Consider the following 922,746-nt stretch of genomic DNA (forward strand, 5'->3'; position numbering starts at 1 on the left):
CCGAAGTATTGGTACGCAAAGCGGATTTACAAACCTTGCTCTACTCGGTATACGATAGCCGAGCCCCGGAGCTAAGCCCGCGTTTGGCCCAAGGCTGGCGCTATGAGGCGATTGGTAAAGCGCTGCTCGAACAGGCCCGGCAAAAGCTTGAAGAGCTAACCTAAAACACGGCGATACCCACCGCCGGCACAGAGACATTCACCGTGAATAAAATCGTTTGCAACATCATGCAAAGCAGTAAAAAAGCAGGCATGTATTTGTACGTAGAAAAAGCCCAGGGCTTAAAACGCGTGCCGGAAGCCTTATTGGAGCGGTTTGGCAAGCCCAAACCACCCATGACACTGCTACTAACACCGGAGCGAAAGTTGGCCAATGCCGATGTTGATAAGGTTATGGCTGCCATCGAAGAGAAAGGCTTTTACCTGCAGTTGCCCAAAGACGATGACGACTACATGAAAGACATCGCCCTGGCCAATAGCAAACTGAGCGGTGCCTAAGTTGGACGATTCTCGTTGGCAGGAGCTGCGTGCCAGCCAATATTGGCAACACAAGCGGCTTACCCAAATGAGCGACGACGAATGGGAAGCGCTGTGCGACGGTTGCGGTAAATGTTGCCTGCACAAGCTTATTGACGACGAAACCGACGAGCTTTATTACACCGATGTAGCCTGCAAGTTGTTGGATACAACAACCGTGCGTTGCTCAGATTACCCAAATCGTCATCATACCGTGCCCGATTGCCTCGTGTTTAGCGCCGAAAATATCGCCGATTTGTACTGGCTGCCAGCTTCCTGCGCCTACAAAACCCTGTATGATGGGCGCCGATTGGAAAAGTGGCACCCGTTGATTTCTGGCGATAAACAATCTGTGCATCGCTATAAGCGCTCAGTAACAGGGCGTTGCACATCGGAACAAAACGTGCCGATAGACCAGCTTGAAGAACACTTGGTACGATGGGTGTAAAGCCAACCCAAGCTACTGACTAAAGCTACTGACCAACGCTACCGAATAAAGACTATGTTTATAGACGACGCTTACATGAACGCATGGATCATCTACTGGGTAGGTTCAGCGCTGCTCATTTTGGTGGCCTGGCGTATTGCCCGCGGCTGGGTGGCTTGGGTTAAATTTCCGCTACTGCTGATTCTGTGCGCGTTGTTTTTTGTGCCGTTTAATATCCATGCTGATGCTAAAGAGATGGCTCCGGCCTGGCTCATAATGATGTTTGAGGGTGTTTTTGTGCCCAGCATTGGCTTTGGACGAGTAGGGCCAACCTTAGGTATTGCCTCGGCGGCAGCAGTGCTGTTGTTTCCGGTGTTGGCGGGCATTGTTATAGTTGTGAAACGAGCTTTTGGCATTGCGCCAAAACAAGACGATTCCGAGGCTTCTAAAGCACCGGCTACCGAAGCCTAAGCGCCATCGATTCCGGCAGGCTAACGTAGGCGTTACAACTGGCTGCGCTGCCGGCACCTTAAGTCTCTCTTCTAGTCCCCGGGCTCTGAAAGCCCCTGTTCCTAAGCCTGCGTTGTTAAGTCTGCATCCTTAAACACCCAGTGGGGCCCAATACCACCCGTTAAGTTTTCTTATTCCTGCCGATAACAGTTTACAGAAAAGTAAATTTTTAAGTTGCAGCAGAACAGGACTGGTTGTGATTGTGATCAATGCCCTAAGGCCGAGTACTCGAATATTAGCACTTGCTATCTGGCTGGTGTGTTTGCCTTTGGCCGGCCAGAGCTACGCACAGCAGGCGCCGGATGTGCGCTTGGTGGTTGATATCTCTGGCAGTATGAAACGCAATGACCCAGCCAACTTGCGCCAGCCAGCTGTGGAGTTACTGGTGCAACTGTTGCCGGCCGGGGCGGAATCCAGTGTGTGGACCTTTGGCCAATACGCAACCGAACTGGTGCCCCACGGCCCGGTGGATGACAACTGGAAGCAAACCGCAGTTAGCAAATCGGGTGACATCAATTCGGTGGGGCTATTCACCAATATTGGCCTAGCGCTGGAAGAAGCCGGGTTGAGCGATGTCTCCAAGGATGCCACCAACGTCATTATTCTCACCGACGGCATGGTGGATATTGCCAAAGACCCAGGCGTCAACGAAAAAGAGTGGCGCCGTATCGTTGATGAGGTAATTCCCAAGTTGCGCCGAGCCGGAGTGCGGGTGCACACCATTGCGCTGTCTGATAAAGCCGATAGCCAGCTGCTCAATAAATTAGCTTTAGCCACCAATGGCAAAGCCGCCACGGCAAAAACCGCCGATGAATTAATGAAAGCGTTTTTGGCCACCTTCGACCAGGCCGCCCCGGCGGAGCAGGTTCCGTTGGCGGAAGACCGCTTCGCTATTGACTCCAGTGTGGAAGAGTTTACGGCACTGGTATTTCGTAAAGATAAAGTTGTGCCAACCGTTTTGCAGGGCCCGGACGGCAGCCGCTATAGCTTGGTAGAGGCCGACGGTAACCCCGATGTAAGTTGGTTTTCGGGTTTGGATTACGACCTAATAACACTGCAGCAACCATTGGAAGGGGAGTGGCAGGTGCTCACCGGCATCGCTCCCGATAGCCGGGTGACCGTGGTTAGCAACTTGAACTTGGTGGTGAAAACCATGCCCACCAATTTATTCCGCGGGCAACGCTTACCGGTGGATGTTCGTTTACAGGAGGACGGTGAAACCATTACTGCCATGGATTTCTTGCAGTTGGTGGATTTAACCGCAACCACATTTGGTGGTGACGAAGGTCGCCAAATGATGAACATGGCGCAAACCGGAGTGCCCGCCAACGGCATTTTCCGCAGTAGGCTGCCGCACTTTAATCAGCCCGGAGAATACGAGCTGACCATCGCTCTAGATGGCAAAAGTTTCCAGCGCCAAATAAAACACTCGGTAACCGTGCGCGATGCCTTTGCCGTGGAATTTGGCCCAGGCGCCCAGCCAGGTATGCCCCATGAGTTGTCTGTAACGCCGTTTATTCAAACCATTGATTTTGATGAAACCAGTGTCATTGCGTTAATTAAAACCCCCTCCGGTGGCACTTCGATTTTACCGGTGCCGGCAACCCAGGTGGACGATTGGTTACTGAAATACAGCCCAAAAGAAGAGGGCGTTTATACGGTTAACCTAACCATAGACGTGGTTGAAACAAACGGTACTGGCTACGAATATAATCACCCCGAGTTTGAGTTTTCCTATCCCGAGGGCGAGATTATAAACGCGCCGGAGCCTCAGCCGCCGGAGCAAGAAGAGCCCGAGCCTGAACCCGCAGAGGATGAGCCAGAAGAGTCCGAACTTGAACCCGAGGACGACAGTAGCGGCTTGCCGTGGTGGATATACGTTGCGCTGGGTGTGGGTAACCTCCTGATATTTGGCTTAGCATATTTTGCCTACCGCAAATTAATGGGCGGTAAAAAAGACAAGCCTGAAGACCAGGAAGAAAAAGAGCCAGAGCAAAAAGAAGAGCCTAACACGGAGGAGTCAGAGCCCGAGGAAGAGGCCGCCGATGATGCCTTAGCCATGGCGGATATTGACGATGGCGAAGACGTAGCGGAAGAGCCTGAACCCGAGGCGGAGCCAGAACCTGAGCCAGAGCCGGAAATCGCCGAAGAGGCTGAGCCCGATGCCGCGGAAATGGACGACGCCAGCGATTTGGATGAGGCCGTTGACGAAGCTGTGGATGACGCCACCGATGCATCCGAGACCGCCGAAGAAGAAGACGTATTCGACCTTGATCAAGATACTGAGTCTGAGCCGGAGGAAGAACCAGAGGAAGAACCTGAACTGGAAGAGGGAGAAGCCTTCAGCCTCGATCAAGACCCGGAGCCAGAAACGCCACAGGACTTAGATGAAACGGCAGACACCGAAGATGCCGGGGTTGATGAAGCCACAGACTTGGCTGAAGACGAAGAGATAGAGCCCGCGGCGGAAGAAGAAGCAGAGATTCCAGACGCGCCTATGGACGATCTTGAAGCCATGCTGGCCGAAGCCACGGCAGACCTGCCGGATTTGGATGACGAAGACGACGAAGAATTTACCCTGGAGGACTGGGACCCAGATAAGAAGTAACGCTAGTCAATCATCTGCTCTAACATCACCGCTGCATTCAGACCACCGCTGCACTAACAAGCCAGCGGTGGGGCACCTTTTTCGCAAAGCCTTTCAACAATCTTTCAATTAGCGCTCAACCCCCACCAACGACTCCCTGCATAAAAGGTTAGTCTCGATAGCCCTGTCAATGATGTTTCCGGTCATAGTTCTGGCAATTTAATCACCCGTGTCCGTGGCCTAGATTCAACGGATAGAAAAACAACAAAGATACCAACACAGCGGGTTTTGCAATTGATAAAGCCCGATTATGATAGGGAAAACTGAATACATCTGAGTTGGGAGAGCATCAATGAGCTTTACAGGTACTGAAACCTACGTTGCCACAGACGACCTACAATTGGCAGTTAATGCGGCAATAACACTGCAGCGACCTTTGTTGGTAAAAGGAGAGCCCGGCACCGGTAAAACGTTGCTTGCCGAGGAGGTGGCTAAATCGTTGGGCAAGCCATTGATCCAATGGCACATTAAATCCACCACAAAAGCCCAGCAGGGCCTGTACGAATACGATGCCGTATCTCGTTTGCGAGATTCGCAGCTAGGCCGCGACAGCGCTAAAGATATCAGCAACTACATTAAAAAGGGCAAGCTGTGGGAGGCTTTTACCGCCGACGAGCAAGTGGTATTGCTGATTGATGAAATTGACAAAGCCGACATTGAATTCCCCAATGACTTATTAGTAGAGCTGGATAAAATGGAATTCTTTGTCTACGAAACCGGTGCTACCATCAAGGCCATTACTCGGCCCATTGTTATCATCAGTAGTAACAATGAGAAAGAACTACCAGATGCCTTCCTGCGCCGTTGCTTTTTTCACTACATTAATTTCCCTGATCGAGCCACCATGCAAAAAATTGTTGAGGTGCATTACCCCGGTATTAAACAGCAGTTGGTGCAAGACGCTCTCAATATCTTCTTTGATGTACGTAAGGTGCCTGGCTTAAAGAAAAAACCCTCCACCTCTGAGCTGGTGGATTGGTTGAAACTAATTTTGGCTGACGATATACCAGAAGAGGTCCTCACCAGTCGTGATACTACCAAGGCGATACCTCCCTTATACGGCGCCCTATTAAAAAACGAACAGGATGTTCAATTGCTAGAACGCCTAGCGTTCATGCACCGCCGGGAACAAAAATAACGGGAATAGGGTAAAGCTATGCTGGTCAATTTTTTTTACAGCTTGCGCAGCGCAAAGGTTCCTGTTTCGGTGAAAGAATTTCTAATGCTGTTGGAGGCTATGTCGAAAGGGATCGCCTTTGGGAGCATCGATGATTTTTATTTGCTCGCGCGCACCTGCTTAATAAAAGATGAAAAATACTACGACCGTTTTGATCGTGCTTTTGGGGCTTACTTCAATGGCCTAGAAGCGATTGACGATTTTTTAGATGCGCTGATCCCTGATGACTGGATACGGTCTGAATTTACCAAGCACCTAACGGAAGAAGAAAAAGCCAAAATAAAAACACTGGGTGGCTTGGAGGAGCTTATAAAGCAATTTAAAGAGCGCCTGGAAGAGCAAAAAAAACGGCACCAAGGCGGCAGCAAATGGATCGGTACCGGGGGTACCTCGCCCTTTGGCAACAGCGGTTATCACCCAGAAGGCATCAGAGTCGGCGGCGAGAGTAAGAATAAAAGCGCCGTAAAAGTATGGGATAAGCGTGAGTTCAAAAACCTCGACGACGACGTAGAGCTGGGTACTCGCAATATAAAGGTAGCGCTACGTAAACTGCGCAAGTTTGCCCGCACTGGCGCCAACGAGGAACTCGATCTCGACGATACCATCCGCTCCACCGCAAATAATGCCGGCATGTTGGACATTAAAATGGTCCCCGAGCGCCACAATGCGGTAAAAGTATTGCTGTTTTTTGATGTGGGTGGCTCCATGGACCCTTACATTCGTGTGTGTGAAGAAATGTTTTCTGCCTGCAAAACAGAATTCAAACACATGGAGTATTTTTATTTCCATAATTTTATCTACGACCACGTATGGAAGGACAACGCCCGCCGTACCAGTGAAACCACCCCGTTATACGATGTGCTAAATACCTTTAGCCAAGATTACAAAGTGATTTTTGTAGGCGACGCCAGCATGAGTCCCTATGAGATCATGGCCCGCTTTGGCAGTGTGGAATATATGAACGAGGAGCCAGGGGCTACCTGGATGCAAAGGCTCACCGATAGATTTAACAAAGTCATTTGGTTAAATCCAGTCGATCAACGCCACTGGCAGTACACCCAGAGCATCGAAATCGTGCATAAGTTAGTGGATGGCCGTATGTATCCAATGACATTAGAAGGGCTGGACCAAGCAATCGCCGAATTGCAACGCTGACGCGTAACAGATGCTGAGCGCTTGGAAGAGGGTGGCTACTCGGCAGAAGGCTGAGTTATATGAGCACGGTCATTAAAAGGGCAGGTTAAAATAGACTGGCCAAGCGCGGCCTTACAAGTAATGCAACAACGGCACTGCAGAAATAATGATTGGCCATTCTTAAAAAATCATATTAATTACGGAGGCTAATAGTTCACGAGATTTGCTGAAAAATTAGCCCTGTTGGTTGCTGGCTGCTGGCTGAGCGGCATGGGGCACTTAACCACGCTGTATTAGGCCAAACTATTATTTGACGGTGGTAAAAAAACTATGCTAAAAATTAACCTAAGCTAAACGTATGTAAGTTTATGTTAGGAATTGTGTTAAAAAACAAACAGAAACTTAAAGTAATACTTTAAGTTTGCAGCGGGAACTGGAATAATTATCGCCGTTGCTGAACAGTCACGTTTCTTCAAACCCTATGTAACTTTTGCCACACGTCACACCGCCAGCCGGCGCTAATCGACCTTTGAGATACCAATCATTACTTGTATTGGCTTAAAACTGTGACGCATGCCCCGTACTGGGAAGTTATCTCCCCCCTTTGGTTGACCCCCCAACCACTAATATTATAATTTTTACAAAATCATTTGCATTAAGCTTAAATTCATCGAACCGAGCAATATCTACGAATCTATTATGAAGAAACGTCTCCTAGCCGGTAGTAGTTTAATCCTTTCAGCCATCCTTGGTGCGCAAAGCGCTTTCGCAGCACCTGCCTACATGAACGACGCAGAAACTAGAGTTCCTTCGTCCACTGCCAACAAGGCCAATTTAAGCGTGCACAAGTTCCCTCGCACAATTCTATCAGAGACTCAATCTCTGAAGGGTGGGGTAGAGCAATACACTAAGTACGATATCATCTCCACGGGTTCAGAAGTCGCCAAAAAGGTTGCACAGATTCAGGCCGCTAATCCTGATTCTACCTGGTTCAAGGGTTCACAGGTTGCAGAGTATCTAGAGTATATTCACGGCAACAACCACTGTTGGCATGGTAAGGGTATCCCTTTCCAAACCACTGGCGGCAAAACCGAAGGCTGTAGTGTTTACGCTGGCCACTGGCTGTATCAGGCTGGTACCAAAACTAGCCAAGCCATCAACACCGGCACTACTACCGTTAAAGTCGCAGACTCTGCTCGGTTTTCAGTGGGCTCCTACGCCGTAATTTACAACGCACCGGCCGGCGGGTTCGCCAATGCCGAGCACGTTAAGATTATCGGTAAAAATAACAGTACTAAAACCCTGACTATCCAGCGTGGCTTCAAATCTGCTGCTCGTTCCCATTCTTCGGGTAGCATTATTGCTCAGCACGTGGTTGGGCAAGGCGGTAGTACCCTGAACTGGAAGTTCAACGTAAGTACTAAAAGCCCTAAAGACGGCAATGGCAGAACCTATTCCCAAGCGGCGATTCAGTTCTTTAAAAACAACTCCACCAAGGATTATAAAGGCAACAAAACCAGCGTTAAGCTCTCTGGTTTTCTGTTTGATTCCGACTTCCACTACTTGTTCACCAGCAAAAAGGCTGACGCCAACAACGATTTGACCACCGATCATGGTATTGGTGGTGGTGTTAACTGGTGGGGTGCTGGTTTGGATGGCTTCTATAATTCCATGCGTAATGCTTTTCCTACCAAGTACGTGGTTACTGGTCATCAACTGGCTCGTGGCTTCGACTACACCAGTGGTACCCAAATGGAGGGCTGGCCGCAGTCTAATGGCTACCACTCCGTGGTACCGGAATACAATTCCTTAAGTGCCGAGCTGGCTAACTACCGCTACTACGTACATCACATATCCCAAGGGCCTGGTGCTAGCCATGTGCTAACCAAAACGCCTACCAAAATCTACAAAAAAGGTACCGGTGCTAACTCCAACAAACCATTCCGTTTTGCACTGGGTATGGGTTTGCTGAGTGACGGTTACTTCGGCAGTCAAAACTCCACCATACACCCAGACGTGTGGTACGACGAGTTTGCGGTATACACCAATAAGAACTCTAGCAACTACGGTTCCGCTGTGCCTCGTAACTCCACCGATGAATCAGCTATTCGCAATAATACCGGCTGGTTGGGTAACGCATTGGGCCCTTACACCCGGGTTTACAATGAGTCGGCATTCGTAGCCTCCGCATCGCTGATCGGCAATGGTGGTACTTTCGACTCCAACGTGAGCGGGTGGACTGGTACTCGAGTAAATGTTAGCCGTAATACTGGTACCAAAAAGGACGGTGCAGGCTCGTTACAAATTAGCAAGCACACTAGCTTCCAAAGCTCTTTGTCTGGCGCCATGGTTAAAGGCCCTAGTGCAAGCCTGACCAAAAACCAGTGGTACACCCTGGTGTTCACGGCTCGCGCAAACGACCACCGTATTGTTAAAGCGAACGTTGGTGGCCATGGTGAGCGATTCTTGGTAGGTAACACCTGGCGTCGTTATATCATGTCCTTCAAAGCGAAGGCTTCCGGCAGCAACCGTATTTCTTTCAATGTCGGCCAGGATAACATCGCGCTGAACTTAGACACGGTTCACCTGTTTAAAGGCAACGCCAACGTCTTCCGACGTGATTTCCAGAACGGTATTGTTGTAGTAAACGGCTCCGATACTACTGTTAACGTTAACTTGGGCGGTACTTTCCAGAAGATTCTTGGTACCCAAGATCCTTCGTTCAACAACGGTCAGAGCTTAAACACGCTAAGCCTCACTGGTTACGATGCAGCTGTATTGATTCGTCCTAAAGGCTCAAGCGGCGGCTCCACTACACCGACAGACCCAGTAGTGACTGACCCTGTTGTTACAGACCCGGTTACCAAGCCTTCTGACATTGAAATCTGTGGCCGCCCGAACTTCTCCTTCGGTGCTAACAAAGGTGCGTACATTTGGAAGAACTGTACTGATAACAAGTGGTTCATGTACGTTTCTCCAGGTGGCAGCAGTATCGATTATTCAGGTTTGTTATGGTCTGGCAGTGGCTTCAACTCCTTCAACAAGATCAGCTTGGAAAGCCACGATGAATTCAGCAAAACCGCTAAAATGATTAAATTCAGAATGCGTGCCTGGGCAAGTTCAGCAGATGGTTTTGGAGCGGTGGTACCTGCCAATGGCAACACCTGCTTCAAGATCACCAGCCCGTCGAATGCCAAGGTGTACTTAGGACCTAACAAGGTATTGATGTCAGCGCCCTTTAAGCTGAATGATCTGAATACTTGTAGCTAAACCAGCTACCTTGCTAAGCCCCAAAGCCCGCTCTAACACAGCGGGCTTTTTTCTGCCTGATTACTTTGTACTTTGGTAATCTGCTTCCTGCTTCCTGCTTCCTGCTTCCTGCTACCGGCCCCTAGGCTAATTCGTGCTAGTCTTTGCTTATATACAACCTGCCTGCTTTCTATTTCTCCACTTTCTGTTTCCGGCCAGTAGACATTTCGCATTTTCAAGAGCGCATTGCGCGAGCCGAATTACGCATGGCGACCGCCTCGCACTTTGTAACAACTTCAAACCAGATCCTTTTTGCACACTCGATATTTGTGCTTTTGTCCGGCAGATCCGGAAATACCGCCAATTCGTACGCTAACTGGCGCAAATAGGCTGCGTAATGATGATTCATCGCGCTGGTGCGGAAATTGCCCCCTTCAGCTTATTAGCGGTTACTGCCGGGTAAGGAGATCCAGCACCTACAAAAGGCCATGGTGCTAATTTCTGGGGCCTGTTTACCGAGCAACAGACTGCCTTATTAATTAACTATCTAAGCGAGTGATGCCACAAGGCCATGGGAATATGACGGCTACTGAAACAGCGGTACTGGTTAATACGCCTAATGGGCTCTATTGCCCGGATGGCGATTTCTATATCGATCCTTACCGGCCCGTGGGCAACGCAATCATCACCCATGGGCACAGCGATCATGCTCGCCCTGGGATGGGCAGTTATTGGTGTAGTGCGGCGTCAGAACCGTTGTTGCGCCACCGCCTGGGGGCGGACATCCAGCTCACGGCACTGGAGTATGGCCAGCAGGTCGCTTTTAACGGCGTCACCGTTAGCCTACACCCTGCGGGGCATATTCGTGGGTCGGCACAGGTGCGAGTGGCCAACGAGAGCCAGGTATGGGTTGTTTCCGGTGACTATAAGCGTTGCTACGATCCAACCACAGAGCCTTTTGAGGTGATCCCCTGTGATGTGTTTATCACCGAGGCCACCTTCGCCAATCCAATTTACCGCTGGCGGCCGGGCGTGGAAACGGCAGGGGAGATTTACGATTGGTGGATGACCAACCGCGCACAAGGCCTCACATCAATATTATTCTGCTATGCCCTCGGTAAGGTTCAAAGGGTGCTTGCGGAGCTGGTCAACTTCACACAAGAGCCCGTCTATGCCCACGGTGCGGTAATGCCGTTGTACGAGATATACCAGCAGCAGGGTGTGGCAATGCTGCCTGTGCAAAACACCGCGCAGCTAGAGAAATCCCACGATTACACCGGCGGGCTGGTTGTAGCGCCACCCTCGGCCCATCGATCCACCTGGATGAAGCGTTTTAAAAATGTGTCCACCGGGTTTGCGTCGGGCTGGATGCAAGTAAGAGGCGCCAGGCGCCGAAGAGGTTACCACCGGGGTTTTGTAATGTCGGACCACGCCGATTGGCAGGGGCTTATCGATACCGTTCAGCAAACCGGGTGCCGCCAGGTGTATGCCACTCATGGCGACGAAGAGACTCTGACGCGTTACTTGCGCAGTATCGATGTTCAGGCAGACAGCTTGTCATCGTTACCACGGCTTCAGCCTCAAACTACCCTACAGGTATCTCACGAGACGGCAGAGCAATGAAGCGTTTTGTGGAATTGTTTTGGGATATCGACGCCAGCACCTCCACCAACCATAAAGTGGATGCTTTGGCGAGTTATTACAAAAACGCCTCGGCTGCCGACGCAGCATGGACCACAGCGTTTTTAACCGGCAATCGTTTTAAGCGGTTTATCACCTCCAGAGACTTACAGCTGTGGGCGCGCGAACTAAAGCAGATGCCAGAGTGGCTGTTTGCAGAAAGCTATTCCCGAGTAGGGGATACCGCCGAAACCGTAGCACTGCTCGTGGCCGGTGACCAAAATCGGCTGCCCGATACGCCATTGCACGACTTTGTAGAAAACACCGTATTGCCGCTCAGGAGTCACGGCAAGGAGCAACAAGGCGAAGAGATAAAAGCGCTTTGGCAAAAAATGGATACCAAACTGTGCTTTGTATTCAATAAAATACTCACCGGCGCTTTTCGGGTTGGCGTTGCCAAAGCCACAGTATATAAAGCCTTGGCCGCCGTAAGTAGTGTGCCACCAGCGGTGTTAGCCCATCGGTTAACCGGCAAATGGCAACCCAGCGCTGAATTTTTTGCTCAAGTATTAAATCCAGAAGCCAAAGCCTCGGACAGCGCAAAAGCCTATCCATTTTGTTTGGCTTATCCGCTACAGGCGGAATTTCCGGAGGGCTATAAAACCGAGGAGCTGGAGCAATATTTAGAATCTAAATTAGCTACGCCTAAGAATTGGCTTGCAGAATGGAAATGGGACGGCATTCGTGGCCAGTTGCTGAAACATAAAAGCGGCGTGTATTTATGGTCCCGCGGCGAAGACGTTATTTCTGAACAGTTTCCCGAGCTAATCGCCGCCGGCGAAAAGCTGCCTAGCGGCACAGTGCTAGACGGTGAAATACTCTGCTGGCAAGACGGCAAACCAAAATCCTTCGCCAGTTTGCAAAAACGGCTCGGGCGCAAAAAGCCATCCGCCAAAACCGTGGACAAATACCCGGCCGTCTTTATGGCCTACGATTTATTGGAGGCCGACGGCAACGACATTCGCCAGCAACCGCTCTTGTCTCGCCGGGCTCAGTTGCAACAGCTTATAGAGTCTCTTGGCTCGTTGCCGACTTTTTTTATTTCGCCCACCATTAACTTTGACTCCTGGCAGCAGCTAGAGGCCCTTCGCAACAGCGCTCGCAATTTCGGCGTTGAGGGCTTAATGGTTAAGCACAAACAATCGGAATATTTGGTGGGCAGAAAAAAAGGCCAGTGGTGGAAATATAAATTAGACCCCTACACGGTAGACGCCGTGTTGCTGTATGCACAGCCCGGCTCCGGCCGCAGGGCCAACCTGTACACCGATTACACCTTTGCCGTATGGCAGGGCGATGACTTGGTGCCCGTTGCGAAAGCGTATTCTGGCCTAACGGATAGTGAAATTAACAAAGTAGACGCCTGGGTACGCAAAAACACCGTAGAGCGTTTTGGCCCGGTGCGGTCGGTCAAACCAGAGCTGGTATTCGAATTGGCCTTTGAAAACATCGCACCCTCTAGCCGGCACAAATCCAAGTTGGCTCTGCGATTCCCCCGCATAAAACGCTGGCGCCAGGACAAAACCGCCGACCAAGCAGACAACATCACCATGCTGCATCACCTGTTGGACGAGAAAGCCAACAGCCATACCAGCGTATTTAACGATAGCGCTAACGCCGCAATGATTCCCCAAAATACAAACCAGCCTTGTAAATCTAGGGCCTAAAGAATGACGGCCAAACTGAACACCAATCCCATAGCTAAAGGGCAGCTAGGCACACCGTTACAGCGAATAGCGCAATGGTTTAAACGCTACGGTTGGCAACCTTGGCCATACCAGAAAAAAGCTTGGCAAGCCTTTAAAAAAGGCCAAAGTGGTTTAATCCACGTGCCCACCGGTGCCGGCAAAACCTACGCCGCGTTAATGGGGCCGTTGATGCAGCTTATGGCACAAGCACCGAGCAAGCGGCAGCAGGGGCTTAAGGTGCTAGTTATTACGCCGCTGCGGTCACTCAGCCGAGATACCGAAAAAGCCATCCAGCAACCCATCCAAGATATGGCGCTGCCAATCACAGTAGAAACTCGCACCGGGGATACCAAGCAATCCGTACGGCGACGGCAGCGCCTAGCGTTACCGGATATTCTGATCACCACACCGGAATCATTTTCTTTGCTGTTGTCCTACGCAAACGCCCAAGAACTGTTTAGCCAGTTAAATTGCGTAATAGTGGATGAGTGGCACGAGTTGGTAGGCAGTAAGCGAGGCTTGCAATTAGAGTTAAACCTTAGCCGAGTAAAGCAATTTAATGCCGGGTTTCAAATCTGGGGTATGTCCGCCACCCTGGCTGACCCACAAGCCGCGGCGGACGTTATTGTGGGCATCAGCAACAATACAGGCGAGGGCCAACCCCAAGCCACGGTGATTGATGCAAAAATCAAACGGCCCATTAATATCCAAACGCTACTGCCGCCTAACATGGAAACCTTCCCCTGGGCCGGCCACATGGGGTTGCGAATGCTGCCAAGCCTAGTAGCGGCCTTGGAAATTAACCAAAGCACGCTGATCTTTACCAACACGCGGGCTCAGGCAGAGCGCTGGTTCCAGGAGATTTTGGCCGCCAAGCCGGAGTGGGCCGGCTTAATTGCCTTACACCACGGCTCGTTAGATGAAAAAAATCGCCGCTTTGTAGAAGATGCCTTAAAGAGCGGGCTTATCAAGCTAGTGGTTTGCACCTCTTCGTTGGACCTAGGCGTAGACTTTCCCTTAGTGGAGCACGTGGTACAAATAGGTTCCCCCAAAGGCGTAGCCAGGCTTATGCAGCGGGCGGGTAGGGCAAAACACCGAGTAGGTGAAACCTGCAACATTACCTGCGTGCCCACCAACGCATTGCAAATTTTAGAATTTACCGCAGTGCGCCACGCCGTGGAGCACAAAAAAGTAGAAGCAAAACCCAGCTACAACAACGCCTACGATGTACTGGCACAGCACATCGTTACCTGTGCGGCGGGGGGCGGATTTACGGCCAGTGATTTATACACGGCAGTGACCTCAGCCTACAGTTACCAAAGCCTTACCCGCCAGCAATTTGACTGGGTATTAGAGTTGGTTGAACACGGCGGCAGTAATTTAAAGGCCTACCCGGAATACCACAAAATTGAACATAACCAAGGATTTTACACGGTAAAAACACCGCGCCTGGAGCGGTTGCACCGAATGAACATTGGCACCATCAGTTCAGACAGCCAAATGGCGGTTCGCTTTGCCAAGGGCAAAAAACTCGGCTACGTAGAAGAAGGCTTTGTAGCCAAGCTCAAACGCGGCGACCGCTTTGTATTTGCCGGCCGTACGTTGGAGTTGTTTCGGGTAGAAGACGACGCCGCCCTAGTAAAGCTCAGCAAGGCAAAGCCCAATGTGGTGGCAAAATGGAGCGGCAGCAGAATGCCCATCTCAGAATCCCTGGGGGCAGCCATGCGCGAAACCCTAAATTTTGACAGTAAAAACACCCAGGCTAAAGCGGAATTCAAAGCTCTGGCGCCGGTCTTCCATGCGCAAAAGGCGCTGTCTTCCGTGCCCACCAACAATCAATTGCTGGTAGAAACCTGCAAAACCCGGGAAGGCTATCATTGCTTTTTATTTCCGTTCGAGGGGCGCATAGTGCACGAGGGCCTAGCGCCCTTACTGGCATTAAGAATAGCCAAAAACGCGCGCACCAGTTTGTCTTTATCGGTGGATGATTACGGTATAGAGCTGTTATCCAAACACCCATTTGATTTTGAGGTTCAGTTTAGCCAGGAGCTTGCTAGCAAAGCGCTCTTTAGCCAAAACAACCTGCTGCCAGATATTTTAGAAAGCATCAACCTCAGTAACTTGGCCAAGCGGCAGTTCCGCGATATCGCCAGAATCGCCGGTTTAACTCAGCAAAATTTCCCCGGTAAGCGTCACTCGGCGCGGCAACTGCAAACCAGTGCCTCACTGCTGTACGACGTGTTTCAACGCTACGACCCAAACAATTTATTGGTATCCCAGGCACACCAAGAAACGCTAGAGCAGTTCTTTGAGCTGGCGCGATTGGCGCGATGTTTAACACGGTTGGGCAGCCAACAGTTAATTATCAACCACACAGAGCGGCCAACGCCCTTTGCCTTCCCGTTAATAGCAGAGCGGGTAACCAGTACGCTAAGTAATGAAAGCGCGGCAGAAATACTCAAAAAGCTCGCCACCCAATGGGATATTCCGGCCTAATTTATGCCACAGAGAAACGCCAATCATTGCGCATTAACGCAACTAAAAATCAACCAACACAGTTTTTACTTGCTGCCCGAGCGGGCGCTCTATTGGCCAGCACAAAATGCGTTAATCATAGCCGACTTACACCTAGGCAAAGTGCAAACCTTTCAGCTTGCGGGCATAGCCGTGCCGTGCGGGGTGATGGAAGAAGACTTGCAGCGGTTAAGCCGGTTAATAGCCAACTACAACGCACAGCAAGTGATTGTGCTGGGGGACTTTACCCACCACACATCGGGCTTATCGCCCCCCGTGCAAAGCACATTAACCGCATGGCTAGCGCAGCACAAAGAGGTAACCGTGCGCGTAATCTTAGGCAACCACGACCGCCCCAGTATCGCAGCGCTACAACAATTTAATATCGATTTAATTCAGCACTCACTTACCGTAGATCAAATGACCTTGGTGCACGAATTTAACGCTAACGAACAAGTTGTAAATAAAAGTAACTCAAACGAAGAGCAGCACAGTCAATTTAGCCTATGCGGCCATATCCACCCGGTGGTAAGGATCCCAAAAAGCAACCTGGGCAATATTCCGGTGTTTGCAATTTATCAACAGCACGCGGTACTGCCGGCGTTTAGCTTATTCACCGGCGGCCACCGCATTGAGATTAAAAAAACCAAAGCGGTTTACGCAATTGCGGGCCAACATATTGTGAATCTTAAATAGGAGATACCGATGAGCAACAGCTATCAAACTAACACCAAAGTAAAGTGGGAATGGGGCAACGGCAGTGCCACCGGCTATGTGCGTAATATTTATCGAGAAGAAATTACAAAAACTTTAAAAGGCTCAGAGGTCACCCGCAAAGGCAGTAAAAGCGACCCAGCGTACTTAATTGAACAAAGTGACGGAGGCGAAGTGCTAAAGCTGCATTCAGAGCTAGAAAAAGCCTAATTGTGCCGTTAGGGGGCTAGGTTGTTACGCCCCCAGCCAAGCCAATGTGGCCATTACAAGTACGCCTGCCACAACCGTAAGGCCCACAGCCGCAATGGCCAAGCCTGCGTACCCGCTGCGTTTACCCATGGTTGGTGTCCTCAGTCCTCAATACTTAATCCCCAATCGCTCGCACAGCTAAATCCAAGCCCAGCCAGCGCTAACCACACAACCAGTGCGCAGAGCTGCACTTTATGGCCCTCGGCTAACATTGACTAATCGTTAAAAACGGCTAAACATTAAAGCCATCGCTAACCTCAATGGCTTGTAAAAGGATGTACTGCTGCCGTGGCACAAATAATTCCCAATATTAACCAGTGTTTGTCTAAGATGACAAACGGCGAAAAACGCTTCGCCCGCCGGTTAGAATCCCATTTAGAAGACGACTACCTGTGCTGGTACGACATTCCCATCGGCCGTGATCGTCGCTACCCAGACTTTATCGTACTGCACCCCGGCCGTGGCCTGCTGTTCTTAGAGGTTAAAGACTGGAAGCTAGAAACGCTCAAACGGCTATCTAAAACCAGCGTAGACATAATGACGCCAAACGGCCGTGTGACCCAGGCTAACCCGGTGGAGCAGGCGCGGCAGGGGGCATACTCGGCTATGCGACCGCTACAAGCAGACCCGGCGCTGGTACAAGCCAATAGCAAGCATCAGGGCAAGCTATGCTTCCCCTACGGGTATGGCGTGGTGCTAGCCAATATAACCCGGGCGCGGCTTACCAAAGCTTTAAGGGGGGAGGAGGGTGCACACCTGCTGCCCGAGCATTTGGTGATTTGCCAAGATGAAATGACCGAATCCACAGACGTAGAAGCCTTCCAAGAGAAGCTTTGGGGCATGTTTAATTACAGCTTTGGCAAAAAGCTAAGCCTACCGCAAATAGATCGTATTCGGTGGCATCTATTTCCAGAAATTCGTGTGGGCGACGGCCAAGGTGATTTACTCAACCCGGAGGGCAAGCTGTTTGAGGACGACAGCACATTACCAGAAATCATCGATGTAATGGATCTGCACCAAGAGCAGCTGGCGCGCAACCTAGGCCACGGCCACCGCGTTATTCACGGCGTGGCAGGCTCAGGCAAAACCATGATTTTAGGCTTTAAAGCGGTACAAATTGCGGAAAATATCGATAAGCCGATATTGATTTTATGCTTTAACATTTCCCTCGCCGCACGCCTGCGCCATTTTATTGCCGAGCGCAAACTCGCCCACAAAGTGCAGGTATACCACTTCCACGACTGGTGCGGCCTACAACTAAAAGCCTACCACTGCAGCGTGCTGCCCGGCGAAGAACCCTACTGGGAAAGGCAAGTTACCTCGGTAATACACCATGTAAAACACCAACAAATTCCGCGTGCCCAGTATGGTGCCGTATTAATTGATGAAGGCCACGACTTTGAACCAGAATGGCTAACCTTAATTACCCAAATGGTAGACCCAGCCACAGACTCGTTGCTGCTGTTATACGACGACGCTCAATCCATCTACAAAAAGAAATCCGGGCTAAAGTTTTCGCTAAAAAGTGTGGGCATAAAAGCGCAAGGGCGCACCACCATACTTAAGCTCAACTACCGCAACACCAAAGAAATACTGCAATTTGCCTATCGCTTCGCTCAAGAGTTTATCCCCGCCATAGAATCCGACGAAGACAATATTCCACTAATAGCGCCAGAGTCCGCCGGTGCCACCGGGCCAGAGCCCATATTTAAGCAATTTAATCATCCATTAGAAGAACAAAAAGACATCAACGCCTGCATACAAAAATGGTTAGAAAAAGGCGTACCCGCCGGCGACATCGCCATAATTACCCCAACCATAAGTTTTGCCAAAACGCTGTCTACTCAACTGAATAAAGCCGGGGTAAACAATCACTGCCTGTACGATAAAGCCACCAAACTCAATTACCGCCCTAACAAAACCCAAGTTACCGTGCTCACAATCCACAGCAGTAAAGGCCTGGAATTTAACCGGGTAATTCTAGCCGGTATCCACAACCTGCAATTTGTCACCAAAGAGCTACCCGCACAGGTGCGGTTAATGTATGTGGGTATGACCCGTGCAAAATCACATCTACTGGTAACAGCCAGCGAAACCACCGCGTTTACCGAGCGGCTGGTGGAGTTAGTGGCGCCGTAGGCTCTTGCATCACTGGTTTGAATTCCGCGTTCACGAGGCAAGGTTGTTCACTGTTTGTAGTTGTACATTAATAATGAACATATTATTTTTGTGAACAATCTCACCCTGAGGGGGCGGCAAATGACCCAACCAGCGCCAACTATGCTAACTGTAGAACAAAAGATTCTAAGAGCTGCCATTACCGCTCTGGAGTTAGAGACCGGCTTAAAGCTGAAGGCAGTAGATATTGCTAGCCGAGCCGCCAGTAGCGAATTCGACGCACAGGTCGTATTGCCTAACAAAGCTGACAAACTGGCAGTGGAGGTGAAAATTTGGGAGCAAAAGGCAAATCTAGGTGCCTTGGCCGCTAAAATTAAAAGTCTGCCGCAAGAGGGGTTGTTGGTGGCAGACTACGTTAACCCCCTAAAAAAGCACCCGCTACCGGAAGGCTGCCGCTGAGCCGATTTAAGCAGTAAACCTGGTGTCAATTTCCAAATGCTTAGGCATGTATCTATTCTAAAAAATCCTCCCGCTCAACCACAAAATCGTCGCCGGCTTTATTGCCACCAATCAAACTGGTCCAAGGTTTGCGACTAGGCTTTAGCGCTATCGCATTGCCGTCACAGCTAATCTCTACTTCAGTAATGCCTACAAATTCAAACTCTTTGGGTAAGCGTACGGCTTGGGTTCGGCCGTGTTTAAAAAGAGATGCAATTCTCACGGTAAACTTACTCCTAACATAAATTTAGGTTCCATCAATATGAATGCGTTTAGGTGTGTTTTAAGCAAATATCATAGGTTCTCCTGATCTACTCTGTTTAACCGATCTGTGTAAGAGCTTGCGCGCCAAAACCGCTGCCGCATAAGAACACTGTATTCCCATGTGGCGAAAGTAGCTAGGCAGAATGATGAATCTAGCCGAGGTAATTGCGCAGTGTAGATTATCGCGACAATAAAGCTGGAGCCATCTATCAATCTGAAGATAGGGGCGGGGCCAAGCAACTGGATATAGTATTGGGCAATCAATTGGATACAGTGCTAGAAGCGTTCAACGTTGGCCTTTGGCAGCAGGCAAAACCCTAGGCCATGTGTTTACTTGGGTGCGGTATTCAGGCGTCATGGCAAGGTATGCCGCTAAGAGAGGTTGGGCAAAAGGCGGCCAGAATATGTATAAATTCGGCAGCTTTTTAAGCCTATGCCCACGGTTATGTCGATAAAACACAATTTTGTCGACATAAAGGCTTAATGTGTCGATGGCATCGACATACACTGCTGACGTGTCGAAATACTAGAAAAATATAAACAAGGCCTGGACACCATCACAGCCCTACAACGATATTCCACTGCTGCCACCGCCCGTATAAGTGACGGAAAGTGTTGCCTTATTGAAAGTCTGCTTCAGTGCCCGGGCGGCACTGACCGAACTGAAACAGGCCGAACTGAAACAGGCGGGGGAGCTGCTACCCAATCAGGGCTTGCTGATCAATCTGCTGCCCCTGCTGGAAGCCCGCGCCAGTACCGAAATTGAAAACACGTCACCACCACCGACAAACTGTTCCAGTACTCAGAAGAGAGCAGCTGTGCCGACGCAGCCACCAAAGAAGCGTTGCGTCGCGCCCATCACGGGCGCGTGGATTGAAACTATTTAATGTGGTGTCCTCTAAATTGAGAAGATGTCGCGCCAATCACGAGAAGTTCACTGCCGTAGCGGCAGCTAAGAAAATCGGCTGCAGTTTTTGCAGTTTTTGCATTTTTTGCAATAAGTCCGCTACCACACAGTCAGCCCACAAAAAGCACTTTTGAATGTTGTCTAATAACTAGGCCGATTCTATAGTGGCCAACTTGATAAATAGGAGTTTATTGATTTATGGAATATGTTAAGTATCTTGTTCTTGCGATTATACTTTTAGTAGTTGTTTTGTATCTGCGCATCAAAATAAAGAAACAGCGTATACACGCCCGTAAGGTTGAGTGTGCCTCAGCAGTTCCGGACTATTGTCGCACCGGCACTGTTTGCTTATTAAGGGCTGATGGATCGTCTACTTTAAGTCGCAATGGTGTTTCTGTAGACATTGGTCCCGACACTAACAATAAAGCTGATCAATAGCAGCTGTGCCACCGTGGTTAACCCAGGCTAAGGCGGCTGAACTGTTTGGCTCAACACGGGTAGCTATTGCTAACCTCGTGAGTGATATTTTCAAATCCGAGGGGCTGGCGGACTTGGTGGTAGGTTCCATTATGGAACATACCACTATTCACGGCGCGGTCGAGTTCAGAACGAAAGCCGAAAAGTGACGAGTTATAATCTCGACTCTATCAACGCTGACGGCTATCGTGTCATCACAAACCAGGATCCACAGCCCTTAGCTGCGGGGATGACACTTTTAGGAAACCCTTGATAGATGGCTATGCGCTGGCTGAAGTGGATGGCCTGTGTCGATTCTTTTCTCTATCCCATTGGTATTAAATCTTTTTAATGATTTCTCCAGTACGCAGAGAGCTGATAACGTTAAGCCAATCACGTCATGTGGTTGGGGTTGAAGGTAGTATAGGGCGGTTTTTTCGGTGTTTCATCTTATTTGATAATTCCATAACGAAAAGGAGTTCGGAATGCCGCTAGATCCCAAAATCAAAAGAGACGTTTTAGCATCTTTGGAATTGTACGAGGGGCGTAGTACTCATCTGTACCTCGACACATTGGGCAATGTCACCGTGGGTGTAGGGCATTTTGTGGCCAATCGAGGGGCTATAGTATCAGTGCAGTTGTATAAAAAAGATGCACAGGGCAATAATGTTGTAGCGTCTTTGGCTGAGAAGCAAGCCGAGTATGACAATATAGCTCGTCAGAGCTACGGTGTGAGTTTTGCCGCTGGCTATTACAAGCAATTTACTAAATTATTTATGCTAAATATCGACATAGATGCCCAGAGAGAAGCTCATTTAAAAAGCTTTTTTAAAGAGTTGGCCGGCTATTACAATGTGGCTAATGGGTTTAAAAGCGATTTTGAAAACATGCCTTTAGAAGTGCAAAAAGCACTTTTTGATATGGTTTTTAATGTAGGTCTACCTTCTCTAATTTCGGGTTTTCCCCAATTAGACAAGGCGATTAAGACAGAGCAGTGGGACGTGGCCGCTAATCAATGTAGCCGCAAGGGGTTGTCACCAGCACGTAATAGTTATTGTAAAAATCTTTTCAATCTTGCTCACAATTTGTCGGCTACTGTTCCATAGGTTTGTGTAATGGGAATATACAGCATTTTTAAAGTGGGGCCTTGGTTGGCTCTGACCTATTTTTTAAGCGCTTGCTCATCAGTGCGTCAAGGTGAAGGCGATGGCGCGGTTTCTGCGCAGCCGTGGTTTAACCATTCGATATTTGGTCGTGCTCTCACTCCCCAGGTTGATTCTTTAGACACTGTGCAAATAGACGCAAAGTTTTACGGAGCAGAAGAACCAACGCTGGCTTTTAACACTTGCTCGGATTTGGCAAATTACAGTGAAACCGATATTGCCTATGAACAGTATCTATTCTGGACTACAGTTAATATCAATTGTTTGGCTGCGGAGGCCTTTATAGATTCATCTCCTAACTTTGTGAGTTACTGGCCCGAGTCGCTTACTCCAGAGCTTTTGCTCACTTTTCCATCTGTTGCGACGCCAAATATCGGGGGCCAAAGCCTCTCTGTTGCTGGTAAAGACGGCGTTACCCTAGCAGGCGCGCGCGATGGTGTTGAAATTACTGAGGTTGGCGACAATTTCGTATCCGCCACTCAAAAAACGTTAAATACCAAGTACTTATTGGTCGCTAAAGCAGATTTCAACTTCGATGGTATTGAAGACTGGTTTGTTAGGTTAGATTGGAATATTTCCGGGGCGTCTGGTATAGGCACAGACTGGATTGCATTGACAAAGCTAAGTGCAGATGGCCCGCCTATGATTTTATGGCGCGGCTAGTGGGCCTGTAGTTGATGCAGTTGGCTGGGTTTAAGTGAGAATCCGCAACGGGTATATACTATCACTTTTTCATCTTCTTCCAGCCTGTGCTTTAGTGATTTAACAGCGTAAGCTTGGGTATCTTGGTTGGCTATAGCAGCGTAATATGGCTGTAATAAAAAGTGAAACAATTTGAGCGAGGTCAAATAGCGTTTGTGGTGTAAAGGGGCTTGCCCGGCAGATGTTTAAAAATCTACCCACAGCAAGCGTAGGCATTGCTGTAAGGTAGCTAACAATGTTGTGATGCCGACAATGGGTCAGCCATTATTTTAATTGATGTGCATCAAGCGCCGCCGGGGTCGCCGGTGAAATCGACCAGCAAATCCTCATCCGTTACTACAGTTTGGCAAGCTAGGCGATAATGGGGCGGTAAGTCGTGTACATCTTGTGCGTCTTCTTCTCGCTCGGTTATTTTGCCAAACGATTTAAGCACGCTGCGCTCTTTATCGGTGAGTTTCATACCTTTTACACGAAAACCGTCTAAATGCGTCACTTGTATTAAACAAGAGCCGCAGCGGCCGTCTTCACATTGAAACGGTATAGCGATATTGTTTTCTTTTGCCACACCCAGCAGTGTGGTTCGTTTGCCTGCAATAGCCTGCACTTTTACATTGCGCGGCATAATAGGCGATGAAAAATACACGGTAGCCATCTGTTCAACTCCTTAATTAAATTTTACAAAAGGTTTACAGTTAAAGCGGTGAAGCCGGTGCAACTTATGTACCATCCCAATGGTGATAAATAAGATTCAATCGTATTTGAGGGCGGGGTAATCGCTGTGTATCGTTGTGTGGGGAAGGTCAGTGCGCAAACGTTTATAGAAATTAAACGCTGATAAAAATATTACCAGCGGTGCAAAATCCTGTTTCACCTTGGTGTAGGGTGAGTATCACATAGCGGATAGTAATTGAGGTAAAAGGGTAGGCGGTGCTATAACGTTAAAACTCCCAATCTATCCAACCAAAGAAATCGGTTAAATAGTAAATGATTGCGCAAATTACAAGGGTTCCTACGCTAAATGCCAACATGTATGAAAATACTATTTCTAAGGGTTTTGCGTTCGCTCTTACGTCAATATTAGTGGGCATATTGCGGTCGTAGTTTTTCCAAGTTTTTACTGCCGGAGCAGCACAAGCCCACATTAAAAAGGCTGTATTCATTATGCCAAGGTAGTGGTCATCGTCGAACCAGCCGTCCGGATCCGCAGTAGCAGTTTTTTTTATATTTCTAGTAAGTGTAAATCGAAGTACTAAGAAAGATAGAAACATAGTGAAGGTAGCTACTGTAAAGACCATTGCGACGAAAAATGGTATGTTAAAAACTGCTTGCGGCATCGCATATCATTCCGAGAAATCCCTGAGCTATGCGAACTAATGCAACTCCCGCAATTCCACCAACTACTAAAGCAATCAGAATACCTCCAGGTGTAAGCGCTATTACGGCTCCTATGGCAGCGCCTGCTAGAATTCCGGCACCGAATGCCCCAGCTTGAATAAACGCCTCGCGTTTCCATTGTGAGGAATCTCGACTTTGTGTTTGGTGAACTAGTTGAAATATATTCATTGTGTTAATGGCGGCGCGGAGATGCTTTTGAACTATGAGCGCACGCTATAACAACGGTGCTAAAACTCCCACTCAATCCAGCCAAAATAATCCGTTGGGTAATAAATTAGGCAGCACAGCACAAGAGTGTAAACGCTAATGATCAAAATATAAGAGAATAGTACTTCTATCTGTTTGGCGTTTGCGCGTATATCGATATTGGTAGGCATCCGTTGATCATAGTTTTTGAAGCGTTTTATAAAAGGAGCAGCACACGCCAAGGCTAAAAAGGCTGTGTTTACGAAACCAAGGTAATGATCGCTGTCGTACCAAAAGTCAGGGCTCTTAGTAGCTGCCTTCTTTATGTTTCTTGTAAGAGTCAACCGCAATATGAGGTATGACAGTAGCATTAACAAAACAGCCAAGGAAATGACTATTGCAAGAATGTCCGTTATAGTTAACATATCGCTAAAACAGTAGGTCGTGCAAATGGCCTAGACCAGTTTGTGCTATACGATCAATTGTAACGCCAGCGATTCCACCCGCTACTAACGCGATAACAATTCCGACTGGTGTTATACCTATCGTCGCGCCGATAACGACACCAGCAGCAATTCCTGCACCAAAGGCCCCACTTTGAATAAACGCCTCACGTTTCCACTGTGTGTGGTTCTCCTTTCGCATATGGTAAACTTTGTTGGCGCGTAGGTAGCCGTCGAATGCAACCATACCCGGCCCCAGAATACGGCCGGCTTTGGTGAATTTTTCTAGTTTTATCACATCGGCGTTATCGCGAACGGGGATGGATTCCCAAACCTCTTTACCAGTAACAGTTTGGGCTTTGCGCATTTTGAATTCAGAATTATTGAGGTAGGGCAGAGCAGCTCGGTTGAATTGCCGGTTCATATATTCAAAGGCGCGCTCTACCCGTTCTTTGGCGGCTTTTAGAGTGCGAGGGGCTGCTCTGTGGTTGGCCAGATCTTCATAATACTTTAACGCTTCGTCGTATTCGGCAATGGCGCTAAGCACCGGGCTGGACTTGGCTACTGCGGCGCCCATGCCATTACCACCAAACGTGTTTAAATCGCCCACTATGTCCGGTATTTTTGTATCCCATAATAAAGAGGCCAATCCTAGCGTTGCGGTACCGCCGGCGTAGAGGCTTAAGTCTGACAGTACACGCTGCTGCTCAACGGAGCAAGATTGGATGCGGTGCATATTGGTTGCCCGTTGTGGGCCGCCCGCGGTAAGAATTGTGGGCCTGAGTGGCACAACGGTGGAGCCTGCGTTGGCTATTCTTGGGTTGGTGCTAAGTAGCGAGGCTTCATAGTCATCAGGTTTAACACCTGCGGGGCAGGTGGTGTTAGCGATGGCCTTAAGAGAGCAAGGCGCCTTGGAATACAACAGAGCTTGAGACATAGCGAATCCTTTCGTTGTGCGTTATTTGCAAGTAATGGTAATTCAAGAATGCTATCTGTAGCGTGTTAGCTGTCTCATTTTTGGCTGCTTGGACGCTAAATACTGTGCGCTTGTTTTCCTAAATGGTTTGCTCACAACGTAGGAATTAATACTTAACCATTCTTCCGTTGCAGTGATCGCAGGCACGTCAAAGCGCCCCATGCCCCTCCAACAGCTCATAAATCTCTTCTGCCATAACCCGGTAGCCCTCGCTATTAAAATGCACGGAATCGGATTTGTATTTACTTTGCCGAATTAAATCGCCGATTATTTCACCTTCAAACACCAGGCCGTATTCCTCTGCCAGTTCTTTATAGAGTGGGGCGGTTTTGGAAAACAATTTCTTTTCTGGCACGCCTACTAATACCACACTTAGCCGTTGGTTTTGAGCCAGTTCTATCATCTGCGCCAGGTTGCGTTTGGTTTGTGTTAGGTTTTGGTTTCTGAGTATGTCGTTGCCGCCTTCTATTAATATCAGCAGGTCGGCTGCGTTGTCATTTAATACGGTGGATAGGCGGCCTAGACCTTGGCTGGTGGTTTCGCCGGATACACCAGCATTTACCACCCGGCGATTGCTCAATTGCGCTAATACGCTGGGGTAGCTTTTTGCAGGCGCGGTGCCTACGCCTGCGGTTAGGCTATCGCCGAAGGCGATGATGGTGCCGCCATGCGGCACGGGTTCCAGCTTAGGCGTGGGTGTGCAGGCCAATAACAGTAATGTGGCGGCTAGGCTAATTAAACTGAGTAGTTGCTTACCCAGTGGGGCTCTTGGTTGCACGTTGGTTTACCTTACGTTGGGTTCTGTGTTTTTAGGTAAGCATAGCAGGGCAAGGTATAGCTGTTGGTTTGTGAATATTCGTTCATGCCGTTAGGTTTTACATTTGGAGGCGGGGCTGTATATTACGAGGCCAAAATGGCTTGAAAATACGCATCGGAGAGCGTTATGAAAATAATAATCCAAGGGATAGCGGTACTGCTTATATTCATTGCCCAGGCCAGTGTTGGCCAAAGCAGCGATGTAGTGCGGGCAAAGCACATGATCGGCCAGGTGGAGCGTGGTTTGGGCAGTATTAAGCGCAACGACGTAAACACCATTAATGGTTACACCACTAAGCTAAAGCAGGCAAAAGAGATTCTGGAGGCCGAATCCGATAAACAAAACCCGGCCTTTAAAGAGGTGGCGGGGCAGTGGATGGCAGCGCGGGAGCGCTTGTACGCCACGCTGGAAGACTGGAAGCAAAACCCAGCTACGGCGCAAACCACAACTCAGCAGCCGTCATTATCGCCCCGGCCCATGGTTGCGCCCCAGGCCGCAGCTCAACCAGCCACTGGCAATAGTAGCCAGTTGTACAACCAACTGATTACTAAATACCAAAGCCAGAATCGCCCACGTTTGCCGGCGGATGTAGATGCACAAACGGGTAAAACCTGGTTGGCCGCCATGGTAAACCTGTACGACGCTCAATGGCAGCAAGACAACCAGCAAGCCAAGCAGTGGCACGCCAGTGGCAAACTGAACAAAAATGACTACGATCGATTTACTCGGTGGGTAAACGGCACCTGGCACACACAAATCGGCGAGCAAATTAACCAAGCATTTGGTACCTGGGATAACACCCTAAATATGAACGTCGCCGCCGCGCAACAATTGCTTACCATATCCACCGGCGACAAAAACAAAGTCATGAACACCGCCACCGGAGATCACCTCCTAAGAAACCAAGCCATGCTTAAGCAGAGCGAAGATTTGTTGGCACTGGTAAGCGAAGTGGAAACGGTGTTTGGCAAGCAGCAAATAAACCTTCGCAAAAAACAAAAGGTACTGCTCAGCCAAGCCGGCGATCATTTAACAGAGCTGCAACCTTTTGCGGAAGAGTATTTGGCGCAGTGGAAAAAAGCGCCTAAAAAGTCGAATAAAAACCCCAACAGTATGTACCTCTGGTTTAATGGCAGCCGAGTGGCAGAGATCACCCAAAAGCGGGAGATTTGGATTAACAGCAACTTTGCTGGCAGTGTGAGTAAAAGTGGGGAGATTTACCAAAAAGGTAACTACGTGGGTAAGCTGGAGCCCAATGGCGAATTGTGGCTGTCTAAACAGAATCGCTCTGCCAAATTTATGGACAACGGAGAGGTGTGGGTGGGAGGCTCCCATATAGGTACCATCCTCAAGGACGGCAACGTTACTGGCTTCAACACAGCCGCCTCCATCGAAGGCCCAGGTGACTGGCGCCTTGCTGCTGTGGTGTATTTTTTACAGGTTTTCCCGCTTAACTAACCTAACGCTCTGCCAGAAACAGCGCTTTCTGGCGGAGCATTGTTCCCCTCTTTGATTCCGCCTTGTCTGTAGCTGTGAACAAGCCATAGATATCTAGGCCTCCTACCAACTCATTGTTCTGGTTATAAGCGATGTCTCGCCCGTGCACCGATTTGGAAAGGGTGATTTATACGCCAATTGTAAAATGCGGATTGGTTCACATTTCTCGCCGCTCGCTTAGCTATTTTCTTTCTTAGAGTGGCACGCACCCTCTGCTCTTTAGATAAATCACCGATGGCCCATAATCAGTCACTGTATTAGCGCTGCGTTAGCTAACACCTCAAAACGGTGCGTTTACGCAGCTCAAGTAGTTAATATCGTAACAATTAACGCCAATACTGATTTCTGCGCCGCATTTTGACGCAGCAATTTTTATTAGTTAGGGCGGTAAGGGGGCGTAGCACAGATAAAAATATACGTATGTGCACAAAAATGGTATCAGGCTGCACCAAAAGAGCATGCTCTAAATATGCTAAACATAAGTATGTTTGCGCCAGCTTGCTGCAGTACTTGTGGCGGGGTCGATTTTGCATTGCTACTTGGAGTATTGAGCCATGTGGGCCGCTTTAGGAAAATACAAAAGTATTGTTGTTTCTATCGCTTTATTTTTGCTGTTGGATGCGTCTGTTCTAGCCCTTAACTTTTATATCTCGTTTAAAATTGCCGATGACGCCGTGGGTGTTAACTTGGCCGGGCGGCAGCGTATGTTGTCCCAGCGCACGGTAAAATCTCTTTACGAGCTGGATTCCGCCCCGGTAGGTTCTGAGGCCTACCAGCTTGCGCTACAGGAACTCACATTAAGCTACACCTTATTTGATAGAACACTCACCGCCTTTGATAGAGGCGGGCTCACCCGTGGGGCCGATGGCAACGAGGTGCTGTTAAAGCTCGTGGAATCTGCCGACGGCAGGCAAGCCATTACTGATGCCAAGCAGTTATGGGCGCCGTATTCGGCAGCCATTAGGGCGGTAATAAACAGCGCTGATTTGGGCGCAGCGCAGACCAATTTGGCTCAGGCTATAAGTTTGGCCCAGGCCAATAACGTTCCTCTGTTAGGTTTAATGAACCAACTCACGGTGGATTTAGAGCACGTTGCCACCAGTAAGGCCACAACCCTGCGGTATATCCAAACAGCGGGGATCAGCCTGGCCATCATTAATTTTCTGATTATTATCTTCCACTTTTTAAGCGAGCTGCGCCATAACGACAGGCAGTTAGAGGCAGCCCGCCAAGAAACGGAAGAGATATTGGATACGGTAAGTGAAGGCCTGTTTTTAATGGATGATCAGCACAAAATCGCCGGCCAGCACTCCGCTAGTTTGCCGGGGATGTTCGGCAGAGAAAGCCTTTCTGGCACAGTATTTACCGAGCTTATTAAAGATTTGGTAAAACCGAAAGATTTGCAAACGGCGGAGCGTTTTATTGCCTTGTTGTTTCGGCCGGATGTTAAAAGCAACCTAATACAAGATTTAAACCCCTTAAACGAAATAGAGCTGCAGATACCGGATCAAAACGGCGGTCACCGCAGATGTTATTTGAGCTTTGATTTTAAACGGGTGTTGTCGGATAACGAGAAAAACGTGCTGGTAACCGTCAAAGACATCACTCAAAGCATGTTGTTGGCTGCCGAGCTGGAGCAGGAAAAACAACGCAATGAACAGCAAATGGAAATGCTAACGGGCATATTGCACACCAACCCAGAAGACTTGGCTGACTTTATTGCCAAATCCTTCGCCAGCTTTGAACGCATCAATAAAATACTGAAAGATCAATCCAAAACCCTGGGTTCCTTAGGGCGCAAGTTAGAGAAAATATTCGTAGAGGTGCACAGCTTTAAAGGTGATGCTTCAGCCCTAGGGTTAGAGAACTTTGCGGATTACGGCCACCAGTTTGAAAAGCGTATAAAAGAATTGCAAGATATGGATGCTATTTCCGGTAACGACTTTTTAGGCTTGGCGGTGCACCTAGAAGGCCTGATTAAATACACCGAAGATATTAAAGGCATTGCCGATAAATTAGCCCAGTTTGCCGATGTGGCCAGTGCCGGTGGCGATAATAAAGCGCCGCAGCCGGCCAGCTCGGGTAAGTGGCAAAAGCTAAAAGAGTTGGCCGAGTTAGTATCCCAGCGGGAAGACAAACAAGTGCACGTGACGCTTACCGGTTTGAGCGAGCACCCATTTGGGCAGGGCGTTGAAGCTTTGGTGAACGACCTGTGTGTGCAGTTTATTCGCAATGCGGTGGTACACAGTATTGAGGCCAAACCCCAACGTGAAGAGGCCCGCAAGCCAAGCTATGGCCGAATAGACGTGCAGTTGGTGGAGCTGCCCAGCGGGGAGTTAGAACTGAGCGTTACCGACGATGGCCAAGGCATCGATTACGAGAAAATTCGTAAGCGGGCGGTACAAACCCCTGCCTGGAGCCAGGCCGGGGTACAGCAGTGGGATCAAAAACAATTAATGAAGCTGATTTTTGAGCCCGGTTTCTCCACCGCCGATTCTGTAACCACCGATGCCGGCCAAGGCGTAGGCATGAACGTCATTAAACAACGCATTGTGGATGCCGGCGGTAAGCTTAAAATTCACAACCGCACCGGTGCTGGCTGTAAGTTTGTGGTTACCTTGCCAAAGGCAGCAGAAAGTGAATTGGCTGCTTAACCTGGCGATTGTTGCATGCAGCCCGCGTGGTTTATTGGAGTCGAATTAATGCCTTGTGGAATGGACGAAAGCTATGGATAAATTGAGAATGATGGTAGTGGATGATTCCAACATTATCCGCCGTAAAATAGAGCGCAGCCAGCAGGGTGGACTGTTTGATGTTGTTGGCACTGCTGGCTCTGGTGTGGAGGCGCTGGCCTTGTTTGGCCAGGTCGACCCTGATGTGGTTACCATGGATATTACCATGCCGCAAATGGATGGCATCGAGTGTATTACACAACTTAAAGCGCGTAAGCCGGAGGTGAAAATATTGGTGGTGTCGGCGCTGTCTGATAAAGCCACCGGCATCGAGGCCTTAGAATGCGGTGCGCAAGGTTTTTTATGCAAACCGTTTGACGATGTAAAACTCAATGGCGCGTTAAAAGAATTGGTAGGAGATAGCCATGTCTGAGGCAACTTTACAGGTTTTTATTGATGGCGTTATCAACTACTTTCAGCATACCTCAGATAAAGACGTCAAAGTCGGCAGCCCATATTTGGCGGAGAACCATCGCCCGGCGGCGTTTGATTTTACCGGTATAATTGGCGTCTCTGGCCCGTACAAGGGCACGGTGTATTTTACGGCACCTAAGGCTCTATTAACCCATTTGTTGTTGGCCATTGGTGAAAAAGACACCTCAATGGAAAACATATTAGACTTGGTGGGTGAGGTCTCCAACACCATTTCTGGCAATGCGCGCAGCGAGTTTGGCCAGGAATTTATGATCTCTGTGCCAGTGGTGGTAGAGGGGGCACCCAGTGTGATACACCTGCCAAAAGAGTTGAGGTCTTATGTTATACCAGTGTACTGGAAGGCCTACAGCGCAGCCGTGGTAATTTGTTTGGAGCACTGACTGCTTAAACTCGCCGACGATGGCCGGCGAGTATTTGTTGGAGTGCAAGCCTAATGGGTGTTAGTCCATAAACGGGTAGTCGATGTAGCCTTCCGGCCCTTGGCTATAAAAGGTATTTGGGTCGGCCTCGTTAAGCTGTGCGCCTTCGGCGAATCGGCGTGGTAGGTCTGGGTTGGCAATAAACGGTACCCCAAAAGCTACGGCATCTGCGGTGCCCGCTTCGATGGCTTCTTCTGCCTCTTGTTGATCGTAACCCATGTTTAAAATCAACGTGCCGGTAAAGTGTTTACGGGCTGGGGTGATAACATCACCACTTTGCTCGCCTTTAAAGTCGCCGCGCATTAAATGCAGATACGCCAATTGCCGCTGGTTTAGTTGCTCGCTTACGTAAGCCACCAAGGCCTGTGGGTCTTCGTCTTTCATGCCATTGAAGCTATTTAATGGTGACAAGCGCACGCCGATATTACCCGCTCCCCACACAGGGATTACCGCATCTATTATCTCGAGCAGTAATTTGGCTCGGTTTTCCAGTGGGCCGCCGTAGGGGCCCGTGCGTTGATTAGCACTGGTGCGCAAAAACTCGTCCAGTAAATAGCCGTTGGCACCGTGTATTTCAATACCGTCAAAGCCTGCCTCTTTGGCGTTTTCCGCCGCTTTAACAAAGCCGGCAATAATTTCTGGGATTTCGTCGTCTGCCAGCGCCCTGGGTGTGGTGTAGTCTTGCTTGCCTTCTGGAGTGTGAACGTCATCGCCAGTGATGGCAATGGCACTGGGGGCTACGGGCGTTTTGCCGTCGTTAAGTGCTGGGTGGCAAGCGCGCCCACCATGCCACACTTGTAAAAATATTTTGCCGCCTTTTTCGTGTACCGCCTGGGTAACCTTTTGCCAGCCTGCGATTTGCTCCTGGGAGTGAATCCCAGGCTCGCGCCAAAAAGCTGAGCACTCTGGCATGGCCATGGTGGCCTCGGCAATAATTAAACCTGCAGACGCGCGCTGGGCGTAGTATTCCACCATTATATCTGTCGGCACGTGGTCTGCATCGGCTCGGCTGCGCGTGAGTGGTGCCATTAAAATACGGTTTTTTAGCTCATTGGCGCCCAGTTTTAATGGGGATTGTAACTTACTCATGTTGTTTCCTAATTGGTTTTCTGTCTGTTTCTTGTTTGGGAGCAAAAGCCATTCAGCGGCTTTTGCTTAAACGAACTTGATTTTACGCTGATAAAAAACTCTACAGCGATTTTTGGAACGGGCTTTAAAGCCTGCTTTTGCCGCAGCTCTTTTCTTCAATACGCCCAAAACCGAAGTGCAAAACCGATGCCCATTGCGAAGCGCACAAACTGTGCCCTGTGGGGGAGGGAGCGGCTTATTTTGTGTAACATTTACAACGGCTAACACCTATTTGCACAAAGTGGCTGGGCGGTATTGTGCTGCCGGGGAGTTATTACGAGTAGTTTTTTTGGGCTAGTTTTGTGTGATTGGGTTGTTAAAGGTCGCTGCTTGGCGAGGGCACATGCATGAGCCCTCGCTCAAAATTGCTTTGGTGATTATTTACCTGCTTGAATAACTCTCGCTATCTAATTGGTTCAAATAGAGCTTTTCTGGTTCAGCATCGCAAAGCATCAGCGATGCTGATTAATCAAGTGCTAATTAGAAGGGCGCGGGGTACTTTTTCAATACCGTTAGAATAGCGCTCTTGAGGTCGTCACTTAGGGTGATGTCGAAAGCGTTAATATCTTCTTCCAGTTGCGCCATGCTGGTGGCACCAATAATAGTTGAAGTAACGCCATCCACTTGGTCACACCAGGCGATGGCCAGTTGCGATGGCGTAATGCTGTGCTCTTTGGCCAAATCGACATAGGCTTGTACCGCCTCTGCTGCCAAGGGGGTATCACGGAACAGGCCATTGCGTTGGGTCAGCGTCCAGCGGCTGCCCTCTGGCCGCGCGCCGTTCAGGTATTTACCGCTAAGCATGCCCGCCGCCAGGGGTGACCACGGTAAAAAGGCCACCCGCTCCATAGCACAGTGCTCCACTAAATAGGGCCAGTCTTTACTGTGCAGCAGGTTGAACTCATTTTGTATCGATACCATGCGCGGCAGGTTGTGTTGCTCACTCAGTTTTAGGTAGGTAGCAATGCCCCATGGCGTATCGTCCGATAACCCGCAATAGCGTATCTTGCCGGCTTTTACACAAACATTGAGGCCCTCCAGCACGTCTAACATGCCCGCCGTGTGCTCTTCGCTGTTGGCTTTGCTCACCCGATAATGATTGGGAAAATGCTTGCCAAAGTGGGGGCTGGTGCGGTTGGGCCAGTGCAGTTGGTAGAGGTCAATATAATCGGTTTGTAGCCGGCTTAGTGAGGTGTCCACCGCTTCTATAATGGTTTCCTTGCACAAAGGCCTGCCGTCTCGGATGTAGCTCATACCCGGTGCTATCTTGCTTGCCAACACAAACTTGCTGCGCTTGCTGGGGTTACGCGCCAACCAATTGCCAATTATGGTTTCTGTTTTACCATAGGATTCGGCGTTGGGTGGGATGGAGTACATCTCTGCGGTATCGATAAAGTTTATACCGTGTCTCAGCGCGTACTCAATTTGTTCGTCGGCATCTTGCTGGGTATTTTGCGTGCCCCAGGTCATAGTGCCTAGGCAGGCTCTGGAAACCTCAAGGCTACTGGTGCCGAGCTGTGAATAGCGCATAGTTGGTCCTCATTAGTGGATAAAAAACTGTGGAAAGGTGAGTGGGCGCTTAAAACAGTGTCCCCAGTGTGGGCGGGGGCGTATCAGCAAGGTTTCTAGGAAACCTCACTGGTGCAGTTGCAAGCGAGAGCTAGCTAGCTGCCGCGTTAAGGCTGGTGATTTTTTCTATAAACTGGTTAAGCGCTTGTTTACTGTTGGTGTTCACGTTAACGGTGTTGTGGAATCCCACGGTGGCGTCCACCATCTCGTCTTTTATGGTTACTGTGTAACCATCGTGGCTGACCACGCCGGTAAGTTGGCCAAGGGTGTAGGTATCTGCTTCTTGCTTACCGCGGCTCTGAATCTCATTAAACGCTTGTAACAGCTCTTTGGCGGTCAGCTTGTGATCGTCGGAGTTATCCATAATTAAAACCTCTTGTTTGGCTTTAGCGTGTACATTGGGCAGCGCCGGTGTACAGGAGTTCCTGGTTGGGCGCCAGCTATGCTGTTGGTGTTGCAAAACCACTGCCAATTGCCGGATGCACCGCTGGATCTCCCGGCCATATGTTTGTTAATTAAACAGAGTCGGGGAAAGTACGCATGTGCACACACTTCAGACCCGCCGCAGGCCCAATGGGGCTTTAAATACCTGCTGCCGGGTTTATTGGGCCGGGGCCACGGTTGCTAGCTGAGTGAAAAATTCAATGTATTGGTTGTGGCCCTCTGGGAAAATCAGGTTAAGTTGCAAGCTGTCTTCTACATCAGTGATGCCGGCCATTACTTGGTGGTCCACAGCTTCACCTGGGCTTGGCTTTTGGCTGATGCCCGGCCGGTTGAGCTCTCCCTGGCTGCTATCCACGAAAATTGTAGCGTTATCGGTATTGAACGCTGCCCCCAGTTGTTGAATTAAGGTTAAAAAACCACGGTCGCTGCCGCCGCGTTGGTAACCTAGGGAATCTTCCGCTTTGGCTGAGGTAACGGTGTCGCCCACGCCAACAATGCACGGCATTATTGTCGGGTCAAAGTGGGCTTGGGCCAGTGCTAGCATCTCCGCTTGGCTACTTGGCGCGGTGCGCGCGCTGAAGTCTTCACCCAGGGGATAGTCACCTGTTTGTTGAAAGTAGTAACGGTTGAGTAGCACCAGTACGCCGGCTTCTTTAACGGCGCCGCGTAGCATAAATTGGAAATCCGTGGTGCCCATGTCTTCGTTGTGCGCGGGTTTCAGGCGTTCTAGCCCATCCTGCGTACCTAGGTTGGGAGCCAAGTGGGTGAAAAATGAACCCTCTAGGCCTTGCGTCTTCGCCATTTGCATCAGCTCTTGCATCAATTGGTAGGCCAGGTTTTGCAACGATTGATAGAGCCCAGCTTGGTTGCTGAAAGGGTGAAACAGGCTACCAATATTGAGCGAGGGGGAGGCTAGGTTATCGAGAATAATAACGTTAAGTATTTGCTCCAGCTGCGCTGGCTCCAACAGGAAGGGCGGAGCACTTAATGCCGCTTGCAGGCGCCCATGCAGCCACTTAGGCACGGCAGCTAAGAAGTCAATTTCAGTTTGGCTAACGCCGGGGTGTGAGGCTTTGCCAAAGCAATCCTGCCACTGCACGCCGCCGGCGGCTAGGCCCGGTAGATATAATCCTTGATCCTCGGCGCTTTGCGCATCATCGGCCAGGGCGGCGTCTACAATCCGGTTAACCCCGCGTGAGCCGATGTGTTCGCCATTGGTAAGCACGTAAAAGGGCGCTTCCGTTCGCTTTACCGCTGCGATGTACTGGCTGCTCATAGTGCGCGTGAGCGGATCTCTTTTTAGCTCCATGCACACGCCGTCCAAATCTTGAATAATCAATAAAGCAGTTTTTTTCTGTAGCGCGGAGAGAAAGCCTTGGTGGTTGGTAGAGCGAATAAAATCGGAAAGTACGGGGGGCATAGAGTCTGTTTGATTGCGAAATATACGTCGATGCTAGCGCTCTAGCGCACAGTATGCAAACCGCAGGCTGCTAGGGCCTGTTGACACTAATTCGGAGCCTCTGTTGAGTCAGGAAATAGTCCAATCTAGGCGCGAACCGCGAAGTTTGGTGGGCCCAAATAAGCGGTGAGCAACAACGAGTGGGCTATTTCCTGGCTCAACCCGTAGGGCTGGAGCCAGCTTCCCGCTCAACGTTGTTGCCAATCGCTCATGTAGGCCCACTACATTTCACGCTTGGCGCCTAGTTGAACGGGAAGCTGTCCGGGGCGCGTAGCCTCCAGCAGTGGTGCCAAATTAGTGTCAACAGGCCCTAGCCGGCTCTCTTGCAGCGCTCGGAGCAGTATTTGACGTTATCCCAGTCGCGCTGCCATTTTTTCCGCCAACTGAAAGGCCGTTGGCATACGGGGCAGACCTTATGCGGAAGATGTTGCTTCTTGTGATTGCTGCTGCGATGTTGGGGCATGGCTCGGTCGTACTTCCTAATTTGTATAGATAGCTTGGTTGTGAGGCTTGGCTGTAGGGTTTGGTTGTAAAAGAAGCCATCGCGAATTGGGCTAACGCGAGGCTTTGTTTTAGAATTCCTTTATAAGCGCACACCAGAGGCCAGAGTAAAACAATGACTATACGCAGTATCGCCCCAACTCGGTTTATTCCCTTCAGCACCGCCGACATAATTGCCATGTGCCGTAAGGACCATGGCGAACAGTCACCTCCGGTGATTGATGCTACTGACTTTGAGCGCTTTGCCGCTATGGTTGGTCAAGTTTTCCACGCTGAATTTAAACGCGATCAAGACAACCTAAAAAAGACCTACGCCGAAATTGACCCAGATGCTGATACCCGCGAAGTCTTTACAATCGAACAAACCGGCGAAGCTAAATTTATCGATTTATTAAAATCGGTTTTGAATAAAGCCAACTACGAGCCCATCTCCCAGCAAGAGCTGGAACAGGCGATGACGCGTTCCTCGCTGTTTAATTTGAGGTTAAAAGTCGACTTCGATGCGTTCTCCGAGGTGTTGCTGTTTTGCCGTGGCCAATCCGTGCGCCAAGCAACCGTTAAAAGTTGGTTTGGACTACGCAGCAAAGACGTAGAATTTATTAATTATGATCGCGTTGTAGTGTATGTGCGTTATAAATCTGAGACAACAAACGACGAGAAGGCCAGCGCAGACGTGAGGCCTGGTGCCACCTTACTGAAGCTATTTCAAAACGTGCCCCGTGCCGATTTGGAAATGCTATTCCCCAACACGCGGCCGGCAATGCGCATGCAAGATAAACTGCTTATTGGTATTCCTGCGTTGGTTAGTGGCGGCATTGTAGTAACCACCAAAATGGGCGCAACATTATTGCTAATGTCTTCCATGCTGGGGTTTTGGTTTGGTTTGCGGCAGGAGCCGGTGGAGCTTAACGCTGCAAATTTAACGATTTTGTGCGCGGGATTGGGTGCTTTGGGTGCCTACCTTTGGCAGCAGTTTTCCAAGTTCAAAAACCGACAACTATTGTTTTTGCAGCAACTAACGCAAAATTTGTATTTTAAAAATTTGGACAATAACGCCGGTGTGATTTATCGCCTGCTCAATGACGCCGAAGATGAAGAGGTTAAAGAATCGGTGTTGGCGTATTATTTTTTAATCTCCGCCGGCCCAGCGGATAAACAAACATTGGATAACACCATTGAACAATGGTTGGCATCGCAGTGGCAATGCACCATGGATTTCGAAATCGACGACGCATTACATAAATTAACGCGCTTAGGATTAGTAAATCAAAGCGGCTCAACCTACAGCGCATTACCGCTATCAGATGCCATCTTCAAACTCAACGAGGCCTGGAAAAATCAATGGGGTCAGATCGTTTGATTTTCCCCCAAGCGGATTCACAATGGTATCAATGGGGTCAGAGCGGTTGATTTTTTAATTAGCTGGGGCTAATCTGGCCTTACGAACCAAGTAAAGGATTACACAAATGGCTCGCTTACCCCGGCTCACCATGCCTGGCTGCCCCCACCACATTATCCAGCGTGGTAATAATAAACAGCCCTGTTTTTTTCAGCCTTCCGATTACAAAGCCTATCTCAGTTTTCTGCAAGAAGCCTCAGAACAATACGGTGTGTCTATCCATGCCTTTGTCCTGATGACCAATCACGTGCATGTATTGGCTACGCCCTGCGATACCAAAGGTATTAGTGCGATGATGCAAGCCCTAGGTCGCAGGTACGTACAACACATAAACTATGTGTATGAGCGCAGTGGTACCTTGTGGGAGGGGCGTTTTCGATCCACCTTGGTAGATAGTGAGCGGTATTTAATGACGCTCTATCGCTATATTGAACTGAATCCTGTCAGGGCGGGTATGGTGGCGCGCGCCGGTGACTACCCCTGGTCAAGCTTTCAACATAACGCCATAGGTAAGCCGATAAAACTAATTCGGCCACACCCGGTCTATCAACAGTTGGGCGACAGTGCAGAGAAAAGGCGCAGGCTGTATGGCACTTTGTTTAAGGGGCACATTCCTGATCAAGAGATAGCCGCAATTCGGCACGCTACCAACAAATCATGGCCGTTGGGTAGCGATACATTTATCGCTGATTTAGCTGCCAAAACCCAACGGCGGGTGTCACCACTGGGTAGAGGGGGCGATAGAAAATCGGAGAAGTTCCGGGACTCGCAAAATCAACCGCTCTGACCCCATTGATTTAGTAGATGAAAGAGTATGCTAGCAGGTGTTGTGCAAGATTTTTTGATCATTTGGGCGACGATAGACCCAATTGGTACTATGGCATTGTTTGCCGGGTTAACGGCAAAGTTATCCAGTGAACGACGGCGTAAAACTGCTGTAAGAGCTATTTTGTATGCCGGTGCTGTGCTGCTTGGGGCTATTGTTATTGGCCAAATTCTGTTGGGCGCCATGGGCATTAGTTTGGTTTCTTTTCAGCTGGCTGGCGGCATTATCTTATTTCTGTTTGGGCTGCAGATGATTTTTTCGGAAGGCTCAAACGATGAACACGTAGAACCTAAACATGACATGGCTGTTTTTCCATTAGCCATCCCGTCTACGGCTTCGCCAGGGGCGATCTTGGCGGTGATTTTGCTGACAGACAATCATACCCACCCAATTACCGAGCAGGTCGTTACTTCATTGATGATGCTTTTGGTGCTTGCTATAACCTTGGTGTTGTTACTGTTATCGGGTCGTATTTTAAAAGTGATTGGAACTGGTGGTGCCTCTATTTTGGTAAGAATCATGGGCATGATACTGGCCGCGCTTTCTGTGGAGTTTATTATAGAAGCAGTGATGTTAGAAGGGTGGTTGGGCGGTGGTTAATGCTGAAATTATCGCCGCCGTAGAAATCAATCGCTCTGACCCCATTGATTTCTTATGAGGCCCAGTGGTCTTGGATGATTTGTGCGGCGCGGTAGCCAAGAGCCATGGCCGGTGCGTTTGTGTTGCCGGATATATTACCCGGCATGGCGGAGCAATCTGCCACTCGTAAACCGGTTACGCCGCGCACTTTGAGCTCTGGGTCTAATACAGATTGCTCATCGCCTCCCATGCGGCAACTGCCTGTGGCGTGTAGGCCGCAAGTGGCCAAGCGCTTAAATGCCTCTAATATTTCTTCATCCGTTTGCACCAGTGGCCCTGGTACCATTTCGTGATCTATATGTTGGCTAAGCGCCGGTTGTTGAGCCAGTTGGCGCATGTATTTAAGGCTTTGAATGGCGCGTTGCTGATCTTGTGGGTGGCTCAACCAGTTGGGTTCGATTACGGCCGGGATGTTTGGGTCGGGGCTGATGATTTTAATTTCGGATTCACTTTGGAGGTCTAGTAACTGGCCGTAGAGTGAAAGGCCGGGCTGCTTGTCTATTTCAGATAGCGGAACCGGGTGGTTGTCGTCGCTTAGTTTAAAAACGTAGCCCGATAAATACAGCTGTAAATTGGGCCATTGAGCGTCACCAATTTTGGCAAAGCCACCCACCTCAAATGGGCCGAATGATAGGGCTCCGGTACCAAACAATTGTTGTTGCAGAATGTGTTTGGCTAAACCCAGGCCGTAAAAACAATGTTGATTGCCAATGCGATCTTGGTTTAGGCGAAAGGACATGGCAAAAGCCAAATGCTCGCGCATACGGCGGCCCACGTCTGGGCTGTGGGCAACCACGTTTACTCCAGCATATTCCAGTACTCGTTGTGGGCCTATGCCGGATAGTTGCAAAAGGCGTGGCGTTTCCAGCGCGCCGGCCGACAAAATAATTTCTTTGTTGCAGTAGATCGCGTGCGTCTTATCCTCAATGGACACCTCAACGCCAACGGCTTTATTGCCTTCGAACAGTACTTTGCGAACAAAGGTGTGAGTGGCTATGGTGAGGTTCTTACGATGTTTTATAGGATCAATAAACGCTTTGGCTGCACTGACTCGCCGGCCACGTTTGGTGTTGTGGCTGTACAAACCAACCCGTTCTTCGTGGCTATCATTTAAATCGTCCACCAAGTTAAGGCCTTGTTGCTGGGCTGCACTGAGCATGTCGTCCACCAGCGGGTAGCGAAACGGCCCGGGGCTAATGGTTACCTGGCCGCCTGTGCCTCGGTTGGCGGCAGGGCCAAGTTGGTGATCTTCAATGGCTTTTAGTGCGCTGTTAAAGGTTTGCCAATCCCAACCGGTGCAACCTTGTTGCTGCCAGGCGTCGTAATCCGCGGCTTGCCCACGAGACCAAATCATTCCGTTAATGGCCGATGAGCCGCCCAACCCTTTGCCGCGAATCCATACTTCCGGCTGTTCGGTGTCTGCTGTTCGCTTCTGGTCTATTTGATAAACCCAGGTGTAGGCCGGCTTATTAACCAATTTAGCAATGCCTTTGGGCATGGAGACCAGCGCAGACCGATTGTTGCTGCCTGCCTCAATCAGTAAGACGGAGTGTTTGGAATTGGCCGCGAGGGTGCCGGCGAGGGCGCAGCCAGAAGAGCCTGCACCAACGACAATAAAATCATAATGTTGGTTGGCGCACGGGTGAGAGTGAGTAGACATAAGACCTCGGCGGCCGGTAAAGCGGTTCGATGTGAGCCCGCATCGGCCAATGTAATTATTTTTGTTAGCGGTGTTTTTTGGGCAAAACAACTATGGCTGTTTATTTTAAATAATACAACTGTTCTATTACCTGTGGTGTAGTGAAATCTGAGCTATAAACTGACGAATATAATTCGATATAGCGAATTTAATTTTCGTTTAAGGTTTTGTTTATAGCATGTTCGTGGGTTTTAATAGCCAAAATAACACAATTAATCGAAATGCATCTGTTTGTTTAATAGCCTAAAACGGCCAGTATTGCGGGTAAACAGATCTCGTAATTTTGTGCCACAAAAGGGTCAAATTAGTCCAGATGTAAACTGGCTAGGCCAGTTTTTGGCCGTTAAAATGCCCGATGTAGTGATGTTATAAGAGAATCCCCGTATGAATACGTTTACGGTGGGCGTTCGTTTTATGATCGCTATGTAACACCTGTTATAAGTCAGTCGAGTGTTATAGTATGTAGTAAATTGGTCATGGTTGGTGCTGCTGAGAGTTAAATGGCGCCTCATTCATGATTCATAATAATGAATATAAATCAAAATTTCCGACTGGTTATTTGACTAATAATTATAATATCGAGGGATATAGCCATGCTTTCTTTTAGCCGAGAATTGCAGTTCGTCGCGTTTGAAGCTCCATCGTTTAAGCGCAAATCACTCTCCACCGCAGTATCTGCCATCGTAATGAGCGTAGCGGCCACCACTGGCTACGCACAAACCGAAGTGGATGAATCTACACAAGACCAGATTGCCGCCTTAGAGGAAATTGTGGTCACCGGTACGCTTATCCGTGGCGCCGAAGTGGCTGGGTCACAAACCATTGGTATCAGCGCCGACGATATTGTTCTGAGTGGGGCAGCTACCTCCAATGAGCTCTTGGGTTCTTTGCCGCAGGTTTCTAACTTCTTTAACCAGCAACCCGAGCAAGACACTCGTGGCGCAGCCCGTAATACGTTAAACCGTCCTAACCTGCGTAACCTGCCGGGTATTAATGACGCCAGTGGTGCCACCACTTTGGTGTTGGTAGATGGCCACCGTATGGCGCCCATGGGTATTGGGCAATCTTCCTTCGACCCCGATTTTATCCCAGGTATTGCTATTGAGCGGGTAGAGGTGATCACTGATGGCGGTTCCTCATTATACGGGGCTGATGCCGTAGGTGGTGTTATCAACTTTATTACCAAGCGCAGCTTTGATGGTGTGCAGGTTGATTTTGGTTACGACTTTGGCGATGAGTATGGTGCGTGGGACGCGTCAATTCTGGCGGGTACCAGTTGGGAAGACGGTAATGGTTATATTGCTTACTCTAAATCCGAGCGCGATGCCGTACTTAATCGCGATGTCGATTGGGCCAAACGCGGAAATTGGAATGAAGACGGTACTGTATTAACCCCTCAAGGGGTGGAGTGTATTTCTCCGGTGGGCAGCCTAGAGTCTTGGAATTATCTGAATATTCCCGGTGTGTTCTCAGGTTGGACCAATAACCCAGGTGCTGGAGCCGGACAGATCACGGCGTTGGGCGAGCCTTGTGATGCTGATGCGTCAGCGTCGTATATCCCCGAGCAAAATAGGGAGTGGTTATTTGCTTCTGTTACACAAGATTTAAACGAGGGTGTGGCGTTTGATCTAAAAGCCCACTACGGCGAGCGACGCCTTATCTTAAATCAATACCCATTGGGTGACGCTATTACCGGCAGTAATCCCAATGATTTAGGCCTTACGCCTGATACCAATGGAGGCTCCTCTGTTTATCAGCTGCCATCTGTTGGTTTCTCCTACGGTGCCAACCCGGCTTACCGCCATCAGAACAACGAGTTGTTTATCCAGGCTTGGGGCCTTACACCTGAGCTGACTATTGATTTAGAAGGCAGTTGGCAGCTTCGTAATACCATGCACTATGGCCGCTCTAACAACTATTCAGTAACGCCTGAAAGTGATCGAGCATTGGCGCTGGACTATGTTCAAAATGACAGCTTGGACCCGGCCAATATTGCCGGTGCAGACGCCGCTGTTATTAATGATATTCTAGATTTTCAAAGCAACGATCAAACGATTCAAGAAATGTTCTTTGTTCGCATGATCGCCGATGGTGATATTGTTGAAATGCCAGCCGGTATGTTGCGGGCGGCGGTGGGTGTCGAATTTTCACAAGATCGCGCTCGTAAGCGCCAAGGCGATACTGCACGAGGAACCCGCAGCGGTTTGTTATTTAACGAAGACAGCCGTGATGTAAAGTCGGTTTACGCTGAACTGAGCGTTCCGGTATTAGAAAACCTGAATTTGTCGCTGTCTGTACGCAACGACGACTACAGCGATTTTGGCCAAACCACTAATCCCAACATCGGTTTTACCTACGAGCCAGCTGAGTGGATTTCTATTTACGGCCACTGGGGCGAGTCATTTAACGCTCCTACAATTTTAGATCGCTTGGCAGAGGGTAGAGTGGTTGGCTTTTATCCTGGCGCGGCGCCAGGTGTCCCGGATCTCGGCCTGCGCGACCCGAACCGAACGGACGCCATTAATGTAGAAGGTTCAGGGGGGGATTTGAAGCCGCAGACGGCTGAGATATATGCCTTTGGGGTTGAGGTTGAGCCAGTTGAGGGTTTGATGTTTACCGCCAACTACTACGAAATTGATTTTATGGATTTGTTAGGTTCAGTGGACCCTACGTCAGCGGAGGCGGTGCGCTTAAACCCTTCCAATTTTATCTTCAACCCAACCCAAGAACAGTTGGATTTGTTCCTGGCTCAACTGGTAAACGGTGAAGACTACGCAGACATCGACGTAAGTGCCCTAGGGGTGATTGTTGACCGACGTATCTCTAATACCGAAAGTGCCGAGTTAAAAGGTTTGGACTTTGGTGTAAGTTATTATCACAACACCGATGCCGGCACCTTCTCTTATTCACTTTCTGGCAACAAACAATTGGACTTTATTATAACCTCCAATGGTGTTGAGTTGGACCAGTTGGAATACGATGTGGGAGACCTAACCATGGCTGCCTCGCTTGGCTGGGAGCGTAAGAATATGCGTGCTCACTTAAACTTTAGATACAGCGAAGGCTTTAATACCAGTAATGCGGTAAATCAATCCAGTGTTGATGATTACCTGGTAACCGATCTTTTGTTAGGTTATGAGTTCCAGTCCGATGGTGGTTTTACTGACGGACTATCGCTGAATCTGCGGGTATCGAATCTATTCGACGAAGAGCCTCCGATGCACCGTCGCAATCAACAAAACAACTACGCGTTTTGGACGGAAGGCCGGTTGTTTAAGTTGGGTATCAGTAAGTCGTTTAATTAATCTTTATCCAGGGGCGGCAGGGTTGCCGCTTCCTGGGGGTTAAGCGCTGATAGGTTGTTGGCGGGTTGTGTCCAGAGGCTGCGTGATTTTTGTGTGAGCCTCCAAGTAAATGAGTGGTTCGTCGATCTTCGTCTTTAATAAACTGCCGTTGGATTAGCAGCTCGAACCTTAGAGGTGCTTGGGTAAACCTATCGTGTTACTGAGCAAGCCTTTTGAACAAAAGTAATTGTGTTGCTCAAAGTAAATTTGCTGTTGGGTCGGTGCTTAGTTGTACCGGCCTTTTTTTGTTTTTGGACAGGCGTAAATTGTTTTCATTACTTTGAATGTTTGGCGTTGCTCGCGCTTGGTGTTTGTTTTATATTGATCAAAATGTTTTGTGATGTTGGGTTTTAGGGAAAGCTTTTAGAAAGCAATTGCTCTGAAATAGATAACTCCAAAATCCAAGCTACAGATCACCAACACGATAACCAATAAAGAGAAATCAGCGGCGGCCCTTATTGTGGAAAAACAGACCGATAACTTTAATAAATTTCTGTTTGAGAACAGCCCGGGGCTCGATCTTCATATAATTGATCGGCCTGCCAAAAAACAGGATACCAAAGAGATTTTGATCAATGCTGGCGAGCATTTGCTGGGGCAAAAAGGTGTGGCTGGGTTTTCGCTACGTGAGGTGGCCCTGTTTGCTGGTTTAAACAGTAATAATATTGTGCAGTACCACTTCGGTAACAAAAAAGGCCTAATTACCGCCATCTTGAACAATCGAGCAGAACGTATGATGGCGTTTCGCAAACGCCTAGCCGAGGAGATGCTCAGCAGTTCATTAACGGTGAGGGGTGCGCTGTTGCTGCTGTGGTTGCCTAGGATGTCCTTTAAAGACTCGGAGGGTTGCCATCCATTCTGTCGATTTTTGTTGCAATTGTGCGTCCATCCAAACGTCAAAGATTATCCTTTGATGCGTTACTACGATGAGGCTGTCGTTGGGCATCAGTCGAACTTGGAACAAACCGATCAGTATATACTACAAGCCTTGGACTGTTTACGAGCGCACTATAGCCACCTTTCTGAAACCACCTTTGAGCAGCGTTTGGCCGTGTTAAATTTGGCTCATCTTACATCGGTGGTGTCTTCGGATACCGCTCGTAAAATTAAGGCGACGGATATCGAGTATTACGATATGGATTTTATGGTTGATTTTGCCGTAGGCACGTTATCTGGGCTGTAACTTGTTTTACCCAAACCCGCGTCACAAAAAGGCTATTTAAAAATCGCGCTTCAACAAAACGGCTGTGGCTATTCACCCAGCACTGAGTTCATGTAATTTTGCAATTTTTCGGTCTCCTCGCTAGAAAAGTGCAAGCTCAAGCCGTTGCGCCGGGCTAGGATATCCTCAGCGGTTTTTGCCCATTCTTCTGCAATCAAATAATTCACTTCGGCTTGGTACAAGCCATGGCCAAAATCCTGGCCTAGGTGCTTTAACTGCTTGGCATTGCCCAAAATGGAATAGGTCAGCTCACCGTAGGTGCCGGCTAAACGCTGCAGCAGCGGCTGAGGCAGGCCGGCGAAAGATGCGGACAGCTCGGCAACGAGCTGCTTTACGGATTCTATATCGCCGCCCGGCAAGGATTGTTTTGTTGGCTTTTTGTTGCGGCAATGCTTGGGCAGATAGGGGGCCACTAGGCGCAGCACGCGCTTTGCTGTTGTGTAGGAGCCGAGTAGGTCACCACCCAGAAGATTCACCAGCGGTGACTGACCATCCGGGCATTCAAAATCCAGTACTAGATCACTTAAATCGGCTCTGGTGCCGTCATCGCAAACCGCGCGCAACCCCGTTTTGCAGAGTTTTACATCGTTCAAATTAAAGGCGTTATCACTCAGTGTACGTAACTGTGATAACAGATCAGCTTCGTCTTGATTCATCTGTTGTTGGATAAGCGGCCCTTCTTGAGGTGAGATCAACGGGCCAAAATGCAGCCAATCTTGGTTGATGGGGGTGAGGCCAATCCGTTGTTGCGTGTTGGAATGGTAAAACACTGCCGAGCTTAGGTTGATGGTATTGGCAAGTATTAAGTGGCTCAAACGCAATTGTTTGATGCCTGCGCGGGTGTCCCGTTGCAGTTGGGTGCGGATTACCTCTTGCACGTGGCCGCCGGTGGCGTTGATGAGTATTTGCGTATTGATGCGATGCACGCGGCCCTTGGGGTCAGCTATGGCCAGCTGCCAAAGGCCTTGATTTCTGTTGCCTTCGGTGAGCCGGTGCCGGGTGGCAATGGTGGCACCGGCAGCCTTGGCAGCCAGGGCGTTGGCCAGAGTAAAGCGGAAGTCCAACACTTGATACCCGGTATTGGCTTTGGCCGTTAGCTCAGCCGGTTGGCGCCAGCTTGGCTGGGGCACCACTGCTGACGGGTGTTGCCACAGGCCGTGAACCGCATCCAAAAGCGGCCAGCTCCAGTGTTTGGGGTGGTACTCAACGCTATTGATGGGCCTCAATAGGTGCGGTGCCGAGTGCTTAAGCTGGCCGATGGCGCGGTAATGACTGGCAAGCTTGGCCAGCCGCAAGTGGCGCAGATCGTTCAAGCCCGCGGTAACGAAATAGGGATTATTGCTGGAATAGCCCGTGGCCAGATCCTGGGCTTGGCACAGTAATACCGATAATCCCAGGCAGGCTGCCGCTCGGGCAATGGCTGTACCGTTGATTCCGCCGCCAATCACCACCATATCGTAATGCTCGTGTATCACCGCAGGTTCTGGTGGTAAAGGGGTTGCAGTGGGTGATTGGGTCGTTATAGTCACGGCGGCATTCCTTAGTGCGAGGCCGTTTCGCGGGCTAACCGCTGGCCTTTTCAACCAGTATAATCGGCAATTCCCTGCGTATCCTATAAATTTTAAGGCGATTTCTTTGCAAGACGGTATTTTCAACTTCGACCAAACCCTCGGCCACCACAGGCCGCGCTTGGTGCGCTTGGCCAAGGACATCAAACGTCGCCAGAAGGCCAATAAGTCGACGGATAAGTTGGTCGCAAAGCTCGCCCAGCAGGTCCAGGCCTCCCAGGCATTGGTGCAGCAAAAGGCCCAAGCACGGCCGGCTATCACCTACCCAGAGCAGCTGCCAATCAGCGAACGGCGGGAAGACATTGCCAAAGCCATTGCTGAACACCAAGTGGTGGTGCTGGCCGGGGAGACCGGGTCCGGTAAGACCACCCAGCTGCCCAAAATTTGTTTAGAGCTAGGCCGAGGCATAGAAGGGGTTATTGGCCATACCCAACCGCGGCGCTTGGCCGCCAGTACCGTGGCCAGTCGGATTGCAGAAGAGTTGGGTGTTAACCTGGGCGACGAAGTCGGCTACCAAGTTCGCTTCAGCGATCAAAGCACCGAGCAGAGCTACATTAAGCTAATGACCGATGGCATCTTGCTGGCAGAAATCCAGCAAGACCCGATGCTCTATCGGTACGATACATTGATCATTGACGAGGCCCACGAGCGCAGCCTAAATATCGATTTTTTGCTGGGCTATTTAAAAACGTTATTGCCCAAGCGCCCCGACTTAAAGCTCATTATTACCTCTGCGACCATTGATTTAGAGCGCTTTTCAAAGCATTTCAATGATGCCCCTATTATTGAGGTTTCTGGCCGCACCTACCCGGTGGAGGTGCGTTATCAGCCTATGGCAGCCCAGCAGGAGGATACCTACCAAGCCATTCTGGAGGCTATCGAAACCCTGCTGCACGAGGAGCGCAAGAGCGGCACTACCGGGGGTGATTTTTTGGTGTTTTTAAGTGGTGAGCGAGAAATTCGTGAAGCCGCATTACTGTTGCGCAAAGCGCAGTTGCCTCACTTAGATGTGCTGCCGCTGTACGCTCGCCTCAGCTTAAAAGACCAAAGCCGAGTGTTTGCCAACCACAAGGGCCGGCGCATTGTGCTGGCAACCAACGTGGCTGAAACCTCGGTGACCGTGCCCGGCATTCGCTACGTCATCGACCCAGGCTTCGCTCGCATTAGCCGCTACAGCTATCGCACCAAAATTCAGCGCTTACCCATTGAGCCGGTTTCCCAAGCCAGTGCTAACCAGCGCAAGGGGCGGTGTGGCCGAGTGAGCGCCGGTATTTGTGTTCGTTTGTACAGCGAAGAAGATTTTCTCTCGCGGCCGGAATTTACCGACGCCGAAATCCTTAGAACCAATTTAGCCTCCGTTATTTTGCAAATGTTGCAGCTGCGGCTGGGCGATATTCGACGGTTTCCGTTTATCGATGCGCCGGATAACCGGTTGATCAACGACGGCTTTAATTTGTTGCAGCAACTCAAAGCGGTGGATGCCCACGCAAAAATCACCGGAGTGGGTAAGCAACTGGGAACGCTGCCGGTGGACCCACGCATGGGTGCCATTATTTTGGCTGCGGCCGAACATAACTCCTTGCAAGAGGCGTTAGTGATTGTCAGTGCTTTGGCCGTGCAAGACCCACGCGAGCGTCCGGCGGATAAACAACAGGCCTCGGATGAAAAACACCGACGATTTTGGCACGAGCAATCCGATTACCTAGCGTATTTAAGTTTGTGGCAGCACTACGAGCAGCTGCGGCAGGACTTATCTCAAAATCAATTTCGCAAGCAGTGCCAAAAAGAATTTTTATCGTTTTTAAAATTGCGAGAGTGGCGTGATATACACCGCCAGTTAACTCTGGCTTGCCAACATTTAAAACTGAAACTCAATAAAGAAGAGGCCAGTTACGAGGCTATCCATAAACCGTTGTTGGTGGGTTTGTTGGATTATGTTGGCAACAAAACCAGCGATGGCGATTACCTGGGCACACGCAACCGTAAATTTAATATTTTTCCGGGTTCATCGCAGTTCAAAAAACGGCCCCAGTGGTTGGTGGCTTCCGAGCTTTTAGAAACCAGTAAATTGTACGCCCATGGAATCGCTAAAGTAGAGCCCGAATGGATTTTGGCCGCCAGTTTACATCTGGTAAAACGCAGCTATTCCGAGCCCCATTACGATGCCAAACGCGGTCAAGTAATGGCCTACGAGCGTATTACGTTGTTTGGTTTAACGCTGGTGGAAAAACAGCGCGTTAATTATTCACCAATCAACCCACAGGAAAGCCGCACGGTCTTTATACGTCAAGCGCTAGTGGAGGGCGGCTACGCAACGATCAACCGATCGCGTCAACGACGCGGGGCCGGCACCCGTACCGTGGGAGAGTTTTTTCGTAGCAACCAACAATTGGTGCAAGAGGTTTTAGAGCTAGAGGCCAAGTCACGTCGGCGGGATATCTTGGTGGACGATGATGTCTTGTTTGATTTTTACGATCAGCGGGTAGGGGACGAAGTAGCCAGCTTGGCCAGTTTTGAAAAATGGCGAAGTACGGCGGAGCAGGCCGAGCCGAATCTACTGTACATAGACCGCGAGTTACTGATGCGGCACGCGGAATTTGACGCTGGTCAAGCCCAGTTTCCAGACATCGTGTCCTGGGGGGGGATGGAATTTCCCCTCACGTATCATTTTGAGCCGGGCAGTGCCGAAGACGGTGTTAGTGTGCATGTGCCCGTGGGTTTGCTGCATCAGGTGCCCGAGTTTTTACTGCAATGGCTGGTGCCTGGCTTGTTGCGAGAAAAATGTACTGCATTAGTGAAAGGGCTGCCTAAGCGCTGGCGCAAACAGTTTGCTCCTGTACCTATGTACGTGGATAAAGCTCTGGCGGCCATGGCCATTGAGAATAAACCCTTAATTGAGGAGCTCAATCGACAGCTGTACCGCATCAACAACGTGTCAATTCCATCCGAAGCGTGGGATGAAGTTGTGCTTGATGACTATTACAAGATGAACATCAAGGTTGACGATGACCGCGGCAAGCTTATTGAACAAAGCCGAGATTTATCCGAGTTAAAAGCCAAATATCGTGAGAATGTGCAGCAGACATTGCAGGCTGCAGGCCAAAGCCAAGAGGTAAGTGGTATCACTCAATGGGATTTTGGTGCGCTGGCCAAAACTCAGCAGCTCAAACGCAAGGGACTGAGTATCAAAGCGTTCCCTGCGTTGGTTGACGAGGGCGACTCGGTAGCGTTAAAAATGCACGATAACCCACAGGAAGCCGAAGCCCTCAGCCTAAAAGGTCAGGTTCGGCTAGCCATGATCGCCGAGCGGGAAAAAGTTAAATATCTACGCAAAGAACTGCTAAAAGGCAAAGACCTCGGGTTAACCCTCACCAACCTGGGCAAACGCGACGCGGTGGCCGATGACATTATTGCCGCGGCCATTAAACAGGTGGTTTTCGCCGGTGCGGTACTGCGCGAGCAAACGGAATTTCAACAGGCATTGAGCCAGAAAGGGTCGGAAATCGTGCCCAGGGCTAATGCTATTGCTGATATTTTGGCGGGTGTTTTGGCTCATGTGGTGGCCATTAAAAAGGCGATGAAAACCAGTAAAAATGCCTTGGCGATTGCCCGTGCGGCGGAAGACATTGGCCAGCAGCTGGATAACCTGCTGTACCCTGGTTTTCTATTTGATACCGACTTTGAGCAGCTGCAACAATTTCCGCGTTATTTGCAGGCCATTCAGGTGCGGTTGGAGAAGGTTGCCCAAAGCCTACAGCGTGACAAACTGCACATCGCCGAACTGGCAGAGCACTGGCAAAAATTCGTCGATCTTAAAGCGCAAAAAGGTGATATTTGGTGCCAAAATAACGAGCTGCTGCAGCGCTACCGGTGGATGATAGAGGAGTTGCGCGTGTCGCTGTTTGCGCAAACCCTAGGCACGCGCTCCCCGGTTTCATCAAAACGGCTTAGGGCCCTTTGGGATGAACTTTATTCCTCAATGTAACGTAATTGAGTGGTGCCCCGTACTAGGAACGAAGCTCAAGGAGATGCACTGCCAGGCGTATTAGCAATTGTTAAAGTACTCACCGCCAACTTGACGGTTTTTTACCAGCAGCAAGAAACTAACGCCCGCCAGAGTGTGTCTTAACCCTGACTCATAAAGACAGATTTATCATTTATAACATTTACTGTTTTGCTCTATGCAAGGAGACGTACCATGGCTAAATCAAACAACTCACCCCTAGCTGCCGCAGTGGGCGCAGCCGTGTTGGCTTCTGCCGCGTTGTCGCCCCTGGCCAATGCCGCCAACCCATTTGAAGCCAACCAGCTGAACCAAGGCTACAACCTAGCCGCTAACTACGCCATTGGCGATAAAGCCGAGGGTGAAGGTAAGTGTGGTGAAGGCAAGTGCGGTGGCGAAAAAACCGACACCGAAGGCAAGTGCGGTGAAGGCAAATGCGGCGGTGAAAAGACCGAAAGCGAAGGCAAGTGCGGTGAGGGTAAGTGCGGCGGCTAAGCGTTGTACTTTGCACAACAAGCCCGGTTAGCCGGGCTTCGTTGTTTATGCGGTATCGATTGTGTAAACCGTTTACCGTTTCGATGCATCCAAGGTATCAACAAGGCGAGTCAAAATGAAACTGCCCACTCTACCGGCGGGCGCGGGTTTAGGTCTGCGCCGCAGTATGCTGAAGACGTTAGAGGACGTTACTGCTAATGAGATACCGTTCCTCGAGGTTGCACCGGAAAATTGGATAGGGCTGGGCGGCCGCATGGGCAAGCAGTTTCGGCGCTACACCGAGCGGTTCCCCTTTGTTGCCCATGGTTTGTCGTTGTCCATCGGTTCTCCTGCTCCACTGGATCAACAACTGTTAGCGGATATCAAACAGTTTATGGCCGACCACAATATATTAATGTATTCGGAGCATCTCAGTTATTGCAGCGATGAGGCGCACGTCTACGATCTGGTGCCCATTCCGTTTACAGAACAGGCGGTGCATTACACAGCGCAACGTATTAGCCAGGTACAGGATTTTCTTGGCCAGCGCATTGCCATGGAGAATGCCTCTTATTATTGCGCACCCCAGCGAGAAATGTCAGAAATCGACTTTATTAATGCGGTGATTGAAGAGGCCGATTGCGATTTGTTATTGGACGTAAACAACGTTTACGTCAACAGTATCAACCATGGATACGATGCAGAAAGCTTTTTGCGCCAATTGCCCGGTCATCGTACCCGGTATATTCACGTGGCCGGCCACTTTGATGAGGCCGATGACTTAAAAGTAGACACCCATGGTGCGCCGGTGATCGACCCTGTATGGCAGCTGCTGGCCAAGGCCTATGCGCTGTTTGGCTTAAAGCCAACGTTACTGGAGCGTGATTTTAATATTCCACCGCTGCCGGAATTGATGGCGGAATTAGAAACAATCAAAACGATTCAGAACACCGCCCAGGGGCGACAACCCATAGGCTCAAAACATTCAGTGCTGGCGGCGCAATAAATAGGTAGGGTTTAAATGAGTGCCGACATGACATTTCAGCACACCCAGCGCGAGCTGCTCGCTCACCTGCGCAACCCAGAGCAAAACCCTGCGCCCACAGGCCTAGAAGATCGGCGCTTAAAGGTTTATCGGGATTTAATCTACAACAATATTGAAGGTTTTATCCGTGGTGGCTTTCCCATTCTTTTTGGCGTATTAAACAACCATCAGTGGCAGCAATTGGTCCGTGGCTTTATTGATCAGCACGCCAGTAGCAGCCCCTACTTCTTAGACATCAGTAAAGAATTTGTCAGTTATTTGCAACGTCATCATGCAGATTCTAGCCAGTATCCTGGGTTTTTGTTGGAGTTGGCACACTATGAATGGGTAGAGTTGGCGTTGGATGTCAGTGATGAAGAGTGGCCGCAATGCCCGCAGGGCGATTTGTTGGCCGCCCGTCCGTTGGTTAGCCCATTGGTATGGTGTTTATCCTATCAATACCCTGTGCATCACATAGGGCCGGCGTTTCAGCCCGTAGAGCCGCCGGATCAAGCTACCTTTTTGGTGGTGTACCGCAACGCCGAGGATTGCGTAAAATTTATGGAGTCCAATGCAGTAACCCATCGCTTAATACAGCTACTGCAAGACGACTCCATCCGCTGCGGTGAGCAAGTACTACGCCAAATTGCGCAAGAGTTAAGTGCCCCTGATCCACAAACGATCGTAACAATGGGTGCTGAATTACTGAACAAATTGCTTAATTTCGGAATTATCTGTGGCGTAAAGACGTGATTTGACTCGCTAAAAAACAGTTTTGTCCTAGAAACTTAGGAAAAACTTCGACACAATCAGCCCTCGACACTAATATAGACCCACAAAAAATCAGGCCTCCAGGCACATAGGCATTATCGTATAAGCCGAACACGACCTGGGGAGCGATAGCCGCTCCGGCTAAATATTGCACAACACACTTTGGAATCTCGTTAACCATGAAAATCGCAGTCATCGCTGTTTTACTGGTCAGTTTGGCCGCCTGCTCATCAGTGCCAAGCCAGGATGTCAGCGCCTTTGAGGAGCCCAGCGCAGCGGCGCCTGAGGAAAAGAACCGAGACCCCTGGGAAGGCTTCAACCGCTCAATGTACCGCTTCAATGATGCCCTTGATCGGGCTATTTTGAAGCCAGCGGCCAAAGGCTATAAATTTGTAACCCCAGATCCCGTGGAGAAGGGCGTATCCAACGTGTTTTCTAATCTGGGTGAGGTGTCCACCATTCTCAACAGCATGTTGCAGTGGAAGTGGAAATCAGCGGCCCACAGCACCGGGCGATTCGTGGTAAACAGTACCCTGGGGATTGTTGGTATTTTGGATGTGGCTGGTCATGTAGGGCTCGAGAAACGACCCGGTGAAGACTTCGGCCAAACACTGGCAACTTGGGGAGTGGGTAGTGGGCCGTTCTTGGTGCTGCCGTTCTTTGGGCCGTCCACTGTGCGCGATGGTTTTGGCACCGTGGTGGATTGGTACTCAGACCCAGTCACCTACGCTGATCTCCACTCTGACACCCGCTGGGCGATACGTGGCGTGCGCTTAGTTGATCAGCGGGCGCGCCTGCTGGAAGTTGAAGAGCTGATGTCCGGCGACCGCTATTCGTTTATCCGTGACGCCTATTTGCAGAATCGGGATTATCTAATTAAGGATGGCCAGGTTGAAGACGATTTCGGTGGTGAGCAAGAGCAGTTCGATGATATCGACGGGTTCGATGACATCGAGTTCTAAACTATTGACTAAAGCCGTCATTAAGTGACGAATTTTGGGCTTTGCTGCAAGTGTCAGTCCGCCAGGAGCAACACTTAAACCTGGCGTGCACTAAAGTTGGGCGAAATTACATTGCAATAAACTGCAAAAGGGGCCGATTGGCCCCTTTTACGTTACAGAATCTTGTCGATGGCAACGCCAATGCGATGTTTGCCGCCATCAATGGGCTCTGCCTCTCGTATCACTGTGCAGATTGCCTCTAGCGATGGGCTGGCACCGTTTTCGGAATCCACCTGTACCGTCATCTTGGCCCCGGCTGGGTAAAATTGGGGCAATTCCAGCAGCATGCCACTGCCGCTGAGGTTAACTAACACGCCTTTTTCTTGCTTGCCGTCTGCGGTAATTTCAATATTGGCAGGAATATTCATTTGCATGCGTAAAAAGCCGCGCTTTTCGGCATGAGCGTTGCTGGATTCAGACATAGTTTTACCTAACTAATGGATATTATTCCCAACGGGTGAGGGCGCAGCGGTATAACGCGGCTAAACCTGTTGACTCGGCCCGTCGACTAAGTTGTAGTGCTCGGGCTACGTTATTGTCTAAATAACAGTAATATATTTTTGGGTTATTTCCAGTTCGAACGGTGTTTTCGGCTGGTTTTAGCGACAATCTGCCGAAAATAGGCGGAGTTATATATACGTAATGCCTAATGTAATTCACGGCTGATTGAGGGTTAGATGGCCATCGGCAAACGCAAACTGCTACTCATAGACGACGATCGTCTGGTCCGAGAGAGTATCTGTGCCTACCTAGAAGACAGCGGCTTTGAGGTCATTCAATGCGACGAAGGCCCAAAAGGACTGCAATTGTTTCAATCCGAGCAGCCAGACTTGGTGTTGTCTGACCTAAGAATGCCCGGAATGGACGGTCTAAACGTCCTTAAAGAGATCCATAAATTAGATGAAGAAGCCGCGGTAATTGTGATTTCCGGGGCCGGTGTAATGGGCGATGTGGTGGAAGCCTTGCGCCTGGGGGCGAGTGATTTTTTGATAAAACCCGTGGTGGATATGGAAGTGCTGGTGCACTCCATTACCAAAACGCTGGAACGGCAGGATCTGTTACTCGAAAACCGGCGCTACCGAGAAAAACTAGAAATTGCTAACCGAGAGCTGCGCGATAACCTGCGGGTTTTGGAGCGAGACCAACGAGCAGGCCGGTTGGTGCAAGAGAGGCTACTGCCTATTTCGCCCTTCGCCCGGGCGGGTTATACCGCCAGCCACAAAATCATCCCTTCGTTGTATTTGAGCGGCGATTTCATTGACTATGCTTACTTAGGTAACCGTTATCTTGCGTTTTACCTTACCGATGTAGCCGGCCACGGCGCTTCATCCGCATTTGTTACCGTTTGGTTGAAGCATTTGGTTACCCGCATGGTACGGGACAATAATTTCTTTACAGATGCGTCTACATTTAAAGAAGGCACTAACTGGCTGTTAAAAGAAATTAACGGTGGATTGAAAGGCGGGCGGTTTGAAAATCACCTAACCGCTTTTATGGGCGTAATTGATACTGAAACCCACGAAATGCGGTATTCAGTTGCCGGTCATCTTCCGCTTCCGATAATGAAAATTCGTGCGGGAGCACGGTATTTGGACGGCAAGGGTAAACCAGTGGGACTGTTTGATAAGACCGACTGGCCAGTCTACAGTTGTCAGTTCGAGCCCGGTGACAGTTTAATGGTGTTGTCCGACGGCGTGTTTGAGGTAATGGGAGATTTGTCCGTTATCGAGAAAGAGTCAAAAATATTAGAGTTAATTAGCAGTTCCAGTGGTACCTTGGAGAGTTTTATCAATTTATTGGGCGTTCAAGAAGGGCGAGACTTGCCGGATGATATCTCCGTGTTGACCATTACTCGAGGTCAGTAATCATGCAGCCTGGGCATATTTTTGTGGCGCAGCAGCGCGGCATAAACGTGATCAAAATGGTGGGCGATGTTAGGCTCACTCTATGCATATCCTTTGATAGCTTCATTGAACAAATGTTCTCTGACGCCGGTTTCGTGTCCGTTGTTTTCGATTTACGGCAAGCACTAGCACTAGACAGCACCACCTTAGGGTTGATGGCCAAAATAGCCATAACCTGCGAGCGGGACTTTCATTTTGTACCCACGGTGGTCTCACCGGACGAAAGTATTAACCGGGTATTAGAAAGTATGGGCCTAGAGGACATTTTCGAGATCGTCCGTAGCGCCGACACTACCATGGCCAAGCCAGAAGAACTGACCCGAATAGAAACCGAAACCACTCAAGCCAAAGATAAAATCATTGAAGCTCATAAAATATTGATGAGCTTAAACGATGAAAACAAAGCTGAATTTCGGGATTTGGTAGAGTGCCTCGAGCAAGAATAAGCGTGTGTTAAGCTCGGTCCCTTGCCCAGTGCTTGGCGCGAATAAAATCGCTGTGTGACACATACAGCAGCTCGCTTACCCGCCGAATAATATACTCCTCGTATTTATCCAGCTCGCCATCGGCGTAGGCTATCTGCCACATGTTGGCGATTAAATCTTGCTTTTGCTCATCACTGAAACGTTCGTTAATAACCCGGGTATGGTCGTGTAGGGAGCTGGCGTTGGCCTGGGCTTCTTTCGCTTGCGCTTGTAGTAGGGTTACCTCATCGGCGGCCAGGGCAAACCTATCGGTTAAAATTTGCAGCAGCGCTTGGGCTTCGGAGTCTTGGAAATGGTCGTCAATGGCGGCCACCTCAACCAGCATTACAGCGGCGGCCAAGCGAGCTTGTTGCTCTGTGGCGATGGGGGCTTCGGTTTCGGGCTCAAATATCTTTTTTAAAAAATCAATCATAGTGACCTGCTTAACGAGGCTCGCCGTCTCAGCAACGGCGAACCGATATCCAAGCTTATTGGCAGCGTGCGTTTAGCAATTCCTCTAGTTTTACTTGGTCGGCAATAAAGTTTCGTATGCCTTCGGCCAGTTTTTCTGTGGCCATGGCATCTTCATTGAGCATTAAACGGAACTCAGGTTCCCCAAGGCTCAGTTTTGCCACCTCAGATTTGGCAGATTCGGCGTTAAGGACCTGTGGTAATTCGGCTTCGTCGTTGGCCAATTCTTCCAATAATCCTGGGCTAATGGTTAGGCGATCACAGCCGGCCAGGGATTCTATTTCACCCAGGTTACGGAAGCTAGCGCCCATTACAATGGTGTTGTAGCCGTGGGTTTTGTAGTAGTTGTATATCTCGGTAACCGATTGCACACCAGGGTCTGCGAAACCGGTGAAGTCGCCTTCAGGATTTTTTGCTTTGTGCCAATCTAATATGCGGCCCACGAACGGTGAGATCAGGTATACCCCCGCCTCAGCGCAGGCAGCGGCTTGGCAGAAACTGAACAGTAGCGTGAGGTTGCAGTTGATGCCCTCGGATTCCAAAATCTCTGCCGCGCGAATACCTTCCCAGGTGGCGGCAATTTTGATCAATACGCGGTCGCGCTTAATGTCGGCGGCTTCGTACATGGCAATAATTTGGCGGGCTTTAATCAACGTTTTGGCGGTATCGAAAGAGAAGCGGGCATCCACTTCCGTGGAAATTTTACCCGGTACAATTTTTAAGATTTCACAACCGATGGCTACGCCCAATTTGGTTGCCGCCAAATCCACTACCTGGTCATCGCTGCTGGCGTTGTTCTTGGCCCAAACAATCACCTCATCAATCAGACTCTGGTACCGGGGCAATTGCGCCGCTTTTAACAAGAGTGACGGGTTGGTGGTGGCATCCAGCGGGCGATATTTGGCGATGGCTTCAATATCGCCGGTGTCGGCTACCACATCAGTGAAGGATTTCAGTTGGTCAAGTTTGTTACTCATGGTTCGCTCCGCGCTTGGCTATCGTGCCAATTCATGGTTGTAAAGTGAGAGATTGAAATTATTGCCCGTGGGCCTGGCGTGGCGTTGGGCCTTGAACGAACTCCAGAGCCTGCCACAGAACGTCTGTGTCGGCGCCGGGTTTGTGAATATGATCTGATAAATAACGCCGGAATAGGCGCGCCCCCCGTTGGCCGTGAAACAGCCCCAGCAAGTGCTTAGCCACGGTGCCCAGCCGCACGCCCTGGGTCAGTTGTTGTTGGCAATAGTCGACGTACTGCCCGTAAACATTGATCAAATCTGGCTTGGTTTTTTTGCTGTGGTACATCGCCTGGTCAACCCCGGCTAACCACGCCGGGTTATGGTAGGCCTCGCGGCCGACCATAACGCCGTCCACATGGTTCAGCTGATCTGCGCAATCGCTTAGGCCGGTGAGACCGCCGTTGATGATGATTTCTAAGGCGGGTCGATCTTGCTTTAGTTGGTACACCAGGTCGTAGCGCAGGGGCGGAATTTCTCGGTTTTGTTTGGGACTTAAGCCCTGCAACCAAGCCTTGCGTGCGTGCACAATAAACGTGGTGCAGCCGGCGCTGGCTACGGTATCCACAAACGCCAGTAGCCCGGCGTAGTCTTCCATATCGTCCACGCCGATGCGGTGTTTAACCGTCACTGGAATCGACACCGCCGAGCGCATTTGGCTTATGCATTCGGCCACGGTATCGGCATGGCGCATCAGCACCGCGCCGATCATATTGTTTTGCACGCGGTCGCTAGGGCAGCCACAATTGAGGTTCACCTCGTCGTAACCCCACTCCTGGGCCAACTCACTGCACTGGGCTAGGGCCTTTGGGTCGCTACCGCCAAGCTGCAGGGCCACCGGGTGCTCTTGCGGGTTAAATTGCAAAAAGCGTTGGCGGTCGCCGTGTATCACGGCACCAGTGGTGACCATTTCGCTGTAAAGCCAGGCATGACGACTGAGCAATCGCCAGAGATAGCGACAGTGCCGGTCAGAGTATTCCATCATGGGCGCTAAGCAGAATGCTCGGCTGCTGTAGGGCGTTGTTGGTTCCAAGGTGTTGCCTGAATTGCTGCTGGAAGGGCGAGTGCCGACGGCACCCAGCGCCAAAATAGGGCGCTATAGTACACCAAAACAGCCCCGGGCAGCAGGCCAAATTAGGCCCTGGCTGAGCGAAATTCGGCCTCTCCGTTAACATTAGTGATTGCTTGCTGCTGGCTTGCCATCGGCTGATGATGGCTGGCCGAACATGACGTATAACATGGGTAGTAGTACCAGCGTGAGTGCCGTTGAACTGATAATCCCACCAATCACCACTGTAGCCAGTGGCCGCTGCACCTCGGCACCAATCCCGGTGTTTAGGGCCATAGGCACAAAGCCAAGGCTGGCCACCAGTGCGGTCATCAATACCGGCCTGAGTCGGCCCAGGGCAGCCTCCACCACGGCCCCGCGCAGGTCCGCCTGGCGCTGCACATTATGTTTGATAAATTCCACCAGCACCAAGCCGTTTAATACCGCTATACCGCACAGGGCGATAAAACCAACCGCCGCGGATATGGAAAGCGGCATATCTCGCACCGCCAAAGCCACTACGCCACCGGTGAGCGCCATGGGTACACCCACAAAGACCATGGCGGCCTCTCGTACCGCGCCAAGGGCGATGATTAGCGCCGCGAACACCAACAGTAATGTGGCCGGGATGACCAAGCTCAAACGTTTACTGGCCGAAACCAGTTGTTCAAAGCTGCCGCCGTACTCCAGCCAATAGCCCGGCGGCAGGGATACTTGTTTGTTGATTTCGGTCTGGGCTTGCTGCACAAACGTGGCAAGATCCTGGCCGCGGATATTACTGGTGATAACCAGCCGGCGTTTGCCGTTTTCCCGGCTGATTTGCGCCGGGCCGTCGGCCAGGGTCACGGTGGCGATTTCTTCCAAGGGCACAAATTGCGCATTAGGTAAATCGATGGGCACCGGTAGGCTGCCCCAGCTGCGAATATCCTGCCTAAGGTTCTCTGGCAGGCGCACCAGTAATTCAAACCGGCGATCGCCTTGATAAACAACACCGGCGTCGGCTCCCGCCAAAGTACTGGCCAGCCAATGTTGCAGTTGCGCCACTGTTAAGCCGAACCGGCTAAGTGCTTCCCGTTTTGGCGTGATCGATAAGGTCGGCAAACCTGTGGTTTGCTCTAGCCGAGCATCTGCAGCGCCGGGCAGGCTGTTTACCACACCGAGAATTTTTTGGCCGTAGTTTTGTAATGTAGCTAAGTCATCGCCATAGAGTTTAATACCCAAATCTGCACGCACGCCAGAAATAAGCTCGTTAAAGCGCATTTGAATAGGCTGTGTGAACTCGTAATTATTCCCGGGCACTTGGCCCACGGCGGTTTCCATTTGCGCCACCAGGTCGGTTTTGCTCAGGTCAGGATTGGGCCATTGTTGGCGCGGTTTTAAAATAATAAAGTTATCGGCCACATTTGGTGGCATGGGGTCAGTGGCCACTTCGGCGGTGCCAATGCGGGCGAACACCCGCTCCACTTGAGGAAAACCGATGATGATCTGCTCCAAGCTTTTTTGCATGGCCACCGATTGTTCAATACCAGTGCCAGGGCTGCGTAGCGCATGCAGGGCAATATCGCCTTCGTTGAGTTGTGGAATAAATTCACTGCCCAAGGTGGTAGCAAGCCAAGCGCTGAATGCCAACCACAGGGCTGCGCTGGGTAAAATCCAGGCTTTGTAAGCGAGTGCGGTTTCCAACACCGGTAAGTAGACTCGTTTGCAGGCAGCAATAATGCGGCTTTCTTGTTGAGATATCGGGCCGCGCATAAATAAGGCTACGGCGGCGGGTACAAAGGTCATGGTTAACAAGAGCGCACTGAGTAAAGCCATAACCACGGTGGCGGCCATGGGGTGAAACATTTTGCCTTCTACTCCGGTAAGGCTAAAGATCGGCAGATAGACCAAAGTAATAATTAAAACGCCAAATAAGCTGGGTTTTATCACCTCGCCAGTGGCTTTAAATACCGTGGACAAACGGGCGTTAAGCGGCGGGAGCGCTTGCTTATGTTGCGCTTGAGCCAACCGTTTAACGGCGTTATCCACCACAATAACGGCGCCGTCCACAATCAAACCAAAATCCAATGCGCCTAAGCTCATTAAGTTAGCGGATACTCCGGTTTTAACCATGCCGGTAATGGTCATTAACATGGACAACGGAATGATAGCCGCTGTGATAAGCGCCGCACGTAGGTTGCCCAACAGCAGCATTAAAACCGCTACCACCAGCAACGCACCTTCGAGTAAATTTTTACTGACGGTGGCCACTGCTTTTTCTACTAACGTGGTGCGGGTATACACCGGGGTGGCGGTGACCCCTTTGGGCAGGGTGGTATTAATTTGCGCGAGTTTTTCGGTGCTGGCTAAGGCCACGCTGCGGGAGTTATCACCAATCAGCATCATCACCGTTCCCAGAACGGTCTCCTGGCCGTTCTGGGTGGCCGCGCCGGAACGTAGGTTTTTACCAATGGCCACTTCGGCGATGTCTTTTAGTGTAATGTGGGCGCCGTTGGGTGTTTTTATCGAAAGGTGTTCTAGCTGTTCAATGTGATTTATTTGGCCCTCGGATCGCACCAATAATTGCTGGCCGTTGCGTTCAATAAAGCCGGCGCCGATATTTTGGTTGGCTTGCGCTAAGGCCTGGGCAATATCGCCGAGCGAGAGTTGGTACTGCAGCAACAGGGCCGGTTTGGGTAATACGTGAAATTGTTTTTCAAAGCCTCCAATACTATTGACCTCTACCACGCCTTTTACCTGAGCCAATTGCGGTTTAATAATCCAATCTTGAATTTCACGTAACGCTGTTTCATCAAAGGGCTGGCCGTTGTCTTGCCGAGCCTCGGCGTTAGCTTGCACGGTGTACATCAGTACTTCACCTAAACCGGTGGACACCGGCCCCAGTTCTGGCTCTATTCTCCCGGGCAGTTTTTGGCCAATACTGGCTAAACGCTGACTAATTAAGTTGCGGGCAAAATAAAGATCGGTGCCGTCTTCGAATATCACGGTCACTTGGGACAAACCGTAACGCGACAGCGAGCGGGTATAGTCCAAATGTGCCAAGCCGTAGAGGGCAGTTTCAATTGGGTAGGTGATTCGCTGCTCGGTTTCCAGCGGCGTGTAGCCCGGCGCCTGGGTATTAATTTGTACCTGCACGTTGGTGATGTCTGGCACGGCATCAATGGGTAAGCGATTAAAATGCCAGACGCCGATAGCGACAATAAATAAGCACAGTAAAGAAACCACCAAGCGTTGCTGAATAGAAAACTGAATGATCGAATGAATCATGGCCGGCTCCTAGTGCGCGTGCTCGGCCGAGGACTTTTCCACATCGGCTTTTAAGATATAGCTGTTTTCCACCGCATACTGGGTGCCTGCGGTTATACCGTTGGTGACACTGGCAAAGCCGTCATCTTGTAGCCCGAGTGTGACTTCAGTGAAGGTGTAGATAGTCGCTTCGCCTTCTGGCTTGGCGGTAAAAATACCGACTTTGCCGTCTATAGTGTGAAGCGCGCGCTGGTCGATGATTACCTCGGCGGGTTGGCTGTTGGTGCTGATGCGTGCGGTTACCCACAACCCAGCGTATAAGCTGTTGGCCACCCGGCTTAGTGGCACCCGGGCAATTTGGTAGGGTGCGTTCAGTGCCGGCACAATGTGTTCGATAGTGCTGGTTATTTCGGTTGCTGGATTATCCAACCCGTTAATGGTAACCGTTTGGCCGGTTTTGACTTGCCCGGCTTTTCCGCTGAACAACTGCAGTTCTGCCCAGAGGTTATCAAGCTGGGCGATACTGAAGAGAATTTGATCCTGGGTGAATTCCCCCGCGTTGGCGTGGCGTTGAATAATAACCCCATCAATAGGGGCAAGCAGTGGATAATTTTGCAGTGAATCGTTGGATTCAATGTTTGCCAGCAGGTCGCCTTTTTTCACCGTATTACCAACGGTAAGTAACACCGATTTTATGAGTCCGGTAAACCGTGCCCGTACATGGCTGATTTGCTCTGGCCCGGATTGCAGTTGACCGTATAACGTTACCTGCTGGTTGATGCTGCCGCTAGCGGCCTGCGCAAGGGCTATGCCCTGATGTTCGGCAACGGTATTTTTTAATGTGACGGTGGGCTGGTGTTGGTTGTGGTGATCGCTGGCCGGGTGTTTGTCCTCTTCTAAGTGTTTTTCTTCGTGATTTTCGACGTGTTTTTCACCCGCCGGAGCTAGGCAAGCATAGGCGGCTAAAATTGCGCTGATAAAAATAATGTTTGCAGTTTTCATGATTTTTTTAATTCCGGTGCGTATGAGCGGGGCTTGGGCATAGGGCATAGCACTTAAGGCTTAGGACTAAGAGCTTGGCCGGTAAGCTGCTCTAAAATGGATTGGTTGATTAACAGGGCGGCGGCGGTATCAATACGCTGTTGCTTGGCTTGAAGCCATTCGTCTTGCACGGTTAAGCGATCTTGAAATCGCAGCCTGCCGCGTTGATAGTCGTTGATGGCAATATCCAGAGCCTGCTGTAATCGGGGAATAACATCATTTTGTAAGCGTTTTAAGGCGCTAGAAAATTGCTGCCTTTGTTGATGGGCCGTGGTTAATTGCAGGCGCAGTTGTAATCTCTGTTGATCCTGGCTCAACATTAATAGCTCGCGTTGGCCACGGGATTTAGCCGTGGCCAACTGGCCTCTGGGTCGGCTGGCCAATGGCATGGACAGTGCTACAACGGCGGCAGTGGCTTCTTCTCCCTGCAAATGGCGCAGGCCCAGCTGCCAGCTAAGGTCGGCTCGCTCTTGGGTTTTGCTTAATTGCCATTGGGCGGTTTGTATCCGCTCTTGGCTGGCCATTAATTGATTGACAGGCGCTGAGTCCAGCTGCAGCAGCAAAGCATTAATATTCAGCTCATTCGGGGATTGAAATAACTCTCCTAGCAGTTGGCTCACCGCAAATTGCGACTCACCCCAAAATCGACCGAGAGCCTGGGTTTGTTGGTGTAGTTGCGCTTGCCAAGATTGCCGTGCAAGTTGCGCCTGGGCCCGGGCAGCTTCGGCGCGCAATACCTCCAGTGGCGACAGTGCTCCGCGCTGGGCGCGGTTGCGGCTATCGGTCACCAGTGCTTGCATTAAATCTTCTCGTTCTTTGGCTAAGGCCAGGGTCGCTTGGCTCGCCAGTGCGGCAATAAATTCTTGGGTGAGTTGTGCCAGCGTGTCTAGCGTGGCTACTCGTTGCTGCAGTTCGACGGCGGATGTGTTTGCTTGGCTTAAGAGAAGCCGAGCCTGGCGTTTGCCTCCCAATTCCAATACCGAGGACAGGGCAAGTGTTATTTCTGCTTGGTTAATTCCGCTAAAAGCGTTGTCGCCGGCGAGGTTTTCGGCCTCCAGGCTAATTTCATAGGCCGGTTTTAATGCCGCTTGTGCTTGGCTGATCCGCGCCTGTTGCTGCTTCAGTGGAAATGCCATCAGCCCCGGGTTATTGGCCAGGGTTAATTGAATGGCCAGTGACAAACTTAATTGGGTGTCGTTGTTTTTTCGGAGACTGTCTAGATTGCTATGCAAAGTACTCTTTGCAGTTTTGTCAATGTGAGTAACGACGGTAGTGCTTGTGTCGGTATCACTGGCGGTGGTTTGTGCCAGGGTGTGCAGGCTGGCTGTGCTGGTAATGGCGCACAGGGCAGCCCAGCAACAAGCTGAAATGGCTCGTCGCGTGTGTATCGGAGGCATAGTTTTCTCCTAGGCGTTTTGAGGGCCAATAAACCCATGCTCGCGTGTAAACCTGCAGATAATTGTGCACGGGGTTTGGCATCAGTATTGAAAACGGCCATAGCTTGGCTATGGCGTTTTCGGCGCTTAAGGCTGTGCCTGGCAATTAACCTGCAATTGAGTTGAAATCGTCACGATTACCAACCCGCGTCATTGAGTAGAAATAACAATGGCCGGGTGGTTTTTAATATCCGCTAATCGGCGGGATCGCTGTCTAAATTGCTTACCAGGTAGCTTTAAAAAGCGTGTTAAGCGATGGGAGGGCGGTCTTCTGGAGGGAGACGCAATGCAAGGGTATAAAAGTGATAGTCAAATTGGGCGCTTTGCCGCCCAGTGATAAGGCCTTGGTCGGCACAAGGTGCGGGGTAATAATGTATTGAACTTGCACCGTGGCAGCAGTGGTGGCAATCAAAGGTTTTGGCTTCGGATAAATCGTTAAGCGCCACCAATGTATTCAAATCTTGTTGCTTTACAGGTTGACCTTCTACATTCGATTCATCGAGATTTTGCTGGGTTTCCAAATGTTGATGTTTGGCGGTTACGTGCTCGGGCCCGGAGTGACTCGTCTGATGCGTATCGGCAGCCGCCACCAGTGATTGCAACATCAGCGTGATTATTAGCAGCGCAGAAAGTATTTGGCGTGAGTTAAGCATTGGAACGCGTAGGTCTTAGCTGTGATTGGCTATAAGAGTAGCAAATGCGCGGCTGGTTCCCAAGGTTTGTTTACCTTTCGGTGATTGGCGCATTGTTATGGCCAAGGTGTGATTTATGTTCGGCGCTTTTCGATGCAGATGTAGGGGAGGGCCTGGGTGAGGGCTAGGGGGAAGGTTAGGAATAGCAGAGTAAGCAAATGGTTGGCGTTGCTACGGGCGCTAATTGCTTTAAACTCTTTGTCTTCAATTATAAATCCGGTGCCAATGTAAACTGCGCAAATAATTCCCGTAGGAAACCCCTTGGAAGAATATTCAGTCCCGGCACAGCCCTGTAGCGCTGAGCTGGAAATTAAACGCAGCCGTTTTATTGCTTATTTGCAGCCGGCCAGTGACCGTTCTCAAGCACTGGCGGCGTTGCAAACTGTTCGTGAGCAACATCCCCAGGCGCGCCACGTCTGCTGGGCTTATATTGCCGGTAGCCCCACAACCACGGTGCGTTCCATGAGCGACGACGGTGAGCCTTCGGGCACAGCGGGCAGGCCGATGCTAGCGGTGCTGGAACACAGCGGGTTGGGTGAAGTGATTGTGGCGGTGGTGCGTTATTTTGGCGGCATTAAATTAGGAATGGGAGGCTTGCAGCGCGCTTACAGCGATGCGGTGAGCTTGGTTTTAGCCGATTGCACTGTGCAAACTCGCTTGCAATTAGCCGCGGCGGTAATCCGCTGTGGCTTTGCCCACGAGGCGCAAGTCCGCCACTTGGTTGAGCAGCTGGGTGGCGTGGTGGAAGGCGCCCAATACGCTGCGGGAGTAACCTTGCCAGTATTAGTTCCGGCTGCAGAAAAGACTGTATTTACGCGCGACCTTGCCTCCATCAGCTCTGGAGCGGCTATCTGCGACTGGCAGCGCTGAGATTGTAAAAGGGGGCTAATTTATTGGCCCTTCCAATTTTGCATAGCGGCTAAGCGGAAAAAATACCCGCGATAGCTCATCACGATATGGTCTTTGTCGACTTTTTCTAAGTACAGCTCATCGGCGAGTTTTTCTCCGGCTTTTAGCTTGTAATCATTTAAAATTGCAAACCCGGCTTTGTTTTCTCCGGCGTACACGTGGGCAACGTAACGAATGGCGGGGATTTCGCTTTTAACGCTGTCCGGTAATTGATCTATGGACATAAATCCGCCTTCAACCACGCCGCCAGCTTGGCTGTTGCTTGCTTCGCTGGTTGTTTCTTCTTGCACGCTGGGTTGGGTTTGAGCAGGGGCAATGGTGCCTGCGGTCACCACCGGTTCTACTATCGTTCCCGGCTGAGGCTTGGCGGCGGGTTGGGGTTGCGCGGACGGTTGTGCCTGTGCGGCTGATTGTTTCGGTTGCGTAGGCGGCGCTACAGCCTCGGGTTGGCCATCGTCGGTGAGCTGGTATTGATTGTCGTCGGCGTAAACGTACTCCGGCTCTGCCGCCGGCGGATTGCTGTACAGATCGGCGATTTTAGGGTCTAGGGGTTTTGGTTCTGGTTCTTTAAAAGTCGGTTTGTCTTGAAAGGCGGCAGACGTAGGTTGATTCTGCGCTTGTTCGCCGCCAGATTGATTGTTGCCGGGCTGATTGTCGATAGGTTGGTTAAGAGTCGGTGTGGCTTCGGCTTGATTGGCCTGGGCGGCGCTGACCTTGGCGCTGGCCGGCGGTGTATAACCCGCAGACTCAGGTTTTTGTAGCCACTGAAACACCAAATAAGCCACTACCACCGCTATTAAAACCGCTAGCAAACCCACCAGCCACCACATCAATTTTGGCTTTTTAATTGGCGCTAAGGACTGTGCGTCGTATTGGTTGGCTAGCGACGGCGCCTGTTGGTTTTGCCGATCTTGCTCAGATTTTTGCAAGGCATCTAGGATGTAAGACATAGTGACTACTGGCCGCTACTGGTGGACGAGAGTTTGAAATCCACGCCCAGTTTATCGTTCATTTTTAACACGGTATTTAAATCGATAACGCCGTTAGCGGGGATACCGGTGTTGGATTGGAAAAACATAACGCGTCTTTCGAGTGCTTGGTTGTATTCGAATTGTGCCAAGGGCTGGGTTTGTTTATCCATTTTGGCAAAACTGTTGGCCAGCCAGCGCACGAAAGGCGAACGGTCGCCGGGTTTCAGCAGGGGGGCGTAGCTGCTGGGTGGTTGCCACAGCAATTCTGTTTGCCCAGACCAGTATTGGCCCAACTGAAACATCTGCCAAGTGTGTTGGGTGCCATCCGGTGTAACCACCTCCAGTTGGTTGGGGCCTCGGGTGCCGGTCACGGCTAGGTAGCGCTGTTGCTCGTCGATGTCTAAGCGCAAAACGCCGGGCCGGTTGTAGTGGGTAAAATCCTGCCAGCTGCGGAACTCTTCGGTTTGGCAGAGTACGCCAAAGCTTTTTAACTGTCGGCAGGGTTGGTCGAAATTACCCGTGAATACACTTAACGCTTGCTGTAGCGCATTGATGGCGTCTTTCTTTTGGCCAAAACTGGTGCGGTAAATCTCTTCTTCGGTGGTGGCCGGTGCCGCTGGTGGTTCAGCTACTGCGCTGGCCGCTGTATCACCGGCTGAGGTGCTGCCACGCAGAATTTGCCCGGGTTCGGTGAGTGCGATTTCGGCCGATTGTGGGTCGGTGTCGCTACCGCCGATTTGCGTCAGTAATAGCCCGCCAAGCAGCAAGATTAACAACAGTGTTAAGCCTGTGGCGATTTTGATGGGTAACTGGTTATCACCGCTGCCGCTGGGTTGATGGCTGGATTCGGAAATGGCCGCCCTAGCAATTTCTGTATCCACCATGGGGCGGTTGTGGGTATAGGCTCCGAGTAGGGCACGGTCGCAAATCACATTAATTAAACGCGGAATACCATCGCTGGCGCGGTGAATCATTTTAACCGCAGATTGGTTAAACAGGGTTTGGCTGGCTGGCATGCCGGCAACCATTAGCCGGTGGCGTATATAGGCCTGGGCTTCCACCAGGGTGAGTGGCTCAATATGAAAACGAGCGGTGATGCGTTGTGCTAGCTGGCGTAACTCCGGCTTGGCCAGTAGCTCGTTGAGTTCCGGTTGACCAATAAAAACAATCTGCAGCAGTTTCTTTTCATCGGTTTCTAGATTGGTTAGTAAACGGATTTGCTCCATTACTTTGTAATCTAGGTGCTGGGCTTCATCGATAATAAGAACGGTGTTGCGGCCCTGGGCGTGGTTGTCGAGTAAAAATTGATGCAGCCGGTCGGACAGTTCTTTCAGGCTATTGGCGTCCTTTATATCGGTGACTTTTAGCTCGTCGCAGATGGTGGCCAGTAGCTCTATGGAAGACAGCGTTGGGTTGAGTATGTAGGCGAGATCGGTGTTTTGCGGCAGTTGCTTAAGCAACGCTCGGCTCACCGTCGTTTTACCGGTGCCCACTTCACCCGTAAGTAAAACGAAGCCCCCTCCATGGTTGACGCCGTACAATAGATGAGCCAAGGCCTCTTTATGGCGGCGGCTCATAAACAAGTAAACGGGGTTGGGAGCAATCGAAAATGGCGCTTCGTTTAGGCCAAAATACTGATGGTACATATTGTAATGTCTGTCCTCTCCACTGGCGCAATGATTGTACCGATAAGCGCCAGCCGCGTCACACCTTGCAGCGCGGTTTTGCCCATTGTTTTGGGCCTGTTACACTTTTGGCTTGTTTATTCCCATGAGACCCGCCCGTGGCCGACATTCTTCCCTTCAAACGACCCAAACTCTCTGAAAAGCACAAGGGTAAATCCCTGTGCCGTAGTGGTTTTCATAAATGGAAGGTGGTCACCTCGAAACAGTTTGATGTTAAGCAGGGGCGATTGGTCACGGTATCGCGCTGTGAACGCTGTGGTAAGGAGAAGGTGGAGCGGCTTTAGCTTTAAAGACGTTACTTAAGAAGTTACAAATTTTACTACAGCGGGCGGCGTCTAAAAAGCGGCGCTCGTTTTTGTGCAACTCCCAAACGGGCTGCCGCTGATGAGGTTATTGTGGCCAATGGGCTCCCTGGGCGGGTAGGGGTTGGTCATCGAGGTGGGCTGTATCCTCCACCAGCGATAGGCGCCCCTGGGCAAACCATTGCACCACGGTGGGGTAGAGTTGGTGTTCTTGCACGAGCACTCGGCTGGCCAAAGCATCGGCGTCGTCATCGGCCTCAACCGGCACTATGGCCTGGGCAATCACTGGGCCACCATCGAGCTGAGCGGTTACAAAGTGCACGCTCACCCCGTGCTCTTGATCTCCGGCATCCAGGGCGCGCTGGTGAGTGTGTAGGCCAGGGTATTTAGGCAGCAAAGAAGGGTGAATATTTAAGGTGCGGCCCAGGTAATGTTCCGTGAACCCTGACGTTAAAATGCGCATAAAACCAGCCAGCACCAGTAAATCTGGCTGGTAGGCATCGATGCATTGTATCAATGCTTGGTCGTAGCTCTCGCGGTCGGCGAAGTCCCGGTGGCTGAGGATTTGGGTGGCAATGCCAGCGTCGTTGGCACGAGTAAGGCCGAACGCGCTGGCTTTGTTGCTGATAACCGCAGCGATGTCGATATCTAAGCTGCCGTTTTTCTGGCCGTCGATCAAAGCCTGTAAATTACTGCCGCTACCCGAAATTAACACCACCACTTGGCAGGGCTTGGAAGAGCTTTGCGCCATGGTTAGGCTTGCCCACCGATGAATTGCACCGCATCTTCACCTTCAGCTTTGCTAGCGATCTCGCCAATCAGCCAGGCACTTTCGCCATCTTTCTTAAGCAGGGCCAGAGCTTCGTCAACATTGGCGGCCGGCAAAGCGATAACCATACCCACGCCGCAGTTAAAGGTGCGCATCATTTCGGATTCGGCCACGCCACCGTGCTCTTGCAGCCAGTTGAAGATGGCCGGCATCTGCCAGCTACTTTGATCGATAACCGCTTTGCAGTCGTCTGGCAGTACACGGGGAATGTTTTCCGTCAGGCCACCACCGGTGATGTGCGCCAAAGCATGTAGCGGTTGAGCCGCCATTAACTGCAGCAAGGATTTGACGTAAATTCGAGTCGGCTCTAGCAGGTGTGTGGCCAGCGGTTTGCCATCCAGCTCGGCGTTTAAGTCGGCCTTGGCGACGTCAATGATTTTACGAATCAGAGAGTAACCGTTGGAGTGGGGGCCGCTGGAGGCCAGTGCGATTAACGCGTCGCCAGGCTTCACCTGGCTGCCGTCTAGGATTTCTGACTTTTCCACAACGCCGACGCAAAAACCGGCCAGGTCGTAGTCTTCGCCTTCGTACATGCCTGGCATTTCCGCGGTTTCGCCACCCACCAGGGCACAACCGGCCAATTGGCAGCCTGCGCCAATGCCAGAAACCACATCGGCCGCTACGTCTACGTTCAGCTGGCCAGTGGCATAGTAGTCTAGGAAGAACAACGGCTCGGCGCCGGCAACTACCAGGTCGTTGACGCACATGGCAACTAGGTCGATGCCGATGGTTTCGTGTTGCTGTAAATCCATAGCCAGGCGTAATTTGGTGCCTACGCCATCGGTGCCAGAGACCAAAACAGGCTGTTTGTATTTGCTGGGGATTTCACACAGGGCTCCGAATCCGCCCAAGCCGCCAAGCACCTCAGGGCGAGTGGTTCTTTTCGCCACGCTTTTGATGCGATCGACCAGGGCATTACCTGCGTCAATATCGACACCGGCATCTTTGTAACTCAGTGATGGCTTGTGTTCGTCGGTCATGGAGATTGTCTGTTTCCCGTTGCTGTGTGTGGTTCTGACAGGCAGCGTGAGCCGGCGTGTCGGCGCAGCTACCTTGTGGAAGGCGATACCGCCTAAAAAGGCCGGCTAGTCTACCAGCACCGGAGCCGGTTGACACTAGCAAGGCCATAAGGATGGCGTTAAAGCGTGTTCCGAACTGCCAGGCTATGATTAAAATGGCGGCCGAGCGAATAGGCCAACTGGTAAATTAACCGCTGACTGAGATTAGCGCACTTCTCAAAGCCAGGCCGCTGGTGTAGTGTTGCGCCGGAAAAATGGCGCTATATAGAGGGTTTTGGGGCATGGGAAAGATAAAATTTGGGGCTCTAGCAGTGATAGCCTGCTTGAGTGTTTGGTTGGCGGCCAGCCATGCCAGTGCCGAAACCCGGCTCGATCTTTACTCTGCAAAGGTTGAAATCGCAGACCGTACCGCAGCCACGCGTGGTCGAGTACTCAGCCAAGCGCTGGCTCAGGTTCTTGTGAAAGTCACCGGCAGCCGTTTGTATTTAGAAAACCCACTGGTGGTAGAAGCCCTAGAACAAAGCAGCCGCTATTTGCAGGCTTACAGTTACACCACGCTGCCGCCGAATATCACCTACCTACAGGCGCGTTTTGGTCCTTCCACCATCAATAATTTGCTAAGCGAAGCCGACATTCCGGTTTGGCCTGCTAACCGGCCAGAGGTTTTGGTGTGGTTAGTGATGAAAGATTATCAAACCGGCACTGCGCTGATTACTCCCGAAAGCTTCACTGACCCTGAGTCCCCGCTGGCGATGTTGCAGCAGTTGCAGGAGTCAGCTACTGCCGTAGGCCTACCTATTGCGTTGCCCACACGGGAATTTACAGCCTCAGACGATTCCGCTGCTGGCACCGGTGATAACTCGGATATTGTCCGAGATCCCCAGTCCAAAACGGAGATAGGGGCAGACGAACAGAGTGAGGTAGAGTCCTTTGCTACCGGTATTTCGGCGCGAACCCTTTGGGCGTTGGATATGCCAGCCATTGAGCAGGTATCCCAGGGCTACGGTGCCGACAGCATTCTTGTTGGACGGGTGGCTAAAACGTCTTCTGGCAGTTGGCGAATTGGCTGGCGCTACCAGCAAGGCAGTCGTAGTGAGGTGTTTGACAGCAGCGATTTGCAATTTGATGTGGCACTGGCCGACGGCCTGTCGGAAGTGACCCGCTATTTGTCTTCCATCTATTCCGTCTCAGCCAGCCGCGCCGACGGCGAGCCAACGCCGGCCATCATTACCGGCATCGACAGTTTTAAATCCTACGCCAATGCGGTGAATTACCTTGATGGTTTGGCGGCCTTGAGCCATTACGACATTCAAGCGGTGGACGGCGACACTTTGGTATTAACGTTTTACATCAACGGTGACTATCGTAGTCTGACCACGGCCTTGGCCTTGGATCGTCAACTGCAACCCGTAGCCAACGATACCGCCGTCGCCACGGCGCCTGCGGTGCAATTATTGTGGGTGGGTGACTAGTGCAGTTGGTTGTAGCCATGCGGCGGTTTTGGGGGGAGAAAGCGGTTTGACGTCCAACACTCCCGGCCAACAGCTGGCGCTACCGGTTAATCTTGAGGTGGAGCCTAGCTTCGCAAATTATTACCTGCCAGAGGATTCCCCCAATCTGCAAGCTACCCGCTGTTTGTATCAAATGGCCTGCGGCAACGGTGAGGTGGTGGCCTTTATTTGGGGCGGCGCCGGCGTTGGCCTAAGCCATTTGCTGCAGGCCTGCGCCAGCCACGCCAGCGCAACTGGGGTAGCAGCCCACTATGCGAGTTTGGCGGGTGGATTGGCCCCGTCGGAGTTAAACGAACTGAACCCGACGGCTTTACTGTGCATTGATGACGTCGATGTGGTGGCGGGTAAGCCCGAGTGGGAGCGCGCGGTGTTCCACGCATTTAATCGCATTAAGGATCAGGGCGGACGCATCATTTTTGCTAGCCATACCCCGCCCAACACCCTGGCTGTTGGGTTGCCAGATTTGCTCAGCCGCCTGCTGTGGGGGCCGGTTTATCAATTAGTCCCCCTGGACGACGCCGCCAAGGTGCGAGCACTGCAATTGCAGGCCCACAGCTTGGGTATGCAAATTGGCGAGGACGTTGCGCAATACGTGGTTAACCATAGCCCGCGGGGGTTGGCCAGTTTGTTTGCGGTTCTGGCGCGCTTGGATCAAGAAACCTTGGTATCAAAGCGCCGGTTGACCATTCCTTTTATCAAGCAGGTGCTAGAGCTTTAGCGTTAATGGTTGCTTGTATTTCTTATGTGAGGAGTCTGTGTGGGCTTCGTTTATCTGGCGGTAGCCATTGTGGCGGAAGTGATTGCCACGGCAGCACTAAAGGCGTCTGATCAATTCTCCAAGCCGTGGCCCAGCACGTTAGTGGTGGTGGGCTATGGCGTGGCCTTTTATTGCTTATCTCTAACCTTGAAGACCGTACCCATAGGCGTTGCCTACGCGATCTGGTCGGGTATGGGCATTGTGTTAATTGCTGCGGTGGGCTTTTTGGTATTTGGGCAGAAGCCCGATCTGGCGACGTTAATCGGCATGGCGCTGATCATCGCTGGGGTGGTGGTGATGAATGTGTTTTCGAAGTCTTCCGGCCACTGATGCAGTAGCCGAAAAGAGCGTGAGCTAGGGCGTAACACAGGTGGCACACAGGGCGTAAAAGCCGCGTGGGTCGTCCAGTTTGTCCAATGCTAACCAGGGCTCCAGCACGCGCTGCACGTGGGCCATAAAACTTGGTGAGAGGGTACTCTGGGTGGCTAACCCCAAGGCGCTTTTCACGCTGTGGGTGACGGTGGCTTTGTTAATTTCGGCCACCAGCTGTTCCACCGGCGTAAGTGGCTTTTTAATGGCCTCTATGTCGTAGTCATCCAGGCCCGCCATTTCTGCGGCGCGGCCGATAACGTCATCCAGGTTACCCAAATTATCCACCAAGCCCAGCTCCAAGGCTTTGCTGCCACTCCATACGCGCCCCTGGGCAATACGATCCACCGCTTCGGGTGACGTGTCGCGAGCTTGGGAGACGATGTCCAAAAACACCCGATACATGTGATTGATGCTTTGCTGCACCAGAGACTGGGTCATCGGCGATAGCTCGCGATCGATGCGCATGGCGCCGGCCAAGTCCGTGGTGGATAAACCGTCGGTGTGAATGCCGACCTTTTCTAAGCTCTGTTCTACCGTGGGGAAAGCGGCAAACACGCCGATTGAGCCTGTGATGGTGGTGGGGGTGGCCCAGATTTCATCACCGGCGGTGGCCATCCAGTAGCCCCCGGAGGCTGCTACGCTGCCCATGGATATGGCGATGGGTATATCGCGGCTACGGCGCAGCTCCAACAATCCCTGGCGGATGGCTTCACTGGCGTTAACACCGCCGCCGCCACTGTCGATGCGCACTACCAAGGCTTTGACGGCTTTGTCGTCTTGCACTTGTTCCAGCTGTTGTAGAAAGCTTTGATCACCGATTTCGCCATTGGGCCGATCACCCTGAGCAATGGTGCCGCGAGCGGTGATCACCGCAACCTTGGCCTTGGTGCCCGGAATAAATCCGGCCCGGCGAATGGATAGGTAATTGGCGTGATCCACCGCGTATTCTTGGTCTTTGCCCAGCTTGGGCTCAATAAACGCACGCCACTGGGCGCTGGTGGTGAGCTCATCCACGAGGCCCGCGTCCAATGCCAGGCGACCAAAATCACCCTGGTATTCCTGCAGCGACTTATCCATGGTGTTGATAAAATCATTTAGCGCGCCGGCGGGTAGTTGGCGTAATTCTTCAATGCGAGAGGCGTAAACACCCCACAACTCGTTAAGCCAAAGTTGGTTGTTTTCTTTTGCCTCCTGGGACATGTCGTTGCGCATAAAGGGCTCCATGGCGGATTTAAAATCACCGGCGCGGAACACGTGCATATTCACTGATAGCTTATCCAGTGCCTCTTTGAAGTAGTTGCGATAGCTAGCAAAGCCGGTAACCAATACGCTGCCAAGCGGATCCATGCGCACTTCATTCGCGTGAGCAGCGAGGTAGTATTGTTCCTGTGAAAGATTGGTGCCATAGGCGTAGATGGGCTTTTCTGTGGCGCGGAAGCGATCCAGCGCCTGGCCAATCTCCTCCAGTTTACTGATGCCACCTCCGGCCAGTTCATCCAGTTTCAGCACCATGGCGCTGATATTATCGTCCGCCGCCGCCAGATCTATGGCATCCACCAAGTCCGATACTAAGGTCTCGGCGTTTTCGGCTTGCTGGCCGCCGAGCAGCTGGGTCATTGGGTCTATGTAGGTGTATTGGTCCACCAGAAGGCCCGATGGTGCCAACACCAGCAGGCTTTCGTTGCTGATTTGTAGCGGCTTTTTGGGCCAAAGCGCGGTGACAATGATAACCAGCAGCAGTAAAAACAGCAGATTAAAAAAGGCCACGCGCAGCCAGGTTACGGTGCGCCAAATGCCGCCAAAGAAACGGCGAAAGAGTCCGGGGGAGCTTGCGCTCATAGGGTTTTCCTTTTGCTGATCTCAATATTGGGCGGATTGGTGTTTCCCGGCCAAAAGTAATTTGTGCACATGATAGTGCTTCAGTCTGAAATGGTTGGATGCCGATCTTCGCTTAACCGTTTACACCTGGGCCTCACGCAGAGCGACCTGCCAGCGTTGAACGTAGCGGCTGGCCATCATCGCGCTGACAAACATCACTACCGTTAGCGTTACGCCAATGCCGTCGGTCCAATGGCGCAGAGGGGATCCCAGTTCTACCACATAGGCGGTGAAATACGCCAAGAGCACGAAACACAACCAAGAGTAAGTGCGGTAATTGACCTTGGCAATAAGGCCGGGGATGAATATCAACAGGGGAATCAACTGCATTCCCAATTTCGTCAGGGAAAACCCGTGCACAAATTGGCCGAGTATCAACAGGGCTATTAATAGGCCAAAGCTTACCACCGTGATCCTGTAGTGGAGTTCGGCTTTGCTTTGCCATTGTTCAACAGTGTCGGTCATGGTGGATCTTCCTAGGGTTGCGCCGAGAGCTTGAGCGCTAATTGCGCCAAACGTCGGCCTTGGGCGCGGCACAGTTGGCGCTCGTGTTCGGTAAGCTCCTCGGAGCTGTGGGCGTGATGTGAGGCGCCGTAGGGCGTGCCTCCGGATTGCGTGTTGGTCAAGGTCTGTTCGCTAAACGGGATGCCGGCCAGCACCATGCCATGGTGCAGCAAAGGCACCATCATGGTGAGCAGGGTGGACTCCTGGCCGCCGTGGAGGCTGGCCGACGAGGTAAATACGCCGGCCGGCTTGTTGATGAGCGCCCCGCTGAGCCACAAATCGCTGGTGCCATCCCAAAAATATTTCATGGCTGCGGCCATATTGCCAAAGCGAGTGGGGCTGCCCACGGCCAAGCCGGAACACTGGGCCAGGTCTTCGGTGTTGCAATAAACAGCGCCTTGGTCGGGAATGTCCGGCTCGGTGGCTTGGCAGTTGGGTGACACTGCCGGCACGGTACGGACGCGGCTTTCAATGCCATCGATTTCGTCAATACCCTGGGCTATTTCCAGGGCCAGGGCTTGGGTGGCGCCGTTGCGGCTGTAGTACAACACTAAAACATAGGGTAGGGCGGACATGGTTCGGCTCTGGGCTCCTTACAAAAAACGGTTTACGTTCTCGGGCGGGCGCCCCAGTACCGCTTGGTCGCCCTTCACCACGATTGGGCGTTCGATTAATTTGGGGTATTGAGCCATAAAATCGATCAACTGCTGCTCGCTCAGTTCTGGGTTTTTGAGGTTGTTGCCTTTGTAGTCGCTCTCGCCTTTACGCAACAAGTCGCGGGCGAAGATGCCTAACTTGGTTAACAGCGAGCCGATTTCTTCCGCATTGAGCGGGTTTTCAAGATACAGTACCACCTCTGGTGTAATGCCTGCGGCCTCAATCAATTGCAGGGTGTTGCGCGATTTGGAGCAGCGAGGATTGTGGTAAATGGTCAGCATGTGGGTTCCTATGTTGTGCCAGCGATTATAAGCAGTTAGCGTAGCATTGTGAGAAATAACTTTAACGCTATACACTGCACCCACCTGTGCGGCGGGCTTAGGCTGTCGGCTGGTTGGTCATCAATTTTGGGGATACGTTACGGTAAGGGGCGGTATGTTAGCAAACGTTAGTATGGAATCGCTAAGGGCGCGTGGCCGCTATGTATGGCGTCTGGTGATCGAGGTGTATCAACATTTTATGGCGCGGGATTGCCAGCAAAGTGCAGCATCGCTGACCTACGTCTCTTTGTTTGCGCTAGTGCCTATGTTAACCCTGGTGTATTCGCTGGTGTCGATCTTACCGGCCTCCGGTGAGCTGGAGACGATGCTGCAAAAGGTGATTTTCGAAAACTTGGTGCCCACCAGTGGCCAGGCAGTGCAAGAGCATTTAGCCAGCTTTACAGAGCGAGCTCGCAGCTTAACCCTGCCTGGGGTGGCGGTGTTGGTGGTGACCGCCTATTTGATGCTGAAAAATATCGAGAAGACCTTCAATAAAATCTGGGGGGTGGAGCAGGCGCGCAGCGGTCTGTCCAACTTCCTCATCTATCAGGCCGTGCTCACCCTTGGGCCCATTTTGATTGGTGCCGGTTTGGCCATCAGTACCTATTTGTTATCCATCAAGTTGCGCTGGGGTGGGTTGGAGGACTTCGGCCTGGGGCCCGTGTTGCTGGGGTATTTGCCCGGCGTGTTGGCGGCCATCGCATTCACTTTGTTTTTTGCCATGGTGCCCAATTGCAGTGTGCCCATGAAAGAGGCCGCCATAGGTGGCTTGATAACCGCCATTTTGTTTGAAACCGGTAAAAACCTGTTTACGGCGCTGGTGGCCAAAAGCAGCTACGAGCTCATTTACGGTGCCTTTGCCATTGTGCCGTTATTCTTGTTGTGGATTTACGTGCTCTGGTCTCTGATTTTGGGCGGGGCGGTACTGGTGCGGTGTTTGGTGCACCTGCGCATCGAGGCCTCCGCCAAAGGCTATACAGAGCTAATGGCAGCTATGGTGTTCGTTTCTCAGGTGGTGAAAGGAATGCGAGGCGGTTCGGCGGTACGCGCCGCTAATGCCTACCGCTGGGGGGTACATCCTGAGCAGTTTAACCGCATCAAAAACAACCTGTTGAAGGCCCGGATATTAGCCGAAACCAATTCCGGTCGCTTTGTTTTGGGTCGCACGCTGGATTCTATCACCGTGCGTGACATCGAACATTGCGTGGCGCGTTCTGAGTTAGGCCAGGTTAAAACGTTTAGTGGCCATTTGGAGCCCTGGCAGGAAAAGCTCCAGCAGCGCATTGCTGAGTGCCAGGTCCATCAATCCAGTGCGCTTAACATAACGTTGCTGGAGTTGTTCGAGGTGCCGAAAACGCCATCCTAATCGTTCTTTAGCCGCCGTTGGCTACCCGCACAGGGCAGAAATCGGATTAACTTCTATACTGTTGAAAAAACGGAATTAACCGAACACTGTCCATGACCATACCATTACTGATTTGCGACGACTCCAGCATGGCCCGCAAGCAAGTGGCCCGATCCCTGCCGCAGGGCTGGGACGTTGATGTCACTTTCGCGGCGAACGGCATTGAGGGCCTGGCGGCCATTCAGCAGGGGCGAGGTGAAATGGTATTTCTCGATCTAACCATGCCGGAAATGGACGGCTATGAGGTATTGGAAGCCATTCGCAAGGACAACCACAAGTGCATCGTCATTGTGATTTCCGGAGATATTCAGCCGGATGCTCGGGACAGGGTACTGCGCCTCGGGGCTCTGGAGTTCATTCGCAAGCCTATTAATCAGACTTCGTTAACTGAGGTGCTACAACGATTTGGCTTGCTCTAGCTTTGGCTTGCTTTAATCAATAACAATAAGGTACCCAGACAAGGCCACGCCTGTGAAAAACCTGCTAAGCGAAGATGATCAAGATGCCTTAAGAGAAACCTGTAACCTGGCTATGGGGGCCGGTGGCGAAGCGCTGTTCGATTTTACCGGTCAGTTCGTTACATTATCCATTCCTAAAATACAGCAGTTGGGTGGCCAATCCGAGCCACGGGATCTGCTGGCGGAAATGGGATCGGTCAATGCTATCAGCGTGGCCGCACAAGAGTTTAGTCTTGGCCAAGCTTCGGCCAGTGCCCTTTGCGTGGCCTGTAGTGAAAGCCTAGCGGTGTTGGAAAACGCGCCCGGAGTCAGCAGCAGTGCGGTAGGTGCGCGCTTTCACCAGCAGATGAGTCAGGTGTTGATTTGTACGGCATTAAGGCGTTTTGCCGAGGTGCTCGAGCTGGAGCTCGCTTTGGCACCATTGCAGCTGTTGCATCACAACCAGCCTTGGGGCAAGGTCGATCTGCCAAAAATAGCCCTGCTGGGCGATACGCTCAGTGTGGAAATGAACTATCGGCTAGAAAGCCACGTGTATAATGCCAGCTTGGTATTTTGTCTGCCGGAGCCCATGCAAACTTCCGTATTGGCTGCTCTGCATAGGCTGATGGCATAATAAGCCAACGTTAAAGGACGCTGTCCTGACTAGCCACAACTACCAATCGACGCTAGCACGCAAACGCTCCACCCCAGTACGCTCCTACATCTTAAAGCGGCCTCAGATTACCGCTGTAGGCCCCAGCTTTTTTCAGTACAATGCCGGCCCATCAGGTTGCTTTAAGCCTACTCCCACCTTCGTTGGAATCATTGTGTCTGAATCGTTTTTGCAGCAGTTATCTTCCTTTGGTCAGCGCTTTTGCGCCGACAGCGGCACCTTTACTCTTATGGATGACTTGGGTAAGGCGCTGACGGTCAATCCCGATATGCTGTTTTTGGGTGGAGGTAACCCGGCTCGCATTGAGGCAGTAGAGTACGAGATTAAGCTGGCTCTAGAGGCGATCCTTGCCGCCCCCGACGGCATTCAGAAGATGTACGGTAACTATCAGTCACCCCAGGGCGACCCGGAATTCCTGGAGGCCCTGGCCAGTTACTTTCAGCGCCATTGCGGTTGGCCGGTGACCAGTGCCAACATTGCCTTAGCCAACGGCAGCCAAGCGGCGTTTTTTGTGCTGTTTAATATGTTCGCCGGTGATTTCGAGGATGGCAGTCGCAAGCAGGTGCTATTGCCCATGGCGCCGGAATATATCGGCTACAGTAGCTCTGGGCTTTGTGACGAATTCTTTTGTTCGGTGAAACCGCAAATCGAAATATTGCCCGGCAATCAGTTTAAATATCACGTCGATTTCGACCAGCTACCGTTATCCGACCCTGGCGCCAGCCAAGGCATTGGAGCTGTCTGTTTGTCTCGTCCAACTAACCCTACAGGCAATGTAATCAGTGACGACGAGTTGGCGCGCTTGAGTGCCCTGGCCTGCGCGCGGCAAGTGCCGCTGATTATTGATGCCGCCTATGGATTGCCTTTCCCTGGTATTCTCTTTAGTGATGCCGGTGCCCCCTGGGATGACAACACGGTTTATATGCTCAGCTTATCCAAAATTGGCTTGCCGGGTGTGAGAACCGGCATCGTTGTCGCCAATCCAGAGGTGATAGCGGCCTATACCAAAGCCAATACCGCACTGAACTTGGCGTGCTCCAGCGCCGGGCCTGCCTTGGCTAAACATTGGTTGCAAAATGACCACATCAACACCATTAGTCGGCAGATGGTGCAGCCGTACTACGCCCAGGCATCACGTACCGCCATTGAATTAATCACTAACGCTTGCGCTGATCTTCCGGTTAAGATTCACGCTCCGCAGGGGGCTATTTTCCTTTGGCTGTGGTGCCAAGATCTGCCCATTAGCAGCCAGGAATTGTACCAAAGGCTGAAAACCCGGGGTGTTTTGGTGTTGTCTGGTCATCATTTCTTTATCGGATTGGAAGACAGCGGCTGGCCCCATGCCCAACAATGCCTGCGTATTACCTACTGCCAGCCGCGGCCAGTGTTGGAACAAGCCGTAGCGATATTGGCCGACGAACTGACCCAGGTTTATGGGTAGGCTCGCCAATGACTCCCGCGCAGTGATCTGGTATTGAAGCCAGCTTGGGCGCAAATTCAACCGCTGTTTTTTCGATTGCTATGAAACAACCCATTTATCTTGATTACGCTGCCACCACACCGGTAGACCCTCGAGTGGCCGAAGCCATGACGCGGTGCTTAACCATGGATGGCATATTCGCCAACCCAGCCTCGCGCTCTCATCGTTATGGCTGGCAGGCAGAGGAGGCCGTGGAAAACGCACGCCGGCAGGTGGCCGATTTGATTGCCACCGACCCGCGCGCAGTGGTTTGGACCAGCGGCGCCACCGAGGCCAATAACCTTGCCATTAAAGGTGTTGCCCAGGCGCACGGCAAGCCCGGTAGCCATTTCATTACTTCCACAATTGAACACAAAGCGGTGCTGGATTGCTTCGCGGTGCTGGAAGAGCAGGGGTACGCGGTCACCTATCTGCAGCCCAATGAACAGGGCGAAATCGAGCCAGAGCAAGTGGCCAAAGCACTGCGACCTGAGACGGTGCTGGTGTCGCTGATGCTGGTAAACAATGAACTGGGTGTGATCAACGATATTGAAGCTATCAGCCAATTGTGCCGTCAGCAAGATGTGTTGTTGCACGTGGATGCTGCCCAAGGCGCCGGTAAACTGGCCATCGATGCGCAGCAATTGGGGGTGGATTTGATGTCGTTGTCGGCGCACAAGGTGTACGGCCCCAAAGGGGTGGGTGCGCTCTATGTGCGTCGGACTCCGCCGGTGGTGATCAGTGCGCAAATGCACGGCGGTGGCCACGAGCGCGGTATGCGTTCGGGCACTCTGGCTACCCACCAATGCGTTGGTATGGGCGAAGCGTTTGCCATTGCCAAGCTAGAGTTAGAGCAGGATCAACACCATTACCACGCCCTAATGTCTGCTCTGGTGGACGGTGTTTTGGCAGCGGGCGATGTCTCCATTAACGGCGCTGCGTCCAATAAGGTCGCCAATATCGTCAATTTTGCCTTCCATGGCCAGGAAGGGGACCGTTTGATGATGGTTTTAAAAGATTTGGCGGTCAGTTCCGGTTCGGCCTGCACCTCGGCCAGCGTGGAGCCTTCGTATGTGTTGCAGCAGATTGGCGTGGGGCGGGAATTGGCCCACGCTTCATTGCGTTTCAGCGTGGGAAGATTTACGCAAATGGATGATATCGATCGGGCGGTGGCCAGCGTTCAGGACGGCTTGGCTAAACTGAGCCGGTTGTCGTAATCCCTGCGCGCTGGCTGACTTAAGGCGTAGGCAAAATGTCGGAATCGGCGTATAATTCGCGCTCTTTTTTTGGCGCTTTGGCCAAGAAATGGACAGTGCGCGGTGTCGTAACCCGAACCACAGCGCACGCGGGGCTGCTTATTTGCAGCCAATAGCTATACAAATATTCGGCTTGTCGCCCAGGCGGCAGGCCTGCCTAGTGCTCCGCGCAATCGTAAACGCAGGGCAGCCGGCTGAGAATACAGTACTTCAATTATTCAGTCTTACTTATGGAGATCGCAATGGCGGTAGAAAAGACCCTTTCAATTATTAAGCCAGATGCAGTTGCTAAAAATGTCATCGGTGAAATCAACGCTCGCTTCGAAAAAGCTGGCCTAACACTGGTCGCCATGAAAATGGTTCACCTGGACGACGAAAAAGCGGGCGGTTTCTACGCCGAGCACAAAGAGCGTCCTTTCTTTAAAGACTTGGTTGCTTTTATGACTTCCGGCCCTGTTGTTGTTCAGGTTTTGGAAGGTGAAAACGCCATCCTGGCCAACCGTGATTTGATGGGTGCCACCAATCCAAAAGAAGCGGCTGCCGGAACCATCCGCGCTGACTTCGCCAGCTCCATCGATGCCAACGCCGTTCACGGTTCTGACTCTCCTGCGTCTGCCGAGCGTGAAATCGCTTACTTCTTTGGCGCCGACGAGATCCACTCTCGTTAAATAAGCCAACAGCGGACCCTAAGGCACCTTACAAAGTGCCTTAGGTAATGCTTGTAATATATTGTTTCTTGTTGTTTTTTTTAATCTTTCACGCTTTCTGCCTGAGTCCCCCACATGAGTGAGTTTATCGCTACATCCATAGCTGCCGATGCCACCGACATTGCCAAAGTAAATTTACTGGGTTTGTCGCCGGCCAAGCTCGCCGAGTGGTTTGCGTCCATTGGCGAAAAGCCGTTCCGAGCCACACAGATGCTCAAGTGGATTCACCAAGCGGGTGTGACGGATTTCGACCAAATGACCAACATCAGCAAAGATCTGCGCGCTAAGTTGGTGGATTTGGCCTGTATTGAGCCGCCCAAAGTTATGCAGCAATTGGACTCTGCGGATGGCACACGTAAGTTTTTATTCGAAGTCCCCGGTGGCAGTGCCATCGAGACGGTATTTATTCCGGATGGGGAGCGCGGCACGCTGTGCGTTTCCAGCCAGGTCGGCTGCTCGCTGGATTGCAGTTTTTGCGCTACAGGTAAGCAGGGATTTAACCGCGATTTAAGCGTGGCTGAAATCATTGGTCAGGTGTTCATTGCCGCCAAATCCTTTGGCCAGTTGCAGCCCAAGGGGCCGCGTCGGGTCACCAATGTGGTGTTAATGGGCATGGGCGAACCGCTGCTCAATTTCGATAACGTAGTCGACGCCATGGCATTAATGATGGACGATAACTGCTATGGCATTTCAAAGCGTCGGGTGACGCTAAGCACCTCCGGCGTTGTGCCGGCCCTGAATCGGTTGGGGCAGTACACCGATGCTTGTTTGGCCATCTCTCTGCACGCGCCAAACGACGCGTTGCGCGATCAATTAGTACCGATCAACAAAAAATATCCCATTGCGTTGCTGTTGGAAAGCGCTAAGCGCTACATCGAAGGTTTGCCGGATACCCACCGCAAAATGACCATCGAGTACACCTTGATCGACCAGGTTAACGATCGCCCGGAGCACGCTTACGAACTGGCTGAATTGCTGCGTGAGGTGCCCGTAAAAATCAATCTCATTCCTTTCAATCCGTTTAACTTGTCGGACTACAAGCGTTGCAGCAACAACGCCCTGAATCGCTTCAAGCAAATTTTAGTGCAAGCCGGTTACACCACCACGGTACGAACCACCCGTGGTGACGACATAGACGCCGCCTGTGGTCAGCTAGCCGGCAGTGTGAATGACCGCACCCGACGCGCCGAGCGTCACCGCGCACGTGCCGGTCAGGTGTAAGGTTGTAGCCCTGGGGGCGAGGGTTATTCGATTGCGCTAAACTAAGCCAGAACAGATATAAGCGACCAATAGGATTGTTAGCTCAGGATATGAACAACATAATAAATCGCAGCCTGCAGGGGCTGATGGGGTTGGCTGGTGTTTTGGTGCTGGTTGGCTGTGTGACTACCTCCAGCGGGCCGGTTAAAAATATCGATAAAGACAAAGCCCTTGATACCCGGATTCAACTGATACTGAGCTACATTCGCCAAGGTAATCGAGATTTGGCGCGCAGTAGCCTCAGTAAAGCCAAAGCCATCAACGCTGAAGACCCGCGCATCAACAACGCTACGGCATTGCTGTATCAACTGGAAGGCGAGCCGGCTCGGGCCGAGGAAGAATTTAAGAAAGCCCTACGAAAAGACTCGGATTTTGCCGCGGCCTACAATAATTACGGCGTTTTCTTGCTCAGCAAGGAGCGCTATGAAGAGGCTTTAAGCCAGTTCCAAAATGCGGCTGATAACCTCGATTACGACCGGCGCGATATGGCGCTAACTAACCTGGCGTACACCGCCCAGCGATTGGGTATGCAGGACAAAGCCAAGGCCGATTTTGAGCAGGCCATCCGCCTTAACCCTCGATCCTTCAGCGCCTTGGTTGCGCTGGCTGAAATCGAGTTTGAGCAGCGCAACTACGCCAATGCCAAAGCCTATTTGAATCGCGCTGGACGCTTTAACAAACCCACGGCCAAGGCGCTGTGGTTGGGCATTCGCTTAGAGCGAGTGTTTGGTAACCAAGATAAAGAAGCCAGCTTAGCGCTGGCACTGAAGAACCTCTACCCTTATTCCTCTGAGTACTTGGAATACAAACGGCTATTAGATGAGTAATCTACCCACCACCAAACATGGTGACGCGCCCCCGCCAGTAACCGCAACGCCCCGGCCAACGCAAACGCCGGGCGAAATGCTGCAACAAGCCCGCAGTCAGCGCGGAGTGAGCATCGATGAATTGGCCCATGAGGCCAACCTACCTGTATTAAAGTTACAGGCTCTTGAGAGCGACAACTATCAAGAAATGACCGCGCCCACTTTTGTCAAAGGGTATATCCGGTCTTGCTGCCGTCACCTTAATTTGGAGGCAAATCAGGTCATTGCAGCCTATGAGCAGTACGCTAAGCATCTCGTCGATACCGGCGTTACCGAGGAGCCAGCACCGGCACCCAGCCAGCCCCTAGAGAAGCCGATTCCCGAGTGGAGCTGGGCAGTGCTCGTGGGTGCCGTGGCGGTGATTATTATGGCGGTGTTCTTTTTGTGGGGCGGCAGCGATGAAGAAGAAACGCCGCCCATGGCCCAAGCCCCTGCCGCTGAAGTTCCGGCCCAGCCTGAGCCTGAACCAGCCGAGCCCGTTGAGGTAACCGAACCCCCCGCGGCCACTGCAGAGCCCGCCGTTGCCGTGCCCAGCGTAGACAGCGTGCCCCAAGCAAACGCCGAAGAAGAAGCTCAAGCTGCAGCAGAGCAGCGTGCTCAACTGGCGACAGAGCTACAGGCGGCGGTCGAAGAACAGCCCCAAACGGCCGGTACCGATGCGTTTGCAGAGCAGCCTACAGTCCCCGTTTCCGTGCCTTCACCAGTGGTTACCGGTAATCAACCCAAGGACGAATTGGAGTTTTATTTCTCCGGCGACTGCTGGATTGAAATCTACGATGGTTCTGGTCAGCGGCTGCATCAGGGATTAAGTCGGACGGGAGACACATTAACCGTTGTCGGCGACGCGCCTTTCTCTATAATGCTCGGCAACGCCTGGGTGACTACCTTGCAGCACAACGGTGCAACGGTGGCCATAGAGCCTCGCCAGGGTCGAAATACACTGCGGTTAACCGTCGGTGACGAACTCTAACTTTAGCTAGCATCGGATTACTATGCAGTTCCAATCGCCGATTAAACGCCGTCGTTCACGCCAGATTATGGTGGGCAATGTTCCCGTGGGTGGTGATGCGCCCATTTCAGTACAGAGCATGACCAACACCGAAACCACCGATGTTGCGGCAACGGTGGATCAAATACAGCGCATTGTCGCCGCCGGTGCTGATATTGTGCGGGTTTCGGTGCCCAGCATGGACGCAGCAGAAGCCTTTGGCCAGATTCGCAAACAGGTTAGCGTCCCGCTGGTTGCGGACATCCATTTTGATTACCGCATTGCCCTGCGGGTGGCTGAACTGGGCGTCGATTGCCTGCGCATTAACCCAGGTAACATCGGCCGCGAAAAGCGCATCCAAGCGGTGGTTGAAACAGCCAAAGACAAAAATATTCCAATTCGCATCGGCGTTAATGCCGGCTCGCTAGAAAAAGACCTACAAAAGAAATACGGCGAACCCACACCGGAGGCGCTGGTGGAATCCGCAATGCGTAACGTGGAGTTTCTCGACCGCTACGACTTTCAGGATTTTAAGGTTTCTGTTAAAGCCTCAGATGTATTTATGGCAGTGGAAGCCTACCGGCAATTAGCCAAACAAATCGAACAACCCCTGCACTTGGGCATCACCGAAGCCGGCGGCCTGCGCGGCGGCACGGTGAAATCTGCGGTGGGCTTAGGCGCGCTATTGATGGACGGCATCGGTGATACCCTGCGTATTTCATTAGCCGCCGACCCAGTGGAAGAAGTTAAAGTCGGCTGGGACCTGCTCAAGAGTCTGCGCCTGCGTTCCAAAGGTATTAACTTTATCGCCTGCCCGAGCTGCTCACGGCAAAACTTTGATGTCATCAAAACCATGAACGAGCTAGAGTTGCGGCTCGAGGACGTGACCACACCTTTGGATGTGGCCGTTATCGGTTGCGTAGTGAACGGCCCTGGTGAGGCGCGGGAGGCCGATATCGGTTTAGCCGGCGGCCAGCCCAACTCAATCTACGTTGCCGGTAAACCCGACAGCAAACTGGGCAACGAAGACTTGGTCGATAACCTCGAAAAAATGATTCGCCAACGCGCGGCGGCCAAAGCGGCGGAAGAAGAACAACTCATCGCCAAAGGTTAGTGGCCGGTAAACCCTTCAGCTGACAAAGTACACGTAAACAGGACATCCTTTGAGTAAAATTCAATCCATCCGTGGCATGAACGATCTCTTGCCCGGGGACGCTGCGGTATGGCAGTACCTGGAAGGCAAGGTTACCCAATTGTTCGCCAGCTATGGCTATCAGAACATTCGCTTTCCGGTACTGGAGCAAACCGAACTGTTTAAACGCTCCATCGGTGAAGTAACGGACATCGTTGAAAAAGAAATGTACACCTTTGCCGATCGCAATGGCGACAGTTTGACCTTGCGCCCAGAGGGAACGGCAGTATGTGTGCGTGCCTGTGAGCAGCATGGTTTATTGTACAACCAAACCCAAAAACTGTGGTACATGGGCCCCATGTTTCGCCACGAGCGGCCGCAAAAGGGCCGTTTGCGTCAATTTCATCAGTTTGGTGTAGAAGCCTTTGGGTTCGATGGCCCGGACATCGACGCCGAGATTTTGGTGCTGACGGCGCGATTGTGGCAGTCCTTGGGGCTGAGCGATGCTGTTACCCTGGAGCTGAACAGCATTGGCTCCCTGGAATCTCGCGCCAACTACAAGCAGGCCCTGGTGGAACACCTTAGTGGCGTGCAGGATCAGCTTGACGAAGACAGCCAGCGACGCCTAGGTACTAACCCGTTGCGCATTTTGGACAGTAAAAATCGCAACACTCAAGCTCTGTTAAAAGATGCCCCACAGTTGGCTGACTATCTCGACGAAGAAAGTCGCAGCCACTTTGAGGGCTTGTGTGCATTACTTGACGGTATGGGTATTCGCTACACCGTTAACCCACGGCTGGTGCGTGGTTTGGATTACTACAACAAAACCGTTTTTGAATGGGTGACAACGCACCTTGGCGCACAAGGTACCGTGTGTGCCGGTGGCCGTTACGATGGCTTGGTTGCGCAATTGGGTGGGCGTAGTACTTCCGCTGTGGGTTTTGGCATGGGTGTCGAGCGACTTGTGTTGCTGCTTCAGGAACTGGATTTGGTTCCCCGTGGTCTGGATACCTCGGCCGATGTGTATTTGGTAGCTGCCGGTGACGTTCAGCTGCCGGCACTGCAGTTGGCAGAACAGATTCGCAGCCACTATCCGCAACTGCGCCTTATCAGCCACTGTGGTGGTGGTGGCATTAGAAGCCAAATGAAAAAAGCGGATAAAACCGGTGCTCAGTTGGCGTTGATTCTGGGGGAGAACGAAGCCAGCAATCAGCAGGTAACGGTTAAGCCGCTGCGCGGTGGCGCCGAGCAAGAAACCATCGCCCAGTCGGACCTCTTAGAACGCTTGGGTGCATTGCTCAACAAAGAAATTGCTGAATAAAGAATAGGGCACACAGCCAAACTAGCTCTCGAACCTAATCGGGCAAACGAGCTGGGACTACTAACAACCATAAGGAGTGAGCCTGTGAGCGCACATCTAACCGAAGAAGAACAAATTGAAGCGTTTAAGCGGTGGTGGAAAGACAATGGCACCAACACCCTGGCGGTGATTGTTATTGCCATTGCGGGCTATTTTGGCTGGCAGGGCTGGCAGGCTAATAAGCAAGCGCAAAAAGAAGGCGCTTCGGCTATGTATCAACAACTGAGCGATATTGCAGACACTGGCCTTGATTTGTCTGAATCCCAGTTGGTGGAAGTGGCCACTTTGGGTGAGCAAATTAAAGAGCAGTACAAGTCCAGCCAATACGCCATCAATGCTGCCCTAGTTTTGGCCAAATACGCCGTGGCTGACAACAACTTGGACGAAGCCAAAAAACAACTGCAATGGGCGGATCGACACACAGAAGACCCAGCCACTAAAGCGGTCATTAGCCAGCGTATTGCGCGTTTGGCTATTGCCCAGGGGCAATTGGACGAGGCTCTGGACCTCGTCAGCAGCGCTCCCTTGGAGGAATTCACCAGCGCCTTTGCCGAGGTGAAAGGTGATGCACTAGCCGCCAAAGGCGAATCCAGTAAGGCCTACGACGCCTACCAGGAAGCGCTGGCCAGTTTGCCTAGCGAACAGGGCAACCGGCGTCAATTTTTAGAAATGAAGCGCGACCAGTACGCCACAGAACAATCCTTGGTTGAGGCAAAATAAGCATGCGGTTTTTGATAGTCCTAGCAGCCAGCGCGGTGTTGGCCGGCTGCTCCAGCTCCGGTGACCTGAAACCCGAAAAGCTGCTCGATATCGACAACAAAGTCAAATTTGATCAAGTCTGGAGTAAAGACGCCGGCAGTATCGATAACAAGCGTTACAACCTTATTCAACCGGCGTATTCTCGAGGCCGCGTGGTGTTAATGGATGCCCGTGGCTACGTTAGCGCCTACGATTCCGAAACCGGCGACCGGTTATGGCGGGTGCGGTTAAAAGAACCCGTCACCTACGACATAGAGCGCCGTTGGTACCGCCCGGGTACCTGGATGCGCAAAGACGACAAGCCCGTACCAACCTCCGGTGGCGTAGGTATTTTCGACGACGCTGTGGCGGTGGGTAGCTACGAAGGCCAAGTATTTTTACTGGATGCCGAAACCGGCGAGGAGCGCTGGCGCCAGCAGGTATCTTCCGAGGTGCTATCGGCGCCGCAACCTAACGACGACGTCGTGGTGGTGCACACGGTGGACGGTAAAATCCACGGCCTGGATCTGGCTACCGGTGAGAAGCGCTGGCAGTACGATAACCCGCAAGCGGTGTTGTCTCTGCGCGGCTCCGCTTCGCCTTTGGTGACCCCGTCCATGGTAGTAGCCGGTTTCGATAACGGTAAAATCGCCGCCATCAACCCAGACAATGGCGTAGCCATGTGGGATCAGCGTGTGGCGATCCCCAAAGGCCGCACTGAATTTGAGCGCGTGGTGGATGTTGATGGCACGCCTTTGATGGTGGGCGACTTGATTTTTGCGGCCAGCTATCAGGGTAGAATTGTCGCCCTAAGTCGGGCTGCAGGCCGCGGTATATGGGCGCAGGATGTATCCACCCACAGCAATTTGGCCAGTAACGGCTCGGCGGTGTTTGTTACCACCGATGACGATTCCTTGGTGGCGTTTAACATTGCTAATGGTGAAGAAGTTTGGACCAACGATCAAATGTTGCACCGTTCACTCACCGGGCCTGCGTATCTTTCGGGCTTCGTGGTAGTGGCCGATGCTGATGGCCATTTGCATGTGTTAGATGCCAGCACTGGCGAATACCTGGCGCGTAAAAAAATCGACGGCAGCGGCGTGAATTCGCCACTTTCAGTGATGGGTGATAAGCTGCTGGTTTTGGACAACGACGGTCGATTACACGTACTGACCCTGTCTGAAATCACTGAACAAGACGATTAACACTCCCCAGCGGGCCCAGGCTCCTGGGCCCTGCGTACTGCAAACGCACTCATAAGTAGATTTTGGCGTTTATCCGCCACGCTTTTAAAAGGTTTCTCTAAAAATGCTACCGGTCATCGCCCTGGTGGGTCGCCCCAATGTTGGCAAATCCACGTTGTTTAACCAGATTACTCGCAGTCGTGATGCCCTGGTGGCAGACTTTCCAGGCCTGACTCGAGACCGTAAATACGGCGAGGCTAATATGTTTGGCCGCCGGTTTATTGTTGTGGATACCGGTGGTTTGAGCGGCGATGAGCGGGGCATCGATACCGCCATGGCCAGCCAATCCATAGCGGCCATCGATGAAGCCGACCTGGTGCTATTTGTAGTGGACAGCCGCGCAGGCTTAACCAGTGTTGATCAACAAATTGCCGAACACCTGCGTAAAAGTGGCAAAAAAACCTTTATCGTTGCCAATAAGATTGACGGCGTTAACCACGATGTGGCCATGGCGCCTTTCTACGAGTTGGCGTTGGGGGATTTGTACCCAACCACCGCCACACACGGGCGTGGCGTAAAAACACTGATGACCGAGGTCCTCGACAGCCTCCCGGAAGACGAATCTGAACAGGAAGAAGAATCCGATCGTTTGAAAATTGCGGTAGTAGGACGGCCCAATGTGGGCAAGTCGACCTTGGTGAATCGCCTGTTGGGTGAAGACCGGGTTGTGGTCTATGACCATCCAGGCACCACCCGGGACAGTATCTATATCGATTATGAGCGCGACGAAAAGCCCTTTACCTTAATCGATACCGCCGGGGTTCGGCGTCGTAAAAATGTCTCTCTGGTGGTGGAGAAATTCTCCATTGTTAAAACCTTACAAGCCATTGCCGATGCTAACGTGGTGGTATTGCTTATGGATGCCACAGAGGGCATTGTTGACCAGGATCTGCACCTTATGGGGCAGGTTATTGATGCCGGCAGAGGGCTGGTGTTGGCCTTAAATAAATGGGATGGCCTGGAGAGCGAGCATAAATCCTATGTTAAAAATGAGCTGGAGCGTCGTCTGCAGTTTGTTGATTACGCGGATATGCATTTCATCTCGGCTTTGCACGGCACCAACGTGGGCCATTTGTACGAGTCCATTGAGCAGGCTTACGAGTCGGCTAAAGTTAAGTTGTCCACCAATCAGCTCACGCGCATATTGGAAGATGCCGTTTCGGTACATCAGCCACCGCTAATCAATGGCCGTCGAATTAAGTTGCGTTATGCACATACCGGTGGTCACAACCCACCCATTATTGTTATCCATGGCAATCAAACCGAGGCCGTACCAGCGCACTACAAACGTTATTTGGAAAAAACCTTCCGCCGAGTGTTGGATCTGCACGGCACGCCGCTGCGCATCGAATTTAAAACCACGGAAAACCCCTACGCTAATAAAGCTAAGCCCAAGATAAAACCTAATGCCAAATCCCGGGCCAAGGGTAAATCGGAAACCACCAATAAAGCTGCATTGGCCAACAAGAAAATCAACAAGCGCGCCAATAGGCGTAGCAAACAAACTCCACGCCAGGGGCGCTAAGCGCCTCTGTTGTTAGATCCGTTTTCTAAACTTCTCGCTTCTCGCTCCAGTTCTCATTTTGGGTCTCCCTCCAGGGCTTTAAGCTCATAAAAGTTCTATTCAATCGACCGAATAACTCAGATTCCTGGACCGCATAGATTACTCCAAGTCTGTGTGCTAGCTTTATTTGGCCGTTGTGTGGGATTTGTTTGCGCCTGCTGCACGTTAATACAATGGCACTGAATCCTGTTCTCTCTAATAATTGTTCATATGTGAATAATTAACTCATCGTCAGTGTTTTTATTAAATTTATTCGTTAATGTCTAAAAATAAAATCGTGTGCAAAGGCTGTTTTAATTTTTATCTTTGTTAATAAGTTAAAAGTTAGGCGATTTCGTAGTTGAACTCGTGTCATGCATGCAATATTGTTTGGGCAGCGCTAGCCGTCAGGATAATAAGTTATGGATTACTGTCACTCTCTTTTACGTCGAATTCTTCAGCCCATTGGGCTGGTTGTAACGCTCTGCACCTGCCTTATTGCTGGCTGCTCTCAAACCACTCCTGTAGCAAAATCCATGCGTATTTGCGACGACAGCGGTTGTTCCGAGCGCTCCACCCAAGAAACCAACACCGAATACAAGCCCGTTGAAGCCAAAAGCGAAGAAATGATCGCGTTGGAAAAGCTCGCCGCCAAAGAGCCAAAGGCGGCCTACGATCTGGCGTTGCGATTGTTTCGCGGCGACGGTGTCAAGCAGGACAGCTACGAATCGTTGCAGTGGATGCGCAAGGCCGCCGAGCGCGGCAGCCTCGATGCGCAAAAAGCGTTGGGCCGATTATACCTCACCGGTTTAGAAGAGATGGGTTCCGACCCTGCTGAAGCAGAAAAGTGGTTGATGATTGCTGCTGGCCGTGGCGATAAAGAATCCGAAGAGTTATTGGCCGAAGCCAGTGCCGCGAAAAAGAACGAGCAAAACTATTACCAATGGCGCACACGATGGCGCAATGTTTTCTATGGCTACTGGTACCGCGGTTACCGCTATTTGGGGTATTGGCGCAGCGGTTACTGGTATTACTATTAATGCACCTGTTAACGCCAGTATCAGCGCTCTGGTTCTAGTCTAAGAGGTGGTTTGATCACCTTAATAAATTTTCACATAAGTTGAAAATACACAAACACAAACTGCGTATGCTTATCGCATTATCTTATTAAAATCGATACTAAACAGAATAAGTGGAGAGTAGGTTTATGAAAGCGATTTTGAGTCTGTCAGCCAGCGAGGAAAAACCGCTGTTGAAATTACGGCTGTTAAAATTGATAGGTGCCTGTGCTATGGGCGGTATACTCACTGCTTGTGGTGCCGGTGGCGGCTTAATTTCTAAGGGCGACTCAACAACTGCAGTATCGGGTGCAGCTGGCGGTGGTACCAGCGCCGGGGCCGATGAGTCTTTGGAGCGGTGCGAAAAAACCTTGGGCACCATCGCGGTGGATGACGGCCGTAATGCCGATTGGTACGGCCGTTTTGGCAGTACCACTGATGTCACCACTATCGAGCCTTTACTGCGTTTGGCGGTGCAGCAGTCTAATTGTTTTGTCATAACCTCTGTGGGCAGTCAGCAATTAGACGCCCGCATGTCTCGCATCACTGAGCAACAACGAAACTCTGGTGAATATCGCGCCGGCTCTAGCCAACAAAAAGGCCAACGGGTGGCGGCCGATTATTATCTAGAGCCAAAAATTATCATCAACAATGATTCCGTGGGCGGTGTGGGCGCATCCGTGGGTAAGTACCTGCCCGGCATGTTTGGCAAAATAGCCGGTGGTGCAAAGTCCAAGGCCTCTGTCGTTACCTTGTCCCTGTTTGATCTCCGTTCTGCCATACAGCTTTCCGCCGCCGAGGGCAGTGCAACGGCAACCAACTACGGCGCTGCCTTGGGAGCGTTTGGGCGCGGCACGGCAGGAACCCTGAGCGGGTTTTCAAAAACCCCTGAGGGCAAGGCTACAGTGGCCGCGTTTACCGATGCCTGGAATAAAATGGTGGTTTCTTTGAAAAACTACAAAGCGCAGGAAGTTGAAGGTGGCCTGGGCCGCGGCGGTGCTTTGAAAGTGAATTGATGTAATCTGCCAGCGGCGGCTCTTGTTGGCCAGCCGTCGTGAAATCTCAAAAGCCAGTTTATCCGCTTGGGTAAGCTGGCTTTTTTGTAAGTGACAAGAATTTAGGTGGGCCGCGTGCGTTGGTAGCAGTCCAATACTGCCTTGTGGCTCAATTTACCATTTTCTGATCGGGGCAGCTGCGGCACCGCTACCATGGGCCGGGGTACGAAGGCGGGGTCTATATGCTCTCTAAAATAATCCGCCAGGCCTTGCGTGGTGTGACCGGGTTTCAAAATAACCAGAGCCGCCAGTCGCTTTTTGTTCGGTGGTAAAAACGCCACGCCATCTTCCAAGCCTTCATACTGCAGCAGAATACGATTAATTTCGGCCAGCGAGCCCCGCTTGCCGGCAATGTTGACGACATCGTCGGTTCGCCCGGTCAATCGGAAGTGGTGCTCGTCTACCAGCTCTAGAAAGTCGCCAAGCACCACGCTTTGATCAATATGACTTGCCGTGGCTTGGCTGTGCCCGGTTTGCAGCTGGTTTAATGCGAAGGCATCGAACAATCGCCAGGTTTGGCTCTCTGCGGTAAAGCGTACGGCCATTGAGCCCATTTCACTGCAACCATAAACCTCGGCAACCTTGCCCTGCAAGCTGTGTTCAACTTGGCTGGCCAACACTTGAGGCAAGGGCGCAGTGGCGCACAGGATTCGCTCACAGGCCGGTAATGCCAGACCTGCATTTACCAACGCCCGTAGGTGAATCGGTGCCGATACCAGCAATCTTGGCTTTGGCAGCTGGGCGGCTAAGCCGGCGATATCGGAGGGGTAAAAGGGTTTGGCGTCACTCATCACGGTATCGGCCACCAAGGGCATCAGTACCGTGGTTTCTAGCCCCCACATATGTTGGCCGGGCACAGTGGCTATTTGGTAGGTGGTTTGGCTGAGGTCACTGAGCATAAACCGAGCATTGTGGTGGTTTGCCGCCGACAATGTGCCCCAGGTTTTAACGATAGGTTGCGACTGGCCTGTGGAGCCGGAAGTAAAGCAAATGGCGGCAATATGATGATTGGTAACACGGGGCAGGCTGGTTGATGTGAATGGGGCTAAGCCGGGTACCAACTGACTTAAGTCGACTTTGGGGGTGTTGTTCGTCAGCGAATATTCCAGCGAGCCATCGTGGATTACATAGCTTGGATGCTGTTCGGCTAGGCTAAGTAGGGTGTTATTGGCCTTGTTTGGCGGCAGTAGGTTGGTTTGGCTGCGGACCAATACGGCACAGAAAACCACGGTAAATAAATAGCGATTTTCACACAAGTTGATCGCGTAGGGGTGCTCGGGTAAATATTGGGCTAGGCTTTGCACATGCTGGCAAAACTGAGCGCAGGAGACCAGGCCCGGTTGCAGGTCCAGGGCCGCCAGCGGCGTACTTAAGTAGGCAAACGGTGCGCTGGCATCGCGCTCGATGATGGGGCTGGTGCTGGCATTAGGTTGGGCGGCCAATTGGGGAAATCAGCGTAAAACTTAGCGGCGCTGTTCAATAAACGCGCACAGGCTTTGAAGGTTGTAGAAAGCCTCTTTGGTTTGCTCTTCTTCGGCTTTCATTTGAATGCCGTACTTTTGTGAGATTGCCAACGCGATTTCCAGTGCGTCGATGCTATCCAAGCCGAGGCCTTCACCGAATAAGGGTTCGGTTGGATTGATATCTTGTGCGGACTTGTCTTCCAGGTCCAATGCTTCGATTAAAAGAGATGCGATTTCTGTTTCAAACGCAGTCTGACTAGTCACAAGTACAACTCCGGGCGCAGCTTTTTTTTTGAGGGGGCGTAGTTTAAACTACGCCCCCAGTTAAGTCACCCTGCGTAAAACGTAAAAATTGCTTAAACAACAACAGTTTGCGGAGCCAGCGTTAACCAGTACGGATACTTTTAGGCTTTTTATGCGTCAATCTAAGTCGCCCTTATCGGCCTCTTCTGCGGCCAATACTCCACCTAATACTGTCGCTGCGACTAGCTTTCTCAGCGTCAGTCAGTCGAACAGCGCCCGGGCGATGGCAACTGTGGTGTTCGGTATCAATGCATTTGATCAATCAGCTTTAATAGCCGCAGCAGCGCAACAGCAGGCGTTTGGCTGCGAGCTGCCTTTGTTGGCTGGCGATTGCCAAGTAGAAAACTGGCACGTGGGCGATCAGCCAGTGGAGCGCGGCCAAATTGGTGCAGTGCACTGGGCCTGCGGCGGTGGATTTTTGTTTGTTGGGCTAACCCTCGATTGTGGCTCAGCGGACGATATCACAGCACTGGCTAAGTTGGCCTATGAGCAATTGTTGGCGCTGGTGGCAGAGTCGGCGTCGCCGCACTTGCTGCGTTGCTGGAACTATGTGCCCAACATTAATGGCGGAATGGAGAAGGGAAATGCTGACCATGAAGTTTACAAACGATTTTGCACTGGGCGGCTACGGGCATTTGAGCAGGCTGGTTTGCAGTCTGCTGATTTCCCAGCGGCCAGCGCCGTAGGCCATAGCGGAGACAGCCTCACTATCCACTTACTGGCCAGCCAGACTCCGGGGTGTCATTTGGCCAATACCAAGCAGGTGGATGCATTTTCCTATCCGCGACAATACGGTATTTCTAGCCCTTCGTTTGCACGAGCAACTCTATGGCAACAAGGCGACGACACTGTGTTACTGGTTTCTGGTACCGCCAGTATTGTCGGTCACGAGAGCCTGCACATCGGCGATTTGGGCGCTCAAGTGCAAGTAACCTTTGAAAACATCAGCCATTTACTAAACCAGGCTAATAAACGGTGCCAGCAGGTGCGGTTTGTTAGAGTGTACCTTCGCCACGAAGAGCACCTCGCTGAAGCGAAGGCGCTGGTAGAGCGCGAGTATCAGCAGGCTGAGGTTGTCTATTTACTGGCCGACATCTGCCGTTCTGAGCTACTGGTAGAAATAGAGTGCTTTTGCGCTTGAGCCAATACGATGTCGGTTAAGCAGCTGTGGAGAATCGGTGCCGCCGGCTTTAGCTATGGGCTGTTTGCTATTGGAGCAATACTGCCTGCGGCACTGTCACTCATCCTATTTACTGTGCCTTGTTCTCAATATCAACGGCAGACCATAACGCGCGCGTTCATCAGGCTAATGTGCCTAAGTTATGTTCATTTTATGCAATTGGTCTGGCTCTACCGCTATCGCGTGCATCGCCGTAATGTCACTGACATTCGCGGCCACCTTATCATTGCAAACCATCCGATGTTGATTGATGCGCTGTTTGCCATGGCCTACGTGCGCGATGTGTGTTGCATCGTAAAACCCGCGCTGGCCGCAAATCCATTCACTAGGCTGACCATAAAAGCGGCCGGGTTTAAATTGGCCAACGATGACAATCTATTGCAGTCAGCCTGTGAGGCTCTGGCGCGAGGCGAAAATTTATTGATTTTCCCTGAGGGAACCCGCAATGAGTACGATGATCAGCTGGCCTTTAAACGCGGTGCCGCCAATATCGCAGTGATGGCGCAATGCCCGATATTACCGATCGTGTTCTATTGTTCGCCAAGAATGCTGCAAAAGGGCGAAAAGTGGTGGCAATTACCCGAGCAGCCAGCGCAGATTGATATCGTGATTGAGCCCAGTCTTAAGGTGCCTGAATGTGTCGATGCATCGCTACCGCGGACTCGTCAGTACCGATTATTGACCGAGTTTCTGATCGAATATTACCGCTCTAGGCTGGCTGACCCCGTTTGTGAGATCGCTCAGTATCACCGGCCCAAGGCTTAAATCCGGCCACGGCTTGGTGCTACAATGCCCACGGAGTGAGCTCGTCGATTGCCTAGTTGGTTAAACCCAGGTTGTTTGCCCCGGGTTGTTTAAACTAGGTCGTTGGCACAGCGCTGGCTCGGTACACGGAGGTGCCAAAGAATACGATGACGCAATTCAAAGCAATGCCCGAAACAAACAGTGCTTTTGAGTTTTCATCTCGGTACGGCAAGGATCTGGTGCCAGGATTAAAACGAGTTAAAGGAAAGGAACACCCAATATGACACGCCAAGAGCTGCACCAACAATTAGCCTCCACCCTCGAAGAACTGTTCGATACCCCGGCGGCAGAAGTCACCGAAGATGCCAAGCTCTACGAGGATTTGGACATCGACAGCATTGATACTATGGACTTAGTACTGCAGTTAAAGCAGCAAAAAGGCGATAAAATCAGCCCCGAACTGTTTCGTGATGCACGTACGGTAGGGCAGGTGCTGGACATTTTAGAAGGGCTGTAGCTGTGGCGGAGCTGGCCTGGGCAGACGTTGAGATAGACATACCGTTTTACGACGTGGATACCTACCGAGTGGTATGGCATGGCAATTATCCAAAGTACTTTGAAGTTTCCCGTTGTAAGTTGCTGGAACAGCTCGGTATACCCTATTCAACATTGGAAACCCTGGGTTTCTTTTATCCCGTGGTTGCCATGGAAGTAAAGTACCTAAAGCCGTTGCATTTCACCCAACGTATCGTCGTGCGCGCCAGCTTACGAGAATATCGCAATAAGCTCGATATTCGGTACATCATCCGCGACTATCAAAGCCAAGAAGTCATCACCAAAGGCCATACCGACCAAGTAGCTGTGTCACCGGAAGGGGATATTCAGTACGAAGCACCTGAGCAAGTAGTGCAGCTTGTAGAGCAGGCGCTGGCCAGTTTATGAAGCCGACAATACCAGCAGTTACCTGGCTGCTTTTTTGGCTGCTTTTTTGGCTGCTTTTTTGGAGTTGTGGGGTGGGGCAAGCAGTTGTCGCGCAGGCCCAAGCCGACCCCATCGCCGAGCTTGATCAATTGTTGCCAAGCCAGTGTTACCAAATGGGCACTTTTGAACAAGAAAAATCCATACCTGGTTTACCCACGCTGTTGCGATCTTCCGGGCGCTTTCGGTTTGACTGTCAACGCGGTGTGATATGGCTACAGCAAAAGCCCGTGGTGGATGGGTTTTTGTTTGGCCAAGATGATTCCTATTACAGCATTAATGCCGAGGGCGATTTAGCTGCTTTGGAGGCTAGGTATCAAGCCGCCATTGGCCGCATTATGTTGCTGTTGTTCTCCGCCAATCAAAGCGATATTCAGCGTCGATTCGACATTGAGCAAGTCAATGCACAGCCGTTGACCTATGAACTAAAACCCAAGCAGCGCCGATTAAAGCGTGCGGTGCAGTCTATTTTTCTGGTGCAGATGGCTGGCGAAGTGGGCGGCGAAGAGGGCGCCGAAGAAGGCAGCGTTAACACAGTTGAAATGAGCCTAGTCGACACCGCTGGGCAAACCCTGCGAGTGGTGAATCGGGCCGAGTTAATCAGCAAAAACAGCGCTGCTCAGTCGAACCAGTGCGTTGCTTACATGGGTGAATTGGCCGCAACCAGTTGCGCACGTTTGGATGCCGTCGCGCCCTAGGTTCAGTCATGGTTAATCTGAGAAGTATTGCCGCTACACTCTTGCTCGCCGTTATTCTATTTAGCGTTGGTTTTTATTTGGTTCGCGGGGTGTCTGGCCAGCCTTGGCAGATCGATACCGATTTACGCAGCCTAGTACCATCGACGCCCCAGCAGCAGGTGGTTGCCAAGTCTGTTGATTATTTGTTGGCCGACTTGCAGCAAAATATCCTGTTTCTGATTACCTTGCCGGTTGGCCAGGATGCGGAGTCCGCCGGGCTCGCTTTAACTCAGGCTCTGGCCGATATTCCCACCTTAGCTGTTACTAATGAACAACAACTGAAAACGCAATTAACAAACTTAATAACCCGCAATCGGTTTTATTTATTAACGCCCGAGCAGCGGGCGATGCTGGAGCCAGGCAGCTCAGCAAAGGCAATAGCGCAACAGGCGGTACAGGAGCGTTACGCGCTATCGGCTACACCGCAAATAATCCCTTTTGAGATCGATCCATTGGGTTGGTATTCGCAGCAATGGTTTGGATTATTGGCAGGTCTTCAATCCAATCAAGCTCTGCCCGATCACATCTACAGTGTGAGTGCGCAATTAACAACAACCACCTTTGGCATGCAGGGCCAAGCAGAATTGTTACAAAGTATTGAGGCGGCTGAAAAGTCGGTAAAGGCTTTGTATCCGAACAGCAGCATACAACACAGCGGCGTCTTTTTTTATGCCGCCGCCGCGGCTGAAGAATCCAAGCGCGATATTACCCGCATCAGTATTATTTCGGGTGTTACGGTAATTGTGCTGCTGTTTATTGTGTTTCGGGCATTTAGCTCGGTTATATTTCCTCTGCTTAGTATTGCTTTGGGCGTGGCCTTCGCCTTTGCCTGTGTCCACATAGTGTTTGGCGGCGTGCATATTTTAACGGTGGTGTTTGGCGCTAGTCTGATTGGCATTGTCGTGGACTACTCCATTCACAGTTTTTTTCATCTTTCTGGTGGTGGCGAGACCCGCAGTTTGCACCGGGCGTTGCTGTTAAGCTTGGTGACGTCTTTGGTGGGATACGCCGCCTTGGGATTATCGCACTTGCCAGCTCTAAGCCAGGTGGCTGTGTTTTCCTGTGCCGGAATGATCGCCGCTTGGTTATTGGTTGTTGTGCTAGCGCCGGGGTTCGGACGCCAGCTTCAGCTTAATACCGGCGCCCTAGCGCGCTTGCAACAGTGGATCAACAAACCCGTACTTTGGGGTAAACCGGGCTGGCTCAGTGTGGTGGCTGTGGTCTGCGTACTGGCTGGGCTTACGCTTAGCCTATTGCAGCCTAGTAATGCTAGTCCGTTTGGTTTTTTTAAGCCAAACCCTGCGGTGTTGGCCATGGACCAAGCCGTTGCTAAGCAAATTCAAGGGTTTGAGCCGGCAACTTTTGTGGTGATTACCGGCCGTGATGAAAACAGCGTGTATGAACAAAGCCAGCTGTTTTTCGAGCAGGTGGCAAAGAGCGAACAATTAAGCGTCGACGATTTTTTTTCGGTGACGCAATGGAGGCCATCCAGCCGGCAGCAGCGTTCGGATTATCGATCCCAGCAAGCGCTTTATCAGCCCGGTGGCGTGGTAGAACACTATTATCAATTGCTCGGCGTAGGCCCAGGCGTCGCGCTGGCCGAGATGCAAACCGCCTATCGTGAGGCCGATGGCCAGCAAACGGACACAAGCCAATGGCTGAGTTTTTTTGGTACATCAGTCCCAGCGCTTTGGCAAAAGACCGACCAAGGGTTGCTCAATATTATTTTAATAAAGCAGGGTGTTGATCTGTCTGCTCTGCAAGGATTGTTAGCAGGTAGTGGTCGGATTAGTTTATTCCGTTCAATTGAGCAAACCCAGCAAATGCTAACCACTCAAAAAAATAGTGCGTCGTTGATGTTACTACTGGCCTATGGCTGTGTTGGGCTATTCTTACTCGGTTATTTTAGGCGGTTTTCTGCCCTGGCTATAGTTTTAATTCCTATGTGTGGTACCGGGCTAATGGTTGTGGTGTTCAGTTTATTTAGCGTGCCGCTGAATCTGTTTCACACCATGGCGGCCTTTTTAGTGTTGGGTTTGGGCTTAGACTATGGCATTTTTGCTTATCAAATGCGTGGTCATCAGCGAGTTACTGAGCAAGCGGTGATTATTTCTGCGGCCACCAGTTTGTTATCCTTTGGCTTGTTAGCTTTTAGCCAAGTGCCGGTGGTGAACAGTTTCGGTTGGGCGTTATTAATTGCCAATACGATCAATTTACTGGGGGCTATTGTATTAGGTCGGCATTTACCGATGGCAGTCGAGGTACGAGCTGCTCATTAAAAGAAACCTTGGTTGGACTTAAAAATAAAAACGGATACTTTTTCCAGCTCGAGTAGAGTTGGCGTTTAAACAAGAGAATACTATGACTAAAAAGCGAGTATTGGTTACCGGCGCCAGCCGAGGTATTGGGCGCGCGGTTGCAATTCGATTGGCCGAGCAGGGTTTTCACGTGACCGTTCATTATCGTTCCGGTGCGCAGGAGGCCAAACAGGTACTGCAGCACATTACGCAGGCTGGCGGCAGCGGTGATCTATTGCAATTTGATGTCTCCGACCGAGACCACACCAAGCACGTGTTGGAGCAAGCGGTGGAGGCAAACGGCGCTTATTACGGTGTGGTATGCAACGCAGGCATGCACAGTGATAACGCCTTTCCTGCTATGACAGGTGAGCAGTGGGATAGTGTGGTCCACACCAACCTCGATGGGTTTTACAACGTGCTTCATCCTTTGGTTATGCCCATGATACGTCTGCGCCAAGGTGGCAGAATTGTCACTCTGGCCTCGGTTTCTGGTTTGGTGGGAAATCGCGGGCAGGCCAATTATAGCGCCGCGAAGGCCGGCGTCATTGGTGCCAGCAAAGCTCTGGCCACCGAGCTCGCAAAGCGTAAGATCACCGTCAATTGTGTCGCACCAGGCATGATCGAAACCGAAATGACGGATCAGATGGCTGAGTCAGAAATACTCAATGCCATTCCCATGCGCCGTTACGGGCAGGCTGAAGAAGTGGCCGGGTTAATTGATTATTTGATGTCCGAGCAAGCCGGGTATGTGACTCGGCAGGTGATTAGTATTAATGGCGGGTTGTGTTAAAACCATGTTAGGTATAGGCCCCAGTGTTGCCATCGTTGGCGCGGGCCCGGCCGGGGCTACGTTGGCTTGTCTACTGCGGCAACGCGGCCTAGCGGTGTACTTATTTAACGACCCGGTGCGCAGACCTTTGCTGGTGGGCGAGTCGCTGGTGTCCGCAGCCACACCCATTTTACGAAAAATTGGCGTTGAGTCGTCGGTGGCTGCGATATCCCATATTAAATTGGGAGCCGGTTTCCGTCACGCAGACGGTACCCGGGTGGATTTTCGTTTTCCGCATTATAGTGAGCATCGCCCCGGTTACGCCTACAATATCCCGCGGCCGCAATTTGATGACATATTATTGCAGCGCGCACGGGCTTTAGGCGCCCATGTGATACAGCATCGCGCTGGTGTGGGGCGTTCTGCCAGCCATCAGCGAGAGATACAATTAACCGCCGAGTCGCTGCGCCATGCAGGACTAGCCGAACATGAGCACCCGGACTGGTTAATCGATGCCAGCGGTAGGGCAAGGGTGTTTAGCCGATGTTTGCAGTTGCCGGCTGATAAAGGTCTGCGTAACGACGTGGCGCACTTTGCGCACTTTCGGCAGTTTGACAGTGAAAGCGCCTTTGCTGGGCAAGTTTTGCTCACTGCAGCGGAGCATGGTTGGTTCTGGCAAATTCCGCTTCCACAGGGGCTATCTGTGGGCGCGGTTATGAATAAGCAAGCTTGGTCTCGCTACGGCCGAGCGCCCCAGGAGCAACTCGATAATGCTCTTAATGCTCACCCGCTGTTAGCGCGGGCTGGTGCCCAGCGTGAAGCCATCAGCGATGTGGCCAGTTACGCGCGATACCAATTGATTTCCCGACAGGCATTTGGGCGAGGTTGGGTGTTACTGGGTGACGCTTTTGGTTTTGTCGACCCAATGTTATCGCCTGGTGTTTATATGGCGTTGGAATCTGCCAATCAATTGGATAAGGTCGTGTTTTCCAGGCAAACCATTAAACCCCAACAGTTGCAGCGCTACTGCGAAAATTTGCGCCAGTGGCACCGCGCTTGGCAGTCACTCATTGAATATTTTTATAACGGTAAATTACTCACTATGGCTGCGGTTCGGCAAGATATGCTTGCACAGAGCCGCTGGTGGCAACCCGGCCGTTTAATGGAAAGTTTGGTGAGCAGGGCCTTGGCAGGTATGACCACGGGCTATAAAGTCCAATCTAAAACTTGCAATAAGCTGTTTACTTATAGTTGTGACCATATATGTAAAAACCTAACCGAGGTGGCCCACCGACAAATCGCCCGTTTGCCGCGATAAAATAACGCGAGAATAGGGCATCTCTAATAGCCGGCATCCGGTGCTAAGCGACTCGGTTTCGGGTGTAATTGAATGGGGGCGTCGAAGTGCCCGAAGTGGAAAGCTAAGCCAAATTGATCTTTGGCTTCGATGTAATACTCCAAAACGGTGTCTGAGTCGGTTTGGCTGGGAAGCTGAGCCCGATACAGCCCTTTGTCACCAGCTGACATGGTAACGGACTCGTATTTCAAATCCCCAAGAGCTCTAAAATACACCTGCGCCTGCTGGGCGTGATGTATACGAGCTGTGACTTCTACTGCGCCGTCATCCGGCAGGTTCGGAGTGTGTTCTATCACCGGTGTTATATTGGGTTGCACCGCTATGGCAAAGGGTTGATTCCAAGGTTGAACCGAGGGTAGAGACGCGGTGTTCTCACCGTCTGTTGTGGTGATGTAATACTCAACACCGGGCGCTTTGACGGATTCCTTTGGGATATACGCAATAAATTCCGCCACTGACAATTGCTGCATGGCGATGGTTTGGTATGGAGCGCCTAGTGTTCTGTAAACCAAATTGGCGCTACTCACATAGGGGCTTACGTTATCGTTTATATTGACGCTGATGGCAATGTCAAGGTCTTCTGCATGGCTGCTGTGGTGAGCATCGCTGGTTGATCTGCTCAATTGAATGGTGGGTTTCGATTGCGGCGTGTATTTGGCATTTGCCGTAGTAATTTTATTGCCACACTTGACGTTAACCCTAACTTGTCGCTCTTGCTGCAAGCTTTTGCTCTGCTTTGGTAAATATTTTAAGCGATAGGTGTTAGTGGCGTCGCGCAGTAATTGTTGCGTAATTGGTGTGAGCGGATCCAGTAGATTAAGCAATTGCGAAGGTCTTTCTATCAGTGGTTCAAAGTCCGAAAAAAGATCCGCGTAGGTGACGGCAAAAAGCTTACCGTTAATTTCGTCCACCGCCTGCCGCGCAGAACGCGCCGTGGTGTTGCCTTGGCCCGCGAATTCATCGGTGATGACAATAAAAATAGGTTGCGAGCCAATGCGAAATGAAAACGCTTGGGCGGTGGAGGCAATGGCCTCGTAGGTGGGCTCGAAGGAGTTGTTGGATAGGATGTCAGGCAATATCTGATTAACAAAAAAGATACCATCGGTGGTGAGTGCGCCAGTATTTTCAATTCTAATGGAGCTGCCGTTGTCTGGCTCGCCGTAGCGCACTAAACCAAGGGCGAAGTCTAATTCAGTGTTTTTAAGTTCATCGATAAACGCCGCGATATGATGTTCTACTAAAGCTTGCTCCTCACGCATACTGCCGCTGTTATCGTAGACGAAAACGATATCCACCAAGCCAGTTTGCGGCCTGGCCTGGGGTGCCTCTACCGCCGCAACGGTTTGTTTTACACCGTCTTCGGTGACTTCAAAGTTAGCCTCGCGTAACCTCGGTTCACAGCTACCGTAGGCCGGTTCCACGACTATGTCTGCATAGACGTAGGGCAGGTGGCTGCCGTTAACGTTGCGCACGCGAGCGTTGAAATTTTGTTGTGCTTCACGGGTAATGGTTAGGCTATCGATGTACCAGCCAGCGTAATGGTGCTCAGCATCGGTTCTCAGACGGAATCTCAACATCAACGCTTGGCCGGCGAATTCATCCAGCATGAAGCGCGATTCAACCCAACGGTTGAGCGTGGTGCCCGTGCGTGTTGAAATCACTCTATCCCAATGCACGCCGCCGTCCGTACTCAGTTCAACAAAGCCATAATCTTGGTAACTTTCCAGTTGGTAGCTTTCCTGAATGGATAATACCAAGTGCTCACCGGATGTGAGCTCGGGTAAATTGACCAAAGGCGCAGTGAGCTTGTCGTCCGTCCATTGGTGGTATGGCCCACTGAGGTTGGTGGCCGCTACGCGGGTACCCGAATGCGCGGTAGGCTGGTTTGTCACAACATCGCCCACCTGCCATAGGCCGGATTTCTTCCAGTCGGTCAGTGGCTGCTCGAAATCTTCGTGTAGTAAGGTTTCCAGCAGTTGTGTGGCTTTAGGAGGCCGCGGCGAATGCACCGCTGGGCTTACCAATAAATGTCCTTTAATGAAGGTCGATGGGTCGTGGATATCGGAGTCATTATTTGCCGAGGCGGCAGTGCTGAGTAAAAGCAGGAGTAGGCAGCGACATGAATTGCGGGTTTTGTTTATGGTGCTGGTCCTCAGCGTGTTTGGAGTTTCCATTGCAATATTGATCCAGCTAGCAAAACGAGTGTGACGGCTTTGCCCTGAAGAGGTACTGCCTTCGTTGGTGTACCTTATAGTAACCTAGCAACGGCGAAAGAACACGGCGGAATTCGCTAGTTTTTAGTTTGCGACTCCAACTGTTCAGCGCGTGCGCGTTGTTTTAATCCGTAGGCCCTTAAGCTTTTCTAACAGAACTTTACGTAGGCTTATCACTTTGGCAAAAATGACGGCCAAGCCAATTATTCTTTAGTTCTTTAATTAACTGGTTGGTTAAAAAACTGCAAAAGTTGGCAGTGTGGTTTGGCGATAAAAGGCTAGTTAAACTGTCTCGTTAATCAGGTTTGATTAATTATTGATCAATATTTGAAAGATCTTAAGATTAGAAGGGTAAAGCAAAGCTTAGAGTGTTTTTTCATAAAACTTTTTACATTAACTTTCCTTCAAAATCTGTATACTGCAGCACAAAAGTGAAGTTCTCCTTTTTCCGTTGTTTTGGTAATAGATGAGCCTAACTTTCTACCTATTAATGGACTAAAAACGACTGCTTACCTGGTATCGGCTTCGGCTTATAACACCAACGTAGGATCAGTTTGAATTTAAGGGATTTCAAGTAATGAGCACCCACCCCACAGGCGCACGTTGTGCCAAAAAACTACGCAATCACGAAGATACAATTCCAGCGACATTAGCGCTAGAATCGGTGCGCCCTAGTGGCTGCACAATTAAAAAAAATAAAACTTTAAATTGTTCTAAAAAATTAAGAAAAACCAAAGGCCTAGTTGTAAATAAAATTCAGGGCTGGCAAAAGTGTTTTTTTCACAGTCTAGGAAAATTCAATCCATCTTGGGTGGGCCCGAAGGCGCACGCGTGCGCTGGCTATGCGCCTAGCGAATTGAAAATAATAGAGAATTTCAACAACACATCAAACCGTTTTATAAAGGCAAAATATAAATGAAACCGATCAAACAAACCGGTGTTCGGCGATCCTTTATGCGTAAAACTGCTTTGGCAATTGCTTGCGCTGCTCCCGTGGGTGCGGTTAACGCCATTACTTTTGAGCAACAAACAGATACACCGTTTGCGGAAGCTGAAGCTTGGGGTTCTTCTTGGGGGGACATCAATGGTGATGGCTGCCCAGATTTATTCGTTAATCACCATCGTCACGAGGCTGGACTTTACAAAAATAATTGCGACGGGACCTTTAAGGACATATCTGTAAAGGCAGACGTCGACGCTGCTTGGCGTAAAGACAATAAATTCTCGGATCACCACGGCGTTACTTTTTCGGATATCGACAGCGATGGTGACCAGGACATATTTATCACCACAGGTGCACGCTGGGATTCCGCGTTACTCATGAACGAGGATGGGCTGCTACGTGATCGCACCCACGAAAAAGGTGTTGACGAAGATAGAGAAGGCAGAATGCCTACTTGGTTCGATTGGGATAATAATCGCTTACTGGATATGATTCTGCATAGCCGAACCCGTACTTGGACTTGGCAACAAAGTGAGCGGGACAATACTTTTTGGGATAGCAACCAACAGACTGGCTTGAACGAGCATAAAACTACTAACTATGCCCACCTAATCGATCTGGACAACCAGCTGCCCCTGGAGGTCGTTTCGGCTCCTGAGGGACAGTTCCCGGTTTTTGCGCTAGAGACCTCAACGATTCCTTTTTCTAAATTCACCAACAATATTCCTAAAGTCCCCTTAGTGGTTGATTCAACCGTTGGCGACTTCGATGGTGATCTTTTAAACGATGTTGTTTTGATTAAAGGTCGTTTGCGTCGAGTCCAAACTAAACAGTTTGGTAACAAGACGGTAGAAACCTGGTTTACAGCGGCTCCTGGCACCGCCGACAAGACTGTTAAGTTCAAATCGCCTAACGGCAACTTGCGTGTGGATATGTACAGTTTTCACGATTTGCCGCGTTATCATATCGGTGCGGACGGCTACCATCCTGCGGCAAATACCCAGAAAAATTCTACTACCTATCAGTTCAATTTAAATGCTGCTGACTCCATAAACCACGGAATCAAGCCCCATAGCCCTACGGCCGGCTCGGACGCTGGGGTTTATATCGGCTATGATCCCGATGAGGGCATCTGGCAGTTCAGCATGGCCAATGGCGGCCGGTACAGTACTTCCTATTTTGTTGTAAACAGTTCAGAAGCCATCTCGGATTTGACTATTAACGGGGTTGCTGGAACAGACCGACCACAGTCGCCGGTAATGTTGCGTAACACGGGGGCAGGTTTTACCGGTAACAGTAAGCCTTTGGCGGTGAAAAGCGATGTTGGCGATCTTTCCGATGCGGTTAGTTGTAACGGCGTCGCATCGGGGGACTTCGATAATGATATGGACATCGATATCTATGCCGCCTGTTCTGGCGGTGTAGAGAACCTACCGAATGTGCTCTACGAAAATGATGGTACCGGTTCGTTTACAGCTGTTCCACTGGCCGGTGGTGCCGAGGGGCCTGTCGGATCACATGTTACCGATGGCCACAGTATCGCTGATAACGTAACGGTGGCCGACTATGATGGTGACGGCAAGTTGGATTTGTTTGTCACAAACGGCGTACAGCTGTTTCCGGTTCGCTTCGAATCTGAGGATCAGCTCTACAAAAACACCACCGATAATCAAAACAATTGGATCGAATTGGACTTGGTCGGAACATTGTCGAATCGCGATGGTGTTGGCGCTAAGGTATTCGCCACTGCCAATGGTGTATCTCAGCTGCGCGAACAGAACGGCGGCTATCACCGTTGGTCGCAAAATCATCAGAGAATTCACTTTGGCCTTGCCGAAAATACCCAGGTGGATATTCGCGTAGAGTGGCCCAGTGGCGCCGTTGATTATTTTGAAGACGTGAGCGCCGGCAGCTTGTATCAAGTAGAAGAGGCTGGTGAAATTACCGCCATGGAGCAAGGCCCTGTAGCGCCGGATCCAGGTGAGGACACGACTCCACCGGTAGATCCCAATCCGCCGGTGGACCCCAATCCGCCGGTGGACCCCAATCCGCCAGTAGATCCCAATCCGCCGGTAGACCCCAATCCTCCAGTGGATCCTAATCCACCGGTGGAGGAAGATGCCGTAACTATCAGAGATACTATTTATTTCCCGGCGACCAATCGCCTATGGGTGCAAGCTTTCTCTGATTTAGAGCCTTTATCCAGTGCTACATTAACTGCTACAGCGGTTATCAACGGGGTTACTGTTGAGTTAGGCACACTCAATTGGCACGATAGAAACCAGGCTTACCAATTCAGCTTTAGGCCAATCGCCGGCGAGCCCGAGTGTATTACGGTAACCAGCGATAACGGCGGTACAGATTCCGCTACCTTGTCCGGTGAGCCATGCACGGATGATGGTGGTGGCGATAACGGCGGTGGTGGCCCTATCGTTGCTGACCACTTCGCCAACGTAGAGAAAGCTATTTACTTCCTTTCTACTGGTAAGTTGTGGGTGCGAGCAGGTTCTACTGCCCCCGCAGGCACAGACTCCATTGACGTTGTGATGGAAACCAACCAAGTAGAAACATCTCTAGGTAACTTGAATTGGATTGCTGGCAAAGGGTTCTACCAAAAGAACTTCAAAGGTATTAGCCAAGCGCCCGCTACGGTGACCATTACCAATATGAGTGGTGTTCAGGATACCGTTTCGGTAACTGTGCAAAATTAGAGTTTTAATATTGCTTGATCTAACCCTCCCACGGAAACGTGCGGAGGGTTTTTTCATGGATTAACTTTATGGAGCCCCAAGTTAAAGGCTCCGAATGTGAGTTATTAGACTCTAGAAACGACGAACGATCAGCGATGTATTGATGCCGCCAAAAGCGAAATTATTGCTCATGATCGTATCAGTTTCGATGGCTCGGCACTCTCCGGCGATATAGTCTAGGGGGGCGCATGCTGGGTCGAGGTTATCTAGGTTGAGCGTTGGGTTAAACCAGCCTTCGTTCATCATCATAATGGCCGACCAAAGCTCGAAGGATGCACAGCCACCCAAGCTGTGGCCGGTATAGCTTTTCATGGAGCTAATGGGCTTTTTGCCCAGCACATTGTATGTGGCGTGGCTCTCGGCAACATCGCCTCCGGCGGTGGCCGTTGCGTGTGCGGAGACATAGCCAATTTCATCGGCGTCTATGCCTGCATCTTCCAAACTTAACTGCATCACCTTTTCCATGGTGGGCTGTTGAGGCCTAACCAGGTGGACTCCATCAGAGTTGGTCGCGTAGCCGATTACTTCTGCCAAAATGGGCGCGCCACGGGCCTGGGCGTGTTCGAGGGATTCTACAATAAGCGTGGTTGCGCCTTCGCCTAAAGCCAGACCGTCGCGGTCGATGTCAAAAGGTCTTGGGGCTTTATGGGGGGTAGCGTTAAAGTTGCGGGTAGCCGCTAGGATAGTGTCGAACACCGCTGCCTGGGCTGAGCATAATTCCTCGGCGCCGCCGGCAATCATCACATCTTGTTGGCCATGGGCGATGGCTTCATAGGCAAAGCCGATGCCCTGGCTGCCTGCGGTGCAAGCGCTGGTGGTGGTGTAAATTCGACCCTGGGTGCCAAAGGTAACGCCGATGTTGGCCGCTGCGGTGTGGCTCATCATCCGAGTATAGGTAGTGGTATTGATCATCCCCAAGGTGTGTTCTTTTAGCAAGCTGAAAAACTCCAGTGCTGCGGCGGTGCTGCCGGTGGCCGAACCATAGGCAACCCCTGTGCGGCCATTGGTGATGACGGGGTGGTCGGTGAGCCCTGCGTTTGCCAGTGCTTGTTCGGTGGCCACCACAGCCATTTGTGCGACCCGCCCAAGCGCTCGGCGCTCTCGCGCTTTGTAGTGCTTGGGCAGCGTAAAGTCGTCCACCGGTGCTGCCACCCGTGTGACCAAGTCTTGGTATTTATCCCACTCTTCCATATAACGCATGGCACTGGTTTTATTTTGCAGCGCTGTTTTTACCGAAGCCCAGTCGTTGCCAAGTGCAGAAATGGTACTCGCGCCGGTGATTACAACGCGCTTTTTATGATTATGGTGGGGCATCAAGCTTGCTCCGTTAGTGGTTTTTTCATCACCGACAAGGTGCCCTGGCACAGTACCGCCTGGCTGTCCTCATCGGAGATTGTGCAATTAAAATTCGCCAGCTGGTTACCAACCACGGTGCCGGCAACCGCGTGGACTATAAGTTGCTGGCCAGGGCGAAAAAAGTCGACGGTTTGTGTGTAGAGTCTGCTGCCGAGTAAAAAACCGATTTGCGGTTCCTCTTTGCCTTGTTGCAAGGAAAGGCCGGCAATTAACGCGGCGGTTTGCCCCATGTATTCCAAGCCGATGCACGCGGCAACGCCGTGCGGCGCAATAAAAAATGCACAAGTGGGCTCGATAGTGACTCTTGCCTTGGACTCGGAATCGGTCACAGAGATGATGTCGTTAAGCAATAGCATATCGTCTCTGTGTGGCAAAAACTGTTCGGGTAATAGCGGTTGCGACATAATTAGTGGTCACCGGGGGTGTTTGAGTGAGGCGAGTCGGCCCAGTAAGAGTAGAAATTAAACCATTGGTACGGTGCCTCGCGGCAAACCTTTTCTAAGTGGTTAGCATATTGCTGAGCGTAGTCTTGCAGTAATTGCTGCCGCCGCTTAGCCGGAAGCTTGATTTGATCAGCGAAATCCACGACATCAAAATACAATCGGTTATCGTCGCCACAATAGTTACGGTAGGCGAACATTAACTTCACGGGGCACTCTAAGGCCCGGGCCAATAGGTAGGGGCCAATGGGCAAGTGGGCTGTGCGGCCCATAAAAGTAACAGCAACTGTACGAGTGTTGCCCGAGGGTGGTGTGCGGTCGCCGGCAATGAAAACCCATTCACCCGCATCGATTTTATCTTTGAATTGCAATATGGTGGTGATGTCGAACTCATCCACCTGAAAAACATTAACGCGGGATTGTGGGTTCATCGATTGCATCATCGCCACGTAGTTCTGCGCGTGGCGGTCGTGCAGCAAGACGTTAATGGTTTGCGATTTGTAGCGTTGCATAAAGCCGCGGCAGTATTCGATATTACCTAGGTGAGAGCCAATGATTAACTGACCCCGGGTGTCATTTAGCAACCTTCGGTGGGTTTCTTTATCGCGGATGTAAAACAGGTTTGGGTCCAGCTCCAGGTGCCAAGCCATAAGTTTATCGACCACGGTCTCTGCGAACTCGCGGAAGTGTCGTAGGCTGGCACTTAGTCCGGGCTTTTTCTTCCAAAGCTCTGGGTAGCATTGCCAGTGTGTGGTTAAAAATTCCAGCGAGCCACGGCGGGCCTGCGCGCGGAAAAGCACAAAATACCAAACGATGGGGCGCAGCAAAAAAGAAACCGCTGGTCTGCCAAAGTAGCGATGAACCGCCCATAAAAAGCGTAGGCCAGTGAGGGTGCCGGCCTCGCGCATACTAGACCAATGCAAGGCATCTGCGCTTGCTTTATTGTTGGTAACGGTATCGCCATTCATGGTTGCGGGCGCCCGCGTAATTTTTTACTCACTAACCAAGGCAACCGCAATAGCATGCCGGTGACTAGACGAGTGTGTAATTGAATCAACACAAGATTATCGCGCAGATAATGGAAATGTGAGGCGGCCCCGGGTGGGTAGACCACCCGAGTATCGATAAATTGCAGATCGACATCGGACCATACTGCTTTCACCAATACTTCAGTATCGAAATCCATGCGCGGGCCAACGTAATACCGGTCGAAAACGGTGTCTAAAGCGTCCAAAGGGTAGACTCGAAAGCCACACAGGCCGTCTTTGATTTTTAACGACAGGGTTTCCAGTGCAGTCCAAAAGTCGGTGACCTTGCGGCCGTAAACACGGGCTTTAGGAGCGTCGTCGGTGAATGTCGGCTTGCCGCAAATAATCCACTGCGGTTGCTTTTTGCTCGCTTCAATGAACCTACTAACATCCTCTAGGCAGTGCTGGCCGTCGGCATCTATCTGAATGCCGTGGCTAAAGCCTAGGTAGCGGGCGAGGCCGAGCCCGGTACGCACGGCGGCACCTTTGCCTCGGTTGTGGCCGTGTTCGATAAGGTGCAGGTCGTTTTGCTCACTGCACAATTGCTGCACCTGGGACAAATTGTGTGGGTCGCTGCCGTCGTCAATTAATACGATGGGAATATCTAAGCCGCGCAATTTAGGCAGAAAGTTAGCGAGCTCCGCGGCGTGATTGTAGTGGGGTACGATTAAACAATAGCTCACAAAAATTCCCCACTAAAAGTGCCGCTGGAGCACACGTCATCGCCACTGAAGTACTGAAAGTTAACCCGTTGTTTTTCCCGAAGTACAGTAAGGGTTAGGCTTACTTCGGTATTGGGTAAAATAATTTTATTGAACTTCAAACTTTTTACCTGGGTAATACGCTTCAAGTCGGCCAATTGCCGAGCGAAAAACTGCGCCCAATGCAATTGCACAACCCCGGGTAGTACTGGGTTGCCCGGGAAATGGCCGTTAAACCAACGGCAATCATCGGCGACAAATAGCGTTAGTTGCCAAGCGCTGCTCTGCGCGTGGGAGGCGTTTAACGCTTTTAGATGTGGCCATTCGTTGGCCGGCGATGGATAAGTAATGGTGTTTGTCATGTTGATAATTGCTTTAAGCGTTGTGGTCTTTTGGGTCAGGCCAACGGCGTCGGTAAAACTGCCGAAACAGCAACTCAACGGCAAAAAATAGCGCCATAATCAGGTAGGAAATAACGCAATTATAAAGGGCCCATATTTCGGTGCTGGTAAACAGCGCCGTGCACAATGCTGCCAGCCCGTTACCGGTAAGAAAAATGGCCCAGGCTAACGTTAGCTTGCGCATATAGGCACGGGCTTGCGGAGGGTGTGGCGTGTTAGTGCTGAAGCGTGTGGCAAAGTACTCTATTAGCGATTGCTCTTTTGTCAGAGAGAGGGCAAAGCTCGCGGCCACAGAAAAATTCATCACCGCCGGGTAAAATTTTAAATAGATGGCATTGTGAGAAGCGTAGGCAATAACGCACAGCGTAATAACGCCAATTAATATCCAGTATTCCTTAGCGCTGGCTTGGTGCCGGTTCACCAGCAACCGGCCCGTGGCAATAATAATAAGCCCCAGTGCCAACACAGCTATGCCTTGGCTCTGTACGTTGAAATACAGCCATGCCGGGTAGAGCAATGCAAGTAACGTAATCACGGCGGAACACACTTTGGTCCAGGAGGCAGACATGGATACTAGGCCAGTACTTGGTGCCGGTAATCTGCCAAAAGTGCTCGCTCGCCGTCACTAATAGCCTTTGTGGGGTTGCTACTGAGCATATCCGTGAAGTAGGTCATTAACTGCTCCAAACATCTGCGGCTGTTGGGCAGGGCCTGCTCCAGGGGCAGGGATTCGTCGGTTAATTGGCCGATGATTTCGTGCAAAACCGGTAACTCGTACTGATCGATAAACATTCCTTGTGGCGTCAATATTCGGCGCTGTTGGGCTCGCTCTCTAAACAGCGCCTGCATTGTTTGATTGAGACTAATGACGTGCTGTAAATCTGGAATAAATCGCTTAATGGTTTGCACGCTGGTAACGGCATTTTTGTAGTACAACAGCACCAGCACCCCCCAGTAGAAGGCATAGTCCCAGGCCAGTTTAACCGACATCATTTGGCGATCGCCGAAGCCGCCGTATTGTTGCCGGTACACCGAAACGGTATTGTCGAAGAAATTCGTAAAGAAAAACTCCAGCACATTGCAGTCTCGGTTAATCGCCTGGCCGTTGGATTGCTGGCTGATGATATGGCTAATGATGTCGTTGCCTAGGGCGATAAAATCCGCGCCCGGCGAGTAGAAAGGGTCGGCAAAGACGCCGGCCTCGCCAGTGAGGGCCCAGCCGTCGCTGGAAAATAGCTTGTCACAGCCGTAGGAGTAGTCGCGGACATTGACGAAATCCAGCACCTTGGCATCAGACAGCGCAGCGGCTAGGTGAGGTTGATGCTGATCTAGCCAAGCCAGTGCTTCGTTGTAATTGCTGATGGCTGCTTGTTCATAGGCAATGTCGTCCATTACCAAACCGATACTGGTAGCGCCACTGCCTAACGGTATTACCCATGCCCAATAGCCCGGCCCCATTAAATGGTTGGTACTCAACCAACGTTGGCCACAACTTGCAATTTTATCGTGCCAATGAGTTTGGTTGCTCCAATCATCGATTTTGATGGTTTTGTCCACCCGGAACCAAATAGCATTGCCGCGATGGTGACTTGGCTTGTGCAAACCGAGGCTGTTTTTCACCAGCGCTTGGCGCCCGGCAGCGTCGATTAACCAGCGGCTGTGTAAGGTCTGGTGTTGGCCATGTTGGTCTTTAAAACGAGCCTGCTGCGTGCCTTGCCCCAGTTCTACGCTCTCGATGTCGACGCCATCCAAAACAGTAACGCCCTGGGCCAGCAAGCGCTGTTGCAAGTGGTTTTCCACCAAGCCGCGCTCGATCTGAAAAGTTGGTAGGTCAAACCGCCGGCTTACGCCCAGCTCGTCTTGTTGGCTGAAATCCGTTTGTGGTGAGCCAAAAAAACAACGCAGGCCAAACTTTTGAAGATGCTGGCTGGCGAAGTGATCTTTTAAGCCCAAGGTGTGGGAGAGGTAACGTGAGCCAATTTCCACGGTGGATTCACCCACCTTGGCGGTCACATTGTTGACGGGGAACCGGCTGCGCTCCAACAGAGTGATTTTCAGCTCTGGGTTTTGTTCAATAAGCTGGGTAGCCAAACCCAGGCCGGCGATGCCCCCACCAGCAATTATGACGTCTGGATTACCTGCAGCCACGATTTCAATGTCCTTTTAACAACTGATTTATTCTGCCGCCATCCAGGCGGTACAGGGTTTAACGTCGATTTCCAGCGCGCTACCTTGGCTGAGCGGAAGGCTCAGCTTTGAGGCCGGTGCTGCCGTCAGCGCCTTGGCTAAACACAGGGATTTTGCCGCGGGATTGGCAGCGTAGAGGTGCTCTAGCTGTGCTGTGTTCAGTGTAGGCCATTTGGGTTGCGCCAGGGTGACGGTTTTGGCGTCCAATCGAGTGGCAAGGCCGGTATCGTCGCTGGGGCTAATCAGCATGGCGAAGCCAAACGCTTGCTCGTTGGAAAATAAGCGGCTGAGAACCTGGGATGTAGCGGTGTCATAGAACGCCAGCAGCACCGGGCGCTGTTCGGTGATGCACTGCACCATACCCTCGAGCAAAGCGATGGATACCGAATATCCCAGCCCGGCAATGGAGTTGGCCGGTTGTCGGCAGTGGGTGGCGATGGTCCAATATCCGGCCGCAGCGTTGTGAACAGAATTGTGAAATTTGGTGGGTGACAATTGTTTGTCCGGCCCGGCTAGCACCTTGCACATATAATCCGTGAGGTCGGTATCGCCTAGGCCTGAGGCAAACACGCAGGCGGCCTCAGTGGCCGGTATGTCACTCATTGCTATGGCTTGCGAGGCCGTCTCCACGGCAATGCGCACGGCCAAAGGGGCTCTGCGTCGCTCGTTGGCGGGTATTACAGCAGGCTTTGGCGCTTTAAGGGCATCGTCGTTACCACCGTGGCCAGCCAACAGGTTTTGAAGATCCCGCCAATTTTCAAAGCCCGGGCCAAAGGCGCCGAGCCCGTGTACAAAAACTTGCATCTTCACCTCAACTGGCCGTGGCGCTAAAAATTAGGCTGCAATTGTTGCCGCCAAAACCAAAGGAATTGCTCATAACGTGCTGACAGAGCTTGGTTACGTTGTTGCGCGGCAGTGGCAAGGTGAGCCTTGGGTCCTGTTGCTGCAGGTTTAAATTGGCCGGCACGATACCGCTTATTAGTGTATCCACAGCGATTAACGCTTCTGTGATGCCGGCGGCACCTAGGGTATGCCCGGTCCAGCCCTTGGTGGAGGAGCACAAGGTATTTTCGCCAAATAGCACGCTGATGACATCACCTTCGATGGCGTCGTTGGCCTGGCTGGCGGTGCCGTGCAAATTAACGTAATCGATTTGCGCCGGTTGCAGTTTGGCTTGGCTCAATGCCTGCTGCATGGCCAGCCGCGCGCCGGTGCCCTCGGGGTGTGGGTGAGACATGTGGTGGGCATCGGAGCTTTCGCCGTAACCGGAAAGCGTAATCCGGTGGCGGCTTAAGGGAAACTCGGCGCTGAGCTGCTCTGCATTGGCAAGCAGAGCAAAGCCTGCGGCTTCGCCTATATTGATGCCGGTGCGATTTTGGTCGAAGGGTTGGCACGGGGCAGGGGAGACCAGTTGTAATGCGTTAAAGCCGTGTACCACGCTCAAACCCAATGCATCGGTGCCACCCACCACAACGGCGTCAACAACACCTGCTGCTAGCCACCTAGCGGCACTGGCAAATACCTTAGCCGACGATGAGCAGGCCGTGTTGATGGTCATGCTGGGCCCAGTGATCCCCAGCGTGTGTGCGACATACAATCCCAATGCGTGCGGGTTGTGAACCTCAGGTTGTTGAAATTCTGGGGCTAGCTCACCGTCATCGGTTAATTGCTGATAGGCCGTCTCTGTGCGGTCAATGGCCGAGGTGCTGGAGCCCACGATGATGCCAATGCGGGCAGCGTCAAAGTACTGCTTGAGGGTCTCTACCGAGGCTAAAAATTGGCCTTGTCGCAGACAATAGTCTGCCAGTGCATTGTTGCGGCACTGCCACGGGCCGAGGTCTAGGCCATCCACTTGCGCTACGCGCCCAATCCATGTGTCGACGTCTGAGCCGGGCAAATCGTTGCGCCTCAGACCGCTGCTCTGGCTGTCTATGGCCGGTCGCAATGCGTCACGATTTTGCCAGGCGGCGGTGGTGCTTTGGTAATCGAGTAGTCTAATATCCATAATCATCGCGCCGGAAAGCCATTTTCTTCGCCGGCTGCTGCTGCTAAAAATCACGTAATTGTAACAGAGAGAAAATGTTCATCCCAAACACTGTGTTAACTTCGCGCTGTAACAAGTGGTTGTTTACCTTGGCCCTGGTGGGTTGCATTACGCCAAAGATATGGGCACAAGAGACTGCCAAGCCTTTATTTGAAATGGGCATCGGAATAGGAGCAGTGAATCAACCGTTCTACCCCGGCAGTGGCCAGCAGCGCAATATTGTGTTCCCGGCTCCGGTACCCATTTATCGAGGTAAGGTGTTCAAATCCGACAGCCGGGGCATTCGGGCCGAAGTGGTGGATGAGCCCCGTTACCGGCTGGATATCAGTGCCGACATCAATTTTGCCATCAACAGCGACGACATCGATGCTCGGGAGGGGATGGCTGATATCGACACCATGTTGCAAATAGGCCCGTCGTTTCAGATCGATTTGTATGATGGAGCCACTAATCGGATTAAATTGAACCTGCCATTGCGCTTTAACTTGGGCGTTAGCTGGCAGGGTGTATCAGACAACGGCTTTACCTTTGCGCCCAATGTGAGCTTCCACCATGGCTTTCAGTGGCGGGAAACCCCTTGGCTGGCCAGTGTATCTGCGGGGCCGCAATTTGGCAGCCAGCAATTTCACGATGTGTACTACCATGTTGCCGACCGCTATGCCACCGCCGAGCGAGCAGCCTATCGGGCCGACGCTGGCTATTCTGGCAGTAGAATCACGGCATCTATACGATCGCGCACAGACCAGCGCCTCTGGGTGTTGTTTGCCCGCTACGACCATTTAAGCGGGGCCGAGTTTGAGGATTCTCCGTTGGTGGAAACCAATTACGGCTTAAGTGTTGGCTTTATTTACAGCCGATTTGTGTTTCGTTCCAAGACCACTGTCAGCCGGGACGATGAAAAAGTCGTACGTCGATAGCTTGCCAGAGGCCAAAAAAAACCGGCACGCGGCCGGTTTTTTAACTAGAAAAGGGCGTTAGGAGGCCAGCAGACGGTCGTATCTCCGGCTAAGAATGTCGTAGAAGGTTTCCCTTAGACTGTTGATTTCGCCCTTGATCTTGGCAATGTCCTCCACCGAAATGTCGGTGCGGCCCACGTACACTTCCTTGCGGAACATAACGATGCGGGCAGCGTAGATGCGCAGGGTTTTTTCCATGCCTTTTTCACCCAGCATGAGCAGGGTGGCCTGGGCGTCGGCGAGCTTTTTAAATTCGGCTACGAGGTCCTTATTCACCTGGGTCAGTTCAGCCTTGCGGCCTGCGGGCCAGCGCTCACCGTAGCGCATGGACTCCATAATCAGGGCAGAATATTTAGCGAAGGCGTGGCTTACATTACCCACGTCGGAAGAAATCTGCTCTAACAACTGAATGCGGCGATTGCCAGCGGGTTGGTCATCGTTGGTGTTTTGGCGCCGCCAATGTACAAGCCAATACAACATGGCGGCGATAATCGCGCCAAGAGAAACTTTTACGCTGGTGTCAATCAGTTGCCAAATGGTGCCCTGGTCCATAATGTCTGCTCTCACTTATGCCAATAAACCGTCGTAAGCGGTGATCTAGGTGACCTAGTGCAAAGACCGTTCCCAATCTGGCGCTAACCGCCGGCAATTTTTACGCTGTGTCCCAAGACCTCTAGGAGCTGTTTAATCTTGTCTCGGTCGTCGCTCTGAACTTCGACAATACCGTCCTTGACGGCGCCGCCGACCCCAAGTTTCTGTTTTAGGGTTTTGGCGGTATCCTTTAATGACTCTGGCGGTAAGCCTGTTACTAGGCTAACGCCTTTACCTTTGCGACCTTTGGTTTCGCGTTTAATTCGAACCACGCCATCGGTAACGGTGGAGGTGGGGGTGGCGTCTGGTGGTTTGGCTCGGCCGCCATCGGTGGAATAGACCAAGCGGCTATTTTTGTTGGGTTTGCTCATAAATTCGCCTATTACACGGTGTTAGTGATGTGACGGGGCCTTTACCAGCTTTTGGCTCCATAAACCAAACAGCAATAGGGCCAAACCAATGCCGAAAACGTAGAGAGCTGGGATGGGCACCAATTGCCAATAATGGAATAGGGGTGCCAAAATAACAGCTACAAATAGCCCAATGGAGGTGAGTTTTTCTGCGCTCTCTGGTAATTGGATGGCCTTCTGGCAGTGGGGGCAGGGGAATGCTTCACGCTGCAAGAAGGCTTTTAAGAGCCCGTGACGTTTAAGCAAGGCTTTGTCCATGGGCACATTGCAGTAGGGGCAACGGACGATTTTTACCAGGGATAACACAGGGCGGTATTCTCACGAGGGCGGAAAACCGCTAGTTTACCAATCGAGCTAAAATTCTGGCAAATCATGAGTCGGTTGGCTCATCTTAAGTTAAGCTTAAAATCTGATCAGGTAGTAGAAGGTAGGAACAGGTAACGCATGGAGTCTCAAGTGAAGGAAACCACACGGCAATACTTGTTTCGCGTCATATTCGGGACCGACACGCCGGCAGGAAAACGCTTTGATCTGTTTTTGATCTATTCGATTTTTCTGAGCGTCGGTGTGGTGATGTTAGAGTCCATTGAACACATCGCCTCTCGCTTTCCCGCCGCCATGTATGGTCTGGAATGGTTTTTTACCATTTTATTCACTATAGAATACGGCCTTCGAGTCTATTGTGCGCCCAATCGTCTGCGCTATATCACCAGCTTTTACGGCATCATTGACCTGCTGGCGATTTTGCCCAGTTACCTCAGTTTATTTATCGGCAATATCAATTATTTGATCGTTATTCGCTTGCTGCGCGTACTGCGCATCTTTCGCGTGCTCAAGCTGATGCGTTATTTGGAAGAAGCCAATATCCTGATGCGTGCCATAGGCGCCTCACACCGCAAAATACTGGTGTTTTTTGCCACCGTATTGGTGTTAGCGACGGTGTTTGGAGCTTTGATGTTTGTGGTAGAAGGCCCGCAAAACGGCTTTACTAGCATACCCACCAGTATTTATTGGACCATTGTTACCATCACCACGGTGGGCTATGGCGACATCACGCCGCACACCACCCTGGGTAAAATCATCGCATCCTTTGCGATGTTAACGGGTTACTCTATCATCGCTGTACCCACCGGTATTTTAACCGCGGAGCTCAACCAAGAATTAATGCGCGATCGCCGCCAAATTTCCTGCCAGGGTTGCCATGCAGTTGGCCATGAAAGAGACGCTAAGCACTGCAAATTCTGCGGCGAAACCTTGGCCAAGAAGAAGCCTGTAGCCGAAGCATAATACAGCCATCGAACCGCTAACTGCTGGCTACCTGGGGCTCCGGGTTTACGTTGATCGGTGCGATTTCCTCTACCACCAGCTTTGGCTTGATCACCACCGGCTGTTCGTGGTCTTTCCAGTCCATTAGCCGAAACTGGCCGTCGTAGTCTTCAATTAGCGCTGTGCAAGATTCCACCCAATCGCCGGTGTTGTAGTAGGTGACTCCATTGATGGTTTTGATGGCCGGGTGGTGGATATGGCCGCAGATAATACCGTCGTAATTATGTTTGGCGGCGTAGTGTGAGGCCGCATCTTCATAATCGGCGATATAGGTTTGCGCGCGCTTGATGTGATCTTTTAAAAAGCCCGCGAACGACCAGTAACCATAGCCATATTTTGCTCTGGCGCGGTTAAACTGCCGGTTTAAAAACATCAACACATCGTAGCCCCAATCGCCCACCCATTTGAGCAGATTGTGGGCGCGGGTAACGCCGTCGAATTGGTCGCCATGCATCACTATCAACTGTTTTTCGTCGGCGGTCTGGTGCACCATCTTGTTTATCAAGTGAATGTTGTCAAAGCGGTTGTTGGCGAACTTGCGCAGAAATTCGTCGTGGTTGCCGGTAATGTAATAAATGTCTACACCGCGCTTGGAAAGCTTTAATATACGCCGGATGATTCGGTTGTAGCTTTTTTTCCAGTGTACCTTTTTAGCCATGCGCCAGCCGTCAATGAAATCGCCGACAATGTACAGCTTTTCACATTTGTGGGTTTTCAGAAACTCATTGAGTTGGCGCGCTTTACAATCTTTGGTGCCTAAATGTACATCGGAGATGAAAATAGAACGGTTGCGGCTTATGGCAGGGGCGTCGGATACAGTCATCGATTGCGGCCTATCACTGGGTGCATTTTAAGGCGCGATAATGAATTTGGAATGTGACAGTAAAATTAATGATTTTTGACCAGTTAATGAATATCCCCACCTCTAAGCAGCGTGTTAGCCGCAAAAGCCGTAATAATCTGACCATTCTAACCACAGAAGGTGTAAACCATGGGGGCTAGCTCAAGTGACCATGAACAACACATTGCCGACCTACAAGCGCGTGTCAGCTTCCAAGAGGATGCGTTGGCGTCCCTAGATGAAATCGTTGCACGCCAAGACCGAGAGCTACTAATGCTAAAAGCGCAGATGAAAAGCTTGGTGGATAAACTAAAAGACTTGCAATTTGGCATGGAAGCCGGTGGGGGGCACACCGATGAGCGCCCGCCGCATTACTAAAACCTCCGGTTGATGGCAGCTGGTTCACGGATTTTGGTAAAGGCGTCAACCGGGTTAAGGCGGAGCACCGACAGTCGTCGCTATTAACTGTGCTACATGTCCGCGTCTCTGCGCATCTGCTCGATGTCTTTTTTACGTTGATTGATTAACGCGATGGTGTATTCGGACTTCGCCAGTTTGAGGGCATTGTCGAGCTGCACGCGAGCCTTATCGTAGATGCCGTTCAAGATAAAATACTCCGCCCGGGCTTGGTGCAGGCCGAGTATGTTTCCGGATAGACCACGAATTTCTGCCAACATATACCACACGTAATCGTCCTTTGGACGCCTTTGGCTGTGCTGGCTGAGCACCAATTCAGCTTGGGAGTAGCTGCCGGCATCCATAAGTATTTCGGCCAAAGTCGTATTGAGCGGATGGTTCGCAGGCTTTATACGTAGTGCTGCGCGAAGGCGTTTCTGGGCGGCTTTAACATTGCCCTGTTTCGCTTCTAGGCGTGCCTTAGCCATAATAAACAGAGTGTTCTCTGGTTGATATTCCAGCAAAAAGTCTATTTGTTCGGCGGCCTGTTGAAAGCGCCCGGATTCGGTCAGTGCCAGTGCCAAACCATAGCGGCTGGCGTTTTCGGAAGGGGAGTCACCTTCAAGTTCGGTGGTGAAGATTTTTGCCGCTACGTTGGGGTTTTCCGCATGCAGTAGCCTCGCGCGCGCTTGCATATAATAAAACTGATCATCAACTGAATGGTCACCTTTGGGCATGCGCAGTGCACGGTTACGGGCATCGGCAATTCGGCTCTCGGTCACCGGGTGAGTCAGTAAAAACTCCGGTGGACGAGTGGTGTAGCGGGTTTCTCTGAGCATGCGCTCAAAGATTTCTGCACTGGCGTTAGGATCGCGCCCGGCTGACAGCAGGGTCTGCATGCCAATGCGGTCGGCTTCTTGTTCGTTTTGCCGGCTGAAGCGCAGTTTGTTGTCCAAGGCGGCCGCTTGGGTCGCAGTAATGGCCGCCATACCCGCGTCGGCACCGGCGGTGGCAGCCAAAATAAAACCGGCGAGAATCCCGGCCATGGTGGGGATGCTGGCATTCTGCGCTGCCTCGACGCTTCGAGCGTAGTGGCGCTGCGACAAATGCGCCAGCTCATGGGCCAGCACGGAGGCCATTTGGTCTTCGTCGCCGGCGTAGAGAAACAAGCCGGTGTTGACGCCAACCACGCCACCGGGAACGGCAAAGGCGTTGATGGTTGGGTTAGGGATGATAACAAGCTCGAGCTGCTGATTTTTCAGCTCACTGTGGGTAGCTAGGTTGGCCAGCAGATTCTCTACGTATTCGTACAGTACTGGGTCACTTGAGGTTACCACTTGGCTTCTAAATGAACGTAGCCAAGCTTGACCGAGTTTTTGTTCTCGAGCGTGGGAAACAATGCCAGAACTGCTGTCGCCAAGATCCGGTAATTGAATATTGTTGGCAAGGGCGGATGGCGTGGCGGCCATCAATGGCAAGCTGGCCAAAACGATTTGACGGGCTGTAGCACGGGTTCGACTGAGGAGGCCGAATAAGATGGGGCGTGTGTCGGTTCTACTGCGCACGTATTATCTCTGACTTATCGTTTGTTCTTCGAGTGATTGCGATTAGTGTAAGCCTAACTGGGTTGTCTTATAAAGCGCCGTTGGCGTCACTTGGTTAGGCTTTTAGAACCAGTGCAAGGGCGTTTGTTCCATCAACCCGGTGCCGGTTGGGAGTATTCGTTTGGCCTAGTGATCGTAATAAGCCTTTAATTTCGTTAGACTTTTACTTCTGTTTATCGTGCAACCACAGTCTCAGAGAGATGCCTGTTATGCAAGTGTCAAATACTTCGGCCACAATCGACCGCACTTTAGATGTCACCGGTTGTTTGTGCCCGCTGCCCTTGCTCAAGTTAAAGCTAGGCTTAAAAGAAATGCTGCCGGGGCAGGTTATCGAACTGCTAGCATCGGATGCGACCTCCACTCAAGACATTCCGGCCTTTTGCAAACTTTCCGGACACCAATTGGTCGCTACACAACAAGATGGCGATACTTATATTTTTAGGGTTAAAAAAGTCGAGGCCTCGGCTTAGTTCGCCATGTTCAGTTAAAGGAAGACACCATTGTTACGTATTTTAGGTAATTGGGTTCACCGCTACTTCTCCGATGAAGAAGCGGTGCTGTTAGTGCTGTTTTTGATAGTGGCGCTCATCGTCACCTATACCATGGGCACGGTGCTGGCGCCTATGCTGGCTGGTTTGGTCATCGCCTTTTTGCTGCAAGGACTAGTGCTGCGGTTACGGGCGCTGGGGCTGCCACACTGGGCTGCGGTATCCATCACGTTTATCTTTTTGGTGTCTTTTATCGTGGTCAATCTGCTGTGGATATTGCCCGTTATCTGGTACCAAACGCGAGGACTACTGGGCGAAGTCCCCAGGATGATGGTACAGGTGCAAGATTTGTTGTTGTTGTTGCCGGAAAAATACCCAAGCCTAGTTAGCGAGGAGCAGGTACAACAGGTGCTGGAGATGATCCGCCGGGAGATCGGCACCTTTGGCCAGTCTCTGGTGACATTCTCCATCGCCAATTTAACCATGCTGGTCGGTGCCTTGGTTTACTTAGTATTGGTACCTATCCTGGTGTTTTTCTTCCTGAAAGACAGCAGCACTATCCAAAACTGGCTTACGTCTTTTCTGCCCAAACGCCGCCCGGTGATGAATACGATTTGGGCGGAGATGAACCAGCAGATCGCCAACTACGTACGCGGTAAGGCCATCGAGATTCTCATCGTGGGGGTGACTACCTATGTGGTGTTCGCCTTGCTAGGGGTCAATTACGCACTACTATTGGGGGTGATTGTTGGTCTGTCAGTGATTGTTCCCTACATCGGCGCCGCTGTGGTGACCGTACCGGTGGCCTTGATCGGTTATTTTCAATGGGGTTGGTCCAGTGAGTTTTTCTGGTTGATGGCGGCCTACACCATTATTCAGGCGCTGGATGGCAATGTACTGGTACCCCTGTTGTTTTCCGAAGCTGTGAATCTGCACCCCATTGCCATCATCCTGGCGGTGTTGGTGTTTGGTGGCTTATGGGGCTTTTGGGGGGTGTTTTTCGCCATACCCCTGGCGACTTTGTTAAAAGCCATTATCAATGCTTGGCCCACGGCTCAAGAGTTGGCCGAGCAAGAAGAGACGCAACAGGTGGGATTGCTTGAGAACCAAGCAGTAAATGGGGAGTCAGAATAGCGACATCTCAGGTTCATTGAACCTCGCGTGGACAACAAAACGATTAAAAAGTGAGCATATGATTAAATTGGCAAGGCCCATTCTGGTTGGTTGTATTGTAAGTTTATGTTTGATTGCCACCGCGTGGTCCGAGCCGATAATCACCAGCGATGTTGATGATCGTGAGCATCGCTACCTGGAACTCGATAACGGCCTCAAGGTGTTGTTGATACACGATGCCAGCGCCGATAAGGCCGCAGCCGCCTTGGACGTCTACACCGGCAGCGCTGATAACCCCGCAGACCGAGCAGGCCTAGCCCATTTCCTTGAGCATATGCTGTTTTTGGGTACTAAAAAGTACCCCGAGTCCGATGAGTACCAAGCTTTTATCAGTGCCAACGGCGGCGGCCATAACGCCTACACCGCACTGGAACACACCAACTACTTCTTCGACATCCGCGCCGGCGCGCTAGAGCCAGCGCTGGATCGTTTTGCCCAATTTTTCATTGCGCCCTTGTTCACGCCGGAGTACGTCACCCGAGAACGTAATGCCGTTGATTCGGAATACAGCGCTCGCATCAAAGACGACATGCGGCGCAGCTTCGATGCGCTGCGCGAAGTGGTTAATCCCGAGCACCCAGCGGCTCAGTTCTCCGTGGGTAGCAACGAGACTCTAGCCGACCGCGATAGCGATCTGGTGCGGGATGATTTGTTGCAGTTCTACAAGACCCATTATTCCAGTGAGAATATGGCCCTAGTGGTGCTGGGACGTGAATCGTTGGATGACCTGCAAGCCATGGTGGTGCCGCGCTTTAGTCAGGTTCCTCGGTATCGGCTGCAAGCCAAACGCAACGCTGTACCCATGTTTAAACCCGAATCCTTGCCGCAAATGCTGAGTGTAGTACCGGTGAAGGAAACACGCTCATTGGGCCTGCTGTTCCCAGTGCCCTTATTGCAACCGTACTATAGAAAGAAGCCATTGGAGTACATTGCTAATTTGGTCGGCCACGAAGGGCAGGGCAGTATTCTCAATACCTTAAAGCAGCAGGGTTGGGCTGAGTCGCTGTCTGCCGGAAGTGGCCTGGACGATCGTTACAGCAGTAGCATGATGGTCAATATCAGCCTAACCAAGGCGGGCTGGCAACACCGTGAAGAGGTCATTGGATTGTTCTTCGCCGGTATTGACCAAATTAAGCGGCAAGGTTTGAAGCGTTGGCGCTATAAAGAGCAACAGCAGTTGGCCGCCTTGGATTTTCGCTACCAAGAAAAACAAGACCCTCAACGCACGGTGAGTTACCTAGCTTCACAGTTGCAGGAATACCCAGCCCCGGAGGTTTACCAAGCGGGTTACCTGTACGAGAAATTTGATAAGTCACTGATCAAACAGTATCTGGATAAAATTGCGCCGGACAACTTGTTCCTGCTGGTGTTGGCGCCGGAGGTTAAAGCCGACAAGACCAGCCAGTACTACGATACTCCCTACGCGGTGAAATCGTTAAAAGGCCATCAGTGGCCCAGCGATGAAAATCTGGTCGCTCAGTTAACCTTACCGCCGCGCAATGAGTTTATCCCTAAACAATTGGCCTTGCTGGAGGCGCCTAAAAATACCACCGCACCAACCTTGGTGACATCAGAGGAATCCGAGCTGTGGTACCAAACCGACGTCAGTTACGCCGTACCTCGGGGCCTGGTGATGATTCGTACCATGCTGCCGGCCGCGGCTCAGGATGTTCAACATGCGGCCATGCTGGCGGTGTACGAACGCATGGTAGAGGAAAGTCTGAACGCATTTTCCTATCCTGCTACCTTGGCTGGGCTCAACTTTGGGCTGAGTGCGAATACCCGAGGTTTGGATGTCCAGGTCGGCGGTTACACCGATAAGCAAGAGCATCTATTGGAAATAATCTTGTCTCGGTTAACCGACTTTGAAGCCATAGCGCCGCAATTTGAGCGGGTGAAGGCCCAGGTCATCCGGGAGTGGCGCAATGCCAACAAGCGTCCTCCCTACGCCCAATTGTATGCCGATTTGTCGGTGACCATGTTCACACCACAGTGGTCCAGTGATGACAGGCTGGCGGCGCTGTCTGAGGTGACATTGGAAGATATGAAAGCGTTTACCGCTTCACTCTACCAAGACGGCAAAGCCAAGATGCTGGTATACGGCAACTTTGACGCTGAGCAGGCTCAGCGATTTACCGCTATGGTAGACAAAGTACTGACATTACCGAACCGCTGGCAGCTGCCGCCGGCCAAGGTGGTTAAATTGGATACTAGCCCAGAGCGACTCTGGCTGACGGTAGAGCATCCTGACCAAGCGCTTATCGGTTACTTGCAAGGTGCTGGAGATTCTTTAACAGAGCAGGCGCACCAGATGTTGTTACAACAAGTCCTCAGTGCCGACTTTTTCAATGACCTGCGCACCGAGCAACAACTGGGTTATATCGTGTTTGCGTCCAATGTCGATTACAAAAAAGTACCGGGTATCGCATTTGTGGTGCAGTCGCCCAAGGCTTCGGTGGAACAGCTTAGCACCGCGGTGGCCACCTTCCTCGCCGATTACACTATGCCCAGCGACGAACAATTAGAGCAACATAAAGAGGCACTGCTGGTGGAACTGCTGCAAAAGCCTAAAAATTTGCGCGAGCAGGGCGGCCTATACTGGGACAACATCGTACGCGACCAACCCACCTTCGATTTACAAGATAAACTGGCCGAGGCTATTTCTGCCATCAATTTGGCTGACTTTAGCGCTTATTATCAATCCGTTGTGATCCAGAGTCCGCGCTGGCTGTGGTTGGCGGCGGGCGAAGCTGATGAATTGCCAAAGCGGGGCGGCTGGCTACGCGACGGTGAAGAGGTTAAAAAAACCTCCGAAAGTTACGTCTATCCATAAGCCGGAAGTGCTATTCGAAAACACTTTTTTGTAGTTTTGTTACAGAAATGTGCGGTTGTTTCCCCGTTGTTCGTTATTTAGGCATGCTGCATTGCAAAACGCGTATTCACTAGGGGTTTGGTCAAAAGTTGACCAATGCTTCGGGGTTGACTCATTAATTTTTGATATAAGCGGATTCAATATAGGCGCGGCATCTAGTCACACCCGAATGTTTATGTAAAAATACTACAAGATTTTCGAAGGGCCGAAAGTACCGTACCGATATCATCCCTATGGGTGGCCGTTTTCGGTAGTGTTGCTGCAACCCAGGGGCGAAGCCGGCAAGCAATTATATAAGAAGTATTGCTTGTTTGATCACACGGGCTCGTTTCTGGTTTTGCCACACCACAGCAACCTATTCACCACATTACAACACAGCCCTATTTCCTTGGCGCGTGTACTGCAAGTAACCAGTCATCCTTGGCAGCACCGCGTGTTTAATATGAAGCGCTAACAAAAGTTATCTCTCGTCCAGTCGGGCGAGCAAGTACCATCTTGAGGAGACAATTAATGCAAGAGGATATTGATTCTCTGGAAACATCAGAGTGGGTAGATGCGCTGCATTCAGTGATTCGTCACGCAGGCCCCGAGCGCGCGGCACAACTACTGCACGATTTAGCCACCAGAGCATCCGCTGTTGGTGTCAACCTCCCCCCCGCAATAACCACCCCTTACCGCAACACCCTTCCAACCAGTAAAGAAAAGCGCATGCCCGGTGACATGTTCATGGAGCGCCGTATTCGTTCTTTAATTCGCTGGAATGCCATGGCAATGGTGATGCGGGCCAACGACAACGACGAAGGCTTGGGTGGCCACATTGCAACCTTCGCCTCGGCCGCCACTTTGTACGATGTAGGCTTTAACTACTTCTTCCGTGGTAACGAAGGTGACCAGCCCGGCGACTTGATTTATTTCCAAGGTCACGCCTCCCCAGGTATGTACGCTCGCTCTTACCTTGAAGGTCGGTTCGACGAAGAGCAGTTGGATAACTTCCGCCGTGAAGTCGATGGCAAGGGCTTGTCTTCCTACCCACACCCTTGGTTAATGCCTGATTACTGGCAGTTCCCAACCGTTTCCATGGGGCTGGGTCCCATCGGTGCCATCTACCAAGCGCACGTGATGCGCTACATGTCCGCCCGTGATCAAGTAAAACGTGGCGACCGTAAAGTATGGTGTTTCATCGGTGATGGTGAGTGTGATGAGCCAGAAACCCTGGGCGCAATTTCACTGGCTGGCCGTGAAGAACTGGAAAACCTGATCTTTGTTGTGAACTGTAACCTGCAGCGTCTGGATGGCCCAGTGCGCGGTAACGGTAAAATTGTTCAAGAGCTAGAAGGTGTCTTCCGTGGTGCCGGTTGGAACGTCCTCAAAGTACTCTGGGGTCGTCATTGGGATCCTCTGCTGGAAAACGACGAAAAAGGTTTACTGCAAAAACGCATGGACGAAGTCTGTGATGGTGAACTGCAGAACTTTAAAGCCAATGGCGGTGCTTACACCCGCGAGCATTTCTTCGGCAAATACCCAGAGCTGCTGGAAATGGTCAAAGACCTTAGCGACGAGGACATCATGTACCTCAACCGCGGTGGCCATGACCCATTCAAAGTTTACGCAGCCTACGCCGAAGCGGTGGCCCACAAAGGCCAGCCAACCGTAATTTTGGCGCAAACCGTTAAAGGTTACGGCATGGGCGCTTCTGGTGAAGCCGTCAACGAAACCCACTCCGTCAAGAAGCTGGGTAAAGATGACCTGAAACGTTTCCGCGATCGCTTTGGTATTCCGTTAACCGACGAACAATTGGATTCGGTACCTTATTACCGTCCAGCGCCGGACAGCCCAGAAATGGTCTACATGAAAAAGCGTCGTGACGCTCTGAATGGTCCAATTCCATCACGTAACACCAATTACCCATCGTTGCCAGCGCCACCGCTGAACGACTTCAACGCTCAGTTGAAAGGCTCCGGTGATCGTAAGATCTCCTCCACAATGGCCTTCGTTCGCGTGTTGTCGACCCTGGTGAAAGACAAAAAGATCGGCGATCGTATTGTGCCCATCGTGCCAGATGAAGCGCGTACTTTCGGTATGGAAGGTATGTTCCGTCAGCTGGGTATTTACTCGTCTGCGGGCCAGAAGTACACCCCGCACGATGCCGGCCAAATCATGTATTACAAAGAGGACAAGAAGGGTCAGATCCTCGAAGAAGGTATTAACGAATCCGGTGCAATGTCTGCCTGGGTAGCTGCTGGTACTTCCTACACCAACTACAACTACCCACTGATTCCGTTCTACATCTTTTACTCTATGTTCGGTTTCCAACGGGTAGGCGATCTGTGTTGGTTGGCCGGTGATATCCAAGCCAAAGGCTTCTTGATTGGCGCCACCGCAGGCCGCACCACGCTTAACGGTGAAGGTTTGCAACACCAGGACGGCCACAGTTTGATCTTGGCCAGCACTGTACCTAACTGTAAGAGTTATGACCCTTGTTACAGCTTCGAACTGGCCGTGATCATCCAAGACGGTATCAAACGCATGTTTGAAGACCAGGAGAACTGCTACTACTACATCACTGCGATGAATGAAAACTACCAGCACCCAGAAATGCCAAAAGGTGCGGAAGAAGACATCATCAAAGGTATGTATAAACTGAAAGCCGGTAAAAAGAAAACTGGTAAAAAAGTTCAGTTATTGGGCGGCGGTACCATCCTGCGTGAAGTGGAAGCGGCGGCAGAAATTCTGCGCAGCGATTACGACGTAGACGCTGACGTATGGAGCTTGACCAGTGTTAACGAGTTGGCCCGTGAAGGTCAAAGCGTTGAACGTTGGAATATGCTGCACCCAGAGAGCGAGCCTAAGGTGCCGTTTGTTACCAAACAATTGGCAGACTCCAAGGGCCCGATCATTGCCGCTACGGACTACATCAAAACCTATGCTGAGCAAATTCGTCCGTTCATCGATCGCGAATACATTGTGCTGGGCACCGATGGTTTTGGCCGCAGTGACACTCGCAGCAAGTTGCGTGAGCACTTCGAAGTTAACCGTAAGTACATCGTGATTGCTGCACTGAGTGGTTTGGTTAAAGAAGGCAAGCTTAAGCCTGCCGACGTAACCAAGGCCATTAAGGATTTCGGCATCGACCCGGAAAAAATCGATCCAATGGCGCTGTAATAGCAGCGCCCGATTTTAAACCTGGTGAAACAAATTTTCGCGAGCTGTATTTGCACTCGCAATGTTAATTAAGGAGACACAGTGTCCAGTCAAACAATCACTGTTCCGGATATCGGTGGTGCAGAGGGTGTTGAAGTCATTGAAGTCTGCGTTGCCGTAGGTGATGCCGTCGCGCAAGAACAATCCTTGATCGTACTTGAAACAGACAAAGCAACCATGGAAGTGCCTTGCCCAGCTGAGGGCACCGTCGGCTCTATTAAGTTAAGTGTGGGCGATAAAGTCAGTGAAGGCGATGAAATCTGTACTTTGGATGCCGCCGGCGGTGAAGCCGGCACTCCGGTTGCAGAGCCTGAGCCTGCACCCGCTGCTGAGGCTCCTGCTGTGCCAGCGCCGGCTCCAGCCAGCGTGCCGGCGGCCGCCAGCGCCCAGGCCGTGGTGCCTGATGGCGTTGAGGGCGCGGAAGTTATTGAAGTAAATATTAAGCCGGGTGATGAAATCAGCGAAGGCGATCCAGTGGCAGTATTGGAAACCGATAAAGCCACGGTGGATGTACCCGCTTCGGCCTCGGGTAAAGTGGTTTCTGTGGCCATTTCCGTGGGTGATAAGCTGAGTTCTGGTGATTTGGTGGCCGAGCTGGCGGGTGCCAGTGGTGCTGCTCCTGCAGCGCCGGAGCCTGCTGCTGCAACTCCAGCCCCAGCCGCTGAGGCGCCTGCGGCCCCCGCAGCACCTGCGCAAAGCGTTAGTAAAACGGCAACGGTTCCGGATGGCGCCGACGACGTTGAAGTTATTGAGATCTCGGTACAGGTTGGCGATAGCATTGAAGAGGGCGATGCCCTGGCGGTGCTGGAAACCGACAAAGCCACGGTTGATGTACCCGCTAACGCCGCTGGTAAAGTGACCAAAATCTTAATTGAAGTCGGCCAAAAGGTAAGCACCGGTGACCCCGTTGTAGAGCTGGAAGGCACCGCTGATGCACCGGCCCCGGCGCCAGCTGTATCCGCTGCTCCTGCTGCACCGACCGCGCCCGCTGCCGCTAAAGCCGAAAAACCTGCCGACCCAGTGGCCGGAGCACCTGCGGATGCCTTTAACAAGGCCACCGAAGTCTATGCCGGCCCTGCGGTGCGTACCCACGCACGTTTGCTGGGTGTGGACTTGGCTGATGTTAAAGCCTCTGGCCCGCGTGGCAGAATCTTGAAAGAAGACGTGGATAACTACGTTAAGCAGATTGTTGCGCAGAAAGATCGTCATAAGCCATCGGGTACAATGGCCGCAGAAGGCGCGGGTATCCCGCCGATGCCTGCGGTGGATTTCAGCAAGTTTGGTGAAATTGAAACCAAAACCATGAGCAAAATCCAAAAGCTCACGGCCTTCAATATGCACCGTAACTGGCTTCACATCCCGGCGGTTACCCAGTTCGATGATGCTGACATCACCGATTTGGAGGCCTTCCGTAAAAGCTTAAAAGCTGAAGGTGAAAAGCGCGGAATTAAGCTCACGCCGTTACCATTCTTGCTTAAAGCTGCTGCTGCGGCGTTGGCGGCAGAGCCTAAGTTCAACAGTTCGTTAGGTGCCGACGGCGAGTCGGTGGTGTACAAAAAGTACTGTCATATTGGTATTGCTGCGGATACGCCCATTGGCTTGCTCGTGCCTGTCATCAAGGACGTTGATAAAAAAGGTCTTTGGGAATTGGCAGAAGAGGCCAACGCTGTGATCAAGAAAGCGCGTGATGGTAAGTTATCACCCAGTGAAATGCAGGGCGGTTGTTTTACCATTTCCAGCCTTGGTGCCATGGGTGGTAAAGGCTTTACTCCCATTGTCAATGCGCCAGAGGTGGCTATCTTAGGCGTATCCAAAGCAGAGATGAAGCCGGTGTGGAACGGCAAGGACTTTGAGCCGCGCAACATGTTGCCGTTGAGCTTGTCCTACGATCACCGCGTGATCAACGGCGCCGATTGTGGCCGATTCTTCACCTACTTGGTATCGGTACTGTCTGACGTGCGTCGCATGTTGTTGTAATCCTAAGGCTACCACCCAAGCTTCGGCTTGGGTGGTGGCCCAGGTACAACGATTGCGGGAGCAATAAAAAAGGAGCAGCCTTGGTAGGTTGCTCCTTTTTTTATATGTGCGTATCCATCACCGCTTGATATTTAATGGCCTAGTGGTGATGGCCGCCAATACCGTGGGCGTGGCCGTGGGTAATTTCTTCCTGGCTGGCTGCGCGTACGTCGAGGATTTTAACCTCGAATGTCAGGGTTTTGCCGGCAAAGGGGTGATTGGTGTCTAAATCGACGTTCTTTAGACCGACCTTTATAACCACGGCTTCTGTGGCGCCGTGCTCTGTATTGACCTGTACAATTTGCCCAGGGCTGATTTTACCTTTGGTTAATAGGTGCTTTTTAGGCACTCGGCGCGGCTCTTTCTCTACTCGCTCGCCATAGGCCTTCTCTGGTGGCAGGGTCACTACGACGTCATCGCCGGCAGCCTTGCCGACCAGGGCTTCTTCCAGAGCTGGCATAAGGTTATTGTGGCCGTGCAGATACAGCATGGGTTCATCGCTGTAGGTGTCTTCTAGGGTTTGGTCGTTCTCTTTTACGCTGTAGTGAAATTGCACCACGCTGTCTTTATCAATTAGCATCGGTTTGTGGCTCGTATGGCTGTATTGTGAAAGCCGGCGATTATACGAAATTTCCGGTTATTAAAGGAGTTTTGTTACCGCTATCGGCAAGAACTTTAGTGTTGTGGCGGTGGTCTACTAAACTTGCAATACGGCGGCTGTAGGCTGTTGGCCAGCAGTTTTTTTGTAGTCGGTGGTAGTTAAATAGACGGTCGCATTCAGTATTCGGGTGCGGCACATTATGTAAGGAGACAATCTATGGCCCAGGTATCGCAGTGCGTTGATGTAGAAAACATTGCCTTTTTGGAGTTTTCTGGCAGTAAGCCTGAGAAATTGCACGATCTGTTCTTGCAGATGGGTTTTAACTGGCGGGCCAGTGACGATCGAAAACTCTATAACTTGTCAGAGATTGTGTTTATCTCCAATCCCAGCCTGGGCGGCAGTGCCGCTGAGTTCCGTGTCAAACACACCCGGGGAGTCAGTGCCCTAGGCTTTAAAGTGGCGGATTCAGCCCAGGCCTATCAACAAGCCCTAGCTTTGGGGGCTGAGCCTGCGGCGAACCCAGACTGGCCAATCCCCGCCGTACAGGGCGTTGGCGCAGCCCTAATATATCTGGTAGACGATCACCATTTACAGACCTTATTTCAAGCCTTCAACTTTGAGCCTACTCGCCACCAGCACCAAGCCAACTCGATATTGTCCATCGATCATCTTACGCACAATCTGCACATCGGCGGAGTGGCCCGGATGCGCGAGTTTTATCATCGCGTCTTCGGCTTTAGCAGTGTGCGCAGCTTTGATATCAACGGCAAGCAGACCGGGCTGGTCAGTGAGGTGGTCACCAGCCGTAATGGCCGCGTCACCATCCCTTTGAACGAATCAAAAGACGATGTCTCGCAGATCGCCGAGTTCGTGCGTGAATACAATGGCGAAGGCGTTCAACACATTGCGCTGCAGTGTTCAGATATTTGCCACGCCGTGGATTCGCTATCGGCCGCCGGTATTGCTTTCCAAGATACGCCGGACACCTACTATGAATTGGTGGACGAACGCCTGCCTGGCCATGGCAAGGATCTCAGTCAACTGCAGCTGCGGCGCATTTTGCTCGATGGCGGCGAAAAACAAGGCGGCGGTTTATTGATGCAGATCTTCACACAAAACAGCATAGGTCCGATTTTCTTCGAGTACATTCAGCGCGAAGGCAATAAAGGGTTTGGTGAGGGTAATTTCCAAGCACTGTTTGAATCCATCGAGCTAGATCAACAGCGCCGTGGGGTGTTGAGTCGCTAGCCGCGAATCAAGGTTAGGCCGCCCGGGTGTCTCACTAATGAGGATAGAAACGGCTCAGTAGTACAGGCAGGGCTGTTTCCACGCGTAATATGCGTGGCCCAAGTTGAATTTGCTGGCAGCCAGCGGCGGTGAGCTTTTCTACTTCGTAGTCCAAAAAACCACCCTCTGGGCCGATGACCAGCAGCTGCGGGCCGACGCTGGCTCTAGGGCAGGGGGTGCTGTTGCCGGGGTGGGCCACCCAGGCGTTTTTACCTTGGCACAGCGTAGGCAGAATATCTTCGACGAAGGGTTTAAAGCGCTTGTGAAATTCGATACTCGGAAGGACGGTATCGATGCCTTGCTCCAAGCCTAAAATCAACTGCCGATTTATTTCTTCCCCGTTCAGCATCGGGCTGGACCAAAAGCTTTTTTCTACCCGGGCAGAGCCAATTAAATGCACGTCTTTTACGCCCATGGTAGCCAGGGTTTGCAAGCTGCGTTTCAGCATTTGCGGACGGGGTAGGGCAAGCACCAAGGTCAATGGCATTGGCGCAGGGGGCGAGCAGGAGCAGTCAAAATCCAGTGTTACTGCTGAATCAGTGATGCTGGTAATGGTAGCTGTACCCATGCTGCCATTAACCACGCCGACGCGCAGCTGATCACCCACAGAGGACCGGTGAATTTTTCGCAAATGTTCGGCGCGGTAGTCGCAAACCTGTGCGGTTGTGGGTGAGAGTAGGTCGGCAGAAGTCAGAAGCAATAAGTTCACGGTACCACTGACCTCTTCGACAACGGCAAAAGGAATGGCCTCCCCACCAGGACTCGAACCTGGATTTAGGGCTTAGGAGGCCCTCGTTCTATCCGGTTGAACTATGGGGAGATCAGCGCGGCATTATACCGAACGCAGCCAGTGACGCGAGTGCTTATTTGACAGGTGAATAAATGCCGAACAACAAGCACAAAAAAAAGGCCAACAAGTTGGCCTAATGATTCACTTGGAGACGGGTAACTGGTTTGCGTTAAACGTGAACTAGGGTGTGGCTTCCACGGCTAGTTTCGGCTTGCCCGTTGGCAGAATAGGTATCGGTTTGCGGGCGGCCAAAGAGCATTTCAGCTAGCCTGCGGCCACGCATTTTACGAAAGCCGATTAGGCGGCCGTTGATCATATTTAAGCGCTGGCAAATTTGAATGTACTGCTCAACCTTGTTCCACAATTCGAGCAGTTCGTCGTCGCGCTCGATGAGTGAAAGCCAAACTTTTAGAGATTTATCTCCGCTACGGGTGTTGGCATTTTTAAGGCGGGTAAGCATAGGGCGAACCCATTGTTCGCGTTGCTGAGCGTTGCGTTCCAAGGCGTCAACGATGGGTTGCTTGGCTTCTACCACTTCGCTCAACTCTTCGTTGATGGCGGTGGTTGAAGCACGCAGCAGCTGATTTTCCAAATCCAGCAATTTGGCAAGCTTGCCGGCTGCGTCTAAGTCAGACAGTAGGTTTTCTTTTACCAGATCGTGTTCTGGTGCGAGGGATGAATCGGTGTAACTCGTTGCCGCGTGTGTCATTAGAGCATCTCCTTGTTATCCGGCATCAACTGGGGGGCGAGCCCCCGTTTCGCGAAAAACGGTGTGTATTAAGCGAAAAAGTCGTCTTGATCTAGCAATTTACCCGCAATCGCTTCGGCGTCTACTTGGTAGCTGCCGTCGCTGATGGCGCGTTTAATATCTTCTACTCGCTGGCTGTCTACGTCCGGCGCCGCATTGATGTTAGCTTCCAGGCGTGCCAAGCGATTGGCTTCAGGGCTGATAGAAACTCGGCCTTCCTGTGGCTCTGCCAGTTTCGCGTTGCCAGTGGCGCTGCTTTCTTGCTTCTGTGCAGGCGCGCCCTGCGCAATGCCTTTACTGATACCTTTACTAGCAGCTGAGTTGGCGTGTAATTGGTCAATAGCCATGGTGTTTACCTTTACTCTTTGCTTGTGGTGAATGCGGGAGGACCGGCATTCTATCTGTGTTCGTTGGGCTACCTAAGGCAACCGAGTTACGTTTTAAGATGCTCTGTAATGGCTTTCGGCCGCTAATCTCAAAACTTTAACTGTTTTTTTAAAAAATTTGCGTAGTCCCGAGGGTTGTTCTAATACAGTGCTAGTTCTGCTTGTCAAATCTCTGCCACTGCCATTCAACCTGAGAAAACAACCCTTCGCGGCGGCAAATCTACAGAGCGATAGTGATCACTCGGTCGGCACTGACCACACCTTTAACCACTCGGTCACTACGCTCATTGCGAACCCTTATCTGGTCACCGAGACGTCCGTCGCTCAGGGCTGTGCCGGATGCCTCCACGGCAACGGTGGCCGATTTGGCGATGATCGTTACTCTCTGGCCGCGTTTTATCGCTTTCGGCGCAACCAGCCATTGAGCTCGAATCTGGTCGCCTGGGTTGATGGAGCGTTTGGGTTCCATTCCCACAATATCATCGGCGACGGAGTAAAAACCTTGACCCAGACGGGTTACATCGGAAACCACAACAGAGACATCGTCCTGGCTGATTGCCTGGCCGCGCAGCAACGGGACTCTGGCAACCACCACCTGGGCCATCAATTGCACTTGGCTGACGACATACACCGACCATTGCGTGGTGGCAGAGCGGCAAGCCACTTGGCTGGTCACGCGGCCGCCGGCGGAGTTGTGGGGTGGGGTAATGGTCAGCGGTTGGTCGCACTTAACTAATCGCAGACGTGCATCTGGTGTATTGGTTGTGATTTGGACATCAGCGAAACGCTGATCGGCTAGATAGTGGTCCAGTAAACGCTGCTGTACAGCATCGGCCAGCTCAGGCAACGATTGACGCTCGGAATCGACATTGGCCCCGGCAAAACTGGCAGACATTGCCACGACGCACGCTGTTGCGTAGCGGGCCAGCGGAATCAGCTGCTCAGGAATCTTCGCCATTTATAACCTATGCTGTTTTAAAAGAGTTCTGGTTTTCCGGTATCAGTATTTAAGTTTTTCCTGATTGCGCCGAAAACTTGTCAGTAACCGTTAATTCTTTGGTTTTGAGTGGATGTAAGCAAAGCACGTGCCCAGTTTTGCATCATCGTTCAGAATGATAAGACAATACATTTCCTGAGAGGAAACTCATGGCTGGTGTTTTAGACAGCGTTAACCAACGGACGCAATTGGTTGGTCAAAATCGCCTGGAATTGCTGTTGTTTCGCCTAAAAGGCAAGCAAATGTACGGCATCAACGTATTCAAGGTGAAAGAGGTGCTCCAGTGCCCTCCTTTATACGAGATTCCCAACAGAAACCCAGTAGTACGGGGAGTGGCCCATATTCGCGGTGGGACCATCTCGATAATGGACATGAATTTGTCCATAGGCCGATCGCCTTTGGAAAATATTGAAAACTGCTTTGTAATCATTACCGAGTACAACCGATCTACCCAGGGCTTTCTAGTAGGCGCTGTGGAAAAGATCGTTAATATGAATTGGGAGTCTATTCATCCGCCACCAAAGGGCGCTGGCCGAGAGAATTATCTCACCGCTGTCACTGAGATCGAAAACCAATTGGTTGAGATTATTGACGTCGAGAAAATACTGGCCGAGGTGAGCCCGTTGTCTGATGAGATTAGCCAAGGCGTCATAGAGGATGGCATTGGCGAGCGGGTAGTGCAGAAGCACGTATTGATCGTCGACGACTCTGCCATTGCGCGCAAGCAAATTCAGCGTGTGGTTGAGCAGATGGGTATCAAGACCACACTGAAAAAGGACGGCAGGGAGGCGCTAGAGTACCTCGAAAGCATGGTGGCTGAGGGTCAAATCGCAGCCGACGAGCTCATATTAGTGATTTCAGACATCGAGATGCCTGAAATGGACGGCTACACCTTCACCGCTGAGGTGCGGGCGAATCCGGCGCTTAAAGACCTGCACGTTGTCTTACACACCTCGCTCAGTGGTGTGTTCAACGAAGCCATGGTCACTAAGGTAGGGGCCGATGACTTTCTAGCCAAGTTCAACCCAGACGATTTGGCGCGAGTGCTTAATGAGCGTGTCAAATGTATGACGGGTGAGAGCTTGCTGGACGAAGAAGAATGACAGCAGGCCAGAGTGTGAACTAGGTTGCCAGAGCGTATTCATTGAAACCAGATGACCCCAAACTTACCAGTGAGAATGAATTGCTGACCAATATCGATCCGGCTGAGTTTGATCAGTTTCGGAACCTATTGGAAACCGCCAGCGGCATTCATTTACCGACTAGTAAGCAATACCTTGTTGCAACCCGTCTGCGCCGCATAATGCACGACCACAGTTTCGGTACTTTGAGGCAATTAATCGATAACTTGAAGCAATCAGGCCCCACCGGTTTGAAAGCCCAAGTTGTCGAAGCCATGACTACTAACGAAACCTTTTGGTTTCGCGACAGCTATCCGTTTCATTATTTGAGTAACGAGCTATTGCCCCAGTGGTTATCCAAACCCTTGAATCAACGTATTCGAGTTTGGTGCGCGGCTTGCTCCTCGGGGCAGGAACCCTATTCGCTAGCGATGATTGCAGCGGAATATGCCAGGAAGCACTCACTCGCTGCGCCCCCCATTGAGATTATGGCCACCGATATATCCGAGGCCATGTTGACGCGTTGCCGCAGTGGTATCTATGACCACCTAGAACTCACCCGCGGCCTTAGCAACACTCTGTTAACTCGATATTTCGATGACGTTGGCGAGGGTAGTTGGCAGGTTAAGGATGCCTTACGCAAGCAAATCAACTTTCGGCGCCTGAACCTAGTAGAGTCTTTCTCGAGTTTTGGCCGATTCGATATCGTATTTTGCCGCAACGTCCTAATCTATTTTTCTGCCGACCTGAAGACCGACATACTGGCGCGAATACATCAACAGTTACAGCCAGAAGGCGTGCTCTTCTTGGGCGCTTCTGAGGGGCTGGGTAACGCTAGTTCGTTATTTTCCATGGTTCAGTGCAATCCAGGTATTGCCTACAGAAGTGTGCAAAAATAGTGCGGAATAACACTGCTTTTCGCGGTGTTGTAAAAACTGAACTATTGCGGTGCGTTTCTCCTGGGTAAGCTGTTTGTAAAACTTACTAGCCGTGTAATTTAGTTAACGTTTAATTCATTTTTCTCTTCCTACACTTCACATAGATTTTCTCGCCGTTCAGATTCCTGGGCGTTTCATGCGCTTTGTTTTACGTTTTTCTGCACTATCTCGTTTTTTATAAGTTGAGCACAGTTATTGCAGAATCATTCTTATGCCTAGGTAAGCGTTATCAGGGTTGAGGTTTTTAAGTCTGAATTGCCGCTTTCTTGTGCGCCGTTGTTCGCGTACCCACGCAGGTTATAACAGCTACAACGGCACGGTTGAATGTAAAGTGTGATGGCTATCTTATTTAAATCACAGAAGTGTAAAGTTGTGGAATTTTAGAAGGGTAGATTTTGTCGTAGGTTTTGGGACGGCGCGCCTCTCGGTCTTTATCGCCTAACAGCTTACGTACAGTAAGACACATATCAATCGTGGCTTATGGGCTGTAGTTATCGGCGCTAGCTGATTGGCATGGATTAGGTTTGGTCTCGGTTTCATCACCTGCACACATCTCCCACGCGGCAGGCATAGAGACGTAGTTTTGTACCTACCAGTGTTAATTTAACGCTGGTCAGTCGACAAGTTCAGGTAATCAAACGCAGAACTTGCGTAAAGGAATGTGATTGAGTGTTAAGTAGTAAAGGAAGTATAGCCCAATTTTCATTTATGCCACTCCTATGCCAAGGCAGCCTCGTTTTTATACAGCGTGTCAGTTGGCTGGTTTTTGTTTGTACCGTGGCTAATAGTGCGTTTGCTCAGCCGGCCCCCGCTCAAGCCAAAAACGACGATGGCGAAGGCGCTCCAACGTCTGTTGTCAATGGTCAAGAGGCTAACGCCGACGGTTTATTGCGCCTGATTACCGAGCGAGCAAAAAAGTTGGCCGCAAAAGCGTATGCGGAAACTGTGGCAGAAGCTCCTGAAGAGCTAAAAAACATTTCGCAGAGTCAGTATCGCAGTATCCGATTCAACCCCGATGCCGCGCTATGGAAAAACGTTGCGCCCTATGAGCTCCAACTTTTCCACCCGGGTTTTCTCTACTTGCATCCGATCAAATTGAACGTGATTGATCAGTATCAAGTGGTAAATCAAATTGGTTTTGATCGCTCGCAATTTATTTACGAAAAAAACGTTGCCGCGCTGGAAAAGGCGCTGGCTAAGCATACCGATCAACAACTGGGTTTTTCTGGCTTTCGTGTGCATTACCCGATCAATCGAGAAAGCTACAAAGACGAAATGCTGGTGTTCCAGGGGGCTTCCTATTTCAGGCCGGTTGGCCCTAACCAGGTGTACGGATTGTCTGCCCGCGGATTGGCCGTTGACACAGGCGAGCCAGGTGGCGAAGAATTTCCTCGGTTTATAGAGTACTGGGTGATACAGCCAAAATCCGATGACAATCAATTGGTCATTGGCGCTTTACTGGACAGCCCGTCACTGTCCGGTGCCTATGTCTTCTCGGTTGATGTGGGTGTGAATACTAATATAGAGGTTAAAAGCAAAATATTTACCCGAGAGAATGTGAAAAAGTTGGGCGTTGCGCCCTTAACCAGTATGTATTTCTTTGGTGAGAATAGTAATCGCTTCCCCGGTGATTATCGCCCGGAAGTTCACGATTCAGATGGTTTGCAAGTGGAAACCCAGTCAGGTGAGTGGATTTGGCGGCCGCTAAAAAACCCAGCCAATCTCTCAATTACCTCTTCTATGGTGCCGGGGCTGGCTGGTTTTGGTTTAAGCCAGCGTGATCGCGATTTTAACCATTACTTAGATTTGCAGGCACACTATCAGAAACGGCCCAGTTTGTGGGTAGAGCCCACCAACGAGTGGGGTGAAGGCCGTGTGGAGTTGGTCGAAATCCCAACTCCCAACGAGACTAATGACAACATCGTTGCTTATTGGGTAAGTAATAAACCGGTTAAGGCTGGTACTGAACTTACCTACAACTATCGGCTGTCGTCTTTCGATTCTCATACGCCGGGGCAATCCCTAGCGCGTGTCGAGCAGACTCGCAGCGGCCGGGGGCCACATTCGCGATCCAACGACGGCACCCAGCAATTTGTTATCGATTTCGCCGGTGGCGGAATTGGCAAACTGGATGCGAGTGCTCCGGTAACGGCGGATATACAAGTTAATCAAGGCCAGGTTCGCGACGTAAGCGTGGTAAAGGTTGATCAGCAGGATCGTTGGCAGGTGGCATTTAAATTGATGCCACAAGCTAAAGCGGTGGTCGACATGCGGTTGTCGATCAATTTAAAAGGTAAGAGACTTAGTGAGGTATGGAATTATGTTTGGACGTCAGAAGGCATCCAGTAACAGACAATACCTGGATAGCACAGGTAGCGGGCGAGGAGCACCCGGCGGTGCGCACTACCCGCTGAAAAGTCTTCGTTTACCTGTTTTTTTAATCGTCGCGCTGTCGACCACAGTGGCCGGCGGTTGGATGATGCACGATATTCTAAGTGCCAACGGGTTGACCATATTTGAAACCACGTTGTTGGTATTTTTTGTGGCCACCTTCAGCTGGATAAGCGTGGCGTTTTGGAGCGGCTTTTTAGGCTTTGTTCTCCAGCTGTCCAATCGAGACCCACTAACGCTCACAGCACAACACGGTATTGCCAAATCATCTCAGTTGGATGAATTTAGAACAGCCGTGATTATGCCGGTATACAACGAAGATGTTGACCGAGTCATTGCAGGGTTTGAAACCAGCTTCCGATCTATGGTGGCCACCGGCAACATCGACCATTTCGATTTTTATCTGCTCAGTGACAGTCAAAGCGAGGCTATTAAAGCCCAGGAGCTGCGAGCTTGGCGCCATTTGCAGGCACGCCTTGGCCATTTGGCGGATCACATCTACTACCGTAACCGCACCGACAACAAAAACCGAAAGGTCGGTAATATCGAAGAATTTTGTCAACGGTGGGGCTGGCGCTACGAAGCCATGATTGTGCTGGACGCAGACAGCGTTATGACCGGTAGTTGTATGGTGGATTTAGCCTCACGAATGAAAGCCAACCCCAAATTGGGCCTTTTACAAACGGTGCCTATCCCAGTTAGGCAAACCACTACCTTTGGACGCTTCCTACAGTTTGCGGCCAGTTTATGTAGCCCAATGTTAGCTACCGGTTTGGCTTTTTGGCAAACCGACAACGCAAACTATTGGGGGCATAACGCGATTATTCGGGTTCAGGCCTTTGTAACCTCCTGTGGCTTGCCTGTGCTGCCCGGCAAGGCGCCCTTTGGTGGCGAAATTCTAAGCCATGACTTTGTTGAAGCGGCGCTGTTACGCCGCAGTGGTTGGCAGGTTCTGCTGGATGCAAAGCAGGGCGGTAGTTTTGAAGAAGTACCGGGTAATATTCTGGACTACGCCACCCGTGATCGTCGCTGGTTGCAGGGCAACATACAGCACCTTGGCTTGCTCGGCGCAGCCAAGCTAACACTGATGAGCCGTCTGCATATGCTGCTTGGCGCCATGGCCTATCTCACCTCGGTTTTGTGGTTTGTTATGTTGCTGCTGAGCAGCCTAGACGCTGTTTCGCGGGCCGTAGCACCGAAAGAATTTTTTAGTGCGGGTTATCAACTGTTTCCCAGTTGGCCCATTGCCAAAACAGGCGTTATCATTTCCCTGCTTGTGGTAACTGCGTGTTTACTTTTGCTGCCAAAAATGTTTTCGCTCATCTTGGCGTGCAGAGACAATGCAAAAAGCTATGGAGGTGTTGTTCGACTATCGGCCTCCGCAGTATTTGAGTTCTTTTTCGCGGTGATCATTGCGCCCATAATGATGGTGTTCCACACCTGTTTTGTGTTCTCTACACTTTCTGGGGTTAATATCACATGGAATGCTCAGCCAAGAGAGGGTAGAACATTAAGCTGGGGCGAGACCTTCCGCAGAACTTGGTGGGTAAGCTTACTGGCTCTGGCGTGGGCTGGTGTTACAGCATATTACACCACCACGTATTTCTACTGGCTGCTACCGGTGGTTACCGGGCTGATTCTAGCGGCACCTATAATCCGTTGGTCCAGCAGCCCAAGAGTGGGATTATGGCTGCGTAAACATCGATTCTTACTCAGCCCCAGTGAGGCTTGTCACTGCATTGAGTTAGAGGAGTTGGACCACAGCTTAGAGCAGGTTCGCTATGATTTGTCCAAGCCCGCCCTAGACGAATCGATCAACCCAGAGTTACTGCCCGATGTTTACTTAGCAATGCCCAAACAATCGCTGTTTAAATACCAGAAACCAAAGCCGGCCTACAAGCCGACCGGTACTCAGCCAATAGTTCGGTAACAAATCCTCCCCCGCAGCAGGGTCAACCGCTGCGGGGGCAGCAACCCCTTGCTCCTAAAGCTCTATGTCCGCAATTGTTTTCCCATCATTGCCTCGTTCCCGGCGCAAACTCTCGCCGGTAAAGCCTATTCAAAGAATAGCTTCAGTGAATTGTTCATTAGCAGTTACTACGTTAGTTCCCCTGCATTGCTGTTCACTAATTGAGTCCTAATGGTCTATCCGACCTCTCTACACTGCCGATAACTACCTTGCTGACAATTTCTTAGATTTGCGCAGCAGTAGGCCAATGTAAATTCTTCCAAAACAAATGCGTTTTGTACACGCTACATAGCCAAGCCGTAACGCAATAGCCCGAATTTAGCGGGCTGTAGACGGGGTAATTGTTGGCGTGTGAATTGCTCTCTACAAATTTATAAACCAATGTCGAGTACGTTGGTCAGTGGTATAGGTTTGTAGGAGTGCGTATGAAATTTCACAGTTGCATTGACATAGAAGCTTCCGGCTTTGGCCCACGCAGTTACCCCATTGAGGTCGGTGTTTTTCTGGCCAATGGCGAGCGTTACTCGCGGTTGATCAGGCCTATGTGGAACTGGCGCCACTGGGATACACAAGCGGAATCTGTGCATGGCATCACTCGGGATCAGTTAGCCCATTATGGCCTAGACGTAGTTGAAGTGTGTGCCGAACTCAACGATTTGTGCGCAGGCGAAACACTTTATACCGATGCTTGGAGTCACGACAGCCGTTGGTTGACTACGTTATTTCATGCTGGCAGAACTGTCATGAACTTTAAATGTCGTGCAGTTGAAATGGTGTTGGACGAATACGCCACCGAACACTGGACAGAATTAAAACACGAGGCTGCTCGCCAGCTAGGCTTGGCCGAGCACAGAGCGATCAACGATGCTTTTATTGTGCAGCATGCATTGGTTAAAGCTGAGCAGTCGGCAGCGATAGAGCCCACCTTCAATGCTCGTGCTAAACAGTGGCTAAACGAAAGCAGAAAGAAGGTGGCTGGTTGGGTATAAAGCGTTGGGCATTGCGTACCGATGCAGATCCCATAGCACGGCATCACGCCATGTTTGAACTATTAGCCGGCAAGTCTTTTTATGGTGTAAGTCGGCCGCACATACCTTTCACAAGCTCGCTAAAAAGCAAAGGGCGCTTGATCAAGAGCCCCCAGCTTTGTGTACTAGTCCGCTACCGCGGCATTCTAATTTCGGACTCCTAATCGCTAGTCCAAGTAAAGCTTACGTTTGGCAACCAATACGTTTATAGAAGTATTGTCATTTCGATTTTTAGGCCTCTTAAAAACCTGAAATCTAAAGGGCGTTATAAACTCGTCCTTTAACGACGGGCACAAAAAAGCCCGCGGTTGCGGGCTTGTTTAATTTGTCTTTACTCTATTAGAAGCGAAATTCAAGGCCGAGGCTGGCTTGTCTATAATCGGTATCGAAATCCGTGTCATCGACGTCTTCGGCCACGTCGCTGGCATCCAGGTCGGTATCGTATACCACGTATTCAGCATTGATGTAAAAGTTAGGGGTAATACCCAGGGCGACACCTCCGCCGTAAAACAAGCCTTTGTCATCGGTATCACCGCCGAAATTTAATATTTCGTAGTCGGTCTCCCACCAAAGCTGGCCGAGCTTTGCGTAGATTTCAAAATTATCGGTGATGGGAAAGGTGCCTTTTACCGCTAGTGTCATGCCGTCGGTTGAGGCGTTGGCTAAATCACCGCCGTACTCGCCGAAATCGACATAGCTACCCTCAACTGCAACGAATGGCAAAAAACGATAGCCTACCACGCCTTGTAGTATGTCGTTGTCATCATCGAAGTCGTCTTCGCCATCGATTTTCAAATAACCGTAATTACCACCGATGTAGGCACCCGTTGGGTTTTCCATATCCGCGAAGGATTGGTTGACGGCTAGTAAACCAAAAGCTGATAGCGTAGTTGCGGCTAGAAAAGGCTTTAGTTTCATGGGTATTTTCCTCAAAGTAATCGTAATTACCTAGCAGTAGTCAAGAGTCGTGCCAAAAGAGAAGTGTGATTATTCAGTGTAAAAATAGGCCATTACGGAGGGTAATTAAACAAATCGCTGAAAAATGCTCTCTGTATCCGGCTTACAGATGAATATCGATGTAACTATTGCAAAGGGCTTTTGTAGTAATTAGTTTGCGCGCGGCTTCAAAGTTTTCTAAAACACATATCCGTTTAAATAATATTCATCTCGGCGCTTAGCTGTGTTTGAGTAGACGACTAAAGATCCGATCCATATCGTTTACGCTGTTGCAAGTCTCCAGCGTTGAGCAGTAGGGGGCATATTGTTCGATTATTGAATCGCCAGTGTTCCATTGGGCTCTGGGTTCTGGGTTGAGCCACAGGGTACTTAGAGACTTTCGGTAAACTGTCCGCCAAATTTCGGCATTGCTGCTGTCGTAATTATTGCGAGCATCACCCAGTATGATGACATGGGTCCGATGGTCAACCGAGTGACCGGCAATGTCGTTATAGTCGAGTAGGGCCTGACCATAGTCGGTAGAACCATGGGATAACTTGTCCACAGTCATGGCAATGGCCTCGGTACTGTTAGTCGTCGCAAATAGATTAGTGACTTCCGTGGTGTGATTGGTGAATACAAACGACCGCACATTGGGTAGAACGGACTGCAGCGCATGTACAAAGAGTAGAAAAAACTTAGATGTTTTGGCAATTGAGCCGCTAACATCACAGAGCGCGTGTACTTTTGGTTTTTCCTTCTTGGTGGATTTCCAATGGGTCTTGTAGGGTAGTCCACCGTAGGCGATATTCGACGTAATCGTTTTTTTTACGTCCAGTTGGCCTTTGCGATGCATTTTCTTCTTTCGGCTATGCTGGCTGGCCAGTTTTTTAGCAACTTTCAGAATCAACGTGCGCAGTAGTATCTGTTCGTGATCTTCCATGGTGGTGAGCTTTTGTTTTTGTAGCCGGTTGAACTGAAGACTTGATACGCTATTTTTACCAAATAGCTGATACTGTTGGCCCACGAATGCGGTTATCAATTGCAGTAATTGTTGCCGTTTTTCTTCTAGGTGATGTGCAGTGTCACATTCGCTGTTTTCGTTTCTTAGCTGCGCAATTTCTCTTACCAGGGCTCTATCGCCCATGGCGATGAGAATCTGCCGGCTAACACGGTTAATTTGCAAAAATAACGTCATTTCCTGCGTATTTACCTGCTGGGCTGCATTGGCTATGGCTAAGCTTAGGTTTGGGTTAGCGGATGTCAGCAGTTGGCCCAATTCAGATTGGGCAATCGGAACCGGGAAAGCGTTTGATATACTAGTTTGCTGAGTGCGTAGTGTGGGTAAATCAATATTATCTCTGATTGCACCGGTTGTGAAAAACGCTTCAAATAGATCTGCGGTTTGCCGAGCGTGGGTTTCACTTTTGGCCAGGGTAGCGCACAGCGCAGCCTTTATTTGATGGCGATGTTCAAAGCCTATTAGCCCACAGGCTTTAAGTGCGATTATGGTTTCATTGGCAGAAACGGGTATTCCGTGGTGTCTCAGCGACTGTACGAACGACAGAAGTGCTTTATCCACGAATCAGGCTCGTGTCTAAATCGCTTAAAATAGCTTCAATATCCGGTTTAATGAGCTGGATGTCATCCTCAAATTTCAGTAGCACGTTTAACGTTTCTTCAACCCAATGCTTGTCCAGTCGAGCCACATTTAATAAGACCAGGGCGCGCGCCCAATCTATGGATTCGCTTATAGCGGGTAACTTTTTCATCGGCCTTGCTCGCAGTTGCTCGACAAACAGAACCACTTTGTTAAGTAACTCTTCAGATATTTCTGGCAGTTGGGAGGCAATAATACTGGCTTCCTGGTTAGCGGTGGGAAAGGGGATATATAGGTGTAAGCAGCGTCTCTTTAACGCGTCGCTCAGCTCTCGGGTGTTGTTGCTGGTTAAAATCACCACCGGTTCACGGTTGGCTTTTATGGTGCCCAGTTCAGGTATGGTTACTTGGTATTCGCTGAGAAGTTCTAGTAAAAAGGCTTCAAACTCCTGGTCGGCCTTGTCTATTTCATCGATGAGTAGCACCGCAGGGTGATCCATCTGTAAGGCGCTGAGTAATGGCCTCGGCTGCAGGAAGTCTTCAGAATAAAAGACGTCATTGAACGATTGCAACTGGCTGAGCGCCGTCGTTAGGCCCTGGCTGGTGTCTACTATGCCGGCTAGCTGATCTTTTAGAATTTGGGTGTAGAGCAGCTGTTTACCGTATTTCCATTCGTACAGTGCTTTAGATTCGTCTAATCCTTCATAGCATTGTAAGCGTATCAAATCGGTTTTCAGAAGCTGGGCGGTCTTTTTAGCCAGTTCGGTTTTACCCACGCCGGGAGGCCCTTCTACTAATAGTGGCTTGTGCAATTCCATGGCTAAAAACAGGGTTGTGGCGATTGAGCTATCGCTTATATAACCTAGATCTTGTAAGTTGGCCTGTAATTCGGTGGGTGATTGCTGCGGTGTTTTCATAGTCTACTTATTGCTATCTTAGCGGTAGGATCCTAACGACCCAAAGAGAGTGAATACTACCTATTGTATATAAGGAGAGGCAGATGAATCCACTGTCTGAAGAGATGATCGCTTGTCCGTACTGCGGCGAACACATTTCCGTTTTACTGGACAGCTCCGAGGCCTGGCAGGAATATATAGAAGATTGCCAGGTCTGTTGTCGGCCTATCGTATTTCATCTACAGCTTGATGAATCAGGAGAGCCCCTGGTTAATGTGCGCACCGAAGATGATACTTTTTAGATTGATAGGCTTCACCGGTGCATAAGATTCTCTCGCCCATATCTGCACGCGCCTAGCAGCCATTGTGCGCTGCATTCCTTTTGCCTTGCTTGCGTAGCCCTTGCCGCATGCCCCTCGCCACCTGCCCAAGCGCCACTAAATAACCACCGATAAATTTTTGACGCTGGATTCCGCCTTACGATGAATTGCCGTAGGGCGGCAACCGTTATTTGCCGTTAGCCGGTAATCAGCGGCAATGGCTTGCCGTTATAAGTCGGAATAACTCAAAAATTTCCATAAATCGGGCTGAAACCGTGGTTATTTGGCCGTTTTTTGAAGTTGGCATAGCCTTCGCTTAGTGACTAGTAACCATCAAATATTCGACGAGATTTTGTTCGTGGCTATTAATTTTGAAACAGCACTGGGAGTTCACCCAACCGCGCTTAAAGCTCGCACAGAGCGAGCCAGCTTGTTGGCGAATAATTTGGCGAATGCCGAAACTCCTGGATTCAAAGCCCGCGACATGGATTTTCAGCGAGTGTTTGAACAATCACAGTTCGACGGTCCGCAGGGCTTAAACATGAATGTGACATCTCAAAAACACACGCCAGGTGGTGCCGAGGTTGTCGATAATGGCGAGTTGATGTATCGCACGCCCACGCAGCCCTCCATTGATGGCAATACAGTAGAAGAGCATGTGGAGCACGCCCAATATATGGAAAACGCGCTCGCATTTGAGGCCAGCTTTTTGTTTTTGAAAAGTAAGTTCTCCGGGCTTTTATCCGCGATTCGAGGTGAGTAATTATGTCTCTAGCTAAAATATTTGACACCGCCGGTAGCGCCATGAGCGCAAACACCGTGCGCTTAAATACCACCGCCAGTAACCTCGCCAATGCCGAATCCGCGGCATCCAGTATTGATGAAACCTACCGCGCCAGGCACCCGGTATTTTCTGCCATACAACAGCAAGTACAACAGTTGTCCTTCGACACTGTGGGAGACGGAAAAGGTGAGGCGCAGGGCGTTCAGGTGTTGGGTATTGTCGAGTCCGATTCGCCCTTACAAGAGCGCTATGAACCAAATCATCCACTGGCCAACGAAGAAGGCTATGTATTTTATCCCAATGTTAATGCCGTGGAAGAAATGACTAACATGATTTCAGCGTCGAAAGCGTATCAGATGAACGTTGAAGTCATGAACTCCGCTAAATCCATGATGCAGCGCGTGCTGACCTTGGGCCAATAAGCGCCTGACTGTAGCGAGAAGGTTAAATTATGTCCGTTAACAATGTTGATTCAGCACTATCGGCGTACTCAGTACAAAGTCGACAGAAAGAGGCTGACGCCGGTTCCAACAGCGACGAGCTAGGACGTGACGTATTCCTGCAGTTGTTAACAACACAGCTGCAGCACCAAGACCCTTTATCGCCGCAGGAAAATAGTGAGTTTGTGGCCCAGCTGGCGCAGTTTACTCAGGTTGAATCTCTGGATCAGTTGAGCAATTCTTTTGAGGACTTTACCGGTTCATTTTTATCGAACCAGGCATTGCAAGCGTCATCCTTGGTTGGCACCTCTGTGACGGTGCCAACCAACAAGACTTTGCTCGCACCCGAGGGAATTGTCTCCGGCAGTGTGGATGTGCCAGCCAGTACTGGCAACCTTAATATCGATATTTATGACAGCAGTGGTTCGTTGGTAGATACCATTCCTGTTGGAGCACAGCCCGCCGGTGAAATGGTATTTCGTTGGGACGGGGCTTACGCAGAAGTAAACGGTGAGTTAATTGATTGGCAATCCAGCCAAGACAGCATTGAATCGGGTGAATACTCGTTTATTGTTACTGCTGCCTTGGATGGGGAAACCACGCAATTAGACACCGCGCTTAGCGCCAATGTTAACAGTGTTACCGTGGGCAGCGATGGCGAATTAACGTTGAATTTGGCCGGAGTAGGGGCCTTCGATTTCGATGAAGTTATCCAATTCAACTAACGTAATGCTGGAATTATTCACGCCTAGGACAGGTAAGTACGAGGAGCGTTCTCATGCCGTTTAACGTTGCACTCAGTGGCATTCGAGCTGCCGCTATGGATCTCGAAGTAACCGGTAACAACATTTCCAATGCATCCACCATTGGTTTTAAAGAAAGCCGCACGGAATTTGGTGATGTTTACGCCAATTCACTATTTGGCTCTGGCGCCTTCCAGGTAGGTAGTGGTGTACGAGTAACCGACGTCGCCCAGCAGTTTGACCAAGGAAATTTGGCTTACACTGAAAATGAATTGGATTTGGCCATCAGCGGTGAAGGCTTTTTTATCCAAGAAATTGGCGGCGAGCGCAGCTACACGCGGGATGGTACCTTCTCGTTGGATGAAAATGGTTTTGTATTGAGTAACAGTGGTGGCGTGATTCAAGGTTTCGGTGCAGACGAAGATGGCAACATCGTGGGCGTATTGACTGACCTACAAATTTCCACTGAAAATATTGAGCCAATGCAATCCGATACAGTTGACTGGCGTTTGAACTTTGATGCGGAGCAAGAGCCGCCGGTAACCACGGTTTTTGATCCTGCCGATGCAACTTCGTACAACTCCGCTACATCAGTGACAATATACGATTCGCTGGGTGTGAGCCATACTTTAACGCAATACTTTGTGCAAGCGGGTAGTACTGCAGATAGAACCGATTGGCAGGCATACAGCTATATTGACGGTGAAGCGGCTGTTGTCGACGCAGCGGGCGATCCACAATCGAGTTTGATCACTTTTGACTCCACCGGCCAGTTGGTGGCGGTAGATGGTGTTGATGGCAATACCGAAATTATAATACCAGACTGGGCGCCGATTGAGGCGACGGACCCTGAGCGAACCACGCTTACGGTAGATTACATGGGCTCCAGCCAGTACGCATCAGACTTCGGTGTAACCGATGTGACCCAAGACGGATACACCACAGGTCGTATGTCAGGTTTGGAAATTAATGACTCAGGTATTATTTTTGCGCGATTCACCAACGGCCAGGCCCGTGTGATAGGGCAGATTGCTCTGGCGGAATTTACGAACAACAACGGTCTCGAACCTACGGGTACGAACTCTTGGTCTGAGACCTATTCGTCGGGCGAACCTAATATCGGATCGCCCGGCTCGGCGGTGCTGGGTTATATCAACTCCGGCGCCTTGGAAGAATCCAATACCGATTTAACAGAGCAGCTGGTGCAATTAATTATTGCTCAGCGTAATTACCAAGCTAACTCTAAAACCATTGAAACTGCGGATCAAATAACGCAAACCATTATTAATATTTAAGGAATTTTTGCTCCGTAGTAAAAAGAATTGACTGTGCGATTTGGGCGACGAAAGTCGCCTTTTTTTTGCCTGACGTTTGGTGAAAAGTTTAATATTTTCTGCTCGTTAGAATGCTTGGCATTGTTGTTGCTCAATACTGCTTGTGATCGAAAAGTAACAGATTTTTGACGACAGAGTTTTAAAGAGGGCAGGCTATGGATCGCGCAATCTACATCGCAATGACCGGCGCTAAAAATAATATGATGGCGCAAACCGCGCGTGCTAATAACTTAGCCAATGCTAACACCACGGGCTTTAGGGCAGATTTTGAACAAGCTCGCAGCCAAGGTGTTTACTACGGCGATGGTTTACCCACCAGAGCCTATTCGCAAACAGAGCGACCCGCCACCGATTTTGCTCTGGGTAATTTACAGCAGACCGGTCGGCAGTTGGATTTGGCCATCGAAGCCGAAGGTTTCTTTGTTGTACAAGCGCCGGATGGCAGTGAAGCCCTAACCCGTGCGGGTAACTTAAAGATAGATGCCAACGGCGTTTTACACACCGGCAGTGGTTTGCCGCTGATGGGCAACGCAGGTGTCATAACTTTGCCGCCCCTTGAGCAAATCGAAATCGGTAAAGATGGCACAATCTCTGTTCAATTACTGGGGCAGGGCCCCGAAGTAATGGCCAACGTAGATCGCTTGCGCTTGGTTAATCCTGATGCCGCCAATCTTGAAAAAGGACGAGACGGTTTGTTTCGCTTGCGCGAGGGTGGTGAATTTATTGATGACCCCACAGTGACTTTGGCCTCTGGTGTTTTAGAGAGCAGTAACGTCAACGTGATTGATGAATTCACCAATATATTGGCGCTGGCGCGGCAGTACGAAACGCAAATTAAAATGATGTCCACCATCGAGGAAAACGCTGATGCTTCCACTCGGTTGTTACAACTGAGTTAAGGGCGGGGCGGAATCAATTTTCATTGATTTAAATTGTTTGTGACAAACCTTTTGAACACTACGGAACGGCAGGGATGCGGTTTCAGGATGAAAACACATTAGCGGTACCACAGTGAGGTAACACCATGCACTCAGCATTGTATGTTAGTAAAACCGGCCTTAGCGCCCAAGACACTCAGTTAACGACTATTTCGAATAACTTGGCCAATGCCTCTACCGTTGGTTTTAAACGCGACAGCGCCGTATTTGAAGACCTCTTATACCAGATCACTCGCCAACCTGGTGCTCAGTCCACACAAGACACGACATTGCCCAGCGGTTTGCAATTGGGTACCGGTGTGCGGGTGGTCAGTACCCAGAAGCAATTTGAGCAAGGCAGCATACAAGTTACTGATCAGACCTTAGATGTGGCTATTGAAGGCCGCGGGCTTTTTCAAATCACTATGCCAGATGGTGGCACAGCCTATACCCGTAATGGTCAGTTTCATTTGAACTCCGAGGGCACCATTGTGAATGCCAATGGCTTGGTTTTGGAGCCCGCCATCAACGTGCCGGAAAATACCAGCACGCTCACCATCGGCACCGATGGCACGGTATCGGCCAATATTATCGGCCAGAATGCACCGCAACAAATTGGCTCCATTACGCTGATGGACTTTATCAATCCGGCCGGTTTGCAGGCTTTTGGCGGAAACTTGTTTTACGAAACTGCTGCCAGTGGTAATCCCACTCAGGGTACACCAGGCCAAAATGGTTATGGTGAACTTCAGCAGGGCTCACTAGAGAGTTCTAACGTCGATATCGTGGAAGAAATGGTCAATATGATCACTACCCAGCGAGTGTACGAGCTGAACTCTAAGGTTGTGTCCACCGCTGACCAAATGCTGCAGTACATTACGCAGAACCTTTAAGAGTACTTCGCCATGATGGGACGTCAAAGCAAGGCTTTAATATTGTTGTGTGCAGTTGGCTTGTTAGCGGGCTGCGGCGGGCAGCAGATTGCGCCGCAACCTGGAGCCGATCCTCATTATGCGCCTGTGGTTGCTCCGAGCCAGCCTATGCACCCTCCCAGCAACGGTTCTCTTTTTAGCAGCAATTACGCAATGTCTTTATACGGCGATGCCAAAGCAATGCGAGTAGGCGATATCATTACCGTGTTATTGGAAGAAGAGACCACCTCCAGTAAGTCCTCCGGGGTGTCGGTATCGAAAGATAGCGACATCGGTATTAACGAAGGTACCATTTTGGGTACGGGTATTAGCGCCAGTAACCTCAGTTTGCTCACCAATGTGGGTGGCTCCCGGGCATTTAATGGTGGTGCCGATGCCGATCAGAGTAATTTATTGGAAGGCAGTATAACAGTAACCGTGGCCGATATATTAGAAAATGGTAATCTGATTATTCGCGGTGAAAAATGGTTAACGCTGAACCGTGGTGATGAATACATTCGAGTCAGTGGAATAGTCCGCCCACAGGACATTACTACCGATAATACTATCCAATCAACGCGCATTGCCAACGCTCGCATTTCCTACAGTGGTACCGGTGAATTGGCAGACAGCAATCGTATGGGCTGGTTGAGCCGGTTCTTCAACAGTGCACTATGGCCGTTCTAAGATGACTATTTTCAAATACCTAGTTGGCTTCGGTATTCTATTGCTCTCCCTGGCCGCTCAAGCAGAGCGTATAAAAGACATCACCAGTGTGCAGGGCGTGCGCAGCAACCAGCTTATTGGTTACGGCTTAGTGGTGGGTTTGGACGGCACCGGCGACTCCACTAACCAAGCGCCGTTCACCCAGCAGTCGTTCAATTCCATGCTTAAGCAATTCGGAATTTCCGTGCCCGAGGGTGCCCGTATGCAGTTAACCAATGTGGCGGCCGTGGCAGTGCACGCGGAACTGCCGGCGTTTGCTAAACCCGGCCAGCCAATAGACGTCACTGTGTCCTCTATCGGTAATTCGGGGTCGTTGCGCGGCGGCAGCCTGTTGATGACCCCGTTAAAAGGCATCGACGGCAACGTGTATGCCATCGCACAGGGTAACCTAGTGGTGGGTGGATTGGGCGTAGAAGGCGCCGATGGTTCCCAGGTGACTATCAACGTTCCCAGTGTCGGTCGCATACCCGGTGGTGCTATGGTCGAACGGGCGGTGTCGTTGGATTTCGCCGGCGGCAAACCTTTGATTCTAAATTTACACCAATCGGATTTCACCACGGCAATGCGGGTGGCGGATGTGATTAATCAAGCCTTTGGCCCAGAGACCGCCTTGGCCAACGACGCAACGTCCATTGTCGTACAAGCGCCGGTTAACCCATCGCAAAAAGTGAATTTTATCGCCATGGTGGAAAACCTAGAGGTAGACCCTGGAGAGGGCCCAGCCAAGGTTGTTATTAATTCCAGAACCGGAACCATCATTGTGGGTAACCACGTTACAGTTGAACCTGTGGCGATTACGCACGGCAGTTTGACGGTTACCATTCGTGAGAACATTGAAGTCAGTCAACCTAACCCTTTAGCCAACGGCGAAACCGTTGTTACCCCGCAATCGGAAATCATCGTAGAAGAGGGACCTCGGCCAATGTTTAAGTTTTCGCCAGGTAGCACACTGGATGACATCGTTCGTGCGGTAAACGAGGTTGGCGCAGCGCCGGGCGATCTTATGGCCATATTAGAAGGCTTAAAGCAAGCCGGTGCGTTAAGGGCGGAGCTGGTGGTGATCTGATGGACAGTAACTTTATGTCATCACGAGTTAACGACGCGGCCAAGTCTTTTACCGATTTGGCGGCGCTTAACGACGTAAAGAAACTGGGGCGCAACCAAAACCCCGAAGCCATCATGGAAGTGGCTCGTCAATTTGAATCATTTTTTATCACCCAGCTGATGAAAGAAATGCGCGCTGGAGTAGACCTTATCGGTAAGGATAACTTTACCAACAGCAGCGAAATGAAGTTCCATCAGCAGATGTTTGACCAGCAAATCTCCTTGGAGGTAGCCAACAAAGGTGGCTATGGCCTGGCAGAGATCATGGCGCGACAGCTCACAGAGCAATTCGATATTAACTGGGATAGCCTGGAAAACAACACCCCTGATAATAAGACTCTGCTTGCTGAAGTAGATGCAGCTGATAAATCGCTACAACGTCGGTCGACTCCGCCACCGTCAAGTACAATTGAAACGATGGGCGGCGCACAAACCACGGCTACCGCCACCGTCCCTAGCTCTGTTTCTAAAGTCGGCGATAGCGACCAAGCCAAATCAGAAATAGACGCGGGTAGTTTAGGCCAAACCATAGAACAAATTGCGCGCTTCCTGAAGCCACTGACTGGCAAAGCCGCTGATATGGCCAAAGATGTTATCGAATCCGGCGTTGAGTTGGTTGAGCAGCTACAAATCAACAAAGGTAATTTCTTCGCCGAGCTTAAAGACTTCGCCGCCAACGCGGCGGAGAAACTGGGCGTGGATAAAAATGTTTTACTAGCCCAGGCAGCATTAGAAACTGGTTGGGGAGAGTTTATTAGTAAGGGGGATAGCGGCTCTAGTAAGAACTTATTCAATATTAAGAGTAGCTCCCAGTGGACAGGTGATAGCGTTAAGGTAACTACCGTGGAGTACCGTGATGGCGTTGCACAAAAAGAGCAAGCAAATTTTCGCGCCTATTCTTCTTTCGAAGACAGCTTCGACGACTACGCAGATTTTATATTATCCAACCCTAGGTATGAGAAGGCGCTATCCTGTGCCAGCGATAGTGAAGCTTATTTACGAGAGTTACAGCAAGCGGGGTACGCAACGGATCCTAACTACGCGGATAAAATCATGCAGCTGTTGCAACAGCCAGAATTTAAGTAGTACTGGAACTATGATGAAATATGAAATGACCCGGCGGTTAGTTATGAGGGTAATACTATGTCTTTACTGAATATTGCCCTAACTGGCTTAGGCGTAGCGCAAACCTCGCTTACCACCACCAGTAATAACATCACCAATGCCAATACCGAGGGCTACAGCCGGCAGCGCACGGAGCAAGCCACTCGCCCCTCGGAATTTACCGGCGGCGGTTATATTGGTAACGGTGCCTATATTGTCGGTATTGATCGTATTTACAACGATTTTATCAACGAAGAATTGCGTTTGGCCGGGCAAGAGCTAAAAGAAAACGAAGCCTACTTGTCGCAAGCCGAGCAGATGGACAGCCTATTGGCGTCCACCAGCACCAGTTTAACGTCCAGCCTAGAGCGCTTCTTTGGTTCGTTATCTACAGCGGCGGAAGATCCGCAAAGTAACGCCGCCCGGCAACTGGTTTTAAGTGAGGCCAGTAGCGTTGCCAATCGCTATAACGTGCTCTATCAAGAAACCGTGGAACAGAATAGTTACGTTAATGCGCAAATAAAAACGCTGACCGAGGAGATCAACCACCTCGCCATTACCGTTGCCAGTTTGAACGATGCCATCGGTTCCGCTTTCTCCAATGGCCGGCAGCCCAATGAATTATTGGATCAACGTGAGCTGGCCATCCGGGATCTAAGTGAGCTGGTGGGCATCACCACCGCCGAGCAGTCTAACGGCGAAATCAATATTTTTGTGGGTAGTGGGCAAGCCTTGGTGGTTGGCGTAGAAGTTTCGGAAATGTCGGCGCAGGCCTCCTTGGATGCCGGTTTCCAAACCGCTATTTATCAACCGCCCTCGGGCACCGACCTAACCACGGTTATTGGTGGTGGCGAGCTGGGTGGCTTATTGGCCTACCAAAAAGATTTAGTACTACCGGTGCTTAATGAACTTGGTCGTTTGGCTCTGGTAACCGCCCAGTCGATCAACGACTTGCAAGCGCAAGGTTTGGATGCCGAGGGTAACTTTGGCGAAATTGTCTTTGGTGATTTCAATGACGGTTTCAATATGCGTAGCCGATCTACCCCGGATAACGACAACACTGGTAACGCGATCTTTCAGGTGGAAATTACCGATGCCGGTATGTTAACCGGCAGTGATTACACCCTGCGGGTCAACGGCGGCAATTACGAAGTGTTTAGTATTTCGCAAAACCAAGCCGTTGCGAGTGGTACCACGCCCATCGGCGGAACCATATCCTTACCGGATCTCGGCATCGATATCCACGTGGAATCCGGTGCTGTGCAAGATGGCGATGCCTTTTATTTATCGCCTTCACGCCGTGCAGCAGACCAAATTGAAGTGGTTTTAAATGAGCCCGCGCAATTGGCGTTTTCGGCCCCGGTCAGGGCCACTAGCTCGTTAAACAACCGAGGCGATACCAATATCACCCAGCCAACGGTAACTTCCACCATAAATGACAATAACCAGTCGATCATCAGCAGTAGTGGGGGCTTTCCCTTCGATTTAGTGTACGACGAATCCGCCGGCGCATGGCAGGTGACCAATGGCCCCGCCGGTTTCATCATCACGCCTGCCAGTGCTGCGTTTGATTCAGGCATGACCAACAGTCTTTCGTTCACGGTAACGGATGGTAGCGGTAACAGCGTGGATCTAGAGCTGCAAATATCCGGGCGGCCGCAAAACGGTGACAACTTTACTGTAGAATTCAATGAGGATGGCGTGGCAGACAATCGCAACGCTTTGAAAATGATTGAAATTCAAACCGCTGATGTTGTGCGCGGTAGCGCTGGGGTCAACGGTCCTAATCAAAGTTTGTTGGATACCTACGGTCAGATCGTAGAAGAAATAGGCGTAGTAACCGCCACCAAAAAAATCGATACCGAGGCTTACAAGGCTCTATATGACCAAGCTTATAACGCTCGGGAAGAGGTGTCCGGGGTTAGCTTGGATGAAGAGGCCGCGAATTTAATCAAGTTCGAGCAAGCCTACAATGCGGCAACCCAAGTGATTTCGGTTGCTCGTGATCTATTTGATCGTATTTTGCAGATTTAGAGATAACCGCCATGCGCATATCCACCCAGCAAGCCTTTGGTAATAGCCTAAACAGTTTGCAAGACATCTACTCAGATTTACTGCGGACCCAAGAGCAGATCAGTACCGGTAAGCGCGTGATCAATCCCTCCGATGACCCGATCGCGGCCACGCGGATACTGAATTTACAACAGGATAACGCCCTGATCAGCCGTTATCGAGACAACATTACCCTGGCCACCAATAATATCTCCGAACAAGAGTCCTTACTGGATTCCACATTGGTGGCCGTGCAGCGTTTAGAAGAACTGACTATTCAGGCCGGCGACGGCGCTCTTAGCAACCAAGACAGAATCGCCATCGCCCAGGAAACCCAAGAAATCTACGAGCAGTTAATCAGCATTGGTAATAGCCAAAATGCCCGCGGCGAATATCTTTTTGCCGGCAGCCAAGCAGAACAAAAACCCTACGTGGTACAACCGGATGGCACCGTAATTTACCAAGGCGATGAAGCTGAGCGGGAAGTGGAAATCGCCGGTGGCAGTTTTGTTTCCATACGCGATAGCGGCTTCGATATTTTTGAAGATATAGCAAACAAGCATCGCATCACCACGAGCACCAATAGCGCCAATGGTTATCACATTAACAGTGGTGAGCTGGTGGATGAAAACGCCTTTGACGATTTTTACGATAGCTTCGTTGGCGTACCCGTTCCGCAAACAACAACACTAACACTTACCGATAACCGAGATGCCACCAGTGCGGATTTCCCAAATGTCCCCGTGGATTTTAGTGTGAGTTATACCTTACCCGATGGCACTGGCCCAATAACCACCAACAACGTTAATTATATCAACCTGGATACGGCCGCCGACGATCGTTACCTAGAGGTTCAGGTGGATATGACAGCGGAAATGGGGCAGGTATTTAGTTTGTACCTGCCGGTGAATGAGGATGGTATTGTGGCCGGTGCAGGCGATGCCGACGGTACCGGGGGCGGAGACGGTGAGCAAACAGAATTTTATATTGACCGTCAGGAAACCCAAAGTTTAATGGGGATTGCCTATGAACTTACGCAAATACTGCAAGAGCCCGGTGAAGCCAGCGCCAACAACAAAAATCTAAGTAGTCGCTTGGGTGCAGTTTTAGATAATCTCGATAATGCCGGCCGTAATATTGACAGCGTATCGGCAAGCATCGGCGCTAGGCTTAATTTAGTAGATTCCACCGATGCCTTGCACGAGGAGTCAGAAATATTCAATGCTTCCGCGTTGGCTTCTATTGAAGATGTCGATTTTGCAGAAGCACTGAGCAACCTTACCCTGCAAGAAACAATTTTAGAAGCTGCTCAAGCTAGCTTTGTGCGAGTAAGTAATTTAAGTTTGTTTGATCGCTTAGGCTAACCTTGATGGTAAATTTTAGCGCCGAACCGATTTTTGTAACGGGCTTGCCGCGCTCGGGAACCTCAATGGTTGCTGGTTGTTTGCATTTATGTGGCGCGTGGGTAGGGCAAACAGTACCTGGCGGCATGGGTAACGAAAAAGGCTTTTACGAAAATACTGTTATTCGAGAGCAAATGATAAAAAAGCTGCTTTTGCACCTAGGTTGTGATCCTTTAGGTGTAAAGTCATTGCCTCTCTATGAGCGTGTGCCTAATGTATCTGGCCTAGACGAGGCAGTGTTACAGTGTATTCACAAGCAAGGATATTCAGGCGATCATCCTTGGCTGTATAAGGATGCCAAGTTAACCTTGTTATGGCCCATTATCGCGCAAGCTTTTCCTAGAGCACGATGGATAATTGTGCGGCGAGAACCGACTTCTATTATAGCTTCCTGTATGCGCACGCATTTTATGGCGCACCATTCTCAATCGAAAGAGTTCTGGCAAGATTTTGTCCGCCAATATCAGCAACGTTTGCAAGGCCTACAGTCGTCTGCCTGTAAAGTTTTTGAAATCTGCGCCGATAGCTTAATCAGAGGTAATAGTGACGAACTGCTGCTATTGGCAGAGTCTTTGGAGTTGTCGGCAAACGCAAGTGCGGTGAGCCAGTTTATATCACCCGAACTATGGCGCGCTAATACTCCTGCTTAAATTTTCCAGCAAGAGTAGTGTGCTCATGATTCCACTGCTAGTCCCCGATTTGCCCCGCTGTGACGATGTTATTCCTTGGTTAAAGGAAATTGATAATAATCGTTGGTATTCAAACTATGGCCCGTTGTGCGAGCAGTTTGAAAATGCCATTGTCGCTCTATTAAAACAACACAACCCCGGCGCCAGATCCGAATTCACCATGGTGTCCACAAGCTCTGGTACCACAGCACTGGAAGTAGGGCTAGGTGCCTACCGTTTACGCCCGGGCACGCGGGTGGTGTTACCCTCGCTTACTTTTCCTGCAACCGCAACGGCGGTCATTCGCTCGGGTTTAATCCCTGTATTGGCCGACGTTGACCCTGATACCTGGGTACTAACGCCAGAAATTGCCGCCGGGGTTATTGAGCGCTCCGGTGCTAAGGTGGTTATTCCTGTAGCGGCCTACGGTCAGAAGCTGGATGAGCGGGCGTGGTCGGATTTTGCCAGCCACTACGATTGCCAGGTGTTGATCGACTCCGCAGGTGCGTTTCCTGCTCATGTACCCGTGCCGGATGTCAATATTGCCTATAGCTTTCACGCCACCAAGTCTTTGGGAATCGGTGAGGGAGGTGGTTTGCTGTCCACCGACCGGGGTTATCTTCAAACTGCCCGCGAATTGACCAATTTTGGTTTTTCCTCCGGTACGGTCAATACCATTGGAATGAACGCGAAACTCAGCGAGTACCACGCAGCGGTGGGCCTGTGTCAAATCCAACGTTTTGGTGCGATCAAAACTAGACGGCAAACGCTCTACAGGCAACTTCGCCAGGCAATTAATGATAAAACCAGCCGAGTTCAATACCAAAGTCATTCTATTCCGGCATCACCAACCTTATTTGTGGTCGCCGTACCAGGCCATGCGGAATCTATCTGCCGGCAATTAACTGCCGAGGGCATTGGTGTGCGGCAGTGGTACTGCCCACCTTTACACTTGCACCCCGCATTTGATAGCTACATTAGAAATGCCTCACTTAAATTTGGTGAACTCAGTGTGGCCGAACACTTAGCCGATCGGTTAATTGGTTTGCCGTTTCATCCCTCGTTGGACAGAGGCGATGTGGCGAGGATTGCGCAAGCTCTAGAATGCGTACTGCAACAAGAAGAAGTCTGTGGTTCAGACTTTGTTGCAAGCCCGGCGACTGGATTTAAACGACAAATTCAATGACCCACTACATCAACTGTAACAGCAATACCCGCAACAACAATAACTGTAATTAAAATAAAAATACCACATTAAACGCCATTGCACGAATAGCATCTGGCCGTGGCACAATTTCTGCTCGATTAGATCAAACCTTAACTCGCGCCCACTCAAAAAATTAAGTATTTGGCGGAGCTATTTTTCAGCTCAGGGAAGTCCTACCGAATTCGATTGCATAAGCTTTTGAATTTACAAGAAATAAAATAGAACACGGTTTTATTTTCTACGGTACTACGGCTATTGAGCCAAATTAGGATGAAACCCATTAAGTCAAATTAACGTCGCTGAGATCAATCCATGAGCCAAAACCAGGTGCCGAAAGACGATATTAACTTAGAAGATTTTGAGCAAGCTATTTACAGCCGAAATTATGAACGTGCCACGATGCTTCTCATTCAGGCGTTATCGGGGTTTGAGCAGGGTACGTGGGATTTGGTGACAGTGGATCAGCACGGTGTTTCTCGAAATAGAAAATACTCTAGCGCTAAAAAACTGTTAACCCGGCTCTGCAGTGCAGCAACGGCATTTTTGTGCGATCCGAATCTTGTATTAAATCGGCATGGCTTTGAATTATTGCTGTTTTATAAGCGCTATCTAGTAACGGTTTTTGCCGCCACAGATTTTGTCGACATGCGCCATTGCCTGGAGTTTATTGGAGATCGTAAAAATGACGCCAGCGTGTCCTATAAAAGCGATGCAGACTTATATAAGGTAATCGTTGCCAGCAGTGCTACTACCGGTGCGGAATTGATAACAACCTTGCTGCAAGCCTTGCCCACCGACCTGGCATTTTTATTTTGGCTGAGTTTGCTGGATAACGAAATGGTATTGACCATCCAAGCAGATGAAACTCGTAACCAAGTGTTAGAGTATAGTGAGCGCTTCACAAAGGTGGTAGCGTCCGACGCAGCGATACATCGCGTGGTTAATACGTGGATGTTTTGCAGCTATATGAATAACCTAAAAAAACACAAAATTAAAATACCGCTTAACGCTATCGTAAAAAACTACTGTCAGGCCCATGGTGCAAAACAACCATTTATAAGCAATAAGCGGGTTTTAAAACAAAAGCCGACTCTATTGGTGATTTGTGAGCGCTTTACCTCCACACACGCCATGTTTCGCTGTTATGGTCGAGCGATTGAGAGTCTAAAGGCCAGTTATCGCATAGTACTGTTGACTGCCCATAACCGAGCCGACAGTAATAGCGTGGCGCTGTTTGATGATGCCGTTTTATTGCCCCAAGGGCAGGGCATAAAGGCGGTAAAAGCCACCATTGGTAAAATCATCAATATTGCTCCAGATATGATTTATTACCCCAGCTTGGGTATGGACGCGTGGGTAGTTGCTTTGGCGCAGTACCGTTTAGCCCCAATCCAATTGATGACTATGGGTCACCCAGCTACCAGTTATTGCGACAATATCGATTACCTATTTGCCGAAGAAAGTACTTTGGGTGACGCCGGCTGTGTTAACGAAACCTGTTTGCATGTCAAAGATGGCACCTTCGCCATGAGCAAAGGTACTTTAACCTACCAAGCTGAAATTACCATACGGGAAAATCCCGACAGCTTAAAAATCGCCTTGCCTAGTATTGCGTATAAATTAAACCCTTCTGTTTTGAAGGCTTGTCAGGAGATAAAAGCGCGCAGCAAGCGTCCGGTTGAGTTCCACTTTTTTCCTAATATGCGCGGCGTAAATCACCTCGCAATCCACTTTCGTTTGCAGGAAATATTGCCCTGTGTGGTGCACGAAAATCAGCCCTATAGCCAGTATATGTCGGCTTTAAATGAGTGTGATATTGTGCTTAGCCCATTTCCGTTTGGTAATACCAATGGGTTTATTGATAGTGGGCGCCTAGCGCTCCCCGTAGTGTGTTTGGACGGACCAGAAGCGCACAGCCATACCGATGTTGCTCTCAGTGAACGGTTTGGATTGCCAGATTTTTGCCGCACTCAAAATGTAGAGCAATACATTGCTGCAGCAGTGCGTTTAGTGGACGACGATACGCTTAGGGTCTCCGTTAGCCAAGCGTTAAAGAATAAAAATATTGATGGGATTCTCTACGCCCAAACCTCGGCGAATCCCTGCGCGGACATGGAACGCATGTTTAATTGGGTTTATCAATATCACGAGCAAATTAAAGCACAGTCCAAGCATCTATGGACGGTGGCTGATCGATACGAATTTGTGCCGCAAAGCCAGCCGAAAATGACAGCAGCCGGAGCCTGATATGATAGACACCGAAGTCTACGCATTTGGCTATAACGAACACACTCAGGCGTTGATAAAGCACGTAAAAGTGATTGGTATCATTGACGAGTATACCGATAAGGCCGAGATCGATAGCATACCCGTCATTAGCTTGGAACAATTGGCGCCGGGTATAACTATAGTCAATTGCGTTTATAATTCACGGGCTTTTTCTGCCCAGGCGCGATTGGAAACGTTAGGTGGTAAAGTTCTGTTTGTTGGCGATTTTATTCGCGATGATCCCGAGGCCTTTAAGGGTACTATGCTGGCGGAAGCTTTCCTGGCCATGCAAGAGGATTACTCGTTACTCAAGCAATGGCAACATCAGTTTCACGACGAAGCATCCCGTCAGCAATATTTGTCCGTGCTCGATTTTCGAAGAACATTAAATGTCAGACATTTGTCCTGTTTCGAAGTGAAAATTGATGCTCAGTATTTTGAACCATTTGTAGTTAATCGGCCCTATCTGCATTTAATCGATGGTGGCGCCTACGATGGTGCTGACAGCCTTCGCTTCGCTGAGTGTTTTCCGAATTATAAAAGCATCACCATATTGGAGCCATCCACTGCTAATCGAGTTTTGATTGCGGACAAAACCAAAGCGTTAAAGCACAGCACAGTATTGGGCGCATGCTTGGGCGACCGAGAAACAACGGTGCATTTTGAGGGTGAAGGTACTGCAGCAAAAATGGTCAGTAGCGGTGGTGCGGCTACTGCCATGAGAACCATCGATACACTCGTAAAGCAAGAATCTACCCTTGTTAAACTGGATATAGAAGGTGCAGAGATGCAAGCCTTGGTTGGCGCTGCAAAAACTCTGCACCGCGTTGATGCGGGATTTGCTATTTCCGCTTATCACTTACCACACGATTTAATGCATATACTGGATTGGCTAAAAATGTCCGAGGTGAAACGACAATTCTTTTTTCGCCACTATTCCAACGGTATTGCAGAATCAGTGGTGTTTGCCTTATGACTGAGCAATCACAACCCGTAGCAACATCCCATTGCCGTCCCCTGGTGATATACGGTAACGGCGCTATGGCGGCCGTTTATGATTCCTATTTCCGTACTCGGGGGGTGATTGCGTTTACGGTGGAGTCTCGCTTTAAGCATTCAGACACCTTTGCCGATCGGCCGCTCATTGCCTTTGAGCAATTAGCAGAAACCTTTGTCGCCGAAAAAACTGATGTTATTGTGGCAGTGGGCTACAGCGCCATGAACAGCATTCGTGCCCGGATCGCTGACGAAGTGAAAGCCATTGGTTTTCAGCTTGGTAGTTACCTAGCGCCCGGCTTTTCGCTTCATACCGGAAGTAGTGTTGGTGAACACTGTGTGGTTTTAGAGCACTGCTCTATGCATTGCCACACGCGGGTGGGGCGTAACGTGTTTATCTCCAGTGGCGTAAACATTGGCCATCATTGCCAGATAGGTAGCAACGTATGGATAAACGCAGGCGTTGCGCTGGCCGGCGGGGTAACCATCGGCGATAACTGTTTTTTAGGCGTTAACGCCAGTGTCGCTCATGGCGTTACTCTCGCACCCGGCACCTATGTGGGAGCCAATACTCTAGTGTCAAAAAATACTGAAGACAATCAAGTGGTGGTGACGCCGGCAGGTGAGGTTTACGATTTAGACAGCCGCGTGTTTCTTGCCGCATTGGAGGCCGCACATGCTAATTGAAGCGATCACCGAAGCCTACACAGGCAACCAAGATAAAACAGCGCTGATTATCGATGAAAAGCAGTGGAGTTTTGAGGAGTTAATCCGTGGTGTCCGCCAGCAAGCCGATGTTCTTAAACAAAGTGGCGTACGTCAAGGTGACCGCGTAATTTCGCTTTTGCCCAACGGTTGGCATGCAACGGTGATGCTATTAGCTTGCGCGCAAATTGGCTCTACCTATGTGCCCATGCCACTGTCCAGTACCACCTCCGCGCTAGCCACAGCTACGGCTGCAGTCAGCGCGCAGCATATAGTGTTGTGGTACGGTGTCACCGAAACTCACAATGAAATCTTTGCCAACGCGGTGGTTTTTGAAGTCCAGCCTGATGATCCTTTGGCTCGGTTAGTGTCCGTAGGGGCCCAGGTGGCACAGGCGTCAATAGCGCCAAGCAGTATTGACAAGAGTGGCGGTACTTCTCGTCGGAGTAGTACTCCGTTTATTCTAACCATGACATCCGGCTCCACCGGTGCACCTAAGCCCATTATGCTGTCCCAGGCGACTAAGTTGCTACGCGCACGCGCGGCGATTGCGACCTACAACCTAACCCGCACCGATACAACGTTAATTGCCACGCCGCTTTATCACTCGTTAGCGCAGAGGCTATTGTTGGTCAGTTTGTTAAGCGGTGGCAGCGTCGTGATTCTGCCGAAGTTTACGCAAAACCTTTGGCTTGCCAGTATTGCTAGTTATCAAGTTACGTTTACTATCGCCGTTTCTTCGCAATTGGTTCCGTTAATCGATTTACCCGACGCCGAGATCGCTAAGCTAGCCAGCTTAAAAACATTGGTGTCGTCTTCGGCCTTAATGAATCTAAGCGATAAAGAACAATTGCTGCCCCGGTTAGACTGCCACTTTCACGAGTGCTATGGCGCCTCTGAGGTGGCCATTGTTACCGATGTACAGTTTGGTGAAGACTCACCATTGGGAACAGTGGGGCGGCCCTTGCCCGGTGTGAGAATTAAAATTCTAGATAGTGATAATAAACCTTGCGCTACCAACAGTGTCGGTGAAATCTGCGTCCAGTCGCCATACCATTTCAGTGGCTATTATCAATGCGAAGCCGCAACCAAGGCGGCTTTCGACCAAGGTTTTTTTAAGACCGGTGATCTTGGTTATGTGGATTGCAGAGGATATTTGTTTTACGCGGGCCGGAAAAAAGACGTTATTATCAGTGGTGGAATCAATATTTATCCCAACGACGTTGAACAGGCCCTAGAGTCTCTAACCGGCGTTGCTGAAGCTGCGGCTTTCCCTGTTCCTGATGATCAATTAGGCGAGGTTGTTGCAGTTGCTCTAGTGGCGGAGCCTGCCACCATTCTAAATGCACACTACTTGCGGCTAGAAATATTCGACCGTCTTGCCGATTATCAGTTGCCCAGGCATTGGTACTTTGTGGAATCCTTACCTAAAACAGCTTTGGGTAAGTTACAGCGCTTTCGCTTAGCACAATTGCACCAGTGCCGAAAACAACCCAATGAAACAACCTCTGCGGGGTTAAACTCATGAAGTTTCAAACGCTTTCTCCCTTAAAGCTTGGTTTTATCGGTGGCGGTTGTAATTCTGCTGTGGGCTATGCCCATTATTGCGCTGCGCAATTAGACGGTGAGTGGCAACTGGCGGCCGGCAGTTTTAGCCGAGATGAACGAGTTAATGCGATCACCGCACGTCAGTACGGTGTGGCACCAGATAAGGTGTACGCCGATTGGCAAATGCTGTTGGAGCGCGAGGCGAAAGCGCTGGATGCGGTGGTCATACTCACGCCTACACCAGAGCATGAGGCCATGGTGTGCGCGGCCTTGTCCCACGGGTTAGCCGTAATTTGCGAAAAGTCGTTAACGCCTAGCCTTGCAGCGGCCAAGCGAGTGCGGGCGGTATGTGAACGTGAGCAAGGGCGTTTGCTGGTCACTTACAATTACAGTGCTTACCCACAAATACGCGAGCTGCAAGCACGTATCGAAAGTGGTCAGCTGGGCGCTATTCATCATGTGCAAGTAGAAATGCCCCAGGAGGGCTTTGCCAGGTTGCAAGAAGGCGGTAAGCAGCCGTCGCCACAAGCTTGGCGGCTGGAGGACCAAGAGATTCCGACGCTGCATTTGGATTTAACTACCCACCTTCATCACCTGGTGTATTTTCTGACGGGGCAGCGGCCGCTTGAGGTTATGGCGGATCACAACAGCTTCGGTTGGTTTCCCCAAGTAATCGATGATGCCACCGCGGTGGTTAAATACAGCGGCGATATGACGGCTCGCTACTGGGTGAGCAAATCGTCCTTGGGCTATAAAAATGGGCTGCGGATTCATCTCTCCGGTAGCTTGGGTTCCGCTCAGTGGGTGCAATCTCAACCAGAGGAACTCACGCTTAACTACGTTGATGGCCGGCGCGAAATTATTGAACGGGGCAGCCCTTGTTTAGTGGCCAACCAAATTGAATTTAATCGATTCAAAGCTGGCCACCCGGCGGGGTTTATCGAGGCATTTGCCAATCTGTACCGCGAGTTTGCCATGGCAATTAGGCATCCCGACACCAGTAAGGGAAGGGCGGTGTATAAAGATTACGGTTTAACTCCGGCCATTGAGGGGCTGGCGCTAATGCAGGCAATGACGCAATCACACAATAACAGGCAGTGGGAGAATCTCCATGGCAAAAATTCAACAGTTGCAGCCCGCGGGCAACGAAGCGTTAAACGATCCTATCCAGCAGTGGCTACTCGCGGAACTTCGTAAATATGGTGAGCCGTGTTTGCGTGAGGACGGCGATGTGTATTATCGCCAGGATGGCTTGCTGGATTCCATGAGCACCTTAAAATTTATGGTGGCGATACAAAAGCAATATGATATGGTTTTTAGTCCAGAGCAATTTAACAGTCAAGCCACTGCAACACTACGTCAATTGTCTCAGGCCATTGCTGCTGCGTTGGCGACATCAGATTGAATTTGAACCATTTGAGTAGTTAGTAAAAATATTGTAGCGAAAAGTGAGGGCAGTGCTGACGCCCATGTGGCGTTGGCGTATGGGCCGCTTATACAGGGCTTGCGTGTAGAGTTTTTACATGAAGCTTTTGTATGCAGAACCGACAAGACTTTTAAATTCTATTTTTATTTTAAAATTATAAATACAATCTCAGTGAGATTACTCACAGATCCACCTCATAACTGAATTGATAAACCAGTTCACAATGCCTCAATACAGCCGTTAATAATTGCCATAAACCGTGCCGAATCTTCGGCCTCGGCTAGGTTAACCGGTAATGCTCTGTTTAGGGTAACGGTTTTGTACCAGTAGCAGTGTTTTATTTCGGTAAACCAACGCCAATCAGCCACTGTAGGTAAAAGCAAAGTGGCATTCACTCCTAAAGCGGCGGCCAAGTGCAAGGTGGAGTTATCCACACCAATGTAGCCGTCCAATTCGGTCAGGAGCTGCGCGCTGGCCACAAGATCATTTTTCAAATCAAACTCTGGGGTTTCAATCCCCTGTTCTTGAAGCCAGGCGCGCTCCGTCTCGGTTGAATCATATTGCAGGTTAACCCATTGAACCTCCGGTGCCGTTTTTAGTAGAGACCAAACGTCCATATCCAAAGATCGATGGCCGCCGCCCGTGCCGTAGCGGCCGCCACGCCAAGAAAACCCCATTCGCTTGGTGTATTGAGAACCCGGTTCGGCTTGCGGTGCTGCGCCGTCGGTGGCCGGTGGTTGGAGATAACTCGGCACCGGAGAAAAGTCCTCAAAGCTGGTAATGAAATGGCTCGGTAACGAGCCTAGAGAAATTTGGGAGTCAAACTCTGTGTAGTCGCCGTCGTAGCTTTGTGTCAGCACTTGCATGCCGGCGGGTAGCAGCGGGTGCAAGCGTGGGTCCACTTTTACTGTTACTTGGCAATGCAAACGTTGGTAAAGGGAGAGAAACATGATTTGGTCGCCCAGACCCTGATCTGCCCACAGTAATAAATGATGCGTTGGCTCTTGTTCTCTTTGCCACAAAGGAAGGGGGAATTGTTCTCGGTTGCACACCGGGTCACGCCAACGCCACTCGTTCTCCGACCAGCCCAAGGCGAACTCTCCGCTCATTAGACTTAAATGCGCAAGGTTAATGTGGGCAAAGAAGTTATCTGGGGCCAGCTCAAGTGCATGGCTAAATTGCCGTGCTGATTGGGGTAGGTTATTAAGTGACTTTTCAATGACAGCCAAATTGATGTGTGATTGTGGGTTATTGGACGACATTTCCAATCCCAATACTGCGCAGGCCTTGGCATCGTGAAATTTACCCTGGCGGAAATACGCTTCTGCTAAGCGAGCAACGATCTCTGCGTGGGGGAGTGTGGTTAAGGCCTCGCGCAGTATGACTTCTACTTTATCCGATTGGTTACTGGCCAATAACATGTCGGCCAGGGAAACGAGAATGGCGAGATTCTTCGGTTGAGCAATGTGGGCGGAGTGTAAAAAGGCAATGGCCAACTCTGTGTTTTGCTGCATGGCCGGCTCTTGTGCCAAGGCAATGGCCTGCAACGCCACGCTTTCCAGGTTAGCGGCCTTGGCAAAGCAGCGCACGCCCAAATCAAAGAACCCCTGTTTCAAACAGATATTCACCAGAGATATCTGCGCGTGGGGGCTGTCTTGTTGATCGCTAATGGCGCCGATCAGCACCTGCGCCTCTTGATGGTTGCCATTGTCCAGCGCGGCCTGCAGTTGCTCAAGCATAGGATTCGCCTTGGTGTCAAAATGTGGTCGTAATAAAGAAGGATGTTGGTGAGTAGCAATGGCAATGCCAGCTGGGCATTTGCTCTGCTTATCTTGGCATGGCAATACCGCGGCAACATGGGTTGCTAGCGCAGTGCGGATGCCCAGGCGGAGGTTGGTTAGGGCGGCAATATCTTGCCAAACTTCGCACCTATTAGTTATAGGAAGGTGGCTTTATATAACCATTTCATCTTAACGAAAATTAATTTCTGCCGGGCCTGAAATTTAACCGCTGGCTCGAACTTTTTCTCTAAAGGAAAATTTTTTAGAGCCGAATTCCAGGTTGTGAGTAATTTATTACGAGGATCTTATTCCCGTCCGGGGCTAGGAGTAGAGAAATGGCATTAACAGTAAATACAAACGTCGCGTCTTTAAATACGCAAAGAAACTTAAACCACTCATCCGATGACTTAAACGTGTCTTTACAGCGTTTGTCTACCGGGTTCCGAATTAACAGCGCAAAAGACGATGCTGCCGGTTTGCAAATTTCCAACCGTCTTACATCTCAGGTTAACGGCCTAAGTGTAGCAGCGCGTAACGCCAATGATGGTATTTCACTTGCGCAGGTTGCCGAGGGTGCAATGCAACAGTCAACGGATATTTTACAGCGTATCCGAGACCTTGCGCTGCAAGCAGCCAACGGCAGTAACGCCGCTTCAGAGCGCCAAGCCTTGCAAGAAGAGGTTAGCCAACTTAAAGAAGAATTGACTCGTATCGCCGATACCACCACCTTCGGTGGTCGTAAGATTCTCGACGGTACTTTCGGTACTTCTTCTTTCCAAGTGGGAGCGGAGGCCAACCAAACTATTGAGGTTACTCTGACGAACGCTTCGGCGGAGCGTCTGGGTAATTATCGAGTGCAAGCGGAAGGCTCCGTTGCGGGTAACATTTCTGCGGGCATCGGTGCCAGCCAGTTTACTCCGGGCAGTGTGGGCATTCTGGGTGCATTTGGTTCGGCATCTGTGGCTATCGAATCCGGCGATACTGCCAGTGACGTTGCCGATGCGATCAACGCTACTTCAGAATCCACCGGTGTAACAGCCAGTGCGGTAAACGCGGTATCAATCAATGCCACGGATATCGCCATAGGCTTTGATGCTGCCAACGGTGTTGGTGATTCCGTGAGCTTTGCCATTGGCACCAACAACGGTGATGGAAAATCAAATACCACGGACGTTGTATTGACCACCACCGGAGACGGCGCGCAGGATCTAGAAAACCTTCGCGATGCGATTAATGCCGATGCCGGTAAAAATGGTTTGTCAGCGGCGATAGATGAAAACGGGAATCTGCTCATTACCGCCAAAGACGGTGATAATATTGAAGTAAGCAGTTTCGAAGAAATTGATTCTAACGGATCTGCCAACGACTCATCGATTACCTTTAGGCCGGTACTACCCGATGGTAGTTTTTCAGCCAACACGGTTAGTCTCAACGGAGCTGCTGATACCGAGCTGGAAGCGGTAGGTACAATTACCCTGGATAGCTACAAACCGTTTACGTTGCTCGGTAGTACCTTTGACGAGATCAGCGCGGATACCATTGGTGTTTTGCAAACCGTAGAAACCATTGATGTTACCAGTGCCCAGGGCGCACAAAACGCGATTGCCATTGTTGATGGTGCGATATCGTCCATCGATAGCCAGCGCGCGGTGTTAGGTGCGGTACAGAACCGATTCGAAAACACCATTGCTAACCTGCAAAATATTTCGGAAAACGTCACCGCTGCTCGCAGTCGAATTAAAGACACCGATTACGCAGCAGAGTCGGCTCAAATGACGAAGAACCAAATTCTGCAACAAGCCGGTACCTCGGTGCTCGCGCAGGCCAACCAGATTCCGCAGGCGGTATTGAGTCTGCTGGGAGGCTAAATAATATTGCCCGGCGCCTGGTTATTGGGGTGCTGGGGTTTTCTATTCGTGTTGACTGGGTTTTACTATATATAACCGTTGCCTTCTTTAGCGAATATGAATTCAGCGATTGTTGTTAGAACCCAATTCAGGCGAATTTTTTTGCCATTACTACCTCAAGTATTACCGCCTTTTATAGGCGGTTTTTTTAGATTTGATATCGCTAATCCTTTTCGCTAAGGTTTCTTCTTTCTTCTTTCTTCTTTCTTCTTTCTTCTTTCTTCTTTCTTCTTTCTTCTTTCTTCTTTCTTCTTTCTTCTTTCCTTCCTTTTTTTTGGTTGAAGTTCTACAGCGTGCTTAACAAAGATGCTAATTATGGTATTTATTAGCAGTATTCAATAACAAGCCCATTACTTATAGCGTTTTTGTGTGTTTATCGTCTGGCTCATACCGTTAGTGGAGCGTATCGGCTAATGTCGCTTCAATAATGACGCTGGCGAGCTATCTTTAGAGTCGGCATTAGCAAGATGCCAATCCTGTCACAATTCATTCCCCCCCAAAAAATATCGAATTTTTAAAGAATTAATTCCGAGGGTCGATAGCCTTCATGTAGAAATTTATCTCACAGTCAATACTTAGCCCCGCTAGAGGGCACAGGAGTTCGATAATGACCTTAACAGTCAACACTAACGTTGCGTCTCTCAATACGCAGCGCAACTTGAGCAGCTCTTCGGATGCTCTTAATGTGTCCCTCCAGCGCCTGTCGACGGGTTTCCGAATCAACAGTGCAAAAGATGACGCAGCGGGCTTGCAGATCTCTGACCGTTTGACCTCTCAGATCAACGGTTTGGGTGTAGCAACTCGAAACGCCAACGATGGTATTTCACTGGCTCAAGTAGCTGAAGGTGCCATGGAGCAGTCCACCGACATTTTGCAACGTATCCGTGACCTGAGCTTGCAGTCTGCCAACGGTAGTAACTCAGCGACAGAACGCCAGGCCTTGCAGGAAGAGGTGAACCAACTTAAAGAAGAATTGACTCGTATCGCCGATACCACCACCTTTGGTGGTCGTAAGATTCTGGACGGTACCTTTGGTACTTCTTCATTCCAAGTGGGTGCTGAGGCTAACCAAACTATTGAGGTTTCACTCACCAATGCCTCGGCTGATAAACTGGGTAACTACCGTGTGCAAAGCGCCGGTACTGTAGCCGGTAGCGTGTCCAACGCAGCTGGCGCCACGCAATTCACCGATGGTGCAACCGTAACCATTAACGGCGCGTTCGGTACCGGTAGTTTCACAACCTCTAATACAGACACCGCTGGTGAAGTGGCGGAAGCAGTTAATGCGCTGTCTGAAACCACGGGTGTTACCGCCAAGGCGACTACTCAGGTTGCGGTCAATGCTGGCGATTTTAGTCTAGGGTATGACACTGCAAATGGTGTGGGCGACTCTGTGACTTTTAATATCGGCACCAACGATGGAGAAGGTGGCACTAGTAGTTCAAGCACCGCCATCACCTTAACTGCCACCGGTGATGATGCCCAAGACTTACAAAACCTGCGTGATTCCATCAATGCCGACACCGGTACCAACGGTATTTCCGCCTCAATCGATGAAAACGGCAACTTGTTGCTCACCGCCAAAGATGGCGACAACATCGAAATTAACAGCTTCACCGAGGTAGATGGCGACGGAACTGCTAACAGTTCTACACTAACGCTGACTAATGTTGAGGCCGATGGCACTATCGGTACCAGTAACGTTGCGGTCAGTGGTACGGCAAACGCTTTTGAAGCGGTAGGTACTATTACTTTCGACTCAAGTAAGCCAATGACCGTTGGTGGTTCTAACTTCGCTGAGGTTTCTTCTGAAACCATCGGTCTGTTGAGCACGGTAGAGGATTTAGACCTCACCACTGCACAGGGCGCTCAGGATGCCATTGCCGTAGTGGATGGCGCCATCGCCAATATCGACTCCCAGCGAGCGCAGTTAGGTGCGGTGCAAAACCGTTTTGAAAACACCATTGCTAACCTGCAGAACATTTCTGAAAACGTATCTGCAGCCCGTAGCCGTATTCAAGACACCGACTACGCCGCTGAATCTGCAGAACTGACTAAACAACAGATCTTGCAACAAGCCGGTACCTCAGTACTAGCCCAGGCAAATCAGTTGCCTCAATCAGTATTGAGTCTTCTGGGTTAATTGAGTAGGTGAGAATGGGCGCGAGCACTGGGATGTGCAACCCAAGCGCCCATTCGATACCGATTGGAGGGTGAACGATGGAAATAAATAACGCGGTACACATTAGACCTGTGTCTGTCACTGCGAAATCTCCGACTGACATGGACAGTGTCAAAAAAGCCCCTTCGGAAGACGTACCACCACTTGAGAAAAGCAAGGCAGAAGTACAAGACGGTGAACCAGAGGTAGAACCAGAGGCAATGGCCTCGGTGGTAGAGAATCTAAATGGCATGGCTCAGTCCGTGCGTCGTGATCTCTCTTTCAGTCTACAGGATGACACCGGCAAAGTGGTTGTAGAGGTGACAGATTCTTCCACGGGCGAACTGATTCGAAAAATCCCGTCTGAAGAAGCACTGAAGTTGTCCGAACGCATCGCAGATGTACGCAGTTTGATGACCTCAGTAAAAGCTTAGTTCTACGCACGAACAAACCACCGGGGAGAGGATGCCTATTACGATAGGTGTCCTTTTTCCGGTTGGTTTATTTGTGCTTGGCGCTGAATGGAGCTGGCGCAACTAGGCTTTCTGGGGACAGATATTTGAGCCGGCAGATTTTAAACGCAGTAGGCGGTTTGCGACGTTGCTCAGGTATATTTATGCGATTTTACTGATATTAGTGGGCGGCTCAAAACAACGATTTTGAAGTGAATTTGAAGTGGCGTGATGCTTGCTCATATCCTGAATCTTAAAGTTCGTCCTAACAGAAACTGGGGGGTGAGCTAAGCTTAAAAGGAAGCCGGGCATCGTGCATGCCGCGGCTCAAGGTCATCTGCAATAGGCCGCTAACCATTTGAATAGGTATTTCATTTGGATTGCGGCCGTTGCTGTTTGCAGCGCTGGGTTGCCGCCCGGCAATATTGTCCGGCAAGTTGTTGCCGATAGAGGTAGAAAATGTCCATCACGTTTAACGGTATTGGCTCAGGCCTGGATATTGATTCCATTGTTCAAGCCATTGTTGAGGCGGAACGCGCTCCGGCGCAAAACCGGCTGGATCGCTTAGAAACCGATACCACGGAAGAATTATCCGCTGTTGGTCAGCTTAGCTCGGCACTAAGTGATTTTATGACAGTGGTTGAGGATTTAGGTGATGAGGACCTCTACCGTGGCCGCAGCGTTAGTATTGGCGACCGTGAGCTGTTGGACGCCACGGTTGACGAAAGCGCCCAGACGGGTAGCTACCAGCTGCAAATTGAACAGGTAGCTACATCCCATAAAATTGCCACCCAAGCCGTGGCGGCAGGTTCCTCTACCATTGGTACGGGCACTTTAACCCTGCACATGGGTAATTCATCTTTTGATGTAGTAATCGACGAAGAAAACGATACTTTGGCGGGTATTCGTGATGCGATTAATAATGACCCGTCTAATATTGGGGTTCGCGCTTCAATTATTAACGACGACACCGGAGCGCGTTTGGTCATCACCGGCGATGAAACCGGGCTGGAGAACACCGTTGCGATCACGGTTGAGGACGACGACGGCAACTCTCGTGATACTGGCGGGCTATCGGCACTAACCTTCGACCCCAACGACATCAACTCGGTAGGGGATGGCGGCGTCACCCATGACGCCAAAGAACTGGCAACGCCCCAGGATGCGTTGTTGTATATCGATGGCCTAACCGTCACCAGCGCCAGTAATAACGTTGAAAATGTGATAGACGGCGTTAATTTAAATATACTCTCAGCACAATCCGAAGAAGATTACGCCAACGGCAATACCATTAATTTAACCATTACTAATGATCAAGCGGCAATCTCCGATACGGTTAATAATTTTATTGATGTCTACAACTCATTTATGAGTGTTGTCGATCAATTGACCGTGGTGGTAGTTAATGAAGGCTCTACCGGTAATTTAACCGGAGCGCTAACCGGCGACTCCACCGCCAGAAACCTAGTATCCACCATTCGTACCCAGCTAAGCACGGGTGTGGAAGAGAACCCAGATGGCATGCAGTTTTTGGTTAATTTAGGCATCACCACCAACGATGAAGGCCAATTAACCCTAGATAGCGCAAAGCTTGATAAAGCCTTGGCCAACAACTTCGACGACATCGGCGCCCTATTTACCGGCGAAAACGGCTTTGCTAAGCGAATGGAAACGGCGTTGGAGGGTTACACCGGCGCCGGTAATATCCTGGAGCTGCGCCAGGATCGGCTACAAAATACCTTGAACGATGTCGACACCCGCCGTGAAAAACTGGACGAGCGTATCAGCCTGGTAGAAGCCCGTCTGTATTCCCAATACCAAGCAGCAGACTCACTGATTGGTAGTTTAAACAACACCTTAAGTTACCTCACCAGCATCGGCACAATTAACAACGACGACGACTAATTCGCTCCCTCGGGGGCGCTATTGGTTATAGCTCTCTGTGTCAATTTGTGCGCCAACTATAGCTTTTTCGACTCGTTAATTATTTTAAGTTTTCCCACAAACCGCCGTTATATTTAGTATGGGAGAACCCAAACGATGAACGTTTTGATAAAAGAGGGCACTGTATGAACTACAGTCAAGCATTAAATCAATATCAACAGGTTAAAGTACAAACCTCCGTTGAAGATGCCACGCCGCATCGTTTGATTGAGTTACTGCTACAAGGATTTTCCGCTCGTGTGGGTGAGGCAAGAGTGGCCATGGTAAATCAAAAAACCGAAATTAAAGGTGAGAAAATATCCAAAGCCTTGGATATTTTAAGTGGCCTGCGCGGTTCTTTAGATTTTGATACCGGCGAAGAGATTGCAGTTAAACTAGACGATCTCTACGATTATATGGGCCGCCAGTTGGTTTCTGCCAACGTCAATAACGACGTAGAGACTTGTGATGAAGTGATTGAACTAATGGCAGTTATTCAATCTGCTTGGACTGAAATCCGCGAGGCCAGCTAATCATGAACACTGATAACCCTAAACTCGTAGCCAACGCCTGTGATTTAGATACACTAAATTCGCAACTGCAACAACTGATTGAGACGTTGGAGTTATCAGTGCAAACCGATCAGTGGTCTGAGCTGGCGGAACTGGACCAGCAAGTCAATCAGTTAGTTCATTTTTGCGTCGTCCAGGGCAAAATAAAAGAGCCCAGCATTCACCACAAGGTGTTATTTTTAGCACGTTTGTATCGCCGTGTAATAGAGCAGGTTACTGTGCAAAGAGATTCCGTTGCCAAGCAATTACAGCAAGAGAAGCGGCGTCACAAGATGGCCAATTCCTATCAAATAGCCAACAATATTTGTGCATAGCCCCCAGGGCGTGTTCAAAAAAAGCCGCGGCAGTTGACTGTCGCGGCTTTTTTTATGGGTTTTATGTGGCTTTTTTAATTGAAGTGTGGGATGTGGCTTTGCGCTATTTGTTGTAGCGAAAAGCCGCTTGGCCTAGTGTTTGGCCCTTAAATTCCTCATCGCCATGGTAGACCACTTGGATGATGGCGTTGTTTGGTACGCGGTTTATCCACAGGGGTAAATTAACATGCCGGTATTCACGCTCGGTATATACTGCAACATTGTTAAGCTTGCCAATATGCTGGATTTGCCCAGTCTGTGGTGATTTCATATAGGCGTTGATAACCCCAAAACTGCTGGCGTTACCCATACGCTCTACCACAATATCCAAGTTGGGTTTAGATAGCGTGTTGGGTATCAGCTCCACACTTTTAATTTTGGTTTCCATTTCCGCTTCGCCTTTACGAATGATAACTGGAATAGAAAACGACATACGTGGTAATACCTTGGTATGTAAACCCTCTCCAACGCTGTCGCCCGCCGGGACATCCACGGCACCGATGGATTTCATGGCCAAGTGAGCGCGATACTCTCCTTCTAGTACCGACTCTGGCAACCGAGCTCGCAGCTTAATTTTTTGGTATTTACCCGGTTCGATAGTCACAACCCTAGGGCTGAAGCGGATGTAGTCTACCGCCGAATTGCCCGGGTAGGAGGCGGTAGCGCTAATGCTGATGTATTTTCCATTGCTGTCTTGGATTTTGTTTTCCAACTCAATACGGTAGGTTTTGGTCTCTGTTGAATTATTCAGCAGGGTTACTTCGGCGGAGTTTTCTTTGTCCGCGATCATTATCCGAGTCGGGCTGATAATTAAGCTGGCCTGGCTAACCTGGGCCAGGCATAAAAAGATCAGCATCGTAATCGATACTAGGGTTTTACCAAAAGAGGAGGGAGCTATACCAAACATAATCTATCGCCTAAATTACTGCGTTAAAAACTGATATCAATACTGATAATGGAATCGAATACCGCACTCACATAGGGGGTGCCGTTGCCACTGGTGCTTAACGTGGCGCCAACGAAAAGGGTGCCTTCGCCGTTACTGTCTGTGGTCACTTGGTTGTGGGTGATGTTAGAAATTAGTAGGCGTTCGCCGAAGCCGTTAGTGGAAAGATCCTGGCCTGTGACATTAATAATAAGTGGCGTGAACGGTGGCAGATTGGATAAAAAGTATTCCCCAGCTGTACCCGTCTCTAAGGGGTACATTTTATTGGTGGAAGACTGTCTGCGGCCATCGTGCCTAATAGTCAGGGTCGAAACGCTATTGTTATCGCCAATCACAAATCGGCCGAAGCTGAGTGGGACTATTTCTAGTTCATCACTGAAGCTTGTCGGAGCATAAACAGCTAACAGGTAGCAGGCTAAGCCTGCCGCTCGGCGTGCTTTACGCAGACGGCAAAAACAACAGTTTAAAGCCTGTTTAACCATGTTCATTTGTGACATTACTAAGCTTAAAGACACGGATTGATTGCCGCCAAAAATTTGTCGCGTTGAATATTAAAACTGCCTAGATCAGCTTGCTTGCAGGTTATATGCCTAAAACGAATGGTGTGCTAAAGGTAGGAGACGGTAGGGGGAGAGGATACTTTTGCAGGGAAAGCAAACTGCGGGCAAGGTGCCCGCAGTGGGTCGGCGGTTTCGAACCTTAGTAAGAAACGTCGATATTGTAGGTGCCGGTGTAGCTGCCGTCTTCATAGGTGTTAGCAGCGTCGATGGAAGCTTGCAGTACACCACCAACAAGGATGTCGGCATTACCAGAGCCATCCGTGGTAACGTCAAAACCAGTTGCGGCAGCACTGAGCAGTACGGTTTCACTGTTACCGGTAGGGTCATTACCGTCGTAAGCAGTAATAGAAACCCACTCAATGGCTGGCACGTTAGGGCTACCACTGAAGTGTGTTAGATGGTCGTCAGTGTCAACAGTTGCCTCTACGGTAACGTCAGTGAAAGGGGCCGCTCCGGTAATTGTGATAACACCAGCGGTGGCACCACCCAGAGAAACCAAGCTGGACGATGGAGCAGTACCACCACTGGCAGGTGTGGTTGTTACGTCGCCGTTAGAGTTGATGGACATGCTGGCTGGAGTTGCGGCGTTGTCTGTTTCCGCAGTAAGGAACAAGCTACCGATGGAAAAAGGAGTGGTTTCCGTCAGGGTGATTGCGTTATCAACGGTGGCGGTTACGTTAAAAGTATCAGCCTGGGCGCCAAATGCTAAAGCAACTCCGCTGGCCAGACATAATTTTTTCAAAGGTTTGTTCATGATAATAAAGACCTCGTCATTACATTTAGTCCTTGATTGGCATTCTCCGTTACTGGCGGTGTTGCCGACCAAAATTTGCAAGCAGTAAAACTACTGAACTCAAGAGGGTTATCGACGGAATTTTTAAAACCTTTAACATGTTGTTAAAAATCTCAAACTGGCTGGTTTCAGCGGTCTTTGTGTCCCAAATAGTTGGGTAAAAAGAGTCCATTACGTTTTATGCTGTTTTAGCCTGTCGACTAGTGCGTCGCAATTTGGCGTTGCTGTTCACTTTTTGTACCTCTTAGCAGTCGCTTAATTCAACAAACAACGGCTGCTATTGGAGTTAACGGCTGGGCTTTACCAGGCTTGAACAATGTCGCCTTGATTTACTTGGTAGGGCGGAGTGCCGCCGTTAAAGCGGGCGAGAGCACCGTTTGGATAGACTTGGGTAATAACAACTTCTCCGTTTTCTTCGTAACGATAGTGGGGTGTGCCATCAAGAGTGTGGCGTAATTGAATTCGGCGTAGCAGTTTTAATGTGTCACCAGGTAGGATTAAAGCTTCGGTGCCCGTAGCAAAGGTTATTGCAGAGCCGGATACCGAAGTAACACTCGCCTGCATGGGTAGGCAGGTGAGCGTATCTGCTAACCACGACGTTTGGTGATTAAGATAGGTATCCAATAAATTGGCAAAATGGTCGTTTTTGCCCTGGGCCGTCAATACCCGGTTTTTGCCTTTCATAGACCATTGATCTTCCGCCCGGCCTTGATAGTAGCTTTCGTCAATTATAGCGCCTGTGGCACCATCGAATACCGACAGGGTCATTTCTAGCGCTCGGTTTTTCTTGGCCGGCTGGCCAGGAATAATATTTTTCACCTTTTGCATTAGAGAGTGAGGCTCACCGACGTGGGCAGCGTTATTAATGATTCCGGCAATCACAAATTGCGTGTTGTGCTTTTGGGCAATGTGCCGAATATAGGCCGGCACGTCCAACTCGGCATGAGCAACGGCATTGGGCGATTTCTCGCCGGAGGCGTCGATGACGACGAAGCTGTCTCTATCCATACGTTGCCCAAGTATCCGCGGCAGCTCTTGATGAATGGCCCCAAGATCCACGGTTTGATGGGGGTTTTCAATATCAAAGCCCAGGAAGGCAACCTTTTTACGGTAATTAAAGCGCGGGTCCGGAATATTCAGGCACGCACGGCTGAGGTTAGTTAGGCCTGCGCCGGCGGCCGGTGATTCTAAGCCTACTGTGCTAAACCCCGTATCGGCTGCTCCGGTTGCGGATGGCGACTCGTTTTCTCCCAACTCTTTATTGCCTAAAAAATAATCCAAATCTCTAATTTGTTCGATGGTATCACTGATAAATTCGCCGGTGGCGGCGCAGCCTTGCAGTGCAATGCTGATCATGGTAATGCGGGCCAAGTGGCCTAGGCGAGAGGGTTTAATGGCTTTATTTGCAAACATACGTAGAGTCCATTTTTCGTCAGCGATCATTCGGTTTAACCCGGCAGGGTGCAATACCTGTGCCTGAACTTCGACGAAATTGGGTTGGTCAGTCGGCGTTGGACAGTGGCCAGAGTTTTTCCTAAGACCTTAGTATTTAAAGCGTTTTCTGGGCTGATGAACACCAAAAGGTTGGATGGCATTCTAATTGCAAAATCCCATGGGCTATAGGTTATTACGATAAATTTTTGACGCCTTTTATATTTTCTAAATGACCGAGTGTCGTTAATTTATCGCTTAGGGCACAGCAATTAGCAGTGGTTTTTACCCGGCACAATGTTAGGGGAAAGCAGTTTCCGCAATAGGCAATAGCCCTCAGAGAAAAGCGGCAAATAGTTGCCGCCGTATCAAATCAGTCGATCACATTAAAGCAGTTGTGCTGGGGCACAACATTGGGATACCTGTATGAAACTACCATCGTTAATCAACCGCGGGCGAGCTTTAAGCTCCGTTGGCAGAACTCCTAGCGCAAAAAAAACGTGGGCTCTCGTTGTTACTGCGGTGATATCGGGTCAACCCTGGTGTATTCAGCAGGCGGCGGCCCAGGCGGCGGCCCAGGTGTTTAGCGAGGACGATCTGGTTATTTTGGATTTACGCTATCAACGATACCAAGTGGGCCAGGGCCTAGAAGGCTACCGTTATCAAAACAGCGTCTATTTCGCTTTGGTGGATATCATTGGTGTGTTGGAGATGCCCATCGAACTGCAGGCTAATTCGGCTAAAGGTAAACTGAATGACAAAATAAAATTCAGTTTAGACTACGGTGGCGACGGCTGGCAGATTAAAGTGGGAAAAGAAACGCTTGATTTGCCACCAAAAGCCTTGGTTGAACACGATGGGCTTTTATATGCCTCCGAGCAGGCGTTGGAGCAAATGTTTAAACTGGATATTGGTTTAAAGTTGTCTGACTCCTACGCCACCGTGGATAGCGAAGTCTCACTGCCATTTCAGCAGTCCTTGGAGCGCCGCAACCGGGTTTTAACCAGCTTGGACAGCATTGGCGAGTACGAAAACCCCATTCTTGATGTTCCCTATAGCCTAATCGAAATACCTTCTGCGGATTTACGCGTGGCACACACCGTGCGTAAATTGCAAGACCAAGATGAAACCCTGCGGTCAACGTTTTATACATTGGTTAGCAATGGCGACCTGGGCTATATGAACAGTAACGTGTTCGTCAACGGCTCGCGGGAAGACGGCATTAATAACGTTAGCGTACGTTTCGACCGTTACTCTGCCCAGAGAGACCTGTTGGGCCCGTTATCGCTGTCCCAGGTTTCCTTCGGCGATATTGATGCCCCAGGGGCGTTATCCAGCTACGGTCGCGGTGTGTTGGTGTCTAACGAGGCTAAAACTAGCCAGTTTATGCGTGATTTTACCTCTATTGAGGGTAACCATTATCCTGGCTGGGAAGTGGAGCTATTGTTGGATGACAGCGTCATCGACTACCAAGAGATCGGCCAGGACGGCCGCTACCGGTTCGATGACGTAATTCTGACCCAGGGCAACAATAACTACAGCTTGGTATTTTACGGCCCGAACGGTGAACGTGAGGTGGAAAGCCGTAACCTATACGTGGGCGAGGATTCGGAAGACATTCGAAAACTGCGTTACAGTGTTTCCTTTACCCAGCCCAACGTGCGGCTATACAGCGATAACGCCAATAATAACTCCAGTATTTGGCAGGCCAACGTGGTAAGCCGTTTTGCCATGACCAATTGGCTGTCGTTTAATGCCGGTTACAGCTTACGCCATTGGGATGAATTGGACCTTTCCGAAGAACGGTTATTGGCCGATGACCGCGCCGATGAATTTTATAGAGTGGGCGTTGCTGCCAATATTCTAGGCCAGCAATTGTCGGTGCAGGCGGACCGAGTTAATGACAATCCCTTTGACATCACCTACGGTTTGGGCGGTGGTCGCGGTGCCTTTCGTTATCGCTTGTCGTACACACAATTCGGCCAGCAGGAAGAGGGGGAAACCTATTACGATCCGCTCACTGACACCGAGATAGACCGCGGCGAATCCACCCTAGAGGCTGTGATCAAAGCCAAGCTGTTTGGTGTAACGGCGTTGTTTAATGGCTCACAGATCAATTACGAAGATTATTCCCTAAATCGCAGCCGGTTTATCGTCTCCAGCGGTTACAACCGTTTAAATTTCAGCACCGGCTTCGAATACATCGAAAGTTTGATCGACGAGCAGGTGCAAGATCAACTGCTGGGCGACCTCTTTGTCGGTTCAGGCCTAGGCCCATTGACCGCACGCCTGCGCGCCAGTTATCAAATTCAACCCGAGGCCGAACTGGCCAGTATCGGAGTTGCTTCCAGTCTGCGTTTAAGCCGCGATGTTAATGTCAATTTTGACTACGACCATTCACTACTCACCGACACTGATACCTATCGAGTGGGTATGAAATGGACCACACCGTATTTAACCATCACACCATCCGTCGCCTACCACGATACCGGATATGTCTCAGGCAACTTAAACGTGCTAATGCCCATGGGTTCCCGTTCCGGTGCCCTGGGTAACTACTATATGGTCGACCGTCGTTCTATCTCCAATCGCGGTACCGTAAAAGCACGTTTATTTGAAGACGAAAATGGTAATGGCAGCTTTGATTTGGGTGAGCGATTGCTCAGCGGTGGAGTAGTGCATTCACTGCAAACCCGTCAACGGGCGGAATCGGATGACGTGGGTGTCGCCACATTAGACAATGTGCGCACTTGGTTTCCATCGGACATCGTTTACGAAAGCGATACCATCGACGATTACTCCATGCGTTACGGTGGCGACATGTTCGCCGTTGAAGCTCGCCCGGGCAAGGTTATTGAAGTTGACCTGCCGTTTTATCGGGCCGGTGACGTAGACGGGACTGTGTTCCGTTACTTGTCCGATGGCAGCCACCGAGAGGCTCGCGGTGTGCGTATCGAGTTAGTGAAAGCTGGTGGCGAGGTGGTGGCGACAACCGTTACCGCCAGTGATGGCTTCTATAGTTTTGAGCGAGTGTTGCCAGGCCAGTATTTGGTTAGAGTCACCGGTGAAGCCGCCGATGCGCGCAACAATCGCAGCGTTATTATTGATCGCACCGGTAATTTTGTTGGCGGCGTTGATATCTTTTTGGCTCAGACCGGTAGTGCGCGACCGGGCAGTGATCGCGCCAGTGCATTGCCGGTAACGTCTGCTGCAACTCCAGACAGCGCCTCACTGTACCGGGTTCCCACAGCTGCCAATAAACTATCGGTTCCAGCAGGGCTGAGTGATGCCGAAGTGCAAACCTCCTCGGTAAATCCTGGCAGTCATTCGGTAAATACACTCAGTCTTATTTCGGCTCAAAACCGCTAGCCCTGAAAGTCCAACTTGGAGAATCTATCGCAGTGAAATCCATGAAGCATTTGCTCGGCATTGCACCACTTTTATGTTGCTTAAGCGCACTGAGCTATGGTCAGGCGTTGGAGCCCATTGAAGGTATTTTCGATATTGAAAACGCAGTGGCCATGCCACCACCACCGGCCGTTGTCACCGCAACCCCGAACAAGGCCGAGCTAGGCCCTGCGGTGACTAATCAAAACCAGGACACCAACCCGTTACCAATCGCAGTTGCCGCTCCTGTGACGACGGCTGTGCCTGTCTCCCAGTCAACACTGGCGACAACAGGTGAGTTACCGGCACAGCTCGCTGGTAGTATGACTCCGGTGACAGAATTTAACGAGGTGGATTTTTCCCAGGCCGTTGCCACCCAACAGCAAACCACCGAAGCACTCACCGATATCCAAATGAAACAAATGGAAATCCAAGAGCAGCAGCTCAAACGGATTGAACAAGTAGAGCAGGGCTTGAATAAACTGGTGAAGAAGCAGTCCTTCTCGAAATCTATTATGGGAACCATTCTTTCGGCTGCCACCACGGCAGATCCAGTGCTGGCCGCCATAGGCGGGATTGCCGGTTTTTTAATTGGTAAAGCTGAAGACTACAAAGACGCGGAAAAAAAGAACTACGACATCCAACAAGATATCCTGCGCAAGGCGCAGGGATTCTATACCAACGAAGAATTAAAATTAGCCGCTTATGCCAATTTGGATTTAGACCCTAATTTAATTAGCCCAGAGCAAATCAAAATCTATGCAAACTACGTTGTAGAAGCGAAAACACGCATGCGCTCAGGCAGCTGGTTTCCCGGCCAAATGGTGCCCGGCGAGGCGGGTCAACCCGGATTTATGGTGGCCAGTCGCCAGGGGAATATCAGCAATAATTATCTTATGGCCAGCGCCCAGGCGCCAATGCAAGAGCTACCAAACGCCAATTACGCCGATGTTTGTTATGGCCATTTAAACGCCGCACGTACGCGCGGTGGGCAGAATAACGAAGGCATAACCAATGCCGCCTTGGTAGCAGAGGAAGCCGGTGATACTCACTCTCTGGCGATTCAGCAGCGGCGTAACCTGGCGCGTTACTGTTTTTATTCCCTGCGTTAATCGTCTTTCGGGCGCGGCTTCGCGAAAGAGGTGGCGTGCATTACCCACTAATGCCGGTGAGTTCACAAAAGCAATAAAATAACGGCCATTACAAAAGCGGCTATGGCTTTCGTCACTATACTGAAATCTGTGATTGGTAGTGGAGGTTCAAATCGGTCTCGCTGCTTTAAATTAATCAGTCATAAAACAACGAAAAATACGGAATCTTTGCTTTAACTTTGGCGGCTTATGCCGATACCAAGTTAAAGAAATTGAAGGTATGGAGAAGACTGTTATGTCGAGCATCGCAAACTTAAATCGTTATCGCTTACAAAAAGCACGCCGCAGAATGCCGTTGGCTGCGTACCTGCAAGAAGATCAATGTTTGATCGAATTAGATACAGTGATCAACAAATCCCTTAATCTAGTATTGGCAGACCCAAAACTCGACCAGCGAACTAAAGAAATTGAACTGCGGCAAACCCTCAGCGTGTATCGCCACGTCACGGAGCGTTTGGACGACTGCCAACTGCCTTATCCCTTCTAGTAGTCATTAGTTGCCGTTCTAGTCGCCTTCAGAGCGGTACGGTATGGCGGGCACAACAAACAAGAGGCTCATCGATTGATGGGCCTTTTTTGTGGTAGGTGGAAGCCGATGATTACGCCATCCGAAACGATTGGTCCAAGCAAAGAGAGACTGTGTCACGCGTTTAGCCTTTGGCGCCTTAAGCCAAACCGCCCGTCACACTTTGCCTGTTGATTAATTGATCACTCTTGCGCCATAGCGATAGCTTTGCTCTCCAGAACTGTAATTTTTCTACTCACTCACCAAGCTCTGATTCCCCAGTTTATGCAATGGATTTGAAAAAATTGATAAGCATCAAAGGCCTATCGTCCATTTCGTGAAGCTTGCACCTGTGCTGACAAAGCCCCGATTGTGCCCGGGTTTCAGCGGTTAGTGGGCGCTTTGGTAGTGTTGTTTCGCGTCAGCATTCTGTCAGTTTAGACAGTTTTTAACACAGACAATAAATTGACTTTAGCCAATTGCTGGTCTAATTTTTTTACCAGGCAGCCATTAATTTGGCTTAGAATGACGCCCCCCAAGCTCTGTGTACTTCGATGTTTGAAACAACATAACTTGTACTGGTGACGCTGGCGTAAAACTCAGCAGGGAAGGCTTACGCCGCCGAGGTTTGGCTCGGGCCAGAGAAACACACACCGATTTAGGCCAAAGAAGAATGTGGAAGGAACTTAAAGTACTTGTAATCGACGATGACCAACGCAGGCGCCACGACTTGAAAGTGGTGTTGGAATTTATGGGGGAGTCGGCGGTTGTAGCAGGGTCTAATGACTGGGCGGAAGCCGTCGCCTCAGATTCCCACGGCCCGCAAACCTTCGTAACCGCCATGATAGGTAGCGATACCGATGCCTTGGCCGGTGTTATAGAACAAGTAAAGTCCTGGGATACTTCACTGCCATTTGTATTGGTTGGCAATCAATCCCATCTCACTAGTGTGGATTTACAAGACAACCAATTGTTCATCGGTCAAATTGGTATGAATCCATCCTACGCTCACTTGATGGATACCCTGCATCGTGCCCAGCGGTTCCGTGAAGCCCAGGAGCGGGGTAAGCAGCAAACCAATCAGCAACGTCCCATCCATCTGTTCCGCAGCTTGGTTGGCACCAGCCGAAAAATTGCTAGCGTGCGCGAGATGATGGCGCAGGTAGCCGATAAAGAAGTGAGCGTGTTGATTACCGGCGAATCCGGTACCGGTAAGGAAGTGGTTGCCCGGAATTTACATTACAGCTCCCAGCGCCGTAAAGGGCCGTTTGTGCCAGTTAACTGCGGGGCCATTCCAGCTGAGCTGTTAGAGAGTGAATTGTTCGGCCATGAAAAAGGTGCCTTCACCGGCGCTATCAGCTCCCGCGCAGGTCGTTTCGAATTGGCAGAAGGCGGCACCTTGTTCCTGGATGAAATTGGCGATATGCCACTGAATATGCAGGTTAAGTTGCTGCGGGTATTGCAAGAGCGCGTGTTTGAGCGTGTGGGCAGTAATAAGCCGCAAGAGGTCAATGTACGAGTGATTGCTGCAACCCACCGCAACCTGGAAAACATGATTGGTGACGGCTCTTTCCGCGAGGACTTGTACTACCGCTTAAACGTTTTTCCTATTGAGATGCCAAGTCTTAGCCAGCGAGCCGAAGACATTCCCATCCTGATCAATGAATTGGTCTCTCGTTTGGAGGCTGAAAATCGAGGCTCCATTCGATTTAACTCCGCCGCCATTCTGTCTTTGAGCCGCCACCCATGGCCGGGCAACGTGCGTGAGCTGGCCAACCTGGTAGAGCGCATGGCCATCGTTCACCCGTACGGGGTCATTGGTGCCCAGGATTTGCCAGAAAAATACCGCCATGTCGAAATAGAAGAGGATATCCTAATGCCCGAGGCGCCGGCAGCCGGTGTGCCTAACGTGGTCAATATGGGGGATACCGCGCTGTTACCCGATGATGGCATAGATCTCAAAGAGTACCTTACCAACCTGGAGAAAAACCTCATCCAACAAGCGTTAGACGACTGTGGTGGTGTGGTTGCTCGGGCTGCCAATCGGCTTACCATTCGACGCACGACCTTGGTAGAAAAAATGCGAAAATATGGGCTCAATCGAGCAGAGGTGACCAGTTAAACTTCTTCGTCACAACAAAAAACCGCGGCAATCCACCGCGGTTTTTTTTTGCGTTGGTTTTCTGGCATTTTCCATGCGATAGCGGCTCGATGTTGGTAAATAGCTGAATTTATTGCAATAAATTATCTGGCACCGCTATTGCACTCTTCCTAGAGAATTTCAAAACAGGCGTGTTTTTTGACGCTTACAGCAAAGGTAAAAGGCTTTTGTTCGTATGTGTGGCGCGCCGTGTAATGCTAATGCCACAGGAATTTTGTATGAGTTTGTCGTCGCTAGGGACCAAACCAGGCCAGGTTAAGCCAAGAAAACCCAGCCCGCTGTTGGCTGTTGCTAAACAGCGCATGGCCAACCCCTGGGGCGCGGAGTCAAATTCGGCGGGCAATCGACATTTTAGTTTGTTGGAAACCCGAGTCGATGAACTCAGTCAACGACTCACCGACCTGCAATCGGAGCAGGAGACCACGGCGGAACACAATCAGGTATTGCATGGGCGTTTAAGTGCCATTTTGGATTTGGTTCCGGCGGGCATTATTTTGCTCGACAGCCAGGGCAAAATTACCCAGTGCAATCGACTGGCGGAGCAATTACTGGATTGCAGTCTCCCCGAGCAACTGTGGCGTCAAGTCTCTCAGCAATGTTTTAAGCGGCGCATGGACGATGGCCACGAAATTTCCACCACCACCGGTAAGCGTTTGTCGGTGTCCACCCGTGGTGTGGGTGATGGGGCTGGCCAGATCGTGATGTTATCCGATCAAACGGAAACCCGCCGCTTACAAGCCGAGGTCAGTCATCAGCAACGTTTATCCGCTCTGGGGCAAATGGTATCAGCCCTGGCACACCAAATAAGAACGCCGCTGTCTGCGGCCATGCTGTACGCCTCCCACCTATGTGATCAACCCTTGGCCGCAACCCAGCGTGATAGGTTCTCCCATAAATTAAGGTCTCGTTTACTGCACATGGAGCGGCAGGTGCGGGATATGTTGCTGTTTGTGAAAGGCGAGTTACCACTCAACGACCAAGTGGACCGAGCGCACTTTTTGGCAGAGTTAAAAGAGGCGCTGGAGGTGCCGGTGGCAGAATCTGGCGTAAGCGTAGACTGGGAGGTTGGTGATACCGATTTTAACCTACGCTGCAACAGCGATGCCCTGATCAACGCCATTCTAAATTTGGTGAATAACGCCATTCAGGCCTACGACGAAACTGCCAGTACTGAAAAACGCCTGCGCATAGCAATGTCGGTGGAGCAAGATCAACTCCACGTGAGTGTGCGTGACTACGGCCCGGGCATCAGCGATACGCTGTTGGCCAAATTGGCTCAGCCTTTTGTTACCACCAAACCCCAGGGCACCGGGTTGGGTCTGTCCGTGGTGCGAGCGGTGGCGAGTGCGCACGCCGGCCAGCTTCAGCTAGACCAGCAACAGCCGGGGCTGCTGGCCCGTATAGTGTTGCCCTGTCAGGCCAACACTGGCGAATAACTATTTTTGCCTATTATTGGAACAGGTTTGAACATGTTTGAAATTAACGATAATCGTAACGTCAATCTTGTCCTCGTCGAGGACGACCTCAGCCTCCGAGAGGCGATTAAAGACAGCCTAGAGCTGGCTGGGTTTAGCGTACAAACGGCGGCCAATGGTGAGCAAGCATTAGCTTTGATGGCACATCGCAGCGATGTCCATATGTTGGTGTCGGATGTGAATATGCCGGTAATGGATGGTTATCAATTGCTCGGCCACATGCGCAGCGATTACCCACACATTCCGGTTTTACTAATGACTGCCTATGGCACGATTAATCAGTCGGTAAGAGCTATCCAGGACGGGGCGGTGGATTATCTGGTTAAGCCCTTCGAGCCGCAGGTGCTTACCGAGCTGGTGTGCCGATTCACGGCAGGTCGTTGCTCATCTGCGCCCAATGAGCCGGTGGCTGCGGCTCCCTCAAGCCGGGAATTGTTGGCACTGGCCAGGCGTGTCGCGCGCAGCGATTCCACGGCGCTAATCCTAGGCGAGTCCGGAACCGGTAAAGAAGTACTGGCTCGTTTTGTACACGATAACTCCAGCCGGGCTGATAAACCCTTTGTCGCCATTAACTGCGCCGCCATTCCAGAATCGATGTTGGAATCCATTCTGTTTGGCCACGAAAAAGGCGCCTACACCGGCGCTCACAGTGCGGCACCGGGCAAGTTTGAACAGGCCAACGGCGGCACCTTATTGTTGGATGAGATTTCTGAAATGGACATTGGCTTGCAAGCTAAGTTATTGCGGGTGCTGCAAGAAAAAGAAGTAGAGCGTTTAGGTGGCCGTAAAACCATTGCCCTAGATGTACGTGTTATTGCCACCTCAAACCGATCCATGTTGGAAGAGGTGAGGGCAGGCCGATTCCGTGAGGATTTGTACTACCGTCTAAGTGTGTTGCCGCTGCAGTGGCAACCACTGCGCCATCGGCCGGAAGATATTGTGCCGCTAGCGCAACAGCTGCTCACTAAACACGCCCGCAAGCAGCATCGCTCAGGTGTGACTTTAACCGAAAGCGCCCAGGCCGCGCTGGTGCGCCACCCTTGGCCTGGCAACGTGCGTGAATTGGACAACGTTATGCAGCGATCGCTGATTTTGCAGGAAGGCTATACCATTTCTGAGCAAGATCTTGGGCTGGATATTCTGTCCGGCGATACAACTCACGTGTCCGTTGAAAATAGTGCCAATAATTCGTCTTTGGTGCCGCGGCCGGAAACTGAACCGGCAAGTCAAAGCTTGGATACAACCGCTGGTCTGGCTTCGGGATTATTAGGCCAGGATTTAAAACAGCGCGAGTTTGAAGTGATCGTAAGCACTATCCGCCAACAAAAAGGCAGCCGTAAACTGGCGGCAGAAGCCCTGGGTATTAGCCCGCGTACACTGCGTTACAAAATTGCCCGATTCCGCGACGCGGGGTTAATGGTAGAAGATCGTTTATAAACGGTTTTAGTGTCACAATCCTGTCACCTCAAACACGAAAAATACGCTTGACCGCGTTGGTCTTCAACGGTAACTTCGCGAATGTTGACCGTTGGCCAATTCAGTCTTGGTGGGGGGTTGTCTAGTGGTACACCAGCCAAGCTGTAGCCGCGGTGATTCTTGCAAGCGACTTAACAAATAGTTGTAGAGGACGGGATTATGCGTGACCAGCTAACAAATGATGGAATAGACTCCGATGCCGTTTTGTCATCGGGGGTTGGCGACGACGTAGAAGCTTTTGCGGAAAAGAATCAACAGCTTGATGCTCGTAGGCGATTGGAAGATGCCTTGGAAGAGCGCAGATTAAGCAGAGAGATTCAAGAGTTTGAGTTTGATCTAGACGATTTTGAAGACTAACTTCCAATTCGTAATAGCGTTAAATTACGGCTAACCACTGAAACCGGCTGGCAGGCTTGTTTTGCCAGCCCGGCCCCCGGCGTGGCGATTTCGCCTTTACGCGTTCTTTTTTATTATCAAAAATTTTCCCAATACAGTGACTAGTAGTACTTAGAAGTAGTCACTAGTAGTAGTCACTAGAAGTAGTTCTCCGCCCTTACTGAGAAATAACTGCGAACGTTAATGGCTTGGCAAACCGGTCCTCGGCCGGCGGCAAGTTCTCGGCTTGCCACGCGGCAACTTTTAAAGGGCACATTCTTGCCGCTGGCAAACTCTGGCCCATTTTGTGCTCTGTATATAAAAGAGCATAAGCAGTGGCGGTTTTCTGACGTTTTAATGTCTCCAGCATATAAGCGTCAAACAAATCTACCGCACTTTGCTTATAGATCCGCGTACCAATAACGCCAGGGTATCACAGAGGAATTTCCGGTGAACGTCAGTAACCGTCCAGACATTAACCAGCTACTGCTGAACATGCGCGACATCAAGTCCCAGGTACAGGCTCCCAGCCAGTCGCCTGCTGCTTTGGATGTGGCCGATGGGATTAGCCGCCCTGGTTTAAATGTTCAAGATACCACACCGGCGTTTGGCGAATTGTTTAACAAGGCCATAGATAACGTTAATGGCCTCCAGCAAAACGCATCTGCGTTATCGTCGGCCTACGCGCGCGGCGATGAATCGGTAGACATTACTGATGTAATGATCGCTTCTGAAAAATCCAGAGTGGGTTTTCAGGCTACAGTCCAGGTGCGCAATAAGGTGATTGAAGCCTACCAAGACATCATGAATATGCCCATATAACCGGTGGATCGACGTTAGATTATGGCAACAAGTGCGGCATTAGATGAGTCGGCAGCCGCGAGCGATACCAGCGAGCGCAAAACCGGCGGCAACAATTTAATCGACGGATTTAATAATTTAAATCTGATTCGTCAGGCTGGTTTAATGGTGGGCTTGGCCGCCAGTGTCGCCGTGGGATTTGCAGTAGTTTTGTGGACTCAAACCGAGGACTACCGCCCGCTGTACGGAAGTCTTGACCGGCTGGATTCATCCGAAGTTGCGCAGATTCTCGAATACAATGAAATTGAATTTAAAGTAGACCCTTCTACCAGCGCACTGTTGGTCGCTTCTGATCAACTGCACAAAGCGCGGTTAAAGCTGGCGGAAGCCGGCATTCCCGGCGAATCCTCCTCAGGCTTCGAATTACTGGATCAAGAGCAGCCCTTGGGAACCAGCCAATTTATGGAGGGCGCTCGTTACCAACGCAGCCTTGAAGGGGAACTGGCTCGCACCATTACCAGCATTAACAGTGTGCGATCTACCCGCGTGCACTTGGCCATTCCTAAGCAATCTGCGTTTGTACGCAACGCGCGCAAACCTTCGGCATCGGTGTTTTTAGAATTATTTCCTGGTCGTAATTTACAGCCAGAACAAGTTAAGGCCATTGCCAATTTAGTCGCCTCTAGTATCCCAGAATTAATGCTGGAAGATGTCACAGTGGTGGACCAAAAGGGCAACCTGTTGTCCACCGGTGATGAAATGCTGGCCTTGGCCGAAGCTGCCCGGCAACGTGATTTTACCCGCAAAATGGAAAGCGATTTAATTACTCGCATTAACAGTATTTTAAATCCAATCGTGGGCGACGGTAATTATCGCGCAGAAGTCAGCGCCGATGTGGACTTCACAGAAGTAGAACAGGCGGATGAAATCTATAACCCAGATTTGGGCGCTGTACGCAGTGAACAAACCTTAGATGAACAACGTATTGGTTCAGATACCGTAGCGGGCATTCCAGGAGCATTAACCAATCAACCTCCGGGCGCCGCTGCCGCGCCAGAAGAAGCTGCGCCAGAAGGCGAGGGTGGTGCTAACGCGCCGCCATCCAATACTCGTAAACAGGCCACGCGTAATTACGAGCTGGATCGCACGGTGAGTTACACCAAACATCAGATTGGCCGCCTACAGCGGTTGTCGGTGGCCGTGGTGGTGGATGATAAAAAGTCTGTTAACCCAGAAACCGGTGAGATTGTTCGCACGCCCTGGAGCGCGGAAGAGCTGGAACGCATTACCATTTTAGTGCGCGACAGTATCGGTTTTTCCGCGGCTCGGGGGGACAGCGTTAATATTTTAAACAGCGCGTTTACAGGTATCCGTGAAGTAGAGTCCTACGAAATCCCCATTTGGCAACAGCCTTGGTTCCAAAGCATTATTAAACAGTTGGTTGGCTTGTTAATTATCGTTGCCTTGCTGCTAGGCTTGTTGCGGCCGGTTCTAAAAAGCCTTGCCGCGGCTGGCGTGAAAGTGAAACAGGACGAGGAGGCACGTGAGCTGGCCGCATTGGAAGCCTCTGGCTTAGATGGTTTCGACGGCTTGTCCGATGATGCCGTTACCCTCAGCGGCGGCGACGCCCTGGCACTGCCAAGCCCCGAAGAAAGTTATGAACAACAGCTCAATGCCATACGCGGCATGATCGCCGAAGACGCCGGTCGGGTAGCGTTGGTAATCAAAGGTTGGATTAACGAAGATGGCTGACGATAACAACGCCAATGGGCAAGGCGGCCAAGCCGCTTCTACCCGGCCCAAATTGGAACAGGCCGCCATGCTGCTTATGTCCTTGGGGGAGGCCGACGCTGCAGAAATTTTAAAGCACTTGGGGCCGAAAGAGGTTCAGCGCTTAGGTACCGCTATGACCCAATTATCCAACGTACAACAAATGGAAGTTGAGGCGGTGTTGTCGGGCTTTTTAAACGAAGTTAGAACCCTCACCGGTCTGGGTATGGGTTCCGACAATTACATCCGTAATATGTTGGTTACCGCGTTGGGCGAAGACAAAGCCAATGGCCTTATCGACCGAATTCTGCTCGGTGGTAATACCACTGGTTTGGATACTTTAAAGTGGATGGAGGCGCGCAGTGTAGCCGATATTATCCGCAACGAGCACCCTCAAATCCAAGCCATTGTGATCGCATATCTCGACTCTGATCAATCCGCTGAAATTTTATCTTTCTTTCCGGATAAAGTGCGTTTAGAAATTATGATGCGGGTAGCCTCCTTAGATAGTGTGCAGCCAAGCGCCTTGCAGGAACTCAATAACATTCTAGAGAAACAATTCTCCGGCAGTGCTGGCTCGCAAACCAAAACCATGGGCGGTATTAAAGTCGCTGCAGAAATTGTTAACAGTTTGGACAGCAGTATTGCCAGCGACCTGTTGGAGTCCATCACCGACGTAGACGAAGATATGGGTACTCAGATTCAGGATTTGATGTTCGTCTTCGACAACCTGAAAGAAGTGGACGATCGCGGTATCCAGACGCTGTTGCGCGAAGTGTCCTCCGATATTCTCATCATTGCTTTGAAAGGTGCCGACGAAGATCTTCAAGAAAAAATCTTCAAAAACATGTCCAAACGCGCAGCCGAGCTGCTTAAAGACGATCTGGAAACCAAAGGTCCGGTCAAGCTATCCGAAGTGGAAGGCGCGCAGAAAGAAATCCTCGTTATTGCTCGCCGTATGGCCGATGCCGGAGAAATCAATCTCGGCGGCGGTGGCGAACAGATGCTTTAGCGTCTGTTAGTCACCATAGAGTTGATGTAGTTAGTCATCATGGCAGAGCCTACCTCATGGAAACCCTGGAATATTCCGTCGCTGGATGAGACGAACCAAAGCGGTGAGGCCAGAACCACCGCCGAAGGCGTTGAGCTGGATGAACACGAATCCATTGAGACCGTGGAGGACTGGGACGACGGTAGCCAAGCCGAAAGCGTAGAGGATGTGGAGGCCGAGGGTATTCACCTACCCAGCGCCGAAGAGCTGGAGCAGCTGCGTAAGTCGATTGAAGTAGAGGCTTACGCGGAGGGATTTGCCAAAGGTGAAGCCCACGGCCAAGAGAGCGGCCATAACAAAGCCTATCAAGAAACCAAAACCGCCATTGATCAACAAGTGCAATACTTGGCACAGTTGACCGCTGCCCTTACCAATCCCATAGAGGAGCAAGATACCGCTATTGAGCAGATTATTCTCAATAGCGTAGTCACCATCACTAAGGCCGTTATTGGCCAGGAATTGGAATCTCGGCCTGAACAGATATTGACAGTAGTTCAACAGGCCGTGGCGGCCCTTCCCGGGGGCGACAAGACGATCAAAATATTTTTGCACCCAGACGATATTCAGTTTGTAGAGCAGCACAGTGCCGAGCAAGAGCGCTGGCAGCTATGCTCCGATGCACAACTCAGTCGGGGAGGGTGTCGGCTGAAAACCGATGACAGCCAATTGAGCGCCACGGTTGAGGCTAGGATTGAGGCGGCTCTAGAACAATTTCGGGGTAAACAGCTAGCGGGTAGTGCGGAGGCATCACAGTCTTCGGACCAAACTCCGGTACTATTTCCGGAAACCCAATCGGACGATGCTAGCGTCAGCCAAGACGAAACCGCCGCAGCGACAGAAACCCGAGAGATGAAACAACCTGACTCGGCATCATCCCGAGCCGGTGATGCGCAAAGCGACAACTCAAGTGAGAACCCAACAGGGCCGGCCAGTGACTGATTTTATTCGTACTACTCCCTTGCAGCGGATGCAAAAGTACAACCCCACAAGAGCTCCGGTGATTGCGCCGGTGGCCGAAGGGCGCCTCGTGCGGGTGGTGGGCATGACCATCGAAGCCGTGGGTTTGCAGGCGTCGTTGGGCCAGCAGTGCGCCATTGTTTTGGATAACGGCAAGCGCCTGGAGGCGGAAGTGGTTGGCTTCGCTGACCAAAAAGTGTATTTGATGCCAATCCAAAACCTCGATGGCCTGCGGCAAGGCGCCAGGGTTGTACCACTGAATGAACAGATGGGCATGCGTGCCAGTGACGAATTGCTTGGCCGCATTATCAATGGCTTGGGCGAACCCTTGGATGGTCTACCGAAATGGGCCGGGGAAGATCGTGTTCAGTTTACACCGAATTTAATCAACCCCTTGAAACGGCATCCCATAGCCGAGCCGTTGGATGTCGGCGTACGTGCCATTAATGCGCTACTGACCATTGGCCGCGGTCAGCGGGTGGGCTTATTTGCCGGTAGTGGTGTGGGTAAAAGTGTACTGCTGGGTATGATGACACGTTTTACCGAAGCAGAAATCGTGGTGGTTGGTTTAATCGGTGAGCGAGGCCGAGAAGTAAAAGAATTTATAGATCATAACCTAGGGCCCGAGGGATTGGCGCGTTCGGTGGTAGTGGCTTCGCCGGCGGATGACCCACCACTGATGCGGCTGCGCGCTTCGCAATTGGCCACGCGCGTTGCCGAATATTACCGCGATCGTGGTAAGAACGTTCTTTTACTGATGGATTCCTTAACACGCTACGCCCAGGCGCAAAGAGAAATTGGGCTTGCCACCGGTGAGCCTCCCACCACCAAAGGCTATCCTCCCTCGGTGTTTTCCAAAATTCCGCAATTAGTAGAGCGCGCCGGTAATGGCGACAAGGGCGGCGGCTCAATTACCGCCATTTACACGGTTTTAACCGAGGGCGATGACCTTCAGGACCCCATTGCTGATGCCACCCGGGCTATTCTCGATGGCCATATCGTACTGTCGCGCAGGTTGGCAGAGGAGGGACAATACCCAGCGGTAGATATTGAAGCATCCATCAGCCGGGTAATGCCCGCGGTGGTGTCGGCGGAACAACTGCAACAAGCGCAGCGCTTTAAACAGTTATTGGCCAAGTATCGTCAAAGCAAAGATTTGATCAGTATTGGCGCCTATTCCCAAGGCGCGGATCCAGTAACCGATCAAGCCATAGCATTACAGGCGTCAATGAGGGATTTTGTGTGCCAGCCAATGACGCAACCCACCAACTTTACCGAAGCCACGGCGGCATTGGCGGGATTATTCGGCAGTGCCGGCGCCAACACTGCAGGGGCGGCTGCTAGGCCAGGTAAGCCCAGTCCCTTAAAAGCAGGGCGCTAGCAAACCAGACCAGCAAGCAAAAATTCCAGACTCAACTACACTTATTTTGGGGATACTGTGCATAGGTAGTCTGTGTTACGACATTGGCAAATGGGGTTTTAGATAACGTGAAACACGATCGAACGAAGAGTTTGCGTCTGGTATTGAATTTGGCGGAAAAGGCTGAATCCGATGCGGCCACCCAGCTGCAGCAGCAGCGATTACAGTTGCAATCGCAATCGGATCAACTGACACAAATTGCTAATTACAACCAAGAGTATTCCACTCAAATCAACCAATTGGGCTCCATCAACGTTGAGCAAATGATTGGCCAGCGCAACTTTATGTCTCAACTCAGCCAGATGATTCAAACCCAAAGCGAAACAGTGGACATCCTACGGCAACAAACCGAAAGGGCCCAGCAACAGTGGATGGTTCAATATCAGCGCAAGCAGAAGCTCGGCGAACTGATAGAGAAACTCGAGCGTGAAGAGAGCCAGTTAGAGCAGCAGCGCCTACAAAAAGAGCTGGATGAAATTTCGCGAACCATGATTGGGGGCGGCAGCGCGCTGCACTAGTCATTTTCTAATCTATCGTCAGTTAATTGCCGTAAACATCGACGAAACACAAAAAGGAGTGTGTCGTGCGAATCTTTGTTACCGGTGGTACCGGGCTAATCGGCCGTTACTGGATCTCCCAACGGCCCCAGGATCAATTTACTGTTCTCACTCGTCAAGCGGCACCGCATTCCATGCCGCCCAACATCGATTACGTCCACGATTTAAGCCAACTGAAATCCCTCAACGACTACGACTTAGTGCTGAACCTTGCCGGTGAACCCATCGTGGGTAAACGATGGAGCCCTCAACGTAAACAGGCCATTCGGTCTAGCCGCATAGACCTGACACAAAAGCTCGTTCGGCTGATTCAGCAATCCCAGCGAGGCCCGCAGCGCTTAATCAGTGGCTCGGCGGTTGGCATATATGGTGATACCGGCAGCATGGCTGTGAATGAATCTACGGCGATCATCGAGGGTGGCGATGACTTTGCCCAGGCGCTATGCCGAGACTGGGAATCCGAGGCCTTGTCCCTTGCCGATACCAGGACGGTGACGGTGCTGAGAACTGGGGTTGTGCTCAGCCGAGCCGGCGGAGCACTGCCGAAAATGCTGCCGGCGTTTCGCTTCGGCTTGGGCGGTAGGATCGGCCATGGTCAACAGATGATGTCTTGGATCCATATAGCCGATATGGCCGGAATTTTGAACAACATAGTCGACGGTGAGGGCATCAATGGGGTGGTTAATGTTACCGCTCCGAACCCGGTGACCAATGCGCAATTTACTCGCGCTCTGGCCAAGGCGTGTAAACGCCCGGCGATTTTACCGGTACCGCAATGGGTACTCAAATTGGGGTTGGGGCAAGCGAGTCAATTATTGCTAGATAGTCAATACGTCTTGCCCGATCGGTTAGTTGAGCAAGAATTCCAGTTTCAGTATCCGACAATTGAGTCTGCATTTTCAGACTTAATTTGATCGTTCGTCCAACCACTAATATTAGAAATAATTATCTTTATCGCCCCATTTAAAATCTCTAATGGCAATTTGCATGAAAACAAAGGTAGAATCGCGCACTTATTTGATAGCCGGCAATATCGAGCGTAAAGACTCTAACAATAAAATATTGAACCGGTTCCTGAGGGTTTAGGCGTTAACCGTTGGGCAGAAAGCACTGGCAAATACCAATGCACAGCCCAACAATAAAGACAGCAAATAAGTTTTGGATTAGGGGCCCTAAGCGCAAGCCTTAGGTCTCTGCACCAGTTACGGGATATGTAACTGGTCACAGGAGTAGTTATGGCAGTTTCTGCAAAGATAGACGTCCCCGATCAATCGTTGGTTATTAGCATTATCGGTCGTTTTGATTTCAGCTCACACAATGATTTTCGTTCAGCCTATGAGTCGCTAGACCCTTTACCTGGCAATATCAGAATCGATATGAAACAAGCATCGTTTATCGACAGCTCAGCACTTGGCATGCTGCTGATATTACGGGATTTCGCCGGTGGTAACGACGCTAATATCGCCATTACCCATTGTAACGACGAAGTGCGTAGCATTTTGGAAGTGGCCAATTTTGACGATCTATTCACCATCAGCTAATTGCCCATCACAACGGTGGTCTTTTTCACAAGCCCTAGCGCTATTCTAGCGTTGGGGCGTACCAGCAATATAGAGCGCCTCTCGGCGACTTTCCTCAGATTTAAAACCCTGTGTCTGTACCGCGCATTGGCAACTGTCCAATTTGTAGTGCTTATTCGTTATTTCTTATGCGGCGATCCCCGGAAACCGTCCCGGCCGTAGCTTACTTCAGAAGTCCCCGCTCATTGTATTGCGCAGCCACTGCTCTGGCCTCATAAAGCTGCTAAGCTTGGCGCCAATCAAGGTAGAGTGAAATTATGTTAAAAGTACTGATCGCAGACGACAGCGAAACCGATCGTTTCTTGGTGTGTAAACTACTCAAGCATTTGGGCTATGCCTGTGAGTCGGTCAGTAATGGAGCTGAAGTGCTTGAACTGTTTGATAAGTATCGACCGGATATTTTACTGCTAGACGTGCTAATGCCCAAAATGGATGGGCTGAAGCTTGCCGGTGCGGTAAAGAAACTTGCCGGCGAGGATTTTATTCCTATTTTATTCCTCACCGGTTTACATGAAGTCGAGTTTATTGAGCGTTGCCTGGATAGCGGCGGCGACGATTTCATTACCAAGCCGGTTAACCCGCGTATTTTAAAAGCAAAGATGTCTGCCTTTGGTCGCATGCGTACCATGCAAAATAGCTTGTTGCAGCACCGCAACCAGCTCAGAAAGCATCATCAGCAATTACTGGAAGAACAGTCGGTAGCCAAGCACGTATACGATGCCATCACCGGTGGTGGCAGCTTAGATTGCGGTACCATTCGGCATCATATGTCGTCGCTGGCGGTATTTAATGGAGATGTTCTTTTAGCAAGCATCCGGCCAAACGGCAATTTGATGTTGCTATTGGGGGATTTTACCGGCCACGGTTTACCCGCAGCTCTAGGTTCAATGCCGCTGGCGTCATCGTTTTATAATATGGTAGCAACCGGTTTTTCGTTGCCTGATATCCTGCGCGAACTGAACCAAAAGATGTCTAGTCTTTTGCCGCGGGGCTTTTTTTGTTGCGCTATTGTGGCAGAGCTGGATTTTATCCGGTACAAGCTTAGCGTGTGGAATGGTGGCCTGCCTACGGGCTATTTTTTTCAACAAGAGGACGACGATTACATTCCATTACCCTCCACGCATTTACCCTTGGGCGTTGAGACCGGAGAGCGTTTTTCAGATGAGTGCCAGGTTTTGGATTTTAATGAAGAAGATCGCCTCTTGATTTGGACGGACGGTATCTATGATGTTAGAAACAGTAAGGACGAGCGCATAGGCCCAGATGCCATCGATCATATTGTTGCTCAGCATGATGCCAGTAAAATAGACGAGTTATTCGATACTATTTTAATGGCGGTTGAAAATCACATGGGCGGAGACAGCACTACCGACGATCTATCCTTGGTTGAGGTGCTTACCAAAGCCCCGGAGGCCGATGTAGATGCTATTCAGCAGCCAAGTTCTCACAGCGGGCCCCTCGCTTGGCAATTTGAGTTCGAAATTAAACCTCCGACCTTTCACTCATTGGATCCCATTCCCGTACTGATGACATTTCTGTCCCAGGTACCGGGATTGGGAACCAAGGCAACCTCCTTATTTACCGTGCTGTCTGAGCTCTACAATAACGCCCTGGACCACGGACTACTGGGCTTATCATCGTTTGATAAACGCAACAGTGAAGGTTTTAGTAATTATTATCACGAGCGAGAGCGGCGCCTAAAGAACTTAACCGACGGCTACGTACGTTTTACATTGCGTCTCACCACGGGGCAGCACGCCGGGCGACTGGAGGTTAGCGTGGAAGACAGTGGACCAGGGTTCGACTATCAGCTACACAAACAAGGAGTTAATAACCTATTACACGGCCGGGGTATTGATATGGTTAGACAGTTTAGTCAGTCTTTGTCCTACGAAGGGCGAGGTAATATCGCCAAGGCGATTTATGTGTGGTCGCTTAGCGGGTAATTGTTTTTATTTAGAGAAGGGGTGGGGGCCTGCTCTTACTCCAGTGAGAGAGTCGTTTTTGGGTTGCGCTAGTGGCCTGTTGTGCTGCAGTGCACTATTCGATCATCCAATACAAGTAAAATAAGTTTTACGAAAAGCCGGCCTTGGCTACTTGCTGATCTACTATGAATGGTTATTATTTGCCGGCAGATTAATAGCTGTAACCTGGAATAAAACCCCTCAAATTGGCAGCCGACTGGCGGCGCCAGTGATATCGCGGTTCAATTCTCAAGCTCAGCCTAATGTGGTTTGAAGTTAGATTTTTGAACTATCATTATTTTTCGATGCAGCGAACCTGGACGGAGAAAATAATGGCGCTCTATGTCGTAACGCATTAGTCTGTTAAAAACTGGTTTGTAGTTGCGCCTTTTATGGCGTTTATAGCCTTGCAAGTTAGACGGCGTTATTTTTAGAAGGTCGAAAGAACAAGCATGGAAAACAAAAGTTATCAGTATTTTGATGCCACAGTAATGGACACATTGCACATGATTATGGGCAATGAAATGGTAGAGCTTTTCACGGTATACGCCAAAGATTCGAAAATACGGCTTCAGGATTTAGAGTCACTGGTTTACAGCTATGCGCCCGCGCAAGATATTCGTATGGCAGCGCACAGTCTAAAGGGCAGTAGTGCTAATGTGGGCGCCAAACCCATGGCCGAATTATGCTTTCAGCTAGAGACGCTGGCTCAGGAAGAGTCTTTGGACAAGGCATCGGTGTTGCTGACCGATATAAAAAATTTGTACAGCCTAATGCAGGTTGAATTGAACGACATAATCACTCGCCACTAAATCGCTTACCGCCAAATTATTCCCCGCTAGGCGCGGCCGGGCCACTGCGTCCGGCCTTTTCGTTGCCGGGTTTTTACGTCACCCGGTCTTTACTGCGCCCTGACTTTACGTTAGGTCACAAGCGTCTAAAAACCCTCCGTAAATATTGCCTCAAGTGCTTCGCCTCAATGGCACTACCTTTGCAAAACTAAACCTCGAAGCAGTATCGCACTGCGCTAGGTTCGGGGGAGCCCAGGTAACCCCTTACTGTACGTGCGCTTTCATCGCTTGGGTGGCCGGTTGTTGCCACCTTGCAAGCGGCAAACGGCAATGAATTTCCGGTAATGAATATGACCTCTGGAATACCGCTATTGAATCTGTCGTCGACGACGACACTAAGGGGCATGACTGGCCAACAGGGTACGGTCAACTTGTCTCCCGCAACGAAGGTAACTTCGCCGCAAACCAGTAACTCGGTTACTCAGCAAGACTTTGCTAAGTTGATGAGCGGCCAGCAGCAAACGCATTCATCGAGCTCAAACCTAGACAGTGGTAAAGAAAGTCTGATCGGCCTGTCTGCAAGGCAAGAAATATTCGGCGCCAATGTGCACGCCAGTTCGTTCCGTGCCGAGCCAACACTGCACGAGTTAATGAGTGCCCAGGGCACTGCCATCGCAAACGACGGTGCCCAGCGAGGGTGGGCTGTACCCATTCCGCAAGACCCCTTAAGCCAAGGCCTTGCGCAATTGTCCGAAGAGCTTAGCTTGGCACAAACCGCGAATCAGCAGGTGACGAATCAGCAGATAGCTAATCAACAGGTAGTCGGGGAGCAAGAAGACATTGCGCCCCGTATGCTGCCCAGCGATTCACAGCAATTACCAGCCGAGCCCAAGATCATCGATAAATTTCCCTATCAATTGATTACCGGGCAGCCGCTTACTGTGACTGAGCCTGCTCCGTCCGGGGTGGATGAAGTCAGCAACATCGATGGCCCCGTGCTGAGTGAATCTGACTGGGTGAGTGAGGCCTCCGAAGACGGTGGCGAATTGGCCGCATTGGATACTGAGGTTGTGCGGCTGATGACCGCCGCTGAGAGCATTGAAGTAGATACTCTGGATACCAGCAGTCAGCCTTTGATGACAGAAACGCCGGTGCTCGCAGAGCAGCAACCTCCGATGGCGGAGCCCGTAGACATTGCCCCCAGGGCGCTGGCGGACGAAATAGCTGAGGCGTACCGCCCACTGGATGACAGCAGCCAAACCTACAGTTGGGGCATGGACACACTCAATGCTCGCATTGAGTCTACCTCCACTCCCAACACCGTTTCGACTGAGCCCCTTATGGCAGACGATATCGACTTAGAGGATTTGGCTCAGCTACGGTCTGATTCCCTAAAGCAGCCAGTGGCTAATGTTTCGTCAGATACCTCATCCCCAGTGGATATTGAAGCAATTTTAGCGTCAGAATCTGCCGCAGATCTGCAATTGCAAAAGGCTCGAGGTACGCAAAGCGCTGCGGATCAACAAAACCTGTCAGTAACCGCGCTGTCTCAAGCGTTGGAACCCAGCCCTGAGCAGTCGGCGGCGCAATCCACACAACAACCCGTAACCAACGTGATGCCGGCGGCAAGAAACCTGCGCGCTGGTGAGCCAGAAAAAATCACCTCGGCCAATCTCAATAGTACTTGGCAGGTAACCACCAGTGCCGACGAAATAACGGAGCCAGCGCTGGATGACGCTGGTTTGGGCCGGGAAAGCACCGTGTCAAAAGCGGATTCCAATAATGCGGCAAAGGGCTTGGCTGAACTCACCGCCGCCTTGGGTGATCACACTGCCAGCCAGGAAGAAGCCGAGATGTTGGACGACGGCATGGCTAGCTTTGAGGATGCCTTGGAAGGGATACTGTCTAAGAACGCGCTAAAACTGTTGCAGTCTGGCTCTTCGGTAACGTCCATGGCAAACGCCTTGGCCAATCTTGAAAGCAAACTGCCTACTAACCCTTTGGCTCAACTGGCCATTCCTCAATCGGTTAGCTCTGCGTCGTGGGGCAGTGAAGTGACGGATAAAGTTATGTGGATGGCTTCCCAGGGCGTTACCGAAGCTGAAATTCAGTTGGACCCGCCGGAGCTAGGGCCGTTGCAAGCCCGGGTAGTGGTGCAGCAGGATCAGGCGCAAGTGGTGTTTACCAGCCACTCTGCCCAGGTTCGGGAAGCCTTAGACCAACAGGCCACCAGGCTGCGAGAAATGTTTGCCAACGAGGGCTTAGAGCTCACTGACGTAGGCGTATCGGATCAGCAAGCTCAAGACAGCAAAGACAGCCAGCACGGTGGCGAGCGGGGCAGCGCAGCCCAACCAGCGCTTGCTGGTAATACCGAGCCGGGTGCCGTAGCTGAGGCGCAAAACAGTACGCCCGTGGTAATGAGTCAATATCTTGTCGATCAGTACGTGTGAATAAACCCGCAGAATAACCCCCTCTGGCCGCCGCGGCGGCCAATTTTTCCTCCCCACCTCTGCGCTAATGCCGGCTTTTAAACCCATTTGGTTTTTTAGTCGCCAGGTTGCACAAAATTTCCTCCGTAAAAATTCTTTAAACCACGAAAAAAACCTGTGGCATAGCTATTGCTCAATGTGGGTACACGATAAGTTTTGGCTAAAAGCGACGAGTTTTTGACATGGCAGATGAAGAAGAGCAAGAAGAGTCCGGTGGCGGCGGTAAGAAAAAACTGTTGCTGATGATTATTGGCGGCTTGCTGTTGGTGTTAATTTCCATTGGCGGCACGGTAGCGGTGTTGACCTTGTTTAAAGAAGAGCCGGCCGCAGAGGAAGGTGAAGAGGGCGCCGAAGCCGAGGAAGAACCCGCCGAGGAAGTGAAACTACCGGCGTTGTATTTTGCCGTTAAGCCACCGCTTTTGTTGACCTACAACGACCGTGGTCGCCAGCGATATGCACAGGTGGAAATGACACTGATGGCGCGTTCCGAGGCTGTGATCACAGAAGTAGAGCTACACACGTCGCGCATTCGCAATGATTTAATTTTGGCGTTCAGTGCGTTGGAATTTCACGAGGTACAAACCCCAGAGGGTAAAGAGCTGATGCGACAACAAGCACTGCAAACAGTACAGCGCATTCTAACCGAAGAAATGGGTGAACCCGGCGTTGAGCAAGTGTTGTTTACCAATTTAGTCATGCAGTAGGTTGCCGAGGGTAGAGCGGTGCAGGATCTATTATCCCAGGACGAAATTGATGCCCTCCTTCATGGTGTCGACGACGGTGATATTGAAGTTGAGTCGGATGAGGAATCCGGCTCGGCGAAGAATTATGACCTAACCAGTCAGGATCGTATTGTCCGAGGTCGCATGCCGACTTTGGAAATGATCAACGAACGATTCGCCCGTTACACCCGCATTAGTATGTTTAATTTGTTACGCCGCACGGCGGATGTATCCGTAGGCGGGGTGCAAATTCAAAAATTTGGAGAATACGTACACACCCTTTACGTACCCACCAGCTTAAACATGGTTAAGTTCCGGCCTTTGCGCGGCACCTCCTTGGTTATTCTGGATGCTAAGTTGGTGTTTAAACTGGTGGACAATTTTTTTGGCGGCGATGGTCGTCACGCAAAAATTGAAGGTAGGGAATTTACCCCCACCGAATTACGCGTTGTGCAAATGGTGCTAGACCAAGCGTTTATTGACTTAAAAGAAGCTTGGAAAGCGGTATTGCCGTTGGATTTTGAATTTATCAATTCGGAAGTTAACCCCTCCATGGCTAACATTGTTAGCCCCAGTGAAGTGGTGGTGGTGAGCACGTTTCATGTGGAATTGGACGGCGGTGGTGGCGAAATGCACATCACAATTCCGTATTCCACCATCGAACCCATCCGAGAAATGCTCGATGCCGGTTTGCAAAGTGACAGCGACGAAAGCGACGATCGCTGGCCCTCCGCTCTGCGCGAGGACGTGATGGATGCCACCGTCGATTTGGAATGCGAAATTGCCACGGCAGAAATCACCTTGCGGGATTTAATGAAGATGCGTACTGGCGATGTTGTACCCATTGAGATGCCACCATACCACGTAGTTACCGCTAACGATGTGCCCATGTTTCGGTCCATGTTAGGCCAGCATGACGGTAATCTAGCATTGAGAATCTTAGAGTTTATTGAACGGCCAAAACATCAGGAAAAAAACCAGATAATGCAATTGGTCTCAATGAAAAAGAATGCAGAAAAAGCAGACAGTGGTGAAGTAGATGAGTGAAGATGAAATCCCCGGCGAAGGTAGCCAATCCGAAGAAGACGTAGATCAAGGTGCGATGGCCGATGAGTGGGCTGCGGCCATGGCAGAGCAAGAGGACACCGATGGCGCCAGCGAAGCTGAAGACATCAACACCATGGATTTGGACGAATTCAGCCAACCTGCCGTAGCGAATAATACCGGTAACCCGGATATTGACGTCATCCTGGACATCCCGGTCACCATTTCCATGCAAGTGGGCAGTACCGGTATCAGTATTCGTAACCTATTGCAGCTTAATCAAGGGTCTGTCATAGAGCTGGACCGCTTGGCCGGAGAGCCGTTGGATGTTTTGGTTAACGGAACATTGATCGCCCACGGCGAGGTGGTCGTGGTGAATGAAAAGTTCGGTATACGAATGACCGACGTAATCAGCCCAAGCGAACGCATTAAAAAACTAAAGTAAACACAGAATAGTGTTGCCAAACAGTCAATGAAATCGATAACCCGTTATTACACACAGTGGCGCAGGCATGGGCTGGCCGTGATTAGCCGAGCCCTTTTGCTGGTAGCCTGCACGGCGGTGCTACCCAGTGCCTGGGCAGAAACCGACATCAATGATATTTCCAGCAGGCAATATCTGCTGCAGGTTGTGTTGGGGTTAGGTTTTATTGTGCTGCTTATTTTCGTACTTTCCTGGGGCGTGAAATGGGTAAACCGTTTTTCCGGTGGCCCTAATCATCAGCACGTGAAGGTGCTGAGCCAAACCCCCTTAGGCATCAAAGAAAAAATCGTTATCGTCGAGGTCGCCAATAAGAAACTGTTGTTGGGCCTAACGGCCAATAATATTTCGCTTTTGCACAGCTTTGCCGAGGGCGAGTTCGAACAAGCTGAGCAGGTCTCTGCAGAGCAGCAAGTGTTGCAAAAACAAGCGGGTAAACCCTTGGCAGCCCAGAATTTTAGCCAGCTGTTTGAGAAAATCCGCGGTCGACACCATGACTAGATTTCTCACCACGTTTGTCTCCACCATTCTAGGCCCTTTGGTGGCCGTACTTTTGTTGATGACCGCAGTGCCCGTGTTCGCGCAAGAGGACGATCAATCCGAGCCTGGCGCCGTAGCAAAAGCAGAAAATTTCTTAGAGCTGAGTGAAACCGGCGGCCTGTCGGCCCTCAAGGTAACCACCAATCCGGATGGCAGCCAGGAATACACGGTAACCTTACAAGTTTTAGCCATTATGACGGCGCTGACATTCCTGCCAGCCATCGTTATGATGATGACTTCTTTCACGCGCATTATTATTGTATTCGCGATTTTGCGCCAAGCTCTAGGCTTGCAGCAGTCACCCTCCAGCCAAATTCTTATCGGTTTATCGCTGTTTTTAACCTTGTTTATTATGTCGCCGGTGCTGCAGCAAATAAATCAACAAGCCATATCCCCTTATATAGAAGAGCAAATCAACGGCCAGCAGGCGTTGGCGCTTGCCGCCAAACCCATGCATGAATTTATGCTGGGGCAAACCCGTGAATCCGATATTAAACTGTTTATGGACATTGGCAATTATCAGGCGGTTAACGCGCCGGAGGATGTGCCATTTGTGGTTCTAATTCCCGCCTTTGTAACCAGCGAGCTTAAAACGGCATTTCAAATCGGCTTTGTGCTTTTTATTCCGTTCTTGGTGATTGATATTGTTGTGTCCTCGGTATTGATGGCCATGGGTATGATGATGCTATCGCCGCTGATTATTTCCTTGCCTTTCAAAATCATGCTGTTTGTGTTGGTTGATGGTTGGGCGTTGGTTATTGGCAGTTTGGCCGCGAGCTTTAATGTGTAGGAGCTAAGCATGACCCCAGAAGTAGTGATGGATCTGTTTGCCAATGCCTTTTTACTCACCGTGTTAATTGTGTCGGTGATTGTTGGCCCAAGCCTGGTGGTGGGGTTGATTGTCAGTACGTTTCAGGCCGCCACACAAATTAACGAGCAAACCTTAAGCTTTTTACCCCGGCTTATTATCACACTGGCCACCATAATGGTCACCGGCGGTTGGTTAATCACCAAACTTACCGATTTATTCACTCGGTTGATCACCAATATTCCCAATATTATTGGCTAGGCGGCCGCCGTGCTTGAGCTAACAGAGCCACAATTATCGCACATGATGGGCCAGTATCTCTGGCCACTCATTCGTATTGCCGCCTTTATTATGGCGGTGCCTATCTACGGCTCTCAAACTCTGCCTGCGCGCTTTCGCCTAGCCATATCCGCACCCCTAGCGGTGGTTATTCAACCCATGTTGCCGCCGCTACCCGGTATCGAAATGGTGAGTATCGCGGGCTTTATTACCACGATAAAAGAAGTCGTGATCGGCGCAGCCTTGGGTTTTATCTTCCAAATTTTAATGCAGTTGTTTGTGGTTGGTGGGCAAATCATTGCCATGAACATGGGGCTAGGTTTTGCCTCCATGAACGACCCAGCAAACGGGATTGCGGTAACGGTGCTGTCGCAATTCTTCGTCACCATTGCGGTTTTGCTGTTTTTGGCCATGAATGGCCACCTGGTGTTATTGGAATTAATCGCCCGTAGCTTTCAAGTTTGGCCCATTGGGCAAGCGGCTGTGGCGGGCGACTTTTGGCGAGAACTGGCGGGCCTAGGCAGTTGGATGTTTGCCGGAGCCCTGGTGATGGCACTGCCCATTGTTACCGCCATCCTGGTGGTTAATATGGCGTTTGGTGTGATGAGCCGCTCCGCGCCGCAAATGAATATTTTTGCCGTGGGCTTTCCGGTTACCTTGGTCTTCGGCATGTTTATTATTTGGTTTGGTTTAACCAACTTTATGCCGCAGTTCGAATTGCGCAGCAACCAAATCATTCAATTCGTGGAAAACCTGCTGGGGATTTAACGCATGGCAGATGATTCCAACGAAGAGAAAACAGAAGAACCCACGGCCAAACGGCTTGAGAAAGCCCGTGAAGAAGGCCAGGTTCCCAGGTCGAAGGAGCTAACGACAACCGCCGTTCTTTTGGGTGCCACGGTTAGCCTGTATACACTTGGTGGCTCCTTAACCAAGGGCTTTACCGGAATATTTGCCGATAGTTTCACCTTCGATCGGCAAGCAGCCTTTGACCCCAATATCATGATCTCTCGGCTCACCAGCAGTATGTTTGATGGGCTCTGGTTATTAGTCCCGTTCTTTATCGTCTTGCTAATCGTTGCCATTGCCGGTCCTATTGCCCTGGGTGGGTGGCTAATGAGTGCCAAATCCTTGGCGCCTAAAATGGACCGCTTAAACCCATTGTCCGGGTTGAAGCGTATGTTCTCAATGAAATCCTTGGTGGAGTTGGTCAAGGCTATTGCCAAGGTTTCCGTCATTATGCTGGTGGCGGTACTTCTGCTTAAGGTCCAGCAAGGTCATATCGTGCATCTATCAGATTCCAGTACTCGCCAAGCGTTGGTCGATGCCGTAACCATTATTGCCACCGCCGCTATTATATTGTCCGCGGCGACCATAGTAATTGCTCTGGCCGATGTGCCCTTTCAGATTTGGGATACGACGCGGCAGTTAAAGATGTCGCGCCAAGAAATCAAAGATGAAATGAAGGATTCTGAAGGTAAGCCAGAGGTAAAAGGGCGCATACGTCAGCTGCAACGGGAAATGGCAAACAACAGAATGATGGCATCCGTGCCGGAGGCCGATGTTATTATCACCAACCCCACGCATTTTTCGGTGGCGCTAAAATACGACCCCAATACTATGGCCACGCCTCAGGTGCTTGCCAAGGGTATAGATCATGTGGCAATAAAAATTCGTGAAATTGCCAACGCTCACGAGATTGAAATCGTGGAATCCCCGGTATTGGCTCGGGCAATCTATTACACCACTGACGTTGATGGTGAAATTCCATCTGGGCTTTATTTGGCCGTGGCTCAAGTATTGGCTTATATCTTCCAGCTGCGGCAGTACCGTCCCGGTCAAGGGGCTCAGCGCCCAAGGCTGCCTAAGCGCCTTCCTATTCCTGACGATTACGTATTCGATCAATCAGGCAAGTAAGCCAACCCTAACGTTTGTATTGATTTAAAAAACATCGCCCTGTGCGATTTATAATCTGTTTTGCGCTGACCAAAAGTGGGTATGGTATTTGCGATACCCCTTAGTAATAAGCCGAGACCGTCAATACTTTGGACAACCCGGCGAATTCTCCCGAGCGGTTAGAGGATCGTCGTAAGTTCGACAGCCGCCGGTTTACCATCAGGAAGGGTAGAGCGGATTTAATGCAGTTTCCCAGTATCGGCCAGTTTTCCCAGCTTAAAGATCGGTCTTTGGATCGCCAGCAAATAGTCGGCGGCGCAAAAACACTCATCAATGGCAACCTGAGTATTCCCATACTCCTGTTAATGCTGCTTGGTATGATGACGCTGCCATTGCCGGCGTTTCTACTGGACGTGTTCTTTTCTTTTAATATTGCGCTATCCATCGTCGTTTTGTTGGTGGGCATCTACAGCTTAAGGCCGCTGGACTTTGCGGTCTTCCCTACGATTCTGTTGGTTTCTACGCTATTAAGGCTGGCATTAAATGTGGCCTCTACCCGTATCGTTCTGCTGGAAGGCCACGCCGGTGGTGACGCTGCCGGTAAGGTAATTCAGTCATTTGGTGAGGTGGTCATTGGCGGTAACTACGCAGTTGGTTTGGTCGTGTTTATCATCTTAATGATTATCAACTTTGTGGTAGTTACCAAAGGTGCTGGTCGAATTTCTGAGGTTAGTGCTCGCTTTACTTTGGATGCTATGCCCGGTAAGCAGATGGCCATTGATGCAGATTTGAATGCCGGTTTAATTGATCAGGAAGACGCGCGTACTCGCCGGGAAGAAGTTTCCAACGAGGCGGACTTCTATGGTGCCATGGATGGTGCCAGCAAGTTTGTGCGCGGAGATGCCGTTGCTGGCATTCTAATTCTGCTGATAAACGTTATTGGCGGTTTGGCCATAGGTATGGCGCAACACGATTTAGCCTTCTCCGACGCCATCGAGCGTTACATTCTGCTCACTATTGGTGACGGACTGGTTGCTCAAATTCCTTCATTGCTGCTGTCTACGGCGGCCGCCATTATGGTAACCCGAGTTAACAGCTCGGTGGATGTCCGTTCGCAAGTCGTTAATCAAATGTTTGATTCTCCCAAAGCCTTGGGTGTGTCTGCGGGCATTTTATTTTTAATGGGTTCCATTCCGGGAATGCCACACGTCGCCTTTATCGGTTTGGCTATAGTCTGTGGTGGATTGGCTTGGATGATACACCGCAAAAAAAATATGCCCGAAGTAATCTCTGAAAATGACGAGCCCATGGGGCGTATGGGAGGCGGCAGGGCAGTTCCCACTGCACTGCCAGGCTCCGGTGGCGGTGGCGATATTATTGAAGCTAAACCCGAAAATGTTGAGCTGAGTTGGGAAGACGTACAGCCAGTGGACATGATTGGGTTGGAAGTTGGTTATCGTTTAATCCCGCTGGTAAACAAACCTCAAGGCGGCGAGCTACTGGGCAGAATTAAAGGCATTCGCAAAAAGCTGTCCCAGGATAAAGGCTTCCTAATCCCCAGTGTGCATATCAGAGATAACTTAGACCTAGCGCCGGCGGCCTATCGTATTTTACTGATGGGGGTGAGCATTGGCGAAGGTGAGGTTTATCCAGATCGGGATTTGGCCATTAACCCCGGCCAGGTGCTTGGTGATATTGACGGTATTGCCGGGCAAGACCCAGCGTTTGGCTTGCCTGCGGTTTGGATAGAGCACAACCGCAAAGATCAGGCGCAGTCGCTCGGTTATACCGTGGTGGACACTTCCACCGTAGTGGCCACCCACCTTAATCAATTATTGCAAAAACACATCTACGAGTTAATTGGTCACGAAGAAATTCAGAAGCTGTTGGATCAGCTAGCCAAGTCGTCACCGAAATTGGTTTCTGAGTTAGTGCCAGATAAATTATCACTCAATGCAGTGTTAAAAGTTTGTCAGAATTTATTGAAAGAGCAGGTTTCATTACGTGATTTCCGATCGGTATGTGAATCCCTATTAGAGGCCGCTGAAATAACCACGGATACTGAGCAATTAACCGCACAGGCCCGCGTGGCGCTGGCTCGGCAAATTGTCTACACCATCGCTAGGGGGGACGAACCGCTACCGGTATTAACTCTTCAGCCGAACCTGGAACAGTTATTGCTGAAAGCACATCAACAGGCACAAAAATCTGGCGCTGATGAAACCGGGTTTTTAGAGCCGGGTTTAATTGATGTAATGCAAAACTCTATTCGCGAACAAGTACAGCGACAAGAAGTTGCCAATAAGCCTGCCGTGTTACTGGTGTCTGGCAATATTCGTCGCTTAATTGTCAAAATCGTTCGTGCCATGGGATTGGACGCAACTGTATTGGCCTACGCGGAAATCCCTGAAAGTAAATCCATTAACGTGGATGGCGCAATTTCTGGCAGTCGGGCCTAGGGCGAATCAGGAAGATTAAAATTTATTTTTCGGAGCTTAATTTATGCAAGTGAAACGCTATAAAGCCGCAGATATGCGTCGTGCACTGGAACTCGTACGATCCGACCTAGGTGAAGACGCTGTTATATTATCCAGTAATAATGGAAGAAAGGGCGTCGAGATTTTGGCGACAGCGGACGACTGCCAGCAGCTACTTGATAGTGCCAACAGCCCAGAGCCCACTGCCGAAGAAAAAATTAATGTGTTCGCCAAATACGAATCCGCCGCTGAGCAAGAAGGCTTGGCAATGTTGGACGACTTGTCGTCGACGGCCAATCGATCGTCCGTCAGTGATGAGCAGCAACGCGAATTGGTAAAGGCTGCCAGTGCCGATAAGTCTTATTTGGCGGAGCAATTGGAAAAGCTCGCCGCACAGGTCTCTTTTCCCAACAAAACCGGTGGTATTTCACGCAAGCCACACGTGGTTAAGGCTGAGCGTTCACGCAGCTTGTCGCGTAACGGTTTTAACGGCCGTAGCTCCAATAAACTGATGACAGAATCGGCGAAGGCTTCCGCTACCGCTAGTATCGAAGTCGTGGAAGATTCTGATTTTAGTCAGTCCTTCCGAGTGGCAAGCCAGCAAGCCACGCGTTCCTACGGCGAAATGGCCGGTGATGACTATTTTGTGGAAGACGAGTATTCAGCCATCGAATCTCCGGTACGTTCGAAAACTCGAGATCAAATTCGAGCTGAATTGGAAGCCGAGCGGGCCGAGGCCGCACTCGCCAAAGAACAGCGCGCTAAAGCAGAACAAGCTAAAGTTGAACAAGCAAAGGCGGAACACATCAAGGCCCAGCTTGCAGCCGAGAAAGCCTTGGAAGAGCAGATTAGGAAAGATCTGGAGAGGGAAGAGCAGGCGAGGGTAGAACAAGCCAGAGCAGAGCAAGCTCAATTGGAGCAGGCTCGGCTAAACCAGGGTAATCCACCTCACGCTTTAGTTGACGCGCCAAATCAGCCTGTAGCACAACCCGCAGCGGACGAATTAACCTCAGCGGCTCAAGCAGCTATGGCCATAGTTGAGCCCGTCCCTGCAGTTGCAACGGTGAGCCCTGTAAAACAGGACGATCGCTCACAGGCGCAAATCGACATGCTTAAATCAGAATTGAGCGACATGCGCGAGCTGTTGGAGCTGCAACTTACCCAAACTCGCTTCGCTAATCTTAAAGGCATGCAATTAGCTTGTGACCGTAAGTTAGAGCAAATGGGCTTTGGTCTGCATTTTCGATCTGAATTTCACAACCAATGTGATTTAAGCCGAGTTCGCAAGCAGGACAGAGCTTGGAAGAGAACCATGGATTATGTCATCGAACGGGTTAAAACCGTGGGCTGTGATCTGGCCAGTAGCGGCGGGCAGATAGCCTTTGTTGGCCCAACCGGTGCGGGTAAAACCACAACCATCGCCAAGTTGGCGACGCGCTATGTGCTTAACAACGGCCGCGAGTCTATTGCTTTGGTAACCGTGGACAACGAGCGTCTTGGATCCCAGAGCCAATTGAAATCCCTGGCTAAGATACTGCAAATACCTCTGCGTTCTGTAGCCTGTGCGGATGACTTACCTGAAACACTGGCAAGCCTAGATTATTGCCGGCTGGTATTAATTGATACGCCTGGGGTTAGTGCTGCTGGGATCAATAGCGACCCGTTTATTCAGCGTCTATTTGACATGCCACAAGTCACTAAGCTAGCGGTGTTGGCTTGTAACGCCCAGCAACGCTTTCAAAAAAGTCTGTTGGACGCCCTAGCGGGCAAGCACGTTAGAGCCGCGGTGCTCACCAAAATGGATGAAACAGACTGCTTAGCAGAAACCTTGGATGTTGTGCTAACCGCGAAGATGCCGGTGGCCTACACCACCGATGGTCAGCGCATTCCTAACGATATTGACATCGCGGAAGCTCAGCCATTGGTAACCATGGCCGAAGCCATTGTTGCTAAGCCCGAGGTTGAATCCAACGCAAGTTCCGATGCAGGAACACTGCAAAAACAATCGGCGTAAAACATCGCTGTTGATGTCTTGCGCTACACTCAAGCATGGCCGGCAAGGCCCTTGCTTGGGTCTTGGTAAGATGGCGTTTTCGCCATTATTGATGGAGTTTTTATGAGTCTATCCAGACCCGTACAAGTAATTGCTGTAACCGGCGGAAAGGGCGGCGTTGGTAAAACCAATTTGTCGGTCAACGTTAGCATGGCCTTAGCCGAGATGCAGCGCAGAGTGGTGTTGTTAGATGCCGACTTGGGCCTTGCCAACGTGGATGTGTTATTGGGCGTCAAGTCGCCCCATAATTTATCAGACGTGCTTAATGGAGTGTGTGACTTACGCGATGTGCTGATTGATGCGCCTGGTGGCATCAAGGTCGTCCCGGCCTCGTCCGGTGTGCAACATATGACCCAGCTCAACGCGCAGCAACACGCTGCGTTGATTAATGCGTTTAGCGATCTAGACCAGCAGCTCGATGTTTTGGTAATTGATACGGCTGCGGGCATATCCGATACGGTGGTGAGTTTTGTTACCGCCTCCCACGAGGTTGTGGTGGTGGTGTGCGATGAGCCGTCTTCTATTACCGATGCCTACGCCTTAATCAAGCTGGTCAGTACCGAGTATCACCAAACTCGTTTTCGAGTGGTAGCGAATATGACGCGCACACTTAACGAGGGGCAGAACCTGTTCAACAAACTGCAACTAGTTTGCGATCGTTTTCTGGATGTGACTTTGCAGTACATCGGTCATATACCTTTTGACGAAAATGTCCGCAAAGCCGTACAAAAACAAACGCCATTATTAACCTATGCGCCACGTTGTCGTGCATCCCAAGCGATTCGCGGTATTGCCGAGAAAATGATCGACTGGCCTTTGCCAACTGGTCCTCGGGGTCACCTCGAATTCTTTGTAGAACGGCTTTTACATACGGCGCAGATGAGGCTCTGATTATGGCAGTACTCGACGGATTAGCTATGTACGATCAAGCGCAACCAGCCCCCCAAGTAGATATTGAACAATACGCGCCGTTGGTAAAGAGAATTGCACATCATATGATGATGCGGATGCCGGCCAGCGTGCAAGTGGAAGATTTGATCCAGGCGGGCATGATCGGTTTATTGGAAGCCTCTACTAAATACGATGCATCTAAGGGCGCCAGTTTTGAAACCTACGCAGGCATTCGTATTCGCGGTGCCATCGTTGATGAAATGCGCCGTGGCGACTGGGCGCCCCGGTCTGTGCACCGCAATGCACGGCGGGTGCAAGAGGCTATGTCTCAGGTGGAATCTCGCACCGGGCGTGACGCCACCGACCAGGAAGTCGCCGCAGAGCTGGAAGTGTCGTTGGACGAATACCACAGCATTCTGCAAGACAGTTCCGGTACGCGGTTATTCAGTTACGAAGAAGCCGTCGGCGATGACGACAGCCGTGTAGCCCAGGATACCAGTGTGGCGGCTTGCCAAAACCCCCATCAAGGAATTCAGCGCGAAAGTTTAAAGCAATCGCTTGCCCAGGCGATAAAGTCTTTACCAGAGCGTGAACAATTAGTGCTGGCACTGTACTACGACGAAGAACTGAACCTTAAAGAGATCGGCCAAATATTAGGCGTCAGTGAATCTCGAGTGAGCCAAATCCATAGCCAGGCGGCCTTGCGTTTGCGAGGACGGCTACAGGAATGGGCGCCGGAGAACAGTTAACCCGTTATCTACCCGGAAATGGCAGTTGAGCTGTTTTGATGGCACTAACTGCAGGGGTACTAGTTTGGTGTTTGTGGCTAACTTAAAGAAAGGCCCAACCGTAAGATGACCAGTTGGCACTTTGCTCATTATTGCTAATGAATGATAAAAAGCGTTCAAATCATGCCGTTTAAGAGCGGACTCTTACAATTTATCCTAAGTCGTAAAAGTCCTTGTCCTAAAAACTGGATACCGCTCAATCACCTACTAGACTAATAAAATGATCAGTTCCCCTACCAGGGCCTATGGAGGTTACATTGGATAAAAATATGAAAATCCTCATCGTTGATGACTTTTCAACTATGAGGCGGATCATTAAAAACCTGTTGCGCGATCTGGGTTTTACCAATACCCAGGAGGCCGATGATGGACAAACGGCATTGCCCATGCTGAAAAACGGTGACTTCGACTTTTTAGTTACCGATTGGAATATGCCTGGTATGACCGGAATCGAGTTACTGCGACAGGTACGTGCCGACGAAAGGCTAAATGCGTTACCGGTATTGATGGTCACGGCTGAAGCGAAACGCGAACAAATCGTAGAGGCGGCACAGTGTGGCGTTAACGGTTACGTAGTTAAACCTTTCACCGCCCAAGCGCTAAAAGAAAAAATCGAGAAAATCTTTGAGCGTGTGAGCTAAGTTGGAGTAGACACCTACTATGGATTCACATCCTGTTGATCCCGGCACGGACGAGGTTATTGCCGAACTTCGTGCCTGTGCCAGTACCTTGGTTGAAAAACTCAATAACGATGAGTATTTACAAGCCAGCGAAGTTATCTCCAAACTCAACCACTCCCGTGACAACCTAGTTTTTAACAGCGTTGGGCGGTTAACGCGTGCCCTGCACAGCGCGATTGTCAATTTTAATGTAGACGGCCAGTCCGAGGCCAAGGCGCCCAGCGATCGCTCTCAAATGACCGATGCCAGTGACAGGTTGCACTACGTTTTAGAGTTAACACAAACTGCCGCTGATAAAACCATGGATAAAGTTGAGGCGTCGGCGCCGATCGCCGATGCCTTGAGTAGCGAATCTCAGGCCTTGCGCCAGGAGTGGAGCCGGATTAAGCGCCGGGAAATGGACGCTGAAGAATTCAGCGCTTTGTACTATCGCATGGATCAATTTTTGGAAAAAATTGAAGGTGGCGCTGAACAACTGAACAGAAACCTGCAAGAAATTATTCTAGAGCAGGGTTATCAGGACCTAACTGGCCAAGTACTGAAAAAGGTCATTGGTTTGGTTTCGGATGTGGAAACTGAGCTGGTCAATCTGGTTCGAATCGCGGGCCACGTAGAAGATATTGCAGGTTTTGATTCAACCGCCGATATCAATGAGAACAAGAACGAAACATCAGACTCTAGCGGAGAAGGCCCTCAGATACACGCCGACAAACGTGACGATGTCGTTAAAAACCAAGATGAAGTAGACGATCTGCTCTCAAGCTTGGGTTTTTGATGCCGATGTTTAAAGAACTAAACAAACGGTAATAGGTTAGAGGAACATTGAATGTTCGGTGATGACGAAGAGATACTGCAGGACTTCCTAGTCGAGGCAGGCGAAATTCTCGAATTACTTTCCGAGCAGCTGGTGGAGTTGGAGCAGCGTCCTGACGACAAAGATTTGCTGAATGCAATCTTCCGTGGCTTTCACACGGTAAAGGGTGGTGCGGGATTCTTACAGCTTAATGCCATGGTGGACTGCTGCCATGTAACGGAAAACTTGTTCGATATTCTTCGTAACGGCCAGCGCGATGTGACGCCGGAATTAATGGACGTGGTGTTGCAGTCATTGGACACCGTCAACAGTCAATTCCAAGAGATTCAATCCCGCCAGGAGCCAACGCCTGCAGACCCGGCGATTATTAAACTACTCGAGCGTCTAGTTGCCGGTGAAGATATCTCCGCCGATGGTGAGCCTGCTGAAGCGAGCGCGGTAGAGCCTGCAGCTGAAATAGTAGTTACACCTGCTGCTGACACTAGCGATGCCGATTTTGAAAACCTTTTGGACAACATCGAAAGCGAACCTGCGTCTGCAGTAGAGCCGCCAGTAACTCAAAGCGCACCAGGCAGTGCCGGCGGCGACATCAGCGAAGATGAGTTCGAGGATTTACTCGATCAGATACACGGTAAGGGCAAAGGCCCAGGGGCAACCGCGCCTGCTACAAGTGACGAGACCGGTGCGATTCCCGAACCAGAAGCTGCTCCGGCTACTCCGGCGGCCGCTGGCGATGATGTTATTACTGAAGACGAGTTTGAAGCCCTTTTAGATCAGCTGCATGGTGAGGGCCAAGCGCCCGGAGCCGGTGACACGCCCGCGCCCGCAGCCAACGCTGAACCAGCAGCTGCTGCGCCCAGCAGTGATAATATTTCCGACGACGAGTTCGAGGCTCTACTCGATCAATTACACGGTAAAGGTAAGGGGCCGACTGCTGGAGCGCCAGCCGCCAGCACGCCACCTCCCGCTGCGCAGCAAACCTCATCTGTACCGCCGGTGGAGCCAGCTCCTACTACACCAACGCCACCGCCAGCGGCGGTACCGCCGGCCAAACCTGCGGCTAGTTCTTCTCCCGCTGCAAAACCGGCCCCAGGCAAACCCGAATTAAAGGCAGTGTCCGGTGGCGCCAAGCCCGCCGCGCCTGCAGTGAAAGCGCCCACGCCGCCCGGCAAAGACAGCGGCGCAGCCGCGGCCGAAGCGACGGTTCGCGTTGATACTCAACGCCTAGACGACATCATGAATATGGTTGGCGAACTCGTATTGGTTCGCAATCGGTTGGTTCGCCTGGGCGATGAACGCAGTGACGAGACTCTGTCCAAAGCCGTGTCTAACCTGGATGTGGTCACAGCCGATTTACAATCCGCTGTAATGAAAACGCGGATGCAACCGATCAAGAAAGTGTTTGGTCGTTTTCCACGCGTGGTGCGAGATCTGGCGCGTAATCTAAAGAAAGAAATCGCGCTGGAGCTTGTGGGCGAAGAAACCGATTTGGATAAAAACCTAGTGGAAGCACTGGCCGATCCATTGGTTCACTTGGTGCGCAACTCCGTGGACCATGGTATCGAGTTACCGGAAATACGCGAGCAAAACAACAAGCCGCGCATGGGTAAAGTGATCCTCTCTGCGCAGCAAGAGGGCGATCATATTCTGCTATCCATAACGGATGATGGCGGTGGTATGGATGCCAACAAGCTGCGTGGTATCGCGGTGGAAAAAGGCGTTTGCGATGAAGATGCAGCAGCCAGACTATCGGACCAAGAAGCCTTTGCCTTAATTTTTGCGCCGGGCTTCTCAACCAAGAAAGAAATCTCCGACGTCTCTGGCCGAGGCGTGGGTATGGATGTGGTTAAAACCAAAATCACCCAGCTCAATGGCACCATAGAGATCCATTCGCAAATGGGCGAAGGCACTCGCTTCGATATCAAAGTGCCGTTGACGTTGGCCATTATGCCAACGCTGATGATCATGCTGGAAGACCAAACCTTCGCTTTACCGCTGGTCAATGTGGACGAAATTTTCCACATGGATTTGACCAAAACCAACGTGGTAGATGGCCAGGAATGCATTACTATTCGTGAGAAAGCTATCCCAATCTTCCATTTGAAACATTGGTTAGTGCCATCATGCCCTTATAGCGAGCCGAAGGAAGGCCACGTTGTGATTGTATCAGTGGGCACTCAACGCGTCGGCTTTGTGGTGGACCAACTGATTGGCCAAGAAGAGGTGGTGATTAAGCCGCTTGGTAAAATGCTTCATGGAACCCCAGGAATGGCCGGCGCGACCATAACCGGTGACGGCACCATTGCTCTGATTTTGGATGTGCCGTCGATGTTAAAACGTTACGTAGGCAACGCCGCGTAGCTAACGTTATGTCCGTCAGCGAAGAGATACGTTTAGGGTTTTACGTCGATGCCTATTAATGTATTGGTGGTAGATGACAGCAGCTTTTTTCGCCGTCGCTTAGCCGAAATAATTAATGAACATCCCCACCTAAAGGTGTGCGGCGTAGCCACCAATGGCCGTGAGGCCATCGAGTTGGCCGCAGCCAAAAAGCCAGATGTAATCACCATGGATTACGAAATGCCGTTTATGGATGGGTTAACGGCCGTACGTGAGATAATGGCCACCAACCCAAGGCCCATACTCATGCTTTCGTCTTTAACCTACGATGGTGCTCGGGTTACGCTGGATGCACTGGACGTGGGGGCGGTTGATTTTTTGCCCAAAAATTTCGCTGATGTGTCTCGTCAGTCCGCCAGTTTAAAGGCGAAGTTACACGAGAAAATACTGGCGGTTGCTAAACCTGAAAAAACCGTAAAAGCCTCGCTTCCGGTTCAGAAAAATCAAGCTCTTAAAAGCTTCGAAAACACAACAAAAAAGCCATCTGCATCGGTTCAGCCAATAAGACGGGTTGAAACGCTGTTGGGGCGAAAAAAAATTCTGGGTATCGGTGCTTCAACCGGTGGCCCAGTCGCACTGCTGGAGGTGCTACGGCATCTACCAGCAAATTTTCCGGTACCCATATTACTCATACAACATATGCCGGAAAGCTTCACTCGCGCATTTGCCGAGCGATTAGACAGTCAATGCAACATTCGCGTACATCTCGCTGAGGACGGTATGTCTTTAGCGCCTGGTAGCGCATACCTCGCGCCTGGCGGCCAACAAATGTTAGTGGACGCCAAGGATCGATCGAGGCTAAGAATTATGCCAGGGGATGACCGATTAAATTATAAGCCTTCGGTGGATATTACTTTTGCATCCGCGGCAAACAATTACCAATCGGCGTTTTTAGCGATGGTATTGACTGGAATGGGTAGTGATGGCTGTCAAGGTTGTCGCGTCGTTAAAGAGCAGGGCGGTCTGGTATGGTCTCAAGATCAAGACAGCAGTGTGATTTACGGCATGCCCATGGCTGTTGCAAAGGCAAACTTGTCGGATCGAGTCTTGAATCTTAACGATATCTGCAAGACTCTCAAAACTGCGTTTAGTTGTTAAGCGCAGATCCTTCACGTTATATCCCCTCCGAAGTCGTTCTTTCACCCGTTGGTAGGTAAGGATGGATAAGCTCAGTTTTTTGGGTGTGATAATAGGATTTGCAGCGCTGCTGGGGGGTAATTTCCTGGAAGGCGGCAGCTGGCAATCCTTGGTTAATGGACCAGCAGCTTTAGTAGTGGTTGGTGGCACCTTGGGGGCGGCTATTTTACAAACGCCCATGGAAAATCTCCAACGCGCCTGGGATATTCTGCGCTGGGTTATTCACCCCCCAGTCTACCACTATGAGGCGGGCATCAATAAAATTGTTCAGTGGGCCGACGCTGCCCGTCGCGAGGGCTTACTGGGCTTGGAAGATATTGCCGAGCGCGAACCCGACGAATTCTCGCAAAAGGGTTTACTCCTGCTTATCGATGGTGCCGACGCCGAAGACATTCGTCGTGTGATGGAAAACGATGTCATTCAAAAAGAACAGTGGGATCTGCAGGCCGCTCAGTTCTATGAAAGCATGGGTGGCTATGCACCCACCGTGGGCATCATTGGTGCTGTTATGGGGCTAATCCATGTGATGCAAAACTTGGCGGACCCTGCGCAATTGGGCCCGGGCATTGCTATCGCTTTTGTAGCTACCATTTATGGCGTTGCCTTGGCCAATTTATTGTTATTGCCCGTCGCCAATAAGCTTAAAATCTGCGTTGGCCAGGAATCCCGTTTCAAAGAGCTTATTATCGATGGCATCATTGGTATCGCCGAGGGCGAGAACCCCAAGATCATTCAAATAAAGCTCAACGGCTACCTAACGGACTAGGCCATGATTCATTCCAGACGTGCGCCGCAAATTAGCGTTAACCACGAGCGGTGGTTGGTTTCCTACGCTGACTTTATAACCCTGCTGTTTGCCTTTTTCGTGGTGATGTATTCTGTATCCCAAGTCAACGAAGCAAAATTCCGAGTGCTGTCGGATACCTTAGTGGACGTATTTCATGAACCTAAAAAAACGTTGGAGCCCATTCAGGTGGGTGAGCAATCGCTGGCGGTGACTACCACACCCATCGCCGGCCAGGAGATTCAAAGTGAGCAATCTCTGGAGGGAGAGGGCGACGGCAGCGGGGCTTTTAGCCAGGAGTCCGACCTTCCTAGCGCTAACAGCGAAGTGGCCAGCGGTGCCATACCGGATTCTGGCGCCGATGAAAATTTTAACGACATTGAGCAAGCCTTAGAGAATCGGTTTGCCAATTTGTTATCTGAAAAAATAATGACACTGCATGAAACGGAATTTTGGTTGGATATTGACCTCAACGCCAACACGCTATTTGGCCCGGCCAGTGCAGAGCCCAGCTTTGCCGCAGAAACCATTTTCGATCAATTGGCCGCAGTGCTAAAGCCCTATCACAACGCTATAGAAGTCAGTGGTTATACCGATAATATCCCCATTGATACACCGGCTTATCCCAGCAATTGGGAGTTGTCGTCAGCCCGAGCTTCTGTGGTGGTTCAAATTATGGCCCAGGGCGGTGTTGCGCCCAGGAGAATGGCGGCCATCGGTTACGGTGAATTCAAGCCAGTGGCAAATAACACAACCGCGCAAGGACGGGCAAAAAACCGCCGGGTTGTCGTTCGAATTGCCAAAGAGCGTTATCAGCAAATGCTGGAGCAAGATCGTGCCTACCGTTTCTTCCAGCAGCAGAAAACTGAAATTCTTACCAACGATGCTCTCTCTGCTACAGAGAAAAATGCTCAACTGATTGCATTAGGAGCGGCACCGGTTAAGCCCAGTATCCGCCAGGCGTTTTCCGAGGCACAAGCCATTACTAATCCTCAGAAAACTCCTGCTGCGACCAATTCTGGCGAGCCTATTGAGCCTGTGCGATTAAAAGACGGCAATATATTATTTACCAGCGACCCGGACTTAAACAGAATTCGAACACCTGAGTAGATCCGTTGGCCAGGAATTAAAAATTTGCACGGTTTTTGCCTTAGTAACGGCAAGCACGGCGACAGTTTTAAAATTGACGCAGTAATCGATAAAGCCGAGGTCAATATGTTAGTTTGGACGGTAGCGAACCAAAAAGGTGGTGTTGGTAAAACCACCACAGCAGTCAGTCTTTCCGGTCTTGCCGCCGAGAAAGGCAAGCGCGTCCTCATGGTGGATTTGGATCCACACGGCTCGTTAACCAGCTACTTTGGCGAGAACGCAGACACCTGTACAGAGTCCACGTACACCTTATTTGAAAAAAGCAAAATACTCACACCCTCAGCGGTTGGCAATGTTATCCATCGTACGAAATACGAAAACATGGATTTCATTCCCGCGTCCACCGCACTGGCAACACTGGAGCGTCAAGCAATTGGCAAGGATGGTCTGGGATTGGTGGTTGCAAAAACAGCGGAATTAATCAGCGATCGTTACGATCTTATGGTGATCGACAGCCCGCCGCTGTTGGGCGTGTTAATGATCAACGCCTTGGCCGCCTGCGAACAACTTATTATTCCTGTGCAAACTGAGTTTCTTGCCATTAAAGGCTTAGAGCGCATGGTACACACTTTAAATATGTTGGGGCGCTCACGTAAAAAGGCCCTACCTTATTTGATTGTGCCCACCATGTTTGATCGTCGTACCCAGGCTTCCATGGCAAGCCTACGGCAAATTAAAAATGACTTCAGTGAGCACGCCTGGGCTGGGAAAATACCGGTTGATACTCGCTTACGCGACGCCAGTAAAGCGGGAGTGCCACCACATTTGTACGACCCCCAAGGCCGTGCGGTAACGGCCTACCGTTCTCTGTTGAGGCAATTCCAGCTTAATGAAGTATTACCTTCGGATGTCACTTCATCTTTTGGTGCAGTGGCAGGCGCGTAGTGTTACCAAAAGACAGTGTGAAGAGCGACAATTGGCTGCTTTCCTATATGGATGATCTATTGGGAGAGGCAGGCCATGGCAATGAAGAAGAGCTTAGCAACGCCCAAGAAATGCAGGCATCTGACAGTGAAAAGGCTGCGGTAGAAAAACCACAGCAACAGTCTTTTATTGAAAAACACACCGCGCAAGAAACGAGAAGGACCGTGGTGGAGCCTGAGGCTGATGTCGCAGAAAGTGACAAAACCGACAATATCACCAACGACAATATTGCCACCGGGGATATCATTACGGAAAATACTCAAGGTGAAAGCGATGAAAACGATCTTGCCCAGGCTCACAAAGAAACTTTGACTATGGCTTGCCAGGCCAGCTGGCCTGAGACGGTAGCCAGTAGCTCAGCTACTTTTCCCCTGGATGATATTGGTGAGGAAACTGTCCTATCGCCTAATTCCAGTGATCACGACTCTTTTACACCAGAGTTAGAGCCCTCGCCAGAACCAGATCCAGAACCCGTACCAGAACCCGTACCAGAACCCGCACCAACGCCGCCGCCAGTGATGTCCCAGCGAGAGCAGCAAGCTGCTCGCTCGATAACGCCCATGGAGGAGCTAAATGCCGAGTATTTGGAGTTGCTTGCGCGTAAGCAGCGGGTAGAAAAACTGCTGCGTGACTCTACTTTACAGGCTCAGAGTGCACTTACGGTGGCTGTGCCACAACAACCTGATCTGGTTAAAGAGATTATAGCGCCAGCTCCCGCTCCCGCAGTACCATTGGCGCCGCCCAAGGCTGCACCACCCAAGGTGGCGCTGGCGCCCAAAGTCAAAACGGTCACGCCTAAGATAAAAACTGTCGCGCCAGCTAAGCCAGTGGAGCCAGCCCAAACCGTGACCGGGGTGGCCACGCAAACCGCAGCGGCCGATACAACCACAGGGCTTAACAACCAATGGCAAGATGGCCGACCGGTTTGGGCACAAAACCGGTTTGATGTACTGCTGTTTTCGGTTTCCCAGTTAACTCTAGCTGTACCCCTGGTTGCTCTGGGGCAAATTCAAAAAATCAACGATGACCTAACGCCGTTGTTTGGCCAGGCGGATTGGTTTATGGGGGTTATGCCTTCTAAGCTCGGTAAAATACGGTGTGTCGACACCGCGCTTTTCGTGATGCGCGAACGCTACCAGCCAGAGTTTCGTCAAAATTACCGCTTTGTCATTACCATTGATGGCTTCCCCTGGGGCTTGGCGGTAGATGAAGTCAAACAGCCCATCGCTTTGGAGCCGGCGTCAGTAAATTGGCGCGGCGCTCGATCACAACGCCCCTGGCTGGCCGGAACCATTAGAGAACACATGTGCGCGTTGATAGACGTGCCTATGCTGGGTGAAATACTGGCAAAAGAAGATAAAAACTGCCGCTAAATAATCTCGCCTTCTAGCCGAAGACTATTAAAGGGGAGCTGCTAAGCGCTCTCTATTAGTTTGGCATAAATGGTGCTTTTACTGTTCGTGAACTACAGTGAAAGCAGAAGTTTGTTGAGATTTTGACAGTCGATTTCTGTGGGAATAAAAAATGGCCACCAATACCAGTAAAACCAAAGCCAGTGAAGATCCAATATTGCAGTGGGTAACTTTTCATTTGGCGGGGGAAACATACGGCGTAAATGTAATGCAAGTGCAAGAGGTGCTGCGTTACTCAGAGATAGCGCCGGTACCGGGTGCTCCGCCGTATGTGCTTGGCATTATTAACCTGCGCGGTAATGTAGTCACTGTAATCGACACTCGTAATCGCTTCGGCTTAACGCCCGGAGAGATCACGGACAACACGCGAATCGTGATCATTGAGGCAGACCAACACGTCATTGGCATCTTAGTCGATAGTGTGGCCGAGGTGGTGTACCTGCGTCAGTCTGAGGTCGAAACTGCACCTAACGTGGGTAACGAAGAGAGTGCCAAGTTTATTCAGGGCGTGTGTCATAAAAATGACGAATTATTAATTTTAATTGAGCTTAATAAACTGCTTACTGAACGTGAGTGGGCTGAGCTCGAAGACGTTTAACTTTTGGAGGCCGTCGTGGACATTTCTACCTTATCAATCTATCTAGTGGTTATCGCAGTTGTTGCAGCGTTGGCGTTAATTGGTAATGTGGTGTTGTGGCGGCAATTTGTCCTTCTGGAACAAGAGCTAGAGAAGAACGCATCTTCTATCGAGAAAGAAGGGCAAATCACCTACCTCAGCCACATGAGCACGGATAAGAAGCTGCAGATGTTTGAGCAGCGTTTGCGAGCCCTGGCTGAAGACCCAATGCTGGAGGCGCAAAAAGCACCGGCCGCAGCCCCTGTCAGCTTGACTGTACCACCTGCGCCTGTGCAGCCAGAAGTTCAGACGGAACACATTGAATCAGACGAAGTACAAGCTGTTGAGGCGTTACTGGCCGATGCGGTTTCTGCCGCGCGCACCAATGAACCTGCAAGCTCTTTGAGTAATGCATCCAGCTTGTTTGAGCAGGGCGTGGATTCCGAAGAAGTCGCTCGTCGCTGTGGCTTGACCCGCGCTGAGGCAGAGCTAATGGCACTGGTGCAGAACAAAACCAAAATCGCGAGTTAGTTTTTAATTTCAACCAGAGTGTTCGCCGTTGCGAAAGGCGCGATTCAAAGAGTGCAAACACTGTGGCTTAAACACTCGCTGCGATAAACGCAGTATCTAAGGTTGACCTAAAGTACGCACCGCTACTGGCATTTTCGAAACAGCGGGCAAACGAAAAATAGCTAAAAACGGCCGGCGAGAAAAGAATTTAAAGTTTGTTGTTACTATTGAGCTGTGCGAGGAAACTCGCACAGCTTTTTTTTACTTTTGTATTGCCCATTTTTTTACTGGCGCGCGTTGAAATATTCACCAGAAACATTTTCGCTATCGTCGGCCATTAAATACACATACAGTGGCATATGGTCCTCTGGTGCAGGCACACTGGCGGGATTCTCCGCAGGGTAGGCCGCCGCTCGCATACTGGTGCGGGTGCCGCCTGGGTTAATGCTGTTAATGCGAACTGGAATAGTCCCATCCCATTCCGCTGCCAGTATCTCTGTAAGGTTTTGCAAGGCCGATTTCGACACAGCATAGGCTCCCCAAAAGGCGCGCCCTTGCAGTGCAACACTAGAGCTGGTGGTTATCACGCTGCCGTTGCCGGATTTCTCCAACAATGGCGCCAGCGCCTTGAGCATCATAAACGGCGAATTCAAATTGATCTGCATCACTTGCTGCCAGGAATCCACGCTGTAATTGCTGATCGGCGTTTTCGGCCCTAGGATAGCCGCATTGATCAACAACCCATCAATTCGGCCGTATTCCTGCTCTAGCTTTATGGCCATGTCTTCGTAATCTTTATCCACCGCTCCCTCAAAATTAATGGGGTAGATTGCCGTGTTGTGGTTGCCCAGGGCTTCGATTTCGTCGTACACGTATTCGAGCTTGGCGATAGTGCGGCCAAGCAGTACCACCGTGGCTCCGTACTGGGCGTAGGTGAGTGCTGCCACGCGGCCAATGCCGTCGCCTGCGCCGGTAACGACAATGACTTTGTCTTTAAGGCAGTCCGTTGATGGTTGGTAGTTTTCTGGCAATGTCTTCATGGTGTCTTCGTCGGGTGCTGAATGAGTGGCTGTAGCTCTTGATTAGAACAGGGTGGGTAATAGCTGTTGAAGCTGTTGAGTGGTGTGTACCAAGTGGTCGGCTTGCCAGGCGGTTAGTGGGTCGGGCTCGTCAAAATAACCCCAGGCTACGGCAATGGTCACCATGTTGGCATTGCGGCCGGCGACAATGTCGCGCTCGTGGTCACCGAGGTAAATCGTGCGGCAAGGTTCTGCTTGGAGTTGTTGGCAAGCAAGCAGCAGGGCCTCTGGTGCTGGTTTTGGTTCGCGCACGTGGTCTGGGCAGACTAAACTCGCCGGTGTGATGTTCAGCGACGGCATCAATGCTTCGGCAAAACGGGCCGGTTTGTTGGTAACGATGCCCCAGGCAATTCCCTGGGCACTAAAGGTTGCGAGCAGAGAATCAAAACCGGGAAACAATACCGATTTGGACTGCCCAGAATAAACACAGTCGCCATAGCGCTGCAAAAACTCTTGCAGCAGATGGTCGAACTTGGGTTCACCTGGCTGGCCGCCGAAGGCAAGTTTCACCATTTCTCTGGCACCCCCGGACACGGTGTTGCGAATGGTGCTCTCGGGCAGTGGATCTTGCTGGTGATCCACGCGCATGGCATTAAGCACGGCGATAAAATCTGGCGCTGTGTCCACCAAGGTGCCGTCTAAATCGAATAAAACCGCTTCCAGATTCATCAGGCGGGCTTAGTTAAGTGCATTAAATAGTTAACGTCCACGTCGTTGTCGCTGAGCTTATAGTTTTTTAACAGAGGGTTGTAGACCATGCCGGTAACATCATTCACCTGCAGACCAGCTGCACGGGCCATGGCGGCCAGTTCACTGGGGCGGATAAATTTTTGGTAGTTGTGGGTACCCTTAGGCACCATTTTCAGCATGTACTCAGCGCCAACAATCATCATGCCGTATGATTTTGGGTTGCGATTTATGGTGGACAAAAATACCTGGCCGCCGGGTTTGACTAAGTGTGCAAGGGCCGCAATAACGCTTTCTGGTTCTGGCACATGCTCTAGCATTTCTAAGCAGGTAACAACGTCAAACTGGTTGCTGTTTTGCTCGGCGAAATCTTCCACCGAGGACTTTACGTAGTTGATGTCAACTTGGCTCTCAAGGGCGTGTAACTTCGCCACTTCCAAGGCCTGCTCCGCCAAATCAATGCCGGTCACCTTGGCTCCTCGCAGGGCTAAGGCTTCACTCAAAATGCCGCCGCCGCAGCCCACGTCGAGTAACTTCAGCTCGGCCACAGGTTGGATGGCTTCTATATAGTTGCAACGCAAAGGGTTGATGTCGTGCAGCGGTTTGAATTCACTATTGAGATCCCACCACCGATCTGCGCTGGCATCAAACTTGGCTATCTCACTTTGGTCGGCATTGGTCATTGTCGGTTGTTTCCCTAAACATTGTGTTGGCGGCCTTCACCGGGCTCGGCCTGGCTTATTGAGCATCGCCCGCGATGACGTTTAGCCATCGCTGTTGCCTGGCACGTAGCTCATCGGTGGCCAATTTTATCAACTGGCCTGCGGCCAATTGCTGCTCGCCAGCAATCCATACGTCAGTTACTTGCCGGCCGCTGCTGGCGTACACCAGGGCAGAAAGCGGAGAGTATACCGGGGCTTGGCTTAAATGATCGAGTCTAATGGCGGTGATATCCGCTTGCTTGCCTTTTTCCAGGCTGCCGATTAGGCCGTCCAAACCTAGCGCTTTGGCGCCATTGATGGTGGCCATGCGTAGTGCCTGCTGGGCGCTGATGGCAGTGGCCTTGCCGCTAACGGGTTTGGCGAGCAGCGCTGCGAATTGCATTTCACTGATCATATCCAGATTGTTGTTGCTGGCGGCACCGTCGGTGCCTAGGGCTACATTTATGCCTTCTTCTATCAGTTTGTGTACCGGGCAAAAGCCACTGGCAAGCTTCATGTTGGATTTGGGGCAATGCACCACTGAGGGTTGCCATTGGTGGAGAGCTTCAAGGTCAGCGTCGTTGATTTGCGTCATATGAACGCATTGGGTTTTGGGCCCTAGAGCGCCCAGTTGGGCTAATCGAGCCAGCGGTCTGAGGCCGTGCTGCGACTGGCTGTCGATGACCTCCTGGGCGGTTTCATGAACGTGTATGTGCAGCCCGCAGTCCAGTTGCTTTTGGGCGGCGGTTATTTGCTTAAATGTATCATCGCTAACCGTGTAAGGCGCGTGGGGGCCGATGGCAGTACTTAGCAAGGGGTTCGATGCCTGGTTCTCGCTCAACTGCGCAATGGCGCTCAAATACTGCTCTGGGCCAGTTTGCCAGTTGCTGGGGAAATCAAACACCGGCGGTGCTAGGTGCGCCCGCATTCCTACCTCTGTGGCCGCCTGTGCGGTTTGCTCCGGAAAGAAGTACATATCGGCAAAGCAAGTTGTGCCGCTGCGAATCATTTCGGCAATCGCAATCAAACTGCCGTCGTAGACAAACTGGGGTGCGACATGCCGGCCTTCGGTCGGCCAGATGTGCTGCTCTAGCCAGGTTTGCAGGGGCAGGTCATCGGCAAATCCGCGCAGCAACGCCATGGCCGCGTGGCAATGGGCGTTCACTAGGCCTGGGAGTACCAGGTGTTGATCCAAGTTCACCGTATTTTCGCCGGTATAGTTTTGTTCTGCATCCGCTGATGGCAGCAGCTCAATGATGTTGCTGTTTTTGACCACCAGTGCGTGGTTTTCTAGTACTGTGTTTGCATCGTCCACAGTGGCAATCCAGCGGGCATGGATGACCCAATCCACACGGGCATTGGCGGGTGAACTGGCAGGCTTAGATTGATTGGCGTTGGACATTGTTTAGAGGCTCTTGAGGCCGAGCTAGCGGCGGTTTCCAGTGGCGTTTTGCTTAGCTTAAATCGTTGCCCGCCAATTATAGCCAAAGCGCGTTGCAGGAGCATTAAAGCGTGTGCGTATCTTACTGATTTTATGGTACTATTCGCCGCCATTGTGCTGTGATGGCGGGCGTTCAAACGCTGCGTAAGGGCAACTGTTAGCGGTTGTACGTTTAGTGTGCAATTAAACGCTTGCTGAGATCTATTTACTGCTTTTATCTGTGCCTTTGGCCAATTTTGGCCTGTATGTTTACATGAGTTGCGTGAATATCGCTCACTCAGAGAACATAGCCAGGAACTATCATTCAAACCGGAGCTAGGCGACCATTTATGGCCGAGATTGCTAGAGAAGTTTATCCCGTCAATATCGAAGACGAGCTAAAACAGTCGTACCTCGACTACGCCATGAGCGTTATCGTTGGTCGGGCGTTGCCCGATGTGCGCGACGGCCTAAAGCCAGTGCACCGCCGAGTTTTGTTCGCCATGAGTGAACTCAAAAACGATTTCAACAAGCCGTATAAGAAATCTGCGCGGGTTGTCGGTGATGTAATTGGTAAATATCACCCACACGGTGACTCCGCTGTTTACGACACTATTGTGCGCATGGCTCAGCCGTTCTCACTGCGCTACACGCTGGTGGATGGTCAGGGCAATTTCGGTTCCATCGACGGCGATGCCGCGGCTGCCATGCGATACACCGAAATTCGCATGGAAAAAATCGCTCACGAGCTTCTGTCTGACCTCGATAAAGAAACGGTTAACTTTGTTGAAAACTACGACGGCAACGAACTCATACCAGAGGTCTTGCCCACTCGCGTGCCCAATTTGTTGGTCAATGGCGCTTCGGGTATTGCCGTGGGTATGGCCACGAATATTCCTCCGCACAACCTGCGCGAAGTCATCAAAGGCTGCTTGGCCGTGATTGAAGATAGCTCCATCGATATTGATCAATTGATGGAAATTATTCCCGGCCCGGATTTCCCCACAGGCGGCATTATTAACGGCCGTGCCGGTATTGTGCAGGCCTACCGAACCGGTAAAGGTCGCATCTATGTGCGTGCCAAAACCGAAATTGTGCAGGATGAAAAATCCAATCGTGAAACCATCATCGTGCACGAAATTCCCTACCAGTTGAACAAAGCTCGGTTAATTGAGCGTATTGCTGAGCTGGTGAAAGAGAAAAAAATCGAAGGTATCTCAGAGTTGCGTGATGAGTCTGATAAAGACGGCTTGCGTGTGGTGATTGAACTTAAGCGCGGTGAAGTCGGCGAGGTTGTGCTCAACAATTTGTTTGCGCAAACCCAGCTGCAAAGTGTTTTTGGTATCAATACCGTGGCGTTGGTGGATGGTCAGCCAAAACTGTTGAACCTGCGTCAACTGCTGGACTACTTCCTTCTGCACCGCCGTTCTGTGGTTACCCGTCGCACGGTTTACTTATTGCGCAAAGCGCGAGAACGCGGCCACATTCTTGAAGGTCAGGCGATTGCTATCGCCAGCATTGACCCGCTGATTGAGCTGATCAAAAGCTCAGCCACACCGGCCGATGCAAAAGAGGGGTTAATCTCTAAAGGTTGGCCAATTGGTAACGTGGCACAATTCCTTGAGCGTGCCGGAGCCAATGCTTGTCGCCCTGAGGGGTTGGGCAAAGAGTTTGGTGTTGTCAACGGCGAGTACTTCCTGTCGCCGGCCCAGGCCCAGGCTATTTTGGATCTTAGGCTGCACCGATTAACTGGCATGGAGCACGATAAGCTTCTGGCAGAATACGAAGAAAAGCTTAAGCAAATCGCTGAGTACCTTGAAATTCTTGGTGATCCAGAGCGGCTAATGGCTGTTATTAAGGAGGAGTTGGTAGAGATCTTGGAATCCTATGGCGACGAGCGCCGTACCGATATTCAAAGCTCCATGTCCGATCTCAGTATGGAAGATCTCATCACCGAAGAAGATCGTGTGGTGACCATTTCCAACGGTGGCTATGCCAAAACCCAACCTTTAGATGCCTATCAAGCACAACGCCGTGGCGGAATGGGTAAAGCGGCAACGGCGGTGAAAGACGAAGATTTCGTTGAGCACCTGTTGGTTGCTAATACCCATACTACGCTGCTGTTCTTCACCAGTGCTGGCAAGGTCTACTGGCTCAAGGTGTACCAAATTCCTGTGGCTGGTCGCCAATCGAGAGGCCGGCCAATGGTCAACCTGCTCAATCTGGATGAAGGTGAGAGAATCACCTCCATATTGCCGGTTAACGAGTATTCTGAAGACCAATATATCTTTATGGCCACCGCCAACGGTACCGTCAAAAAGACCCCGCTGAGCCAGTTCTCACGCCCGCGAAGCAACGGCTTAATTGCTTTGGCGTTGGATGAAAGCGACCACCTTGTAGGCACAGCTATTACCGACGGCGAATCCGACGTGATGTTGTTCAGCTCGGCTGGTAAGGCCGCACGCTTCAAAGAGACCGATGTGCGGGCCATGGGCCGTACATCTCGTGGCGTGCGCGGTATTCGTTTGCCCGAAGATCACAAAGTGATCGCCATGGTGATTCCTGCGGAAGGTGGAAAAATCCTTACCTGCAGTGAAAACGGCTATGGCAAACGTACCGAAGTTTCGGAATACCCCACTAAAGGTCGTGGTTCCCAGGGCGTTATTGCCATGGCAGTGTCTGAACGTAATGGTTCAGTAACCGGTGCCGTGCAGATTTATGATGGCGATGGCATCATGCTGATCTCTGATCAAGGTACATTGGTGCGTACGCGTGGCGATGAGGTTTCTCTGTCCGGTCGTAACACCCAGGGTGTGCGCCTGATCAAGGTAAAAGAAGGCGAGCACATCGTGGGTGTTCAGCGAGTTGAGGATTCATCGGAAGGAGAGGAGGATGAGCAGTCCTCTGGTGAAGAACCCAGCCCGAACTCCGAAGGCGAGTAAAACCTGGTAAAAAATGATTCAATTTGCGGCTGTATTTTCGCCAACTGGCTCACTGCGTGGTCGGTTGGCGCTACAATGCCGTCGCCCCCAGTTAACCAACCAGCGGAAAACGAACCGTGTCTGAAAGTGAATCCAGTTCAACCGAGCAGGCCCAGCTGGGTGTGCTGCGCGACAATATAGACGCCCTAGACCTTCAAATTGCCGAGCTGATAAACCAGCGCGCCGGCTTAGCCCAGCAGGTTGCGCAGGTTAAACACCAGTTTGCTCAGCCCGGAGAAGAGGTTGTCTACTACCGCCCCGAGCGGGAAGCCCAGGTGCTGCGCAGAATCATGGAGCAAAACAAGGGGCCATTGCATGATGAGGAATTGGCTCGGTTATTTCGCGAGCTGATGAGCGCGTGTTTGGCGTTGGAAAAACCTACCTCCGTGGCCTATTTGGGGCCAGAGGGTACGTTTACCGAGCAGGCTGCGCTCAAGCATTTTGGCCACTCGGCGATGACCCGCTCCATGCCCGCTATTGGCGATGTTTTCCGTGAGGTGGAAGCTGGGGTTGTGCAGTACGGCGTGGTGCCGGTGGAGAACTCTACCGAGGGCGTGGTAAACCATACCTTAGATAACTTTATGACCTCAGGCTTAAAGATTTGTGGTGAGGTTGAGTTGCGCATTCATCAGAATCTGTTGATATCCGATGTCACTAAATTAGATGGCATCACACGGATCTATTCGCACTCGCAGTCTTTGGCGCAGTGTCGTCAGTGGCTAGATACTCATTACCCGTTGGCTGAGCGGGTAGCCGTGAACAGCAATGCAGAGGCGGCGCGCCGAATTAAAGGTGAGTGGCACTCTGCGGCTATCGCTGGAGAATTAGCCGCCCAGCAGTATGGCCTAACCATGTTGAGTGAAAAGATCGAAGATCAGCCAGATAACTCTACTCGCTTCCTTATTATTGGTGCAGAGGCTGTGCCTGCCAGCGGCGATGATAAAACCTCCATCATGGTGGCGATGAAAAACGAGCCGGGGGCGCTACACAGCCTGTTGCAGCCGTTCGAAGAATTTGGAGTGGATCTTACTCGAGTTGAGACTCGCCCGTCTAAAACAGGGGTGTGGAGTTACGTGTTCTTCATCGACTTTACCGGCCATGTTGAGCAAGAAAGCGTCAAACAAGCATTAGCCAAAGTGCATGGATGTGCCTCTGACCTGAAAATTCTGGGCTCTTATCCAAAAGCGGTTTTATAAAATTCTATATGGGTATAGAAAGTACGCTGATCTAGTGCATAATAGGCGCTTGCAACGGACCACCAGGACTGCAGTCAACATTAAAGGATGAAAGCATGAGCACCAATATCAAGTGGCATGACCACAACGTAACTCACGAGCAGCGCATTGCGCAAAAGAATCAAAAGCCCTGCGTGCTTTGGTTTACCGGGTTAAGTGGTGCTGGCAAATCGACACTGGCCAATGCCGTCGATGCCGAGCTGTTCAAACGTGATCGCCACACTTATCTACTGGACGGTGATAATGTGCGCCATGGCTTGAACAAAGAGCTGGGTTTTAGCGATGAGGATCGTATTGAAAATATCCGTAGAATCGGCGAAGTGAGCAAACTGTTCGTCGATTCTGGTTTGATCGTACTGAGTGCCTTCATATCGCCGTTTCGCTCAGACCGTCAAATGGTTCGTGAGCTGGTAAATGATGGACAGTTTATTGAAGTGTTTGTAGCAACACCTCTATCAGTCTGTGAAGAGCGCGACCCTAAAGGCCTGTATAAAAAGGCGAGAGAAGGGAACATAAAGAATTTTACTGGTATCGATTCTCCCTATGAGGAGCCAGATAGCCCGGAAATTTGCGTTAATACTGCCGAATTGGGCATTCCAGAAGCCGTATCACAAGTGATGGCTTACCTAGAAAGCCAATCCATTATCCCCAAGTTGTAAGTCTAGCCTGATAATTAAATCGTCATATTGGTAACTGTTGTTGAATAAACTTGTCATTGTCGGTGTTGGCTTGATTGGCGGCAGCTTTGCGGCTGCCTTAAAGCGAGTCAAACTGCCCTATGAATACATCGGAGTGGTACGGCGTGAGTCCGCGGCCAAGGAGGCGGTGGAGTTAGGTATTGTCGACCGAACCGTGTCTTCCATTGCTGAGGTGGCCCCCGAATTAGGCGAGGGGGACGTGGTATTTATCGCCACGCCGACGCTAACAGTTGCCAATATTCTTCAGCAGTGTGCAGAGCTAGTCAGCCCATACGTAACGGTGACAGACGCCGCCAGTGTTAAGGGTTCTGTACTAGAAGCTGTACAGGACGCTTATGGTTGTATTCCCTCGCAGGTGGTCTTGGGGCATCCCATTGCCGGCTCCGAACAAAGTGGTGTCGCAGCGGCGGATCCATATCTATATCGGACCCACAAGGTGATAGTGACTCCCACCGAGAGCACGGGTGAGGATCACTTACGCAGGGTGCGGCACTTGTGGCGTATGACGGGTGCCGAAGTGGTGGATATGTCGGTGCAAGAGCACGACCAAGTCCTGGCCTCAACTAGCCATTTGCCGCATCTTTTGGCTTATGCGTTGGTTGATTCCTTAGCTCGGGATGAAGAACACGACAACATATTCAAGTACGCGGCCGGCGGCTTCCGCGACTTCACAAGAATCGCGGCCAGCGATCCAACCATGTGGCACGATATTATGTGTGCCAACGGCGACGCTATTGTTCGTTCGCTCGACTTATTGACAGATAACATCGCGCAATTGCGCACGGCGATCATCGCCAGGGACGGTCAAGCAATCAAAGAACTGTTCACGCGGGCCAAATCGTCTAGAGACTATTTCTCTCGGATGATCAGTCACCGCACTCGAGAAGCAAAAATGCAAAAAGTAATCAACTACCGCCTGCAACCTGGCGGCGAGGTCAAGGGTACTATTCGTGTGCCAGGCGACAAATCCATGTCCCATCGTTCAATTATGCTGGGTTCATTGGCTGTGGGAACCACCGAGGTAACTGGCTTTTTAGAAGGCGCTGATGCCTTAGCTACACTGTCTGCATTCCGCAATATGGGGGTCGATATCAAGGGCCCCGTAGATGGCAAAGTTACCATTCAAGGGGTTGGCTTATTCGGCTTAAAACCCCCCACCGAGCCGCTTAATATGGGTAACTCTGGCACTTCCATGCGCCTGCTGGCCGGAATCGTAGCCGGGCAAACCTTTTCAGCTACCCTCACCGGCGACGAGTCGCTTAGCAAGCGGCCGATGAAACGGGTTGCCGATCCGCTGCGCGCCATGGGCGTTAAAGTGGATACTGAGGAGGGCGGTAGGCCGCCGATTACCATTCATGGTGCCGGCCATACCACTGCAATGCACTATGATCTGCCCATGGCTAGCGCTCAGGTCAAATCCTGTGTACTTTTGGCCGGGCTCTATGCTCAAGGGGAAACCTCGGTGGTCGAGCCAGCACCGACACGAGATCACACCGAGCGTATGCTACGGGGATTCGGTTATGAGGTTAAAACCGAAGATGCTAAGGTCAGTTTAAAAGGCCGTGGTACACTCACCGCCACCCAGATTGATGTGCCGTCAGATATTTCTTCTGCCGCGTTTTTCATGGTGGCAGCTGCTATTACCCCGGGTTCTGACTTGACCTTGGAGCACGTAGGTATTAACCCAACGCGCATCGGGGTGGTCAATATTCTGCGGGCGATGGGTGCGAATCTCACACTCAGCAATGAGCGCGAGGTAGGAGGCGAGCCGGTGGCCGATATCACCGTGAAATACTCGCCATTAAAGGGAATTAGTATACCCGAGGATCAAGTTCCTTTGGCCATCGATGAATTCCCTGTTCTGTTTGTGGCGGCTGCTTGTGCTGAGGGCACAACGGTACTGACAGGTGCCGAGGAGCTCAGAGTGAAAGAGAGCGACCGTATTCAAGCAATGGCCGACGGTTTAACCACCTTAGGCGTAAAAGCCACCGTAACTTCAGATGGCATGATCATCGAAGGCGGTGCTATGGGTGGCGGCGACATCGTTACCCACCATGACCATCGGATTGCCATGGCGTTTGCCGTAGCTTCGTTGGCCGCAAGCGAAGAGATTCGCATCCACGATTGTGCAAATGTGGCCACGTCTTTCCCAGGCTTTGTCTCGTTAGCGCAACAGGTTGGAATGCAGATTGAAGAGCAAACCTTATAATACGGGCAATCTGAGCGAGTTTTGTAATAAGGGTTACATAAATCAGGATGTGCCTCGGCACAACTCAAATTTAAGACGCAAACTAGGGCTGTAATGCACTATGACTATTGATTTTAATCTTACTCACCTAAAGCAATTGGAAGCGGAGAGTATCCACATCATTCGTGAGGTGGCTGCAGAGTTTGACAAACCAGTCATGCTTTATTCCATTGGTAAAGACTCTGCGGTAATGCTGCATTTGGCGCTAAAAGCCTTTTACCCAGGCAAGCCTCCCTTCCCATTGATGCACGTGGACACCACCTGGAAGTTCAAGGAAATGATCAAGTTCCGGGATGAAATGGCCGAGAAAATTGGTATGGAGTTGATCGTTCACACCAACCAAGAAGGTGTAGACATGGGCATTGGCCCCTTTACCCACGGCAGTGCCAAGCACACCGATGTAATGAAAACTGCGGCCCTGAAACAAGCCCTAGATAAGCATGGTTTCGACGCGGCCTTTGGTGGCGCTCGTCGTGACGAAGAAAAATCTCGCGCTAAAGAGCGTGTGTACTCCTTCCGTGATAAAAACCACCGCTGGGATCCGAAAAACCAGCGTCCTGAGCTGTGGAATATCTACAACAGCCGAGTCGACAAAGGCGAAAGCATTCGTGTATTCCCGCTATCCAACTGGACTGAGCTGGATATTTGGCAGTACATCCACCTAGAAAGCATTCCTTTGGTTCCATTGTATTTTGCCGCCAAGCGTCCAGTGGTGGAGCGTGACGGCACTTTGATCATGGTGGATGACGATCGTATGCCATTGAGCGAAGGCGAAGTACCGGAAGAGAAAATGGTGCGTTTCCGTACCTTAGGTTGTTACCCACTGACTGGTGCAGTTGAGTCCGAAGCGGCCACTCTGCCAGAGATTATTCAAGAAATGTTGTTAACCACAACATCAGAACGTCAGGGCCGAGTGATTGACCACGATAGCGCGGCCTCCATGGAGAAGAAAAAGCAGGAGGGCTACTTCTAATGTCACATCAATCCGACTTGATCGCAGAAGATATTAACGCGTATTTGGATCAGCACGAGCGCAAAGAACTGTTGCGCTTTTTGACTTGCGGTAGCGTAGACGACGGTAAAAGTACGTTGATTGGCCGCTTGCTGCACGATTCAAAAATGATTTTCGAAGACCAGCTGGCGGCAGTGCAAGCCGATAGCTCCAAGCACGGCACCACAGGCGAAAAAATCGACCTAGCACTGCTGGTAGATGGTTTGGCAGCAGAGCGTGAGCAGGGTATTACTATTGACGTTGCCTACCGTTACTTCTCCACTGATAAGCGCAAGTTTATTATCGCTGATACCCCAGGGCACGAGCAGTATACTCGTAACATGGCAACAGGTGCTTCTACCTGTGATTTGGCCATTATTCTTATCGACGCGCGCCATGGTGTTATGACGCAAACCCGTCGTCACAGCTATATCGCCTCTTTGTTGGGTATTAAGCACATCGTTGTTGCTATCAATAAGATGGATTTGGTGGATTTTAGCGAGCAGCGCTATGAAGAAATTAAAGCTGAGTACAAGCCATTTGCCGAAGAGCTGGGCTTGGAAAACATCCAGTTTGTGCCTATTTCGGCGCTAGATGGTGATAACGTTGTAAACGTGAGCGAGCATACGCCGTGGCACAAAGGCAAAACCTTGATGCAAATCTTGGAAACCGCCGAGATAGCAAACGACAAAAATACCACCGATTTCCGTTTCCCGGTGCAATACGTTAACCGACCTAACCTCGATTTCCGTGGTTTCTGCGGTACTGTTGCCTCTGGCGTAGTTCGCGTTGGTGACGAAATTAAAACTCTGCCTTCCGGTAAAAAGAGCAAGGTTAAAAGCATCGTGACTTACGATGGCGAGTTGGATTACGCCTTTGTTGGCCAAGCGGTTACCATCACGTTGGAAGACGAAATCGATATCAGCCGCGGCGATATGATCGTTTTAGCCAAGGACGAGGTAGGCCTGAGCAATCACCTAAAAGCCCATATGGTATGGATGTCTGAAGCTGCTTTGCAGCCCGGCAAGCAGTATTTGTTCAAGTTTGCGAGCAAAGCTACCGCCGGCCAGGTAGAAGTGGTTGATTATAAAATCGATGTGAACACCCAGGAGCCTAGCCCGGGCGAAACCCTCGAGTTGAATGATATCGCAGTGGTTAACGTGACTCTCAGCCAGGATGTGGCGGTGGATCCGTATCAGCAAAATCGTGCAACGGGTGGTTTCATTGTAATCGATCGTCTGAGCAATATTACGGTTGGTGCTGGGATGGTTATGGAAACCCTAGCCGAGGCCAAAATGACGCTATCTAGCAGTGATGTTTCAGAGTTCGAAATCGAGCTTAACGCTTTGATCCGCAAGCATTTCCCGCATTGGGGTGCCGAGGATATCTCTAAGCTGATTAAGTAAGTTCTCGTCCTTTTATCCCAGCTGGTATTAAGTATCTGAGCCCCAAAGAGCTCACGCTTGGTACTAGTTGGGATAGTCCCAAGTTTATCTTTTTTCCCTCCAAGTTTGTCATACGTTTGTGCGTCAATGCTGATATAAATTTAATCGATTTGCCACTGTGGTGATTCTTTAGTCATCGCTAATATTTGTCCTGCTGTTATCTTTTACCAATAAAGAGGATTTAAGGATGAAATCATTAAAAGCTTGGACATTCGCATTTATATCGGCGTTGTTTATTTTGACGGCTGCTCCGCAAATAGTTCTGGCAGAGCCGGATGCCGTGCTAGAGGCGCCCAATGCGATTAATATTAATAGTGCCAGTGCGCAAGAGATATCCGAGGCGCTGACCGGCGTCGGCCCGGCTAAAGCGGAGGCGATTGTCGCTTGGCGAGAGGAGTTCGGAGGCTTCCAGCATGTGGAAGAGTTGGAGGAAGTTAAGGGTATAGGCCCGTCTATCGTTGAGAAAAACAAGGCTAAAATCAGCTTAAATTAAGTAAAAAGCCCGGTAATTGGTGTTATCGGGCGCGTTTTCAATGTAACCATTCGTTATATCTTCCGCAAATTTTTGTCCAATCTTGTCTTAACGCTAGCTGAAGTGGTAGGCTCCCCACCCGTATCTCGTCCTTAGTAGTACAAACAAATGTCAAATTCCTCCTTAGCCGGTGGCAATGCTTCGTCAGCCACAAAGCAAATTATTGTCGCGTTGGATTACGATTGCGCGCAAGATGCGCTAGCCATGGGCAAGCTCCTGGACCCATCGCAATGCCGGGTCAAAGTTGGTAAAGAGCTATTTACCGCTGCGGGCCCGGCTGTTGTTGAGGGTCTGCAGACTATGGGATTTGAGGTGTTTCTGGATCTGAAATTCCACGATATACCGAATACCTGTGCTAAAGCTGTCAAGGCCGCTGCAGAGCTGGGTGTGTGGATGGTCAATGTCCATGCCAGTGGCGGCGAAAAAATGATGGCTGCCGCAAAAGATGTCCTGACAGGCGTTAGTGGGCGCGCGCCAATATTGATCGGTGTAACTGTCCTTACCAGTATGTCTGGCGATGATCTAGCCAGCTTGGGTTTAACCGTTAGCACAGAGCAGCAGGTAATGAAATTAGCTGCATTGGTGCAAAAGAGTGGCCTGGACGGAGTGGTTTGCTCCGCTCAGGAAGCCCAGCAAATCAAGCAGCAATTGGGTCGCGATTTCGTAACCGTCACTCCTGGTATCAGGCCTGCCGGAAGCGATGCAAACGACCAAGTTAGGATCACAACGCCAGAGCAGGCTATCAGTATGGGCAGTGATTATTTGGTTGTTGGCCGGCCCATTACTCAGGCACCAGAGCCAAAGCTTGCCTGCCAGCAAATTATCTCGTCTATTAGCTAACTCTGTAATGTAATCGAGTACTAGCGTGGCACAGGAGTGAGTCACGCTTTTCGATGGCGCCAGCTATCGAGTTTTATGAATTAGAGCGCCGCGCTTTTTACTTCAACGTCGTGAGGCGACAGGGATGCCGTTTCAGGGTGCAAACTCTTTAACCCCATTTTGGATCAATACATTGTCGATACCTGTAATAACCATAGACGGGCCAAGTGGCGCCGGTAAAGGAACCCTGGGCCTGTGGCTGGCGAAAGCGCTTAAGTTTCATCTGCTGGAAAGTGGCGCCTTGTATCGCTTGAGTGCTCTAGCGGCTCAGTTGTTGGGCGTTGATGACAGCGACGAGCAGCAGGTTGCAGATATTAGCAAGCAGTTGGACGTATCCTTCATACCTAAAGGGGATGGGGTGGCGGTAATGCTGAACGGCCAGGATGTTAGTGCTGCGCTACGTCAGGAAGATATTGGTATGGCTGCCTCCAGAGTGGCTGCATTTCCTTCAGTGCGTTCAGCGCTCGTAGAATGCCAGCGTAACTTTGTAAAAGCTCCGGGATTGGTTGCGGATGGTCGAGATATGGGCTCTACGATTTTCCCGCAAGCAGAAGCAAAGATTTTTTTGACGGCAAGGGCAGAAACTCGCGCTGATCGCCGTATGAAGCAGCTTGAAGATGCAGGCCTTGCAGCGGACTACGATAAGATTCTGGCGGACATTAAGGCGCGGGATGAAAACGATAGCAATCGCAGTGTTTCCCCGCTTGTGGCAGCTCCTGATGCGCTTGTAATCGATAGCAGTGACTTGTCACTGGACGAAGTATACGACAAAGCGTTAGAGTATATTAGGTTAAAAATACAACTCAGTTGAGCTCCTTCCGCAGTTCAAGAATATGCCTTGCGGGTTCTTGGTCTATAACAACACCAAGCGGAAAGCAGCTTTAGCTAAATGGGTGTGAACGCATTGCGCCATTGGGAGGCACTTTGCAGGACTTTCTGCTGTACTGGATGCTGTTTTTCGCGATCGCGGCGGGCTTTTTTATGGGCCGTTACAGCCGGAAATCACCATTGCGTATTATGGAACGCTACGGCGATAAGCCCAGCCCGATCAACCCGGATTATATCCGCGGACTGAACCACCTCCTCAACGAAGACGCCGATGCCGCTGTGGATACCTTCACAGAGCTGTTGCCGGTCAATGACAAGACACTGGATACTCACTTAGCTCTAGGCGCGCTACTGCGGCGCCGTGGGGAAGTGGGTAAAGCAATTCGCGTTCATCAGTTTTTGGTGGAGCACCAACAGTTGGACCGTCAGCAGCAGGAAAAAGCCCAGCTTGAGCTAGGTTTGGACTTCCTCAAAGCCGGGGTACTGGATCGCGCCGAGGATATCTTTGAGCGGTTGCAAAACTCGTCGGATCACGACGTTTCCATCAAAAGTCTTGGTTTTCTCGCTGAAATCTACCGAGATGAAAAAGAATGGCTCAATGCAGCCAATGCCATAGAAAGCCTTTTGCGCAAAAAGCCAAGGGGGCACGATCAGAAATGGCGCTCCATGCAAGCACATTTTTACTGCGAAGAGGCTGTGTCAGCCAAGACTCGCGGTGATCAGCCCTTGGTTAGAAAGCTGTTGGCAAAGGCCGCCCACGCAGACCCTAAATGCGTACGCGTAAGCCTGTTGATGGCTGATGTCGAGCTAAAGCGCGAAGATTACAAAAGCGCCATCAAGTGCTTAAAGCGAGTTCCTGAGCAAGACCCTGATTATATACCTGAGATCCTGCCCGGATTGCTGCAAAGCTATCAGGCCCTGGGCGACATAGAGACCATGATCGTATATCTGCGCCAGTTGCAGGATGATTATCCCAGTAGCTCTGTGATCATTTCTCTGGCCGACCTGGTGAATCAGCATGAAAGTGAAGGTGCTGCGGTGGCCTTGTTGAATCAAAAGATAGATACGCGGCCATCTTTGCGGGTTGTGGGCAAGTTCTTAGATTTTCACCTGAACAAGGCGTCTAAGGAAGACAACAACAAAGAGCAAACGCTCGTGCGCAATATGTTGGAATCGCTCTTGGAGCATAAATCCTATTACAACTGCGGTTCTTGTGGTTTTTCGGCGAACCATTTGCACTGGCAGTGCCCTAGTTGCAAATCTTGGGGCTCTATCAAAGCTGTTAAGGGGCTGGAGGGCGAGTAGGGCGGCGTTAGCACTAACTGCTTGAAAAACAAGCAATTATTTTTTTAGATTGGTTGTTGACAGTGGTTAATGTGCTCTATAATATACGCGCCATTCCTGAGGAGCTACTCAGTAAGAAATTCCGGCATAGCTCAGCGGTAGAGCAGTAGACTGTTAATCTATTGGTCCCTGGTTCGATCCCAGGTGCCGGAGCCAAATCCCAAGCAACTTGGTTACGAACGTAACCAAGTTACTCCAAAAAATTCCATCGCCATATTCAATTTGTAGCGTATTTGAGATGAGCTTCACGCTGTTATGCGGTGAGGCTGAACGCGTGTGTTTAATGGCTGCCTTGATAGACATTGGTTCCGATCAATAGCTCTTGGCTATTTGTTTTATCAACCTTGTTCTGTTAGTCTTCGCGCTCGCTTGAGCGCCTCGGTATTTTTGCGCTCTTTCTTAAACGTGTTGAAACGCTCAATTTACGGCTCTTGCGGTCTGTTTATGGGCTGATTGACGCCAGAACTTTTGCTTTGTCGCTGTCTTAGATGCCAGAGTTTATCGGTGGCTTAGCTAATTTAAATCAAACCCGTATCGCTGGCAGTGCGGCAGGTGTGCTTCTGAATTGATCGTGTAATCGTCAAATCGGATTCCCCACAATCCATAGGTAACGTAATGAGCGAAAGCTTTGCAGAGCTATTTGAAGAAAGTTTAAAAAGTGTTGATATGGTGCCCGGTTCCATCGTAACCGGCGTTGTAATCGACCTAGATAAAGACTGGGTGACTGTGCACGCAGGCCTCAAGTCTGAAGGTGTTATACCGGCTTCTCAGTTTTTAGATGAGAACGGTGATTTGACCCTAAGCGTTGGTGACGAAGTACAGGTTGCCCTGGAGACCGTAGAAGACGGTTTCGGTGAGACTCGCCTGTCTCGTGAAAAAGCCAAGCGCGCCGAATCTTGGAAAGTATTGGAAGCTGCTCACGCCGCTGAAGAAGTGGTTAAGGGTGTTATCAATGGCAAGGTCAAAGGTGGCTTTACTGTTGATGTTTCCGGTATCCGTGCGTTCTTGCCTGGTTCTTTGGTAGATGTTCGTCCTGTACGCGAAACTGCCCACCTGGAAGGCAAGGATTTAGAATTTAAAGTAATTAAACTGGATCAAAAGCGCAACAACGTGGTTGTTTCCCGTCGTGCCGTGCTCGAGCAAGCAAACTCTGCAGAGCGTGAAGAGCTGCTGGCCAACCTGCAAGAAGGTATGGCAGTTAAAGGTGTGGTTAAAAACCTTACCGATTACGGTGCCTTCGTTGATTTGGGTGGCGTAGACGGCTTGTTGCATATCACCGATATGGCTTGGAAGCGCATCAAGCACCCAAGCGAGATCGTTAACGTCGGCGACGAGATAGACGTTAAAGTGCTCAAGTTCGACCGCGAGCGCAACCGTGTGTCTCTTGGCTTGAAGCAATTGGGTGAGGATCCTTGGATTTCCATCACTCAGCGCTACCCAGAGGGTGCGCGAGTTAAAGCGACTGTTACTAACTTGACTGACTACGGTTGTTTCGCCGAGTTGGAAGAGGGTGTAGAAGGTTTGGTTCACGTATCTGAAATGGACTGGACCAACAAAAACATTCACCCATCTAAAGTTGTTCAGTTGGGCGACGAAGTAGAAGTTATGATTTTGGACATCGACGAAGAGCGTCGTCGTATCTCCTTGGGTATTAAGCAGTGTCAAGAAAACCCATGGGATGCGTTCGGTCGTCAATTCGCCAAAGGTGACAAAATTAGCGGTAAGATCAAGTCAATTACTGACTTTGGTATCTTTATCGGCTTGGATGGCGGCATAGACGGTTTGGTTCACTTGTCCGATATTTCTTGGAACGAAACTGGCGAAGAAGCCGTTCGCGCCTATAAGAAAGGCGACGAGCTGGAAACCGTTATTCTGGCCATTGATCCTGAGCGTGAGCGCATCTCGCTTGGTATCAAGCAGTTAGAGACTGATCCTTTCACCAGCTTCGTTACTGAAAACGATAAAGGTGCAATCGTTACTGGTACTATTAAAGAGTTGGATGCTAAGGGTGCGGTTATCGTTCTGGCTGAAGACGTTGAAGGTACTCTGAAAGCCTCTGAAATCAGCCGAGAGAAGGTTGAAGACGCTCGTAACGTGCTGAAAGAAGGTGAAGAAGTTGAAGCCAAGATTGTTGCAGTAGATCGTAAGAATCGCGCTATCAACTTGTCTATCAAAGCGAAAGATCAAGACGAAGAGAAAGCGGCTATCAAAGAGCACTCTAACAAGTCTGTAGAAGCTGCGGCTCCTGCAACCTTGGGTGATCTGATCAAAGCCCAGATGGAAAACCAAGACAACTAATCAATACTTTTGGGTATTGAGTAGTGAAAGAAGCGGCTTCGGCCGCTTTTTTTCTGCCTGTAATTTGCTCTGTGCAACCAAACTTTACTCGCTTTATTAATGCACTGATGGCACTTTAACTTGCGGCCAAAACATGAATGGTATATAAATCAGACACTTAGGAATCTGCATCTGTCCAAAAGAGATTTTTACACCAAGCAATTGCTGGTCTAGTCGATGGGGGTGTCATCCTGTGACCAAGTCTGAGTTGATCGAACGTATCGCCGATAGGCAAGATCAATTGTCGGCCAAAGATGTTGAGTTGGCGGTTAAGTTGATTCTGGAGTACATGTCTAGAATGCTGGCTGCGGGAGATCGCATTGAAGTGCGCGGTTTCGGTAGTTTTTCGCTGCATTATCGAGAGCCAAGAATGGGGCGCAACCCCAAAACGGGCGAGCCGGTGGAGCTAGAGGGTAAGTACGTACCACATTTTAAGCCAGGCAAAGAGATGCGCGATAGAGTAAACGACAGCATATAGCCTCGCGTAGGAGCAAGGCTATATGCAGTCAGTGCTTTGAGGCCTAGTTTTCTAACTGAGTGGCGGCCTGGGGGGCAGATCTGGCTGGCAGTAGTGTCACATTGCCGAGATCAGCGATTTTGTCTTTTTTGCCGGCGATTAAGTCGTGCTCGATGCGCTCTGGGGTGTAATGTACCGGCATCGACATAATTAGCCGCTTAACTTCCAATATATCGTAATCTACACAGGCCTGCTCTAGCTTGTGAACCAGAGCTTTTGTCTCTTCAAAATCCAAATGATGTTCGTTTGCTCGCATAATCAGCGGGTGTTCCGTGCCCATCACTTGATTGCTGACCAATAATTCTTCATACAGTTTCTCGCCGGGGCGCAATCCCACCTGCACAACCTCAATGTCGCCACCTGGGTTTAGGCTGGATTTGACGGTTAGGCCAGACATGCGAATCATCCGCTCTGCCAAATCCCAAATCTTCACCGGTTCTCCCATATCCAGGACGAAAATATCGCCGCCCTTGGCCATGGCGCTCGCTTGAATCACCAGCTGAGCGGCTTCTGGGATGGTCATAAAGTAACGCGTAATCTTTTTGTGGGTTACCGTGATAGGGCCACCACTTTGAATCTGCTGCTTAAAGAGAGGCACTACGGACCCAGAAGACCCTAAAACATTGCCGAAACGCACCATGCACACTTGGGTTTTACTCGAGTGGCCTGCAAAGCCTTGCAAAATCAATTCAGCGACGCGTTTAGTGGCGCCCATTACATTGGTGGGGCGAACGGCCTTATCTGTGGAGATCAACACGAAATTAGCCACGTCACACTGGGCGGCGGCTTTGAGGCATTGCCAGGTTCCCAGTACGTTATTACGAACGCCCTCAATGAGGTTTTGCTCTACTAGTGGTACGTGTTTGTAGGCTGCGGCGTGGTAAATAGTATTAACACGGTAGGAGCGGAAGATCTCTTGCAGCTGTTTGCTGTTGAGTGTTGAGCCCAAAATGGCCACCAAATGAAGGTTAGGGAAGCTGCCCTTCAATTCGCGTTCTATTTGGTAAAGTGCAAATTCGTTTTGCTCAAACAATATTAGGGAAGCAGGTTTTTCAGGTGCTATCTGCCGGCAAAGCTCGCTACCAATGGAGCCGCCAGCGCCTGTCACCATCACGATTTGGTCGCGTATGCACCTGTCCAATAGGTCTTGCCTGGGGGGGATAGGATCTCGACCTAGCAAGTCTTCGATTTCTACATCTCGTATGTCGTCATCCTGAATAGCGCCATAAACCAAGTCTTCCACGGTTGGGATGGTTTGCAAGCGAACCCCTAGAGGAGTTAGTTTTTCCACCACCTGCCGGCGTTTGTCTTTAGTGGTGGCGCCCAAAGCCAGCAAAATGGTCTGTACAGAATATAATTCAACGAGGTGTTTTGCTTCCCTAGAACCGTGTACCGGAATGCCTCTCACGGTGGTGTTGCGGAGCTTTTCGTCGTCATCGATAAAGGCAATCACGTTGTAGGAGCGACTTTGGATCAGGCTGGCGGCTATTTGGTAGCCAGAGTGGCCGGCACCATAAATGATAATCGGCGTTTTTGTTCGGTTATCTTGCAGTTTACGGGTGTTCAGAAAAATATGAACCACGCTTCTGATAAGCATGCGGGGTGTGCCTAAGGCTACAAGCGCTATACAGTAGTAAATAAAAGGCGTAGATCTAGGTAAGTCTATGGCAGACTTTATCCCATCTACATTGATTGTGAGCTGCAGAAAGTAAGCGGTTAGTACTAAAATAACGGCCGAAATTAAGGTACAGAAAACCACCGTGATAACGGCTTGGTGGGCCATAAAGCGTAATATAGCTCTGTAAAGTCCAAATTTTATAAAGCTAAAGATGGTTACGCAGGTGGTAATACCAACAACAATCAATAGGCTGGTTTGTAGCGGATTGAATAGCTCCCCTATACGGAACGCGATGGCTGCATAGATCGCCAGTGGTATTACCAGAAGGTCATAGCTGAGCGAGATGGCTCTTTTTGCAGAACGAGGCGCAGATAATAACCGGCCAATCATAGAGTTTGGTTCTCGCGTTTGCGGTGCCAGCCAGTCAAATGGCCGAAAAGCAGAGGGGGTACCTTGTAAAGGCGATGCATTCTGAGGAAAGTCCTGTCCTTTTGTTTGTGTTCCTTTAACCTGCGGCATGGCCGAGGTTATAGAATAATTGTAATCGCTGTGGTTGATTTTGCCACCTTAAACTTCAGTACCGCTCTCGGTGGATGGTTGTGGTGTCATTTTGCTTTAAATTGAGGCTTGAAATTGCGTTGCTTCATTTCAAGGCCAGTTTCAGCTGTACACAGCGATGAGCCATATCGAAAAGCCCTGTTAAGACACTTTTAATGCTCTTAAGTTGAATGCTTTCTGAATGGTAAACGGTTTAACTGCTATTATCCGCACTCGGTCGCATTTTGGCCGAGTATTGGGTCTCAAACTTGCTATTATTCCCTTTAAACGCGCGCTACGACCATTTGTGCCCACCAGTGCGATTACTCTCAGTGTACGGCGAAGCCATAAATTCGTTAGTAATGGGCAAGTAAACGTTCAAGTTGGCACAAGAAGTAGTCTCTACCATTACCGGATTGTGATAGGCAACGGGTAGTGATAAAGTTCTGCCGCTTCAGTGTGGCGGTAGTAGCGTAGTCATCAAATGGCCTGAGTTCAGGCAAAAGTCTCACCCCAAGGAGGAATGTAAGTGAAGGTATTGGTTACCGGCGGAGCAGGGTTTATCGGTAGTGCTGTGGTCAGAGAGCTTATCGACAATACAGAGCACGAAGTATGCAACGTCGACAAGTTGACTTACGCCGGGAATTTGGAATCCGTAGCGCCCGCAGAATCTTCCGATAGATACAGCTTTGTGCAGGCAGACATTGCCGATCGTGAAGCCATCGATAAAGTTTTTGAGCAGTTTCAGCCCGATGCAATCATGAACCTAGCTGCAGAATCTCACGTGGACCGCTCTATTGATGGCCCGTCTGAGTTCATGGTCACCAACATCATGGGTACCTTCACTATGCTGGAGGCTGCACGTACTTACTATATGACGCTTTCTGACGATGCTAAGGCGCGTTTTCGCTTTCACCATATCTCCACAGATGAGGTGTTCGGCACCCTAGGAGACACCGGTTTCTTCACTGAGACAACTGCCTACGCGCCCAACTCGCCTTACAGCGCTTCGAAGGCGTCTTCGGATCACCTAGTCCGCGCCTGGCACGAGACGTATAACCTACCTACGGTGCAAACCAACTGCTCAAATAACTATGGGCCATATCATTTCCCGGAAAAGCTGATTCCATTGGTGATTCTCAATGCGTTAGAGGGCAAGCCGCTGCCGATCTACGGTGATGGATCACAGATCCGTGATTGGTTGTACGTAGAGGACCACGCCCGCGCTCTTATCAAAGTGGTGCTAGAGGGCAAGGTTGGAGACACTTACAACATTGGCGGCCATAACGAGAAGCGTAATCTCGAGGTGGTCGAAACCATTTGCGAGATTTTGGACGACATACAGCCAAAAGATGTTTCCTACAAGGAGCAAATCACGTTCGTTGCCGATCGCCCGGGGCATGATCAACGGTATGCTATTGACGCTGATAAAATCAAAAATGATCTTGGCTGGGTTCCTGCGGAGAGCTTCGAATCAGGCATTCGCAAAACCGTAGAGTGGTATTTGTCCAACAGTGATTGGTGTGAGGCCGTCACCAAAAACAAATACGACCGTCAGCGTATCGGTCTAAAAGCCTAATAACCGATTTCTCAATAAAGGATTAATTCACATGGCAGTAGCACGTAAAGGAATCGTACTGGCCGGCGGATCTGGTACCCGTCTGCACCCGCTCACGCTGGGCGTCAGTAAGCAGTTAATGCCTGTTTACGACAAGCCAATGATCTACTACCCGGTATCTACTTTAATGATGGCGGGTATCAAAGATATTCTTATCATCACAACGCCTGAAGATCAGGCCCAATTTCAAAAATTACTCGGTGATGGTTCCCAGTGGGGAATCCAACTTACCTACGTCGTTCAACCATCTCCGGACGGTTTGGCTCAGGCGTTTATTCTAGGGGAAGAGTTCTTAGATGGCGCACCGGCCTGCCTGATCTTGGGCGATAACATCTTTCACGGCCACGGTTTGGTAAGAACCCTTAAAGCGGTAAATGAGCGCGAAAGCGGAGCTACTGTTTTCGGATATTGGGTGACCGATCCGGAGCGATACGGCGTGGCTGAGTTCGGTGAGGGCGGCAAAGTCATCTCAATCGAGGAAAAACCTGCCAAGCCCAAATCCAATTACGCAGTGACAGGGCTTTATTTCTACGACAACCAAGTAGTTAATATCGCAAAATCACTGAAGCCATCTCCTCGCGGTGAACTAGAAATTACCGATCTTAATAAGGTTTATCTCGAAAGAGGTGAATTGCATATGGAGGATTTGGGGCGGGGTAGCGCTTGGTTAGATACTGGTACTCACGATTCGCTGCTTGAGGCCGGAAACTACATAGAAACTCTAGTAAAACGGCAGGGGTTGGCAGTATGCTGTCCCGAGGAAGTTTCTTACTTGAATGGTTGGATTTCTAACGATCAGCTCAAGATGCATGCCGATAAATATTCCAAAACTGCTTATGGGCAGTATCTGAAAGTGCTGGCCAACAGAGTATTGCCAATAAAATAAAAATACTTGTCATTTGACTTAATTGTTGATGACGCTTCAGATATTGCTTTATTCTCTGTATGCTCTCGTACTTATATAGTCCACTTAGTAGGGCGTAAGTTTCACAATTATCAATAAATGGTTTTTCCCTGAAGGAGAAAAGCCATATTTTGTTCTTCTGATAGTTGCTAATCAAGTAAAAGCTATAGTAATTTGAATATGCGAACTGTAATTATTCATTACCACCTGTTCAAGAACGCAGGTACATCCGTTGATAGAATTCTAGCAGATTCATTTGGTGATAAATGGCTTAATTTTGATAAGCCTGATGAGAATGCTAAAATTTTACCCGGAGAAATATCTGAGTTTATTGGCGCCAATCCGCAGTTGGTGGCCCTTTCCTCACACCATGTGGTACCTCCCATTCCGGTGATCCCAGGCGTGAGAGTTATTCCCCTTTTATTTATTCGTCATCCTATATTACGTGCGCGTTCTGCTTATTTGTTCGAATGGCAGAAAGCTAAGGGTCTAGAGCAGCCTCAAGGCTCATTTGCAGAGTACGTGAAACAAAAGGTTGAATGTAATAAGTACGGTGTCATCTCAAACTTTCACGTTAGTAAACTAAGTTGTATACAGTATTCCGCTAGGGACTTTGCCGCTAAAAGTCTCCGAGATTACGAAGTGTTAAATAGAGCGAAATTACTTGTTGATAGCCTGCCTTTCTTTGGATTGGTTGAGAATTTTTACCAGTCTTTAGTGCGTATGCATTATCTTCTAAAACTGGATTTTCCCTATCTTAGGGTTAAAACACATGAGGCAAATGTTACACAACCAACTGTTTTTGATGTGGATGAAAAAATTTCAGCAATTAAAGATGAGTTGGGCGAGGAGGTGTTTGGCGTGCTGATGCAAGCAAATCAGATGGATTTAGAATTATACAAATATGCGTCGAATCGTTTTTATACAGTTGCACGCTAAAGGTAAACTGAAGAATTATGGGGATGGAATTCAAATCAAACTCCAATGAAAGACAGCCGGAGCAACTTGAATCGATAGAAGATCACAGAAATAAGTCAAACTATCTGTTTCACCTGCTGAATGAATCTTACGGAAAAGTTTATAAATTCGATAAATCAGTTCTTGGAAAAGTTGTTTTTGCTCTAGAGTTTCTGTACTCGTTAGTAACCTTCAGGGTTGGTCGAAAGTCGGAGTTTCGACAACTTGTGGAGTTGTCTAAAAAACACAAGGAAATCTATAAGTTAGATTACTCATCCGTAGATAGTGATCTGAAGCGAGGCCGTTTAAACTCATCTGTTCAAGTTTTACGGTATTTTGCCAGTCATCCTATTTCAAGTTTGAGATTGATAAGTTGGTACCGAGTAAAAAGATTGGCATTGGCATTATTTACGCAAGATAAAACCTCGTTAAAACAGTGGGTAGATGCAAGATTTCCTGAAGAAAGGCAGTCATTTGTCGTGCCCGAATTGATCTCTAAAGCAGAAATTGATGGCATTGCATTGATTGACTTTCCAGATGTCGATCAACCTTTGGTTTCCATTGTGGTGCCAGTTTATAACAACTACAAAACGACGTTATCATGTCTATTGGCGCTGAAGAAAAACACCGATCTGTCTCAAGTGGAAATTATAATCGGCGACGATTGTTCCACCGATGAGACTATTAGTCTCGCCAATATAACTAAGAACGTTGTGATATGTAGGCAGCGTGAGAACGTCGGTTTTGTTGAAAATTGTAACAGAGCTGCAAAAGTGGCACGTGGTGAGTTTCTGTTGTTGCTAAACAATGACACTAACGTACAGGCCGGCTGGCTCGAGGCGTTACTTGCTACTTTTGATTCTGACAAATCTGTTGGGATGGCCGGGCCCATGTTTCTTTTTGAAGACGGTAGCCTTCAGGAGGCAGGAGGTATAGTGTGGAAAGATGCGTCAGCATGGAATTATGGTCGCAGTTGCGACCCTAATGAGCCTGAATTCTTATATGTTCGTGAAGCGGACTATATCTCTGGTGCTTGCTTGATGTTAAAGCTTGAGCTGTGGAATGATTTGTGTGGTTTTGATGAGCGATATCGTCCTGCATACTATGAAGATACAGATTTGGCGTTCAAAGTCCGAGAATATGGGTTAAAAGTAGTCTATCAACCGCTATCTAAAGTAGTGCATTTCGAGGGATTGAGTAACGGTACTGATGTGGGTTCGGGGCTGAAAAAGTACCAAGAAATTAACAAAGACGTATTTTACGAGAAATGGAAAAATACACTAGCCACGAAGCACTTTGCTAATGGTCAATCAGTGTTCGATGCTAAAGATCGAAAAACTGCAAACAAGAAGGCTACAGTTTTAATCATTGATCATTACGTTCCATTCTGGGACAAGGACGCTGGTTCCCGTTCCACGTTTTTATATATCGAGGAAATGCTCCGCTTGGGTATGTGTGTGAAGTTTATAGGGGCTAATTTTTTTCCGCATCAGCCCTATACCCAGTTGCTACAAAATATGGGCGTAGAAGTGCTTTATGGAGAAAAGTGTGCCAGGGGCTGGAAGCAGTGGGTGCGCAGTCAAATCAATAATATTGACGTAATTTATTTGCACCGCCCGCACATAACAGAAGTCTTTATTGATTTCCTATTAGAATTACCGAAGAGGCCAAAGTTAATCTATTTTGGTCATGACTTGCATTTTTTAAGAACCCAGCGCGAAGCAAAGCTAAAGTCAGATCAGAAATTATTCGCAAAAGCTGAGGACTGGAAGAAAAGAGAGCTCGCTATCTGTTCCAAGGTTGATCAGGTATTCTACCCATCAAATGTGGAAGTGGACTTGATAAAAGAAATGTTGCCTGAGGTGAATGTTGACACTATCCCGCTTTACATGATTGAGCAAGACGATATCGCCTTAAGTCAGGTTAATAGAGAAAAGATTATTCTATTTGTAGGTGGGTTTGGTCATCCGCCAAACATGGATGGAATCAAGTGGTTCATTGACGAAGTATTTCCGTTAGTTTTAAAAGAAGATAACTCGGTCAAATTACATTTAGTGGGTTCAGAGGCCCCAGAGACTTTATTGAAACTTGATTGTCAGAATATAAGGGTTCACGGATACTTGGTTGAGGACCAGCTATTAGATTTATATCGTCGAGCAATGGTCAGCATTGTTCCACTTCGTTTCGGTGCCGGAGTGAAGGGTAAGGTACTTGAGGCCCTCAAAATGAATCTGCCAGTCGTTACAACGACTGTTGGAGCGGAAGGCTTGCCTGAGGCTAGTTCTGTGTTCGCAGTTACGGATGATTTCCAGGAGTTTGCAAACTTAGTGTTACAGAGGGTATCGGATTCAAAAAGGTGTATTGAAATAGTAAAGCGGTATGAAAATTATATAAATTCTTACTTTTCGCGCGCCCGGGTAACACGTGTAATAGAAGATAAATTTTTCGTGAATCAAACTAATAGTACCACCAGAAACAGAAATCAGAAAACTAACTGTCAATAGTCAAATCTTAAGTTTGAACTGGGATAATATTAGGCAAAAAAATGACCAAAATGAACCAAAAAGAGGAATGTATTGCGGCTTTTAAGTTGCAAATTTCAGAGCAGCAAGCAAACAATAGTGGTTCGGTGGCTGATTTTTTAATCGAGAAGTTGGTGGAGATGCAACTTCAGTATAATGAGCAAGATAAAAAGATAGAGCGGCTGCAAAAGACTATACAGCGTTCTGAATTATTCTTTTCGCTAGATGAAGTGACCTTGATTTCGACAAACAAATTCAATGACTACACACTGCGCGCAGAGGACGCGATACTTCCCACAGATAATTTTTACGAATGTGAGAAAAGGGGAGACAACGATTTTATACGTTGGACAGGTCCGGCTAAATTTAATAATTTCATTGTGCCTGTAGACCGCTCTCAAAGTAGAGTTCTACGGTTCGTTATTGCAGGTGCGATTAAAAGAGAATTGCTAGCTCTTTTAAAAATCTATGTAGATAACGAAATATTAAAAGTTGATGTTGAAGAAAAAGGTGGTTTCTTGACTTACACTGGTGTGTTGCCGGCTTCAGCCAGAAAGCAAGACACTGTGGTCACACTCTATTGTCCCGAGGTCTCGTCTCCTATGGAAGTAAATCAAAATTCAACAGACAAGCGAGTACTTGGTGTAGCTTTTCAGCGGATGGAGATATCCTGATTAATGAAAGCCATTACAGTGGTGATATGTACGTACGACCGTTATGATTTGTTAACAAAATCGATTGAAAGCCTCTATCGTCAAGCCACAAATGTCGCCGACTATAATGTTCTCGTTGTTGATAATACGCCAAAGCAACACAGAAAGAGCTGCGACTTTCTCATAAAAAAATATAAGTCTTACGGTAATTTTAAAATTATTTTCGAGGACGTACCAGGTTTGTCTAACGCCCGCAATAGGGCTTTGGAGGCAGGAAACAGTAAGTATATCGCTTACTTAGATGATGACGCGATAGCTTCATCGAGCTGGATAGATTGTTTGCTCAAAGCGTTCGAATTTAGTGGCCGCGTAGGTGTGGTAGGTGGTCAGATCCAACCAATTTGGGCAAAAAGGAGGCCGAGTTGGCTCGGTGATCAGTTGTTGGGCTACCTTTCAGTAGTAGATTGGGGGGGGGAGCTTCGACTGGCGGCAGCAGATGAATGGTTTGCCGGTGCAAATATTGCTTTTTCTAGAGAATTATTAAAGTCCTGTGGCGGATTCTCTCCTGGGCTAGGTAGGGTTGGTAATAGTTCTGTTCTAATGTCGAACGAAGAGTCACAAATCATCGATTTTGCACGGCAGAATAATTACGAACTCGTTTACGCCCCAGAGGCTATGGTAGATCATCTTGTAGAAGAGAAAAGAATGACACAAAGCTGGTTTCGAAGGAGAGTCGCTTGGCAAGCCGTGTCTGACTTCAAACTTGATGCCACTTCTGCCCAAGCCGATCCTAGGAAAAAAGAAAGAAATATCAAAGATTTCTTGATTAGTTTACCGCCTCTTTACCGTAATCTACAAGGCATGTATTTGGATTTAGATGATCCCGATGAATTTGTGTGGCAGCTTTCTGCAATTTATTCCTATACCCTCCTTACACTTTCGGGGTTTGAAGGGTTAAAAAATGTCTGAACAGATTCCGTTCAAGGTCCTTATCATATCCCCAACGCCAACGTGGCCGTTAAATTTTGGTAATCGAAAAAGAATTTTCTCGATTTGTGAGCAGTTAAAAAAAAATGGTATGTATTTGCACTTCGTCCACTATGCAAGCGAAGCAGATTGGCGGGGCGGGTACCCTCTTGAGTACGCAGAAAAAATGCGTAATCAGTGGGATGTCGTAGATCATATATTCCCCTCCAAACCTATACATGATGCTCCGCAAAACGGCTTAGACCACGAAGTTGACGAGTGGTGGGACTGGGTCATCCAGCACCATATAGAGCAATTAACTAAGCGTACACATTTTAATCTTTGTATTGTCAATTATACTTGGCTAAGCAAAGCTCTCGAATTTGTGCCTGAACCTGTATTCAAGGTTTTGGATACGCATGATAAATTCAGCGGAAGAAGAGAATTGCTGGAAAGAAATGGCCTCGAAAAAGAGTTTTTTCACACTACAACAACTGGAGAAAAGCTGGGACTTGATCGCGCTGATTTGGTTTGGGCAATAAAAGAACAAGAACGGAACGATTTTATTTCTATGGGTGTTCTGACTGAGGTGAGGACATTAGTACATCTAGATGTTGGGGTCGATGAAATTGAACCGAGGAGTGATTTCGACTTTTTGAAAGTCGGGATTATCGGTGCGGCTAATAATATCAATAAGTACAATTTTGAATCATTTTATCATAATGCAATTAAAGTGTTTAGCGAGTTCATTCCTGCATTGAAAGTATACATTGCTGGGTCTGTATGCTCTGAGTTGGATATACTGGAAAATGAATACTTTGAATTTTGCGGTTATGTTGAAAAACTCGATGAGTTCTATGCGGATGTTGATGTCTTAGTTATACCAATGGCTTTTTCGACTGGGTTGAAAATAAAAGTAGCAGAAGCGATATCTTTTGGTAAACCATTTTTAAGCCATTTACATGCTAGTGAAGGTTTCGATCTTGTTGATGATTGTCATAAATTGCAATCTTTTGAGGCGATGGCATTAGAGTTGACTCGCATAGCCTACGACCCAGATAGGTTAAGTGCAATGAGGGAAGAGTCTTTGATTGCCAAAAAAAATGTTGCGGTTCGAATTGAAGAAGAAATCCAGTATATCGTCAGCCAATTGACAAAGCGTTGCCACGCTGTCGTTGTGGTCCCAAAACAATATGGAGACAAATCTTCAGTTCTTCATTGGCTCGCTGAAGAACGATTGGAGTATGTACGTCTACAGTACAGTGATTATCTGGTTTTTCGGTGCTGCGATATCATATCTTCAAATGGTCATAGCGTTGACGTCAAAAACATTAGCAAGGATCAGCTGGCAAATACTATTAGATTAGTTGACCCGTGTATAGTGATTAACTTAGACGAGTTTTTGAATTTAGATAAATTTGACTTCAAGTGCCGTTATCTTGGGTTTTCGGCTGGGTGTACAGATAAAAGAGATCATGTTCTGTCTGATTTTTACTCTACAGAAGCCGAATCTTATCACCCTCTTTTTGGTCTGGTGTGGCCTAGCTTTCTTCAAAAGTTAATAGATAGAGAGCGTAAACATGTTTTGGTCTTGGGTCCAATTACTCCTGTAGTTAAATTTTATTCAGAACTGATAATCCCCGGAGAAGAGGTTGGTCATCTGGAGTTGCCTACTTTCTTGGCTTTGGATCATTATCTTAAGAAATTGATCGCGTTACCTAAGTTGGTGATTGTTGCAGAAGATGGAAATAAGCTGTCGGACGTGGAGCGCTTTATCTTGGTTATGTGTTTGACTTGTAGTGTTAAGGTGGCGGCGCTGAATAGGCCGATTGAGTTGTTTGATAGTCCCGTGACTCTTGAGGATAGAGAGTTCGATTTGCGGGAGTTTAGCCTCAGTAAGTTGGCTCAGCCTGAAAAAATGATGTTATAAAATGAAGCGCCTAGAGTTTTGCTGTTATTAGGAGTGAGAAAGTTGTTTCCACAAAGCGTGCGGATGGTTGGCGTAAGACTCGAAATGGCTGAACTTAAAAATAGATTGCTTGCATAGTTTAAACCTGAGCTGAGCTTTGGATGTGCTTTTGAACAAAAAGTCAGTATGGCAATTATATTCCATGGCGAAAATAACACCGAGATTTTTGTTGGTAATTTAACACTTTCGATGGGAAGCGAACTGCTGTCTACATAAGAAGGGAATGTTGTTGGTTGCCTAGCGTTTGTGTTCTGGCGGCGTTTCTCAGTTACGAGAGAATTTTAAACATAGATTGAAGTGTTGGCAAGGAGGTTTAAGTGATCTATTTAAGTATACTACACCTAGACATCATAAAAAATGGCTTTGAATAATTATGATAGAACAGAAAACTATTAAAAATATCGCCGAGCTCCTGCCGAATTATTATTGTAAGGCGCTATCCAAGCTTTCTAGGAATAGGAGTTTGAGGGGTTTGAAGGTTCTCGAAATAGGGGGGTGTAGCGTTCCCATAAAAGTTGCAAACGAACTAATGGGTGCGGAAAAGTGGGTCAGTGTGGATTTGTTGAACTTCACCGGCGGCACCTACCAATTTAAAAACTGCGAGCCATATTTCAAGGGTAGAGAAATTTTTAAAGTTCATGAAGAAATCGACTGGGCGAGTAACAATATTATCATCGATGGCGATGCTCTGGAGTTTGTCCGGTTGCATCAGCTTGAACAGTTTGATGTTATCTTCTCAGTAAACTGTTTTGAGCATTTTCCGAGGCTTCCGGATTTCTTAAGGCATTCCGTTAACGTACTCAAACGCGGTGGTTTATTGTTCACTCAATTTGGTCCTATTTGGAGTTGCTGCGTAGGAAGCCACTTGAGAGTCAATGAAGAATTAGACTTTGCGCTTGAAGGGCTTATAGATGAGCATCAGCATTTATTGTATGGCCGAAAAGAAATGTTCGAGTACTTGCATGCCAAAGGTTTTTCCCGGGATCTGTGTGAGATTGCGCTATACCAAATTTACAATAGTGTCGAAATTAATAGATTCAGTTATGATGATTATGAGTACTTTTTTAATAATAGTGGATACAGCAAAGTTGAAATTAAAAAAAGTTTCTCGGTTCCTGTTGTGGCAGAAAGGCTTGCGCTGCTAGGGGACAGGTGTCCCACTATTACAGATTTTGAGACTTACGAGTTAACGGTTGTCTGTGAGCTTTAATAGGTGGGCTAAAATATGAAGGGTTTAGAGGTGGAAGATTTTGTCGTTTTTGCTCAGCCGAGAACTGGAACAAATGCTTTGATCGCAAGGCTCAATAGGCATGAAAAGATTCTTTGTCATTATGAGTTGTTCCACCCAAAGGAAATATATTATTGTGAGAATAAACTTGATAAAGCTGTTTTAAATAATCATGAAATGCGGTCCTTAGAGTTTCGAGATAAGAACGTTGGAAAGTTTTTGTCTTATTTATCTAGCAGTAAAGAAGATAGGTTGTTCGGGTATAAAATATTTTCACATCATAATCCATCTTTGATGAAGGAAAGAGCCGAAAACAGGCTGTTAAAAAAAATAATAGTGTATCGAGCAAACTTGTTAGACCAATATATATCCACGGAGATAGCTCTTAGCACTAATGCATATACATATAAAGAAGAGGCCAAGGATATAAGCAAAGTTGCCGAATTTAACTATAGTAAGTTTCTTCGGTTTGTGGCCGAAGAACGAAAGATTTTAAATTACTATGTCAGTGTTTCTGTAGGTGATGTGTTCTTACTTGAGTATACCTCGGCGGTTATGGGAAGTTTAGTTGATTTGTTTGAGTTTTTAGGTCTTGATCAAAAGGGTGGGCCGACCGAGGAATCAAGTTCCTTTAAGAAGCAAAACTCATATAAAACTAGGGATAAAGTTATTAATTTCGATGAGGTGGTGGAAAGTCTCAAAGATAGTGAATTTGAGTGGATGATTGTTGATTGATGATATATACCCAAAATTCAATGAATTTAAGAGTTAGTATCTCATAGTTAATTTGAGCGGTTGAGGCTTGATAGATTTAAATGGCTAAAAACACTTTGGAGGCGCTGATGTGTATCTTTGCAATTTGTGGCCAGATGTGCCGGAAAAATTAAAGGCAGCCACCCTAATCAGGGTGGCTGATATATAACAAAACAAGTCCTTAGTTAGGCTTGCGTCAGTAGCCGATTGTTATAAGCCAGAATCTGTATAGTATCCTAATACATCAATGATTACATGGGCGTCCTGAATACTCATAACAGATATATCAGGGTCATCCTCGCTAGCGGCAGTCACAGCGACAGTTCCCGCATTTGCCACATTTGCCAAACCTGACACGAAGTTTAACCAACTAGCGGAAGGCTCAGTGGTATTCCAAGGCCAGACAACCAAGTGGCCACCGTCGCCAATTTCACCACGAGGTACAACTGTAACGTTAATTTGTACGGCCTCTGGCTCACCAAATGGAGATGGGCAAGATGCGGGGTATTCAGCAGGCGCGGTGCCTGTTAAGTTATTTTGTACAGAAATATCGCCCCATACTTTGAAATTTCTTGCCTCATTAGCTGTCATCATGCCGCCATCACCGAAGCGAGTATCTACTATCCGACATGGCTCAACAGCCACGTAGCCCAACGCTGCGGGAATAGGCTCGGCCGCACAAGTTCCGGCAAGGCAAGGCAACTCCAAAATGTACGACAATGGGAACGTGTCACCGTTAGAATAATGCCTTACTGTTACTGTATGTACTCCATCCTCTTCTAACGTTTCATCAATAGTACAGTTAACGCAATAACTGCCATTCTGTCTAATCAGCGTACCGTCTGGCCCGTACAAAGTCAGTACTTTATACACATTATCTGCTATCGCTGCGCCCGAGTTCCGTAGTTGAATAAAAGGACGATCACCCTCTTGACCTAAAAATTGGTAGCTATCTAGATCTTGGCTTTCATAGAATGTACAGGCGATTGTATCACCGTACTCGATATCCATCCCACTGGTAGGTTCATCCTCACAAACGGTTTGTGACCACCCCATTTGAGATGTTATGAGCGCTGCCATCAGGGAGCCCCATTTAATTGCGTTCCTGGTTAATTTTTGTAGACTCATGCTGTAAACCTCCAAGTTTACGGGTATAGCTCTCACCTGCGAATACAGGTTCTGTTGTGGTTGAACTTTTTTAAAACTTGCATATTTCAAAAAGATTGACGTCAATTGCTGCCAAATCCGTCGCTAGAATGTGTAAGTAAAGCGCATTTCTGCAATCTAGCTTGCCGACAAATTACTGGGAAAAAGTTGGCAATCGAATAAGACCGCCTCTAACCGGCGAGTCGGTTATGACGCCATACTGCTGCATAAACCAACTCTAAGAAGCGGTGCAAATCTAAACACGCTTGCACAAAAATAAACTAAAACCCAAGCACTTGCCGAGGCTCTAAATTTATTTTTATTACGCACTCATTTCAAGACAATACTCCAAGTTCTACGATTTCTAGTAGTATCCAGGTAAGTGCCTCTAAATCAGCATGTTTTGAGCCGCTTCCATCCCTGGCAATCTGTCTCCCTGAATGCACATCAACCCAAGGGGAGAACCATGAATTCCGACCAGTATCCAGAATCAAGAGCCCAATACTGGCAGTAGCAGGTTAATGCCAGATCTCAAACAGAGCTATCTGGCGCCAAATTCCGTCAATCACAGAGTTTGGTGTATCACCAATATGTTTATTGGCGTCAGAAGCTGCTGAGACACAGTCAGCCGCAAATCGAAGTTCTACGGGTCAGTGGTTTTACGCAAGTCAGCTACCAATCTACAGTGCCATCAGGGCTTACCCTGTCATTCCTCAGTGGCATCGAAGTGTGAGGCGTTGATGCTAGCAATGTATCTATTGGCCAATCACTGCCAGCGGCAATGTAATGACTCGTCACTATTCGCAAACGAACAAGATCAAATGTCTGCACTGAAAGGATACGGGCTCTGGCTCTACTACAAGTCTCTCGCCGAAGAAAAGTTCCGATGGCCTTGTCGTGGCGAGGCGGTGGTGTCGCTCACCGGCCAGCAGATTAACTGGCTGCTCGCCGGGCATGATATTGCCTTGATGCAAGGTCATAAAAAAATTACGATACAAGTCGGTTTTTTAGGAGGTTTTTTACTAAACTTGTTATAATGGTGGGATGAAAACGCCCACCTCTTCATCGCTTTCCGAAGACGATTACCGTACGCTGAGTGCGGATGATTTGGTGGCTTTGTTAAACGAAAAAGATCAACGGTTGGCCGCCGTTCAAGACCAGCTGAGCGAAAGTAAAAACAATATTAGCGATAAAGAACGCTACATCCGAATTTTGGAAGAGTGTCTGCGTCTGGCTAACGCCAAACAATACGGCGCCAGTAGTGAAAAGCTGGATTTCCAAGTGGATCTGTTCGATCAAGCGGGACTTGAGGTCGCCCTCGCTGAGTTCGAGGATCAGCTCTCGGAAGAAGATTTGATCGCCCCTCCGGCAAAACAAGCGCGACGTCGTGGCTTCTCTGAAAACCTGAATCGAGTACGCGTCGAACTTTCCCTCAGAGATGAGGAAAAAGCCAGAGCCCAAAGCACTTTCTTCCGACGGGATCAGCATGTCGATATGACCGCATTTTCCTTTCTTTTTTAATAACTTTGGATTACATTTTAATTTTCTTATACCTGAAATCTATATGATACCCAAGACAATAGTCCAATTTTGGCATGATAAAAATCCTCCAATAGAGATGTTGGAGCTTACTTCCTCCTGGCATGTGGTTAATCCTGGCTACGGCTACACATTGTTCAGTTATGATTCTGCAAGAGAATTTATTTATAGTAATTATGGTGAAAGGGAATTAAGGGTTTTCGACTCGGCTAAATTTCCAGCCATGATGTCAGATATATTTAGGGTGGCGTATTGTTACGCTAGTGGTGGCGTTTACGTCGATGCTGGTACCATGGCTGTTAAATGCCTGGATTCGCTTTTACAAAAAAATAATGATTTACTGTTGATGCGAAAGTGGCACGGGGCGGTATGGAACGGGTTTATCGTTTCACGAAAAGGAAGTCACAGTTTGGGGGTTGTTTGGGAAAAAATAATCGCCAATGTAGAAAATAGGGTATCTGAAAATATTTGGTCGCTCACTGGGCCTGGGGTTTTCACTGATACAGATTTGTCTGATGCATCGATCATCGATCAACTATCGCTCAAGGAATATTTCGATATAGTCAATGATCTGCAGCATAAAAAGGAAGCGCACTGGTCCAATTTGCAAAAAGGAACATCTATCTACAGATAGTGATGGCTTGGCTTCGAGTCCCGTGAGATGTAGATGCTTTGTCAAAGAAATAGTTTTGTAAATAGGGCTAAATTTACTATTTAAAATCCGACATCTGTGTATCGTAAGCACGATAAAATACTTCTATTAATGAGTCTAGGTTATACAAAAAATTCCGTTGTTTGGCTAATGGACGTCCTTTTTTGTCAGTTGCGATGCCCTTAATCTTTTGCGTTTGACTGAATTCGGGCGAGTACTCTTTGATAAAACCAATATTGATGGGGAGTTCGAATGCACCTAGTGGTTCATTTGTATTTTCTTTGATCGATTCGTATTGAGTCGTCGTTGCGGTTATTCCGATTTTGTCACATACAGATACTAACATTTTTTCGATAAGCACAATTTTGGGGTGATTGAAAGAGAAAAACATTCTTTCTTTAGTGATCTGATCTTCTAGAAAATCTACAATCTTACAGTCGCTGTTTGACTCTCTTGAAGCCAGTTCCCGGAGTGAAGTAGATGCAGCGTCTCGATACTTTTCAAGGTTGTAATCAAGGCTATTGATTAGGTTTTTGGCATCGGTTGGGCTTTTGCCTTCGATCCAGCAATCATAAATTGCTTCGCAATGATAATCGCCCATTGGGCCTTTTAGTGTGCCTTGCTTGGGTAATCGATAGTATCGCCAATCTGGGAAATAGCCGGAAAAATATAGATTGATAACGGTGACGACTTTAGATCCATATTCTTTTTTTAAGCTGGATGTTCGTACAAATTCACAAGGGTAATTGTCGTTTACTTGTTGCGCGATAATGTAGTCAGATTCAGCGTATGCCCTCTTATGAATATCGCAATCTGAGTCTTTTGCTAGATGAACAATAGTGACGTCTATTATTTCCACTAACGAACTTAGTCTGATTAATCTTTCGGCTGTAGGTCTAGCTTGGCAATTTCCGACAACTGATATCTTTATCATGTTAATTCTCGCTGTCCTGACAATGAATTGATTGCGTCACGTATTGGTGTAATGCTAGGTCAAGAACGTTTTCTTTAAGTAGTTTGGGCAATAGCGGATCGAGTTTGGTAATAGCTGAATCTAGTTTCTCATGGCTTGATTTCTTATCTTTGATGTTTGCGTTTTTATAAAGGAATTTGTAGCCTGGAAAATATAAAGACAGCTTATGGGTAATGATTCGCCAGCTAGTATCGAAGTTCTCAACTGTCCCTACTAGTATTTCCCCGTTTCTAATTTTCTCAAAAATATTGATCAAGCAGCGTGGGTTAACGTCTTCTTCGGGTTTGAGGTTTCGTTCGCTTCCGATGTATGCTGTTTGATAATTGCAGATTACTTTGGGTGTTGATTTTTCGAGGCGCCATTCTACGTAGTCAATCAAGCTCGAGCTAGATGCCTTTGCTGCGCCATTGCTGCCTTTCTTTTGGCTGCGCTCGAAATTATAAACTGAGATGATTCTTTCGATTGGGTTTCTGACAAAATAAATAGGAATGCAAGTGAACTCTTTGCTAACTGGAAGAGGGTTGCATAGATGATGGCTTGAGATAGCCTTTATATTTGGGTTATCCAGGATAAGTTGTGCTAAGTATTCACTACCGCCTTGCCTCATGGATTTGTCATCCCGGTGGTCTAAAAAATCTTTACCAAAAGCATTTTTTAAGGCGGTGTCTACCGTTGATCCGGCGTTTTTGAAAATGTGCCCGTGTGTAATTATGTATCTCATCGTCAACTATATGTTTGTTTATTTATGTCATCAAGCTCTAACTTTTGGAGCTTATTGTGTTTGGGTGCATGGTTGAATTAAATGAATTTTGCCGATGTCATTAATACCATTTCCAGCCGTGCCTATTAAAAAACTTAAATGCTGATTGTATGAATAGCCACTTGTGATAAAGCGGCTTTTTTCCTGTTTCGCCCCCTTTGTGTTTGATTTTCACGTTGGCATTGTAAAGGTGTTCACAGCCTAGTTTGTTGGCCCTTATCGATAAGTCAAAGTCTTCAAAATACATGAAAAAGTCTTCGTTAAAGCCACCAAGTTTAAACCAAAATTCGTGTGTGGCTAATAAAAAGGAGCCGCTGCAAATTTGCACCATTTTCAGGTTTTTATCCTGATCGGATCGATACTCGTAGAGTGTGTTTAAATTCTCAAAAAACTTCAGCCGTAACAACATTGGAAACAACCTGGCTAGGAGGGTGCAGATGTTAGGGTAACGCTTGTTTCCGTAAACTTGCTCGGTTCCATCTAACGATAATAGCATGGGCGCAACAAGCCCAGGTTTCTCACTAGAAGAAAGTAGCTCACAAGCATGGGAGATGCTGAGCTTGTCCAGTATAAGATCGGAGTTCATTACAATCAGGCACTTTTCTCTAGTCGGAATTGTAACCTCTTGTCTTATAGTGGTATTGTTTGTTCCGCCGTAACCTTTGTTTTCGCAATTTAATTTTAAGTTTACTGGCTGTTTGTAGTGGGAGTGAACAAATAACTCTGTAATGTGGAGATCAAGGTGCTCGTTGCCATTGTACATCAAATGTAGAGTGGATTTACCTATATGTCTTTTGGTGGTAGCGTCTTCAATGGCGGTGTTTAAGCTCTTTAGGCAATTTTCTATGTCGTCAGCATCCCATGTGTGCACCACAACCGAAATTATTAATTCGTTAAAGGTGGTTTTGCCTTCTAAGTTTTGGGCGGTGGTCATGTACCTTCCGCTCACGTATTTTGCGCTGTCGCTTGATTGGCGTGGTAAGCGTCTAGCACATCAGAAGTTTCGCCAAGCATTTTGCAGCTCCCCTGTTCTATCCATAAAGTCCGCTGACAATACTTTTCGATTGTGTTGGAGCTGTGGGATACGAGTACAACAGTTTGTTCTGATTGCACAACTTCAGCCAGCGCTTTACTGGATTTTTCCTGGAAATCTTTGTCTCCGACGCCTAATATTTCATCAAGTAATAAGACATCAGGAGTAGCCTGTAAGGCAATCGCGAATCCTAGTCGTGCTTTTTGGCCAGCAGAGTAAGTTCTTAGTGGTTGTCGAATGACGTGGGCTAACTCCGCATAGTCGGTGACGGTCTCGATGAGGCTTTTAGCATGTTTAATTGGAAGACCCTGAGAAACTAACGATAAAACTATGTTATCAACCCCATTTAGGTCTTGTATGAAGCCAAGGTTAAGTGTTAATAGTTGGGCTCTGGTGTTCTCTTCTCGCCAAATCCTACCGGAGTTGGGAGCTATTATATCTGCTAGCAAACGCAATAGTGTTGATTTGCCTGCGCCGTTCTTACCAATGACTCCAAGGACTTCACCGTGCAATAAATCAAAGGTTAGGTCTTTGATCACCCAGTTTTTTGCACCAAAAATGCCGAGCCTATTCTTATAAAACAGGCTAACGTTATCGAATTTTAGTACAGGCTTCTTCATATTATTCTTGGGTAAATGCGATCGAAGTATTTGAGCGTAGCCGCGCCGATCAAAAGCGTTATGAACGCAAAACTGATTGGATACTGAAAATCGGTCAACAGTACCGGTTGGTCGTAAATCAATACATTACGATAGCATCTTAGTAAATCAACCATTGGGTTCAGTTCCAGTATGGCTCTAACATGTTCTGGTCTGGTTGTGATATCGAAAAAAACACCAGATGTGAACATCAAGCCCATTGAAATAATGCCAACAATGTGGGAGATATCCGGTACGATGGGTACGATGGATGCCACGCAATAGCTGATGCCAAGGTTAAGAAAAAGCTGTGTAATAAGAATTGCTATGAGAACCCAATCATTAGTTGGGGAAGATTCAACAAAGAATACAGAGATTGCTATTAGAAGCGGTATAACCACCAAGTATCTAAGCGTCTGTGATAATACATTGAATGTTGGAAATACCCATTTAGGAAAATAAACCTGGCCTAGTAAACCTTTGTTTCGTGTAATCACAGTCGCACTTGACTGTAGGCACGATTGTGTCCACTTGAGGGGTATCATGCCAAAAATAAGAAATATAAAAAAATCGGAACCGCTGTTACCTCTGAGTCCCGTTGAGAAAGCCAAGTACATAAGGCCACTCATGAGTAGGGGGTCAAGTAGCCACCATAGCGAACCGAGGTACGAACTCTGTGCGTCGGCCTTCAGGTTTCCATAGCCTCTCAGCCAGATTAATTGTAGGTTTCTTTTGTCCATAAATACTAAATATCTTCGTGGCACTGTCGGGTGGTCCACACCGAGCCGAAGTATAATGTGCGAAAAGCTGTTTGTCTCATACCCGGATACGTCTTCAATTCTTTGGGGTAAGACCTGCCCGGAAGCGGGTACAGAAATGTACGGATATTGCTAGGGTGATTAGCGCTGGAAATAGCGGTAACTTTGATTGCGCGAGTGTAACGTAAGCGGTAACAGTGGCAATGGCTAAGCTAAATCCGACGTATAGCAGGGTCGCTTTCACGTGATCTTGTTTGGAGCGTGCAAGCTTTTGATACAAATGCGTCCGATGTGGGCTTCTCCAATCCTGCCCCGTTACCATCCTAACCACTAGTGTATAGGTCGCATCCACCCAAAATGCGCTGAGCATTATCACCCAAACCCACGGCGTTATCTGTGCGTCTTTCGATGTTATAAACGCCAGGGTGCCGAAACTTAGCCCCAAAAACGTGCTGCAGGCGTCGCCCATAAAGATTTTTGCGGGTGGCCAGTTCCACACCAAAAAACCGAGCATTGGGACGGCGGTTAGGGCAAGCAGTATTGCTAGGTTCGTGTTCCCCGCCAGGGCTAAAATGATGGCAACAGCTCCCAACACAGTAACGGCTTCGCTGCCGGCTAGCCCGTCGATTCCATCCATAAAGTTGTAAAGGTTAATCAGCCAAACCATGGCTAAAGCTACGAATGGCAGGGGCCAGTGGTTGAGGTTTAGTGCAAATTCGCCCCAAATGGGTAATGCTGGCAGGGGGTAGAGTAGGGCAATTACCGTGATGGCGGAAATGATTTGCGCGCCAAAACGCCATCTCTTGGCCAAGGGTTTACGGTCGTCTAAAAAGCCTACTAGCGCAATCAGGGCGCCAGGCATTACGAGCGCTATGGTCTCTTTAGTGGTAAGCAATCCCACAAAATGGCCAACTAGCCACAAGGCGAGTATGGTAATAACTGCCACGACGCCACCACCGGTCGGTGTTGGCTGAGTGTGAGAGCTGCGATGATCTGGTGTGTCGATAATTCCCTGCTTGATAGCAGCAGTGCGGTATACGCCGGTGAAGAAAACTGTCCCAATAAACGCCAATAGGCCGCTAGCAATCAAAATCGTGCTCACGAGTTGTTTGCCTTTGAGTCTTCCGGTTGCCAGCCTAGGGTGGTGCAGGTATGGCTGATGTCTAACTCCAAATTACCGGTGAGCTTTCGGACGGTGTTTTTGGTCAGTGGTAGTGCCTTCAGTAGCTGTATGGCGGCCTTTGGTGGCTTGGCTAATTTGGGTTGCAGCTTGCAATCGCTAGCTATTTTACGCACCAAGCTTTCTGTGCTCATGGCGCCGCCGTCACTGGCCAAAAATACTTGATTGTGTGCGGCAGCATTGCTAACGCAGCGCTCTATCAAGCTATTCAGCGTTGGCAGTGAAACAATATCTCGCCGGTTGTCGATGCCGGCAAAGGGGAGTGGCCAACCTTTGTTTATGGCTTGCTTCAGTTTCGCGATGTTGCCCCCGGCGTCTGCGCTGTACACCAATGGCGGCCTGATAATGGTCCACTTTACCCCTGTGGTTTTACAGCGCTGTTTAAGCGTGATCTCTGCATTCAGCTTGCTTTGGCCGTAGTGGTCCTCGGGTTTGCAGTCAGATGAATGTGTGAAGGGCTGATTTGGGGCGGTTTCTTCGCCCATGGCTTTCACACTGCTAATCATAATGACGTGGTTAATACCGCAGTCTTTGGCCACATTCACCATGGTGGCGGTCAGGTCTACGTTGCCTTTTTCGTAGTCATGCTCGGTGGCACTGGGTTGATGGGCTACGCCTGCTAGGTGTACTAGGCAGTCATAGCCGAACAGTAACGAATGGAGCTTTGCCCGTTGTTGGTAGTCTACCTGCTGTAATCCAGGCAGGGCGCGGCGGCTTAGGCCAAGGCAGGTGTGGCCAGCTTCCATAAGGTACGGCAGTAAAGCGCGGCCGATAAAGCCCGAAGCTCCTGTAACTACGATGCTGGCGATGGTTTGTTCCTCGGCGTTGGCCCGTTGCTCACGCTTGCAATGGCGTTGATTTGTGCGGCTTTTAACGGCGCTAATAATGCCACCTAAGCCACTAATTTAAAAAGAGTTTCTATTGCTTGCCACGGCGGCGGCAAATTGGTAAAGTGCGCGCCTTCACAAAGTTACCTTTACGACCGTAGCTCAGTTGGTTAGAGCACCACCTTGACATGGTGGGGGTCGGTGGTTCGAATCCACTCGGTCGTACCAACTCTTTTGCCAAGCGCTTGCTTGGTTGATCTAAATCTCTCATGTGGCTCTTGGTAGGAGTCACCACTGGTTAAGGAGACGCTTATGCCCGTAATAACTCTGCCTGATGGTTCTCAACGCTCATACGATGAGCCCGTTTCTATCGCTCAAATTGCCGCCGATATTGGCCCAGGTCTGGCCAAAGTGACCCTGGGTGGGCGTGTTAATGGCGAGCGTCACGATGCCGTTGACCTAATTTCAGAAGATGCCGACCTGGTTATCTTCACGCCCAAAGACGAAGATGGCCTAGAAATTATTCGCCACTCTTGTGCGCACTTGTTGGGCCATGCGCTCAAGCAAATGTGGCCCGAGGCGAAAATGGCCATTGGTCCCACCATTGAGAATGGTTTTTATTACGACATTGATTTGGAGCACAAGCTCACCGAAGACGACGTTGCCGCTCTCGAGGCGCGCATGAAGGAGCTGGCGGCCACCAAATACCAGGTGGTCAAAAAGAAGGTGAGTTGGCAGGAGGCGCGGGATGTATTTGATGCGCGCGAAGAGCCCTATAAAACCACCATTCTGGATGAAAATATTGCCAAAGATGATCAGCCTGGCTTATATCACCACGAAGAGTACGTTGATATGTGCCGCGGCCCACACGTGCCGCACATGGGCTTTTGTCAGCACTTCAAGTTGCAGCGAGTCTCCGGAGCCTACTGGCGTGGCGATTCCGACAACAAAATGCTGCAGCGTATCTACGGCACGGCGTTTGCGGACAAAAAGGCCCTAAAGGCGCACTTGTCGTTTTTGGAAGAGGCGGTAAAACGCGACCATCGTAAACTGGCCAAAAAGTTCGACTTGTTTCACCTACAAGAAGAAGCACCAGGTATGGTGTTTTGGCACCCCAACGGTTGGACTATCTACACTGTTGTAGAGGAATACATGCGCCGCGTGCAGCGCGACAATGGCTATCAGGAAATCAAAACTCCGCAGATCGTCGATCGCTCGCTTTGGGAGCGATCTGGCCACTGGGACAAGTTCCGCGAGGATATGTTTACGGTTGAGTCCGAGTCTCGCGATTTTGCAATCAAGCCAATGAACTGCCCGTGCCACGTACAGGTATTTAACCAGGGGCTAAAATCTTACAAGGATTTGCCTTTGCGTTTGGCGGAGTTTGGCTCTTGCCACCGTAACGAGGCCTCTGGCACCTTGCAGGGCATTATGCGCGTGCGCGGCTTCACCCAGGATGACGCACACATCTTCTGCTCCGAAGATGCCATCCAAGATGAGGTATCCATCTTCACCGATTTGCTGTACTCGGTTTACGCCGATTTTGGCTTTGAGTCTGTGATTATTCGCTTGTCCACTCGCCCTGAAAAGCGCGTAGGTTCTGATGAAATCTGGGATAAGGCAGAGAAGTCTCTAGCCGATGCGTTAGATGCCAAGGGGTTGGCCTTTGAGCTATTGCCGGGCGAGGGCGCGTTTTACGGCCCTAAAATTGAGTTCTCTCTGCGTGATTGCATAGGCCGTGTATGGCAGTGTGGCACCATGCAGGTGGATTTTTCCATGCCTGATCGCCTTGGAGCCCAATACGTTGCCGAAGACGGAAGTCGTCAGGTGCCAGTGATGTTGCATCGCGCAATTTTGGGGTCTTTTGAGCGATTTATCGGCATTTTGATCGAAAACTTCGAAGGTGCATTCCCCGCTTGGTTGGCGCCAACCCAGGCAGTTGTGATGAATATTACCGACAGTCAGTCGGAATACGCCCAAACGGTCGAAAAAACGCTGCGAAATCGTGGTTTCCGAGTGGTTTCCGACTTGAGAAACGAGAAGATCGGCTTTAAAATCCGCGAGCACACATTACAGAAAATTCCTTACCTGCTAGTAACTGGCGATAAGGAAGTTGAAAATAGCGCCGTGGCGGTGCGATCACGTGATGGAAAAGACTTAGGTTCTATGTCCGTCGACGAGTTTTGTGATCTGCTTACTGCTGAAGTGGCAAAACGCGGTCGTGCGCAGGGGTGATAAACACCTGCGCGCTTCCGTGCATTTGTCTATTCTGTATTAGTCATGGCTAAAGGGGCAAAGGCCTCATACTTAGGAGATTCCAACTATCAAACGAGATTCATCTGCCGGACGTTCCAAGAAGGCCCGGATCAACGATCAAATTCAGGCCGCCCAAGTTCGATTGATCGGTGCAGACGGTGAGCAAGTCGGTATTGTTCCCATCGCAGAAGCACTCAGCACGGCTCAGGCCGCCACCCTCGATTTAGTGGAGATGGCTGCCGAGTCGGAGCCGCCCGTGTGCAAAATCATGGACTACGGCAAACATCTGTTTGAAATCAAAAAGCAACGTGCCGCTGCCAAGAAGAAGCAAAAGCAGCAGCAAGTTAAGGAAATGAAATTCCGTCCAGGCACTGATATCGGAGATTACAACATTAAATTGCGTAATCTAATCCGCTTTCTGGAAGATGGCGATAAAGCCAAGGTTTCTTTACGATATCGCGGCCGCGAAATGGCTCACCAAGAGTTAGGCATGGAAATGCTAGAGCGTATCGAGAAAGACCTTGAAGAATATGCAGTAGTAGAGCAGCGGCCAAAAATGGAAGGCCGCCAACTACTGATGGTGCTGGCGCCGAGAAAGCGCAAGTAGCCAAAAACCTCAAAGCCCCAGCACAATTAGCCAAGGGCTAATGGCTGGGGTTTTGTTTTGTCTGAATTGCAATGCTGTGCACTGCAGTTTAGAGCTGGGGCAGGGAGCACCAGCCGTGAACCTGGTTCACGCAAGCCTCGAGGGGCCAAGCTCGGCTTAGCTGGGTGTCGACTTCGAAGGCGTTTTTATTCAGGGCTCAGGATGGGCAATGAATAGAAGTAGGTAAAAAAGCAGCCAGGTTTTTAGCTACCGACCTGCTCCTTCTTTTAACAGTTGATCCCCCTGGCAGGGTAACCGGCCGGAGTCTTAAGGGGTCGTATTGGAGTTAACACCATGCCAAAAGCTAAAGTACACAGTGGTGCCGCCAAACGTTTTAAAAAGACTGGCAGCGGTTACAAGCACAAGCACGCTTTCAAAAGCCACATCCTGACCAAAATGACTACCAAGCGTAAGCGTCAATTGCGTGGTACTTCCACGTTGAATGCCGCCGACACTCCGTTGGTAGATCGTATGTTCCGCGCCAAGTAACGGGCGCATAACTTTTAGAGGATTAGGATATGGCCCGTGTAAAACGTGGAGTTGAGGCGCGTCGTCGCCACAAGAAAGTTTTGAAAGCAGCTAAAGGCTACTACGGTGCTCGTTCACGAGTATTCCGCGTAGCCAAACAAGCGGTCATCAAGGCCGGTCAATACGCTTATCGCGACCGTCGCGTTAAAAAGCGTAATTTCCGTGCGTTGTGGATTACTCGAATCAACGCACAATCGCGTGCTTTGGGCTTGAGCTACAGCCGTCTGATCGCTGGGTTGAAGAAATCTAACATCGAGTTGGATCGTCGCGTATTGGCTGATTTAGCCGTTCACGACAAAGCCACTTTTGCTGCCATCGTTGAAAAAGCGAAAGCAGCCCTGGCATAAACCCAAGCAACGTTAGCCGAGCTGCATTCAGAGCCCGGCTGAACGGCCAAGAAAGGGAAGGGGCTCTGGCTTCTTCCCTTTTTTGTTGCCTGTAGCCCCGTGAAGTGTGGCGTCAGGCCAAGCATAGATTCTTTGGAGAACAACATGGAAAACCTAACGGCGCTCACCGAACAGGCGCTGGCAATGGTCAACAACGCGGAAGACTTGGCAACCCTAGACCAAGTGCGTGTCGATTACCTAGGTAAAAAGGGCGAGCTTACTGCGCTGCTGAAAGGTTTGGGTAAGCTAAGTGCCGAAGAGCGCCCAGCAGCAGGTGCCAAAATTAACGAAGCCAAGCAGGCTGTGGCCGAGCGCATTAACGCGCGCAAGGCCGAGCTGGAGTCGGCCGCCATTGCGCAAAAGCTGGCGGCAGAAACCATCGACGTTACCCTGCCGGGTAAAGCGCAAGCAACCGGTGGCCTGCACCCAGTTACGCGAACACTGGAACGTATTGAGAAGATTTTTACCAGCATTGGCTACCGGGTAGAGCAGGGGCCAGAGATCGAAGACAACTACCATAACTTCGATGCGCTGAATATTCCGGCCCACCACCCGGCCCGTGCCATGCACGATACCTTCTACATCGACGAAAACCATGTTTTACGTACGCACACTTCTCCAGTGCAAGTGCGTACCATGGAAACCCAAAAACCGCCCATTTACGCCATATGCCCTGGGCGGGTATACCGCTGTGATTCGGATCAAACTCACACCCCAATGTTCCACCAGGTGGAAGGGTTGGTCATCGATAAAGACATCAGTTTTGCTGACTTAAAGGGCATCATTGTTCAGTTTCTACGAGCATTTTTTGAGCAGGACGAGCTCGAAGTGCGTTTTCGCCCCTCCTTCTTCCCCTTCACCGAGCCTTCTGCGGAAGTGGATATCCGTTGGGCTGCCAGTAAAACTGGCTGGCTGGAAGTAGGCGGCTGCGGCATGGTGCATCCGAATGTGCTTTCCATGAGCAAAATAGACCCAGATGCCTACACCGGGTTTGCCTTTGGTTTGGGTGTAGAGCGGTTGGCCATGCTGCGATATCAAGTGAACGATTTGCGCCTGTTCTTTGAGAACGACCTGCGCTTCTTAAAGCAATTTAATTGATTCGACGGCGGCTGGCGCCGTTAAAGTAGATTCTTAGGTTTCTGCTAATTTTACTTTAAGTTTTTATTTTAAATAACTGAATTTAATGGCCTTTCCAGGTTTTGGTTGGGCTGAATTACGGCGACAATGATATGAAATTTTCAGAGTCCTGGTTGCGAGAGTGGGTAAACCCAAACATCTCCACTGAGCAATTGGTTGAACAAATTACCATGGCTGGTCTAGAGGTGGATGCAGTCGAACCCGCTGCCGGCGAGTTCACAGGTGTTGTGGTAGGTGAAATATTGGCGGCGGAGCAGCATCCAGACGCTGACAAGCTGCGGGTGTGTACTGTTGCCGGTAATGGCAGCGACACCTGTCAGGTGGTCTGTGGCGCACCCAACGCTCGGGTTGGTATCAAAATTCCATTTGCTACGGTTGGCTCTGTGCTTCCTCCCGGCAGTGATGGAAAACCATTCAAGATCAAAAAAGCCAAGCTGCGCGGCGTGGAATCTTTCGGCATGCTATGCGCTGAGACTGAACTACAACTTGGCGAAGACAGCTCTGGCTTGTGGGAGCTACCCGCAGATGCGCCAGTAGGTAAGTGCCTGCGCGAATACCTGCAGCTAGATGACGCCTGCATTGAGGTAGACCTTACTCCCAATCGAAGCGATTGCTTCAGCCTGCGTGGTATTGCCCGTGAAGTAGGGGTGCTGAATAAGGCTGAGCTAACGCCGCCGGCCATTACGCCGGTTGCTGCAATTATTGACGACAAGCCTGCTGTGGCGCTCAACGCGGGTGATGCATGCCCGCGTTACGCTGGCCGCATCATCCGCGACGTGGATGTCACCCAGCCAAGCCCCCAGTGGTTACAAGAAAAACTGCGCCGCAGCGGCTTGCGCAGCATCGACGCTATTGTGGATGTGACCAACTTTGTGCTGTTGGAGCTGGGCCAGCCCATGCACGCCTTCGACTTGGATACGCTGAAAGGTACCGTGCAAGCGAGAATGGCTGCTGCGGGTGAAAAGCTGGCTTTACTCAACGGCCAAGAGGTTGAGCTGGCGGCTGAACATCTAGTAATCGCCGATGACTCCAAACCAGTAGCATTGGCAGGAATCATGGGTGGTGACGCTACGGCAGTGAGTGGTAAAACCCAGAATATCCTGTTAGAAGCAGCCTACTTCAACCCGCTCGCCATTTCTGGTAAAGCGCGGCAATTCGGCTTGCATACTGATTCATCTCACCGCTTTGAGCGAGGGGTAGATTATCAACTGCAAGAGCAAGCGATTGAACGAGCTACTCAACTTATTATGGATATAACCGGCGGCAAGCCGGGGCCCGTAGTGCTGGTCGAGAATGATCAGGTTCCTAGCGACCGCCAAGTTGGATTGCGCCGTGCCCGCATTTTGTCCGGACTGGGCTTCACCTTGGAAGACAGCGAAGTGGTGGATATCCTCGCTCGCTTAGGCTTGGAACTGGCCGAGACTTCCGAGGATGGCTGGACTTTCAACGTGCCAAGCTACCGTTTCGATATCAGCATAGAAGCTGATTTACTGGAAGAGCTGGCTCGTATCTACGGCTATAACAATCTGCCCATCACTACCATGGCCGTGCCCATGGCCATGGAAAGCCATTCCGAAGCAGTGGTAAGTCTATCGTCACTCAAACGAGTATTGGCTACCCGCGGCTATCAAGAGGCCATCAGCTACAGCTTTGTGGCAGAAAAGATAGAGCAATTAGTAAATCCAAACGGCAAGCCGGTAGCGCTGCAAAATCCCATCAGTGCTGATATGAGTGTTATGCGCACGTCTATCTGGTCTGGTTTATTGAGTGTGCTGCAATACAACGTCAATCGTCAGCAGCCTCGTGTGCGTTTATTTGAAGCTGGCCTCAACTTTGTGTCTCAGGATGGAAGCCTGGAGGAACTGCAACAGGTGCCGGTGCTTTCTGGCTTGTGCTACGGCCCACGCCAAGAAGAGTCCTGGAGCGGAAAATCCGAATTGGTGGACTTCTACGACTTAAAAGGCGATTTCGAATCTTTGCTGGCAGTGACAGGATCGGAGCATTTTGAGTTTGTTGCGGGTAGCCATCCAGCACTGCACCCAGGGCAAACCGCAGATGTTGTCAAAAATGGGCACAAGGTGGGCGTCATCGGCGCTTTACACCCAGAGGTTCAACGCAAGTTGGACATCGACAAGAATGTCTATCTGTTTGAAATCGAACAGTCGGCGCTGTTGGCTACCCAAAGCCCCACTTACCAGCCTTTGTCTAAGTTTCCTGAGGTAAGACGAGACATAGCTGTCATTGTCGATCAATCAGTGGCCGCTAATCAGCTCACAAATGCGGTCAAAGAAGCAGCTGGGAGTTACCTCACAGAGTTAAAGATTTTTGACGTATATGTTGGCAAAGGTATTGATACACAAAGAAAAAGTGTCGCCTTGGGCTTGACGTTCCAGCATCCTTCCAGCACTCTTACAGACGATGAGATCAGCTCCTTTGTAAACAGTGTTATTGAGCACCTCAAGGAGAAGCTAAACGCGGCCCTGCGTTAACTCGCTATTGGCCGCAAGGATCGGGGCCATGAGTATGACCGGAGCGTTAACAAAGGCAGACCTGGCCGAACTCCTGTATGAGGAGCTCGGCTTCAACAAGCGCGAAGCAAAAGATCTGGTAGAGGTCTTTTTTGAAGAGATTCGCACCGCGTTAGAATGTAACGAGCAGGTGAAGTTATCAGGCTTTGGTAACTTTGATCTGCGTGATAAGAGCCAGCGGCCAGGGCGGAACCCAAAAACCGGTGAAGAGATACCCATCTCTGCTCGGCGGGTAGTAACCTTTAAGCCAGGCCAAAAATTAAAGGCAAGGGTAGAAGCCTATGCTGGAACCAAGCCACAATGACGAGCTGCCGGCGATTCCGGCAAAACGCTACTTCACCATTGGCGAAGTCAGCGAGTTGTGTGCTGTAAAACCCCACGTGCTGCGGTACTGGGAGCAAGAATTTCCACAGCTTAAGCCGGTAAAGCGGCGCGGTAACCGTCGCTACTATCAGCGCCAAGATGTCATCACCATTCGCCAAATTCGGGCCTTACTGTACGACCAAGGTTTCACCATCAATGGAGCCAGGCAACGCATGAGTGGCGAGGTGGACGAGCAAGACAACACTCAATACAAGCAGATAGTGCAACAAATGATCGCCGAGCTAGAAGAAGTGTTGGGTGTGCTTGAGCAAGAATAATTACTTGCAAAAAAACACCAAAAGTGTATTATCTCGCGCTCGTTAAATCCCTTTGAAAACAATAGTTTAAGGGGAGATAGACGAAACTACGGAGTGTAGCGCAGCCTGGTAGCGCACCACACTGGGGGTGTGGTGGTCGTCGGTTCAAATCCGGCCACTCCGACCATACAAACGACAAAGGGCCCGTCCGAAGGACGGGCCCTTTGTCGTTTGTATGGTCTCAAATAGTTGAGTTGAGCCGCCAGTAACCGTCGGTTCGTAAAAACCAGGGCAGCATTTTTGGACAGCGCAACGCGCTGCCAGCAGGGCGAGGGCCAACAATGGGTTCCAGTCAAATCCGTCCCGAAGTTGTCCCCGCGTCTGTGAGTTTATATTGAAAAGGCCTAATGAGTAGGAGATGCGACCGACACCGCTTGACTCAGATAGCTATTTTTTAACTCAAAGCAACATCATCAGCGACAATCGGTCGGCTTTCGCGGGTTGCGCGCATCCATTTTTCGGGTTGATCAGGTCCAGCGATTTCTATGTGATCTTCATAAACCGCTTTTATCTCAGCAACGAAAGGAAAGTCGCCCATAGCGGGCACGCGATAGCTGACAGTGTCGCCTACTTTGAATGTCTCCGGTGAGAAGTTGAATTCAAACGGGCAATTGCCATCACCAGAATTTTGCATTGTTTCATACCTATGTTGGTCAGTTCTTATAGTGTACTGTCCAATTCGCTGTTGTAAACTTTTGTTTTATCAAATCGTGGATAGATCCAGTATAAAGCAGTTCACGAGCTCTGCTTAATCAAGCCAAATGTTTGCAGATTTGTGGGTGGTGTTAGTGACAGAGTGGGTGAATGTAGGGCTAATACTCTATAGTTGATAAGAAAATCTCAAATCACAGTTTCGGGGCTGGCCGGTATAGCGAACTTGTGTATCGTATAAAACCGGGGCATTCATGTAGTGCTTTTTCCATATTTTTGCCTAATATCGTCGACGATTTTATTTTGTTTTCTGTAAATTAAGCGTTTTTTGAGATTGTTGTCGATATTTAAGTGGCGATAAACCAGTGTTTTTAGTGAAGTTTCGAGTTAGATGGCTTTGATGTGAAAAGCCGCAATCAATTGCGATAGATGCAATATCAATCATTGTGTTAGCCAGCAGATACTGTGCTTTTTGAATTCTTTTTAGTAATAAAAAGTTGTGGGGGGTCACGCCCATTTCGCTTTTAAATTTTTTAGCTAAAAGGGCTGGCGAGAGTCTTAGCTCCGCTGCAATGTCTTCTATATTTATTTTATTGCTAATGCCCAGCGTAAGGCGCTGTAAGGTGTATTTTACTGGGTGTGAATGTAGTTGAAGTTCGGCCAAGCCATCGTCCTTTTTGCCGAGGTAGTTCATTATATACAAGCCAGCTGCTTGTAGATGGGCGTCGACGTAGCTCTCTAGATTAGGGTCGCCAGATAATAAAACGTTGCTGATGTGATTCGCGTTTGTAAACAAGTAAGTGTTGTTAAATGATCCCACATACGCAGTGTTAGTTATTTTATCGCCAATCTTCTGATAGATATGCTGTAATAAATTACATAAATCACTGTCGGCGAAAGTGATGGTTATCACGTCCATTTCCCCATTGACTCGCCAAGACATCTCTTGTTGACGCGGGACTAAAGCGACATCTCCAGGCATTGCGTGGTCAGTTGATAAATTCGTATTATCTGCCAGTCTCTTTATTTTAGCTCTTCCTGCACTGATAACGGCTAGAATCGGGTAGTTTAGAGCAGGAACCTTATACTCTCCCAAAAAGCCCCTCCAGCGCTGTAAGACGCATCCCCCCCAGCACCGGCTGTAATGTTGTACAGAAGGCGCAAAGGAATGTGCTCGATTAATAATCTCGGCTTGATCTATCAACGAATTGGGCGTCATAACAAAAGCTGCTTTTATAATTATTAATGTGAGATCGTAAGGGCGTGCGATCTACACAGTAGCAGCGTCTATTAAAAGATAATTAGTTATTTTGTGCAATCGGCGTTTTTCAAGCTAGTTGTCACCATCAGACCGTTTAAGCTGCCTGCTTTTCTCCCTGTTTAATCTGCTCTTTTTCTGGGTTTAGCGTTGTCGGCCCCACCGGTGTGCAATTGCGAACATTGCGTTTTCCCCACCGATTAGGATGTGCAGCTTTGGCTTCCTCGATTCCTTCTTTTCGCTTTGCCAGTATGGCTTTATCTTGCCCTTTATGACGTTGCTCAGGCGTAACAAAGCGCAACTTACTGTGCTTGTGCTCATAGTTATACCAGCGGGTAAATTTCAATACCCACGCCCTAGCTTCATCAATATTTTTAAAGCCCGCTGACGGCCAATCAGGCCGATATTTACACGTGCGGAACAACGACTCTGCAAACGGGTTATCGTTGCTCACTCGTGGACGACTGTACGATGTCGTCACACCAAGCTCATACGCCTTGGTACGCATGGTTTGGGATTTCATCGGTGCGCCGTTATCGGAATGCAATACAACACCGCTGTGCAAACATTTTTCCCGTATTAGCGTTTGCTCCAATAACATAGCTGCATTTTCGCCAGACTCTTGCTCATGCACTTCGTGACCGATAATTTTCCGACTGTATAAATCTTCCAGCATGTATAGGTAAAAAAATTGCCCACGCACCGGACTGGGCAAATAGGTTATGTCCCAACAAAACACCTGGCTCGGTCCAGTCGCAGTATAGGTGGTTGGCATGACCCATACTTTCGGAGCTAGGCTTCGACCTCGGTGATGCAACTGGCCGTGAGCTTTTAAGACTCGGTAAAACGTCGACTCTGAGCCATAATATACACCGTCGTCCAGTAACTCCGGTACGATCTGAGTCGGCGGTAAACTGGCAAATTTTTCTAAATTACAGGCATCGATTATCTGAGCTTGCTCCGCTTCCGACAGCTTATTGGCTGGCACAGGACGAATAGCCTCGGGCCTTTTATCTGCCCTTACCTGACCATCGCGATACCACCGACGATAGGTCCGTAATGTGATGCCTACTTCTTTGCACGCAACATCGAGTCTGGCTCCCGATTGATTGGCCTCCTGTATCAACGACACATACTTTATGCGCTCTGGGAGTGAAGTTAACCTTCCTCGTTGTCGTTCTCCCAGAGCGCATTTAGCTTTTTTCTGAGCACCAAGATCGCTGCCGTCTCAGCCAAGGCTTTCTCTTTTTCCCGCAGCTCACGCTTGAGATCTTTAATTTCTTGCTGATCCGCCTGGCGTTGTCGTTTGGCCTCAAGTTCTTGCTCGCGAGAACTTATAAAACCTCTGAGCGAATCGGTTTTCCAGAGCTTTATTTGGTCAATATACAGACCTTTTTCACGACAATATTCACTGAGTTCAGCTTCGTTTAAACTTGCTGTTTCAATTACCGTAGCAAGCTTAGCTTCTGCTGACCAGTGATCGGGTGTGGACTTATTACCGGGCACAGGACGACCTTGTTGTTTGGCTTTATCCCGCCAATTATACAAGGTTTGCAGTCCAATCCCTTCATCTCTAGCAACTTGAGCAACCGACATACTTAAGGGCGGCAACAACTTGCTCAAGATCATTTGCTTACGTTCTTCGCTATAGCGCGGCATCATCAAAACCTAAACGCCCCAACTGGTTAATTTTTAAGTAGTGACAACTATCCTGCCAGAGGGGGCCTGTTGTACGGATTCCGAACAGGATACATCCACGTTGAAGTAGCTGGCGTTTGCTCCTAGCCGTTCGACGGCGGCCTTGCCTACTTTTTCGTTCATGTCGAAGATAGCAACGTTAGCGCCGGCGGCGATATAATTTTCTACCGTGGCTAAACCTAGGCCAGATGCGCCACCGGTAACGATCGCCGTTTTATCTGTAATTTCCATTGTTTGTTTCCGTATAGATTTCTTTGACTTAGTCAGCAATCAGTTGCTGTTTAGTTAATTTTTCTTCGATAATGTTGGGGGCTGCGAAGCGTTCTCCGTACCGCTGAGTCAATGAGTCACAGCGCGCTTTAAAAGACTGTAAACCGTAAGTGTTGACGAATTGCAGAAAGCCGCCGCTCCAGGTAGGGGCGGTTTGGCTTTGTATAGCAGCGACGTTGCTTTCTGCTACTGTTCTAACAATGCCTTGTTCGTAGCAGTTAAGTGCCTCAATTACTTGGCGAAAAAGCAGCCGGTCTTTGATATCTTGCCTTGCTATATTGGGAGCGGCTATGTCGTTACTGCCGGAGTCTTCACAGGCTTCTATTGGGCCCTTCGGCATACCAAGTTGTTTACCTAAGTTGTTTATTAGTATTGAGTTCGAACCTTCATTCAACAATCGTTCGCCTTCGTCAACATAACTTTGGGTAATACGAGTTAGATACGAGTCTTTAGTGCTGTGTAAAACAATGGGTGTTTTTCGTAATTGACGAACAAAATTAAAAACGATTGCTGCAGTGTTAATAGAAGTTTTCTCAGTACAGCATATCTCCACAACAGGATGGCTATTTTCAGACGATAACCAATGGAGTCCGATGGTGCGATCTGACAGTTCATTGTTGCTAGTTAATGAATCCACAGGCTGCTTAGGGTTTAAAACCACGATTGCAGCACCAGTGGGTATCAGTGGCTCTATAGTCTCTAATAAGCTGTTATTGTTAACAATGATCAATTGACAGGTTAACAGATCTTGTTTGGATGCTTGAGACACCTTGTTCAAGGAAATAGTAATATTCTGTTGTTCGCATGCAAAAGCGATATTGTTTGTGAGTTCATCCGATTCGAAAATGGCGATTTGGGTGACTGTAACAGTAGTGTCGGCAGCGGGGCGGTAGTTTTTACTATTCACTGCGTTGGTTTGAAAGAATAGCGTATTGATCATATTTTTTGCTTCTGCGGTTAGGGTCAGCTGCACCAACCCTCGGCTTTCCGCCTTCATGCCGCTGTCGAAATCGGTAGCAAGAATGTTACTGGCAACAGATAAAATTACTTCAGGCGCTGGCAATAAACCCCTGGTTTTTTTATACACTTGAAATGGTGCGGCGCTCAGCAATTGCTTGATTTTAGGATCCCAGATATTGCCGTTTTTAATTTGGTGTCCTTTTTGATCCCACGGCTGGGTACATGCGTCGGGGTTTGATTCGATATATTCGAACGCAGCAGACAAAAGCTCTTTCTGATTAGTAACGGTGGCGTCAATTAGGCCTGCTTCAAGCGCTTGAGCAGCATTCAATCTGTTTCCGTCCAGTATTAGCGGAAGTGCTTTCTCTGCGCCTAAGCGGTGAATGAGTCTAACCATGCCTCCTGCACCAGGTAGCAGGCCCAGTGTTACTTCGGGTAATCCAAGTTGCATGTTTTCGGAGTCGACGGCAATTCGGTAGTTGCACGCAAGGCCGATTTCTAAGCCTCCACCGAGTGCAGCACCATTAATCGCTGCTACTACAGGCGCAGCAATCTTTTCAAGTCGTCTTAGTGGTGCTTTGATTTCGTCTTCGATTTGTTTAAATTGCTCGTCGGCTTGATTAGCGGTGACTTGAGCAAGTTCTGCCAGGTCTCCGCCGGCAAAAAAAGTGGATTTGGCGGAGGTGATAATGACTCCTTTCAGATTGGCTACTCCTTCAAGTCTGTTAACAGTTTCGCCAATTGCGCGACGAAATTGAGCATTCATGGCGTTCACCGGACCGTCTAAGTCCATAGTTATTGTTACGATGTTATTGTTGTTTTTGTGATATAGAAAACCGTGGATATTGTCGTTCATGGTCACATTCTCAATGTTAATTCGTGAAGGCTGTTAAACCCGTTCGATAATGGTGGCGATACCCATGCCACCGCCGACGCATAGCGCTATTAGCGCGCGTTTTGCGCAGCGGCGTTCAAGTTCGTCTAGCATGGTACCAACTAACATGGCGCCGGTTGCTCCCAGTGGGTGGCCCATGGCGATAGAGCCGCCGTTGACGTTGGTGATTTCGTGCGAAATGTTCAGGTCTTTCATAAAGCGCAGCGCTACTGAAGCAAAAGCCTCATTGATCTCGAATAAGTCAATGTCAGCAGTAGTTAGCTTGGCTTTTGCCAGTGCTTTTTTGGCAGCCGGACCTGGCCCTGATAGCATGATAGTAGGTTCACTAGATAGAACCGCAGTGGCGATAATACGGCCACGAGGTTTAAGACCTAGGTCCTTTCCAGCTTGTGAATTACCGATGAGGACAGCGGCAGCACCGTCTACTATCCCGGAAGAATTACCTGGCGTGTGGACGTGGTTGATGGCAGCCAGTTGGGGATACTTGGACAGCATCATTGCATCCGCGCCCGTAGCGCCTAGTTTTGCAAATGAGGGTTTGAGGCCGCCTAAGATGGTGGTGGTTGTATTGGGCTTAATGAATTCATCATGGCAAAGTATGGATACGCCATTTTGGTCAACTACGGGCATAACTGATTTGTCAAACCATCCTTTAGATTGTGCATGTGCTGCCCGTTGTTGGGAGGTTACCGCGTATTGGTCCACGTCCTGTCTGGTGTAGCCATCTAGGGTAGCTATGGTATCGGCCCCGATTCCTTGCGGCACAGATTTACTGTGGAATGCCACTTCTGGATCGAACATCCAGGCGCCACCGTCATAACTCATAGGGACGCGAGACATACACTCTACACCTCCGGCTACTACCAGGTCTTCCCAGCCTGATGCTACTTTTTGAGCAGCAAAATTAACCGCTTCCAGTCCAGATGCGCAAAAGCGGTTAAGCTGTACCCCGGGGACACTCTCATCCCAGCCGGAAAGTTGGGCCATAGCTTTGGCTATATCCCCGCCTTGTTCACCAACGGGAGTGACACATCCCATGACGACATCGTCCACTCGAGCAGTATCTAAGTCGTGTCTATTCTGCAATTGGCTTAGTAGATTAGCACCGAGCACCACGGGCTTCACTTCGTGAAGGGCGCCGTCTTTTTTTCCTTTGCCTCTTGGTGTTCTTATGGCGTCGAATATATAAGCAGTTTGCGTCATTCTTTTCTTCTCCGTCAGCCAAAAAATTTTGTAGCTATAATGGTTAAATGTCGTTCACTTAGCGAAGTAGATTGCGAGCTATGATCAGCCTTTGAATCTCACTGGTTCCTTCATAGATTGTCGTAATGCGTGCGTCGCGAGTAAGGCGCTCTAATGGATACTCCTTTACGTATCCATTACCGCCTAGCAATTGTAATCCGGTGTAACAGGCCCGATTTGCCGCTTCTGAGGCAAACAGTTTTGCCATTGATGCCTGAGCGGAAAACTGACCTCCCGCGGCTTTCGTGCTGGCGGCTTGCATCAATAAAAGCCTGGCAGCCTCAAGTTCGGTTGTAGAATCCGCGAGCATCCACTGAAGGCCTTGAAATTCGGATAATGATTGGCCGAATTGCTTGCGTTCTTTTATGTAGTTAGTGGCGTATTCTATAGCGGCCTGGCCAATTCCAAGTGCCAGAGAACCTATGCCGATGCGGCCGCCGGCGAGTTCACCCAGTGCGATTTGGAGGCCCTTGTTGAGTTGACCCATTAAAGCATTAGTCGGTATACGACAATCATCAAAATAGACTGGATTGGTAGGAGACCCGTGTTGTCCCATTTTATGTTCGGCTGGGCCGACCGTAACACCAGGAGTATCCCGTTCAACTAAAAAGCAAGATATTCCTTTTCCTTTGGGTGCATCTGGATCGGTCACTGCCCAGACTACAAAGACACCGGCGAATTCAGCACTAGTAATATAGGTTTTACTGCCGTTAAGCATGTAATGTCCATTCTCTAATACTGCTCTAGTTCGCATGGCAGAAGGGTCGGAACCCGCATTAGGTTCTGTTAAGCAAAAACCAGCGGCTGGGTATTCGCCAGAGCAAATTAATGGCAGATACTTCTGTTTTTGCTCTTGACTTGCCACTGACTGAATTACCTCGGCCACCATGTTGGTGACTGATACCGTTACAGCTGTTGAGGCGCAGGCACGTGCTAGTTCGGTGATGGCCAAGCTGAATCCAATTGGCCCTACATCGGTGCCACCATATTCTGACTGTACATTGAGCCCCATAAAACCGAGCGCGGCCAGTTTTTTTAGGTTGTCAAAAAAAAGAGATTTCGCACCTTGCGTACCGGTGTCGAGTGCGGAGGCATTGGGTAACAGCACTTTTATCCCAAAGTTCTCCGCAGCGTCTTTAATCATTTGTTGATCTTCGGTGAGTGTAAAGTTCATTGTACTTAGTCTATTTTCCAGGGTAATTTGGCTGTGTTTTATCTATAAAAGCACTTACGCCAGCTTGAAAGTCTTGTGTTTTAGTGGCCGCGCAAAATGCCAATCGCTCCTGCTTTAGTCGCTTTTTTAACGTATTAGGTTCGTTATTTACCAATTTTTTATAGGCTGCATAAGCGCTGGTTGGTCCCTCTGCGATTTTAGCTACTAATTGGTGGCATTGTTTTTCGAAATCACTTTCGTTAACAATTTTATTAATTAGCCCATTCTCTAAAGCTCTTGGGCTGCTCCATGCTTCACTCATATACATCAGAGACGCCGCACGGCGACGTCCCACGACTTGCGGTAAAAAAAAGCTGCCACCGCAATCCGGTGGGGCGCCAACTTTGTCATAGGCTAAGAGGAACTTGGTGTTTTCGCAGGCGAAAGCAAGGTCACAAGCGGCCATTAAACTTAGGCCGGCACCAGCGACGGCGCCGTGTACGCAGGCTACGACAGGAAAGGGGGCTGAATAGATAAATTCCACTACAGGGCATAAGGCATCCAATAGGCCATTAATTAATTGATCCGTGGTACTGAAGTCATGGGCAAAGGCTTCAACATCGCCCCCGGCCATAAACGCGGGACCGTTACCTTTTATTACTACACATCTTAAATCGAGCCGTTTTTGTAGTGGTGCAAAAGCATTTTGAAGAGCTTGTGCCGTCGCTAAATTCAAAGCATTTAAGGCTTCAGGGCGGTTTATCGTGACCGTGCCAATCTTTTTTTCTTCGTCGACTGCGCTAAAGGCAAGCATGCGTATCTCTCCTTTGGTCGCGTGTTATCGATAGGCTCTGGCTGATTGATTTAGTTTATCCAAGGCTTGTCGATATTCGCTTTTGAGGTTTGTGATGATATCTTTGGTTAGTGCCACATCTGATATGGCGCCAACACCTTGCCCGGCCGACCAAATGTCCTTCCACGCCTTAGAGTCGCCACTGAGTTCTGTCTCAGCATTCATAGTTGGGACGTCTAGCGTTGTTAGGTCTATGCCACCACCACGGATGCTCGGCTCTAAAAAATTCGCGTTGACCCCTGAGATCTTTGGCGTGTAGACGATGTCCTTAGCACTGGAGCCTATCAACATTGCTTTATAATCAGCGCCAGCGAGGCTCTCCTTTGTGGCTATGAATCGAGTCCCCATATAGGCAAGATCCGCACCGGCAGCTTGAGCTGCCAATATACTAGCGCCACTACTGATGCAGCCCGATGCAATAATAGGTTTATCGGTAAGGCTTTTTAGTTCATCAATAAAGGCAAAAGGATTGTAGGTGCCAGCGTGGCCGCCAGCACCTGCGCAGACCGCAATCAAGCCGTCTACGCCAGCTGTTAGCGCTTTTTCGGCAAAGCGAGTCGTCGTAACATCATGGAATACGATACCGCCGTAACTATGAATGGCATCCACCACTTCTTTTGCTGCGCCTAACGATGTAATGACGATAGGAACTTTGTGGTCAACAACAACGTTTAGGTCTGCTTCCAGTCGATGATTTGTTTTATGCACTATGAGATTTACTGCGAAGGGGGCGTCTTGTTCTACTAACGATTCTTCTATCTCTGTTAGCCATCGATCAACACCTTCAGTCGTACGCTGGTTCAGCACCGGAAAGCTACCGACAATTCCTGAACGACAACACTGGATAACCAAGTCTGGTCCGGATACCAAAAACATAGGGGCCACGATTACGGGTAAGGCCAAATTACTAAAGGTTGTTTGGTGCATCGAGAATGTCCGCCTGTGGTACGTTATAGAGTGTATTTGAGTGATTTCGCTATTATGGAATCTTAGCGATGACTAAAAGCCGGATACATGGCCGTGGAGGTGCAATCATTTGACATTTCGTTATAATGATAAGTGTTCATTTGCAATTCTGATGCTATTCATGATTCAACCTGTCTTAGAGATCGCTACAGTATGACCGGTGCTACTATCGCCGCAGAGGTAGTCTTAGCCGCACTAGCCAATGTGCCTGAGGATGGCGGGGTACGTCGCGCGATGTTGATCGATAACGGGATTCGGCCAGAGGCGCTGGAGAATCCGGGCGCGCGGGTCCAAGTGCAAAAATTTGCTAATCTACTGCGCGATGCCATGATTGAACTACAGGATGAGCAATTGGGATACGGCGTAGGCGTTCAACCTCCAGGCACATGGACTACCATGGCGCAGTACGCTCTAGACGCTGAGAATTTGGGTGATGCGATTCGACGACTGTCGAGATTTTATCGGTTTGTCCCCTGGGGTGTAGAAACGCGGTGTGAGATGCTGGATGAGAATACCAATTTTACTATGCGGCCCGCAAATCCAGAAAATAAATTCTCGCCTTATTTGTATGAGTCTTTTCTATTCTATTACTATCAGTTCTGTTGTTGGTTGACGGATTACAGAATCCCTGTGTTAGCTATAGGGTTCAATTTTGAGAGCACCAGTTATAGCGAAGATTACGTCGGAGTCTTTTCTCCCCAGAGAGTTGATTATCTGGAAGAGTTTTCTTTCATATCTTTTTCCAGTCGCTATAACAGCCTCCCTATCAAGCATACGGCGATTTCTATCAAAAAAATGATCGAGCATGCAAATCTTGTGCTCTTTAATCAGTATTTACAACAGGCTAGGTGGGCAGAAAAAGTAGAACAGGTAATAGCAATCAGCGCTTTTCAAAATAACAGTATAACATCTGTTGCTCTTCAGCTGTGCATTCACCCGCACACATTGCGTAGACGATTAAAAAATGAAGGGCGTCAATTTGCGGAGGTTCGAGATAAGTTACGCTTAAAACTCGCCATGAATCAATTGAAACAGACTAGGAAGTCTATTGAAGATATAGCTATTGAGTTAGGCTACTCGGAGACCAGTGCTTTTAGTCGCGCTTTTAAGCGTTGGACCAAATTATCGCCGCAAAACTTTCGTGATCAAAGCAAGTGATATCGCTTAGCGGATTCGATGGCTCCAGTACGATTTTTTACGCCTAACTTGCGATATATATGGTGTAAGTGAGTTTTAATGGTAGCTTTAGAAACAAATAGATAGTCGGCCATTTGCTGTATTGTAAGTGATGATGGGAGCAGCATAAGCAGCTCTTGCTCGCGCTCGGATAACGACAAGCATATAGGGCTGTCAGCGTCTGTAGTCTTGTGTTTCAGTATTTGAAAATCTTGTTCAAGTCGAAGTATAAGTTGGTCCTCTGTTAATATGTTCTCACGCTGTCGTCGAAGAACCAACTCCTGTAGTGGGTGTTCTATATAGCGTTTGTGATCGACAAAGGTTTGGTATAACCCTGCCTTGTCTGCGACTTTCATCGCTCTTATTAGTGTGCGCAGAGCTTTGTTAGTCTGTTTAGATTGCATAAGTGTCGCGCAGTATAATATCAGTGTTTGAGTGTGAAATAGTGGTCTCTGTGAAGTACTTGTTTGAGCCAGTATTTGTTCAATTATGGTGGCGGCGCTAGTAAATCGGTCGCCATGGTAGTTTAGCAGGGCGGTTACTCTGGCGCGTTCGGATCTGATAAAAGGTACTTTTACGTTGTGCTCAACCTCTTGTGCCTGGTCGATACAAATACCTTCGTTGCGAGCCTCCTGCAATGCTGATTCAAGGTTGCCTTCACGTAAAAATAACTCAATACGAAGGCTGCGCACAACGAACAGTAATCTGGGTGTGAAGTGGCCTACCAAGAATTCGGCTTGGCTCAATACGTAACGAGCTTTTTCCGGGCTTGCTCTTAAAGCTAGGTAGAATTCCAAACGCACACCTGCTGCGGCAGATTCGGTTAAACCGTGATCCTGAATATGGGTTAAACCGTCCTCGAGTAATTCGCTTGCTTGGCTTACTAGCCCTTGTTCGTAGAGTGCCTTGGCTTGCAGTAATGCAATTGTTGATCGCATGGGAGACGCGTGACGCTCACTCGATGCTAGGCACGAATGTGCTGTGGCGAGTAATTTACTGGCAACTCGATGGTCGCCGAATTCCATTTCGTTTAAACCGTCCAGGGCGTCTATCCACATCCTACCGTAGAAGCTATCGGCCCTAGTTATAGCTTCTTTAGCAATCGTCATTGCGCTTTTAGCTGCGTTTACCTCTAATTGTAGGCGTGCGCTCAAAAAGCGGCCGCTTGCTACAACGGCGGTATCAAAAGGGTCAGCGATCGGACTATATTGTTCAAGCCAAATATCCGTTTGTAGAAAGGTCCACTCGCTCTTATCTTGAAATATCGCTAACGCTAGTTGTATGGATTCGATCTTAGCTTTTAGTAGCTGTTTCTCCGCTTTTGCCAGAGATTCATCTTGTTCTAGAAGGTCGTTTAGCTGCTTTATGCTACGCTCGGCCCTATCAAATAGGCATGAGAATGTGAAAGTCCAAGCTAACCAAAAATGTAAATGTATACTTGCTGACGAACTTTCCAGTGGAATTTTTTGGCACCAAATAATCAGCTTTGGCAGCATGCCTTGATCGCGGATAAAGGTTTGTACAGATTGATTTATCAGTTCAGTCGCAAACCTATAGTTGTTTGCTTTGATTGCACAGTCAATAGCCAGAACTGTACACCCGTGATCACTGGCCCACTGCGCTGCTTTAGCCATAATATGTTTGAGATCGCTGTCCTTCGGAGTGCAATCTAGCCTTACTAAAAAATGTCGAAATAATGGATGTAATCGATATTCGTTATTTGTGCCTTGCTCTATCGCTATAAAAATATGATGTTTGGTTAAATATGATAATAAAATTAACGTTTCTTGGTTTGGAAAGAGATAGGTACATAATTTCGAACTGAACTGATCAAAGTGAGCAATGTAGCACAATAATTCGATCGATCGTTCGGGCAGTTTATCGATAGCAGCCTGTTGAAAGTAGTGTGTTAAGAATGGCAGATCGCCGTTGGCTAGCCTCATCACAACGTTAGAATTACGGTATTGGTTTAACAATTGCCCACACAGTTTTACTGCCAGCGCCCAGCCTTCTGTCACGGTATATATTTGCTGCGTCAATTGATCGGATAATAGATTGTGATCAACATTGCTGTACAGTAAGTCTTGGGTTTGAGTCAAGCTCAGCACTAGATCGTTCTCTCTAATAAGTGTGGCTTCTCCGCTAAGAATAAGGTCTTGAAATTGAAATTCTAGATTTGTTTGAGAGCTTAAAAGAAAGCGACTGTGTTTTTTGGTTTGTTGTACTATCTGTTCAATCAGAACACCGATCTCTCGACTGTTCGCGTGCTCAAACCCGTCTATGGCGACAAGACTAGGTGTGTTCAGAAGCGTGTCAATAATCGCCGATAATGGTGTGTTAGGGTGGCTTGGTGAGCGTAATAGTTCGTTAGATAACGTATTGATGAAATCGGTTGTGGTTTCATATGGGCGAGTCAACGTTATCGTAATTTGAGATTCTCCCACGTTCAAATACCTTGATAGCGTATGAATTAGGTGGGTTTTTCCATATCCCGGCCCTGCAACGCACTGAATCAAAGGGTAGCCATTGATTCGGCTTATCAATGATGTATGTGTTTCTAAACCTAGTTGAGCCATGTTCTTCTGATCGGGGACGCGTGCCATTCTATTTATTAGATTCTTATCATTCAGTTAACCACCCGCGCATACTATAACGCTAACCAAGGGGGCAAAATCAACCTTTAGGTTGAGTGTTTCCTCGAGTCCTTCACATACCATGGCTGACTGTAAATAGTAACCAGCGGTGAACTATGGCACATTCAGCAAACAACGATGCTCCCATGTCAAGTGAATTTAAGCGGCTTATTAAGGCGCCTACATTGGCGTGGCCGACGGTAGTCTTGTGTTTAGGGTGCTTAGGCGGCTTGGGGTATAGCGACTATTTGGCAATATCGGGCCAGCTTAATTATTGGCTAGCGTGTTTAATAAACGGTGTTATAACCTATTTCTTTTTTAGTGTTGTGCACGATTCTTCGCATGGCGCGATTGCTAAAAATAAAGCGGTAAACGACCTGTTTGGCCATATAGGGATGATATTTTTCGGCCCTTTGGCGCCTCTAAATTTTGCACGCTGGATTCATATGCAGCATCATCGATATACCAATGATCCGACAAAGGATCCCGATCACTTTGGCCATATTAAGGACGTTTTTCTACCTCTGCGTTGGCTGAATTTCGATTTTTACTACACCAAGTATTTTTTAGAAAACGCCGGCCCATTACGAAAGCGATTTATGAACCGACTCATAATTCAAATTTTGGTTGTTATAGGAATTGTTTCTGTCGCGATCGCCGCTGGCTACGGCAAGGAGGTTTTTTTACTATGGCTTCTCCCAACTAGAATTAGTTCAGCATTATTCGTGGCAATGTTTGTCTATTTACCGCACGCTCCGTTTAAGGCAACTGCTCAGGTAAATGAATATGAGGCTTCCAATATCAGGGCTGGTTGCGAGTGGCTCCTGTCCCCGTTAATGACATATCAAAATTACCATCTGGTGCATCATTTATATCCGACTGCTCCTTTCTATAGGATGCAAAAACTGTGGAAGATGCGTCTCGCTTTTCACTTGTCGAAAAATCCTTACTACGTAGGCACGTTTTCGGTAGGGCGACAGGTCTCACCCAAGCACAAAGTTGAGTGTTAGAGCCTTACCCAGGGCAAGATGAGTTAGGCAATAAAAAGGGTAATAAATTGAAAACTATCTCAATAAAAAAACATCGTATTTTAGCTTGTTTGGCCGCCGCAGTGGCCACGCCGGTGGCTGCCGTTCTATTGGAGGAAGTTGTTGTTACCGCCAATATGGTTGAGCAGTTTTTACAGGAGGTGCCATTGGCAGTATCTGCTATCAGTGGTGATGAGTTGGTCAACTCAGGGGTTGCGGCAGCGTCAGATCTATCGGCAAATGTCCCTAATTTGCAGGTGAGCTCTCCGTATTCCAATTGACCTTTCCCCGAAAAATAGAACCATGACGTTGATGAGATTTCCAGTTAATCTACTCCCAAGGGGATCTCATTACTATGAAGAAACGATACACCGAAGAGCAAATCATCAAAGCGATCAAACAGCATGAAGCGGGTACCAAAGTGCCTGATATTTGTCGCGAGCTGGGAATATCTGAAGGTACTTTCTACAACTGGCGGTCAAAGTATGCTGGCATGGAAGTCAATGAAGCTAAGCGCATGAAGGATATGGAGGCGGAGAACGCCAAGTTGAAGAAGCTTCTTGCAGAAAAGCTACTTGAAGTGGAGGCCATGAAGGATGTCTTGTCAAAAAAGTGGTAAAGCCGGCTGAACGTAAGCCTGTCGCCAGTTATCTGGTCGAAACGTTTGGCTTGAGCGAGCGCCGTGCTTGCTGGCTTTCTGGTATTAGCCGAACAGGCTATCGCTATCGGGCTAAGGGCTACGACGACGATGTTCTTCGGAAGCGACTGAAAGAGCTAGCAGCACAATACAGTCGGTATGGCTACCTCTTGCTACACGGGTTACTGAAAGCCGAAGGGTTGGTGACTAACAAGAAGCGAACCTACCGTGTTTACACAGAGGAAGGACTGCAGGTTCGTACAAAAAAGCGTAAAAAGCTCACGCGCCCTGTGCCTGTGATGGACTTACCTAAGCAAATCAACGAGCGCTGGTCTATGGATTTTGTATCAGATCAACTGAGTAATGGTAGACGTTTCCGAATACTAAATGTAGTTGATGACTACAGTCGCGAACTGGTCGGACAGCTGGCAGAGTTTTCTATTAGTGGAAATCGCGTAGCCCGTTTCTTAGATCAACTAATCGAGACCCGTGGTAAGCCTGAAAGTATCACTTGTGACAACGGTACTGAATACACCAGCAAAGCCATGTTCTTCTGGAGTAAAGAAAATCAGGTCAAACTCAACTTTATTCAGCCTGGCAAGCCAACGCAAAACGCCTTCGTCGAAAGCCTAAATGGCAAGTTTAGAGACACCTGTCTGAATCAGCACTGGTTCCGAACAATAGAGGAAGCCCGCTACGAAATAGATCAATGGCGTGCGCACTATAACCATGAGCGGCCGCACAGCTCATTAAATTACATGACGCCAGTAGCCTACGCGGCACAGGCAGCATAAGGCAAATATCTCATCGAGGGAGTGGTATTAACTTAGGGGAAAGGTCACAATATACAGCCAAATTTTAGTCTGCGTGCCATAAGTGTAGGTCTCGCGTTTAATGCCAACTAAGCATCACCAATTGGCGTTTATGTCGATCAAAATTAATTATGCGCTTGTTTTGCCCATAGCAAGCAGCTGTACGATATTGATCAGATGGAAGTGCTTCGAGGGCTGCGGGGAACGCTGTACGGGCGTAACACAACCGGAGGTGTTATCCAGGTCATCACCAAAAAAACCTCAGCTGGCTGGCATGGAAGGTGCTATTTCAGCCAATCTTGGGCGCTTTGATAGTCGTGAGGCTAGTGGGGCCTTAAACACTGAGTTAGTGGACGATGTATTCGTGGTGCGTTACGCCGGCACATGGTCTGAATCCGACGGCCAGATCGAAAATATAGGCACAGGTTATGACTACCGGGCCAGTGACAGTCAAGCGGCTCACGCCAGTATTCTGTGGTTAATAAACGTCGTAATGGAATTGACGCTTCGCGCCTACTACGCAGACGCCTTGGCCTCCGGTGATGCGCCAACCGGTTTGGGTATTTTTTGCCGAGAGAGACAGACTTCGGCGGATATTCCAGCGCTAGTTTGGGTTTTTGGAAAAGCCAAGCCGACCAAATTGGAGAGTACGGAGCGGGTGGCGACAGTATTGCTGAAACGTTCAGCTTGATACTCAACGAAGACGAGAGTTAACCACTATTACGGCCATAGACTCTGGTGACTTTATTGTTAAATAGGATGCAGGTGGGGCAGATGACAATTTTAATATAGCTTGGTCTGCGGATCATGAGCAGTTTAATCAAGAATTGCGGCCTAAGTACAACAACGAAGGTGTGCGTGTGTAACGGCGGGCATATGTTACGGTGAAGACGACGTAGATGCTCGGAATAATTATAGCTTTTTCGGTATGTTGGCGGGCTTGCCATTTGTGTTTCCGTCAGGCTTACCCGCAGTCCAGGCGGCCATATTGTCTGGTAATCCTGTGGGGCTGGTTGGCAACCTTTCTACCATGAATGTTGCACATCGATTCGACCAAACCCGTGAATCGCAAGCAATTTTCGGAGAGGTGGTCTGGACTTTGACCGATTCAGTTCGCTCAACCTTGGGCTTGCGTTATACCCAGGACTCCATTGAAGTGTCGAACGCTCCAGCCATTGTCAGCGATGCGAATGGGATGCCGCAATTAAGTACCTTGCCATTAGTGGTGCACGCAGATGCTAGCGCTTTTTTACCGGTGATAGAAGATGATTACAGTGATGTCTCTGGTAGAGTGATTCTGGATTATACCTTTGGGGCTGGCAACATGACGTACATGTCTTACAGCAAAGGTTATCGATCCGGCGCAATTAATGGCACCGCTTATTTTTCAGAAGACCAGCTAACGTTTGTAGAACCTGAAAACTTAGATGCTTATGAATTATGGTGGAAATCCAGGTTGCTTGATGAGGTGCTGCAAATTAATGGAGCGCTGTTTTATTACGATTATACCGACCAACAAACGCAAGAAATTGTCGGCATAACGCCCTTCTTGCGTAATGCCGGCGAGTCTTAAATAAAAGGTGCTGAAATAGAAGTTTTATCTGCGGCTACCGACGCTTTAGTGGTTGGCTTTGATCTCGGGTTGATCGATAGCGAATATACGGATTTACAACTGAGTGGTGTCGGCTTGTCGGGCAATGTATTTACCAACACACCAGGAATGACTGCCAATTTTAATGTGGATTGGGAATTGGCAGAGTTTACCGAGGGCGCCCTTAGGCTTCATTCAGACGCTGTTTATATTAGTGACCTGTGGTTCTCGCCATTTAATACTAAGCCTAGCAATACTTCAGATACCTTCGGCAATCAACAGCTGCAACAAGAAGCTTACTGGCTGTTAAATGGCTGATTATTTCGGCAGCGCGAGAGTCTAAGTCTTGCGTTGTGGGGGCGAAACCTAGCCGACGAACAATATTACAGCTACGGTTTGGATCTACGTTCTATTACAGGCTCGGATTACTTAGTGCAGAAAATACGGACTAAAAGCGAGTTATCAATTTTAGGAGCTGCATCATGGCAAAGGAGTGCTCAGATTAATAGGAGCTAACATGATTTTAAAAGATAAAAATATTGTGGTCACCGGAGCAGCCAGGGGATTGGGGCTTTCTATGGCCCAGTATTTGGCCGAGCTGGGCGCGAATCTCGTACTCACTGATATTGAGACGCGGGAAGTGAGTAAGGTGGCCGATGATCTATCGGCGCAATATGGCAAAGAGGTACACGCTTTTAGTCACGACGTGGCGGATGTTGATTCCTGGACACAAATAGTAGAGGCGGTGGGATGCTTTTGGATTCATTTAGATGGATTAGTCAATAACGCAGGTATAATGCCGCACGTGCCTTTCCCAGAAACCACTTTGGATTTGTTTCGTAAAACTCAACAGATTAACGTCGAAAGTGTTTTTATTGGCGTGCAAGCGTTTCTGCCACTTTTAAAGGTGGCGGGAGAGGGGGGGCAAGCGGCTTCGGTTGTTAATATTTCTTCCATGTTTGGTCAAGTAGCGGGACCAATGCATTCGGCCTATTGCACTTCAAAAGGTGCAGTTCGGCTATTAACTAAATCTTTGGCGGTTGAACTACCAAAATTAGGTTACAACATTCGCTGCAATTCTGTACACCCAGGAGTTATGGATACTGGTGTGTCCCTCAGCGCCTTGCAGACGCTTGTTGATATGAAGTTGTTTGATTCTATTGAGCAGGCAAGTGAGCATTACAGTAATGTGATTCCAATGGGGCGTCCTGGCTGCGGCACTGAGATTGCTGCTGGTGTTGCCTTTCTACTATCGTCTGAATCCAGTCTTATGACTGGGTCTGAACTAACTTTGGACGGTGGCTATACCGCTATTTAATTCAACTATAGGAATGTAATTGACAATGAATAAAAAGCGATTGTCAGAGATGCTTTACAGCGATGTTTTTTTACCAGAGGAAACTCTCGCTATCAGAGCGCAAGCACGTGCCTTTGCTGATCGTGTGTTACAGCCTATAGCACATGAAGTGAACACGACAGTAGAAGATCCTAAAAACTTCCGCCGGGATATTGTGAATGCCTTGGCCGAAGCCGGTTTGTATCAAGTATCGTTCAGCAAAGACGTTGGTGGAAGAGGTTTGAATTACCCCATGTTAGCGACGCTAACGGTCATGGAAGAGCTGGGCTATTACACACCGGGGATTGCATCGGCGTTATTTGATGGCCAGGCGATTTTATGCGGTCAGACTTTAGACAAGGCGCAAGACGAAATACGCTCACGATGGCTTCCCAAACTAATACGAGGTGAAATCGTCTGCTGCTTTGCGACCAGCGAACCAGAAGCGAGTACCGACCTATCTGTTTCAGCCATGGCGACTATGGCCATCCGGGACGGTGATGGCTATAGAGTCACAGGAAAAAAAAGGTGGATAACTAACTCGGTTGCTGGCGATATTATGCTAACGCTGGTTCGCACCGGCGATAACTTAACGATGTTGCTTATTGATATGCACAGCGAAGGTGTAACGGTGGGAGCACCCGACAAAAAAATGGGTAATCACGCGCAAATGACAGCTGATGTTACGTTAAATGATGTTTGGGTACCCCGTAGTCATGTCATTGGTAGTGTTGGCGGCGGCCTGCGTGCAGCGTTAGCGGCCCTGACTATGGGGCGTGCTGGCATCGCAGCGCTTGGTGTGGGTATGGCGCAACGGGCATTCGACCATTCCGTCGAGTACATTAGTGGTCGGCACTGTTTTGGTCAGCCCATTGCAGGCTTCCAACATTGGCAGTTTAAGTATGCTGATCGCGCTACCGCTATCGAAAATGCCAGAAACCTATATATCAAAGCAGCATTAAATGCTGATAAAAAATGTTCTCCTCAACCACTTATGGCCATGGCTAAAATTGTTGGCAGTGAGGTGGCTGTGGATATGTCCCGCGACGCCATTCAAGCCTGTGGCGGTTATGGATTTGTGCGTCGACTCGAAGGTGCGGGCCAAGATTGGCCACTGGAGTCGATCTATCGCGATGCTAAAATTGGTGAGATTTATGAGGGGGCTAATGAAGTACAGCGATGGGCAATTGCGCGTGAGATATTTGGACGAGATATAACAGGCTGATAATAGAGTAATCGATATGCAATTTACCCAAGGTTTACATCGAGCAAATCAACTGCACCCAAATAAGATTGCAACGCTATGTGAGGGGCGTAGCACCACTTTTACCGAGTTAACCACTAAGGTGGCGAAACTTGCTGGCGGGCTTAAACAGCGCGGGATTCCTGGTGGTGCTCCGGTGGCACTACTTGGTTTTAATTCAGATTTCTATTTGTGTTATTACTTAGCCTGTGCGTGGGGAGGCTTTACCGCGAACCCTGTTAACTTTCGTTGGAACGTGAAAGAGATTGTTTATTCTCTGAATGACTCTAAAACTCATGCCATAATTTTGGATGACAACTTTGCTCATTTGGCCGAAGAATTACTGGCCAGTTGCCCTGAGCTAAACCAGGTGTTTTACTGCGGTGACAATCAAATTGGCGACATCGAAAATCACATCGACACACTTGTTTCACAAAGCTCACCCATAGAGGATGTCGGTGTTGGCGGCGATGACCTATTTGGCATATTTTATACTGGCGGTACCACGGGGTTTCCTAAAGGCGTAATGCTGTCTCATAAAAATCTATGTTCATCGGCTTTGGGCTTCATGGCAGAAGGAGCATTTCCCGAGGGTTGTATTGGTATTCATGTGGCCCCGATGTTTCATTTGGCGGATATGTCTCAGACTGTCTGTATGCTACTTAGGGGTAGCACGCATGTGATGTTACCAAATTTTAGTGTGAAAGGTTGCTTGGAGGCGCTGGCACTGTATTCGGTTTCAGATTTGCTCCTAGTGCCAACCATGCTACAGGTTATGATAAACGACCCAAGTGTTGCCCAGTATGATCTTAATGCCTTGGAGCGCGTCTATTACGGTGGTTCGCCGTTTACTGAAACTGGTCTTGATACTACTTTGGCGGTATTGCCTGGCGTTAAATTGATGCAAATTTACGGGATGACCGAGTCATCAGCAACCATCAGTATTTTGCCCTGGCAAGAACATGGCGCAAAAGCCCGTGCTAAGGGCCGGTTACGATCCGCAGGAAGAGCCTTCCCTCATACACAGATACGAATCGTCGATAACAATGATCAAGATAGGCCCGTAGGAAAAACGGGAGAGATTATTTTCCGTTCGCCAGGTGTGATGATGGGCTATGTGAACAAAGCCAATGAGACCGACGCCGCTTTAAAAAACGGTTGGATGCATACCGGCGATGCCGGATTTATTGACCTCGATGGATTTTTATATGTCGTGGACCGAGTTAAAGACATGATTATTTCTGGTGGTGAAAATATTTATTGTACCGAAGTGGAAAATGCTATTGCTTCGCACCCCGCTATCGCCTCGGTTGCAGTTTTTGGAGTACCCGATGATGAATGGGGGGAGCGGGTGCATGCGGCGTTGGTGATTAAGAGCGGCTCAACTATCAGCTATGAAGAGCTTGTATCACATTGTAGAAGCTCAATCGCCGGCTACAAGTGCCCTAAATCATTAAGCTTACACGATGCTTTACCGCTGACTGGTGCAGGAAAAATAAAGAAAAACGAATTGCGCGATCAGATCGCCTCACAGTAGTTAAGGTAGTAAATATGAAAAAATGGCAGTGTCGATATTGTTCTTTTATCTATGACGAAGCGTTAGGGTTGCCTGACGAAGGGATAGCGCCAGGTATTGCGCTTAAAGATTTGCCGGATGATTGGATGTGCCCGGACTGTGGGGTAACCAAAGATGATTTCGATGAAATCGAAGACTGAAAACCTGTTTTGTAGCGCTAGCTATATTTTAGCTTTAATCGCGATTATTACAGGAGGGGCTGATTTTATTTTTGGCGTTTCAATGCAGAGAACCTTAGGACTGTAACTGCCCGAAGCTGTCTACGCAGATCCGTTGCTTAATTGTCAGTTTCGGTTTTTAGGGGCAATCTGGATGGGTTACGGTTTGGCTTTAGTCTACGCCTTACGTGATATCCGACGGTTTTGTTGGCCGTTACTTGGTTTATTTACGTTACTGGTGGTCGGTGGTTTAGGGCGTTTATTGGCACTTTTGGTAAATGGTGTTCCCACTGGCACGGTGAGCTTAGCCTTCATTTCAATAGCTGTTTTATTGAACTCCTATTGGCGCCGCTGTTAGTTTACGGACTCCATACTTTAACGAAGAAGAATACTTTATTTATCCACATTAACGATAAATTTAATAATCTTTTTCAACTTCAGCGCGAGGCTCAGGATTCGGACCCATACCCGCCGGTTAAACTGCGGGTGGATCGTATAGAGCGTTTGATTGATCTACTGGTCAGACATCGTCATAAACTCTGTCAGGCGATCGAATCAGAATTTGGTCATCGAAGTCAAGATCTTTCAATGGCGTTCAATGTCTTAGCTCCATTGCATTCTCTAACGTATGCCAAAAAATATCCATAGATGGGTAAAGCGTACACGGCATAGTGCTAATTTCCCCTATAGTGTGTTGGGGTCAAAAGATTTTGTGAGGCTTGTTCCCCTAGGTTTGGTTGGCAATATTTGGCCCTGGAATTTCCCAATTTCATTGGCGTTGAGTCCTGTGGGGGGCGGATTCTGGCCGCCGGATGCCGTGTAATGATCAAACCTTCCGAGTTTACTCCAATAACCTTCGAATTATTACAAGCTCTTGTCGAAGATACATTTTCGGCGGAGGAGATCGCAGTCGTCACCGGTGGTGCAGGTGTGGCTGCAGAGTTTTTTCAATTGCGATTCGATCATCTCCATTTTGCAGGATCTACAGCAGGTACTCGAAGAATAGCGAGCGCTTGCGCGTCCAATTGAGTGCCTACTACTTTAGAGCTTGGTGGTAAGTCCCTAGTTATCGTCGGCCAAGGAGCCGATATTAAAGATGTAGCCGAAAGAGCTATAGCAGCTAAACCCCAAATTGCTGGTCAAACCTATCATGCTCCAGACTGTGTATTAATGCATTGCTCTGAAGTCGATACGCTGGTAGCTGAAAAGGATAAAGCGGCTAAAACGCTCTTCCCCCGGGGTATTCTAAGCCCAGATTACGTTATTCTTATACAGCAGCGACACGTCGAGTGATTGAATAACCGTTTACAAGAATCGGCTTCAAAATAAAAAAGTAGTTCCATTACTAGATTCTGACGGATGTACAGACCCTAGAAGGTTTGCGCCTTATCTGATTATAATTGATGATCTCTCCGCTTCGATCATTCAGGAAGAAATATTCGGTCCGATATTGCCGATTGTGACTGTGGATAGGCTTTATGACGCTCTTTCGATCATTCGGGATAGACGAAATCCTTTAGCAGTGTAGTATTTTGGTCACGATCGTAAAGTGTTACAGATTGTCGAAGACCAGATTTCGTGTGGTGGTCTGGTGATTAATGAATTGTAGCTCCATTTTACTATTGAGCCTTCAGTAGGCTTTCATGTGTTAGTTTTAAGTGCATTTTAAGTCCAATTGAGCTTCTGATCTTGGACTCAATAATGGGAACTGTCGGCAATTCTATTCAAATTGAGTCCAAGTCTGTTTAGATTGCACCAAGTGACAGTTCTCAATAAAGTAATTCGCTCACCAAGTCTATCTAGTCAGGTGCAAAGGCCATTGCCGCCGAGGGCATGATATCTCGGACGTGGTGTCTTCTGTTTCTATCTAATTGCTTTTGCCGGTTGACGTAGTTTACGTCGTAGCCAATCATAAATAACGCGGCTTCTAAGCGTCTTAAGCCACCTGCTGTATGTGCACTGGAAAAGCTTGGGATTTTGGTTTTAGAGATAACGTCGGATAACAACCAGCTGGCTTTTAGGTTTTGCAGAAGGCGTTCTTTATTGGTTAGTCGGCCGAAGTTTTGGAAGACGGCGCTGCTAGTGCTGTTAGGGTTTCTAATTTTGTAGGTGCGTTTCTCTCCGGAGGCCGCCCCCCAACTGAATCTCAGATCATTGCAGACGGTTTCTGTTGGGATATCATGGTCATGGCAGAAATTTTTTACCAATAGGCCAAGGGCGGCACCGACTCTGCTATCTAGGATGATAAAGTCTCTGCAAATGAGAGAATATATTTTAGTGGTGCCGGAGTCGATTCGGATGTGATTCTCGTCCAGTTGCTCGTAGCGAGCGTCAAATTCCGCCTCGGACATAGATCCACCGTGATTAATTAATTCCACGGCGTTATTTAAATTGACTTTGAGTTGTGCTGAATCAGCGCGCATTGCCTTGGCAATATTGGGTTTGGTATCTACGCCGCCCCAGCGTAACACCCCTAATATATCCTCTTTTAGCAGGTGAATATCGTCTTGGCTGGTATCGGCTTTTTCAAGCGTTTTTACGATGCTCGCTTCGTGGTAGTTAAGAATTCTGTTTGATTCTTCTAAAGTGAAAGTAAGATTCCCAGTAGGCGAGAGCGCCGGCCATCGATACTGCTCGTAGGCATCGGTCAACGAGTCGCATCTCCACAAAAAGCCTTTTTTAAAACCCGTTTTATTTTTACCACTGCGTGCTTTCCAGGTGTGGCTAAAACCTCTACGTCCATCTAATAGGCTTAATAAATAATCCGTAAATAGGCTTACTTGATGATTTTCGGAGAACGATTGTTTTAGGTTATTACTCATAAATTACACAGTCCTTATGCAGTTTGGCTAACTCAACGGCCAGCCTATGAGAAACGATAGCGATGAGCGGTGATGATTCTTGTTTTTAGTCAGGTATAGCTTACAATTGGCTTGGATTCAAAATTCGTAAGTGAATTAAAAATCGAAAGTCCGCTTGTCGCCAAAATCAACCGGAGGCAGGCTTTTGACTACACAGCAGTCTAGAGTTAAAGGGTAATGCTAAAACCGGTGCGCTGGCCGACCAGATTATTTTTGTGATTAGCTTGTTGATGTAATCTGGCGGGGTGTAGCGGTTAATTTATCAAGGAAGGCAATCGTTGTTTCGAGTACGTTTTAAATCTCATAACGCACATCAATCTTGGTCTAACCTGGGAAGTTATGGCAGTGAGACTACAGCTTTAAACAGGGCCTCCCAGGTGGCTGACCGGTACTTTTTAGTCCAAGTCATAGATCCACAAGGTTCGATTATTTGGTCGCAATAGTCAGCGGATTTACTCTTGCCATTCTTCCGGCCTATCTTTTAAGCCTCTGGTATGGGCCTCTATTTTATCCAGCGTTTTTAAAAATGTAGCCAGCTCTTGCTCGCTTAAGCATGCCGCTATTTGCTGGCCGGAAACCAAGCGTTTGGCAGAAATGTCGTCGTGAACCCGCGCGCCTTCCTCTGTCAGAATAAGCAATGCTTGGCGCCGGTCGGACTTCGATTTTAATGCTCTGATCAGGTTAAGTTGGCTCAGTGTCTTCACCGCCCGCGAAACCGTTGGTGCGTCTAGGCCGCTTAGCTCGCACACCTCCACACTGGTTAGCCCACCTTCTGCACCAATCATGGAAAGTACTCGCCACTCCCGTTCCTTAATGGGCGCAGTAGAGGCGTCCACCAGTTCGCTGAGTTTGTGGCCGGCGCTGGACATAATTAAACCCGCTCGCATTAACCGGAACGGTAAAAAGCTGTAAAGCGGCAGTGGGTGGGCTGCGCTGGCGCCTTCGTGGCTTCTGGCGGGGCCATTACCAAGCCTGCCTGCGCGCCCTGGGTTTGCTTCAGAGTTGTTTTTATCCATTGTTTTGCTCATTGAGTGGTTGGATGGATTCTATCTAAGTTGTAATTGAAATAAAATAGTTGCATATGCAACTAAGTGGGGTTTAGTATAGATCAAACATTGAGCTAAGCCGTTTGCTGGTTACAGCCGAGGCCTTAGGCCTGAACAGCGTTTTTATTGGGTACGTCATTAGGGATATCAGGTTATGCCGAAGCAAGGGGCGAGTTTGGGGCTGTTTAAGCGGTTAGGGCCGGGCATTTTGTTCGCGGTGTCTGCTATCGGTACGTCACATGTGGTGCAATCCACCCGGGCTGGTGCAGAGTACGGCGCCTACATGTGGATTTTCATTGTGGCGGCCTGTGTGGTTCGCTATCCGGCGTTTCGATTCGGCGCCGAGTACGCTGCCATTACCGGCCGTTCACTGATCGATAACTATTTTATGCAGGGTCGTTGGGCGGTAGCGATATTTATCGTCGATTTACTGGTGAATATGTCTATTGCCACGGCGGCAATCTCATTTGTTGCTGCCGGTGTTGTTGATTACGTATTCAATTTAACCATACCTAACAATATAACCGCTATTTTACTAATCGCTTTTTGCGTTGTGTTTCTTACCACTGGCCATTACAAATTACTGGAAAAAACCAGCAAATTGTTACTGTTTGTGTTTTCGCTGGTGGTGCTAGCTGCGGTTATAAAGCTCTCTCCAGGGCAAAATTATTCGCTGCAAGAGTTTTGGTTGCCGCAAGAGGGCTTCTCTCAACAAACTTTGATTTTTACGGTGGCGCTGGCCGGCTGGATGCCCACGGCGATTATCGCCGGTAGCTTTCAGTCGCTATGGGTATGCAGAAAAATGGCCACCAGTAACGGCGCTTTTACCCGTAAGGATGCGCTGTTGGATTTCAATATAGGTTATGCCATCACCATTTTCTTTGCGCTTTGCTTTCTTATGCTGGGCGTGTTTATGGCCGCCCAGGGAGTGAGTATATCCGGCTCCTCAGGTGAGTATTCGTCGCAAATGGTTGGTGTTATTGCCAGCGCTTTGGGCGATTGGGCCAAGGTAATCAGCTCAATAGCCATCCTGGCGATATTGTTTTCCACCGTTTTAACCCTGGTTGATGCTTGCCCTCGTGCAGCGGCCTATTTGGCAGGGGAGATTAAAACTAGCCTGCAACAAAAACAACAGCAAGCCTATCGGGTGGCGATGTGCTTACAGTTTCTAGTTGCCGGTGTAATCCTGTTGTTGTTTGCCAAATCGTTTCGCAGTTTTTTAGATTTCGCGACGACTATTTCGTTTCTCGGCGCGCCAATGTTAGCTTGGATCAACCATAGGGCTATTTTTAATTCCGATGTCGAAGCGTCGCAACAGCCTGGCCCGGTCATCAAATACTGGAGTGTCGCCGGAGTGGTAGTGATGATTTTATTTAGCGTGCTTTACCTAAGTGTGAGATTTTAATGCAAACGTCAACAACTACAGAAAAGCGCAGCCTGTTTTCTTGGTGGGATCTCGGCGAGAATTTAATCGATATAAGCGATTATCAAGCTCTCGCCAAACGGCGCCTGCCCAAATTTCTGTTCGACTTCTTAGAGGGCGATGCGGAGGATGGCTTTGCTCGCAGTAACAACGCTCAATCGTTAAATAGCGTGCAGTTGATGCCCCAACGGTTGGTGGATGTCGGCGAAGTACAAACGAAAGTTGATTACTGGCAAGAGCGAGCCAGTATGCCGTTGGTGCTTGCGCCCACCGCGCTGACAAGAATGTTTCATCACCAAGGTGAGCTGGCGGTTGCTTGCGCGGCTGAAAAGCAATCGGTGCCCTATGTTTTATCAACCATGTCCAGTGTGGCCTTGGAGGATGTGTATGCCGCCAACCCCAACACATGGTTTCAATTGTACGCCTACAGAGACAGGGCAATTTCCCAGCGGCTTATTCAGCGCGTGGTGGAGCAGCAAGGCCGAGTTTTGTGCGTAACCTTGGATGCCTTTGAAGGGGGCAACCGGCAGGCGGATCGCCGTAATGGTTTGCGCTTACCCTTTAAGGCCTCGCTCAAACACATTACCGATGCCGCTCGCCGCCCAAAATGGAGCGCAGATTACTTGCGTGGCGAGCCGATTAATTTGGCCAATATGAAAGAGGTGCAAGCACAGGCAGATGGCACCAGTTTATTTGAGTACGTGGCCAGCCAAATGAACCCGAGTTTGACCTGGGATGACATCCATTGGATACGAGATAGCTTTCCGGGTACGGTGATTTTAAAAGGTTTATTACACCCACAGGACGTTCTAAAGGCTAAAGCGCTGGGGGTTGATGGCGTGGTGCTTTCCAATCACGGTGGCCGTCAGTTAGACCATTCTATCTCAGGATTTCAAGCCTTGCAGTTGCTTCCGAAAGGGCTTAGCAACGATATAAAAGTGTTTATTGACGGCGAAATTCGGCGCGGTACTGATATCGTTAAAGCGATGTGTTTGGGCGCGGCAGGTTGCTTTGTGGGCAGACCGTATTTGTACGGGCTGGCGGCCCATGGCCAACCTGGCGTTGAGGCCATTCTCGATATTCTTAACAGCGAACTGGTGCGTAATCTAAAGCTGATAGGTTGTGCATCGATAAGCGAACTCAATGCAGGTTTAGTGATGGCTAGAGAGACTTAGAGTAATGGTTAACGGCGAGTTTTTGTCGCAATTGGCTGCGGTCGTCGACGACAAAACCATGGTCGCCGGGGCGGATATTGGAGCGGCCCACAGCGTGGACACCAGCGGTGAATACCCATGCCTGCCAGAGCTGTTGCTCCGGCCTGGGTCCACCGAGGAATTGTCTGCCATCATTAAGCTGTGCGGTACACACCAGCAACCCTATGTTGTTCAGGGCGGTATGACTGGCGTATCCGGTGGTGCCACGCCCAACCCCGGCGAGGTGGCCATCTCCCTAATGCGCCTGCGCGGTATTGAGGAAATCGACGAAAACGCCTTTACGGTAACGGCGCGGGCGGGTACGCCCCTGGAAGAAATTCAGCAAGCCGTAGCGGTAAAGGGCCTGTCATTTCCGTTGGATATTGGAGCACGCGGCAGTTGCACCGTGGGTGGTATTGCCGCCACTAACGCCGGCGGTAATCAGGTTATTCGTTATGGGGTTGCTCGTAACCTTATTCTTGGCTTGGAAGTGGTACTCGCCGACGGCACGGTACTCACTTCTCTAACTAAGGTGTTAAAAAACAACACGGGTTACGATCTTAAACAGTTATTTATCGGCTCTGAGGGTACGCTGGGTGTGATCACACGCGTGGTTTTACGTTTGGTACCTCAGTGTGAAACCTTCACTACGTTTTGCGCTGTTAACTCATTCAGCGACGTGCTGCAGCTGTTTCGCTTGTCGAATCAATATTTCTCCGGGGCAGTCAGTGCTTTTGAGGTTATGTGGCAAGACTATATGGCTGCGGTGTTGGCCGCCGGCGAGGACTTAACATCGCCTTTCGCAGAACAATACCCATTTTACGTGTTGTTAGAAATTGATGTAGAGCGGCCGGACGGTGCCATGGAATGGTTTGAAAACGGCTTAGCTCAAGCGCTTGAACAAGAACTTATTCAGGATGCTGTAATCGCCAAAACCGACAGCGAACGAGAAAAGTTATGGCGCATACGTGAGGGCATTGGCGAGGTTGTGGCCCAAATGGGTTTGGCCGTGCACTGCGATGTGGCCGTTGATGCCTCTGGCCTGGAAGCCTACGTAACAGAGGTGGAGCGCAATATTGGAGAGCAATTTCCGGATAACCAATTGTTGGTGTTCGGCCACCTTGGCGACGGCAATTTACACATCACTGTAAGCGCCAACTCCGAAGCAGAGAAAACAGCGCTTTATAACATTATTTTCTCCAGTGCAGCACGCCACGGCGGCATGATATCCGGCGAGCATGGCTTGGGCAGCTTAAAACGAGACTACCTAAGCTACACGCGTACCGAAGCCGAAGTGCAGTGGATGCGAAAACTTAAGCAACTGTTTGACCCCAACAACTGTTTAAACCCACATCGCGTGCTTGGTTGATACCCGAATAAACCGAATTAACTTGACGAGAGGTTAGCGTGAACCCAATTACCACTGCAGACAGCATTATTGAAAACCTTATCGCCCAGGGTGTGGACACCATTTTTGGGATACCAGGTGCGCAAACCTACCATTTGTTCGATTCCCTTTATCGCTATCGGGATAAAATCAAACTGGTCGTAGCAAGGCACGAGCAAGCCGCTGGTTATATGGCTTATGGCTATGCGCGCTCCACCGGCAAGATTGGTGTGTTTTGCGTTGTACCTGGGCCTGGAGTATTAAATGCGACCGCCGCTTTATGCACTGCGCATAACGCGCGAGTACTGTGTTTAACTGGGCAAATACCCAGCCAGCATATTGGAATTGGCCACGGCATGCTACACGAACTTTCTGATCAATTGGGTATTTTACGTAAGCTATCAAAATGGGCTGAACGCATAGCCACACCCAACGATGTTAATTGGGTAATGGATACCGCTTTTAATAAACTGAGAGAGGGCCGTAGCGCACCCGTGTGCGTTGAAGTGCCGCTGGATATCTTGGGCCAGCCGGGGCTGCCGCAATCTGATCGCTTGGCTACACAGCCTTTCACTACTCCTTTTACACCGGCACTGATAGAGCAGCAGATAACAACCGCTGCAAATATGCTGGCTGAATCGTCCCGGCCTTTGTTTATGGTGGGCAGCGGAGCAATAGATGCTGCCTACGAAATCAACCAAATTGCCGAGCGTTTACAGTGCCCGGTGGTGGCGTTTAGAGGTGGCCGGGGCATTGTCTCGGATGATTCACCCTACGGCTTTACCTGTGCAGAAGGCTACGATCTTTTCGATGAGTGCGATCTGCTGGTGGGTATTGGCACGCGCTTAGAGCTGCCCATGTTCCGCTGGCAACAGGGCAAGTTAGATAAACCCTTAATCCGCATCGACATTGATCCCACTCAGCATTCTCGCCAATTAGCGGATATCGCCATCGAGGCAGATGCTAAACAGGCAGCGGCGGCGCTGCTAACAGCTCTGGAACCCATAACGCCCAATCTGGGTGGAGCAGCGCCACTGCGGCTAATTAAAGCCAAGCGAGATACCCAAGCGGCCATCGACAAAGTACAGCCGCAAATGGATTACTTAAAAGTCGTACGTAAAGCACTGCCCGAAGATGCAATTTTGGTGGAAGAAATTTCACAAATGGGGTTTGCCTCTTGGTTCGGCTTCCCTGTGTACCAGCCAAGGCAGCTAATCTCTTGTGGCTACCAAGGTAACCTCGGCCATGGTTTGCAAACAGCTTTGGGGGTTAAGGTCGCCAACCCAGACAAAGTCGTCTGCTCCATCGTGGGTGACGGAGGCCTAATGTTTGGCATTCAAGAGCTGGCCACAGCGGCGCAGTTTAATATTCCGGTGATTGTTGTGCTGTTTAACAACAATTGTTTTGGCAACGTACGCCGCGATCAACAAACACTGTTCGACAACCGTGTCTACGCCTCAGAGCTAAAAAACCCGGATTTTATCAAGCTGGCCCAAGGTTTTGGTATCGAAACCCTGCGTGTTGGCGAGGGTATCGATTTCGAAGACGCCTTTTCAAAGGCCTTAGAGGCGAGCAAAAAAGGGCCAGTCTTTATTGAGGTGCCGGTAGAGCGGGGCAGCGAGGTTTCTGCTTGGGAGTTTTTGCAGCCTGCGGGCTATGGTAAGTAGGCTCTATGGGTGGGCGCAATGCCTACCGGCAAGTTGTATTCTCAACTAATGTGTAATACCTTGTGCAGCGTGTTGCAACACGCCCTAATCCTTTGTGGTTAATAGGTTTTAGGGATGACCATACTAATAAAATAGTCTTTTACGACCATACTCACGACGTTGCAGCCAGTTTGTTGCTTACATAAGCACTCCATTTGTTGGCGCGGATCGCCTAATTGATAACACTCAATCCATGCTCATGCCTCCTTTGATGGTAGGGCAAAGTGTAACTCTATTAGTTAGGCGTTTGATTATGCAGTGGTGCTCATTTTTTACTCTATTTCCTGTCTTGCTTTGCTTGGTATTGCTTCAAGCCTGTGCGGGCCAGCAAACGTCCCCTCAATCATTCTCCAAACGCTGGCAATGGCATCAAAGCACCGTTAATGGCGCGTCGCCAACTGCTCGCCACGAAGGCGGCGTAGCGGTGGTGGGTGACCAACTGTATTTGATTGGCGGTAGAGGCCAGCGACCGCTGGATATTTTGGATATGAGCTTTGGCCAGTGGCGTACCGGGGCGGCCTTGCCTGAAGAGTTGAATCACTTCCAAGCGGTGACTGTGGGTAAGGATATTTACATCGTCGGTGCCATGCAGGGGCGCTTCCCCAAAGAAGATATCGTGCCGCATATTTGGATTTACAGCACTGAATCCGACAACTGGGCGGCCGGGCCTGAATTACCTAAAGACCGGCTGCGCGGAGGTGGCGGCGTGGTGCTGCACCAGGGGAGTATCTATTTTGTAGGCGGCAACCGCTTTGGCCACAGCTCCGGTTATGTGCCATGGCTAGATCGGCTGGATTTGGCCACAGGCCAGTGGCAGCGGTTGGCCGATGCGCCGCAAGCCCGCGACCATTTTCACGCTGCGATTATCAACGGCAAGCTCTACGCCGCCGGTGGCCGGCTGAGCGCGTCGGATACCGGAGATCACTTGTCTCGTACCGTTGCACAGATGGATGTGTACGACATTACAACGGATACCTGGCAAACGGTGCAGTCTCCTTTGCCTACACCCCGGGCTGGGGTGGCCGTGGTTGCCATGGGCGACCTATTGGTGGTGATGGGTGGCGAAAGCGGCACTCAAGAAGCCGCTCACTCTGAAGCGGAGTCCTTTGATACAAAAACCCAAAGCTGGTTATCCCTGCCACTAATGCCCCAAGGCCGGCATGGCACCCAGGCGGTGGTCATTGATGGTGCTATTCATATCCTAGCCGGCAGCGGCAACCGAGGAGGCGGCCCTGAGCTTAACGATCATCTTATTTTTAAACAGCGATCTGATTAAAACCTCTCTCTAGCAAATTGCTAGTTGAACCGTGGAAATGAACAGAGAAAAGGTTAATTTAATCACCATAAAATCACGGTGGTTTGTTTTGCAAGCAAACTCAAACATGCACCAATAACAACAAACTATAGCGAACGAAACATGAAACGACTAATCGCCACGGCGTGTTTATTATTTGTTGGCTGTGCCGCAGAGCCAAACGACGGCAAGCTTATTGGTTTACGTACTAACCTAGAAGTACAGCCAGTTTCCATAGAGGAGCAGAGCCCCAGCTTTTCTTGGCAGCTACAGACCGCGAGCGCAGAAGGCCAGCAATCGGCCTACCAAGTAACGGTTTTTGACGTTGAAGGCACCAGCATTTGGGACAGTGGCCGGGTGAATACATCCCAGGCGGCCAATGTGGCTTACAGCGGCCCAGATTTAATGCCAGAGCAGCGCTATCGCTGGCAAGTAAGCAGCTGGTTGGAATCCGGCGCCACGGCCCTAGGTGAATCTTGGTTTGAGACTGGGTTAATGAACCCGGAGCAATCCGCCTGGGAAGGCGCGCAATGGATTGGTGGCAGCGCCACCGACAAAGTCTTCAACGCCGATTATCTATCGGTGTACAAAGTTGCTGTGGATTTGCAACTGGATGAGGCCAGCCAACAAGCGGCATTTTTGTTGGGCGGCAACGACTATCGGCTGCAAAACGCCAACTTAAATATTCGCCAGGTGGCTAGCAAGGCCGATGACTCCTTTGTGGCATTTGAGTTAGACGTGTCTGGCTTACAGCAGGCCGATGGCCAGGCTCAATTGCACATTTACCGGGTGGGCTACGCCGCGGAAGACAGCTTAGATAAGCCGCTGTTTTCGTTGCCCATCCCCACCAGTTTGGTGAACGCCAGTAATCAACACAGCCCCCATACTATTTACATCGATTGTGAATTCGGCTTATTTAACATTCATATCGATGGCCGGGACCAGGCCAACAACATTACGCCGGTTGATCCATCACTTTCGCCCTACGATACCACAGGGCTTAACTTAAACCCGGCGGGGCGGGGCAATAATTATTTGTCTTACCCCATGTTGGCGGAAATTGGTTTTTGGCTTAAGCCTGCACAATCTGCCCTGTTTTCAAAGGTAGAGGTTCGGAATTTTAGGGCGCCATCAAATGTGATTTTTGCGGCCGGCGCCGATGACAGTTCGGCTCACCAAAATATTTTTGCCGGCCAAAGTGATCAGCTTACCGTGAGTGACGCCGGCATAAAGGTTAGCGCTACCGACGAGTCAGTAGTGATTTTGGCGGACCCAAGCCGCGACGGTACACCAATGCTGAGGCACCAGTTCACCTTGGCCGATAAAGGCATTGCGCAAGCGCGGCTGCACGCCACCGCCAGGGGCGTGTACGAAATGTACATTAATGGCCAGCGGGTAGGCAGTGACTATTTTGCCCCGGGCTTAACGCAATACAATAAGCACCACACCTATCAAACCTACGACGTAACCGAATTGTTAAACGCCGGTGACAACGTGGTTGGCGCTTTGTTGGGTGAGGGCTGGTGGAGTGGCAATATTACTTACACCGGTGCTAATTGGAATTACTTTGGCGATCAGCAATCTTTACTCGGTAAATTGGTGGTGACCTTTGCCGATGGCAGCCAGCAAACCATCACCACGCAACCCGAGAGCTGGCAGGTATTCCACGATGGCCCAATACGGCTGGGTAGTTTCTTCCAGGGTGAAATATACGATGCCCGCAAGGAGTCGGCGGTGGCAGGCTGGAGCAGCCCCGGCTACCAAAACGATCAGTGGCATCCGGCGGCTGTGGTGCCCATCCAAGGCACCGCCTTTTTGGGTGACCCCCAGCAAAATCGTGATAACCAGCTAATCACCAGTTACCAGGATATGAAGCTGGTGGCCCATCCCGGTAACAGCCCTCAAATAGTGGAAACCTTGCAGGCCAAATCGGTGGAGGAAGTACGCCCTGGTGTGTTCGTCTACGATATGGGGCAGAACATGGTGGGCTTTCCGCGCATTGAGTTGGGCAGCGCTGCCGGCGACGGCCCAGTGCTGCTGCGCTACGCCGAGGTTCGATACCCGGATCTGCCCGAACACGCCGGCCTGGAAGGTATGATCATGATGGAAAACTTCCGCGCGGCGCTGGTGAACGACACCTATTACCCCAAGGGTGATAACGACGTCATCCAGCCCAGATTTACCTTTCACGGCTATCGTTTTATTGAGATTTCCGGCATTACCGAGCCACTGCCGATTGAGTCAGTGCAAGGGTTGGTGGTTAGCTCTGTGCAGCAACTCAGCGCTCACTATGAAACCTCAAACGAGTTAGTCAATAAACTGTGGCAGAACATTACCTGGTCCATGCGCGGTAATTTTTTATCCATACCTACCGATACCCCCGCGCGTAATGAGCGAATGGGGTGGAACGGAGACCTCAACGTTTTTGCCGGCACAGCGCTCTACATGGCGGACATAAACGCGTTTATTGAGCGGCATTTATGGGCGTTGCGGGACATACAGGCGCAGTCTGGCCGCTTTGCCGATGTTGCCCCAGTGGGCGGCGGTTTTGGTGGCACCTTGTGGGGTTCTGCCGGTGTTATTGTGCCCTGGCAAAATTACCTGCGGTACCAAGATATCAGCCTACTGCAAGATCATTATCCGGCCATGGTTAGCTACATCGATTTTCTGCAAAGTAAAATCGATGCAGAAACCGGCGTGTTGATCGAAGGCCCACTGGGCGACTGGCTGAGCCCGGAGGGTGGCAAAAACGATAACACGTTGTTGTGGGAAGCCTACCATGTGCATTTGTTGGCGATTATGCAACAAGCGGCTGAGCTGCTAGAGCAACCTGAAGACCAAGCCCGTTTTGCACAACTGTACCAGCAGCGAAAGGCGTTTTTTAACCGCACCTATGTTGATGCCACAACCGGTAAAACGGTGTCGTCGGTGGTGCAAACCGGCTTTGGCAAACCCACCAGTATAGATTCATCCAATGCAGGTAAATTGGTGGATACTCAAGCGTCCTACGCAATCCCCATCGCCTTCAACGTGTTTGATGAGAGTAACCTGCCGCGTGCGCAGCGGCACTTAGCCGCCACGGTTACCCGCAGTAAGCAAGATGACGCCGGTACCGAGCGGCCGCCGTATTCGTTGATGACGGGCTTTATTGGCACTGCGTCTTTAAGCGAAGCGCTGTCATTGGCCGGCCACGATGATCTTGCCTATCGCTTACTGCAGCAAACGTCTTACCCGTCGTGGTTGTACTCGGTTGTGAATGGCGCTACCACCATTTGGGAGCGTTTAAATTCCTACACCCGTGAGCAGGGTTTTGGTGGCAATAACAGCATGAACTCCTTCAACCATTATTCCTTTGGTGCCGTGGGCAGTTGGATGATGGGCCGCTCCTTGGGGATTCGCCGAAGCGAAGGTAAGGCAGGCTACCAGCGGTTTGATTTGGCACCCACGCCAGACCCAACCGGCCAAATGAGCTGGGCGCAAGGCCACTACGACTCACCCTTCGGCCGCATTCAAAGCCGCTGGGCAGTGGAAGAAGAGGGTACTCGCTACCAATTCACTGTGCCAGAAAACACCCAAGCCACGCTCTATTTGCCTGCCACAGCTGGTGCTACGGTTACTGGCCCAGAGCTGGATTATCAGCAATCTGGAGCGCGTCGAATGTATCGCCTAGCGCCTGGTGACTATACCTTCAGTGTTAAGCAATAAGCTTTAGCATTAAGCAATTAACTGTGGGCTTGTCACGAAGCGCTGGTTTTAAATAAAAGGCTCCAGTAGCTTTATGCTCTCTTGCCAAAGCCGTGCAGCGGTCTTTTCGTTCTGTGCGGCTTGGCTGGCCTCGGCGGGTTTACATTGGTAAAAATAGCCGCCGTTTTCGTTTAGCACTTGTTTATCTGTGGCCAACCACACCAATGTGCTGGCCGCTTCCTCGGCGCTGACTGCCTCTTCGGTTAGAGTGGCCATGTATTTTTGCATGGATTCTTCTGCGTGGTTTACAAAGTTGCTTTCTAAAATAACGCCGGGCTCCATGGCGTGGGCAATGATGCCATTGTCACCGTAGCGTTTCGCCAGCTCCTTAGTAAACAGAATATTACCTAGCTTAGCATTGGTGTAGGCACCGCCTGTGGTGTAGTTTTGCACCCATTGCAAGTCATCAAAATTGATGCCTGGGCAGGTGTGGTGGCCAACAGAGGAGGTGGCAATAACCCTTGCTTTACCGTCTGGGTTGGTTTTTGCGGATTCAATTAAGGTAGGCAACAGTAAATAGGTAAGCAAAAACGGACTTAGGTAATTACTGGCAAAGGTTTGCTCCAAGCCTTCGTCGGTTATTCGCATGGCAGAGCTCACCCCGCCGGCATTATTGATCAGCACATCGATACGCGGTGCCTGAGCTACGATTTTTTTAGCAATCTCGGCGGTTGCTTCTAGCTGCGAAAAATCACATTGCATAAACTGAACAGAATCAGCGTGGGTTGCCAGCGCGGCTAGTTCTTTTTGTGCTTGTGCACAGCGCTCTGGGTTTCGGCCTAGGCCGATAATATAAAAGCCCTGCTGCGCCAACGCTTTTGCTGCAGCTTTGCCCACGCCGGAGCTGGCGCCGGTGATCACGGCGACGGGTTGTGAGGTTGAAGTCATTGTCTATTTTCCATAAAAATTAGTAGCCGTAGTTAATTAATTGCACCGGCTGCTTTTAAGGCTTCAATGCGTTCCCATTCAAGTCCCAGTTCCAATAGAAAGGTTTCTGTGTGTTCCGCAGCCATGGGCGCTCGGGTGGTTTTAATGGGCTGGCGATCAAACTGAACCGGAGGCCGCACCAATTTTAGTGGCTCACTTCCCTCAGCGGCTTCTACTTCAATGACCATATCGTTGGTTAAGGCTTGCTCGTCTTGGGCTAAATCCTCCAGGCTTTGGAAGGGCGCCCATTGCCCGCGCATGGTTTTTAAATGCGTTACCCAATAGCTAAACGGCTGCTGGGCGATGGCTTTTACCATTAAGGCGCTGGCGTCGGCCCAGTTTTCCATCAGAGCTTCCGCCGAAGCGAATCGAGGATCATCCGCGGCTTCAGGAATTCCTAGGCGAGTAAAGGTATCGCGAATGTAGGGGCCCGGGGTAAGGATACAAAAATTCAGTGTGCCGCCGTCGGCAGTGGTGAAGTTACCCATAAAAGGGTTGCCGGGTGAGCCGCCACCGCGTGGCATTCTAGTACGCGGTACTATGCCCAGTTCCATGGTTTGAGCCAACCCTGAGCCTGCTGCCCACCAGGCACTACTCATAAGCGATACATCTAATTCGACGGCGTGGCCTGTTTTTTCTCGATGATACAGTGCCCCTAAAATGCCGCCGGCGATGTTCATGCCGCCAATGCAATCACCAAATGCTGGTATGCCCTGGGACAACGGCCCATCTAAATCTGGTGGTGACATCGAATTGCCAATGCCACTGCGTGTCCAAAAGGCGGTGCCATCAAAACCGCCGGCTTCTCGCTCGGGGCCTTTGTCGCCAAAGGCGCTACCTCGGGCGTAGATAATATTGGGATTAGCCGCCCGGATATGCTCCAAGTCCAGTTTCAGTTTTTGCCGCTGCGCGGGTAAATAATTGGTGAGAAACACATCCGCCTGTTGGGCGATTTCATAGATGAGTTGTTGTCCTTCGGCGGTTGAAATATCCACGCCAACACTGCGCTTACCTCGGTTGGCATGCTCAACCAAAGTGTGACGATTGGGATTGTGTTTGGCATCACCCGTGCTGCGAAAGCCCCGCATAGTATCACCCCTGAGTGGGTGTTCTATTTTAATAACATTGGCGCCCCAGTCTGCCAGCACGGCGCCGGCTGAAGGTACGAACGTGTGTTGGGCAACTTCTAAAACGGTAATGCCTTCAGCGATGAGTGTCATATGTATGTGTCCTTTGTGATTATAGTTTTAATGGGGCAAAAACTGGATTTTTGTTTAATGTGGGTGATGAGTAGCATTTATTTTTACAACACTGTCAGCCGTGAACAAGGTTGTCGCACATCGCCAACGGGCCATGGCATTGCTTACCGGCCCAAAGCGACTTTGACTGCTCTGGCTACCTCCCCACCTTTATCTGATCTTAGTGGTACTAAACAGGTGGTGTAAGCCATTGGAAATTCGGGTGGCAAAGGGGGTATGCTCTGTCCCTGCGTCGCCGAAAGCGGTGATGCTATTCAAAACCATAAATAGAAAAACAACGGGTAAGATTGTGCAATCATTCGCAAGCCAACCTATCACCGTCGCCAACGAAATCTCAGTGCCCGCGGCTAAGGTGCAGATACTGAATTACGCACCGCGGGGCGATTGTGAGCAAACCATGCAAACCCGTGGTGACCATTGGCTGGATTTAACGCTGTCTCCGCGCCCCTTAAACGCACGAGCGAACTTTACCGGTTATTGGGAGCCCCAGCGCTTTGAAGGTATAGGTAAAATTTTTATGGTGCCCAGCGGTGGTGAGCTGCGCGCTCGTGGAGATGCGGGGTTTCAACAATCCTCTCTGGTTTGTCAATTAGATCCCAAGATCTTTGAGCAATGGCTGCAGCCCAGTGCATTGCTAGCCGCGGACCAGCTGGCCGCATTTTTAGATATCCAAGATGTACATATTCATCAGTTGTTGTCGCGATTAGCCCATGAACTGACCGACCCAGGCTTCAGCAGTGAAGCTTTGGTGGAGCTGATCTGCGCGCAGTTGGCCATTGAGCTTGGGCGCTATCGTACTAGCTCTGAGCTAGAGGATAACAATACGCCTCGGGGCTTAAAATCGTATCAGTTACGGTTAATTAAGGAGCGATTAAACGAGCTGGGGGTTCCACCGAGCTTGGCGGAGTTGGCGCAACTGTGTGGTATATCAGTTCGCCATTTAACGCGAGGGCATCGGGCGTCTACGGGTCAATCCATTGGTGATGCCATTGCCGAGGTGCGAATTAAACACGCTATCCGTTTGTTACAAACCGATATGAGCATAAAGGCCATTGCATTAACGTTAGGCTTTAAATCCTCAGCCAGTTTTTGCCATGTTTTTCGCAAAGCCATGGCTGAACCTCCGGGCCAATATCGCCAACGTTTCTCTAGGGTTAGACGATAGTTTTATCAATGCGCATTGCCGTTTTACGCGGCATCTGCACGAGGCCTAGGATCGAATCCAGCTTCGGCACAGGGTTCGGTAACGCTGGGCCTCAAAATAGGCCAGCTCGCTGTCTTGGGCCAAAATAGCCCGCAAAATTCTTTTTCGGCCAACGCGCCACAGCGTTAGGTCGAATTGCCCGTCAAACAACCCATGCTGCGGGCTGGCCTTGTATTGCTGCATGGCTACCCTGGCCAGCAATTGCAGTAGCGGTTTATCGACCAAGTCGAACAACGTGCCGCGAAAGGCCACTTCAAATTGAATGCAATCCTCAGCGTTTTCACACAGCTCTATAGTATTCAACAAATCATTAATTTTTGTTTGGGTAATTGCCGCTGGTAACTCCGCAGCTGCTTGTACTAAATCACAATCCAGGCTGACGGTGGTTTCAAAGGCCTCCGTGTAGTCGATGTTATGGCTGCGCATAAACGCCGAGAAGCTGCGTTCTAGCGCCTCATCGTTGGGGCGTATACCGTAGTAGCCGCCACCTGGCCCGCGCTTTATGGCCAGAAGTCCTTCATGTTCCAGTATGCGGGTGGCTTGCTGGGTGGTCACTATACCAACCCCTAATTGTTTCGCTACGTCGTTCATCGAGCCCAAAAATGTGTCTGGGTCACTGGCAAATACCAATTCTCGTAACTTCTCGATGGTTTCTGCCACTAGGCGCGAATCCTGATTTTTCGCTTTGCTCACAGAGGATTGATCTCTTGTAGGTGTTTCTTGGCCCAGGCCGGGCTGAAGTAGCTTGGGGATGGAGTCTAGCGTATTCGCAGTGGTATTGGCGAGATCAAGTATAAGGTTCGGCCAAACAATACTATGCATAGTATTGTGGATAAAAATATTATATCGGGCCATTATTTCTGTTATATCATTGTTTTGATAATTTTAATAAGCATAGTATTTGGGTCTCTGGTGCTGCTGCAGCTAGCTGCACTTAGCGCTAATAATCATAATTAAGATAGTGGAATCGCCTTTATGAGCTTTCAAACCCCCGATCTTTCTTGCTTGCCTCAATCTGTCACCGTCATTGATAACCAGTTTTCTGCCAACGGCGGCGGGCAAAGCCATGGCCATATTTACCCTGCCAACGGGCAAGTTACTGCCGAGCTGCAGTTGGCGAACACGGGCGATGTGGAGGGTGCAGTAGCCGCAGCACAAAAAGCACAATCAGCGTGGCGCGCAACTTCCGGTGAACAACGACGTAACCTACTGCTGAGGTTGGCAGACTTAATTGAAAGAGAAACAAAAACGCTGGCTATGCTGGATGTTATTGGCAACGGTGTGGCTAGCATGATCTCTGCTTACACGCCGGTTGTGGCTGCTCAGCGGTTTCGTTATTACGCCGGCTGGGCGGACAAACTGCGCGGGCAAACCTTAGATGCTTGGAATGGTCCGGCGCACAACTACGTCAATTACGAACCCTTTGGCGTGGTGGGAGCCATAGTGCCCTGGAACGGGCCACTGTTTGCCGCTGCCATGGTTTTAGCTCCGGCTCTGGCCGCGGGTAATTGTGTGGTGATAAAAGCGCCGGAGTTGGCACCGTATTCGGTGATGCGCTTGGGTGAACTGTTTGTCGAAGCCGGGTTTCCTGCCGGTGTGGTTAATACACTGGCGGGAGGCGCCGAAGTGGGCGCTGCCATGGTGGCTCACAAAGGCATCGATAAAATCCAATTTGTGGGCAGCGGCGCAACCGCACAAAAGGTGCTGCAGAGTGCTGCAACGACTCTAAAACCCTGTGGCTTAGAACTTGGCGGAAAATCCGCAGTGATTGTGTTTGCCGACGCAGACTTGGCGGAAGCCGGTAAGCGTGGCTTAAGCGGAGCCATGAGTGTTAGCGGGCAGGGCTGTGTGAACGGTACTCGCTTGTTAGTAGAGCGTCCGATTTACGACCAGTATCTCGCTACGTTAAAAGCGATTGCTGAGCATATAAAAATTGGCGACCCCTTAGACCCAAGTACGGTAATGGGGCCGATTATTTCACAGGCCTCGTTGCAGCGCATAGAGGGCATGATTGATCGGGCGCAGCAGTCAGACGCTAGGTTGTTGATTGGAGGCGGGCGCTTAGGTGGGGAGTATGCTGATGGGTTTTACTTGCCTATTTCTATTTTTGCCGACGTTGATCCGAGTTCTGAAATTGCGCAACGAGAAGTTTTCGGGCCGGTGTTAACCGTAACGCCGTTTGATACCGAAGACCAAGCTATCCAACTGGCGAATGATTCTGACTACGGCCTGGGAGCGTACATTCATACCAAGGATTTACGCCGCGCCCATAACGTCGCAAATCAAATGCAAGCTGGCATGGTGCAAGTTAATGCCTCCGGTGAGGGTATGCAGCCTTTTGCGCCTTTTGGGGGCTACAAACAAAGCGGTTTTGGTCGCTTGGGCGGCGAGCAGGGATTGCTGGAGTTTATGCAGGTGAAGAACGTTTGGATCAACTTAGACGGTTACTTGACGGGTGCTTTACAGCAATCGCTACTGACGCCAGCAGAATTACGCGAAGCAGCTTTACATTTTGCGGTGTATGGGGGGTGGTCTCGAGCAGCGGTGTTAGACCGGGCGATTACTCGGGTATTGCAAAACTTAGAATTAACTGAAGAACCGTTTCCTCCTTTGGGCGAAGCGACCTGGGAGCCTGAAGATCGGTTATCCACGGGTGCTAAGGAGTTTCATCATGTGATGACCTTCGCAGGTCCGCCGCCGGCCACCGCGTATTTCCAAGGTGGAATTCTGAATTTTGTGTTCGGCGAAATGTGGCACCGTCCGGGGCTAGACCAACGCTCAAGGCGCTGGGTAACGTTAGTCGGTGTGGCGGATTCCTCAGCCGACAGTCCCATTCGTACGCATATCTACGGCGCTATGGCCAGTGGCAACGCCAGCTATCAAGAAATGGATGAGTTTGTCTTGCAATACGCTATTCATAGCGGCTGGCCGAGAGCCTCCTTCGTGCAAGGCGTGGTCATTGAAATGGCTCAAAAAATTAAACAGGGCTTAACCTGGGACGGTAAACCCAAGGAGGATAATAACGATGAATAAAGCCAGTGATATGACCGGCAAAGTAGTACTGGTTACCGGAGCGGCCTCTGGCTTAGGGCGAGCCACGGCGGCGGCGTTAGCCAAGGCTGGAGCACACCTTTGCTTGGCAGATGTTAACGAGGCCGGCTTGCAAGAAACAGAACAGGCCCTTGCCAGCTTCGGTGGCAAGGTGGAGTTAAGCGTGGTGGACTTGGCTTCCGCCGAGGCTTGTAAAGCTTTGGTAGAGCATACAGTGGATGTTTTTGGCAAGCTCGATGCGTTGTGCAATGTGGCTGGCATTATTTTATTTAATCACTCTACCGCAATGCCCGAGGCAGATTGGAACAAAACCATTGCGGTTAATTTAAATGCGCCGTTTTTCCTGTCTCAGGCCGCTATTCCGCATTTGCTGGATGCAGATGGTGCCATTGTTAATGTGTCTTCTTCGGCCGCGTTTATTGGTGAGGCCTATGCAGCTGCCTACTGCGCCACAAAGGCCGCCATCGTTAATTTAACCAAAGCCTTGGCAATGGAATATATGCATAAACCTATTCGTATAAACACTGTGGCACCAGGCGGCATGATGACCAATATCGTTTCAAGCTTTATGAATATGCCCAAGGATTTGGATGCATCGTTGATGGAGCGTTTTAAGCCCTTGCGTGGCACGGTTGAGGTAGAGCAGGTTGCGGATTGTATTGCGTACTTGGCATCGGATGCGGCCAGCGGTTTCCACGGTGCGTGCATCACTTTAGATAACGGTATTACCGCAGGGTAATGCACCTACGAGGAGACACAGTATGGCACGGTGGGGATTTATTGGCCTAGGCAGCCAAGGTGGGCCTATGGCCCAACGCATGATTGAAACCGATAACGAAGTGTGGCTTTGGGCGCGTAGGGCAGAATCCTTAGCGCTATATAAAAATACCGATGCGTGCTTTGCCACGACAATTAAGCAGTTGGGCCAAGCGGTGGAGCATTGTGGCGTTTGTGTGGTGGATGACGCAGGCGTTGATGAGGTCTGTCGGCAACTGATACCAGCAATGAAACCTGGCAGTTCCATTGCCATTCATTCCACCGTAAACCCGATGCTTTGCCAGCATTTGGCAGAGCAGGCAAAAGAGCAGGGAGTTTTGCTTGTAGATGCCCCGGTGAGTGGTGGCGGTGAGGCAGCCGCAGACGGTACTTTAACGGTGATGATGGGCGGGGAACAAGCAGCGGTAGATCTCGTAACTCCGGTACTACGCTGTTTTGCGGGGCTAGTTGTGCATTTGGGCGAGGTGGGCAGTGGCCAACTTGCGAAATTAGTCAATAACAACCTGATGGCTGCAAATTTAGCACTCGCCAATCACGCATTGTCGGTGGCAGAAGCGTTAAATCTAAAGCAGGAGGCCTTTTCGAATTTGGTTAAAGTCAGTAGCGGCCGCAGTTTTGCTTTTGATGTGCGAGCACGCATGCCAAACCCTCAAGCTTTCCATCACGGTGCTCAATTACTGGCAAAGGATGTGAGGTTACTTGCCACAGCGGCGGGCGACAATGCTGATTACCAAGCGATTAAACAAACCGCCGATGCTTTTCTAGAACAAGCGCTGCAACAATAAACATTAAGAGTAAGAATACATGACATTTTCAACAGAACAATTCCGACTGGACAACAAGGTAGCGGTGGTGACTGGTGCAGGTGGACGAGGCAACAGTATTGGCGGCGCCTACGCTAAAGGTTTGGCTGCCGCCGGTGCAAAAGTAGTGGTAGCCGATTTAAATGCCGAAGGTGCGGCGGCAGTATGCGCAGAAATTAAAGCCGCCGGTGGTGAAGCCATCAGCGTGGGGGTGGACATTACCCAGCCAGAGTCGGTACAGGCTATGGCCGCAGTTGCCGAGCAAAGCTTTGGCGGAGTCGATATTCTGGTAAATAACGCTGCATTAATGGCCGAGCTTAAATCCGAGCAAGCCGTGGATTTGGATATCGACCAGTGGAATAAAATTATGGCGGTGAACGTTACCGGCGCGCTCAATTGCGTGCAGGCCTTGGTGCCATTAATGCGTAAACGTGGTGGTGGTAAAATTATTAATCAGACGTCCGGTGGCGCTTTCCCGGCCATTTCTGTGTATGGCGTGAGTAAACTGGCGTTGGTGGGTTTAACCACAACACTGGCGAGGCAACTAGGCCGGGAAAATATCAATGTGAATGCTATTGCGCCGGGCAACACCACCAGTGACGCTGGTAAATTACTGACACCAGATGACTCACCATTTATCAAGTTTTTAGAAGCCAGTGTGGCCATGCGCGTGCGCGGCGCACCGGACGAACTCGTGGGTAGTTTATTGTTGTTGTGTTCCCAAGCCGGCGATTGGATTACCGGCCAAGTGTTGCACGTCGATGGTGGTTGGGTACTGCGCCCATAAGCTCTGTGCCTATAAACCCTGTGCCCATAAACCCTGTGCCCATAAACCCCTGTGCCCATAAACATAGCTAATTGATTGCAGCGCGGGCTACGGCCAGGGGAGTGCATCCTGGCTGATAATAGCTACTCACCATGGTGGTAATGTTGCTACCGGCCAGACACAATAATGGTTTGCAATCATAAAGCTCTATATAACATGTCTAAGTCAGATCTATTCTCCCGCTACGGCCCCTGGGCCTTGGTGACCGGTGCATCCTCTGGTATTGGCGAGGCCTTTGCAAAAACCTTGGCGGGCCAAGGCTTTAACTTAATTTTGGTGGCTCGACGCCAACAAATGCTGTCTTTGCTGGCATCTCAACTGCAGTCGCAATTTGCAGTGGATGTGGAGGTAGTGGTAGCGGATTTGGGGCAAGCTGCAGGCATTGAGGTTTTGCTCAATGCCTGCGGCAATAAAGATCTGGGCCTAGTGATTTGTAATGCGGGATTCAGTATGAAAGGTGAGTACACCAGTCATTCTGCGCAAGATTTAACCGCTATGGTGGACTTAAATTGCCACGCTCCTTTGGCCATCAGCCATGCGCTTATCGATCAATTAGCCCAGCGTAATCAAGCGGGTTTGGTCTTTACCAGTTCTGTGGAGGCGTTAATCGGATGCCCATTTTCCGCTGTTTATTCGGCGTCCAAGGCGTTTGTCCGTAATCTTGGCGAGGCTTTGTGGGCAGAATACAAACCGCGGGGCGTAGACGTGCTTACCTTGTGCCCTGGCGCCACTGATACCGAGGGATTAGCAAAAAGCGGCGTTGATAAAGCAACATTGGCCAACCTAATGCCTGCGATGGAAGTGGCCGAAGCGACATTAGGCCAGCTTGGCCAGGGCCCGGTTTACATTGCCAGCCCGCATTATCAGCAACTATTTGAAAAATTAACCACTATGCCCCGGGCGGAGGCCTTAATGGCCATGGCTAATACCATGAAACCGGCCTAATAAGGGTAGCTAGCTTTTGAGGTAACAACCAATGACAAAAAAAACAATGATAGTTACCGGCGCCAGCGGCGGTATGGGTTTGGTTTGTGCCCAGGAGGCGTTAGCGCTGGGCTATGATTTAATTTTAGTGGACTTGCACGCGCAAGGTATGGAGCAGTTTGCTCAGGAAAATCGTCACCAAGCAGAGATAAACTGCTATGCGTTGGATGTCACGAGTAACCAAGCCGTTGTTGAATTCGCCGAAAATATCACTCAGCACGGTGCTATTGACGCGTTGATACACACGGTGGGGGTGTCACCTAATATGACGTCCTGGCAGCGCATTATTGACATCGATTTGATCGCAACCGCTAAATTTTTAGAGGCCGTAAGGCCCCGCTTAGCTAAGCACGCGGCTGCTGTTTGTATCTCTTCGTCCAGTGGTTATATGGTGCCAGAGAATGAAGCTATCGAAGCCATTTTGGCCGACCCAATGGCAGAAGACCTGTTTTATCAACTTGAACAATTGCCTGGAAAGCCGCTGGAAAATACTGGCCTTGCTTATTCCTACGCCAAAAAGGCTTTGCGTTTCTATGTGGCCAATGCGGCTAAAGCTTGGGGCTCTGAAACCAAGCGATTGGTTTCAATATCGCCTGGTCTAATCAACACCGACGCCGGTAAAAAAGAGTTTGAGGCCAGCGAAAATTTTGAACAAATGATTGCATCTATACCCCTTGCTCGCTTGGGCGTGCCGGATGAGATTGTACATACAGCGCTATTCTTGGTGTCGGAAAAAGCCAGTTATATCAGCGGTTGCGATATTTTGGTAGATGGCGGGATGATCGCCGGCATGGGCAAAGCCGTTTAAAACCATTCGAAGCCAAAATAGGGCGGAGTACAGCGATGAAGTTCGGCATAGAGTTACTCACTGTTTTCGATCTGGATCCCATTTCCTTTATTGAAATTGCCGCCAATCAAGGTAGTTCGACAATATCTCTAGGTTTGTCTCAATTCCCCAAGCCTGTATTTGGTTGTGAGCCATGGTCTATCAAGGAAGATCAGGCTCTTTTCCATTCCGTCCAGTCTGCGTTGCGTCAAAATGAGGTTGGTGTAGCGTTGGGTGAGGGGTTCGCCATACGAGCTGGGCAAAACATCCAGCAGCTGGATACAGACCTGGGCTTGATGGCCGAGCTGGGTGCAAGCCGTATTAATACCGTGGTGATGGGCGTAGAAGGGAAGGAGGCCGATGCGCAGTTGCTGTGGTTAGCTGAAAGGTGTGCAGGCCTGGGTATGAAGATGACACTGGAGTTTGCACCGGGTTTATCGGTTGCCACCGTGGCCCAGGCTTTGGAATGCTTGGAGCGTGTTGACCACCCTAATGCTTATCTTTTGATTGATACCATGCATTGGTTTCGTTCCGGAGGCTGCGTACAGGATATCACCCGTGTTCCAGCGGGCTTGATCGATTATGTTCAAATCAGTGATTGCCGATTAAGAAACGAAGCGAAAGGCGGCCAGCTTCGGGCTGAAAACCTGAATGGTTACATGCAGGAAGCAACCTTTGAGCGCCTGTTGCCGGGGCTGGGAGAACTGCCATTGTTGGATTTCTGCAGTGCCCTCGAGCGGGTGTCTCAAACGCCCCTGGTGTATAGCATAGAGCTGCCAAACCTTGCCCAGGCCCAGATGGCGGAGTCTGCGTCTGCATGGGTGCATCAGTGTCTCTGCGCGACACGATCGGTGTTGAACCCACCTCAGACCTCTTAAATTAACCCTTTGGCACCTCATGCCTAGTTGCACGAAATGACACCCATGCTTCACTTTGCGGTTAATCCTCTCCTAATAACTGCTGTAACCTAGCCCCGTGACCTGGGATTGAGCTTGGTCACGCTGATAGATTAGGTACTGCTTAATACTGCTGCGGCGAGCGCAGCAGTCTTTTTCCTCAATTCCATCCCTGTTGTCCGTATTTATACACATTCCTTGGTTGGCCTGGGGCGGCGACTAATTCAATATATGCTTGAGCCTGCATGCAAGATGTATGGACAATTAAGGGGGATAAAAGCGCTGCAACGGCAACTGCATTTTAAGACTAGTTTATTGCGCTTTTAGATTACCTAGACTGCTTGAGTGGGGCTTAGAGTTCCTGGGCACGGGCAGAGGGCGTTACGCTCAATTTATATAGCGTGCGTATCAGCCGACGTATAAAGCTCGAAAAAATAACAGCAATAAGGTCAATCTCGAAGTTCAACAAACAGGCAGCGCCCTGGTGTCGAAGTACGAAAACTATAACAACAGAAAAGAGAAGCACTAATGAACCAACACCACATTCCAGCCTTAGATGATTCAAAAGATGTAATTAATTCGCGTAATAGTTCGCGGTTTAGCGTTTCTAGCAAAGCTCTTCTTTTGGCCGCTATTTCCTCAGCCTTTGTTGGCACCGTACCAAGCGTGTCGGCCCAAGGCGGATTTCAAGGTCTAGAAGAGATTATCGTAACCGCTCGACGTAAAGATGAGAACTTGCAAGAGGTGCCTATTGCGGTAACCGCCATGGGTGAAGACTTTTTACGTAAGCAAAGTATTACCCAGATTGAGGATTTAGGTACAAAAGTGCCTTCGCTACGTATCACGGGTGCGGGCGCTTCACTGAATGAGCCGCTTATATCGCTGCGTGGGCAACGCCCGGCAGAGCCGGCTTTCAACCAAGACCAAGCCGTACCAATATACTTTAACGACATCGTTATCGCTCCGACTCAGGGCAGCAACCTAGGTATGTATGACTTACAGGCAGTACAGGTCTTAAAAGGTCCTCAGGGAACTCTTTTTGGGCGTAATAGTACCGGCGGTGCTTTATTGCTGACACCTAAACAACCGGGGACAGAGCTTGGTGGATACCTAGATGTCAAAGCGGGTAATTACGATCTGATTACTTTGGAAGGTGCGGTGGATATTCCCGTGAGCGATAGTTTCCAAATGCGAATTGCAGGCCGCGTGGCTAACCGCGAGGGTTATCAAGAGAACGTTGCCGATAATGCTCTAAAAGGTGATACCTATGGCGACGAAGATTCTCAGGGCGTACGTTTTACCGGCTTCTACGATGGAGATATCGTTACTAATAGCACTGTTGTCGCCTTTGACCAAAACGATGTTTCAGCCATGGTATTGGTGCCAGGGCCATTCAATACAAGCGTGGGCTTAGGTTTCGCTGCGGGTCTGGGCTTTCTCCCAGACTATGCCGCCGGTGTGGCGCGTCAATTAGAGCGTGACGATCCATGGAAAGTTGAAACCGACGTGGCCAGCAAAGACAGTGTTGAAAATACGTTTTTCTCAAATACCACTGAGATCAGTTTGGACAATGGCCTAACCATTAAAAACATTTTTGGCTATCGCGAAGTTGAGTTCGAAACCGCGACAGACGTCGATGGTACTAGCTTCTTTGGCTGGGGTACGTTTACCTCTGGTGCTCCCGGTGTTACTACCGATACTCGTCCTAGCACCATTGATTCAGAATTTATCAGTAATGAATTGCAGTTACTGGGTGTCGCGATGGATGGCAACCTGGATTGGATTTTAGGCTTTTATTGGTCAGAAACTGACGCTACCCAGGATTATCTCGTTCAGCAAGCGCCTGGCAGTTACGATACCGGTATTAGTAATGGAATTAACACATCTACGGGCATTTTTGGCGAGGGTACTTATTCCTTCAGCGATCAACTGTCCTTAACTGTCGGTCTACGTCAGAGTAACGATGAGCGTGAAATCACTGTGAGTAAGTGGACCGATCTAGAGCGTACTGCCTGTCGTGTGACGGGCCCTGATGGCGCGGCATTGGATGATTGTGCCAGAACGGTCGACGAAAAATTTGATGAACCCACTTGGCGTGTAGCATTGAGCTATCTGCCCAGTGACTTCGCCATGGTTTACGGTAGCGCTTCAACCGGTTACCGTGCAGGTGGTTTTAACACTCGCGGTACCGATGATTTAACCCTGCAACCGTTCAACCAGGAAACAGTAACAACCTACGAGTTGGGTAGTAAGCTGGAATGGAACCTAGGCGGGACTTCAATTCGTACTAATCTGGCGCTTTACTGGCAGGATTACGAAGATATTCACCACACGCGTTCTTTCTTCGTTGACGATATTTTGGTAACTCGAACTGAAAACGCAGCTGCGGCGGATATTTCGGGTTTTGAAGCTGATATAACCGTTGCACCAACAGATTCCTTGGTATTGAACTTGGCATATTCTTTTGTAGACGCCGAGTACCAGGAGAAATCAGATCTGATTGGCGGAGTAGAGGTAGATACTTCGGGTAATGAATTCCCCTATATTCCAGAACAATCTTTAACCGCTTCTGTTAACTACAGCTTACCGGTTAGCGAAGATGTGGGTACTGTGGATTTGTCATTAAGCTATTATTGGCAGGACGAAATGGCCTCGCATCCACTTATTGATCAGTTTTCAATTATGCCAGGGCGTGTAACACCGACTTGGACCGAGCAAGACATCGCCTCAGCCACAGAATACTCTGAGTTAGACGCCTACAGTGTATGGAATGCTCGTGTGGATTGGCGCAACGTTTTGGGTTCCAATATTGACTTCGCAGCATTCGTGAATAATGCAACCGATGAAGAATATATCTTGGGTGGTTTGAACGTGTTGGATAGTGGTGGCTATGCGTCAGCCAGTTTCGGCGCCCCACGCACGTTTGGTGCCAGCGTTCGTTTTGGTTTCTAAACGCTACTAATTGAAGCTGAAAAATTTGTGGTCGCTTTGCTTCACGCTAAAGCGGCCATTTTATTTGTATGAAAACATTAGACAGCGGAACACTTTTAAGAAACATTACCACGACTATTGATCAAAAATTAATATATTGTCCAATTGTATCCCGCTTTTTTACAAAGACGTATAGATTTTGAGACGAAATATCTAAGCGTGGCGGCTCAATAGCAACGTCCTAGATTGCTAACGCGAACCGTGTTTTAATCTGCCAACAAGGTCGACTCAGGAAAACGATAATTTTAGAGTGGTTGGCAGATGTTCTTTAGTTTAGAAACGCCCTTAATGTCAGTGCCTGGTAGCAATCAGCTGCGCGCCTCGAATCTTGCTCACTACCCCGAGCTTATTGCTCGCTTAGGTGGTGATTCTCGGCATATTCTTGACCATCACGGTATTTCTCCGGACAACATTGGCGAAGACGATGAGTTTTTAGATTGTAAGACCTTTGTGGATTTATTGGAGTACTCGGCCACCAGCCTTAAGCAACCATTATTAGGTTTACAGCTTGCTCGGCTCCACAGGGAGCACGCCTATGGCCTGGTGGCGCACTTATGTCGCTCCGCACCAAGCGTAGAGCAAGCGCTAACATCCTTCGTCAATTTTTTACCAATGATGCATTCACCGGAGAGCGACCTAAGGGTGGTGAGTGGCAAAGAAGTCACAGAACTTCGCTGGTGTGAAAAAACCAGCTACGGCGATAACCTCCAGGCCAATCTGCAAGGCCTTTACTTTAATCTTTCTCTAATATCTTCGCTAGTTGGCGACGAATTTTCGCCTAACTATTTGGCCATTCCTCGTTTGTTCAGTGCCGATGATCAAACTGTGCTTGAGGCAGAGTTAAAATGTCCGGTGCGGCTCAGCCAAGGACAGTCCAGTATCGCGTTTAGTTCCGGCTTACTTCAGCAAAAACCCATAGGCGCGAATAGGGCCATGCATTCGCTAATCAAAGCTTATTTAGAATCGCTAAAGAGTCAGCACTCTAGCAATGTGTTAACGCGCGTAAGCCAGTACATACAATCGTCAGCGTCTATGTCTGAATTATCGTTGGAATCGTGCGCCGATTCCCTTGGTATATCCACCCGAGGCCTGCAATTAAAATTGAAACAAGATGATGTTAAGTTCTCTCAGTTGTTACAAACCGAACGCTTCAAAAGGGCCAAGCTGATGCTAAAAGATGCTCAAATTGCCATAGCCGAAGTGGCCGATCAGCTTGGCTATTCAGAGCACACCAGTTTTGATCGAGCCTTTAAACGTTGGGCCGGCACCACGCCCCAGCGCTACCGAGCAATTCATGCCGTTAAAAATAAATCGGCTAATTAACATCTATTGCTACAAGCCTAGCGTTAATTGGCTAACTCACTCTGTATTCTTCGGTTAGCATCGCAGCCACGAAAAACATAATGCTTGGGATGGTAGAAATGCAAAGGCTAAAAGGAAAAGTTGCAGTGGTTACCGGTGCCAGCCGAGGCATGGGCAAAGGTATTGCGTTGGCGTTGGCTGAGCAGGGCGCTACAATTTATGTCACTGGTCGAACCGTATGCGAAGGTGATCACGCTTTGCCTGGCACCGTGAGTGAAACGGCGCGCTTGATCAATGAGCGAGGAGGTAAGGGTATAGCTGTTCCCGTCGATCACAATAACGACGAGGCGGTGGCCGATTTATTCTCGCAAATTGATCGTGAGCAAGGTCGACTGGATCTGCTAGTTAATAATGCTATTGCCATACCCAAAGAGCTAACGCAATCGGGGGCGTTTTGGCATAAGCCCATTACCAACTGGGAAATGATCGACGTTGGCCTTCGCTCTAATTTTGTTGCCTCTTGGCATGCAGCGCAGCGGATGACTGAGCAAAAGTCCGGGTTAATTGTTTCGATTTCCGGTTATGTAGGGGTGACCTATACCTACAATGTTATTTTTGGTACCTGTAAAAGTGCCACCGACCGCATGGCCAGAGACATGGCCATAGAGCTTCTTCCATACCAAGTGGCTTCGGTGTCTCTGTGGCAGGGCTTTACCTATACGGAGCGCGCGCAATCCAATTTAGAGTCTGTACCGGGTATGGCATCGCAACTTAATAGTTTTGCCGGCTCGTCGGTTGAATTTCCAGGCCGTGTTATTGCTGCCATGTTATTGGATGACGATTTAATGTCATTAAGCGGCGCAAGCCTCATCAGTGCAGAGCTGGCTAAGCGCTACGGAATATCAGATATTGATGGCAAAACGGTGCCATCACTTAGGTCAGAGCGCGGCTCCCCAATTTGGGGGCCGGTGAAGCAAGAACCCGCCGCAGCAGGTACTCAGGGGGAAAATCGATGAAAGAAGTGCAATCCGAATCAAGTCAAGAATTTAAAGACAGCTGGCTTACGCTGGATCACGGAGTTCGTAGCGGCCGTTATACCGACCCGGAATTTACGGCGTTAGAACACGAAAAAATGTGGCGTAACGCTTGGCAGTCAGCAGCACGTTTAGATGAAATACCTAATGTAGGCGACTACACCGTTTACGAAATCGGCCATGAATCTGCCCTGGTTGTCCGAGTAGATGACGAAACTATCAAGGCCTATCATAATTTTTGCCCCCACCGGGGAACGGCATTAGGAGAGGGTACTGGTAACTTCGAAAAAAGCCGAATTATTTGTCCGTTCCATGGTTGGCGTTGGGATACCGCAGGTAGCTGCCAGTTTATTATGGAGCAAAACCAGTTTCGTGACGGACAACTTGCTAAGAGCGATGCCAATTTAAAAGAAATTCACCATCAGGTGTTTGCCGGGTTCATTTTTGTTAACTTCAGCCGTACCCCAGAGCCTTTCGAGGTCTTTATTGCTCCGGTAAAACAGTTAATCGAAGATTTGGCTATCGAACATATGCGCCCCATCTGGTGGAAGCGTGTGGTGGCGCCGGCTAATTGGAAAGTCGCTCTAGAAGCCTTCTTAGAAGGTTATCACGTGCCGGCCACCCACCCCCAGCTTGAAAAACCCGGAGCGGATTTTCTATATGGCGATGACGTAAGTGGCAGCCAACATTTTGCCCACCACGATCACCTCTACGAAGCTTTTGACAATGGCCACGGTCGTTTCTTGGGCGGTGAAAAAACCCCAATGGCAGGTCATACAACTAATCCAGAAAGCGCTATTGATGCCATGGCCGACCGGCTTAACCTACTGGTTGAAGGCATGGATGCTATGATTTTGAAAGAAGACGTCGCCTTGGTGCGCTCTTTTAAGGATAAAGAAATACCTGAGGATTCATCTATCGGTAAGGAATACGTAAAGGGACTCTATGCCAACGCCGCCGTTGAGGGCCGGCCAATGCCTAAGTTGGAGAAATCTGTTTTAGACCAATGGGGTGGCGAAGTGTTTGTTTATCCCAACTTGCTTATTCTGCCCCAGGCGGGCAACTGCATGATGTATCGCATACGGCCCAACGGGTTTGACCCAGATTCGTGTATCTTTGAAATCTACTCCACCAAAACCTACGGTGAAAACGCCGAGGTGCCCAAGGCCGTGGTAAAAGAAATGGACGACGTAACTGATCCCGAGCAATTTCTTCAAATTCCCCGGCAGGATTTTGGCAATATCCCCCGTATGCAAAAAGGCTTGCACACCAGCGGCTGTAAGCAGATATGGTTCGCCAACTACTATGAGAAGATCCTGCTCAATTTTCATCAGCAGTTGGACCGCGATCTCCAGCGATAGCTTCGGCCTTACAGAGTTTTAAAGCGGTACAGTATTCGGTTGGATTAGGTTTGCCCGGGTTCCAGTATCGTGCCAGGGAAGGCCGGTTTATTAGGGCTATCGGGGAAGTGCTGCGGTTCCAGGCAAAAGGCGGTTCGTTGGTTATGAGGTAGGCCTTTGCCGCTTGTGCTTCCGTCCAAAAAGTTACCCGAGTAGAATTGCATGCCTGGTGACGTGGTGAAAACTTCTAGTATCCTGCCGCTACCTGGTTCAACAACTTTAGCCGCCGGCTTTAATGTGCCGGTGTTCTCTAAATTAATAATCCAGGTGTGATCGTAACCCTGGCCGTATTGCAGCTGCTTGTCGTTATGCTCTATATCCTGGCCAATGATTTTGCCTTTGGTAAAGTCAAATGGCGTCCTGGCTACCGGTTGTAGTTCGCCAGTAGGAATTAGGTCCTTGTCCACGGGAGTAATATAATTCGCTGGAATTTCCATCATGTGATTCATCACACTGCCATTAATGGCAAGGTTGAAGTAGCTGTGATGGGTTAGGTTTATTACCGTGGATTTATTGGTTTTTGCGGAAATCTGAATATCCAGTTCGTTGTCGTCTTTCAGTTCGTAGATTATTTTTGTAGTGAGCTCTCCAGGGTAACCCTGATCGCCATCGGGGCTAACTAAAGACAGCGTTGCACCTACACTGCTCTCTTTTGCGAAAGGTACAACGTGCCAAAGCTGTTTATCAAATCCTTTTGTACCCCCGCGTATGTGGTTGCCGCGTTCGTTTAAAGTCAGCTAGGGCCTGTTGACACTAATTTGGTACCACTGCTGGAGGTCAGCTTCCCGTTCAACTAGGCGCCAAGCGTGAAATGTAGTGGGCCTACATGAGCGATTGGCAACAACGTTGAGCGGGAAGCTGGCTCCAGCCCTACGGGTTGAGCCAGGAAATAGCCCACTCGTTGTTGCTCACCGCTTATTTGGGCCCACCAAACTTCGCGGTTCGCGCCTAGATTGGACTATTTCCTGTCTCAACAGAGGCTCCGAATTAGTGTCAACAGGCCCTAGTATGCTTGGCTGCCAAGTTGAAATTTGCCGTCGCGGATACGGTTGCCATAGCGACCGATAATGGCACCCATGTACGGGCTTTTCTCTAAGTAATCTTGTGGCGTATCCACACCGAGCACTATATCGCCCAACACACTGTTAGCGTCGGGTTTAGTACCTTGGTTATGATGCCACCTAAATTGATAAACTCGACCTGCAAGCCCCATTTGTTCTGGAGTGTGGTATTGGTAACTACTGCACCGTTCGCTAGGGGTCCCCCAGTGCTTTTGGGAATACCGAGATTGGTATTGAAGTCCATCGCTCATTAGAGTCCACCAAAGCGAGGCAGGCTATTACACTGAATGGTCACAGCGATGTGTAGGCCTGCATTATTGTTCGTCATACGTTAATATTTCCGTGTACCGACATCAAGATTAGACCATTCCCATGACCTTGAGCGACTCATCCTTGGCAGAAATTTACGATCACCGCGCGTGCACCTTAGGCGAGGGGGCTTTTTGGCACCCGTTGCGTCAGCAGTATTTTTGGTTTGATATTATTGGCAAGCGTTTGCTGTCGGTATCCGACGGTGAACAGCTGCAATGGCAGTTTAATGAGCATGTTTCCGCCGCCGGCTGGATAGATCACAGTAATCTGCTTATTGCCAGCGAGTCTGGGTTGTATCATTTTAACCTTGAACAAGGTAGCAAGGAATTGTTAGTTCCCCTGGAGGCAGATAAACCAGCCAACCGTTCCAACGACGGCCGTGCGGACCCTCAGGGTGGGTTTTGGATTGGTACTATGGGTAAGCGCGCGGAATACGAGCAGGGGGCGCTGTATCGCTTTTATCGAGGCGAACTACGCACTCTTCGCACTGGCTTAACCATCCCCAATGCTATTTGCTTTGCACCTGGCGGCGAGTTTGCTTATTACGCCGATACCGTTGCCGGATTCCTATGGCGGCAGGCGTTGGATAAAAACAGCGGCTGGCCGGTGGGTGATGCGCAGCTATTGATTGATTTTAAGGCCCAGGGCCAGAATCCCGATGGCGCGTTAACCGATGCCCAAGGTAATATCTGGAATGCCCAATGGGGTGCTGGGCAAGTCGCTTGCTATAGCCCCCAGGGTGAGTTTTTGGTGGCCATAGCCACACCCTCTAGCCAAGTGACCTGCCCGGCGTTTGGTGGGCCAGACTACACCGATTTACTGATTACCTCGGCCACAGAAAATATGACCGCTGATCAATTAAAGGCCGAGCCCACTGCGGGTAAAACATTGATTGCAAAAGCCTGTGGCCAGGGCAAGGCGGAGCCGCAGGTTTTGCTGTAACGCTTTCGATTTACTGCTTGCTTTCCGCCTATTCCGCGCCTATTTTCCGCCCAACTGTTGCCATCGGTTGGGTGTCATCCACACGTATTCAATGTAGTGGCCTAAAAAGTCTCTGGCATCTAAGTAAACGTATTTTAACTCATCGCTGTGGCCTTCCAGCACCACCGGGTAGACGCTCTCGATCACGCTTTGGCGAAAGCTGTCCCAGTCGTCTACGCGCACACAGTGGTGATGAAATCTCAACGAGTCATCGCTGGGGAGTTGTTCTTTATACACATCCACTAAGCCCGACACCGGCTGAATAATTTCGTACTGCAGATTGTTAATCCAAACAAACGCCAATTTGTTCTTGGCTTTACCGCTCCCCCTTGGCGTGGTTACCTCAACCTCTACCTCAAAGCTTATGCAATCCTGGGCGGCGCCATGTTGGTGGAATTGCTCCAGTGCTTTATCCATATTGCGAGTGATGTAGGCATTTTGAAAATGGTTACCGGTAAGCTTGGATGCGGTATTCCTTGAGGTATTGTTATGTTGTTATTAACCCTGGGCTGCCTGTGATGCTAAACCTGACGGCGCGATTAATATAAGAAGGCAGTGTTGCAAGACGATGGGTGTTTAGATGTATCAAACGGCGCCGGTTTTGATGCCTGCTTAGTGAAAAACAACGGACCAAAATAAGACTAACGGAATATAAAAGACACCGACAGAAGCATCGGTGTCTTAATGTGGTCAGAATTTCTCTGCTAAGAAAAACGAGTGTTAAGGCACCGGTGGCTGGCGCTATAGCGCCGCCGTTTGCACGGGCTCGTTGGTGTTATTGGCCACATTCACAAAAGGGCTCACTTGGCGGAAATACTCTAGTGATTTGGTCACCCGTTGTTCCGGGGTAAAATTTTGGGGTGCTCCATCGACATACTTAAGCCTGGGGAGCAAGCCCTGGCCATTGGCCACCTGAATAGCCAAGCCGGGGCGGGCGTTAAGCTCCAACAGCATGGGGCCGCGGTGTCTGTCTAAAACGATATCTACACCAAGGTAACCCAACTTGCTTACCTCGTAGCCTTGGGCGGCCAGCAATAGTAATTCTTCCCAATGGGGCACATTTAATTGCGAAAGAACGGCTTTGGTATCGGGGTGATGGGTAACCGGACGACCCTTTTGCACGGCGCGTAGGGCACGCCCTGTGGCCATATCAATGCCCACGCCCACAGCCCCCTGGTGCAAGTTGGCTTTGCCGTCGGAGCTGCTTGTAGACAGCCGAGTCATGGCCATCACAGGGTAGCCTTTGTAAACAATCACGCGGATGTCTGGAACACCCTCAAAGGTAAACTGTTCAAATTCATCGGTGAAATGAATTAGGTCTTCAATAAGGGCGGCATCGGGCTTGCCGCCGAGACTGTGCAGGCCGCTGAGGGTATTGGATACGTGGCGGCATAGCTCCTCGTGGGTAATGGCCTTGCCGTTGGGTTTTACGTAATCTTCGCCTCTACGGCCAACAATGACCAAAATACCTTTGCCACCACTGCCCTGGGCCGGCTTGATCACAAATTGTTCTTTATCTGCCAAGAATTCTTTGAGTTCAGCGATGTGGCCCTGCAGTCGGCATACCGCCAATAATTTGGGCACGGCAATACCGTGTTCGGTACACAGGCGTTTGGAAAAGTATTTGTTATCCACATTTGGGAACAAAAACCGTGGATTGTGCCTGGCAATCAACTGTACGTTGCGGTGGTTCATGCCGATGATGCCTTTTTGGGCCAACCAGTAAGGCGAGGCCAGGCGAAACCGTTTAAACCAACTCATTGATCGTGGCGCTCCATGGGTTCAAATCGCCAGAGGTCGGAAAGGCGATAGCCGGAGTAACTGCCAATGGCAATAATTATGGCCAACAGCACCAACAGAAGCTCTGGGTAGAGGAAGATGGTATCGCTGACAAAGCCGTTGCTCATAAGCAGATAGGCCAAGCTGGCGGTGAGCAAGCTACCGGCAGATTCGATCATTACCTCACGGGGGCCGTCTTCATCCCACAGAATAGACATACGTTCTATCGTCCAAGACAGAATAATCATAGGGAAGAAGGTTACTTTTAGCCCTTCATGCCAGCCCAGTTTGGTACTCAGAATACCAATGGCGGCGTAAATAATGATCACAAACACCAGCACCGAGGCGATCCTGGGCACCAATAGCAGGTTCAAGTGGCTTAGGTAGGAGCGCAGCACCAAGCCAACACCAACCACAACCACAAACAGCGCTAAGCCGGTGAACAATGAGGTTTGCAAAAAGGTGAGGGCAATCAATACCGGCATAAAGGTACCGGAGGTCCGAATACCAACCAGGTTGCGCAAGATCACCACAATTAAGGCCCCCAGAGGGATAACCAGGAGTAACTTAAAGGCATTTTGTTCTGATAGGGGCAAGCTGTAAATGGAGAAGTCCACCAGTGCTGCGCCTTCGCGGCTGGCTACGTCAACCGCGGTGCTGAACGCGGCTTGTTGGGTTTTGGTGGCGGCGAAGGTGACACGGGAGTTGACCCCGCCGAAGACCTCCAGCAAAGGCTCATTACTGCGCTGTAGCACCGCCACTTCGCTCCAGCGAACCTGGGCAATCTCTCGGTTATCCAATAAAAACCGACGGCCGCTGATGTCTACCTCTAACAGGTGGGTAATGTTTTGGGTGCGGGCTTCGTCGTCCATAAAGACGGCGCCAACCGGTTCTACCTTAAAGTTAGCCAGGGTCAAAATTTGGCCGATGCGCTGGTTGCGCTTCTCGGGCGAGCTGTATCCACGCAACAGCTCGTCGACTCTGCCGTCGGATGGCGAATTCAGCCGTCGCATCAACTGCAGGGCACCCTCAAGGCCATCGGCCAGGGGCTTCTCGTTGATCAATGCTTCAGCGGATTGTCTTAATACATCGCTAAAATTGGGTTTTATGGGCTTGAGTTCAGCCTGTTGGGGCGCGTCCACTGGATCGGGTTGGTGGCTGAGCGAGCGGAAGTACAGGATTTGTGGCCCAGACAGTTGCTCGCCGTGCCAGTGGGCTAGGCGCACACCGTTGTCTTCAATAATGTCGAAATTGTAGTCTACGGCGACGCTATCCAGGGCAAACACGCGGCTGCGGGGGTTGCTGTCAGGTAGGTTTAAGCGAACGTCTACTTCGGCCTCTGGGTCGGCTTCAAAAACAATTCGGGCCTCCAACTGCCATACTGATTCTTGTTCAGAGGCTAGTAGTGGGAATCCTAAGACGAGATGTTTGTAGATTGCGGCGCTGAAGCCAAGTACTAGTAAAACGGCAATCAGCAATTGCACTTGCTTTGCGGACGACACTCAGTATTTCCCCCGGTCTTTCCCTATCCTTGAATGGCTCATCAGGCTGGTGAGCCTAGCCCGAGACGAATGAGACCTGTCTCGGGGTAAGGTTATATTGTTGTAATACGATGAAAAGGGCCGAAGTCGGCCCTTTGATTATGTCTGGAGTTTACGCCAGCTGGTAGGGCTTTTGAACTTCTATTATTGCCCCTGGGCTTGCTTGGCTGGCGCTTCTTGCTCGATGACTTCTTGCGGTGCTTCTACCTCTTCTTCGTTGGTGTTGTCCATGCCGTTGGCCAATGTCATGTACTTCTGGCTAACATCAACCACGGCTCTGCCACGCAGAAAGTTTCGGCCGATCAAGATGGGGTAATCGAAGCGCTCGCGATCAGCCAAGGTAACTTCTACGGTTTCGCGCAGAGTGCCCATGCGCAAATCCAATTCCACCACCTGGCGTCGTACGTTATCCACACCGTGCTGTTTGATTCTTACAGTGCGCACCACGGGAGCTTTAACCTCTGACATATCATCAGAGCTGCGGTCGGTGACGGTAAACTGCACCCATTTGCGGCCATCTCGCTCAAATTCCACGATGTTTGAGGCATCAATGGAAGTTGTTTCCGCACCGGTGTCAATACGGGCCTTTTTACGCATATCAATGGACATAACATCCACATACTCGATGCGGCCAATAATGGCGATATCACCTTCCTTAGTTACCGCACCGCTGATAATGGTAGGGCATGCAACTGGGGCAGGGCAGGCGGCTTCTTTTTCAATTACCACGGGTTCGCAGGCCATAACCGGGGGCTCTTCAACCGCTGGCTCATCGATGGTGATGGGTTCCTCGGTATCTTCTATAACAACCGGTGGTTCTTCGACATTCGGCTTCGTGTTGAACAAACCACAACCGGTCAAAGTCAGCAGTGAGGCGACTAACGCCGCGCTGCGAAGATGACGACTAAACATTCGAGACATTCCTAATCCTGTGATCCTTAATATGGTTTGCTGGCGCTGCGACGGTGGATTTACAAGTGTTTTACGAAAACGACTCACTTCGTGGCCGCTACCCAACAAATTTGCGGCTGGGCACTGGGGGTAATCTGATCACCATGGAGGCTTTTAACGGCTAATCCACTGCCTATGCGGGCTCTAATCTGGCCCGCAGATAACTACACACAGGCAATACTGTCTTCCCCCAATCGCGCGCGGCGCAAGAATACCAAAAGGACCGTGCTGCAACAAACCGGAGTGGTACTCAGGGAGGGATTAAATCTGGCTGGATTGGCGGGAGTTCATTGGTGGGGAAAAGTTCCCTGCTAACAAAAAGATAATGGTAACGAACAACTAACGAGCGGGTAGGTTTCCGACCTGGACGCTCGACAGTTTCTGTGGTGCCGTCACTTTTAGCACGCTAATTTGGCACGCCGTGCTCTGTTACTTGCGGTTGGTTGAAATATAACCGATTTGGGTATTAGAAAAAGCTATGATGCTATAACGGTTTGGTATTGCTGGCTTGCCGCTGTGGCGAGCAGGGCCGTATAGTCTTGCCACTATAAATACAACGGGGTACCCCCATGCACATCCAAAATGCCTGGTATGTCGCAGCGACAGCTGAAGAAGTCACCGTCAAGCCCTTACGGCGTCGAATCTGTAATCAACCTATGGTGCTCTATCGAGATAGCAATGGGGCCGTCAAAGCTCTAGAAGACTTTTGCCCGCACCGCGGTGCGCCACTGTCTCTGGGGTTTGTTGAAGGCGATAACATTGTATGCGGCTATCACGGCCTCAAGATCGCCAGTGATGGCAGGCCAGACTCCATGCCTGGCCAGAATGTTAAAAATTTCCCCTGCGTGAAAGCCATTCCCAGTTTGGAATACGGTGGTTTTGTCTGGATTTGGCCGGGCGCCCCAGAGCAAGCCACGCGCGATGCCCTACCAAGCTTACCCTGGGCCGAGGGCGATGACTGGGCCTACGGTGGAGGACTATTCCACATCAAGTGCGATTATCGACTGATGATCGATAATCTTATGGACCTGACCCACGAAACCTATGTGCACGCCGATTCCATCGGCCAAAAGGAAATCGACGAAGCGCCGGTAAAATCCAGAGTGGATGGCGATACCGCAATCACCGAGCGCTACATGGAGAACGTCTCCGCGCCGCCATTCTGGCAGATGGCATTGCGGGCCAATGATTTGGCCGATGACGTGCCCGTGGACCGCTGGCAGATTTGCCGGTTTTCACCGCCCAGTCATGTCTTAATCGAAGTTGGGGTAGCCCACGCCGGCCATGGTGGCTACTCGGCGCCTGCGCAGCACAAAGCTGGCAGTGTGGTTGTGGATTTCATCACTCCAGAAACCGATGGCACCATGTGGTACTTCTGGGGCATGGCGAGAACCTTTAAGCCTCAAGATACCGAGCCCACTGAATCCATAAAGCAGGGCCAGGGCAAGATCTTCACAGAAGACCTCGAAATGCTGGAGCAACAGCAAGCCAACCTCGAGCACTACCCTGGTCGCCGTCTGCTAAAGCTCAATATCGATGCCGGCGGCGTCCTATCGCGGCGCATTATTGATCGGCTGATAAAGGCTGAGCAAAACGTCCCGGCAGTTTAATCAGGTGCTAGGGCGATTTAGCCTACTTTGCAGTAGGTTTTAACCTTTGGCTTTGGTTCATGTATTACCAAAGCCAAAACACCCTTTCCTCAGGTCAATTTTTTCTACCTTCGCGTAAATTTTTAAAGCCTGCGCAAGCCTCACATTTATTAGGAAGCTCTCAACTCAAAGCCTTCGGCTTTGAGGGGCGAATTGCGCACCTCGATTTTTTGCAGGATAGTAACTTGTGGTTTATTTTGCATGGTAAATCGTCACTTACCGCCATTCTGGTTTCTGCGGTTTTTCCTTACTGTTGTCCTGTCGTAACCAAGCGTCAATCAAAACCATATATAAAGCTTGGAAACGTCGTTCAGAGACTAAGCATAATAACTATAGGGCATAAGAGCATGAACCAACTCAATAACCGCCAACGCCTTTGGCGCAGGCGATTCCCCAACACAACCTTTACCTCCTTACTTTTGGCCGCTAGCGTCGCAGCGCCGTATGGCACAGTCACGGCAGCACAAATCGAAGAAATTGTGGTAACCGCTCAAAAACGCGAGCAGGGCAGCCAGGATATCGGCGCTGCAATCACGGCATTTGGCAGCGATCAGCTGGCCAAGTCAGATTTCAATAACATTGGTGATCTTCAGGCGATGGCGCCCAGTTTGCAAATCGGCGAGAGCTTTGGCTTTGCGCAGATTATGATTCGCGGCATTGGCACCGATAACCCCTTTGCCGGCGGTGACCCGTCTGTGGCGATGCACATTGACGGTGTCGTCACAGGTCAGTCGTCCGCACAGTTTGGATCGTTATTTGATATTGAGCGCGTTGAAGTTTTACGTGGCCCTCAGGGTACGCTTTACGGTCGTAACGCCACCGGTGGTTCTATTAATGTCATTACCCAAAAGCCCTCAGAAGAGCTAAATGGTTACGCTCGCGTCACCGTGGGTAATTACGAGCTTGCCAAGCTAGAAGCCGCCGCCGGTGGCGCGTTAACCGATGGTGTTATGGGGCGTATCGCGGTGCGCGCTCTAGACCGTGGCGGCTATGGCGAAAATATCGCTGATGGCGGTGATATTGACGATGCCAAGCAGCAGTCCATCCGCGGTCAATTACTCTTTGAGCCAAGTGATACGGTCAGTATGCGCGTATCGGCCGAGCGCCACGAAGAAGACGACACCAACTACATTCCGAAATTCCGCTCGCCGTCCTACGACACAGCGCCTTTGCCGGCGCTAGAGCCGCAGCCGGTGGATGGCACCCGTGCATCGGACCCTAGAGACATTAATTCCAATGTGGATTTGCAAAACGAACGCGAGCAGGCGTCTTATTCGCTAGAGGCGAACTGGGATATTAATGAGGTTTTTTCTCTTACCTCGTTGAGCAACTACCAAACCTTTGAGAAAACGCCCCAGGCCGACTTTGACATGACCGAAGTCGATTTTTACATCTGGTCAGAAAGTTTTGAAACCGAACAAACCAGCCAGGAATTGCAATTTAACTTCAGCACCGATCGAGTAAAGGGGATTGTCGGCTTCTTTTATTACCACGAATAAATAGAATCCGATAACCGCTTGGATCTCAATCTAGTACCGCAATTTGTCATTGACGGTAACCCAACGTTAACCGGTTGTGGCTTCGACGATAACCAATCAAACCGCATTATCGGTGCTGCAGAAGAAGATCTTTGCTTTTTGTTTCGTGGTTCTGCTGAAGCCGAGGCCTATGCATTATTTACCAATGTCTCAGTGGATTTAACCGATGATCTCACGCTCAATGTGGGCGGCCGTTACAGTGATGAAAGCCGAGAAGGTTATACCGATTATTGGACTGCCCCTGGCGCGCCGGTGTTAACCTTTGCCGATGACAAAAGCTTCAAAGAATTTTCGCCCAGCGTTCGCCTGGAGTGGAACGCGAACGATGATGTGCTGCTCTACGCTGGCTACTCAGAGGGCTTTAAAAGTGGCATTTTCTTATCCGGTCAGCGCTCCCCAGTGTTGGATCCGGAAATCGTCGACGCTTTTGAAATCGGCATGAAAGGCATGTTCTTAGACCGTCAATTGCAATTAAATGCGGCGGCTTTCTACTACGATTACACCGATTTGCAACAAGGCCGCAGTGTGCCAGCGGGTACCAGCGGTTTTACCCTAGTGTATGAAAACGCGGCGTCAGCGGAAATTACCGGTTGGGAAATGGAGTTTACTTGGCTGGCCAGTGAAGTGGTGCGTATCGATGGTTCGGTGACCTACTTGGACGCTACCTTCGACGACTACACCTCAACCGACCCATTCGACACGGTATACCAACAATTGGGATTAATCGATGCGGGGGTAGATCTTACCCAGCAGCTGTCGGGCAATCGTATGGTGCAATCACCGGAGTGGGCCGGCAACCTAGGTGTTACCTTGGATTTCCAATTGGCAAACGACTGGGCGTTGTCTTCCACGCTGGCCGCATCCTACAAAGACCAGGTCTATTTCTCGCAATTCAACCACGATGCGCTCAGCCAGGAATCTGTTACCACGGTTAACGGCAACGTAACGCTTACATCGCCGGATGAGCAGTGGTCGGTGAATATGTGGGGCAAAAACCTTACCGATGAAGAAATCTACCTGGGCACGTTTATTTTAAACAGTTCCAGAACCAACGCAGGCTTTATGGCGCCACCGCGCACCTATGGTCTCACCGTTGGCTATAACTTCTAGTAAAAAAGGTATAACGCAGTGCACAGGGTTACGGCAAATAAACAATCCGTTATGCTTGCTCCGGGCTGGTTACAGCTCGGGCCCTGGCGCACCGTGTGGCACCTCTTACTTTCGTGTTTGATGACGTGTTCATCCAATGCCCGCGAAGTTGTGTGTGCAGGTAATGGTAAACAAACATAAGAATAACCCTATGGAAAACGTCGTAGACGCAAAAAAAATCCTCGATCAATCCCCCATGCACGGCTTTCAAATCATGGCGGTGGGGCTGTGCATCTTGCTGAATGCACTGGACGGTTTTGATGTACTAGCCATCAGTTTCGCATCTCCCGGCATCGCCGCAGAGTGGTCCATTAACCGGGCTGCTTTGGGTATCGTGTTGGCTATGGAATTGGTAGGTATGGCCATTGGTTCCATTATTTTGGGCGGCATGGCTGATAAATACGGGCGTCGGCCAACTATCTTATTCTGTTTAGTGCTTATGACCATCGGCATGTATCTGGCGTCGCTAGTGGGTTCTGTCAATCAATTATTGATTGTGAGATTTATCACCGGTTTGGGCATTGGCGGTATGCTGGCATCAACCAATGCCATGGTGGCTGAGTTCGCCAATGCCAAATTCCGTAACCTGGCGGTAATTTTAATGGCCACGGGTTATCCCATTGGCGCTATCGTTGGCGGGTCTATTTCTACGGTGCTGCTGCAGCAATACGATTGGCGAGCCATCTTTGTGTTTGGAGCCGCGGTTACCTTCGCATTTTTGTTTATTGTGTGGTTCTTACTGCCGGAATCCATCGAGTATTTACAGCGCAAGCAGCCGGGCGATGCCCTGCAGCGCATTAATAAAACGCTGGCAAAAATGGGCCATCAGGCACTGCCTGGGTTGCCTCCCAAAGCTGAACCAAATTCTGCGGCTAAATCCAGCTATCACACATTATTTTCTCCGCAGTACCGCTCACTAACCGTATTAATGGTGGTGGCTTATTTCTCTCTGATTATGACCTTCTACTTTATTCTAAAGTGGATTCCTAAAATCGTTGTGGACATGGGGTATGAGCCATCATCCGCCGGTTCGGTGCTGGTGTGGGCCAACATCGGTGGCGCCACTGGTTCTATTTTGCTGGGCCTAATTGCCTCTAAATTTCGGTTGCGCAAGTTGTTAATGGGTACCTTGGTAGCCGGTTTTGCCATGGTCACTGTTTTCGGTATGGGGCAAAGCTCACTGAGTGGGTTGGCTACCATTGCAGCCATGACCGGCTTTTTTACCAATGCCAGTGTAGTGGGCTTTTACGCTTTGATTGCTAATGCGTTCCCCGCGGATGTGCGTGGCAGTGGTACTGGGATTGTTATTGGCATAGGCCGTGGCGGTGCCGCACTTGGGCCTATTTTGGCCGGGTTTTTATTTACGGCCGGCTTTAATCTACAAACCGTTTCCGTGGTAATGGGTGCAGGCGCACTGGTTGCTGCCGCTGCGTTGGTATTCTTGGGGCCGGTGTTAAAACGACACAAGCTACCCAGCAGCATTTAATAACGAAAACTTGGAGGGAACAATGAACTTCGAACGCATAAATCCAATTACAGGCGAAGTTGCAAGCAGTGCCGAAGCCATGCAGACGGCCGATATTCCGGCCATTGTGGAGCAGGCACAAGCCGGCTTTGAAGCCTGGTCTCAGCAGGGGCCAAATGCTCGTCGAGCGGTATTGGCAGCAGCAGCAGATGCCCTGCAGGCTAAGCAAGAGGAATTTGTCCAAGCCATGATGAACGAGATCGGCGCAACCCAGGGTTGGGCCATGTTCAATCTTATGCTGGCGGTTTCCATGATGCGCGAGGCGGCTTCCATCACCACACAAATTAATGGTGAGGTAATTCCCTCTGATAAGCCAGGCTGCTTGGCCATGGCAGTGCGAGAGCCTGTGGGGGTTATCCTCGGCATCGCCCCTTGGAACGCACCCATTATTTTGGGTGTCCGCGCAGTGGCTACGGCCTTGGCTTGCGGTAACGCCGTGGTACTCAAAGCCTCTGAAACCTACCCACGTACCCACGCTTTAATTATTGAAGCGTTAAGCGAAGCGGGCTTCCCTGAGGGCACCGTCAAGGTAGTCACCAACGCCCCTAAAGACGCTCCAGAAATCGTTGGTGCGTTAATTGATCACCCGCTGGTAAAACGCATTAACTTTACCGGTGCCACCAATGTTGGCCGCATCATCGCCAAGCGTGCCGCGGAGCATTTAAAGCCGTGTTTGCTAGAGCTGGACGGTAAAGCGCCTTTAATCGTATTGGACGACGCCGATCTGGACGAGGCCGTCAAGGCTGCGGCGTTCGGTGCGTTTATGAATCAGGGGCAAATTTGTATGTCCACTGAGCGCTTAATCGTGGTGGATTCTGTGGCCGATGCCTTTGCTGAAAAAATGGCGGCAAAAGCGAACAGTATGCCCGCCGGTGACCCGCGCGAGGGTGCCACCCCGCTGGGTGCAGTGGTAGATATGGCGACTATCGATAAAGTGAATGGCTTAATCGACGATGCCGTGGGCAAGGGTGCGCAAATATTATCCGGTGGCAAGGCAGATTCGGTATTGATGTCAGCTACCTTGGTAGACAAGGTTACCGATGAGATGAAATTGTATCGCGATGAAAGCTTTGGACCGGTAGTCGCCATGATTCGCGCCAAAGACGAAGCCGATGCAATTCGAATTGCCAACGACAGTGAGTACGGCCTAAGCGCTGCTGTGTTTACTCAAAACCAAGCTCGCGGCTTAAAGGTTGCGCGCCAAATCAAGTCTGGCATTTGCCACGTGAATGGCCCCACCGTACACGATGAAGCGCAAATGCCCTTTGGCGGTGTCGGCGCATCTGGCTACGGGCGTTTTGGCGGCAAAGCGGGTATCGACAGCTTCACGGAGCTACGTTGGATTACCGTAGAAACCGAAGCCGGCCATTTCCCCATTTAAAATTGAAAATTTGTATTGAGGCCTGTGGAGAGCGGGCCGAGATACCTTTGTAAAATTACTCTGTTGTAATAGGAACAAAATATGACAAGCGAACGCAGTGAAGAAGATACAGTTGCTTTTGACGTGGTTGATGGCATTGCTTGGGTTAAATTTAATCGGCCTGAAAAACGCAATTGCATGAGCCCAAAACTTAATCGCCAAATGATGCGTGTTTTACACGAGTTAGAATTCCGTGATGACGTAGGTGTATTGGTACTTACCGGCGAGGGCACGGCCTGGACGGCGGGCATGGATTTAAAAGAATACTTCCGTGAAACCGAGGTGCTTGGCTTGGGTGGCACTCGCCAGGCGCAGAGCGAATCCTACGGTTGGTGGCGTCGACTGCGCTGGTACCAAAAGCCAACTATTGCCATGGTAAATGGTTGGTGTTTTGGTGGCGGCTACGGCCCTTTGCACTCCTGTGATTTGGCCTTTGCCGCAGAAGATGCGCAATTCGGCCTAAGCGAAATTAACTGGGGTATTTTGCCCGGCGGCGGCGCCACTAAAGTTGCCACCAACTTGTTAAACATGCGTAACGCCATGTACCACGCCATGATGGGTGAGAACATCGACGGTACCACCGCGGCTGAGTGGGGCTTAATCAATGAAGCCATACCGGCGGATAAGCTTAAAGAGCGCGTTACTGCGGTGGCCAAAGTGCTATTAGAGAAAAACCCCATTGCATTAAAAGCTACCAAAGACGCTGTGCGCAGAGTGATGGAGATGACCTACGACAACGCCGAGGATTATCTAATCCGCGCCCAGGAAGCCGCTAATTTCTTTGACAACACTGGCCGCAAAGAGGGCATTAAGCAGTTTATCGACGACAAAACTTACAAGCCCGGTTTAGGTGCTTACGACAAATCCAAGCAGGAAAAATAAGCGCCGTGGTGGATTACGTTCAGATGCACGCCAGCTTGCACCCCACGCGAGCGGCAGTTACCGATTTGACCTTTGATTTGGCGTGGACTTATCAAGAGCTCAATCAGTTCATCGGTCAAACCGCAACCGTGCTTCAAGGTTTGGGGGTTGAGGAAGGCGCGCGGGTAGCGTGCCTTGCAAAAAACCGGGCTGAATTTATCGCCTTACAGTTTGCCTGTGCCCGCCTAGGGGCGATTTTTGTGCCGCTCAATTGGCGTTTGTCTGGCGAAGAGTTGAGTGTCTTGATTCAGGATTGCACGCCAACGGTGGTCTACGCCGACGATCTGGCGAGCTTATTAGAGCATGCTAAGGCGGTTGTGGCCGACCTTAACATCCAGCCTATAGATGGCTTAATCGCAAAATGTGGTTTGGTAGAACCTGCGCCATGTCATCCCATGTCGCCCGACTTACCGTCGTTGATGTTGTACACATCGGGCACCACGGGCAAGCCCAAAGGCGTGTTGTTATCCGAGCGTAATCTCACCGAGAACGCGATCAATTTCAGCCTTTTGGGCGAAGTGGAAGGCGGCAGCCACCTGCTGTGTGAATCGCCGATGTTCCACACCATTGGCATGGTGGCCTCGGTGCGCCCGGCGTTATTTCGCGGGGCAAAAATCTCGGTCTCTGACCGTTTTTTACCGGCTCGTACCCTGGCACGTTTAAGCGATGCCGAGCTGAGATTGACGCACTATTTTTGTGTGCCACAAATGGCGGTGATGTTGCGGGAAGAACCCGACTTCAACGCCGATAAACTGCGCGGCTTGACTGCGCTGTTCACCGGTGGGGCACCACACCCAGCGGCGCAAATACAAGATTGGCTAAACGATGGCATTGCCATTGTCGATGGTTATGGTATGAGCGAATCCGGCACGGTGTTCGGCATGCCGTTGGATCAAACGCTTATTGGCCAAAAAGCCGGTTGCGTAGGGGTGAGTTCACCGCGAGTGCAATCACGATTGGTGGACGACGAAGGCAATATTCTCGGCGCCGGCTGTGCTGGCGAGTTGCAAATTAAGGGCGACAATATCACCCGGGGCTATTGGCAGCGCCCAGAGGAAACGGCGAAAGCCTTCACCGAGGATGGTTGGTTCCGTACCGGAGACGTACTATTGCGAGATAACGACGGTTTTTATCGAGTTACAGACCGCAAAAAAGATATGTACATCTCCGGTGGCGAAAATGTTTACCCGGCTGAGGTAGAAGCGGTATTGGTGAAATATCCCGGCATAAAAGAGCTAGCGGTCGTGGGCTTGCCGGATGAAAAATGGGGCGAGGTAGGTTGTCTGTTCTACGTTGCCGAAGAGGCGATTACCCTGGTGGATATTGAAGCCTATTTAACTGAGCATGTCGCGCGCTATAAAATTCCAAAGCAGGTGCAAAAAATATCGGCTATACCGCGTAACAGCCTGGGTAAAATACTCAAACATCAGCTGCGAGACGAGTACTCTGTAGGCGTTTAAGCGCCTGTATGTAAACTTGTGCATCAAATACAGTATCTGCTCACACAACCGTTGGGGCCAAAGATATGATCGATCCAAAAACTGTGGCTGCCATCGACGTGCATGTCCACGCCGAAGTTTCCTGTCACGACCCAGAAGACCCGGTGATGGGCAAGTTTTTTGATGCCGCTACCAGCTATTTCAAAGCGCCTCGGCAACGGCCAACCATTCAGGAAACCATCGATTACTATCGCCAGCAGAATATGGCTTTTTGCCTATTTACGGTTGATTGTGAGGCCGGAGTAGGGGCCAAGCGCATTCGAAACGAAGAGATTGCCGAGCTTGCAAGGGACAACAGTGATGTGGTGATTCCCTTCGCATCCATTGACCCGCATAAAGGCAAGTTAGGCGCCCGGGAGGCCCGTGATCTGATTGAAAACTGGGGGGTTAAGGGCTTTAAGTTTCACCCGCCTATGCAGGATTGCAGCCCGGCCGATCGAATGGGTTATCCTATTTATGAGGTGATCGCAGAACACAAGTTGCCGGCCATCTTTCACACTGGCCACTCTGGCATGGGTACCGGCTTAAAAGGCGGTGGCGGTATAAAGCTGAAATACGGCCAACCTATTTTGGTTGATGAGGTGGCGGTAGATTTTCCAGACATCAATTTTATTTTGGCCCATCCTGGTTGGCCCTGGACTGACGAAAGTCTCTCCATGGCTTTGCACAAAGCCAATGTGTTTATCGATTTAAGCGGCTGGTCCCCCAAGTACTTTCCACCGCAGATTATCCAATACGCTAATACCCAGCTCAGCCACAAAATGCTGTTCGGCTCGGACTTTCCGTTAATTCGTCCGGATGCCTGGATCGAAGCCGCAAAAAAGGTGGGTTTTAAAGACGAAGTGTTGCAAGCCATCATCAAAGATAACGCAGTGAAACTACTCGGCTTGTGATAGTCTTACCCGCTATGACAGCGGCCAATAATTTTTTCAGCGACCTTTTTCTACTTGCCGAGAGCAAAGGTATCCCGCGCGATGTGTTGCTCGATCGCACTGGCGTGCCAGAATCCGCTCTCAATGCAGGTGATACCCGAATCCCGGCCGAAAAACTCGCCCTTATCGTAGAAAGCCTATGGGATCATCTGCAAGATGAAGCCATGGGCATTGGCCAGCATCCCATTCCGCGCGGGGCCTTTCAAATGATGGGTAAGCTGGCCATCCACGAGGCCAATTTGGCCGATGCGCTTACCCTGGGTGTTCAGCTATACGGCATGGTTACCAAAGCCTACTCGGCTCAGCTAGACATCGATGGTGATTTGGCCACACTCAGCTTTCGCTTGGCTCCAGGGCACCAAGATCACAAGCACCTTTTGGCCGAAATCGTTTTAATGAGTTGGCATCGTTTTGCCTCTTGGCTTATTGCCGAAAGTATCACGCTCAACCATGTGCTGTTCGATTACTCCGCGCCGGCTCACGCCAGTGAATACGCTTATTTATTCCCGGGTAAGCACCGCTTTAACGAAGCTGCTCTTGGCCTAGTATTCCACAAAAATTATTTAGAGCACTCGGTGGTTCGCTCGCCGGAGTCGTTGGCGGCCTTTGTTCGGCGTGGGCCAAAAGAATTTTTTATGCAACCCGAAACAGACTTCAGTCTGTCTCAGGATGTGAAGCGTATTTTACAGCGGCGACTACAGGAAGGTTTCCCCATTATTGAAGACGTGGCTGGCCATTTAAATATGACCAAGCGCACGCTGATTCGGCGGTTAAAAATGGAGGGTACTTCGTACCAGCAGCTGAAAGATCTGGTACGGCGTGATAAAGCCGTGCACCTGCTGGCCCACAAGGCTGTACCGGTAAGCGAAATCGCTCAGAAAGTAGGCTTCTCCGATCCAGCAGTGTTCGCCCGTGCATTCAAAACTTGGACGGGTGTTTCTCCCCGTTGCTATCGTGCCGAACGCTTGGACGAGCGCGCCGTTAAGCCCGCCGGCGACTAGTGCTTAATCAACTCGATAAATCGTCGCTGTACTTTGGTGGGGCTGTAATTAGCCCTAAAGGTTAAGCCAATTTTTCGGCTGGTACCCGGCAAGGTTTGTGGGCTTACGGCCAGCAAACCTAAATCTACCTCCAGTTGAACTTGCTGCGCGGGAAGTAGCGCAACGCGATCGCTTTCCAATAAAATTCCTCGGATCGCAACCAGAGAACTGCACTCCACAATGTGCTCGGGTGGCTCTAAATCCTGTGAAGTAAAAAATCGAGTGAAGGCCTCTCGTGCAGGGGTATTCTCTTTTGGCGCAACCCACTCTAGTTCACGTAGCTCTTTTGCTGTGCTAGAAGGCGCAGTCGCCAGTGGATGGCTGGGTCTGACAACTAGGTGTAACGGGTCTTGAAATAGAAACTCTTGCACCACGTCCGGACTGGGCAGTGGGTCGCGCAGGGCGCCCACAATCATATCAATGCGCCCGTTCAATAGAGCACTGAGCTGTTCTTCGTAGGGGCCATCAATTATGCTCACTTGCGCCTTGTGGAACTCTTTCAGCAACTGTACCACCGCCTTTGGCACCATTTCTGTCCGCGAAAGGGGTAGGCTGCCCACGCGCAAGGTGCCGCGCAAAATACCGCCGTGCTCGCTGACTTCTTCCAGCCCCTGGGATAATTCAGAAAAGAATAAATTGATATGGCGCACAACCAAGCGTGCTTGCCAGGATGGCTCCACCCCATTAGGCGCTCGTCGGAAGAACGTCTGCCCACAGATGGCTTCCATTTCCTTTACTGCACGGTGCACAGTGGGTTGGGTTTGGCCCAGGCGACGCGCGGCGAGAGTGTAGCTTTCCTCTTCTACTACGCAAATAAAGGCTCGCAATTGCGTGGTGGTGAGCTGCCGGTAGATGGGAGTACGCTTGCTGGAGCGTTGGTTCTGCAAGTGTTTTTCGATGGCGGTTAGATGCTCAATAGCCCGTTCCACGCGGTCTAGGTAGATAACCCCTTGTTCCGTAGGGAATAAGCCAACCGAAGCGCGGTCAAACAGCTTGAATCCCAAAGAAGCCTCAAGCTTTTTCATGGCTTGGGTCAGCGCCGATTGCGTTAGGTGAATTTGGCTGGCGGCGCGGTTGATGCTGCCTTGGCGTTTCACTTCTATGGCAGCGGCAAGATGGCGGAGATTTGGGGCGTTGTTTAGTGGATTCACGGAACGTTCCTTTTTGAACCAATTATAGATAAATCTAATACCTATGCACAGCAATTGAAGTACAAAAAATTACCACCAACCGCCATTATTTAGGCCCATAAAATCAATTCACGTAAAAGGGGGCTGTTATGCCAGTTTGTGTCACAGAAATAGATCGCGTAGACGAATCCGTGGTGGAGCTGTACCAGGGCGCAGAGGTTGCTACGGTACACGAGGCCCAGGGGCGCAAAGGGTTATTGGCTTCTTATATGTCGCCCATCTACAAGCCTGCCGCCATTGCAGGCCCAGCCGTTACCTGTGAAGTGGCCCCCAATGATAACTGGATGATTCATGTTGCTGTGGAGCAATGCCGGCCAGGTGATGTGCTGGTGGTGTCCCCCACAAGCCCCTGTGAAGATGGATTTTTTGGCGATTTGCTCGCCACCTCGTTAAAAGCCCGCGGTGTTCTAGGGTTGATTATTGACGGCGGCGTGCGTGATACCCAAACGCTAACTGATATGGGCTTCCCAGTTTGGTCTAAGGCTGTTTTTGCCCAGGGTTGCGTAAAAGAGACCGTGTGTAACGTTAACGTACCCGTAGTGTGCGCCGGCGCGCTGATCAACCCTGGTGATTTGATTGTTGCCGACGGTGATGGTGTGGTGGTGGTACGTAAAGGCGAAGCCGCTGCAGTGCACGAGAAAGTCAAAGCCCGTGAAGCCAACGAAGAGGCCAAGCGCGCGCGCTTTGAAGCCGGCGAGCTGGGCTTGGACATCTACAACATGCGCGAGCGCTTAAAAGAGAAGGGCATGCGTTGGGTTAAAAGCCTGGACGAAGTCTAAGCCGAGGACATTACCGTGCAGCAAGCCATTCCATGCATGGTCTACCGAGGTGGTACCTCTAAAGGCCTGTATTTTTTAGCCAGCGATCTACCCCAGGAGCCAGAGGCGCGTAATCAAGTGTTACTGGCTGCCATGGGTTCGCCGGATACGCGCCAAATTGATGGTATGGGCGGGGGCCACCCCTTGACCAGTAAAGTGGCTGTGGTTAGCCCCTCCGCCCACGACGACATTGACGTCGATTACCTGTTTCTACAGGTGGTGGTAGATAAGGCCGAAGTCAGTGATGCGCAAAATTGCGGCAATATCTTAGCTGGGGTTGGACCCTTCGCCATTGAACGCGGTTTGGTGGCAGCCCAAGACGGCCACACCGATGTGCGTATTCATATGGTTAACACCGGTGCCAAAGCGGTCGCTCGGGTAGAAACCCCTGGCAAACAGGTTAATTACCAGGGGGAGGCCAAGATCGACGGCGTTCCCGGCAGCGCAGCCCCGGTGCCCATCGACTTTTTGGATATCGCTGGCTCCAGTTGCGGTGCGTTACTGCCTACGGGCAATTTGGTCGATGAGATCAATGGTGTTTCGGTAACCTGTATCGATAACGGCATGCCTGTAGTGGTTTTAGACGCCGCAGATTTCGGCATTGAAGGCACAGAGAGCCCAGAACAGCTTGAAGCCAACGCAGAGCTTAAGCAAAAAGTGGAGGCAATCCGGCTAGCCATCGGCCCGCGCATGAATCTAGGCGATGTGGAGAAAAAAACCGTACCTAAAATGTGTTTAGTGTCACCACCGGTGAATGGCGGCGTAATTAACACGCGGACGTTTATTCCACATCGCGTGCACGAAGCCATTGGCGTTTTAGGCTCGGTTAGCGTGGCCACTGCCTGTGTTATGCCAGGCACCGTTGCCTATGATTTAACTGGTGCAACAGATGCTGCGTCCGGTGCCAGCCTGATTGAAGTTGAACATCCCACCGGCTTTTTCTCCGTGGAAATGGACATTGCCCAAGGCGACGGCGCCGACATTACGGTCAACCGTGCAGCACTGTTGCGAACCGCGCGCTTACTTATGTGCGGCGAAGTGTTTGTGTAACTTAGAGCGGAAATAGAGCGGAAATTACGGTTGCTTTTCAGTTCTGCCACCGATTCATAAAGTAACAAAGCGTCAGCTCCCAGGCTGGCCAACAAGAGAACCAAGCTTATGATTATTGATTGCCACGGCCACTACACAACAGCGCCAGAGCCACACCAGTTATTCCGTGAAGCGCAATTGGATGCGTTTAAGCAAGGTACTGCGTTACCTGAAGTACCTTCCATCAGCGATGAGCAAATTCAAGAAAGTATCGAGCAAAACCAACTGCGCTTGCTAAAAGAGCGCGGTGCAGATATGACCATTTTCTCGCCACGGGCATCGGCCATGGCACACCACCTGGGCGACCGTGCGGTTTCCGAGCAGTGGACGTCTGCCTGTAACGATTTAATCAAGCGCGTGGTGGATCTTTACCCAGAATACTTTATTGGCGTCTGCCAACTGCCGCAATCGCCGGGCGTAGATATTAGCCACTCCATTAAAGAATTGGAGCGCTGCGTTGATGAGCTTGGCTTTATCGGTTGTAACCTCAACCCAGACCCTTCCGGTGGCCATTGGACCTCGGCACCGTTAACCGATAAATCTTGGTATCCTTTCTTCGAAAAAATGGTAGAGCTGGATGTGCCGGCCATGATCCATGTATCGGGTTCGTGTAACCATAACTTCCACGCCACCGGTGCCCACTATATCAACGCTGATACCACCGCGTTCATGCAGTTTATCCAAGGCGATTTGTTCAAAGATTTCCCCGATTTGCGCTTTGTGATTCCACACGGCGGTGGCGCGGTGCCTTACCACTGGGGTCGTTACCGAGGTTTAGCGGATATGCTTAAGCGGCCACCGCTGGTAGAGCATGTTATGAAAAACGTCTTCTTTGATACCTGCGTATACCACCAGCCGGGTATTGATTTGCTGTTTCGTGTCATCGACATCGATAATATTTTGTTTGGTTCTGAAATGGTGGGTGCCGTGCGCGGTATCGACCCAGAAACCGGTAACTTTTTTGATGACACCAAACGCTATGTAGATGCGTTAAACTTAAACGATGTAGACCGTGAAAAGGTGTTTTCCGGTAATGCGCGTCGTGTCTATCCGCGTTTGGATGCGTCGCTTAAAGCGCGAGGCATATAACAATGAGTGATTTCACCATGGATTTTGGTTGGCGGGTATATCACCCAAACCCAACCAAACCGAGTTTTAAATTACCCGCCGGAGCGGTAGACGCCCATTGCCACGTATTTGGCCCAGGTGATGTTTTCCCCTATGCGCCTCAGCGTAAATACACACCCTGTGACGGCCCCAAAGAAAAACTGTGGGCGCTGCGTGATCACCTAGGTTTGAGCCGTAACGTGATTGTTCAGGCTACCTGCCACGGCGCCGATAACCGCGCCCTGGTCGATGCCTTAGCGCACTCCGATGGTAAAGCTAGAGGCGTGGCCACGGTAACAAAAGATGTGACCGAGCAAGAGCTGCAAGAGCTGCACGCTGCGGGTGTGCGCGGCGTACGCTTTAATTTTGTTAAGCGCCTGGTAGACAAACTACCGTTTGATACGCTTGAAATTATTTCACAAAAGATCGCCCCATTAGGTTGGCATATCGTGATTTATTTTGAGGCCCAGGAGCTGCCCGAGCTGTACTCCTTCTTTACCTCTTTGCCCACCGATGTAGTAGTAGATCACATGGGGCGGCCAGACGTGACCAAGCCCATTGACGGCGAAGAGTTCTCGTTGTTTTTAGAGTTGTTGAAAACCAACAAGAACTTTTGGTGTAAAGTAAGTTGCCCGGAGCGGTTAACTCAGCAGGCATCCTATAACTACGATGATGTCGTACCCTTTGCCCGCAAAGTTGTAGAAACATTTCCAGATCGCGTATTGTGGGGCACCGATTGGCCACACCCAAATCTGAAATCCCACACCCCAGATGAAGGTCAGCTGGTGGATTTCATTCCTCGCATTGCGGTAACCGCTGAACTGCAACAAAAATTATTGGTCGACAATCCCATGCATTTGTATTGGCCAGAGGAGCAGGGTTAAATTATGGCACTGGAAAAACCTTATCAAGATATTCCCGGCACCACTATTTTTGATGCCGACCAAGCGCGTAAAGGCTTTCATCTAAATCAGTTTTGCATGTCGCTGATGAAAGCCCCCAATCGTGAAAAATTCTTACTCGACGAACGAGCCTATCTAGACCAATGGCCCATGACTGAAGCGCAAAAAGCCGCGGTTATAGCTCGCGATTACAATGAAATGATGTCTTTGGGTGGCAATATTTACTTTTTGGCAAAAATCTTTTCTACCGACGGACTGAGCTTTCAATTTGCTGCCGCCACCATGACGGGAATGAGCCAGGAAGAATACAAAAAAATGATGATCGAAGGCGGCCGCTCGCCTGAAGGCAACTTATACAAAGAGAGTGATTCCAATGGCTAAAATTTCTGCCAGTGTCTATACCTCCCACGTACCGGCCATTGGTGCGGCCATCGATAATGGCGTTACCGATGAAGCCTATTGGCAGCCGTTATTTAAGGGCTACGAGTACTCCAAGGAGTGGATTAAGGAAAATATGCCAGACGTAGTGTTGTTGGTATACAACGACCACGCAACGGCTTTCGATTCTAATTTTATTCCTACCTTTGCCATGCTCACCGGTGAAGAGTTTAAGCCTGCTGACGAAGGCTGGGGCCCACGTCCAGTGCCCAACGTAAAAGGCCACCCTGAGCTGGCATCGCATCTGGCGCAGTCGTTAATTTTGGATGAGTTCGATCTAACGGTTGTTAACAGCGTTGACGTTGATCACGGTTTAACCGTGCCGCTGTCATTAATGTTTGGCCAGCCCGAGCATTGGCCGGTTAAGGTAATCCCAATTGCCGTTAATGTGGTTTTGTATCCAGTGCCCACGGGCAACCGTTGCTATGCCTTGGGCAAAGCGCTTAAAAAGGCCGTAGAAACGTTTGATGACGACTTAAACATTCAGATTTGGGGCACTGGCGGCATGAGCCACCAGCTGCAAGGTCCAAGAGCTGGGTTAATTAATAAAGAGTTTGATAACAACTTTTTAGATAAACTGGCGTCAGAACCAGAAGAATTAGCTCGGACACCACACCTTGACTACGTTCGCTTGGCCGGCTCAGAAGGTATTGAGCTGGTAATGTGGTTGGTGGCGCGTGGCGCAATGGACGATAACGTAATACAAAAACACCGTTTCTATCATGTGCCTGCTTCCAACACTGCAGTAGGGCACGTGATCTTAGAAAACGGGAAACAAACTGAGGAGCTATAAACATGAAAGTACTACTTTCAGGCCCAGGTGCCTTCGGCATCAAGCATTTAGACGGGATTAAAAAAATCGATGGTGTAGAAGTTGTCTCATTAGTGGGCCGTACCCTCGACAAAACTCAAGCGGTAGCAGACCAATACGGCATTAAACACGTTTCAACAGACTTAGCAAAAGCACTAGAAGAAACCGCAGCGGAAGCCGTTATCCTTTGTACACCCACACAGCAACACGCGTCGGAGTCTATCCAATGCATGAAAGCGGGTAAGCACGTACAGGTAGAAATTCCTCTGGCCGACAGCTGGGCAGAGGCCGAAGCGGTGATGAAAACCCAACAAGAAACTGGCTTGGTTTGTATGGTTGGGCACACTCGTCGCTTTAACCCATCTCATCAGTGGGTTCACAAGCGCGTAGAATCCGGTGAATTAAACGTTCAACAAATGGACGTGCAAACCTATTTCTTCCGTCGTAAAAATATCAACGCCAAAGGCGAGCCACGCAGCTGGACTGATCACCTGTTGTGGCACCACGCTGCCCATACCGTGGATCTGTTCGCTTACCAAGCCAATTCTCCCGTGGTTGCAGCTAATGTGTTACAAGGCCCCGTTCACGAAGAGCTTGGTATTGCCTTAGATATGTCCATTCAAATGAAGGCGGCGAACGGTGCCATTTGTACTCTGTCTTTGTCTTTTAATAACGATGGCCCGCTGGGTACTTTCTTCCGTTATATCTGTGACAATGGCACCTACATTGCCCGCTACGATGATTTGGTAAACGGTAAAGAAGAGCCCATCGACGTGTCCAAAGTGGATGTTTCTATGAATGGTATTGAACTGCAAGACCGTGATTTCTTCGCTGCAATCAAAGAGGGCCGCGAGCCAATTTCCAGTGTGGCTAATGTGTTGCCATGCTACAAAGTGCTGCACGATTTGGAACAGCAGTTGTCTCACCACTCGTAAGAGTCGGTTACGGCGAGCCGGATGAAAACCGGTTCGCCATTTTAGATTGAGCTCAATTATTTTTTAATTCCATTACAAGACTATTGGCAGTGAAATTAACAGATTTATCGCAAGGGTTAACGCGCATTGGTTTGGGTTGTATGAACCTTAGCCATGCCTATGGCACGCCTCCTTCCGAGGAAGAGGGCATTAAAATGTTGCAACAAGCCTTCGACCTTGGGGTGCGTCATTTCGATACCGCAGCCCTGTACGGTTTTGGCCGTAACGAAACCTTAGTGGGTAAAGCGCTAAGCGGTAATCGCGACCAGCTGTTCCTGGCCAGTAAATGCGGTATGACCGGTGTTGATGGTAAGCGGGTCATCGACGGCCGCCCTGAAACATTAGTTGCCACTCTGGATGCGGCGTTGGAGCGGTTGCAAACCGACCACATCGATCTCTACTACCTGCACCGTTGGGACAAAAACGTCCCCATCGAAGACAGCGTTGGTGCGCTGTCGCGTTTAGTGGAGGCTGGTAAAATTGGCGCTATTGGTTTAAGTGAAGTCTCCGCCGATACCATTGCAAAAGCCCACGCGGTACATCCCATTGCCGCCGTACAAACCGAATACTCACTGTGGACGCGCAATGCTGAATTGGCAGTGCTAGGAGCCTGTGAGAGTTTGGGTATTGCTTTTGTGGCCTTTAGCCCACTGGCTCGTGGCTTTTTGGCCGACGGTGTTGCCAGCCCAGAAGTGCTTGAAGAGGGTGATATCCGCCGCAATATGCCAAGATTTAAAGAGCCGAATTTTTCCAGTAACGCGGAACTTTTAGCCAGTTTTAAATTTAAAGCCGCAGAGTTAAATATTACCCCGGCGCAGCTTTCACTGGCATGGTTGCTCGCTAAAAGCCCTAATATATATCCAATTCCAGGCACTCGTTACTTCAGCCATTTAGAAGAAAACATGGCAGCCGCCAATGTCAGTTTGTCGGCAGCGGTAATTGCCGAGTTGGATGCCTTAATTAATCAGTCTACGGTATCTGGTGGGCGTTATCCTCCAGCGACGCAAGCCGAAATCGATACCGAAGAGTTTGCCTAATCCCAACTTCCCGCCGGCCTCGTTGCCGGTGGGCTTTTTAATCTCCTTTCTTGTATTTACTTTTCTTTTAGTCACCGTCCTCTGCCGCTAGGCGATATTCCTTGGGCGATCTGCCTTCCTGCTTTTTAAATAAACGCGAAAAATACGCAGCATCTTTAAAGCCTAAATGATAGGCGATCTGCTCCAGCGGTTGCTGGGTGAAGATAAGACGACGCTTGGCTTCGGCAATAAGCCTGTCCAATATGATCTGTTTGGCACTGGTACCCAACTGAGACTGGCACAATCGGTTTAGTGTGGCGGTTGATGTGTTGATCGCAGAGGCGTACTCCTGTACTCGCCAGTGATCTTTGTAATGCAGTTCAACCAAGCGTTTAAACGATTCTAGTAAGCGGTTGGTTGATTCAGGTGTAACGCTGTTTAAGCTCATGGCTTCCCACTGCCGTGCAATGGTAATCAGCAATAGGTTAACGAGTGATAGAAGCACCGTATCTTTGCCGCGGTAGGGGGAGGAGAATTCTTGGCGTAGCAGTGTGGAATATTGTTTTAACAACGGCATTTGGTCGTCGTTGTCGGAGAACTTTAGCACCAGGCTATTTTGGAACAGCCTCGGCAGCATGGTAGCACTCCCGCCTTCGGACGCCTGAAATATATGATCAGAAAAGGTAATAACCACGCCATCACTATTAGGTTTAAATTCAAAACCGTGCACAACGCCTTTGGGCACAGTTACCAAGCCGGTGCCTTCCAGTTGGTGCTTTTTATCGTCTAGTTGTACGCTGAGTTGGCTGTCAAAAATGCATAATATTTGATGGAATTTACGGTGCCTGTGCGGTTTTATCACCCAATCTCTGTCGCGGCTGCGGGTGGCGATTTCCTCCACATGAACGGCTACGGGGCTTTCTATATCTGTGTTTTCACCGTACAAGCCAAAGGTTGGAATTGTGGTTGTCACCATGGTTAAGCACCGGCATTGCGAGGTAAGTTTGTTACTTGCGATTGCTATTAGCGTGATTCAAAAGTACCAGAATATGACGATTAAGTGAATGGTGCGGACAACTCATTGTTGCCACAATAGGCCTAACTAATAATCGATAAGGTCAGCCATTATGAATACCCTCAAAACTCAAGTCGCCATCATTGGCGCTGGCCCTTCTGGCTTATTACTCGGTCAACTACTGCACACACAAGGCATTGCTAATGTAATTATTGAGCGTGTGTCTGGTGAGTACATATTAGGCCGAATCCGCGCCGGTATTTTAGAGCAGGGCTTTGCCGATTTGGTACGGGAAGCAGGCGTTGCTGAGCGTATGGACGCCGAAGGAGAAATACACGAAGGCTTCTACGTGGCGAACAATGGTAAGTCACACCGTATCGATTTAGAAAAAATGACCGGTGGCAAAGTGGTGGTCTGTTACGGCCAAACCGAAATTACACGCGATTTAATGAAAGCGCGCGAAGGCGCTGGGTTACAAACCTTTTACGAATCCAGTGACACCCAACTGCACGACGTTAACCGCGAAACTCCTTACGTTACCTTTAAAAACAACGGTGAAGATTTCAAACTAGAGTGTGATTACATCGCCGGTTGCGATGGTTTTCATGGTGTTTCTCGTAAAACCATTCCCGAAGACAAGCGTACTGAACACGAGCGCGTATACCCGTTTGGTTGGCTTGGTTTTCTGAGCGATACGCCGCCGGTAAGTGAAGAACTAATCTACGCCAAAAGCGAGCGTGGCTTTGCTTTAGCCAGCCGCCGCAGTGCCACGCGCTCGCGCTATTATTTGCAAGTGCCTCTAACAGACAAAGTAGAAGAGTGGAGCGACGATCGTTTTTGGGATGAACTGGAAAAACGCTTGCCAGAAGAAGACGCCAAAAAGCTGGTGCGTGGCCCAAGCATTGAAAAAAGCATCGCGCCACTTCGTTCTTTTGTGTGCGAACCCATGCAGTACGGCAATTTGTTTTTAGTCGGTGATGCTGCCCATATCGTACCGCCCACCGGTGCTAAAGGATTAAATCTTGCCGCGTCTGATGTGGCCACCCTTTATAAAATTATGACTCGTGTGTACCACGACGGGGATAAGTCCTGTATCGCGCAGTATTCCGAAATCGCCCTGCGTCGTGTCTGGCACGGCGAGCGCTTCTCATGGTGGATGTCTAATATGCTGCACGATTTTGGCGATACCAAAGTCAACGATATGGATGCAGAAACCTTTGATCGATTTATGTCGTCAGAGCTGGATTACTTTATGAATTACGAAGAGGGTCGCCGTGTGGTCGCTAACCAGTACGTCGGTATGCCCTACGAAGATCTCCACTAAATTGCCCCATAGACGCTAACAATCTCTCTTGGCTTAGATACCCGCACCTAGTTGCGGGTTTTTTTTGCCCAAAAATACTGTTTGTGTTCAACAGTAACGAATAGTTAGGCGTGGTCATGTACATCGCTGGGTTGTCTTGCTAATTTTGGTGGGAGAGATAAAAAGACTATAAAAAACGGGGTGCTAATGAACAGCTTCGATGAAAGTGTTGATTTTTTAGTGGTGGGCAGCGGTGGTGGCTCCATGTGTGCGGCCTTAGTGCTAAGAGATGTAGGTAAATCCGTCGCCATACTGGAAAAGGCCCCTGTCGTCGGCGGTACAACCGCGCGCTCCGGTGGCGCCATGTGGATACCCAATAACCGCTTGATGAAACTGGCTGGTATCGAAGACAGCACCGAAAAAGCCGTTACTTATTTGGATAATCTGATCGGCGATAATCCAGAGTACCCTGCGGCCAACAGCGCACGCCGACTTAAATATATTAGCGAAGCCCCGCGTATGATTGACTTCATTACCGCCCAGGGTGTAAAGCTCGCACGCACTGATTTTTGGCCGGATTATTACGATACCTTACCCGGCGGTAGTCGTGGCAGCCGCAGTGTTTTCTCAGAAATATTTGACCTTAATGAGCTTGGCCCTTGGGCAAATAAAATTGGCTTTGGCTTTATTCCTCAGCCGGTTAATTTGTGCGATTTTTTACCCATTCCTTATGCATTAAAACAAAAAATTGGTACCAGGCTTACCATTATGTTGGGTGCAATGAACCTGGGCGAAATGATGAAGCTGCCCCATTTTAAACGTAGCTGGGCAGGCTTTAGCATGATGCTTAGGGTGGGCTGCAAATGGTTGTATGGCAAGCTAACAGGTAAACGTTACGTGGCTGCTGGGGTGGGGTTGCAAGGTCAAATGTTGAAAGCTTGCCTAGCCGCAAACGTTGATATTCGCGTTAACTGTGCCGTTGATGAGCTGATTGAAGAGGGCGGTAAAGTTGTTGGTGTGGTCACTAACAAAGACGGAAAACCATGGCGCATCAAAGCCAATCTTGGTGTGTTAATCAATGCCGGCGGCTTCGCACATAACCAAGCCATGCGCGATAAATACATACCGGGTTCACAAGCTGCCTGGAGCAGTGCTGTAGCCACCGATACGGGCGAGATGCTGCAAACCATGATGGACATGGGGGCAGCCGTAGGGCATATGCAAGAGCGCGTGGGAAACCAAACATCCCCCATGCCGGGGTTCGACCAAATGCCCATTAAACCAGCCATGCAGGCCGTTACCGCTAAGCCCCACTGTATTTTGGTAGACCAAACCGGCGTGCGCTACCAAGCAGAGGGCGGTTCTTATTCAGCCTATTGCAAGGGCATGTTGTCTCGCAACAGCGAGGCGCCTTCATTACCGAGCTGGGCCATATTTGATCAACGCTTGTTGGATAAATACATGTTCGGCGGCTGCATGCCGGGCCAAGCGGTGCATAAAGTAGAGGGCTGGAAGGCTGCGGGATATATGAAGCAGGCCAGCAGCATCGAAGCTTTAGCACAACAAATAGAAATGGACCCAGCCGTGTTAAAGGCAACGGTTGAGCGATTTAACGGTTTCGTTGCCCGTGGCGTGGACGAAGACTTCCACCGGGGGGAGAGTTACTATGACACTTGGCTGGGCGACCCCTACAAGGACGGAAACCCATCCTTGGGTGACATCGCTCAAGAGCCTTTCTACGCGGCACCGGTTTTACCTGGTGATATGGGCACCTACGGTGGGGTGATTACCGATACCCATGCGCGGGTGTTGAGAGAAGATGGCACTGTGATGGAAGGGCTTTATGCCACCGGCGTATCCACGGCTGGGGTCATGGGGCCGGCCTATCCCGGCGGCGGTTCTAGCGTTGGCCCGTCGTTTACGTTTGGTTACATTGCGGCTCGCCATGCAGTGGGCTTGGAATAGATTCAGGTTATACTGCTGGCTGTATTTCTTATTTAAAGGCGATTGATTAAGCCGTGCTAAAGCCAACTTCCTCTCAGCCAGTCCCTGACCAGCCAAGCCAGAAAAAGCCAAGCCAGAAAAAGCCAAGTAAGGCGGACCTGACCAAAACACTGATCCTAGATACTGCCCAACAATTAATGTTAGGGGAGGGCTACGCTGCAGTAACCACTCGCAGAATTGCCAAGGAGGCCGGCTTAAAACCGCCGACGGTGCACTACCATTTTAAAACCACAGATGATTTACTACTGGCGTTGTTTCGCAGAAACCTGCAGTTAGAGCGCAAGCGGGTGGATAGCACCCTCACGCAAGCCAGTGGGCTGGTGGAATTATGGCGCGCCTATATTGATCAGCCGCAAACTGCACTGGCCATAGAGTTTATGGGCTTGGCCAATCACCGTGAGGCCATCCGTAAAGAAATCACCGCGGTAACAGAAAAAGAACGTCGCCGGCGGGCAGACTTGTTACAGAGTTTAATGAACGATTCGATGAGCTCCAGCGAAGCTGGAATTTCTGGCTTGGGGTTGTCGGTGGTGCTGATAGGTTTGGCGCGTACTTTGGTATTAGAGCAAAACCTTGGTATTGATGTGGGCCACGCAGATACCAAGCAGTTTGTTGAACAGTTGCTTCAATCTTTGTCGTAATATCTCTCACCAAAATCCTTATTTTTCTTTTTATCTCAGCTCTGAGAAAGGCCTAGGTGCCTCTTCACAATTAAAAACTGTTTTTGCTTAAAACCGGTTTTGTAATTCCATAACGATGTACTTCTAAAACGCCTTTAATTAAACAGGTTGATACTTCCTGTTTGATGGTGGCGATTCTTAACGCCTAAATATCTAAAATACAATGGTTAACCTTGACCCAGAAATCATTTTGGTGATAAAACTGAACACCTGTTCAGTGTCGCTTGCGCCCGCAATCACAATAATTCGATAAAGAGGTTTGCTATGAGTAACTCCACTAGGGTTTCGTTGTCAGATAAATCCAAACTACATGTAGAGCATTTAACCCCGGCCATTGGTAGCGTTCTTAGCGCGCCTATAGAAGAGCTGGTTGCTGGCCTCCACAGCGAAGAAATTGTGGACCTTTTAGAGCAGCGGGGCGTGGTTGTATTTCGCGACTTGGATTTAACCGACGAGCAACAAATGGCCTTTACCCAAACCTTGGGCGAAAGTGAAAAAGGCACCAAAATCACCAAAATCACTATGGATCCTTTGGAAAACCCAAATGCCGATTATATTAAAGGGGCTTTCTATTGGCACATCGACGGCACTATGTCCGAGGTACCTATTTTTGCCTCTGTTATGAGTGCCAAGCGGTTATCACCCACCGGCGGCAATACCGAATTTTCCAATACCTACGCTGCTTTTGATGCGTTAAGTGATGAAGAAAAAGCGACTGTGGAAAAGCTGCAGGTGGTGCACATGCTTGAAGCGGCCCAGCGCTATGTAAACCCGGAGCCGAGTTACGAGACGTTATCCTCCTGGCAAGAGTTCGAACCCAATACCTTACCGTTGTTGTGGAAGCATCGCTCTGGTCGCAAGTCGTTAGTGTTGGGTTCCACGGCTTCGCACATTGAAGGGATGGGATTGCGCGAGGGAACAGCGCTACTGACCAAACTGCGTAGCTGGGCAACCCAAGACCAATTTGTTTATAGCCATAAATGGCAACTGGGCGACTTAGTTATCTGGGATAACACCGGCACCATGCACAGAGCCACGCCGTATCCTTTGGATTGCGGCCGGTTAATGTACCGCACGCAGGTAGCCGGTTTTGAGCCGTTTGCCTAGTGCGTACTAGTGCATCCTCGTGCATCTAAGACAAACAAAATCGCTCTAATAAACAATAATAAAATTCCAAGAGGTCTCATTAATGACCAGTAAAAAAACCGTAGCCTTGGTTACTGGTGCAAGCCGTGGTGCTGGCCGTGGTATTGCCATTGCGTTGGGCTCTCGCGGTTGCACGGTTTACGTCACCGGCCGGTCACAATCTGCAAAGGACTCAGTGCTGCCCGGTACCATTTATGAAACTGCCCAGGCCGTCACGGATGCCGGCGGCCTGGGCGTAGCCGTAAAAGTAGACCACGCAATTGACGAAGAAGCCAAAGCCTTGATTGAGCGCATTGAAGCTGAGCAAGGCCGATTGGATATTTTGGTCAACAATGCCTGCTCTTTACATGACGACTTAACCCAGCCAGGCCATTTTTGGCAAAAATCCTTGGCCATTTCTAATATGCTGAATGTAGGCCTTCGCAGCAGTTACGTAACTAGCTATTACGCGGCACCACTTATGGTAAAGCAGGGCAGTGGCTTGGTTGTGTTTACCTCGGCCTCCGGCTCTGTGCATTACGTCTACGGCCCCATTTACGGCGCGCATAAAGCAGGCATGGACAAATTCGCCGCCGATATGGGCGAGGATTTTAGTGAATTTAAGGTCACGGCAGTGTCAATTTGGATGGGCGCACTAAAAGCCGAGCGATTGCAGCTATTGATTGATTCTAACCCCAAAAAATATGGCTATTTAGAAAATGTTACCGAAACGCCGGAATTTACCGGCCATGTGATCTGGGCGATGTACGCGGATCCAGAGCTCCAGCAGTTCAATGGTAAAACCGTTATTGGAGCGGAAATGGCATTACGTTATGGCATACAGGACGAGGGCGGAAAACAACCCACGTCCTACCGCGATACGCACAAGGTAGCGCCCAGAGAACAATACCCCTACGTCATTCGTTAAAATAAGGAGAATACAATGAATGATAGCGAATTGATGGCACTTAAGACCGATGTTCAGTACTTAAAAGACCGCTCGCAAATTTTGGATTGCATTGCCAAGCATGCCCGTGGCCATGATCGACACGACTGCCAACTGCTAACCGAGGCCTACCACATTGACGGCGTCGACGAACACGGTTTTGCCAATAACCCAGGGCCGGAATACGCCCAATGGGCCAACAAAATACACGCAGCGGGGTCACTGTCGCACACCCATAATATCAGCACTCATACCTGTGACATTGATGGCGATACCGCCCATTGCGAAAGCTATGTGATGGTGATTTTACTCAACCCAGACGGCAACAGTGCGCGTTTAATTAGCGGCCGGTACGTGGATCGGTTAGAAAAGCGCGAGGGCGGTTGGAAGATCGCGTTGCGTCGTACCACGGTGGATGTCATTTTGGCCGGCGATGCGTCTATTCTAAACGCGCCGATATTTCACGACCAGGGCTATACCAAGGGTGTGCGAGATAAAACCGACATTTCTTACCAGCGCTCGTTGGACTTGGAGCAAACCCCCGAGCGTTGGTAAGTGTCAGGCGCTAGCGTTCAGAACCTGAAAGTCTGAACCTAGAATCATAACCTAGCAACTAGTGCCCTGTGCGATTACCTCTTGCAGCAACGGCGCTACACGGGCGATGCTAGCCGCCTCCGTGCAATAGCTATGGGCAAATTGGTAGGCGTTTTGAGCCAGGCGCTCGTTTTCTTCCGAGTTGTCCCACAGGGTTTTAATGCGGTCGGCCAATGCGTCTGAGTCGTCGGCCGGGTACATCAAGCCGGTTTCGCCGTCTTGTACGTAATCCGACATCGCATCGCCATCGGTAACAATCACCGGGCGGTTTAAATGCATGGCCAAAATAGCCGTGCCGTGGCCGTAGGGTATGTCTGATTTAAACAGCGGCAGCACCATAAAACGGCTGTGGTACAAGATGTTCAGCATGTCGTTCCAAGGGATCTCCTCGCGGACTTCCACGTTGGGCGGCACGTCCAAGCCTTTCATATTCTCTGGCGAGGCTACAATCACGGCTTTGATATCCGGTAGGGCTTTAAGCGCTTCAATCATAACCTTGTAGTTTCTGCCGCTGCGGCCAATGGCGGTGATGTAATCACCCTCAATCAGCGGCGGGGCGCTGGTGTCTACCTCTGGCGGAACCACCCCCCAGTGCACCATATCAATCCGCTCTTTGGGTATTTTAAGCTCGTCGGCGTAGAGCTGTTTCTCTGCGCTAGAGAACACCACAAAGCGCTCCACATCGCGGTAGAGCTTGATCATCATATCTTTGTTTTTGCCGGTGGGCATCACATCGTGATTAAAAGCAAAGGCAAGGTGGGGAATTTTGCGCTTGCGGCCAAGGCGATAAAACTCAACCCACTTAGAAACCACCGGTAGGTGGCTAACTAAAATATCCGCGCTGCCCGATTGTGCTGTTTGTGCCGCCTGTAAACTGCCACGGTGTAACGCAATATTGGGCGAGGTGATTTTACGCTCCAAGGCATTGTTGGGGCTGGCGTGATAGTGGGTGAACTGAGCGGAGAGCTCCGCCGGTAATTTGCCGTCGTACCAATCAAAAGTACCGGCCGGCGTTTTGGATACATTGATAATACGCAGGGGGTCCATCCTTTTATTGTCTGATTATTCCAAGTTAAAACTAAGCTGCATAAAACGATACAGCCGGGGAAGCCCCGGCTGTATTTAGGTGAAACGTGGCTTTAATTCATTTAGCCAGATATCCAGGGCCCGGCTTTCGGGTATTTCTACGTCGTCAAAGCTGATGGTTTGGCCAGCTTCGACCTTGCGCTTAAGCCGCGCGCCATTCAATAGGCCAATGGGCACGTGGTTAGGGTTATCCGCAGATTTCAGTGCAGAGCCGCGTACCTCAAAACCACCAATGGCATGCTTGATAAGGGTATCCGGGGTGAGGTCTTCTTTGGCAATGCCACCGATACTCACCGCCGGTACTTCACCATTATTGAGCAGTGGTGGCGCACCTCGGGCGGCAGCCATCAAACTTTTGGCAACCTCAAGGCCACACAAGTGGTAAGGGCGTAATAGGATATAGGCTTGGCGGCCTTTGGTGTAAAGCTTCTCGTAAGGGCCGTAATGGGGCAATGACGAGGCAACGTCGCTATCGGCTAAAATAAACACGCCGGGAGGTGCGGTGCCACATTGCACGTAATCACTGATGGGTTGGCCAGCTTTGCGGGCAGCCTCCACCAAGTGGTCGGTGTCGTTGATGTCCTCAACTTGGCCGCCGATTAAGCCATCCTGGGCAATGGTGGCGCCAAAGGCGTTGGCACAAAAAGCCTGCTCGATGTGTAATTTAGTGCCATCAGTGAAGGAGGTGGTTTCCACCAAGCTAAGCTCTTGGCGCTTAGACCAGTATTCCATGTCCTCGCGCTTGGGGTTGTGATTCAAATAACCCTTGATGTTCACATAGGCCAAAGGCTCGAAGCCCATGCCCAGGGCTTCATTGCGTAAAATTGCGGTAGCGCCAGGCTGATCGCCATCGGCTTCGGATAAGTAACCCAAGCCTTGCAGATAGGAGCCAGTGGTGACATGCAATTCGGCATTCATGGTAACCACTTTGCGGCCGGCTCTAAGGGCCTCTTCAACCACAACGGTGCTGTGAATAGGGTCGCCGGTGGATTCAAAGATGATATCGGAGTTATCGATCAACTCTTCCAGTGAGTTGGTCAGCGCCGCGCGGTCGAAATTGTCGACGGTATCGGGGTCGCGGCGGGTGAGAATTTTGGAAACTTGCAGCTCCGGGTTTTTGGCAATCACTTGGTTTGCTTGATTGACAATAAAGCCTGTTCCGACGATGCCTATCCTTGCCATAAATACTGTTCCAGTCCTGTCGATTGTGTAAATTCCGCCTGCGGCAGCTTAGTTTGTGTAGCAGTTGTGGCCTGGTGCCTTAAGGGGTTAGCCCCGTTTCCTTGGCTACCAGTTGCCTAGCCCAGTTGCCTAACCCAGTTGCATAGCCCAATTGATAGCATAGACGCTAACGGGTTCAATTTATGTCGCCGCTTTAGCAAAACGTTGATTTGGCTGCCTAATTGGCGCTATTGCTAGCGAATAGATAATGGCCCTAGGGCTTAAGTCTTGCAGGGGGGTTTTATTCCTGCAGGGCCATCGCCGATTCCGCTAGTTCTGGTGCCAGTGGCGCTAATATAGCACCAATTAGCCAAGTGTCGGCGATATTGTCCGCCAAAAGGGGATATTTGAATACTCAGTGAAGTCCTAGTTTGAACAGGTGTCTGAATATTAGACACTTCCAGCGCATCATATCGAAATAAGAATGGTTTTTATCTCTATAAGCAATAAAAAGCGTCGTCGATACATTGCTGCATGAATATGAGACACATTCATAGAAGCTGTCTGTGGTAGGTCCGTAGAGTAGCTTTCAGGTCTTCTTATTATAGCCATCGACTTGGTTTCTGACACTACGTGCAGTTAAACCGTATTTGGCCAGTCCGGTATACGACTGCAGTCGGCTTAGACTTTCCGGTTGAACAGGCAATCCCTCTCGCGCAGTGCAAGCTAAAAAGCACGCGAAATGAACCTTCAGTTCTCTATTGTTGAATAACCCAACCACAGTGAATTCGCAACTAGCAGCAAAACTGTTGCAGAGGTTTGAGTTTTAGCGGCATTTTTGCAGCGCAATAATTAATCAACGAAGTAAAAAGCGAAGCAACAACCGGTTTTTATATTTGCGCGCTTTTTGGATTGGAATGCGTTGGAGGTTAAATTAAAAGTTATTTCAAAGTTGAGGTTAACTTTAAAAACGGCACCGCGCTGCCGGGTGGCTTTTTTTAATAATAAATATATTGGTTGTTTCTAAAGCTGGCCAGCAGTGATCCGCCGTCACTGGAATTCATTAACGTTGCCCAGTCCGAGCGGTTGTCGATGCAAGCAGTTTGGAAGTGGCCCAGGGTTGCTTGGGGCGTATCGAAGCCGATGATGGTAACAACCTTACCGTTGGTGTAGCTAACAATGACGTACTCAATGGTGACTTGCGATGTACTCATACCCCTTCCTTTGCCCCAGGCAATGTATATGTGATTAGCTTGCGGTCCTGCGGTGGTCGTTGTTTACCTGTCATTATGTGAAGGCAAACTGGGCTCACGCGTCTGATAATACAGTGAAAGTCGATATGGGAGAAGTTGGATGAGTGACCGGCGTCGTTTTATTAAGCATGCTGGCAGTGTTTTGACTGGCGCGGGGCTAGCAACCACCTTACCTAATTATGCCTGGGGCATAGTGCGCCGAGACGGTGCGCGGCCTCAAATACAGCAAGGATTGCAGTTTGGTGACGTAAACGCAAACCAGGGTATTGTTTGGTCGCGTAGCGATCGCCCAGCCCGGATGTGGGTAGACTACAGCTATACGCCTTCTTTTCATCAATTTGAGACGTTACGCGGCCCCTATGCGTTGGCCACCAGCGATCATACCGCTCGGATTGATTTGCAAGGCTTACAACCAGATAGACAGGTTTATGTGCGGGTGCGTTTTCAGGATTTATCCAATGAGCGGGTAATGAGTGCGCCAGTCCAGGGCAGTTTTACCACGGCGCCGCACAATAACAGCCGCAGCCTGCACTTTTTGTGGTCCGGCGATACTGCCGGCCAGGGCTACGGCATCAATCCAGATATCGGCGGCATGCGAATTTACCGCAGTATGTTAAACGAATCGCCAGATTTCTTTATTCACAGTGGCGATACCATCTATGCGGATGGTCCCATCAGCGCCACGCAAACGGCGGAAAACGGGCAAGTGTGGCGCAATATTGTGACCGAAGACGTCTCCAAGGTGGCCGAAACCCTAGGAGAATTCCGTGGCCGTTATAAGTACAACATGCTGGATGAAAACGTACTAGCGTTTAACCGCAGTGTGCCGCAGATTTGGCAATGGGATGACCACGAGGTGGTGAATAATTGGTCCAGCGCTAAAGATTTAACTGAGGATAGCCGCTTTAGCGAAAAAAATATCCCCGCGCTGGTGGCCCGTGCGAGCACTGCGTTTTTGGAATATTCCCCCATGCGGCCCTTTAGCGCGGTAGAACAAAGCCGAGTGTATCGCAAAATTTCCCACGGCCCGTTATTGGATTTATTCGTAATCGACATGCGCAGCTATCGCGGGCCCAATAGCGACAATCAGCAGGTCAAACCCGGGCCGGAGACAGCCTTTTTAGGGCATGATCAGCTGCATTGGTTACAGCAATCGCTTTTGCAGTCAACCGCTACCTGGAAGGTCATCGCCGCCGATATGCCCATTGGATTATTGGTGCCCGACGGCGATGATAAATTCGAAAACCTAGCCAATGGTGATGGCGAGCCCGTGGGGCGTGAACTGGAAATGGCACAATTGCTACGCTTTATTAAGCGTAACAGTATTCATAATTTGGTTTGGTTAACGGCAGACGTACACTATTGCGCGGCGCACAAATACTCGCCCGAAAACGCCGTATTTAAAGACTTTAACCCCTTTTGGGAATTTGTCGCCGGGCCACTCAATGCCGGTGCATTTGGCCCCAATAAGCTGGATAACACCTTCGGCCCAGAAGTGGTATTTCACAAGTATCCGCCGGGGCCAAACTACTCGCCGCTGTCTGGTTTTCAATTTTACGGTGATATTAAAATCGACCAAGAATCGCAACAGCTTACCGCCAGCTTAAAAGACATCGACGGCAAAGAGGTGTTTAGTCAGCGGCTAGATCCCGTACCGGCACTAGACTAACCAAGGGCACTAGACTAGTTATCGAAGAGAGTAGATCGCCCACAAACGCAAAAAACCGCAGTAGAGACTGCGGTTTTTTGCGATAGAGCCAAAAATTTCGGTGCGTTTAAGACTCAGGTAACGCAGTCTCTGCGGCCGGCTTCTTGCCAAACAGTGCCAGCTTTCGGCACAACACATAGAACACTGGGGTAAAGATCAAGCCAAAGAAGGTTACCCCAATCATGCCGAAGAATACCGCCACTCCCAGTGCCTGGCGCATCTCGGCACCCGCACCGCTGGATAACACCAACGGCACTACACCCAGAATAAACGCCAGTGAGGTCATTAGAATTGGGCGCAGACGCAGGCGTGCGGCTTCTACCGCGGCCTCCCAGGTGTTGCGGCCTTGGGCTTCAAGATCGCGGGCGAATTCGACAATCAAGATGGCGTTTTTGGACGCCAGTCCAATGAGCACAATAAAGCCAATTTGCGTAAGAATGTTGTTATCCATACCCAGTAGGCTGATACCGCTCACGGCGGACAACAAGCACATGGGTACAATTAAAATAATGGCAATGGGCAGTGTCCAGCTTTCGTATTGCGCAGCCAGTAACAAGAACACAAATACCACCGCCAACAGCATAGCCACATAGGTGGAATCGGCGGAGTTTTTCTGCTGGTAGGCAAGGTCAGTCCATTCGTAGTCGATGCCATCGGGCAAGATTGCATCGGCGATGCGCTCCATGGTATCCAGCGCCTCGCCCGAGCTAAAGCCCGGAGATGAATCGCCCATCAATGCCGCAGAAGGGTACAGGTTATAGCGCGGCACGCGGGAAGGGCCGGCGGTATCTTCAATGGTGGCCACCGAGCCTAAGGGTACCATCTCGCCACTATTGCTACGCACTCGAATGCGCAGGGCGTCATCGGCGGTTAAGCGATAGGGCGCGTCGGCTTGGGCGGTAACTCGGTAGGTACGGCCAAGGTAGTTAAAATCGTTAACGTAGGATGAGCCAATAAATACCTCCAGTGCTTCAAAAATGCTGTCGGTACTAACGTTCAAGCGCTGGGCTTTTTCCCGGTCGATATCCAAATAGATTTGCGGCGTATTGATGTTAAAGAAGGAGCGGGTTTGAGTCGTTGCTGGGTAATCGGGGCTGTTGGCCGCCTGTGCCATGGCCATGACCGATTCCTGTAATGTTGCCAAGCCGCGGCCGCCGCGGTCTTGAATCATCATGCGGAAACCTCCGGCGTCGCCTATACCTCGCACCGGTGGTGGTGTAATAACCACGCCAAACGCCTCTTTGATACTGGCGATTTCTCTTTGGGCGTTAGCCAAGATTGTTTCAAATTTAATGCCTTTGGCGGCCCGGTCCTCGAACGAATCCATTACCGCAAACACCGCAGCGGCGTTGGAGGAGATACTGCGCGTGGCCGCGTGGAAACCGGCAAAGCCAACGCTATTGGCAATACCATCGATGGCCAATAATTTAGAGACCGCTTGTTGTATCACCTGGTCTGTTTCGTCCAGCGAGGCGCTCTCTGGTAGTTGCAATGCAATAATCAAAAAGCCTTGGTCTTGCTGGGGGATAAAGCCAGTGGGTACTCGGCTGAATTGGAACGCGGTTAACAGCATTAAACCGACGTAAACAATGCACACCATAGCGACTTTGTGCACCAGTGACTTGGTGAGCTTGCCGTATTTGTTGGATAAGCCATCCATGCCCTGGTTGAATTTGTTAAAAAACAGCGTGAATGGCTTCATTAACCAATTCTGCTTTTTGTGGGCATTGTCATCGTGGGGTTTCATTAAAATGGCAGCCAACGCTGGGGACAACGTGAGCGAAACCCCCACCGAAATTACCGTGGCTACCGCGATGGTAATACCAAACGCCTGGTAGAATTTGCCGGAAATTCCGCCCAGGAACGCCGTGGGCAGAAACACAGCAACCAGTACTAAACCAATGGCTACCAGTGCCGAGCCTACCTCGTCCATGGTTTTGCGCGCTGCGTCTTTGGGCGAAAGCCCGTCGCGCATATTACGCTCCATGTTCTCCACCACCACGATAGCGTCGTCCACAACGATACCAATGGCCAGCACTAACCCGAACAATGTGAGGTTGTTAAGGGAGAAGCCCAGCGCATTCATCACCGCAAAGGTGCCAATTAGGGAAATGGGTATCGCCAAAATAGGGATAATGGCCGCTCGCCAGGTTTGCAAAAACAAAATAATGACGGCCACTACTAGCACCACGGCTTCCAGCACGGTGTGTTCTACGGCGCTGATGGACTGCTCGATAAACTCCGTAGGGTTGTAGCCAATTTTGTAACTTAAACCGGGCGGGAAGTCCTCGGCGATGTCTTCCATTTCAGCAATAACGGCGGCTGAGGTATCCAGTGCATTGGATCCCGGTTGTTGGTATACCGGAATCGCCACTGCGGGATTTTCGCCAAGGTAGCCGCGGGTAATGTATTCCTGTGCGCCCAGTTCCAACCGCGCCACATCGCGCAGACGCACAATGCGGCCATCGTCGTTGGTTTTAACGATGATGCTGTTAAATTCCTCGATGGACTGCAAACGCCCCTGGGTTTGAATGGTGTACTGAAAATAACCGCCTTGAGGCGTTGGCGACTGGTTGAGTGTGCCGCCGGCGACTTGCACGTTTTGGTTGCGCAGAGCGGTTAACACGTCACCGGCACTGAGGCCGTAGTAGTTGATCAGATCCGGGTCGAGCCAAACTCGCATGGCGTAGGCAGCGGCGCCGAATATGCGCGTGTCGCCAATGCCGTTGATGCGGCGCAAGCGGTCTTGAATATTGAGTGCTGCATAGTTGCCAATGTAGGTCTGATCGTAGGTGCCATCGGGCGAAAATAAATTCACCACCAGCATTAAATCCGGCGTACTTTTACGGGTGCTAATACCCACGGTGCGAACCGTTTGCGGTAGGCGAGGCTCGGCGGTTGCCACCCGGTTTTGTACCAGCACCTGAGCCGAGTCGATATCCGTGCCTTGCTCAAAGGTAATGGTTAAGGTCATGCGGCCGTCGGAGGTAGACTGAGAGTACATGTACAACATGCCCTCAACCCCGTTCATTTCTTGCTCAATGGGGGTGGCCACCGTTTCTGCTACGGTTTCGGCGGTAGCGCCGGGGTAGTTGGCCGTTACCTGGATGGTTGGCGGTGCCAGTTTGGGGTACTGTTCAACGGGGAGCGAAAAGAAAGATATCGCACCTACAATCATGGTAATAATCGCGATTACGCTGGCAAAAATCGGGCGATCAATAAAAAATTTAGCAAATTTCACAGGGATTCCGTGTCTAAGTTGGTGTTCATCCTGAAACGACATTCCTGCCGTTTTGCGGCAACAAAATAAAAGCTAGTGCACCGCGCCACGATCTTGGTCGTTAGATACGCACTAGTTTGCCAGGGTGAGGTCTTGCTCAGTGTCGACGTCTAGCACTGCGGCCTGGGGCGGTGGATTACGGATTTCGTCTAAGCTGGGTATTACGCTGGCCTGGGGTACGTCGGTTAGTTCCGCCCATTGTAATTCCGTGTCCACTGGTGTTACCGGTTGCTGCGGCATACGGATGCGCTGAATTCCGTTGACGACGATTCGCTCATCACCGGTTAGGCCGTCTTCAATAACGATAAAACCGTTTTCCAGTAGTCGGCCAACCTCAACGTACACGCGCTCAGCTTTGTTTTCGTCGTTTACAACGTAGACGTATTTGCGGTTTTGGTCGGTGGCAATGGCTTTTTCTGGCAGCAGTAGGGCACCTTCACGCTCGCCACTGAACAAGCGCGCGCGGCCAAACAGACCGGGGTAAATAACGCCGGCTCGGTTTTCTACCAGAGCGCGGCCGGTAATGGTGCCAGTGCTGGCATCTAAGGTGTTATCCAAAAAGTCCATACGGCCGCCGTGCTCAAAGGTGTCTTCGTCCAATAATTTAATATAAATCGGATTGGGGTTGTTGCGGCTACTGGGCCGAGTGCCGGCTTGGTCCATACGCAGGTATTTGAGTAAGTCTGCTTGCGAACCTTCGAACTCAAAGTGAATTGGATCTACCGAAACGATGCGCGTTAGCAGTGTGCCGTTGGCTTCTACCAAGTTGCCGATGTCGACAAAGGCGTCACTGATGCGGCCGTCTATGGGCGCTTTGACTTCGGTAAAATCCACGTTTAGCTTAGCTTCCTCTAATGCGGCCAGGGCAACGTCCATCTCTTGCTTGCGCTGGTCGTAGGTTTCGATGGCGACGGACTGTGTTTTACGCAAATCCGCCACTCGATCAAACGCTTTCTTGGCTAAATTGTATTCCGCTTGGGCGCGGTTTAAGTCGTATTGGAAGGAGCGAGGATCCACCACAAACAGCACGTCGCCTTTGCTCACCATTTGACCGTCGCGGAATTTTTGCTCTACCAAGTAGCCTGAGACTCGAGCGCGGATATCCACTCGTTGCACCGCCTCAAAGCGGCCGGTGAATTCATCCCACTCGGTGATGGTACGTTTTTCAGGCTGGGCGACGTCCACCTCGGGTGGTTTGGGCGCGTTGGAAGACTGAGTCGCTTGTTCCAAGGGGTTGCAGGAGACAAGCGTTAGGCTCAACAGTGTAAACAGTGAAACCAGAGTGTTTCTCACGGGGTCGATTCCTCCATCCGTGTAGTTTTTGCGTGCACGAGCTAATAGCGCGCTGTGCCACAGCGTGCGGTAGCGAAATAAGGGTATAAGCAGGGGGTTATTATTAGGTTGGTCTGATAGCGACTTCTTATAAAGACATAGTGTAAAACAAATCTATCCAATCAGGGTGTGACTTTTACTGATTGGTTTTATGAATATTGCTCACGGATACTAAAGTAGTGGGTCCAAGCGTGGACATCGAATTGGCGGATTGATGAAAAAAGAGACAGCTTGAGTAGAAAACAACCATGCTGTGCACATTATTATTCGATGCGCGCACTCTAATTCAATGCGCGCACTACAAGCCGAAAACCTTCAATGGGGTAACTAATATGGTCCTTTAAATAAGGCGCCCAATGCAGCACCCTAGGGCCTGTTGACACTAATTTGGCACCACTGCTGGAGACCATCTTCCCGTTCAACTAGGCGCCAAGCGTGAAATGTAGTGGGCCTACATGAGCGATTGGCAACAACGTTGAGCGGGAAGCTGGCTCCAGCCCTATGGGTTGAGCCAGGAAATAGCCCACTCGTTGTTGCTCACCGCTTATTTGGGCCCACCAAACTTCGCGGTTCGCGCCTAGATTGGACTATTTCCTGACTCAACAGAGGCTCCGAATTAGTGTCAACAGGCCCTAGAGAAAATCTCCCAAAACCTGGCGCACCCAATCATCTACGGGGTGCTCAAGGTAGGTTACTTGTTGCTGTTCTAGGCGTGCCTTTAATTGAAATGGCTCATCGACGTAAGAGTTATCAAACAGCATTACCTGGTCACATAACGCCGCCGCTTGGTGAACGTTGACCAGCGTTCTGGGTATGCGTTGGTCGACTTTATCGTCTGGCACAAAATGCCCGCCCTCAACCACACGTTGTGACACCCGGGCTTTGTTTAACTGCGAAGACTGTAGATGAACAAAGACCAGAATAATCTCAAATTCCATGGCCTTGGCGCGGCCCAGAAAGTCGATCTTGGAGGGGTGGGAGAACACGGTTTCAAAGCAAAAACTACGGCCATCCAATAATAGTTGATTGCGTATTTCTTCGGCGATTTTGGCCGCATCGTAACTGAACGATTCCGGTGCCTCGGGGAAATATTCTTTGGCGATGAGATCCGCATTAACGAACGGCAGACCCAGCGGCTCCAGTTGCGTGCGATAGAATGTGCTCTTGCCGGCGCCGTTACCGCCGGCCAATAGCCAAAGTTGTTTCATATAAGGGGCGAATTATTAAGGGGAGAACTATTAGCTAGGAGTCAGCCGCGGGCAATAAAATTGCAGCCGTTATGCGGCGTTCATGGGCTCAAATACGCCATTGGAGAACTGCCCCAGGGTTACCGAGCCATCGGCGTCTATTTTCTCTAGCAAACCTGGGTGGTGTGCGCTGGCTTGGTACTTGGTGCGGCCCTGGCTGATAGACTTGCTCAGTTGCCCACTGCTGCGTTGGCTGGCCAGGTTGGCGAGGACATCGTTGGGGTTAACCGCTTGTCCGGCTACTGGCTCAATGGATATTTTGGCCAAACCCGTGCGCACCGCCAGTAGGGCATCCGGCGTTAGCAGATTGCCTACGGTTCTACCGATACTGGCCCAATATTCGACCTGCTCTGCAGCGCTACGATGGCTCAGCTGGCCACTGCGCTTGGCTTCTTCCATCAAATCGGCTTGTAAACGTACAGGAGACGATGCTTTAGCCATAACTAAACTCCGGCTGGTTAAGGTTTGAACAGGTTACCATTGAGTGTAGCAGAATGCTACAACTGTTTGAGCTATTGTTTTAAGGTAAGTTCAAAGCTATCGGCGTCCATCCAAGCGGGGAACTTGGCACGGAATTCCTCCAGGGCTTGGTGTTCCAGACTAACCGTGCGGATAAACGCCTCGCCCTGGGGCTGGTCAACCAGTAAGTTGCCGTCGAAGCTCACGGCCAGGGAATCACCGCTGTAGTGCCAGCCTTTGCCATCTTCTCCAATTCGGTTTACACCCACCACATAGCTGAGGTTTTCCATGGCGCGGGCTTGGAGCAGGGTACGCCAGGGTTGACGGCGCGAGGATGGCCAACTGGCCACGCAGAGCATTGCATCGTAATCGTTGCAATTGCGGCAAAACACGGGGAAGCGGAGGTCGTAGCAAACGGTGAGCAATAGCCGCCAACCCAGGTAATTCACCACAACACGTTGTTGGCCGGGCAGATAACGCAGATGCTCGTCTGCGATTCTAAACAAATGCACTTTGTCGTAGTGGTAGGTGTCGCCTTGGGGGGTAACAAACCACAGGCGGTTTAGGTTGCCTTGGTCCGTTTGGTACACCGTGCTGCCAGTAACCGCGGCGTTCAAGTCACGCGCTTGCTGCTGCATCCAAACTAGGGTGGGGGAGTTGTCGTTTTTGTTCTCGCTATTAAGGCGGTCTGGCTCGGTGGTAAACCCAGAGGTAAACATTTCAGGTAGCACGATTAAATCGGTTTTACCGGCTAAGTGCGCCAATTTCCCTTGCAGTTGCTGCCTGTTCGCCTCCGGTTGATGCCAAGCCAAATCGGTTTGCACCAGGCTGACTCGCAGTTGGCCCGCTACTTTATCGCTCACTTTTACTGCTCACGGGCTTCGGGCTTCATAAATTTAGCGAACAGGGCTTTATGGGTATCCGGCAGGGTTTGTTTTTTGCCGCTGGCTAGGTCGATATTGACCATTCTGGCAACGCCTGTTGCCACAACGGCGGACTGCTGGGTGCTGAAGATGTCGTAACGGTGTATTACCTGGCTGTTGCCAATGTGCTCAATGCTAAGCCCTAGGTACAGCAAGTCTGGATAGTGAATTGCCGCTAAAAACCGGCAGTTTATTTCGGCAACCACCGGATTAAACTCCGGGGATTGCACTTTACTGGTCTGCTGCTCAGAAAAATCCGTGCGCAGGTCTTCGAAGTAACGAAAATACTGGGTGTTGTTCACATGCTGCATGGCGTCCATTTCACCCCAATAGACTTTGCGCTCGGTGGTGAAAGGGGTGTTGGCTAAAAATTCTTCCAGTTTGGTCATGGGGTTCCTTATCGGTGGCAATCTGTTACCAGCGAGGTTTTACGGCTGCTTAAGGTTGTAGCGCGCTATCAAATCACTGGCAAACGGTTTATGGGCTTGGATTTCCTGCTCACTGAGGCCGTCTAATTCGTAGGGCAATACCAGCCAATCGTCGGTGGTGTGCAAATAGTAGTCTGGAGTTCGTTCTACCCGCACTCGGTTGGGTTTGTACCAAAGCGCAGCAATTCGTACATCTTGCGGCATATTACGCCGCGTTTTACTGCTAAGCCTACGGATAACGGCGTCTAAATTCAGCCCAGTGCTGTAAACGTCGTCCACCAGCAGCAATTTGTGATGGGATTCTAGCCGGTCTAGCAGGTATTGCGTGCCATGCACTCGAATATTCTCGTGCTGCTCTACCATGCTCTGGTAGCTGCTTAGGCCACGGTAGGAGGTACGAATGGAAATATGGTCCGTGGCTACACCGAGATACTCCAGGCAATCTTGCACAGCGATGCCGATGGGGCTGCCGCCACGCCACAAGCCAACAATGAAATCTGGCCGAAAACCGCTGTTATAGATTTTTGCCGCAAGCTTGTAGCTGTCTACCAATACATCTTCTGCGCTGAGAAATTGCTTAATCATAGGCATTATTAAAACTGAGTGGGTGCATTGCAAAGCGGGGGAGCCTGCGAGAATATACAATATTTGACTGATGCGCCAACAATTGTATTCTGATGGCGCGGCGCACCTGCATACTATTCGTGCTGCTTAGCGTGGCATTTAGTAAGTAAGTTAATAGTAGTAGGTTAACAGTAGTAGGTTAATAGGAGTCATCGTGGAAAAACCGGCTGTAGACAAGCTTTACATTTCATCTCAGCAATTACTGCAAGATTCCTATGAGCTCGGTGCCAAGGTACTGGCCAGTGGGTTTCGGCCTAAAGTGATTATTGCCCTGTGGCGCGGTGGGGCACCTATAGGCGTGGCGGTGCAGGAGTTCATCGACTGCTATGGCGGCTGCCAATCCGACCACATCGCCATTCGCACGTCTTCGTACTCCGGCATAGGTGAGCGCAGTGATAACATTCAAATTCATGATTTGACCTACTTGCTGAAAAACATCAATCACGATGACCCGTTGTTAATCGTGGACGATGTTTTTGACACCGGCCGCACCATCGATGCACTCATCACAGAGCTTAAGAGTCGCGCCAGAAAAAATTGCCCCGATGACATTCGGGTCGCAGTGCCTTACTATAAGCCTAAATCCAATCTGACCAAGCGAGAACCGGATTACTACATTCACACCACACAACAGTGGTTGAAGTTTCCCTACTCGCTAGAAGGGCTTACCGTGGCAGAGATTGCCGCCAATAGGCCTAAGCTTTATGCAACACTGAAGCCCATTTTGGATAAAAAGTAAACATGCCCAAATAAAGAGTAGAAGCACAACGGCGGCTCGCTGCCACGGTTTTATCTCGCCATACAAAGTACGTAATTAGCGCAGGGCAGCGTTTGCGTACTCACAATTCTTATAATGACTATTTACCGCTGATCACACGTCGCAACAGGCCTTATGTAACTTTATGCCAGGGGAGAACTATGACTGTTACAACTAAATTACCGACGTCTGAACCAGTAGGAACCGGTTTTAAAGCCGAAGCCACTGCCGATTCAGTGCGCGATAACATCCGTCTTTTGGGCCGTGTTCTGGGCCAAACCATAAGCCAAGCCCACGGCGATGAGGTACTTGAGCAAGTAGAGTCCATTCGTAAAATTGCTGTGGCCTCGCGCAAGGAAGAAGCCGCTGCCCGGGAAGATCTAACCCAGCTGTTAACGTCCTTGTCCGACGAGCAAATGCTTATTGTGGCCCGGGCTTTCAATCAGTTTTTGAACCTTGCCAATATTGCGGAACAGTACCAATCCATTGACCCCAGCCACGACCTAGCCCACGGCGGAGAAGACGTATTGCGCACATTTTTGCAGCGCAGTAAAACCGAAGTCAGCTCCGTGGATTTGCAGCAAGGGTTGCAAGAGTTGTCCATCGAGTTGGTATTTACCGCGCACCCCACCGAGGTTTCACGCAGAACGCTGATACAAAAACATCAACTGTTAACCGATTGCCTGGGAGCACTGAAGGGCGCCCAGGATGAAGAGCAAAAAGACGAAATCATCGAACGTATTGGCGATTTGGTGGCCCAGGCGTGGCACACCGATGAAATCCGCGAGCGCAGGCCAACGCCGGTAGACGAAGCCAAGTGGGGCTTTTCGGTGTTTGAAAGCTCCTTGTGGTACGCGGTGCCCAAGTTTATGCGCCGCCTGCACAAGATGGTTGAACAAGAAACTGAATTTTCCATGCCACGCGATTGGATGCCGCTGTCTTTTGTTTCTTGGATGGGCGGCGACCGCGATGGCAACCCCTTTGTTACCGCTGAAGTCTCCAAAGAGGTGCTCTATTCCAGCCGCTGGATGGCCATGGATTTGTACCTGCGCGACGTAGAAAAATTGTGCAGTGAATTATCCATAGTCAATTGCAGCGAAGAACTGCGCTTGGTGGTGGGCGAAACTTCCGAACCCTACCGGGATTTGTTGCGCAAACTACGTGACGACATCCACGAAACCCGAGATTGCCTCACAGCAGTATTGAAAGGCGACAGCAACAGCCGAGCGCGAGACGTTGTTACCCACACTGCGCAATTGCTGGAGCCATTGGAGCTGTGCCATCGCTCGTTGATGGAAACCGGCTTGGAAAACGTAGCTAACGGGTTGCTGCGCGATACGCTTTGGCGGGTCTACGCCTTTGGCGCGCCCATGGTAAAACTGGATATCCGCCAAGACAGTGAACGCCACACTGAAGTGCTCTCTGAATTAACTCGTTATCTGGGCATCGGCGATTACGCCCAATGGACCGAGCAAAACAAACAAAGCTTTCTGCTAACCGAGCTGAACTCACGCCGGCCGCTTATTCCCGCCGACTGGCAGCCATCGGAATCCGTGGCCGAGGTGGTTGCCACCTGCCGTCTCATCGCCCAAACTGACCCAGGAGCCTTGGGTATCTACATCATCTCCATGGCTAAGTACGCCTCCGATGTGCTGGCGGTGCAACTGCTGTTACGTGAATGTGGCTGTCAGTACCCCATGTCGGTGGCGCCCTTATTCGAAACCCTAGATGACCTTAATCGCTCTGAGTCGGTGATCGGCGAGCTGTTCAAAAGCGATTGGTATCGCGGCTACTTGCAAGGCCAGCAGCACGTCATGATTGGCTACTCGGATTCCGCCAAAGACGCCGGCTTCTTCGCCGCCGGTTGGGCGCAATACCGTGCGCAAGAGGCGTTGGTTAATCTAGCCCAAAAATACGACATCAAATTAGTATTGTTCCATGGCCGTGGTGGCACCGTTGGCCGTGGTGGTGCGCCTGCTCACAGTGCGCTCTTATCACAACCACCCGGTAGCTTGGCTGGCGGCTTACGTGTCACTGAGCAGGGCGAAATGATTCGCTTTAAATACGGCCTTACCGACCTGGCGGTGCAGTCCATGTCTCGGTTTAGCGCCGCTATTTTAGAAGGTAACCTGCTGCCGCCTCCAAAACCCAAGCCATCCTGGCGCGAGGTTATGGATAACCTAAGCGAAAGTTCCTGTGCGGTTTACCGCGGCATCGTAAGAGAAGATCCCTCGTTTGTGCCGTACTTCCGAGCCGCAACACCCGAGCAAGAGCTGGGTAAATTGCCGTTGGGTTCGCGTCCTACTAAGCGTAAGCCTGGTGGTGGCGTAGAAACACTGCGTGCTATTCCCTGGATTTTTGCCTGGTCGCAAAGCCGTATGATGCTACCGGCATGGCTGGGAACCGGTGAAGCACTGGAAAAAGCCCGCCAAGAGTTCGAGCCCGTGCTGCTAGAGATGTTTGAGCAGTGGCCGTTTTTCCGCACGCGTTTATCCATGTTGGAAATGGTGTTTGCTAAAACCGAACCTTGGTTGGCAAGCCTCTACGACCAGCACCTGGTGCCAGAGGATCAGCGCCATTGGGGTGAGGCTTTACGTGGCAGGCTGGCCAACTCTATCCATCAGTTGGTTGAGTTGGTGCCGTCCCATCGCTTGATGGAAAGCGACCCGCAACTGAAGGCCTCCATTAAAATTCGTAACCCCTACATTGACCCGCTGAACATTTTGCAGGTTGAGTTACTGCGCCGCTCCCGTGAGTGCGGCGAAGTGTGTGGTGGTACGGTATTGGAAAAAGCCCTTATGGTTACCATCGCCGGCGTCGCCGCCGGTTTGCGTAATACGGGTTAGATTTTCTCTCTTATCTTTACTCTTTTACCTTTGAAAAAGAAGCCCGCAGTGCCTATGCACTGCGGGCTTTTTGCTGAGGGCTAAAAAGTTTATAAATCGCCCAGCTGAGGGCGCATTAAAATGTCTTCCACCACGGATCTTGGACTTAAATTAAACGCGCTGAGCATCATGGCGGCAACATCTTCTGGCGGCATAAAGCGATCTTCGGGAAGATCGGTACCCGCCCAGCTGTTGGTGAGTGTCGCCCCTGGCATTACCGAGGACACACGAATACCAAAAGGTTTTAGTTCTTCACGCAGCACTTTACTAAAGCCGTACAGCGCGTACTTGCTGATGCAGTAAGAACCGCCATTGGTATAGGCGGTAATAGAGGCCGTGCTGCAAATATTAAAAATATAGCCGTGTCCCTGCTGTTTTAGAAGCGGAATGATTTTGCGCGACAGGTGATAGGCAGAATACACATTGGTATTAATTTGCTGCTCTAGGTTGCCCTCTGGTTCGGTGTGAATTTCGCCGGGCAAAAATACTCCGGTGTTATTCACCAGTACGGCAACACTTTGGTTCAGGGCTAACACGGCATCGGCAAAAGCGACTACGGCTTCATGTTGGCTTAAATCGGCGGCTAGGGTGTGCACACAAATATCGAATTTACCTTCCAGTGCTGATTTTAGCTCGTCTAAATCGGCCTGGTTGCGAGCGCAGGTGAACAGATCGTAGCCCTGTTGGCCAAAGGCTTCCAAGGCGGATCGTCCAATGCCTTTAGTGCCGCCAGTAACGACGACCAATTGTTTGTTGCTCATGCTGTACCTTGTTTACTCGCCAGTAAATTCTGGCTTACGTTTTTCAAAGAAGGCGTTAATGGCTTCAGAAAAATCCTTACTGCCTGCGTTTTTGGCAAAGTACTGTTCTTCTAAATCCAACTGTTGCGCCAGGGTATTATTGTGGCTGCCTCTTACTAGGGCTTTTGTGCTGGCAACCGCCAGTGGTGCTTTTTTGGCCAGCTTGCCGGCCAGTTTATCAGTTGCGGTGCCCAGCTCATCTAGCGGCACCACCTGGTTTACCAAATTCAAGGCCAGAGCCTCGTCTGCACTAATATTATCGGATAGCAGCAATATTTCCATGGCTTTACGGGTGCCAACCAGGCGCGGAAGGCTCCAGGAGCCTGAACAATCACCGTTGTTGCCCACATTGATGTAGGCCGAGTTAAACACGGTGTTATCTGCGGCAACCACAAAATCGGCAAACAGAGCTATACTCATACCGCCACCGGCCACGGGGCCTTGCACGGCAGAGATGATGGGCTGTGGCAGTTCGGCCAGTAATTTGAGCCCCTGGTGCAAGGGATTGATGATTTCGTGTGCCTTATCGCTGGCGGCATCGCCCGCGGCCTGAAACGCCGCCAAATCGCCACCGGCCATAAAAGAGCGACCCTCTCCAGACAACACAATAACGCGGATACCTGGTTGTTCGGCAATGGCCTTGGCGGCAGCAAGTACGCCCTGTGACGTGGCGACGTCTACAGCGTTAAGACACTCTGGTCGGTTGAAGTGGATGCGGGCTATGTGGCCGTCAATGCTGAGCTTTACGGGGCCATTAGGCTGTTGGTTATTAGACATATTTCCCTCTATTTAATAATACGCGCCGGTTATGAACAGATGACCGGGGGCGTTTAGCTTCGCAGTTACGCCTGCTACACGTTTTGGCAAGCGCGGGTTGCCACCATCATACCATCCTAAGTTGCAAGTGGGCGCAAACAGCAGGGAAATGTCCGGGGGTTTCCTAGGGCCTGTTGACACTAATTCGGAGCCTCTGTTGAGTCAGGAAATAGTCCAATCTAGGCGCGAACCGCGAAGTTTGGTGGGCCCAAATAAGCGGTGAGCAACAACGAGTGGGCTATTTCCTGGCTCAACCCGTAGGGCTGGAGCCAGCTTCCCGCTCAACGTTGTTGCCAATCGCTCATGTAGGCCCACTACATTTCACGCTTGGCGCCTAGTTGAACGGGAAGATGCTCGGGGCGCGTAGCCCGGGGCGCGTAGCCTCCAGCAGTGGTGCCAAATTAGTGTCAACAGGCCCTAGCATTAAGGACAGGTAAGGTCATAAAGATTCAATATTTTGTAACACCTGCTCGGCTCGTTTCATCAGGGCTTTCTGTTCACCCTCGGTTTTGCGATGCCACTGCTTGTACATCAGTTGCATACGCTGATTTTCGCCCAGAGTTTTTTTGTGGCGATCTAAAAAATGCCAGTACAAACTGTTAAGAGGGCAGGCGTCGTCGCTGTCTTTTTGCTTAACCTTGTAGTGGCAGTTTTTGCAGTAGTCACTCATTTTATGAATATAATTGCCGCTGGCAGCGTAGGGTTTGGTTGCCATGATGCCGCCGTCGGCAAATTGGCTCATGCCTCGGGTGTTGGGTTGTTCTACCCATTCTATGGCATCCACATAAATGCCCAGGTACCAGTCGTCGACTTCTTGGGGGTGAATACCAGCGAGCAGACAGAAATTTCCGGTGACCATTAACCGCTGTATGTGATGGGCGTAGGCGTATTCCAAAGATTGACCAATGGCTTGTTTAAGGCAATTCATTTTGGTGTTGCCGGTCCAAAAATATTCTGGCAGTGATCTTTGCGCCCTTAAATAATTATGGTCTCCGTAATCGTTATTTTGCCAATACACTAAACGCACGTATTCTCGCCAGCCAATTATTTGCCGAACAAACCCCTCCAGGGAAGCCAAGGGAATTGATTTTTTATCGGCGTCGTAGGCGGCAATGGCTTTGTTAATTACCTCTTTGGGGGAGATTATTTTTGCATTAAGTGCAAAGGATATTCTGGAGTGGTAAAGGCTCCATTGCAACGCCGGTTTTTGATCGGTCATGGCATCTTGAAACTGGCCGAACCTAGGCAATAAATGCTCGCAAAAATAATCCATTAAAGCGCGGGCTTGTTTGCGATTGGTGGGCCATGAAAGTGTGTTGCCTACCTCGCCAAATACATCAAGTTTATGATTTCTGATGCGGGCTAGTGGTTGCTCAATATCGTTACGAAACAACTTTGGCTTGGGTATTTGATCGATGTCGTCCGCACTTAGGCTGTTACGGTTATCGTGGTCAAAGTTCCATTTGTCGCCAATGGGCTTTCCATCCGGATGCACTAATACATTAAATCGTTTACGCATTTTGCGATAGAAGTGCTCCATGGTGCCGCCGGAATTAAGTTGCCATTCAGCCGCTGTGGTGTCTTCTACATAGAAATGCTGGGTAGATGCAACATCGCTGGTAAATGAACTTTCAGCGCAGTAGCAATCCAATTGTTGCACTAACCTGCGTTCATCGGGCTGTTGATATTCAAAGTGCGCTACTTTGAAATGGCCGATGAGCGCGGTGATAAGCTCAGGCAGCGTTTTGTAGGCGTCAGTGTCATCCAGCGTGAGATGTAAACAGTGGTGGCCAGCCTCACTCAAAGCAACGGCGAAGTTTTCCATTGCACAAAAAAACGCCAACACTTTTTGTATATGATGGCGGCAGTAAGTTTGCTCCTGGTGTAGCTCCGCAATAACGTAGAGGGTGGTATCGCTTTTTTCTCGAAACCACGAGTGGCTGGAGTTGAGTTGGTCACCTAAGATTAACCGGAGCGTTTTATAGTGTGATGATAAACCGTGCATTTTGCTCAGTTTTACATCCAGAGACTTGCTAAGTGAGTTGGCCATACGATAATTACGCGATTAGAGTACAAACAAAGCTCTACGCAGGTTGGGCGAGCTCAGATTAGGCCCACTACCGAGGCAAGCAGCAGTTTTCAACATATGGCTGAGGCCAAGAGTGCCGCTTCACACCGCAAGCGAGCTTCACTCAGCCCTAAGCGATTTGTTTTACTGTAACAAGACAGCAAATAAGGTTACTAATATGAAATTAACTAAATTTTCCGCCAATGTGAGCTCCAATGCGTCAACTTTGGGCACCTCCCGTACCTGGGGTGGCTTGCTGGTTGGTTGTGCTATGGCGGCCGTGCTGGCTGGTTGCAGCACCTACGACCCATACACCGGCGAACAAGAGACTTCCAAAACCGCCATTGGCGCTGGCGTGGGCGCTTCTGTTGCTGCAGTAATTGCTTACATCGACAACAAAGATGAAGATTCATCCACCCGTAATAAGCGTATCTTGTCCTCAGCTGCTGGCGGTGCTGCCATTGGTGGTGGCGTGGGATACTACATGGATGCTCAAGAAGCAAAACTGCGCCAGCAGCTACGTGGCACTGGTGTAAGCGTTGAGCGAGTAGGGGACAATATCAACCTGATTATGCCAGGAAACATTACCTTCGCCACGGCGCGCTCAGATATCGCCACTGACTTCTACCCAGTATTGGATTCCGTAGAGCTGGTGCTAGAAGAGTACAACAAAACGTTGGTTGTTGTGGCTGGCCACACTGATAGCGACGGCTCAGAAAGCTACAACAAAAACTTGTCTCAGCTTCGTGCCCACGCGGTTTCCGATTACTTGGCTAACAAAGGCGTTGATTCTGTGCGTTTAGAAACCGTTGGTTTTGGTGAGTCTCAACCCATTGCCTCCAATAGCACCGACGAAGGCAAGCAGCAAAACCGCCGAGTTGAAATTACTTTGGTTCCAGCCACTGAGTAAACCGTCCTCGTGCAACAATGCATCTATCTCAAGGCACCTATCATAGGTGCCTTGTTCGTTTCTCCCACTGTGCTTCTTCCTGTCCTTCCGCATTAAGTACAGTTTGCCTGAGCCGCTAACGGTAAAGGTTCAGCCTAGATATTTTCGAAAAGCGTGGCCGGCCCACGAGATCTTATGTGCTCTCATGCGAGCCGTGCTACCCGCGGTGGTTTAACTTCAGCACCAGAGGTTGAAAGGCAATACCATCTTTGAGGCCAGCCGGCCTTTCTACAGTAAATCCAAACCTTTCATACACTGGCACTGCGTACATAGACGATCTCACAGTTACTAAATCAGCATGGCAGTAGGTTAACAGGCTGCGCCAAAGTAGTGTGGCTATGCCCGTTCTTTGCTGGCTTTTGGCAACAAAAAGATGATACAGATGCGAGCCATCTTTCAATGCTGCATAACCCTCCACACGGCCAGCGTTTTCATACAGGATATTGACGTAGTCTTGGCTTTTAATACGGGCCTCAAAGGCAGGCTCGCTAATCGTCTCTTTAAACCAGGCGGGTAATTCTGTGTTTGGATCATCCAGGTAAAAGCCAGCCAGGGAAGACACTAGTTCTGCGAGTTGTGGAATATCATCCGCGTTTGCTCTGCGAACACTCATAGCCATTTAGCCATCTTCTAGCCCGCAGGGTTGATCCATCACCCAACAGCGCGGGTTATGACTGTAGCCCAACTTTTCATAGTAAGTGTTCGCTGCCGGTGCGGCGATTAAAATCAGCTTACATTTTGGGCCTAGCTGTTGCTGGGTGACGGCTTGTAGTTGACGACCAATGCCAGAGCGCTGGTGTTCAGCGCTAACCGCCAGATCTGATAAATAACAGGCGTAGTGAAAATCCGTAACGCTCCTTGCAATGCCAACTAACTGGCTACCATGCCACGCGCTCACAATTAGGTTGCTGTTAGCAAGCATACCGGCGATGCAGTCATAGTCATCCACCGGTCGGCGCTGGCCTAGGGTAGAGGCGTTTAGCAATTCGATAAACTGATCGGCGCTGACGGGGTGGTTGATCTTGTAGTCAATTTTCATAATCGTCGGTTCACGCACACGTATGTGCTTTTGCTCTTAATGGCGGGTGACAAGCCGTTACTCAATTTCCATAGGCTACAGGCGTTTTAGCATTCTGTGGCGGTTTTATGATGCCACATGTATTGGCGTAGAGTCTCATCAAAACGGCACAAAATAAGCTGTAGTGGTTATGCGGTAAATACCTAAACACCTCATGCGCCCTTGTGTTCCCGATTAACCAAACCAATGGCCACCACTGTAATTATTACTTCCAAAGCAAAAGACCCGTGAAAGATAAAGTTCAGTCACCAAGGATTGCATAAAGATGGCACTTGGAACAGTGAAATTAAGCCGTTGCTTAACGGAAATAGCGACCATATATCACCGACGACGGTATCTACCAGCAAATGTATAACCCCTCCGACAAAGAAATAAACGGCATAAACTGCGGTTTTATTAAACACTGAAAACTTTGTTGCCAAGCCTGCCACGCCGAAAAACGAAAGCCACACCCCGGGAGATGGCTCCAATATTGATGGTGCAAGGTTTGTTTGTTATCAATGAAATAGAAGTAAAACATGTCCAAATCTGGAGCAGTGGCTCCCAAAAAGCAGGCTATGTAAATGAGTGGCTTAGTTAAATGTTCTGCTTTATGGCTTCGCGATAGGCAATAGCCATAAATAATACCCGAGGGAAGATGCGCGATGAACATGATTCTGGCTCCTAGCTTTTAAGAACCATTTTTGGCCTAAAATGTGGCTATCTTGTGGTGTCAAAAAGATTGATTGTGCTAAATATTGCCACCTTGCACGGAGGTATTTGGAGGCGTGTGTGGCTGCTGATGAAATGATTTGGCCCGAGGTACCGCACCACTGGCACTGTAAGGCCTGTGTACACGTCGAGGGTGCTGGCTAAAATCTTGGGGAAACCGATATCTATATGGGTTATTTGCTTGATAGCACAGCGAATGCTGTAGTCGATTGTTAGGCCCGGGTTGCTCCAAATATGGCCAGCAGACCGATTGGCAAGAGTGGCGTCCATTGTAGGAGTTTCGATAGAGTTTTTGCTTTAAAAAAGTACGATCCTACAGCCACAAATAGTAAAGAGTATAGGTACTACAAACCACAGAGAATCTTAACTAGGCTATGGTGTTGAGTAGTATCAGCCCAGTCGACTTAGGTTAGTAGCACTGAGGCAGCGAAGTAGTATTTTCAATATTGAGATTCGGCAGCGTGTTTTAATGTTAGGCAGTTACACAGTTATTAGTACAGCCTCTTTCTTGGACATCATGCCTCTTAGCCGCTTCTCGAGCCATCCGACCATGGATTCTTGTGTGCATACCAATGTGTTTCCATTCTCTGACTGTTTAAACTCCCAAATATGGATTGCAGATGCGCCGAAGCCTTTGCCGTTCCACCCAATAAAACTATGTTTATCTACTCCCCCGATGGTAGATGAGAGAGTTTGAAACCGCTAGATTTCCACACAAAGGTTTTTCCAGGCTCCAAGCTTGTGGCCAATTTTGCATAAGTGATCTCGGGGTGCCATTTAGGCCACTGGTCAATATTGGCTTGCAGATCCCATACTCTTTCCACGGGTACCTGAATTTCAATATTTTTAGAGATCTTTAGTACGGCATTCTCATTGATGTTCATAGCATCCTCTGCTCATCTGGGATATCGGGTCGTCTAACACCCAAAATGCAGACAAACACTACGCTTGGATGCGAAGCGCGATGCAACTTTTGCCCGGCCACAGAATGAAGCGAGCGGGTGACTACGGCTGGGTGTTACAATCTTGACTGCACATAATTTGCCACATCTACTGGCGCTCCACCTTGAGAGTAATGACCATCTAGGGTGTATGCCATCTGCTCCAACGGCGCATCACGGTAACCGTAATTCTGCATTTCGCTGATATAACGAGTTATAAAGTGCTGAGCGCCTAGAAGTTTCCATTGAGCCACATGAACAAGCTCATGAAAATGTAGGCGCAGTTCACCGGTACAGCGGGGATGTACGTAGTACGTGTTTTTATACGTTATTCCATTGACCTCCATGTCTATAAAGTCACCAAGGCCGACTGAGCGTAGCTCGGGGAAATTTGGCTTTGGGGTTTCTTCAATAACTACGAAGTAAGAGTCCTCTAAAAATTGTTCCGAATAAAATCCACTGAATTCATCAGCGAAGATTGAGCACGGTTTTCGCTGCGGTTGGTATTTAGCATTGATTGAATCGATCCATGTTTCAATACGTTTTATCACGAAGTCTCCTATGAACTTAATATTATAATCGGATTTTGATTAAACCTAGCTTAATGCCTCAGTCTGTCCTTTTAGGTAGGCGTACTGGCTCAGATTGTTGTTTCCCGCTCTGGTGTGCGAGAAAGAAAGTACCGCACGGAACTGACGAAGGTTTTCGAAGCCGGCTCGTGGCCTAGTAAAAGGTGCCCATCGCTGTCTAAGGCGATGAATTCCGCTCCCGGTATGGCTGCCGCCATTTCCCTACCGGTGGCTATCGGGATGCGCTGATCGCCGAGTGAGTGCATGACGAGAACCGGCACCTGGACCTGTGCTAAGCGATGGCGCACGTCGATATCTGCAAACACATTTAGAAACCGGACAGCGTTTTCAGGCGATGTGGTGAGCCGCTGGAACTCATTAAACCAGTTGAGCTCCTCCGCACTGGCACTAGGCATAAACGTTGTCGAGAATATCTGACGATAGGCCGGATTATCCTGGCCCCAGCCGCTTTCGGTTAACGTAATTATGGCTTCCCGCTCCCGGCTTAATTGCTGTTCCGCCTGCACTCGCCAGCCCGCTGCATAGCCACCAAATAAAATAAGGTGGCTAACCCGTTGGGGATGTCGAACTGCATACTCGATGGAGACCGAGGCCCCCTGGGAAATTCCCACCAGTGCGAATCGTTTTAGCCCGGCGGCCTCCACAACAGCTTCAAGGTCCGAGACAAAAGACTCAAAGGAAATTTCGTTGACCTTCCAGTCAGAAAGCCCATTGCCACGCTCGTCATAACGAACCAGTCGATGATCACGGGCTAGCTCCTGGAATAGTGGGCTCCAGATGGGAGCTCCCCAGTCGTGTTCAAGATGGCTTAGCCAGTTGGCTGCCTTGACGATTGGCGGGCCATCGCCCACCGAGGCATAGGCAATGCGCGCTCCATCTGCAGCGCAACAGAAGCGGATGCGCTGGCGTGTAAGGAGCTGCCTGCCACCGGCTTGCATGTTTTTGCTATCTGTCTGTGCCTGCTCTGCGGCATGGATATCAGGGCGCCAGGCGATACCGGCGTTGCGAAATCGTTCTCCAAGCTGGAATTGTAACTTACCGGCGTCCTGCGGACGTCCCGTCCGCTCCAGCAGAACAAGCACCCGGGTTGCAGCTTCCGTGTTGAATGGATCCAGTGTCAGCCATTCCTGGGCATGGGTAAGCTGTTGCAAAGCGGTCAGTTCCAAGTGCCCGGCCAGCCGCCCCAGAACACTGGCCTGCAGGCGGGTCAGCGCCAGACGTTCGGTATCCAGCCACTGCTGATAGAGTGGCTGAGAGGGAAGGTCTAGTCCGGGCAGGAAGGGTTCATTCAGCTGTTGCGAGATAAATGTCAATTCGACAGCGCTTAGATCCTTCTTTTCTGCCAGTTGCGTCAGCTGGTGGACATCGACCCCGAGCTCCCCGGTTAGCAACGACACCCTTTCTCGATCTGCGCTCAGCCTTTCGTTGCTAACGTCATTTACCAATGGGCGGATTTTAGTCAAAGACCAGCGTAATGCCGCGCGGGGATCATCAGGAATCTCCCAGAATAATTCGCACAAGCGGTCACGCCGGTGGGGCCGAGAAGTGCTGGCCAAAAATCCTAGCAAAGCCCTGGTTCTGCGTGAGGCGGGTAGTTTCACGGACGTGTCGTTGCGGCTGATGGTGAGTTCGCCAAGCAATGTCATGGCAATGTCCAAATTCGAAAACTCCTGTAAACCGTGTTTGTTTGCCGAGCTGCGCCAGTCTGCATTTGGGGTTGCGTGTGCTGAGCCCACGCCGCGTATTTCTACTGTACTTGTGGAACGCCGTTTAAACCGCGCTTAGTACATAGCAACGCGTTGTGTTACAGCAACTCTACCTAGCAATTCAATCATTTTTACCACAATGGCTTCAACGACGGCGGTCTAGGTTGCTGCGGGCGGTAATTCACATTGTCGGAATATTTAGAGCAGTATTCGTTAGAAATGACAGGTCGGTAGAAATTACAGGTGTGTATAGAGAATTTTGCGAAGGATCCCTTCAGGCGTTGATCGTATGCCCCCAAAAGTAACACACTTATTTAGTTTAGAGATTGAGATTGGCACGCCTGATTGTTTAAAAGGGTGCTCCTGAAGCCCGGGGCGTCATTCGGCGCATTGAACATGCCATCGTAACTTTGGACGCAGGATTAGTGATAGAAGAGGTTGAACTGCGCTAGATTGCTGCTCGTGGCTGAGTCAGCGAGTTCTTGCAGCTCAATGCACGAGCAGATCCGAAATCCATTATCACAGACGCAGAGGCAAGTTAGTAGATGCGGTGATGGATTTAAGTGGTGTTTTAATTTATAGATGAAGGGCAGGGCAGCAGTTCCATCTTGCTGAGTAGCGCTTTAATTGTGGCTGCCCGCCGGTGTCGACGGTTGGCCGTGCGGATGTCTAGCAACGACTTCTGGTACAAAACTTTTGAGCAGTGGCTGGTCTTGACGCTAATTTCCGCTACCGGCCGCTGTCTGTTGGGTAATATAGGTTTAAACAGACAGGCCAGCCGGAATGATTGCGCTTATTAGTCTAGTAACGGTCCTGCGGTATCTGGGAATCGGCCTGTGTTGAGCACCTGAATACCCGCTGTGTGGTCACCGTTGAAGGGTGTCTGAATACCCGGGCAACCCAGTGATATAGCGTCTTCCGGTGAGTCAAACCATATGCCTACATGGTAGGTGTGTACTGGCGCGGTGGCTGGGTTGGTCGCCGCATCGGCGTCATGACTCAACGTGGCAATGGCTTCTCCCGGGGCTACAACAAAGGTCTCTTCGTTGAATCGGCTGACAAAACTTGCGTAACCTTTCCCTTTGGCGTTGGTTTTAATATCGCCCACATACCAGGACATTCCGAATGGAAACTCGGGCACCTGGATAGTGAATACTTCAACCTCAGAGTTGGCTGGCATGCCTTGAACAAAAATTTCCATCCGTTCTGCTTCGCCAACAGGGGTTATTCGGACGAATCCCTTAGCTTTTGTGGCGCAGCCTTCAGATAGGGCCGCCGGTCGAGTCATTTGAAACTCGTTGGCTCTGGCGTCCAAGCCATTTTTATTTCCGGCAAATGCAGACAGAGACGTAAGTGCAGTGGCAGAGGCTAGTAATGTAGCGGTTGCGAAAGCTCTGTATGAATTGATTGTCATGAGAAAAGTCCTTTTGATGAGATTGTTTTTGATGTTGTGTTAAAACAAGGACAGATTAATCGCCGGCCGTTGATGCCAGCGTTGTAAAAAGCGTTGTATTTACTGATGTAATTTCAGTGCGCGTTGAACTTTGGCGAGTATTAGGAGCGTTTAAGCGCCAACCTGGCTAAGATTTGACACGGAACCCAAGTGCATCTAAACCAGACGCCCACTTCATTGACTCTAGTTGGGGGAATATTGACGTGGGTGTATTATCAGTTGAACTCAGGTTGCGTATTTATGAGCCCGTGCCGGAAGACTGCGCAACACGGCGCTGGCGTATCCACCTGTTGATAGGGGTTGCATACCAGCGAGCAACTACAAAGCTAACAAAACAAGATGTGCCCACCATAATTCCAAACATCAATAATTTGGTGTTTCCTAAGATAGTGGACGGCGGGATGTAAAAGCGCATCACTCCTAAAACGATAATATGGAACAGATAGAGTTCGTAACTGTGTCGCCCCATCCACCGTAGCGGTAGTGTTAGATAACTCCAAAAGGGCGTTTGGTTAGGGGGAATATGAATAAGCAAAATCGCTGTGCACAGAGCAATGCCAGTAAAACCAAAAACAACGTGGCCACGAATTCCGGAGAAATAAATCACCACTAACCCGACCACTGCGGCGACCTGCCAGATTCTCATCACATTACGGCTTACTTTATTTTGCAGCAATGCGGCAAGAATCCCGAAGCTAATAGCATCAAAGCAGGCTAGATACCCATAGAGATAATCAATGTCGTTGTCCAGATGCAGCCACCGGTATAGTGGGCCGATAGCAATATTTGCCAGAGTAGGATGAAATGTTTGATCGAATCTCTTCGGGCGATCACGGTACTTGAGTGTATTCTGCAATGGCTAGCATCGGTAGAGCAATTATTTCGCCGTAAAGCGGAGGGTAGCAGATTTCTCTGGATTACTTGGTTATGGTAGGCGCTTGGCACAGGCACTAAATATTGTTAGTGCCTGTCTTGGGCTAGAGCATTTCTATAAATCACCCGCCAAAAAACTTCTTCAGCTTCGACAGAGGCGATGGGCTCTTCACGGTTCGACTATCAGCCCGCTGCGGCTGCGCGGCATTCCCGCGATTTTCCTGATTGCCCTGCGTTTTGCGCTCGCCAGAAGGATTACGCCGACGGCGCTGTTGCTGTCTCTGCTGGCCACCTTCTTCATCGCGGTTGCGGTTACCCTGCTGAGGGCGGCGCTCATTGGAATTGTTACGCGAATTATCCTGGGCGTTACCATCTGCGTCTACCGGGCGGCGGGATTTCCTGCGGGGCCTGCGTGGTTTGGGTGTTTCGCCATCGGGACTGTTGTTGCGGCTTGAATCAGGATTATTCTGCGGACGAGATCGGTTGGCTTCGGCTCTGTTTCCGGAATTTCTGTTTCCGTTCCGGTTACCGGATGCATTACCGTTCTGGCGTCTGCCCTGTCCACGGTTCTGGCCTTTAGGGCGGTCGGCAAAATCCGGCACTTCGCCTTTTACGACTTCAAACGCAGGCGTGTTCAATCGCTCGATTTTGCGCTTGATGAGTCGCTCAATGTCGCGCAGGAGTTTAGTTTCCTCCGGAGCAACGAGAGAGATGGCAACACCAGTGGCACCGGCGCGACCCGTACGGCCAATACGGTGTACGTAATCCTCCGAGACGTTAGGAAGATCAAAATTGATGACCTGAGCCAACTGATCAATATCGATTCCACGAGCCGCTATATCGGTTGCTACCAGCACCTGAATTCGGTCCTGCTTGAAATCATCCAGTGCTTTGGTACGCTGGTTCTGGCTTTTATTGCCGTGTATTGCTGCAGATTGAACACCAGCTTTATCGAGAACCTTCACCAGCTTGTTGGCACCATGCTTGGTGCGGCTGAATACAATGGTCTGCTCCGAGTTGGTTTTCAGTAGGCTGGTCAACAGGTGAACTTTGTTTTCTTTGGCAACTTCGTACACCTGCTGAGTAACGGTTTCCACCGTGGAGTTACGCGGTGCAACGTCGATCTGTACAGGGTTGTTACAGATTCCGCTCGCCAGCTTCCGAATGTCATCGCTGAAAGTAGCGGAAAACATCAAATTCTGACGCTTCGTTGGCAGCACCTTTAGAATTCGCTTTATGTCATGGATAAAGCCCATATCCAGCATGCGGTCGGCTTCGTCCAATACCAGAATTTCCAAATCATCAAAACGTAGAGCATTTTGATTGTGCAGGTCCAGCAGTCGGCCGGGGGTCGCCACCAGAATATCCGCGCCCTTGCGTAGGGCCATCATCTGGGGGTTTATCTTCACGCCACCAAAAACGACTCTAGCGCTCAGCGGGAGGCCTTTGCCATAGGTTTCAACACTGTCGAGGACCTGCGCGGCCAGTTCGCGGGTTGGCGTCAGCACCAGGGCGCGCACACGGTTAGCGCCGGCACGACGACCTTTGCTCAGGTGCTGCAGTACTGGTAGTGTGAAGCCGGCAGTTTTGCCGGTGCCGGTCTGAGCCGCAGCCATAACATCTTTGCCAGAAAGAATGGCGGGAATAGCCTGCGCCTGAATAGGAGTTGGCTGGGTATAGCCGTTATCAGTGATCGCCTTGAGGATCTGCTCCTGCAGGCCAAGTTCTGTAAATAACATAAAATCGCTCTGTAAATGTTCGCCCACGGGCAAACGAGTAGGCTAGCAAACCAAAACGATTGATCTACTTGAGCCAGACGTGTCCAAAATAGAAGAGGACGGCACGGGTGTGCACGTTCGATAGGAAACTCATTGATGGCGCCGCAAGGGGCGTTCAAAGGGTGTCTCAGGCCATTTCTTACCCCGGTTGGGGAGCCGGCCTGCGCAGGTTGTAACCTGCACTAAAGCTATGCACGGTTGGCTTAACTCTAAGCTAGACATTAGCCTAACCTAAAGATAGCCACCTTAATGCTTGTTTCGCATAGCCTAACATAGACATCTGACATAGCCTAGCCCAGACACCCACTTTGATGCTTGATTGATGATTTCATAAGTTGTACAAACAATAAGCTGTATATACATAATCTTAATTAGGGGTGTTTGGAATGGATAGAGCGTGCAAGCACCAGGTCTTTTTGGGCGTAACTCGTTGTTATTACGTTGTTTCTCGCTGTGTGCTCAGAGCGTTTCTGCGTGGTGAAGACCGGTACACAGGCAAATTCTAGGAGCATCGGCGCCAGTGGGCAGAGGATCGATGGTTGCATTTGGCCAGTGTCTTTACCATTGATATCTACGCGTAAGCAGTGATGAGTAATCGCCTACATGTGGTGTTAAATGTCGACCCTGGGAAAGCCAGAGCCTTAACCAAGCGCTAAGTTTGCCAACGATGGCACCGGTTGTATAAGAGGACTTTATTAACGCAACGATTCTTAAATGACGAACCACTAACCGTCGTTCCCGAGTGGCCAATTATTTTTTAGTCTTGATTATTCGCCGTACTTTTTGGTTTTTAATTTGGATGTCTTATTAGTTGCCAGTTGCGTTCTGGTTGTAGTGTAGTTTTGGGGTAAAGTGGCGAAGCCACGGCAAAACGAAACGTAGGCCGAAACCTCAACTGGACAAACTTGTTAAGTCATTAGCCTGCTAATTCTTGAGCTGTACATCAATTTCTATGAGATATGGTGCCACATAACCTTTATAGGTCGACTTGAAGCTTTCAGGGAGATCTTTCCAGCCAGTAATACGTCCTCTGCAATTTTTCGCGCCACAACAACATGTGTATGGAAAGTGCTCAATAATGTAATTTCTCATTGCATAGTCAAATGTTACTTCCTCACCGATTTCGATAGGATGCATTGCAATAAAATCATGTGCGCCTGCGTTATTTAGATTTATTCCACAATTTGGGTTGCAGGAATGATTAACTTTGGTAATTTCTCCGCCATGCAATGCGTACCTAAACTCTCCCATCTGCGAGGCATGAGAGTGGTTTTCATCGATATTATCTTTTTCGATAACACCCACCATGACAATTTCACCAGAATGAAATTGTTTAGTCGCGAAAATACCTTGGCCTTTATCTTTGCAAGTTAATAGTTCGTATCCGTTGTTCACTTTGTGTACCTGGATCGACGAGCATATGCTCAGGAGAAATCACAGTAACACATATCTAAATTCTTTATCGCTTGGGGTAACACGGACTTATAACGCCTCAAAAACCGGCTTGGTGAAGTTGGCAGTTTTTTTGGAACAAAAAAGGTGACAGCTTTACCAAGTCCGAGTGCTTTGATTTGTTATAGCTTTTACTCATAGTGAGTCCACAGCCGAAGAATTTTGACCGCTTTATCTTCTTCTAGCACTTGGTAAACCAATCGATGTTGGATATTTATTCTTCGGGAGTATGCACCCGCCAAGTCACCAATTAGCTTTTCATAGGGCAGCGGCTTCTGATAGGGTTCTTGCTCGATAATTTGCAGCAACTCTTGAGCTTTATTTTTAAGCCCTGATGAGGCGAGTTTGAGAGCATCTTTTTGAGCCTGCTTGGTGTAGTAGAGCTTCCAGGTCACCAATCAAGCTCCTGATTGCACTCGTCGAGCCCAGCGTACATGCCTTCACGGATAGACTCCCGCATACCAGGCACAGCCAGCAAGTTCAGCGTTTCGCTTATGGCGTTCCAGTCCTCTTCTGCCAGCAGGACTGCATTCCCCCTTTTCCCTGTAATAACAATAGGTTGATGGCTGGCCGATGCCTCGTCAATCAAGGCATAGAGCTTGGTGCGGGCTTCTGTAGCGTTAAGTATGGTCATGAGTCACCTCCAAAATGACTTAGCGTACGCCTAAGCGTACGCCGCGTCAACCAGCAGGCTATAACGCCGCCAACAGCGGCAGACTTGATGTGGAGTGTTTTGTGCAACAATGGCGTAGCCATGCACAAAACAAGTAACAGCAAGGCTATCCAAGGAGCGTAGCGACTGATGCTGCTTGGCATTGTTAGGGCCTATGGTATATAGTTGTACGGAATTTCCGTACATAAAGGTGGCCTTATGGACACAATTAGCGTAAATAAATTTAGGGACAACCTGAAAAGCGTTGTAGAACAGGTGGTTAGCAGGCATGAACCGCTTAAAGTGACTAGGCGAGCTGGGGAGGCTTTTGTTGTAATGAGCGCTGAAGACTGGGAGAGAGAGCAGGAAACCCTGCACGTACTCCAAAGCAAGAACCTCATGCAACAAATTGTCGAATCTCTTGAAACCCATACCCATGGACAAGGCTACAAGCCGACTGACGAGCAGATGAATGAGATCACTGGTATTTGAGGGCAATACCTGGGAAGCGTATGAAACTATGCGCGAGAAAGACAAACGGCTGCACAAAGCACTCTGCAAATTATTAAAAGAAATGCTCCGATCTGATGACCCTTCATTCGGCCTCGGCAAGCCTGAACCACTCAAGCACAACCTCTCGGGCCTTTGGTCAAAACGAATCTCGCAGAAAGACCGGTTGATATATCGTTTCGATGATAAGTCCATTTATATCTTCGCTATTGGTGGGCACTACGACCAGCCCTAACGAGACTGTAGAAAAACTAATTTGGCGATCCCTGGTATTTCGCTACTATTTTTCATAGTCTCATCGACCCATTTCTAAACTATTCTGCCGATATTTCATGTAATATCGCGTTCGTCGACTTGTTGTCGCTACAACTCTAGTTTATCGCCCCGTAGTTGGCGATTTTCTCAATATTATGGACTAAACAATATAGTTGCCATTGTCCCTGCACCTTTTGTTTGCCTCGAAGAGAGAAACGATTTAACCCCTTCTGGGTACCTATGTTAGCAAACACTGGCTCTACTGTAGACATTCGATGCCCGTAAACTTGTTTTCCGTACCGACTATCTACTCGTTTTTGCATCCAAGCAGTTGGTGATTTTGAAGTGTTCATAGTAAAGGAAACTTGTCTACCGTGGCCCTCTCTGGTGTCAGCGGAGGAGGGGTTGCGCATACATTCATGCTTTCTCGCGCAATTTCGGCAGTCCGTCAGTTTTCCTTCAAAGAAGAGCTTCACTTTTCCAAAGTCGTCTGTTGTTTCGTTGCGCAACCACATTTCGTTACCTTCAGGGCAAATGCAGGTTTTGTTCCTTCTATTTAGTTGGAACTCTCCAGCAGGGATAACACGCTTTACGCCTTTCACTGTATCTTGGTGTCGTTTACCGTGATCGCTCTTATGGCTTTGGAATTTTGGGTCGCGTGATCTGAAGGCATTGTCTGGTATGTAGGCGTTTATCGCTTCCTCTTTCAGATAGGCGTAATTAGCTTCGTTGGCAAACCCGGTATCTGCGGTGACAACGATTTGGTCTTCTATTAGGCTACCGAATTCAGCATCAGCGTAACGTTGTTGGATCTTATCCAATACAGGCTTTAATGTGTGGTGTTCTTGGCCTTCACCGAATGCCTGGGCATCGACAATGATTTGATGCTTTTTGTCGACGGCAGCGACGCCGTTGTAACCTTGTATTGTGCCTTTACTGGTAAGCATCTTGGCCGATTCGTTATCGGTGATATTGCTTTTTACTTCCTTTGGCCGTTTACCTTGCCCCATCCTTGGGGCTGCTGTCTTTAGGAACTGGTCGATTTTATTGAAGTGTTTATCCAGTGTGTCGATTGTTTTTTCGAGTTGATCTTTCCTATCACCTTCGCCTTTTCTACGCCGATCGAGACTCTTGTGTTCTTTCATGCAAGCTTTGATTTGTTGTTGAATCTTATCTCGCTTACGCGCAAGTTCATCAAAGGTGCCAGAATGTTCTTTAGCGGCGTTAGAGGAGATCTTGCAGCGGGGCGGCCTTCCGCCGTCAATAGCAATCAGTTCGTGGCCGATTAAACCTTCCTCATCGCACACCATCAGTATCTGAGTGAAGATATCTTCAATCGCGTCGGGATGGCTGCTTATGAAGCTGGCGATACTTGTAAAGTGGGGAGTAGTGTCGCACGTGAGTGCCTTAAACATAATATTGTTTTGGCATTCCCATTCGATGTCTCGACTGGAGCGAACACCTTTGTAGTAGGCGTATAGAATAATCTTTAACAAAATGGCAGGATTGTAAGCGGAGCGACCACCAGTGTCGTTTTTATATTTATCGTAAAAGGCTGAGAGATCGAGCTTGTCTTCTATGAGGTGATGGAGAACAAATTCAAACGTACCAGGCCGAATCTGCTCTTCAAAATTGACTACAACCATGGTGTCTTGGTTGTAGTTAGGGGTCTTGAAATTAGGCATACAATAACTCCCTGTGGCGATAGCCAATTCTAGCGAAAAACGACTGGTTTTGGGAGTTTTTCTACAGTCTCAACGCTGAGTGCAGCGGCAGTTTGTGGAGTGGTCTTTTGTGCTAGCGTAGCGGCCAACACAAAAAAGCCATGGAACAAACTGTCCGACTGGCACGACTTGTTAAATTATTTGCATGGATAAATTAGACCTAGCGCTTTGATAATAGCTGTAGCAGAGGGTATGTCATGAAGCTCTGGATTGCGCTTAATTTCTGAAATGGAAGCCGACAAATCCGTATGAAATGTACTTCCCTTCCTTGGGCAGTACCCATAGGATGCACCGTTCTTACCAGCCTCTCCAATCAACTCAAAACGCTGCATTACTTTCGGATCTTCAATATCAATTTTTCCGAATGCATTTGGATACATTATTCCAGCCTGGAAGCCAAAGTTATATCCTTTAGTCGCGCCGATGAAAAGTCCAAGACAAAAATTATAGTCAGGTGAATCGCTCTGATCTAAAACTCTTGAGCATGCGTTGGCATAGCTAATTCCGCTATTAATAACATCAGCTTGTACATTTTGTAGCCCCATCACCGCTAGCATGAGAGTTAATACTTTTAACTTCATAAATTTACCTCCTGTATTGTGACGGCGTACACTCTCGAAATTTAACGCTACCAGCACAGGCCGGAGCTGTGTTGATTGGTTTGTGCTAGCGTAGCGAAAAAGCACAAACCGAGCAACGCAGCGGAGGTCCAGCCAGCTTGCTGGCGAGTGTGCCTGGTATTGTTATATGTGGTGGCCATATTGCTACCTGCTGTTTTGTTTGACGTGGCACGGACAAAAAGCGCGGGCCACGGTTTTGCTGTTTTGTGCTTTGTTTCGCGGGCTGCCGAGAGCGAACGGGAGGAGGGTGTGATTGCTGCTTTACCTTCCGTTGGTGCCACTTTGCTGCCTTGCGATTTCTCTTTTGGCGTTGAGCTTAAGTTTACCACCACTGAGGTGTATTGCTACATTGCCTGCGCAGTGGCGGTAGTGCTACGGTTCTACTGCATTGCACTGATACTTTGCTGGGATTCACTACGATGGTTCGGGTTGCCAGTCCTAAGACCACCGTAGACTTATAACGCCGCCAACAACGGCAGACTTGCGGTTGTGTTTTTGTGTAATGATGGCGCAGCCATGCACAAAAACACAAGCGCAAGGCTGTCCAGAGAGCGCAGCGAACGATGTTGGTTGGCCTTGTTAAGCCTTGCAGACGATGAAAAACCGTTTTTCATCTATGTTTTCTCCAAAGCCAATTACAGGGTTGTCTATTCTCACCCATGAATCATCAAATTCCTGCTCGCTTGCGGAGACAAGAGAAAATGTTGAATCAATCGATGCTAGTTCCGCATATGCCTCAGAAATCTCTATGGGCTCTTCGTCAGGCACTATGTGAAAAAGACACTCTTGATGCTCGATATCCACGCCAATTCTACCAATTGGCATTTCAGATTCGGTTGCTATTATTTCTCCATCGTCATCGATGGTTAATAAAATTACAAACAATCTGAAATCGTCGCCCACCACCTCAGACTCTTCAAGTTCATTGATGATACAGCCAATGTACTTGCTCACTGGTTGATATTCCTTTATAGGCTTAACGCCGCGTTCACCGGCTTGTCCGGTGCAACGCTTTGTTAGATCGCCGCCTTTTTGGCAGTTGATCCGAGCCTTCACTTTTAATCGCCCCAGATGCCTCTAATCCGAGCAGGCGACGAAATTTAGGACATTCCATATGGCTCGGAGCAGAACAGACAGCTGCATGCCTAAGCCCATCGCGCATAGCTATCAGCTTTTGTATGGTGCTATCCAATTCGTCTCCCTTTTTAGCCAGCAGCTCTCTATCAATATTTGGGCTTCCATTAGCACCTACCATTTGAGCAATTTCATCTAGTGAAAACCCAGCAGCTCGCCCCAGCGTAATCAATGCAAGCCGCTCCAAAATATTGGCCCCAAATACTCGGCGCAGCCCCTGCCTGCCAACAGAGTTGATCAATCCTTTTTCTTCATAGAAACGCAATGTGGAAGCTGGAACCCCGGAACGCTTGGCTACCTCTGCTATGTCCATAAATTAGTCTTGACCTCAAGTCGACTTGAGGTGGTACGCTATCACTAGTTCGAAATCGAAACAAGCAAAGGAGAGATTTATTAACAAACTAATGGTTGTATTTTTTATCGGAATTGGAGCAACTGCCGTGATGGACTTGTGGAGCATATTGAGGAAATCACTGTTCGAAATTAACCCCCCAAATTATGGAATGGTGGGGCGCTGGTTAGCTTATATGACCCACGGAAAATTTCGTCACGACTCTATTGCAGAATCTGCTCCTATGCTAGGAGAGCACTATATTGGATGGATTGCCCACTACTTGATAGGGATAGCTTTCGCAGCCGTGCTGGTTGTTACCGCAGGCAAGCCTTGGATTTTCAACCCAACCATTGGTCCGGCGCTCGTTGTTGGTGTTGGAACAGTGGCAGCACCCTTTCTATTAATGCAACCGGGCATGGGGGCTGGTATTGCCTCATCTCGAACACCAAAACCCAACTCTGCACGACTGCATAGTTTTATTAATCATGCAGTTTTTGGGCTTGGCCTATATGCATCAGGATGGGCACTAAAGCTTTTATGTTCATTATGAAAGTAACACTCAATAAACCGTACTCAGGAGATTCATATGTATATTCCCGCTCGTTTTTCCCCAATTCTTTTCAGCGCTTTGCTTTCGGCCATCATGGTCTGCATCGTGTCCGCATTCGTCCTTGCAATCTCACAAGGGATTCATTCAGGATTTGCTGGGCAGTGGTTCAAAAGCTGTATTACTACATGGCCAATAGCATTTCCTACAGTTGCCATTGTTGCCCCGATGGTAAGAACAATAGTCGGGAGGTTGACAAGATAAATTAGGAGGCAATTTTCTAAGGATAATCAATGACCGCTGCAATCTAGATGTGCGGCGGTCTAACGCTGTGGTCACCCGACCGCACTGCGGAAGCGTTTTGTGTGAAATTGGAGCGTAGCGACCCACACAAAACGAGCGTAGCAGTGTGGGTCGGGTGCACCACCTTGTTAGCCTCGCCGAACCATTTCACTTACTAAAACGTCCTGACCATTATAAGATGCGAAAAATTCCCTAACTATCTTAAAACCATATTGGCTATATAGTGTCATAGCTGGTTTATTGGAACTTGTTACCCATAGGCTTGCATTACCACCGGTTTTAGACAACAGTAATTCTAGTAGGGATTTTCCCACTCCTCTCCCACGAGAAGTCGGTGAAACAAACAGGGCCCTAATTTCAGATCTAAAAATAGCGCCAAACCCTAAAATTTCATCGTCTTCACAAACATATATTTCTGATTCCTTTATTTTAGGCCATCTTTTTGTGTCATTTTCTAGATGGATTAGCTCAAAATCCCTATTTTCAAAACGCAGCTCATCCAGCTTCGATTGAGCATATATCTCAAAAATTTCAGGTAAATCTTCGTTTTCTATTGGTCTGATATTCATTAGGCTAACGCCCGCGTTTGCGGCGGTTTTGGAGTGAGGAACGAACGGAAAAACCGTCCAAGCCACGAAGTGGCTGTTGCAAGATGCGTTTGTTAAGCATTGGGCTCACCAAGGTAATTACCAATTTCACCATCTGTTTTGAATAGCGATGAATAGGTGTTTATAAACCACTCTTTAGCTCCATTAACCGCTAGTACTTGATTGCGAGATACTTGGTAGCAATCGAATATGTCACTGGCCTCAAAGGGTGAACTTTCACCGTCAGAGATTGAAAAGTGCGTGCCTTTTTCACTTAAGTAAATATGACACGTTACTACGCAATCTTCTTCATTTGTATTTGGCCACTCCCCAGTTAGAAACGATAGCCAAATGTGCTTCTCTTCTTGATGCTCTAATAATGCGGCACAGAATCCAGTGTAGCTGTCTTCGGAATAGTGAAACATACCCCGAATGAATTTATTTTCGTGGTCTCTTCCACATTTACATGCTCGGAAATATTCTTTTCTACTTTCAATAAATGGTTCGAAGTTCATTTTTCAATTAGATGCTTAACGCCTTGCTAATCGGCAGCCGAAGCGCAGCGTAGGCTGTCCAGTGGAGGCGCGTTTTTTTGCGCCGGAACGATGTTTGAGCAACTTGTTATATTTTTGTGCTCATTAATTTATTACTACCTGAAAAACCAAACTTCTCATATAAACCATGTGCGTCATCCGTAGCTAGGAATTGAAACTTAGAATTCCAGCGTGGGTCGTTGGCTATAACCCCAAACATCCATTTTCCTACACCTTTAGAACGGTGGTCGGGGTGAATAATTAGATCAGCAATATAAGCGACCGAAGCAAAGTCTGTTACTACCCGTGCAAAACCAACTTGACCGCCATTGAAAAAAAGTGAAAAGCAAATACTATTTTCTATGGAGGTTTTCATGGTTTCTAGGCTTCGCTCACTCGCCCAGTATGATGACCTTAGTAGTGACTCTACCATATCTAGTTGAATATCTTCTCGGTCATCACTTATACGATAATCTTCGTTTTCGTAGTACATAGTTTCCTTGAAATATAACGCCGCCATTTGCGGCAAATTTGGAGTGGAACGTTTTGCGCTAGCGTAGCTTTTAAGCGTAAAACGAGCCACGGAAAATTTGTCCAGCCAGCTTGCTGGCGATGCAAGATGGCCTTGTTATGCATGTTTGTTTACCCTCCATGGTGGGTTTAGACGATTTTCACCCGCCCAATACAATATGATTTTATTTCCTGCAGGATCGTGAAGGATTGCCTCACGCCAAAGATACTGCATATCCGTAGGGTCTTGATAAAATTTAAACCCTTTTTCTTTTAGAGAGGAAACCAATTTGTCAAGATTTTCATCTTCAAAGTATATGGCGCCACCGTTAGTAAATTTCTCAGTTTCCAGCGATAGAGAAAATGTGGCCCCTCCTTCAGGGCAGACGAATCGAGCGTAATGTGGAGTATCGACAATTTGCAAAAATCCCATTCTTCTGTAGAAATCCACTGATTCTTCGATCTCTGAGACAGGTAATGTCACTTGATTCATGTTCATTACTGAATCCTAGAGTTTGCATAACGCTACCAGCACAGGCCGGAGCTGTGTTGATTGGTTTGTGCCAGCGTAGCGATTAGGCACAAACCGAGCAACGCAGCGGAGGTCCAGCCAGCTTGCTGGCGAGTGTGGCTGGAATTGTATGGTTGGAATAACACGATTTCCCTTCCTGTTATCTAAGCGATAAAGTGTGGCCCATGTCTGCGGCAACAGACATTCAGCACGGTAGCTCGATGGCTGAAAGGCACCGGTATTACCGAGTCCGTTAACAAGCCGGAGCGCCGTGCTGACCCTACTTTTAACTCGAACAGTCGAAGGGGCCACGAGCCCGAATGTAGCAAGGGTGAGTTATGAACACAACCTCTAGAGCGAACATCAAACAAGAACGAAATATTGGTATCGATGTGGGTAAAACTTTTCTCGATATTCACATTTTGGAGTGTGATCGTTATTGGCAAATTCACAACACAGAAAGTGACATTAAAAATCTTATTAAAACTTTACGGCGTTATAACTTAACCCGAATCGTTGTTGAGGCCACAGGTGGATATGAGCGATCGCTCGTTGAAGCTTTGGCAGACGCAGACATGCCGGTTGTCGTTGTTCAACCTATGAATATTCGGCAGTTCGCGAAGGCTCAAGGAGTGATGGCTAAAACGGATAAGATTGATGCTCGAATCATTGCTCAATTCAGTGCGATTATGAAGCCTGAGGTTAGAGCAATAAGTAGCAAAAAGGTACGGTACGTCAAGGACTTACTGGCGAGAAAGCGACAGTTGATCGAAGCTAGAACCCAAGAGCTTAATCGGCTTCACAAGTCAGTAAACAGATTAGAGAGATCGCACGCTAGACTAATTAAAGTTCTGGACAAAGAAATAGATTGGGTCAACGTTCGACTTACGAAAGCTGTGGCTGAGGTGACGGAATGGCAATCTACCTATGATCTCTTGTTGAGCGTTCCTGGTGTAGGTCCGGCGGTAGCGCATACGCTCTTAGGAGAGCTACCAGAACTTGGTTCATTGAGTAGCCGACAAGTCGGCGCGCTTTGCGGCTTAGCGCCCTATAATCGCGATAGTGGGAGCATGCGAGGTAAACGAAGAATCAAAGGTGGCCGAGCACCAATTAGAACGGTTTTGTATATGGCAATGATGAGTGCGATTCAATGTAATCCAATCATGAAAAACTTCTTCAACAAGTTGGTTGAATCAGGAAAGCACAAGAAGGTAGCGCTCACCGCCTGCATGCGAAAAATGATGACTATATTAAACGCCATGGTGCGTGATGGACGTCGGTGGCAAGAGGCCTAATAAACTAAGAATTGCTTGCGGTAGACTTGACTTGGAACCACAGTCGCTTGTTATATTGACCTTTCCCCTAAGTTAATACCACTCCCTCGATGAGATATTTGCCTTATGCTGCCTGTGCCGCGTAGGCTACTGGCGTCATGTAATTTAATGAGCTGTGCGGCCGCTCATGGTTATAGTGCGCACGCCATTGATCTATTTCGTAGCGGGCTTCCTCTATTGTTCGGAACCAGTGCTGATTCAGACAGGTGTCTCTAAACTTGCCATTTAGGCTTTCGACGAAGGCGTTTTGCGTTGGCTTGCCAGGCTGAATAAAGTTGAGTTTGACCTGATTTTCTTTACTCCAGAAGAACATGGCTTTGCTGGTGTATTCAGTACCGTTGTCACAAGTGATACTTTCAGGCTTACCACGGGTCTCGATTAGTTGATCTAAGAAACGGGCTACGCGATTTCCACTAATAGAAAACTCTGCCAGCTGTCCGACCAGTTCGCGACTGTAGTCATCAACTACATTTAGTATTCGGAAACGTCTACCATTACTCAGTTGATCTGATACAAAATCCATAGACCAGCGCTCGTTGATTTGCTTAGGTAAGTCCATCACAGGCACAGGGCGCGTGAGCTTTTTACGCTTTTTTGTACGAACCTGCAGTCCTTCCTCTGTGTAAACACGGTAGGTTCGCTTCTTGTTAGTCACCAACCCTTCGGCTTTCAGTAACCCGTGTAGCAAGAGGTAGCCATACCGACTGTATTGTGCTGCTAGCTCTTTCAATCGCTTCCGAAGAACATCGTCGTCGTAGCCCTTAGCCCGATAGCGATAGCCTGTTCGGCTAATACCAGAAAGCCAGCAAGCACGGCGCTCGCTCAAGCCAAACGTTTCGACCAGATAACTGGCGACAGGCTTACGTTCAGCCGGCTTTACCACTTTTTTGACAAGACATCCTTCATGGCCTCCACTTCAAGTAGCTTTTCTGCAAGAAGCTTCTTCAACTTGGCGTTCTCCGCCTCCATATCCTTCATGCGTTTAGCTTCATTGACTTCCATGCCAGCATACTTTGAACGCCAGTTGTAAAAAGTACCTTCAGATATCCCCAGCTCGCGACAAATATCAGGCACTTTGGTACCCGCTTCATGCTGTTTGATCGCTTTGATGATTTGCTCTTCGGTGTATCGTTTCTTCATAGTAATGAGATCCCCTTGGGAGTAGATTAACTGGAAATCTCATCAACGTCATGGTTCTATTTTTCGGGGAAAGGTCACTTCCTTGCGATTTCTGCTTTGGTGCCTAGCCTAAGTTTACCACCCTGGATTGGTATTGCTACTTTGTTTGTGCAGTGCTGACCGCGCTAGGGGACTAAGGTGTCGCACGGATACTTTGCTGTGAATCACTGTGATGGTTCAGCTCATAACCCCCACAACCACCGTAGACTTATAACGCCTTGCTAACCTGAGCCATGCCGGGAGCGTTGTGTAGCCCATAAAATGCACGCAGTGCATGGGCGAAACGAAGCGGAGGTATGGCTTCAGGTTGAGCAATTTGTTAGGCATTTAAGCACCCAGGTTTGGGGGTAAAATTTCAAACTTAGGCACTCCTTCAGGAAACACCGCCCAATTTGGAGCTGAAGCTGTATAAATTGCCATTGCTGGTACAAACTCATTTGAATTATTTAAAGTGGATGCGGCAACTGAATAAAAATTACCTACTGTAACTTCTGCGCATATTGTTACTCCGCATTTTTCACAGAATAGATAATTCATGTCTTTTCCTGAGCTACCCTTACGAGTAAAGATAACAGGACTACCACTAACAATTTTAAAATTATCTTTTGGAATCCATACCCCAAACCATTTATCCGAGCCAGTAAGAATTTGGCATTCTTTGCAATAGCAAAACAGCGAATTTATTGGTTCACCGTCAATAGAGTATTTTAAATTTCCACACCCGCAACTACCATTTTTTACGGACATTTTTTGCCTCCTTGATAAATTCGATTGATGCCTAGCGCCTGCGTAATAGGCGCGAGCTTGCGAGCGTCCTAATTGACGCATTTGTTAAACGTTTCATGGTGCATACTCTGCTGGTGGGAGATCACCCGTGACTAGCTGCGGAAAAAATGTGTATTCCTCACGAAATCTCCGTTTGCCTCTCAATTTAGATAGCAATGATAGAAACCAATTCAATATGCCTTTCCCTGAATCATATTCCATCAAAATAGTGAAAGATTCGTTTTTTAATCCAATTGGTCTCCCCCCGCCCTCTGGATACTCATTAAGATCATGATCGTCAAACCTAAAAAGGAAACGACTCTGGCCAGGTGCCATTTGGGGAATAACTACATCGAATAGTTCACCAAAACTTTCTCTTGGTGAATTGCGCCTTAGAACACCACTTATACTGAGCTTTATATTCTCTGCTCTAGAGCCACCAATATTTACTAGGGTGAACTCAACGAAAATATCTTGGAATCTCGTTTTTTGCTTGATTGTTGCTTCACCAGAAACGCCCTTTGGGGTTTCATACTCAAACTCTGGCCCAAACCTGTTTCTAACTTGGTGATATATTTCGAGGACAGGCGCCTTGTGGGAGCTAACAACTTGAACTCCAACTCTCATTGCACCAGTGATTGCCGAGCTTGATACTTCCATGCTTCCTCTTCACGTTTAACGCTACCAGCACAGGCCGGAGCTGTGTTGATTGGTTTGTGCCAGCGTAGCGTTAAGGCACAAACCGAGCAACATGGCGGAGGTCCAGCCAGCTTGCTGGCGAGTGTGGCTGGAATTGTATGGTTGGAATAACACGATTTCCCTTCCTGTTATCTAAGCGATAAAGTGTGGCCCATGTCTGCGGCAACAGACATTCAGCACGGTAGCTCGATGGCTGAAAGGCACCGGTATTACCGAGTCCGTTAACAAGCCGGAGCGCCGTGCTGACCCTACTTTTAACTCGAACAGTCGAAGGGGCCACGAGCCCGAATGTAGCAAGGGTGAGTTATGAACACAACCTCTAGAGCGAACATCAAACAAGAACGAAATATTGGTATCGATGTGGGTAAAACTTTTCTCGATATTCACATTTTGGAGTGTGATCGTTATTGGCAAATTCACAACACAGAAAGTGACATTAAAAATCTTATTAAAACTTTACGGCGTTATAACTTAACCCGAATCGTTGTTGAGGCCACAGGTGGATATGAGCGATCGCTCGTTGAAGCTTTGGCAGACGCAGACATGCCGGTTGTCGTTGTTCAACCTATGAATATTCGGCAGTTCGCGAAGGCTCAAGGAGTGATGGCTAAAACGGATAAGATTGATGCTCGAATCATTGCTCAATTCAGTGCGATTATGAAGCCTGAGGTTAGAGCAATAAGTAGCAAAAAGGTACGGTACGTCAAGGACTTACTGGCGAGAAAGCGACAGTTGATCGAAGCTAGAACCCAAGAGCTTAATCGGCTTCACAAGTCAGTAAACAGATTAGAGAGATCGCACGCTAGACTAATTAAAGTTCTGGACAAAGAAATAGATTGGGTCAACGTTCGACTTACGAAAGCTGTGGCTGAGGTGACGGAATGGCAATCTACCTATGATCTCTTGTTGAGCGTTCCTGGTGTAGGTCCGGCGGTAGCGCATACGCTCTTAGGAGAGCTACCAGAACTTGGTTCATTGAGTAGCCGACAAGTCGGCGCGCTTTGCGGGTTAGCGCCCTACAATCGAGATAGTGGGAGCATGCGAGGCAAACGAAGAATCAAAGGTGGCCGAGCACCAATTAGAACCGTTTTGTATATGGCAATGATGAGTGCGATTCAATGTAATCCAATCATGAAAAACTTCTTCAACAAGTTGGTTGCATCAGGAAAGCACAAGAAGGTAGCGCTCACCGCCTGCATGCGAAAAATGATGACCATATTAAACGCCATGGTGCGTGATGGAAGTCGGTGGCAAGAGGCCTAATAAAGTATGAATTGCTTGCGGTAGACTTGACTTGGAACCACAGTCGCTTGTATGGCATTTAGCCACCCATTCCCGGTGGTAAAATATCAAACTTTGGGACATTTTCAGGAAATAATGCCCATGATGGCGCCGAAGATGTGTAGATTGACATTTTGGGGCTGAATTTATTGTTTTTTAATGATGTTGCTGAAACAGAGTTAAATTTCCCTACAGTTATTTCAGCGCATAATGTAGTGCTGCAATTTCCGCAGAACTGATAGTTAACCTTTTTTCCTGAATCACCAACTCGCGAATAAGTTGATGGCGCACCTTTTGTAAAGTTGAAATTATCCTTAGGCACCCAAATTCCAAACCACTTATCTGAGCCTGTAAGTGATTGGCACTCACTACAATAGCAAAAAATTGAGTTTATTGGATCGCCTTTAAAGCAATACTCAATATCTCCACAACAACAACTTCCAATATGTTCTTCCATGTTTTCTCCGATATCTCTATATGCCTAACGCTCAAAGCAAGCGCCCAGTACGCGTCGCTTTGCCTTTGCTTGTTATGTGCTTAATCAAGAGGATACAGTTCAAAATCGACGAACTGTTCCCACTTTTTAAACCACTCATAAAACAGAGCCTCATTATTTGATTCCATCAGTTGAAAGCAGATGTCTTTTTCTGTGTTTACCCACGAGTTCAAATAATACAAACCATCAGGTAATTGGCGCCCCTTCGCGTTATAAACCTTGTAATTCTCTTCCATTAGCCCAGGCTTGAAATTTTCAATAACCATGTACTTCTTCACGGTTTCTCCTTATTGGCATATAACGCTGGCCTAAATTGCGCCCACGGAGTGGGCGTCGATTTGAGGCCCTTGTTATGAGCCCTTTGCTCCTACAAGAGCAGTTTGCTTTTCATTTAATAACGATTTGAGTTTAGCAAGTTTCTCAGGTTTCCCCTTAATCTGTTTTAGAAGCTGAGGGTTTTTTCCTCCGTCCGTTTTGGCTGAAAGAGACGCGATATCCCGTTCGTATTTGTCTATTTTAATAGTTAATTCTTGAATTTCATGTTCTAAGTTACGAATTATTGCTTTGTCACTATTTTTTACTTGGTCTACTGAATACAACGCATATAGAAAAATACTAATTCCTAGCAGTACAGATCCGAGGGCTAATCCACCACCTGATTGGTACATTACTGTTCCACAAAATGGACATAAATGCTGTACTCTATTCTGTAGAAAAAATCCTCCCTTTAGATGCCAGAGCCTAGGTGTGCACTTTTTCCCGCAACTTTTACACTCGATTCTTTCATCCATAGCTCAAACTCTCGTAAGCTCATAACGCCAACAACACGGGACCAGCGCAGTGGAGCCAATTTGCGGTAGAGTGAACGAAGTGAACCGTAAATTGGAGGAGCGTAGCTGGTTCCCGTGCTTGTTTTTGTTATACGAATTGACTGACATCTTCTAGATCTACCTGCCGTCCTAGCTTTCGCTTATAGGTGATTAGTTCATCTTTTTCCATAACTCTGAGTTGACGACCATAGAGCGAAAGCAATTGGTACTTCTTAAAGTCGAGCTTCTTTTGGCACCAAGATTTGGAAATTGAATCATAAATTTTACATTCCTTATCGCTACCAATTTCAACTATCTGATCTATATAGTTGAATTGCACATAGGTGAGATCCCACTTCTCGCCAATATGGTGCGCAGGTCCAAAAGTGACGTAGTCCTTCCCCATATATGAAATTTGATTGATCAATTGATCTGGGACATATAGATCAATATCGGCTAACTGCCTCTTTGATCCATATGCTTGAGCAGCGAGACCGCCGCATATTAAATATGGGATATTACCTTTTTCCAGGTAGTCAATAATCCAGTCTAGAGCGGGTATTCTATGCATCGGACTTAAAATTTGGGTTTCGTATAACGCTACCAGCACAGGCCGGAGCTGTGTTGTTTGGTTTGTGCCAGCGTAGCGTTAAGGCACAAACCGAGCAACGCAGCGGAGGTCCAGCCAGCTTGCTGGCGATTGTGCCTGGTATTGTTATATGTGGTGGCCATATTGCTACCTGGAATTTTGTTTATGTGTGGTACGTACAAAAGGTGCGGGCCACGGATTTGCATTTTAGTGCTTTGGTACGCGGGCTGCTGAGAACGAACGGGAAGAGGGCGTTAATTTGATCCTTTACCTTCCGTTGGTGCCACGATGCTGCCTTGCGATTTGTCTTTTGGCGTTGAGTCTGAGTTTACCACCCTTGTGATGTATTGCTACTTTAGCTTTACGCTGTAGGTGGTGCTGCGGAGCTTCTCATTGCACTGATACTTTGTTGGGGTTCACTACAATGGTTCAGATTGCTTGCCTTAAAACCACCGTAGACTTATAACGCCTGTAGCACCTGCACAAACTGTGGAGGTGCCATTGTGTTATAAGCGCAGCGGAACACAAAAGGCGCCGCCGCAGTTTGTGTCTGGTGGCTACAATTGTTAGCTCTTTTTCGCTGCCTTAATTAGAACACCAAGAACCAGATCCCGAACCGGCTCTGTTAATTTGTCATATTCTGATGCATTGGTATCTATCATATAGGTCGGATCATTTGAACTATCCGCGCCTGCGATAATTGAAAGAGCGATAATAATATTGCAAATAGCGAATTCCTTTTCGTGACCATCTTTACAGTTCCAACGTGCCAACTCGACCACTTCATAAGGAAACCAATATTGATCTCCATTTACTACGCAATCCTGTTCGAATATAAGTTTCTTTAAAGATTCTAAATGTTGAGTTGAATCTTGTCCGTAATCAGCCATCGAAATAAACTTTATTTCTTCCAGATTGATACTTTTAGCGTACTCAAGTGCCTGATTCATTAATGGTGCTAACGCTACCAGCACAGGCCGGAGCTGTGTTGATTGGTTTGTGCCAGCGTAGCGATAAGGCACAAACCGAGCAACGCAGCGTAGGTCCAGCCAGCTTGCTGGCGATTGTGGCTGGTTTTGTTAGAAGAGTTAAAACCACGATAGGACAGGCCCACATTTAACCCTATGATAGATAAATTTACTGGTTATTCGAAGATAAGACAGTGTTAAAACAACAAGCGCGATTGCTAACACAAACAAAGCTAGAGCTGGGTTCATTAGTGCATAAACAAACATAGCCAACGAAAGCATTGTTAAGAACCAAAAGGTTGTCTCCAAGACGCCTACTTTCAGCGTGGCTTCACGGACGTTTGTACTCGCTGCGACATAAGATATGGATGTTAACAGTGCGGTGGCCATAATTCCAAACCAACTTTTGATGCCGCCATTGATGCAAAATACCAATATGGCAAAAGGCCAGACCGGACTCATGAATGCGTATATAAATGCTCCGAATGCTTTTATCGCTTCTTGGTGCATACTATTCTTCTAACGCTACCAGCACAGGCCGGAGCTGTGTTGTTTGGTTTGTGCCAGCGTAGCGATAAGGCACAAACCGAGCAACGCAGCGGAGGTCCAGCCAGCTTGCTGGCGATTGTGCCTGGTATTGTTATATGTAGGTGCCATATTGCTACCTGCTATTTTGTTTGTGTGTGGCACTTACAAAAGTGCGGGCCACGGTTTTGCAAATTGGTGCTTTGTTTCGCGGGCTGCTGAGAACGAACGGGAGGGGGTGTTGATTTGGTGCTTTACCTTCCGTTGGTGCCACTTAGCTGCCTTGCGAATTGTCCTTTGGCGCTGAGATTAAGTTTACCACCCTGGTGGTGTATTGCTACTTTGGCTGTACGCTGTAGTTGGTGCTGCGGACCTAATGCATTGCACTGATACTTTGCTGGGATTCACAACGATGATTCGGATTGCTGCCCTAAAACCACCGTAGACTTATAACGCCGTAAACAGCGGCGAACGATAGTGAGTCCGGCGGCGATAGCCGCGAACTGCTTTACTTTGTTATGAATGGGAGCCAAGCAATACACCATTAAGAATGGCAACCCACAATACTAGAGCACCTACACTAATACGTTGATACAGACCCACATACTTATCTTGCTTCATTGCTCTAACCATTAAAACCAAGAATATGATGGAGACAAATAAACATACGACCGATAGCCAGCGAAACCAAGCTGATAATGATATTTCTGAAAATGACCAAATACCGACCGCCACTAGCAGGGAAATTTGCATCACAAGACCAGCAGCCATGTGTACTTTTTGGGTGTTTGACGGATTATTGGATTCAATATCCTCATCGCAAGGAAAGATGCCTGCGACAATATGAGAGATTCCATGCGCCATAACCAAAACGCCAGAAGCCAATAAAAGCCAACTATTTTGCGAGTTACTGTAAAGGTAGAAACCGAACAGAAAGAATAAAATACCAATAGGATAATTGTTGATGTAGGGGTGGATATTTGAAGCTGGAGATCCCTTGGCGCCGAGAGCACTCATAACATCATTAGAATGGCTGTAACCCGGAATAAGGCGCGACACGTATATAACACCAAAACACATCCAAAAAGCGGCCAATATTCCTGACAATCCCAAAATGGAAAATTCCATTTCTCTACTCCTTCTTACTTCAGTACGAATTCATAACGCTACCAGCACAGGCCGGAGCTGTGTTGATTGGTTTGTGCCAGCGTAGCGATTAGGCACAAACCGAGCAACGCAGCGGAGGTCCAGCCAGCTTGCTGGCGATTGTGCCTGGTTTTGTTATATGTGGTGGCCATATTGCTACCTGGTATTTTGTGTATGTGTGGCACGGATGAAAGGTGCGGGCCACGATTTTGCAATTTTGTGCTTTGTTTCGCGGGCTGCTGAGAGCGAACGGGAGGAGGGTGTGTCGTTGGTGCTTACCTTCCGTTGGTGCCACTTAGCCGCCTTGCGATTTTTCCTTTGGCGCTGAGGTTAAGTTTACCACTCTGGTGGGCTATTGCTACTTTGCTTGTGCAGCGCTGACCGCGCCAAGTGGCTAAGGTTTTGCACAGATACTTTGTTGGGATTCACTGCGATTATTCAGTTTGCCAGCCCTAAGACCACCGAAGACTTATAACGCTACCAGCACAGGCCGGAGCTGTGTTGCTTGGCTTGTGCTAGCGTAGCGATTAGGCACAAACCGAGCAACGCAGCGGAGGTCCAGCCAGCTTGCTGGCGAGTGTGGCTGGAATTGTATGGTTGGAATAACACGATTTCCCTTCCTGTTATCTAAGCGATAAAGTGTGGCCCATGTCTGCGGCAACAGACATTCAGCACGGTAGCTCGATGGCTGAAAGGCACCGGTATTACCGAGTCCGTTAACAAGCCGGAGCGCCGTGCTGACCCTACTTTTAACTCGAACAGTCGAAGGGGCCACGAGCCCGAATGTAGCAAGGGTGAGTTATGAACACAACCTCTAGAGCGAACATCAAACAAGAACGAAATATTGGTATCGATGTGGGTAAAACTTTTCTCGATATTCACATTTTGGAGTGTGATCGTTATTGGCAAATTCACAACACAGAAAGTGACATTAAAAATCTTATTAAAACTTTACGGCGTTATAACTTAACCCGAATCGTTGTTGAGGCCACAGGTGGATATGAGCGATCGCTCGTTGAAGCTTTGGCAGACGCAGACATGCCGGTTGTCGTTGTTCAACCTATGAATATTCGGCAGTTCGCGAAGGCTCAAGGAGTGATGGCTAAAACGGATAAGATTGATGCTCGAATCATTGCTCAATTCAGTGCGATTATGAAGCCTGAGGTTAGAGCAATAAGTAGCAAAAAGGTACGGTACGTCAAGGACTTACTGGCGAGAAAGCGACAGTTGATCGAAGCTAGAACCCAAGAGCTTAATCGGCTTCACAAGTCAGTAAACAGATTAGAGAGATCGCACGCTAGACTAATTAAAGTTCTGGACAAAGAAATAGATTGGGTCAACGTTCGACTTACGAAAGCTGTGGCTGAGGTGACGGAATGGCAATCTACCTATGATCTCTTGTTGAGCGTTCCTGGTGTAGGTCCGGCGGTAGCGCATACGCTCTTAGGAGAGCTACCAGAACTTGGTTCATTGAGTAGCCGACAAGTCGGCGCGCTTTGCGGGTTAGCGCCCTACAATCGAGATAGTGGGAGCATGCGAGGCAAACGAAGAATCAAAGGTGGCCGAGCACCAATTAGAACCGTTTTGTATATGGCAATGATGAGTGCGATTCAATGTAATCCAATCATGAAAAACTTCTTCAACAAGTTGGTTGCATCAGGAAAGCACAAGAAGGTAGCGCTCACCGCCTGCATGCGAAAAATGATGACCATATTAAACGCCATGGTGCGTGATGGAAGTCGGTGGCAAGAGGCCTAATAAAGTAAGAATTGCTTGCGGTAGACTTGACTTGGAACCACAGTCGCTTGTTATATGTGGTGGCCAAGTTACGCTACCTGCTGTTTTGGTTGTGTGTGGCACGTACAAAAGGTGCGGGCTACGGTTTTACAGTTTAAATTACTGCTTCGCGGGCTACTGAGAACGAACGGGAGGAGGGCGTGTATTTGCTGCTTTACCTTCCGTTGGTGCCACATTGCTGCCTTGCGATTTGTCCTTTGGTGTTGAACCTAAGTTTACCACCATTGCGATGTATTGCTACTTTGGCTGTGCGGTGTTGGTATTGCTACAGAGCTACGGCATTGCAACGATGCTTAGCTGTGAATCACTGTGATGGTCCAGCAAGCTAACCCAAAAACCACCGTAGACTTATAACGCCTTGCTCACCGGCATATACTGCGCAGAGCGTTTTTGTGTGAAAATGACGCGAAGCGGCATACACAAAAGCGAGCGTAGCAGTATGTGTCCGAGTGGAGCAATTTGTTATGTTTTTGTAGTGAATACATTAGACCATATTCCATTTGATTGAAATTGTAATTCGTGTGTTTTAAATACCCACCAACCTTTCGAAATTACCCTTGTACTATTGGATAGAAAATTTTCAGCTACCTGCCATGTATAAGCCATAAATTCAGGTAGTGGATCATCCATTATTTCATACCAATCTGAATAAATGACCTTATCATCTACAGTAAAATCTACGAAAAATTCACCCACTTCAAAAGGCGTAGTAATCACCACACTTCTATTTCCGCAAGATAAGATAACTTTATAGGCTTCGCCTGCTTCGGAAATACTCTTGTCAAAACCACTCCATGAATCTAAGTGTTCGAAAATAGCCTGCTTATTTAACTCTTGGGGCATGGACGACTCTTAAACATAACGCCGCGCTCTGCGGAAATTTACGAGCGCCAGCGAGTTAATTCTCCGTAGCAGCGCCTTGTTAGTGGTTTTATAGCTCATATTTCATAAACAACACATCAAAAGGTAAATGTGAAAATTCCTTAAGACCGTTTTCTACGAAGCCTAGCTTTGCATACCATTCTTTTAACTTAGTATGTTTTGCAATAATACCTATGCTGACAGTAGTTGCCCCTTTTGACTTTCCATACTGGAAAATGTGTTGAGTAAGCTCATTACCAATTCCATTATTTCTATATTGCGGCGACACCGACAAACGATTGAGATAGGCAACTTCTGCTCTGGTTTGCTCATATGCTACGCAACCAACAATCTCACCATTAATTTCATAGAGAAAGTATTCTTCACCTCGTTCAAAATCAGATAAGACCCAGCTTTCATCGCAAAATGATGGGTGCTTAGGGTTATTGTCTCTATTTATTGCAAATTCCTTAGCAACACCTCTATTAGATAAGGCAATGATTTTGGCAATGTTTTGTGCATCATTTAAGGTTGCTAGTCTAATAGACATAATCTCACCCTCTGTTGCTAGCTGCTACGTTTTGACTTTCCCTTAAAATCAAAACAATTAGATTAATTACGTAACTAAACATCAACAACTTCGACTACTTCGGCTGGCTTTACTCTAAACGAAGGACTTTTAGAATCTGCATCAATCATATGCGGCGTTGCGTCATGTGCATCAAGCGCTTCTTGTGAAGTCCATTCTTCTATTAAAAGAAACTTAGTATCACTACCTTTAATTCTTTTTAATTCGTACTTAATACAGCCTGGCTCCGCCAAAACCAGAGGTTTAATATCATTGTATAAATCAATTTGATCCTGTGCTCGCCCTTCTTTTACTTCTATATATACGAGGCATGACAATTTACTACTCATAACTTTTCCTTTTACCACTAACGCTACCAGCACAGGCCGGAGCTGTGTTGCTCGGTTTGTGCCAGCGTAGCGTAAAGGCACAAACCGAGCAACGCAGCGGAGGTCCAGCCAGCTTGCTGGCGAATGTGCCTGGTATTGTTATATGTGGTGCCCAAGTTGCGTTACCTGCAGTTTAGTTTATGCCTGGCACGTACAAAAGTGCGAGCCACGGTTTTAAAGTTTGGATTGCTGTTTCGCGGGCTGCTGAGAACGAACGGGAGGAGGGCGTGTGTTTGATGCTTTACCTTCCGTTGGTGCCACGATGCTGCCTTGCGATTTTTGTTTTGGCTCTGAGCCTAAGTTTACCACTATAGAGCTATATTGCTACTTTGGCTGTGCATTGTTGACCGCGCCAAGGGGCTCAGGTATTGCACGGATACTTAGCTGTGAATCACTGCGATGGTTCAGATTGCCAACCCTAAAACCACCGTAGACTTATAACGCCGCCATAAGTTGCGGCTTTGGAGTTGTTCGTTTTGTGGTAGCGTAGCGTTAAACCACAAAACGAACAACGGAAAAGACGTCCACTTGATGGCCTTGTTACGTGTTTTTCTCACCGGATGCCTTCATTCTCTGAGCCGGAGTAATATCTGGCTTTAACTCTTCTCTGGGGTCATTTTTAAAACCGAGCTTAATAGCAAGAAGATCTAATAAATAGAAGGCTGTAATAGGAGCTAAAGCAATACCAACCAAAGTGTATGCCGTATATTTAGCCCAAGCAGGAACATACCCCTTAACCGCTGAGTAAAGGGATACAGCCAAAACTACAATTGTAAATACTGCAAAGTAAGGTGTATTTACGAGCTCCCAGAGATTAGCTGCCACAATTTTTTGCCCCTCACCCCTCGTGTGCTTTCCACCAAGTACCATCACGGACATTCCGAGAGTTCCAATCATTCCGCCAATAGCCAGAATGCTATACACGAAAGACTTTGCAACAATTTCTGCGATACTTGGTTTATAACTCATGACACGTAACGCCGCCAACAGCGGCAGACTTGATGTGGGGTGTTTTGTGCAACAATGGCGTAGCCATGCACAAAACAAGTAACAGCAAGGCTGTCCAAGGAGCGTAGCGACTGATGCTGCTTGGCATTGTTAGGGCCTATGGTATATAGTTGTACGGAATTTCCGTACATAAAGGTGGCCTTATGGACACAATTAGCGTAAATAAATTTAGGGACAACCTGAAAAGCGTTGTAGAACAGGTGGTTAGCAGGCATGAACCGCTTAAAGTGACTAGGCGAGCTGGGGAGGCTTTTGTTGTAATGAGCGCTGAAGACTGGGAGAGAGAGCAGGAAACCCTGCACGTACTCCAAAGCAAGAACCTCATGCAACAAATTGTCGAATCTCTTGAAACCCATACCCATGGACAAGGCTACAAGCCGACTGACGAGCAGATGAATGAGATCACTGGTATTTGAGGGCAATACCTGGGAAGCGTATGAAACTATGCGCGAGAAAGACAAACGGCTGCACAAAGCACTCTGCGAATTATTAAAAGAAATGCTCCGATCTGATGACCCTTCATCCGGCCTCGGCAAGCCTGAACCACTCAAGCACAACCTCTCGGGCCTTTGGTCAAAACGAATCTCGCAGAAAGACCGTTTGATATATCGTTTCGATGATAAGTCCATTTATATCTTCGCTATTGGTGGGCACTACGACCAGCCCTAACGCCCAGCTCAGCGGGCAATTGGAGCGCAGCGTAAATTGATCCGCTGCAGCTGATTGTTATATTTTGTTGTCATGGAGCGACATCCGGAATTGACGACTGCGTTGTTGGTTGGAGTTTGGAGACAGTCTTTGGATTTAGGGCAATTTTCCACACACCAATTAGCATTCCTAGTACGTCTACAAACAACGCTGCGCCAGCTGAAGTAACAACCAATTCAGGGAAATCAGTGTTGTTGAATAGGATATAGACCGAAACAACCATAACAGCCACAAGCAAAATTATTGACGAAAAACCCATTGCTAATCGCAATATAAACCACCATTGGTCATGCGATTTAGCTTGATCGAAAGTTTCTCTCTCTTGCCTCAGTTGTTCTGATGCTCTTTCAAGGATTACGGGATTCAGCTCTTCATTATTTGTCATGACGAGCCTCCATCTCTTTTAGAGAATTGTGGAGCTCGTCAATTTTTCTCACCAGCTCATCTTTATGAGGCCTATCTTTTCGCATGTAAAGCAGAGAACCGAGCATAGAAGCCATAGCGCCAACAAGAAAAGCTATGATCCATTCAAAATTGGAGTACTCGATCTTTGCGACCCAGCCCAGCAAACCAATCGATACAACAACAGATGAAACCAAGGTCGCAATCATTGCGATAAAAAACATCTGACGGGATTTAAACTTTCTAAATTCTTCGTGCTCAAGACTTTTTATCTTAAGCAACTCCTTTTCGATCTCTATGCTAGTTACTTTTGCTTCGAGATCCTGTTGAATTGACGTTTTTTTATCACTTCGCAAACCTTCGATAAGCCTAGACATTCCAGTTTCGAAGTCTTGACCTCTGGACAGATCTAAATATAGATAATCTTTTAAGAAAAAAGGAATCTCAGAGTTTTTCTCTACAACTATTGGAATCAGCTTTACAGATTTACCGTTTAGCTTATTGCTAATCGCAAGTGACATCTCTTGATGAACCCACCGGCTCTTATCGGTGTTTCTCGAGATAATGAACAAAACTGCATCTGAAGCATCAATCGCTTCATTAATTGAAGATGCTAAATTCGACCCCATTGAGATATCAGCTTTATCGTCGAAAACGTCGATATCGCTGTGCACCAAATAATTTCGTATCTTTATGGCGATATGAGCATCTTCATTGGTATGGCTAATGAATACCTTCATTCCTGATCCTGAAAAATATAACATTTTAATAGATGACGGGCGTTCATATATCCCATGTCCATATTTCTTGAGATAGCTGGCACTCCCTCACTTGGTAGCCCTATTACCATGGGTTACCGAAGGCTCTGGTTAAAAAGTAACCGCGACAAGTGTCATATATCCCCAAAATCCTAACACCCCATAAGTGGCTGATTTACAACTATCTTTTCAAGTGTACATAACGAACATACCAAATCAACGCCAAGTTGTCGCTTTTTACCTATCACCAGCAAGTAAGACGAGACTATTCCCAAAACTTGACCAACCCACACAATACCTCTACTGTGCCGCCTGCTTTAGGTGCCTGCACTTGCCAATGTGAGCGAGCCTCCTCGAATTGGTAAGGGTGCAGGGTAAACGGGAAGTCTGTTTTTGGCGGTTTGTCTGCCAAGCGATTCAGCGCTGCCCCCGCAACGGTGCTTGTGGTTGCTCATTTTAGCCACTTGCTAGCCCGATACCGGCCTAAGCCAAGAATTTTTCGATCGATGTAGCGGAGGGCTTCGTCGGGTTGTTTTTTTTTAATCAGCCTTGTTCCCTCCCTCAATCACACACTTTAGATTGAGGTTTCCATGAAATTTCTCCCGTTTTCCGCGCCACAGGTAAGTTGTTTGGCTCTGTGTTGTGCAATTTCCCCTAATTTGTTGGCCGAATCACCGGCTAAAACCGGCACCTTTGAAGAAGAGATTGTTGTTATCTCTACGCGTATGCCAACCCCCATTACCCAGCAAGGCACCAGCATTTCTGTGTTAACAGAGGTGGATATTGAAGACCAGGGCTATGAGTCCTTGGTTGAGCATTTGGCAACCCAGGTGGGCGTGGCCATTACGCGTACCGGTGGCTATGGCAGCCAAACGGCGGTGCGTATCCGTGGTGAGGAGTCCTATCGCACGCGCCTCTATATAGATGGGTTGCCTGTTTCCGATGTGTCTCAGCCCCAAACGGCCCCTGTGTGGGATGATTTATCTGCCACGGCTTTGAAGCGCGTAGAAATTCTGCGTGGCCCACAGGGGATGCTGTTTGGTGCCGATGCCGGTGGTGTGGTGAGCGTTAGCAGCCGCGACTTTAGCCAGGGTTTTGGAGGTGATGTGGGTGCTAAGGTGGGCAGCGATGGTTTTCAGCGTATTAGCGCTGCCGTTGGTGCGGGAGGCGAGGTAGGGCAGTTTGCTGTGTTTGGCTCTACTACAGAAACCGATGGCTACAACGTGTTCGCCCTGGATACCACTGGCGAGCGCGATGGCTACGAGAACACCACCTACCACGCCAAGGGCCAGTTAAACCTGGGTGGCGGTTGGAGCATTAGCGCAGTTGGCCGCCAGCACGATGCCGAAAACGATTTTGATAACTGCTCTTTTGGCTACGTTGAAAGCAATTGCATGACGGAATCCGAAATGAAAGCCGGGCTGGTATCGGTGGATTTCAACAACGATATTACCCGCCAGGGGCTGAGCTTTAGCAAAAGTGATATTAGCCGAGATACCTTTGCGCCGTTTTCTTACAGCTATGAGGGCGAAGTGGAGCGGGCGGTGTATTTGGCGGATTTCACCATCGGCGACCAGCTATCCATCATTTACGGTGTGGATTACGAGCAACAAGCCACCCCGGCAATAGAGCGCGATCAAACCGGCTACCACTTGGCCCTGGCGCAAACCATTGGTGGGTTTAATTACCATATTGGTGGCCGCCTGGACGACAACGAAGAGTTTGGCAACATTGAGAGCTACCGCGCTGCGGCCAATTGGACGCTGGCGCAAAGCGATGCTGGCCAGCTGCAATTAAAAGCCTCTGCCGGTAACGGATTCCGTGCGCCCAGCTTGTACGAGCAGGATTACAACGCAGTATGGGCTCCAGGCAGCGCGCCGTTAAAAGAAGAGTACAGCCAAGGCCTGGATGTTGGCGTGCAGTGGTTTAGCAACGCCGGCCTGCGTTTAGCGGCGACGGCTTTTAAACAAACCATTGAAGACGAAATTATTTTTGATTTATTTACCTACACCTATGCACAAGCCATGGGCGAGTCTAAATCCACTGGCGTGGAGCTAGAGGCGATTGTTCCGGTTTCGGATAGTGTGAGTATTAAATCAAACTACACCTACAACGATACGGAAACCAATGCCGGCGATAACCGTGTGCGCCGGCCAGAGCATATTGCCAACATTGGCGTTGTGGTTTCGCCAATGGATTCGCTGCGCGTATTTGCCAATGCGCGAATTGTTAACGACGCCATTGGCATAGATGGCGAGGCGTTAGACGATTACGAGCTGGTGGATTTATCGGTGCGTTATGCATTTTCTCCGTTGGTAGAGCTAACCTTAAATATTGAAAACCTACTGGACGACGACTACCAGCCCGCCAGAAATTACCGCGTGGCCGGCCGTCAGAGTTACTTAGGGTTGCAGTTAAACTTCTAATTCGGTTATTTAAAACAAGGCTCTGGCGCTGGGCTTACACCTGAATGCCCTGGGCCAGAAGTTTGAAGTTAAAATTGTAGGATCAGAAATAAAACCAGGCTAAACCCTGGCTTGATTTTCTCACTCTAAAACCGCAGACGCCGTTTTAGCAGACATAATCGCAAGCTACTGCCCATTATAGGTCTCACTATGAGCGATGTACCAGGCAACACCAACGACAGTAAAGCGCAAAAACACCAGCGTGCTATGGAAAAAACCAAGCAAAAGGTAGATGCCAATATTGCTCAGGCGCAAACCGAGCAGAGCGTTGTGGTGTTGTTAACCGGTAACGGCAAAGGCAAAACCAGCTCGGCGTTTGGCATGGTGATGCGGGCCCTGGGCTATGGCCAAAAAGTGGTGGTTATTCAGTTTATAAAAGGCGAGCAATTATCCGGCGAGGAGTTGTTTGTTAAAAACCATTTACCCGAAGTGGCTTTTCACCAGATGGGCACCGGCTTTACCTGGGATACGCAAAACCGCGACAGCGACCAAGCAGCGGCGGTTGCCACTTGGCAACTAGCCCTGGCAGCACTGCGCGATGGGCAATACGATTTGGTGGTGCTTGACGAGCTTACCTACATGTTGGCTTTCGATTACCTGGCGGAAGATCAAATTATAGATGCTATTCAACAGCGCCCTGCGCACCAGAGTGTGGTGATTACCGGGCGTGGCGGTGGCTCTGAACTTAAAGCCATTTGCGATACCGTGTCTGAGGTAAAAGATATTAGACACGCCTTTAACAGCGGCATTAAGGCGCGCAAGGGCGTTGATTACTAGCCGTGCCCCAAGTTAACCAAGTTAGGGCTAAACCAACCGGTTCTAACCCAACCATTGATAAGCCAACCAGCGAAACCGCTCCTGCTAGCCGTTACGCGTTTTGGCGGCGTTGGCTGTTGCCATTGTTGGTTGCTTTGACGTTGGTTAGCGCTTGGCTCGATTTAAATCACGGGCCAGTGGAGATACCGTTTAGCCAATGGTGGTCGCTGCTGTTTGGTGGCGATGGTGTTAACCCTTCCCAAAGCAATATTATTTTGCAGCTACGGTTGCCTCGAGTCCTCACCGCTGTGGCCGTGGGTGCCGCTTTGGGCGGCAGCGGGGCGGCGTTGCAGGGTTTATTTCGTAACCCTCTGGCAGATCCATCCATTATTGGCGTTAGTGCCGGGGCATCCCTTGGCGCAGCGCTGGCCATTGTCGCCGGTGCCCATTGGGCCATTGCTGCTTCGGTATTGCCGCTGTTACAAATCCTCTGTGCGTTTGTGGCGGCGTTGGCCGTGGTGGCCTTGGTGTATGCCGTGGCCAAGCCGGCCCTGGTGGGAGCAGGGCGCTCGGTAATTACTATGTTGCTGGCCGGTATTGCCATTACGGCTTTAGTAGGCGCGGCGACCAGTGTTTTAAAATACTTAGTCGATGATCAAAACCTACGCCAAGTAAGCCTTTGGCAAATGGGCAGTTTACAACCCAATTCCTGGTGGTTGGTGGCGGTGTTATTGTTGTGTTGTGCAACTTGCCTGTGGCGTTTGCTGGCAGCGGCTGAATCGCTTAACGCATTCTTGCTGGGCGAAGCAGACGCTCAATTGATGGGCGTTGCGGTGGCGCGCGTAAAACTGAAAGTGATTACTTGGGTTGCCTTGGCCTGTGCGGCCACGGTGGCCGTAGCGGGGGTTATTGGCTTTGTGGGTTTGTTGGCTCCACATTGCGCCCGTTTGTTGGTTGGGCCTAATCATCGTTACTTGATGCCCTGTGCCGCCGTTGGTGGCGCGTTAATGTTAGTGTTGGCCGATATTGTCTCGCGCAGTTTAATACCGCCCATAATTTTGCCGGTGGGTATTATTACCGCCTTGGTCGGTGCGCCGTTATTTTTATGGTTGTTGGTGTTTTCTCAAGGGGCTGGGCAATGGCGCCACTAGAGCCGGGTTTACAGTTGCACAACCTAGCGGTGCCGGCCCAAGGCCGGGCCGATTTATTGGCTCCAATCAGCCAACAGTTTAGGCCAGGGTTATGGGCGATTTTAGGGCCCAATGGCGCCGGCAAATCGACTCTGCTTAAGGCGTTGGCAGGCCAAGTTCCAGCAACAGGGCAGGTGCTTATTGACACTAAACCGGTGGATTACAGACGCCGCTACCGCAGTGCGCTCAGCCACACTATTGCCATGTTACCGCAGCAGTCTTTGTTGCAATTTCCGCTGTTGGTGAGCGAGGTGGTGGAGCTGGCTTTGTTGAGTTGGCCACTAACTGTCCAGCGTAAGTCTGCGCTGCTGAAAAGTCTCATTAACACTTTTGATTTAGCCGAGCTTTGGCCGCTGGAATACACCCAGCTCAGCGGTGGCCAGCAAGCTAGGGTGCAACTGGCCCGGGTTTATGCGCAACTGCTGCCCGGCATAGAAGATCAACCCAGCCACACCCGGCTTTTGTTGTTGGACGAACCCGTGGCGGCTTTGGATGTTCCCTACCAACATAAGATGATGCAATTGCTGCAGCAGTTGGTGGCGCAAACCGCCGGCAGTAATGGCCTGGTGGTGATGGTGGTTTTGCACGATGTTAACCTGGCGCTGCGCTATGCAAGCCATAGCTTGTTGGTTAATCAGGGCGCGCTGACGGCCAGTGGCACCACGGCCAGCACCATTACAGTGCCTAATCTTCGGGCGATTTTTGGCCCGGCAATCGATTTGGTGCAGCTTGAAACCTTGAGTCACCCTATTGCCGTTTATCGTTAATGGCTATCATACCTGTTCTATTGCATATTCTTTTACGTATTCCGCACCGTAATCCTGTCCTAATTATTCCTGTCTCTATGTAAAGTTGTGTGCTTTGGTCGAGGTTTTGGGTAATTGCCTCTCAAATGATTGCTGCAAATTGTTATGGTTTGCCTGAGTAAAGCAAACGTTAACTTACACTGACATTTTGTAAACCTATTAACGTTTACCCACATGTTTTTTATACAAGCTGGTTAATAATTTTTACGTTTCTATTGGTGGTTTTACAGCGCTTGTGGGCGCAATAGCGTTTAATTTCTCACTGTGGTTTCGGATGTTGTATTTTGGGGTTAGGGTGTTTTTGGACACTGTGTTTTTTCTGAGAGGGCTTACAACATTGAGTAAAGTGGCGGCGGTTTGTCGAATCTATTTAGTTGCATTATTGGCGGCCTGTGCTCCTTGGTTGGCACACAGCCAAGTTTTACTCGATAAAAACGACTACGGCCCGGTTATCAGCTCCAATGTTTGGTTCGGCTCACGCTTGCCAGGCTTAACCTGCAATATGCCCAAGGCTCACCAAATAACCGTGCCTATTTGCCCAGATTGCGTGGTTATTGAAGTGCGCCCCCATATGTCTGACCCAACGTTGGTGGTAATGGAATTTACCTCGTTTAATTCTTTTACCAATTTGGCCGATTACTACGGCAGCTTGCCAAATATTCAGCAAGTGAGCGCGCGTAACCAAAGCAACGATACCTATTTCTCGCCACCGCAATTTAGCCATGTGCCCTATAGCGAATTCAGCGCCGCCTTAGACGAGATCCCCTACGTACACTTAGAGGAAGTGCGCTCGCAATCGGGCAGCAATCGTCGCATTACCTTAGTGGCCGAGCACGACGATAGCTACAATTGCGTGTTTGATCATAATGGCTAGGCCGTGGTAAACCTACTAAGCAGCTTTGCTGTCTAAGCGTTTTTGTTACGCTGCTATCAATCTCTGGCAGCGGTTACGCTTACCCGAGGGCGCTTTTATGACTGGTCCTGACCCAGCCAATCCACATCCCATGGACGGTTTTCCCCAGGTGTGTTTTATTAAAAACACCGTGCGGAACCCGAATATTCTTATTGGTGATTACACCTACTACGACGACCCAGAAGACTCAGAAAACTTTGAGCGTAATGTGCTTTACCATTTTCCCTTTATTGGCGATAAGCTCATTATTGGTAAATTTTGTGCGATTGCTCGTGGCGTTAAATTTATTATGAATGGTGCCAACCACAAATTAACCGGGGTATCGACCTATCCATTTCAAATATTTGGTGGGGATTGGGAAAAGGTAGCACCGCAGCCCGGCGACTTGCCCTATAAGGGCGATACCGTTATCGGTAACGATGTGTGGATAGGATACGACGCGTTAATTATGCCCGGTGTCACCATTGGCCATGGCGCTATCATTTCTGCACGTTCCGTGGTGGTGGCCGATGTGGAACCCTACACCGTCGTGGGGGGCAATCCCGCCCAGCCGATTAAAACGCGTTTTACGGCGGAGCAAATTGAGCAGCTGTGTGCGCTAGCCTGGTGGGATTGGCCCATCAGCCATATTAGCCAGCACTTGGCCTTAATTGTGGCGGGTGATGTACAGGCTCTGGCAGCGGTGGCCCCCTGATTGGTTGGCTGCTGATTCTCCACTGTTAACGCCAGTTCCATCGCTAAACCCTTGTTGAAACTACCCATCTTCGTTGAAACAGATGGCCAAAATGGCGCTTGCTCGCCGGGGGCTCTGTAGGCACACTGGCAGGCTGCACAATAGCCAGGGTCAATATGAGTAAAACCATAAAACGCCGGGCGGTGAGTGATCACGCCCAGGCGCATCTGTCGCATCTTCCCCCCGTATTACAGCGCGTGTTCGCCGGCCGAGGTGTTTCCGACGGCACCCAGCTAGATTACCAACTCGCTAACATGGTTAAACCTGCGGATTTAAAAGGGCTGCCGGCGGCGTTGGATTTGTTGGCAGCGGCGGTGACCCAGCAACAAAGAATACTGATTGTGGGCGATTTTGACGCCGATGGTGCCACCAGCTCGGCCTTGGCGGTGTCTGCTTTGCAGGCCATGGGGGCTGTGCAGGTGGATTATTTGGTGCCCAACCGGTTTGATTACGGCTACGGCCTTACGCCAGAGATTGTGGATGTGGCTGCAGAGAGTAGCCCGGATGTGATCGTCACTGTGGATAACGGTATTTCCAGTGTGGATGGTGTGGCTCGGGCCAATAGCTTAGGTATTAAGGTAGTGGTTACCGATCATCACTTGCCCGGGCAGGTTTTGCCACAGGCGGCGGCAATGGTAAACCCAAACCAACCGGGCTGTGAGTTCCCTACCAAAAACCTTGCCGGTGTGGGCGTTATCTTTTACGTGCTGGCGGCGTTGCGTTCACGCCTGCGCAGCCAGGGTTGGTTTGCCGAGCAAGGCCTGCCTGAGCCCAACATGGGGGAATACTTGGATTTGGTGGCCCTGGGCACGGTGGCGGATCTGGTCCCGCTGGATGCCAACAATCGCACCTTGGTTTACCAAGGCTTAAACCGTATTAGAGCAGGGCGGGCGCGGCCCGGTATATTGGCGCTGTTGGAAACCGCTGGCCGTAACCCTAGCCGGGTTTCGGCCTCGGATATGGGCTTTATTGTTGGCCCACGCCTCAATGCTGCCGGCCGCTTGGATGACATGAGCATAGGCATCCGCTGCCTGTTAACGGATAGCATTGTGGAGGCTCGGGAGGCGGCCCAGGCGTTAAATGATTTAAACCAAGATCGCCGAGCAATAGAGGTCGGGATGCAGCGAGAGGCATTGGCTGATTTAGCCGATGTTGATTTCTCATCACCGGAGGACACCCCCTGGGGCCTGAGTTTGTATAAACCGCAATGGCATCAAGGTGTGGTGGGTATTGTGGCTTCGCGTATCAAAGAGCGCTTTCACCGGCCGGTAATCGCCTTTGCAGATGCCGAGGGTGGGGAGCAGATTAAAGGCTCAGCCCGGTCCATTGCTGGCTTGCACATTCGCGATACCTTGGATGCGGTGGCGAGCCAAAACCCTGGTTTAATCATTAAATTTGGCGGCCACGCCATGGCTGCGGGTTTGAGTATCCGCAGTGCAGACTTTGACCGTTTTAGCCAAGCGTTTGATCAAGCCGTGCGCAACAAACTCACCCAGGATGAACTCAACGAGGTGATTTACTCCGATGGTGAACTCGCCACCGGGGATTTTAATTTACCCTTAGCAGAGGCCATCCGCGCTGCTGGCCCTTGGGGGCAGGCGTTTCCAGAGCCGGTGTTTGATGGCGAATTTATCCTCGTGAGCCAGCGTATCGTGGGCGGGCGTCATCTGAAAATGGTGGTGGCCCCGGTGACCGATAGCCAGTGTACGCTGGATGCTATTGCCTTTAGCGTGGATGTAGAACAATGGCCCAATAGCGAGGCGCAACGGGTGCATTTGGTGTACCAGTTGGATGTGAACGAATACCGTGGCCAGCAGTCTGTTCAGTTAATCGTCAGGCATCTTTGGCCACTATAGGCATATAGGGCCAGAATAGGCATCTATGGCCACTACAGAAAGTCGCGACGTTGCCGACAAAGGCAAAGAGGGATATCGACGAAAGTTATCGACGAAGGTTATCGGCGACACACAAAATTCAGAGGAGCGTTATGCCAGAGCGAATTGGAGACCACACGGAATCGAAAGAAAACCCAGCACTGGTTTGGCTTAGTGTCATCGCTGTGGTGGTTATAGTGGGCCTTTGTGTGTGGTGGGTGATGCGGCCTACCGATGGCGGCTCTGAATACGATAGTTTCAACTTGGATGCCGATGCAGTGCAAGCGGCAGAACCCATAACGACCCAGCCGGAATTGGCTGATGCGCCAGATATCCCGGAATTGGCCCCAGAGCCGGAAGTGGCGCCACCGGAGCCGACGCCAGAAGCCCAAACTAATGTAGAAAGCGCCGAGGCCTACCGGGAACCAACCGAGCCTGCATCGCTGCCTGAACCCAGTATTCCTAACCTAGAAGACAGTGACCCAGACATTAAAGCCTATTTTGGTGAGCTGTCCGCCGATACCGACTACCAGCTTCTGTGGCAAACCAGCAATTTATTACAGCGCTGGATTACGGTGTTTGATGGCGCCGCCCAAGGCAAGGTGATTAAAGGGGTTATTGGCTTTAAACCGCCGAAAGGCAAGTTCCCTGTGGAGCAGCGAGGAGCCAATTATTACGTCTCTGAGCAGGGTTATGAACGCTACAACGGATTGGTTGAAACCATCGTTAGCCTTGATGCCCAACAGCTAAGCGCGGGCTTCCATCGATTCCGCCCCCTGTTTGAACAGGCCTATGGCCAAATGGGCTACGACCCAGAACAAATGGACAATACTATTATCCGAGTGCTCGACCGCATCATCGCCGCGCCTATATTTCCGGGTTCCATAGAATTGACTGCAAAGTCGGTGAACTATACTTTTGTGGATGAGGGCATTGAATCGCTGCCGGCACTGGAGAAACAGTTGATTCGCATGGGTCCAGAAAACACCACCCGCTTACAAAACTACGCCAAAGCTTTGCGACAGACACTGTTAAATCCAAAAGAATAACAGCGGCAATGCGTTGGATATCCAGTGTATTTTTAACGTATAGCCATTGCTTATCTGGTGGATTTTGGGTTAAAAATTTTTTAAAAAAAATTCGTTTAAGTTTTTGTTAAAGTGAATTTTCTAATAGGCCCGTAGGCCTTTGAGTCATCAGGGGAATTGTCATTTTTTTGCCATAAACGCTGTGTTTTGGCCGAGTTTTATCACCTGTGTAGCATAATCTTGGGGCTTCACAACATTTCTTGCTCATATTAATATTCACGCCGATTTTTGCGATAACACGAGATAGAAACATTGGCTGAGATAGGAGCTGGGGAAATGCAAGAGATTTGTCCGAATCCTCTAATGTGGAATAAAGTGTATTCCAAATTAAAAAAAGCTTGGGTGGAATCTGGCGGTGCCGGAGAACAACCGCCTAAGCCTTTGGTGGTTGATCTGTGGGCCTACAGCAGCGATCACGAGAAAGCCGAACGCTGGCAGCAGACGCTATCCTGGGCGTTAAATCATAGCTGCTATTCCGTAGTGGCCGATATCGCTACTAACGATATGTACACCGGCGCGGTTACGGCGTAGCTTTCAAATATTATTTTTAAACCTTATCTTCGCCTGGGCTCTTACCCAAACGCCTTTGCCTGAATAAACGGGCTCATCGATGCAAGCGCTTAGTGATACAAGCCCTTAGTTATGTAGAGCTGGCGCCGGCAAATTTAGCTCAGCCAAAGTGCGGGCTTACCCAGTCAAACAGTGCTGTCAGTAAGCGCTATTCAAAAAGCTATGTTCACACGTTCCGGTTAAAAAAAGCCCTGTTCAAAAAGCCCTCTTAAAAAGCTCTAGTCGCGGTAAGTCAGTTTTGGCTGGCTGTAGCCTCTAGCATCGGCTGTAAACTCGGCCAAACAATATCCACCAATTGCCTTTGGGCTGCTTGGGTTGGGTGGATACCATCCTTCTGCATTAAATCACTGTTCAGTGCGATGTCTCTTAAAATAAACGGTACAAATGCGAGATCGTTCGTCCCGGCTATTTGCGCAAAGCTGGCCCGGAACTCGTCGGTGTAGCGTTGGCCATAGTTGGGCGGTATTTCTATGCCAAGCAGCAGCACTCTGGCGCCAGCGGATTCACTTAAGTTTACGATGCGCTGCAGGTTATCTCGCATCTTTTTCAGCGGATGGCCCCGAAGGCCATCGTTGCCGCCCAGCTCTACCACCACTATCGCCGGCTGGTGGGTAGCCAGCAACTGCGGCAGCCTGGTTAAGCCATCGGCGGTGGTGTTACCGCTGATGCTGGCATTGACCACGCTGGTATCAAATCCCGCTTGGGAAATTTTATCGGCCAGTAAACGAACCCAGCCCTTTTCGACGTCAATACCATAGCCCGCACTGATGCTGTCACCCAACACGATTAATGCGTTGTTTGGAGCATCAGTATCTGCCTGAGAGGCCGGTGCGAGACCAATAGCCAACAGTAGGGCTGTTGTGAAGACAATCATAAAGCCCGGTGCAAAGGGGCGGCGGCGATAGGAGTGTTTTGAGTTTGTCATCTTACATGGATAAAAATCGTCAATCGTGCGTCAATGAGTGGTCGTAGAGGGTAAAAGTTCCCGTATATCTATCCCATCGGCCAGCGACATGCTGGCGCTATAGCGCACCGCAGCAAGTATCACCAGGAGAGAAAGTTTGCCCATCATTCACGTTACCAACGTCAGTAAGACTGTGCGTCTTGCTGGCGAGGAACTCACTATCCTCAGCAATATCAACCTTGCCATTGAACCCGCCAGTACCACTGCCATAGTGGGTACCTCGGGCTCTGGTAAATCAACTCTATTGGCGTTACTGGCCGGGCTAGACGTGCCCACAGCTGGCTCTATTCAGTTGGTTGGCGAAGAGCTTACCGCCCTGGATGAGGACGGCCGTGCCAGGGTACGGGCGCAATCCGTGGGATTTGTGTTTCAGTCCTTTCAATTGTTGGCCAGCCTCACCGCCATGGAGAACGTTATGTTGCCCCTGGAGCTACAGGGAGACGCAAACGCCGCCGACAAGGCCCGGGAATACCTGACCCGGGTTGGTTTGCAGCAGCGCTTGGCGCACTATCCTAAACAGTTATCGGGCGGCGAGCAGCAGCGTGTGGCCATCGCCCGAGCGTTTGCCAGTGAACCTAAAATTCTGTTTGCCGACGAACCCACCGGCAACTTAGACAGCGCCACCGGCGCTAAAATCATCGATTTGTTGTTTGGCCTGAATCAGGAATTGGATACTACGCTTGTGATGGTTACCCACGAGCAGCGGCTGGCCGATCGGTGCCAGCAGCAAATTCGGTTGGAAGCCGGGCAGGTGGTTGCTCCATGATCGCGGCTCACAAATCGGCTTGGCTGGCGCTCAAACTGCTGTGGCGGCATTGGCGCAGCGGCGAGCTAAGAATTCTATCTACGGCGGTGATTCTGGCGGTCACCGTGGTTACTGCCATCGCGGTATTTGCCGATCGCATGGATCGCTCCATCAGCCGGCAGAGCAATGGCTATTTGGCGGCAGACCGGCAGGTGGTGAGCCGTTTTGCCATACCCGAACAATGGCGCGAGCAAGCCCAACAGTTCGACGTGCAGCAAAGTGGCATTATCGAATTTGCCTCTATGGCGTTCGCCGAAGATGAGATGACGCTGGCCTCAGTAAAGGCGGTGGAGGCGGGATACCCGCTGCGCGGCGATTTGGAAATCAGTGAGCAAGCCTTCCCCCCGGCCAGTGAAGTGGCCATCACTCTAGAGCAGCCAGCCGCCGGTACCGTGTGGGTTGATTCCACACTGTTACCCATGCTGGGCATAGAGCTGGGCGGGCAGGTTGCCATTGGCAATGGCGAATTCACCGTGAGTAAAGTGGTGGTGCACGAGCCCGATGGCAGCCAAGGCTTTAGCATGACGGGCCCGCGCATCCTAATGAACGCAGCGGATGTGGCCGCCACCGAGGTGATTCAGCCAGGCAGTAGAATAACCTATAAGTGGTTAATTGCCGGCGAAGAAGGCCCCCTGGAGGCGTTTGAAAGCTGGATAAAACCACAACTGGGAGACCACTACGAGTGGGTAACCCTGCAGGAATCCCAGCGTAACGTTAGCCAAGCCTTGGTGCGTGGTAAAAGCTTTTTAATGTTGGCCGGCATGGTGGGTGTGCTCCTGGCGGGGGTTGCGGTGGCCATAGCGGCCCAGCAATTCGCCCGGGTGCAGCAAGACAGCGTAGCGTTATTAAAAAGTCTTGGCTGCTCGGCGCGGTTAGTGCGCACTTTGTATTTTGGTCAAATCGTGGTGCTGGGCTTGTTGGCTACCGCCGTAGGCCTAGTGTTGGGCGACCTATTGCATCGTATTATTGCCGCCAGTGTGGCGGGGCTGTTTAACGTCGAGTTTGTTAGCAGTGGCGTGCAGCCCTACATCATAGGTGTTGCTACCGGCATTCTTACCTTGGTGTGCTTTGCCTTGCCACCGCTCTGGCCATTGCCTGCGCTGTCGCCGGTGCGGATTTTTCGCAGTAGTGTAGAGATGGCGCATATTGGCCTGCTTTCCCAGGCGAGTTTTGGTTTGGCGGCGATTATTGTCATCATTGGTTTATACAGCGGCGATGTAAAACTCACGCTAACCGTTGTGGTGGGCATTATTGTTATTGCTTTGCTGGCCATGTTAGCGGGGCTGGTGCTTTTGCGCGGCACACAAAGAATTGGTGCCAGGGCCGGCAGTATTTTTCGACTAGCGGTGGCCAATTTAATGCGCAACGGTAAACACAGCATCACGCAGTTGGTGGTGTTCTCCACCGCATTTATGTTGCTGTTGGTCATGTTTTTAGTGCGCACGAGCTTAATCGATGAATGGCGCATGCAACTACCAGAGGATGCGCCCAACCATTTCTTGGTTAATATCGCCCAGTCCGAGGCTGGGCCAGTGCGCGAGCTGTTCGCCGCCAGTGACTACCGTTTAAGCCCACTGTACCCGATTATTTTGGCAAGGCTGGTGGCGCGTAATGACTATATGTACCAAGAGCAGGATCGGCCAAAATCCAACACTCTGCGGCGCGAGCTTAACCTAAGTTGGGCGGAGGAATTGCCGGCGGACAACAAAATTTTGGATGGCCAATGGTGGGACCATTGGCAAGGCGAGGGCTACGGGGTTTCGGTAGAGGAAGATACTGCCAAGGAATTGGAGCTTAGCGTGGGCGATCGGTTGCGCTACAGCATCGGTGGCTTGGAACTTACCGCAACCGTTGCCAGCATTCGCAGCGTTGATTGGAACGCGCTTACCCCCAACTTTTATTTTTTATTTTCTCCTGGTGCATTAACGGATTATTCCCCCAGTTACCTAGCCAGCGCCTATGTGGATAAACGAGACAGTGAATTTATTCCTAATTTAATTCGCACCTACCCAACCATTTCTGTGATTGAAGTCGATAGAATTATCGACCGCATAAAAACCATTATAGACCAGGTGGGGCAGGGTATTGAGCTGGTGTTGTGGGTGGTTATTTTAGGCGGCGTGTTGGTTTTGGTGGCCACAGTAAATGCCAGTATGACTAATCGCTTGCACGAAACCAGCCTAATACGCGCGTTGGGCAGCAGTAAGAGAGTCATTGTGGGCAGCTTGTGGTTGGAGTTCTCGCTGCTGGGTCTGTGCGCTGGAATTATGGCGGTGATAAGCTGCGAGGTACTGATGGTAGCCCTACGCGTGCTGGTGTTTGAACAACAAGTGGTTTTACACCCCTGGGTGTGGCTGGTAGGGCCACTCTTGGCCAGCGCCAGTGTTGGCGCCCTAGGTGCGCTGGCCTGCCGTAAAGTGGTTACCGTACCGCCGGGTTTGGTACTGCGCGAAATTCACAGCTAGCGCTGGTCATTTAATGGCGTGGGTTGCTGGGTGTAGTGGAGATTGAAGTTGCGATTGTAAAGGCGTTTGTATAGGCGCGTGGCCTGGCCGAGTTGCTGCCGAGCTGTAGGCTTGCACCGAAGCCCGGCGCCGGTTATCGCAGTTGTTTTAGCAGCTGTACGATATCTGGCAGCATTTGCATGTACGTGGCAATTTGCCCAGCGGAGCTGCCTATATCAAATTTGGCATGGCGTACTTGGGTTTCGGTTTCATCAACAATGTTACGCAAAATCTTTTTCGCTCGTAGCCGATTAATACCAGTTTCGGTTAGTGGAGAGATAACCGGTGTGGCCAATATGACCAGGCCAATACCGCCTACGGCACCGGCGGTGGCCACCCAGCTAGGTGCGCCAAACCAGCCGGCCCAAAGCGCACCAAGGAAGGATTTTTGGCTGAGGTAAGCGCTGGTAGCCAAGCTAGAACCCACCGCGGCGGCCCCGCCAAAGGCGACCTTATCCGCTAAACTTCGGCTCAGTAACCCCAGCGATACAAACAAAAATAAATCCCGGGTGCCTTCGTGGCTCAAGCGCAATCGTTCTACCGCAATTTGCAGTTTTTCGTGGGCTTCTTCTGGGCTTAGGTTTTTCAGTAGGGCTTCCAGCTCTTGCAGTGCCTCGCCTTGGTAGTTGGGGTGGCTCTTCAGTTGTTGATGAAACTTAGCTTGCAGCTCTGGCATGGCCAACAAATCGGTGTTGATGACCTCAATCAAAGCCATTTCTTTGCCGGTGGGCGCCGGTTGAGACTGCGGCTGGTTTTTGCGTATAGGAGCACTGACCAAGCGCCACAGAGCCCGGGGTAGGTTGAGTAAATCCTTGGGAACGTCGCCACGATGGCGCCAGTGCCGATGATAGACTGCTTTAAGCGAGGCAAAATGCTCGGCGTACACGCGGTCTACGCGCAGGCGTGCGTCGGTGAAATGCTGTACAACATCAGCCTGCCATTGTTGTTGCCAGTGAATAAGCTCACTGCTGGTGGGGGTTGCTTGGCTCATACTGCTGGCTACCAGGTTATCTATAGCGCTCATCCAGTTGGTGACAGGGTGAGCACAACCAAGGGCCTTTGCTGCGGCCCGAGGCCACAATTGTATGCCGAGCAGCAACAAAAAGGGAGGCGTTTGCCTCCCGGAGTTTTTTGTTATTGGCTGTTGTAGTGTTAGTGCTTGTAGACTCTTAACGGGCTTCCTTGAATATCTTATTCGATCCTACGCATCGGCAACTACCTGCGAAATGTCTGCTAGAGCCAACCGCTGGCGTAAACTAAGCCTTAGGTGGGTGCCTTAGCAGAGCAAGTTGGCACTTAACTCAGTGGCTTAGACAGATCTGTTAAGGTTTTTCTACACCAATCGAAATATGAGGTTTGCATTTTGCCTAGGGTAGAGGCTTGTTCTCGCATGCAGGTGGAGAACTTGTCGTAATTATCCAAGGATTGGTTAATAACCCTGGCCATCACCGCTTGCGGCTTGGTGATGTCATTTTTGCCTTCCAATAAAGCGCGGCCGCTTTCGGTGGTGTCGTGTATTAAGCTTTCTTGCTGTTTTACCAAGCTTTCAATGGTCGATTTTTGCAACTCGATCAGTTCTTCCAATTGGCTTTGGTAAAGGCTGGGGTTGAATAGGTTGGCATTGACGCGCATCCAATTTACGTCTTTGTATAAACCGGCCATCTCTGAACCCATGTGTTGGATTTCTTTGATGGACTCGGCTGGATTAGAGGATGTTTCAATTATCTTATTAACGGTGTCTTTTGCTCTGTCTAGAGCGTCTTGCAATTCCGGTTCAACCATTAGTTCTGTCATGTCGTGTCTCCAGGGATTGGATAGGGCGAATTTAATCGTCTTTTTCATCGGTGTAACTGGGCTTGATTACTTTGGCGCAATCTTCTCGCCATTGTTTGATCTAGCTTAAATAAATTTACTTCTGCTTAAAGATTCTGGCGGCCAGCATCCGCTGCTGACGCGAAAGACAATTTCAACAAATGATGAGTGAAAGTGCCGAGGCCATGGCACTCAACCCGTTGGTTGCTAGGTTAATTAACTTCGAGCAAGACAAAATACTAGGCTCGGTAACTGTTGTTATCGTGCGCGCCTGGGCTTACTTTTGTCAAATGAATGGCGCGCCAAAAATAAATTTCTTATTTAAACGCGTGTTCTTCGTGAAGGAATCCGATGCAACTGGTTTTTATCGGGTAGAAGTTGCGGAAGGTGACTGCAGGAGGTGCAATAAAAATGTCGCGTTAGAATGCTTAGCCTCGTAAATACGAGGCAACAATCAAAATTACAAATAGCATCGATAAAACACTAACGGCAAAACAGAACAGCCCAAGTGGCTTGGCCGGTTACGGATTAAGCGGTGCCAGTGCGGTTGGGGTTTGTTGGTTGGCAGACAGGGCTAAATCTTCGGCACCTTGGGCGATGGCATCAAAATCTATAGTGGATTCGTGGGCATCGTTGTAGAGGCTGCGATCAACCGCTTTCACCGCAGCGATAAACGCGCTGTTGTTTGAGTATTTTTCTAAAATAGCGAGGCTGCTTTTGCCGTCATCGGAAAAACACTGGCTGATCGCCAACAGGGTTGCGTGTACGCGTTTGGTATCTTGCGCCTGGCAGTGTTGCTGCAGGTTTTTTACTAGAGCGCCAAGTACTTTGGTGGGGTTTTTCCCGCCAGGTAACAACCCAGGGCTGTTTTCCGTAAGCGGGCCGCGCGCCAGAAGAATCCGACTGCGCAACAAAAACCACAAGAAACCGGCAACAACAATGGCTGTAAAAAGGTTACTGGCGATCAACCATGCCCAAGATAAACCACCGCTATTGCTGGCTTGCGGTGCAGAGAAAGCCAGCTCTTCGTCATCGGTGGCTGGGCTCTCGGTGTTAATCACCGGAGGTGGCGGCGCCAACGCTGTTGAGCCGGTTACGGTGATCTTACGCTCCGGCAGGGTTATGGTTTCTTCTTTATCTTTTTGTGTGTTCCACCAAGTGAGTTTTATCTCCGGTAGTGTGTAATCGCCGGGCTTGGTTACTAATAAAGCCTGGGTCTGTACGGCGTTAGTCAGTATACCTTTATCGCTTTTTTGCTCATCGACCTTGGGCGACTCTGGGTATTGGTTTATGCCCTGGGGGTAGCGTATGTCTAAGCTGGGGAGCTGGGAGGCGGTTAGGCCATCGGCCATCACCGTTATATTGCGTGTAATCGGTTCACCTTGCACAAAGTTGGGAAAGCCATCGCTCCAGCTTTCAGAAATCACCAGTTGCTTGGCTGGCAGCCAATCCACTCCTGTGTAGCTGGCCGGTTTGGGCTTCACGGTGATGGTCTGAGCTTCCGAGCGCAACCGGCGCAGTGAATTTTGACGAGAATAGAGATCGAATAACGAACTGGAGCGATTGCCGATGTTGGCTTCCCAGGTCATTACCGGGATTTCTAAATCTCCGGATTCCTGCGGGTAGATCGCAAACACCAGCTCTAATACAGCGTAGTCTCGGCCGTCGATGGTGCGGTTATAGCGCTGTTCGGATATTTCCTCTACTTTGGCATCGGGCAGTTCTAGGGTTTCTCGCTGGTTGATGCTGGCAACGGGCAACGCCGTATTTAACCGTAGCGTAAGTAACACTTGTTGCTGCACATAAACGTCGGTCTGATCAAGCTCTGTTTCTAGGAAGATCTCTTTAATTTCGCCATCGGTTAAATTGAGTGGCTTGGCTTCGTTAACGTTGATTTCTATAGCATCGGTGAAGTCGCCGTCAATTTTAAACGAGGGGATAAGCAATGTGCCCTGGCGTTTGGGCGCAATAACCAACGACCACTCCACCCAGGATTCCACTTGGCCATTAAAACTGCGGAACTGGTTACTGCGGCTTTGCGATAAAACATCGAAGTTTTTTTCCAAATCGCCCAAGCTTGGCATATTCGATTGTTGCTTGCCTTGGTAGCGGATTTTTAGGTTCAGGGTTTCTTCTATGGTGATATCGTGCCGGTCTACGGTGGCGGTAACTTCCGCCGCTTTTGCTAGGCTGCTAGCGCAAAACAACAAGCACAGAGCAGCCGAGGTTAAGAATTTAAAAGTATCGATATTAATATTCATTAATTGCTTCATGTCACTACTCTACAAGCGGGAGGCGGCGTTGTTGCTCGGCAGTTCCCACTGGCCGGTGCGGTATTCTTGTCGTCGTTGGCGATACTGGTGCTGAAATTTTCGGCGCAGTAGGCCAGACGGGTCATCGGGTATTTGTTTTAGCCATTGCTCTAATGCCTGTTGTTGCTCTTCGCTGAGCTCACCCTCGGCGGCCATGGCCTGTTGGCTATTGTCATCGGCAGGTTGATCGCTGGGTTCGCCGGGCTCCAGGTTTTCGTAGGGGTTTGACCCTTCTTGCTGGTCGCCTTGTCCATTATTAGCTTGTTGCTGGGATGACTCTGGTTCTTCCTGGCCGTCGGCCTCATTCTGATTTTGTTCGCCGTCACTGGGCTCGTTGTTGGCTTGCTGTTCCGACTGGCCATCTTGTTCGCCGTCGTTTTGGGCGTTTTGTTGTTGCTCAGAGCCTTCTTGTTCGGAGCCGTCCGCCTGGCTATTTTCTTGCTCGCCGGAGTCGTTGGATTGTTGTTGGTCGGCTTGGTCTTTGGGCTGTTGTTGGTCGTCTCCGCCCTGTTGATTTTGATCTTGTTGCTGCTGATCTTTTAGTTGCTCAACCACTTTTTTGTTGTGCAGCGCGTCTTCAAAATCGGGCTGCTGTGCCAGTGCTTGGTCGTAAGCTTTTAGGGCTTCGTCAAGCTTGCCCGCTTGGGCTAAGGCGTTGCCTTTGTTGTAGAGTTCGATAGGGGAGTTGCCAGCAAACGCTTTGGCCGCGTCTTCGTATTGGCTGTTTTTATACTGTGCGCTAGCACTCCAACGTTGGTCTTGGAACCGTTTGGCTGCTGTTTCGGCATCGCCTTGTTGCAGCAAATCGTAGGCTTGTTCATCTTTGGTTTGCCACAAATCTTGCCACTCCAGTGCCTGGGCCGGGGGCGGGAAGCTGGCGCCAGCAAGGGCAATAAATAAGCAGGGCAAAAGCCAGCCACGGCGAAATGCCAAGGCCACAAATGGCAACAGAATTAGCGCAATCAGCGGACCTCGCTCTAACCACTGGTCAAAGTTTTGTTGGTTCTGTTCTTCACTGGTAAAGGTGGCGGGGTCGCTAACACCCAGGCCACTTTGTAATAGGTATTGCACGTCGAGGTTATCCGAGCGCAAAACAGAAAAACGGCCCCGATTTGCTTCTGCTAGCTGCTGCAATGGCTCGGTTGCGACCTTGTCGATGATCACCGTGCCGTCGTCGGTTTTGGCAAAACCGTCGCCAAAGGGAATGGGGGCTCCAGCAGGTGTGCCCACCGCCATAACCGACAACCGATGTTGGCTATTAGCGAGAAGTTTTTCGATGGTGGATGCCGCCGCTGGCACAACACCATCGGTGATTAGCAAAATATCGCCAGCGTAGACGCCGGAGTCGCGCAGCAATTGCAGGGCGGTCTCTACCGCCATTTCGGTGTTGCTGCCACTGACCGGCATTAGGCTGGGCTCTAGGGCCGGTAATTGATTGATGATGGTTTGCATGTCATCGGTGAGTGGTGTTACGACATAGGCCTCGCCGCCATAGACAACCAATGCTGCTTCACCTTCACGCTTGGCTTTTAATAAATCGATGAGTTTATAGCGTGCGCGCACCAATCGGCTGGGTTTAAGATCACGGGCTTGCATGGAGGGTGACATATCCCATAGCACCACCAGTGACTGTTCCTTTTGCATAACCGGCTGGGGCAGTTTTTCCCAGGTGGGGCCGGCCACCGCCAGGGTGGCACATAGCCAGATCAAGGCCAGACCTAAGAGTGGCCAACGGCTGGCTTTGGTTTGTTCGCTGTCTAACAAATGTGACAATAACGAGCTGTCAATCCAGCGCTGCCATTGGCTGTCGTTTTTTTGGTTGTACCACAGGCCTATCAGCAACGTCATCAATGGCAGCAATGCCAGTAGCCATACTGGCCGAATAAAGTGGAAGTCGGTCCAATTCACTGTGCGTTCACCCCTCTTGTTGTAGCAAAAGGCTGCGGCAGAAAAGCGCTAAGCAATCGAATGCCCGCCCAGAGCGCGCTCAATAACAGAGCAATACCCATTGGCCAATAAAACAGGGCTTTTACCGGTCTAAAGGTTTGTGCGTCTTGTTCGGTGGGTTCGAGTTTGTCGAGTTCGGCATAAATCTCAACCAGTTCCTGAGGGTTGCGGGCGCGGAAATAACTGCCCCCGGTTAGGTCGGCAATTTTTTGCAGGGTTTCTTCGTCCAGGTCTCGTGATGGGTTTAGCGTTCTGCCGCGGGGGTCAAATAAGCTGCGCATGGTGATTTCGTCAGCACCGACACCAATGGTGTAAATTTTAACGCCGGCTAACTTGGCCAATTCTGCCGCCTGCAGTGGTGCCACGGTGCCCGCCGTGTTGGCGCCGTCCGTTAATAGAATAACGACCCTGGAGGATTCTGGCCGATCTTGTAAGCGTTTAATGGCCAAACCTATGGCCTCACCGATGGCGGTTTTTTCGCCGGCAAATCCCAATTGAGCTTCTTGCAGTAACGTGTTGACGGTTTCACGGTCGAAGGTAAGCGGTGCTTGTAAATAGGCATTGGTGCCGAACAGTATAAGGCCCAGCCGATCCTGATGGCGCCGTTTGACGAACTCGCCCACAACGTATTTGACCACGGTTAACCGGTCTAGGTTATCACCGCCAACGATCATGTCGCGGGTATCCATACTGCCGGAGATGTCCACTGCCATTAAAAGATCTCTGCCCGAGGTGGGGAGGTCGATAGGTTCACCCAGCCACTGTGGCCGAGCGGCGGCAACCACCAGTGCTATCCAGATAATTAATAGCAGCACTAGGTTAATTAATTTCCCGGCCAAGCTGTCTTGGCCTCGCTCACTGATGGGTTGCAAGCCTTGGTAAAACGGCACCATCAAAGCGCTGGGGCTTTGTTCCGCCCGTGGGCAAAACCGCCATACCAACAACGGCAGCGGTAACAACACGAACACCCAAGGCCAATCAAACTGTAGCATGGGTTACCTCATACGGACGCCCAGCCCGGTGCTCCTGCACCCAGCGCTGGCACTGTTGCGCCAATTGTTGGCAGTTTGTTTCGGTGCGAATGCTGGCTTGATACTCACCTTCGCTGAGCAGGGTTAGGTTGTCATCGCTGATGGCACCAGGCGCTTTTGCTCGTAAAAATTCGGCCCAATGACTGCCGTATAGGCGGGCGATTTCGGCGCGCTCGCCGCTGTGCAGCGCCACTCGTTTTAACAGTGCAGACAACTCTGCCAGCTGGCTGGCTGTCACGCTCGCGTTGGGGTTTTGATGCTTTAACCAATCCTCAATTAAGGCGACGGCTTGGCGTCGATATTGGTTGAGTTTGTTGCGCCGGTACCAAAGCAATGCTGCACCGGCGGCCGCCAGCAACACCACGGCGATGATTATGATCCAGCCCGGTGCCAACCAGTAGCTGTGTAAGGTCTCTGGCAATATGATGTCGCGCAATTCGGCAATGGGCGGTGCCGGGGTTGCGTCCTGAGCTGGGGCTGGGGTGTTTTGTGCTGCCATGTGTCTACCGCCCCCCCCTAAAGCCGACTGGCCTTTGACCGGTCTTTGGTTTTGCCGAATAAGCTGGTCAGAAGCCGGTCTGGATCATGTTGCACGCAGGCGTCGATCAAGCTAATGGCGAGCCGATTGGCGCAATTTTGCAGCGCGGTGCGGCGTTGTTGAAATTGCTGCTCGTAGCGTTTGTGAAAGTCTTTGGCTTTGCCATCGACCCGCATTTGTTCTTTGCCGTTACTGACGTATAGCTGAGAGGCCTGCGGCCAAGAGCGCTCCAGTTGGTCGTAGATCTGAAAAAGCGCTACGTCGTTGTGCCGGGCCAATAGGTGTAGGGATTTTTCACAGTCTTCACTGAAATCGTGAAAATCAGACAATATAAATACCTTGGTACCGGGTTTGGCCACGCGCAGGGCATCGGTGAGTAATTCTTGCAGGCTCTGCGCTTGCTGCTGGGCCACCGGTGAGGTGAGCGCGTGGTTAAAGGCAATAATTTCGTGTATCAAATTCAGTTGCGCGTGTTTACTGCGACGCGGGCGCAGGTCTTTTTGTTCATTGTCGCCGAAGATTAAAGCACCGATGCGATCATTTTGATGCAGGGCCGCCCAGCCGAGGGTTGTGGCAAGGTGCGCTGCGTATACCGATTTAAAGCATTGCTGGCTGCCGAAAAACATGGTGGAACGTTGGTCTACCACCAACAGAACCGGTTTTTCGCGCTCTTCTTGAAACAGTTTGGTGTGGGTTACCTGGGTGCGGGCGGTGACCCGCCAGTCTATGGTGCGGATATCGTCGCCGGGTTGGTATACCCGCACTTCCTCAAACTCCATACCCCGGCCCTTGAACCGAGTTCTGATGGGGCCACTCAGCAAGGCTTTGCTGGGGCGGGGAAATTTTAGGTTGAGTTTGCTGGCGGTAAAGCGCGTGCGCAGCAGATTGTCCAGGTTGGCGTAGACTCCCTGGGGCAGGTGCTGGTTGCTGTTGTGCGCGCTGGGCGATAACGCAGTTAACGATGCCATGGTGTTATCCCGTTCACTGGCGCTACTGTGTGGCGATGGATCATCGAAGGCACTGTCTGCCGATTAGGCAACGGCTACTAGGCTCAGTAAGCGGTCGATGACGGCATTGGTGTCAACGCCGTTGGCCTCGGCCTCGTAACTGAGAATCAAGCGATGACGAAACACATCGTGGATGACGGCTTGAACATCCTCTGGGCTAACGTAGTCTCGCTGTGCCAGCCAAGCGTGGGCGCGGGCACAGCGCTCTAAAGCGATAGTGGCTCGTGGGCTGACGCCAAATTCAATCCATTGCGCTAATTCTGGATCCAGTTCTTGTGTTTGGCGGGTGGCACAGGTCAGTGCCACGATGTAGTTTTCCACCGCTTCAGCGAGGTGTAGTTTAACGATATCTTGCCTTACCGACAGTAAGCTTTCCTGGCTGATTGGGGCTGGCGGTTGGTTGGTTTCGGCTTGCGCTTCTTTGCGTGCCAAGCGCAGGATTTCTAGCTCTGCGGCTGCGCTGGGGTAGTCCACCTCTACGTGCATCAGGAAGCGGTCTAATTGGGCTTCAGGAAGGGGGTAGGTACCTTCTTGTTCGACGGGGTTCTGTGTCGCCATCACCAAAAACACATCGGGTAGGGGATAGGTGGTTCTACCCACGCTCACTTGTCTTTCTGCCATGGCCTCCAGTAAAGACGACTGCACTTTGGCAGGCGCCCGGTTGATTTCATCGGCCAGGACCAAGTTGTGAAAGATCGGCCCCGATTGGAATTCAAAGGCGCCGGTTTCCGGGCGGTATATGTCAGTGCCGGTGACGTCGGAGGGGAGTAAGTCCGGTGTGAACTGGATTCTGTGGAAGCTGGCATCAAGGCCATCTGATAACGTTTTGATGGCTTTGGTTTTGGCCAAGCCTGGTGCGCCTTCCACTAATAAGTGGCCATCGGCGAGCAGGGCAATAAGTAACCGATCGATCAGGTGCGGTTGGCCGACAATGGTTTTGTTGAGCCAATCTTTAAGTGCGAGAAGTGAATCGTGTTCCGTCATAAGTTTGATCAATGGCCTAGAGTAGTTCGTTGTACCGGTGATGGATTGGTCTTACATAGGGGCAAATTGTGCAATTTCAAGACTTTACCCACACCAACACATAAGGCTGGCGCGCGTATTGGCAGACTAATGCACGCCATTAAAGTTCCAATTAGCTCCCCCTGCGGTTTTGTCGATAAGCGTTCAAAACCACCCCATTATTCGCCCGCCGCAGGCCGTCTGCATTCCCTATTGCTATAAAAAGTACCGAATTTAGCACTAATCGTAATCTTGTCATTCTAAGCTTTGCTAATACAGCCGGACTTGCGGTCGAAATAAGGCGGTATAACGCGGCTAATTCGTTACTTTAGGCAGTTGCGGCGGCGCAATGGTCTATTCTTTAGACAGGCGCGGCGGCAGCTGACGATCTAACTTTTGGCACCAACAAACATACAAAAAGCCAGTGTCCTTACGATGTATCCCTGGGTTTCGTGTCGCTACGTTCGAAACTCCCACTGGTCAGGTTGCCAGTAATACTTTTAAACAGTGCAACCACAAAACAGCTAAGCCAAGCGAACGATGGTTGGCTGTTATGTGGGTGAATTGCGGAGAACAGAACGTGGAAATTAACACCGTCATGACAGAGTCGCACCAAGTGTTTATCGAACGGCTTGGTCATACCATTGAAGAGCAGCATGACGCAACGCAACAGAGCGCGTTAAAACACTTTGCCGAGTTGTATTTTAAACGCATGCCACTGGCGGAGTTTCAAGGCAGGCAGTATAAAGATTTGTATGGTTTTGCCGCCGGTTGGTTGCAATTAATCGGTGATTACAGTGGCCAAGACGCCCGCATACGGGTGTTTAACCCTAACCTAGAGGAGCATGGCTGGCTGTGTAACCACACGGTAATTCAAATCCACGTCAAAGATTCGCCGTTTTTAACCGACTCCATCCGTATGGAGCTCAACCGCCGGCATATCCATATTCATATGTTGCAAAGCCGCGTATTGCAGGTGTGCCGCGATAGCAAAGGCAACTTGGTTAAGATATTTGATCGCAACGACTCCACCGAGAGTCTAGCCAAAGGTCATAGTTTACAAAAAGAAGCGCTTATTTGGTTTGAGGTGGGGCTGCACAGTGATAACTCTGAATTAACAGAGATCCGTAATGCCTTGGCCGATATTCTGCAAGACATCAAAGCCGTGGTGGCGGGTTATAAGCCTATGTGCCAACTGGTGTTGGCGGCTGAGAAAAATCTTGCCCATGCCAAAGCCTTCAAGCACGCTAATTCTGAATTAATTGAAGAGTCGCGGGCGTTTTTGAAATGGCTGGAGCAGGGGCACTTTACCTTTTTAGGCTACCGGGAATTTGAGCTGGTTAAAAACAAAGGTGACAAAGAAGCCAAGTTGCAAGAGATGCCGGAGGCCAGGCAAGGCTTGTTTACTCGCCGAGCCCAGCAGTTAGACCCGCTGCCCATGAGCCAATTTAACTTAGGGATGGCCGCCTATTACACCGGCGATGACTGCATTGCTTTTACTAAATCCAATAGCCGTTCTCGTATTCATCGGACAGCCTATTCCGATTATGTGGTGGTTAAAAAGTATAACGACAAGGGCGAAGTCATCGGTGAGGGGCGGTTTTTAGGGTTGTACACCAGTGCCGTTTACGACAATAAAGTGGCCGCAATTCCTCTGATTCGACAAAAAGTTGAGCATGTGTTGCATGAGACTGAGGCTGACCTAGGTACCTACGACGGCAAGAATCTGCTGCGCATTCTCGAGACGCTTCCACGTGATGAAATGTTTCAAATTTCGAAGGAGCAATTGTTAGAGTTGGCCGGCGATGTGGCACAAATTAACGAGCGGCCACAGGTTCGTTTGTTCATGCGCTCGGACCCCTATGGCAAGTTTATTAACTGCTTGCTTTATGTCCCGCGGGACATATTCAGCACGCGCGTGCGCGAGCGGATTCAAGATCTTATTGCCAACGAAATTGACGCCGACGAATGCGAGTTTAACACCTATTTCTCTGAGTCTATTCTTGCCCGTGCGCATTTGGTATTTAAGTTAAAACCCGAATACAACTCCAATTACGACGTTCGCAAGTTGGAATTAAAAACCATTGATATAACCCGTGGCTGGGATGAGCATTTTTACGCCAGTTTGGTGGAGAGCTTAGGCGAGGAGACCGCCACCAAAGAGCATCGCAAATACGAGGCGGCTTTTTCAGATGGTTACCGGGAGTCCTATGATGCACGAACCGCAGTAGCCGACATCGCCACCATCAAATCCCTCAGTGAAACAAACCCCGTGGCGATGAGTTTTTATCAGCCACTGAATTCCAAGCCCAACGAAATACGCTTTAAAGTTTTCCACGCCAATGAACCGCTGCACTTGTCCACCATTGTGCCCATGTTAGAGAATTTTGGCTTGAAGGTGCTGGGTGAATTCCCCTACGATATCGAAGCGGAAAACGAGCCCGTGGTATGGCTACACGATTTTACTCTGGTCTTTGACGGCCAAAACCAAGTGGATGTGGCCAGCGCCAAGCGTGTATTCCAAGAGGCGTTTCAGGCCATTTGGTTGCAGCAGGCAGAGAACGATGCCTTCAATCGGTTGGTGCTGGGCGCACGCATTAGCTGGCGTGAAGTGGCCATTCTGCGCAGCTACGCACGTTATATGAAGCAAACCGCGTCCAGCTTTGGCCAGGGCTACATCGCTAATACCCTGGCAAACCACGTCGATATTACTCGTAATTTGATTGCTTTATTTAAAGGTAAATTTGACCCTAGGGTAAATCAATTTACCAAACAGGATATCGACCGTTTAGTGCGCTTAAAAAGCAAAATATTAGACGCTTTGGAGGCGGTATCTAACTTAAACGATGATCGAATCATTCGCCGCTATCTGGATTTAATCAACGGCACTTTGCGCACCAATTACTTCCAAAAGGATTCCCAAGGTAACCACAAAGACTACATATCGTTTAAACTAGCGCCGCGGCAAATTCCAGATATTCCAGAGCCTAGGCCGCTGTATGAAATTTTTGTTTACTCTCCCAAAATGGAGGGTGTGCATCTACGCGGTGGCGCGGTTGCCCGGGGCGGCCTGCGTTGGTCGGACCGCCTACAGGACTACCGCACCGAGGTGCTTGGCTTAGTAAAAGCCCAACAAGTGAAAAACGCGGTGATTGTGCCCAATGGAGCAAAGGGCGGTTTTGTTATTAAGCAAACGCCGAAAAATGCCAGCCGCAAGGAGCTACAGGCCCAAGCCATTGGCTGCTACCAAATGTTTATCCGAGGCCTATTGGATATTACCGACAATATCGTCGCTGGCGCCATTACCCCACCTACCGATGTGGTGCGCCATGATGGCGACGATGCATATTTGGTGGTGGCGGCCGATAAAGGTACCGCAACTTTTTCAGACATCGCCAACGAAATCTCCCACGAGTACGGCCACTGGCTGGGCGACGCTTTTGCCTCGGGTGGCAGCCAGGGCTACGACCACAAAGGCATGGGCATCACTGCCCGGGGTGCCTGGGTGTCGGTGCAGCGCCACTTCAAAGAGAAGGGTGTTGATGTCCAAAGTGAGGACTTTACCGTTATAGGCATCGGCGACATGGCTGGTGATGTGTTTGGCAACGGCATGCTGTTGTCGAAAAATATCTGTCTTACGGCGGCCTTCAATCACTTGTCGATATTTATCGATCCCAATCCGAATTCCTCCAAGAGCTATATTGAGCGTCAGCGTTTGTTTGCAAACCCACAGCTCGGCTGGGATGACTACGATAAAGCGTTGATTTCCAACGGTGGTGGCATTTTCTCTCGGGCGGCTAAGAGCATAGACATATCGCCCGAGATGAAAGAGCGCTTTGCCATCGAGGAAGATAAACTGCCCCCTAACGATTTGATCAACCGTTTGCTAAAAGCACCGGTGGATTTAATTTGGAACGGTGGCATTGGGACCTACGTGAAGGCTTCGTCGGAATCCCACGCGATGGTTGGCGATAAAGCCAACGATGTATTGCGGGTGGATGGCCGAGATCTTCGCTGTAAGGTATTTGGCGAAGGCGGCAACCTGGGTATGACGCAGCTGGGCCGGGTGGAATTTTGCCTGGAGGGCGGCGCTTGTAATACCGACTTTATCGACAACGCTGCGGGGGTGGATTGTTCTGACCATGAAGTAAACATCAAAATTCTGATCGACAAGCTAGTCGCTGAGGGCGAGCTTACCGAGAAGCAGCGCAATAAGTTACTGGTGGATATGACCGATTCTGTCTCGGATTTGGTGCTGCACAACAATTACCAGCAAACCCAGGCTATCAGTATTGCTGCGGAAAGTTGTCTACCACGGTTTCCTGAATATCGCCGTTTAATTAGCCAGTTAGAAGCGCAAGGGCGTTTGGATCGGAAACTGGAATTTTTACCCGATGACGAATCGCTGCTGGAGCGCCACAGCCACGCTAAAAGCCTAACCCGGCCAGAGCTGTCGGTGTTGATTTCCTACGTTAAAGTGATGCTAAAAGAGCTGTTGGCCTGCGATGAAATCGCCGACGACAACTACATCAGCACCATTATCGAATCGGCGTTTCCTAGGTTGCTACGCCAGAAATTCCCCAGCCAAATTCACAACCATGTGCTCCGCAAGGAGATCATCGCCACGCAGTTGGCCAATGATATGGTCAACAATGGCGGCATTACCTTCTTCCATCGCTTGTTGGAGTCCACCGGCGCACCGGCCAACAGTATCGCCCGGGCCTATGTAACCGCCCGTGATGTGTTCTCAATGGCTGTGTTCCGCACCGAAATCGAAATGCTGGATTTCAAACAAACCTCCAAGGTTCAGATAAAAGAAATGGATCGGCTGATTCGCCGTGTGCGTCGTGGCACCCGTTGGTTCTTGCGCAATCGACGTAGTCAGCTCAACCCCGGTGATGAGATACCCCATTTCAGCGCGGCATTGGCCGACTTAGCCAAGGTTATGCCCACCATTTTAGAAGGCGAAACCCTGGCCAAATGGCAATCCCGCTACGACGACAGTAAGGCGCTAGGCTTTTCGGACCAGTATGCCGGCGCCAATGCACTGCCATCTAACCTGTACTCAGGCCTGGGCGTGGTGGAAGCCGCTCGGCAAAGTCAGAGTGAGCTGAAGACCGTGGCCCGAGTGTTTTTCTACCTCAGCGACCGGTTGGGCTTAAATTGGTTTGCCAGCCAGATTTCCGAGGTGTCGGTGGAAAACAATTGGCAGGCCATGGCGCGGGAATCCTACCTGGATGACATGGAAACCCAGTTGCGCTCATTAACAGTTTCCTTTGTTCGGTTGCAGCCCACAGACCTTACCCTGGAAGACACCTTTGAGCGATGGGCGGAGCAGCATCGCGAGCTTCATCAGCGTTGGGCTGCTATGATGGTGGAATTGCAAGGCACAACCGTCACCGACTTTGCTATGTTCTCGGTGGCAATGCGGGAATTGAGCGACTTGGCACAAGCCTCGAGTTTCTGTGAGACGCTGGCCGATGATTCCGAGCTTTGCACCACCAACATTGCACCCATAACCCAAGGAAACGTGAATAGTGCATAGTGCTGTAGCAGCCAAGTACATCGAAGTAGCACTTTCAATTAGCCGAGATGAGTACCTTAAACTCTACCAAATGGGCAGGGCCGTGGTTAAGGCCCGTGCCACGGACGGTCGGCGAGTTCAATTCCCCGCCCAGGCCCTGCGGCCGTGGGTGGCACACTCCGGTATCCAAGGTAAATTTCGGATTTACTTTGACCAGCAAAATCGCTTGAGTAAAATCGAGCCCTCGTAAGTCTTAATGACACATAATCCCCCGGCCTTGTAGCTAACGCAGACCTATGGGGCTTTGGCCCAGCATTAACGGAAAAAACATGTACTCACTTGTACAAAAAATCTTGTTCAAATTAGACCCAGAAGTGGCTCACGAGCTGTCCCTGGATGGTTTAGGTGCCATGTCTCGGATGAAAGCTCTGCCAATGGTGGCGCCAGCGGCCGTATCCAACCCGGTCGAAATCATGGGGTTAACTTTCCCCAATCCAGTGGGATTGGCGGCTGGATTAGATAAAAATGCCGATTATTACAATGCTCTTGGGCAATTAGGCTTTGGCTTTGTCGAAGTTGGCACGGTTACACCACAGCCTCAACCGGGCAACGAGCAGCCCCGGCTGTTCCGCTTACCGGAGGCTCGCGCCATTATTAACCGCATGGGGTTCAATAATCTTGGGGTAAAACACTTGGTAGAGCAGGTGCAGCAGCGCCAGTACACTGGCGTGTTAGGCATTAATATTGGCAAGAACAAAGTCACGCCAGAGGAGCAAGCTCTGGATGACTACAATAAGGCCCTGGAGCAAGTCTACGCCCACGCCGACTACGTTACGGTAAACATTTCATCGCCTAACACGCCGGGGCTGCGGGATTTGCAATTCGGCGAAGCCCTAACGCAATTGCTGGCTGGTATACACCAAACCCGCCTGAGGCTGGCACAGGAGCATGACAAGCAAGTGCCTATCGTCGTTAAGATCGCCCCCGATATGACGGAACCAGAGATTCGACAGGTCGCGGAAACCATCGCTGAGCAGAAAATGGACGGTATCATTGCGACCAATACCACCCTGGATAAAACCCAGGTAGAGCATTTTGAGCACGGCGATGAGGCCGGTGGTTTATCCGGAGCGCCGGTGCGAGAGAAATCTACCGCGGTGATTCGCACGGTGGCGCAAACCCTGGGGCCAGATTTTCCCATTATTGGCGTGGGTGGCATTGCCAGTGGCCAGGATGCACTGGACAAGATCGACGCTGGGGCGAAGTTGGTGCAGGTGTACACCGGGTTTATTTACCGGGGGCCTGAACTGATAAAAGAAATTAACCAGGCGCTGTTGGCTTGGGCGTAGGTGGATTGCACGGAAGATAGCCGTTAATTTTAAAGCAAACGGCTACCCCTAAAAGAGCGAAACCGCAGCCCAAAGGTTGCGGTTTCTTTAAGGCCCTTGGGCCTTTTTAGCTAAGCCTCGAGTGGAGGCCTTATCGACTGAAAGTCAGGTCACACGTTTAACCGTGCGGAGTTCGTGATTGTTACAAGTTGTTTAGTATGCAATAAGGTTCGACTTAGAAATTTGACATTTTTTGTGCGGTAGCAAAACGGTTAAAGCCGTTCCACTGATCATTGCGTCCTTCACGCCAGCCATTGAGCCAATCGTATCGTGTTTTGATAGTTTCGTGTGGGCAACTGCTCCGTGAGCGCCCTTCGAATCCGGCCATGTACCCTTTTGAAAAGGCCCGTTCAGATGGATTGCGTTTATGACGTTTCATAGTTTAGCGTACCTCATTGTTGGTTTTGTTCGATGAAAGTTGCTAACCGTCCCGGTTGTCTTTGCTATGTTATGTTCTGAATTATGTTTTGGCGTTAGTTTTTAACTAAGCCGTTGGTGTCTTAATACATAGACCAGAAAATACCAAGCAAGTTTTATCGAGCCGGACTTCCAGTAGACCAAAACTGAAATAGCTTGTGAACGACTGAATATTTCTAAAACATGAAAGTTATATTACGGAAAAGTATAATCTTGCCTAAAGGACGTACCTAGTGGGGCAAAAGCCACGTGCCTGACGGTCTACTAAAAACTAATCGCATAGCAAGGGCGGTTTTAATAAAAAATTGGTCCACTTCGGTGTAACCATTCCACACAATTAACGGTTATTTACTATGCAACACTTCTCGGCCACCTGCCCTAAAGGTTTTGAACAATTACTTCAAAACGAGCTAATCAGCTTGGGAGCAGAGGTGGTTTCCGAAACCGTTGGTAGCATCCGCTTCCAAGCCACGCTAGAAACTGTCTACAAGATTTGTTTTTGGACAAGAATTGCCAACAAAATCCTGCTGCCTTTAGACGACAAACCCCTAAAAACAGATCAAGATTTATACGATGTGGTCTACCGCTTGCCTTGGGAGGAGCACTTAGATGCCAACGGTTCGCTCTGGATTCAATTTGCCGGCACCAATCGATTTATTCGTGATACGCAGTTTGGCGCTCGTAAAACCAAAGATGCCATTGTGGATCGTTTTAGAGACCAGGTTGGCACCCGGCCGGGGGTTGAAAAGGTCCGCCCGGATTTAACGGTTAATGTGCGGTTGGCGAAAGGGCGTGTGGCCGTGGCCATTGACCTTACTGGAGAAAGTTTGCACCGCAGGGGGTATCGACTGCAGCAGGGCACAGCACCGCTGAAGGAAAACTTAGCTGCAGCCATTTTATATCGTTGCGGTTGGCCCGAAATTGCCAAGCACCAGGGCGCGTTGCTAGACCCAATGTGTGGCTCCGGCACTTTATTGATTGAGGCGGCCATGATGGCCGCCAACATGGCGCCGGGTTTAGGTCGAAGCGATTTTGCATTGCTACGCTGGCAAGGCCATGACCCAGGTCTATGGTTGCAATGCCAGGAGCAAGCTCAAGACAGCGTACGGTTGGATAACATCGGTGAAATACGAGGTTATGATATTAGCCGGCAAGTGGTGGACATCGCCGAGCAGAATATAGCCCGTGCCGGGCTCGCTCGCCAAGTGAGGGTCTCGGTAAAGCCGCTGGCGGAGTTTAAAAAACCTACCCACACCGCAATCAACCCAGGCTTGATCATCACCAACCCCCCTTATGGTGAGCGCTTGGGCGAAATACAACAATTAACCGTGTTGTACCGATTGTTAGGCGATCGATTTAAAAGTGAATTTGAAGGTTGGCAAGCCGGTGTATTTACCGGTAACCCAGATGCGGGCAAATTTATGGGGGTGCGGGCCCATAAAAAATATAAATTATTTAACGGCGCTATTCCAGCTGAATTATTGTTGTTTGATTTGCAGCCAAATCAATTTATTGATGCACCGCCACCGGATATTATTTTAACGGCCCCCAACGACCCATACAAGGTCACCGATGGTGCGCGTATGGTTATGAATCGATTGCAAAAAAATAGTAAGCAATTATCCAAGTGGCGTAAAAATAACGAGATCGAGTGTTATCGAGTTTACGATGCCGATATGCCAGAGTATTCTGCCGCAATCGATGTCTATAGCGATTATGTTCACATACAGGAGTACCAGGCGCCTAAGTCGGTACCGGAAGAAACAGCCCAAGCTCGGTTTAATGATATCGTGGCAGCGGTTAAACAAGTTTTCCAACCGGATATCGAAAAAATCAGTTTAAAGCAACGGCGAAAAAATAAGGGCAAGCAGCAGTATGAGCGCGCTGACGAGCGCGCTGGCCGCACATTTAACGTGCAAGAAAGTGGCGCCGAATTTGAGATTAATCTATGGGATTATTTAGACTCAGGGCTGTTCTTAGATCACCGGCCGGTGCGTAATTATATTCGGCAGCACGCCAAAGATACCAAGTTCTTAAATTTATTTTGCTATACCGCCACGGCCAGTGTGCATGCGGCGTTGGGTGGTGCCACTGAGACCGTGAGTGTGGATATGTCTCACACCTATCTGGACTGGGCTAAACGCAATTTTGCGCTGAATAATCTACGCAGTGCTAAGCATCGATTTGAACAAAGTGACTGCTTTGACTGGTTGCAAAATTGCCGCGAGGGGTTCGATCTCATTTTATTGGATCCGCCCACCTTCTCAAATTCCAAACGAATGAAAGAAACCTTAGATGTTCAGCGCGACCACGTTAGATTAATAAAGCGCTGTATGGAGTTGTTGTCCGTCGGGGGTACGTTGATATTTTCCAATAATCTACGCACCTTCGAGCTGGATTACGCTGCATTGGAACGCTATTCCATAACCGATTATCACAAGCCGAGTTTAGACCCGGATTTCGCTCGCAATCCGAAAATTCACCAGTGTTGGTTGATTCGACATGGCGATTAACAATTTTAAATTAAAAGTGAATCAATAATCTTCCCGGCTGTTGCTTGGTTAAACCATTATTAAATTGGGGCTAGAGTCAAATGGGTTTAGAAATAGAGCGGAAGTTTCTGGTGTGCCCCGAGCTGCTGGGCGAGTTACAGTACGGAGAATCCATCTGCCAGGGGTATATTCCCACGCAAGATAAAACCGCTGTGCGAATCAGGTTAAAAGGCAGCGCTGCTTTTCTAACGTTAAAAGGTGCTAACCGCGGTGCTGTGCGCAGTGAGTTTGAGTATGCCATACCCGTGTCTGATGCCCAGGCTATTTTGGCTGAACTTTGCTCAGGCCCAAAGATCGAAAAAACACGTTATTGCCGCACGGTTGGCGCTCACGTTTGGGAGATCGATGTGTTTGCCGGCAGCAACGAAGGCTTGGTGGTTGCAGAAATTGAGCTTAACAGTGAGCATGAACCCTTCGAAAAGCCTCCGTGGGTGGCGCGGGAGGTGACCGGCGATGCGCGTTACTACAATACCAGTTTGCTGACCAAACCCTATTTAACCTGGTAATCCAGCACGCTGCCCGAAACGTAACTGAGCCTTGGGCCTCTGCTTAGAAGAGGCTAAATAATCTCAACGAAAAGAGTCTATGTCTAAAAAGTTTACTGTTAGTAGCGATTTTGAACCGGCGGGTGATCAGCCCAAAGCCATTGAGCAATTGGTCACCGGGTTGGAATCTGGCCTGGCACATCAAACCTTATTGGGGGTAACTGGCTCTGGTAAAACCTATACCATTGCTAACGTTATCGCCCAGGTGCAACGGCCAACCATGATTATGGCCCACAACAAAACCCTTGCGGCGCAACTCTACGGCGAGTTTAAAGAGTTCTTTCCCAATAACGCAGTGGAATATTTCGTCTCTTACTACGATTATTACCAGCCTGAGGCTTACGTGCCTTCATCGGATACCTTTATAGAAAAAGACTCCTCGGTGAACGAACATATCGAGCAGATGCGTTTGTCCGCTACCAAGGCTTTAATGGAACGCAAAGACGCCATTATTGTGGCCACAGTATCGGCCATTTACGGCTTGGGTGATCCGGACGCCTACCTTAAAATGGTGTTGCATTTGGTGCGAGGTGATCAGATTAGTCAGCGAGATATTCTTCGTCGACTGGCTGAGCTTCAGTACACCCGCAATGATGCTGATTTCCACCGCGCCACCTACCGTGTGCGCGGTGAGATCATTGATATTTATCCTGCCGACTCCGATCGTGAAGCTGTGCGGGTGGAGTTGTTTGACGACGAAGTCGATAACCTGTCTCTGTTCGACCCACTGACTGGTGAGGTACTCACCAAGCTACCGCGCATTACCATCTACCCCAAATCCCACTATGTCACTCCGCGCAATCGAGTGTTAGAAGCGATAGGCCAGATAAAAGATGAGTTGAAAGATCGGTCGGAACAGTTGCGCAGTGCCGATAAGTTGGTTGAGCTGCAGCGCTTGGAACAGCGCACTAAATACGATTTAGAAATGATGCAAGAGCTGGGTTACTGTAACGGTATTGAAAACTATTCGCGCTATCTATCTGGCCGTGCCGAGGGTGAGCCACCGCCCACTCTGTTTGATTACTTGCCCGCCGACGCGTTGTTGGTGTTGGATGAATCCCACGTCACAGTGCCGCAAATTGGTGGTATGTACCGTGGCGACCGATCTCGTAAAGAGACTTTGGTGGAATATGGGTTTCGTTTACCTTCGGCGTTGGACAACCGACCCATGCGTTTTGAAGAGTGGGAACGTTTGGCGCCCCAGATGATTTTTGTTTCTGCAACACCCGGTGAGTATGAAAAAGAACACGCCGGGCAAGTGGTGGAGCAGGTAGTACGGCCTACGGGCTTGGTCGATCCTGAGATTGAAGTCCGGCCTGCGGGCCGTCAAGTTGATGATTGCTTAAGCGAGATTCACAAGCGGGTGGACAAAGATGAGCGCGTGCTGATCACCACGCTGACGAAGCGCATGGCCGAGGATTTGACCGAGTACCTACAGGACCACGGAGTCCGTGTGCGCTATTTGCACTCAGACATCGACACCGTGGAGCGGGTAGAGATTATTCGAGATTTACGCATTGGTGAATTTGATGTGCTTGTCGGGATTAATCTGCTGCGCGAGGGCCTGGATATGCCGGAAGTCTCTCTTGTGGCAATCTTAGACGCGGATAAAGAAGGCTTTTTACGATCCGATCGCTCGTTGATTCAAACCATTGGCCGTGCCGCACGCAACGTTAACGGCCGAGCCATTCTCTATGCCGATAAAGTTACCGGCTCTATGCAGCGCGCCATGGACGAAACCAACCGGCGCCGAGAAAAACAAGTCGCCTTTAACCAAGAGCACGGTATCACTCCCAAGGGGATCAAAAAGCGAGTGGCCGACATCATGGAAGGTGCTCACTTCTCAGCCACGGCTGGCAGTAAATCCGGTAAGCGTGGCAAAAAGGTCAAAGTCGATGTGGCGTCGGATTCCGGCAAACAGGGCTGGCAGTTGATTGATGAGCTGGAAAAGAAAATGCTGCAAGCGGCTAAGGATTTGGAATTTGAGGTTGCCGCTCAGTACCGCGACGAGATCGAAAAAATTAAGAAAACCCTGTAAGGCCCTCGCTTCGGGTCTGTGGCAGGCCAGCCCGCTACTCCTCGGAGTAGGCCGGTAAATCCAGCGCTACGCGCAAGCCCGTGTATTTATCGCGGTAATCTTCTGGGTAATGATCTCGACGGAACACGTCGAGCTGTTCGATGTCATTGATAAAGCTTCCGCCGCGTACCACTCGGTCACAGCTGGCTTGCTCTGGCCCGTCTACAGGATCGTAGGTACGCATGTAACAGGTGGAAGTCCATTCCGCTACGTTGCCAGCCAAATCATAAACGCCAAAGGTGTTGGCGCTGAATTTCTTTGTGGGCGCGGTTTTACTGACAAACAAGGTGTTGTATTCACTGCGGCACCCGCCACGGCAGTTGGCCAATTCTTTACCATCTTCAGCACCGCCAGACCAAGGGTACTCCTGTAAGCCACCACTACTGGCGATATATTCCCACTCGGCTTCGGTGGGTAAGCGATAGGGTTTGCCTGTTTTTTCTGCTAGCCAATCGGCATAGTCCTTGGCCTCCTGCCAGGAGATATTGATCACCGGGCGGGTGTTGCGCCCCCAGCTCTCATCGCCCAGCATGGGCTTGCCAGTGGCCGCTAGGTAAGCGTCGTACTCAGCAAAACGCACCTCGCCGGAGCTAATGGCAAACGGCTTTTCAATCACAACCTCATGGCGAGGCTGTGTATCCGAATAACGCAAATCACCCATGATGAATTGGCCGGGCGGTATCACAATCATTTCGGGGCCGTCCACGCCAGGCAGCGGCTGGTGTTGAATTAAATCCCCGGGATGCTTGGCCACGGTGAGCTGTACATTGATGTTTTTGGCGCTGTTCTCAATGGTGACCCAGCGTTCTTTCTGCCAATAACCGGGCGAGCCAATCACAATGCGGTATTCGCCGGCGGGCAGTGGTAGGCCGGGACGGTACTTCTCAACGATGTTCATTACCCGCACATAGCTGTTTTGCTCTGGTGTAACGTTAACCGTAAGAGGGAAGGTGGGTTCTGGTGGCGGAAGCGGTGGTTGCTCAGGTTCTGGCTCTGCAGAAACGGGGATGGCTGGTTCTGGCCGCTCAATGGCGCCCTCGCTTACCTCGCTGGCCAACTCGATGGGAGGCGCAGTGCCGTCGCTGTCCGGTGGCATAATCGGAGTGCTGGTTTCCATGGGCACACCAATGGCGGTGACCGCTGGGGGCTCTGGTAACTGGTAGCTTTGCCAGTACCAATAGGCGGTGGCCACGGCGACGACCATAAACAAGGCGGCCAGGGCAACCCAATTGGCGGTATTGTTGGCTGGGCGGGTGTCGTGCATGGTGGCACTGCCGCGCAGGGCCGGAATATCGTTGAGCGGCGAATATTTGGGCCGCCGGCCGGTGATTCGGCACCACCAACTGCGCTTGCCTCTGGCAGGGCGCAGTAGGGCTAGCTCTTGATCGTCTGCCGCGTCGCCATTGAGCTTGTCCATTACCTGGTCGATCACCTCAACCGCCTCAGTGCCACTTTGAAAACGGTCTTGCGGCTTTTTGGCCACCATTTTATTAATCAATGGTTGCAGGCTGGCGTATTTGGGTGGCAGCGCAGGGATGGGCGCGGTGAGATGCTGGAGTGCAATAGCGACCGCCTCTTCACCCTGGTAGGGTGGCTGCCCAACTAACATTTCATAAAGCACGACGCCGAGGCTGTAGAGATCAGAGCGGCCGTCGAGATCTTTACCTCGGGCTTGCTCCGGACTCATGTAGTTGGGCGTGCCTAGCACCGTGCCCGCATTGGTCATTTGTGTATTACTGGAAACAGCCCGGGCAACACCGAAATCGGACAGTGCCACCGAGCCATCCTGGGCTAATAGAATGTTTTCCGGTTTGATATCGCGGTGGATATAGCCCTCGGCGTGGGCGTGATCCAAGGCCTTCGATACCTGCTGTATGATTTTTAAACAAGATTTGGCGGTTAAGCCTTCTTTCATTTTCGCCGCAATGGAGCCTTGTTCCATGTAGTCCATTGCGATGTAGTTGATAGTTTTGTATTGGCCTACATCGTGGATGGCGATGATATTGGGGTGGGCCAGTTGGCTGATGATTTTGGCTTCTCGTTGGAAGCGATCGCTAAAGATAGGGTCCGCATTGAGGGCAGGTGCCATAACTTTGAGTGCGACCATCCGGTTGTGTTCGGTTTGCACGGCAAGATAAACCGTGGACATGCCACCTTGGTTTATTTTGCGTAGGATTTTGTACCCGGGCAGTCGCATATTGGTGGTTATGAGTACCTAGAGGCAGGAAACAGAGCTGCTTTGATTTTCTGGATGAGGGCCTGCCCGTAGTTCAGGTGTTTGGGGGATTCGACAATCACGACGGTGATGTTGTCGGCGCCGCCAAACTGAATAGCTTGGTCGATCAATCGGTTTACTGCCTCGGTGCTGTTGGTGCAGCTGGACAAAATTTGCAAAATAGAGCGATCTTCCATTTCGCCGGTGAGTCCGTCGCTGCACAGCAGAAGCCACTGATTGGCTCGCCAGGAGCCCTTGGTGACCCCTACGCTGACTTCGGCTTGTAATTTATTACCCAGGCATTGGGTGATGATATTTCGCTGCGGGTGATTACGGGCTTCTTGTTCTGATATGCTGCCTTTATCGACCAAGGTTTGTACAAACGAATGGTCGTGGCTGATACGTTCTAATCGGTGTTGCCCCGAGCCGTAGCTGTAAACGTAGGCACGGCTATCGCCAACCCAGTTGACTTCATAGTTGTCTCCTTTATCGAGCAACGCCACAGCGGTGGATCCCATGCCACTACTGTGCTGATTGCTGGCTGCCACAATGTCTTTGTGGGTGCGAGCAATGGCATCGGCCAAAGGCACACCAGCAGCGATGTAACTGTGGGTTTGGTTAATGGCAATGGCAGCAGCCACTTCACCGGCGGCGTGACCACCCATGCCGTCGGCTACCATGTATAACCCCAGCTCGTTGTCGACTGAGAAAGAGTCTTCGTTGTTAGTTCTTACGGCACCTGGATCAGTTCTCGCCGCAAATTTCACAGACATAAGGAGTTCCGGAAATCCTATCCTAAGTTCAGCACAGTATATCGCTAAACGTCGATGCTTAAAATTCGTTACAAATTAATTAGTTGTGACATACATTGCAACGGATTTGTTAGCGGATTGGCGCTTTCGTTGGGTGAATTGTGGTATACATAACATCATTGATGTAAATTTATGTTCACAGGCAGGAGTACGTAAGGACAAAACATGCTGAAGCTACGGATATCAGGGGACGCCAACAACGAGAGTATCTGGCTGGTAGAGCCCAAAATTTCGGTGGGACGTGCTGCTTCCAATAACTTGGTTCTTAGTGATCCAGAGGTCGACGACTGCCACATTGAGATATTTGCCAAAGGCGAAGAACTTATCATTCATCGCCGCTCGGACGCCAGGACCTTAGTAAATGGTGATCGGTTGGGTGTTAAAGCCCGTTTGGTAGCAAACGATAAAGTTCAAATAGGCAACACCACCTTAGAGGTGGTGGACCCTAAATTACCTCGTGGCGTGCGTCCGGAGCGGCCAGAGGCCAGCGAAGCGCAGCGGGCGGATTACAACATCGCGCAAAGTTTGGTGATGCCAGGAGAGGGGTGGCAGCTCAAGTCCTCACATGCAGGTCTTACGCGCAGCTCCTATGACATCAGTGATGGCATGACCATAGGGCGTGCCAAAGATTGTGACATCGTCATTTTGCTGGCACACCTGTCCAGGCGCCATGCACAATTCCGTATAGTCGGTAACAATCGTCTAGAGATCACCGATCTCAATTCTTCCAATGGTACCTATGTTAACGGCGAGCAGATCACCACGGTGATCCTCAACGATGGTGACGAAGTTAAATTCGATACCTTGCCGTTTACCGTGGTGGGCCCGGCGGACGACCTCGACAAAACCATGGTACGGGCATTTTCTGCCGAAGAGCTGCAAGCGCAGATGGCAAACCATATGCAAAAGCAGGCCGCCATGCAGAAGAAAGAGGCTATGCAAAGGCAAGAGTCGATGTACAAGCCTGAGCCAGTCATTGAGGATGAGCCTGAGCCTGCGTCCGAGGAGCCTACGGCCCCGGCTGTTAGCGACTCAGCCCAGGAAGCGCTGCAACGTGATATTGCCAAAGAGTTAGCCGAGTCAGAGGCCCAGGAAGATGTTATGGGTGGTAATGCAATCACCGATGATTTCGAGCTGGATGACCAGCCCTACGAGCCGATGTTCACCAATAGCTCGCGCAAGCGTCGTTATGATACCGCCGGGGATGATTCCTGCGGTTCCGTGGTCGCCATTGGCGTAATTTCAACGGTGCTGCTGATTGGCACCATCGGCTGGTTATTCTTCTAAGTCAGCTTTTCTAACTTACTAGCTGCGGGCGCCAGGGTTTTCTGGTTGCTCGCGTTTGATAGTTCTGCCATGAGCTCTAACGAAAAATCACTTTATTTACTCACCACCTTAGGCTGCAGCCTTTGCCAAAAAGCCAAGCTGGAAATCTACCCGGCGCTGTCGGCCACAGGTTTGCAACTGGTTGAGGTTGAAATCACCGATCACGCCCACCTTATTGCGCTTTTCGCCGACAAAATTCCGGTGGTTACACTAGCGCCGGCCAGCACCATTACTAGTCGAACTCAGGTTCTAGAGTGGCCATTCGACAGTCTTCAGGTGCAGCAATTGTGCCTACAGCGCTAGGTTAGTTTGGCGTTTGGCGTTAAAGAAACGCCGTTCTCAGCCGACAACTTAGGGAGTGTTGTGACCGGTGGCGAAAGCTGCCGGCCATAACGACCAAGCTAGACCCTAAGAATGTGATCTGAAAATCTATGTCAAATTTGCTGCAGAAGATTGATAGCCGTACTAAATTGGTGGGCGAAAACCGCCTGGAACTTCTGGTATTCAAATTGGCAGGCCAACAAAAATACGCTATTAACGTATTTAAGGTACGCGAGGTGGTTCAGATGCCTGAGCTAGCGGCCTTGCCCAGCAGGCACTCTGCCGTGTGTGGCGTAGCGCATTTGCGAGGTTCCAGTTTTTCGGTCATTGATTTGCAAGCGGCCTTGGGCCGGGCGCCGCTGTTTGAATCTGGCAAGCCTACAAACCTCATCATAAGTGAGTACAACAGTTCCGTGCAGGGCTTTTTAGTGGGCCAGGTGGATCGTATTGTCAACCTAAACTGGGAAGCCATTATTCCACCACCCGTCACCAGTGGTGCCAATAATTTTCTTACCGCGCTGGCCAAAATCGATGAGCTATTTGTGCAAATCATCGACGTGGAGAAAGTACTGGCGGACATCATTCCCTATAACACCAATGTCTCGGGCAACATACTGGATTCTAGCTTGAAGATTTGGGCACAGCAGAACGACATCAAGGTGCTGGTGGTGGATGATTCGACCACCGCTCGCAACCAGCTAAAAAGCACCCTGGCGGAGTGCGGCGTTGGCTGTATTCAGGCCAGCAATGGCGCCGAGGGCTTGGCAACCCTCAAGCGGTTGGCAGACCAGGGGCCAATCAATGACGCCATTATGATGATGATTACCGATGCCGAAATGCCAGAAATGGACGGCTATCGTCTCACCCACGAAGTTCGCAACGATCCAGAGCTGGCGCATTTGCATGTGTTGATGCACACATCGCTTAGTGGAACTTTCAACCAAGCATTAGTGAAGAAAGTGGGTTGCGACGGGTTCTTGTCTAAATTTCAGCCCGACGAAGTGGCTCAGGTGATACAAGAGCAATTGTCGGCGCTTAAAGCGGGCATCGAAGGGTAGCTTGGCTGCTAGGCTATCATATCAATGTCTGAGCGGCCCCAATAGGTACGCATCGGTTTACGCCATATCCAAATACTCATTCAAAGCCCACCAATACTGTTACTATTTATAAAAACCACTTGTAAAAACCACTCATAAAACCAGTGGCGCAAAGCCAGCAGTCGACTGGCTTCACGATGGTAGTAGCGGCAATATTACAACGGTTGACTCTTTTCTTTGGCTTTTAATAACTCGGTTTTAATGCCCAGTCGGTGGCTGTAGATCACCGAGTACGCCAACACGTTTTGCACGTAGCCCCGGGTTTCTTTGTAGGGAATGGTTTCAATCCAGATATCGTAATCGACCTCTTGGCCGGCCGGATTCAGCCATTTGTCCACCCGATGCGGCCCGGCGTTATAGGCCGCCGTGGCCAGTATGCGGTTACCGTTAAATCGCTCCAACATTTGGCTTAGGTAAGTTCCACCCAGTAGCAGATTTTTCTGCGGTTTGTAGAGGTCAGATTTTCTGTATTTTAGGCCCAGGCTGCGGGCGGTTTGCGAGGCGGTGCCGGGCATAAGTTGCATCAGGCCCATGGCACCTGCCGGTGATCTGGCGTCTGGTGCAAAAGCGCTTTCCTGGCGAGCGATAGCCAGTAAATATTGCGGGGCCACACGCGATGCCTGAGCAGCGCTGGCGATTTCTTGGTCGTAAAGCAGAGGAAAGCGCAGGTTGATATCGTCCCAATATTTAGCGTGGCTGAGCGACTCAATGGATTTGCGGTGCCAGCCCCAGTCGTTGGCCAATTTGCCCGCGGCCAGCAATTGCGCTTGGTCTAGGTTGCGAATGCCGTAACGCCACTCCATGCGAGCCTGGTTTAGGTAGCCCAGTTTAAACAGCTCTCTGGAGCGTTGAATGGCCGGGATGTTTTCCACCTGTTGCATTTCTTGGTAAGTGGTAGAAACGGCTTTGTGGGCCATTGAATAGGGCTGCTTAGTGCGTTCTGCGCTGAGGAAACCATAGAAGTCTCGCTCTTTGGCCAGTTCTTGGTATCCTTGTGCGGCTTCTGCTGGGGTCATGGTGCCTAGCTCATAAAGCGTGCGAATGGACCAGTAGCGCCAGCGGGGTGAGGCTTGCTCCTGATCTGGCAACCGAGTAATCAACTGGCTAACTTGGACCCAGTTTTTCGCTTTGAGGGCGTCTCGTATCTGTCGTTGTAGTACTCGGTCACTGACTAATTTATTGCGATCCAACAGCCGGTTGGCTTGGTCTGTGTGGCCGTCCAAAATGAGTTGAAATGCCAAGTATTCAACAGTGGCGTTGCGCTGTTTGGCATCCAGCAGGCTAGCGGAGTCGTATTTTTCCCACTCGGCTAGGGCCGCCACGGAATCTTTGCGGGAATAGCGCTTAATGCCGTAATGAACAAGATCTTCAAAACCAAGTTTTGATTTGTCCATATTGTGGAAGCGGCTGATTCTTTCTGAGTTGTAGTACAGCTGCAGCAGGGAATCGGCCATGCCGTGTTGTTCTGGGCTCAGTTTTTTGCGCACGAACTTGGCCAGCGCTAACTTTCGGTTTTGCACCGCTTTGACGTAACGCGACCAAGCGATATCGGTGGAGAAATAGTCACTGTCTAGCCATTCGGCGAACAGGTCGTCACAGCGTTTTGGTTGTGATTTGCCTTGGTTCCATATCTCCGCCACCTCTGCCAGGGCGTCGGGGTCGCCATTACGTTTTTTGGCGCTGAGATATAGACATTTGAGGTCTGTACCACCTATTTCTGGGTGATAATAGCTCTGAAAATCGTGCCAATTCTGTTTCGCCGCCAAAGTCTCCAACCAGTTGGAAAGCAAGCGATTGGCTAGCCAGGTGCCTTCGTAGTCGTCTAAAAACGCCTCTACAGCTTTATAAGGCAGTTGCTTTAGGCGCGCGTTAAGGTCTTGAAATTTAAGATAAGGAATTAGAGGGTAATCGCCCAGTTCATCGTAGGGAACCTGCTGCAGTGTGATCTGTCGGGCATCAATTTGTTGGCGAACCTTTTGGTAGAGTTCGCGCTGTTCGGCTAGCTGTTTGTGGTCGCTAAGTGCTACTTGAGCACTAGCGGCGTTTAGGGCAAGCAACGTTAAACTGGTCGCGCTAAAGCACCATCTTAGGCTGCGTTTGCAAGTGTTCTTAAAAGCCGTTGAGCGGGACATTGGGGTCTCCATCGTAATAACTGCAAGCCTTGCGAGGTATTGATTCCCTGCTACGGGGGCATTTTGCTTCGCAAGCGAGCGAACTTTCCAGTATCTTTCTTGCCTTTCGAACGCACAGCGACCCAACAAGTGTAGCTGTTAATTAAAGTAATTTGTAGAAATTAAACTGTATGTTGTTGATAAAGCTAGATAATGGCAGCCTAAATTATGGTTCCACCATATTGTTGGAGAAACAGTCGTTGGAAATCACCAGCGACGACAGGGTTTGCCTTATTGGCCGCAATGGTGCCGGTAAATCCAGTTTGTTAAAAATACTGGCGGGCGACGTCGAGCTGGATGATGGCTCCGTCTGGCGTAAGCCGGGCCTCAAGATTGCTCGCCTGGAGCAAGACCTGCCTGATGCCGACGAGCTAACGGTTTACCAATCCGTCGCTTTGGGCCTAGGTACGCTGGGTGAAACCATTCAACACTATGTAACTTTAGCAAAGTCTGTGACAACCGACGCTGAAATGAACAGATTGGCGGTGTTGCAGCAGGAGATTGAAGCCCAAGACGGCTGGCTTATCGAACAGAGGATCGAGGCAATCATGGAGCGGCTAGCGTTGGATGGCGAGCGCAAAATGGGGGAGCTCTCCGGCGGTTGGCGGCGTCGCGTTGCGCTAGCCAGGGCCTTGGTTTGCGACCCGGATTTGCTGCTTTTAGATGAGCCCACTAACCATTTAGACGTGGAAACCATTCAATGGCTCGAGGAGCAGCTGTTGGATTTTCGCGGGGCAGTGTTACTGATTACCCACGATCGGACCTTTCTCAACTCGGTTGCTAACACCATTGCCGAGCTGGACCGCGGCCATATCACCAAGTTTGCCGGCAACCTAGATGGTTTCCTAGAGTTTAAAGAAGCTAAGCTGGCCGAGGAAGCCAGGCATAACGCGCTGTTTGATAAGCGCCTGGCGGAGGAGGAGGGCTGGATTCGCCAGGGAATTAAGGCACGTAGAACGCGTAACGAAGGGCGGGTGCGCGCGCTGAAGGCCATGCGGGTGCAGCGCCAGGAACGGGTAGAGCGACAGGGCAATGCCAACTTGAATATTCAAAGCGGTTCTAATTCCGGCAAATTGGTGGCCGAGCTGAGTCACATTCAACACGGCTTTGGCGATGTTCCTCTGATTCATGATTTTAGTGCCACCATCTTGCGCGGCGACCGGGTCGGTTTTATCGGCCCCAACGGTATCGGCAAAAGTACCTTGCTGAAAATTATCCTTGGCCAACTGCAACCCCAGCAGGGTGAGGTGCGCATTGGTACCAACCTGGATATCGCCTATTTCGATCAGATGCGCGGCCAGCTGAACCTTGACGAAACACCGGTAGATAACGTCGCCGAGGGACGGGAATTTATTGAGATTGATGGCCAGCAACGCCACGTAATTTCTTATTTGGGTGACTTTTTGTTCACCGGGGCCCGGGCCAGGACTCCGCTAAAGGCGCTGTCCGGTGGTGAACGCAACCGGGTGTTGCTGGCCAAACTGTTTAGCAAGCCTTGTAATCTACTGGTACTGGATGAACCCACCAATGACCTGGACGTTGAAACTCTGGAACTGCTCGAGGAAGTTTTGGCGGGCTACCAGGGTACGTTACTGTTGGTGAGCCACGATCGTCAATTTTTGGATAACGTGGTAACCAGCACCATTGCCTTTGAAGGTAATGGCCTCGTGGCGGAATATGTGGGAGGGTATCACGACTGGCTGCGCCAGCGGCCGGCGGTGCCCTCGGCAAAAGCGAAGACCGACACCCGTCAAGCAGAGACCACCACGCTGCCAAAAGCACAACCGGAGAGCGTCACCAAAAAAGCAAAAAAACTGAGCTATAAACTACAGCGTGAGTTGGAGCAGCTGCCCGGCCAAATAGAAGCCTTGGAAGCCAGCATTACTGAGCTAGAGGCCGAAATGGCTGCACCGGAGTTTTACCAAGAAGAGCACGACAAAGTAAGCGCAACCCTAGCTCAACTGAGCCAAGCGCAGCAACAGCTCGAAGAAGCCATGGAGCGCTGGATGGAGCTTGAGGCCATGGCAGAAGGTTAGGGCCGGTTAATACCAACTTGGCGCCACTGCTGGAGGCTACGCGCCCCTAGCCCCGAGCTGCGCGCCCCGAGCTACGCGCCCCGAGCTACGCGCCCCGACCAAATTCCCGTTCAACTAAGCGCTAAGAGTGAAATGTAGTGAGCCTGCATAGATTGGCATCAACGTAGAGCGGTAAACGGGCTGGGTGCGCAGCCCCAGCCCTACGGGTTGAGACAGGAGATAGCCCACTCGTTGTTGCTCGCCACTTATTTGGACCCACCAAACTTCGCGGTTCGCGCCTAGATTGGGCTAATTCCTGACTCAACAGAGGCTCCGAATCAGTGTCAGCAGGCCTCTGCGGTCCTATTTAATCCCTTTACTGGCACCGTTAGCTGGTTACGCGCACGGCCAGTACATCGCAATGGGTGCCGTGCAGCACGGAGTTGGAAGTGCTGCCCAGCAGCAGGGACAGCCCGTGCCTACCGTGGCTGCCCACCACGATTAGATCGCCATTGTGTTCTGCGGCGATGGTTTGCAGTTCATTGGCGGGTTGGCCAATGACGATGTATTGATTCTCTGGTGCCACACCGAATTCCTGGCCTATTTTGGCGAGGTCAGTCGTTGCTTGGGTTTCTATTTGCTCTTGTACGGAAGAGATATCCATGGGTATATCGCCACCATAGGTGAAAACCAGTGGCTCAATAATATGCGCGATGGATAATTTGGCGTTTGCTGCGGTTGCCAGGAAGTGCGCTTTTTCCAGTATCTGTTTTGATTCTTCGGAAAGATCTAAACCTACGATGATGTGTTGATAGGTGCTCATAATTTACCCCCTTTGTTATGGGTTCAATAGTAACCCAAAGTCTCTGCGAGTAAACTAGCGCAAATTAATAAACCGCGTTTGATTTGGTGCAAAAGTATGCAAAGTGGCTGGACTATTCTAATCATTGTGCTGGTGATCGCTATGGCTGTGGGGCCTGTGATGCTCATGCAGCCTTCGGGGAGGCAGCGCAGGCTGGCAAAACTGCGGCAGCAGGCGGCTAACCAGGGGCTTACCGTAAGCACCGGCGGTTGGCCTAGCAAGGCGGGTAAACGGCCTACAGGAGCCATGCGTTATAGCTTACCCTGGGCGGCAGATGATCGGCACCACGATAAACTATTGCTGGTAAAAAAAGACTATCAACACGAATTACACGTCGCAGGCTGTTGGCAACTGTATTCCGACCAAGATCAGGTACGCCCCTCCACCGAACAGTTTCTGCAAAGTGCTAATTTACCGGCAGGGGTGTATGCCATGGGTTTTGATGGTTTGGGTGCGTTTGTGGATTGGAGTGAGGATCGTTCAGAGGATTTAACCGCGGTGGCTGAGTTTTTACTGGCTTTACGAGCCAGCGTTTCTGGTTGATTCAAGATACTGAGGTTGGCCCGGCATTCGATTGGCCTAGTGTACGATTGGGCCGATATGCGGCTAGGGGGCTTTTTTGCTGACGCTTTCTTTCTTCTTTTTATTAGAGGCGCTTTTAGAGCTGGATTGCGTACCCTCGGTCTGGTCATCGACCGTGTTGTCTGACTCGACCAGGGGCGGAGGGTTGAAGTTGGTTTCAACCATGATTTCCTTAGATAGAGAACGTCGCTGGCGCTCAATGATCTCGGTCAGTTCGGTCACCATTTGAGCTCGGCGGGGGTCCGGGTGGTTAGAGTTGTTCACTGCTACCTTGGCCTTTTGATAAAACGCTTTTGCTGGTAAATATTCGCTGCGGCTTATGGCCTGGTGCCCCTGGGCAACGTAGGACAGCGTTGGCAGCATCAGATGGGCCCACATTAGGTGTCTTTTGTAGGTGTTGAGCTCTTCCGGGCTGATAGCGCCGGTGGAGTGCTGTTGGGTGAGCACAGTAGCGGCTTTGTCCAATTGACTTTGGGTTAACGCAATTTGTGAGTCAGATTCGCGTATGCGATAAACTCGGCCTTCTATTACTTCATTCTGCAACTCTCTTTGCAGTTCTTCAGTATTGGCAACGGCGGCGAGCACATAGCCGTCCTCCGGTGCCAGCTCTTGCATGGACTTGGCTAGGTCTAATCCAGCTTGGTTGAGGAACCTTGTGACCGCTCGAGGCTCTACGGTTTGGTCCACAGCGGCGATAACCTGTTGTAATTCTTCATATTGTGATTTGAGCACGCGCAATTGGCTTTTTATCATTCGGCGCTTTGCTTCAAGGTGATTTGCCCAGCTCACCACGCACAATGAGGCGATACAAATGGCGACAAAGAGCAGCACTGCTAACATTGAAGTCATGGTTTGGGGGGCAACCGATTAGCTGAAGGTACATTAGGTTTTCGGCCTGGAGCGCAGATTTTTTAATGTCGTCGGAAATTTTGTATGTGTGTTATTTAAGGCGCCAAATCGGTTTTAGGCGTGTCATTTGAAGGCCATTTGGAGCGAAATTTTGTCCCTATCTGAGCCTTTCTTTCATCAGGGCGTGGAACAGAATGGCTTGACCGCCGATCAATCAGGACTTATATATGCGGCCCTAACTATACAGAAAGCCGCATAGAGCAAAAATCAACCAGTGACTCAGGGCGAACCTAAAGCATGGGAAAATCGTTAGTAATTGTAGAATCACCGGCCAAGGCCAAGACCATCAACAAGTACCTAGGAAAGGACTTTGTGGTCAAATCCAGTGTCGGCCACATTCGAGATTTGCCGAGTAAAGGTGGCCAGTCCAGTGCGGTGGATCCAAAAGAACGCGCTCGCCAAGCGGCAATTACACGTAAGCTGTCAGCCGAAGAAAAGGTCATTCACAAGCAGAAAAAAGCCAAAACTGCGCTCATCAAAAAGATGGGTATTGACCCAGAACATGGCTGGAAAGCCAACTACGAGATTCTACCCGGCAAAGAAAAGGTCGTCTCTGAGCTGAAATCCTTGGCCACTGATGCCGACACCATCTACCTCGCAACGGATTTGGATAGAGAGGGGGAGGCCATTGCCTGGCACCTGCGTGAGGCGATTGGTGGCGACACCGATCGCTACAAGCGCGTGGTATTCAACGAGATCACTAAGTCCGCAATCCAAGAAGCGTTTAAATCGCCTGGCCCTGTGGACATGAACCGCGTCAACGCTCAGCAATCGCGTCGGTTTCTGGACCGAATCGTTGGCTATATGGTTTCGCCGCTGTTGTGGGAAAAGGTTGCTCGTGGCTTGTCCGCAGGGCGAGTGCAGTCCGTTGCGGTGAAGCTCATTGTAGAGCGAGAGAATGAAATTCGGGCATTCATTCCCGAGGAATACTGGACGCTGCACGCCGATCTGGTCAGCCAGGGCAAAGATCAGCTGCGTTTCGAAGTTAAAAAATACCTTGATAAATCCTATCGCCCAGAAAACCAAGAAGGCTCCGATAAGGCGGTAAATGCCCTGCAGGGTGCGGACTATGTCATAACCAACCGTGAAGACAAGCCGACTCAATCCAAGCCTTCTGCGCCTTATATCACATCTACTCTGCAGCAGGCTGCCAGTAATCGCTTAGGGTTTTCTGTAAAGAAAACAATGACCATGGCGCAGCGCTTGTACGAAGCGGGTTACATCACCTATATGCGTACCGATTCGACCAATTTAAGCCAAGAGGCCATCGCCGCCTGCCGCGACTTTATCGTTGACAAGTACGGTGATAAATACCTGCCGGAAAACCCCAATTTTTACTCTAGCAAGGAGGGAGCGCAAGAGGCGCACGAAGCGATTCGACCCTCCAATGTGAATGTTCAGCCCACACAGCTTAAGGGTATGGAGCGTGACGCCGAGCGCCTGTACGCCCTAATTTGGCAACAGTTCGTGGCCTGTCAAATGCCACCTGCTCAGTTCACCAGTACCACCGTGGTTGTTGAAACCGAGGGCTACGAGCTTCGAACCCGTGGCCGTGTGATTCGCTTTGATGGTTTTTTGAAAGTGCAGCCGCTGGTTAGTAAAAAAGAAGAAGATCAGGTTTTGCCGGAGGTAAAAGTTGGCGATAAGCTGGATCTAACTGCCCTCGACCCAGTGCAGCACTTCACCAAACCCCCTGCTCGATTCAGTGAAGCCAGTTTGGTCAAAGAGTTAGAAAAGCGGGGTATCGGCCGTCCTTCAACCTACGCGGCGATTATCTCCACCATTCAAGATCGCGGCTATGTACGCTTAGAGAATCGTCGTTTCTACGCCGAGAAGATGGGTGATATCGTCACCGAGCGTTTGCAGGAAAGCTTTAACGAGCTGATGGACTACGGCTTTACCGCCAAGATGGAACAGTCTTTGGACCAGGTGGCTGACGGCGATAAGAGTTGGTCAGCGGTGTTGGATGACTTCTACGAAGACTTTTCCAAGCGATTATCCGAAGCCCAAGATGTCGACAATGGTATGCGCGCCAATTCGCCTACGGATACTGACATTCCCTGCGAAACCTGTGGTCGTGACATGCAAATTCGCACCGCCAGTACCGGTGTATTCCTGGGGTGTTCCGGTTATGCCTTACCGCCCAAAGAGCGCTGCAAAAGTACAAAGAACCTGATACCAGGCGACGAGGCGGTGGATGTCGACAAAGACGAAGAAGCCGAGTCCAAGTTGCTTCGCGCTAAACGTCGCTGTTCTTTATGTAACACCGCCATGGACAGCTATCTGCTGGATGAAGGTCACAAAATTCACATTTGTGGGCGCAACCCAGATTGCTCTGGCTACGAGATCGAAAAAGGGCAGTTTAAGATCAAGGGTTATGATGGCCCGGTATTGGAATGTGATAAATGCGGCGCTGAGATGCAGCTTAAAACCGGCCGTTTCGGAAAATATTTCGGCTGCACCAGTGAATCTTGCTCCAATACCCGTAAGTTGCTTCGTAACGGTGAGGCCGCACCACCGAAGATGGACCCGGTACCTATGCCGGAGCTGGCTTGCCAAAAAGTGGATGATGTCTACGTATTGCGAGACGGTGCATCTGGTTTGTTCTTGGCCGCTAGCCAATTCCCCAAAAACCGGGAGACCAGGGCACCTTACATTGATGAGTTGTTACCTCACAAAAGTGAGATAGACCCCAAATACGGCTTTTTAATGTCTGCGCCGGTAACCGACGATGATGGCAACCGAACCTTGGTGCGCTACAGTCGTAAAACCAAAGAACAGTACGTGCAAACTGAAGTTGATGGTAAGGCAACTGGTTGGAAGGCATTTTATGAGGGCGGCAAGTGGAACGTTACCAAACCCGCCCCCAAAAAAGCACCGGCTAAGGCTAAAAAGAAAGCCAAAAAGTAATTTTAAGGATGGTACAGCGGCGCCGCCGCTGACCAAGGGCCAGACCATTCCGCAGGAAGGTGTTGGCCCTTTTTCACTGTGTAATTGAGGCCTGCCGTGTCTATTTCTTATACCAGTGTGGTTAACCAGCGCTTAGCGTTGGCCAAGGCGTTGTTAGATCAAGAGCCAAGCGCAAACAAAACGGCGGTGCTTGCCGGGTATTATTCCGTTGTGGAGTTGCTAGGCTGTGCGCTGAATAATTACCTACAAGAAGTTAACCAGCAGGTTGGTAGCGTCAGTGTCGGCGCAGGCGGTTCTTTACCAGCCAGCATTGCGGATTTAGAGCAATTTAGCCAAGAGGGCAGTGTAATCCCACAGCTGGTTGAGTTGGCGAGCCTAGCACGGACCCAGGGTAGCTGGTTACAGCGGCTCATAACGGCTTACGATGCTCTTAAAACACACCCGATTGCATTGCAAGCTGAAGACGCTGAAGAGGGCCAAGCTCGCTCAGCAGCCAGCCCGACGGTAAGTGAGCCTTCTGGCATGGTATTAATTGCCAAAGAATCTGGGGCGGGTGTTACCCCAGTGTCGCCAGAGCAGGTTGGCAGTGGAAAGTATTTTTTATCACAGCAGCAATGCCAACAATTTTACCAAGCTTGCTATGAAATGGTGCAACGCCACAGAGAAAACTACCACGAGTTTTAACTTTGTAACCTCTGTTTTAATCACCAGAGAGATCCGCCTAAATTAAAAGCGGTGAAAAACCGCCACCCATCTACGCAACAATACACCAAGCTAGCCTGCTCTGGGCGCCAGTACCATTACGCGATGACTAGACGCGATGGCTAGGGCCCATTTGTTTGCGCAGCCAGTTCGTTCGCTGTTATCGTATTTATCAGGAAATCAAACGGCCCAAATCTTAATAGTACAGACCCAGTCGCACAAACCCTAGTAGCATGAACCCCAATAGCACGAAACTAATCACGTAAACTCAAATAATATTAACTCAGGTAGCATAAACCTAATACTACAGGCCCTGGCAGCTATGAATCCTGCGGATATCTGCATTGAAAAAGACGATTTACGTGGGGAAGCAATTGCCAATTTTTTACAACAGCATATAGACGATATGCGGGCTGTTTCACCGCCTGAATCCAAACATGCGTTGGATATAGAAGGGCTGCGGGCTCCGGAAATCACTTTTTGGACGGCGTACTCTATAAGCGCCAAAACTGATGCTGGCAAAGGAAGTGATGGCGGCAAGAGGGATGCAGCAGGTGATAGACAGATAGTTGGCTGTATTGCATTAAAAGAACTGCCACGCTTGCATGCTGGCAAGAGTTGCCCACCCGCTTTGGAGGGCGAAATCAAATCCATGCGAGTGGCGGAATCTTTTAGAAATCGGGGCATCGCCAAAGCCTTGGTGGCGTTTGTGATTGAGCAAGCTGAAATGCGGGGTTATCAGTGTTTGAGTTTAGAAACCGGGAGTATGCCGTTCTTTAAACCGGCGCAGGCCCTTTACGGCAAAATGGGTTTTGCCGAGTGCCCACCGTTTGCAAATTACAAGCAAGACCCTAACAGTCTGTTTTTATCCAAGCGCCTTTTTTAAGGCCTGTTTTACGCTTAATGTTCGGGCTGATTTAAAGGCCGGTTTATAGAGAATAGCCTGAGGTCCTGGAGTTGAGATGCTCGGTTTACGGCCTCTTATAGCGGTGCTAGGTCTAAATACAAGGAGCCGGGTTTAACCTACTGAGCTTAAGGTGTCGTGTTTAAAGCTTCGGGTCTAAACACCTTGGCCTAAAGCACCGGATCTGGCAATTGCTTACAAAGTCGATGTAGCAATTTGCCTCTTCATACTGGCTACAAATCGCTTTTCCCGTAAAATACGTCTCGCCGGCCACACCTCGCCGGCCACACCTCGCCGGCCACACCTCGCCGGCCACACCTCGCCGGCCGCACCTCGCCGGCCACACCTCGCCGGCCACACCTCGCCGGCCACACCTCGCCGGCCGCACCTCCACAACAACCAATTCTCGCAGACAGCTCGCCATAGGGCGCGTTATCTAAGAGTGGGGTTAGTCTCGGTGCGAAACCAGAATTCCCATCGCGTTACCAAACTTGGCAGCACTGTTTAAGAGATGCATTTGTTCAGCTAAAAAGTTTTCGTTAACGGCAACAACACAGTGGCTGTTGCCAGCAACTAGGGCTTCTTCAACTAGGTCAAAGATTACGTCGGTATCCCGTGGATACACAAAGCGGACCTTTTGTGTATCAACACCGAAGCTCTCCAACAATTGTTTATCGAGCTTGGAGTTGGCAATCCAGGTTATCCAGCGTGAGCCAGCAATACGAGATTGGTGGCTTAGCATGGGCAACAACAGTTGCAGATAGTCTGGGCAGTACTTTGATACGAGCAATTCCGTGATGTGATCAGAATTACTGGCAGGAACGCCCTTGGCAACAGATGGTGTTGCTGCCAATGGTGTTGTTACTTCAAAATCTAGCGGTAATGTAGCGGCCATGATTACACTCCCAAGCGAATAACGCCCACGCTTAAACCTTCAATTGAGAAGCTCTCTTCGCGTAGATCTACGTTGATGATGTCGAACTCGTCGTTTTCGGGTAACAGCTCGATGTGATTACGATTCTTTCCACGTCTTAATCGTTTAACGGTAACTTCGTCTTCTATTCTGGCGACAATGATTTGGCCGGATCGAACTTGGGTGGTTTTGTGCACGGCCAATAAATCGCCCTCCATAATACCGACGTCTTTCATGCTCATGCCGCGCACTTTGAGCAGGTAATCTGCGTTGGGTGAGAACATGGCAGGGTCAACATCCATAAAGGTGTCGATGTTTTCCTGAGCCAGAATAGGGTGGCCGGCAGCAACCAGCCCCACAATCGGTAAACCGCTGTTTTCCGGCTCGGGAATGCGTATTCCCCGAGATGCCCCGGGGATCATTTCAATGGCGCCTTTGCGTGCCAATGCTCTTAGGTGTTCTTCAGCTGCGTTAGGCGAACGAAACCCCAAAATCTCAGCGATTTCCGCTCGAGTAGGCGGATAGCCGGTTTCCTCTAGGTGAGACTTAATCAGATTAAAGATCTGTTCTTGCCGAGCCGTTAATTTTTCCATGTGTAGGTCCACTTGGTTTGGTTCGTTGTTGTTTTACTTGCTATTTATTACTGCGTTGTCTTACAGCGAGTTGTTACTGCTATTGGTACCTTGCCAGTTGGCAGTGCCGGTTCCACCTTAGGTACCCAGGCAAAACCTCCTATAACACCACTTACAACACCACTTACAACACCACTTACAACACAACCCCTGTAAAGACCCCAATGCGCCGTTGGCTTCTTGCTCAATGCTAATAGCTGATCGCACAGCGATGCGGGGTAGGTAGCCATCTGTTGATTTATACAGTGATTTATACCCTAGTTTTACTGTATGTACAAACAGTTTTTTGCTCGTCGATAGTTTAATATGTGTTAACAATCACAAAATTGGTCCGTTTTAGGGGCCTAATAAGATCCTCGATGGAGGCAGCTTTGTGCGGAGCACTCGAGTTAAATCGGTTTGAGTCACAGGCTATATCGGTAACAGGGCGATAGGAGGAACCTGACGGATTGAGCAAGGCCGGCTTTGGGTTGACACCTATTCACTGGCATCATAGTGTTGCCGGCTTTGTAAAAGGCGTCGAGTTAGCAGCATGTCACAACAAACACCTGTCATAAGTGGGCCGGCCATCGTCGACTTTGCCGGCACAGAGCTGACCGCGGAAGACCGTCGGGTACTATTGCACCCGGCGACTGCCGGGGTGATCCTGTTTAGCCGCAATATTGTCGATGCCAATCAAGTTCGGCAGCTCTGCGCCCAGCTCAGATCGTTGCGGTCGGATCTCTTGATCTGTATGGATCAGGAAGGGGGTAGGGTTCAGCGCTTAAAACAAGGCGTCGCTCGTATTCCCCCTATGGCAAAGTTGGGGCTTTTGTATCGCTCAGATCCTGCCGTGGCAATATCAACCGTCAAAGAGGTGGCCTGGTTATTGGCAAGGCAAATTAACGCCTTGGGTGTTGATTTGAGCTTTGCTCCAGTATTGGACCTAGACTCCAGTCACTGTGCAGCCATCGGCGATCGTTCGTTTGGCAACAGCGGCTCAATGGTGGCCCAGCTTGGTGCCGCATTTTGCGACGGCTTCAAAGAGGCGGGTATGGCTGCCGTCGGTAAACACTTCCCAGGCCACGGTAAGGTTGCCGCGGACAGCCATTACGAATTACCCATAGATTCGCGTCCTTTTGATGTTATCGCTAGTGATGATCTCGTTCCCTTCACCCATCTGTGTCGCTCGCATTTGCAAGCCGTTATGCCGGCGCACATTGTTTTTCCGGAAGTCCACGACAATGCGGTTGGTTTTTCGTCGGTTTGGTTGCAGGATATTCTTCGTCAGCAGTTGGGTTTTGCCGGGCTAATTTTTAGCGACGATTTAAGTATGGCAGCGGCACAATCCGGCGGTAGCTATTATGAGCGTGCCCAGTCTGCGCTTTCCGCCGGTTGCGATCTGCTTTTGGTGTGTAATAACCGAGAGGGGGCTGTGGAGGTTTTGGATAAGCTTGCTACAACCCAAATGTCTCAGGTGGCCTATCAAGCAAAGCTGGCCATGATAAACAAATCAAGTGCTACTCTTTCAGAGCAAGAAAGTGCTCGCCTTCAATCGGCCTTGGCTCTCGTTGAACAGGTTGCGCAGATCGATGATTGTGCGCCTAAAGCGCCACAGTAAATAGGATCGTTTCGATGGAGTTTTTAAAAGCGTATTTTGATCATTGGATGATGCAGACCTTTGTCATCACGTTAATCACTTTTACCGTTGCATTTATTGTGCGGTTGATTCTTAAGCATCTTCTGAAAAAGACAAATATCACTCGGAACCTGTGGGACGATGGTTTTATCACCGCCGCCATGGCCCCTATCAACATTGCTATTTTGTTGGTGGGCTTAGCGTTTGCCACGCAACCCTATCCAGAACAGGACGCTTCCTATTTACTGGAAATCGTACCCCTGGTGCGCGAACTTGGTCTGATCCTTTTGCTGGCTTGGTTTTTGGTGCGGTTTATCAAACAGGCGGAAACTATTCTGGTAGCAGGCCAAAGCAACAAGGCTTCGGTGGATGAAACTACGGCTGCAGCAGTGAGCAAGTTACTGCGCATTTCGGTCATCGTTTCCTGTGTGTTGATCATTATGCAGTCTCTTGGCTACAGCGTATCCGGTGTGCTGGCCTTCGGTGGTATCGGTGGTATTGCGGTAGGCTTTGCAGCGAAAGACCTGTTATCCAATTTTTTTGGCGCGATCATGATTCATCTTGATCGGCCTTTTAAAGTGGGCGATTGGGTGCGCTCTCCGGATAAAGAAATAGAGGGTACCGTGGAGTCTATCGGCTGGCGTTTAACCGTGATTCGTACCTTTGATAAGCGTCCTTTATACGTACCCAACGCAATTTTCACCCAGATTTCTGTTGAAAATCCATCGCGAATGACAAATCGTCGTATTTACGAAACTATTGGTGTGCGTTATCAAGATGCGAAAAAACTGCCGCAGATCGTTGAACAAGTGAAAGCGATGTTGGCAGAGCATGAAGCAATTGACCATGACTTGGTTCAAATTGTGAACTTCAACAGTTTTGCGCCTAGCTCCCTCGACTTTTTTATTTATGTCTTGACAAAAACAACCCACTGGGTGACTTACCACCAAGTTAAGCAAGATGTGCTATTTAAAGTAATGTCGATTATTGAAAGTAATGGGGCAGAAATTGCCTTCCCAACATCCACTATACATATAAATAGCTTGCCAGAGCTGTCTAAACTGTCAAAGGAGTCTGCTCAAAGTGAATAAAAAAATAACTGCCTATGACGATGCAATGGCGATCTTTAAAAAATCTTCTGTGTTGTTATCGGAACAACAAGTCGATGCGTCCATTACAAAATTAGCTGCGCGTTTAAATGACGACTACAGCGAAAAAACACCACTTGTTCTTTGTGTAATGAACGGTGGGTTGATTGCTACGGCTAAACTCGTTAGTAAATTAACAATGCCGCTACAAATGGATTACATTCACGCGACTCGCTACGGCGACGAAGTGGTTGGACGAAAGTTAAATTGGATTGCGGAGCCTAAATCGAGCTTAAAGGGCAGGGATGTGATTTTGGTTGATGATATTTTGGATGAAGGGATAACGCTGCAATCGTTGGTTGAATTTTGCCGTGCCGAGGGCGCGGCCTCGGTAAAGGCAGCTTTGTTGGTGAAAAAAAATCACGACCGATGTGTGGCTCCGGAGTTTGGAGATTATGTAGGGCTCGAGGTGCCAGACAAGTTTATATTTGGTTGTGGCATGGACTACAAAGGCTTTTTTAGAAACCTACCGGCAATATACGCGGTGGAAGATTCTTAATAACGATTTTCTTTTGCGGCTCTTTTTGGCGGCAACCTCAGGGTTGCCGTTTCGCTTTGTGGGGTAATGACTTTACCGGTTAAGGTGGCGGTAGTTGAATTGGCAATGGGAAAGTTATTTTGTGATCAATCAGTGAAATTCGTAATAATAAATAAAAAACTACTGTTAAATTTATGATGACTTACGCGATATGCGAAAATAATTTCACCTACGATTAAAAAAGCTGGTACCTAAAACCACATTTAGGTTGTCTAAATTAGTGTAAAGCAATAATGTTTTTACTCATCAGTCAATCAATCTCTGAGGGCTCCTGCAAACGTTGTTCAGATTCAAAATAGTGGTTACTTTACAGTCCTGTTATTTCGAATGGTTTGGTGGTTTTAATACTTTAATTCGATTTCTTTTAAAATTCTCCAGTCTCGAGCAACACCCTCCGGGTTCATTTGTTTGGCTTTTGGCGTCGCAATTCCGCTTTGCGAATAACGAACTTGGTGTGACCAGGTAGGGAATGATCTGAGTATTACATTGCTTTGGTTGTTTTCTTTAATACTAATAACGGGGTGTAAAATAATGGCAACTAGAGATCGCGGGACTGTTAAGTGGTTCAACAATGCAAGAGGCTACGGCTTTATTACTTTATCTGAGGCGGGTGATGATGTGTTTGTACACTATCGCAACATCACCGGCAGCGGTTATAAATCTCTGAATGAAGGTCAACTGGTGGAGTTTGATCTTTTGAAAGGAGATAAAGGTTTGCAGGCCGACAACGTGGTGAGTGTGGCCACAAATTAAAAATGAGCACCCGCTTCTGGTGGGGCGGGTGGTATTTTTCTCGTTTGGTTCAATTAATCGCTTAGTCGCTGGCTCTTAACGAAGCGAGTGCCCTTGTAGTTACTGCGCTGGTTTTTGAAGTTTGGGTAGCGTATGCAGCGTCAGAGCGCGTGCTGGATTCCTCGTTCTAAAGGCTAACAGCTTAGCGATTGCCGATGGTGTTGCGTATTGTCCAAAGAGTCATACGGCCTCGGTTGGGGTAACGCTCGCTAAGCTCTGGTGGCCTGCACTAGGTAGGTGTACAAGTAGTTGGCATGCTGAGTCGCTTGGCATGTTGAGTATGCGTAAGAGCGGCCTTTAAGGTCATGGCTTTAGGCGGCTGAACTTAGGCTTCAAATAACTACGGCTATCAATCCCAAAAGTCTCTCAGCTCCTTTCAACTCTTTGTTTCCTCCTTTGAGTTTCCCGGACTAGCCAGTTTTGTAGTGCGAAAAGTTGATATCAACCAGATGCGTGCTGTTATTGAGTGGCCTTGGCCAACTGTCCCTATTGGTTTTCCGGTTAGTCACTGCGCTGGCCTTTGACGCTTTTGCTCGATTAATTGCCGTCGTTCAACGCTGGCCCCGGCATCTCTTCGGTGTTGCTGGCGGTAGGATCCCACTCGGTGACTTTGGCGATGATGCCCATTGCGGGGTGATCAATATAGTGCAGCTCGTCGGTTCTAAGCTTGCGGGATTGATGGTTGAAAATAATGTTATCAATGATGTACGCGGGACCTTTTATCTCGCTACTGGAGAAGTTGCTGTCCAATCCGAACTGGCTGGTGGAGGTGTTTGCGCTGGATGTGTCTGTTAGCCACCCCTCGGAAGAATATTCCAGTGCTTCTGGAGTGCCTTCAACACCAATTTCGCTCCCAGGCACGTCGGGCAAGGCTGGCCACTTGGTGTAGCCGCTTTGCTGGCCGTAGTTGGGGTAGAACTGCGTCATCCATAAATTAGTTTGTAAATGCAGGTACCTAGAAACCTTCAGCGCTACCGTACCCTCCAGCTCGTGGTGATCTTCAAATGCATCACCACCAACCATCACTACTGGTCTAGTATCCTCACTGTCATAGGCTGGTTGTCGCCAAGCAACGTGTTTTAAAACGCGATATTTGCTGTTGCGCTCCAGGGTTTCGACCAGTGTGTTTAGGCTGTGCTGATCACTGGAAAGCTCAGTAAATGGCTCGGTTGTGACAGGTTCGCTACTTGGCACGCCGCCATCAATCGATGCCTGGTCTAGCGCCTCTGGTTGCGTGCCAACGTATTCCTTTGGCTGGTTTGTTGGTGACTCAACCGGGGCTTGCGATTCAAGTTCGTCGCTGGTTTCGGCGCCTTCCTTTGGGGAGGGCTGCAGTGTGGTAGTGCCCAGTGGGTAGGCCAGTACGATGTCACTTGGCCAGCTTTCTTGGGCGTCGACCTCATTGAGCGTTTGGGAAAAAACGATCAATTCAATCTGGTACCAAGGGGTTTGCTCGCCGCTATCGGCATCGCTCTGTGCTAGGCTGGCTTGAGCCATGGATGCGATGGCCAAGCCAACCAATGATTTTACAAATCGTGCTTTTCGTACGTGGTTGTGGTGGGATCGCGTCATTTTATTTACTCTGCAAGGTTTGCATTAACTGCTCAGCCTGTTCCAATTTAGCGTGGGCATCGGACATTTCAACGCGGTATTTTAGCTTGTTGGCGCCGTCTAAAGCGTAGCGCTGGGGCTGTTTTTGCACCAGATTTACAATTTTCATTGGGTCTATGCTGGTTTCTTTCTGAAATTCAATTTTAATCTGTTCGTTGTTGGCTTCAATCTTACCGATGCCCAGTTGTTCGGCTTTTAAGCGCAGATTGGTCACTCGGATAAGGTTTTTGGTTGGCTCCGGTAGGCTGCCAAAACGGTCGATGATTTCCACCTGCAGGTCGAATATCTCCTGTTCATTGGTGGTATTGGCCAAGCGCTTGTACAGTAACAGGCGCTGATTAACATCCGGTAAATAGTCGTCTGGTATTAAGGCGGAGATACGCAGGTTAATATCGGTTTGCTCGTCGTTTTCGAGTTTGGCTTCTGCCAGCTTGCCAGATTTAATGGCTTTGACGGCTCTGTCTAGCATGTCCATGTAAAGCGAGAAGCCAACGTGCTGTATTTGTCCGCTTTGTTCTTCGCCCAGTAGCTCGCCGGCGCCACGTATTTCCAGATCGTGTGTGGCTAGAGTAAAGCCAGAGCCCAGCTCCGTGGCGACACTGATGGCTTCCAAACGTTTGCTGGCATCGGAGCTGAGTTTTTTCTCTGGCGGGGTGAGTAGATAGGCGTAGGCTTGGTGGTGGGAACGTCCCACTCGGCCGCGTAGCTGGTGCAACTGAGCCAAGCCAAACTTGTCAGCTCGCTCGATGATAATGGTGTTGGCGTTGGGTATGTCTAACCCCGTTTCGATAATGGTTGTGGCTACCAATACATTGAATCGCTTGTGATAGAAGTCGTTCATCACGCCTTCCAGTTCACGCTCACGCATTTGGCCGTGGCCAATGCCGACTCGTGCCTCGGGCACCAACACCTGTAAATCGGCCGCGGTTTTGTCGATGCTTTTGACATCATTATGCAGGTAGTACACCTGGCCGCCGCGCAAAATTTCGCGTAGCACGGCTTCTTTAACTAAGCTCGATTGCTTCTCTTGTACAAAGGTCTTTACGGCTAAGCGCTTGGCCGGCGCAGTGGCGATAATGGATAGATCGCGCACGCCCTGCATGGACATATTGAGTGTGCGCGGGATGGGTGTGGCGGTTAGTGCCAGCACATCGATTTCCGCTCGCAGCGATTTAAAGCGTTCTTTCTGGCGCACGCCAAAGCGATGCTCTTCATCGATAATGACTAGGCCTAGATCGTTGTACTTTACGTCGCCCTGGATCAGCTTATGAGTACCAATAATAATGTCTACTTTGCCGTCTTTGAGTTCGGCTAAAGTGGCGTTGATTTGGCTGGTACTTTGGAAGCGAGACAGCAAGCCTACTTTTACTGGCCACTGGGCAAAGCGGTCGGTGAAATTATCGTAATGCTGTTGGGCGAGTAGGGTGGTGGGTACCATCAAAGCAACCTGCTTGCCGGCAATGGCAGCAATAAACGCCGCTCGGATGGCAACTTCGGTTTTACCAAAACCCACATCCCCACACACCAGTCGGTCCATGGGTTGCGCTGAACCCATATCCGCAATAACGGCATCTATGGCAGATTGTTGATCTTCGGTTTCCTGGTAAGGAAAGCTCTTGGCGAATTGTTGGTACAGCTCTTTTGAGTAGTCGAAGGCCTTGCCTTTCTTGGCGGCCCGCAGGGCGTAAACATTCAACAGTTCGGCGGCCACATCGCGGACTTTCTCCGCCGCTTTTTGCTTGGCTTTGCTCCATGCATCGGTCCCCAGTTTGTGCAGCGGGGCCTGTTGCTCGTCGGCGCCACCGTAGCGGCTGATCATGTGCAGATTGGCCACTGGGACGTACAGTTTCGCTTGATCAGCGTATTCAAGGGTTAGAAATTCGTTAGCTTGGCCATCGATATCGATGATTTGTAAGCCTCGATATCGGCCAACGCCGTGCTCGAGATGCACCACCGGTGAATCCAAAGACAACTCGGTTAAATGCTTGATCACCTGTTCTGTGGCATCAATCTGCTTTTTGCGCCGCCGCAAAGGCGTTGCCCGGGTGCCGTAAAGATCGGCTTCGCCCACTAAAGCGATGGTGTGGCCATCACCGGCTGTGAGCTGAAATCCTTTTTCGATTGGGCAAACGGTGATCAGTTGTTCCCCAGGATGTTCAAAAATCGCATTGTAGTTCGCTACAGCAGCAACTTTGTTCCTTCCTTTATTCAATTGCTCTAACAGGATTTCTTGTCGGCCTTGGGTATCGGCACAAATGAGAACAGTGGCATCGGATTGGCTCAAAAAGGTGTGGAGGTTGGCCAGGGGTTTATTAGAGTGCTGATCGGCGGTGAGGTTGGGCAGTGGTTGCACCTGTGCTGCCACCCCGGAGTCGGTCTCTGGCCGCATCTTGGTATGCTCAACCTGCTTTAACAGGGCGAACACTTGATCTGAGGCGAGATAAATTTTGTTCGGTGCTAGTAGAGGCCGTTTGGGGTCGACATTAAGATTCTCAAAACGGGCGGTTATCTCGGACCAAAATGACTCTCCAGCATTGGGCAGGTCACCATAGCTATAAATCTGCGCGCCTTCGCCGATGTAATCAAACAGCGTTTCAAGTTGCTCAAAAAATAGCGGTAGGTAGTACTCGATACCCGGTGGAGAAATGCCTTCGCAAACATCTTGGTAAATAGGGCAGCTTTTGTGGTCGACATCGAATTGCGAATGCCACTGGTCGCGGAATCGTTTGATGCCTTGATCATCCAGTGGGAACTCGTGGGCCGGCAACAGCTTAATTTCGTTGATGTTGTCGATGGTGATTTGAGTGCTGGGGTTGAAAGTCCGAATGGTTTCAATTTCGTCATCGAAGAGATCAATTCGATAGGGCGTATTAGAGCCCATAGCGAAAATATCCACCAATGCACCGCGCACGGCGTATTCGCCATGCTCCATGACCGTGTCCACCCGGTGATATCCAGCGCTATCTAACCGCACGCAGACAGACTCAATGTCTAGTCGATGGTCTTTGGCCAGTATCAGACTGTGAGCGTCCACATACCCTCGGGGCGGCAAGCGCACCATTAACAGAGAAAACGGCACTACCAAAATAAAGCTGTTGGCCGCTGATAGCTTAAAAAGCGCCTCCAGTCGATCCGAGATGATGTCTGCGTGGGGTGAGAAGTGATCGTAGGGCAGCGTTTCCCAGTCTGGGAAGTGGATAATCTCGGGGCACTGGCTGTCACCCTGGGCGTAGCTGCGCAGTTCTTGCTCAAATTGAAGGGCGGAGCGGTTGTCAGTGGTGACTACCAGGTGTGCGCCTTTATTACGACGCACGGCGTGATAGAACGTCAGGGCGGCGGCGCTAGGTGACAAGTTGCCCCAAATGGACGACTGAGGGCTGTAGTGTGGCGGCTCGAGGGGTGAAAACATATCGAGTCAAAATTCTCTATGGCGCAAAAGTGCGGGCATTGTAGCGATGAATGCGCAGGAATCGAAGTGGCTATATGCCTCGTCATCACAAAATGATAGGCGGTTCCATTCTACCAATTGCTGAGTATATACGGCGGTTGCGCAGCAGCAGTGATGCCGGGATAATGGCGCCCTCGTTGCTGTGCAGCATCTGGGCGTGCGGCGGCGGCGAGACAATTCGTACCTTTATCAATCAACAAAATATATAGAAAAGGTGTATTCAAGTGAATCGACCAAAGCCGGATGATTATTTCAAGGATTGGAAGCAGCGCGAGGCACTGGCGGAGTCTATGATTCCACTGGTTGGCGCGTTGTACCGGGAAAAAAACGTGGTTATCAGCATGTACGGCAAACCGCTGATTAACCGTTCTGTTATCGACGTCATGAAAGCGCATCGCTTTGTGCGCCAGGTTGAAGGCAACGAGCTGTCTGAGTTCGAATCCCATCCTGTGCTCGAAGCGTTAGCAAAGCTGAACCTAAGTTCTTCGCGCATTGATCTCGGTAAGTTAACCGTAGCTGCTATGAATGCCGGCAGAGACATCAACATCAATGATTTCGTTGCCAGCGAACTGAAAGACCTCATCGGTGGCGAGGCCCCTTTAAGTGAGCCGCAGGATGTTGTCCTTTACGGCTTTGGCCGCATAGGCCGCTTGGTAGCGCGTCTGCTGGTAGAAAAAACCGGAAGCGGTGAAGCCCTGCGCTTGCGCGGCATTGTGGTGCGTAAAGGTAAGGCGGCCAATGACTTGGTTAAACGTGCTAGCTTGCTACGTCGGGACTCGGTTCACGGTTCTTTTAAAGGCACCATTCGCGTCGATGAAGACACCAACACTTTGGTGATCAACGGTAGTGAGGTACGCATTATCTATGCGAATGACCCATCCGAGATCGATTACACCGAATACGGCATCAATAACGCCTTAGTAGTGGATAACACGGGTGTGTGGCGTGATGAAGCCGGCCTAGGCAAGCACCTAAAAGCGAAGGGTGTGGCCAAGGTTCTACTGACCGCGCCAGGTAAAGGCGATCTTAAAAACATCGTTTACGGTATCAACCACGAAGACATCAAGCCAGAAGACCAAATCGTTTCCGCTGCTTCGTGTACCACCAACGCCATTGTGCCGGTGTTGAAAGCGGTGCTGGAAAAATATGGTATCTCTCAGGGCCACGTTGAAACGGTTCACTCCTACACCAACGATCAAAACCTGATCGATAACTACCATACCGGCGATCGTCGCGGCCGAGCGGCTTCTTTAAACATGGTCATTACCGAAACCGGCGCTGCAAAAGCGGTGGCTAAGGCATTGCCAGAGCTTAAAGGTAAGCTGACCGGTAACGCGATTAGGGTACCGACACCCAACGTTTCCATGGCGATCTTGAATCTGCAGTTAAACGCAGAGACGTCGGTTGAAGAAATGAATGAATATCTGCGCCAAGTGGCGTTGCATTCTCCATTGTCTCAGCAGATCGACTTTACCAACTCACCAGAAATGGTATCCACGGACATCGTTGGCTCTCGCCACGCCTGTGTTTTTGATTCCAAGGCGACAATCGCTGAGGGCAAAACGGCGATTTTATACCTGTGGTATGACAATGAGTTTGGCTATAGCTGCCAAGTTATGCGCTGTTTGGAGAAGATCGCTGGCGTTGACCAAAAAACCTACCCGGAAAACTACTATCGATAGTGGAAACCGAGTAGTCCTACCAAGGCCGCATTTACGCGGCCTTTTTTGTATCTGATAATCTGATCGGGCATTCTGCCCAAAGTTGCTAAATGATTGAGATTGCAGGTTTTTTTACCTATATTGAAGTAAAAAAACGGTAACTGGACTGGTATCCATTAACGTTCACACATATAATTGCGCGGATTTTTTGGTGGCAGCAGCCTTACCGCTGGCTGTCGAGTGTTCAATTAACCACACCAGCTGGTAACGCTATAACCACTTGCGGTTAGAGTTTTACTGTGAGCTGATTGCTGACTCTTGTTCTACACTAGAGTTCAGCGAATAGGCTATTGTTCAAATCTGCTGCCCGCTCGGGCAGGTAAATCAAACAGAAGTCAGACAATAGCAATCCTAAACCGCGTTTGGCGGACTAATTCAGATAGCAAATCAACGCGTTGTGTTAGTGGCCGTCAGACCAGTCCAACTAGTGATTAGGCAAGGTGTATGATAAAAATCCGTAAGGGATTGGACCTACCCATATCAGGGGCACCCCAACAAGTCATCGATGCCAAAGCCCAGGTTAAATCTGTGGCTGTAGTAGGCCCGGATTACCATGGCATGAAGCCAACTATGGCAGTCCAAGTCGGTGACAAAGTAAAACTCGGTCAAGAGTTGTTTAGCGACAAAAAAACCGAGGGGGTTGTTTTTACAGCGCCAGCTTCTGGCACTGTATCCGCGGTAAACCGCGGCGCCAAAAGGGTACTCCAATCCGTCGTAATCGACATTGAAGGCGACGACTTCATTGAATTTGACAGCTACTCATCCGCAGAGCTGGCGTCAATTAGCCGCGATAAAGTCCAAGCTAATTTAGCTAAGTCTGGCCAGTGGGCTGCTTTGCGTACTCGCCCATACAGCCGAGTACCCGCCTTAGATTCTACGCCCAACTCGATCTTTGTAAGCGCCATTGACACCAATCCCCTGGCAGCCGATCCCGCTGTAGTGATTGCAGAGCAAAAAGAAGCCTTTATTGATGGTTTGAAAGTTCTGTCTGCTTTGACTGATGGCGTGGTGTATGTGTGTCAAGCGCCAGGCGCCGATATCCCAACCGCCGGTGGTCAAGTCACCGCTAAAGAGTTTGGTGGTATTCACCCCGCTGGTAACGCTGGTACGCACATTCATTATCTCGATCCAGTATCCGCTTCCAAGACTGTGTGGACAGTGGGTTATCAGGACGTTATTGCATTCGGCAAGTTGTTTACCACGGGTAAAATCTTCACCGATCGCGTAGTCGCCCTAGGTGGTCCACAGGTAGAGCGTCCACGCTTAATCAAAACCCGCATGGGTGCCTGCCTGGAAGAACTCACCGCAGGTGAGCTGAAAGCTGGTGACAACCGTATCGTTTCAGGTTCTGTGTTCGGTGGCAGGACCGCCAAGGGGCCATTTGCTTTTCTTGGTCGCTACCACAATCAAATCAGCGTATTGGAAGAGGGCAGAGATCGTCCTATGGTGCACTACTTGCGCCCGGGCTTTAACTACTTTTCTACCATGGGCATCTACGTGTCTAAGTTGTTCGGTGGTAAAAAATTCGATTTCAGCACCACTACCATGGGTAGTGAGCGCGCCATGGTGCCGGTAGGCAACTATGAGCGTGTTATGCCTTTCGATATTTTACCCACACAATTGCTTCGCGCTCTGATCGTCGGTGATACTGACACCGCTCAAAAATTGGGCTGTCTAGAGTTGGATGAGGAAGATCTTTCACTGTGTACCTTTGTGTGCCCGGGTAAGTACGAATACGGCCCCATCTTGCGTGACAACCTAACTCGCATTGAGAAGGAGGGCTAATCGATGTCACTACGTAAAACTCTCGATAAAATGGAGCCGCTCTTTCACAAAGGCGGTAAATATGAAGGTTGGTACGCGCTTTACGAAGCTGTGGACACCGTCTTCTATCGTCCGGGCTCCGTCACCAAAACCAGTGCCCATGTGCGTGATGGTATCGACCTGAAACGCATGATGATTACCGTTTGGATGTGTACCTTTCCGGCCATGTTCTTCGGTATGTACAACGTTGGTTGGCAGGCCAATACCCAAATGGTCGCCATGGGTTTAACCGAAATAGGTAACTGGCGTGACCTGTTCATTTCCGGTTTTGACCCTAGTAGCGTCGTCAATTGTATATGGCACGGTGCTCTTTACTTCCTTCCTATATACGCTGTCACCTTTGTGGTGGGTGGTTTCTGGGAAGTGCTGTTTGCCATGAAGCGTGGCCACGAAGTTAACGAAGGTTTCTTTGTTACTTCTATTCTTTTTGCGCTGATCGCACCACCGACTCTACCGTTGTGGCTTGCCGCATTGGGTATTTCCTTCGGTGTGGTTATTGGTAAAGAAGTCTTCGGTGGTACAGGTAAAAACTTCCTGAACCCTGCGCTGACTGGCCGTGCATTCTTGTATTTCGCTTATCCGGCGTTTATGTCTGGTGATTCCGTATGGACCGCGGTAGATGGCTATACTGGTGCTACCGCGCTGTCAGTTGCCGCTTCAGACGGTATCGCTGCATTGCAATCCTCTTTGAGCATGTCTTGGACCGATGCCTTCATTGGCCATATGCAAGGCTCCATCGGTGAGGTGTCCACATTAGCGATTCTAATAGGCGGAGCCATTCTGCTGATTATGAAGATCGCCTCCTGGCGCATTGTTGCCGGTGTAATGCTGGGCATGATTGCAACTTCCACGCTACTTAACTTTGTTGGTTCTGACAGCAACCCGATGTTTGCCATGCCATGGTACTGGCACTTGGTTATTGGGGGCTTCGCTTTCGGTATGATCTTTATGGCTACCGACCCAGTGTCTTCTTCCATGACCAACACCGGCAAGTGGTTGTTCGGTATTTTGGTGGGCTTAATGACCGTCATCATTCGCGTGGTGAATCCAGCATTCCCAGAGGGCATTATGCTGGCCATCTTGTTCGCTAATCTGTTTGCGCCGTTAATCGACCACTTTGTGGTTCAGGCCAATATCAAAAGGAGGTTGGCACGTGGCTAGTAAAGACTCAACAGTAGGCACGATTGTTGTCGCCGTAGTGCTGTGTATTGTTTGTTCTGTAATTGTGTCTACTGCGGCAGTAATGCTCAAGCCAGCGCAGCAAGCAAACAAACAAAAAGACTTTCAGGGCAGTATTCTGGCCGCCGCCGGTTTGTTGCAGGCTGATAAAACCGTTGAAGAGCAGTTTGAATCGGTAACCACCAAGCTGGTGGACCTGGATTCTGGCAAGTACACCGATGGTGATCCCAAGCAATTTGATCAACGTCAGGCCGCCAAAGATCCAGCCACCTCAGAAGAGCTGAGCGACAGTGAAGATCTGGCTAAGATCTCGCGTCGTGAAAATACGTCTGCGGTGTATCTGATCAACAACGATGTCGGTGACTTGGACAAAATCATTCTGCCTATCCGCGGCTATGGTTTGTGGTCCACGCTGTACGGCTTTATCGCTTTGGAGTCAGACCTTAACACCATCGCTGGTATCGGCTTTTATGAGCACGGTGAAACCCCAGGGCTAGGTGGTGAGGTGGACAACCCTCGCTGGAAACAAATATGGATTGGTAAAGAAATTTACGATGACCAGGGCGACGTTTCCATCAAAGTCATTAAGGGTCAGGCTTCACCTAATGACGATTATGCTGTCGACGGCCTCTCGGGGGCGACCTTGACCAGTAAGGGCGTTAATAATTTGGTGCAGTTTTGGCTGGGCGAAGAGGGCTTCAAGTCTTACTTGTCTAACCTGAAAGAGGGAGACGCCTAATGAAATCCAAAGAGTTACTCTTTAAACCGGTATTTGAGAACAACCCCATTGCTTTGCAGATTTTAGGTATCTGCTCTGCTTTGGCGGTAACCAGCAGCCTAAAAGTGACTTTGGTGATGTGTATTGCCCTTACGGCGGTAACCGCGTTTTCCAACTTTTTCGTTGCCCTGGTGCGTAACTTTATTCCTAGCAGCATTCGAATCATTGTTCAAATGACCATTATTGCCTCATTGGTAATCGTGGTAGATCAGATTCTTAAAGCTGTGGCTTATGATATCAGCAAGCAGCTTTCGGTATTCGTTGGTTTGATTATTACCAACTGTATCGTTATGGGTCGTGCTGAAGCTTTTGCTATGAAAAACCCACCCATCCCCAGTTTCTTGGATGGTGTAGGTAATGGCTTGGGTTACAGCGCGTTACTGGTTGTTTTAGCTGTGATCCGCGAGCTGTTTGGCTCTGGTAAGCTGTTGGGCTTCGAAATTCTACCACTCACCACTGAAGGCGGTTGGTATGTTTCAAACGGCATGATGCTGTTGCCACCAAGCGCGTTCTTCTTGATCGGGTTGATCATCTGGGGCCTGCGAACTTGGAAACCTGCTCAGATCGAAGAGCCTGAGTTCCGCATCACGTCCAACACCAAGCCGAAGGAGGTCTAAATCATGGAGTATTACCTCAGTTTATTTGTTCGGTCGATCTTCATCGACAACATGGCTCTGACCTTCTTCTTGGGTATGTGTACCTTCTTGGCTGTGTCCAAGAAGGTAGAAGCTGCCATCGGTTTGGGTATTGCGGTGGTCGTTGTTTTGGGCATTACCGTACCAATCAACAATCTGCTGTATAACTACCTATTGGCCGATGGTGCTTTGGCATGGGCTGGTTTACCGCAGGTGGACTTAAGCTTCCTTGGCTTGATCAGCTACATTGGTGTGATCGCGGCTTTGGTACAAATCCTTGAAATGTTCTTGGATAAATTTGTACCAGCGCTGTACAACGCATTGGGCGTGTTCTTGCCTCTGATTACTGTGAACTGTGCCATCATGGGTGCTTCATTGTTCATGGTTGAGCGTGACTACAACTTTGCCGAGAGCTGCGTGTTTGGTATCGGTGCTGGTATTGGTTGGGCTTTGGCCATTGCGGTTTTGGCGGGTATCCGTGAAAAACTGAAATACAGTGACGTACCTGCCGGTTTACAGGGCTTGGGTATTACTTTCATTACCGTTGGTTTGATGTCTCTTGGCTTCATGTCCTTCGGCGGTATCGATCTATAAAGGTGGTTAAAACATGGAAATAGCATTAGGTGTAATCATGTTTACCGCCATCGTACTGGTGTTGGTGGTAATCATCTTAATGGCACGCTCGCAGCTTGTTAGCAGTGGTGATGTGCAAATCGTAGTTAATGGTGAAAAGACTCTAACGGTGCCAGCCGGTGGCAAGTTGCTTAGCACGCTTGCTGATAGCGGTATGTTTTTGCCCTCTGCCTGTGGTGGCGGTGGTAGCTGCGCTCAGTGTAAGTGTGTGATCAACAGTGGCGGTGGCTCTATGCTGCCCACTGAAGAGTCTCACTTCAACAAACGCGAAGCGCGCGAAGGTTGGCGTTTGTCTTGCCAGGTGCCGGTTAAGCAAGACATGGAGATCCATGTTGAAGAAGACGTATTCGGTGTTAAGCAGTGGGAATGTACGGTCGAATCTAACCCCAACATGGCCACGTTTATTAAAGAGCTAACTTTGCGCTTGCCGGAAGGTGAAAATGTAGATTTCCGCGCTGGCGGATACGTACAGCTGGAAGCACCAGCACACCATGTGTACTACAAAAACTTCGACATCGAAGAAGAGTACCGCGGTGACTGGGAGCGGTTTGGCTTCTTTAATTTGGAATCTAAAGTGGACGAGCCGATCATTCGCGCTTACTCCATGGCCAACTACCCAGAAGAAAAAGGTGTGGTTAAGTTCAATATTCGTATTGCGACGCCACCTCCTGGCTCTCAGGGCATCCCGCCCGGCCAGATGTCTTCTTACGTGTTTAACCTTAAAGCGGGTGACAAGATCACTGTGTTCGGGCCATTTGGTGAGTTCTTCGCCAAGGAAACCGATGCAGAGATGGTATTCATCGGTGGTGGTGCAGGTATGGCGCCCATGCGTTCGCACATTTTTGATCAGTTGCGCCGCTTGAATTCAGACCGCAAGATCTCCTTCTGGTACGGTGCACGTTCTCTACGAGAGCTGTTCTATCAGGATGAATACGATTTGCTAGCCGAAGAAAACGAAAACTTCGATTGGCATATTGCATTGTCGGATCCACAGCCAGAAGATAACTGGGAAGGTTTGACCGGGTTTATCCATAACGTTTTGTACGATAAATACCTGAAAGACCACCCGGCACCTGAAGACTGTGAGTACTACATGTGTGGGCCTCCGGTAATGAATGCCGCCGTTATCAAAATGCTTAAGGATTTGGGAGTAGAGGATGAGAACATCCTACTTGACGACTTCGGTGGTTAAGGCCAAAAACTTCTGCACTAAAACAGGGCCCTTATGGGCCCTGTTTTGTTTGCTGTTGGTGTTGGGTTGCGAGCAGCGTCGAGAGGCGGTGGTTATTTCCGGCCCAACTATGGGGACCAGTTACAATATTACTCTGGTCGGGCAGCGCTCTCAGCAGGAATTGGAGCGACTACAGGCCGGCATCGATGCCATACTGGAGCACATCAACCAAGTGGCCAGCACCTACATCGACGACTCAGAGTTGATGCTGTTTAATGCTGCGCCAATTGGCCGGCCTATCGATGTGTCGAATGAGCTGTACGAATTGTTGGCCATCAGCGCACAGGTGTTCGCACTGACTTCCGGGGCTTACGATGTCACTGTAGGGCCGGTAGTTAACCTGTGGGGCTTTGGTCCTGGGGTTGATTTCAGCCAACAGCGACAGGTGCCTGAGACCGAAGCGTTAACCCAGGCGCTGGCTAAAGTGGGCTTTGATAGCCTTTCACTTGGCGAAGATAGCCATGAGGTGAGCAAAGCTAAAGCGATCAGTGTCGATTTGTCTTCCGTTGCAAAGGGCTATGCTGTGGATGAACTGGCAGAGTATCTATTGGCGCAGAATGTGGTGGATTTTTTGGTAGAGGTCGGCGGTGAAATTCGTGTTAGCGGGCAAAATCGTCGGGCTGAACCTTGGCGAATCGGTATAGAAATGCCATCGCTTACCCCGACCGATCCCGCCCAAGCGGTGTCCATTACTGATGCTGGTATGGCTACTTCCGGCGATTACAGAAACTTTTTTGTGCGCGATGGGATAAGATACTCCCACACCCTAGACCCACGTACAGGTCGGCCAATCACTCATAATCTGGCCTCTGTGACGGTAATTGAGGCCAGCAGCGCGCTGGCCGATGCTCTGGCAACCGGGCTGTCTGTGATGGGTGAAACCGATGCTATGGAAGTGTGTCGACGTAATCAGCTGGCTTGTTTTTTTATTATTCACGACGGCGAAGGTTTCGTAGAACAACATTCGCCGGCGTTTGAAGTTTATTTACACTAGTGTGAGGTCTTAACAGTGACTTTTTTAGTAACCTTATGTGTTTTATTACTGGTGGTTGGCGCCATGTCCATTGGCGTTATTCTTGGCCGAAAGCCAATCAGTGGTTCTTGTGGTGGTATTGGTGCCGCCCTAGATGATCCAGATTACGTGTGCGATTTTTGCGGTAATGACGAAAGTAAATGCGAAGAAAGACAACAAGAGCTCGCACAGACACAAAAGCCCCAGGCACAAAATTTAAGTTACGACGCCACCAACAAGACTCCCAATGATCGTTAGTGTACGTGTCGTAGTGGCCGTGCGGTTGGTTCAATCTGGTTCGGTAGTCACTGCGCATACGCATACGTGGTAACCATAGAAGTTTGCCACCTCTGTTTCTGGTATTTACTACCTCTGTTTCTGGAATTATCGAAGTGAGGGTCTGATTGGTTTTTGGGGGAATAACGACTCATACAGGCGCCATAATTGACTCGTTTTTATCGCCATTTACCATTGTGAACCAGGGCGGTTGTTGCAATAAGCTTACCCGGGTCACCGATTTTCCGAATTAAGATAGCGATGGCTTTTACTCCTTGTGCCGGTGTGCCTAAAAGTTATCGCTATATCTCCCATCTTTTTCGCATAATTCATCCCATCTTCATCCGGCTCTAGGCATAATTGCGCCTAATTTTGCACTTCAAGTGCATTGCACGGTTTTTCCCAGCAGGCGAATTGGCGACATTTTTGCTAAGCTAACGCTAGGCCCATCGGCACAGTCCGTGGACGATAATTTCGCATCCTAGCGAATCAGCGTGTTTGGCTGGGGCTTGTGAAAACAGAAGAAGGACGAGTCTAGGATATGAGTGAATTTAATTTTGATGTGGTAGTGATCGGCTCTGGGCCTTCGGGCGAATCGGCGGCAATATCTTGTGCCAAAAACGGTATGCGCACGGCGCTGATTGAAACGCGGCCCCAGGTCGGCGGAAATTGCGCACACAAAGGCACCATCCCATCAAAATCCTTGCGTCATGTCGTTAAGCAGATTATTCGATTTAAAAACGAAGCCCTGTTTCGGGTGGTAGGTGACCATCGGCGCCTCACGTTTCCTCAAGTGTTGGAAGCCGCCTCGCGCGTGATTCCCAAGCAAGTGGAAATGCACAGCGCTAACCTTAACCGTAATCGAATTCAGTTGTATGTCGGTGAGGCTTACTTTAAGGACCAAAACACTGTTGAAGTCACCATGGCAGACGGCGCCAAAGAAACCATGACTGCGCGCACGGTGGTTATCGCCACCGGCTCGCGCCCCTATCGCCCGGCGGATGTCGATTTTAACCATCCCCGTGTGTACGACAGCGATACAATCTTGGAAATGGCACACACCCCGTTGAGTTTAATTATTTACGGTGCCGGTGTTATTGGCTGTGAATACGCCTCTATTTTTGCGGGTCTGGGAATTAAGGTTGACCTGCTCAACAGCCGAGAGCGACTGCTGTCGTTCCTGGATGACGAAATCTCCGACGCGCTCAGTTATCACCTGCGAGAGGGCGGTGTTATGGTCCGCCATAACGAGGAGTATGAATCGGTTAAAGCGGATGCCAGTGGTGTCACCATTACCCTCAAATCCGGAAAACGGTTGCGAGCCGACGCGCTCCTATGGTGTAACGGCCGCACCGGTAATACCGATCAGCTAAACTTGGATTCCATCGGCTTAAGTGCCGATCATCGCGGCCAGTTAGCAGTGGATGAGAATTACCGCACGGAAATCGAAGACATCTACGCTGTGGGCGATGTGATTGGCTGGCCGAGCTTGGCCAGTGCCTCCTTTGATCAGGGGCGAGGCGTTGCTAAGGTGATTTGCGGGCAAGATACTGAGGTGTTTGCCAAAGACGTTCCTACCGGAATCTATACCCTGCCAGAGATCAGCTCCTTGGGTAAAACCGAACGTGAATTGACCTCACAAAAAGTACCGTACGAAGTTGGCCGGGCGTTCTTCAAGCATGTTGCTCGCGGCCAAATTTCTGGTGAAGACGTGGGTATGCTGAAAATACTGTTTCATGTCGATACCTTGGAGATTTTGGGTATCCATTGCTTTGGTGCAGAGGCGTCCGAGATTATCCATATTGGTCAAGCCATTATGAAACAACAGGGAGAGGCCAATAACATCAACTACTTTGTATCGACCACGTTTAACTATCCCACTATGGCAGAGGCCTACCGTCAGGCGGCGTTTAACGGCTTAAACCGTGTTAAACGTATGACGCACTAACAATAAACGACACATAAGGCCGCTTACCGGTGTCCATTGTTAGAAAATACGGGTAGTTAACACGCACAAAAAAGCCGGCAATCGCCGGCTTTTTTGCTGGGTGGTGGTTAGAGCCACTCTAGAGGAACAAGCTGACGCAGGTAACGCCGGCTAGAGACAAAACAATGGTGTAGGGTAGCGCCATTAACACCATGCGGCCGTAGGAAAGGCGAATGAGTGGCGCTAGGGCAGAGGTCAATAAGAATAAAAACGCAGCCTGGCCGTTTGGTGTGGCTACACTGGGCAGGTTGGTGCCAGTGTTGATGGCGATGGCCAAGTGGTCAAAATGCTCGCGTGTGATAGTGATTTTGCTTGGGTCGGTATTCTCAAGAGCGGATTTCACTTCTTCAATGTATACCGTGGCCACAAACACGTTATCGCTGATCATGGACAGTACACCGTTGGCGATGAAGAACATGGGCGCTTGCAGGTCTTTTTCCATGGTCAGAACGGCGTGAATCACAGGCGAGAACAGGTGTTGCTCGTGAATCACCGCGACGATAGCAAAAAACACAACCAGTAATGCGGTGAAGGGCAGGGCTTCTTCAAAGGCGTGGCCGATTTGATGCTCTTCAACGATACCGGTGAAGGCCGTAGCCAGAACAATAATGGTCAAGCCAATAACACCGACCTCTGCCAAGTGCATTGCCAGGGCGATTACTAAGAAAATTGCCACTAGCGCTTGGATAATCAAAGATGCTTTATCTTGCACAGTGCGCTTTTTAGTTTGGCTGGCGTCAAATTCTTCCAGAACCAGACGCACAGCGTCGGGTAGTTTGCCGCCGTAGCCAAAGAGTCCTGTTTTTTCTAGCACGACGGTGGTTACCAAGCCCAAAATAAAGCAGGGCACAGTGACTGGGGCCATCTTGGTGGCAAAGGTAATGAAGTCCCAGCCGGCTCTTTCAGCAATCAAAAGGTTTTGCGGTTCACCCACGAGAGTACATACGCCACCCAATGCCGTGCCCACGGCGCCGTGCATAATAAGGCTGCGCAAGAATGCGCGGAAGGCTTCTAAATCGCTGCGGTGGTATTCAACCACTGTACTGTCGTCGGTGTGGTTGTGGTCGGCATCGATGTGGATCTGTTTGCCCGAGGCCACCTTGTGGTAGACCGAGTAAAAGCCCACCACGACGCTGATAAGCACCGCTGTAACAGTGAGGGCATCTAGAAACGCAGACAACACGGCCGAGCAGATCACAAACAGCAGTGAAAGCGCCATTTTGGACTTTACACCCGTTAAAATCTTAGTAAAAACAAAGAGTAACAGGTTTTTCATGAAGTAGATTCCAGCCACCATAAAGATTAGTAACAGAATCACTTGAAGGTTGGCTTCTATCTCGTGGTACACCGACTCCGGGCTAGTCATGCCCAGTATGACGGCTTCAATGGCGAGTAAACCACCGGGTTGGAGTGGGTAGCATTTTAATGCCATAGCCAGGGTGAAAATAAACTCTGCAATCAGCAGCCAACCTGCGATGAATGGCCCTGCGGTGTAGTAAACAACAGGGTTTAAAATGAGAAACGCGATAATGGCTTGCTTATACCAAGTTGGCGCCTGGCCTAAAAAATTTCTCCCAAAAGCTGAAGAAAGGGTTGTTTCCATGCCTCAATCCTTACCGTGGTTTGAACAGTGTTTGAGTTAATTGTTGATAGTTTAGTCAAAAACGAAACAATTGTTTCTAAAGGTGGTTAATTTTATTGCTGGTGATTTTATACAAAGATGAGAGTTTCATAAGTCCTATTTTGGTAGGTACCCCCTTGACCCTAGGAGGCAGGCTGGCGTTTTAGCAGCGCTAGCGCCCAGGTTGGCTAAATATCTTCGGCCAGGCCGGTGGCAACAGCGCATTTATTTTCTCATTCCGCCGATGCTCTAGCGCGCACATAGGCGCCAGCGTGTTTAAGCCAGCGCCAATTTGTTGGAGTTCTGTCACCCGTTGGTGAATAATGTGCACGCCGTACTTCAATATTGGGGCGCCATGTTCGCACTTATTGTTTGAATCGGCAATGTTGAAGCGGTTTTATCAGCTTGGATGTTAAAAGTGTGATGGCCAACGCGTAAATGAGCGGTGCAAGTGCGCCGCAAAAAGTGTTCTCAGGCTATTATTAAAAGATGAGGTAGCCGCCGGCTCCCGCGCAGTAAGTTCCCAACAAATAGGTAGCATTGAGTGTCCAGTTCCCCTCCCACAAATGTCGTCAATTCGCTTAAATTGGTGCGCGAAGAGTTACTCGCCACTGTCGATGTCGCTGCAAAGGACTTAGAAGCGTTTTTCAGCAACACCGCTGACGGCCACAAATTGCAAGAAGGGGTTGAAGGTCTCAAGCAGGTGGCGGGTACCTTAGCCATGCTGCAAATGAACGGCCCTCAGTGTTTAGCCAACGCTTTATTGGCTGTAACCCAGGACATTACGCCCGGCGAAGATGCCGTGGATGAAGCCCAGGTGCAATCGCTAACCAGCGGCTTCTACATGCTGCCAAGGTACTTAGAGTTTATAGAGAACACCAAAACAGACCACCCCGAGTTACTGCTACCGCAAATCAATGAGTTGCGTGCCAGTGTTGGTGAGCCACCCTTGCCAGACAGCAATTTCTTTTCAGTGCCGCAATACCCTAAATCTATGGCTCCTTCGGGGCTAGTGTCCGCTAACGATAGTCTTACCGGCGATCGCGATAACATGGCTGTCCGTTTGCGACATATGTATCAGATAGGCTTGGTGGCATTGTTGCAGAACAAACCAATTAAACCGCCGTTGAAGATGATGTCTTTTGCGCTGGAGCGGCTGGCCAATTTATACCGGGGAGAGGCCATCTCAACCCTGTGCTATACCGCATCGGTCGCCCTCGGTTTGGCTCAGCAGGGGCGAACAGAACTCACCAAGCCCCGTAAGGCAGCCTTAGTAAACTTAGAAAAAACCTTGCGTAGAATGATTAAAATCGACCCGCAGGGTGCCAGTACCTTATTGCCAAGACCTCTTACTAAAGAGTATGTCTACTGGTGCGCAATCAGCCCAGTGGAGGCCTCACAGAAACCCGAGGTTGATGCCTTGCTGGCGTTGTTTGGCGTTAGTCGTCCAAGTTATACATTGCAGCAGTTACGCGAAGAGGCCGAAATACTCGGGGGCCCCAGCATTAATACCATCGAATCCGTCATCTCTGTGTTTGAAGAAGAGGTTGAGTCAGCCAAGAGAATGCTGGAGCTGGCGGCGGAGGCCCAATCAAGCGGTGAGCTAGGCGAGTTGGAAGCGCTGCTGGCTAAATTATCGGAGATTTTAGCTATAATAGGCCTTAATGCGTCCAGTCAGCGGCTTAAAGAACAAGTAGAAACCGTCGCTGAGGTACGTTCTGCCGGTGGCGAACCAGACCGAGACAAGCTGTCTCAAGTGGCTGATGCATTACTTAAGATTGAAAACTCAGTTGCCAAGTTTAAAAAACAGGCCGGGTACCGCGCAGTAGACGACAACCTGTCGGAGTCAGATATCGCCAACCATCAATTGGCTGAGGCCGAGTTGATTGTATTGCAAGAGGCTGAAAACGGGCTCACTCTGGTTAAGCGAGCGCTGTCTGCGTTTGCTGAATCCAATTACGATCGTGCGCACATCGCCAATGTCACTAAAACCCTGGCAACCATCAAGGGTGGAATGCTGTTGATGCACAAAAATCGTTGCGTCGAGGTGCTTGCTAAAGCCGAGCAATTTATCGATCAGGGTCTAATGACCGAAGAACACCCCTCCGTATTGCAGCAGTTGCTAGAAACCTTCGCTGATTGTGTGATCAGCCTCGAATACTACGTCACCGCGCTGCAGTCGGATAAAAATACCGACGATGGCATTCTTAAAATCGCCGAAGAAAGTATCACTGCTTTGGGTTTAGACCAATAGGTTTATGTCGTTGGTAAATGCGCTCTACATTGTTGTTCATCAAGGCCGGCTGTTGTGTTTAAACGGCGACACCACTCAACATTCTGGTGATCAGCTAACAGCGATTGGCGTAGAGCGTCACACCCTTACCACACTGGCTCAGAATATGGTTATTGACGGTGGCGAGGGGCTATTCCTGCTACCTTTAATCGCCCCGGATTCCGCCATCGACTCTCTGGTGGCTGACCCGAGCCAACCATGGCATTGGGCCGATTTACGAGAGTTTTTGATCCGTCAAAACGAGCGAGAATTCCATATCCATGCGCGTGCCGTGCAGTATTTTCACTGGTTAAGAGAGCATCGTTTCTGCGGTATCTGTGGCAGCACAACGGTGATGGCCGCCGGTGAAAACGCCTTGCAGTGCAATGCCTGCGGCAAACATTGGTTTCCCCGTATCCAGCCGTGCATTATCACCCTCATCCACAATCAAGATCAGGTGCTACTTGCCAAGCACAGCCGATACACTGCAAACATGTACAGTTGCATCGCGGGGTTTGCTGAATCTGGCGAAAGCTTAGAGCAGACGCTGCACCGCGAGGTATACGAGGAAGTGGGGCTGCAAGTGCACAACCTGCGCTATTTTGGCTCCCAGGCATGGCCATTTCCTTACCAGTTGATGGTGGGCTTTTACGCGCAATACAAAAGCGGCGAAATTTGTATCGATCAAGACGAAATCGCCGATGCTCGCTGGTGGTCTATCCACGATTTACCAGAGCGACCTCCTACCACTTCCATCTCTGGCCAGCTGATTGAGCACTATGTTGCCAATCCGCAGTTAAACACCTCTCGGTGATAAAGTCGGCCAAATAACCATGTTCTATACCTTTCTTACTGCTGTTTGTATGGTAGCCGGGCTCGGAGTGGCCTTGTTGGCTGTGCGAGTGCTGTTGCGTGGGGGGTGGTTTTGGGGCTGGCTACGCGGCATGCTGGGGTTGGCCTGTTTGGTTTTTGCAGTAGCGTTTGCCCTTGCCGGCTTGGACATGCTGAGTTACAAAGCCATCGTTGCAGAAAAGAGCCTCGCTGTTATCAAGTTCACCCAAGTGGGCCCGCAGCGCTTCTCAGCATCGTTGGTATTGAATGACGATGCCAGCGAGCATGTTTTCCCCGTGCTAGGGGACCAGTGGCAATTAGATGCCAGAGTTATAAAATGGCCCAACGCTTTGGCATCTCTCGGCGTCAAACCCGGTTATCGGCTGGAGCGCGTCAGCGGCCGTTACTTTTCATTAGAGCAAGAGCTAAACGCCGAACGCAGCGTATACCAATTGCCCCAGCGCACGTTTGGGGTGGACGTTTGGCGAGCGGCGCAATCGCTCAGCTTGGAAAACTGGGGCATCGACGCCACCTATGGAAGCGCCACCTATCTGCCCATGGCCGATGGCGCCGAATTTGAGGTATCACTATCACGCACTGGGCTGCTTGCTCGACCATTTAATAATTCCGCCGAAAACGCTGTAGGGCGGTGGGAATAGTACAACGGGAGTCATTCTTGGAATTTTTATTTAATTACGGTTTGTTTTTAGCCAAGGCAGTAACCTTCGTTATTGTAGTCGCCATCATTGTGGCCATAGTTGCCGGTATAAGCACTCGTAAAAAAAGTGGCGTTAAGGGACAGATAGAAATTACGGACCTTAACGACAGCTATCAAGCCATGTTTGAGGCCATAGAAGGGGCTATCATCACCCATGCCGAGGCCAAGCAACAAGATAAAGCCAAAAAGAAAGACGCCAAGAAAACCGCCAAACAAGAAAAGACCCAACTTAAATCTGGGCAAAAACCGCCGGTAAAACCGCGATTGTTTGTATTGGATTTTGATGGCGACATCAAAGCCAGCCAGGTGGAGTCGCTTAAACAAACCATTTCCGCCGTACTGAGCATTGCCACCACCGAGGACGAAATTCTCCTCAAGCTAGAGAGTGGCGGTGGCATGGTGCACAGTTATGGTTTGGCGGCCAGCCAGCTGGATCGTATTAAGCAGAAGGGCATTCCGCTGACGATTGCCGTGGATAAAATTGCGGCCAGCGGCGGCTATATGATGGCTTGTACCGCCAATAAAATACTGGCGGCACCTTTCAGTATTATTGGCTCCATCGGCGTGGTTGCGCAGGTGCCCAATGTGCATCGCTTGCTTAAGAAGCACGACGTTGATGTAGAGATTTTAACAGCGGGAGAGTACAAACGTACCCTCACGATGTTGGGCGAAAACACCGAAAAAGGCCGCGCCAAGTTCATAGAAGACCTGCAACTGACACACGATTTGTTTAAAGAGTTTGTCTCTGAACACCGGCCAAATCTAAATGTGGCAGAAGTGGCCACCGGTGAAATATGGTACGGCCGACAAGCTATTGACAAAGGCCTGGTGGATTCCATTTGTACCAGTGACCAATATATAACCGACCAGCTCAACGACAAACGCATCATCGGCGTTGATTACGTGATTAAAAAGAACATTGTGAATCGTATCAGCGATGCTGCAGAGGCATCCGTGGATCGCCTCGTAGTGCGTTGGTTAACACGCTTAATGCCATCACGCCCCCAGTGGTAGTTGCCAGAACCAGCTCAGCATGACACCAGAACGTTATCAGCGGTTGCTCCAGACCCTGCGTCTGAGGCAACCGGATTTAACCGTTATTACCGATGAAGTGCACAAAGGCCGTAATCTTTCGGCTATTGTCAGAACCTGTGATGCTGTGGGCATCGACACGGTGCACACCGTAGTACCGCAAGGTGGCTATCGAGGATTTCGCGGTACGGCCTCGGGCAGTCACAAATGGGTGGAAGTCGAAACCTATGCTGATATCCATCAACCGGTGGAGCAGTTAAGGCAGCGGGGCTTTCAGATTGTAGCCACGGCAATCAGCCCCAAATGCAAAAATTACCTGGATATCGATTACACCAAGTCCACGGCATTGATGCTCGGAAGCGAAAAGCGCGGCGTCAGTGAGCAGGGGCTCAGCGTCGCAGATGAACACATCAGCGTCCCTATGATTGGGATGGTAGAGTCGCTTAATGTTTCGGTTGCCGCGGCTATAATCCTGCAGGAAGCTTTTCGTCAGCGCCAGGAGGCCGGGCTTTACGGTACAAACCGGTTGTCTGCTGAGATTCAGACCTTGCGATTTTTTCGTTGGGCGCACCCAAAAGTTGCTGAATACTGTGATCAAAAGGGATTGCCATACCCGGCTATCCGCGAATCAGATGGAGAGATTATCGATCCATCGAGTTGGTACAAAAGCGTAAAATAAAAAAGCCCGACGGCTTGGGGGAGCTCGTCGGGCGAAGACCATTAGGAGTGAAACATTAAGGAACAAACCTTAATATTGGGCCAAAGTCCTACTGACCGCAGAAGTTGGGGGGAGACGCGATCAGTACACTTTAAGTATTGAACACTCTGGCCAAACTTCCAGTGGCCGACGGGCGGTTTTTAAACCTTTTCGGCATATTTACCAGGCATATACCGTTGATTTCCTCTAAATTGGCTGATTTAGGGTGCCAACAGAGCGAATTTTCGGCATGGGGCGTAAACCCTTTATGGAAACGACGCTGTGGGTTTGCCCGCGCTTGTGTGGCCAGTCTCAACGCTATCCGCGTAATAATGGCCGTCTTGGCAAGCGTTGCAGAACAAAGAAACTAAGGGGCGAAGGGGAGGCGAATGACAGACAATAACCTAAGCAGTTTAGAGCGCCATTTACTGAACAAATCCAAAGCCGCGGGCAATGATCTACCGCCGGTACACCTGTGGAACCCGGAACTCAGCGGTGATATGGACTTAGTGATTAAGTCCAATGGGCAATGGGTGCATGAAGGAGACGAGATTCGACGCCCGGCCCTGGTGCGATTGTTTGCCAGTATTATAAAACACGAGCAAGACCAGTATTTTCTAGTGACTCCGGTAGAAAAGTGGCGCATTCAAGTGGAGAGTTACCCACTGTTTTGCAATGAATTGAAGGTTAGTGAAAGAGATCACCAGCAAGTGTTAACCCTTAGCGGACCATGCGTCGATTCAGTGGTTATCGACGATGAACACCCTTTATGGGTGGAGCAATCCCAGGGCCAGCCTTTGCCAGTGGTGGCCGTGCGCTCCGGGTTGAATGCGGTCATTAGTCGCAATGTTTATTACCAGCTGGCTGATATGGCGGAGCAAGCAGCAGGAGACTACCTAGTGCGCAGTTGCGGTAGTGAGTTTTCATTGCAAGGCAGTTCCTCGCCGCCAAGCTAGCGCTTGCCTAATAGGTCAGATCGCTCAAGGCGCAAGATAAATAGGCCGGCATTTATCTTAGCCACTAGGTTTTATGGTATACACTAGGCCGACTGGGGGCCCCACGTCAGTTAAATATGGCGCTGAGCTTATGGCCTGAAAACACAGTTTAAAATAGAGATTATCAGTGGATATAGAGAAGTTTGAATCCATATCGTTAGTGCTAGGTATCGGTGGTTTGATCGCATTTATGGCGTTTATCGTGTGGGACCTTGCCAAACAATCTAACGCCGGCAAGTTTGGCACCATCGTACTGTTTGGCGCCTTAGGTTTGGGCGTGCTGGGTTTTCTGATTAAAACCGTTATTATGGAATACTTAGGTCTGTAGCCAGACTCATACTCGAACCGTCTTCTGAGTACTCTTAGCTGAGTGCAGGCAGGTAGGTCGGCTGAGTGAAAGAGGCGAATATGCTCAAACTGTTTACTCCCGAATCCAAAGTTCAAAAAGATAGAAACCTGATTCGGGAAACCGACTACCGCATGGCGAAATACAATCGCCGGGGTGTTTTGCTCACCATCACAGTCTTTGTGATAACCCTCCTGTTGGGTGATTTCTTCCGTACTTCCATCAATCTCGCCATCGGTTTGGCCGGCGGCTTGTTTTTAATCACGCTGGCGCGCGGTTATGTGATGTTCGGCTTTGATTTTATCTACCCGCGTGGCGCTTTGCGGTGGCGGACGCTATTTTTCGTGGTGTCGCTGCTGGGGTCTGCTTGGTGGGGCATCATTGTGGCCACGATTACGCGGGTGCTGGGATTTTCAGGCGAAACCTACTTTCTGTGGCTGTATTCCATTGTATTCTACGCCGGTATGTGTGCCATTTTGGCGCCGTATCTGCGCTTTTTAACCTTGTATTTGTTGCTCGGCATTACCCCCATTGGGCTTGCCAGTTTTTCCTTAAACAGCGCCGAGGGCTATATTTATGGCCTTGTGTTAGTGCTGTTGTTTGTCATGTTGCGACTACAAAGCAAAATGATGAACGAACTGTACTGGGAGCGTCTGGAGGCTAACTTTCAGCTCAAGCAGCGGGCCGATACCCTGGAGCTTGAAAAACGCGACAGTCAAGCAGCAGCCCAGCTAAATCATGAGTTTTTAGTATCGCTCACGGATGAGTTTCGGGGCACCTTAAACGATATTGTAGGGTCGCTATCGGTGTTGGCCCACGATGGCAGCATCAACGATAAGCAACGGCAGTTGCTTTCTATTGCCGAGAAAGCCGGTGAGCGTCAGTTGCAAATTGTAAGCAGCGTAATCGACTACAGCAAAATTAAGTCTCGTAAATTAGTTATTGATGAAACGGTCTTTAATCTGCCCAAACTGATCGAAGACTGCTTTAATGAAAAAGAAGTCGATGCCGAAATCCACGCCAAAGAATTTGCCCTTAATTTCTCGGACAACATACCCACCCGGGTTCGAGGCGATTCCATTCGAACCAGCCAGCTGATTAACGCGCTTATCGATCAGTCCATTGGCTTTGGCCATGGGGCCGAGTTAGACGTTGCCATTGCCTGTGAGCAGCATGGCTCTACAGAATTGACGCTCAACATTGATATTACTGACGCCGGCGAATTACCCGCAGAGACCCAGCAGGGTATGACCACCGCACAGCAAATTGCTAAGGTCAGCAACTTCACTCTTAATATGAGTAAGCACCTGGCTGTGGCCATGGGGGGCGATGTGGGCATCGCCGAAACCGAGAAACTCACCTTTTGGCTGGAGTTACCGTTAACCACAGTCAGCAGCCAGCCTTTCCACCGTCAGTACGAAAACAAATTCCACGGCGAATTCGTGTTGATCGTGGATGTGCCGCGCAAAATTGAGCAAGAGTTGGCTGAAGTATTCCAGCTTTGGGGTTTAAAAACCGCGTTTTTATCGGGCAAGCAAGATTTTAAAGACTTCTTCGATCAGCAGGCGGAGTTAAACCGAGAGTTTTCGTTAGCGTTGGTTTTCTCTAAAAAAGACAGCCTTACCTCAATCCCTATATCCCAGAAGCTGGCGGAATATCCGGCCATGGCAGAGGCTAGTCATGTTTTGGTGGTGAGCTATTTACAAGCGGAATCTCGTATTTTGGCGCTTTATATGAATGATAAAGAGCATATACAAGCCATCCAAAAACCCGTCACCCAAGATAAACTTTACCAAGCGTTCTCTGCGGCGGTATTTGAGCGTGACGACGATGAAAGATCACATAAACCGCGCATATTGCTGATCGAAGACAACGCCGTGGATCAAATGGTGTTTACCAATATGTTGGATAAATACGATTACACCCTGGATGTCACTGCAAGTGCAGAAAGCGGGCTTAAACGCTTAGAGCAGCGCGACTACGACCTTGTGTTTTTATCGTGCCATTTGAACGGCTGCGAAGACTGCCAAGACGGATTTAATTTGGCCCAGCAGATACGGGATTTTAACGAGACCCAAGAGAAACGCGTGCCGTTACTTGGGCTTACTATGCTGAAAAACGATGTGCAGGACCGTATGTGCTTTACCTCTGGGATGGACGACACCATGGCAAAACCCATCCGCAAAGATGAGCTGAAAAAGCAGCTCGATCACTGGTTAGTTACCAAATCCTAAATCCGATTAAATCCACACTATGGAAGATATCTGTTTATGACTGGATTAAGTAACTTGCAAATACAAAAGTGTGGCGCTGATGGCTATCAGCTGCGTTGGCAGTGTGAGCCCGGTACCGAGGTTACCGTCTATAAAAGTCACTCTCCCCACGGCGGCTTCAAGCGTTATACTGTAACCCAAGACAATAGCGCTGTTATTGATGGCATGGGCCCACGCGGTTATTACCTATTGAAATCGCCCGCTGGCTACCGCGCTTTATTTGAGCGTCGCATCGACTTAAAAGGCACACCAAACCTACGTGACTTTGGCGGTTATACCAACGAAGATGGCGACATGGTAAAGCTAGGGCTATTGTATCGCTCTGGGCGATTGTCCGCGCTAACCCAGGCCGATGCCAGCCTATTCCATGGCCTAGGTATCGCCAACGTTTATGACTTTCGGCGGCCAGAAGAGGCGGCCCTTCATCCTACCGTGGCTTCGGTTATGGCCAAGGTTAAAGCGCAAGCACTGCCCATCGGTGAAGGGAGCATGCGCAGTTTTGAAGCGTTACTGTATGATGCCAACCTAACCGAGAGCGATTTGGCCACAGGCATGCGTGGTATTTATAAAGATCTCGCCACCTTCCATGCAACTACATACCAAGTGCTTCTGCGGCAATTAATGGAAATTGAAAAGCCAATACTGATCCATTGCACCGCAGGTAAAGACCGCACAGGGATGGGGGCTGCGCTGATACTAATGGCGCTAGGCGTCGACCGAGAAACTATAAAACACGATTATTTAGCCACCCGAGCCTATTACCCAACTGCCGAAGAGCGCCGAGCTATGCAGGAGCAGTATTTGGCTAAGGGAGGTGTCTTATCAACCCTCGATTATTTGTTATCAGTCCAGCCAGAATTTATCGATGTGTTGTTTGAATTAATCGATGCCGAGTACGACTCTAACGAGGAATATCTGCGCCACCGCCTAGAGCTTAGTGATGCTGACTTAAACACCTTGCGCAGTGCTTTGTTGACTCAACCGCATCAATTATTGGAAAGTTGACTGGGGGGCGGGCCAGACGGTTGGCTGGGAGCGGGCGAAAATTCAGCGCCTTCCTGTGATAAGTTAATAGCGCGGATGGGGTAGGGGATGACAATGCCTTCTTCTCGGTAGCGCTTATGCAGCGCTTTAATGAACGCAGAGCTGATAAAAAAACGATTGAAATACTCCTGCCCTCGCAAAATCACGGTAAAATTTATGCTGGAGCTGTCAAAGGTGTGGTAGTTGATGAAAGGTTTAAAAGTTTTAACGCCCATCTCGTGATGCGCCAACACCTCGGTGGCCACTTCTATGGTGATTCTTTCCACCAGTTCTAAATCGGAGTCGTAATGCACGCCCACTTCAACAGGCACCGATAACTCCCTGGCGGGATAAAAATAATTAATGATTTTCGACTGCGCCAAAATACTGTTGGGCATTATCACGGTGTTGTTGGCCAGCATTCGAATCCAGGTGGAGCGCCAGCCGATTTTTTCCACAAATCCCTGTTCACCAGAATCCAGTTCAATAAAGTCACCCACGCGCACTGGCTTGTCGGCCAGTAGTTGCAAACCTGAGAAGAAGTTTTCCAATGTCGGTTGTAGCGCTAGAGCAACGGCTAAAGAGGTGATACCCAGGGAGGCGATAATGGGCGTAATAGAGACGCCCAAGGTGCCCAGTATGATCAGCGCGCCCAAAACGATAATAAGGACTCGCGCGGCGCCGGCGGCCATACTGCTGCTGTTTTTAAGAGTTTCGCTCTTTGATGAATAGTATCCAATGGCGCCCACGGCGAAGCGCTCGGCAAATAAAATTAACGCCAGCACCAACAAAAATTTGGTGCCGTAGGTAATCACAGTACCTAGCCGGCTGAGGTTTGGGAAATAGACTTCAAAGAAGTTGTGTAACACCACCAGAACTAGCGCCAGAATAACAATATCTAATGGTCTTTTAAGCGCTTGGATGGCGAGGGTATCCAGGTAGAACGGCGTTTTAGCAATGAGCTTTTCTAAACGAGCCAGGATGGCCGCTTTTATCACCACCGCAAATAAAAATAATGCCAAAAATCCCAGGCTGATGCTCAACCAATGTGGAATATTTTGTGGGATTAATTGCTGTATTTCTTCGATGGACATGGCGACCGCTGTGGGTGTTACTGGAGTGAACGGGGTTAAAGGCTAGACTGCAGGTCGAATTTGGCCCAGATTGGCGCGTGATCCGAGGGCTTTTCCATGCCTCGGATATCGTAGTCTACGCCGGCGTCTACTAGGGTTTCCAGAAGACTTTGAGTGGCTAGGATCAAATCTATACGCAGCCCGCGTTTAGGCTCACGTTCAAAGCCTCGGCTGCGATAGTCGAACCAGCTAAAGGTTTGAGATTCATCCGGGTGCTTGTATCTGAATGTATCGGTTAGTCCCCAGTCATAGACTTTTTGCAACCACTCTCTTTCCTCGGGCAAAAAGCTGCATTTGCCCGTGCGCAGCCAGCGCTTGCGATTGTCTTCACCAATGCCGATGTCGATATCCTGCGGCGAAATATTCATGTCGCCCATAACAACTAGGTGATCATCTGGGGAACGTTCTGTTTCTAGTCGGTTTTGTAGGTCTTGATAAAACGCCGTCTTGTTGGGGAATTTCGTGGGGTGTTCTCTGTTTTCACCTTGTGGAAAATAACCATTGATCACCGTTACCGTACCAGCAGAAGTTGGAATGTCCACGCTGACTAGGCGGCGCTGGCTGTCTTCGGTATCGCTGGTAAAGCCCTTACAAGATTGCAGTGGCGCAACCTTGGTGAGTAACGCAACGCCGTAGTGGGTTTTCTGTCCATGGTAAACCGCGTGATAGCCCATTTCGGTGATTTCAGTCAGAGGAAATTCTTCGTCGCTGACTTTGGTTTCTTGTAAGCCGATAACTTCGGGTTGGTGCTGCTCTATCACCGCGCTCAGTTGGTGTAGGCGAGCGCGGACACTGTTCACGTTAAACGAAACAAACTTCACTGATTAAAATTCCAAATCTTGTAAGAAAGCGCAGTGCGCTGTTTTTCTTGGGTGCGAATGTAATCGGCTAAAATATGGCCACTTTCAATCAGCAGAGCGTCGTCTTCGGTGTCAATTTGCGACCCGGAAAACTGATCCTCTTCTTCTGGCTCTTCTTTCTTTAAGTCTTCGTAGGTGGCTAAAACTGCTTCGCCTTTGGCCTTGCGGCGCTTGTTTTCTAGGGCCAATAGTTCGCCCTCGCGTTCTTTCTTCTCTTCAAGACGGCGCTCTTTGTTGAGCGTTAGCTCGGTTTGTTCACGGTAGCTCTTGGCCAGGCTGTATTGGTCCACGATGTACTGCAGGTCAGCGTCTTGCTGCGCCCGTTTTACGTGTTGCGACTCAAGCATGGGCAGCAGGTTACTGAAATCGATGTAACGGTCGTGTCTGACAGGGTGGATTTGGTCCCACTCCAGGGCGGTATCGTAGGTGCTTTCACCGACTTCGCTAGGGTCAATCATCTGTGGCAGAGAGATGTCCGGAATGACACCCCGGTGCTGAGTGCTATCGCCAGATACCCGGTAGAACTTGGATTCGGTAATTTTTAGCTGGCCTTCGTGCACTTTGGTCAGGGTTTGTACAGTTCCTTTACCAAAGGACTGGGTGCCGACGATAAGCCCTCGCTGGTAGTCTTGGATGGCACCGGCAAAAATCTCTGATGCGCTGGCGCTAAGGCGGTTGATCATCACCACCAAGGGGCCACGGTATACCGCTTTATGACGACTGCGGTTGCGGCGGGAGATCTCTTGGTTGGTTTCACGAATTTGTACCACGGGGCCGGCATCGATAAACAAATCGGTTAGCAGGGTAGCCTCGGTCAATGAGCCGCCACCGTTGTTGCGCAGATCGAGAATGACGCCGTCTACATTTTCGGCCTGCAGCTCTCGCAACAAGCGGCGTACGTCGTTAGTGGTGCTTTTGTAGTCGGGCTCGCGGCGGCGGTAACCTTCGAAATCGAGGTAAAATGCAGGCACATCAATAACACCCAGTTTGATCATGGTGCCGGTGCCGTCGTCGACCTCAAACACGGCTTTTTTGGCCGCCTGTTCTTCCAGTTTTACCTTATTACGAGTGATGGTAATGAGCTTAGTTTCGGCGTCGTTGGCGGCTTCCGATGGAATGATTTCTAACCGTACCACGGAATCTTTGGGGCCCCGAATTTTGCTGACCACCTCATCCAAGCGCCAGCCCACTACATCGACCATTTCGCCTTTTTCGCCCTGGCCAACGGAGATAATCCGGTCGGCGGCTTTGAGCTCGCCTTGTTTATCCGCAGGCCCCGCGGTAACGATGCGTACCACTTTTGTGAACTCGTCTTCGGTTTGCAACACCGCACCGATACCCTCAAGGGATAGCGACATATTGATGGTGAAGTTTTCTTCTGAGCGCGGCGAGAAGTAGCTAGTGTGGGGATCGTAAATCTCGGTTAATGAGTTGATAAGCAGTTCGAACACGTCTTGCTGATCTTGTTGATCAAGCCGCTTTAGTTGATTCTTGTAGCGTCGTAGAAGGGTTTCTTTGGCCTCCGCTTCGGTTTTATCCGATAACACCAGGTTCAAGGCTGATGACTTAATTCTTTTACGCCAGTATTGGTCGGCTTCGGCGGCGGTTTTAAACCAAGTGCCGTTTTCGTCTCGGTCCAGGTCGATGGTTTCGTCAACGCTAAAATTAAAGTGCTGGTCGGAGTTCTCCAGCGATTGTATAACCTGTTCCAAGCGCTTTTCTACCCGGCTGCGGTAGGTGTTGTATATTTTGTAACCAGGGGCGAGGTCACCATCTTTAAGACGCTCATCCAATTTGAATCGGTAGCGGTCAAAGTTGTCGATATCAGCCTGTAAAAAGAACGATTTGGAAGGGTCTAAATTGTCCAGCAGATTGTTGAAATACTTCTCAGAAAGCTCGTTGTTCACTTTCAATGTGCGGTAGTGCTTATTGCTTAGGGTATCAACGATTTCAATCAGCGTTTGTGACTGCGCTTTGGAGATTTCAATCGGGGTTGATTTAGCAAAAGTTAATACCGAACACGATGCAAATATAAAGCTAACAAACAACTTTCTATACATTCTTTAAGCCTTTGTTTTTAATACATAAGTTGGCGTTATCATAACTGCTTTTAATAGCCGTTTTGGTGCCAACAACGCGCACAATACCGGCGCTCTGGAACGTTAAGACTAGCATGCCTCGGTGTTGGTTCCAGAGAGCCTATTGGCCTGGCGGAAAAATTTCGGCGTGAAAAGTAAAAATAGCTTGCATCGGCCGGGCTATCATTACAGTGTAGCGGCCCTTCTAGCAGCCTCTAATGTTAATGCGTGCGCGTATTAGCAGTGGGGCAGTCTAGCAGTTGCGGTAATTGCGCCTCAAGGTCTTTGTGCCAGCCGGCACGATACTGGTTTGAACTTTGCTGCTCGATATTAGACATATCCAATACTAGGCCCAAATCACAGCAGGGGGCCACAGCGAGAGGTTTGATCCGTTCACACTCGCTGTACAATTTCTGTCCAAAATTATACTTTTTGAGGAGAACCATGAGAGTAGCCATTTTGTCGCGTAACGAAAAACTGTACTCCACGCGACGGTTGGTGGAGGCCGGACGCGAGCGAGGCCATACCGTAGACGTTATCGATACCTTGCATTGTTACATGGACATTACCACCAGCCAGCCCACGGTACGCTACCGGGGTGAGGCATTGCCACACTACGATGCGGTGATCCCCCGCATTGGTGCTTCTATCACCTTCTATGGCGCAGCCGTGGTTCGGCAATTTGAAATGATGGGCACTTTTTGTTTGAACGAATCCGTCGCTATTAGTCGGTCACGAGACAAGCTGCGTTCTTTACAGCTATTGTCTCGTAAAGGTATTGGCCTGCCCAGAACCGGTTTTGCCAGCAAGCCAGACGACGTAAAAGACCTGATTAAAAATGTCGGTGGCGCGCCCCTGGTGGTGAAGTTGTTGGAGGGCACCCAGGGCATTGGCGTGGTACTGGCCGATACCGATAAAGCCGCAGAAAGTATCATCGAGGCCTTTATGGGTCTTCGCGCTAATATTTTGGTACAAGAGTTTATCGGGGAGGCCGGCGGCGCCGATATCCGTTGTTTAGTGGTTGGTGGCAAGGTGGTAGCGGCCATGAAGCGCCAGGGCGCTGAAGGCGAGTTTCGCTCTAATCTGCACCGTGGCGGCAGTGCTCGCTTGGTTAGGCTTAGTAAGGAAGAGCGAGCCACCGCCGTCAATGCCGCTAAGGCCATGGGGCTTAACGTTTGTGGCGTTGATATTTTGCAATCCAAGCGAGGACCTGTGGTTATGGAAGTGAATTCCTCGCCGGGCCTGGAAGGTATTGAGCAAGCCACGGATAAAGACATTTCCGGGATGATTTTTAAGTTCATCGAAGAAAACGCCGCTGCAGGTTCCACCAAAACTCGCGGTAAAGGTTGATAAACAGGGATGGCAACAGGGGCACTCAACCGTTGCCTGTGCAAACTGTTTGTAAGTGAGATTTAGTGTATGGCATTAGAGCCAGAAATGTTAGAGATCGGCGGCCACCAGATTGCGCCAGGGGAGACCCTCCAGATAGAAATGCCGGTAGTGCGTTTGTATACCGACACCGACATCTGCATGCCAGTACACGTAGTCCGGGGTAAAAAGCCTGGGCCCACGGTATTTGTTAGCGCTGCTATCCATGGCGATGAGTTGAATGGCGTAGAAATTATTCGTCGGTTGATAAAGGACAAATCGCCGAGAATTGTGCAGGGCACGTTGCTACTGGTGCCCATGGTGAATGTGTATGGGGTATTGAACCAAAGCCGCTACATGCCCGATAGGCGTGACCTAAACCGTTGTTTTCCGGGGTCTCGCAAGGGGTCATTGGCAGGCATTGTTGCCAACCGGTTTCTCACTGAAATTGTTGGCCATTGCCAGTACGGCATAGACCTGCATACCGGCGCCATCCACCGAACCAATTTCCCACAAATACGCGCCAATCTAGAGGACGAAGAAACCTTGGAGTTGGCTAAATCCTTTGGTGTGCCGGTATTGGTAAATTCCAACCTACGAGATGGCTCGCTGCGCGAGGCGGCGCAAAGTGTTGGCGCTAAGGTGCTGTTGTATGAGGCCGGCGAAGCCCTGCGCTTTGACGAGCTCTCAATCCGTGCCGGCGTGCGTGGTGTTTTAAGGGTGTTGGAGGCTCTGGGCATGGTGCGCAAGCGTCGAAGAGCCGCAAAGCGCGAGCCTATTGTGCCATTTGTGGCGAATACCAGCACATGGACCCGGGCACCCTGCAGCGGCATAGTTCACAACTTAAAAAACCTCGGTGACGCCGTTGTCAAGGGCGATCCTTTGGCGGAAATAGGGAGTCCCCTGGGGGAAACATTCGGTGTCGTGCGCGCAGCTCGCTCCGGCATTATTATTGGCAGGCAAAACATTCCGTTGGTGCAAGAGGGCGATGCAATGTTTCATATCGCGTATTTCACGCAGTCTGATGACGAGGTAGTGGAAAATATCGAGCTGATGCAAGATACCCTTATGCCGGATGCGGATTCCAATTTCCAGCCTGTGTAGTTGGACGACCAATAGATAGGTAAAGATCGTTATGGAAAAACTCGTTATTGGCGCGGTCGAAGCTTGTAGTTTGCCCGAACTCAGCATCGAAGATTTAAAAATTCGAGTCGATACTGGCGCTAAGACCTCCTCTTTGCATGTAGATAACTTGCGCTGTATCACAAAAAACAACAAACCTTGGGTGAAATTTGATATTCATCCGGAAGCCTATAGCGTGGATCAGGTCGTTCATTGTGAAGCCAAGTTGCACGACATACGCTCTATTAAGTCGTCTAACGGGTCGTCTGAGGAGCGGTACGTGATAAAAACCATGTTTCAGCTCGGCAGCCAGAGCTGGCCTATAGAAATAACCTTAACTGACCGCTCTGATATGAGTTATTTGATGCTACTAGGCCGAGAGGGGATGTCGGATAGAGTATTGGTTGACCCATCACAGAACTTTTTGCAATAGAGAAAAGTTGTTCCAAAACCGACTTCGTCGCTGAGCCAAGAGTGTGTAGACAATCTAACAGCTGGTGGCTTTGTACGTGAACAAAGCCAAACAGCAAATAGGAACAAGAACTCAAATCAATAGCTCCGAAGGGCGATCGCTTCGGGGCTTTCTCAATTATACCTACTTCGATTTTGTCCGTTTCAATTCAAACAACTCTATTAACCGCCTTTTCTCTTTAGGCCAGTCTCTTTTGCAGCACAATATCCAGGCGCAATGCCTGACCGAGTAAAAGCCACGGCTGTGTTGTAACCGCAGTAGGCATTAATATCTACTGCGCAGCGAAGTGCTGAGTCTTATCTAAAATTAGGTCCAGTAGATCGCAGTCCTCATACTTCTCATCGAGCGTAACGCAGAGCGCAGTTCTATCTTTATCATTCAGCGTGCAGATGGCGTCCGCTAGCTGCTCAGCAATCATATGGTTGGTTAAGTCGTCTCGAGTTTCACTCATGGCGAATATCGTGTCCCAGGTTTGAGTGTGGAGTTTAGGCAAATATAAAATTGCCAACGACACATAGGGACAATGCTCTGCCTCGGGCGTTTCGAATATTGAGGCTGGTGTGGACACCGGCTTGTTATCAGACAAATTAATCTGTGCGGAGTGTTTTATCATTTTTTCACCCTATACTAGGTAAAGTGAATTCCAGGTTGGTTGCTTGATGAGCAACCTACGTAAACTTTCTGTAAGTTAGATAGCACAAAGTGCGTTTAATCGTCCGTGAAATTAACAAGGGTCATCTCACTTTTATTTGTTTTATATACAGGCTTGCAGGGTAATTTTTACAAGCTTATTGCAAAAATTACATATTCAGACGGCCAGTCTAGCAAGTTATTTCGCGATCCCGCGATAGTTTTAGGTGCCAAAACGTCATTGATTTCATTATTTTTTTCACGCTATCGGTGTGAAATAGCTAAAACGTCTTTCCGGGTGTTTGCTCAATCATTTAATTGCATAAAAACCAGCGTCTATCTAAAAGTCTGCTCCTCCGTGTTGCACTTGCGCATGCCATCCAGTGGAGTGTCTTATGGCACGTCCTTTAGTCTGTTCATGAGCTTTATAGCGAGCCAAGACCTTAAACATACTGCCGCAGCAAATTACTGGCCAAGTGCACATTGCTAGGTAAGCGCTTACCGTAGTGTTAGCAGCGAACGCATGGGTAGACGTTTACGATTGGCTCGTTGGAATGAACTGTGCAAACAGACTGGTTAGAGAAACGCGTACAAGGAAATTTATACGCGCAACATTGTCTAGGCGATTAAGAAAGTTAAGACTCTTCGATTCGCCGCAGAGCAAAACAATGAATCCGTGAGAAGTTATTGTCTGGAGAACACAGTGAAAACACAATTTAAAGGCAAGAAAGATTCTTTCGCTGCCTGTCAGGAATTATTGGTAAATAACAAAAGTCACACTTACTTTCGTTTAGATTCGGTTCAGGATCAACTCGGCGCCATCAAACATCTTCCACGATCGTTAAAGGTGCTGTTGGAAAATCTACTGCGTTGGGAAGACGGCGATACGGTGACCAAAGATGACATTCAGGCCGTTGTGGATTGGCAGAAAGAACGCCGCTCCAGTAGAGAGATTCAATACCGTCCTGCTCGTGTACTGATGCAAGACTTCACCGGCGTTCCCGCGGTGGTCGATTTGGCTGCGATGCGAGACGCGGTCGTTAAAGCGGGCGTTGACGCCAGCAAGATAAATCCCCTGGCGCCGGTTGATTTAGTTATAGACCACTCCGTAATGGTCGACGAATTTGCAAGTCCTGAGGCGTTTGCAGCCAACGTAGAAAAAGAGATGCAACGTAATAAAGAACGTTATGAATTTTTGCGTTGGGGGCAAAAAGCGTTCGAAAATTTCCGTGTGGTTCCGCCCGGTACGGGCATCTGTCACCAGGTTAATCTGGAGTTCTTAGGCCAAGTGGTTTGGCTAAATGAAGTGGACGATGAAGCGCTGATTTACCCCGATACTCTGGTGGGAACAGATTCCCACACCACCATGATCAATGGCCTGGGTATTTTGGGTTGGGGCGTGGGCGGTATTGAGGCCGAGGCTGCAATGCTGGGTCAGCCCGTGTCCATGCTCATTCCAGAGGTGGTTGGTTTTAAATTTGAAGGTTCGTTGAACGAAGGCGTCACCGCGACGGACTTGGTGCTTACCGTTACTGAAATGCTGCGCGCCGAGGGTGTGGTCGGTAAGTTCGTAGAGTTCTATGGCCCAGGCTTGGCCCAGCTGCCGCTGGCTGACCGTGCCACCATTGCCAATATGGCTCCAGAATACGGCGCTACCTGCGGTTTCTTCCCGGTGGACGACGAAACACTCAGATACATGCAATTAAGTGGCAGGCCGGCGGAGGTCATTGCTCGCGTAGAAGCCTACACCAAAGCACAAGGGCTCTGGCACGACCCGGAAGTAGAGCCAAACTTTACCGCAACCTTATCACTGGATTTATCCACGGTTAAACCCTCTTTGGCCGGCCCTAAGCGGCCCCAGGATCGAGTGTTGCTGCCAGAATTGAAAAACGCTTTCGAAGAGCTGTTGGCCTTACAGTTGACGCCTGCCAGTAACGCCACCGCCAACCTAGAAAACGAAGGCGGAAGCACTGATTTGCCGGCTGTTGAGTTTTCCATGGGTGGGGAAACTCATTCCATTACCCACGGCGACGTTGTTATTGCTGCGATTACCTCGTGTACTAATACGTCAAATCCTAGCGTAATGATGGCCGCCGGGCTTTTGGCGAAAAAAGCCGTGGAGAAAGGCTTGTTGAGCAAGCCTTGGGTAAAAACATCCTTGGCCCCGGGATCGAAGGTGGTCACCGATTATTTGGCCGCAGCCGGCCTTATGGAGCCGCTTGAAAAGCTGGGCTTTTATCTAACCGGCTATGGCTGCACAACCTGTATTGGTAACTCAGGCCCATTACCAGAGCCCGTAGCAGACGCGATTGTGGAAGGTAACCTAACGGTGTCGGCGGTGCTGTCGGGCAACCGAAATTTTGAAGGAAGAATCCACTCGCTGGTGCAAGCAAACTGGCTGGCGTCGCCACCCTTGGTGGTGGCCTTTGCGTTGGCTGGTAGCACAGCCGTGAATCTGGAGGCTGAGCCATTAGCCGTGGTTGATGGTAAGCCGGTATTTTTGGCGGACATCTGGCCCACCAATAAAGAGATTGCAGAGGCCGTGGCGTCGGTGACTCGCGATATGTACCAAACTCGCTACGCTGACGTCTTTTCCGGCGACGATAGCTGGAAAGCATTGGCCACCACCGAAAGCGATACCTACGACTGGCAGCCAAGTTCAACCTACGTGCGCAACCCGCCGTACTTTGACGCCATCGATAAACCCATACCGCCCGCGCAAGATATTCAAGGGGCAAAAGCCCTGGCAGTGTTCGGTGATTCCATCACCACTGACCACATCAGCCCGGCCGGTACCATCAAGGCAGATTCGCCAGCGGGGCTTTATCTACAAGAGAACGATGTGCACCCGTCGGATTTTAATTCCTATGGCTCCCGCCGTGGTAATCACGAGGTGATGATGCGCGGGACCTTTGCCAATATTCGCATTAAAAACCAAATGCTGGACGGCAAAGAGGGCGGCTACGGCGTGTATCAGCCCACCGGTGATGTGTTATCCATTTACGATGTTGCCCAGCGCTACGATCAAGACGACACCGACCTGATTGTCTTAGCGGGCAAAGAGTATGGTACGGGTTCCAGCCGCGATTGGGCGGCCAAGGGTACCCAGTTGCTGGGTGTAAAAGCCGTTATAGCGGAAAGCTTTGAACGAATTCACCGCTCTAATTTAGTGGGTTTTGGCGTACTGCCGTTACAATTTGCCGAGGGTGACAGCATTGAATCCCTAGGTTTAACGGGCACTGAAACCTTCGCCATTAAGGGCCTTGCTGAGTTGCAGCCACAAAAATCGATTACGGTTGAAGCAACGAAAGACGGTGGGGACAGTGTTACGTTTATCGCTACCTGCAGAATCGATACGCAAAATGAATTGGAGTACTACCGTAGTGGCGGTATTCTTCATTACGTACTGCGTCAGCTTTTGGGTACTGATAGCGAAAAGTAGTTTCGTTCTGTTATCGTCAATTGGGTCAACGTCAACATGGTAATGACGATAGATAAAAACGGCGCTCCATTCGGAGCGCTTAGATCGTTGATAAACCCAGGCTTTTTAGTCGCGGTTTTCTATTTTGGGGTCTGCCCAGGCTGATTTTGGGTTTTGCAAGATTATGGGCTTGTGAAGGCAAAGTCTCGCTTCTGAGTCGCCTAGAGCCACTGATGAGACGATTTGGGGCTTTATTGACGGGTAATCAAGCTAAAATGGCCCGGCTAGGCCACTTGCGCGATCTTCTTAATATATTGAGCAGCCGCGACCATCAAGTACAGTGCCTGAATCTTGCTATGGCCTCTAAATCGCATAGCGACAATTGTGTAGTTGCTTGGCATCGGCAAAGCTACATTCGACGGTTTCTTTTCGGCGCGCGTATATCTGCGCGCCTTCTCCCGTTAACCGGTGCTGATTAACCTGCTCTTTTGCTGTCTTCGCAAACATAACGAGTTACCGTTTTTACCTTGTTTCAGTTTTTTGTGCACCAGCCTAGCGAAGGACTTTGTTTACAAAGATTTGGATCGAAGTGGTAGCGTCGATAACCATCTCTACCGGTGCTGGCATAAATAAGTGCTTGGCCTTCTGGGCATTGATAAACGTCATTTTTTTCGTCGTAGTCATACTCTCGCCCTGCTAGGCCATGACACACCGCAGAGGTAAAGTAACCAGCGTCTCACCCAACCGCTTCAATAGCAAAGCCAAATCGCTCAACTTGGCTATTCAGTCGCTGCAGATTAGGCTCGGAATCGTTTTTGTTTTCAGGGGTTAAGTGTGAATCAGTGATGATATGATAGCGCCTATCCACCCCTCGGTGATCAAGATAGAAGGAACCTCGAGGCTTATCGTCTCGAACCATACAACCGCTCCAGGATCGATCGCACTCTGCGTAATCTCTTTCTCTTTATACGCCGACGATTGCGGCACTACGGGCTTTTTTCCATGAACGAGTAAATCCTCTTCGATGGATTCATTGAGAGCATCGAGATAAGCCTGACGCGCTTCCTGTACCTTTACTCTCAAAGGCCTAAGACACATTGGGTTGTCGGATTCGGTTCTGGAGTGGATGTATCGGGTACTTTATCGGTGAGGCTAAGATATCCAGGAACAAAGGATAGGCCACGTTTACTCGAACATCCCTAATCAATTGGCGCTCACTGCGAACCGCAAATGGATGACCAATGAACAGTAATTTGAACATCAGGGTTAGGTCTAGGACGGGACGACAGCCGTGGCAACAGCAGTTAATTTCTTCTGTCAGCTATTAGGAAGCCACAGCGTCGTCTTGTCGGCTAAACCCATTGGCGGCTAGTGCTCTGCAATCGCTTTAACGATTCCCTTTTTAGAAATACGCCAATTGTGCTCGACGCAGTCCCAGGTGGAGTTTGTTTTAGGGTTATTTCGCAGTTTGTATTTTTCAATTTTTGCAGTAGGGGTGCGCGGGAATTCACTGACAATGTCAATGAAGCGCGGCACCATAAAATAGGGCATGGTATCTCGGCAATGTAAGAATAAGGCTTCTGCGGTAACGCTATGCCCATTGCGAATAATGACAAATACCCGGACTTCATCCTCGCCTAGCTCAGAGGGGTAGGCGACTGCCGCCACTTCCGACACGGCGGTGTGTTTACCCACCAGCACTTCGACTTCAAAAGAGGAAATATTTTCTCCGCGGCGACGCAGTGAATCACTCACTCTGTCTTCAAAATAGAACCAGCCATCGACGTCTTGGCGGCCAACATCGCCGGTGTGAAACCAAAGATTACGCCAGGCTTCGACGGATTTTTGTGGCATGCCCACATAGCCCGAGGCAATCAGATAGGGCTGCTTCGGACGCACAACGATTTCACCACTTTCGCCAATCGGTACTTCGTTATCGAGGGTATCTACAATTCTAACGTCGTACAGCGGGCTGGCCTTGCCACAGGAGCCGGCCTGATAACCTTCGTTCACGCCACCGCGGTAGATGGGCAGCCCGGATTCGGTTGAGCCAAAGACCGTGGTAATTCGGCAGTCAAAGCGGTTGATCAGTTCATGGTGCGTTGGGTCCGGGTCGGGTACGGCGTAAATGCTGCGAATAGACACCTCGCGATCGGCCGGACTTGCCGGCTTAGACAGCAGCATGTTGCAGATGCCGCCGACGCCAACAAAGTTGGTGATGCCGTAGGTGCGAACCTCATCCAGAAAGGTGCTGATACTCAATCGCTGTAGCAATCGCATCTGGCCGCCACACACCAATGTTGCGATGGTGAGAAACTTACCGCTCATATGGAAGAACGGCAGGAAATTCATGATCACATCATCGGCTTGCAGGCTGTTGACGTCGGCGTACATCACGCCATACGCGGTAAGGTAGCGAAACGATAACAATACGCCTTTAGAGGGGCCGGTAGTACCCGAGGTGAAAATGATTCCGCCGATATCCTGATATTGGATATCGATGTCCAGATTGTGTTCTGGCTGTGTTCGCAGGCATACCGCAAAAGGTTGTTCAGTAGCGGGTATCAGTTCATCCACATCGCCCCTGACCAAGCATTGCCCGACGGATGATTCGTCTCGAACCTTACGAATCACCGCCAAGTAAGCGGTATCGACGCAGGCCAGTGTTGCGCCGCTGGTACATAATTGGTGTAACAGTATGTCGCCATGATAGGCGGTATTGATCGGCACCTCGGTTGCGCCCAACTTGCCCAACGCAAACCAGAGTGCGAGATAATCGGGCGAGGTGTCCATCAAGACAGCAACCACTGAGCCATACCCTATACCCATCTCTGCCAGATTACGGGCTACCCGATTGGCCAGGCGATTGAATTCGGCATAGCTGTAGTGGCTGGATTCAAAGGTGAAGAAACACTGATCGGGAATGGCTTGTGCGCGCTCTTCCAGTAACCGACTAAAAATCATTCGGTCGGCAGGCATGGTGTCGAAGTAGTGGGTAACAGGGGCGGTTGTCGAGTTCATGGCGATAATGTCAGTTGTTGTTATGGATGGTTGAGGGACGAGAATGCTGGGTGTACCAGGCGACGATTTCGTCGATCGCCTGGGCATTGCCCAGGCTATCGGGGTTGGCAACCTGTTCAATGCTCGCCCCTTGTAAGATGCGCTTTACTGGCGTTTCGATTTTTTTGCCGGTGAGCGTACGGGGAATAGCGTTTAGCCAGACGACATTGTCCGGCACATGGCGAGGTGACAGTTCGTTACGCAAGCGTAGCGTAACGGTTCGCTCCAGTTCCTGAGGGTTGGCACCCGGTTGAGCCACCAGAAACAGAATTAATTGGCCCAGGCCGCCATCATCGTCTTCGAGGTGAATGATCAGGCTGTCGCGTACTTCGGGTATGGCTTCAATCAGGTCGTAGAAGTCGGCGGTTCCCAGTCGAACGCCGCCCCGGTTGAGGGTGGAATCGGATCGTCCGGTAATCACCGAGGCGTAATCCGGATAGATGATAATCCAGTCGCCGTGCGTCCACATTCCTGGGTTCTGGTTGAAATAGGCCTCATGAAAGCGTTGATTACGCGGGTCATTCCAAAACTTGACGGGCATGGAGGGCATTGGGGTGGTAACAACCAGCTCACCGGGCTCATCGACAATCGGCTGACCATGCGCGTCGAGGGCTTCTACCCGACAGCCCAGCATGGGTGCGGCTAATTCACCGGCACGAATATCGACCATGGGTGAGGCGCCGAGAAAGGCCGAGCAGATATCGGTACCGCCGGCGACAGAGGCGATAACCACCTGTGCGCCAAATTGATCGGCAAGCCATTCAAACCCGGCGGTCGGTAAGGGCGAGCCGGTTGACCCGATGGCTTGTATGGTGCCCAGATCGTAATCTCGGGCGGGAGTTGAGCCCGCATTCAGGCAGCTCATATAAAAGGTGGCAGAATTGCCGAAGTAGGTCAGCTTTTCTTTTTCAGCCAGTGCCCAGAGGTTATCGACATCGGGGGCCATGGGGTTGCCGTCAAAGCAGACCATACGGGAGCCAAGCAGCAGGGCACTGACACTGTAGTTCCAGACCATCCAGCCGGTAGTCGAAAACCAAAAAAACACGTCGTCCTCGCTGACGTCGTTATGCAAACCCAGTGCCTTAACATGCTCCAACAGAATGCCGCCGTGACCGTGCACAATGGCTTTTGGCAGCCCGGACGTGCCAGAGCTAAACAGAATGTACAGTGGGTGGTCGAAATTGCCGCGGTAGCAATCCAGCTCACGCCAGTGGTTTAGCAACGACGGCCAGGGTGTGGCTCGGTCGAGGGTAATCGCCGGGTGGTAGGGCACATCAATCAGGTGCTCAATACTGGTCACTGACTGGCAGATTTGAGCAACTTGTTCCCGGCGGTCAATCGATTTGTCGCCATAGCGGTATCCACCAATCGCCAGTAGCAGTCGAGGTTGAACTTGACTGAGGCGATCAACAACGGCTTTGACACCGAACTCAGGGGCGCAGCTTACCCAAATGGCGCCAATCGATGCCGTTGCCAGAAACGCGATGGTGGCTTCGGGCATGTTGGGCAGGTAGGCGGCGACCACATCCCCGGGTTGAATGCCCCGCTGACGAAGGCCTTCGGCGCAGCGGGCAACCTGATCATGCAGCTGGTCGCGACTGAGTTCAATACGCTCACGGGTTTGTGAAACACCGACCAGAGCCGTCTGTGCCCCTCGGTATTGGAGAATATGCTGCGGGTAAGAAACGCGGGCCCCCGGTAGCCATGCTTTCGGCGGTAACTGCGGTTGGGGAAGGATCGCTTGATAAGGGCCAAGGTCCAGTCGATAAAACTCGATGATGGCTTGCCAGAAATCTTCCAGGTGATTGACCGACCACTCCCACAGCGCCGAGTAGGTGGTCAGGGTTAGCTGTTTTTCATGGCCTAACCATTGGCAGAATCGGCCCATATTGGTGGATTCCAGAATGCCTTCGGGCGCCTTGCGCAATAGTTTGCCCCTTGCTTCATGGTGACTCATTGTCTTTACCCTTGGTCATCGTTGCTGGCTTCCAAATTAGCTATGGCGGCTCGAATGATCTGCTCATGCTCTCCGGGGGTGGGGGCTGGGCTCGGCGTCGCTAAGTCGGTACGTGAAAAACGTGGGCCGGGCGCGGGTTGAGGAATGTGCTTAAGTTGAATGTAAGTTTGGCGAGCTTTGTGATGGGGGTGCTGCAAGGCTTCTTCGAAGCTCAGGACTGGAGTGACACAGGCATCGGTTGCTTCGAACAGTTGGGCCCAATGATCTCGCGGTTGAGATTTGAAGATGTCTGTTAATTGCCGGCGCAAGCGGGCTTTATCGTCGTCACTTTTGCGCGGCCAGTCGGCGGCATTTAGCCCCAGCCCGCTCATCAATGTTTGGTAAAACGCCTCTTCAATGGCGCCAACCGCCACGAATTTGTTGTCGGCGGTTGCGTAAAGGGCGTACCAGGGAGTGCTGCCATCAAAGGTGTTGGTGCCACGTTGACCCCAGCTACCACTGCCCAGCATTCCCATTGTGGCGGCAGAAAGCGAGGCAACACCATCGACAATGGCACCGTCAATCACCTGTCCCAGGCCTGACCGCTGGCGTTCAATCAATGCGGCCAAGATCCCGGTCAGCATAAACATCCCACCGCCGGCGTAATCACCCAGTAAGTTCAACGGGATAGCTGGCTCATCGGCTGTACCCATGGCATCAAGCGCGCCCGATAACGCCAGATAATTAATGTCGTGCCCAGCGGTGTTGGCCAGGGGGCCGGTTTGCCCCCAGCCTGTCATGCGGGCGTAGATCAATCGCTTGTTGAGCGCTTGCAGCTGGCCGGGGCCAATATTTAATTTCTCGGCGGCACCGGGTCGCATGCCTTCGATAAAGATGTCGGTCTGTTCGATCAGAGCGTAAAACGTTTCCCGATCGGCTTCATGTTTAAGGTTCAGGGCAATGCTTTTTTGGCTGCGTCGGCGTGGATCCAGGTCGGGAGGAACGGTCACGATCATGGGGGATGTGCGATCAACAATGGTGACGTCGCACCCTAGGTCGGCCAGTAGCATGCAGGCGTAGGGCGCGGGGCCCCATGAAGCCAAGTGGACGACCCGAATATCTGATAACGGGCGGGTAGGGTGTGCGGGTGACATGGTTAATCCAAGGTCAGTTTTTAGTTATTGTGTCGCGAGAGCGGATACGCGCTTCATCTTTGATTTTTGTCTTAGGCTAGCAATTTGTTTTCATAAAGTCCAACATCAGTGTTTAAAAAAAGACGCAGTCTAAACGGTACGGTTTTTTAACCGTTACATCGGTGACGTTTGGTGGCTTCACGACGGCAGTGTTAAGCGGCGCAAATCTTTGTATGGGGCTCTGGTTGGTGTTTTTATGTAGGCAACCCGCCATAATTTCTGGCTGTATTGCTTTGGTTGGGGGCGCTGATGGTGAACTGTTTTGGCGACCACAGGGTGGTTGGGGAGTGCGGGTGCCAGTAAAGCCGTTGCCGGTCCGCGGGGTCGGTAGCTTGACATGGCCTGGACGGCTGTACCTGATCAAGCATTTTTTAATAACAACATGCGTGTTGCTATTATTTTACTTGGTAATTACGGCCCGCGTGAAGGGCTTGGTAAGTATGAGCAAACGCCCCAGGATGCGTGTTGTGCTCACGCAGGGGCCTGCTCTGTTGATCAGCTTTGGTTGGTTATACGTTGGTCCTGTTGGGGTCGTTTTCCCCCTATCTGACTATCCCAATTGCGATTTTTATCTTCTTCTGCGCGCAATAAGCTACCCGAAAACAACCAAATTAAAAATCAACATATATGTTGTATTTAAATATCTTGGCGATAGAATAAAGTTCGACAATGTATTGATACGGCTATCAAAAGCTTGCGTATACAATAAAAGTTCAGTTGGCACACTTAAGTGGCCTGCTTATAACAAAGTCAACACAATTGTTTTATTTGGTCTTTAGGCTGATCCGCTGGAGAAAACTATGTTCGATCTTGATCTTAACGATACCCAACAAGCACTGGTGGACAGTGTGAAAAAAGTCTGCTCAAAATTCGATGATCAGTACTGGACCAAGCATGAGCAAAGCGGTGAGTTTCCCTTTGCGTTTTTTGATGCTATGGCCGAACTGGGAATTCTCGGCATGGCGACTCCTGAAGCATACGGAGGCAGTGCGTGCTCAATTGAAGATACGGCCTTGGTATTGGAAGCCGTTGCAGCCAGTGGGGCGGGTATTAATGGGTGCTCAACGATTCATCTGTCTATGTTTGGTTTTCACCCTGTGATCTGTCACGGGTCGGAAGCGTTGAAGCAAAAATATTTGCCTCGAATTGCGTCCGGTGATTTACACGTTTCTTTTAGTGTTACCGAGCCAGATGCTGGCAGCGATACCAGTAAAATAACCACTAAAGCCGTTAAAACCGATGGCGGTTGGTTGTTAAGCGGCCGTAAGGTGTGGCTGACAAAGGCGCATATTTCGAAATCAGCGCTTGTACTGGCGCGTACATCGGCGGTCGGTGAAACTAAGCGCCCCATTGATGGCTTGTCGTTATTTGTTGTCGATTTTGATGATAAAACCACCGATATTTCACTGATCCCTAAAATGGGCCGCCGCTGTGTGGGAAGTTGTGAAGTGGTCTTTGATAATACGTTTATTCCTGAAGAAAACTTGGTGGGTGAGATTGGCAAAGGTTTTTATAACCTGCTCGATGGTCTCAACCCAGAGCGGGTATTTGTGGCAGCAGAGGGCGTGGGTGTTGGCCGTGTTGCATTGGAGCGAGGCGTGCGCTATGCCAACGAGCGCTCTGTCTTTGGTCGTTTAATTGGGCAGAATCAAGGTGTGCAACACCCACTGGCTGATGCTCATATGCAATTGAACGCAGCCCACACGATGTACCGTGTAGCGGCTCGCTTGTACGATCAGGGTAAACCGTGTGGTGAAGAGGCTAATACCGCGAAATTTCTGGCCGGACGGGCTGCCAACTATGCCGTGGATCGCGCTTTTCAAACACACGGTGGCATGGGTATGGCTGTGGAATACCAAATTGAGCGTTGGTACCGAGAGATTCGCCTGATCCGCATTGCGCCGGTGTCCGAAGAGCAGATTATGAATTATATCGGAGAGAAAGTGTTGGGTCTGCCACGCTCATATTAGCGTTGTTGGTTCTTTTTGGCTCGTGCTGATTTTGGTGCGAGCTTTTTTTGTTACGGTAATCTTTATGTCGAGCTCCTATTTTAATTTGTCTGGTAAGGTGGCGCTGGTCACGGGTGCCTCCAGTGGTTTGGGTATCCACTTTGCCAACCTACTTGCCGCTGAGGGTGCCTTGGTGATTTTGACGGCGCGCAGAGAGCATAAACTGGCCTGCGTGGTGGAAGGTATTCAGCAAGCGGGAGGGGTTGCGATGGCCATTCCCATGGATGTTACCTCGGTCGACAGTGTCACCACCGCCTTTGCGCGAATTCGCCAAGAGCATGGGCGGTTGGATATCTTAATTAATAACGCCGGTGTGGCGAGTAATCCCACTAAGTTTCTCGATACTGGCGAAGAGGATTGGGCCTGGGTGATGCAGACCAATCTTGACGGTGCCTGGCGGGCGGCAAAAGCGGCTGCACAATTAATGGTTGATGTGGGTGAAGGCGGAACGATCGTTAATATCGCCTCTATTTACGGGCTGCATACCGGCGCTTTAAAGGTGGCGTATAACGTGTCTAAGGCGGGCGTTGTGCAAATGACCAAGTCGATGGCAGTCGAAATGTGCCGTCACAATATTCGGGTAAATGCGTTGTGTCCGGGCTGGGTGATGACCGACCTCAACCGAGAATACTTTTTGTCAGAGGGCGGTAAGCGTTACGTAAAAACCATTCCGATGAAACGTTTGGGGCAGGTCGATGATTTGACGGTCCCTCTGTTGATGTTAGCCAGTGATAAAGCGGGCAGCTATATGACGGGTACCTGTGTGACGGTGGACGGCGGCATCGTCGAGAGTGCCGTTTAAACAAGCTTGAGTAAACTATTATGAAAGATGCAGTGATTGTTTCCACCGCAAGAACGCCTATAGGCCGCGCTTTTCGCGGTGCATTTAATAACACGAAATCACCGACTTTAATGGCGCATGCACTCCGGCACGCCGCTAATCGTAGCGGCGTGGATTATGGCGAAATTGACGATGTGGTAATCGGTACCACTCTTACCGGAGGCAGTGCCGCGTTAAATATTGCTCGTACGGGCGCCCTTGCCGCCGGTTTTCCAGAAAGCGTGCCCGCACAAACCATTGAGCGCCAGTGTTCATCCGGCTTGATGGCCATTGCAACAGCGGCTAAACAAATTATGTGTGACAGTATGGATATTGTGGCCGCCGGCGGGCAAGAAAATATTTCTGAAGTCCAAAATCAATTTTTGGCTTGGGCAGAAGCGGGGCAAGACGCTAATGTCACCCAGCATTCCAGGCATGCGTACATGCCCATGTTGAAGACGGCTGAGCACGTAGCACAAAAATACAATATCAGCCGTGAGGATCAGGATACCTATGCATTGATATCCCAGCAGCGCACGGCAGCTGCGCAAGCGGAGGGTAGGTTTGACGCTGAAATAGTACCCATGACAACGGTTAAGACGGTTTTAGAAAAAGAGACCGGTAATTCACGAAGTGAGAGTGTTACGCTTGAGCATGATGAGGGCAATCGTCCTACCACTTCGCTGCAAAGTTTATCGTCTTTACAACCGGTTATGGAAGGCGGTGTGATTACTGCGGGTAATGCCAGTCAATTATCGGATGGCGCGTCTGCCTGTTTGTTGATGGAAGGCAAAATAGCACAACAACGCAATCTTCACCCCCTTGGCGTCTACCGTGGTATGACCGTGTGTGGCAGCGCGCCAGAGGAAATGGGCATTGCGCCGGTTTACGCTATTCCTAAGCTGTTAAAGACACACGGTTTGAATATCCGAGATATCGGCCTGTGGGAGTTAAATGAAGCGTTTGCCTGTCAGGCGTTATATTGTCGAGACTATCTTGAAATCGACCCAGAGATATACAACGTAAATGGCGGCGGAATTTCGATTGGTCACCCTTACGGTATGACCGGGGCGCGTATGGTGGGGCATGCACTGATTGAAGGTAAACGCCGCGGTGTGAAGTACGTGGTGGTGAGCATGTGTGTTGGCGGTGGTATGGGCGCTGCAGCCTTATTTGAGGTTGCCTGATCGGTCAAGATAAGCGATGGTCAAACAGAGGGCTTGATTTGGAAATAATGTCAGTAGACCTACCTAACCCATACGGGCACAGCCGTTTACGTCGTAATGCGTCATTTAGGCGAACCACTTCGGTGGATGTTATCTGGCCTGAAGGGCGTTACGGTAAACTGCAGTTGATTGGCGTGGGACGCGATATATTCACCCACAATACTACGCAACCCATAGAAGTGTTGGCGTTTAATGGTTTGCGAGTGACGGTCACGGCGGATAAATACATCGAGGCGATAGCTTGTGAACCTGATGTCGGTGCAATATCGTCTTTGCGTGGTTTACCGTGCGTGGGTGGATTTCGTAGAGGGTATCAGTCGTTAGTTGGGCAAGGTGTGCCTACGCAATCACCTTTGGTACTGCTATTGGATGACGTAATTGGCGCTACGGTGGTGTCTGACTGGGCCTGGTCTGTGTATCCCAACTTGATCTCAGCCGCGGAAAAGCAAGAGAGAAAAGGTCGGCTTGAAGGTATGGCTGGGGTATGTGCTGGTTTCCGAGCAGGTTCAAGTGCACTGGCCGCTGACGGGGACTTTCAATACACACGTTGTGCCATAGTGCCTTCGTTACCTCATCCCTCAGACCCTGATGGTTGGCATCCAGTAAAAAATCACGCCGATGTTTCGTTGCGGCGATCACGTTGCATGGATGTTTGGTTAGAGAATCACAACATTATTATTGAGTCAATATTTCAAGACAGTGCAGTGCGGCCAGATGGCCGGCGAGTAGCCGTGCACGAGTATTCTCTTCGAGCAGAAGTCAGCCTAGAGGGCTATGTCTTGCAGGGCTTAACGATCACACCGCACATTCTGCCGTATCCGGAATGCCCCTCAGCGTTATCTTTTGCTTACGGTATGATTGGCAAGTCGTTGCCTGAATTTAACACCAGTGTGCTGACGATGCTTCGTCGAGAAAAAGGCTGCACGCATCTTAATGATGCTCTTAGGGCTCTTTCTGATTTGCCAGAAATTTTTAGTAACTTACCGTTTCAAGTCTAATGTGTTTTAGGGTGAATAAAGCAATACAACAATAAACCCAAAGGAGAGTTGTTATGATAGGTATGGGAAATGGTGCTTGCCCAGTTGACATTAATTTTGAACCTGAGACATTCAAACCAGGTGACTTAGTGAGCTATCGGGTACCGGAAGAATTTGGTGATACGCCTTTCGTGGGTAAAATTGTTACGGTAGAGCCCGATGTTATAGTATTAACTCATTATGGCGATGACTTTGCTGGTGCACATACAATGATTGCGACCAGAAGTGCTCGGCCCGTTGTCACGGTAGACCAGTTGGACTGATAGTCTGTTTACTGGCCGGAAGAGCAAGCCCAGGAATGGTGTCTCACATTGAAGCCTATACCGCGCCTCATTAGCCGCTGATTTTTATACGCCTTTATTCGGCAATATTATTTCTCGCCGTTCGTAAGTCTGTAAGGTTACCCTGCTGGGCGCGAGCCATGGCTTTGGTTTATCACGTTAATGGTGTTGGGTTTATTGGTATTAATTGCTCTTTTAACGCAGTAATGGAAGTGCCGATTCTGGGTGTGTTTAATACTCGCGCCGTGATAAGGCTCCTGCATTTGATTTGTGTGGCCTATTGGTAAGTGCCCGGCCGCTGGTGTGCTCTTTTGCTTTCGTGATTGCGTGTTCTTAGGTGGGGGTGCGTTGGTCGGTGGCCAGCAGGGCGCGCCATTATGTGCACCTAAATACACTTCAGCTTACTTGGCTTTCTCCGCCAACAATACTGTCGTAAAAAATATATCTGGCCCATTACTGATAGGTGGATATATCTAAAGTTGCGCTTACTATAATATTAATAATGCGTATTGATGCACAGACAACAAAACTAACTTTAAGTCATCTTACGGCGAAAAAATACCCATACTTCCATCCTGATTTTGCGCAATCTATTGTAACTTATTGTATTTAATTTAAAGAAATTGAACGTCTTTGATGCGGTCTATCGGCTGGTTGCCACGTGGCGGCGTTCTTTTTAACGGGGTCATTGCTCGCTCACCGCGGTGCATAAATTGCCGTCATAGTAAGCGCGATACGGCTTGGTTCAAAAATACAACATTAGTGTTGATTATTTCTTGTGGGGTGGTGTAAACTTGACGTAATTGGCGAGCGTTGAGTGCGGCTTGTATAACCATAAAGCCTAAGGAGCACTTTAAGCGAGATAAGGTGCCAATTCTGGGGCGATAGAAGATAAATAATAAAGAGGGGCGTCATGATTAATGTTCGAGATTCCTTAAGGCAAGCAGCCAACTGGCATCGTGATAAATTGGCGATTGTGAGTGGTGGCAGAGAGTTAACCTTTGCCGAGGCTTGGGATAGAGGGTTGCGTTTGGCTAATGCTTTCTTGAGTTTAGGTTTGCAGCCGCAAGATAAAATTGGCGTGTTAGAGGAAAACTGTCTTGAGGCGTCCGATTTTTTATTGGGTACGGCTATTGGCAATTACGTTCGCGTTCCGCTTTACAAAAAAAACGCGCCTGAAGCCCATGCGCACATGTTACGCAACACAGGCTGTAAGGCGCTAGTGGTTGATAAAAAACACCTACACGAAATTCAGGGCGTTGAAGAAATTGTTGATTGTTTAGAGCATATTATTGTACGCGATGACAATTATGAAAGTTGGTTATCTACCTTTGATACAACCGACCCTAACCCTGATATTCAGCTTGACGATTATTACGTTATCCGCCACTCCGGGGGCACCACGGGGCTACCTAAAGGCATAGCGTTTACCCATAACGCCTGGATGAATATGGAGCGCGATTGGACATATCGTTGCCCAACGATAGAGGCAGGTGACTGTTGTATTCACGTGGCGCCTATCTCTCACGGATCGGGCTTTTTGTTTGTACCGTTATGGTTTTCTGGTGGGTTTAATATTTTAGAATCCAAGTTCGATGCGCCGCGTTTGCTCAGCCTCTTGGCCGACTACGGTGGTTATCTTTTCGCAGTACCTACTATTATTAGCGATCTCGTAGCCCATTACGAAACACACGTAAAAGAAGTGGATGCGATGAGTTTCGATAAAGTGAAAGCGATTGTTGTAGGGGGGTCACCTATGTTGCCACAAACCGCCATGAGAGCTCATGGCGTTTTCGGAGAAACACTCCATCAAATGTACGGATTATCCGAGGTGACGCCGGTTGTGTGGATGACGCCTAAGGAGTGGTTCGGTCAAGTTGAGGGGTCTGATCCGTTAGTGGCGGCCGGCCGGGTAATGCCTTTTGCGCGTATTCGAATAGTGGATGAAAGCAATAATGATTTGCCAGCAGGAGAGATTGGCGAACTGGTGCTGCAGTCCGATGGCATGATTCACGAATATTGGAATTCGCCTGAGTTGACGGCTAATAAATTTTTTGATGGCTGGATGCGAACCGGTGATGTTGGTCGTATAGATGAAAATGGTTATCTGTATTTATCAGATCGTAAAGATGACATGATTATTTCCGGCGGGTTCAATATTTGGCCAGCGGAATTAGAGCTGGTGATTGGTGATTTACCTGAAGTGCGAGAGTGCGTTGTGGTGCGGGCACCGCATGAGCGATTTGGCGAAACACCGGTGGCCGTAGTGGTGTTGCATGAAGGCATGTCATTAGAGCATCAAACTGTGATAGACACCTGTCTGGAGCGATTGGGTAAGCTTAAACGCCCATCAGCTGTGTATTTTCGCTATGAGCCATTCTCTCGCACACCCGTTGGAAAAATACGACGTAACGACGTGCGCGAGCAGTTTTGGAATGATGGCGCTGCCATGGGTGGCAGCTAATGAGTTGCATGTAAGGGGCTCAAGGTTTCTTAGCCAATTCTAATTGTTAAAAAGGTGGCTATGTGTCGTCGCAAAACGAATGCAAAATAACGACTTTGTCGGGTGCTTTACGGTATATCGACCAGGCTGCTATCCAACGGGGGATGAGTTCTGTCTCTGAGTTTCGAGCCACCAGTATTGGTTTGGAAATACAGCACGGGAAAGGCCCTGTCGCGCCAATGCGCCAGTTTCCACAGCATTATTTACGCCGCGATGGTGGCGATTATGCGTCGGGTAAATCAAAAGAAACACAAGGGTTTGGTTTTTCAGATGACGTATTGATTATAGGCACGCACGGCACGTCGCATGTCGATGCGCTTTGCCATATTTTTTGCGAAGGTACCATGTTTGGAGGCTATTCCTCAGATGAGGTAAGCAGTACTGGTTCCAAAAAATTGGGAGCCGAAACCATCCCTCCTATTGTAACTCGGGCCATCGTCATTGACGCGGTGCCGGACAACACAGCGTGGTTAGAGCCAGGGGTTGCTATCCATGCCGCCGACCTTCAATCCCGGTTGGACGAACAGGGCATTACGCCAGAACCCGGGGATGCATTAATTGTGAGAACCGGGTGGGTAGAGTTTTCGCATCAAGGCAATCTCAGCGGATTCTCGGCCCCTGGGTTATCGGCCGACACAATAGAGTGGGTTCGCCACCACAAATTTGCGGTTATAGGCGCTGACAATATCGCCGTAGAGGTGGGGCCATCGGAAATTGCCGATACGGCGTTACCGCTACACGCCTCCTTAATGCATCAAGACGGATTGCTATTTCTAGAGCTGCTTGATCTTTCGTCAATTAAAGGAAAAGTGACGACGGCTATGTTTAGTTTGAATCCACTTAAAATTGTTGGTGGCACGGCCAGTCCAGTTGCTCCAATGCTCATGTATTAGTTGTTACGCTTTTCAGGAGAACAAAATGCCAAACGCTTCAGAGGTGTGGGAAGTGCTACCACTTTATCGTGTAGTGCAAGCTCGATCAGGTGATAAAGGTGATGCTGTTGATATCAGCGTCTTTTCACCTAATAAAGAAGTACACGAGGCCTTACGTGTAGAGCTGACCCCGGAACGGGTAAAAGCACATTTCGGTGATTATGTGAAGGGCAGTGTTAGTCGGTTTGAAGTGCCAAACCTGTTTGCTTTTAAATTTGTTTGTAAAGATGCCTTGGGTGGTGGTGGTGCAGGTAGTTTACGCAGTGATAATTTAGGGAAATCTTTCTCGGCTAACCTGTTAAGAATGAGCGTTAATTTACCTGTGAAATTCGCATCACAATCCAAAATTTTTTCGCGTTAAGGTGGAGTGTTTTCTATGAGGTCAGTAAATGTAGCCTGTGGACAGGGGTTTTATGGAGATTCGCTGCGTCCTTCTCTGCGTGCGCTTGAAATTGGTGGGATTGATTATTTGTGCTTTGATGCACTGGCTGAATTGACCTTAGCGATTCTATCAAAAGATCGTTCGCGTAACCCCGAGATGGGCTATACCAAAGATCTTCCCGATATGATGTTGCAGTTGTTGCCAATGGCAAAAAAAAATGGCACCAAGATTATCACTAACGGCGGTGGACTTAATCCATCGGCCGCCGCCAAAGCGATCGTTGAACTGGCCAAGAAAAATGGAATAAATGGGGTTAAAGTCGCCTATGTTGAAGGTGATGATGTGTTGGGTGCGTTGGACGATTGGCAAAAGCAGGGCGTAAATCTGGATGATTATGATTCGGGTGATAAATTCTCTGAGTTAACCGAAAGTCCAATTTTCGCCAATATCTATTTGGGCGCAGATACCATTTGTGACGCGTTGAAGTTTAATCCGGATATTGTCGTGACGGGACGTACGACCGACACAGCTGCATACCTTGCACCCATTATGGCTGAACTTAATTTTGCCCATGATGACTGGGACAAAATTGCTACCGCGATTGTGGTTGGGCATTTGCTGGAATGTGGTGGTCAGGGTGCCGGTGGTAATTTCAGTGGTGACTGGTGGAATGTAGAAAATCTGCATGATATTGGCTATCCCACGGCACGCTTTTTTGAGGATGGGCGAGTCATTATTTCCAAGCCAAAAGGGACCGGTGGCCGCATCAGTCGCGATGTACTGAAAGAGCAATTGCTTTATGAAATTCATGACCCTACCTGTTATATCGTCCCTGATGTGATTGTCGATATGAGTCAGGTCGATTTGATTGATATTGGTGAAGATGAAGTGGAACTGTTTGGCATTAAAGGGCGGCCTGCGCCAGAAAGTTTGAAATTAATTATGGGGCTTCCGGGTGGTTGGATGGCGTCTGGGCAGGTATCTTTTTCATGGCCCTACGCTATGGAAAAAGCCGAGAAAACGGTAGACATTATCAAAAACCGTATGGCGACAGAAAACATCCAGTGTGATGATATTATTTTCGAATATGTGGGCGTTAATTCTATCGGTGGGCCAACAGCACCTATTCCACCTGAAGAAATGGTAAACGAAGTCATGCTGAAAGTATCCATGTCCTGTAAAGAGCAAAAAGATGCCGTGGAATTCCGCAAGCTTTTTCCGCCCTTGTATATCAACACCTTCCCATTTGTGGGCGGCTTGCGTGGCGCATTGCATGTCGGAAGTTTGTTGAATCAGTGGTCCTGTCTGGTGCCCCGAACATTGATGGCCGGAAAAGTGAATACCAATGTGGTTGAATTCTAATGTCTGAGCTGATCAAAATTACACAGCAGGGTTCCATTACCAAGTTGACGTTGAATAATCCACAACAGAGAAATCCGCTCAGTAACGCCATGATCGAAGCATTGATTGAGGCTTTTGATAAAACAGAAGTTCAGCAAGCGGGGATGGTGGTATTAACAGCCGAAGGTAAAGATTTTTGTGCCGGTGGCGACATCAATGATTTCCGAGACATTATTGATGCCACGGCTGCTGAGCAGTGGGAAGCTTGTGAACGATTTCGTTATATGTTGGATAAGTTTCATTCACTAAATCCGATAGTTGTTGCGGTAGTGCAAGGGCGAGCATTAGGTGGCGGCTGTGGATTAGTGGCGTCGTGTGATTTTGCGATTGCCACCGAAGAAGCGAAGTTTGGCACGCCAGAAATAAAATTGGGTGCATTTCCCATGGTTATAGTGCCGCCTCTCATTCAGGCAATGGGTGTGCGTCGTACAATGTATATGTCTACATTGGGTGAACCCATTGTTGCGCAAACGGCGCTGGATTATGGTCTGGTGCAAAAGGTGGTCGCCAGTGATGAGTTGCACAGTCAGATTGACGCTTTTTGTGAACAAGTCGGAAAACTGAGTGCGAGCGCCATGCGCGTGGGCAAGGCCACGATTCGCAGTTGTACCGAATCTTCCTTTAACGGCGGTTTGGAAATTGGTATGGGCATGCGCTCTATTCTGTTTTCTTCACCAGAATTTAAACAGGGGATTAAAAAATTCCTGGCGCCGAAGGCTTAACGCTTCAGCTGAAGACAGGTCAGGTTGGCACTATGGATTATCAGCAAATACTCAAGAAGATTACCGGGCAACTTGCAGCGTCAAAGACGCCTATAACCGCATGGGTAGCCGGGCCGTATTCCGAAGACATTATTCGGGCAGTGGAAAAAGTTCAGACTCAAGGTTTATTGGCTAAGATTGTTCTGGTCGGTGATGGCGTTAAAATTCCAAGAATTCCAGCGTCTTTCGAACATGTAAACGTCATCGAGCCCGCGGCAATCGCGCAATATGTGGCCGAAAATAGTGGGGGTTCTGGTAACCTTGTGGTTAAAGGTAATATTTCCAGTAGCGCTCTGTTGAAAGCCGTGCTTAAGGGGGGGGGTGGAAAAATCGTCGCCAGCCATGCGTATATTATTCAGAGCCCATCCTTTCCTGATAGAACAATTTTAGTGGCGGATGCCGGCGTGAATATTCAGCCGGATCTGAAAACCAAAATTGAGATATTGCACAATACCTTAACTGTAGCTCGAAAAGTGGGGATTGAAGTTCCACGTGTCGCCATTCTGTCGGCGGTAGAAAGTATTAATCCATCCATGCAGAGTACAATAGATGCTGCGTCGCTGACGGTAATGGCCTCTAGAGGACATTTTGGTAATGCCCTGGTTGATGGGCCCATGGCTATTGATGCGGCCATGATGCCTGCATCGGCTGTAACAAAAAGTTTGCACGGCGAAGTTGCAGGCCAGGCAAATGTTTTATTGCTAGATGATATAGAAGCGGCCAACAGTACTGCCAAAGCCTTGATTGGTGTTGTGGGGCAGGCAATGGGCGTTATTGTTGGTGCGGGAAAAGTGGTTGCGTTTCCTTCCCGAGGTGATTCTGAAGAAACACGTTACCACTCCTTGTTGTTAGCGGCATTTCTGTCAAGTTAGCGGAGTGTGCCGACAGCGGGTAATCGATCATTTTCTCAGGCTGGCGTGTGGCCAATAAACCAGGGTCAATCCTGCTCAGAGGTTAATATGTTGCAAGCCGTTGTGTCTGGTCTGGGTGAGGTTCATCCCCAGCGTAAGTCAGGAAAAAATGTGGAAACATTGATTCTGGAGTCCATTGGTAAGGCTCTGGAAGATGCGGGTATTACCGCAAAAGAGATTGGTGCCGTAGTTACAGAAAGCTCGTTAATTCCCGAGATGGCACCTTTTGATCGAATAGCCCCGGCCGCTGGGCTAAATAACGTCAATCTTACCCTGCAAACAGTTCCTGTCGGTGCCGGTATACTGAGTTCGTTTGCGGTGGCTTATGACTTGGTGGCGCAAGGTAAAGCAGATCATGCCTTGATGTATTTTGGTGTTGACTGGGGGACGAATCCGGCTGGCCCAAGTGGCTATCATGCAGGAATGTTGGCGAAAAAAATTATCGAGGGCCCAACAGGTTTTGCAGGGCCCCCACTCTATTTTGCCTGTGCAGCCAGGCGCTATCAGCATGTGTATGGTCTATCTGATGAAGAGTTACAAGACATGTTGTGGCAAGTGGTGGAGTTTACCCGTGTTAATGCCTGTCAGAATCCCCATGCACAACAAGGTCATCAGCTAACCAAAGAACAGTATCTGGCTAAAACCGTGATTGCTGAACCGCTGCGTTCGGTTGATTGTTCGTTATTAAGTGATGGCGCGGTGGCGGTTGTTATTTCTCGCGCTGGCGAATTTAAGGGGCGTTCACCCGCTGTTACTTTAGCCGGGTGGGGTTATGAATTCGATCCTATTCCGGATATGGATTTTTACACTCAAAGCCCCTGGCTGCCGGATTTGCCAGCCTGCCGCAGAGCGACAAATAAAGCGTTATCGCTAGCTAAGCTACGTCTGGACGATGTGGATCTGTTTCAAATTTACGACTGCTTTTCCATAGCGGTAATTTTGCAAATTGAGGCCATGGGATTGTGTCCACCTGGACAGGGGCGACATTTAATTAAGGATGACAATACTCTGTTTAATGGGCGTGTGCCGGTGAATACGCATGGTGGTTTATTGGCTCACGGTTATCTTCTTGGTGTCGGACATTTGGCAGAGGCCGTTCATCAATTACGTGGACAGGCGGGTAACCGACAAGTCGAAAATGCGAAAGCGGCTTTTGTTGGTGCTGGGCCTGGCCGTCAATATACGTCCCTCATTTTACGGCGAGCGAATCTCTTATGAGTTTGTTGGAATCGATTTGGCTAAAGAACCTTGAGCAGGGGACAATGCAACTTCCTCGTTGTCAACAATGTCAGGGTTGGAATTGGTATCCATTACCTGCCTGTAAACACTGTCAGAGCCTTGATCTTGAGTGGCAGGTGGTCAAGCCAGAGGGGCGTGTTTACAGTTGGACTCGGGTGCACCGCAATTTTTCCGGCCATACTATGCCATGCATCCCTTACATTGTCGGTATTATTGAAATTACCGATGCCCCGGATGTTCGAATCCCCTGTTACTTTATGAATAGAGAAGACTCTGAGCCGACTATAAATAGCCTTGTGCAATTATTGCCTTGCCGTGTCGATGGTCGTTTATTTTGGGGGTTCCAGGTATAAAAGCCGTTTACTTCTTTGTAAATAAATGAAAGTCGTTAAACGGATCGATGCCTTTCCTAGTGATTGTGGGTCATTTGTGCCACCTTTAGCAACAAGAGTCGGTTAGTTTCTCGCCCTCATATTCCCTAAGTGGCTTTCTTCCTTTCTTCGTTATTCTTTGAAATATTTTTATTTTTAAAACATTTGTGTTGTATTCAATGTTGTCTCCAAAAATCAATTTGTTACCTGGGTTGTGTTACTTTTACGCACAGTAAGTGCGTATATAAACACATTGTATTCGTTTTATATTTATTAAATAAATCATGCTTAATCGTAAATAGGTTTACAAAATATAAAATACAACATATATGTTGACATATTTTTTGGTGGGTGATAATTTTTGAAACACTAGGTTGTCATGCCTGTAAAGAAAAACACTATAAATAACAAAAAGAAATAACAGTCCAAGCTCAAGGAGCCAAAATGAATAATAAAGGCCAGCGGGTTTTTTCCCCCATACATTTTAAGATGACTTTAACCGCCGCTATCGCGCTTGGATCAGCCTATCCAGGTCTTGTTTTGTCCGCACCAGAAGATACCGATCAGTTACGGGTCATTGAAGAGATTGTGGTCAGTGCTCGGAGGCGAGAAGAGAGTTTGCAAGACGTACCGGTGGCGGTATCCGCATTCGGCGCACAACAAATTGAAGAGCGGGGTATTGCTACCGAAGCCGATATTCAGATGTCTACTCCGGGTTTGATGGTGCGAGCTACCAATTCATCTAACCAGCTAAACTTTTCTTTACGGGGGCAGTCTATTGACGCGTTTTCATATTCTGCTCCTGCCGTTTTAGCTTATGTTAACGAGGTTCAGGCGGGGGGTGTGGCGGCCAGTGCATTTTTTGACATGGCGTCTTTACAGGTACTTAAAGGTCCACAGGGAACGTTGTTTGGTCGTAATGCTACTGGCGGGGCGGTGCTGTATCAAACGCAGGCACCCGATGAAGAATTTAGTGGCTATTTAAAGGCGGCTGGAGGGAGTTACTCCAATCGACAAATTGAAGGGGCTATCAACGTGCCTATCACCGATACCTTTTACGTGCGTCTGGCAGGGTTGACCCGTTCTCGTGATGGCTGGCAGAAAAATCGATTGGATGGAACTCGTTTGGCCGAGGTTGATACCGATAACGTTCGATTAAGTTTGCGCTACGCCGGAGATAAACTGGAGAATACGTTTGTTGGCTATGGTGCACATCACAAGGGTCGTCCTGAAGGGTTAAAAATTCGTAGTGCGTACGATATCGGTCAGACAAACAACGGTGTGCCGCTCATATCCGCCACTGGTATAGCGTTGTACCCAGATGGTATTACCAGTAGTGCGATATTTAATCCTGCTGATAATCCGGGTGTGATAAGTGCGGGATTTACAGGCCTTCAGGATTTTCTCGAACGGCAAAAAGATGCGGATTTTAGAGATGTTTACAATGACATTAACGCGAAAAATGACATTGAACAGGCGCTGTACTCCAATACAACCTCTTATGATATCAGCGACAATGTAACCATCAAAAATATCATTGGGTACAACAAGGTTGAATCATACCAGCCAACAGATATTGATGGCAGCCCGTTTATGATCCTACAAAACGGTGATGAAACCGGTACGTTTGGGTATCAATATGATACCGAGCAAATGTCTAACGAGTTTCAGGTATCGGGTACGGCTATGGATGATAAGTTAGATTTTATTGTCGGTTTGTTCGCGTCTAAAGAAACGTTTAGAAACGATATTCCATTAAAAGTGGCCGCAGATTATGTTACCGCTGCCGAACCGGCACCGGGTTTGTTTTTCTATGATTTCGAAACCGAAGATGAATCCAGGGCGATTTTTCTTCAAGGCACTTACGCACTTACAGAGAGTCTAAATTTTACGGCGGGCTACCGACATACCTGGGAAGAAATTAATATAAAACATTTACCAGGGGATTTATGGGGTGATCTTTTCGGGTCTCAACCGGCCTCTGCAAAATTTGATCGGCCCAGTTGGGGTTTTACACTGGACTATCGTATCAACGATGAAAACATGGTGTACGTATCTCAGCGAGGCAGTTGGCGTGCTGGTGGTTTTAACGGTGTTTCGGCCTCGCCTGATGAAAACGGTGTGTATCGTTCAAACGGCTTCGATTCGGAAAAAACCTGGGATATTGAATTGGGCTACAAGTTCTCCGGTTACTTGGCAGGGGCTCCAATGCAATTGAATTTGGCGCTTTACGAGCAAACTGTAGAGGATGCTCAGAGAACGGTATATCTTAATGTGTCTTCTATTACCGGTAATGTTAAAGAGGCGAAGGTTTCTGGCATTGAGCTGGATGCTAAGATTAATCCTACGGATTGGTTGGAGTTGGGTGCAGCTTATGCCTACACCGATGCTAAATTTACTGACGCAAGAGGTAATATACCGGGGTTTGAATTGGAATTTGGGCCCTATGGTGACACACCAGAAACGACCGTTTCGCTCTATTTTCTAACGACACTGGATACCAGTCTTGGTGAATTCACCTTGCGTGGGGATTATTATCAGGCGTCTGAAGCCTATTTTAGTAGCCTTTCTGATACGATTATTCCAGATACCGAGTTAGACAGTTACCAGTTATTAAATTTCAGAGTGGCGCTCAATGAAATTTCAGGAAGTTCGGTATCGGCTGTGGCCTTCGTACGAAATGCCTTCGATGAAGAGTATGAACGCGGTGGGTTACCATTAGGGGCGACAATTGGAACTAACGCCACCATCGTTGGCGAGCCAAGAACGGTTGGCTTTGAGGTGACTTACGATTTCTAATGAATTAAAAACGGCACACGATGACGCGTTGATGGAAAACATCAAACAGGCTAGAGTGCGTTTAATATTTGCGTAAGGGTTAAAGTGACATAATTACTCCGAAGTCAAAAAATAGCGTCGTAGTTATGCGCTGCGTATTCATCGAAAGCTGATTTAGGCTAGAAGCTAATTGACAGAGGGAGAGATTTTTTGTTGGCGTTCGTTAATGGTGTGCTAGCGTTTGATTAGTTTTTTGTGTGATCGTAGGTTATTTAATAAACATATAATAATTGGAGAGTAGTCAGTCAATGAAAGTGACATATGTATCTTCCGAAGGTGATGAAACTGTAATCGATCTCAAAGGCGGGGTTACGATTCAGGAAGGAGCCATACAGAATTTAGTTGATGGTATCGATGCTGACTGTGGTGGCGGTATGTCATGTGCAACTTGCCATGTATTTGTAGACTCAAAATGGGTCGATCGAGTTGGTCCACCGACTGCGTTGGAGTCGGATATGTTGAGCGCGATTCCAGGCTCTAATGAAACCTCACGTTTGAGTTGCCAAATAAGTATGAGTTCTGATCTGGATGGGTTGGTCGTGCATATGCCGGAAGAGCAATACGGCTATTAGTTATGAAGTCGTTAGATTATCAACGATAATAAAGTAGAGGATTAATAAATGACCGTACAAGCTGCTTTAAATCCCCGCGGCGAAAAGCCCGCGCATGTACCGGATGAGTTGGTTATCGATTTTGATATCTATAACCCGCCGGGATTAGAGATGGGTTTTCATGAGGCCTGGAAGGCACTGCATGCTGAAGGTTTGGGCGATATATTGTGGACGCCATGTAATGGCGGGCATTGGTTGACGGCTCGTGCGTCGGTAATGTCTGAAGTACTGAGTCAGTACGAAACCTTTTCGTCTAAAGTCATTATTGTGCCCAAAACAAGAGGCGAAGAATATGGTATATTGCCAACGCATTTAAGCCCTCCCGAGCATCGTCCCTATCGTGCCTTACTTAATACGGGGTTGTCGCCAAAACGGATCAGGGCGTTAACGCCAGCAATTCATCGTATTATCCATCAGCTGGTAGAGGATGTGCGCCTTAAGGGGCAGTGCAATTTTATGGAAGAGGTGGCCGTACCTTTTCCTACTTCCATCGTGATGATGATTTTAGGGTTGCCCATTGAGGATGGTCCATATCTGAAGACTTATGCTGATCATATTATGCGTCCAGACGGCACGGTATCCATTACCGAAGCTTACGGAAAGTTAAAAGAATATTTAAAACCCTACATGGATGCCCGTAAGGAAAATCCTACCGATGACATGATCAGTGGTTTGGTCAATGGCACCATCGAGGGTGAGTCACTCAGTGAAAATGATGCCTATGAATTATGTCTTGAGGTCGTGATTGCGGGATTAGATACGGTTGTTAATTTCCTGAGTTTTATCATGTATTATTTGGCTAACCACCCAGAGGAGCGTAAACGTTTAGTTGGAGATCCTTCACTTATTCCTGCGGCGGCTGATGAATTTGTACGCCGTTTTGGTTTAGTGGTCGTGGGGCGTCATGTCGAGCATGACACCGTTTTTAATGGGGTAGAAATGAAGTCGGGCGAGATGGTGATCAATGCTACGTTTCTTCCCGCATTGGATGAAAGGGTTAATCCCGGTCCAATGGATATTGATTTTGATAGGTCAAGTGTTGCGCATATCACATTTGGTGCTGGGCCGCATCGCTGCGCTGGTGCTCCGTTGGCTAGAGTCGAGGTAATCGCTGCACTTAATGCTTGGTTATCACGTATTCCTGATTTTACTGTTACATCGGGAACCAAGCCTACTTTTAAAGCGGGTACGGTAGGTAGTATGGAAGACCTTCATTTAAGCTGGGATCCATTTACGACCACGTCGATGCCTATTCCAGAATAAATTTCAGAGTATTTCGAACACAAAAAAGCCCGTAGTTATGCGGGCTTTTTTGTTTGTATTTGTAGTGTTGCTTTTCTAAATAAGGAATTATTTTATTCTACATTTGGCTTTTAGAAGGGAGTAAGTTCCGTCGTTTATTGGTTTCAATGTGGGAAAATTGATTGTATGAGCGTTGCCCGCTCTTTCGAGCTTTTCCCTTTAAGGATGGCGACGCCTTTCTCGGTAACAAGACAGTCAACAAATCGAGCGTGCACAGTGGGCTTTTCAATGTAATTTACCAGTGTGTTTTCCTTGTCTGTTCTCAGGGCAAAAATTGATAAGCCGTTTTCGCTTAGGTGTGCACCCTTGGAAAAGCTAGGTGAGCCACCTTTGCCAGAAATGTGTCTTCCAGCAATGGTCTCGGCATTAATGTTCCCGCCAAGGTCGGCAGAGATTGCAATATTAATCGAATAAAAGTGAGGTGTTTGAGCCAGCCAGCGAGGGTTGTGAATTTTATCAGAAGGTAACAGTTCAATGAGAGGGTGGTTTTCCGCCCATTGAATTAATTCGTCATCCCCGACCAAGGAACTACCATAGATTTTGTGATGAGGGTTTAGGCTGCCTTGCTCATCAAGCTGGCGAATGGCGCTCCCTATGGCGCCAGATATACTTATAAGGTCCTTTTTGTTTATGAGTGTTTGACTTAGCGCTTCAATGATGCCGCCAACGCCCAACTGAATGGCCGCACTGTCAGGAATGAGTGAGGCAATATGTCTGGCGATAATAATATCTGCTTCGTCAGGGCGGCGTGAAAGTGCAGTAAAGGCGGCAGGTTTGTGGGAAATAACCTGTATTTCTCGGTCGCCAGGAATGGTGGGTGCGCCTGGGATCACTTTCAGATCGGAAAACTCCTCAATAAAAATGACAGGTGCTTCTTTAAGTGCTGCCGCAATCGGCCCGTTAGCCGTCCCTATAGAGCGTATACCGTTATCGTCTGGCGGGGTTGCTACCACTAGTACGGCGTCAGGCTTGAGTCTGCCGGATATTATGGCGCGGTGAACGGCATAACTGGATAGGCTGCAAACTGATATTGGGCAGGTAATATCGCGCATGCCGCGTCCGGGGAAGTTGGCAACAACCTTAGTGTCGGGCATATCAAGTTGCTCTAGCCCCTCAGTTGTTCGCCTTACGCCAAAATAAAAAGTCACGTTATCGTTTGGAAAAAAATTTCTGGCTAATTGAAAGCCTGTGGTGGGTTCAGCAGTGCCTTCACCTACTAAAATAATTTTTGTTGAATTCATGGTAAGTAATCTTTTTCTGACATGTGTCTAAACAATCGTCAAATTGTGCAACATTATCGTCGTAATAGCTATTATTGTGTGCCCTGTCTTCTTGCTTCTGTTTTAGCTCTATTGCTCGATTCTGCGTCTATTATTTACTGGTTCTATATCCTTTGTTGTCGGATGCTATTTTACTATTTTGATATAAAACAATGAGATATATGCTCTTTTGGTATATGTTAAATGGACTGGCGCTGCCGGTTGAGTAGTGCCGACAGGTAAAACAGTTGCTTGCTCTGTTTGCCAATAGTGCGTTTTTCTGAAAGCTTTAAAATACAACACTTGTGTTGACAAATGTGTCTGTGAGGTATAAATTTTACCTGTGATATGCCGAGAATCATTCTGGCCGCGTGATTTTTCAATTATTGATAAGGCAGCAATAAAGTTTCTACCTGGAGAATACAAATGAACGGGCAAGTGCAAAAAGATAATAAGGCTTTTAAATTGGAAGGTGTGGATGAAGAGGCTGTCTTTGCAAGCTGGCTGGAAGGGTTTGGTGCTGCCTTGGAAAACAAAAATATCGAAGCCATTATCAGCTATTTTGATGATAATTGTTACTGGAAAGATATATTGGCGCTAACGTGGGATTACCCAACCCTAACGGGTACCGATCAGATTCGCTCTGTACTGGAAGAGCATTTAGCCAAAGCCGAAATCACCAATGTGCGTCATGCTAAGCGTGGTCAAAAACCTCGCTTGGTAAAACGCAGTGCTAAGCCCATCATTGAGGGCTATTTTGATTTTGACCATAAGTTGGGTCAGGGTGAAGGCTGTGTGCGGATCCATGTTAATCAAGAGGATCCATTCAATTCAAAGATCTGGAATATCCTGACAACTCTGCAGGAGCTTACAGGGCATGAAGAAACGATTGATGATCGTCGGCCGGTTGGTGATGAGTTCTCACAGTATAAAATTAAAGAAAACTGGAAGCAGATGCGCGATATTAGGCGTTCTTTTTCAGATAGAGACCCAGAGGTAGTGATCCTGGGTGCGGGCCATGCTGGGGTGATCCTGGGGGCTCGGCTTGGATTGATGGGGGTTGATGCGCTGGTTTTGGAAAAGCAGGGTCGGATCGGCGATACCTGGCGTAATCGCTATCATTCCCTCACCTTGCATAACGAGGTGGTGGGGAATCACATGCCCTTTATTCCCTTCCCACCTTCTTTCCCGGTGTGGCTATCTAAGGATAAGTTGGCAAACTGGATTGAGAGTTATGCTGATTCTATGGAGGTCAATGTATGGACCTCTACCAAGTTGCTGGCGGCAACTTTTGACGAACAGGAAAAGCGCTGGACGTTGAAAATGGAAAAAAATGGCGTTGAACAAGAGCTCTCTTGTAAACATTTTGTCGTTTCTACCGGTGTTAGTGGTTCTATTCCTAAAATACCCAAGTTACCAGGAATAGAAAATTTTAAGGGTAAAGTTATTCATTCTAATGACTTCACTACGGGTGCGGAGTATAAAGGAAAGAATTGCCTGGTCGTTGGCACCGGTAATAGTGGGCATGATGTCGCTCAGGATTTGGTTGTTAATGAAGCTAATCATGTCTATATGTCGCAACGCAGTCCAACCTGTGTGGTGAGCCTTGAGCCGACGGCTACCAATGTTTTCCGGATATATCGCGAAGGTATCGCCGTGGAAGATATCGATTTAATGTCGACTTCGATTCCTTATCCTGTATTGGAAGATACCTATAAGTGGATGATGAAGCGTGCTGCGGTCAATGATAAAGAATTGATTGACGGTTTGAATGCGGCGGGCTTTGAAACCTATTACGGCGAGGATGGTACTGGTTTCCACATGATGTATTTGCGTGGAGAAGGTGGTTACTACATTGATGTGGGCTGTTCACAAATGATTATTGATGGTCGTGTGAAGATCACTCATACTCGTGATCAGGATCAGTTTGTTGCTGAGGGATTGCGCCTTAAAGACGGTACGATAATACCGTTGGATTTAGTGGTGATGGCCACCGGCTTTAATAACATGCAGGAAAACAATCGCAGAATCCTTGGAGATGACGTAGCCGATCGGCTCGGCCCGATATGGGGGTTTGACGAACACCACATGATGCGTAATATGTGGAAGAAAACGGCTCAGGAAAATTTGTGGATTATGGGAGGGGCGCTCATTGATGCTCGTATCTTCTCGCGATTTCTTGCAATACAGTTAACTGCAGATTTAAACGAAATTAAATTATAGCTATATTTTCAAGCCCCTCTAAGGGGGTTATCTGGTTCTCCATAATAAAATTAATAAGAGTGTAGAGCGATGTGCAGTATCGGTAGCGTAAAAAAAGCATACCACTTTGTTTTATCGGTTGTTTTTATAATGGTGTTGTCTGGCTGTGATGAAGCTGAAAAGGGTGCTTATCAAGGTTCCTCTCAGGTGGTACCGCAGCACAGTGCAGCTAACACCTATAATTGGCCGGGTATTGGCTTGGACAGCGATGAAACTCGGTTTGTCAGGTTAAATCAAATTACGCCTGATAATATTGATCAATTAGGCTTGGTATCGAGTTTTGACCTTTCCGCCTATCCTCACGTTGTTTCTGCACCGGTTGCTGCGAATGGGATTATTTATTTCTCTGCGGGGTTGTCGGTTATACATGCTGTAGAGGCGGCCTCAGGCAAATTATTGTGGAAATATGATCCAGAAGTGGCAAACAATAATCCCGACAAAATACGAATTGGGTGGGGGTCTCGAGGTATAACCTATGCCAACGGAAAAATCCTTTGGGGAACCACCGATGGGCGTTTGTTGGCGATTAATGCCGAGACGGGTGCATTGTTGTGGAGTCAAATGACCGTTGAACCGGATGATGCAAGATCCATAACGGGGCCACCGCGTGTATTTGATGGAAAGGTGATTATTGGTCATGGCGGGGCTGATTATGGCCCGGTTAGGGGTTATGTGACCGCCTATGATGAAAATACCGGTGAACAATTATGGCGTTTTTATACTGTCCCTGGTAATCCAGCCGATGGTTTTGAAAACAGTGCTATGGAAATGGCGGCTAAAACCTGGGCGGGTGAGTGGTGGAAATATGGTGGTGGTGGAACCGTCTGGAATGCCATGACCTATGATAAAGAACTCGATCGTATCTACTTGGGTACAGGTAATGGTTCGCCGTGGAATCAAAAAATTCGTAGCCCAGGGGGCGGTGATAATTTGTTCTTGTGTTCTATTGTTGCGGTGGATGCGAGTACCGGCGAATACATTTGGCATTACCAGATCAATCCGGGCGAAACCTGGGATTACAATGCCGCCACAGAAATGATCTTGGCTGATCTGAAGCTCGCCGGCAAAGACCGGAAAGTGTTGATGCAAGTTCCCAAAAATGGCTTTTTTTATGTGCTGGATCGGGTGACGGGCGAATTAATTTCTGCGGATCCGGTAGCCAAAGTTACCTGGGCTGAAAAAATTGATCTGGAAACCGGACGTCCGGTTGAAAACCCAGGTATGCGTTTTGAAACAGAAGATACCTTTATGTGGCCGGGTGGGTTTGGTGCGCACACGTGGCTACCCATGTCGTTTAGCCCAAAAACCGGATTGGTTTATGTGCCAATTATTGAACTGCCGGGATTCTATACTCAAAAAGGAATAAATCTTAAGACGTGGAAGGCGACAGAAAAGATTCAGATGAATACTGGGGTGGGTTCTGCATTTGAAATGGAGCCTTCAGACAAGGTGGGTTCCAGTCACTTGTTGGCGTGGGACCCGGTAAAGAAACAGGCTGCCTGGGATGTGCCTACCCCCGCGATTGTCAATGGCGCTACCTTTGTGACGGAAACTGATCTGGTCTTTCAAAATCAGGTTGATGGGCGTTTTGTTGCTCGCAACGCGTTAACCGGTGATGAGGTGTGGAGTGTCGATCTAGGCGGTCCGAGTGTTGCCCCTGCTATCAGTTTTATGGCCGATGGCAAACAATATATTGCGGTGACTGTAGGCTTGGGTGGCCCTCCCGCGAATGCTAATGCTGGGTTTATCCGTATGCCTTCTCGCGAACAACCTAAGCGTTTGATGGTGTTTGCTTTAGGTGGCCAGCTTGAAATGCCTCATACAGGCTCAACCCAGAGCCCAGAGCCTTTGGCTGCCAGTAATTTCGTTGTCGATGACAAAAAAGCGTTGGCGGGTAGAGATATTTTTAATGCCGTCTGTTTTCTTTGTCATGGCCCGGCAGCGGTATCAGGTGGTGGTGCTCCGGATTTAAGAGCGTCGGGTGTGCCGCTGTCATTTGAAGCCATGGTCAGTATCACCCGTGATGGTGTGCTGAAAGAGCGGGGAATGCCTCAGTTTTATGAGTTGTCTGATGAAGATATTGTGTCTTTGCAGCACTACATCAGGATGCGTGCGAATGAGGCGCTCACTAAAGACGGTGGCGTTGAAGCCAGTGAAGAAAAGTAATGAGTTAATGTGCTCATAAATAAAAAATAAATAATTGGAGCCCGGTGATGAAATTCTGTGATGTGACACAAGATCAGCTGGATAAAATGAAACTGATCGATATTAAAGAAGCCATGTTTATCAATGGCGATTGGATTGCTTCTGAAGGGAATGATTGGTTGGTGGCAATAAATCCTGCCACAGAGGAAGCAGTTGGCCGCGTACCTGCTGCCGTCAATGACGATGTCGATAAGGCCGTGGCGGCGGCAAGGCAGGCTTTCGATAAAGGCCCGTGGCCGCATATGAGCTTCACTGAACGCGGCGAGATCATTTTGAAAGCGATGGCCTACTTACGTGAGCATTGTGATGATATCGCTTATACCATCACGCAGGAAATGGGCTGCACTATTAGTCAGTCGCTGGCGGTACAGGTGCCAAGGTGTTTTGATATCTGGGAATATTACGCCAAGAATGCCGAAAAATTTCCATGGTCAGAAAAGCGCCCCACCTACGATGTAATGAATCAAGGCTTTGAAATCTTGGTGGAAAGAAAACCTGTCGGCGTGGTGGCGGCTATCGTACCTTGGAATGGCCCATTAATTGTGGCGGCCCTTAAACTGGCGCCTGCGTTGATGGCGGGCTGTACGGCCATTTTAAAACCTTCTGAAGACGCACCGCTGTCCTTTTGTGCATTGGCTGAGGCCTTTCGACAAGCCGGTTTGCCTCAGGGTGTATTAAATATTGTGGCCGCCGAGCGAGATGTTGGCGAGTATTTGGTCGGCCATCCTGGAGTTGATAAAGTGTCTTTGACCGGCAGTACAGTTGCAGGACGAAAGGTGGGGGAGGTCTGCGCCGATACCATGAAGCGGTGTACGTTGGAGTTGGGTGGTAAATCGGCAGCGATCTTACTGGATGACGTTAATCTTGAGGAGTGCTTGGTGGTGTTAGCGCCAACCATGGCGTTTTTAAATGGGCAGGCTTGCAGTGCGCCAACTCGAATTCTTTTGCCCGAGAGCCGGTATGAAGAGCTTAGCCAGGGTATTGTTGAGGCATTTAAGAATTTACCACTTGGCGACTCTATGGACCCGGACGTTTTTGTTGGGCCGTTAGCGGGTAAGCGACATCAAGATAGGGTACTGGCTTATTTAAAATTGGGTATGGAAGAGGGGGCGACTGTTGCGTTAGGTGGTGGTGTGCCTTCTGGGTATGAGAAAGGGTGTTATGTTGAAAAAACAATTTTCACAGGGGTTAAAAATACCATGCGTATCGCACGAGAAGAAATCTTCGGACCGGTTTTTTGCCTGATTGCGTATAAAGATGATGTGGACGCCTTAAAAATTGCTAATGACTCTGAGTACGGTTTGGCGGGAAGTGTTTGGACCTCTGATCCTGGTCGGGGCGTTCGATTAGCCCAACAAATTCGCGCCGGTAGCATGGGTGTTAATATTCACACACTGGATATGGCAGCGCCTTTTGGCGGAATGAAAATGTCTGGTCTTGGGCGTGAATGCGGCGACGAGGGGTTAAGCGCGTATGTTGAGGTTCAGTCCATAATTACGCCAATTAACGCCGCTTAGTTGAGTAACGACAAAAGAGCGTTGACCGCTCTTTTGTCCGCTCTGCCGGCGTTATTTTGCATTACTAAGGCCTTCTAATACCATCTTTGCCATGGCGGTACCGATTTCCTTTGATGTCATAATGCCGTTTGGGCGAAACCATTGCGATGATGAGGTCATCATTCCAATCAGTGAATGGGCGATAAGACGGGGCGGGAGCAATGATCGAATCTCGCCACTCTCCATGCCTTGCGTGATGACTCCGTTTACTATGTCGAAATATTCTTTCGAAAGTTCTTTGCTGGTTTTTAGCCACTTATCATTTTTCGGGTCTTGCATTGACTCAATTTTTTTTAGGTCTTCCTGAACAAAAATATAATAGTAGGGGTATTTGTCTTCAAACGAAGCCATAAGGGCTGTCATTAATTTGGCCAGTTTTTCAGGTGCTGGAATGTCTTCTTCCGAGATGGCCTTAGCCAACTTAATATTATCGCCTACGACAGTAGAAAAAATGTCTTCGTAAAGATCTTGCTTCGAACCAACATAATAGTAAAGGCTCGCTCGATCCATCTTGGCTTCTTCGGCGATATCATTCAATTTGGTGGCGAGGAAGCCTTTTTTCAAAAATATTTTACCGGCTGCCTGACGAATTATGTCTTTGCGATCGTTGTAAAGCGTTTTGCCGGCTTCGGCGCGGGATTTTCTGCGGGACTTCAGTTTACTCATTGAGGTGTGTCATCCTGAGTGGTTGTACCGGTTAGCTGCCTATAGGCCCTTTGAGGCTAGCGTGCGTGAAAAATGTTGGGCTCAAAGATTTGTTTACGGCGGCAATTCTAAACCAGCAACTAATCATTGTCATGTTTCGATAATTTGGCTATCCTGGCCAATAAATACAACATATGTGTTTAACATTGCTCTAGTATATACTGTATAGCTTATTACTATTGGGGTGTACTTGTAACGAGCATGTTGCATTTTGTCACGGTTTTTGTCTCAGTTAGTGTATCAGATAAAGTTTTAAGCCGTGCTTCCAACATAGAAGAGGGTAGCCATGAGTGTTGTTTTATATGCAGTCGCTAATCGTACTGCAACGCTGACTATCAACCGTCCTGAACAGCGAAACGCATTGTCTGATGACGTTTTTGATGGCCTGTTACGTGGGCTGCGTAAAGCCAAGAAAGATGACTCGGTCCGTGTGGTGGTGCTGGCCGGAGCGGGTGATAAGGCTTTTTGTGCAGGTGGTGATCTTAAGCAAATGAATGAAGACGCTGATAATTACATGGCTCATTACAGCAAAGCCAAATTGGCTTCCTTGTTTCGCGCCTTGTGGACATTGGGTAAGCCAACGATCGCAAAGGTTCAAGGATATTGTTTGGCTGGAGGAATGGGTGTCGCATTGGCGTGCGATTTTGTCGTCGCTAGCGAGAAGGCTGTTTTTGGTATTCCGGAGGTGAAGGTCGGACTTTGGCCTTATATGATCACAGTACCAATTTTGCACGCTTTGCCACCGAAGGTGGCACTAAGATTGATGTTAACAGGACGGCGTGTTTCGGCTGAAGAGGGGCATCGACTGGGTTTTGTCTCAGATTTGGTGGCGCACGATGATCTTGATAATACGATCGACCTTTTAGTAAAAGAACTGTGCTCAACAGCCCCGCAGTCTGTCCATATGGGCCGAACGGCATTTTATACCGTGTTGAACCATGATATGGAGTCCCGATTACGTATGCTGGAGGCAGCCTTGTCAGTCAATGCAACTTTTCCAGATGCAAAGGAAGGCATGACGGCATTTTCGGAAAAGCGCAAGCCATATTGGGAGTAGCAGAATGGTCGATAAGGTTTCTAGAAACAACTGGGGTAAGTGGGGTGAGGACGATCAACGTGGCGCCCTGAATCGAATCGATGTGGCGGCTACTAAGCGTGGGATCGCCGCGGTTAAAGCCGGCCACAGTCTGCCACTGGCTATCCCGCTTAGTAGTAAGGGCCCGATTGCAGGAATGAGAGCTAACCCACAACATTTTATGACGCGCGATGGGGGCGATTATTGCGCCGGGCTAAAGGAAAAAGGGTTCGGGTATGCTGACGATGTTGTGATACTGCCTACGCACGGAACGACTCATATAGATGCTTTGGCTCATGTTTGGTCTGACGGCAAGATGTGGAATGGTTATTCCTGCAATCAGGTAACTAGCCGCGGTGCCAGCAAGTGCTCGATAGAAAGTATGGGGCCGATAGTTACGCGCGGTATATTTTTGGATTTTGCCGGCCCTGATGGCCCCTGCGAATTTGAAGATGTGGCTATAAGCGTTGAGCAATTGCAGCTGGCCTATGAACGAACTGAGCTGCAAGCTGAGTCGGGCGATGCGCTGATTGTTCGTACCGGTTGGCTGCAGCGCTGGCGTAACGGCCAAGCAAAAGAAACCTTGTGGGCAGGGCTGGACCCGGATTGCGCCGATTGGATTAATGAGAAAGGGTTTGCATTAGTGGCCGCGGACAATATCGCCGTCGAATTTGGTCCGTCGCCATTGGCTTGTAATGCCGCGCCAATGCACGTTGCATTAATGCGCAATTTTGGGGTGGTTTTTATGGAGCTACTGGATTTGGAGGCGTTGGCTATCAGTGCGCGTCATGATTTTCTTTTGATGGTGTCTCCATTACCTATTGTTGGCGGAGTAGGCAGCCCTGTAAACCCTATCGCGGTACTATGATATGTCATTTCTTTCAAGCCAAGTGGTTAACAGCACACACTTAAAGTTTTGCGAGCTCTTGTTGCGTGATGGTATTCAGGGATGGCCTGTCACCCTTGATACGGAAGACAAACTGCGGTTGCTTCATGCCATCGATGCGGCCGGTGTTGCTGAAATTGACGTTACCTCTTTCGTTCCCCCTCATATAGTGCCGCAGTTTGCTGATGCTGAGCAGGTTTTAGAAGGCTTTAACGGCAAAGCAGAAATTCGAGTGTTAGCGGGAAATTTAAAAGGCGTTGAACGTCTTATTGCTGTGAACAGTGCTATCCACCGGATAACCACTTGCGGGATGCCAATTTCCGCCAGTGAAGCGCACAATTTAGCAAATTTACGCTGCGATCACGCAACTCACAAAGAGCGGATCACCGACATGGTATCAGCACTAATGGCCGCGAATATCAGGCCCATGGTGTGTGTTGCGACCGCGTGGGGTTGCCCAATTGAGGGCGAGGTCAGCGTCGAAAAAGTAGCGGGTTTGGTCGACTGGCTCAGAGGCATAGGCGTAAAAACGATCATGCTGGGCGACACCACTGGCATGGCCAACCCCTCGAGCGCTTATGGCTTGTTTACTCGGCTTATTGCCGCGTGGCCAGATGTGGAATACATCGCGCATTTTCACGACAATCGCGGCTGTGGCGTGGCGAATGTTTTGGCTTCTATTGCAGCAGGCGTCAGATCCATTGATGGTTGTCTGGGAGGGCTGGGTGGCGAGCCCGCATCGGTTGAACAGGGATACGTGGGTATGAGTGGTAATGTTGTCAGTGAAGACGTTATGGGTATGTTGAATGAAATGGGTTATGCCACTGGGGTGAATATAGATGCATTGTTGCAATCTGGCCAGTTGGCTGAGCAAATTTTACAGCAGCCACTCTTTAGTAAATGGCAGAAATTAGCGTCTGTTAATTAAAAGCAAGGGGTGAGTTCATGGGGCAGGTCCATTTTAGTGTCGAAGAGCATATTGCCGTTGTTGTTCTTGATAATCAGAAAAAACATAACGCCGTAGACGCCAATATGCGCGAAGGCCTAACGCAGGCTTATGAGCGTATCGTTAACGATGATGGTATTCGTGTGGCTATTATTACGGGTGCGGGTGGTAAGGCATTTTGTTCAGGCGGCGATATTGATGCTTACAAAGAGGCTGGTGTGTTTGGGGAGGGGGCAGCAGATTTACCGCCAATTCCCCGCCCTAAGGGTATTTGGAAGCCTTTTATCGCGGCAATTAATGGTTACGCGGTCGGTGGCGGTTTTCCGTTGGCTCTGTCTTGCGACCTGCGTGTTGCCGGCAAGTCTGCGGTAATCGGCTCTTCTGGTTTAAAGCGTGGCGCTGTTCAAGGTGCACAGCAATCACAACTGTTACCACGCCTTATCGGTATCAGCAAGGCGTTGGAAATCTTACTTTTGTCTAAATATGTCGGCGGTGAGGAAGCCGCCGCTATGGGCATGGTGCAGATAGCAGTTGACGATAGTAAAGTAATGGAGCAAGCCATGGAATGGGCAAAAATCATAGCGGGTTATAGCCCCTGGGCTGTTCAGCGAACAAAACAGCTGGTTTACGAAGGCTTTAATATGAATCTCGAAGAAGCCTATCAATGGGAGACTGACGTTACTCAGGAAGGGTATAAACGAAATGATGCTGCTCAAGGGTTCGATAAATTTCTAAAAGATAAATAATAAAGAGAGAAGCAGAGATGGCAAGATTATCAGGTAAGGTTGCAATCGTAACTGGAGCAGCGCAGGGCATGGGGGCTTCTCACGCGAGGATGATGGCAGAGCAAGGTGCCAAAGTCGTGATGACCGATCTCAATATAACCGATGGCCAAAAAATCGCGGATGACATTGGTGAAAATGCACTTTTCATTCAGCAGGATGTCACTTCAGCAGCTGATTGGGAGAACGTGATCAGTCAGGCTGAAGCAGCATTTGGGAACGTTAATGTATTGGTTAATAATGCCGGAATACTGGGGCCTGTTGAAAGTTTAGACGGACTGAGTGAAGAAACCTATAGAAAGGTTTGTGATATAAATCAGATGTCGGTCTTTTTAGGCATGCAGGCTGTAATCCCCTCAATGATCAAGGCCGGTGTCGGGTCCATCGTGAATATTTCATCTGTCGCTGGAATGGTTGCCATCTATGGGTGTCCCAATCTGGCTTATATTGCTAGCAAATTTGCTGTCCGCGGTATGACCAAGCAGGTGGCCGTTGACTATGGTAGTAAAAACATACGTGCCAATTCTATTCATCCCGGATTTATTAAAACGCCCATGATGGCAGCGGCGACGGATGAAGACGGCGGCGCGGCTGCCTCTTTGATCCCTCTGGGGCGACTTGCGGAGCCCTCAGAAGTCTCTAATCTGGTGATTTTTCTCGCTTCAGATGAATCATCTTTCATCTCTGCTGAAGAGCATGTGATTGATGGCGGAATGATTGCCCATTGATTTGTTGATGTGACCGGGGGAAATCAACTGCTTCAGCTGTTGAATTTTTAATGTGATGTCTGTTTAAAGTAATAGGTTATGGAAGATGTTGCCTTAAAACGGTTTCAGGATAAAGGAATTTGGATTTTCGTCTGTCTCGATTTATCCATTTTCTTTTTGTTTTTTCTGGTGTTCGTGCTGGAAAGACATGCAGCGATCGAAGTCTTCAGTAAAAGTCAGGCGAGCCTTAATGAGACCATCGGGTTTATCAATACACTGGTATTAATTACCAGCTCCTGGTTGTTTGTTATGGCGTTGCGTGTATTAGAGCGGAATCCACTCAAAGCTAAAAATTTACTTCTATTGTCGATTGCATTAGGTGTCCTATTTTCTATCCTAAAACTTTATGAATATTATGAAAAGTTTTCGGCAGGTATCAGTGTTGTAGAAAATACGTTCTATACTTTTTACTTTCTTCTCACATTTATTCACTTTTGTCATGTGATAGGAGGTTTAGTCGCACTTTCTATGCTGTTTCTTTGGGTCAGTGCGCGCTATAAGACGCCGGATTATTGTAAAGATGTCGGCGAGAGTATAGGTATCTACTGGCATATGGTGGACCTACTCTGGGTTATGCTATTTATGTTGCTCTATTTGCTGAGGTAGTTATGAATCTATTAATTTTCAATCATCCGGCAGCAGCCTGGTTGGTCCTGGTTGCTGCGACCTTCTGTCTCTGGGGGTTGTCGATAATAGTTGGTCCATATTTTATGTTGGTGGCTATCCTGGTTTCGGGTTTGAAAGTGGCTTTGATTGGCCTCAATTTTATGGAAGTACAATTTGCTAAGACAGAGGTTTACCGGTTTTTTCTGCTCTGGGTTGGGCTGGTAACTCTGTTGTTTTTAATGGCTGAAATTTATCGGTGAGTGGTTTGGTGAGGTAGTTGTTCATGTACAGCTTTGTAGGTTCAGAAAATAATCGTATTGCCACTGATATCATCGGTAACTCATGTAAACAGCCCATTATATTGATGCATGGCGGCGGGCAAACCCGACATTCGTGGCGGGATTCTGCGTTGATCCTGGCTGCTCAAAACCATTTTGTTATCTCCGTTGATATGCGTGGGCATGGAGACAGTGACTGGGTGACGTCACAGGATTACTCCTTGCAAGCCGCAGCAGCGGATATTGAGAAGATAATTTCTGGATTGGATGTACCCCCCATTTTGGTTGGCGCTTCGTACGGAGGCCTTGTTTCACTTTATTTGGCGGGAACAAAGAAATATCCGATAAAGGCAATGGTTCTGGTTGATGTGGTGGCAAAAATCAACCCCGAAGGAGTCAAGCCCATCCGTGATTTTATGCAAAGCAGGCCCGATGGGTTCTTCTCACTTGACGAGGCGGCTGACTCCATAGCGGAATATTTACCGCATCGGAAGAAGCCTACAAACCTCGACGGACTCGAAAAAAATCTGAAGTTAAACTCACTGGGCCGATACATATGGCATTGGGACCCCGCGTTCATGGACTCAACCGAAACGGACAAGATTTACATGGAATTGAGTTTTTTAAACGAGCCTATCGATATTCCAGCTATTTTAATCAAAGGGACCCTAAGTGATGTGGTTAACGAAGAAGGCATTCAGCATCTAACAGATATCATTCCAGATATGGAGTTTGTGGAAGTCGATAAGGCTGGACATATGATTGCTGGAGATAAAAATACTGATTTTCAGGATGCTGTATTAAAGTTCATCAAAACCACTGTATAGATTTTTTATGTTGGTCAAAAAGCGATTTTTTTAACAGGTAGGAGGTGATGAAGTAGGTTTAACTGATATTCTTGACGTTAAAATATTTGAGGAGAGGGTTACTATGAAAATAAATATAATGGTAGGGCCTGTTATTTCTTTGTTTACATCGACACTATTCATGTCACCTTTAGTTCTAGCGCAGCAGCAAGTCAATCAGACACCGGCAAAAGGTGTGAATCGTTTGATCGAAGAGGTGCTGGTCACTGCACAGAAAAAAGCCATCGCCGAAAGATCCCAGGATGTCCCTATTGCCATTTCTGCCTATTCGGGTGACAAGGTGGAAGCCATGTTTGCTGTCGACGTGACAGACATAGGGTTAACCTCGCCGAATGTCAGCTTGACACCTTTATTGCCGGGGGTTGGTAATTTCTCTATTCGGGGTATGGGAACTGTTGGTCAGTCCATCCCTTCATCAGACCCGGCTGTTGGTATTGTCGTTGATGGTATTTCCTACGGTACCATTTATGGTGTTCTGTTTGATTTATTTGATGTGGAATCGGTAGAAATTCTACGGGGCCCGCAAGGAACCTTGTTCGGACGTAACGTGACGGGTGGGGCAGTGGTATTGCGTACAGCACGACCCACAGATGAATTTGAGGGAAAGGTAAAAACCACCCTGGGGTCAAATGAACGCATGGACGTAATGGCAAGTGTCAGTGGTCCATTAACCGAAAACTTCAGCGCTAAAATGGCGTTACTTTCCAAGTCTCATGGTGATTTTTGGGACAGAGAATATTCTAATGGTGGTGCTGGTAAATATGAATCCTTGGTCGTCCGTCCTGCTTTACGTTATCAGTCTGACGCTTTAGATATTACCACCATCGCGGAGGTAGGTAATGTTAATGCTGATGGTAATGCTACCCGCAATTTTTACTTGGATGGAATAGAGCGAAACCCTTACGGTAACAATGAGTCAACACAGGCCAAAGATGGGGAAAACGACTTAGAGTGGAAGAGTCTGACGCTGGAAGCGAATGTCGATGTGGCTAATGGTGTTGTTACCACAGTCGCAGGCTACCGTGAGTTAGAACAAAATGCGGATTTTGATATCGATGGCGACCCTAATGCGGCTCGTTTTCACTTTGCGCCCGGCACTGGAATGAAGCAAAACCAATCAAGTCTTGAAATTCGCTGGGCGGGAGATATATCGGATAATGTTAATCTCAGCACTGGGATGTATTACTTCGAACAGGAGTACGATTATCGAGAAAGACGTTTAGTTGCACAGGTACTGGATCGACGTGGTGCATCTCATATAGATCACTCAACTTACGGCTTTTTTGCCCAATCAGATATTCAATTAACCGATGCCGTAACCTTGACCCTTGGTGGGCGCTATACCTCCGAGAAAAAAGATGGGGATATTGGTGTGATTGGCGATCCCAATGCAACGGGTGACTGTACCAGTCAGTCTGGTCCACCCTTTGAAGATTACGCATCATTAAATGACTGTGAAACGGTATTCAGTGATTCTGAAACCTGGAGCAACTTCGCGCCTAAACTCGGCGTAAGCTGGCAGGTGAATGAAAACCTGATGGCTTATACCAGCTATACGCGTGGTTTCCGCAGTGGAGGTTATAATGTTCGCTTCACTGACTTGACTTTTGTTACCAATCCAAGAGATCCAAGCTCGACGCCAGGGCCTTACGATGAAGAGGTGGTTGATGCCTATGAAATAGGTATGAAGTCGGACTGGATGGGTAATCGTTTGAGATTAAATCTGGCACTGTTTTATAACGAGTTTGATGACTTGCAGCGCACTGCGTTGAACGCATCCGGTGGCCAGCAAATTTTGAACGCGGCTACAGCAGAGATCCAAGGGGTAGAGTTTGAAGGTGTGTTTTTGATTACCGAGCAGTTGGCATTGGAAGGTAGTTATGGCTGGGTAGATGCCCAGTATGTAACCGCAGATTTCCTTGAGGTTGCTACTGGGCGCCCGGCCAGTTCGTTCGATTTTACGATGGTGCCTGAAAATACACGCAACCTGGCTTTAACCTACTTTACCGAGTTGGATGGAATCGGCAGTATCAATACCCGGTTGTCTTATGTGTTTGTGGATAGCAGTAAAGGAGATGACTTTAACCGTGCAGAGATGAGTCAGTATGAGCTCTATGACGCGAGTATAAGTTTGACTACTGTGGATGAAACTCTCCAGGTTTCACTGTTCGGTAAGAACTTAAAAGATGAAATTTATACCAACTACATCTCAGATACGTCATCATTGGGGACAAAATCCTTGTTCCTGGCGCCGCCACGGACCTATGGTATAGAACTTACGTATAACTTTTAAGAAGTAGTGACTTGACACGGGGATGTGTCAGTTGCGCTTGTCACTCAATGCTACCCTGAGGTTGGGTTAGATAGGTCAGAATTAATTCGGTAATTTCCTTTAAAAACTCGTCTTCATTTAGTTCCGGTGTTCGAGTGGATATATACTCTTTTATCGATGCTGTGAAAACCAAATTAATAAATGCATGAGCCTTGTGTAAGTTATTAATTGGAATCTCATCCCAATACATCCGTAAAAATATTTGGCTGGCCTGATGAATTAAACGCTCAATTGAGTAGAGGTGAGAATTCTTCAAATCAGGGACTTCAGAAATTAACACGATTAGGACATCTTTGTTGTTTTTGTAGTTCTCATAAATCCTTTCGACAACAATAGGAAGCCCTGTTCGAAAACTATCACTTTCGTAGGTGTTAACCAAAAAAATATTTCTGACATCATCGATGATGTCGAAAGTAACAGTTTCTACCAGGGCTGTGGCAATGGCAGTCTTGTTGGGAAAGTAATCGTATAAAGAAGCGACTCCCACTCCCGCACGTTTGGCGATGTCCTCAGACTTGGTTTCCTGAAACCCGTATTCAGAAAAAATTTTCCGCGCGGCTTCAAGAATACAGTTTACCGTGTTTTTTGAGCGATCTTGCCTCGGCTTTTTTTTCCAAATTTTCGGATTGCCCGAATTTTTATCGCTTTCTCTCATGGTGTATTAGCTTTGTTTATAGTAATGAAAGGGCAGGGAGCCGCTGGCTGAGAGGAAATTATAGCGAGAATGGGGAGGGAAATCAGTAAAAATTGCCTATTACCCGAAGGGGCAATAGGCATTGTGCATACAAGGCATTAATGCCTGAGGGGTATGCCATTAAGTGCGTTGGTATTGCTCAGTGTGGCTGGTGCGGTGTGTGGCGCCAATTAATTCGCGTCTTTGTCTGTTTAGCTCTTTTAATAAGTAATAGCTATAAACAGAGAAAAACATGAATCCCCAGGTGCCAAAGACGATGTAGAAATTCCATATGCCTGCGACGGTAAATGGCCCTGAGGTCACATAGGGAATTAAGGTTAAGGGTAGGAAAATTACCCCGACAGCCAGTGCAGACCAACCCGCCCACGCTGGAAAGAAAGATTGTTCCTTGTGGAATACTGTCCAGAGACCAATTCCCAGTAGCTGTACGCCTGTAATCATGTAGGTCATATCAAACATGAACCAGGTGAAGCCATGGACCATGAGAATGATATCGGGATCGACTACATTGACAAAAACAGCACAAGAAAGCCAGATGGCAGGGCAAAACGCTAGCAGCCATCCGGTTAATAAGCCGCCAGCTAATTCAAGGTTGCTGAACAGCGTGGGGCCTGATTTTTCGGCCATAATGGACGCTAAACAAGCGGACCACAGTAAATATAATAGACCTACAAAGGTCGTCACCGTCATGCCCAGCTTGATGTCAGCGGTGTATTTTCCATAGTACTCGTTGACTAACTCCGCGCCTGTCATCGCCATAAAGTTGGGTGGCGGCAGGTTGTGACCTAAACCTATCCAAAAGATTAGATAGGTAAGAACAAAAACGGGGCCGCTCCAGGCGGCGAGAATCATAATAGTATTTTTTGTTAATGGATTCATGGGGGCCTTTTACGTTTTATTGTGTATTAAATAGGGATGGTAACCTTTTGGACTCTTCTCTTAAATAGAGAGTTATCCAAGGCTCACTATCGATACTATGCATAAATTTATACGAATGATATTCGGGTTTTGTTCGGGTTTTTCTGTTTTACGCTGAACCGCGATAAGATGTATGTTTAGGTGATAAACAAGTGGCGGTTAAGCTAAAAGTTAGAAAGGAAAAGTGAGAAAACAGAATAAAAAATAAGCTTGTTCTAGCTTAATGGTATTAAGATTATTTGCTCGTTAGTTTATTGTTTGATAACAGATTGTTTTTAGGTTTACGGGCTATTTTGTTGTGGGTTATTGGTATGGGGTTTGTTTATTTTTGAAGGGAATATCGATTCATGTTTATTCTAATAAAAACATGAATCTGGATATGGTAAGGTAATGGGCTGGATTTTTCTGTTAACTTTTTTCTTATCGGTGATCTATGGCTATTAAAGATATTGAGGTTGAAGCGTTGATACGGCGTCTTTACGATGCGCGTGATCGGATGCAGTGTGAGTTGTCTTTTGAACGTTACCTGGATGATATTCGTGATCGATTAGATATGGTGGATGATCCAGATATTTGGGATAAATACCGCAAATATCTGGATGAAAAGTTCAAGCAATAGGGGGTTTTCGCCGGTTCCGGCTATGACTCGCTGTTTTTTGTTATCCCAACTTTAGATACTGTCCAGCCGGCTTGTATACAGTCCCAGCTGGTATCTGTTTTCGGCATTTGCCTTAATTTGTATTTGTCTATTTTGGCAGTCGGAGTGCGTGGAAATTCATTCACAATATCGATAAAACACGGCACCATAAAATAAGGCATCGCATCTCGGCAACGACAAAATAATTGTTCAGGCGTTAGGGTGTGACCATCGCGAACAATTACAAATACCCGGACTTCGTCTTCGCCGATCTTTGATGGATAAGCGACGGCGGCCACTTCAGAAACCGCGGGATGTTTGCCCACCATTAATTCTACCTCAAATGACGAAATGTTTTCTCCACGTCGACGCATATAATCATTTTTTCGATCTTCAAAATAATACCATCCATCTTCGTCGACGCGGCCATTGTCACCAGAATGAAGCCAGAGGTTACGCCAGGCATAGACAGTTTTTTCAGGCATGCCGATATAACCCGACGCCGTCAGATAGGGGAGGTTAGGCCTTACAACGATCTCGCCCACCTGGCCTGCCGGTAGTTCATTATCGTGCTCGTCTACGATTTTTACTTGGTAGAAGGGACTCACCCGCCCACAGGATCTTGTTGGTAATGATCATGAACGCCGCGCGCGATAGGCAACCCGATTTCAGTGGAACCATACACAGTATTCACTTTGCACTGAAAGCGCGATTCGAGTTCCTGGTGCGCACCATCGGGATCGGGAATCACTGTTTGGTTCTCCTCTAAATATTATTATTTTAACGAGAGCTAATCTTTTCCTTATGGCCTGATTTCTGTTCGCCCCTATGGTCATGAACCCTAGGAATATACAACATGTATGTTGACTGTGGCAACCAGGCAAGGCCATACTTTACTGCTTAAAATGAATAAAAAAAGAAACCGCCATATGCCCCAAGATGTCGCCAACAGCTCCAATCTCCACATTAGAAGTCGTATTAACGAAGGCGGTATTTCACTTCGGCAGATACTGATAGTAGGCGTTTGCTGCTTATTGAATGTGGCCGATGGCTTTGATGTCGTCGCTATCTCCATGGCGGCCCCTCATATTGCTGATTCCTGGGGCATAAGTGCCACAACGCTGGGCGTGGTGCTGTCGGCAGAACTGGTCGGTATGATGGTTGGCTCGATCGGGTTATCGGCACTCAGTGATCGTTATGGCAGGCGCAAGATTTTGATTGGCTCGGTTTCCGCCATTGCCATTGCCATTGCCATGCTACTTACCACCCTGGCATCGAGTGTGACTCACTTGATTGTACTGCGCGTGATCACCGGGCTGGGTATCGGTGGTGTATTGGCATCGGCGGCGGCGGTGGCTTCTGAATTTACCGCCGACAAATATAAACATACTGCCGTGATTATCGTTACCAGCGGCTTTGCCTGTGGTGCATTAGCGGTCGGACCAATCGCGGCTTACCTACTAGAACACTTCACTTGGCAAAGCCTGTTTTTGACGGGTGGTTTACTAGGCGTGATTCTGGCGGTGCTGGTGGTAACATTAATTCCTGAATCCATGGAATTTTTAGCTTCGCATAGCAGCGATAAACGCAAACGACTTGAAAAGATTAATCGAACCTTAAACCTGCTTAAACGCTTCCCGTTAAATGAATTGTCTGATCCACCGACACGCCAGAGTACTTCTGTGGGGTTTTTCAGCCTATTAAGTGCGGAATTTTTACTGATCTCCATGCGTTTCTGGTTGATTTTCTTTCTCGGAAACTGGGTGATTTACTTGATGCTCAAGTGGACGCCGAAGCTATTTGTCAATATGGGATATGAGCTTAGCACGGGCATCTATGCGCTGACGTTGTTCACCATTGGTGGACTTTTTGGCAATATTTTTGTTGGCTTCTTATCATCAACACGGCTCAAGCTTATCCATGTCATTGCGGCACTTACTTTGACTGGCTGCTTGTTGATTCTTATTTACGCCACCTGGAAACCCACCGGTATTACTGAGCTTTATAGCCTGTTGTTCCTGATAAGTTTTTGCGCAACCGGACCTTTGACGGGTATGTATGCGGTCACCCTGAGTAGCTACCCCACACAATTGCGTGCATCCGGACTCGGCTGGAGCCTGGGCATCGGACGTACTGGTGCTATTGCTTCACCGGTTGCCGCCGGTTATTTAGTGGATGCGGGCTGGAACATGTTTGACCTGTTTCTTATCCTGGGAGTGCCGGCTGCTCTAATCTCATCGCTGCTGATTGTCAGTGCAAATAGAATAGAACATACGCGCCAATAAGAAGTACTAAAGTGTATTTTTACAACAACGTCAGAGCTTCGTTGATGATTTCAGCATTGCGTGAGTTTTCCCGGTTGGCGAATAGTTCAGCAGACGCTCTGTGTAAAAATCATTTGATCTGGATCTTAATCCGATCAAAGATCCGCTGATAGACATCAGACTCATTAAATCGTCGGATGCGGTTTTGGCTGAGAGTGGATGAATCGGGTAGTTTATCGGTAAGGCTAACATCCCTAGTTAATTGGCCTTCACTGTGAACCCCAAATAGGTGGCCGATGAACCGCTATTTGAACATCAGGGTTGGGTCTAGGGCGGGACGACCGTTGTTATCGCGGTAAAACTTTTTTACCATGTGTGGATATAACTGAAATCCACTTTGGTTTCGATCTTACGCAACAAGTGATCTTGAGGAACGAGCTCGTCGATACTGACAAACTCAAGCAATGCTTGGGTTAAGCATTGCCTATTAAAACAAAGCCCCAGCGCAGGCGCTAGGGCTTTGTCAGCAGTCTGGGCGTTCCATTCCGAACAGCTGTTTTTGTTTTTTCACCCATTAGTAAGCTCTAATTAATCTCGGTCGGTTTTGCGCGAGTCCTCAAAGCTCAGCTGGCGAGGAGATTTTCGCAGTTACTACCCAGAGGGCATAAGTGGCCGTCGTCCTTAACAAGAAAATCAACGCAGTCAGGTGGGCTTTGAGAACGCGCCTTTATGTCTTTTGGGTACTAAGGGGCTTCCAGAGCTTTCGGTTATCGTTGTTAGCGTTTTATGGCCGGGGCGCGCAGCTGTACAGCCATTATGCCAAAATACGCTACCGTCGTGCCGGCCCAGCTCTATCTAGAAAAGCCCTGGGAGCCAGAAGTCATCCGAGCTTATTCAGATGGAATGGACACCGCCCTCCCTTAACCGGCATCAACGTGCCATAGTTGGGTTGGATTTAGCAAAAAGTGTTTTTCAGGTCTACGGGGTTGGCCATCAAGATAAGAGAACACTAAGCCGCAAATTGAGTCGTAGCCAGGTATTGCCTTACTTCGCTCGACTCCCTTCCTGCTTAATTGGTATGGAAGCGTGTGGCAGCAGTTACTACTGGGCGCGTGAATTAATGTCACTAGGTCACGAAGTTAAACTTATGAATCCTAAGTTTGTTCAACCCTACGTCAAGGGTAACAAAAATGATTACAACGATGCAGAAGCCATCTGCGAAGCTGTGCAGCGGCCGAACATGCGCTTCGTTGATTTGAAAACGCCTGAACAGCAAGCCGTGTTGCATCTCCACCAGAGCCGACAATTGTTAATCAGGGAGCGTGTGAGTTTAGGTAATCATATCCGAGCATTGTTATCCGAGTTTGGTATTGTATTTGCCAAAAGCGTACGTGTCTTTGAAGAATCGGTTCCTGCGGTATTGGCGGACGAAACCAACGATCTACCCGCGATCAGCCGTCGTAGCGCGGGTGTAATGTGGGCCGCGTACCAGAAAAGCCAAAGTTCGATCGCTGACCTTGAGCGAGAGCTAGCGCTTTGGCACAAAGATAACGAGGCCAGCCGACGATTAGCGGAAGTGCCGGGCATCGGTATTCAAACGGCCTCAGCGTTGGTAGCCAAATTAGGAAACGGTCGATCGTTTCGCAACGGCAGAGAGGTGGCAGCGTTCGTTGGTCTGGTGCCAAAGCAAGCATCTAGTGGTGGAAAAGAAAAACTACTTGGTATCATTAAGCGCGGTGATGGTTATCTGCGGCGCCTCTTAGTTCAAGGTGCGAAATCGGTGATACGACAGGTTAAGCGTCGGCATAGTGCCGGTTTGGCAGGAGGCCACCCTTGGGTTGAATCTCTGCTTGAACATAAACACCCAAATAAGGTGGCGATAGCACTAGCGAACAAAATGGCTCGAATAGCTTGGGTCATCTTGGCTCGAGAGGAGCGCAATCGCTGTGCAACGACTCAATAGCAATATTAAAGAACGTAGTAATATTTAAGGAATAGGAAACTCTTCAACGATTGCATAAGTAATCAACGGCGAACAAGGTCGAACCGCAGCAGGTCAAACCCGAGGAATCTCTTGGCACCCGATGCCAATAATCAGATTGGGCCCTGCTGGCAAACTCCATAGTGGCCAGGTATAGCTACCAACAACAGGCCGGATGTAAGAGCGCAATCGATCCTTAACGTAATTGTTTACTTGGCAAACGGGCGGTGTCCATGTAAGAGATTCCTAAAGTATTCCCAGTGTTCGCCACTAGTTTCTCTGTAGCTGCCATTCAGTTTATTGAGAGGCGGGAAAGGTCAGTCAAGTGCGCGGCACTGGAACAAGTTAGCAGATTTGATGTCTTTCTCGATATCACCCTTATTCTCGCTGTCGCCATGGTACTGGGCAACTTGGGGGTAAGGGCAAAGAGGCCTGCTGATATTGGGCATGGATTCGCCCTTCGCGATAATTTCCGTTGGTTGCTCGTCGTTTTCCACCCACGCCACCAGCTTTGATAGCATATCGAACTGATCTAGTGTACTACTGCCGCCCTGACAATGCCCCATGCCCGGTACAAAATAGAATTGCGACCAATCGGCCGCCCGTTCTAAACCGCCGTTGTTCTCGGCCATGTTAGTAAAGGAACGTCTGATTAACCCAAGAATTAGCTTTCGTTGCGACTTAAATACGGAATTTAATGACCTTTACAGCTAACGAACTCGGTTATTACCACCGCTTCTTAGGCGATGTGCTACTTTCAGGCATACCTCGCCTGCTAAATGGCCAACAAATGCCGTTTGGCAATCACTAAATTTGCCAAAGCGCATTTCGTAAATACTGCCTGTGCGTTCTTTTCCAAGCCTTTATATCGAACTTTGCGATACCCGAATTGGTTTTTGATAACACCAAATAGGTGCTCAACGCGTGGTCGAATCTTGGATTTATGACGATTCGCTTTACGCTCTTTTTCGCTCAATGGGTGATTACGCCGTCCACGCCTATGCGTAAAATCAGCAGCATCTTCTGCATTGGCTTTTATTTGCGCCTTTTGGCCTATGTACGCGGAATCACCGTAGACTCGCTTCTCGTTACCGTGTAATAAATCGCCAAGTACTTGCGAGTCATGGACGCTTGCGGAAGTGACCACGACAGAATGAATTAGCCTCGTTTGGCTATCTACGCCAATGTGCGTTTTCATTCCAAAATACCACTGATTCCCTTTTTGGGTAGACTCCATGTCGGGGTCTCGGTGGCGCTCCTTATTTTTAGTGGAGCGTGGTGCATCGATAATCGTTGCATCGACAATGGTGCCACGGTTGAGTTTAAGACCATTTTCCTCAAGATACACATTCACTAGCTGAAATAACTCACCGCCTAAATTATGACGCTCCATCAAATGACGAAATTTGCAGATTGTCGTTTCATCCGGTACAGGCTCTTTGCCTAAATCGATACCGACAAACTGGCGCATGGCGCGCGAATCGTACAGCGCTTCTTCCGCGCCAGGATCGGATAGCTCGAACCAGTGCTGCAAGAAGTGTATTCGCAGCATTCTCTCTAACCCAATCGCTGGACGACCACCTAGTGCTGATGCCTTCGGATAAAATGGCTCAATCGCTTTACAGAGCTCTACCCAAGGAAGAATCTCGTTCATTTGCTCCAGAAATAACTCTTTTCGAGTCTTCTTACGATACTTTTCGAATCCACTGGCATCTAGGCTTTGCTGTTTCATGTTTTCGTTGGGCTCAAGTTCGGGTTCTGGATATTATTGCATTTCTGGTGGGTAAATCAGAGTGTCCTAAAGTAATTTAACGTATCTTTGGCTGAAAACCATGGGTCGCTGACGCCATGGTAAAACATCAGCTTTCCGCCGGAATTGGCAAAGGTGCTTAAGTTGATGAGGGTTGCGTTACCTGGTGCCAGTGGAAATGCCTCGGCGAATTCTATTTCTCTGTTTAAATCGAAGGGCAGGTTTTGCCGTGGTTTCCCCAAAGGGCCCGCCATCGCCTGCAGAATACCAGGAACACCGCCTTCACCCGAGGCACTGATGCCAGTATCAAAATAAAAACCCGGATAAACCTGATCCCCTTGGCTCGTACGAGGGCCGGCAAAGGCTGTTTGCAGCGCGCTAATTTGTTCTGGCGTTAGGCAGGTATTTTGGTCTGAGTTATCTGCACACAACAAAACGTCCGGCTTAAACTCGCAGTGGTCTACCGCCATAATTAAGTTATCTACTAGGCCATCTAGTCCATCGCATTGCTCTAACAGCGCGTCGGTAATTGCCGTTTGTTGGGCTGCAGAAAACGGCGCCGTGCTGTTATTTCCGCGCAGTGCTTTTGCCATGTATAAATCTGCCAGCTCCGATAAATTGGTTCGCATGGCGGGCGCTCCAGCGATGATTCCGTCGAACAACGTTGGGTAGCGTTGCGACATGGTCATGGCTTCTCGTCCACCGGTGGAGCAACCGACAAAGTACCGATGCTGTGGTTCGGATTGGTAATAGGATGTTATAAAACCCTGGGCCTGAAGCGTTGATTTATAAATTGCCTGGGAATAAAAATTCAGCAATGCCTGTTGGTCAGCAAAAAAATCGTGGTTAAAAATACTGTCACTTTGATGGCCGCTGTCGGTACTGGCAACCGCAAACCCACGGTACAGCGCCGGTAATTCTCCGGATGCACGGTCTCCAATGGGTGAGCGGACGAGTCCATTTAAGGCACCACCCCCCTGAAAATAAAAGCGTCCGTTCCAGTCGTCTGGCAATGCTAGGCCCAAGCCAATGGCATAGGGTTTGCCGTCCGCACCTGTGCGCTTTTCAAAATAGGCTTCTAATTGGCAAAACGGTTTAAATTTATCGCTTGTGACTGAGGCTTGGTCTTTTTCCGGTAAAGCACCGCGATTATCGATGTAAGTTGCAGAGGTGACCTCAACTTTGCCAAATCCGGTATAGTCCTGGTGGCTGCCTAGCCAAGCTTCACAGCTGGCCTTACCTGGTTTAGCCGTTGGCAATTGGCCGGCTGTGGCAGTGTTATCGTTGCAGCCTAAGATATTGAGTGAGCAGACTGAGACACTCACCACGGCTAATGTTTTTTTAAGCGTTGCGCATGTCATAAATTGATTCTCGACCCGACTGTGTTGTAGGTACTCACCTAGTGAGGGGCACTCGTAAAAAAGCCGGCGCTGGCAGTGCCTAGCCAGGCCGGCAAAGAGCATTATCTTAGATTAGGGGCTAAAAGTTGAAGCTAGCACCTAAAAGTTAAAGGTGGCTCCCAGGCCATATTCGGTAGGTGCACCGTAAAACTCCTGGTTAAAGGTTCCTTCCTGGCCGGTTACATAGTCTTCGTCGGTCAGGTTGCGGCCGTAGGCGTGGATTTTCCAATCGTCATTTTCCACGGTCAGCATTGCGGACAGTAAACCGCGGGATTCCAGAAGGTCGGTTTGCTCATCGTAAATTAGGTTGGTCCACTGCTCGTCCAACCAGGCGTAATTAAGCCGTGGAGTTATGGTCCAGCCATTGTTTAGCGCTACGGTGTACTCCACCCCCATGTTAAAGCTTAATTCCGGGGCATAAAGATTGGGGCCGCCGGAAGAACTCAACAGGTAGGGTGCATAATCAAAACACACGGGTGGGTTAGAGGCGGTGCCGGCGGCACATTGTGGGCCCAAGTTGTTGCCCGGCAGCGCGCGGCTGTTCACCAGCGGTTGCGTAGGGTTAAGTTCTGAATCCACATAGGCCAAACCCATATCGATGTGAATGCCGGCCAGTTGCGCCTCTAAAGACATTTCCACACCTTGAATGGTGGCGTCTGCAATGTTGTATACATCACTGCGGCCGGTGGTCAAATCGATGGCTGAGTTTTGGAAGTCCTGGTAATCGTTATAGAACACTGCCGCCGAAGCCCGGACTGCGCCATCCATCATGGTGCCTTTCCAGCCGGCCTCGTAGGACCAAACGTTTTCAGATTCGAAACTGGACGTGGCGGAGTTGATGCCGCCGGGCTTATAACCCTTGGCCACAAATGCATACAGTAAGTGGTCGTTGTTGAGGCTGTAGTTAACCGCTAACTTACCAACCAGGTCGTCGTCTTCATAATCGCCTGCGATAACCGCAACCTGGGCGCCGCCGGCTGGGAAGCCGGGCAAGCCATTACCCACAAATACACCGCTGCCATCGTCTACAGAGGCTTCGAACCAGGCCTGGCGCATGCCATATTCCACGGTCAGTTGCTCGTTCACATCGACACTGATTTGGCCAAAGATACCGCTGATGGTTTTTTCGTTGTCGATGTAGATTTCCACGGGGAAGGGCCCATTTACGATATCCACATCCACCACATTACGTTGGTAGTAGCCGCCAACTACCCATCGAATGTCGGCATCGTCCGGTGAAATAATATTGAGCTCATGGCTGACTTGGTCTTCACCAACAAACTGTTCCCGTGTGTCTTCGGCCAGTAGGGTGCCATCAGAATCGTAGATATTGCTGACCGATTTCTCCTGGTAACCGGTTAGCCATTTAATGGCTAGGTTGTTGGCGAAGGTATAGCTGGCTTGGAATAAACCCGTTTCCGCTTCCTCATCGTTCGCGGTAGGGGTGTTGTAGGTTAAATCACGGATGTTGTTACTGCGGCCAGCGGCAAACGCAGTGGTAGGAATTGGGCGGTAGGCAAAACCACCAGAGTCTTTTTCTGCCTTTTCGTATTTTGCCAATAGCTCCAGGGATTCGGTGGGGGCCCACAGCAAGGATAGGCGGCCTGCGGTTTCATCTAGGCTACCGGCGTCGCTATTGGCCGGGCCGATGTTGTCGTAAAAGCTATCGCGTTGGGCGTCGAAAAAAGCCGCTCTATAAGCAAAGCTATCGCCTAGGCTAGCGCCAACGGCGCCTTCTAATTCTTGGCGGCTGTAGTTACCGATACCAACTTTTGCGTAGCCATTGATGGCTTCACCTAGCTCTGGCTTTTGCGAGGCAATTTGAATCGCACCACCGGTGGAGTTGGCGCCGGCGAAGGTGCCTTGTGGGCCGCGTAGCACCTGCACACTTTGGATATCGTAAAAGCTGTTGGTGCTTACAATGGGTGGTTGAAACAGCCCATCCATATAGGTGCCCACGCCGTTGGTAACGTCGGGGTCGCCGCTTGCAAGGCCGATACCGCGGATATTGACAGATTGGGTTAAGCCGGCGTCGGTGATGGTCAAACCAGGTGCTGCAAATTGCAGATCGTCTAAGCGCTGAACAGATTTCTTTTCCATCTGATCGCCGGTTAAGGCTGTCATTGAAATGGGGATGTCCTGCACGTCCGCCGCCCGTCGCTCGGCGGTTACGATGACTTCTTCCAAAGCGGAGGGTGAGTTCTGTGCGTGCACTGGATAAGCCACGGTAATGGCAGTTGCGATGATTAATTTTTTATACGTCTGGTAAAGGTTTTTGGTATTCATTGCGTTACTCTGAGCCCTTTTATGTAATTATTTTTAGTGTTGCCATTCGGTGCTTGTGCAGCTTAACCTGCCGTTCTTTGCTGTTTTAAGGGCGGAGGTAATGCTGCTTTTATAAGGCGATTATTGAAGGTGGTGAATTGTATGAATGGCGAAAAACCTCATCCAATACTGAAAACTAGCGGCGTCATAACGTCGTGTTATGTGCTCTTTATGGGGTAATCGGTGTTACGTTTTAGGGCGGAAATTGCCGAATTATGAGTTATTTAATGCTTTTTAGGTCACAATGTGTGCAAAATGGAGGCAATTAGACGCCGTCACGTTAGGCGCGATATTGGGTAAACGTTGTAGAGCCAGCCGTATCTTTGCTTATAGTGCGAAAACCATGCATAAAGTGTTGATGCGCTGCCCTTAAGTTGATAAACAGTGCCAAAAACGGTGAAAAAGTGACAGGCAAAACCGTTAACTTTTTTACCTGTTTGCCATGTAAACTATGCGAGCGGTGACTTTTCTTTGCCTGTTGTGTCGGCTTGGCATAAAGAACTAAAAACATTAGAGCGGTTTCGCAGGGGCCGCCATCTACCAGGATCATTTGTTCGATTGATGGCGGTGCAAGTGACGCTTTGCCATCTAGGCGACAATCCAGGGCTTTGCGCTTAAGACTTGCCTGTGTCATATTGCTGCTATCAACCACGATAAGGGGGCGGTAACGCTCCACTTCTGGCATCGCAAGGAGTTGAATGACTAACTACCTGTATTATCCAGAAACCGCTGCGCCACTGGAGCGGATTGTTCCTTCTATTTGCCCGAGCCGCGCCGACCCTGAGGCGTTTTCGGCCAGGCTTTTATCCGTCAACCAACACGTTATCAGTGCGGTGGCGGTATGCACGGCACGCACTCCCATACTCATTCCCGACCAATCCGCTGCGTTCTTAAATCTTGCTCCCTTGTTGGCCTGTACCCCGCAACAGCACTACGTGCTTGCCATGCTTACCAAGGCTCTTAGTGGTGGCGTGGTAGCCGGCTTGGCCGAGTTTTTATGGCAGACCAAACTGTTGGGTATGGCGAAACATTTGTATGTCTACGGTGGTGATGGCCTGGGGGCCGATAATAACCTTGGCAATGGTTTGTTGCAGGCGCTGGATCAGTACGACCGCGCCATCACCCATTACGATGGATTGTTAATGCGTGGCGTAGATGGGCTTATGTTGGATGCCGCAGGCAAACGGGTTATGGCCGCCATCGAAAAAACCAACACCTTGGCCAACCTTAAAAGCCAACAGGCTTATAAGAAGTTTTCTGCATTGCTAAAGCGTTCACCGCAACCCAGTATTAGCGCCGTGAATCAGCGCATTCCTATCTTGGAAAATCGACACTTACAGAACTTGGTTAGTTTGGCAAAGGGTTTAGAGGTGATCAACCATGGCGTGGTGAATCTCGGCGGTGATATCGGCCAGACCAACCTAAGCGCCAGTACCCAAGCTTTATTGACTGAAATCCAGGCCGATTTTATTAAAAGCGGCAGTTTGCCGTTTGACGGTGCCAGCGCCACCACCTTAGTGGCGTTGAGTGCTGCTGGGCTAATAATCAATATCGATTCGCCAGGTTCCCACGCACAAAAACTGCAGCGGCTACAGCATCGTTTTGTGTGACCATGGCCATTCTAATTATCAAAAACATTAAGGTATTTCATGGTAGAGCGTATTCTTGTGGCCGGTGGTTTAGTACTGCTGGCACTTATTTTGATTGCCGTTATCGCACTGGCGTTGCAGGGCGTGAAATCTCGCGCCGGCAAGCCGCCAGGTCTGGTCGCTGGGCAGTTGCAGGCGTGCTCTAGCCGACCCAATTGCCAAGTTACTGACCACGTGAGAGATACCGCGCACTACACTGATCCTATTATCTTAAGTGAATCGCAAACGGAATCGGCCATGGATCAAGTCGTTTTAACCATAGAGTCCATGGGTGGCTTTGTAGCGGCTCGCAACGACGCTTATTTGGCCGCTGAATTTAAGTCTTCGTTATTCGGATTTGTTGATGATTTTGAAGTGCGGTTGGACAGCGACAAGCGGGTATTACACCTGCGTTCAGCCTCCAGGGTGGGTTATTCTGATATGGGAGTCAACGCCAAACGTATTGAAGCTTTTCGCAAAGCGTTTTCGAGCTGATTGTTATGCTAACCACTGTCTGGGCGCGGGCGGTTATTTGGTGGGTGGGGGTCGGTTAAGACATCGGCTGGGTGGAAATCGTAGCGTGATTGATCGGCGGCTCGGTTGTTTTGTAAGGCCCGAGCATTGTGCTGTGCAATCAGTTCCCAGCGGGGAAGGTCCATTACCGGTAATTGTTCAAAGCCCAATCTCGCCAGTTCATTAACAATCGCCTGAGCCGCCGCCTGGCCTTGCTCAACGCTGGAGTAGGGGCCTTGCCGGCTTTGTTTAACCGGTTGCCCTTGCCCGCCGGAAAAGGCCAGCAAGGTATAGGTTTCTTCACTGCTGGCTTTAATGAAAAGTTCTACCCGCTGTTGCTCACGCCCCAGAACAATACCGCGAGCAAAGGGTTTTTGGCCATTTTGACTTGGTTGATAGGTGAGTCGCATGGTGTTCTTACTCTTTAATTACTCGTGGCCAGCGTTGACTTTTATGATTGCTGTTGGGGTTAAGTTCGGTAACAACGTACAATCGGCATTCCTGGCCCAATGTCGCCACTAAGCCCTGGATAAACTCCCCCGGCTGTAACTCATACCACTGGCTGGTATTGTTCAGATCTTTTTCCATAAACGCCTGCACGTCAATTTTCACTGGGATGGGTGAATACTGACTCCATTTGCCCGCATGGATGGAATCTAATCTAGCCCAGCCGCCCCGAGGCATAAACCCAGATTGCGTTTCCCGCCGACCCCAGGCGACCAGTTCATGGCCGTTATTCTTGGTGCGTACGGGTAACACCGCTTTAGGGTTTGGGAAATAGATTTTCAGCTCATCACCGTTGGCTTGAAACCGAACGCCGCCGCACATGGAATCCTCTTGTACTTAATTGTGGGTTGAATGGTTACTGCGCATGGCCAAATAATGCTGTGTAAACGTAGTAAAATAGCGCTCCAGTGCTGTAGCGGTTTGCGTATTTTGCAACAACGCGAGCGTTTGGCTTACCGCTTCTACGGTGGCTAATTGGTTGCTTCCCGGGGCTTGCCTAAGCTGGTATTGGCTGGACGTGTCGACCTGTAGGTGAACGATTGGCAATGCGTGCAGCCATGGGCTTTGTAAATATATTTTCCTGGCCTGCTTCCAGGTGCCATCCAGCACTATCAGTAACAGGCGTTTATTGCTTGGCAGCGAGCTGAGGTGATCAATTACTGGGTTGTGTTCACCGGGGAATACCAGTACTGGCGCGTACTGTGGTTGGTTAATAAGCGTCAGTAATTCCGGTGGCTGTTGGGTTCTGTGCCAAGTGCAGGCCCAGGTGTTAGCCGGGAAACAATCTGCAATTAATCTGCCGGTGTTGGTGGGTTTAAGTAGCTCGTTGCGATGGAAGACCAGCAGAAAATCGCTGCCTTCGCACGGGGCCGGTGTTCGCTGGGAGCAAAAGCACGGATTGAGAAGGCACCTTGTGCAGCGCTTTACACGATGCCCGCGCGCTAAAAACGGCTTGGTTGATTCCGCCACCCGCAGTGCGTGCAACTTAGACCAGGCCGTAGAGCCAGACTCTGGATTGTGCTCAGCGGGCTGCCAAAGCGCACCGGCGTCACTCCGGCCGCTACGCTCGCTGGTATTGGGATGGGGCGTGGATTGCATTACCAAGGCAGGGATTGGCCATCGGAATGCTTAAATTGACCGCTGTTTGTTAAATCGGTTTCGGCAATCCGAGCCGCCAATCCTGCCGCGCTTTCTTCGGCTGTGATATTACCGGTACCGTCGACCATATCGGTTTGCACAAACCCCGGGTGTAGGATTGCCACGGCAATACCGCGCGGTGCGATGTCTTTTGCCAAAGAGACACTGGCAATATTGAGTGCCGTTTTAGACATTCTGTAACCGTAGTAGCCACCGGAGGTGTTGTCCTCAATGGAGCCCATACGGCTGGTGATCATGGCTATTTTGCCGCCCTTGTTTAGATAGGGCAGCAGGGCCTGGCTGATCATGATTGGGGCAAGGCTATTGACCCGGAACTGAGCCAGCATGTGCTCGTAGTCGAACTCCCCTAAAAATTCCTCGTGCATAATGCCAGCGTTATTGATCAGTAAGTCGATGGCTTGGTCATGCAGGTGGTGGCACAGTACGCCGAAAACTTTCTCGCCCACATCGGCTTGGCTCACGTCGATACCGGTTATGACGTGGGCCGAGGTTTGCTCCAGCGCCGGAGATGCGGTTCGGCAAAGTGCGAAGACTCTGTCGCCGTTGTTGCAGTAGTGTTGGCACAAGGCCAAGCCGATGCCGCGGTTGGCTCCGGTAATAACAATATTTTTCATAACAAATTAATCGCCCATTAAAGCTTTTTACACAGCTCGGTGATTCGTTTCATAAACCATTGCTTGGCTTGACCCATACGGTTGTTCTTCCAAGCGAGCACCAGCTCAACCTCCTGGGGTTGGCCATCGGTAATGGTGTTTAGTGTGCCGTCCTTAAGGTCTTGCGCAATCCAAGACATAGGTAAAGAACCAATGCCTAGCCCTTGGCGCATGGCTAAGATTTTCTGCGGCATTGTAGTAACGGTTAAGCGCGGTTGGTTATCAAACAAACGTACTTCTCGCTTGGGCCGAGTGATGGCTGAGTCGGCAATGGCAATGGCTCTGTACCGACGCAGGGTTTCAGACTCCAAAGGCGCCTCCTCCTGGTGAATAGCGTGGCTGGGCGCGGCACAATAGACCATGGTATCGCGGTAGAGCGTTCGGGTTTGCATGTCGCTGCCGGCGGCGTCGATCTGAGAGCCGATGACCAGATCCACTCGGTCGTGCTCTAATAGCTCCCAGGTGCCACTGAGCACTGAGTCCTGCAGCCGTACCTGGGTGCTAGCTTTACTGGCCAATTCGTCGATTAACGGAAACAGCAGTTCCGTCTTAAATAGCCCTTCGACTGCAATAACCAAATCGGTTTCCCAGCCGTTTGAGAGTTGGCGGGCATCGTCAATCATCTCTTGCGTGGCAAGTAAGATCTCCCGGCCGCGTTCAAGAATGAGCTTGCCCACCGGGGTTAGCTGCGCTCTGTGCCCGGAGCGATCAAACAGCAACAGGTCTAATTCGTCTTCCATTTTTTGAACGCTGTAACTCAATGCAGAAGGCACCTTGGCTAGCTCCTCGGCAGCCGCCGCAAAGCTTCCGCGCCGGTCAATGGCATCCAGAGTGCGCAGAGATTCAAGAGTCAGGTGTGGGTCTCGGCTCATGGTGTGTTGGTCAATCCTTTGTGCTGGAACAAATAGCGCTACTATGCCACATTGCTGGCAAAAGGCACGGTCTTAGAGGCTTGTTTGTCACATCCATTGGTCTTAATTGGTTACTCATTGGGTGTCTTTACTGCGTGAAGGCAACCAGTGAGGGTTATGGCTTGACTTTCGTGGCTGGCTATTCAACAATTGCTGCAATGCAGCAAAATGCTTAGGCAGTAGTTTTTGAGCATTGTCGGTACAGCGCTCCACCGCATAAACCACACTGTTGCGTGGTCTAATCATTGGGTGTTGTGCCAAGTAATTCGTTTATTGTTGTAAATACGACCAAATACCGGTTAACCCGGAGGAAAGGAGATCTAGCATGACTGAAGACATGATGAAACCATTTGAATCCGTTAAAGCACTGATGACCATGCAGGCCGACGTCATCTCAAAAACCGTTGCTCAGCAGCAGAAGTCTGCTCAGTCCCTGGCTGGTTTCTTTCAAGATGAAGCCAAAAAGGCACAAGAGTTGAAATCGCCAGAGCAGCTTATGCAGTTCAATATGGAAACCAGCAAAGCGTTGTTTGAGCTGCTGCAGAGCCAGGGCGCTGAGTTTACCTCCCTTGCTGAAGAAGCACGTGATGCCTTTATGAAAAGTGTGAGCAGCTTCGGCCCTAAATAAGCCAAGCTTCGAACTACCACAAAAAACCCCGGCGTGCCGGGGTTTTTTGTGCCTGTTGAGGTCGCGAATTTGAAGAATTGCCGATTGTTGGCTTGCTATGCAACGTTAACCCACACAGCGGTGTCTTGTTATACTGATCTCTTTGTTTGGATGAGTTGTGTTTATGTGGTTAGGTAAAGTCATTGGCGCGCTGCTGGGTTTCGCGGTCGCCAACGTATTTGGTTTGGTAGTAGGGGCCTTTATCGGCCACATGTTTGACAAATCCCTGGGCCAATTTAAACCGGTGCTCAGTGCGCAGGAGCGCGAACAGGCCGAACATCTATTTTTTGAAACAGTATTCCAGCTCATGGGCTATGTAGCCAAAGCTGATGGTCGTATCTCTGAGGAAGAGGTCGCCCAAGCAGAGCAGCATATGGCGCAAATGCGCCTTAGCGGCGAACAGAGGCAGCAAGCCATTGCCCACTTTAAAGCTGGGGCTGAGCCAGACTTTGATTTGGTGGCTTTGGGCGGCCGATTTAACGAGGTGGCTAATCGACTACCTAAGCTAAAGCAAACGTTACTCACCTATGTGATCAATATGGCTTTAGCGGATGGCCGACTGGACCCCGCAGAAGAAGCTTGCCTGTCTCAGATTGCCGCTCAAATGGGGTTTTCGGGCTTTGCCTTTAACCATTTGATGGCCATGCTTCGAGCCCAGGCTGGGTTTCAACAAAGCCACGGCGCCGGCGGTGCCTTTGGTCAAGGGCACGCCGGTGGCCAGCAGTCCTACCGGCCGCCTTCTGCTGCCGACGAGCTGGCAATGGCCTATGAGGCGTTGGGCGTGGACGAGCAGGTTAGCGATGCGGTATTAAAGAAAACCTATCGTAAATTAATAAGCGAAAACCATCCTGATAAACTCATGGGGCAGGGGGTGCCACAAGAGATGATCGACGTTGCAACGGAGCGCTCTAAAACCATCCAAACGGCCTACGACCTGATCAAAAAGCATCGTAAAGCGGTCAATGGGTAATTCAACTATGGACGAGCGCAAAGAAAAAACTTATTCCCGCTCCGCTCTGGCCGACGCCCTAGATTTGTCTCTCAAAGAAGTAACTGAAATCATGATCAACGCTGGCTGGATCTTACAGGATGGCGACGGCTGGAAGCTTACCGCCAAGGGCACTTTCGAAGGCGGTTATTTAAAGGAAAGTAAAAAGTACGGCAGTTACTTGGTCTGGCCGCAAGCCGTGCTGGATCACGCGGTGTTTAAGGTTGAGCGGGACGAATCGCTTTCGGCCAGTGAAATCGCTAAGGCAGTTGGTTTGTCGCCTCGCTTGGTAAATCTGTTGATGCAGCACTGCGGATGGCTTAAGCGAGCCCATAAGGGCTGGGAATTAACCGCCCATGGTAAAACGGTTGGTGGTATTCAGCATGAAAACCCAAAAACGGGTGTGCCCTGGGTGGCTTGGCAACCAGCTTTGTTAGCCAATGATTACTTCCAAGCGGCCTGCGTGTGCTTAACCAATGAAGGGGCCAAAGAGGATACTCGTTCTCTCAACGGCATTGCGGTGACTAGGCCGCAGATTGGCGCCTTTTTATCTTGGTGTTACCTCTCGGGAGTTGTGGTTGCGCAGCAAGTGGCCAATAGCCAAAGGCCTAGCATGGTGTTCGATTTGTATCTGCCTAAGGTTGGCTTATATCTAGATATGTGGGATGCATCACTCACGCCTCAGCAGTTAGCCGAAAGGCTGGAGCGCCCCAAAATTTGTCAGACCCAGGGCATTGACTATTTGGTGCTGGAAGCAAGCAACCTAAATGAGATTGAGCAGGAAATGCCCCGCGAACTGCTAAAAAGAGACTGTGAGCTATAGTGCTCTCCAGGCTAGTCGGTGAGCTCCCGGCCGGTGATTAGCGCCAGCCATTGTTTAGCGGAGTGGGTGTTGTCTAGATTGGCGGCGGTTTCTTGTTCTGTGTCGATGGCACCCAGGGCTAAATCAACGGCTAGAGACTGATAAACCGACAGCGGGTGCGCAAAGCCGTTTCCGCTTGCCCGTTGCTGTAAGCAGGCGGCTACATCATCGATATTCTGAGCGCTAATACCGTGCTTGGCTAAGTCATTTAAAAAGTTTTTCATGGCTGTGCTTCTGGTAAGTTCTTCTGGCTGGCAGAGTTTAGCAAGGTTATCTCTCTTTGCGGGAAGGGTATTTCGATTTCCGCCGCCACCAACGCTTTAAATATCTCGGCATTGGATTTATATTTTTGCTCAAAATACTGTTGCGTTGGGGTCCAGAAGCGAACCCCAAGCACCACAGCGCTGTCGCCAAAGCTGTCTATGCCGATCTTAGCTGGTTTAGGGTTGTTGCCATCCACCGACGCCAGTGCTTGGCCAATTACCCGGCAGGCCTTGTCGACATCGGATCGGTAGGCAATACCAATTTCCAATTCCACTACACGGCAGTCTTTAGAGTTGGTAATGATTTCACCAATGATGTGCCGATTGGGAATGGATATGATTTCATCGTCTTCGTTGGTCAGTAGTGTGGCGGCCATGCGCACCTCTGTTACCACTCCGGTTACACCCAGTAATGTAATGGTATCGCCGACTACATACGGCCGGGTGATGATGATATTTAACCCTGCACTGTAATTGGTTAACAGCCCCTGCACGGCTAAACCAGCACCTAAAGACAAGGCACCAATGGCCGCCACCATGGGGGTGATGTTGACGCCCAGTTTATTGAGTACGATAACCGCCACCATAATAACGATGGCTACTCGCAGCATATTTGCGATAAAGCGAGACAGGGTGACGTCGAACTTTCTCGCCAATAGAAGCTTCTCCACTCGCTTCGATAACCGGCCGGCGATAAACAATCCGATGATTAAGACGATAACCGCGCCAAGCAGCTGAAAACTGTAGGTGACCAAAAATTCAATAATCAGGTCGTATAGTGCGGAGAGTTTCTCTACTTCTGCGCCAATGTTGAGTTTATCTGTATCCATGGTTACCTAAAGGGTTTGTGAGCGGATTGCGGTAGCGTGGAGGCTTTTTATTTGGGCTTGGCCTCGTAGGGTAAAGCTGGCAGATGGGGTTTAATCATATCGCTGGCTTCCGAATAAATTTTATTCACATCCGGCATGAGCCCCACTTCCATTCTGCGTGACAGCATGGTGATTGGGAATAGGCACTCCTGGGTGTTTGGAGCACATGTGGCGCGGCTGCGGCCTTTTTCATCCTCGTAGATGCGCCATTCCAAACCGAGCTCTTTGACGAATAAATCACCTAGCACCACGCCCAAGGATTGAAGTTGATAGGATTGGTCTTGTTTTATCAGGCCTTTGTGTATGATGCGCTGCAGTGCTTCTAAATCGTCTGATGTTTGTCGGATATTTTGGCCCAGCTTTTCTTTGCTGAGGTCTTCCACCCACTCTCGTTGGGAGTCCAATTGCCGGCGTTCTGTCCACTTCATGTCCGAAACCTGTGGCCATTCTTTTTCTGCCAATGCCGATTGGATGGTTAATAACGATATTAAAATGGGCGCGATAAAGCGTATCATGCGCCTACCTCCATTATTAGAATTAAGTAAATTACGACCCAATGCCCAATTAACTATTGGGGTAGATATAGAGCCTATTCTAACCGCTCAGGGTCTGACTGTAACGGCGTAGTTTGGGTTCCCTCTATATGGCGTGGCGCCCGGCGGTTCGTTCAGCCTTGGTTGGGGCTGGTTAGGCAAAATGCAGGCTGGTTTAGGCATTGTAAATCGATTGAGTAAGCGTTATGAAACAAGCAACTCCAATTATTGTAACCGTGGTGATTGTAAGCCTGCTGTGGTTTGCGGTATCTGCCAACAGTGACAAAGCGGCGTTACAGCAGCAATTAGACCAATTGAACGAGCAGAACGCAGCACTAGAAGAGCAAGTGGCAATGCTGCAGCAACAACTACAAGTGTCGGAGAAGGGCACCGTGGCCGGGGTGGTGGAAGAGGCCAATAATTCACTGCAACAAGGGCTACGTACCATGTTGCAGGCGGCAGAACAAGAGTTTAATAAGCTGCAAAAAACGCTTGATGAAACGCTACAAGAGTGGGAAGCCCAAGAGCAAAATAGTGAGGAAGGCTCTGCAACTCCGGCAGAGCCTGCGCCTGCGCCTGAAAACCCACACACAGAAAACAGCGGCAGAACACTGCACGAGACATAAGCGCCTAACACTGGGCTGCAAATATCAGTAAAATGCCGGTTATGGTAGATGTAATTGGCGAATATTCCGACTTCTTGGTGGTGCACAAACCCGCTGGCTGTGATTTTCATGACAGCGACGCTGGCCCCGGCTTTTTCAATCAAGTCAAAGCCGGGTTAGCATCAGACAATCTATGGCCAGTGCACCGGCTGGACAAACCCACCTCCGGCCTGCTGATTATGGCCAAGACTAAAGCCTGCGCCGCCGCCCTCGGTGAGGGTTTTGCCCAAGGCACGATACACAAACAGTACTTGGCTGTGGCCGCGAACACGGTGAAGAAAAAACAAGGTAAGGTCGTTGGCGATATGGTGCGGGCTAGGCGCGGCATTTGGCGCTTGCAACGTACGCAAATTAATCCCGCCATAATGCAATTTACCTCGGCATCGTTGATACCGGGCTGGCGTCTATTTTCACTTATCCCCCGCACTGGAAGAACCCATCAGCTACGAGTGGCGATGAAATCCCTAGGTGCTCCCATCCTGGGAGATACGGCTTACAGTGGCTCTTCCGCAGACAGGCTCTATCTCCACGCCTACGGTTTGGCTTTTCAATATCAAGGCGAAGACCACCAATGGCGGATAATCCCTAACACCGGCGAAGCCTATTCAGGCCCTGCCTTTAGCGCTGCATTAAGCGCGCTCGCGGCCAGTGGCTAGCGCCGCCCACGCTATGCGGTTGCCCTCAACTAAACGGCTCTTATTTGCGGTCGGCCTCCTGTCTTTGCTCGGCGTAATTGCTGCGGTTTTGGTGTGGCTGCGGCCGGGTTCGGCGCCAACGCCTAGGCTTGTGGCGACGTTTAATGAGGTGGATTGTTGGTTTACCACGCCGCAGGATTTGACGGCGCAGTGTGGTCAACTGGTGGTTCCGGGTGCATTGCAGTCCTATCGCTTACCGGTAGTGATATTGAATGCCAGTCTCGGTAGCAACCAGCAACCGCTGTTATATTTAGGTGGAGGCCCCGGTGCCGGTCTTGGCTTGACTGAGGATGCAATAAACAGTTGGTTCGGTTGGTATCGGCAACAGGGTTTGCAAGCGCCACTGGTGTTAATGGATTATCGCTCCACCGGCCTTGCACAGCCGAATTTTCGCTGTTCGCCCTTTGAGGCGGCGTATCTCACATCGTTAATCCAACCGCAAACGCAAGTCGGCAATGAACTCTATCAGGCTACCAAGCAATGTCTGGATATCTGGCACAGTCGCTTGTTCGCTCCTGAAGATTTCACCAGCCAAGCGATGGCGCAAGATTATCTACAGCTTTTGGATGCGTTGGGTGTTGACGAGGCCAGCATCTACGCAGTTTCCTATGGTACGCGGGTTGCGATGGCGTTAGCCGGCCGGGCGTCGTCTCGGGTGGCAGCTATGGTGCTGGATTCACCAGTAAACCTCGCCAAAACGGGGGTGAATTATTGGCCTACCAAGTTTACCAATGCTCTATCGAATTATTTTAGCCATTGCAATATGGCCGACAGCTGTGCCGTTACCCTGGCGCAACTGCAGCGTTACCTAAGCTTATTGGCGCAGAGCCCGCGTATTGTGGAAATTAAACGCTGGGACGAGCCAGGTACCTGGCGGGTGCAGGTTGGTGACAGTCTATTGTTGGACAGTTTCTACAGTGGTTTGTACAGCCCAAATCAGCAGTCGCGGTTTGAATTCATACAGCAGGCTTTGGCCACTTCCGAGCTGGAGGCTAAGCCGGCTGAGCTAAAAGAACTGGCTAAAATCATCGAGCCGCAGATAAATCAGGCATTGGATTCGTCATTTAACTATTTTGTATATTACGCCAATCAATGCCTAGAGAATCCACCCTACGACCCGGCGGTTTATCAGCCAAGCCAACAGCAATCAATCTGGCGGCAGTACCTGGGTTATGAGGCAGAATTGTCTGTCTGTAATTTATTTAAACCTCAGCACCTGCAGCGCCATGAGGCGCCGCTATCCACACCCACGGTTCTACTCAGTGGATTGCTCGACCCAATTACCCCCTTTGCCGATTCAGAACTATTATTAAATCAATTCAAAGGTGGCCAACTGGCCGGTTTTACGGATGCTGGGCACGGCGTACTGAACCGTACTGAATGTTTACGGGGCCGTCTGCCAAAGCTATTGAATCCGCAAACAGACACAGCATTACTGTTATCAACCTGCGCCGACGTTCACCTCTCATCTCATCAATAGAGCCGAAAGGTCCTGCTATGCCCGAACTTTGGTCACACACTGTCGGTGATGAACAATATCGCGTGGTGCGAGCCGGCCACAGTCTGCGTTTGTATACCAATGGGGTTCTGCACAGCCAATACAACCCCAACCAGGTTGTCAGCGGCGCGCTATGGGATTTGTTGTTGGTGCCCGCTTTTATGTACCCTGGTCTGTTAAAAAAAGCTTTGGTACTGGGGGTGGGTGGGGGTGCAGTCATTAATATGCTGCGTTATTTCTGGCACCAGCTCGCGGTGGTTGGCGTGGATAATAATGCCGTTCACCTAGAAGTAGCACAGCAGTTTTTTGGTGTTAATGGTGCAGAGGTAGGTTTGCATTATGCTGACGCTCGCGATTGGCTGGCAAGCCACGGTGATGATCAATACGATTACGTTCTCGATGATATCTTCGGCGGAAAAAACGGCGACCCACAAAGGCCGTTCGCGTTTGATGCGCAATGGCTGCACAGTTTATGTCAACGTTTGGCGCCAAACGGGGTGTTGGCCATTAATTTTGATCGTGCGCAACAGGCATACCAACTCATCGATACCCTGGCCGATGCTATGGCCGAACTGAAAATCCAACGGGGGTGGATTTTAGAAAATCCGTCTTATTGCAATGGCGTTTTGGTATTGTCTAAGGCTTCTGTTGAGATGGCATCTGCCGTAGAGCGGATGCAAACCCATCGTATTTTAGATTCTCGTTTGCGCTCGTGCCGGTTAAATTATCGGGCTACCCGTTGTATTTAATTTGCGGCTCTACAGCTAACGTAAGCAATAAATCGTGTAGCTGCCATTACCTGCCACCGGTGTAGTTTGCTTGAAAAGCCCTGCGGTGAAAGCCTCCAGCTTTATAAATTGATTCACCACAACCAAGGCTTGGCCGTCGCTTGCCTTCAACCGTGCTATGGCTTGGCAAAACTTAGACGATAAATCTTTGCTGTGTTCGAAACCTTGGTGAAAGGGCGGATTACAGAGAATTAAATCAAACTTTTGATGGCAGCTGGCTGCGGTATCGTCGGGCCAGGCAGTAACATCAAACTGGTTGTGGTGTGCCGTCGCTTGCAGTGCTAATAGCGCCCCTGCGTTGTTATCGGTGGCAGAGATGGATTTTATGCCCAATTGATGTGCCGCTAACGTAAGGAAACCGTAACCGCAGCCCAGGTCCAAAACGGATTGGGTGTGTGCGTTAATTGCCGATTGGCTTTGCTTTAGGTAGTCCACCAACAGGGCGCTGCCGGCATCTATTTTATTCCACCCATAAACACCCGGTTTGCTGTATAGCGCGTTTCCGTCCAGTTCGCCAATAACCCGCAGCTGTTGATAATTTTGGTCTTTTAACGGTGTTTGGCTCGGGCTGGCGTCTGATTTGGTAGCCAGCTCGCAAAGGTAAAGGTCGCCGTGCTTTTGCGTGGCTATGGTATCAAATAAGGGCTTTGCCGCTTTAGCAAGGCCTTTAATTCCCTGGTTTTTCTCTCCAGCGATAAACACTCGGCTATTGCTAGGCAGGTATGCGGCGCACTGGTTGAGCAAATAATTGAGAACGGCTTTTTCTTTGGGGATGTGAAAGTAAACGTGACTAATCTTTTTTTCTGCCGCAACAGACAAATCATAGTCATTAAAAATAATGGTTTTTTGTGAATAGTTGGCAATGTCCCAGCGGTTGGTGATGAGGACAGTTGTGTTGGGCTCAGCGTCGGCAGCAGAAACTTGGTCAATCAACTGTTTGCAACTGTCAACCAGTGAGTCTGTTAGGACCCACAGTTGGCCGGCAGCATCGGTTTGCCGTAGGTACTCGCCGTAAAGCAATTCAAAAGAGGTTAGTGCCACCGATTTAAAAACTCGCTATTTCATGTGCGGTTAGGGTCCTGTAGTCACCCGGTTGTAAGTCTTCGCCCAGGTGAAGCTCACCTATACGCTCTCGATGCAATCCCACCACGGCGTTGCCCACCGCAGCTAACATTCGTTTTACCTGGTGATAGCGCCCCTCGAATAACGTTAGCAAAATGTGTTGCTCATCAATTATGGTCACTTCTGCGGGCTTGGTTGGTTTAACCGAGTCATCCAGCAGCACGCCCTGTTCCAGTTGAGTTTTAGCCGTTTCTGTTAAAGGCTCTGCGATAGTAACGCGATAGGTTTTACCGCAACTGTGATTGGGGCTGGTGACGCGATGGTTCCATTGCCCGTCGCTGGTAATTAGCAGTAATCCCGTTGTATCGATATCTAACCTACCAACGACTTGCAAATTAATGTCTGCATCCAGCGCCGCCAGTAATGGTTCATCACCGGCTGCCAGTGCGGCTTCCGTCAGTACGTTGATTACCGTGGCGTGGTAACCGTCATCGGTTGAGCAGACCACATCTAAGGGTTTGTAGAACATTAAATATTGGTCTTCGATGGCCAACACAGCCTGGCCAAATACCGATACTTGCGCATTAGCGGGAAGGGACTGGCTGAGATCTTTTACTGGCTGACCATTGACGATGACCTCGCCGTTTTTAGCCGCACGCTTGGCTTCTTTACGAGAAAACGCAGTGTTGTTAGCGATAAATTTATCCAAGCGCATGGGGTGCCTCAATGTCAGTTGTGCCAGCGGCGCGTTGCCAGCCAAATTCGTGTAACAGGTGGTTCATTGTTTCATCCAAAGGCGCAGTTATGGCCAGTGGCTGTTGAGTCACTGGGTGGTTAAAGCATAATCGGTGCGCGTGCAACAATAGCCTGTGAGCGTTAAACGCGGTTTGAAAAAACCGATTATGGATGCTTTTACCGTGTTTAGCATCGCCAATGATGGGGTGGTTAATGTGTTTTAAGTGCCGCCGTAGTTGATGCTTGCGCCCGGTTTTCGGTTGGCACTCCACCAGCGAATAGCGGCTAGTCGGATACCTATCTACAGGGTTCTCGAGCTCAATGGTTGCCAACCTCGTCACTTTTGTCACGGCTTCTTGGGCGGGTTTGTCCTGTTTGGCGTGTTTATCTGCGATTTTGTCCAGTCGCTCTTTTAAAGGATGGTCTACGGTGACTTCCTGGGGCGCCCAGCCGCGAACGATCGCTAGGTAGGTCTTTTGGGCTTGTTCCTGCCAATTGGCGCACACCTTACTGGCGGTGTCCGACGACAGGGCAAACAACAAAACACCGGAAGTAGGGCGGTCTAGTCGGTGGATAGGGTAAACCCATTGCCCCAGCTGGTCTCGCAGCATTTGCATGGCAAAGCGAGTTTCATGCTTATCAATGGGGCTTTTATGTACCAATAAACCGGATGGCTTATTAATAGCCACCAGGTGCTCATCTTGGTAGAGGATGGGTAATACATCAGACAATTGGGAGCGCTCCTAAGCGAGTTAAAACCGCCCCCAACGGGCGTAAAACGTTCTGTCGGCTTAACCGTTAATTTTCTTCTCACCAGAATCCACCGACTGATAGATTAGGGTGTTAATGGTCATTGGGCCCACACCGCCCGGCACCGGGGTAATGGCAGCGGCACGGTCGGCCAAAGGTGCCAATTCTATATCGCCTACACCACCGGGGTGGTAGCCGGCATCCACAACCACGGCACCGTCTTTAATCCACTCGGCCTTAATAAATTCTGGTTTGCCCACGGCGCCCACCACAATATCCGCCTGGGCGATCAGTGCGGGTAGATTTTGGGTCTTGGAGTGGCATATGGTCACGGTGGCGTTGGCGTTGAGTAGCATAAGCGCCATTGGCTTGCCAAGAATGGGGCTGCGGCCAACGACTACGGCATGCTTACCGCTCATGGGTATTTCATAGGCCTCTAAAAGACGCATAATACCTTTGGGCGTTGCACAGCCGTATGCTTCTTCGCCCATGCTCATTCGGCCGAATCCTAGGCAGGTTACGCCATCGACGTCTTTCTCTAAGGCAATGGCATCAAAGCAGGCCCGCTCATCGATTTGAGGCGGCACCGGGTGCTGGAGCAAAATACCGTGAACTGAGGGGTTGTTGTTCAGTGCGTCAATTTCAGCCAACAGTTGTTCAGTGGTTGTTGACTCTGGCAGTTCCACTTTGAGGGAATCCATGCCGATGCGTTTACAGGCGTTGCCCTTCATTTTCACGTAGGTGGCAGAGGCCGGATCACCGCCTACTAATATAGTGGCAAGTATCGGCGTTTGCCCGCCGCTTTGCTCTTTGAGCTTGGCCACGCGGGCGCTCAGTTCTTGTTCGGTTTTGGCCGCAAGAGCCTTGCCGTCTAAAACCACTGCTGACATAAGGGATTCCTGTTGAAGTTCGTCTGGTGGGTTTGTTTACCAGGTGGGTTGGCAGGGCGGCTATTCTCCCACAGTGCGTCTAGGGGCTCAATTGCTTGTGAGCGCTAGGTAGTCGGGGTGGTCTGGTTATTCTCTAACCATGTTATAGGCCTAAGTGTTTGGTTTCTTTGAAAGAATTCAGATTAGGCGTTGACGAAGCATAGGGGCGTAGGTATGATGCGCACCACTTGAGACAGGGGGCACACAAAACCTCTTGGCCAAGGAGCAAAACGGCTCGTTAAGATTGTTTTGCCCCGTGCCAAAAGCATTGTTTTGATGTAACCTTATCAAGTGTTTTGCTTGGTTTAAGCCGTTAGTCGGAGTGTAGCGCAGCTTGGTAGCGCATCTGGTTTGGGACCAGAGGGTCGGGGGTTCGAATCCCTCCACTCCGACCATTATCGTTTAAGCTAACCCTATCTACTTGCATGATCGCAAAGCAAGGCGCGGAAATGACAATGCGCCCGTAGCTCAGTTGGATAGAGCAACGGCCTTCTAAGCCGTGGGTCGCAGGTTCGAATCCTGCCGGGCGTGCCATCGAGTTTCACCCCGTGCAGCTGTTCAGAGCCTAAACCAAAATACCAAAGAAGCCCTCGGTTATTTGGTTGGTTGTATACCAAAACGTTTTGCCAAAACGTGTCAGTGGTGGCTGTAGCTCAGTCGGTAGAGCCCTGGATTGTGATTCCAGTGGTCGCGGGTTCGATCCCCGTCAGCCACCCCATTCTTACCTGCCCATACATCTTACCCTAAAAATGTTTTAGCTCATCAGCGGTAGCTTGACGGTAAATGCCGTGCCAACGCCTTCCGTGGAGTCCACTTCTATAGTGCCATTGTGGTGTTCTGTAATTATTAAGTAAGACACCGACAAGCCCAGGCCGGTACCTTCGCCCACGCCCTTGGTAGTGAAGAAAGGGTCAAAGACATTGGTTAGGTTTTGTGCTGATATGCCAGGGCCATTATCTGAAACTTCAATGCAAATAGCGCCGGCCTGATTAAACGTCTTTATATTGATTTCCGCGTTGATGTTTGCAGATTCGCAGGCTTGCAAAGCGTTGCGTATGAGGTTGAGAACCACCTGCTGAATCTCCGGCGGCGAGCATTCGCAAATATCTTGCTCGGCATTCAGTTGCACAAACATTTTGTGTTCAAATTGATCGCTAGTATGAGCGGCAAAGCGCGCTTTGTTTTCCAGCTCAACCACGTCTTTAATTAGAGGGTTTATGGGTTCTGGTCCCTTAGCCGCTTGGCCGCTGTGTGCAAACTTCAATATGTTATTTACGATGGAGGCTGCGCGCTCTGCTGCTTCTCTGGCGCCGAGAAAAAATTGGCCAATTTGGCGCTCGGCAAAATAATCTTGCAGGTTGTTGAGATCGATACCGGTAATGGTGGCGGCGGTTTGGTTTTGCGGCAATTCTAAACTGGTTCTGCGTTGCAGATTCTGGAGGTTATTCAGTACTGCGCTCAACGGGTTGTTTATTTCATGGGCTAAGCCCGCAGCCATTTCACCCAGCGATAGTAGTTTCTCGTTTTGTACCATCAGTTGTTCTACTTCTACACGATTTGAAACATCGTTTATTAAAATAACAGCTCCGGTGTCGGCTTCTGGTAGGGGATGAATGCTTAAATCAACGAAACATTTTTGATCGGCTAATAAAAAACCGATTTCCTCTGCGATGGTTGGTAGCTCATTGTCAATGGCGTTGGTGATTTGTTGCTCGTACAGTAATAAGCCAGGAATTAGCTTAAAGACGCTCTGTTGGAGTGCTGCCTTTGTTTCGATTCCCGTTGTGGTTTTGGCGGAGGAGTTCCAAAGGGTTACGGCTCGCTGCTCATCAATACCAATAATCATAGCGGGCAGTGAATTCAAAATGCTGCGATAGTAATTTCGCGTCGCTGCTAGCAGGGCTTCGGATTCTTCGTGCTGACTGATTTTGTTTGTTAGCTCGGAGTTGGCCTGCGAAAGCGTAGAGGTGCGCCGGGAAATACTTTGCTCCAGTTTTTGTTTCATGTCTAAAAACTGGTGGCGAATTTTTATTAACCACAAGGTTAGGCCGGCGATGATGACTAGCAAAAACGCAATAACCAAACCCGGTTGAAAAATAGTCACCGAGCCGGAGTTGGCAAATGTTTTAGTAGTGGCTACCAGGCAAATCAGAGCACTGGCTACAATGATTGTTGGTTTAATAGTGCGGTGAGGAAGTCTTTGCATGGGAGGGTTGGCTGGTGCCTTCATTTTTATGTGTTTAACCCGGCGATTTTGGTGAAATTTCACTCTACCTGAGGTTTATTTGTTAAGCAAAGCGGGTGTTGTACTAGGCGACAATAATATAGGTGTTTTTTACCAAAATTTCCCTCGAAAAGGGTTTGACATCAACCGGCAAATCCGTAGAATGCCCACCACATCGCAAGGGGTGGTTAGCTCAGTTGGGAGAGCGACGGCCTTACAAGCCGTAGGTCACAGGTTCGACCCCTGTACCACCCACCAATTTCCTACAAGTGTGGCAAGCGCCAAAAGCTTTGGAAAGTGCCGCAGACATGAACATCTGCGGGTTGGTAGAACCAATAAAGCAGCGATGATTGCGGACCGGTAGTTCAGCTGGTTAGAATGCCGGCCTGTCACGCCGGAGGTCGCGGGTTCGAGTCCCGTCCGGTCCGCCACTATCTCAAAGCCTCGGCAGTCGCCGGGGCTTTTTCGTTTCTACAAAGTATTCCAACCCTGGGACGGGACGATGACAAATGGGCAGGAAGCCCATTTGTACTACGCAGTAGCCCGAAGGGTGGAATACAGGGATGTATGGAATAAGCCCGCGAAGCGGTGTTCGACCAATTTGTCAGGAACACTAAATTGGCCTGGAGCCAATTAGAACAGCCGAAGGCTGACCGCAGGCAAGCCACAGGGATGTGGCTTGTAAATTGGCATTGCGTAGCAACCCGAAGGGTGAGGCTGGCAGTGATTTGCTCCTGCAATCGCTGCATTCAAACCATCCCTGGTTTTCGATGTGCCGAAGAGTCCCGTCCGGTCCGCCACTATCTCAAAGCCTCGGCACTTGCCGGGGCTTTTTTGTTTCTACGAGGTGATCTAACTCTGGGGCGGGACGATTAATCCTTGAGAGTCGCCACAGCCCTTAGGTTGTTATGGTTTATCCCTCCCGCTGCGCCACTATCTTCAAAGTCTCGGTATCTGCCGGGGCTTTCTTGTTTCTGCGATGTAATTTAACGCTGATGTAGGACGCTCCAACGGTTTACTGGGGCAGGGGGTCAGACAGGAGCAGAAAAAGGCTTGCCTTATAGGTGGCTCTGTGCCACTATTTGTTTCGTTGGCGAGACAAGTGGGATTCACTTAGCTAACCTGCGATAGAGCGAACCTGGAAAGACCGGGTTCCCGTCAAACACAGCAAGGAGTTTGCTGACATGAAAGACTTTGATTTTGCCGTATTTATCGGCCGTTTTCAGCCCGTCCATAATGGTCATATGGCAGTTATTAACGATGGGCTGCGTTGCGCCGATCAACTAATCATATTGTGTGGCTCCGCCCACCAGCCTAGATCCACACGCAACCCATGGACTGTGGAAGAGCGTGAGGCGATGATTCGAGGGGCGATTTCTGCACCAGAAAACAAACGTGTTCACATCGTGCCATTGATGGATATCGTCTATAACGACGAATCTTGGGTGCGTAATATTCAGGCCACCGTCAATGGATTGGTTGTTGCCCACCACGGAATGCCGCACAAGCAGCCTCGCATTGCGTTGATTGGCCACAGTAAAGATCAATCCTCCTACTACCTAAACCTTTTCCCTCAATGGCAATCCATCGGGGTTGGTAATTACCAAGGGCTAAGTGCTACTCCAATAAGGGATGCTTTATTTGCCTCGGATGCTAAAAACACCGGTGCTGAGTATCTGAGCAGCGACTGTGCGAAGCAGTTAATGCCTAATAATGTAAGAACGGATTTGGTGGCATTTTCGAAAACGGATAACTATCAGTTTATAAAGCAAGAGCATGAGTTCGTTGCCAAATACAAGCAAGCTTGGTCTGCAGCACCCTATGAGCCGACCTTTGTGACAGTGGACGCGGTGGTTGTGCAAAGTGGCCACGTATTGCTGGTGGAGCGCAAAGCTCGCCCGGGAAAAGGGCTATTAGCTTTGCCAGGAGGGTTTGTAAATCAAAATGAGAAATTGGTGGACGCCTGTTTGCGCGAGTTGAGGGAAGAAACTCGCTTAAAAGTACCGGCTCCGATATTAAAAGGCTCCATCAAATCACAGCAAGTGTTTGATGACCCTAACCGGTCGGCCAGGGGGCGCACCATTACCCATGCGTTCTACATTGAGCTTGCACCAAATAGTACGTTGCCAAAAGTTAAAGGCGGTGATGATGCTAAACATGCGATGTGGGTGCCGCTGGCTGAACTTGACCCAGCCACTTTATTTGAAGATCACTATTTTATTATTCAAGAAATGACTGGCATGTAACCGGTTAATACAAAAGCTTGGAAATAGCATTTCCATTTAAAAGAGAGAAGGGAAAGACCCGACTCCGACAACAATGACAGGAGGATTTCCGTCATGGCTAATCGCAACCTCATCTTAAATGCCGACTCTTACAAGGCATCTCACTTTCTGCAGTACCCGCCAGAGACTGCTCGTGTCTCTAGCTATATCGAAGCGCGGGGAGGGCAGTTTAAGCAGGCCGTATTCTTTGGTTTACAAATGTTTATCAAAGAATATCTCACCAAACCCATTACCCACGCAGATGTGGACGAAGCGCAGGCAGTATTCGCCACCCACGGCGTTCCCTTTAATGAAGCGGGCTGGCGCTACATTGTTGACACCTACAATGGTTATTTGCCGATTGAAATTGAAGCGCTACCTGAAGGTGCCGTTGTCCCGGTGAAAAATGCCATGGTTCAAGTGGTGAATACCGACCCAAACTGCGCCTGGTTAACCAGCTACGTAGAAACAGCGCTGTTGCGGGCGGTGTGGTACCCAACCACGGTGGCAACTCAGAGCTGGTACTGCCGGCAAGTGATTCTTCGCTACATGGAAGAAACCTGCGATGCCGTAGAAGGCATTGGCTTCAAACTGCACGACTTCGGCGCTCGCGGCGCGACCACTGAAGAAGCCGCAGCCATCGGTGGCGCTGCGCACTTGGTGAACTTTATGGGCACCGACACCCTCAGCGGTTTGATGGCGGCGCGTCGCTACTACGGAGCCGATATGGCGGGGTTTTCTATCCCTGCAGCGGAGCACAGCACCGTCACTGCATGGGGTAGGGACAACGAAGTGGCCGCCTACGCTAACATGTTGGATCAATTCGCAGGCCCCGGTAAGTTAGTGGCAGTGGTTAGCGACTCTTACGATCTTTGGAATGCCATCGACAACATCTGGGGCGAAGAGCTGAAAGAGAAAGTAGAAGCCACTGGCGGAACCTTAGTGGTTCGCCCAGACAGCGGCGACCCGGTTGAGATCGTTTGCAAAACCATCCAGCGACTGATGAACAAGTTCGGATACACAGTAAACGGTAAAGGCTTTCGCGTACTGCCGGCGTGCATCCGAGTGATTCAGGGTGACGGAATCTCTCTGCAAACCATCGAGGAGATTTTGGCGGCGATGAAAGCAAAGCAGTTGAGCGCCGACAATATTGCCTTCGGCATGGGGGGCGAGCTGTTGCAGAAAATCAACCGCGACACCATGAAATTTGCCATGAAAGCCTCTGCCGCTTTGGTAGCTAATGAATGGAGAGATGTCTACAAGGACCCAGTCACTGATCAGGGCAAGCGTTCTAAAAAAGGCCGCCTGGCCGTGATTAAAGATGACAACGGTAATGTGAAAACCGTCCGTGAAGACGAACTCGGTGATCGCAACAACCTGATGCAAGTGGTGTTCAGAAATGGCGAAGTGATTAGGGAGTACAACTTCGAACAGGTCAGAGCTAACGCATCGGTCTGTAAAGCACCGGTCGCTGAAGCGGAGGACGCCATAGTCGCCTAAAAATGTTTACACCTATGAGGCCTGGATAGACCGGGCCTCCATTATAATTGATGAGGATTTCGTCATGTTTAACGTTAAATACATTAAGTGTAGATCCAACAACCTTCTCAGAACACGGAATGCTCATTTTACAATTTACATTGTCACTAGCTTGTCCTTAGTTTTATCTTAGCGGCCCGAATTACATCTTCATCGAACAGTGAAGACCAAGGACTCTCAAGAACGACTGATTCGACACTCAAGTCAAGACGTCCCTCCAAAGCTAGTTTAGTGAAACCCTCTGATACTTCTGTATCTAAAACTAACTGAGATACCGCTCTAATTGCCCCTAGCTCGTTAAGCATCTGAATAAAATATGTTGGCGTATAGTTAAGCTCTTCCTTACAGCGAACAACTAGCTCTTGAATATACGAATATAAGTCCGATTCCGTAACCTGGGGTTCCTCATACCAGCTTCTTGGAATCAGCGCATATTCACCACGCCACTTCTTATCTCGAATGGCTTGTTGATACCAAGGTTCATCTATATCTGCGTGATCGGTTATGATCACTTGAAGTTCGGGAGATAGCTCATTAACAATTTTAAAAATCCACTCGAACAACTTTTTAACAGCAATTCTGTCTTCATCCTTCTCAATTTCGGAAAGATCACCTGAATCAGATTTATCAGCGGGAAAGTACACTTGGGAAGGTTGATCAAAGAAAATAAACCGACCAACTGGACGAGCGCGTTCTATAAACCACTTTGCCAATGCAAGGTAGGTAACAACGTGATAACCCATCCAGTTTTCGCCGCTTCCCATTTTGTCGAGCGTTACACGCCCATCAGGAGTGTCAGCAACAACGGTTAACTTCGAAGCATCTAAACGGATTCGATGATTGCTATACCCAAGACCCAGCTCCTGAGCCCAAACAGTCATATCTTCTGAAATACAATTCAGCTGAGCCTCCAGCTTTTCTCTTAGCGCTTCCGGATCGAGTTTTTCTGAAAGGATCGATATCTCTTCCTCTAACAGAGCTAACTGCGCTTCTAAATTTTCATTATCATCGGCCCAATCTACACTTTCTAAGTAAAGGCTGCATTTTCCAGCCAACTTAGCTCTCAGCGTGTTCAGGCCGTCACGCTGTTCATCTTCGCTTTCTTGCGATCTAATATTTCCAATAGTTTGCTTAATGCGCTTAAGCTGATTATTAAGTTCACTCTGTTCCTGTAACAACTGATTGACATACCCACTAATACGAGGTCTGGTACGCCCAACGCCCTGCAATTTTCCTGATAGATCTGCTAACGATGACTTAATGATTTCTTGGATCCTCGAAGCCCTTTCATGCGGGCTCTCACATACAGGACAAACCTCGGACACAGTCTCAAACTTCTTAAACAACCCAACTGACTGAAGCCTATAAATCTGATCATTCACCGCTTGTTCAAAGCCAGATTCCGAGGCGGTATACTCTTGGGCTTCCCTGAGCCTTAACTTCAACGCCCTTTTTTGGTTCTGGAGTCGTCGATTCTCTGCCTCTAAGGTAATAAGTGGATCCTGTTCATCGTAGACATCAACATCCAATGACGGCGACCAACGCGAAATCAGCTCAAGCTGGTCCAATAAAACCTCATCTTTCGGAATCAGATTCTCCGAGCTGTACAACCCCAGATCTGCCGCCTCTGATAAAAGTGAATAACCTTTTAGAAGCCCATCGCCTTTTAAAGATTCAATTTCTTTTATCTGCTTTACCAGACGCAATCGCTCTTGTTTTAACGATCGCAACCTTTCCATTTCGGAGAGCCGGTCATCTTCAGCGGCACCTATAAAATAAGGCAAGGTATCCTTAATATTTTGCGGAACTCTATCCCTTGCCTGTTGATGAAAAAGGATTTCATTATTAGCAATCTCAGTCTGACTTTGGAATAGATAATATCTAGAATGGCGAAACCCGATGGTAACCGGATGCCGGGTATGTCCTTTCGGGACTTCCGTAACATGTTCTGGAACACCAACCTTTTGGGTTAAAAAGGAAACCACACTATCAATGTTGGTGGACCTCGTTAATTCCGACTTGCTAGGTAAGGAAATTTCTTTTTCGACGAGCATATAGCAGGCTGAATTTGCTTTTACGCCGGGCATTGGGGCCGCCCGCGCTATAAATACTTGGCAGTCAGGGAATTGCAAAGCAATGGCATACCAATCTACAGTCTGTCGAATATGGCCAGCCGCTACCATGCACTCACTGGCACCCAAACAGTATTCTACAATGTGGATTAGCGAGGTTTTTCCTCGCTGCGAAGCCCCTGTAATGATATTTACTGTACCTGGCGTAAACTTAACATCACGTCGCTGACCATTTTTTCCATACAATGAAATAGCTAATATTTGCATAGTCACGGCATCACTCCCAAATGTGTATAGATCCCCTCAACTGAGGGGGATTGGCCAAACCACCGACCTAAAAATCCGGCACCTAAAAATGCCTTCTTAAATGTTTCGTTCTTATTAACCATCGCTGGTAATTTTGGCATAGCTTCGTTTTTAATTTGAAAGTAGCCATTTTCCGATAAGAAAATTGCTTCCTGTTCAAGTAGAAATACAATCGCCATGTTAACCACATCAATATAAGCGCTAACTGAATTAGCAAATCCAACTAAGTACCCTTCACATTCCGAAGCCCAACCAGCTAGTGGCGTCGATATAGAAGCAGGCAATACAGATGAGTAGCGACCACATAACGCAAGCGGAGCAATTAGATAAAGAAGTGAACAATGAAGTCCTTGCTGGTTTTTTTCTGAACATTCCCGAATCGCCTGATACAAAACAACCCCGACGTAGGCGGGGTTATATAGATTGGCCTCTTCTTTGGAGAGCTTTGATTCAATGATCATTAGGCAACACCCTCGTTGCTCGCATCACCCAGCTGCTCAAATTCAGGATGCCATCCAATTTTTAGATCATCTGACAGCATGTGATAGGAGCCTTTGGAAAGATACTCTTCTACGAAATCAGGGCGAATAGGAACAACTCCTTGCTGCTGGCAGTACTGATACAACCTCGCTGAATACGCCCTCTTGGCCTCATCGGTGTCAAGTGCCGTCTGCATTTCCATAAATGCTTGTTGCTCATACCACTTCTCAAACAGCTTCCTATCAAAACCACTGATCTCACCCGGATTCAGCAAGCCGTCTCCAGCCCACTTATTTCTTTGCTCGAACGCTCTGTAATAATTTGTTATTGCTAACTCGATTAACTTTTTAGGGGCTTTAAACAAACGCATCTGCTTAACAAATATCCGCATGTCATTATCTACGTCCATCGCATCTGGCAATGCATCAACATATTCTGCAGGCAGGTTTGTGAGCGCATATTCAGGCCGTATATTGTCAACTAATTCTTGTAAAACGCCCAAATTGATGATGCCAGATGGTGTGTCGCTCAGAGCTTCCACGATCCACTTAAACCAGTTTCCTTCAATTCGGTCTAGGAATGCATCAGCCGCCTGAACAGGTACAGACTGCCTGGCGATTGGCTTCATATTTTCTCTGATTTGCAATAGATCTTCTGAATTACCAACAACATAGATTGCACTCAATAAACTATTCCTTTCTGCAGCACTCAAACTCTTAAAAGCCTTATAGCCTTTGTCATTGGTCTGATTTGGCTCTTCACAGATCCCAGACATGATTTGCTGAGCTTCATCTATATCTCTCTTCGGGCCACTTCCCAACAAACTAGCCAGCGAGCCATCCGCAACAGCTTGCGTAGTAACCAACGATAGAATTATATTTCCAAGCGATATCTCTCCAGATTTAATCGACTCTACCCAAACCCTAATGGTTTTCCAGATGTCAGGGCTTCTGTCAGTAAGATTTCCTTCGTTACCATGGAACTTAGTCTGCAAAAGCTCTTCCGGAGAACCATCACTATCGAATGCAATATCGTCCAGCTTCTCGATAGAGACATTAAACTGCTCTGGATCAGCCAAATCGGATAGTTTTTTTAATGACAAATACAGAGCAAATCTAATTTGATAGATGTAACCCAGCATTGAATTTGACGCATCGAATTGCGAGGTGTTACGCATGCTTTATTCCTTGTGCTTTATAACTTTGGCATTCAGGTGACAGTTACTTAATGAGCGTAAGTTCTGGGTTGACAGAAAACATCACGCCATTACCGAATCAGTTAGTTGGCACGCACTATAAAGCGCCCAAACCCTCTGCCTCTCATTCGGCTCATCAAACCCTATGGTATGCACCGCATACCGCAATTGTGAAATCAACCACTGTTTACCTACATGTGAGCCGCAATCTTGCATTATCTGCCTGGCTTTCTCGCGGATATGCCTTACTGAAGCATAGGCCTTTTCAAAGGCTGTCCCAGCAAACTCTTTGGGGAGTGATTCGGGCAGCTCTAGCGGGTTGCTTTGATCCATCAGAAAATCCGTAAACCGAAATGCCTGCTGTAACTCTTCATCCGATTTAATCTGTGTGTAGATATAAAGCAGGTCGTTCTCCAGCTTGGCGAAATCTTTTAATACATGCCCGCGATGGGTATGGAAGAAGTCGATAAGCCACACATTGTCCCGTTCATCAATTATCACATTGGCGCCGTTGAGGTCACCGTGCACAAAGGCGAAAGGGTAGTCGCCCACCATTAAGGGGAGTTGGCCAAGGCCTTCTTTGTAAAATTGATACAGGTTTGGCGCTTTTGTGCCGCCGGGCAAGGTGAGAGGGCCGCTATCGGGGCAGTTGCCAATTAGGGCTCGGATTTTGTGTTTTACAGAATCGGCCCATTGGCTATCAAAGCAGTAGTAGTGCAGCAGGTTTTGCTTTTCGGTGATGGCAGCGCGGTAGAGGCGGCCCAGTTGCTGGTCGAACACGGTATCGAGATAGCTGTGCAGTTTCTCGAGGCTTTCACCCGTTTGAAAGCATTGCTGTAGCGACCGGGTTTTGCCGCTGCCCATGGAGGCGTAACGGTATTTGATGGCACCTTTGGTTTCGCCATCGGCGTATTCCGCAATGGCGGGGGCGTTATTGCCGAGTACCCGTTCGATCTGTTCGAAGGCGGTGCGCTCTTTTGCCATTTCGGCACGGGGGCCGATTTTGATCACGTGGGGAGTTTGCGTGTGGCCGTGGGCATCGGTGCTGTTAACACCGGCCACCAGGTTGCCCGAGAAGCCGCCGTCCAGCACTTTTAGGTTGATGTTTTGGCAGTCGCGAAACAGATAGCGGATCAGTTGATCGGTTTCTTCATCGAGGTTGATATCCGCATCCCAATGGATTTTGAGCGACTGATTGAAGTTTCGATGTTGGGTGGGTGTTTTCTCGCCGCCAAGAAATTGTACGAATTCTCCGATGGAGTCGATGACGGTTACGCCAACAATGCGGTCTAACTGTTGTAACGCAAGAAAGTGCTGGCTGCGAGATGAGCTGGCCGTGAGCGCACTGCAAACGGCCAGCTCAAAATTGGGGTAGCGTGTGCTTAGCTCGTAGGCTAAGAAAAGTATTTTGGCTTCGGTCCAAACGCCGATAAGCCCAACGCGGACAGTACCCTCGCAGTAGGCTTGCAGTGTTTCAGCAAGCGCTGTTTCTTCAAAGTCATTCAGTGTGGTGCTGTTTATAATGGTTTGGTTGGCTTCACCGTGGGGTGTAAATATAAACGCTGCGCCTTCGCTGTCTTTAATGCAGTGCTGGCCAAATTGCTGTAGGTGATTGGCTTGGATTGGGTCAGTAGGGTCGTGCCAATCTCGTATGTGAATAGTCGAAAGAAGGGGCTCGCGTGTTGCCCAGCTCATAAAGCGTTTGATTGGGCCAGACTCGGGATTATCGCCGATGAGGCGACGGGATTCTTCATGCCCAACGTGCAACATATTGGGTAAGGGCTCACCTGGCTTTAATGGTTTAACAAAATCATTTTGTAAACATTGGGTGATGAGCAGGCTGGTCATTAATGGTCCTTATTAATGTGCTTCCCAAGTGCGCTTCAATACGTACTCTTCTTGGCCAAAGGTTTCTATGGCATTTGCTCTTGCGAGTCTTACTTGTTTCACCGCCTCGGTAGGAGGCAGGCCAGCTTCAACTAAAATACGCGCCGCAAAAAGGCCTGTGCGTCCTAAACCGCCACGGCAGTGTATAACAATTAACTTGCCTTGGTTGAGTAATTTGCGAATTTGGGGGCGGTTTTGAAGCCATTTGGCGTCGAAATCTTTCGACGGCGTAGACATATCTTCAATGGGCAGGTGCAGCCATTCCATGGCTGAATCGGCCATCATCGCCGGTAAATGCTCTGCGCCAAGCAATGCAAACTCATGTGTTTCCATTAGCGATATAAGCACCGCAGTGCCTTTAGCTTCTAGCAGGGCTAAGTCCTGCTTAAGATCCCGGTTCCATAGTCCACCATAAAGCCCTTGGGATCGCTTGCCGGGGCAAAAAGTTAGGCCCAGTTTGCCCGGGCAGCCGGGGATCTCGAGGGTATCCACTCTTAGTGGGTGGCTACTGCTGGTGCGAATCTCTGATTGATCCGATAAAGAGGCAAGCTTTGCTCTTAGGTGTTCCAGGGGCGTCCAGGCTTGGCGCTGCGTGCAATAAAAGCCCCAAAATTGCCAGCCATTACTGGATACCAAGCCCTTGGGATCGGTCAGTACGGCCGCCATGGCGCTGTCCGGCGTTGAGAATTGTTGGTTGCCAATGGTTATTTTACCGTTGCCGGTTAACAGGCCGTGATGAGGCGAGTCCTTTGCGAGAGAGCGTATCTCTAGCGGTATCGCGATTAGCCCACTGTTGGCGATATCTTGCAGGGTTATTTGCATACTATTTTTTGTGGTGCGTAATTTTATGATTGACTAAGTGTTATAGAGCCACTAAGGTAGTGGCATTGAGACATTAAGTCAATAGGGCGGGGCCGTTCGATGAGCGAATTCACTTCCGAAAAAGCCTTTCTTGAGGCATACAGTATCCATGAATACGACGTGCCATTATTGACCGTTGATATGGCGATATTCTCGGTGCTTGAAGACCAACTTCAAGTGTTACTCGTTAAACGAGCGCAACACCCGTCACTGGGTAAATGGGCCTTGCCAGGTGGGTTTGTGGATACCAAGCGAGATAAATCCTTGGTTGAAACCGCAAAACGCAAACTCAGGGCAAAAACGGGTGTGGCAACACCCTATGTAGAGCAGGTAGAAACCTTTGGCGGGCCAGAGCGGGACCCAAGAGGCTGGTCGGTGACGGTAGCCTATATGGCGCTAATACCCGCTGAGGGGGTAGAGCTGGTGCCCGATGATGCATCCTCTGAGGTGATCTGGGTGCCGGTGAAAGAAATGGGCAGCGAGTATTTATTGGCTTTTGATCACCAATCGATTTTTGAGGTTTGCCTGGAGCGGCTGAAAAATAAAGTCCAATACTCGTCGTTGCCGGTAAATTTACTGCCCAAGGCGTTTACCCTTACAGAGCTACAACGAACATTCGAAATAGTGTTAGGCCAGACGGTAGAGAAAAAATCTTTCAGACGACGCATATTGGATGCAGGCATATTAGAAGAAACGGGAGCGATGAAAACCGGCAGTAGTCGACCAGCAAAACTCTACCGGGTGCGGCCCGAGGGGCAGGCGTACTTTTTTCCGAGAACAATAGAGGGTAAGAGGTAAAGCAAATAATGAGCAAGATATTAAAGGTGGGTATTGATATTCACGGTGTTATTGACACCTACCCAGAGAAATTCAAAATTTTGTCAAATGCGCTGGTGGCCCACGGCTCAGAAGTGCATATTGTGACTGGCAGTAAGCGAAGCCCAAAAATTGATGAGGTGCTGCAACAGGCTGGTATAGCGTTTACCCACTATTTTTCGATTGTAGAGCACCTAGAAGCGAGTGGGGAGGTTGTTTGGCAAGGTGATCAACCATTTGCGGACCAGAATAAATGGAACCGGGCTAAGCGTGATTACTGCCATAACACTGGCATCGACCTAATGTTTGATGACTCGCCTGTATATCGCGAAACCTTTCATGACACTGCCGCCACCTACCTGCACGTTATTAACTAAGGTTAGGGGTGTAACTTTAGCAATAAGCATTACAATTGGCTTTAACTTTGTCAGCCCTGGATGCGATTTTTATCCTGTCTGCGGGATTCAAGTTCTGCATACAGATATTCTGTAAAAAAGCCATGCATTAAAAACCGTTGAGCAAGATTCCAAGGGCCTACTAAATACAAGGGGTATTTGTTGTACGCCATTTCTGCGTACTGAGGGTTGTTTAGAATCTTGCCCAGGCGGATGGCGATGGACTGGTCTAGATTGAACCCATTAATAGCATCACGATATTCTTCTTTAGTCAGCAAAAAGCAAAATAGGCACATAAATAAGGCGTGTGCACTTTCAAAGTCCATTACTTGAGACCAGCGCTTTTTAACGTTAAATTCGTCCATGTCGACCGTTCGCCATCCCGACCAATCGATTTGTGATTCTTCTAATGTGTGCAGGTTGTTATCCCAATAGCCAAGCTCCTTAAATACTCGAAATAACTCTTGGTCGTGTTTTACAAAAGAATCCTCTCGCATATCTTTGATGGTTTTTGGGTAAAGCCTAAGGAGTGCCGGGGGAGTTTTACCCGAATTTAACGCTAAAAAATTAAGCAGGTTCGATTCCGTTGAATAGTGGCGCAAAATCAACATGTTGGCCTCGTAGCTTACAAAATATTTGCAAAACCAACAGATTAAGGCCTGTAACAGTTTGTGAGCGCTAAATTGTGGTAACGGTAGTCGTTTTAAAAACCAAGTGATATGCAATAGTGCTGCGAACAGCAGTTGCAGCAATGGTCTCACTGACCACCGAAAGGGGTTATCTAGGTCTGCCAGCCAAAGCTCGACGGCTTCTTTTTCAATGGGGAATGAATTGTCGTATTGCAGGGCCTCTAGATAGGCGCTTCTTTGCTTAGGCTTCATCGATTTCTTCCAGTTGTAAACAGTATAGACGTCCTACAACGATGGCTGTTTTTTCAATACGATCAGCGATAAGTTGGTCTGTGCAGGTTCGGTGGAGCATTTGATAGAAGCGTTGTAAATGTTGGTGGTCGTTTTCTGCGTGGTACCTTAAAAAGCGCGTGCAATTGAGTTCTCGCCCTAAAGCGGTATCAATTTGTTTAGCCCAACTGGTGGCCATTTTATCGCCAAGGCCTTCGATCATCCACATGGCTCCCAATAAATCTATAGGGTTTTCCAGGCTTGCCCGGTACATCAGAAAACCGTGCAGGGCGTCGGAGCCCGGGTTGCGCTCACCGCGCTGAATATCGCTAAGGCTGCCGCCACAGGCAACATAGTCTTTTTCCAGCAGTTCATAATCTTTATGTTCGTCGTTGGCGTGGCCAATTACGATGGATCGTACGTCCGCGTAATCTCTGGTAAAGCTCGAGGCGCAGCGGGTAATCCAGCGGCTGCCCTCGATAACCTGTTGGCGCAGGTGCAGCAGTAAACTTTGATAGTCCTCAAGGGAGAAGGCAGCAGTTTCTAAGCGTTTGATGAGTTCGATTCGATTCAGGCGGCGCTCAAAATCAAACCATACACGCATAAGGCCTCGTAAACACGCCTGTGCGTGGGGGTTAAGCTGGGTTTGATCCATGGTTACGGCTCCACAACGGTTAATTTCATATAGGCGGTGTTAAAACGGCCGCTCTCCGGCACCATACAGATGATTTGTTGCCCCGCTTGGATTGATGCAGTTTGTAGGAATTCATCTAGCATAATAAATATCGATGCACAGCCTGTGTTGCCTCGGGTGTATAGGTTGGTGTACCACTTGTGTTCGGGAATGGCAGCACCCGCCTGGGATAACATCTCAAAGATCTTCCCCCGGAAATAATCCGACGAGTAATGGCACAGTACGTAATCGATTGTTTGAGGCTGAACGTAGTCGTCGGCGATTAATCGTAAAAAGCCATCCACTCCGATCTTTACGATATTGTCCAGTAGCCGCACATCTTGCCGTAGGAGCAGAGCGCCCTGGGACTCGGCCTCGGCATAGGTGGCGTAGTCCTGCCAAGTTTGACCGGTTGAGCTTGCGCCAACGCTCATACAGGTAGGAAATGCGTCGGCATGGGAAAAGCTTTTTATCCAGTCTATGCGTAACGATTGCTTGTGAGGTTTGGTCTCTACCAAACAAGAGCCTGCCCCGTCAGATAACATCCAACGCAAAAATTCAGCGTTAAAATCGGGTTTTTTAGCGTTTAACAGCGCTTCGTAGCGGCTGGCTTTAAATAACCTAGAGCAAAGCTCGCTAGCAATAACCAGTGAGTGAGCGTGTTCGCCGGTGCGCACAGAGTTATAGGCTGCTTTTAGCGCCATTAGGCTGCTGGAGCAAATTCCATGCGTGGTGTGTAGCTCCAGATCTTGCAGTTGCATCTCGGCCTGAACCAAACTGCCAAAACCAGGCAGAATGAGGTCTCCCTGGCTGGTGGCACAGCTCAGCATGGAGATTTTCTGCTTTGCTATGCCTCGTTTGTCTAGGCAATTTTGGCCAGCTAATGCTGCCATTTCACTGTTTTGGTGTGTGGTTTTGTGGCTGCTATCCAGCGCATAGTGGCGCGTTAGAATGCCATTGGAAGCTAAAATTTTATTTTTAAGTCTGCTGGCTTTGCCGTGCACCTTACCAAGAATATTTTCTATCTCTTCGTTATCAATAGGTGAGCCGGGAAGGAAACGGCCGGTGCTGGTGATGTAGGCGTTCATATAGGTAGTACTGCGTAGTTCATTTGGTTGTCTATATACCTGGTACTTGTTGCTATACGGGCGCCGAAAAATACTTCGCTTTAACGCAGCGTGCTAGTTCTTCAATGTACGGGAATACGCAAACCACGGCCATAAATATTAGGTAGTTGGGTAGAAATCTGGCACTCCCATGGGGTTCCTCAACCGGTACAAAGCTGAATTCACCCTGCCAGTTAAGCGTTACTAAATCAATAATGGTTTCCCAATTTATGACCGCTATCATAGAGAGCATGTAAAGGGGTAGCGTTGCCAAATAACTGTGCGCGTGCATTTCCCAAATACTTATGGTGCGTCTTGGTGCAGCATAGCGAACGTCCAAATGGGCAATGATTTCATGCAGGGCTAGGGCGGCGAGGCAGATTAAAAGAATTAATACGTTCACTTGAAACAGTAAACATAACAGTATGGGAATACCGATTTGAATTCCCATAATCGAGTGCATAATGGTTTCTATTATTCCAGACGTTGTCTCGATTTTAGTGGCTCGATGACAGCACCAGTCTATAAAGCCGGCAATGCCCCAAAGCGGGAGGAAAACATACATGAGGATGAGCGTTAAAACTTCGTTGGTTGCCATTGGTGGGTGATCCGGTGTATTGAGCCAGTGACTATAGGTCGTTAACATGGATTTGTAACCGCCTACTGGCAGATAATAGTGGAATAACCATGATAAATATTACCCCCTACAAAAGACCGTGTAATCCGCAAACTCGCAGTTTGTGTGGTTGGAGAGGGTAAATATAGCGTTGTGTCGTTGATTTTGGATTCATGGTTTTAAGGTTGTCTCTAATTTGGATAAGCGATATTGTAACTGCCCCCGGCCCATTTTTAATAACCTAGCAGCGGCGGAGATATTGCCGTTGGTACGTGCTAGGGCTTTGACGATTATGCTTTCCTCCAGTGCTTCTAGAGACAAATTTTGGTCCAGTAGGTGTTCAATTGTTTGATCTGGAAGGGCGGTCTGCTCGCTCACTGGAGAGGTTTGTAGGTGGCCGTTGCTATCTAAGGTAAAGGCGTTAGTCTCTACCATTTCCCCAGCATTGAATAGGTGATGCGTGTCTATTGTTTTACCTTCATCGGCTAAAATCACGGCCCTTTCCACCAGGTTTTCTAGCTCGCGCACATTGCCTGGCCAGTGGTAGTGCCATAATGCGTCCAGCGCTCTGCGTGTGATACCGGCTATTTTTTTGTCGGCCTTTTGGCAGTATCGGTCTAAAAACACATGGAACAGCAATGGTATGTCTTCGCGCCTATCTCTTAGTGCCGGGATTTCAATGGGATAGACGTTGAGACGATAAAATAGATCGGCTCTAAACTCGCCATCTTCCACGGCCCGCCGTAGATTGTTATTGGTGGCGGCCACTATGCGTACATCGACTGAGATTACATCAGCACCACCCACGCGTTCTATTTCACCCTCTTGTATTGCTCGCAGGAGCTTGCCCTGTGCGGCCAGTGGGAGGCTGCCGATTTCGTCTAAAAACAGTGTGCCTTTGTGCGCACGCTCAAACCTACCTGCACGTGTATTGGTGGCTCCGGTGAAGGCGCCTTTCTCAACACCAAACAATTCAGCCTCCACTAAATCGGTGGGTATTGCAGCGCAATTAACGGAAATGCATGGCCCGTCATGGCGTTTACTGATGTCATGCAGGGCTTTAGAAAAGCGTTCTTTACCGACGCCGCTTTCGCCTAACAGTAAGACGCTGGTATCTACCGGAGCCACTTTTTTCAGTAGATGAACTACATGATTAAATCGAACAGAAGCCCCCACCAGTTCGGTTAAAGGGGGTTTGTCTTTTAAGCTGGCAGTGTCCTTTGGCTTGCTTACTTTTTGTTTGGGCAGATCGACGAAGGCTTCACTTTGTAAAAATTGAGCCAGGTTTTCTTCATCGTCCCATTCCTCTAATGGTTTTCCAACTACTCGGCAGGCTTTGTGCCCCATGGCGCAGCACTCGATTTCTCGCCATAGCACCGGGCGCCCAAACATGGCGGTGGAAAAGCCACTGGCGTAGCCAGTCATCATCCAACAGATAGGCTCACTGCTTACACCGAAGTGGTTGTTGTGGGCTTCTGCTTCCCAGGAAGAGTGCCACTGGTAGTCACCTTGGAAAATGCCTTGGTCAAAATTAACCTGCATACCTGCAATGGGTTGGTGGTAGACATAGCCTTCCAGTTCTGCCAAGCGCATGGCAGAGCCGATTAGTAGGTCTGGATCATCGCCTACCAGCGATCGCAGTTTATGGTAATAATCAATACCGCGTTGATAGCCGGCCCGGGTCAACAACTGCTGTACCTCGTGTTCGCCAAACCTTTTGATCATCTCACTGCGAAACTCAGCCAGCGCCTTGCCCGGTATAAGCAGCATGCGCTGGTCAAATAACCGAATGTGGCCGGTATCAGGAGCAAATATAAGTTGTTCTGTTGCGAGTTTTTCTAGAACCTTTTGAATTTGAGATTCGTTCTCCATGGGAATGCCATTTTGTCTTTATTTTTATTATTGAACGGCCTAATCATCTAATGGCTACTGGCTGAAATCAATCACTAATTTCAGCCAAAGGTTGTTGGGTTTGCTGAAATCATACAAAACAGCCGGTGAAAATGCTGCAGGTTATAAAAAATCAAATAAAAACAGTGGTTTAGCGGTTTTATCTATTTTGGCCGATGGTTTGCTAAGGATCTATATAGAAACCTAGCTAAGAATATTGCTTTGAGCATTAACGGCGTTATGCATCAGTCGGCTTGCTGGAAAACCACCCGGAAAAGGGCAGGCTTATCCAGCCAGCATACGCCAGCCAATATTCTTTAAGCCGGTTTAAATAATAAAAATAAAGGAAGACTTCCATGAAAGAACTCAGCATTCAGGCTTGTGTCGCCAATGTTATTGAGCAGGCCCAGGGCGTGGTTAGCTTAGAGTTACACCGGCCGGATAATACGCCGTTACCACCGTTTTCTCCTGGCGCACACATTGATGTTCATCTACCTAATGGTTTGATTCGTCAGTACTCACTTTATAACAGTGATTATGATGGTGAGCGCTACAAAATTGCCGTGTTGTTAGAGCCGCAGGGGCGTGGTGGCTCTAAGGCTGTTCACGACATGATACGAGCCGGCGATACTGTTGAAATAAGCGGGCCTCGCAATCATTTTCCGTTGGTTGAAGCTGACCACAGCATTTTATTGGCTGGCGGCATTGGTATTACACCAATCTATTGCATGGCCCAGGCTTTGAGCCGAAAAGCGAAGAGTTTTGAGCTGCATTATTGTTGCCGTAGTGCTAGCAAGGCGGCCTTTGTAAACGACATTAAAGAATCGGATTTAACCGATTTTAGCCAGTTTTATTTTGACGATGATCAGACGGACCCTGTATTCGATATTGAATCCATTTTATTGCAAAGCCCAAACAACAGCCATTTGTACGTGTGTGGTCCGAAAGGTTATATAGATTATGTTATCAATGCAGCAACCAAGCTGGGTTGGCCAAAAGATCGTATCCATTTTGAATTTTTTTCCGCGCCTGGCCATGCCGCGACCGACGAAGGTAACGAATTTTATTTGCAGTTAGCTCGCAGCGAAAAACACTATTTTGTACCTAAAAATAAAACCGCCCTACAAGTGTTACTGGAAAATGGTCACGACATTCCAGTGTCCTGTGAGCAGGGTGTTTGTGGTTCCTGTGCTACAAAAGTATTGGCCGGTGAGCCCGAACACAATGATGTGTTTCTAACAGATTCCGAGCGCGCCTCAAATGCGGTATTCACTCCGTGTTGCTCGCGTTCACTGTCTCCTGAGCTGGTGCTCGATCTTTAAGTGGGTTCTCCACAGCATAAATCACGTTAATCATTTCAAAAACAATAAGGTACAACACTATGATTATGACCGATAAACCTGCCAAATATTTAATGAACACCTGGTATGCAGCCGCCTTATCGACTGATGTTAGCGATCAGTTGATGCATCGCCGCTTGCTGGACATTCCGGTGGTTCTGTATCGCAAAGAAGATGGTACTCCGGTCGCATTGCAGGACAAGTGTCCCCATCGATTCGCGCCTTTGAGTCTCGGCAAAAAAAAGGGCGACAATGTGGTATGCCCGTACCATGGTTTGGCATTTAATGGGGAAGGCCAGTGTGTTCATAATCCACACGGCAGGGGGCATATTCCTGCTAAAGCTCACGTGGTGTCTTATCCTTTAATGGAGAAATACGGATTTATTTGGATATGGATGGGGAATGAACCCGCCGACGAAAATCAGCTTCCGGATTACTCACAATTAGATGACGGCCATGCCAATGCTTTGGCGCACACGTATATGTTGCGGCCCTGCCATTATGAACTCATCACTGATAACGTTATGGATTTAAGCCACGTAGACCATTTGCATGGCGAGATTATTACTACTCGGGGCCAGTTATCTCCCCAGATGCCTCGTGTGGTGGAAGATAACGGCGAGATCTCCGTGCGCTGGGAGTGGCATCAAACACCGGCGATGATGATTTTTAATGATTTTTTACCACGGCCAAATGAGGAAGCCGCTCAATTTGTGGTGGTTACTTGGTCCAAACCTTCTCACATTCAGCTTACCATTGGCGCTACGCAAGACCACACGTCGAATGAACCCTTGTGTTATGAAAACACTATTAGCCAGTACGATTTACACACTTGCACACCTGAAACAGAAAATAGTAGCCATTATTTTTTCGCGACGAGGCGCAACCACAATGTCGAGGATGGCGAGTTTAATAAACTAAAAATTGCCGGTATGCACGGCGCATTTGAAGATGAAGATGGTCCAATTTTGGATCGCGTACAAGAAATGATGCCAAATAATGATTTTCTGAGTTTGGATCCGGTGCTTATTAGCAGCGATGCAGGGCCAATCCGAGTGCGTCGCGTGTTAAAAGCACTGATTGAATCTGAGCAAACGAAACAGAATGAGGCCGTAGCCTAAGCCCAGTGTTGCCAGAGATGTATGTTTCTGGCAACGGGAGCATGCCAAATACTGCTCAGTAAAAAGACGCAGACGCCATGGAAAAGGTTCTCAGAGGGTTGTGGCGTCTGTTGTTGAAATTCAAACCGCTGGGCGTTGGAATTAATTTGCTTACACAGGGTAATGCTCGGCTTGGCATTACCAGGTTTCCACCGGCGGGGGAGGTTTGCGGTCTTGGCCATACAAGTTAGTGATTGGTTCAAAATAAGCGATTTGTACGGATTTATATTGGATTAATATTGCTGTTATGTTGAATAGAATCGAATTTTTTAGTGCCGTTAGCGCTGATTGTTGGCAGTGTTGCTCTTAACGTATAGTATGGCTTGGTTTGATTACATCCATCGCCGCTTAATGGGTAATTTGTCCGCATAGGTGGCGGTTGTAGTGCCCGATTGATTGCTTGGTTATCGCCGGTATTCAATCCTGACAACTCTAACTATAAAGCGGCGCGGTTGTACTGACGCCGGGGAGAAGCCAAGCGATGTACGGCATAGTCGATATTCAGCAACCTGTGCAACCGTTACCTCAAGCGGGTCAAATGCGCAGTGCTAATTTGTCTTCCTTTTCACCTTACATAGCTTCGTTGGGTGGTAATCCCCAAGGTTTACTCGATAAGTTCGGCATACAGAGAGATGGCCTCGAGAGTCAAGATTTATTGGTCGATTGCCAGCCTTTTGTGGAACTGTTTGAGTACTGCGCTGAGAGATTCAATCAGCCGTTGTTTGGTGTCAGCCTAGCAGAGAGACAAACGGTGGAGGTCTATGGCGCGGTGGCTGCATACTGTCGTTCTGCACCGGATGTAAAGCACGCACTGAAAGGACTGGTTAACTACCTGCCGACGGTACATTCCTACGAGAGCCAGCTAGAGTTAGTAGAGTGTGGCGGTATTGCTGAATTACGCTGGTGCGAAAAGTCACCCATGGGCGAGAATTCTCAGAGTGGTTTGCAAGGTCTTATGCTTAACTTAAAGTTGTTAAAAGAGCTTGCTGGAGATGCCTTTAAACCCAGCTATATCAACTTGCCACACGTTCCGTACCATCGTTGTGTAGAGCCTCTACGCCAACATTTGGGGTGTTCTGTTCGATTAAGTCACGATAGAGCCTGCATCGGTTTTGCAACACGTTGGTTAACACAACCCGTCGCTTCTCGCAATCAGACAGTGTACAAGGTGCTCGGTGGTTATTTTGCGTCGCTGCAGTCACTGCAGCAGCCCAATTTGGTATCCGATGTAACCCATTTTATTAAAACTAATATGGAAAAGGGCGAAGCGAGCATCGAGTGCTGCGCTGAACGGCTGGGTGTTTCAAGCCGAACACTGCAAATGCGATTAGCCGAACAGGGACGATGCTTTTCCTCAATGTTGGATCAACAGCGCCAGACCTTGGCTCAATTGGCTTTAAAGAACGGCAATATCTCCATTGCCGAAGTGGCGGATTCTTTGGGTTACGCCGAACGAACCAGTTTTGGCCGCGCCTTTAAGCGCTGGACTGGCGTAACACCTCAAATGTATCGCAAACAATTTATCTAAGGCTGCAAACCTAAGGCTGCAAACCTAAGGCGCGTTGCGCCAAATGCCACGTCCATTCATCAATAGCCTACCCACATTGGCCACGATTACTGAATACTCTCGCTATTAAAACGCCGGCGGCAGTCCAGATTTTTATCTGACGCGCGGTCGGATGGGAATCAAATGCACTTGGGCCAAGAGTATGAGCAAAATAGTTTTAGATTGTAGTGATTTAGATCGTCACATGGGTGTTCCCATTCAGCCAGCGCGCATGCGCGAGCCATTTTCAGGTAACGATATTCGTCGTTGGGCACAGGCCATGCATTACCCTAACAGACTACACTACGATTCCGATTACGCCGCAGGTAGTCGTTTTGGCGGTTTGTTAGCTCCGCAGTCCTTTTGCGTGGCCATGGATGATGCTCATGGTACTGGACCTTCCTGCGTCGGGCTAATTCCAAATTCGCATTTAATTTTTGGTGGCGACGAATGGTGGTTTTACGGCCAGAAAGTATTCCCCGGCGATATGCTGCATAACCACAGGGTAGCTTTAGATTACGCGGTAAAAGAAACTAAGTTTGCCGGCCCTACCTGCTTTCAGCGAGGCGACAACTACTATTACAACCAAGACGGCGACTTAATTGCCAAACAACGCTCTACGGCCATCCGTTATAACCCGGATGCTGCTCGGGAAATGGGCTCCATGGGCCCATCGGAAGATCCTGAGTGGAGCGATGAGCAAATCGTTGATTTAGAGAATAAAAAATACGATTGGATCAAAATGTTACACGATTTGGGCCACGGCAAACGCTGGTGGGACGATATTAATGTAGGCGATGTTTTGCCCACTCGTATTATTGGCCCTCACAGTATTGCCAGTTTTACTACCGAGTGGCGCTCCTATCTGTTTACCTTGTGGTGTGGTGTTAAAAGAAGAACCGATCTCGATATGGAAGCGTTGGGCTTCACCGATGAAATGGCGGGTAAAGAGCAAGATCCCGTGTTGGAGCTGGATAACCCAGAACAAACCGATGGCGCGTATATTGGTCCGTCCCGCGGCCATCTGTTCCCTCGCTGGGCTCGGCATGTGGGTATGCCCAGGGCTTACGGGTATGGTGCCTCCATGGGGGCATGGATTTTAGATTACTTCAGCGGTTGGGCTGGCGAATGGGGCGAGATTGTGCACAGTAATTGCTCCTACAGAGCGCCGTCACTGGCCGGCGATATATCGATTATGGATGCCACAGTAACTGAGAAATCCATTAATGAGGAGGGGCAGCATTTGGTCCACGTTGATTTTAAAATGGTAAACCAGGATGGCGTAGTCTCTGCCACCGCAAAAGCTGAAATCTGTCTGCCGAAAAAATAATAAGTAAAGATACCCGGTCTCTTGGTGAATGACGTAGGCATTGAAATCTGTCATGGCTTACCGAGCTGGGTGTCTCTTCACATCTTATTTTTAACGGCCAATTAACGCCTTAAAAATACGTGTTGCAAGCCCGATTAGACTCCTTCAATACTCTTTAACGCTTGAAAGTCTATTGCACGGGCCTGCGCATGGCGATCATAAAAAATAAATTCGGTTGTATTAAAAAACATACTCTGAAGGTGGTGCATGAACGAGAGAGCCGATTTTACGGGCCAGGTGGCCATTGTCACGGGAGCCGGTAGGGGTTTAGGTAAATCCTACGCTATTTTGTTAGCCAGTAGGGGCGCTAAAGTTGTTGTCAACGATATTGGCTCAACCATGCGTGGTGATAACGGTGGTGAAAATCCGGCACAGGAAGTCGTTGACGAAATTACCAATGCTGGCGGCGAAGCGGTGGCATCCACAGATAGCGTTGCTACCATGTCAGGGGCACAGGCGATTGTTAACACCGCAATAAGCCGATACGGCAAAGTGGATATTTTAATTAATAACGCTGGTAATGTCCGTTATGGCTCTATAGTAGATTTATCGTTGGAAGATTTTAATTCAGTATTGGATGTGCATCTAAAGGGTGCCTTTCACATGGTGAAATCCGTCTTCCCGACGATGATAGACTCAGCCTACGGCCGAATTATACTCACCGCGTCCATCAGTGGACTATACGGTCTCGCTACCTCGGTGAATTACGGTGTCGCTAAGGCGGGAATGATTGGCCTTAATAATGTCGTCGCGTTAGAGGGAGCCGAGCACAATATTAAGAGTAATATCATTCTCCCGGGTGCGGTGACCCGTATGTCGGAAGGCATCGATACTTCTCAGTTTCCCCCTATGCCGCCAGAACTGGTGGCCCCAGTGGTGGGCTATTTAGCGCACCAAGAATGTGCCATCTCAGGTGAATTGCTGGTTTCCATGGCCGGCCGAGTGGCGCGCGCCATGATCGCCGAAACCCAAGGGGTATTTCAGAAAGATTGGACCATAGAACAGGTGGCTCAACGACTAGGGGATATCCGGAATACTGAAGATCTGTGGCTGCTGGCTCCCTGTGAAGATGGCTTCAATCAGCACATGATTAAAAGTTTTGCCATGGTTAGTTCAAACTCAGAATAAAATAAAAGGAACGATGCTATGAGTGACCCGCAAAAGCAAATGATGCAGGTGATCGATAAAGACGCTATTAAAGACTGCCTTTTCCGTTTAGCTCGTGGCGAAGACCGCCGTGATGCCGAACTCATCACAAGCGCTTATTGGCCAGATTCGGTAACCGACTACGGTGTTTTTAAAGGCAATTTTGAGGAATATCTCGCTTGGGTTGTGCCTGGTGCTGAAGCCATTTTGCTAACGCAACACACGTTAGGCCAGTCTTACATTCAGTTGCAGGGCTCCAGTGCTAGAGTTGAAACCTGTGTTACTTCTTATCACCGGGTCAACATGGGGGATAGGGAAGCAGATACTGTCATCGGTGGGCGTTATTTGGATGAGTTAGAGAAGCGCGATGGAGAGTGGCGAATAAAAAGCCGAACTATGCTCTATGACTGGTTTCAAGACTTTGGAGATTCCGCAGACTTTAGCCAAGGCGTGATGGGGATTCCGTTTAGCGGGTCCCATTTTGTGGGTGGAATTCAAGACGATTTCAGCGCGACTTTTTTTAAGTAGCCTGTCTGGGCAAGTGGCACCTCTGGTCAGTAGCATTTCGTTCTAGCGATATGGCTGTAAATTTCTGGCCCTGGCGTTATTAAACTACAAAGGAGAAGCAAACAGTGCTTTTAAAAGGTAAAGTCGCCGTGGTTACAGGCGCTAGCCGAGGAATCGGAAAGGGTATCGCATTGGCACTGGGAGAACAGGGTGCAACGGTCTATGTAACGGGCCGAACGGTAAACGACGGTGACCACGAATTACCCGGCACGGTTTCGCAAACCGCCCAACAGATAAACGAGCTAGGCGGTATTGGAGTTGCAGTTGCGGTAGACCACGCCAATGACGAGCAAGTGGCTGAATTGTTTGCACAGGTGGAGCGCGAGCAGGGTTATCTGGATTTGCTGGTTAATAATGCCTTTGCCTTACCGGATGACCTCACCGACCCGGCGCCGTTTTGGCAAAAGCCACTGTCTAATTGGCAGATGGTGGATGTGGGCGTACGTTCAAATTATGTCGCTGCTTGGCACGCTGCCAAGTTGATGACCAAACGCAATACCGGTTTGATAGTTGCGATATCGGGTTACACCGGAGTCGCCTATACCTACGGTGTGGTTTTTGGTACCAGTAAATCCGCTGTGGACCGCATGGCCAGAGATATGGCCATAGAGCTAAAGCCTCACAAGGTTGCATCTATATCGTTGTGGCAGGGATTAACCTGGACGGAGAGGGCAGAACGTAACCTCGCCAATATTCCTGGTTTAAAGGGTGCTGCTGCCACTCGGCCAGAAGATGGCTGTAGTCCGCAGTTTCCGGGTAGAGTTATCGCCGCTGTGCTAAATGACGACACAAGGATGCGACATTCCGGAGGTACGTTCATCACCGCGGAGATGGCCGACATGTACGGTATTAAAGATATCGATGGAAGAACGATTCCTTCTTTGCGAGAAGCTCGTGGCGCACCCATCTGGGCGCCGATTGATTAGTTTCAATTGGTTGAAAAGGTGCCGGTACCAAAGCTGCTAAAAATAAAAATGGCCTAAAATCATAGTGCTTATAAAGTGCTGTGCTGTAGTGGCGTTTACAACGATTGAAATACAATAACTGGGGTCAGTGATGCAACAAAGTAATGGTAGCCAATTAAGTGAACAGGAGTTGGTAGGGTTGAAGGCATTGGTGTTGCGCAATACTTTGTACGATTGCCAGCTGCGTTTTACTCGAGGTATGGACCGGTTCGATGAAGACCTATTTCTGTCTGCCTTTCACTCGGATGCCGTTATTTCAGCCGGTCCATTTGTGGGTAGTCCGCAAGAGCTTTACTCGTGGGCTAAGGATCTCCATGAGCAAGGCCAAAAGGCGACTCAACATTGCCTGTTGAATTTCAATGTTGACGCGCAAGGCGATGCAGCGCACACAGAAACCTACTACCAATTTGTTGCTAGGAATAAAGACGACTCTAACTGGATAGCTGGCGGGCGCTACATAGACAAATTCACGCGCATTGACGGACAGTGGCGGATAAGTACTCGGCAAAACATTATTGAATGGTCTGGGTTGTTGCCCAGTTTAGATATCCCATTTGGTGACCTGCCTGATGTCAATGATAACGGCCTAGCAATGCGTGATAAAACGGATATTTCTTACTTGCGCCCGCTGATCAATCGTCGTCAGCATCAAATACCCAGCGACTAACCATCATTTTTGTGTGTGGGTCGCCCTGGGTTGAAAGTATTTTAGAGATTGAATCTATTTCTCGTGCTGGCGTTAGCCTTAAAATCGCCGAAGTAATAACCAAAGAAATAACTAAAAAAACAACTAAAAAAACAATTAGGGAAACACTATGCCCACACAACACACAGTAAAAACCACCTTGGGTTCTGCCAGTGCCTACCTTGCATTGGGCCTTATTTCTTTACCGTTGGCCAATACCGCGTCAGCCCAAAATGAAAAGGCGTATCTGGAAGAGGTTGTAGTTACTGCCCAGCGCCGTGAAGAAAAGTCACTGGACGTTCCTATTAGCATCACCAGTATTGGCTCAGAGTCGCTTGCCAAAGGGGATGTTCAGCAATTAAGCGATATTATGAAACTAACGCCAGGGTTGCGGTTCGACAACCAAGGCGCACTGGCGCAGCCCACCATTCGTGGCGTGGGCACCGCTGTTGCTGTTTCTGGAGGCGGTTCTAATGTGGGTATTTATACCGACGGATACTATTCGCCTAATCCATTCTTTGCCGACTCTGATTTTCTAAAACCAGAGAGTGTCCAGGTGTTGAAGGGGCCGCAAGGTACGCTCTTTGGACGAAATTCCACCGGCGGCGCTATTTTAGTAACAACTCCATCGCCTAGCCAAGATCTCACCGGTGAGCTTTCGTTTGCTTATAGTAGCTTTAATACGCAGCAAGCAAAGGCTGAATTTTCTGGTGGAGTCACTGACACCCTGGCATTGGATGTGGCCTTGCAGCAACGCAGCAGCGACGGCTATTTGGATAACTACCTACTTGGTGCTAATGGGCTTGCAAAAGCTGCTGACGACGCCGGCAGTTACGATCGGCAGGCTTTGCGCTTGGGTGCCCAATGGCAATTAAATGATACAACGTCCATTTTGTTTCGCTATTCTCAAGCGGATATTGAAGATCGCACCTCAGTTGCGGCAAACAGCTATGAAGAAAATGGCAGGTTATTCGCCGCCGCAGCGGCCTACGGAGTGCCCTTAGCAACTGAGCCAACTCGGGTTTCTGTGGATTTTCAACCAGAGTTTTACGCCAAGAGTGATGTATTTCAGCTCACCGTGAAAACAGAGCTCCCGTTTGCTTCGTTCACTTCATACACGCAATTGAGGAAAGAGCGAACCGATAATTTTATGGATTTCGATTTCTCTGCTTCGCCGATTTTCCACTATCGCTATGATGTTGATGACGAAGTTTTCACGCAAGAATTTTTATTGTCGTCGACTACGGAAACCGTTTCATGGACGGCGGGTTTGTTTTTCTTTGAAAACGAAAGTACCTTTAAGAACAACCAAGCCTCTTTCGGTGGCGCAGCTTTCTTCCGCAACGGCGGTTCCAGTACTCTAACGCAATCAGTGGCTGCCTTCGCCGACGTTACCTTTACTCTGAGCGACGATTTATTTCTTACCGGCGGTCTGCGTTACGGTTATGACGAAATCTCCGATGCGTATCTAACCCTGGGCGTTGATGCCAGCGGTAATTTGATTCGGCAAAGTGTAGATGACGTTGATGACTCGAATCTAAGCCCGCGGTTGGTATTACGATATACGCCAAGCGAAAATAGCAGTGTGTTTTTGTCCTACACCCAGGGTTATAAGGCCGGCTTATTGAACGTTGGTGGTAATACGCTGGAGGGCATTAACGTCGAGCCGGAAAAAATCGCTGCCTACGAGCTGGGTTACAAGTGGCAAACTGGCCAGGTAACCGTAGATGCATCGACCTTCTATTATGATTATCAGGATTTACAGGTGGCCACCTTTGATGGACCAACCAGTATTATTGAAAATGCTGCGAATTCCACGGTTTATGGGCTTGATGGCCAGGTTCGGATAGCCTTTAGTCAACAGTTAAGTGTGTCAGTGGGTGGTACGTTTATCGCTGCCGAATACGAAGATTTTGATCGGTCTCAGGCATGGGTTCAGTGTTTGGACTTTGTTGCCTGTGGTGCAGCATTCGGTATGTTCTCGCCGCAATACGTATCAGCGGATGGCAACGAAATGCAGCGCTCGCCAGAATTCACCGCAAACTTGGGCGTTAATTATATTTTGCCTCTGGCGGAGGGCGAGATCGATTTATCTGCCACTGCTTACTATACATCTGACTTTTACTTTGACTCCTCGGAGAGCTATCAGCAAGATGCCTATGAGCTGATCAGTGCCAGAGCGGAGTGGCGTAATGCCCAGGATAACCTTTCCATTGCGCTATTTGCGGATAACCTAACCGATGCGGAGTATCGGACACAGGTGCTTCCTCAGCAACTTGGCGCATTGTCGATGTGGGGTGCTCCACGCAGTGTCGGCGCCGAATTAAGCGTGCGTTTTTAGTGACCGCCCCATAAAACCTGAGGAATTTAAGCTGCTCTTTAGAGTTGGTAAGAGGTACAAGGACGTATAACGATAGATGTGGAATAACAAATGTGGGACAGACAGAGGCTTGCTAGCGATGATTATCGCTGCCGAAGGCTAAACTCAGCCCTGGTTACAACAGGGCTGAACCTCACTTCTTAGTTGGTAACTGGCGTTACCATACGACAATACCCAACATGGATACGGGCTAGCTTGCCAGATTAATTTAACTCCTAAATCAACCTGCACCTAGACTAAAGTCGAAAGGCGCTCGTGACGAACATAATATGTTGGTCTTCTGCGCGGTTTTTTCAGTTTTGCCCCCTCCGTTTAAGAACCAATCTGCTAATCTAGAGTCTTTGAAGCTGGTTTGGTCCGTACAACGGGCCTGTGTCAGCCGTTGCTGACTCAGTCGCTAGTTTTCACCTAGAACCTACCAGTTGTCCAGTTGTCGATACTGTGCAACACGGCTAAATCGGCTAATTGTGTCGTGCGCAGTTATATTGGCTGACATTTTAGAATTTGGTGGCCATTTTCCTCGTTATGGTGCTAAATCACCGCGAGAGCGCCGGTATGGGTGAAAACTAACCAGCATAGTAGTTATTGAAGGTATGTTGTGGGGTGTAAAGCGCTGATGATTAAGCAGCCAACGCTAAACCAGTTAAGTTATTTTGTGGCAGTGGCCAAGTTAGAGAACTTCCGCGCCGCTGCCCTGGAGTTAGGGGTCAGCCAGCCGACCCTTACCGGCCAGATTGCCGCCCTGGAGAAATCCCTAGGTGTGGTTCTTTTTGAACGGTCTCGAAGCGGCACTCAGCTATCGCCCCAGGGACGCGCCCTGATAGAGCCGGCCGAGGCAGTTCTCAAAACCAACGTTCGTTTTATGGAGCAGGCCAGGGAGCTGTCTGACGATAGCCAAACAACCTATCGACTGGGCGTGCCACCCACCCTTGGGCCGTATCTATTGCCCTACGTATTACCCGAGTTGCACGAGCGCTATACCAAGCTCAAATTCTACGTGCGCGATGTTGCGCCGCGTCGTTTGGAGCAAGGTTTAATCAACGGTGAATTCGACCTAATTATCACGCCGCTCTCACAAGAGTCTTCCCAACTGGTTTCGGCGGATCTGTTTATTGAACCGTTGAAATTTGTAATGCCGTCAGATCACCCTTTGGCCGGAGCCAGCGCTATTGACCCGGAACAGCTCAGGGGCGAGAGCGTGCTTACCCTAGAAAGCACGCATCATTTCCATTATCAGGTGTTGGAGCTGTGCGACCGCATTGGCGCGCATATTCTGCGAGATTACGAAGGCACAAGCCTTGATACTCTGCGGCAAATGGTGGTTATGGGAATGGGGGTAGCCTTCCTGCCGGGCTTGTACATTCACTCAGAACTGCACAAGCCAGAGGCTTTGCATGTGTGTGAATTATCGCAAGCACCGATAGAGCGTCGCCACAGTTTGGTGTGGCGGAATACCGCATCGAACCGAGTGTTTTTTCGTCAATTATCCGAAAACCTGCGCGATATCATTGAGCGTAGGTTAGGACATGCAGTGAAAGTAATTCGTTAATTTAGGTTTGTCCGGCACTGTTTCTATTTAATTAAAATAACTTTATTTTAGCTATGCCGTTTAATCTTTGAGAGGGCGCCTGCTGGATACAACAGCAGTAATCTCGCCCCTATATTAATTCAAACTTTTTACGCCAGTTGCCAATGCGAAAGTAAATTACCGCAGTGATGCCGATAAGCATTGCCGACGCGGTGGTTGCCCACCATAGTCCAAAGTCCGCTAGCGGTGTGTAGTAAGACAACACCAAACTTAGTGGAATTTGGTAGATCCATACACTGGTCAACGATATAAACATCGCACCCAGTGTATCGCCGGCCCCCCGGAAGGCGCCATTGAACGCCATTTGAATCGATGTGAATGGCATGGAAACCGCGACAATTTGCAGTACTAATGTGGCGTACTGTTGCAATTTGGTATCGTTAGGTGCGAAAACCTCGGCAATTGGTTGGGCGTAGTAAAACACCGCGCTGCCCAGTGCCGCTAATTGGCAGAAATTAAATGCCGCGGTTTTAACGGCCATTTTGCCCACCCGGGAATTTTCACCCGCGCCGAGATGCCGGCCGACCAAAATAGAAATAGCCATGGAAACACCGACCCCGGGAATTAAACAAAAACTGAGCACCCTAAACACCACACCATAGGAGGCCAGGGTCACTACGCCATACTGGCTGGCGAGAGCGGTGACCACGGCGACGGTGACCGCGCCCATGGACTGCTCTATAGACGCCGGTAAACCCACGCGCAAAATTTGTTTTTGGCGGTTTAGATTTAACCGCAGTTGCGCGGCACCGATGTTGAATCCAAAGCGAGGTCGCAATAGCAGCCACACACCGGCTAACGCACTTAAGGCTTGCGTGATCACCGTTGCGTAGGCGGCGCCTTGCACGCCCAAAGCAGGAATCGGCCCAGCGCCAAAAATAAGAATTGGATCCAGCAGGGCATTAACAACAACACTGGGGATAATAATAAATAGCGGTGCTTTGGCTTCGCCCAGGCCACGTAAAATGGATTGATAGGTCAAATTCAAATACACAAACGCTGTGCCTAAAAGTGTCGTTCTAAAATACAACACAGAGCCCGTTTGAAGTTTCGCATCGGTTCCCAGCCAGTGCACAATGGTGGGCGCGAATAGCAAACCAAGTGCCGTTAGAGCAACGGCTAATAGCGTTAGCCCAGTGAGACTTTGCCCGGCTAGTAAATTGATTTCATAGTGATTACCGGCGCCATGGCGCTGTGCAATTAAAATGGACGTAGCCAGTGAAAGACCGCTAGCCACGGCGATTAACACCAGTTGAATAGGGAAGCTCAAGCTCACTACGGCCAGAGCCTCTGCACCCAATTTCCCTACCCAAAACGCATTTATGATGTGGTAGCTGGTTTGCACCATTATGCCGATGGCAATGGGAATGGCGAGCCACAGGAGCTGAATGATAAACGGTTTAGATTGGCTGGCGGCGGGGGCCGGAATTTGATGAAGCAATCGGGTTACTCATGAGCAAAAAAGCGGCATTCTAGCAAAAAGCGGGTTGGAAATTAAGCTCGTGAGGTGAGTTTTGGCAGCAGTATAGTGCTTAGCAATCCCAAGGGCAGTAAGCCCAGTGCTATTTGGAAGGCTCCCGCATAGGAACCGGTGGCGTCAAACAGAAGTCCTCCCATGGGCCCTGGGATGATGGTGCAGATAAGCATGGCTAGGGTCATTGCTCCTTTTACCCTGGCGAAGGCTTGGGTGCCAAAATAGAGAGCAATTAAAGACGCCCAAATTGGCGTGAGGCCGCCCACGGCCAGGCCCACGCCCACTACGGACGCCAATATTAGTAAGCTGTGGTTACTGGTGATTAATGGTAGCCAGGCAAACATGGCAATAACTTGCAGCAATACCATAACCGAGCGTTTGCTGAACACGTCGGATAGCCAGCCAAACACAAACTTACCGGTAAATGAGGCACCGGCAAAGCTAGAAACCAATAGGGCGCTCTCTAACGTGTCTAGGCCAATCTCCCGTGCATAGGGCACAATAAACGTGATAATGATGATGCTACCCATACTGAGAAGGCCAACGGTAAAGGTCAGCAGCCAAAAAATGCGGTTTCGAATTAGGCTGGCAAAGGTGAGGTTGTGGTTGCCATCAGCGTCCGTTTTGGGTTGTGAGGCGGCGGTATTTTCAGCAAGACCATCTGGCTGTTGGTTAAGGTCAGAAGGCCTTGCAATTACCAGCCACCAGGCCAGTGGTGTAAGTATTAATACAATGGCTGCGGCTAAGCATTGCAATGCGGCACGCCAGCCGTAGTTTTCGATAAGAAAACTGGTAATGGGCGGCATCAAAAAACCACCCAGAGAAATCCCTAAGGCGGCAATGCCCAATGCCAGCCCCTGCTTTTGGTGAAACCAATTCACCACCAAAGTAGAGCAGGGTAAAACACTGATCATACAGGCGCCGGGCGCGAACAGTAGCGCACATATCACCGCCGCCAGCGCCGGGTGGGAAACCACCGATAGCAACGCTAAGCTGGCTGCAAAAAGCAGCGAGCCCAGTGTCATTACTTTTTTTGCGTGGCCTTTGTCCAGCCAAACGCCGACAATTAAACCGAACAAGGCGTTGACCAAATAAAATATGCCCATCCCCCAAGCGATTTTACCAGCGCTGGTACCCAAAGAAAGTGCCATGGGCTGAATAAATAGGCCAAACAAGTAAATGCTGAACCCCATTCCGAAGAATTGGCTAATACAACTGAAATAGACGATTTTCCAACCGTGAAAGGCAGGGGCTTTTGGTTCTTGCATGTAAGTAATTTTTTATTTTAGCGTTTGAACGGATAGGTGCTTTTGGCTGTTTGATACACGCAGGGGCTGTTTGTCTAGCGCTGAAAGGACGACTATCTGTACCTGCATACCAGGCTATCATTGCTCAGCAGTGCGAGCGAGAAAATAGACTTATCCTTTTCAGACAACTTTTTTAAACTCTAAACACGCAGTATTGCTTTCAGACGTTAGAGAGTTAACGGATCAATTTTAGGAAGGCGTCGACGGTGTTATTAATGTGTTGCTCGACGTTATCCCGATCCGAAGCTTGTGCCGCTCCTATCAGATATTTTAAGTGCAGATCGCCTTTGATTAGGCTGAAAAACTGACAGCTGGCGACGTGAGTGTTGGCAATAGAGTAGTGTTTTTTTTGTACAAGGTGATCGAGGTAGTTTGCCAGCTGCTGTTGCAGTCGCTCCGGTCCTATTTGCCAAATTTTGGTGCCCAGCCCATCGGTGTTATTGGCCTGGGCGATCAATTCCTTAAATATAGCGATGCCTTGAGGCGAAATCATCGCCAACAAAAAGCTGCTGCCTAGGTGTGTAAGAAACTGTTTTTCGTTTTTCAGGTTGAGATCAGTGTCGAATATGGGGTTCATTACTTGGTCGATCATAGCGACAGCGACGGCATGCAAAAGCGCAAGCTTGTCGCCAAACAGATCGTAAATGGCCCGCTTGGAGCCGCCGGATTGCGCTATGATCATATCTAATGAGGTTTTTTCGAATCCGTGTTGGGTGAACAGCTCACCGGCGGCTTGGATAATGGCGGCGCGTCTATCCTCGGCTTTCAGGTTTCGCCTGGCTTTGGCTTCACTCCCCTGGGCCTCACTCGCTTGGGTCTCAGTCTCTTGGGACTGGCTAGATTGAACGCTAAGATCAGGTGCGGCGACTGGTTTGAGTGACATAGTGCTGCTCGTGGAATATTGCTTTTGACAATGGTACTCAATAGTACCAAAATCCAGCAGCATCTCTACCCGCATCCAACCAAATAAGGCCAGCTATGCCCAAGTTCAGCTTTCTAGTTGTTGTGTTTAGTGTCTTGCTTGTGGCTTGCAGCCCAGCGTCACCACCTGCAGAGAGTCCGCCGCGGCCCGTGGTTTGGCAGGCGGTGGAGCCTGCACAAACGACTTCGATACGCCATTTTAGTGCGTTAACTCGAGCCCAGGAGCGCACTCCGCTGAGCTTTCAGGTGCCGGGCCGGGTGCAAGCTGTATTGGTGGATATTGGCCAACCGGTGACACAAGCCCAGGCCATTGCTCGGTTGGATCCAAAAGAATATGAGCTGTTGGTGGAGCAATCACGAAGCTCACTTAGCGAAGCGCAAATCACTTTGCAAGACGCCAATCGCAATGTCGCCCGACAACAATCCCTGTACGATCGTAAGTTGGTGGCGGTGGCCACGTTAGATGACGCTGAGACCCTTCAACAGCAAGCCGAAAGCCGGGTCGATCAGCTGCAAGCACAATTGGACAGAGCACAAAAGCAGTTGGATGACACGGTGTTGCTGGCGCCCTATCAGGGCGTCATTAGTGAACGAGACTTGGAAGAAGGGCAGCAAGTTAGCATAGGGCAAAAAGTCTTTCAGCTGGAGGGCAGCGGCGGTATGGAAGTTTTGTTTTACGTCCCCGAGCAGCTTATCAACCAGATTGTGGTTGGATCCAGCCACCAGGTTGTGGTGCCAGCGGCCACTGCGCAACCAATTGCTGGGCAGATAAGCGAAGTTGGCAATCACGCCCAGGATGCTGGAGCCTTCCCCGTAGTCATGGCCTTGCAAGCCCCGCCGGCAACCGTGAAAACCGGCATGAGTGCCGAAGCGCTGTTAACTGTGGCTATTTCTGGTTTGGGCTCTGCTAGCGAACGCGCAGACACAGATGGCACTTCTCTACTGTCCATACCATTAACCGCCTTTTTATCCGAGCCAAGCAACCGGTTTAGTGCTTATGTGGTGGAATCTGATCGAGCGGTTAAGAAAGACATTACCATCGCGTCTTTAACAGATACCCACGCCCTGGTCAGTGCCGGACTTCAGGTTGGCGATATCGTAGTGAGTAAAGGCGCCAATCAACTGCACGATCAGCAGCCCGTGGTGCTGTTGGACAGTGAAACCCTCCGATATAACCCCTAACACTGGGCTGGCACAGGCCAGCAGAAATACGGTTACAGCGCTTAATTAAGGACGCATGGCATGAACTTGTCTTACTGGGCCTACAAACATCGGCCTTTGGTGTTGTTGCTCACCGGGTTGCTGATTGTTTTGGGCAGTTACAATTATTTCACGTTATCAGCCCAGGAAGACCCCAATATTCTAGTGCGAGAGGTGGTTATCACCACGGCCGCACCGGGTTACAACCCGGAAAAAGTTGAGCTGCTGGTTACTAAAACCTTAGAAGAGGCCATCCGGGAAATACCCGAGGTGCGCCAGATACGCTCTACCTCCCGCCAGGGGCAGTCCATTGTCCATGCCGAAGTTTATCCCTATATGTTTGAGCTGGATCAGATCTGGGATGACCTGCGAGAAAAGGTGGAAATCGCCGCCAACAGTTTACCCAGCGGTGTGGCGCAGCCGGTCATTAATGATGACTTTGGTGATGTGGCAGTGATGACTATCGCCCTTACCGCGGATGGTTTTGGTTTTGGCGATATGCAAGACAAAGCTCAGCATGTGCGCGATCGTATTTTTGGTTTACCCGGCACCAAAAAAATCGAGCTGCACGGCGTACAGGAAGAACGCATTTATTTGGAAACCAACAGTAGCCGGTTAGCACAATACGGCCTAAGCCGAGAGGCTATTGTTAACCAATTGCAGGGGCAGAATACCATTTTACCCGGCGGTATCGTTGATACTGGCGAGCGGGTATTTTTGGTTCAACCCAGCGGTAATTTCGACACCGTAGAAGATGTAGAGTCGTTTTTAATCGCTTTGCCGGATAACTCCGGCGTGGTGTCCATGGGCGATATTGCCAAGGTCACCCGTGGCGTGCTCGACCCGCCACAACGCAAGGCTTATTTTAATGGTCGGCCAGCCATTATTTTAGCGGTAGCAATGTTGGATGGTTACCGAGTGCTGGATTACGCCGATGTTTTACGCCGCCGAGTACAACAAATTGAGCAAACCTTGCCGGTTGGGTATCGCTTAGAAATCGTTGCTGATCAATCGGAGCAGGTTGCCAAGGCGGTGTACGGCGTTTCTGCTAACGTAGCCCAAACCCTTGCCATCGTACTGGGCGTGGTGATTGTATTTTTAGGTTTGCGTACTGGCCTTATTGTCGGTGCGATTATTCCGTCGGTTATGGCAATCACCTTGGCGGTAATGGGCCTAGTCGATATGCCATTGGAGCGTATGAGCCTAGCGACCTTAATTATTGCCCTGGGTTTATTGGTAGACAATGGCATTGTTATCGCAGAGGATTTTCGCCGGCGTTTAGAAGAGGGGGAGGACCGCTTATCCGCATTAAAAAATTGCGGTGCCAATTTAGCCTTACCACTGTTAGCCTCTACCGCAACCACCGTACTGGTATTTTTACCGCTGATGCTGGCTGAGCACGAAGCTGGTGAATACACGCGGGCCATATCCATCATTATTTTAATTACCCTGTCTACGTCTTGGTTGTTGGCCATGTTGGTCACCCCGCTGATGTGTTTCTGGTTTATGAAACTCAATCCACAGCAGGCCAAGCAGACGGGTTTTGCCCGCTTAGAAAACAGTTATGGGCGCATTTTAGTCTGGATGCTACGGCACAGAAAAATCGTGCTATTAATGATAATTGTCTGTTTTGTGGTGGGTGTTTTTGGTGTTGCCACTACGCCGAAAAAGTTTTTCCCTGCCAGTGACCGGCCCCAGGTGTTGATAACTTTGGAGCTGGCGCCGGATATTACTTTAAGCTCTACTGACAGCACCGTTGTGCAAAGTTTTATCGACTTAAATAACCGCGAGCAATTCCCTTACATTAAAAACTTCGCCACATATATGGGGTATGGCGGGCCGCGCTTTGTGTTGTCGTTGTCGCCTATCGATGATGCGCCCAACAAAGCCTTTATTGTGGTGGCTCTGGATCAATTAAGTAGCATGCCCCAAGCTCTAACCGACTTAAGGCAGTATTTTTTAGCCAATTTCCCCTCCGTAAACGCCAAAGTAACCGACATGTTTCTTGGCCCTTCGGACCCGGGTGTTTTTGAGTTCCAAGTCAAGGGGCCAGACCCAGACGTGCTCTATGCCACGGCAGAAAAAATGCAAGCGAGCCTGCGAGACATGCCCGGCATGATTGATGTGTACAGCGACTGGGAAGGGCGCATCAACAGTTTTTCTGTGCAGGTGGATCAGGATAAAGCTCGCCGGCTGGGAGTGAGTTCTTTAACCATTGCCCAGGCCCTGGCGAGTTTTTATTCTGGGGTGTCGATTTCGGAATTTAGAGAAGGCGACGATGTTTTTGCCATTGTGTTTCGGGCGGTGGAGTCAGAGCGGCGCAGCTTGGAATTATTGAAATCCATCCCGGTTCAGGCCAGCAGTGGCAAAACGGTTTTTCTCGACCAGCTAGCCACGATCGAACTTACCGCCGATTACGCCGTGATTCAACGCGAGGATTTAACTCGCGCCGTTACCGTGCAAGGCCGACCAACGGCCAAAACTCCAGAGGACATCGCCCCGGATGTTGACGCCATTATGCAGCAGCTGCAACAAAATATGCCGCCTGGGCATTGGTTAGAGTCTGAAGGCATTGTTAACGATTCTGCCGAGGGTAAGGCGGCGCTGGGGGCTAATATGCCGCTTTGTTTGGCGGTGGTTGTGCTGTTATTGGTGGCTCAATTTAACGATTTTCGAAGGCCTATCATTATTCTAATGACCATACCACTCGTGGTAACTGGGGTAGCACTCGGTCTTCATCTGCTGCGCGCCGACTTTGGTTTTATGGTGATACTAGGATTGCTCTCACTGGCAGGCATTATTGTAAACAACGCCATTGTGCTCATAGACAGGATAGATTACGAAACAGCCTCTGGCACCCCGTTTATGCAAGCTGTCGTCAGTGCTAGCCAGCGCAGGCTAAGGCCCATCGTTATGACTACCATTACTACGGTAGTGGGCTTATTGCCGTTAATCGTTAGCGTTGACCCGTTGTTCTATGGCATGGCCGTTACCATTGCCTTTGGCCTAGCTGTTGGCACCTTGCTTACTTTGGGCGTGGTGCCGGTGGCTTACAGCTTTCTGATGCGTAATAAAGCTTAAAATAAGCCCCAATAGTGGGCAAATCACTTGATGTAACTTGTTACCGGTTCGTCTAGCCCCTGTACGAGTGTTATCACTCTCCAACAGATCCTTAATTAAAACGCAGGGGATAGAATGCATTTCCTACCTAAAGCGGTTGCAGTTTCCGTGCTCACCCTGGCAATTGCCGGTTGCGAAAAACAATCAGAATCTCAGCCTCAGGCCGAAGCAGGCCAAGCGAAATCCGAAATGGCTGCGTCCGAGCCCGCGGCTCAACCAGCGTCCGCCAATGAGGCGTTTATTGAATTTACTGACGAGATCGTCGCTGAGATATTTAAGTTTGCACCTATTGCTCCGACTTCCTTTGGTTTAACCGAAGCCGACGTGGGTTACCATTTTGCTGACAAGTTAGGCGATTTCAGCCCTACAAGTATTGAGGTTTCCCGGCAAGCGCACAGCCGGTGGTTAGAGGCCATGGAGCAATTTGATGCCAGCCAACTTACTGGCACCGCCTTAACGACACATCAAGTATTGGCCAGCACCCTGGCTAAAACTAAAGCGCTAAAGCCCTACATCAATGCTGTTTTTTCTCCGCTCAGTTACTTCAGTTTATTTCCGGTTACTCAGCTGTCTGGGGCGCATTTAGATATTCCCCGTGTACTGCAGAACGAACAGCCGCTTACCAATGAGCAAGATGCCAAGGATTACATTGCGCGCTTGCAGGGCATCCAACAGGCATTTTCTGATTTAGCATTGGTGGTGCAGCAAGATGTTGATAAAGGGTTATTACCGCCTAAATTTGCGGTGGAAGGGGCCATTGCCATTATCGGCCAAATGACTGCGCCGGCGCCCGCCGAGCATCCACTAGCCGTGGTATTTAAAACTAAGCTGGCGGAGATTGACGGCATTGATGAGGAGCAAAAAAGCGCCCTAATTGCCGCTGCCGAGCAAGCCGTAGCTGACAGCGTGTACCCCGGTTATGCAGCGTTAAAAACGACCCTGGAAACCATTTTGCCCAAGGCCTCTGCCAACGCAGGCATCTGGGATTTAAAAAATGGCAAGGAAATTTATCAGGGTGCCTTGGAGAACTTCGGTGCTGACGGTAAAACCGCAGAGGAAATCCATCAGTTAGGTCTGTCTGAGGTGGCTCGTATCCAAAGTGAGATGGCGGCAATCCTTGAGGCCGAAGGCATGGATTCCAGCGATGTAATCGCCAGCTACAACGCGCTGTTTGAGGATCCTCAGTATGTGTTTGCCAACACCGACGAAGGCCGCCAAGAGCTGTTAGATTATCTCAATCAGCAAATGGATACGGTGTCTGAGCTGTTGCCGACTATTCTAAAAACCCTACCCAAGGCCCCGGTGGAAGTACGTCGTATCCCCGAGTACGAACAAGACGGCTCCGCCGGTGGCTATTACACCGGGCCAAGCTTGGACGGTTCTCGCCCGGGAATTTACTGGATTAACCTGAAAAATACCGAGGATTCCCCCAAGTTTACTTTGCCTACGTTAACCTATCATGAGGCCAGCCCAGGCCATCATTTACAGGTGACCATCGCCCAAGAAATCCAAGATATGCCGATGCTGCGCAATATGATTTGGTTTAGCTCCTACGGTGAGGGTTGGGCCCTATACGCCGAAGTGTTGGCCAAGGAAATGGGCATGTACAAAGAAGACCCTATGGGCGACCTGGGCCGCTTGCAGTCGGAGTTGTTCCGTGCAGCACGCCTTGTGGTAGACACCGGTTTGCACCACAAACAATGGAGCCGAGAAGAAGCCATCGACTACATGCACTCCACCATTGGCGGTAGCCGCGACGAAGTTACCCGTGAGGTAGAGCGTTATTCGGTATGGCCTGGTCAGGCCTGCAGTTACAAATTGGGTCAACTTAAGATTTTGGAGCTTAGAGAGCAAGCCAAACAGGCCCTTGGCGAAGACTTCGATTTAGCCGAGTTTAACGACCAAGTGTTAATTCACGGTTCCATCACCTTGACAGTTTTGGCCGATAAAATCGATGCCTGGATTGCTGGCAAAAAGTCTGCTTAGAGAGGCTGTTTAAAAAGCTGGATTGACGGGGTAGGGCAGCGCTTTGGCGCTGCCCTGTTCTCAGCACTAATCTCAATCCCAGTCCTAGCCGGTGCTTTCGCTGCCTTCTAGGGATTCTGCCAATTGATCTAAACGCTGGGCGACGCTGGCGTAGCCTTCCAACTGCAAATCAATGTCGTAATACACGATGATTTCTTTGTCGTCTCGGTGGCGCTTACACTGGCAGCGGCCAATGACCCCGCCTTGCAGCTCGGCAAGGAAGCGAGATGCTTTAGCCGCGGTTGGGAATCTATAGGCGATGTCGGTTTTCATTCCCATACTTGGATCCGATGGTTGAGTTCGCCAATGCGCGAGGCCCTACCTAAAAGGGTGTTGGGCAAGGAGCGTGGGGGCACGCCAATTACTTCAATGGCGGAATGGTGAAGGGGGTTAGATTCCAGTTATCTGGCTCTACATTCAAATACCAGCCTTGTGACTCCCAATCACCCAAAACAATGCGCTCACCCTGGGATTTGCCAAGGTCCACGCAATGGCGGTCCGGCCGGTGGGTGTGACCGTGAATCATTCGCTGCACGTTTTCCGCCTGCATTACCGCGACCACCTCGCTGGGCGTAACATCGGTTATGTCGTCGGCTTTCATGGCGCTCATGGATTTCGTCTTGGTGCGCAGTTCAGCCGCCATTTGTCGGCGCACGGCCAAGGGTTGTGCCAACACTTGGGCCTGCCACACTGGGTTGCGCACTTGGTTGCGAAACGCCATATATTCTACGTCTTGCGTGCACAGTGCGTCGCCGTGGCACAGCAGCACTGGCTCGTCGTACAAATCCACCACCGTATTTTCGTCCAATAGAGTAATCCCGGTATCTTCGGCAAACTGTTTGCCAATTAAGAAATCGCGGTTACCGTGGATGAAATAGGTGGGGACGCCTGTCTCGCGATAGCGCTGCAAGGCATCTTTGATGTGGCCGATAAACTCCGAGTCGTCGTCATCTCCGATCCACACTTCAAACAAGTCGCCCAATATGTACAGGGCGTCTGCATTTGCGCCTTGATTGAACAAAAAGCGAAGGAAAGCTTTGGTGACGTGTGGTCGACTTTCATCCAGGTGCAGATCGGAGATAAACAACGTACTCATAGTCGTATCTTATTATTATTCGGTAATACTGGCTTTTTCGATGATAACAGAATCAGTGGGAACGTCTTGGTGGTAGCCCTTGTTACCAGTGGGTACGCCTTTGATTTTGTTAACCACGTCCATGCCATCGGTAATTCGGCCAAATACACAGTAGCCCCAGCCCTGGGTGTTTTTACCGCTGTGATTTAAGAAGTCGTTGTCTTTAACGTTGATGAAAAATTGCGCAGTGGCGCTGTGTGGGTCCATGGTGCGTGCCATGGCTACAGTGCCGGCGACGTTGGCAAGGCCGTTGTCGGCTTCGTTCTCGATGGACTCACGGGTGGTTTTTTCGCTCATGTCCTCGTTCATGCCGCCGCCTTGGATCATAAATCCGTCGATTACGCGGTGGAAGATGGTGCCATCGTAAAAGCCTTCTTCAACGTACTGCTTAAAGTTGGCCGCGGTTTTCGGCGCTTTTTCAAAATCCAGCTCTAGGGTGATGGTGCCGTAGTTTGTCTCTAATTTGACCATGAATCTCTCCGCATAAAAGTGGCTGTGGGTATTAATTGCGCGCAACCCGGTTAATTTACGGTCAAACTCGCACAACAGAGCAAAAATTACCGGTAACTCGGGTGCCCCTGGTTCAGCAGGCGGCTATAATACGCGCTTTATAAGTAATCTGAAACCTTGCCGCCGTGGCCCACCCTCAACCGTCTAAGGGAGTGCTAAACGCGGCTGAACTAGTTGAACCTGGATGAATACGAACAACGAAAGTGCGTCACGCCCCTTAAATTTTATCGAGCAAATTATCACCCAAGACCTAGAGCGCGGCGCTGTTGAAGCGATTGTGACGAGGTTTCCGCCAGAGCCAAATGGCTATCTGCACATTGGCCACGCCAAGTCCATCTGCCTAAATTTCGGCTTAGCCAAGCGTTTTGGTGGTACCTGTAATCTGCGTTTCGATGACACCAATCCCGCCAAAGAAGACCAGGAATACATTGATGCCATCATTCGGGACGTGGAATGGATGGGATTCCCTGTGGGAAAGGGTGGGCTGTCCAATGTGTATTATTCATCGGCCTATTTCGACCAGCTGTATCAGTGGGCGCTGGAGTTGATCAACAACGGCAAGGCCTATGTGTGTGAACTGTCCCCAGAGCAGGCCCGTGAGTATCGCGGTACGCTAACCGCGCCCGGCAAGGATAGCCCTTTCCGGGACCGCAGCGTGGCAGAGAACCTGGCCGAATTTGAGAAAATGCGCAACGGCGAGTATGCCGAAGGTGCTTGCGTGCTGCGTGCCAAAATTGATATGGCGGCGGGTAACATCAACCTGCGCGACCCGATTCTGTATCGCATTCGTAAACAGGCTCATCACCAAACCAGTGATAAATGGTGCATCTACCCAACCTACGATTTTGCCCACGGCCAGGGGGATGCTATTGAAGGGGTGACCCACTCAATTTGTACCTTAGAGTTTGCCGACCATCGACCGCTGTATGAGTGGCTACTGGCCAATTTGAGCGTGCCGGCGGAACCAAAACAGTACGAGTTCGCGCGCCTGGAGCTAAACTACACTGTGACATCCAAGCGCAAACTGAAACAACTGGTGGATGAAACCATCGTCGATGCCTGGGATGACCCCCGCATGCCCACCATTGCGGGGATGCGCCGACGAGGTTTTACCGCCGCGGCTTTGCGTAAGTTCTGTGATTTAATCGGTGTTACCAAATCCGCCAGTACGGTGGATTTAGGCATGCTGGAATACGCTGTACGCGACGATTTAAACGAGAACGCGCCACGTGCCATGTGCGTACTGAAGCCGTTAAAGTTAGTGATTACCAATTTTGAAGAGCACTTTGGTGCCGGCGATAAAGTGGTGCAGCAACCCTGTCATCCAAATCGATCTGAGTTGGGTGCGCGGGAGATTCCGTTTAGTCGAGAGATATACATTGACCAATCCGACTTCACCGAGGACACCAGCTTGTCTCGTAAGAAGTTTAAGCGTTTGGTCTTGGGCGAGTACGTGCGCTTGCGCGGCGCTTCGGTGATTAAAGCCGAGCAAGTAATCCGAGATGACGACGGTAACATTGCTGCGGTTGAATGCACCCTGGTTGCCAACACCATCGGCGAGGATCCGCCCGAAGGCGTGCGTCCACGCGGTGTAATTCACTGGGTGAGCGCAACTAATTGTGTGACTTGTGAGATACGTCTATACGATCGGCTATTTAACGACGCAAGTCCTGATGCTGGCGGCAAAGATTATCTACAATGTTTAAACCCCTCTTCTCTGGAGATCATCTCGGGGGCCAAAGCTGAAATAAGCTTGACCCAGGCCACCGTGGGGCAGGGCTACCAGTTTGAGCGTGAAGGCTATTTTACGTTGGACAGCCGCTATACCACCGCTGAGATGCCGGTGTTTAACCGTACCATCGGTCTGAAAGACAATTGGGCCAATAAGGTTTAACGTGTGTCGCCCCGTGGATTACGGGGCGCTGCACCGCACATATATTGAAAGAACAACCGAAATGACATCCGAACTAACACTTTACAATACAAAAACTCGCCGCAAAGAGCCGTTTCAGCCAATCACGCCCAATAGCGTGAAAATGTACGTCTGCGGACCGACGGTATACAACCTGGTGCACATTGGTAATGCCCGCCCTGTGGTGGTGTTTGACACGCTGTTTCGGTTGTTGCAAACCCGTTTCGAAGAGGTCACCTACGCTCGCAATATCACTGATATTGACGACAAAATCATTAAAGCTGCGGCCGATATTAACGAGCCTATCAGTGTGATTAGTGAGCGCTACACCCAGGCCTATCATGAAGACATGATGGCGCTGAACACGCTAATGCCCACCATCACACCCTATGCGACTCAGAATATCGGCCCAATGATTCGTATGATTGCGCAGCTGATTGCGCGCGATCATGCCTATGAGGCCGAGGGGCACGTCTTGTTTGCTGTGCAAACCATGGCGCAATACGGTCAGCTGTCCAACCGTAACTTGGAAGATATGCTGGACGGCGCTCGGGTTGAGGTTGCGCCCTATAAGCGTTACGCCGGTGATTTTGTGCTGTGGAAACCCTCCCGTGAAGGTGACCCGGGTTGGGACAGCCCCTGGGGCTTTGGTCGTCCTGGGTGGCACATCGAATGTTCGGCCATGGTAGAGGAGCATTTGGGAAAAACCATCGATATCCACGGTGGCGGCCGCGATTTAATATTTCCGCACCACGAAAACGAAGTGGCTCAAAGCGTTTGCGCCCATGGTGGCGACGACTATGTGAACTACTGGATGCACAATGGCTTTGTTAACATCGATGGCGAAAAAATGTCCAAGTCATTGGGTAATTTTCGCACGGTTCGAGATTTGCTTGGCCAGCACAAGGGTGAAGTGATCCGATTTGCTTTGCTATCGGCTCATTATCGCAGTGAAATGGATTTTTCTGTGGAGTTGTTGCAACAATCCAAAGCCGCGCTGGACTCTCTTTATGCCGCATTGAGAGATTGCGAGGCCGAGACGGGCGACGCCGATTTACAAGCCAGCGCCGTGTACAAGGCTCTGAGCGACGATTTAAACACGCCTTTGGCGATCAGTGAATTACACGCATTAGCCAAACAACTCAACCGAGGTGAAGGTGACCTTGCCGCAACCAGGAGCTTATTGCTGCAAGCTGGGGAGCTCATGGGCATGCTGCAGCAAACCCCAGAGCAGTGGTTCCAGGGCCAAGCTGGCGACGAAGGCTTGTCCGCCGAGGCCATTGAGGCGCTTATTGTGGAACGTAAGGAGGCCAAGGCGGCCAAGGACTTCGCTCGCAGCGATGAGATCCGAGATCAATTAAAACAGGCGGGCGTAGTGTTGGAAGACAGTAAAACCGGCACAACCTGGCGCCGTGCCTAAACATAGATTCGTTAATGCATGAACAGTAAATGGAAAGTTATCGCAGCGGCTGGGATTGGGGTATCTCTACTTGCTCTGTTGGTGGCTGCCTTGGTGCCGGCAGATGTCGTTCCTAGTGCACCAATAGTGACCACAGAGTACAACGAAGCCTGGTGTGAAGAGATGATGGTGTTGCCTAATTCACAATGGCGAGAAGAACAGACACAAGCCTTTGCTAAGTTTTGTTTAGTAGATTAAATTATTAGGCGTGGCTGTGAAATAGCCGCACAAGATAGGTGGTGCTCACTTAACAGCTAGCCACACCATTAAAGATAGATGTGCAGTTACGCGCGAAGATCCTTAGGGAAAAAATAGATGGCGATGGACCAACAAACCAACTCTAGCACCAAGTTATCGGTGGCCAGTGTACCTTTCGTATTTGCCGGCGGCATCATGATTTTGTGGCTAAGCTGGCAGTTGTTGTCGATGTTAAATTTTACCTACCCGTTGTGGTATAGGGTGTTGGACATTCACTCCCACATTCAAACCTACGCTCCTCAAAATAACAATAAATCTGGCTTTGAAGAAACCACGATCCAAGAGCGCTATCGTTTGTATTACGCCACGGTGACGGCGGTCAATAACGACGGTGAAGGCCTGGCGCAAATCCGCTATCGCTCGCCCACCGGTGAATTCATCGATACCCTGTACACCGATGCTGAGGTTCTGCATCTGCAGGATGTGAGTAATCTCATTACTAAGTTCGATTACTTGGCTTATGTGTGCGTGTTTATCGTAGTGCTCTATACGTCGCGTTTTATTGGGTGGTGGGGTGGTAGGCCAATCAAGCCTGGATGGCGCAACGTGCACTATGGCTTTTTGGCGACCATGGTCACGCTATTACTAATCGTGTTTATCATTGGGCCGCAAAAAGTCTTTTACTGGATGCATGAAATGGTGTTCCCGCCGGACCATCCTTGGTTTTTCTATTACCAAGATTCACTGATGTCCACCAGTATGAAAGCACCGGATTTATTCGGCGCGCTGGCGGTGCAGTGGTTGATGCTGACGCTAATGGGGTACTATTTGTGGATTTACGGTGTGAGTTACGTGGTTAAAAAACGCATACGCAAGAGCAACGGTTTTTAACCTAGCCGCCAGGAGTGGCCTAAACCCAAGGGTTTAGGGCTCTGTTAGAAAGCCACTGTTAAAAAACACTGTTATGAGGCCGCTACAGACAGCAGCCTCGCCTCAGAGCAACGTTGTGTGGCTGGGGCAGTTGGACACGCCAGTAGAGCAGCCTGGTTCTGGAGTCCAACCAAAGGATCTATCTGCAATGGTATCCGCTATTGCAGATTACCGCTTCTTTATTAAAATGCTGCTCCGTCTTTGGCCCCTTTATCCATTATAATGCCGGGTCGTCCCATCCCAGTCAGCCAGGCACCTAACACACCATGTTCGAACACGACGCCAGCCTAGAGCGAGTATTTAGCTTTTCCCGCTTAGACGTAAACAGCCCATTGTCCACTGTTTCGCATCACCGCTTTGAGTTGGAAGGCCAGCAATGGCCAACGGCTGAGCATTATTATCAGTCAAAGAAATTTGTTAAATCGGTTGATTTGCAAGAGATTGCCGACGCCGCATCTGGCGAGGAGGCCTACAAACTGGGTAATCGTTGGTGGAAGTTCGGTAAAGCCAAGGATTGGAAACAGAAGCGCCGGGTAATGATGACGCGAGCTTTATACACCAAGGTGCAGGTGCACGAAACGGTGAAACAAGCGCTGCTGGATACCGGCGACGAGCGTATTGTAGAAACCTCGCTTTATGACCCCTACTGGGGTATCGGTCGAGATCAGCGTGGAGAAAACATGATGGGGCAGATTTGGATGGATATCCGCGCCAAGATCAGAGCCAAGGGCAAGGTCTATCCAAGCTCCTAGGGCGGCTACTGGGTACTATGTGGGGTACTATGTAAGGAGTGGGGTACTATGTAAGGTACTGACCAAATTAAAGCGCCGGGTGCAATACCCGGCGCTTTTATTGTTAGCAGCTCGCCGGGATTACTTACCCTCGGCGTGCAAACAAGGGTGCAGGCTGATCTACTGAAGGCTGATAGCCGTCGGTAAAGTCGTACAGAGACGACAAACAGGCTGTCAGATCCATGCTTTCATCGTCGAATCGGAAGGCGTTAAACCCGCAGCGGCGCAGATAGCACAGTTGGTCCCGGATGATGGCGCCGGCTGCTCTAAGCTCGCCAGTAAACCCAAAACGTTCCCGCAACAATCTGCCCTGGCTGAAACCTCTTCCGTCCATAAACGCTGGGAAGTAGACTTCCACTAGGGGTAGGTCCTGGGCGTCTTCGGCCAGCACAGTGACGTCGTCAGTATTATTGATGCTAACACCTACTGATTGGACGCGACCTTGCAGTTGGGCTTTGTTTTGTACCCAATAGCTAAGCGGCACAATCACATCGCCTTCAGGCAGGGTATCCTCCGCAGCCAGATCGTCCAGGCGCAGCCATGCGTTATCGATGATCTGCTCGTCTTTAATCAGCTTTGGCATATACTCGCTCCTTAAATGGTGCCATACCGACACGGTAGAAGGTGTCGACAAAGGGTTCTGCGTCGTTGCGCAGATCAACGTAGGTTTCCACCAGAGTATTGATGACGCCCGCCATTTCTCCTTGTGAGAATGCTGGGCCAAGTACGCTACCCAGGCGCGTGTTTTCACCTGCGTCGCCACCGAGCTGAACCTGGTAAAATTCAGCGCCTTTTTTATCCACGCCCAAAATGCCGATGTTGCCAACGTGGTGATGGCCACAGGCGTTCATGCAGCCGGAGATGTTCAGGTCTATTGGGCCGAGATCGTAGAGGTAATCTAGATCCTCAAACTGCCGCTGAATATCCTCGGCGATGGGAATAGACTTGGCGTTGGCCAGGGAGCAGTAATCGCCACCAGGGCAGCAGATAACGTCGGTGAGGGTGCCGATATTGGGTGTGGCAAAGCCCAGCGGCTTCAGTGTTTGCCACAACGCAAAGAGATCTCGGCGACGGACTTCAGCCAACACGATATTTTGCTCGTGGGTGGTTCTGGCCTCGCCGAAGCTGAATTGGTCGGCTAAATCAGCAATGGCTTCTAGCTGGCTGTCGGTGATATCACCGGGGGCAACACCCGTGGGCTTCAAAGACAGCGTTACCGCGCTGTAACCTGGCACCTTGTGGCCTTGCACATTGCGCTCTAGCCAGCGAGTGAAGGCTTTGTGCTCGGCACTAGCTTCATCAAGCGTGGCTTGGCCATCGTCGGCAGCCAACGTCTCATAGGCTGGTGCACTAAAGAAGTTTATGGTGCGATCGATCTCAGCTTCAGTGAGGGGCTGGTAGCTGCCTTTCAGGGCCTCCCACTCGGCCTCAACCTTAGAGCGGAACTCCTCCACACCCAGGGCTTTCACCAAGATTTTGATGCGTGCTTTGTACTTGTTTTGGCGGTTACCCAGCAGGTTATACACACGCAGAATGGCTTCTAAGTAGCTGAGCAAGTCTTGCTGTGGTAAAAACTCCCGCACCAATTGGCCAACCACTGGCGTACGGCCGAGGCCACCACCTACGAATACCTCGAAACCGACTTCGCCGGCGTTGTTCTTCACGACACGTAGGCCGATATCATGCACCTTTATAGCCGCGCGATCACTGGTTGCGCCGGTAACCGCAATCTTGAATTTGCGTGGCAGGAAGGCAAACTCTGGGTGGAAGCTCGACCACTGGCGGATGATCTCGCAATAAGGGCGAGGATCAACGACTTCGTCGGCGGCAACGCCGGCGTATTGATCCGAGGTGGTATTCCGGATGCAGTTACCACTCGATTGTGTGGCGTGCATTTGTACTTCCGCCAGCTCAGCCAGGATATCGGGTACTTCGGCCAGCTCTGGCCAGTTGAACTGTATGTTCTGGCGAGTACTTACATGGCAATAGCCTTTGTCGTAGTGACGCGCAATGTGGGCCAGCTTGCGCAGCTGGGCGCTGTTGATCATGCCGTAGGGTACATTCACCCGCAGCATCGGCGCGAGCCGCTGTACGTATAGTCCATTCTGCAATCGCAATGGCAGGAACTCTTCTTCTTTGAGCTCGCCTTTTAAAAAGCGCTCTGTTTGGCCCCTAAATTGGGCAACGCGCTGGTTGAGGATATTGATATCGTGTTTGTCGTATACGTACATCTTATGGCTGTACCTTTGGGCTAATTCACTTGACCGAACGACTGGTCTGTCGGTTTTAGGGCCAGTTTACTGGCGTCTAACAAAATGAGGCGCGAAGGATACACCATAAGCTGGCAGGCGGCGAGGGGAGTATAGGTAAGTGGCGCGGGTAGATAAGTAACATTTTGCTCTAGGTTTATTACCAAAAGGAATGTTCAATAAAAAATGAATAGTAAATTGTTCTAAATGGTACCTGCTCTCTTGCGTGAACTTTAGAGGATGGTTAAATGTCTATATTGGTCGCCACACCTGCACATCTATTAATAATAAATTGGAGATCTGGCATGAATAACGAAATGCAAATTCAGCACGAAGAAGACAGCGTTGCGGACTCTATCGCAGCCGTTGTTTTAATTGTAATTTTCGTCGCAACTTGTTTATTTTGGGTAAGTGGGCAGTAGGGATTGCTCTAGAATGCTTTGCATTCGCCTATAAACAGGACGTTTCTCCAAGCTAAACCAAGGCCAGCGCGTAATCGGGACCGTATTCACGGCTCAGTATTGAGTAGCTTACCAAACAATTCTTTTTGAATTGTTGCAGTTTTTGTTTCATTTTTTTAAACGCAACAAAGCTGTATTCAGTTTGGTTTTATTCTTTACTGACGCCGGTGAATTTCGGTACTGGCGCTGGTGACACCCTCAATTCTTCACACTCTCACCTCCCAGTTGGTGTCATTTTTTGCGCCTACTGGTTACGTTCTTTCTTGCTTTCGGTAACCGCGAACCCCCAGTTGTACGGCTGAGTTTTTTCTATGGAAATTTTCAATAATGCTAATTTGTTATTTAGATTTAACACGCAGCAACCGAATTTAGGGTAAAACTAATCGCACCACCAGTGCCACAATAAGCACAAATGTGATAGTAAACAGCACTCCGCCGACGATATAGGGCAAAACACGGTTACTGGAGAAGTCTTTGTCGAGATTATCTTTGCTTTGCACGCCGAATGCCGCGGCACAAATACTGCCAATCCAACGAAGCCATTGATGATTCTTGTTCTGGCTCATAGCGTTTTCCTGAGTTGATGGGGTGCTATAGGTTCTATTCACGAGCGAAATAATGCGCTTCCTGGTGACGCTGCACAAGATACGAAAAAACGGCGTCTGTGCGCCGTTTTCTGCTCTTTATTTACGATATAAGTACCTAATTCTGCTGTAGGCAAATCGTTGTTCTGTGAGCGCCTCAGGTGGGGTTGTAGTCCAAATTAGGCTGCAGCCAACGCTCAACAGTTGCCACATCACACCCTTTGCGTTTGGCCAGGGCTTGTACTTGGTCTTTACCAATTTTGCCAACGGAAAAATACTTGGCTTGTGGGTTAGCAAAATACCAGCCAGATACCGAAGCTGCCGGTGTCATCGCAAAGTGCTCGGTTAGTGCCATATTTGCATTGTCTTCGGCATTGAGTAATTTAAACAGCGCTTCTTTTTCAGTGTGATCCGGGCAGGCGGGGTAGCCTGGTGCGGGCCGTATGCCTTTGTATTTTTCGGCAATAAGCGCTTCCTTGGTTAATACTTCGCTTTGGTCGTAGCCCCAGAATTCTTTTCGTACTCGCTCGTGCATGCGTTCTGCAAAAGCTTCCGCTAATCGGTCGGCCAGGGCTTTTACCATAATGCTATTGTAGTCGTCGCCTTTTTCCTCGTACTGTTTAGCCAGCTCATCCGCGCCGACGCCTGCGGTAACCGCGAAGCCGCCCAAGAAGTCTTGTTTGCCTGTTTGTCGTGGCGCGATGTAATCCGCCAGTGATTTAAATTGTGGCTCGCCAGCAGTTTTATGTTGTTGTTGTCGTAGGTGGTGCAGTGTGGCAATTTGCTCCGGGTTTGCGCTGTCGCTGAACAGCTGGATGTCGTCGCCAGCGGATTGAGCCGGCCAAAAGCCGACCACGGCGTGGGCTGTCAGGAGGTTTTCTGAGATGATTTTCTGCAACAGGGCCTGGGCGTCATCGAACAATGTGCGGGCAGCTTCCCCGACCACTTTATCATCAAAAATCTTCGGGTATTTTCCAACTAAGTCCCAGGTGATAAAAAATGGCGTCCAGTCAATATAATCAATTAACTCTGCCAATGGGTAATCGCGGAAGGTTTTGGTGCCAATGAAATTGGGTTTAACCGGGGTGAAATCCTGCCAGTCTATATTGGGCCCTTTTTGCAACGCTTGGGAGTAGGGGGTCAGTGGCCGCTGTGGTTTTCGGTTGGCGGTTCTCTCCCTGACTACTTCGTATTCTTCTTTTACTTGTGCAAGGAATTTGGGTCGCAAATCGTTACTCAATAGCGACGTTGCCACTCCCACGGCGCGCGACGCATCAGCGACATATATTACTTGGTTGAGATCGAATACTGGGTCGATTTTTACCGCTGTGTGGGCTTTGGAAGTGGTTGCGCCACCAATCAGTAGCGGCAGGTTGATGCCGCGTTTTTGCATTTGGGACGCAACGGTGACCATTTCATCCAGAGAGGGCGTAATTAAACCTGACAAGCCAATGATGTCGCAGTTGTGCTCCAGGGCGGTGTCCAAAATTTTATCGCATGGCACCATTACACCTAGGTCGATGACCTCAAAGTTATTACACTGCAGCACAACACCGACGATGTTTTTACCGATATCGTGAACGTCGCCTTTCACTGTGGCCATTAATACCCGGCCATTGGCTTTAGCGTCGCCTTCTTTTTCCGCCTCAATAAACGGTTGTAAATAGGCCACAGACTGTTTCATAACACGGGCCGATTTAACCACCTGGGGCAGGAACATTTTACCTTCACCAAACAGGTCGCCTACCACGTTCATGCCGGCCATTAATGGGCCTTCAATAACCTCCAGTGGGCGAGAGGCTTCTTGCCTGGCGGCTTCTGTGTCTTCTTCAATAAAGGTGCTGATGCCTTTCACCAGGGCGTGCTTTAAACGCTCGGCCACTGGCTGGTTACGCCATTCTAAGTCTTCTTTTTTGTTGGCTCGGGCGCCGCCGCCTTTGAAGTCATCGGCGATTTCCAGTAGGGCATCGGTGGCGTTACCATTACGATTTAAAATAACGTCTTCAACGCGTTCGCGCAGCTGTTCCGGAAGTTCATCGTACACAGCCAGTTGCCCAGCGTTGACGATGCCCATGTTCAGGCCCGCTTTGATGGCGTAATACAAGAACACAGAGTGAATGGCCTCACGCACGGGGTTATTACCGCGGAACGAGAAAGACACGTTACTGACGCCACCTGAAACGCCGGCAAAGGGTAGATTCTCTCGAATCCATTGGGCGGCCTGAATGAAATCGACGGCGTAATTGTTGTGCTCTTCAATACCCGTGGCAACGGCGAAGATGTTTGGGTCGAAGATAATATCGGCGGGGTTAAATCCTACCTCATCAACCAATACTCGATAGGAGCGCTCACAAATTTCAATTTTGCGTTGGAAGCTGTCGGCTTGACCGGTTTCATCAAATGCCATGACCACCACTGCGGCACCGTACAATCGGCACAACTTGGCCTTTTCGACAAACTCTTCGTGGCCTTCCTTAAGGCTGATGGAGTTGACGATGGGCTTGCCCTGAATGCACTTCAACCCGGCTTCGATAACTTCCCATTTGGAGGAATCCACCATAATGGGCACCCGGGCAATGTCGGGCTCACCGGCAATAAGATTTAAAAAGGTAACAATGGCGGCTTCGGCATCGAGCATGCCTTCGTCCATGTTGATGTCAATGATCTGTGCGCCGTTAGCCACTTGCTCTGTGGCAACCTCTAAAGCCGTGGCGTAATCCTCTTCAATAATCAAACGTTTGAACTTAGCGGAGCCTGTTACATTACAGCGCTCACCCACATTGACGAACAGCGACTCTTTGGTGATGTTCAGCGGCTCTAAACCCGATAGTCTGCAGCTTGGCTCTGGCATTGGGATGGTGCGAGGACTGTACTGTGCAACGGTATTGGCAATGGCTTCAATATGTAGTGGTGTAGAGCCACAGCAGCCGCCAATAATGTTCACCAAGCCACTGGAAGCGTAATCGCTAACGATTTCAGCCATTTCTGCTGGGCTTTGGTCGTATTCACCAAACTCATTGGGCAAGCCGGCGTTGGGGTGAGCAGAGACATGGCAGGTGGCGACTCTTGATAGCTCTTCTACATACTGTCGCAACATGTCTGCGCCCAGGGCGCAGTTGAGGCCAATGCTTATGGGGTTGGCGTGCGCCAGCGAGTTGTAGAAAGCTTCAGTGGTTTGACCGGAGAGAGTGCGCCCGGAGGCGTCGGTGATGGTGCCGGAAATCATTACTGGTAATCTGAGGCTGTTGCGCTCAAAGTAACTCTCCACGGCAAACACTGCGGCTTTTGCGTTCAGAGTGTCAAAAATGGTTTCGATCAGCAGAATATCTGCCCCGCCTTTTACTAAGCCGTCGATGGCCTCTAGGTAGTTTTCAACCAGTTCATCGAAGGTTACGTTACGTGCACCAGGGTCGTTTACATCCGGACTAATAGAGCAGGTGCGCGAGGTTGGGCCCAATACTCCAGCTACGAAGCGCGGTTTTTCTGGCGTGGTAGCGCTAGTTCTGTCGGCCACTGCACGGGCAAGTTTGGCGGACTCAAAGTTGATTTCGTATACCAGAGACTCCATCTGGTAATCAGACATGGACAACCGAGTGGCGTTAAACGTATTGGTCTCTAGGATGTCCGCACCGGCATCCAGGTATTGTTGATGGATGTCCGCGATAATGTGTGGCTGAGTTAGGGATAGTAGGTCGTTATTGCCTTGAACGTCCTGAGGGTGGTCTACAAAGCGATCACCCCGATAATCGGCTTCTTGCAGTTTATGCCGTTGAATCATCGTACCCATGGCACCATCCAATATAAGGATGCGTTCTTTTAAGGTGGATTCAAGCAGGAGTTTTCGGTCGGTAACGGTCATAACATTTCACTGGTTGCTTCTATATCAAATTATTTTGATATAGGTTTCGGGGGCGCAATTTTAACAGAGTTCAGGGGTGGAACAAGTGCAATAGCTGGGCCGGTGGCGGTGCCAGCCTTGAGCACTGGCTGCCTCCATTGTAGCAGCCGGGCAGGGTGCGTGGTTGTCATGGCCGTGAGAGCTGTATGAAAGTGCTTTAGGTGGCGGCAAAGTTTTGGCACAATTCCGACTATTCTACTCGGATATAGGTTCAACCGTTGAGTTTAGGTTGGCACAGTACAAACCAATGTGGTGATAAGAATTTATGGCAACAGTTACGATTACAGAATCGGCGCAAGAGTATTTAGCCGGGCTTTTGGCCAAGCAAGAGGTAGAAGGTATGGGCATTCGCATGTTCGTATCCACTCCCGGCACGCCGAAAGCGGAAACCTGCATTGCATACTGCAAGCCTGGCGAAGAAAAGGAAGACGACGAAATTGTCGAGTATGCGGGCTTCAAAGCCTATTTTGAGGGGCGCAGCCTGCCGTTTTTGGAAGATGCCAAGGTGGATTATGCCTCCGACAAAATGGGTGGCCAGCTCACCATTCGTGCCCCAAACTCTAAGATGCCTAAGGTAACCGATGACAGCCCCTTGGAAGACAAAATCAACTATGTGCTCTACAACGAGGTTAACCCTGGTCTAGCAGCACACGGTGGAGATGTGTCCTTGGTTGAGCTAACCGAAGATAGATACGCAGTATTGAAGTTTGGTGGCGGCTGCCAGGGATGCAGCGCGGTGGACATCACCTTAAAAGACGGTGTTGAAAAGACGCTGATAGAGCGTGTACCGGAGCTAGCCGGTGTAAAAGACTCCACTGACCATACGGATACCACCAACGCTTACTACTAGGTACCAAAAGTGCTCTAAGTATCAAAAGTACTCAGCGCTAGAGCCCGATGACAGAGAGCCCCGGCGCGATGTGCCGGGGTTGAGCCCATGGGTAGATGCTTTGAAGGGCGTTTAGTCGTCGAGCGGAATGCTGTGCTGTAGAAGGGTTTCCAGGAATGGGGTGGTAGCAGCCAGATTGTCGGTAGGGGGAGCCAGTTTCGGCCCTTTCGCAGTCCAGTAAAGATTAAAACGCTGGTATTCGTTATTGCCGAAATGGTCTGGTGTTACCGTGACTATCTCCAGGGCGCTTTGCTCCAAAAGCATGTCATCGGCCATTAAAGGGATGAGTTCCTTAACTGCACGATTTTCATCCAAGGGTGCTGGGCTCACTAGAAATACGTAATCTCTATCCATCAATCCTGCCAACCGAATGCTGCACGAGGGGATCCAATCTTCCTCGTAATCCTGCATTTGGGACGTATCATTACCTTGCCACTGCTCGCTCATTTTCCCTGCTCCTATTGATCAAAGGCACAGTAGCCCCAACCGAGGCTGGTTAGGGTTGCTAAGTCCGTGCTGCGAAAGCTTAAGCTTTAAGAAACTAACAATTTTAATAGACGATCACTACTGGCTATATAAAACCTAATTAATAAGCGGTCGTATTATCGGTATGAACTGCACGCCAGGTTGATTTGGGTGCCGACTAAAGTCGATGATCATGACGTTAAAAAGTGCAAAGTGGCGCCGAAATGTTGATAAGTTCCGGCGCCAGGAGGGGTTAGCGAGAAGGCAGGATGTCTTTTAGAGAGTCGCGCATCTTTAACAGTGACTGCTCGGTGGTATCCCAGTCGATGCATTTGTCGGTGATGGACACGCCATATTTCAAATCGGATAATTTCTCAGGGATAGCCTGATTACCGGCGCCAATGTTACTTTCAATCATCAAACCGATAATAGACTTATTGCCTTCGATAATTTGATTGGTTGCGTTCTCGATCACAAGCGGCTGCAGCTCGTGGTTTTTATTCGAGTTGGCGTGAGAACAGTCAATCATAATGTTCTCGGTAAGGCCGGCCTTAGCCAATTCTTTTTCGCACATGGCAACACTCACTGAGTCGTAGTTCGGCTTGCCGTTGCCCCCGCGCAGCACAACGTGGCCATAGGAGTTGCCGCGTGTGTGAATTACCGATACTTGTCCGTCGCTGTTAATGCCCAGGAATCGATGTGGATTGGCGGTGGACTGGAGGGCGTTAATAGCTACGGTGAGCCCGCCGTCAGTGCCATTTTTAAAGCCCACGGCGGATGACAAACCACTGGCCATTTCGCGGTGTGTTTGAGACTCGGTGGTGCGCGCGCCAATGGCCGACCAGCTGATCAAATCTTGCATATATTGTGGCGATATTGGATCCAGCGCTTCGGTGGCAGTGGGCAGGCCGAGCTCGGCAATGTCTAGCAGCAACTTACGGCCGATGTGCAAGCCTTCGTCGATTTTAAACGAATCGTTAATGTAAGGATCGTTGATCAGACCTTTCCAGCCAACGGTGGTGCGAGGCTTTTCAAAATACACCCGCATTACAATAAACAGTGTGTCGTCAACCTTTGCGGCTAGCGTCTTCAGGCGCGCGGCATAGTCCATGGCTGCGTCGACATCGTGAATCGAACACGGCCCGATAACCACCATCAAACGGTGATCTTTGCGGTCTAGGATGTCACGAACGGTATTGCGGCCATTCTGCACGGTGTCCAGAGCGTCTCCGGCCAGCGGCAGCTCCTGTTTAATACCGTTGGGTGTCACCAACAGCTCCTGTGATACTACGTTCAAATCGTCTATAGCTTGGCTCATACTGGTGCCTGTTTTTGCTTTTTAATAATAGTGTTGCTGTGTGTTTTCTACTCGTCATCAAGAATCCGCCTAAAATCGGTGTTCTTAATCGGGGGAGGCTAAACACTGGGGGCATACGGACGTTTTGCAAGTCAACGGCCAAGTAAAGTGGGTGAGGCCACTACCTCTGGCTTCGCTTAATGGCTTGGGCTTAGCCGTCACCACATCAGCGCCAGGCCGCACGGGCTTGGGGCATACGTCTTAAATGCTCCATAGGGCTAGCATAATAATCCAATTTGCGGATGGATATTAACCCCTTATGGCCATTTAGTTGTCGCAAGTGTCAGTGGCCACCGTGTGAAGTTGATCAATTAACGGGAAATACAGCGCCGTAACTACTGGTGTGGCGGGTTCCATGGTTTGGAACAGATTTGCGTATTTGCTGAGTTGTGGCTGGTAGTGCGCAGCCTCGCGTTGAAAAAACGCTTCCAGGCTTTCCTCCGCGAAGGGTTGGCTGGTTTTGTAATCGATGATCCAACGCTTGCCGTCGTCGATGAAGGTGCGGTCGACGATGTAGAGTTTGTCGTTTATTGCGTCGATCAATTCTAATTCGCAGGCGGCGTCTTGGCGTTGGCTGCTAAGCAACCAGCGGGCGTTACTGGATTGAAGCAGTTGCTGGGCAATGCGCACGATGTCTCTACTGAGCTGTTTGGTCTCAAAGGCACCAGCCTGCTGGAGCCAGGCGGCAACGGCCGCTCGGTAATCGTCTAGGGCGTCTGCTTGCCAATGTTCTATGCCTTGCTGGGCCATAATCTCTAGTAGCTGATGCAAGGCGGTGCCGAACGCGCGGGCTACTTTGTTTTTGTAGGGTGCTAAATCCGGGGTGTTATCTTCGTCGTGATATTCCTGGCCTCGGTAATCGGCCAGTATCGCATCATGCTCCGGTATAGCCATATCACGTAACTGAGTTTGTCTTATTTTGTGCCAATCTGCCGGCGCTGTGCCGGGCGTTTTCCGGTTGTCTATGTCGACGGATGGGTGCAAGACCTGCATTTGCTCGCGGAAGATTGGCCAAATAGACGCCACAAGAGTATTGGCGGTGGGCTCCTTCGGCTGGTCGTTTTTGTCGTCCCAGTTCAATTGCGCCAGTAAATGCAGCTGTTTAATGGCTCGGGTGCAACCCACATACAAGAGCCGCACGGCTTCGTAGCGATTTTTAATTTTCTGCTCTTCATCTAAGAAGCGATACAAGCTCGGCGCTTTTTTATCCGTATTGGTGTCGATGGGGGCCATCAATAAAACGCTGTTGCCTTGGTGATCCAGGCGATTTTGCCAATACAGGAGCTCCTTATCGTCGGCGCGTGAGCCCTTATCCAGGGCTGGAATAATAACGTGGTCGAACTCTAGTCCCTTGGATTTGTGCATGGTCATGACATGCAAATTACCATCGGCACCCGCCGCTGGTGCCGCGTAGAGTTTATCCATAGCCAAATGAAACCCTTGCCAGTCGGTGAGGTAGCCGCCATCGTCGTAATTTTCCAATAACTGCCAAAAGGCTTGGATATTGTTCAAGTCGCTGGCAAAGGTCAGCCCACCCGCACCATTCAGTGCAGCCCAAACTCGCTCTACCCAAACCCGCAGGCGATGACGTCGTCTCTGCTGCCACGCAATGGTAAACACGTTTTGTAGCTGGGTTAGGCGCAGGCGTGTGGTGGGTTGCAATGGTTGCGCTGCAAAATCGGCGTTGATAAGCCAATCTATAAACAACGGATAGCGTGGAATTTTTGCCTGGAAAGACTCGGATACGATCAGTAATTCCTCCGGCGACAGCGCCGCCCAGGGGGATCGGAGAATTGCAAACCAGGCCAAGCTGTCGCTGGGGCGCAACAGTGCTTTGGTCAGCGACAGTAGATCAATAATGGCCTGGCGTTTTGCTAGTGGTTCTATGTCTGTGGCCTGCGGAATTAATCCTGCCTCGGATAGAGCTGCGTTAATGTCGTTCAGGTGGCCTCGGCCGCGTACCAGAATAGCGATGCTGTCGTTGGGACTTTTGGCTCGAGTTTGTTTAACAATATCGACCACGATTTGCGCTTCGCTGTTGCGCGAACCTGCCTCGTCCTGGTTTTGCACTAGGCCATAACAGTGTACGGGGGCAATATAATGTGCGGCACTATCGGCATCTTTAAAGGCGACGGCATGGTTGTACGTTACTGCACCGCGAGCAATATCGTCTTCAGCGGGGAAGGCGATATTAAAGGCGTTATTCACCCAGTCGACAACGCCGGCATCACTGCGGAAATTGGTCGTCAGCGCGCGAGCATCGGGTTTAATATCGCCAATACCATTGGCTTTTACCTCTAAAAATAAACCCACGTCTGCGCCACGAAACCCGTAGCAAGACTGCATGCCGTCGCCAACTAAAAACAAAGTGCGACCATCACCCGGCTGCCAGCCCGCTGTCAGTCGGGTCAGTAGGTCTAGTTGAATTTGCGATGTGTCTTGGAATTCGTCCACCAAAATATGTCGAATTTGATGGTCGAGTCGAAGTAGGATTTCTGAGATGTCTTCTGGGTCCAGTGCAGACACTGCCGCCTGGCTGATCTCTGTGAAGTCTACCGCGCTAATTTGGGCAAAATGGGTTTTTAAATGTCCCACCAATAACGGCAAGAGCAGCGTCAAGTGCTCCAAAAATTGCCAGGCATTATCGGGGTAGTGGTTTGGTGGAAGGCGTTTTATTAAAGCCAGTTGAGACTCCAAGCCCTCACAGGCATGGGCTGCTTGCAGCACTTCATTGGCGAGTATTTTATAGGGTTCTACCGCGTCCTTTTCGGCTTTAGTTTTACCTGCTGGCAGGCCAGTTTTTTTATCGAACTTTTTGCGGTAGCTGCCTGTGGCGGTGAGTAGTAATTCAGCAACTGCCCGCCAGCTATTAAGTGCCTGGGCTTCATTCGGCGGCAGGTCGTCTAGTGATGCTAGCTCGGCAATGGCGCTGTCACTTCCGGCTTGGCGAAGGTTGTTGCCGCAATAATTTGCCAGCCGAATTAGGTCGCCGGCAAAGGGCAGGCACAGGTTTCGGCACACCGTAAGTTCATCGCAAATAAGCTGATTGATATTGTCTTCGAGCAGCTCTCGGCGATCTCGACTGGACACGACCAGCGGCAACCATTGATCGCGTTTTTGCAGCAAAAGGTAAAATAGATCTTCCAGCCGCTGGGTGTTGCCATCCAAAGATAACAGCAGTTGCTTCAGCGCTTTGTGATAAACGCTGGGTGGTTTTTCCAGCCATTGCAGAGTATCTCTGGCCGCTTGTCGATAGGCCTGCTCGGGCAAGTCCAAATTGCCCAGGCCAACACCCACGCCAGCGGCCATGGGCAATTGGTTGGTGATTGAACGACAAAAGCCATCTATGGTGGTGATTTTTAACCGGGCCGGGTTATTAAGTAGCTGCCAATTAAAGCGTTGGTCTTGTTCCAATGCAGCGCGGGCAAGTTGCCAGGTTTTACCGCCATTGGCGTCCTCGGGGCAGGCATTGGCGGAGCAGTGTTCCAGCGCCGAAATAATTCGTTGCCGCATTTCTGCAGCGGCTTTGCGAGTAAAGGTAATACACACAATTGCCTCTGGGTTCTCCACCGTAGCGAGTAAGGCAAGTGTACGTTGCGTCAATAAGCTGGTTTTGCCCGAGCCTGCCGGGGCTGTTACCACAAACGATTTATGCACAGCAATGCACGCGTCGCGCACCGCCTGATCTTCAGGGAATTTTTGCTCAAGCATTGTGGCTAACCTCCGCGGACCAAAGACGGAAGTTGTCGTTTATTTCTTGCAGCCGGTTGATGCCTAGGTAATCGGTTTGGTATTGCACGGTGGCGTTGTCGTATATGTGGTTATAGGTGATGCCGCTTTTGAATTCGGCCACGGTTCGGTTTAGGTCTGCTAGCCAGTTGGCTTTCAGCGTTGGCCAATCGGTTTCGGCGATTTTCTCCGCTTTTTGGACCCCAGTAATATCCACAGAGAGTTCACCAACGCCATCGAATTTTTGCTGTTTGCCATTCACTACGGCGAAACTGACTGCGGCTATTTGTTCTGGCCAAAAGCAGGCATAGAGAGGCAGTTGCGGTGCCACTAAGCGTTCGGGTCGCCATTGTTTACTGGAGCTGGTGGCGCCGGATTTATAATCTAAAATAACGTATTCTTGCTCGCCGGTTTGATCAATGCGGTCAAACTGCAGCTTAAAAATTATGCCTTGAATATCAGCTTCAATGGCTTGTTCGATTTGCGTGACGTTAAAATCCGGGCGTGTTTTTTCCACCGCTAGCCATTGATTTATGATGGCGGTTTGCCGTTCCTGCTCGACTAATTTTCGCTCCGGGGTTAATTGCTCGTGCTGGCCTGGTAGGTTTTCTATGGCGTCGGCCACGCAGCGGCTAATTAGCCTTACTAGGTTTTCTTCATCGAGTTGTAGCAGATTTTCTTGGCAGTTTACTTGTTGCCAAAAGCTGGCCAAAGCCGCGTGGGTTATTTGTCCTCGCAAGCTGGCCGAAAGATGGTGTTCGATGGCCGGAATAGGGCGCAAGTTAAGGCGATAACGACAAAACGCATTAAAGGGCATCGCTGCTTGCCATTGGATGACCGATACGCCACCGGACTGCTGTTGCTTTGCGGTGTTTATGGACGGTGCCGTGGCACAGTCCACCCAGCTATGGGTGCTGGTGGCGAACCAGTTGGCGGTGAGTTGCTGCCAGTCGGTTTTGGGAGGCTCTGGCTGTTGTTCACATAATAAGGGTAGGTCGTTTATTAATCCGCTGGGGTTTAGTTCGCTTTCCCCGTCGGTTTCACTGCTGGAAAACACCACCGTTGGCGCGCAGTGTTTCAGGCGCTGGGTAAGGGATTGTGCGTACTCCAATTGTTTACCGGCGCTGGCATTGGGCATATTGTGTTGGCGCTGTAGCTCTATCGGTAGCAGCGGGTTAGGAGAAGGCGGTGGTGGCCAAGTTTGATTGTCGCAATTTAATACCCAACAATAGTCGAAATTCAATGCGGCACCCTCTAACGCCCCCAAAATTTGAATGGGAGAATCCGGTGTTTTTGCTTGGAAGGGTGTGCTTTGAGCTAATTTAAGCAGCTCGGCTAGACCATCTTCGAAGCTCAGCCTACTGCGAACCAAAGTGGTACTGGTAAATTCCTCAAGCAAGCTCTGAAATTGGCTGACTTGCTGGTATTCCACACTGTCCAATCGTCGCCGGCCGGGCCAACCAAGCTGCTGCAAGGTGGACAGCAGAAAATCCATCCATTGGCTAGGCGCTGCAGCCGACCTATGCAGTCGTATTTGCTGGTCAATATCGAGCATAGTAGGTAAAAGTTCGGAGTTTTCTGTTTGCTCCAATGCGCGTCTGAGCATGGTGCTCGAGATAAACTCCTTGGGGTATTGATATAGGCGGTTTAGCGCATGGCCGGCTTCTACGGCATGGTCACAGGCTATCCAAAAAGGCGACGAAAGCAGCGCGCAAGCGCTATCGAAAGGTATTTGGCCAGACATCCATTTTAGTAAGGCAAAGGCATCAGCGATAACCGGTGCGCTGGCCAGTGGGGTGCCCGCGGAAAAGTTAAACGGTAGGGTGTATCTTGGCTGGTTAATATCGTAAACGGTTAGTTCAAATGTTTCGCTAAAGATTTGCTCTATCTCATTGCGGATTTGCCCTAGGTTGGGGGCGATAATGCCAATAATCACATCGCTGTCGTCGGCTAAAATCTTTTTTGACCAAGCGGATGCAGCGGCTATCTCAGTTGCGCGATTCGGCCAGCGTTGTTGGCTTAGGCTTTGTTTTGGTTGTGCACTTGGGGCGTGCTCAACGAGTTTGTTTGCAGCTGTCTGTAACAAGCAATGTGTTAGAGGAGCGATATCGTCGAAGCCGAGCAGGTGCAGCTCCGTCAGAGTTGCTAGCTCGCCGTTTTGCAACGCGTGCAGCAATATTTCTTGTTTCTGTTCGGGAATTAACCAGCGGTTGCTTTTTAACTGTTCATCAAAACGGCGAAACCATTTTTGAAAAAGCCCGTGTACCGGATCGTTATCGCTGCATTGGCCTACGCCCAATTGCCATAACATCAGGTTTCGATAGGCCGCATCAGCTTGGGCATAGAGTTGATCGGTTTTTACCAGCGGTAGGGCGTCGATGTCTGCGTCAATAATGGTTTTCCACAGCGCTAGCCGCTGCGCCGAATTTAATACCACACACTGCGTTACTTCGGCGATGCCTGCGCGCAGTAATTGTTGCCATTGATGGTCGATCCAGGTGTTGATGCTGTACAGGGCAGGAGCTTTTATTACTTGCTGGTGTTGGCATGTGGCTTGCGCATATGCAGCGCGCATCTTTGCGCATTGTCTTGCATTGGCCGTGATTATGGTTTGGCCATTTTCTAATAGCGTATAAAACGGTTTTATGTCAAAAAGCGCCGGCAAAGGTATCCCCTTATTAAACACAGCCACAAAGGCCATTTGGGGCTAGAGTATAACGACTTATTGGCGCAGGGGAGTAGCCAGAACCTTAAGGACGAATTTTAGCGATAAGGGAATGGGGAATATCGGCGAGCCGAGCCCTAAAACTTCGGGCTCGGATAGCTTGGCAGGTGGTGCTTGCCGCTGTACTGCTGGCTCAGAGGCTTGCGTGACAAATTACTTGGAAGCCATGCGCTGTTTAAAGTCGCGTACCGCATTGTTGAATTTTCCGGCGATGGATTCCATTTCGGAAACCATAGCATTGTGCTTACGATCATTACGTATGCAGCCAAGGTAATCGTTGGCCGCTTTCATATACGCTTGTACATCGTTCTTGGCCTTAACCATTTGCGGTGTCACTGCTTGTGCGGCATCCGGCACGACTGGTGCGTCCGGTCGGCTACAGGACCAAGCAGCGTTGGTAATCATTAAGCCGCCGATTAAGGCGCAAGTTTTAATGGTGCACTTCATTGAGTCTTTCTCCCTGAGCAAAGGTGCAAAGTGTTAATCTTTGCCATTGAAATTAGCACAAGGATTTCGGGTTCGCCTGGGATGAGAGTTTTCTAAAGTATGACCACGGACCAGTTTTTAGTGAACCAAGAGCTCAAATATTCTATCAAAAACATAGGGTTACGTGGCTCTTGGGTGAAGAGGCAGCGATAGGTTGGCGCGCTAGAATTTGTTGCAATAGAATGACGCTTATTTTGATAAATTGGTAATAACAAGGATTCAGCCCTACGAGCAATGGCGTTACCTGAGTCAATCCAGTGGGCAACACCCGGTAAACACTGACTTAATTCTGGCTGCAGCAAAGGAAAATGCGTGCAGGCCAATACCACCGTATCCATAGTTTTATGGTCTGGTTGCGCAAACCGCTCTAGTTCGTTGGCAAGCTCATCTGCGTGCACTGTGCCGCCCGCCAGCTTTGCCTCCGCCATATCCACCAGCCTTCGGCTACCGATTTTTATAACATGGCAATCCGGTGCAAATTGTTTAATCAGGTCGTCGGTGTAGTCGCGGGCCACGGTGCCGGGTGTGGCTAATAACCCGATGGTTTTACTGGCACTGATTGCTGCGGCAGGTTTTATGGCCGGTACAACGCCCACAACCGGTATTGCAAGCTGGTCCCGCAGTGCGGGCAGTGCTGCGGTGCTCGCGCTGTTGCAAGCGATGATCACAAGATCTGCTGCCGTAATTTGTACTAGGTGTTGAAGTACGTGGCATATTCGTGCGACTAGATCTTGTTCGGACTTCGTGCCGTAAGGAAAGTAGGCGTTATCTGCGGCGAAGGTGATGTTGCAGTTAGGTGTTAGAGCTACGATTTCTCGGGTTATGGTCAGCCCGCCTACGCCAGAGTCAAACACCAAGACATTGGGCAGGTTGGGATTGCTGTAGTCTTGGGTGAACGATTGCAACTATTTAGCCCTTGCGTGTTGTGTATTGAGGAAATTCGAACTGAGGAATATCAAATGTGTTCCTAAGTGCCGGCATAATAAACCGAGCGCTGTTGGAAGCCAAACTGAGCCCTTATTATGACTCCCTATACGCGACAGTATTCGCTAAGATATCGACTTACAAACGCAGTATAACGCGCGGAAAACCGCTATTTTTCGGGAGAAATATGATCGTTTTTTATACTTTGGCAGGATTGGTTATCGGTGTTTTGAGTGTGGTTGCGGGGTATTACCTGTGGCAGCTCCATTTGCAAAAACAGCGTATTAAATTTGCTCAACAGCAATCGCTCGAGGAGCAGCAAGCTAAACGCAAAGAGGTCAACAACAGTATCCAAATACTGGCCCGCGGCACTTTGCAAAATCAGCTCACTATAACCGAAGCCAGCATTCGCATCAGTGCATTGCTAGACAGCTTGTCGGTGCCCGATGCCGTGCGAGCAGAGTATCAAGCCTTTTATCTACTAGCCGCAAAAACGTCTCATATTCCCATCAAAGACAAGTGGAAAGCGTTAAGTAAGAAGGAAAAGTTTGAGTTTGATCGCGAGCGTGAGTCGCTTGAGTTCGAGCATGCCGATTCCATTACACTGGCCGCCAAAGGCATTTTGGGCAAAACGTTTTAGTTGCTCGCCAATCGCCGCGCCGAAAGCGGTTCGCCGCCCGTAAGAATAATTTTTTTGCTACCCGTGTTCACCTAAGTGGTGAGCTTTCAGCTAGCGTTTGCGCTGTAAAAACGCCCCGCATTCAGCGTGGTGGGTGTAGGGGAATTGATCAAACAATGCTAGCCGAGTGATTGAATGCGTCTGGGTTAATACATCTAAGTTTTCTGCCAGGCTGTTCGGATTACAAGAGACGTATAAAATATTATCGAAATCACTGACCAGTTTGCAGGTGTCAGCGTCCAGCCCGGCGCGGGGCGGATCCACAAACACGGTGGAAAAACGATAATCGGTTAGGTTGATTCCTTGAAGGCGCCTAAAAGGTCTAACTCCCGCAAAGGCTTGGGTGAACTCTTCAGCAGATAACCTGGCCACGGTTACGTTTTCTACCGCATTGGCTTTGATGTTGTAGTTGGCGCTGTTTACTGATGTTTTTGAAATCTCCGTGGCAAAAACCTGATCAAAATTTTGCGCCAGTGGTAGAGTAAAGTTACCGTTGCCGCAGTAGAGTTCCAGTAGGTCGCCGCCCAGTGCTTGGCTACATTGGCAGGCCCATTCCAGCATTTTGCGGCAGATGGTAGCGTTGGGCTGGGTGAAGCTATTTTCGACTTGCTGATAGCGAAATTCGGTTCCGTTTACGTCCAAGGATTCGGTAACGAAATCGTTGCCTAAGACAATGCGCTTTTTACGGCTACGGCCAATCAGCTCCAGTAGGCTTACTTCTGTCGCTAAGGATTGTTTGAGCTCGGCGAGAAACTCAATAGCTTGCTGCTGCCACGGCTCGTCCAAAGGGCGATGATAGATTAGGGTGATCAGAAGCTCGGCCGACGTGGTGCTCAAAAACTCCACTTGGAACAACCTGCGTTTAAAATCAGGTTGAGCTGCCAGTAGGTCTAACAGTTTTGGCATAGCAGCATTGATGGTTTTGCTGGCAACCGGGAAGTCCCTCATCAAAATTGGAGCTGCTGATTTATCGCCCGGTGGCTGCATGGCGTAAAAACACGCGTCACCCTGATGCCACAGTTTGAATTCAGCCCGCATTCGATAGTGGCTGGGCGGCGACGGGTAGGTCTCAAGCGCCGGTGGCGAGAAGCGTGCAAACTGCTCGGTTATGGCCGTCTGCTTTGCAGATAGTAGCTCTTGGTATTGCTGCGGTTGAATTTGATGAGTGCTCATGGGGCTCCTTTTATGTGGCGCAGAGTCTACCAGTTTCAATCCGAGTTCTAAACGATTGGCGCCCGCAGCGGTATGGTTTAAGGCAATCAATAATTAGGGGTATTTAATGGACAAGCTGACAATAAAAACCCGCGGCCAGGGGTTGCTGGCGATCACTGATCAGGTGAATCGATGCGTAGCTGCTCAGTCATTGCAAGAAGGGCTTTGTACGTTGTTCATTCAGCACACCTCAGCCAGTCTTATTGTTCAAGAAAACTACGACCCAAGCGCTCAGCACGATCTTGAGCAATGGCTGAATCGGCTGGTGCCGGAAAATGACCCGTTGTTTACACACACGTTGGAGGGTGCGGACGATATGCCCGCGCACATTAAGTCCGTGTTGACTGCCAGCTCACTGTCGATACCCGTAATCGGGGGTAAGCTAGCTCTTGGAACTTGGCAGGGGCTTTACCTGTGGGAACATAGGCACCATGGCGGCCATAGACAAATACTGGTGCACATTGCGAGTTAAGCAGGGGTGTTACAGGCAATTGGTGGGTTTCGGCAGTCCGGCAATTTTACAGGCTATTTTAGCTGGGCTCTCGGGGAACAGTTGCAGCAGGTAAATGCTGCTGGCTTTGTCTGTGCCCAGTTGAAGTTTAATCTGTTTCACCAACACCCGCATGGCAGGGGAAATGGTGAAGTCTTGATAAAACTGCCTGAGCAAATTAAGAATCTCCCAGTGCGCCGGCGTTAGGGTAATACCTTCTTGCTGGGCTAATTGATCTGCTACTTCCGGCGACCAGTCGTCTAAATGTAGTAAAAAGCCATTGTCGTCGGTAGCGATGGTATTGCTTTCTAGGAAGGTAGGCATTAATCAAACCAGCTTACGTTCTGTGGGTGTAGGGCTGCCAAATTGACCCATTCTTGATAATCGACGTAATGAATCATTTGGCTGCCGGTAGCTGCTTCGGGTACTCCGCGGGCATTTAGGTCGTCCATTAGAGCGTATATTGGGCAGTTTATCGCAAGTAGCTGCGCATGGCTGGTATGGTTGGGAAGTAGGCTATAAACACCATTGCCTACCAACAGCAGAGCATCGGTTTTTTGTGCAAGTTGGCAGGCGGTATCAAAACCGGAGCCCGGTTGAGGGTTGCAGCTAACAATGTGAAGAGTCATATCAAAAACACAGTACCGACTGGTGCTCGGCAATTAGGTCGTTTATTTCGCTGGCTGCCAATGGCTGGGCGGATATACACAGCGGTTGATTGGATAGACCAAGCTCTTTTAGCGTCTGAGCACAGATGTAGATGTTATCGATATCGTACAACGCCAATGCGGCCAGTAACTTTGAGTGGGGTTTTAAACCTACCGCCTCGCTGGCTTGGTTTTGCAGTAATTGAAATGCCCCTTGGCCTACAAAAAGTATTGATACCGGTTGTTCGAAGGCCGCGAAGGCCATCAATGCCTCCACGCCGTCGCGGGCGCTGCGTGAGCCAATTGGGGCGTGTTGCATGACAAATAGCGTGGATTTCTTATCGGCCATGGCGGTTCACCCAAAGGTAATGCAGCGGTCAGAGGTTTGGGTGGCGGCCATCAACTGACCCAGGCCGACTATCTCGAAGCCCTCTGCCAAATTTGCCAAGCGCACCCCGTGGCGCTTTGCTTCGTTTTCGTCAACTATGCCACGGCGGATGGCAGAAGCCACGCAAACGTAGAGTTTGGTAGCGTGGGTTTTCTGTAGTGCCTGCCAAAGCGAGGCCATATTGAGTTCATCCTGGGGCGGGGATGCCAAGGCGTTGGCGTTGTACACGCCATCCTGGTAGAAGAAAACTTGGCTCAGTGTATGGCCTGAGGCTAAGCAAGCAGTGGCAAACTGCAGCGCTCTATGGGCGGCTTCGTTATGGGGGGCGCATAGGACGGTGAGTGCGAAGTTCATGATCTACTGGTAAGCCTGCCACTGGGGTGAATATGCAAGACCAAATAAAAATGCCCCTTAAGAGGGGCATTGTGTTGGCTACAATCTGCGATTAGCAGCCTAGCATTACTCGTCTCCCATGGCCCCCAAGATGTGCAGCAATGAGGTGAACAAGTTATAAATGCTTAAGTAAAGACCAACAGTGGCGAGGATATAGTTGGTTTCACCGCCGTTGATGATTTCACTGGTGTGGTAGAGAATAAAACCGGACATCAGCAAAACAATCAGACCGCTCATGGCAAGGCTGAAGCCAGAGATATCAACGCCAAAGAAAAAGCCGGCGATCATAGATCCGATAATACCCACAAGGGCAACGATCATACCTACTGCCAGGAACCCTCCCATGAAACTAAAGTCTTTCTTGGTCGTTAGTACATAAGCAGATAGCGCAAAGAACACCAGAGCGGTACCACCCAGGGCTTGCATAACAATGGCGCCGCCATTGGCCATATTGAGGTAATGATTTAGCACCGGCCCGAGTGACAGTCCCAGAAGGCCTGTAAACGCGAAAACTACGCCAAGACCTGCTGCAGAGTTGGCGGTTCGGGGAATAACAAACCAGATGAGCGCCAACGCAACAAGTGAGCACACCATACCGGCACCGTAGCCTAGGTTGATGGCCATAGATACGCCGGCCATTGCGGCACTGAATAGCAGTGTCATTCCCAGCAGGGCGTAGGTGTTGCGTAGGACTTTGCTGACCTGTTCCGCATTAGCTACCGCTGAGTAGTTAGCTGAAACTTCGCGCATTAAGATATCTCCATTGGATTAATTGTTCTGCCTACAGATAATACGGGTTAATTTTCTGAATACAAGGTTACCATCTGTTAAACGTCACCTAAGGCAGTTGCCGCGACCTAACGGGTAGGCGTTGGCCACCTATTGGATTGCTTTGAACTAGTTTGGTTCCTTCGTTCTAGATACGTGAAAACACCGCGCTGGGTTTGCATCGGCACGTGTAAAGGTGTGTTAGAGGGTTTGAGTAACGCTAGGAAGAAAAAGAATGGCGGTGGGGCAGGGATTCGAACCCTGGGAGCTGTTACACTCAACGGTTTTCAAGACCGCCGCTTTCGACCACTCAGCCACCCCACCGGAAGGGTTGCGATTATACATAGCTGCCTTGCCAAGGCAATACCGTAACCCCTTATTTTTTATAAAGTTTGTTAGGTTCGTTCGAATAATGGTCAGGTTGACGATTTCGACCCCGCTTTGCGGGGCCGACCTACCACCTTGAAGCTATTCGTTAGATGCTGCCTTGGCTCTTGGATCATTGGTTGGGCGAGCCAACTGGCGGGGTTGATGGTTGATTGCCGCAGGCTTGGAGGTATCTAACGGCTGAGACAGCTGTACCGTTTTCTGCACGGATCGAATCTCGTGGCTCACTTTAGCCTGAGGGTTAACCCGCGGATCGTTAGTGGCACGAGCGCCCGGTTTACTAGCCTTGGCTGATTCCTCCGCTGTAGTTACTTTCGCAGCTGGTTCTTGAGCCTGCGGTTGTTCAGCCGCTGGTTCTTCAGCCTGTGGTTCTACAGGTGCTGTTTCTACAGGCGATGGTGTGGGCGCGTCTACAGATTCTGCTTGCTCGGATTCCAGGCTAACCGTGGCCGTGGTCTCTTGGGCGGGGAAGGCCGAAGTAACGGTTTCGCTGGAAGCGGTAACTTCTACCGATTCGATATCTTCTTTAGCCTGCTCTGTGGCTTGAGAAGTGGTCTTAGTTGGAGAAGTCTCAGCCGCTGTCTCTACAGGAGTAGTTTCCTCGGTAACATTTACGTCAGGCTCGGGTTGTATTTGGCGAGACTGCTCATCAATCGCCATGACTACCTGCTGGTCGAGATCGGCAGTTTCATTAGCAAGCTCCGCAACCGCTTTGTTGTCCGTTTTAAACGGCTTAACTTCAGTGGTGGGCTCTACTTGCGGTGGCTTAGCAACCTTTGGCTCAACGGGTGCCTCATCGACGGCCTTAGCCGGCTCGCTTGTTGGCTTTGGAGTTGACGTTGCAGTTTCCGCAACGGCGGCTAATGTTGCTATGCCTTGGGCACCTTCCACTGCTGGTGAATTGCCATCTCTGCGACCGCGGCGACGCTGCTGAGGCCGCGCCTTCTTACCGCTAGGACGTTTGGATGGGCGATCATCTTGCTGATTATCACGAGATTCAACAACCTGTTCGGACGTATTTTGGGTGTCTCTCTCAGGTTGCTCACTGCGTGGCTTGCGCTCTTTGCGCGGTTTGCGTCGCTGAGTGTTATCAGCGTCTTGATCCCGGTTTTGCTGTTGGTTGCGCGGCTTGCTGCCCGCTTTACCAGATTTGTTGCGGTTGTCGTTTCGGTTACGCTGCCGATTACGATTGTTTTTGCCGTCCTGCTGTCGGGCGTTAGTGTCGCGGTTACCGCCTTTCTTAGCGGGAGCTTCAAGTTCGCCTTCAAACAGTTTTTTCAATGCAGCCATCAATTTGGCCACAAGGCCAGGCTCTTTGGCCGGTGCAGGAGCGGGTTTACTGTGCGCTAGTTGTTGAACGGCAGGTTTGGGCAGCTCGGGTGCCGGTTCGTTGCTCAACAACTTAGCATCGGAGTCGATTTCTTCGCTAGTGGAAGAGATTTTATAGCTAGTTTCCAGCGTGCCTTCGTCGTCGGCACGCAGGCGGTGAACTTCAAAATGCGGCGTTTGCATTTCATCGTTAGGCACAATAACCACGCGAGTGTTGTTGCGCGCTTCAATGTCGGTAATGGAGCGTCGCTTCTCGTTGAGAAGGTAAGTTCCTACGGATACCGGCGTAATGGCGCGAATCTCTGCTGAGTGCTCTTTCTGTGCTTCTTCTTCGATCAATCGCAAAATCGACAGAGCCAGTGGCTTGGTGCTCAAGATAGTGCCCTGGCCGCTGCAGCGAGGGCAGACTTTTGAGGTGGTTTCTCCCAGTGAAGGACGTAACCGCTGGCGTGACATTTCCAGCAGGCCGAAGCGTGAGATACGGGCGGTTTGGACTCGGGCTCTGTCCATGGATAGAGCGTCACGCAGCCGGTTTTCGACCTCGCGTTGGTTTTTAGAGGATTGCATGTCGATAAAATCGATCACCTGTAAACCGCCGATGTCTCGCAAACGCAACTGACGGGCAACTTCGTCCGCGGCTTCTAAGTTGGTTTGTAAGGCGGTCTCTTCGATATCGCCGCCTTTGGTGGCGCGCGCCGAGTTAATATCGATGGAAACCATGGCCTCGGTAACGTCGATAACGATAGAGCCGCCAGAGGGAAGTTTCACCTCTCGCTGGAATGCAGTTTGAATCTGGCTCTCGATTTGAAAGCGGCTGAACAGTGAGGGTTTTTCACTGTATAGCTTAACCTTGCTGCGATAGTTCGGCATAACTTGGTCAACAAAAGCACAGGCCAGCTCGTAGGCCTCTTTGTTATCGACAATAACTTCGCCGATATCCGGGCGTAGGTAATCGCGAATCGCGCGAATGATGACGTTACTTTCTTGGAATAAGAAATGTGGGGCTGACAGTTCGTCAGCTTGTGTTTTAATTGTGCTCCACAGGTGCAACAGGTAGTCCAAATCCCATTGCAGCTCCTCTGGGCTTCGACCCACACCGGCGGTGCGCACAATGGTGCCCATGCCGCTGGGAACTTCTATGCTGGACAGTGCCTCGCGCAGTTCGCTGCGATCTTCGCCATCGATGCGGCGGGAAATACCACCGGCTCTGGGGTTGTTTGGCATCAATACCAAATAGCGGCCGGCCAGGCTGATAAATGTGGTCAGCGCAGCGCCTTTGTTGCCGCGCTCTTCTTTGTCAACTTGAACAATGACCTCAGTGCCTTCTCTAACAACGTCTTTGATTTTGACGCGGCCATCCAGGTCTCGTGGGTCTTTGGAGAAGTATTCGCGGGAGATTTCTTTAAGGGGAAGGAAGCCGTGACGTTCGGCACCGTAGTCGACAAAAGCAGCTTCTAGGCTGGGTTCTATGCGGGTAATTTTACCCTTGTAGATGTTGGCTTTTTTCTGTTCTCTGGTGCGGTTTTCAATATCTAGGTCGTATAACCACTGACCATCAACTAACGCTACACGCAGCTCTTCAGGCTGGGTGGCGTTGATTAGCATTCTTTTCATTGGAGTCCTAATTGTTTAATTAGGCGCTGATGTTTCTGATGTGCTGAAGTAGATCGTTGTACGTGAGTTGGGTGCCGACTGATGCATAATAACAATGGCATTAGGCTTGCGCGATGTGCAAGCTGTAAGCAATTTACGTCGTTTACAAGCCGAGCCCTTGTGAGGCTAGGATTAAACAAAATTGTTGATTCGTACCCAACACGTTTGGCACTTTGCCAAACAAATCACATTCAAACGCTCCGGTGGTAGCTCATTATGCTTAAGTCATTCTCTCAAATAATATGCGTGAGCTACTGTTTTCTACCGTTTTAAGTCCAGCCTTCGGTACATGTCGTAACATGTTGTCGGCGGGCCTCGGCATCGCATTGTGCGATCATCGCCGGAGCCTATTACAGCCAATCCTTAGTGCTTTAAGGTAACAAGGAGTGACTTTGTATTAGTCTTTTCTACTAAGCTGTGTGTTATCAGCGCAGTTTTTAAAATCTAACAACCCAGCGGCTTATTTCGTGCAGCTCGGCGCTAGTCGTTGTTTATGGCCGCGTGTTAGGGAGGTCAAGTAGGAAAATGGATCTCTCTGAGCGGCATGCTCATACTCAACAGTGTCACAATACAATTTGACTTGGCGCCAATCCCAGCAGCCCCGTTTTGTTGAGGTTCTGGTGCGCCGGCTGTTGAGGCCTTGCGTATTGGCCATTAGCGGTATTTCCTTGCGACAAGCCTATTTGTGCGTTGCCCGGAAACCAGCCTAGGTTAGCCAAAGCCGGAATATAGCAGTGGTTTTCAACATCAGCAACAAGCATGCGGCGCCAAAGGCTTAAAACCACTGCAACATGAGTGTTTATTGCGTCATTTGCGCATTTTTTGTTTGAGTGGGTTGATATTAACGTCAAGCTCGTGGCGTGCTGGCGGTGTTCGATCTTAGCTTGTGCTATGTTTGCGCCATGTGGGCGCATCTGCTCTTTGAAGATTGTGCTCGGTTTGCTTAGAGCCGCATAAAAGGTGTGTGAAAGTTGTCGGAAATATCCAGCCACAAAGTGTCATTTGTTACTGTGGAGCCCGAGTTTGAAGGCCAAAGAATCGATAATTTCCTGATGAGATCCTTGCGGGGGGTCCCTAAATCCCGGGTTTATCGGATTTTGCGAAAAGGAGAGGTGCGGGTTAATAAAGCGCGGGTCAAACCGGAATATAAGCTAAAAGCGGGTGATTTGGTTCGCATTCCTCCGATTAGGTTGGCTGAGGCGCCTAACATTGCGGCACCGAGCCAATCGCTCTGGCGTCATCTTGAGTCTTCAATTCTGTACGAAACAGATGCAGTCATGGTGATTAACAAGCCCTCGGGCATCGCGGTGCACGGCGGCGATGGTGTCGATCTAGGGTTAATTGAAGCCATGCGTCAAATCCGCAGTGATTGCCGCTATCTAGAGTTGGTGCATCGGTTAGATAAAGCAACCTCTGGCTGTGTCATGCTGGCGAAGAAACGCTCGGCCTTAAAGGCTTTGCAACAGCGGTTGCGGGCCGGCCGTGGGATTCAGAAGCGTTACCGCGCTCTGGTTATGGGTGCTTGGCCGGAGCGGGTTCAACTTGTCGATCAGCCTCTGAAGCGGCTAGAGCTGCCGGACGGTAACCGGATTGTAAAGGTTCACCCAGAGGGCAAGCTCAGCCAAACCCGCTTCCAGGTGGTGGAAAGGTTTATGGTTCCCTCGGTGGGGCCGCTAACCCTGGTGCAAGCCGAGCCGCTGACCGGCCGAACTCACCAGATACGAGTGCATGCCCAATTTTCGGGGCATTCGCTGGTGGGTGATCCTAAGTACGGTGACGATCAAGTTAACAGAGAAGTTGGTCGGCTGGCCTCGCTTCGCCTATGTTTACACGCATGCGGTTTGTCGGTGCCGCCAGGTGAGGATTTTCCTGGTTTGGAGGTTGAGGCGCCCCTATTGACAGATTTGGTTCGGTTGTTGGAAAAGCTAAGGCAAGGAGAGTCCTAGAGTGTTATTTGTTTTCGATTGGGACGGCACCTTGTGCGATTCCTTGGCAAAGATCGTTCGCAGTCTTCAAACCGCGGCGGCCATGGCGGGAGAGTCTCCTTTACCTGCCGCCAGGGCGCAACAGATTATTGGTTTGGCGTTGCCCGTGGCCGTGGAGAGGTTGTTCCCCTGTGCGGGCGACCACCAACAGGCCAGAATAGCGGATTACTATCGGCAGGCCTTCGCCGCAGAAAGTACACCAGCGCCATTATTTGCAGGCGTGGAGGAGACGTTGCTGGAGTTAAGAGCGCGTGGCCATCGCCTAGCAGTAGCCACTGGTAAAGCTCGTTTTGGTTTGGATCGAAGTCTGGCGGCGGTGGGTTTGGAGAACTTTTTTTGCACCACGCGATGTGCCGATGAAACAGCCTCTAAACCCAATCCGCAAATGCTGCATGAGATCATGTGCGAATTGGGTTTCGCGGCTGAAGATTCGGTAATGGTAGGGGACACTACCTTCGATCTGGAGATGGCCTCTGCCGCGAGCATGCCGTCGCTGGCGGTGACATTCGGCTCTCACGGGCGCGAAGAGCTTCAGGAGTGTCGCCCGTTACGCCTATTGGACTCGATACCAGAGCTTTTGCATTGGGAATCTGGCAAGTAGTAAGTTAAAGTAAATTGTTAGTTATTTTGGTTGAGATATATTTTTTAAGCTTCTGAATTTTAAGGGGAAAATATTGGAAAATCAGTCCAAGGCTGAAGCCTACAAGCCCCAGCCGACACCCAAAGAGTGGTTGTTGATTGAAAAGATGTTGATGGAGACCCATCGCGAGCAGAAGAAAACACGTCGATGGGGGATATTTTTTAAAATTCTGGTGTTTGTTTATATTTTTGCGGCGTTGATGGTGTTTCGTGTGGGCAGTCAGCTTGGGGTTCCAGCGACCATTGGCAAAGACCACGTTGCAGTTGTGCCGGTAAATGGCGTTATTGCCGATGGAGAAGAGGCCAGCGCGAACGCCATTGTTACCGGATTGCGCAAGGCCTTTGAGGCGGAGAACAGCAAGGCAGTGTTGTTGGCAATAAACAGCCCAGGCGGGAGCCCGGTGCAATCGGGCTATGTCAACGATGAGATATATCGTCTCAAGGCGCTGCACCCAGACAAAAAAGTCTATGCCGCCATTTCGGATTTAGGCGCCTCCGGCGCCTATTACATTGCGGTTGCTGCTGACCAAATCTACGCCGATAAGGCCAGTTTGGTGGGCTCCATAGGGGTGACTGCGGCAGGTTTCGGTTTTGTTGGCTTAATGAATAAGTTGGGTATTGAGCGCCGGGCCTATACGTCCGGTGAGCACAAAGGTTTTCTCGATCCATTTGCCCCTGAGCAGGAGGGTGAAGTGGCGTTTTGGAATTCGGTGCTTGGCGCCACCCATCAGCAATTTATTGATGTGGTAAAAAAGGGTAGGGGAGATCGTCTGCAGTCCAACCAAGCCGATTTGTTCTCCGGCCTAATTTGGAATGGCGAGCAGGCGCTGGAGCTAGGCTTGGTGGATGGCTTAGGTAGTGCCGGCTATGTTGCGCGAGATGTTATCGGTGTTGAGGAGATGGTTGATTACGGAGTGAGGCCTAACCCTTTGCAGAGGGTGATCGAGCAGCTGGGCGTTTCCATTGGTGAGGGTATATCCCAAACGGCAACGGCAGAGGCGCCTATGACCTTGCATTAGTTGGTGTGGATAATTGGGTTAAAGTTGTGCTTTTTCAGTAGGTTGCAAAGGTTAATTAACCCTAATCCTACGAGGCTGGTGGGATCGTTACTGCGCACTTCCTCCATCAGGGCAATGCCCAATGCTTCAATTTTGAAGCTGCCGGCGCAATCCAGGGGGTTGTCTTGCTTTATATAGGCGGCGATCTCTTCTTGTGTTAGCGTCCTGAATTTCACCGTCACCGTGTCCACTGCGCTAAAAGATTGTTGATTTGCGGTGTTATAAACGCAGCAGCCGGTGTAAAAATGACCGTTTTGGCCGCTGCTCTTGGCCAGTTGTTGTTTTGCCTTTTCTACGGTGCCTGGCTTGGATAGTAGCTCATCGTTGATGCTTGCTACTTGGTCTGAGCCAATGATTAGGGCCGGGTAATCGATGGTTTTTGCCACCGCTTCAGCTTTTTCTATTGCTAGGCGCTGTGCCCTCGCTTTCGGTGGTTCATTGGCGATGGTTTCTTCCGGGTGGTTGCTAGTCACCTGAACAAACGGCACTCGCAGTTGACGTAAAACCTCAGCCCGGTAGCGTGACTCGGAGGCTAAAACTAATTTCATTGACATCCCTTTAGATTAACGTAAGTTTTCTTTGACAGTGGCCATTTGTATCCCTAGAATTGCGCGCCTATGACTCAAGCCCCAGATTCCAGAGTATTACCCCAGTATCTTGATGCGCGCAAAATGGCTAATCAAGGCTGTGATTTAGGGGGGATTGTACCCTTAAATAAACTGGAGAGGCTAAACTCTGCCTTGGTGCGCGACGACGGCGTGGTGAACGTGGATTTATCCTTCACCACCGATGAACGAGCTCATCGAGTTGTAGATGGTCAAATATCTGCCACGGTGTATGTGCAGTGTCAGCGCTGTTTGGGCGAGTTAGAGCAATCCGTACACTCGGATGTTCACCTTGCTCTGGTTGCTGGCGAAGCGCAGGCCCAGGCTTTACCCAAGGATCTCGATCCCTGGACTGTGGTAGATGCATCGGCAGATTTATACCACTTAATAGAAGAAGAGATACTGCTGGCGCTGCCAATGGTGGCTTATCACCAGACGCAATGCGTTGAGCCGGAATTGTATTCTTCCAAACATGAAGGTAGCGAGCAGGAAGAGCCTGTGCGCAACCCATTTAGCGTTTTGGAGCAACTGAAGGGCTCGCCGGAGTAGCACAGTGCTACAAAGAGGGCGCCCCTGGCTGCCTAGAGACTAGAATTGCAACTGTACAAAATTTTAGGAGCTTAATAAATGGCTGTTCAACAGAATAAAAAGACCCGTTCTCGTCGTGGAATGCGTCGTTCACACGATGCCCTGACTGGTCCAACCTTGTCTATGGATCCAACCACCGGTGAGAAGCACCTGCGTCACCATGTGAGCGCAGATGGTTTTTACCGCGGCAAAAAAGTAGTGGATACTGGCGAAGAGTAACGCTTGACCTCTCGTTTTTCCATTGCAGTAGACGCTATGAGCGGGGACTTCGGTCCCCGTTCTACTATTCCCGCCACAATCGCATTCGCCGAATCCCACTCTGATACAGACATCTCACTTTTTCTAAGTGATGGCACTGTTGTGCCGAAAGAGTTACCCGCCAATATATCCATCGTGTATTCCCCGTCTGTTGTTACCATGGACGACTCTCCGGCCAATGTTTTGCGCAATAAGCAAGATTCAACCATGGCTCAGGCGATAGAGGCCTGCTCCCAAGGTGCTGCCGATGCCGTTATTAGCGCTGGTAACACCGGGGCTTTGGTTGCCTTAGGGCGGCATCATTTGGGTACCTTCGATAATATCCGTAGACCAGCTATCTGCAAAGCCATTCCCACGCTGGCGGGCCACAGCTATATGTTGGATTTGGGGGCAAATGCCATTGCCGATGCCCAAATGCTGCACAACTTTGCGCTAATGGGCAGCGCAATGGCTGCGGAGCTGGATCATAATCCATCGCCGAGTGTTGCGATATTGAATATCGGTGTGGAGCACAGCAAAGGCAACCGTGTGATCCACGAAGTCGATGCCCTGCTTAAACAGGACGGCCGCCTTAATTATGTCGGTTATATAGAAGGTGATGCCATCTACAGCGGTAGCGTAGATGTGATCGTTGCGGACGGATTTGTGGGTAACGTGGCGCTTAAGGTCAGTGAGGGGGTGGCACGTTTAGCCCTGGGTCAGCTGAAATCATCCTTTCGTCAGAATTTGTATGGCCGGTTGCTTGGCCGATTTGCCCAGCCATTGTTGCGAAAATGGCATAAACAATTTGATCCTGCTCGTTATAATGGCGCCTGCTTGCTGGGGCTTAACCGCCCGCTAATAAAGAGCCATGGCAGTACCGATGAGCGCGGGTTTTTGTCCGCCTTGGTCATGGCCAAAGAGCTAGCCGGCACCGGTCTAACGCAGCGTCTGCAGGCTCAAGCTATTGCTCGCAAACTAGGCGAAGGGCAGTAACGGTCACTTGCCTTATTGCCTCACGAAATTTAAGCGTTTCACTGAATTTTAGCGCTTCATCGAATTCTAGCGCTTTATTGTATTTTAGAGAGTAACTATGTCAGAACCTCATTTAGCCTTTGTTTTCCCAGGTCAGGGATCGCAGAGTAAAGGTATGTTGGCCGAAATGGCACAAGAGCATCTGGAGGTCCTAAAAACCTTCGAACAAGCTTCTGCTGTATTGGGTTACGACCTTTGGGCTCTGAGCCAAACTGATGAGTCTGGTCAGATCGATATGACCGAAGTGACGCAGCCGCTGTTATTAACCGCCAGTGTGGCATTATGGCGTGTATGGCAATTCCTAGGTGGGCCGCAACCTCAAGTGCTTGCTGGCCACAGCCTTGGCGAATGGTCAGCATTGGTGTGTGCTGGCGTTGTCAAATTCGAAGACGCCATAGAGCTAGTGCGTGCGCGAGGTCAGTTCATGCAAGAGGCGGTTCCCGCGGGTGTTGGCTCAATGGCAGCTATTATCGGTCTCGATGACGAAACCACACGTCAGTGTTGCGAGCAAGCAGCTCTTGGTGAGGTGGTTGTCCCCGTGAACTACAACGCACCCGGCCAAGTCGTTATTGCAGGTCATAAATCTGCCATTGATAGGGCTGTTGATGCGTGTAAGGCCGCGGGTGCCAAACGCGCCATGCCGCTGGCAGTGAGTGCGCCATTTCACAGTGATTTGATGCAGCCAGCGGCGGAAAAGCTCGCGCCACTCATTGAAAAAACGGACTTTCATTCTCCCGAGCTGTCTATTGTGCATAACGTCAATGCCAAAACAGAGGCGGATCCAGATGCTATTAAAAAGCTCATGATCCAGCAGATTTATCAGCCGGTGCTGTGGGTTGATTGCGTGAGAGCGTTGGCCGGCCTGGGGGTAAATGCTGCGGTGGAGTGTGGCTCAGGCAAGGTGCTGAATGGATTGATGAAACGTATTGATAAATCCATCAAAAGCTACAGTACGGATGCCATTGCCGCGATAAACAGTGCGGTGGATGAACTCAACGCTTAATCCTTGGGTGCGAGCAGTTAATGCGTTTTGAATCGCTGTTGGCTTGCATCATTAGTTATTACCTGTAAGGGAACGGATATGTCTGTAAATGGTAAAGTTGCGCTGGTAACGGGGGCTTCACGAGGCATTGGCGCTGCAATCGCTCAGCAGTTGGGCTCAGAAGGCGCCATCGTTATTGGTACGGCAACCTCACAAGCGGGTGCCGATAAGATCAGCCAAAGTCTGTCTGAGGCTGGCGTCACGGGTAAAGGCATGGTGCTCAATGTCACTGATGCGCAATCCGTCGCTGATGTTATCGCTGCCATCGGAGAAGAGTTTGGTGTGCCCACGATTTTGGTGAACAACGCCGGCATTACCAAAGACAACCTATTGATGCGCATGTCAGACGAGCAGTGGTTTGATGTCATTGATACCAACCTCAATTCTGTTTTTCGGGTGGCCAAAGGCGTTCTGCGTGGCATGATGAAAGCCAAGTGGGGGCGCATAATTAATATCGCGTCGGTTGTTGGCTCCATGGGTAACCCTGGGCAGTCCAACTACGCCGCTACCAAAGCCGGTGTGGGCGGTTTTTCGCGTTCATTGGCCAAAGAAGTTGGTTCTAGAGGGATTACGGTGAATACCATCGCTCCTGGCTTTATTGATACCGACATGACTCGTGCCTTGAACGACGACCAGCGTAGTGCCATGCTGTCCGCAGTGCCGGCAGGCCGTTTGGGTGAGGCCCAAGAGATTGCTGATTTGGTCAGTTTTTTGGCCAGCGATAAGGCCGCCTACATCACCGGTGAAACCATACATATTAACGGCGGAATGTACATGGCATAGGTGTTGCGTTGCAGCAACTTTTGGCTAAGTGCGTCGAAACGTAATTAATTTGTACTCATCGATTCACATTGTGGCCGTATTCAATGTAAAATGCGCCCGCGATTAGGCCGAACCATCGAGATTTAGTCGTACCTGCAATGTAGTAGTACATCGGCTCTAAGATTTTATACCGACTAGGAGTTAAAAAAAGATATGAGCAGCATAGAAGAACGCGTCAAAAAGATCGTTGCCGAGCAATTGGGCGTTAAAGAAGAAGAAGTAAAAAACGAAGCCTCGTTCGTAGAAGATCTTGGCGCTGATTCTCTCGACACCGTTGAGCTGGTAATGGCCTTGGAAGAGGAATTCGAGACCGAGATCCCAGACGAAGAAGCTGAGAAAATCACCACTGTTCAGTTGGCTATCGACTACATCAACGCCAACCTAGCTTAATTGCACCCGCGTTGACACCGCAGTAGTTTCAGTGAGTTCCGAAGCCGTACTAAGTCCTTAGTACGGCTTTATTTTTAATACTTGCAGCACAACCGCTGGCCAGTGTCATCGCATTGTTACGCGATTAAAGAAACTTTTTATTTGTAAGACCAAAATTGTGGAGGCTGTAGTGTCCCGAAGAAGAGTTGTTGTGACTGGTTTAGGAATGGTGACCGCTGTTGGTAACACCGTTCAAGAGAATTGGTCAAACATCTTAAGCGGAGTGAGTGGCGCACGTACCATCGATAAATTCGATATTACGCCGTTTAACACCAAATTTAGCTGCTCGGTTCGTGATTTAGATCTGGATACCTACCTTCCACCTAAGGAAGCTAAAAAGCTCGACGCCTTTGTGCAGTACGGCATTGTTGCTGGCATGCAGGCTATGGCTGATTCTGGTATTGAAGTGACAGATGAGCTTGCCCCTAAAATGGGTGCCGTCATTGGCTCGGGTATCGGCGGCTTGGCAGAGATTGAAAACGTTACTCTCACCATCGAAAAAAAAGGCCCGCGACGAGTAAGCCCATTTTTTGTACCCGGATCAATCATCAATATGATTGCCGGTAACCTTTCCATTAAATACGGTTTCAAAGGCCCTAACCTGGCGGTGGTAACTGCCTGTACTACTGGCACCCATGCCATTGGCTTGGCGGCGCGATCCATCATTATGGGTGAGACCGATGTGATGCTCGCTGGTGGCGCTGAAATGGCCACCACTCGCGTTGGGCTGGCAGGCTTCGGTGCCGCCCGAGCCCTGTCCACCAGAAATGATGCGCCGGAGTTGGCTAGTCGGCCGTGGGATACAGGCCGCGATGGTTTTGTGCTGGGTGACGGTGCCGGTGTATTGGTATTAGAAGAGTACGAGCACGCTAAAGCGCGCGGCGCCAACATATTGGCCGAGCTATTGGGCTTCGGTATGAGCGGTGACGCCTACCACATTACCTCTCCACCTGAAGATGGCTCTGGTGCGGCTATGTCCATGGAAAATGCATTGAGAGACGCCGGTTTATCCGCCGATGCGGTCAACTACGTCAATGCCCACGGCACATCTACACCCGTGGGTGATTTGGCCGAAGTTAGAGCCTTACGCAGTATTTTTAAAGGCGACACCAGTAATCTAGCTATTAGTTCCACTAAGTCTATGATTGGTCATTTATTGGGTGCTGCCGGCGCGGTGGAGGCTATTTACACCGTGCTAGCCATTCGTGATCAAGTGGCTCCGCCGACCATTAATCTGGATGAACCAGACCCGCTGGTACAAGGCTTAAACCTGGTGCCAAAGGTTGCTCAGCAAATGAAGATTGAAACAGCGCTTTCAAATTCGTTTGGCTTTGGTGGCACTAACGGTACCGTAGTTTTTGGTCGCGTATAAGGCCCGGATTGTGAGATTGGTGTTGAGTTCGGAGGTGGCTTTTAAGTCTGTATTACTCATTGGGCGTGCCGCCACCGTCTGTAATCCGAGTCACAGAGCTTAGCCGTGCCTATGGTTAAGCGGATTATTATCACCATCGTTATACTGATTACTCTGGCGGCGGCCGGTGCAGCGGCCAGCCTGTATGGCCTTAACTACTGGGCGGAACAGCCGCTGGCGTATTCAGCCCCCCTTGAATTTGAAGTTAGTCGCGGTGAGACGCTCACCTCGGCGGTAAACCGATTGGCGCAGTTGTCGGTTGTTTCAATTCCTAAAGCGGCACTCATTTACAGCAAACTCAAAAAGCAAACGCATATTCAGTTTGGTGAGTATTATATTGCTCCAAATCAAAGCTGGGATCAGATCAACCGACTATTAATGTCGGGTCAGGTAATCGAGCGCAGCGTCACATTGGTAGAGGGCTGGACTGCTGCCGCAGCCTTGGCTGCGGTGCAAGGCCACGACAAAATCACCAAGACCCTGTCTGGTATCGATGACCCTGCACTTACGGCGATTTTGCCCTCTGAACATCCTCATCCGGAGGGCTGGTTTTTTGCTGATACTTACTCATTTCACAAAGGTGACACCGACCTCAGCATTATGCGGCGGGCGCTTCAAAAGATGCAGCAAGCGATGGCGGTGTTGTGGCAAGGTAAGGCAGACGGCTTGCCTTACCAAACACCCTATGAAGCGCTGGTAATGGCTTCTATTGTAGAAAAAGAAACCGGTGTACCCAGTGAGCGATCGGTTATTGCCGGCGTGTTCACCCGTCGGCTACAAAAAAACATGCGTTTACAAACCGATCCAACGGTAATTTACGGGCTTGGCTCACGATATCAGGGCAATATAACGCGTAAGCATTTGCGGGAGGCAACCACCTACAATACCTATGTGATTAAGGGGCTGCCGCCAACCCCTATTGCCTTAGTGGGGCAAGCCGCACTTGACGCGGTTTTTAATCCCGATAACGGCAAGGCGCTGTATTTTGTCGCCAAGGGCGATGGCAGTCATTATTTTTCTGAAACGCTGGCAGAGCACAACAAAGCGGTTCGGGAGTACCAAATTTTAAAGCGGCGAACGGATTATCGATCAACCCCCACAACTCAGTAGTAATGGATTATGAGCAAACAGGTACCCGGAAAATTTGTCACCTTTGAGGGCGTAGAGGGGGGCGGCAAGAGTTCAAACATTGCCGCCGTTAAAACGTTTTTGGAAGCCCAAGGTAAACAGGTGGTCACCACCCGTGAGCCGGGTGGAACCCCGTTAGCAGAAGAGATACGAACCACCTTGTTGCGACCTCGGGACGAACCGGTTGATGAGATGGCTGAGCTTCTGCTTGTGTTTGCCGCCAGGGCGCAGCATTTTAATACCTTTATCAAACCCGCTCTTGCTAAGGGTACCTGGGTATTGTGCGATCGGTTCACCGATGCCACCTATGCCTACCAGGGGGCAGGCCGTGGCTTGTCTGTAGACACGATCGCCACGCTGGAGACTTTGGTGCAAGGAGATGTGCGGCCGGATTTAACGCTATTGTTCGACTTGGACGTGGGGCTCGGTTTAGAGCGGGCCCGAGGGCGTGGCGCGCTAGATCGTTTCGAGCAGCAAGAGCAGGTCTTTTTTGAGCGCATAAGAACGCTCTATCTACAGCGTGCACACACAGAAAGTTATTATCGATTGGTTGATGCCAGTGCTTCCATAGAAACGGTTCGAGCCGACGTGCAAACCATTATTACGCAATTTCTTTCCTGCTAGGTCGCCGCTCGCTATGTTTGTTAAGGCAGTTATAACTGGCCAATTCTCAATAATGCTGGTTTTGTATTTTCTGTTGGGTATTGCCAAAATGCCAGAGACAGTTAACGAAGGCATAAATGATTTAGTGCTGCATGCAACCGGTTATTGCATTGCCGTTTTTTCTGCCTATTTGCTGGTGCAGCGCATGTCTAAGATGTGGGTGCTGCTTACCGTGCTCTGGTTATTTAGCTTGTTAGTAGAGTTGGTTCAGCACGCGCTGCCCTGGCGCAGTTTTTCCGTGTTGGATTTAATGGCCAACGGTTCCGGTATATTACTGGGTTTTCTTCTAGTGTCTGCCAGCCAGCCGTTGCTCGACCGGCTCATTGGGTGGTGCCGGTTAAGTGTGGCCAGTGCTGTGGCGGCGCGGTAAAGGTCATTTGAGTGTTACTGGTGGGATGGCGAAACGTGAGTTGTTCCGCGTGTAGCATCAGCACTGGAGTGCGTTCAGCGTCGCCAGCATCGGCATAGAGATTATCGCCCAGAATGGGGTGCCCAAGGTGTTGCATGTGTACCCGCAGCTGATGTGATCTGCCTGTCTCTGGGTGTAAAACCACACGTGTGCTGTTGCTGTCGGTATTCTTTGCCAGCACTCTAAATCGAGTCCGCGAGGGTTTGCCATCAGCGTGGACGATTTGGCGGGGGCGATTGGGCCAGTCACACATCATTGGTGCTGTTACTTCTCCTTGGTCCGAGTTCAAAATGCCGGTAACTACAGCCTGATAACGTTTACCAACCGTTCTGCCCTGGAATTGTTTGGCTAGGTTGCTCAATGCGTTTTTGCTTTGTGGCACAACTAACAACCCCGAAGTCGCCTGGTCTAATCGATGTACTATGTGAGAGTTGGGATAGCATTGTGTGATTAGCGTGGCTAGCGAGCGTTTATTTTCTGGCAGTCGGCCAGGAACGGTGAGCAGCCCCGGCGCTTTGTTCACCACGAGTACGTCTTGGTCTTGGTAAACAATCTGGTAATCGTCAAAGTCGCTGGGGTTCATGGGATTAGCCTAGTTAAAACGTGGCAAAATTTACTGTCTGTAATGCCGTGATGCAAGGTCTTCCGGGGCAATGCGAGCAATTAAACACCTCGTCAAAAGTTGAAGTGAAAGAGTAAAAAATGGCTGAAAGCACCAAAGTTGCAGTTCCTTATCCCTGGCAGCGATCGGCCTGGCAGCAGTTATTTCAGCAGTTTGAGAATTCCCAATTGCCCCACGCGTTGTTGTTTTCCGGTTTGGAGGGGGTAGGGAAGCTGCAAATCGCTCGGTCTTTGGCCCAGTTGCTGTTATGCAATCAGCCCGACCATAATCTCGGCTGTGGCAAATGCAAGGGCTGCAATTTGTTTAACGCAGAGACACACCCGGATTTTCGGCAAGTGATGCCGGACCCAGGAAAGCAAATCAAAATCGAAGAAGTGCGAGCCTTACAAAGCCAGATCTATGGCTCGGCACAGATGAGTGGCCGTAAGGTGGTTTTGTTGGGGCCGGCGGAATTGCTTAATTTAAATGCGGCTAACGCCTTGTTAAAAACCCTGGAAGAACCTCCCGGCGCAACGCACTTGTTGTTGTTTACCCATCAGCCTAGCGGTGTACTGCCCACTATTAATAGTCGGTGCCAGCTGCTGAAGTTGCCAATTCCAGCGCGCGAGCAAAGCATTCAATGGCTCACCGCCATGGCTGGCGACCAAGCCGCCGATCTTCTGGAAGCCGCTCGCGGTCTGCCGGTAAAAGCGTTTAGCTTACTGGATGGTGAGCTGATGGCTGCTCGGGAACAGGTCCAGAATCTGTTGTCTGAGCTAGCGGCGGGTGATATTGGGCCTGTGGGTACGGCGCAGAAGTTAAACTGTCAGCCGATTGAGCAGGTTTGTCACTTGGTTATCGAGTTTGTGGAAGGGCGGGTGCAAGCTTCTACGGGGGCTATGGATGGCGGTGAGGCCGGTGACGACAGGCAGCAGGCGTGGTTGGCTTGGCAACGTCAGACGGGGGGGCTCTTGAACTTTAGAGACAAAGTCCTGGCCCTGTTGGCAAAGGTGCGCAGCGGCGCTAATCCCAATCCTCAACTGGCGCTAGAAAGTCTACTCATCGACTACCAGCGGTTAAGTTGATGTTGCCATGCGAAATCTGCGTAGTAGGCTAAACTGATAAAGCCAGCCCGTATGAACAGGCATAGTCTATCGCGCTGGTGCAGTGTGATTTACCAACAAACCAATTAGAGATAGCTAATGAAAGGTCTAGGTGGCGGTGCCAGGAACGGAATATTATCCCTCACTATTAAGGATAAGGCGGTGTTATACGCGGCCTATATGCCCTTTGTAAAAAACGGCGGTTTGTTCATTCCCACGGCCAAGAGCTATCGGCTAGGAGATGAGGTGTTCATGTTGCTAAGCTTGATGGACGAACCGGAGAAGATTCCCGTTGCCGGTAAAGTCATTTGGGTAACGCCAAAGGGTGCCCAGGGCAATCGAGCCGCCGGTATTGGCGTGCAATTCAACGATCAGGACGATATGGCCAACCACAAAATTGAAAACTATCTGGCAGGAGCTTTGGATTCTGATCGATTAACCCATACAATGTAAGCCTGACTTTAAACCAATCACTTCGGTTGCCTAAGCCGCCGTTTTCTCAAGTTGTACCCCATGTTAGTAGATTCTCACTGCCATCTTGATCGCCTAGATCTCTCTCCTTACAACGGTAACCTAGCGGATGCAATTCAAGCGGCGATGGCTCGCGGAATTGATCGCTTGCTGTGTATTTCCATCAGCGTTGAAAACCGATCTACTGTACTTGCTATCGCTGAACAATTTGACAATGTCTACGCCACCACTGGCATTCATCCTTTGGACGTTAGCAGTGGCACCGCCGCGGCTGAACAATTGGTGGTTTGGGCTAAGGACCACCCTAAGATACTTGGGCTGGGTGAAACGGGCTTGGACTACTATTACGACGATGCCAATAAAGCGCAACAACAGGAGAGTTTTGTCGCTCACCTAAGTGCCGGTGCGCAAACCTTCAAGCCCATCGTGGTTCATACCCGCAACGCTAAAGAAGACACGCTTGCTCTCATCAAGCAGTACGGAGATTTGGAAACTGCCGGCGTATTGCATTGCTTCACCGAAGATTGGGATATGGCTCGTAGAGCCATGGATATGAATTACTGCATATCCATCTCAGGCATTGTTACCTTTAAAAACGCGGAAGCGTTACGCGATGTGGTGAGAAAAATGCCGCTGGATCGCTTATTGGTGGAAACCGATTCACCTTACTTAGCGCCGGTGCCATATCGAGGCAAAAAGAATGAGCCCAAATTTGTGTTAGAAGTAGCCCAGTACATTGCTGAATTAAAAGGGGTACCTCTTGAGGAACTGGCCGAGATTACAACGGCCAACTTTGAGCGGCTTTTTAAACCGGCGTAATAAACCCGAACCTAGCCCACCGCAAGCTGTTCTATCTTTGAGTAGTTGTCGATATCGGCGGTATGCACACCGGACCACAGCATCTGGCATAATTCCAACCGGGTAGCGTCAGTCCATTCTCCGTTGAGCAACCAGTTAACGATGGCTCCAGCCACGTTAGGGTAATGGATTTTGACGTTGGGTTGATTGGCTAGCCAATCCTCTACAACGCTGGCATCCAGCTTCTGCATAACACTCCCCAGTTGCAGTTCTTTCAAGGCCTGCGCGTTAGACAGTTGCTCCATTTGACCAAAAAGCGGTTTCACCAACAATTTTTTACCCAGCTCCAGAGCTTCGCTGGCCAGCTCAAAGCCGGCGTTGCAAATTACCCCGCTGGCCGTGGCGAGGTCGCGCTGGAAGCCGTCTCGGCTCAAGGGGCGAAAATGTATAGAGCCTTGGGTGTGAGCTTTTTCAAATTCGCCGTAGTAGAAAAAACGATAACCGCTGATTTGAGACAGCATATCGATGACTTTATCCGGTGCTTCAAAACCTAAATACACTAAGATTTTGTCTGGCTCTATCTCCTGGTCAGCGTCGTTGGTATCTGCGATGGGGGGCAGAATTGGGGCGCCGAAGTGATGCCAGTGCAAACCCAGACCTAAGCTTACCGGAGCGAACATATTCATCACGGTATTGGCGGCCCAGCTATCGCCCTTTTTGGGGATCTTGTGGCGAAATGCGTATTGATGCCCCACACCAATGACGGGTTTCCTTGCCAGCTTGCCTGCCCAAGCTGTTATTGGCTCAAAATCCGTGACCACTAAATCGTAATCTGCAACTGAAAGATTTTTCACATCTTGCAGTAGACGCAGCAGCTTGTTGCTTTTAATGGTTGCCGTCGGGGATATTTTGCCGGCCTTGTGGCGAAAGGTGAGCCCTCTAAAACTGGCGTAGTCTCCGAACGGATCCATATCGAAGTATTTGTGCTTGTCCCGGCCGCTGAATACATAATCAACCTCGGCGTCCGGCCTAGCCGCAAATGCTTTCGCCATGGCGCGTGCACGGGTAATGTGGCCGTTGCCGGTGCCTTGGACACCGTAAAGGATCTTCATTGGGAGCTTGCCTGTTATCTGTCAAAAAGAGATGCTATGGCTTACATTGCCAAATGCTGAAAACTCAGGGCGGTGAGGCCACATACAGTGCCTAAGCTAGCGCCAGCGAGAATATCTGTAGGGAAATGCACGCCTAAGATCACGCGAGACAATCCGACCATGGCCGCCCAGGGCAATAGTGCCCAGTACAGGGGTGGAAATATGGCCGACAGCATCACAGTCATCATAAATGCAGCCGATGTATGCCCAGACGGAAAGCTAAATTGATCTGAGGGAATGATGACCGACTTAAAGTTGGGGATTGCTTCTGGAGGCCGGTTGCGCTTAAAGAACTTTTTGGTGACAGTGTACAAGCAGCGTTCAACCGCAAAAGCGGCTAAGAACATAGGAATTACGGAAACATAATCCGCCATGGCAAGTATACCCCCAATCAAAACGTAGAGAGGGCCGTCTGCAGTACGAGACACCCAACGGCTGGCTGCGGCCAGTCGTTCATGGTTTTTTCGACGGCGACACCATAAAAAGGTGGCTATGTCTAGGTTATGTATACTTTGCAGCAGTCTCATCCAGATATTTCCTTGAGCGAGATACTCTCAAACACAAGATGTGACAATTAAACGGGCGGAATATTTCCGTAATATTACAATATCGGAGACTAACACGGTTTTTGTTGGTACGCCTAGCGGCAATCCATAGAAATGGCATCCACCTTTGCTATTAGGGCATAATCCGTCCCCCAGTGGCGGCTACACCAAGGAATGTTTACCCATGAAGCAAAAGATCATCGATATGCTCGCTCTGCAGGAGCAAATTAACACTCAAGTACATCCGCAGTGGCGGCAACAGGGGTTTGAGTGGTATCGCGCTATTTGGATCGAATCAGCGGAGTTGCTGGACCACTACGGCTGGAAGTGGTGGAAGCAGCAAACCCCGGACTTACCTCAGGTGCAATTGGAGCTGGTAGATATTTGGCATTTTGGCTTGAGTATGCTGCTGCAACAGACCCAGGATATAGATTCTCTGGGGCAGGTTTTAGCCGGTCAATTGAAGAACACCGGCAAAAGTGACTCAGATTTCGCCGAGACCTTAGAAGAGTTTGTCGCCAAAACTGTAGGGGAAAAACGCTTTGACGTACAACTTTTCGCCCAGTTAGTGCAACTGGCCGAGATGTCTTTTGATGATTTATACGACATGTATGTGGGCAAGAATGTGCTCAATCGATTCCGACAGGATCATGGGTATAAAGAAGGCAGTTATCAAAAAGATTGGGCCGGGCGAGAAGATAACGTACATCTGGCCGAGTTATTGGCGGGGGCAAAAAACAACCAACCTGACGAAGGCGTTAACTTTTTAGAGTGGTTGTACGAACAATTGAGCCAGCGATATTCACAAAATTGATTATTAATTGGGCGATATCGGCTGTTACTATACTTTTTGCTGATGAAAAAAACTGTCAAAAGCCTATAATTGCCCACCTTCCTGAACGCGAGATGCGATCAGCCAAATTCGTTTTATAGTCATAATTGGAGAATTGAAGTGAAAGCACCAGTACGTGTTGCCGTAACCGGCGCAGCGGGACAAATCAGTTACTCGCTACTATTTAGAATTGCCGCTGGCGAAATGCTTGGCGCTGATCAGCCCGTAATTTTGCAAATGCTTGAAATCACCCCAGCTTTGGGCGCGTTAAAGGGCGTTGCAATGGAGTTGGATGACTGTGCCTTCCCACTGTTGGCTGGTATGGTATGTACCGATGACGCCAACGTTGCCTTTAAAGACGCTGACTACGCGCTATTAGTTGGCGCTCGCCCTCGTGGGCCAGGCATGGAGCGTAAAGACTTGCTGGAAGCCAATGCTGCTATCTTCTCGGCCCAGGGTAAAGCCATCAATGACCACGCTTCTCGCGCTATCAAAATATTGGTTGTTGGTAACCCAGCAAACACCAACGCGTTGATTGCTCAGCGTAATGCGCCGGATATTGACCCTCGTCAATTCACCGCCATGACTCGTTTGGACCACAACCGTGCCATGACTCAGTTGGCTCAGAAAACCGGCACTACCATTAATGATGTGACCAAGCTGACCATTTGGGGTAACCACTCTTCTACTCAATACCCAGACATACATCACACTGGTGTTGACGGCAAAGACGCAATTTCTTTGATCGACCAAGCTTGGTACGAGAACGACTTCATCCCAACTGTTCAGCAGCGTGGTGCGGCCATTATCGATGCGCGTGGAGCTTCTTCTGCCGCGTCTGCAGCCAACGCCGCAATTTTCCACATGCGTGATTGGGCTCTAGGCACTCCAGACGGCGACTGGACTTCTATGGCTGTTTACAGCGATGGCAGTTACGGTATTCAAGAAGGTTTGATTTACTCCTTCCCATGTACCTGTAAAGATGGTGATTGGCAGATCGTGCAGGGCGTAGAGCTGAATGATTTCTCTAAAGCGAAAATGAAAGCGACTGAGGAAGAATTACAGAAAGAGCGTGATGCAGTAAGCCACTTGTTACCATAGCAGTCGGTAACAATTCGGCACTTTGTGAGAGGGCGCAGCTCTGCGCTCTCTTCATCTTCCCTCATCTTTAAGTACTCATTCCTCAGTTATGTTGCGTGTGTCTCGACGCTTCCCAACCATGAACTTTCGCGATCAGGATATCTGTTATGGCATTTCCCAAGGTCGGCAATATAGCCCCAGCGTTTAAGTTAAAAAATCAAAACGACGAGTTTGTTAACCTAAAAGATTTTCGGGACAACAAAAACGTGGTTGTTTACTTCTATCCAAAAGCATCGACTCCCGGTTGCACCACCCAGGCCTGCGGCCTGCGCGACATTCGTGCTGAGCTGGAGAAATTAGATACGGTTGTGCTCGGGTTGAGCCCTGACCCGGTAACGCGGCTGATTAAGTTCACTGACAAACAAAATCTCAACTTTGATCTTCTGTCCGACGAAGACCATGCTATTGCGGAAAAATACGGTGTTTGGCAGTTAAAGAAATTTATGGGCCGTGAATTCATGGGGATTATTCGCACCACGTTTATTGTTGGGAAGGACGGCCGCTTGAAGCACGTTCTCGACAAGTTTAAAACCAATAATCACGACCAAGTTCTTTTGGAAACTCTGTCTAACCTGTCACTTTAAGCCCAATTTTGATTCATAGTTCGAGCTAAGGCCATTCTATTAGTATTATCTAATGTTTGGATCCTGCTCGAACTTTTCCCGCCTAAGTATTGTGCATTTGTTAAAGCGTTCCCTTCCCAAGTGTGACCTTTGTTTTAAAATTATTAATCTATTACCAAAACATCGGCGATAAGTGCTACATTGAGATGCTTAGATCTTAAGCAACGGTGTCATCGGTATACTTTTGCCCAATAAGATCCTGCTAAAGGATAAAAGTACTTCCTTGCGATACCGCTGTGCCATCTACAGCCGCTCGCAAGCGTGAAAATACCTGCAAAATTCACAACTTACCGAATTCCTGGCGTTTACTTTAACAAATTGGCATTTGTATATATGGCTTTATATTGTGTTTCGCAATAGGTTGTACCTTTTTAAATAGCCAAAATTTACAGGCCTTTAAAAGCACCTTCTCAGATAGCGGGTAGATGGATCCACACCCGAACACGACGGTGATTTAGGAGAATTTAGTTGAGTACACTAGCACCAGAGAGTCACCAACAAGAACCACAGATAAATTTAACAAAGTACAAGTTCCAATCTATGTTGGATCGGCTGCGGTTTTTCAATGAGGTGCTGACCGCGCCTTCGTCCAACTTGCGATCTACACTCTCGCTCTATATCAAAGCCGGTTGTGAAATGTTTCAGTGTGATTCTGGATTTATCGGTCAGCGCATCGGTGGTGTAGTCAGAATAGTAACCAGTCAATCCAATATCGATTCGTTATACGATGGTCAGTTGCTGCAGGTAACAGAACCGTTAGTTTCGAAAGTTATTCAACCAAATTCCTTATTAATTGAAGAAAATATTACGACGACATCTTTAAACTCTCTAAATCTGTCCTATAATGGAAGGGTGGTTCAAAATATTTTGGCTGCTCCTCTAGTTGTCCACGGGGAGGTTTTCGGCCTGGTTTGTTTTTTCTCAGCGAAAGGTTTTTCTCACAACTACTCAGACGATGATCGTGAATCCATCGTTCTAACCTCGAAGGGAGTGGGCAAGATGATCGAATTGCAAGCAACGTACAAAGACCAAAAATCTCAAAAGGCGGGTTACGCTACTCCAGGCGTTAAGCATTTTGACGATTATTTATTACAAGCTCGGTTACCTGAGGTGTATGGTGTTGCAGGTAAAGTTGTAGAGGTACTTAAAAAACGTGTTGGCCAGGACCCTTTGGGTATTGGTGATATCGCAGCGGAGCTTAGTCTGTCCAAGCGCACATTGCAGCGCCGGTTACAGCAGCAGGATTTAAGCTACGCTGAGATTCGCGATAAAGTTCGCTTTCATTACTCTATAGACTATTTGATCGAACAAAATGCCAGCATAGACAGCATATCAACTGCGCTCGATTTCTCCGACAGAACCAGTTTTACCAATGCGTTCAAGCGTTGGACGGGGCTGTCTCCCAGCGCATTTCGTAAGTTGTTTAGAGACTACGCCTAGATTTACCGCCTGCCCCCACACGGGGGCATGGTCCAATTTGCCACTATTCTTCAAAACCGTTACAGTAGCCCCGATTTTTGCCCACCAACCATGGTGATGATTCAAACTGTAACGAGAATTCCTTCATGAGTTTCTTTATTCCTCAGGCGTTTGCCCAATCCGGCGCACAGCCCGGTCAACCAGGCGGCATGCTTCCAACCCTTATCATGTTTGGTGGCTTGTTCCTATTTATGTACCTTTTCATAATCCGCCCGCAGCGCAAGCGACAAAAGGAGCATACCGACCTGATCAGCGCACTAAGTAAAGGTGATGAGGTTGTTATGACCAGCGGCTTGCTGGCGAAAGTGAGCAAGGTCGACGAAGATTATGTCACCGTAGAGGCGGCCAATAACGTAGAGCTGCGTTATCAAAAAGCATCTGTTCACGCAGTATTACCTAAAGGTACTATCAAAAAAGTTGGTGCCTCTGCGTAAAATTGTCTCTGGGGTGGGTTCTTCCACCCCTTGGTTGATCCCGTCTTTCACACGTACCATAATGCGATTGCCGGAACGGACATCTATGATCACTTTACCCGCTTCTACAGCCCTTGCCCACATTCCCACCCCGCTAGAACAGCTCAACTACCGTGACGATAGGTCTTGGCCGCGTATCTGGATTAAACGAGACGATCTCACCGGCAGCGGTTTGAGTGGAAACAAAGTGCGAAAATTAGAGTTTGTGGTTGCCCATGCAAAGCGCAGCGGTGCTGATACGCTGATTACCTGTGGTGGCTTGCAGTCTAACCACTGCCGAGCGACGGCCCTGGTGGGGGCTAGGTTAGGCCTAAAGGTGCACTTAATTTTGCGAGAAGAGGGCGGCCGTGAGATCGAAGGTAATTTATTTATCGATAACCTTGCCGGTGCAACCATAGAGACCTTTTCCGCCCAAGAATACCAGGCCAACTTAAATAACCTACTTGCTCAGCGAGCCAAAGATTACCAATCCCAGGGCCGTACTGCGCATGTCATTCCCACCGGTGCCAGTGATGAAATTGGCATTTGGGGTTACGTCAAATGTGCCCAGGAACTGAAATCGGATTTTCAGCAAAACGCAATTGATCCCGACTTGATCGTCTGCGCAACAGGCTCCGGCGGTACCCAAGCAGGTTTAAGTTTGGGCGGCTACGCGCACGGCTTATCGGCAAGGGTTGTGGGCTACGCAGTGTGTGATGATGCTGATTATTTTAATCGCAAAGCATTAACCGATATTACGCGGTGTGTCGACGCCTACGAGCTAGCCATCGACCCACAGCTGGTGCCGATCACTACCGTTGATGACTATGTTGGGCCAGGCTACGCAGTGGGTTACCCAGAATTGTACGATCGTATCAAAGATGTCGCTTCTAGAACTGGCTTACTACTAGACCCAGTTTACACCGGAAAGGCTTTTCACGGTTTGATGTGTGATATTGCTGCCGGCAAATACAGTGGTGCAAAGGATATTGTTTTTGTACACACCGGCGGTACCTTTGGTTTATTCGCCCAAAAAACCGCTTTTGGTTTTAGCCTGTAAATTGGATTGTCGGTGAGGGGAAATGAGCAATAATAAAAATAAAATAGACGCGCCGGAAAAGCTCGTTGTGGCAATTACCTCCAGTGCACTTTTCGACCTCTCCCAAGAGCACAAAATCTATGTAGAAGAGGGGATTAACCGCTACACCGAGTACCAAATCGCCCACGAAAACGATCCATTATTACCCGGCGAAGGTTTTGCTTTAGTCGATAAGTTATTAACTATAAATCGATTGCAAAATAATAAAGAGAGGGTTGAGATTGTATTGCTGTCACGCAATACTGCAGACACCGGTTTGCGCGCATTCAATTCCATAGAGCACTATGGATTAAATGTATCGCGCGCGGCCTTTTGCGGTGGAGAAAGCCCTTACCGCTATATTAAAGCCTTTGGCTGTCAGTTGTTTCTGTCCACCCAGGAAGAAGACGTCCGTCTAGCTTTACAAAATAACGTGGCCGCGGCCACGGTGATGCCGGGTAGTAAGCAGAAGTCATCGCAGGAGTCTCTCAAGTTTGCCTTTGATGGCGATGCCGTAATTTTTTCTGATGAGTCTGAAAGAGTTTACAAAGAATCGGGTTTACTAAGTTTCAGCGAGCACGAGCAAAGGCTTGCCAATCAACCGATGAACCCAGGGCCGTTTTCTCAGTTTTTACGATCACTGCATAAGTTGCAGGCGGAATTTTCAGAAGATTGCCCCATTCGCACCGCGCTGGTCACTGCTCGCTCCGCCCCCGCTCACAAGCGGGTGATAAATACTTTACGACATTGGGGCGTGAGGTTGGATGAGAGTTTATTTTTGGGTGGGCTGCCCAAAGCGCAGTTTTTGCAGGCCTATGGTGCCGATGTGTTCTTCGATGATCAACACAGCCATTGTGACTTGGCAAAAGATGTAGTGGCCACCGGTCATGTACCACATGGCGTAGCAAATAACCCGGCCATTAAATAAAGAGCAAAGCCTGCGACTGCCTGCCGTGGTGTACTGCTAAAAAAAGGCAAATTTGACCCCAAGCCCCATCAAAATAGTCGCCAGTATTGGCTGTAGCACTTGGTTTGGTAGGTGTGCGCCTATTCGGGTGCCAACGTGAATTGCCGGCAGCGAGCCTACCAACAAACTACCGAGTAATAAGAAATCGACATTGCCCAAGAATATTAAATGGCCAAGCCCGGCGATTAAGGTTAAAGGCACTGCGTGGGCTATGTCGGTACCCACCACTTGAACCGCCGGTAACTTGGGATATAAAACCAGTAGCAGAGCGGCACAGAATGCGCCAGCTCCCACCGATGACAATGTGACAAAAACACCTAAAAGCAAGCCCGCCACGATGGTAATGGCTTTGCTATTGCGGTGCACCCAGGCGAGGTTATCCTGGTCTTGCTGGGAGGGTTTGTTGATGCGGCTTTTAAAAAGCAAAACGGCCGAGGTTAATATCAACATGATACCCAGGCTTGTGGTGAGCAGTGGCTCGTAGTGCTTGGCGTCAGTAAATACGCTGTCTAACAACAGGGTGGTGGCGATGGACGCTGGAATACTGCCCAGGGCGAGCATACCAACTAGGTGCCAGCGAACCGTGCCCTGGCGTCGGTGGGCCCAAGCTCCACTGGCTTTGGTAATGCTGGCGTACAGTAAATCGGTGCCAATGGCGACGTTAAACGGGAAACCAAAAAGTAGCAGAATCGGGGTCATCAGTGACCCGCCGCCCACACCGGTGATACCCACGGCTAAACCAACCCCGGCTCCGGCGAGAATGTAGAGCAAAATTTCCATAATAAAGAGGGTTATCCGACGGTTAATTAGCCTTTATTAGGCGTTTTAGGCACGAATTGTACATTTGGATGTAAGAATGACTGGCAAATATATCGTTTAATAACTATTCTGGAAAAGAATATTTGTTTATATTTTTATAATCATAAGAACGCACTAACATTCCACCATCTGGAGGGTTTATGAAACTGCAACAGCTGCGTTACATTTGGGAAGTGGCTCACCATGACCTAAACGTTTCGGCTACGGCGCAAAGCTTGTATACCAGCCAACCTGGTATCAGCAAACAGATTCGCCTGTTGGAAGACGAGCTGGGTGTAGAGGTATTTTCAAGAAGTGGTAAGCACCTAACCAGAATCACGCCTGCCGGGGAAGCGATTCTGAAAACCGCGGGAGAAATCCTCCGCAAAGTAGAAGGCATAAAGCAGGTTGCTCAGGAGTTTAGTAACGAGCGCAAAGGTAGTCTGTCCATTGCCACTACGCACACGCAAGCCCGTTATGCGTTACCCAAAGTGATTGGTGAGTTTATACAGCAGTACCCAGAAGTGGCGCTGCACATGAACCAAGGCACACCGATGCAAATCTCCGAGATGGCAGCGGATGGAACGGTGGATTTTGCCATCGCCACCGAAGCACTAGAGCTGTTCAGCGACTTGGTGATGATGCCGTGCTACCAGTGGAATCGCAGCATTGTGGTACCAAAGAATCACCCGCTAGCGCAAAATTCTAACATAACCCTAGAAGACGTAGCTAAGCATCCCATTGTTACCTATGTGTTTGGCTTTACCGGGCGCTCAAAGCTGGACGAAGCGTTTATTGACCGTGGTTTGGCTCCCAAAGTGGTCTTCACCGCTGCCGACGCCGATGTAATCAAAACCTACGTTCGATTGGGTTTGGGCATTGGTATCATAGCGTCTATGGCCTACGACCCAGAGCTAGATGACGACCTAGTCCGCTTGGATGCAAGGCATCTGTTCCAGCCCAGCACTACTAAAATTGGCTTCCGCCGCGGTACTTTCTTGCGTGGGTTTATGTACGATTTTATCGAGCTGTTTGCGAGCCATCTCACCAGAGACGTGGTTGAGGATGCGTTTAGTCGACAATCGCGGGCGGAGCTGGACGAGCTGTTTGAAACGATAGGTCTTCCATACTACTGATTTTCGTAGTCGATTTACCATCATAAAAAAGCCAGCGTCGTGCTGGCTTTTTTAGTGTGCGCTAGGAGGCCCGCATTGGCTCCAGTACTTCCTTGGCAAACTTTATGTAAATGGTATGAACTTCAGGCTCATCGCCATCTCGGTACACCACAAAAAACGGTGCACGTTCGACATTTAGCTCCTTCGCTAATTGCATGCCGGCGCTGCTTGGGTCGCGCTCGTCGGCGACGATAACTTCGTCGATTAGGTCGATCAGGCCGGAAGATTCCAATTTGGCCAAGACTTCGCCACACTTTTTACACGGTGAGCCATCGGCCAAGATCTTTTTAACCATTATGGTTTTCATTTCTCTTTTATTCCCTGGTGAATTCTGTATGAGTCTTTGGGTGAGTACGGAATGCTGGAATTGGGCGAGGCCTTCTAGCAGAGTTTCGATTTTGCCCAGTGCTTCAAAATACTCTAAATCAACATCTGAGTCTGCCACGATGCCGCCGCCGGCCCAGCAGGCCATGGCCCTAGCGTCGCAGGATATGGTGCGGATGCAGAGGTTAGTGTCCATATCCCCTTGGGTAGATAGATAACCAATGCTCCCACAGTAAATGCCGCGCTGGTGCGGTTCGAGCTTGTCGATGATCGTCATGGAACGCTTTTTCGGCGCACCTGTGATTGAGCCGCCGGGCCATGCCCCCTCCAAAACTGCCATGGCGGAAGTATGGGAATCCAGCCGGCAGGCAATTGTACTCACTAAATGGTGGACGTTGGCAAAACTCTGAAGTTCAAACAGTTTTTCCACCTGTACCGAGCGTGGTAGGGCTTTTTTACTAAGATCGTTGCGTAGTAGGTCGACGATCATGAGGTTTTCGGCTTTATCTTTCTCGCTGTCTTCCAGTTCTTTACGGTTCAGTGCATCTATAGTGCTGTCGCTGTGGCGTGGTCGAGTGCCCTTTATCGGCCGAGTGTAGGCCTTGTGGCCAATCTTTTGCACAAACTGTTCTGGCGAAAAACTCAATATTTTAGTTTCTCCGAAGTTGAGATATCCGCTGTAGGGGGAGGGTAGCCTATCCCTGAGTGCCAAATAAGCGGTGAAGGTATTACCTTCGTATTTGGCGAGATGCGCCTGGGTGTAATTCACCTGGTAGGTATTACCGCTGCGAATATTGTCGAGAATCTTGCTGAAGTTCTTACCGTAGGCTTCTCTGCCGGTAAGCGATAGGATTTCTCTGACTTGAAAATGTGGGTCAACTCCGTTTTCCGCATCGTCCTGTGTCAAGAGGTCCAGCAGATCATCGTCGCCGGAAACGTCTTCGTCTTGCCAATAATAAAACGTGCTGGTTTGTTGTTCGTGATCAATCACGAGCGATTGTAAATAGCAGCCCCAGATGAACTCTGGGGTTTGGATAATTTTTGGCTTGGTTGTGGCTGGCAACCCTGTTTCGTAACTGAAATAGCCTATTAATCCCACGGTGAAAGGGCTAGTTTGCTCTGATATTTGCGGTAATTTCGCTCTGGTAAATTCTACGTATTCGAAGGGCGAGACCGATTCTGGCTTATTGTCTGGCGTGAGCAGCTCGCGGGGTGAGGCCGACATGATATCGTAGCGCCCCATATCCGACTTGGGGCGCCCGCTGTCTAACCATACGGCTCCGGGTATGTGGGCGATACGAGCGAAAATCAGCGCGGGGTTGGGTTCGTATTTAAGTGAGATTTTGCGTAGCAAAGGTGCTTCTCGGATTAGCGGGAAATCAGTGCATTATAAAGACCAGTCTTAGGCTTACCAAACCAAATGTGGTAGTTTTTAAGGGTTATTCTTTGGTCAGTGAACAATAGCGAAAGCAGCAGTTAGGTTAGGGGGCGGCTGATGGCTTACCAAGTTCTAGAAAAATTGCACCGGTTGCAAGACGGTTTCATTCAATCCTATCGCGTGGGTACTGTGGATGTGCTGCTGGTGCAATGGCAAGGGCGCTTGTACGGGTTTCACAATCACTGCCCCCATCAAGGGGCGCCATTACACCATGGAGCCGTATTCGATGGGGTAATTCGTTGCCCACTGCACGGCTTAGAGTATCGGTTAGAGGATGGTGAGCCGATAACCGGCTTCAGTGGCACGCTAAAGCGCATCGATTTAATTTACGAAGGTGCCACGGTGGGCGTTGATCTATCCGGTATGCCACTCGGATAGTGCGTTACTACACAACAATGCTGCGCAGATTTGGATTGTCCCAGGTTTGATGTTCCCACATGCGAGTAAATTGGTCTTGATGGATGGCGCGTTGTTGCAGGCTTAAGGCATCTGTGGTGAATCGGCTGGGTTGGGGCTCGTTGCGTAAGGGTGCACCTCGCCATAAGGTTTGGTTATCGAGCAAAGTCACCTCGGTGATGGGTTCAGCGTTTCCACTACAGCAGCGCAGGCTTATTTTGCTCGGCAACCGCTGGGCCAGTTGCACCAGGGCGCTGCAAGTGCGCTGATCCGGGTTTTTCTCTCCCAGAATAATAGCGATTGACTCCACTCTGCCATTGAGCAGGCCGGTTTTTATGGCCTGAGTAATGGCATCACTGGCCAGCCAAGCAAGCATGGACGCAGGGCAGAAAATAAACAATTTACGGCCACCCAGGGCAATGGCGTTGGCAAATGATGAGGTGGCGTCGGTGGTTTGTCCGGCGATTTTGTTCGTGGCAAGAACCATTTTACGATGCGGAATATTGGCATCCATAAATACTGGCCCTTGTGCTTCGTAGCCCAACTTTTCATAAAACGGTAGCGCTTCGACCTGGGCATCCAAATGCGGCGACTGACCCTGGCGCAAAACGTAGTCGTTACAAAAAGCCATGACGCGCCCGCCGTAACCACCCTGCCGAAAAGGCTTTAACACAGCAACTCTGCCGATTTTACCGGCCTTAGAAATGCGAGCGCAGCCGATGACTTCGCCGGTCCCTTGTTGGGTGCAGAGCACGTGGATGTACTCTGGGTCTTTACCGTCGATTTCATCCGCTTCGCTGACTTTTTGCTCGTCCATAAAGACGGTGCGTCTTACCGTGAGCAGCAGTTCTTGGTGATGATCCCAGTCCACAATTTTGATCAGTGCATCAGAGGATTCCAAGGCTTCGCTCCTTCTTTGGCCAATTTTTGTCTGCGATAAGGACAGCTTATTCGTACTGCTCCAGATGTAGAAGCTCTTCTTGGAGAAATTGATCTACCGCGCTGCGATCATCGTCGGTGAGGCACAGGTCTGTCAGTTGAGAGGCTTGCCATTGGCTGCCGCTGCACAGGGCGACAGCCAGTGTTGCGCTCACCTTAAAGGACAGTCCTCCGGCAAATAGCGTCACCGGGGATTCCTGCTGGCAGGCTTCCATGTAGGCCCATCTTGAATCCAAGGCTTTGTAAATCACGTCCGTAGCTGGGATATCATTCAGTGCGAGGCTGCTTAACGGCACCAGATCGTCAGCCTGCGTAATGCTGTGGCTGTATTTTCCGCGGGTCATTTCCTGGCCAAACCACTGCTGCAGGCGTTCTTCATCCGCCAGCTGGGCTTGCATCCAAGCTTTAAAATGCGCCAGTTGGGCGGCGGATATCTGGCCGGATGGGGACTGAAGGCCTGGGTCGCGGTAGCGATTGTCACTCCCGGTTACGTCTGTTAAATAGTCACTAAAAGAGGAAAACGCCTCACTAATACTGGGCGATCGAAAACCGATGGAGTAGGTAATGCAGTCCCCGCGGGCTATGCCGTAGTGGGCAACGCCCGGTGGTAGGTAGAGCATGTCGCCGGGGTTGAGAATATAATCCTCGGTGCACTGGAAATCCTGCACCAGGGTTAGGTCTGAGCTTCGATCCAGCTGGGTAGATGCATCACAATGCTGGCCGATTTGCCAATGCCGTTGGCCGCCCGCCTGGAGTAAAAAAACATCGTATTGGTCGTAGTGCGGGCCAACGCTGCCGCCATCGGCGGCGTAGCTGATCATGATGTCGTCTAGGCGCCAGTTAGGCAAACACCGAAATAAATCCAACAGCTGGTTTGCGCTGGGTAAATAGTGATCAACGGCCTGGACCAGTAATGTCCAGTGACTGGTGGGTAGGGACGAGAAAACAGCTTCTTCAAAAGGGCCGTGTTGTAGCGACCAAATACCGTTGGTTTCGGTAATGATGCGTGATTCAATCTCGGAGTCCAGTGCCAACGCTGCTAAATCGTTGCCATCGACATCCAATAAACTGGGCGCCACGGCCTGACGGATGAGTAACGGTTGTTGTTGCCAGTACTGACTGAGAAACGTGTCTAGAGGCACGTCACCCAGTGGTGACTGATTGTCCACCTGTGCCACAGACGATTATTGAATGTCTTTGGCTTGGGCCACGGCATTACCGATATAGTTTTGCGGCGTTAGCTTAAGCAGCTCTTCCTTGGCGTCGTCGGGAATCGATAAACCGTTCACAAATGTGGAGAGCGTTTCAACATTGATAGACTGGCCGCGGGTCAAATCTTTCAGCTTTTCATAGGCTTGTGGCACCTGGTAGCGACGCATTACGGTTTGGATTGGCTCAGCTAAAACTTCCCAGCTGGCTTCTAGGTCTTCGTTCAACCGTTGGCGATTTATTTCGAGCTTGCTCAGGCCTTTAAGCGTTGATTCGTAGGCAATAACCGCGTACGCCAAGCCCACCCCCATGTTGCGTAGTACGGTGGAGTCGGTCAGGTCGCGTTGCCAGCGAGAAACCGGTAGCTTTGTGGCTAAGTGACTCATTACCGCGTTACCTATCCCTAAGTTACCCTCTGAATTTTCAAAGTCGATGGGATTAACTTTGTGTGGCATGGTGGATGAGCCCACCTCACCGGCAATGGCTTTTTGCTTAAAGTAGCCAAGCGATATATAGCCCCATACATCGCGGTTAAAGTCGATCAATATTGTGTTGAATCGTGCAATGGCATCAAACAGCTCGGCAATGTAGTCGTGCGGTTCGATTTGCGTGGTGTAGGGGTTCCACTGCAAGCCCAAGCCTTCTACAAAGGTCTTGGCGTTGGTTTGCCAATCGATATTCGGGTAGGCGCTTAAATGAGCGTTGTAGTTACCGACGGCACCATTGATTTTTCCCAGCAGTTCGACCTTTTTAATTTGGTCGATCTGGCGGTTGAGGCGTGCTACCACGTTGGCGATTTCTTTTCCGACGGTGGTGGGCGATGCCGTTTGGCCATGGGTGCGGGAAAGCATTGGGTCCTGGGCGAACTCATGGGCAAGTTTTACTAAGTTGCTAACCAGTTTGTCACAATAATCGATAACCACTTCGCGGCCGGCTTTCAGCATGAGCCCATGGGACAAGTTGTTGATATCCTCGGACGTGCAGGCGAAGTGTACAAACTCACTCACTGCTGCCAATTCGGGCAGCTCGGCGACTTTGTCTTTAATAAAGTACTCTACGGCTTTAACGTCGTGATTTGTGGTGCGCTCTGTGGTTTTGATCTGTTCAGCATCGGCAACGGAGAAGTTGTCAACGATTTGGTTCAGCAGTTGCTGCGCATTATCTGAAAAGCTCGGCACTTCGGTGACTTCAGGGTGCGCGGATAAGCACTGCAGCCAGCGAACTTCTACTTCAACCCGGTATTTAATTAACCCAAATTCGCTAAAAATAGTGCGCAGTGATTCGGTTTTGCTGGCGTAGCGACCATCAATTGGGGTTACCGCGGTCAATGAAGAAAGGTTCATGCTTGCTTTCCTGTTAGTTTAAGTCCCAGTGACGAGTAGCCCGCCTGCGGCGGGAATGGGGCGGCGATGATACAGTAAAACCACCACATGCTGCCAGTGAATGGCCTAATGCTTAAGGCTTGGGTCGATGTCTTGGTACAGGGCTCGGGCAGTTTGTAGTAGATCGTTCTTCTGCCACAGTAGCTTTATCCGCGAGCCGCCAACTTGGCGCCACAACATGGTCGCTCGCACACCGGCCAGCAGCATGGCGCGAATTTGGTTGGCGTTTCGTGTTTGTTGTAGGTGCGTAAAACTGCCTTTGACCTGGATGCGAAAGGTAAAGGTGCTTAAGGTGTCGCTGTAGATGTCGGCCAGTGCCGCGATGATGTTGTCATGGCTGGCGTCAAAATGATCTAGCTGGCTCTGGCATCGCTGTAGTCTTTGGCCAATGACCGCTAGCATGGCTGGGTTCTTCTGCAGCTTTTTATGCAGATGGAACAGGTTCAAGCTGTAGCGCAAGCTGTCTGGATAGCTGGCGCAGGTGTGGCTTTCTAGGTTCTCAATAAGCACTTTAAAACCCAATGCTAAGTTATTGATATTGTGATAAACATCAATGGTGGTTTTGGGGGCTGTTACGAACACGGATTGAATGCTGGCGTCAAACGCAGGCTTGTCGCAGTTGCCGGTTTTGGCCAGTGCTTCTACTAAGGCTACCGACTGAAATAGTCCCGCAAGCGCTAGGGCTTGGTCTTTCGTATTATTCATTGCTGCGGTTGTCCTTGTGCAGCGATTTCACCAAAAACGGCGTCATTTGAATTAAAACCCGTAGTGATCACGGCGCCACCCAGGCAACGGTCTTCTAAATAAAACACCACCGATTGGCCTGGGGTTACCGCTCTTTGAGGTTCGTCGAAGTTGATCATCAGCTCGTCCGCGTGGTTTATTTGCTGATCTTCTATGGGCTGCTTATCTTTCAACAGCTGTACCCAACCCCATTGATCTGGCTGGCGATACCGGGTTTTGATTTGTGCCCTAAAACGCGCCGCTGGCGGAAAGTCTGGGTTGATCCAATGTATTTGATTGGCGGCGAGACATTGCTTGTAGAGCAGGGGATGTTGTTTGCCTTGCACTACCAAAAGTTGGTTGCTGTCCAATCGCTTCTCGGCCACAAACCAGGGTGCCTCTCCGGCACCCTTAATGCCGCCAATTCCTAGGCCTTGGCGCTGGCCAAGCGTGTGGTACATCAAGCCCATGTGTTGTCCAATAACATCACCCTCCGGGGTCACAATGTCACCTGGCCGGGCCGGAAGATACTGTTCTAGGAAGTCTTTAAATCGTCGCTCACCAATAAAGCAAATACCGGTACTGTCTTTTTTGTTGTGAGTAATTAGGTCGTGTTCTTCGGCCAAGCGTCGAACCTCCGGTTTTTCTAATTCGCCCACGGGGAAGAGGGTGCGGGCGAACTCCGCTTCGGCCACGGCATGGAGGAAATAGCTTTGGTCTTTATTGGCGTCTAGGCCCTTCAATAGATAGGTCCGGTCGCCGTCGCTGCCGCGCCGCACATAGTGGCCAGTGGCGATTAGGTCAGCGCCTAGCATTTGTGCGTACTCGATAAACACCTTAAATTTGATTTCCCGGTTGCACAAAATGTCTGGGTTAGGTGTGCGGCCAGCTTTGTATTCAGCTAAAAAGTGCTCAAATACGTTATCCCAGTACTCTGCCGCAAAGTTGGCGGTATGAAGTTTGATCCCCAGTTTGTCGCATACAGACTGCGCGTCCGCCAAATCTTGCTTGGCGGTGCAGTATTCAGTGCCGTCGTCCTCGTCCCAATTTTTCATAAACAAGCCTTCCACGCGGTAGCCTTGCTGCAGCAGCAATAGTGCGCTTACGGAAGAGTCGACGCCGCCGGACATGCCGACGATTACGGTTTTGGAGGAGGTGTTGTCTGTCATCAAATTGGCGTTCGGCGCTGGCGGTAAAAAGCGTGATTCTACCTATGGTGACTCACCATGGCCAACGGCCATTTTTCCCCGGCTAAATATTGGTCAATAGTGGAAAGGATCATCGGGCTTCTAAGCAACGCCTGGCGTTGCTCGATTTCCTCTCTGGTATACCAGTGGCATTGCACTATACCCGTATCCAGTGCGCCATTTGTGTGGTTTCGAGCTTTTGCGGCAAAGGTGTTCCTAATGTACGTGTGTCCGTTTTGTGCCTCAAACACACACACACCTAGAAAGTGAGTAACTTGTACTTCCCAGGCGGTTTCTTCGAGGGTTTCCCTCTCGGCGGCGTGGATCAAACTTTCTCCGGCCTCTAGGTGACCTGCGGGCTGATTAAAGCGGGTGTCGCCTTCAATAAGCTCTTCCACCATCAAAAAGCGGCCGTTGTCCTCAACAACACAGGCAACGGTAACGTGGGGGGCGAATTGGTGCTGATTCATAGCATTTAGCCTATTTTTTGCGAGCAGGTGTATTGCGGCGATTGGGTTTACGTCGGGTGTCTCCGATGTTTTTTTTGCGCGCAGCCTCTTTTGGGGGCGGCGGTAGATTAACGACATCGGTACGGTATTCGCCCGGTTGCAGTTCCCCTAATACCCAGTTACCAATTTGGGCTCTCACCAGTCTTAGAGTAGGTAACCCCACTGCAGCGGTCATGCGTCGAACTTGGCGGTTGCGCCCTTCGGTAATGGTGATGGCAAGCCAGTGGGTGGGGATGTTTTTTCGATAACGCACCGGGTTTGTGCGTGGCCATAGGTTCGGCTCCTCCATTTGTTGCACTTTGGCCGGCAACGTAGGGCCGTCTTTTAGTGTTACCCCTTGCCGCAATTGTCGATAGGCTTCTTGATTCGGTGGGCCTTCCACCTGAACCCAGTAGGTTTTGGGTAGCTTGAACTTGGGGTGGGTAAATCGGTGGGCCAAAGCGCCATCATCGGTTAGCAGTAACAATCCTTCGGAGTCACGATCTAGTCTGCCTGCCGGGTAGAATCCGGGCTCGCGGATGTACTGGGCAAGGGTATTTCTGCCTTCGGCATCGGTGAATTGCGACAGGACGTCGTAGGGCTTGTTAAACAATAAAGCTTGGGGCATAGATGTATAGCGGCATAGCTAGCAATGCCGCAGTTGTATAACATCTTGGTTGAGGATGAGCAACACTAGGCCGAACAGAACCGCTGAGGGCAGTCCCTCAGGTTGGTTATCTTGCTTGGCCTTCAGTTAGCTCTAGAGGCAGTGTGACCGCGCCTAGCGCTCAGTGATGGTGTCTAACTGACCGATTCGGCCTGTCGCATCAATGATGGCTCTTCTTTTGCAGGATTTTTTTCAGGGGCTTGATGCCCGTCAGAACTTGGTGCTGTGGTATTGGCCACCGCCGGCGTTATCGCAATAGCGTGAAAGCCTTTGTCGCCTTTGGCAATGTCAAAATTGACTTGTTGCCCGGCTTTGAGCGTTTTGTAGCCATCCATAGAAATGGCGGAGTAGTGCGCAAAAAGCTCGTCGCTTCCGTCTTCTGGTAGGATAAACCCGTAACCTTTGGCGTTATTGAACCACTTAACTGTACCTGTAGGCATAGCAGATTCCTTATTTGGGTATTAGTTGCGCTATCACGACGCCCTAATATTGTTATTTTTGTATTGAACCCAATATTTTTATTATTAAAAAATGCAGGTCGGTTGAACCAGTTTTAATGTGGCATTGTAATTATCGCTGTCATCCACATATCTAACCGAGCTGTATACTCATATGAAAAAACGTGCCTTGTCAAGGATATGGCATGGAAAACCTATTATCGCCATTGTCGGCAGAATGTACAAAGGGTTAAAATCCTTGTAATTGTTTCAACTGTGGCGAGATTTAGTAACTTGGGAAATATGAAATATCATCGACTAACATTAAGTAGTAGTGACGACGATGATTCGCAGGATGGCAGCCGGGATGGTAGCTTAGCCTATGCTGAGCTAAAGCCTGAGCTAAAACGGCCGTCGATGTATAAAGTAATCATGTTGAATGATGACTATACACCTATGGAATTCGTAGTTGAGGTGCTGGAGCAGTTCTTTAAGATGCATAGGGAACAGGCGACGCAAATTATGCTCAAAGTCCATACCAATGGCAGTGCAGTTTGCGGCGTGTTCACCCGAGACATCGCAGAGACCAAAGCATCGCAGGTTAATCAGTACGCAAGAGAAAACCAGCACCCGTTGCTGTGTGAAATAGAGGCTGCTGACGACGACGAATAATTTTTTTAGGTTCTTTCAGTGAGGTTGAAACAATGTTAAGCAAGGACTTGGAAGTAACCTTGAATCAGGCCTTCAAGGGCGCGCGCAACAAACGTCATGAGTTTATGACTGTTGAGCACCTTTTGTTGGCGCTGATCGATAACGAAGCAGCAGCAACGGTTCTAAAGGCCTGTGGCGCCGACCTTAACAACCTACGCAAAGAGTTGCTTGAATTTGTGGACTCCACCACGCCGCTCATCCCAGACGACGACAGCGATCGCGAAACCCAACCTACGCTAGGTTTCCAGCGTGTACTTCAGCGTGCCGTCTTTCACGTTCAATCATCTGGCCGCAAAGAAGTCACTGGTGCTAATGTACTTGTCGCCATCTTCAGCGAGCAGGAAAGCCAAGCTGTTTACTATCTGAAGCAGCAAAATATTGCCCGTATCGACGTCGTTAACTTTATAACCCACGGTATCTCTAAGGTCGCCGGCCAGGGAGAAGGTATGGATTCTAGCCAGGACCACAACGAAGACGAGAGCATCGCCGGCACCGAGTCTGGTGGCAGTAGCCCATTGGAGTCTTACGCCACCAATTTGAACGAAGCGGCCAAAGAGGGCCGAATCGACCCGTTAGTAGGTCGGGACAGCGAGCTCGAACGCGTTGCCCAGGTACTGGCCCGCCGACGTAAAAACAACCCGCTACTGGTGGGTGAATCCGGTGTTGGTAAAACCGCTATTGCTGAAGGTTTGGCAAAACGTATTGTCGATGGTGACGTACCCGAGGTTCTGCTCGAAAGCGTTGTGTATTCACTAGATTTAGGGTCGCTACTGGCGGGCACTAAGTATCGCGGTGACTTCGAGAAGCGCTTTAAAGGCCTGTTGGCACAGCTTAAGAAGCGCGAAAAGGCCATCTTGTTCATTGATGAGATCCACACAATTATTGGTGCTGGGGCGGCCTCTGGCGGCGTTATGGATGCCTCTAACTTGCTAAAACCACTGTTAACCAGTGGCGATTTGCGCTGCATAGGTTCCACCACATTCCAAGAATATCGCGGCATTTTCGACAAAGACCGCGCTCTGTCGCGTCGATTCCAAAAAATCGACGTAAACGAGCCTAGTGTTGAGGATACCTACCACATCCTGAAAGGTCTCAAATCCCGCTTCGAGGAGCATCACGCTCTAAAGTACACTGATTCCGCGTTGCGTGCGGCATCGGAGCTTGCCTCCAAGTACATCACCGACCGGTTTATGCCGGACAAAGCTATCGATGTCATCGATGAAGCGGGTGCCTACCAGCAGCTTCAGCCGCCCAATAAACGCCGTCGCCAGATAGGTACCGCAGATATCGAGAAGATTGTTGCCAAAATCGCGCGTATCCCGCCCAAAAGCGTTTCCAGCAGCGACATGGAGCAGCTGAAGAAACTCGATGAGCAGCTGCATCTCACCGTGTTCGGGCAAAACGATGCCATTGATGCACTGTCCACGGCCATTAAATTATCGCGTGCCGGGCTGAATACGCCGGACAAGCCTGTGGGTTCGTTCTTGTTCTCTGGCCCCACCGGCGTCGGTAAAACAGAATTATGCCGCCAGCTGGCTTCGGCCATGGGCATAGAGCTGCTGCGTTTCGACATGTCTGAATACATGGAGCGCCACACCGTTTCGCGTTTGATTGGTGCGCCTCCAGGTTATGTTGGTTTCGATCAAGGCGGCTTGTTAACTGAGGCAGTCACTAAGCACCCACACTGCGTGGTGTTGCTGGATGAAATTGAAAAAGCTCACCCTGAAGTGTTCAATCTGTTGTTACAGGTAATGGACCACGGAACGTTGACCGACAATAACGGCAGAAAAGCGGATTTCCGCAATGTGATTCTGATCATGACCACTAACGCTGGCGCCCATGAAATGAGCCGTGCATCGATAGGGTTCTCGCATCAAGATCACACCACGGACGGAATGGAGGCCATCAAAAAAATGTTCACTCCGGAGTTCCGCAACCGTTTGGATGCCATCATCCAGTTTGGTCCATTGACGTTGGACGTGGTCAAGACTGTGGTCGATAAGTTTTTGGTTGAGCTGCAGACACAGCTGGACGAGAAGAAAGTGGTGCTTAATATCTCCGAAGAAGCACGTCAGTGGTTGGCGGAAAACGGTTATGACGAGCAAATGGGTGCACGCCCAATGGCTCGGCTGATCAAAGAGAAGTTGAAAAAGCCCTTGGCTGAACTCGTGCTTTTCGGTGATCTGGCCGATGGCGGTACCGTGGATATTGATGTTGAAGACAACGACATCCACATTGGTATCGAAGAAGCTGTGGTTAGCTAACGGTTGGGTACCCACTGCGCAGTTACCCCGTCGGCATCAATCACGTTGCACCATTAACGTCGGTATATAGTAATAGGTAGTAATAAAAAGCCCCGCACTGGCAAAGTGCGGGGCTTTTTTATTGTAGAGAAGCGTAATTAACGAGCGCGGTAGGTGATACGTGCCTTGGATAGGTCGTAAGGCGTCATTTCAACTTTAACCTTGTCACCCGTTAAAATACGGATGTAGTTTTTGCGCATTTTGCCTGAGATATGAGCAGTAACTATGTGGCCGTTTTCCAACTTGACCCGGAAGGTTGTGTTCGGCAGGGTGTCTACGACTTCGCCTTCCATTTCAATGTTGTCTTCTTTTGCCATTCAGTAGTTTCCTCGAGATTTCAATAAGTTAGCGACTTGAGTTAGATCTCCAAGTGCGATTGATTGGGAGAGTGCAGGGGGTCGCAGTAAAAATTGGCGGGAATTGTGCCTGAATCAGCGGCAATAGCCAAGTTTTTATATTAAATAGGCTAAAAAGCCGTCACTAGTTATGGCGTGGTTTTACTGTTGATTATCCAATTTCCGTCGCGGTAGAGCTCTAGCGGCCGAAACTTGGTTTTGTAAGCCATCTTTCTGCAATCCTTGATCCAGTACCCCAAATACACGTACTTCAGCCCATATTGGGAGGCAATGTCGATCTGCGCCATTATGGCGAAGGTGCCCAAGCTGCGCTTTTCATGGTCAGGGTCGAAGAACGTATACACCGCCGATATGCCGTTATCTAGCAAGTCGATAACGGCGATGGCCACGAGTTTACCTTTAAGTCGCATCTCTAGATAGCGGGTGACGCCCCATTCGGACGTTAAAAAAGAATGGTACTGCTGCCGGCTGGGTGGATACATGTCGCCATCTTGGTGGCGGGCAATGATGTAATTCTGGTAAAGCTCGTAATATTCGCTATCGCTAATGTCGTCAATAACGCGGATGGCTAAATCGTGATTGATTTTGGCGCAGCGTTTTTGCTGCCGATTGGCGCTGTATTGCGCCACGGGGATACGTGCGGGAATGCAGGCCTTACAGGCGCTGCAGTCTGGTCGGTAGAGATGTTGACCGCTGCGACGAAAGCCTACTTCTGAGAGGTGGCTGTACATAGTGCGGTCGATTTTGGCGTCTGGATCGACGAATAGCGTCGTTGCCACCTGGTTATCCAAGTAACTGCAGGCATGCGGATGTGTCGCAAATAGGCGCAGATCGGTTAACGTGGTCATAGAGCTATTTCTTCGTTTAGTCTCAACGGCTAAATCCAATGATGATGAGAGTAATTCGGTCAGGCGTGCTCTGGTGCAATTTGTCTTTTGTCTTTTGTCTTTTGTCTGTATGACGCAGTGATTCGTCTCACACGCTATTCATATAGAGATTGCGCTTTTGGCGCTTAGTTTGGCTTCCAACTTCGTCTAGATACCTACCCAGTGTGCTGAGTGGACCTAACTCTGCATCTAAACTATCCTAACTGTCTATGCTAGCAGTCTACAATAACTCGCTATCCTAACTACCCACAACAACCGGTGATCGCTGGCTGTTGTCATTCAGTTAGACTACCGGGTTTAGGTAAATCTGAGAAGCGCCTAAGGGGCAGAAGGAGATGTTCGAATTCGCAGCGGTCTATTTCCTGAGCGCCTAACGAAAGTAGGTGGCTGCTGGTGACTTGACAGTCAATTACTCGGTAGCCTCGCTGCTGCAATTGCTCCGCAAGCCAAATAAATGCCACCTTAGAAGCATTGGGCGCCAAGCTGAACATAGATTCGCCGAAGAATACATCGCCTAGGGCTAAACCATAAAGGCCTCCCGCTAGTGTATCCCGTTGCCAGACTTCCACGCTGTGGGCGTAGCCCAGCCTATGGAGTTGGATGTAGGCAGATTTAAGCTCTTGAGTAATCCAGGTGCCTTCTTGTTGTTGGCGTGTTTCGCCGCAGAGTCCAATTACCTCGCTAAAGCAGGTGTCTGACGTCACTTGAAAAGTGCCCTTGCGGATAACTTTGCTAAGGCTTCTGGAACAATGGGCTTGACTTGGGTACACCACGCAGCGGGGGGAGGGTGTCCACCATAAAATAGGCTCACCCTCGCTATACCACGGAAAAATACCCAGCGAATAAGCCGTTATCAAGCGCTCTGATGTCAGGTTTCCGCCGGCAGCAAGTAAGCCATTTGGGTAGTCTAGGGCGCTGGAGGTAGGTGGGAAATACATTGAGTCATCGTCGTCCAACCATGGAATATCAATCATTGCCAAGCCTTAGCCGAAGTACGTCTGTGGAGTATCTAGGCCCTAACTGGCACTCAAAATGCGTTGGGGCCGCGTGTTGCTGCGATATATCAAATACTCAGCACTGCAGCAAACTCGCAGTGGTTATGCTCGCGGCTCTTTCATAGCTAATTCAGAAGAATTTTTCCGCAGTGGCTAATCCAGAAAATGTTGCCTGATTCACCGGCGGTGTATGGCTAAAACTCGCCCCCTTTTAGCTGGTGCTCGGAGGGGGCGAAGTTATACTTAGGCCAGGTCGTCGAGGTATTTCTCCGCATCTAAGGCCGCTTGGCAGCCAGCGCCGGCAGAGGTAATGGCTTGGCGATATATTTGATCGGCTACATCTCCGGCTGCGAAAACCCCTGGTACACTGGTGGCGGTAGCGAATCCAGCTGTGCCACTTTTTACATTGATGTAGCCATTTGTCATGTCCAGCTGGCCGGCAAAAATGTCAGTGTTGGGTTTGTGGCCAATGGCGATGAAAACACCGGCGACGTCAATTTCTTTGGTGCTATCATCGGTGGTGCTTTTCAAGCGCAGTCCGGTAACGCCGGAATCGTCACCCAGAACTTCTTCTAAGGTGTGGTTCCACTCCAAACGGATATTGCCGTTTTCAGCTTTAGCCATAATTTTATCTTGCAGGATCTTCTCCGAACGAAGGCTATCTCGGCGGTGTATCAAGGTTACCTCAGAGCATATATTAGATAGGTAAAGGGCTTCTTCCACAGCTGTGTTGCCTCCACCCACCACGGCTACCTTTTGGTCGCGATAAAAGAAACCGTCGCAGGTTGCACAGGCACTTACACCGCGGCCGGCGAATGCTTCTTCAGACGGCAAGCCTAAGTATTGAGCTGAGGCACCGGTGCAAATAATCAAGCTGTCGCAGGTATAGGTACTACTGCCTTTTAAGGTAAAGGGGCGGTTGTTGAGGTCCACTTCTTCGATGTGATCGAACACGATTTGAGTATCAAAGCGTTCAGCATGGGCTTGCATTTCCATCATCAACTCTGGGCCTTGCAGATCAGCTCTGCCGCCGGGCCAGTTTTCAACTTCCGTGGTTGTGGTCAACTGTCCACCTTGCTGCATTCCAGTGATTACCACCGGCTTCAAGTTTGCCCTGGCCGCATACACCGCGGCTGTATAGCCAGCTGGGCCGGAGCCAAGGATGATCAAAGCGTGATGTTGGACGTCACTCATAACAAAACCTATTCCAGTAGTTCATAATATTAGATTGCGGTTAGCCGGATACAGTGCCAAAGCCACAAAAGATTAATGCGTTAGGTTAGAAAAGAAACAAAAGTTGCTGGTTTTACAGCATTTTTTGCTTTTGAGCTCCTAGCCTCGTTTACGGTACTATACTGGCAGCACATAATAGGGCAATGTTGGATTGGGCTCAAAATATTCTGCCTTTATCGCTGCCATAGGGCTTTTCTATAAAATGCGATGGTGTAATTAGTTTTACGCCGAATTTGCGGCTAGCTATAGGCACAAGCGCACCCCAATCTCAGGCCAGTTTGCAAGTTACCACCTTAACAACGGAGTCATCTTTGACCGATACCACGATTGAACGTCAACCGGTTTCCAGCGCGCTAAAGCTGAGGCAGATCGTCACCGAGGGTGCGTTGGTGGTTTTGGTGTCTCTTTGCCTGTTCCTCCTGTTGGCATTGTTTACCTATACGCCAGAAGACCCAGGCTGGTCTCGCACCGGCGCAGGTGATGATATCGGCAATGCCGGCGGAGCCATCGGCGCGTGGGTGGCCGATGTCTTTTTTTCCTTATTTGGCTACATCGCTTATTGTTTTCCAGTACTGATTGCCCTGCGAATCTGGCGCATTCTGGCCGGCCGAAAAGATCACCAGGTGGAGGTAGATTGGCTGTTGCTCGGCCTGCGTCTGATTGGTCTCGGCCTAGTAATGATCGCTGGTACCGGAATAGTCTCGTTGAAGTTCGGTTTGGAATCCTCATATTTACCGTTTTCCAACGGCGGTATGTTGGGGGCGACAATCAGCCAGGGCATTGAGGCTGCCTTTAGCTATATTGGCGGCACCTTGATTCTGGTAGCTCTGTTTCTATTCGGTTTGACTATTTTTACCGATTTATCTTGGCTGTGGTTGATGGATACCATCGGCGCGACCGTGCTCAATGGGATCGAGAAATTCAAGTCTCGCCAGGAGCAAAAGCGGGAAGTGAAAGAAGAGGCAGAAATCGCCCGGGTAGCCATCCAAGAGCGCACAGAGAGCCGCAAACAGCGGAAAAAGGTTCTGGAAAAGAAAACCGAGCCCATTGCCATCGAAGCCCCCAAGCCAAAGGCTAAAAAGAGCGAGCGTGTGCAGCGTGAAAAACAGACCAGCTTATTCAATGAGCCCGTAGTGGGTGAATTACCGCCGTTAAGCCTACTAGACCCGGCGGACAGCGATGGCGACAAAGGCTTCTCTGAAGAGTCGCTCACGGCAATGAGCAAACTGCTAGAGCTTAAACTACAAGATTTTGGTATCGCCGCCGAGGTTGTGGCCGTCATGCCAGGGCCTGTAGTTACACGTTTCGAACTGCAACCTGCCCCCGGTATTAAAGCCGCCCGAATTACTAATTTGGCAAAGGATTTAGCTCGCTCTTTAGCGGTGATTAGTGTGCGGGTAGTGGAGGTTATTCCGGGTAAGCCCTATGTTGGCATTGAAATTCCCAACGAAGTTCGGCAGATGGTTCGGCTCAGCGAAGTGTTGGAAAGTAGAGCCTTTGACAAGGCTAAATCACCGTTGTCTCTGGCGTTGGGCCAAGACATTGCCGGCGAGCCGGTCATTGCCGATCTGGCTAAGATGCCCCACGTGCTGGTGGCCGGTACCACAGGTTCGGGTAAATCTGTCGGTGTTAACGCCATGCTATTGAGCCTGCTCTTTAAGTCTTCACCCGAGCAGGTACGGCTTATTTTGGTTGACCCAAAAATGCTAGAGCTGTCGGTGTACGAGGGTATTCCGCATCTGCTCACACCAGTAGTGACGGATATGAACGATGCCGCCAACGGCCTACGTTGGTGCGTGGGTGAGATGGAGCGGCGCTACAAGCTTATGGCCGGTTTGGGTGTGCGCAATTTGGCAGGCTTTAACAAACAGGTTGAAGAGGCTCGTAAAGCTGGCGAGCCGATAAAAGACCCGCTGTTCAAACCCGAAGAACATTACACACCGGGTGAAGAAGAGGCCGTTGCCCCCGATTTAGAAACCCTGCCATTTATTGTTGTGGTTATCGATGAATTCGCTGACATGATGATGATTGTGGGTAAAAAGGTTGAACAGCTTATAGCCCGTATTGCCCAAAAAGCTCGTGCCGCCGGTATCCACTTGGTGCTGGCCACCCAACGTCCTTCGGTGGATGTTATTACCGGCCTGATTAAAGCCAACGTGCCAACGCGCATGGCGTTTCAGGTCTCGTCTAAAATCGATTCTAGAACCATCATTGACCAGGGCGGGGCAGAGCAGTTGCTGGGCCACGGTGACATGCTGTATCTGCCGCCGGGCAGTGGGGTGCCGGTACGTGTGCACGGTGCCTTTGTTGATGACCATGAAGTACACAAGGTGGTAGAAAACTGGAAACGACGGGGTGAACCAAATTATTTGGAAGAAATCGTAGATGAAAGTACCAACGCTATCCCGGTGCCCGGACTGGCCACGGAGGGTGGTGAAGGTGGTGACGATGAATCAGACCCACTTTACGACGAAGCCGTGGAGTTTGTGACTCAGTCACGCAAGGCCTCTATTTCTTCGGTGCAGCGTAAGTTGCGCGTTGGCTATAACCGAGCGGCACGTTTGATTGAAACCATGGAAATGGCCGGCGTGGTGAGCGAAATGGGAACCAATGGTAATCGCACCGTACTGGCACCCCCGCCGCCCAAACACTAAACAGAGATTCTTCAATGATCCGAATATTACTCAGTCTTTGTACGATGGTGGTTTTAGCCACTGCCCAACCGGCCAGTGCCAACAGTGAGTCTTTGGTTGAATTACTGGAGCCGCTAGTCAATGGTGCAGGTGACTTTGAGCAGATCACATACGATAGCAAAGGGCAACCAGTGCAGCGCTCCAGTGGCCATTTTGCGGTCATGAAACCTGGCAAATTCTACTGGCAAACACTACAGCCCTATGAGCAAGTGTTGGTCTCTGATGCGCAAACCATCTGGCTTTACGATCCCGACCTAGAGCAGGTTACCGTAAAAACCTTTGCCGGTGAGCAGAATCAGTTGCCTATACGCATTTTAAGTGGTGACTTCGACCTAATTGGCAAGGAATTCCAGCTAAGCGAGGCGAAGACCGAGCAGGGGCTGGTGTATCACTTGGCGCCTAACTCGGCCAGCAGCAATGTCGCCAGTATTGATCTTACCTTTGTGGGTCAGAATTTGGCCTCTATGACTGTGGTTGATCGCACCGAAACGAAAACTCAATTTGTGTTTTCTAACCGCAAGGCGCTAAGCCAGGACGACAAAAACAAATTCGCCTTCGAAATACCCGAGGGCGCTGACGTGTTCCATGATCAGCCGCTGTGACGGGATCGCTATTTGAGCCAGAGCAGGCCAAGTATCAACCTCTCGCCGCCCGAATGCGGCCGCGAGATCTTTCCGAGTATGTAGGCCAGCAGCATTTGCTTGCGCCGGACAAGCCGCTTTACAAAGCGCTGTCCGCCGGCCGCCTACATTCCATGATCTTTTGGGGACCGCCCGGAGTAGGCAAAACCTCACTGGCGCGTACCATTTCAGAGTCAACCGGCGCCCATTTCGAGACGATTTCTGCGGTGTTGGCGGGCGTGAAAGAAATCCGCGCTGCTGTAGAAATGGCCAAACAACGCTGGGCCAGCCACGGCCAGGCCTCGGTGGTGTTTGTGGATGAGGTGCACCGTTTCAATAAGTCTCAGCAGGATGCTTTTCTACCTCATGTAGAAGATGGCACTATTGTGCTTATCGGCGCCACCACCGAAAACCCCTCGTTTGAACTTAACAACGCACTGTTGAGTCGCTGCCGAGTTTATTTGCTGCGCAGTCTTACCGATGCCGACTTAACAGATTTGTTAAATGTGGCCCTGCACGATGAAACCCGGGGTTTGGGTGAGCGCCAGTTGCACATTGCCGACGACGCTACAGCCAAACTTATAGCGGGCTGCCAGGGTGACGGACGCATGTTGCTGAATTTACTGGAGATGTGCTCAGATTTACTGACTGAACAGGATATGGAAATTACCGTGGCCTTGCTGAGTGAGGTAATGGCCAGTGACGTTCGGCGCTACGACAAAGGTGGGGATCTTTTCTACGATCAGATCTCCGCGCTACACAAATCTGTACGTGGCAGCGATCCAGACGCTGCCATTTACTGGTTGGCGAGGATGCTTGATGGTGGCTGTGAGCCCCTGTATATTGCCCGCCGATTGGTGCGCATGGCAACCGAGGACATAGGCAACGCCGATCCTAGAGCCATGGAGATCGCTCTTAACGCGTGGATGGTGCAAGAGCGCTTAGGCAGCCCGGAAGGCGAGCTGGCCATCGCTCAGGCGGCGATTTATTTAGCCAGCGCGGCCAAGAGCAACGCTGCCTACAATGCCTACAACGCTGCCATGGCCGATGTGAAACAAGAGCCCAGCTACGAGGTGCCTTGGCACTTGCGCAACGCACCCACAAAACTAATGAAAGAGCTGGGCTTCGGTGAGGAATACCGCTATGCCCACGACGAACCAGGAGCATTTGCTGCCGGCGAAAGTTACTTCCCAGAGGCCATCAAGGAGCGGCGCTACTACCACCCCGAGGAGCGTGGGATGGAAGCCAAGATCGGCGAGAAGTTGCGCTATTTGCAGTCGCTAAACCAAGCCAGTGATCGTCAGAGATACCCCGGCATGGGCAATGGCAAGCAGGGTCAGGACAACGACATAGATAGGGATTAAAAAAGGAGTAGGGCGAATGGGAGCTTGGTTGGCAGTGGCCATTGGTGGTGCCTTAGGGGCAATGACCCGGTTCGGTATCAGTACCTATTGGTTGCCCGTGGTGCCCGGGCGCATACCGTGGTCTACCTTGTTGGTAAACGTTGTCGGTTCGCTTTTAATCGGTATTCTCTATGTCATCATCGTTGATAAAGGTCTTTGGTCCCAGCAGTGGCGAGTATTATTAATGACCGGTTTTATGGGCGCTTTAACGACGTTTTCTACCTTTTCGATTGAGTCCGTTAGCTTGCTACAGCGCCAACAATTCGGATTGGCAGGTGTATACGTGGTAGTGTCGGTGGTTGCTTGTATCCTAGCTTCTTTTCTGGCGATTTGGCTCACACACAAAATTCTCTCAATGTATTAACTGGAAATTTTTTAATCATGTTAGACGCAAAATACGTTCGTACTCATCCCGCTGAGGTTGCTGAAAAACTGAAAAAACGCAACTTTGATTTGGATGTTGCTGCCCTTGAAGCGCTGGAGGCAAGACGACGTAGTATTCAGTCCGATACAGAAAAGCTGCAACAAGAGCGCAATGCTCGCTCCAAGGGTATTGGTAAAGCCAAAGCCCAAGGTGAAGACATTGCCCCGCTGTTGGCGGAGGTTGAATCTCTTAAAACTTCCCTAGCTCAAGCCGAGCAAGAGCTCAATGAGGTTCAGCAAAACCTAGAGTCATTGCTATCCGGTATTCCCAATCTTTTGGATGAGGCTGTGCCCTTTGGTAAAGACGAAGACGACAACGTTGAGATTCGCACCTGGGGTAGCCCAAAAGCTTTTAATTTCGACGTAAAAGACCATGTCGACCTGGGTACTGATCTAAAGCAATTAGATTTAGAGTGTGCCGCCAAGCTGACTGGATCGCGCTTCAGTGTAATGACCGGCGATATTGCTCGGCTGCACCGTGCCTTAATCCAATTTATGCTCAACACTCACCAAGAGGCGCATGGCTACGAAGAGATTTACGTACCCTATGTGGTCAACCAGGATTCCTTATTTGGCACTGGGCAGCTGCCGAAGTTTGAAGAAGACCTATTCAAGCTGGATGACGAGCGCAATTATTACTTAATTCCCACCGCGGAAGTGCCCGTCACTAATACCTTGCGCAATGAAATTGTGGAAGAGGCCGCATTGCCCATTAAGTATGTTTGCCACAGCCCATGTTTCCGCAGTGAAGCCGGCGCCTATGGTCGAGATACCCGAGGCATGATCCGCCAACACCAGTTCGAAAAAGTCGAAATGGTGCAGTTTGTGAAGCCAGAGCAATCTGAGCAAGCGCTGGAACAGCTAACTGGCCACGCCGAAGCGATTTTGCAGGCCCTGGACTTACCCTATCGCACGGTAATTTTATGCGGGGGCGACGTGGGCTTCTCTGCGGCGCGCACCTACGATATCGAAGTGTGGTTGCCATCCCAGGAAAAATACCGAGAGATCTCTTCTTGCAGTAACTTCAGAGATTTCCAAGCCCGCCGTATGAAAGCGCGCTTCAGAAATGCAGATACCGGTAAGCCAGAATTGTTGCATACCTTAAATGGCTCTGGCTTGGCCATTGGCCGCACCTTGATTGCCGTAATGGAAAACTACCAGCAGAGTGACGGTAGCATTGCTGTGCCCACTGTTTTACAACCGTACTTGGGTGGTAAGACGGTGATTAGCGCTAAGTAAGCTATGGCCCAGCGAGGTTTTGTACAGTTAGTTGGGGCGGGGCCGGGCGATCCGGAACTGCTTACACTGAAAGCCTATAAAGTGATTCAGCAAGCGGATGTTGTGCTCTACGACCGCTTGGTATCGGACGCGGTCATGGCACTGATACCGGAGGGATGTGAGCGGGTGTACGTAGGCAAACGCCGCGCTGACCACAGTGTGCCGCAAAAGCAGATAGGCCAGCTGCTGGTGGACTACGCCCGCCAGGGCAAGCAAACCGTTCGTTTAAAAGGTGGCGATCCGTTTATCTTTGGCCGTGGTGGCGAGGAACTGGAAGAACTGGTCGCCGCTGGTATTGGATTCAGCGTGGTGCCGGGAATCACAGCTGCCTCTGGTTGTGCTGCTTACGCTGGCATCCCTTTAACGCACAGAGACTATTCGCAATCGGTTCGGTTTATCACCGGTCACCTTAAAGACGACTCGGTTAATCTGCATTGGGCGGAGTTCGCGCATAGCGACCAAACCCTGGTGTTTTATATGGGCCTGGTGGGGCTCCCTAAGATTGCCTCTCGCTTGCAAAAAGCGGGGCGCAGCTTCGATACCCCTCTGGCGATCATTGAGCGCGGCACCACACCTGAGCAAAAAGTAACAATCACAACACTGGCCGAAGTGGCAAAGGTGCTGGCAACCCAAGAGATTCACGCGCCAACGCTGATCATCATCGGTGATGTGGTCAATCTTTACAGTAAGCTCAATCCCAATTTGTAACTCCCCGCGCACTTCCCTTAATCGTTTGCTAAGGGTGGGTTTTCTTACGTCCTTGATATTTTCAACTATGCTTACAGCGTGATTTTTATGCGCTGTGTGAATAATACTGCGTGCGTATTGAAACGCACGCTAAAGCTTGTTCACTCCCAGCCGTTAACCGTTAATAAGGTTTAGAACAGGGTGTGCCATTCCTCATTGGAGTGTGCATTGCGATGCTACCGATGATGGAGAGGGTAAATGAACTGGTTGAGTAGCCTTGGCATCAAATACAAAATTTTGATGATTTCGCTGGTTGGCACCATTGGTTTTATGGTGTATCTGGCGGTGATTGTTAATTCCGGCATCAAAAATAATGCGCGTTTAGAGCAAATCCAAACGGTTCTTTTCCCGTTTTTGGAACACGCAAAAAATAATATTGTGTTGCTGGATAGATCTAATGAGCTGATGGCCAGCGCCGCGAGCACTGGCGAAGCGGATATGCTTACTTTGGCTAACGGGGTAATCGGCGAGCTGAAATCGAATTTATCCGAACAATCAGCATTAAAGCCACAAGCTGCGTCGCAACTGGAGGGTGTAAAACGTAATTTGGACGAGTTTTTCCGTAAATCATCGGATTTAACCCGCTCCATGATTGACGGCACCGTAGATTACACTCAATTGTCTGGCTTGGCCGAGGAAAAAACCCGGCTCAATGAACGTTCTGCGGAACAATTACGAGCCATTAAAGTTTCTGCATTAGAGAGTTTTAACGAAACCATCCAGCGGGTAAGTGACGATCAACAATCGAATCTTACTTTGGGCATAATTATTGGCCTCATTACCGTCTCGGCACTGATGTTTTTTGGTATAAGCATTGCATTGATGGTGACCAAAAGTGTGCAACGCGTCAGTCGCTCGTTGCAGGATATCGCCGAGGGCGAAGGCGACCTAACCCGCAGAATCAGGCAAACCAGTAACGACGAGATAGGTGAGTTAGTGCGTTGGTTTAATGTGTTTGTTGAGAAGCTGCATTCCACCATCGGCGAGGTGGTGCGTGTCATTCCCCCATTGTCCGAAGTGGCGCAAGATCTAAATGCGGTTTCGTCAGAAACGGCCCAGGCATCCCAACATCAAAGCCAAAATGCCAACGTTGTATCCGCAGCCATGGACGACATGCTAGGCAGTGTTAACAATGTTGCTGGTAATGCCGGCTCCGCCGCGCAAGCGGCCAACGATGCTGATAAGGAAGCCAAAGAAGGCCTCACCATCGTGCAAAACACCGTGTTGTCGATCAACGATCTAGCCGCAGAAGTGGAACGGGCTGCAGAAGTGATTGTGCAATTGGAATCCGACACCGAGAGCGTTGGCGGTATTTTGGACGTAATTAAAGGCATTGCAGAGCAAACTAACCTACTAGCCCTTAATGCCGCCATTGAAGCTGCGCGGGCAGGGGAGCAGGGCCGGGGTTTTGCCGTAGTGGCGGATGAAGTACGCACACTAGCCTCGCGTACCCAGGAATCCACCCACGAGATTCAAAAGGTCATTGAGCAGCTACAGAACGCTGCGCAATCGGCGGTTACCGTGATGTCCCAAGGAAAAGAACAGGCTCAGAAGAGCGTGGACCAAGCCGGCGCCACTGGCGCGTCTTTACAGGCGATCACGGCCAAGGTAACCTCAATCACAGACATGAACCAACAAATCGCTAAGGCCACGGAAGCTCAGCAGCGTTTTGCCAACGATATTCAGCAAAATGTATTAGGAATGAGAGACGCCTCTCGCTCCGCAGAGCAAAATACTGAGCGCGTTAATTCGCTCAGCTTCAATCTGCAAAATTTGGCAGATCAACTGCAAAAGGTAGCGCTGCAGTTCCGTGTGTAAAGCGAGTAACGACTGTTATTACGATCCATGGAACCGATCTACCCAAAACGCATATACACCAGGCCATTACGCAATGTAAATCGCAAGCCCGCGGTGGGCAAAGCCCCTGCCAGCGCCGAGTCGGACGCAGGCTCCGCCGGGGCCGATGTGGTGTTCAAGCCCGTCTATACCCACGAGCGGCGGTCCGGCCGGGATCGACGCGACGGTCGGCCGGTATCACGCAAGTATCTTGATATGCGCTCCGGCCGAGATCGGCGTCGATGCAATAAGCTCGATATAAAAGTTTAACTGGATCGATCCCCCCACCCGTCGTTATCCTGATCTCATTCTGCGTGGAACCACCGCGTGAACCTTTCTTGAATCAGCTGTCAAAACACACCAGCTGAGTTTGAGCAACTCTATTAGAAAACTCTAAAGAGCGGCCATTGCCGCTGGAGCAATTATGTCCAATTACGATTTTGATCTCTTTGTTATCGGCGCCGGGTCTGGCGGGGTGCGTGCCAGTCGAATGGCGGCAGCCAAAGGTAAAAAAGTGGCCGTGGCGGAAGAACTCTACCTCGGTGGCACCTGCGTCAATGTGGGTTGTGTTCCCAAAAAATTATTCGTTTATGGTTCCCACTTTGCCGAGGATTTCCATACCGCTAAATCGTTTGGTTGGCAGGTAGAGCAGCCCAGTTTTGATTGGCCCACGTTGCGCGATAACAAAACCAAAGAAATCGAGCGTTTGAATGGCGTTTACCAACGCATGTTAGATAACGCCGGTGTTAAGGTTATCGACGGTAGAGCCACCTTGGTGGACGGACATACCGTTGCAATCAATGGCGAGCAACACACCGCCGAGACTATCTTGGTGGCCGTGGGCGGTTGGCCATTTGTGCCTGATATACCCGGTGCAGAGCACGTGATTGATTCCAATAAAGTGTTTTATTTAAAGGAGTTCCCCAAGCGAGTATTGGTAGTTGGCGGCGGCTATATTGCGGTCGAATTTGCGGGTATTTTCGCAGGTCTAGGCGCACACACCGATTTGGCCTACCGTGGCCCACTGTTTTTACGCGGCTTTGATCAAGAGGTGCGTGAGTTCCTGGCCGAGCAAATTGTTCATAAAGGCGTAAATACACGGTTTAACACAGACGTGGAAAAAATCGAAAAGCACGAACAGAGTTTAACTGTACATTTTAACGACGGTTCCAGCAGCGAGTACGATTGCGTAATGTACGCCACCGGTCGCAAGCCAAAAACCACCAATCTAGGCTTGGAGCAGGCCGGTGTTGAGATGGATAAAAACGGCGCCATTAAAGTCGACGGCAATTTTAAAACCAGCGTTCCTTCCGTGTATGCGTTAGGCGACGTTATTGATCGAGTGGCGCTAACGCCGGTGGCCTTGGCCGAGGGGATGGTCTTGGTGGATCATCTCTACGGAGAGCGCGAAAAAGACATCGACTATTCCGATATTCCCACGGCGGTTTTTTCCCAGCCACCCATTGGTACCGTGGGGCTGACGCAAGAGCAGGCGGTGGAAAAATACGATGAGGTCAAAGTGTATCGCTCCAGCTTTAAACCAATGAAGCTTACCCTAGGTGAGACCAACGAGCGCATTATGATGAAATTATTGGTAGATGGTAAAACCGATAGAGTTATCGGTGCTCATATGGTCGGCGCAGATGCCGGAGAGATGGTACAAGGTTTGGGTATCGCCATTAAAGCCGGAGCAACCAAAGCAGACTTTGACCGCACCATTGGGATTCACCCAACGGCAGCCGAAGAGTGGGTAACCATGCGCGAGGTTAGTGAGGTAATTTCCAAATCCTAAAACGCTATCCAATGCTGTTTAAATAGATAAGCAGATAGGTAACACAAGGATGTGGCGCCCAGCACTTTCGGTAATTGCCGAAGTTGGAATGCTATAAGGGTTTTTTTTGATGAAATTTAGCTAACCAATATGATTTGCATTTTATTTAACGTTTTACAAAGCCGTACTTGCAACAACAAGTACGGCTTTTCCTTTGCCGGGTTTAAAAGGCCGTGTTTATACGGCCGTTTTAGGGTGATTTGTTTTAGATGGCCTGTTTTAGATGTTCAGGGTTTCACGCCAGCGCGCTTTGTACGTGTCTAGGCCAGTTAGCTTGGCTGGTACCACGGCGTCGTAATCGCCCTCGGCGATTACCGGCTTATCCCAACGCGTTAAGGCCCAACAACCGTGCACTGTGCCCGAGGCTTTGTTGGCGATAAACATGGATTCCTTTGGTCGCAATTGCGCCAGCACTTCGCACAGTAATCTATTTTTATGGCCTGTACTGCCAAAGTAGATATCACCCTGGGCCGCCAGTAGGTCTAATTCATAGTCGATCATCAACGCTGTATACAGGGTGGCGAGTGCTTTACCGCACTCCGCGCTTTGCGGAATTTCTCCGGTTCGGTTAGGCAGTGGTCCGCAGCCAGGCACAAAGCCAGGTAATACCATCTGTTGAGAATTGATTGCGGTTTGCAGGTCGTTAACATCCAATGGTTTGCTGATGTCTGTTTGTGTAACCTTGCAGATATGGTCGAATTCTCTTCCCCCCATAAATCGGGCGCAGGCTACTGGCTTGGCGGTTACAGCCACATTGGCCAGCATGTCTTGTTGCTCGTTAAGATTGTCCAGTTTTGCTTGGGTGGACAAGGTAATAATCCAAGTCCCCGAAGATACCGCTGTGAGCGCTCTATCGGCGCGGCCAAACAAGTGGCTGGCTAAGCTGGCGTTGGAATCGTGCACGCCAGGGAACACCAAGCAGTTGGCTGGCAAGCCCGTTAGCTGGCTGATTTCCTCAGTGACCGTGCCAAGAGGTTGATAATTGTCTACCAGTTTGGGGAACAACGCTTTTATTTCTAAGGCGTCCACCAGGCTGGAGTAGGAGTCTTGCTGTGGCTGCCACAGGTCTGTGTGACAGCCCAGCGAGGTGCGTTCTGTGGCGGCAATACTGGAGAGTTTCCACGCCCAATATTGCGGGTACATCAATATTGTAGAGGCCTGCTTGAACTGTTGCGGATAATTTGCCTTTAGCCACCACAGTTGCCGGCCTAAATTAAGCCCACTGGGCAGGTTGGGAGAGAGGGTGTGTTTAAAGCCGGGTCTTATTGCCAGGTATTCGTCAACGTTTTCGTTGAGTGCCTCGGCTTCGTAGTCGATCACCGGCAACGCCAGCTCGCGTTGGCTATCGATCAAGACCGCACACGCACCGTGGGTGCTGATGTTGATCGCATCAATGGTAAATTCCTTGGCGGCCAGCGTTAAACTCTGCAATAGCCATTGCCAAATATTCTCTACGTCTATATGCAAATAGGGCGGGTTATCGTTGCTGGTGTTTTCGTTGGCACGCGACCACAATTCGTTGCCGGATTCATCCAATACGTAGGCTTTTATATTGGTTTTACCGATATCGAAAATAAAACTGGCCATAGGACGCTGCTCGTTAATATTGAAAAGAAAATGACTGTGGGTGTTCGAACGTCTAGCGTTGCTAGGTTTGCGGTTTAAATCTGTGCCAGATTAAGCTGACACAGATTTGTTACAGGTTCTGTCGAAAACTAACCCGGTTGACGCGATCCTAAAGAGATATTGGCAATGGCAGCGCCGAAATAAACCAGTGTCGGCCATATCAAGGCCTGTTTGAACTGCTCCAGAGTCAGGCCACCGTTTAGGGTTGCTATGGACAAGCCGAAGCACGTTATCAGGCACAAAATGCACAAGCTGAACAGTGGCGTAGATAAGCTGTGTTTTTGGTGGTTGGTGTCTCCGCTCGCTACGCTGTCACTCAAAAACTGTTGCTCGGCCTGTTGCCTAGTTTCTTGCGCGGCGTTATCCGCTTGGGTTTCTTCCGGGTAAGCCGTTGCTGCTCCCACGCTGCGGGCTAATACGGTGTAACACACCATGGTGAATATCCAAGCCGGTACCAATAAGAAGAACAGGTGAACCCCAAGAACATTTAATATTGCTGAAAAGACTAAAGCCAGTATCCATGTCGCCAAGGCGGGCACGCTAATTTGGCGGTTACTGAATTTCACCCAATAGCGCGTTAAGCCAAATTTGGGGAATAAATAATGCTCTGTGAAAATGACCGCGCCTATTGGGGTAAGAATCAAGCCCATTAAACCGACGAAGTCGAGCAGTTTGGTAAACACAAAGGGGAAGCAAGCAATAATCGTTGTTACGATGCCGGTGACGAAGGTAACTTTTTTGCGAGACCAGCTAGGCTTAAGTGATTGGAACGCTAGGCCTGCTCGGTAAATGGTTGGGTTGGCGGTGGTCCAACCGGCGATAATTACCGCAATAATGCCGGCCAGCCCTAACGCTTGATAGGCAACAGCACCGGCGTCTAACGCGCTTACGGTAGTGGCGAGGATTGATGCAGCACCCGCGCCCATAATACCGGCGCAAACCCAAGCTAGGAAATGGCCGATGTACATGCCCAGGGCTGAAAAATAACCGTAGCTGGATTTTTTCGCAAAACGCAGAATAGTCATATCCGCCAAGCCGCCGTGCATGGCTAGGTTACAAATCCAAGCAAATGCGACCACATGCCAAAAGCCCATCTCACCCTGAGAATCACGCCAAATATGCGTATCAGCAATCAATTTAAAGTCGCTCCAGCTGGAGATGCTTTCTACGCCAGGTGTCTGCGCAACCAACGTAGGTAACAGAGCGATTCCGCCCACCAAAAACATCAATACCATCCAGGGCGCGCAAACCTCAGCGAATTTAGCCACCACACCAAAACCCTGGGTGGCTATAGCTGCTACTACAACGCCTACAATCAGGGCGATGGCCACAAAGCCAATTGAAGTAGGGTACCAGTGAACCTGGGGTGGTAAATCCAGCAGCTCTCTGAAGGCTGAGGCTGATACAGTGATCATTGCACCGGCCAACACGCAGAACATGATGCCATTCACAATGCTGTATAAGCGTACTGTGTTTATGCCGGTGATTTTCTCTAGGTAGGCGTAGAGAGTTAATCGCGTTTTTACCGCGATGGGCGCACATATTAGCCCCCAACTTAGAACCGCTAAAAGGTTGCCGAATATCAGCCCCCAGAGAATATCCGAAGTGCCTACACCCCAGGCTACAAAGGTAGCGCCGATAACAAATTCAGTGCCTGCTGCATGCTCGCCGGCGTAGCTGGCGGCAAAATGACGGGCTGGTTGGAGTTGATTGGGTTGGACCGGAGTACGGTCAAATTCTGTCGCGCTCATAATTATTCTGTTTGCTTGTTTTTATTAGGTAGCCGCAGGGCCGTGTCATTGTTGGGCTAGTCTACCATTGCTGTTTGGTAATGCAATAAAATGAAATAAAATGATTGAAAATGACTGTGGTGGGCGATAGCATAGCCACCAAGACTAGGGAAGGTGTCGTCAGAAAGGTAGAGCCGGGGCCCGGACCGTGCTTAACCAGGTAGTATTTCGGTTAGGCTCAAAGCTTTGCATGCACTGACATCTTTACCTTAATAAACACTAATAAATGTCGCCATTGAGCAACTCGTATCAGGAGAGGTTTCTATGCCTTACAAGCCAGATGATTACCGCCACGTAAATTACCTATGGGAAGACGATGTCGCTGACCAGCTAAGCCCGGTTGAAAACCTGGTTTATCGTTCTAATAAATTGGGCGAAGACCAGCGCATTACCAACACCGGTGGAGGTAATACATCGGCTAAAATCATGGAAGCCGACCCGCTAACGGGCGAATCCGTAGAGGTGTTGTGGGTGAAAGGCTCCGGCGGTGATTTGCGCACCTCTACCAAAGAGAACTTTTCTTCGCTCTATGAAGACAAGTTGAAAGCGTTAGACGACGTTTATCAAAATTACGAGGACAAAGGCTATAAGTCTGCCGGCGAAGATCGCATGGTGGGCATGTTTAAGCATTGTAACTTTTGTTTAAATCCTCGCGCCTCTTCCATCGATACGCCGCTGCATTCAATGATCGACGAGAAACACGTTGATCACCTGCATCCTAATGCGGTTATTTCCATTGCTTCTTGTAAAGATCAAGAGCGCCTAACGGAGCTGGTGTGGGGTGGCAAATTATTGTACGTACCTTGGATGCGCCCTGGTTGGGAAGCAGCGAAGGAGTGCGAAAATATTTACGCCGCCAACCCAGAAGCCTGGGGTATTTTATTGGGCCAGCACGGCCATACCAATTGGTCTTCTGAAAGCAAATCCTGTTACGAAACCTCGCTTTGGGTCATTGAAACCGCGGCGCGATTTATTGAAGAGCATGATAAAGGTGAAGTGACCTTTGGTGGCCAAAAATATCAAAGCCTTGCGGACGATAAACGTACCCAGCTACTGCGCGACTTCCTACCTGTAGCGCGCGGATTGGTTTCCAGTAAAGTGAAATTTATTGGCACCGTACAAACCGACGAGGCGACTCTGCGATTTGTGAATAGCGTTGATGCACCTCGCTTGGCAGAGTTGGGCACCTCTTGTCCGGATCACTTCCTGCGTACCAAAATTAAGCCGCTGTATGTGGATTTCGACCCTCAAAACGATTCCTACGAGCAGTTGGTAGAGAATTTTAAGGCCGGCCTAGAAAAATACCGCGCCGACTACGCAGCCTACTACGAGCAGTGCAGCAACGCCGATTCTCCTGCCATGCGCGACCCAAGCCCAACCGTAGTGTTGATCCCCGGCGTAGGCATGATTGCTTGGGGCAAAAACAAGAGCGAATCCCGTGTTACTGCGGAGTTTTATAACTGTGCCATCGAGGTGATGCGTGGTGCCGAGGCGGTGTCTGAATACACGGCGCTACCGGCCCAAGAAGCCTTCGATATCGAATATTGGGCTTTGGAAGAAGCCAAGTTGCAAAGAATGCCGCCGGAAAAAACTTTGGCACGGGATGTTGTGGTCGTGATTGGTGCCGGCGACGGTATCGGTAAAGCTACTGCCATGCGTGTGGCTAAAGAGGGCGCCCACGTGGTGTGTGCCGACATCGGTTTGGAAAAAGCCGAGCAAACCGCCAAGGAACTTACCGATATTTACGGCCAGGGCATAGGGGTATCTGGTAGTGGTATTTCGGCTTGTGGTCCGGCCATTGCCGCGCAAGTGGACATTACCAATCGCCAGTCGGTCCAGGACATGTTTACTCAGGTGATTCTTGCCTACGGTGGTATCGACAAAGTGATTGTTACTGCGGGTGTGTTTATTGCCGAGGGTGACGATTTTGATCGCAACGATAAGATTTTTGAAAAGAGTTTCGATGTCAACGTCAAGGGCGGTTACGTGGTTGGTAGCGAAGCCCAAACCATTTGGCAAAAGCAGAACCTACCCGGTGCTATGGTGTTGACTACCAGTGTTAACGCGGCGGTTTCTAAAAAAGGCTCTTTAGCCTACGACACCAGTAAATCGGCAGCTAATCATTTGGTGCGTGAACTGGCCGTGACTTTGTCGCCACTGGTTAATGTCAATGGTTTGGCTCCAGCAACGGTAGTGCAGGGCAGCAGCATGTTCCCACGCGATCGGGTTATTTCCTCTTTGAGCAAATACGATTTGCCATTTGATGAGAGTGAATCAACCGAGGCGTTGCGTGATAAATTGGCAAGCTTCTATGCTCAACGTACATTGACTAAGCAACCCATTACACCCGACGACCAAGCTGAAGCAGCCTATCTGCTGGTATCCGGTCAGCTGTCCAAAACCACCGGCCAAGTGATCAGTGTGGATGGCGGTTTGCACGAAGCGTTCTTGCGGTAATTAATTTAGGCTACAAACAAGAGACACGACTATGAAAACACTAATAAATGAATCGCTAGTAGCTGAACAGAATCAATCTTTGATGCCTGCGCTACAGGAAGATTACGATCACCTAGGCGCAAAGTTACAGCGCAGCGGTATTGATATCGAAGCCGTCACTCAACAAGCCGCTAAGTTTCAGGTTGCCGTGCCCAGCTGGGGCACTGGCACCGGTGGTACTCGCTTTGCTCGCTTCCCGGGTATTGGTGAGCCGCGCAATATTTTTGAAAAACTGGAAGATTGCTCAGTCATCAACCAAATGGTGCGCTGTACCGAAAAAGTCTCACCCCATTTCCCTTGGGATAAAGTCTCTGACTTTACCGAGCTCAAAGGTTTTGCCGATGACCTAGGCCTGGGTTTTGATGCTGTTAATTCAAATACATTTCAGGATCAGCCGGGGCAGGAGCACTCCTATAAGTACGGCAGTTTAACCAATACTTGCCCGCAAACCCGCGAGCAGGCCGTAGCGCACAATATTGAGTGTATCGAGTGGGGTAAAACCCTGGGTTCCACCGCACTCACTGTATGGATTGGTGATGGCTCTAACTTTGCTGGACAATCGCATTTTCAGCGTCAGCTAGAGCGCTACCTAGACAGCGCCAAGGAGGTCTATAACGCGCTGCCCGATGACTGGAGCATGTTTATTGAGCACAAAATGTTTGAGCCGGCGTTTTACTCTACTGTGATCCAAGACTGGGGCACTAACGTGTTGTGCGCCATGGAGTTGGGTGAAAAAGCTAAGTCCTTAGTGGACCTTGGCCATCACGCGCCCAACGTGAACATTGAAATGATTGTGTCGCGCTTAATCCAGTTCCAAAAATTGGCTGGCTTCCACTTTAACGACAGTAAATACGGCGATGATGATCTGGACAGCGGCTCTCTGCATCCATTCCAGCAATTCTTAATTTTTAACGAATTGGTGGATGCCGAGCATCGTAACCAGCCAGGCTTCAATCCAGCTTATATGTTGGATCAGTCTCACAATGTTACCGACCCCATCGAAAGCCTGATGAACTCTGCCGAAGAGGTGCAGCGCTCCTACGTTAAAGCACTGCTGGTAGACCGCGATGCATTGTACGGCTTCCAAGACAGTAATGACGCGATTATGGCGGCAAATACGCTTAAAGCGGCGTTTAACTTGGATGTGGCGCCCATTTTAGCCATGGCCCGTGTGCGTAATGGCGGCGCTATTGCACCGATTGCCACCTATCGTGAAAGCGGCTACCGCGCTGCGGCTGGCGAGAAGCGACCGTCTTCTGGCCACAGTGGTTCTGGTATTGTTTAAAGCGAAAAAATAAGGGTAGCCATAGCTACCCTTATTAACGTTTATTGATTTGTTTGTGTTGTTGATTGACTTTATTTCAAAGGGATTTGAATCTTTTTAATCATCGCTTTTCTATTCTTCGCCAGATTTAATCTTCGCAGTATTCCACGACGTGAACGGTGATGTCAGCTTGCTCAAACATCGTCACAAAGGCATCTTCCACTCTAGAATCCGTAATTAAAACGTCTATTTTTTCCAGCGGCGCCACAATCAAATTACTGGTTTTTCCCATCTTAGAGCTGTCTGCAAGTATCACTAGTTCGTCGGCCTGCTTATGCAGCTTTTGCTCGGATCGAATCAACAACGGATCCGATTCCATTACCCCGTATTCGCCAATTCCCGGTGTGCCCATAAACATCTTGCTACCGTGGTAGTACTGTACGATGTCGTTATCGAAGGAGCTGAGCACGATACCTTGCTTGCGGTAGATTTCCCCGCCGGGCAGCGTCACCCGGTTTTCGCTGTTGGCGACCAGGTCTTCTGCAAGGTAGAAAGAGTTGGTGAGAATGTTCATATGGCGGCTGGTAAGAAACTCTCCCATCATGTAGGTGGAGCTGCCACCATTGATGATAATTGAGTCGCCGTCGTTGCACAGCTCCACCGCTTTTTTAGCGATTAAACGCTTGGTGGCTTTGTGTTTTTCTTTATCGAGGAGGAATTGCGAGCTATTCAACTTGGGTGCTGAGGCACTGGCTTGGGTAGTCATTGCTTCGGCACCGCCATGAATTTTGCGCAGTTTATTATCTTTGGCAAGTTTTATTAGATCTCGGCGAATGGTTGCTTCCGAGCTTTCGAGCTGCTCGGTAAGGGCGGAAACGCTGATGAAATGATGCTGTGCAAGCAGATCTAAAATAACTTGGTGTCGCTGTTTCTCAAGCACGCTGTAATCCAAACTGACTGAATAAAAAGGTGAACGCATCATTATGCTCGATTTTGATGCGTTTCACCACTAGGCCGCCAGTGCTTATTGCTTATGCTTAGCTATCCAACCTTGCCAGCGTTGGGTGTTGATATCCTCCAGGTTACGGCTAACTTCACCTAGAGGGCCGGCGAGTTCTGGGAAGTCGGTTGCGGCTTGCGCTAGCGTTTTGCCGGCGATGGACATGTATTTGAAGTCTCGGGCCAGCAAGCTCGGCGCACTTTCTTTGAGTAACGCTTGTACCTCTTGTGCGGCCAACAGAGCTTGCATCGGCGTTGCTTCGTCCAATACTGCAAGATTTGACGCCTGGCGGGATAGATCGTGGCTCTCATAGCTAAAGCGATAGCTACCGGATCCAATGGTCAATACCAGGTCTTCTCCTAGGGTCTTGGTGCTGATAACGCCTTCAGCATCTTTGATGGCCTTACCCGATTCACTGGCTTGCACGTTGGCGGCGTTCGGCAGAACCACCTCGGCAGAGGTATTGGCTGGAACCGTCACCGCCAGCGTAAATTCATCACCATCAAAATGCCATTGGGAAGCCAGTGGGCCGTAGGGAGTTTGCAGTGAAGCTTGCGCTCTGTGCAAGCCGCCGCCAGGCTTGGGTGCAATGCGAGCTTGTTTGTAGGCCGGTTGATTGCGATCCAGGCCCGCAACCTCGTTTACCATCCAGCGGCCCACGGCGCCATAGGCGTAGTGATTAAAACTGGTCATTTCCGGGTTTTGGAAGGTGCCATCGGGGAGAATGGCGTCCCAGTGTTCCCAAATGGTGGTGGCGCCGAAGGTCACCGGATACAACCAAGAGGGGTAGGTGGTTTGCGTTAGTAAGGCGTAGGCGCGATCGTAATAGCCTTCGGATGAAAGGCTTGCCAACAAGTCCGGTGTGCCTAAAAAGCCGGTGGTTAAGTGATCACCGTGCTGCTGGACTTGCTGATCCAGCCGTTTGGCGATGGCCTCACGCTTACTTTCAGGCACTAGGTCGAAGGCAAGCGCTAGCACATAGGCGGTTTGTGTTTCATAGACGACGCGGCCATCGGCGGTGAAGAACTCTTTGTAAAAGGCGTTTTTTACAGTGTTAAACAATTTGCTGTAGGTTTTGGCTTCGCGTTTTTTGCCCAACACTTCGGCGGCCTGGGCCACCAAGTTAGCCGAGTGCGCATAGTAGGCCGTAGCGATCAAATCTACGCCGGTAATGGCTTTGTAGGTTGTGGCTGTCATTGGATTGGTTACCGGAGCGAGCCAATCGCCGAATTGAAATACAGGTCGCCAAATCAAATCTTCCTGAGCTTGGCTGCCCATATAGTCCACCCAGGCTTTCATGCTGTCGAACTGGTTAGCCAGGATTTTAGTGTCGCCATAGGCTTGGTACATTTCCCAGGGAATTACCGTAGCGGCATCACCCCAGCCGGCGGTGCCGCTGTCTTGGTCGCCCAGCACATTGGGAATAACAAATGGCACGCTGCCATTGTCCAATTGGTCTGTGGCCAAGTCGTCCAACCATTTGGCAAAAAAGCCGGATACGTTCATATTGAGTGCGGCAGTCGCGGCAAATACTTGGGCATCTCCGGTCCAGCCTAGGCGTTCATCGCGCTGCGGGCAGTCGGTGGGCACGTCTAAAAAGTTGCCTTTTTGGCCCCAAATGATATTGCTGTATAACTGGTTAAGAAGGTCGTCCGAGCTCTGCCAGTGGCCGGTTCGGTCCATGTCGGAATGCACAACAATGGCTGTTATGTTGTCTTCGTTGAGTTCGCCAGGATAATTATTGATGGCGACGTAGCGAAAACCGTGGAAGGTGAACTTGGGCGTAAACGACTCTTCACCGGCGCCGGCCAAAATAAACTGGTCCGTTTGCTTAGCCGCGCGAAGGTTATCGGTGTAGATATTACCCTCTGGGCCCAGTACTTCGGCGTAGCGCAGAGTAACAGTATGGCCGGCCTCGCCTTTAGCTTGTAATCGTAGGACTCCCACTAAATTTTGGCCAAAATCCACGATTGTGGAACCGTCTGGCGCTTTGCTGATTTTTTTCGGATTTAGCTCTTGTTGCGCTCGTACGCCAGGTGATTGCGGTGCAATTAATTCTACGCTTTTCACCGGTTTAATTTGCGCATTTTGCCAAGCGCTGTCGTCAAAATTGGCGGCACTCCAGTCCTTGTTGCTCAGCCGGGCATCGTAGGTTTCACCGTTGTAAATATCAGAACCTCGGATGGGGCCTGAATTGCTGGTTAGCCAGGTTTCATCGGTGCCCAATTCAACTTTGCTGCCGTCGCCGTAGGTTACGATAAGCTTGGCTTTTAAAGCCGTTTCGTCGCCGTAGATATTGCGCTGGCCAGACCAACCCAGGTAGCCGCGATACCAGCCGTCTGCCAGTTGCGCGGCTACGGTGTTGGTACCTTCGGCGAGAAAACCTGCAACGTCGTAGGTTTGGTATTGAATTTGATGGTTGTAGCTGGTCCAGCCGGGTGTAAAGAGTTGGTCAGTAATGGCTTGGCCGTTGATTTCTACTTCGTAAAGGCCCTGGGCGGTAACGTACAAACGGGCAGACTCTATTTCATCTTTTAGGGTGAGTTTGCCCCTGAACAAGCTCGCCGGCCGATTTTCAGACTCTTCAGCCGCGTTGGTGGATTTTATCCACTGAGCTGGTTGCCAGTCGCTCTGTGCTAACAGGCCCATTTCCCAGTAGGAAGGGGAGCTCCAATCTGATGCGTCTCCGTTTTTATCCCAGAGTTTTACTCGCCAGTAGACGCGCTCGCCAGAACCCAGCTTTGGGCCGGTATAGTCGATAAATAGCGAATCGGAAGAGCTGACTTTACCGGTATCCCAGATGGATTTGTTAGCCGATAAATCAGCCTCAGAATAGGCTGCAGTGATTTGATAGGCGCTTTGTAGGCTATCGCGCACCTCAGACTCGCTCTGCCAGCTTAAGCGTGGCGTAGCGGCTTCAATACCAATAGGGGTTGTTGCGTACTCTACGGTGAGGTTTGTGGGAGTTAGTGTATCTGCGAGTGTGAAACCTGAGGCTGCGACAAGCACGGCAGCAGGGGCTGTTCTAGCTAGCATGGGCTTACCCTGTAATTATATTGTGATTGATAATGATCGTTTAGTTTATTGTGGAATCAAAATATTGCAATAACAATCATCAGCGGTTAGCATGTTTTCTTCAGGTTAAGGTTGTTGGCTTGGATTTATTGGTCAGTAACGCTTTATTTAGTTGGTTGTTCTTTTTGTGTTGAAAATTTCTGCCGGCTATACAAAGTTGGTACATGGGTGTTAACAGTATTGAGCTTTTCAATGCAGAACTTAGGCCTCATCTGTAAGGAACACTTACCAGAAAAATTCAGCTTAATTTAACTTTGAGCGGCTAGTCTGACGAGACCATTAGAATAAATTACGTCAGCCTTATGAAAATATTCCTACCTTCAATTGTTCAAAGACTACTCGTTTGCCTTTTTACTGTTTGCTCCCTGAGCGGTGTTTTAATTTCCTGCGGTATCCTCAGCCAGTCGAGTGAGCAAACCAGCACTCGAGAAGTGCTGCGGGAAGGTTTTCGGTCGCCTCCCAACGAATCTAAGCCGCTGGTGTGGTGGCATCGGATGAATGGCAACATCACATAGGAGGGTATCACCAAAGATCTGCCTGGATGAACCGAATTGGTATTGGTGGGCTACAAAATTTTGATGCCGCTTTGCTAACGCTACAAATTGTTGAACAGCGGTTGGTTAATATGTCGACGTTATCGCGCAGCGCTTTTAAATTTTCTGTGCCACAAGCATCATATTTTAATCTAGGGCTTGACATTGCCGCCTCGCTTGGTTGGAGTGAGACTGACGGTCTCTGTATTCCGATACAAGATGCTATTAAGAAGCTGATGGGGAGCGAAGTATCTATAACTGCCTGTGAATCAAAGGCAGTTTTGTTGCCAACCTCAGAGGAAAACCATCGGCGCGTCCAAATCCCGATCGGTAGAAAAACAGCATTATCTCGGTAGCGAACAGGTTGGTGCAATTAGCTTAATTAGTAATCAAACGGCCAAGCTTCAACATCGGTTGACTTAAGCTTTGAAGGGCACGAATCGGACTTTGTGGTTTTATCTAACACAGCGCAGGACGAGTCGGTTACTCTTAACAAAAATGAGGAGTTCCCGTTACTCGAGCTAAACGGCGATTGGTCTATGGATTTCAAATCAATTCGTGGCGCGCCGGCGTCGGTGGCCAGTACTGAGCTGGAATCTTTTACCGAGTACTCAGGTGATGGTATTCGGTATTTTTCCGGGGTTGCTACCTATAGGAAACAGTTCGAGTTGGAGGTGCTACCAAAATCTGACCGCGTTGTGTTGGATTTAGGTAAGGTAGCTGATATCGCCGAGGTATTAATTAATTGCGAGCCCGTTGGCATTGTTTGGAAAGCGCCCTGCGAGTTAGATGTAGGCGCCTATCTGCGCCAAGGCGCTAACTAAATAGAAGTTCGCGTAGCCAATCTTTGGGTTAACAGGCTTATACGCGATCTACAGCCAAACGCCGAGAAAATTACCTACACAACGATTAAAACCTACCGTCCAGACGCACCGTTAATAACATCGGGTTTACTAGGGCCGGTTATTTTAAAAAACCAATAACAATAAATGAGAGGAAGGCAGATGTTTGTGAATGGAACAAAGGTTGTTCGTAAATGCGTATCAATGGTGGCGGTATCTTCAGCCTTGGTGTGGAGTCTCGGTGCCGGTGCTGAGAAAATTTATAAGCAAGACCCAATGGATTACGTTGCTCCGGATTACCGCCCAGCGTTGGAAAAGCGCAAGGGCAGCTTCGGCGCTATGGAATTCAGCGCAGAAACCTTACCCAAAATACGCGAGGGCACAAAGTCCTGGGAAACGCCATTTTTGGATGCGCCCAAGGCAGAGGCCAAAACCTTACCGGGGTTGACCGGGCAACCCGATGTGAATGTCTATGTTATCAACGCAGACGCTGATGCTTCCGCACCGCGGCCGGCGATCATTCACACCCACGGCGGGGGTTATATTTTGGGTACCGCAAAGGCGTCTGTACCGTCTATGCAGGCCATCGCCGAGAAGCACAATTGCGTGGTGGTGACCGTGGATTATCGCCTAGCCCCAGAGACGGCGTTTCCCGGATCACTGTACGATAACTATGCCGCGCTAAAATGGGTGAATGACAACGCTCAGCAGTTGGGTGTGGATAGAGATCGCCTAGTGGTGATGGGAGACAGTGCCGGTGGTGGCCATGCCGCTATGTTGGCGCTGGAGGCGCGTAAACGAGGTGAAATTTCATTAAAAGCGCAGGTACTGATTTACCCAATGCTGGATGACCGAACCGGCTCCACCGCGCCGCAGCCAGATTGGATGGGTTATTTGTCCTGGTCTGCCAGCGCCAATCGGTTTGGTTGGAGCTCGCTGTTGGGTGTTCCCGCCGGCTCCGATAAGGTGCCGGAGGGCGCGGTGCCTGCACGTGTGGAAAACCTTGCCGGCTTGCCAGAAACGTTTATTGGCGTCGGCTCCATTGATTTATTCGTCGACGAGGACATTGAATATGCGCGCCGTCTAATAAGGGCGGGCGTGTCCACGGAGTTATTTGTGTTGCCTGGGGGTTATCATGGTTTCCAAACAGATGTACCTGATGCACCGGACTCCAAGCGTTTCCACGCGGCGGTTGACCGCGCCTTAGAACGTGCCTTCACGCAATAGTCTAATCCTGTTTTATTTCCAATCCCCTAGAGCTTCGGTAAGCCCTAGGGGACACGCCAAGCTCTTGCTTAAAAACCGAATTAAACCGGCTTAAGGACGAAAACCCTGAATGTGCGGCAATATCCAAAATTCGTTCGTTAGTAGCCAGTAATAAATGTTGGGCATGGGCAACACGTAAATGGGTTAAATATTGCGTAATGGTAATGCCCAAGCTTTGTTTGAACAGGCTCATGGCGTAGTTAGCGTGGAGATTAACGGCGCCACCAATGGCCGAGGCCGTAAGTGGCTCGGTGTAGTTTTGGTTCAAAAAAGTTAATAGTTTTTCAATTTTATCCGGGTTTTGGCCAGCAGACAGGGCGTTGCTGTTGGCGTAGGCTTGGGGTTCCACTCTCAGCAAGCGGGCCTGCATTTCTAATAACACGGCGCGGCTAATATCTTCGCGGTTGTGCGATAAATCCACCATCCATGATTTAAATCGCGCCAGGTCGATTGCCGACGAGCCCGCTGTATCCTGGATAACTTGGCCGCCCAGTAAAGCGTTACTCAGGGTTACCGGTAGGTCCCAGGCGAGGAACAACGGCAAAGGGATGGTGGCCACATAATACTCGGTAGTGTCGCTGTGAGCGGTGATGCGGTGGGGTGTGGTGGCCCAAAAAATGGCCAAGCTGCCTTCGAGTAACGTTACTTGTCGGTGATGAAACTGGTAGGTGACTTCACCATCGGCTAAGTAATTAAGCTCTACTTCGTTATGCCGGTCGTATTGTGTCATAACGCTGGGTTGCCACTGCACACAACTTAAGCCATAGGGCGTTAAAGGCTCTCGCGATGGGTCAAAATAATCAACTTTCTTAGAATTCGATAAGTTTTTCTGCATAGCCCGTAAGATCGTTGGCATAAAATAGCGCTATATTATGCGCCGTAGCGATGAAATACTAATAACCTATGGTTAGAGCATCTAACGATACAATAAGTTTGCTCTAGCCTGCCAATACGGCAAACTTCAATAACAAAGGTACCAAGCCTGTGAGAATCCCTGCTTGCATCACACTGCTAACGGTTGCGCTAAGCTACGCCTCTGAGGGCCTAGCGGAGCAAGTTTCAGAGTCGAAATCCCGCGTCGTTGTGCTTACCGACATGGGCAATGAGCCCGATGATCAAATGTCGTTCACCCGACTGCTGATGTACACCAACGAGATCGACTTGGAGGCAGTGGTGGCCACCACGTCGACTTGGCTGAAGGATAAAACCAACCCACAAACCATCCATAAGTTGATTGATGCCTACGGCCAGACGCGGCCCAATTTGCTGCTGCACGCGCAAGGTTGGCCCACGGCTGACGCTTTACACAGTGCGGTTCACAGTGGGCATACCGGCTACGGTATGGATGGCATAGCCGACAAGCCGCTGTCTGATGGCGCCAGGTCTTTGATCGCCGCGGCGGATATGCCAGATCAAAGGCCCTTGTGGGTAAGCGTTTGGGGCGGTGCTAATACATTGGCCGAAGCCCTGCAGCAGGTTAAGAAAACGCGGTCTGCGCAGCAGCTAAGTGACTTCATTAGCAAGCTGAGGGTGTACTCGATCTCCGATCAAGATGACGCTGGCCCTTGGATCCGTGAACATTTTCCCAACCTGTTTTACGTGGTAAAGCCGTCGTCACCGGACGGTGAAGAGTATCGTTCTGCCACTTGGACCGGTATTGGCGGCGACGAATTCTACCGCAACGGAAAAGGTGCGGATTTCACTACCGTTTCCAACGAGTGGTTGGAGAAAAACATTCGGGCTTATGGGCCGTTGGGTGCGCTTTACCCGGAATACGATTTTATTATGGAGGGCGATACGCCGGCCTTTTTGGGTTTGATTCGCAACGGATTAAATAGTCACGAGAGCCCTAGCTGGGGCGGCTGGAGCGGGCGTTACGTCTATCGCCAACCCTACGGAGAGACACGACCAATTTGGACCCAGGGCGGCGACGCCTTTTTTAGAATGACCTCACAGGATGCCGTGGTTGGCATGGACGGCGATACCTATGTCTCTGACCACGCCACCATTTGGCGCTGGCGAGAGCACTTTCAGCACGATTTTTCCGCCCGCATACAATGGACGGTGAAAGACTATGCCTCGGCCAATCATCATCCAACGTTGGTTGTGAATGGCGATAGCAGTAAAGACACAATTTTTATAAAGGCAAACGCCGGCGACACCATCGAGCTGGACGCCAGCGGCAGCCAAGATCCTGATGGCGACAAACTGCGCTACCAGTGGTTTGCCTATCCTGAAGCCGGCGCAGGCGTCGATGTGCTGCTAAGCGATGTGCAGGTGAAACCCTCCAATAAGGCGAAAACTAAAGTGACGATTAACACCGTTTGCCGAGATGGTTGGTTCCACTACGACAGAAAGTGCGAGCAGGGCACTGCCCATGTCATCCTGGCGGTAACCGATAACGGTAAGCCGGCGTTAACGTCCTACCGCAGAGTGGTGTTCGAGACCACACCTGGGGAGTAGCTGCTCAACAATTCAACAGTGTGAGTGTGGAATAAACGGGCAATCCCTCGTTCGCTAAGCTTATGTTACAATCGGCGGCTTATGATTCGCTAGGTTGAACGATGGTTTCGATTAAGGATGTGGCCAAGCTGGCCGGGGTGTCCGTTGCCACAGTCTCAAGGACGTTGTCTAAACCCGAGGCTGTGGCTGAGTCCACTCGAGAACAAGTTATGGCCGCCGTAGCCGAGAGTGGTTACGTGGCCAATGCTTTGGCGCGCAATTTTAGGCGCAGGCGCAGCCATACGGTTGTGGTGCTAATGCCAGACATTGGCAATCCATTCTATGCCTTGGTAGTGCAGGGGATTGAACAGGCAGCGGTGCAATCTGGGTATCAGGTGCTTTTGGGCGATACCCAGAATGAAACACAGCGCGAGCAGGCGTACACCGAGCTGGTACGACAGCGAACCGCCGACGGGCTGATATGCCTAGGGCCACACATCCCCTTCGATATTGACGAGAACGTCACCGCCCCACCTGCAGATTGGCCGCCCTTGGTTATGGCTTGTGAATACCACGGCCGAGTAAAACTGCCGCGTATTGTTATTGATAACGAGCTTGCCGCGCGTGAAATGACCGAGCACCTGATTAGCCAGGGCCACAGCAAGATTGCATTCATCAATGGCCCAGAGGATTCTCCTCTATGCCAAGCGCGCTTTGATGGTTACCTGCAAGCTTTACTTGATGCTGGCAAAACCTTTGATAGAGCCCTGTTAATGCACGGTGATTTCACCATGGAAACCGGCTACGAACTCACCAAGCAACTCTTACAAAGAGAGCAGCTGCCCACGGCGATTTTCTGTGCTAACGATGAAATGGCCATCGGCTCTTTACACGCGGTAAGGGATCAAAACCTGTCCGTGCCGGATGACATCGCCATCGCCGGTTTTGATGATATCAATATCGCCAAATTCAGTTACCCACCACTTACTACCGTACACCAACCCCGACGCGAAATAGGGGCCAAGGCCATGCAGTTGTTGCTGCAATTATTAGATGGCAAAGGATCGGCAGAAACCATCGTACTGCCACACGATTTAATTATCCGTAAATCCACTCAGTAAAAATTCCACTGAATAAAAAAGCGAGCGCAGAGTGCGCTCGCTTTTAAATGAGTGGTGTTAAAAAAAACGGTACGTCCCTGTTCCGCACAACACACCAAATTATCACCGGGAGGAAGCATTTCCCGGCGATGCTGGATCCTTATGCCGCTTTCTTTTTGCGCACGTCGAATAACCAAATAAGCCCGAATACCGGCAGTAAAAACAGCGGTAACACGGCTACGGTTTGGAAAGACTCAACAGAGGCGTAGCGAATAACTTCATCCAGTGCTTCACCAGATAGTAGGCTTAGTTGATCAACACCACCGGCCGCTTCGGCTTTGGCTTCATCGAATACCCGGCCCATCATCGGCAACACAAACTGAATCGCAAGCCCGCCGGCAAAACCGGTTAGGCCCAATGCCAGGGCGCCACCTTTATAGAAGCGTTCGGCGGTAATCGCCAGCATGGTGGGCCACATGTAGCAAACGCCAATACCCCAAACGGTGGCGGCGGCAAACGCTAATATCGGGGTGGTTGCCAGGCTCAGCATGTAGAGGCCGGTGGCGGCAAAAATACACGACACAAACATCAAACCCACTGAGGATATTTTCTTGGCAATGGCACCGGCAAAGTGACGCATGACAAACATCAAACCACTGACGTAGACCAGCAGTAAAATGCCTTGCATACCCACGATATTGGAGAGCGCAATATTCACCCATTGGCCCGGCGCCAGTTCGGAAGCTGCAACAAAGAACATGGACAACCAAAATACCCAGTACAGAGGTTTGCGGAACAGTTCTTTTAACATATCGCCGTAGCTCACACCAACGGCGACGCGTTCAGTAACCGGGAACTCGGCTTTAATTACCAGCGCAGCCATCACGATGGCAGGGATGATCAGCAGTACCAAGTTGAGCTCCCAGGGTAGGCCTATTTTGGCAAAGGCGAGGCCAAGCAGGCCGCCAATCACAATACCCGCCGGCCACCAGGCGTGCAAAATATTCAAACGGTGGGTTTTTTCCTCAGGGTAGAGGGCCGCTACCATGGGATTAGAGGCGGCTTCTACCGCGCCCCAGCCAAGGCCGGTAAGCAGTAAGCTGCCCATTACAATAGCCTGCACCGCGCCTGTGGCGGGCATAATGGTTGCCACGTACAACCCGCAGGCGCCTAAAATATAGCCCACGGCAGATAGCAATAACATGCGCTTCATACCGATGAAATCCACCAGTGCACTGCCAAATAATAACGTAAGCGCAAAGCCCGTAAAGGTGGCACCAAGTGCTTCACCCACCATGGAAGCCGAATTGGCAATGTCGATTAAATCGTAGATTTCTCGCTGTAAATCTGGGGCGATGGTAGCGCGAACCGCAAACCCCAAACCGATCATAAAAATGGATAAGTTGCCAACAAAATACAGCAGCCGGCGATCAATGTGGTCGTTGTTCATAGGTAATTCCGATTGTTATTGTTGTTTGTTTTAACTATGTAAAAGAGCGGATAGAAATTTAAAGCCTTGTTCTGCGATGTGGTCTTGCGACGGGGCCAAAGGTCGCCAGATGGCGGCGGCATCGGCAATGGCTTCACAGGCAGGCGTAAAAGTTTCAATCACGCAGGCGCCGCTGTATTCAATGTCGTTTAATGCTTTAGCGATTTTATCCCAATGCACTAAGCCTTCGCCGGGTGTTCCGCGGTGGCTTTCGCTGGTATCGACGTAAACCAAATCATCGCCAGCAGAAACAATGGCTTGGTATACATCCTGTTCTTCGATACTCATGTGGAAGGTATCGAGATGGATTTTCACCGATGGCAAATTAATATCGCCAACCAGCTGCTTCACTTGGGCTGAGGTGTTAATTAAGTCGGTTTCAAATCGGTTTAAAGGCTCTATTCCCATAACCACGCCGTGGTCGGCTGCCATTTTTCCCGCCTGGGTTAACCCCTTAACGGCTAATTCCCACTCGCGTTGTTTTTGCTCGGCGCTGATTTGGCGGCGTTTTCCCACAGCGGAGTAGGCCGGGCCAACCAAATGTTTGGCACCCAACTGCTCACAAATGGACAGGGTTTTACCAATGTAGTCTAAGCTCTCTTGCCTAAACTTAGGGTCGTCATGGGTTAAATCCCGAGTAGGGCCGTAGGCCCCAGAAACCACTAACTCCATCGGATATTCCGCAACCATTGATTTAATCGCTGCGACATCAATGAGTTCTGGTTCCTCCACCGGAACCGTGAAGGTAGTAAAGCCGATTTCGTGGGCTTGTTTGATTAGGTGTACTGCTGAGGTGTCGAAGGGGGAGGTCCACACCCAACCATTGACGCCGATACTTATTCTGTTGTCGCTCATAATCTGTTGGCCTATTAGGTGGTAGGGAACTTCTTGTGGCCTCGTTTGTTTCAGCACGAGGCCACCATGAATTCCCTAAAACTCACCCTTGTTGTTATTTTTTAGCGCTCTAGATGTAAATGTATTTGCGCGTTAGTCGATACCGAGAATACGTTTTAGGGCGGCTTCGTCAGTGTCGCCACCGGCAAAATCATCAAATGCTTTGTCTGCCGTGCGGATCAAATGCCGGTTGATAAAATCAACGCCTTCACGGGCGCCGTCCTCGGGGTGTTTGAAACAACATTCCCACTCCAGCACTGCCCAGCCTTGGTAACCGTGTTTGGTTAACTGGCTGAAAATACCGGCGAAGTCTACTTGGCCATCGCCCAAAGAGCGGAAACGTCCGGGGCGGTCCTGCCAACCCTGGTAGCCACCGTAAACACCGCTGCGACCATTGGGGCGGAACTCGGCGTCTTTTACGTGGAACATTTTAATGCGGTCGTGGTACAGGTCGATAAATTGCAAGTAATCCAACTGCTGCAAAATAAAGTGGCTTGGATCGTACAAAATGTTGGCACGCGGGTGGTTATTGGTGGCCTCTAGGAAGCGCTCAAAGGTCGCGCCGTCGTGCAGGTCTTCACCGGGGTGAATCTCGTAGCAGACATCGACACCGGCTTCGTCAAAGGCATCCAAAATCGGCAGCCAGCGCTTGGCCAGTTCAGCAAAACCGGCTTCTACCAAGCCCGCCGGGCGCTGTGGCCACGGGTAAACGGTTTGCCAAAGTAGCGCACCAGAAAAAGTGGCGTGGGCATTGAGGCCTAGGTTTGCACTGGCTTTGGCCGCTAACAGCAGTTGATTGACCGCCCACTTTTGGCGTTCTTCTGGCTTGCCGCGCAATTCAGGTGGCGCAAACCCATCGAACAACTCATCGTAGGCTGGATGCACCGCAACCAGTTGCCCTTGCAGGTGGGTAGACAGCTCGGTGATCTCTACGCCATTTTTCGCGCAGGTTGCCTTTAGCTCTTCACAGTATTCTGTGCTGTTCGCGGCTTTTTCTAAATCGATTAGGCTGGATTCCCAAGTGGGGATCTGTACACCTTTGTAACCTAAGTCACCGGCCCATTTGGTAATGTTTTCTAAAGTATCAAACGGTGCTTTAGAGTCGGCAAATTGCGCCAAAAAAATTGCAGGCCCTTTTATGGATGCCATGTTTGTGCTCCTGTTGTATTTTTAATGGTTAGGAAACTTGTGCCACTTTTGTTCACTGTTGCTGGCGTGCACGGTGAGTTCGATAAAGGCCATGCCTCGTACCGCTTCTTCGATGCCGGGGCAATCTGCTGAGCGTGCATCTGGCTCAACACCGTTTTCGAGGGCGCGAATTTGGCCGGCGAAGGCCATGTATAAATTGGCGAAGGCTTCCAAGTAACCCTCTGGGTGGCCATTGGGCGTGCGCGTGTTGGCGGCGGCTAATTCACACACGTAGGGTAGGCCGGTGCGATACATTTGAGTGGGGCGATCACTCCATTTCAGCCACAAAGTGTTGGGTTCTTGCTGAGACCACTCAAGCCCACCTTGATCGCCATAGGCGCGAATTTTTAGCGCGTTCTCTTCGCCAACGCTCACTTGGCTAGCCATTAATACGCCGCGTGCGCCATTTTCAAAGCGTAATAACACGGTGCCATCGTCGTCCAACACTCGGCCATCTACCACAGAACCTAAATCGGAACACACTTCGGAGATTTTTAACCCGGTGATGTACTCTGCCAGGTGAGCAGCGTGTACACCGATATCACCCATGCAGCAACTTATGCCCGCTTGCTCTGGGTTTAAGCGCCAGGCTGCTTGTTTGTTCTCTTCTTCACCTTCTGGAGATGCCAGCCAACCCTGTGGGTATTCCACAACGACCTTGGTAATTTTACCGAGTTCGCCGGTAGCTACCTGATGTCGGGCCTCTTTTACCATGGGGTAGCCGCTGTAGGTGTGCGTTAGGCCAAATAACTTGTCGTGTTTTTTAACCAGTTCGCGCAGTTCCAATGCTTCTTTTAAGTCAAACGTTGCTGGCTTGTCAGAAAATACATGGAAGCCTGCCTCCAGAGCCGCCTTGGCAACGGGAAAATGCATGTGGTTAGGCGTAACGATAGAAACGAATTGCATGCGTTGGTCTGCGGGCAACTCCAATTCTTTAGTCATCATTTCTTGGTAACTGCTGTATACCCGGTCGGCGGGTAAGTGCAGTGCTTTACCGGAGCGCTGGGATTTTTCAGGGTTGCTGCTGAAGGCTCCGCATACCAGTTCTATTTCGCTGTCTAAGGCTGCCGCGTAGCGATGGACTTGGCCGATAAAGGCTCCTTCGCCGCCGCCGACCATTCCCATTCGTATTTTTGCCATGTTGATCTCCTGTTAGCAGGCTGATCTATCGATCATTAAATTAAACTTTGTAAAAGAGGTGGCCAGTTAGAGGTATTGGTTAACGATATTCTCGTACCACTCTTGTTTGCCACTGATTGGCGTTGGCTCGCCTTTTTCTGCCGCCAAATCACGCATCGCTTCCAGCGACAAGTTACCGGCTTCAAAATCGGCGCCTGGGCCGCTGTCAAAGCTGCTGTAACGTTGTAATTTACGAGCGCCTAGGCCAGATTCGGTTTGGATGCGATGGGCGATTTCTAGGCCTCGGGCAAAGGTGTCCATGCCACCAATGTGGCCAAGGAAAATGTCTTCCATATCCACGGATTCACGACGTACTTTTGCATCGAAATTTAAACCGCCGGTGGTAAATCCACCGTTTTCCAACACTACCATCATGCCGTGAACAGCATCGTACAGGTCGGTTGGGAATTGGTCGGTGTCCCACCCGTTTTGCGGGTCGCCTCGGTTGGCATCGATGCTACCCAGCAAATTGGCATCGGCGCACATTTGCAATTCGTGCGCAAAAGTGTGGCCGGCTAGCGTGGCGTGGTTGGCTTCGATATTAAGTTTAAAATCGCCATCTAATCCGTGGTGACGTAAAAAGCCAATGACGGTTTGCGCATCAAAATCGTATTGATGCTTAGTCGGCTCCATGGGTTTTGGTTCAATTAAAAAGGTGCCTTTAAAACCCTGGCTGCGGCCGTAGTCCCGAGCTGCCTGTAAAAATTTCGCCAGGTGGGCTTGCTCGCGGGCGGTGTTGGTATTTAACAAGCTGGCATAGCCTTCGCGGCCGCCCCAAAATACATAGTTCTCGCCGCCCAGTAAAATGGTTGCATCAATGGCAGATTTTACCTGGGCCGCCGCTTGGGTTACCACATCAAAGTTAGGGTTGGTGGCTGCGCCATTCATATAGCGTGGGTGGCTAAATACGTTGGCTGTGCCCCACAATAATTTTAATCCGGTTTCTTTTTGCCGAGCGTGTGCCAGTTCTGCAATGGTTTGCAAGTTGCTTTCGGACTCGGCAACGCTGGCACCTTCCGGTGCGAGATCGCGGTCGTGGAAACACCAGTAAGGAACGTCTAGTTTGGTAAACAGTTCGAATGCGGCATCGAGCTTGGCTTTTGCTTTGTCCAAAGGCGCGCTGGGTTCATCCCAGGCAAACTTCTGTGTGTCTGGGCCGAAGGGGTCGGAACCTTTGCCACAGAAGGTGTGCCAGTAGCAAACCGCAAACCGCAGGTGCTCTTGCATGGTTTTACCGGCAATGACCTTATTTTTGTCGTAAAACTTGTAGGCCAAAGGGTTATCAGACTCTTTACCCTCGTACTGGATGGCCGGAATCTCCGGAAAATATTCTTTGTTTCCTACAAAATACGGCTGACTCATAGCACTGCTCCTAGTTATTTTTTCTGCTGTGTGTACAACGGTGTTACTGCGCTTACATGGTCGCAATAATTGTCATAATAATAATTGTACTGTTCGGCGGCTTCAGCGTTTGGCGTGCAGCAACGGGCGCTATCGATACTTAGGTGCTCATCAATAATGCTGCTTAATTCCAGCGGATGGCCCGCGGCGTTGCGCTCTGTCCAAAAGGCTTGTAGGGCCGCGCCCAGGGCCGCACCCTCATCTAGGGTTTGTACGCTGACTGGCAGGTTGAATACATCGGCCACTAACTGGCGCCAGGCGCCGTTTTTAGCACCGCCGCCGGTAAGGCGTATTTCTTTAATGGATAAACCCAAGGCTTCAAATCGATTCACGCCGGCCTTTAAGCCAAAGGTCACCGATTCTATGGTCGACCTTAATAAATGTTGAGGCGTAAAGTTGCCGGCATTCAAACCTAGGATGCAGCCCTGAGCATCCGGTAGGTTAGGGGTTCTTTCCCCTTGAAAAAAGGGCAGGGTGATTACGCCCTCGCTGCCAATCTCTACGTTGTTTAGGGCATTTTCAATGTCGTCGTGGCTGGCGTTTAAAAAGCTGCGCATAAGCTCCGTGGCGGAGGTGCAGTTCATTGTGCAAATAAGCGGTAACCAGCCACCGGTTGACGAGCAAAAGCCGGCTAGCGAACCTTCAGGGTCGGTTATGGGGGAATCACTGTAAGAGAACAGTGTGCCGGAGGTGCCCAGGCTAATGGTGACTCTTCCCGGTGCTACATTACCGGTACCAATGGCGGCCATCATATTGTCGCCGCCCCCAATGGCAACTGGAATTCCGGCGGGCAAGCGCAGTGTTTTGGCAACGGACTCTTGCAGATAACCCTGCACCGAATCGGCGCTTTTTATGGCAGGTAAACATTCAGAAAGATCGCGCTGGTTATCCAGTGCTTTTACCATTTCAGGCTGCCACTGACGGGTGTAAACATCGAACAACCCGGTTCCAGAGGCATCACCAGCTTCCATGGACTGAACGCCGGTGAGGTAAAAGTTCAGATAGTCATGGGGTAATAAAATGCAACTTAATTGTTGGTAGGCGTCCGGTTTGTGGTTTTTCAGCCAAGCGATCTTGGATGCGGTATAACCTGGGAGGATGGGGTTACCAGCCAGTTGGATACATTGTTCTGGGCTGCCGATGTTATGGGTGATTTCGGTGCATTCCTCGGTGGTGGCGGTGTCACACCACAGTTTGACCGGAGCTAATACTTCACCGCGTGCATTCAGCGGAACAAAACCGTGCTGCTGGCCGGATACCGAGATGGCAGCGACCTGGGACAAAATTTCCGCAGGTATCTGGCCTAGGCTCAGTTCAAGTGCGTCTATCCACCATTGGGCGATTTGTTCACGGGTGCCGTCTGGTTTGCTAATGATATCGAGTGGGGAAGAGGCAATAGCGCATGCCTGCTTTGTGGTTGAGTCGTAGCAAAGGGTTTTAACGCTCTGCGTACCTATGTCTATACCGAGATAGATGCTCATGTTCTTACCAGTTTGTTATACGTTATTAGTTTGGCTAAAAGAGCGGCCGTGCTCGAAATATACGGCTTGTTTGTTCGGCTAGCACAGTGGACAACTACTGCAAAATGCCCCTGGCTAATGCTTAAAAAAACAGGCCTTGCCAACAGGCTTAATGTAATCGATTACATGTAAAAGTCAATAGCACGGACAATTTTTGCCGTTAAATCTTTGCGATTTGGCGTGCTAAATAATGTGTCTGGTTGGGCCGGTTGTAAGGGCGACCGTAGGCCGCCATGATGGTTATTAGCTGTTTGCCTCTGGGGGCGCCATGTTTGGATTCCCGGTAGGTGGCGGCCACGGTTATCCGTAGCCGGGGATGGCCTTAGCCTTTCATCTGAGTGTCAATACAGGCGTATGAGGAGCCGATAAGGCCAGGATTAGGCTCGGTAATCACGTAAGTTGGGATTTTGGCCAGGTAAGGCTGCATGGAGCTCTTACTCTCAAACCGCTTGCGAAAACTGCTACGACGCAAAAAATCAATCAACTTAAGCGAAATGCCGCCGGCGATAAACACGCCGCCTCGGGCCCCTGTCGCTAGGGCTTGGTCGCCAGCAGCGCTGCCAAGCAGTGCACAGAAACAGTCAATGGCAGCCAGTGCCGTGCTGTCACCCTCGGCTGCCAGTTGACTAATCTCAGCCGCGTTGAGTGTGGTGGCACTGCCTGTCAACTCAACGCTCACCGCTTGGTAGATCCGCTCTAAACCTGGGCCACTTAAATAATACTCGCGGGCGGTGTCCAGGCCTTTATCTCGCCAGAATTGGAACAGCTTGAACTCGCGAGCAGTCACCGGCCCCAGGCTCACATGCCCGCCTTCGGTGGCGAAAGGCACCCAGTGGCCATTAAAAGGGGTGCAAAGGGCGGCTCCTAGGCCAGTGCCTGGGCCGAGTACGGTCATGGGGCAGTTGTGATCTTCTTGACCGCCGCCAAGTGAGGCTTTTTGCTCATCATTCAGATGCGGCAGTGAAATGGCTATGGCTTCAAAATCGTTGATTACGGCGGCTTTGCTGAAGCGGTTGTTGTGGAAAGTTCCTGACAGCAGCGTGTGTTGATCAATCACCCAGTGGGTGTTGGTCATTTTTACCACGCCGTCGTGTATCGGCCCGGCCACTGCCAAACAAATTTCTTCAGGCGTATTTATATCACTGGGCAGGTGCCCCAGATAATCGGCCAACGCAGCCTCAAAGGTTTCGAAATCCACGGTTTTAAGCACTTTTTCTTGTTCGATGCTGCCTTCAGAGGCAGCGTAGGCAAAACGAGCGTTAGTGCCGCCAATATCGGCGATAATACGAGGAGATTGCATTGTTTAAAGTCCCTTGGGCGCGCAAGATGAGGCGCGGATGATCAATTCGCTTGAGAATTCGATGCGGCTTTTAGGGCTGGCGTTGCCAGCTAGCTTTTCTACCAGTAACTCCGCGGCATGAAACGCCATTTGGTGAACTGGTTGCCTTATCGTGGTTAGTTGCGGCCAGGTATGCTCGGCAATGGGTGCGTCGTCGAAACCACACACCGAAACATCACTCGGCACATCTATATTATGTTGGTGTAATACATGGATTGCGCCGGCGGCCATTTCGTCGTTGCAAGCAATAATTGCCGTAGGCAGATTACCTTGCGTTAACAACTTTTCTGTGGCTTCCACACCTGAATGGAAGGTGTTTTTACCTTGAATTTTTTGTAGGTGCTTACCCAAGGGTAAGCCCGCAGCGCGCATGGCCTTTTTAATGCCTTTCTCCCGGGCGGACATGGCAATGTGGTCCGGGTGGCCAACAATTACTGCGAACTGGCTATGCCCAAGCGCTAATAAGTATTCGCACAGGTCTTGGGCTGCTTTTTCATCGTCTATGCTAACAAAGTTGTCAGCTTGGGGGCCGCCGGGAGATAAGCACACATAGGGCGTGCCCAGTTCATTCAGTACCTGATGCACGTTTTGGGCGTCTGCCACGGGTGGCGTAATGATTAAGCCATCGGGTCGGGTGCGTTTTAAGTGCTGTTCCAGTCGCTTAGAAACTGTGGCCTTGTCGTACTCGATGGGGTGAATCAATACTTCATAACCGGCCTGGTTACAGTGTTTTAAAACACCCAGTTGCACGTTGCTGGTATAGGAGGAGTGCGCTAGGTAGGTATCGTACAAAATCGTAATAAGGAACGACCGCTGAGCGGCCAAACCACGCGCAGACATATTGGGCCGGTAGTTAAGCGACTCGATAGCGGTTTGGACTTTATCTAACGTTGCCTGGCTTACATTGGGTTCTTTGTTAACAACCCGAGACACAGTCTTGATAGACACACCGGCGTGGCGCGCCACATCGGTTATCGTCGCTGGTTTATTGATGTTATTTCTATTCACGGTGGCGAATTCTACAGCGTTTGAGTGTGCATAGGGTAATTTCTTGTTGACAGCGTTGTCAATTCCTATGACACTACAAACCTAACAACCTAAGTATCGGCAACAATTAATCGCCAACGAGCGAATATAAGCCCGGTCTATAACAATAAGTTAAGTTGAGAGAAAAGCAGTGGCATTGAATCACGGTCCATTAGAATCAACCAACGCTGGCAATACTGCGGGGCAGGCGCCCGGTCAATACCGGTTCCCCTTGTACATTCTTACATCGCTGTTTTTTATGTGGGGTTTTCTCACGGCGTTAAACGACATTCTTATCCCGCATTTGAAGAATGTTTTTGATTTGACTTACACGCAGTCAATGCTGGTTCAATTCTGCTTTTTCGGCGCCTATTTTTTAGTGTCCATGCCAGCAGGTTCGGTGGTTGCGAAAATAGGTTATCAACGCGGTTTGGTGCTGGGCTTACTGGTAGCAGGTTTAGGTTGCTTTTTGTTTTATCCAGCTGCTGGTGTGCAAGTTTATGCACTTTTCTTAGCGGCGCTATTTATTTTAGCTAGTGGTATTACCATACTGCAGGTATCGGCTAATCCCTATGTAACCGCGTTGGGTAGGCCGGAAACAGCCTCTATTCGTTTAACTATGACCCAAGCATTTAACGCGCTTGGTACGACCATAGCGCCATTGGTTGGAGCTACATTAATTCTCACTGCGGTGGCTTTCACCGGCGACGATGGACAAACGATAGCTGAGTTTAAAGCGCAAGAAGCTAACTCGGTGAAATTACCGTATTTAGCCCTAGGCGGAGCCTTATGGGTACTGGCTTTTATTATGGCCGTGGTAAATTTGCCTAAAATTGGGCACCAAAGCGATATCACAGATGACGCTAAAGGCTTTTCACTGTGGGATCATTCTCACCTTGTGCTTGGCGCTGTTTCTATTTTTCTGTACGTCGGTGCAGAGGTTGCCATCGGCAGCTTTTTGGTGAATTTTATAACTGATTTGGGCATGAGTAATATGTCCGAGAAAAGGGCTGCTGAGCTTGTTGCTTACTACTGGGGTGGTGCCTTGGTGGGCCGTTTTATCGGCGCTTGGGTAATGACGAAAATCTCCGCCGGACGGGTGCTTGCTTTCAACGCCGCCGGTTCAGTAGCCTTGATTGTGCTGGCGGTGGTGAGCAGTGGTAGCGTTGCGATGGTGGCGATTCTGGCGGTAGGCTTATGTAACTCCATTATGTTTCCTACCATTTTCAGTTTGGCCATTAAAGATTTAGGCGCGTTTACTGGCCGTGGATCTGGTGTGGTATGTGCGGCCATCGTGGGCGGTGCCATCGTGCCCTTAATGCAAGGTGTATTAGCGGATAGCATTGGTCTGCAGGTGTCCTTCTTACTACCTGCCATCTGTTATGTATTTATTATTTATTACGGTTTAGTGGGTTGTAAGGTAAAGCAACCGTCTAACCCTTAGAGTTTCAACCTTGTAGTGTTCGCTACAAGTCACTAGTTATCTGTTGTGTTGGTGCCAGGGACGGCGCTTTTTTTAACAGCAGTATTCTTCCTTAGTTTCTATCTTCCGTATCCGTACCATCGGTTATGGCAGCTTACAGCAATTCTTGTTTGAATCTCCTCAAGGCACTTTGTACCGTCCATATTAGTGCGCGCTAATTACGTGCCAAGCTTAATTACTCTTTAAGGTTCATTTAACAGCCACCCGTTTAAATACGCTCATTACCGCTGTATTGCGGATATCAGAGATATGTTGGTGGCAGATGAATAACGATAACAATGCCCACAGCACAACCGCGGGATTAGTGCGTAGACGGGTAGCGCGAGCTGTAGCTGTGATAGCGCTCACCATGGGTGGAGTTTACCTGTGTGTGTCAGCTTGGTTGTGGGCAAATAGTGCAGTTCCACAGCGCAGCCTAGAGCAATGGATAGACGACCCAAGTGAGGCCTTGGAAAAAGGCGCCTACCTAGCCCGCGCCGGCAACTGTGTAAGTTGCCACACTGTAGAAGGGGGAATGGAGTTCTCCGGTGGTGTACCGTTTTATACCGATTTTGGCGTGTTGTATTCGACCAATATTACTCCCGACTCATCCCACGGCATTGGCCAATGGAGCTTTGAGGATTTTTACGCCTCAATGAAAAATGGTGTCCGGCCCAATGGTGAACATTTATACCCGGCATTTCCCTACACCGACTTTGCCTTGGTTAGCGAGCAGGATCTGGCCTATCTGTTTGTTTACCTAAAAAACCTTGAGCCATCTAATAGCGCACCACCAAAAAATGAACTGACCTTTCCGTTTAGCCTGCGCCCAACGCTCGCATTTTGGAAACTCCTGTTTCATGACCCAGAGCCACAATTAGATGCCGACCTAACCGAGCTCGTCGCACGTGGTGAGTATTTGGTTGAGGGCCTTGGTCATTGCGGAGCTTGCCATACGCCGCGCAATGTTTTGGGTGCTGAGCAGCCAGAGCTTGCCTTAACTGGTGGTATGCAAGTGCACGCAACCAGGCTGCAAAATCTACGGCTTTGGTCTGCGGTAAATCTTACGCCTCATGAAGCTGGGCTTGGATCCTGGACCGAGCAGGATTTAACACAGTATTTGCATACCGGTAAATCCGACAAGGCGGTGGTACACGGGCCGATGACGGAGGTGATTATTAATTCACTGAGTCGTTTAACCGAGCGGGACACTAACGCCATGGCCAGCTACCTCAAAACACTTGAAGCCAAAGCACAGCCGATACAGGCCAGTGTAAACGCCCAAGAGGATTTGTTCGCAGAAGGTGAGGTGGTTTACACCGTACATTGTGGCTCCTGCCACCTGCCTGATGCTGCCGGCGCCGAAGGCTTGGGCGTACCATTGAAGCACAACCCAATCGTTCAAGCGCCGGGGCCGGAATCGCTTATCAACACCATTTTGTATGGCCCGCATTTACCCGCCAGACCTTTTAGCGTGGACAGAAGCAATATGAGCATGTTTGGTAAACGGCTTTCCAATCAAGATATCGCAAGCCTGGCAACCTATCTGCGAAATAGTTTTGGTAATGCCGCGGGGGCCGTTACCGCCAGCCAAGTCCAAGCGCAACGATAAGGAGAAATTAATTATGAATTTATCCATGTCAACGAAAAACCAGCCTTTATTGCTGCTAGCAATAACCAATGTACTGGCGGTAGCTATGCCTCACGCTTTAAATGCTGCCGAACCGACTAGCTTAGCTGGTAAAGCGAGCGCGGGTTTTGTGGTGTCAGATTTTAAATACGCGCTTTCCGAGAACTTTGATGAAATGCTCTCTTGCCCACAGGGTGTATCCAAAAATGAATTCGAAATCTATGCTATGACGCCAGAGGGCGCCCGTAAGCCCACTGAGTCGGAAGACGATTTCGAAAAGCGGGCAATGCAGGCTGCTTACGCAAAAATGGCCAATGGCGGAAGAAATCTTTGCCTCCACCCAGAGCTTGGTGAGAAGGATCCTTATTTTAGGGTATTGGATAATACTCGCGAGCTAACCCAAGGCATAAATCTAGATGGCAGAGCCTCAGCGGACGACTTTAGTACGCCGGACGGTGAGCAGGGCATTGACAATCAATTTTTACGTTTGGTGGGCTGCTCTCAATCATTTCAGCCATCTGGAACCTCGAACGGTTTTGCCATTGAAATGTTGGCGGGCTCCTGGGGAATTTTGTTGTCTTTATCCGGCGTGGATGATTGGCAGAACGATGATTTGGTTGAAGTGTCGATCTTCGCCAATGCCGACCCCATACAGCTTAGCCCGGCACGTAAGCCATTACACTACGCCAGCTATAACTACGATTCTGATAGCCGTTTTCAAACGGTCACCAAGGGAAAAATCAAAGATGGTGTGCTGACCACAGAGCCCGCTGATATGCGCTTTCACCATGTAACTAATGCATTGATGCTAGAGCGTATTTTTGTCGATGCACAGATAAAAGCGAGCATTTCCGATGACGGAGCCCTGAGCGGCTATTTAGCTGGGTATATGCCCATAGAGGCACTGTACGATTATCAATTTGGCTACCGCCATGCGACTTTAGCCGATGGTAGTTTGGCGCCCGAAGCGCGCCGGGTGCAAACATCAAATGGTGCTTCTTTTGTATTGGGGTACACCTGCCAGGGTGTATATCAAGCAATGCATCATTTGGCAGACGGCCATTATGACCCCATAGAAAAGCAATTTACATCAATTTCAACGCAGATGAAGTTTGAAGCAGTACCAGCATTTGTCATCGAAACTGATTCCCGAAACACGGACATAACCTCTACAGGTGCGCAATAAATGACAGCGAACAAATTTATGCGATTATTCATTGTGTCTATAACTATTTGCATTAGCCTACTCGGTTGTGAGCGAGACGCATCTAGTTTACGCGAGCCAGCGGCTGCTGGCGGCCCGTTGTTAGTACGCGCCCTCACCGAATCGCAATATCGAGCTAGCGTACATTCAATTTTTGGCGAAGACGCCCCCATCGCCATGCGTTTTGAGCCTGGCCTACGCAGCGAGGGGTTATTGGCCGTGGGTACCAGTGAGGTTGGGTTGTCCCCATTCAGTTTGGAGCAGTATAACCAGGCGGCGATTGCTTTATCAGATTTCGTTTTTAACCCAGATAACCCTAATCAGCCATGCCTGGATTCCGCAGCCGACCAATTTGACCAAACCTGCGCCCAGCACTATTTATCCACCACTGGGCTCAGGCTGTTTCGTCGTCCTTTGTCTGAGGCGCAGTTAAACCTGTATCTGGAAATCGCCAAGCAGAATTTTAGTTTGCTTGGAGATTTTCACACCGGCTTAAAATACGGTTTAGTAGGTTTACTCACTGCACCCAATTTTCTGCTACGAATAGAGCAAACGGAAATCGTCGATGGCGTTGAAGTGTTGGATGCCTACAGCAGGGCAGAGCGTTTGGCGTTTTTTCTAACCAACACCAGCCCAGATGAGACCTTGCTTACCGCTGCTGCTAATGGCCAGTTAAGCCATGTTGAGGGCCGTCGTCAGCAGGTGGAACGGTTACTGGCCAGTGATACTCTGACACTCGCGGTAGAAGACTTTTTCACGGATATGCTGCGCTTTGATAGGTTTCGAGATATTAGCAAAGACAGTGGGATCTATCCTGCGTTTAACGCTGACGTTTTGCAAGATGCCCAGCAGCAAACGCTGCTCGACATAGTGCAACATTTACTGGTAGATGAGGGCGACTATCGGCAATTGTTTAATTTAAAGCAAACGCATTTAACACGTGCATTAGGCCCTATTTACCGAGTGCCAGTGCCCAACCGTAAGGGTTGGAGTGAGGTTAGCTTCCCCAGTGACAGTGCCTATGCTGGGATACAAAGCCATGCGTCCTTTTTAGCGCTGCATTCCCACCCGGGAAGTTCGTCACCAACCCTACGCGGCAAGGCGATTCGCGAAGTGTTTTTATGCCAAGAGGTACCTGATCCACCGGCGGATGTGGATTTTACCCTGGCTGAAGAAACCAACAACCACGCCATGCCCACCGCTAAGGATCGATTAATCGCCCACAATAACGAGCCAAGTTGTGCTGGTTGCCACAAAATCATGGACCCGCCAGGCTTGGCACTAGAGCAATTTGATGGCGTCGGTAAATTCCGTGTGCTGGAAAATAATACGCCCATTGATGTGGCCGGAAATTTAGATGGCCAAGCCTTCGAAACTGTCCCGCAATTCGCCCAAGCGTTGAGTAACCACCGAGAAATTCCGCGCTGCTTAGCGGAACGGTTATACCGGTATTCCGTTGGTAGAGATGTTACCTGGCATGAGCGGGCATTTCTAGATTACTTAAACCAAGTGTTTGTTGATGTTGATTATCGCCTTAAGCCACTTATGAGAACCATAGCTTTAAGCGACAGCTTTTACGCCATCGACGGTAACCATTCACAATTGTCAGATACGCACCCCAAAATAGCGGAGGCAAAACCATGAAGTCCAGAACCAGAAGAACATTATTAAAAGGTTTATTTCACGGGGCAGTTGTTGGTGTTGGCCTGCCCACGCTCAATTGCTTTTTAGATGACAGTGGCAAGGCCTTTGCGGATACCAAGCAACGGCTACCCACGCGCTTTGGTACCTGGGTGTGGGGTTGTGGTTTTATTCCAGAGCATTGGATACCCACCCAAACGGGTAGCGATTTTGACTTACATGGCCACTTGGCGCCGGTGGCAAGTTATAAGGACAAGCTATCGATACTGTCTGGGTTTGACGTTAAATTGGATGGCGTGCCCAATAAACCCCATATAACGGGGTGTTTGGGGCTTCGCACGGGGGTACCAGTACCTGATGAAAACGTAAAAAAGCCCACTTTGGATGTAGAAATAGCCCGCATAATTGGTAATGACACCCGCTTTGGCTCCATAGAGCTTAGTACCAGCGGTATTAATCGGTCTTATTCATTCCGCGCTGCGGGTGCGCCCAATCCTAGCGAAACATCCCCGTTGGCGTTTTATCAAAGAGTTTTTGGCGAGGGATTTCAGGATCCAAACAATACCAACTTTGTGCCTAATCCTACCTTTATGGCGCAGCAAAGTGTGCTGTCTGCCATTAAGGATCAGCGCGCAGACTTAGTAAAAACTGTTGGTGCCGAAGACAGGCATCGTTTAGACGAATACTTTACGGCGATTCGGGAGCTAGAACAAAAATTGACGTTGCAATTACAGCCGCCGGCGCCGGTTGAAAACTTCGTCAAGCCGCAGCAGCCAGAGCCCTACACGGTCGATGCAACCATGTCTGAGGTAATCAAAACTCATAAAGTTATGGCAGATTTATTAGCGGTTGCACTGCAGTCTAATCAAACCCGCATTTTCAATGTGTTGTTATCAGATACGGCGTCGAATTTGCGTAAGCCCGGCACCACCGCCACGCACCACACACTTACCCACGAAGAACCCGTTGACCCAGCCTTGGGGTACCAACCCCAGGTAGCGTGGTTTGCTGAGCAAAGTATGCTGGCTTGGAAAGATTTTTTAGACAGCTTAAGCAGTATTAAGGAAGGCGACGGCACACTATTGGACAACTGTTTGGTGTTTGCCCATTCCGACTGCTCCATTGCTAAATCCCACGCGGTAGAGGGAATACCGATGATGTTGGCCGGCAGTGGCGGCGGAAAATTTAAAACCGGCTTGCACATTGCTGGTAAAGGCGATGCCGCAAGCCGAGTAGGCTTAACGTTACAACAGGGCCTAGGCGTTCCTATTGACCGCTGGGGAAGTTTATCCATGGATACAAACCGGCCACTAACCGAACTGATGGCCTAAGCAAGAGAAGTATGGCAAGAACGACAACAAAACAGCTTTTGGCACTGGCCGTGCCGATATTTATCGGCGGCTTTGTGCAAACCAGTTACCATTTGGTAAACACATTCTGGGTAGGGCGATTAGGAAGTGATGCGGTTGCGGTTATCACCGTTAATCTACCCATCGCTATGTTATTAATGGCCGTGGCCTCTGGCTTAACGCTGGCCAGTTCCATTTTAGTGGCCCAAAGGCACGGCGCAAAAGACAAAGCAGGCATCAACGCCACCGTAGCGCAGTCCATAGTATGGCTGGGGGCATGTGCCATAGTCATTGTGGTGGTTGGCTTGCTGGCTACGGATTCCATCACCCGTCTGTACGCAGTGCCGGAGACGATTCGTAAATCCGCAGCGGATTATTTATTGCTTAGCTTCCTAGGCGCGCCGTTTATTATGTATTGCTCACTCTACCAAGCCGTTCTTAGGGGGGTAGGGGATGCAAAAGCGCCTATGTTAATTGCCATTGGTAGCGTTTTTCTAAATGCACTATTGGACCCTCTGCTGATTTTTGGGTATGTCGGCCTGCCTGGAATGGGTGTGCAGGGCGCAGCCCTTGCCACCTTGCTTACCCAAGTTGTCGCCACGCTGCTTGGCTTTAAACTGATGTTTAACGAGCGGTACGCCATTGTTACACAGCTTTCGGATTATCTACCTCAATGGCAAACCGCAAAGCAGTTATTCAAGCTGGGCACACCCTCTGCGATCGAGCAAGGCCTACAGGCTTTTACCATTACCGCAACAACACTTATCGTCGCCCCATTTGGCGCGGTGACTTTGGCGGCATACGGGTTAGTGTTTAGGTTGTTTGTTATGATCACCATGCCCTGTTTTGCCTTATCTATGGCGGTATCGATATTGGTGGGGCAGAGCCTGGGTGCACGGGACGTAAAGCGTTGCCAATCCATCACTATTCACGCCTTGCTGATAAGTTTAATGAGTATGGTGGTTGTTTCGTCGGTGGTTTTTATCGCCGCCAAACCGTTTTTAGGTGTATTTGTGCCCACCGATGCCGAGTTGTTGGCTAAGTCTGTCACGGTGCTCCAAATCGGGATCTTGGCCTTTCCATTTATTGCGGTACAGTTGGCGCTGTGCGGCGCGTTAAGAGGCGCTGGTGCAACGTTTACTGCGCTTGCGATTTCTGTGGTGTCTTCCTGGCTGATACAGATCCCGCTAACCTATGTGTTATCTCGTCAGCAATTCTATGGTGAGCTAGGGCTTTGGTGGGCATCGGTTATTGGGGCCGCCTTGGCGGCCGTGATCAGTATCGGGTGTTATCGTAGCTTTAATTGGCAGAAGCGATTAGTGTGAATTCGAGCATTCGTCACTGGTCATTGCCCAGTGTAGCGATTGCTCTAAAATGGTTTTGTAAGCGGGCGTGGCGTAGGCTTCTGCGGTGTGGCCAAGTGATGAATAAAGGGCCCGCCCTTGGTTTATGCAGCGCTTCCAAATCACGGGGTGATCCTCGCCCATGGAGATATTCTCTTTAAAAAACATTGGGCTGTAGGTAGTTTCATCGATGGTAGCCAGTACGGTGGCCCCGGTTAAGCGTGGGCTTTTGTCGTAGGAATACCATTCATCGTTGTGCTGCCATTGTCCGCCTAGGTGTTGCGTAATTAACTCGGAAGGGTTCTCCGTATGAACCGTGGCGGCTTGGTATTGGGGATTCATGGGGTGGCCAATAAAATTAGCGCCGATAATTTTCTCGTTAAACCACTGCCAAGTGCCGGAGGTATCGCCAGAGCCATGCACGCCTACCCAGCCACCGCCGTTTTCAAGGTAACGTTTAAACGCTGCCTGTTGCTCTTGGTTTAAAACGTCGCCTGTAACGTTGTTCCAAAATAGAACGTCAAACTGGGCGAGATCAGCGTCGTTATGAATGGCGCCGTTTTCGGTAATATAAACTGACCAGCCGTTCTTCTCGCCTAAATTTTGAATCAGTGCTTCTGCAGCGGGTATTGCTTCTTTATGAATAAATTGTTGGGTTTTAGAAAAGACCAATACCGCTGGGGATTTCAAAGCGGGCAAGGTTGGCGGTTCAGTATCGAAGGAGGGCGATCGCCAAAAGCCGCGGCTACGCATCTGATAAACGGCGTAGAGTGCGGCTGCGGTAACCAAGATTAATAGCAGTACGATTATTCGAATAATCCATTTTTTCATGGTTTAGATATTTCCAGATTTTAGTTGTTTAACTGCGTAGTCGCAGGCCCTTGCGGTAAAGGCCATATAGGTAAGTGAGGGGTTTACGCAGGCAGAAGACGCCATAAACGAGCCATCGGTAATAAATAGGTTGTTGATGTCGTGAGCTTGATTGTATTTATTTAAAACCGATTGATTTGGGTTGTGTCCCATTCTCGCTGTACCCATTTCGTGGATGGCAGCGCCGGGCGTGGAAAGATTCTCATCATCCCCAAACTCAACCGAAAAACTGGCGCCGGCTTTGGTAACAATATCTTTTGCTTGTTGTTTTATATCTTTGGCCATGGCTTTTTCGTTATCGCTCCACTCAAAATCAAAGGCGACCTGTGGCACGCCAAAGCGATCTTTCTTGTTTGTTAAATACAGCTTGTTGCGCTTTTGTGGCAGGCACTCACCGAATCCACCGACATAGAATGTCCAGTGCTTTGGCTGGGTTAAATTGTTTTTATATTCAGCGCCTATACCAGGAGCATTGAAGCTGCCTATCCAACTCGACCGTGAAGTATTGGTTTGGAAACCATAGCCTCTTACGAAACCCAAATCTTCGTCGTTGGATAGATTCCTAAACCTTGGTACGTAAAGCCCAGTGGGCCGATTGCCATGGTAATAATAGTTGCTATAGTTGGTGAATAGCCCCGCGGCGCCAATGCCCGAGAAATGATCCATCAGGTAGTGCCCCAGCACCCCGGAGCTGTTGGCGAGGCCCGTTGGAAAGTGCTCATTGGCACTATTTAATAGAAGCTGTGTACTGGCGATGGTAGATGCACAAAGGAATACGACCTTGGCCGAATACTGGCTGCGCTCATTCGTTTTTGTGTCCACCACACAGACTTGGCTGATTTTTTGGGTATTGTTGTCGTATTCTAATCGCTCCACCAATGCATTGGCTCTAATAGTTACATTGCCGGTTGCCAGGGCTGCTGGCAATGTGGAGGATTGTGAACTGAAATAACTGCCCGTTGAACAGCCATTTTCGCAGGGGCCACAATAATGGCAGGCCGAGCGTCCCGGCAGGTTTTCCGTTAATATCGCCGTGCGCGCGTTGGTGAGCGTAATATCCGGCCTAGCTGCTTTCAGTTTTTTTTGTATTTCTTTTTCTAAATGGTACCAAGGCATTGGTTTTTGGAAATCGCCATCGGGCAATTGCGGCAAACCTTCTTTTTTGCCGTTGACGCCAATAAACTTTTCAACGTGGCTGTACCATGGCGCTATCTCTTGATAAGTCACCGGCCATGGTTTGCCATGCCCGTCTTTTGCGTTGGCATTAAAATCTTGCTCGCTAAAACGATAGGATTGTCTCCCCCACATCAGCGAGCGCCCACCCACATGGTCGCCGCGGGTCCATGTAAAGGGTTTCTCTGGGTTGTTTTGGTAAGGGTTTAGACGATCGTTGTTCCAGAATTGGATGTTACTGGCCATGAACGCGTAGCTTTGGCTCTGAATGGCGTAATCTCGGCTTTCCAGTTCGCGGTCGGGTTTGCCGTTGAAGGGTAAATCCCAAGTAGGTACGTGCTCTCCGGTATAATCTAGGCCATGGCGCATTTCTTTGCCGCGCTCAAGCACCAGTACGCTTAAGCCTTTCTCCGCGAGTTCTTTGGCAGCCCAACCGCCAGAAATGCCAGAGCCAATTACAATCGCATCAAAATTATTATTCGGTTTCGTTTTCATCTTTTATATAGCCTTATAAACGGAATTCAGCCCAGGCGGCTTCGCCATCTTGCAAAGTTACTTCTCCGTCAAAATGCATTGGCATGGGGTTGTATCGAAGGGCTTGTTTGCAGCCAATTTCAGAAGTGAAATAGCCCCAAACGGTGAGTTCTTTAATCATGCAGATAAACGGCGCAGAACTAACAAAAGCCCGCCGAACGTTCCCCCTTTGATACCACGGGTGCTCTGCGGCGGATTGTTCCAGTTGCTGCAATAATTCCTGTTTTTGCTGGGCAGTCAGGGCCGAGAATGTTTTACCGTAATGTTGCTTGGATTTGTCATCGACGATAATTAAACCTTTTTCAAGAGTTTCGTTTTCTTCGCTATTTAGCCAATACTGTGCCATTAATTCGATAAACGTCGGTACGGCAGCCTCTGTTGCTCCGGGGGTATCCGTTTTGGGAATGATGGTTTCTGCAATATCGGCCACCAGTGTGCGTTGTTCATTGGAATACAGCGTTGGCTTTTGCTTAACAAACGTTTTGCCCTGCAAAAAATTTTGCTGGCTCTGTGATAAGGCGAAAAGGTTTGAGGAAAAGGCGGTACCCGCAGTAAGTACTGCAGCGCACTGTAGAAATTCACGGCGATTCATCCCGAATACCTATTATAGTTAAATTGTTGTCTTATAGCGTTTTAATTGTTGGAGCTGAATTTAACCTTAAATACAGCTAGTTAAAGGCTGTGGGTATTGTATTAGGGCCTAGTCAGAAGGTTTTGTCTGTAGCCGTACATCTCAGGTTTAATAACAGATGTTAATGCCAAGTGTTATTGGTGCTACACTCTGGCAATCTTTTTGTGGGGAGCTGCTATGCGTATTTTATTAGTAGAAGATGATCAGCTGTTGGGCGAATCTCTCGCGGCCTCTATTAAAGCGGAGGGTTATTCTGTGGATTGGTTTTTGGATGGCAAGTCACTACCCATGGCGCATATCGGTGAAACCTACGACCTAGCCATGCTCGATCAGCGCCTACCGGGCCGCAGCGGTGTGGACATAATCATAGATATTCGTGCGCGCGGGCTGGATATTCCGGTTTTAATGCTAACCGCAGCGGATGCCTCCCAGGATAAGGTTGCAGGCCTAGATGCGGGGGCAGACGATTACTTAACCAAGCCGTTTGATATGGACGAGCTGTTTGCTCGTGTTAGATCTTTGCTGCGCCGTAATAGCAGTAAGCGGCCAGTGCTAATCTGTGGTGAGGTGGCCTTGGACTGTAACGCGCGTACGGTATCGGTTAACAACGAGGTTGTAGAAGACTTAACTGCCAAGGAATACGCCATTTTAGAAGCGTTAATGCGTAACAAAAACCGTTTTATTACTAAAGCACGCCTGCTGGAGACTAGCTCTAGCTGGCAGGAGGAGGTGGAATCCAATACCGTTGAGGTTTATATCTCGCGGCTACGCAAGCGGTTTGGCAAGGATTTTATCGAAACCATGCGCGGGGTCGGTTACCGCGTATCTTCAGCGAAGTAGCGCAAGAGAAGTAGCCCTCAATGGCAATTTCACTAAGGCGCAGGCTAACGTTGATATTACTGGGGCAAACCCTATTGGTTTGGGTTATTGCCGTAATTTTAACGACAATCTATGCGCAAAATATCATAAGAAAACAAATAGATCAGCAGCTGTATCAGTATATGGATATGGCCGTCCACACACTAACTACAGTTATAGCCAACCCAGAAATTACCCATTATTTTGCTCGTGAACCCAATGAGCTAATCAATCGCCATAGCGATATCTCGCGTATTCGCAGGATGGGTGCCAGCGACGAGGGCCAAGCCACTAATCTCTGGTTTCCATCTTCCCACGTTGTAATTGGTGATTCTTCACCGGCATTTCCTGAGCCGGATAAAGAAGGGTTGAAACAACTTACGCTTGACGGAGCCCAGTGGCGGGTTCTGTACAAATACAGCGAACCTGTTGGGTTGTGGATAGGTGTGGGGGTTAATTTAGAAGACGCGCAAGCCTTGGCATCGCTAACACCAGAACGCTTCATTGTACCTATCTTCATTATTATGCCCCTGTCATTGCTAGTGCTTATGGTCAGTATTCGTAAAGGAATAGAGCCTTTAAATCTATTGGCCGCTAAAATTAGTCAGCGTAATTCACAGGATTTAACACCGCTGCAGGTAAACCCGGTGCCCAGTGAAATGCAACCGGTGGTGCAGTCGTTAAACGAGTTGTTAGGCCGGGTCGCCAGCGCCATCGAGCGGGAACAGCGATTTACAGCCAACGCAGCACACGAGCTTAAAACCCCACTGGCTGCCATCAAAGCGGAGGTCCAGAGGCATCAGCGTTCCACCTCTGATTCAAAAACCGGGGCGTTACTGGCCAATATTGATGCCCGTGTATCCCGCGCGGTAGAAACCGTCTCTCAGTTGTTAACGCTTTCAAGGCTGGATAACGGCGAGCAATTTGAAAAAACAAAAGAGGATTTGGGCCAGCTTGTAATTGAGGTTTTGGCTGAATTGGGCGCTCTGGCCATGGAAAAATCACTGGTTGTGGAAGTGCCTGACGAACTACCACAGACGTGGATTTTAGGTAATCAAGAATGGCTGATGATTATGGTCCGTAATCTGATTGATAACGCCATAAAATATTCACCCAAGGACAGCGTCTTGGTGCTAAACGTGGCAGAACAAAACAGCGCGGCTCAGCTGACCATCGTAAACCAATGCAAACCGATCGATACCGCCGATTTAGCTCGATTGAAAGATCGGTTTTATCGGCCTGTAGCAACCAGTGAACAGGGCGTAGGGCTTGGTTTATCGATTGTTGATCGTATTGCCAAGCTCCATGGCGGTGAGATGTCTGTGAGAGTGGATAACGATGCCTCCCGGTTTATTGCATTAATTGAATTGCCTATGTACGTATAACTTTAGGCAACACTTCAACTCTTACTGCTCAGGGCTCACAACGCAAAGTCTGAAAGACAAGGGATAGGCATCCAAGCCTCGTGTGGGTACAATGCGGGCATTCAAACCAGTCCATATCTTGATAATAGAGTGTCGCTATGAGGATCGAAGCCGTAAAGGTGCGCCGGCTTTATCTGGAAGTCGCCAGCCAAATCGAAAATCTCATCAAAAACGGTGAGGTCGACGTTGGCCAGAGATTGCCTTCCGAGCGGGATTTGTCCGATCAATTTGGCGTAAGCCGTCCCACTATCCGCGAGGCGATGATTGCTCTAGAGATCGCAGGCCTAGTCGAGATAAGAACCGGTTCCGGTATTTATGTGTTGGGCACTCAGCCAAAGCGATCCATCCAGGATGTCGGCCCAGGCGCCTATGAAATATTAGAAGCCCGGCGCCTTATCGAGCCAGAATTGGCGGCCCTTGCAGCTGATAATGCTAAGCCCGCCCAGCTCGACGACCTGGCCAAGGCACTAGCCGATATGGAGTGCGAGCAATCTGCTAGCAGTGTTTCTGAGGCTGCCGACAAACGCTTCCATTCCATCATCGCCGATGCATCGGGCAACAGTGCCCTGGCAGCGGTGGTGGATTGGTTGTGGCAAATGCGTATGAACTCAGAGCTCAGTACGGTGTTTCATCAAAGAGCCAGGGACGCCGGTGTTCACCCGTCGCTGGATCAACACAAGGCAGTATTCACCGCGATCGCCGCAAAAGAGTCCGAGGCTGCACGCAGTGCCATGCAGCAGCACTTAAATGCCGCTTTGAAAGACAGTAAAACACTGCTAGATCACTAGCCGCCGAGTATTTCCGCGCAGCAACCCTCACCGTATCCCTTCACAGTAACTCATCACAGCGACCGCAAAGGCAAACTAACGCCATACTCCAGTACCAACTCCGGTGGCCGGCCGGATGGCGCTACCTCAGCCGAAACGTAAACTTCATTAAAGCCGCGTATGCTTGACACATTTCAGGCAGGCGATAAACTACCCGTAAATTGGTAAGGCCACCTAGCCAGCTAGTGAAAGGCTTCATCGGTTGCCATCGGCCCTAGTGCGCTGCGCTACGGTTGGCGGCCTGAGCACATATTTGAGCGGATTTTATGACAAGACTTTCCCCCGAGTTGCTAGGCGAGTTGCCTGCCGGCGTTGATGTGCCTAGCTATGATCGGCAGAAACTTAAACCAAGGATTGTGCATCTGGGCATCGGCGCATTTCATCGCGCCCACCAAGCAGTGTATTTAGATGATCTGCTCAACAAACAAGGCGGCGACTGGGGAATAGTCGGCGTTAGCTTACGATCCGATAGTGTTGCTAAACAGCTTCTGCCGCAGGGCGGTTTGTACACTCAGTTGGAAAAGGGAGCCGAGAATCAATTTCGAATTATAGGCTCGGTAATTGATGTCGTCGTTGCGCCGGAGGATCCGGATGCGGTTATTCAAGCCATCGCCGACCAGCACACCGGTTTAGTATCGCTGACCATTACCGAAAAAGGGTATTGCCATAATCCTGCCACCGGCACCTTGCTAATCGATCATCCAGAAATCCAGCAAGACATCACTAACAATCTGCAGCGGCCGGTATCAGCGGTTGGGTTTATTGTGGCCGGGCTTAAGCAGCGTTATGAGCAGGGCTTCCCGGGCATCACTGTGCTCAGTTGCGATAACCTTCCCAACAATGGCCATGTGCTCCGTTGCGTGGTGAGTGAATTGGCGCGCATTATTGATCCAAAGCTTAGCGAATGGATCGACAAACACGTAACCTTTCCTTGTTCCATGGTGGACAGAATTGTGCCCGCCACCACCGACGCAGACCTCACCTGTGTGCGCGAACGACTCGGTGTAGTAGACAAAGGCGTGGTGAGCTGCGAGCCTTTTTCTCAGTGGGTTGTGCAAAATCAATTCGCACAGCCAGTGCCGGATTACGCTGCTGTAGGCGTGCTACTAACCCAGGATGTTTCCGCCTACGAAAAAATAAAACTGCGCTTACTGAATGGCAGCCATTCGTTAATCGCCTATTTTGGCTATGTTAACGGCTTTGACTTTGTTCATCAGGTAGTTAATCAGTCTGTATTCTTGGCGCTAATTCAGCGTTATATGACTGAAGCTCAAAGCGTATTGGGCGCGCCAACTTCTTTCGATATAGAAGGTTACAAATCGCAACTGATAGAGCGATTTAAAAACCCTGCGTTACAGCACCAAACCTACCAAATTGCAATGGATGGTTCGCAAAAGATACCCCAGCGTTGGTTGGAGACACTAACACTGCTGCTGCAAAATGGCCGCGATACACAACTATTTGCCTTATTGATCGCCGGCTGGATCACCTATCTGCAAGGTAAACGCATTAACGGCGATAGCTTTGAAGTGATGGACCCGATGGCTAAACAGCTTAAGACCTTGCTAGAAGTGCCTGGCTCCAGCGGTGACCTAAAAGCCGACCAGAGCACCGTAGATGCGGTGATGACCTGCCAAGCTATTTTCGGCAATTTAAGTCAGCGCGCCCCTGGATTAGTACAGCAAGTTAACCACCAATATCGCATTTTAAATGAGCAGGGCGCTATTGCCGCCATTCACGCATTGCTCGGCACCATAGATTAACAATGAACAGAACAGGGAATAAACATGCAAGAAACATGGCGGTGGTTTGGCCCCAAAGACCCAATTTCTTTAAAGAAAATCGCCCAGGCTGGCGCTACGGGTATCGTAACCTCACTGCATGAGGTAGCCGTGGGTGAGTGTTGGCAGGTGGCCGATATTCAGGCTCGCAAAGACCTTATTGAAGAAGACGGCCTTAACTGGGCTGTGGTTGAAAACTTGCCCTTACACAACGACATTAAATTGCGTAAGGGTAACTTTAAGGAATTACTGGAAAACTATTGCCAGTCTCTAATCAACCTTGGGCAATGTGGCGTCAAAACGGTTTGCTATAACTTTATGCCGGTAGTGGATTGGACCAGAACCAATTTGGATTACCGGTTGAATAATGACGCTCGAGCGCTACGATTCGAAATGAGCGATTTTGTCGCCTATGACGTCTACATTCTAAAGCGCAAAAACGCAGAAGAGTCCTACACCGATTTACAGCTCGATAACGCCGCCAAACGCTTTGTGGTCATGACCGACGAAGAAAAATCGCTGCTCGAGAAAAATATCATTGCTGGCTTGCCCGGCGGCGAGGGCTCTTATAATCGAGAAGACATCCGTGCTGCTATTGAAGAGTTTATCGCACTAGGCGAAGCACAGTACCGAGAGAATCTATTTCAATTTTTGCGCGATGTCGTCCCCACGGCAGAGCAAGCGGGTATCGAATTGTGTATTCACCCAGACGATCCGCCGTTTTCACTGTTTGGCTTGCCTCGGGTTGTATCAACCGAAGATGATGCTGCGGCTCTTTTGGCGGCGGCGCCCAGCAAAAGCAATGGGCTGACCATGTGCGCGGGTTCCTACGGCGCTCGGGGCGATAACGACCTTGTGAGGATGATTCGACGGTTCAGTGATCGAATCTACTTTGTGCATTTGCGCAACGTCAAACGAGAAGAGGACGGCTCGTTTTACGAATCGGAACACCTCGATGGTGACAACGATATGATCGGCATTATGAGCGCGTTATTGGACGAGGAAGACCGTAGATCGAAAGAGGGCGGTGCCGTTATTCCTATGCGACCAGACCACGGACATCTGCTTGCCGATGAACTCGACCAACCCGGCACTAATCCTGGCTATTCCTACGCCGGTAGAATGAAATCTCTAGCAGAGTTACGGGGTGCACTGCATGCGCTAGAGGCTGTAAGAAAATAACACTGTAAATTAGGGATTCTCCATGAACAATAATAAACAAAAAGCGAAGCAGCGCATGATCGGTAGAAAAGTGAGTATATTGGCATGTGTTCAGGCTATGGTGACGGCCATAGTGATGTTACAAGGCTTGCCAGCACTGGCTGAGAAAGGAGAGCCAAAAGCCGAGACAAAAGTCGAGAATAATGCCGAGAAGAAAGAATCCACGCCGATGGACTTTTTCAAAGGCGAACCGGATACCGCCTATCCGGATACCAGCCCCTTACTGACTAATGTCACCGGGCGAGATTATCAATCGCTCAACGGTGAATGGAATATCGTTATTGATGAAGCTGGTATGGCTTGGAGGGTGATCACTAAGCACGATTATTTCTCCAGTGGCGCTGGTGTAGCCGAATTTCAACATCGCTTGCTGGAGGCAAGCTTTGATGACTCTGACACCCTAGCAGTACCGGGGGATTGGAATAGCCAAAGACTTGACCTAGACCGATACCGCAGCCGAATTTTGTATCAAAAAGACGTATCACTAGAGCCCAAAGAAGACAAACGTTACTTTATACACTTTGGTGCAGCCAACTACACCACCGATGTGTTCGTAAACGACGAGCTGGTCGGCCGCCATATCGGTGGTTATACCTCGTTTAACTTTGACATAACGCCCTATGTTAAATCCGGCAACAACATCATCATTGCCCGAGTTGACGCGCACCTTGATGAAACCACCATTCCAACCATGCGCACCAGTGATTTCTGGAAATACGGCGGCATTATTGGCGATGTTGGGCTGGTCACGGTAGACAATACGTTTATTGAGAATTACCACATCTACCTGGCAGACAGAGAATCCAATACCATCCAAGGCTGGGTGCAGCTGGCCGGTGATAATATAGCCAATCAATCTATTGAGCTAGGTATTAAAAAGCTTGGCGTAGAGGGGGTTGGCCATCAACGGTACGGAAACCTTAGTTAAGGGAAAAATACCCCTTTAATATCAATTGATTACAGTGATTCAGTATATTTGTTGATCAGGGCGGTATGGGCAGGGAAATGACCCAGCGGTGGCGTAGCTTGCATGCTTGTAGTGAAAGGGCAGGCGCTGAGCTATTGGCGTAAGCCTACTTATTGTCCTTCATCAATTCAAGCTCGGAAAGGAGATGAGGTGCCTGACACCGTTGCATCCGGTTTAATTACTCAGGGAAATTCGTCATCTTCAGTTACTCGAATGGGTCTCAATCCCCCCGCTTCAACATTAGGGTCGATGTCAAATGAGTACCGGCCAAGTACATGAAGATGCTCTTGACCTAAAGGCGACAATTGGGCGACATCCTCGCGGTTTATTTTGTGGCCATTGGCTTTCAGATATTGCAGTACGGCCTCAATATACAAGGTATTCCATAACACCACGATATTGAGCACCAAACCCAGTGCCCCTAATTGATCTTCTTGCCCCTCCTTGTAAGGGCGACGCAGTTCCCCTCGTCGGCCGTAGAAGATGGTTCTCGCCAATGTATGGCGACTCTCGCCCCGATTAAGCTGGCTAAGAATGATGCGACGGTACTTCTTATCACGTAGATAACGAAGGCCATGTATCGTTTTATTGGCCTTGCCAACTTCGGCGATGGCTTTGGCCAGCGCTGAAGGTCGCTTCGAGCTCAGTAGCGTCTTTATGAGTTCCACGGCACCAATCTTTCCGGTTCTGAGCGAACCCGCGATGCGTAGCATATCCTCCCAGTGGTTGGAAATACGTTCTTGCTTCATGTAATTTTTGGAGTGGGCATTCATCACGCCGTAGTCAACTTCTTTGTCAAACCGCCAGAACCGCATTGAACCGATATCCGCTATGCGAGGACTGAATTGGTAACCTAACAGCCAAAAAAGCCCAAAAACGATGTCACTGGTACCGGCCGTATCTGTCATCACTTCCTTCGGATCAAGAGCCGTTTGTTGCTCTAGCAAACCTGCAAGCAAATAGATTGAGTCTCTTTCCGTCCCGGGTATCAGGAGCCCGTGAAATCCCGCGTATTGATCGGTCAGAAAATTGTAGTAGGTCACACCGGGTTTGGAGTGAAAGTACTTTTTATTGTAACGCGTGTAGGCCGTATGAGAGGGGGCAATAAATCGCAACCCATCCGCTGAAGCTATCTCGCCGCCACCCCACAGTCTTACTAACGGCAGATCAGCGTGGTATTCGACAAGAACAGCATTGGCTTTGGCAATTGTTTCTGCGCGGAGATAGTTCTTTTTCACCCATGTTAGTCGACGGCGACTCAACGCAGGGTGACCTGGCTTTATCAGAGGTTCTATTCCTATATTACAGGCCTCTGCGAGTAAGACAGCACAGATACTGATGGGCAGATCAGAGACACGGCTACTTTCTTCGCTGATATGAAAAAACTCATCGGCAAAACCTGTCTGGCAGTGGATTTCCAGCAGAATCTCAGGCAAGTCAACATAAGGCATCAACGCCTTGACTCGTTCCCTTAAAAGCTCCAGGCTTTCTCGTTCATCCTGCTTTTCAAGGGGTGTCAGAATAATATGCGGTTTACTATTTTTGGTCTCAAATCTGACGCTCGGATTTTCAGGTAAATTCGCTAGGAAATCCAGATAGCTTTGATTGACGGTGTCGACAAGTTCCTGGACTTTGGGCGCAGGGTCTTCACTGAGGTTGAGCGCACGGCAAATACTGGGCTTAAGCTGTTGCCATTCGTGTCCCCGGAGTAAGCGCAATCTTGGATTCCCCCACCGCTCGCTTGGTTTTACGTATATTTCACGCCTTTGCAAGTTGTCTCGAAACAACTTTGTGAGGTAAACACAGTAAGCGCTTTTATCAACCTCGCCCTCCTTGACAATGTGCTTCTTCCAGTTTTTGGAAATCAAAGATAGCACTGGTTTAAACGATGACTTTGTCGAATCATTGCCCTCAAAACCATGTTCCACCAGCTGCTTGATTGCGTTAAGAATCGGGGTTCCATCATTAGTGCTGTGAAAATCTATCGCCTGCATAAGCCTGGGTAAAAATCGTTTTATGCGGTTGTATTGCGCTATCCACTCTGTTTGATATTGATCACCTCTCGGACGCGCCAAGGATCTCACCGTTTCAATCGCTGCACCGATTTTCTTGCTAGATACAAGGCTGAATGCCTTACCCCTCAGATCATGGGCCTCAACACCACCATCTAAAAGCACATCGCAAGCCTGGGCGAGTAACAACGCCGCCTCATCCAGGTCTTTCAATGTTCTCAAGCGGTGTTTTTGCGCCTGAAGTCTTGCTTGTCTTTGAATATCCGCAATGAAGGCCTCGAAGAGATCGAGGCTATCGTCAATCAGCTTCACTTCCATGTATTGCGCAAAAGCCACCAGAAAGGCGGGTCGCTGGGCCGCGGTCATCCTTCTGATATTGATCGCATGCGCTTTCATCGTACGTTTAGCGAGGTTCAGGACGCGATTACTTGGCAAGCTGGACAGGTCAATCGAATTTACAGCCAACTCCCTTACCATCGACAGCCGTTGAAGAACTGCCAGAATCGATGTGCTGTTGACGTTGTCCACAGGGGAGCGAAGATAGTCTAACACGCTGGTGTGCTCTGTCGGCCCTGGTACGGTCAGTGAGTCGAGGTTGTTGCGATCCTTATCACTGAGCAAATTGTTGATTTTGTTGCCCATGCGGGAAAAGGCTCGCTGGCGCACTGTGGAAATCAGTCGGCTGAGTGTGGTGACGCCAGGTAGAATGGTCTTTGCTGCCACCAATTGGCGCGTGGCCATATCAAATAAAATGCTGGGTCTTTCGTCTCCGACCCACGCTCGAGCATAAAGCCAGCGAAGGAGGCGAAAATTGGATGAGGGGTCGCTAAACTCGGTGTAACCGTAGATCTCCTTTATCTGTCGGAGATGTTCTTGCTTCGCTGCTTTTGTGTAATGATGTCGGACTGAAATGTCCTTGATTTGCAGTTGAGAAGCCACATAATGGACGGCCCTTAATGGAATCACATTCAAGTTATTAACGTTGGTACCGAGAAAACGCAGTGTACACAGTTGCAATGCATAGCCCAATTGATTAGCTTTTTTGCGACGCTGTTGAATAATTTCAAGATCATTATCGTCGAGGAAAAAGTAGTGAGCCAACTGCGTCTTCGACGGGGAGCCGTTATATTTACCGTAGGATTTCTTCTGGTCTTTGGTGAGGAATTCGACAGGCATGCTGTGATCAGTAACCCATAAGTCTAATTTTTGTATTGAGGAGCATAATCGTCTAAGGCTTTTTGTTTGTGTTCAGATAATGAGCGACAAATGATGCTCTGCCACACAAGGAGTTGCAGCTTATTGACAATCTGAGGATTCACGATAAGAATAAAAAGCCACGCAACGCTAAACGATATCATGCGCAATGGCAATGTCCTGGTTAGGCGGCTGGCAATATTAAACAGGTTGATCCGATTTGTGTAACACTGGCTACTCACCATGACGAGGAGACTGGAACTGACAATGGAGCAACTTACGGCGGAACAACGGCATTTGGCCAAGCTCATCGACGAGCACGTGTGTAAGTTTCCGGAGACCGACTCGGGTAACGAACAACTGTTGACAACGGTTTATGATTACATGGCGGCCTTTAAAATCATCATGGACAGTGCCACTCGCCTGCAAATGGATTACCTGAGTCAGCAGTATCCAGGCTTCCATCGATTTGGAAAACTTCTCGAATCGATTGCACAAGGTATATCAACAGGTGCTATTGAAGTCCCGCGAGACCATTGATCGTGATGTCGGTAAACCCTTCACAGGGAGCTGACCAAACCTGGTTGTTTATTGATCTGCCAGGGAGGTGAGGCTACCGTCTGCAGTTCAGGGATCAGTGGTGCTTCGTCTAGGATGTCTATCAACTGAACCGCTAGTGTCGGCTCCGGGCCCACGGTATTGCCGCTTCGAGACCGCTAAATGCCGTCTGCCGGGTATCGCAGAGGTGGATTGGGGTATCAGCGCGATACGCGCTGTGTGTCTTTGCTCAGTCCGGGTTGCACACCGGTGATCCTGAGCCTCCGGCGTACAGTCTTGAGTTAATATTCAATATTTGGCTTTTGTCTCCCCCCATGCGGTTGCAGTGCTGTCGCATTTGGCCTATTATTAACTATGACTAACATACGAAGAGGGCGTTAATCATGCTGGCGGAACAGGACCTGCGTACTCTCCAGGATGCGGGCATCAACAATATTGAAACGCTTGCCTCCGCGGCGGCGGCTTTCCTGCGTGCACACCCGATTTACACGGTGCCGCTGATGCCCAATGCCCTGTCAGAGCAAGAAGAGACCTTTTTACGCCAAGGCGGCGCCATCGGGGTAGGGGGCGCCAATAAAGACGCTGCCTCAGCGAATGTGACCATTATCGCTGGGGAATACGCCCAGATGGTGGCTACCGCCCATAGCCAGCAGGAAGTGGCCGCCCGCCTGAGCGTGAGCACCAGCCGTATTCGACAACGGCTTGATAGTGGTTCGCTCTATGCTATCGATGGCCCCTCAGGTCGGGTCTGCCCCCAATTTCAATTTGCTGATGGTAGCACTCTACCCGGTCTGGAATCCGTGCTTGAGGTGATCAGCAGAGAGGCGCACCCGGTGGCCGTACAGCGTTTCTTTCTGACAGTCAGTCCGGATCTCGAATCGGATACGCTGGGGCGGGCCCTCAGCCCGCGGGACTGGTTGCTGACTGGACATTCGCCGGAGTCAGTGAAACTGTTGGCTAGGGAGCTTTGATGCCCCCACATAGTTCTAAAGCTAAGTTCCCCGAGCCGCCGGGTATCGAGGCATTGCGCGAAATTCCCGTAGAAACCCAAACGCTGGCGGCTGGCACTACGGTCGCCCGCCTTTTTTTCGCCGCTGGAGATTATCCCAGCACATGGGATGCCTTTAGGCACTACGGTCCTTCCGCCAGTCGTTTTGACCATCACTTGCCAGATGATGATGGGCTTCCCCAGGTACAAGAGAGGGGCGTTATGTACCTGGCTGCCGGCAGCGAATCCATCCCGACCTGCCTGGCAGAAGTGTTTCAGGCAACACGCATTATTGACCGCTATTCACGCGACCCCATCCTCGCGGGCTTTGAACTGAGGGACTCATTGACGCTGCTGAGTCTTCGCGGCACCTTTGCGACAGCCATTGGCGCCTCCACGGCCATTCACTCAGGACAAAGGCCCCGGGCGAGACGCTGGGCGCAGCAACTCTATTTGGCCTATCCGAAAGTAGACGGCATTCTCTACTGCTCATCCATGTATGGAAATGAACCCGCGATCGCGCTTTTTGAGCGCGGTCAGCGCGCGATTCCCAAGCGACCGATCTTCCACCGTGAACTGAAAGATCCTGTCATGGCCAATATCCTCACAGAGACAGCGAAGAAAATTCGATACGAATTGATTTAAGGCGGCATGATGCCTGGCAGGGTAGGCCTTATTCTTCAGCTATGGTGTGGTCACCGGACATTTTGGCGAGCGAGAAACCAGCAATGACTCTCGTTGAGCAATGACCGCTAAAGCGGGATTTGCGGAATTCTCAAATCAAAGAGCGTGACTATTTTCATTGCTGCGGTCAACTTCAGAGAACAGCCAATGGACTAAACCGCTTACGCGGTAGTGGACACTACGCTCTGTAGCTTCGCACAAGTACCACACTACCCACCTACAGAACGGGGCTGTTCTGTGCTGTGCTTAAGAAGGACCAAGTCCTTAAACCAACACAGGAGCAGCCCCATGAAACAGTCTAGCAAAGCTATCAGCCCGCTGCGCGAGCGCATGATCCAAGACATGACAATGCGCAAATTACACCCTAAAACCCAAACTAGCTACATTCGTGCAGTTAAGAAACTGGCACGTTTTTTGGGGCGTTCCCCCCATCGTGCCACAGCAGAGGATTTGCGGCGTTTTCAGCTGCAACTGGTGGAAAACGGCACGTCAACCACCACGATCAACGCGACGATCACCGGATTGCGTTTTTTCTTCGATGTGACACTCGGGCATGCTGAGGTGACCAGCAAACTCACCAAACTGTCGATGCCACGCAAGATTCCCGTGGTGCTGAGTGCACAGGAGGTGACGCGTTTGTTAGCGGCGGCTGCCAACGCCAAGTACAAAACGGCCTTGTCGGTAGCCTACGGCGCTGGCTTGCGCTCGAGTGAAATTGTTCATCTGAAAGTCAGTGATATCGACAGCCAACGCATGCTCCTGCACGTCGAGCAGGGCAAGGGCGAGAAAGACCGCAACGCCATGCTCTCGCCGGCCCTGCTGGCGATACTGCGCGATTGGTGGCGAATCGCCCACGCGCAGCGCTGGATGCTCGACGGTGGTTGGTTGTTCCCGGGACAAAACCCGATCAACCCGCTTACCTGCCGCCAACTCAATCGTGCCTGTCACGATGCCGCGAGTGCGGCGGGAATTGACAAACGCGTGTCCATGCACACGCTGCGTCACAGTTTTGCCACGCACCTGCTCGAACAGGGGGTGGATATTCGTATCATCCAGGTCGCACTTGGGCATAAGAAGCTCGAGACCACGGCTTTGTACAGTCAGGTGGCTACACGCACCTTGCGTGATATCCACAGCCCACTGGATTCGCTGACACTGCCACCGCTGCACTAGTGCAGCGGTAATGTCTCGAGCAACCCTGGAGGTTGCGGATATCTTCCGCGACCGCGGACCGGCGTGGCGCGAGCTTCAGGCCGGGCACCTCAGTCTCGGCCAGCTCAAAGTCATGTCTGCGATTGAGCGCTGTCGTAGCGCGGCGCTCGGTGGCCACGTGTTGTGTTGCCGTAACTGTGCGCACACCCAAATCGCCTACAACTCCTGTCGCAATCGCCATTGCCCGAAGTGTCAAGCGGTCGCAGCCCGGCGATGGCTTACCGCACGTCAGGCCGATCTGCTTCCCGTCGAGTTATGTGGCATTTTTCGTTATGTGTTATTCGAACGTTAGTCGAACAGACACAATGGTGAACCTAAATTCGAACACCACATAATTTTTTGCTTACAGGCTACGTAAAAATGCCATTAACCCCGCATCGCTTCCCCAACCTCCAACCCTTCCAGCACCTTTTATCTCACACAACGACAGTGCCTTAGCCTTCATCTCAAGATCAGCTTCGGCATAGATGTTTGTCGTTGCGAGAGATACGTGACCGAGCCATGCGCGGATAGTATTTATATCGACGCCAGCCCTCAGTAGATGTGAAGCTGTGGTGTGTCTAACCACGTGGGGACTTACATGTTTATCAGTGATTGAGGGAACGTGCTTGCTAGCTTTGGCGGCATAGCGCTTCACAAGGCCATGAATACCAAATCGAGTTATGGGTTTACCGCAGCGATTAAGAAACACATGTTCTGTTGGTTTACGGCCATCAATCAGCATACGGAGCTCCCGTACTGTTTGCGCCCAGAGTGGACACTGTCGTAACTTGTTTCCTTTACCTCGCAGTCGAGCTGAGGAGTGATCTCGATCGCACACTGCTAAATTGAGATCCATGATTAACAGCTGTGCCACTTCGTCGGCACGGGCACCTGAATTGTAAAGAAACAAAAGTATCGCATGGTCTCTCTGCCCTTGAGCGGTATTTATATTGGGAGCATCCAAAAGGGCATCCATTTCCGACTTCTCCAAATAGATGACTGGTGATTTAGCTGCTTTTTTGAAAGGTACCCCCCGAATCTCACCCGACCAACTAATGTGTTCCGGACTGTTAAGTCCCACAAAACGGGCAAATGCGTGGATCGCAGCCAGACGTTGATTGCGGGTTGAAACCGCACAACCTCGCTCTTCTTCCAAATTATTTAGGAATGAACGCACCATTTCGGCACTCAGGTCGACGATCGCAAGACAATCTACCGGCTTCTGCAACCTGCTGATAGTGAATTGTATAAGTAAAGTAATCGCGTCCCGATAGCTGTGTTGGGTGTTTCGCGATAAGTTGCATTCATCCACGACATGCTCCAACAGAAAACGACGAATCCAAGGGCCCAAGAAAACGGAGTTAATCATCACGGCCTCCTTATAAGGCATACTGCTCGAAGCATATAGAGGCTTCATGCAACAGTTCAGGTGTCATCGTCAGGTACTTTTGGGTCGAACTCAGATTCACGTGACCGAGGTAGATGGACAGTTTCGGTAGCAGTTTTTGCACATCGGCGCCTGCCCTGTACCAAGCAATCAATCTATTTACGGCCGCGGCATGACGTAAATCATGGAGACGGGGCTGGTAGCGTGCCCCATCCGTTCGTAGGATACCGGCATATGTACGTAGATCTCGAAAAGCCTGTTGTACAGTAGGAATTGCCAAAGCTTGACCTGTGCGCCCAACGAGAAAAGGGGCTTCCGGGATATCCTCGTGCCCTGCACTTCGCCGTTCTTGTGCATATCGATCCACTGCTTCCGTCAGGTGATGACACATGGGGACTAACCTAGACTTGTAAAATTTAGTTCCACAAATATTTAGTAACCCATTAGCCAAGTCGACATCTGCCATCGTCAGAGAAAGGGCTTCGCTGATTCGCAACGCTGCACCATAAAGCAACAGTAGAATGATTCGGAACGTGTGTGGTTCCAACAGGACATGGGTCTTTCGGAAAGAGGTAGTTGCGTCCAAAAGACGACGGACTTCGTCGTGAGTATAGATGTAGGGGACAAAGCGCGGCGGAAGTTTTGGAATGACTTTTGGTAGAGGAGATGAGCTAATGTGCCCGCGGCTAAGTGCGTAATAGTAGAACCCAACCAGGGTCTGGTACTTACGATGCCAGTAGCAAGTGGCTGGATTACCCAAGAAACAGAGAACCTGATCTGGGTCTACATCCTGCGCATCAGTGCTCGCTGCGGTCGTTCGAGCAAACGCTTTAAGTATATACTCACAGCTTGTGAATTTTTGGCCCAATGACTTTCGAAAGGTAACATACTCGGTAATTAGATCGTGAAGTTTCATAGGAGACCTCCAAGATCAAACTCAGCAACTTCCCGCAACCCTGCAATATCTACCTTCGCGTATACACTGGTTGAGGCGGGATCCCTGTGTCCAAGATGATCGCCGATCTCTTTCATCGAAAGACCATTCGCTAAAAGGTGAGTTGCACAGGCGTGGCGAATCGAATGTGGTCCGTAATGGCGAATCGGGACGCCTAATGGTCGAAGACGATCACTTACCACTTTCCACAAAGCGGATCCACTCAGTGGCCCATAAGGGGCTCTCAGGGTTAGAAAAATATATCGAGATGGTCGCTGCAACCGCACTTCCTTCAGATACCGGAGAATCGCTTCACCGACAGGGCGTATCAGCGGATATTGCTGAGTTGTGCGCGGTTTGGGACGAACAATGTTAATACGCTCCTGATCCCAATCCAAGTCTTCCAATCGCAGTCGTTGTACTTCTCCTGATCGAAGCCCATAAATTGCAAATAACATCAATATCGCCCGATCGCGAATACAGACCGGACGGTCTCCGCTACAGCTAGCCAATATTTGCTGGACCACTCCCCATGGCGGTCCTGAAGGGACTAGCTCGTGTTGATAAACGCGCGGAGCTATAATTGCTGCCGCCAGACCTGGTGAGCACCAACCATTCATTTCGACGTAACGGAAGAACGCGCGCAGCGAGGCTGCATAGAATCCAATGCTGTTGCGAGTACAGCCATCGCGATAACCTTTCCGAGCAATGGCCTCATCAATTTGTTTAATAGTGATTGATGAAAGATCGTTGTTTACAGCATACCGGCTCAGAAACGCTCTGATGTGTCCGCATTCACTGCGAATCGTCATGTCGGACAGACCACGATCACGATACATATAGTCAGCAAATGCCTCAATAAAGGGGACATATAAAGGTTCAGGCGCTGGGCGCAATCGATTCATAAAGCCAAGCCACTGCTTGGCAATTGATATAAAGTGTGCTTTTGTTTTTTGTGCATCCCTGAGTTTAAAGTGAGCTGGCTCACGATAGGCCCACTTGTGAGCGGCCAGCTCTATTTCCTCGGCACGAATCAGACCATCTGTTTGCAATTTAAGTTCGTTAGTAATTACGAGTAGCTCCCGCGCTTTGCGACGAAGCGTACTGCGAGGGGTACCGTTTTTTTGGCAATGGCGAAGAAATTGGAGCCGCTGTTCGAGAAGGGGTGCAGAGCTGTGCCGGGTAACTGCTGCTGGACAGTTAAATAGTTGATCAAACATATCTGTTCGGCGACAATTAGGGTGACCGGTTGACGACAACTATCTTGGCCGGTTGGGTGTGACAATAGGTACTTTGTTTTCCACTTTGGAGCACAGAGTGCCGGGTCAACACATAACCAACCGACAAGAGGAGCTGTACATGCAGCATCGACAAGACGGCGCCAGCCAGGAAGTGGCGGCCGCTAAGGCAGGAATTTCCGTCCGCTCTGGACGACGCATCGAAAAATCAGGCGCACCTCGCATTCAAACCCAGAGAGATTGGCGCACACGCGAAGACCCGCTTAACGCGGTATGGAGTACCGAACTGGAGGTATTGCTTGAGCGGGAGCCGTCACTGACCGGCACGACCTTATTGGAATATCTGGAAGAGCATTACCCGGAACATTACGACCAGCGTGTTCTGCGTACCTTGCAGCGACGGGTCAAACAATGGAAAGCACTGAATGGCCCCGATCAGGATGTTATCTTCCGCCAGCAGGCGGCCATTGCACAGCAGGGTTTCTCTGACTTCACTCACCCTGACAGCCCGATCACTATCCAAGGGACGCCCTTAAAACACCTGCTGTATCAGTTCCGCCTGGCCTACAGCGGTTGGCGCTCGGTTACCGTGGTGCAGGGTGGAGAAAGCTATGCTGCTCTTGCTTGCGGGCTACAGCGAGCCTTGCAACAGGCCGGTGGCAGCCCGATTGAGCACCGCACCGACAGCTTAAGTGCAGCACGCAACAATCGACAAAATGTCTGGACCGACGCCTATGGCGAGTTATGTGCACACTATCGGATGCAGCCCACCCGCAATAACCTGGGGCAGTCACATGAAAACGGTGTGGTTGAGTGCGCCAACGGGTCGCTAAAACGTCGCCTGTCGCAGCAACTGAAGCTGCGCGGGCACCATGACTTTGACAGCATTGAGGCCTACCAAGCGTTCATTGATCAGGTGGCATCCAAACTCAATCGCCGCTCTCACTCGCGTTTTACTGAAGAGCAGCAGGCCTTACAGCCCTTACCTAGTCATGAGGCCGCCGATTACCAAACGCTGAATATCAAAGTCACACGCTCTTCGACCATAGAGGTCCGGCGCGTGGTCTACACCGTGCCCTCGCGGCTAATCGGTGAGCGCGTTCAGGTCAGGCTGCATCATGACCAGCTGGTGTTGCACATCGGGCAGCAGCAGGCACTAACGCTACCACGTATCTACCCTAAGCCAGGAGAGAGCCGTGCCCGCTGTATCAATTACAAGCACGTCATCCGCTCACTGGCGTCCAAACCTCAGGCGTTCCGCTACTCTCAGCTGCGCGATGATCTCTTGCCCGACGACAACTACCGCCAGCTTTGGCGTCATGCCGATCAGCAGCTGGAGGCTCGCGAGGCCTGTAAGTGGATCGTCACCGTACTCAGGCTAGCCTATGAATACGATGATGAGCAGGCGCTAGGGCAGGACTTGTTGGTTCACGCTAAAGCCGGCAAGTTCGCGACAATTACGGAGCTTCAGGCCCGCTACCTCACCAGCCATCAACCCACCTTGCAAGCCACCTCCACCCAGCATGAGCTGATTAGCTATGACGAGCTGCTGTCAACGATAACGGGCGATAGCCGGCTGCTAGATCTGGCGCAGGAGGTGGTGTTGTGAGCGATTCAGTCGCCCTGCTATTAAAAGAGCTGAAGCTGCCGGCCTTTGTTCGGCACTACCAGTCGCTGTGGGACACGGCTGTGGAGAAAAGCTGGTCCCACACCGACTACCTGGCGGCTCTATGTGAGTACGAGCTATCTGATCGTTATCAGCGCAGGACTCAAAAATGGATACGCGAAGCCAGGCTCGCAACCAGTAAAACCTTCACAGCCTTGGATAACAGCAGCTTGAGCAGACCCAATCAAGCGGTACTGGCCAAACTGCAACAAGATACAGACTGGGCGCACAACGCGGATAACGTCCTGCTGATTGGCCCCAGTGGTACCGGCAAAACCCACATAGCCAACGCTTTGGGTCACCGGCTTGTTGAGCAAGGAGTGCGCTGCAAGCTGTTTCCGGCCATCGCACTGGTTCAGCTCTTGCAGCAAGCCAAGCGGGATCTTGACCTGATGACGGCAGTGACCCGACTGGATAAATACCGGGTCATCATCATTGACGACATTGGCTATGTGAAGAAAACCGATGCTGAAACACATGTGCTGTTTGAGTTTATCGCCCATCGTTACGAAAGTGGCAGCCTGATCATCACCGCCAACCAGCCCTTCAGTGAATGGGATCAGATCTTCCCCGACAGCATGATGACAGTGGCAGCTGTCGATCGGCTAATACACCACGCGACAATTATCGAACTTGAGGGGGAAAGCTATCGAAAGCAGCACCAGTTAGCACAAGCAAAAAGCAGTAAAAGTAAAAGCACCTAACCGGCCATCATAGTTGTCGCGGGCCGGACAAGATAGTTGACGTCTAACACATATCGAACCTCCTGAATGGAGAATGGGAGGCTCAATTATCCAGATAATTATGTTGCATTAAAAATCATACAAAACACCAAAAGTAGCCCAAATTAACGATTGAATCATCCGGATAACACATAACTGAAAATGCCACATAACTCGACGGGCAACAGATCGGCCTGGCGGGCGGCGAGCCAGCGCTTGGCGGCCGTCGCCTGGCACTTCGGGCAATGACGGTTGCGACACGAGTTATAGGCCACCTGGGTGTGCGCGCACGCACGGCAGCGCAGCACATGGCCGCCGAGCTCGGCACGGCGACAGTGCTCAATGGCCGACATGGCCTTGAGCTGGCCGAGGCTGAGGTGCCCGGCCCGTTGTTGCCGCCACAGCGATCCGCGGTCGCGGAAAATATCCGCAACCTCGAGGGTTGCGCGTGACATGGCCGGTGCGTTAGTGCAGTGGTGCCAGAGTCAACGCATCCAGGGGGCTCTTGGTATCACGCAAGGTGCGGGTGGCCACCTGAGAGTAGAGCGCGGTGGTCTCGAGCTTCTTGTGCCCGAGTGCGACCTGAATGATACGAATATCCACCCCCTGCTCGAGCAGGTGTGTGGCAAAGCTGTGCCGCAACGTATGCAGGGACACACGTTTGCTGATCCCTGCCGCGGTGGCGGCGGCGTGACAGGCGCGATTGAGCTGACGCGAGGAGAGCGGGTTGATCGGGTTTTGTCCCGGGAACAGCCAGCCGCCGTCGAGCATCCAGTGCTTGGCGTGAGCGATCCGCCACCAATCGCGCAGGATACCGAGCAACGCCGGCGACAGCATGGCGTTGCGGTCCCTGCTGCCTTTGCCCTGCTCGACATGCAGGATCATACGGGTGCTATCAATATCGCTGACCTTCAGGTGAAGCACTTCGCTGGCGCGCAAGCCCGCGCCGTAGGCCACCGACAGCGCCGCTTGAACCTTGGCGTTGGCAGCAGCCTCAAGCAGACGTGCGACCTCCTCCGCGCTGAGTACCACCGGCAGGGTTCGCGGTGTTGAGACCGTGGCAAGCTTGGCGGCCACCTCGGGGTCCCCGACCGTGACGTTGAAAAAAAACCGCAGTCCCGCGATCGCGGCATTGATACTGATACTGGAAGTGCCGCTCTCAACCAAATGTAACTGATAGAGCCGTAAGTCTTCCGCTGTGGCGCTATGGGGTGAATGGCCCAAATAGCATGCCAGGCGCTTAACGGCGCGGATGTACCCGGTTTGGGTCTTGGGAGTTAATTTACGCATCGTCATATCGTCGATCATGCGTTGACGCAAGGGGCTGATTGTTCTGGTAGACTGAGTCATGGGGTTGCTCCTGTGTTGAGGTTAGGAGGTGTGCACCCTTAAGTTCAGCACAGGACAGCCCCATCCTGTAGTCGATGTGATGTTTGGTTGTGCGCGGCTACTGAACGTGCCGCCTATTACCGCGATAGCGGTTTAGTCCAATTCCACATACCGGTCTTACAGGATAACGATAAATTCTTTGATTTCGATTGATTGGGATCGACAGCTTCCAGCCAATATACGGTAATTTCTGTGTTGCTCTACTCATGAATATTCTTGCGGCAGGAGTTTGATTGGAGGCAGCCGTAGAGGCGGTGTTACTTGAGGGGAACGAACGGCATGAGTCGGCTTGTGGGGTCAAACTCGCAGACGGTGGGAGCTACCTCGACCTCTTCAATGGCGAAACATTCGGCCATGGTGGATCCAGTGCCGAGCATTAAACCGGTAGATAACATCGCTGATGCAAGTGGTTTATAAGTTGGCTGTTGCAAAATAATTAAATCTTGGTAAACCATCGCCTCTGGCGGTGAGACACGAGTAGGCTCTGCCGAAGCGGCGTGCAGAGTAGAAAATGGCCTCCTTTGAACCGGCAAGTTCTATAGGAGGCAATTATGAGCGACTGGCAAAGCCAAGCTCACGTTAGACATTATTGCAAATATCACGTTGTATTTGTGCCGAAGTATCGTAAAAAGTCGATCTACGGAACTCAGAGGACGGATATCGGAGGTATTTTACGGGAATTATGTCGCCAGCAAGGGGTAGAGCTGGTCGAAGGGTATGCGATGAAAGATTATATCCATATGCTGTTGATGACTGCTCTCTTTATACGTCATTATTTTAATGACGTTTTGGTACTCCCGCCCCCATCCATGGGGGAATATGGGAAATGCTACCAAGATGAATCATCTTCCTTGATGTCAATCGCTAGCGTTTATGGCTCTGCTCACCGTCCAACGTCATTAATGGTTGGTATAGTTCGGGTCGACGATCGCGGAACAGGTTCCACAGGTCGCGATAACGTTGTGCCTCGCCGAGATCGATTTCACTGACCAGTACCTGGCGTTCATCCTCCGAGGCTTCAACCACAATTTCACCCAGATGGTCGGTAATAAAAGAGGAACCGTAGAAGCGCATATGACAGCTCTCGCCGGTTTCACACCCGATGCGGTTGGAGGCTGCCACCGGGATGACATTGGCCGCCGAGTGTCCCTGTTGGGTGCGTTGCCAGTGGCGCAGGGCCTTGGTATCGGTGCTATTGGGCTCTGAGCCGATAGCGGTGGGGTAGAGTATTAATTCCGCCCCTTTTAAGGTGGCAATGCGTGCGGTTTCCGGAAACCATTGATCCCAGCAGACTGGTACCGCCACCCGGCAGAATTTGGTGTCCCACACGCTAATTCCGGTATCGCCGGGGCTGAAATAGTACTTTTCAGTATAGCCAAAGGAGTCTGGGATATGGGTTTTGCGGTATTTTCCGAGTATTTCACCGTCGGCATCGATCATCACCAGCGTGTTGAAGAACGCATTGTTGGCGCGTTCGAAGATGCTCACAGGTATTACAATCTCAAGTTCTTTGGCAATGGTTTTAAGCTGCAATACCGCTGGATTTTCCTCAACGCTTGTAGCCAGTTCAAAATACTTGTCGTTGAGGTCTTTGCAAAAGTAGGGCGTTTCAAACAGTTCCTGCAGCAAGACTATATTGGCACCCTGTGCGGCGGCTTCGTAAACCAATTCAACCGCGTTGTCGATGTTTTTCTGGCGATCCCAGCTGCAGCTCATTTGCGTAATTGCAAGGTTAATCTTTTTCATAATGTTGCTACCTCTCGATATTTATAGGATTTTTAGAAAACTGTGCTTGCGTGATGCAACCGATACTGCCCCGCCCAGGAGTATGTCTCGACAACCAAGTACCCTGATGATGTTGTAATGTGGGAATTGATCCTGAATGGCGCGCCAGCGCTATGTCGTCACTCGGGTCTTCATACAAGGGAACAAATACAGCTTCATTACCAATGTAGTAGTTGGCATAGGTGGCGGCGATTCTCTCTCCGGGCTGTCGCTCCATGGTCGATTCGTCGCGGTCGACGGACGCGTGTTCTTCTTTGCTCCCGCAGACATCACTCTGTGCTGGCCAGATCATCCTGCACTGCTTTTGGGGGGCGGAGGTGCCGGGGACGTAAAATCCAGCCTGCTTCGGCGTCATCTTTAATGTTTTAGTCATTGTCTCTGTCTTTTGAAACTAGAGGGGTACTTCGTGGTTCAGTGGGAAATATGCTACTACGACGGGGGGGCGAGCAATATAGATAAAAATGTGGAGATGCCCAATATAGTTTTAAGGGGCAGGCGGGAGAGGGCGGTTAGATATGGGGAGAGCTAAGGTGATTAGAGTTCTTGTGGGTTAGCTGTGGAGTGACGGATCCATAATATAAAGCCCGCTAAGGTAGTGTTTAAAAAGGAGATCGATATTTCAAGCAAGGGTTCTACTTGAGCTTGTGATACGCTTCCAATGGGTCGGAAAAATTAGACTCACCAGAACAACTAAGCGCATCGATAAAAACAGAAAAGAGCTCTGCCTGTGAAGTAACATCGAGCTTTTCATAAATCTTGTGTCGATGGGTGTTGACTGTTGCTGCTGTTATGTCCAGCTTCTCTGCTGTAGATTTTGATGAGTGGCCGCGAAGAATTAACTGTGCGATTTGGCACTCCCTGGCGGTTAGTACCGATGTGCCAAAGTTTTCAACCGCAGATGCTATTTGTTGATGTAAGTCTGATGTTGAAGTCTGATCGCTGGTGTCTAGGCCTTTAATTGCTTCCCAATAGCTTAAAAAACTGGTTCGTACCACCGGTTCCATGGCGCGGAGCTTGTTGACCTCTTCAGCACTGAAGTCAGGGTTCCATGTGGATCGACTTATGCCAATACAGACTCCAATTTCAGGGGTTACAGAAAAGAGGTAGCCAAATTCAGAACCACCATCGGAGGCATGATAGTATTGTTTAAAATACTCGCTATTTAAAAAGTCATCGGGAGCCAGTTCTTCGAGGAGGTAGCCTCCCGGTTGTACATTATCCATAAAGGCTTGATAAAACGGATTTAGCAGGTAGGGGCCATTCAGATAGTCTTCAATGATGATCTTGTGCCGTTCCTGCTCTACGTTATCGTAGTGTATGACGGTCTTGTTATTCCTACAGAGAATTTCTATGATAATGATATCAATAGGCACTATTGTTCTCAGGGCTTCAAGTAGGTGAGCCGGTAGGGATTCATCGTGTAAATTGGCCATGATTGCGCTAATGGCCCGATTCCAGCTGTGGAAGCTATCGCTCTTAGGATCTACTATATCTGCCATATGGCCGTTTTCTTCATTGTTTTCTTAACTCCGTTACACTAATCCTGTATTCGTCATGTTATCGCTTGCCGATACCCGTGTACACATTTCTATGTATATCCATTCCCCACTCCTCCGCTGTAATCTGAGTGTCACCATCAGCGAAGTTCATTTACACGCTGGGGCTGTTGATAGCAGTAGGTATATTTTCGTTTGAGGAGCGCAAGAGTATGAAAAATAAAGAAAAAACTATAGGTCTGCGGCCTTTGAGTCTGGCAATCGCCTGCCTGGCGGGACAGTGTGTGGCGGTGCCTGCACTGGCTGACGGGATGCAGATTGAAGAAGTAGTGGTTACCGCCCAAAAGCGGGCACAGAGTGCCCAGGATATTGGTGTGGCAGTGAGCGCCTTTGCGGGTGATGACATTAAGAAGTTGAATCTTGATTCGGCAACAGAGTTGGCGTCACACACGCCAGGCTTGAGTACAGCTAACGGCACCTCCGGAGGCACTCCGATTTTTGCGATTCGCGGAATCGGCCTCGATGACTTCAATATCAATAACAGCAGCGGGGTAGGCGTCTATGTCGATGAGGTTTTTGCCAGTTCACCCATGTTGCTCGGCTTCCAGTTAATGGATATTGAGCGTGTTGAGGTACTCAAAGGGCCTCAGGGGACTCTCTACGGAAAAAACACCACCGGCGGTGCTATTAATTTTGTTTCCAATAAACCGTCGGAAGATTTTTCTGCTTCTATAACTGCTGGTTATAGCCGTTGGAATCGAGTCGACCTTGATGGCTATGTCAATGGTGCATTATCAGACTCTGTTAACGGTCGGGTGGCTTATTCCTATTCAAAACAGAATGAAGGTTGGCAGACCGATATTGATACTGGCGAAGAATTTGGCAAGGTGGATAAGCTGGCCATCAGGACACTGTTGAACGTTGAGCTTTCACCGGATACGGAGATGTTAGTCAATCTTCATTACGGCAATGATGAGTCAAAGCCAATTTCACCGCAGAATGATAATTCCGAGCAGGCCGCCAATGACATTTTAGGCCTGGGTGGACTGCTGGATGGCATGCTGGATGTGCCTGCTGACTCCGACAGTGTCAGGGTGGGTGGTCTGGATGTGCGCAGGGATGAGACGGGGTACGGAGCATCGATCACTATTGTTCATGATGCAGAGAGCCTTAGCTTTCAGTCGATCACCGCTTGGGAAAGCTATGAGCGGGAGGTGGTGGACAACTACGACGGCACCGCGGTCTCTTTCCTGGACCTGGATCAGTCGGGTGAGCTTAGTCAATACTCACAGGAGTTTCGACTGACCTCAGACAGTGGCGATGACTATACCTGGGTATTGGGGGCCAATTATTCGCTGGATGAGGTAGAGGTGTCCGATGATTTCCTGATGGACTGGTCTGCAGGTATCAATTTGACAACGGCTTACGAACAGGTCAGTGCTTCTTGGGGTGTTTATTTTCACAATGAATACTATCTCACTGAGGTGGTCAAACTTACCGGTGGTGTTCGTTACTCACAGGACAAACGTGAGTTTGACGGCGGCACTTTTAGCACCGACGGCTCAGACCTGTTTGGAATATTAGGCGGGATGTTGGGTAGCGCCCCAGTAGCGGGTACTTTGATAGTTGCTAATGATGCGTCTGAAACCGAGGATAATATCTCCGGTAAAATTGGCCTCGATTATCAAATCAGTGAAGATGTTCTCCTCTATGGTAATGTTTCTACCAGCTATAAGGCCGGCATTTTCTATGGTGGTGTTGGGACCCGCGATGCTGTTCTCGGCTATGTCGAACCAGAAGAGGTGACGGCCTACGAAATCGGTTTTAAGACTACCTTGCTCGATAGTAGCTTGCAGTTAAATGGTGCCGTTTATCGATATGATTACGATAATCGCCAGTCCCTGGCGATTGTTGAGGATCCTGCAATCTTCCTGGTAGGAACCCTGGCGAATGTTCCAGAGTCTACGATTGAAGGTGCGGAACTGGATTTTTGGTGGCGAGCCGCAGAGGGGTTGGACTTTAAAGGGGGTGTTTCCTACATTAATTCCCGAGTGGAGAAAGATCTGGCGTCCGCCGATGTACGTAATATGACGCTGTTTAGCGTTGTGCCTAAAGGTGCCAGTTTATCCCAGTCACCTGAGTGGAGTTACAATGGCTTGGTCAGTTATAGCTGGAATCCCAGCGATAATTTTATCGCCAGCATTCAGCTGGATTATAGCTGGAGTGACAATCAATACGCCGCACTGTCCGATCCGTTGGCGGTGTATGGTCCGGTGAAAAAGGTGGGAACAAGGCTTTCACTGGGCTCTGCTGATGAGATATGGGAGCTGGCACTTTGGGCAGACAATATTGAAAATGAGAACTCTGATACCTACAGCTTCACCAATAACTCGGGAGCCCGTTCGGTCTATCGTCAACAACCTGTGAGCTATGGTGTAACCTTTACTTACAACTTTGAGTAAATAATCCTTCATGCAATATTGTTGGAAGGGACTCCAATAATATTGTCATTTGTGTTGGCGTTTATGTGATTTGACAAAACCGCAGGTTGTGAGTGCATATGGGAAAGACAGTTAAAGATTCTTTGAGCTCAGATGGATTGTTTACCATGCTCTTGGTTGTTATTACAGGGTTTGTTGGTGTGGCTCCCCTGGCTGTACTGCCTGCTTGGGTAGGGGGGATGATGGATCATCTCGGCTTGTCCGAACAGCAAGCCGGTGTTATTGCTTCGGCTAATCTGTTCGGATCGGCAATTGGAATGCTAATTGTGGCGGGGTTGTTAAAGCATTTCTCTTTGTTACGCCTCGCCATTATGGGCGTTGGGCTGGAGGTTGTTGCTGATCTGGCTTCGCTGTTTTTTGATGCAGCATTGCAACTGGGGTGTTTGCGTTTTGCTGCCGGTATAGGTGGCGGTGTTGTAACCGCAACTGCTATCAGCTGGATTGCACAGCAGCCAAATCCTGAAAGGGGCTATGGGCTGTTCATGATGCTGCAGTTTGGTGTGGGGGCCCTGATTTTGGCTGTTTTACCACACTTTATGGCCGTGAATGGAGTGAATGTTATCTATTTGGTGTTTATTGCCTTTGCTTTCTTGTCATTGGTGTTGTCGCCCGCTCTTAAGTGTTCACTAAAACGAAAAATTCATCAGGGTAACGATAACGACGGTATTGAAGTCGCAGCAGAGAAAATCAAACTGCTACCTGTCGGCTTGTCTTTTGTCGCTGTCGGGTTGTTCGAGGCGGCGAATGCCGGTGTTTGGGCCTATATCGAGCGAGTCGGCCTGGCTATTCCCCTTCCCCGAGATACGCTGGGTATGATTTTGGCGATTGCGTCTCTGGTCGGTATTCCCGGTGCCTTGGCCGTCGTTTGGCTCGGTATTCGTCGAGGGCGTTTTCTGCCGATCGCCGCAGGGCTGAGCTGCGGAATGCTTTCATTGTTGTTACTGCTGGGTGTCGATGACCTTTTGTTGTACATGGTGGCGATTATGGCCCTGAGTGCCTCCTGGAGTTTTACGCTGCCATATTTGCAGGGTATTCAGGCGCAGCTGGACCCTCAAGGGCGAATCGCTGTTTTGGGTTACTTTGTGGTTATGGTGGGCGTTGCTCTGGGTCCTGCACTCTATGGGGGCGTCGTGGGCTCAGGAGACTACTCCAATGCCATGTGGTTAGGGGTGCTGCTTTTGGTGGGTTGCCTGATCGCGATTGCGCCAGTGGCAATAGCGACTGATCAAGTCTCTGATCGAAAACAGGCCGAATCGCCGACCGAACAGCTACCCAGAGTAGTGACCAAGTCGAGGCACAGATTAAAGAAACTGCTAACTGGCATCTAACATTTCGTGATTTATTTATTCCGGATAAGTATTTAGGTAACTAACCATGAGCAATGAACTGTGCTATCTATCTGCGACGAAAGCTGGTGAACTGTTTACCTCCAAAAAACTGTCGCCCGTTGAGCTGTTACAAGCGTTAATCAATCGCGCAGAACAGGTAGAGCCCTCTATCAATGCGTTTTCATTTGAGTATTTTGACGAAGCGATGGATGCAGCACGGCTAGCGGAGAAGTCGTATATGAAAGGGAGTGCTAGGCCCCTGGAAGGTATTGCTGTGGCGGTTAAGGATGAAGAGAATATTATCGGTAAGGTGACAACCAACGGCTCCCTGTTGTTGCAAGATAATGTCGCCCAGACTCATTCTCCGGTGGTAGAACGTATGCTCAATGCCGGGGCCATTATTCATGCGCGTACCACGACACCGGAATTCTCTTCAAACACCGTGACCCACTCTCGCCTGTGGGGGGTAACAAGAAACCCCTGGAATACGGAATATACGCCGGGAGGATCTTCCGGTGGCGCAGGTGCTTCGCTGGCGGCTGGGACTACGACTCTGGCAAATGGTTCTGATATTGCAGGCTCGATTCGCGTGCCCGCGTCTTGTTCGGGTGTGATCGGATTCAAGCCCCCTTATGGGCGGGTGCCGGATGAATCTCCCTATAACCTGGATACCTATGCCCATCAAGGCCCAATGGCAAGAACGGTGGCTGATTGTCGACTGTTCCAGAATGTGCTCTCCGGCCCCCATCCCTTTGATCCAGCCAGTGTAAGCCCAAAGTTGACGATACCGGATAATCTTGAAAACATTCGAGGGATGCGTATTGGCTATTCTCTGGATCTTGGCTATTTCTCCGTGGATTCTGAAGTGCGCGAAAATACCTTGGCTGCGGTGGAAGTATTCAGACATTTGGGAGCGACTGTAGAAGAAGTTGATATAGGCTGGAACAGTAGTTGCCTGACAACGGCCATGACCCATCTGCACGCATTGTTTGGCTCCACCTTACAGCGAGATTGCGTTGGTCGCGAAGAACAACTGACTGATTATGTACGTTATTTCTTGGGTACTGGTAGTTCACCTCAACCAAAAAGTGTCGTCGAAGCGAATCTTCATGCCGGTGAAATGTTTGCTCAGTTAAGCAAGGTGTTTGCCTCTTACGATTTGTTAATTTGTCCTACGGTTGCCACCACGTTTGTAAAAGCGGATTTTGATTACAGTAAGGATACCTTGATTGTTGATGGTGAAATCATGGCCCCATCGCTGGCAAGCTGGTGCATGACCTATCCGTTCAATACCCTGAGCCGTTGCCCTGTTCTTAGTGTGCCCACTGGTTTCGCCTCTAATGATGTACCTACCGGTATGCAGATTGTTGGCCCCAGCTTCGATGATGTAACCGTATTTAAAGCGGCTATGGCTTATGAAAGTGCGAAGCCGCCGATGTACAGTGGCGGCTTGGCGCCAGAAATATTGCAACAGCCTGAATTGGTCATGTGACACCGGATGTAATGCCTTGGGCTACGGACTTGCCGAAGACGCGCCACCGAAATATTATGCATCGAATTCTGCGCAAAATTGAAAAAATAGGTTTAATCTCAGTGTGGCATTATTGATAGGGTAGTGGAAATGTCTACTTGCTAATGACAAGTTTGTGACGGCACCGGTCATTCTGAGGCCAGAGAGAGAACCAAGTCTCTGTTGGCATCGATCATTACCAGGGTGTTAAAGAAGCCGTTGTTGGCGCGTTCAAAGATGCGGACCGGGATCACACCCTCAAACGCCTTGGCCACGTCTTTAAGCCGCTTGACGGCGTGGTTGTTCTTAACGGTGGTGGCCAGTTCTAAATAGCGGTTGTTGATGTGCTAGCAGAAATAAGGGGTCTCAAACAATTCCCGCAGCAGAACGATCTGGGCCCCCTGGGCGGCGGCCTCGTGCACTAGTTTAACCGCGTTTTCGATATTCACTCCGCGATCCCAGCCACAGCTCATCTGTGTTACGGCTAGATTGATTTTTTTCACTGCAATACCTCTCGAAAATTAACGGGTTTCACCGGAAAACTGCGCCTGGGTGATACAGCCAATGCTGCCGCCACCGAGCAAAATATCTCGACAGCCTGGTACGCCCACGACCTTGTGGTTCGGGAACTGGTCCTGGATAACGGCGAGCGCGGGCTCGTCATTGGGATCGTCGTACAGGGGCACAAATACCGCGCTATTGCCAATGTAATAATTGACGTAGGTGGCGGCGATTCGCTCTCCCGGCTGGCGGGCGATGGCCTCGGCATTGCGATCGAAGGTCGCGTGCTCTTCTTCGGTCCAGCAGATGGGGTTGGGCTGATGCACCTTGACGACTTTGAGCGGTCTGCCCTTGGCATCGGTCTCGTTGCTTAAAATATCGTAAGTGAGCTGCGAGACTTCGTACTGGGGATCGTTTTTGTCTTCGGTCCAGGTCAACAGTACGACGCCGGGGGCGGCAAAGACACAGAGGTCGTCAATATGGCCATCGGTTTCGTCGAAGGGGCAGCCGGTGGGTAGCCAGATAATCTTCTCCACATTCATATAGTCCTTCAGTGCCTGGTCAACTTCCTCGTCGCTGCGCTCGCCCGTGCGGTTGGGGTTAAGCAGGCACTGGCGAGTGGTAATCAGGGTGCCTTCACCGTCGGCCTGCAAGGCGCCGCCCTCTGCGACAATGGGGGCCTTGTAGCGATCGGTGTTCTCGATTTCCAGCACCTTGTGGGCGATATGCTCATCGAGCTCCCAGTGGTTTCTCAGGCCACCGATATGGCCGCCCCAGGAGTTGAACTGCCAGTCCACGCCGCGTACCTGGCCCTGGTCGTTGATCACAAAATTGGGGCCGGAGTCGCGCATCCAGGCATCGTTGGTGGACATCTCCACCAGTCGCACCGTGTCGGGCAGGCGGGCGCGGGCATTTTGAAACTGGGCGGCCGACACACACATGGTAACCGGCTCGCTATCGGCAATGGCACTGGCCACGCGAACAAAAGCCGCCTGGGCCAGTTTGGCGCCGGCGGGCCAGACATCGCTCTGCTGCGGCCAGATCATCCAGCACTGCTTTTTCGGTTGCCAGGCGCCGGGTACGTAGAAACCGTCCTGGCTGGGGGTGGTCTTCAAGGTCTTCGCCATAGTCGCTGTCTCTTATGGGGTTTACGGAGTGAATCTGTAAAACCTATGCTACTGCGGAGCGTCTGGGAGCAATATAGACCCATAGGGCAGGTGTTGGTGAAAGGGGGAGAGGCGTTATGGGGAGCTCGGCGGCGCCAGGTAGGCAGACAGGGGGTCGGGGTTTTCGTCGAGGTTCAGGCAGGAGAGCGAGTCGATAAACAAATAAAACAGCTCGGCCTGGGAGCTGATATCGAGCTTGCGATAGATATTTTGCCGGTGCAGCTTGACGGTCCTGAGAGCGATTTCCAGCTTGTCGGCAATGGCCTGGCTGGAGTGGCCGTGGAGAATCAGCAACAGCACTTCCCGCTCGCGGCCGGTGAGAACGGAACTGCCAAAATCCTTCATAACCTGTTTCAGTTGCCGGTGCAGGTCTGAGGTGGGGTTGGCCAGTTCCCGGTTATTGGTCAGGCGCAGGTGTTTTAGCACCAGTGTGCGCACCAGCGGCTCCAGTGCGTGCAGTTCATCAAGTCGGTCTTGCGTCAGCGTGTCGTTTTCCGTGTGGGCGAAGGAAAAATGGAGATAGCGCTCCTTCTGCCCGATATCCTCGAGGGTGATGCAATAACCCATATCATCGGCAATACCGTCCTTTTTGTAATAGCGCAGGAAAAACTCGGTTTCGCGGAAGTTATCCGGTGCCACATCGTTGAGGGTGTAAAACCCCGACGCCAGTCCCTCGGTGCTGGCCAGGTAAAAGGGATCGAGCAGGTAAAGGCCCTTGAGGTAGCGTTTAAGGTTCTTTGTTATGCCAGGAGAAGTGATATCGTGACTTAATAGCCTGGGTCCATGCTCTTGGGAAAAGGAGAAAATGATATTGCTCCTTTCCTGGGGAATGGTGTTATTTAATTCCTGGCTCAATAGGGGAAAAAACCTCGGCTCGCCTAGCTTGTCGATCATCCGAATCAGCAACTGTTTGTAGGGCTTGGTGATGGGGCGGTGTTTTTGCTCTGATGTCATTGACTGCGTCTAACAATTATTTATTCGGTGCCTGCTTATTACTTATGCCATGCTATTGAGTATAGGGCAAGTGGAAACCCATGCCCGGTGATCGTCTACCTGCCCTTTAGAACTATATTCTCCAGCACTTATCCCCCTTACACTAGCTCCATAGAACAGAGCCTTTCTGTTTGGCACTGAAAGCACCGTTTTTACTTGAGGGTATGAGGCATGAGCGAATTTGACCAGTACGACACACAGGCGATTGTGGAAATGGATAAGGCCCATCACCTGCACCCCTGGCAGTTCTTTGACCTGTTTCGTCACAATGGAGCACTGCCTATTGTCAAAGGTGACAACTGCCATATCTACGACACCGATGGTCGCAAGTACTTCGATGCGGTCGGCGGCCTGTGGTGCAACAATATCGGTCTGGGACGCAAGGATATGGCCGACGCCATCGCCGAGCAGGCCTATAAAATGTCCTACGCCAGTGCCTTTGTGGACTTGACTAACGTGCCGGCCGCAGAGTTGGCGGCCAAGCTGGCGCAGCTGGCACCGGCACCCCTGAACCATGTATTTTTTACCTGTGGTGGCTCCACGGCGGTGGACACGGCCTTTCGCCTGATCCACTACTTCCAGAACTGTCGCGGCAAGCACGACAAGAAACATATTATCTCGCGCAAGAACTCCTACCACGGCACAACTTATGCCGCCATGTCGATTGGCGGCAAGCCCGGCGATCATCCGCCGGAGTTTAATTTTATCAGCGATATTATCCACCATATCTCCTACCCCAATTATTACCGCTGCGCGGAAGAGGGCATGAGCGAGGAGGAATTTGTCGACTGCCTGGTGCAGGAATTTGAAGACAAGATCGAAGAGCTCGGCGGTGCCGATAAAGTGGCTGCCTTCTTTGCCGAGCCAATTATGGGGGCCGGTGGTGTGATTGTACCGCCAGAGGGTTACCTTAAGCGCATGCACGCGGTGTGTAAGAAAAACGACATTCTTTTTGTCTCTGACGAGGTGGTCACCGGATTTGGCCGCTTAGGCCACTGGTTCGCCTCTGAAGACGAGTTCGGCATAGTGCCGGATATGATCACCTCCGCCAAGGGCCTGACCTCCGGCTATATGCCACTGGGTGCGCTGCTGTTTTCCGATGAGATTTGGGAGGTTTTAAATGCGGAGGGTTCCGGGCGTTGTTTTCCCCATGGCTTTACCTACTCGGGGCACCCGGTGGCCTGTGCGGCAGCACTGAAAAATATCGAGATAATGGAGCAGGAGAAACTGTTGGAAAACGTTAACGAAGTTGGCCCCTACTTTGAAGAGCAACTGAAAACGCTGGAGGACCTGTCCATTGTCGGACAGGTGCGCGGGCGCAAGTTTATGGTGTGCGTGGAATATGTCGCCGACAAGCAAACGCGGGAACTCTTCCCGGAAGAGTTGGATATCGGTAAACGCATTTCCAATCACGCCGACAAGCTGGGGTTGATTTGCCGGTCCATTGTGCACCTGAACGTAATGTCGCCGCCACTGACCATGACCCGGGCCGATGTGGACTTTATTGTCGACACCCTGCGCAAGAGTATCGAGCTCACCGTTGAAGAGTTGCGGTCAGAAGGTTATTTCGCGGGCTAACACAGGACTAGATTCAATGAACTCTACCAAAATAACCAACTACCTCTCCAGCCATACCGGGCAAGGGCCGGGTAAGGCAGACCTGATACTGACCAACGCGCGGATTTATACAGTGGACCCCGGCCGGCCCTGGGCGGAAGCGGTGGCCATAAAAGATGGCCGGTTCATCGCGGTCGGTGGCCGGGCAGAGATGGATGCTCTCCGGGATGAGCACACCCGCGAGGTGGACCTGCAAGGCCGCTTTGCGATGCCGGGCCTCTACGATATGCATACCCACCCAGACCTGAGTCTGGCACCGGGCTATGCCGATTATCTGGATGTGGGGCTGGAAAGCCCCACGCCGGACGATATTGCAAAGGCGATTCTGGACTATGCGGAATCCCATCCGGGCGATGGATGGATATACGGTTCCTATTTTGTGCACTTCACCTTTCGTCAGGCGGAGATTGAGCCGGGGTGCGAGTGGCTGGACACCGTTATGCCGGATCGGCCAGTGGCCATTCTCGACCGTTCCTGGGGCTCGATGATGGTGAACTCCAAAGCCCTGGCCCTGGCCAATATCACAGCAGACACCCCCGACCCGGGCAATGGTTTTATACAGCGCGATTCCATTACGGGTGAGGCTACAGGCATCCTGATTGACGGCGCTTATGCGATGATTCACGCCGCCATGCCGCCGACGCCCCAGCACGCGCTGAAAAGAGCCTACCGTGAAGGCGTGCAGTACCAGTCTTCCCGCGGTGTGGTGGCGACCAAGTATGTGCATGTGTGCGAGCATCGGCTGGAGGCGTTGAAGTCAATCGATGATGCCGGCGAAATGACACTGAGAGTCGAGGCCGCTATCAGCTGGCAGGACGATATCTTCCCGGTCAAGCGCCGTTGGGAGCTGCTGAGTGGCGAACGGAATTACTATCGCAGTGCGCGCCTCAATGCCAATGCGGTCAAGTTTCATTTTGACGGGGTGCACGAAACCCGTTCCTCCTACCTTTCCAGCCCCTGGCCCGGCGAGGAAAAATGGCGCGGCGGGCTGAACCTGACGCCGGAACATATTACCGATATGGTAGTGGACCTTGATCGCCGGGGAATTCGTGTGATCTCCCACTGCACCGGCGACGGCGCATCGGATCTGTTTCTTGATGCCGTGGCAGAGGCACGCCGCGTTAACGGCGGGGGTGTGCGCCACCAGTGCGCCCATTCCACCTTGTTGCTGGAAGAGAATTTGGCGCGCTTCAAAGAGCTCAATGTCACCGCCGAATTCTCACCGGCCGTGTGGTATCCCAGTGATTTCGCCTACGCCCGTACTCAGGCCGGCGAAGAGAAAATGAAAACCCTCTACAACTTTAAGGGGGTGCTGGATGCCGGCGGGGTGGCGGTGATGGGTACCGATTGGCCGGTTTCCAATATCAACCCCTGGATCGGTTTTGAAACCATGGTGACGCGGAAGAACCCTTGGGGGGACTACTCGGAGCCCTTCTACGGCGAGCCGATTTCGCTGGAACAGGCGATAAAGGTGATGACCATTAACGGCGCCTGGTCCATGGGGATTGAGCATAAGGCCGGGAGTATCGAAGTGGGCAAATCGGCGGATTTGATTGTCCTGGATCGCAACCTGTTTGAACTAGAGCCTCAGGGAAATCTGCACAACACCAGGGTGGATATCACGGTGATGGAAGGTGAGATCGTCTGGGACCGGTTGGATCAGTTTGAACAAGCTGAACTTGAAGCGGTATGGAAAAGCGATCAGGTACCGACGTTTTATGAGCGCATGGAAGACTAATCTTTGAGCGTGTTATTGTATTAAACGACTACTGCAGTTAGACGGTGGTGAGCCAATGAGTAAAAAGTTTAGCCCGATTCCTGTTACCGTTATTTCCGGTTTTCTCGGCGCCGGAAAAACCACCTTGCTTAATCGTATTCTTAATGGTGATCACGGCCGTAAGATTGCGGTAATGGTCAACGACTTTGGTGAGATCAATATCGATAGTCAGTTGATCGTCAGCGCCGAACAGAGCATGGTGAACCTGTCTAACGGTTGCATTTGTTGCACTGTAGAAAGTGACTTGATCGAGCAGCTGCACAAATTGATCAGTTTGCGTGAGCGCCCGGAGTATATCCTGATTGAAACCAGTGGCGTCTCGGATCCCTCCAAGGTGGTGAACACCTTGTGCTACCCGCAATTTCGCCAACAACTCACCGTCGATGCAGTGGTAGCTATCATCGATGCTGACAACTTTTCCAGCTTGGACGGCGACAGGAGAAAGCTGGCGATGGATCAGTTGAGTGTTGCCGATATTGTGGTGATTAACAAAACGGATCTGGCGACCACTCGGCAGGTGGAGTCGTTTCGCCAGCAATGGCTATACCCATACGCCCGGGTGTTCGAAACTCAATTTGCCGATATCCCTGTGGAACTGTTATTAGGGACGGAGCTGTTCGAGACGAACCACTCCCCAAGCAAATCTGGACACCAGTGCAACGCCAACTGCGATCACAACCACAATCAGCAATTTGCTACCTACAGCTGGGAGAGCGATCAACCCCTGTCCCTTAGCAAGCTGCGTCATGCGCTGAAGCAGTTGCCGGAAAACCTTTATCGCGCCAAGGGATTTGTCTACCTGGCGGAAAGCCCTAAGCACCGTTGTAAGGTGCATTTGGTGGGCTCAAGGGTGGAGATTGAAAAGGAGGAACGCTGGCAACAGATGCCGAAAAATCAACTGGTAATGATTGGCTGGAATAATCTCGATGCAGCGCACCTGAATCAGGCGCTGGAAAATTGTTACAGCTAACGCAACGTCGACGGAGATGATTTATGATTGTCCGGCTGAAGTCGAGGCGTTAATTAAGCACCCGGAAGATTACATGCCCCTTGAGCCTGAGGCAAATAAAGACAAGCCAGAGGATAGGAGAGATACTCAGCAAAAAAAACACACGATATCCCGTTGGAATAAACTTCAGTTTTGTGAAGCTGCCTCTTCTCGGAAAAAGATTTAGATAATGCCAACTTTGTCAGCTGGTAGCTTGTGACATAAGGGGGATTCTCTCGCCCCCTTTTTATTAATCCAGTGATGCCAGTTCGCTGGCTTAATCTCGTTAATGTGAACGGTTTTTCCGCAATGTCTCCGGCGGCGACTCCCCATAACGATCTTTTTGTAAAGGCAAGCCCCCCAGCAGTATAAACCCCAACGGGTGGCAATCTCTGTGACACCTATACGTTCCTTGGTCGCCAAAAAATTCCCGTGAACCTTCTTTAGTCGGATGGTATGCAAATAATTCATCGCGTGATCTGCCGAAAGCGTTTAAACCTTTCATGCAATGTCCGCTCACTCATTCCGCAAGCCGCCAACAGATCAGCCATGGTACTGGGTGTGGTGATAGGTTGCGTCGCATCTACTGCCCTGATTAGCGTACAATTCGCCATTTGATTCTAGGATGGTGTACTCGTGGTCAGTTTCAAAGGCTATTGTTATCCGAAAACGGTGATTTTGCAGTGTGTTCGTTGGTAAGTCGCTTATTGTTTAAGTTATCGTGATATCGAGGAGATGATGAAGGAGCGAGGAATACACGTAGATCATAGCACCCTGAACCGCTGGGTTCTAGAATTCTCTCCACTGCTTGAAAAGGAGTTCCACAAAAGGAAACGTCGTTCAGGTGGCAGGATCCGACTTGACGAAACCTACCTTCTGGTTAAAGGGCAATGGAAATGCCTGTATCGCGCTGTTGATAAAGAAGGAAATACCATCGATTTTTTGCTAACGTCAAAACGGGACAAAAAGGCTGCCAAGCGATTATTGAAGAAAATGATTAACCGAAATGGCAAGCCGGGATTAATCAATATCGACAAAAGTGGAGCCAACCACGCTGCGATCAACGACTACAATCAAGAGAACAACACCCGAATCACTATTCGACAAAGTAAGTACCTAAATAATGTGATTGAGCAAGACCACCGGTTCATAAAACGAAAAATGAAACAGGCCATGGGCTTTGAAAGATTTAGCAGTGCTGCCAGAACCGTTGCTTGACTGGAACTGTGGAGAATGCTTAAAAAGGGTCAGAAGAAATGGGGAGGGTCGCAGTCTCCCTGTGCACTATTCTATGCTCTGGCAACGTAAGCCGTAGTCGATACTAAATCATTTTGTATTGTCAAAGGTAAATGCGACACAACCGGCCTGCGCGCCAGCAAGTGCTGCACCTGAAGGTCAGTGATATCGACAGCCAACGCATGATCCTGCACGTCGAGCAGGGCAAAGGGGATAAAGACCGCAACGCGATGCTGTCGCCGGCGTTGCACGGTAGCCAACACGTCGACAAGCGCGGAGCCCGAATCCCGCGGTTTCCTTCCCTGAGCGTTATAAGACGCCTGCCCGTTAACCAATGCGCACGGCAGCAAGAGGAAGAAGAGTTTGGGCAGGTGTCTTATAACCCTTAACAGGGGCGGATATTGAAATTCTCAACAGTTAATGTGTTTGGGAAAGTCAGCAGTGATACGCATTGCTGCCTTCCTTGGTGGCTAACGTCGTTGGGGAGATTGCCTCCGCCTTTAAAATCTTGCTGTTATACCGACCGGCACAATCAGTGATACAAGTTACCGTTGATATCTCACTTCTTTGCGGCTGACGACGCGATACTCTTCCCTCGAAACTTGCACTCTCCCTGTTATTGTAGGAACAGCCATTATCTCAATCGTGTCATTTAGGCACCAATCTTACTTTCTTGGTCGAAGCGCCATCTTCCGCGCATCGCCTTTCGCGCAGTCCGTTATTGACTCCTAGCAGGAATTCCTGTCGTTGAATTTCGGGTAACGAAAAGACGTGGTTTATGCCCCAATTGACCTGATTGTTGACCACAACATGGATAGCCTAACAACAGTCATTGGAGGCAGGAGTACCTGGCTGCCTATGTCCAGAAATATAGGGATCACCCTATATTTGTATTTTTTATAAGAAAGAAGAATATATATAACAAGAGAGACTATGATGTTAAGTATCATCACCAAAACAATAAGCCCTCGACACAAGCTGGCCGCAGCCGTTGCATCTGCAACTATCCTGATGGCATCTCCGGTAACCCTGCACGCTGAAAACTCCCTTGCACTTGAGGAAGTCGTGGTGACTGCGCGTAAGCGTGCAGAAAGCCTGATGGATGCCCCTGTTGCGGTGACTGCCGTGTCTGGTGAAGCCATGGAAAACCAGGGTGTTACCAGTATGGAGCAGCTGTCCGCCAAGGTGCCAGGCCTACAAATAGGGCGTGCCGCAAAGACCAGCAATGTGATTATCCGTGGTGTTGGTTCGGGTATTAACCAGGGCTTTGAACAATCGGTGGGTATGTATGTCGATGGTATTTATCAATCGCGAAGCCGCCAGTTCACCCAGTCCATGGTTGACCTTCAGCAGGTAGAAGTCCTGCGTGGTCCACAGGGTGTTCTGTTCGGTAAAAATACTGTGGCTGGCGCCATTAAAGTCGAGACCGCCAACCCGCAAGTAGGCGAAGAATTTAACGGCTCTGTTACCGCTGCCTGGGAACCAGAGCAGGATACCCAACGGTATACCGCGGTAATGTCCGGCTCTTTGAGCGATACTTTGGCCGCACGCGTAGTGCTGCGCGACTCCTCGTCCGATGGCTACGTGAAAAACAAATACCTCGATCGGGACGAGCAGCAAAAAGACGACCAGCTGGTCCGCCTGGCCTTGGCTTGGGAGCCAACCAGCAATCTCTCGGTAGTTGGTAAAGTCTCCTATCTTGAGATGGATGGTGACGGTAAAGAGGCGACCATTAATGCTGTGGATAGTAGCCTACCCGCTCCCAGCACACTCGCTATGTCAGCAATGTTAGCACCGGGCTTTAGACCTTCGACTGGCGGCAGCTCCTATGAGCACTATATTGGCAATAAAGACTGGACCAGCGGTGATTTTGAGGAAACTGAATCCACATCGGCGTCCTTGAAAGTAGAGTGGGATCTGGCTGGCTATACCCTGACGTCCTTGACCGGCTATTCAGATTTTGAATTTACACAGTTTCACGATATCGACTTATTGCCCATCAATTTTATTAATAGCCGCGATGAGGAGGAGCTGGAAATGGTGAGCCAGGAGCTCCGCATAGCGACGGATTGGGATGGCGCCGTCAATATGATCGGTGGTGTCTACTATGAAAAGCAGGACCTGCTTTTGAAAGGTGCTGCCCATTTCGACGGCACCTTTGGTGTGCTACCGGGATCGATTTTACCCGGCGGTATTGAGGAAGTTGGTCAGCAAACTGATTTTAATCAGGAGACCGAGACGCTGGCCTTCTTTGGGGAAATGAGTATTGATCTGACCGAAGCGCTGACCCTGGAGCTGGGGCTGCGTTACTCCGAAGATGAGAAGGACGCTAGCAAGCGCGTACAGGTCGGTACCGGCGCACCGGATGCGTTGGCTATTCTTGTTACGCCTGAAGATACGGCGGGCTCGGCAGATTTAGCCGCTTATCTTGCCAATGCCGCGGCGGCTGGCGGTGCCGATGGCGCCAATGCTGCTGCTACCTTTGCCGGCTTGTTGAATCGCTATGCTGCTGATACCAGCAGTGATCGCACCGAGTACCACTTCGACCCATCGGCCAAGTTGCGCTGGGAGTACAGTGAAGCCGGCATGGTGTTTATTTCCTACTCTGAAGGCTACAAGTCCGGTGGTTTTAACGTTAGCCCCGATACCGCCAACCCCGATGGTAGCACGCGTCCTGGTCACGAGTTTGAGGATGAGTCCGTTAAGGCCTGGGAGCTGGGTGTTAAGCAGGAGTTGCTTGATGGTCGCGCCCGTGTCAGTGCCATAGCCTATCGCACCCAACTAGAAGACCTGCAGGTCACTTCCTGGAGTGGGGCCAGCTATGTGGTGGGGAACGCGGCTGAACTGACGGTTCAGGGCATTGAGCTGGAGGGGCAGTATTTGTTGCTAGAGAACCTCGAGCTTGGCGGCAGTGTCAGCTACCTGGACCATGAGTTCGATTCCTACACAGGTGCCGGCTGTTCCGTCATTGAGACCGGCTTGGGTAATTGCCCTACGGGTCAAAAAGATCTGTCTGGCGAGCGCGGTGCGTTTGCGCCGGAATACAGCGCCTCAGTTTATGTCGATTACACCTACAGTTTCGACCAGTTTGAGCTGAATGCTCATATTGATTTTAACTACAAGGACGAGATGTTCCTCGACGGCGACCTAGACCCCAATGCTTTGCAGGACAGTTATGTCAAAGTTGATGCGCGTCTCGGCTTGTCCACCATGGATGGCAAGTGGGATTTCCTGCTATACGGTCGTAACCTAACTGACGAGACCACTTACACTGCGTCAATTGATGCACCTTTAAGCCCTGGCGTCTATGTCGGCTGGGTTGAGGAGCCGCGTATTGTGGGTGTGCAGGGACGTTATAACTTCTGATATGACCTGGTCTTTTCAATAACCTGATGCCGGCTGCTAAGGCTGACGGCTGACGGCTGGAAGGCAGTGCGGGCTGAAAGGCCTGTTCTGCTTTCAGGTTTCAAGTCCGAGGTGGCATTCGCGAGGAGCGACCCGGTAATTAACTGGAGGAATTCTCTTGGCTATTAAAGTTCAAGGTCATGTTATTAATGGCGAGCATAAGGCGCAGCAATCGAGCGCCTATATTGATGTTATCAATCCTGCCAATGGCGAAATCGTAGCGCAAACCACTGCCGGTACAGCAGAAGAGGTTGACAAAGCCGTGGCAGCCGCCAAGGCCGCCTTTCCGGGGTGGCGTTCAACCCCTGCCAGTGAACGGGCTGCGTTGATTGCCCGTATAGCCCTGGTGTTGGGGGCCAATCTGGAGGAGCTTATAGAACTGGAGTGTAGCTGTACCGGTATTTTGGCGTCTCGCATGGCCTCATTTGATGTGCCGGCATTGATGCAAATCATACAAACCTTTGCGGAAAATCTCGAAGATTATCCGTTTGTGGAATACCCGCCAGTTCGTACCCTGCCAGAAGCTCATGACGTTAAGGTTTTTAAAGAGCCCCTGGGCGTTTGTGGTCTGATTTCTCCCTGGAATGCGCCACTGTTTGTGACCTTTGTCAAAATGATACCGGCCCTTGCCGCGGGCAATACGGTCGTAATTAAACCGTCTGAAAGCTCTTCTGTAGCAATAGTTCGGGTAGCTGAGTTGCTGCAAAGTATCCTGCCGCCGGGTGTTGTCAACGTCGTAACCGGTTATGGCCGCGAGGCTGGTGCCGCGCTGGTGGCGCACCCGGATGTGGCGAAAATATCCTTTACGGGCTCCACTAACACAGGTCGCATGATTCAAAGAACGGCCGCCGATACCATGAAGCGTGTGACCCTGGAATTGGGTGGCAAGGGCGCGGGTATTGCGTTGCCGGATGCGCCAATTGAATTAACGGCGCGCGGTGCAACGTTTGCGTTTTTGTTTCATGCCGGACAGGTGTGTATCTCCGGTACGCGCCTGTTTATTCATGAATCCATTCACGATCAGTTGGTTGCGCGTATGGTGGAGTTGGCTGCAGCTCTCAAGCCTGGTAGTCAATTTGATCCGCAAACGACCCTCGCGCCAATGGCTTTTAAGACGCACTATGATCGAGTGATGGGCTATATCGACTCGGCAAAAGAGCAGGGCGCCACGCTGGTTTGCGGTGGCGAGCCAATGGTGGTTCCTGATGCGCCTGAATCTCTGTTTATTCAACCCACGATTTTCACCGATGTCACCGACGATATGCGCATCTATCGAGAAGAGATCTTTGGACCGGTCCTGTCGGTCATCAAATACAGCGATGTGGATGATGCCATACGCATGGCCAACGATAGTTGCTATGGTTTGTCGGCGGGGGTTTGGAGCGGCGACCCCATCGCTGCGCAGTCAATCGCTCGGCAGTTGGAGGCGGGTACCGTCTGGGTCAACGAATGGCATGCGCTTACCGGGGATGTGTCATTTGGTGGCATGAAGCAGAGCGGCTACGGCCGGGAAATCAATATGGCATCAATTGAGTCCTACTTGGAAAGTAAAACCTATTTGACCAGTTTTGAGACCGATCCTGCGGCCAAAGCCCTGCAGGGGCTGTTGCACCAAGCGGTCTAAACAGCACGTCAACAGAGATAGAGAAAATTCAGAAAGGAAATTAACATGTCAGATTCAGGTGCTTTTCAATATTGGCAGCGTTCGATAATTCACGCTGGTCCAGGTACGGTGATTCGCCTGCCCAATCTTTTCGCCGGTTTGGGTGGCAGACGAGTGGCGCTGATCAGTGACAAGGGGCTGAAAGATGTTGGCCTGGTGGATAAGGTTGCCGAGCTGTTTACTGGAGATGAAGTTCCGGGAGCGCCAAAACTGGTAGCCACTTTCACCGATATCGCCCCGGATGCAGAGTCGAGCTGTATTAATCGGGCGCTTGCCGTGGTGCGTGAAAGCGCGGCCGACTGCCTGTTGGCGGTGGGTGGCGGCAGTGTGCTCGACAGTGTAAAAATGATCAAGCTGGCGATGTACAAGCAGGTGGGTGATATTCAGGAATTGATAAAGTCACCGGTACTTTCAATGAAGTGGCCGGAGGTGCAGCATATGGGGGTTCCTCATATTGCGGTACCCACCACGGCTGGTACAGGGGCGGAAATCACCAATGGCGCCGTAATCTACAATCAGGCTCTGGGTATCAAACACCTTATCCTTTCTGAGTTTTTAGAAGCGGATATCGCAGTATTGGATGCGCACATGACCACTGGGCTGCCACCCATGTTGACTGCGGCGACCGGTATGGATGCACTGACTCACGCCGTGGAGACCATTGCCCATGTAAGGGTCAATGACTTTGCCTTGGCTCACGCTGTTACTAGTGCCAAGGTCATTCTGGAGAATCTGCCCAAGGCGGTTGCTAGCGGTCGGGACCTGCTGGCACGTCAGCATATGCTCAATGCCAGTGCGATGGCGTGTAACTCTGTGGTAGCTGATTTTGGTGCCTCTCCCGTACACAATTTTTCCCACGCTTTTGGTGCGTTATTCCATATACATCACGGTGAGGCCAACGGGGTATTACTGCCTACAGTGATGGAAGCTATGCCTGAATTCTACGCGCCGGTTGCCGATAGATTAAAGGATGTGTTTGCTGTTGATGGCACTGATGCCGAAGCCGTGGTCTTGGCTGCCGCGACGAAAATCCGCGAACTGCTGGATCGAATTGGCCATCCGCAGGACTTCAAACGACATACGATTGCGGAATCGTCACTGTTGAGTATTGTTCATGCCGTGTCACATGATCCGCTGGCGGCGCTCTATCCTGTGGCCGTTGATCATATCGAGGTTATTGCCCGCAAGGCGTGTGGCTGGTAATCCAGAGGCTGGCGACCATAGCTCCTGGTATTGAGGAGTGTTTGTGTCTAATCGCCCTCCAATTGATCGCGGTATTGCGTGGGCGAGACACCGGTCCAGCGACGAAAAGCACGAGCGAAGTTGCTGGTGTCGGTAAATCCCAGTAGAAAAGCGATTTCACTGAAGCTGACGTTTTTCTGTTCGATATATTGTTTGGCCAGGTTAGAGCGCAGGTTTTCCAGAATTTCCTGGTAGCTGGTGTTTTTCTGCTCCAGCTTGTTGTGTAACTTGCGTTGGCTGATATGCAGCAGTGAGGCGATGCGATCTTTACTGCATTCTCCAGTCGGCAGTAGCTCAATAACCTTGGCTTCAACCTGGCGCACAATGTCTTCGCGGTCCAGTCGTGCCAGGTATTCGATTACTACTTCATCATTGCGCCTGGCCAGATCCGAGTTGCCCGAAGGCAGGTGTGCAAGCATATCTTCTTTCGCAAAGTAAATGGTATTTGTTGGAGCTGAAAAGATCACTGGGGCACGAAAAAAACGCTCAAAATCCTCGGCATGGGATTCCGGTGCGGGACGTTCAAGCTCTACCTTTAATGGAGTAAAATCCGGTCGATAGATGCTGCGGCACATGTGAACAATCGCACCGATCCAGCCGTCCAGGCTTTCAATGCTCGCCTTTGGATTGATCAGTTCAATCACCAGCCGATAGTGCTCCTCATCCTCATGCAGATAATGTTTGGCGTTTTCGCTTAGCAAACGGAAGTAGTGAACCAAGCGCAGACAAAAGTCGTACAGGCTGCTGCTTGAGTAGAGCGAGAAGCCCAGGGCATGAAAGTGCGCTGGTTGGAAATTGCATGCCACTTGCAAGCCAAAGCTGGGATTGCCTGTTGTCTTAACTGCTAATTGCATCAGGTGGAATATTTTGTGGGCTTCGACCCGGCAGCTGGGGTCTGATGTCGACTGGTAGGGTATATCGGCCTCTTTGAACAGCAATGCACTGTTTTTACCCTGCATTTCAAGAGTCATGGCAATGGCATTGGCCCAGCCCACTGCGGTTCGGGGTTCGCTTTGGCTGTCTTTTTCCATGGAAAATTCTACTTAATATGATAAATGTTTTTTGAGTCTTTATAACCCTTTCTTGTCTTTCTAAGAGCGGCGCTATAGCCGTTCAGAAAGCGCCAATGATTACCTTGATATCGCCGATACCGAAACTATGAGGAGGCGGGTCATATAGACTCTATTTTAGCACGATATGACCTGCGATCTAGTGCCTGGAGTGGCTACTATGTATAGCACAAAGACAACAGGCTATGACGAGAGTGTTGCAGATGAAGATAAATTTTAGTAATCAATTTCAGGCTCTGTCGGATCGATACGGCGAATGCGAAGCCCTGGTCAATGTCGAGCGCAACCGCCGCTTTACCTTTGCCGAGTTGCACCGCATCTCCAATCAGATTGTTAATATGCTCCGTGACACGCTTGGCCTGAAAGCCGGTGACCGCTTTGTCAATATTCTTGAAAACGACAATATGGCCCTGCTGAATGCTCCCACCATCCTTAAGGGGGATATTACTGGCGCCTTTACCAATTTTCGTGACTCCCTTGAAGAGCATACCTGGCAAGTTGACTTTGCCAAGCCAAAAGTGGTCTTCATTGAAAATTCACTGATTGACAGCCACTACGCCATGTTGCGTGAAAAGCAGATCACCGTGATTTGTATGGACCCCATTGATCAGCCAAAAGAGGGCTTGTTCTATTTTTGGGAGCTCGTTGAGGCCGCCTCATCGGAAAACCCCAATATTGAAATCGATGACCGAGAGCATCCCCTTTTAATACGGTTTACCGGTGGAACAACCGGTAAGGGTAAGCCGGCGCTTTATTGTGCGGATAACTGGTTTGGTCTGCGCGATGGTATCTATGCGCTGGATGAGAGTGACTGGAACACCAAGTCGCGTATGTTGCATTTGGCACCTATCAGCCATGGCAGTGGTATGTTTGTGGTGCCTGTGTTTTTTGCTGGCGGTTGCAATATCACTCTGAACGAACCGGATCTTGCTCAGTACTGCCAGGTCATCGAGCGTGAACAGGTGACCCACGCTATGATGGTTCCCACACTTCTCTACCGCTTGCTGGAATTGCCGGAGGCACGGTATTCAGACTTGTCCTCTCTGCAAAATATGTTTTATGGCGCCGCCCCTATGAGCCCGTCCAAGCTGAAACACCTGCAGGAACAGTTTGGCAATATATTTATTCAGGTGTATGGCTCTACGGAGCATTTTTGTCTGGCTCTGTCGCTGAGTAAAGCCGATCACTGTGTCGATACTCAAACGGAAAACCGATTGGCCTCTGCTGGCCGTATCACCGCCGGTGTCGAAGTGGTGGTAATGGATGAAGAGGGCAACCCTGTGCCTAAAGGTCAACTGGGCGAGTTCTGGTTACGCTCTCGCGGCACTTGTCTTGGGTACTTGGATAATCCTGAGAAAACTGCCGAAGAGTTCTGCAACGGTTATTGGAAGTCCGGTGATATGGGCTATATCGATGAACAGGGTTTTGCCTTCATCGTCGATCGCAAGAAAGACATGATTATTTCCGGTGGTTTTAACATTTACGCGACTGAGGTGGAAGCGGTGATCAATGCCCACGAAGCGGTATTGATGTCGGCCGTCGTCGGGGTTCCCCATGAGGATTGGGGTGAGGCGGTTCATGCCGAAGTGATGTTGTGTGACGGTAAGACGCTGGATAAGAAGGAATTAATCTCCTTGGTGAAGGATACCCTAGGTAGTTACAAGGCTCCCAAGGCGGTAACGGTCGTCGACCAATTACCCGTGAGTGCGGTTGGCAAGGTACTGCGCAAAGATGTGCGTCAAAAGTACTGGCAGGATGTCGAGCGCCAAGTAGGCTGAAAGTAGTTGAAATTATTGAGGAAATAAACACATGAGTGAAGCTGCACTATTAATAGAAATGCGCGGCCCGGTTTCCTGGTTAACCATGAACCGGCCGGAAGCCATGAACGCAATTAACCTGGACATGATCGCGCTCTATGAAAAGTACCTGTCGGAAATCGCCGCCGACGACAGTGTGCGTGTGTTGGTGATCACAGGTGCAGGACGCGCATTTTGTGCGGGTATGGACTTGAAACAAGTACTGGAGAGCAGTAATGTCCCCGCCGGGGAAAAAGATATTCTCGACCGTCTGTGCGAAAACGTATTGGGGCCGCTACGGGATTTCCCCAAGCCGGTGATTGCCTCGCTCAACGGCATGACCATGGCTGGAGGCCTGGAAACAGCCATGTGTGCCGATATTGTGGTGGCTGCCGAGTGCGCCAGAATCGGCGATGCCCACGCCAATTTCGGCGTTTATCCCGGTGCCGGTGGCGTGGCTGTACTGCCGCGGTTGGTGCCGCTCAATGTCGCCAAGTACCTGTTGTTGACCGGTCGCACACTGACGGCCACCCAAATGCAACACTACGGTTTTGTGAACGAAGTTGTCGCCGACGAGGCGCTGATCGACGAAACCCAGGCCCTGGCTGAGCATATTTCGGGCAACAGCCCACTGGCCATGCGACGCATGAAGGAAGTGGCCAATAACGCCAATGACGCTAGTCGCGATGCTGCCCTGCAGCACGAGCAGGTTGTGTTTCGCAAGCACCTGCGTTCGTGGGACTTGCAGGAGGGTATTGCGGCCTTTGGCGAGAAGCGCAAGCCGCAGTTCCGCGGGAGCTGAGTCAGGCCGATCCATTGGCAGTAATTGATTGATAGTAACTGGGAAGAAATTATGAGCGACATTTATATTGCCGGTGTCGGTATGAGCAAATTTGGCCGCCACCTCGAACGCAGCTATCACGACCTGACCCGCGAAGCGGTGGAACTGGCATTAAGCGATGCCGGCGCTGACAAGCGCGATATCGCCCAGGCGTATTTTGGCTCCTGCGTGATTGGCTTTATGCAGGACCAGCACATGGTCCCCGGGCAGATCGCACTGCGCTCCATGGGCTTTGAAGGCGTCCCCATTTTTAACGTGGAAGGCGCCTGCGCTTCGGCCAGCTCCGCCATGCATCTCGCGGCTCAAGCCATTCGTGCCGGAGACTGCGACATCGCCATTGCGGTGGGCACCGAGAAGATGAACAGCCCGGACAAGGCCAAGATGTTTGCGGCCTTTGACTCCGCCTGGGATGTATCCTGCGCGGAGGCCAATCGCGAACAGCTGGTCAAAATGGGTGAAGGAGTCATCCCGCCCGAGGGCTCTCAGTCCCCTAAACCCTACAGCATGTTTATGGATGTCTACGCGGCTTTCTGTCGTCAGCACATGAAAACCTTCGGCACCACGCAGCGTCAGATCGCCGCCGTGTCCGCTAAAAACCACGCGCACTCCGTACACAACCCGCTATCGCAATATCAGGTGGCCTACACCACTGATGAGGTGATGGCCGCGGCCCCTATTACATATCCGTTGACGCTGCCCATGTGCGCGCCCATCTCCGACGGCTCGGCAGCTGCAGTTCTTTGTAACACTGAAGGCCTGAAGCGCTTGCAAGGTGATGACAGCCGCGCCGTGCGCCTGCTGAGCAGCGCGGTGCGCTCCGGCACCACGCGGGATGTCAGTGATTACCGAAACCACATCACCGCCCTGGCGGCGGCGCAGGCCTACGAAAAAGCCGGGGTCAGTCCTGCAGATGTGGACCTGGCGGAAGTGCACGATGCCACAGCCATGGGTGAGATTATTCAAGCCGAAAACCTGCTGCTGGTGCCCTTTGGTGAGGCCGGCCCGGCGGCTGAGAATGGCGAATTTACTATCGGCGGTCGCGTGCCCATAAATACCTCCGGTGGTCTCGAATCCAAGGGCCACCCTATAGGTGCCACAGGGCTGGGGCAAGTCCATGAATTGGTGACTCAGCTACGCGGTGAAGCCGGTGCCCGCCAGGTGGAGGGCGCCAAGGTGGCGATTCAGGAAAACGGTGGTGGTATCTTCGGTGTGGAAGAGGCGACCGCAGTGATTAGTATTCTAGCGAAGTAATATCGGGAGGTAACAATGAATTTTACCCTGAGTGAAGAACAAAAGATGGTGCTGGAGAGCCTGCGTAAGTTTCTGGATGCTGAAATTGAGCCGGCTTTTCGTGCCCACGGTGAAGGGTTTATTCCCCGTGAGAAAATGCAGCGCTGGACGCAACAGTTATCGGAATACGGATTGATTAAGGCGCCTCATGCCGAGGAGTGGGGCGGCTTCGGCATGGACTGGCTGACGCACCTGATGGTGTTCGAAGAAGTGGCCTATACCTCATTGGATATCGCTATTCCCGGCTTTATCAATTGTGTCGGTGCCGAGCTGTTGAGCCAACTGGGCTCAGAGGAACTCAAGCGCAAGTATCTGCCTGATTTGATCTCTGGTGACAAGTTTATTTCGATGGGTATTTCCGAACCCGATGTGGGCTCTGATGTGGCCGCGGTAAAAACCCGCGCGGTTCGCGATGGCGATCACTGGGTGATCAACGGCGAAAAGACCTGGATCACTAATGGTGAATATTCTGATGTCTTTGTCTGTACCTGTAAAACCGGTGAAGGCGAAGTCAGCCACATCCTCATCGATCGTGAAGAGCACGGCTACGATGTTATGGGCATCAAGAAACTGGCGCTCAATGGTCAGTCTACTGCGCAGGTGTTCCTCTCTGATGTACGTGTGCCAGTGAGCAATACTCTGGGCGAGCTTGGCGCGGGCTTGAAAAATACCCTGAAGCTCTTTGAATATGCCCGTTGTCATATGGCCATGTGGGGTGTCGGTGTTGCCCGTCGCGCCATGGATGAATCCATTAAGTACTCCCAGGAACGCTCACAGCATAGTAAGCCGATCGCCGGGCACCAGTTGATTGCCGATAAGATTGCGACCATGGCCACGCATATCGATGCAGCTCGTCTTCTAACTCATCGGGCGATGGAAATGGTGCAAAGCGGAGCGCGCGCCGATAAAGAGTGCTCCATGGCTAAGTGGTACGGTACTGAAATAGCGGTCACTGCGGCCCGAGATGCCGTGGAGATCCATGGCGGAAACGGTGTTACCAAGGAGTTTGTGGTTGAGCGCCTGGCGCGTGAATCGATTATTAGCCCCATTCCCGATGGTACGACCGAAATTCAGAAACTGTTGATTGCACGCTGTCTGACCGGTATTCAGGCATTTCGATAATTATCTGAACAACAGAGTTTATTGAAACAAAATATATGTGAGATAAAACGATGGATTTAAAAGACAAAGTTGTTGTTATTACCGGTGGTGCTTCAGGTTTGGGGCAGGCGACTGCTAACTATATGGTCAGGGAGAAAGGTGCCAGGGTGGCTCTATTTGATTTAAATGAAGAGGCGGGTGCGGCAACGGTAGCGGAGCTGGGCGACGATAACGCGATTTTCTGTCAGACCGATGTAACCTCTGAAGAAAGCATCGGTGCGGCGATTGCCGCGGTGATAGGCCAGTTCGGTGCCATTCATGCCAACATCAATGCAGCGGGTATCCCACTGCCATGCAAAATACTCGATAAAGAGGGCAAGGCCAGCAGCCTGAAGAAGTACGCCACGGTCATCAACGTTAACCTGTGTGGAGTGTTTAATGTGATGGCCAAGTGCGCAGAGCAGATCGCCAAGAACGATCCCGATGTCAATGGCGAGCGTGGCGTCATTGTCAATATTTCTTCGGGAGCTGCGTATGAAGGGCAGATCGGCCAAAGTGCCTATAGCGGTTCCAAAGCCGGTGTCAATGGCATGAACATGCCGGCCGCCCGAGAGCTGGCTAATTACGGTATCAGGGTCAACTCCATCGCCCCGGGCTTGTTCGGCACCCCGATGGTTCAATCTCTGGATGAAAAAGTCCAGCAATCGTTAATCAATATGTGTGAAGCGCCAAAGCGTATGGGTGAGATGAATGAGTTTGCCCATACCTGTGCTTTCCTGATTGAAAATGGCTATATGAACGGTCGTGTGATTCGCTTGGATGCTGCAACGGTAATGCAGGCCAGCTAATCAAGCGTTGTGAGTGAATGTTCGATGGCGATCTTCAGCGCTCGTCGTCAATGGTGAAAAGGAGACAATAGTGGGGCCCTTACAAGGTATTAAAGTCATTGAAATCGCCGGCATCGGACCGGCGCCAGTGTGCGGTATGTTACTGGCGGATATGGGCGCCGAGGTTATTCTCGTTCAGCGTAAAAGCAGTGGTACGAACAATATCACTGATGCCGTTACCAACAGTAAATACGCCATTCCCAATCGGGGTAAAAAATCTATTGTCCTTGACCTGAAAGACCCCTCAGCCGTAGAGGTTGTACTGGATCTGGTTGCCGATGCTGACGCCTTAATAGAAGGTTTTCGACCGGGTGTGATGGAGCGTCTGGGTCTCGGCCCCGATGTCTGTATGGATAAAAACCCGCGGCTGCTCTATGGCCGTATGACCGGCTGGGGTCAGCATGGTCCATTGGCTCAGGCGGCGGGTCACGATATTAACTATATCGCCCTTAGCGGCGCACTCTACTATTCGAGTCACCGGAGAGAAGCGCCCTTCGCGCCGCCGTCTTTGGTCGGCGATGTGGGTGGTGGCTCGATGGTGCTGGTTATGGGGCTATTGGCAGGTGTTATCAACGCCAAAACTACCGGCAAAGGGCAGGTGATAGACGCGGCTATTACCGACGGCAGCGCTCTTATGACGTCGTTGCTTTATTCGTTCCACCAGGCCGGTTTGTGGAGCAAGGAGCGTGGCGATAATATCATCGACAGTGCCTCGCCCTGGTACGACTGCTATGAGTGTGCCGACGGTCACTACATAACGGTGGGTGCTTTGGAACCACAATTTTATAGTCTGTTACTGGAAAAGTGCGGCCTCAGCGATAACCCTGTTTTTTCCCGGCAGTTCAACAAAGCGGACTGGCCACAGGCCAAGAATACAATCATTGATCTGTTTAAATCCAGAACTCGGGCCGAGTGGTGCGAGTTAATGGAAGGCACGGATGCGTGCTTTGCGCCAGTGTTGAATTTTGAAGAGGCTGCGGCGCATCCTCATAACCGTGAAAGGGAAACCTTTGTTGAATTAAATGGCATCGTGCAGCCGGGTCCGGCGCCGAAGTTCAGTGCTACCCCCCTGAACATAGCATCGCCTCCGCCACAGGAAGGCGAGCACACCGAGACGATACTGAAGTCGGTCGGTTACAAAGATGATTATATCGATTTGCTCAGAAGTCGAGAGGTCATTTAACGATTTAAGCGGACTGAAAGGGTATGAATAATTGCCCTATTCAGGCTTTCTATTAGTAAGGCCTTTCGATAAGGGATTGACGATGAAACGATTTGCTTGCCCTGTAAAAGTGATTTTCGTTGCGCTGTTACTGCTGTTGGGAGCCAATGGCTATGCGACCGAGCGACCCAATATCCTGGTGATCTGGGGGGACGATGTCGGCTGGTTTAATATCAGCGCCTACAACCGGGGCATGATGGGCTACCGAACACCGAATATCGATCGCATCGTCAACGAGGGCATGTTGTTTACCGATGCCTATGGCGAGCAGAGTTGTACCGCTGGGCGGTCAGCGTTCATTACTGGCCAGCACCCGGTGCGGACCGGACTGACCAAGGTGGGCATGCCCGGGGCAGAGGTAGGACTACAGAAAGAAGACCCAACTCTGGCAGAGCTGCTTAAGCCTCTGGGCTATATGACTGGGCAGTTTGGTAAAAATCATTTGGGCGATCGCGATGAATATCTACCAACCAATCACGGCTTCGACGAGTTTTTCGGTAATCTCTACCACCTTAATGCCGAGGATGAGCCCGAGCACCCGGATTATCCCAATGACCCGGAGTTCAGTAAGCGTTTTGGTCCGCGCGGTGTGATTCATTCGTACGCCGATGGCCGTGTGGAAGATACCGGCCCGCTGAATAAAAAGCGCATGGAAACCGTCGACGACGAATTTGTGGGCGCATCACTCAAATTCATGGATAAAGCCCATAAGGCCAGAAAGCCATTTTTTCTTTGGGTTAATGCCACTCGAATGCATGTGTGGACGCGCTTGGCGCCAAAGTGGGATGGCAAGACTGGTCAGGGTATCTACGCCGACGGTATGGCAGAGCACGATCACCATGTAGGCTCTCTGTTAGGCAAGCTCGATCAACTGGGTATTGCCGATAATACCATTGTGTTTTATTCAACCGACAACGGTGCCGAGGTGTTCAGTTGGCCCGATGGCGGCACTATACCCTTCCGCGGTGAAAAGAACACTACCTGGGAAGGGGGCTTTCGGGTGCCGGCTCTGGTGCGCTGGCCTGGCAAAATCAAAGCCAATAGTGTCTCCAATGAAATTATCTCGCATCAGGACTGGCTGCCAACCCTAATGGCAGCGGCTGGTGACCGTAACATCAAAAAGAAACTACTCAAAGGGCACTCGGTGTCCGGTAAAAAATTCAAGGTGCATTTGGATGGATTTAATTTCTTACCTTATATATCTGGCAAAACGAAGGAAGGGCCCCGCAAAGAGTTTTTCTATTTTACCGATGACGGCAACTACTCGGCGATGCGTATGGGGGACTGGAAATTGGTATTCTCGGAGCAGCGCGCCCACGGATTTCAGGTATGGCGAGAACCATTAACACGAATGCGACTGCCAAAGATATTCAATTTACGGCGTGACCCGTTCGAGCGGGCTGACCGTGAAGCCATGGATTATGATCGTTGGGCTACCGAGCACCTGTTTATGCTCTATGCCGCTCAGGCAGGTACTGCCAGGTTTTTGCAGTCATTCAAGCAATTTCCGCCGCGTCAGCGCCCGGCCAGTTTTAATGTGGAGAAAATAGTCGAGTCTATGTTGAGGTGGGAGAGATAACGGAATATATCTGAGCTGTTCGTTCATTTTGACTCATGTGACAACCAACTGACTACTAGGGGCGCGTGAGAGATTCACTCCTGGTTGGAGTGAGTCTCTTAAAGACAGCTGCGCAGCTCAACTATCTGAGTCGAAACAATAAAAAAATGGTGCCCTATCTAAAATTCGGGAACAACCTTAAATTCCAATAAGCAGGAATTAATAGTACAGATCTCCACAAGTGTGGCATGGCTGCTGCGCGTCAGCTTCGCTGTTAAGGACCCGCCCGAGTTCAGGTGATCTATGGCGGCTTTCTGGCACTGAACTGCCTTTGATGCGAACTTCCGCTAAGGTGCGGGCACCGGAATTTCATTAAGCAAAAGAACCAACGATTAATTTGATTGATGTTTGTCTCTTTTGGGTAGAACCCGGAAATTCGATATCTCGAAGAGTGGAACTCATTGCTGAAAATTTAATGTACTTGCGAAGCACCGCAATACGACAGACAGCTGACAATCACAATTTGGAAGAGTGCGCCCTACGGTAAAGTCAGGTCTACGGTAGATAGGGGACTTTTCGAAACGCCGATGTTGTTGCTATTACGCAAATCCATTCATACTTCTCTTTTCTTTCCAGAGTGAGCGCGTTCCTTCATATCAGACTGAATATAGACTTTATCAGTTGTACCCATACTCGCATGGCCGAGATCATCTGCCATATGTTTTAACGGCCTGCTGGCGATATCCTGTGATGCGCCGGTATGGCGTAACCAGTGCGTGGTTGCCTCACGAAGTGCTTTGGCCTCTTTAGTGAAACCTTCCTCTTTCATTTTGTTATGTGCCATATCGAACGCATCTTGAACGATCCTGCGCAGCTGGCGCGAAGACATTCCTCCCGTGCCGCGGTTCTTGGCAACCAGTGCAGAATTTGTGTCAAAATTCTGGTGTACTCGGGCTCGATAGGCTTGATAGCGTTCAATATAGGGGAGGAGTGCATTGGGTACCGAGACGTCACGAACTTTATTGCCTTTACCCAACACTTTAAGCCAGTTATTGCCATCGTCATCTTGCCAGTAATGCTTCCAGGTAGGTTGCCAATTCGGCCGTTCAGACAATTCTGAGATCCGCAGGTATAACGTTTTCAGGCACGCGATAATAAACAGTGTTCTCTGGTGGCCTGAATCAGCATCGGCCGCACACTGTGCGCAGTCCAACACATATTCCCACTGCAGATCCGATAACCGCTTCACGTCTTTTTTGGTAGTACCTTTGATCAAATAGGGTGATTGCTTGCGGATGGCCGGTATGGGATTGCCAAACGCATAGCCTTCATCGGTCAAATAATCGTAGAAACAGGAGAGAGCGGAGTAACATATTTTCATCGCCTCATGGGAGAGTGTATGCCCATGGCGTGGGACTTCGATATCCACGCCTTTGTCCTCAGCTTGCTTGCGGTTCTCTTTGGCAACTTTGCCCGCAAAAGGGCGCCATGCCTTATTTCTGAAGTATTGGCCGTCAATCAGTTTGAACCGATCGTGTACGGCGTTGGCCACCCAGGATACGGGTGGACTGTGAATGAATTCGAAATAGCTTTCAAGATCGGGACGCTTGAGCTGAATGACGCTTTTGCCTGCGACGGTCCAGGACCACAGTAAGAGCCGTTCAACCTCGTTTCGGTAGCTGCGGTAAGTAGCTTCACTTTTCCGGCTGTAGCTTTTGAGGAAAGCCTGGGTTTGCAGGTAATCCTCGCGTGCGTCAGGCACCGATGCCGCTATACTGGTAAGAAATGCATTGGAATCGGGGTAATCTGCCAGCATGGCGATGCCCGTTGGCAAACGGGTAAAAGCCTTGTGGGCATCGAATAACGGAACGGCGGCAAAGCGCTTGGACATACATTATCCCTGTATATGCCTATATGAGCCTGTGCAGGACTCTAGCACCGACAATTCATAATGTCCACTAATTGCGATTAGAGGACATAGAGAAGGTTTTCTGCATACAGGTATGCTCTCCCCTGGATGGTCAATCTATGCCAGTCAGGTTTCAGAGAGGTAGTGGTGATAAAATATACAGTTAAGAGGGGTTTGCGGGGGCCGCCCTAGGAAGAAGGCAGATTGTGAGGGTGTGTTTGCAGGAAGCAGCTTTACATCGACAATTGTTGATTATAAAGTCAGATTATCCATGGCTGAGTGCTGCAACTCAGCAGTCGCCGGCGACCTCTACAAGCAGTTAACGGCACTTTCACTACTTGTTTTCTCCCTTCTACCAGCCTGTTCAAAAAACACACTAGAATTTCGTAACCCATTGAATGTATTAGGGTATTTTTTCCTTAACTAAGGTTTCCGTACCGTTGATGGCCAACCCCCTACGGACATTGAAAAAGCGATAAGCGCCTTTATTCGGTTCATTGTCTGCGTTACTTTTAGCAATTAATGCGTGGGACAATAGCTCTTCAGCGGAGGACGCGTCGTTGGGATACATGCTGATCCCCATGCGAAAAGGCAGCCGTATCTTGTTTTCTCCCACTTGTACGGGTTCAGAAAATCCAGAAAAAACTCGGTCAATAACTCTCGGAAGTTTGTTTTGATCCGGAATATCGGCGATTAAGATACCAAAGTCATTTTGGTTGATCCTAGACACTGTACAATTTTCGTTGATTGTTGTATTAAGTACAGTAATGGCGTCGGTTTTCCGGAAAATCCTGGCGAGGCGTTTTGAGATCTGAGTGAACACATCGTCTGATATTCTTTTTTCAAGGAATGATTGGTTAGTGCTCAAACTATCAAATTCAATAACCAGAATGGCGGCCGATTTATCTTCTCGATTTGATCTTTCAATAGCTTGGTGAACGCGATCGTAAAACAGAGATTGGTTTGGTAACCCTGTTACCTTATCGTAGTGCTTTTCTTTTTGTAGTTGCTCTACAAAGGAATCAGCCACCTTCTCTAACTGACGTATCTGCAGTTTCAGGTTTTTTACTTCTAGCTGATGGTGTGGGTCGTCTGTCAGTGAAATTCTGTCTGTTGTTTGGGCGTTTTCGGATTGCGTTTCTTCAGCAGGTTGGTCGTTAAATTGTTTTTCCCAGCGCACAACTTGGTTGCGTCCTGCATTTTTAGCGGCGTACAACGCTTGGTCCGCTTGTTTGTTCAATTCACTTTGACTTGCCGAGCCATCTGCGAGGGTTGCAACACCTAGGCTTGCAGTAATACGTCGGTCATTTGGTAGTACTTTGTGAGACTCTCGGTAAATTTGCAGCCTAATTCGTTCAGCGACTGATATCGCCTCATCGATGTGTAAGCCTGGCAAAACAATACAAAATTCTTCTCCGCCGTATCGACCTACAACATCCTCCTCTCTTGTCGACGATTCCAATACTTGGGCCAGCATTTTAATCACTTCGTCGCCGACATCATGACCATGGTTGTCGTTGACTTTTTTAAAGTGATCGATATCAACCATAATGCAACACAGGCTCTTATTTTCTTCTTGAGCTTGGCTAAACAATACGTCGAATTGCTCGTAGAAGAAGCGTCGATTATAGCTACCTGTGAGAGGATCTCTTGTGGCGAGGTAGAATAGCTCTTTATTCTGTCTCTGAATTTCTTTGCGTGAAACCTCAAGATTCGACACTGTGTTTTGAAGTTTTAGTTTTTGGTGTTCTAATTCAGTGACGTCATCAAAGGTTAACAGCATACCTTGTGGTATCTGATTGCCATCTAAAATTGGCGCACTGTTAACTAGCATGGTTCGCGTATCGTTTTGAATGTCCAATACCAGCCTATCGTTTACACGGTTTACATTAGCGCTAAAAGCAGTTATCCAGGGAAAGTACTCTGGACCAAAAGCGTCATCTTCTGGGCGCCAACCTAGCTCGGATAATTTAATCCCAAATAAGGACTCCACAGGTCTTTTTACAATCTCGGAAAATGCCTTGTTGGCTAAAACGACATGCTCATTATCGTCTAAGATAACGACACCCTCCGCGAGTGAGTCGAAGGCGGCGTTGACGCGTTCAGGTACTACCGAAGAAGGGTCTATTTGTCGTAAGGTACGCAGCATCAAAGCCAGAAAAAGAACGAAGCAAAGACCAGAAGCAATGGCTAGCCAGCTATAGGTGGGGTTAGAAAACACGGCTCCATCACTGAACAATGGCGTAAAATGAATTTCTACAGAGCCCAGTTGTCGGCCATTGGCAAAAACGGGCACTACCACATGTGTACTGGTCGATTTGTTGCTCTGATAGCTACCCCAACCATTTTCGTGATTCCGGATTTGAAACAACAGACGTCCGTCGGTGTAACGAAAGCCTGCTGATTTCATGCGATCATCCCGCTCCACTGCCACGGATAGGATCTTGCGAATCAGTTTTACATCGTTTTGCGCCGCCAACTCAGAGAATAATACGGCAAAGGATTCGCTGATTTTTTTTCTAGAGTCGAGTTCGTACTTTTGATCGTTTGGTGCCCAGCCCACTAAGTCGGTTATTAAAAACACGCTTATCAAAATAGACGTTAACCCAAAGCACACCTTTATGGATGGTATGAGTGTGTTTAGGATGCTTCGAAGATGTACTCGCTTCACAATTTGCTATCATCCTTGGTGTCCTCTGTAAACATGCTTTCGATACGGTCATCTGATCGGTTGGCGAGTTTGTTTTTGTCTTTTTTTGTTTTCTTCTTGGCAACGACGGTCAAAGGGTCAAATTTCTGGAAGACAGCAGCGGAGGATAAAATCGTGCTCAAGAGCGCGCCACCACGTAATAGCCAACTAACAACACCAGCGGTAAAGCTCACAGCTGCTGTAGCGACAAATTCGATTTCGATATCGCCTTTTTCCTGAGTTGTGTAGTCTTCATCTAAATCCATCTGAATTCGTTGAATGTTCTGCCAGATAGGATCTGAATCTGTATCAACCGTAATGTTCGTTGAGTGTAGCGATTCAGCCTTGGTCTGTTTGTCTGCTATATCTGCCAGCTGTGTGGCTCGCCATGCTGCTACTGGGTTATCAGATACCGAACGGCCAGGATCAAGATCAACGTTCTCGTCACCAGCAGTGTCATTTTTTATATCGTGATCTAGCGTTCTTGAAATATATTGTCTGCTTTGTCCGTTTATCTCACGTAGATTAATTGGTGAGGACGATTGGTTTGAATCGTTATTATTAGCTTGGTTTGATGTCGCTTCCGACTGGCTGTTATCAGTTTCAATTAGTGGCGAAGTTTTAATTGTCGACCCATGATCTCGGTCCGCACGCCCGCTGGTGTTGGCGTCTTTAACGTTGTTAAAGTTATCAAGAGTGTTATCAGAGCTAACAATGTTGGAGTTTCCTATTATGGCGGCGTTTACAGTTGTTGAGTCTCCTGCAGTTTTAACCACAATCAAATCAAATGATTGGCTCTTAACCAAGCTGCCGTCACTGACTTGTATCTCCACTCTTTGGTTGCCAACGTTTACTGAGGTAGGTGTGCCACTAATTGTAGCAGTACCATCGCCGTGATCTTCTAGTGTTAACCAGTGTGGTAAGGACATAGCAGTAAAGCTTAGGCGTGTCTCTCCATCTTGATCTTCCGCATTGATGGTATAGCTATAATAGTTGTTCTCCAGCGCCGTTGTTTCTGCTTCCGAATTAATGACAGATGCTTCATTTTCATCGCTCACTAAAACTGTAACTGTTTCATCGTGTGTAAGTCCTAAGTTGTCAGTGATACGAATCATCAACTCGTACGTGCTTCTGGACTCGTGGTTCAATAAGCCATCTCGAATAATTAATTGCTCTTGGTTTTCTCCTGTAAGGATAAAATAACCAGCGTCTTGGCCACCAATGATTGCAAAACTATGGTTGTCGCTGGCATCAACGTCTATTGCCGCGAGTGTGCCGACCAAATGTCCGTTGGTAGTATCAGTGTTTTCTAGGACGCTAAAGCTGTTCGAGGCCAAGCCAATAGGCTGTTCATTAACATTCTCAACGTAAATAGAAAATTCCTGAGAGGTTTCACCTCCATTACCGTCACGGGCAGTGATCTGCACAATATAAATATTGTTTCTGTCGTGATCGGTTCTTTGTTCAAAATTGGGCGGATTGGAAAAGGTAAGTTCACCGGTGGCACTGTCTATATCAAACAACGCTGCATCGTCTCCGCCGGTAATCGCAAAGTTCGTACTATCACCATCGCTATCCATAACCGCCAGTGTCGTCACCGCAGTAGTATTTTCAGCGACGGTAATATTCGTGGGGTTAGTGAAAACCGGTGCATCATTGGTATTAGCAACGGTTATTGTAAAAGTTTGGGTATCAGACAGAACCCCATCATTAACGTACACAGTGATTTCGTGGTTGCCGACATCACTGTTACTCGGTGTACCATTGAGCGTTGCCGTACCATCTCCGTTGTTGGTTAAGATCAACCAATCTGGTAACGAGGTTGTAGTAACCGATAGAGTATTGTTGTTGTCAGGGTCTTGCACCCGAATTGTGTATTGGTAATAGCTATCTTCACTGGCCTCGGTCAAAGCCTCCGATACAATGCTTGGCCCTTCGTTCACATCGGCTACATTGATGGTTATGATTTGATCGTCACTTAAGCCGCCGTTATCCGTTCCTCGAACAATAACTTGATAACTATCTTGTGCTTCAAAATCAATGCTATTGGTGGTTAGGATAAGCTCATCTTGGTTTATACCGCCAATGGAGAATAGATTGCCATCAGCTCCGCCCACCACCGTGTAGCTGATGTTATCTCCAGCATCGGGATCATTACTGCTTAAGCTACCCAATGAGTAACCACTGCTCGCATCCGTATTTTCAACTACAACAAATGCGCCGGGTGCATCCATTGTCGGCGCTTCATTTACCTGGGTGACAGTTATAGCCAAGGTCTGTTCGGTATTGGCACCATTGCCGTCGGCGGCGGTTACCCTTAGCTGGTACACATTATCGCTATCGCTATCCAGTGGGTTCTCATAATTCGGTAGGCTGGTAAATATCAGCTCACCGGTAACGCTGTTTACACTAAATAATGCGGCGTCGTCACCTCCGGTTATTGAAAATGTATGGCTATCGCCATCGTCGTCCGTGGTGGTTAGAGTCGTCACCGTAGCCGAATTCTCCGCAACGGAAAAATTGGCCGGGCTGGTGAACACCGGTGCATCATTGGTATTAATGACTTGAAGCGTGAAGCTTTGAGTATCTGTCAGGGTTCCGTCAGTTATCTGAACTGTTATGTTGTGGTTGCCTACATCACTATTGCTAGGCGTTCCGCTTAATGTCGCTGAGCCATCGCCATGATCTATTAGGTTCAGCCAGTTGGGGAGGGCAGTGGCCGTATATGACAGGTTTGCATTGGCATCTGGATCGCTGGCCGTTAGGGTGTATTGATATAGGCTATCTTCGGTTGTGATTGTGATTGCCGATGATTCCACCGTTGGGCCTTCGTTTTCGTCGCTAACACTCACGGTGATAGTTTCGTCTTGGCTTAAACCGCCACTGTCTGTGGTGCGTACTGTTACTTGGTAATTGGCTTGTGTCTCGTAATCGATATTACTGGTGGTGATAATTAATTCATTGCCACCAGCACCACCAATAGAAAATAAGCCGGCATCATTGCCACCCACAATGGCATAGGTGAAGGTGTCGCCGTCGTCTGGATCGTTGGTGCTCAGGGTACCAACACTGTAGCCATCTGCAGAAGCGGTATTTTCAGTAACGGAATAGTTACTTAATAAAATGTTGTTAGGATTTTCATTTTGGTCAGTAACATCAATGTGTAAGCTTTGTGTGTCCAGCGCGCCTGAACTGTCCTGTACGCTTACCTGGACTTCGTAAATATTATCGCCGTTGTTATCCGCCGGTGTTTCATGGTCTGGCGCGGAAACCAAACTCAGGTTGCCTGTAACAGAGTCTATGGTGAATAAATTTTGGTCGGCACCTCCGCTGATACTGTAGCTTCGCCCATCGGAAAAATCCTCATCCAGTGCCTGTACTGTGGTTACGAAGGTTGTATTTTCTTGCACAGCAAAGGCGGCGTTGTCGGTGGCCTGGCGTGCAACAACGACGTTGTCTAAATAACCTCTAACACCGCTATGGGAGGCTGACGTATCGGTAAAGGTGAGTGTTGTGGAGGTGGAATCCGCCACAAAGGAAAATACCCGCGTCTGCAGTGTATTTTCACTGGCCCCTGAATGATATTCGGCTGCGAAAACTGAACTTGCACCGGTGACATCCACTGCAAGTGATTGTGCCGCGGTGGCGCTGCGATCGCCATAATCAAACGCCACATAATAGGTTTGGCCGATCTGAGTGGTTATCGATTGCGAGATGGTGCCCGCCGGGCCGCCAACCTGGCCGAAACGGATTTCTCCGTTTACCGTATCAACATTGCCGCTGCTGGCCCAACCGATTAAACCGTTATCAAAGTTACCATTGATTGGCCCGACTGCATTAACAAATTGAGGTGCGTCGTTGGTGTTGGTAACGGCAATGGTGAAACTTTGGCCATCGTTCAGGTTACCGTCGGAGACTCCTATGGCAACGTCGTGTATGCCGGCGTCGGCATTAGTTGGCGTGCCAGTTAACGTAGCTGTACCGTCGCCGTTGTCGGTAAGGGTCAGCCAGCCGGGTAGTGTGGTTGCTGTAATGGTTAGACTTGCACCGTTATCTTGATCCTGTGCTGTAATCAAATAACTGTAGCTACTGTCTTCAGTGCCATTTGTGATAGGGGTAGAGTCAAATTCCGGAGCTTCGTTAAGGTCATTAACGTTGATAACAAAGGCTCGGGTAATGCTGTGCCCTGCGCTGTCTGTGGCTTGGATCGTAACCCCATAGCTTGGGTCTGTTTCGTAGTCGATGTCACTGGTAGTAAGAACTAAGTTACTGCCATCGAGTGAAAACCTAGCCTGGTCGGGGCCGCCAATTATAGTGTAGGTAAACGTCTCTCCGCTGTCCGGGTCTTGCGTGCTTAAACTGCCAATGGCCTGGCCACCGCTTGCGTCGGTATTTTCGTCGATGGAATCGGCGGACAAACTAAGATCGGTTGGCGTTTCGTTCTCATCGGTGACGGTGACGCTAACCTGTTGCACAGAGGTTCCGCCGCTGGTATCACTTACGCTAATCTGTACTTCATAAATGTTATCTGCGTTGCTGTCTGCCGGCAGTTCGTAGTCTGCGCCATTGATAAAAGTTAGTTCGCCGGTATTGGTATCCAGCGCGAACAAAGCTTGGTCGGCGCCGCCGCTTATTGTGTAACTGAGTGTTTGGTTTTCCGCATCACCGGCACTAATTATGCCGATGGCGGTATCGTTCTCCGTTACCGAAAAACTGTTACCGCTGGTGAAGGTGGGTGCATCGTTAACACCACTGACGGTAACGTAACCCGTGACGGTATCACTGGTTCCACCGTCACCATCGGTGACGAAGAGTTCCAGGGTGCGTGTGTTTTCAACCGGGTTTTCTGAGGTATTTTCGTAGGTGAGATTGTTCATCACCTGGGTAACCGTAACGTCTGTAGCGTTATTGTTAAACGTTACTGTTAAGGCAGAGCTACCAGTCACCGGGCCGGTATAAGAACCCACTAATACATCGCTGTAGTAAATGTCGGTGCCCACAATATTGACATTGCCAGCGCCAGGGCCTTCGTTGAGTAGATCTAGCCGGTCTTCCGTTTGGGCATTGTTGGTGATTTGATACACTAAGGTGCCGGTATCAAAATCCGCACCGTCGGCATCGGCCACAGAGGCGGCGGCGCCCAGTACCACAGCTCCGTCACCTTCGGTATAAGGGTAGGTACCGCTGGGGCTGGTAATCACCGGTGCGTCGTTGGTGTTGGCTGCGGTGAGCGTAAATGCTTGGTTATCCGTTAGGCTGCCGTCGCTTACTTGGATATCAATGCTGTGGCTGCCTACGTCATCGTTGGTGGGGGTCCCTGTTAGTGTTGCGGTACCATCGTTGTTATCCGTTAACGTCAGCCAGGTAGGCAAGCTGATTGCGCTAAAGCTTAATGTGCTGTTTGCGTCTGGGTCGCTGGCGGTGATGGTATAGGTGTAAGGGATGTCTTCTGTGGCATTGGTGATGGCGGTTGAGTTAATGCTGGGCGCTTCGTTAACGTCACTCACGTTAACCGTGATGATTTCATCGCGGCTTAAACCGCCGCTGTCGGTGGTGCGCACGGTGACTTGGTAGCTGGGCTGATTTTCAAAATCCAGCACACCATCGGTTAGGATCAACTCATCCGCGCCGGCACCGCCGATGCTGAATACGGCGGAGTCTAAACCATTAATTATGGTGTAAGTAAACGTGTCGCCCGCGTCTTGGTCTGTGGTGGTTAATGTGCCCACGGAGTAGCCGCCGCTGGTGTCGGTATTCTCTGTTACTGCAAAACTGTTAGGGTTGATATCGCTGGGCGTTTCATTAACGTCGGTTACGGTAACCGTAACAGCCTGCACATCACTGCCACCGTTGCCGTCATCAGCGGTGACTTCAACCAAATAACTGTTATTGCCGTCGGCGTCTGCCGGGGTTTCGTAATCCGGCGCGGTGGCGAAGGTTAATTCTCCGGTGATGCTATTGATGCTAAACAGCGCCGAGTCAGCACCGCCGGTTATGGCGTAGGTGACCGTGTCGTTTTCAATATCGCTACTGGTTACTGTCGTAACGGCGGTAGTATTTTCTGCTACCGAAAAGCTGCTGCCGTTGGTGATTGTCGGCGCATCGTTAACACCACTGACGGCAACGTAACCTGTGACGGTATCACTGGTACCGCCGTCACCGTCGGTGACGAAGAGTTCCAAGGTACGTGTGTTTTCAACCGGATTTTCTGAGCTGTTTTCGTAGGTGAGATTATTCATCACCTGGGTGACGGTGGTGTCGGTGGCGTTGCTATTAAAGGTAACCGTTAAAGCGGTGCTGCCGGTCACCGGGCCGGTATAGGAGCCCACTAACACATCGCTGTAATAAATATCGGTGCCTACAATATTAACATTGCCAGCGCCAGGGCCTTCGTTGAGTAGATCTAGCCGGTCTTCCGTTTGGGCATTGTTGGTGATTTGATACACCAGGGTGCCGGTATCAAAATCCGCACCGTCGGCATCGGTCACAGAAGCAGCGGCGCCTAGTACAACGGCACCTGCACCTTCAGTGTAGGGGTAAGTGCCGCTGGGGCTGGTAATCACCGGTGCGTCGTTGGTGTTGGCTACGGTGAGCGTAAATGCTTGGTTATCCGTTAGGCTGCCGTCGCTTACTTGGATATCAATGCTGTGGCTGCCTACGTCATCGTTGGTGGGGGTCCCTGTTAGTGTTGCGGTACCATCGTTGTTATCCGTTAACGTAAGCCAAGTAGGCAAGCTGATCGCGCTGAAGCTTAATGTGCTGTTTGCGTCTGGGTCGCTGGCGGTGATGGTATAGGTGTAAGGGCTGTCTTCTGTGGCATTGTTGATGGCGGTTGAGTTAATGCTGGGCGCTTCGTTAACGTCACTCACGTTAACCGTGATGATTTCATCGCGGCTTAAACCGCCGCTGTCGGTGGTGCGCACGGTAACCTGGTAGCTGGGCTGATTTTCAAAATCCAGCACACCATCGGTTAGGATCAACTCATCCGCGCCGGCACCGCCGATGCTGAATACGGCGGAGTCTAAACCATTAATTATGGTGTAAGTAAACGTGTCGCCCGCGTCTTGGTCTGTGGTGGTTAATGTGCCCACGGAGTAGCCGCCGCTGGTGTCGGTATTCTCTGTTACTGCAAAACTGTTAGGGTTGATATCGCTGGGCGTTTCATTAACGTCGGTTACGGTAACCGTAACAGCCTGCACATCACTGCCACCGTTGCCGTCATCAGCGGTGACTTCAACCAAATAGCTGTTATTGCCGTCGGCGTCTGCCGGGGTTTCGTAATCCGGCGCGGTGGCGAAGGTTAATTCTCCGGTGATGCTATTGATGCTAAACAGCGCCGAGTCAGCACCGCCGGTTATGGCGTAGGTGACCGTGTCGTTTTCAATATCGCTACTGGTTACTGTGGTAATGGCGGTAGTATTTTCTGCTACCGAAAAGCTGCTGCCGTTGGTGATTGTCGGCGCATCGTTAACACCACTGACGGCAACGTAACCTGTGACGGTATCACTGCTTCCCCCGTCACCATCGGTGACGAAGAGTTCTAAGGTGCGTGTGTTTTCAACCGGGTTTTCTGAGGTGTTTTCGTAGGTGAGATTGTTCATCACCTGGGTTACGGTGGCGCTGTTGGCGTTGCTATTAAACGTAACCGTTAAAGCGGTGCTGCCAGTTACCGGGCCGGTGTAGGAACCCACTAACACATCACTGTAATAAATGTCGGTGCCCACAATATTGACATTGCCAGCGCCAGGGCCTTCGTTGAGCAGATCTAGCCGGTCTTCCGCCTGGGCGTTATTGGTGATTTGATACACCAGGGTGCCGGTATCAAAATCCGCAGAATCGACATCAGTCACTGATGCCGCAGCGCCTAGTACTACGGCACCGTCACCTTCCGTGTAAGGGTAGGTGCCGCTGGGGCTGGAAATTACTGGCGCATCATTAACGGCGGTGATTGTTATTGCCACGGAATCGGCAACGGATTGTGCATCGGCAGAGAGTGCGTAGATTTCGTCTGCACTTAACGCGCGGGTTGCTATGTACGCATCATCCAATAAACCATCGAAATAATTCGTCGAGAGGGTCTCTGCGCTCACACCTAGGGTGGTATCGCTCCCGCCACGGGTATAACTAATACTCTGAGAATTATTGTTACTGGCGATGGCAACGCCATCAATATAAAGCGTTTGGCTATTGTTTGATCCATCAAAAACAAATGCAATGTGATGCCAGCCGTCTCCAGCAATGGATTGGCTAGACACCGTACCGTGTAGCGCACCACCGTCGTAGAATCCGCCCCAAACACCGTTACCAGACTCATTAATGCCCAGCACTACGTTTCCGCCCAGAGAAATAACGTCACCGCCGTTACTCAGTTCCCCGATATTTACCCAGGCCGCTAGGGTTACCGTTTGGCTTTCACCATAAAGGCCATTGATACTGACGTAATCGCCGTTACCATCCAGGCTTAAAACCTCGCCACGCTCTGGGTTCACAGCGGTGGTGGCATCGCCTACCAGGCTACCGTTATTGCTACTGGAGACGTCGTTGGCCGAACCGCCATCAAAGGTGTAGTAGGAGTCATCTGGGCTAATTATGCTGGTAGCCATGGCCAGGCTGACATTGCCGGAATAATTCGTATCCGGCGTAAACGTCATGCCATTCAACGCGGCATTAATATCGGATTCTTTACCTGTAAACGTAATGGTGTTGGTGTTTACACCGCCGGCGGTAATGGTAATGCCGGTGAGGGAGGCTAAATCTAAGGTACCGTTATTCACACTCAACGACACAGACAAAATCGTATCCGTCGAATCGTTGGTGTCGCTAACGCTGACGGCATTGCCGTTGGCGTTGCTAAAGGTTAACACCTCATCTTCGGCAACGGTCTGATCGCCCGGCAGGGTTTGCACCAGTTCCAGGGCTTGGTCGGTAACGGTTACGGAAATCGACTGTATTGAAGTTGCCCCGTTGCCGTCGCTGGCAGAAACTTGAACCTGGTAAATATTATTGCCGTCGCTATCTTGCGGGGTCTCGTAATCCGGGGCGTTGCTGAAGCTGAGCTCGCCAGTGCTGCTATCGATTAAGAATAGGCTGGCATCCACGCCGCCTGTAATGGTGTACGTGACTGTATCCCCATCGGCATCAGAGGTAGTGACTGTTGCTACTTCTGTGGTGTTTTCTACTGAGCTTAAATTGTTTGCGCTGGTAAAGGCTGGGGCATCGTTAACGTTGGAAATGTTGATTGTAATGGTGTTGGCTGTGTCGTCAGTATCTTGGCCACCATTGGCGGTACCGCCGGTGTCTTGCACTCTAAAGGTAAAGCTTGCGGCGTTGTTACTAGCAACATCCGCGTCTGGCTGATAAGTCAATAAGCCCGCGTCTATGTCTGCAGCATCAACATAGTTACCAGCGGCAAACGGGGAGCCGTTAAACAGTAGCGTTCCTGATGCGGGCAATGTGTCGAACCAGACTTGCCGCAAGCTGTCGTTTTCGAAGTCTGTATAGCCGAAGTCTGCCAAAGTAAATGTGTAGGGGGTGTCTTCGGTTACATTAATAGCGCCATCGATACCTTGTGGCGCATCGTTGACTGGCACAATGGTAAGGGTACTGCTGATCACGTTACTGGTGCCGCCATCGCCGTCGGTGACGTAGCCCTCCAAGGTACGGGTAGAGGCCACAGGGTCCTCGGACGTATTTTCATACGTCATATTACGAGCAACTTCATTGACGGCGGTTAAATCTGCGTTGCTGTTAAAGGTGACAACTAACGGGTCAGAACCCGTAACGGGGCCGGTATAAGTTCCCACAAGAACATCACTGTAATAGATGTTGAACCCGTCAATGTGAACGTTACCGGCGCCAGGGCCTTCGTCTAATAACGCTAAACGGTCTTCATTTTCAGCGTTATTGGTGACCTGATAAACCAAGGTTCCGCCGGCAAAGTCATTACTGTCCACATCTGTGATATTAACGCCACCACTGAGCGGCACTTCGTCGTAAGTCTCTAGATAATTAAAGTTTCCGGTTCCGGATGAGACAACAGGCGCATCGTTTACAGGTGTTACTGTTACTTCTAGGTTATCGCTGTCCGTAGGGTAGGGTGTCGCCAGCGAGGCGGCTTCAGAAGAGGTGAGTGCTCTGTTGTATATCCTGGCATCGTCCATCAGCCCGGAATAAGCCCACTCGGGCGAGGTGGCATCGCGGGAGCCAAGATAGGTATTGGTGCCGAGTGTAAACGATGTTGGCGTACCGTGGTTCGTCTCGACTATCAATACGCCATCCAAATAGAGGCGTTGGGTGTCCGTGGCATCGTCAATGGTGTAGGTAATATGATGCCAACCGTCGCCGGCGATATTGTGTTGTATATCGGCGGAGCCGGTATGGTTGAAACTGGTCCCATCATAGAACCAACCGTGGATCTGATCGCCAGCGGAATTTAAGCCCAGGCCTATGGAGTCTCCGATAGAAATAATATGGCCTTCGGTTTCACCAGCGTCCACATTTACCCAAGCGGACAAGGTAACGCTGTTGGGGTTGCCCATTAAGCCGTTTATTTGGGCGTAATCGCTGCTGCCGTTAAAATCCAGAACCGTTTCACGCTCGGGATCTGTGATTTGCGTAGCGCCAACTACCGTTGCATCATTCGACCCTGTTGGACTAGAGTCTTCACCTGGGTTGGCTGCGTTAAAGGTAAACGAAGCTAAGAGATTGTTGTCGATCTCTAGCTCAGCATAGTCGCCGTCTTTTACGGAAATTAGTAAGCTACTGGTAGCACTAGAATTTTCTGCCGGCGTAAAAGTCATTTCTTCTAACGCAGCATTTATAGCTTCCACAGTACCGGTAAAAAGCATGCTGCTATCAGCGGTACCATCACCACTGATGAAGGAAAGTCCATTGGTATTAGATAACGTCAGTGTGCCACTATCTACGCTGATCGCCAATTCTTGGATAGAACTGGGATCTGCCGTCAGGCTTAGGGCGTTACCGTTTGCATTAGAAAACGTAAGCGGCACGTCTTCGTTTGTGGTTTGATTACCAGGGCTATTAATTGTTGGACCGGTAGTCGCGTTATTGACGTTGACGGTGAGCGCTTGTTCATCAAATGCACCGCTCGAGTCGGTAGCGCGCACAACTACTTCATATTTGTTGTCTGTATTGTTGTCAGTTGGGGCTTCAAAGTCAGGGGAAGTTACAAACGTAAGATCACCAGTGGAAGAATCTATAGTAAACTGGCCGGCATCTACCCCGCCGACAATACTGTAGCTGATCTGCTGCCCTTGCGTGTCTACCGCGCTTACTGTGGTGACATCTGTCGTATTTTCTGTAACTTGAATTAAAGCGTTATCACCACCATCGTTGGAAGTGATCAATGGTTCATTGGAAGTTAGTTGAAAGGCTAACTCTAAGCCATCACCACCAGCACCTTCCGGACCCGTACCTGTAACAGTAAACGTGAGGCTAGTATAGGTACCATTAACTTGTAATGATCCGGCGGCGGTACCATCATTTCGGTTGAAGCTGGCTTCAGAATTGTTTGAGGTTGAATCACCAGGTGTACGTTGAAAACTGTTAGAAGTAACATCAAAATGCTCGGAACCCGATAACCTTGTTAGCGTTGCACCAGCAGTAGTCACCGTCCATAAAGAGGAGTTACTGGTAGAACCTGCGACGCCGCCCAATCTATCGATATGGATAACCGGATCTACGACTTCTGAGTCAAAGTTAATTGTAACTGTTATAGTTCCTGCGTCCGAGCTAGCCGGATTATTGCTATCGCCCGGAGTGTCATCCCACATATACTCAGCATAGAGTGAAGTGGCCCCTTGAGCCGCGGAGTCGCTGAAAAATGGATTATTTGTAAAGTTATCGTTAGTGACATTATTTACCGAGGTGCCCGCTGGTGTACTAAAGGTAATGGTAACACCAACCTCATTTTCAGAAGACGTAGAGGATGAGAAACTATCAATGCCGGCTGGTGACCACACTCCAGTTAGTGTTTCTGGCCCCAGAGTACCTTGCCACTCCGTTTTGCTAAATATAGCAGAGTCAGTCTCAATGTTACCGGTTTGGTACTCTAGTTCCCAATCCCCGCCTTGGTCGAGATTTCCTGTGATGTCATCTGATGCAGCTACGTCGGTATCCGTGAGTGCGGCCAGTGTGTCTACCATGCCTTGGCCGGCTGCAGTAGACGCTAGATTACAACCGTAAATCAAGAACTCTCCATCGGTCGAAAAGGCATCGGCCCATTGGCTGACCTGTGAGAAATTGCTAATTAAAGAGGCTTCATTGATGTAAGAGTTTCCTAGCAAAATTTGACCGTCGTCACCGTGGGATATCAAATGTACGGCGTCTAAATTTTGGTAGTTGGCTAGGGTATCTGTGAGTTGAGAAAGGCCATCACGGTTGTTATCCAACACCACGACTTCGATATTGCGTTCTTGATCGGAATTCTGATTGGTAATTTCTTCTAGTAGTAGTTCATAATCTTCGACGTTAGAGTCGATAATAACCAATTCCAGTCGGTCCTGACTCTGGTCAGCGGTACTATTTGAATTTTCTGAATGATAGGACTCAGCGTGATTTTCTGATTGGTAGGGTATGACTTTTTCATCCGATATTGAATCAACGACAAAGGCTTCAACGCCTCCGCTGAACAAGTGGCGCGCTTCCATTTGTTCAAAGATGGCATGGGAATGAAAACGGATGTGGACTTTCTGCGTCATGTCACCTCAAGGGCAGAGGCCCTTCTCACACTGATTACTGATATACAACACCCTGGTTTATACGGCCAAGATGGGCAATTAGTGCTGCTATAGTTGCTTGAATTTACTGTTTTAGCAGCGCGCGTAGTTCTGGCGGAAGATCGTCATCGGCAGCCGAACTGTTGTTTGCTTTAAGTGTAGAGGTTATAGGAAAGCGTGCAGTACAGCGTGTGCCGCCTACCAGTTTTGCATCAGGGTTAGGCAGCTCTAACAAAATGGTAAAAGTGCCACTGGCAGCGTCAATAATTCGATCGATTACCTGCACGCTGGCTGGAAACTCACTGTCTACGGGAAAGTCTGGCCGTATAGTAACGTCCATATCTTTAGTGATTTGGCCAAAAATATGAGCCGGCGCAAGTACCTCAACCTGTAGTGGGTCTATTTTTGCCAGTTGAAGAATAGGGCGGTTCTCGACGGATTCGCCGGGCATTAAATAACGTTCTACAACAATTCCGTCAATAGGGCTGCGGATAATCTTTTGTTCTAATTGAGCTTGCGCTAATTTTAACCGAAGTTCGTTGCGTTCTCTATCTAGCTTAGCTTGGCGTAATTCATTTTTTGCTAAATCAGCCTCAATTACAGCATCGTCGTAATTTTGATTGGAGCTAGCTTTAGCTTTAAACAGATCTCCAATGCGCTGCAGTCGTCGTTGTGCGTATTGAAACTGCAATTGCTTGCCCTTGATTACATTGTCTAACCGGGCTTCTTGCTCTGCTACCCGAATGTTAGCTTCTTCTACTTCAGAGTTGAGGCGTGCTAGGGCTTGGCCTTTAATTACGGCATCACTTTTTTTTACCAGCACCTCGGACAGAACACCGTCTACAGGGCTTGCCAGGTTGATGTACATTTCTGGCTTCACCATGCAGTCAAGCTCGGTGTAGTTTTTCTGCGCTTGTACAAAAGGACAGATAAGGGCAAAACATAAACTGGATAGTAGGCGTATCGTCATTCGAGTCTGCATCGCATTTCTTCTGGTAGCATAGTTAAGTTATCGACCTCGACCCTTGTTTGATGAAGAAATGTTCTGAAAAAATTCAATTTAAGCGCTATCTGCCGATATAGCAGTGAATTCCGTACTTATTTAAGCAGAAACTATTATTCGCCGTGACCACTGAATGCCAGTGCCCGTGATAAAAACTGATTTTGCTTAATCAATGATAGGCGCTGTTTTCTTTCCTGCCGCTCTTGTCGTCGCTGGGGCAGGCGGGCAATCAGTGCGCCAAGGGCGGCCGGCAAAGGCCGGCTTTTTTTAGCAAAACACCGGACTAATTTTAGTATAGCAGTTGGGTAAAATTGCGAGATTGCCGGGTCTTGAAGGGAGCCGTAAGCCGATACACTGCCTGGGTCTCCTTGACGAGCACAACGGCCGAACAGTTGCCTGTCCACTCGCCGTGAACTGTTTCGGCCAATGGCGATAACGTGCAAGCCGCCCATTTGAGCCACGCCCTGGCCCAGCGCTATATCGGTGCCTCGGCCTGCCATGTTGGTGGCGATGGTTATTGCGCCTGCGTTACCGGCGGCGGCGATAATATTAGCTTCCTCTGCATCTTGGTGCGCATTGAACACGCGGTGGGGCAACCCACTGTTGTGCAACCATTGACTGCACTGCTGAGATTCTTCTATTGATCGAGTGCCGATAAGCAGTGGCTGGCCGCATCCGTGTAAACTCTTAATTTCTGTTAAAAGCGCTTGCTTTAAGCATTCTTCAGTAGAATAGATACGCTCTTTTTGGTATTGGCGGCGGCTGGATTGATGAGTAGGGATCCGTTGATACTCTAGACCGTAAACGCTCCGTAGTTCTGTGGCGGACTCTGTAACCGTTCCGGACAAGCCGGTTAAGAATAAATAACGACGAAAAAACTCTTGATAAGTGATCTTGGCCTGGGCGTCTCGTACCCCAGTAATCTCCACACCTTCTTTTGCCTCTATTAATTGGTGTAGACCTTGATCCCAAGAGCGATCTGGCATGGTTCTACCGGTTAATGGATCGACAATCATTACCCGTTTATCACGCACGATGTAGTCTTTTTCTCGATGAAATAAATACAGCGCTCGCAGTGCTTGCTCGGTATAAAATTCCCGGTGACGATGTCGCTGCCAGGCTTCGCCCAATGTTCGGCACAATTCGGTTAGGTGCAACTTGCCCGCGGTGGTAAGTTGCGCTGAGCGAGTTTCTGGGGTTAGTTTAAAATCAGATTCTTGGTTTAATGCTCTGGCCAGAAAGAGGGCGTCTATACATTGGTTTTGTTCATCGGAGGATTGTCTTTGTCGAGAGATAATCAGCGGTGTTCGTGCCTCGTCTATAAGTACACTGTCTATTTCGTCGACGATGGCAAAACACAGCCCGCGCATCAGCAAGGGTGGTGCTAGTCCTTTTTTTCGAGCGATTTGTTGGTGCAGGTACAGTTGGTTGGGCGACGCTTCTGCACCCATGGCTAAACGATCCCGAAGGTAGTCGAACGTAAACTGCGGGCCACTACCGTGGACAATAGCGGATTGGTAAATTTGTTGCCTTACCGCGTGGGCCTGGCCGTCGCTCAACACAGAGCTGGTGAGGCCTAAACGTTGATAAAGCGGAGCGAGTGTCTCTTGATCTCGTTGAGCGAGGTAATCGTTGGCGGTCATGATATGCACCGGTATGCCGGCTAGGGCAGCAGTACAAGCCGGCAGAGTGGTGGTAAAGGTTTTGCCCTGCCCGGTTTCCATTTCAGCGATGGTACCGTTTATCATGGTCCAACCGCCAAGCAGTTGCACATCATGGAAGCGCTTGCCCAAAGCTCTTTCTGCCGCCTCTCGAATCACCGCAAAAGCGCCCACAATCAACCCAGGTTTCAAACCCTTATAACGTAGATCGGTACGCAGCTTATTAATGACTTTATTGAGCTGGTCATCGCTTAAAGCGTCAAATCCCTGGGCAGCCTTATTGACTTTCCTTGCAAGAATTTGAGGCGCTAGTGTTTTTTGGTTGTGCTTTGACCGAAGCTTGTGCAACGCTGTGCGGAGTCGTTGCTCCAACTCATCGGCTTGATCTTCCTTCCGTTCGGGGTAAGGGCCAAGGGTTAGACCAGGTTTAAGCACAACGTTAGGCATGAAAACGCCTCAGAAAGGTGCGGCGCAGTCCTCGATACCACTGCGACATAAGTGGTTCCGCCCCATGGTCGAAACGCACAAATACTCGTTGTCCAATCCTGGCCGTACTGGCCGTTTCCGGTAAGCGAAGGTCAACAGTGAATATTTTCTCTAGCGCCTGAACCGTGCCGTTGGCCTGAGCATGGCCTCGAATTGGGCCGCCATACTCACGTGCTAGAGCAGGGCTGGGTAGCTCTACGGTGGCCTGCGGAGTAGCTCGTTCCAAGCTGGCAGTATGTACGGTTGCGGCCTGACTACTCAACCGTACTTGCACGGACTGAGTATTTTGGTTCATCAGTCCAGCGTCGGCTTGGCTAACCACAACGCGTACCAAAGGCTGCGCATCGGTTAAAACATATCCCAAAACTTCGCCTTTGCGAACAAAACGACCGGGTAGGTCGTCGCCGTCTGTGAGCAGCAACTGTCCGCTGTGCGGGCTATTTAACTCCATAGCTTTTATGCGTTTTAAATTTAACGTTATTTCTTTAGCAAGCACTTTCATTTGCGCTTTAATGTTGGCAGTTTTCACACGATCAACGCCCCATTGTGATTGGTACTGAGTGTTAAGTTCACTCAGCTGTGAACGTAAGACGTCGGTGCGCGACACTAGCTCGATATCTGCGATACTCAATATTTTGTCATCGGCCATGACGGGTTGGTTGGGGCGAACGTAGAGGTCGCTGATAAAACCATTGGCACCGGCTCGCAGCTGGGATTCTTCCGGTATCCAAACCACACCCTGGGTTGTGGTGTAGGAGGGCAAGGGCAACCAACATAAGATGGCTAGCAGGCCGCAGGTCGATAAACCGGTTGCTGCTAATGCGCGTCGGCGATTGGCCTGCAATTGCGGACTGCTAATGACAAAGGTTAATCCTTTAAAAACGGGTAATGCTACTTGGGTGAGGAGCATCCAAGCTGCTAGCGCCACGCCGACATAATAATTGATATCCAGTAGTAGTAACGCAATAAACCATATGAGAAATATCCGATAGGCGACGGACAAAATGCCGTAAGAAAATAACCAGGGGCGTTCGCCAGGGCCTGATGCTGGCGTGTTAGTCTGTCGCAAGCCGAGGGTATACCGCTGCAGTAAGAAAACCAAATAGGCCCGCGAGCGCTGGAACAAGTTGGGGATTCCTAGGCCGTCTGCAAGAATGTAATAGCCATCGTATTTGAGCAGTGGATTGCCATTGAACAAAAGAGAGGACACACCACCGATTATTAACAGGGTAAAGCCTGCATCTTTGACTACACCTGGCTCGGCAGCCAACCAGATAAACAATCCAACTGCAGCCAGAAATAATTCAGTAAAGATACCTGCAGCACCCACCAACATACGTTGTCGATTTCGACGTAAACGGTTAACGCTCGAAACATCGACGAAAGGCACAGGCATAAATAGCAGAAAACTCACTCCCATTTCGTGAACCTCGCAATCGTAATTGCGCGCACAAAAACCGTGGGCGAGCTCGTGTAAGAATTTAACAATTGGATATAGTAGTATTAGATAGACGATACTGTAGGGGTCAGTAGCTTGTTGCTGAGTGTACAGCGAGATAGCCTGCCAATGCATGCTTGCCAACACTACGCCTAACACTATGACTACTACGGCACTGAAATAAAACGCTGGATGGAAACACCAACGTACAAATGGCAGCGCGCGCTGCAAGAATGCATCAGGGTCCCAAAGGCCAAACTTCAACGCCAAAGGATTCGTAAATCGTTGTCGCCAGTGTGATTTAGTGGCGTCGTCCTGGCGTTGCAACAGTTCCGTTAAATTAGGCGCAAGCTCGGATTGGAGCAAATCCGCTTGATGCAACTGTGCCAATAACGAGATTGTTTCATCCTGCGTTAGGGCGAAATCGCCCAGCACGTCACAGCTTTCGTTCCAGATCTGTTCTAACGTTTTAGAGCCATCGAGTTGACCGATGAATTGATAGGCTACCGCATTGAAGCGGTGGGTTTTGTTGGTAATTCGGTCATCCAATATATACCAAATCAATCCACGATAATCTTGGCGCTGTACACTGATGTGCGCTTGTAGTTGTGGCCTTAAGGCTTTGACACGGTACCAGTTAGGGCTAAACAGGTTTTCACTCATGATGCTAATCTTATGGCCGGTTTAGGGCCACCAGCTCCACAGTTTGAGTCGGATCCAGTCGACAATATCCCGTGTCCAAATCCACAACATGCGGCGTTCGCCGACGTTAATTTTGGCAACACCTCCCATGCCAGGGCGCAGTATTTCGGGTGCTTCACTCAATGCGGCTTCCACCCGGAAAACATTTGCGCCGTCTTCTGCCGTGGCTACGGCTGTAATTTTTTCTACGGTCAACGGTAAATGCTCGCCAGGCAAGCTGGCCAAGGTCAAGGTGCCAATTTGATCGTTCTGTACAAAGGCAATGTCCTGCTCACGAACCTTTAGAATAACTCGGTAACCGCTCAATGGGGCGATTCTAAATAAGCTGTCTCCACGTTCTACGGGTGCCCCCAACTGGTCGCTTAAATCACCATCAATAATAATGGCGTTAAATGGTGCTCGTATGCGTGTGCGCTCAAGTTGATCCTGCACCAATTTCAGCTCGGCGTTGGCTTGATCCAACTGAGCATTCAGCACGCGTACCTGGACTAAATCCCGTGTGGCCATTGCCTCACGAAGTGCGCGGTTGGTTTGTTGACGCTGGGCCTCCAGCTTAGCTTCTTGTAGACGCAGTTCACTATCGTCCATGGTGGCGATAATATCGCCTTGATCCACCGTGTCACCGGCTCTAGCGATTGCTGTGTCAATGTAACCGGCGATGGGGGCTGCGATGGAGCGTTGAATACGGCCTTCAAGCGCTGCCCCGGCAGAGACGTTAAATTGCGTGGACGTAAACGCAGAAAATCCGACCAGTAGCGCTGCTGCAGTAAGGCTCAGTTTTAGGCGTAGACGTGATAAGCCAAATACAGCGCCGAAGCTATCACGTGCGTCTTCGGATAGCCGTTTTGTTAGTGGCTGATCTAATCGCTCACGCATGTAAAAACTCGGTGCGAGCAATAACATTAATTGATGGCAAAAATTGGCTTCGCTGGCAGTAAAGGGATGGCTTTCATTACGCTCCAGCGTTACGGTTGCAAATATTTTCTCTTGATGCACCAGTGGTACGGTGAGAATAGACCCGCTACCAAAGTTTTTCGCCAGTTCTTTATGAGCTCGGTAGATGTTTTGGTCGTTGGCAACGGCCGGGAAATTCAAGATCGAATCTTGATCTATCGCTTCGTCCATGGCGTGGGCCACTGCTTTTATTAGGTTGGCTTTGGCATCCATGTTCGCGCTGTTGGAAACCGCTACAACTTCACAATGTTGTTCTTTAACAGCACCAAAACTGACGCGATCACAGTGTAATTCGAGAATCAGCAAGTTAACCAAAGCTGTTAGCATAGCGCGGTAATCAGCTTGGTCGGTAATGCCCAAGGCTAATCGCACTGTATTTTGAAACAATTGTTCCTGTTTTTCTGTTTCAGGTTCTGGCAGGGCTAACCATTGTGCGCCCACTTTTAGGGTTTGCAGAATAGAGCGCTGTACTGGCTTTTCTTGGTGCTTGGTTTGCACCGCTACGATACCTAGTAAATGCCCATTGACGAATATTGGCCAGGCAAAATAGTCAAAGCGTTGATTGGAGGTTAGAGTTGCTCGTACGCCTCCGTCGGTATTTTTTTTGCGCGCAGCCAAACGCACCGTAGCGAGTAATTCAGATGGCTTTTCGTTATCAACGGGCCAAGAGGCCGCCATTTTCAAGCGACGATCTTCACTGTCTGCTAATACAAAGATCGCTCGCTCTACATACTGAATACTACGGCATTGAATCTCGAGCCAATTTTGGGCAAACGCAGTGGCCATCACAAGCCTCCAAAGCGCAGTGTGCTATGTGACTCGGGCGAGGAGTTGAGTGTAAGAAATAATTCTTCCTCCCAGGACTCGGCCTCTTTGAGTAATTGCTGGGCTTGCTGCAGCGAAAGGTTCAATAAACGCCAGCCAGGGCAGCGATCTAAATCAGTGGCAGCTAAGTTTGAGTCTGGCGGAAGCATCGCAAGGTGACGAGCGACATTGATGATGGCTTTCTCAATACGATTGCGAGTCGCTTGTGTTGGTTCCATGTGATTGCCGATGGTATCGGTGTAGATATCGGGTAGCTGCCAAAACTGTGCAAGCTCGCAGCCCACGGTACCATAGTGAAACCCCAGTAGTTGCTGTTCCACTGAGTGAATAGATTGACCAGTGTCTGCGGCAATAGCTAATGCTTGCTGCGTTTGTACCGGAATTTTTAAAAACATCGCAACGTGACCAATATCGTGCAACAGTCCAATGGTAAACAGACGCTCCTTAGCTGGCATCAGAGCTTGGCGACTAATATTGCGAGCTAATATGCCGCACTTAATATTACCGCGCCAAAATCTGTCTACGTCCATTAGAATCGGCGGTAGACTGCTAAAAGCACGCAGGCTAAGACTACCCACCAGCAAATCATGAACTTGTACGGCGCCAATGAGTGTTATGGCTTGTTTTAAATTGTGGGCACGCCGCCGGTAACCCAAGAATTTTGAATTTGCCAGCCGAATAACGCGCTCTGCTAATGAGCTATCCGTCGCCACAACCTCAACATAGTGGTCTATGTTTGCGTCTTGAGCCTCCATAAGGGTACGAACGCGACGATATACTGGCGGCATTGCCAGTGTTTCGCTAAGGTTCGCTACCAATTGGCGGGCGTTTGTCATGTAAACAGTTCCTGCTAATGGTTGCTCAGCCTGTAATGCGCGTTGAGGGAAAAACATAAGTTAATTTTTAATGATCATACTTTCCATTTCGATACTGAGCTTTTCTACCTCCGGCAACAATGCCTCCAAATCAGCAGCGTCTATTTTCAAATGATCCAGTCCGAGCTCTCCTTCGGTATAGTGGTAGGGTTCGATACCTGGACGGGCAAAGGTTGCCATCTTGTGGCTTAACCCCAACAAAGCTGCCTCCGCGTAGTGCTCAGAGCTGCGAATGGGGTCTAGGTGTAAGCCAATCACGGTGTGAAATTTCACCGGGAGATTCCAGTCAGCCATCAGCTGCGCTCCAATATCTCCATAATGATAGCCAAATATTCGACCTTCACTGCTGGCTAATGGGCAAGCGTGTTGTCGAGCGTCAATAATTGCTGCCCGCGCGGCTTCGGGGTGTTTAATAAACACCAATATTCGTCCAATCTCATGTAACAGACCGATAACAAATAAGCCGGCTGGATCTCTAAGATTTAGGTGCTGAGCCAACAGGCGCGCCATAACGCCGCAGTAAATACTGCGTTGCCAAAACGTTTTGATTTGTTCGATGTCGTTACCGATGCGGATGGCATCCACGGCGGATAGAGCGAGCACTAAATCGTGCAATTGGCCCAATCCCATCAGGTTAATTGCGCGATCGATAGCGTGGATTTGACCTGAGAACCCGTATAGCGGGCTATTGATTACTTTCAATACTACGCCCGTAAGGTTTGGGTCCATGGTGACAACACGAGCGAAGTCCTGGATATCGGATGCTTCATCATCCATCAACTGCTTAAACTTAAGATAGATTTCTGGCAACGATATTAAAGAAGCCGTGTTGGCGGTTAATTCTTCTAAACTACCAACCTTTGGCGCTGGCTGTTCCATAAGTGTCATCCCCATACGGCATCCTTTGGCGGGTGGCTATCGTGGTACTGGTGCTTTAACCCACCCAAGGTGGGTGCTAGTACCATGTCCTTAAATAAGAGCTTTCGCCTATAAGCATAGTAGAGAGCGGTGCAAGCGCAATGACTGGACCTGACCACTTAGGCCGGCTTTGCTGCTTTGCGTCATTTGTCTGGACGGCAATTTTCTAGGAGTGGCTAGCCCAGCTTGTTAAGTGCGCGAGGAAAATGGCTAACTGCAAGTAAGGTAATAAATATTAGGCGGATCTAAACTATCGGTCGCTCACCAACGGAATCGGTATAGAGACATTTCTCTGTGCTTTAATCTAGGCTGTTGTGGCAAATGTTCGCTACTTTCTGACCAGCATTATTGCCGTTAACAGGTGGTTTATATTTTTCGGTTTTTACCACTTTCAGCGCGTTTTTTGGCTTCGCTTTGAACGTAGATAGTATCCGTGGTAGACATGCTGGCGTGGCCCAAGTCCTCTGAAAGATCTTTCAGAGCCCGGCCACGTTCCACTTCCATACTGGCGCCGGTGTGTCGCAACCAATGGGTGGAGGCTTCTTTTAATTTTAGGGCTCTGTCTTCGCCTTCCTTGGCTCTCATTGCTGTGTAGGCCTCATCAAATACCGTTTGTACTATCCGAGTTAATTGCCTGGCCGTCATACCGCCTTGGCCGCGTATCTTTTCCACGATAGGGCTGTTATCGCCAATAAAGGGAAGGGCGGGTAGGTCTCTTTGGCTACGATAGCGCTTTAAGTAGGGTAAGAAGCTATCTGGCACTGTAATATCTCTGATTTTACGGCCTTTGCCGTACACTTTGAGCCACCAATTGTTATCGGAATCCTGCCAAAAATGGCTCATCACGGGTGACCAATTGGGCCGCTCTGAAAGCTCAGAAATGCGCAAAAACAGAGCTTTTAAAGCACAGATAATAAACAGACTGCGTTCGTGGTTTGAGTCATCGTTGGCTAATTTCTCTGCAATTTCTATAACGTAAAGCCATTGTTGCTCCGTTAGTCGGCGTACGTCCTTAACCTGGGCATCTTTTATAAAGTAACGGCAATCTTTTTTGGCAATTTGGGCTGGATTGCCGTACAAAACTTCTTCGGTCATTAGGTATTTATAAAGTGCGATCACCGAGGTAAACATCGCGCTGAGTGTTTGTTGCGAAGGTTTGTACTTCTTTTTGTTGGCAGGCTCACTGGATTGCGAGCCTTTGGCTAACTTAAGCCGAAATGGCGACCATTGTGGGTTCTGGCGATAAAAACCGGCTTGGCGAACAAATTTCTCATGGTTTACTAAGCCAATCCAGCCAACTGGCGGTTGCCAACAGAAATCAGCGTATTCCAGGATGTCAGCTTTGCGCAGCTGATCCATGGGTTTGTCTTTAAACAAAAACACCCACAGTAAAAATCGTTCGGTTTCGTTCCTAAAGCGACCAAACGTGTGCTCTGATTTATTGCGGCCAATGTAGCTTAAGAATTCATAACCCCAGCGCCAATGTGCCATGCGCCAATCTGGGCCTGCGGATAAAAACGACTGTAGGTCTGGGTAATCTGAAATGGCTAGGTTTGGAAATTCTAGCAGACCTGGATACAGTGCGACTGGATTTGGCGCTTTTGCCATGGTGAGGGCTCATTAAGGCTTAGATTTGACGATTTGTGCATTGTATAGCCAGGGAAATCCTAAACAAAACTCGAGAAACAACTATAGGTTTTCGTAAATAACGTTTAAATACAATATGTTACACGATATTTCTTTTCCCGGAACGATGCTCCAAAGCGGTGTTATATTTGGGAAAACGAGGAGAGTGTCGGCCACTCTCCTGTAAAACGGCGATGATCGATTACTCTTTGATCAGGTCTGGATCAAGGATTTTTTGTAAATCTATCTGTTGAGAGTCTTTTAGGGAGTTCTGTGAAAAATCAAATTCGCCATGAAAGACAAAATGTTCCCAAGCCAGCATAGACGACGCCTTAATCTTTTTTAGTAGCAGGGAATACTCAACATCTGTTTTGGCTTCTGACAGACGTTTGGAGAGATACATAAAATTCCAGCAAACGATGACATTTTTAAGTAGTCGTTTGCAGGTCTCTGCGATCTCCTGGTCTTCCTTAATTGTCTGCACATAATCTGCCCGCCCAATGGCCAGCGCTCGATCAAGCTTGTTCCCTGCCTCACCTTTATTTAACTGGCGGTGGATGGCTTTTCGCATACCCACATCGTCGGCATACCGGAGCAAGAACAACGTTTTCGGAATACCTCCAAATGCTTTTAGTGCTTCGTAAAGAGGATTGCTTTTTGAGTATGAGTTTAATCGTTTGAAGATTTGAGACGCAGTAACTTCGCCTAGCTTGATTGATGCGCATAGACGAAGAACATCTTCCCAATTATCAATAATTTTATCTCTATTAATCCGTTCCCTTGGAAAGATCGGATAGCTTTTTTTCTTATAGAAAGTGGGAGTTTTGAAGGAGTATAAAACTCTTTTGCCGGGATTTTTTATGCGTGGTCCAAACGAAAATTTCAATAAATGCGTAAGGCCAAATATGGCTTCCGTGTATCCGTGAGAGTCAGTGGAGTGAAGGTCTGATTTCACTACATCATTTTTCAACAACCCATCCACCATATAGTGTGCTTCAAATTCGGAACCACTGATCACCATTGAGTAAGGGAACATCCCTCGTATATCTATGAAAGTATAGGCCGATACAACGGGGTCACGACCACCATATTTAAATGACTTATTTGCATTGAGTGACTCATATGCGACGGTCCATTTCTGACCATCGCTTGATGTCTGCAAGCCGTAGTCTCCAATGAATACTTTGGCCAGTGGAAGTTGATTGACGAAACGGATAACGGCATCGTTTGCTCGTCTCAAATTCTCAAGCGTAAAAAAGCCATTGGTCGTGGATTCCAAAGTTGCCAGTTCAATTTCCCTCGCCAATTTAGATAATTTTGGCACGCTCAAGTGTTCACCTAGCGCAATTATTCCCGCGAGGAAATTTTTATCTTCAGGCCTGGGCTTGCGGTATCGGATACTGTTGTGTTCAAACTCGTCAAGAAACCCCGAAGCGGCATTCACTGTACTTAACGCTTCTGCTATTCGAATGTATTGATCATCCGGAAACAGAGCTACGTCACTTTCCATTTCTAACAGGACTTCAGCCCGAGTATTTCGTTCATACGTTAGCTTAAATCCACCAAGGCCATCTGTCTCAATATATTCGTTTATATTTTCCAGTATGTGCTCGTTCGTTTCCTTGTATTGCGCATCCAATTCGAGTTCCCAGTGCTCAACCAATTTTTTAACATCTTTAAAATCAGCCATGTCCGCTAAATTTAGTATGTGATCCCGATTTTTTTGAAAGTATTCCCGTGAGATCAAATACTGCTCTAGCTGTCGGTAACGATTTGAGTTAACAATGCTCAGTGTGCCGTCTTTAATGGCAGCGGCAGTGTGCTTATAAAGCAGAATGCGATACAGTTTTGCGCGGAAGGAGTCTTTCGTGTCAATGTAGCCGGTTTCTGAATTCGTAAGAAACCCGACTGGGAATGTATCATCAACCTTTCCGTTTTTCGCTTGGTACTGCGATATTGCTTTTAGCAGCTTGTTGCTTTTCACGTCGCAATCGAAATTGAGCCGCCGAAGAATATCGCTACACTTGAGCTGAAGCGACGTGGCGCCTTCTTCCAAAAAGAGCATTTCAAGAGCCTGTCCGCTGATTTTATCTAAGTCCTCCTGGACATCTTTTACATGAGCGTTTACGTTTTCCGTGGATATCTTTGACGGGCTTATCAAGCGAATCGCTTTTTCGACTTTCTCTGAATCACTCAGAATAGGGTTGTTCAGCGTCTCTTTAAGTTTTTCCACCAACGACACTAAATCAACCGTATCCTTTACTAACGCTTGCGTATGGCCAGATTGCTCCTGGCGTTGTTTGTAGTATTCTTCTTTGGCAAGATTCTCGGCCTTGTTCACTGCTGTTTTCACCGAGGCCAGAAACGTTTCGACCAGAATATCGACCAGCTGTTGAAATTGGTGAGTGATAAAAATGGCAAGGTGAAGATGCCGATCATGATCTTTCAAACGATTAACCTGAAAAACCTGCCGCCGATGAACGGATAGTGCGTAGCGTTTAAGTCCATCTTTTGTAAAATCCAGCTCGCTTGCGATTGGAAGTGCAATATCGTAGAGTGGCTTGAGCGTATCGTATATTGCGACATTCTCGCGTATTTTAGACGTCTTGGTTGACTGGTTAAGTTTCTTCAGCAGCGTAAGTCTGTACGTTTCCATTTCATCATAAGTATTTTTTCCTTTTGAAAATAACGCATCGAGCTTTTGAGCTCCATCGTTCGAGAGCTTATTTTTAACAATGGCAATCTGTTGGTCGATGTGCGTTTTATAGACCGACTCGACCGTGTCACAAATTGTTTTATAATCGGGTGTCTCGACTTTGTGTTCAAAGAGCCATTCGCAAACGGAAATAAAGCATTTATCGGGGTTTTTCTGAGAGCGTGCGTCCGTTCTTATCAGTGGCAACAGTGGTTGAATGGTGGTTTGATTAAATGGCTTGAAACCCAGCGCATCAAGAATCATTTCTCTATGGCGATTTCTGGTGCTTGTATTGTAGCTTTCCCAGCGAAAACTTTGCCTGAGCTTCAGTCGGCCTGCTACATAGTCAACATCTTCCTGGATCGCAGAATTAAAAAATTGACCCGTGGCTTTGAAGTACCCGTAGGCGACGATGATGTAAACGATATTGGCATGGCCGCGAACGTTTTGTGTGATGAGCTGTTTGAAATGAGATTCGACGTAGAAAAAACGCTTGCGGTCTAAAGCTTTGAATTGCGGCGGTGTATCGTGGAATTCTTTATCCGTGGAACTGATCTTTTTGGTGTACATTGAACACTCCTAATGTTAATCTATGGAAGGGAGTGTTATTATCCTTTCTGAAAACTTCTATCCCAAGTTCTAAATTACCTCACTTAGTTTTTTGTTACAGTCTCCACAAACTACGTTCAATCCAGGCTTGCCCCAAAGCTGGATATGGCATGTTTTGCACGCATATTTAATGCGTCCCGATCGCGGTTTTGGCTTTGAAGTGATCAGCTCGCCGAGATTGTCGTCATCATAAAACCGGCTAACCTCTTCATGCTCACTGCTAAATGCTCGTTCGCTTAGTGACTGCTCAGTCATAACTACCGAAGTGTCTTGCTCTGCTCGCATGGCTGCGACTGCCGCAGCGGGTCTGGGATTTAAATTCTCGGTCAGTTCGTATTCGGAGCCTTTGTCATCGTAGGCGGTAATAGGTAGCTCCAGGCGATAGACAGGATAGCGGTCGACCCAGGGCAGACGATAACCCTTTTTGATAAGCTCTTTACAGGCGTTGTGAAATGGGCCTTCTAGCAGGACATAGTCCATCATCCATTCCCCCGTATTCTGTCCACCGGGCTTCCCAGTGGATGAGGGGATCAACCCTATTTGCAGCATCTTTTTGGCCCATTGGGCGTTATGGTAACCCCGTCGTCCGGGTGATCCATAGTGAGCCTGCCAGATGTGCGCCATCTCATGACACAGGGTTTGGCAGATTTCGATCAGAGGGTATTTTGCGAAGTATTCAGGGTTGACGGCTAGTTCATCTACATATTGACGTTTTTCATTGACCCACCGGCCGATGGAGGCATAACCCATCACTTTGCGCTGTCGGTGAAATGTGATGATGACATCAGGCAATTGCCCGGCAAACAACGCGCTGTTAAAATAGTCATACGCGCTCGAAAGCGTCTGGTAACATTCTGTTGTCGGTTTTTCTTCTAGCACCCGCTTTTCGCCTCAATTTTGTGCAAATTTTGGATTGTATGATCCAAAAAATGCACCACTTATGTGCAATATCTGTATGTCTGCTTATTTTTTAGTCTGACAAGCTAGGCTTAGCCCTTCTTTTTAAAAATATTTCATACAATTTTAGAACGAATGATACTGGGAAAAAAGTAGTCTGTATTCATTTGTGTTCGGCGACAATTAGGATGACCGGTTGACGACAACTATCTTGGCCGGTTGGGTGTGACAATTGGCAGCTTGTATCCAGTGTGGAGTTCAAGGTGCCAGGTCAACACATCACCCAGCGACAAGAGGAGCTGTATATGCAGCATCGCCAACAAGGTATGAACCAAGAAGCGGCCGCCGCCAAAGCCGGCATTTCGGTTCGAAGTGGACGTAGAATTGAGAATGCATCAACAACCCCGCGCCCTAAGCACGATAGGAACTGGCGTACCCGAGAAGATCCGTTAGAAGCGGTTTGGGAGACTGAACTCGTACCGCTCTTACGGGCGGAGCCTGATCTTACCGGTACAACCCTACTCGAATACCTGGAAGAACATTACCCCACCCATTACGACCAACGCATATTGCGAACCCTGCAACGCCGAGTGAAGCAGTGGAAAGCGTTACACGGGCCAGACAAGCCCGTCATCTTTCGCCAGCAGGCTGAACCCGGACGGCAAGGCTTTTCTGACTTCACACACCCCGATAGCGCCATAACCATTGCCGGAGAGCCGTTTAAGCATCTGCTCTACCAGTTTCGTTTGGCTTTTAGCGGCTGGCGCTCAGTGACGATTGTCCAAGGCGGTGAAAGCTATGCAGCATTATCGACAGGCTTACAGCGTGCCTTACAGCAGGCGGGCGGCAGCCCCATTGAGCACCGCACCGATAGTTTGAGCGCGGCACGCAACAACCGACAAAACCTGTGGACGGATGCTTATGCTGACTTGTGCAGTCACTACAATATGACGCCGACCCGTAACAATCTGGGAGAGTCTCATGAAAACGGTATTGTTGAATGCGCGAACGGCTCGCTAAAACGTAGGCTCTCCCAACAGCTTAAGCTTCGCGGCAGCCACGACTTTGACAGTATCGAGTCATACCAACACTTTACCGACCAAGTTGTTGAGCGCCTGAATCGACGCTCACACTCTCGCTTCCAAAAAGAAAAACAAGCACTGCAAGGCTTACCAGAGCAGCAAGCTGCTAACTATCAAACACTTAACCTGAAAGTGACTCGCTCATCGACCATCGAGGTTCGCCGGGTGGTTTACAGTGTACCGTCGAGACTGATTGGCGAGCGCGTCCAAGTTAGGCTCTACCACGACAAATTAATGATCTATGTAGGCCAGCAGGTCGCGCTGACACTTGCTCGCATATATCCAGCTAACGGCCACACTCGCGCAAAAAGCATTGATTACAAGCACTTGATTCATGCGCTCGCAGCCAAGCCCCAAGCGTTCCGCTACTCACAGCTACGTGATGAACTCTTGCCTGACGACAATTACCGCCAGTTGTGGCAATACGCCGATAAAGCGTTGGAATCGCGTCAGGCCTGCAAGTGGATAGTAACCGTGCTGCGACTTGCCTACGAATACGACGCAGAGAAGCAATTGGGCGAAGAGCTTCTTGTTGAAGTTAAATCCGGCAAGTTCGCGTCAATTAAAACTATCCAAGACCGGTTCTTCCAGCCCTCCCAATCGGTGCCAGAACTGCAAGGCAGGCAGCATGACCTGCAAAGCTACGATGCACTGCTGTCATCGCTGAAGACACAAAAATCCTGGACACAGGAGGCACCCTTTTGAACGACTCAACCGCCTTACTGCTAAAAGAGTTACGCCTGCCTGCGTTTGTCCGGCACTACCAGTCACTCTGGGAAACGGCTACCGAAAAGGGTTGGTCACACACCCAATACCTGGCAACCCTGTGCGAGTATGAAATCTCGGACCGCTACCAACGCCGCACACAAAAGTGGATACGTGAAGCACAGCTGGCCGGAGGTAAAACCTTTACTGAGTTCAATGACGATGGCCTAAACAGAGAGACCAAAGCCCAACTGGCTCGGCTAAAGCAAGATGCTTCATGGGCTGAACATGCCGATAACGTGTTGCTCATCGGCCCTAGCGGTACCGGTAAAACCCACATCGCCAGTGCCTTGGTCCACCAGCTTATCGAGCACGGCATACGCTGCAAGCTGTTCCCCGCAATCGCTCTGGTTCAACTATTACAGCAGGCCAAACGTGATCTAGACCTCATGGCCGCCATGACCAAGCTGGATAAATATCGCGTCATTGTGATTGACGACATTGGCTATGTAAAAAAGACCGATGCAGAAACCCAAGTGCTGTTTGAGTTTATCGCTCATCGCTACGAAAGCGGCAGCTTGATTATTACCGCCAATCAACCGTTCGGCTCATGGGACAAAATCTTCCCCGACAGCATGATGACGGTAGCGGCCATAGATCGACTCATACACCACGCGACAATTATCGAATTAGAAGGAGAGAGCTACAGAAAGAAGCAGCAACTAGAGAAGGTAACCAACACTAAATCAGAACACACCTAACCGGCCATCATAGTTGTCGCCGACCGGCCAAGATAGTTGACGTCTAACACATTTGGGTATTCTCGTCTCCAAATCTGGTCATAAGGTGACATCGTCAATCGTTTAGCGGTAGCTGATTGATAGCTTTGGTTTTTGAAGCTTGAAATATATGACCTAAGCGCGGTCGTTAGGAGTGAGATAGAATCAGTTGCGGTGGGCTTTGAATTGCGTGGGCGGATTGGCTAATATGCGTGTCGACCGGATATGAGTTCCTCCTGTCTTAAAACAGTAATGGAATCTGCGAAGCGCCCGAGGTGGCCTGCAATAAGAGCAAATAGCCTACAGAGCTTGAGAGCAGCAAGTCACTAATTTACTTTTCTGTTTTTCCCACTTTCGGCGCGAACGCGATTTTCGGTTTGCACATAGACAGTATCGGTCGTTGCCATGCTTGAATGCCCTAGATCTTCAGATAGATCTTTCAGCGCACGACCGCGTTCAACCTCCATGCTGGCACCGGTGTGTCTTAACCAGTGCGATGAGGCCTCCTTTAATTTACGCGCATTGTCTTCACCCTCGGCTTGCTTCATTTTGTCGTAAGCCATATCGAAAACGTGTTGGACGATTCGAATTAGCTGTCTTGACGTCATTCCACCTTGGCCGCGAATCTTTTCGACAATGGGATGATTTTCACCTGATGACGGCAGGGGGCTCAGGCCCCGAAACTGTCGGTATCTTTTGAGATAATCCATAAAACTGTTGGGCACCGAAATATCCCTTAACTTTCGGCCTTTACCAAATATCTTTAACCACCAGTTGCCATCGGAATCCTGCCAGAAATGGCTCATTACCGGTGTCCAGTTTGGCCGTTCAGACAGCTCAGAAACCCGCAAAAACAGGGTTTTCATGGAAGTAATCACGAACAGGCTGCGCTCGTAAGTCCTGTCCTGATCGGCCAATTCCAGCGCCACATTAAACACATATTGCCACTGGGATTCAGATAAACGCCTGACTTCCTTTACTTGTGCATCTTTTATGAAATGACGGCAGTCAGGCTTAGCGATTTGAGCGGGATTCCCATAAAGATATTCTTCATTCATTAGGTACTTGTAGAACGCAATGATGGCAGTGAATGCTGCCATGAGCGTTTGCTGAGATGGTTTGTACTTCTTTTTGTCTGGAAGCTGTTCTTCCAGAGTTTTTTTGGGAAGCTGAAGCTTGAATGGCGCCCATAAAGGATTCTGCGTGTAATGCCCGTTGCGAAAAACAAACTTTTCGTGATTCGCAGTACAAATCCAGGCCACCGGTGGCTGCCAGCAAAAATCTGCGTATTCCAATATGTCGGCTTTACGCAATTGCTCCATAGGCTTGGCCTTGAACAGAAAAACCCACAGTAAAAAACGTTCGGTTTCATTTCTGAACCGTGTAAACGTGTGTGCGGATTTATTGCGGCCAACATAACTGAGGAATTCACGGCCCCAGGTCCAATGGATTTGCCACCATGACTCGCCAGACTCCAGAAACTGCTTAAGGTCTTTGTATTCGCCAAAATCAATAGATTTGAGTTCAGTGAATGCGGGATATAAAGCAATAGGTTTGGTTTGTGGGATGGCCATAGTAAAACCTGCGATCTTTAGGAGGTACCAGTTTACAGGCTTATATACACTATGTCGAATACTAGACCGTATGTGAAATTAATAAGCGCATTACTAGAGGTATGACTACTCTCTCAAGCATGCCACCTACCTTGAAAAGTTTATGTGAAACAATCTAAACCTACGACGACTCCTCGAGGTTTAATCTTGCCTAATCCAATTGGTCATTCATCCCTGGGCATCCCCAAAATATATTCAGCTTTTCTAATCCGCTTCAGCTTTCTCAGAGGCATTTAATCGATATACCGAGGTTATCCAAATAACTTAACTCGACGATTTACGTCGTTCTTGTAGTTTTAATCTAATTTTCTCAAAATTTTCTTCGTAAATTTTTTCCTCTGAAGAACTAAAACACCTGGAGTAAATGAATTGGCTGGCCAATTTTGAAGCCTCATCAGATTCACCTTTTCGTAGCATTTGATTGACTTGAGAGAAGCAGCTGTTTACTTCACGAGCAACAACATTATCGGGGATAAGTATTTTTAATTTTGTATAAAACCCGGGCTCCATTTTCAGCATTTTATTGCCGTACACCTTGGCCTCCATTTCCGCAAAAACACGAGTGAATCCAGTGAGCAAAGACAGACAGATCAACTTCTTGAAGTAGTTAGGAAAATTGCTTTTAAAAAAACCACGATGAGTGCTATTGATGCAACTAGCCTGGACGTCATTGATTACAGCCCGAGGATAGGAAATAGACATATATGCTAGAAACAAATCAGAGACCAAACCGTCATCTACCTCGCACCAATTTTCTCGCTTCATGAACGTTTGATTCGAGTCAATTTTTGAAAGATCATACGTATTCAAGTAATCCAAATAACGTTCGTCAGAAAGCATACCATCCTCGTACTTCAATAAATAATACTCTCGCCCACTCGCTACATGAGCTTTAAAATCATTTGAAGTGAAATCTACTCCCAAGTTCTCCTTTAGGCTGCGCATAAGGGGCAAAAAATGCCTTTTCGGAGAGAGCCCATACTGAGATATTTTTTCTTTATTGAAAGTAAAATACTTCGCATCACCAGTCACCAAGCCGATTTTGACATCTACAAATTCACCAAATCTCTTGGCATAAGCACTGTTAACAACCTCATTGACGAGACTGGCTTCAGTGCTCGTCAAAGCGCCACTTACACGGCCGACTGCGCACTTCAAATGGCGCCGCTTTATCACTCGTTGGTCTTTAAGGCTTGTTAGATACTCATCGAGCTCATCAAAGTTGTTAACATGTATTGCATTAGAAAAATTATTTGTTGATGTTTCTTGCCAGCCCTGTGCAACAAGCACCACAACGCGCTCTTTCGTGCCCTGATCGTTAAATATCCTATTCGGAAGACTGAAAGTTGCAACAGTATTGAAGTTTCTCGTCAGATATGTACGTAAAGACAATGCATAGTCATTGTCAATAAATGCATGCGGGAGAACAAAAACAATTCGTCCCCCTTCTTTAAGAACTAGTAAGCTATTTAAAATAAAATAATACCAAAGACTGGCATAACGATTATTTTTAATATTAAATTGATTTAAGATATTTTTAGCATGATCACGCTGAGCGTTGGTCAACTTTGCGTAACCAATAAACGGAGGATTAGCAAGGATGCAATCAAATTTCTTTTCCATAAACGATTGACTGTCAACATCCAAAAAATCTCGCAAGATAAATCTGCGCCCTACTTTCCCCATTCTTCGCCCAAAGTAGGACGGGAGATGATCGAACGCATGAGTGTCAATATCACAACCAAATATCTGCTTTTCCGGCCGAGGGGCACCAAGCTCAGATAATCTGTCTACAGCCGACCGCAAGAATGCTCCTCCACCGAAGCTGGGTTCCAATACGGTGTCTTCTGGCGACCGCAAAGCAAATTTGGCCAATATATCGCTTAGTTCTGCAGGTGTATAATAAGCGCCTAACAGCCTTTTCGTAAGCGTATCAGGGTGAGCTAACATTCAGTACTCCTCTTCGTTATCGTGAGAATAGCAAAGGCCAAGACTCATCGATACACCTAGCCTTCATTTTTAGAAGAAAAAAAGTCCCATAAAGTCTCGTTGCGTTGACTGGAGTTCAAAAACTCTAGAGTCTGCTCGAGAAAAGGCTTTATCCATCGGGATTCACTCTCTCTTATCTTGTCTGTCCAGTAGCGCTCTTTGGTTAGCTTAGTGCCACTTGTCAAAAATGTGCGAAAAGCTAGATCTATGCATAGAATTAAACTGTAGGGCATTGCTGGAAAACGGGGATGATCAAGCGGTGCAAACAAATGATATTGAAGCCCCTCATCAACGGCGAAAATTTCAGGCGAAAACTTTCCACCATATTGCAGATGGGAGCGCGGCCACATCTGCTCATCTGATAATGAGCGATCTAAATCAAAGTGGAATTTCCTGAGGACATGCGTTCCCGATGTTAGCGGGTAACAACGATGTCGATCGGCTTCATCTTGAAGCATATTGCTGTCTACTTGGCAGAGTACTGCAATACAAAAACTCTGGCGAATTAAAATTCCCTCTTTAATTTCAATCCAGCCACCAAGCGACAGCAAAAGACGCTTCCCTATTTGCCGCTTGAGCTGGTGATCGTCTATTTCCAATAAAAGGTTGGGCGATAGAGAGATGGTTTGCGACATCGGCTTTTTTGATTTTTTGCTTGTCCTCACTATAGTATCTAGTTTCCCGCATATCTCCGATATCGCGGTATATGCTGATTGATGACTGAATCTTACAGAGTGTACCTTGGTACGAAGTAGACCGAAAAAAGTTTGAAGATCCTGAACATATTGAGTGGTGAACTCCTTATCAATGGGAAGCGCTTTCATCGTCAATGATTAACCTTGGACTGGTAAAATAGGCCCCTAAATCTGCTTCAGGATCTGGGATGGAACAACGGATATGAACGGGGTGCAAATTCCGGTGAGCATCATCCTGAACAAACCCCAATGCATCAGGCCAGAGTTTTTCACAGCGCACACACCGAGCTTTCTCGCCTTCCGGCACACCCAGTATTATTGCTGCCCCTTCGGCTAGACTTTTGCTCAGCAAAATTCCATTGTCATCCAAATCCAAAACACACTCTTTGATTTGATCGGTCCACCAACGAGGGCACAGAGTATGAGAAAATACACCCTTGTAGCGCGCAGCTTCAAATTGATTTACGATATTCTTGGTGAAATATTCCAAGCTCATCCCTAATAAGTTCGCTGTCGCACGATCATCTAAGAGAAAGCCCGGATGCTTATAAAATAAATCGATGAACCAGCGGCAAAATTCAACTCTCGCTCCTTTCGTGCCATGAACAATTGGCGGACCACTTTGACGACTCACTGATGCAGTATTAAAACAGCGACGTACACGAGCCGGTAAAGCTTCCGTTATGTCACTTTTTACAAGATCATCACTACAACCCATCGCTGAAAAAAGTTGCTTGCAATCACCTGATTCGAGAGCCAATCTAAGCTCTTTGTGGTTTGAAATTTCTTTGTATACATTTTGAGGGTTTGATAAAAAATTTTCTCCCACTTGCCGCTCAAAGCCTTCAGGTCGCTCAAATTCTCGTTCAGCTGCAACTTCAACACTTAGAAGATAAACTGGAGTATCAGAACACATCGCTCGTACAAGTGACTCACACTGGTCGCCGGTACTAAACCCTTCAACGTCACTTGCATCCGTCGAAAGCTTGTAATCAACAAAAATCAAGTCGAATATATCTGTTCTACTTTTACGTGCCTGCTTAAATTCAAACAAACGCGTTGCATCCAGCTCTTCTACGGAAACACCTTCAATGGCCTTGAGTAAATCTACTTTTTGCCGTCTTGGGTCAGTTTCTGGCCGACCGAAGCAATCATCTACAAATAATGTTCTAATTGTCATTCGCATTACCTCGGTACGCACACTCGTAAGCAAGTATTCCAACCCTTAGGCGGTTTTACAAAGCTAACATCACCTTTATGTTTAGTTGCGATACTTTTTATAATATGCAGTCCCAAACCACTACCACGCCCAAGAGTGGCAAGCTGTTGATCTCCAAGCGTGCTTGACAAATTCGAATAAATTGTCCCTTCAGGATCACTTATAAATGGATTAAAAACTTCCTCCCATAAATCATGGGACAAACCTACACCAGTATCCAAAACAAGCATTTCAATTTCGTCGTCTTTTTTATTCACAGACAATCGAATATTTCGCTTACTTTTTTTCACAATTAACGCTTTCACTGCGTTAGAGATTGCATTAATTACAATGGAGTATAGCTCGGCCTCATTTAATTTCGACATTTTTAACACAGGGTTAATATCCGTGACATCCACTTCAATACTAAACTCATTGAGCAAATACTCGAAACCACCAATCACTTGATTGACAGCATTTTTGACCAAAACCTTTTTATTTTTAAAGTTTTGAGAGTCAGAAAAAACATCAAAAAGTTTAATTATTTTTGAATACTGGGAAGTTGTAGATCTGGCTTCATTGGCCATTTCCAGCAATTGATTTGAAACGGATTGCTCTGATGTCTGATTGGCTATAGCTTCCAATTTTGCGGCATGCGTCAGCAAGTTAGACATAATCCCTTTAAACTCATGAGAAAAAACAAACATCAGTGGGGCAGTTGAAGCTACAGAGCGAAGTGTATCGAGTTCCGCATCATACGCATTAAACTGACTTTCCAACAATTCCGTCGCCGCAGACACTTCCAACTGAGATGATTGAGCTGTCGGATTTTCTGGTTTCTTTGAAGAATCGTTAGGTGTCTGAAACTTTTTGTCAGGTTCTCGCCGTAAATGTTCTACAGAGGCAGATTTTTTTATAACGTTAAGAGCATCAGTAACAAGCTCTTTTGCCGTTGACGAGTTTGAGCCTGTAGTTTTTTTGAAAGCGTTTACGCTAGCAGTAGCTGCGCGATCAATTTCTGATCGAATAAATGCTTCATAGTGCAACGTACTCCAATCTAAGCTCAAACGAATGCATTGCTTAAGCGCCTCAAACGCAGAAGTTTCGACAATACCTTCCCTGTCCATTTTAGGAGTAAAGTATTTCGTAGCCTCACCGGAAATCAGCACCTCGCCCGCTAAGCTTTCGGGACCGGGGTGATTTAGCATGGAGCGGTTAAAATCCTTAACACCAATAGTTTGACTAATTTCTGATAGCACTTTTGATGGGCTACCTCGTCGACGTGCAATATCTTTAGAAATTCCTAGCCAGTCATCTCCTGCCTGATTATCGCCATAGGGGTAAACTCTAAAATTGTTCAAGTACAGTCGAATACCGCTTCGATCACGCCGGATAGCCTCGCGATTTACTTGGGTCAATAAGCTAGGATTACGCCGGTTTTCTACCTCGCTATATCGACTAGAACCAGGGATAATGTAGACTTCGAATGAAATGCCCTCAAGCTCAGGCTCAATGTCTAATTTATATTTTTCGGGTGATTCTTTGCCTTTACAATCCAGCGTAAGGCTCAAAGTGCCTCCCTTTAATACCTTCCCTTTCAGTTTACCCCAACCCGCGTTAAGCATCTTATGGCCAATTTCGATTTCAGTGTCTTCAAATTCGTCGGTGAGAACAGACACTTTAAAACCCGGGTCTTCGTGATACCCTTTCCGCCGAACCGCAGAAGCAACCGATATTAATGCGACCGATTTCTGAAGCATCTTGTAATCTCGCTCGGTCCAATAATCCCTGACATCGATTAACTTTAAAGTTATACCGCACTTTCCCGTGTGAGACATGCTCGATTCGTATTCACAAGGGATAGTTGTCACATCCTCCCCTGGTTGAAAATGATCCCAAACAAACGTGACATTCGTAGTTTGATATTGCTTCCCCACTTTAGCAGTGCTCTCTATGACTAATTTTTCTGCTAGTCTTTGACATGCAAATCGCCCAATTCCTTTATTTCCTGTTGTTGGGCGTCCATACATCGCACTAAATGGGTGATGAATCTTATTCGAGGTCGCAATAGTCATCCAGTTGCACTTGATTTGATCGAAAGTCATCCCAGAACCGTTATCTCGGATAGTGATAGCGCTCGCCAAACCCTCGTTTTTTCGCTCCTTAGTCACATTTGACAATGTAATATCAACTTCACTGCTGTCTGCGTCGTAGGCGTTTTTAATAAGTTCGGCTAGAGCGATATAGTGATTGGTAACTAGTCTTTCGCCTAGCTCTCCAATTAGCTGGGCATCAACCGCAAATTTGACTTCGCCTGTTTCCATAATGAGCTGCTCGTATAAGGTCTAATCGTATTATTGTTGTTGTAGCGCTTAAACTTATACCATGAACGCTACTCCACTGTTATCGGCCAAATTGCCCCACATTGTACTGCGCAAACAAGTTCTGAGAACCAAATTCGTTCGACATAAAATCAAATATATGTTTTGAATTAAAAGTCATTCCCCATCTCCGAGGGATGCCTGCAACTGTACCAGGCGCCCCTGAAGTACAGCTTTTTCTTCAGAAATTTCTTTATTCTCAGCTTCAAGACGATCTGCATATTCACGAATTTCTTGAAGATCCGTCTCGACACCCTTGAACGTGGCGCTTTTGATCGCTAGCCGCTCTTTCAGGCTCTGAACTTCAGTCCTAAACTGGCTGATATTTTGGTCAAATTCGATAATCTCTTTGTTCTTGTTGTCACATTCTGCTTCTAGTTCTTTGATCCGCGTTCCGCAGCACTCCAGCTTGAGTCGTAGCTCTTGGTTTTCATATGCAATTTTCTCGGCCTGACCTTGAGCGTTATCATACCGCGATCGATAATTTTCCTTTTCTGTCTGAGAGCGCGTCAATTGCATAGTCAGGCTTTCTACCTGAGACTGTAACTGCCTTAGCTGAGACTGAAATTGGTCTCTTTCAAGCTGGCGGTCCTCTGCCGTTCTCTGCTGATAATGCTCAAAATGATCGCGCACCGCTCTGTTTTCATCCTTTAATTCAGAAACCGTTTCCTTATGCTCCTGCATGCGGGCTTGTAGAGCATCACGTTCGGACTCGGTCACCGCGAAGCGGGATTCCAAACGGTTAAGCTCACCATTTAATTTACGAGAATTAGTTTCAAGATCAGTTATTTGCTGCTTTAAGGTTCGTTCTCGACCCAAGGCTTCAGACAGCTCTTTTTGGGTGTCAGCAAGTGTGCGCTCAAGCGTCTGGACTCGGGACTGATAGTCCTGCTTCGCCTGCTCAACCGCTTCTTCTGATGCTTGCTGGACGCGGTCGCGCAAGGATTTTACGGCACTGATAAGATCCGAAGGCAAGCCACTATCAGACTCCTCGATGTTCAACTCAGCATTGTTTCGCCACTGTTTTAATAAAGGCGCGATGGTGCTTTTGCTACCCGTTCCGAGCTGCTCCCGAACGCGATCAATAGTGGGCTCGCTGCCTCGCGCTTTAACCGCTTCAGCAGCTCGACTGATATCATAGTAAGTCACACCGGGTCGGGCCATTAGTTTTACCTGTAAGGGAATTTAGTACCGTATTACGTATTCCGTAATATAACATAATATAACGATAATGAAAGTATGCTTGAGATTTATTTTCTAACCACCGACAATCACCCTTATCGTCGGTTAGCATGAATCCGGCTGTTTTTTAAATTCGGCACTGCAGTACACACCCCAAAACCCGGCTATTCCTGCCCTGGCGTGAATAAATATGGTGATTGAGATCCAATGAAAGAAACAACAATACACAGTACTACTGGGCTGCCCGTTCCGAATGAGTCAGATATCATTCGGAAATACATCACGGCTGCAACCTCTGACAACACACGTAAAACCTATCGTTCTGCCATCAAACAATTTGAAAAATGGGGCGGTCGATTACCGAGTGATCCACAAACACTGATCCAATATTTACTCGCTAGAGCGCAAGCATCCAGTATTCGAACCCTGGACTTACACCTCACAGCAATCGGACAATGGCATCGCTATCAGGGGATGGAAAATCCGGTGGATGCGCCCCTCGTGCGTAAAGCAATGGAAGGGATACGCCGTACTCATGGGCAACCGAAGCGTAAAGCCAAGGCCTTACGTCTGGAGCATATCGGGCAAATGGTTGGTCACTTGCAGCAGCAGCCAAACTCCAACAAACGAGCAAGGGATCTGGCGCTGGTTTTAAGTGGATTTTTTGGCGCTTTCCGCCGTAGCGAGTTAGTGGCTATTGATATAGATGATCTATTGTGGGAGCCCGAGGGTTTAATTGTCAGAATGCCGCATTCTAAAACGGATCAGGAATCCGCCGGTCAGATGCGCGCCCTCCCCTACGGCAACAAAGGGGTTTGTCCCGCCACGGCAATCAAGAGCTGGATAACTATAGCAAACATCGAATCAGGTCCACTGTTCCGCCCGATCAACCGCTGGGATCAAATAAAGCAGAGGCGTCTGGGTGCAGGAGCGATCAACGATCTTCTTAAAGCGCTTGGGGCCAACTGTGGTTTTGATTTTGTTCCTGACTTAAGCAGCCACAGCTTGCGTAGAGGGCTTTCAACGTCCGCAGCAAGAGAGCGTGTGGATTTTGAGCTTATTAAAAAACAGGGAGGGTGGAAAAGTGACGCCACCGTTTGGGAATATATTGAAGAGGGACAGTTGCTGACCAATAACGCCACACTAGTGTTAATGGAGAAACTGGCGTTACACATGCGCAATGCATGAATGTTTGATTACTTCGAACCTTTTTGCTGCACCAGACTTCTGATGATGCCGCAATCCTCCACGATTCGGTTTTCCGAGCAGTTGTTCCGGAGGTCGTGTAGTTGCCGATGAAGGCTTTGAAGCTCGCGTATCCTTTCTTCGACCTGTTGAATATGCTGATCAACCATCTCATTGACCTCGCCACACGTGGAGCCAGGTGCTTGGCTGAGCGTGAGCAAATGTCTCACTTCGGGCAGAGAGAGCTCAAGACTACGACAACGCTTGATGAATATTAAGCGCTCTTCTGCTTGATGGTCGTACAGGCGAAAGTTGCCATCACTTCGGGCAGGGGAACTTAATAACCCTTCCCTTTCATAATACCGGATGGTTTGAACGGAACATCCACTGCGTTTCGCAAGCTCACCAATTTTCAATAACGTCACCCCTTGACTCTATAGTTACTATAGAGTGTAAGCTTGGCTTCATTGTTATTTCAAGGTCTATTTATGACATCTGACGCCTCACAATGCTGCGGTTGCCAAAGTGACGAAGCTGGCTCACCGCCTTCAGGATCAAACCTGCAATCGGATAGCCCTTTGGCTGCGCTAAACAATGTGAGTGTGTTTGACGTACCTAAGATGGACTGTCCTTCTGAGGAGAACCTCATACGGACAGCATTTGCGAGCTTTGGGGAAACGGTCGCCTTCGAATTCGATACCCCTAATCGGAAAGTGCATGTCTATCACGCTGATTCACCTGAAAAGGTCGAAATGGCCATGGAATCCGTTGGGCTCGGCGCCCGTCGCATATCGCATGAGCAGGTGGATGCCGCAAGCGCGAAGAAGATACAAGAAGACGCCAGGATTAAGGATGCGCGCGAAGCCTGGGTATTGAAGTGGCTGCTCGGGATTAACGCCGTGATGTTTTTCTTTGAGCTTGCCGTGGGCATCGTGGCGCAATCTGCGGGGCTGATTGCGGATTCTCTGGATATGTTTGCGGATGCTGCGGTCTATACGGTGGCACTCTATGCTGTGGGCAAAGCCGCTCACGCCAAGCTTAAAGCTGCGCATTTATCCGGCTGGCTCGAAGCGGCTCTTTCTGTGGGTCTTTTGATAGAAGTCGCCAGACGTACCTTTATGGGAAGTGAACCGGTCTCGATGCTGATGATAGGGATTGGCAGCCTGGCATTAGTCGCAAATGTCGCGTGTCTCCTGTTAATTTACCAAGTACGAAATAATGGCACACACATGAAGGCCAGCATGATTTTTTCAGCCAATGACGTGCTTGCCAACGTAGGAGTTATCGTTGCGGGTGGCTTGGTCGCGCTGACGGGGTCGCAAATTCCTGACCTGGTCATTGGTGTCATTATTGGACTGGTAGTGTTGAACGGTGCTCGACGCATTCTTATGTTACGATAGCGCGCGATCACCATTGCCCTAAAATTAGATAAACAGAATTGAATGCTGAAACGTGCCCTGACTTTTTTTGTGCTCACGTTGGTTGTTATGCAATCAGTGGTCGCCATGGGTGATGCACACCAATTGCATCAGTCAGGCGCTGAACATCGTGTGTTTGATGAAGCTCATCTACATAACGATGGGGACGTCGCCGACGCCCAGCATGATCAAGTACTCCATTCAGATGCATCTACAGTGGAAAAATGGGATTGTCATCACTGTTGTCATTGTCATGGTCATCTATGCCCTGCCGTGCTGATTTCAGTCGAGCGTATTCAGCTGCTCAAGCACTGCTCTCCAGTGCCCGACTACGCTGAAAATACATTTCCGGAAACCCACGAAACCTTCCTGCGCCCTCCTAAAGCCTAAGTCCCTTTAAGTAATAAGAAGTAACGCCCGCAATCGCGGAAACACGACTTAATTCAGGACTTTTCCATGAGATATACCCTATTTTTCAGGTGCAAACGCACCTGGGTGTGGCTTGCGTTTTTACTCTGCAGTACCGCAATGACTGCCTTTGCAGAAAATGTTGAGCCAACACTCACCTTAAAAGAAGCGCTGGCGTCGACGCTTGCGCAGAACCCTCAACTGCACCAATACAGCTTCACGGCAGAAGCATTGAATGCTCAAAAACAAAGCAGTGCCTTGCGGCCAGCGTTAGCACTGGAGCTAGAGGTCGATAACTTTGCCGGTTCAGGCAGTAATGAAGACTTTGAGTCTGCCGAAACGACACTTGCACTATCTTCAGTGATTGAGCTTGGAGGAAAGCGTCAGGCCCGCATGAGCTATTCAGATGCCCGTATCAGCCAAGTCGAGTGGGCGCAACAAGCGGCGACTCTGGATACGCTAGGTAGGCTTACCGAAGTGTATATCGAAGGATTGGCGACGCAGGCTAACCTTCGGCTGGCGGAAGAATCGTTGGCCCTGTCCCAATCGATCCTCAAGACCGTACAAACACGCTCCGCTCGCGGGGCCACAGCTGAGGCGGAGGTGATGCGAGCGCAAGCTGCTCTCACACGTGCCGAAATACGTCTGGCGTCTCTGCGAGAGCAGTTTGAACGTCAGAAGGTCTTCCTCGCCCGGTTTTGGGGTGAAACAACACCTCGCTTTAATGCATTAACGGGCAGTCTGTTTGACTTCGGCCCCACCCAAAATTTTGATCAACTATACGCGCGTGTTCAAACATCGCCAGCCCTTCAAGTGCTCGCCAGTGAAGCCCGCATTAGAGATGCGGAAGTCACACTGGCCCGTGCCAGTGGCCGCAGCGACTTAAGCTGGCGCGCAGGTATTAAACGTTTTGAAGAAACCGGCGATTCCGCATTCACAGCCGGTATCTCCATCCCACTGTTTTCCGGCAGACGCAACAGCGGAGACGTTAAAGCGGCATTGGCGAATCGCAATGTGGTGGATTACGCCCAACAGGATCAGCTCTTGGTGTTACACGCACGACTTTTTGAAGCGTGGTCCCTCAGAAAACAAAGTATCGCGGCGGCAAACAAAATCCAAAATGTCGCCATCCCCGCGCTGGAAAAGGCACTCAAGCTCACCAATGAAGGTTTTGACAACGGGCGTTATCGCTACCTTGATCTCATTGCCGCACAGGAAGAATTGCTCGCCAGCAAACAAGCACTCATTGATGCAGCCACGACAGCGCTGATCAGTCAGGCCTTAATCGAACAGCTCACTGGCGAAGCACTTAACCCATAAATGTACATTTTTTCAGGTTTGATCGGTATCAGGCCTCAGGAAACCATGATTATGAAAACTGTATTTACCACGTTTGTTTTTACCTTTAATTCCGCAGTGTTGGCAGCGGACGATCATCAACATGATGGCCACACACATGAAAGTAAAGAGAAACATAAAGCGCATCACAAGAAAAATGATCACGCCCAACATAACGATCATGTCGATCACAAGGAAATGGATTCAGAGCATCATGAAGACCATGATCACGCGAATAAAACATCCGACGAAAATGCACGGGGAGACAAACAATGAAAGACTTGAGAACGAAGTTTCCTTCCAAAAACGGAGAAAAGACAAAAAAGGTTTGGGCGGTGCTTTTTGCCCAGATCATGCTAGTCAGCGTGCCATCAGTGCCCACCTGGTCTGCAGATGACCATGGTCATGACCACGAACATGAAGAGTCAGAACAACATGCACCGCACCATAAAGATGGTGATCATGACGAGCACGAGGACCATGTTGATCACGATGATGATGGACATGATCACGGTGCTCATGGAGAAGAAGATGAGCACGGGCACGGTGAGGAAAATGCTAGCCGTATAGAAGATTCAATGGCCCAACAAGTGGGTATCGTAACTTCGATGGCGAGTTCACAGGAGCTGCATCAGACCATCACGGTATACGGCGCGATTGTTTCAGCACCTGAGCAACTGAGCCATGTGCGTGCGCGTTTTGAGGGTATGGCTAAGTCAGTCAAGGTCACGCTTGGCGATCGTGTAAAAACGGGTGATGTATTGGCGGAAATTGAATCCAACGAAAGCCTGAAAACCTATGCCATCCGCTCGCCCATTGCCGGGAGAATCGTTCAGCGTCATGCCAATACTGGCGAAGTGACAAAAGACCAGGTTCTGTTTTCCATCGCTAACTTTGACACCGTTTGGGCGGAACTGCGTGTTTATCCCGCGCAGCAGTCTTCGGTCACAGAAGGTCAAGCGGTTCACGTTTTAGCAAGTAATGACAGCGTGGAATCCACGGTGGACCATATTGTGCCGTCAATGGAATCCCCTTATCTGGTGGCGCGCGTCAAGTTGGCCAATAGCAAACACGCTTTATCTCCGGGCCTAATGATCGAAGCGCGCGTGGAAACCGGCCGCTTTTCGGTTCCTTTGGCGGTAGTAAAAGATGCGGTGCAAACGCTGGGGGGACGCCAGGGTGTATTCGTTAAGGCCGGTGATGAATATCGCTTTACACCACTTGTGCTGGGTAAAAGTGATGATCATTTCTATGAAGTTATCGATGGGCTTGAAGCGAACAGCCAATATGTCAGTGAAAATAGTTATTTGGTAAAAGCTGATATCGAAAAATCCGAAGCAGAACACGATCACTAATCGAGGCGCGCTATGATTGATTCTATTTTGCGTCTCGCGATCGAGCGGCGCTTACTGATTTTATGTTTTATTTTTCTCATCGTCGGTGTCGGTGTGTGGAGTTATCAAAAACTCCCCATTGATGCCGTTCCAGATATCACCAACGTTCAGGTACAAATTAATACGGCAGCACCGGGTTACTCACCACTGGAATCGGAGCAACGCATTACCTATCCCGTGGAAACCGCATTAGCCGGCTTACCCAACCTTTCATACACACGCTCTCTTTCACGCTACGGTTTGTCGCAAGTGACTGTGGTGTTTGAGGAAGGTACAGACATTTATTTTGCACGCAACCTGATAAACACCAGGCTCGGCGCAATAAAAAGTGTCCTCCCGCCAGGGCTTGAACCTGAGATGGGGCCTATCTCCACGGGCTTGGGTGAGATCTTCATGTACACAGTGCAGGCCGAACCCAACGCTAAAATGGCCACTGGTGAACCCTATACCGCGACAGCGTTACGAGAAATCCAGGACTGGATTATCAAACCGCAGCTTGCGCAGGTGAAAGGTGTTATTGAAGTCAACAGTATTGGCGGATACAACAAGCAATACCACGTCATGCCGGATCCCGCAAAGTTGCTCGTTTATAAGGTCAGTGTCGAAGATGTCGTACACGCACTACAAGCCAACAATGACAACCGCGGTGCGGGTTACATTGAACGCAACGGCCAACAACTGCTGGTGCGATCACCCGGGCAGCTTGGCACTGTTGAGGACATTGGCAATGTGATCATCGCTGAACGCGATTCTGTCCCAATCACGGTGAAGGATGTTGCGGACATCGGTATTGGCAAAGAACTGCGTACCGGTGCGGCGACACGCGACGGTGTGGAAACCGTTTTGGGTACCGCGATGATGTTGATCGGCGCTAATTCGCGTACGGTTGCGCAAGACGTGGCGAGCAAGCTCGATGATATTCAAGCCTCCCTACCCGAGGGCGTAGTCGCTGAAGCGGTGTACGACCGCACGGCATTGGTTGATAAAGCGATTGCCACCGTTTCCAAAAATCTGATGGAAGGGGCACTTCTGGTCATCGTTGTTCTGTTTCTGCTATTAGGAAACTTTCGCGCGGCTTTAATTACAGCAGCGGTCATTCCGTTAGCCATGTTGATGACCATTACAGGTATGGTGAAAACAGGGGTATCGGCAAATTTAATGAGCCTCGGCGCATTGGATTTTGGTTTGATCGTCGACGGTGCCGTCATTATTGTTGAAAACTGTGTTCGCCGCTTGGCCGAGAATCAACATAAAAACGGTCAACAAGATTTACGTGAGCGATTAAGCACCGTTTTTGATGCAACGTCAGAAGTCATTCGACCCAGCTTGTTTGGTGTAGCCATTATTACCATTGTTTACATTCCAATATTCAGCCTCACCGGGGTTGAAGGAAAAATGTTTCACCCGATGGCTGCAACGGTGGTCATGGCATTGCTTTCGGCCATGGTACTTTCGCTCACAATTGTTCCAGCTGCCGTTGCCGTATTTATGAACGGCAAGATCAGTGAAAAAGAAAGTATTGTCATCACCAAGGCTAAATCGGCTTACCGCCCGTTACTTAAACTTGCGCTTAAATTCCGCTGGGCTGTGGTGAGTTTTGCTACCTTCTTAGTGGTGTTTTGTTTGTGGTTGACTTCAACACTGGGGTCTGAATTTATTCCGCAACTGAACGAAGGCGACATTGCTTTGCACGCGATGCGTATTCCGGGCACGGGGCTTGAGCAAGCGGTGGAAATGCAGGAAATTCTTGAGAAAAGGATTAAAGCCTTTCCGGAAGTGGAGAAAGTTTTTGCGCGTATCGGTACTGCGGAAGTGGCGACGGACCCAATGCCACCCAATGTCGCAGATAACTTTGTCGTACTTAAGCCGCGAAGCGAATGGCCGGACACCTCCAAAACCAAGGATGAGCTTGTGGAGGAAATGGAGCGTGCACTGGAGGAGTTACCAGGTAACAACTACGAGTTTACCCAACCGATTCAGATGCGCTTTAACGAATTGATTTCCGGTGTACGTGCGGATCTTGGCATCAAGATATTTGGAGATGATCTGGATCAACTGGTATTGACGGCAAACGATGTGCTTAAGGTAGTCAATGGTATTGAAGGAGCGGCCGATGCGCGCGTTGAGCAGGTCACGGGTTTGCCCACACTCTCTGTCATTCCAAATCGTAAAGCCCTGGGGCGATATGGATTGAATGTGGCTGAATTACAAGATTGGGTATCCGCGGCCATTGGCGGTGAATCGGCAGGCATTATTTATGAGGGCGATCGACGTTTTGAGCTGGTCGTGCGCCTCCCCGAAACCACGCGCAGAGACATTGATCGACTGAAGTTTTTGCCGGTGCCACTTAAAAACGGTGACTACGTTCCACTTGAAGAAGTCGCTACCCTGGATATTTCTCCGGCACCGGCGCAAATCAGTCGTGAAAACGGAAAGCGCCGTATCGTGGTTACAGCGAATGTGCGGGGTCGCGATCTGGGCAGTTTTGTTACCGAAGTTCAGGAAGCGATTCGCGAAAAAGCCGAGATTCCCCCAGGGTACTGGTTGGATTACGGTGGCACCTTTGAACAGCTTCAGTCTGCCAGCCAGCGGCTGTCCATCGTTGTACCGCTAACGCTGTTGGTGATTTTGGGTATTCTGGTGATGGCGTTCTCTTCCGTCAAAGATGCCTTAATCATTTTCAGCGGTGTCCCGCTTGCGCTCACCGGTGGTGTGTTGTCCTTGTATTTACGTGATATGCCGATGTCCATTTCAGCTGGCATAGGTTTTATTGCGCTTTCCGGGGTGGCCGTTCTCAACGGCTTGGTCATGCTCGCCTTTATTCGTCAGCTCTGGCATGAAACCGGGCAATTTAATGAGTCGATTATTGAAGGCGCAATGATTCGTCTACGGCCCGTTCTGATGACGGCGCTGGTGGCGAGTCTCGGTTTTGTGCCGATGGCTTTGAACACGGGTACCGGCGCTGAAGTGCAGCGACCGCTCGCCACGGTTGTCATTGGAGGCATTATTTCCTCGACGATTCTGACTTTATTGGTGCTGCCGGTTTTGTACCAATGGGTTCATCGCCGAGAGGCAATGCAACATACTCTTCGTCATCGGGAGTAATGCCGTGACGATTGGCCCCGGTTTTTGCTGGGGCCATCTATCAAACAACTTATAATCATTGCACAGGAGAAACCATGCATTCTCACTCACATGACGACAACGGCAGTGCAAGAATCGGCTGGGCGTTTTTCCTCAACGTTGGTTTCACGATCATAGAATTTGTCGGCGGCATACTAACCAACAGCACCGCAATTATGGCCGATGCCGTCCACGATCTAGGAGATAGTATATCGATTGGACTGGCCTGGGTATTGGCAAAACTTGGAAACAGGCCCGCCTCGCAAAATTTTTCCTACGGGTACAAGCGTCTTTCGTTATTAGGCTCATTGATTAACGGCATCGTTCTGATTGCTGGTTCAGCCTGGGTACTGTACCAATCCATTCCTCGTTTATTCGATCCAGAAATGCCAGTGACAGAGGGCATGCTGGCACTGTCGATTTTCGGTATCGCGGTAAATGGTTTTGCCGCATTTAAGCTTAGCAAAGGAAAAACCCTGAACGAGAAAGTGCTCAATTGGCATCTGCTAGAGGATGTGTTGGGATGGGTCGCCGTTTTTATAGTATCGGTCGTACTTATGTTTGTGGAATGGCCAATTTTGGATCCTATATTAGCAATCGGGTTTACTCTGTTTATTTTGTTCAACGTCATACGCAATGTGGGCACCACTTTAAAACTTTTTTTACAAGGGGTGCCGGACAAAAATCTTGCGAGAAAAATTGAGCGAAAACTCAAAGATGTTCAGGAATTTCAGCGTTTCCACCATTTGCATTTATGGTCTCTGGACGGAGAACACCACGTGCTCACTGTCCATATTGAACTGGAAGCCGATGTTTCACTGGAAGACCAACGAGACTTAAAAAGGCGCTTATCGCAAGAACTTGCTGAGTTTGATTTAAGCCATACTACCGTGGAGTTTGAACTGTATAACGAGCCTTGCAGGGATCATTCGATTTGAGCTCAACAGAAGTTAGGGGTGAAATACGGCCGGTTCGACAGCTTGACACTATACCAACTATAGACTTCACAATTGAGAGCTATTCTCATCAAAGTTGCTGCACTCGAGGTTTTATCGTGTTCATTCTTTCGTTCAAGCGTTACAACATTCGTCTGGTATTCGCTCTGATTCTTATTTTGTCAGGACTGAGCTGCTTGGCCGACACGTCAACCCCGGATTTTCGCCAGATGGCGCAACTTGCAGAGTACGTGGGCGTTGATTATCCGGAAGCGGTGGCCAATGGTAAAATTATTAATGAGGGGGAATATCAGGAAATGCTGGAGTTTTCCCGCATTTTGGTAACAGAGGCGCAACAAACCAAAGCTACCACGATAATTTCCAGAGCCCAAAAATTGGAAGCGGCCATTCATGAAAAGCAGACGCCGGAAGTCATTCGACAATTGGGCAGAGAGTTGCGCAGTGAATTATTGATGCTCATGCCTGTATCATCTCAGCCCTCACAGCTCCTTCCAATCAGTGAGACTCATTCCCTGTTTCAAACACATTGTGCTGCCTGCCACGGAGCGATGGGCAAAGGCGATGGTGTTGCAAGCGCAGGACTCGAACCGCCGCCAACAGATTTTACTGATCGAGAACGTGCAATGAATCGCTCAGTACTTGGCCTTTACGATGCGATTACCGACGGAATCAAGGAAACGGCCATGGTCTCTTACGATCAGCTCAGCGAAGAGCAGCGTTGGTCCCTCGCATTGTAGGTGGTCTCGCATTTGAAGCAAACGCAGAAGAAAGAGTGAACACTACCGACCTCTCCATTAAAGAGCTGATTAATCACAACCCGATACAGTTAGCGAACGGAGATTCTAATACGCTAAAGAGTGTCATTTACCTGCGCGCACAACCGAGTGCTCTTTTTACGGAGAAGCCATCGCCCTTGCAAATTGCTCGCGATCAACTGTTGGCCGCACGCGCTTCATACAACAAGGGAAACTATGAAGAATCCAATCGACTGGCCGTGAGTGCCTATCTCGACGGGTTTGAGCTAGTAGAAAACAGCCTGGATACACGGAACCCCGATCTCAGGAAAGACATCGAAGCCAATATGATGGCGCTGAGAAAACAATTTCGGGAAAGTTCAAACCAGGAACAACTCAATACACTCCTCGACATTACTTTGGCCCAGCTAGAAACGGCAAAACGACAACTATCTGCAGACAGTCTTTCTAACGCTACGCTGTTCAGCGCAAGTTTAATTATTTTATTACGCGAAGGATTGGAAGCCTTGCTTGTCACTCTGGCCCTTGTCTTGGTATTAATCCGCTCTGAACGACGCGACGCGCTTAAATTTGTCCACGCTGGCTGGATTACGGCGCTCATTGCCGGTGGGGTAACCTGGTGGGCGGCGCGATCGCTCGTCAATATTAGCGGTGCCAGTAGAGAGGTAATGGAAGGTGTTGCCGCTTTAGCTGCGGCGTTGGTGCTATTTTATGTCGGCGTTTGGATGCACAGTAAATCCAATACCATACAGTGGAAGGCGTACATTCAAAAACACGTTACTCAACGGTTAAAAACCGGAACATTGTGGGGAATAGCTACACTCGCATTTGTCGCCGTGTATCGAGAAGTTTTTGAAACCGTGTTGTTCTACGAAGCGCTACTGACCCAATCTTTACCAGCTCAAAACCCAACGATTATTGGGGGTTTCCTTGTTGGCTTATTCTGTTTAAGTATCATCGGATGGATAATGGTTCGTTACTCAATAAAGCTTCCTATTGGACGGTTCTTTTCCGTAACCACGTACCTTCTTGTTGGCTTGTCCTTCGTATTGATAGGAAAAGGGGTAATCGCCCTGCAGGAAGCGGCTTTCATTGACGCGTCCCCGCTTCCGATATCATTTGAGGTTGACTGGATTGGCTTAAAATCCACATGGCAAAGCTTAATGGCCCAAATCACTATACTGGTGTTATTTTTGGTGTTCATGCTGGTTTCTAATCAACGACGAAAACCAGAAACCAGTTCAGATTCTTAAATCACTAATAATGCCTACTGTTTAGTTAAAAGAGCAAACCCGTTTAGCGGATGCAGAGGTACACTTATTAAATATCTGTATCTCTACGTGCAAAACATTTTAGATTAGAGTGATTATTTTGAAATTGATAATCACTCTTAAATTAAAGTTATCGAACGTTTCAAACTTCAGTACCCGAAATAGTCTTGTCGTTTTCTAACGTCAAACCATTTTGATTTCTATTGTAAGTCCATTTATTCATGTGATTTTGTCAAGTTTGAGAAGCAATGCATTGAGCACAACACTCACACTACTAACAGCCATAATAGCTCCCGCCACCATCGGGTTAAGCAATCCAAAAGCAGCAAGCGGAATTCCAACCAGGTTGTAGATAAACGCCCAAAACAGATTCTGACGAATTTTTTGTTGAGTTTTTTTAGCAATGGTAATAGCTTCAACAACCCTCAATGGATCACTTTGCATTAGAGTAATACCCGCAGTCTGCATCGCAACATCGGTACCCGCCTCCATCGCTATGCCTACGTTGGCCGTTGCTAATGCGGGAGTGTCATTAATGCCGTCTCCGACCATTGCCACTTTTTTACCTTCCAACTGAAATTGACTCACCACGTCGGCCTTGTGTTCTGGCATCACTTCCGCTCTGACAAAATCAATACCCAATTTAGCGGCGATAACGTCCGCACTGTCTTGTGTGTCGCCAGTGAGCAGACAGGTTTGTATCCCCAATTCGTGCAATCGACTGACGGCTTCAATTGCACTGGATTTAAGCGTATCCTGGAATTGCACTAGACCACAAAGCTCAATCGTATTGGGTGTTATTTGTCTCGCGACCCACGAGAGCGTATTGCCTTTTATCGCAAATTTTTCGCTATAGTCTTCGAGTAAAGACGCTTCAATACCGACGTTTAACATCAAACGTTTATTGCCAAACCAGTAATTACCCTCTTCTAACTGACCGCGCATTCCAAGGCCTGGCAGGGTATGAATCAACTCGAAGCGCTCGGCGAAAATGGATTCTTTTGTTGCATGATCGAGCAGTGCCTTTGCAAGTGGATGTTCGCTGCCCTGCTGCAGACCCTTTAAATAACCCAGCAACTGTTTTTCTTCTCCGACAAATGCATCGATCTGTTCGACTCTGGGTTTACCCTCTGTCAAGGTGCCGGTTTTATCAAAAGCGACCACATCAACATGTTCTGTCGATTCCAAAATTTCAGCATCTTTAATAAGAATACCTCTTTTGGCCGCCAATCCCGTCCCTACCATAATGGCGGTTGGCGTCGCTAGACCCAGTGCACAGGGACAAGCGATAACCAGCACGGCTACAGCACTGATAATCGCTTGCGTCCAATCGCCGGTAACAAAACCCCAAGCCAACAAAGTCACCAGTGCAATCACTAAAACAACAGGCACAAAAACAGCGCTGATACGATCGGCCAATTTTTGTAATGGTGACTTCTTCGCTTGCGCTGATTCAACTAAATGAATGATTTTTGCGAGTGTACTTTCCGCATTGCTGGATGTGACTTTTGCAGTAAGCAAACCATCGATGTTAATTGAGCCGCCGATCACTTTATCGCCTTCCTGCTTTTCAACCGGCAGACTTTCACCGGTAATCAAAGCTTCATTGATATAACCGTTGCCAGAAAGGATAACGCCATCGGCAGCTACCCTCTCCCCCGCTTTAATTAAAATAATATTGTCAATTTGCAATGTGTTTGCGGGAACAATTTTCTCGATACCGTTTTCAACTAAATTAGCGTTTTCAGGCCGAATATCTTGAAGAGCGCGAATGGCATTGGTGGTTTGATTTTTGGCTCTGGCTTCCATCCATTTGCCTAAAATAACCAGCGTGATGATCACTGAGGATGATTCAAAGTACAAATGTCCTGCATGACCGATAAGGATGTTATAAATGGACAAGCCATAGGCCGCGGATGTACCAAGTGCGACCAGGCTATCCATATTCCCACTGCGCGCCTTTAACGCAGCGTAGGCACCACGATAAAAACGGAAACCGAAATAAAACTGCACAATAGAAGCCAACATTAATTGCAAGCCAATTGGCAGTAACCAGTTAAAGCCGAACCATTCCCCTACCATTGGCAGCATCAACGGGATGGTCAACATCCCTGACAAAATAAATGAACGACCACCTTGGTTTGTAGCGTTGACTGACGACGCGTCCTCCATAGCGATTGCTTGATATCCAGCATTTTTGACCGCTGCATAAATAGTGTCTTGAGAGGTGTCAGCACCGACTTCAACTTTTCCAGTTTCCGTCGCAAAATTCACACTGGCACTGCTCACCCCATCGGTTGCCAGCAGCGCCTTCTCAATACGTCTTACACAGGACGCACAGGACATCCCCTCGATTTTAAATTCAAAAGATTGATGGTCGGTTAAAGGTTTCATCGCAAGTTCTCCTTAGGATTTAGTGCAGCTTAATCCTTGCCATCGTGGGAAAGTCAACAAGTGCGTATGGCTAAAAACCCGCAAACTAACATCGCATGAGATACGGAAATTTTTTGATGAATTAGTCTTGACCTTACCACAATGGGAGACATCAAACTGAAAGCATCCCATCCGGGATTGCAAAGAATTTAACGAGGTTTACCTTATGATTACCTTTAATGTTCCCGATATGACCTGTGGTCATTGTGAAAAAGTGATAACCAAAGCGGTTAAAGAAACAGATGGCAATGCAAAAATCCATTTTGATATGAAAGCGAAAACGGTGGCGATTGATTCGTCTTCTCCTTCACGACTTTTACAGCAAGCAATTGAAGCAACGGGCTATGAAGTCACCGTTGAAGGAAGTAACGATAAAAACAGCAGCAGCTGCTGTGGACATTGCAGTATTTGATACGTCATACAGGGTTGCCTGGGCAACCCTGACTTTACACGCTTTTCAATGCGAGCAAGAAATTCCTTCCAAAATTGGACAGTCTGGCCGCTCATCACCGCGACAGTGTTTGGCTAAGTTCGATAAAGTATCGCGCATTTCCTGCATTTCTTTTATGGCTTCATTAAGCGATTGAATATGCTCTTCGGCTAAGCGTTTGACCTCCGAGCTGGGGCGGCCTTTATCTTGATACAAATTCAGGAGTGTGGCGATCTTCTTCATGGAAAAGCCCAGTGACCGCGCGCGCTTAATGAATTGAAGCGTATGGATATCAGATTGGCTGAAGATTCGATAATTGGCGTCAGTTCGATCGGCTTCGGGCATCAATCCAATCTGTTCATAATGGCGGATCATTTTCGCGCTGACACCTGATAGCTCAGAAGCTTCACTGATGTTGTAGTAACCGGACTGGCGTGCCTGGGACATTTCGGGGCGGTGCTTCTGGACTCTTCGCATTTTGATTACCTTCGACGGTTAAGCGTTGACAAGTCTATACCCTCCCATTATGGGAAGGTCAACCAGAAAACCGAGGGTAACCCGGTAGCGATTGTCGTTATCGCTAACCTGCTTTTTTATCATGAGTTGGCAGCGAGATAACGAATCGGGTAGTACCCATTTCGGAGGACACCTCCACATTTCCGTCATGTGCCTCAATGATTGACTTCACGATCGCCAAACCCAAGCCCGCGCCCTCGCTCTGACGCTGCCTCGATGGATCAACGCGATAAAAGCGGTCAAAGAGTTTCGGTAGGTGGTCTTCAGGAATACCCTGCCCCGGGTTTTCAATTGTTATTTGGGCCTGATTGCCAACACCCTCAACAGTGACATTGATTGTTTCGTTCTCTGGTGTATAACGAAGCGCATTAGACAAAAGGTTAGAAATTACTCGGCGCAGCATCGAACGATCGGCCATCACGTTGACGCGATCTCCCCCTACAGCCAATGTAATTTTTTTATCCTCCGCCAAGGCTTCGAAAAATTCGAAGGTGGCTTCAACTTCTTGTCTTAAATCCAGCAATTCCCAATTGGGTTTAAGCAGGCCGTTCTCTCTCTGCGCGAGCCACAGCATGTCATTCACCATTTTGGTCAATCTTTCTTGTTCTTCCAAATTGGAATAGAGCAACTCCCGATACTCTTCAAGTGTTCTCGCTTGCCCCAAACCGACCTGGGTTTGCGTTGCGAGGTTCGTAAGAGGTGTTCGCAACTCATGTGCGATATCTGCTGAAAAGTGGGACAGGCGCGTGAAGCTGTCGTCAAGGCGACTGATCATCTGGTTAAAGGACGCCACCAGAGGTTGCAATTCCATGGGAACAGCTTTTTCATTCAGTCGCATATCCAATTGGTCGGCTTGAACAGATCGTATGGATTCACTGAGTGCCCGTAGTGGCGCATGCCCTTGATGCACACCGTACCAGGCTGCGAGTATAGTAAGCCCACCAGCCAGCGCCATGATCAACCATAAATTGCGGCTGAAATGTTCGAGAAAGCGCATATGGAAGTCCATATTGATGGCCGCAGTGATGAGATAGTTTCGGCCGTCAATTTGCACTTGTGTCATCGCGCCTCGATAGGATTTATCATCAATATGCCAACTCACAAGATTCTCGGCGCGGATAGCGTCCACCGGGGCATTGAATCTAGCACGGGGAGGAAAAACCACTTCATCTGGGCCATAAACCAGCGCACCAGATTCGTCCCAAACCTGATAATACACACCGTGATGACCGGAAACGGCATGGGGAAGTGTTTCGTCGGCGGAACGACCTGAACGTGTTGTCTTTTTTAGTGCTTCTGCCACGGCACGGCTGATGACAACCAATTCGTCAGCGTCTTGTTCTGCAAAATGCTGTTCGACTGACTTCTGAACGAGATGGCCGATTACAACAAGGCTGAGACTAATGGCAAGTGCGACAAACAGCATCACACGATTGTTGAGTGATAAAGGTCGCGCCAGGCGAAATCCAAACGCCATCTTATTCGTCCTCAACATCGAGTTTGTAGCCCATGCCACGCACGGTATGAATCAGCTTGGGCTCAAAGCCTTCGTCAATTTTGCTTCTTAAGCGACGGATGGCGACATCAATCACATTGGTGTCGGAATCAAAGTTCATATCCCACACTTGGGAAGCGATCAGTGAGCGTGGCAGCACTTCGCCCTGCCGCCTTGCGAGCAACTCTAGGAGGCAAAATTCCTTGTGACTGAGGTTGATTTTGCGCCCACCACGAAGGGCACGATGCTTTGGCAGATCGAGGATCAAATCCGCTACTGTGATCTGATCGGCGAGTACCGGCGCCGTACTTCTACGCAACAAGGTGCGTACCCGAGCCAGCAATTCGGCAAACGCGAAGGGCTTAACCAGGTAGTCATCAGCGCCAAGTTCTAATCCTTTAACACGATCATCAACACTGTCGCGCGCGGTGAGAAATAATACGGGCGCCTGGCATCCCGATTCTCTTATGGACTGAACAATGCGCCAGCCGCCCACATCGGGCAGCATCACATCGAGAATCAACAAATCAAACGTTTCCGTCATCGCCAGGTGATGGCCATCGAGACCGTTCCGGGCGAGCGTCACCATAAACCCGGCCTCGCTCAGGCCTTGCTGCAAATAATCCCCGGTTTTGACTTCGTCTTCGACTACTAGAAGCCGCATGGCTCTGCCCTCATCTGTACATAATTTGTCTTATTGAAACAATAGCTCGTCTTTCCCCACAGAAAGATGACCGGAAGATTACAACTTTGTCATTTTCAGGTCATGCCCATGACAGACTCCTGACTGTAATCTCCGCTCCAGACCTTAAAAACGCGCTATTGGAACAATGACATTTTTTGGAAAACGACACTATGAATCGCCTATTTAGCCCCCTCGCCAGCTCCTTGAGTCGTCGGCGTTTTGTTCAAGGCCTCGCGGTTGGCGGCGTTCTGGCAACGATACCTGCTGCGTTGCTGGCACGCGAATCAGCTCAAACTGCTCTGGGTTCAGCCCCTGTGCTCAGCGGCACCGATATCCATCTGGAAATAGGCCAATCGCTGGTGAATTTTACCGGTGTAACCCGTATGGCGACGACCATTAACGGCTCCATTCCCGCACCCACACTGCGTTTACGCGAAGGCGATGACGTGACGATACGAGTCACAAACCGGCTAAGTGTCCCGACGTCCATTCACTGGCACGGCATTTTATTACCCTTCGAAATGGACGGTGTTCCAGGTATCAGCTTTAAGGGGATTGCGCCGGGGGAAACCTTTGTTTACCGATTTAAACTCCGTCAAAGTGGCACCTACTGGTATCACAGTCATTCAGGCTTTCAGGAAATGACGGGGATGTACGGTGCTCTCATCATCGAGCCTCGCTCAGGCGAAAGACACGAGGCCGATCAGGACTTTGTCGTACAACTCTCTGATTGGACCGATGAAGATCCGATGCACGTATTCAGTAAACTGAAAGTTCAGGGGGATACTTTTAACTTCAATCAACCGACTTTTTTTGACTTCACTCGCGACGTGTCTGACAAGGGGTTAAAAGCGGCGTTGAGCAAACGCCAGATGTGGAACCAGATGCGCATGAACCCCACCGATCTGGCGGACTTATCTACCGCTACCCTCACCTACCTCATGAATGGTACGGCTCCTGCGGGGAACTGGACAGGCGTATTTAAAAAGGGAGAGCGCCTGCGCCTTCGATTCATCAATGCCGCCAGCAATTCCTTTTACGATGTCCGTATCCCCGGTTTGAAACTGACCGTTGTGCAGGCAGACGGTCAGGACGTGGAGCCCGTTTCCGTGGATGAGTTTCGCTTTGGTCCCGGTGAAACTTACGATGTTCTGGTAAGACCTGATGATGAGGCCTGCACAATTTTTGCACAGAGCATGGACCGCACCGGTTATGCCCGTGGGACCCTGGCTACACGGCAAGGTCTGTCAGCACCCGTGCCGACCCTGGACCCAGTGGAGTGGCTGACCATGCAAGACATGATGGGGGCGATGAACCATGAAGGGATGGGTCACGATGCCTCTATGGAGGGAATGGACCATAGCAATATGAATATGGAAAAAATGGATCATTCGAAGATGGATCATTCGCAAATGGACCACTCACAGATGCACGGCGGTATGGTCATGGATCACAGCATGCACGGTATGCAACAGGGTTCCCAAAATCCGCTGGCGAAGCCGTCTACCAGCGTCAATCATGCACGAACAGAATATGGCCCTTCTGTCGATGCACGGGTGGATACGCCACGCACTAACCTCGACGACCCGGGTATCGGGCTTCGCGACTTGGCAGAAAAAGGTTTGCGCCCTGTGGGTCACAAGGTACTCACGCTTGCCGATCTACAATCTCTCGATGGTGTGCTTGATGATCACCGTGTACCCGAAAAAGAGTTGGAGTTGCACCTCACCGGCAATATGGAACGCTACAGTTGGTCTTTTGATGGACTGGAGTTCGGCCGCAGTACGCCCGTTTCGCTCAAACACGGGCAACGTGTACGCATTATCTTGCAAAACGACACCATGATGACCCACCCGATGCATTTGCATGGCATGTGGAGTGAGTTGGAAACCGATCAAGGTGAACTTCGCGTCCGGCGCCACACCATTCCTGTGCAACCGGCTCAACGCATCAGTTTCCTCACAACGCCCCACGATTTAGGGCGTTGGGCTTGGCACTGTCACCTTCTGTTTCACATGGACGCGGGCATGTTCCGCGAGGTGGTGGTGTCATGATTAGGAATGTTCTTATCAAGCTAGCTCTAATGGCTCCTGGCATGGTTTTCGTTCTAGCCAATGCTGCCTACGCACAGATGGACCAGATGCAAATGCAAGATGAAGCGCCCAGTGATGCTCGTGATCCACATGCTTATTCAGATGGTTTCACCTTAACAGACGGACCTTATGCGCTACCTGGACCCAGACAGCTAAAATTAGCCGACGAACATCGCTTTTGGGCCGTCATCGGTGATCGCCTGGAATATCAGGAGGAGTCAGAGAGTACCGTATTTGATGTGCAGGCATGGTATGGGACCACCTATAACCGCTTGGTTGTAAAAACCGAGGGGGACATTGTGAATGGCACCCTGGAAGAGAGTTCTACCGATGTACTTTGGAGCCGCGCCTTTAATGCGTATTTCGATACTCAGCTAGGCGCACGGGTGGATACCTATGACGAAGGCGAAGACCGCCAGTGGCTCGCTCTGGGTTTTCAAGGGCTGGCCCCCTACTGGTTTGAGGTCGATGTCACGGCTTATCTCGGTGACGATGGAAGAACAGCTTTATCTGCAGAAGCGGAGTACGAACTCTTGTTCACCCAACGATTGATACTGCAGCCCAGAATGGAAATAAATTTGCTTGGTAAAGATGATCCTGAAAACGGACTCGGTTCAGGACTAACAAATATGTCAGTAGGTTTGCGCCTTCGCTACGAATTTAGCCGTCAATTTGCGCCTTACATTGGTGTTGAATGGACAGGCGCCTTTGGCGACACCGCAGATTATTTACAAGCGCAAGGCGAAAATAAATCAACCACACAAGTTTTGGCGGGGTTGAAGTTTTGGTTTTAATGAAACCAAAACAGTCATCACTCTAAATATTGTAGCGTTAAAAAAGGTTTAATGTATGCGTAAAATTCTGCTGTTCACCGCAATTCTAATACTGGGTGCATGCTCTGAAAATTCTGCCGATGGCGCGTCCGGGTCGGCACTATTAACTAACGAAGATGAAACGTCGTCCCTCGCACTAACCGTTTACAAAACACCAACATGCGGTTGTTGTGGCGCTTGGGTTGATCACATGGAAAACGCAGGATTTTCAATAACGGTACATGACCAAGAAGATTTGAACCCCATCAAGGATAAACACAAAATTGCACCCTCTAATCAATCCTGCCATACCGGCATCTTAGATGGTTATGTGTTCGAAGGGCATATCCCTGCGCACATAGTTAAGAGATTTTTGAAAGAACAACCAGAAGACACACTTGGTTTAACTGTTCCGGGTATGCCCTTGGGCAGTCCCGGCATGGAAATGAACGATCGATTTCATGCATACGATGTGCTTCTGATGAAAGCAGATGGCAGCACAAGCGTTTATGAGCACATCGCCAAACCAGAAGACAGTAAAGGTAGCTAGCTTTGGTCTTACTTCCGACATATCCCCCGTTTTAGAGGAACACTATTATGAACATGAAACTTACCCCACCGATCTTGCTTATAACTTTGTTTACGACGGTCATGAGTGCTCAAGCTCACGATCCCAAAGAACATATGAAGGACGCTGAAAAACCGGATTGCTCCGCGATGAAAGATATGGATCACAGCAAAATGGATATGGACGACCCGGTCATGCAAGCCATGATGAAAAAATGCATGAAAGATATGCATCATGGCAAAGACAAAAGCGAATCCGATTCAGACCATGCGCACGACGACAATAACAGCGAGGACGAGCACGCCGAGCGTCAACATTAAATGAGAGGGCACCATGCTATCGATCTCAGCGTTTTTGAAGAGCTTATTGCTCATTGTGACTGCAGCCGTCCTTGCTGGGGGGCTGTTTATCTATTCGGGGTTTTATCCGATGGGAGCCGATACACAGCATCATCCAATTACCTATTGGTTGTTAGAAACGCTGCGTGAGAAATCCATCGCTCGCGCTGCAAAAAACATTCAGGTCCCGGCAGATTTGGATTCTTCCGATCGCTTATTATCAGGCGGTGCGGATTACAATGACATGTGCGCGAGTTGCCACTTGAAACCAGGCAAAACAGAAAGTGATTTTACCATCGGTTTGTACCCCTCTCCTCCCAATTTGAGCGTCTCTGCCGACGAGCATAAGCATAGCCACGACGCTCGATCCGCCGGAGACGAAACCATCAAGAGACAATTCTGGATTATTAAACACGGCATAAAAGCGTCCGGCATGCCCGCTTGGGGACCCAGCCACAGTGATGATCGTATTTGGAATATGGTGGCGTTTTTACAACGTCTCCCAAGTTTGTCGAAGGATCAATATCAAATATTGACAGCCAGAGGTGATACGGAAGAATCCCATTAATTTAACCTCTGTTAACGTCACTTTAACCGATCCACTTGTAAATCTTTCAAATATTTCCTTCGAAAATTAATCAAACACCTTTGATTCTTAGATATTTTCAACGATCAAAATCGGCATATTATTCGCACGCAAATTATCAAACAAAATTTTAATATGAGGAGAACATTTTGAGCAAAACTGCAACACTTTATAGAATGCATACTGATGAACACATCTGCCCTTATGGCCTTAAGTCGCGCGATTTACTCAAGCGGCAAGGATACGAGGTCAAAGACCATCGCCTCACCTCACGAGATGAAACAGATGCCTTCAAGCAAAAGCACGATGTAAAAACCACACCGCAAACCTTTATTGACGAAAAACGAATTGGCGGTTATGACGAGCTCAAAAAATTCTTCGGTAAAGCGGTATCTGATAGCGAAGAGACAACTTATGTACCAGTCATCGCCATCTTCAGCGTGACATTTTTAATGGCATTAGCCTTAAGTTGGAGTCATTTTCAAGGTATTGAAATACTGTATATCGCCGAGACATTCATAGCGTTAAGCATGTGTGCTTTGGCCATTCAAAAACTTCGCGATTTGAGCGCTTTTTCCCTTCAATTTATTACCTACGATTTACTGGCGATGAGATATGTGCCCTATGCCTACATTTATGCATTTACAGAAGCTTTTGCAGGTATAGGTATGTTAACCGGGGCGGCGTCGTGGTTGTTCGCTCCACCCGCTTTATTTATCGGTACGATTGGCGCTATTTCTGTCTTCAAAGCCGTTTACATCGATAAGCGAGAACTAAAGTGTGCTTGCGTGGGCGGAAACAGTAACGTTCCTCTGGGATTCATATCATTAACTGAAAATCTGATGATGGTTGCCATGGGTACCTGGATGTTATTTAAGTAACCGAAAAATAATACGCAAAAATACCTTTTTATAATCCTGGAGGATACTATGTCACATTACGTTAGATTTGGACTGATGATTGCCACGTCGATCGTGGTTATGTTTTGTTTAAAATACTTAAGCACATACGAGATGAGTCACGTATTTTACAGTGAAACACGCACGTATATGGCATTGATGATGGGTGCGGCGATGGCGGTCATTATGCTGAGCTTTATGTTGTCTATGCACAAAAATAAAGGTCTCAACGCTGGTATTTATCTGGGTAGTGCAGTGTTATTTATTGCCGCTCTTTTTCTTGTAAGATCTCAATCAACGATACAAGATTCGTCCTATATGAGATCGATGATTCCCCATCACTCCATTGCCATCCTTACGAGCGAGCGATCTGAAATTACCGATGTTCGTGTGCGAGAGTTGGCTTATGGTATAATCAAAGCACAACGTAAAGAAATTAAAGAAATGGAGTGGCTTCTTGACGATATCGATAAAAACGGGAAGGCAACGACCGATTTAGAAGCAGAACAACGGCCGGTACCTGAGTTTGAAGGGAAACTTTAATGTGTATATGAACAATATCAAAATATTTCATTATCACACAAAGGTATAGCTTGCCCTAGCCGTTTGTAGACAAATCGAACTGGAAATAAGAGATGTAATTTCTCATTACAAGCTGTTGAATTTTTACACAGGGCTTATGGATTCCAGTGGTATGGATTTGTCGGCATTGAAAGAAGTTATAACGTTTGAATTAAAGAGTAATAATCATTACGGAATAATCGTCATCGTCGGCGACAGCAACTGGCAAAGTTGGCCAACACGGTTTTGCGATTTCATGTTGAATGCACCAATGCATTAATTCGATCATGCGCACTATGACGAAGCATGCCAGCGGTAAAACTATTAATTGGCTGCAAAAAGATCGACCAATGGCTCATCCTTCTGGGAAGTTTAATAACCTCCCAGAAGGATGACACCGAAATCGATGTAAATTGCGTTTATAGTGCCGGAAGCACTGCAACACCAATCACCAACCAAATATATGAAATGATGGACAGCACCAACAAAACCCAATCGCCAACACTTCGGTTACCGGACATACTGTCGGTCTTTTGCGAATACCACCAATAGATAAAAAACCCGCTGAGCCCAATAAAAATAATATTCAGGAAAAGCGAATAATCGATTTCAAAAAACTCTCGATCTGACATAGATTGCGATCCCGAGCTTTCTGGCAGCAAGCCCAGCAAATCGAAACCGTAGTGCATAAGCGACGACACACTGATTAAGGCACACAGAAAAATGAGCATAATATAGAAAGCCATTTTCCAACCATAGTACTGCGCTTGAATGCGCAGCACCGGAAATACGACAAGATCGCTGAAGATAAACGCCATCACGCCTGCAAAACTGACACCTTGACCGAAGAGCACAGCCGCGAGAGGGATATTGCCCATGGAGCCAATAAACGTAAAAAATGCCGCAATGGGCCCGACCAGTGTTTGTGCCAGCAATTGCCAAAAAGACGTCGACTCCTGTCCAGCACCGACGAACAACGATTGGAAAAATTCGGTGGGGACAAAGGTTGCGATGATCCCGGCTACCGTAAAGCCAACGGTCACATCCTTCCAAACCATTTTCCATTCCATGACATATTGATTGGCGACTTGCTGCCAGCCATCCTTGCTCGTGATTTTTTCTTTCCAGCTTTTTTTCTCGCTCATGGATGAGCTGTGACCAGCCTCGGCACTTTTTGCATGTTCTCGGGCCTGATCTTCAAGTTTTTTCTTGCGTGTAAGTTTTACCAGGAACCAAACGATTAAAATCAATAGTATCCCGCCGACATATTCACCGACGACAAACTGCCAGCCAAGAAAAATGGCAATGACAATACCGAGTTCGACAACCAAATTCGTGGACGCCAATAAAAACGCCAGGGAGGGAATTAAACCCGCACCTTTAACAAACAAGGCGCGCGTTGTAGATAAAGCGGCAAAGGAACATGAACTCGAAATAAACCCAAAAAAAGTGCCCAGTGCAACACTCTTTGCGCCTGTTTTACCCATGGATTTTTGCATTCTTTCCTGGGTGACAAACACCTGGATCATTGAGCTGATGACATAACCCAGCGCGAACGCCCAAAAGGCCATCCAAAAGAGTCCTACCGTTGTGTGCGCAGCGTTTTGCCATTGCATTAAAAATTCATTCATAAGCGTCCCCCAATTTAAGTTGTATTTCGCAGCAAGGAATGTTCCGATAAAACACCGCGCGTGATCGCACGTACACATCCCTGTTCGGCGGATTCCTCGCATGGCGTTTGCAAAAAAAAGTACGCGCTATTGCTTTGTTTTCACATTGTTACCATCTCCCGTTGGTAAGAGCCCCGGCCCTTTCCAAAGTGCGAACAACGCAGGGAAAACCAATAGCACAGCGATTAACGCCGAAGCGGTCCCGCCCACCATGGGCGCGGCAATACGTTTCATCACGTCAGCCCCGGTGCCATCACTGATTAAAATGGGAATGAGCGAAATCAGTAAAGTTAAGCTGGTCATGAGCATCGGCCGAATACGTTGCGCGGCGCTTTGCGCGACTTTTTCGTGAAACTCATCCAGGCGGTTTTTTGAATCCAGCGTTTCCGGTTTTTGCAGGGCATCGTCCAGGTAGTGCAACATCAACAAACCCAACTCTGCGGCCAGTCCGGCCATCGCAATCATGCCGACCCATACCGCCACACTGAGTTTGTAATTGAGTAAAAAGAGCAGCCAGATCGAGCCCATCAAGACAAAGGGCATGGCCGACAGTACAAACATCGTGTCACTGAAGCGGCCGCGATGCAGATAGAGTAAGAAAAATACGGCTAGCAAAGTGGCCGGTATTACCCACTGCAATTTGGCCTTGGCCCGCTCGAAATACTGGAACTGCCCTGCCCATCCAATGCGATAACCTGCCGGAAGTGCAACCTGCTCAGAAACAACCTGTTTGGCTTGCGTGACATAGTCAGCTACACCCAAATCGCCCTTGAGATCGACGAACACAAAGCCGACCAATTGCCCATCCTCGTTACGAATCATCGGCGCCCCGGTACGAAATTCGATATCGGCCAATTCCGTGATCGGTACCTGCGTGCCGGTTTTGGTGGGTACCAGTACTTTTTCAAGCGCCTCAATGGAGTCGCGATAGTCCCGTGCGTAGCGCACCATCACCTGATAGCGCTCGCGTCCTTCCACTGTTTGCGTAGCGGGCATGCCACCCACCGCCGCCATCAAGACCTCCTCGACATCCATTACATTCAGGCCGTAACGCGCAGCGGCGTCACGATTGATGTCAAAATCCAGGAAGTAACCCCCGGTCAATCGCTCGGCGAACGCGCTGCGGGTATAGGGTGCGGTGCGCGAATCGGCTTGCAAAGCCTTCTCAATCGCAACCGCGGTTTCTTCAATCTGGCTAAGATCGTCACCAAAGACCTTGATGCCGAGCGTGCTGCGAATGCCGGTGGCCAGCATCTCGGTGCGGGTCTGGATCGGCATCCACCAGATATTGGGCATACCGGGATAGCGCAGCTTTTCATCCATCTCGGCAATCAGGTCATCCCAGGTCAATCCTTCTCGCCATTGATCCTTGGGTTTCAAGGTGATGACCGTTTCTACCATGGACAGCGGCGCCGGGTCGGCAGCACTGGTTGAGCGGCCCACCTTGCCGAAGACACGCTCCACCTCGGGGAACGTTTTAAGCTGCGCATCCATACTTTGCAGCACCTTGCCGGCTTCGGTGATGGACATCCCTGGCAGCGCCGTCGGCATGTAGAGAATGCTGCCTTCATTCAAGGGTGGCATAAACTCGTTGCCCAACTGCCGGGCCACAGGCCAGGTGAGCACCAGTGACACCACGGCGACGGCAACTACAGGCCAACGAAACCGAATGCAAAAGCGGATCATCGGCAGGAACACGGCAAGTAGCAGCCGATTCAGCGGGTTGCGCTCTGCATGGATCTTGCCTCGTACCAGCAAGACGGCGAGCGCGGGAATCAGGGTCACCGATAAAATCGCCGCAAAGGCCATGCTGTAGGTTTTGGTAAACGCCAAGGGTTTAAATAGCCGACCTTCCGTCGCTTCCAGAGCAAATACCGGTACAAACGAAATGGTAATGATCACCAGAGAAAAGAAAATACTCGGCCCCACATCCTGCATGGCGCGAATGATCACCGCTTTGCGCGCGAGTGGATCGCCGTTCTGATCCAGGCGTTTATGGATGTTGTCCATCATCACCACGGCCGCGTCGACCATCGCCCCAATGGCCACAGCAATACCCCCTAGGGACATGATATTGGCGGTGAGTCCCTGGAATCCCATGGGAATAAACGCCAGCAAAATGGCAATGGGCAAGGTAATACACGCCACTAACGCGGAGCGCACGTGCAGTAAAAACGCCATGATGATCAGTGAGACGACGACCATCTCTTCGATCAGCGTGTGTTTCAGGGTATCGATTGCGCGCTTGATTAAATCGGAACGGTCATAGGTGATCACCACTTCCACACCGTCAGGTAAACCGGCCTGAACCTCTTTTAGGCGTTGCTTTACCCGCTCGATCACATTGAGCGCGTTCTCGCCATAACGCATCACCACGATGCCGCCAACCGTTTGCCCCTCGCCGTCAAGCTCCGCCAGCCCTCGTTGCATGGCTGGCCCGAGCGTCACGTCGGCCACCTGGGATAGCTTGATGGGAACATGATTGGCATCGACGCCGATGACCACCTTTTCCAGATCGGCGCTGGATTTCAAATAACCCCGGCCGCGAATAAAATGTTCGTGGCCAGCGATTTCCAGCACCCGACCTCCGACATCGTTGTTTGATCGACGTATGGCTTCAATGACCTTGGGGAGGCCAATGCCAAAGCTCGCCAGACGATGGGGATCGACCTGCACCTGGTATTCCTTAACGAAACCGCCGATAGACGCGACTTCGGCTACGCCGTCAATTGCGGTCAACCAGTAACGCAGTTTAAAGTCCTGGATGGCTCTCAACTCGGCCAGGTCATGCTGGCCTGTCTTGTCCACCAGCGCATATTGGAACACCCAACCCACGCCTGTGGCATCCGGACCCAGGGTGGGTTGGACATCGTCGGGTAGCTGACTGGACACGGTATTCAAATATTCTAATACTCGAGAACGCGCCCAATAAATGTCGGTGCCATCCTCAAATATTACATACACAAAACTCGACCCGAGAAAACTCTGACCGCGCACGAAACGCACGTTGGGAACAGAGAGTAAGGCTGTGGTAAGCGGATACGTTATTTGATCTTCCACCAGATCGGGACTGCGCCCTTGCCACGGGGTATAGACAATGACTTGGGCATCCGACAAATCCGGAATGGCGTCCAGAGGGGCCTGCAGAAAACTGCGATAACCCCACACGGCGGCAATCAGCACCAACAAAATCGTAATGCCTGGTTTGTGCGCGCAATAGGAAATCAGCCATGCAACCCAACTACCGGATTGGTGCTGCTCAGGTTGTTTCGACTCTGCCCTATCACCTCGGGTAGGCTCTTTTAAATCTACCATTGATCAACCCCCGCCTTGAGCTTGCTTTCGGCCGCAATCAGGAAGTTGCCAGAGGTGACTATCCTGTCGCCATCCTGTAACCCCTTTCGTACCACCACATACTCGTCGTCACTGTAGCCAGTGCGCACCGTTACCGGCTTAAGGCGGCCTTCGCCGATGTCCTTAAACACAATGCGTTTTTCGCCCGACACCAACACAGCATCTTTGGGAATCAGGAGCATCTCGCCAAAATCCGATTTCAGCGTGGCTTGGGCAAATAACCCTGGCCTCAACTGGCCGTTGGTATTGTCTACCTGAAGTCGAACACGAGCGGTGCGTGTGTTTTCACCGAGAAAAGGATCGACCTGCATGACGGTCGCGGTAAATTCATCGCCCGGAATATTGGTAAGGCGCACCGAAGCCGACATCCCCGGTTCAATCAGCGGGAGGTCTTGCTCATAGGCAAACGTCTCAATCCAAAGTGAAGACAGATCCGCGATTTTCAGGAGGGTTTGCCCCTGGCTAAAGGCGGCACCGGCAATGATATTTTTCTGCATGACTACGCCATCGGTGGGAGCAAAAAGAGGCACATAATCCTGTGCTTTACCTTGCTTTTCCAACCAATCAATTTGCGCGTTGTTCAGGCCCCATAGGGTTAAGCGCTTGCGACTGGCGTTGACCAACGCCTGGCGCTGGTTGCCTACGGATCCCTGGCGACCGCGTTTCACGGTTTCCAGGTATTCTTCCTGTAAAGACAGCAGTTCCGGGCTGTAGACAGTAAAGAGCTTCTCGCCTTTACGAACCGGTTTCCCTTCAAAGTCCGCATATAAATCACCAATCCAGCCGTCAAAGCGCAGACTGATCGCCGACAGGCGCGTTTCGTCGTAGGTGATTTGCCCCTGCAAGCGGATGGGAACCTCAAAGGGGGCGCGAATCACTTCGCCGGTTTTGACGCCTATGGTTTGCCGTCGTCCTTCGTCGACCATGACGCTGCCGCTTTGCAACTCTTCACGGGTGACCGGTACTAAGTCCATTCCGCAAATGGGACAGGTGCCGGGTGTGGCCGATTTCACTGAGGGGTGCATTGAGCAGGTGTGGTAGGCCACATCCCCCGATGGGGTGGCCGTAGTGAGCTGAATGCCTCTACGCCCGGTTGCCATATCAAAGGCTAAATCCACGTGGTGCGCCTCATCCGTGGCCACATCAACCGCCAGTGGCCAACTGCCCGCCATCGCCAGTTCAAAATCACCCTGATAGACGCCCGCTGCGCTTTCCTGAATGTCGGCCTGCGCGTGCATAGCCGGCATGGCACCCATTGCAGGCATCTCGCCAACGGCCCGAACCCTAGCGCCTGACACCGGGTTGCCCTCCTGATCTTTCACCTGGATGACAATGCGGTTTTCACCCACTTGAGGGGTTTCGGGTTCAACGCTCACCGCGATCTGAAAAGGCCCCGCTTGAACAAAATCCGAATTTTCTGATGATATCGAGTGATTTGAAGAGGAAAACATTGCGCCCCAATCAATCTGGACGGCCACGAGGGTAACGATAAGGGTGGCGACCAGTGCGGATACCCCAATGACATATTCTTTTTTCATTTTGTTCGATGGATTATTCATTGCTAGCGTCCTCTGAAGCGTCGGCATAAAGGTCGGTTTCGAAAACCACGCCAGATGCCGCCAAAAGCTGGGAAAATTGCATATATTGATCACGCAGAGCCTTCTCAGCCGCACGTTGAGTGGAGAGCAACTGACGTTGCGCGGTGAGCAAAGTTAAAAAGTCACCGCTTCCCGATTGATATTCGTCCTGTGCAGTGGTGAGGGTTTCCTCAGCAAGCGGCAGAAGGTCCTGTTGGTACAGGGCGTAAACGTCTTGTGCCTGTTGCCAATGGCTGTGTGTTTGAGTCAACACCTCTCGCAGCTCGGCGTTCAGATCCTGCTCTTCCCAACGCAGGGCGCGTTGTTCAGCGCGCAGGCAATCCTCGCGTCGGCTGCGTTTGCCAAACGCAAGCGGCAAGTTGACACCTACACCAACTACCCAGCGTTGCTCATCATTCATCCATAAGCTGTTATACCGCGCCATGACATTGAACGAGGGGTAGCGATCTTTTTCGGCTAAAGAGAGTTCGTAGTTTTTTTGCTGCTGTTGTGCGTTTAGCATTTGCATACGTGGCTGCTGGTCGAGCTTGGCCATGGAACTCCGCCATTGCTCGGCTGGAAAATCTGTCAGCGGTAGACGGGTGTTCAACTCAACGCGCGTACCTTGCTCCAGATTGCCCAATCGCTTTATTTCGCTGAGATCGCGCTCAATCCGTGCTTTCAGCTCAATGGCTTCCTGCAATAAAAAATGATGTTCTTGTGTCGCATGCAAGACGTCAGATTTGGCGGCAGTGCCCGCAGCGTACTTTGCACGCACGACGGTAAGAAACTCTTGCCAGAGCGCCTGATGGCGTTGATTAATCGCCAATAATTGCTGGTGGTATTGCCACTGGGCATAGGCCAGACGTACCTGCTTGGCGAGATTTACCCGCCCCTGCAATTGCATGGCCTCCAGAGCGTCGGCCTGAGCCCCAGCCGCTTGTTTTCGCAATGACAAAACGCCCGGCCAGGGCAAGGGCTGGCTGAGCTCAACGATATACCCATCGTCGAATCGCTCATCGCCCAGGGTTTGTGGGGCGACACCCACCGAGAGTTTCGGGTCATCTAAGTAGCCAACGACCTCGGCGCGAAGTTGTTGTGCTTGCCAGCGGGCGTTAATCGCTTGTTGAGTACCATTACACGCCAGTGAATGCCTAACGAGGTCTTCAGCCCTCACAATTGTGGGGATGCTGCACTCTGGTTCTTCCATAGCGGTAGTCGGGGCGGACCAGAATACGACGCCAAACAGTGCCAATGTGATTGGCACCAGGAATTTGTAAAAAATCACGAGGAATTCCTCTAAAAATCACGGTTTAGCCGTCAGCCATTCAAAGCTGCCGGTATAAGTAAAAACAACGGATTTTGTCCCGAGCGAGTCAGGATCGGAGGAGTGTGTTAGATGCGCAGACGAAAGGTAGACAGCCAGGTATCAGTACCTGGATGGGCGGGCTGGGAGTCCAGATCCCAAAGGACCGGGGCAGGAGAAACTTGTTCAAAGTCGGGCCATAACGCGGCCAGAATAAAAAAGACAGCAATTGGCGGAGGATCGAGTGAGGAATGCGAAGTGAGCAGGACGGGGTGGTCTTCATCAATATTTACGTCCATGGAGATTTCCACCCCATAGTCGCAGCATTGCATCGCAGAATTTTGATGTTCAGCGACTGCCATCGATGAACTTTCTTCATCGCAGCAGCAATGCTCAATCGGCCCGCTGTGATCCATCATTTGACAGGCAAAAACCGACTGAACCTGCAGCAATAACGCGCAGAGCATCATGACGGTTAGGGCTCTCTTTGCCCAATGAGTGGATCGTAATTTATTCACATTAAGTTATTTAAGCCTTAAGCCTTGAACGCTATTCAGTTTAATCGAAATTCAGAGTGAAAGTTTTAGACATAGTTCCAAGAAACCCGATGCATTAGGGGTTCGCACCATGTTAATCATTTCGGTAAATCAACACTTTGACAAGATAATGCTGAGTCCTTCGTGTGGATCAGCGCCAATAGCTTCACAGTAGGCAACGAACTCCATCAATTCAATCTTTCGCCGATCTTGCTCCATTTTACCTACTACAGAGTGATGACGACCTACGATGTCAGCCACTGCTCTCAAAGACAAACCACTCTCCTCCCGTTTTTGCTTCATCCAGGTGCGCAGTTTGTCGTAGTGAGGTGAGTATGAGGACGGTTTCATTGTCTCGATGATAGAGACAAGGTAGAATGTCGCGAAATTCGAGACAATATACACGTCAATTTACGTCATGAGCATGATCCAGATGAAACCCGAACTCCTTCACGCACTTAACGAAATCCAGGGAGAGTCCTTCACCGTCGCCGAACTGACGACACACTATTTGGAACATCCCGAAAGCCTGCATAAAGGTAAAAAGCCAGCGAGGCAATTCATCTACCGGAATATGGTGCGAATGATGAAATCAGGTTTGATGGAAAAACTGCCTGACGATGGTGGGTGGCCAAGGTATCGGCTTACACAGAAGTTCAGATCACCTCAACCTGGAACACGAAGCAAAGAGTCATCCTCGACAACCCCCTCCCAAACGGTTTCGGTCGTCAAAACTCAATCGGCTCCACCCGGCAAGCCCGTCGCCGCGTTAAGAGAAAGGCTCAGTAAACACCGATCCGACATGTTATGTGCGTTGGGTGAGGCGGAGGAATACGAGTCTCTATGTAAGGAGTTGCCTGAACTCAGCGAGCAAGCACAAACTCTCTATTCGGAAGCCAGAGAACGAAGTGCTTTACTGTTGGGAAAAATCAAAGCGCTGGAAAGCCTTCTGTCATCTTACAGTCCCCGGTAATAGAAATGAAATTACGACGCTGGCAGCGCGAAGCTGTGTCACGCTGCATATCCCGCTTTCGCAATGGTCAAAACCATTTTCTATGCTTGGCCACTCCGGGTGCCGGCAAAACGTATATGGCGTCTACAGTTGCCAAAAGGTTGCTTGAAAACGGAGAGGTTGATTTTGTTTTCTGCTTCTCCCCCTCGCTCAATGTCTCCCTTTCCTTTCAGTCCACTTTGGAGTCTGTACTAGGGGTTCGTTTAAACGGACTGCTCGGCGCGAAAGGCAATGTATTAACGTACCAATCCATGCTCAATCTTGGCCAATCGTTCTGGTCATTGATGAAGACACATCGCACCTTGATAATCTTTGATGAAATCCACCATTGCTCAGGCGATCATCTCGGCAATGCCAACGCCTGGGGTCAAAAGATCATTCAGCACATTCAAGGTAAGGCAACCTATAGCCTCGCGTTAACCGGCACGCCCTGGCGTTCGGATCGGATTCCCATCGCTTTGACGTCGTATTGCCGGGAAGGAAAAGTCCATTGTGACTACAGCTATGGTTTGGCACAAGCTATCAAAGATGGCGTTTGCCGTACGCCCAAAATCACCGTAATAGACAATGAAAAAATCACTGTACAAAACAATGGGAAAGAAGATGTTTATGGATCCATTGGTGATCTATTGAAGTCCTCTCGGTGCACATACCAGCAACTTCTTGAAAACCTCACACTCATTCGATATTTGGTTGAGCAAAGCCACAAAGCCCTCAACACGTTAAGACGAGTTCAACCAAACGCAGGCGGGCTCATCGTTGCAGCTTCAGTGGAACATGCACTTCTTATCGCCTCAATATTAGAAAGCATTTGCGGAGAATCTCCCACGGTGGTGACGTATTTGCATGACGAGTCTCAACAGGCGATTCAACGTTTTCGCGATGGACAGACCCGGTGGATCGTCTCGGTCGGCATGATCAGCGAAGGCACCGATATTCCTCGTTTACAGGTCTGTTGTCACCTGACCCGCGTTAAAACGGAATTGTATTTTCGACAAGTACTAGGCAGGATTTTGAGGGTACAAAATACTGGCAACGAAGAAGCGCTACTCATCATGCCAGCCGAGCCTAAATTAATCGAATTTGCACATCGGGTCGCTGAAGATATTCCTGCTGCCAATACCGTATCACTCAAGACAATGGAGGGGAGTCTGCAACCGCTGTTGACCGACCAAGTAGAAGCAGAGACCGAATCCGGTACCAATAAGATAGATACAATTAAATCGAACGATACTGGTGAAGATCAAGAGTATCAGCCTGGCCTGTTATCGCTGGGGGAACTTGAAGAAGACAGTACCGCTCTGCCCTTTACCACTTTAGCGGAAGCCTACGAGACGACTCTGGGCCTATTCGGTCGTTTTCGAAAACGCATGATTAACTTTTCGCCGGTGATTGGATGAGTATCAACGAATGTCGTGAACCAATTGCTCGATTAGCGTATGAAAAGAAACGAAAGATCGCCAGTTTGAAATTTGCTGCTATCCGAAATAGATGCTGGACTAAAGAGGAATTTGGGCATGACCTTTCAGTAGTCGTGCTTCAGCGCTTGCCGGATGGAACGGTCCGACTGACTCAAATTATCCCTCGTCACACCGCCAAATAAAGCACCCTGAGCCGCATCGACTGCTTGCGTAATCTCACGCCACCTGCGGCGAGAATGATTATCATTTGCTATGGGGTACTAGGGATTTTCCGTCCAAAAACGACAAAAAACGCTGTAGCCCCCGCCATCCGTAGTCTCCCAAATGGTATTACTTTCTCTGAAGTCCATATTTACACCGATTTTGGTTAAAATTTAGCTTTTTTAGGCTAAAAATATGGCATATGAAGAACGTGTTCAGATCCTGTCTGATGCAGAACAAGATGATTTTTACGGCCCCCCAATTTTCACATCTAACGATCAACGATTCTTTTTCTCTCTTAACGACAAGGAACTGGCAGTTGGCAATAAATTCCGAAATCGTGGCCAGCGCTACATGTTTTTCTTGTTGTTGGGTTATTTTAAGGCTAAGCCTGTCGCGCTAAACCTTGGTTTTCATCAGATAAAACATGATCTCAAGCACGTCCACCAAACAGTACTACCAGGACCGGGCTTTAGGCCGTTCAATCTATCTCAGAAAGAAAACGAGCGGATTTACCAGCGGATATTCGAACTCTGTGAATACCAGCGCTGGAGCTCTAAAGGCCATGAATCTGCCTTGGTAGCCCACCTAATCAAGCAGGCCAAAGCTTGGTCTGCTCCGAGATACCTCTTCGATGCAGCCATTGAGTATTTGTCAGGGCAGAAAATTGCGATCCCAGCCTACAGCACACTGCAAAAAATCATCAGCCAGGTTGTTGGTCAGGAACAAGAACGGCTGATTACCCACGTAGAATTTGAGCTGTCTCCGGATTTAAAACAAGCATTGGCCACCCTTGTAAATGGTGACGGAACGCTTACATTACGACAGTTGCGTCAATATGCCCGTAACTTTACTGGTACCGAGCTGGAGAAGGAGCTGGCCGTACATTTCCATATCCAGCACTGGATGCCGGAAGTGAATTCCCTCTTGAGCGGACTATCGTTGTCCCAGAAAAATCAACAACATCTTGCTGAGCGGGTCGACTACTATGGTGCCAAGATGAAACGGCAGTCTGTGGGCAATCAGCGGCTTTATCTCCTGTGCTATCTGCAGTCCCGCTGGCAGCAGGCATTGGAGCGCATAGCTGATGGTTTTGTTCATCATGTCCGACAGATCAAGCAAAAAGCCAAGACCTATGCGCAGGAAGCAGTTTATAAGGACTGGCAAAAAGCTGCTAAAAATGTCAGCAAGGCGGCAGAAGTTCTGCACCTATTCATTGATGGCAGCATTGATCAACAGCAACCGTTTGGGTCGGTAAAGCAGAAAGCCCTGAAGCTTCTTGCGGAGAAAGACCTGGAGTCCGTCTGTCTGTTTCTGAATGAACAAAAGCGTTCCGTTGAAGAAGCTACGTGGCAGTATTATGACCAGAGAGATAGCTTAAGGGAAGGTTTGCTCCGGCAGCTGTTTCTTTGCCTGCGCTTCGAAGGCAGTGAGGGCACTCAACGCCTAGCAGCAGTACTGGATCACGCCCGACTTGACTTCTCAGCCCCAGGAGTCATCTCAACGGCAAATATAGACGGCCGGCTGCCACCCAAAAAACAGTTGCCTTTCTTGCAGGACGAGGGCGGAAATTTTAACCCAGGTCGCTACGAATGGTACCTGTATCTACAAATCCCTGACCGATTGAATGGGCAACTGACCTTGCCGAATGTCGTTAAATACCGGGCTTTGGAGGCTGATCTGGTGAGTCGAGGACGCTGGCAAAGAGAAAAGGCTGAGTTGCTGGATCAAACCCAGCTACCAAAATTGACCGCTGAACCGCATAAACTGATCGAGCAAATGGCCAGGGATCTGGAGATCCGTTTTCATGAGGTCAGTGATTACCTGGAACAAGATGATAACCGTAATATCATCCTGCGCAATCCCAAGGGTAAGCGCTTATGGCGGTTACCGACAGCGAGTAAAAAGTACCTGGTCAACAACCCCTTCTTCCAGCAGATACCGACGACGGGCGTCGCCGATGTGTTGCGCATGGTTGACCGCGACACAGGGTTCATTGATTGCTTTGAACATGTAATGGGTTCCCAGTCCAAGAGCCGAGTCCACGAATATGACCTGCTAGCGATTCTGGTGGGAAATGCGACAAACCAAGGCATCTACGGCATGGCTCAAATCTCCGATCGCACCTATGATCAACTCAGCACCATCCAGGCAAACTATCTACGACTGGAAACTTTGAATGTAGCCAGCGATAACATCAACAACGCGACGGCCAAGCTGCCCATCTTCAAGCATTACAACATCCAAGAGGATATTATCCACGCCAGTGCCGATGGCCAAAAGTTCGAGGCTCGGCGCGAAACCTTCAAAACGCGCTACTCATCGAAGTACTTTGGCACTCAGAAAGGCGTCTCGGCCATGAGCTTAATCGCCAATCACGCTGCCGTTAACGCCAGGGTGATCGGTGCGAATGAACACGAATCCCACCACATCTTTGACTTGCTGATGAACAACAGCTCCGAGATCATTCCGGATGTCCTCTCTACCGATACCCATGGGGTCAATCACGTCAACTTCGCTCTGTTGGATCTGTTCGGTTACAGCTTTGCGCCGCGCTACGCGCAGGTTGGCCGCGTCATCAATGAGATGTTTGATGTAAAGGAAGGGAAGGATCAGAGAATCCAGCTACACCTGAAAAAGCCCATCAACACCAAACGTATCATGCAGCACTGGGACACTATCCAACGAATCGCAGTGTCACTCAAAGAACGAAAGACAACACAGGCCACGTTGGTTCGGAAACTCTCCGGATACAAGAAAAACTATCCCTTGTTGGAGGCCCTGACCGAGTACAATCGCCTGGTAAAAGCGAATTACCTGCTTAACTACATCGATGATGCCAGTCTGCGCAACTATGTTCAGCGCGCCCTTAACCGGGGGGAGGCCTATCACCAATTGCGTCGAGCGATTAGTAACGTCAATGGGGATCAGTTCCGGGGTAGCTCTGATGAAGAAATCCAACTTTGGAACGAATGTGCACGTCTGGTCACCAACGCCATCATCTATTTTAACTCCAGCATACTCAGCCAGCTGCTTACCAGCTTCGAATATCAGAATGACGATAAACGAATACAGATAGTCAAACAGGCTTCTCCAGTGGCTTGGTATAACATCAACTTAAAGGGTATCTATACCTTCGAATTGAGTGAAAAGTTACCGGATCTGGAGGAACTGATGCGCACAATCGAGGGATATTTACCGGTTCGGTAATAGTAATACTCCCTGAGAGGCCACGGATGGCGGGGCTTTCAGCGATTTTTGTCGTTTTTGGACGGAAAATCCCTAGTACCCCCATAAGAGATGTAAAATAACGCGCAAGGCTGATCCATTGAAGCGAACTCATCGCACATGATGGGTTGCTAATGCAATAGCCGTTAACCATATGTCCGAAGGGGAACGACGCATATGTACGCAGAGCAGTTAAAAGCCAGCACAAGGCAGTGCCACGATTCAGTGGAACAGCAATTTACCCGACGTCTGTTCTCTCCAAAACTGACGGCCGATGACTATGCCTCGCAGTTAACCACGATCAGAAATATCTACGCCCTATTCTGTGATTTTGACTTCTCTGCCCAGTTGAAACCCTTCGCGGCCACCATTCCAACCAGGCTGGCTTTGCTCAACAAGGATTTGATCCATTTGCCGTCGCCCAATGAATCCCAATCTCCAGCGTTTGCGGCTAACAACCTGACCTCCTTGGATCATCGCGTGGGTGGGCTTTACGTACTGTTAGGTTCTGCTATTGGCGGTAAAATCATCGCCAAGCGATTACAGCAGCACGCGTGGGTTGATGCCGATAAACATCTGAACTTCTTTAAATTCGAGCACCACGACATCGCTCGGGAGTGGAATAGCTTTAAGGTATCTCTGGACGAACATATAGAAGTCCATAGGGCAGATTTAGCCACTGTAACCGCCGGCGCCAAGATGACCTTTGGCCTGTTCGCACAATAATATAAACCCACCTACAGCGCGTTAAACACATGGAATATACCTCGGTAACGATCGATAACTGCCACGAAGAGAAAATTCACATACCCGGATCGGTACAAGAATTTGGCTTTTTAATCGCTGCCTGCAGGAAAACCTTACAAATCGTAGCAGTCAGTGAAAATACTCAGTTATTGCTTGGCGAACCCGCCGCACAAACGGTAGACCGGCCGCTGGCCGACGTTTTGGGGGGCGAGGTGGTTGCGCTGATTAAAGAAAACCTAGATAACGTCCATACCATTAACCCCATAGCCAAAGATTTTCCCGACGGCGAATCCTACCATCTTGTAGCCAGTGTGGATGAAGACCATTTATTGCTCGACATTGAACTCAATTCTCGCGGCGGAAGTCAGCATTTCGAATCTCATTACCACCAACTAAAATCCTTCCTCAACACGATAATTAGGTTAGATTCCGTAACCGATGTTTTTCAGCGTGTATCAAGCGAGGTTAGAAACATCACGGGTTTTGATCGTGTGATGGTGTATAAATTCGATGAGGACTACAACGGAGAGGTTATCGCGGAGTCTAAGCGAGCTGATTTAAACAGTTTTCTTAAGCAGCACTTCCCTGAATCGGATATCCCGGCTCAGGCCAGGGCTTTGTACTTGAAAAATAGAATTCGCCTGTTGAGTAACGTTGACGGCGACCGCGTGCCGCTGGTACCTGCCGATCGAACCATAGACCTTAGTAACAGCAGTCTTAGAAGCGTCTCCCCGATACACTGCCAGTATCTGAGAAATATGGGTGTTAGCGCTTCCATGTCCATTAGCATCACACTAGGAGATCGCCTATGGGGGTTGATTGCTTGCCATCATTATTCGCCCAAGGTGGTGCTTTTTAACTTCAGAGAAACCTGTGCCTACCTTGGTCTGACGCTGTCGCATTTTATCACCGTGCGGGAGCGTGAAAAAATCAGTCAATCAGAGGCTGAAGCCCAGGGCTTATTAACCGCAGTACTCAATGACATCGCCTCAGAAGTCGATTATCTGTTTGGGCTCAAACGGTCTGCTAATAACCTCCAAAATTTGGTAGATGCACAAGGCGTGGCTTGGGTGCTGGATGGAAGTCTAGAATGCTACGGCGATTGTCCCAATTCATCGCAAATCCAACGCATTTACGATGCCATGGTTGCTAACCTAGAGCCGGACGAAACCTTTAGCGCGACCAACTCCATTGAGCGCATACTGCCCGGTATCAGCGACGAAACCAGCTCCATAAGTGGCGTGCTATTGCTGAGAATAGACGTAACCGAACGCCACTTCTTTATGTGGTTTAAGCCAGAAATCATCAAAACCAAGAACTGGGGCGGTAAACCAGAGAAAGTCATTGAATTTTTAGATGACGGCAGCCATCGGTTAATGCCACGTTCTTCGTTTACGCTGTGGAAAGAAAACGTACATCACCACTCTACCCCTTGGACAGAACAAGACAAAATATCTGCATTAAAGCTGCGCAACACGATTGTTAACTATGTGTTTCGCCGCACCAAAGAGATTAAGGAACAAAACAGTAAGCTGCGCGATAAGGTAGAAGAACGCACCTCAGAATTAAGGGCTGAAATCAACGCGCGTGTTTTAGTGCAAGATGAGCTAAAAAAAGCGTTAACTGATACCGAAATATCCAATAAAGAGCTGGAACAATTCGCCTACGTGGCATCCCACGATTTACAAGAGCCATTGCGTAAAATCCAATCTTTCGGTAGCCGGTTAGAGTCGGTTACAGCAAAATATAACGACCCTGAGTTGTCTCTGTATCTTACTCGTATGGTAGCCGCCGCCAACCGGATGCAAAGCTTAATTAAAGATCTATTGAGCTTCTCTAGGATCAATACCGAATCCAACCCGTTTGAGCCGGTGGATATGGACAGCCTCGTTACGACTGTGGTGTCTGACCTGAAATTATTGATAAGCGATAAACAAGCACGCTTTGAGCTGTCAACTTTGGGAACGGTGATTGGTGCAAAAACACAGCTTTACCGGTTGTTCCAAAATTTGATACAGAATTCCTTGAAGTTCTGCAAACAAGACGAGAAGCCAATTATCAAGCTGAGTGTTGGAAACAATACAGACGACAGCGTGACCATTTTGGTGGAAGATAATGGCATCGGTTTTGACATGCAGTATGCTAGCCGCGTGTTTCAGCTTTTTCAGCGGTTGCATGGGCGCTCAAGCTATGATGGGACAGGTCTTGGGCTGGCAATCTGTAAGCGCATTGTCGATCGCCACAGCGGCGATATTTGGGTGGACAGCCAAGAAGGTGTAGGAACTAAAATATACATAAAACTACCGAAGAACCAATAATCAACGCAAGCTGATAGCACCCAATCTGGAATAAGAATGACAAACGAACTACAAAGACGTCTGCTCATCGCTGAAGACGACCCAGACGACCAACTGTTGATAAGCGATGCTTTACAAGAAGCGGGGATTCCAGCACGCAACGTGCAGTTCTTTGACGACGGTAGAGCTCTGCTGGACTATTTGGAACAGCGAATAGACTTCAATGGTGTTGTTCTTATGGATCTGAATATGCCGAGAATGGATGGCAGGGAGGCACTGAAAACGCTGAAGCGTTCACCGAGGTTAAGGCACATTCCAGTAATGGTCCTTACCACGTCCAGTAGTGACGCGGATGTCCATCTAACCTACGCCACTGGCGGTAATACCTTTTTCACCAAGCCAACCCATTTCGATGAGTTGGTAAAAATCATGTCGTTAGTTAAACGCTATTGGGTTGAGCAAGCGCGCTTGGCTAAGCCGCCTGAGATGTGATACGAGATTTTAACGGGATTTCTCACTAGCAATTTATTGTACTGTTAAATTTACCCACTTTTAAATTAGTGCCGATAAACACGGTAGCCGCTAATTCAGCGGCTACCTGCTAGGTCAAATATACCTAGCGCTTGAGGATGATGTACACGGCGTGGATGATGCCGGGGATATAACCCAAAATAGTCAGCAATATATTTAGCCAGAACTGCAAGCCAATACCCACCTGTAAAAAAACACCCACCGGCGGAAGTATAATCGAAAGTATGATTCTTAAAACGTCCATTGCGCACCCCATATTTTGAAATGTTAGCACCCTATACGTGGCTGGCTTTGCGTGAAAGTCGCGAAGCAGCTTTAGGGCGGTCTTGCAGTGTTTTCTGCAAGCCTTGTGCCACTGGCGCTCTACTCTGGAAATGGATAATTAAAAATCGGAAAACGCATGGGGCAATAAATGATTTATCGTCGTGTCCAGCACGTCCTCGGAATCGCAAACACTGAAAATTCTGGTGTCGACCCCCTTGCTAAACTCACGAATAAATTGCCGGCAGGCGCCGCAGGGCGCGGTGGGCGTCTTGGTTGGTGTGTAAACGACTACCGTCTGCAACCCCCGTGAACCCTGGCTGATTGCCTGACAAATAGCGGACCTTTCGGCACAGATCGTTAATCCCAGCGAGGCATTTTCAACGTTCGTGCCGCTGTAGTGGTTGCCATCGTCGGTCACAACGCAGGCCCCCACTTTAAATTGACTGTAAGGCGAGTAGCTATTACTGGCGGCTTGTTTGGCAGCTTTTATTAGTGATTGATCGAGCACGAACTAGCTCCTTTGAGATAACAAATCACCGCGCTTTAAACTGTTCGATCTGGGTTTTTAGCGCAGTTAGGTGCTGTGGTTGGTTTTGATATGTAACTTTTTCAAAATTCAGTAGGATTTCTTGCAAACTTTTGGCTTGCCTGGGCAAGCGATGGCCGGCTCGTGTAAGAAATTGGCTGACGGTTTCCCCAGGCCGACGCACTAAACCTAATTTCGCTATTTTCTTTTCTAATCGCCGGATAGCTTTTATTTCCGGTGCCAAAGCGTTTGGTCTTTGCTTTAAATAGGCCAACAGTACAAAGATGGCAACGCATAAGACTATGACGCTAGACACCATGAACGCCATTTGCCAAAGGTTTTTGGCCCCGAAAATTTTTTGAACCAAAGACAATTGCCGGTCACTGTTGTAATTTAACACGAAGGTTTGCCAGCGATAGTTGAAAACGTCGATCTGTAAACGCAAGCGATTGAGTAGGTCTATATGGCGATAGGCTTCCATGGATAATGGGTTTCTGACAGACCGGTCAAACACTGCTCGCACCCCACTTCTAACTCGTTCTGGCGCAATGGCCGCTGTGGGGTCTACACGCTTCCAGCCTTCCCCCTCTAACCAGACTTCTGCCCAGGCGTGGGCATCCGCCTGAGAAACCTGGATAAAATCTTCAATTTTCTCACCGCCTTGATAGCCTGCTACAACCCGAGCGGGAATACCTGCCGCACGCATAAATACCACAAAAGCGCTTGCATAGTGTTCACAGTAACCCGCTTTAGTATTCCATAAAAAGTCGTCCACGCTGTCTCTGGCGAGCAGAGGTGCCTCTAAAGTGTAGGTATAGTCGCGGGTGATCATGGACAGGAAGCGATCAATGATTTGACCAGGTCTGGCGCCTTCAGCTCGCCATTTTTGCGCCATGGCCACGGTTTTTGAATTGTAGCCCTCTGGTAACGAGAGGTTGCGCTGACGAAACCAGGAAGGCAACTGCTGTGGCTCTATTTTGTAACTTAGCGTCGACTCAACCCGGTAAACCAAACGCTTAGCAATTGGGGTGTGGTAGATTGTTGTGAAATCGCGTGTTGTACCGCTGGCTCCTAAGGTGAGATCAGCCAATGGCAAAGCGTAGAGCCATTGTTGTTGGGTTGGCTCCAAAATGATTTGGTACTCAATGGGCTTAGATTCCCGCTGCGCACGGTTATACCAATCCATCGCCCTACCCTTGATGGACTGCCCCTGCCATTTAACTATGCCCCCTGCACTGGCAGAACTCCACCGGTTGAGGCTCCATTGCCGGCCATCAAATTCCGACATCACCAATCCACGCCAATACAGCTGTTCATTAGTTGGAATAGTATTGTTAAAAGTAGCGGTGAACGCTTTACCACCATCCTGCGCCAGACGTGATATGTCCCCAGGGGAGATTACGTTACTAATACCCGTTTTGGCCGTATTCTGTGGCAGTGGCACGCTCCAAAGAGAGCCAATACGAGGAAAGAAAAAAAACAAAAACAACATCACCGGCAGACATTGTATAGCTAGCCGAAGCCCTACCGCTAGGTTATTTTGTGTCTGGCGCGAACCATTTCGGTTGAGAGAAACCAAGGTTGCCAAAAGTAGCAAACTGCAAAACAAACCGTAGAAAAAATCAAGTGCAGTTTGGCCAAACAAGAATTGAGCTGCTGTGGTGAAGAAACAAAGTAACACCACGGCCATGGCGTCCTTTTGCCGATACATCTCCAACAATTTGAGCACCATAGACGTAATCAATAGCGCCACCATGGGTTCTAGACCGAGCAGTGAATGGTATAGCAGCTTTAAGCCCAGAATGCTGCCGCTGACCAGAATTAGCTTTGTCCATCGTTTTGGGATTGACCAGCGTCCTCTAAAGATTTGCACACGCCAAGTAATGATCAAACAAACCGCCAATATAACCCATACCGATAAATGTCTGGCGTGGGGAATAACCACGGCAAACACCGACAACAACAGCCAGGCAAGCGGTGTTTTATTAAGTTGCATTTGGTCGCTATGCATTGCCTGCCATCGTCCCTTCAGTGGATGCGTACAGCGCTAAGCTGCGCAGCACTTTTTGCAGGTGTGCAGGACCTGTACTGGCCGGGATAAACTGCCCCGGAAGTTGCAGTGAATATGGCTGACCCGTTTTTGACACTCTAAGTGCTTGGTAACACAAACACGAAAGCCTTTCTTCTAGGTCTTTGCCGGGCAATGAAGACCAATCCAATGCGATTTGCTGGCCGTGATGATCACTGTAGCGTTTGGTAAACAGCCCCCTACCTTGGGCGTGTTGTTTCCAAGCGATGTGTTTTAAGGAATCTCCTGGCTTAAAAGCCTTTAGATTTTCAAATTCCTCGTTGCCCTCCGTGGTTACGCTACCTTGTTCTTGGCTGCTTTCCATATCTGGCCGCATTGATGCCATCTCGCATTCTAATGGCCTTGGGTAAGATAATAATTCCAAATCCAAATCAATTAGGCTCCAGCAGCGCCAAAGTCCCAGGGGGTAACTAGATTCAATTTTTAAGCGCCCGGGGTCGAACCAACCGCGTCGCTGCAACTGACAGCTGACAACAGCATCCGTGCTGGCTTTGGCAGCAACATCTACCACACTGCTGGATTGCTTGGGCCAACCAGTAGCTATGCCGTAATGAGGTTTCGACTTACTGCTGAATTGAATTTTAATGTCGGTAGCATCACCTTTAAAACCCGGAACGGAGCCTGTTAATCGGACATGCAAGTGATGAAGGTTTTTAAATGTATGGATTATGGAAACCAAAAACACAGAAATCAAAAAATAGGCCAACGCCAGCGCTAGATTGTTTTCGTAGTTGGTTCCTAACAACCAAATTAACAAAGCTGCCAATAAAAAGAACCAGCCACTTTTGGTGGGCAATATAAACAGTTTTTTTTGGCTCAGAGATACACTGGCTTGGCGAGGAATGGTCTTTTGCAGAAACCGATTGAAATGGCGATTAAAAAGCGCTGTTAAACTAGGCCAAAACATCTACGTCGTTTAGCGCTTGCGTTATAAGGCTGATTGATGATTGGGCCTGTCGGTCGCCATGCCCTTTAACCCGGTGTCCTACCACACTGGGTAATAAGGTTTGTATATCGTCCGGTAGCAGGTGATCCCTACCGTGCAACCATGCCCAGGTTTTGGCGCATCGCATCAAAGACATGGCTGCCCGAGTAGAAATGCCGTGGGCGAAGGCTTGGGATGTTCTGGTGTATTCGATAATGCGTTGTACGTAATCCAGCAGTGCGTCGCTTACCAATACCTCACTGTGCGCGGAGTAAAACGTTTGCCAGTCCTCGGGTGCCACAGAACACTGTATGCCATTTAATTTGTGCCTTGGGTCATCCCCAACCAACAGCGCTCGCTCTACGTGTGCGTCCGGGTAGCCCAAGTTAATACACATTAAAAATCTATCCAGTTGAGATTCTGGTAGTGGATAGGTGCCATCTTGGTAAACCGGGTTCTGAGTCGCAATGACGAAAAACGGCTTGGGCAAGGGGTGGCTTTGGCCGTCAATGGTCACGTGCCGCTCTTCCATTGCTTCAAGCAAGGCGCTCTGTGTTTTCGGCGAGGTGCGATTTATTTCGTCGGCTAGGAGTAGCTGAGAAAAGATGGGTCCCGGACGAAATTCAAAATTGGCGCTTTGTTGGTGAAAGATCGAGACGCCTAAAATGTCCGCAGGCAGCAAATCACTGGTGAATTGAACTCGTGAGTACTCCAGCCCAAGCGCTTTAGCGAGACTAATGGCCAGGGTGGTTTTGCCCATACCGGGCAAATCTTCGATGAGTAGATGCCCTTGGCTGAATAAACAGGCCAGGGCCAGTTTTAGCTGGTGTTCTTTACCTTGGAATACCGCGCTGACTTGCTCAACAATACCTTTTACAAGGGGCTGCATCTACCCTTTCCCGAATCCAGACTGACTTTGACTTAAGCCTTAATAGTAGTCGATATTGGCAGAAACAACCTCTTGTTGTTGTAAAAAGCACAGCAACCAGCCGCCTTGCCGCACTTATTTTACGATGGCCGCTAAACCTCGTTGTAAATCGGCGATAAGATCCCTGCTGTCCTCAAGCCCAACCGCCACACGGATCAGGTTCTCGGTAATGCCAGCATCCATTTTCTCTTGATCGCTCAGGCGTCCATGGGTGGTAGTGGCCGGGTGCACGATGGTGGTTTTAGCATCACCCAAGTTGGCCGTTAAAGACATAATCTGGGTTGCGTTAATAAACCGCCAAGCCTGTTCACGTCCGCCAACCACTTTAAATGAAAGCACACCACCGAAGTCGGTTTGTTGCTGAGCGGCTAACGCGTGGCCCGGGTGCGATGGCAACCCGGCGTAAAACACTTGTTCGATCAACGGCTGCTGGCTGCTGCGCTGCTCATACAGCCAGCTGGCCAACGTCATTGCATTGCGGGAATGCGCATCCATTCTCAACTGTAGGGTCTCTAAACCTTTTAAAAACACCCAAGCATTGAATGGGCTCATGGTTGGCCCGCAGGTACGTACCACTCCCAGCACAGCGTCCATGTCCTCGGCGTTGCCCACTGCGGCTCCACCCACGCAGCGACCCTGCCCGTCGAGGTATTTTGTAGCGGAATGAATAACGATATCGGCACCTAACGACAATGGCCGCTGTAAGGCTGGGGTGCAAAAACAGTTATCGACCACTAAACGGGCTTTAGTAGCGTGAGCGATGTCCGCCACTGCGCCAATATCAATTACGTCGCATAAGGGGTTACTGGGTGTTTCCATAAAGAACAGCTGCGTATTAGGCTGAATAGCCTTTCGCCACTGGTCTATTTGAGTGGGGTTAACGAAGCTGATCTCAACGCCAAACTTACCCATAAATTTTGTGAACAATACCGATGTCGTACCAAACACACTGCGCGAGCAAATGACGTGATCACCGCTTTTAAGCAGTGCCAAGCAGGTGCTTAATATTGCCGCCATCCCAGAGGCCGTGGCTACCGCAGCCTCACCGCCCTCTAATGCTGCCAGCCGGTCTTGAAACGTTCTTACCGTGGGATTGGTGTAGCGCGAGTAGACATTACCGTCTTGTTCACCGCTAAAGCGTGCGGCGGCTTCTTCGGCCGAAGCGAAAACGTAGCTCGATGTGGTGAAGATGGGTTCGGAATGTTCACCTTCTGCACTACGCACCTGTCCGGCCCGCACCGCCAGGGTAGCTAGGTGGGCCTCGGCGAGAGGATCAAGTTCTTCTGTCATGAGTATTCTAGCCCAAGGGTTTATGTACGGCCCGGTAGTTTCTGCTGCAGAGCCTTTAGTAGCAACAATACGCTACCCAAAATTACTGTTATCGCTTTCGTTGTGAAGACCAATAACGGCGTTTTCATCACTACTGTCGATGTTCTGTTGCGATTTATTTAGATCGTTGCGAGCCGCATCTAGGCTATCTAGATACGCCTGATCCACATCGCCAGTGATGTAATCGCCAGTAAATACAGCGTCTTCAAAACGAGAGATTTCTCTGTTGCCATCCATGGAGGCCGCGTAAAGATCATCCAGTTCTTGGTAAATTAACCAATCGGCGCCGATCTCTTTGCAGATTTCCTCTTCGGTACGGTCGTGGGCAATCAGCTCGTTAGCGCTAGGCATATCAATGCCGTACACATTGGGGTATTTAACCGCCGGTGAAGCCGACGCAAAATATACCTTATTAGCACCGGCATCCCTGGCCATTTGGATAATCTGCTGGCAGGTAGTTCCACGGACTATAGAGTCGTCCACCAACAGGACGTTCTTACCGGTGAATTCTAATTCGATGGCATTGAGCTTTTGGCGTACGGACTTTCTACGCTGTTGCTGCCCTGGCATGATAAACGTACGGCCGATATAGCGGTTTTTGACCAAGCCTTCGCGGAATTTTACGCCCAGGTTCTGCGCCACCATTTGGCCTGCTACTCGAGACGAATCCGGTATTGGGATTACCACATGGATGTCGTGGTCCGGTCGCTCGCGAGCAATCTTAGCTGCCAAACGCTCGCCTTGACGCAGCCGAGATTTGTACACCGAGATACCATCCATGATGGAGTCTGGCCGAGCAAAATAAACGTGTTCAAAAATACACGGCGTTAGCTTGGTCTCTTCCGCGCACTGTTGGGCGAAAAACTCGCCGTCGTCGCTGATAAACAAGGCTTCACCCGGAGCTACGTCTCGAACCAATTCGTAGCCATTGACGTTAAAGGCAACGCTCTCGGATGCCACCATGTGGGAGACACCGTGCTCAGATTTCAGCTGGCCATACACCAGTGGGCGAATGCCGTGCGGGTCTCGAAACGCCACCAAGCCGTAGTTGGCAACCAGCGCCACCACTGAATAACCACCACGCACTCGCTTGTGCACGTTTTTAATGGCTTCGAATATGTCGTCAGCGGTGGGCACCAACTTGCCCAGTTTTTGCAGCTCATGGGCAAAAACATTGAGCAACACCTCCGTATCTGAATCAGTGTTTACATGGCGTAAATCCGATTTGTACAGCATTTCGGCCACTTCGGCCGTATTGGTTAAGTTACCATTGTGCGCCAGACCGATGCCATAAGGTGAGTTTACGTAGAAAGGCTGGGCCAGTGCCGGACCGGAACTGCCCGCCGTAGGATAGCGTACGTGCCCTATGCCAACGTTCCCTACCAGTCTTTGCATGTGTCGCGATCGAAACACGTCGCGTACCAATCCATTGGCTTTTTGCTGGGCTATTCGGCCGTTATGGCATGTCATAATGCCTGCCGCATCCTGGCCTCTGTGTTGCAGCATTGTTAAAGCATCGTACAGCTCAAGATTGACATTAGCATGCCCAACAATACCCACCAAACCGCACATAATGGCACCTCAAAATTTCTATCAATGAAGAAGCTATAAAGCTCTGTTATGGAACTGTAGATTCTAAAGTGCTGCTTTTAAAGCCCATTCCGAACAGATTCTTTACTGCTTCAAAAAGCTCTAACGTAACGCTTTTTAACGCAACAAAGTGCGGTATCAAAACGGATTCTCGCCACCAGCCATCGTCTTCTATCGGGATAAATTCCGGCACAATAATAACCAGGGCGACAATAACCAGCCCGCCACGGAATACGCCAAAAAGAAACCCTAAAAATCGATCGGTGCCACCCAGCCCCGTCACATTGACCAAATGAGCCACTAGGTGGTTGATTAGCCCGCCGACGACTAGGGTTACTATAAATAGGATAGCGAATGCTGCCATCATTCTCAGGGAAGGAGTTTCGATGACATCGGTTAGCATTTGCGCCAGTGGTTCTCTAAATGTGCCCGCCACGATTAATGCAACCACCCAGACAACTAGAGACAAGGCCTCCTTAACAAAACCACGCTTTAGGCTGATTAGTCCAGAAAATACTAATATAGCCAGTATCGTAAAGTCAGCCCAATTCATGTGTCTTGCCTGTCAACGTCATCGGTGGTCCGGAGCAACCAAGCGCGCGATTCTACCAGAGATAGCCTAGGCTCTGTAAACCGCTGCACCGAATAAATGTTCCCGTGAAAGAAGGTTCAAAAAGAAAAGATGCCACTTAAGGGGTGAGTTTTAGCACCAAGGTGTCGGCATTGAGTTTGTCGTCTAATGCAGACTTAAGTTTCAAAGCAGCTTCGCGATTGATGCTTGGCCCGACATACACTCGGTACAGTGCCTTGTCTCCCCGCACTACCCGCCGAGAATAAGCTCGGTAATCGTCGGCCAGCAAGGTGGCTACCAGCTTCTTGGCGCGCTCGTCCTCTGTAAAGCTGGCAACCTGCACTACCCAGGACTTTGGTAGGCCATTGGCATCTAGCCCATTTTGTTCGGCTTCAACGACTACCGGCTTAGAATTTGTAATCTCCTCAGCCGGTACATCAGCAGCAGGGTTTGACTCAGGCTTGGCCTGGGCTTCCTCAACGGCTGCGGCTTCTTCGGGCTCGGGCAGAAAGAGGCGTTCTTCATTGGGTGGCGGAGTGCTATTCGGCGGCTGCGTAGGCGCCTTATGGTTGTAGAGTGTGAAGTCTGGTTTAGCGGGAATCTGTGTTTGTGTATCGATGACCTGCTCTTGCGAGCGATCCAGCAATACCGGCAGAAACAGCACACCCACTGCCACCAAGACACAAGCACCAATAACCCGTTGTTTACCGCCACTATCCACTGCTTGTCCTTAATTCACTGTGCTGAATCGGCGTAGGCTGATGTTGATTGCATGGCAAGCAAACACGATTCGATGGTATGGAAAGAACCGAATACTATCACTAAATCATCCTCGGTGCGGTCTTCCACGGCATGCTGTAGGGCCAACTCCATGGTTTCCTCCAGCCGTACTTGGCAGCAATGCTCATCTAAGATGGCTTTCAAATGGCTGGGTTCGGCAGCGCGCTGTACATCCGCCAAAGGCGGAAGATGCCAACGCTCTATGGCTTGCGCCATGGTGGCGATAATGGTTTTCAGGTCTTTATCCGCAAGTGCGGCAAACACCGCTACTGGTCTACGCTTGGGCGCCAGCGCTTGGAGATTCTCCAGCAAAAGCCTAACAGCGTGCGGATTGTGAGCTACATCCAGCACCAGAGGGACGTTGTTGTACTTAAGGGTTTGAAAGCGGCCAGCCAGGGTGGTTTTTGCAAGGCACTCGGTCAGTACTGCTTGGCTTGGCAGCACATTCAGCGCGACCAACGCAGCCAGAGCAGCGGCGACGCTGGGCTCTGGAAGCCGTGGCTTGGGTAATGGCAATTCTAGCCAATGCTTATCTTCACCTAGACAGCGCCACAGCCAGCCATCTGCACTGGTTTGCCAAGAGAAATCGCTGCCCGCCAAGCCTAAGTGGGCTCCTATGGATTGAGCCGCATCAATGACGGTTCTCGGCGGGGCAAGATCTGCACAAAGGGCAGTTTGGCCGGGGCGAAATATACCGGCCTTTTCTCTGCCTATATCTTCTCGGTTATCGCCCAACCACTGCACGTGATCAATATCGATGGAGGTAATAATGGCAACATCGGCGGACCAAATGTTCACCGAATCCAGCCTGCCTCCTAGGCCCACTTCCAGCAACCAATAATCGACGTCAGCGTTTTTAAAAAGATAAGCTGCGGCCAGGGTGCCAAATTCAAAGTAGGTGAGGCTGATGTCATTGCGAGCGTGGTCTATGGCTGCGAAAGCGGCGACGATGGCATCGTCCCCTGCTTCGCTGCCGTTGATTCTAATTCGTTCGTTGTAGCGCAGAACGTGGGGTGAAGTGAAGGCGCCAGTGGATTTGCCCTGAGCCAGCAGAGCCTGCTCAAGCACTCGTACGCAGGAGCCCTTGCCATTGGTACCACCAACAGTGATTAGCTTAGCCTGAGAAGCTACTAGGTGAGCCTGGCCTATACCCATGAGGTTAGCCACTTCTGCTATACGGCTCAGGCTCATATCAATGGCTTTGGGGTGCAGCGTTTGCTGCCACTGCAACCAATCCTGCAGGCTTGTGTAGCGCATTTACTGTTCTTGCTTTTTCTCGTTCTCGTCGACGGGCTCCACTTCTACCACGTCTTCACTGGCGCTAGCCTGAGCTTCTTCCTCAGTAACCACTTTTTCTATGATTTCCGGTTCGGCTTCTTGTGCTATTTCCTCTTCTGCATCGGTTGGTACAAGCAGAGTTTGGCCGGTAAGCTTAGCCAGCAAACCACCCACTCGATCGCGCATGTCATTACGATGAACAATCATATCGATGGCGCCATGATCCAGCAAAAATTCGCTGCGCTGGAAACCGGGCGGCAGTTTTTGGCGAATGGTTTGCTCGATGATATTGGGGCCAGCAAAACCGCTGCGAGCACCGGGCTCGGCAATGTTAATGTCGCCTAACAGAGCCAAAGATGCCGATACGCCACCGTAAACTGGGTCAGTCATAACGGAAATGTAAGGCAGGCTGTTTTGCTTGAGGCGCTCAATAATGGCACTGGTTTTGGCCATTTGCATCAGCGATATTAGGGCCTCCTGCATACGCGCTCCGCCGGTAGCCGAGAAGCACACCAGAGGGATTTTTTCTTCCAGAGCTACTTTAGCAGCGCGGGTAAAGCGTTCGCCCACTACGTAACCCATGGAGCCACCCAGGAAAGCAAATTCAAATGCCACAGCCACCACCGGCAAGCCTTTAACCGTACCTTTCATGGCTATTAATGCTTCTTTTTCGCCGGTGCTCTTCTCGGCTTCGCTTAGACGATCTTTGTATTTCTTGATGTCTTTAAATTTCAAACGATCGCGGGGCAATACATCGCTGGCGATTTCTTCGCGGCTTTCTGGATCGAGAAACGTATCTAAGCGACGGCGTGCGCCGATTCGCATATGGTGATCGCACTTAGGGCAAACGTCGTTGTTGCGCTCCAGTTCTGGCCGATACAATACAGCAGTGCATTTAACGCACTTTTTCCATAGGCCTTCGGGGACTTTACTTGGCCCCCGCTTGCGATCACCTCGCACAATGTTAGGTCGAATTTTTTCTAACCAACTCATTTCTTACTCTCTGTATGAACGTCTAAGCTAGATCGCTCCTAAGGCGTTTCATCTAGCGCATGTCTTATGGGTGATACTAAATCAGCAACACCTTTAGCAATTTCTTCTGTTGATGACCCCGCGAGCTCTGCCATTTTGGCCACCAATACACTGCCTACCACGGCACCATCTGCGGTTTTGGCAATGGCCTTGGCTGATTCGCCGTCTTTTATACCAAATCCAACGCATATAGGTAAATCAGTGAGGGTTCGAATGTGGGCAACATTCTGCTCTACGCTTTCGGTATCTAGGTGCCCGGCTCCCGTTACGCCTTTCAATGACACGTAATAAATAAAGCCAGAGGCCAGGTTTACCAAGCGCTTCGCACGCTCTGGCTTGGTAGTGGGCGCCAACAAGAAAATATTTTGCAAACCGACCTGTTGCAGGTAGTGGTTCAGGCCTTCGGCTTCTTCGGGTGGTAAATCTACTGTCAGTAGACCGTCCACGCCGGCACTTGCAGCGGCTTCGGCGAAGGTTTCATAGCCCATGCGCTCTACAGGGTTGGCGTAACCCATTAGCACCACTGGAGTCTCGGTATTGGTGGCGCGAAACGACTTCACCAACTCCATGGTGCCCTTGAGGCTAACGTTGTGCGCCAACGCTCTTTCGTGGCCCTTTTGGATCACCGGGCCTTCTGCCATTGGATCGGAAAACGGTACGCCAAGCTCAATAATGTCAGCTCCGGCCGCGACCATGGCGTGCATCGTTGGCAAGGTAGCTTCTGGGCAAGGGTCGCCGTTAACGATGTAGGTCACTAAGGCTTTACGGCCGTTCTCACGAAGTGTAGCTAAACGAGTTTCTAATCGGTTCATTACAGTAACGCCCAAAATTAGAGAGTTATGCCGTCAATGGCGGCAACAGTGTGTATGTCTTTGTCACCGCGGCCGGACAAGTTCACCAGGATGGCCTGGTCTTTATCCATTTGCCGTGCAAGCTTATCGGCGTAGGCTATAGCGTGGCTGCTCTCCAACGCGGGCATGATTCCTTCAACTAGGGTGAGCATGCGGAAGGCGTTCAAGGCTTCGTCATCGTTGATGGGCACGTAGTTAACGCGGCCCATATCTTTTAACCAGCTATGCTCGGGCCCAACGCCAGGATAGTCTAAGCCGGCAGAAACCGAGTGCGTCTCAATAATTTGGCCGTTTTCATCTTCCATCAAATAGGTGCGATTTCCGTGCAAAACACCGGGGATGCCATCGTTTAGGGGCGCTGCATGCCGGCCAGTTTCTACGCCATGGCCACCGGCTTCAACGCCGTACATGGCAACCGATTGATCGGCTAAAAACGGGTGAAACAAGCCAATCGCGTTGGAACCGCCACCCACGCAGGCCACTAAGGCATCCGGTAGCTTACCGGTCATTTCCAGGGATTGCGCGCGAGCTTCTCTGCCAATAATGCACTGAAAATCGCGCACCAATTGCGGATAAGGATGTGGGCCTGCCACGGTACCGATAATATAAAAAGTATCGTCTACGTTGGTTACCCAATCTCGCATAGCTTCATTCATGGCATCCTTTAACGTTTTGGAACCCGATTCAACCGGGAAAACCTTGGCGCCCAGAAGCTTCATGCGATAGACATTGAGTGCCTGACGCTTAACGTCCTCGGCGCCCATATAAACCTGGCACTCAAGACCAAGCCGGGCAGCAATGGTCGCGGTGGCGACACCGTGTTGGCCAGCACCGGTTTCTGCGATAACACGTTTTTTACCGCTATGTTTGGCTAACAAAGCCTGGCCAATGGTGTTGTTCACTTTGTGAGCGCCGGTGTGATTGAGGTCTTCGCGCTTAAGGTATATCTGAGCTCCGCCGGCCAAATCGCTCCAGCGCTGTGCGTGATACAGCGGTGAGGGACGGCCAACAAAGTGAGCTAAGTCATAATCAAATTCAGCAATAAACTCTGGGTCACTCTTAAGACGTTGGTACATTTCGTCCAGCTCATCTAAAGCGGACATCAAGGTCTCTGATACAAAGCGACCGCCATAGGGGCCGAAATGCCCTTTCGCATCGGGAAAGGCGGCGTAGTCGATGTTCTTTATGGAGTCGGTGTTAGACGTTGCCATGCTGTTTTCTCTACATTCAACTTGTTCAGGATTGGGTGGTGGTTTCCACAGGAGTTTGAGGTCCGATGGCGGCTCGTACAAATGCGATCATCTTATCGCGGGATTTGACGCCAGGTTCGGCCTCTACGCCACCACTTACGTCAACGGCGTAGGGTTTGGTTTGCTCCACCGCTTCCGCCACGTTGTCGGGTACTAGGCCGCCAGCCAAAACCGTCGGTTTCTCCGGGTTAAATGGGAATCGGTGCCATTCAAATTGTTTGCCGGTTCCGCCTGGTACGCCTTTCTGATAAGCATCCAGTAAAAAGCCCACCGCATTTGGGTAGCTTTGATAAACAGTAGCCAGGTCGACCTCGGGTGCCATACGCACGGCCTTTATGAATGGCCGGTCAAACTGCCGACAAAACTCATCGGTCTCATCACCGTGGAACTGAATGACATGTACTGGCACATTGGCCAGCACCTGCCGAATGGTCTGCGCATCAGCATTAACAAACAGCGCCACAACCGAAACGAACGGACCAACGCTGCGAGCAATGGCTTGGGCGACATCCAACCCTACGTACCTGGGACTTTGGTCATAAAACACCAAACCAATGGCGTCCGCCCCGGCGGCTACGGCACCCTGAGCGTCTTGTAAGTTAGTTATGCCGCAGATTTTAACGCGTGTGCGACGTTGATTTGGCATGTCTGAAATCTAAGGCTGCTAGCAGGCCGCGCATCATAACAGATTGCAGTGCTGATGAGCTATTGTGGTAACTCGCAGGAGACGCTGGCTCTCGGGTAATTTCTCACCCAACCTTGTATGGTTGCAATGGCAATTGCAAAAAGCCAGGGCCAGGAGGTGCTTTCGGTAATCTGGAGAAGGTTGGGTAGTGTACATCCACTAGATACAAACCGGACGGCGGTGCAGTGATACCACCCTTGGTGCGATCTCTTTGCTGCAATACCTGAAGGGCCCAGTCTACCGGTTTTTCACCAGCAGCAATACTGGCCAACACGCCGACAATATTGCGCACCATGTGATGTAAAAAGGCATTGGCTCTAATTTCTATAACAATGTACGGCTGGTAATCGATGATATCGATGTAGTGGACTTCTCGCACCGGGTTTCTGGCTTGGCACTGTGCAGCCCTAAATGAACTGAAATCGTGCTCACCCACCAGTACGCTGGCCGCCGCCCGCATATGGCCGAGGTTTAATCGTCGCTTATCCCAGGTAACCAAACCGTTTTGTATTGCCGGTCGGCCTGAGGTGTTTTGAATAATGTAACGGTAGGTTCGCGCACGGGCCGAAAATCGAGCATGAAATTCCATGGCAACGTCTTGCGCCCAGGTGATGGCGATACCATCCGGTAATTGGGTGTTTGCGCCCATGGTCCAAGCTTTTAATTCGCGCTTGGCCACCGTATCAAAATGGATAACTTGGCCAGTGGCATGTACGCCTGCGTCTGTTCGCCCGGCACAGACGAGCTCAATCGCTTCATTGGCGATATTGGATAGCGCCTTGTGTAAATATCCCTGTACGGTTTGCGTGTCGTGCTTTTGGAACTGAAAACCACGGAACCCCGAGCCTGTGTACTCAACACCAAGAGCAACGCGCCGAATGTCCTCCGGCACTTCGGTCTGCGGCAACACTTCACCATTACGCTGATAAGGTTTTACAAAGTGATTGTCGTTATCGGCCATGGTGTTTACGTTGCAATTAGAATTCTTGTTGGTTGGATACTAAAAAAGCCCCTTACTGGGGCTTTAGCGCGTCACTATGTGAAGGGAATGCTGAAGGGGTTGGCGATGGCATCGCAGGGCCGCAATCAACCACCCTTTTCACATGATCAAATTAACGGCTGAACTAGCCTGGAATTTTGTCCAGCAGTGTTTTGGCCTCTTCTTTTTGTTGATCATTACCATCGGTAATAACTTCACTCAAAATATCTCTGGCGCCATCACCATCGCCCATATCAATGTACGCTCTTGCCAAGTCGAGCTTAGTATCGGATTCATCGGTATCAGCCAAAAAATCCAGGCTATCGTCAAAGTCGGTGGTGTCGAAGCCGTCATCGTCTTGCAGGTCGTCGATATTCTGCTCTGTTGATGCCAAGACTTCGGCAAACATATCGTCGTCCGAGCCGAAACTTTCTTCGGCCAGCTCTACCGCTTCTTCTGGCGAGGCTGCCGTGGGAAGCTCATCTAGGCTAACGTCGGAGGCAAGCGCATCCATTTCCTCGTCCAACGCCGTTAAATCATCGTCTTCTAGAATATCTGAAGCGTCTTGCTCCACGGAAAGATTAGTAATCGTATCGTCGGATGCATCGAAGCTGGTAAAGGTGGCAATTTGATCGCCGTCGAATTCTAAATCGGTTTCATCAACGTCAGCCGCTAGGGTGTTTAGGTCTTCCTGGGGGGCATCGTTGACAGCAGATTCAGTAACATCGATCAGTGATGGATCTGGGAATTCGTTTTCCAGATCATTGATGTCCAATTCCAGGTCAACATCGTCGAAGCCGTCATCGATGGATTCGAGGTTGTCGTATTTATTGCCGGCTGCCTCCAACTCCCCATCGATTAGGTCTAGACCGGACTCATCGAAATCATCGCTGGATAAATTCAGTTCGAGCCCATCGTCAAACTCTAAAGACTCGACATTACTGGCTAGGCCATCGCTTTCTGGAGCAAAATCCTGGGTGAGCTCACCATCTAAGCTGGTATCAATATCACTGGCATCGCTAATTTGGATATCGAGAGGAGCTTCGTCAATAGCGGGTTCTATATCTGTGCTATCTAAATCTAAGCTTTCGGTAGCGTCCAGCCCATTATCAAGCTCTAAGCCAGAAGCTAAAGCGCTCGGCGCAATGTCAGACAGCTCAGTCTGCGAATCCTCTTCAATAAGATCGGCATCGGCAATTAGGGAGGTGATTTCATCGGTGCCGATTTCGTCGCCATCAATTTCCAGATCGAGGCTTGCACCCAGCTGATCTTCATCCAGCTCTAACTCCATATCGAAGTCGTTGGCGGACAATAGGCTGTCGTCACTGCCTTCAGCATCGACGGTCAGGTCTGCGCTCAGCGCCGTTAGTTCGTCATCTATGCTGTCATCTTGCTCGGCAACAGGGGTAAGCAAACTGGCACTGGCGGCCGGCTCTTCACTTTCGGTTTCTGTTTCGGTTTCCGTTTGGCCCAGAGTGTCTTTTTCTACTTCGGATAATTCACGCTGAATAGTAACGTCGGTTTCGTCAGGTTCATCGTCAAACACCGATAACGTGGAGTCATCAGAGTCGTCGGAGATGATTGAAGATGGCTGCTCAGCGAGCTCCTCTATACCTGCAAATTCCTCCGCCAAATTCATTTTGGTTTCGTCATCGGAACCCACTTCGTCGGCGATATCGATGACTGGGATAACGTCAGTGTTGGATGGCTCGATTAGAGTCTCTTCACTAGCCGTTCCTTTATCAGATATATCATCGACGGCAATATTTTCACTAGCTCTATCTTCACTAACGATCGCTTCACTGGCATCTTCTGCGTCTAGGTCAAACTCTGGGTCTAAGTCAAAGTCGAATTCGTCGAAGGTGTCCGTGGGTTCTTCTGGGTGAGACAAGTCGTCCAACTCAGCGAACTCTTGGCTCAAGTCACGATGGGTAATATCGTCATCATCCAGTTCTTGCGTGACGTCTGGCTTAAGTGAATTAGTCAAGGCGCTAGCGACACCGGCCACCGCTGCTGCACCCAGCGCAAAGGGCGCTGCGTTTTGGAAGCTGGCTCGCAGGTTGTTACCCTGCTCCACCGCGGAAGAATCGCCTGAGCGGTGAAGGTCCGCCAGGGTTTTATCAAAGCTCTCTAGGTTCTTCGCATCGGCGTGGACCTCAAGCAGTTTTAAACGCGCCGCGTTGTTATCCGGGTCTACCTCAAGCGCTTTTTGCAGCATTTCCTCGGCTTGGTCGTACTTACCGTAAGCGATGTAAATATCTGCCTCGGCGATGATCTCTTCGGGCACAACCGGCGTTGTTTCTGCTGGAACAGGCCTAGGTTCGGCAACGTCTTCCGCCGCGAGCTCGTTAGCGACAGGGCTATCCGCAAAGGCCTCGTCAGCCAAAGGTTCGTCGATGTCCAATTCGATATCGTCTTCAGTGAACTCTTCTATCTTTTCATCAAATGAGGTAACGGTAGGCTCAACTGGCTCGTCCGCAGCAGTAGGCTCATCTTCAAATGGATTGAAGGTGTCTTCCAGTTCTTCTTCTTTGTTGCCAAATAATTTGCGGATAAGCACATACAGTGCGACCAACAGCGCAATCAACACCGCGGCAATCAATACAATGTTGTCCATAATTGTATCGAGCAATCCGGGCTGCTTGTTACTGGTGGCACTGGTGGTAACTACGGTCCTGGAATCCGGCTTAGCAGCGGCTTCTTCGGGCTGGCTTTCTGGTTCGGTAGCCGCCGGCAATTCAGTAGCCACCGGCAATTCTGCTGGCTCAGCCTGGGCCTCTTCTACCGAGTTGTCGATTGCAGCAGTAACTGCATCGTTTACGACAGCTTCGTTATCCGCAGACTGTTCATCACCGACAGCGGCTGCCACCTCATTGCCGAGCGATTCTAAATCGGATGTTTCTGGTGCTTGCTCGTTGGCTGCTTCTTGTCGTTGGTTACTGGTAACTTGCAACGCACGTAACTCAGCACTGGAGACTTCAACCAGCCGCTCCATGGTGTCTATCTGGGATTCTAGCTCAGCAATTCTACTGCGCAGCTCGGAATTTTCTCGCTTAGCAGTATCGAGTTCCTCCATGGCGCCACCCAGTTCATTTTGTAGGGCTTCGGCTGAATCGTTGTCGGCACCGGTACCTGAGGAAGTTTCGCTACTGCTGGCATCGGTATTAGCAACACCCAGAGAAATACGGCCTTCAGTGCTTTGCTGTGTTGAGGCAGTGGTGGGTTGGGTCTCGGTGGTTAGTGTCGCTTTGTTGCTGTTACGTGTATCCCACTGATCGTTTTGAAAGGCAACTTCGCTAACTGCCTGGTTGAAGTTAAGCTCGTTGATTTGCGCCGCGGTGGGGATGCGTAAAACCTGCCCTTGGCGAAGCAAGTTAATATTGTTGTTGATAAACGCATCGGGGTTGAGTCGCTGGATGGCGATCATGGTTTGCTGGGCGCTGAAGCCACTGTTGGGGCGCACTTTTAACGCGATATCCCAAAGCGTGTCATTGGCACTTACTGGCCCGTAGCTCTGCCCAGCATTGTTAGGTGCTGGCGCCGGCGACGCTGGCCGAGTTCTGACCACAGGAGTTTGCTGCACGGGGGTTGTAGTGGCCGGGGCGGATGCCGGTTCAACCGCCGGCGCAGGCGCATTGACCTGGCTTGGTGCTTGCGCGCTGAATGTTGGCAGGTCCATCAGCAGAGTATATTCGCGCAGAATACGACCACTGGGCCATTGACTCTCTACCAGAAAATTAAGGAAGGGTTCTCGCACCGGAGAGTTAGTGGTGATACGAATAATGGGACCGTTAGCGGCATCCAAATCCACTGAGAATTTCATGCCGGTTAGGAAAAGCGACTTATCAACACCGACGCGCTCAAAGTCAGCGTTAGACGCCAACCCCACCAGAATTTCTTCTTCTGATAGGTCGCGTACTTGCAGCAACCGAATCTCGGCATCCAGTGGTTCGTTCAGTGCGGATTTTAAGTTGATCTCGCCTAACCCTAGTGCAGACACTTTGCCCGAAAGCACCAAGCCTGCTGCGGAGATCATTAAAACCAGTTTGCGAAGACGCATCGGACGCCCCTTTTTTGTCCCATTGCTAACCTGGGTGGAACTCAACCACGGCGACTGTCAAGACGACAGATTTGGCGTTTCTACCCCTAAAATGTGCACCAAAAATGTTAAGAAACGTTATTCCGTAGGCGTAAGGCTTCTCGAATTTAGATGCATATATCGTTCTAAGTATTCATTATAAATAACATTTTCGCAACGCGATGGCCGCTTTACTTATGTTTAATATAATAAACATTCTTATTATGTTGATCTAATCCTCATTTTTCAAAGACCAACTGGCGATAAAGACGGGAATTCTTTCGAAAGCAGGAGATAATTTAGGTGCCTGAAAGAGCTCCAGGCGCCCGGCGAGAGCTTACCGCTCTACCAGAATTCTTAACATGCGGCGCAAGGGCTCTGCTGCACCCCATAGCAGCTGATCGCCTACGGTGAACGCGTTTAAGTACTCCGGCCCCATACTCAACTTACGTAACCGCCCTACCGGAACTTGCAATGTGCCAGTCACCTTTGTAGGGGTAAGATCGCGTAGCGAGTCATCTCGTGTGTTGGGTACGACTGACGCCCATGGATTTGCTTCTGCCAGCAAAGATTCAATGTCTGATAGCGGCACATCTTTGGTTAACTTTAGCGTCAACGCTTGGCTGTGGCAGCGCATTGCACCAATGCGAACACAAGTTCCATCGATGGGGATGGCTTTATCAGTACCTAAAATCTTGTTGGCTTCCGCCTCAGCTTTCCACTCTTCTCTGCTTTGCCCGTTATCCAACTGCGTGTCAATAAAAGGTAGCAGACTGCCGGCCAAAGGAAAGCCGAACTTGTCCGTTGGGAAGTCTTCAGAGCGAAGAGTTTCCGCAATTGTGCGGTCGATCTCTAAAATAGCGCTTGAAGGGTCCGCAAGCTCAGACGCAACACTCTGTTTGAGCGCACCCATTTGATTGATCAGTTCACGCATATTCTGAGCGCCGGCGCCACTGGCTGCTTGATAAGTCATGGCGGTGGCCCACTCCACCAATCCATTTTGGAAGAGACCTCCCAGTGCCATTAGCATCAAACTAACGGTGCAATTACCACCGATGAAGTCTTTTTTGCCCTTGCTAATGGCGTCTTCAATGTTGGTTTTGTTTACAGGGTCCAATACGATGATGGAATCTTCGGCCATTCGCAAAGCTGAAGCCGCGTCAATCCAGTATCCTTGCCAACCTGCTTTTCTCAGCTCAGGAAACACGGATTTGGTGTAGTCCCCCCCCTGGCAGGACACAACCGCATCCATAGCCTTGAGTTCAGTAATGCTGGTAGCGTCCTTTAGCGCAGGGGTCTCCTTGCCAATGACTGGAGGAGTGCCGCCAATGTTAGAGGTTGTGAAGAAAATAGGCTCAATATCGGCGAAATCGTTCTCTGCCAACATTCGCTCCATCAGTACGGAGCCGACCATACCGCGCCATCCCACAAATCCTACTCGCATAACTACTACTCTTCTCTTGATGTTGATTGATGAAAAATCAGGCGGCGAATTCTATCACTCCGGATAGTCTACGGCTATGCGAACGTAGGTTATCGGTTTCCATTTCTGTGCGTTGGTACAGGTTTCACGTAGTTTAGAAAGTAACTCTGCAGTATTGGAGTCGGCGGGCGGTGTAGACAAAGCTAGCCGGCGTAATCACCAGCTCTTTGCCCTAGCCCGACATTGATGAATGTAAAGCCTAGTGGTGTTCACCTTGGATCCAGCGGATTACCCTTCCTCTAGCCAAACCTGCCTAACCCAGTGCCAAATAGAAGGCCAACTGTCATTTTTATCTCCGGGCCAAAATGTGACCTCACCCTGCTCATCAATAACATAGTAGCCTCCTTGGGACTCACAAATAGGAATGAGGTGTCGTTCTACACCGAAATCCCAGGCCCTGGAGGCAAGTTCGGGCAAATAGGTGTGAGATGTAGGGTCAGCTATCGTGGCGGGCTCCAATGATCCGTAAATGACATCGCTCACCTGCATCAGAAAATCGCGAAAATCGTCGGGAATGTGAATGAGCATAGCCTCTTGGGCATCGACCAGGTCGTCAAAGCTGGGCAGGTCTAAGGGTACAGGCACCGGCTGGTTGAGCTCGCGTAGGCGATCTACCACTTCTTCCATTGAGGCTCTCCTGGCATTTCTGATTGTTGGTAGGTTTCTGGGTTTGTTTCGTCGTCGTTGTGGTTGCGGGTTTTAACCCAATGGCCACAAGAGCGCGGATAATAACACCCTACACCGCCGACCAGCGATCCTATTCTATAAGCTACCCTATTGCGCCACTAAGTTTGGTCTGTAAATCGGTTTGCGTTTACCTGAAAGTGGGCGGCAGTAAGCGTATGGGCCACATTGTTCAACTGTCAGTAACCGCCGTTCAAATCGCCCCCGATGCTGCGCCTTCCCTTTATCCAAGCCCATCGACGATAAACGCTCTATAGTCGGCGGCTTTCTTTCGCCAGGGGATTGCTTTTTGGTAGTCTTCACTGAAATACCAGCTTTCAGCTTTTTCTCTATCTGGGAACTGCAAAATAATAACGCCATCAGGAGTCGAACCTTCTAGTGACCTAACGTCGCCGTAAATTACCAACGGCTTTAGGTTGGGATCTTTAGGAGCTTGTCTGGTCATGGTGGAATACTGGTCCATGGCTTTTTCATCTTGTATCGAATTTTCGCGGGTGAAAATTATATAGGCTGTCATGTTATTCATCTCTTGTGTTTTTTGTAGATCGTGCAACATCTACGGATTTTTTTTCAAACCCTTTCGCCCTGAAAAGACTTAAATAGGTAATAACGGCTGAATTTCATACCGAAAACACTTTTTAACGCATTTTTATAATACCTTTAGATGTTTTTTCAGCTTGGCAAATAAATTGCAAACACAGTGGATATACGAAATAAAGCCCGCGGCTTT

General features: G+C 49.8%; 791 protein-coding genes, 10 tRNA genes and 10 pseudogenes (1 of these 811 cut by a window edge). 483 read left to right on the forward strand and 328 right to left on the reverse strand.

Annotated elements, in window-relative coordinates; genetic code table 11:
* The 15 genes from rnd to ACGHM3_RS08795 form a co-directional block, all read left to right on the forward strand.
* Positions 1-164 carry the 3' end of a ribonuclease D gene (gene rnd / locus ACGHM3_RS08725; RefSeq protein WP_345418359.1) on the forward strand. The gene continues 1,006 nt to the left of window position 1, outside the view, so only the last 164 of its 1,170 coding nucleotides appear in the window; the start codon falls outside the window, past its left edge; its stop codon occupies positions 162-164.
* 39 nt (positions 165-203) lie between these two features.
* Complete coding sequence (locus ACGHM3_RS08730; protein WP_390517965.1) at positions 204-497, forward strand: YcgL domain-containing protein; 294 nt, start codon at positions 204-206, stop codon at positions 495-497.
* Position 498: 1 nt separating this feature from the next.
* Complete coding sequence (locus ACGHM3_RS08735) at positions 499-963, forward strand: YcgN family cysteine cluster protein (RefSeq protein ID WP_345418362.1); 465 nt, start codon at positions 499-501, stop codon at positions 961-963.
* Between the two features lie 75 nt (positions 964-1,038).
* Positions 1,039-1,413: a hypothetical protein gene (locus ACGHM3_RS08740; RefSeq protein WP_345418365.1), complete on the forward strand. Its 375-nt coding sequence runs from the start codon at positions 1,039-1,041 to the stop codon at positions 1,411-1,413.
* A gap of 235 nt (positions 1,414-1,648) precedes the next feature.
* Positions 1,649-4,060 (forward strand): vWA domain-containing protein, encoded by a 2,412-nt coding sequence (locus ACGHM3_RS08745; RefSeq protein WP_345418368.1) that lies wholly within the window; start codon positions 1,649-1,651, stop codon positions 4,058-4,060.
* 331 nt (positions 4,061-4,391) lie between these two features.
* Positions 4,392-5,237, forward strand: coding sequence for a MoxR family ATPase (locus tag ACGHM3_RS08750; protein ID WP_345418371.1), 846 nt, complete (start codon positions 4,392-4,394; stop codon positions 5,235-5,237).
* 18 nt (positions 5,238-5,255) lie between these two features.
* Entirely contained in the window at positions 5,256-6,431 is a 1,176-nt protein-coding gene (locus tag ACGHM3_RS08755) for a VWA domain-containing protein (protein WP_345418374.1), read from the forward strand.
* Positions 6,432-7,109: 678 nt separating this feature from the next.
* A complete protein-coding gene (locus ACGHM3_RS08760; protein WP_345418377.1) occupies positions 7,110-9,680 on the forward strand; it encodes a hypothetical protein in 2,571 nt (856 codons plus the stop codon).
* Between the two features lie 558 nt (positions 9,681-10,238).
* Entirely contained in the window at positions 10,239-11,282 is a 1,044-nt protein-coding gene (locus tag ACGHM3_RS08765; protein ID WP_345418380.1) for a ligase-associated DNA damage response exonuclease, read from the forward strand.
* Positions 11,279-13,003, forward strand: coding sequence for an ATP-dependent DNA ligase (locus ACGHM3_RS08770; RefSeq protein WP_345418383.1), 1,725 nt, complete (start codon positions 11,279-11,281; stop codon positions 13,001-13,003). The genes ACGHM3_RS08765 and ACGHM3_RS08770 overlap by 4 nt, the downstream gene beginning before the upstream one ends.
* A gap of 3 nt (positions 13,004-13,006) precedes the next feature.
* The gene (locus ACGHM3_RS08775; RefSeq protein WP_345418386.1) at positions 13,007-15,520 is read left to right on the forward strand and encodes a ligase-associated DNA damage response DEXH box helicase; all 2,514 of its coding nucleotides are present in this window, start codon (positions 13,007-13,009) and stop codon (positions 15,518-15,520) included.
* 3 nt (positions 15,521-15,523) lie between these two features.
* Complete coding sequence (pdeM, locus tag ACGHM3_RS08780; RefSeq protein ID WP_345418390.1) at positions 15,524-16,234, forward strand: ligase-associated DNA damage response endonuclease PdeM; 711 nt, start codon at positions 15,524-15,526, stop codon at positions 16,232-16,234.
* 9 nt (positions 16,235-16,243) lie between these two features.
* Complete coding sequence (locus ACGHM3_RS08785) at positions 16,244-16,462, forward strand: DUF2945 domain-containing protein (protein ID WP_345418394.1); 219 nt, start codon at positions 16,244-16,246, stop codon at positions 16,460-16,462.
* Positions 16,463-16,789: 327 nt separating this feature from the next.
* Positions 16,790-18,640 (forward strand): 3'-5' exonuclease, encoded by a 1,851-nt coding sequence (locus ACGHM3_RS08790; protein ID WP_345418397.1) that lies wholly within the window; start codon positions 16,790-16,792, stop codon positions 18,638-18,640.
* A gap of 120 nt (positions 18,641-18,760) precedes the next feature.
* A complete protein-coding gene (locus ACGHM3_RS08795) occupies positions 18,761-19,078 on the forward strand; it encodes a hypothetical protein (protein ID WP_345418400.1) in 318 nt (105 codons plus the stop codon).
* Positions 19,079-19,130: 52 nt separating this feature from the next.
* Here the strand turns inward: ACGHM3_RS08795 and vapB are convergent, their stop codons facing one another.
* On the reverse strand, positions 19,131-19,340 hold the full coding sequence (gene vapB / locus ACGHM3_RS08800) for a type II toxin-antitoxin system VapB family antitoxin (protein ID WP_345418403.1): 210 nt from the start codon (positions 19,338-19,340) through the stop codon (positions 19,131-19,133).
* Between the two features lie 206 nt (positions 19,341-19,546).
* Between vapB and ACGHM3_RS08805 the strand changes: the two genes are divergently transcribed.
* The 4 genes and pseudogenes from ACGHM3_RS08805 to ACGHM3_RS08820 all read left to right on the forward strand — a co-directional run bounded on the left by ACGHM3_RS08805 (position 19,547) and on the right by ACGHM3_RS08820 (position 22,570).
* Positions 19,547-19,702 carry a hypothetical protein gene (locus ACGHM3_RS08805; protein ID WP_345418406.1) on the forward strand — a complete coding sequence of 52 codons (156 nt, stop codon included), beginning with the start codon at positions 19,547-19,549 and terminating at the stop codon, positions 19,700-19,702.
* A gap of 281 nt (positions 19,703-19,983) precedes the next feature.
* Positions 19,984-20,231 (forward strand): annotated as a pseudogene (locus tag ACGHM3_RS08810) (Fic/DOC family N-terminal domain-containing protein); the annotation flags it as partial.
* A gap of 998 nt (positions 20,232-21,229) precedes the next feature.
* Positions 21,230-21,850, forward strand: a complete 621-nt coding sequence (locus ACGHM3_RS08815; RefSeq protein WP_345418409.1) for a hypothetical protein — start codon at positions 21,230-21,232, stop codon at positions 21,848-21,850.
* A 9-nt stretch (positions 21,851-21,859) separates the two neighbouring features.
* Positions 21,860-22,570 carry a hypothetical protein gene (locus tag ACGHM3_RS08820; protein ID WP_345418412.1) on the forward strand — a complete coding sequence of 237 codons (711 nt, stop codon included), beginning with the start codon at positions 21,860-21,862 and terminating at the stop codon, positions 22,568-22,570.
* Between the two features lie 322 nt (positions 22,571-22,892).
* On the opposite strand, the gene ACGHM3_RS08825 is transcribed toward ACGHM3_RS08820, so the two are convergent.
* The 4 genes from ACGHM3_RS08825 to ACGHM3_RS08840 form a co-directional block, all read right to left on the reverse strand.
* A complete protein-coding gene (locus ACGHM3_RS08825) occupies positions 22,893-23,261 on the reverse strand; it encodes a 2Fe-2S iron-sulfur cluster-binding protein (protein WP_345418415.1) in 369 nt (122 codons plus the stop codon).
* Between the two features lie 286 nt (positions 23,262-23,547).
* Complete coding sequence (locus tag ACGHM3_RS08830) at positions 23,548-23,943, reverse strand: hypothetical protein (protein WP_345418418.1); 396 nt, start codon at positions 23,941-23,943, stop codon at positions 23,548-23,550.
* A 676-nt stretch (positions 23,944-24,619) separates the two neighbouring features.
* A complete protein-coding gene (locus ACGHM3_RS08835; RefSeq protein WP_345418421.1) occupies positions 24,620-25,570 on the reverse strand; it encodes a hypothetical protein in 951 nt (316 codons plus the stop codon).
* A gap of 187 nt (positions 25,571-25,757) precedes the next feature.
* A complete protein-coding gene (locus ACGHM3_RS08840) occupies positions 25,758-26,387 on the reverse strand; it encodes an arylesterase (RefSeq protein ID WP_345418424.1) in 630 nt (209 codons plus the stop codon).
* 165 nt (positions 26,388-26,552) lie between these two features.
* Between ACGHM3_RS08840 and ACGHM3_RS08845 the strand changes: the two genes are divergently transcribed.
* The 4 genes from ACGHM3_RS08845 to ACGHM3_RS08860 all read left to right on the forward strand — a co-directional run bounded on the left by ACGHM3_RS08845 (position 26,553) and on the right by ACGHM3_RS08860 (position 31,470).
* Positions 26,553-27,884: a hypothetical protein gene (locus ACGHM3_RS08845; protein ID WP_345418426.1), complete on the forward strand. Its 1,332-nt coding sequence runs from the start codon at positions 26,553-26,555 to the stop codon at positions 27,882-27,884.
* Positions 27,885-28,477: 593 nt separating this feature from the next.
* Positions 28,478-30,577, forward strand: coding sequence for an ATP-binding protein (locus ACGHM3_RS08850; protein WP_345418429.1), 2,100 nt, complete (start codon positions 28,478-28,480; stop codon positions 30,575-30,577).
* Between the two features lie 73 nt (positions 30,578-30,650).
* Positions 30,651-31,028, forward strand: coding sequence for a response regulator (locus tag ACGHM3_RS08855; RefSeq protein ID WP_345418432.1), 378 nt, complete (start codon positions 30,651-30,653; stop codon positions 31,026-31,028).
* Positions 31,021-31,470 (forward strand): chemotaxis protein CheX, encoded by a 450-nt coding sequence (locus ACGHM3_RS08860; protein WP_345418435.1) that lies wholly within the window; start codon positions 31,021-31,023, stop codon positions 31,468-31,470. The genes ACGHM3_RS08855 and ACGHM3_RS08860 overlap by 8 nt, the downstream gene beginning before the upstream one ends.
* 60 nt (positions 31,471-31,530) lie before the next feature.
* Here ACGHM3_RS08860 and ACGHM3_RS08865 read toward each other — a convergent pair whose 3' ends face one another.
* The 5 genes from ACGHM3_RS08865 to ACGHM3_RS08885 all read right to left on the reverse strand — a co-directional run bounded on the left by ACGHM3_RS08865 (position 31,531) and on the right by ACGHM3_RS08885 (position 36,572).
* Positions 31,531-32,598, reverse strand: coding sequence for an alkene reductase (locus ACGHM3_RS08865; RefSeq protein ID WP_345418438.1), 1,068 nt, complete (start codon positions 32,596-32,598; stop codon positions 31,531-31,533).
* 519 nt (positions 32,599-33,117) lie between these two features.
* The gene (locus tag ACGHM3_RS08870) at positions 33,118-34,167 is read right to left on the reverse strand and encodes an aldo/keto reductase (RefSeq protein ID WP_345418441.1); all 1,050 of its coding nucleotides are present in this window, start codon (positions 34,165-34,167) and stop codon (positions 33,118-33,120) included.
* Between the two features lie 130 nt (positions 34,168-34,297).
* Positions 34,298-34,570, reverse strand: a complete 273-nt coding sequence (locus tag ACGHM3_RS08875; protein ID WP_345418444.1) for a DUF3081 family protein — start codon at positions 34,568-34,570, stop codon at positions 34,298-34,300.
* 237 nt (positions 34,571-34,807) lie between these two features.
* Positions 34,808-36,070: a glucosylglycerol 3-phosphatase gene (stpA, locus tag ACGHM3_RS08880; protein WP_345418447.1), complete on the reverse strand. Its 1,263-nt coding sequence runs from the start codon at positions 36,068-36,070 to the stop codon at positions 34,808-34,810.
* 349 nt (positions 36,071-36,419) lie between these two features.
* Entirely contained in the window at positions 36,420-36,572 is a 153-nt protein-coding gene (locus ACGHM3_RS08885) for a DUF2256 domain-containing protein (RefSeq protein WP_345418450.1), read from the reverse strand.
* A gap of 153 nt (positions 36,573-36,725) precedes the next feature.
* Here ACGHM3_RS08885 and ACGHM3_RS08890 point away from each other — a divergent pair, with 153 nt between their 5' ends.
* From ACGHM3_RS08890 to ACGHM3_RS08900, 3 genes are all read left to right on the forward strand, one after another.
* On the forward strand, positions 36,726-37,970 hold the full coding sequence (locus tag ACGHM3_RS08890; protein ID WP_345418453.1) for a TMEM143 family protein: 1,245 nt from the start codon (positions 36,726-36,728) through the stop codon (positions 37,968-37,970).
* 106 nt (positions 37,971-38,076) lie between these two features.
* Positions 38,077-38,796, forward strand: a complete 720-nt coding sequence (locus tag ACGHM3_RS08895) for a transposase (RefSeq protein ID WP_345418456.1) — start codon at positions 38,077-38,079, stop codon at positions 38,794-38,796.
* Between the two features lie 27 nt (positions 38,797-38,823).
* The gene (locus tag ACGHM3_RS08900) at positions 38,824-39,435 is read left to right on the forward strand and encodes a MarC family protein (protein ID WP_345418459.1); all 612 of its coding nucleotides are present in this window, start codon (positions 38,824-38,826) and stop codon (positions 39,433-39,435) included.
* 52 nt (positions 39,436-39,487) lie between these two features.
* On the opposite strand, the gene ACGHM3_RS08905 is transcribed toward ACGHM3_RS08900, so the two are convergent.
* Positions 39,488-41,134, reverse strand: a complete 1,647-nt coding sequence (locus ACGHM3_RS08905) for a GMC family oxidoreductase N-terminal domain-containing protein (RefSeq protein ID WP_345418462.1) — start codon at positions 41,132-41,134, stop codon at positions 39,488-39,490.
* Positions 41,135-41,766: 632 nt separating this feature from the next.
* Here ACGHM3_RS08905 and ACGHM3_RS08910 point away from each other — a divergent pair.
* Both ACGHM3_RS08910 and ACGHM3_RS08915 read left to right on the forward strand, forming a co-directional pair.
* The gene (locus tag ACGHM3_RS08910; protein WP_345418465.1) at positions 41,767-44,478 is read left to right on the forward strand and encodes a TonB-dependent receptor domain-containing protein; all 2,712 of its coding nucleotides are present in this window, start codon (positions 41,767-41,769) and stop codon (positions 44,476-44,478) included.
* Between the two features lie 499 nt (positions 44,479-44,977).
* Positions 44,978-45,700 (forward strand): TetR/AcrR family transcriptional regulator, encoded by a 723-nt coding sequence (locus ACGHM3_RS08915; protein WP_345418469.1) that lies wholly within the window; start codon positions 44,978-44,980, stop codon positions 45,698-45,700.
* A gap of 68 nt (positions 45,701-45,768) precedes the next feature.
* Here ACGHM3_RS08915 and ACGHM3_RS08920 read toward each other — a convergent pair whose 3' ends face one another.
* On the reverse strand, positions 45,769-47,268 hold the full coding sequence (locus tag ACGHM3_RS08920) for an FAD-dependent oxidoreductase (RefSeq protein ID WP_345418472.1): 1,500 nt from the start codon (positions 47,266-47,268) through the stop codon (positions 45,769-45,771).
* 106 nt (positions 47,269-47,374) lie between these two features.
* On the opposite strand from ACGHM3_RS08920, the gene hrpA reads away from it, so the two are divergent.
* The 5 genes from hrpA to ACGHM3_RS08945 all read left to right on the forward strand — a co-directional run bounded on the left by hrpA (position 47,375) and on the right by ACGHM3_RS08945 (position 54,541).
* Positions 47,375-51,292: an ATP-dependent RNA helicase HrpA gene (gene hrpA, locus ACGHM3_RS08925; protein ID WP_345418475.1), complete on the forward strand. Its 3,918-nt coding sequence runs from the start codon at positions 47,375-47,377 to the stop codon at positions 51,290-51,292.
* A 213-nt stretch (positions 51,293-51,505) separates the two neighbouring features.
* Complete coding sequence (locus ACGHM3_RS08930; protein ID WP_345418478.1) at positions 51,506-51,805, forward strand: hypothetical protein; 300 nt, start codon at positions 51,506-51,508, stop codon at positions 51,803-51,805.
* Positions 51,806-51,920: 115 nt separating this feature from the next.
* Positions 51,921-52,790, forward strand: coding sequence for a DUF692 domain-containing protein (locus ACGHM3_RS08935; protein WP_345418481.1), 870 nt, complete (start codon positions 51,921-51,923; stop codon positions 52,788-52,790).
* A 27-nt stretch (positions 52,791-52,817) separates the two neighbouring features.
* The gene (locus tag ACGHM3_RS08940) at positions 52,818-53,561 is read left to right on the forward strand and encodes a putative DNA-binding domain-containing protein (protein WP_345418484.1); all 744 of its coding nucleotides are present in this window, start codon (positions 52,818-52,820) and stop codon (positions 53,559-53,561) included.
* Positions 53,562-53,758: 197 nt separating this feature from the next.
* Positions 53,759-54,541, forward strand: coding sequence for a VacJ family lipoprotein (locus tag ACGHM3_RS08945; protein ID WP_345418487.1), 783 nt, complete (start codon positions 53,759-53,761; stop codon positions 54,539-54,541).
* 152 nt (positions 54,542-54,693) lie between these two features.
* Here the strand turns inward: ACGHM3_RS08945 and ACGHM3_RS08950 are convergent, their stop codons facing one another.
* A complete protein-coding gene (locus ACGHM3_RS08950; RefSeq protein WP_345418491.1) occupies positions 54,694-55,002 on the reverse strand; it encodes a PilZ domain-containing protein in 309 nt (102 codons plus the stop codon).
* 255 nt (positions 55,003-55,257) lie between these two features.
* Here ACGHM3_RS08950 and ACGHM3_RS08955 point away from each other — a divergent pair, with 255 nt between their 5' ends.
* Both ACGHM3_RS08955 and ACGHM3_RS08960 read left to right on the forward strand, forming a co-directional pair.
* Entirely contained in the window at positions 55,258-56,445 is a 1,188-nt protein-coding gene (locus tag ACGHM3_RS08955; RefSeq protein ID WP_345418494.1) for a response regulator, read from the forward strand.
* A gap of 2 nt (positions 56,446-56,447) precedes the next feature.
* The gene (locus ACGHM3_RS08960) at positions 56,448-56,930 is read left to right on the forward strand and encodes an STAS domain-containing protein (protein ID WP_345418496.1); all 483 of its coding nucleotides are present in this window, start codon (positions 56,448-56,450) and stop codon (positions 56,928-56,930) included.
* 7 nt (positions 56,931-56,937) lie between these two features.
* Here ACGHM3_RS08960 and ACGHM3_RS08965 read toward each other — a convergent pair whose 3' ends face one another.
* The 7 genes from ACGHM3_RS08965 to ACGHM3_RS08995 all read right to left on the reverse strand — a co-directional run bounded on the left by ACGHM3_RS08965 (position 56,938) and on the right by ACGHM3_RS08995 (position 65,856).
* Entirely contained in the window at positions 56,938-57,381 is a 444-nt protein-coding gene (locus ACGHM3_RS08965; protein ID WP_345418499.1) for a TerB family tellurite resistance protein, read from the reverse strand.
* Positions 57,382-57,436: 55 nt separating this feature from the next.
* Entirely contained in the window at positions 57,437-58,396 is a 960-nt protein-coding gene (gene tal / locus ACGHM3_RS08970; protein ID WP_345418502.1) for a transaldolase, read from the reverse strand.
* A 58-nt stretch (positions 58,397-58,454) separates the two neighbouring features.
* Positions 58,455-59,465 carry a tRNA dihydrouridine(20/20a) synthase DusA gene (gene dusA / locus ACGHM3_RS08975; RefSeq protein WP_345418505.1) on the reverse strand — a complete coding sequence of 337 codons (1,011 nt, stop codon included), beginning with the start codon at positions 59,463-59,465 and terminating at the stop codon, positions 58,455-58,457.
* A 141-nt stretch (positions 59,466-59,606) separates the two neighbouring features.
* Positions 59,607-62,747 (reverse strand): CusA/CzcA family heavy metal efflux RND transporter, encoded by a 3,141-nt coding sequence (locus ACGHM3_RS08980; protein ID WP_345418508.1) that lies wholly within the window; start codon positions 62,745-62,747, stop codon positions 59,607-59,609.
* Between the two features lie 9 nt (positions 62,748-62,756).
* Positions 62,757-63,728: an efflux RND transporter periplasmic adaptor subunit gene (locus ACGHM3_RS08985; protein ID WP_345418511.1), complete on the reverse strand. Its 972-nt coding sequence runs from the start codon at positions 63,726-63,728 to the stop codon at positions 62,757-62,759.
* Positions 63,729-63,781: 53 nt separating this feature from the next.
* Positions 63,782-65,164: a TolC family protein gene (locus tag ACGHM3_RS08990; RefSeq protein ID WP_345418514.1), complete on the reverse strand. Its 1,383-nt coding sequence runs from the start codon at positions 65,162-65,164 to the stop codon at positions 63,782-63,784.
* 287 nt (positions 65,165-65,451) lie between these two features.
* A complete protein-coding gene (locus ACGHM3_RS08995) occupies positions 65,452-65,856 on the reverse strand; it encodes a hypothetical protein (RefSeq protein WP_345418517.1) in 405 nt (134 codons plus the stop codon).
* Between the two features lie 300 nt (positions 65,857-66,156).
* Between ACGHM3_RS08995 and ACGHM3_RS09000 the strand changes: the two genes are divergently transcribed.
* Positions 66,157-66,765, forward strand: a complete 609-nt coding sequence (locus ACGHM3_RS09000) for a YigZ family protein (protein ID WP_345418520.1) — start codon at positions 66,157-66,159, stop codon at positions 66,763-66,765.
* 20 nt (positions 66,766-66,785) lie between these two features.
* Here ACGHM3_RS09000 and ACGHM3_RS09005 read toward each other — a convergent pair whose 3' ends face one another.
* From ACGHM3_RS09005 to purM, 4 genes are all read right to left on the reverse strand, one after another.
* On the reverse strand, positions 66,786-67,754 hold the full coding sequence (locus ACGHM3_RS09005; RefSeq protein WP_345418523.1) for a general secretion pathway protein GspB: 969 nt from the start codon (positions 67,752-67,754) through the stop codon (positions 66,786-66,788).
* Between the two features lie 5 nt (positions 67,755-67,759).
* Positions 67,760-69,421 (reverse strand): AAA family ATPase, encoded by a 1,662-nt coding sequence (locus ACGHM3_RS09010; RefSeq protein ID WP_345418526.1) that lies wholly within the window; start codon positions 69,419-69,421, stop codon positions 67,760-67,762.
* A 429-nt stretch (positions 69,422-69,850) separates the two neighbouring features.
* A complete protein-coding gene (gene purN, locus ACGHM3_RS09015) occupies positions 69,851-70,513 on the reverse strand; it encodes a phosphoribosylglycinamide formyltransferase (RefSeq protein ID WP_345418529.1) in 663 nt (220 codons plus the stop codon).
* Between the two features lie 2 nt (positions 70,514-70,515).
* Entirely contained in the window at positions 70,516-71,571 is a 1,056-nt protein-coding gene (gene purM, locus ACGHM3_RS09020) for a phosphoribosylformylglycinamidine cyclo-ligase (protein ID WP_345418532.1), read from the reverse strand.
* Positions 71,572-71,891: 320 nt separating this feature from the next.
* On the opposite strand from purM, the gene ACGHM3_RS09025 reads away from it, so the two are divergent.
* Genes ACGHM3_RS09025 through ACGHM3_RS09035 form a run of 3 tightly spaced genes read left to right on the forward strand, consistent with a single transcriptional unit; the run spans position 71,892 to position 74,208 of the window.
* Positions 71,892-73,082 (forward strand): DUF2066 domain-containing protein, encoded by a 1,191-nt coding sequence (locus ACGHM3_RS09025; protein WP_345418535.1) that lies wholly within the window; start codon positions 71,892-71,894, stop codon positions 73,080-73,082.
* A gap of 46 nt (positions 73,083-73,128) precedes the next feature.
* Entirely contained in the window at positions 73,129-73,839 is a 711-nt protein-coding gene (gene hda, locus ACGHM3_RS09030; RefSeq protein ID WP_345418538.1) for a DnaA regulatory inactivator Hda, read from the forward strand.
* Between the two features lie 39 nt (positions 73,840-73,878).
* Complete coding sequence (locus ACGHM3_RS09035) at positions 73,879-74,208, forward strand: multidrug efflux SMR transporter (protein ID WP_345418541.1); 330 nt, start codon at positions 73,879-73,881, stop codon at positions 74,206-74,208.
* Positions 74,209-74,232: 24 nt separating this feature from the next.
* Here ACGHM3_RS09035 and sppA read toward each other — a convergent pair whose 3' ends face one another.
* The 4 genes from sppA to arsC all read right to left on the reverse strand — a co-directional run bounded on the left by sppA (position 74,233) and on the right by arsC (position 77,570).
* Positions 74,233-76,089 carry a signal peptide peptidase SppA gene (sppA, locus tag ACGHM3_RS09040; RefSeq protein ID WP_345418544.1) on the reverse strand — a complete coding sequence of 619 codons (1,857 nt, stop codon included), beginning with the start codon at positions 76,087-76,089 and terminating at the stop codon, positions 74,233-74,235.
* Positions 76,090-76,209: 120 nt separating this feature from the next.
* Positions 76,210-76,593 (reverse strand): DUF2069 domain-containing protein, encoded by a 384-nt coding sequence (locus ACGHM3_RS09045; protein ID WP_345418547.1) that lies wholly within the window; start codon positions 76,591-76,593, stop codon positions 76,210-76,212.
* An 11-nt stretch (positions 76,594-76,604) separates the two neighbouring features.
* Positions 76,605-77,207 (reverse strand): NAD(P)H:quinone oxidoreductase, encoded by a 603-nt coding sequence (wrbA, locus tag ACGHM3_RS09050; protein WP_345418548.1) that lies wholly within the window; start codon positions 77,205-77,207, stop codon positions 76,605-76,607.
* A gap of 18 nt (positions 77,208-77,225) precedes the next feature.
* On the reverse strand, positions 77,226-77,570 hold the full coding sequence (gene arsC, locus ACGHM3_RS09055) for an arsenate reductase (glutaredoxin) (protein WP_345418550.1): 345 nt from the start codon (positions 77,568-77,570) through the stop codon (positions 77,226-77,228).
* Between the two features lie 154 nt (positions 77,571-77,724).
* On the opposite strand from arsC, the gene ACGHM3_RS09060 reads away from it, so the two are divergent.
* The 16 genes from ACGHM3_RS09060 to ACGHM3_RS09135 all read left to right on the forward strand — a co-directional run bounded on the left by ACGHM3_RS09060 (position 77,725) and on the right by ACGHM3_RS09135 (position 94,751).
* Entirely contained in the window at positions 77,725-78,975 is a 1,251-nt protein-coding gene (locus ACGHM3_RS09060; RefSeq protein ID WP_345418554.1) for a YihY family inner membrane protein, read from the forward strand.
* 92 nt (positions 78,976-79,067) lie between these two features.
* Complete coding sequence (locus tag ACGHM3_RS09065; RefSeq protein WP_345418559.1) at positions 79,068-79,433, forward strand: response regulator; 366 nt, start codon at positions 79,068-79,070, stop codon at positions 79,431-79,433.
* Positions 79,434-79,485: 52 nt separating this feature from the next.
* On the forward strand, positions 79,486-80,085 hold the full coding sequence (locus ACGHM3_RS09070; protein ID WP_345418562.1) for a hypothetical protein: 600 nt from the start codon (positions 79,486-79,488) through the stop codon (positions 80,083-80,085).
* A 193-nt stretch (positions 80,086-80,278) separates the two neighbouring features.
* The gene (locus ACGHM3_RS09075; RefSeq protein WP_345418565.1) at positions 80,279-81,565 is read left to right on the forward strand and encodes a valine--pyruvate transaminase; all 1,287 of its coding nucleotides are present in this window, start codon (positions 80,279-80,281) and stop codon (positions 81,563-81,565) included.
* Between the two features lie 80 nt (positions 81,566-81,645).
* Complete coding sequence (locus ACGHM3_RS09080) at positions 81,646-82,800, forward strand: IscS subfamily cysteine desulfurase (protein ID WP_345418568.1); 1,155 nt, start codon at positions 81,646-81,648, stop codon at positions 82,798-82,800.
* 281 nt (positions 82,801-83,081) lie between these two features.
* Positions 83,082-83,507 (forward strand): nucleoside-diphosphate kinase, encoded by a 426-nt coding sequence (gene ndk, locus ACGHM3_RS09085; RefSeq protein ID WP_345418574.1) that lies wholly within the window; start codon positions 83,082-83,084, stop codon positions 83,505-83,507.
* Between the two features lie 114 nt (positions 83,508-83,621).
* The gene (rlmN, locus tag ACGHM3_RS09090) at positions 83,622-84,767 is read left to right on the forward strand and encodes a 23S rRNA (adenine(2503)-C(2))-methyltransferase RlmN (protein ID WP_345418577.1); all 1,146 of its coding nucleotides are present in this window, start codon (positions 83,622-83,624) and stop codon (positions 84,765-84,767) included.
* 89 nt (positions 84,768-84,856) lie between these two features.
* Positions 84,857-85,633, forward strand: a complete 777-nt coding sequence (gene pilW / locus ACGHM3_RS09095) for a type IV pilus biogenesis/stability protein PilW (RefSeq protein WP_345418580.1) — start codon at positions 84,857-84,859, stop codon at positions 85,631-85,633.
* Entirely contained in the window at positions 85,626-86,642 is a 1,017-nt protein-coding gene (locus ACGHM3_RS09100; RefSeq protein WP_345418583.1) for a RodZ domain-containing protein, read from the forward strand. The genes pilW and ACGHM3_RS09100 overlap by 8 nt, the downstream gene beginning before the upstream one ends.
* A gap of 22 nt (positions 86,643-86,664) precedes the next feature.
* Complete coding sequence (gene ispG, locus ACGHM3_RS09105) at positions 86,665-87,774, forward strand: flavodoxin-dependent (E)-4-hydroxy-3-methylbut-2-enyl-diphosphate synthase (protein WP_345418585.1); 1,110 nt, start codon at positions 86,665-86,667, stop codon at positions 87,772-87,774.
* A 49-nt stretch (positions 87,775-87,823) separates the two neighbouring features.
* Positions 87,824-89,113, forward strand: coding sequence for a histidine--tRNA ligase (gene hisS / locus ACGHM3_RS09110; protein ID WP_345418588.1), 1,290 nt, complete (start codon positions 87,824-87,826; stop codon positions 89,111-89,113).
* Between the two features lie 84 nt (positions 89,114-89,197).
* Positions 89,198-89,872: a tetratricopeptide repeat protein gene (locus ACGHM3_RS09115; protein WP_345418591.1), complete on the forward strand. Its 675-nt coding sequence runs from the start codon at positions 89,198-89,200 to the stop codon at positions 89,870-89,872.
* 2 nt (positions 89,873-89,874) lie between these two features.
* On the forward strand, positions 89,875-91,095 hold the full coding sequence (bamB, locus tag ACGHM3_RS09120) for an outer membrane protein assembly factor BamB (RefSeq protein ID WP_345418594.1): 1,221 nt from the start codon (positions 89,875-89,877) through the stop codon (positions 91,093-91,095).
* Positions 91,096-91,198: 103 nt separating this feature from the next.
* Entirely contained in the window at positions 91,199-92,659 is a 1,461-nt protein-coding gene (gene der, locus ACGHM3_RS09125) for a ribosome biogenesis GTPase Der (protein ID WP_345418597.1), read from the forward strand.
* A gap of 440 nt (positions 92,660-93,099) precedes the next feature.
* Positions 93,100-93,717: a hypothetical protein gene (locus ACGHM3_RS09130; protein ID WP_345418600.1), complete on the forward strand. Its 618-nt coding sequence runs from the start codon at positions 93,100-93,102 to the stop codon at positions 93,715-93,717.
* Positions 93,718-93,884: 167 nt separating this feature from the next.
* Positions 93,885-94,751: a hypothetical protein gene (locus ACGHM3_RS09135; protein WP_345418603.1), complete on the forward strand. Its 867-nt coding sequence runs from the start codon at positions 93,885-93,887 to the stop codon at positions 94,749-94,751.
* A 101-nt stretch (positions 94,752-94,852) separates the two neighbouring features.
* On the opposite strand, the gene ACGHM3_RS09140 is transcribed toward ACGHM3_RS09135, so the two are convergent.
* Together ACGHM3_RS09140 and ACGHM3_RS09145 are read right to left on the reverse strand one after the other, a co-directional pair.
* Positions 94,853-96,232 (reverse strand): AMP-binding protein, encoded by a 1,380-nt coding sequence (locus ACGHM3_RS09140; RefSeq protein WP_345418606.1) that lies wholly within the window; start codon positions 96,230-96,232, stop codon positions 94,853-94,855.
* Positions 96,233-96,253: 21 nt separating this feature from the next.
* On the reverse strand, positions 96,254-96,517 hold the full coding sequence (locus tag ACGHM3_RS09145; protein WP_345418609.1) for a phosphopantetheine-binding protein: 264 nt from the start codon (positions 96,515-96,517) through the stop codon (positions 96,254-96,256).
* A gap of 151 nt (positions 96,518-96,668) precedes the next feature.
* On the opposite strand from ACGHM3_RS09145, the gene ACGHM3_RS09150 reads away from it, so the two are divergent.
* From ACGHM3_RS09150 to ACGHM3_RS09185, 8 genes are all read left to right on the forward strand, one after another.
* Entirely contained in the window at positions 96,669-97,697 is a 1,029-nt protein-coding gene (locus tag ACGHM3_RS09150; protein WP_345418612.1) for a hypothetical protein, read from the forward strand.
* A 192-nt stretch (positions 97,698-97,889) separates the two neighbouring features.
* Positions 97,890-98,501: a lysophospholipid acyltransferase family protein gene (locus ACGHM3_RS09155; protein WP_345418615.1), complete on the forward strand. Its 612-nt coding sequence runs from the start codon at positions 97,890-97,892 to the stop codon at positions 98,499-98,501.
* Between the two features lie 259 nt (positions 98,502-98,760).
* Positions 98,761-98,997, forward strand: coding sequence for an acyl carrier protein (locus ACGHM3_RS09160; protein ID WP_345418618.1), 237 nt, complete (start codon positions 98,761-98,763; stop codon positions 98,995-98,997).
* Between the two features lie 2 nt (positions 98,998-98,999).
* Positions 99,000-99,422: a thioesterase family protein gene (locus ACGHM3_RS09165; protein WP_345418623.1), complete on the forward strand. Its 423-nt coding sequence runs from the start codon at positions 99,000-99,002 to the stop codon at positions 99,420-99,422.
* A gap of 71 nt (positions 99,423-99,493) precedes the next feature.
* Positions 99,494-100,156: a hypothetical protein gene (locus ACGHM3_RS09170; protein WP_345418626.1), complete on the forward strand. Its 663-nt coding sequence runs from the start codon at positions 99,494-99,496 to the stop codon at positions 100,154-100,156.
* 8 nt (positions 100,157-100,164) lie between these two features.
* Entirely contained in the window at positions 100,165-102,474 is a 2,310-nt protein-coding gene (locus ACGHM3_RS09175) for an MMPL family transporter (RefSeq protein ID WP_345418629.1), read from the forward strand.
* Positions 102,475-102,556: 82 nt separating this feature from the next.
* Positions 102,557-103,285 (forward strand): 3-oxoacyl-ACP reductase FabG, encoded by a 729-nt coding sequence (gene fabG / locus ACGHM3_RS09180; protein WP_345418632.1) that lies wholly within the window; start codon positions 102,557-102,559, stop codon positions 103,283-103,285.
* A complete protein-coding gene (locus tag ACGHM3_RS09185) occupies positions 103,269-104,582 on the forward strand; it encodes an NAD(P)/FAD-dependent oxidoreductase (RefSeq protein ID WP_345418635.1) in 1,314 nt (437 codons plus the stop codon). Before fabG (ACGHM3_RS09180) ends, ACGHM3_RS09185 begins: the two co-directional genes overlap by 17 nt.
* 23 nt (positions 104,583-104,605) lie before the next feature.
* On the opposite strand, the gene ACGHM3_RS09190 is transcribed toward ACGHM3_RS09185, so the two are convergent.
* On the reverse strand, positions 104,606-106,795 hold the full coding sequence (locus ACGHM3_RS09190; protein WP_345418638.1) for a hypothetical protein: 2,190 nt from the start codon (positions 106,793-106,795) through the stop codon (positions 104,606-104,608).
* 616 nt (positions 106,796-107,411) lie between these two features.
* Here ACGHM3_RS09190 and ACGHM3_RS09195 point away from each other — a divergent pair.
* Positions 107,412-107,753 (forward strand): hypothetical protein, encoded by a 342-nt coding sequence (locus tag ACGHM3_RS09195; RefSeq protein WP_345418641.1) that lies wholly within the window; start codon positions 107,412-107,414, stop codon positions 107,751-107,753.
* Entirely contained in the window at positions 107,750-110,488 is a 2,739-nt protein-coding gene (locus ACGHM3_RS09200) for a CRTAC1 family protein (protein ID WP_345418644.1), read from the forward strand. Before ACGHM3_RS09195 ends, ACGHM3_RS09200 begins: the two co-directional genes overlap by 4 nt.
* A gap of 111 nt (positions 110,489-110,599) precedes the next feature.
* Here ACGHM3_RS09200 and ACGHM3_RS09205 read toward each other — a convergent pair whose 3' ends face one another.
* Genes ACGHM3_RS09205 through ACGHM3_RS09245 form a run of 9 tightly spaced genes read right to left on the reverse strand, consistent with a single transcriptional unit; the run spans position 110,600 to position 118,645 of the window.
* The gene (locus tag ACGHM3_RS09205) at positions 110,600-111,841 is read right to left on the reverse strand and encodes a beta-ketoacyl-ACP synthase (RefSeq protein ID WP_345418646.1); all 1,242 of its coding nucleotides are present in this window, start codon (positions 111,839-111,841) and stop codon (positions 110,600-110,602) included.
* Positions 111,841-112,287 carry a hypothetical protein gene (locus ACGHM3_RS09210; RefSeq protein ID WP_345418649.1) on the reverse strand — a complete coding sequence of 149 codons (447 nt, stop codon included), beginning with the start codon at positions 112,285-112,287 and terminating at the stop codon, positions 111,841-111,843. The genes ACGHM3_RS09205 and ACGHM3_RS09210 overlap by 1 nt, the downstream gene beginning before the upstream one ends.
* 2 nt (positions 112,288-112,289) lie before the next feature.
* Entirely contained in the window at positions 112,290-113,291 is a 1,002-nt protein-coding gene (locus tag ACGHM3_RS09215) for a hypothetical protein (protein WP_345418651.1), read from the reverse strand.
* Positions 113,288-114,034, reverse strand: coding sequence for a glycosyltransferase family 2 protein (locus ACGHM3_RS09220; protein ID WP_345418654.1), 747 nt, complete (start codon positions 114,032-114,034; stop codon positions 113,288-113,290). The genes ACGHM3_RS09215 and ACGHM3_RS09220 overlap by 4 nt, the downstream gene beginning before the upstream one ends.
* On the reverse strand, positions 114,031-114,414 hold the full coding sequence (locus tag ACGHM3_RS09225; protein WP_345418657.1) for a 3-hydroxyacyl-ACP dehydratase: 384 nt from the start codon (positions 114,412-114,414) through the stop codon (positions 114,031-114,033). Before ACGHM3_RS09225 ends, ACGHM3_RS09220 begins: the two co-directional genes overlap by 4 nt.
* A gap of 13 nt (positions 114,415-114,427) precedes the next feature.
* On the reverse strand, positions 114,428-115,021 hold the full coding sequence (locus tag ACGHM3_RS09230) for a hypothetical protein (protein WP_345418660.1): 594 nt from the start codon (positions 115,019-115,021) through the stop codon (positions 114,428-114,430).
* A gap of 5 nt (positions 115,022-115,026) precedes the next feature.
* A complete protein-coding gene (locus tag ACGHM3_RS09235) occupies positions 115,027-116,601 on the reverse strand; it encodes a tryptophan 7-halogenase (RefSeq protein ID WP_345418663.1) in 1,575 nt (524 codons plus the stop codon).
* Between the two features lie 27 nt (positions 116,602-116,628).
* Positions 116,629-117,444, reverse strand: coding sequence for a beta-ketoacyl synthase chain length factor (locus ACGHM3_RS09240; protein ID WP_345418666.1), 816 nt, complete (start codon positions 117,442-117,444; stop codon positions 116,629-116,631).
* Between the two features lie 7 nt (positions 117,445-117,451).
* A complete protein-coding gene (locus tag ACGHM3_RS09245) occupies positions 117,452-118,645 on the reverse strand; it encodes a beta-ketoacyl-ACP synthase (RefSeq protein WP_345418669.1) in 1,194 nt (397 codons plus the stop codon).
* Positions 118,646-118,719: 74 nt separating this feature from the next.
* Here ACGHM3_RS09245 and ACGHM3_RS09250 point away from each other — a divergent pair, with 74 nt between their 5' ends.
* Complete coding sequence (locus ACGHM3_RS09250; RefSeq protein WP_345418671.1) at positions 118,720-119,601, forward strand: MipA/OmpV family protein; 882 nt, start codon at positions 118,720-118,722, stop codon at positions 119,599-119,601.
* Between the two features lie 57 nt (positions 119,602-119,658).
* Here the strand turns inward: ACGHM3_RS09250 and ACGHM3_RS09255 are convergent, their stop codons facing one another.
* The 3 genes from ACGHM3_RS09255 to ACGHM3_RS09265 all read right to left on the reverse strand — a co-directional run bounded on the left by ACGHM3_RS09255 (position 119,659) and on the right by ACGHM3_RS09265 (position 120,947).
* The gene (locus ACGHM3_RS09255; RefSeq protein ID WP_390517991.1) at positions 119,659-120,192 is read right to left on the reverse strand and encodes a hypothetical protein; all 534 of its coding nucleotides are present in this window, start codon (positions 120,190-120,192) and stop codon (positions 119,659-119,661) included.
* Between the two features lie 83 nt (positions 120,193-120,275).
* Positions 120,276-120,602 (reverse strand): stress response translation initiation inhibitor YciH, encoded by a 327-nt coding sequence (locus ACGHM3_RS09260; RefSeq protein ID WP_345418677.1) that lies wholly within the window; start codon positions 120,600-120,602, stop codon positions 120,276-120,278.
* Positions 120,603-120,623: 21 nt separating this feature from the next.
* Positions 120,624-120,947, reverse strand: a complete 324-nt coding sequence (locus tag ACGHM3_RS09265) for a hypothetical protein (RefSeq protein ID WP_345418680.1) — start codon at positions 120,945-120,947, stop codon at positions 120,624-120,626.
* 138 nt (positions 120,948-121,085) lie between these two features.
* On the opposite strand from ACGHM3_RS09265, the gene ACGHM3_RS09270 reads away from it, so the two are divergent.
* Positions 121,086-121,928, forward strand: coding sequence for an ion transporter (locus tag ACGHM3_RS09270; RefSeq protein ID WP_390517993.1), 843 nt, complete (start codon positions 121,086-121,088; stop codon positions 121,926-121,928).
* A gap of 16 nt (positions 121,929-121,944) precedes the next feature.
* Here the strand turns inward: ACGHM3_RS09270 and ACGHM3_RS09275 are convergent, their stop codons facing one another.
* Positions 121,945-122,790 (reverse strand): UDP-2,3-diacylglucosamine diphosphatase, encoded by an 846-nt coding sequence (locus ACGHM3_RS09275; protein WP_345418686.1) that lies wholly within the window; start codon positions 122,788-122,790, stop codon positions 121,945-121,947.
* 168 nt (positions 122,791-122,958) lie between these two features.
* Here ACGHM3_RS09275 and ACGHM3_RS09280 point away from each other — a divergent pair, with 168 nt between their 5' ends.
* Positions 122,959-123,186, forward strand: a complete 228-nt coding sequence (locus ACGHM3_RS09280) for a SlyX family protein (RefSeq protein ID WP_345418690.1) — start codon at positions 122,959-122,961, stop codon at positions 123,184-123,186.
* A gap of 92 nt (positions 123,187-123,278) precedes the next feature.
* Here the strand turns inward: ACGHM3_RS09280 and ACGHM3_RS09285 are convergent, their stop codons facing one another.
* The gene (locus ACGHM3_RS09285) at positions 123,279-124,769 is read right to left on the reverse strand and encodes a M48 family metalloprotease (protein ID WP_345418693.1); all 1,491 of its coding nucleotides are present in this window, start codon (positions 124,767-124,769) and stop codon (positions 123,279-123,281) included.
* A 248-nt stretch (positions 124,770-125,017) separates the two neighbouring features.
* Between ACGHM3_RS09285 and ACGHM3_RS09290 the strand changes: the two genes are divergently transcribed.
* The 5 genes from ACGHM3_RS09290 (at position 125,018) to aceF (ending at position 134,519) form a co-directional block, all read left to right on the forward strand.
* Positions 125,018-125,278 (forward strand): sulfurtransferase TusA family protein, encoded by a 261-nt coding sequence (locus ACGHM3_RS09290; RefSeq protein WP_345418695.1) that lies wholly within the window; start codon positions 125,018-125,020, stop codon positions 125,276-125,278.
* Between the two features lie 30 nt (positions 125,279-125,308).
* Complete coding sequence (locus ACGHM3_RS09295; RefSeq protein ID WP_345418700.1) at positions 125,309-126,430, forward strand: AI-2E family transporter; 1,122 nt, start codon at positions 125,309-125,311, stop codon at positions 126,428-126,430.
* Between the two features lie 58 nt (positions 126,431-126,488).
* Positions 126,489-129,302 carry an insulinase family protein gene (locus ACGHM3_RS09300; protein WP_345418703.1) on the forward strand — a complete coding sequence of 938 codons (2,814 nt, stop codon included), beginning with the start codon at positions 126,489-126,491 and terminating at the stop codon, positions 129,300-129,302.
* Positions 129,303-129,851: 549 nt separating this feature from the next.
* A complete protein-coding gene (gene aceE / locus ACGHM3_RS09305) occupies positions 129,852-132,503 on the forward strand; it encodes a pyruvate dehydrogenase (acetyl-transferring), homodimeric type (protein ID WP_345418706.1) in 2,652 nt (883 codons plus the stop codon).
* Positions 132,504-132,584: 81 nt separating this feature from the next.
* Positions 132,585-134,519: a dihydrolipoyllysine-residue acetyltransferase gene (gene aceF / locus ACGHM3_RS09310; RefSeq protein WP_345418709.1), complete on the forward strand. Its 1,935-nt coding sequence runs from the start codon at positions 132,585-132,587 to the stop codon at positions 134,517-134,519.
* Positions 134,520-134,658: 139 nt separating this feature from the next.
* Here the strand turns inward: aceF and ACGHM3_RS09315 are convergent, their stop codons facing one another.
* Positions 134,659-135,138, reverse strand: coding sequence for a peptidylprolyl isomerase (locus ACGHM3_RS09315; protein ID WP_345418712.1), 480 nt, complete (start codon positions 135,136-135,138; stop codon positions 134,659-134,661).
* A gap of 237 nt (positions 135,139-135,375) precedes the next feature.
* Here ACGHM3_RS09315 and hppD point away from each other — a divergent pair, with 237 nt between their 5' ends.
* Entirely contained in the window at positions 135,376-136,407 is a 1,032-nt protein-coding gene (gene hppD, locus ACGHM3_RS09320; protein WP_345418715.1) for a 4-hydroxyphenylpyruvate dioxygenase, read from the forward strand.
* Between the two features lie 34 nt (positions 136,408-136,441).
* Here the strand turns inward: hppD and ACGHM3_RS09325 are convergent, their stop codons facing one another.
* From ACGHM3_RS09325 to flgA, 5 genes are all read right to left on the reverse strand, one after another.
* Positions 136,442-137,155 (reverse strand): 16S rRNA (uracil(1498)-N(3))-methyltransferase, encoded by a 714-nt coding sequence (locus tag ACGHM3_RS09325; RefSeq protein ID WP_345418718.1) that lies wholly within the window; start codon positions 137,153-137,155, stop codon positions 136,442-136,444.
* Positions 137,156-137,190: 35 nt separating this feature from the next.
* A tRNA-Arg gene (locus ACGHM3_RS09330) sits at positions 137,191-137,266 on the reverse strand.
* A 139-nt stretch (positions 137,267-137,405) separates the two neighbouring features.
* Positions 137,406-137,945, reverse strand: coding sequence for a flagellar protein FlgN (locus ACGHM3_RS09335; protein ID WP_345418721.1), 540 nt, complete (start codon positions 137,943-137,945; stop codon positions 137,406-137,408).
* Between the two features lie 68 nt (positions 137,946-138,013).
* Positions 138,014-138,331 (reverse strand): flagellar biosynthesis anti-sigma factor FlgM, encoded by a 318-nt coding sequence (gene flgM / locus ACGHM3_RS09340; RefSeq protein ID WP_345418724.1) that lies wholly within the window; start codon positions 138,329-138,331, stop codon positions 138,014-138,016.
* A gap of 259 nt (positions 138,332-138,590) precedes the next feature.
* Positions 138,591-139,328: a flagellar basal body P-ring formation chaperone FlgA gene (flgA, locus tag ACGHM3_RS09345; protein ID WP_345418727.1), complete on the reverse strand. Its 738-nt coding sequence runs from the start codon at positions 139,326-139,328 to the stop codon at positions 138,591-138,593.
* A gap of 188 nt (positions 139,329-139,516) precedes the next feature.
* On the opposite strand from flgA, the gene ACGHM3_RS09350 reads away from it, so the two are divergent.
* The 5 genes from ACGHM3_RS09350 to ACGHM3_RS09370 all read left to right on the forward strand — a co-directional run bounded on the left by ACGHM3_RS09350 (position 139,517) and on the right by ACGHM3_RS09370 (position 146,775).
* Entirely contained in the window at positions 139,517-140,470 is a 954-nt protein-coding gene (locus ACGHM3_RS09350) for a chemotaxis protein CheV (protein ID WP_345418730.1), read from the forward strand.
* Between the two features lie 41 nt (positions 140,471-140,511).
* Positions 140,512-141,387 carry a protein-glutamate O-methyltransferase CheR gene (locus tag ACGHM3_RS09355; RefSeq protein WP_345418733.1) on the forward strand — a complete coding sequence of 292 codons (876 nt, stop codon included), beginning with the start codon at positions 140,512-140,514 and terminating at the stop codon, positions 141,385-141,387.
* A gap of 816 nt (positions 141,388-142,203) precedes the next feature.
* A complete protein-coding gene (locus tag ACGHM3_RS09360; protein ID WP_345418736.1) occupies positions 142,204-143,775 on the forward strand; it encodes a glucan biosynthesis protein G in 1,572 nt (523 codons plus the stop codon).
* Complete coding sequence (gene mdoH, locus ACGHM3_RS09365) at positions 143,747-145,747, forward strand: glucans biosynthesis glucosyltransferase MdoH (RefSeq protein WP_345418739.1); 2,001 nt, start codon at positions 143,747-143,749, stop codon at positions 145,745-145,747. Before ACGHM3_RS09360 ends, mdoH begins: the two co-directional genes overlap by 29 nt.
* A 464-nt stretch (positions 145,748-146,211) precedes the next feature.
* Positions 146,212-146,775, forward strand: a complete 564-nt coding sequence (locus ACGHM3_RS09370; protein WP_345418741.1) for a hypothetical protein — start codon at positions 146,212-146,214, stop codon at positions 146,773-146,775.
* 378 nt (positions 146,776-147,153) lie between these two features.
* Here the strand turns inward: ACGHM3_RS09370 and ACGHM3_RS09375 are convergent, their stop codons facing one another.
* The 3 genes from ACGHM3_RS09375 to ACGHM3_RS09385 form a co-directional block, all read right to left on the reverse strand.
* Positions 147,154-147,732, reverse strand: coding sequence for a porin family protein (locus tag ACGHM3_RS09375; protein WP_345418743.1), 579 nt, complete (start codon positions 147,730-147,732; stop codon positions 147,154-147,156).
* A gap of 256 nt (positions 147,733-147,988) precedes the next feature.
* Positions 147,989-149,332 (reverse strand): VWA domain-containing protein, encoded by a 1,344-nt coding sequence (locus ACGHM3_RS09380; protein ID WP_345418745.1) that lies wholly within the window; start codon positions 149,330-149,332, stop codon positions 147,989-147,991.
* Positions 149,325-150,266 carry a MoxR family ATPase gene (locus ACGHM3_RS09385; RefSeq protein ID WP_345418748.1) on the reverse strand — a complete coding sequence of 314 codons (942 nt, stop codon included), beginning with the start codon at positions 150,264-150,266 and terminating at the stop codon, positions 149,325-149,327. The genes ACGHM3_RS09380 and ACGHM3_RS09385 overlap by 8 nt, the downstream gene beginning before the upstream one ends.
* Before the next feature lie 83 nt (positions 150,267-150,349).
* Between ACGHM3_RS09385 and ACGHM3_RS09390 the strand changes: the two genes are divergently transcribed.
* The 20 genes from ACGHM3_RS09390 to ACGHM3_RS09485 all read left to right on the forward strand — a co-directional run bounded on the left by ACGHM3_RS09390 (position 150,350) and on the right by ACGHM3_RS09485 (position 170,880).
* Entirely contained in the window at positions 150,350-150,547 is a 198-nt protein-coding gene (locus ACGHM3_RS09390; RefSeq protein ID WP_345418751.1) for a CPXCG motif-containing cysteine-rich protein, read from the forward strand.
* A 376-nt stretch (positions 150,548-150,923) separates the two neighbouring features.
* Positions 150,924-151,328, forward strand: coding sequence for a flagellar basal body rod protein FlgB (gene flgB, locus ACGHM3_RS09395; RefSeq protein WP_345418754.1), 405 nt, complete (start codon positions 150,924-150,926; stop codon positions 151,326-151,328).
* 2 nt (positions 151,329-151,330) lie between these two features.
* Entirely contained in the window at positions 151,331-151,771 is a 441-nt protein-coding gene (gene flgC / locus ACGHM3_RS09400; RefSeq protein WP_345418757.1) for a flagellar basal body rod protein FlgC, read from the forward strand.
* Positions 151,772-151,800: 29 nt separating this feature from the next.
* A complete protein-coding gene (locus tag ACGHM3_RS09405) occupies positions 151,801-152,514 on the forward strand; it encodes a flagellar hook assembly protein FlgD (RefSeq protein ID WP_345418760.1) in 714 nt (237 codons plus the stop codon).
* A gap of 53 nt (positions 152,515-152,567) precedes the next feature.
* Positions 152,568-153,827, forward strand: coding sequence for a flagellar hook protein FlgE (gene flgE / locus ACGHM3_RS09410; protein WP_345418762.1), 1,260 nt, complete (start codon positions 152,568-152,570; stop codon positions 153,825-153,827).
* 194 nt (positions 153,828-154,021) lie between these two features.
* A complete protein-coding gene (locus ACGHM3_RS09415) occupies positions 154,022-154,765 on the forward strand; it encodes a flagellar basal body rod protein FlgF (protein ID WP_345418764.1) in 744 nt (247 codons plus the stop codon).
* Positions 154,766-154,890: 125 nt separating this feature from the next.
* Positions 154,891-155,676, forward strand: a complete 786-nt coding sequence (gene flgG, locus ACGHM3_RS09420) for a flagellar basal-body rod protein FlgG (RefSeq protein WP_345418767.1) — start codon at positions 154,891-154,893, stop codon at positions 155,674-155,676.
* Positions 155,677-155,688: 12 nt separating this feature from the next.
* Positions 155,689-156,381, forward strand: a complete 693-nt coding sequence (gene flgH, locus ACGHM3_RS09425; RefSeq protein WP_390518002.1) for a flagellar basal body L-ring protein FlgH — start codon at positions 155,689-155,691, stop codon at positions 156,379-156,381.
* Position 156,382: 1 nt separating this feature from the next.
* The gene (locus ACGHM3_RS09430) at positions 156,383-157,486 is read left to right on the forward strand and encodes a flagellar basal body P-ring protein FlgI (protein ID WP_345418770.1); all 1,104 of its coding nucleotides are present in this window, start codon (positions 156,383-156,385) and stop codon (positions 157,484-157,486) included.
* A 14-nt stretch (positions 157,487-157,500) separates the two neighbouring features.
* Positions 157,501-158,610, forward strand: a complete 1,110-nt coding sequence (gene flgJ / locus ACGHM3_RS09435; RefSeq protein WP_345418773.1) for a flagellar assembly peptidoglycan hydrolase FlgJ — start codon at positions 157,501-157,503, stop codon at positions 158,608-158,610.
* A gap of 57 nt (positions 158,611-158,667) precedes the next feature.
* On the forward strand, positions 158,668-160,662 hold the full coding sequence (gene flgK / locus ACGHM3_RS09440; protein WP_345418776.1) for a flagellar hook-associated protein FlgK: 1,995 nt from the start codon (positions 158,668-158,670) through the stop codon (positions 160,660-160,662).
* Between the two features lie 11 nt (positions 160,663-160,673).
* Positions 160,674-162,044, forward strand: coding sequence for a flagellar hook-associated protein FlgL (flgL, locus tag ACGHM3_RS09445; protein ID WP_345418779.1), 1,371 nt, complete (start codon positions 160,674-160,676; stop codon positions 162,042-162,044).
* Between the two features lie 5 nt (positions 162,045-162,049).
* The gene (locus tag ACGHM3_RS09450; protein ID WP_345418782.1) at positions 162,050-162,733 is read left to right on the forward strand and encodes a sulfotransferase; all 684 of its coding nucleotides are present in this window, start codon (positions 162,050-162,052) and stop codon (positions 162,731-162,733) included.
* Between the two features lie 25 nt (positions 162,734-162,758).
* Positions 162,759-163,937: an aminotransferase class I/II-fold pyridoxal phosphate-dependent enzyme gene (locus ACGHM3_RS09455; protein ID WP_345418785.1), complete on the forward strand. Its 1,179-nt coding sequence runs from the start codon at positions 162,759-162,761 to the stop codon at positions 163,935-163,937.
* A gap of 333 nt (positions 163,938-164,270) precedes the next feature.
* A complete protein-coding gene (locus ACGHM3_RS09460; protein ID WP_345418788.1) occupies positions 164,271-166,205 on the forward strand; it encodes a hypothetical protein in 1,935 nt (644 codons plus the stop codon).
* A gap of 1 nt (position 166,206) precedes the next feature.
* On the forward strand, positions 166,207-167,202 hold the full coding sequence (locus tag ACGHM3_RS09465; protein ID WP_345418791.1) for an FkbM family methyltransferase: 996 nt from the start codon (positions 166,207-166,209) through the stop codon (positions 167,200-167,202).
* Positions 167,199-167,909, forward strand: a complete 711-nt coding sequence (locus ACGHM3_RS09470; RefSeq protein ID WP_345418794.1) for a DapH/DapD/GlmU-related protein — start codon at positions 167,199-167,201, stop codon at positions 167,907-167,909. The genes ACGHM3_RS09465 and ACGHM3_RS09470 overlap by 4 nt, the downstream gene beginning before the upstream one ends.
* Entirely contained in the window at positions 167,899-169,455 is a 1,557-nt protein-coding gene (locus tag ACGHM3_RS09475) for a class I adenylate-forming enzyme family protein (RefSeq protein WP_345418797.1), read from the forward strand. The genes ACGHM3_RS09470 and ACGHM3_RS09475 overlap by 11 nt, the downstream gene beginning before the upstream one ends.
* Entirely contained in the window at positions 169,452-170,672 is a 1,221-nt protein-coding gene (locus ACGHM3_RS09480; protein WP_345418800.1) for a Gfo/Idh/MocA family oxidoreductase, read from the forward strand. Before ACGHM3_RS09475 ends, ACGHM3_RS09480 begins: the two co-directional genes overlap by 4 nt.
* Before the next feature lie 16 nt (positions 170,673-170,688).
* Complete coding sequence (locus tag ACGHM3_RS09485; RefSeq protein WP_345418803.1) at positions 170,689-170,880, forward strand: hypothetical protein; 192 nt, start codon at positions 170,689-170,691, stop codon at positions 170,878-170,880.
* Positions 170,881-171,119: 239 nt separating this feature from the next.
* Here the strand turns inward: ACGHM3_RS09485 and ACGHM3_RS09490 are convergent, their stop codons facing one another.
* Positions 171,120-172,640 (reverse strand): hypothetical protein, encoded by a 1,521-nt coding sequence (locus ACGHM3_RS09490; RefSeq protein WP_345418806.1) that lies wholly within the window; start codon positions 172,638-172,640, stop codon positions 171,120-171,122.
* A 377-nt stretch (positions 172,641-173,017) separates the two neighbouring features.
* On the opposite strand from ACGHM3_RS09490, the gene ACGHM3_RS09495 reads away from it, so the two are divergent.
* From ACGHM3_RS09495 to ACGHM3_RS09520, 6 genes are all read left to right on the forward strand, one after another.
* Complete coding sequence (locus ACGHM3_RS09495; RefSeq protein ID WP_345418809.1) at positions 173,018-174,550, forward strand: flagellin; 1,533 nt, start codon at positions 173,018-173,020, stop codon at positions 174,548-174,550.
* 646 nt (positions 174,551-175,196) lie between these two features.
* Positions 175,197-176,732, forward strand: coding sequence for a flagellin (locus ACGHM3_RS09500; RefSeq protein WP_345418812.1), 1,536 nt, complete (start codon positions 175,197-175,199; stop codon positions 176,730-176,732).
* Positions 176,733-176,809: 77 nt separating this feature from the next.
* Positions 176,810-177,184, forward strand: coding sequence for a flagellar protein FlaG (locus tag ACGHM3_RS09505; RefSeq protein ID WP_345418815.1), 375 nt, complete (start codon positions 176,810-176,812; stop codon positions 177,182-177,184).
* Positions 177,185-177,661: 477 nt separating this feature from the next.
* Positions 177,662-179,107 (forward strand): flagellar filament capping protein FliD, encoded by a 1,446-nt coding sequence (gene fliD / locus ACGHM3_RS09510; protein WP_345418818.1) that lies wholly within the window; start codon positions 177,662-177,664, stop codon positions 179,105-179,107.
* Between the two features lie 164 nt (positions 179,108-179,271).
* The gene (fliS, locus tag ACGHM3_RS09515) at positions 179,272-179,658 is read left to right on the forward strand and encodes a flagellar export chaperone FliS (protein ID WP_345418821.1); all 387 of its coding nucleotides are present in this window, start codon (positions 179,272-179,274) and stop codon (positions 179,656-179,658) included.
* 2 nt (positions 179,659-179,660) lie between these two features.
* On the forward strand, positions 179,661-180,011 hold the full coding sequence (locus ACGHM3_RS09520) for a hypothetical protein (protein ID WP_345418824.1): 351 nt from the start codon (positions 179,661-179,663) through the stop codon (positions 180,009-180,011).
* 103 nt (positions 180,012-180,114) lie between these two features.
* Here the strand turns inward: ACGHM3_RS09520 and ACGHM3_RS09525 are convergent, their stop codons facing one another.
* From ACGHM3_RS09525 to ACGHM3_RS09540, 4 genes are all read right to left on the reverse strand, one after another.
* Positions 180,115-180,957: a hypothetical protein gene (locus ACGHM3_RS09525; protein ID WP_345418827.1), complete on the reverse strand. Its 843-nt coding sequence runs from the start codon at positions 180,955-180,957 to the stop codon at positions 180,115-180,117.
* A 23-nt stretch (positions 180,958-180,980) separates the two neighbouring features.
* Positions 180,981-181,484 (reverse strand): hypothetical protein, encoded by a 504-nt coding sequence (locus ACGHM3_RS09530; protein ID WP_345418830.1) that lies wholly within the window; start codon positions 181,482-181,484, stop codon positions 180,981-180,983.
* A gap of 211 nt (positions 181,485-181,695) precedes the next feature.
* A complete protein-coding gene (locus tag ACGHM3_RS09535; protein ID WP_345418832.1) occupies positions 181,696-182,310 on the reverse strand; it encodes a hypothetical protein in 615 nt (204 codons plus the stop codon).
* Positions 182,311-182,649: 339 nt separating this feature from the next.
* Positions 182,650-183,762: a flagella assembly protein FlgT middle domain-containing protein gene (locus ACGHM3_RS09540; protein ID WP_345418837.1), complete on the reverse strand. Its 1,113-nt coding sequence runs from the start codon at positions 183,760-183,762 to the stop codon at positions 182,650-182,652.
* A 444-nt stretch (positions 183,763-184,206) separates the two neighbouring features.
* On the opposite strand from ACGHM3_RS09540, the gene ACGHM3_RS09545 reads away from it, so the two are divergent.
* The 40 genes from ACGHM3_RS09545 to ACGHM3_RS09740 all read left to right on the forward strand — a co-directional run bounded on the left by ACGHM3_RS09545 (position 184,207) and on the right by ACGHM3_RS09740 (position 230,116).
* Complete coding sequence (locus ACGHM3_RS09545) at positions 184,207-187,149, forward strand: SdrD B-like domain-containing protein (protein ID WP_345418840.1); 2,943 nt, start codon at positions 184,207-184,209, stop codon at positions 187,147-187,149.
* 41 nt (positions 187,150-187,190) lie between these two features.
* Entirely contained in the window at positions 187,191-188,279 is a 1,089-nt protein-coding gene (locus ACGHM3_RS09550; RefSeq protein WP_345418843.1) for a hypothetical protein, read from the forward strand.
* Between the two features lie 274 nt (positions 188,280-188,553).
* Positions 188,554-188,805, forward strand: coding sequence for a hypothetical protein (locus ACGHM3_RS09555; protein WP_345418846.1), 252 nt, complete (start codon positions 188,554-188,556; stop codon positions 188,803-188,805).
* A 691-nt stretch (positions 188,806-189,496) separates the two neighbouring features.
* Entirely contained in the window at positions 189,497-190,945 is a 1,449-nt protein-coding gene (locus ACGHM3_RS09560) for a sigma-54 dependent transcriptional regulator (RefSeq protein ID WP_345418849.1), read from the forward strand.
* Between the two features lie 257 nt (positions 190,946-191,202).
* The gene (locus ACGHM3_RS09565; RefSeq protein WP_345418852.1) at positions 191,203-192,420 is read left to right on the forward strand and encodes an ATP-binding protein; all 1,218 of its coding nucleotides are present in this window, start codon (positions 191,203-191,205) and stop codon (positions 192,418-192,420) included.
* 33 nt (positions 192,421-192,453) lie between these two features.
* Positions 192,454-193,896 carry a sigma-54 dependent transcriptional regulator gene (locus ACGHM3_RS09570; RefSeq protein WP_345418855.1) on the forward strand — a complete coding sequence of 481 codons (1,443 nt, stop codon included), beginning with the start codon at positions 192,454-192,456 and terminating at the stop codon, positions 193,894-193,896.
* A 198-nt stretch (positions 193,897-194,094) separates the two neighbouring features.
* Positions 194,095-194,292, forward strand: coding sequence for a PA3496 family putative envelope integrity protein (locus tag ACGHM3_RS09575; protein ID WP_345418858.1), 198 nt, complete (start codon positions 194,095-194,097; stop codon positions 194,290-194,292).
* A gap of 468 nt (positions 194,293-194,760) precedes the next feature.
* Entirely contained in the window at positions 194,761-195,132 is a 372-nt protein-coding gene (gene fliE, locus ACGHM3_RS09580; RefSeq protein ID WP_345418864.1) for a flagellar hook-basal body complex protein FliE, read from the forward strand.
* Positions 195,133-195,153: 21 nt separating this feature from the next.
* Positions 195,154-196,863, forward strand: a complete 1,710-nt coding sequence (gene fliF, locus ACGHM3_RS09585) for a flagellar basal-body MS-ring/collar protein FliF (RefSeq protein WP_345418867.1) — start codon at positions 195,154-195,156, stop codon at positions 196,861-196,863.
* Entirely contained in the window at positions 196,856-197,893 is a 1,038-nt protein-coding gene (fliG, locus tag ACGHM3_RS09590) for a flagellar motor switch protein FliG (protein WP_345418870.1), read from the forward strand. The genes fliF and fliG overlap by 8 nt, the downstream gene beginning before the upstream one ends.
* A 39-nt stretch (positions 197,894-197,932) precedes the next feature.
* Positions 197,933-198,871 (forward strand): flagellar assembly protein FliH, encoded by a 939-nt coding sequence (locus tag ACGHM3_RS09595; protein WP_345418873.1) that lies wholly within the window; start codon positions 197,933-197,935, stop codon positions 198,869-198,871.
* Between the two features lie 28 nt (positions 198,872-198,899).
* Positions 198,900-200,270 (forward strand): flagellar protein export ATPase FliI, encoded by a 1,371-nt coding sequence (fliI, locus tag ACGHM3_RS09600; protein ID WP_345419145.1) that lies wholly within the window; start codon positions 198,900-198,902, stop codon positions 200,268-200,270.
* 107 nt (positions 200,271-200,377) lie between these two features.
* Positions 200,378-200,827, forward strand: coding sequence for a flagellar export protein FliJ (gene fliJ, locus ACGHM3_RS09605; protein ID WP_345418876.1), 450 nt, complete (start codon positions 200,378-200,380; stop codon positions 200,825-200,827).
* 65 nt (positions 200,828-200,892) lie between these two features.
* Positions 200,893-201,780 carry a TIGR01777 family oxidoreductase gene (locus ACGHM3_RS09610; RefSeq protein WP_345418880.1) on the forward strand — a complete coding sequence of 296 codons (888 nt, stop codon included), beginning with the start codon at positions 200,893-200,895 and terminating at the stop codon, positions 201,778-201,780.
* Between the two features lie 321 nt (positions 201,781-202,101).
* Entirely contained in the window at positions 202,102-202,407 is a 306-nt protein-coding gene (locus ACGHM3_RS09615; protein ID WP_345418883.1) for an STAS domain-containing protein, read from the forward strand.
* 296 nt (positions 202,408-202,703) lie between these two features.
* Positions 202,704-204,392, forward strand: coding sequence for a fused response regulator/phosphatase (locus tag ACGHM3_RS09620; protein ID WP_345418886.1), 1,689 nt, complete (start codon positions 202,704-202,706; stop codon positions 204,390-204,392).
* A gap of 470 nt (positions 204,393-204,862) precedes the next feature.
* On the forward strand, positions 204,863-205,222 hold the full coding sequence (locus ACGHM3_RS09625) for an Hpt domain-containing protein (RefSeq protein WP_345418891.1): 360 nt from the start codon (positions 204,863-204,865) through the stop codon (positions 205,220-205,222).
* Between the two features lie 323 nt (positions 205,223-205,545).
* A complete protein-coding gene (locus ACGHM3_RS09630; RefSeq protein WP_390518015.1) occupies positions 205,546-207,651 on the forward strand; it encodes a flagellar hook-length control protein FliK in 2,106 nt (701 codons plus the stop codon).
* Positions 207,652-207,872: 221 nt separating this feature from the next.
* Positions 207,873-208,394 (forward strand): flagellar basal body-associated FliL family protein, encoded by a 522-nt coding sequence (locus ACGHM3_RS09635; RefSeq protein WP_345418897.1) that lies wholly within the window; start codon positions 207,873-207,875, stop codon positions 208,392-208,394.
* 18 nt (positions 208,395-208,412) lie between these two features.
* On the forward strand, positions 208,413-209,459 hold the full coding sequence (gene fliM, locus ACGHM3_RS09640) for a flagellar motor switch protein FliM (RefSeq protein ID WP_345418901.1): 1,047 nt from the start codon (positions 208,413-208,415) through the stop codon (positions 209,457-209,459).
* Positions 209,452-209,901: a flagellar motor switch protein FliN gene (gene fliN / locus ACGHM3_RS09645; protein WP_345418904.1), complete on the forward strand. Its 450-nt coding sequence runs from the start codon at positions 209,452-209,454 to the stop codon at positions 209,899-209,901. Before fliM ends, fliN begins: the two co-directional genes overlap by 8 nt.
* 27 nt (positions 209,902-209,928) lie before the next feature.
* Positions 209,929-210,438 (forward strand): flagellar biosynthetic protein FliO, encoded by a 510-nt coding sequence (gene fliO / locus ACGHM3_RS09650; protein WP_345418908.1) that lies wholly within the window; start codon positions 209,929-209,931, stop codon positions 210,436-210,438.
* A complete protein-coding gene (gene fliP / locus ACGHM3_RS09655) occupies positions 210,431-211,267 on the forward strand; it encodes a flagellar type III secretion system pore protein FliP (RefSeq protein WP_345418911.1) in 837 nt (278 codons plus the stop codon). The genes fliO and fliP overlap by 8 nt, the downstream gene beginning before the upstream one ends.
* A 9-nt stretch (positions 211,268-211,276) precedes the next feature.
* Entirely contained in the window at positions 211,277-211,546 is a 270-nt protein-coding gene (fliQ, locus tag ACGHM3_RS09660; RefSeq protein WP_345418914.1) for a flagellar biosynthesis protein FliQ, read from the forward strand.
* A gap of 9 nt (positions 211,547-211,555) precedes the next feature.
* Entirely contained in the window at positions 211,556-212,332 is a 777-nt protein-coding gene (gene fliR / locus ACGHM3_RS09665) for a flagellar biosynthetic protein FliR (RefSeq protein WP_345418916.1), read from the forward strand.
* A gap of 3 nt (positions 212,333-212,335) precedes the next feature.
* A complete protein-coding gene (gene flhB / locus ACGHM3_RS09670; protein ID WP_345418918.1) occupies positions 212,336-213,481 on the forward strand; it encodes a flagellar biosynthesis protein FlhB in 1,146 nt (381 codons plus the stop codon).
* Between the two features lie 221 nt (positions 213,482-213,702).
* Entirely contained in the window at positions 213,703-215,919 is a 2,217-nt protein-coding gene (gene flhA / locus ACGHM3_RS09675) for a flagellar biosynthesis protein FlhA (RefSeq protein ID WP_345419148.1), read from the forward strand.
* Between the two features lie 43 nt (positions 215,920-215,962).
* Complete coding sequence (locus tag ACGHM3_RS09680) at positions 215,963-217,951, forward strand: DEAD/DEAH box helicase family protein (protein ID WP_345418921.1); 1,989 nt, start codon at positions 215,963-215,965, stop codon at positions 217,949-217,951.
* A gap of 102 nt (positions 217,952-218,053) precedes the next feature.
* Positions 218,054-218,881 (forward strand): MinD/ParA family protein, encoded by an 828-nt coding sequence (locus ACGHM3_RS09685; protein WP_345418924.1) that lies wholly within the window; start codon positions 218,054-218,056, stop codon positions 218,879-218,881.
* 26 nt (positions 218,882-218,907) lie between these two features.
* A complete protein-coding gene (locus tag ACGHM3_RS09690) occupies positions 218,908-219,630 on the forward strand; it encodes an RNA polymerase sigma factor FliA (protein WP_390518238.1) in 723 nt (240 codons plus the stop codon).
* A 296-nt stretch (positions 219,631-219,926) separates the two neighbouring features.
* A complete protein-coding gene (gene cheY / locus ACGHM3_RS09695) occupies positions 219,927-220,310 on the forward strand; it encodes a chemotaxis response regulator CheY (protein ID WP_345418930.1) in 384 nt (127 codons plus the stop codon).
* A gap of 19 nt (positions 220,311-220,329) precedes the next feature.
* On the forward strand, positions 220,330-221,124 hold the full coding sequence (locus tag ACGHM3_RS09700; protein WP_345418932.1) for a protein phosphatase CheZ: 795 nt from the start codon (positions 220,330-220,332) through the stop codon (positions 221,122-221,124).
* 51 nt (positions 221,125-221,175) lie between these two features.
* Positions 221,176-223,524, forward strand: coding sequence for a chemotaxis protein CheA (locus ACGHM3_RS09705; RefSeq protein WP_345418935.1), 2,349 nt, complete (start codon positions 221,176-221,178; stop codon positions 223,522-223,524).
* A gap of 48 nt (positions 223,525-223,572) precedes the next feature.
* Positions 223,573-224,661 (forward strand): chemotaxis response regulator protein-glutamate methylesterase, encoded by a 1,089-nt coding sequence (locus ACGHM3_RS09710; RefSeq protein ID WP_345418938.1) that lies wholly within the window; start codon positions 223,573-223,575, stop codon positions 224,659-224,661.
* 61 nt (positions 224,662-224,722) lie between these two features.
* The gene (locus ACGHM3_RS09715) at positions 224,723-225,466 is read left to right on the forward strand and encodes a flagellar motor protein (RefSeq protein WP_345418941.1); all 744 of its coding nucleotides are present in this window, start codon (positions 224,723-224,725) and stop codon (positions 225,464-225,466) included.
* 3 nt (positions 225,467-225,469) lie between these two features.
* The gene (gene motD, locus ACGHM3_RS09720; protein WP_345418944.1) at positions 225,470-226,594 is read left to right on the forward strand and encodes a flagellar motor protein MotD; all 1,125 of its coding nucleotides are present in this window, start codon (positions 225,470-225,472) and stop codon (positions 226,592-226,594) included.
* A 24-nt stretch (positions 226,595-226,618) separates the two neighbouring features.
* Positions 226,619-227,518, forward strand: a complete 900-nt coding sequence (locus ACGHM3_RS09725) for a ParA family protein (protein ID WP_345418947.1) — start codon at positions 226,619-226,621, stop codon at positions 227,516-227,518.
* A gap of 17 nt (positions 227,519-227,535) precedes the next feature.
* Entirely contained in the window at positions 227,536-228,930 is a 1,395-nt protein-coding gene (locus tag ACGHM3_RS09730) for a chemotaxis protein CheW (RefSeq protein WP_390518023.1), read from the forward strand.
* A 151-nt stretch (positions 228,931-229,081) separates the two neighbouring features.
* Positions 229,082-229,567, forward strand: coding sequence for a chemotaxis protein CheW (locus ACGHM3_RS09735; RefSeq protein WP_345418953.1), 486 nt, complete (start codon positions 229,082-229,084; stop codon positions 229,565-229,567).
* Positions 229,568-229,582: 15 nt separating this feature from the next.
* A complete protein-coding gene (locus tag ACGHM3_RS09740) occupies positions 229,583-230,116 on the forward strand; it encodes a DUF2802 domain-containing protein (RefSeq protein ID WP_345418956.1) in 534 nt (177 codons plus the stop codon).
* 263 nt (positions 230,117-230,379) lie between these two features.
* Here the strand turns inward: ACGHM3_RS09740 and ACGHM3_RS09745 are convergent, their stop codons facing one another.
* From ACGHM3_RS09745 to ACGHM3_RS09760, 4 genes are read right to left on the reverse strand one after another with little or no spacing between them, the layout of a single operon-like run.
* Positions 230,380-231,135: a YciK family oxidoreductase gene (locus tag ACGHM3_RS09745; protein ID WP_345418958.1), complete on the reverse strand. Its 756-nt coding sequence runs from the start codon at positions 231,133-231,135 to the stop codon at positions 230,380-230,382.
* 42 nt (positions 231,136-231,177) lie between these two features.
* Positions 231,178-231,843 (reverse strand): HAD-IA family hydrolase, encoded by a 666-nt coding sequence (locus ACGHM3_RS09750; protein WP_345418961.1) that lies wholly within the window; start codon positions 231,841-231,843, stop codon positions 231,178-231,180.
* Positions 231,843-232,544, reverse strand: a complete 702-nt coding sequence (ubiG, locus tag ACGHM3_RS09755; protein WP_345418964.1) for a bifunctional 2-polyprenyl-6-hydroxyphenol methylase/3-demethylubiquinol 3-O-methyltransferase UbiG — start codon at positions 232,542-232,544, stop codon at positions 231,843-231,845. Before ubiG ends, ACGHM3_RS09750 begins: the two co-directional genes overlap by 1 nt.
* 55 nt (positions 232,545-232,599) lie before the next feature.
* Entirely contained in the window at positions 232,600-233,964 is a 1,365-nt protein-coding gene (locus tag ACGHM3_RS09760; RefSeq protein ID WP_345418967.1) for a TRZ/ATZ family hydrolase, read from the reverse strand.
* Positions 233,965-234,332: 368 nt separating this feature from the next.
* Here ACGHM3_RS09760 and gyrA point away from each other — a divergent pair, with 368 nt between their 5' ends.
* From gyrA to ihfB, 13 genes are all read left to right on the forward strand, one after another.
* On the forward strand, positions 234,333-236,924 hold the full coding sequence (gene gyrA / locus ACGHM3_RS09765) for a DNA gyrase subunit A (RefSeq protein WP_345418970.1): 2,592 nt from the start codon (positions 234,333-234,335) through the stop codon (positions 236,922-236,924).
* 116 nt (positions 236,925-237,040) lie between these two features.
* The gene (gene pheA / locus ACGHM3_RS09770; protein WP_345418973.1) at positions 237,041-238,159 is read left to right on the forward strand and encodes a prephenate dehydratase; all 1,119 of its coding nucleotides are present in this window, start codon (positions 237,041-237,043) and stop codon (positions 238,157-238,159) included.
* Positions 238,160-238,254: 95 nt separating this feature from the next.
* Complete coding sequence (cysC, locus tag ACGHM3_RS09775) at positions 238,255-238,857, forward strand: adenylyl-sulfate kinase (RefSeq protein ID WP_345418976.1); 603 nt, start codon at positions 238,255-238,257, stop codon at positions 238,855-238,857.
* A gap of 40 nt (positions 238,858-238,897) precedes the next feature.
* Positions 238,898-241,105, forward strand: coding sequence for a bifunctional prephenate dehydrogenase/3-phosphoshikimate 1-carboxyvinyltransferase (locus ACGHM3_RS09780; protein ID WP_345418979.1), 2,208 nt, complete (start codon positions 238,898-238,900; stop codon positions 241,103-241,105).
* A gap of 100 nt (positions 241,106-241,205) precedes the next feature.
* A complete protein-coding gene (gene cysD, locus ACGHM3_RS09785) occupies positions 241,206-242,117 on the forward strand; it encodes a sulfate adenylyltransferase subunit CysD (protein ID WP_345418982.1) in 912 nt (303 codons plus the stop codon).
* On the forward strand, positions 242,117-243,541 hold the full coding sequence (gene cysN, locus ACGHM3_RS09790) for a sulfate adenylyltransferase subunit CysN (RefSeq protein WP_345418985.1): 1,425 nt from the start codon (positions 242,117-242,119) through the stop codon (positions 243,539-243,541). The genes cysD and cysN overlap by 1 nt, the downstream gene beginning before the upstream one ends.
* A gap of 226 nt (positions 243,542-243,767) precedes the next feature.
* Positions 243,768-244,073, forward strand: a complete 306-nt coding sequence (locus ACGHM3_RS09795; protein ID WP_345418988.1) for a ComEA family DNA-binding protein — start codon at positions 243,768-243,770, stop codon at positions 244,071-244,073.
* Positions 244,074-244,220: 147 nt separating this feature from the next.
* Positions 244,221-244,952, forward strand: a complete 732-nt coding sequence (gene pyrF, locus ACGHM3_RS09800; RefSeq protein ID WP_345418992.1) for an orotidine-5'-phosphate decarboxylase — start codon at positions 244,221-244,223, stop codon at positions 244,950-244,952.
* A gap of 124 nt (positions 244,953-245,076) precedes the next feature.
* On the forward strand, positions 245,077-245,802 hold the full coding sequence (gene cmk / locus ACGHM3_RS09805) for a (d)CMP kinase (RefSeq protein WP_390518029.1): 726 nt from the start codon (positions 245,077-245,079) through the stop codon (positions 245,800-245,802).
* Between the two features lie 113 nt (positions 245,803-245,915).
* Positions 245,916-247,124, forward strand: coding sequence for a lipopolysaccharide assembly protein LapB (lapB, locus tag ACGHM3_RS09810; protein ID WP_345418999.1), 1,209 nt, complete (start codon positions 245,916-245,918; stop codon positions 247,122-247,124).
* 120 nt (positions 247,125-247,244) lie between these two features.
* Positions 247,245-247,319: transfer RNA gene (locus ACGHM3_RS09815), tRNA-Asn, on the forward strand.
* Between the two features lie 459 nt (positions 247,320-247,778).
* Complete coding sequence (gene rpsA / locus ACGHM3_RS09820; protein ID WP_345419002.1) at positions 247,779-249,461, forward strand: 30S ribosomal protein S1; 1,683 nt, start codon at positions 247,779-247,781, stop codon at positions 249,459-249,461.
* 232 nt (positions 249,462-249,693) lie between these two features.
* Positions 249,694-249,978 (forward strand): integration host factor subunit beta, encoded by a 285-nt coding sequence (gene ihfB / locus ACGHM3_RS09825; protein ID WP_345419005.1) that lies wholly within the window; start codon positions 249,694-249,696, stop codon positions 249,976-249,978.
* Between the two features lie 43 nt (positions 249,979-250,021).
* On the opposite strand, the gene ACGHM3_RS09830 is transcribed toward ihfB, so the two are convergent.
* Complete coding sequence (locus ACGHM3_RS09830; RefSeq protein WP_345419008.1) at positions 250,022-252,154, reverse strand: nucleoside-diphosphate sugar epimerase/dehydratase; 2,133 nt, start codon at positions 252,152-252,154, stop codon at positions 250,022-250,024.
* A gap of 547 nt (positions 252,155-252,701) precedes the next feature.
* Between ACGHM3_RS09830 and rfbB the strand changes: the two genes are divergently transcribed.
* From rfbB to ACGHM3_RS09875, 9 genes are all read left to right on the forward strand, one after another.
* Entirely contained in the window at positions 252,702-253,751 is a 1,050-nt protein-coding gene (rfbB, locus tag ACGHM3_RS09835; protein WP_345419011.1) for a dTDP-glucose 4,6-dehydratase, read from the forward strand.
* A 31-nt stretch (positions 253,752-253,782) separates the two neighbouring features.
* Positions 253,783-254,676: a glucose-1-phosphate thymidylyltransferase RfbA gene (gene rfbA / locus ACGHM3_RS09840; RefSeq protein ID WP_345419014.1), complete on the forward strand. Its 894-nt coding sequence runs from the start codon at positions 253,783-253,785 to the stop codon at positions 254,674-254,676.
* Between the two features lie 198 nt (positions 254,677-254,874).
* Complete coding sequence (locus tag ACGHM3_RS09845) at positions 254,875-255,633, forward strand: hypothetical protein (RefSeq protein ID WP_345419017.1); 759 nt, start codon at positions 254,875-254,877, stop codon at positions 255,631-255,633.
* Positions 255,634-255,656: 23 nt separating this feature from the next.
* Entirely contained in the window at positions 255,657-258,155 is a 2,499-nt protein-coding gene (locus tag ACGHM3_RS09850; RefSeq protein ID WP_345419020.1) for a glycosyltransferase, read from the forward strand.
* A 41-nt stretch (positions 258,156-258,196) separates the two neighbouring features.
* On the forward strand, positions 258,197-258,847 hold the full coding sequence (locus ACGHM3_RS09855; RefSeq protein WP_345419023.1) for a hypothetical protein: 651 nt from the start codon (positions 258,197-258,199) through the stop codon (positions 258,845-258,847).
* A gap of 3 nt (positions 258,848-258,850) precedes the next feature.
* Positions 258,851-259,795: a glycosyltransferase gene (locus tag ACGHM3_RS09860; protein ID WP_345419027.1), complete on the forward strand. Its 945-nt coding sequence runs from the start codon at positions 258,851-258,853 to the stop codon at positions 259,793-259,795.
* On the forward strand, positions 259,788-261,722 hold the full coding sequence (locus tag ACGHM3_RS09865; protein WP_345419030.1) for a glycosyltransferase: 1,935 nt from the start codon (positions 259,788-259,790) through the stop codon (positions 261,720-261,722). The genes ACGHM3_RS09860 and ACGHM3_RS09865 overlap by 8 nt, the downstream gene beginning before the upstream one ends.
* Positions 261,723-262,233: 511 nt before the next feature.
* Entirely contained in the window at positions 262,234-262,971 is a 738-nt protein-coding gene (locus ACGHM3_RS09870; protein ID WP_345419033.1) for a methyltransferase domain-containing protein, read from the forward strand.
* 15 nt (positions 262,972-262,986) lie between these two features.
* Complete coding sequence (locus ACGHM3_RS09875; protein WP_345419036.1) at positions 262,987-263,724, forward strand: hypothetical protein; 738 nt, start codon at positions 262,987-262,989, stop codon at positions 263,722-263,724.
* Positions 263,725-263,952: 228 nt separating this feature from the next.
* On the opposite strand, the gene ACGHM3_RS09880 is transcribed toward ACGHM3_RS09875, so the two are convergent.
* Positions 263,953-264,870, reverse strand: coding sequence for a hypothetical protein (locus ACGHM3_RS09880; protein ID WP_345419039.1), 918 nt, complete (start codon positions 264,868-264,870; stop codon positions 263,953-263,955).
* 547 nt (positions 264,871-265,417) lie between these two features.
* On the opposite strand from ACGHM3_RS09880, the pseudogene tnpA reads away from it, so the two are divergent.
* From tnpA to ACGHM3_RS09900, 4 genes and pseudogenes are all read left to right on the forward strand, one after another.
* Positions 265,418-265,621, forward strand: a pseudogene (gene tnpA, locus ACGHM3_RS09885) (IS66 family insertion sequence element accessory protein TnpA); the annotation flags it as partial.
* Between the two features lie 88 nt (positions 265,622-265,709).
* Positions 265,710-265,925, forward strand: coding sequence for an IS66 family insertion sequence element accessory protein TnpB (gene tnpB / locus ACGHM3_RS09890; protein WP_345419041.1), 216 nt, complete (start codon positions 265,710-265,712; stop codon positions 265,923-265,925).
* A 7-nt stretch (positions 265,926-265,932) separates the two neighbouring features.
* Positions 265,933-266,409, forward strand: a complete 477-nt coding sequence (locus ACGHM3_RS09895; RefSeq protein WP_345419044.1) for a transposase — start codon at positions 265,933-265,935, stop codon at positions 266,407-266,409.
* 43 nt (positions 266,410-266,452) lie between these two features.
* Positions 266,453-267,061 carry a glycosyltransferase gene (locus ACGHM3_RS09900; protein WP_345419047.1) on the forward strand — a complete coding sequence of 203 codons (609 nt, stop codon included), beginning with the start codon at positions 266,453-266,455 and terminating at the stop codon, positions 267,059-267,061.
* Between the two features lie 76 nt (positions 267,062-267,137).
* On the opposite strand, the gene ACGHM3_RS09905 is transcribed toward ACGHM3_RS09900, so the two are convergent.
* From ACGHM3_RS09905 to ACGHM3_RS09935, 7 genes are all read right to left on the reverse strand, one after another.
* Positions 267,138-268,013 carry a WcbI family polysaccharide biosynthesis putative acetyltransferase gene (locus ACGHM3_RS09905; protein ID WP_345419050.1) on the reverse strand — a complete coding sequence of 292 codons (876 nt, stop codon included), beginning with the start codon at positions 268,011-268,013 and terminating at the stop codon, positions 267,138-267,140.
* A 1-nt stretch (position 268,014) separates the two neighbouring features.
* Positions 268,015-268,773, reverse strand: a complete 759-nt coding sequence (locus ACGHM3_RS09910) for a sulfotransferase family 2 domain-containing protein (RefSeq protein WP_345419053.1) — start codon at positions 268,771-268,773, stop codon at positions 268,015-268,017.
* Positions 268,774-268,873: 100 nt separating this feature from the next.
* Positions 268,874-269,746, reverse strand: a complete 873-nt coding sequence (locus tag ACGHM3_RS09915) for a hypothetical protein (protein ID WP_345419056.1) — start codon at positions 269,744-269,746, stop codon at positions 268,874-268,876.
* Between the two features lie 11 nt (positions 269,747-269,757).
* Positions 269,758-270,465, reverse strand: a complete 708-nt coding sequence (locus tag ACGHM3_RS09920; RefSeq protein ID WP_345419059.1) for an ATP-binding cassette domain-containing protein — start codon at positions 270,463-270,465, stop codon at positions 269,758-269,760.
* Complete coding sequence (locus ACGHM3_RS09925) at positions 270,462-271,223, reverse strand: ABC transporter permease (RefSeq protein ID WP_345419062.1); 762 nt, start codon at positions 271,221-271,223, stop codon at positions 270,462-270,464. The genes ACGHM3_RS09920 and ACGHM3_RS09925 overlap by 4 nt, the downstream gene beginning before the upstream one ends.
* A 94-nt stretch (positions 271,224-271,317) precedes the next feature.
* Positions 271,318-272,343, reverse strand: coding sequence for a glycosyltransferase family 4 protein (locus ACGHM3_RS09930; RefSeq protein ID WP_345419065.1), 1,026 nt, complete (start codon positions 272,341-272,343; stop codon positions 271,318-271,320).
* The gene (locus tag ACGHM3_RS09935; protein ID WP_345419151.1) at positions 272,340-273,326 is read right to left on the reverse strand and encodes an NAD-dependent epimerase/dehydratase family protein; all 987 of its coding nucleotides are present in this window, start codon (positions 273,324-273,326) and stop codon (positions 272,340-272,342) included. Before ACGHM3_RS09935 ends, ACGHM3_RS09930 begins: the two co-directional genes overlap by 4 nt.
* A 73-nt stretch (positions 273,327-273,399) precedes the next feature.
* Between ACGHM3_RS09935 and ACGHM3_RS09940 the strand changes: the two genes are divergently transcribed.
* From ACGHM3_RS09940 to ACGHM3_RS09985, 10 genes are all read left to right on the forward strand, one after another.
* A tRNA-Val gene (locus ACGHM3_RS09940) sits at positions 273,400-273,476 on the forward strand.
* 84 nt (positions 273,477-273,560) lie between these two features.
* A complete protein-coding gene (thrS, locus tag ACGHM3_RS09945; RefSeq protein ID WP_345419068.1) occupies positions 273,561-275,483 on the forward strand; it encodes a threonine--tRNA ligase in 1,923 nt (640 codons plus the stop codon).
* An 88-nt stretch (positions 275,484-275,571) separates the two neighbouring features.
* Positions 275,572-276,111, forward strand: coding sequence for a translation initiation factor IF-3 (gene infC, locus ACGHM3_RS09950; protein ID WP_345419154.1), 540 nt, complete (start codon positions 275,572-275,574; stop codon positions 276,109-276,111).
* 333 nt (positions 276,112-276,444) lie between these two features.
* Positions 276,445-276,639: a 50S ribosomal protein L35 gene (gene rpmI / locus ACGHM3_RS09955; protein ID WP_345419072.1), complete on the forward strand. Its 195-nt coding sequence runs from the start codon at positions 276,445-276,447 to the stop codon at positions 276,637-276,639.
* 29 nt (positions 276,640-276,668) lie between these two features.
* Complete coding sequence (rplT, locus tag ACGHM3_RS09960; RefSeq protein ID WP_345419075.1) at positions 276,669-277,025, forward strand: 50S ribosomal protein L20; 357 nt, start codon at positions 276,669-276,671, stop codon at positions 277,023-277,025.
* A 144-nt stretch (positions 277,026-277,169) separates the two neighbouring features.
* Positions 277,170-278,162 (forward strand): phenylalanine--tRNA ligase subunit alpha, encoded by a 993-nt coding sequence (pheS, locus tag ACGHM3_RS09965; RefSeq protein WP_345419078.1) that lies wholly within the window; start codon positions 277,170-277,172, stop codon positions 278,160-278,162.
* Between the two features lie 110 nt (positions 278,163-278,272).
* Entirely contained in the window at positions 278,273-280,690 is a 2,418-nt protein-coding gene (gene pheT / locus ACGHM3_RS09970) for a phenylalanine--tRNA ligase subunit beta (RefSeq protein ID WP_345419157.1), read from the forward strand.
* A 34-nt stretch (positions 280,691-280,724) separates the two neighbouring features.
* On the forward strand, positions 280,725-281,033 hold the full coding sequence (gene ihfA / locus ACGHM3_RS09975) for an integration host factor subunit alpha (protein WP_345419159.1): 309 nt from the start codon (positions 280,725-280,727) through the stop codon (positions 281,031-281,033).
* Positions 281,011-281,370 (forward strand): MerR family transcriptional regulator, encoded by a 360-nt coding sequence (locus ACGHM3_RS09980; protein ID WP_345419081.1) that lies wholly within the window; start codon positions 281,011-281,013, stop codon positions 281,368-281,370. The genes ihfA and ACGHM3_RS09980 overlap by 23 nt, the downstream gene beginning before the upstream one ends.
* 89 nt (positions 281,371-281,459) lie before the next feature.
* Positions 281,460-281,536 (forward strand) — tRNA-Pro (locus ACGHM3_RS09985).
* 267 nt (positions 281,537-281,803) lie between these two features.
* On the opposite strand, the gene ACGHM3_RS09990 is transcribed toward ACGHM3_RS09985, so the two are convergent.
* From ACGHM3_RS09990 to ACGHM3_RS10030, 9 genes are all read right to left on the reverse strand, one after another.
* On the reverse strand, positions 281,804-282,043 hold the full coding sequence (locus ACGHM3_RS09990; RefSeq protein WP_345419084.1) for a hypothetical protein: 240 nt from the start codon (positions 282,041-282,043) through the stop codon (positions 281,804-281,806).
* 315 nt (positions 282,044-282,358) lie between these two features.
* Positions 282,359-283,156 (reverse strand): helix-turn-helix domain-containing protein, encoded by a 798-nt coding sequence (locus tag ACGHM3_RS09995; protein ID WP_390518039.1) that lies wholly within the window; start codon positions 283,154-283,156, stop codon positions 282,359-282,361.
* A 259-nt stretch (positions 283,157-283,415) separates the two neighbouring features.
* A protein-coding gene (locus ACGHM3_RS10000) for an IS3 family transposase (protein WP_390518241.1) occupies positions 283,416-284,977 on the reverse strand; the annotation gives its coding sequence in 2 pieces (ribosomal slippage) (positions 283,416-284,509 and positions 284,509-284,977; 1,563 coding nt in all).
* A 33-nt stretch (positions 284,978-285,010) separates the two neighbouring features.
* Positions 285,011-285,247, reverse strand: a complete 237-nt coding sequence (locus ACGHM3_RS10005) for an SDR family NAD(P)-dependent oxidoreductase (protein WP_345419090.1) — start codon at positions 285,245-285,247, stop codon at positions 285,011-285,013.
* A 28-nt stretch (positions 285,248-285,275) separates the two neighbouring features.
* Entirely contained in the window at positions 285,276-287,102 is a 1,827-nt protein-coding gene (locus ACGHM3_RS10010) for an enoyl-CoA hydratase-related protein (RefSeq protein ID WP_345419093.1), read from the reverse strand.
* 33 nt (positions 287,103-287,135) lie between these two features.
* A complete protein-coding gene (locus ACGHM3_RS10015; protein WP_345419096.1) occupies positions 287,136-288,344 on the reverse strand; it encodes an acetyl-CoA C-acetyltransferase in 1,209 nt (402 codons plus the stop codon).
* 58 nt (positions 288,345-288,402) lie between these two features.
* Positions 288,403-289,557, reverse strand: coding sequence for an acyl-CoA dehydrogenase family protein (locus ACGHM3_RS10020; protein WP_345419099.1), 1,155 nt, complete (start codon positions 289,555-289,557; stop codon positions 288,403-288,405).
* A 10-nt stretch (positions 289,558-289,567) separates the two neighbouring features.
* Complete coding sequence (locus ACGHM3_RS10025; RefSeq protein WP_345419102.1) at positions 289,568-290,350, reverse strand: enoyl-CoA hydratase-related protein; 783 nt, start codon at positions 290,348-290,350, stop codon at positions 289,568-289,570.
* Positions 290,351-290,374: 24 nt separating this feature from the next.
* On the reverse strand, positions 290,375-291,316 hold the full coding sequence (locus ACGHM3_RS10030; protein ID WP_345419105.1) for a nitronate monooxygenase: 942 nt from the start codon (positions 291,314-291,316) through the stop codon (positions 290,375-290,377).
* 192 nt (positions 291,317-291,508) lie between these two features.
* Between ACGHM3_RS10030 and ACGHM3_RS10035 the strand changes: the two genes are divergently transcribed.
* Positions 291,509-292,513: an AraC family transcriptional regulator ligand-binding domain-containing protein gene (locus ACGHM3_RS10035; protein WP_345419108.1), complete on the forward strand. Its 1,005-nt coding sequence runs from the start codon at positions 291,509-291,511 to the stop codon at positions 292,511-292,513.
* Here ACGHM3_RS10035 and ACGHM3_RS10040 read toward each other — a convergent pair.
* Positions 292,501-294,975, reverse strand: coding sequence for a LuxR C-terminal-related transcriptional regulator (locus ACGHM3_RS10040; RefSeq protein WP_345419111.1), 2,475 nt, complete (start codon positions 294,973-294,975; stop codon positions 292,501-292,503). The two genes, ACGHM3_RS10035 and ACGHM3_RS10040, sit on opposite strands and share 13 nt — an antisense overlap.
* A 305-nt stretch (positions 294,976-295,280) precedes the next feature.
* Between ACGHM3_RS10040 and ACGHM3_RS10045 the strand changes: the two genes are divergently transcribed.
* The 13 genes and pseudogenes from ACGHM3_RS10045 (at position 295,281) to ACGHM3_RS10105 (ending at position 304,838) form a co-directional block, all read left to right on the forward strand.
* Positions 295,281-296,174: a fatty acid desaturase gene (locus ACGHM3_RS10045; RefSeq protein WP_390518044.1), complete on the forward strand. Its 894-nt coding sequence runs from the start codon at positions 295,281-295,283 to the stop codon at positions 296,172-296,174.
* Between the two features lie 47 nt (positions 296,175-296,221).
* Positions 296,222-296,473 (forward strand): hypothetical protein, encoded by a 252-nt coding sequence (locus ACGHM3_RS10050; RefSeq protein WP_345419117.1) that lies wholly within the window; start codon positions 296,222-296,224, stop codon positions 296,471-296,473.
* 74 nt (positions 296,474-296,547) lie between these two features.
* A protein-coding gene (locus ACGHM3_RS10055) for an IS3 family transposase (RefSeq protein WP_390517716.1) occupies positions 296,548-297,623 on the forward strand; the annotation gives its coding sequence in 2 pieces (ribosomal slippage) (positions 296,548-296,797 and positions 296,797-297,623; 1,077 coding nt in all).
* A 292-nt stretch (positions 297,624-297,915) separates the two neighbouring features.
* Positions 297,916-298,332, forward strand: a complete 417-nt coding sequence (locus tag ACGHM3_RS10060; RefSeq protein WP_345416978.1) for a hypothetical protein — start codon at positions 297,916-297,918, stop codon at positions 298,330-298,332.
* A 297-nt stretch (positions 298,333-298,629) separates the two neighbouring features.
* Complete coding sequence (locus ACGHM3_RS10065) at positions 298,630-299,214, forward strand: TonB-dependent receptor domain-containing protein (protein ID WP_345416975.1); 585 nt, start codon at positions 298,630-298,632, stop codon at positions 299,212-299,214.
* Positions 299,215-299,262: 48 nt separating this feature from the next.
* The gene (locus ACGHM3_RS10070) at positions 299,263-299,550 is read left to right on the forward strand and encodes a hypothetical protein (RefSeq protein WP_345416972.1); all 288 of its coding nucleotides are present in this window, start codon (positions 299,263-299,265) and stop codon (positions 299,548-299,550) included.
* A 199-nt stretch (positions 299,551-299,749) separates the two neighbouring features.
* Positions 299,750-300,550 (forward strand): SDR family oxidoreductase, encoded by an 801-nt coding sequence (locus ACGHM3_RS10075; protein WP_345416969.1) that lies wholly within the window; start codon positions 299,750-299,752, stop codon positions 300,548-300,550.
* A 25-nt stretch (positions 300,551-300,575) separates the two neighbouring features.
* Positions 300,576-301,793 (forward strand): acyl-CoA dehydrogenase family protein, encoded by a 1,218-nt coding sequence (locus ACGHM3_RS10080; RefSeq protein WP_345416966.1) that lies wholly within the window; start codon positions 300,576-300,578, stop codon positions 301,791-301,793.
* A 16-nt stretch (positions 301,794-301,809) separates the two neighbouring features.
* Positions 301,810-303,348: an AMP-binding protein gene (locus ACGHM3_RS10085; protein WP_345416963.1), complete on the forward strand. Its 1,539-nt coding sequence runs from the start codon at positions 301,810-301,812 to the stop codon at positions 303,346-303,348.
* 14 nt (positions 303,349-303,362) lie between these two features.
* Complete coding sequence (locus tag ACGHM3_RS10090; protein ID WP_345416960.1) at positions 303,363-303,527, forward strand: rubredoxin; 165 nt, start codon at positions 303,363-303,365, stop codon at positions 303,525-303,527.
* A 133-nt stretch (positions 303,528-303,660) separates the two neighbouring features.
* A complete protein-coding gene (locus tag ACGHM3_RS10095) occupies positions 303,661-303,903 on the forward strand; it encodes a DUF4345 family protein (protein ID WP_390518048.1) in 243 nt (80 codons plus the stop codon).
* Between the two features lie 270 nt (positions 303,904-304,173).
* Entirely contained in the window at positions 304,174-304,368 is a 195-nt protein-coding gene (locus ACGHM3_RS10100) for an aldehyde dehydrogenase family protein (RefSeq protein ID WP_390518050.1), read from the forward strand.
* Positions 304,293-304,838: pseudogene (locus ACGHM3_RS10105) on the forward strand (aldehyde dehydrogenase family protein). The gene ACGHM3_RS10100 and the pseudogene ACGHM3_RS10105 overlap by 76 nt, the downstream one beginning before the upstream one ends.
* A gap of 506 nt (positions 304,839-305,344) precedes the next feature.
* Here the strand turns inward: ACGHM3_RS10105 and ACGHM3_RS10110 are convergent.
* Positions 305,345-306,367: a hypothetical protein gene (locus ACGHM3_RS10110; protein ID WP_345416957.1), complete on the reverse strand. Its 1,023-nt coding sequence runs from the start codon at positions 306,365-306,367 to the stop codon at positions 305,345-305,347.
* 491 nt (positions 306,368-306,858) lie between these two features.
* On the reverse strand, positions 306,859-307,422 hold the full coding sequence (locus ACGHM3_RS10115; protein ID WP_345416954.1) for a MarR family transcriptional regulator: 564 nt from the start codon (positions 307,420-307,422) through the stop codon (positions 306,859-306,861).
* Positions 307,423-307,606: 184 nt separating this feature from the next.
* Here ACGHM3_RS10115 and ACGHM3_RS10120 point away from each other — a divergent pair, with 184 nt between their 5' ends.
* From ACGHM3_RS10120 to ACGHM3_RS10145, 6 genes are all read left to right on the forward strand, one after another.
* Entirely contained in the window at positions 307,607-308,857 is a 1,251-nt protein-coding gene (locus ACGHM3_RS10120) for a divalent metal cation transporter (protein ID WP_345416949.1), read from the forward strand.
* On the forward strand, positions 308,857-310,050 hold the full coding sequence (locus ACGHM3_RS10125; protein WP_345416946.1) for an alpha-hydroxy acid oxidase: 1,194 nt from the start codon (positions 308,857-308,859) through the stop codon (positions 310,048-310,050). The genes ACGHM3_RS10120 and ACGHM3_RS10125 overlap by 1 nt, the downstream gene beginning before the upstream one ends.
* Before the next feature lie 4 nt (positions 310,051-310,054).
* Positions 310,055-311,437 carry an FAD-binding oxidoreductase gene (locus ACGHM3_RS10130; protein ID WP_345416943.1) on the forward strand — a complete coding sequence of 461 codons (1,383 nt, stop codon included), beginning with the start codon at positions 310,055-310,057 and terminating at the stop codon, positions 311,435-311,437.
* A 38-nt stretch (positions 311,438-311,475) separates the two neighbouring features.
* Positions 311,476-313,122, forward strand: coding sequence for a thiamine pyrophosphate-dependent enzyme (locus tag ACGHM3_RS10135; protein ID WP_345416940.1), 1,647 nt, complete (start codon positions 311,476-311,478; stop codon positions 313,120-313,122).
* A gap of 292 nt (positions 313,123-313,414) precedes the next feature.
* A complete protein-coding gene (locus ACGHM3_RS10140; RefSeq protein ID WP_345416938.1) occupies positions 313,415-314,437 on the forward strand; it encodes a kelch repeat-containing protein in 1,023 nt (340 codons plus the stop codon).
* Positions 314,438-314,578: 141 nt separating this feature from the next.
* Positions 314,579-318,160 (forward strand): family 78 glycoside hydrolase catalytic domain, encoded by a 3,582-nt coding sequence (locus ACGHM3_RS10145; protein WP_345416935.1) that lies wholly within the window; start codon positions 314,579-314,581, stop codon positions 318,158-318,160.
* A gap of 48 nt (positions 318,161-318,208) precedes the next feature.
* On the opposite strand, the gene ACGHM3_RS10150 is transcribed toward ACGHM3_RS10145, so the two are convergent.
* Positions 318,209-319,087, reverse strand: a complete 879-nt coding sequence (locus ACGHM3_RS10150) for an SDR family NAD(P)-dependent oxidoreductase (RefSeq protein ID WP_345416932.1) — start codon at positions 319,085-319,087, stop codon at positions 318,209-318,211.
* Positions 319,088-319,119: 32 nt separating this feature from the next.
* Positions 319,120-320,346: a CoA transferase gene (locus tag ACGHM3_RS10155; RefSeq protein WP_345416929.1), complete on the reverse strand. Its 1,227-nt coding sequence runs from the start codon at positions 320,344-320,346 to the stop codon at positions 319,120-319,122.
* Between the two features lie 328 nt (positions 320,347-320,674).
* Between ACGHM3_RS10155 and ACGHM3_RS10160 the strand changes: the two genes are divergently transcribed.
* Positions 320,675-321,550 (forward strand): AraC family transcriptional regulator, encoded by an 876-nt coding sequence (locus ACGHM3_RS10160; RefSeq protein WP_345416926.1) that lies wholly within the window; start codon positions 320,675-320,677, stop codon positions 321,548-321,550.
* 45 nt (positions 321,551-321,595) lie between these two features.
* Here ACGHM3_RS10160 and ACGHM3_RS10165 read toward each other — a convergent pair whose 3' ends face one another.
* On the reverse strand, positions 321,596-322,282 hold the full coding sequence (locus ACGHM3_RS10165; protein WP_345416923.1) for a hypothetical protein: 687 nt from the start codon (positions 322,280-322,282) through the stop codon (positions 321,596-321,598).
* A gap of 282 nt (positions 322,283-322,564) precedes the next feature.
* Between ACGHM3_RS10165 and ACGHM3_RS10170 the strand changes: the two genes are divergently transcribed.
* The 11 genes from ACGHM3_RS10170 to ACGHM3_RS10220 all read left to right on the forward strand — a co-directional run bounded on the left by ACGHM3_RS10170 (position 322,565) and on the right by ACGHM3_RS10220 (position 336,440).
* Positions 322,565-324,622, forward strand: coding sequence for an aldehyde dehydrogenase family protein (locus ACGHM3_RS10170; RefSeq protein ID WP_345416920.1), 2,058 nt, complete (start codon positions 322,565-322,567; stop codon positions 324,620-324,622).
* On the forward strand, positions 324,615-325,379 hold the full coding sequence (locus tag ACGHM3_RS10175; protein ID WP_345416917.1) for an SDR family oxidoreductase: 765 nt from the start codon (positions 324,615-324,617) through the stop codon (positions 325,377-325,379). The genes ACGHM3_RS10170 and ACGHM3_RS10175 overlap by 8 nt, the downstream gene beginning before the upstream one ends.
* Positions 325,380-325,401: 22 nt before the next feature.
* Positions 325,402-326,202, forward strand: coding sequence for an NAD(P)-dependent oxidoreductase (locus ACGHM3_RS10180; RefSeq protein WP_345416914.1), 801 nt, complete (start codon positions 325,402-325,404; stop codon positions 326,200-326,202).
* Between the two features lie 19 nt (positions 326,203-326,221).
* Positions 326,222-327,007: an SDR family oxidoreductase gene (locus ACGHM3_RS10185; RefSeq protein ID WP_345416911.1), complete on the forward strand. Its 786-nt coding sequence runs from the start codon at positions 326,222-326,224 to the stop codon at positions 327,005-327,007.
* A 195-nt stretch (positions 327,008-327,202) separates the two neighbouring features.
* Complete coding sequence (locus ACGHM3_RS10190; RefSeq protein ID WP_345416908.1) at positions 327,203-327,991, forward strand: SDR family NAD(P)-dependent oxidoreductase; 789 nt, start codon at positions 327,203-327,205, stop codon at positions 327,989-327,991.
* Positions 327,992-328,022: 31 nt separating this feature from the next.
* Entirely contained in the window at positions 328,023-328,838 is an 816-nt protein-coding gene (locus ACGHM3_RS10195) for an SDR family oxidoreductase (RefSeq protein ID WP_345416905.1), read from the forward strand.
* A gap of 35 nt (positions 328,839-328,873) precedes the next feature.
* Entirely contained in the window at positions 328,874-329,734 is an 861-nt protein-coding gene (locus tag ACGHM3_RS10200; protein ID WP_345416902.1) for a TIM barrel protein, read from the forward strand.
* 546 nt (positions 329,735-330,280) lie between these two features.
* A complete protein-coding gene (locus ACGHM3_RS10205; protein ID WP_345416899.1) occupies positions 330,281-332,704 on the forward strand; it encodes a TonB-dependent receptor domain-containing protein in 2,424 nt (807 codons plus the stop codon).
* 327 nt (positions 332,705-333,031) lie between these two features.
* Positions 333,032-334,066, forward strand: a complete 1,035-nt coding sequence (locus tag ACGHM3_RS10210) for an AraC family transcriptional regulator ligand-binding domain-containing protein (RefSeq protein WP_345416896.1) — start codon at positions 333,032-333,034, stop codon at positions 334,064-334,066.
* Positions 334,067-334,164: 98 nt separating this feature from the next.
* Positions 334,165-335,061 carry an SDR family NAD(P)-dependent oxidoreductase gene (locus ACGHM3_RS10215; protein ID WP_345416893.1) on the forward strand — a complete coding sequence of 299 codons (897 nt, stop codon included), beginning with the start codon at positions 334,165-334,167 and terminating at the stop codon, positions 335,059-335,061.
* Positions 335,058-336,440 (forward strand): SRPBCC family protein, encoded by a 1,383-nt coding sequence (locus ACGHM3_RS10220; RefSeq protein WP_345416890.1) that lies wholly within the window; start codon positions 335,058-335,060, stop codon positions 336,438-336,440. The genes ACGHM3_RS10215 and ACGHM3_RS10220 overlap by 4 nt, the downstream gene beginning before the upstream one ends.
* Before the next feature lie 44 nt (positions 336,441-336,484).
* On the opposite strand, the gene ACGHM3_RS10225 is transcribed toward ACGHM3_RS10220, so the two are convergent.
* Both ACGHM3_RS10225 and ACGHM3_RS10230 read right to left on the reverse strand, forming a co-directional pair.
* Complete coding sequence (locus tag ACGHM3_RS10225) at positions 336,485-337,216, reverse strand: aldose epimerase family protein (protein ID WP_345416992.1); 732 nt, start codon at positions 337,214-337,216, stop codon at positions 336,485-336,487.
* Between the two features lie 266 nt (positions 337,217-337,482).
* Complete coding sequence (locus ACGHM3_RS10230; RefSeq protein WP_345416887.1) at positions 337,483-337,791, reverse strand: hypothetical protein; 309 nt, start codon at positions 337,789-337,791, stop codon at positions 337,483-337,485.
* A 121-nt stretch (positions 337,792-337,912) separates the two neighbouring features.
* Between ACGHM3_RS10230 and ACGHM3_RS10235 the strand changes: the two genes are divergently transcribed.
* Entirely contained in the window at positions 337,913-338,794 is an 882-nt protein-coding gene (locus ACGHM3_RS10235; protein WP_345416884.1) for an SMP-30/gluconolactonase/LRE family protein, read from the forward strand.
* Between the two features lie 39 nt (positions 338,795-338,833).
* Here the strand turns inward: ACGHM3_RS10235 and ACGHM3_RS10240 are convergent, their stop codons facing one another.
* From ACGHM3_RS10240 to ACGHM3_RS10255, 4 genes are all read right to left on the reverse strand, one after another.
* A complete protein-coding gene (locus ACGHM3_RS10240) occupies positions 338,834-339,250 on the reverse strand; it encodes a hypothetical protein (protein ID WP_345416881.1) in 417 nt (138 codons plus the stop codon).
* A 324-nt stretch (positions 339,251-339,574) separates the two neighbouring features.
* Positions 339,575-340,594 (reverse strand): alpha-L-glutamate ligase-like protein, encoded by a 1,020-nt coding sequence (locus ACGHM3_RS10245; RefSeq protein WP_345416878.1) that lies wholly within the window; start codon positions 340,592-340,594, stop codon positions 339,575-339,577.
* On the reverse strand, positions 340,591-342,114 hold the full coding sequence (locus ACGHM3_RS10250) for a UUP1 family membrane protein (protein ID WP_345416875.1): 1,524 nt from the start codon (positions 342,112-342,114) through the stop codon (positions 340,591-340,593). Before ACGHM3_RS10250 ends, ACGHM3_RS10245 begins: the two co-directional genes overlap by 4 nt.
* 183 nt (positions 342,115-342,297) lie before the next feature.
* Positions 342,298-343,074 carry an ATP-dependent zinc protease gene (locus ACGHM3_RS10255; RefSeq protein WP_345416872.1) on the reverse strand — a complete coding sequence of 259 codons (777 nt, stop codon included), beginning with the start codon at positions 343,072-343,074 and terminating at the stop codon, positions 342,298-342,300.
* A gap of 599 nt (positions 343,075-343,673) precedes the next feature.
* Between ACGHM3_RS10255 and ACGHM3_RS10260 the strand changes: the two genes are divergently transcribed.
* The 9 genes from ACGHM3_RS10260 to ACGHM3_RS10300 all read left to right on the forward strand — a co-directional run bounded on the left by ACGHM3_RS10260 (position 343,674) and on the right by ACGHM3_RS10300 (position 354,738).
* Positions 343,674-344,714 carry an aromatic ring-hydroxylating dioxygenase subunit alpha gene (locus tag ACGHM3_RS10260; RefSeq protein WP_345416869.1) on the forward strand — a complete coding sequence of 347 codons (1,041 nt, stop codon included), beginning with the start codon at positions 343,674-343,676 and terminating at the stop codon, positions 344,712-344,714.
* A 386-nt stretch (positions 344,715-345,100) separates the two neighbouring features.
* Entirely contained in the window at positions 345,101-346,252 is a 1,152-nt protein-coding gene (locus ACGHM3_RS10265; protein ID WP_345416867.1) for a TonB-dependent receptor, read from the forward strand.
* An 18-nt stretch (positions 346,253-346,270) separates the two neighbouring features.
* Positions 346,271-347,401: a TonB-dependent receptor gene (locus tag ACGHM3_RS10270; RefSeq protein ID WP_345416865.1), complete on the forward strand. Its 1,131-nt coding sequence runs from the start codon at positions 346,271-346,273 to the stop codon at positions 347,399-347,401.
* 190 nt (positions 347,402-347,591) lie between these two features.
* Positions 347,592-348,926, forward strand: coding sequence for an MFS transporter (locus tag ACGHM3_RS10275; protein WP_345416862.1), 1,335 nt, complete (start codon positions 347,592-347,594; stop codon positions 348,924-348,926).
* Positions 348,927-348,948: 22 nt separating this feature from the next.
* The gene (locus ACGHM3_RS10280; RefSeq protein ID WP_345416859.1) at positions 348,949-350,346 is read left to right on the forward strand and encodes an aldehyde dehydrogenase; all 1,398 of its coding nucleotides are present in this window, start codon (positions 348,949-348,951) and stop codon (positions 350,344-350,346) included.
* 81 nt (positions 350,347-350,427) lie between these two features.
* Entirely contained in the window at positions 350,428-351,267 is an 840-nt protein-coding gene (locus tag ACGHM3_RS10285) for a p-hydroxycinnamoyl CoA hydratase/lyase (RefSeq protein WP_345416857.1), read from the forward strand.
* 5 nt (positions 351,268-351,272) lie between these two features.
* Complete coding sequence (locus tag ACGHM3_RS10290) at positions 351,273-352,766, forward strand: AMP-binding protein (protein ID WP_390518060.1); 1,494 nt, start codon at positions 351,273-351,275, stop codon at positions 352,764-352,766.
* A gap of 65 nt (positions 352,767-352,831) precedes the next feature.
* Positions 352,832-353,698 (forward strand): amidohydrolase family protein, encoded by an 867-nt coding sequence (locus ACGHM3_RS10295; protein WP_345416851.1) that lies wholly within the window; start codon positions 352,832-352,834, stop codon positions 353,696-353,698.
* 14 nt (positions 353,699-353,712) lie between these two features.
* Positions 353,713-354,738 (forward strand): AraC family transcriptional regulator, encoded by a 1,026-nt coding sequence (locus ACGHM3_RS10300; RefSeq protein ID WP_345416849.1) that lies wholly within the window; start codon positions 353,713-353,715, stop codon positions 354,736-354,738.
* Here ACGHM3_RS10300 and ACGHM3_RS10305 read toward each other — a convergent pair.
* Positions 354,735-355,928 (reverse strand): LysR family transcriptional regulator, encoded by a 1,194-nt coding sequence (locus ACGHM3_RS10305; protein WP_345416847.1) that lies wholly within the window; start codon positions 355,926-355,928, stop codon positions 354,735-354,737. The two genes, ACGHM3_RS10300 and ACGHM3_RS10305, sit on opposite strands and share 4 nt — an antisense overlap.
* A 128-nt stretch (positions 355,929-356,056) precedes the next feature.
* On the opposite strand from ACGHM3_RS10305, the gene ACGHM3_RS10310 reads away from it, so the two are divergent.
* The 8 genes from ACGHM3_RS10310 to ACGHM3_RS10345 all read left to right on the forward strand — a co-directional run bounded on the left by ACGHM3_RS10310 (position 356,057) and on the right by ACGHM3_RS10345 (position 363,143).
* Positions 356,057-356,746 (forward strand): 4-carboxy-4-hydroxy-2-oxoadipate aldolase/oxaloacetate decarboxylase, encoded by a 690-nt coding sequence (locus tag ACGHM3_RS10310; protein WP_345416844.1) that lies wholly within the window; start codon positions 356,057-356,059, stop codon positions 356,744-356,746.
* Positions 356,747-356,761: 15 nt separating this feature from the next.
* Entirely contained in the window at positions 356,762-357,835 is a 1,074-nt protein-coding gene (locus ACGHM3_RS10315; protein ID WP_345416841.1) for a 4-oxalomesaconate tautomerase, read from the forward strand.
* A gap of 108 nt (positions 357,836-357,943) precedes the next feature.
* Positions 357,944-358,963 (forward strand): amidohydrolase family protein, encoded by a 1,020-nt coding sequence (locus tag ACGHM3_RS10320; protein ID WP_345416838.1) that lies wholly within the window; start codon positions 357,944-357,946, stop codon positions 358,961-358,963.
* Positions 358,964-358,965: 2 nt separating this feature from the next.
* Entirely contained in the window at positions 358,966-359,865 is a 900-nt protein-coding gene (locus ACGHM3_RS10325) for an amidohydrolase family protein (protein WP_345416835.1), read from the forward strand.
* 3 nt (positions 359,866-359,868) lie between these two features.
* Positions 359,869-360,264, forward strand: coding sequence for a protocatechuate 4,5-dioxygenase subunit alpha (gene ligA / locus ACGHM3_RS10330; RefSeq protein WP_345416832.1), 396 nt, complete (start codon positions 359,869-359,871; stop codon positions 360,262-360,264).
* Complete coding sequence (locus ACGHM3_RS10335; protein ID WP_345416829.1) at positions 360,257-361,114, forward strand: class III extradiol dioxygenase subunit beta; 858 nt, start codon at positions 360,257-360,259, stop codon at positions 361,112-361,114. The genes ligA and ACGHM3_RS10335 overlap by 8 nt, the downstream gene beginning before the upstream one ends.
* 2 nt (positions 361,115-361,116) lie before the next feature.
* Positions 361,117-362,067 carry a Gfo/Idh/MocA family oxidoreductase gene (locus ACGHM3_RS10340; RefSeq protein ID WP_345416826.1) on the forward strand — a complete coding sequence of 317 codons (951 nt, stop codon included), beginning with the start codon at positions 361,117-361,119 and terminating at the stop codon, positions 362,065-362,067.
* Between the two features lie 89 nt (positions 362,068-362,156).
* Positions 362,157-363,143 carry an aldo/keto reductase gene (locus ACGHM3_RS10345; protein WP_345416824.1) on the forward strand — a complete coding sequence of 329 codons (987 nt, stop codon included), beginning with the start codon at positions 362,157-362,159 and terminating at the stop codon, positions 363,141-363,143.
* Positions 363,144-363,210: 67 nt separating this feature from the next.
* On the opposite strand, the gene ACGHM3_RS10350 is transcribed toward ACGHM3_RS10345, so the two are convergent.
* Positions 363,211-364,098: a helix-turn-helix domain-containing protein gene (locus tag ACGHM3_RS10350; protein ID WP_345416821.1), complete on the reverse strand. Its 888-nt coding sequence runs from the start codon at positions 364,096-364,098 to the stop codon at positions 363,211-363,213.
* Positions 364,099-364,249: 151 nt separating this feature from the next.
* Between ACGHM3_RS10350 and pobA the strand changes: the two genes are divergently transcribed.
* From pobA to ACGHM3_RS10380, 6 genes are all read left to right on the forward strand, one after another.
* Positions 364,250-365,461, forward strand: a complete 1,212-nt coding sequence (gene pobA / locus ACGHM3_RS10355) for a 4-hydroxybenzoate 3-monooxygenase (RefSeq protein WP_345416818.1) — start codon at positions 364,250-364,252, stop codon at positions 365,459-365,461.
* Between the two features lie 186 nt (positions 365,462-365,647).
* On the forward strand, positions 365,648-367,405 hold the full coding sequence (locus ACGHM3_RS10360) for an FAD-binding protein (RefSeq protein ID WP_345416815.1): 1,758 nt from the start codon (positions 365,648-365,650) through the stop codon (positions 367,403-367,405).
* Between the two features lie 53 nt (positions 367,406-367,458).
* On the forward strand, positions 367,459-368,085 hold the full coding sequence (locus ACGHM3_RS10365; RefSeq protein ID WP_345416812.1) for a TetR/AcrR family transcriptional regulator: 627 nt from the start codon (positions 367,459-367,461) through the stop codon (positions 368,083-368,085).
* A gap of 303 nt (positions 368,086-368,388) precedes the next feature.
* Entirely contained in the window at positions 368,389-369,231 is an 843-nt protein-coding gene (locus ACGHM3_RS10370) for a TauD/TfdA family dioxygenase (protein ID WP_345416810.1), read from the forward strand.
* 82 nt (positions 369,232-369,313) lie between these two features.
* Entirely contained in the window at positions 369,314-370,177 is an 864-nt protein-coding gene (locus ACGHM3_RS10375) for an SDR family NAD(P)-dependent oxidoreductase (RefSeq protein ID WP_345416807.1), read from the forward strand.
* Between the two features lie 15 nt (positions 370,178-370,192).
* The gene (locus tag ACGHM3_RS10380; RefSeq protein WP_345416804.1) at positions 370,193-370,750 is read left to right on the forward strand and encodes a nuclear transport factor 2 family protein; all 558 of its coding nucleotides are present in this window, start codon (positions 370,193-370,195) and stop codon (positions 370,748-370,750) included.
* A 51-nt stretch (positions 370,751-370,801) separates the two neighbouring features.
* Here ACGHM3_RS10380 and ACGHM3_RS10385 read toward each other — a convergent pair whose 3' ends face one another.
* The 3 genes from ACGHM3_RS10385 to ACGHM3_RS10395 all read right to left on the reverse strand — a co-directional run bounded on the left by ACGHM3_RS10385 (position 370,802) and on the right by ACGHM3_RS10395 (position 374,250).
* Positions 370,802-371,836 carry a glycosyltransferase family 4 protein gene (locus ACGHM3_RS10385; RefSeq protein WP_345416801.1) on the reverse strand — a complete coding sequence of 345 codons (1,035 nt, stop codon included), beginning with the start codon at positions 371,834-371,836 and terminating at the stop codon, positions 370,802-370,804.
* A 75-nt stretch (positions 371,837-371,911) separates the two neighbouring features.
* Entirely contained in the window at positions 371,912-373,057 is a 1,146-nt protein-coding gene (locus ACGHM3_RS10390; protein ID WP_345416799.1) for a hypothetical protein, read from the reverse strand.
* Positions 373,058-374,034: 977 nt separating this feature from the next.
* Positions 374,035-374,250: a hypothetical protein gene (locus ACGHM3_RS10395; protein WP_345416796.1), complete on the reverse strand. Its 216-nt coding sequence runs from the start codon at positions 374,248-374,250 to the stop codon at positions 374,035-374,037.
* Positions 374,251-374,389: 139 nt separating this feature from the next.
* On the opposite strand from ACGHM3_RS10395, the gene ACGHM3_RS10400 reads away from it, so the two are divergent.
* The gene (locus tag ACGHM3_RS10400) at positions 374,390-375,958 is read left to right on the forward strand and encodes an alkaline phosphatase D family protein (protein ID WP_345416793.1); all 1,569 of its coding nucleotides are present in this window, start codon (positions 374,390-374,392) and stop codon (positions 375,956-375,958) included.
* A 106-nt stretch (positions 375,959-376,064) separates the two neighbouring features.
* Here ACGHM3_RS10400 and ACGHM3_RS10405 read toward each other — a convergent pair whose 3' ends face one another.
* From ACGHM3_RS10405 to ACGHM3_RS10435, 7 genes are all read right to left on the reverse strand, one after another.
* Complete coding sequence (locus ACGHM3_RS10405; RefSeq protein WP_345416790.1) at positions 376,065-379,238, reverse strand: multidrug efflux RND transporter permease subunit; 3,174 nt, start codon at positions 379,236-379,238, stop codon at positions 376,065-376,067.
* A 111-nt stretch (positions 379,239-379,349) separates the two neighbouring features.
* A complete protein-coding gene (locus ACGHM3_RS10410; RefSeq protein WP_345416787.1) occupies positions 379,350-380,570 on the reverse strand; it encodes an efflux RND transporter periplasmic adaptor subunit in 1,221 nt (406 codons plus the stop codon).
* Between the two features lie 671 nt (positions 380,571-381,241).
* The gene (locus tag ACGHM3_RS10415; RefSeq protein ID WP_345416784.1) at positions 381,242-381,817 is read right to left on the reverse strand and encodes a zeta toxin family protein; all 576 of its coding nucleotides are present in this window, start codon (positions 381,815-381,817) and stop codon (positions 381,242-381,244) included.
* A 69-nt stretch (positions 381,818-381,886) separates the two neighbouring features.
* Positions 381,887-382,297 carry a TA system antitoxin ParD family protein gene (locus ACGHM3_RS10420; RefSeq protein ID WP_345416781.1) on the reverse strand — a complete coding sequence of 137 codons (411 nt, stop codon included), beginning with the start codon at positions 382,295-382,297 and terminating at the stop codon, positions 381,887-381,889.
* 71 nt (positions 382,298-382,368) lie between these two features.
* Entirely contained in the window at positions 382,369-383,178 is an 810-nt protein-coding gene (locus ACGHM3_RS10425; protein ID WP_345416778.1) for an amidohydrolase, read from the reverse strand.
* Between the two features lie 2 nt (positions 383,179-383,180).
* On the reverse strand, positions 383,181-383,627 hold the full coding sequence (locus tag ACGHM3_RS10430) for a thioesterase family protein (protein WP_345416775.1): 447 nt from the start codon (positions 383,625-383,627) through the stop codon (positions 383,181-383,183).
* A gap of 39 nt (positions 383,628-383,666) precedes the next feature.
* Positions 383,667-384,251, reverse strand: a complete 585-nt coding sequence (locus ACGHM3_RS10435; RefSeq protein WP_345416772.1) for a phosphoribosyltransferase family protein — start codon at positions 384,249-384,251, stop codon at positions 383,667-383,669.
* Positions 384,252-384,444: 193 nt separating this feature from the next.
* Between ACGHM3_RS10435 and ACGHM3_RS10440 the strand changes: the two genes are divergently transcribed.
* Together ACGHM3_RS10440 and ppc are read left to right on the forward strand one after the other, a co-directional pair.
* The gene (locus ACGHM3_RS10440) at positions 384,445-385,029 is read left to right on the forward strand and encodes a phosphoribosyltransferase family protein (RefSeq protein ID WP_345416769.1); all 585 of its coding nucleotides are present in this window, start codon (positions 384,445-384,447) and stop codon (positions 385,027-385,029) included.
* A 179-nt stretch (positions 385,030-385,208) separates the two neighbouring features.
* On the forward strand, positions 385,209-387,893 hold the full coding sequence (gene ppc / locus ACGHM3_RS10445) for a phosphoenolpyruvate carboxylase (protein WP_345416766.1): 2,685 nt from the start codon (positions 385,209-385,211) through the stop codon (positions 387,891-387,893).
* A gap of 89 nt (positions 387,894-387,982) precedes the next feature.
* Here ppc and ACGHM3_RS10450 read toward each other — a convergent pair whose 3' ends face one another.
* From ACGHM3_RS10450 to ACGHM3_RS10460, 3 genes are all read right to left on the reverse strand, one after another.
* Positions 387,983-388,693 carry an SDR family NAD(P)-dependent oxidoreductase gene (locus ACGHM3_RS10450; RefSeq protein WP_345416763.1) on the reverse strand — a complete coding sequence of 237 codons (711 nt, stop codon included), beginning with the start codon at positions 388,691-388,693 and terminating at the stop codon, positions 387,983-387,985.
* 12 nt (positions 388,694-388,705) lie between these two features.
* Positions 388,706-389,509, reverse strand: coding sequence for an enoyl-CoA hydratase-related protein (locus tag ACGHM3_RS10455; RefSeq protein ID WP_345416760.1), 804 nt, complete (start codon positions 389,507-389,509; stop codon positions 388,706-388,708).
* A gap of 478 nt (positions 389,510-389,987) precedes the next feature.
* Entirely contained in the window at positions 389,988-391,553 is a 1,566-nt protein-coding gene (locus ACGHM3_RS10460; RefSeq protein WP_345416989.1) for a cryptochrome/photolyase family protein, read from the reverse strand.
* A 241-nt stretch (positions 391,554-391,794) separates the two neighbouring features.
* Between ACGHM3_RS10460 and ACGHM3_RS10465 the strand changes: the two genes are divergently transcribed.
* On the forward strand, positions 391,795-392,526 hold the full coding sequence (locus ACGHM3_RS10465) for an OmpA family protein (protein ID WP_345416757.1): 732 nt from the start codon (positions 391,795-391,797) through the stop codon (positions 392,524-392,526).
* A 196-nt stretch (positions 392,527-392,722) separates the two neighbouring features.
* On the opposite strand, the gene ACGHM3_RS10470 is transcribed toward ACGHM3_RS10465, so the two are convergent.
* From ACGHM3_RS10470 to ACGHM3_RS10520, 11 genes are all read right to left on the reverse strand, one after another.
* Positions 392,723-393,178 carry a GNAT family N-acetyltransferase gene (locus tag ACGHM3_RS10470; RefSeq protein ID WP_345416754.1) on the reverse strand — a complete coding sequence of 152 codons (456 nt, stop codon included), beginning with the start codon at positions 393,176-393,178 and terminating at the stop codon, positions 392,723-392,725.
* Between the two features lie 6 nt (positions 393,179-393,184).
* On the reverse strand, positions 393,185-393,604 hold the full coding sequence (locus ACGHM3_RS10475) for a GNAT family N-acetyltransferase (protein ID WP_345416752.1): 420 nt from the start codon (positions 393,602-393,604) through the stop codon (positions 393,185-393,187).
* A gap of 1,415 nt (positions 393,605-395,019) precedes the next feature.
* Entirely contained in the window at positions 395,020-395,238 is a 219-nt protein-coding gene (locus ACGHM3_RS10480; RefSeq protein ID WP_345416749.1) for an SRPBCC family protein, read from the reverse strand.
* 134 nt (positions 395,239-395,372) lie between these two features.
* Positions 395,373-395,846 (reverse strand): hypothetical protein, encoded by a 474-nt coding sequence (locus tag ACGHM3_RS10485; protein WP_345416746.1) that lies wholly within the window; start codon positions 395,844-395,846, stop codon positions 395,373-395,375.
* Positions 395,847-395,935: 89 nt separating this feature from the next.
* Positions 395,936-397,543: an alpha/beta fold hydrolase gene (locus tag ACGHM3_RS10490; protein WP_345416743.1), complete on the reverse strand. Its 1,608-nt coding sequence runs from the start codon at positions 397,541-397,543 to the stop codon at positions 395,936-395,938.
* Between the two features lie 844 nt (positions 397,544-398,387).
* Positions 398,388-399,005: a hypothetical protein gene (locus ACGHM3_RS10495; RefSeq protein ID WP_345416740.1), complete on the reverse strand. Its 618-nt coding sequence runs from the start codon at positions 399,003-399,005 to the stop codon at positions 398,388-398,390.
* 277 nt (positions 399,006-399,282) lie between these two features.
* Entirely contained in the window at positions 399,283-399,900 is a 618-nt protein-coding gene (locus tag ACGHM3_RS10500; protein ID WP_345416737.1) for a hypothetical protein, read from the reverse strand.
* A 139-nt stretch (positions 399,901-400,039) separates the two neighbouring features.
* The gene (locus ACGHM3_RS10505; RefSeq protein WP_345416734.1) at positions 400,040-401,656 is read right to left on the reverse strand and encodes a DEAD/DEAH box helicase; all 1,617 of its coding nucleotides are present in this window, start codon (positions 401,654-401,656) and stop codon (positions 400,040-400,042) included.
* A gap of 963 nt (positions 401,657-402,619) precedes the next feature.
* The gene (locus ACGHM3_RS10510; RefSeq protein ID WP_345416731.1) at positions 402,620-403,090 is read right to left on the reverse strand and encodes an SET domain-containing protein-lysine N-methyltransferase; all 471 of its coding nucleotides are present in this window, start codon (positions 403,088-403,090) and stop codon (positions 402,620-402,622) included.
* A 188-nt stretch (positions 403,091-403,278) separates the two neighbouring features.
* The gene (locus ACGHM3_RS10515) at positions 403,279-403,542 is read right to left on the reverse strand and encodes a Txe/YoeB family addiction module toxin (protein ID WP_345416728.1); all 264 of its coding nucleotides are present in this window, start codon (positions 403,540-403,542) and stop codon (positions 403,279-403,281) included.
* Positions 403,539-403,781 (reverse strand): type II toxin-antitoxin system Phd/YefM family antitoxin, encoded by a 243-nt coding sequence (locus ACGHM3_RS10520; protein ID WP_345416723.1) that lies wholly within the window; start codon positions 403,779-403,781, stop codon positions 403,539-403,541. Before ACGHM3_RS10520 ends, ACGHM3_RS10515 begins: the two co-directional genes overlap by 4 nt.
* Positions 403,782-404,018: 237 nt before the next feature.
* Here ACGHM3_RS10520 and ACGHM3_RS10525 point away from each other — a divergent pair, with 237 nt between their 5' ends.
* On the forward strand, positions 404,019-404,291 hold the full coding sequence (locus ACGHM3_RS10525) for a type II toxin-antitoxin system Phd/YefM family antitoxin (protein WP_345416717.1): 273 nt from the start codon (positions 404,019-404,021) through the stop codon (positions 404,289-404,291).
* Between the two features lie 28 nt (positions 404,292-404,319).
* Positions 404,320-404,544 carry a Txe/YoeB family addiction module toxin gene (locus ACGHM3_RS10530; protein WP_390518071.1) on the forward strand — a complete coding sequence of 75 codons (225 nt, stop codon included), beginning with the start codon at positions 404,320-404,322 and terminating at the stop codon, positions 404,542-404,544.
* 136 nt (positions 404,545-404,680) lie between these two features.
* Here the strand turns inward: ACGHM3_RS10530 and ACGHM3_RS10535 are convergent, their stop codons facing one another.
* From ACGHM3_RS10535 to ACGHM3_RS10550, 4 genes are all read right to left on the reverse strand, one after another.
* The gene (locus ACGHM3_RS10535; RefSeq protein WP_345416711.1) at positions 404,681-406,249 is read right to left on the reverse strand and encodes an IS1182 family transposase; all 1,569 of its coding nucleotides are present in this window, start codon (positions 406,247-406,249) and stop codon (positions 404,681-404,683) included.
* Positions 406,250-406,425: 176 nt separating this feature from the next.
* Complete coding sequence (locus tag ACGHM3_RS10540; RefSeq protein ID WP_345416707.1) at positions 406,426-406,869, reverse strand: hypothetical protein; 444 nt, start codon at positions 406,867-406,869, stop codon at positions 406,426-406,428.
* 618 nt (positions 406,870-407,487) lie between these two features.
* Positions 407,488-407,862 (reverse strand): hypothetical protein, encoded by a 375-nt coding sequence (locus ACGHM3_RS10545; protein WP_345416704.1) that lies wholly within the window; start codon positions 407,860-407,862, stop codon positions 407,488-407,490.
* Between the two features lie 34 nt (positions 407,863-407,896).
* Positions 407,897-408,355: a helix-turn-helix domain-containing protein gene (locus tag ACGHM3_RS10550; protein WP_345416701.1), complete on the reverse strand. Its 459-nt coding sequence runs from the start codon at positions 408,353-408,355 to the stop codon at positions 407,897-407,899.
* A 79-nt stretch (positions 408,356-408,434) separates the two neighbouring features.
* Between ACGHM3_RS10550 and ACGHM3_RS10555 the strand changes: the two genes are divergently transcribed.
* Both ACGHM3_RS10555 and ACGHM3_RS10560 read left to right on the forward strand, forming a co-directional pair.
* The gene (locus tag ACGHM3_RS10555; protein WP_390518243.1) at positions 408,435-408,926 is read left to right on the forward strand and encodes a DUF2938 domain-containing protein; all 492 of its coding nucleotides are present in this window, start codon (positions 408,435-408,437) and stop codon (positions 408,924-408,926) included.
* A 36-nt stretch (positions 408,927-408,962) separates the two neighbouring features.
* Positions 408,963-409,187 (forward strand): DUF2798 domain-containing protein, encoded by a 225-nt coding sequence (locus ACGHM3_RS10560; RefSeq protein WP_390518074.1) that lies wholly within the window; start codon positions 408,963-408,965, stop codon positions 409,185-409,187.
* Between the two features lie 167 nt (positions 409,188-409,354).
* Here ACGHM3_RS10560 and ACGHM3_RS10565 read toward each other — a convergent pair whose 3' ends face one another.
* The 4 genes from ACGHM3_RS10565 to ACGHM3_RS10580 all read right to left on the reverse strand — a co-directional run bounded on the left by ACGHM3_RS10565 (position 409,355) and on the right by ACGHM3_RS10580 (position 411,355).
* Positions 409,355-409,795 carry a GNAT family N-acetyltransferase gene (locus ACGHM3_RS10565; RefSeq protein WP_345416695.1) on the reverse strand — a complete coding sequence of 147 codons (441 nt, stop codon included), beginning with the start codon at positions 409,793-409,795 and terminating at the stop codon, positions 409,355-409,357.
* A gap of 92 nt (positions 409,796-409,887) precedes the next feature.
* Entirely contained in the window at positions 409,888-410,328 is a 441-nt protein-coding gene (locus ACGHM3_RS10570; protein WP_345416692.1) for a hypothetical protein, read from the reverse strand.
* 106 nt (positions 410,329-410,434) lie between these two features.
* Positions 410,435-410,929, reverse strand: a complete 495-nt coding sequence (locus ACGHM3_RS10575) for a GNAT family N-acetyltransferase (RefSeq protein WP_390518076.1) — start codon at positions 410,927-410,929, stop codon at positions 410,435-410,437.
* Between the two features lie 45 nt (positions 410,930-410,974).
* Positions 410,975-411,355, reverse strand: coding sequence for a VOC family protein (locus ACGHM3_RS10580; RefSeq protein ID WP_390518078.1), 381 nt, complete (start codon positions 411,353-411,355; stop codon positions 410,975-410,977).
* Between the two features lie 350 nt (positions 411,356-411,705).
* Here ACGHM3_RS10580 and ACGHM3_RS10585 point away from each other — a divergent pair, with 350 nt between their 5' ends.
* On the forward strand, positions 411,706-412,662 hold the full coding sequence (locus tag ACGHM3_RS10585) for an IS110 family transposase (RefSeq protein ID WP_390518079.1): 957 nt from the start codon (positions 411,706-411,708) through the stop codon (positions 412,660-412,662).
* A 103-nt stretch (positions 412,663-412,765) separates the two neighbouring features.
* On the opposite strand, the gene ACGHM3_RS10590 is transcribed toward ACGHM3_RS10585, so the two are convergent.
* The 4 genes from ACGHM3_RS10590 to ACGHM3_RS10605 form a co-directional block, all read right to left on the reverse strand.
* A protein-coding gene (locus ACGHM3_RS10590) for an IS3 family transposase (RefSeq protein WP_390517716.1) occupies positions 412,766-413,841 on the reverse strand; the annotation gives its coding sequence in 2 pieces (ribosomal slippage) (positions 412,766-413,592 and positions 413,592-413,841; 1,077 coding nt in all).
* A gap of 366 nt (positions 413,842-414,207) precedes the next feature.
* Positions 414,208-414,627 carry a GFA family protein gene (locus ACGHM3_RS10595; protein ID WP_345419194.1) on the reverse strand — a complete coding sequence of 140 codons (420 nt, stop codon included), beginning with the start codon at positions 414,625-414,627 and terminating at the stop codon, positions 414,208-414,210.
* A gap of 93 nt (positions 414,628-414,720) precedes the next feature.
* Positions 414,721-415,305 carry a hypothetical protein gene (locus ACGHM3_RS10600; protein ID WP_345419197.1) on the reverse strand — a complete coding sequence of 195 codons (585 nt, stop codon included), beginning with the start codon at positions 415,303-415,305 and terminating at the stop codon, positions 414,721-414,723.
* Positions 415,306-415,326: 21 nt separating this feature from the next.
* Positions 415,327-415,458 carry a hypothetical protein gene (locus ACGHM3_RS10605; RefSeq protein WP_345419200.1) on the reverse strand — a complete coding sequence of 44 codons (132 nt, stop codon included), beginning with the start codon at positions 415,456-415,458 and terminating at the stop codon, positions 415,327-415,329.
* 192 nt (positions 415,459-415,650) lie between these two features.
* On the opposite strand from ACGHM3_RS10605, the gene ACGHM3_RS10610 reads away from it, so the two are divergent.
* Complete coding sequence (locus ACGHM3_RS10610) at positions 415,651-416,607, forward strand: IS110 family transposase (RefSeq protein ID WP_390517743.1); 957 nt, start codon at positions 415,651-415,653, stop codon at positions 416,605-416,607.
* A gap of 58 nt (positions 416,608-416,665) precedes the next feature.
* On the opposite strand, the gene ACGHM3_RS10615 is transcribed toward ACGHM3_RS10610, so the two are convergent.
* From ACGHM3_RS10615 to ACGHM3_RS10645, 7 genes are all read right to left on the reverse strand, one after another.
* Positions 416,666-417,082: a GFA family protein gene (locus ACGHM3_RS10615; protein WP_345426221.1), complete on the reverse strand. Its 417-nt coding sequence runs from the start codon at positions 417,080-417,082 to the stop codon at positions 416,666-416,668.
* A gap of 80 nt (positions 417,083-417,162) precedes the next feature.
* On the reverse strand, positions 417,163-417,399 hold the full coding sequence (locus tag ACGHM3_RS10620) for a DUF3303 family protein (RefSeq protein WP_345426223.1): 237 nt from the start codon (positions 417,397-417,399) through the stop codon (positions 417,163-417,165).
* Positions 417,400-417,471: 72 nt separating this feature from the next.
* Positions 417,472-417,789: a hypothetical protein gene (locus ACGHM3_RS10625; protein WP_345426226.1), complete on the reverse strand. Its 318-nt coding sequence runs from the start codon at positions 417,787-417,789 to the stop codon at positions 417,472-417,474.
* 250 nt (positions 417,790-418,039) lie between these two features.
* Complete coding sequence (locus tag ACGHM3_RS10630) at positions 418,040-418,540, reverse strand: hypothetical protein (protein WP_345426228.1); 501 nt, start codon at positions 418,538-418,540, stop codon at positions 418,040-418,042.
* Between the two features lie 545 nt (positions 418,541-419,085).
* Entirely contained in the window at positions 419,086-419,469 is a 384-nt protein-coding gene (locus ACGHM3_RS10635; RefSeq protein WP_345426230.1) for a hypothetical protein, read from the reverse strand.
* Between the two features lie 138 nt (positions 419,470-419,607).
* Positions 419,608-419,997 carry a hypothetical protein gene (locus ACGHM3_RS10640; protein WP_345426232.1) on the reverse strand — a complete coding sequence of 130 codons (390 nt, stop codon included), beginning with the start codon at positions 419,995-419,997 and terminating at the stop codon, positions 419,608-419,610.
* A 531-nt stretch (positions 419,998-420,528) separates the two neighbouring features.
* Positions 420,529-421,140, reverse strand: coding sequence for a DUF998 domain-containing protein (locus tag ACGHM3_RS10645; protein ID WP_345426234.1), 612 nt, complete (start codon positions 421,138-421,140; stop codon positions 420,529-420,531).
* 819 nt (positions 421,141-421,959) lie between these two features.
* On the opposite strand from ACGHM3_RS10645, the gene ACGHM3_RS10650 reads away from it, so the two are divergent.
* Entirely contained in the window at positions 421,960-422,916 is a 957-nt protein-coding gene (locus ACGHM3_RS10650; protein WP_390517743.1) for an IS110 family transposase, read from the forward strand.
* A 501-nt stretch (positions 422,917-423,417) separates the two neighbouring features.
* Here ACGHM3_RS10650 and ACGHM3_RS10655 read toward each other — a convergent pair.
* The 4 genes from ACGHM3_RS10655 to ACGHM3_RS10670 all read right to left on the reverse strand — a co-directional run bounded on the left by ACGHM3_RS10655 (position 423,418) and on the right by ACGHM3_RS10670 (position 425,742).
* Positions 423,418-423,798 (reverse strand): hypothetical protein, encoded by a 381-nt coding sequence (locus ACGHM3_RS10655; protein ID WP_345426182.1) that lies wholly within the window; start codon positions 423,796-423,798, stop codon positions 423,418-423,420.
* Between the two features lie 88 nt (positions 423,799-423,886).
* On the reverse strand, positions 423,887-424,366 hold the full coding sequence (locus tag ACGHM3_RS10660) for a GNAT family N-acetyltransferase (RefSeq protein ID WP_345426181.1): 480 nt from the start codon (positions 424,364-424,366) through the stop codon (positions 423,887-423,889).
* Positions 424,367-424,440: 74 nt separating this feature from the next.
* Positions 424,441-424,734, reverse strand: coding sequence for a putative quinol monooxygenase (locus ACGHM3_RS10665; RefSeq protein ID WP_345426179.1), 294 nt, complete (start codon positions 424,732-424,734; stop codon positions 424,441-424,443).
* Positions 424,735-425,313: 579 nt separating this feature from the next.
* Positions 425,314-425,742, reverse strand: coding sequence for a hypothetical protein (locus ACGHM3_RS10670; protein WP_345416720.1), 429 nt, complete (start codon positions 425,740-425,742; stop codon positions 425,314-425,316).
* 182 nt (positions 425,743-425,924) lie between these two features.
* On the opposite strand from ACGHM3_RS10670, the gene ACGHM3_RS10675 reads away from it, so the two are divergent.
* Complete coding sequence (locus tag ACGHM3_RS10675; RefSeq protein WP_345416717.1) at positions 425,925-426,197, forward strand: type II toxin-antitoxin system Phd/YefM family antitoxin; 273 nt, start codon at positions 425,925-425,927, stop codon at positions 426,195-426,197.
* A gap of 28 nt (positions 426,198-426,225) precedes the next feature.
* On the forward strand, positions 426,226-426,450 hold the full coding sequence (locus ACGHM3_RS10680; protein WP_390518082.1) for a Txe/YoeB family addiction module toxin: 225 nt from the start codon (positions 426,226-426,228) through the stop codon (positions 426,448-426,450).
* Positions 426,451-426,520: 70 nt separating this feature from the next.
* On the opposite strand, the gene ACGHM3_RS10685 is transcribed toward ACGHM3_RS10680, so the two are convergent.
* A complete protein-coding gene (locus ACGHM3_RS10685) occupies positions 426,521-426,874 on the reverse strand; it encodes a hypothetical protein (RefSeq protein ID WP_345416687.1) in 354 nt (117 codons plus the stop codon).
* A complete protein-coding gene (locus tag ACGHM3_RS10690) occupies positions 426,864-427,631 on the reverse strand; it encodes a toll/interleukin-1 receptor domain-containing protein (protein ID WP_345416684.1) in 768 nt (255 codons plus the stop codon). Before ACGHM3_RS10690 ends, ACGHM3_RS10685 begins: the two co-directional genes overlap by 11 nt.
* 608 nt (positions 427,632-428,239) lie before the next feature.
* On the opposite strand from ACGHM3_RS10690, the gene ACGHM3_RS10695 reads away from it, so the two are divergent.
* The 9 genes from ACGHM3_RS10695 to ACGHM3_RS10735 all read left to right on the forward strand — a co-directional run bounded on the left by ACGHM3_RS10695 (position 428,240) and on the right by ACGHM3_RS10735 (position 438,005).
* The gene (locus ACGHM3_RS10695) at positions 428,240-430,075 is read left to right on the forward strand and encodes a TonB-dependent receptor domain-containing protein (protein ID WP_345416681.1); all 1,836 of its coding nucleotides are present in this window, start codon (positions 428,240-428,242) and stop codon (positions 430,073-430,075) included.
* A gap of 189 nt (positions 430,076-430,264) precedes the next feature.
* Positions 430,265-430,891 (forward strand): cob(I)yrinic acid a,c-diamide adenosyltransferase, encoded by a 627-nt coding sequence (gene cobO / locus ACGHM3_RS10700; RefSeq protein WP_345416678.1) that lies wholly within the window; start codon positions 430,265-430,267, stop codon positions 430,889-430,891.
* 2 nt (positions 430,892-430,893) lie between these two features.
* The gene (locus tag ACGHM3_RS10705) at positions 430,894-432,021 is read left to right on the forward strand and encodes an iron ABC transporter permease (protein WP_345416675.1); all 1,128 of its coding nucleotides are present in this window, start codon (positions 430,894-430,896) and stop codon (positions 432,019-432,021) included.
* Positions 432,009-432,827, forward strand: a complete 819-nt coding sequence (locus ACGHM3_RS10710; RefSeq protein ID WP_345416671.1) for an ATP-binding cassette domain-containing protein — start codon at positions 432,009-432,011, stop codon at positions 432,825-432,827. The genes ACGHM3_RS10705 and ACGHM3_RS10710 overlap by 13 nt, the downstream gene beginning before the upstream one ends.
* Positions 432,828-433,203: 376 nt before the next feature.
* Positions 433,204-433,740 carry a hypothetical protein gene (locus tag ACGHM3_RS10715; RefSeq protein WP_345416668.1) on the forward strand — a complete coding sequence of 179 codons (537 nt, stop codon included), beginning with the start codon at positions 433,204-433,206 and terminating at the stop codon, positions 433,738-433,740.
* A 97-nt stretch (positions 433,741-433,837) separates the two neighbouring features.
* Complete coding sequence (locus ACGHM3_RS10720; RefSeq protein ID WP_345416665.1) at positions 433,838-434,473, forward strand: Vat family streptogramin A O-acetyltransferase; 636 nt, start codon at positions 433,838-433,840, stop codon at positions 434,471-434,473.
* 155 nt (positions 434,474-434,628) lie between these two features.
* Positions 434,629-436,368, forward strand: coding sequence for a single-stranded-DNA-specific exonuclease RecJ (gene recJ / locus ACGHM3_RS10725; protein WP_345416662.1), 1,740 nt, complete (start codon positions 434,629-434,631; stop codon positions 436,366-436,368).
* Between the two features lie 131 nt (positions 436,369-436,499).
* Entirely contained in the window at positions 436,500-437,435 is a 936-nt protein-coding gene (locus ACGHM3_RS10730) for a DUF3014 domain-containing protein (RefSeq protein WP_345416659.1), read from the forward strand.
* Between the two features lie 315 nt (positions 437,436-437,750).
* Positions 437,751-438,005, forward strand: coding sequence for a hypothetical protein (locus ACGHM3_RS10735; RefSeq protein WP_345416656.1), 255 nt, complete (start codon positions 437,751-437,753; stop codon positions 438,003-438,005).
* A gap of 271 nt (positions 438,006-438,276) precedes the next feature.
* Here ACGHM3_RS10735 and ACGHM3_RS10740 read toward each other — a convergent pair whose 3' ends face one another.
* Entirely contained in the window at positions 438,277-438,969 is a 693-nt protein-coding gene (locus ACGHM3_RS10740) for an arylesterase (protein ID WP_345416653.1), read from the reverse strand.
* Between the two features lie 136 nt (positions 438,970-439,105).
* On the opposite strand from ACGHM3_RS10740, the gene ACGHM3_RS10745 reads away from it, so the two are divergent.
* A complete protein-coding gene (locus ACGHM3_RS10745; RefSeq protein WP_345416650.1) occupies positions 439,106-439,774 on the forward strand; it encodes an ABC transporter ATP-binding protein in 669 nt (222 codons plus the stop codon).
* A complete protein-coding gene (locus tag ACGHM3_RS10750; RefSeq protein WP_345416647.1) occupies positions 439,771-442,278 on the forward strand; it encodes an FtsX-like permease family protein in 2,508 nt (835 codons plus the stop codon). The genes ACGHM3_RS10745 and ACGHM3_RS10750 overlap by 4 nt, the downstream gene beginning before the upstream one ends.
* Before the next feature lie 133 nt (positions 442,279-442,411).
* Here ACGHM3_RS10750 and ACGHM3_RS10755 read toward each other — a convergent pair whose 3' ends face one another.
* Both ACGHM3_RS10755 and ACGHM3_RS10760 read right to left on the reverse strand, forming a co-directional pair.
* Positions 442,412-443,308, reverse strand: coding sequence for a hypothetical protein (locus ACGHM3_RS10755; protein WP_345416644.1), 897 nt, complete (start codon positions 443,306-443,308; stop codon positions 442,412-442,414).
* 305 nt (positions 443,309-443,613) lie between these two features.
* Positions 443,614-444,111: a hypothetical protein gene (locus tag ACGHM3_RS10760; RefSeq protein ID WP_345416641.1), complete on the reverse strand. Its 498-nt coding sequence runs from the start codon at positions 444,109-444,111 to the stop codon at positions 443,614-443,616.
* A gap of 179 nt (positions 444,112-444,290) precedes the next feature.
* On the opposite strand from ACGHM3_RS10760, the gene ACGHM3_RS10765 reads away from it, so the two are divergent.
* Positions 444,291-444,569 carry a hypothetical protein gene (locus ACGHM3_RS10765; RefSeq protein WP_345416638.1) on the forward strand — a complete coding sequence of 93 codons (279 nt, stop codon included), beginning with the start codon at positions 444,291-444,293 and terminating at the stop codon, positions 444,567-444,569.
* Between the two features lie 81 nt (positions 444,570-444,650).
* Here the strand turns inward: ACGHM3_RS10765 and ACGHM3_RS10770 are convergent, their stop codons facing one another.
* The 6 genes from ACGHM3_RS10770 to ACGHM3_RS10795 form a co-directional block, all read right to left on the reverse strand.
* Positions 444,651-446,402 carry a BatD family protein gene (locus ACGHM3_RS10770; protein WP_345416635.1) on the reverse strand — a complete coding sequence of 584 codons (1,752 nt, stop codon included), beginning with the start codon at positions 446,400-446,402 and terminating at the stop codon, positions 444,651-444,653.
* 9 nt (positions 446,403-446,411) lie between these two features.
* Positions 446,412-448,349: a VWA domain-containing protein gene (locus tag ACGHM3_RS10775; protein ID WP_345416632.1), complete on the reverse strand. Its 1,938-nt coding sequence runs from the start codon at positions 448,347-448,349 to the stop codon at positions 446,412-446,414.
* On the reverse strand, positions 448,346-449,380 hold the full coding sequence (locus tag ACGHM3_RS10780) for a VWA domain-containing protein (RefSeq protein ID WP_345416629.1): 1,035 nt from the start codon (positions 449,378-449,380) through the stop codon (positions 448,346-448,348). Before ACGHM3_RS10780 ends, ACGHM3_RS10775 begins: the two co-directional genes overlap by 4 nt.
* On the reverse strand, positions 449,367-449,918 hold the full coding sequence (locus tag ACGHM3_RS10785; RefSeq protein WP_345416626.1) for a DUF4381 domain-containing protein: 552 nt from the start codon (positions 449,916-449,918) through the stop codon (positions 449,367-449,369). Before ACGHM3_RS10785 ends, ACGHM3_RS10780 begins: the two co-directional genes overlap by 14 nt.
* A gap of 17 nt (positions 449,919-449,935) precedes the next feature.
* Positions 449,936-450,925: a DUF58 domain-containing protein gene (locus tag ACGHM3_RS10790; protein WP_345416623.1), complete on the reverse strand. Its 990-nt coding sequence runs from the start codon at positions 450,923-450,925 to the stop codon at positions 449,936-449,938.
* Positions 450,926-450,988: 63 nt separating this feature from the next.
* Complete coding sequence (locus ACGHM3_RS10795; protein ID WP_345416620.1) at positions 450,989-451,948, reverse strand: MoxR family ATPase; 960 nt, start codon at positions 451,946-451,948, stop codon at positions 450,989-450,991.
* Between the two features lie 598 nt (positions 451,949-452,546).
* Here ACGHM3_RS10795 and ACGHM3_RS10800 point away from each other — a divergent pair.
* The 3 genes from ACGHM3_RS10800 (at position 452,547) to ACGHM3_RS10810 (ending at position 458,839) form a co-directional block, all read left to right on the forward strand.
* Positions 452,547-457,511, forward strand: coding sequence for an NAD-glutamate dehydrogenase (locus ACGHM3_RS10800; protein WP_345416617.1), 4,965 nt, complete (start codon positions 452,547-452,549; stop codon positions 457,509-457,511).
* Positions 457,504-457,740 (forward strand): DUF2835 domain-containing protein, encoded by a 237-nt coding sequence (locus tag ACGHM3_RS10805; RefSeq protein WP_345416614.1) that lies wholly within the window; start codon positions 457,504-457,506, stop codon positions 457,738-457,740. Before ACGHM3_RS10800 ends, ACGHM3_RS10805 begins: the two co-directional genes overlap by 8 nt.
* Before the next feature lie 79 nt (positions 457,741-457,819).
* Complete coding sequence (locus ACGHM3_RS10810; protein WP_345416611.1) at positions 457,820-458,839, forward strand: quinone-dependent dihydroorotate dehydrogenase; 1,020 nt, start codon at positions 457,820-457,822, stop codon at positions 458,837-458,839.
* A 214-nt stretch (positions 458,840-459,053) separates the two neighbouring features.
* On the opposite strand, the gene rmf is transcribed toward ACGHM3_RS10810, so the two are convergent.
* Positions 459,054-459,257 (reverse strand): ribosome modulation factor, encoded by a 204-nt coding sequence (gene rmf, locus ACGHM3_RS10815; RefSeq protein ID WP_345416609.1) that lies wholly within the window; start codon positions 459,255-459,257, stop codon positions 459,054-459,056.
* Between the two features lie 391 nt (positions 459,258-459,648).
* On the opposite strand from rmf, the gene rlmKL reads away from it, so the two are divergent.
* The 3 genes from rlmKL (at position 459,649) to uvrB (ending at position 464,430) form a co-directional block, all read left to right on the forward strand.
* Positions 459,649-461,808, forward strand: coding sequence for a bifunctional 23S rRNA (guanine(2069)-N(7))-methyltransferase RlmK/23S rRNA (guanine(2445)-N(2))-methyltransferase RlmL (gene rlmKL, locus ACGHM3_RS10820; protein ID WP_345416607.1), 2,160 nt, complete (start codon positions 459,649-459,651; stop codon positions 461,806-461,808).
* 80 nt (positions 461,809-461,888) lie between these two features.
* Positions 461,889-462,353 (forward strand): CYTH domain-containing protein, encoded by a 465-nt coding sequence (locus ACGHM3_RS10825; RefSeq protein ID WP_345416604.1) that lies wholly within the window; start codon positions 461,889-461,891, stop codon positions 462,351-462,353.
* 79 nt (positions 462,354-462,432) lie between these two features.
* Positions 462,433-464,430 carry an excinuclease ABC subunit UvrB gene (uvrB, locus tag ACGHM3_RS10830; RefSeq protein WP_345416601.1) on the forward strand — a complete coding sequence of 666 codons (1,998 nt, stop codon included), beginning with the start codon at positions 462,433-462,435 and terminating at the stop codon, positions 464,428-464,430.
* Positions 464,431-464,464: 34 nt separating this feature from the next.
* Here the strand turns inward: uvrB and ACGHM3_RS10835 are convergent, their stop codons facing one another.
* Together ACGHM3_RS10835 and ACGHM3_RS10840 are read right to left on the reverse strand one after the other, a co-directional pair.
* Positions 464,465-466,666, reverse strand: a complete 2,202-nt coding sequence (locus ACGHM3_RS10835) for a bifunctional serine/threonine-protein kinase/formylglycine-generating enzyme family protein (RefSeq protein ID WP_345416598.1) — start codon at positions 466,664-466,666, stop codon at positions 464,465-464,467.
* Between the two features lie 8 nt (positions 466,667-466,674).
* Positions 466,675-467,457 carry a protein phosphatase 2C domain-containing protein gene (locus tag ACGHM3_RS10840; RefSeq protein ID WP_345416595.1) on the reverse strand — a complete coding sequence of 261 codons (783 nt, stop codon included), beginning with the start codon at positions 467,455-467,457 and terminating at the stop codon, positions 466,675-466,677.
* 204 nt (positions 467,458-467,661) lie between these two features.
* On the opposite strand from ACGHM3_RS10840, the gene ACGHM3_RS10845 reads away from it, so the two are divergent.
* From ACGHM3_RS10845 to ACGHM3_RS10855, 3 genes are all read left to right on the forward strand, one after another.
* The gene (locus ACGHM3_RS10845) at positions 467,662-468,783 is read left to right on the forward strand and encodes an FHA domain-containing protein (protein ID WP_345416591.1); all 1,122 of its coding nucleotides are present in this window, start codon (positions 467,662-467,664) and stop codon (positions 468,781-468,783) included.
* Positions 468,784-468,852: 69 nt separating this feature from the next.
* Positions 468,853-469,125 (forward strand): glutaredoxin family protein, encoded by a 273-nt coding sequence (locus tag ACGHM3_RS10850; RefSeq protein WP_345416588.1) that lies wholly within the window; start codon positions 468,853-468,855, stop codon positions 469,123-469,125.
* A 128-nt stretch (positions 469,126-469,253) separates the two neighbouring features.
* Complete coding sequence (locus ACGHM3_RS10855; RefSeq protein WP_345416585.1) at positions 469,254-470,201, forward strand: chemotaxis protein; 948 nt, start codon at positions 469,254-469,256, stop codon at positions 470,199-470,201.
* Between the two features lie 194 nt (positions 470,202-470,395).
* On the opposite strand, the gene ACGHM3_RS10860 is transcribed toward ACGHM3_RS10855, so the two are convergent.
* Entirely contained in the window at positions 470,396-472,372 is a 1,977-nt protein-coding gene (locus ACGHM3_RS10860) for a transglycosylase SLT domain-containing protein (protein WP_345416583.1), read from the reverse strand.
* A gap of 170 nt (positions 472,373-472,542) precedes the next feature.
* Here ACGHM3_RS10860 and abc-f point away from each other — a divergent pair, with 170 nt between their 5' ends.
* Positions 472,543-474,447, forward strand: coding sequence for a ribosomal protection-like ABC-F family protein (gene abc-f / locus ACGHM3_RS10865; protein WP_345416580.1), 1,905 nt, complete (start codon positions 472,543-472,545; stop codon positions 474,445-474,447).
* 367 nt (positions 474,448-474,814) lie between these two features.
* Here the strand turns inward: abc-f and ACGHM3_RS10870 are convergent, their stop codons facing one another.
* Positions 474,815-475,249 (reverse strand): universal stress protein, encoded by a 435-nt coding sequence (locus tag ACGHM3_RS10870; protein WP_345416577.1) that lies wholly within the window; start codon positions 475,247-475,249, stop codon positions 474,815-474,817.
* 96 nt (positions 475,250-475,345) lie between these two features.
* Between ACGHM3_RS10870 and ACGHM3_RS10875 the strand changes: the two genes are divergently transcribed.
* The gene (locus ACGHM3_RS10875) at positions 475,346-475,831 is read left to right on the forward strand and encodes a hypothetical protein (RefSeq protein WP_345416575.1); all 486 of its coding nucleotides are present in this window, start codon (positions 475,346-475,348) and stop codon (positions 475,829-475,831) included.
* A 63-nt stretch (positions 475,832-475,894) separates the two neighbouring features.
* On the opposite strand, the gene ACGHM3_RS10880 is transcribed toward ACGHM3_RS10875, so the two are convergent.
* Entirely contained in the window at positions 475,895-476,623 is a 729-nt protein-coding gene (locus tag ACGHM3_RS10880; protein WP_345416573.1) for a hypothetical protein, read from the reverse strand.
* A gap of 393 nt (positions 476,624-477,016) precedes the next feature.
* On the opposite strand from ACGHM3_RS10880, the gene topA reads away from it, so the two are divergent.
* From topA to ACGHM3_RS10895, 3 genes are all read left to right on the forward strand, one after another.
* On the forward strand, positions 477,017-479,689 hold the full coding sequence (gene topA, locus ACGHM3_RS10885; RefSeq protein ID WP_345416570.1) for a type I DNA topoisomerase: 2,673 nt from the start codon (positions 477,017-477,019) through the stop codon (positions 479,687-479,689).
* A gap of 96 nt (positions 479,690-479,785) precedes the next feature.
* Positions 479,786-480,373 carry a hypothetical protein gene (locus ACGHM3_RS10890; RefSeq protein WP_345416567.1) on the forward strand — a complete coding sequence of 196 codons (588 nt, stop codon included), beginning with the start codon at positions 479,786-479,788 and terminating at the stop codon, positions 480,371-480,373.
* A 340-nt stretch (positions 480,374-480,713) separates the two neighbouring features.
* The gene (locus tag ACGHM3_RS10895; RefSeq protein ID WP_345416564.1) at positions 480,714-481,277 is read left to right on the forward strand and encodes a GNAT family N-acetyltransferase; all 564 of its coding nucleotides are present in this window, start codon (positions 480,714-480,716) and stop codon (positions 481,275-481,277) included.
* A gap of 466 nt (positions 481,278-481,743) precedes the next feature.
* Here the strand turns inward: ACGHM3_RS10895 and ACGHM3_RS10900 are convergent, their stop codons facing one another.
* Together ACGHM3_RS10900 and lexA are read right to left on the reverse strand one after the other, a co-directional pair.
* Positions 481,744-482,190, reverse strand: a complete 447-nt coding sequence (locus ACGHM3_RS10900; protein WP_345416561.1) for a SulA-like leucine-rich domain-containing protein — start codon at positions 482,188-482,190, stop codon at positions 481,744-481,746.
* Positions 482,191-482,192: 2 nt separating this feature from the next.
* A complete protein-coding gene (lexA, locus tag ACGHM3_RS10905; protein WP_345416558.1) occupies positions 482,193-482,801 on the reverse strand; it encodes a transcriptional repressor LexA in 609 nt (202 codons plus the stop codon).
* 571 nt (positions 482,802-483,372) lie between these two features.
* Here lexA and nagZ point away from each other — a divergent pair.
* From nagZ to ACGHM3_RS10925, 4 genes are all read left to right on the forward strand, one after another.
* Complete coding sequence (gene nagZ, locus ACGHM3_RS10910; protein WP_345416555.1) at positions 483,373-484,440, forward strand: beta-N-acetylhexosaminidase; 1,068 nt, start codon at positions 483,373-483,375, stop codon at positions 484,438-484,440.
* A 14-nt stretch (positions 484,441-484,454) separates the two neighbouring features.
* Entirely contained in the window at positions 484,455-485,549 is a 1,095-nt protein-coding gene (locus tag ACGHM3_RS10915; protein WP_345416552.1) for a mechanosensitive ion channel family protein, read from the forward strand.
* The gene (locus tag ACGHM3_RS10920; RefSeq protein WP_345416549.1) at positions 485,542-486,105 is read left to right on the forward strand and encodes a hypoxanthine-guanine phosphoribosyltransferase; all 564 of its coding nucleotides are present in this window, start codon (positions 485,542-485,544) and stop codon (positions 486,103-486,105) included. The genes ACGHM3_RS10915 and ACGHM3_RS10920 overlap by 8 nt, the downstream gene beginning before the upstream one ends.
* A gap of 570 nt (positions 486,106-486,675) precedes the next feature.
* Complete coding sequence (locus ACGHM3_RS10925) at positions 486,676-486,897, forward strand: cold shock domain-containing protein (protein ID WP_345416547.1); 222 nt, start codon at positions 486,676-486,678, stop codon at positions 486,895-486,897.
* A gap of 576 nt (positions 486,898-487,473) precedes the next feature.
* On the opposite strand, the gene ACGHM3_RS10930 is transcribed toward ACGHM3_RS10925, so the two are convergent.
* Both ACGHM3_RS10930 and mfd read right to left on the reverse strand, forming a co-directional pair.
* A complete protein-coding gene (locus ACGHM3_RS10930; protein ID WP_345416544.1) occupies positions 487,474-488,508 on the reverse strand; it encodes a CsiV family protein in 1,035 nt (344 codons plus the stop codon).
* 1 nt (position 488,509) lies between these two features.
* Positions 488,510-491,956 (reverse strand): transcription-repair coupling factor, encoded by a 3,447-nt coding sequence (gene mfd / locus ACGHM3_RS10935; RefSeq protein WP_345416541.1) that lies wholly within the window; start codon positions 491,954-491,956, stop codon positions 488,510-488,512.
* A gap of 329 nt (positions 491,957-492,285) precedes the next feature.
* Between mfd and ACGHM3_RS10940 the strand changes: the two genes are divergently transcribed.
* From ACGHM3_RS10940 to sthA, 10 genes are all read left to right on the forward strand, one after another.
* On the forward strand, positions 492,286-493,677 hold the full coding sequence (locus ACGHM3_RS10940) for a glyceraldehyde-3-phosphate dehydrogenase (protein ID WP_390518245.1): 1,392 nt from the start codon (positions 492,286-492,288) through the stop codon (positions 493,675-493,677).
* 483 nt (positions 493,678-494,160) lie between these two features.
* The gene (locus ACGHM3_RS10945; protein ID WP_345416535.1) at positions 494,161-495,501 is read left to right on the forward strand and encodes a Na(+)-translocating NADH-quinone reductase subunit A; all 1,341 of its coding nucleotides are present in this window, start codon (positions 494,161-494,163) and stop codon (positions 495,499-495,501) included.
* 3 nt (positions 495,502-495,504) lie between these two features.
* The gene (locus tag ACGHM3_RS10950; protein WP_345416532.1) at positions 495,505-496,701 is read left to right on the forward strand and encodes an NADH:ubiquinone reductase (Na(+)-transporting) subunit B; all 1,197 of its coding nucleotides are present in this window, start codon (positions 495,505-495,507) and stop codon (positions 496,699-496,701) included.
* Positions 496,694-497,458, forward strand: coding sequence for a Na(+)-translocating NADH-quinone reductase subunit C (locus ACGHM3_RS10955; RefSeq protein ID WP_345416529.1), 765 nt, complete (start codon positions 496,694-496,696; stop codon positions 497,456-497,458). Before ACGHM3_RS10950 ends, ACGHM3_RS10955 begins: the two co-directional genes overlap by 8 nt.
* Positions 497,458-498,114 (forward strand): NADH:ubiquinone reductase (Na(+)-transporting) subunit D, encoded by a 657-nt coding sequence (locus ACGHM3_RS10960; protein ID WP_345416526.1) that lies wholly within the window; start codon positions 497,458-497,460, stop codon positions 498,112-498,114. The genes ACGHM3_RS10955 and ACGHM3_RS10960 overlap by 1 nt, the downstream gene beginning before the upstream one ends.
* 3 nt (positions 498,115-498,117) lie before the next feature.
* Positions 498,118-498,726 carry an NADH:ubiquinone reductase (Na(+)-transporting) subunit E gene (gene nqrE, locus ACGHM3_RS10965; RefSeq protein ID WP_345416523.1) on the forward strand — a complete coding sequence of 203 codons (609 nt, stop codon included), beginning with the start codon at positions 498,118-498,120 and terminating at the stop codon, positions 498,724-498,726.
* A 13-nt stretch (positions 498,727-498,739) separates the two neighbouring features.
* A complete protein-coding gene (gene nqrF, locus ACGHM3_RS10970) occupies positions 498,740-499,957 on the forward strand; it encodes an NADH:ubiquinone reductase (Na(+)-transporting) subunit F (protein WP_345416519.1) in 1,218 nt (405 codons plus the stop codon).
* Complete coding sequence (locus ACGHM3_RS10975; RefSeq protein ID WP_345416516.1) at positions 499,923-500,990, forward strand: FAD:protein FMN transferase; 1,068 nt, start codon at positions 499,923-499,925, stop codon at positions 500,988-500,990. The genes nqrF and ACGHM3_RS10975 overlap by 35 nt, the downstream gene beginning before the upstream one ends.
* A 15-nt stretch (positions 500,991-501,005) precedes the next feature.
* Positions 501,006-501,266, forward strand: a complete 261-nt coding sequence (gene nqrM / locus ACGHM3_RS10980) for a (Na+)-NQR maturation NqrM (protein ID WP_345416513.1) — start codon at positions 501,006-501,008, stop codon at positions 501,264-501,266.
* Between the two features lie 559 nt (positions 501,267-501,825).
* Positions 501,826-503,232: a Si-specific NAD(P)(+) transhydrogenase gene (sthA, locus tag ACGHM3_RS10985; RefSeq protein ID WP_345416510.1), complete on the forward strand. Its 1,407-nt coding sequence runs from the start codon at positions 501,826-501,828 to the stop codon at positions 503,230-503,232.
* Between the two features lie 118 nt (positions 503,233-503,350).
* On the opposite strand, the gene nhaB is transcribed toward sthA, so the two are convergent.
* The gene (nhaB, locus tag ACGHM3_RS10990) at positions 503,351-504,874 is read right to left on the reverse strand and encodes a sodium/proton antiporter NhaB (protein WP_390518097.1); all 1,524 of its coding nucleotides are present in this window, start codon (positions 504,872-504,874) and stop codon (positions 503,351-503,353) included.
* 562 nt (positions 504,875-505,436) lie between these two features.
* Here nhaB and ACGHM3_RS10995 point away from each other — a divergent pair.
* The 9 genes from ACGHM3_RS10995 to ACGHM3_RS11035 all read left to right on the forward strand — a co-directional run bounded on the left by ACGHM3_RS10995 (position 505,437) and on the right by ACGHM3_RS11035 (position 515,061).
* A complete protein-coding gene (locus ACGHM3_RS10995; RefSeq protein WP_345416507.1) occupies positions 505,437-507,146 on the forward strand; it encodes a hypothetical protein in 1,710 nt (569 codons plus the stop codon).
* Positions 507,147-507,150: 4 nt separating this feature from the next.
* Complete coding sequence (nudC, locus tag ACGHM3_RS11000) at positions 507,151-507,978, forward strand: NAD(+) diphosphatase (RefSeq protein ID WP_345416504.1); 828 nt, start codon at positions 507,151-507,153, stop codon at positions 507,976-507,978.
* Positions 507,979-507,997: 19 nt separating this feature from the next.
* Positions 507,998-508,654 (forward strand): hypothetical protein, encoded by a 657-nt coding sequence (locus ACGHM3_RS11005; protein ID WP_345416501.1) that lies wholly within the window; start codon positions 507,998-508,000, stop codon positions 508,652-508,654.
* Positions 508,655-508,671: 17 nt separating this feature from the next.
* Entirely contained in the window at positions 508,672-509,727 is a 1,056-nt protein-coding gene (sohB, locus tag ACGHM3_RS11010; protein ID WP_345416497.1) for a protease SohB, read from the forward strand.
* Between the two features lie 19 nt (positions 509,728-509,746).
* On the forward strand, positions 509,747-510,424 hold the full coding sequence (trmH, locus tag ACGHM3_RS11015; RefSeq protein WP_345416494.1) for a tRNA (guanosine(18)-2'-O)-methyltransferase TrmH: 678 nt from the start codon (positions 509,747-509,749) through the stop codon (positions 510,422-510,424).
* A gap of 407 nt (positions 510,425-510,831) precedes the next feature.
* The gene (locus tag ACGHM3_RS11020) at positions 510,832-511,398 is read left to right on the forward strand and encodes a DUF1285 domain-containing protein (RefSeq protein ID WP_345416491.1); all 567 of its coding nucleotides are present in this window, start codon (positions 510,832-510,834) and stop codon (positions 511,396-511,398) included.
* Between the two features lie 166 nt (positions 511,399-511,564).
* Positions 511,565-511,765: a DUF2788 domain-containing protein gene (locus ACGHM3_RS11025; protein WP_345416488.1), complete on the forward strand. Its 201-nt coding sequence runs from the start codon at positions 511,565-511,567 to the stop codon at positions 511,763-511,765.
* 80 nt (positions 511,766-511,845) lie between these two features.
* Positions 511,846-514,017 (forward strand): response regulator, encoded by a 2,172-nt coding sequence (locus ACGHM3_RS11030; RefSeq protein WP_345416485.1) that lies wholly within the window; start codon positions 511,846-511,848, stop codon positions 514,015-514,017.
* Between the two features lie 36 nt (positions 514,018-514,053).
* Positions 514,054-515,061 (forward strand): tyrosine-protein phosphatase, encoded by a 1,008-nt coding sequence (locus ACGHM3_RS11035; RefSeq protein ID WP_345416482.1) that lies wholly within the window; start codon positions 514,054-514,056, stop codon positions 515,059-515,061.
* Here ACGHM3_RS11035 and ACGHM3_RS11040 read toward each other — a convergent pair.
* From ACGHM3_RS11040 to ACGHM3_RS11050, 3 genes are read right to left on the reverse strand one after another with little or no spacing between them, the layout of a single operon-like run.
* Complete coding sequence (locus ACGHM3_RS11040) at positions 515,043-516,173, reverse strand: mechanosensitive ion channel family protein (protein ID WP_390518101.1); 1,131 nt, start codon at positions 516,171-516,173, stop codon at positions 515,043-515,045. The two genes, ACGHM3_RS11035 and ACGHM3_RS11040, sit on opposite strands and share 19 nt — an antisense overlap.
* A gap of 35 nt (positions 516,174-516,208) precedes the next feature.
* On the reverse strand, positions 516,209-517,033 hold the full coding sequence (xthA, locus tag ACGHM3_RS11045; protein WP_345416479.1) for an exodeoxyribonuclease III: 825 nt from the start codon (positions 517,031-517,033) through the stop codon (positions 516,209-516,211).
* Positions 517,030-519,132, reverse strand: a complete 2,103-nt coding sequence (locus tag ACGHM3_RS11050) for a carboxy terminal-processing peptidase (RefSeq protein ID WP_345416476.1) — start codon at positions 519,130-519,132, stop codon at positions 517,030-517,032. Before ACGHM3_RS11050 ends, xthA begins: the two co-directional genes overlap by 4 nt.
* Positions 519,133-519,594: 462 nt before the next feature.
* Here ACGHM3_RS11050 and rimK point away from each other — a divergent pair, with 462 nt between their 5' ends.
* The 3 genes from rimK (at position 519,595) to ACGHM3_RS11065 (ending at position 522,073) form a co-directional block, all read left to right on the forward strand.
* On the forward strand, positions 519,595-520,500 hold the full coding sequence (gene rimK / locus ACGHM3_RS11055; protein WP_345416473.1) for a 30S ribosomal protein S6--L-glutamate ligase: 906 nt from the start codon (positions 519,595-519,597) through the stop codon (positions 520,498-520,500).
* 69 nt (positions 520,501-520,569) lie between these two features.
* A complete protein-coding gene (locus ACGHM3_RS11060) occupies positions 520,570-521,622 on the forward strand; it encodes a succinylglutamate desuccinylase/aspartoacylase family protein (protein ID WP_345416470.1) in 1,053 nt (350 codons plus the stop codon).
* Between the two features lie 31 nt (positions 521,623-521,653).
* Positions 521,654-522,073, forward strand: coding sequence for an ATP-dependent zinc protease (locus ACGHM3_RS11065; protein ID WP_345416468.1), 420 nt, complete (start codon positions 521,654-521,656; stop codon positions 522,071-522,073).
* Positions 522,074-522,383: 310 nt separating this feature from the next.
* Here the strand turns inward: ACGHM3_RS11065 and ACGHM3_RS11070 are convergent, their stop codons facing one another.
* Positions 522,384-522,725, reverse strand: a complete 342-nt coding sequence (locus tag ACGHM3_RS11070) for a hypothetical protein (RefSeq protein ID WP_345416465.1) — start codon at positions 522,723-522,725, stop codon at positions 522,384-522,386.
* 720 nt (positions 522,726-523,445) lie between these two features.
* Here ACGHM3_RS11070 and acnA point away from each other — a divergent pair.
* A complete protein-coding gene (acnA, locus tag ACGHM3_RS11075; protein WP_345416462.1) occupies positions 523,446-526,184 on the forward strand; it encodes an aconitate hydratase AcnA in 2,739 nt (912 codons plus the stop codon).
* Between the two features lie 342 nt (positions 526,185-526,526).
* Here the strand turns inward: acnA and ACGHM3_RS11080 are convergent, their stop codons facing one another.
* The 6 genes from ACGHM3_RS11080 to ACGHM3_RS11105 form a co-directional block, all read right to left on the reverse strand.
* Complete coding sequence (locus ACGHM3_RS11080; protein WP_345416459.1) at positions 526,527-526,670, reverse strand: transposase; 144 nt, start codon at positions 526,668-526,670, stop codon at positions 526,527-526,529.
* Between the two features lie 45 nt (positions 526,671-526,715).
* A complete protein-coding gene (locus ACGHM3_RS11085) occupies positions 526,716-526,847 on the reverse strand; it encodes a hypothetical protein (RefSeq protein WP_345416456.1) in 132 nt (43 codons plus the stop codon).
* 403 nt (positions 526,848-527,250) lie between these two features.
* On the reverse strand, positions 527,251-527,484 hold the full coding sequence (locus tag ACGHM3_RS11090; RefSeq protein ID WP_390518247.1) for a transposase: 234 nt from the start codon (positions 527,482-527,484) through the stop codon (positions 527,251-527,253).
* A gap of 47 nt (positions 527,485-527,531) precedes the next feature.
* Positions 527,532-529,184, reverse strand: coding sequence for an AMP-binding protein (locus ACGHM3_RS11095; RefSeq protein WP_345416453.1), 1,653 nt, complete (start codon positions 529,182-529,184; stop codon positions 527,532-527,534).
* A 10-nt stretch (positions 529,185-529,194) separates the two neighbouring features.
* Positions 529,195-531,180, reverse strand: coding sequence for an acetoacetate--CoA ligase (locus ACGHM3_RS11100; protein WP_345416450.1), 1,986 nt, complete (start codon positions 531,178-531,180; stop codon positions 529,195-529,197).
* Positions 531,181-531,185: 5 nt separating this feature from the next.
* Positions 531,186-532,313: a CaiB/BaiF CoA-transferase family protein gene (locus tag ACGHM3_RS11105; RefSeq protein WP_345416447.1), complete on the reverse strand. Its 1,128-nt coding sequence runs from the start codon at positions 532,311-532,313 to the stop codon at positions 531,186-531,188.
* A gap of 161 nt (positions 532,314-532,474) precedes the next feature.
* On the opposite strand from ACGHM3_RS11105, the gene ACGHM3_RS11110 reads away from it, so the two are divergent.
* The 17 genes from ACGHM3_RS11110 (at position 532,475) to ACGHM3_RS11190 (ending at position 550,937) form a co-directional block, all read left to right on the forward strand.
* A complete protein-coding gene (locus tag ACGHM3_RS11110; protein ID WP_345416445.1) occupies positions 532,475-533,131 on the forward strand; it encodes a hypothetical protein in 657 nt (218 codons plus the stop codon).
* A gap of 21 nt (positions 533,132-533,152) precedes the next feature.
* On the forward strand, positions 533,153-534,322 hold the full coding sequence (locus tag ACGHM3_RS11115; protein WP_345416443.1) for an acyl-CoA dehydrogenase family protein: 1,170 nt from the start codon (positions 533,153-533,155) through the stop codon (positions 534,320-534,322).
* Positions 534,323-534,386: 64 nt separating this feature from the next.
* A complete protein-coding gene (locus tag ACGHM3_RS11120; RefSeq protein ID WP_345416440.1) occupies positions 534,387-535,163 on the forward strand; it encodes an SDR family oxidoreductase in 777 nt (258 codons plus the stop codon).
* 20 nt (positions 535,164-535,183) lie between these two features.
* Complete coding sequence (locus ACGHM3_RS11125; protein ID WP_345416435.1) at positions 535,184-536,368, forward strand: acetyl-CoA C-acyltransferase; 1,185 nt, start codon at positions 535,184-535,186, stop codon at positions 536,366-536,368.
* A gap of 122 nt (positions 536,369-536,490) precedes the next feature.
* Positions 536,491-537,405, forward strand: coding sequence for a DUF2889 domain-containing protein (locus ACGHM3_RS11130; protein ID WP_390518109.1), 915 nt, complete (start codon positions 536,491-536,493; stop codon positions 537,403-537,405).
* Between the two features lie 53 nt (positions 537,406-537,458).
* Positions 537,459-537,707 carry a hypothetical protein gene (locus tag ACGHM3_RS11135; protein WP_345416429.1) on the forward strand — a complete coding sequence of 83 codons (249 nt, stop codon included), beginning with the start codon at positions 537,459-537,461 and terminating at the stop codon, positions 537,705-537,707.
* A 931-nt stretch (positions 537,708-538,638) separates the two neighbouring features.
* On the forward strand, positions 538,639-540,189 hold the full coding sequence (locus ACGHM3_RS11140) for an AMP-binding protein (RefSeq protein ID WP_345416426.1): 1,551 nt from the start codon (positions 538,639-538,641) through the stop codon (positions 540,187-540,189).
* Between the two features lie 62 nt (positions 540,190-540,251).
* Positions 540,252-541,121 (forward strand): cyclase family protein, encoded by an 870-nt coding sequence (locus ACGHM3_RS11145; protein ID WP_345416424.1) that lies wholly within the window; start codon positions 540,252-540,254, stop codon positions 541,119-541,121.
* A 25-nt stretch (positions 541,122-541,146) separates the two neighbouring features.
* Positions 541,147-541,521 (forward strand): hypothetical protein, encoded by a 375-nt coding sequence (locus tag ACGHM3_RS11150; protein WP_345416421.1) that lies wholly within the window; start codon positions 541,147-541,149, stop codon positions 541,519-541,521.
* Between the two features lie 15 nt (positions 541,522-541,536).
* On the forward strand, positions 541,537-542,904 hold the full coding sequence (locus ACGHM3_RS11155; protein ID WP_345416418.1) for an acyclic terpene utilization AtuA family protein: 1,368 nt from the start codon (positions 541,537-541,539) through the stop codon (positions 542,902-542,904).
* Positions 542,904-543,665 carry an enoyl-CoA hydratase/isomerase family protein gene (locus ACGHM3_RS11160; RefSeq protein ID WP_345416415.1) on the forward strand — a complete coding sequence of 254 codons (762 nt, stop codon included), beginning with the start codon at positions 542,904-542,906 and terminating at the stop codon, positions 543,663-543,665. The genes ACGHM3_RS11155 and ACGHM3_RS11160 overlap by 1 nt, the downstream gene beginning before the upstream one ends.
* A gap of 32 nt (positions 543,666-543,697) precedes the next feature.
* Complete coding sequence (locus tag ACGHM3_RS11165) at positions 543,698-544,576, forward strand: phosphate acyltransferase (protein ID WP_345416412.1); 879 nt, start codon at positions 543,698-543,700, stop codon at positions 544,574-544,576.
* A gap of 87 nt (positions 544,577-544,663) precedes the next feature.
* Positions 544,664-545,833, forward strand: a complete 1,170-nt coding sequence (locus ACGHM3_RS11170; RefSeq protein ID WP_345416410.1) for a thiolase family protein — start codon at positions 544,664-544,666, stop codon at positions 545,831-545,833.
* Between the two features lie 44 nt (positions 545,834-545,877).
* Positions 545,878-546,207 (forward strand): OB-fold domain-containing protein, encoded by a 330-nt coding sequence (locus ACGHM3_RS11175; RefSeq protein ID WP_345416407.1) that lies wholly within the window; start codon positions 545,878-545,880, stop codon positions 546,205-546,207.
* A 462-nt stretch (positions 546,208-546,669) separates the two neighbouring features.
* Entirely contained in the window at positions 546,670-549,024 is a 2,355-nt protein-coding gene (locus tag ACGHM3_RS11180) for a TonB-dependent receptor (protein ID WP_345416404.1), read from the forward strand.
* Between the two features lie 287 nt (positions 549,025-549,311).
* Complete coding sequence (locus ACGHM3_RS11185; protein ID WP_345416401.1) at positions 549,312-549,635, forward strand: 2Fe-2S iron-sulfur cluster-binding protein; 324 nt, start codon at positions 549,312-549,314, stop codon at positions 549,633-549,635.
* Between the two features lie 48 nt (positions 549,636-549,683).
* Positions 549,684-550,937, forward strand: coding sequence for a cytochrome P450 (locus tag ACGHM3_RS11190; protein ID WP_345416398.1), 1,254 nt, complete (start codon positions 549,684-549,686; stop codon positions 550,935-550,937).
* 143 nt (positions 550,938-551,080) lie between these two features.
* Here the strand turns inward: ACGHM3_RS11190 and ACGHM3_RS11195 are convergent, their stop codons facing one another.
* Entirely contained in the window at positions 551,081-552,217 is a 1,137-nt protein-coding gene (locus ACGHM3_RS11195; RefSeq protein ID WP_345416395.1) for an acetyl-CoA hydrolase/transferase C-terminal domain-containing protein, read from the reverse strand.
* A 444-nt stretch (positions 552,218-552,661) separates the two neighbouring features.
* Here ACGHM3_RS11195 and ACGHM3_RS11200 point away from each other — a divergent pair, with 444 nt between their 5' ends.
* The 3 genes from ACGHM3_RS11200 (at position 552,662) to ACGHM3_RS11210 (ending at position 558,219) form a co-directional block, all read left to right on the forward strand.
* The gene (locus ACGHM3_RS11200) at positions 552,662-554,458 is read left to right on the forward strand and encodes an NAD(P)/FAD-dependent oxidoreductase (RefSeq protein ID WP_345416392.1); all 1,797 of its coding nucleotides are present in this window, start codon (positions 552,662-552,664) and stop codon (positions 554,456-554,458) included.
* 69 nt (positions 554,459-554,527) lie between these two features.
* Entirely contained in the window at positions 554,528-556,663 is a 2,136-nt protein-coding gene (locus ACGHM3_RS11205; RefSeq protein ID WP_345416389.1) for a PQQ-dependent dehydrogenase, methanol/ethanol family, read from the forward strand.
* Between the two features lie 47 nt (positions 556,664-556,710).
* Positions 556,711-558,219, forward strand: coding sequence for an aldehyde dehydrogenase (locus ACGHM3_RS11210; RefSeq protein WP_345416386.1), 1,509 nt, complete (start codon positions 556,711-556,713; stop codon positions 558,217-558,219).
* A 51-nt stretch (positions 558,220-558,270) separates the two neighbouring features.
* Here the strand turns inward: ACGHM3_RS11210 and ACGHM3_RS11215 are convergent, their stop codons facing one another.
* On the reverse strand, positions 558,271-558,924 hold the full coding sequence (locus tag ACGHM3_RS11215; protein ID WP_345416383.1) for a TetR/AcrR family transcriptional regulator: 654 nt from the start codon (positions 558,922-558,924) through the stop codon (positions 558,271-558,273).
* Positions 558,925-559,249: 325 nt separating this feature from the next.
* Here ACGHM3_RS11215 and ACGHM3_RS11220 point away from each other — a divergent pair, with 325 nt between their 5' ends.
* The 9 genes from ACGHM3_RS11220 (at position 559,250) to ACGHM3_RS11260 (ending at position 567,462) form a co-directional block, all read left to right on the forward strand.
* Positions 559,250-560,020, forward strand: a complete 771-nt coding sequence (locus ACGHM3_RS11220; protein WP_345416380.1) for an enoyl-CoA hydratase-related protein — start codon at positions 559,250-559,252, stop codon at positions 560,018-560,020.
* Between the two features lie 4 nt (positions 560,021-560,024).
* Positions 560,025-560,906, forward strand: coding sequence for a cyclase family protein (locus ACGHM3_RS11225; RefSeq protein WP_345416377.1), 882 nt, complete (start codon positions 560,025-560,027; stop codon positions 560,904-560,906).
* Between the two features lies 1 nt (position 560,907).
* The gene (locus ACGHM3_RS11230) at positions 560,908-561,852 is read left to right on the forward strand and encodes a hydroxymethylglutaryl-CoA lyase (protein WP_345416374.1); all 945 of its coding nucleotides are present in this window, start codon (positions 560,908-560,910) and stop codon (positions 561,850-561,852) included.
* A gap of 17 nt (positions 561,853-561,869) precedes the next feature.
* A complete protein-coding gene (locus ACGHM3_RS11235) occupies positions 561,870-562,616 on the forward strand; it encodes an enoyl-CoA hydratase/isomerase family protein (protein ID WP_345416371.1) in 747 nt (248 codons plus the stop codon).
* A gap of 17 nt (positions 562,617-562,633) precedes the next feature.
* Entirely contained in the window at positions 562,634-563,380 is a 747-nt protein-coding gene (locus ACGHM3_RS11240; RefSeq protein ID WP_345416368.1) for a glucose 1-dehydrogenase, read from the forward strand.
* A 78-nt stretch (positions 563,381-563,458) separates the two neighbouring features.
* Positions 563,459-564,025 carry a cytochrome c oxidase subunit 3 gene (locus tag ACGHM3_RS11245; protein WP_345416365.1) on the forward strand — a complete coding sequence of 189 codons (567 nt, stop codon included), beginning with the start codon at positions 563,459-563,461 and terminating at the stop codon, positions 564,023-564,025.
* Between the two features lie 2 nt (positions 564,026-564,027).
* Positions 564,028-564,285 (forward strand): hypothetical protein, encoded by a 258-nt coding sequence (locus ACGHM3_RS11250; RefSeq protein ID WP_345416362.1) that lies wholly within the window; start codon positions 564,028-564,030, stop codon positions 564,283-564,285.
* Positions 564,286-564,308: 23 nt separating this feature from the next.
* A complete protein-coding gene (locus ACGHM3_RS11255) occupies positions 564,309-565,130 on the forward strand; it encodes an alpha/beta hydrolase (protein WP_345416359.1) in 822 nt (273 codons plus the stop codon).
* A 103-nt stretch (positions 565,131-565,233) separates the two neighbouring features.
* Positions 565,234-567,462 carry a TonB-dependent receptor gene (locus tag ACGHM3_RS11260; protein ID WP_345416356.1) on the forward strand — a complete coding sequence of 743 codons (2,229 nt, stop codon included), beginning with the start codon at positions 565,234-565,236 and terminating at the stop codon, positions 567,460-567,462.
* 40 nt (positions 567,463-567,502) lie between these two features.
* On the opposite strand, the gene ACGHM3_RS11265 is transcribed toward ACGHM3_RS11260, so the two are convergent.
* Positions 567,503-568,156, reverse strand: coding sequence for a TetR/AcrR family transcriptional regulator (locus ACGHM3_RS11265; RefSeq protein WP_345416353.1), 654 nt, complete (start codon positions 568,154-568,156; stop codon positions 567,503-567,505).
* A gap of 159 nt (positions 568,157-568,315) precedes the next feature.
* On the reverse strand, positions 568,316-569,074 hold the full coding sequence (locus ACGHM3_RS11270) for a hypothetical protein (protein WP_345416350.1): 759 nt from the start codon (positions 569,072-569,074) through the stop codon (positions 568,316-568,318).
* Positions 569,075-569,546: 472 nt separating this feature from the next.
* On the opposite strand from ACGHM3_RS11270, the gene ACGHM3_RS11275 reads away from it, so the two are divergent.
* Entirely contained in the window at positions 569,547-569,732 is a 186-nt protein-coding gene (locus ACGHM3_RS11275) for a hypothetical protein (protein ID WP_345416347.1), read from the forward strand.
* A 20-nt stretch (positions 569,733-569,752) separates the two neighbouring features.
* Here ACGHM3_RS11275 and ACGHM3_RS11280 read toward each other — a convergent pair whose 3' ends face one another.
* Positions 569,753-570,358: an AMP-binding enzyme gene (locus tag ACGHM3_RS11280; protein ID WP_345416344.1), complete on the reverse strand. Its 606-nt coding sequence runs from the start codon at positions 570,356-570,358 to the stop codon at positions 569,753-569,755.
* Positions 570,359-570,679: 321 nt separating this feature from the next.
* Between ACGHM3_RS11280 and ACGHM3_RS11285 the strand changes: the two genes are divergently transcribed.
* A complete protein-coding gene (locus ACGHM3_RS11285) occupies positions 570,680-572,035 on the forward strand; it encodes an MFS transporter (RefSeq protein ID WP_345416341.1) in 1,356 nt (451 codons plus the stop codon).
* 127 nt (positions 572,036-572,162) lie between these two features.
* Here the strand turns inward: ACGHM3_RS11285 and ACGHM3_RS11290 are convergent.
* A pseudogene (locus ACGHM3_RS11290) lies at positions 572,163-572,518 on the reverse strand (transposase); the annotation flags it as partial.
* Between the two features lie 394 nt (positions 572,519-572,912).
* Between ACGHM3_RS11290 and ACGHM3_RS11295 the strand changes: the two are divergent.
* Positions 572,913-573,977 (forward strand): IS110 family transposase, encoded by a 1,065-nt coding sequence (locus ACGHM3_RS11295; protein ID WP_345416338.1) that lies wholly within the window; start codon positions 572,913-572,915, stop codon positions 573,975-573,977.
* 335 nt (positions 573,978-574,312) lie between these two features.
* Here ACGHM3_RS11295 and ACGHM3_RS11300 read toward each other — a convergent pair whose 3' ends face one another.
* From ACGHM3_RS11300 to ACGHM3_RS11320, 5 genes are all read right to left on the reverse strand, one after another.
* Positions 574,313-574,627, reverse strand: a complete 315-nt coding sequence (locus ACGHM3_RS11300) for a tannase/feruloyl esterase family alpha/beta hydrolase (protein WP_345416335.1) — start codon at positions 574,625-574,627, stop codon at positions 574,313-574,315.
* A 143-nt stretch (positions 574,628-574,770) separates the two neighbouring features.
* On the reverse strand, positions 574,771-575,727 hold the full coding sequence (locus tag ACGHM3_RS11305) for an IS5 family transposase (RefSeq protein WP_345426144.1): 957 nt from the start codon (positions 575,725-575,727) through the stop codon (positions 574,771-574,773).
* 56 nt (positions 575,728-575,783) lie between these two features.
* On the reverse strand, positions 575,784-577,106 hold the full coding sequence (locus ACGHM3_RS11310) for a tannase/feruloyl esterase family alpha/beta hydrolase (RefSeq protein ID WP_345428009.1): 1,323 nt from the start codon (positions 577,104-577,106) through the stop codon (positions 575,784-575,786).
* Positions 577,107-577,244: 138 nt separating this feature from the next.
* A complete protein-coding gene (locus tag ACGHM3_RS11315) occupies positions 577,245-579,431 on the reverse strand; it encodes a TonB-dependent receptor domain-containing protein (protein WP_345428012.1) in 2,187 nt (728 codons plus the stop codon).
* 319 nt (positions 579,432-579,750) lie between these two features.
* A complete protein-coding gene (locus ACGHM3_RS11320; RefSeq protein ID WP_345428015.1) occupies positions 579,751-580,155 on the reverse strand; it encodes a hypothetical protein in 405 nt (134 codons plus the stop codon).
* A 13-nt stretch (positions 580,156-580,168) separates the two neighbouring features.
* Between ACGHM3_RS11320 and ACGHM3_RS11325 the strand changes: the two genes are divergently transcribed.
* Both ACGHM3_RS11325 and ACGHM3_RS11330 read left to right on the forward strand, forming a co-directional pair.
* Positions 580,169-581,080: a hypothetical protein gene (locus ACGHM3_RS11325; RefSeq protein ID WP_345428017.1), complete on the forward strand. Its 912-nt coding sequence runs from the start codon at positions 580,169-580,171 to the stop codon at positions 581,078-581,080.
* A 39-nt stretch (positions 581,081-581,119) separates the two neighbouring features.
* Entirely contained in the window at positions 581,120-581,593 is a 474-nt protein-coding gene (locus ACGHM3_RS11330; protein WP_345428019.1) for a DUF1499 domain-containing protein, read from the forward strand.
* 8 nt (positions 581,594-581,601) lie between these two features.
* Here ACGHM3_RS11330 and ACGHM3_RS11335 read toward each other — a convergent pair whose 3' ends face one another.
* Genes ACGHM3_RS11335 through ACGHM3_RS11355 form a run of 5 tightly spaced genes read right to left on the reverse strand, consistent with a single transcriptional unit; the run spans position 581,602 to position 584,801 of the window.
* Positions 581,602-582,021, reverse strand: coding sequence for a hypothetical protein (locus ACGHM3_RS11335; protein WP_345428021.1), 420 nt, complete (start codon positions 582,019-582,021; stop codon positions 581,602-581,604).
* Between the two features lie 7 nt (positions 582,022-582,028).
* Entirely contained in the window at positions 582,029-582,439 is a 411-nt protein-coding gene (locus ACGHM3_RS11340) for a hypothetical protein (protein WP_345428023.1), read from the reverse strand.
* 15 nt (positions 582,440-582,454) lie between these two features.
* On the reverse strand, positions 582,455-583,216 hold the full coding sequence (locus ACGHM3_RS11345; protein WP_345428026.1) for a DTW domain-containing protein: 762 nt from the start codon (positions 583,214-583,216) through the stop codon (positions 582,455-582,457).
* Positions 583,216-583,890 carry an SDR family oxidoreductase gene (locus ACGHM3_RS11350; protein ID WP_345428028.1) on the reverse strand — a complete coding sequence of 225 codons (675 nt, stop codon included), beginning with the start codon at positions 583,888-583,890 and terminating at the stop codon, positions 583,216-583,218. The genes ACGHM3_RS11345 and ACGHM3_RS11350 overlap by 1 nt, the downstream gene beginning before the upstream one ends.
* A 17-nt stretch (positions 583,891-583,907) precedes the next feature.
* Positions 583,908-584,801, reverse strand: a complete 894-nt coding sequence (locus tag ACGHM3_RS11355) for a LysR family transcriptional regulator (RefSeq protein WP_345428030.1) — start codon at positions 584,799-584,801, stop codon at positions 583,908-583,910.
* 364 nt (positions 584,802-585,165) lie between these two features.
* Here ACGHM3_RS11355 and ACGHM3_RS11360 point away from each other — a divergent pair, with 364 nt between their 5' ends.
* The 3 genes from ACGHM3_RS11360 to ACGHM3_RS11370 all read left to right on the forward strand — a co-directional run bounded on the left by ACGHM3_RS11360 (position 585,166) and on the right by ACGHM3_RS11370 (position 587,318).
* The gene (locus ACGHM3_RS11360; RefSeq protein WP_345428032.1) at positions 585,166-585,468 is read left to right on the forward strand and encodes a hypothetical protein; all 303 of its coding nucleotides are present in this window, start codon (positions 585,166-585,168) and stop codon (positions 585,466-585,468) included.
* Between the two features lie 163 nt (positions 585,469-585,631).
* Positions 585,632-586,477, forward strand: coding sequence for a co-chaperone DjlA (gene djlA / locus ACGHM3_RS11365; protein ID WP_345428034.1), 846 nt, complete (start codon positions 585,632-585,634; stop codon positions 586,475-586,477).
* Positions 586,470-587,318 carry a hypothetical protein gene (locus ACGHM3_RS11370; protein ID WP_345428037.1) on the forward strand — a complete coding sequence of 283 codons (849 nt, stop codon included), beginning with the start codon at positions 586,470-586,472 and terminating at the stop codon, positions 587,316-587,318. Before djlA ends, ACGHM3_RS11370 begins: the two co-directional genes overlap by 8 nt.
* 11 nt (positions 587,319-587,329) lie before the next feature.
* Here the strand turns inward: ACGHM3_RS11370 and ACGHM3_RS11375 are convergent, their stop codons facing one another.
* Genes ACGHM3_RS11375 through ACGHM3_RS11385 form a run of 3 tightly spaced genes read right to left on the reverse strand, consistent with a single transcriptional unit; the run spans position 587,330 to position 589,004 of the window.
* Positions 587,330-587,581, reverse strand: a complete 252-nt coding sequence (locus tag ACGHM3_RS11375) for a hypothetical protein (RefSeq protein WP_345428039.1) — start codon at positions 587,579-587,581, stop codon at positions 587,330-587,332.
* A complete protein-coding gene (locus ACGHM3_RS11380) occupies positions 587,578-588,450 on the reverse strand; it encodes a mechanosensitive ion channel family protein (RefSeq protein ID WP_345428041.1) in 873 nt (290 codons plus the stop codon). Before ACGHM3_RS11380 ends, ACGHM3_RS11375 begins: the two co-directional genes overlap by 4 nt.
* A 47-nt stretch (positions 588,451-588,497) precedes the next feature.
* Positions 588,498-589,004, reverse strand: a complete 507-nt coding sequence (locus tag ACGHM3_RS11385; protein ID WP_345428043.1) for a DUF3806 domain-containing protein — start codon at positions 589,002-589,004, stop codon at positions 588,498-588,500.
* A gap of 224 nt (positions 589,005-589,228) precedes the next feature.
* Between ACGHM3_RS11385 and ACGHM3_RS11390 the strand changes: the two genes are divergently transcribed.
* The 4 genes from ACGHM3_RS11390 (at position 589,229) to ACGHM3_RS11405 (ending at position 592,629) form a co-directional block, all read left to right on the forward strand.
* A complete protein-coding gene (locus ACGHM3_RS11390; protein ID WP_345428046.1) occupies positions 589,229-589,648 on the forward strand; it encodes a hypothetical protein in 420 nt (139 codons plus the stop codon).
* 41 nt (positions 589,649-589,689) lie between these two features.
* On the forward strand, positions 589,690-590,343 hold the full coding sequence (locus ACGHM3_RS11395) for a pseudouridine synthase (protein WP_345428048.1): 654 nt from the start codon (positions 589,690-589,692) through the stop codon (positions 590,341-590,343).
* A 130-nt stretch (positions 590,344-590,473) separates the two neighbouring features.
* Positions 590,474-591,862, forward strand: coding sequence for an alpha/beta hydrolase (locus ACGHM3_RS11400; protein ID WP_345428050.1), 1,389 nt, complete (start codon positions 590,474-590,476; stop codon positions 591,860-591,862).
* 17 nt (positions 591,863-591,879) lie between these two features.
* Positions 591,880-592,629 (forward strand): hypothetical protein, encoded by a 750-nt coding sequence (locus tag ACGHM3_RS11405; protein WP_345428052.1) that lies wholly within the window; start codon positions 591,880-591,882, stop codon positions 592,627-592,629.
* A gap of 15 nt (positions 592,630-592,644) precedes the next feature.
* Here ACGHM3_RS11405 and ACGHM3_RS11410 read toward each other — a convergent pair whose 3' ends face one another.
* Genes ACGHM3_RS11410 through folD form a run of 4 tightly spaced genes read right to left on the reverse strand, consistent with a single transcriptional unit; the run spans position 592,645 to position 596,105 of the window.
* A complete protein-coding gene (locus ACGHM3_RS11410) occupies positions 592,645-593,709 on the reverse strand; it encodes a methyltransferase (protein ID WP_345428054.1) in 1,065 nt (354 codons plus the stop codon).
* A 4-nt stretch (positions 593,710-593,713) separates the two neighbouring features.
* Positions 593,714-594,445, reverse strand: coding sequence for a pseudouridine synthase (locus ACGHM3_RS11415; protein WP_345428056.1), 732 nt, complete (start codon positions 594,443-594,445; stop codon positions 593,714-593,716).
* Positions 594,432-595,196 (reverse strand): tRNA pseudouridine(65) synthase TruC, encoded by a 765-nt coding sequence (gene truC, locus ACGHM3_RS11420; protein ID WP_345428059.1) that lies wholly within the window; start codon positions 595,194-595,196, stop codon positions 594,432-594,434. The genes ACGHM3_RS11415 and truC overlap by 14 nt, the downstream gene beginning before the upstream one ends.
* A gap of 60 nt (positions 595,197-595,256) precedes the next feature.
* The gene (gene folD / locus ACGHM3_RS11425) at positions 595,257-596,105 is read right to left on the reverse strand and encodes a bifunctional methylenetetrahydrofolate dehydrogenase/methenyltetrahydrofolate cyclohydrolase FolD (RefSeq protein ID WP_345428061.1); all 849 of its coding nucleotides are present in this window, start codon (positions 596,103-596,105) and stop codon (positions 595,257-595,259) included.
* A gap of 357 nt (positions 596,106-596,462) precedes the next feature.
* Between folD and ACGHM3_RS11430 the strand changes: the two genes are divergently transcribed.
* The 3 genes from ACGHM3_RS11430 to ACGHM3_RS11440 all read left to right on the forward strand — a co-directional run bounded on the left by ACGHM3_RS11430 (position 596,463) and on the right by ACGHM3_RS11440 (position 596,862).
* Positions 596,463-596,539, forward strand: a tRNA-Pro gene (locus ACGHM3_RS11430).
* Positions 596,540-596,601: 62 nt separating this feature from the next.
* Positions 596,602-596,678 (forward strand) — tRNA-Arg (locus tag ACGHM3_RS11435).
* 108 nt (positions 596,679-596,786) lie between these two features.
* Positions 596,787-596,862, forward strand: a tRNA-His gene (locus ACGHM3_RS11440).
* Positions 596,863-596,898: 36 nt separating this feature from the next.
* On the opposite strand, the gene ACGHM3_RS11445 is transcribed toward ACGHM3_RS11440, so the two are convergent.
* Entirely contained in the window at positions 596,899-598,350 is a 1,452-nt protein-coding gene (locus tag ACGHM3_RS11445) for an ATP-binding protein (RefSeq protein ID WP_345428063.1), read from the reverse strand.
* A 200-nt stretch (positions 598,351-598,550) separates the two neighbouring features.
* On the opposite strand from ACGHM3_RS11445, the gene ACGHM3_RS11450 reads away from it, so the two are divergent.
* The 4 genes from ACGHM3_RS11450 to ACGHM3_RS11465 all read left to right on the forward strand — a co-directional run bounded on the left by ACGHM3_RS11450 (position 598,551) and on the right by ACGHM3_RS11465 (position 602,132).
* A tRNA-Val gene (locus tag ACGHM3_RS11450) sits at positions 598,551-598,626 on the forward strand.
* A 96-nt stretch (positions 598,627-598,722) separates the two neighbouring features.
* A tRNA-Asp gene (locus ACGHM3_RS11455) sits at positions 598,723-598,799 on the forward strand.
* 753 nt (positions 598,800-599,552) lie between these two features.
* Positions 599,553-600,614: a bifunctional nicotinamide-nucleotide adenylyltransferase/Nudix hydroxylase gene (locus tag ACGHM3_RS11460; protein WP_345428065.1), complete on the forward strand. Its 1,062-nt coding sequence runs from the start codon at positions 599,553-599,555 to the stop codon at positions 600,612-600,614.
* Positions 600,615-600,707: 93 nt separating this feature from the next.
* Complete coding sequence (locus ACGHM3_RS11465; RefSeq protein ID WP_345428067.1) at positions 600,708-602,132, forward strand: nicotinate phosphoribosyltransferase; 1,425 nt, start codon at positions 600,708-600,710, stop codon at positions 602,130-602,132.
* A gap of 146 nt (positions 602,133-602,278) precedes the next feature.
* Here the strand turns inward: ACGHM3_RS11465 and ACGHM3_RS11470 are convergent, their stop codons facing one another.
* From ACGHM3_RS11470 to ACGHM3_RS11490, 5 genes are all read right to left on the reverse strand, one after another.
* Positions 602,279-604,510 (reverse strand): DUF3732 domain-containing protein, encoded by a 2,232-nt coding sequence (locus ACGHM3_RS11470; protein ID WP_345428415.1) that lies wholly within the window; start codon positions 604,508-604,510, stop codon positions 602,279-602,281.
* Between the two features lie 2 nt (positions 604,511-604,512).
* Positions 604,513-605,010: a three component ABC system middle component gene (locus ACGHM3_RS11475; protein WP_345428070.1), complete on the reverse strand. Its 498-nt coding sequence runs from the start codon at positions 605,008-605,010 to the stop codon at positions 604,513-604,515.
* Positions 605,010-606,206 carry an ABC-three component system protein gene (locus tag ACGHM3_RS11480; RefSeq protein WP_345428072.1) on the reverse strand — a complete coding sequence of 399 codons (1,197 nt, stop codon included), beginning with the start codon at positions 606,204-606,206 and terminating at the stop codon, positions 605,010-605,012. Before ACGHM3_RS11480 ends, ACGHM3_RS11475 begins: the two co-directional genes overlap by 1 nt.
* An 81-nt stretch (positions 606,207-606,287) precedes the next feature.
* Complete coding sequence (locus ACGHM3_RS11485) at positions 606,288-608,072, reverse strand: isochorismatase family protein (RefSeq protein ID WP_345428074.1); 1,785 nt, start codon at positions 608,070-608,072, stop codon at positions 606,288-606,290.
* Positions 608,073-608,084: 12 nt separating this feature from the next.
* Positions 608,085-608,963: a cyclin-dependent kinase inhibitor 3 family protein gene (locus tag ACGHM3_RS11490; RefSeq protein WP_345428417.1), complete on the reverse strand. Its 879-nt coding sequence runs from the start codon at positions 608,961-608,963 to the stop codon at positions 608,085-608,087.
* Between the two features lie 69 nt (positions 608,964-609,032).
* On the opposite strand from ACGHM3_RS11490, the gene ACGHM3_RS11495 reads away from it, so the two are divergent.
* Positions 609,033-609,770 carry an NrtR DNA-binding winged helix domain-containing protein gene (locus tag ACGHM3_RS11495; RefSeq protein WP_345428075.1) on the forward strand — a complete coding sequence of 246 codons (738 nt, stop codon included), beginning with the start codon at positions 609,033-609,035 and terminating at the stop codon, positions 609,768-609,770.
* A gap of 8 nt (positions 609,771-609,778) precedes the next feature.
* Positions 609,779-610,165, forward strand: a complete 387-nt coding sequence (locus ACGHM3_RS11500; RefSeq protein ID WP_345428078.1) for a hypothetical protein — start codon at positions 609,779-609,781, stop codon at positions 610,163-610,165.
* A 50-nt stretch (positions 610,166-610,215) separates the two neighbouring features.
* Here ACGHM3_RS11500 and ACGHM3_RS11505 read toward each other — a convergent pair whose 3' ends face one another.
* The 5 genes from ACGHM3_RS11505 to ACGHM3_RS11525 all read right to left on the reverse strand — a co-directional run bounded on the left by ACGHM3_RS11505 (position 610,216) and on the right by ACGHM3_RS11525 (position 615,349).
* Positions 610,216-611,064, reverse strand: a complete 849-nt coding sequence (locus ACGHM3_RS11505; RefSeq protein ID WP_345428080.1) for a DUF6999 family protein — start codon at positions 611,062-611,064, stop codon at positions 610,216-610,218.
* Complete coding sequence (locus ACGHM3_RS11510; RefSeq protein ID WP_345428082.1) at positions 611,054-611,737, reverse strand: iron-containing redox enzyme family protein; 684 nt, start codon at positions 611,735-611,737, stop codon at positions 611,054-611,056. The genes ACGHM3_RS11505 and ACGHM3_RS11510 overlap by 11 nt, the downstream gene beginning before the upstream one ends.
* Positions 611,738-611,739: 2 nt before the next feature.
* Entirely contained in the window at positions 611,740-612,843 is a 1,104-nt protein-coding gene (locus ACGHM3_RS11515; protein ID WP_345428084.1) for a beta-ketoacyl-ACP synthase III, read from the reverse strand.
* Between the two features lie 52 nt (positions 612,844-612,895).
* Complete coding sequence (locus tag ACGHM3_RS11520) at positions 612,896-613,507, reverse strand: diguanylate cyclase (protein WP_345428086.1); 612 nt, start codon at positions 613,505-613,507, stop codon at positions 612,896-612,898.
* A 141-nt stretch (positions 613,508-613,648) separates the two neighbouring features.
* Positions 613,649-615,349, reverse strand: coding sequence for a sigma 54-interacting transcriptional regulator (locus tag ACGHM3_RS11525; RefSeq protein WP_345428089.1), 1,701 nt, complete (start codon positions 615,347-615,349; stop codon positions 613,649-613,651).
* Positions 615,350-615,723: 374 nt separating this feature from the next.
* On the opposite strand from ACGHM3_RS11525, the gene ACGHM3_RS11530 reads away from it, so the two are divergent.
* The 10 genes from ACGHM3_RS11530 (at position 615,724) to ACGHM3_RS11575 (ending at position 628,074) form a co-directional block, all read left to right on the forward strand.
* A complete protein-coding gene (locus tag ACGHM3_RS11530; RefSeq protein WP_345428093.1) occupies positions 615,724-616,689 on the forward strand; it encodes a PDR/VanB family oxidoreductase in 966 nt (321 codons plus the stop codon).
* A 59-nt stretch (positions 616,690-616,748) separates the two neighbouring features.
* Positions 616,749-617,828 carry an aromatic ring-hydroxylating dioxygenase subunit alpha gene (locus ACGHM3_RS11535; RefSeq protein WP_345428095.1) on the forward strand — a complete coding sequence of 360 codons (1,080 nt, stop codon included), beginning with the start codon at positions 616,749-616,751 and terminating at the stop codon, positions 617,826-617,828.
* Between the two features lie 520 nt (positions 617,829-618,348).
* Positions 618,349-619,395 carry an AraC family transcriptional regulator ligand-binding domain-containing protein gene (locus ACGHM3_RS11540; protein WP_345428096.1) on the forward strand — a complete coding sequence of 349 codons (1,047 nt, stop codon included), beginning with the start codon at positions 618,349-618,351 and terminating at the stop codon, positions 619,393-619,395.
* A gap of 181 nt (positions 619,396-619,576) precedes the next feature.
* The gene (locus ACGHM3_RS11545; RefSeq protein ID WP_345428099.1) at positions 619,577-620,743 is read left to right on the forward strand and encodes a MaoC family dehydratase N-terminal domain-containing protein; all 1,167 of its coding nucleotides are present in this window, start codon (positions 619,577-619,579) and stop codon (positions 620,741-620,743) included.
* Positions 620,744-620,989: 246 nt separating this feature from the next.
* Entirely contained in the window at positions 620,990-621,910 is a 921-nt protein-coding gene (locus ACGHM3_RS11550; RefSeq protein ID WP_345428100.1) for an SDR family NAD(P)-dependent oxidoreductase, read from the forward strand.
* An 18-nt stretch (positions 621,911-621,928) separates the two neighbouring features.
* Positions 621,929-622,456: a nuclear transport factor 2 family protein gene (locus ACGHM3_RS11555; protein WP_345428102.1), complete on the forward strand. Its 528-nt coding sequence runs from the start codon at positions 621,929-621,931 to the stop codon at positions 622,454-622,456.
* A 104-nt stretch (positions 622,457-622,560) separates the two neighbouring features.
* Positions 622,561-623,421, forward strand: coding sequence for an SDR family NAD(P)-dependent oxidoreductase (locus tag ACGHM3_RS11560; RefSeq protein ID WP_345428104.1), 861 nt, complete (start codon positions 622,561-622,563; stop codon positions 623,419-623,421).
* 130 nt (positions 623,422-623,551) lie between these two features.
* A complete protein-coding gene (locus ACGHM3_RS11565; protein WP_345428106.1) occupies positions 623,552-624,127 on the forward strand; it encodes a nuclear transport factor 2 family protein in 576 nt (191 codons plus the stop codon).
* 148 nt (positions 624,128-624,275) lie between these two features.
* Positions 624,276-626,486, forward strand: a complete 2,211-nt coding sequence (locus ACGHM3_RS11570) for a TonB-dependent receptor domain-containing protein (protein WP_345428109.1) — start codon at positions 624,276-624,278, stop codon at positions 626,484-626,486.
* 655 nt (positions 626,487-627,141) lie between these two features.
* Positions 627,142-628,074, forward strand: a complete 933-nt coding sequence (locus ACGHM3_RS11575; protein WP_345428111.1) for a hydrogen peroxide-inducible genes activator — start codon at positions 627,142-627,144, stop codon at positions 628,072-628,074.
* Between the two features lie 109 nt (positions 628,075-628,183).
* Here ACGHM3_RS11575 and ACGHM3_RS11580 read toward each other — a convergent pair whose 3' ends face one another.
* The 3 genes from ACGHM3_RS11580 to ACGHM3_RS11590 form a co-directional block, all read right to left on the reverse strand.
* Positions 628,184-629,554: an MATE family efflux transporter gene (locus ACGHM3_RS11580; RefSeq protein ID WP_345428113.1), complete on the reverse strand. Its 1,371-nt coding sequence runs from the start codon at positions 629,552-629,554 to the stop codon at positions 628,184-628,186.
* Between the two features lie 53 nt (positions 629,555-629,607).
* On the reverse strand, positions 629,608-630,855 hold the full coding sequence (locus tag ACGHM3_RS11585; RefSeq protein WP_345428115.1) for an MFS transporter: 1,248 nt from the start codon (positions 630,853-630,855) through the stop codon (positions 629,608-629,610).
* 214 nt (positions 630,856-631,069) lie between these two features.
* Positions 631,070-631,777, reverse strand: a complete 708-nt coding sequence (locus ACGHM3_RS11590; protein ID WP_345428117.1) for a TetR/AcrR family transcriptional regulator — start codon at positions 631,775-631,777, stop codon at positions 631,070-631,072.
* A gap of 95 nt (positions 631,778-631,872) precedes the next feature.
* Between ACGHM3_RS11590 and ACGHM3_RS11595 the strand changes: the two genes are divergently transcribed.
* The 3 genes from ACGHM3_RS11595 to ACGHM3_RS11605 all read left to right on the forward strand — a co-directional run bounded on the left by ACGHM3_RS11595 (position 631,873) and on the right by ACGHM3_RS11605 (position 638,121).
* On the forward strand, positions 631,873-632,997 hold the full coding sequence (locus tag ACGHM3_RS11595; protein ID WP_345428120.1) for an efflux RND transporter periplasmic adaptor subunit: 1,125 nt from the start codon (positions 631,873-631,875) through the stop codon (positions 632,995-632,997).
* Positions 632,998-633,057: 60 nt separating this feature from the next.
* Positions 633,058-636,096: an efflux RND transporter permease subunit gene (locus ACGHM3_RS11600; protein WP_345428122.1), complete on the forward strand. Its 3,039-nt coding sequence runs from the start codon at positions 633,058-633,060 to the stop codon at positions 636,094-636,096.
* A gap of 114 nt (positions 636,097-636,210) precedes the next feature.
* The gene (locus tag ACGHM3_RS11605; RefSeq protein ID WP_345428124.1) at positions 636,211-638,121 is read left to right on the forward strand and encodes a DUF885 domain-containing protein; all 1,911 of its coding nucleotides are present in this window, start codon (positions 636,211-636,213) and stop codon (positions 638,119-638,121) included.
* Between the two features lie 84 nt (positions 638,122-638,205).
* On the opposite strand, the gene ACGHM3_RS11610 is transcribed toward ACGHM3_RS11605, so the two are convergent.
* From ACGHM3_RS11610 to ACGHM3_RS11620, 3 genes are all read right to left on the reverse strand, one after another.
* Complete coding sequence (locus tag ACGHM3_RS11610; protein WP_345428126.1) at positions 638,206-638,439, reverse strand: hypothetical protein; 234 nt, start codon at positions 638,437-638,439, stop codon at positions 638,206-638,208.
* Between the two features lie 82 nt (positions 638,440-638,521).
* Positions 638,522-639,256, reverse strand: a complete 735-nt coding sequence (locus ACGHM3_RS11615; RefSeq protein WP_345428128.1) for a UDP-2,3-diacylglucosamine diphosphatase — start codon at positions 639,254-639,256, stop codon at positions 638,522-638,524.
* A gap of 15 nt (positions 639,257-639,271) precedes the next feature.
* On the reverse strand, positions 639,272-639,766 hold the full coding sequence (locus ACGHM3_RS11620) for a peptidylprolyl isomerase (RefSeq protein WP_345428131.1): 495 nt from the start codon (positions 639,764-639,766) through the stop codon (positions 639,272-639,274).
* Between the two features lie 223 nt (positions 639,767-639,989).
* Between ACGHM3_RS11620 and ACGHM3_RS11625 the strand changes: the two genes are divergently transcribed.
* The 5 genes from ACGHM3_RS11625 (at position 639,990) to ACGHM3_RS11645 (ending at position 645,056) form a co-directional block, all read left to right on the forward strand.
* Positions 639,990-641,699 (forward strand): glutamine--tRNA ligase/YqeY domain fusion protein, encoded by a 1,710-nt coding sequence (locus ACGHM3_RS11625; protein WP_345428133.1) that lies wholly within the window; start codon positions 639,990-639,992, stop codon positions 641,697-641,699.
* A gap of 61 nt (positions 641,700-641,760) precedes the next feature.
* Positions 641,761-643,137: a cysteine--tRNA ligase gene (gene cysS / locus ACGHM3_RS11630; protein WP_345428135.1), complete on the forward strand. Its 1,377-nt coding sequence runs from the start codon at positions 641,761-641,763 to the stop codon at positions 643,135-643,137.
* Positions 643,138-643,155: 18 nt separating this feature from the next.
* A complete protein-coding gene (locus ACGHM3_RS11635) occupies positions 643,156-643,374 on the forward strand; it encodes a DUF3012 domain-containing protein (RefSeq protein ID WP_345428137.1) in 219 nt (72 codons plus the stop codon).
* 117 nt (positions 643,375-643,491) lie between these two features.
* Positions 643,492-644,265 carry a DUF1461 domain-containing protein gene (locus ACGHM3_RS11640; RefSeq protein WP_345428139.1) on the forward strand — a complete coding sequence of 258 codons (774 nt, stop codon included), beginning with the start codon at positions 643,492-643,494 and terminating at the stop codon, positions 644,263-644,265.
* A gap of 305 nt (positions 644,266-644,570) precedes the next feature.
* On the forward strand, positions 644,571-645,056 hold the full coding sequence (locus ACGHM3_RS11645; protein WP_345428142.1) for an NADAR family protein: 486 nt from the start codon (positions 644,571-644,573) through the stop codon (positions 645,054-645,056).
* A gap of 124 nt (positions 645,057-645,180) precedes the next feature.
* Here the strand turns inward: ACGHM3_RS11645 and ACGHM3_RS11650 are convergent, their stop codons facing one another.
* The 4 genes from ACGHM3_RS11650 to metH form a co-directional block, all read right to left on the reverse strand.
* On the reverse strand, positions 645,181-645,678 hold the full coding sequence (locus ACGHM3_RS11650) for a DUF934 domain-containing protein (protein ID WP_345428144.1): 498 nt from the start codon (positions 645,676-645,678) through the stop codon (positions 645,181-645,183).
* Entirely contained in the window at positions 645,662-647,326 is a 1,665-nt protein-coding gene (locus ACGHM3_RS11655; protein ID WP_345428146.1) for a nitrite/sulfite reductase, read from the reverse strand. Before ACGHM3_RS11655 ends, ACGHM3_RS11650 begins: the two co-directional genes overlap by 17 nt.
* Positions 647,327-648,173: 847 nt before the next feature.
* Positions 648,174-648,371, reverse strand: a complete 198-nt coding sequence (locus ACGHM3_RS11660) for a DUF2970 domain-containing protein (protein ID WP_345428148.1) — start codon at positions 648,369-648,371, stop codon at positions 648,174-648,176.
* Between the two features lie 175 nt (positions 648,372-648,546).
* Positions 648,547-652,248: a methionine synthase gene (gene metH, locus ACGHM3_RS11665; RefSeq protein ID WP_345428151.1), complete on the reverse strand. Its 3,702-nt coding sequence runs from the start codon at positions 652,246-652,248 to the stop codon at positions 648,547-648,549.
* 304 nt (positions 652,249-652,552) lie between these two features.
* Between metH and nfuA the strand changes: the two genes are divergently transcribed.
* Positions 652,553-653,137 (forward strand): Fe-S biogenesis protein NfuA, encoded by a 585-nt coding sequence (nfuA, locus tag ACGHM3_RS11670; RefSeq protein WP_345428153.1) that lies wholly within the window; start codon positions 652,553-652,555, stop codon positions 653,135-653,137.
* A gap of 111 nt (positions 653,138-653,248) precedes the next feature.
* Here nfuA and ACGHM3_RS11675 read toward each other — a convergent pair whose 3' ends face one another.
* The 6 genes from ACGHM3_RS11675 to murI all read right to left on the reverse strand — a co-directional run bounded on the left by ACGHM3_RS11675 (position 653,249) and on the right by murI (position 662,843).
* The gene (locus ACGHM3_RS11675; RefSeq protein WP_345428155.1) at positions 653,249-653,623 is read right to left on the reverse strand and encodes a hypothetical protein; all 375 of its coding nucleotides are present in this window, start codon (positions 653,621-653,623) and stop codon (positions 653,249-653,251) included.
* Between the two features lie 271 nt (positions 653,624-653,894).
* Positions 653,895-654,959, reverse strand: a complete 1,065-nt coding sequence (locus tag ACGHM3_RS11680) for a 3-deoxy-7-phosphoheptulonate synthase (protein ID WP_345428157.1) — start codon at positions 654,957-654,959, stop codon at positions 653,895-653,897.
* Positions 654,960-655,265: 306 nt separating this feature from the next.
* Positions 655,266-658,709, reverse strand: coding sequence for a UvrD-helicase domain-containing protein (locus ACGHM3_RS11685; RefSeq protein WP_345428159.1), 3,444 nt, complete (start codon positions 658,707-658,709; stop codon positions 655,266-655,268).
* The gene (locus tag ACGHM3_RS11690; RefSeq protein WP_345428161.1) at positions 658,702-661,428 is read right to left on the reverse strand and encodes a PD-(D/E)XK nuclease family protein; all 2,727 of its coding nucleotides are present in this window, start codon (positions 661,426-661,428) and stop codon (positions 658,702-658,704) included. Before ACGHM3_RS11690 ends, ACGHM3_RS11685 begins: the two co-directional genes overlap by 8 nt.
* Before the next feature lie 177 nt (positions 661,429-661,605).
* Positions 661,606-661,899 carry a hypothetical protein gene (locus tag ACGHM3_RS11695; RefSeq protein WP_345428163.1) on the reverse strand — a complete coding sequence of 98 codons (294 nt, stop codon included), beginning with the start codon at positions 661,897-661,899 and terminating at the stop codon, positions 661,606-661,608.
* A 92-nt stretch (positions 661,900-661,991) separates the two neighbouring features.
* The gene (gene murI, locus ACGHM3_RS11700; RefSeq protein WP_345428166.1) at positions 661,992-662,843 is read right to left on the reverse strand and encodes a glutamate racemase; all 852 of its coding nucleotides are present in this window, start codon (positions 662,841-662,843) and stop codon (positions 661,992-661,994) included.
* Positions 662,844-663,049: 206 nt separating this feature from the next.
* Between murI and ACGHM3_RS11705 the strand changes: the two genes are divergently transcribed.
* Complete coding sequence (locus tag ACGHM3_RS11705) at positions 663,050-663,502, forward strand: DUF2489 domain-containing protein (protein WP_345428169.1); 453 nt, start codon at positions 663,050-663,052, stop codon at positions 663,500-663,502.
* 90 nt (positions 663,503-663,592) lie between these two features.
* Here ACGHM3_RS11705 and trmA read toward each other — a convergent pair whose 3' ends face one another.
* Entirely contained in the window at positions 663,593-664,714 is a 1,122-nt protein-coding gene (gene trmA / locus ACGHM3_RS11710) for a tRNA (uridine(54)-C5)-methyltransferase TrmA (protein ID WP_345428171.1), read from the reverse strand.
* Between the two features lie 106 nt (positions 664,715-664,820).
* Between trmA and ACGHM3_RS11715 the strand changes: the two genes are divergently transcribed.
* The gene (locus ACGHM3_RS11715; RefSeq protein ID WP_345428173.1) at positions 664,821-665,225 is read left to right on the forward strand and encodes a secondary thiamine-phosphate synthase enzyme YjbQ; all 405 of its coding nucleotides are present in this window, start codon (positions 664,821-664,823) and stop codon (positions 665,223-665,225) included.
* A gap of 9 nt (positions 665,226-665,234) precedes the next feature.
* On the opposite strand, the gene ACGHM3_RS11720 is transcribed toward ACGHM3_RS11715, so the two are convergent.
* The 8 genes from ACGHM3_RS11720 to ACGHM3_RS11755 all read right to left on the reverse strand — a co-directional run bounded on the left by ACGHM3_RS11720 (position 665,235) and on the right by ACGHM3_RS11755 (position 671,800).
* Positions 665,235-665,567: a TusE/DsrC/DsvC family sulfur relay protein gene (locus tag ACGHM3_RS11720; RefSeq protein WP_345428175.1), complete on the reverse strand. Its 333-nt coding sequence runs from the start codon at positions 665,565-665,567 to the stop codon at positions 665,235-665,237.
* Positions 665,567-665,872: a sulfurtransferase complex subunit TusB gene (gene tusB / locus ACGHM3_RS11725; RefSeq protein ID WP_345428177.1), complete on the reverse strand. Its 306-nt coding sequence runs from the start codon at positions 665,870-665,872 to the stop codon at positions 665,567-665,569. Before tusB ends, ACGHM3_RS11720 begins: the two co-directional genes overlap by 1 nt.
* A gap of 1 nt (position 665,873) precedes the next feature.
* Entirely contained in the window at positions 665,874-666,239 is a 366-nt protein-coding gene (tusC, locus tag ACGHM3_RS11730) for a sulfurtransferase complex subunit TusC (protein WP_345428179.1), read from the reverse strand.
* 6 nt (positions 666,240-666,245) lie between these two features.
* The gene (tusD, locus tag ACGHM3_RS11735) at positions 666,246-666,632 is read right to left on the reverse strand and encodes a sulfurtransferase complex subunit TusD (RefSeq protein WP_345428180.1); all 387 of its coding nucleotides are present in this window, start codon (positions 666,630-666,632) and stop codon (positions 666,246-666,248) included.
* Between the two features lie 105 nt (positions 666,633-666,737).
* A complete protein-coding gene (locus tag ACGHM3_RS11740) occupies positions 666,738-667,421 on the reverse strand; it encodes a Bax inhibitor-1/YccA family protein (protein ID WP_345428183.1) in 684 nt (227 codons plus the stop codon).
* Positions 667,422-667,675: 254 nt separating this feature from the next.
* Positions 667,676-667,763 (reverse strand) — tRNA-Ser (locus ACGHM3_RS11745).
* Positions 667,764-667,907: 144 nt separating this feature from the next.
* Positions 667,908-670,769 (reverse strand): ribonuclease E, encoded by a 2,862-nt coding sequence (rne, locus tag ACGHM3_RS11750; protein ID WP_345428185.1) that lies wholly within the window; start codon positions 670,767-670,769, stop codon positions 667,908-667,910.
* A gap of 602 nt (positions 670,770-671,371) precedes the next feature.
* On the reverse strand, positions 671,372-671,800 hold the full coding sequence (locus ACGHM3_RS11755; RefSeq protein WP_345428424.1) for a hypothetical protein: 429 nt from the start codon (positions 671,798-671,800) through the stop codon (positions 671,372-671,374).
* Between ACGHM3_RS11755 and ACGHM3_RS11760 the strand changes: the two genes are divergently transcribed.
* The 3 genes from ACGHM3_RS11760 to ACGHM3_RS11770 all read left to right on the forward strand — a co-directional run bounded on the left by ACGHM3_RS11760 (position 671,780) and on the right by ACGHM3_RS11770 (position 674,451).
* Positions 671,780-672,754 (forward strand): RluA family pseudouridine synthase, encoded by a 975-nt coding sequence (locus ACGHM3_RS11760; protein ID WP_345428187.1) that lies wholly within the window; start codon positions 671,780-671,782, stop codon positions 672,752-672,754. The two genes, ACGHM3_RS11755 and ACGHM3_RS11760, sit on opposite strands and share 21 nt — an antisense overlap.
* A 1-nt stretch (position 672,755) precedes the next feature.
* On the forward strand, positions 672,756-673,394 hold the full coding sequence (locus ACGHM3_RS11765) for an HAD-IA family hydrolase (protein ID WP_345428189.1): 639 nt from the start codon (positions 672,756-672,758) through the stop codon (positions 673,392-673,394).
* 73 nt (positions 673,395-673,467) lie between these two features.
* Positions 673,468-674,451 (forward strand): S49 family peptidase, encoded by a 984-nt coding sequence (locus tag ACGHM3_RS11770; RefSeq protein WP_345428193.1) that lies wholly within the window; start codon positions 673,468-673,470, stop codon positions 674,449-674,451.
* On the opposite strand, the gene ACGHM3_RS11775 is transcribed toward ACGHM3_RS11770, so the two are convergent.
* Positions 674,448-675,038 (reverse strand): Maf family protein, encoded by a 591-nt coding sequence (locus tag ACGHM3_RS11775; protein WP_345428195.1) that lies wholly within the window; start codon positions 675,036-675,038, stop codon positions 674,448-674,450. The genes ACGHM3_RS11770 and ACGHM3_RS11775 overlap by 4 nt on opposite strands.
* Before the next feature lie 69 nt (positions 675,039-675,107).
* Here ACGHM3_RS11775 and ACGHM3_RS11780 point away from each other — a divergent pair, with 69 nt between their 5' ends.
* From ACGHM3_RS11780 to ACGHM3_RS11825, 10 genes are all read left to right on the forward strand, one after another.
* Positions 675,108-675,644 carry a YceD family protein gene (locus tag ACGHM3_RS11780; RefSeq protein ID WP_345428197.1) on the forward strand — a complete coding sequence of 179 codons (537 nt, stop codon included), beginning with the start codon at positions 675,108-675,110 and terminating at the stop codon, positions 675,642-675,644.
* 78 nt (positions 675,645-675,722) lie between these two features.
* Entirely contained in the window at positions 675,723-675,902 is a 180-nt protein-coding gene (gene rpmF / locus ACGHM3_RS11785; RefSeq protein ID WP_345428199.1) for a 50S ribosomal protein L32, read from the forward strand.
* Positions 675,903-675,905: 3 nt separating this feature from the next.
* Complete coding sequence (gene plsX, locus ACGHM3_RS11790) at positions 675,906-676,916, forward strand: phosphate acyltransferase PlsX (RefSeq protein ID WP_345428202.1); 1,011 nt, start codon at positions 675,906-675,908, stop codon at positions 676,914-676,916.
* A 97-nt stretch (positions 676,917-677,013) separates the two neighbouring features.
* On the forward strand, positions 677,014-677,958 hold the full coding sequence (gene fabD, locus ACGHM3_RS11795; protein ID WP_345428204.1) for an ACP S-malonyltransferase: 945 nt from the start codon (positions 677,014-677,016) through the stop codon (positions 677,956-677,958).
* Positions 677,959-678,036: 78 nt separating this feature from the next.
* Positions 678,037-678,780: a 3-oxoacyl-ACP reductase FabG gene (gene fabG, locus ACGHM3_RS11800; RefSeq protein WP_345428206.1), complete on the forward strand. Its 744-nt coding sequence runs from the start codon at positions 678,037-678,039 to the stop codon at positions 678,778-678,780.
* 192 nt (positions 678,781-678,972) lie between these two features.
* Positions 678,973-679,209: an acyl carrier protein gene (gene acpP, locus ACGHM3_RS11805; protein WP_012487300.1), complete on the forward strand. Its 237-nt coding sequence runs from the start codon at positions 678,973-678,975 to the stop codon at positions 679,207-679,209.
* A gap of 169 nt (positions 679,210-679,378) precedes the next feature.
* Positions 679,379-680,620 carry a beta-ketoacyl-ACP synthase II gene (gene fabF, locus ACGHM3_RS11810; protein ID WP_345428223.1) on the forward strand — a complete coding sequence of 414 codons (1,242 nt, stop codon included), beginning with the start codon at positions 679,379-679,381 and terminating at the stop codon, positions 680,618-680,620.
* A 111-nt stretch (positions 680,621-680,731) separates the two neighbouring features.
* Positions 680,732-681,769, forward strand: coding sequence for an endolytic transglycosylase MltG (gene mltG / locus ACGHM3_RS11815; RefSeq protein ID WP_345428226.1), 1,038 nt, complete (start codon positions 680,732-680,734; stop codon positions 681,767-681,769).
* Between the two features lie 9 nt (positions 681,770-681,778).
* Positions 681,779-682,411, forward strand: coding sequence for a dTMP kinase (gene tmk, locus ACGHM3_RS11820; protein ID WP_345428228.1), 633 nt, complete (start codon positions 681,779-681,781; stop codon positions 682,409-682,411).
* Positions 682,412-682,499: 88 nt separating this feature from the next.
* Positions 682,500-682,820, forward strand: a complete 321-nt coding sequence (locus tag ACGHM3_RS11825; RefSeq protein ID WP_345428231.1) for a VanZ family protein — start codon at positions 682,500-682,502, stop codon at positions 682,818-682,820.
* On the opposite strand, the gene ACGHM3_RS11830 is transcribed toward ACGHM3_RS11825, so the two are convergent.
* Positions 682,771-683,442 (reverse strand): RluA family pseudouridine synthase, encoded by a 672-nt coding sequence (locus ACGHM3_RS11830; protein ID WP_345428233.1) that lies wholly within the window; start codon positions 683,440-683,442, stop codon positions 682,771-682,773. The two genes, ACGHM3_RS11825 and ACGHM3_RS11830, sit on opposite strands and share 50 nt — an antisense overlap.
* Positions 683,443-683,561: 119 nt before the next feature.
* Here ACGHM3_RS11830 and ACGHM3_RS11835 point away from each other — a divergent pair, with 119 nt between their 5' ends.
* The 3 genes from ACGHM3_RS11835 (at position 683,562) to ACGHM3_RS11845 (ending at position 685,853) form a co-directional block, all read left to right on the forward strand.
* Positions 683,562-684,545, forward strand: coding sequence for a DNA polymerase III subunit delta' (locus ACGHM3_RS11835; RefSeq protein WP_345428234.1), 984 nt, complete (start codon positions 683,562-683,564; stop codon positions 684,543-684,545).
* Between the two features lie 117 nt (positions 684,546-684,662).
* Positions 684,663-685,016: a PilZ domain-containing protein gene (locus ACGHM3_RS11840; RefSeq protein WP_345428236.1), complete on the forward strand. Its 354-nt coding sequence runs from the start codon at positions 684,663-684,665 to the stop codon at positions 685,014-685,016.
* Between the two features lie 60 nt (positions 685,017-685,076).
* Entirely contained in the window at positions 685,077-685,853 is a 777-nt protein-coding gene (locus ACGHM3_RS11845; protein WP_345428239.1) for a TatD family hydrolase, read from the forward strand.
* 11 nt (positions 685,854-685,864) lie between these two features.
* Here the strand turns inward: ACGHM3_RS11845 and ACGHM3_RS11850 are convergent, their stop codons facing one another.
* On the reverse strand, positions 685,865-686,944 hold the full coding sequence (locus ACGHM3_RS11850) for an MJ1255/VC2487 family glycosyltransferase (RefSeq protein WP_345428241.1): 1,080 nt from the start codon (positions 686,942-686,944) through the stop codon (positions 685,865-685,867).
* 41 nt (positions 686,945-686,985) lie between these two features.
* Entirely contained in the window at positions 686,986-687,510 is a 525-nt protein-coding gene (locus ACGHM3_RS11855) for a phosphatase PAP2 family protein (RefSeq protein ID WP_345428243.1), read from the reverse strand.
* 202 nt (positions 687,511-687,712) lie between these two features.
* On the opposite strand from ACGHM3_RS11855, the gene ACGHM3_RS11860 reads away from it, so the two are divergent.
* The 7 genes from ACGHM3_RS11860 (at position 687,713) to ACGHM3_RS11890 (ending at position 694,060) form a co-directional block, all read left to right on the forward strand.
* Positions 687,713-688,342, forward strand: coding sequence for a dUTP diphosphatase (locus ACGHM3_RS11860; protein ID WP_345428245.1), 630 nt, complete (start codon positions 687,713-687,715; stop codon positions 688,340-688,342).
* 138 nt (positions 688,343-688,480) lie between these two features.
* The gene (locus tag ACGHM3_RS11865; protein WP_345428248.1) at positions 688,481-689,461 is read left to right on the forward strand and encodes a malate dehydrogenase; all 981 of its coding nucleotides are present in this window, start codon (positions 688,481-688,483) and stop codon (positions 689,459-689,461) included.
* A 146-nt stretch (positions 689,462-689,607) separates the two neighbouring features.
* Positions 689,608-690,084, forward strand: a complete 477-nt coding sequence (bcp, locus tag ACGHM3_RS11870; protein WP_345428250.1) for a thioredoxin-dependent thiol peroxidase — start codon at positions 689,608-689,610, stop codon at positions 690,082-690,084.
* 507 nt (positions 690,085-690,591) lie between these two features.
* Positions 690,592-691,563, forward strand: a complete 972-nt coding sequence (locus tag ACGHM3_RS11875) for a helix-turn-helix domain-containing protein (protein WP_345428252.1) — start codon at positions 690,592-690,594, stop codon at positions 691,561-691,563.
* Between the two features lie 125 nt (positions 691,564-691,688).
* Complete coding sequence (gene yajC / locus ACGHM3_RS11880; RefSeq protein ID WP_345428254.1) at positions 691,689-692,036, forward strand: preprotein translocase subunit YajC; 348 nt, start codon at positions 691,689-691,691, stop codon at positions 692,034-692,036.
* An 85-nt stretch (positions 692,037-692,121) separates the two neighbouring features.
* Positions 692,122-693,114 carry a D-cysteine desulfhydrase family protein gene (locus tag ACGHM3_RS11885; RefSeq protein WP_345428256.1) on the forward strand — a complete coding sequence of 331 codons (993 nt, stop codon included), beginning with the start codon at positions 692,122-692,124 and terminating at the stop codon, positions 693,112-693,114.
* Between the two features lie 22 nt (positions 693,115-693,136).
* The gene (locus tag ACGHM3_RS11890; protein WP_345428259.1) at positions 693,137-694,060 is read left to right on the forward strand and encodes a 5'-nucleotidase; all 924 of its coding nucleotides are present in this window, start codon (positions 693,137-693,139) and stop codon (positions 694,058-694,060) included.
* A 36-nt stretch (positions 694,061-694,096) separates the two neighbouring features.
* Here the strand turns inward: ACGHM3_RS11890 and ACGHM3_RS11895 are convergent, their stop codons facing one another.
* Positions 694,097-694,879, reverse strand: coding sequence for a sulfite exporter TauE/SafE family protein (locus ACGHM3_RS11895; RefSeq protein ID WP_345428261.1), 783 nt, complete (start codon positions 694,877-694,879; stop codon positions 694,097-694,099).
* 179 nt (positions 694,880-695,058) lie between these two features.
* Between ACGHM3_RS11895 and cysB the strand changes: the two genes are divergently transcribed.
* Positions 695,059-696,033 carry an HTH-type transcriptional regulator CysB gene (cysB, locus tag ACGHM3_RS11900; protein WP_345428263.1) on the forward strand — a complete coding sequence of 325 codons (975 nt, stop codon included), beginning with the start codon at positions 695,059-695,061 and terminating at the stop codon, positions 696,031-696,033.
* A gap of 61 nt (positions 696,034-696,094) precedes the next feature.
* On the opposite strand, the gene pabB is transcribed toward cysB, so the two are convergent.
* On the reverse strand, positions 696,095-697,750 hold the full coding sequence (gene pabB / locus ACGHM3_RS11905; RefSeq protein ID WP_345428265.1) for an aminodeoxychorismate synthase component I: 1,656 nt from the start codon (positions 697,748-697,750) through the stop codon (positions 696,095-696,097).
* A 141-nt stretch (positions 697,751-697,891) separates the two neighbouring features.
* Between pabB and ACGHM3_RS11910 the strand changes: the two genes are divergently transcribed.
* The gene (locus tag ACGHM3_RS11910) at positions 697,892-698,212 is read left to right on the forward strand and encodes a Rieske 2Fe-2S domain-containing protein (RefSeq protein ID WP_345428268.1); all 321 of its coding nucleotides are present in this window, start codon (positions 697,892-697,894) and stop codon (positions 698,210-698,212) included.
* A 7-nt stretch (positions 698,213-698,219) separates the two neighbouring features.
* Here the strand turns inward: ACGHM3_RS11910 and ACGHM3_RS11915 are convergent, their stop codons facing one another.
* The 8 genes and pseudogenes from ACGHM3_RS11915 to cspD all read right to left on the reverse strand — a co-directional run.
* A complete protein-coding gene (locus tag ACGHM3_RS11915; protein WP_345428270.1) occupies positions 698,220-699,131 on the reverse strand; it encodes a GNAT family N-acetyltransferase in 912 nt (303 codons plus the stop codon).
* A gap of 46 nt (positions 699,132-699,177) precedes the next feature.
* Entirely contained in the window at positions 699,178-700,347 is a 1,170-nt protein-coding gene (locus tag ACGHM3_RS11920) for a cupin domain-containing protein (RefSeq protein ID WP_345428272.1), read from the reverse strand.
* 6 nt (positions 700,348-700,353) lie between these two features.
* Entirely contained in the window at positions 700,354-701,721 is a 1,368-nt protein-coding gene (gene purB, locus ACGHM3_RS11925) for an adenylosuccinate lyase (protein WP_345428274.1), read from the reverse strand.
* Positions 701,722-701,826: 105 nt separating this feature from the next.
* Positions 701,827-702,465: a high frequency lysogenization protein HflD gene (hflD, locus tag ACGHM3_RS11930; protein ID WP_345428276.1), complete on the reverse strand. Its 639-nt coding sequence runs from the start codon at positions 702,463-702,465 to the stop codon at positions 701,827-701,829.
* Positions 702,462-703,652 carry a tRNA 2-thiouridine(34) synthase MnmA gene (gene mnmA / locus ACGHM3_RS11935; protein ID WP_345428279.1) on the reverse strand — a complete coding sequence of 397 codons (1,191 nt, stop codon included), beginning with the start codon at positions 703,650-703,652 and terminating at the stop codon, positions 702,462-702,464. Before mnmA ends, hflD begins: the two co-directional genes overlap by 4 nt.
* 38 nt (positions 703,653-703,690) lie before the next feature.
* A complete protein-coding gene (locus tag ACGHM3_RS11940; protein WP_345428281.1) occupies positions 703,691-704,140 on the reverse strand; it encodes an NUDIX hydrolase in 450 nt (149 codons plus the stop codon).
* 10 nt (positions 704,141-704,150) lie between these two features.
* Complete coding sequence (locus ACGHM3_RS11945; RefSeq protein ID WP_345428282.1) at positions 704,151-704,786, reverse strand: pseudouridine synthase; 636 nt, start codon at positions 704,784-704,786, stop codon at positions 704,151-704,153.
* A gap of 281 nt (positions 704,787-705,067) precedes the next feature.
* Positions 705,068-705,265 (reverse strand): annotated as a pseudogene (gene cspD / locus ACGHM3_RS11950) (cold shock domain-containing protein CspD); the annotation flags it as partial.
* Between the two features lie 300 nt (positions 705,266-705,565).
* Here cspD and clpS point away from each other — a divergent pair.
* Together clpS and clpA are read left to right on the forward strand one after the other, a co-directional pair.
* A complete protein-coding gene (gene clpS / locus ACGHM3_RS11955) occupies positions 705,566-705,934 on the forward strand; it encodes an ATP-dependent Clp protease adapter ClpS (RefSeq protein ID WP_345428285.1) in 369 nt (122 codons plus the stop codon).
* Between the two features lie 32 nt (positions 705,935-705,966).
* The gene (gene clpA, locus ACGHM3_RS11960; protein WP_345428287.1) at positions 705,967-708,237 is read left to right on the forward strand and encodes an ATP-dependent Clp protease ATP-binding subunit ClpA; all 2,271 of its coding nucleotides are present in this window, start codon (positions 705,967-705,969) and stop codon (positions 708,235-708,237) included.
* A 137-nt stretch (positions 708,238-708,374) separates the two neighbouring features.
* Here clpA and infA read toward each other — a convergent pair whose 3' ends face one another.
* The 4 genes from infA to trxB form a co-directional block, all read right to left on the reverse strand.
* Positions 708,375-708,593 carry a translation initiation factor IF-1 gene (infA, locus tag ACGHM3_RS11965; RefSeq protein WP_317929931.1) on the reverse strand — a complete coding sequence of 73 codons (219 nt, stop codon included), beginning with the start codon at positions 708,591-708,593 and terminating at the stop codon, positions 708,375-708,377.
* Positions 708,594-708,760: 167 nt separating this feature from the next.
* Positions 708,761-709,480: an arginyltransferase gene (locus ACGHM3_RS11970; protein WP_345428294.1), complete on the reverse strand. Its 720-nt coding sequence runs from the start codon at positions 709,478-709,480 to the stop codon at positions 708,761-708,763.
* 314 nt (positions 709,481-709,794) lie between these two features.
* Positions 709,795-710,493 (reverse strand): leucyl/phenylalanyl-tRNA--protein transferase, encoded by a 699-nt coding sequence (gene aat, locus ACGHM3_RS11975; protein ID WP_345428296.1) that lies wholly within the window; start codon positions 710,491-710,493, stop codon positions 709,795-709,797.
* Between the two features lie 264 nt (positions 710,494-710,757).
* Positions 710,758-711,708, reverse strand: coding sequence for a thioredoxin-disulfide reductase (trxB, locus tag ACGHM3_RS11980; RefSeq protein WP_345428298.1), 951 nt, complete (start codon positions 711,706-711,708; stop codon positions 710,758-710,760).
* A 350-nt stretch (positions 711,709-712,058) separates the two neighbouring features.
* Between trxB and ACGHM3_RS11985 the strand changes: the two genes are divergently transcribed.
* From ACGHM3_RS11985 to gorA, 9 genes are all read left to right on the forward strand, one after another.
* Complete coding sequence (locus ACGHM3_RS11985; RefSeq protein ID WP_345428300.1) at positions 712,059-714,401, forward strand: DNA translocase FtsK 4TM domain-containing protein; 2,343 nt, start codon at positions 712,059-712,061, stop codon at positions 714,399-714,401.
* 14 nt (positions 714,402-714,415) lie between these two features.
* Positions 714,416-715,042, forward strand: coding sequence for an outer membrane lipoprotein chaperone LolA (lolA, locus tag ACGHM3_RS11990; protein WP_345428301.1), 627 nt, complete (start codon positions 714,416-714,418; stop codon positions 715,040-715,042).
* Positions 715,043-715,095: 53 nt separating this feature from the next.
* A complete protein-coding gene (locus tag ACGHM3_RS11995) occupies positions 715,096-716,424 on the forward strand; it encodes a replication-associated recombination protein A (protein WP_345428420.1) in 1,329 nt (442 codons plus the stop codon).
* A gap of 16 nt (positions 716,425-716,440) precedes the next feature.
* Entirely contained in the window at positions 716,441-716,827 is a 387-nt protein-coding gene (gene crcB, locus ACGHM3_RS12000; protein WP_345428303.1) for a fluoride efflux transporter CrcB, read from the forward strand.
* Between the two features lie 17 nt (positions 716,828-716,844).
* Entirely contained in the window at positions 716,845-718,125 is a 1,281-nt protein-coding gene (gene serS, locus ACGHM3_RS12005; RefSeq protein ID WP_345428306.1) for a serine--tRNA ligase, read from the forward strand.
* Between the two features lie 3 nt (positions 718,126-718,128).
* Positions 718,129-718,872: a uroporphyrinogen-III C-methyltransferase gene (cobA, locus tag ACGHM3_RS12010; protein WP_345428308.1), complete on the forward strand. Its 744-nt coding sequence runs from the start codon at positions 718,129-718,131 to the stop codon at positions 718,870-718,872.
* Between the two features lie 237 nt (positions 718,873-719,109).
* On the forward strand, positions 719,110-720,729 hold the full coding sequence (locus ACGHM3_RS12015) for a methyl-accepting chemotaxis protein (protein ID WP_345428310.1): 1,620 nt from the start codon (positions 719,110-719,112) through the stop codon (positions 720,727-720,729).
* A 27-nt stretch (positions 720,730-720,756) separates the two neighbouring features.
* Entirely contained in the window at positions 720,757-721,017 is a 261-nt protein-coding gene (locus ACGHM3_RS12020; protein ID WP_345428313.1) for a hypothetical protein, read from the forward strand.
* 154 nt (positions 721,018-721,171) lie between these two features.
* Positions 721,172-722,539, forward strand: a complete 1,368-nt coding sequence (gene gorA, locus ACGHM3_RS12025) for a glutathione-disulfide reductase (protein WP_345428315.1) — start codon at positions 721,172-721,174, stop codon at positions 722,537-722,539.
* 258 nt (positions 722,540-722,797) lie between these two features.
* On the opposite strand, the gene ACGHM3_RS12030 is transcribed toward gorA, so the two are convergent.
* Both ACGHM3_RS12030 and ACGHM3_RS12035 read right to left on the reverse strand, forming a co-directional pair.
* The gene (locus ACGHM3_RS12030; protein WP_345428317.1) at positions 722,798-724,165 is read right to left on the reverse strand and encodes an FGGY family carbohydrate kinase; all 1,368 of its coding nucleotides are present in this window, start codon (positions 724,163-724,165) and stop codon (positions 722,798-722,800) included.
* 128 nt (positions 724,166-724,293) lie between these two features.
* Positions 724,294-725,955 (reverse strand): nucleoside transporter, encoded by a 1,662-nt coding sequence (locus ACGHM3_RS12035; protein WP_345428319.1) that lies wholly within the window; start codon positions 725,953-725,955, stop codon positions 724,294-724,296.
* A 303-nt stretch (positions 725,956-726,258) separates the two neighbouring features.
* Here ACGHM3_RS12035 and ACGHM3_RS12040 point away from each other — a divergent pair, with 303 nt between their 5' ends.
* Together ACGHM3_RS12040 and rhaI are read left to right on the forward strand one after the other, a co-directional pair.
* Positions 726,259-728,451 carry a bifunctional rhamnulose-1-phosphate aldolase/short-chain dehydrogenase gene (locus ACGHM3_RS12040; RefSeq protein WP_345428322.1) on the forward strand — a complete coding sequence of 731 codons (2,193 nt, stop codon included), beginning with the start codon at positions 726,259-726,261 and terminating at the stop codon, positions 728,449-728,451.
* Between the two features lie 31 nt (positions 728,452-728,482).
* Positions 728,483-729,775, forward strand: a complete 1,293-nt coding sequence (gene rhaI, locus ACGHM3_RS12045; protein ID WP_345428324.1) for an L-rhamnose catabolism isomerase — start codon at positions 728,483-728,485, stop codon at positions 729,773-729,775.
* A 127-nt stretch (positions 729,776-729,902) separates the two neighbouring features.
* Here the strand turns inward: rhaI and ACGHM3_RS12050 are convergent, their stop codons facing one another.
* Positions 729,903-730,736 carry a DeoR/GlpR family DNA-binding transcription regulator gene (locus tag ACGHM3_RS12050; protein ID WP_345428326.1) on the reverse strand — a complete coding sequence of 278 codons (834 nt, stop codon included), beginning with the start codon at positions 730,734-730,736 and terminating at the stop codon, positions 729,903-729,905.
* A gap of 42 nt (positions 730,737-730,778) precedes the next feature.
* Positions 730,779-733,790, reverse strand: coding sequence for a glycoside hydrolase family 78 protein (locus ACGHM3_RS12055; RefSeq protein WP_345428328.1), 3,012 nt, complete (start codon positions 733,788-733,790; stop codon positions 730,779-730,781).
* 580 nt (positions 733,791-734,370) lie between these two features.
* Between ACGHM3_RS12055 and ACGHM3_RS12060 the strand changes: the two genes are divergently transcribed.
* From ACGHM3_RS12060 to ACGHM3_RS12070, 3 genes are all read left to right on the forward strand, one after another.
* The gene (locus tag ACGHM3_RS12060; RefSeq protein WP_345428331.1) at positions 734,371-734,718 is read left to right on the forward strand and encodes a glycosyl hydrolase; all 348 of its coding nucleotides are present in this window, start codon (positions 734,371-734,373) and stop codon (positions 734,716-734,718) included.
* A 93-nt stretch (positions 734,719-734,811) separates the two neighbouring features.
* Entirely contained in the window at positions 734,812-735,186 is a 375-nt protein-coding gene (locus ACGHM3_RS12065) for a glycosylhydrolase-like jelly roll fold domain-containing protein (protein ID WP_345428333.1), read from the forward strand.
* 186 nt (positions 735,187-735,372) lie between these two features.
* On the forward strand, positions 735,373-736,431 hold the full coding sequence (locus tag ACGHM3_RS12070) for an alpha/beta hydrolase (RefSeq protein WP_345428335.1): 1,059 nt from the start codon (positions 735,373-735,375) through the stop codon (positions 736,429-736,431).
* A gap of 1 nt (position 736,432) precedes the next feature.
* Here the strand turns inward: ACGHM3_RS12070 and ACGHM3_RS12075 are convergent, their stop codons facing one another.
* Positions 736,433-737,326 carry a helix-turn-helix domain-containing protein gene (locus ACGHM3_RS12075; protein WP_345428338.1) on the reverse strand — a complete coding sequence of 298 codons (894 nt, stop codon included), beginning with the start codon at positions 737,324-737,326 and terminating at the stop codon, positions 736,433-736,435.
* A 128-nt stretch (positions 737,327-737,454) separates the two neighbouring features.
* Here ACGHM3_RS12075 and ACGHM3_RS12080 point away from each other — a divergent pair, with 128 nt between their 5' ends.
* Both ACGHM3_RS12080 and ACGHM3_RS12085 read left to right on the forward strand, forming a co-directional pair.
* Entirely contained in the window at positions 737,455-738,933 is a 1,479-nt protein-coding gene (locus tag ACGHM3_RS12080) for a nucleoside hydrolase-like domain-containing protein (RefSeq protein WP_345428340.1), read from the forward strand.
* Between the two features lie 101 nt (positions 738,934-739,034).
* Positions 739,035-740,033, forward strand: coding sequence for a LacI family DNA-binding transcriptional regulator (locus ACGHM3_RS12085; protein WP_345428342.1), 999 nt, complete (start codon positions 739,035-739,037; stop codon positions 740,031-740,033).
* A gap of 139 nt (positions 740,034-740,172) precedes the next feature.
* Here ACGHM3_RS12085 and ACGHM3_RS12090 read toward each other — a convergent pair whose 3' ends face one another.
* The 8 genes from ACGHM3_RS12090 to ACGHM3_RS12125 all read right to left on the reverse strand — a co-directional run bounded on the left by ACGHM3_RS12090 (position 740,173) and on the right by ACGHM3_RS12125 (position 750,030).
* The gene (locus ACGHM3_RS12090) at positions 740,173-741,462 is read right to left on the reverse strand and encodes an MFS transporter (RefSeq protein ID WP_345428344.1); all 1,290 of its coding nucleotides are present in this window, start codon (positions 741,460-741,462) and stop codon (positions 740,173-740,175) included.
* Positions 741,463-741,492: 30 nt separating this feature from the next.
* Positions 741,493-742,356 carry a sugar phosphate isomerase/epimerase family protein gene (locus ACGHM3_RS12095; RefSeq protein WP_345428347.1) on the reverse strand — a complete coding sequence of 288 codons (864 nt, stop codon included), beginning with the start codon at positions 742,354-742,356 and terminating at the stop codon, positions 741,493-741,495.
* Between the two features lie 132 nt (positions 742,357-742,488).
* Positions 742,489-743,544, reverse strand: coding sequence for a sugar phosphate isomerase/epimerase (locus ACGHM3_RS12100; protein ID WP_345428349.1), 1,056 nt, complete (start codon positions 743,542-743,544; stop codon positions 742,489-742,491).
* A 21-nt stretch (positions 743,545-743,565) separates the two neighbouring features.
* Positions 743,566-744,723 carry a Gfo/Idh/MocA family oxidoreductase gene (locus tag ACGHM3_RS12105; RefSeq protein WP_345428351.1) on the reverse strand — a complete coding sequence of 386 codons (1,158 nt, stop codon included), beginning with the start codon at positions 744,721-744,723 and terminating at the stop codon, positions 743,566-743,568.
* A 66-nt stretch (positions 744,724-744,789) separates the two neighbouring features.
* Positions 744,790-746,124, reverse strand: coding sequence for a xylose isomerase (xylA, locus tag ACGHM3_RS12110; protein ID WP_345428353.1), 1,335 nt, complete (start codon positions 746,122-746,124; stop codon positions 744,790-744,792).
* Positions 746,125-746,138: 14 nt separating this feature from the next.
* On the reverse strand, positions 746,139-747,644 hold the full coding sequence (gene xylB / locus ACGHM3_RS12115) for a xylulokinase (RefSeq protein ID WP_345428356.1): 1,506 nt from the start codon (positions 747,642-747,644) through the stop codon (positions 746,139-746,141).
* Positions 747,645-748,005: 361 nt separating this feature from the next.
* Entirely contained in the window at positions 748,006-748,983 is a 978-nt protein-coding gene (gene glk, locus ACGHM3_RS12120; protein ID WP_345428358.1) for a glucokinase, read from the reverse strand.
* 3 nt (positions 748,984-748,986) lie between these two features.
* Positions 748,987-750,030, reverse strand: coding sequence for a LacI family DNA-binding transcriptional regulator (locus ACGHM3_RS12125; RefSeq protein ID WP_345428360.1), 1,044 nt, complete (start codon positions 750,028-750,030; stop codon positions 748,987-748,989).
* Positions 750,031-750,199: 169 nt separating this feature from the next.
* Here ACGHM3_RS12125 and ACGHM3_RS12130 point away from each other — a divergent pair, with 169 nt between their 5' ends.
* The 6 genes from ACGHM3_RS12130 to ACGHM3_RS12155 all read left to right on the forward strand — a co-directional run bounded on the left by ACGHM3_RS12130 (position 750,200) and on the right by ACGHM3_RS12155 (position 758,659).
* Positions 750,200-751,492, forward strand: coding sequence for a sugar MFS transporter (locus tag ACGHM3_RS12130; protein ID WP_390518155.1), 1,293 nt, complete (start codon positions 750,200-750,202; stop codon positions 751,490-751,492).
* 301 nt (positions 751,493-751,793) lie between these two features.
* Entirely contained in the window at positions 751,794-753,122 is a 1,329-nt protein-coding gene (locus ACGHM3_RS12135; protein ID WP_345428362.1) for a cytochrome c, read from the forward strand.
* A 13-nt stretch (positions 753,123-753,135) separates the two neighbouring features.
* On the forward strand, positions 753,136-754,326 hold the full coding sequence (locus tag ACGHM3_RS12140; protein WP_345428365.1) for a hypothetical protein: 1,191 nt from the start codon (positions 753,136-753,138) through the stop codon (positions 754,324-754,326).
* Complete coding sequence (locus ACGHM3_RS12145; RefSeq protein ID WP_345428367.1) at positions 754,327-755,988, forward strand: DUF1588 domain-containing protein; 1,662 nt, start codon at positions 754,327-754,329, stop codon at positions 755,986-755,988.
* Positions 755,985-757,316: a DUF1552 domain-containing protein gene (locus ACGHM3_RS12150; RefSeq protein WP_345428369.1), complete on the forward strand. Its 1,332-nt coding sequence runs from the start codon at positions 755,985-755,987 to the stop codon at positions 757,314-757,316. The genes ACGHM3_RS12145 and ACGHM3_RS12150 overlap by 4 nt, the downstream gene beginning before the upstream one ends.
* Positions 757,317-757,327: 11 nt before the next feature.
* Positions 757,328-758,659 (forward strand): MATE family efflux transporter, encoded by a 1,332-nt coding sequence (locus tag ACGHM3_RS12155; protein ID WP_345428370.1) that lies wholly within the window; start codon positions 757,328-757,330, stop codon positions 758,657-758,659.
* Here the strand turns inward: ACGHM3_RS12155 and ACGHM3_RS12160 are convergent.
* From ACGHM3_RS12160 to ACGHM3_RS12170, 3 genes are read right to left on the reverse strand one after another with little or no spacing between them, the layout of a single operon-like run.
* Positions 758,651-759,508, reverse strand: a complete 858-nt coding sequence (locus ACGHM3_RS12160; RefSeq protein WP_345428372.1) for a ThuA domain-containing protein — start codon at positions 759,506-759,508, stop codon at positions 758,651-758,653. The genes ACGHM3_RS12155 and ACGHM3_RS12160 overlap by 9 nt on opposite strands.
* A 3-nt stretch (positions 759,509-759,511) precedes the next feature.
* Positions 759,512-761,215, reverse strand: a complete 1,704-nt coding sequence (locus ACGHM3_RS12165) for a GMC family oxidoreductase (RefSeq protein ID WP_345428374.1) — start codon at positions 761,213-761,215, stop codon at positions 759,512-759,514.
* A 13-nt stretch (positions 761,216-761,228) separates the two neighbouring features.
* Positions 761,229-761,846 carry a gluconate 2-dehydrogenase subunit 3 family protein gene (locus ACGHM3_RS12170; RefSeq protein WP_345428376.1) on the reverse strand — a complete coding sequence of 206 codons (618 nt, stop codon included), beginning with the start codon at positions 761,844-761,846 and terminating at the stop codon, positions 761,229-761,231.
* A 216-nt stretch (positions 761,847-762,062) separates the two neighbouring features.
* Here ACGHM3_RS12170 and ACGHM3_RS12175 point away from each other — a divergent pair, with 216 nt between their 5' ends.
* The 6 genes from ACGHM3_RS12175 to ACGHM3_RS12200 all read left to right on the forward strand — a co-directional run bounded on the left by ACGHM3_RS12175 (position 762,063) and on the right by ACGHM3_RS12200 (position 768,924).
* Positions 762,063-762,725 carry a response regulator transcription factor gene (locus tag ACGHM3_RS12175; RefSeq protein WP_345428378.1) on the forward strand — a complete coding sequence of 221 codons (663 nt, stop codon included), beginning with the start codon at positions 762,063-762,065 and terminating at the stop codon, positions 762,723-762,725.
* A gap of 20 nt (positions 762,726-762,745) precedes the next feature.
* Positions 762,746-764,128: an ATP-binding protein gene (locus ACGHM3_RS12180; RefSeq protein WP_345428381.1), complete on the forward strand. Its 1,383-nt coding sequence runs from the start codon at positions 762,746-762,748 to the stop codon at positions 764,126-764,128.
* Positions 764,129-764,265: 137 nt separating this feature from the next.
* On the forward strand, positions 764,266-764,955 hold the full coding sequence (locus tag ACGHM3_RS12185; RefSeq protein WP_345428383.1) for a FadR/GntR family transcriptional regulator: 690 nt from the start codon (positions 764,266-764,268) through the stop codon (positions 764,953-764,955).
* Between the two features lie 305 nt (positions 764,956-765,260).
* Positions 765,261-766,757 (forward strand): mannitol dehydrogenase family protein, encoded by a 1,497-nt coding sequence (locus ACGHM3_RS12190; protein ID WP_345428385.1) that lies wholly within the window; start codon positions 765,261-765,263, stop codon positions 766,755-766,757.
* A 24-nt stretch (positions 766,758-766,781) separates the two neighbouring features.
* Positions 766,782-767,957, forward strand: a complete 1,176-nt coding sequence (uxuA, locus tag ACGHM3_RS12195) for a mannonate dehydratase (RefSeq protein WP_345428388.1) — start codon at positions 766,782-766,784, stop codon at positions 767,955-767,957.
* Between the two features lie 22 nt (positions 767,958-767,979).
* Complete coding sequence (locus ACGHM3_RS12200) at positions 767,980-768,924, forward strand: sugar-binding domain-containing protein (RefSeq protein ID WP_345428391.1); 945 nt, start codon at positions 767,980-767,982, stop codon at positions 768,922-768,924.
* 221 nt (positions 768,925-769,145) lie between these two features.
* On the opposite strand, the gene ACGHM3_RS12205 is transcribed toward ACGHM3_RS12200, so the two are convergent.
* Complete coding sequence (locus ACGHM3_RS12205; protein WP_345428394.1) at positions 769,146-772,151, reverse strand: Tn3 family transposase; 3,006 nt, start codon at positions 772,149-772,151, stop codon at positions 769,146-769,148.
* Positions 772,152-772,412: 261 nt separating this feature from the next.
* Here ACGHM3_RS12205 and ACGHM3_RS12210 point away from each other — a divergent pair, with 261 nt between their 5' ends.
* From ACGHM3_RS12210 to ACGHM3_RS12230, 5 genes and pseudogenes are all read left to right on the forward strand, one after another.
* A complete protein-coding gene (locus tag ACGHM3_RS12210; protein WP_233710335.1) occupies positions 772,413-772,709 on the forward strand; it encodes an arylsulfatase regulator in 297 nt (98 codons plus the stop codon).
* A 401-nt stretch (positions 772,710-773,110) separates the two neighbouring features.
* Complete coding sequence (locus tag ACGHM3_RS12215) at positions 773,111-773,698, forward strand: hypothetical protein (RefSeq protein ID WP_345428401.1); 588 nt, start codon at positions 773,111-773,113, stop codon at positions 773,696-773,698.
* The gene (locus ACGHM3_RS12220) at positions 773,698-774,360 is read left to right on the forward strand and encodes an RES family NAD+ phosphorylase (protein ID WP_345428404.1); all 663 of its coding nucleotides are present in this window, start codon (positions 773,698-773,700) and stop codon (positions 774,358-774,360) included. Before ACGHM3_RS12215 ends, ACGHM3_RS12220 begins: the two co-directional genes overlap by 1 nt.
* A 327-nt stretch (positions 774,361-774,687) precedes the next feature.
* A complete protein-coding gene (locus ACGHM3_RS12225) occupies positions 774,688-775,572 on the forward strand; it encodes a tyrosine-type recombinase/integrase (protein ID WP_345428406.1) in 885 nt (294 codons plus the stop codon).
* A gap of 10 nt (positions 775,573-775,582) precedes the next feature.
* Positions 775,583-775,864 (forward strand): annotated as a pseudogene (locus ACGHM3_RS12230) (transposase zinc-binding domain-containing protein); the annotation flags it as partial.
* 90 nt (positions 775,865-775,954) lie between these two features.
* On the opposite strand, the gene ACGHM3_RS12235 reads toward ACGHM3_RS12230, so the two are convergent.
* The 3 genes from ACGHM3_RS12235 to ACGHM3_RS12245 are packed head-to-tail and all read right to left on the reverse strand — an operon-like array spanning position 775,955 to position 779,134.
* Complete coding sequence (locus ACGHM3_RS12235) at positions 775,955-776,962, reverse strand: tyrosine-type recombinase/integrase (protein WP_345428408.1); 1,008 nt, start codon at positions 776,960-776,962, stop codon at positions 775,955-775,957.
* A 10-nt stretch (positions 776,963-776,972) separates the two neighbouring features.
* Positions 776,973-777,896: a tyrosine-type recombinase/integrase gene (locus ACGHM3_RS12240; protein WP_345428410.1), complete on the reverse strand. Its 924-nt coding sequence runs from the start codon at positions 777,894-777,896 to the stop codon at positions 776,973-776,975.
* Complete coding sequence (locus tag ACGHM3_RS12245; protein ID WP_345428413.1) at positions 777,893-779,134, reverse strand: tyrosine-type recombinase/integrase; 1,242 nt, start codon at positions 779,132-779,134, stop codon at positions 777,893-777,895. The genes ACGHM3_RS12240 and ACGHM3_RS12245 overlap by 4 nt, the downstream gene beginning before the upstream one ends.
* Positions 779,135-779,273: 139 nt before the next feature.
* Between ACGHM3_RS12245 and istA (ACGHM3_RS12250) the strand changes: the two genes are divergently transcribed.
* Together istA (ACGHM3_RS12250) and istB (ACGHM3_RS12255) are read left to right on the forward strand one after the other, a co-directional pair.
* Positions 779,274-780,761, forward strand: a complete 1,488-nt coding sequence (istA, locus tag ACGHM3_RS12250; RefSeq protein WP_390517725.1) for an IS21 family transposase — start codon at positions 779,274-779,276, stop codon at positions 780,759-780,761.
* Complete coding sequence (gene istB / locus ACGHM3_RS12255; protein WP_390517726.1) at positions 780,758-781,522, forward strand: IS21-like element helper ATPase IstB; 765 nt, start codon at positions 780,758-780,760, stop codon at positions 781,520-781,522. The genes istA (ACGHM3_RS12250) and istB (ACGHM3_RS12255) overlap by 4 nt, the downstream gene beginning before the upstream one ends.
* Positions 781,523-781,713: 191 nt before the next feature.
* Here the strand turns inward: istB (ACGHM3_RS12255) and ACGHM3_RS12260 are convergent.
* Both ACGHM3_RS12260 and ACGHM3_RS12265 read right to left on the reverse strand, forming a co-directional pair.
* Positions 781,714-781,995 (reverse strand): annotated as a pseudogene (locus ACGHM3_RS12260) (transposase zinc-binding domain-containing protein); the annotation flags it as partial.
* A 10-nt stretch (positions 781,996-782,005) separates the two neighbouring features.
* Entirely contained in the window at positions 782,006-782,890 is an 885-nt protein-coding gene (locus tag ACGHM3_RS12265; RefSeq protein WP_345426586.1) for a site-specific integrase, read from the reverse strand.
* 590 nt (positions 782,891-783,480) lie between these two features.
* On the opposite strand from ACGHM3_RS12265, the pseudogene ACGHM3_RS12270 reads away from it, so the two are divergent.
* A pseudogene (locus ACGHM3_RS12270) lies at positions 783,481-783,666 on the forward strand (transposase); the annotation flags it as partial.
* Between the two features lie 127 nt (positions 783,667-783,793).
* Here the strand turns inward: ACGHM3_RS12270 and aguB are convergent.
* The 3 genes from aguB to ACGHM3_RS12285 all read right to left on the reverse strand — a co-directional run bounded on the left by aguB (position 783,794) and on the right by ACGHM3_RS12285 (position 786,213).
* On the reverse strand, positions 783,794-784,675 hold the full coding sequence (aguB, locus tag ACGHM3_RS12275) for an N-carbamoylputrescine amidase (RefSeq protein ID WP_390518161.1): 882 nt from the start codon (positions 784,673-784,675) through the stop codon (positions 783,794-783,796).
* A 7-nt stretch (positions 784,676-784,682) separates the two neighbouring features.
* On the reverse strand, positions 784,683-785,087 hold the full coding sequence (locus ACGHM3_RS12280; RefSeq protein WP_345426588.1) for an agmatine deiminase family protein: 405 nt from the start codon (positions 785,085-785,087) through the stop codon (positions 784,683-784,685).
* Positions 785,088-785,346: 259 nt separating this feature from the next.
* The gene (locus tag ACGHM3_RS12285; RefSeq protein ID WP_345426590.1) at positions 785,347-786,213 is read right to left on the reverse strand and encodes a helix-turn-helix transcriptional regulator; all 867 of its coding nucleotides are present in this window, start codon (positions 786,211-786,213) and stop codon (positions 785,347-785,349) included.
* Positions 786,214-786,422: 209 nt separating this feature from the next.
* On the opposite strand from ACGHM3_RS12285, the gene ACGHM3_RS12290 reads away from it, so the two are divergent.
* From ACGHM3_RS12290 to ACGHM3_RS12300, 3 genes are all read left to right on the forward strand, one after another.
* Positions 786,423-788,672, forward strand: a complete 2,250-nt coding sequence (locus tag ACGHM3_RS12290; protein ID WP_345426592.1) for a TonB-dependent receptor domain-containing protein — start codon at positions 786,423-786,425, stop codon at positions 788,670-788,672.
* Between the two features lie 98 nt (positions 788,673-788,770).
* A complete protein-coding gene (locus tag ACGHM3_RS12295) occupies positions 788,771-790,039 on the forward strand; it encodes an MFS transporter (protein WP_345426596.1) in 1,269 nt (422 codons plus the stop codon).
* Between the two features lie 46 nt (positions 790,040-790,085).
* A complete protein-coding gene (locus ACGHM3_RS12300; RefSeq protein ID WP_345426598.1) occupies positions 790,086-791,531 on the forward strand; it encodes an amidase in 1,446 nt (481 codons plus the stop codon).
* 368 nt (positions 791,532-791,899) lie between these two features.
* On the opposite strand, the pseudogene ACGHM3_RS12305 reads toward ACGHM3_RS12300, so the two are convergent.
* The 3 genes and pseudogenes from ACGHM3_RS12305 to ACGHM3_RS12315 form a co-directional block, all read right to left on the reverse strand.
* A pseudogene (locus tag ACGHM3_RS12305) lies at positions 791,900-792,052 on the reverse strand (nitrilase-related carbon-nitrogen hydrolase); the annotation flags it as partial.
* 18 nt (positions 792,053-792,070) lie between these two features.
* On the reverse strand, positions 792,071-793,177 hold the full coding sequence (aguA, locus tag ACGHM3_RS12310) for an agmatine deiminase (protein ID WP_345426602.1): 1,107 nt from the start codon (positions 793,175-793,177) through the stop codon (positions 792,071-792,073).
* 114 nt (positions 793,178-793,291) lie between these two features.
* Positions 793,292-794,170, reverse strand: coding sequence for a helix-turn-helix transcriptional regulator (locus ACGHM3_RS12315; protein WP_345426604.1), 879 nt, complete (start codon positions 794,168-794,170; stop codon positions 793,292-793,294).
* A 210-nt stretch (positions 794,171-794,380) separates the two neighbouring features.
* Between ACGHM3_RS12315 and ACGHM3_RS12320 the strand changes: the two genes are divergently transcribed.
* The 8 genes and pseudogenes from ACGHM3_RS12320 to ACGHM3_RS12355 all read left to right on the forward strand — a co-directional run bounded on the left by ACGHM3_RS12320 (position 794,381) and on the right by ACGHM3_RS12355 (position 806,098).
* Positions 794,381-795,787, forward strand: a complete 1,407-nt coding sequence (locus tag ACGHM3_RS12320) for an aminotransferase (RefSeq protein ID WP_345426606.1) — start codon at positions 794,381-794,383, stop codon at positions 795,785-795,787.
* A 16-nt stretch (positions 795,788-795,803) separates the two neighbouring features.
* The gene (locus ACGHM3_RS12325; RefSeq protein ID WP_345426608.1) at positions 795,804-797,564 is read left to right on the forward strand and encodes an amidohydrolase; all 1,761 of its coding nucleotides are present in this window, start codon (positions 795,804-795,806) and stop codon (positions 797,562-797,564) included.
* A 55-nt stretch (positions 797,565-797,619) separates the two neighbouring features.
* Entirely contained in the window at positions 797,620-798,573 is a 954-nt protein-coding gene (locus ACGHM3_RS12330; protein ID WP_345426610.1) for a GTP-binding protein, read from the forward strand.
* 654 nt (positions 798,574-799,227) lie between these two features.
* Positions 799,228-799,899: pseudogene (locus tag ACGHM3_RS12335) on the forward strand (IS6 family transposase).
* Positions 799,900-799,940: 41 nt separating this feature from the next.
* The gene (locus ACGHM3_RS12340; RefSeq protein ID WP_345426612.1) at positions 799,941-800,216 is read left to right on the forward strand and encodes a hypothetical protein; all 276 of its coding nucleotides are present in this window, start codon (positions 799,941-799,943) and stop codon (positions 800,214-800,216) included.
* Between the two features lie 544 nt (positions 800,217-800,760).
* A complete protein-coding gene (locus tag ACGHM3_RS12345; protein WP_345426614.1) occupies positions 800,761-803,193 on the forward strand; it encodes a TonB-dependent receptor in 2,433 nt (810 codons plus the stop codon).
* Positions 803,194-803,350: 157 nt separating this feature from the next.
* A complete protein-coding gene (locus ACGHM3_RS12350; RefSeq protein WP_345426618.1) occupies positions 803,351-804,856 on the forward strand; it encodes an aldehyde dehydrogenase family protein in 1,506 nt (501 codons plus the stop codon).
* A 45-nt stretch (positions 804,857-804,901) separates the two neighbouring features.
* The gene (locus ACGHM3_RS12355; protein ID WP_345426620.1) at positions 804,902-806,098 is read left to right on the forward strand and encodes an iron-containing alcohol dehydrogenase; all 1,197 of its coding nucleotides are present in this window, start codon (positions 804,902-804,904) and stop codon (positions 806,096-806,098) included.
* A gap of 47 nt (positions 806,099-806,145) precedes the next feature.
* Here the strand turns inward: ACGHM3_RS12355 and ACGHM3_RS12360 are convergent, their stop codons facing one another.
* The gene (locus ACGHM3_RS12360) at positions 806,146-807,168 is read right to left on the reverse strand and encodes an AraC family transcriptional regulator (RefSeq protein ID WP_345426622.1); all 1,023 of its coding nucleotides are present in this window, start codon (positions 807,166-807,168) and stop codon (positions 806,146-806,148) included.
* Between the two features lie 242 nt (positions 807,169-807,410).
* Here ACGHM3_RS12360 and ACGHM3_RS12365 point away from each other — a divergent pair, with 242 nt between their 5' ends.
* The 7 genes from ACGHM3_RS12365 (at position 807,411) to ACGHM3_RS12395 (ending at position 815,923) form a co-directional block, all read left to right on the forward strand.
* Entirely contained in the window at positions 807,411-808,985 is a 1,575-nt protein-coding gene (locus ACGHM3_RS12365; protein WP_345426624.1) for an AMP-binding protein, read from the forward strand.
* A gap of 31 nt (positions 808,986-809,016) precedes the next feature.
* The gene (locus ACGHM3_RS12370; RefSeq protein WP_345426627.1) at positions 809,017-809,805 is read left to right on the forward strand and encodes an enoyl-CoA hydratase/isomerase family protein; all 789 of its coding nucleotides are present in this window, start codon (positions 809,017-809,019) and stop codon (positions 809,803-809,805) included.
* Between the two features lie 51 nt (positions 809,806-809,856).
* Entirely contained in the window at positions 809,857-811,095 is a 1,239-nt protein-coding gene (locus ACGHM3_RS12375) for a thiolase family protein (protein ID WP_345426629.1), read from the forward strand.
* A 15-nt stretch (positions 811,096-811,110) separates the two neighbouring features.
* A complete protein-coding gene (locus tag ACGHM3_RS12380) occupies positions 811,111-812,256 on the forward strand; it encodes an acyl-CoA dehydrogenase family protein (protein ID WP_345426631.1) in 1,146 nt (381 codons plus the stop codon).
* A gap of 50 nt (positions 812,257-812,306) precedes the next feature.
* Positions 812,307-813,083, forward strand: a complete 777-nt coding sequence (locus tag ACGHM3_RS12385; RefSeq protein ID WP_345426634.1) for an SDR family NAD(P)-dependent oxidoreductase — start codon at positions 812,307-812,309, stop codon at positions 813,081-813,083.
* 70 nt (positions 813,084-813,153) lie between these two features.
* The gene (locus ACGHM3_RS12390; RefSeq protein WP_345426636.1) at positions 813,154-814,305 is read left to right on the forward strand and encodes a CaiB/BaiF CoA-transferase family protein; all 1,152 of its coding nucleotides are present in this window, start codon (positions 813,154-813,156) and stop codon (positions 814,303-814,305) included.
* An 82-nt stretch (positions 814,306-814,387) separates the two neighbouring features.
* Positions 814,388-815,923: an arylsulfatase gene (locus tag ACGHM3_RS12395; protein WP_345426638.1), complete on the forward strand. Its 1,536-nt coding sequence runs from the start codon at positions 814,388-814,390 to the stop codon at positions 815,921-815,923.
* 592 nt (positions 815,924-816,515) lie between these two features.
* On the opposite strand, the gene ACGHM3_RS12400 is transcribed toward ACGHM3_RS12395, so the two are convergent.
* The 12 genes from ACGHM3_RS12400 to ACGHM3_RS12455 all read right to left on the reverse strand — a co-directional run bounded on the left by ACGHM3_RS12400 (position 816,516) and on the right by ACGHM3_RS12455 (position 847,908).
* On the reverse strand, positions 816,516-817,793 hold the full coding sequence (locus ACGHM3_RS12400; RefSeq protein ID WP_345426639.1) for a site-specific integrase: 1,278 nt from the start codon (positions 817,791-817,793) through the stop codon (positions 816,516-816,518).
* Between the two features lie 421 nt (positions 817,794-818,214).
* The gene (locus ACGHM3_RS12405) at positions 818,215-820,395 is read right to left on the reverse strand and encodes a diguanylate cyclase domain-containing protein (protein WP_345426641.1); all 2,181 of its coding nucleotides are present in this window, start codon (positions 820,393-820,395) and stop codon (positions 818,215-818,217) included.
* Between the two features lie 83 nt (positions 820,396-820,478).
* Complete coding sequence (locus ACGHM3_RS12410; RefSeq protein WP_390518169.1) at positions 820,479-833,219, reverse strand: cadherin domain-containing protein; 12,741 nt, start codon at positions 833,217-833,219, stop codon at positions 820,479-820,481.
* Positions 833,220-833,322: 103 nt separating this feature from the next.
* On the reverse strand, positions 833,323-834,207 hold the full coding sequence (locus tag ACGHM3_RS12415) for an efflux RND transporter periplasmic adaptor subunit (RefSeq protein WP_345421162.1): 885 nt from the start codon (positions 834,205-834,207) through the stop codon (positions 833,323-833,325).
* A gap of 146 nt (positions 834,208-834,353) precedes the next feature.
* Complete coding sequence (locus ACGHM3_RS12420; protein WP_345421159.1) at positions 834,354-836,348, reverse strand: hypothetical protein; 1,995 nt, start codon at positions 836,346-836,348, stop codon at positions 834,354-834,356.
* Positions 836,341-838,488: an HlyD family efflux transporter periplasmic adaptor subunit gene (locus ACGHM3_RS12425; RefSeq protein ID WP_345421156.1), complete on the reverse strand. Its 2,148-nt coding sequence runs from the start codon at positions 838,486-838,488 to the stop codon at positions 836,341-836,343. The genes ACGHM3_RS12420 and ACGHM3_RS12425 overlap by 8 nt, the downstream gene beginning before the upstream one ends.
* A 21-nt stretch (positions 838,489-838,509) precedes the next feature.
* Positions 838,510-840,267: an HlyD family efflux transporter periplasmic adaptor subunit gene (locus ACGHM3_RS12430; RefSeq protein ID WP_345421153.1), complete on the reverse strand. Its 1,758-nt coding sequence runs from the start codon at positions 840,265-840,267 to the stop codon at positions 838,510-838,512.
* Entirely contained in the window at positions 840,267-841,142 is an 876-nt protein-coding gene (locus tag ACGHM3_RS12435) for an HDOD domain-containing protein (protein ID WP_345421150.1), read from the reverse strand. Before ACGHM3_RS12435 ends, ACGHM3_RS12430 begins: the two co-directional genes overlap by 1 nt.
* Positions 841,143-841,202: 60 nt before the next feature.
* Positions 841,203-842,060, reverse strand: coding sequence for an HDOD domain-containing protein (locus ACGHM3_RS12440; RefSeq protein ID WP_390518170.1), 858 nt, complete (start codon positions 842,058-842,060; stop codon positions 841,203-841,205).
* Positions 842,061-842,465: 405 nt separating this feature from the next.
* On the reverse strand, positions 842,466-843,707 hold the full coding sequence (locus ACGHM3_RS12445; RefSeq protein ID WP_345421144.1) for a site-specific integrase: 1,242 nt from the start codon (positions 843,705-843,707) through the stop codon (positions 842,466-842,468).
* Between the two features lie 220 nt (positions 843,708-843,927).
* Complete coding sequence (locus ACGHM3_RS12450) at positions 843,928-846,990, reverse strand: Tn3 family transposase (RefSeq protein ID WP_345421141.1); 3,063 nt, start codon at positions 846,988-846,990, stop codon at positions 843,928-843,930.
* Positions 846,991-847,059: 69 nt separating this feature from the next.
* On the reverse strand, positions 847,060-847,908 hold the full coding sequence (locus tag ACGHM3_RS12455; RefSeq protein WP_345421138.1) for a SprT-like domain-containing protein: 849 nt from the start codon (positions 847,906-847,908) through the stop codon (positions 847,060-847,062).
* Positions 847,909-848,189: 281 nt separating this feature from the next.
* Between ACGHM3_RS12455 and istA (ACGHM3_RS12460) the strand changes: the two genes are divergently transcribed.
* Together istA (ACGHM3_RS12460) and istB (ACGHM3_RS12465) are read left to right on the forward strand one after the other, a co-directional pair.
* Positions 848,190-849,713, forward strand: a complete 1,524-nt coding sequence (istA, locus tag ACGHM3_RS12460; protein ID WP_390518173.1) for an IS21 family transposase — start codon at positions 848,190-848,192, stop codon at positions 849,711-849,713.
* On the forward strand, positions 849,710-850,474 hold the full coding sequence (gene istB / locus ACGHM3_RS12465; protein WP_390518175.1) for an IS21-like element helper ATPase IstB: 765 nt from the start codon (positions 849,710-849,712) through the stop codon (positions 850,472-850,474). Before istA (ACGHM3_RS12460) ends, istB (ACGHM3_RS12465) begins: the two co-directional genes overlap by 4 nt.
* Before the next feature lie 344 nt (positions 850,475-850,818).
* Here istB (ACGHM3_RS12465) and ACGHM3_RS12470 read toward each other — a convergent pair whose 3' ends face one another.
* From ACGHM3_RS12470 to ACGHM3_RS12495, 6 genes are all read right to left on the reverse strand, one after another.
* Positions 850,819-852,066, reverse strand: a complete 1,248-nt coding sequence (locus tag ACGHM3_RS12470; RefSeq protein WP_345421959.1) for a site-specific integrase — start codon at positions 852,064-852,066, stop codon at positions 850,819-850,821.
* A gap of 303 nt (positions 852,067-852,369) precedes the next feature.
* Positions 852,370-854,055 carry an N-6 DNA methylase gene (locus ACGHM3_RS12475; protein ID WP_345421961.1) on the reverse strand — a complete coding sequence of 562 codons (1,686 nt, stop codon included), beginning with the start codon at positions 854,053-854,055 and terminating at the stop codon, positions 852,370-852,372.
* 56 nt (positions 854,056-854,111) lie between these two features.
* On the reverse strand, positions 854,112-854,918 hold the full coding sequence (locus ACGHM3_RS12480; protein ID WP_345421963.1) for a hypothetical protein: 807 nt from the start codon (positions 854,916-854,918) through the stop codon (positions 854,112-854,114).
* Positions 854,899-855,969: a hypothetical protein gene (locus ACGHM3_RS12485; protein WP_345421966.1), complete on the reverse strand. Its 1,071-nt coding sequence runs from the start codon at positions 855,967-855,969 to the stop codon at positions 854,899-854,901. The genes ACGHM3_RS12480 and ACGHM3_RS12485 overlap by 20 nt, the downstream gene beginning before the upstream one ends.
* 5 nt (positions 855,970-855,974) lie before the next feature.
* Positions 855,975-858,311, reverse strand: a complete 2,337-nt coding sequence (locus ACGHM3_RS12490; RefSeq protein ID WP_345421969.1) for an ATP-binding protein — start codon at positions 858,309-858,311, stop codon at positions 855,975-855,977.
* 174 nt (positions 858,312-858,485) lie between these two features.
* Positions 858,486-859,532: a DNA-binding protein gene (locus ACGHM3_RS12495; RefSeq protein WP_345421971.1), complete on the reverse strand. Its 1,047-nt coding sequence runs from the start codon at positions 859,530-859,532 to the stop codon at positions 858,486-858,488.
* A gap of 225 nt (positions 859,533-859,757) precedes the next feature.
* On the opposite strand from ACGHM3_RS12495, the gene ACGHM3_RS12500 reads away from it, so the two are divergent.
* Positions 859,758-860,738, forward strand: a complete 981-nt coding sequence (locus ACGHM3_RS12500; protein ID WP_345421974.1) for a site-specific integrase — start codon at positions 859,758-859,760, stop codon at positions 860,736-860,738.
* 8 nt (positions 860,739-860,746) lie between these two features.
* Here ACGHM3_RS12500 and cadR read toward each other — a convergent pair whose 3' ends face one another.
* Positions 860,747-861,151, reverse strand: a complete 405-nt coding sequence (gene cadR, locus ACGHM3_RS12505) for a Cd(II)/Pb(II)-responsive transcriptional regulator (RefSeq protein WP_345422070.1) — start codon at positions 861,149-861,151, stop codon at positions 860,747-860,749.
* Between the two features lie 72 nt (positions 861,152-861,223).
* On the opposite strand from cadR, the gene ACGHM3_RS12510 reads away from it, so the two are divergent.
* From ACGHM3_RS12510 to ACGHM3_RS12550, 9 genes are all read left to right on the forward strand, one after another.
* Positions 861,224-862,135: a cation transporter gene (locus tag ACGHM3_RS12510; RefSeq protein ID WP_345421977.1), complete on the forward strand. Its 912-nt coding sequence runs from the start codon at positions 861,224-861,226 to the stop codon at positions 862,133-862,135.
* Positions 862,136-862,177: 42 nt separating this feature from the next.
* On the forward strand, positions 862,178-862,543 hold the full coding sequence (locus tag ACGHM3_RS12515) for a hypothetical protein (RefSeq protein WP_345421980.1): 366 nt from the start codon (positions 862,178-862,180) through the stop codon (positions 862,541-862,543).
* Between the two features lie 138 nt (positions 862,544-862,681).
* A complete protein-coding gene (locus ACGHM3_RS12520) occupies positions 862,682-863,881 on the forward strand; it encodes a TolC family protein (RefSeq protein ID WP_345421983.1) in 1,200 nt (399 codons plus the stop codon).
* A 51-nt stretch (positions 863,882-863,932) separates the two neighbouring features.
* Positions 863,933-864,175 carry a hypothetical protein gene (locus ACGHM3_RS12525; RefSeq protein ID WP_345421987.1) on the forward strand — a complete coding sequence of 81 codons (243 nt, stop codon included), beginning with the start codon at positions 863,933-863,935 and terminating at the stop codon, positions 864,173-864,175.
* Positions 864,172-865,254, forward strand: coding sequence for an efflux RND transporter periplasmic adaptor subunit (locus ACGHM3_RS12530; RefSeq protein WP_345421989.1), 1,083 nt, complete (start codon positions 864,172-864,174; stop codon positions 865,252-865,254). Before ACGHM3_RS12525 ends, ACGHM3_RS12530 begins: the two co-directional genes overlap by 4 nt.
* Positions 865,255-865,266: 12 nt before the next feature.
* Positions 865,267-868,398: a CusA/CzcA family heavy metal efflux RND transporter gene (locus tag ACGHM3_RS12535; protein ID WP_345421992.1), complete on the forward strand. Its 3,132-nt coding sequence runs from the start codon at positions 865,267-865,269 to the stop codon at positions 868,396-868,398.
* A 74-nt stretch (positions 868,399-868,472) separates the two neighbouring features.
* Positions 868,473-869,354, forward strand: coding sequence for a cation diffusion facilitator family transporter (locus tag ACGHM3_RS12540; RefSeq protein ID WP_345421995.1), 882 nt, complete (start codon positions 868,473-868,475; stop codon positions 869,352-869,354).
* A 116-nt stretch (positions 869,355-869,470) separates the two neighbouring features.
* Positions 869,471-870,109, forward strand: coding sequence for a cytochrome c (locus ACGHM3_RS12545; RefSeq protein WP_345421998.1), 639 nt, complete (start codon positions 869,471-869,473; stop codon positions 870,107-870,109).
* Positions 870,110-870,144: 35 nt separating this feature from the next.
* Positions 870,145-871,380, forward strand: a complete 1,236-nt coding sequence (locus ACGHM3_RS12550; RefSeq protein ID WP_345422000.1) for an FTR1 family protein — start codon at positions 870,145-870,147, stop codon at positions 871,378-871,380.
* A gap of 237 nt (positions 871,381-871,617) precedes the next feature.
* Here ACGHM3_RS12550 and ACGHM3_RS12555 read toward each other — a convergent pair whose 3' ends face one another.
* Positions 871,618-873,792 (reverse strand): heavy metal translocating P-type ATPase, encoded by a 2,175-nt coding sequence (locus tag ACGHM3_RS12555; protein WP_345422003.1) that lies wholly within the window; start codon positions 873,790-873,792, stop codon positions 871,618-871,620.
* Positions 873,793-873,997: 205 nt separating this feature from the next.
* Between ACGHM3_RS12555 and ACGHM3_RS12560 the strand changes: the two genes are divergently transcribed.
* On the forward strand, positions 873,998-874,243 hold the full coding sequence (locus tag ACGHM3_RS12560; RefSeq protein WP_345422006.1) for a heavy-metal-associated domain-containing protein: 246 nt from the start codon (positions 873,998-874,000) through the stop codon (positions 874,241-874,243).
* Between the two features lie 45 nt (positions 874,244-874,288).
* On the opposite strand, the gene cueR is transcribed toward ACGHM3_RS12560, so the two are convergent.
* From cueR to ACGHM3_RS12575, 3 genes are all read right to left on the reverse strand, one after another.
* On the reverse strand, positions 874,289-874,738 hold the full coding sequence (gene cueR / locus ACGHM3_RS12565; RefSeq protein WP_345422009.1) for a Cu(I)-responsive transcriptional regulator: 450 nt from the start codon (positions 874,736-874,738) through the stop codon (positions 874,289-874,291).
* 103 nt (positions 874,739-874,841) lie between these two features.
* Positions 874,842-876,254, reverse strand: coding sequence for a Cu(+)/Ag(+) sensor histidine kinase (locus tag ACGHM3_RS12570; protein ID WP_345422012.1), 1,413 nt, complete (start codon positions 876,252-876,254; stop codon positions 874,842-874,844).
* Position 876,255: 1 nt separating this feature from the next.
* On the reverse strand, positions 876,256-876,936 hold the full coding sequence (locus ACGHM3_RS12575; protein ID WP_011468426.1) for a heavy metal response regulator transcription factor: 681 nt from the start codon (positions 876,934-876,936) through the stop codon (positions 876,256-876,258).
* 191 nt (positions 876,937-877,127) lie between these two features.
* On the opposite strand from ACGHM3_RS12575, the gene ACGHM3_RS12580 reads away from it, so the two are divergent.
* From ACGHM3_RS12580 to ACGHM3_RS12615, 8 genes are all read left to right on the forward strand, one after another.
* On the forward strand, positions 877,128-879,011 hold the full coding sequence (locus ACGHM3_RS12580; RefSeq protein WP_345422024.1) for a copper resistance system multicopper oxidase: 1,884 nt from the start codon (positions 877,128-877,130) through the stop codon (positions 879,009-879,011).
* Entirely contained in the window at positions 879,008-879,844 is an 837-nt protein-coding gene (locus tag ACGHM3_RS12585; protein WP_390518182.1) for a copper resistance protein B, read from the forward strand. The genes ACGHM3_RS12580 and ACGHM3_RS12585 overlap by 4 nt, the downstream gene beginning before the upstream one ends.
* A gap of 55 nt (positions 879,845-879,899) precedes the next feature.
* Positions 879,900-880,412, forward strand: a complete 513-nt coding sequence (locus ACGHM3_RS12590) for a DUF411 domain-containing protein (protein ID WP_345422027.1) — start codon at positions 879,900-879,902, stop codon at positions 880,410-880,412.
* 101 nt (positions 880,413-880,513) lie between these two features.
* On the forward strand, positions 880,514-880,750 hold the full coding sequence (locus tag ACGHM3_RS12595; RefSeq protein ID WP_345422030.1) for a hypothetical protein: 237 nt from the start codon (positions 880,514-880,516) through the stop codon (positions 880,748-880,750).
* 13 nt (positions 880,751-880,763) lie between these two features.
* A complete protein-coding gene (locus ACGHM3_RS12600; protein ID WP_345422033.1) occupies positions 880,764-881,336 on the forward strand; it encodes a cytochrome c in 573 nt (190 codons plus the stop codon).
* 167 nt (positions 881,337-881,503) lie between these two features.
* Positions 881,504-882,235 (forward strand): glutaredoxin, encoded by a 732-nt coding sequence (locus tag ACGHM3_RS12605; RefSeq protein WP_345422036.1) that lies wholly within the window; start codon positions 881,504-881,506, stop codon positions 882,233-882,235.
* 48 nt (positions 882,236-882,283) lie between these two features.
* Positions 882,284-882,796 (forward strand): DUF305 domain-containing protein, encoded by a 513-nt coding sequence (locus ACGHM3_RS12610; protein WP_345422039.1) that lies wholly within the window; start codon positions 882,284-882,286, stop codon positions 882,794-882,796.
* 79 nt (positions 882,797-882,875) lie between these two features.
* The gene (locus ACGHM3_RS12615; protein WP_390518250.1) at positions 882,876-883,094 is read left to right on the forward strand and encodes a hypothetical protein; all 219 of its coding nucleotides are present in this window, start codon (positions 882,876-882,878) and stop codon (positions 883,092-883,094) included.
* A 139-nt stretch (positions 883,095-883,233) separates the two neighbouring features.
* On the opposite strand, the gene ACGHM3_RS12620 is transcribed toward ACGHM3_RS12615, so the two are convergent.
* The 6 genes from ACGHM3_RS12620 to ACGHM3_RS12645 form a co-directional block, all read right to left on the reverse strand.
* Entirely contained in the window at positions 883,234-884,445 is a 1,212-nt protein-coding gene (locus ACGHM3_RS12620) for a permease (RefSeq protein WP_345422042.1), read from the reverse strand.
* Between the two features lie 126 nt (positions 884,446-884,571).
* Positions 884,572-887,799 (reverse strand): CusA/CzcA family heavy metal efflux RND transporter, encoded by a 3,228-nt coding sequence (locus ACGHM3_RS12625; RefSeq protein WP_345422045.1) that lies wholly within the window; start codon positions 887,797-887,799, stop codon positions 884,572-884,574.
* Positions 887,793-889,397, reverse strand: coding sequence for an efflux RND transporter periplasmic adaptor subunit (locus tag ACGHM3_RS12630; protein ID WP_345422048.1), 1,605 nt, complete (start codon positions 889,395-889,397; stop codon positions 887,793-887,795). Before ACGHM3_RS12630 ends, ACGHM3_RS12625 begins: the two co-directional genes overlap by 7 nt.
* The gene (locus ACGHM3_RS12635) at positions 889,390-890,703 is read right to left on the reverse strand and encodes a TolC family protein (RefSeq protein ID WP_345422052.1); all 1,314 of its coding nucleotides are present in this window, start codon (positions 890,701-890,703) and stop codon (positions 889,390-889,392) included. The genes ACGHM3_RS12630 and ACGHM3_RS12635 overlap by 8 nt, the downstream gene beginning before the upstream one ends.
* 107 nt (positions 890,704-890,810) lie before the next feature.
* Entirely contained in the window at positions 890,811-891,239 is a 429-nt protein-coding gene (locus tag ACGHM3_RS12640) for a hypothetical protein (protein ID WP_345422056.1), read from the reverse strand.
* A 129-nt stretch (positions 891,240-891,368) separates the two neighbouring features.
* A complete protein-coding gene (locus ACGHM3_RS12645) occupies positions 891,369-891,608 on the reverse strand; it encodes a helix-turn-helix transcriptional regulator (RefSeq protein ID WP_345422059.1) in 240 nt (79 codons plus the stop codon).
* An 82-nt stretch (positions 891,609-891,690) separates the two neighbouring features.
* Here ACGHM3_RS12645 and ACGHM3_RS12650 point away from each other — a divergent pair, with 82 nt between their 5' ends.
* The 7 genes from ACGHM3_RS12650 to ACGHM3_RS12680 all read left to right on the forward strand — a co-directional run bounded on the left by ACGHM3_RS12650 (position 891,691) and on the right by ACGHM3_RS12680 (position 900,655).
* Complete coding sequence (locus ACGHM3_RS12650) at positions 891,691-892,230, forward strand: hypothetical protein (RefSeq protein WP_345422062.1); 540 nt, start codon at positions 891,691-891,693, stop codon at positions 892,228-892,230.
* 5 nt (positions 892,231-892,235) lie between these two features.
* Positions 892,236-893,669 carry a DEAD/DEAH box helicase family protein gene (locus ACGHM3_RS12655; RefSeq protein ID WP_345422064.1) on the forward strand — a complete coding sequence of 478 codons (1,434 nt, stop codon included), beginning with the start codon at positions 892,236-892,238 and terminating at the stop codon, positions 893,667-893,669.
* Positions 893,666-893,872: a hypothetical protein gene (locus tag ACGHM3_RS12660; RefSeq protein ID WP_345422067.1), complete on the forward strand. Its 207-nt coding sequence runs from the start codon at positions 893,666-893,668 to the stop codon at positions 893,870-893,872. Before ACGHM3_RS12655 ends, ACGHM3_RS12660 begins: the two co-directional genes overlap by 4 nt.
* A gap of 214 nt (positions 893,873-894,086) precedes the next feature.
* Entirely contained in the window at positions 894,087-897,101 is a 3,015-nt protein-coding gene (locus tag ACGHM3_RS12665; RefSeq protein WP_168450396.1) for a Tn3 family transposase, read from the forward strand.
* A gap of 195 nt (positions 897,102-897,296) precedes the next feature.
* A complete protein-coding gene (locus ACGHM3_RS12670) occupies positions 897,297-897,845 on the forward strand; it encodes a biliverdin-producing heme oxygenase (protein ID WP_345426647.1) in 549 nt (182 codons plus the stop codon).
* 29 nt (positions 897,846-897,874) lie between these two features.
* Positions 897,875-900,184 carry an ATP-binding protein gene (locus tag ACGHM3_RS12675; protein WP_345426648.1) on the forward strand — a complete coding sequence of 770 codons (2,310 nt, stop codon included), beginning with the start codon at positions 897,875-897,877 and terminating at the stop codon, positions 900,182-900,184.
* A 36-nt stretch (positions 900,185-900,220) separates the two neighbouring features.
* Entirely contained in the window at positions 900,221-900,655 is a 435-nt protein-coding gene (locus tag ACGHM3_RS12680) for a response regulator (RefSeq protein WP_345426650.1), read from the forward strand.
* A 124-nt stretch (positions 900,656-900,779) separates the two neighbouring features.
* On the opposite strand, the gene ACGHM3_RS12685 is transcribed toward ACGHM3_RS12680, so the two are convergent.
* The 19 genes from ACGHM3_RS12685 to ACGHM3_RS12775 all read right to left on the reverse strand — a co-directional run bounded on the left by ACGHM3_RS12685 (position 900,780) and on the right by ACGHM3_RS12775 (position 922,533).
* A complete protein-coding gene (locus tag ACGHM3_RS12685) occupies positions 900,780-900,938 on the reverse strand; it encodes a YqaE/Pmp3 family membrane protein (protein WP_345426652.1) in 159 nt (52 codons plus the stop codon).
* 138 nt (positions 900,939-901,076) lie between these two features.
* Positions 901,077-901,466 carry a cytidine deaminase gene (cdd, locus tag ACGHM3_RS12690; RefSeq protein WP_345426654.1) on the reverse strand — a complete coding sequence of 130 codons (390 nt, stop codon included), beginning with the start codon at positions 901,464-901,466 and terminating at the stop codon, positions 901,077-901,079.
* 25 nt (positions 901,467-901,491) lie between these two features.
* Positions 901,492-903,480 carry a transglutaminaseTgpA domain-containing protein gene (locus tag ACGHM3_RS12695; protein WP_345426656.1) on the reverse strand — a complete coding sequence of 663 codons (1,989 nt, stop codon included), beginning with the start codon at positions 903,478-903,480 and terminating at the stop codon, positions 901,492-901,494.
* 7 nt (positions 903,481-903,487) lie between these two features.
* The gene (locus ACGHM3_RS12700; protein WP_345426658.1) at positions 903,488-904,480 is read right to left on the reverse strand and encodes a DUF58 domain-containing protein; all 993 of its coding nucleotides are present in this window, start codon (positions 904,478-904,480) and stop codon (positions 903,488-903,490) included.
* Positions 904,467-905,387, reverse strand: coding sequence for an AAA family ATPase (locus tag ACGHM3_RS12705; RefSeq protein WP_345426660.1), 921 nt, complete (start codon positions 905,385-905,387; stop codon positions 904,467-904,469). The genes ACGHM3_RS12700 and ACGHM3_RS12705 overlap by 14 nt, the downstream gene beginning before the upstream one ends.
* A 114-nt stretch (positions 905,388-905,501) precedes the next feature.
* Positions 905,502-906,716, reverse strand: coding sequence for an O-succinylhomoserine sulfhydrylase (locus tag ACGHM3_RS12710; protein WP_345426662.1), 1,215 nt, complete (start codon positions 906,714-906,716; stop codon positions 905,502-905,504).
* A gap of 72 nt (positions 906,717-906,788) precedes the next feature.
* Positions 906,789-908,327 carry an amidophosphoribosyltransferase gene (purF, locus tag ACGHM3_RS12715; protein WP_345426664.1) on the reverse strand — a complete coding sequence of 513 codons (1,539 nt, stop codon included), beginning with the start codon at positions 908,325-908,327 and terminating at the stop codon, positions 906,789-906,791.
* Positions 908,328-908,373: 46 nt separating this feature from the next.
* A complete protein-coding gene (locus ACGHM3_RS12720; RefSeq protein WP_345426666.1) occupies positions 908,374-908,898 on the reverse strand; it encodes a CvpA family protein in 525 nt (174 codons plus the stop codon).
* Positions 908,899-909,034: 136 nt separating this feature from the next.
* On the reverse strand, positions 909,035-909,637 hold the full coding sequence (locus tag ACGHM3_RS12725; protein WP_345426668.1) for an SPOR domain-containing protein: 603 nt from the start codon (positions 909,635-909,637) through the stop codon (positions 909,035-909,037).
* Between the two features lie 14 nt (positions 909,638-909,651).
* A complete protein-coding gene (gene folC / locus ACGHM3_RS12730; protein WP_345426670.1) occupies positions 909,652-910,953 on the reverse strand; it encodes a bifunctional tetrahydrofolate synthase/dihydrofolate synthase in 1,302 nt (433 codons plus the stop codon).
* The gene (gene accD, locus ACGHM3_RS12735; RefSeq protein ID WP_345426672.1) at positions 910,954-911,967 is read right to left on the reverse strand and encodes an acetyl-CoA carboxylase, carboxyltransferase subunit beta; all 1,014 of its coding nucleotides are present in this window, start codon (positions 911,965-911,967) and stop codon (positions 910,954-910,956) included.
* 38 nt (positions 911,968-912,005) lie between these two features.
* Positions 912,006-912,818: a tryptophan synthase subunit alpha gene (gene trpA, locus ACGHM3_RS12740; RefSeq protein WP_345426674.1), complete on the reverse strand. Its 813-nt coding sequence runs from the start codon at positions 912,816-912,818 to the stop codon at positions 912,006-912,008.
* 17 nt (positions 912,819-912,835) lie between these two features.
* Positions 912,836-914,068 carry a tryptophan synthase subunit beta gene (gene trpB, locus ACGHM3_RS12745; RefSeq protein ID WP_345426676.1) on the reverse strand — a complete coding sequence of 411 codons (1,233 nt, stop codon included), beginning with the start codon at positions 914,066-914,068 and terminating at the stop codon, positions 912,836-912,838.
* Positions 914,069-914,093: 25 nt separating this feature from the next.
* Positions 914,094-914,753, reverse strand: a complete 660-nt coding sequence (locus tag ACGHM3_RS12750) for a phosphoribosylanthranilate isomerase (protein WP_345426678.1) — start codon at positions 914,751-914,753, stop codon at positions 914,094-914,096.
* A gap of 103 nt (positions 914,754-914,856) precedes the next feature.
* Positions 914,857-915,672 carry a tRNA pseudouridine(38-40) synthase TruA gene (truA, locus tag ACGHM3_RS12755; RefSeq protein ID WP_345426752.1) on the reverse strand — a complete coding sequence of 272 codons (816 nt, stop codon included), beginning with the start codon at positions 915,670-915,672 and terminating at the stop codon, positions 914,857-914,859.
* A gap of 244 nt (positions 915,673-915,916) precedes the next feature.
* Complete coding sequence (locus tag ACGHM3_RS12760) at positions 915,917-919,831, reverse strand: FimV/HubP family polar landmark protein (RefSeq protein WP_345426680.1); 3,915 nt, start codon at positions 919,829-919,831, stop codon at positions 915,917-915,919.
* Between the two features lie 355 nt (positions 919,832-920,186).
* Positions 920,187-921,293 (reverse strand): aspartate-semialdehyde dehydrogenase, encoded by a 1,107-nt coding sequence (gene asd, locus ACGHM3_RS12765; RefSeq protein WP_345426683.1) that lies wholly within the window; start codon positions 921,291-921,293, stop codon positions 920,187-920,189.
* A 267-nt stretch (positions 921,294-921,560) separates the two neighbouring features.
* Complete coding sequence (locus ACGHM3_RS12770; protein ID WP_345426688.1) at positions 921,561-921,959, reverse strand: SMI1/KNR4 family protein; 399 nt, start codon at positions 921,957-921,959, stop codon at positions 921,561-921,563.
* Positions 921,960-922,239: 280 nt separating this feature from the next.
* Positions 922,240-922,533 carry a DUF1330 domain-containing protein gene (locus ACGHM3_RS12775; protein ID WP_345426690.1) on the reverse strand — a complete coding sequence of 98 codons (294 nt, stop codon included), beginning with the start codon at positions 922,531-922,533 and terminating at the stop codon, positions 922,240-922,242.
* Positions 922,534-922,746: the final 213 nt, after the last annotated feature.

The organism is Halioxenophilus aromaticivorans (assembly GCF_042850945.1).
Taxonomy (GTDB): Bacteria; Pseudomonadota; Gammaproteobacteria; order Pseudomonadales; family Cellvibrionaceae; genus Halioxenophilus; species Halioxenophilus aromaticivorans.

What these genes read in the sequence shown, in the direction of transcription:
- ACGHM3_RS12225 (WP_345428406.1), top strand. Translation starts at nt 774,688, where the DNA reads ATGAAACAGTCTAGCAAAGCTATCAGCCCGCTGCGCGAGCGCATGATC.
- ACGHM3_RS09415 (WP_345418764.1), top strand. Translation starts at nt 154,022, where the DNA reads ATGGATCGCGCAATCTACATCGCAATGACCGGCGCTAAAAATAATATG.
- rlmKL (WP_345416607.1), top strand. Translation starts at nt 459,649, where the DNA reads ATGCAACACTTCTCGGCCACCTGCCCTAAAGGTTTTGAACAATTACTT.
- ACGHM3_RS11545 (WP_345428099.1), top strand. Translation starts at nt 619,577, where the DNA reads ATGAGCAAAATAGTTTTAGATTGTAGTGATTTAGATCGTCACATGGGT.
- ACGHM3_RS12610 (WP_345422039.1), top strand. Translation starts at nt 882,284, where the DNA reads ATGTCACATTACGTTAGATTTGGACTGATGATTGCCACGTCGATCGTG.
- ACGHM3_RS12420 (WP_345421159.1), bottom strand. Translation starts at nt 836,348, where the DNA reads ATGCCTAACGTTGTGCTTAAACCTGGTCTAACCCTTGGCCCTTACCCC.
- ACGHM3_RS09910 (WP_345419053.1), bottom strand. Translation starts at nt 268,773, where the DNA reads ATGAGATACATAATTACACACGGGCACATTTTCAAAAACGCCGGATCA.
- rpmF (WP_345428199.1), top strand. Translation starts at nt 675,723, where the DNA reads ATGGCTGTTCAACAGAATAAAAAGACCCGTTCTCGTCGTGGAATGCGT.
- rpsA (WP_345419002.1), top strand. Translation starts at nt 247,779, where the DNA reads ATGAGCGAAAGCTTTGCAGAGCTATTTGAAGAAAGTTTAAAAAGTGTT.
- ACGHM3_RS11005 (WP_345416501.1), top strand. Translation starts at nt 507,998, where the DNA reads ATGTTCTATACCTTTCTTACTGCTGTTTGTATGGTAGCCGGGCTCGGA.
- folD (WP_345428061.1), bottom strand. Translation starts at nt 596,105, where the DNA reads ATGTCAGCAGTGGTTTTAGACGGCAAGGCTCTTGCGGCCAAAACCGAA.
- ACGHM3_RS08830 (WP_345418418.1), bottom strand. Translation starts at nt 23,943, where the DNA reads ATGCCGCAAGCAGTTTTTAACATACCATTTTTCGTCGCAATGGTCTTT.
- ACGHM3_RS10535 (WP_345416711.1), bottom strand. Translation starts at nt 406,249, where the DNA reads ATGCCTAATTTCAAGACCCCTAACTACAACCAAGACACCATGGTTGTA.
- ACGHM3_RS11505 (WP_345428080.1), bottom strand. Translation starts at nt 611,064, where the DNA reads ATGAAGCCTAAGCAAAGAAGCGCCTATCTAGAGGCCCTGCAATACGAC.
- ACGHM3_RS08855 (WP_345418432.1), top strand. Translation starts at nt 30,651, where the DNA reads ATGGATAAATTGAGAATGATGGTAGTGGATGATTCCAACATTATCCGC.
- ACGHM3_RS12630 (WP_345422048.1), bottom strand. Translation starts at nt 889,397, where the DNA reads ATGAATAATCCATCGAACAAAATGAAAAAAGAATATGTCATTGGGGTA.
- ACGHM3_RS11080 (WP_345416459.1), bottom strand. Translation starts at nt 526,670, where the DNA reads ATGTTTGCGAAGACAGCAAAAGAGCAGGTTAATCAGCACCGGTTAACG.
- ACGHM3_RS10195 (WP_345416905.1), top strand. Translation starts at nt 328,023, where the DNA reads ATGACAAAAAAAACAATGATAGTTACCGGCGCCAGCGGCGGTATGGGT.
- nudC (WP_345416504.1), top strand. Translation starts at nt 507,151, where the DNA reads ATGTCGTTGGTAAATGCGCTCTACATTGTTGTTCATCAAGGCCGGCTG.
- ACGHM3_RS09255 (WP_390517991.1), bottom strand. Translation starts at nt 120,192, where the DNA reads ATGGACCAGGGCACCATTTGGCAACTGATTGACACCAGCGTAAAAGTT.
- ACGHM3_RS11395 (WP_345428048.1), top strand. Translation starts at nt 589,690, where the DNA reads ATGGTAGATGTAATTGGCGAATATTCCGACTTCTTGGTGGTGCACAAA.
- purN (WP_345418529.1), bottom strand. Translation starts at nt 70,513, where the DNA reads ATGGCGCAAAGCTCTTCCAAGCCCTGCCAAGTGGTGGTGTTAATTTCG.
- ACGHM3_RS10325 (WP_345416835.1), top strand. Translation starts at nt 358,966, where the DNA reads ATGAGTGATTTCACCATGGATTTTGGTTGGCGGGTATATCACCCAAAC.
- ACGHM3_RS12075 (WP_345428338.1), bottom strand. Translation starts at nt 737,326, where the DNA reads ATGCCAACGATCTTACGGGCTATGCAGAAAAACTTATCGAATTCTAAG.
- ACGHM3_RS10420 (WP_345416781.1), bottom strand. Translation starts at nt 382,297, where the DNA reads ATGGCTAAAGCATCGTCTCCTGTACGTTTACAAGCCGATTTGATGGAA.
- ACGHM3_RS11675 (WP_345428155.1), bottom strand. Translation starts at nt 653,623, where the DNA reads ATGAGCGAGCAGTGGCAAGGTAATGATACGTCCCAAATGCAGGATTAC.
- ACGHM3_RS09315 (WP_345418712.1), bottom strand. Translation starts at nt 135,138, where the DNA reads ATGCTAATTGATAAAGACAGCGTGGTGCAATTTCACTACAGCGTAAAA.
- ACGHM3_RS10320 (WP_345416838.1), top strand. Translation starts at nt 357,944, where the DNA reads ATGATTATTGATTGCCACGGCCACTACACAACAGCGCCAGAGCCACAC.
- ACGHM3_RS10380 (WP_345416804.1), top strand. Translation starts at nt 370,193, where the DNA reads ATGAATGATAGCGAATTGATGGCACTTAAGACCGATGTTCAGTACTTA.
- ACGHM3_RS09680 (WP_345418921.1), top strand. Translation starts at nt 215,963, where the DNA reads ATGCAAGTGAAACGCTATAAAGCCGCAGATATGCGTCGTGCACTGGAA.
- ACGHM3_RS10810 (WP_345416611.1), top strand. Translation starts at nt 457,820, where the DNA reads ATGTACTCACTTGTACAAAAAATCTTGTTCAAATTAGACCCAGAAGTG.
- ACGHM3_RS09525 (WP_345418827.1), bottom strand. Translation starts at nt 180,957, where the DNA reads ATGTTTGGTATAGCTCCCTCCTCTTTTGGTAAAACCCTAGTATCGATT.
- ACGHM3_RS10030 (WP_345419105.1), bottom strand. Translation starts at nt 291,316, where the DNA reads ATGCACCAAACAACCTTTAGTAATTTGGCCTTACCCGTAATCGTGGCC.
- ACGHM3_RS10530 (WP_390518071.1), top strand. Translation starts at nt 404,320, where the DNA reads ATGCGCGAGAAAGACAAACGGCTGCACAAAGCACTCTGCAAATTATTA.
- fliN (WP_345418904.1), top strand. Translation starts at nt 209,452, where the DNA reads ATGAGTGAAGATGAAATCCCCGGCGAAGGTAGCCAATCCGAAGAAGAC.
- ACGHM3_RS11885 (WP_345428256.1), top strand. Translation starts at nt 692,122, where the DNA reads ATGATCACTTTACCCGCTTCTACAGCCCTTGCCCACATTCCCACCCCG.
- aceE (WP_345418706.1), top strand. Translation starts at nt 129,852, where the DNA reads ATGCAAGAGGATATTGATTCTCTGGAAACATCAGAGTGGGTAGATGCG.
- ACGHM3_RS10185 (WP_345416911.1), top strand. Translation starts at nt 326,222, where the DNA reads ATGACATTTTCAACAGAACAATTCCGACTGGACAACAAGGTAGCGGTG.
- ACGHM3_RS12145 (WP_345428367.1), top strand. Translation starts at nt 754,327, where the DNA reads ATGACAGCGAACAAATTTATGCGATTATTCATTGTGTCTATAACTATT.
- ACGHM3_RS10400 (WP_345416793.1), top strand. Translation starts at nt 374,390, where the DNA reads ATGAGTGACCGGCGTCGTTTTATTAAGCATGCTGGCAGTGTTTTGACT.
- ACGHM3_RS12760 (WP_345426680.1), bottom strand. Translation starts at nt 919,831, where the DNA reads ATGCGTCTTCGCAAACTGGTTTTAATGATCTCCGCAGCAGGCTTGGTG.
- ACGHM3_RS11840 (WP_345428236.1), top strand. Translation starts at nt 684,663, where the DNA reads ATGAAAGGTCTAGGTGGCGGTGCCAGGAACGGAATATTATCCCTCACT.
- ACGHM3_RS12165 (WP_345428374.1), bottom strand. Translation starts at nt 761,215, where the DNA reads ATGAAAACGAAACCGAATAATAATTTTGATGCGATTGTAATTGGCTCT.
- ACGHM3_RS10280 (WP_345416859.1), top strand. Translation starts at nt 348,949, where the DNA reads ATGAACTTCGAACGCATAAATCCAATTACAGGCGAAGTTGCAAGCAGT.
- flgH (WP_390518002.1), top strand. Translation starts at nt 155,689, where the DNA reads ATGATGGGACGTCAAAGCAAGGCTTTAATATTGTTGTGTGCAGTTGGC.
- ACGHM3_RS11240 (WP_345416368.1), top strand. Translation starts at nt 562,634, where the DNA reads ATGGCAAGATTATCAGGTAAGGTTGCAATCGTAACTGGAGCAGCGCAG.
- ACGHM3_RS12485 (WP_345421966.1), bottom strand. Translation starts at nt 855,969, where the DNA reads ATGACAATTAGAACATTATTTGTAGATGATTGCTTCGGTCGGCCAGAA.
- tal (WP_345418502.1), bottom strand. Translation starts at nt 58,396, where the DNA reads ATGAGTAACAAACTTGACCAACTGAAATCCTTCACTGATGTGGTAGCC.
- ACGHM3_RS09760 (WP_345418967.1), bottom strand. Translation starts at nt 233,964, where the DNA reads ATGTCCAACGCCAATCAATCTAAGCCTGCCAGTTCACCCGCCAATGCC.
- ACGHM3_RS12210 (WP_233710335.1), top strand. Translation starts at nt 772,413, where the DNA reads ATGACGAGGAGACTGGAACTGACAATGGAGCAACTTACGGCGGAACAA.
- ACGHM3_RS12575 (WP_011468426.1), bottom strand. Translation starts at nt 876,936, where the DNA reads ATGCGGCTTCTAGTAGTCGAAGACGAAGTCAAAACCGGGGATTATTTG.
- ACGHM3_RS10685 (WP_345416687.1), bottom strand. Translation starts at nt 426,874, where the DNA reads ATGACAAATAATGAAGAGCTGAATCCCGTAATCCTTGAAAGAGCATCA.
- ACGHM3_RS10640 (WP_345426232.1), bottom strand. Translation starts at nt 419,997, where the DNA reads ATGCACCAAGAAGCGATAAAAGCATTCGGAGCATTTATATACGCATTC.
- ACGHM3_RS09630 (WP_390518015.1), top strand. Translation starts at nt 205,546, where the DNA reads ATGAATATGACCTCTGGAATACCGCTATTGAATCTGTCGTCGACGACG.
- ACGHM3_RS10665 (WP_345426179.1), bottom strand. Translation starts at nt 424,734, where the DNA reads ATGAGTAGTAAATTGTCATGCCTCGTATATATAGAAGTAAAAGAAGGG.
- ACGHM3_RS09735 (WP_345418953.1), top strand. Translation starts at nt 229,082, where the DNA reads ATGGCCACCAATACCAGTAAAACCAAAGCCAGTGAAGATCCAATATTG.
- ACGHM3_RS09270 (WP_390517993.1), top strand. Translation starts at nt 121,086, where the DNA reads ATGGAGTCTCAAGTGAAGGAAACCACACGGCAATACTTGTTTCGCGTC.
- ACGHM3_RS11645 (WP_345428142.1), top strand. Translation starts at nt 644,571, where the DNA reads ATGTTCGAACACGACGCCAGCCTAGAGCGAGTATTTAGCTTTTCCCGC.
- aguA (WP_345426602.1), bottom strand. Translation starts at nt 793,177, where the DNA reads ATGGCGAAGACCTTGAAGACCACCCCCAGCCAGGACGGTTTCTACGTA.
- ACGHM3_RS12040 (WP_345428322.1), top strand. Translation starts at nt 726,259, where the DNA reads ATGCCTTACAAGCCAGATGATTACCGCCACGTAAATTACCTATGGGAA.
- ACGHM3_RS10100 (WP_390518050.1), top strand. Translation starts at nt 304,174, where the DNA reads ATGCCAAAAAATATCCATAGATGGGTAAAGCGTACACGGCATAGTGCT.
- ACGHM3_RS12200 (WP_345428391.1), top strand. Translation starts at nt 767,980, where the DNA reads ATGAACAATAATAAACAAAAAGCGAAGCAGCGCATGATCGGTAGAAAA.
- cysB (WP_345428263.1), top strand. Translation starts at nt 695,059, where the DNA reads ATGAAACTGCAACAGCTGCGTTACATTTGGGAAGTGGCTCACCATGAC.
- flhA (WP_345419148.1), top strand. Translation starts at nt 213,703, where the DNA reads ATGCAGTTTCCCAGTATCGGCCAGTTTTCCCAGCTTAAAGATCGGTCT.
- ACGHM3_RS09795 (WP_345418988.1), top strand. Translation starts at nt 243,768, where the DNA reads ATGAAATCATTAAAAGCTTGGACATTCGCATTTATATCGGCGTTGTTT.
- ACGHM3_RS10505 (WP_345416734.1), bottom strand. Translation starts at nt 401,656, where the DNA reads ATGTTATTTACAGAACTTGGCCTGCAGGAGCAGATCCTCAAGGCGATC.
- ACGHM3_RS11445 (WP_345428063.1), bottom strand. Translation starts at nt 598,350, where the DNA reads ATGCAAAGACTTCCTCACCGCACTATTAAACCAACAATCATTGTAGCC.
- serS (WP_345428306.1), top strand. Translation starts at nt 716,845, where the DNA reads ATGTTAGACGCAAAATACGTTCGTACTCATCCCGCTGAGGTTGCTGAA.
- ACGHM3_RS10010 (WP_345419093.1), bottom strand. Translation starts at nt 287,102, where the DNA reads ATGAACGACAATATCCACGGTTTTCTATATCACAAAAACAACAATAAC.
- ACGHM3_RS11370 (WP_345428037.1), top strand. Translation starts at nt 586,470, where the DNA reads ATGGGTAATTCAACTATGGACGAGCGCAAAGAAAAAACTTATTCCCGC.
- ACGHM3_RS10025 (WP_345419102.1), bottom strand. Translation starts at nt 290,350, where the DNA reads ATGCTTGCCTTTAGCGCAGTCGACGAAGAAAAAAAGATTGGCACGGTC.
- ACGHM3_RS08755 (WP_345418374.1), top strand. Translation starts at nt 5,256, where the DNA reads ATGCTGGTCAATTTTTTTTACAGCTTGCGCAGCGCAAAGGTTCCTGTT.
- ACGHM3_RS10310 (WP_345416844.1), top strand. Translation starts at nt 356,057, where the DNA reads ATGCCAGTTTGTGTCACAGAAATAGATCGCGTAGACGAATCCGTGGTG.
- accD (WP_345426672.1), bottom strand. Translation starts at nt 911,967, where the DNA reads ATGAGTTGGTTAGAAAAAATTCGACCTAACATTGTGCGAGGTGATCGC.
- ACGHM3_RS10350 (WP_345416821.1), bottom strand. Translation starts at nt 364,098, where the DNA reads ATGGTGACAACCACAATTCCAACCTTTGGCTTGTACGGTGAAAACACA.
- ACGHM3_RS11380 (WP_345428041.1), bottom strand. Translation starts at nt 588,450, where the DNA reads ATGGATACAGATAAACTCAACATTGGCGCAGAAGTAGAGAAACTCTCC.
- ACGHM3_RS12560 (WP_345422006.1), top strand. Translation starts at nt 873,998, where the DNA reads ATGATTACCTTTAATGTTCCCGATATGACCTGTGGTCATTGTGAAAAA.
- ACGHM3_RS12590 (WP_345422027.1), top strand. Translation starts at nt 879,900, where the DNA reads ATGCGTAAAATTCTGCTGTTCACCGCAATTCTAATACTGGGTGCATGC.
- ACGHM3_RS11140 (WP_345416426.1), top strand. Translation starts at nt 538,639, where the DNA reads ATGATTAATGTTCGAGATTCCTTAAGGCAAGCAGCCAACTGGCATCGT.
- ACGHM3_RS11310 (WP_345428009.1), bottom strand. Translation starts at nt 577,106, where the DNA reads ATGACATGCGCAACGCTTAAAAAAACATTAGCCGTGGTGAGTGTCTCA.
- ACGHM3_RS09520 (WP_345418824.1), top strand. Translation starts at nt 179,661, where the DNA reads ATGAACACTGATAACCCTAAACTCGTAGCCAACGCCTGTGATTTAGAT.
- ACGHM3_RS09045 (WP_345418547.1), bottom strand. Translation starts at nt 76,593, where the DNA reads ATGACCGACACTGTTGAACAATGGCAAAGCAAAGCCGAACTCCACTAC.
- ACGHM3_RS11695 (WP_345428163.1), bottom strand. Translation starts at nt 661,899, where the DNA reads ATGAAGTGCACCATTAAAACTTGCGCCTTAATCGGCGGCTTAATGATT.
- ACGHM3_RS12135 (WP_345428362.1), top strand. Translation starts at nt 751,794, where the DNA reads ATGAATAACGATAACAATGCCCACAGCACAACCGCGGGATTAGTGCGT.
- infA (WP_317929931.1), bottom strand. Translation starts at nt 708,593, where the DNA reads ATGGCAAAAGAAGACAACATTGAAATGGAAGGCGAAGTCGTAGACACC.
- flgC (WP_345418757.1), top strand. Translation starts at nt 151,331, where the DNA reads ATGTCTCTAGCTAAAATATTTGACACCGCCGGTAGCGCCATGAGCGCA.
- ACGHM3_RS10720 (WP_345416665.1), top strand. Translation starts at nt 433,838, where the DNA reads ATGACTGGTCCTGACCCAGCCAATCCACATCCCATGGACGGTTTTCCC.
- ACGHM3_RS09010 (WP_345418526.1), bottom strand. Translation starts at nt 69,421, where the DNA reads ATGTACCATCAGTATTTTGGCCTAAACGAAGCGCCATTTTCGATTGCT.
- ACGHM3_RS10450 (WP_345416763.1), bottom strand. Translation starts at nt 388,693, where the DNA reads ATGAGCAACAAACAATTGGTCGTCGTTACTGGCGGCACTAAAGGCATT.
- ACGHM3_RS11520 (WP_345428086.1), bottom strand. Translation starts at nt 613,507, where the DNA reads ATGTTAACGACCTATAGTCACTGGCTCAATACACCGGATCACCCACCA.
- fliD (WP_345418818.1), top strand. Translation starts at nt 177,662, where the DNA reads ATGTCCATCACGTTTAACGGTATTGGCTCAGGCCTGGATATTGATTCC.
- ACGHM3_RS10785 (WP_345416626.1), bottom strand. Translation starts at nt 449,918, where the DNA reads ATGGCAGCACAAAACACCCCAGCCCCAGCTCAGGACGCAACCCCGGCA.
- lolA (WP_345428301.1), top strand. Translation starts at nt 714,416, where the DNA reads ATGATCCGAATATTACTCAGTCTTTGTACGATGGTGGTTTTAGCCACT.
- pobA (WP_345416818.1), top strand. Translation starts at nt 364,250, where the DNA reads ATGAATACCCTCAAAACTCAAGTCGCCATCATTGGCGCTGGCCCTTCT.
- ACGHM3_RS10570 (WP_345416692.1), bottom strand. Translation starts at nt 410,328, where the DNA reads ATGAACTTCGAACCATTTATTGAAAGTAGAAAAGAATATTTCCGAGCA.
- ACGHM3_RS12770 (WP_345426688.1), bottom strand. Translation starts at nt 921,959, where the DNA reads ATGGAAGAAGTGGTAGATCGCCTACGCGAGCTCAACCAGCCGGTGCCT.
- ACGHM3_RS10740 (WP_345416653.1), bottom strand. Translation starts at nt 438,969, where the DNA reads ATGACAAACTCAAAACACTCCTATCGCCGCCGCCCCTTTGCACCGGGC.
- ACGHM3_RS10900 (WP_345416561.1), bottom strand. Translation starts at nt 482,190, where the DNA reads ATGGCCGCTACATTACCGCTAGATTTTGAAGTAACAACACCATTGGCA.
- ACGHM3_RS12060 (WP_345428331.1), top strand. Translation starts at nt 734,371, where the DNA reads ATGAACCGAATTGGTATTGGTGGGCTACAAAATTTTGATGCCGCTTTG.
- ACGHM3_RS11210 (WP_345416386.1), top strand. Translation starts at nt 556,711, where the DNA reads ATGAAATTCTGTGATGTGACACAAGATCAGCTGGATAAAATGAAACTG.
- djlA (WP_345428034.1), top strand. Translation starts at nt 585,632, where the DNA reads ATGTGGTTAGGTAAAGTCATTGGCGCGCTGCTGGGTTTCGCGGTCGCC.
- ACGHM3_RS10710 (WP_345416671.1), top strand. Translation starts at nt 432,009, where the DNA reads ATGGCGCCACTAGAGCCGGGTTTACAGTTGCACAACCTAGCGGTGCCG.
- ACGHM3_RS08910 (WP_345418465.1), top strand. Translation starts at nt 41,767, where the DNA reads ATGCTTTCTTTTAGCCGAGAATTGCAGTTCGTCGCGTTTGAAGCTCCA.
- ACGHM3_RS10855 (WP_345416585.1), top strand. Translation starts at nt 469,254, where the DNA reads ATGTCAAATTTGCTGCAGAAGATTGATAGCCGTACTAAATTGGTGGGC.
- ACGHM3_RS08835 (WP_345418421.1), bottom strand. Translation starts at nt 25,570, where the DNA reads ATGTCTCAAGCTCTGTTGTATTCCAAGGCGCCTTGCTCTCTTAAGGCC.
- ACGHM3_RS11550 (WP_345428100.1), top strand. Translation starts at nt 620,990, where the DNA reads ATGAACGAGAGAGCCGATTTTACGGGCCAGGTGGCCATTGTCACGGGA.
- ACGHM3_RS12660 (WP_345422067.1), top strand. Translation starts at nt 893,666, where the DNA reads ATGAGTATCAACGAATGTCGTGAACCAATTGCTCGATTAGCGTATGAA.
- ACGHM3_RS11595 (WP_345428120.1), top strand. Translation starts at nt 631,873, where the DNA reads ATGCCCAAGTTCAGCTTTCTAGTTGTTGTGTTTAGTGTCTTGCTTGTG.
- ACGHM3_RS09925 (WP_345419062.1), bottom strand. Translation starts at nt 271,223, where the DNA reads ATGGACAAAAGAAACCTACAATTAATCTGGCTGAGAGGCTATGGAAAC.
- ACGHM3_RS08950 (WP_345418491.1), bottom strand. Translation starts at nt 55,002, where the DNA reads ATGTCTGAATCCAGCAACGCTCATGCCGAAAAGCGCGGCTTTTTACGC.
- ACGHM3_RS11155 (WP_345416418.1), top strand. Translation starts at nt 541,537, where the DNA reads ATGAGGTCAGTAAATGTAGCCTGTGGACAGGGGTTTTATGGAGATTCG.
- bamB (WP_345418594.1), top strand. Translation starts at nt 89,875, where the DNA reads ATGCGGTTTTTGATAGTCCTAGCAGCCAGCGCGGTGTTGGCCGGCTGC.
- ACGHM3_RS10565 (WP_345416695.1), bottom strand. Translation starts at nt 409,795, where the DNA reads ATGAATATCAGACCAATAGAAAACGAAGATTTACCTGAAATTTTTGAG.
- ACGHM3_RS10230 (WP_345416887.1), bottom strand. Translation starts at nt 337,791, where the DNA reads ATGAGCGATGGACTTCAATACCAATCTCGGTATTCCCAAAAGCACTGG.
- nhaB (WP_390518097.1), bottom strand. Translation starts at nt 504,874, where the DNA reads ATGGAAACAACCCTTTCTTCAGCTTTTGGGAGAAATTTTTTAGGCCAG.
- ACGHM3_RS11345 (WP_345428026.1), bottom strand. Translation starts at nt 583,216, where the DNA reads ATGCAATCCACGCCCCATCCCAATACCAGCGAGCGTAGCGGCCGGAGT.
- ACGHM3_RS09230 (WP_345418660.1), bottom strand. Translation starts at nt 115,021, where the DNA reads ATGTCTGCCTCCTGGACCAAAGTGTGTTCCGCCGTGATTACGTTACTT.
- ppc (WP_345416766.1), top strand. Translation starts at nt 385,209, where the DNA reads ATGACTGTTACAACTAAATTACCGACGTCTGAACCAGTAGGAACCGGT.
- ACGHM3_RS09845 (WP_345419017.1), top strand. Translation starts at nt 254,875, where the DNA reads ATGCGAACTGTAATTATTCATTACCACCTGTTCAAGAACGCAGGTACA.
- ACGHM3_RS12445 (WP_345421144.1), bottom strand. Translation starts at nt 843,707, where the DNA reads ATGGCAAAAGCGCCAAATCCAGTCGCACTGTATCCAGGTCTGCTAGAA.
- ACGHM3_RS10480 (WP_345416749.1), bottom strand. Translation starts at nt 395,238, where the DNA reads ATGAACATCAATGAGAATGCCGTACTAAAGATCTCTAAAAATATTGAA.
- ACGHM3_RS10635 (WP_345426230.1), bottom strand. Translation starts at nt 419,469, where the DNA reads ATGAATCAGGCACTTGAGTACGCTAAAAGTATCAATCTGGAAGAAATA.
- ACGHM3_RS11385 (WP_345428043.1), bottom strand. Translation starts at nt 589,004, where the DNA reads ATGATACGCTTTATCGCGCCCATTTTAATATCGTTATTAACCATCCAA.
- fliO (WP_345418908.1), top strand. Translation starts at nt 209,929, where the DNA reads ATGAAATCGATAACCCGTTATTACACACAGTGGCGCAGGCATGGGCTG.
- ACGHM3_RS09570 (WP_345418855.1), top strand. Translation starts at nt 192,454, where the DNA reads ATGTTTGAAATTAACGATAATCGTAACGTCAATCTTGTCCTCGTCGAG.
- ACGHM3_RS09385 (WP_345418748.1), bottom strand. Translation starts at nt 150,266, where the DNA reads ATGAAAACACCGCAGCAATCACCCACCGAATTACAGGCCAACTTACAA.
- ACGHM3_RS11035 (WP_345416482.1), top strand. Translation starts at nt 514,054, where the DNA reads ATGACTGGATTAAGTAACTTGCAAATACAAAAGTGTGGCGCTGATGGC.
- ACGHM3_RS11245 (WP_345416365.1), top strand. Translation starts at nt 563,459, where the DNA reads ATGGAAGATGTTGCCTTAAAACGGTTTCAGGATAAAGGAATTTGGATT.
- ACGHM3_RS11610 (WP_345428126.1), bottom strand. Translation starts at nt 638,439, where the DNA reads ATGGGAATGAAAACCGACATCGCCTATAGATTCCCAACCGCGGCTAAA.
- ACGHM3_RS11845 (WP_345428239.1), top strand. Translation starts at nt 685,077, where the DNA reads ATGTTAGTAGATTCTCACTGCCATCTTGATCGCCTAGATCTCTCTCCT.
- ACGHM3_RS12185 (WP_345428383.1), top strand. Translation starts at nt 764,266, where the DNA reads ATGAGGATCGAAGCCGTAAAGGTGCGCCGGCTTTATCTGGAAGTCGCC.
- ACGHM3_RS10845 (WP_345416591.1), top strand. Translation starts at nt 467,662, where the DNA reads ATGCTGAAGCTACGGATATCAGGGGACGCCAACAACGAGAGTATCTGG.
- ACGHM3_RS11340 (WP_345428023.1), bottom strand. Translation starts at nt 582,439, where the DNA reads ATGTGCGGCGGCGTTCGGTTTCAAGCCAACGGTGATGAGCTGAAAATC.
- ACGHM3_RS10735 (WP_345416656.1), top strand. Translation starts at nt 437,751, where the DNA reads ATGCAAGAGATTTGTCCGAATCCTCTAATGTGGAATAAAGTGTATTCC.
- der (WP_345418597.1), top strand. Translation starts at nt 91,199, where the DNA reads ATGCTACCGGTCATCGCCCTGGTGGGTCGCCCCAATGTTGGCAAATCC.
- ACGHM3_RS09990 (WP_345419084.1), bottom strand. Translation starts at nt 282,043, where the DNA reads ATGCAAAATTCTGGTGATGGCAATTGCCCGTTTGAATTCAACTTCTCA.
- ACGHM3_RS11085 (WP_345416456.1), bottom strand. Translation starts at nt 526,847, where the DNA reads ATGACTACGACGAAAAAAATGACGTTTATCAATGCCCAGAAGGCCAAG.
- ACGHM3_RS10015 (WP_345419096.1), bottom strand. Translation starts at nt 288,344, where the DNA reads ATGACGCAAACTGCTTATATATTCGACGCCATAAGAACACCAAGAGGC.
- ACGHM3_RS10170 (WP_345416920.1), top strand. Translation starts at nt 322,565, where the DNA reads ATGAGCTTTCAAACCCCCGATCTTTCTTGCTTGCCTCAATCTGTCACC.
- flgA (WP_345418727.1), bottom strand. Translation starts at nt 139,328, where the DNA reads ATGGCGAAGATTCCTGAGCAGCTGATTCCGCTGGCCCGCTACGCAACA.
- cmk (WP_390518029.1), top strand. Translation starts at nt 245,077, where the DNA reads ATGCCGTTTCAGGGTGCAAACTCTTTAACCCCATTTTGGATCAATACA.
- ACGHM3_RS11825 (WP_345428231.1), top strand. Translation starts at nt 682,500, where the DNA reads ATGCCAGAGACAGTTAACGAAGGCATAAATGATTTAGTGCTGCATGCA.
- ACGHM3_RS09635 (WP_345418897.1), top strand. Translation starts at nt 207,873, where the DNA reads ATGGCAGATGAAGAAGAGCAAGAAGAGTCCGGTGGCGGCGGTAAGAAA.
- ACGHM3_RS12535 (WP_345421992.1), top strand. Translation starts at nt 865,267, where the DNA reads ATGATTGATTCTATTTTGCGTCTCGCGATCGAGCGGCGCTTACTGATT.
- ACGHM3_RS10090 (WP_345416960.1), top strand. Translation starts at nt 303,363, where the DNA reads ATGAAAAAATGGCAGTGTCGATATTGTTCTTTTATCTATGACGAAGCG.
- ACGHM3_RS10115 (WP_345416954.1), bottom strand. Translation starts at nt 307,422, where the DNA reads ATGGATAAAAACAACTCTGAAGCAAACCCAGGGCGCGCAGGCAGGCTT.
- ACGHM3_RS08945 (WP_345418487.1), top strand. Translation starts at nt 53,759, where the DNA reads ATGAAAATCGCAGTCATCGCTGTTTTACTGGTCAGTTTGGCCGCCTGC.
- ligA (WP_345416832.1), top strand. Translation starts at nt 359,869, where the DNA reads ATGGCACTGGAAAAACCTTATCAAGATATTCCCGGCACCACTATTTTT.
- ACGHM3_RS10660 (WP_345426181.1), bottom strand. Translation starts at nt 424,366, where the DNA reads ATGTCTATTAGACTAGCAACCTTAAATGATGCACAAAACATTGCCAAA.
- mdoH (WP_345418739.1), top strand. Translation starts at nt 143,747, where the DNA reads ATGTTTGGACGTCAGAAGGCATCCAGTAACAGACAATACCTGGATAGC.
- ACGHM3_RS08900 (WP_345418459.1), top strand. Translation starts at nt 38,824, where the DNA reads ATGCTAGCAGGTGTTGTGCAAGATTTTTTGATCATTTGGGCGACGATA.
- ACGHM3_RS08940 (WP_345418484.1), top strand. Translation starts at nt 52,818, where the DNA reads ATGACATTTCAGCACACCCAGCGCGAGCTGCTCGCTCACCTGCGCAAC.
- ACGHM3_RS12430 (WP_345421153.1), bottom strand. Translation starts at nt 840,267, where the DNA reads ATGGCCACTGCGTTTGCCCAAAATTGGCTCGAGATTCAATGCCGTAGT.
- ACGHM3_RS11330 (WP_345428019.1), top strand. Translation starts at nt 581,120, where the DNA reads ATGGTAGAGCGTATTCTTGTGGCCGGTGGTTTAGTACTGCTGGCACTT.
- ACGHM3_RS09540 (WP_345418837.1), bottom strand. Translation starts at nt 183,762, where the DNA reads ATGTTTGCAAATAAAGCCATTAAACCCTCTCGCCTAGGCCACTTGGCC.
- ACGHM3_RS10385 (WP_345416801.1), bottom strand. Translation starts at nt 371,836, where the DNA reads ATGGACCCCCTGCGTATTATCAATGTATCCAAAACGCCGGCCGGTACT.
- ACGHM3_RS12345 (WP_345426614.1), top strand. Translation starts at nt 800,761, where the DNA reads ATGATGTTAAGTATCATCACCAAAACAATAAGCCCTCGACACAAGCTG.
- ACGHM3_RS10945 (WP_345416535.1), top strand. Translation starts at nt 494,161, where the DNA reads ATGATAAAAATCCGTAAGGGATTGGACCTACCCATATCAGGGGCACCC.
- ACGHM3_RS09200 (WP_345418644.1), top strand. Translation starts at nt 107,750, where the DNA reads ATGAAACCGATCAAACAAACCGGTGTTCGGCGATCCTTTATGCGTAAA.
- ACGHM3_RS08865 (WP_345418438.1), bottom strand. Translation starts at nt 32,598, where the DNA reads ATGAGTAAGTTACAATCCCCATTAAAACTGGGCGCCAATGAGCTAAAA.
- ACGHM3_RS12415 (WP_345421162.1), bottom strand. Translation starts at nt 834,207, where the DNA reads ATGACGATACGCCTACTATCCAGTTTATGTTTTGCCCTTATCTGTCCT.
- ACGHM3_RS10975 (WP_345416516.1), top strand. Translation starts at nt 499,923, where the DNA reads ATGAGAACATCCTACTTGACGACTTCGGTGGTTAAGGCCAAAAACTTC.
- ACGHM3_RS10795 (WP_345416620.1), bottom strand. Translation starts at nt 451,948, where the DNA reads ATGACGGAACACGATTCACTTCTCGCACTTAAAGATTGGCTCAACAAA.
- ACGHM3_RS08785 (WP_345418394.1), top strand. Translation starts at nt 16,244, where the DNA reads ATGAGCAACAGCTATCAAACTAACACCAAAGTAAAGTGGGAATGGGGC.
- ACGHM3_RS11860 (WP_345428245.1), top strand. Translation starts at nt 687,713, where the DNA reads ATGAAGCAAAAGATCATCGATATGCTCGCTCTGCAGGAGCAAATTAAC.
- ACGHM3_RS10940 (WP_390518245.1), top strand. Translation starts at nt 492,286, where the DNA reads ATGATTCCACTGGTTGGCGCGTTGTACCGGGAAAAAAACGTGGTTATC.
- ACGHM3_RS11715 (WP_345428173.1), top strand. Translation starts at nt 664,821, where the DNA reads ATGGACAAGCTGACAATAAAAACCCGCGGCCAGGGGTTGCTGGCGATC.
- ACGHM3_RS10060 (WP_345416978.1), top strand. Translation starts at nt 297,916, where the DNA reads ATGGAAGGTGCTATTTCAGCCAATCTTGGGCGCTTTGATAGTCGTGAG.
- flgE (WP_345418762.1), top strand. Translation starts at nt 152,568, where the DNA reads ATGCCGTTTAACGTTGCACTCAGTGGCATTCGAGCTGCCGCTATGGAT.
- ACGHM3_RS09745 (WP_345418958.1), bottom strand. Translation starts at nt 231,135, where the DNA reads ATGAAGACATTGCCAGAAAACTACCAACCATCAACGGACTGCCTTAAA.
- ACGHM3_RS11740 (WP_345428183.1), bottom strand. Translation starts at nt 667,421, where the DNA reads ATGCGCGAAGTTTCAGCTAACTACTCAGCGGTAGCTAATGCGGAACAG.
- cysN (WP_345418985.1), top strand. Translation starts at nt 242,117, where the DNA reads ATGTCACATCAATCCGACTTGATCGCAGAAGATATTAACGCGTATTTG.
- ACGHM3_RS10260 (WP_345416869.1), top strand. Translation starts at nt 343,674, where the DNA reads ATGCACATCCAAAATGCCTGGTATGTCGCAGCGACAGCTGAAGAAGTC.
- ACGHM3_RS10180 (WP_345416914.1), top strand. Translation starts at nt 325,402, where the DNA reads ATGGCACGGTGGGGATTTATTGGCCTAGGCAGCCAAGGTGGGCCTATG.
- ACGHM3_RS10370 (WP_345416810.1), top strand. Translation starts at nt 368,389, where the DNA reads ATGAGTAACTCCACTAGGGTTTCGTTGTCAGATAAATCCAAACTACAT.
- ACGHM3_RS12140 (WP_345428365.1), top strand. Translation starts at nt 753,136, where the DNA reads ATGAATTTATCCATGTCAACGAAAAACCAGCCTTTATTGCTGCTAGCA.
- pyrF (WP_345418992.1), top strand. Translation starts at nt 244,221, where the DNA reads ATGTCAAATTCCTCCTTAGCCGGTGGCAATGCTTCGTCAGCCACAAAG.
- ACGHM3_RS10755 (WP_345416644.1), bottom strand. Translation starts at nt 443,308, where the DNA reads ATGAGCCAAGCAACCCCCACCAGCAGTGAGCTTATTCACTGGCAACAA.
- ACGHM3_RS12670 (WP_345426647.1), top strand. Translation starts at nt 897,297, where the DNA reads ATGTACGCAGAGCAGTTAAAAGCCAGCACAAGGCAGTGCCACGATTCA.
- ACGHM3_RS12085 (WP_345428342.1), top strand. Translation starts at nt 739,035, where the DNA reads ATGGTTTCGATTAAGGATGTGGCCAAGCTGGCCGGGGTGTCCGTTGCC.
- ACGHM3_RS12585 (WP_390518182.1), top strand. Translation starts at nt 879,008, where the DNA reads ATGATTAGGAATGTTCTTATCAAGCTAGCTCTAATGGCTCCTGGCATG.
- ACGHM3_RS10245 (WP_345416878.1), bottom strand. Translation starts at nt 340,594, where the DNA reads ATGAGTTGGTTTAAACGGTTTCGCCTGGCCTCGCCTTACTGGTTGGCC.
- ACGHM3_RS09190 (WP_345418638.1), bottom strand. Translation starts at nt 106,795, where the DNA reads ATGGAAACTCCAAACACGCTGAGGACCAGCACCATAAACAAAACCCGC.
- ACGHM3_RS10655 (WP_345426182.1), bottom strand. Translation starts at nt 423,798, where the DNA reads ATGCCCCAAGAGTTAAATAAGCAGGCTATTTTCGAACACTTAGATTCA.
- ACGHM3_RS12720 (WP_345426666.1), bottom strand. Translation starts at nt 908,898, where the DNA reads ATGAATTGGGCTGACTTTACGATACTGGCTATATTAGTATTTTCTGGA.
- ACGHM3_RS09370 (WP_345418741.1), top strand. Translation starts at nt 146,212, where the DNA reads ATGAAATTTCACAGTTGCATTGACATAGAAGCTTCCGGCTTTGGCCCA.
- ACGHM3_RS09160 (WP_345418618.1), top strand. Translation starts at nt 98,761, where the DNA reads ATGACACGCCAAGAGCTGCACCAACAATTAGCCTCCACCCTCGAAGAA.
- ACGHM3_RS10035 (WP_345419108.1), top strand. Translation starts at nt 291,509, where the DNA reads ATGACCGGTGCTACTATCGCCGCAGAGGTAGTCTTAGCCGCACTAGCC.
- ACGHM3_RS09430 (WP_345418770.1), top strand. Translation starts at nt 156,383, where the DNA reads ATGACTATTTTCAAATACCTAGTTGGCTTCGGTATTCTATTGCTCTCC.
- ACGHM3_RS12205 (WP_345428394.1), bottom strand. Translation starts at nt 772,151, where the DNA reads ATGCCTGTCGAATTCCTCACCAAAGACCAGAAGAAATCCTACGGTAAA.
- ACGHM3_RS08875 (WP_345418444.1), bottom strand. Translation starts at nt 34,570, where the DNA reads ATGGATAACTCCGACGATCACAAGCTGACCGCCAAAGAGCTGTTACAA.
- ACGHM3_RS10335 (WP_345416829.1), top strand. Translation starts at nt 360,257, where the DNA reads ATGGCTAAAATTTCTGCCAGTGTCTATACCTCCCACGTACCGGCCATT.
- ACGHM3_RS10005 (WP_345419090.1), bottom strand. Translation starts at nt 285,247, where the DNA reads ATGGAAATTACAGATAAAACGGCGATCGTTACCGGTGGCGCATCTGGC.
- ACGHM3_RS11325 (WP_345428017.1), top strand. Translation starts at nt 580,169, where the DNA reads ATGACTAACTACCTGTATTATCCAGAAACCGCTGCGCCACTGGAGCGG.
- crcB (WP_345428303.1), top strand. Translation starts at nt 716,441, where the DNA reads ATGGGAGCTTGGTTGGCAGTGGCCATTGGTGGTGCCTTAGGGGCAATG.
- ACGHM3_RS10395 (WP_345416796.1), bottom strand. Translation starts at nt 374,250, where the DNA reads ATGAGTACATCGCAAGTCACCATTGAGTACGTCATTGTTAGCTACACC.
- tnpB (WP_345419041.1), top strand. Translation starts at nt 265,710, where the DNA reads ATGTCTGCACTGAAAGGATACGGGCTCTGGCTCTACTACAAGTCTCTC.
- flgK (WP_345418776.1), top strand. Translation starts at nt 158,668, where the DNA reads ATGTCTTTACTGAATATTGCCCTAACTGGCTTAGGCGTAGCGCAAACC.
- ACGHM3_RS10155 (WP_345416929.1), bottom strand. Translation starts at nt 320,346, where the DNA reads ATGACACTCATCGCTGAAGGCATTACCGTTTTAGAAGTTGCCCAACAC.
- ACGHM3_RS10145 (WP_345416935.1), top strand. Translation starts at nt 314,579, where the DNA reads ATGAAACGACTAATCGCCACGGCGTGTTTATTATTTGTTGGCTGTGCC.
- ACGHM3_RS11335 (WP_345428021.1), bottom strand. Translation starts at nt 582,021, where the DNA reads ATGCGACTCACCTATCAACCAAGTCAAAATGGCCAAAAACCCTTTGCT.
- ACGHM3_RS11100 (WP_345416450.1), bottom strand. Translation starts at nt 531,180, where the DNA reads ATGAGTCACCATGAAGCAAGGGGCAAACTATTGCGCAAGGCGCCCGAA.
- ACGHM3_RS12095 (WP_345428347.1), bottom strand. Translation starts at nt 742,356, where the DNA reads ATGAGCGACAACAGAATAAGTATCGGCGTCAATGGTTGGGTGTGGACC.
- ACGHM3_RS12655 (WP_345422064.1), top strand. Translation starts at nt 892,236, where the DNA reads ATGAAATTACGACGCTGGCAGCGCGAAGCTGTGTCACGCTGCATATCC.
- ACGHM3_RS08995 (WP_345418517.1), bottom strand. Translation starts at nt 65,856, where the DNA reads ATGCTTAACTCACGCCAAATACTTTCTGCGCTGCTAATAATCACGCTG.
- ACGHM3_RS11685 (WP_345428159.1), bottom strand. Translation starts at nt 658,709, where the DNA reads ATGCTTGAGCAAAAATTCCCTGAAGATCAGGCGGTGCGCGACGCGTGC.
- ACGHM3_RS09905 (WP_345419050.1), bottom strand. Translation starts at nt 268,013, where the DNA reads ATGATAAAGATATCAGTTGTCGGAAATTGCCAAGCTAGACCTACAGCC.
- ACGHM3_RS09690 (WP_390518238.1), top strand. Translation starts at nt 218,908, where the DNA reads ATGTACGATCAAGCGCAACCAGCCCCCCAAGTAGATATTGAACAATAC.
- ACGHM3_RS09880 (WP_345419039.1), bottom strand. Translation starts at nt 264,870, where the DNA reads ATGAGTCTACAAAAATTAACCAGGAACGCAATTAAATGGGGCTCCCTG.
- ACGHM3_RS11515 (WP_345428084.1), bottom strand. Translation starts at nt 612,843, where the DNA reads ATGAACGCCTACATCACCAGCACCGGCCGTTTCCTTCCCGGCTCACCT.
- ACGHM3_RS11030 (WP_345416485.1), top strand. Translation starts at nt 511,846, where the DNA reads ATGCTCAAACTGTTTACTCCCGAATCCAAAGTTCAAAAAGATAGAAAC.
- ndk (WP_345418574.1), top strand. Translation starts at nt 83,082, where the DNA reads ATGGCGGTAGAAAAGACCCTTTCAATTATTAAGCCAGATGCAGTTGCT.
- ACGHM3_RS09245 (WP_345418669.1), bottom strand. Translation starts at nt 118,645, where the DNA reads ATGGATATTAGACTACTCGATTACCAAAGCACCACCGCCGCCTGGCAA.
- mnmA (WP_345428279.1), bottom strand. Translation starts at nt 703,652, where the DNA reads ATGACAGACAACACCTCCTCCAAAACCGTAATCGTCGGCATGTCCGGC.
- ACGHM3_RS11485 (WP_345428074.1), bottom strand. Translation starts at nt 608,072, where the DNA reads ATGACCAGCCTGCTCATCACCCAATGTTTACAAAATGATTTTGTTAAA.
- gyrA (WP_345418970.1), top strand. Translation starts at nt 234,333, where the DNA reads ATGGCCGAGATTGCTAGAGAAGTTTATCCCGTCAATATCGAAGACGAG.
- ACGHM3_RS11890 (WP_345428259.1), top strand. Translation starts at nt 693,137, where the DNA reads ATGAGCAATAATAAAAATAAAATAGACGCGCCGGAAAAGCTCGTTGTG.
- ACGHM3_RS12750 (WP_345426678.1), bottom strand. Translation starts at nt 914,753, where the DNA reads ATGCCAAATCAACGTCGCACACGCGTTAAAATCTGCGGCATAACTAAC.
- ACGHM3_RS10780 (WP_345416629.1), bottom strand. Translation starts at nt 449,380, where the DNA reads ATGCTACAGTTTGATTGGCCTTGGGTGTTCGTGTTGTTACCGCTGCCG.
- ACGHM3_RS11195 (WP_345416395.1), bottom strand. Translation starts at nt 552,217, where the DNA reads ATGAATTCAACAAAAATTATTTTAGTAGGTGAAGGCACTGCTGAACCC.
- ACGHM3_RS10930 (WP_345416544.1), bottom strand. Translation starts at nt 488,508, where the DNA reads ATGACGCGATCCCACCACAACCACGTACGAAAAGCACGATTTGTAAAA.
- metH (WP_345428151.1), bottom strand. Translation starts at nt 652,248, where the DNA reads ATGACCGTTACCGACCGAAAACTCCTGCTTGAATCCACCTTAAAAGAA.
- ACGHM3_RS09405 (WP_345418760.1), top strand. Translation starts at nt 151,801, where the DNA reads ATGTCCGTTAACAATGTTGATTCAGCACTATCGGCGTACTCAGTACAA.
- ACGHM3_RS10460 (WP_345416989.1), bottom strand. Translation starts at nt 391,553, where the DNA reads ATGCACGGTTTATCATCACACTATAAAACGCTCCGGTTAATCTTAGGT.
- ACGHM3_RS10045 (WP_390518044.1), top strand. Translation starts at nt 295,281, where the DNA reads ATGGCACATTCAGCAAACAACGATGCTCCCATGTCAAGTGAATTTAAG.
- ACGHM3_RS10275 (WP_345416862.1), top strand. Translation starts at nt 347,592, where the DNA reads ATGGAAAACGTCGTAGACGCAAAAAAAATCCTCGATCAATCCCCCATG.
- rmf (WP_345416609.1), bottom strand. Translation starts at nt 459,257, where the DNA reads ATGAAACGTCATAAACGCAATCCATCTGAACGGGCCTTTTCAAAAGGG.
- ACGHM3_RS12490 (WP_345421969.1), bottom strand. Translation starts at nt 858,311, where the DNA reads ATGGAAACAGGCGAAGTCAAATTTGCGGTTGATGCCCAGCTAATTGGA.
- ACGHM3_RS09215 (WP_345418651.1), bottom strand. Translation starts at nt 113,291, where the DNA reads ATGAATGGCGATACCGTTACCAACAATAAAGCAAGCGCAGATGCCTTG.
- ACGHM3_RS11850 (WP_345428241.1), bottom strand. Translation starts at nt 686,944, where the DNA reads ATGAAGATCCTTTACGGTGTCCAAGGCACCGGCAACGGCCACATTACC.
- ACGHM3_RS09065 (WP_345418559.1), top strand. Translation starts at nt 79,068, where the DNA reads ATGACCATACCATTACTGATTTGCGACGACTCCAGCATGGCCCGCAAG.
- ACGHM3_RS10860 (WP_345416583.1), bottom strand. Translation starts at nt 472,372, where the DNA reads ATGTCCCGCTCAACGGCTTTTAAGAACACTTGCAAACGCAGCCTAAGA.
- ACGHM3_RS08850 (WP_345418429.1), top strand. Translation starts at nt 28,478, where the DNA reads ATGTGGGCCGCTTTAGGAAAATACAAAAGTATTGTTGTTTCTATCGCT.
- ACGHM3_RS12235 (WP_345428408.1), bottom strand. Translation starts at nt 776,962, where the DNA reads ATGATTAACTCCGTTTTCTTGGGCCCTTGGATTCGTCGTTTTCTGTTG.
- ACGHM3_RS11320 (WP_345428015.1), bottom strand. Translation starts at nt 580,155, where the DNA reads ATGCCAGAAGTGGAGCGTTACCGCCCCCTTATCGTGGTTGATAGCAGC.
- asd (WP_345426683.1), bottom strand. Translation starts at nt 921,293, where the DNA reads ATGCGAGTAGGATTTGTGGGATGGCGCGGTATGGTCGGCTCCGTACTG.
- ACGHM3_RS12425 (WP_345421156.1), bottom strand. Translation starts at nt 838,488, where the DNA reads ATGAGTGAAAACCTGTTTAGCCCTAACTGGTACCGTGTCAAAGCCTTA.
- ACGHM3_RS10125 (WP_345416946.1), top strand. Translation starts at nt 308,857, where the DNA reads ATGCAAACGTCAACAACTACAGAAAAGCGCAGCCTGTTTTCTTGGTGG.
- ihfA (WP_345419159.1), top strand. Translation starts at nt 280,725, where the DNA reads ATGACCGGAGCGTTAACAAAGGCAGACCTGGCCGAACTCCTGTATGAG.
- ACGHM3_RS09875 (WP_345419036.1), top strand. Translation starts at nt 262,987, where the DNA reads ATGAAGGGTTTAGAGGTGGAAGATTTTGTCGTTTTTGCTCAGCCGAGA.
- ACGHM3_RS12675 (WP_345426648.1), top strand. Translation starts at nt 897,875, where the DNA reads ATGGAATATACCTCGGTAACGATCGATAACTGCCACGAAGAGAAAATT.
- ACGHM3_RS12175 (WP_345428378.1), top strand. Translation starts at nt 762,063, where the DNA reads ATGCGTATTTTATTAGTAGAAGATGATCAGCTGTTGGGCGAATCTCTC.
- ACGHM3_RS12150 (WP_345428369.1), top strand. Translation starts at nt 755,985, where the DNA reads ATGAAGTCCAGAACCAGAAGAACATTATTAAAAGGTTTATTTCACGGG.
- ACGHM3_RS10610 (WP_390517743.1), top strand. Translation starts at nt 415,651, where the DNA reads ATGAACACAACCTCTAGAGCGAACATCAAACAAGAACGAAATATTGGT.
- ACGHM3_RS10760 (WP_345416641.1), bottom strand. Translation starts at nt 444,111, where the DNA reads ATGACAGAACTAATGGTTGAACCGGAATTGCAAGACGCTCTAGACAGA.
- nqrE (WP_345416523.1), top strand. Translation starts at nt 498,118, where the DNA reads ATGGAGTATTACCTCAGTTTATTTGTTCGGTCGATCTTCATCGACAAC.
- ACGHM3_RS09080 (WP_345418568.1), top strand. Translation starts at nt 81,646, where the DNA reads ATGAAACAACCCATTTATCTTGATTACGCTGCCACCACACCGGTAGAC.
- ACGHM3_RS10895 (WP_345416564.1), top strand. Translation starts at nt 480,714, where the DNA reads ATGAATCCTGCGGATATCTGCATTGAAAAAGACGATTTACGTGGGGAA.
- ACGHM3_RS09130 (WP_345418600.1), top strand. Translation starts at nt 93,100, where the DNA reads ATGGATTACTGTCACTCTCTTTTACGTCGAATTCTTCAGCCCATTGGG.
- ACGHM3_RS11835 (WP_345428234.1), top strand. Translation starts at nt 683,562, where the DNA reads ATGGCTGAAAGCACCAAAGTTGCAGTTCCTTATCCCTGGCAGCGATCG.
- ACGHM3_RS11775 (WP_345428195.1), bottom strand. Translation starts at nt 675,038, where the DNA reads ATGAAATTAGTTTTAGCCTCCGAGTCACGCTACCGGGCTGAGGTTTTA.
- ACGHM3_RS09900 (WP_345419047.1), top strand. Translation starts at nt 266,453, where the DNA reads ATGATACCCAAGACAATAGTCCAATTTTGGCATGATAAAAATCCTCCA.
- ACGHM3_RS10880 (WP_345416573.1), bottom strand. Translation starts at nt 476,623, where the DNA reads ATGATAAAAAGCCAATTGCGCGTGCTCAAATCACAATATGAAGAATTA.
- rlmN (WP_345418577.1), top strand. Translation starts at nt 83,622, where the DNA reads ATGAGTGAGTTTATCGCTACATCCATAGCTGCCGATGCCACCGACATT.
- ACGHM3_RS12090 (WP_345428344.1), bottom strand. Translation starts at nt 741,462, where the DNA reads ATGAACAACGACCACATTGATCGCCGGCTGCTGTATTTTGTTGGCAAC.
- ACGHM3_RS10085 (WP_345416963.1), top strand. Translation starts at nt 301,810, where the DNA reads ATGCAATTTACCCAAGGTTTACATCGAGCAAATCAACTGCACCCAAAT.
- ACGHM3_RS10110 (WP_345416957.1), bottom strand. Translation starts at nt 306,367, where the DNA reads ATGAGTAATAACCTAAAACAATCGTTCTCCGAAAATCATCAAGTAAGC.
- xylB (WP_345428356.1), bottom strand. Translation starts at nt 747,644, where the DNA reads ATGAGCATCTATCTCGGTATAGACATAGGTACGCAGAGCGTTAAAACC.
- ACGHM3_RS12620 (WP_345422042.1), bottom strand. Translation starts at nt 884,445, where the DNA reads ATGAATGAATTTTTAATGCAATGGCAAAACGCTGCGCACACAACGGTA.
- ACGHM3_RS09530 (WP_345418830.1), bottom strand. Translation starts at nt 181,484, where the DNA reads ATGAACATGGTTAAACAGGCTTTAAACTGTTGTTTTTGCCGTCTGCGT.
- glk (WP_345428358.1), bottom strand. Translation starts at nt 748,983, where the DNA reads ATGCAATCTCCTCGTATTATCGCCGATATTGGCGGCACTAACGCTCGT.
- uxuA (WP_345428388.1), top strand. Translation starts at nt 766,782, where the DNA reads ATGCAAGAAACATGGCGGTGGTTTGGCCCCAAAGACCCAATTTCTTTA.
- nagZ (WP_345416555.1), top strand. Translation starts at nt 483,373, where the DNA reads ATGTCACAACAAACACCTGTCATAAGTGGGCCGGCCATCGTCGACTTT.
- tusC (WP_345428179.1), bottom strand. Translation starts at nt 666,239, where the DNA reads ATGGCCGATAAGAAATCCACGCTATTTGTCATGCAACACGCCCCAATT.
- ACGHM3_RS09920 (WP_345419059.1), bottom strand. Translation starts at nt 270,465, where the DNA reads ATGAAGAAGCCTGTACTAAAATTCGATAACGTTAGCCTGTTTTATAAG.
- ACGHM3_RS10825 (WP_345416604.1), top strand. Translation starts at nt 461,889, where the DNA reads ATGGGTTTAGAAATAGAGCGGAAGTTTCTGGTGTGCCCCGAGCTGCTG.
- ACGHM3_RS11070 (WP_345416465.1), bottom strand. Translation starts at nt 522,725, where the DNA reads ATGATAAAACACTCCGCACAGATTAATTTGTCTGATAACAAGCCGGTG.
- ACGHM3_RS09575 (WP_345418858.1), top strand. Translation starts at nt 194,095, where the DNA reads ATGCGTGACCAGCTAACAAATGATGGAATAGACTCCGATGCCGTTTTG.
- ACGHM3_RS12555 (WP_345422003.1), bottom strand. Translation starts at nt 873,792, where the DNA reads ATGAAACCTTTAACCGACCATCAATCTTTTGAATTTAAAATCGAGGGG.
- ACGHM3_RS12050 (WP_345428326.1), bottom strand. Translation starts at nt 730,736, where the DNA reads ATGATGCGTTCACCTTTTTATTCAGTCAGTTTGGATTACAGCGTGCTT.
- ACGHM3_RS11120 (WP_345416440.1), top strand. Translation starts at nt 534,387, where the DNA reads ATGTCGAGCTCCTATTTTAATTTGTCTGGTAAGGTGGCGCTGGTCACG.
- ACGHM3_RS09205 (WP_345418646.1), bottom strand. Translation starts at nt 111,841, where the DNA reads ATGCCCCACCATAATCATAAAAAGCGCGTTGTAATCACCGGCGCGAGT.
- ACGHM3_RS12625 (WP_345422045.1), bottom strand. Translation starts at nt 887,799, where the DNA reads ATGGTAGATTTAAAAGAGCCTACCCGAGGTGATAGGGCAGAGTCGAAA.
- ACGHM3_RS10925 (WP_345416547.1), top strand. Translation starts at nt 486,676, where the DNA reads ATGGCAACTAGAGATCGCGGGACTGTTAAGTGGTTCAACAATGCAAGA.
- istA (WP_390517725.1), top strand. Translation starts at nt 779,274, where the DNA reads ATGCAGCATCGACAAGACGGCGCCAGCCAGGAAGTGGCGGCCGCTAAG.
- ACGHM3_RS09275 (WP_345418686.1), bottom strand. Translation starts at nt 122,790, where the DNA reads ATGACTGTATCCGACGCCCCTGCCATAAGCCGCAACCGTTCTATTTTC.
- ACGHM3_RS08825 (WP_345418415.1), bottom strand. Translation starts at nt 23,261, where the DNA reads ATGGCTACCGTGTATTTTTCATCGCCTATTATGCCGCGCAATGTAAAA.
- ACGHM3_RS09850 (WP_345419020.1), top strand. Translation starts at nt 255,657, where the DNA reads ATGGAATTCAAATCAAACTCCAATGAAAGACAGCCGGAGCAACTTGAA.
- ACGHM3_RS10835 (WP_345416598.1), bottom strand. Translation starts at nt 466,666, where the DNA reads ATGCGACTGCCCGGGTACAAAATCCTACGCAAAATAAACCAAGGTGGC.
- fliG (WP_345418870.1), top strand. Translation starts at nt 196,856, where the DNA reads ATGGCTGACGATAACAACGCCAATGGGCAAGGCGGCCAAGCCGCTTCT.
- ACGHM3_RS12355 (WP_345426620.1), top strand. Translation starts at nt 804,902, where the DNA reads ATGTCAGATTCAGGTGCTTTTCAATATTGGCAGCGTTCGATAATTCAC.
- ACGHM3_RS12265 (WP_345426586.1), bottom strand. Translation starts at nt 782,890, where the DNA reads ATGACTCAGTCTACCAGAACAATCAGCCCCTTGCGTCAACGCATGATC.
- lexA (WP_345416558.1), bottom strand. Translation starts at nt 482,801, where the DNA reads ATGGAAAAATTAACGGCTCGGCAAGAACAGATCTTTAATCTGATTAAG.
- bcp (WP_345428250.1), top strand. Translation starts at nt 689,608, where the DNA reads ATGGCATTTCCCAAGGTCGGCAATATAGCCCCAGCGTTTAAGTTAAAA.
- ACGHM3_RS10840 (WP_345416595.1), bottom strand. Translation starts at nt 467,457, where the DNA reads ATGTCTGTGAAATTTGCGGCGAGAACTGATCCAGGTGCCGTAAGAACT.
- ACGHM3_RS08935 (WP_345418481.1), top strand. Translation starts at nt 51,921, where the DNA reads ATGAAACTGCCCACTCTACCGGCGGGCGCGGGTTTAGGTCTGCGCCGC.
- ACGHM3_RS09715 (WP_345418941.1), top strand. Translation starts at nt 224,723, where the DNA reads ATGGATAAGCTCAGTTTTTTGGGTGTGATAATAGGATTTGCAGCGCTG.
- ACGHM3_RS10850 (WP_345416588.1), top strand. Translation starts at nt 468,853, where the DNA reads ATGAGCTCTAACGAAAAATCACTTTATTTACTCACCACCTTAGGCTGC.
- tusD (WP_345428180.1), bottom strand. Translation starts at nt 666,632, where the DNA reads ATGAACTTCGCACTCACCGTCCTATGCGCCCCCCATAACGAAGCCGCC.
- xylA (WP_345428353.1), bottom strand. Translation starts at nt 746,124, where the DNA reads ATGAGTCAGCCGTATTTTGTAGGAAACAAAGAATATTTTCCGGAGATT.
- trmH (WP_345416494.1), top strand. Translation starts at nt 509,747, where the DNA reads ATGACACCAGAACGTTATCAGCGGTTGCTCCAGACCCTGCGTCTGAGG.
- ACGHM3_RS12710 (WP_345426662.1), bottom strand. Translation starts at nt 906,716, where the DNA reads ATGACAGAAGAACTTGATCCTCTCGCCGAGGCCCACCTAGCTACCCTG.
- topA (WP_345416570.1), top strand. Translation starts at nt 477,017, where the DNA reads ATGGGAAAATCGTTAGTAATTGTAGAATCACCGGCCAAGGCCAAGACC.
- ACGHM3_RS10295 (WP_345416851.1), top strand. Translation starts at nt 352,832, where the DNA reads ATGATCGATCCAAAAACTGTGGCTGCCATCGACGTGCATGTCCACGCC.
- ACGHM3_RS11620 (WP_345428131.1), bottom strand. Translation starts at nt 639,766, where the DNA reads ATGGTCAAATTAGAGACAAACTACGGCACCATCACCCTAGAGCTGGAT.
- ACGHM3_RS12325 (WP_345426608.1), top strand. Translation starts at nt 795,804, where the DNA reads ATGAACTCTACCAAAATAACCAACTACCTCTCCAGCCATACCGGGCAA.
- trxB (WP_345428298.1), bottom strand. Translation starts at nt 711,708, where the DNA reads ATGAGTGACGTCCAACATCACGCTTTGATCATCCTTGGCTCCGGCCCA.
- ACGHM3_RS08885 (WP_345418450.1), bottom strand. Translation starts at nt 36,572, where the DNA reads ATGCCCCAACATCGCAGCAGCAATCACAAGAAGCAACATCTTCCGCAT.
- ACGHM3_RS12015 (WP_345428310.1), top strand. Translation starts at nt 719,110, where the DNA reads ATGAACTGGTTGAGTAGCCTTGGCATCAAATACAAAATTTTGATGATT.
- ACGHM3_RS11125 (WP_345416435.1), top strand. Translation starts at nt 535,184, where the DNA reads ATGAAAGATGCAGTGATTGTTTCCACCGCAAGAACGCCTATAGGCCGC.
- ACGHM3_RS10360 (WP_345416815.1), top strand. Translation starts at nt 365,648, where the DNA reads ATGAACAGCTTCGATGAAAGTGTTGATTTTTTAGTGGTGGGCAGCGGT.
- ACGHM3_RS09240 (WP_345418666.1), bottom strand. Translation starts at nt 117,444, where the DNA reads ATGCAAGTTTTTGTACACGGGCTCGGCGCCTTTGGCCCGGGCTTTGAA.
- ACGHM3_RS10790 (WP_345416623.1), bottom strand. Translation starts at nt 450,925, where the DNA reads ATGGCATCGTTAACTGCGTTATCGCCCAGCGCGCACAACAGCAACCAG.
- ACGHM3_RS12285 (WP_345426590.1), bottom strand. Translation starts at nt 786,213, where the DNA reads ATGGCAGATATAGTAGATCCTAAGAGCGATAGCTTCCACAGCTGGAAT.
- ACGHM3_RS11780 (WP_345428197.1), top strand. Translation starts at nt 675,108, where the DNA reads ATGACTCAAGCCCCAGATTCCAGAGTATTACCCCAGTATCTTGATGCG.
- ACGHM3_RS09535 (WP_345418832.1), bottom strand. Translation starts at nt 182,310, where the DNA reads ATGAACAAACCTTTGAAAAAATTATGTCTGGCCAGCGGAGTTGCTTTA.
- acpP (WP_012487300.1), top strand. Translation starts at nt 678,973, where the DNA reads ATGAGCAGCATAGAAGAACGCGTCAAAAAGATCGTTGCCGAGCAATTG.
- ACGHM3_RS12600 (WP_345422033.1), top strand. Translation starts at nt 880,764, where the DNA reads ATGCTATCGATCTCAGCGTTTTTGAAGAGCTTATTGCTCATTGTGACT.
- ACGHM3_RS08955 (WP_345418494.1), top strand. Translation starts at nt 55,258, where the DNA reads ATGGCCATCGGCAAACGCAAACTGCTACTCATAGACGACGATCGTCTG.
- ACGHM3_RS11270 (WP_345416350.1), bottom strand. Translation starts at nt 569,074, where the DNA reads ATGAATCCATTAACAAAAAATACTATTATGATTCTCGCCGCCTGGAGC.
- ACGHM3_RS11205 (WP_345416389.1), top strand. Translation starts at nt 554,528, where the DNA reads ATGTGCAGTATCGGTAGCGTAAAAAAAGCATACCACTTTGTTTTATCG.
- ACGHM3_RS10770 (WP_345416635.1), bottom strand. Translation starts at nt 446,402, where the DNA reads ATGAAGCAATTAATGAATATTAATATCGATACTTTTAAATTCTTAACC.
- ACGHM3_RS08895 (WP_345418456.1), top strand. Translation starts at nt 38,077, where the DNA reads ATGGCTCGCTTACCCCGGCTCACCATGCCTGGCTGCCCCCACCACATT.
- ubiG (WP_345418964.1), bottom strand. Translation starts at nt 232,544, where the DNA reads ATGACCAATGCCGACCAAAGTGAGATAGCCAAGTTTGATGCCAGCGCA.
- ACGHM3_RS09595 (WP_345418873.1), top strand. Translation starts at nt 197,933, where the DNA reads ATGGCAGAGCCTACCTCATGGAAACCCTGGAATATTCCGTCGCTGGAT.
- ACGHM3_RS12495 (WP_345421971.1), bottom strand. Translation starts at nt 859,532, where the DNA reads ATGGCCCGACCCGGTGTGACTTACTATGATATCAGTCGAGCTGCTGAA.
- rhaI (WP_345428324.1), top strand. Translation starts at nt 728,483, where the DNA reads ATGAAAACACTAATAAATGAATCGCTAGTAGCTGAACAGAATCAATCT.
- ACGHM3_RS10080 (WP_345416966.1), top strand. Translation starts at nt 300,576, where the DNA reads ATGAATAAAAAGCGATTGTCAGAGATGCTTTACAGCGATGTTTTTTTA.
- ACGHM3_RS10520 (WP_345416723.1), bottom strand. Translation starts at nt 403,781, where the DNA reads ATGACCATACTTAACGCTACAGAAGCCCGCACCAAGCTCTATGCCTTG.
- ACGHM3_RS09100 (WP_345418583.1), top strand. Translation starts at nt 85,626, where the DNA reads ATGAGTAATCTACCCACCACCAAACATGGTGACGCGCCCCCGCCAGTA.
- ACGHM3_RS09685 (WP_345418924.1), top strand. Translation starts at nt 218,054, where the DNA reads ATGAGTCTATCCAGACCCGTACAAGTAATTGCTGTAACCGGCGGAAAG.
- ispG (WP_345418585.1), top strand. Translation starts at nt 86,665, where the DNA reads ATGCAGTTCCAATCGCCGATTAAACGCCGTCGTTCACGCCAGATTATG.
- ACGHM3_RS11945 (WP_345428282.1), bottom strand. Translation starts at nt 704,786, where the DNA reads ATGCCCCAAGCTTTATTGTTTAACAAGCCCTACGACGTCCTGTCGCAA.
- ACGHM3_RS09490 (WP_345418806.1), bottom strand. Translation starts at nt 172,640, where the DNA reads ATGCTTGAGCAACTGCAGGCCGCGCTGGACAATGGCAACCATCAAGAG.
- ACGHM3_RS08795 (WP_345418400.1), top strand. Translation starts at nt 18,761, where the DNA reads ATGACCCAACCAGCGCCAACTATGCTAACTGTAGAACAAAAGATTCTA.
- cueR (WP_345422009.1), bottom strand. Translation starts at nt 874,738, where the DNA reads ATGCGAAGAGTCCAGAAGCACCGCCCCGAAATGTCCCAGGCACGCCAG.
- ACGHM3_RS11020 (WP_345416491.1), top strand. Translation starts at nt 510,832, where the DNA reads ATGACAGACAATAACCTAAGCAGTTTAGAGCGCCATTTACTGAACAAA.
- mfd (WP_345416541.1), bottom strand. Translation starts at nt 491,956, where the DNA reads ATGTTTTCACCCCTCGAGCCGCCACACTACAGCCCTCAGTCGTCCATT.
- ACGHM3_RS10020 (WP_345419099.1), bottom strand. Translation starts at nt 289,557, where the DNA reads ATGAACTTTACACTCACCGAAGATCAACAAATGATTAAAGACGCTGCG.
- ACGHM3_RS10550 (WP_345416701.1), bottom strand. Translation starts at nt 408,355, where the DNA reads ATGGACATAGCAGAGGTAGCCAAGCGTTCCGGGGTTCCAGCTTCCACA.
- ACGHM3_RS10470 (WP_345416754.1), bottom strand. Translation starts at nt 393,178, where the DNA reads ATGAGTGTTCGCAGAGCAAACGCGGATGATATTCCACAACTCGCAGAA.
- ACGHM3_RS10600 (WP_345419197.1), bottom strand. Translation starts at nt 415,305, where the DNA reads ATGGAAGTATCAAGCTCGGCAATCACTGGTGCAATGAGAGTTGGAGTT.
- yajC (WP_345428254.1), top strand. Translation starts at nt 691,689, where the DNA reads ATGAGTTTCTTTATTCCTCAGGCGTTTGCCCAATCCGGCGCACAGCCC.
- uvrB (WP_345416601.1), top strand. Translation starts at nt 462,433, where the DNA reads ATGTCTAAAAAGTTTACTGTTAGTAGCGATTTTGAACCGGCGGGTGAT.
- ACGHM3_RS09560 (WP_345418849.1), top strand. Translation starts at nt 189,497, where the DNA reads ATGTGGAAGGAACTTAAAGTACTTGTAATCGACGATGACCAACGCAGG.
- ACGHM3_RS10465 (WP_345416757.1), top strand. Translation starts at nt 391,795, where the DNA reads ATGAAATTAACTAAATTTTCCGCCAATGTGAGCTCCAATGCGTCAACT.
- ACGHM3_RS11895 (WP_345428261.1), bottom strand. Translation starts at nt 694,879, where the DNA reads ATGGAAATTTTGCTCTACATTCTCGCCGGAGCCGGGGTTGGTTTAGCC.
- ACGHM3_RS11250 (WP_345416362.1), top strand. Translation starts at nt 564,028, where the DNA reads ATGAATCTATTAATTTTCAATCATCCGGCAGCAGCCTGGTTGGTCCTG.
- ACGHM3_RS12100 (WP_345428349.1), bottom strand. Translation starts at nt 743,544, where the DNA reads ATGGCATCCATAAAAGGGCCTGCAATTTTTTTGGCGCAATTTGCCGAC.
- ACGHM3_RS12540 (WP_345421995.1), top strand. Translation starts at nt 868,473, where the DNA reads ATGCATTCTCACTCACATGACGACAACGGCAGTGCAAGAATCGGCTGG.
- pdeM (WP_345418390.1), top strand. Translation starts at nt 15,524, where the DNA reads ATGCCACAGAGAAACGCCAATCATTGCGCATTAACGCAACTAAAAATC.
- nfuA (WP_345428153.1), top strand. Translation starts at nt 652,553, where the DNA reads ATGGCAACAGTTACGATTACAGAATCGGCGCAAGAGTATTTAGCCGGG.
- trmA (WP_345428171.1), bottom strand. Translation starts at nt 664,714, where the DNA reads ATGAGCACTCATCAAATTCAACCGCAGCAATACCAAGAGCTACTATCT.
- ACGHM3_RS09625 (WP_345418891.1), top strand. Translation starts at nt 204,863, where the DNA reads ATGGAAAACAAAAGTTATCAGTATTTTGATGCCACAGTAATGGACACA.
- ACGHM3_RS10615 (WP_345426221.1), bottom strand. Translation starts at nt 417,082, where the DNA reads ATGGAAGAACATATTGGAAGTTGTTGTTGTGGAGATATTGAGTATTGC.
- fliF (WP_345418867.1), top strand. Translation starts at nt 195,154, where the DNA reads ATGGCAACAAGTGCGGCATTAGATGAGTCGGCAGCCGCGAGCGATACC.
- ACGHM3_RS10150 (WP_345416932.1), bottom strand. Translation starts at nt 319,087, where the DNA reads ATGACTTCAACCTCACAACCCGTCGCCGTGATCACCGGCGCCAGCTCC.
- purB (WP_345428274.1), bottom strand. Translation starts at nt 701,721, where the DNA reads ATGAACCTTTCTTCATTGACCGCGGTAACCCCAATTGATGGTCGCTAC.
- ACGHM3_RS10650 (WP_390517743.1), top strand. Translation starts at nt 421,960, where the DNA reads ATGAACACAACCTCTAGAGCGAACATCAAACAAGAACGAAATATTGGT.
- ACGHM3_RS12035 (WP_345428319.1), bottom strand. Translation starts at nt 725,955, where the DNA reads ATGAGCGCGACAGAATTTGACCGTACTCCGGTCCAACCCAATCAACTC.
- ACGHM3_RS10690 (WP_345416684.1), bottom strand. Translation starts at nt 427,631, where the DNA reads ATGAAGGTATTCATTAGCCATACCAATGAAGATGCTCATATCGCCATA.
- ACGHM3_RS11060 (WP_345416470.1), top strand. Translation starts at nt 520,570, where the DNA reads ATGGCATTAGAGCCAGAAATGTTAGAGATCGGCGGCCACCAGATTGCG.
- ACGHM3_RS11180 (WP_345416404.1), top strand. Translation starts at nt 546,670, where the DNA reads ATGAATAATAAAGGCCAGCGGGTTTTTTCCCCCATACATTTTAAGATG.
- ACGHM3_RS09915 (WP_345419056.1), bottom strand. Translation starts at nt 269,746, where the DNA reads ATGACCACCGCCCAAAACTTAGAAGGCAAAACCACCTTTAACGAATTA.
- ACGHM3_RS10140 (WP_345416938.1), top strand. Translation starts at nt 313,415, where the DNA reads ATGCAGTGGTGCTCATTTTTTACTCTATTTCCTGTCTTGCTTTGCTTG.
- fabD (WP_345428204.1), top strand. Translation starts at nt 677,014, where the DNA reads ATGTCAGAACCTCATTTAGCCTTTGTTTTCCCAGGTCAGGGATCGCAG.
- ACGHM3_RS09565 (WP_345418852.1), top strand. Translation starts at nt 191,203, where the DNA reads ATGAGTTTGTCGTCGCTAGGGACCAAACCAGGCCAGGTTAAGCCAAGA.
- ACGHM3_RS11160 (WP_345416415.1), top strand. Translation starts at nt 542,904, where the DNA reads ATGTCTGAGCTGATCAAAATTACACAGCAGGGTTCCATTACCAAGTTG.
- fliQ (WP_345418914.1), top strand. Translation starts at nt 211,277, where the DNA reads ATGACCCCAGAAGTAGTGATGGATCTGTTTGCCAATGCCTTTTTACTC.
- ACGHM3_RS08890 (WP_345418453.1), top strand. Translation starts at nt 36,726, where the DNA reads ATGACTATACGCAGTATCGCCCCAACTCGGTTTATTCCCTTCAGCACC.
- aguB (WP_390518161.1), bottom strand. Translation starts at nt 784,675, where the DNA reads ATGAAAAAGATTAACCTTGCAATTACGCAAATGAGCTGCAGCTGGGAT.
- ACGHM3_RS12580 (WP_345422024.1), top strand. Translation starts at nt 877,128, where the DNA reads ATGAATCGCCTATTTAGCCCCCTCGCCAGCTCCTTGAGTCGTCGGCGT.
- ACGHM3_RS10235 (WP_345416884.1), top strand. Translation starts at nt 337,913, where the DNA reads ATGACCTTGAGCGACTCATCCTTGGCAGAAATTTACGATCACCGCGCG.
- ACGHM3_RS09460 (WP_345418788.1), top strand. Translation starts at nt 164,271, where the DNA reads ATGAGCCAAAACCAGGTGCCGAAAGACGATATTAACTTAGAAGATTTT.
- ACGHM3_RS08960 (WP_345418496.1), top strand. Translation starts at nt 56,448, where the DNA reads ATGCAGCCTGGGCATATTTTTGTGGCGCAGCAGCGCGGCATAAACGTG.
- ACGHM3_RS11565 (WP_345428106.1), top strand. Translation starts at nt 623,552, where the DNA reads ATGCAACAAAGTAATGGTAGCCAATTAAGTGAACAGGAGTTGGTAGGG.
- fliS (WP_345418821.1), top strand. Translation starts at nt 179,272, where the DNA reads ATGAACTACAGTCAAGCATTAAATCAATATCAACAGGTTAAAGTACAA.
- cysS (WP_345428135.1), top strand. Translation starts at nt 641,761, where the DNA reads ATGACATCCGAACTAACACTTTACAATACAAAAACTCGCCGCAAAGAG.
- ACGHM3_RS11135 (WP_345416429.1), top strand. Translation starts at nt 537,459, where the DNA reads ATGATAGGTATGGGAAATGGTGCTTGCCCAGTTGACATTAATTTTGAA.
- ACGHM3_RS11220 (WP_345416380.1), top strand. Translation starts at nt 559,250, where the DNA reads ATGAGTGTTGTTTTATATGCAGTCGCTAATCGTACTGCAACGCTGACT.
- ACGHM3_RS11640 (WP_345428139.1), top strand. Translation starts at nt 643,492, where the DNA reads ATGGCGATGGACCAACAAACCAACTCTAGCACCAAGTTATCGGTGGCC.
- ACGHM3_RS11040 (WP_390518101.1), bottom strand. Translation starts at nt 516,173, where the DNA reads ATGTCCATCGAAGAAATACAGCAATTAATCCCACAAAATATTCCACAT.
- ACGHM3_RS12530 (WP_345421989.1), top strand. Translation starts at nt 864,172, where the DNA reads ATGAAAGACTTGAGAACGAAGTTTCCTTCCAAAAACGGAGAAAAGACA.
- ACGHM3_RS10375 (WP_345416807.1), top strand. Translation starts at nt 369,314, where the DNA reads ATGACCAGTAAAAAAACCGTAGCCTTGGTTACTGGTGCAAGCCGTGGT.
- gorA (WP_345428315.1), top strand. Translation starts at nt 721,172, where the DNA reads ATGTCCAATTACGATTTTGATCTCTTTGTTATCGGCGCCGGGTCTGGC.
- ACGHM3_RS08980 (WP_345418508.1), bottom strand. Translation starts at nt 62,747, where the DNA reads ATGATTCATTCGATCATTCAGTTTTCTATTCAGCAACGCTTGGTGGTT.
- ACGHM3_RS11375 (WP_345428039.1), bottom strand. Translation starts at nt 587,581, where the DNA reads ATGAAAAACTTTTTAAATGACTTAGCCAAGCACGGTATTAGCGCTCAG.
- ACGHM3_RS12775 (WP_345426690.1), bottom strand. Translation starts at nt 922,533, where the DNA reads ATGACAGCCTATATAATTTTCACCCGCGAAAATTCGATACAAGATGAA.
- nqrF (WP_345416519.1), top strand. Translation starts at nt 498,740, where the DNA reads ATGGAAATAGCATTAGGTGTAATCATGTTTACCGCCATCGTACTGGTG.
- ACGHM3_RS11615 (WP_345428128.1), bottom strand. Translation starts at nt 639,256, where the DNA reads ATGAGTACGTTGTTTATCTCCGATCTGCACCTGGATGAAAGTCGACCA.
- ACGHM3_RS09895 (WP_345419044.1), top strand. Translation starts at nt 265,933, where the DNA reads ATGAAAACGCCCACCTCTTCATCGCTTTCCGAAGACGATTACCGTACG.
- ACGHM3_RS09615 (WP_345418883.1), top strand. Translation starts at nt 202,102, where the DNA reads ATGGCAGTTTCTGCAAAGATAGACGTCCCCGATCAATCGTTGGTTATT.
- ACGHM3_RS08815 (WP_345418409.1), top strand. Translation starts at nt 21,230, where the DNA reads ATGCCGCTAGATCCCAAAATCAAAAGAGACGTTTTAGCATCTTTGGAA.
- ACGHM3_RS11115 (WP_345416443.1), top strand. Translation starts at nt 533,153, where the DNA reads ATGTTCGATCTTGATCTTAACGATACCCAACAAGCACTGGTGGACAGT.
- ACGHM3_RS10175 (WP_345416917.1), top strand. Translation starts at nt 324,615, where the DNA reads ATGAATAAAGCCAGTGATATGACCGGCAAAGTAGTACTGGTTACCGGA.
- ACGHM3_RS11680 (WP_345428157.1), bottom strand. Translation starts at nt 654,959, where the DNA reads ATGAGCCAAGCTATAGACGATTTGAACGTAGTATCACAGGAGCTGTTG.
- ACGHM3_RS12525 (WP_345421987.1), top strand. Translation starts at nt 863,933, where the DNA reads ATGAAAACTGTATTTACCACGTTTGTTTTTACCTTTAATTCCGCAGTG.
- ACGHM3_RS11480 (WP_345428072.1), bottom strand. Translation starts at nt 606,206, where the DNA reads ATGCGTAACACCTCGCAATTCGATGCGTCAAATTCAATGCTGGGTTAC.
- ACGHM3_RS11830 (WP_345428233.1), bottom strand. Translation starts at nt 683,442, where the DNA reads ATGAACCCCAGCGACTTTGACGATTACCAGATTGTTTACCAAGACCAA.
- ACGHM3_RS11555 (WP_345428102.1), top strand. Translation starts at nt 621,929, where the DNA reads ATGAGTGACCCGCAAAAGCAAATGATGCAGGTGATCGATAAAGACGCT.
- ACGHM3_RS09700 (WP_345418932.1), top strand. Translation starts at nt 220,330, where the DNA reads ATGGATTCACATCCTGTTGATCCCGGCACGGACGAGGTTATTGCCGAA.
- ACGHM3_RS09865 (WP_345419030.1), top strand. Translation starts at nt 259,788, where the DNA reads ATGTCTGAACAGATTCCGTTCAAGGTCCTTATCATATCCCCAACGCCA.
- ACGHM3_RS12245 (WP_345428413.1), bottom strand. Translation starts at nt 779,134, where the DNA reads ATGTTTGATCAACTATTTAACTGTCCAGCAGCAGTTACCCGGCACAGC.
- ACGHM3_RS12315 (WP_345426604.1), bottom strand. Translation starts at nt 794,170, where the DNA reads ATGACATCAGAGCAAAAACACCGCCCCATCACCAAGCCCTACAAACAG.
- ACGHM3_RS11235 (WP_345416371.1), top strand. Translation starts at nt 561,870, where the DNA reads ATGGGGCAGGTCCATTTTAGTGTCGAAGAGCATATTGCCGTTGTTGTT.
- ACGHM3_RS10950 (WP_345416532.1), top strand. Translation starts at nt 495,505, where the DNA reads ATGTCACTACGTAAAACTCTCGATAAAATGGAGCCGCTCTTTCACAAA.
- ACGHM3_RS09500 (WP_345418812.1), top strand. Translation starts at nt 175,197, where the DNA reads ATGACCTTAACAGTCAACACTAACGTTGCGTCTCTCAATACGCAGCGC.
- ACGHM3_RS11415 (WP_345428056.1), bottom strand. Translation starts at nt 594,445, where the DNA reads ATGCGCTTGGATAAATTTATCGCTAACAACACTGCGTTTTCTCGTAAA.
- motD (WP_345418944.1), top strand. Translation starts at nt 225,470, where the DNA reads ATGATTCATTCCAGACGTGCGCCGCAAATTAGCGTTAACCACGAGCGG.
- ACGHM3_RS09025 (WP_345418535.1), top strand. Translation starts at nt 71,892, where the DNA reads ATGGGAAAGATAAAATTTGGGGCTCTAGCAGTGATAGCCTGCTTGAGT.
- ACGHM3_RS10645 (WP_345426234.1), bottom strand. Translation starts at nt 421,140, where the DNA reads ATGGAATTTTCCATTTTGGGATTGTCAGGAATATTGGCCGCTTTTTGG.
- ACGHM3_RS09480 (WP_345418800.1), top strand. Translation starts at nt 169,452, where the DNA reads ATGAAGTTTCAAACGCTTTCTCCCTTAAAGCTTGGTTTTATCGGTGGC.
- ACGHM3_RS12190 (WP_345428385.1), top strand. Translation starts at nt 765,261, where the DNA reads ATGACAAGACTTTCCCCCGAGTTGCTAGGCGAGTTGCCTGCCGGCGTT.
- ACGHM3_RS11540 (WP_345428096.1), top strand. Translation starts at nt 618,349, where the DNA reads ATGTACGGCATAGTCGATATTCAGCAACCTGTGCAACCGTTACCTCAA.
- ACGHM3_RS10675 (WP_345416717.1), top strand. Translation starts at nt 425,925, where the DNA reads ATGGACACAATTAGCGTAAATAAATTTAGGGACAACCTGAAAAGCGTT.
- rfbA (WP_345419014.1), top strand. Translation starts at nt 253,783, where the DNA reads ATGGCAGTAGCACGTAAAGGAATCGTACTGGCCGGCGGATCTGGTACC.
- ACGHM3_RS10075 (WP_345416969.1), top strand. Translation starts at nt 299,750, where the DNA reads ATGATTTTAAAAGATAAAAATATTGTGGTCACCGGAGCAGCCAGGGGA.
- cysD (WP_345418982.1), top strand. Translation starts at nt 241,206, where the DNA reads ATGACTATTGATTTTAATCTTACTCACCTAAAGCAATTGGAAGCGGAG.
- ACGHM3_RS12705 (WP_345426660.1), bottom strand. Translation starts at nt 905,387, where the DNA reads ATGCAGCCCCTTGTAAAAGGTATTGTTGAGCAAGTCAGCGCGGTATTC.
- ACGHM3_RS12595 (WP_345422030.1), top strand. Translation starts at nt 880,514, where the DNA reads ATGAGTGCTCAAGCTCACGATCCCAAAGAACATATGAAGGACGCTGAA.
- ACGHM3_RS11260 (WP_345416356.1), top strand. Translation starts at nt 565,234, where the DNA reads ATGAAAATAAATATAATGGTAGGGCCTGTTATTTCTTTGTTTACATCG.
- ACGHM3_RS12300 (WP_345426598.1), top strand. Translation starts at nt 790,086, where the DNA reads ATGAGCAATGAACTGTGCTATCTATCTGCGACGAAAGCTGGTGAACTG.
- fliP (WP_345418911.1), top strand. Translation starts at nt 210,431, where the DNA reads ATGACTAGATTTCTCACCACGTTTGTCTCCACCATTCTAGGCCCTTTG.
- flgJ (WP_345418773.1), top strand. Translation starts at nt 157,501, where the DNA reads ATGTCATCACGAGTTAACGACGCGGCCAAGTCTTTTACCGATTTGGCG.
- ACGHM3_RS11065 (WP_345416468.1), top strand. Translation starts at nt 521,654, where the DNA reads ATGGAAAAACTCGTTATTGGCGCGGTCGAAGCTTGTAGTTTGCCCGAA.
- ACGHM3_RS09250 (WP_345418671.1), top strand. Translation starts at nt 118,720, where the DNA reads ATGTTCATCCCAAACACTGTGTTAACTTCGCGCTGTAACAAGTGGTTG.
- ACGHM3_RS10870 (WP_345416577.1), bottom strand. Translation starts at nt 475,249, where the DNA reads ATGAGCACCTATCAACACATCATCGTAGGTTTAGATCTTTCCGAAGAA.
- ACGHM3_RS10200 (WP_345416902.1), top strand. Translation starts at nt 328,874, where the DNA reads ATGAAGTTCGGCATAGAGTTACTCACTGTTTTCGATCTGGATCCCATT.
- abc-f (WP_345416580.1), top strand. Translation starts at nt 472,543, where the DNA reads ATGTTGTTGATAAAGCTAGATAATGGCAGCCTAAATTATGGTTCCACC.
- ACGHM3_RS12155 (WP_345428370.1), top strand. Translation starts at nt 757,328, where the DNA reads ATGGCAAGAACGACAACAAAACAGCTTTTGGCACTGGCCGTGCCGATA.
- purM (WP_345418532.1), bottom strand. Translation starts at nt 71,571, where the DNA reads ATGACCGACGAACACAAGCCATCACTGAGTTACAAAGATGCCGGTGTC.
- hppD (WP_345418715.1), top strand. Translation starts at nt 135,376, where the DNA reads ATGGCCCAGGTATCGCAGTGCGTTGATGTAGAAAACATTGCCTTTTTG.
- arsC (WP_345418550.1), bottom strand. Translation starts at nt 77,570, where the DNA reads ATGCTGACCATTTACCACAATCCTCGCTGCTCCAAATCGCGCAACACC.
- ACGHM3_RS11720 (WP_345428175.1), bottom strand. Translation starts at nt 665,567, where the DNA reads ATGCCTACCTTCCTAGAAAGCAATACCATCGCTACCGACGACAATGGC.
- ACGHM3_RS09830 (WP_345419008.1), bottom strand. Translation starts at nt 252,154, where the DNA reads ATGCCGCAGGTTAAAGGAACACAAACAAAAGGACAGGACTTTCCTCAG.
- ACGHM3_RS08770 (WP_345418383.1), top strand. Translation starts at nt 11,279, where the DNA reads ATGAAGCGTTTTGTGGAATTGTTTTGGGATATCGACGCCAGCACCTCC.
- ACGHM3_RS11200 (WP_345416392.1), top strand. Translation starts at nt 552,662, where the DNA reads ATGAACGGGCAAGTGCAAAAAGATAATAAGGCTTTTAAATTGGAAGGT.
- ACGHM3_RS09705 (WP_345418935.1), top strand. Translation starts at nt 221,176, where the DNA reads ATGTTCGGTGATGACGAAGAGATACTGCAGGACTTCCTAGTCGAGGCA.
- ACGHM3_RS10475 (WP_345416752.1), bottom strand. Translation starts at nt 393,604, where the DNA reads ATGAAAATTGACTACAAGATCAACCACCCCGTCAGCGCCGATCAGTTT.
- fliI (WP_345419145.1), top strand. Translation starts at nt 198,900, where the DNA reads ATGCAAAAGTACAACCCCACAAGAGCTCCGGTGATTGCGCCGGTGGCC.
- ACGHM3_RS10875 (WP_345416575.1), top strand. Translation starts at nt 475,346, where the DNA reads ATGCAAAGTGGCTGGACTATTCTAATCATTGTGCTGGTGATCGCTATG.
- ACGHM3_RS10255 (WP_345416872.1), bottom strand. Translation starts at nt 343,074, where the DNA reads ATGTCTCGAATGTTTAGTCGTCATCTTCGCAGCGCGGCGTTAGTCGCC.
- ACGHM3_RS08870 (WP_345418441.1), bottom strand. Translation starts at nt 34,167, where the DNA reads ATGCGCTATTCACAGCTCGGCACCAGTAGCCTTGAGGTTTCCAGAGCC.
- ACGHM3_RS11660 (WP_345428148.1), bottom strand. Translation starts at nt 648,371, where the DNA reads ATGAGCCAGAACAAGAATCATCAATGGCTTCGTTGGATTGGCAGTATT.
- ACGHM3_RS09005 (WP_345418523.1), bottom strand. Translation starts at nt 67,754, where the DNA reads ATGTCTTACATCCTAGATGCCTTGCAAAAATCTGAGCAAGATCGGCAA.
- ACGHM3_RS11995 (WP_345428420.1), top strand. Translation starts at nt 715,096, where the DNA reads ATGCGGCCGCGAGATCTTTCCGAGTATGTAGGCCAGCAGCATTTGCTT.
- ACGHM3_RS09475 (WP_345418797.1), top strand. Translation starts at nt 167,899, where the DNA reads ATGCTAATTGAAGCGATCACCGAAGCCTACACAGGCAACCAAGATAAA.
- folC (WP_345426670.1), bottom strand. Translation starts at nt 910,953, where the DNA reads ATGCGCTACACAAGCCTGCAGGATTGGTTGCAGTGGCAGCAAACGCTG.
- ACGHM3_RS10265 (WP_345416867.1), top strand. Translation starts at nt 345,101, where the DNA reads ATGAACCAACTCAATAACCGCCAACGCCTTTGGCGCAGGCGATTCCCC.
- ACGHM3_RS12160 (WP_345428372.1), bottom strand. Translation starts at nt 759,508, where the DNA reads ATGAAAAAATGGATTATTCGAATAATCGTACTGCTATTAATCTTGGTT.
- ACGHM3_RS09450 (WP_345418782.1), top strand. Translation starts at nt 162,050, where the DNA reads ATGGTAAATTTTAGCGCCGAACCGATTTTTGTAACGGGCTTGCCGCGC.
- ACGHM3_RS12055 (WP_345428328.1), bottom strand. Translation starts at nt 733,790, where the DNA reads ATGCTAGCTAGAACAGCCCCTGCTGCCGTGCTTGTCGCAGCCTCAGGT.
- ACGHM3_RS12170 (WP_345428376.1), bottom strand. Translation starts at nt 761,846, where the DNA reads ATGAATCGCCGTGAATTTCTACAGTGCGCTGCAGTACTTACTGCGGGT.
- ACGHM3_RS09300 (WP_345418703.1), top strand. Translation starts at nt 126,489, where the DNA reads ATGATTAAATTGGCAAGGCCCATTCTGGTTGGTTGTATTGTAAGTTTA.
- ACGHM3_RS09335 (WP_345418721.1), bottom strand. Translation starts at nt 137,945, where the DNA reads ATGACACACGCGGCAACGAGTTACACCGATTCATCCCTCGCACCAGAA.
- ACGHM3_RS09465 (WP_345418791.1), top strand. Translation starts at nt 166,207, where the DNA reads ATGATAGACACCGAAGTCTACGCATTTGGCTATAACGAACACACTCAG.
- ACGHM3_RS11190 (WP_345416398.1), top strand. Translation starts at nt 549,684, where the DNA reads ATGACCGTACAAGCTGCTTTAAATCCCCGCGGCGAAAAGCCCGCGCAT.
- ACGHM3_RS12020 (WP_345428313.1), top strand. Translation starts at nt 720,757, where the DNA reads ATGGAACCGATCTACCCAAAACGCATATACACCAGGCCATTACGCAAT.
- ACGHM3_RS11475 (WP_345428070.1), bottom strand. Translation starts at nt 605,010, where the DNA reads ATGATCATTGAATCAAAGCTCTCCAAAGAAGAGGCCAATCTATATAAC.
- flhB (WP_345418918.1), top strand. Translation starts at nt 212,336, where the DNA reads ATGGCAGATGATTCCAACGAAGAGAAAACAGAAGAACCCACGGCCAAA.
- ACGHM3_RS08860 (WP_345418435.1), top strand. Translation starts at nt 31,021, where the DNA reads ATGTCTGAGGCAACTTTACAGGTTTTTATTGATGGCGTTATCAACTAC.
- ACGHM3_RS09855 (WP_345419023.1), top strand. Translation starts at nt 258,197, where the DNA reads ATGACCAAAATGAACCAAAAAGAGGAATGTATTGCGGCTTTTAAGTTG.
- tusB (WP_345428177.1), bottom strand. Translation starts at nt 665,872, where the DNA reads ATGACTCTTCACATTGTTAGCTGCAACCCTCAACCGGGCTCCGGTTTT.
- ACGHM3_RS10750 (WP_345416647.1), top strand. Translation starts at nt 439,771, where the DNA reads ATGATCGCGGCTCACAAATCGGCTTGGCTGGCGCTCAAACTGCTGTGG.
- ACGHM3_RS11390 (WP_345428046.1), top strand. Translation starts at nt 589,229, where the DNA reads ATGAAACAAGCAACTCCAATTATTGTAACCGTGGTGATTGTAAGCCTG.
- purF (WP_345426664.1), bottom strand. Translation starts at nt 908,327, where the DNA reads ATGTGCGGTTTGGTGGGTATTGTTGGGCATGCTAATGTCAATCTTGAG.
- ACGHM3_RS08990 (WP_345418514.1), bottom strand. Translation starts at nt 65,164, where the DNA reads ATGCCTCCGATACACACGCGACGAGCCATTTCAGCTTGTTGCTGGGCT.
- ACGHM3_RS10585 (WP_390518079.1), top strand. Translation starts at nt 411,706, where the DNA reads ATGAACACAACCTCTAGAGCGAACATCAAACAAGAACGAAATATTGGT.
- ACGHM3_RS10680 (WP_390518082.1), top strand. Translation starts at nt 426,226, where the DNA reads ATGCGCGAGAAAGACAAACGGCTGCACAAAGCACTCTGCGAATTATTA.
- ACGHM3_RS11575 (WP_345428111.1), top strand. Translation starts at nt 627,142, where the DNA reads ATGATTAAGCAGCCAACGCTAAACCAGTTAAGTTATTTTGTGGCAGTG.
- flgM (WP_345418724.1), bottom strand. Translation starts at nt 138,331, where the DNA reads ATGGCTATTGACCAATTACACGCCAACTCAGCTGCTAGTAAAGGTATC.
- ACGHM3_RS08985 (WP_345418511.1), bottom strand. Translation starts at nt 63,728, where the DNA reads ATGAAAACTGCAAACATTATTTTTATCAGCGCAATTTTAGCCGCCTAT.
- ACGHM3_RS12395 (WP_345426638.1), top strand. Translation starts at nt 814,388, where the DNA reads ATGAAACGATTTGCTTGCCCTGTAAAAGTGATTTTCGTTGCGCTGTTA.
- ACGHM3_RS09225 (WP_345418657.1), bottom strand. Translation starts at nt 114,414, where the DNA reads ATGACAAACACCATTACTTATCCATCGCCGGCCAACGAATGGCCACAT.
- ACGHM3_RS08905 (WP_345418462.1), bottom strand. Translation starts at nt 41,134, where the DNA reads ATGTCTACTCACTCTCACCCGTGCGCCAACCAACATTATGATTTTATT.
- ACGHM3_RS08930 (WP_345418478.1), top strand. Translation starts at nt 51,506, where the DNA reads ATGGCTAAATCAAACAACTCACCCCTAGCTGCCGCAGTGGGCGCAGCC.
- ACGHM3_RS11165 (WP_345416412.1), top strand. Translation starts at nt 543,698, where the DNA reads ATGGATTATCAGCAAATACTCAAGAAGATTACCGGGCAACTTGCAGCG.
- ACGHM3_RS10340 (WP_345416826.1), top strand. Translation starts at nt 361,117, where the DNA reads ATGAAAGTACTACTTTCAGGCCCAGGTGCCTTCGGCATCAAGCATTTA.
- ACGHM3_RS12220 (WP_345428404.1), top strand. Translation starts at nt 773,698, where the DNA reads ATGCCCCCACATAGTTCTAAAGCTAAGTTCCCCGAGCCGCCGGGTATC.
- ACGHM3_RS12435 (WP_345421150.1), bottom strand. Translation starts at nt 841,142, where the DNA reads ATGACAAACGCCCGCCAATTGGTAGCGAACCTTAGCGAAACACTGGCA.
- ACGHM3_RS12520 (WP_345421983.1), top strand. Translation starts at nt 862,682, where the DNA reads ATGACTGCCTTTGCAGAAAATGTTGAGCCAACACTCACCTTAAAAGAA.
- ACGHM3_RS09710 (WP_345418938.1), top strand. Translation starts at nt 223,573, where the DNA reads ATGCCTATTAATGTATTGGTGGTAGATGACAGCAGCTTTTTTCGCCGT.
- ACGHM3_RS08750 (WP_345418371.1), top strand. Translation starts at nt 4,392, where the DNA reads ATGAGCTTTACAGGTACTGAAACCTACGTTGCCACAGACGACCTACAA.
- ACGHM3_RS09545 (WP_345418840.1), top strand. Translation starts at nt 184,207, where the DNA reads ATGAAACTACCATCGTTAATCAACCGCGGGCGAGCTTTAAGCTCCGTT.
- ACGHM3_RS11405 (WP_345428052.1), top strand. Translation starts at nt 591,880, where the DNA reads ATGCCCGAACTTTGGTCACACACTGTCGGTGATGAACAATATCGCGTG.
- mltG (WP_345428226.1), top strand. Translation starts at nt 680,732, where the DNA reads ATGGTTAAGCGGATTATTATCACCATCGTTATACTGATTACTCTGGCG.
- ACGHM3_RS12500 (WP_345421974.1), top strand. Translation starts at nt 859,758, where the DNA reads ATGAAAGAAACAACAATACACAGTACTACTGGGCTGCCCGTTCCGAAT.
- ACGHM3_RS12480 (WP_345421963.1), bottom strand. Translation starts at nt 854,918, where the DNA reads ATGAAAGCGCTTCCCATTGATAAGGAGTTCACCACTCAATATGTTCAG.
- ACGHM3_RS10695 (WP_345416681.1), top strand. Translation starts at nt 428,240, where the DNA reads ATGAAATTTCTCCCGTTTTCCGCGCCACAGGTAAGTTGTTTGGCTCTG.
- ACGHM3_RS10625 (WP_345426226.1), bottom strand. Translation starts at nt 417,789, where the DNA reads ATGTACCAATCAGGTGGTGGATTAGCCCTCGGATCTGTACTGCTAGGA.
- ACGHM3_RS11275 (WP_345416347.1), top strand. Translation starts at nt 569,547, where the DNA reads ATGGCTATTAAAGATATTGAGGTTGAAGCGTTGATACGGCGTCTTTAC.
- thrS (WP_345419068.1), top strand. Translation starts at nt 273,561, where the DNA reads ATGCCCGTAATAACTCTGCCTGATGGTTCTCAACGCTCATACGATGAG.
- ACGHM3_RS09210 (WP_345418649.1), bottom strand. Translation starts at nt 112,287, where the DNA reads ATGTCGCAACCGCTATTACCCGAACAGTTTTTGCCACACAGAGACGAT.
- ACGHM3_RS09350 (WP_345418730.1), top strand. Translation starts at nt 139,517, where the DNA reads ATGGCTGGTGTTTTAGACAGCGTTAACCAACGGACGCAATTGGTTGGT.
- ACGHM3_RS10455 (WP_345416760.1), bottom strand. Translation starts at nt 389,509, where the DNA reads ATGTCTAATAACCAACAGCCTAATGGCCCCGTAAAGCTCAGCATTGAC.
- ACGHM3_RS11315 (WP_345428012.1), bottom strand. Translation starts at nt 579,431, where the DNA reads ATGAATACCAAAAACCTTTACCAGACGTATAAAAAATTAATCATCGCA.
- ACGHM3_RS11600 (WP_345428122.1), top strand. Translation starts at nt 633,058, where the DNA reads ATGAACTTGTCTTACTGGGCCTACAAACATCGGCCTTTGGTGTTGTTG.
- ACGHM3_RS11650 (WP_345428144.1), bottom strand. Translation starts at nt 645,678, where the DNA reads ATGCCAAAGCTGATTAAAGACGAGCAGATCATCGATAACGCATGGCTG.
- fabG (WP_345428206.1), top strand. Translation starts at nt 678,037, where the DNA reads ATGTCTGTAAATGGTAAAGTTGCGCTGGTAACGGGGGCTTCACGAGGC.
- ACGHM3_RS12450 (WP_345421141.1), bottom strand. Translation starts at nt 846,990, where the DNA reads ATGTACACCAAAAAGATCAGTTCCACGGATAAAGAATTCCACGATACA.
- ACGHM3_RS10130 (WP_345416943.1), top strand. Translation starts at nt 310,055, where the DNA reads ATGGTTAACGGCGAGTTTTTGTCGCAATTGGCTGCGGTCGTCGACGAC.
- ACGHM3_RS11175 (WP_345416407.1), top strand. Translation starts at nt 545,878, where the DNA reads ATGCAACTTCCTCGTTGTCAACAATGTCAGGGTTGGAATTGGTATCCA.
- clpS (WP_345428285.1), top strand. Translation starts at nt 705,566, where the DNA reads ATGAAATATCATCGACTAACATTAAGTAGTAGTGACGACGATGATTCG.
- fabG (WP_345418632.1), top strand. Translation starts at nt 102,557, where the DNA reads ATGACTAAAAAGCGAGTATTGGTTACCGGCGCCAGCCGAGGTATTGGG.
- ACGHM3_RS08845 (WP_345418426.1), top strand. Translation starts at nt 26,553, where the DNA reads ATGAAAATAATAATCCAAGGGATAGCGGTACTGCTTATATTCATTGCC.
- ACGHM3_RS12105 (WP_345428351.1), bottom strand. Translation starts at nt 744,723, where the DNA reads ATGGCAAAAATACGAATGGGAATGGTCGGCGGCGGCGAAGGAGCCTTT.
- ACGHM3_RS10670 (WP_345416720.1), bottom strand. Translation starts at nt 425,742, where the DNA reads ATGAGTTATAAACCAAGTATCGCAGAAATTGTTGCAAAGTCTTTCGTG.
- ACGHM3_RS09155 (WP_345418615.1), top strand. Translation starts at nt 97,890, where the DNA reads ATGCAATTGGTCTGGCTCTACCGCTATCGCGTGCATCGCCGTAATGTC.
- ACGHM3_RS11635 (WP_345428137.1), top strand. Translation starts at nt 643,156, where the DNA reads ATGAACAGTAAATGGAAAGTTATCGCAGCGGCTGGGATTGGGGTATCT.
- ACGHM3_RS11705 (WP_345428169.1), top strand. Translation starts at nt 663,050, where the DNA reads ATGATCGTTTTTTATACTTTGGCAGGATTGGTTATCGGTGTTTTGAGT.
- ACGHM3_RS10430 (WP_345416775.1), bottom strand. Translation starts at nt 383,627, where the DNA reads ATGACCAAACTGGAAGAATTTTTAGCCAACACCCCTTTCACCACCGAG.
- ACGHM3_RS10595 (WP_345419194.1), bottom strand. Translation starts at nt 414,627, where the DNA reads ATGTCCGTAAAAAATGGTAGTTGCGGGTGTGGAAATTTAAAATACTCT.
- ACGHM3_RS11285 (WP_345416341.1), top strand. Translation starts at nt 570,680, where the DNA reads ATGCCCCAAGATGTCGCCAACAGCTCCAATCTCCACATTAGAAGTCGT.
- ACGHM3_RS12240 (WP_345428410.1), bottom strand. Translation starts at nt 777,896, where the DNA reads ATGAAACTTCACGATCTAATTACCGAGTATGTTACCTTTCGAAAGTCA.
- ACGHM3_RS11095 (WP_345416453.1), bottom strand. Translation starts at nt 529,184, where the DNA reads ATGAACTCGACAACCGCCCCTGTTACCCACTACTTCGACACCATGCCT.
- trpB (WP_345426676.1), bottom strand. Translation starts at nt 914,068, where the DNA reads ATGGCAACGTCTAACACCGACTCCATAAAGAACATCGACTACGCCGCC.
- ACGHM3_RS12340 (WP_345426612.1), top strand. Translation starts at nt 799,941, where the DNA reads ATGCGACACAACCGGCCTGCGCGCCAGCAAGTGCTGCACCTGAAGGTC.
- ACGHM3_RS09150 (WP_345418612.1), top strand. Translation starts at nt 96,669, where the DNA reads ATGCGTCAATCTAAGTCGCCCTTATCGGCCTCTTCTGCGGCCAATACT.
- ACGHM3_RS10415 (WP_345416784.1), bottom strand. Translation starts at nt 381,817, where the DNA reads ATGAAACAACTTTGGCTATTGGCCGGCGGTAACGGCGCCGGCAAGAGC.
- ACGHM3_RS12410 (WP_390518169.1), bottom strand. Translation starts at nt 833,219, where the DNA reads ATGACGCAGAAAGTCCACATCCGTTTTCATTCCCATGCCATCTTTGAA.
- ACGHM3_RS09290 (WP_345418695.1), top strand. Translation starts at nt 125,018, where the DNA reads ATGCAAGTGTCAAATACTTCGGCCACAATCGACCGCACTTTAGATGTC.
- ACGHM3_RS12695 (WP_345426656.1), bottom strand. Translation starts at nt 903,480, where the DNA reads ATGCAACTTAATAAAACACCGCTTGCCTGGCTGTTGTTGTCGGTGTTT.
- ACGHM3_RS09175 (WP_345418629.1), top strand. Translation starts at nt 100,165, where the DNA reads ATGGTTAATCTGAGAAGTATTGCCGCTACACTCTTGCTCGCCGTTATT.
- cysC (WP_345418976.1), top strand. Translation starts at nt 238,255, where the DNA reads ATGAGCACCAATATCAAGTGGCATGACCACAACGTAACTCACGAGCAG.
- ACGHM3_RS09505 (WP_345418815.1), top strand. Translation starts at nt 176,810, where the DNA reads ATGGAAATAAATAACGCGGTACACATTAGACCTGTGTCTGTCACTGCG.
- ACGHM3_RS11265 (WP_345416353.1), bottom strand. Translation starts at nt 568,156, where the DNA reads ATGAGAGAAAGCGATAAAAATTCGGGCAATCCGAAAATTTGGAAAAAA.
- ACGHM3_RS09980 (WP_345419081.1), top strand. Translation starts at nt 281,011, where the DNA reads ATGCTGGAACCAAGCCACAATGACGAGCTGCCGGCGATTCCGGCAAAA.
- ACGHM3_RS12290 (WP_345426592.1), top strand. Translation starts at nt 786,423, where the DNA reads ATGAAAAATAAAGAAAAAACTATAGGTCTGCGGCCTTTGAGTCTGGCA.
- ACGHM3_RS10220 (WP_345416890.1), top strand. Translation starts at nt 335,058, where the DNA reads ATGAAAGAAGTGCAATCCGAATCAAGTCAAGAATTTAAAGACAGCTGG.
- hflD (WP_345428276.1), bottom strand. Translation starts at nt 702,465, where the DNA reads ATGAATAATACGAAAGACCAAGCCCTAGCGCTTGCGGGACTATTTCAG.
- ACGHM3_RS11855 (WP_345428243.1), bottom strand. Translation starts at nt 687,510, where the DNA reads ATGAGACTGCTGCAAAGTATACATAACCTAGACATAGCCACCTTTTTA.
- ACGHM3_RS10915 (WP_345416552.1), top strand. Translation starts at nt 484,455, where the DNA reads ATGGAGTTTTTAAAAGCGTATTTTGATCATTGGATGATGCAGACCTTT.
- aat (WP_345428296.1), bottom strand. Translation starts at nt 710,493, where the DNA reads ATGATTGATATTCCATGGTTGGACGACGATGACTCAATGTATTTCCCA.
- ACGHM3_RS11510 (WP_345428082.1), bottom strand. Translation starts at nt 611,737, where the DNA reads ATGGATCAAACCCAGCTTAACCCCCACGCACAGGCGTGTTTACGAGGC.
- ACGHM3_RS10730 (WP_345416659.1), top strand. Translation starts at nt 436,500, where the DNA reads ATGCCAGAGCGAATTGGAGACCACACGGAATCGAAAGAAAACCCAGCA.
- ACGHM3_RS10580 (WP_390518078.1), bottom strand. Translation starts at nt 411,355, where the DNA reads ATGAACATGAATCAAGTGACATTACCTGTCTCAGAGATCGAAGAATCA.
- ACGHM3_RS09620 (WP_345418886.1), top strand. Translation starts at nt 202,704, where the DNA reads ATGTTAAAAGTACTGATCGCAGACGACAGCGAAACCGATCGTTTCTTG.
- ACGHM3_RS09280 (WP_345418690.1), top strand. Translation starts at nt 122,959, where the DNA reads ATGGGGGCTAGCTCAAGTGACCATGAACAACACATTGCCGACCTACAA.
- rimK (WP_345416473.1), top strand. Translation starts at nt 519,595, where the DNA reads ATGAGAGTAGCCATTTTGTCGCGTAACGAAAAACTGTACTCCACGCGA.
- ACGHM3_RS08820 (WP_345418412.1), top strand. Translation starts at nt 21,860, where the DNA reads ATGGGAATATACAGCATTTTTAAAGTGGGGCCTTGGTTGGCTCTGACC.
- ACGHM3_RS11225 (WP_345416377.1), top strand. Translation starts at nt 560,025, where the DNA reads ATGGTCGATAAGGTTTCTAGAAACAACTGGGGTAAGTGGGGTGAGGAC.
- ACGHM3_RS12360 (WP_345426622.1), bottom strand. Translation starts at nt 807,168, where the DNA reads ATGGAAAAAGACAGCCAAAGCGAACCCCGAACCGCAGTGGGCTGGGCC.
- ACGHM3_RS11460 (WP_345428065.1), top strand. Translation starts at nt 599,553, where the DNA reads ATGAAAGACTTTGATTTTGCCGTATTTATCGGCCGTTTTCAGCCCGTC.
- ACGHM3_RS11625 (WP_345428133.1), top strand. Translation starts at nt 639,990, where the DNA reads ATGAATACGAACAACGAAAGTGCGTCACGCCCCTTAAATTTTATCGAG.
- ACGHM3_RS10560 (WP_390518074.1), top strand. Translation starts at nt 408,963, where the DNA reads ATGTATATTCCCGCTCGTTTTTCCCCAATTCTTTTCAGCGCTTTGCTT.
- flgG (WP_345418767.1), top strand. Translation starts at nt 154,891, where the DNA reads ATGCACTCAGCATTGTATGTTAGTAAAACCGGCCTTAGCGCCCAAGAC.
- cobO (WP_345416678.1), top strand. Translation starts at nt 430,265, where the DNA reads ATGAGCGATGTACCAGGCAACACCAACGACAGTAAAGCGCAAAAACAC.
- ACGHM3_RS10960 (WP_345416526.1), top strand. Translation starts at nt 497,458, where the DNA reads ATGAAATCCAAAGAGTTACTCTTTAAACCGGTATTTGAGAACAACCCC.
- sthA (WP_345416510.1), top strand. Translation starts at nt 501,826, where the DNA reads ATGAGTGAATTTAATTTTGATGTGGTAGTGATCGGCTCTGGGCCTTCG.
- ACGHM3_RS09060 (WP_345418554.1), top strand. Translation starts at nt 77,725, where the DNA reads ATGTTAGCAAACGTTAGTATGGAATCGCTAAGGGCGCGTGGCCGCTAT.
- ACGHM3_RS11295 (WP_345416338.1), top strand. Translation starts at nt 572,913, where the DNA reads ATGGAATGGACACCGCCCTCCCTTAACCGGCATCAACGTGCCATAGTT.
- ACGHM3_RS10540 (WP_345416707.1), bottom strand. Translation starts at nt 406,869, where the DNA reads ATGAAGTTAAAAGTATTAACTCTCATGCTAGCGGTGATGGGGCTACAA.
- ACGHM3_RS09185 (WP_345418635.1), top strand. Translation starts at nt 103,269, where the DNA reads ATGGCGGGTTGTGTTAAAACCATGTTAGGTATAGGCCCCAGTGTTGCC.
- ACGHM3_RS11970 (WP_345428294.1), bottom strand. Translation starts at nt 709,480, where the DNA reads ATGACCACGTTAACCGATCTGCGCCTATTTGCGACACATCCGCATGCC.
- flgL (WP_345418779.1), top strand. Translation starts at nt 160,674, where the DNA reads ATGCGCATATCCACCCAGCAAGCCTTTGGTAATAGCCTAAACAGTTTG.
- ACGHM3_RS12510 (WP_345421977.1), top strand. Translation starts at nt 861,224, where the DNA reads ATGACATCTGACGCCTCACAATGCTGCGGTTGCCAAAGTGACGAAGCT.
- ACGHM3_RS12515 (WP_345421980.1), top strand. Translation starts at nt 862,178, where the DNA reads ATGCTGAAACGTGCCCTGACTTTTTTTGTGCTCACGTTGGTTGTTATG.
- ACGHM3_RS09470 (WP_345418794.1), top strand. Translation starts at nt 167,199, where the DNA reads ATGACTGAGCAATCACAACCCGTAGCAACATCCCATTGCCGTCCCCTG.
- ACGHM3_RS12470 (WP_345421959.1), bottom strand. Translation starts at nt 852,066, where the DNA reads ATGGCCATCCCACAAACCAAACCTATTGCTTTATATCCCGCATTCACT.
- ACGHM3_RS11910 (WP_345428268.1), top strand. Translation starts at nt 697,892, where the DNA reads ATGGCTTACCAAGTTCTAGAAAAATTGCACCGGTTGCAAGACGGTTTC.
- ACGHM3_RS11465 (WP_345428067.1), top strand. Translation starts at nt 600,708, where the DNA reads ATGGCTAATCGCAACCTCATCTTAAATGCCGACTCTTACAAGGCATCT.
- ACGHM3_RS09375 (WP_345418743.1), bottom strand. Translation starts at nt 147,732, where the DNA reads ATGAAACTAAAGCCTTTTCTAGCCGCAACTACGCTATCAGCTTTTGGT.
- ACGHM3_RS08965 (WP_345418499.1), bottom strand. Translation starts at nt 57,381, where the DNA reads ATGATTGATTTTTTAAAAAAGATATTTGAGCCCGAAACCGAAGCCCCC.
- ACGHM3_RS10300 (WP_345416849.1), top strand. Translation starts at nt 353,713, where the DNA reads ATGACAGCGGCCAATAATTTTTTCAGCGACCTTTTTCTACTTGCCGAG.
- ACGHM3_RS11655 (WP_345428146.1), bottom strand. Translation starts at nt 647,326, where the DNA reads ATGTACGTATACGACAAACACGATATCAATATCCTCAACCAGCGCGTT.
- ACGHM3_RS09495 (WP_345418809.1), top strand. Translation starts at nt 173,018, where the DNA reads ATGGCATTAACAGTAAATACAAACGTCGCGTCTTTAAATACGCAAAGA.
- ACGHM3_RS12295 (WP_345426596.1), top strand. Translation starts at nt 788,771, where the DNA reads ATGGGAAAGACAGTTAAAGATTCTTTGAGCTCAGATGGATTGTTTACC.
- ACGHM3_RS12645 (WP_345422059.1), bottom strand. Translation starts at nt 891,608, where the DNA reads ATGAAACCGTCCTCATACTCACCTCACTACGACAAACTGCGCACCTGG.
- ACGHM3_RS12180 (WP_345428381.1), top strand. Translation starts at nt 762,746, where the DNA reads ATGGCAATTTCACTAAGGCGCAGGCTAACGTTGATATTACTGGGGCAA.
- ACGHM3_RS12475 (WP_345421961.1), bottom strand. Translation starts at nt 854,055, where the DNA reads ATGTTAGCTCACCCTGATACGCTTACGAAAAGGCTGTTAGGCGCTTAT.
- ACGHM3_RS10435 (WP_345416772.1), bottom strand. Translation starts at nt 384,251, where the DNA reads ATGATTAAGCAATTTCTCAGCGCAGAAGATGTATTGGTAGACAGCTAC.
- ACGHM3_RS12385 (WP_345426634.1), top strand. Translation starts at nt 812,307, where the DNA reads ATGGATTTAAAAGACAAAGTTGTTGTTATTACCGGTGGTGCTTCAGGT.
- sppA (WP_345418544.1), bottom strand. Translation starts at nt 76,089, where the DNA reads ATGAGCGCAAGCTCCCCCGGACTCTTTCGCCGTTTCTTTGGCGGCATT.
- rne (WP_345428185.1), bottom strand. Translation starts at nt 670,769, where the DNA reads ATGAAAAGAATGCTAATCAACGCCACCCAGCCTGAAGAGCTGCGTGTA.
- recJ (WP_345416662.1), top strand. Translation starts at nt 434,629, where the DNA reads ATGAGTAAAACCATAAAACGCCGGGCGGTGAGTGATCACGCCCAGGCG.
- ACGHM3_RS12680 (WP_345426650.1), top strand. Translation starts at nt 900,221, where the DNA reads ATGACAAACGAACTACAAAGACGTCTGCTCATCGCTGAAGACGACCCA.
- ACGHM3_RS11590 (WP_345428117.1), bottom strand. Translation starts at nt 631,777, where the DNA reads ATGTCACTCAAACCAGTCGCCGCACCTGATCTTAGCGTTCAATCTAGC.
- wrbA (WP_345418548.1), bottom strand. Translation starts at nt 77,207, where the DNA reads ATGTCCGCCCTACCCTATGTTTTAGTGTTGTACTACAGCCGCAACGGC.
- ACGHM3_RS12650 (WP_345422062.1), top strand. Translation starts at nt 891,691, where the DNA reads ATGAAACCCGAACTCCTTCACGCACTTAACGAAATCCAGGGAGAGTCC.
- ACGHM3_RS11305 (WP_345426144.1), bottom strand. Translation starts at nt 575,727, where the DNA reads ATGAAACAGCAAAGCCTAGATGCCAGTGGATTCGAAAAGTATCGTAAG.
- ACGHM3_RS12700 (WP_345426658.1), bottom strand. Translation starts at nt 904,480, where the DNA reads ATGTTTTGGCCTAGTTTAACAGCGCTTTTTAATCGCCATTTCAATCGG.
- ACGHM3_RS11350 (WP_345428028.1), bottom strand. Translation starts at nt 583,890, where the DNA reads ATGAAAAATATTGTTATTACCGGAGCCAACCGCGGCATCGGCTTGGCC.
- ACGHM3_RS11570 (WP_345428109.1), top strand. Translation starts at nt 624,276, where the DNA reads ATGCCCACACAACACACAGTAAAAACCACCTTGGGTTCTGCCAGTGCC.
- pilW (WP_345418580.1), top strand. Translation starts at nt 84,857, where the DNA reads ATGAACAACATAATAAATCGCAGCCTGCAGGGGCTGATGGGGTTGGCT.
- ACGHM3_RS12665 (WP_168450396.1), top strand. Translation starts at nt 894,087, where the DNA reads ATGGCATATGAAGAACGTGTTCAGATCCTGTCTGATGCAGAACAAGAT.
- ACGHM3_RS10495 (WP_345416740.1), bottom strand. Translation starts at nt 399,005, where the DNA reads ATGACAATCAATTCATACAGAGCTTTCGCAACCGCTACATTACTAGCC.
- stpA (WP_345418447.1), bottom strand. Translation starts at nt 36,070, where the DNA reads ATGCCCCCCGTACTTTCCGATTTTATTCGCTCTACCAACCACCAAGGC.
- ACGHM3_RS10205 (WP_345416899.1), top strand. Translation starts at nt 330,281, where the DNA reads ATGAACCAACACCACATTCCAGCCTTAGATGATTCAAAAGATGTAATT.
- ACGHM3_RS09550 (WP_345418843.1), top strand. Translation starts at nt 187,191, where the DNA reads ATGAAGCATTTGCTCGGCATTGCACCACTTTTATGTTGCTTAAGCGCA.
- ACGHM3_RS12330 (WP_345426610.1), top strand. Translation starts at nt 797,620, where the DNA reads ATGAGTAAAAAGTTTAGCCCGATTCCTGTTACCGTTATTTCCGGTTTT.
- ACGHM3_RS11940 (WP_345428281.1), bottom strand. Translation starts at nt 704,140, where the DNA reads ATGAATCAGCACCAATTCGCCCCCCACGTTACCGTTGCCTGTGTTGTT.
- ACGHM3_RS09390 (WP_345418751.1), top strand. Translation starts at nt 150,350, where the DNA reads ATGAATCCACTGTCTGAAGAGATGATCGCTTGTCCGTACTGCGGCGAA.
- ACGHM3_RS12380 (WP_345426631.1), top strand. Translation starts at nt 811,111, where the DNA reads ATGAATTTTACCCTGAGTGAAGAACAAAAGATGGTGCTGGAGAGCCTG.
- ACGHM3_RS10240 (WP_345416881.1), bottom strand. Translation starts at nt 339,250, where the DNA reads ATGGATAAAGCACTGGAGCAATTCCACCAACATGGCGCCGCCCAGGAT.
- clpA (WP_345428287.1), top strand. Translation starts at nt 705,967, where the DNA reads ATGTTAAGCAAGGACTTGGAAGTAACCTTGAATCAGGCCTTCAAGGGC.
- ACGHM3_RS09260 (WP_345418677.1), bottom strand. Translation starts at nt 120,602, where the DNA reads ATGAGCAAACCCAACAAAAATAGCCGCTTGGTCTATTCCACCGATGGC.
- ACGHM3_RS12030 (WP_345428317.1), bottom strand. Translation starts at nt 724,165, where the DNA reads ATGGCCAGTTTTATTTTCGATATCGGTAAAACCAATATAAAAGCCTAC.
- ACGHM3_RS11215 (WP_345416383.1), bottom strand. Translation starts at nt 558,924, where the DNA reads ATGAGTAAACTGAAGTCCCGCAGAAAATCCCGCGCCGAAGCCGGCAAA.
- ACGHM3_RS10525 (WP_345416717.1), top strand. Translation starts at nt 404,019, where the DNA reads ATGGACACAATTAGCGTAAATAAATTTAGGGACAACCTGAAAAGCGTT.
- ACGHM3_RS11230 (WP_345416374.1), top strand. Translation starts at nt 560,908, where the DNA reads ATGTCATTTCTTTCAAGCCAAGTGGTTAACAGCACACACTTAAAGTTT.
- ACGHM3_RS10210 (WP_345416896.1), top strand. Translation starts at nt 333,032, where the DNA reads ATGTCAGTGCCTGGTAGCAATCAGCTGCGCGCCTCGAATCTTGCTCAC.
- ACGHM3_RS11495 (WP_345428075.1), top strand. Translation starts at nt 609,033, where the DNA reads ATGAGCGAATTCACTTCCGAAAAAGCCTTTCTTGAGGCATACAGTATC.
- rpmI (WP_345419072.1), top strand. Translation starts at nt 276,445, where the DNA reads ATGCCAAAAGCTAAAGTACACAGTGGTGCCGCCAAACGTTTTAAAAAG.
- ACGHM3_RS12440 (WP_390518170.1), bottom strand. Translation starts at nt 842,060, where the DNA reads ATGGAACAGCCAGCGCCAAAGGTTGGTAGTTTAGAAGAATTAACCGCC.
- ACGHM3_RS11470 (WP_345428415.1), bottom strand. Translation starts at nt 604,510, where the DNA reads ATGCAAATATTAGCTATTTCATTGTATGGAAAAAATGGTCAGCGACGT.
- ACGHM3_RS09195 (WP_345418641.1), top strand. Translation starts at nt 107,412, where the DNA reads ATGAGCACCCACCCCACAGGCGCACGTTGTGCCAAAAAACTACGCAAT.
- ACGHM3_RS12365 (WP_345426624.1), top strand. Translation starts at nt 807,411, where the DNA reads ATGAAGATAAATTTTAGTAATCAATTTCAGGCTCTGTCGGATCGATAC.
- pheS (WP_345419078.1), top strand. Translation starts at nt 277,170, where the DNA reads ATGGAAAACCTAACGGCGCTCACCGAACAGGCGCTGGCAATGGTCAAC.
- cobA (WP_345428308.1), top strand. Translation starts at nt 718,129, where the DNA reads ATGGCCCAGCGAGGTTTTGTACAGTTAGTTGGGGCGGGGCCGGGCGAT.
- trpA (WP_345426674.1), bottom strand. Translation starts at nt 912,818, where the DNA reads ATGAACCGATTAGAAACTCGTTTAGCTACACTTCGTGAGAACGGCCGT.
- ACGHM3_RS10285 (WP_345416857.1), top strand. Translation starts at nt 350,428, where the DNA reads ATGACAAGCGAACGCAGTGAAGAAGATACAGTTGCTTTTGACGTGGTT.
- ACGHM3_RS11585 (WP_345428115.1), bottom strand. Translation starts at nt 630,855, where the DNA reads ATGCAAGAACCAAAAGCCCCTGCCTTTCACGGTTGGAAAATCGTCTAT.
- ACGHM3_RS12370 (WP_345426627.1), top strand. Translation starts at nt 809,017, where the DNA reads ATGAGTGAAGCTGCACTATTAATAGAAATGCGCGGCCCGGTTTCCTGG.
- ACGHM3_RS11530 (WP_345428093.1), top strand. Translation starts at nt 615,724, where the DNA reads ATGAAAGAACTCAGCATTCAGGCTTGTGTCGCCAATGTTATTGAGCAG.
- ACGHM3_RS09555 (WP_345418846.1), top strand. Translation starts at nt 188,554, where the DNA reads ATGTCGAGCATCGCAAACTTAAATCGTTATCGCTTACAAAAAGCACGC.
- ACGHM3_RS11535 (WP_345428095.1), top strand. Translation starts at nt 616,749, where the DNA reads ATGATTATGACCGATAAACCTGCCAAATATTTAATGAACACCTGGTAT.
- ACGHM3_RS10215 (WP_345416893.1), top strand. Translation starts at nt 334,165, where the DNA reads ATGCAAAGGCTAAAAGGAAAAGTTGCAGTGGTTACCGGTGCCAGCCGA.
- ACGHM3_RS10120 (WP_345416949.1), top strand. Translation starts at nt 307,607, where the DNA reads ATGCCGAAGCAAGGGGCGAGTTTGGGGCTGTTTAAGCGGTTAGGGCCG.
- ACGHM3_RS08740 (WP_345418365.1), top strand. Translation starts at nt 1,039, where the DNA reads ATGAACGCATGGATCATCTACTGGGTAGGTTCAGCGCTGCTCATTTTG.
- ACGHM3_RS11525 (WP_345428089.1), bottom strand. Translation starts at nt 615,349, where the DNA reads ATGGAGAACGAATCTCAAATTCAAAAGGTTCTAGAAAAACTCGCAACA.
- tmk (WP_345428228.1), top strand. Translation starts at nt 681,779, where the DNA reads ATGAGCAAACAGGTACCCGGAAAATTTGTCACCTTTGAGGGCGTAGAG.
- ACGHM3_RS11105 (WP_345416447.1), bottom strand. Translation starts at nt 532,313, where the DNA reads ATGTCACCCGCACACCCTACCCGCCCGTTATCAGATATTCGGGTCGTC.
- ACGHM3_RS09135 (WP_345418603.1), top strand. Translation starts at nt 93,885, where the DNA reads ATGAAAGCGATTTTGAGTCTGTCAGCCAGCGAGGAAAAACCGCTGTTG.
- ACGHM3_RS11690 (WP_345428161.1), bottom strand. Translation starts at nt 661,428, where the DNA reads ATGGCCTTTGTGGCTGTGTTTAATAAGGGGATACCTTTGCCGGCGCTT.
- ACGHM3_RS08765 (WP_345418380.1), top strand. Translation starts at nt 10,239, where the DNA reads ATGACGGCTACTGAAACAGCGGTACTGGTTAATACGCCTAATGGGCTC.
- ACGHM3_RS12570 (WP_345422012.1), bottom strand. Translation starts at nt 876,254, where the DNA reads ATGGCGTTTGGATTTCGCCTGGCGCGACCTTTATCACTCAACAATCGT.
- ACGHM3_RS12280 (WP_345426588.1), bottom strand. Translation starts at nt 785,087, where the DNA reads ATGACTAAAACATTAAAGATGACGCCGAAGCAGGCTGGATTTTACGTC.
- ACGHM3_RS11050 (WP_345416476.1), bottom strand. Translation starts at nt 519,132, where the DNA reads ATGTATAGAAAGTTGTTTGTTAGCTTTATATTTGCATCGTGTTCGGTA.
- ACGHM3_RS11500 (WP_345428078.1), top strand. Translation starts at nt 609,779, where the DNA reads ATGAGCAAGATATTAAAGGTGGGTATTGATATTCACGGTGTTATTGAC.
- ACGHM3_RS11185 (WP_345416401.1), top strand. Translation starts at nt 549,312, where the DNA reads ATGAAAGTGACATATGTATCTTCCGAAGGTGATGAAACTGTAATCGAT.
- ACGHM3_RS09750 (WP_345418961.1), bottom strand. Translation starts at nt 231,843, where the DNA reads ATGAATCTGGAAGCGGTTTTATTCGATTTAGACGGCACCTTGGTGGAC.
- ACGHM3_RS08775 (WP_345418386.1), top strand. Translation starts at nt 13,007, where the DNA reads ATGACGGCCAAACTGAACACCAATCCCATAGCTAAAGGGCAGCTAGGC.
- rplT (WP_345419075.1), top strand. Translation starts at nt 276,669, where the DNA reads ATGGCCCGTGTAAAACGTGGAGTTGAGGCGCGTCGTCGCCACAAGAAA.
- ACGHM3_RS11170 (WP_345416410.1), top strand. Translation starts at nt 544,664, where the DNA reads ATGTTGCAAGCCGTTGTGTCTGGTCTGGGTGAGGTTCATCCCCAGCGT.
- ACGHM3_RS11150 (WP_345416421.1), top strand. Translation starts at nt 541,147, where the DNA reads ATGCCAAACGCTTCAGAGGTGTGGGAAGTGCTACCACTTTATCGTGTA.
- ACGHM3_RS11300 (WP_345416335.1), bottom strand. Translation starts at nt 574,627, where the DNA reads ATGGCCGAGAACAACGGCGGTTTAGAACGGGCGGCCGATTGGTCGCAA.
- ACGHM3_RS09455 (WP_345418785.1), top strand. Translation starts at nt 162,759, where the DNA reads ATGATTCCACTGCTAGTCCCCGATTTGCCCCGCTGTGACGATGTTATT.
- ACGHM3_RS12685 (WP_345426652.1), bottom strand. Translation starts at nt 900,938, where the DNA reads ATGGACGTTTTAAGAATCATACTTTCGATTATACTTCCGCCGGTGGGT.
- ACGHM3_RS12400 (WP_345426639.1), bottom strand. Translation starts at nt 817,793, where the DNA reads ATGTCCAAGCGCTTTGCCGCCGTTCCGTTATTCGATGCCCACAAGGCT.
- ACGHM3_RS12375 (WP_345426629.1), top strand. Translation starts at nt 809,857, where the DNA reads ATGAGCGACATTTATATTGCCGGTGTCGGTATGAGCAAATTTGGCCGC.
- ACGHM3_RS11255 (WP_345416359.1), top strand. Translation starts at nt 564,309, where the DNA reads ATGTACAGCTTTGTAGGTTCAGAAAATAATCGTATTGCCACTGATATC.
- ACGHM3_RS11605 (WP_345428124.1), top strand. Translation starts at nt 636,211, where the DNA reads ATGCATTTCCTACCTAAAGCGGTTGCAGTTTCCGTGCTCACCCTGGCA.
- ACGHM3_RS11355 (WP_345428030.1), bottom strand. Translation starts at nt 584,801, where the DNA reads ATGAGCCGAGACCCACACCTGACTCTTGAATCTCTGCGCACTCTGGAT.
- ACGHM3_RS12320 (WP_345426606.1), top strand. Translation starts at nt 794,381, where the DNA reads ATGAGCGAATTTGACCAGTACGACACACAGGCGATTGTGGAAATGGAT.
- ACGHM3_RS10390 (WP_345416799.1), bottom strand. Translation starts at nt 373,057, where the DNA reads ATGGCAAGGATAGGCATCGTCGGAACAGGCTTTATTGTCAATCAAGCA.
- ACGHM3_RS11360 (WP_345428032.1), top strand. Translation starts at nt 585,166, where the DNA reads ATGACTGAAGACATGATGAAACCATTTGAATCCGTTAAAGCACTGATG.
- ACGHM3_RS09860 (WP_345419027.1), top strand. Translation starts at nt 258,851, where the DNA reads ATGAAAGCCATTACAGTGGTGATATGTACGTACGACCGTTATGATTTG.
- ACGHM3_RS10765 (WP_345416638.1), top strand. Translation starts at nt 444,291, where the DNA reads ATGATGAGTGAAAGTGCCGAGGCCATGGCACTCAACCCGTTGGTTGCT.
- ACGHM3_RS12215 (WP_345428401.1), top strand. Translation starts at nt 773,111, where the DNA reads ATGCTGGCGGAACAGGACCTGCGTACTCTCCAGGATGCGGGCATCAAC.
- ACGHM3_RS08760 (WP_345418377.1), top strand. Translation starts at nt 7,110, where the DNA reads ATGAAGAAACGTCTCCTAGCCGGTAGTAGTTTAATCCTTTCAGCCATC.
- ACGHM3_RS10190 (WP_345416908.1), top strand. Translation starts at nt 327,203, where the DNA reads ATGTCTAAGTCAGATCTATTCTCCCGCTACGGCCCCTGGGCCTTGGTG.